Genomic DNA, 807,680 nt, shown 5'->3' on the forward strand with positions numbered 1-807,680 from the left:
CTCTTCACCGGCTGGGTCGACGTCGACCTGACCGCCAAGGGGGAGAGCGAGGCGCGGCGCGGCGGCGAGCTGCTGCGCGAGCACGACCTGCTGCCGGACGTGGTGCACACGAGCCTGATGCGCCGGGCCATCCGCACCGCCGAGCTGGCGCTGAACGCCGCCGACCGGCACTGGATCGCGGTACGCCGGTCGTGGCGGCTCAACGAGCGCCACTACGGCGCCCTGCAGGGCAAGGACAAGAAGCAGACCCTCGACGAGTACGGCGAGGAGCAGTTCATGCTCTGGCGCCGCTCGTACGACACGCCGCCGCCGCCGATCGATGACGCCGACGAGTGGTCGCAGGTCGGCGACCCCCGGTACGCGCTGCTGCCGACCGAGCTGATGCCGCGCACCGAGTGCCTGAAGGACGTCGTCGAACGGATGCTGCCCTACTGGTACGACTCGATCGTGCCGGACATCCTGGCCGGCCGGACGGTGCTGGTGGCCGCGCACGGCAACTCGCTGCGCGCCCTGGTCAAGCACCTCGACCAGATCTCCGACGAGGCGATCGCCAAGCTGAACATCCCCACCGGCATCCCGCTGCGCTACGACCTGGACGCCGACCTGCGGCCGCAGGTGCTCGGCGGCACGTACCTCGACCCGGACGCGGCGAAGGCCGCCGCCGCCGCGGTCGCCAACCAGGGCCGCTGACACGGCGCGGGCGGGGCCTCCCCCGAGGCGGCCCCGCCCGCGGTTCTCAGGCGGACGTCGAACCGGTGATCAGGTAGACCACGTGCTCGCCCGCGTTCACCGCGTGGTCGGCGAAGCGCTCGTAGAAGCGGCCCAGCAGCGTCGCGTCGATCGCCGTCTCCACCCCGTACGGCCAGTCGTCGCCGAGGAGCACGCCGAACAGGCTCTTGTGCAGGTCGTCCATCGCGTCGTCGTCGCCGTCCAGCTCGGCGGCCACGTCGGCGTCGGGCTTGGCCAGCACCGAGCCGATCTTCTCGGCCATCCGGTCGGCGATCCCGGCCATGTCGGTGAAGACCGGCCGCAGCTCCGCCGGCACCGCCGGGGACGGGTGCCGGCGCAGCGCCGTCTTCGCCACGTGGTCGGCCAGGTCGCCCATCCGCTCCAGATCGGCTGCGACGTGCAACGCGGTGATCATCGCTCGCAGGTCGGAGGCCACCGGCGCCTGGCGGGCCAGCAGGTCACAGACCCGCTCCTCCACGTGCCGGTAGAGGTCGTCGATCTCGGCGTCCCGCGCGATCACCTTCTCGGCGGCCGTCCGGTCGGCGGTGAGCAGCGCCTTGGTGGCCTGCCGCATGGCCGCGCGTACCGCCTCGGCCATGTCCACCAGCAGCTGGCTGACAATCTGCAGGTCGGCCCGGAACTCGTCGCGCATCGTCACTTCCTGGGGTCGATGGCCGTCACCCCGACGGGGTACGGCAGGAGCAGGTGCGCGCCCCACGCTAGGCCGAACGGTCGGCACCAGGGTGAACGCGGATGAACGACGCGGGGCCCGTAGGTGAACTTTGCCGAAAGCGAGAGTGGTTCGTCCCTTTGTGCCCGATCCCTGGGTTAACAATGACCCTACGATCGCCGGGTGGAATGGGCGGTGGCCATCGTGGTGGCCGGAGCGCTGGTGACCGGGCTGGTCGCCGGGGCGCTGCTGTCCGGACGCGTGGACGAATGGCGGCGCCGCCGGGCGTCGCGGGGCGGCGGGACACCCCGTCGTGACGCAGGGAGGCCGACGATTCCGGACGAAGCGCAGGGTGGCCTATCCGGGCTCGGCCGCAAGACGATCGACTCGCTGCGCGCCGGCGTGGTGGTGCTCGACCCGGACGACGTGCCGGTGCTGGTGAACCCGGCCGCCCGGGCGATGGGTCTGCTCCGTACCGGGGCGACGCCGGGGTCGATCGCGGCGCACCCGTTGATCCGTACCCTCGCCGGGCAGGTCCGCCGCACGGGCGTGCGGCGCGAGATCGAGCTGGACCTGCCCCGGGGCCGCGACGGCGGCGGTGACAACCCGCTCGGCGTGCACCTGCGGGCGATGGGGCTGGGCTCCGGCTACATCTCGATCGAAGCAGTAGACGTCACCGAGTCGCACCGTCTCGCGCGGGTACGCCGGGACTTCGTCGCGAACGTCAGCCACGAGCTGAAGACGCCGATCGGCGCGCTGCAACTGCTCGCCGAGGCGCTCGTCGACGCCACCGAACCGGCCGTCGGCGGCGCGCCCGACCTGTCCGAGGACCTGGTCGCCGCGCGGCGGTTCGCCGAGCGGATCCAGCACGAGTCGACCCGCCTCGGCCGCCTCGTGCAGGAGCTGCTGGAACTGACCCGCCTCCAGGGCGCCGAACCGCAGCCCGCCCCCGAGCCGGTCTCGGTGGACTGGGTGCTCGCCGAGGTCGTCGACCGCACCCGCACCGCGGCCACCGCGCGCCGGGTGGAGATCGCCGTCGGCGGGCAGCGGGGCCTGACCGTGTACGGCAGCGACAGCCAACTCGCCACCGCTGTGGCGAACCTGGTGGAGAACGCGATCACCTACTCCGGCGAGGACACCACGGTCCGGGTGACGGTCACCGGCACCGGGGAGCACGTCGAGATCGCCGTGGCCGACCAGGGCATCGGCATCGCCCCGAACGAGGTCGATCGGATCTTCGAACGCTTCTACCGCGCCGACCAGGCCCGCTCCCGGGCGACGGGCGGCACCGGCCTGGGCCTGGCCATCGTCAAGCACATCGCCAGCAACCATGGCGGCCGGGTGGAGGTGTCGAGCACCCTTGGTGGGGGGTCGACGTTCACCCTCCGGTTGCCCGCACGCCCCCCGGACGACCTGGAGACGACACTCGCCTCCGCTGGGATCGAGACCGGCCCGGCCGAGCTCCGGCAGGTCTGACCACAGGAAAGGAAACACCCGTTGAGCCGCGTACTGGTGGTCGAGGACGAGGAGTCGTTCTCCGACGCCCTGTCCTACATGCTCCGCAAGGAGGGGTTCGAGGTCTCCGTCGCAGCGACGGGCACCGCCGCCCTCACCGAGTTCGACCGGACCGGCGCCGACATCGTGCTGCTCGACCTGATGCTGCCGGAGATGTCCGGCACCGAGGTCTGCCGGCAGCTCCGGCAGCGCTCGCACGTGCCGATCATCATGGTCACCGCGCGGGACAGCGAGATCGACAAGGTGGTCGGCCTGGAGATCGGCGCCGACGACTACGTGACCAAGCCGTACTCGCCGCGTGAACTGGTCGCCCGCATCCGGGCGGTGCTGCGCCGGCAGAGCGCCGAGTCGAACGAGACGGGCGCGCCGACGCTCGCCGCCGGCCCGGTCCGGATGGACATCGAACGGCACGTGGTGACAGTCGGCGGTGCCGGGGTGCAGCTTCCGCTCAAGGAGTTCGAGCTGCTGGAGCTGCTGCTGCGCAACGCCGGGCGGGTGCTCACCCGGGGCCAGTTGATCGACCGGGTGTGGGGCGCCGACTACGTGGGCGACACCAAGACGCTGGACGTGCACGTGAAGCGGCTGCGCTCCAAGATCGAGCCGGAGCCGTCCGCGCCGCGCTACATCGTCACGGTCCGCGGCCTGGGCTACAAGTTCGAGCCCTGATCCGCCCGGGCTGCCCCGCGTTGAGCCCTTTGCGGCGATCTTGGAGTTGTGGCGCCCGGCATGCCCGCTTCGCATCATCCGCGAGGTGCCACAACTCCAAGATCCCCGACCCCGGGGTCTCTCGCGCGGGGAGTTCTCGGTCCTCGACCCGCCGAGACTCCTTCGCGCACGCGACGCTTCTATAGGTGGGCCGGTTCCGGGAGGGGTTGGTATCGGTAGGGTTCGACGTCGGTGATCGACGAGTGACTCATGCAAGATCTGGCCACCGCAGAAGGGTGTGCCGTGAAGCGCGACCTGTCCTCGTGGGTTGCCGGCGTCGGCCCGGCCCACCTTGCTGGCCTGATCAGAAGCCTGTCCGCGATTGGTGTCGCGTGACTCATCACAGATGTGCCGCCGGGTGATCGTCTCCCGGGCCGACGCCGTCCGAACGTCGTCCCGTGCAAGGGAGAACCGTCCGTGCCTTCCATCCTGGCAGATCGTCTGGCCGGCCGTGTTGACGCGGTCATCGGTGTGGATACCCATACCGATACGCACACCGCCGCGGTGACCACCCCGGTCGGGACAGTGCTGGCCGAGATCACCGTGCCGGCCACCGCCGACGGCGCCGCTGTTCTGCTGGCCTGGGCCGGGCGGCAGACGACCGGGCTGGGAACGGGCCGGCGGGCCTGGGCCCTGGACGGCGCCCGGTGTCACGGGGTCGGCCTGCTGCGTGTCCTGCGCGCCGCGGGTGAGGACGTCCTGGAAGCACCCAAACCCGCTGCCGGACGCCGTCGGCGAGGCGGCAAGTCCGACGCGTTGGACGCCGTGCACGCCGCTCGCGCGGTGCTGGCCGCCGACCACGTCGCCACGCCCCGCGCCGACGGCGACCGGGAAGCCCTGCGCCTGCTGCACGTCTGCCGCCGCCACTACAGCGACACCCGCACCGCCACCATCAACCTGTTCAAATCGCTGATCCTCACCGCCGACGACGATCTACGCACACAGATGCGCGGACTGAACACCCTGCGGCAGGTCCAACACGCCACCACCCTCACCACCGGCACCGGCAGCGGCAGCGGACTTGACCGACTGCGCCGCACTCAACTGGCAGCCCTGGCCGAGCAGATCCTGACCCTCGAGAAGCTCCTGAAAGCCAACCTCGCCGAGATCCGCACCCTGGTCGACAAGCTCTGCCCCACCCTGCTCGACCAACCCGGGATCGGCCCCGTCACCGCCGCGATCGCACTGACCGCCTGGTCACACCCCGGCCGGTTCCGCAACGAAGCCGCCTTCGCCTCACTCGCCGGCGCCAGCCCCGTCCCCGCCAACTCCGGACGCACCATCCGCCACCGCCTCAACCGAGGCGGCGACCGCACCCTCAACGCCGCCCTACACACCATCGCGAAAACCCGCCAACGATGCCACCAACCCACCAAGGACTACGTCGAACGCCGCACCACCGAAGGCCGCACCCCAGCCGAAATCACCCGCAGCCTCAAACGCTACATAGCCCGCCAAATCTGGCGCACCCTCGAAACCAACGCTTGACAAACACCTTCACAGATCTTGCACTTTGGTGCCCCGCAAACCGCGCTAATGGGACGCACCGAGGGCGCAAGCTGCAAGATCGCGTGGCCCGTCGACGGCCGCTGCGCTCCCCGTCCAGCTCGCGCCCGGCCCGGCCGCGTCGATCATGAACTTGGCGGTGCTTGGTGTCCGTTTTGTCGCCGCCAACCTCATGATCAACCCTGTGGAGGGCGCCCAGGGAGGGCTTCTCCGGGTGATCAAGGAGTTTGTGGGCTCAAGGGGGCCGGATGGTGACGCTAACTCCTTGATCACGGGGTGCAGGGCGAGGTGCTCGGCTGGGCTCGGTGGGGGTTGGCGGGTGTGGGGCGGGGTGTCCGGGTTGGGGGTGGTGGGCGGCACTGTGGTGGCGGAATCGTGGGCGGGTGCCGCGCCCAGTCGCGCATCGACCTGAACGACGAGCAGACCGCCAACGTCAAGGCGATCATCGCCGCGACGAAGAAGGCCGGCATGGACGAGCGTGCCGCGGTCGTGTCCATCGCCACCGCGTTGCAGGAGTCGAAGCTGGAGAACCTCGGCCACCTGGGTGACCGTAACGACCACGACTCGCAGGGCCTGTTCCAGCAGCGCCCCTCCTCCGGTTGGGGCACGGTGGAGCAGATCACCGACCCCGAGTACTCCACCACCGCGTTCCTCAAGGGCCTGAAGCAGGTCGACGGCTGGCAGGACATGCCGCTGACCAAGGCCGCCCAGACCGTGCAGGTGTCGGCCTACCCGGACCACTACGCCCAGTGGGAACAGCAGGCCGCCGACTTCGTCGCCGAGCACTGGAACAAGTAAGACACAGCGAAAGGCCGGCACCCCGAACCAACGGGGTGCCGGCCTTCACTCGCTTGCCGGGTGCGGGGCGACCTGACCCTGGCGTTGCCGGGCGGCGCACAGTTCGGCCAGCTTCGCGTACGCGGGCGCGCCGATCAGCGCGGTCAGCTCCGGGCCGTACGAGACGTACATCGGCTCGGCGCCGACGTGCGCGTCGGTGGAGGACGTGCACCACCAGTCGAGGTCGTGCCCGCCGGCGCCCCAGCCGCGCCTGTCGAACTCGGCCAGCGTGGAGATCAGCACCTTGGTGTTGTCGGGCCGTTTGTGCCATTCCTGGTCGCGACGTACCGGCAACTGCCAGCAGACGTCCGGCTTGTACTCCAGCGGGTGCACCCCGTCGCGCAGCGCCTGGGCGTGCAGCGCACAGCCGCCCCCACCGGCGAAGTCGGCGTCGTTGAGGAACACGCAGGGGGCGTCCACGTCGCGGGTGGCGGTACGCCGGGCCGGCGTCTTGCCGTCGACCGTGTCGTTCTCGGTCCAGTTCTTGAACCCGCGCCGGAAGTGCTGCCACGTCTCCGGCGTCAGCCGCTTCACCGCTGCGCGGACCCGCTTCTCGTCGTCGGAGTCGGTGAAGAACGCGCCGTGCGAGCAGCACCCGTCGCCGGCCCGCCCGGCGATGATGCCGTGGCAGCCCTGGCCGAAGATGCATGTCCAGCGGGACAGCAGCCAGGTCAGGTCGGCTCGGACGACGTGCTTCGGGTCGGCCGGGTCGGTGAACTCGATCCACTCCCGTGGGAAGTCCAGCCCGACCTCGCGGCTGCGCGGGTCCTCGGGGTCGTCCACCAGCACGTGAAGCTCGATCTGCCCTGTCACTCGGACCAGCGTACGCGCGGTGACCCCGCCCGGCCGTCGAGCCGACGAAACGTGTTGGCCCTAGTGTCTTTCCCATGCGACTGGGTGTCCTCGACGTCGGCTCCAACACGGTGCACCTGCTGGTGGTCGACGCCCACCACGGCGCGCATCCCTGGCCGGCGCACTCGGAGAAGGTGGTGCTGCGGCTGGCCGAGCAGATCGGCCCGGACGGCGCGCTCACCGTCGGCGGCGCGGACGGCCTGGTCAAGGCGGTCGGCATGGCCCGGGCGGCGGCGGACGGGCTGGGCGCCGAGGATCTGCTGGCGTTCGCCACGAGCGCGGTCCGCGACGCCACGAACGCCGCCGACGTGCTGGCCCGTGTCCGCGACGAGACGGGCGTACGCCTGGAGGTGCTCTCCGGCGCGGACGAGGCGCGGATGACGTTCCTGGCGGTGCGGCGGTGGTTCGGCTGGTCGGCGGGCCGGTTGCTCGCGATGGACATCGGCGGCGGCTCGCTGGAGCTGGCCGCCGGCATCGACGAGCACCCGGACGTGGCGATCTCGCTGCCGCTCGGGGCAGGACGGCTGAGCCGGGAGCGGCTCGCCGTCGACCCGGCCGGCGCGGCGCCGCCGTCGGCCGAGGCCGTGGAGGAACTGCGGGCGTACGTGGACGCGCAGCTCGACCCGGTGGTCGAGCAGCTGACAGCGGTGGGCTGGGAGCGTCCGGTCGCCACCTCGAAGACGTTCCGCACGCTGGCCCGGCTGGCGGGCGCCGCGCCCTCCGGTGCGGGCCTGTGGGCGCGGCGCAGCCTGACGCGTACCGGGCTGCGGCAGGTGCTCGGGTTCATCAGGCACATCCCGCCGGCTCAGCTGCCCGAGCTGGAGGGGGTCAGCGCGCAGCGGGCACACCAGCTCCTCGCCGGCGCGGTGGTGGCGGAGGCGGTGATGCGCCGTCTCGACGTCGACTGCGTGGACATCTGCCCGTGGGCGCTGCGGGAGGGCGTCATCCTGCGCCGGCTGGATCAGCTCGCGCCGATGTGACCGTACGAGCGCTCTGGGTTGCTTTGCGGTTGCTCGTCCCGATGCTCGCTGGCGCTTGGGGCTACCCTCGGAACTGTGACTTACCGCGTTCCGGTGCTCCTGTCCACGTCCTCGGTCTTTCCCGAACGGACCGCGGCGGCGTTCCAGCTCGCCGCCGAGCTGGGCTACGACGGCATCGAGGTGATGGTCTGGACCGACCCGGTCAGCCAGGACGCGGGCGCGCTGCGCGGCCTCGCCGAGCACTACGGCGTCCCGGTGCTGTCGGTGCACGCCCCCTGCCTGCTCGTCACCCAGCGGGTGTGGAGCCCCGACCCGTGGGAGCGGCTGCGCAAGGCCGCCGAGCTGGCCGAGACGCTGGAGGCGCCGACCGTCGTGGTGCACCCGCCGTTCACCTGGCAGCGTGACTACGCGCGCACCTTCGCCGACGGCCTCGACACCATCGCGGGCCAGTTCGGCGGCCTGCACTTCGGGGTGGAGAACATGTACCCGGTGCGGATGGCCGGGCGGCAGTTCGTCCCGTACGCGCCGGGCTGGGATCCGACCGAGATCGGGTACGCCTCGTACACGCTCGACCTGTCGCACTGCGCGGCGTCGCACACCGACGCGATGGCGATGGCCGACCGGATGGGTTCCGGGCTGGCGCACGTGCACCTGGGCGACGGCACCGGCGAGGGGCGCGACGAGCACCTGGTGCCGGGTCGCGGCGGGCAGCCCTGCGCGGAGATGCTCCGCTCGCTGGCCGGGCGGGGGTTCATCGGCTCGGTAGCGGTGGAGGTGACGACCCGGGGCGCGAAGAGTCGCGCGGTCCGCGAGGCGGACCTGCGGGAGTCGCTGGAGTTCGCCCGGGCGAACCTGACCGCGCCGTCCCCGGTCGACGTCTGACCGGCACGGGCCACCCCGGCTGCTCGCGCACGGATGCGGCGTCGCTTGCGGCGGCGCGGCGTCGGCCCGAGGGCCGGGGAGTGCGCCGGAGGTCAGCTCACCGGGGACAGCGGCTGCGCCGGGACGGCCTGCTCGCCGACCGCTGCCCGCTTGCGCGCCCGGTGCGCCGCCACGTGGGAGCGGGTGGCGCAGCGCTCGGAGCAGAACCGGCGGCAGCAGTTGGACGAGGTGTCCAGGTAGACGTTGCCGCAGCGGTCGTCGGCGCAGACCCCGAAGCGGGCGCTGCCGTACTCGCACAGCCACACCGACAGGCCCCAGACCGCGCCGGCCAGGTATTCCGACGAGACCGATGCGCCCCGGCTGGTCACGTGCATGTGCCAGTCCGAGGAGTCGTGCCCGGAGATGCGCGGCTGCACCGGGAACGCCTCCAGCAGCGCGTTCAACTCCGCCACCGCTTCGTTGTCCCGGCCCGAGGTGCCGTACTCGAAGACGTCCCGGAGGCGCTTCTGCGCCCGCCGGAAGATCGCCAGGTCCCGTTCCGCGACCTCGTCGCGCATCCAGCCCTGCTCGTCCGAGAAGACGGCCCGCAGGCCGTCCAGGTCGTCCAGCCGGGCGTTGACGAGCTCGACCCCGGTCCGGGCGTACGCGTCGAAGTTCACGACACCAACGGTAGACGACTCAGAGCGGACGCGGTGCGTCGATGTAGTGGGGCAGGAACCGCGCGTAACCGTCAGTGATGAGGCTCTCGCTCTCGCGCACGCCGGCGCCGGCCGACTCGCCGTCCACGATCCAGCTGCCGAGCACCGTCCGGTTGCCCTCGAACTCGGGCAACGCGCGGAACTCCTGGAAGCAGAAGCCCTCGTCGCCGTAGATCCCCGGGTTGGTGATCTCCGTGTCGCCGGTCACGATGCGTACCGAGCCGCCCTCCCGGCCAAGCAGCGGCTTGGCCACGTACTCGGTCATGCCGCGCGGCGAGTCCAGGTACGCGGGCAGCAGGTAGTCGTGCCCCGGGTACATCTCCCAGAGCACGGCCAGCAGCGCCTTGTTCGACAGCAGCAGCTTCCAGGCCGGCTCGATCCAGGTGGTGGGGGTGCCCGGGTCCAGCGCCGGGCGCCCGTACGGCTCGGCGAGCATCCACTCCCAGGGGTAGAGCTTGAAGCAGGTGGTGATCGGCCGGTCGTCGGCGTCGACGAAGCGCCGCCCGTCCCAGCCGACCCGCTGGATCGGCATGAGCGTCACGTCCAGCCCGGCCTGGCGGGCGGTCTCGGCGAGGTAGCCGGCGGTGATCTGGTCCTCGCCCGACTCCTCTTCGGAGGACCACAGCACGTGCGCCCGCGGCTCGTGCAGCCCGGCGCCGATCTTGGCCCAGGCGCCCACCAGGCGTTCGTGCAGGCTGTTCCACTGGTCCGCGTCCGGGCGGGTGTGCTCCAGCCAGTACCACTGCACGATGCTCGCCTCGACCAGCGCGGTCGGGGTGTCGGCGTTGTACTCCAGCATCTTCGGCGGCCCGCTGCCGTCGTACCAGAGGTCGAACCGGCCGTAGAGCGTCGGCGGGTTCTCCCGCAGCGAGCGGGCGACCGCCTCGGCGGCCCACTCGGGGATGCCGAACTCGGCGTACCGGCGGCGGGCCACCACGTGCTCGGCGGCGGCCACCGACATCCGGTGCAGCTCCTCCGTCGCCTCCTCCAGCCGGAGCACCTCGTCCAGCGTGAACGAGTACGCCGCGGTCTCGTCCCAGTACGACATGATCTCGCCGTCGGGCAGCTCGGTGTCGACGTACACCAGGCCCTGAGCCCGGATGATCTCGTCCCAGCCGGGGCGCGGCGTGCTCGCCTCGCGGCGCACGTCAGCCGCCGCAGGAGGCGAGGTGGGTGCCGAAGCCGCCGCGCTCGGGCAGCGCGGCGGCCGGGGCCGGCTCGCCGCGTGCGGCGGTGACCGGCGCGGGCACGTGCAGGGCCACGGCGACGACGTCGCCGCCCCCGCCGGCCGGGCCGAGCGCGCAGTCGTCATCGTCGTCGTCGTAACCGTTGTTGCAGCCGGAGAGCGCGAGGGCCAGCGCGGTCAGCGCGCCGAGCTGCACGGAGGCCGAGCGGAGCCGGCGCCGGGGGTGTCGTCGATCCACGTGAACGTTGTAGCTGATCCGCGCCAGCCGGGGGTGCCCGGCCCGGTGCCGTGGGACGGAACCGGGCGGGCCTCGGACGCACCCGGCGAGGGCCCGGTGGTGAGCGTTACGCTCGGCTCATGCTCCGTTCCGTCATCCTCGCCGCCTCCCGATCCACCCAGGTGGAGCGGCTCGTCGCGACGGCCCCGTTCACCCGGGACGTCGTCCGCCGGTTCGTCGCCGGCGCCGCCACCGACGACGCGCTGCGCGCCACCCGCGAGCTGGTCGCCGACGGCCAAGCGGTCACCCTCGACTACCTGGGCGAGGACACCACCACCCCGGAGCAGGCGAACGCCACCCGGGACGAGTACCTCAGGCTGCTGAGCCGCCTCGCCGCCGCCGGGCTCACCCCGGCCGCCGAGGTCAGCGTGAAGCTGTCCGCGCTGGGCCAGATGTTCGACGAGCAGCTCGCGTACGACAACGCGCGGGCGATCTGCGCGGCGGCCGACGCGGCGGGCACCACTGTCACGCTGGACATGGAGGACCACACCACCACCGACTCGACGCTGGACATCCTGGCGAAGCTCCGCAAGGACCACCCGTCGACCGGCGCGGTGCTCCAGGCGTACCTGCGGCGGACCGAGTCGGACTGCCGGGAGCTGGCCTCGGCCGGGTCGCGGGTGCGGCTGTGCAAGGGCGCGTACAAGGAGCCGGAGTCGGTGGCGTACCAGTCCGCCCGCGAGGTGGACAAGTCGTACGTGCGCTGCATGAACGTGCTGATGTCCGGTGACGGCTACCCGATGCTCGCCACGCACGACCCGCGGCTGATCGCGATCGGGGAGGACCGGGCGCGCTGGTTCGACCGCGACCCGGGCCGGTTCGAGTTCCAGATGCTCTACGGCATCCGCCCGGAGGAGCAGCAGCGCCTGGTCGGCGAGGGCTACACGGTGCGGACCTACGTCCCGTACGGCGACCAGTGGTACGGCTACCTGATGCGCCGGCTCGCGGAGCGCCCGGCCAACCTGGCGTTCTTCGGCCGCGCGGTGCTGTCGAAGAAGTGAGTCACTCGTTCGACCAGGCCCGGGTGCACAGCACGAGGCGGTAGCCGTCCGGGTCGGTGAACGTGACACCCCACCTGTCCCAGTACGGGCCGGCGGAGACCCTGGTCCCGCCGGCCCGTTCCAGTCTCCGGACCAGGTCGTCGTCGGGCGGGCCGTCGAGGTAGAGCACGAACAGGTCCTCCCCGGTGGGACGCGGCTCGACCGTGAGCGTCGAGCCGCCGACCAGTTCCAGGTGCCAGCCGGCCCCGGGCAGGCCGAGCATCACCAGGTCGTGCTCGTCCGGGTGGTCGCCCTCGCTCCGGTAGAGCACGTCCAGGCCCAGCCCCTGTGTCCAGAACCGTTCGGCGGCGGCGAGGTCGCGGCTCGGGCGGGCGAGACGTACGTGGGTGTCGGCGGTGATCGGCATGCCGGGATCGTGCGACCTCACCTCGGGTTGAGGTCAAGCTTGACCGACTTGGCTAATGACGTTAGCTTTAAGGCTATGACAGTTAGCCAGGTGTCGCGGGACGGCGGCACGATCGCGTACGAGGTGCACGGGTCGGGACCGCTCGTGGTCCTCGCGCACGGCATGGGGGAGAACCGGGCGGCCTTCCGGCACCTGACGCCCCGGCTGGTCGCGGCCGGCTACCGGGTCGCCTCGGTCGACGTCCGGGGGCACGGCGACTCCAGCCCGCACTGGCCCACGTACGCCCCGGAGCACGTCGGCGGCGACCTGCTCGCCGTGGTGCGGGCGCTCGGCGGTGAGCCGGCCACCCTGGTCGGCAGCTCGTCCAGCGCCGCCGCAATCGTCTTCGCCGCCGCCGAGGCGCCCGACCTGGTCAGCGGCATCGTGCAGGTCAGCCCGTTCGTCGGCACGCCCAAGCCGAACCCGCTGATGCGCGTCGCGCAGGCGGCAGTGCTGCGCAGCCCTCGGCTGTTCGGGCTGTTCCACCGCACGCTGTTCCCCTGCGGGCGCCCGGCGGACGACGCCGCGTACCGCAGGGAGATGGTCGCCAAGCTGCGCGGGCGGATGGCCGCCGTGCGCGGTGTCGTCGCACCGGCCGACCCGCACTGGACCGCGCGGGCGCCCGAGGTGCGCCGCCCGGTGCTGGTGCTGATGGGCACGAACGATCCGGACTTCCCCGAGCCGGGCGCCGAGGCGCGCGCCGCCCGCCGGCAGTTCGCCGTCGCCGAGGCGCGGATGGTCGCCGACTCCGGGCACTACCCGCACGCCGACCAGCCCGACGCCACCGCCGCCGACCTGGTCGAGTTCCTGGCGGTGACCGCGCGTGCCTAGGGCCGGCCTGACCCCGGCCACAGTCGTGCGGGAGGCCGCCACGCTCGCCGACGAGGTCGGCTACGAGAAGCTGACCCTGGCCGCGCTCGCCGCCCGCCTCGGCGTCGCGCTACCCAGCCTCTACAAGCACGTGCGGGGCGCGGACGCGCTGCACCAGAAGCTCGCCGTGCTCGCCACCGCCGAGATCGCCGACGTGCTCACGGCCGCCGCCGCGGGCCGGGCCGGTGGCGACGCGTTGCGCGCCGTCGCCGCCGCCTACCGGGCGTACGCGCGGCAGCACCCCGGCCGCTACCCGGCCGCCCAGCGGGCGCCCGACCCGGCCGACCCCGACCACCTGGCCGCCGGAGAGCGCGCGGTCGGCGCGGTCCGGGCCATCCTGCTCGGGTACGGCCTCGACGGCGACGCCGCGACCGACGCCATCCGGATGTTCCGGGCCGCCGTGCACGGCTTCGTCGCGCTGGAGGCGGCGGGCGGATTCGGGCTGCCCCGCGACACCGACCGTTCCTTCGACCAGATGATCGCGGGGCTGGACCGCGCCTACCTCTCCTGGGAGGACCGATGACCGCGCTGCTGCTGGGCGTGATCTTCCTGCTGGAGCTGGCCCTGCTGGGCTCGGCCGGGTACTGGGGCTTCACGCTCGACGCCGGCTGGCCGCTGCGCCTGCTCGCCGGGCTCGGTGCGCCGCTGGTGATCGCCGTGGTGTGGGGACTGTTCTGCTCACCGCGTGCCGCCGTGGCGCTGCCCGACCCGGCCAGGCTCGCCGTCCAGGCCGCCTGCTTCCTCACCGGCGGTGTGCTGCTCGCCCTGGCCGGCCATGCGGTACCCGGAGTGGCACTGGTGGCCCTCTGGGCAGTCGACAAGGCGGCGTTGACGCTGACCGGCACGCCGATCTGAGAGATCTTGGTACGAACCGGCCCCTTCGAGGGCGCTTTCGTACCAAGATCTCGGGGCACGGCGGAACACGGCGGGACTCTTTCCCGGAACGCCCGATTGGTCGTACCCTTCGCCGGTGACCGACGGCGACGAGCAGCCTCCCGGCCGGACGACGGACGGCGACGAGCCTCGTCCCACCGTCGATGCCGCCGACGTGAGCGCCGACAAGGCGAGCGCCGCCGACGTGAGCGCCGACAAGGCGAGCGCCGCCGACGTGAGCGCCGACAAGGCGAGCGCCGCCGACACGAGCACCGTCCACGTCAGCGCCGGCGCCGACCGCGCGGCCGACGCGAGCGCTGCCAACCTCAGCGCCGCCGCCGACGCCCGCGCTGACGACACTCACGCCGAAAGCGCCGCCATCTCCGCCGGCGTGGACGCCGCCGTCGACACCATCGCACCGGCACCGGACGCGGCGTTGCCGTACATCGCCGCTGGTCCGGCGCCGTACCCCGTACCCCTGGCGCAGCCGGACCCGGCGCGGGCGGTGCCGAAACGGCGGCGGTGGCCGCTCTGGACCGCGCTCGGACTCGCGCTCGGCCTGGTGGCGGGCGCCGTGCCCGGCGTACTCCTGCGGGAGTCGGCGCCGGACGCGGCCGGGCGGTCGGCCGCGAAGGACGACCCGGGCACGGCGGCGCAGCGGCGGCTCGGCGAGCGGATGCTCGCGCTGCTGGACCGGCAGGCCGCCGCGCTGGTCGGCGCGGACCGGGCGGGCTTCCTCGCGATCGCCGAGCCGGCGGCCCGGCCGGTGCTGAGCCGCCGGTACGCGTCGCTGCGGTCGCTGCGGGTCACGACCTGGCGCTCGACGGCCGACGGGGTGCCGGCGGCGGTCGACGGAAAGCCGGGGGAGTGGCGGCTGGCGGTGACCGTCGGCTACTGCTTCGTGGTGCGGGACTGCGCGCCGAGCACTGTGGAGCTGGGCACGCGCTGGCGGCTGGTGGGGGAGGAACCCCGGCTGACCGCCGTGGAGCCGTCCTCGACGGACCCGGCGGGCGTGCGCCCGTGGCAGGTGAACGACCTCGCCGTGGCGGTCGGCAAGCGGGTCGTGGTGGCCACCACGCCGGCCCAGCGGCGCAAGCTGCCCGGCCTGCTCGCCCAGGCCGAGACCGCCGCCCAGGCCGCGGACCGGTACGCGATCGGCGGCCGGCCGCCGGACCGGTATCTCGTCTACTACGCCGGGAAGGGCGAGTGGCAGCGCTGGTACGGCGGCGGGCGGCCGAAGTGGACCGCCGGGTACGCGGTGGGCGTCGGTGGTGGGCGCCACGACGTGGTGCTCAACGCGCAGATCCTCACCCCGACGGGCATCGACGACCTGCTCCGGCACGAGCTGACCCATGCCGCCTCGCTGCCCGACCGGGGTTACGCCGACCGCGCGGACTGGTGGCTGGTGGAAGGGCTGGCCGAGTACGCCGGTGCCGACGGGCAGCCCGTGCACCGCTACGACGGGCTGGCCGAGGTGCGGGATCTGCTGCGCGGCGGGTGGTCGGGGCGGCTGGACGCGGTGGCTCCCGCCGACGACGCGAGCGACGACCGGGTCGGCGGTGCCTATGGCGTCGGCTACCTGGCCGTACGCCATCTGGTCGACAGGTACGGCGAGCAGCGGATGCTGGACTTCTACCGGGCCGTGGTGCACCAGGGCCGGTCCCCGGAGCAGGCCGCCGACGAGGTGTTCGGCGACCCGTGGTCGATGCTGCACGACGACTGCGTCGCCTACGTCCGGGCCGTCGTCGGCTGAACGTCGACGCCTGTCGACGGGTCGTAGCATGGGCCGGGTGGCCCGCACTCCCTCGCCGCGGCTGCCCGCGGCCCGCCGCCCCCGTCTCGTCACCGCGGTGCTCGCGGTCGTCGCGCTGACCGGCACGACCGCCGCGTCCTGCGGCGACGACGCCCCGGCGGTCACCGTCGCCGAGGTGGGCCGCGCGCCGGTGAGCGAGGTGATCGACGCCCCGGCCACCGTGACCGCGCGCGCCGCGGCCACCCTCACCGCGCCCGCCGACGGCACGCTCACCCGCCTGCGGGTGCAGCCGGGCCAGCGGGTGACCCGGGGACAGGTGCTCGCGGTGATCGACTCGCCGTCGGCCCGGGACCGCCTGGAGAAGGCGCGGGACGCGTTGCGCGCGGCGAAGCGGGCCGGGCGGGGCGCCGGCACGGGCGACCTGGGCGGCAGCCGCCGCGGCACCGACCGGGCCGCCGACGAGGCGTTCGCCGCCGCCCGCGCCGCCGCGGGCAAGGTCGGCGATCCGCAGGTACGCGCCGCGCTGCTGCTCCAGGTCCAGTCGGCGCAGCGGCAGTACGAGTCCGCCGCCCGCGCCGCCGACCGGGCGGTCGCCCAGGTGCAGCGCGGGGTCGCCGGCCTGAACAGCGCCGTCGGCGCGCTGTCGTCCGCGCAACGACTCCAGGCCCAGCAGGCGTACGACCTGGCGAAGGCGACTGTGGACGCGCTGACGTTGCGCGCGCCGATCGCCGGTGTGGTGCAGCCGGGCGGCACCCGGTCGGCGGCGCCGGCCGACCTGGCCGGGCTGCTGGGTGCGGCGGGTGGCGGGGCGGTGCCCGGTCTCGACCCGTCCGCGCTGGGCGGTGGTGGGCAGGGCGGCCCGCCGCCGGGTGTCGACGACGCGATCCCGGCTGGTGGCCGGGTCACCGCCGGCACGCCGGTGCTCACAGTGGTGGATGTCGGCCGGCTCGGCCTGCTCGCCGAGGTGGACGAGACGGACGTGTTGCTGGTCCGGGCCGGGGTGCCCGCGTCGGTCGAGCTGGACGCGGTGACCGGCGCGACGTACGACGCCACGGTTCGCTCGGTCGACGTGTTGCCCACCAGCTCGGCGCGGGGCGGCGTCACCTACCGGGTCCGGCTCGACCTCGGTGCCGGACGCCTCGGTGAGGCCGAGCCGGCCCCGGCGCCGCGGCCGGGCATGAACGCGGTGGTACGGCTGCGGGTGCGGGAGGCCGCCGACGCGGTGGCGGTGCCGGCGTCGGCGGTGTTCTCCGCCGACGGGCGGGACGCCGTCTGGGTGCTGCGTGACGGCCGGGCCGACCGGGTTCCGGTGACTGTGGGCGTGCAGGGGCAGGACCTGGTGCAGATCGTCGACGGCGTACGAGCCGGTGACCGGGTCGTGGTGCGCGGGGCCGACCAGGTGCGCGACGGCCAGGAACTCCCGTGACCGTACCGGCGGTCGAGGCGGTCGACGTCTGGCGCACGTACGAGCTGGACGGGGTCTCGGTGTCCGCGCTGCGCGGGGTGTCGCTCACCATCGACCAGGGCGAGTACGTGGCGGTGATCGGCCCGTCCGGCTCCGGCAAGTCGACGCTGATGCACCTGCTCGGCGGGCTGGACCGGCCCAGCGGCGGCCGGCTGGTGATCGGTGGGCGGGACGTGACCACGATGACCGCGCCGGAGCTGGCGACGCTGCGCAACGAGACCATCGGCTTCGTGTTCCAGGCGTTCCACCTGCTGGCCCGTACGTCGGCTGTGGACAACGTGGCGTTGCCGCTCGTCTACCGGGGTGTCGGGGCGCGGCAGCGGCGGGAGCGGGCGGCGGCGATGCTGGGCCGGGTCGGGCTCGGCCACCGGCTGCACCACCGGCCCAACCAGCTCTCCGGCGGCGAGCAGCAGCGGGTGGCGATCGCGCGGGCGCTGGTGACCGAACCGGCGGTGCTGCTCGCCGACGAGCCGACCGGCAACCTGGACAGCGCCACCGGCAAGGCGGTGCTGGAACTGCTGGAACAGCTGAACGCCGAGTCGGGGGTGGCGCTGGTGATGGTGACCCACGACCAGGAGGTGGCCGCCCGGGCACACCGGCGCATCGCGGTACGGGACGGGCTGATCCGGTCCGACAGCCTTCATGATCGACCGCCGTCGGACGGTTCCGGCGTACCTGCGACACTGGACCCCGCTCCCAGCGCGGAGCCCCGGTCCGCGTCCGGAAGCGGCCCGGGGCACCCGCCCGGTGGCTCCGGTGGCGCCACCGGAGCCACCGGGCGCCTTCCGCGGGCCGAGGAGCGCCGACTGCCGCAGGACCTCGGGGACGCCGGATGAGGCTGGCCGAGGCGTGGCGGGTGGCGTCGGACGCGCTGCGGGCCAACCGGATGCGCAGCCTGCTGACCATGCTCGGGGTGATCATCGGGGTGGCCTCGGTGGTGATCCTGGTGGCCATCGGCACCGGCACGAAACAGCAGGTCGAGCAGCAGGTCGAAGGGCTCGGCTCGAACCTGCTGCTGGTGGTGCCGGGCCGGATCGAGGTGGGCAACGCCCCGGTGGTCTCGCCGCTGGACCTCAGCGACGCCGACGCCGTCTCCCGGGTGGTCGGCGACCCCGGCCGGGTCGCGGTGACCGTGGCCTCCGGCGCGACCGCGCGGGCCGGCAACCGGTCCGACTTCACCACCGTGCAGGGCGTCCTGGAGACCACCCCGTCGGTGTTCACCAGGTCGCTGTCGCGGGGCCGCTACCTGACCGGGGCGGACGTGGACACCAGCCGCCGGGTGGCGGTGCTCGGCGACTCGGTGGCCCGGGCGCTCTTTCCCGACCGTGACCCGCTCGGCCAGCAGGTCACGCTGGCCGGCGTCCGGTTCCGGGTGATCGGCGTCTTCGCCCCGCTCGGGCAGAGCCTCGGCGTGGACCGGGACGACGAGGTGCACGTACCGGTGACGGCGGCGCAACGGCTCTGGGGCACCCAGCGCATCGACGGCATCGCGGTCAAGGCGCCGGACCGGGAGCGGATCGACGAACTCGGCGACCGGATCGTCGCGGAGCTGTCCCGCCGGCATCCGGACACCGAGTTCAGCGCCGTCACCCAGCGCCAGATCCTCGGCGTGCTCGGCGACATCCTGGGCGTGCTCACCGGCGTACTGGCCGCCATCGCGGGCATCTCGCTGCTGGTCGGCGGCGTCGGCGTCTCCAACATCATGCTCGTCTCGGTACGCGAGCGGACCCGCGAGATCGGGCTGCGTAAGGCGGTCGGTGCCCGCCCCCGCGACATCGGCGTGCAGTTCCTGCTGGAGGCGGTGCTGCTCACCTCGGTCGGCGGCCTGGCCGGGATGGCGCTGGGCGTGGGCACCGCGCTGCTCGTGGACGCGTTCTCGCCGATCCCGGCGGCGATCACCTGGTGGTCGCTGGCGCTGGCGTTCGGCGTCTCCGCGGCGGTCGGCATCGTCTTCGGCGTGGTGCCGGCGCAGCGGGCCGGACGGCTCGACCCGGTGGTGGCGCTGCGCGCCGAGTAGGAGATGGTGCTGCGCGCGGAGCACCCGGTGGCGTCGTGCGCCCGGCAGCCGGATCGGACGAGACACCCGTCCGGGCGAAAAAGCCCTGGCAGACATCGGGTGAACGGCTGCCTCGCCATGATCAAAGGGTGGAAGGGATCGCGCAGGTCACAGCCGTCCCGCTACCGTACTGGTTACACGCGCGTCGCTCGTCGAGGCGGGAGCACCTGCCCGGTGACACGCGCCGGGCACGGGAATGGGTCGGTGAGCCATGGCCGGGTCGCAGTCCGACGCACGGCTGTCGGATGTCAGGTTCCTGACCGTCGCCGAGGTGGCGACGGTCATGCGGGTCTCCAAGATGACCGTCTACCGCCTCGTGCACAGCGGTGAGCTCACCGCGGTACGGGTCGGCCGGTCGTTCCGGGTGCCCGAGCACGCCGTGCACGAATACCTCCGGGGCGCCTTCCAGGAGTCCGCCTGAGCACTCGTCGGCCCGGTCCGCCGAGTACGACGAAAAGGGGCATCGACGGGGGCGCGTTGGTCCTGCTGACGCACTCCGGTTAGGCTGGACCACGACCGTGACCGCTCTCTGGTGTGCCCTGCCCACCACGCTGGTCCGGTCCGTTGTCCGCAAGCGGTCACGGCGCCACCCGTGGTGGTGCCGTCCGGTCCGCCCCGCACGTTGCATCGAAAGGCTGTCGTATGGGCTCGGTGGTCAAGAAGCGCCGCAAGCGCATGGCTAAGAAGAAGCACCGCAAGCTGCTGCGCAAGACCCGCGTCCAGCGTCGCCGTCTCGGCAAGTGACCGGGGCCGGGCACTGGCCCGGCACCCGGCACCACTTGCCAACTGTCGACCCTCGGAGGCTCAGGTGATCAGGCCGCGGACGTCCCGGCTCGATCTCGCCTGCCGCGCAAGGCGCACGACATGACCCCCGGTGACACCTCCGGTGCCCCGGGGGTTGTCGTCGTCACCGGGGTCGGCCGCTGGCTCGGCGCCCACGTGGCCGCCCGGCTCGCCGCCGACGAGCGGATCGAACGCGTCATCGGGGTCGATCCGGCACCGCCCAACCCCGAGCTGACCGACCTGCTCTCCGACGTCGAGCGCATCCGCCTGGACCTCGACTCGCTCGGCGGCCTCCTGCTCGACCTCGACGTCGACACGGTGGTGCACCTGGCGCTCGTCTCCGCCCCCGACCCGCAGCAGGGCGGCCGGGCGGGGATGAAGGAACAGAACGTCATCGGCACCATGCAGCTGCTCGCCGCCGCGCAGCGCGCGCCCCGGCTGCGCAAGCTCGTGGTCCGCTCGTCCACCGCCGCGTACGGGGTGTCGTTCCGCGATCCGGCCGTCTTCACCGAGGAGACCGAGCCGCGCGAGGTGCCGCGCGGTGGTTTCGGCCGCGACATCCTCGACATCGAGGGGTACGTCCGCGGGTTCCGTCGCCGCCGGCCCGACGTCACCGCGACGGTGCTGCGTTTCGCGCCGTTCATCGGGTACGCCGCCGACACCACGCTCACCCGCTACTTCTCCCAGCCGGTCGTGCCCACCGTCTTCGGTCGCGACCCGCGCCTGCAGTTCGTGCACTTCGACGACGCGCTGGAGGTGCTGCACCGGTCGGTCGCCGAGGACCACCCGGGCACGTACAACGTCGCCGGGCCCGGGGTGCTGTCGCTGTCGCAGGCGATCCGCCGGGCCGGCCGGGTGGCGGTGCCGGTGCTCGAACCGGGTTTGGCCGGGGTGGCGGCGGTCGCCCGCAGTCTGGGCTTCGGCCGGTACGGCTTGGACCAGGTGGACCTCTTCGTGCACGGTCGGGTGGTGGACACCAGCCGACTGGAGCGGGAGTACGGCTTCACGCCCCGCTCGACCGCCGCCGCGTTCGAGGACTTCATCCGCGCCCACCACGGCGGCGTCGTGGTCACCCGCGACCAGCTCGCCGCCGCCGAGCAGTTGGTGCTGGAGAGCATCCGGCAGGTCCGCTCGACCGTGCGGGAGCGCTCGTGAGCAGCTCGGAGGAGCGGCGCGACGCGCGCTTCGACGTACCGCTGGGTGTGCCGGATCCGGACGCGGAGCCGGCGCGGCGCAACGGGCACCGCCGGGTGACCGCGCCGTCCGCCCGCCCCGCGGCGGCAGCGGACCCGGTCGACGAGCCGGACACCTCCGCCGACGAGCCCGGCGCGGCGGCCGAGCCGGGCGTCCCGGGCCTGGCCACGCCCCACCAGCCGGCCAGGAAGACGGTCGCGAAGAAGGCCGTCGCAAAGAAGGCCGTCGCGAAGAAGACGGTGGCGAAGAAGACGGTCGCCAAGAAGGCGGTGGCTGAGCCGACGGCCGGGAGCACGCCGGCCGGCGAGACGCAGAACCCCGCCGGGCCCGCGGTGGCCGACCGGCCGGGGGACCACTGGGACCGCAAGGTGGCCCAGGGGCTGGCGTTCCTGCGGCGGCGGCTCGCCGGTGACTACGAGGTCGACGAGTTCGGTTTCGACCCCGACCTGACCGACGCCGTGGTCCACCCGCTGGTCCGGCTGCTCTACCGGGACTGGTTCCGCACCGAGGTCACCGGCATCGAGCACGTGCCCGACGTGGGGGCCGGTCTCGTCGTCGGCAACCACTCCGGCACCGTGGCGCTCGACGCGCTGATCCTCTCCACCGCGCTGCACGACCGGCACCCGGCGCGCCGCTACCTGCGGCTGCTCGGCGCCGACCTGGTCTTCCGGATGCCCGTCGTGTCCGAGATAGCCCGCAAGACCGGCGGCACCGTCGCGTGCAGCCCGGACGCGGAACGGCTGCTGGGCAACGGGGAACTGGTGGGCGTGTTCCCGGAGGGCTTCAAGGGGGTCGGCAAGCTCTACTCCGACCGGTACAAGCTCCAGCGCTTCGGCCGGGGCGGGTTCGTCTCCGCCGCGCTGCGCACCGGTACGCCGATCGTGCCGGTGGCCATCGTCGGCGGCGAGGAGATCTATCCGATGCTCGCCGACATCAAGCCGCTGGCCCGGCTGCTCAAACTGCCGTACTTCCCGGTCACGCCGACGTTCCCCTGGCTCGGGCCGCTGGGCATGGTGCCGCTGCCGAGCAAGTGGCTGATCGAGTTCTGCCCGCCGATCCCGACCGCGCACCTGCGTGACTCCGCGGACGACCCGCTGGTGGTGTTCAACCTCGCCGACCAGGTGCGCGAGACGATCCAGCAGACGCTGCACAAGCTGCTCGAACGCCGCCCCGACCCGTTCGGCCCCTGAGCCGGTTCAGGCGTCGCGGTGGCGGCGCCGGTGCAGCGCCAGGCCGGCGGTGACCGCGCCGGCGAGCAGCCCGGCGGCCGCGGTGGAGGGCACGGCGATGCGCGCGGCCCGGCGCCCGGTGCGGAAGTCGCGCACGTCCCAGCCCCGCTCGCGGGCCTGCCGCAGCAGCGCCGGATCGGGGTTCACGGCCACCGCGCGGCCGACCGCGCACAGCATCGGCAGGTCGTTCGCCGAGTCGCTGTAGGCCGCGCAGCGGGACAGGTCAAGCCCTTCCACGGCGGCGAGCTGGGTGACCGCCTCGGCCTTCGCCGGACCGTGCATCAGGTCGCCGACCAGCCGCCCGGTGTACGCGCCGTCGACCACCTCGGCCACAGTGCCGATCGCACCGGTCAGGCCGAGCCGGGCCGCGATCACCCGACCGATCTCCACCGGGGCGGCGCTGACCAGCCAGACCCGCTCGCCCGCGTCGAGGTGACGCTGCGCCAGGCGACGGGTGCCGGCCCAGATGCGCGGCGCCATCAGCTCGTCGAAGATCTCGTCGGCCAGGCGTTCCATGTCGTCGACGCGCCAGCCCTGGACGAAGGCGAGCGCGGCCTCCTTGGCCTGCGACATGTCGCCCGCGTGCTCGGTGGCGAGGAGCCGGAACCGCGCCTGCTGCCAGGCGAACCGGGCCAGGTCACCGGTGGTGAAGTACTTCCGGGCGGCCAGCCCGCGGGCGAACCAGTAGATCGAGGCGCCCTGCATCATCGTGTTGTCCACGTCGAAGAACGCAGCGGCGGTGGGATCGGGCGCGACTGTGGTCGCCGGTGCCGACGGGGTCTCCGACCAGCCCGCGGTGTGCCCGTGGGCGTCGGTGCTGACGGTCACCTTCCGGCTTCCGGCCACGGCGACCTCCCTGCCTCGACGACGGCCCACGCACTCCGCGTCGAGCGTATCCGGCACGGTGTGACGGCCGGGTGTCCGCCGGGAGAAGTGTGGTGCGGTACGCGTCCGCCGCTCAGCGGTCGGCCGGGCAGGTGGCCGGAGCCGGCCCGAGCATGTCGCTGGCCTGCGGCGCGGGCAGCCCGCAGGCGATCGCCTCGCGGAGCGCGTCGGCGCGCTTGCCGGCCGCGTCGAGCAGGGCCAGCGAGCGGCGGGTGCGGTCCCGGTCGGCGTGGTCGGGCCGGTCCAGCAGGCCGCTGACCACCCGGCGCTGGCCGGCCAGGAACGTGTCCACCGCGTCCAGCGCCGCCGGGTCGGAGCGCTGCGCGGCGACGGTGGTCAGCAGGCGTACGCCCTGGCGGGTGTCCGCGTCCATGTCGTCGAGGACGGCGCTGAAGCCGAGCCGGTCGTCGCGGACCGAGGCAGCCTCGTCGAGGCGGGTGCGGGCGAAGGCGAGGAAGAGCTGCCCACGGCTGATGTCCGAGCTGGTGAGCGCGAGCTGGGCGCGCTCGGTGGAGCGCTTCATGCCGTACAGGGCGTCACCGGGCAGCGCGTTCTCGCTGGCGGCGGAGATGCCGGAGAGGGCGACCGCACCGGCGGCCACGCCGACCAGGATCGCGCCCCGGGCCCGCGCCCGGCGGCCGGTGATGGCGGGCAGCAGCGCGCCGCGTACCCCGCTCGTCGTGGTGGCCTTGGCCGGCGTCCCGACGCCCTCGCGTTCGGCGGTGGCCACGAGCATCGCCCGCAGGCCGGTACGGAACTCGGCGTCCACCTCGACGTCGGGCCGCTCGGCGGTGAGCCGGCGGCTCACCTCGACGAGCGCGGTGAGTTCACCGTCCGCCTTGGACCGGACGTGGTGCCGGCGTCCGCCGTTGGCCTCGTCGAGGAGTTGCGCGAAGCGCTCGGCTCGCCGACGGGAGAAGAGGTCGCTGTCCACCGCGGGCACCCCCTCTCGCTGGTCACGGCCGGGCGGCCGTCGTCGTCACCAGCGACCGGTGGCAGCGTGTGGCCCAGGGCCGACCGGAGCGGCCGACCTGACCCGCCGGACCGGGTGGCCCGGGGGACGCCGGGACAACCACTGGTCGCACCCGGAGAAACGGACCGCGCCGGTCGCCGGTTACGGCTGGGGCGGCGGCGAAATCACCGGGAGTGAGGGGCGGGCGGGGGTACGTCGGGCATGCGACACCGTCCGGCGTGCGTGCGCCGGCCGGGTCGGGATCGGTCAGGAGTGGAAGCCGTCGGGCAGCAGCCGGGCCAGCGCCCGGACGGCGCGGTACTGCAGAGCCTTGATGGCGCCCTCGTTCTTGCCCATGGCGCGGGCCGTCTCGGCCACCGAGAAGCCCTGGAGGAACCGCAGCACGATGCACTCCTGCTGCTCCGGGTTGAGCTGCTTGACGGCGGTGAGCAGGGCGACGTTCGTGATGTGCTCCACCACCGCCGCCTCGGGGCTGCCCTCCGGCCCGCGGTCCTCCCGGTCGGCGTCCAGGACGTCACCGGTGGTGACCTCCAGCCGGTAGCGCCCGGACTTGAAGTGGTCGGCGACCAGGTTGCGGGCGATGGTGACCAGCCAGGCGCCGAGGTCGCGCCCCTGCCAGGTGAAGCTGCCGATCCGCTTGAGCGCCCGCAGGAACGTGTCGGAGGTGAGGTCCTCGGCGAGCTGGCGGTTGCCGACCCGGAAGTAGACGAACCGGAAGACGGTGTCCACGTACCGGTCGTAGATCAGCCCGAACGCCTCGGACTCGCCGGCCTGCGCGCGCTCGACCAGCGTCCACACCTCGGTGGCCGGGTCGGACGGGTCGGGGCGGCTGGGGAAGCCGGTGGCGGGCGCGGCGGCCGGTACGGCGGGCAGGACGGCGGTGTCGCCGGTGGTCACCGCCGGCAGGATCGCGGTCTCGGCGGCGGACGGCTCACCACCGGTCGCCGTGTCGCCGCGCCGCGCCTGGGCGGGCATGGTCGGGCGGGTCGGGCTGCCCAGTCGGCCGGTCGCGGGCTTCGCGTTGCCCCCGGGAGTCGCGGGGCGGGGCGGCGCCTCGTTCGTGTGGTGCGCGCGGCTGCGTACCCGTCGCCCGTCGCCGCGTACCGCGAGCTGGCCGTCGGTGCCCCGGGTGCCCGGGTCCGCGCGCTCGTTGAGCGGGTTGCGCTGGGTCGGGCCGGTGACGCCGGCCGGTCGTTCGGCGTAACCGAAGGTGGTCACCGCGCCTCCCCGGGCCGGACGGACAGTGACCGCGCCGCGCGCCGTAATGGCGCCGGTGGACCGGGTGGGACCCGGTCGGGCACGGCCGGGTCGGGACGTGCCGACGGGCGGCAGATCCCCTTGAGGTGCTGGTCCAATGCGCTCACGGGCACGGGGGCCTCCTCGGGCTGAGGGGTGTCGACTCACGGCAAATGGGGTGAGCCGACCCGAGTGATGATAGGGCCAACGTCACCCACGCGTGGCAAGTCCGTTACACAGAGCGGAAGTATTTCCCGCCAGGTCGCACACATGGCGGACCGGTTGTCCGTCGCGTGTGGTTGACTTTCGCGCCGGAACCTGTTCCGCAGTGGAAAGTCCTGGTCGGAGCCGATTTTCTTTTCGCTCGGCGTGTCGCGGAGACGGTGCGGCCGAGTCACTTCGGGCTGCCCGCGCGGACACCGGTGGAGATCCTCATCCCGTGGCTAGGAATCCCACCCTACGGCAATTGCAGTCCCGTGCGGCGGACCCGGCGCCGTGTCCGGGCATGGCCCGGCGGACGCCGCTGTGCCAGACTCAGCCACCGTGCAGGACGCCGCCGAAAGCTCCGCGCCGAACCTCGCCGACCGGCTCCGCCACGCCGCCGCGCAGCGGGGCGACCGGGCCGCGCTGCACTGGCGCGACCGGACGCTGACCTGGTCCGAGCTGGACGACGCGGCCACCGCCACCGCCCGCGCGCTGCTCGCCGACGCGCCACCTGCCGACGGCGGCCACCCGCCCCGGGTGGCGATCGCGTTCGGCAACACCCCGGACTTCGTGGTCACCTACCTCGCCGCGCTCCGGGCCGGCCTGGTGGCCGTACCGGTCAACCCGGCGCTGACCGCCCGTGAGCTGCGGCACGTGCTCACCGACTCCGGCGCGACGGTGCTGGTCGGCGCGCCCGAGGTGACCGCCCGGGTGGACCGCGCCGAGCTGCCCGCACTACGCGCCGTGCACACCGCGCCGCCGGTGACCGGCGCCGCCGGGCCGGACGGGTTCCCGGCCCGCGCCGGCGACGACCTCGCCGTCCTGCTCTACACCTCCGGCACCGAGGGGCGGCCCAAGGGCGCGATGCTGTCGCACCGGGCCCTCGCCGCCAACCACGACCAGGTCGACCGCATCGAACCACCCGTGGTCGGCGCCGACGACGTCGTGCTGCTCGCCCTACCGCTGTTCCACGCGTACGGGCTGAACTCCGTGCTCGGCGCCGTCGTGCGGCACGGCGCGACAGGTGTGCTCGTCGACGAGATCGGCCCGGCCGGAGCGCTGGACGAGATCGCCCGGCACCGGGTCACCGTGCTGGTCGGCGTACCGTCGATGTTCCTGACCTGGACCGAGGCGGACCGGGACCCGGCCGCGGCGCTGGCCTCGGTGCGCGTCGCGGTGTGCGGCGCGGCGCCGCTGCCCCTCGCGGCCGGCGCGCGCTTCACCGAGCTGACCGGGCACCCGGTGCACGTCGGCTACGGGCTCACCGAGACCGCGCCGGTGCTCACCTCGACGCTCGTCGGCGGCGAGCCGAAACCCGGGTCGATCGGCCGCCCGCTGCCCGGCGTCGGGCTGCGTCTGGTCGGCTCCGACGGCACCGAGCTGTGGCGCGACGGGGCACCCGCCGACGCCCCCGACGAGGACGAGATGGACCTCTCCGACGATCCGGCCGGCACCGACCCCGGACAGATCGTGGTACGCGGACCGAACCTGTTCGCCGGTTACTGGCCGGACGGGCGGGGCGGGCCGGACCCGGACGGCTGGTGGGGCACCGGCGACGTGGCGTACGCCGACGACGACGGCGACCTGTTCCTGGTCGACCGGCTCGGCGAGCTGATCCTCGTCAACGGCTTCAACGTCTACCCGCACGAGGTGGAGCTGGTGCTCCAGGCGCACCCCGGCGTGGCCGAGTCGGCGGTCCTCGGCGTGCCGCACCCGCGGACCGGCGAGACTGTGCGGGCGTACGTGGTCCGGGCCGCCGGCTCGTCGGTGACGGCGGAGGAGCTGCTCGCCCACTGCGCGCGTAACCTGGCCCGGTTCAAGTGCCCGACCGACGTCGAGTTCGTCGACAGCCTGCCGTACTCGGCGATCGGGAAGGTCCGCAAGACCGAGCTGCGCCCGGCACCCGTGGTGCCGTCGCCGGCGCCGCCGACCGAGATCCGCACGGAGGTACCCGATGTCCAGTGACCCGAGGCTCATCCTGATCACGCGGCCCGGCTGCCACCTGTGCGACGACGCGAAGGCCGCGCTCGACCGGGTGGTGGCGGTCACCGGCGACCGGTGGGTGGAGCGCGACGTCACCGGCGACGTGGAGATGGAGCGCGACTACGGCGACCGGCTGCCGGTCGTCCTGCTCGACGGCAAGGAGCACGGCTACTGGCGGGTCGAGGAGGACCGGCTGCTGCGCGATCTGACCACGCCGCAGCTCTAGCCTTAGAGTGCTCGGGTGACGGGTATGCGACGCCACCTCGTGTGGGACTGGAACGGAACGCTCCTCGACGACCTCGACCTGGTGGTCCAGGCCACGAACGTCGCCTTCGCCAGCGCCGGCGGGCCGGCGGTCACCGCCGCCGAGCACCGGGTCCGCTTCCGGCGGCCGATCGCCGACTACTACGCCGAGATGCTCGGCCGGGCCGTGGACGCCGAGGCGTTCGGGACACTGGACCGCGTGTTCCACGACGCGTACCGGGCCGGCCTGACCACCTGCGCCCTGGCCGCCGACGCCACCACCGCCATCGAGTCCTGGGAGGGCAGCCAGTCGCTGCTGTCCATGTGGTTCCACGACGAGCTGGTGCCGACCGTGCACACGTACGGGCTGACGCCGCACTTCCGCCGGGTGGACGGGCTGCGCGCCACCGTCGGCGGCGGGCACAAGGCCGAGTGGCTGGAGAAGCACCTGGCCGAGCTGGGGCTGGGCGGGCACGAGGTGGTGCTGATCGGTGACTCGCTCGACGACGCCGACGCGGCCGCCTCGGTCGGCGCCCGCTGCGTCCTCTACACCGGCGGCCTGTCCGACCCGGACCGGCTGCGCGGCAGCGGCCACCCGGCCGCCGACACGCTCACCGAGGCGGTGACGCTGGCCCGCACGCTGCCCTGACCGGCCCGGTCAGGCGCGTAGGTGGGCCAGGACGGCCAGGACGCGACGGTGGTGGGTGGTCGCATCAGGGGGCAGGTCCAGCTTGGTGAAGATGTTGCGGACGTGCTTCTCGACCGCGCCGTCACTGACGACGAGCGCCCGGGCGATGGCGATGTTCGAGCGGCCCTCGGCCATCAGCGCCAGCACCTCGCGCTCGCGCGGGGTCAGCGACGCCAGCGGGTCGTCGCGCCGCCGCCGGACCAGCAACTGGCTGATCACCTCCGGGTCGAGCACGGTGCCGCCGGCTGCCACCCGGGCCAGGCCGTCCAGGAACTCGTCGATCGCGGCGACCCGGTCCTTGAGCAGGTAGCCGATGCCGCCGCCGGCGCCGCCCGCGGTGTCCAGCAGGTCGTCGGCGTACGACACCTCGACGTACTGGGACAGCACCAGGACCGGCGTGCCGGGCACCCGGCGGCGGGCCTCGACCGCGGCGCGCAGTCCCTCGTCGGTGTGTGACGGCGGCATCCGCACGTCCACCACCGAGACGTCGGGCCGGTGCGCCACCACCGCCTCGACCAGCGCGTCACCGTCGCCGACGGCCGCCACCACCTCGTGCCCGTACTCGGTCAGCAGCCGGACCAGCCCCTCCCGGAGCAGTACGGCGTCGTCCGCGATCACCACCCGCATGGGTCCGGTGTCTATCACGTGCGGACCCGACGCCGGCCCGGCGGCCCGGATGCCGGGCACGCCACGCGCTCGCGCGGCGGCCCGGAGTCCGGGCGGGCCGGGTCACCTCGGCAGTTCGGCGTGGATCCGGGTCGGCCCGCCGGCCGGGCTGTCCACCTCCAGCGTGCCGCCGGCCGCCCGGACCCGGTCGGCGATACCGCTGAGCCCGTGGCCCTTGGCCAGGTGCGCGCCGCCGGCGCCGTCGTCGGTGACGGTGATCTCCAGCCGGCCCACCTTCCGGGTGACCTCGACCCGGCAGGTGTTCGCCCGGCTGTGCTTCGAGACGTTCGTCAGCGCCTCGGCCACCACGAAGTACGCGGTGCTCTCCACCCCCGGGTCGAGCCGCCCGGCGGCGGTGCCCAGGTCGTCGTCCACGGCCAGCTCGGTCGGCACCAGGGCACGGGCGGCGAGCGCGGCGAGCGCGCTGGGCAGGCCCCTGTCGACCAGGATCGGCGGCGCGATGCCCCGGGACAGGGCGCGCAGCTCGTCCAGCGTCTCCCGGGTCTGCGCGACCGCCTCGTCCAGCGTCTGCCGGGCCGCCTCCGGGTCGCCGGCGAGCTGGTGGCGGGCCCGGCTCAGGTCCATGGCGAGCCGGACCAGCCGCTGCTGCGGGCCGTCGTGGATGTCGCGCTCCAGCCGGCGCAGCGCTACCGCCTCGGCCGACGCGGCGGCCCGCTTCTGCTCCTCCAGCGTGATGATCCGCTGCCGCATCTCGGCCACGCCGTTGAGCAGCGAGTACGCGAGTCCGGCCTGGAGCCGGGCACAGCCGCGCGCCAGCAGCGGGAGGGTGAACAGGGCGAACAGCCCGATCGCGGTGTTCAGGACGATCCGCGCGCCCGCGCCGTCGCCCATTCCGAGGAGCTGGCTCAGGTCCTGGTCGTCGGCGCCGCGCGGGATGGCCCAGTCGTAGGTGATGTAGAGCGTGCCGCCCAGGGCCAGCACCCACCAGACCACGAGCAGCACGAACGCGGGCACCGCCACGAGCAGCCGGACGAACGCGTGCAGCAGGTCGAGCCACGACTGCGCGTCCCGGATCGGGGTGAACACCCGGCGCCAGAACCGGGCGCCCGGCTCCGGCGTGCGGTAGACCGGGCGTACCCGGGGCCGGTCCAGCACACCGGCGAGCCGGAGCCGCTCGATGTCGGCCAGTCCCCGCGCCGCGTAGAGGAAGCCGGCGAGGATCGGCAGGCCGAGCGTGGTCACCAGCAGCCCGGCGCTGAGTGCGATCCCCACCACCGCGAGCACGAAGCTGACGATCGCCAGCGGCAGGCCCACGAGCACGTAGGTGGTGTCGCGGGCGAGGCGGCGCAGGAGCCCGCGGACGGGGGACAGCGGAGTGGGCGCGGTGGCCAGTGGTGCTGCGGTCATGATTCGAGGCTATGGGCGCGTGCCCCGCCCACCCATCCCGCACGCAGGCCTCTTCGGGGTGGGGTTCTCCCTACTCGAAAACGTGAGACTCGCCTCGCCACGCCGGTCACGGAGCGCTACGGACCCCGCGCGATTGGTCAGGGAAGTCTGGATTGAGCAATAATCGCCACGCGCCGCCGATAGACGCGGTTGATCGATCTTGCGGGAATGGAGGGGCAGGTGAAGGCGCGTCGCGAGCTTTCAAGATCGCGATTTGTGCACCCCTTCACAAACACCTACTCTGTAGTTCCGACGCGCCCTGCTAGCACAGCCGGCAATCTCGGTCGCCAGCGGGAGTCCCGAAACGACCCGCCCTCGCCGCTGGTCGAGGATCGCACCGCACGGAGTCTCATGAGCCAGCACCGTCAACCAGGCGCGCCCGGTCGCACCGGTGCCGTACCGGCACTACCGGACCTGCCCGAGGCGACCGTGTCCCGGCTCCCGGAATACCTGCGTGCGCTGCACGCGCTCGTCGACGCCGGGCACGAGACGGTGTCCAGCGAGGGCCTGGCGAACGCCGCCGGCGTCAACTCCGCGAAGCTCCGCAAGGACCTCTCCCACCTCGGCTCGTACGGCACCCGGGGCGTCGGCTACGACGTCGCGCTGCTTGTCGACCAGATCTCCTCGGTGCTCGGGCTCACCCAGTGCCGGGCCGTCGCGCTCGTCGGCGTGGGTAATCTCGGTCACGCCCTGGCCGGCTACGACGGCTTCGCCAACCGCGGATTCCGCATCGCCGCGCTGCTCGACGCCGACCGGTCCCGCGTCGGCGAGGAGATCAACGGACTGGTCGTCCAGCACGTCGACGACCTGCCCCGGATCGTCGCCGAGGAGTCGATCTCAATCGGCGTCATCGCCACCCCCGCCCCGGCCGCCCAGGCGGTCGCCGACCAGTTGGTCGCCGTCGGCGTGACGAGCATCCTCAACTTCGCACCCTGCGTACTCTCGGTTCCGGACGGGGTCGACGTGCGCAAGGTCGACCTCGCCATCGAGCTGCAGATCCTGTCCTTCCACGAGCACCGCAAGGCATCGCTGACCGCGCTCCCCGCCACCGGCGGGTCCGCCCTCACCGCCCTGCCCGGCGGACTCGCGGCAACCGACACCCAGGAGGCGATCGGCACGTGAAACTGCTCGTCGTCGGCGCGTCCTACCGCACCGCCCCGGTCGCCACCCTGGAACAGCTGGCCGTCCCGCCCGCCGACCTCACCCGCACGCTCGACCGCCTGATCGCCCAGCCGTACGTCGCCGAGGCCGTCCTGGTCTCCACCTGCAACCGGGTGGAGGTCTACGCCGCCGTCTCCGGCTTCCACGGCGGACTCGGCGACATCTGCGCGATCCTGGCCGACCAGGCCGGCTGCCAGCCGGCTGCGCTCGCCCCGCACCTCTACGTGCACTACGACGCCGCCGCGGTGGACCACGTCTTCCGGGTCGCCGCCGGGCTCGACTCGATGGTGGTGGGCGAGGCGCAGATCCTCGGCCAGCTCCGCGACGCGTACCACTCCGCCGGTGGCGCCGACTCCGCCGGCCGGCTGCTGCACGAGCTGATGCAGCAGGCGCTGCGGGTCGGCAAGCGCGCGCACGCCGAGACCAACATCGACCGGGCCGGGCAGAGCGTCGTCACCGCCGCGCTCGACCTCGCCGCCGATCTGCTCGACGGCGACCTGGCCGGCCGGCCCGCCATGGTGGTCGGCGCGGGCGCGATGGGCTCGCTGGGCGTCGCCACGCTGTCCCGGCTGGGCGCCGGCCCGCTCACCGTGACCAACCGGGGCGCCGCCCGTGCCGTCCGGCTCGCCGAGTCGTACGGCGCGTCCGCCGTACCGATGGCCGAGCTGATCACCGCGCTCGCCGCCGTCGACGTCGTGGTCGCCGCCACCGCCGCCACCGAGCCGGTGCTCACCCGCGACGTGGTCACCCGGGCGCTGGCCCGCCGAGACGCCGACCGCGGCCCGCTGGTCCTGCTCGACCTGGCCGTCCCGCGTGACGTCGAGCCCGGCGTCGCCGAGCTGCCCGGCGTCGAGGTGATCGACATCGACCGGATGGCCGCCGTCCTCGCCGACGGACCGGCCGCGGCCGACGCCGCCGAGGTGGCCCGGATCGTGGCCGGCGAGGTCGAGGCGTTCCTGAGCTGGCTGCGCGGCGCCGACGTCGCGCCGACGGTGGCCGCCCTGCGCGGCCGGGCCGAGGACGTCGTCACCGCCGAGCTGCGGCGGCTCGGCCAGCGCCGCCCCGACCTCAGCGACGACCAGCGCGCCGAGGTCGCCCGCACGGTGCACCGGGTCGTGCAGCGGCTGCTGCACCAGCCGACCGTACGGGTCCGCCAGCTCGCCGCCGAGCCCGGCGGTGACCAGTACGCGGCGCTGCTGCGCGAACTGTTCGACCTGGACGTTCCGCAGACGTCCCCGGTCGACACCGTTCCCGACGTGGTCGCCACCGACCTCGACGGCCGGCCGTCGTTCGACGCCGCCGACGTCCCGCCCACCGGAGGTGCGCGATGACCGCCCCCCTTCGCCTCGGTACCCGGGGCAGCGCCCTGGCGATGGCCCAGTCCGGCCACGTCGCCGAGGCCCTCACCGCGGCCACCGGCCGCCCGGTCGAGCTGGTCGAGGTGGTGACCGCCGGCGACAAGTCCACCGCCCCGGTGCAGCGGCTCGGCGTCGGCGTGTTCGTGTCCGCGCTGCGCGACGCGCTGACCGCGGGCGAGATCGACTTCGCCGTCCACTCGTACAAGGACCTGCCCACCGCGGCGGCTCCCGGCCTGCACGTCGCGGCCGTGCCGCCCCGGCAGGACCCGCGCGACGCGCTGGTGGCCACGAACGGCCGTACGCTCGCCGAGCTGCCACCCGGCGCCCGCGTCGGCACCGGCGCGCTGCGCCGGATCGCCCAGCTGCACGCGCTGGGCATGCAGTTGGAGGTCGCCCCGATCCGGGGCAACATCGACACCCGGGTGGCCCGGGTGCTCGGCCCGGACGCCGACCTCGACGCCGTCGTGCTGGCTCGCGCCGGGCTCAACCGGATCGGCCGCGCCGACGTCATCACCGAGACGCTCGACCCGATGCTCATGCTGCCCGCGCCCGCTCAGGGTGCGCTGGCCGTCGAGTGCCGGGCCGACGACCAGGACGTGCTCGAGCTGCTCGCGCTGCTCGACCACGAACCGTCCCGTGCCGCGATCACCGCGGAGCGGGCGCTGCTGGCCACCCTGGAAGCAGGGTGCAGCGCACCCGTGGCCGCGTACGCCGTCCTCGCCGAAGGCGAGCCCACCGACGAGGGCGACGTCAATCAGGAGATCTACCTGCGCGGTGCGGTGATCAGCCCGGACGGTACCCGTGACCTCCGGCTGTCCCGCACCGGAACGCCCGCCGACGCGGCGGAGATCGGCAAGGCACTCGCCGCCGAACTCCTCGAACTCGGCGCCGACTCGATCCTCGGCCAGGACGCACAGGCCGGCCCGGGGACCCAGCAACTTGGGAGCACAGAATGACCCGCACCCGTAAGCCCGTAGGCCAGATCGCCTTCGTCGGGGCCGGACCCGGCGACCCGGGCCTGCTGACCCGCCGGGCGCTGGACGCCCTGGTCGACGCCGACCAGGTGGTCTACGACCGGGGCGTACCCGAGTCGCTCCTGGCGCACGTCCGCGCCCAGGCCCGGCCGGACGCCGAGTTCAGCCCCGCCGAGGGTGTACCGGGGGACGTGGCGAAGGTGCTGATCTCCGCGGCCCGGGCCGGGCAGAACGCCGTGCACCTCGTCTCCGGTGACCCGTTCGGCCACGACTCGGTGGTCAAGGAGGTGCAGGCGGTCGCGCGTACCGCCGCGCACTTCGAGGTGGTGCCGGGCGTCGGCCAGGCCGAGGGCGTGGCCACCTACGCGGGTGTCCCGCTGCCGGGCGTGCGGACCGCCGCCGACGTCGAGGACGTCACCGCGCTGGACTTCGAGGCGCTCGCCACCGCCGTCGGGCGGGGTTCGCTGGCGCTCGCCGTGGACGCCGGTGACCTGGCCGCCGTCCGGGACGGCCTGCTGGCCGCCGGGGTCGACGGCACCACCCCGGTCGGGGTGACCGGCGACGGCACCGGCGAGACGCAGTACACCACCACGTCGAGCGTGGACTCCTTCGTCGCGGCGGCGCTCGGCTTCACCGGCCGGGTGGTGCTCACCGTCGGCTCGGCCGTCACCGACCGCGACAAGCTGAGCTGGTGGGAGAACCGTCCGCTGTACGGCTGGAAGGTGCTGGTGCCCCGCACCAAGGAGCAGGCCGGCGTGATGAGTGCGCGGCTGCGCGCGTACGGGGCGATCCCGTGCGAGGTGCCGACCATCGCGGTCGAGCCACCGCGTACCCCGGCGCAGATGGAGCGGGCGGTGAAGGGCCTGGTCGACGGCCGGTACGCCTGGGTGATCTTCACCTCGGTGAACGCGGTCCGCGCGGTGTGGGAGAAGTTCGCCGAGCACGGTCTGGACGCCCGCCACTTCGGCGGCGTGAAGATCGCCTGCATCGGTGACGCCACCGCCGAGGCCGTCCGCGCCTTCGGCATCCAGCCCGAGCTGATCCCCTCCGGGGAGCAGTCCTCCGAGGGCCTGCTGGCCGAGTTCTCGCCGCACGACGAGATCCTCGACCCGGTCGGCCGGGTGCTGCTGCCGCGCGCCGACATCGCCACCGAGACGCTTGCCGCCGGGCTCACCGAGCGCGGCTGGGAGGTCGACGACGTGACCGCGTACCGGACCGTCCGGGCGGCGCCGCCGCCCGCCGAGATCCGCGACGCGATCAAGTCGGGCGGGTTCGACGCGGTGCTGTTCACCTCGTCGTCCACGGTGCGGAACCTCGTCGGTATCGCCGGGAAGCCGCACGCGCGCACAGTTGTTGCAGTGATCGGGCCCAAGACGGCGGAGACCGCCACCGAGTTCGGCCTGCGTGTCGACGTGCAGCCGCCGCACGCCTCGGTGCCCGACCTGGTGGAGGCGCTCGCCGCCTACGCCGTCGAGCTGCGGGAGAAGCTCGCCGCCATGCCGGCGAAGCAGCGCCGGGGCTCCAAGGTGCAGGGCCCGACCGCCCTGCGGTTCCGCTGACAGGAGGCCCGTCATGTCGTACCCCGAGGTCCGGCCCCGCCGGCTGCGCCGCAACGCGGCCGTGCGGCGGCTGGTCTCCGAGACCCGCGTCGACCCGGCCGAGCTGGTCGTGCCGATGTTCGTCAAGGAGGGGCTGACCGAGCCGCGGGCCATCGCGTCGCTCCCGGGGGTGCTACAGCACTCCCGGGACTCGCTGCGCAAGGCCGCCGCGGAGGCGGTGCAGGCCGGGGTCGGCGGGATCATGCTGTTCGGGGTGCCGGCGACGCGGGACGAAACCGGTTCCGGTGGCATCGACCCGGCCGGCGTGCTCAACACGGCGATCCGGGACGTGATCGCCGAGGTCGGCGACTCGACTGTGGTGATGAGCGACCTGTGCCTGGACGAGTTCACCTCGCACGGGCACTGCGGCCTGCTCACCCCGGACGGCGGGGTCGACAACGACGCAACGCTCGCCGCGTACGCCGAGATGGCAGTGGCCCAGGCCGCCGCCGGGGTCCATGTGGTCGGGCCGTCCGGGATGATGGACGGCCAGGTCGGCGTCGTCCGCAAGGCGCTGGACGCCGCCGGGCACCAGGACGTCTCGGTGCTCGCGTACGCGGTGAAGTACGCCTCCGCCTTCTTCGGCCCGTTCCGCGACGCCGTCGAGTCGGCGCTGGAGGGGGACCGGCGCGCCTACCAGCAGGACCCGGCGAACCTGCGCGAGTCACTGCGCGAGGTCGAGCTGGACGTGGCCGAGGGCGCCGACATGGTGATGGTCAAGCCGGCGCTGCCCTACCTCGACGTGGTGTCGGCGGTCCGGGCCGCGGTGAACGTCCCGGTCGCGGCCTACCAGGTCTCCGGCGAGTACGCGATGGTCGAGGCGGCCGCCGCGAACGGCTGGATCGACCGGGAACGGGTGATGCTGGAGACGCTCACCTCGATCCGCCGCGCCGGCGCCCAGATCATCCTCACCTACTGGGCCGTCGAGGCCGCCCGGTTGCTGCGCGAGCGCTACTGACCGGCGGTCGGCGCTCGGCGTCGCGTCGCTCCCTCGCGCCGTCGGCACGCTCACCGAGGATGCGCCCCTTGCGTGTGGTCGTCGTGCGTTGTCCACAGCCCAAGGCGGTCACTCAGCGTGTCTTCCTGGGCGGCAGGGCACCCCATCTCTCCCCGACTTTGCTCTGCAGCCACGGACGCACCTGTCACGAATCGTGAGCGCTGCCTCGGTGGCTGCAGAGCAAAGTCTGCCGAGGGCGTTCTCCTTGCGGCGACGATCTCGGGAGTTCTGGCCGGTTAAGTCCTGTTCGGGGTGGATGGGGATCGCGCGGTTTGATGCGCTGCTTGACGCTGAGTGACGATCACCCTCTGTGCCTGTGGTGCCGTGCCGGGTGGACGCCGTATCTCGGGGTTTCCACAAGGGCGGGGAGCGGGGTTGCCGGGCCGGTGCGGGCGGCGGGACCGTGGGCGGCGTGACAGACATCGCCGACACCGAGCCGAAGGCGGCCGCCGCCGCGAGCGCCGGCACCGCCGCGGCGGACGGCGGCCCGGTGGCGGACGGCGGCCCGGCGCTGCTCACCGAGCCGTTCGACGTCCCGTTCCCGGCGCCGGGGATCGTCCGGGCGGTGCGTCGCCGGGCCGACGCCAGCCAACGAGAGCTGGCCCGGTTCGCCCGGGTGCATCCGAGCACCGTCGGGCGGATCGAGGCGGGGACGCTGACGCCGAGCCTGGCCATGCTGTCGCGCATCGTGGGTACGGCCGGCTTCCGGCTCGTCGTCGTCGACGAGGCCGGGCGGGTGCTCAAGCCGATGCGTGACCGGGCCGACCTGCGGGACGGCGCGGAGCGGCGGTACCCGTCCCACCTCGACATCGTCACCGACCCGGAGCCGGGGGAGTGGTGGGCCGACCGGTACGGGCTGGCCCGCCCACCGGAGACCTTCTACCGCGATCGGGAGGTCCGGGACTGGCTGCGCCGCCGTAGCCAGTGGGAGGTGCGGGTGGCCAAGTACCGGGGCGTACCGCCTCCGCCCGACCCGCAGCGGTGCGGATACCGCGGCGGCCCGCCGATCCGCCCATGAGCGAATCGACGGGCCGCCGCGCGGAACGCCGCTCAGTCGTCGTTCAGAATCGTCCCGACGCCGGACGGGTCGGCAAGGCGCAGGCCCGGCACCCCTGCCACGTACAGCGTGAGCTTCTCGTCCGCCTCGCGCTTGCGGTCACCGCGCACGGTGACCGGGAACGTCAGCGAGGTCTGGCCCGCAGCGAGCACCCGGCAGCCCACGTACGGGTCATAGTCCGACCCGGCCTGGGCGGTCGTGCCGTAGGTGGTCGCGCAGATCAGGGCCGGCTCGGAGAGCGGGCGCGACACGGTGACGGTGAACGTCATCGCGCGGGTGCCCTTGTCGCCCTCGGCGACCGAGGTGTCCGCGACGCGCAGCGAGGCGCGCGACCGGAACCGGGCCACCTGCGGGTCGTGGTCGCTGGCACCCCGGTCACCCAGCTCCGGCGCGTCGGTGGGGTAGTCGGCGTTGATGTGCGCCGTCCGTACCTGCACCAGGTCGTCGTGCATCGGGGCGTTCACGAACAGGTTGTCCAGCGTCTGCGCCTGGCCGCTGAAGGTGTACGAGTACGCCGATGCCGGAGCGTCCTTCACCAGGTCGTCCCAGAGGTTGTGCAGCCCGGCCTCGTACAGCGGGGCGAGCTGGTCCGACGGGGTCGGGTTCTGGGCGGTGGCGATCGGGTCGTCCGGGCGGGGGAAGACGTTCAGGTCGCCGCCGTACACCACCCGGGCGTTCGGGTCGCTCGCCTCGATCGCCGCGACGATCGCCGCCCCGTACGCGGCCTGCTCCCGGCGCTGCCCGACCCGGCTGTCCGGGCCGGACGAGAAGTGGTTGGCGACCGCCCAGAGCGTGAAGCGCTCGTTCGATCCGGGCGCGGCCTTGACGGTGAACCGGGCCAGCTGCGCCGCACGGGTGTAGACGTTGCTGCCGTCCACCCCGGTCGACCGGTCCACGTCGTCCGGCAGCACCGCGTTGAACGCCTTGGGGTTCTGCACGTCGGCGTTGGCCGGCAGCGCCGCCGAGCGGTACCGGACCGTCGGCGCGGAGCCCAGCAGCGGGTCCGCGGCGGTCGCCTCGGCCAGCGTCAGCCGGTCGGTGCGGTAGAGGAACGCCGAGGCGATGCCCCGGGCGTCCGCGCCGGTCCGGTCGTACGCGGCGGCGTAAGCCGGACCGCCGTGCGCGGCGATGGTCAGCGCCAGCTCCTGCACGGTGTCCGGCGCGCCGTCGGCGTTGTTGGTGTCGCCGCAGGCCAGAGCGCCGTCGACCACCGAGCAGATGTCCTGGTCCTCGGCCTCCTGCACCAGGATCAGATCCGGGCTGTGCAGCGACTGGACGATCTGCCGGGCCTGCACGGCCAGCCTGGCGGCGTACGCCTCCGGGCTCGCCGGCACGTAGTCGAACGGCGGGCTGACCCCGGGGCACCCCGTGTTGCCGGCGAAGTCGCAGCCGTCGAACGGGTCGTCCCGGTAGTCGTACAGGTTCTCCACGTTGTAGGTGGCGATCGCGACCTCGCCGCCGCGGTCGGCCGGCTGCGGCGGGTGGTTCGCGGCCGGGTCGGCGCCACCGGTCAGCGTGAGCTGCTCCGGCTGCACGCTGTACTTGCTGAACGCGTACGAGACGGAGCCGTAGGCGTCCTCGGTGAGCGTGTCGAACGTGCGCGCCTCGGGCAGCAGCGCCCGGGAGTCACCGGCTGTCGCCTTCACACCGCCGGCGCCCAGCAGGACGCGCTGGTTGTTGCCGTTGTCGAACAGCGCGCCGGGGATGTCGTCGAGCGGGTGCGCGTCCCGGAACACCCGCCGGGCGTACGGGTCGGACCGCTTCATGATCGGGTCCTCGCGGTCCAGCACGTAGATCTCGGAGTCGGCGGTGGACGAGTAGATGTGCCGGGGCGCGGAAACGCCGCTGCCGGCGCGTACCCGCATCCGCTCGCCCTCGTGCCGCTCCCAGAACAGGTCGGCGGCGGCCGCCTCGGCCGGCGGGACCGCGTCGTCGACCCGGACCGCGGTGTCCACGTCGAGGCCGGAGTCCAGCTTGCGGACCAGCGAGGCGCCGGAGAGCTGGGTCTGGTTGAAGTACTCGGAGACCCGGCCGCGCAGCACGACCTCGTCGCCGACGGTCGGGGCGTACCCGCCGATCAGCGTGGTGAACGAGCCCATGAAGACGAACAGGCCGTCGGAGGTCAGCGGGTCGCCGTCCTCGGTGCCGAGCCGGCTCTGCAGGTAGAAGCCCCACTGGTCGGCCCCGGCCGAGCTGCGGGTCAGCGACATGCCGGTGATGACGCCGCGTACGTCGTACAGCGTGGAACTGGTGCCGTTGCCGCTGGCCGGCGCGAGCGGCGACCGGTCGGTGCGGCCGTCCTCGTCGTCGCCGGTGCGGCCCTGCACCTCGCCGATCGACAGCACGCTCGTGGCCTGCACGGTGAGCGTGCAGGTGGCGCTGTCGCCGTCGGCGTCGGTGGACGTCACGGTGACCGCGTAGCTGCCGGCCGGCAGGCCGGTGGCGGTCAGCGTCGCGGTGGCCGTACCGCCGTCCGCGGTCGCCGGGGTGAACGCGGTACGGCTGATCGAGCCGCTCGCCGGCACCGGCACGACCGAGGTGACCGCCAGGTCGGTGATCGTGTCGTCGGCGTCGGTCGCGGTCACCTCGCGGGTCGCGGTGGCGCCCGCCGACAGCGTCAGCGCGCCGCCGCAGGCCAGGGCGGGCGGCTGGTCGACCGGCCCGCCTCCGCCGACGGTGTGGCTGCCCAGCCCGTCGAACGTGTCGGTGGCGAAGCCGGCCCACTGTGCGGCCGGGTCGAACGGGTCCGCCGGGTCGGTGTCGCCGGCGGTCACCGAGGGCAGGCGGCGCAGCGTGTTGTCCGCCGTGCTGGTGAGCCCGCTGCCCCACTCGCTGCCCGGGTCGACACCGACCTGGCCGAGGGAGTCGACCACCGTGTCACCCTTGCGCAGCACGATCGCGTCGTCGCCGTTGAACAGCGAACCGGAGTACGTCTGGTCGGCCTGGGCGAGGATCGCGGGGGCGGCCGCCGCGGCGGCGAAGACGAACACGTCCCCGGCGGCGACGCTCCCGGTCAGAGCCACGTTCGTCGAGGTGGTGGCGCCGTTGAAGAAGAGCTGGAGCTGGTAGCCGCCGGCAGCCAGGTCGATCGGGGCGCCGGTGCCGTTGTACAGCTCGACGGCCTTGTTGTTGGACGACCCCTCGACGTACTCCGAGATGAAGAGGTCGGTGGGCGCGGCGCTGGCCGCGGTGGGTGCGACAGCGATCGCCGTGAGGGTGACGGCGGCGGTGGTCGCGAGCGCGGCGAGGGTGCGGCGCGGGCGCATGGGGCCTCCACGATGGGTGGACAGGAACTAACGAACGTTAAGGCTCTCGTGGGTCCACCGTCCAGCCCATCGATGGCCGGGCGGTGAACGGTCAGCGGTGACTGTCCAGCCGGTGCACCAGCTCGGCGACGTCCACACCGTATTCGCACCAGTCGCGGTCGGGGCGGTAGCCCAGCTCGGCGTTGACCTTCAGCATCGACTCGTTGTCCTGCGCGTTCCAGGTCTGCACCTCGGCCACCTCGGGCTCGGCCGAGCGCAGCTCCAGCAGCATCCGCGCCTTGATGGCCCGGTCGATGCCGTAGCCGCGGTGGTCGTGGACGACGATCGTGTCGTACTGGTCGGCCCGGGTCGGGTGCTGCGCCGGCACCACCACCTCGGTCAACCCGGCGACCTCGCCGGTCTGCTCGTGCAGCGCCAGCACGATGTACGGCTTCATGCCGCGCCGGTGCAGCGTCGCGAGGCTGTCGCGCAGGCGGTCCGGGTCGTAGGAGCTGGGCCGCAGCTCCACGTCGTCCACATCGCGCACCTCGGCCTTGGCCCGCGCGTACGCCTCGATCAGCTCGTCCGGCGGGCCGCCCGGCCAGAACTCCACGCGGTAGCCCGCACCGACCCCGGCGGCCATCTCGGAGAGCGCCGGCCAGTCCACCGAGCGCAGGTCGAGCACGCTGCGGGTCTCCACGTAGTCGCGGGTGAAGCCCAGCGACTCGTAGAACCCGACGGCCGGGGTGTCGCCGACCACCTCCACGCCGATCGACTGGAAGCCCTCGTCCCAGACCCGGCGGGCGGCCACCCGCACCAGCTCACGGCCGATCCCGCTGCGCCGGACCGCCGGGTGCACCAGCACCTCGAGCACGCCGATTCCCCCGAGCAGCAGCACGTGCACATGCCCGAGGATCGCTCCGGGCGTGCCGTCCGGGTCGGCGTCGTCCTGCGCTACCCACGAGATTCGCCGCTCGCCGGGCATCACCTCGGACAGATACTCCCGCATGGAGCTCTCCCGCCATGGCGGGTCCTGCGGCAGATCGGCCGCCAGGACCGCGTTCAGCGTGTCCAGCAGGGACGCGATCTCGGCGGACGACGCGGTCCTGGGATCCCACTCGCGCACCATCACCCGTCTAGCTTGCCGTCAACAGCAGCCGGGGGGAAGGGTTGAGTCCGCGAATGTACGCGAGCCGTCACCTCACGTTGCGGCTGATCCTGCCGTACTCGTCGGCCTTGTCGAAGACGGCCTGGGCGTACCGACGCACATCGTTGTAGGAGAGGATGGCCCCCCACCAGTCACCCGGGATGGTCATGTTCCGGCCGCCCTTGCACAGGTAGAGCCCGGCGGCCAGCGCCGCGTCGTCGATGTCGTGCGGGTTCTTCACGCCGTCGCCGTCGGCGTCCGCGCCGATCTCCTGCCAGGTGGTCGGGATGAACTGCATCGGGCCGAGCGCCCGGTCGTGGACGCGGTCGCCGTCGAGCGCGCCCTGGTCGGTGTCGAGGATCCGGGATCGGCCGCCCTGCCCGTCGAGCGGCTCCCCCTTGATCTCCGGCAGCGCCCGGCCGTCGGCTTGCAGCGTGGCGCCGTTCGCCGCGCCGTGGCGCGACTCGACGTAACCGATCGCGGCCAGCGTGGTCCAGCTCAACTGGCAGGCGCGGTTGGTCTGGGCGAGCACCAGTTCGGCGTACGCGTACGCCTGGAGCGCCACCGCGGGGATGCCGGTCACCGCGCCGACCCGCTGCGCCCAGCCGGCGAGCGCGTCCGCCGGTCGCCCGGTGGGCAGCACCGGGGCGGTGGTCGCACCGGGCAGCGGCGTGCCGGTTGGTGCGGCGGTGCCGGGCAACCCGGTCAGCTCCGGCAGCGGAGGCGTGGCGGGCGCCTCGGCGGTCTGCGGCACGGTCGCCGACGGCGTGGCCTCGGCGACCGGTTCCGGCCGGCCGATCGCCGCCGGCACGACCACCGCGCCGGCCGTGGTGGCGGCGGCGACCAGCGCGAGCAGGAACAGCGCGGGCAGCGCGGTGCGCCCGCCGGGCCGCCGGGACCAGGCGCGGGTGGCCCGGGCCGCGCCGACGGCGACCTGCCTGGGGCGCGTCCGGACGGCGTGCGCGAACGGCATCCGCCGACGCCGCCCGCCGCCCTCGGCCGCCGCCTCGACCTTCGTCTCCGGGCCGGAGTCCGTCTGCTCGCGCCCGCCGTCCGCCCCGGGCTCGGCGTCGGTCTTCGCGCCTGGCTCGGTGTCCGGGTCGGCGGGCGGCTTCGGGGGGAGGGAATCGCGCTCGCGGCGGGGCTGCGGGATGGACCGGGCGCCGTCGTCGGGTGGCGCGGCGGGTCGCAGGGGCCGGGCCGTCGCTCGCCGTTCGCCGTCCACCACCCGTCGAGTATCACCCATCCGTGTGACGACGTCAGGCCCGGCCGTACGCTTGGGACATGCCCCGGTACGAGTTCCGTTGCCGCGCCTGCGGTGACACCTTCGAGGTCAACCGCCCGATGGCCGAGGCCGCACAGCCGGCCACCTGCCCGCAGGGCCACGCCGACACGGTGAAGCTGCTGTCCACGGTGGCGGTCACCGGCCGGGGCGGCGCCGCTCCGAGCGGTGGGATTCCCAGCGGTGGTGGTTGCTGCGGCGGCTCCTGCGGCTGCTGACTTTCCGCCTTCCGTCCCGCGAGTCGATAGGGTCTTGCCGCCGGTGTGATCTTTTGGCACCTTGGGGCGGAATCTGCCCAGCCGTTCTCACGATGCGTGATGGCACGACCATAGGGCAGCATGAACCCGACGTCACCGGGCGGAGGTTCGACGTATGTCGCAAGGACACCACCTCCCCAGCGGGTGGGTGACCTTCGTGTTCACCGACATCGAGGGCTCGACGCGGCTGGCCCGGATGCTCGGCCCGGTCTACCGCCCGGTCCTGCACGAGCACCGGCGGCTGCTGCGCGACACCCTGGCCGGCACCGACGGAGCCGAGCTGCTGACCGAGGGCGACTCGTTCTTCCTCGCGTTCCCCGATGCCGCCGCCGCGGTCCGCGCCTGCCTGACCGCGCAGCGCGCGCTCGCCGGGCACGAGTGGCCCAACCCGGACGCCACCCCCCGGGTACGGATGGGGCTGCACACCGGCTACGCCGAGCCCCGCGACGGCGAGTACGCCAGCCCGGAGGTGCACCGGGCCGCCCGGGTGGCCGCCGCCGCGCACGGTGGGCAGGTGCTCTGCTCGGCCGCCACCGCCCGGCACGCCGACCCGCTGCCGGACGGGGTGTCCCTGCTGGACCTCGGGCTGCACCGGCTGCGCGGATTCGACGACCGGGAGCGGCTGTTCCAGCTCGTCGCGCCCGGGCTGGAGCGGCGGTTCCCGCGTCCGCGTACCGCCGACGCGACAGCGCACAACCTGCCGACCCAGGTCACCACGTTCGTCGGCCGGCAGGCCGAGCGCGCCGAGCTGGGGCGGCTGGTCGAGGCGTACCGCCTGGTGACGGTGCTCGGCGCGGGCGGCGCCGGCAAGACCCGGCTGGCGGTGGAGCTGGCGTCCGGAATCGTCGAGGACTACCCGGACGGCGTCTGGTTCGTCGACATCGCCGCGGTGACCGATCCGGGGCTGGTGGCGTTCGAGATCGCCGCCGTGCTCGGCCTCCGCCCGGAGCCCGGCCGGCCGATGGTCGACACCCTCGTCGAGTACGCGGCGCCGCGCCGGATGCTCGTGCTGCTCGACACCTGCGACGCCCAGACCGCGGCGTCGGCCGAGGTGATCAGCCGGCTGCTCGCGGGTGGCCGGGGAGTGCGGGTGCTGGCGACCAGCCGGGAGTCGTTCGGCGTACCCGGCGAGGTGGTGTGGCGGATACCGCCGCTCTCGGTGGACGAGGGACCCGACGGCGGGGGGAGCGACGCGGTGGCGCTGCTCCTGGACCGTACCGCCGTGGCCCGGGGCGGACGGGCGCCGGAACCGGCCGAGCAGGCCGACCTGCACCGGGTGGTACGCCGCCTGGACGGGCTGCCGCTGGCCATCGAACTGGCCGCCGCCCGGCTGCGGGTGCTCTCCGCCGGGCAACTGGCCGAACGGCTGGACGACATGCTGGGCACGCTCGACGCCGGGCGGGAGACGGCGGAGCCGCCGCCGGTGGAGGCGGGCTGGAGCGGCAACCAGCAGGACACGGTGGACCTGGTGGCCGCCGCGACCGGTGCTGCCCCGCCCACTCCGGCGAGCCGCGCGGTGCAGCGTTCGGCGAGCGAGCGGCACCTGACGATCCAGGCCACTGTGACCTGGTCGTACCGGACGCTCGGTGCGCGCTCGGCCCGGCTGCTGCGCTGGATGGCGGTGTTCGCCGGCCCGGTGGACCTGCCCACCGTGCAGTGGCTGCTCGACGAGGACCCGCTCGACCCGCTCTCGGTGCTGGTGGACAAGTCGATGGTGCTGGCCGAGCCGCACGCCTCCGGCAGCACCTACCGGATGCTCGACCCGATCCGGGCGTACGCGGCACGCCGGCTGGTCGAGGCGGGTGAGGAGCAGAGCGCCCGGGACCGGCACGTCGCCTGGTGCCGGCACGCGCTGGACCGGGCGCACCTGGGACCGGACGGCCGCCCGGTGACGCTCTCCCTGTACGCGCTCGACCCGCTGGCGAACGAGTTGCGGGCCGCGTTGCGCTGGTGCGCCACCGGTGGCAGCGCCCGGTCGGGCCTGTCGCTCGCGGGCGACCTGGACCAGTGGTGGCGGGAGCGCGGGCTGGCCCGGGAGGGGCGGCTCTGGCTGTTCCGGCTCTACGGCCGGCTCGCCGAGACCGGCGAGGTGATGCCGGACGCGGAACTCGCCGCCGCGTACCACATGCACTCGCTGCACGCGGGCGCGGACGGCGAGTTCGGCGAGGAGCTGCGGTACTCGCAGCGGGCCGAGGCGGCCGCCCGCCAGTCCGGTGACCGAGGGCTGCTGGCGCGGGTGCTGGCCGGGCGCGCGGCGCCGCTCGTCGACATGGGACAGTTCGCCGAGGCGGAGCGGGTCTGCCGCGAGGTGATCGACTGGGCGCTCGCCCAGGACGTGGTGGGGGACGCGCTGCTGGCCGTCTACAACCTCGCCGAGCTGCTCTGGCGCCGGGGCGCGCTGGACGAGGCGGCCGACCTGCTCGCCGCGGCCCGCCCGGTGGAGGCGTCCCGGCCGGCCGAGCGGGGCGGCCGGTCGGTGGACATGCTGCTCGGGATGGTGGCCCTGGCCCGGGGTGATCTGGTCGCCGCGCACGAGCACCTGCTGGTGGCGCTGCGGTCCCGGATGAGCCACGGCTATCTGGGCCGGGCCTGCGACACGATCAACGCGATAGCGGTGCGGTGCGCGCTGGCGGGGGACGCGCTCTCCGCGGCCCGGTTGTTCGGGGCGGCGCAGGCCACCCGGGCGAACCTGCGGGCCACGCCGGGGATATACGGCCCGTACTGGTCGGCCCGGCAGACGGAGCTGCGCCGGGTGCTCGGCGACGAGGCGTTCGACGCCGCCTACGGCGCCGGGGCGGGACTGCGGCTGGACGAGGTGGCGGCACTGGCGCTGCACGTCGAGCATCCGGACCTGGCTGCCGACTCGCCCCGGTTCGGCGCGCGGACGCCGGGTTCCTGGCCGGCGTTCGAGCCGCGCAGCACGGCGGGCTGAGCGGGCCGTCCGCGCGCCGACGTGCGGACGCGGCGGATCGACCGGCCGGGCACGGCGCATCGACCGGTCGGGCGCGGCGGGGAGCCCGCCGGGCGGCGGACTCCCCGGTGCGGTGCGTCAGGCGAGGGCGGCGCGGCGCTGCGCGTCGGCCTTCATCCGGGCGGCGCGGTCGAGGTCGGCCTGCGACACCGCGGCGACCGAGCCGAAGACGCTCACCGCCTGGTAGTACGTCCAGGCGAGGCTGTAGCAGGCGGGCCGGACAACCGCGTTGTACGTGGCGCAGACCCGCTTCAGGTCGGCGTAGAAGGCGTTGTCCAGGCGGGACTTGCTGGACGAGAAGACGCCCATCGCCTTGTGGTTGCGGTAGCCGAAGTCGTGCCGGTAGCAGGAGAGCTTGAAGTTGAACCCGATCGGGTTGTCCGGGCTGGACGAGCAGTAGTCGGTGGACCAGTCGAAGCCGTACTCGGCCCAGGGCGCCCGGTTCTGCCGGGCGCTGTTCCAGGCGTTGTAGCTGGACGCGCTGGTCTGCGTCCAACTGGTCAGGACGGACAGCTTCTGCTGGGTGCTCACCGCGGCGGCGGCCGGTGTGGCCAGGCCGAGCAGTGTGAGCAGGGCGAGTGTTCCGGCGGCGAGGGTGGTGGCGAGGCGACGGGACACGGGAACCTCCGCGGGGTGGTGGCCGGGATCTCCGGATGTCGACAAGTGTCGATCAAGCGGGTGAGCTGGGGCGATGCCCCGGGAGGCGGCTCGCTGACATCCGCCCAAACAGACGAATGCCCCCGGGCCGGCGAGGCGGCCCGGGGGCATCCGGCGGAATCAGATCAGCGGACGAAGCGCGGCGGGCTCGCCGGGCTCTCGTTCGCCAGCCGGTCCAGCGCTGTCACGTAGTACGTGTACCGGGCGCCGTCGGCCGCCGTCGTGTCCACCCAGGACTGGACGGCGCCGTCGGTGGCCCGCACGGTGCCGACCAGGTGGGAGGCGTCCGCGAAGTCGCAGCGCCCGGCCAGGCCGTGCCCGTCGAACCGGTAGATCGCGTACGACGCGGCGGTGCCGAGCGGGCCCTTGCCGTCGGCCGGCTGCCGCCAGCTGAGGCGTACGCCGTCCGCCTCCCGCTGGGCCTTGGTGACCACCGGGAACAGCAGCGGCTTGCGCGGCAGGTGCGTCATCGTGGGCACCAGCGCCGGGCGGGAGTAGTGCTCGGCCGCGTAGATGTCGGTGGCGCCGAGCCGGTTGGCCCGCACCTGCACCGCGGAGAAGTGCACGTTGCCGAGCACCTCCGGGTACGACCGGTTGAGCGTCAGGTGGTTCGACAGCTCCTGCGGGTTCATCCAGAACGACCCGTACGCCGGGTCACCGCTCTTGTAGTCGGCCTGGCCGATGTAGAGCTGCACCCGCGTACCGCGCACCTGCTCGGCCCACCACGGCACCAGCCGGGCGTAGTCGGCGGCCGGGTACTGGCCGATGTACCAGTAGAGCTGCGGCACGATGTAGTCGATCCACTCCTCCTTGACCCACTTGCGGGAGTCGGCGGAGATGATGTCGTACGACTGCGAGCCGGTGGTGTCCGAGCCGTTCGGGTCGGCCGACGCGTTGCGCCAGATGCCGAACGGGCTGACGCCGAACTTCACGTACGGCTTCACGGCCTTGATCTTGGCGTTCATCTCCTGGATCAGCAGGTTGATGTTGTCCCGCCGCCAGTCGGCCTTGTCGGTGAAGCCCCTGTTGTACGCCGCGAACGTGGCGTCGTCGGGCACCTGGTAGGTGCCGCTCGGGTACGGGTAGAAGTAGTCGTCGAAGTGCACGCCGTCGATGTCGTACCGCTTGACCGCGTCCATCATCGCGGTCTGGACGAACTCGCGGACCTCGGGGATGCCGGGGTTGTAGTAGAGCCGGCTGCCGGCGACGCCGGCGGGCGGGTAGGCGAAGACCCAGTCGGGGTGCTGGCGGGCCGGGCTGTCCGGGGCCAGTTGCGACAGGTCGGCGCCGGCGCCGCCGGGGGCGGGCATCGAGACGCGGTACGGGTTGAACCAGGCGTGGAACTCCAGGTTGCGCTTGTGCGACTCGTCGACCAGGAAGGCCAGCGGGTCCCAGCCCGGGTTCTTGCCGCGTACGCCGGTCAGGTACTCCGACCACGGCTCGTACGGCGAGGGCCAGAACGCGTCGGCGGTCGGGCGGACCTGGACCACGACGGCGTTGTGGTTGAGCTTCTGGGCCAGGTCGAGCCAGGCCAGGTATTCGGCCTTCTGCTTGGCCACCTGGTCCGGCGCGGTCCAGGAGTCCTTGCTGGGCCAGTCGATGTTCGTCACCGAGGCGATCCACATGGCCCGGAACTGGCGCTTGGGGGTGGCCGGGTCGGTGACGCAGTCGGTGGAGGGGGAAATGGTCGTGCCGGTGTCGCCGGGAGCGGCCTGCGCGGGCGTGCCGGCGACCAGCGTGCCGAGCAGCGCCGCGGCCAGCGCGGCGGCTCCGAGCCGAGTTGCCTTCATGCGGTGCGGTCCCTTCGTCGGGTCCGGGGGGACGGTCGGCGGCGAGGGCTCCACGGCAAGATTCGCCGCGCTGCCCAGACCTCCGGTAGAAAACTTTCATCAATCCGTGCCCGGCGCAAGACCCCGGCCGGTGATCGATGTCCCGCGCCGTCCGACTCGGCCGGATCGTGACGATTCCGAGACCTGCGGTGCGGGATTGGAGCGGAAAACGGCTGGGTAGCTAGCCCGGTCACAGACCGCCACCGTGGCGGCCACACGGCGGGGGAGGTGATCAGATGTCGGTCCTGCGTACCAAGCCGATCCAGGACGTGCTCGCCCAGGGCGACGCCGACGGCGAGGACGGCAAGCCGGGGCTGCGGCGCCGGCTCGGCGCGGTCGACCTGATGGGCTTCGGCATCGGCATCGTGATCGGCACCGGCATCTTCACGCTCACCGGTGTCGAGGCGCGCAACAGCGCCGGGCCGGGCGTGGTGATCTCGTTCGGCATCGCCGGCCTGGTCGCCCTGCTCGCCGCGCTCTGCTACGCCGAACTCGCCAGCAGCGTGCCGACCGCCGGCAGCGCCTACACCTACGCGTACGCGACGATGGGCGAGATCGTCGCCTGGATCATCGGCTGGGACCTGCTGCTGGAGTTCGCGCTCGGCGCGGCCGTGGTGGCCCGGGGCTGGTCCGGCTACCTCGCCGACCTGTTCGGCCTGCCCAGCGCGTGGTTCGCCGAGGAGGGCAGCGTCGTCAACCTCGGCGCCATCGGCATCGTGCTGGTGCTCGGCGTGGTCGCCATCGTCGGCATCCGCGAGTCGGCCCGGGTCACCAACCTGCTCGTACTGGTCAAGGTGGCGATCTGTGCCTTCGTCATCATCGCCGGGCTGTTCTTCGTCAAGGCGGCCAACCTCACCCCGTTCATCCCGGCCGCCGAGCCGGCCGGGGCCGGGGACGACGGCATCAAACAACCGGTCACCCAGGCCATCTTCGGGCTGGAACCCTCCGTCTTCGGCTTCGTCGGGGTGCTCACCGCCGCCGCCGTCGTGTTCTTCGCGTACACCGGGTTCGAGGCCGTGGCGAACCTGGGTGAGGAGACCCGCAAGCCCAAGCGGGACCTGCCGCTGGGTCTGCTCGGCACGCTGCTCATCTCCACTGTGCTCTACATCGGCGTCTCGCTCGTCGTGGTCGGCATGGTCAAGTACACCGAGATCGACGAGGGCGCGCCGATCGCGTCCGCGTTCCGGGCGGTCGGCGCGGGCTGGGCCGCGGTGCTCGTCTCCATCGCCGCCGTCGCCGGTCTCACCAGCGTGATCCTGGTGGACCTGGTGGCCATGGGCCGGATCGGCTTCGCCATCGCCCGCGACGGGCTCATTCCGCCCGCCATCGCGAAGGTGCATCCGCGCTGGGGCACGCCGTACCGGATCGCCGGGATCATGACGATCGCGGTGGCGCTGCTCGCCGGCTTCCTGCCGCTGTCGGCGCTGGCCGACCTGGTCAGCATCGGCGCGCTCTGCGCGTTCACGCTGGTCGCGATCGCGGTGCCGATCCTGCGTAAGCGCCGCCCCGACCTGGAACGGCCGTTCAAGGTGCCGTTCTCGCCCGTGCTGCCGATCCTCACCGCGCTGGCGTGCCTCTACCTGAGCCTGAACCTGTCGGTGGAGACGTGGCTGCGGTTCCTCGCCTGGATGCTGCTCGGCGCGGTCATCTACTTCGGGTACGGCCACCGCAAGAACCGGCTCGCCCGTCGCGAGCACTCGGACACCCCCGAGCCCGCCCCCACCCCCTGAGGCGGGCGCCCCGAAGGAAGGGCCCCTTCTCAACGCCTGGCGTCAAGAAGGGGCCCTTCTACTACCGGAGGCGTTAACAGGGGGCCCTTCCTTACGTCATCCCTTCAGGCCGCTGCGGGAGACGCCCTGGATGACGTGCCGCTGGGCGAGCACGAACAGGATCAGCACCGGTACGCTCGCCAGCACCGCGCCCGCCATGATGACCGGATAGTCGGTCACGTACGCGCCCTGGAGCAGGCCCAGGCCCGCCGGCAGGGTCAGCCGTTCCGGGCTGAACAGCACGTACACCGGCCAGAGGAAGTCGTTCCAGTTGGTCAGGAACGACAGCACCGCCAGCGTCGCCAGGGCCGGCTTCGACAGCGGCAGCAGCACCCGGCGGAAGATCTGCCAGTGGTTCGCGCCGTCCAGCACCGCCGCCTCCTCCAGCTCGGCCGGGATGGAGAGGAAGAACTGGCGCAGGAAGAACACCCCGAACGCACTGGCCGCACCGGGCACGATCACCACTGTCAGCGTGTCGATCCAGTTCAGCCGCTCGGCGATGATGAAGTTCGGGATGATCAGCGAGGTGGGCGGCAGGAACAGCGTGCCCACGATCAGCGCGAACAGCACCTTCCGGCCGCGGAACCGCATCCGGGCCAGCGCGTACGCGGCCATCGACGCGGTCACCAGCACCAGCAGCGTGTGCAGGGTGGCCGCGAGCATGCTGTTGACGAACCAGCGCAGCACCGGGTTCGCCGTGTTGTCGATGATCTGCTCGTAGCCGTAGGTGGAGAACGGGTTCGGCAGCCAGCCGGGCGGCACCTGCTGCGCGTCGTCGTACGTCTTCACCGACGTCAGCAGCATCCAGACCAGCGGGGTCACGAAGATCGCGGTGATCAGCAGCAGGACGCCGTACCGCGCCACCGCACGCATGTTCCTCATGTCGTACCCCTCAGTCTTCCCGGTAGCGGAACAGCCGGAAGTTGACGACGCTCACCACCGCGAGCATCAGCGCGAAGAACACGCTCATCGCGGCGGCCCGCCCGGCGTCGTAGTCCCGCAACCCCTCGTCGACGATCCGCCAGACCACGGTCCGGGTCTGCTCGCCCGGCGCGCCCTGGGTGATCAGGAACGCCTGCCCGAACACGTTCGCCGAGGCGAGGATCGTGGTGGTGAAGACGAACAGCATCACCGGGCGCAGGCCGGGGATCGTGACGTGGCGGAACCGGTCCCAGGCGCCCGCGCCGTCCACCTTGGCCGCCTCGTACAGCTCGGCCGGGATGTCCTGGAGACCGGCCAGGTAGATCACCGCGTTGAAACCGCAGGTCCACCACACGGTCACGCCGACCAGCGACACCCACGCCCACGGCACGTCGGTCACCCACGGCGTGTCCGAGGGGAGCCCGACCACGCCGAGCAGCCGGTTGACCAGGCCCAGATTGGCGTCCAGCAGGAACCGCCAGAGCAGGCCGATCACCGCCACGCCCAGCACGTACGGCGCGAAGAACGCGGCCCGGAAGAACGTCCGGCCGGGGAACGAGCGGTTGAGCAGCAGCGCCAGCCCGAGCGGGACGACCACGAGCAGCGGTACGGAGAACAGCGTGAAGATGCCGGTGGCCCGGACGCTCGACCACCAGTCCCCGTAGATCGCCGATTCGCTGGAGAACAGGTCCCGGTAGTTGCCGAGCCCGACGAACGGCCGGTTGGGCAGTTGCAGATCCCACTGGTGCAGGCTGATCCAGAGCCCGAACAGGATCGGCGCCAGGCCGAAGACGCCGAACAGGATCAGGTACGGCGCGAGGAAGAGGTACGGCGTCGTCCGGCTGCCGCGTTCCGTCACGCCCCGGCGGCGGGTGGGCGCCGCCGGGGGCGGCGCGCTGTCACGCGCCGCCCCGGCCTCGATCACGTCCGCCACGGCGGATCAGTTTCCGTACTTCTTGCGGTTGTCCTCGAGCTGCTTGTTCGCCTTGGCCACGCCGTCGTCGAGCGCCTGCTTCGGCGACTTCTTGCCCAGCGCCGCCTCGTTGAAGGCGCTGTAGAAGGTCAGCATGGCCTCGTTGAGGCCCGGCACGGACGGCGGGAACGCCGCGTACTCCAGCTCGGGGGCGAGCGCGTTGACCTCGGTGAGCGCGGTGAACTCGCTGCTCTCGCGGACCGCCTTGCGGGCCGGCACCTGGCCGCCCTTGGCCCAGTCCAGCGAGTGCTGGCTCAGCCAGTTGATGAAGACCTTCGCCCCGGCCGTCTTGTTCGCGTTCGCGGAGCGCTGCTTGACGATGGTGAAGTTGTGCGAGTTCGCCCAGGCGGCCTTCTGGCTGCCGATCTGCGGCAGCGGCGCGACGCCCCACTGCACGTTCGGGCTCTTCTTCAGGTCGTTGATCTGCCAGATGCCGTTCCAGGTGAACGCGTTCTTGCCGCTCTTGAACGCCAGGTAGTCGGCGTCCTGGCCGACGTTCGCCGGGGAGTGGCCCTGTTTGGTCATGTCCACCAGCCAGGTGCACGCCTCGACCGCCGGGTCGGAGTTGAACGTCGCCTTCGCCACCTCGGCGTCGAAGAGCGTCCCGCCCCACTGGTGCAGCAGGCTGTAGAACGTCATGCCGCCGGTGAACTGGAACGGGCTGACCCAGAAGCCCTGCACGCCGGACTTCTTCAGCTCGGTCAGCGCCGCGGTGTACTCGTCCCGGGTGGTCGGCGGCTTCTCCGGATCGAGGCCGGCCTTCTGCATGACCGCCTTGTTGTAGTAGAAGCCCAGCGGGTGCATGTCCAGCGGGATGCCGTACCGCTTGTCGTTGTAGAGGCCGCCCTTCCAGACCGTCGGGGCGAAGTCGCCCTCGCTCAGCTCCAGGGCCTTGGCCACGTCGTCCAGTTCGGTGATCGTGCCGCGGGCGGCGAACGTGGCGAGCTGGTCCATGTGCATGACCGCGATGTCCGGGCCGTTGCCGCTGGAGACCGCGCCCGGCAGCTTGCTGTAGTAGTCCTCCCACTGGTACGTGATCACGCTGACCGCGATGTTCTGGTGCTCGCCGTTGAACTGCTGGACGAGCGTCTTGAAGATGTCGCCGTCGCCGCCGGTGAAGCCGTTCCACAGCTTCAGGTCCACCTTCGGGCCGGTGTAGTCCTTGCCGCCGTTGCCGGACGCGCCGGAGCTGTCGGAGCTGCTGCCGCCGCCGCAGCCGCTCAGCGTCAGCGTGGCCGCCGCGCCGAGACCGAGGCCGAGCCCGAGCAGGTGCCGCCGGCTCATCTCGTTCTGGATCATGGGTACTCCTTGGGGGACGGGATGGAGTATTGCCTGGTCACAGCGCCGGCACGAAGCGCAGCAGGTTCCAGGAGGTGGCCGGCAGCAGCACGGAGACCCGGCCGCCGTCGACGGTGGGCGTGGTGAGGTCCCGGGGCATGACCCGCTCCGGGTCCGCTTCGGTGTTCGTGGCGTCCGGGTCGGTCCCGGCCGCCACCGTGGTGTGCGCCTCGGCCCGCAGGCCGGGCAGGCCGCGCAGGTCCAGGTCGAGCGGGAGGTCCTGCGAGCTGCGGTTCACCGCGAACACGGCCAGAGCGCCGGTCTCCTCGTCGTGCACGGCGACGGTGTCCAGCGCCGGCACGTCGCCGTACCGGCGGGTCTCGTAGGTCGGGCCGGTGGGCTCGGTCCGCAGCACGGTGCCGCGGGCGTACCGGGCGGTCAGGGCGAACGGGTGGAAGATGCTCTGCCGCCAGGCCGGGCCGCCGTTGCGGGTACGGATCGGGGCGATCACGTTGGCGAGCTGCGCCTGGCAGGCCACACCGATGCGGTCGGCGTGCCGGAGCAGGGTGATCAGCAGGTCGCCCACCACCACCGCGTCGACGGCCGTGTAGTCGTCCTCGATCAGCGCCGGCGCCTCGACCCAGCCGCGCCGGTCCAGGTCGGACTGGAGGCGGGACTGGTACCAGACGTTCCACTCGTCGAAGGAGATCTTCAGCTTGCGCTTCTGCCGCAGCTTGGCGCCCACGTAGTCGGCGGTGGCGACGACCTCGGTGATGAAGGCGTCCATGTCGACGGCGGAGGCGAGCAGGCTGGCCCGGTCGCCGTCGGTGGGGTCGTAGTAGGTGTGGGCGGAGATGTAGTCGACGTGTTCGTAGGTGTGCTCCAGCACCGTCGCCTCCCACGCGGCGAACGTGGGCATGCCCCGGCCGGAGCTGCCGCAGGCGACCAGGCTGATCGAGGGGTCGATCATCTTCATCGCGCGGGCGGTCTCGGCGGCGAGGCGGCCGTACTCGTCGGCGTTCTTGTGCCCGACCTGCCACGGCCCGTCCATCTCGTTGCCGAGGCACCACAGCCGCACCCCGTACGGCTGCTCGGCGCCGTGCTTGCGGCGCAGGTCGGACAGTTGGGTGCCGCCCGGGTGGTTGGTGTACTCCAACAGGTCGAGCGCCTCGGTCACGCCGCGGGTGCCCAGGTTGACCGCCATCATCGGCTCGACCCCGGCCTCGGCCGCCCAGGTCATGAACTCGTCGAGGCCGAACTCGTTGGTCTCGATGGTCTTCCAGGCCAGGTCGAGCCGGCGCGGGCGGTCGCCGGCCGGGCCGACGCCGTCCTCCCAGCGGTAGCTGGAGACGAAGTTGCCGCCCGGGTACCGGACCACCGACACGCCCAGCTCGCGGGTCAGGTCCAGCACGTCGCGTCGCAGACCCCGCCGGTCGGCGCTCGGATGCCCCGGTTCGTACACCCCGCCGTAGACGCAACGCCCCATGTGCTCGACGAAGGAACCGAAGATCCGGCGGTCCGCCGGCGCGACCCGGAACGCCGGATCGATCGTGAGCTGCGCGTTCGGCACGATGCCAACCTCTTTCTCGCTGCTGTTGCGGGTGACCGCGGTCACCCCGCTGTCACTGGTTTCTACAACGTTGTAAGCGCTCGTGTAAAGAGGTCGTTACGTCGTCGTGACGCGGTACAGTGCGGCCAGCGTTCACCGGAAGGAAGTGCAGTGCGGCACAGGCTCAAGGACGTCGCGGAGCGGGCCGGAGTGTCGGTGAAGACCGTCTCCAACGTCGTCAACGGCTACCAGCACGTGCGCGCCGACACGCGGGCCCGGGTCGAGGAGGCCATCGCCGCGCTGAACTACCGGCCCAACCTGTCGGCCCGCAACCTGCGCAAGGGGCGTACCGGGGTGATCGCCCTGGCCGTGCCCGAGCTGGACATCCCCTACTTCGCCGAACTGGCCCGGCACGTCGTCACCGCCGCCGCCGACCAGGGCTGGACCGTCCTCATCGACCAGACCGGCGGCGGCTCCGAGCAGGAACGCAAGGCCGCCAGCGGCATCGGCGACCACATGATCGACGGCCTGATCCTGAGCCCGCTCGCACTCACCGCCGACGACCTCGCCGCGCTGGCCGGCCTGCCCATGGTGCTGCTGGGCGAGCGGGTCGACCACGGCCCCGCCGACCACGTCATGATCGACAACGTGGCCGCCGCCCGGGAGATCACCGCCCACCTGATCGGGCTCGGCCGCCGCCGGATCGCCGCGATCGGCTCCCAGCGCACCCCCGAGGGCGCCAGCGCCCGGCTCCGCCTGGCCGGCTACACCGCCGCGCTGACCGAGGCCGGCATCGCCTACGACGACCGCCTGGTGGCGCCCGCGCCGGCCTGGCACCGCGCGGACGGCGCCGCCGCCATGCGGCACCTGCTCACCACGGGGGTACGCCCCGACGCCGTCTTCTGCTTCAACGACACGCTCGCGCTCGGCGCGTTGCGTGCCCTGCACGAGATGGGCCTGCGCGTGCCCGAGGACGTCGCGGTGGCCGGCTTCGACGACATCGAGGACGGTCGCTTCTCGATCCCGACGCTGACCACGGTCGCCCCGGACAAGGAACGCATCGCCCGTCTCGCGGTCGAGTTGCTGGCGGGCCGCCTGGGCCCCGACCGCGACGCCCCACCGCGCGAGCTGGTGGCCCCCCACCACCTGGCCCTCCGCGAATCCGCCTAGCTCTCCCTCTGGCCCTCCTTGGCCCCTCCTTAGCCGCGTCGATCATGAAGTTGACGGCGATGTCGATCTCCTGGAGTGCCGCCAACTTCATGATCGACGGGGTGGGTGCGGGGTGGGTCCGGGTGGGTTCGGCCCGGTCGGGGGTCAGTCGAAGAAGCGGGCCAGATGGGACGCGGGCGGGGCGGGCGCATCCGGGGGCAGGGGAGTGAGGTCGGCGAAGATTGACGCGCCGTCGCAGCCGACGTGCAGCGGATACCAGCGCGGCGTACCCGGTGGACGCTGACCGCAGATGCCCTTGAACGTCTGCACGTCCAGCAGGCGTACGTGGGTAGGGTCGGCCACCGCGTTCACGTGCCGCCACCAGGGGCTCATCACGTGCAGGGCGCCACCCGGACGCAGCACCCGGTGGCACTCGTCGAACAGCGGCAGGAAGTCGATCAGGTGCTCGACGATGTGCACCGCGAAGAAGACGTCCACCGAGTCGTCGCGCAGCGGCAGCGAGCCGGCCAGGTTGGCGACCGCGTTCACCCCCGGTGCCGGATAGATGTCCAGCCCCAGGTTGCCCGGCCACTGCTTGGTGGCACCGCAGCCCAGGTCGACCACCACCGGCGCCCGCCCGGCCACGGTGACCCGGCACCAGACCCCGAGTACGCCGGACAGCCGGCCGATCAGCTCCCGTACCAGCCGTAGCTGATCCGCATCTGCGACCTCACCGGTCAGGTGCGCCACCCCCCGGTCGAAGCGCACCTCGACCGCCGTTCCGCGCAGCCGCTCGTCGTGCCGGACCATGTCGGCCCACGCCTCGGCGAGAAAGCCGTCGGTCTGCCGGAGTCGCTCACCCGCAAGCGCGGTCTGCCCCATCGCCACCATGCGCCACCTCCGGCGGCCCGTTACCCCCATTTCGCCCCCATATGCCCCCGGCAGCACGCCCCCCTCCACCGCGCGGGCGCAGGCGCCGCCGACCCGGGGCCCGGCAGCCGCCCTCCCCGCCCAGCCGCCCTCGTCGCCCCCGCCGCCCCTGCCCTCGCTCCGCCCGGTCCGCGCTCCGCCCTCGCCCCGCCCGGCCCTCCCGGCCCGCCCTCGCTCCGCCCGGTCCGCGCCCCGCCCGACCCGCCCGCGCTCCGCCCGGTCCGCGCTCCGCCCGCCCCCGGCCCGCGCCCGCCCCCGGCCCGCGCCCGCCCCCGGCCCGCCCGCCCCACCGCACCCAGCCATCCGCCCCGCCTGTCGCCGGTGATCAAGGAGTTTCTGTCACCGGACGACCCCTCGATGACACAAACTCCTTGATCACCGGACTGCACCTGAGATCTTGGAAGATTTCGGCCCCTATGGGGGCACTTTCCTTCCAAGATCTCCCGCGGCTCGGGACGCGGCGCTGATCAAGGAGTTGGTGCTGGCACCAGCGGCGTGGATGGACCCAAACTCCTTGATCGGGCGAGGGGCCACCCGGACCCACCTCGTTGATCAAGGAGTTTGTGTCTTTGTGGGCCCCGGATCGGACACAAACTCCTTGATCACGGCCGGTCTCGGGTCGGGTTGTGCGCGGAGATGGCGGGGGCCTGGCTGCGCCCGTCGATCATGGAGTTGTGGCCGGGGCAAAGCTCCCGAAAGGGGCATGCTAGGGGCCGCAACTGCAAGATCAGCGGGGTGAGGGCGCGGGGTGAGGGCGCGGGGTGAAGAGAGAGGGTCAGGGGGAGAGGGTTCGGCGGACTGTGCGGGAGCTCCGCATGCGCTGGCGGGGCTGGGCGGCAGTCGTCTTCGGGCGCTTGAGGTGGTAGCGGTGCAACTCGTTGTTGCCCGGCAGCGACGGGTCCTCGCTCATCGCGACCAGTTCCCAGCCCTGGTCACCGGCCCGGTTCAGGTGGGCCAGCGCGGTGTCGCCGTACGGCGTCACGTCGATCATGGAGCCGTCCGGGCCGTACCAGATGAAAACGACCTCCCACCCGGTGTCGGTGGTGGCGGCCTGGCGGCGGCGGACCAGCAGCGCGTACTCCCACTTGAGCATGCGCTCATTGTGGACCCGCGCGGGCGACTCGGCACGGATCAGTGTTCGGCGATCCGTCCGTCCGCGACGCGCAGCCGCCGGTTCACGCTCACCGCGTCGAGCATCCGCCGGTCGTGGGTCACCAGCAGCAGCGTTCCCGGGTAGCTCGCCAGCGCCGACTCGAGCTGCTCGATCGCGGCCAGGTCGAGGTGGTTCGTCGGTTCGTCGAGCACGAGCAGGTTCACGCCGCGCCCCTGGAGCAGGGCCAGCGCGGCCCGGGTCCGCTCGCCGGGGGACAGCGTCGCCGCCGGGCGCAGCACGTGGTCGGCGCGCAGCCCGAACTTCGCCAGCAGCGTCCGCACGTCCGCCGGGGCGAGATCGGGTACGGCGGCGCCGAACGCGTCGAGCAGCGGCTGGTCGCCGAGGAACAGTCCCCGGGCCTGGTCGACCTCGCCGACCACCACACCCGGGCCGAGCGCGGCGTGCCCCTCGTCCAGTGGCAGCCGGCCCAGCAGCGCGGCGAGCAGGGTGCTCTTGCCGGAGCCGTTCGCCCCGGTGATCGCCACCCGGTCGGCCCAGTCGATCTGCAGGTCCACCGGGCCGAGCGTGAAGCCGCCACGGCGTACCACTGCTCCTCGGAGCGAGGCCACGACGGCGCCGGCGCGGGGCGCGGCGGCGATCTCCATCCGCAGCTCCCACTCCTTGCGCGGCTCCTCGACCACCTCCAGCCGCTCGATCAGCCGGGCGGTCTGCTTGGCCTTCGCGGCCTGCTTCTCGGTCGACTCGGCGCGGAACTTGCGCCCGACCTTGTCGTTGTCGGTGGCCTTGCGGCGGGCGTTCTTGACGCCCTTCTCCATCCACGCCCGCTGGGTGCGGGCGCGCGCCTCCAGGTCGGCCTTCGTGTCGGCGTACTCCTCGTACTCCTCGCGGGCGTGCCGGCGCGCCACCTCCCGCTCCTCCAGGTAGGCCGCGTAGCCACCGCCGTAGTGGTTGACCTGCCGCTGGTGCAGGTCCAGCTCCACGATCCGGGTGACGGTGCGGGTGAGGAACTCGCGGTCGTGGCTGACCACCACGGTGCCGGCGCGCAGGCCGGTGACGAAGCGTTCCAGCCGGTCCAGCCCGGCCAGGTCGAGGTCGTTGGTGGGCTCGTCCAGCAGGAAGACGTCGTACCGGCTGAGCAGCAGCGACGCCAGCCCGGCGCGGGCGGCCTGCCCGCCGGACAGGCCGGTCATCGGATGGTCCAGGCCGACGTCGAGACCCAGCTCCGCGGCCACCTGCGCGGCCCGCTCGTCCAGATCCGCGCCGCCGAGGTCGAGCCAACGTTCCAGAGCGTTCGCGTACGCGTCGTCGGCGCCCGCCGCCCCGGCGGTGAGCGCCTCGGTGGCGGCGTCCAGCGCGGCCTGCTCGGCGGTCACCCCGGTGCGCCGGGCCAGGAACTCCCGGACCGTCTCGCCGGGCCGGCGCTCCGGCTCCTGCGGCAGGTAGCCGACGGTCGCCGTGGGCGGGCTCAGCGAGACCGAGCCCTGCTCGCGGGGGACAAGACCGGCGAGGGTACGCAGCAGCGTGGACTTGCCCGCGCCGTTGACCCCGACCAGACCCACCACGTCGCCGGGCGCGACGACCAGGTCGAGGTCTTCGAAGAGGAGGCGGTCACCGTGGCCGGCGGTGAGGTCCTTGGCGATCAACGTGGCGCTCATCAGGTGATCGAGCCTACCGGCGGGCGCATCCGGATTACCGTGACCCGCGCTTGCGGCGGCACCGATCTGAGGGAGACTCACAGCCGTGGTGACCACACTGGCGATCGACTGCGGTGGCGGCGGGATCAAGGCCTCCGTACTGGATGCCGCCGGAACCATGCGCGCCCGGCCGCTGCGCGTGCCCACGCCGTACCCGTTGCCGCCCGGCCTGTTCGTCAAGACGCTGCTGGATCTCGGCGCCCGCCTGCCCACGGCGGACCGGCTCACCGTCGGCATGCCCGGCATGATCCGGCACGGCGTCGTGGTGGCGACGCCGCACTACGTGACCCGGTCCGGGCCGCGCAGCCGCGTCGACCCCGAGCTGCTGGCCGAGTGGTCCGGCTACGACGCGCGCACCGCGCTGGCCGAGGCGTTCGGCGTGCCGGCGCTGGTGCTCAACGACGCCGAGGTGCACGGCGCGGGCGTGGTCGCCGGGACCGGCTGCGAACTGGTGCTGACGCTCGGCACCGGGCTGGGCAGCGCGTTGTTCGACGGTGGGACGCTGGCGCCGCACCTGGAGCTGTCGCACGCGCCGGTGCGCTGGAACACCACCTACGACACGTACGTGGGGGAGCCGGAACGGCGGCGCCTCGGCGACGCGTTCTGGTCCCGGCGGATCCGGCAGGTGGTGGACGGCCTGCGGCCGGTGTTCCGCTGGGACCGGCTGTATCTCGGCGGCGGCAACTCCCGGCTGATCCGGCCCGAGCAGGTGGCCCGGATGGGCGACGACGTGGTGATCGTCCCCAACACTGCCGGAATCGTCGGTGGTGTCCGGGCCTGGGACCTGATCGGCGGCCGGTACGACCCGACCACCTGATCTTTCGCCCCGCAGGAACACTCGCGCTCGCGCCGGTGTTGTGCCAGCGTCGGACCAAGGGCCTGGCGCGACACGAGGAGGTGGGTCGAGTGGATCTTCTGGCGGAGTACCGGCGGGCGACCATGTTCTTCGAAGCGGGTGACCCGACCGGAGCGGCCCGGCTGCTCGAACCGATCATCGAGGCCGAGCCGGACAACTCCTCGGTCCGGCAGCTGCTGGCCCGCGCGTACTTCCAGTCGGCCCAGCTCAACCGGGCCGAGGAGCAGTTGCGCGAGCTGGTCGACCGCGACCCGAGCGACCACTACGCGCACCACGTGCTCGGCCGCACGCTGGAGCGGATGAACCGGCCGGTGGACGCGCTGCGGCACCTGCGCATCGCGGCCGCGATGTACTCGACGAACACCGACTACGCCACCGCGCTGCGCCGGGTGGAGGGCAAAGTCGGTCGTTGACCGATGACGCGGAAGGGCAGCCCGGGCGGGCTGCCCTTCCGCGTACCTAGGATGGGACCGTGAAGCTCAAGCTCGACCTCCACGACATCTACAACAAGGGCCACGACATCGATCGTGCGCTGCGCGGGATCATGGACGAGGCGGTGGCGAAGAAGGCCACGCTCGTGGAGATCATCCCGGGCAAGGGGTCGGGCGCGCTGAAGAAGAAGGTGCTGCGCTTCCTCGACCAGAAGGACGTGAAGCAGCTCTACCACCGGGTCGAGAAGGACTCGAAGAACTTCGGCCGGCTGTTCGTCCACTTCCGCTGGAAGTAGCCGGTCACGCTGGGCGTCCCCCGAACACCCAGTTGTGCACCTCGACCTCGGCGTACCGGTCGGCGGTCAGCACGGCGCGTGCCTCGTCCGGCCCGGCCGCCCGTACCAGCGCCGCCGTCCCCACCCACGTCCCGCCGTCGTCGGACAGCAGTGGCCCGTACGCGATCAGCTCGTCCTGCCACTGCGGCAGCACCGGACCGGCGCCCTGCTCCGGACCGAGCCCGAGCACCAGGTAGCGGTTGCCACCGGTCCGGCCCCCGGGGAACTCCCACATGGTGCGGCCCAGCATGTTCCGCCACCGCCGCAGCATCACGTCCCGGTACGCGCCGGCCTGGTAGTTGGGCTCGTCGAAGGCGAAAGCCCGGGCGGCCGCCGGGTCGGGCAGGCTCAGGATGTGCACGCTGCCGGTCGGTGAACCGTCGTCGGCGAGGGTCGGGCCGCGCGCGATCATCTGCTCCGCGTGCCGGTCCATGTAGGACCAGTGTTCCTCGATCAGCTCCTGGCGCAGAGGTGCCGAGCCGAGCCGATCGCGGTGGTAGCAGAAGAACTCCATGGCCCGAGTCTCGCCGTCGATCAACAGGCGTAGCCACTTTTTTGTGGGTACTTGTCGGCGTGCGCGACGGCGACGAACCTGGTTGTGGGTGGAGGCGAAAAGGGGCAGGTCAGGAGGCGGTGCGGGCTTCGGCGAGTTTGTCCAGGCGGCGGTGGCCCCAGTCGGAGAGGGGAGCCAGCGCCTCGGCCAGTTCGCGGCCGAAAGTGGTGAGCGAGTACTCGGTCTTCAACGGCAGCACCTCGTACGCCTCCCGGTGCACCAGGCCGTCGCCCTCCATCTCCCGTAACGCCTGAGTCAGCACCTTTTCGGTGAGGCCCGGAAGCTGCCGGCGCAGCTCTCCGGGGCGGCGCGGGCCGGATTCCAGCAGCCAGAGCAGGGCTGTCTTCCACTTGCCGTCGATCACGGCGATCGCGGCCGTCACTCCACAGACGTTCAGATCCTGGGCCCGGCTGCGCGTCATCTGCGTCCCGTTCGACAAGAGGAGTCTGCGTGAACACCAATCCCGACAAGTCTGTCACGGTGCTCGGTCTGGGACCGATGGGTCGTGCGCTGGCCGGCGCCTTCCTGAGCGCCGGAGTGCCCACGACGGTCTGGAACCGCACGCCGGGCAAGGACCCTGAGCTGGTCGAGCGGGGCGCGACAAGCGCACGGACCGCCGAAGAGGCGGTCGCCGCGAGCGAACTGACTGTGGTCTGCGTGGTGAACTACGACGCGTCGGACGCGATCCTGCGACGCGACGCCGTGACCGCCGCGCTCGAAGGGCGAACGGTCGTCAGCCTGACGGCCGACACCCCGGACCGGGTCCGCGACACCGCACGATGGGCGGCCGGACACGGCATCCGGTATCTGGACGGCGCGATCATGACGCCGACCACCACTATCGGCACCCCGGACGCGGTGCTCATCTACAGCGGTCCGGCCGGCCTTTACCAGGAGCACCAGCCGGTGCTCGACGCGCTGGGCGGTACCCACACCCACCTCGGCGAGGAGATCGGGCGCGCGGCGGCGTACGACATCGCGCTGCTCGACATCTTCTGGACCGCGATGGCGGGTTACGCGCACGCGCTGGCGGTGGCGAAGGCGGAAGGCGTGACGGCCCGGGAACTCGCGCCGTTCGCCACTGGCATCGCCGCGATCCTGCCGCCCATCTTCGAGGAGGGCGCGGCGGAGATGGACACGGGCAGCTTCCCCGGAGACGGCAACCCGATCACCTCCGCCGTGTCGTCCATGGCGCACATCGTCCACACGTCCGAGGCGCACGGCATCGACGCCGGAGTGATGCGTGCGGTCGAAGGCATGGCCCGCCGGGCCGTCGGGCTGGGCCACGGCGCGGACGGTTTCCTGCGGGTCGCCGAGGTGCTGGGGCGGCGCTGACCCACAGCCAGTACGCCGAAGTGGCGGCATCCCGGCGTGGGGATACCGCCACTTCGGCGAGGTGGTGTCGATCAAGCGGCTGTGTCGATCAAGCGGCGGTCAGAGCGGGTACGTGCGCGCCACCGCCAGCATCTCCGAACTGTGCGACCCGACCACGCCCACACCCTCCGGCCGGGGCCGGAACCCGGGCACGGAGGACAGCCCGTCACTGGCGTCCATCGCCCGCACCGAAACGGCACCGCCCCGGGGCACGAGCGTCAGCGTGACCTCGACACCCTCCGGCGGCGGGGCGTGGAACACGACCCCGAACCCCCACTTGCCGTCGGCCGGCTCGACCGGCACGTCCCGTCCGGCCACCGATGCGGACCGCACGGTGGCGGTGCTGGTGTCGACGTGCAGCGTGAGCAGGCGTACCTGCCGCTGCGGCACCACCCGTACCCGCAGCACGCGCTGGTCACCGGTGCGGGTGTCGGAGAGCAGCTCCACCTTCGGCGCGGGCAGGGGCGCGGCGGTGGCCGAGCCGCCGCGCAGCTCGGTGGGGCCGAGCCCGGGGAAGTCGTCGGCGATCGAGACCGTGCCGTCGACGTAGCCGTCGGTCCACGGCTGCGGCTTCTCCTCCCGGGTGAGCCAGGCCGCTTTCCCGGTGCCCGCGTCCAGCGCGTACATCAGGTGGGTCGGCACGGGATGTGCGGCGTCGAAGCGGTCCACGGCGAGGCCGACCCCGGCGAGCACCACCGCCGCCAGCGCGGCGGCCGCGGCGGGCAGCGCGCCGAGCCGGCGTGCGCGCAGCGCGAGCAGGCCGCGCTGGCCGCCGGCCCGGGGGTGCAGCAGGTCCACCACCGGGAGTACGGCGAGACCGAGCAGCACCGCGACGAGCGCGGCTACCGCGCCCATGCCCATGCCCAACGCGGGGAACAACAGCACCACCGGAGGCAGCAGGATCACCACCGCGACCGCGGCGGCGAGCGTCACCGCGACCACCGGCCACGGTCCGTCGCGCCGGGTGGCGAGCGCCACGAAACCGGCGAGCGCGCCGACCAGCGCCGGCAGTGTCGTCAGGTACGCCCCACCGGGCACCGCCACGGCGAGCAGCACACCGAACACGGCGAGCCAGGCCAGCCCGCCGAACGCCAGCGCGGCCGGGCCGACCCGGCGGCGCAGCAGCGCGTACCAGCAGAACAGCACGGCGGCGGAGAGTGCCACGACGGCGAGCCGGTACCAGCCCGGGCGGTACGGGTCGAGCAGTTCGGCGTACCCGGGTCGGATCGTGGTGATCGCGGCCCAGAGCAGCCACGCGCCCAGCGGGGCCACGACGACCGGCAGCAGGGTCAGGCCGAAGCCGGCGGCGAGCGTGCCGGCGGTGGCCCGCCCCCGGCGGCGCAGGAGCCAGCCGAGCGCGCCGACGGCGAGCAGCGCGACCACCGCGAGCGGCAGCGTCAGCCAGCCGGGGTAGCGCACCAGCCCGCCGAGCACCGGGAAGTAGGTGTCGTCGTGGCCGGCGCGCAGGTCGCCCAGGTCGGTACGGCCGAACTCACGGGCCAGGCCGAGCGCGTTGTCGCCGTGCATCTGGAGGCTGCCCCGGTCGACCCGGGCCGGCACGTCCAGCGGGGTGTGATAGATCGCGCCGCCGTCGATGTAGGCGGAGTTCAGCCCGACGAACTTCCGGTCCAGGAACGCGGTGAAGTCGGTGTCGTTCGGCAGCGCCCGGTAGATCTCCACCGCGAACGACGTGCCCACCGGGTGCGGCGCGGCCCTGCCGAAGATCTCCACCAGCTTCGCGTTGTTCCGGGACGTCTCGAACATGATCACCGGGCCGGTGGAGCCACGCGCCTCCAGGTTGAGCACGACGCCGCCGTCGCGGGCGAGCGGATGGTCGCCGGCGAACCCGGCGGCCCCGCACAGGCACGCCTCCTCCGCGTCGGTGAGCACGAAGACGATGTCGTTGCGGGGGCGCGGGCCGGTGGTGAGCGCCCGCGCGACCTCCAGGATCGTGGCGGTGCCGGCGGCGTCGTCGTTGCCACCCGGCCCGGTCTGCACCGAGTCGTAGTGCGAGACCAGGAACACCTTCCCGGTCGGGTCGGTGCCGGGCAGGCGGGCCACCACGTTGCGGACCCGGGCCAGCGTGGCCCCGCCCGCCGCGCCGGACAGCTGCCCGGCCTCGGGCGCCACCGCGTCCTGCACCTCGGTCTGCAGGCCCAGCCCGCGCAGCGTCGTCACCAGATGCTCGCGTACCCGGTCGTTGGCGGCGCTGCCCGCCACGTGCGGCTCGGCCGCGATCACCTCGACATTCCGGAAGGCCCGGGCGGCGCTGAACTCGCCCTCGGGCGCGTCCGCCGGGGCCGGCGCCGGGGTGGAGAGGCCGGCCAGGACGCCCGCCCCGACGGCGAGCAGCGCGACGAGCGCGGCGACGGCGGCGATCGGCCGCCGGCGGGGCCGGGTGAACGCGCGGTCGGCGGGGCGGGTGGGGGGTGCGCCCACGGGGACTCCTCGGGGTGGATCTACGGGGTGGGGATCATCCTGCACCCCCGAGGGCTGCGGCGGCAGTCCTCGGTCGGTGCGCTGCGGGCGTGACAGCGCTCCCGGCGTAACATCGTCTGTCGACCGCGCCGCTGTGGAAGTGGATCGGTCACACGCTCCGCCGCGCCGGTGTCGGTCGCGTTGTGTGCGACTGTTGTCTGAGTCAGGATCAGCAGGGCATTCGGAAGGAGCCCGACATCACCAGCGAACTCCCGCGTCTCGCGGCGGTTACCCGACCGCAGCGGGGTTCCGGCGCGTCGGGTGCCGTCCGCGTGCCGTCGGCCGGGGCGGGGCTGCACGGCGGCGTACCGCCGGGCGAGCGGCTGCGGGTGCTGCTGGTCGAGGACGACGAAGGCGACGCCTTCCTGGTCGGCGAGCTGCTCGCCGAGACCAACTCGATGATCGACCTGCTGGTGGCCACCAGCCTCAGCGAGGCCCGGCAGCGGGTGATGGGCGTCGACTGCGTCCTGCTCGACCTGGGCCTGCCCGACGCGCAGGGCCTGGACGGGCTGCGCCGGGTGCTGGAGATGGCCAGCGGTGCGGCGGTCTGCGTACTGACCGGCCGCTCGGACGAGCACCTGGGCATCGTCGCGGTCGCCGAGGGCGCGCAGGACTACCTGGTCAAGGGCCAGGTCGACGGCGTCCTGCTGACCCGGGCACTGCGGTACGCGGTGGAGCGCAAGCGGGCCGACGAGAACGCCCGCCGGCTGCGTGAGGTGGAGCTGCGCCAGGCCGAGTCCGCCCGCCTGGAACGCGGCCTGCTGCCGCAGCCGCTGATGACCACCGACGAGGTGTCGGTGCACACGTTCTACCGGCCCGGCCGGCACGCCGCGCTGATCGGCGGCGACTTCTACGACGTGGTGCAGACCCGGCCGGACCGGATCGATTTCATCGTCGGCGACGTCTGCGGGCACGGCGTGGACGAGGCGGCGCTCGGCGTCGAACTGCGCGTGGCCTGGCGGGCCCTGGTGCTGGCCGGGGTGCCGGACGACGAAGTGCTGCCCGCGCTGGAGCAGGTGCTGATGAGCGAGCGCCGCCTCCAGGAGATCTTCGCGACGGTGGCCACCACCCGGCTCGACCTGGCGTCGGCACGGGCCACCGTGCGGCTCGCCGGTCACCCGCCGCCGCTGCTGCTCAGCGGCGGGAAGGTCGCGCCGGTACCGGCCAAGGGCGGGTTGCTGCTGGGCGTACGGCCGCGCCGCCCGGTCGCCTTCGACCTGGAGTTCGACACCGACGACTGGTCCCTGCTGATGTACACCGACGGCCTGATCGAGGGCCGGGTGGACGGCGGTGACGAACGCCTCGACGTGCCGGGCCTGACGGGGCTGCTCGACGACCCGGCGAACCGGGCGGTGCCGCTGGCCGAGCTGCCCGCCTGGCTGGTCGGGCGGGCCGAGCAGATAAACGGCGGCCCGCTGGCCGACGACGTGGCGATGTTGCTGGTGACCCGCGGTAGCGGTCGGTGAGCGTGAGCGCGAAAGGCTACGGGGAGGAACCTGTGAAGGCGTACCAGCAGGGGTGGACCCTGCGGCGGCGGGTGGTCGCGCTCCTCGGCGTGGTGGTGGTGCTGCTGCTCGGGCTGGCCGCCGCTGAGGCGGCGGTCGCCGCGAAGAACCGCGAGAACATCGACGCGGTGCTGCTCAAGACCGGCCCGCTGCGCGTCCAGGCGCAGGAACTGATGAGCGTGCTGCTCGACCAGGAGACCTCGGTTCGCGGGTACGCGGTGAACGGTGACCGCCGTGACCTGGAGCCCTACCAGGAGGGCGTGAAGCGCGAGCAGACGCTGGCCGCCTCGATCCGGGACCTGTCGGCCGACTACCCGGACGTGCGCCGGTCGCTGGACGTGGTGGAGCAGCAGACCGCGCAGTGGCGGACCCAGGTGGCCGAGCCGGTGATCACCACTGTCGAGCGGGACGGCGCGGCGGCCGGCCAGGCGCTGATCACCGACGCGACCCGCCAGCAGTTCGACGGCATCCGGACGTCGGTGAACACCCTTCAGGACGAGATCCTCACCGTCCGGCAGGAGACCGCCGACCGGGTCAACTCGACCAGCAACGCGCTGGTCGTGCTGCTGGTCATCGCCGCGCTGGTGGTGACGACTGCCGGTGTGGTGATGCTGCTCTCGCTGGACCGGATCCTGATCCGCCCGCTGGCGGCCCTGGTCAGCCAGGTGCGCGAGGTGGCCGACGGCGACTACCGGCACCACATCGAGGGGTCCGGCCCGCCGGAGTTCCGCCGGCTCGCCGAGGACATCGACCAGATGCGGATGAAGATCGCCCGCGAGCTGGACGAGGTACGCGAGGCGCGCGAGCGCATCGAGTGGGTCAACAGCCAGCTCCAGAAGCAGGCCGAGGAGCTGACCCGCTCCAACCGTGACCTGGAGCAGTTCGCGTACGTCGCCTCGCACGACCTCCAGGAGCCGCTGCGCAAGGTGGCGAGCTTCTGCCAGCTCCTGCAGCGGCGCTACGCCGGGCAGCTCGACGAGCGGGCCGACCAGTACATCGCGTTCGCGGTGGACGGCGCGCAGCGCATGCAGCGGCTGATCAACGACCTGCTGGCGTTCTCCCGGATCGGCCGGTTGACCACCGGCTTCACCGAGGTCGACCTGAACAAGGTGATGGGCGACGTCGCGGGGCAGACCGAGGCGGCGTTGCAGTACGCCGACGCGGACCTGACCTGGGGCGAGATGCCGACCATCCGCGGCGAGGAGCCGCTGCTGACCAACCTGCTGGTCAACCTGGTCAGCAACTCGGTGAAGTTCCGCCGGGCGGACGTGCCGCCGAAGGTGCACGTGTCGGCGCGGCTGGTCGGCGACGAGTGGGAGATCAGCTGCCGGGACAACGGCATCGGGATCGAGCCGGAGTTCGCCGACAAGATCTTCGTGATCTTCCAGCGGCTGCACTCGAAGGACGCGTACCCGGGCACCGGCATCGGGCTGGCCATCGTCAAGAAGATCGTGGAGTATCACGGCGGCCGGGTCTGGGTGGACACGGACGCCGACGAGGGCACCACGATCCGGTTCACGCTCCCCGCGCTGGAGGCCGACATCGAGGCCGCCAAGGCGGCGGAGGCGGCGAAGGACGGGGACGCGGCGGACGACGCGGAGCCGGCCGAGGCGCCGGCCGCCGAGGCTGCCGAGGGCGACCCGGCGGGCGTCGGGCGGCAGCCGGACGGCGAGGCACGCGAAGAGCCGCCCGCGGAGGCGGACCGACACGGTACAAACGGTGGCATGAAGGAGACGGTGGGATGACCGCGCCCGCGGACGGCAAGAGCCCGATCGAGGTCCTGCTCGTCGAGGACGACCCCGGCGACGTGCTGATGACCCAGGAGGCGTTCGAGGAGCACAAGCTCCGCAACCGCCTCACCGTCGTCTCCGACGGCGCCGAGGCGCTCGCCTACCTGCGTCGCGAGGGCCAGTACGCGGACGCGGTGACGCCCGACCTGATCCTGCTCGACCTGAACCTGCCCCGGCGGGACGGCCGGGAGGTGCTGGAGGAGATCAAGAAGGACGAGGAACTGCGCCGCATCCCGGTCGTGGTGCTCACCACCTCGCAGGCCGACGAGGACATCCTGCGCAGCTACCAGCTGCACGCCAACGCCTACGTGACCAAGCCGGTGGACTTCGAGCGCTTCATCTCCGTGGTCCGCCAGATCGACGAGTTCTTCGTCAGCGTGGTCAAGCTGCCGCCGCGTGGCTGACCCGCTGCTGGACGACGTCGGCGCGCTGCTGAAGGAGGCAGCGGCCAAGGTCGTCGTGCCGTTGTTCCGCCGGCTCGACGCGTCCGACATCTCCGAGAAGGCTCCCGGCGAGGTGGTCACCGTCGCCGACCGCGAGGCCGAGGTGCTGATCTCCGAGGGCCTGCGGCAGTTGCGTCCCGGCTCGGTGGTGGTCGGCGAGGAGGCCGTCGCCGAGGACCCGGACCTGCTGCGGCACCTGCGCGGCAGCGGCGACGTCTGGCTCGTCGACCCGGTCGACGGCACCTCCAACTTCGCCGCCGGCCGCCGGCCGTTCGCGCTGATGGCGGCGCTGCTCACCGACGGCGTACCGGTGGCCTCCTGGGTGTACGACCCGCTCGACGGCACGATGGCGGCGGGCCGGCTCGGCGCGGGCGCCCGGCTGGACGGGGCGTCGCTGGGCGCGCCGCGGGCCGAGCCGCGGGTGGGCGCGCTGCGCGGCACCGCGGCGACGAAGTTCCTGCCCCCGGACTTCCGCCGCCGGGTCGAGGAGGGCGGCCGCCGCATCGGTGAGCTGCTGCCCGGCCAGCACTGCGCCGGCCGGGAGTACCTGGACATCCTCACCGGCGCGCAGCAGTTCGTGCTGTTCTGGCGCACCCTGCCGTGGGACCACACGCCCGGCACGCTGCTGGTGCGCGAGGCCGGTGGCGTGGCCCGCCGGTTCGACGGCGCCGACTACCACCCGGCCGACGACGGCAAGGGACTGCTCGTGGCCGCCAGCCCGGAGATCTGGGACGAGGTGAGCACCGCCCTGCTGGGCGGTTGAGCGGCGCTGCGCGACGAGCACGGCACGCTGCGTCGACGTCGGACGCCGTACGCCGTCGCCGGCCTGGCGTGTCGCGCGTGGTCCGGTATCGTGACCGGCGGTCTCCGCCAGCAGGCCGCCGTCCGGCGCCGGCGGAGACGCCGCTCGGTGTACGGGGGCCGGCGGTCGACGGAAGGACCAACACGTGCCCAGGACCAGCCCTACCGGCCGGCGCGTCCGGCGGTCGCTGCTCGCCGCGCTCGCCGCGGTGGCCGTGCTGCTCGGCTCCGGCGTGGCCGCCGGGCCGGCCGCCGCCGTACCCAGCCCGAACGCCCCGAACGAGGGCGGCAGCAAGCAGCTGCGGGCGGCGCTCGAGGCGGCGGCGAAGGGCCACATCGAGGCCCAGAACAAGCTGGAGAACTCCAAGCGCCGGCAGAAGGCGCTCGCCGCCCAGCTCACCGAGATCGAGGTACGCCTCGTCGGGCTCAGCGCGCAGGCCGGTGAGGTCGCCGCGCAGTCGTACCGGATGGGCCGGCTGACCGCGACGTCGATGCTGCTCGCGAGCGCCGACCCGAACGACTTCCTCAAGCGCGCCGCCGAGCTGGACGTGATGGCCCAGCGGGACAGCAAGCGGCTGCGGGAACTGGCCGACGCGAAGGCGCAGGCGGCCGAGGCGAAGCTCGCCATCGACGCCGAGGTGCGGGAGCAGGCCAAGCAGGTCGCGGTGCAGGCCCGCAAGAAGAAGGACGCCGAGGTGGCGCTGGCGAAGGTCAGCTCGGGCGCCGGGTCCGGCTTCAACGGCACCTCCTCGTCGGCGCGGCCCGCGCCGCGCAACTCGGACGGCTCGTGGCCGTCGGAGTCCTGCTCGGTGGACGACCCGACGCCCGCCTCCGGCTGCATCACGCCGCGCACGCTGCACATGCTCCAGCAGGCCAAGGCGGCCGGTTACAAGCGGTACGCCTCGTGCCACCGCAGCGGTGGCGGCGGCGAGCACCCCAAGGGTCGGGCCTGCGACTTCTCCGCCGCCAGCGGTGGGTTCGAGGACAAGACCGCCACCGGCGGCGACAAGGCGTACGGCGACAGCCTCGCCGCCTGGGCGAAGAACAACGCGAACCGGCTCGGCATCATGTACGTCATCTGGTATCGGCAGATCTGGATGCCGAACACCGGCTGGCGCGCGTACAGCGGTGGTGGCAGCCCGGCCGCGGACCACACAAACCATGTTCACATCTCGATGTATTGACGCGGCCCGCCGGTGGCGCTGCGTACCATCGCCACGGTGAGCAGCACATCGTCCGACGTCATGGCGGAACCGGCGGCCGACGCCCCGGTTCCGCCGCGGGCCCTCCCCAACGGGCTCGCCGCGTTCCTCGTCTTCTTCTCCAGCGGTGCGGTGCTGGTGCTGGAGACCGTCTCGTTGCGCCTGGTCGGCCCGTACGTCGGGGTGACGCTCCAGGTGACCAGCTCGGTCATCGGCATGGCGCTGGCCGCGATCGCCTACGGGGCGTGGTTCGGCGGGTGGCTCGCCGACCGGCGTGACCCGCGTACCCTTCTCGCCCCGGCGCTGGTGCTGGCCGGCATCGCCACCGCGGTTACGCTGCCGATCGTCAGGTACGCCGGTGAGGCGCTGCGCGGCGGCGCGGCGAGCGCGGTGCTCCTGCTGACCGCGCTGACCGTGGTGGTGCCGGCGGCGCTGCTGTCCGCCATCACCCCGCTCGTGGTGAAGCTCCAACTCGCCGACCTGCGCCGCACCGGCCAGGTGGTGGGCAAGCTGTCCAGCATCGGCACGCTCGGCGGCATCACCGCCACGCTCGGCACCGGCTTCATCCTGGTGGCAGCGCTGCGCAGCTCCGTCATCGTGCTGGGGCTGGCCGCCGCGCTGGGAGTGAGCGGGCTGGCGCTCGGCGTCTGGCTACGTCGGCAGGCGGGTGCCGGTGGGCCGTCCACGCCGGGCCGGGTCAAGGCCGCGCTGGCGTTGCTCGGTCTCGCCGCGGCCGGGCTCACCGCCGCCGCGCCGAACCCGTGCGACGTGGAGACCGCGTACCACTGCGCCCGGGTCGAGGTGGACCAGTCGTGGCCGCAGGGCCGCACGCTGTACCTCAACTCGGCCGAGCACTCGTACGTCGACCTGGACGAGCCCAACCACCTCAAGTACGCGTACACGCAGTGGATCGGCCTGGTCGCGGACGTGGCGCGGCCGCCGAAGCAGCCGATGGACGCGCTGCACCTGGGTGGCGGTGGCTTCACCGTGCCGAACTACCTGGCCGCGACCCGGCCCGGCACCGACAACCTGGTGTTCGAGCTGGACGGCGGGCTGGTCGAGCTGGACCGGCGGGAGCTGGGCCTGCGCACCGGCCCGAAGATGCGCGCCGAGGTGGGCGACGCGCGGGTGCTGCTGCGCGACGAGCCGACCGACAGCCGCGACTTCATCGTCGGCGACGCGTTCGGCCACCTGGTGGTGCCGTGGCACCTGGCCACCCGGGAGATGGCCGCCGACATCCGCCGGGTGCTGCGCCCGGACGGGATCTACGTGCAGAACGTCATCGACTACCCGCCGGGCCGGTTCATCCGGGCCGAGCTGGCCACCGTGAAGGCCGAGTTCGCGCACGTCGCGCTGATCGCCCCGCCCGGCGCGATCGACGGGGAGCAGGGCGCCAACTTCGTCATCGTCGCCTCGGACGCGCCGCTGCCGCTCGCCGCGATCCCGCCCGGGCTGAAGCTGCTGCCCGAGCGGGCCGAGCTGATGGACGAGGCGCGGGTGACCGAATGGGTCGGTGACGCGATGGTGCTCACCGACGACTACGCGCCGGTGGACCAACTGCTCGCGACCGCCTGAACGGGTGACTTTTCTGACCGATTCCGACAGCTGAGGTGTACCGGGGTCGACTTCGGGCAACAGGACCGACCATGGGTGGACCGGTCAGGAACGGCGTGCAACTGCTCGGCGAGCGATATCGGCTCGTCGAGCAGTTGGGTGCGGGCGGCATGTCGGTCGTCTGGCGCGGCTACGACGAGGTGCTGGGCCGCCAGGTCGCGGTCAAGGTGCTGGCCTCGCGGCTGGCCAGCGACAAGGCGTTCCGGCACCGGATCCGGGTGGAGGCGCAGGCCGCCGCGCGGCTGTGCCACCCCAACATCACCAACGTGTACGACTACGGCGAGTCCGTGCAGGTCGGCCTGACCGTCCCGTACGTGGTCATGGAACTCGTCGACGGCGGTCCGCTCAGCGGGCGGCTCGGCCGCGACGGGCAGCTTCCCTGGCGGGAGGCCATGACCATCGGCGCGGAGGTCGCCTCGGCGCTCGCCGCCGCGCACGCCCGGGGCGTGGTGCACCGGGACGTGACACCGGGCAACGTCATGCTGACCCCGACCGGGGTGAAGGTCGTCGACTTCGGCATCTCGGCGCTGGTGGGGGAGAGCGACAAGGGGCCGGACGGCGCGCTGCTCGGCACACCGGCCTACCTCGCGCCGGAGCGGCTGGACAACGGGCACGTCTCGCCCGCCACCGACGTGTACGCGGTCGGGCTGCTGCTCTACCGGATGCTCACCGGCCGCCTGCCGTGGCAGGCCAGCACCACCACCGAGATGCTGCGCGCGCACATGTACCGCGACCCGGACCCGATGCCCGCCGTACCGGGCCTGCCCGAGCCGGTCGCCGCGCTGGTGCAGCGGTGCATGTCCAAGCGGCCCGAGGACCGCCCGGCCACCGCCGAGGTGGCCCGTACGCTCGCCGAAGCGGCGGGTATCGCGGCGATCGTGCCGGTGTCACCGGCGTTCGGCCGGATGGACCCGGCGCTCGCCGAGAACGCGGGCACCACCATCCTGCCGTGGTCGGCGGAGACCGACGCGCTGCCGTTCTCGGCGGTGCGTACCCGCACGAGGCGGGCGGTGGCGCGGCGGCGCAAGGTCGAGGCCGGGGTGGCCGCCGTGGGCCTGGTCGCGGTCACCGCCACGCTCTGGGGGCTGACCTCGCGGAGCCCGGCCAGCGGCGGGGTGGAACCGACCGAGGCGCGGATGAGCCTGCCCGAGCCGATCCCCTGTGCCGTCGACTATTCGCTGCGCCGCGACACCGGCAAGGACTTCTCCGCCGAGCTGACGCTCACCAACACCAGCGACCGGGAACTGCGCGGCTGGACCATGAACTTCACGTTCCCCGGCAAGCAGACCGTGACCACGTCCCAGCCCACCGCGCGTCAGGCGGGGCGTACCGTCTCGATCGCCGCACCGGCGACGGACCCGGCGCTGGCGCCCGGCGCGTCGACGAAGCTGACACTGGCCGGCCGCTACACCGGGAGCAACACGCTGCCGGTGGAGTTCACCGTCGGCGGCAGCACCTGCGGCGTGCAGGTCTCCGGCATCGCCGGCTCGGCACCGACCACCGCGCCGCCGGTGAAGACGCCGGTCAAGCCGGCCACCAAGGCCACCGCCAAGAGCGGGCCGGCGAAGGCCAAGCCGGCCCCGGCGAAACCGAAGCCCAAGGCCGCGCCGAAGCCCAAGGGCAAGGAGGGCCCGAAGGGAAAAGCAAAGTAGACCGGCCGAAGGGGGGTGAGCACGGCAAGGGCAAGGGTCCTGGTCCCAAGAAGGGCTGACGGCCAGGTCAGCGGCCCCGGTCAGGTCACCGCGGAGAAGCGCTGCACCTGGGAGATGCCACCCTCCACGATCAGTACGCTGTCCGCCTTCAACACGGTGTCCGGCCCGACGTACCGGAACGGTTCCCCGGCCTGCTTCTCGCCGACCACCATCACGCCGTACCGGTCCTGCGGGGCGATGTCGCGCAGCGACCGCCCGACCAGCGGCGCGGGCACCTTGATCTTGGCGATGGCGAAGTCGTCGTCGAACTCGATGAAGTCGAGCATCCGGCTGACGATCAGGTGCGCCACCCGCTCGCCGGTCTCCTGCTCGGGGAAGACCACGTGGTGCGCGCCCACCGAGTGCAGGATCTTCGCGTGCTTCTCCGACGTGGCCCGCGCCCAGATCTGCTCGATTCCCAGCTCGGCCAGCGCCAGCACGGTGAGCACGCTCGCCTCCAGCGACGCGCCGATGGCCACCACGACCCGGCGGAAGTCCGCCAGCCCGAGCTGGCGCAGCACCGCCTCCTCGGTGGTGTCCGCCTGCACCACCCGGTCCAGGTCGGCCGACCAGTGCTGGACCCGCCCCGCGTCGCGGTCGATCGCCAGCACCTCGTAGCCGAGGCGGGACAGGGAGTCCGCCAGGCGCGAGCCGAACCGGCCCAGGCCGATCACCGCGATGCCGGTCTCCTCCGGATGTCTAGCCGACAATGGGTTGCTCCTCCGGGTAGCGGTACAGCCGTCGACGGGTGTTCAACGCGATGGCCGAGCCGAGGGTGAGCGGCCCGATCCGTCCGATGTACATGAGCGCGGTCAGCACGTACTGGCCCGGTGGCGAGAGCTGCCCGGACACGCCGACGGTCAGGCCGGTGGTGCTGAACGCGGAGGTGACCTCGAACAACGCGGCCGAGAACGATATGTGCGAGGTCAGCGCGATCAGGCCGACCGTCCCGCCGGCCACGAGCGCCACGCTCAGCAGCGCCACCGTCAGCGCCTGCCGCTGGCTCGCCGTCGCCACCCGGCGGTGCCCGACTGTGGTGTCCGGCTCGCCCCGCAGCTCGGCCCAGATGGCGAAGCCGAGCAGGAAGAACGTGGAGACCTTGATGCCGCCCGCGGTGCTGGCGCTGCCGCCGCCGATGAACATCAGGCCGATCAGCATGGGGTAGCTCTCGTCGGTGAGCCGCCCGACGTTGACGACGTCGAAGCCGCCGGTACGGCTCAACGCGATCTGGGTGAACGACGCCAGCAACTTGCCCGGCACGTCGAAGGTGCCGATCGTGAACGGGTTGCCCCACTCGGCCACCAGCAGGTACGCGACGCCGAAGACGGTCAGCACCACGCTGCCCCAGACGGTCAGCTTCGTGGCGACCGCCCAGCGCGCCGGCTGCCGCCACTCGCGTACCGCCTCGAACAGCGCCGGGAAACCCAGCCCGCCGATGATCGCGCCGACGCTGAGCGGCAGCGCCACCCAGCCGTCCCGGGAGAACGCGATCAGGCCGTCCGAGTAGAGCGCGAACCCGCCGTTGTTGAACGCCTGCACCGAGTGGAACACCGCCGACCAGAGCGCCCGGCCCGGCCGGTAGTCGTACGCCAGGAACAGGCGCGCGGCGATCACCGCCGTCATCAGCGCCTCGGTGACGAAGACCGTCGCCGCGATGCGCAGCAGCAGCCGGCGTACGTCGCCGAGACCGAACTCGGCGGTCTCCGCCTGCACGAGCAGCCGGTTACGCAGACCGAGCTGGCGGGACACCGCCAGGATCACCAGCGACGCCCCGGTCAGGATGCCCAGACCACCGAGCTGCGTCAGCACGGTGATCATCACGAGCCCGAAGCCGTTCCAGTAGTTCGGCGTGTCGGTCACCGCCATCCCGGTCACCGACACCGCCGAGGTGGAGGTGAACAGCGCGGTGACGAACGGGGTGTACCGCTGCTCGCTGGTGGCCCAGGGCAGCATGAGCAGGCCGGTGCCGACCAGGATCACCGCCAGGAACCCCAACGGCACCAGCCGTACGGGCTTCCGGAGCAGGCGGCGCACCCCGTCATCTTCCGTCCGGAGATTCACCGGCAGGTCAGGAACCGACCAACTGGCGGTCAACCACACCCGGTCTGCTGTGCGTACCCATCGACGACAGGAGACGGCGTTGCGACGTACCCTTTCCGCCCTCGGCGTGGCCGGCACGCTGCTCGCGGCGGCCGCAGTGGTGGTGCCGGCCGTGGCCGCCCAGGCCGGCCCGGACCACCGCGCCGCCGAGCAGGCTCGCCCGGCCCAGCGGCCGATCGTGATCGGCCACCGCGGCGCGAGCGGCTACCGCCCCGAGCACACCCTGGAGGCCTACCGGCTCGCCATCCGCCAGGGCGCCGACTTCATCGAACCGGACCTGGTCGCGACCAGGGACGGCGTCCTGGTCGCGCGGCACGAGAACGAGATCTCCGGTACGACGGACGTGGCCGCCCACCCCGAGTTCGCCGCCCGCAAGGCGACGAAGACCATCGACGGGGTGACAGTCACCGGCTGGTTCACCGAGGACTTCACGCTGGCCGAGCTGAAGACGCTGCGGGCCAAGGAGCGGCTGCCGCAGGTGCGGGTCGCCAACACCGCGTTCGACGGCAGGTTCGAGATCCCGACGTTCCAGGAGGTCATCGACCTGGCGCGGACCGAGTCGAAGGCCCGCGGCCGGACCATCGGCGTCTACCCGGAGACCAAGCACCCGACCTACTTCGCGTCGATCGGCCGTCCACTGGAGGAGCCGCTGGTGGCGGTGCTGCGCCGCAACCGGCTCACCCACCGCGCCGACCCGGTGTTCGTCCAGAGCTTCGAGACCGCCAACCTGCGCAAGCTCGACACGATGATCGACGTGCGGCTGGTGCAGCTCATGGACGCGTCCGGCGCGCCCTACGACTTCGTCGCGGGCGGCGACAAGCGGACCTACGCGGACCTGGCGACGCCCGCGGGACTGGCCTGGATCTCCCGGTACGCCGACGGCGTCGGCCTGAACAAGAACCTGATCGTGCCCCGGGACCCGGCCGGACGACTGCTCGCGCCGACAGCGGTGATCCGGGAAGCGCACCGGCGGAAGCTGGTGGTGCACGCGTGGACGTTCCGGGCCGAGAACCAGTTCCTGCCGGTGGACTTCCGGATCGGCACCGACCCGAACGCGCGTGGTGACATCACGTCCGAGTACGAGCTGTTCTTCGACCTGGGCCTGGACGGCGTGTTCAGCGACCACCCCGACACGGCGGTGGCCGCCCGAGCCGGCCGCTGACCCTGCTCCTTCTTCCGGGGTGCCCGCCGCAAGCGGCGGGCACCCCGTCCGCTTGCCCAGGTCCGTCACGGGCCCCCCGGCTCCCCAGCTCCGAGAGATCTTGGTATCAAACGGCCCTCATAGGGGCCCTTTCCTACCAAGATCTCCACCGATCCCACCTCGCGGAACGCCAGTCTCGCCCGATGGACGGCGCTCGACGCAGCAACAAGCCGAACGGGGAGCTCCCGCCCGCGCCGCCCCGAAACCTCTGCGATCTTGGAGTTGTGGCGCCTGATAAGTCGGGCTAACCGGGCATCCGAGGCGCCATAACTCCAAGATCGACGGTGGTGGGCGGTGGCGGGCGGGCTTGTCGCGCGGGGCGGGTACCACTTCGGGGAAGTGGCTGCTTCCGGGCGCGATGATGCCGCCACTTCGGCGTAGTGGAGTTGATCAGGCCGGAGGGTCGGCTACGTAGGTGCCTCGGCCGGGCTGGCCGGTGATCAACTCGCGATCGTGCAGTAGTGAGAGAGCGCGGGACGCCGTGTTCATGTGGACGCCATAGGCTTCGGCGAGTTCACGGGTCGAGGGCAACTTGTCGCCGGGCTTCAACTCGCCACTCTTGATCTTTGCGGCGAGTTCGTTGGCGATCTGACGATACGGCGCTTCGGCTGTAGGCATGGTGAGGACTCCGGTCGGTTCGGCACCTCCGATCATGCCGGGCCTACACCAGTAACTGCAACAAGCGGAAAGCCCGATGTGGACGCTCGACCTACACAGGTATTTTGGGTAGGCTGACCGCGTCCGGCTCCGGTTGGTTCGGCAAACCTCGGGAGCCGGACCCGGATTGGGCTCCGGGGTCGTACCGCCGAACGGGCTGCGGTCTCGGGGTCGGCGGCCCGCCCGCGTCCCCTGTCTGCAGGCGGGCCGCCTCCACGGCTCGGTGAGGAGGATCGGCGTGCGTAACGTGCTCAACCTGTTCCAGCCATCCCGGCGACGCGGCAAGGGCGGCTCGCCCAACCAGGGCTGGTACCGATCGGATTCGTGCCGGCCGCTGAGCGTCGGGCAGATCCGCGAGCGGAGGTTCCGCACCGTGCGGCACGGGCTCGACCCGGCGGAGGTGCACGCCTTCCTCTACCGGGTGGCGGGAGATCTGGCTCTGGCCCGGCGAGACGCGTCCCGGTACGCCGAGGAGAACACCCGCATCAAGGCGGCGCTCAGGAGCTGGCAGTCCCGGTTCACACCGGGCGCGCAGCGGTGAGCCGGGAGCGGTTCGTCGTACACCTGCCGGTTCTCGCGGCCGATCTCGACGGCGCGCGGGGGTTCGCGCGGGCCATCTGCCGGGCGCTCGGGTTCCTGGCCGACGTGGAGCGCGCCGGGACGACCGTGTCGCGGGAGGACGAGCAGTCCGTACGCCACTGGGTCTGGTGCGACCGCCCGCGCGACGGTGGCCGGCGATGTGCACGGGCGGCCGACCACGACGGGGACTGCGGCGGGCGGTGACCGACGCGCGATGGCGTGGGGCGACATTCCCGGCGAGGTGCGCGTGGTGGGTGTGGCCATCCCGGGTCGGTGCGGTTACGTGTCGATGTCCGCCGTTGTAACGTGCGGCCATCCCGTCACGGGTACTTGTGTGCGCCGACCACATAGCCCGTGGGTGACGTCACTTCTAGCGTGAGCCGACAACTGACATTCCCCCTGTCCTCACCTGGAGTCGCAATGACGATCCGGCACACGCGACGGGTGTTCCTTACCGCCGCCACCTCGGTGGCGGTCGCTCTGGCCGCCACGGCCTGTGGCAGCCCGCAGGACACCGCATCCGGCGGCGGCGACGCCGCCCCGGTCAAGGTCGGTCTGGTCTACTCCCAGTCCGGGCCGCTCGCCAGCTACGGCAAGCAGTACATCGAGGGTTTCAAGGCGGGCCTCGACTTCGCCACGAAGGGCACCGGCAAGGTCGGTGACCGCACGATCGAGGTGACCGAGGCCGACGACGCGGGCGACCCGGCCAAGGCCGTGTCCGCCGCGAAGGACCTGATCGGCAAGGGTACGAAGATCATCGCCGGGTCCACCTCCTCCGGGGTGGCGCTCCAGGTCGCGCCGATCGCCGCGCAGAACAAGGTGCTGTTCATCTCCGGCCCGGCCGCCACGGACGCGGTGACCGGTGCGAACAAGTACACGTTCCGTTCCGGCCGGCAGTCGTGGCAGGACGTGGTGACCGCCCGGTCGTTCATCGGCGACGCGGGCGGCAAGAAGGTCGTGGTGTTCGCGCAGGACGGCGCGTTCGGTGACGCGAACGAGGCCGCCGTCAAGGCCGTCATCGGCGGCGCCGGTGCGAACGTGAGCAGCGTACGGGCCCCGGCCAGTGCCACCGAGTTCACGCCGTTCGCCAGCCAGATCAAGGCCGCCAAGCCGGACCTGCTCTTCGTCGCCTGGGCCGGCACCACCGCCGGCGCGATGTGGCAGACGCTCGACCAGCAGGGCGTCCTCGCCTCCACCACCGTCGTCACCGGCCTCGACATCCGCGCCTCGTGGCCGACGTTCGGCGCGGCCGGCAGCAAGATCTCGTTCCTGTCGCACTACTTCGACGGCGCCAGCGACACCGAGGCCGCCAAGGCCGCGAAGGCGAAGGTGCCGGGCGGCACGCTCGACCTGTTCCACCCGGACGGGTTCGCCGCCGCGCAGATGGTCGTCCGTGCCGTGCAGGAGGGCGGCGACGACGTGGAGAAGATGGTCAAGGCGCTGGAGGGCTGGGAGTTCGAGGGCGTCAAGGGCACCATGAAGATCCGCGCCGAGGACCACGCCCTGCTCCAGCCGATGTACCAGGCGAAGCTCTCCGGCAGCGGAACCGCCTTCACGGCGACCGCGCAGAAGTCGCTCACCGGTGACGAGAGCGCGCCGCCGGTCGCGCAGATGAAGGGCTGACCGATGCTCGCCACCCGCGGTCTGACCTGGCGGATCGGTGAGGTCGCCATCGTCGACTCCGTCTACCTCGATCTGGCGCCGGGGGAGTTCCTCGGCGTGATCGGGCCCAACGGCGCCGGCAAGACCTCCCTGTTCAACCTGATCACCGGCCTGCGCCGGCCCACCGAGGGCACGGTCCTGCTGGACGGCGCGGACATCACCGCGCTTCCGCCGTACCGGCGTGCCCGGCTCGGCCTGGGGCGTACCTTCCAGGCGTCCTCGGTCTTCGGCTCGCTGAGCGTGCGGGAGAACGTCCGGCTCGCCGTACAGGCACACCGGGGTGGCTCGATGAAGCTGTGGCGGCGGGCGGCGGCCGACCGGGAGGTGGCCGCCGCCGCCGACGCGGCGCTCGACCGGGTCGGCCTGCACCACAGGGGTACGGCGCTCGCCGGCACCCTGGCCCACGGCGAGAAGCGCAAGCTGGAGATCGCGCTGCTGCTCGCCGGTGAACCCCGGGTGATGCTGCTGGACGAGCCGATGGCCGGGGTGAGCGCCGAGGACGTACCCGAGCTGGTCAGCGTGATCAAGTCGTTGACCGGGGACAGCGGCCGGGCGGTGCTCATGGTGGAACACCACATGGACGTGATCCTGGAGCTGGCCGACCGGATCGCCGTGATGCACCACGGCGCGCTGCTGGCCTGCGACACCCCGGACACGGTGATGGCGAACGCCACCGTGCAGGAGGCGTACCTGGGGGAGGCGCTCTAAATGACCGAACCTGTCCTGTCCGTGGCGGACCTGTCCGTGCGGATCGCCGGACTGCACATCCTCCAGGGGGTGTCGTTCGAGGTCGCGCCCACCGGCGTGACGGTGCTGCTCGGGCGCAACGGCGTCGGCAAGACCACCACGCTGCGCGCGATCGTCGGGCTGACGCCGCGCGGCGAGGTGCGCGGAAGCGTACGCATGGGTGCCCGCAGCCTGCTCGCCCGCCCCACCCACCGGCTGGTCCGCGACGGCCTCGGCTACGTGCCGGAGGACCGCTGCGTCTTCGCCGGGCTCACCGTCGCGGAGAACCTGCGGCTCGCGGAACGACGCGGCGTCACGCCCGCGTACGACAAGGTCTTCGCGCTTTTCCCGGAGCTGGAGCGGCGCGGACGGCAACGGGCCGGCTCGCTGTCCGGCGGGCAGCAGCAGATGCTCGCGATCGGCCGGGTGCTGCTGAACGACAACCGGCTGCTGCTGGTCGACGAGCCGACGAAAGGGCTGGCGCCGAAGGTGGTGACCGAGGTGGCCGAGGTGCTGGAACGGGTGGCGGAATCCGTGCCGGTGCTGCTGGTCGAGCAGAACCTGGCGGTGGTGCGGCGGCTGGCCACAGACGCGGTGGTGCTCTCCGCCGGGAAGGTCGCCTGGACCGGCGACGCTCGGGAGCTGCTGCTGGAGACGGCGCTGACGAAGTCGTTGCTCGGTGTGGGTTCTGGCTCCGGGGAGGTGCACGCGTGAACACCGTGGTCCTGCTGACGCTGACCGGGCTCGGCCTGGCGGCGCTGTACTTCCTCGTGGCCTCCGGCCTGTCCCTGGTGTTCGGTCTCGCCGACGTGCTCAACTTCGCGCACGGGCTGTTCCTCGGCGTCGGCGCGTACGCGACCTGGTGGGCCTCGGGCAACCTGCCCGGCGCCGGACCGGACGGGTTCGGCTTCGTGCTCGCTGTCGTCTTCGGTGTGCTGGCCGGTTCGCTCGTCGCGGTGCTGGTGGAGCTGGTGCTGATCCGGCCGCTCTACTCCCGCACCATCGAGCAGGTGCTCGTCACAGTCGGCCTGTCGCTCGCCGGGGTGGCGCTGCTCCAGGCCACCTGGGGTGCGGACCCGCGGCCGTTCCCGCGCCCGGACTGGAGCCGGGGCGTCACATCGGTGCTCGGCGCGCAGGTGCCGAACGCCGGGCTGCTGCTGATCGTCGCCGCCGCGGTGGTGCTCGGCGCGCTGCTGGCGTTCCTGCGTTGGACCCGCTACGGCCTGATCATCCGGGCCGGCGTGGAGAACCGGGAGATGGTGACGGCGCTCGGCATCGACGTGCGCAAGGCGTTCACGCTGGTCTTCGCGATCGGCGGGGCCGCCGCCGCGCTGGCCGGCGCGCTCGGCGGCGTCTACTTCGGCACCGTCTCGCCGGGACAGGGCGGCTCGCTGCTGATCTTCGCCTTCATCGTGGTGGTGATCGGCGGGATGGGCTCGGTGGTCGGGTCCGCGTACGCGGCGGTCGCGGTGGGGCTGCTGCAACAGTTCGTCAACTACTACGGCACGTCCGGGCTGGGCGACCTGTGCGTGGTCGGTCTGCTCGCCGTGGTGCTGCTGCTGCGTCCGCAGGGCCTGGCCGGAAAGGTGGCTCACGCATGACCAACTCGGTGGTCGACGCGCCTCCGGCGCAGGTGCCCGACGAACTGACTCCCGGGCGTTCCCGCTGGCACGGCCTGCGTCCGTACCTGCCGTTGGTGGCTCTGGTGGTGGCGGCTGTGCTGCCGTACTCGACGCTGAACCTGCCCGGCATCTTCGAGGGGCCGCTGAACTCGCCCGGCACGCTGCAACTGCTCGCCATCTGCCTGGTCTTCGGCGGGCTGGCGGCCGGATACGACCTGCTGTTCGGGCGTACCGGCATGCTCTCCTTCGGCCACGCCCTCTACTTCGCCGCCGGGGTGTACGGCACCGACATCCTGGTCACCAAGGCCGGGCTGCCGCTGTGGCAGGCGGCCGTGCTCACGGTGATCGGCGGAACCACGCTCGCCGCGCTGCTCGGCGCGGTGGCGCTGCGTACGGTGGGCATCGCGTTCGCCATGGTGACGCTGGCGTTCGCGCAGGTGGGGGCGATCCTGGTGGCCCGCGACTTCGGCGGCCTCACCGGCGGCGAGGAGGGCCTGCCGCTGGACGTGTCGGGGCTGCCGGCGGCGCTGGTGGGCGTCACCAACACGGTGAACCTGTACTGGCTGGCGCTGGCGTACCTGGCCATAGTGGTCCTGGTCGTGCACCGGGTCAGCGCCTCGCCGACCGGGCGGGTGCTCGCCGGGCTGCGCGACGACGAGCGGCGCATCGGCGTGCTCGGGCTCGACCCGTACCGGTTCAAGTTGGTCGCGTTCACGCTCGCCGGTGGCCTCGCGTCGGCCGGCGGGGTGGTCTACGTGCTGATCGTCGGCGGCGCCAGCCCGCACATCACCTCGTCGGAGCTGACGCTGTCGCTGCTGGTCATGGTGGTGCTCGGCGGCCCCGGTACGCGATGGGGGCCGGTGCTGGGCGGCGTCCTCTACATGTACCTGGACCACCGGCTCACCGCGTTCGGCAGCAGCGAGGCGGTGAACAGCCTGCCCGCGTTCCTCAGCCACCCGCTGAGCCAGCCCCTGTTCGTCCTGGGCACGGTGTTCATCCTGGCCGTCTACTTCTTCCCCGGCGGCCTGGCCAGCCTGCGAACCCGCCTGACCCCCGTCCTGACCGCCCTCCGCCGCCCCCGCTGACCCGCTCCCGCCCCGCCCACCTCTGCTCCGGCGATCATGAAGTTAACGCCGCGACACGCCGTCCGATGGCGCTAACTTCATGATCGCGCGGGACAGGGCCCGGGCGGGGATGCGGGAAGGGGAACGGACATGGGGGAGCGGGAGCAGCGGCTTGCTGTGGTCAGCGGGGGTGGGACCGGGATCGGGGCTGCGGTGACGCGTGGGCTCGTCGAGGACGGGTTCGACGTTCTCGTGGTCGGGCGGCGGGGGGACGTGCTCGACGCCGCCGCGCGGCGGATCTCTGACGAGAGCGGGCGGGACGGGGCGGTCACCGCCGTCGCCGCCGACCTGGCCGATCCGGGGCAGGTCGGCGCGGTGGTGGACGCGGTCGGGGACCGTGCCGTGGACGCCGTCGTCAACAACGCCGGGGGTTACCTCCACGGGGCGACAGACTCGCTCGGCGGGGTGGCGGACTGGTGGCGGGCCAACCTGGACGCCAACGTGCTCACCGCCGTCCTGCTCACCGAGGCGCTGCTGCCGGCCCTGCGCCGTCCCGGCGGCCGGGTGGTCCTGCTCGGCTCGATCGCCGCGCAGCGCGGCGGCGCCGGGCCGTACTCGGCCGCGAAGGCCGCGCTGCACGGCTGGGCGTACGACCTCGCCGCCCAGCTCGGACCCGACGGGATCACCGTCAACGTGGTCAGCCCCGGCTACGTGGCCGAGACCGAGTTCTTCGGCGACCGGATGACGCCCGAGGGCCACGCCAAGCGGGTCGCCGCCACGCTCGTCGGCCGGGCCGGAGTGCCGGACGACATCGCGGCGGCAGTGCGCTACCTGGTCGGACCGTCCGCCGGGTACGTCACCGGGCAGGTGCTCGGCGTCAACGGCGGTTCCGTGCTCGGCCGCTGACACGCGGAAGGGGCGGCGGCCCCCCGTGTGGCCACCGCCCCTTCGCGTACGTCGTGGTCAGCCGTTGAGCATCTCGTACGCCGACGCCGGCGCCTTCTGCACCTGCGAACCCGTCGGCGCGGTGAGCTTCGGCGCCTTGCCGAAGTCGTAGTACTTGGCGACCAGCTTCATCGCCTTCGTCTTGCCGGCGGCCGGCACGTCAAGGGTCAGCGACGTGAGGTTCCCGTCCGGCCCGACCACGGCCGTGAACGGCACCTTCTTCGCCGCCTCACCCAGCGCGGCCACGTCCACCGTGCTGAAGTTCTCGCGGATGTCGGCGTTGGCGGTCAGGTCGGCGAACCCGCCGTACGTGCCGTTGCCCCGATCCTCGACCGTCTCGGCGGTCCGGATGACAGCGGCCGTGTTGGCCGGGTCGGCGTTCTGGTAGACCGGCACCTCCGAGGCGTCGTCGAGCTTCGTGCGGTCCAGGAGCATCCAGCGCTTCGGCAGCTTCATCGCCTCCTGCAGGCCGGGCATGCCGGTGATCTTGACGCGCACCCAGATGTCGTCCTCGATCACGCGGAAGGTCATTCCCATGGTGAACTCGGGGTCCTTCTCCGACACGGTCAGCTCCACGCCGCGCGCCGCCGGGTCGACCAGCCCGTCGAACTTCTCGGTGCCCTCGATGGTGGAGAACCGGAAGGCCGGGTCCTTCTCGTCCGGCACGGCGGCCAGCAGCGCGGCCTTCGGGTCGGCCGACGGGCTCGGCGCCGGTCCGGCGCCCTCGGAGGCGTCCCCGGTCCCGCACCCCGCGGACAGGACGGTGGTGGCCAGCACGGCCGTCGCGAGAGCCGCGATCCGCCGGAGGTTGCCGGCGGAACCGAATCGCTGCGTCATGGTGTTCGACTCACTTTCCCAGGTGATTGTTGCCGGGTAAGTATCGTCAGACGTCACGGCGGCATCGCTGCCGATATGCTGCCGTCCGACTGCCGTCGGCCACAGTGGGTGCCGGCAGGCGACACGGGGGCGGAAACTCGCATGTCAGAGGCGCTGCGCTTCGAAGTGCTCGGCCCGCAGCGGGCCTGGTACGCCGACCGTCAGCTCGATCTGGGGCCGGCCAAGCAGCGGGCCGTACTGGCCGTGCTGCTGCTCGCCGCCGGCCGTCCCGTGCCGAGCGGGCAGATCGTCGAGGCGGTGTGGCCGGACGAGGCACCGGTGAACGGCCTCAACGTGGTGCAGAAGCACGTCGCCGGTCTGCGCCGGGTGCTGGAACCCGACCGGTCACCGCGTACGCCGGCCCGGGTGCTCACCCTCACCGACGCGGGATATCTGCTGCGGGTGCCGCCCGAGGCGGTGGACGTGGTGCGCTTCGAGCGCGGCGTACGGAGCGCGCGGTCGGCCCAGGCGGCCGGGCGTACGGAGGAGGCGCTCGCCGAGGTGAGCGCCGCCCTGGAGCTGTGGCAGGGGGAGCCGTTCACCGGGTTCGCCGGGCCGTACTTCGACGCGGCCCGGCACCGGCTGGTGGAGCTGCGCGCGGTCGCCCTGGAGACGCGTGTCGACCTGGAGCTGGCCGACGGCCGGCACGGCGAGCTGGTCGGCCGGCTGGTCGAGCTGGTCGCCGAGTTCCCCGTCCGGGAGCGGCTGCGCCACCAGCTCATGCTGGCGTTGCACCGCAGTGGACGGCAGGCCGAGGCGCTGGCCGCCTACCGCGACTACGCCGGGCTGCTCCGCGACGAGTACGGCATCGAGCCGGGCGGGGCGCTCCAGGATCTGCACCGGCGCATCCTGCGCGCCGACCCGGACCTCCTGGCACCGGCCCAGCCGCCGCCGGCGAACCCGGCCGAGAACCCGCCTCCGCCCACCGCTGCGCCCCGGTCCGCGGTCTCGGCGCAGCTCACCGTTCCGGTCCAGTTCACCGTCTCCGCACAGCCGGGCGGTCCGGTCCGGCCGCCACCGTCCGCCGAGTCGCCGACCGGCGTGCCGGCTTGGGTTCCGTCCCCTGTCGCGCCGCCTTTCGGTGCCGTGCCGCCGACCAGGCGTCCGGCCGGTGTGCCCGGATGGCTCAGCGTCGTCGCGACTGTGGGCGGCGCGCTCACCGCCCTGCTCTCGTTCGGCATGCTCACCTGGCTGGTGGTGCTGCTGTACGGAATCTGGCGACGCGGCCTGGGCAGCGTCGTCGCCGCGGTCTGCTACCTGACCGTGGCCGTGACGTTCGTGGCGGTCCTCGGCAGCAGCGAGTCGGAGGAACCCACCGCGTTCGAGATCGGCCTCCTGATGGTCTGGCTGACCGCCTGGCTGGGTGGCGTCCCGCACGTGGTGCTGCTCAACGGCCGGCTGCACGCCTGGCTGCGTGGCCTCTGGCGTGGGCGGCCGTACGCCAACCGCAACCGGCTGCGCCGGGAGTACGCCCGCTACCTGCTCTACCAGTACCCGTCGGCCCGCAACGACCTGCGCATCGGGCGCCCCGACCTGCCCCGCGCCTACGACGACGGCGGACTGGTGGACGTCAACTCGGTGCCGGACCAGGTGATCGCCGGGCTGCCGGGACTGACCCGGTCGCAGGCGCAGCACGTGGTGGTCGACAGGCGGCTGCGCGGTCCGTACACCTCGATGGAGGAGCTGGCCGCCCGGTGCCTGCTGCCGGCGGCGGCGACCGACTCGCTGCGCGAGCTGCTGGTCTTCCTGCCGCCCGTGGCGCCGCAGCAGCCGCCCGCGCCACCGTCCGGGCCGCCGGAGTCGTCCGCCCTCCCTGGTAGAAATGCCGGATGAGCCAGGATCGGATGGCCGTCCGGGAGCGCGCCGAGGCGGTACTGCGGCGGCTGGCGGGTGACCACGCCCGGCTGCGCGAGGACCAGTGGCGGGCCATCGAGGCGCTGGTGGTCGACCGCCGGCGGGTGCTGTGCGTGCAGCGCACCGGCTGGGGCAAGTCGGCCGTCTACTTCGTGGCCACCGCGCTGCTGCGCGAGGGGAACCGGCACGGGCCGACGGTGATCGTCTCGCCGCTGCTGGCGCTGATGCGCAACCAGGTCGAGGCCGCGGCCAGGGCCGGCATCCGGGCGCGCACCATCAACTCGGCGAATCTGGACGAGTGGGACGAGATCACCGCCGAGATCCACGCGGGCGCCGTCGACGTGCTGCTGATCAGCCCGGAGCGCTTGAACAACCCGGACTTCCGCGACGGCGTCCTGCCGAAGCTCGCCGCCACCACCGGGCTGCTCGTGGTGGACGAGGCGCACTGCGTCTCCGACTGGGGGCACGACTTCCGCCCCGACTACCGGCGGCTGCGCACGTTCCTGGCCAACCTGCCCGAGCGCACGCCGGTGCTCGCCACCACGGCCACCGCCAACGCCCGGGTCACCCAGGACGTGGCCGAGCAGCTCGGCGACGCGCTGGTGCTGCGCGGCACGCTGGACCGCGAGTCGCTGCGTCTCGGCGTCCTCGATCTGCCGAGCCCGGCACACCGCCTGGCCTGGCTGGCCGACCACCTGGACCGGCTCCCCGGCTCGGGCATCGTCTACACGCTCACCGTGGCGGCGGCGACCGAGACGGCCGAGTTCCTGCGCGGGCGGGGCTGGTCGGTCGCGTCGTACACCGGGCAGGCCGAGGACGCCGACCGGCGGGCCGCCGAGCAGGACCTGCTGGACAACAAGATCAAGGCGCTGGTCGCCACGAGCGCGCTCGGCATGGGCTTCGACAAGCCCGACCTCGGCTTCGTCGTGCACCTGGGCGCGCCGCCCTCGCCGATCGCCTACTACCAGCAGGTCGGCCGCGCGGGCCGGGCCGTCGAACACGCCGAGGTGCTGCTGCTGCCCGGCGCGGAGGACGCGGCCATCTGGCGGTACTTCGCCTCGCTCGCCTTCCCGCCCGAGGAACAGGTCCGGGCCGTGCTCGCCGCGCTGGACACCGAACGGCCGATCTCCACCCAGGCCCTCGAACCGGTGGTCGACCTGCGCCGGGCCCGGCTGGAGCTGATGCTCAAGGTGCTCGACGTGGACGGCGCGGTCCGCCGGGTGCGCGGCGGCTGGCTCGCCACCGGCGAGCCGTGGGTCTACGACGAGGCCCGGTTGCGGCGCGTCGCCGACGCGCGCTCCGCCGAGCAGCGGGCCATGCGGGAGTACGCCTCGACGTCCGGCTGCCGGATGCGCTACCTGCGGGAAGGGCTGGACGACACCGGGGCGGCCGACTGCGGGCGGTGCGACAACTGCGCCGGCCCGCTGTTCGACGCCGAGGTCTCCGAGGCGGCGCTGACCGCCGCGCAGACGTTCCTCGGGCGCCCCGGCGTGCCGATCCCGCCCAAGAAGCTCTGGCCGACCGGGCTGGAGTCTGTCGGCGTACCCCTGAAGGGCCGCATCCCCCCGGCGGAGCAGGCGCTGCCCGGCCGGGCCGTGGGGCGACTGTCCGACCTGGGGTGGGGCGGGCGGCTGCGTGGGCTGGCCGGGCCGGAGGCGCCGGACGGCCCGGTGCCCGACGACGTGGTGGCCGCCGTGGTCGAGGTGCTGAAGGCGTGGGCGCACGGCGACGACCCGTGGCCCCGGCGGCCGGCGGGTGTGGTCGCCGTCGGCTCCCGGGCGCGACCGGTGCTGGTCGGCTCGCTGGCCGAGCGGATCGCCGCCGTGGGCCGGCTGCCGCTGCTCGGCCAGGTCGTCCCGGCCGGTCCGTCCGGCGGTGGCGGGCCGCGCGGCAACAGCGCCCAGCGGGTACGCGCGCTGCACGACGCCTTCCACCTGCCCGACGAACTGGCCGACGCGCTGCCGGGGCTGAACGGGCCGGTGCTGCTGGTGGACGACCTGGTCGACTCGGGCTGGACGATGGCCATGGCGGCGCGGCTGCTGCGCCGGGCCGGTGCTCCGGACGTGCTGCCGCTGGCGCTCGCGGTGGCCGGCTGACGTTCCCGGCCGGCGCGGAAAGTTCCCGCGCCGGGCGGAATGCGAGCGTCGCCACCGTCGGCGGACCGTCGTCGGGCCGGCACCCGGGCGGCGGTACCGTGGGGTCATGACCGAGCAGCGACCCGTCGTCCAGACGTACACCGTGACCGGGATGACCTGCGAACACTGCGTCAAGGCGGTGACCGAGGAGCTGTCCGCGCTGCCCGGTGTCGACGAGGTCCGGATCGATCTGACCGGAGGCACCGCCACCGTCACCAGCGCGGCGCCGCTGTCCGTCGAGTCCGTGCGTGCCGCCGTGGACGAGGCGGGTTACGAGCTGGTCGGCGGCGGTGCCTGAGTCGTCGTCCGGCACGTCCGGCACCGGCGTCGTCCCCGACGATCCCGGGGCCGGCTCCGTCGCTCCTGCGGCACGGCCCGGGAACGCTGCGCGGTCCGGTGACGCTGCTCCCGCTGTGGTGGACCGGGAGACGCTGCGGCTGGCCCTGGTGGTGGGCGGCCTGGTGCTCGCCGTCCTGCTCGGCTTCGGCCTCGGGCGGATGAACGCGCCGGCTGGCCCGGCCCGGCCCGCGACGGCAGGCGGGGTCGCCACGGGCGGCGCCGACGGCGGCGCGCACGCCCACTCACCCGGAACCGGCGCGCACACGCACGACGGCGCCACCGTCACCCAGGGCGGCGGCGACGGCGCGACGGGGCTGTCGATCACCTCGGCCGGCTACACGCTGGTGCCGTCGACCGAACTGGTCGCGGACCGCGCCGGTGAGCTGCGCTTCCAGATCCGCGACGACCAGCGCCGGGCGGTCACCCGGTTCGCCGTCGTGCACGACAAGCCGATGCACGTGATCATGGTCCGTCGTGACCTCAGCGGTTACCGGCACCTCCACCCGACGATGGCCGCCGACGGGACCTGGTCGGTGCCGATCGCGTCACCGGAGGCGGGCCCCTGGCGGATGTACGCGGACTTCACCGCCGTCGCCGACGACGGCCGCCAGGTCGCCGTGGTGCTCGGCGCCGACCTGACCGCGTCCGGCGCGTACCGGCCACGGCCGCTGCCCGCCGCCGCCACGTCGGCGACAGTCGACGGATTCACCGTCGCGTACGCGGGCACGCCGGAGGTGGGGAAGTCGGTGCCGCTGCGGTTCCGGGTCACCGGCGCGGACGGAGCGGCGGCGTCGCTGGAGCCGTACCTCGGGGCGTACGGGCACCTGGTGGCGTTGCGCGAGGGCGACCTCGGCTACCTGCACGTGCACCCGGAGCCGGTGCGCGACGGCGACGACGTGACGTTCTGGCTGAGCGCGCCGGGGCCTGGTAGCTACCGGATGTTCCTGGACTTCCAGGTCGGCGGCGTGGTGCGGACCGCCGAGTTCACGCTGACGGTGGCCTGAGTCCCGCGCGGGCCGGGCGGTCAGCCGGCCCGGCGCACCGGGCGGCGGGCCAGGTAGCGGAGCAGATCGCGGATGTGGTGCTTCTCCTCCGCGGGCACGTTCGGGTCGGCGAGCCGGTCCAGGATGACCCGCACGTCGGCCTCGACCGGGCCGTCCTCGGCGCCCCGGCGGCGGGGCACCGGCCCGGCGTCGGGCAGGCCCAGCGCGCGGAACGCGGCCGCCACGGGCAGGTCGAGGGCGGCGCAGAAGCCGCGGACCTTCGCGAGTTCGGGGTAGTCCTGCCAGTCGCCGGCCAGCCAGCGGAACACCGTGGAACGGCCGACACCGGTGTGGGTGGCGAGGTCGGTCACCGTCCAGCCGCGCTCCTCGCGCGCGGCGTCGATGGCCCGTCGTACGAAGCGCGCGAAGGCCATCTGAGGCGAAACGTCTGCGGAACCCATCCCTGGTGGATCTGTCCCCTTCCTCCGGTGGCCCGGCTCGCGCATCGAGCCTAGTACGCCGAACCGGAGAAGTAACTGACTGATCGGTCCGGAGGTCTCGTCGGCGGGACTCAACTACGGAAGCCTGCTTCGGGTAATGCACTTCGGGTAATAGGCTGAGGAAACCCTGGGAGTCGATGGAGGAGAAGCATGGCCGAGCCGGACCGTCCCGTACCGCATCGCCCCGGCGCGGTGAGCGTCTTCTTCGTGGCCAAAGCCGCCGTGTTTGCGCTCGGCTTCTGGATCTGGCTGCTGGTGCTGGCGGTACGCGGCAGCGAGGCGACCGGCGTACACCTGATCGCCGCGACCGGTGCGATCTGCACGACGCTGGCCTCGGTGGTGCTCGGTGCGCGCCTGGCGTTGCAGCGCAACGCCGCCGACCGGCACGCGGAGCTGAAGCGGCTGCTCGTGGACATCTCGTGGAACGCCTTCGCCGCCGCCGGGAACGCCGAGCATGCCGGGAAGGTGGTGCCGTTCCCGAGCGCGTCGCACGACGGCGAGCGAGGGCCGAACCGTGGCGCCGGTGAGCGGGTGTCGGTGCTGGACCGGGGCGACCGCAACCGGGGCGACCGGGGGCGGTAGGGCCGCCCCGCTGCCACGGCTCAGCCGGCCTCGGCCAGCAGCGTCTCCAGCCGGGGCGTGACACCCCACTGGCCGACCAGCTCGCGGTACTCGGCCCGCTGCCCGTCGGTCGGCGCGCCCGCCGTGCGCCGCGCCCGGATGAGCAGGTTGCGCGGCGTGTGCTGGGAGTCGACGAACTCCACCACCTCGGCGCGGTAGCCGTGCAGGCGCAGCAACGCGGCCCGAAGCGAGTCGGTGAGCACGTCGGCGAACCGCTCCCGCAGGATGCCCTGCCGGGTCAGCAGCTCGTACGGCGCCGGCGCCTGACCGGCCCGGAGCTGGGCGGCCAGGTCGTGGTGGCAGCAGGGCGCGGCGAGGACCCAGCGGGCGTTCCACCGCACCGCCCGGGCCAGCGCCTCGTCGGTGGCGGTGTCGCAGGCGTGCAGCGCCAGCACCAGGTCGGGCGCCGGTTCGACGGACGCGTCGGCGATGGTGCCGGCCACGAAGCCGACCCGGTCGGCCCAGCCGAGCCGCTCGGCCAGTTCCGTGTTTCGGCGGCGCTGGTCCTCGCGGACGTCCACCCCGACGAGCGTCACGTCGAGGCCGCGCTGGACCAGGTAGCGGTAGGCGGCGAAGGTCAGGTACGCGTTGCCGCAGCCCAGGTCCACCACCCGCAACGGGCCGGTGAGGTCGTCGGGCAGCGTTGCCGCGAGCGCGCGCAGGAACGCGTCGACCTGGCGCCGCTTGGCCGCCGATCCGCCGATCTCCCGGAACAGGGGGTCGCCCGGGTCCAGCAGCCACTCCTTGGGCCGGTCGTGCCCGCCCGGCTCGGCAGCCGGACGGCTGGCCGCCGCGCGGTGCACCTGGGCCTCGCCGGACTTGGTCACCCGGAGCTGGAGCGTGGCGTCGGCGGTCTCCACGTGCCAGTTGCCGAACGGCTCGGCGAGCAGTTCGTCGACCGCCGCGCCGGCCTCCGTACCGGGTGCCACGTTGCGGGTGTGCGGCCGTGACCCGTCGGAGACGGCGATCTGCAGGCGAGGACCGGCCTTGAGCGTGACCGGGCGCAGTTCCGCGCGTACCACCGAGGGACGCTGCCCACGACGTCGCCCGGCGGCGACCGCGCGGGTCAGCCCGGGCGCGAGCAGCAACGCCCGCACCTCGGCCAGCGCCGAGTCCAGCGCTTCCGGCATCAGTTCCTACCTTTCCTGGCCGCCCCGCCGCCGCCGTCGACCGCCACCGACTGGTTGATCATGAAGTTGGCGGCCGTGAGCATGGCGTGTCGCGCCGTCAACTTCATGATCGTCGCAATGAGGGGGGCGGGGATGGGGACGGCCTCCGGGACCGGGGTCCGGGAGGCCGTATCCGTTTGGTGTTCGTCAGTCGGCGTTAGTGGCCTCGGCGGGCGCACCGGTGCTGCCGCTGCGGCGCCGGCGACGACGACGGGGCTTGGTGCTCGCGGCGTCGCCCTCCGTGGGCTGCGGTGCGGCGGCGGTCTCGGCCGCGCCCTCGCTGCCGATCACCGCGGTCGGCTCACCGGCCACCGTCTCGCCGGCCCGGCGGCGACGCCGACGACGCGGCGTACGCGAGGTCTCGTCGTCCGCGGCGTCGGCCTGCACGGAGGGCGAACCGGCGGACGAACCGCCCTCGCCGCCCCGGCCACGGCCGCGGTCGCCGCGCTCGCGGCCCCGGCTGTCGCCACGCCGCGCGCCCCGGCGCGACCGGCTGCCGCCGCCACCCAGGTCCTCCTCGACCTCGGCGGACAGGCCGGCGCGGGTGCGCTCGGCGGTCGGCAGCGTGCCGCTGACGTCCGTCGGGATGCCCAGGTCCGTGTAGAGGTGCGCGGAGGTGTGGTACGTCTCCGGCGGCTCGGGCATGTCCAGCCCGAGCGTCTTGTCGATGATCCGCCAGCGGGGCATGTCGTCCCAGTCGACGAACGTCACGGCGGAACCCGTGGCCCCGGCCCGGCCGGTACGGCCGATGCGGTGGGTGTAGGTGTCCTGGTCCTCGGGGCAGTCGTAGTTGATCACGTGCGTGACGCCCGTGACGTCGATGCCCCGCGCCGCCACGTCGGTGGCGACAAGCGTGTCGATCTTGCCGGCCCGGAACGCCCGCAGTGCCCGCTCGCGCGCGCCCTGCCCGAGGTCGCCGTGCACGGCGGCCACGGCGAAGCCGCGGAAGTCGAGATCCTCGGCGACCCGGTCGGCGGCCCGCTTGGTACGGGTGAAGATCATGGTCAGCCCGCGGCCCTCGGCCTGCAGGATGCGCGCCACGATCTCGACCTTGTTCAGCGAGTGCGTCCGGTACGCGAGCTGCTTGGTCTGCGGCGACGGACCGGTCTCGGCGGTGTGCCCGGCGTGGATGGTCACCGGCCGGCGCAGGAAGCGCCGGGACAGCGCGACGATCGGGTCCGGCATGGTGGCCGAGAACAGCATGGTCTGCCGGTCCTCCGGCAGCATCGCCAGGATCTTCTCGACGTCGTCCAGGAAGCCCAGGTCGAGCATGCGGTCGGCCTCGTCGAGGACGAGCGCGCGGACCCGGTCGAGCCGCAGGTGCTTCTGCTTCTGCAGGTCCAGCAGGCGGCCGGGGGTGCCGACCAGGATCTCGACGCCCTTGCGGAGCGCCTCGATCTGCGGCTCGTACGCCACGCCGCCGTAGATCGGCAGCACCCGGACGCCCCGGGTGCGGCCCGCGGCGTCGAGGTCCTTGGCTACCTGGATGCCCAGCTCACGGGTGGGTACGACGACGAGCGCCTGCGGGACGCCGTCGCTGCCCTCGGACGGGGCGAACACCCGCTCCAGCAGCGGGATGCCGAAGCCGAGGGTCTTGCCGGTGCCGGTCGGCGCCTGGCCGATCAGGTCGACGCCGCGCAGCGCGATCGGCAGCGCGTACTCCTGGATGGCGAAGGCGCGGGTGATGCCGGCGGCGGCCAGCGCCTCGACGGTTTCCTGCCGCGCGCCGAGCGCGGCGAACGTGGGTGCCTCCGGGGGGACCGGAGCGGTGGGGGCCAGTGGCTGGCCGGAAATCTGCTCGCTCATATGGATTTGGGGGTGCCCTCTCGTGGTGCGCCCCTCAGGTCCTCAGGGCGCGATCGGTGTGGCGCGGGCCACGCGGTCACTGGCGATTTCGCCGAGCCGGACCGGGCCGCACGCGCGTCGGGGACCGGTCTTGATCAGCAAGTGACCGAATCGGTGCCCACGGCAACTGTCTCATCCTACCTGAACGGCCCCTGAGTCGTCCCGATTCCCAGGTGGTGGCCGTGCGCGCGGGGCGGCTCGCTGTGACTTGAGTCACAGCGGGGCCGCCGGTAGCCTGCGCTGATGTCCGCCCCCGCCGCCTCCGGACCCACCGCCCCCGACCCCGCCGCGATCGACCTGTTCGGGCTCGTCGCCTACGGCGAACTGCTCGCGTTCGACCGCCTCGCCGCCGACGCGCGCCTCGCGCCCGACCTGCGCCGCCGCGCCGCGCTCAGCGAGATGGCCGCCGCCGAGATCGCGCACTACCGGTGGCTCACCGACCGGCTCGGCGCGTGGGGGGTCACGCCGGAGGAGGCGATGGCTCCCTACGTCGAGGCGCTGCGGGCGTACCACGACTCGACCGAGCCGCGGGACTGGGCCGAGGCGGTGACGAAGGCGTACGTGGGGGACGCGATCACCGACGACTTCCTGCGCGGAATCGCCGACGGCCTGACCGGGCCGGACCGGGCGCTGCTGCTCGACGTGCTGCACGACTCGCGGTACGCCGAGTTCGCCGGAGCCGAGATCCGGGCCGCGATCGAGGCCGATCCCCGGGCCGCCGGGCGGCTGTCGATGTGGGCGCGCCGGCTGCTCGGTGAGGCGCTGTCCCAGGCGGGCCGGGTGGCCGCCGCCGACCGGGGCGCGCTCGTCGCGTTGATCGGGCGGACCGGCGGGGACGTACCGGGGCTGCTGCGCCGGCTGACCGAGACGCACACCGCGCGGATGACTGCGGCCGGGTTGAACAACTGAGCCGCCGTGGCGGGGAGGCCCGCCACGGCGGCCGGTGCCGCGGGACTCAGCGGACGGTGAACCCGACCGCGCGAGGCGACGCCTCGGCGATCTCGACGTAGGCGACCTTGCCGACCGGCACGATCACACGCCGGCCCTTCTCGTCGGTCAGGGAGAGCGTGCCCTCGCTCTTGGCGAAGGCGTCGGTCACGATCTGCTCGATCTCGGCCGGCGACTGCGCGCTCTCCAGGACCAGCTCCCGCGGCGCGTACTGCACGCCGATCTTGACCTCCACTGTGCCTCCTCAACTGGGGCGAAAAAGCCACCGTGGGAAGGCTATCCGATCCGGCGGCCCGATGTTCAGGCTGACTCACCTTGCAGCGGGAAGCTGGCGATGCCGCGCCAGGACAGGGCCGCGACCAGCGCCTCGGCCTCCGCCTTGGGCACCTGGCGGCCACCGGCCAGCCAGAACTGGGCGGCCGTCTCGGCGGCGCCGACCAGGCCCGAGGCGAGCAGCTCGGCGTGCGACCGGCTGACCCCGGTGTCCGAGATGATCGTGTCGGTGATGGCGGCGATGCAGCCCTGCTCGACCCGCTCCACCCGCTGCCGCACCGCCGGGTCGTTGCGCAGGTCCGACTCGAAGACGAGCCGGAACGCCTCGCTCTCGTGGTCGACGAAGTCGAAGTACGCGCGCACCGCGGCCCCGACCCGCTCCTTGTTGTCGTTGGTGCCGCTCATCGCGTCCTGCACGTTGGCCACTATCGCGTCACAGTGCGTGTCCAACAGCGCCAGGTAGAGCTCCATCTTCCCGGGGAAGTGTTGGTAGAGCACCGGCTTGGAGACGCCGGCCCGCTCGGCGATGTCGTCCATCGCGGCGGCGTGGTAGCCCTGCGCGACGAACACCTCCTGAGCGGCGGCGAGCAGCTGCTTACGGCGCGCCGAGCGGGGCAGGCGGGTGGGCCGACCGGCGGTCTGTGCACCGTTCCCCACTGCGGTCATCGGATCCTCCGAGTATCTGCGTACGAGCCGGCACGTATCACCCGAACCGGTCCGGGTTCGTGAACCCGTCGCGGAATTGGCCCGCCGCTGTAACTTATCGCCACTGTCACCACACGGTAGCCTCAGCGGGGGCGACCAAGGAGCGCGCGGTGAGTGAAACAGGGCAACCCGGAGCCGCCACCCCGGGAGAGCACGGCGACGGGACGGGCCAGCAGGACGAACCAGCCCGTACCGGCGGCGGTTGGGCGCCCCCGGCGAACGGCTGGTCCCGCGGCGCTCCGGCGCCCGGCGGCTGGCCCTACGGCGACCTCGGCGGCTGGGCCGCCTCCTCGCCCCGGCACGGCGACCTGCCGGCCCCGCTGCCCGGCCACTCCGCGCCGGAACCGGGCCGCGTCAACGGCCGCCACGTCAACGGCGTGCACCACGCCGGGGAGGAGTCACCAGTGACCCGCCAGGCGCCGGTCAGTGCCCCGCCCGCGGACGAACCGCCCCGGTCCGCCGACGGCGAGCGGCTCGCCGTACCGGCCCCGCGCCCGGCGCCCACGATCGAGCAGCCGACCGACCCGGGGGACGCCCCCGGCTCCCGGCACGCCGCCGACGACCCGTCCGCCCGCGCGCCGCGCTGGGCCGAGAGCGGTCCGACCTCCGCGCCCCCGGCGCTCCAGGTCCCGCCGGTCGGCGCCGCCGCCTCCGGTTTCGAGGTGCCGCCGGGCTTCCACGCCCCGAACACCGAATCCACCCCCTCGCTGTCCCGGGGCTGGGCCGACCGCCCCGCCACCCCGCCACCGGCCACCAGCCGGCCGGAGCACGCGGCGGGCGAGGCGCACCCGCCCGAGGGCCGGGCGGCCACCGCCGAGCCGCGGGCCGCCGCCGAGTCCCGGGAGCCGGCCGGCGACGACCCGAGGGCCGCCGAGCCGGACTGGTCGGGGCCGTCCTGGAACCGCCCGAGCTGGGGTGACGGCTGGGCCCCGCCCTGGGCCCGCACCGACGAGCCGCCGGCCCGCCGGCCCGAGGAGCCCACGGCCCGGGGCCCGGAGGAGCCACACGCCCGCCGCGCCGAGGAGCCCGCCGCCGAGCGGCGGGAGTGGGAGGACGACAGCGCCGTCCACCGCACCGCCCGCGACGACCGCGCGGCCGAGTGGGCGCCCGAACCGGTGCGGCCGTACGAGCCGGCCCGCGTCGAGCCGCCCTCCGCCTACGAGCCGCCACGCGCCGAGCCGGTACGGCCGTACGAGCCGCTGCGCGCCGAGGCGGCACCGGGCCCCGAGGCGACGCGGTCGTACCCGCCGCCCGCCGAGTCCGACGCGCCCCGGCCGTACGAGCCGGGGGCCGGGCCCGAGCAGGCGCGCCGTTACGAGCCGCCGGCCGCGCCCGAGCCGACGCCCGAGGCGACCCGGCCGTTCCGGCTGCCCCGGGGCGACGCCGAGCCGCCGCACGGCTACGAGCGGCCCTCCTGGGCCGGGCCGCCGGTGCCGGTCGCCCCGCTGATCACGCCTCCGGGTCCGCCGCCGACGAGTGCCCCGCCCGCGCCCGGTGCGCCGCTGGTGTCCAGTGCCCCGCCCGCGCCGCCCGGCGGATTCCCCCCGGCGCCGCCCGTCGAAGCGGCCGCCCTCGCCCCGCCGACGTCAGGCGTGCCCGCCACGAGCGGCCCGCCGCGCCTCGATCGCCCACCCGCGCCCCACCCGACGAGCGCCCCTCCCTACGCGGCCCGCCGGTCCGCACCGGAACCGGTGCCGGCCGCCGACGCGGTCGCCGAGCCCCGACCGGAGGAACCGTCCCCCGTGCTGCCGCAGCGCGTCCCCTCGGAACCGGACGTGCCCGTCGTGCCGGAGCCACCGGCAGTGGAACCGTCCGCCGAGACCCCCGAACTCGCCCGCATCGCCACCCACCTGCGCCGCGACGACGAACCCGCGCCGTTGCGGGAACGGCCGGAGGGCTTCGACGTCAACGCGATCCTCGACGCGGTCCGCGAGGTGGCGGGCGTCCGCGACGCCGCGCTGCGCCGGACCCCGGCCGGCGCGCACAGCCTCCGGCTCGACCTGGCCGACGGGGCGGACCCGGCCGAGGTGAGCCGCGTGGTGGCCCGGCTGCTCCAGGAACGGATGGGCCTGGCCGCCGCTCCGCAGAACCTGCCCGGTGCGCCCGCCGTACCGCCACCGGCACCGCTGCGCCGCCGGTCGGCCCGGCTGGACCGCTCCGGCGAGACCCGGGCACCCCTGGCGCAGTCCGCGCCGGGCCTGTCCCGCACCGCACCGGGCGAGGCCCACGCCGCGCCGTCCGAGCCGGGCGACGCGCGTACCCAGGTGCCGGCGGCTCGCGGCGACGAACCCGGACCGGCCGGCGACGAGACGCCGGCGCGGACCGGTGTGGCGCGCCCGGCCGCGAACCGCTCCGGCGACGCGCGGTTCGGTGCGGACCGCGCCGCGCGCCCGGCCGAGGCGCCGGCCGACGGCGACGAGCCGCCGCGCCGCCGCCGGCAGGCCACCCACCGCGGCCGGGCCACCGTCGACGAGACGTCGCTGGCCGCCGCGCCGACCGGCATGTCCACCGGTAGCCCGGTCACGCTCGGTACGTCGTACTCCGGTGGCCAGATGACCACGACGGAGACCGCGCCGTCGCGACCGCTGGACACCGGCGGCGTGCCGGGGCCCCGGGTGGTGATCGAGCACGTCCTGGTCAGCACGTTCGGCCTGGACGCCACCACCGAGGTCCGCCTGGTCGCGGGCGACCGCACGGCCGAGGGACATGCGACCGGGCCGGCTGTCGACGGGTACGTGCTGCGGCTCTGCGCGGTGGCCGCCGCCGCCGCGGTGGACGAGTTGCTCGGCCGGGGCGTCCCGGCCGGCGAGCGGGGCCGGTGCTTCGTGGAGCACGCCGCCGTGGTGCCGTTCGGCAACTGCGAGGTCGCCACGGTCGTGGTGCTGCTGGTCTGCGACGGCTGGGTGGAGCAGCTGGCCGGCTCGGCCCTGGTGGCCGGGGATCCCCGGCAGGCGGTCGTGCGGGCCACGCTCGCGGCGGTGAACCGGCGGCTGGAGGCGCTGCTCTCCTGAGCGCCGGTGTGCGGTACGGCCCCCGCCCGGGGAAGACTGGAGACATGAAACGCGCCGCACTGTGGCCGGAGCACAGCCTTCCCGCACACCACGTCCCGCCGCCCTGGCCCGGCCGGCACGTACGCCTCGACGGCACGCTCGTGCACGTCCGCGACACCCCGGCCACCGGTCCCGGCGCAGAGCCCGCGCTGTACGTGCACGGCCTCGGCGGGTCCGCGCAGAACTGGACCGACCTGGCCGGGCTGCTCGCGGACCGGCTCGACGGCCAGGCGATCGACCTGCCCGGGTTCGGCCGCAGTGAGCCCGGGCCGCGCTACACGATCCCGGCTTTCGCCGAGCGGGTGATCCGCTGGATCGAGCACAGCGACAGGGGGCCGGTGCACCTGTTCGGCAACTCCCTCGGCGGCGCGATCTCGGTCCGGGTGGCGGCGCTGCGCCCGGACCTGGTCCGCACGCTCACCCTGGTCTCGCCCGCGCTGCCGTTCCTGGACTTCCGGCGCTCGTTGCAGGGGCGGATGCTCCCGCTGCTGGCGATCCCCCGGGGCGAACGGCTGGCCGCCTGGCGGCTGGCCCAGTTCAGCCCGGAGGTGACGGCGCAGCAGGTGATGGAGGCGTGCGTGGCGGACCTGACCCGGATCAGCGAGCAGCGACGGCAGGAGGCGATCGACGAGATCCGGGTCCGGTACGAGGCGGCCCACTACGCCGCCGCGTACGTGCGGACGTTCCGGGGTCTGGTCGGCACCTTCCTGCGGTCGTACCTGCCGGGGGAGGGCGCGCTGTGGCGGCAGGCGGCGGCGGTACGGGCGCCCACGCTCGTGGTGGGCGGGCGGCAGGACCGGCTGGTCGACGTGCGGGTGGCGCCGCAGGCGGCCCGGGTCATCCCGGACAGCCGGCTGCTGATGCTCGACGGTGTCGGGCACGTGGCCCAGCTGGAGGTGCCCCGGACCGTGGCGCGGGCGGTGCTCGGGCTGCTCGCCGAGGCGACACCGTCGTTCAGCACCGGCATGGGGGAGAGCGGAACGGGGCGTGACATGGCAGGCTGAGCCGGATGCCCAGCTCCCGCCGTCCTCGTGCCGCCCGTACCCGTTCCTCGTTTCGTCACTGGCGTACCGCGCTCGTGGTCTGCGCCTTCGTGGCCGCCGCCGCGGTCGGGGTCGGCGTGGCGGTGCAACTGCCGTCGGCGGGCGCGGGGACGCGGGTCACCGACGGGTTCGTCGCCCAGCCGCCGGCGCCCACGCGGGAGCCGTCCACCCCGAGCGTCCCGCCGTCGCCTCCGGTGGTGCCCAGTTCGCCGGCCGCGCCGGTGCTGACGCTGTCCGACCCCGGCCCGGCGAAGGGCCGGGGCAGCTTCGCGTACGACGACCGGACCAGCGGCGTGCTCGGCCGCTCGGGGACGCTGCGCCGCTACCGGGTGGCGGTGGAGAACGGTTCCGGCGAGGAGGTCCGCGCGTTCGGCGAGGCGGTGCAGCGCGCGCTGGCCGGCCCGGGCAGCTGGGTCGACGGCGGCACGCTGCGGTTGCAGCGGGTCGGTCCGGGCGACCGTTACGACTTCACGATCTACCTGGCCACCCGGGACACGGCCGGGCGGCTGTGCGGGGCGGGCGGGATCGACATCCGGGTGGGCGGGGTGCCGTACACGTCGTGCCGGGTGCCGGGCAAGGTGGTGATCAACCTGGCCCGGTGGCGGACCTCGGCGCCGCACCTGGTCGACGCCGGGATGCCGCTGGACGCGTACCGGCTCTACGTGGTCAACCACGAGGTGGGCCACCAGCTCGGGCACCGGCACGAGGGGTGTCCGGGTGCGGGCCGGGCGGCGCCGGTGATGCAGCAGCAGACGCTGTTCCTCAAGGGCTGCCGGCCGAATCCGTGGCCCTACGTGGGCGGGAAGCGGTACACGGGGCCGTCGCTCTGAGCGGAGAATGGTGAAGAAGATTCGCGGCATAGGCGGCAAAAGCAGCTAAATGCCCGAATTGCATGGGACGCTGGAGGCATGACCTCGTCGTCCCCCTACGACAGCCCTGCGGCGCCGCCACCCGAGCGTCCCACGCTGCGCCGGATGCGCCGTCGCCGCCGCCGCTCGGTGCTGCTGGCGATGCTGCTCGCGGCGAGCAGCGGCGCGTTCGGCATCACCCGGCTGAACGCGCCGCCGGCCGGACACACGGGGACGCCACTCGCCGCCGAACCGTCGCTGGCGCGCGGCGCCGAGGCCGACGTCCCGGCCGCGGCGCCGACCGGCTACCCCACCGCCGGCCCCGGCACGTTCGCGGTGGCGCAGGGCCGCTCCCCGGTACGCGGACAGGAGGGCCCGCTGCGCCGCTACCGGGTCGAGGTCGAGCACGGTACGGGGCAGGACGCCGACGGGTTCGCCGCCACCGTGGACGCGGTACTCGGCGACCCGCGCAGCTGGATCGCGTCGGGGGACCTGCGGGTGCAGCGGGTGCCCGAGGCCGCTGCCGCCGACTTCACCGTCTACCTCGCCACCCCCGTCACCTCCGAGCGGATGTGCGCCGAGGGCGGCCTGCGCACCGACCGGTACACGTCCTGCCGGCTGCCCGGCCGGGTCGTGCTCAACCTGGCCCGCTGGATGACGGCGGTACCCGACTACGGCGCCCCGCTGGACGTCTACCGGACCTACGTGATCAACCACGAGGTCGGGCACGAGTTCGGCGAACTGCACCAGGCGTGTCCCGAGCCCGGCGCGCCCGCCCCGGTGATGCAGCAGCAGACGTACGGGCTGGACGGCTGCCTGCCGAACGCCTGGCCGTACGTCGGCGGGATCCGGTACGAAGGCGAGCCCACGGACGGCGTCTGAGTTATTCCCGGTCCCGCAGTTCGGGCCGAGTGTCCCTCATCATGGCCGATCCCCCTCCCGGCGAGCGACAATGGCGCGGTCACACCGCCGATCCCGGGGAGTCCACCGTGTCGTTGCCCCCGCTCGTCGAACCCGCCGCCGAGCTGACCGTAGACGAGATCCGCCGCTACTCACGCCACCTGATCATCCCGGACGTCGGGGTCGAGGGGCAGAAGCGGCTGAAGAACGCCCGGGTGCTCTGTGTGGGCGCCGGTGGCCTCGGCTCGCCGGCGCTGCTCTACCTCGCCGCGGCCGGTGTCGGCACGCTCGGCATCATCGACTTCGACACCGTCGACGAGTCGAACCTGCAGCGCCAGGTCATCCACGGCGTCTCCGACGTGGGCCGGTCCAAGGCCGAGTCCGCCGCGGCGTCGATCCGCGAGATCAACCCGCTGGTCAACGTGGAGATCCACAACACCGCGCTGGACCGGGAGAACGTCCGGGACATCTTCTCCCGGTACGACCTGATCGTCGACGGCACCGACAACTTCGCCACCCGGTACATGGTCAACGACGCGGCGGTGCTGCTCGGCAAGCCGTACGTCTGGGGTTCGATCTACCGGTTCGACGGCCAGGCGTCGGTGTTCTGGGCCGAGCACGGCCCCTGCTACCGCTGCCTCTACCCGGAGCCCCCGCCGCCCGGCATGGTCCCCTCCTGCGCCGAGGGTGGCGTGCTCGGCGTGCTCTGCGCGTCCATCGGGTCGATCCAGGTCAACGAGGCGATCAAGCTGCTCGCCGGCATCGGTGAGCCGCTCGTCGGCCGCCTGATGGTGTACGACGCCCTGGAGATGAGCTACCGCAAGATCAAGGTCCGCAAGGACCCGAACTGCGTGCTCTGCGGTGAGAACCCGACCCTCACCGACCTGATGGAGGACTACGAGGACTTCTGCGGCGCCGTCTCCGACGAGGCGCAGGAGGCGGTGGTCGACTCGACCATCACCGCGCTGGAGCTGAAGGACTGGCAGGACTCCGGCAAGGACATCTTCCTGGTCGACGTGCGCGAGCCCGCCGAGTACGAGATCGTCCGGATCCCCGGCGCGACGCTCATCCCCAAGGGCGAGATCCTCTCCGGCGAGGCGCTGGCGAAGTTCCCGCAGGACCGGCAGATCGTGCTGCACTGCAAGTCCGGCGTCCGCTCCGCCGAGGCGCTGGCCGCGCTGAAGGCGGCCGGATTCTCCGACGCGGTGCACCTCCAGGGCGGTGTGCTCTCCTGGGTCAAGCAGGTCGACCCGTCGCTGCCCGCGTACTGAGTCGTGTCGATGGGCCCGCCGGCGCTCCGGGCGGGCCCGTCGTGCTCTCCGGGGGACCTGGCGTGGGCAAACGATCGATCGCGGCGACCGCTGGGCCGGGTGGTCCTGACCGAGCTACCGAGGCGTAACCGCGGCCGCGCCAGTACCGTCAGTGCCGTGGTGGACTTGGACGCGGCGATCGGATTCGTCGTCGCTCACGGTGACGCGGTGGACCGCGCCCGTCTCTCCCGGCTGCGCACCGGCGCTCCGGTGCCGCCCGACGTGCTCGACGCCGCCGAGTCCGGGCAGGCGCCGGGTGGCGGCTGGCCCGCCGTCCTCGACGGCGAGGTCGCCTCGATCGACGCGACCTGCTTCCGCCTGGCCGAGCTGGACGACCTCGGCGCGCTGGGCCGCCCGGCCGCCCGGCACGCGCTGGACTGGCTGGCCGCCCGGCAACTGCCCGACGGTGGCTGGGACGAGGATCCCTCGCTGGCCGGGCTCGCCCCCGAGTGGGCCACCCCCGGCGATCCCGAGGCACGGCTCTACCAGACCGCGAACGCCGGATTCTGGCTCACCGTGGCCGGGCTGGACGCGCGGGCCGCCGGTCCGCTCGACCACCGGGTCGGCGGCGCGTACGCCGGTGTGGTGCAGGCGGCGGCGCAGGCGCTCGCCGCCCAGCTCGCGCCGGACGGCAGCTGGCCGTCCTTCCTGCCCGCCGGTTGGCTCGCCGCCGCGGTGCTGCACCGCCAGCAGATGTACTACGAGTCGGCGCGCATCCAGGCGGTGCTGGCCGACCGGATCCCGCAGATGTCCCCGGCCGACGTGGCCTGGCTGGCCGCCACGCTGCGCCGGGTCGACGTGGGCGAGGAGCAGTGGCTGCTGGTCTCCGCGCGCAGGCGGCTCGCCGAGACCCAGCGCAGCGACGGCGGCTGGGACAGCGACGACGGCCACCAGTTCGACGTGCACACCACGCTGCGGGCGATCCGCGCGTGCCGCCCGAACGCGCCGGAGGCCCCGGTCTCCGGAGCGCCGTTCGTGGTGCCGCAGACCGCCGAGCTGCCCGCGCCGCCGGCCGTACCGATTCCGCGCCGGCCGGCCGCGGCCCCGCCGCCGCCGGCCGGTCCGGACGCCGGGCCCGCGCCGTGGTCGGCCTGGACGGTCCTGCCCGACCTGGGCGTGGACGACGGCTCGTCCGTGCCGGTGTCCCCGGGCCTGCCCCCGCTCGTCGTACCGCCCACGGCGCCGGGTGCCCCGTCCACCCCGGCGGACGGGGACCCACTCCAGCTCACGTAGCCGACCGGGCGGATCAGCGCAGGTGACCGTCTCCGGTGACCACGTACTTGGTGCTGGTCAGCTCCGGCAGACCCATCGGGCCGCGTGCGTGCAGCTTCTGCGTCGAGATGCCGATCTCCGCGCCGAAGCCGAACTCGCCACCGTCTGTGAAACGGGTGGACGCGTTGACCATGACCGCGGCCGAGTCCACCCGGGCCACGAACTCCCGGGCCGCCCGCTGCGAGTCGGTGACGATCGCCTCGGTGTGGCCGGTGCCGTACTGGCGGATGTGCGCGACCGCCGCGTCGAGCGAGTCGACCACGGCGACGGAGATGTCGGCGGAGAGGTACTCGGTGCCGAAGTCCTCCTCGGTGGCCGGCACCACGGCGTCGGAGTGGGCGGCGACCTCGGGCGTGCCGTGCACCGTCACCCCGGCCTCGGCGAACGCGGCCAGCACGGCCGGCAGGAACGCGTCCGCGATGTCACGGTGCACCAGCAGCGACTCGGCAGTGTTGCAGGTGGACAGGCGCTGGGTCTTGGCGTTCAGCGTGACCGCCAGGGCCTTGCCGAGGTCGGCGGCGGCGTCCACGTAGACGTGGCAGTTGCCCACGCCGGTCTCGATCACCGGCACCGTCGACTCCTCGACCACGGCGCGGATCAGCGACGCGCCGCCGCGCGGGATCAGCACGTCGACCAGGCCGCGGGCGCGCATCAGCTCCTTGACCGAGTCGCGCGTGCTGGAGTCGAGCAGCTGCACCGCGTCGGCCGGCAGCCCGGAGCCGGAGACCGCGTCGCGCAGCACCGCGACCAGTGCCGCGTTGGAGCTGGCGGCCGACGAGGAGCCGCGCAGCAGCGCCGCGTTGCCCGACTTCAGGCAGATCCCGGCGGCGTCGACTGTCACGTTGGGCCGGCCCTCGTAGACGATGCCGACCACACCGAACGGCACCCGGATCTGGCGCAGCTCCAGGCCGTTGGGCAGCGTCGAACCGCGTACCACCTCGCCGACCGGGTCGGGCAGCGCGGCCATCTGGCGCAGCGCGTCGGCGATGGCGGCCACCCGGCCCTCGTCGAGCGCGAGCCGGTCCAGCACGGCCGCCGACAGCCCGGCCTCGCGCCCGGCCGCCAGGTCCGCCGCGTTCGCCGTCAGGATCTCCGGGGTACGCGCCACGAGCGCGTCGGCCATCGCGTGCAGCGCGGCGTCCTTGACGGTACGGGTGGCCGTGGCCAGGGCTTCCGCCGCGTCCCGGGCTCGCCGGGCCTGCTCGACGACGCTCATCGTGCGTACTCCTTCGGAGGTGTTTTTTTAGAAGGGGCCCTTGCTTACAGCAGGACCAGGTCGTCGCGGTGGACGACCTCACGTTCGTACGCCGGGCCGAGCGCCGCGGCGAGTTCGGAGGTGGAGCGGCCGAGCAGGCCCGGCAGCTCCACCGCGTCGTAGTTGACCAGCCCTCGGGCCACCGGCGCGCCGGCGGTGTCGACCAGGTCCACCGGGTCCCCGGCGGTGAACGCGCCGTCGACGGCGGTGATGCCGGCGGGCAGCAGCGACTTGCGCCGGCCGACCACCGCCTGCACCGCACCGGGGTCGAGGTGCAGCCGGCCACGGGGGGCGGTGGCGTGCGCCAGCCAGAACAGCCGGGCCGCGGGGCGGCGGCTGCTCGGGTGGAAGTACGTGCCGACCGGCTCACCGGCCAGCGCCGGTGCGGCCAGCGGCGCGGCGGTCAGGACCACCGGAATGCCGAAGCCGGTGGCGATCCGGGCCGCCTCGACCTTCGTCACCATGCCGCCGGTGCCCACCCCGGCCCGACCGGCCCCGCCGACGTCCACGCCCGCGAGGTCGCCCTCGCCGTGCACCTCCGTGATCCGGGTGCTGCCCGTCCGGGCCGGGTCGCCGGTCCAGAGCGCGTCGACGTCGGAGAGCAGCACCAGCAGGTCGGCGTCGACGAGCGCGGCGACGAGCGCGGCCAGGCGGTCGTTGTCGCCGAACCGGATCTCCTCGGTGGCCACCGTGTCGTTCTCGTTGACGATCGGCACGGCGCGCAGGTCGAGCAGCTTGCGCAGCGTCCGGTACGCGTTGCGGTAGTGCGCCCGCCGGGTCACGTCGTCCACGGTGAGCAGCACCTGCCCGACGGTGCGGCCGTGCCGGGCGAACGCCGCGGCGTACCGGCCGATGAGCAGGCCCTGACCGACGCTGGCGGCGGCCTGCTGGGTGGCCAGGTCGCGCGGGCGCCGGGTCAGCCGCAGCGGGGCGAGCCCGGCGGCGATCGCGCCGGAGGAGACAAGCACCACCTCGCGTCCGTCGGCGGCGAGCCCGCCGAGCGTGTCGACGAGCGCGTCGACCCGGGCGTCGTCGAGGCCGCCCGTCGCGGTGGTCAGCGAGGACGAACCGATCTTGACCACGATCCGACGGGCCGAGGTGACTGCTTCGCGCACCCGACCATTCTGCGCGCTGCGGTCCGCGGTGCCGCGGCGCGTTCCCAAATCGTGGCAGCTCGCGGCCGGTGCCCGACGTAACCGATGCGAAAACGGTTGCTCGACGACCGACCAATTTTGATCACCCGGTTGGCGGCACACGCCTGCGGATTCCGCTGCATAACGTCTCGTTCATCACGAACGGGGGTTCACAGTGATAATTCCGAGGGCTCATCGTGCCTGGTGGCTGGCGCTGCTCGTCACCGTCGGCCTGGTCGCCGGGCTGACACCGGTGCTTGCCGGTCTCCGCGACGAGAAGGCGCCGGCCGTCCGGCGGGACGGCTACCGGCCGCACACGGTGCCGCTCGCGGCGATTCCGTCGCGCGAGGGAGTCGCGCCGCTGGTGGACGCCGGGCTGCACGATGCCGAGAACGTCCGGATGTTCCGGATGCACGATCAGACCTGGGACCATCCGGTGGCCCAGGCCCAGTGGGGTCTGCAGAATCTGGCCGGCTGGCGGGCCACCCACAAGCGGATCTACCTGGACCGGGCGATCGCGAACGCGCAGCGCAACGTCGACCGCCGGGTCGAGTCGCGCGGTGCCTGGTGGTATCCGTACGACTTCGAGCTCACCCGGTGCAAGAAGCGTCCACTGCTGAAGCCCAAGTGGTACAGCGGCATGTCGCAGGGGCAACTGCTGAGCCTCTTTGTCGGGCTGTACGAGGAGACGCGCGACGAGAGGTGGCGGACCGCCGCGGACCGGACGTTCCAGAGCCTTACCCTGCCCGTCCAGCCCGGCGAGCCGTGGGCCACCTGGACCGACCGCGGCGGCTACCTGTGGCTGGAGGAGTACCCGGAGAACGACGACCCGCGCGGCGAACAGGTGCTCAACGGGCACATCTTCTCCCTGTACGGCGTCTACGACTACTGGCGGCTGACCAGCGACGAGCGGGCGGCGGAGATCTTCGACGCCGCGGCCACCACCGTGCGCCGCTACCTGCCGACCAGGTTCCGGGTGGAGAACTGGGCCAGCCGGTACTCCATGAACTGCCGGCACTTCCACCCGAAGTACCACCAGGTCCACACCCGGCAGACCCTCAAGCTGTACGAGGTGACCCACGCGACGGTCTTCGCCGAGTACGCCGACACGCTGCGGGCGGACTACCCGGTGCCGGATCTGACGGGCACCGTGCAGTTCGAGCCCGGGACGCACGTGGGATACACGTACGACGCCAAGGGCACCGTCACCGCGCAGCGCGCCGTCACCCTGAACCGGACGAGCCGGTTCGCGGCCGACGAACGCATCCGGGTACGCGGTGGCGGCATCCACTACCGGATCACCAAGGGCCCGCTGGCCGGCTACCTGGTGCCCGAGGAACCCGGCCGGCGGGTCCTGCTCGGGGTGGCGGTCGAGCACCGCTACCACCCCGTACGCGTGCTGACCGCCCAGCCCGGCACCTACACCGGCTACACCTTCGACCGCAACGGCGCGGTGCTCGACTCCCGGAAGGTCACCTTCGCCGCCGTGACGGAGCTGACGCTGAGCGGCACCGCCTGGGTCAACGGTGAACTCAGCTACCACGTGAGCGGTGGTGAGCTGGACGGCTACTGGCTGGCGGCCCGGGGCGACCTCGCCATCGGCTCGCCCGCCCGCTGAGGTCCCTTATCGTGGCTTTCCGTGACACCTGACGAGTACGTCGAGGCGGTGCTGTCGCTGGTCGAGCGGATCCCGCCGGGGCGGGTGATGTCGTACGGGGCGGTGGCCGACGCGCTGGCCGAGCGTTCGGGGCGGGCGTCGCCGCGGCTGGTCGGTTCGATCATGGCGCGGCACGGTGGCGGGGTGCCGTGGCACCGGGTGGTGAACGCGGCCGGCCGGATGCCGCCGGGGCACGAGCGCAAGGCCCGGGAACGGCTGCTCGCCGAGGGGTGCCCGCTGCGCGGCGACCGGGTGGACCTGGCGGCGGCGTCCTGGTCGCCGGACGAGGTGTGACCCGGCCGCGTCGGAGGCAGCCAGGCGTTCAGTCGCGGCGGCGCTGGACCCGGCCCGTCATCGCGGCCAGTCCGAGAACGTCTGGCGGAGGTCGCGGATCTCGGCCGGGGTGAGGCGGTAGAGCGTGAAGACGGTGTCGGCCAGGCGGTCGAGGCGCTGTAGCGCGTCCTGGAACTCCTCGTCGGTGAGCGCCGGGTCGGCCCTCCGCGCGAGGCGGACCAGGTCGTCTCTGCTGTAGCGGCCGAGGGCGGCGGCAACGTCGATGTAGTCGCGGGGTTGGGCGCGAGTGACCATCGCCGCGACCTTGGTGCCGATCACGTCGTCGAGGTGCAGCACCGGACCGACGTCGAGCACGATCGGGCTGGTGTTGCGCGCGAAGCGTACGAGCTGCAGCCGCACGGTCCGGTCGTCGCGGCGAACCTCGAACTCGGTCATGTCGTGTTCGAAGCCGTAGAAGACGTCGTCCAGCTCGGTGGGCTCGGCGATGGTGTCGACCTGAAAACCGGCATCGAGCAGGGTGGCGTGTACCAGCTCGGCGGCGGCGGTGACCCCGCCGTCGACATCGGTGAACAGGTCGACGTCCTCGGTGGGACGGGCGCCGATGCCGTGGGCGATGAGGGCTTGGCCGCCGGCGAGGGCGAAGCCGTGCCGACCGGCCACGGCGAGCGCGATACGGGCGACCTCGTGCTGGAACGGGTCCGGCGCCGGTGGCATCAGGCGGCGACGTCCCGGGAGCGCAGCACCGGGTGGCTCTCTTCCCAGGCGCGGCGGACACCGCGGGGCACGTACAGCTCGGGCCACAGCCGGACCAGGGTCGGACCGTGCAGCCACGCGCGCAACTCGTCGGGATGAACGGCTTCGGTGAGCACCGTCTCGTACATCCAGGCGAGCAGACCCGGTACGTCGAGGTCGACGTGCCGGTCGGGTTGCCAGAACAGCCGATGGGGCAGCTCGACCACGCCGGAGACAGGGCCCTGCAACTCGTTCAGGTCGCGAACCACCACCGCACGACGGCCGGGGCGGGCCTCGTACGGTGCCCGCGAGCTGCGGACGGATCGGGCCGGGTCCATGCCCTCCAGGGTAACGGTGCCGGCCTGTGGCTTCCCGCGACTCGCGAGCGCCTGGCGGCATCGCACGAGCAGCGCCGGACGAGGGGATGTGACGCGGGCCATAACGTGAGTAGCATTCGGCTCCATGACAGCTTCGGGCCTGCCCCGCCGGGTGCACCTCGGATACGCGCTCGGTTCCTTGGTCACCGGCGCGTTCGGCACCGTACCCGGGCTGCTCCTGCTGCCGTACCTCACCGACACGCTCGGCGTCGCCGCCGGGCTGGCCGCGCTGCTGGTGCTGCTGCCGAAGGCGTGGGACGTGCTGGTCAACCCGGTCGCCGGGCGGATCTCCGACCGGACCCGCTCCCGCTGGGGCGCGCGCCGGCCGTACCTGCTCGGTGGCGGGCTGGCGCTCGCGGTGCTGTTCGCCTCGATCTTCGCCGCGCCGTTCGCGAACGGTTCGGCCGCCGCCGCGTACGTGGCACTGGCGTTCCTGGCCACCGCGACCGCGTTCGCGTTCTTCCAGGTGCCCTACGTCGCCATGCCGGCCGAGCTGACCGCCGACCCGGCGGAACGTACCCGGTTGATGACCTGGCGGATCGCGGTGCTGGCGCTGGCCATCCTGGTCTCCGGCGCGGTGGCCCCGGCGGTGGTGAGCGCGGGCGGCGACGGCGTGCCCGGCCACCGGTGGATGGGCCTGTTCGTCGCCGCGCTCATCGTCGCCGGCACTGTCGGCGTCTTCCTGGGCACCCGGTCGGCGCCGACCGGGACGGTGGGGGAGAGCGAGCCGAGCCTGCGGGCGCAGCTCGCCGTCGCCACCGGCAACCGGCCGTTCCGGGTGCTGCTGATCTGCTTCGTGATCCAGTCCGCCGGGGTGGCCACCGTGCTGGCCGGCGTGAAGTACTTCGCCGACCAGGTGCTGCGCGAGCCGGACAGCGGCCCGACGCTGCTGTTCGCCTGCTTCGTCGCGCCCGCGCTGCTGGTCATGCCGCTGTGGTCCCGGGCCGGCGCCCGGCTTGGCAAGCGGACGTCGCTGATCGCCGCGTCGGTGATCTTCGCGGTGGGCGCGCTGGCCCTGGTCGCCGCGCCCGCGCTGCCCGCCGCCGCGGCCTACGCCGTGGTCGCGGTGATCGGCGTCGGGTACGCGGGCCAGCAGGTGTTCGCGCTGGCCATGCTGCCGGACTGCATCGCGTACGACACCGCGCGCACCGGGCGGCGGCAGGCCGGGGTGTTCACCGGGCTGTGGACCGCGGGGGAGACGTTCGGGCTGGCGCTGGGGCCCGGCATCTACGGGCTGGTGCTGCAGCTCTCCGGTTACGTCTCGTCGTCCACCGGGACCGCCGCCGTCCAGTCCGACACGGCCCGCCTCGGCGTGCTGCTCGGGTTCACGGTGCTGCCCGCCCTGCTGGTGGCGATCCCGCTGGTGCTGCTGCGCGGCTACACACTGACCCCGGCCCAGCTGGCCACCGCCGCACCCGAGGCCGACGGCGCCGCCTCGGCCGTGCGGACGTGAGCACCGGCCCGTCCAGGAGAGGAACCACCCGATGACCGACACGGCAGGCGGAGGCGCGCTGCCCGCGCGGGGGATGCCCGCGGCGGACGTACTCGGCGAGATCCGCGCGCTGCGGGACGCCGACCGGCCGACGCACGGCGGGCGGCTGTTCGCGTACGTCTACGACCCCGGCGTGGCCGGGTTGGACGAGCTGGCGCAGGCCGCGTACGCGGAGAGCGCCCACGTCAACGGCCTCGACCCGACCGCGTTCCCGTCGTTGCTGGCGATGGAGAACGCGCTCGTCGGGGCCGCCGCCCGGCTGCTCGGCGGCGGGCCCGGCACCGGCGCGCCGGACGCGGTCGGCAGTGTCACCAGCGGCGGCACCGAGTCGCTGCTGCTCGCCGTCAAGGCGGCCCGGGACGCCCGCCCCGATCTGACCGAGCCGCGGATCGTGGTGCCGGCCACCGCGCACGCCGCGTTCGCGAAGGCGGCGCACTACCTGCGGGTCGCGCTGGACACTGTGCCCGTCGACCCGGTGACGCTGCGGCCGGACGTCGCGGCGGTGGCCGCCGCGATCCGCCCGGAGACCGTGCTGGTGGTGGCGTCCGCCCCGTCGTACGCGCACGGGGTCGTCGACCCGGTGACGGAGATCGCCGCCGTCGCGCGGGCCGCCGGGGTGCGCTGCCACGTGGACGCCTGCTTCGGCGGCTGGGCGCTGCCCTGGCTGCGCCGGCTCGGCGCGCCGGTGCCGCCGTTCGACTTCGCCGTGCCGGGGGTCACCTCGATCTCGGTCGACCTGCACAAGTACGCGTACGCGCCGAAGGGCGTCTCGGTGCTGCTGCACCGCGATCCGGCGCTGCGCGCCCCGCAGTTCTTCGCGTACGCGGACTGGCCCGGGTACACGATGGTCAACCCGGTGATCGCCTCCACCCGCTCCGGTGGGCCGATCGCCGCCGCGTACGCCACGCTTCGTCACCTGGGCGAGGACGGCTACCTGCGGCTGGCCGCGGCGACCCGGGACGCGGTCGCCGGGCTGGCCGACGCGGTACGGGCCACCGGCGGGCTGCGGCTGATGGCCGAACCGGAGACCACTGTGGTCTGCTTCACCGCCGACGACCCGGGGCTCGACCTGTTCGTGCTCGTCGACGAGCTGACCGCGCGTGGCTGGCACACCCAGCCCCAGCTCACGTACGCCGATCTGCCGGCCAGCGTGCACCTCACGGTGACCGCGGCGGTGGCGCCCCGGGTGGCCGAGTTCGGTCCGGCGCTGGCCGAGGCGGTCGCGGCGGCCCGCGCCGCCGGACCGGTCGTGCTGCCGCCGGAGCTGCTGGCGCTGGCCGGCAGCCTCACGCCGGAGGCACTCACCCCGGAGCTGGTGGCCGGGCTCGCGGGCGGGCTCGGCCTGGCCGGCGGCGCCGGTGTGCCGGACCGGATGGCGGTGGTCAACACGCTGCTCGACGCCGCACCGGCGCGGTTGCGGGAACGGCTGCTCGCCGAGTTCGTCGGGTTGCTCCAGCGCCCCGCCTGGTGACACCCGAGTTCGTCCGTTCGGCGGAGAAGTCGGGCGTTTCGGTGCCGGACCCGGTGCCCGTCCCTGCCTAGCATCAGGGCACATCGATGACACGGGGAGTGTTGCATGATCACCGCAAAGTCACCACCTGTCCGCCGGTTCGTGGCAGTGGTCGCGGCCGGCGCGATGGTCGGCCTGGCGCCGGCCGGTACCGCCCCCGCCGCGCCACCCGGCCCGGACCGCAGCGCCGACGTCTCCGTCGTGGACCCCGGGTGGGCGCCCGACCCGCTGACCGACGGGGTGCCGCAGCTGCCCTCGCGGGACGTGGCGAAGACCAAGGAACAGCAGCGGCGGGAGCGGGCGAGCGGGGCCACCGCCGCCGCCACGTACGCCCGCGACGGGCACCTGCCGAAGCCGCTGCCGCTGGCCGCCCAGCCCACGAACAGCAACCCGGCGCCGCTCGTCGACAAGGGACTGCACGACGCGCAGGGCGTCCGCATGTTCAGCTTCGCCGGGAAGACCTGGAACCACCCGGTCGGCCAGGCGCAGTGGGGCCTGAGCAACCTGGCCGCCTACCGGATCAGCGGCGACAAGCGGTTCCTCGACCGGGCCGTCGCCAACGCCCAGCGCAACATCGACCGCCGGGTCGAGTCGCGGGGCGCCTGGTGGTATCCGTACGACTTCGACCTGAGCCGCTGCACGGGCCGTCCGCTGCTGCGCGCGCCCTGGTACAGCGGGATGGCGCAGGGCGAGATGCTGAGCCTCTTCGTCGGCCTGGCCGAGATCACCGGCGAGGCCAAGTGGCGGACGGCGGCGGACAACACGTTCCTGAGCCTGACGCTGCCGGTCGTCGCCAACGCGCCCTGGGCGAGTTGGGTCGACCCCAACGGCTACCTGTGGCTGGAGGAGTACCCGGTGACCTTCGGCACCACCGGGGAACGGGTGCTCAACGGGCACACCTTCGCCCTCTACGGCGTGTACGACTACTGGCGGCTCACCGGTGACGAGCGGGCGGTCGCCGTCTTCGACGGCGCGGCGAGCACCGTCCGGCGGTACCTGCCGACCCACTTCCGGGTCACCCGGTGGGCCAGCAACTACTCGATGGGCTGCGCGCAACCGCACGTGAAGTACCACCAGGTCCACACCGCGCAGAACCTCAAGCTGTACGAGATGACCACGTCGGCCACCTTCGCCACGTACGCGTACCTGCTGCGCTCGGACTACCCGGTGCCCGCCGTCAACGGCGCCGTGTCGTTCGCCGCCGGCACCCACGTCGGCTACACCTTCTCCAGCACCGGGGCCGTCCGGAGCCAGAAGACGCTCAAGCTCGCCCGCGCCTCCGGGGCCCAGGCGAGCCAGCGGGTCCGCGTGTACGGGCGGGGCATCTACTACCTGATCGCCAACGGCGCGCTCGCCGGTTACCTCGTCCCCGAGGCGTACGGGCAGCGCGTCCTGCTCGGCAAGGCGGTCGAGCACCGCTACAGCCCGGCCCGGACGCTCTCCTTCCAGCCGGGCACCTACACCGGCTACGCCTACGACGCGGCGGGCAACGTGACCGGCTCCAAGCGGCTCACGTTCTCGGCCGCCTCGATCGCGCCGCTGGGCGCCACCGCCTGGGTCAACGGCCGGCTCAGCTACCAGGTCACCGCCGGGGCGTACGTCGGCTACTGGCTGCCCCACACCACCGGACTGGCCTTCACCTGAGCGACGAGCGGCCCGCCCGGACTCCGGGCGGGCCGCTCTGTCAGCTGTCTCAGCCGGTCGCGCTGATGTCGAACGACGTGGTGTTGTCCGCCGGGTCGACGTCCACGACCGGCTCGCTCTCGTAGACGGCCGCCACGGTGAACGAGCCGCTGCCCAGCGCGCCGGCCGGGGTTCCGGCCGGAGCCCGCAGGACGACGTCGAACGTGCGCTCTTCGCCCGGCATGAACCGGCCGCCGGGAACGTCGAACCAGTCCGGGAAGCTGGGCAGGTCCTGCGGGTCGGTGGCCCACACCTCGACCCCGGCGGGCAGGCTCGCCCGCACGTCGAGCCGGAACGACGGGGCGTCGTTGCCGTAGCGCACGGTGACCGGCATCCGGCCCAGCAGAGCCCCGTCGGCCTGGCGGGTGAGCGTCACGTCGCCACCGCTGATGGTCAGGTCCGTCTCGGTGGCCTGCCGGTAGACGCGGGGGTTGCGGACGCTGCCCGAGGTGGACCGGAACACGGTCCGGAAGGAGTCCCGGTCCGACACCCGGGTGCCATCGTCCGGCACCACCGCGACCGAGCCGCCCAGGGCGGTCATCGGGTAGGCGCGCGCAGTCGTCCACACCTGGAAGTCGAGGCGGACGGTCACGCTCGCGCCGGCCGCGACCCGGCCGCCGTAGCTCTCGACGACCCGGCGGTTCTGCTCCATCCCCATCGTGAACCAGGGCGAGCCGTTGTCGAGGCCGGTGAAGGAGCCACCGGCCGGCTCGGTGATGCGCAGGCCGGCGGTGGCGTCCGCCCGGCCCCGGTTGCTGATCGTCGTGGTCAGCGTCCCGACGTACCCCTTGTCGGTCGGCGTCAGCACCAGCGTCCCGGTGTCGACGGTCAGCCGCGCCGTGGTGCCGCCGGCCGCGGCGGCGGGCGCGGCCGGCGCGAACAGCGCCGCCGCCCCGGCGAGCAGCGCGGCGGCCACCCGAGTGGTCCGTGTGGTCATGACAGGCCCTCCGTGATCCCCGTGGTGGGCGGCGGTGGTTCCGTCCGCCCGACAGTGGTGACACACGCCGGCACCGCTGATCGTTGCGCGGGTGCCCTGTCGGGGGTACGACACCGGACCGCTGTGGTTGACTGGCACCTCGGGGAACTGCGAGGGAGGCCAGAGATGCAGGTGCCGGCCGTGCTCGGCGAGCCGATCCGGTTCGTGCTGAACTGGGGCCGCCGCTACTCGCTCTGGGTGTTCAACTTCGGCCTGGCCTGCTGCGCCATCGAGTTCATCGCGACCAGCATGGGCCGGCACGACTTCATGCGGCTCGGCGTGATCCCGTTCGCCCACGGGCCCCGGCAGGCCGACCTCATGGTGGTCAGCGGCACCGTCACCGACAAGATGGCCCCGGCGATCAAGCGGCTCTACGACCAGATGCCGGAGCCGAAGTACGTGATCTCGTTCGGGGCCTGCTCCAACTGCGGCGGCCCGTACTGGGACTCCTACTCGGTGACGAAGGGCGTCGACCAGCTGATCCCGGTCGACGTGTACGTGCCCGGCTGCCCGCCGCGCCCGGAGGCGCTGCTGCACGGCATCCTCCGCCTGCAGGAGAAGATCGCCGCCGAGCAGTCCGGCGTCGGCGGCGTACCCCGCCCGGACGCGCTCACCTCCCCGGCGGACGCGGTGGCACGGCCCGTCGAGGCGCTGACCGCACCCCCGGTACGTCCGCCGGTCGGCTGAACCGCCAGGTGGCGGCGCGGGGCTAGCCTGCGGGCCATGACCGACCTCGCGGAGAAGCGCTCCGCATTCATCATCGACGTGCTGACCGAGGAGTTCGGCGCGTCCATGGCGATCGACCCGGCGGCGTTCCGCCGCAAGTTCCGCAAGATGGCGGCGTCACCGTTCGCCTTCTACCGGGGCAGTGCCGCGTTGTTCTACGCCGACCAGCGCGGCGACTTCGGCAGCGACCGGTTCCTCGACGACCGGACGAGCCGGGTGTGGATCCACGGTGACCTGCACGCCGAGAACTTCGGCACCTACATGAACGCCTCCGGGCAGCTCGTGTTCAACGTCAACGACTTCGACGAGGCGTACGTCGGGCCGTTCACCTGGGACCTGAAACGCTTCGCCGCCAGCGTGGCGCTGCTCGGCTACGCCAAGGCGCTCTCCGACCGGGTGATCGGCGAGCTGGTGTCCGGCTTCGCCCGGTCGTACCTGGCCGAGCTGCGGGCCATCGCCGCGGGCGGGGACGACGCGATCGGCTCGATCACGCTCGACAACGCCGACGGCGTGCTGCGCCGGGTGCTCCAGCAGGCGCGGCTGAACACCCGGGTGGACCTGCTCGCCGCGCAGACCACCATCGACAACTACGAGCGCCGGTTCTCCCTCGGCGACGGCGTGCACGAGATCGACGACGCCACCCGGGAGAAGGTGTGCGCGGCGTTCGCCGACTACCTGCACACGCTGCCGGACTCGACCGCCCGGACGCGCCCGGTCGCCGCGGGCATCAAGGACGTGGTGCTGCGCAAGGGCGTCGGCATCGGCTCGGCCGGGCTGCCGTCGTACAACCTGCTGCTGGAGGGGCACACCCAGGCGCTGGAGAACGACGTCGTCATCTACATGAAGCAGGCGCAGGTGCCGGCCGTGGCGCGGTACGTCGACGACGAGCGGGTCCGGTCGTACTTCCGGCACCAGGGGCACCGCACCGCCGAGTCGCAGCGCGCGTTGCAGGCGCACGCCGACCCGTGGCTGGGCTTCACCGAGCTGGACGGCGTCGGGCAGCTCGTCGCCGAGGTGTCCCCGTACGCGGCGGACCTGGACTGGGCCGACGTGAACGAGCCGGAGGAACTCGCGGGCGTGCTCGCCGACCTGGGCCGGGCGGTGGCCCGGATGCACTCGGTCGCCGACGACGAGTCCAGCCACGACCTGGTCGACTACTCCACCGAGGAGGCGATCGTCGCCGTGGTCGACGCCGAACCGCAGGCGTTCGTCGACTACCTGGTCGACTTCGGGCACCGGTACGGGATCCGGGCGCGCGAGGACCACCAGCTCTTCGTGGACCTGTTCCGCAACGGCCGGCTGCCCGGCATCTGAGGGGCCGGGGCGCCGGATCCGGCGCCCCGCCTCACTGCGTGAAGTCCAGCACCGCCTTGATGTCCTCGCCGGCCGTGGCGTACGCCTCCCGGTAGTTCGACAGCGGCACCCGGCGGGTGATCAGCGACGTCAGCCACGACCGGTCGGCCTGGGCGAGCGCCTCGGCGGCCATCTCCCAGTGCCGCCGCCCGGCGTTCACCGAGCCGAACACCACGTTGTTCTCCAGCACCAGCTCCCGGTTGAGCGCACCGGCGTCGAAGTTGATGGTCCGGCCGCCGCTGGACACACCGGTGAGGCAGACGATGCCGGTGGGCGCGGCCTTGCACATCGCGTCCAGCACCACGGTGGGTGCGCCGGTGCACTCGATCACCACGTCCGGCTTCACGTCCAGCTCCGGCACGGTCGCCGTGTGGTACGTCGCCCCGAGCGCACGGACCAGGTCCGGCTTCGGCCCGGTGGTGTTGCGGTCCAGCACGTGCACCGACAATCCTCGCTGGCTGGCCAGCAACGCGGCCAGCAGCCCGATCGGCCCGGCGCCGGTGACCAGCACCGTCATCGGTTTCCACTCGGCCCGGCGGCCGATCCGCTCGATGTGGTCCCACGCCTTCGCCACCACGCTCGTCGGCTCCAGCAGCACCCCCACGGACTCGAGCGCCGGGTCCAGGCCGACGGCGAACTTGGGCTGCAACCGCCAACGTTCCCGGGCGAAGCCGGGCAGCGCCTTGATGCCGTGCTCGGTGTACCGCCCGTTGCGGCACATGTCCCACTCGTCCACCGCGCAGTTCGCGCACGGCACCGGGTCCGGGTGGCGGACCACGCCGGCGACCAGATCGCCGGTCTGCAACGTGCCGGTCGGGTCCTCCAGCACGCGGCCCAGCGACTCGTGCCCGAGCACCAGCCGCTCCTGGCCCGGCGGCGCCTCGCCGTACTCGCCCGCCACGATCTCGTGGTCGGTGCCGCAGACACCCACCGCCAGCGCCTCGACCAGGATCGCGCCCTCCTCGGGCGGCGGCTCGGGCCAGTCCTCGGCGAGCCGCAGCGAATCCGGGACACCGGGGGTCACAGTCACAGCGCGCACGGACCTCATCTTTCCGCGCGCTTGCGCCGCCCGTCCGGCAAAGCGGCGATCCCGGCACGGACGGCCCGACCCGGCCGGCAGCCGTCCGCCATAGGATCAGCGCATGACTCCGGAAGAGGTCGGCCGGCGAGTGGTCGCGCTGCTCGCGCCCGTCGAGGCCACCGCGTCGGTCTCCGGCGGTCAGGGGTACGCCCGCGCGACCGTCGACGTAACCCCGGCGAGCTGGGCGGACGCGGTGCGTGCGGCACGCGACGACGCCGAGCTGGATCTCGACTTCCTGGACTGGCTGTCGGCGGTGGACGAGCTGGCCGACGGCTTCGACGTGGTGCTGCACCTCTGGTCGGTCCGGCACCGGCACGGGTTGCTGCTGCGCACCCGGGTGCCCCGGGACGCGCCTGTCGTCGCGTCGGTGGTCGACCTGTTCCCCGGCGCCGCCTGGCACGAGCGCGAGACGCACGAGATGTTCGGCATCGACTTCGCCGGCCACGGCGAGCTGCGTCCGCTGCTGCTACCGCCGGAGTTCGAGGGGCACCCGCTGCGCAAGGAGTTCGTCCTCGCCTCCCGGGTCGCCAAGCCGTGGCCCGGCGCGAAGGAGCCGGGCGAGTCGGAGGCGGGCGGCGGCCGCCGGCCGGTCCGGCCGCCGGGCGTGCCCGCGCCGGGTGAGTGGGGCACGACGCCCACGCCGGCGGGTGCGGCCGGCGCGGGTGAGGGCCCCCGAGGGGGTACGCCGGCGCGCCCGGCCCGCGAACGCCCGGCGCGGCCCGCTCCGGGGGAGCGTCCAGCGCGGCCTGCTGCCGGAGAGGCCGGGTCGGGGGCTGGTGCTGCTCCGGCGGCCGACGAGGCGGGGCCGCTCGGGCGGCCGCTGCCAGGGGAACAGCCGACCGGCCCGCCCCGCCAGGAGCCGGAGCCCGACGCGGCGGAGGAGAGCTGATGCCGGACTGGTTGGAGCTGGTCCTGCGGGTGGCGGGGGTGCTCGTCGCGTTCCTCACGCTGCCGCTGATCGTGGGCCAGGCCGAGCACAAGGTGATGGCGCACATGCAGGGCCGGCTGGGCCCGATGTACGCGGGCGGCTTCCACGGCTGGGCGCAACTGGTGGCGGACGGCATCAAGTTCGTGCAGAAGGAGGACGTCACCCCGCGCGACGCGGACCGTCCGGTGTTCCGGCTGGCGCCCGCGGTGGCGCTGGTGCCGTACCTGCTGGTGCTGCTCGTCATCCCGCTCGGGCCGGGTGACCTGGTCGCCCAGCCGCTGGACATCGGCCTGTTCTTCGTGCTCGCCGTGGTGGGTGTCGGGGTGCTGGCGGTGCTGATGTCGGCGTGGGCGTCGGCGAACAAGTACAGCCTGCTCGGCGGGCTGCGCGGTGCGGCGCAGCTGCTCGGGTACGAGCTGCCGCTGGTGCTGGCCGCCGCCTCGGTGGCGATGGCGGCGGGCACGCTCAGCCTGCCGGGCATCGTGGAGGCGTGGCAGCCGTGGTGGCTGCTGTGGCAGGCGCCGGCCATGGTGATCTTCTTCGTGGCCGGGCTGGCGGAGATCCGCCGCCCGCCGTTCGACATGCCGGTGGCCGACTCCGAGCTGGTCTTCGGCTACATGACCGAGTACACCGGCCTGCGGTTCGCGTTCTTCCTGCTCGCCGAGTACGTGGGCATCGTGGTGATCGCGGCGCTGACCACTGTGCTGTTCCTCGGTGGCTGGCAGGGCCCGTTCGCGGACGCGCAGCTCGGCTGGCTGTGGACGCTGCTCAAGGTCTTCGCCGTCGCCTTCGTGATCATCTGGCTGAGGGTGAGCTACCCGAGGCTGCGCGAGGACCAGCTCCAGCGCCTCTGCTGGCTGGTCCTGGTCCCCCTGGCCCTGGCCCAGTTGGTCCTGACCGCCGCAGTCCGCCTGGCCCTGTAACCCGCCCGCACCCGCCCCACCCTTCTTCCCGGCGATCTTGCACTTTCTGCCTCGACAAAAGGGGCAAGGCGCCCAGGTTCGGGGCCCAAAGTGCAAGATCGCCGGGCCGGGCCGGGCCGGGGTGGGGTGGGGCGGGCGGGGGTCAGCGCAAGGGGGTGTGGGACGGGTCTACCCGCTCGGACTCGGGTGGGGGCGGGGGTGGGGTGCCGTCGCCGAAGGGGCGGCCGCCCAACTCCTCCCGGCCGTGCGGGGTGAGCCAGTTGCTCAGGTCGGGGCCGAGCGGCACGATCCCGGTCGGGTTGATGTCCCGGTGGACCTCGTAGTAGTGCCGCTTGATGTGGTCGAAGTCGATCGTGTCGCCGAACCCGGGCGTGGTGAACAGGTCCCGGGCGTACGCCCACAGCACCGGCATCTCGCTGAGCTTCTGCCTGTTGCACTTGAAGTGCCCGTGGTAGACCGGGTCGAAGCGGACGAGCGTGGTGAACAGCCGAACGTCCGCCTCGGTGATCGTGTCACCGACCAGGTACCGCTGACCGGCCAGCCGCTCGCTCAGCCAGTCCAGCCGGTCGAACAGCCTGTGGTACGCCTTGTCGTACGCCTCCTGGCTGCCGGCGAAGCCGCACCGGTAGACGCCGTTGTTGACGTTGGCGAAGACGACAGCGTTCACCTCGTCGATCTCGGCGCGCAGCGGTTCCGGGTAGAGGTCCGGCGCGCCCGGCCGGTGGTACGCCGTCCACTCGGTGGTCAGGTCGAGGCTCATCTGCGCGTAGTCGTTCGTCACGACCTGCCCGGTGGGCACGTCGACGAGCGCCGGGACGGTGATGCCGCGCTCGTAGCCGGGGAAGCGGGCGAAGTACGCGTCGGCCAGCCGCTCGATGCCGAGTACCGGGTCCTTGCCGTCCGGGTCGAGGTCGAACGTCCAGCTCCGCTTGTCGTGGGTGGGCCCGGCCACGGCCATCGAGATGGCGTCCTCCAGCCCGAGCAGGCGCCGGACGATGATCAGCCGGTTGGCCCACGGGCAGGCCCGGCTGACCGCCAGCCGGTAGCGGCCCGGCTCCACCGGCCAGCCGTCCCGCTCGTCCGCGGTGATCCGGGTGGCGATGTAGCGCTGGTCGCGGGTGAACTCGCCACCCGGTTCCACGTACTTGCCGCCGGTCCGGTCCAGGACTTCGTCGTCGCTGCCCACGCCCACCTCCGAGTTCGCCTTTCGCTCCCATCATGGTCGCTCCGGCCGCTCCCGGCAGGGCGAGTACCCCGGAGACCGGCAGGGCGAGTGCTCCGGAGAGGGGAATAGGCTGCCCGCCGTGACCGATGTGGAGGCGGCAGCCCGGCGTTTCGTCGCCGACGTGTGGAACGCGGGGCGCGAGGAGAGCGCGTACGAGCTGGTGGCGGCGGAGTGCCCGGGCCTCGGCGGCACCGGCCCGGCGGCGACGCTGGCGTGGCACCGGGACCGGCGGGCGTCGTTCCCCGACCTGCGTTACAAGATCGTCGACGTGGTGGCGACAGGTACGCGGGTGGCGGTGCGCTGGCGGGCCGCCGGCACCCAGGCCGGGCAGTTCGGGCCGGTGCCGCCGACCGGCCGCGTGGTCAGTTACTCCGGTGCCACGTTCCTGCGCTTCGACGACGACGGGCGGATCGTGGACGTGTGGAGCGTCAACGAGCTGTTCCAGCTGCTCCAGCAGCTCGGCGTGGAGATGCTGCCCCCGCTCACACCCGGCGAGGCGTGATCCGGCTGATCGGCAGGTTCACCGGGAACGGCTCTCCGGTGTCGACGAACTTCGTCCACCGGCCGGTCTCCGTGTAGACCTCGTTCACCGGATCGATCTTGTAGGTGTAGACGACGATGCCCTCGTCCTCGATCTCGATCCGCCAGTGGAACGGAATCCCGGCCTGCGCGTACAGCGCCGGCTTGAGCACGCGGTCGATGGACCGGGTGCTGGGCGAGACGATCTCCACGGCGAGCACCACCTCGTGCGGCTCGTATCGGGACGGCTCGCGTGCCGCGGCGGTAGCGGTGGTGACCAGGACGTCCGGGATGAAGGAGCGGGTGCGGTTGATGCGCACCTCCACCCCTTGGGTCACGTCGTACCCGTCGGGGCAGTCCTCGTCGAGAGCCACCATGAGCAGGGCGGCGATGCTCTGGTGGATCCGGCCGCGCAGCGACATGAGCAGCACTCCGTCGAGCAGTTCGCGGCGGTGCCCGTCCTCCGGCAGCAGGTCCAGATGATCGGTCGTCCACCCGCCCGGGAGCGGCCGGAAACTCTCCAGGTCGGTGGTCATCGACCAGCCCTTCCCGGTGCGTCGTTCTCCCCGCGCTCACGATACCGCCGCCAAGAGTCGGGGGGTGGTCGCGCGCGCCCGGGCCACAGGGCAGGATGGGCGGCATGAGCGAGCACGGTGGAGTGCCCGGTGCCGGGTTGGTGAAGGGCCTGGCGGTCACGTTGAAGACGATGACCCGCCGCTCGACCACCCAGCAGTACCCGGACGTGGCGCCCGAGCTGCCGCCCCGCTCCCGCGGCGTGATCGCGCTGCTGGAGGAGAACTGCACGGTCTGCATGCTCTGCGCCCGCGAGTGCCCGGACTGGTGCATCTACATCGACTCGCACAAGGAGGAGGTGGCGGTGCCCGGCGCCGCCCGCCCCCGCCAGCGCAACGTGCTCGACAAGTTCGACATCGACTTCTCGCTCTGCATGTACTGCGGCATCTGCGTAGAGGTCTGCCCGTTCGACGCGCTCTACTGGTCGCCGGAGTTCGAGTACGCCGAGTACGACATCAAGAACCTGCTGCACGACAAGGACCACCTGGGCGAGTGGATGGCCACCGTGCCGCCGCCGCCGGCTCACGACCCGCTCGGCGACCCCTCCAAGGAGGAGACCACCGCCGCCCGGAAGGCGGCGGGTCCGTCGGCCCGTCCGGCTCCTTCCCGGGTACGCCCCGACGCCGCCACCGATCCGGGCGGAGGCACTGCCTCATGACCGGTGCGGACGTCCTGCTGCTGGCGCTGGGCGCGGTGGCGGTGGGCGCGGGTGCGCTGGTGGTCGCCACCCGTCACCTGGTCCGGGCCGGGCTGTGGCTGGTGGTCTGCCTGGGCGCGCTCGCGGGTGACTACCTGGTGCTGACCGCCGAGCTGGTGGCCTGGGTGCAGGTGCTCATCTACGTGGGCGCGGTGGTGGTGCTGCTGTTGTTCGCGGTGATGCTGACCCGCGCGCCGATCGGCCCGTCGGACGACCTGGACCGGCCGGGCTGGGCCGCCGCGCTGGTCGGCGCCGGCAGCGGCCTCGGCTTGGCGGTGCTGCTGATCGACGCGTTCCGCTGGTCCCGGGTGGACCTGCCCGCCGCGGGCACCGCCGAGCGCCTCGGCGAGCAGATCTTCCGTTCCTGGGTGCTGCCGTTCGAGGTGCTGTCGGTGCTGCTGCTGGCCGCGCTGGTCGGCGCGATCGTGCTGTCCCGCCCCGACATCGGCCGCCCGAAGGCGCCCAGCCCGGCCGACGGCGACCGGCCCGGCGGGGACGCCCCGCTCGGCGCCGCGCGACCCGCCGACGAGGGCGGGCGCCCGTGAGGCCGGTCATCCCGTACGTCACCGCCGCGCTGCTGTTCGGCCTCGGCGTGTACGGCGTGCTGCGCCGCCGCAACGCCGTCCTGGTGCTGATGGCGGTGGAGCTGATGCTGAACGCGGTGAACCTGGTGCTGGTCACCGCCGACACCACAGTCAAGGCCGTGCTGCCGCACTCCGGTCAGGTGTTCGCGCTGTTCGTGATCGTGCTCGCCGCCGCCGAGATCGGTGTCGGGCTGGCGATCGTGCTCCAGCTCTACCGGCTGCGCGCCGGCGTCACAGTCGACGACGTCCCGCTGGCCGAGCCGGCTCCAGCGGTCGCGGCGGCCCCAGGCGGGCTGCCGACGCCGGGGGCACCGGGCACGGAAGGAGCGGTCCGGTGAGCACGCCGACGCTGTGGCTCGCGGCGGTGCTGCCGGCCGCCCCGCTCGTCGCCGGGCTGCTCGGCCTGCTGCTGCCGCCCGCCCCGCACCAGGACCGGGCGTCGGCACGGCGGTCGGCGGTCGCGCTGGGTGTGGCCGGGGCGGCGGTGTCGCTGCTGGCCGCGCTGGCGCTGCTGGTCCGCGTGGACGCCCCGGTCGAGGCGTCCACCACCTGGATCGACCTGGGTGGGCTGCGGGTCACGCTGGGCCTGCGCCTGGACGGCGTGGCGGTGCTCGTCGCCACCGCCGTCGCGGCTGTCGCGCTGGCCGTGCAGGTCTACTCGATCGGCTACCTGCGCCGGGGCCCGCACGACGACGTGGACGTCGACCACCGCTATCCGCCGTACGCGGCGCAGTTGAGCCTCTTCACCGCCGCCATGCTCACGGTGGTGGTGTCCGGTGACCTGATCATGCTGCTGGTCGGCTGGGAGGTGATGGGCATCTGCTCGTACCTGCTCATCGCCCACGACCGGCGGCTGCCCGAGGCGCCCGGCGCGGCGGTGAAGGCGTTCCTGGTCACCCGCGTGGGTGACGTCGGCTTCCTGCTCGGCATCGCGCTGCTCGGCGTGGGCGCGGGCAGCTTCCGGATCGCCGACGTGCTGGCGCACGACTACGGCACCGGCACGCTCACCGCCGCCTGCCTGCTGCTGCTCGCCGGGGTGGCGGGCAAGAGCGCCCAGTTCCCGCTGCACACCTGGTTGCCCGACGCGATGGCCGGCCCGACGCCGGTGTCCGCGCTGATCCACGCCGCCACCATGGTCGCCGCCGGGGTGTACGCGGTGGCCCGACTGTTCCCGCTGTTCGAGCGCGCCCCGGCCGCGCTCGCCGTGCTGGGCGTGATGGCCGCGATCACGATGCTGCTCGGCGCGTTCGCCGCCACCGCCCAGGACGACATCAAGCGGGTGCTCGCCTGGTCCACGGTCTCGCAGATCGGCTACATGACCGGCGCGCTGGCGGTCGGCGCACCCGCTGCCGCGCTGTTCCACCTGCTCACCCACGCCGCGTTCAAGGCGCTGCTGTTCCTCGCCGCCGGTGCGGTGATCCACGCCGTGGGCACCACGCTGATGTCCCGGATGGGCGGCCTGCGTACCGCCATGCCGGTGACGTTCTGGTGCATGGTGGTCGGCCTGGGCGCGCTCGCCGGCGTACCCCCGCTCTCGGGTTTCTGGAGCAAGGACGGCGTGCTCGCGGCCGCAGAGGCGGCCGCGCTCGACGGTGCCGGGCCGAGCGCGGCCTGGGTGGGCTGGCTGGTCTGGCTGGCCGGGCTGGTCGGCGTCGCGGTGACCGCCTGGTACGCGACCCGCCTGCTGCTGCGCACCTTCCTCGGCGCCACCCGCACGCCGCTGCTGCGCCCGCACGACCCGCCCGCGCTGCTGCGCTGGCCGGTGCTGCTGCTCACGGTCCCGGCCGCGCTGCTCGGCCTGGCCGCGTTCGCGCCGTGGTTCGCCGACCGGCTGCGCGTGCCGGGCGACGACACCGGCGAGGCGGTCGAGCTGGTCCATCTCGCGCCGAACCTGATCCTGCCGTTCCTGCTGCTGCTCGTCGGCGCGGGTGTCGCCTGGGCGGGCTGGCGCCGCGACCCGGCCGCCGACCCGGCCCGCTACCTGGGTCCGCTGCGGCCGGTGTTCGCCCGGGCGTTCCGGCTCGACGACGTCCAGCACGCCCTCGTCGTACGCCCGGCGGGCGCGCTCGCGCGGGTCGTGCGTACCGGCGACGAGCTGGGCGTGGACGGCCTGGTCGAGGGCAGCGGCCGGGCGGCGGTCGAGGTGGGCGGCGGCCTGGCCGCGCTGCACCGGGCGGCGCTGCCCCGCGCGGCGGCCGGGGTGCTGGCCGGCGCGTTGCTGATCGGCCTGGCGGTCGCCCTGATCGGAGTCACCTCATGACGTTCGGGCAGGTCCTGCTGGTCGCCGTGGTCGCGGTGCCGGCGCTCGGCGCGCTGGCCGCGGCGGTCGTGCCCGGTGACCGGGCCGGCCGGGTGGTCGGCACCGTCGCCGCCGCGCTGACGCTGCTGGCGACGCTGCCGCTGGTCGGCGGCGACCACGGCTGGTTCGGGTACGGGCCGCGCCCGGCGGTGCAGCCCTGGCACCAGCTCGACCTGCAGTGGGTGCCCGGGCTCGACCTGCGCTTCCACCTGGGCGTGGACGGTATCTCCTGGCCGCTGGTGGTGCTGACCGCGCTGCTCACGCTGCTGTGCTGCGCGTACACGCTGTGGCGGGTGCCGCCCGGCGGCGGCAGCGGGCGGGCGCTGGTGGCGCTGCTGCTGGTGGTCGAGGTGGGCATCCTCGGCACGTTCCTCGCGCTCGACCTGGTGTTGTTCTTCCTGTTCTTCGAGGTCGTCCTGCTGCCGATGTACGCGGTCATCGCCGGCTGGGGTGGTGCGGACCGTCGCCGGGCGGCCCGCAAGTTCGCGCTCTACACGCTGTTCGGCTCGGTGCTGCTGCTCGTCGGCGTCTACGTGGTGGTGGCCGCCGCGGGCACCGCCGACCTGGTCACGCTCACCGGCGGTGCCGGGTTGTCCCGGGGCACCCAGCTCGCCGCGTTCACGCTGCTGGCGCTCGCGTTCGCGGTGAAGAGCCCGCTCTGGCCGCTGCACTCGTGGCTGCCCGACGCGCACACCCAGGCGCCGACTGTCGGCAGCGTGATCCTCGCCGGCGTGCTGCTCAAGATGGGCACGTACGGGCTGATCCGGGTCGCGGTGGGGGTGGCCCCGGAAGGTGCCCGCTGGGCCGCGCCGGTGCTCGGCGTGCTCGCCGTCGCGGCCATCCTGATCGGTGGCCTGGTCTGCCTGGCGCAGGACGACCTGAAGCGGCTGATCGCGTACTCGAGCGTCGGGCACATGGGCTTCGTGCTGCTCGGGGTCGCCACGCTCACCGCCACCGGGATCCAGGCCGCGCTGATCGGCAACATCGCCCACGGTGTCATCACCGCCCTGCTGTTCTTCCTGGCCGGTGCGGTCAAGGACCGCGCCCACACCGGGTCGCTGGCCGAGCTGTCCGGGCTGCGGGAGACCGCGCCCCGGCTGGCCGGGCTGCTCGGCTTCGCGGCGGTGGCCTCGCTAGGGCTGCCCGGCCTGGCCGGGTTCTGGGGGGAGGCGTTCGCCGTGGTGGCCGCGGTGCAGCGGGGCGGGCCGCTCTGGCTGACGCTCGCCGTGCTCGCGGCGCTGGGCGGGGCGCTGACCGCCGCGTACTTCCTGCGGCTGCTGCGCCGGGTCACGCACGGGCGGCCCAGCCCGGCGGTGGCGGGGCTCGCACCCGGGCTGGCGGGGGCGGAACTGACCGCCTGGGCACCGCTGGTGCTGCTCGCGCTCGCGGTCGGCCTGGCTCCCGCGCTCGTGCTGTCGTACGCCTCCGGTCCGGTGGAGGCGCTGCTGGGGGTCGTCCCATGAGCCTGGTACAGAGCGTCGACAACGTGGCGATGCTGCCCGCGTACCTGGCCGCCGGCACGGCCGTGCTGGTGCTCCTGGTCGACCTGCTGGTGGCCCGGCCCGCCGTCACGGTGGCGGTGGCGGCGCTCGGCGCGGCCGGCACCGCGGCCGGCGCGGCACTGGTCGGGGCGGCCGGTGAGCGGCGCACGTTCTGCGTCGGCGACGACTGCTCCTGGGTGTGGGGTGGCCGGGCCGCCCTGGTCGGGGCCGTGATCGCCCTGCTCACGCTCGGCGTGCTGGCGCTGTCCGGTCCGCTGCTGCGCGCCGGGCGTACTCCGGTCGGCGAGTACTGCTTCCTGCTCGCCTGCGCGATGACAGGTGGCGTGGTGCTCGGCGCGGCGGGTGACCTGATCACGCTGATCGTGGCGCTGGAGACGCTGACGCTGCCGCTGTACGTGCTGGTCGGCCTGCGCCGGGGCAGCCTCGCCGGTGCCGAGGCGGCGGTGACGTTCTTCGTGGTGAGCGTGGTCGCGACCACTGTCACGCTGCTCGGCGCGGCGCTGCTCTACGCGGTCACCGGCACGCTGCACCTGGACCGGCTCGGCGCCACCCTGGCCGACCGCACCGACCTGACCGATCTGCCGCTGACCGGCGTCGCGGTGGCGCTCGTGGTGGCCGGGCTGGCGTTCAAGGTCGCCGCCGTGCCGTTCCACGCGTGGGCCCCCGTCACGTACGACGGCGCGCCGCTGCCGGTGGCCGCGTACCTGTCGACCGCCTCGAAGCTCGGTGGCGTGGTGGCGCTGCTGGCGGTGGTGCAGCGCGCGCTGCCCGGGGACATGACCGGCCCGGTGCTGGCGGCGCTGGCGGTGCTGACCATGACCGTCGGCAACCTGGTGGCGCTGCGTCAGCGGCGTACCGTGCGGTTGCTCGCCTGGTCGTCGGTGGCCCAGGCGGGGTACATCCTGGCCCCGCTGGGCGCGCTGGCGCTGACCGCTGGCCGCACCGGCGACGCGCGGACGGCCGCGTACGCGGCAGCCGTGGCGTACGCGATCTTCTTCGTGCTGCTGGAGCTCGCCGCGTTCGCCGCGGTGGTGGCGTTGCGCCCGGCGGACGGCGACGGCGGCACGCTGGCCGACCTGCGCGGCGCGGCGCGACGGCACCCGTGGGTGGGCGGCGCGTTCGCGCTGGCGCTGATCGGGCTGGCCGGGCTGCCGCCGGGTCTGGCCGGGCTGTTCGCCAAGGTGACAGTGGTACGCGCGCTGCTGGCCGGGCACGCGGGATGGCTGGCGCTGGTGGTGGCCTTGAACGCGGTGATCGGCCTGGCGTACTACCTGCGGGTCACCGCGTCGCTCTACGCGACGCCGACCGGCGCGGCGACGATCCGGCCCGCGCGGACCGTGGTGCTGGCGCTCGGCGTGGCCACCGCCGTGGCGGTGGTGATCGGTTTCGCACCGCAGCTCGTGCTGGACGTCGCGGCGCGCTGACCGGTTCGTGCCCGGATGGGCGACCGCTTCAGCCCGCGCACAGCAACATCCAGCCAACTTTCAGCCATGAGCCGGATGGTTGACGGGTACCGGTGTGTTGAACCGGTCAGCGGGCCTCCCGCAAGGGCCCGTGCACCGAAGGAGAGATCGTGCATCACAACCGTCTCAAGACCGCAGCGCTGCTCGGCCTGTTGACCTCGCTGATCCTCGCGATCGGCTACTGGTTCGGCGGTAGCAGCGGTCTCGTCATCGCCGTCGTCGTCTCGTTGCTGATGAACGGCGTCACCTACTTCTTCTCCGACAAGCTCGCCCTGCGCTCGATGAAGGCGCAACCGGTCAGCGAGGCACAGTTCCCCGAGCTCTACCAGATGGTGCGGGAGCTCTCCACGCTGGCCGGCAAGCCGATGCCCCGGCTCTACGTGAGCCCGACCTCGCAGCCCAACGCGTTCGCCACCGGTCGTAACCCGGAGAACGCGGCGGTCTGCGTCACCCAGGGCATCGTGGAGATCCTGGACTACCGGGAGCTGCGTGGCGTGATCGGCCACGAGCTGTCGCACGTCTACAACCGGGACATCCTGATCTCCAGCGTCGCGGCCGGCCTGGCCGGCATCATCACCATGCTGGCGAACCTCGCCTGGTTCATCCCGCTGGGCTCGTCCGACGACGAGGACGGCCCGAACCCGGCGGTGCTGCTGCTCACGCTGATCCTCGGCCCGATCGCCGCCACGGTGATCCAGCTCGCGATCAGCCGGAGCCGGGAGTACCAGGCCGACCAGTCCGGCGCCGAGCTGAGCCGGGACCCGCTGGCCCTGGCCAGCGCCCTCCGCAAGATCCACATGGGGACGCAGGCGCGCCCGCTGGCGCCGCAGGGCCAGCTCGCCAGCACCGCGCACCTGATGATCGACAACCCGTTCAAGCGGGGCGGCGGCATCGCCGCGATGTTCGCCACCCACCCGCCGATGGAGCAGCGGGTGGCCCGCCTGGAGCAGATGGCCCGCAACTCCGGGCCGGTGCAGTTCCAGCGCTGACCCGCGTGACCCGAACGCCGCCCGCGTCCACCCGGACGCGGGCGGCGTCGTGTCTGCGCCCTTCCGTCAGGCCCGGCCGGCCCCGGGGCAGCTCCGGCCGGGCTCAGGACGCGGCCGGCTCGGGCAGCCGGTCCGGCCGGGCGACCAGCACCACGGCGAGCAGCACCACCCCCGCCGCCAGATAGGCGGCGGCCGGGCCGAGCAGCACCGCCACGCCGCCGAGCAGGAAGATCCCGACGCCGGAGAGCATGATGTTGCCGGCCACGATCGTCGCCTCCACCTGCCCCATCCGCTCCCGCGGGGCCAGCCGCGCGAACGTGGCCTGGGCCCCGATCAGCCACCCGCCGCCCGCTCCGACGAGCGCGTTCGCCCCGGCGATCGCCCACGCCGGGGCGTCGAGCGCCACCAGCAGACCGGCCAGCAACAGCGCGGCGGCGAGCGCGCCCGCCGCCACCACCTGACCGGTCACGCGGGCCAGCCAGCCCCGCCGCCCCACGACGAGCACGAACACCGCCCCGCCGAACGACGACGCCGCCAGCACGACCGGCCGCCATCCGCCGGCAGCCAGATCCGGCGCGAGCGTCTCCGGCAGCCCGCCGGACAGGACGGTGGCGAGGGTCAGCAGCGCCACGCCCCGCAACACCGGATGAGCGGCGATGATCCGGATCCCCGCGGTGGCGGGCGGCCGTGGCCCCCGGTGCTCCTGCCGGCGCACCGGCAGGCCGGCGAGAACCACCGCCGCGAGCAGGAACGAGACCAGGTCGATCACGAGCGCCAACCGGGGGCCGAGCGCCACCGTCACGGCGGCCCCGGCGAGCAGACCGACGACCTGGCCGCTCTGGTTGGCGAAGGCGGAGAGCCCGAACAGCGGCAGCCGCAAGGACGGCTCCACCGCCTCGGCCGTGATCGCCACATGCACGCTCGCGTACGCGGCCCGGATCGCGCCGAGCAGCCCGGCCGCCACGATCGCCGGCACCGGCTCGGGCACCGCAGCCGGTACGGCGATGAGCGCCGCACCGGCCAGCGAGAGCCCGACCAGCATGGTGCGCCGGGCCGGTACGTCCAGCCAGCCGCTGAACACCGTCGCGACGAGCAGGGCGGGCACCGTGCGGGCGGCGTACACGGCCGCCGGACCGAGGACCGAGTCGGTCTGGTCGTACGCGAGCAGCAGCAGGGCCGCCAGCCCGACGAAGTCACCCAGCTCGGAGACGCCCCGGGCGACGAGCAGCCGGGCCGCGACCGGATGCCGGAACAGTGCCCGGTAGCCGGGGGCGGGCGTCGTGGTGTCGGTCATCGATCCGGCGGGTCCGTCTCCTCGACGCCGACCGGTTCGTAGTCGGCCCGCTCACGTCGCCGGCGGGCCTGCTCCCGCCGGTAGCTGCCGCGGATCTGCGGATCCTGCCGCCGGCGGCGCAGCGCCACGAGGTCCTCCCACAGGTCGTCCGGCCACTCCGCGATGCCCTGCCCGGTGACGAGTTCGGCCTGCCGCGCCGCCGCGAGCGTCGAACGGTGCACCGGCTGGACGCACATCAGGGGAATGTTCCGGTAGAGCCGGATCACATGGCCCGGCTCGGTCAGGCGCAGGATGGTCGGCAGGAACGACGTGTACCAGTCGGTCTCCACCACGCCCTCGTAGAGCTGGAGCCCGCGCTGCGCCGGCCAGTTCGGCACCCCGCGCGCCAGCAGGCACCAGCCGGGAGAGGTGCGGGCCACCACCCCGGTCACCATCTCGATCGTGTGCGGAGCGCGCGGGTCGGCGTCGATGAAGGGCATGGTGCCGCCGTAGCGGTCGAAGATGTCCAGGCCGTCCCGGAACCGCTCCGGCAGGTCCGCCAGCTGCGCCGGCGCCTGCGGCAACGTGCCGTCGTACCCGCCGGCCAGCGATCGCCAGCCGGCCGGCTCGTTCTCCTGGAGCAGACTCCACTCGGTGTCGTGGCCGTCCCAGCGCAGCGCCACGTCCGCGGGCGGATAGACGTACCACCCGAGACCGGAGCCGGCAGCCACCGGTGGGCACTGCTGGACCGCACGCACCGGCAGTGAACCCCGGAGGGTGGCGGACGCGGGCTCGGCGGGCCGGGCGTCGCCGTAGAGCGAGTAGATCTCGACCCGTAGCGGCGCGACAGCCATGCCGCTCATCCGACCTCCGATCATGGCGGCGGCCGACCCGCCGTAGGCATGGACTCCGTTCGATCACCGAACCTACTCGTTTCCGGCGGGTAAGGCAGCCCCGCACCGGCAGGTCGATGTGACCGACTCGACCACCGTCCCGCGCAGTAGGGGCGTTAGGGTCGAAGCCTGACTCACTCGTTACTTCCCGGAGGTGCACACAGTGGCCGCACTGCGCCAGTACCAGGGCGTCTGGCGGATCCCCGGCGCGCCGATGCTGCTGGTCCTCGGCATCATCGGGCGGCTCGGGATCGGCATGACCCCGCTGGCGCTGCTGCTCGTCGTCGAGCAGGTCACCGGCCGGTACTCCCTGGCCGCCGTCGCCGGCGGCATCTACGCGCTCTCCGGTGCCGCGCTCAGCCCCGTCGCCGGCCGGATCGCCGACCGGGTCGGACCCGCCCCCGTCCTGCTGGCCACCGCGCTCGCCCACCCGCTCGCCCTGATCGGGCTGCTCGTCGCCACCCGCTCCGACAGCGGCAACCTCGGGCTGATCTACCTGGGGGCGGGCCTGGCCGGCGCCACGTACCCGCCGCTCACCGCCGCGATCCGGGGCGCGTGGAACGACCTCACCGCTCCCGCCACCGGCCGGGCGCACCTGCGCAACACCGCGCTCGCCGCCGAGACCACCCTCTTCGAGGTCGTGTTCGTGATCGGCCCGCTGCTGGTGGCCGCCTTCGTGCTGTTCGCCGACGCATCCGCCGCGCTCGTCGGCGCCGCGGTGGTCACGCTGGTCGGCACCGGCACGGTCGCGCTCGGCCGGGTCATGCGCGGCTGGCGCCCGCACGCCCGCGAGCACCACGCCCGGGGCCTCGGCCCGCTGCGGCTCGGCGGCTTCCCCGCGCTGCTGCTCTGCGTGGCGAGCCTCGGCATCGCGTTCGGCGCCTCCGGCGTCATCGTCCCGGCCTTCGCCGGCAACTCCGGCGCCGCCGACCCGGAGAGCCTCGCCGGCGTGCTGCTCGCCGTCTGGGGCATCGGCAGCGCCATCGGTGGTTTCTGGTTCGGCGTACGCAAGCCCGCCGCCAACATGACCCGCCAGTTCGCCTGGCTGCTCGGCACCGTCGCGGCCAGCTTCGCCGTCTTCGCGGTGATGCCCGGCCCGGCCGCGCTCGGTGTCGCGCTGGTGCTCGGCGGCGCGGCCATCGCCCCCGCGCTCACCCTGGAGAACACGCTCGTCGGGCGGATCACCCCGGCGGGCATGCTGAACGAGGCGTACACCTGGGTGGTGACCATGTCGGTGGCGGCGAGCGCCGCCGGCGGGTCGATCGCCGGCCTGATCATCGACCACGCCGGCGGCGTCTCCTGGGCGTTCGTCTTCGCCGGGGTGGCGGTCGCCGTCGGGGCCGCGGTCGCCGCGCTGCCGGGCGGCCCGATCACCCGGGCCGAGGCCACAGCGGTACGCGCCGAGCAGTCGCTCGTCGCCTGACCGCTCACCCGCCGGCGGTCACCACCCGCTCCACCCCGGGCAGCTTCTCCACGGCGGCCCGGATCGGCGCCGGGTCCTCGCCGTCCGCCAGCAGCACCGACAGGACGACCCGTCCGTCGGCGTCCGGCCGGGTGGCGGCAGTGGTGCCGCGGCAGCGCAGCCCGATGTCCCCGCGCGCCTGCCCGATCCGGTAGTCGACCTCGCCGAGCTGCGGCGCGGCGGCCCCGGGCCGGAAGACGACGTCCAGCCGTACCGGAGGGTCGGCCCGGCACGCGGTCGACGCCGAGGCGGCCGGGGTGGCCGTGCCGCTCGCGGCCGGCATCGGCGCCGCCGGCCCGGACAGCGTCGCCATGGTCGCGGCGCCGCCGGTGACGGTCACCGCGGCCACCCCCGCCAGGACCGCGGACCGGCGCCGGCTCCGGGCGCGCCCTCGTGCGCGCACCTCGGCCGCCGAGCTGAGCCGCAGCCCGGTCATGTCCTGCTCCAACTCCCGCAGGGCCTCACCAATGCGTGCCGACATCGACTTCCTCCTTGTCGTCGGTCAGTAGGACGGCGAGCGCGGCACGGCCCCGCGACAGGTACGACTTGACCGTCCCCTCCGGCATCCCGGTGGTCCGGGCGATCTCCGCCACCGGCAGGTCGTGGAGGTGGTGCAGGACGACGACCAGCCGCTGTGCGTCGGGCAGCCGGCGTAACGCCGTCAGCAACGCGACCCGGTCCGGGTTGGGCCCGGGATCCGGCGCCTGCCGGCCCAGCCGGGCCCGCGCGGCGAACCAGCGCCGCAGGCCGCGCCACCGGTTCGCGGTCAGCCGCCAGGCCACCGTCCGGACCCAGCCCTCCGGATCGTCGTACGCCCCGACTGTCGACCACCGCTGCCAGGCCCGCGCGTACGCCTCCTGCGTCACGTCCTGGGCCTCGGCCAGGTCGCCGCAGAGGGCGTAGACGTGGTGCACGACCCGCCGCGCGGTCGCCGTGTAGAAGGCGTCGAAGTCCTCGGGGCCGTCCATGCCCACCTCCCGTGTCCGCTCACCACACGACACCCCGGTACGGGTCCGGCGGTTGCACGCGGATCAGGTCGCTCCGGGTCGTACCCGATCCGGCGCCCATCCGGGTGGGCGGGTCGTGCGGTCCGGGCTGGTCGTGCGGGCCGCTCTGTGTGCTGCGCTCCAGGGTCGGGGTGCGCGGCGGACAGCGCGGCGACCAGGCCCAGCGCGAGGATCGTCACCGCGCACGCCAGGAGCGTGGGACGTGCCCCGAGCAGCGCCGTCGCCGGACCGCCGAGCATCGTGCCCAGCGGCACCGCCAGCATCGTGACCGCCCCGTTCGCAGCCAGCACGCGGGGGAGGTCCACGGTGCCGGCGCGTCGCTGGAACAGCGCCGTCGCGGTCGGCTGGTAGGGCGCCCAGACCAGGCCGGCGAGCGCGAACGCGGGCAGTGACAGGACGACCGGCGCGCCCAGACCGAGCGGGAGCAGCGCGGCGCCGAACAGCGCGACGATGCCGGCGAGCGTGGTCCGCAGCGGCCATCCGCGCAGGTGGCCGGTGAGCAGCCCGCCGAGCAGCGAGCCGACGCCGAACGCGGTGTAGTAGGCCGCGAGCGTCCCGGCGGAGGCGCGCAGGTCGTCGGTGACGTGCACCGGCATGGCCACGTAGAACGGTCCGAAGAGGAAGAAGAACGCGAAGGTCAGCGACAGCAGGCCGAGCAGCGACCGGTCCCGCGCGATGATTCGGAATCCCGACGTACGCGACGGTCCGGCCGTCGCGTGCTCGCGGTGGTCTCCGCCCTCGCGTTCTCCGTCCTCGTGGTCGTCTCCGGCGCGGCGGTCTCCGGCGTGGTGGCGGACGGCGCCTTCACGGCGGACGGCGCCCTCATTGCGGACCGCCGGCGCGACGAGGCGGTAGCTTGCGGCCAGCACGGCGAAGCTGGCGGCGTCGACGGCGATCACCCACACCGCGCCCACCCAGGCGATGAGCAGGCCGGCCAGCGGCGGGCCGACGATCGTCGCGGCCTGGCCGAAGACCCCGAGCAGCGCGTTCGCGGCCAGGTGGTGCCGCTGCGGCAGCAGCTCGGCCACGAGCGTGAACCGGCCGGCCGACCCCCACGGGTGCAGCAGCGAGGACACCGCGAGCAGGGCGACGTAGAGACCGACGTCCAGCACCCCGGCGAGGTGGGCAACGGGGATCGCCCCCAACGCGGCGGCCCGCACTGTCGCGTCCCAGCCGGCGAGCTGCGCCCCGCTCCGCCCACCCAGCCACCGGCCGAGCAGCACCGTGCCGGCCGCACCCGGCAGGGTGTACGCGGCCACCGCGAACGCGGTCCAGGTGCCGCGCTGCCCGTCGGGTGCGAGTCGCAGGGCCAGCCAGGTCACCGCGACAAGGGCGAGCCCGTCACCGAGAGCGGAGGTCGCGAGCCCGGGCAGTAGCCGGCGCAGCACCGGTTGGCCGAACACCGGGCGATAGGGGCGGAGCATCGCGGGGGTCATGGCTCCCACCCGACCGCACGCCCGGCCCGTACCCCAAGGAAGTTGCCTGACGGCAGAAGGAGCCGGAAGTGACGGCGGGCCGCGCAACGGCATTCCGGCCCGCCGCGCGGCAGGCCCCTGCCAGACTGATCGCTACCCGCCGGTGTTCCACGCCCATCCACTCGACGTGAAAGGTGCAGGCCATGGCCACCGACGAACTCCGCCCCTTCCGGCTCGACACGCCGGACGACGCCATCGCCGACCTGCACCGCCGGGTCGCGGCCACCCGCTGGCCCAGCCGGGAACTGGTCGACGACCGCTCCCAGGGTGTGCAACTGGCGACCGTCCAGGCGCTGGCCGGTTACTGGACGGACGAGCACGACTGGCGCGCGTGCGAGGCGAGGCTGAACGCCCTGCCACAGTTCACCACCACCATCGACGGCGTGGAGATCCACTTCATCCACGTACGGTCGAAGCACGAGAACGCCCTGCCGCTGATCATGACGCACGGCTGGCCGGGCTCGGTGGTCGAACTGCTCGGGGTCGTCGGTCCGCTCACCGACCCCACCGCGTACGGCGGCACCGCCGAGGACGCCTTCCACCTGGTGCTGCCGTCCCTGCCCGGCTACGGCTTCTCCGGTACGCCCACCGAGCCCGGCTGGGAGAACGGCCGCATCGCCGGTGCCTGGGCCGAGCTGATGCGGCGCCTCGGCTACACCGGCTACGTCGCCCAGGGCGGCGACGTGGGCGCCGCCGTCACCGACGCGATGGCCCGCCAGGGGCCGGACGGGCTGCTCGGCGTCCACGTCAACCTGCTCGCCGGGGCGATCGGCCTCAAGGACACGCTGCCGGCGGAGACCGCGCAGGAGCGCGCGGCGCACGACGCGCTCCAGCTGTTCACCACGGACGGGTTCGGCTACTTCCTTGAGCAGACCACCCGGCCGCAGACCATCGGCTACTCGCTGCTGGACTCACCGGTCGGGCTGGCCGCCTGGATGCTCGACCACGACACCGACAGCTACTACAAGATCTCCCGCGCGTTCGTCGACGGCGCACCGGTGGGCGGTCTGACCCGCGAGAGCGTCGTCGACAACATCACGCTGTACTGGCTGACCGGCACCGGCGCCTCGTCCGCCCGGTGGTACTGGGAGTTCGGCCGATTCCTGGCCGCCGCCAGGGAGGCCGGCCAGGCCCCTCCGCCGGTCAAGGTGCCTGTCGCCTTCACCGTGTTCCCCGGTGAGATCTGGGCGGCGCCGCGCAGCTGGGTCGAGGCGGTCTACCCCGACCTCGCGTACTTCAACGAGGTCGACAAGGGCGGGCACTTCGCCGCGTGGGAGGAGCCGGAACTGTTCGCGACCGAGATGCGGGCCGCGTTCCGGCCGCTACGGGGCCGCTGACCCGCACCGTGGCAGGTGACCGGCTCGGTCACCTGCCACGGTGCGGTCGTCGTGTCTACCGGTAGTTGGTGAACTGGAGCGCCAGCCCGAAGTCCTCGCCCTTGAGCAGCGCAATGACGGCCTGGAGATCGTCCTTCTTCTTACCGGTGACGCGGAGCTGGTCGCCCTGGATCTGCGCCTGCACGCCCTTCGGGCCCTCGTCGCGGATCTTCTTGCTGATCGCCTTGGCCTTGTCCGAGTCGATGCCCTGCACCACCTTGGCGTCGATCTTGAAGATCTTGCCCGACTGCCGGGGCTCGCCGGCGTCCAGCGACTTCAGCGAGATGTTCCGCTTGACCAGCTTCTCCTTGAAGACGTCCAGGGCGGCCCGGACCCGCTCCTCGGTCTCCGCCTGGAGGCTGATCGCCTCCTCGCCCGACCAGGAGATCTCCGCGCCGGTGCCGCGGAAGTCGAACCGCGTCGAGAGCTCCTTCTCCGACTGGCGGACGGCGTTGTCGACCTCCTGCCGGTCGACCTTGCTCACGATGTCGAACGACGGGTTCGCTGCCATGCTCATGCTCCTGCTGTCCGGCGGTCTGTCCTGGTCCGTCCCGCGCTGACCAGCGTGGGACCTCCTGACGGTACCCGGTTGCGGCGGTGCCGGGGTCAACCGCTATCCTTGCTTCCGCTGCCGCGTTGCGACGCGGTGGGGTGCCCTGGCGGGTTGCCCGAGCGGCCAATGGGAGCGGACTGTAAATCCGTCGCGAAAGCTACAGAGGTTCGAATCCTCTACCCGCCACCAGGTGCAGATGCGGCCCTTGACCAGCAGTAATGCTGATCGAGGGCCGTTGTCGTTCGTCCGGCGCCGTCGTACGCCGTCGCCGTGCGCAGATCATCGACGTAAGGGTCGAGCGGTTGCTCGCGCGGAGGCGGGTTCGCCGGGGCACCGGGGATCCCCTGACTGATGATTGACTCGGTTCGCGCGACGTGAAACCTTGTCTCAGGCATCGATGATGGTAGAGGCTGTCCCGGGAGTGGGCGGCCGAGGTGGGCGAGTTCGTCCGTGACGGCCGCGAGAGAGCGGCGTCGAGTCCTGATGGGGGAATCAGGCGATACGTGAGGTATACGACTGAAGTCGCTGTGCGCGCCTTCCGTGGCGGCCTCAGGGCTGATCGTGACCTCGTACTGGGCCGGAGGGCCGGGGGCGGGATGACGAACGGATGATTCCTCTGTTCAGCGCCCCCGGGTGCCGCGCGCACGCCTTTTGTGCGTGCGCGCCGTGTGGCACGATCGTGGAACCTCCAGCATCTCTGAAATTCTCTCGACGGGAGCAATCATGTCTGGTCGAAGGTTGGGCCGGCTGCTTGGCTCGCTTCTCGTGCTCGCCGCGCTCGTGGGCGCCGCCGGCGGTGTCGACTTCGGTATCGATACAGGGGTGCGCACTGCGGACTTCGTGTGGCAGTGACGGGGTAACCGGGTTTCCCGGCCCGCACGCATTCGGCTCGGTCGGTCGGCGCGCCTCGTGCCGGCTGACCGAGAGGTCGCTTCGGTGACGAGGCGACGCGTCCAACCCGGAGGAGCGGGATGACCGGTCGCGACCCGTCCCGGCGGCGTTCGTCGGAGGACGCCTGGATCATCACGGCTCCGTTGGCGTTGATCGCGGTCGCCTGCACGGTGGTGACCGGTCTGGTCGCCGACGACCCGATCGGCAAGTGGCCGCAGGCGGCACTTCTGCTCGTCCTGATGATCCTGGCCGGCCTGCCGCTGCTGAGTCTGGTCGTCCGTCGGCAGTCCGTCGGCGTCACGCTCACCGAGCTGCCCCTCGTGCTGGCGCTGTTCTTCCTGCCCCCGCTGACCGTGGTGCTCATCTACACGCTCGCCACGCTCGTGACGCACATCCGGCACCGGTTCTCGGCGCCGAAGGTCTGGTTCAACGTCGCCCGGGCCGCAGCCGGCACCTCCCTCGCGGTGCTGCTCCTCCAGGCGATGCCGCCGATGACCACGGTGGGCCCGCGCACCTGGCTCAGCATCTTTGCGGCCGTCAGCGCGGTCATGCTGGTCAGCATCGCGAGCGTGATGGCGGTGCACGTCCTGCTGCACGGATGGCAGACCGGGCGGGGCGTGATCCGCAGCGCGGGGACCGCGTTGCTCACCGCGGCGATCAACGTGTCCGTCGGCCTCATCGTGCTGATCCTGGTCCGCAGCACCTGGTGGTCCCTGCTCCTGCTCGCCGTGCTCGGCACGGGGCTGGCGTTCGTCTACCGCTCGTACGCGCTGTTCTTCCGCCAGCACCGCACGCTCACCGACCTGTACGAGCTGACCCGCGCGGTGGTGGAGAGCGGCCAGAGCGGGACGCTCGCCGACGCCCTGCTGGGCCGGGCGCGAGCGTTGATGCAGGCCGAGTACGCCACGCTGTGGCTGCCGGCGCAGGGCCGGCACCCGGAGACGCTCCTCACCGCCCGGGTCGACGACTCCGGTCTGCTGGACGTGGCGCCGACGCCGAACCGGCTGCGGGAGAAGGTGCGGGACAGCCGGCGGACGGTGGCGGTCGGCCACGGCGTCACGACCGACGGCGAGTTCCGGGCCGAGCTGGCGGAGCGCCGGGTCAAGGACGCGGTGGTCGTGCCGCTGCGATCAGGTCCGGTGGTGATCGGCACCCTTGAGGTGGCGAACCGCCTGGGCGACGGCAACCACTTCACCTCCGCCGACATCGCGCTCCTGGAGACGGTGGCGGCGCACGCCGCGGTCGCTCTGGAGAACTCGCGCCTGGTGGACCGGCTGCGGCACGACGCCGACCACGACGCGCTGACGAAGCTGCCCAACCGGCGGCGGCTGACCGCCGCGGTGGCCGAGGCGGTGAAGATCGGCGCGCCGGGTGAGGTGGTCGCGTTGCTGCTCTTCGACGTCGACCGGCTCCGCCAGGTGAACGAGTCGCTGGGTCACGCCGCCGGGGACAAGGTGCTCGTCGAGGTGGCCGAGCGGCTGCGCGCCTGCGCGCCCTCCTCGGCGCTCGTCGGCCGGGCCGGTGGTGACGAGTTCCTGGTGACGCTCCGGTTGGAGAGCACCGAGGCGGCCCTGGAACTGGCGGCCCAGCTCCGGGAGCAGATCCGCGACGAGATGGTCTTCGACGCGCTCACCGTGGACGTGGACACGGTGGTCGGCGTGGCCGTCCACCCGGATCACGGCAGCGACGCGGTGGCGCTGCTGCAACGCGTCGACCTGGCCGCCACCGCGGCCAAGTCGGTGCCGGGCAGCGTGCAGCTCTACAGCCCCGCGCTGGAGTCGCGGTCGCTGCGCCGGCTCGGTCTCGCCGGCGACCTGCAACGGGCGCTGGACGACGGCGAGCTGGAGGTCTACTTCCAGCCCAAGGTGACGCTGCGGGACCGGCGCCTGGTGGGCGTGGAGGGCCTGGCCCGATGGGAGCACCCGGCGCACGGCACCGTCGCGCCGGACGACTTCGTCGCGGTGGCCGAGCACACCGGCCAGCTCGGCCGGCTCACCGAGTTCGTGCTCCGGGAGAGCCTGCGGCGCAGCCGCGACTGGAGCCACGGCGAACAGCCGCTGTCCGTCGCGGTCAACCTCGCCGCGCGTACGCTCACCGACCAGCACTTCCCGGCACTGGTACGCGATCTGCTGGCCGAGTACGGCGTACCGCCGCAGCGACTGACGCTGGAGGTCACCGAGGCGGGCGTCCTGGACGGCACCGAACGTCCCATCCCCACCCTGCGCAGCCTCCGTGACCTCGGTGTCCGCCTCTCGGTGGACGACTTCGGCACCGGCAACTCGTCCCTGGCGCAACTGCGCCGTCTGCCGGTGCACGAGGTGAAGGTGGACCGGTCGTTCGTGCAGGGCATGGCCACCGACCCGGGCGACCTGGCGATCGTCAACGCGGTGGTGACGCTCTCCCAGCAGTTCGGCCTGGCGGTGGTGGCCGAGGGTGTGGAGAGCGAGCTGACGCTGGAGCTGCTCCAGGACATCGGCTGTGAGATCGGCCAGGGCTTCCTGTTCAGCCGCCCTCTGCCGTACGAAAGGCTGGAGGCCTGGTTCGGTGCCCAGGTCGACCCGGAGACGGTCGTCGCGGGGGAGCTGCCGCGCCTGCGAGTGGTGCCCTGACCAGGGCGGACACGCACCTGGGGGATCCGATTTCACCTCCGCGACGCGGTCGTGTACTGTTTCCCCTGCGCGACACCCCCGGGGTGATCGGGCAGGCCCCCTTAGCTCAGTCGGCAGAGCGTCTCCATGGTAAGGAGAAGGTCTACGGTTCGATTCCGTAAGGGGGCTCAGAGGGTCCGGCTGGACCCGCCACGGCGGTGTAGCTCAGATGGCAGAGCAAGCGGCTCATAATCGCTGTGTCGCCGGTTCAAGTCCGGCCACCGCTACTCTCGTCCTCCGGGCCCAGCCCGGTGGCCGGTGGGATGGGCGCCACAGGCGCCCACTTTGCATGTCCGCGTCGTCAGCGCGTACGCTGACACGCCGTAGTTATCCGTGAGCGAGGAAGGCACTCCGCCGTGGCGAAGGCGACCGATGTCCGGCCGAAGATCACTTTGGCGTGTGTGGAGTGCAAGGAGCGCAACTACATCACGCGCAAGAACCGTCGTAACGACCCGGACCGCATCGAGCTGAAGAAGTTCTGCCCCCGGGACGGCAAGCACACCGTCCACCGCGAGACCCGCTGATCGCGGCCGGCGCAGCCGGCTCGCAGCAGCTTCTCGAACGCCGATCCAGCTGACGGGTGGCCTCCGGGCCGCTCGACCGGGCGGATCGGCGTTCGTGTTCTGCGTGTAGGTTCGGCGGCATGTCCCTGGACCCGTCCTTCGTCGGCCGGACGTACCCGCCGACCGCCCCCTACCAGGTGGGCCGAGAAAAGATCCGCGAGTTCGCCACCGCCGTCGGCGCGACCGACCCGGCCCACCACGACCCGGAGGCGGCCCGGGCGCTCGGCCACCCCGACGTGGTGGCGCCGCCGACGTTCCCGGTGGTCGTCACGATGGCGGCCAACCGCCAGATCGTCGAGGACCCGGCGCTCGGCGTCGACTACAGCCGCGTGGTGCACGGCGACCAGCGGTTCGCGTACACCCGGCCGGTGGTGGCCGGGGACGAGCTGGTGTGTGTGAACACCATCGAGGAGGTCACCACCCGGGGCGGGCACGGTTTCCTGACCACCCGCACGGATGTGAGCACCGTGGACGGTGAACCGGTGGTCGCCGTCTGGTCCAAGATCGTCGTACGCGGGGAGGCCTGAGGACATGGAGCTGCCCACCCAGACGTACCGGGTGACCCGCGCGGACCTGGTCCGCTACGCGGGCGCCTCGGGCGACTTCAACCGGATCCACTGGAACGACCGCACCGCCACCGCCGTCGGGCTGCCGGGCGTCATCGCCCACGGCATGTTCACCATGGCCCTGGTCGGCCGCGCGGTGGCCGGCTGGGCCGGCGCGCCGGACGCGGTGGTCGACTTCGGCGTCCGGTTCACCCGCCCGGTGGTCGTCCCGGACACCGACGAGGGCACCGAGATCGAGGTGTCGGCGGTGGTCAAGGAGGTCACCGATGCGGGCCTGACCAGGCTCGACATCACCGCCACCTGCCAGGGTGAGAAGGTGCTGTCGCAGGCTCGGGCACTGATCCGTACGACGCGCTGAGGGTCCGCCCGACGCGCGAGGGGCAGACCGGTTGGGAAAGTCGCACGACTACCCGTACACTGGTCCGCCGTGGGGCAAGTGACCCCCGCTCGGCACAGCGTGTCCGGGTGGAGGTGAGTTGCCGCACAGGGGTGTAGCTCAATTGGCAGAGCAGCGGTCTCCAAAACCGCAGGCTGCAGGTTCAAGTCCTGTCACCCCTGCGCCTCAGGCCTGACCGTTCCGTGGGTCGCGCCACCCTCACCGGTGGCGTCCGGCCCGTGGTGGTGGCACCGGTGGGGTGGTTCCGAGGCGTTCGGGCCCTCCCGGCCGGTCCGCCGGCCGCGGCCCGTCGCGGGACGGTTGGTCCGGCCGGCGTGACCAACACGCCGCGCACGCCGCCCGGCGTGCGACCCCATATCCCGCACGGAGGGCGAAGTGGCCAAGAGCAAGCGCCGCGGCGAGGACGACGGCGACGAGCGTCTGAACGACGACGCGACCGTCGACGGCGTGGCCGACGACGACGTGGCCGACGACGACGCCACCGACGCGGACGAGCCGGTCGCCCGGGGCGGCACCGCGACCCGTAAGCGGGCGCAGGCCGAGCCGGCCGAGGGCCGGAAGACCCGTAAGGACACCGAGCGGATCGGGCTGTTCGCCCGCATCGCGCGGTTCTTCCGCGAGGTCGTGGCAGAGCTGCGTAAGGTCATCTGGCCGACCCGCAAGGAGCTGCTGACCTACACGGCCGTGGTGGTCACCTTCGTCGCGGTGATGCTGGCGATCGTGGCCGGCCTGGACTACGGCTTCGCCAAGGCGGTGCTGTGGGTCTTCGGCGAGTCCAGCTGACCTGCGGACAGCGATACTGACGGAAGTGAGCGAGCGTGCCTGAGTACGACGAGACCGCCGGAACCCCGGACGATCAGTCCACGGTGGCGACGGCGGCCAACAACGAGTCGGTCGAGGCCGCCAGCGAGCCGGAGTTCCCGACCACCGAGCCGGCCCCGGACGAGGACTTCGACCCGGTCGCCGAGCTGCGCCAGAAGCTGCGCTACGCGCCCGGCGACTGGTACGTGGTGCACTCGTACGCCGGCTACGAGAACAAGGTCAAGACCAACCTCGAGACCCGGATCACCTCCCTCGACATGGAGGACTTCATCTACCAGGTCGAGGTGCCGACCCGGGAAGAGGTCGAGGTCAAGAACGGCAAGCGGTCGCAGATCCAGGCGAAAGTCTTCCCGGGCTACATCCTGGTCCGGATGGAGCTGACCGCCGAGTCCTACTCCTGCGTCCGGAACACCCCGGGTGTCACCGGCTTCGTGGGCGCGACCGACCGGGCCGACCGGCCGGCGCCGCTGAGCCTCGACGAGGTGCTCAAGTGGCTGGCCCCGGCGGTCGAGACCGAGCAGAAGAAGGCCAAGCCCGAGGTCAAGGTCCTCGACTTCGAGGTCGGCGACTCGGTCACCGTCACCGACGGCGCGTTCGCGTCGCTGCCGGCGACGATCAGCGAGATCAACGCCGACCAGCAGAAGCTCAAGGTGCTGGTGTCGATCTTCGGCCGGGAGACGCCGGTCGAGCTGAACTTCAACCAGGTCGCCAAGATCTGACGTACGTCGGCACCGGCGGTCACCCTGGAAAGGGTGGCCGCCGGTGCGGCGTCTCGACGACCGCCGACCTCTGCGAAAACTCGGTAGAGGTTTGCGCTACCCTAGAACGTCGGCTGTCCGCACCGTGCTGACCGTGCGCGCCCGCGGACCGGCGAGAATCCCAGTTCCAAGCCCCAGGAAGAGACATGCCTCCGAAGAAGAAGCTCGTCAAGACGTTCACGCTTCAGCTGCCGGCGGGCCAGGCCACCCCGGCGCCGCCGGTCGGCCCCGCGCTCGGCCAGCACGGCGTGAACATCATGGAGTTCTGCAAGTCCTACAACGCGCAGACCGAGTCCCAGCGGGGCGACATCGTCCCCGCCGAGATCAGCGTCTACGAGGACCGCACGTTCACCTTCGTGCTGAAGACCCCGCCCGCCGCCCGGCTGCTGATCAAGGCCGCCGGTGTGCAGAAGGGCTCGGGCGTCCCGCACAAGGAGAAGGTCGGCTCGGTCACCCGCGCCCAGCTGCGTGAGATCGCCGAGAAGAAGATGGCTGACCTCAACGCCAACGACATCGACCAGGCCGAGAAGATCATCGCCGGCACCGCCCGGTCGATGGGCCTGACCGTCGCCGACTGATCTCGGCACCCGCTCCACCCGATCTGTTCGTGGGAGGGCCGCGAGTGACGCGTGCCCGCCAGAGACCACAGGAGTCACCAGAAATGCAGCGCAGCAAGAGCTACCGCAAGGCCGCGGACGTCATCGACCGGTCGAAGCTCTACACCCCGGTCGAGGCCGTCAAGCTGGCCAAGGAGACCACCAACGTCAAGTTCGACGCCACGGTCGAGGTCGCCATGCGCCTCGGCGTCGACCCCCGCAAGGCGGACCAGATGGTCCGCGGCACGGTCAACCTGCCGCACGGCACCGGTAAGACCGCCCGCGTGATCGTCTTCGCCGCCGGCGCGAAGGCCGAGGAGGCCGTCGCCGCGGGTGCGGACGAGGTGGGCACCGACGAGCTCGTCGCCCGTATCCAGGGCGGTTGGCTGGACTTCGACGCGGCGATCGCCACGCCCGACCAGATGGCCAAGATCGGCCGGATCGCGCGGATCCTGGGCCCGCGCGGTCTGATGCCGAACCCGAAGACGGGCACCGTGACGATGGACGTCACCAAGGCCGTCGCGGACATCAAGGGCGGCAAGATCACCTTCCGGGTGGACAAGCACTCCAACCTGCACCTGATCATCGGCAAGGCCTCCTTCTCGGAGACCCAGCTGGTGGACAACTACGCCGCGGTGCTGGACGAGGTGCTGCGGGCCAAGCCGTCCGCGGCCAAGGGCACCTACCTCAAGAAGGTCACCCTCACCACCACCATGGGCCCGGGCGTCCCGGTCGACCCGAAGGTCGTGAAGAACTTCCAGGAGGCCTCGGCCGAGGGCTGAGCACGCGTACTCCCGAACGGGGCCCCGCCACCACGCTGTGGCGGGGCCCCGTTCGTGCGTCCGGTGTGGCACTCTCGGGCGCATGCGGCTCGACGGCGTCTGGCTCCGCTACCACAGGCACGGCCCGTGGGTGCTGCGGCAGGTCGACGTCGCGATCGGCCCGGGTGAGGCGGCTGTGGTGCTCGGCCGCAACGGCGCCGGCAAGTCCACGTTGCTCCAGCTCGCCGCCGGGGTGCTGCGCCCGAGCCGGGGCCGGGTCGCCGACCGCCCGCCGGTCGTCGGCTGGGTGCCGGAGCGCTTCCCCGCCGACCAGCCGTTCACCGTCGGGGCCTACCTGTCCGGGATGGGCCGCGTCGCCGGCCTTTCCGGCCCCGCCGCCGACCGGGCGGTGCGCCACTGGGTGGAGCGACTGGGCCTGACCCGCTTCCACGACGTGCGCCTGCCGCGGCTGTCGAAGGGCACCGCGCAGAAGGTCGGCCTGGCGCAGGCGCTGCTGCGCCCGCCCGGCCTGCTGGTGCTCGACGAGCCCTGGGAGGGCCTGGACGCCACCGCCCGCGAGTCGGTCCCCGAGATCATCGGCGAGGTGCTCGCCGACGGCGGCACCGTGCTGGTCAGCGACCACCGGGGTGAGACGGTCCGGCTCCCGGGCGCCCGGCACCTGTCGGTCACCGACGGCACGGTGACCGAGGAGGCGTCGTCGGGCGGCGCGGCCGTCGCCGTGGTCGAGCTGGCGGTGCCGGCCGCCGCGCTGGCCGCCACCGTCGCCCGCCTGCGCACCGACGGCCACCAGATCCTTCGGGTACGCGAACACGCCGTCCCGCCTCCGGCCACGCACCCGGTGCCGGCCTCCGCCGGCCCGTCGAGCACCGGCGGGCCGGGCGGCGCGTCCGCCGCTGGTTCCCCGGACCGGGCCGGGGAGTCCGGCCGACCCGGGCCGGCGCCGGAGGTGGCCCGGTGATCGCGTTGGTCCGGCTGCGGCTGACCGGCTTCGTGCGTACCGGCCGGGCGCTGGCACCGGTCCTGGCCGGCCTGCTCGTCCTCGGCGTGCTCTACGGCGGTGGCCGGGCCCGGCCGGCGGAGGCCTACGGCGTCTCCGCCGTGGTGCTGTTCCCGGTGCTGGCCTGGCAGACGAAGATCCTGCTGGACGTGGAACCCGACGTGCAGCGCCGGATGGCTTGGGTGGTGGTCGGGCCGGCCCGGGAACGGGCGGCCGGGCTGCTCGCGGCAATGGCGGCGGGGCTCGCCGTGGTGCTCGTCGCGCTGGTGCTGCCGTGGCCGCTCGGTGGGGTGAGCGCCGCCGTCGGGCCGGGGGAGCGCCCGGTCCTCGTCGGGGTGGCGCTCGGGCTCTGGGCCCACCTGCTCGCTCTGCCGGCGGCGGTGGCGCTCGGCGCGCTGGCGAGCCGGGCCGTGACCCGCAGCGCCGGCTACGGGGTGGCCGTGCTGGTCACCGGCGCGGTCGGGGTCGTGGTGCTCGGGCTCTCCGGCTCGATCGCGCCGTGGCTGGTCCCGCCGGTGATGGCGACCGCGCGGGCGGTCACCGAGCCTGTCGCGGCCGGCGCCGGTGTGCTCCTCACCGGCTGGGCGGTGGCCTGGACGGCGGTGGCGCTGAGCGGCTACGCCTGGGCGCGTCGCACCCGGGCCTGAGCCGGGGTGACCGGGAGCACGTCGGGCGATTTGGTGCTGCGGCGCGCGTCGCGTAACCTGGTGCGGTAGTTCCACCCAAAGACCGCTGGTCACCGTGCTCCGGCACGGTCGAAGGTCCCGCGACGACGGGCGACCCGCGCAGGGCGGTAAGCGAAACTCGGTGTCACGCACGGTCCGCCGACTGTGCTCGTGTCCCCGGCCCTCGCCCCGTGCGCCCTGCGCCGGGGCTTTTTCGTTGTCGTGACGCCTCCGCCGCCGTCGTCGAGCCCTGGCTCGCCGCCGGCGTACCAGCTCCGAGTAACGAGAGAGGAGGGACATGGCGGACAAGCCGATCCGGGCCGACAAGGCCACGGCCGTCGCCGAGCTGACCGAGAGCTTCCGCAACGCGGGAGCGACCGTGCTGACCGAGTACCGCGGGCTCACGGTTTCCCAGCTCACCCAGCTGCGGCGCTCGCTCGGCAAGGAGACCAGCTACACGGTCGCGAAGAACACGCTTGCCAAGCGTGCCGCGTCCGATGCGGGCATCTCCGGCCTCGACGAGCTGTTCTCCGGTCCTACCGCGCTGACTTTCGTTTCGGGCGACGTCGTCGAGGCGGCGAAGGGGCTTCGCGACTTCGCGAAGGCCAACCCGAAGCTCGTCATCAAGGGCGGTGTCTTCGAGGGCAAGGCCATTTCCGCGGCCGAGGTCACGAAGCTCGCCGACCTGGAGTCCCGTGAGGTGCTGCTGGCCAAGCTGGCCGGCGCCATGAAGGGCAACCTGAGCAAGGCCGCGGCCCTGTTCCAGGCTCCGCTCTCCAAGGCCGCCCGCGCGGCGGCCGCCCTGGCGGACAAGAAGCGCGAGCAGGAGGGCGCCGAGGCGGCCTGAGGCCCTCCCGGCGCACCACGTTCTTAGTTTTCATTGCGAGAAAGGACGCCAGACATGGCGAAGCTCAGCACCGACGAGCTGCTCGACGCGTTCAAGGAGATGACGCTGATCGAGCTCTCCGAGTTCGTGAAGCAGTTCGAGGAGACCTTCGAGGTCACCGCCGCCGCTCCGGTCGCCGTGGCCGCGGGTGCCCCGGCCGCCGGCGGTGCCGCCGCTCCGGCCGAGGAGGAGAAGGACGAGTTCGACGTCATCCTCGAGGCTGACGGTGGCAAGAAGATCCAGGTCATCAAGGTCGTGCGCGAGCTGACCGGCCTGGGCCTCAAGGAGGCCAAGGACCTGGTCGAGGCCGCGCCGAAGGCCGTCCTGGAGAAGGCCAACAAGGAGACCGCCGAGAAGGCCAAGGCCAAGCTCGAGGGTGAGGGCGCCAAGGTCACCATGAAGTGACCTTGCTCCACCTGACGCGCGTCCGGCTCACGTGAGCCGGGGCACACCGCGTCGCGGCGGGCGGTGATCCGGGAGACCGGGTCACCGCCCGCCGTGTTGGTGTCCCCGCCGGCGGGACGGCGTGAGCAGGGCGTACAGCGGCCTCTCATCGGCCGGTCAGCGACGTCTGTCGGTAGCCCGTCGGTGGGAAAGACACCCCGAGCGGTAACCGGGCCTTGACGCGGCACCGGCCTGCCAGGCACGCTGAACATCAGCAAGACCTTCCGCGCTTGCAACGGCCGCCTCTCGGGTAAGGGCAACGGCAGCACCACGCCGCGGCTCCCGAGCGGACCGGCAGGAGCGTCGCGTTCCGAGCGGCCCGGTCGACCCGGTTTCCGAGGTCCCAGGGCTTGTTCCGCGACGACCTGCGGGGTGGGCTGGACAGCGGTTAGCCTCTCGGCTACACTGCTAGTTTGCGCTGCCTTCCGACTTGACCCCTGCTCGGAAATGTCCGATTGTGGATATTTCTGGTGGGGTCATTGGAGTGCACGCGTACCAGCCGTTCTGCAGCACCGGTCCTCGGAAGGACGCATCTTGGCAGCTTCCCGCCCTGCGAAGACCAGTCGTACGTCGAGCGCATTCGCGCCCCGCCGAGTTTCTTTCGGTCGGATCACCGAACACCTCGAGGTCCCCAACCTCCTCGCCATCCAGAACGAGTCCTTCGACTGGCTCGTCGGCAACGAGGCTTGGCAGGGCCGGTCGGCGGACGACCCGCACGCACGCTCGGGTCTCGCGGAGATCCTCGACGAGATCAGTCCCATTGAGGACTTCTCCGGCACCATGTCGCTCTCCTTCTCGGCTCCGCGCTTCGACGAGGTCAAGGCCTCGATCGAGGAGTGCAAGGAGAAGGACCTGACCTACTGCGCGCCGCTGTTCGTGACCGCGGAGTTCACCAACAACACCACTGGCGAGATCAAGAGCCAGACGGTGTTCATGGGTGACTTCCCGATGATGACGCCGAAGGGCACCTTCATCATCAACGGCACCGAGCGCGTCGTGGTCAGCCAGCTCGTCCGCTCGCCGGGCGTGTACTTCGACAAGCAGCCGGACAAGACCTCCGACCGCGACCTCTCCAGCGTCAAGGTCATCCCGAGCCGGGGTGCCTGGCTGGAGTTCGACATCGACAAGCGCGACACGGTCGGCGTTCGCATCGACCGCAAGCGCCGCCAGGCCGTCACCGTCCTGCTCAAGGCCATCGGGTGGTCCGCCGAGCGCATCCGTGAGAAGTTCGGCTGGTCCGAGCTCATGATGACCACGCTCGAGAAGGACCACATCGCCGGCCAGGACGAGGCCCTGCTCGACATCTACCGGAAGCTCCGCCCTGGCGAGCCGCCGACCCGTGAGAACGCCCAGACCCTGCTCGACAACCTCTTCTTCAACCCGAAGCGGTACGACGTCGCCAAGGTCGGGCGCTACAAGTTCAACAAGAAGCTCGAGCTGGACGTGCCGATCACCACCGGCACGCTCACCGAGGACGACATCGTCGCCACCGTGGAGTACCTCTGCCGGCTGCACGCCGGTGAGGAGGGCTACGAGGCCGACGACATCGACCACTTCGGCAACCGTCGCCTGCGTACCGTGGGCGAGCTGATCCAGAACCAGGTCCGGGTGGGTCTCTCCCGGATGGAGCGGGTCGTCCGCGAGCGGATGACCACCCAGGACGTCGAGGCGATCACGCCGCAGACCCTGATCAACATCCGCCCGGTGGTGGCGGCGATCAAGGAGTTCTTCGGTACGTCGCAGCTGTCCCAGTTCATGGACCAGACCAACCCGCTGGCGGGTCTGACCCACCGGCGCCGGCTGAGCGCGCTCGGCCCGGGTGGTCTGTCCCGTGAGCGGGCCGGCTTCGAGGTCCGGGACGTGCACCCGTCCCACTACGGCCGGATGTGCCCGATCGAGACGCCGGAAGGCCCGAACATCGGCCTGATCGGCGCGCTGTCCACGTTCGCCCGGGTCAACCCGTTCGGCTTCATCGAGACGCCGTACCGGAAGGTCATCGACGGCCGGGTCACCGACCAGATCGACTACCTGACCGCGGACGAGGAGGACCGGTTCGTCAAGGCGCAGGCCAACGCCCCGCTGAAGTCGGACGGCACCTTCGCCGAGGACCGCGTCCTGGTCCGCCGTAAGGGCGGCGAGACCGAGGACGTCCCGCCGGGCGCCGTGGACTACATGGACGTGTCGCCGCGGCAGATGACCTCGGTCGCCACCGCGATGATCCCGTTCCTCGAGCACGACGACGCGAACCGCGCGCTCATGGGCGCGAACATGCAGCGTCAGGCGGTGCCGCTGGTCAAGGCCGAGGCCCCGCTGGTCGGTACGGGCATGGAGTACCGCGCCGCGGTGGACGCCGGTGACGTGGTCGTCGCCGAGGTCGGCGGTGTGGTCGAGGACCTGTGCGCGGACTACATCACCGTTCACCAGGACGACGGCCACCGCCGTACGTACCTGCTGCACAAGTTCCGCCGCTCCAACGCCGGCTCCTGCGTCAACCAGAAGCCGGTCGTCTTCGAGGGCGACCGTGTCGAGGCCGGCCAGGTCATCGCCGACGGTCCGTGCACCGACGAGGGCGAGATGGCGCTCGGGCGCAACCTGCTCGTGGCGTTCATGTGCTGGGAGGGCCACAACTACGAGGACGCGATCATCCTGTCGCAGCGCCTCGTGCAGCAGGACGTGCTCACCTCGATCCACATCGAGGAGCACGAGGTCGACGCCCGGGACACCAAGCTGGGCCCGGAGGAGATCACCCGCGACATCCCGAACGTCAGCGAGGAGATGCTCGCCGACCTCGACGAGCGCGGCATCATCCGGATCGGCGCCGAGGTCGTCCCCGGCGACATCCTGGTCGGCAAGGTCACGCCGAAGGGCGAGACCGAGCTGACCCCCGAGGAGCGGCTGCTCCGCGCGATCTTCGGTGAGAAGGCGCGCGAGGTTCGTGACACCTCGCTGAAGGTGCCGCACGGCGAGACCGGCACGGTCATCGGTGTGCGTACCTTCTCCCGCGAGGACGGCGACGAGCTGCCCCCGGGCGTCAACGAGCTGGTGCGGGTCTACGTGGCCCAGAAGCGCAAGATCCAGGACGGTGACAAGCTCGCGGGCCGCCACGGCAACAAGGGCGTCATCTCCAAGATCCTGCCGATCGAGGACATGCCGTTCCTGGAGGACGGCACCCCGGTCGACATCGTGCTGAACCCGCTCGGTGTGCCGTCCCGGATGAACATCGGCCAGGTCCTGGAGACCCACCTCGGGTGGGTGGCCAAGACCGGCTGGAGCGTGGACGGCGACGACGAGGAGTGGAAGCGTCAGCTCCGTTCGATCGAGGCGCACGAGTCCGAGCCGGACACCAACGTGGCCACTCCGGTCTTCGACGGTGCCCGCGAGGAGGAGATCTCCGGTCTGCTCGCGTCGACCCTGCCCAACCGGGACGGCAAGCAGCTGATCGGTCGCACGGGTAAGGCGCAGCTGTTCGACGGTCGCTCCGGCGAGCCGCTGCCGGACCCGATCGCGGTCGGCTACGTCTACATCCTGAAGCTCAACCACCTGGTCGACGACAAGATCCACGCCCGGTCGACCGGCCCGTACTCGATGATCACGCAGCAGCCGCTGGGTGGTAAGGCGCAGTTCGGTGGCCAGCGCTTCGGTGAGATGGAGTGCTGGGCCATGCAGGCGTACGGCGCCGCCTACGCCCTGCAGGAGCTGCTGACCATCAAGTCCGACGACGTCCTGGGCCGGGTCAAGGTCTACGAGGCGATCGTCAAGGGCGAGAACATCCCCGAGCCGGGCATCCCGGAGTCGTTCAAGGTGCTGCTCAAGGAGCTGCAGTCGCTGTGCCTCAACGTCGAGGTGCTCTCCAGCGACGGTGTGGCCCTGGAGATGCGCGAGACCGACGACGAGGTGTTCCGGGCGGCGGAGGAGCTGGGCATCGACCTGTCCCGGCGCGAGCCGAGCTCGGTCGAAGAGGTCTGAGGTGGTGATCCGGGGCAGGGTCACCCTGCCCCGGATCCCACTCGTTAGCTAGCAGTACAGACGACGACATAGGGGACATAGTGCTCGACGTCAACTTCTTCGACGAGCTGCGCATCGGCCTCGCCACCGCTGACGACATCCGTCAGTGGTCCCACGGCGAGGTCAAGAAGCCCGAGACCATCAACTACCGCACCCTCAAGCCGGAGAAGGACGGGCTCTTCTGCGAGAAGATCTTCGGTCCGCAGCGGGACTGGGAGTGCTACTGCGGTAAGTACAAGCGGGTCCGCTTCAAGGGCATCATCTGCGAGCGCTGCGGCGTCGAGGTGACCCGCTCCAAGGTTCGCCGGGAGCGGATGGGTCACATCGAGCTGGCCGCTCCGGTGACCCACATCTGGTACTTCAAGGGCGTGCCGAGCCGGCTGGGCTACCTGCTGGACCTCGCCCCGAAGGACCTCGAGAAGATCATCTACTTCGCCTCGTACGTCGTGACGAGCGTGGACGCCGAAGCGCGTCACCGCGACCTCTCGACCATCGAGAACGAGATCCTGGCCGAGAAGCGGCAGGCCGAGAACAGCCGCGACTCGGAGATCGAGAAGCGGGCCGCCAAGCTGGAGGCCGACCTGGCCGAGCTGGAGGCCGAGGGCGCGAAGGCGGACGTCCGGCGCAAGGTCAAGGAGGGCGGAGAGCGCGAGATGCGCCAGATCCGCGACCGGGCCCAGCGCGAGATCGACCGCCTCGACGAGGTCCTCGACACCTTCCGCAAGCTGGAGCCGAAGCAGCTGGTCACCGACGAGCTGCTCTACCGCGAGCTGCGCGACCGCTTCGGTGAGTACTTCACCGGCAGCATGGGCGCCGAGGCGATCAAGGCCCTGGTCCAGAACATGGACCTGGAGGCCGAGGCCGAGAACCTCCGCGAGACCATCCGCTCCGGCAAGGGCCAGCGGAAGATCCGGGCGCTCAAGCGGCTGAAGGTCGTCGCGGCGTTCCAGAACACCCGCAACTCGCCGCTCGGCATGGTGCTGGACTGCGTCCCGGTCATCCCGCCGGACCTGCGCCCGATGGTGCAGCTCGACGGTGGCCGCTTCGCGACCTCCGACCTGAACGACCTGTACCGGCGTGTGATCAACCGGAACAACCGCCTCAAGCGGCTGATCGACCTCGGCGCGCCCGAGATCATCGTCAACAACGAGAAGCGGATGCTCCAGGAGGCCGTCGACGCGCTGTTCGACAACGGCCGTCGCGGTCGTCCGGTCACCGGCCCGGGTAACCGGCCGCTGAAGTCGCTGTCCGACATGCTCAAGGGCAAGCAGGGCCGGTTCCGCCAGAACCTGCTGGGCAAGCGCGTCGACTACTCCGGCCGTTCGGTCATCGTGGTCGGCCCGAAGCTCAAGCTGCACCAGTGCGGCCTGCCCAAGCAGATGGCGCTGGAGCTGTTCAAGCCGTTCGTGATGAAGCGGCTGGTCGACCTCAACCACGCGCAGAACATCAAGTCCGCCAAGCGGATGGTCGAGCGGCAGCGGCCGGTCGTGTGGGACGTGCTGGAAGAGGTAATCGGCGAGCACCCGGTTCTGCTGAACCGCGCGCCGACCCTGCACCGTCTGGGCATCCAGGCCTTCGAGCCGCAGCTGGTCGAGGGCAAGGCCATCCAGATCCACCCGCTGGTCTGCACCGCGTTCAACGCCGACTTCGACGGTGACCAGATGGCGGTCCACGTGCCGCTGTCCGCCGAGGCCCAGGCCGAGGCGCGGATCCTGATGCTGTCGTCGAACAACATCCTCAAGCCGGCCGACGGCAAGCCGGTCACCATGCCCACCCAGGACATGGTCATCGGTCTCTACCACCTGACCCACCTCACTCCGGGCGGCAAGGGCGAGGGCCGGGTGTTCAGCTCGGACGCCGAGGCGCGGATGGCGTACGACAACGGCGAGCTGCACCTGCAGGCTCCGGTCCGGATCCGGCTGCGTGACGTGGTCGGTGTGGACAACGGCGCCGGCGCCGAGCCCTGGACCCCCGCCGAGGGCTGGACCGAGGGCGAGCCGGTGACGGTGGAGACCACGCTGGGCCGGGTCCTGTTCAACGAGACGCTGCCCCCGGGCTACCGCTTCGTGAACTACGAGATCCGCAAGGGCCAGCTCTCCGCGATCGTCAACGACCTCGCCGAGCGGTTCCCGAAGGTGGCCCTGGCGGCCACCCTGGACGGGCTCAAGGAGGCCGGCTTCCACTGGGCCACCTGGTCCGGCGTCACCATCGGCATGGAGGACGTCATCGCTCCGCCGCGCAAGCGGGAGATCCTGGAGCGGTACGAGAAGGAAGCCGACCGGATCGACAAGCAGTACCAGCGTGGTCTGATGACCGCCGAGGAGCGTCGCGGCGAGCTCATCGAGATCTGGACCAAGGCGACCAACGAGGTCGCCAAGGAGATGGACACCGCGCTGCCGCAGGAGAACCCGCTGTGGAAGATGATCAACTCGGGTGCCCGCGGTAACCTGCTCCAGCTCCGGCAGATCGCGGCGATCCGTGGTCTGGTGGCCAACCCGAAGGGCGAGATCATCCCGCGGCCGATCAAGGCCTCGTACCGGGAGGGTCTGTCCGTGCTGGAGTACTTCATCTCCACGCACGGTGCCCGCAAGGGTCTCGCGGACACCGCCCTGCGTACCGCCGACTCGGGTTACCTGACCCGGCGTCTGGTGGACGTCTCGCAGGACGTCATCATCCGCGAGGAGGACTGCGGCACCGACCGTGCCATCCCGATGCAGATCGGTGAGCGGATCGACGGCAAGCTGGTCGTGCACGAGCACGCCGAGACCAGCGTGCACGCCCGGACGCTCGCCGACGACATCAAGGGCCCGGACGGCACCGTGGTGGCCCACCGCGGCCAGGACGTCAACTCCATCCTGGTCGACGCGATCGTCGCCGCCGGGACCGAGACGGTGCGGGTGCGCAGCGTGCTCACCTGCGAGTCGAAGCTGGGCGTCTGCGGTGCGTGCTACGGCCGCTCGCTGCCGACCGGCAAGACCGTGGACGTCGGCGAGGCGGTCGGCATCATCGCCGCCCAGTCGATCGGTGAGCCGGGTACGCAGCTGACGATGCGTACCTTCCACACCGGTGGTGTCGCGGGTGAGGACATCACCCAGGGTCTGCCCCGTGTCCAGGAGATCTTCGAGGCCCGGGTGCCGAAGGGTAAGGCGCCCATCGCCGACACCCCGGGTCGCATCCGGATCGAGGACGGCGAGCGGTCCCGCAAGATCGTGGTCATCCCGGACGACGGCAGCGACGAGATCGTCTACGACAAGATCTCGAAGCGGGTCCGGCTCCGGGCGCACGACGGCGACCACGTCGAGGTCGGCGAGAAGCTCACCGAGGGCACCATCGACCCGCACGAGCTGCTGCGCATCCTCGGCCCGCGCGCGGTCCAGGTCCACCTGACCCAGGAGGTCCAGGAGGTCTACCGCTCGCAGGGTGTGCTCATCCACGACAAGCACATCGAGATCATCATCCGCCAGATGCTCAAGCGGGTGACGGTGATCGACTCCGGCTCGACCGAGTTCCTGCCGGGTGTGCTGGTCGACCGGGCGCTGTTCGAGTCGGAGAACCGCCGGCTCGTCGGCGAGGGTGGCGAGCCCGCCGCCGGTCGCCCGGTGCTGATGGGTATCACCAAGGCCTCGCTGGCCACTGACTCCTGGCTGTCGGCGGCCTCCTTCCAGGAGACCACCCGGGTGCTGACGGACGCGGCGATCCACGCCCGCAGCGACTCGCTGATCGGCCTCAAGGAGAACGTGATCATCGGTAAGCTCATCCCGGCCGGTACGGGCATCAGCAAGTACCGCAACGTCCGGGTCGAGCCGACCGAGGAGGCGAAGGCCAAGGTCTACTCGATGACCGGCTACCCGGAGACCGACTACGGCTTCGGGCCGGCCAGCGGCCAGGCGGTTCCGCTGGACGACTTCGACTTCGGGTCGTACCGCTAAGCAGTAGGGAACGACGAGGCCCCCGGCATCCGCCGGGGGCCTCGTCGCGTCCGGAGTGCCGGGACCGGGGGAGCGGATCCGGGGCATGATGGAGGCATGACGACCGTGCCCGGGCAGGCGCCCGTCGTGCCGCAGGCGTACCGCCATCCGCACGACCCGGAGCCGGTCCGCTCCACCAAGGCCCGTGCCGTCTTCGCGCTCGGCCTGATCGGCGCGCTCACCGGTCTGTTCCTCGGCGGGGCGGTGCCGGCCACGATCGCGCTCGTGCTGGCCCGGCAGGCCCGCCGCGAGGCGTACGCGTCGGGTGGATATCTCACCGGCGCGGACTGGCTGCGCCGCGGCGAGCAGCTGGCGCGGACCGGACTGGTGCTGACGGCGACCGCGCTGGTCGCGGCGGTGGTGATCGGCGTGGTACGGCACGCGGACGCCTCGTTCGGCCACGACTTCGCGCCGAACTTCGACTGACCCGGTGGGGGAGCGGGCCCGCGCCCGCACACCCCGGGGTGATCGGCGACGGTAGCCTGGCCGGTGTCCGCCACGCGGCGGGCGCGTGTGGACAGGAGGACCCCGTGACGGAACCGGCCGCGCCGGGAGGCGAACCGCCCCGCCCCGGGCCGTACCCGCCGGGTCCCGCGTCCGTGCCGGTGCATCACCCGGCGTACGGGGCGTACCCGGGGAATCCGCCCGCCCACGGCGGCGGATGGCCGGCACCGGGGAGCGCGCCCGGCCACGGCGGCTGGGGTCCGCACGGCGGGCCGGGGCTCCCGCCGCCGCCGGCCGAGGCGCCGCGGCCGCCGAGGCGGGTCGACGCGGTGCCGGGTACGCCGTTCGGCGTGGTCCACCTCGACGTGCCGCCGGTCACCTCGGGTCTGGCCATCGGGTCGCTCGTCGCCGGCATCGCCGCGATCGGGGTGTCGCTGCTGGTGGTGTGCGTCGGTCTGGCCGCCCGGAACTACGGCGGCGCCTGGGCGGCGGGCGCGTTCACGGTGCTCGGCGCGCTGATCGGCATCGGCGCGGTGGTGGCCGGGCTGCTGGCCCGGCGGCAGATCCGGCGGCAGGCGCCGCCACCGGCGGTCCGGTTCACCGGTGCCCGCCTGGCCGTGGCGGGCATCTCCTGCGGCGCGGCCGGCCTGCTGTTCGGCCTGATCGGGCTCGCCCTGGCCCTCGTGGTGCAGATCACGTGACGGCACCGCTGCGACGTCTGTGGCCGGTGACCTGGCTTGGGGTGTTTGTCCGGGTGCCCGAACGCCGGGCGGTCTCGGGGCCGCCGGGTCGCACGGCGGACGAGCCGGTACACTTGTCACTGTAGGTGCCCATCGTTGGCGCATCGGCGACCCGGAGACCGGGCGGCGGACCGCGGAGCGGTCCCTCCCCGACCCATCCGTTTTGACCGGCGCGGCTGTGGTAGGTACTCTTTCCCCTTGTGCCCGGGCCCGCCCGGGCAATGCGTGCGTGCGCTGGAACCGGTAAGCCGGTGATCGCGCGGTCGCACCACCAAGACCAGAACATCCGGTACGACGCGTCAGCGGCCGGCACCGGGACCGTGACTCGGGCGACACGCCCGACCGCGGGTGCTGGGGTGCCGTCAGGCGGCCCTGGTTGGAATGTAAGAGAGCCGCCCATCCGGGACGGCTGGAGCAGACGGCGCGGTCGCCTCGCAGCGGCCGAAGGGAGCGGAGAAACCCGGTGCCCACCATTCAGCAGTTGGTCCGAAAGGGCCGTCAGGCCAAGACGACCAAGACCAAGACCCCGGCGCTCAAGGGGTCTCCCCAGCGGCGCGGCGTGTGCACCCGCGTGTACACCACCACCCCGAAGAAGCCGAACTCGGCGCTGCGCAAGGTCGCTCGTGTCAAGCTCAGCAGCCAGATCGAGGTGACCGCCTACATCCCGGGCGTCGGCCACAACCTGCAGGAGCACTCGATCGTGCTCGTCCGCGGCGGTCGTGTGAAGGACCTGCCGGGCGTGCGGTACAAGATCGTGCGCGGCTCGCTGGACACCCAGGGTGTCCGCAACCGCAAGCAGGCTCGCAGCCGTTACGGCGCGAAGAAGGAGAAGAGCTGACATGCCGCGTAAGGGACCCGCTCCGCGGAAGCCGCTGGTCGCTGACCCGGTGTACAACTCGCCGCTGGTCACCCAGCTGGTGAACAAGATCCTGCTGCGCGGCAAGCGTCAGCTCGCCGAGCGCATCGTGTACGCCGCCCTGGAGGGCTGCCGCGAGAAGTCCGGCACCGACCCCGTCGTCACGCTCAAGCGCGCGATGGACAACGTCAAGCCGACCCTCGAGGTGCGCAGCCGCCGTGTCGGTGGCGCCACCTACCAGGTTCCGGTCGAGGTCCGGCCGTCCCGCGCGACCACCCTCGGTCTGCGCTGGCTGGTGACCTACTCCCGCGCCCGGCGCGAGAAGACCATGGTCGAGCGACTGATGAACGAGCTGCTGGACGCGAGCAACGGCCTCGGTGCCGCCGTCAAGCGGCGCGAGGACACGCACAAGATGGCCGAGTCGAACAAGGCCTTCGCGCACTACCGCTGGTAACACCTGAGGTTCCGGCGCCCGCCGGCGCCGGAACCGCCACCAGTTGTGTCGAGACGACGATAAGTAGGGATTGAAGTGGCCGCCGCAGACGCGCTCGCCAACGTACGCAACATCGGCATCATGGCCCACATCGATGCCGGTAAGACCACTACCACCGAGCGAATCCTGTTCTACACCGGCATCACGTACAAGATCGGTGAGGTCCACGAGGGCGCCGCCGTCATGGACTGGATGGAGCAGGAGCAGGAGCGCGGTATCACCATCACTTCCGCCGCCACCAAGTGCGAGTGGAAGGGCCACACGATCCAGATCATCGACACGCCCGGCCACGTCGACTTCACGGTCGAGGTGGAGCGGTCGCTGCGCGTGCTGGACGGTGCGGTCGCGGTCTACGACGGCGTGGCCGGCGTGGAGCCCCAGACGGAGAACGTCTGGCGGCAGGCGGACAAGTACAACGTCCCCCGGATGTGCTTCGTCAACAAGCTCGACCGGACCGGCGCCGACTTCTTCCGCTGCGTGCAGATGATGATCGACCGGCTCAACGCCACCCCGCTGGTCCTCCAGATCCCGATCGGCGCCGAGTCCGACTTCATCGGCGTGGTCGACCTGGTCGAGATGCGCGCGCTCACCTGGCGCGGCGAGACCCAGAAGGGTGAGGACTACGCGGTCGAGGAGATCCCGGCCGACCTCGCCGACTCCGCCGCGGAGTGGCGCGAGAAGCTGATGGAGACCCTCGCCGACGTCGACGACTCGGTGATGGAGAAGTACCTCGAGGGCGAGGAGATCTCGGCCGACGAGATCAAGGCCGCCATCCGCCGGGCCACCATCGCCGGCAAGGCCAACCCGGTCCTCACCGGTACCGCCTTCAAGAACAAGGGCATCCAGCCGATGCTGGACGCGGTCGTCGCGTACCTGCCCTCGCCGCTGGACATCCCGGCGATCGAGGGTACGGCCACCGACGGCGAGACCCCGCTGCAGCGGAAGCCCTCGGTCTCCGAGCCGTTCTCCGGCCTGGCCTTCAAGATCCAGACCGACAAGCACCTCGGCAAGCTGACGTACGTCCGGATCTACTCCGGCACGCTCGAGTCCGGTTCTCAGGTGATCAACTCCACCAAGGACCGCAAGGAGCGGATCGGCAAGATCTACCAGATGCACGCCAACAAGCGGGAGGAGCGCAGCTCCGCCCAGGCCGGCGACATCATCGCGGTGCAGGGTCTGAAGCAGACCACCACCGGTGACACCCTGTGCGACCCGGCGAACCCGGTCATCCTGGAGTCGATGACCTTCCCGGAGCCGGTCATCGAGGTGGCCATCGAGCCGAAGACCAAGGCCGACCAGGAGAAGCTCAGCACCGCCATCCAGCGGCTGGCCGAGGAGGACCCGACCTTCCGCGTCAAGCTGGACGACCAGACCGGTCAGACGGTCATCTCCGGCATGGGCGAGCTGCACCTGGACATCCTGGTCGACCGGATGCGCCGCGAGTTCAACGTCGAGGCGAACATCGGTAAGCCGCAGGTGGCGTACCGCGAGACCATCCGCCGCAAGGTGGAGAAGGTCGAGTACACCCACAAGAAGCAGACCGGTGGTTCCGGCCAGTACGCCCGCGTGATCATCAGCGTGGAGCCGCTGCCGCTCGGTAACGACGCACCGACCTACGAGTTCGCCAACGCCGTGACCGGTGGCCGCATCCCCCGGGAGTTCATCCCCTCGGTGGACGCGGGTGCGCAGGACGCCATGCAGTACGGCATCCTCGCCGGCTTCCCCCTGGTGGGCGTCAAGCTCACCCTGGTGGACGGCCAGTACCACGAGGTCGACTCGTCGGAAATGGCGTTCAAGATCGCCGGCTCGATGGCGATGAAGGAGGCGGCCCGCAAGGCCGACCCCGCTCTCCTCGAGCCGATGATGGCCGTTGAAGTCACCACTCCGGAGGAGAACATGGGTGACGTCATCGGCGACCTCAACTCCCGGCGTGGCATCATCCAGGCGATGGAGGAGCGCAGCGGCGCTCGCGTCGTCCGGGCCCTGGTGCCGCTGTCGGAGATGTTCGGCTACGTCGGCGACCTGCGGTCGAAGACCCAGGGCCGGGCTAGCTACAGCATGCAGTTCGACTCCTACGCCGAGGTTCCGGCCTCGGTGGCCAAGGAGATCATCGCCAAGTCGACGGGTGAGTGACACTCACCCTCGGCTGATCCGATGACGCGAGGGCGGTCGCGGGAGGGTTCTCCCGCCCGCGGCCACCTCGATCGGATTGCGTGAGACCGGGCCTGTAGGCTTCATCGCCGCAGAACCCACAAAAGCTCTCCGGCCTTCCGGCCGGAAAGGCTGTCGACAGAGTCCTAAGCGCCGCACGGCGCGCCGGGCGAACGAACCAAGAAAGTCCACAGGAGGACACCAGTGGCGAAGGCGAAGTTCGAGCGGACTAAGCCGCACGTCAACATCGGCACCATTGGTCACATCGACCACGGTAAGACGACGCTGACGGCGGCCATCACCAAGGTCCTGCACGACCAGTACCCGGACCTGAACCCGTACACGCCGTTCGACGAGATCGACAAGGCGCCGGAGGAGAAGGCCCGCGGCATCACGATCTCCATCGCGCACGTCGAGTACCAGACCGAGGCGCGTCACTACGCGCACGTCGACTGCCCCGGTCACGCCGACTACATCAAGAACATGATCACCGGTGCCGCGCAGATGGACGGCGCGATCCTGGTGGTGGCGGCGACCGACGGCCCGATGCCGCAGACCCGCGAGCACGTGCTGCTGGCCCGTCAGGTCGGTGTGCCGTACATCGTCGTGGCGCTCAACAAGAGCGACATGGTCGACGACGAGGAGCTCCTGGAGCTCGTCGAGCTCGAGGTCCGCGAGCTGCTCTCCTCGCAGGAGTACCCGGGTGACGACCTGCCGGTCGTCCGGGTCTCGGCGCTGAAGGCCCTCGAGGGCGACCCGGAGTGGACCGGGAAGCTCATGGACCTGATGAACGCCGTGGACACCGCGATCCCGCAGCCGGAGCGCGAGACCGAGAAGCCGTTCCTCATGCCCATCGAGGACGTCTTCACCATCACCGGTCGCGGCACCGTGGTCACCGGTCGCGCCGAGCGCGGCATCCTCAAGCCGAACGAGGAGGTGGAGATCGTCGGCATCCGCGAGAAGTCGATGAAGACCACCTGCACCGGCATCGAGATGTTCCGCAAGCTGCTCGACGAGGCCCGCGCGGGCGAGAACGTCGGTCTGCTGCTGCGCGGCATCAAGCGCGAGGACGTCGAGCGCGGCATGGTCGTCATCAAGCCGGGCACCACGACCCCGCACACGGAGTTCGAGGCGACGGTCTACATCCTCTCCAAGGAGGAGGGCGGCCGGCACACCCCGTTCTTCCAGAACTACCGCCCGCAGTTCTACTTCCGGACCACGGACGTCACCGGCGTCGTCACGCTGCCCGAGGGCACCGAGATGGTCATGCCGGGCGACAACACCTCGATGACGGTGAAGCTGATCCAGCCCATCGCCATGGAGGAGAACCTGAAGTTCGCGATCCGCGAGGGTGGTCGTACGGTCGGCGCGGGTCGCGTCACCAAGATCATCAAGTGAGCTGGGTAACCCCGATTAGCGTCGCCGCCGGTCGTGCGGCATACTAGTCAGGTTGCGTAACGACAGTCGGTCGCCTGCGTCCGGTTAACGCTGGACCTCCGGGAGTCAGACTGTCTCGCGTAGGGTGGTTGATCGCCATCGGCGGTCAACCACCCTCGCGCGGCGTCCAGGTCGCGGTTCCCCGCGATCGGCGCCATGACCCACCGCGTGGTCAGAGAATCGCTCCGGAGTCCCGGGGCGGAGCCTGGCCCACGGGCGCGACACGCCCGACCGCGGGGGTCGGCGGAAGTGGGCCTGTGCCAGCCGGCACAGGCGCCCGCAACACAGCGGCATCGAGAGAAGGAACAGAAGCCACCATGGCGGGACAGAAGATCCGCATCCGGCTCAAGGCCTATGACCACGAGGTCGTCGACTCCTCGGCTCGGAAGATCGTCGAGACGGTGACGCGTACCGGGGCGCAGGTCGCTGGCCCGGTGCCGCTGCCCACGGAGATCAACCGTTTCTGCGTCATCCGCTCGCCGCACAAGTACAAGGACTCGCGCGAGCACTTCGAGATGCGTACGCACAAGCGTCTGATCGACATCATCGACCCGACCCCGAAGACGGTCGACTCGCTCATGCGCCTCGACCTGCCGGCTGGCGTCGACATCGAGATCAAGCTGTAGGGACCGGACAAATGGACAGGCAAGTCAAGGGGATCCTGGGCGCCAAGCTCGGCATGACCCAGGTCTGGGACAACAACAAGGTTGTGCCCGTGACCGTGGTTCAGGCCGGCCCGTGCGTCGTGAGCCAGGTTCGTAGCGCCGACAAGGACGGCTACTCCGCGGTCCAGCTGGCGTACGGGGTCATCGACCCGCGCAAGGTCAAGAAGCCGGTCGCCGGGCACTACGCCAAGGCGGACGTCGCGCCGCGCCGGCACATCGTCGAGCTGCGCACCTCCGACGCCGCGGACTACGCGCCGGGCCAGGAGGTCACGGTCGAGGAGTTCCCGGCCGGCGCCGTGATCGACGTGACCGGCAAGACCAAGGGCAAGGGCTACGCCGGCCCGATGAAGCGGCACGGCTTCCACGGTCTGCGTGCCAGCCACGGTGTCGAGCGCAAGCACCGCTCGCCCGGCTCGATCGGCGCCTGCGCGACCCCGGGTCGCGTCTTCAAGGGCACCCGGATGGCGGGCCGGATGGGTGGCGTGCGCTACACCGTCCAGAACCTGACCGTCCAGGCGGTCGACACCGAGAACAACCTCCTGCTCGTCCGCGGCGCCATTCCCGGCCCGAAGGGCGCGCTGGTCCTGGTCCGTACCGCGGCCAAGGCGAAGGTGAAGAAGGGCGGTGCGGCCAAGTGACCACCGTTGACGTGATCAACGTCGAAGGCGCCAAGAGCGGCTCCGTGGAGCTGCCGGCCGACATCTTCGACGCGCAGGCCAACATCGCCCTGATGCACCAGGTCGTGGTGGCCCAGCTCGCGGCGGCCCGCCAGGGCACGCACAAGACGAAGACCCGCGGCGAGGTCTCCGGTGGAGGCAAGAAGCCGTACAAGCAGAAGGGCACCGGTCGTGCCCGCCAGGGCTCGACCCGCGCGCCGCAGTTCGCCGGCGGTGGCGTGGTCCACGGCCCGCAGCCGCGCGACTACAGCCAGCGCACCCCCAAGAAGATGAAGGCTGCCGCTCTGCGTGGCGCCCTCTCGGACCGGGCCCGCGCCGGCCAGGTGCACGTCGTCGAGGCGTTCGTCTCCGGCGAGAAGCCGTCCACCAAGGCGGCCCTCGCCACGCTGACCAAGCTGACCCAGGCCCGTCGGGTCCTGGTCGTGCTGAGCAGCACCGACGAGCTGAACTGGGTGTCGCTGCGGAACCTGCGCAACGCGCGGGACAGCCGGGTGCACCTGATCGAGGCCGGCCAGCTCAACACCTACGACGTGCTGGTGGCCGACGACGTGGTCTTCACCAAGGAGGCCCTGGACGAGTTCCTGGGCGTTCCCGCCGAGACCACCGAGGAGGATGGCAAGTGAGCACGATCGCCGATCCGCGTGACGTCATCGTCGCGCCGGTCGTCTCGGAGAAGAGCTACAGCGAGCTGAACCGTAACTGGTACACCTTCCTGGTGCACCCGGACGCCAACAAGACCGAGATCAAGATCGCTATCCAGCAGATCTTCAACGTCCGCGTCCTGACGGTCAACACGCTCAACCGCGAGGGCAAGCGCAAGCGGACCCGTACCGGGTTCGGCAAGCGCAAGGACACCAAGCGCGCGATGGTGAAGCTGGCTGACGGTGACCGTATCGAGGCCTTCGGCGGCCCGGTCAGCTGAGGGGTGTAGACAATGGCTATCCGTAAGTACAAGCCGACGACGCCGGGCCGGCGTGGCTCGAGCGTTGCCGACTTCGCCGAGATCACCCGGTCGACGCCGGAGAAGTCGCTGCTGGCTCCGCTGCCGAAGAAGGGCGGACGCAACGCCCACGGCCGGATCACCACGCGGCACCACGGTGGCGGTCACAAGCGCCAGTACCGTCTGATCGACTTCAAGCGGGTCGACAAGGACGGCGTGCCGGCAAAGGTCGCCCACATCGAGTACGACCCGAACCGCACCGCGCGCATCGCGCTGCTGCACTACGCCGACGGCGAGAAGCGCTACATCATCGCGCCGAAGGACCTGAAGCAGGGCGACCGCGTCGAGTCCGGTCCGGGCGCCGACATCAAGCCGGGCAACAACCTGCCGCTGCGCAACATCCCGGTCGGTACCACCATCCACAACGTGGAGCTGCGTCCGGGCGGCGGGGCCAAGCTGGCCCGCTCGGCCGGCGTCGGCATCCAGCTGCTCGGCCGTGAGGGCGCGTACGCGACCCTCCGCATGCCGTCCGGTGAGATCCGGCGCGTGGACGTGCGCTGCCGCGCCAGCATCGGCGAGATCGGCAACGCCGACCAGTCGAACATCAACTGGGGTAAGGCCGGCCGTATGCGGTGGAAGGGCAAGCGCCCGACCGTCCGTGGTGTCGCGATGAACCCGGTCGACCACCCGCACGGTGGTGGTGAGGGTAAGACCTCCGGTGGTCGCCACCCGGTCAACCCGCAGGGTAAGCCCGAGGGCCGCACCCGTCGTAAGGGCCAGCCGAGCGACCGGCTGATCGTCCGCCGCCGCTACGCCACGCGTAAGCGCGGCTGAGGGAGATAAGACATGCCTCGCAGCCTGAAGAAGGGCCCGTTCGTCGACGACCACCTGCTCAAGAAGGTGGAGACGCAGAACGACAAGGGCTCGAAGAACGTCATCAAGACCTGGTCGCGCCGCTCGACGATCATCCCGGAGATGCTGGGTCACACGATCGCCGTGCACGACGGACGTAAGCACGTCCCGGTCTTCGTGACCGAGGCCATGGTCGGGCACAAGCTCGGCGAGTTCGCGCTGACCCGCACGTTCAAGGGTCACGAGAAGGACGACCGGAAGAGCCGCCGGCGCTGACGCCGCGGGCATACGGATAGAGGAACAAGGGGTTACAGCGATGCCAGGAAAGGGCGACGCTCCGGTGCTTCCGGGCGCGCGGGCGGTTGCGCGGCACGTGCGCATCTCGCCGATGAAGGCGCGCCGGGTGGTCAACCTCGTCCGCGGCCTGCCCGCGAAGGAGGCGCTCACGGTGCTGCAGTTCGCGCCGCAGGCTGCGAGCGAGCAGGTGTACAAGGTGCTCGCGAGCGCGATCGCCAACGCGGAGAACAACGAGCGGCTGGACCCCGACGCGCTGCTCGTCAGCGAGGCGTTCGTCGACGAGGGCCCGACCATGAAGCGGTTCCGGCCGCGGGCGCAGGGCCGGGCGTACCGGATCCGCAAGCGCACGTGCCACATCACCGTGGCGGTCGAGGCGGTGGCGCCGGCCGCGCCGAAGAAGTCGGCGAAGAAGGCCGCTCCGGCCAAGCCGGCCGCTGAGGAGCAGAGCACGACGGAGGGTGCCGAGTAATGGGTCAGAAGGTTCACCCGACCGGGTTCCGGCTCGGCATCTCGACCGACTGGAAGTCCCGCTGGTTCGCGGACAAGCTCTACAAGGACTACATCGGCGAGGACGTCAAGATCCGCCGCATGATGTCCAAGGGCCTCGAGCGCGCCGGCATCTCCAAGGTCGACATCGAGCGCACCCGGGACCGGGTCCGCGTCGACATCCACACCGCCCGGCCGGGCATCGTCATCGGCCGTAAGGGTGCGGAGGCCGACCGGATCCGCGGCGAGCTGGAGAAGCTCACCGGCAAGCAGGTCCAGCTGAACATCATCGAGGTGAAGAACCCCGAGTCGGACGCGCAGCTGGTCGCCCAGGGCGTCGCCGAGCAGCTGTCCAGCCGGGTCAGCTTCCGTCGGGCCATGCGCAAGGCGATGCAGTCCGCCATGAAGAACCCCGCCTGCAAGGGCATCCGGGTTCAGGTCTCGGGCCGTCTGGGCGGCGCCGAGATGAGCCGGACCGAGTTCTACCGCGAGGGCCGGGTTCCGCTGCACACGCTGCGGGCCAACATCGAGTACGGCTTCTTCGAGGCCCGTACCACCTTCGGCCGGATCGGCGTGAAGGTCTGGATCTACAAGGGCGACGCCGTCCCGGGCCGCGAGGCCCCGGCCGAGGCCGCCCCGTCGCGCGGCCCGCGCCGTGACCGTGGCGACCGGCCGGACCGGCCGCGCCGTGGCCGCTCGGGCTCGTCCGGTACGACCGCCGGTGGCACCGAGGCCGGCCGCGCTGCCGCGACGACCATCGCGCAGCAGGCGGAGACGCCGGCCGGTGAGCCCGTCGACAGCAGCGCTGTCGCCGCAGCCGCGACCCAGCCGGCAGAACAGCAGCAGGAGGGCTGACAGATGCTGATGCCGCGCAAGCCCCCGAAGGGCTTCCGCAAGCCGCACCACCCGGACCGCAGTGGCGCGTCCAAGGGTGGTAACCGGGTGGTGTTCGGCGAGTTCGGGATCCAGGCTCTCGAGCCGGCGTACGTGACCAACCGCCAGATCGAGTCGGCGCGTATCGCGATGACCCGCCACATCAAGCGTGGCGGCAAGGTCTGGATCACGATCTTCCCGGACCAGGCCCTCACCAAGAAGCCGGCCGAAACCCGGATGGGTTCCGGTAAGGGTTCGCCCGAGTGGTGGGTCGCCAACGTGAAGCCGGGGCGGGTTCTCTTCGAGATGTCCTTCCCCAACGAGCAGATCGCGCGAGAGGCGATGCGTCGCGCGATCCACAAGCTCCCGATGAAGTGCCGCATTGTTACGCGCGAAGTGGGTGAATCCTGATGGCAGCGGGCGTCAAGCCCTCCGAGCTGCGTGAGCTCTCCGAGGAGGAGCTGGTCACGAAGTTGCGCGAGGCTAAGGCGGAGCTGTTCAACCTCCGCGTGCAGGCCGCAACCGGGCAGCTGGACAACAACCGGCGGCTGCAGGTCATCCGTCGGGAGATCGCCCGGATCTACACGATCATGCGTGAGCGTGAGCTGGGTCTCTCGGCCGCGCCGACTGAGGTGACTGCATCATGAGTGAGAACACCACCGCCCCCGCGCGGTCCCGCCGCAAGGTTCGCGAGGGCCTCGTGGTCAGCGACAAGATGGACAAGACCGTCGTGGTCGAGGTCGAGGACCGCGTCAAGCACGCGCTCTACGGCAAGATCATGCGCCGTACGAGCAAGCTGAAGGTGCACGACGAGCAGAACTCGGCCGGCATCGGCGACCGGGTCCTGATCATGGAGACCCGGCCGCTGTCCGCCACCAAGCGCTGGCGGCTCGTGGAGATCCTCGAGAAGGCCAAGTAGCGAAGGCTCGAGCTCGGCCGGGTCTCGGTCGGGCGCAGGTTCCGCCAGGCTCCGGCCGCCCCGAGCGGCCGGAGAACCGGCAGACATAGGAGATAGACGTGATTCAGCAGGAGTCGCGACTGCGCGTCGCCGACAACACGGGTGCCCGGGAGATCCTGTGCATCCGGGTGCTCGGCGGCTCCGGTCGGCGCTACGCGAGCATCGGCGACGTCATCGTGGCGACCGTCAAGGACGCGATCCCCGGTGCCGGTGTGAAGAAGGGCGACGTCGTCAAGGCCGTCGTCGTTCGGACCGCCAAGGAGAAGCGGCGGCCGGACGGGTCGTACATCCGCTTCGACGAGAACGCCGCCGTCATCATCAAGGACGGTGGGGACCCGCGCGGTACCCGCATCTTCGGCCCGGTGGGCCGGGAGCTGCGGGACAAGCGGTTCATGAAGATCATCTCTCTCGCGCCGGAGGTGTTGTGACCGTGAAGGTCAAGAAGGGCGACACGGTCGTCGTCATCGCCGGCAAGGACAAGGGTGCCAAGGGCAAGGTCATCGCGGCCTACCCGCGGCAGGACAAGGTCCTGGTCGAGGGCGTGAACCGGGTCAAGAAGCACACCCGTATCAGCACCACCCAGCGTGGCGCCAAGACCGGTGGCATCGTCACCCAGGAGGCCCCGATCCACGTCTCGAACGTGATGGTCCTGGACTCCGACGGCAAGCCGACCCGCGTCGGCTACCGGATCGACGACAACGGCCAGAAGGTCCGCATCGCGCGTAGCACCGGTAAGGACCTCTGATGACCACGGCTACCGAAACCAAGACCCTGCCGCGCCTCAAGGAGCGGTACCGCAACGAGGTGGTGGCCGAGCTGCAGAAGCAGTTCGAGTTCGCCAACCCGATGCAGGTGCCGCGGCTGGTCAAGATCGTCGTCAACATGGGTGTCGGCGAGGCCGCTCGCGACGCCAAGCTGATCGACGGGGCCGTTCGCGACCTGGCCACCATCACCGGCCAGAAGCCGCAGGTTCGGCGGGCCACCAAGTCCATCGCGCAGTTCAAGCTCCGCGAGGGCATGCCGATCGGCGCGAAGGTCACCCTCCGCGGCGACCGGATGTGGGAGTTCCTGGACCGGCTGCTCTCGATCGCGCTGCCGCGTATCCGTGACTTCCGCGGCCTGGACGGGCGCAAGCTCGACGGGCACGGCAACTACACGTTCGGTCTGACCGAGCAGTCGGTGTTCCACGAGATCGACCAGGACAAGATCGATCGCCAGCGGGGCATGGACATCACGGTGGTCACGACCGCCACGACCGACGACGAGGGCCGGGCGCTGCTCAAGCTCCTGGGCTTCCCGTTCAAGGAGAACTGAGATGGCCAAGAAGGCGCTGATCCTCAAGGCGGCCGCGAAGCCGAAGTTCTCGGTTCGCGCGTACACCCGCTGCCAGCGGTGCGGGCGTCCGAAGGCGGTCTACCGCAAGTTCGGTCTCTGCCGGGTGTGCATCCGGGAGATGGCCCACCGCGGTGAGCTGCCCGGCGTGTCCAAGGCTTCCTGGTAATAGCCCGGCGCGCTCCGGCGCGTCAGCTGAACTGTCTCTTCGCCGTAGGCCCCGGGCCTGGCCCGGGGAACCCCGGCGAGAAAGGTTGACGAGTTTTCATGACGATGACCGACCCGATCGCAGACATGCTCACGCGTCTGCGTAACGCCAACCAGGCGTACCACGACCGGGTGACGATGCCGTACTCGAAGATCAAGGCGAACATCGCCGAGGTCCTCAAGGCCGAGGGTTACATCGCCACCTGGTCGGTCGAGGAGCCCGAGGAGGGCGCCGTCGGCAAGCGACTGGTCGTCGAGCTGAAGTACGGCCAGAACCGCGAGCGGAGCCTGGCCGGCATCAAGCGCGTGTCCAAGCCCGGTCTCCGGGTGTACGCCAAGTCGGACGGGCTCCCGCGGGTGCTCGGCGGGCTGGGCGTGGCGATCATTTCGACGTCCCAGGGGCTGCTCACCGACCGGCAGGCCCGCAAGCGGAGCGTTGGCGGGGAAGTCCTCGCCTTCGTCTGGTAACGGGAGACAGGTAGAAATGTCGCGTATTGGACGTAAGTCGATCCCGGTGCCTGCCGGCGTCGACATCACGATCGACGGCCGGACCGTCAAGGTCAAGGGCCCCAAGGGCGAACTGAGCCACGTGCTGGCCGAGCCGATCACGGCGGAGCGGGGCGAGGACGGCGAGCTGCACGTCAACCGGCCCAACGACGAGCGCAAGGCCAAGGAGCTGCACGGCCTGAGCCGTACGCTGGTGGCCAACATGATCGTCGGTGTGACCGAGGGCTACCGCAAGAGCCTGGAGATCGCCGGTACCGGTTACCGCGTGACCGCCAAGGGCAAGGACCTGGAGTTCGCGCTCGGGTTCTCGCACCCGGTCCTCGTGCCGGCGCCGGACGGCATCACCTTCACGGTCGAGAAGCCGACGCTGTTCCACGTGGCCGGCATCGACAAGCAGCAGGTCGGTGAGGTCGCCGCCAACATCCGGAAGATCCGTCCGCCGGAGCCCTACAAGGGCAAGGGCGTGAAGTACCAGGGCGAGGTCATCCGCCGCAAGGCTGGAAAGGCAGGTAAGAAGTGAGCGCCACGCTGCTCAAGCGCCGCCGCGGCGTCGCCGCCAAGCGTGCCGTCGGGCGTGCGCGTCGGCACTTCCGGGTCCGCAAGAACGTCAGCGGAACCGCCGAGCGTCCCCGCCTCGTCGTCACCCGCTCCCTGCGGCACATGGTGGCCCAGGTCGTGGACGACACCAAGGGTCACACCCTGGCGTCGGCCTCGACCATGGACGCCTCGCTGCGCGGCGCCGAGGGCGACAAGAGCGCCCTGGCCGGCAAGGTCGGCGCCCTGCTCGCCGAGCGTGCCAAGGCCGCCGGCGTCTCGAAGGTCGTCTTCGACCGCGGTGGCAACCGGTACGCGGGGCGTGTCGCCGCGCTTGCCGACGCCGCCCGCGAAGCCGGGCTCGAGTTCTAGAAACCCCGTCACGAGAGAGAAGGAAGGCTGCTGATGCCAGGTCAACAGCGCCGTGGCGGCGGGTCCGGTGGCAACGAGGGTGGTCGCCGCGACAACCGCCGTGAGGGCGGCCGCGGAAACGCGCCCGTCGAGAAGACCCCGCACCTCGAGCGGGTCGTCGCGATCAACCGCGTCGCCAAGGTCGTGAAGGGTGGTCGTCGCTTCAGCTTCACCGCCCTCGTGATCGTGGGCGACGGCGACGGCACCGTCGGTGTGGGCTACGGAAAGGCCAAGGAGGTGCCCGCGGCGATCGCCAAGGGTGTCGAGGAGGCCAAGAAGCACTTCTTCAAGGTGCCGCGGATCGGTCAGTCGATCCCGCACCCGGTCACGGGCGAGGACGCCGCCGGTGTGGTGCTGCTCAAGCCGGCCTCCGCCGGTACGGGTGTCATCGCCGGTGGTCCGGTGCGTGCCGTGCTGGAGTGCGCGGGCATCCACGACGTGCTCTCCAAGAGCCTCGGCTCGTCCAACCCGATCAACATCGTGCATGCCACGGTGGCGGCCCTGAAGGGGCTCGAGTCCCCGGAGCAGGTCGCGGCCCGTCGTGGTCTGCCGGTCGAGGACGTCGCGCCGGCCGCCATGCTGGCGTCGCGGGCGGGGGTGGCGTCCTGATGGCACGCCTGAAGGTCACCCAGGTCCGGTCCGAGATCGGGACCAAGAAGAACCAGCGTGACTCGCTGCGTTCGCTCGGTCTCAAGCGGATCAACGACGTGGTGGTCAAGGAGGACCGGCCGGAGATCCGCGGCATGATCTTCACGGTCAACCACCTCGTGAAGGTCGAGGAGGTCGAGTAATGACGATCAAGGTGCACCACCTGCGTCCGGCTCCGGGTGCCAAGACCGACAAGACCCGCGTGGGTCGCGGTGAGGGCTCGAAGGGCAAGACCGCCGGTCGCGGTACCAAGGGTTCCAAGGCCCGCAAGAACATCTCGCCGGCGTTCGAGGGTGGGCAGATGCCCATCCACATGCGCCTGCCGAAGATGAAGGGCTTCAAGAACAAGTTCAAGGTCGTGTTCCAGGTGGTCAACCTGGACCGGCTGGCCGAGCTGTTCCCGAACGGTGGCCAGGTCGGCCCGGTCGAGCTGGTCGAGGCCGGCGCGGTCCGCAAGGGTCACCCGGTCAAGGTGCTCGGCACCGGCGACCTCGGCGGCGTGTCCCTCCAGGTTTCGGCGCACGCGTTCAGCGCGTCGGCCAAGGAGAAGATCACCGCTGCCGGTGGCTCGGTCACCGAGCTGTAAGACGATGTTCATGGCGCCCGCTCAGTTGTTCGCGACTGGGCGGGCGCCATGGTCTACCGGCGACGTGTGCGCCGGGTAACATCGGATTCGGTTTATGTAGCCGGGCACATCTGCCCGGACCGGGACCGGGCTGTTAGAGTCCGTTCCCAGCCATGGATTCCGGACACTCCGTCCGGCACCACACCCCGCCCCGCCAGGGACTCGTTCACCGGCGGCCCGCGTCGCGCAGGAGGAAGAAGTTGCTGTCCGCCTTTCTCAGTGCGTTCCGTACGCCTGACCTGCGCAAGAAGCTGCTGTTCACAGTAGGCATCATCGCGGTCTACCGGCTGGGCGCCACGCTGCCCAGCCCGGGCGTCTCGTACGGCAACGTGCAGAAGTGCCTCGACACGATCCAGGGTGGCAGCACCGGTGTGCTCAACCTGCTGGATCTCTTCTCCGGTGGCGCGCTGCTCCAGCTCTCGGTCTTCGCGCTGGGCATCATGCCCTACATCACCGCGTCGATCATCCTGCAGCTGCTGACGGTGGTGATCCCGCGCCTGGAGCAGCTCCGCAAGGAGGGCCAGGCCGGGCAGGCCAAGATCACGCAGTACACCCGCTACCTGACGCTGGGCCTGGGTGTCCTCCAGGCCTCGGCGTTCGTGGCGCTCGCCCGCTCCGGGCAGCTGTTCAACAACCAGTGCGACCAGTTCCCGATCGTGCCCCAGGGCACCGGCATCCCGGACTGGCTGACGCTGACCATCCTGGTCATGACCATGACCGCCGGCACCGGCGTCGTGATGTGGCTCGGCGAGCTGATCACCGACCGGGGCGTCGGCAACGGCATGTCCGTGCTGATCTTCACCTCGATCGCGGCCCGCCTCCCCAGCGAGGGCTGGAAGATCAAGACCACCAAGGGCTGGGGGATGTTCCTCCTCGTCATCGCCCTGGTGCTGGTGGTCATCACCGCTGTCACGTTCATCGAGCAGGCGCAGCGCCGCATCCCGGTGCAGTACGCCAAGCGCATGATCGGCCGGCGGATGTACGGCGGCACCTCGACCTACATCCCGCTGAAGGTGAACCAGGCCGGCGTCATCCCGGTCATCTTCGCCTCGTCGCTGCTCTACCTGCCGCAGCTCGCGCTCCAGTTCTTCGATCAGAACGACCCGGGCAAGGTCCAGGCGTGGATCCAGAACCACATCGTGAAGGCGAGCGCGCCGGAGCACATCGCGATCTACTTCCTGCTGATCATCTTCTTCACGTACTTCTACGTGTCGATCACGTTCAACCCGACCGAGGTCGCGGACAACATGAAGAAGTACGGCGGCTTCGTGCCGGGCATCCGCCCCGGCAAGCCGACCGCCGAGTACCTCGACTTCATCCTCAGCCGGATCACCCTGCCGGGCGCGCTCTACCTGGGCATCGTCGCGATCCTGCCGAACTTCTTCTTCATCTGGCTGGACAACCAGCAGTTCCAGAACTTCCCGTTCGGCGGCACCGCTGTGCTGATCATGGTCGGCGTCGGTCTGGAGACCGTGAAGCAGATCGAAAGCCAACTCATGCAGCGGAACTACGAAGGGTTCCTGCGGTAGATGCGACTCGTTCTGGTTGGCCCGCCGGGCGCGGGCAAGGGCACACAGGCGGAGTTCATCGCCGCGCACCTCTCGGTGCCGAAGATCTCGACCGGTGACATCTTCCGGGCGAACGTCTCCCAGGGCACGCCCCTGGGAGTCGAGGCCAAGCGGTACATGGACGCCGGCAAGCTGGTCCCGGACGAGGTCACCATCAACATGGTGCGCGACCGGCTCGCCGAGCCGGACGCGAGCGAGGGCTTCCTGCTCGACGGCTTCCCGCGGACCACTCCGCAGGCCGCCGCGCTGGACAAGCTCCTCGCCGACCTCGGCACCGCGCTGGACCTGGTCCTGGAGCTGGTCGTCGACGACGACGAGGTGATCCGGCGGCTGTCCGGCCGGCGCACCTGCCGGGGCTGCGGCAAGATCTGGCACGTCGAGTTCGACGCGACCAGCCGGGACGGCATCTGCGACCGCTGCGGCGCGGAGCTGTTCCAGCGGGACGACGACAAGCCGGAGACCATCGCCGCCCGGCTGCGGGAATACGCCGAGAAGACCGCGCCGCTGGTCGACTACTACGGCGCCCAGGGCAAGCTGGTGGGCATCGACGCGACCGGCCCGGTGGAGGACGTCACCGTCCGCGCCATCGACGCGCTGCGCTCGTACGGCGGCTGAGGTCCCACCGCCAACCGGCGGATAGAGTGCGAACAGCGGGGTACGTGCGACGTGCCCCGCTGCTCCGCGTACGCGCGACGAAAGGTAAACACCACCATGCGCCGTCCCCAGCTGGACATCCAGCTGAAGACCCCCGAGCAGATCGAGTTGATGCGGGCCGCCGGTCTGGTCGTCGCCCGTGCCCTGCGCCGGATGCGCGAGGCGGTGGCGCCCGGGGTGTCGACGGCCGACCTGGACGCGATCGCCGAGTCGACCATCCGCGAGGCCGGCGCCGTGCCGTCGTTCAAGGGCTACCACGGCTTCCCGGCGTCGATCTGCTCCTCGGTCAACCAGCAGGTGGTGCACGCCATCCCGTCGCCCGAGCAGGTGCTGCGCGAGGGCGACCTGATCTCGATCGACTGCGGCGCGGTGCTGGACGGCTGGCACGGCGACGCGGCGGTCACGGTGCCGGTCGGCGAGGTCGACCCGGCGCTGCTGAGGATGACAGCGGTGGCCGAGGACGCCATGTGGGCCGGGATCGCCGCCGCGGCGCGCGGGGCGGCCTCCGGCAGGGGCCGGCTGACCGACATCTCCCACGCGGTCGAGACCGCGGTCCGTAAGGGCGGCCGGTACGGCATCGTCGACGGCTACGGCGGCCACGGCATCGGCACCGAGATGCACCAGGACCCGCACGTGCTCAATCACGGGCGTCCCGGCAAGGGGCCGCGCCTGGTGCCGGGTCTGGCGCTCGCCATCGAGCCGATGATCACGATGGGCTCGCCGCGTACGGTCGAGCTGGCCGACGGCTGGACCGTGGTGACCCGGGACGGGTCGATGGCGGTGCACGTGGAGCACTCGATGGCGCTGCTCGAGGACGGCGTGTGGGTGCTGACCGCGGAGGACGGCGGACGGGCCCGCCTGGGCGATCTGGTGACCGCGCGGCAGACGCCGGTCGACTCCCCGGCCGCCTGATCGCCGGTCCCGGCCGCCGGATGAGCGCCGCACACCGTGCCGTCTTGGCGATCGGATGCCATGCTGGTTCCCATGGATGAGCGCAACCGGATGCGGGCGGCCGACGCGGACCGGGAGGCCACCGCGGAGCGACTTCGGACGGCGCTGGCCGAGGGACGGCTCGACCTGGGCGAGTACGACGATCGGCTCCGCCAGGCGTACGGGGCCAAGACCTACGGCGAGCTGGACGAGCTGCTGACCGATCTGCCCGGCACCGCGCCGGCCGAGCGTTCCCTGCCGGCTCCGCGCGCGACCGGGGAGAGCGGCGTGGCCGCCCGGGAGCGGTCGGGCTTGAGCGCGCGTAACGCCTGGCTGCTGGGGGTCTGGGGGCCCTGGCTGAAGGTGGCCCTGATCCTCACCGCCGTCTGGTTCGTCTCCCAGCTCGGTGAGGGCGAGTTCGAGCTCGACGACTACTGGCCGATCTGGGTGCTCGGGCCGTGGGGCGCCGTGGTGCTCTACCAGACCATGCAGGGGCTGGCCCACGGTGCGCCGGAGAAGGACGCCGAGCGGCGGCGGCGCAAGCAGGTCGAGCGGGAGACCCGCCGGCAGGCGAAGCGGGAGCTGCCGGAGACGTGATCTGCGTCATATCCGTGCCGTCCGGGTGACCGCCGGGCCGGTCGGTTTGGCGAGCGCGCGCGGGTCGGCGTACACTTTCAGATCGGCGCACAGCGTCCACTCCGCCATGCCCACCCAGCGCTTCGGTGGGAGTCGGAGCCGCGGCTGGCGCGGGTTTCCTGATCTTGGTCAGTTCTCCCGTGTAAGACGTTGTGGGCCGTCCGGAGCAACCGACGTCAGGACAGCGGAGTACATGCCGAAAAAAGACGGAGCAATCGAGATCGAGGGTCGGGTCATCGAGCCCCTGCCGAACGCCATGTTCCGGGTGGAGCTCGCGAACGGCCACAAGGTGCTCGCTCACATCAGCGGCAAGATGCGGCAGCACTACATCCGCATCCTGCCGGAGGACCGGGTCGTCGTCGAACTCTCGCCGTACGACCTGACCCGCGGGCGCATCGTCTACCGCTACAAGTAATCCTGACGGCGGCCGGGACGTTCCCGTGTCCGTCTTCGACGTCCGGATCGCGCACCGTCGCGGCTCCGGGCCAGATGGGAAGTAAGGCAACCGTGAAGGTCAAGCCGAGCGTCAAGAGGATCTGCAACAAGTGCCGGGTGATCCGCCGGCACGGCCGGGTCATGGTCATCTGCACCGACCCGCGCCACAAGCAGCGCCAGGGCTGACGCCCCACACATCACCAACTCGTCCCAGCCGCGGTCGGTGCGCCTCGCGTACCCCCTCGTGGTTGACCCCCGGTCGGAGGCCGGGGCCCGCTCGGGCAGCGACCCGTCCCGGTCGCCGGCGTTCGTCGCCGGAAGGACAGGGCCGGTCGCGTAGCGGGGTGGGACGGGTCCACACCTCCGCCACACATCACGAGGAGTACGCCCGCACATGGCACGTCTAGTCGGCGTGGATCTCCCCCGCGAGAAGCGGATGGAGATCGCGCTCACCTACATCTTCGGGGTCGGTCGCACCCGCGCCCTGGAGACGCTCGCCGCGACCGGCATCTCGCCGGACAAGCGCGTTCGGGACCTCACGGACGAGGAGCTCGTCGAGCTCCGGAACCACATCGAGGGCAACTACAAGGTTGAAGGCGACCTGCGCCGCGAGGTCGCCGCTGACATCCGCCGCAAGGTCGAGATCGGCTGCTACGCCGGTATCCGGCACCGTCGCGGTCTGCCCGTGCGTGGCCAGCGCACCAAGACCAACGCGCGGACCCGGAAGGGCCCGAAGCGGACCGTGGCCGGCAAGAAGAAGCCCGGCAAGAAGTAACTAGGAGCGCACAGACTTATGCCACCGAAGGCTCGTGCCGGAGCCGCCGTCAAGAAGGTCCGGCGCAAGGAACGCAAGAACGTCGCCCACGGGCAGGCGCACATCAAGAGCACCTTCAACAACACCATCGTGTCCATCACGGACCCGACCGGTGCGGTCATCTCCTGGGCCTCCTCCGGCCAGGTCGGCTTCAAGGGCTCCCGCAAGTCGACTCCGTTCGCCGCGCAGCTCGCCGCCGAGGCCGCCGCGCGCCGCGCGATGGAGCACGGCATGCGCAAGGTCGACGTGTTCGTCAAGGGCCCCGGCTCCGGCCGGGAGACCGCCATCCGTTCGCTGCAGGCCGTCGGCCTCGAGGTCGGGCAGATCTCCGACGTCACGCCGCAGCCGCACAACGGGTGCCGTCCGCCGAAGCGTCGCCGGGTCTGAGAGGTTAGAGAGAGATGGCTCGTTACACCGGTGCTGACTGCCGCCGTTGCCGGCGGGAGAAGATGAAGCTGTTCCTCAAGGGCAGCAAGTGCGATGGTCCGAAGTGCCCGTTCGAGTCCCGGCCGTTCCCGCCCGGGCAGCACGGCCGCGGCCGCACGAAGGAGACGGAGTACCTGCTCCAGCTCCGTGAGAAGCAGAAGGCCCGTCGTGTCTACGGCGTGCTGGAGAAGCAGTTCCGCGGCTACTACGAAGAGGCCGTGAGCAAGGAGGCCAAGACCGGCGAGGTCCTGCTGCAGATCCTCGAGTCGCGGCTGGACAACGTGGTCTACCGGGCCGGCTACGCCAAGTCCCGGGACATGGCCCGTCAGCTGGTCAAGCACGGCCACTTCACGGTGAACGGCAAGAAGGTCGACATCCCGTCGTACCGCGTCAAGGAGCACGACATCGTCGAGGTGCGTGCCAAGAGCAAGGAGCTCACCCCGTTCCTCGTGGCGCAGGGTGAGGCCGGCTCGCGGACCGTTCCGGCGTGGCTGGAGGCGATTCCGAGCCAGCTGAAGATCCTCGTGCACTCGCTCCCGGCCCGCCAGGTGATCGACACCCAGGTCCAGGAGCAGCTGATCGTCGAGCTCTACTCCAAGTAAGGGCTCATTGCGGTGGCCCGTCCTCCGGGGCGGGCCACCGGAACAGTTGTGTCGTGGGCGTCAAATAGCGGGCGCCCCGGAAGAGAAGAGAAAAGATGCTCATCAGCCAGCGACCGTCTCTCTCCGAAGAGTCGATCAACGAGACCCGCTCCCGGTTCACCATCGAGCCGCTGGAGCCCGGCTTCGGCTACACGCTGGGCAACTCCCTGCGGCGTACGCTGCTGTCCTCCATCCCCGGTGCGGCGGTCACCTCGATCAAGATCGACGGTGTCCTGCACGAGTTCACCACGATCCCCGGGGTCAAGGAGGACGTGGTCGAGCTCGTCATGAACATCAAGGAGCTGTGCGTCAGCTCCGAGCACGACGAGCCGGTCAGCATGTACCTGCGCAAGCAGGGCCCGGGCGACGTGACCGCCGGTGACATCCAGCCCCCGGCCGGTGTCTCGGTGCACAACCCGGACCTGAAGCTCGCCACCCTCAACGGCAAGGGCCGGCTCGACATGGAGCTGACCGTCGAGCGGGGTCGCGGCTACGTCACGGCGGCGCAGAACAAGCAGGCGGGCGCCGAGATCGGCCGGATCCCGGTCGACTCGATCTACTCGCCGGTGCTCAAGGTGACGTACCGGGTCGAGGCGACCCGTGTCGAGCAGCGGACCGACTTCGACCGGCTGATCATCGACGTCGAGACCAAGCCGTCGATGGGCCCGCGTACCGCGCTGGCCTCGGCCGGCTCGACGCTGGTGGAGCTGTTCGGGCTCGCCCGTGAGCTGGACGAGACCGCTGAGGGCATCGACATCGGCCCGTCGCCGCAGGACGCCCAGCTGGCGGCGGACCTGGCCCTGCCGATCGAGGAGCTGGACCTGACCGTCCGCTCCTACAACTGCCTCAAGCGCGAGGGCATCAACTCCGTTGGTGAGCTCATCGGGCGTACCGAGGCCGACCTTCTCGACATCCGCAACTTCGGCCAGAAGTCGATCGACGAGGTCAAGATGAAGCTCGCCGGGATGGGCCTGGGGCTGAAGGACTCGGCTCCGAACTTCGACCCGGCGCACGTCGTGGACGCCTTCGGTGAGGCGGACTACGACACCGATGACTACCGCGAGACCGAGCAGCTCTAGTCCGCGCTGCCGCCACACCTGAGGAGCACCAAGCATGCCCACGCCCACCAAGGGCCCCCGCCTCGGCGGCAGCCCCGCGCACGAGCGGCTGATGCTGGCCAACCTGGCCACCGCGCTGTTCCAGCACGGCAAGATCCAGACCACCGAGACGAAGGCCCGGCGGCTGCGTCCGCTGGCCGAGCAGCTCATCACCAAGGCCAAGCGCGGCGACCTCGCCGCGCGTCGCCGGGTGCTGGGCGTCGTCAAGGACAAGGACGTGGTCTACGCCCTGTTCGACCAGATCGCGCCCCGGTACGCCAACCGCAACGGTGGCTACACCCGGATCGTGAAGACCGGCCCGCGCAAGGGTGACGCCGCTCCGATGGCGATCATCGAGCTGGTGGAGGAGCTTCAGGTCGCCGAGCCGAAGGCGAACAAGAAGACCGCCGCCCGCAAGGCCGCGCAGCAGGACAAGGTCGAGGCCCTGGCCCCGGCCGAGGAGAAGCCGCGCTCCAGCGAGGGCGACCAGGACGCCGAGGCCCCGGTCTCCGCGTCGGGTGACACCGCCGCCGCCCGTGAGGACAGCGACGAGGCCACCGAGAACGACAAGGCCTGAGATCAGGCTCGACCGGGCCCGGCATCCCTTCGGGGGTGCCGGGCCCGTCGCCGTCGACAGGAGGTACGAGGTGGACGAGCGGACCCGGCTGCGGCTGGACGTCTCGTACGACGGCACCGACTTCTCCGGGTGGGCCCCCCAGCCGACCCGGCGCACCGTGGCGGGTGTGCTCATGCAGACGCTGGACCTGGTGCTCGGCGCGGGCACGGTGACCGGCCTGACAGTGGCCGGGCGTACCGACGCCGGTGTGCACGCCACCGGGCAGGTCTGCCACCTCGACCTCCCGGCTCCGGTGTGGCGGGAGCACGAGGGGCGGTTGCTGCGGCGGCTGGCCCGGCTGCTGCCGCCGGACGTGCGGGTACGCGCGATGACCGAGGTGCCGGCCGACTTCGACGCCCGGTTCTCGGCCACGTTCCGGCGCTACGAGTACCGGGTCACCGACGCACCGTGGGGCGCCGAGCCGCTGCGTCGCGGGGACACCCTGGCCTGGCCGAAGCCGCTGGACCTGGCGGCACTCAACGCCTCCGCCGCCGGGCTGGTGGGCGAGCACGACTTCGCCGCGTACTGCCGGCGCAAGGAGAACGCGACCACGCTGCGCGAGGTGACCCGGCTGGACTGGCGGCGCGACCCGGACGGAATCCTGGTCGCCACGGTGCAGGCCGACGCGTTCTGCCAGAACATGGTGCGCAGCCTGGTCGGGGCGATGCTGGTGGCGGGCGACGGGCGGCGGCCGGTCCAGTGGCCGGCCGGCCTGCTGACCCGGCGCGAGCGCTCGAGCGAGGTCACAGTGGCACCCGCGCACGGCCTGGCCCTGGTCGAGGTGGGCTACCCGGCCGATCCGGCCGAGTACGCCCGCCGCGCCGATCTGACCCGCCGGTTGCGGGTGCCGGTGGCCGAGGGCTGAGCCGGGCTCAGTCGGTGCCCCGCTGACCGGCGCTGTCCCCGGCCGAGTCCGCGTCGGGCTGACCGGCCGTTCCGGCGGCCGCGCGACGGTCCAGCACGCTCCGGTTGAGGTGCAGCTCGACCAGGTCGTACATGATCTCGCGGGCGGTCGCGTCGTCGCTCCCAATGCGTTCCCCGTCGGCGCGGGTGACCAGGCAGAAGGCGACGTAGTGTCCGCGTACCTGCCAGGCGACCCGGGCCGCGGCCCGCTCCACCGCCTCGGTGTCGTCGCCCGCCGCCATGCCGCGGAACCGTCCCTGGCGCTGGTCGAGCAGCGGCCGGATGCGGTCGCGTACCCGCTGGGCGGTGGCCACGTCGGTGAGGTTGAACAGACCGGCGGTGACCAGGTGGTCGCCGTCGGGGGAGCGCAGCGTGCCCCGCACGACCTGGTTGCAGCCGAGCCGGACCAGCAGGTCGGCGATCTCGCCGGTGGCCGCGACCTGGCACTTCGTGCTGGCCTGGGTCTTCAGCACCCGGTAGGCGGGCTTCCCGTCGGTGAGCACCAGGTCCTTGGTGGGGAAGACCTCCTTGGCGGTGAGCGCCGCCTGGTCGGTGTCCCGGGAGTCCAGGTCGGTGGCGCCGGACGGGGTGCTCGACTCGCTCGGCTGCGGGGTCGGCTGGCCGGCCGGCGGCGTGGCGGTGCGTTCGTCGAGCAGGGCCGCGACGGCGAGCCCGGTGAGCGAGAGCAGCAGAAGTACGGCGGCGCCGCCGACGAGCGTCTGCCAGAACCGGCCGCCGCCGCGGCGTTCGGCGCGCCGGGTCCGGGGCAGCTCGGAGACGTCGGCGGCGCGGGCCGTCGGGCTGGCCGGGATCGGGACCGTCGGCCGGTTCGTCGCCGCCGGTACCGGTGCCGGCATGGGCGGCGCGGGCTGCGGCACCGGTGAGGGCTCGCGTGGTGGCGCGGGCCGCCCGGGCGTCGGCGCCGGGGCAGGTGGTGCCGGAACGGGGGCGCGGGCGTCGTCCGCCGTGGCCTGCCCGTCGGGGTCGGCCTGCTCGGGTGCGCCGGCCGGGGGCAGCGCCGCTTGCGGGCGCGGCGGCGGGGGCAGCGACGGCGTGGGGAAGCGGGAGCGTGACGGGCCCGCGGGCGGGGGCGTCGTGGCTGCGGGCCCGTTCGGGGCCGACCCGGGCTTCGGGTACTCCAGGAAGGCGTCCTCATCGGACTCGTACCGGTACACCATGTGGCATAGAGTAGGACTGATTGTCCCTTTCAGGGGTAATATCGGGAAATTCTGGCGGAGTGGCGTCCGGCTCCGCCCGCGACACCGTCGCCGGAACCGCTCCGGCCCGGTGCGAGAATGCCTGCGTGACCGGCGACCACTACTTCACCGCTGAGCCCTCGACCCCGGCCCGCCCGCGCGAGGTCGAGTTCACAGTCGCCGGACGCGACTACACGCTCGCCTCGGCCGGCGGCGTCTTCTCCGCCGACCGGCTCGACCCGGGCACCGCCGTGCTGCTGCGCAAGGCCGACCTGCCGGCCGCCGACGTCACCGGCGCGCTGCTCGACATCGGCTGCGGCTTCGGCCCGATCACCTGCGTCCTGGCCACCGTCGCGCCGAAGGCCCGCGTCTGGGCCGTGGACGTCAACGAGCGCGCCCGCGCCCTCACCACCGCCAACGCGGCAAGGGTCGGCGCCGCCGACCGGGTCCGCGCCGTCGCGCCCGACGACCTGCCGGACGACGTCACCTTCACCCAGATCTGGTCCAACCCGCCGATCCACATCGGCAAGGCGGAACTGCACGGCCTGCTGCTGCGCTGGCTGCCCCGGCTCGCCCCGGACGGCGTGGCCTGGCTCGTCGTCGCCCGGCACCTCGGCGGCGACTCGCTGCACCGCTGGCTGGTCGAGCAGGGCTGGTCCGTCGAGCGGCACGCCAGCCAGAAGGGCTACCGGGTGCTGCGGGTCACCCGGTAATCCGGTGTCGTCCACCGACCCGGCTCGGGCAGGATGCCCGCGTGGGATACGTGGACGTGGCAGGAGTCGGGCACATCCTCCCGGACGGGCGTGAGCTGTTCAGCGACGTGTCGTTCCGGGTCGGCGAGGGTGCCAAGGTGGCGCTGGTCGGCCCGAACGGCGCCGGCAAGACCACGCTGCTGCGGATGGTCGCCGGTGACCTGCCGGTGAAGACCGGCGCGATCGCCCGCTCCGGTGGGCTGGGCGTGATGCGGCAGTTCATCGGCATGATCGGAGACGAGTCCACGCTCGCCGACCTCGCCCTGTCGCTGGCGCCGCCGGCGCTGCGCGACGCCGGGCGGCGGCTCGCCGAGACCGAGGCGGCCATGCGGGCGGCCGAGGTCCGCGGCAAGTACAGCTCCGCCGCCGCGAAGACCCAGCTCGCGTACGCCGAGGCGCTCGCCGCCTGGGGCGAGACCGGCGGGTACGACGCGGAGGTCCTCTTCGACACCGTCGCCACCATCGTGCTCGACCTGCCGTGGGACAGCGCCCGGGAACGGCCGGTGCGCACGCTGTCGGGCGGCCAGCAGAAGCGTTTCGCGCTGGAACTGCTGCTGCGCGGCCCGGACGAGGTGCTGCTGCTCGACGAGCCGGACAACTTCCTCGACGTACCGGGCAAGCGCTGGCTGGAGGCGCGGCTGCGCGAGTCGGGCAAGTCCGTGCTGTACGTATCGCACGACCGGGAACTGCTGGCGCAGACCGCCGACCGGGTCGTCGCGGTGGAGGGCGGCAGCGCCTGGGTGCACCCGGGCGGCTTCGCGAGCTGGCACGAAGCCCGGGTGGCCCGCCACGCCCGCCTCGACGAGCTGCGCAAACGCTGGGACGAGGAGCACCAGAAGCTGCGTGAGCTGATGCTGATGTACAAGCAGAAGGCCGCGTACAACGACGGGATGGCCTCCCGCTACCAGGCCGCGCAGACCCGGTTGCGCAAGTTCGAGGAGGCCGGGCCGCCGCCCGTACCCCCGAAGGACCAGGACATCCGGATGCGCCTCACCGGCGGGCGGACCGGCAAGCGCGCGGTCATCGCCGAGCAGCTGGAGCTCGACGGCCTGACGTATCCGTTCGACCTCGAACTCTGGTACGGCGACCGGGTCGCGGTGCTCGGCGCGAACGGCACCGGCAAGTCGCACTTCCTGCGCCTGCTGGCGCGGGGCGGCACCGACCCGGAGCCGGGCAACACCCCCGTCGACGGTGCCGGCGCGCTCGCACCGGTCGCCCACGGCGGCGTGGTCCGGCTCGGCGCGCGCGTGCGACCCGGGCACTTCTCGCAGACCCACGACCGGCCGGAACTGATGGCCAAGACACTCGTCGAGGTGCTGTGGCGCGGCGACGACCACCGCGCCGGCATGGACCGGCACGCGGCCATGGCGGCGCTGTCCCGGTACGAGCTGGCCGGTCAGGGCGACCAGCGGTTCGGCACGCTCTCCGGCGGGCAGCAGGCCCGGTTCCTGGTGCTGCTGCTGGAGCTGTCCGGGGCGACCCTGCTGCTGCTCGACGAGCCCACCGACAACCTCGACCTGGCCTCCGCCGAGGCGCTGGAAGCCGGGCTGACCGCGTTCGAGGGGACTGTGGTCGCGGTGACCCACGACAGGTGGTTCACCCGTACCTTCGACCGGTTCGTGCTGTTCCGCGGCGACGGCGACGTGGTGGAGACGCCGGAGCCGGTCTGGGACGTCGGGTGATCGACCGGGACCTGGCCGACCGGCTGTGTGCGGTGGACGGCGTGGTCGCGGTGGCGCTCGGCGGCAGCCGCGCCCGCGGCGACCACCGGCCCGACTCCGACTGGGACCTGGGCCTCTACTACCGGGGTACGCCGGACCTGGCCGGGCTGCGCGCGGTGGCCGCCTCGGTCGCCGACGGGCCGGTGGACCTCACCGCCCCGGGCGGCTGGGGACCGTGGGTCGACGGGGGCGGCTGGCTGCGCGTCGGCGGGGTCGCGGTGGACTGGATCTACCGCGACCTGGACCGCGTGCACCGGGTCTGGGCGGACTGCCGGGCCGGCCGCTACACGGTCGAGGTGCAGGCCGGGCACCCGCTCGGCTTCTACTCCCACGCGTACGCCGGGGAGGTGGCGCTCGGACGGGTGCTCGGCGACCCGACCGGCGAGCTGACCGCGCTGCGGGCCGAGGCCGTCGACTACCCGCCCGCGCTCGGCGCCGCGCTGGTCGCGGCCGGATGGGAGACCGGGCTGCTGCTCGACGGCGCCGCGAAGGGTGCGGCCGGGGGCGACGCCGGCTACGTGGCCGGCTGCCTGTTCCGGGTGGTCGGGGTGCTGGTCCACGCGCTGCACGGCCGCGCCGGACGGTGGCTTGTCAACGAGAAGGGCATGATCGCCTCCGCCGGGCGCCTGCCGGGTACGCCGCCGCACTTCGCCGAGCGGGCGCAGGCACTGCTGGGCGCGGTGGGGCGTACCCCGTCCGAGCTGGCGGCGACAATCGCCGCTGCCCGGACGCTGGCCGCCGAGGTGCTCCCGCTGCCCGGGTGACCCCCGGGCAGCGGGCATAGGGTGGATCTCGTGAGTGAGATGACCTATCGCCGGCTGGGCGACTCCGGGCTCGTGGTGTCCGTGGTCGGTATCGGCTGCAACAACTTCGGCCGCAAACTCGACCTCGACGGCACCCGCGCGGTGGTGGACGCCGCGCTCGACGCCGGGATCAACTTCTTCGACACCGCCGACATCTACGGCGAGCCGCAGGGCGCCTCCGAGGAACTGCTCGGCCAGGCGCTCAAGGGCCGCCGCGACGACGTGGTGGTGGCCACCAAGTTCGGCATGGACATGCACGGCGCGAACGGGCCCGACCACGGCGCCCGGGGCGCCCGCCGCTACATCGCCCGCGCCGTCGAGGCGTCGCTGCGCCGGCTCGGCACCGACCACATCGACCTGTACCAGATGCACGAGCCCGACCCGGGCACCCCGATCGACGAGACGCTCGCCGCGCTGGACGACCTGGTGACCGCCGGCAAGGTGCGCTACCTGGGCAACTCCAACTTCGCCGGGTGGCAGATCGCCGACGCCGACTGGACCGCGTCGTCGCAGGGCCGTACCCGGTTCATCTCCGCGCAGAACCACTACTCGCTGGTGGAGCGCGGGGTGGAGGACGAGGTGATCCCGGCCTGCGAGCGGTTCGGCCTCGGCATGCTGCCGTTCTTCCCGCTCGCCAACGGGCTGCTCACCGGCAAGTACAAGCGCGGCGAGGCACCCCCGGCCGGTAGCCGCCTGGCCGGTGGCGGCCGGTACGCCGAGCGGCTGGCCGCCGCGCGCTGGGACGTCATCGAGGCGATCGAGGCGTACGCGGCCGAGCGCGGGATCAGCATGCTCCAGGTGGCCATCGGCGGCCTGGCGGCCCGTCCCGCCGTGACGTCCGTGATCGCCGGCGCGACCACTGCCGAGCAGGTGAAGGCGAACGCCGAAGCGGGGACGTGGCAGCCCAGCGACGAGGACCTGGACGCCTTGGACGCCATCCTCTGACCGTCCCCGCCGGTGCCGACGCGCCCGCCCGCGCGTCGGGTCCGCCCGTGCGCCCGAGCGTTGGGTCCGCTCGCGCTCGGGTCCCGCCCGTGCGCCCCGCCCGTGCGTTGGGCCCGCCCGCGCTTGGGTCCGCCCGTGCGTCCGGTCCGCGCGTTGGGTCCGCTCGCGCTTAGGTCCGCCCGTGCGCCCGCGCGTTGGGTCCGCTCCCGCTTAGGTCCGCCCGTGCGCTCGCGTTCGGTCCGCCCGCGCGTCGGATCCCGCCCGTGCATCCGGTCCGCGCGTTGGGTCCGCTCGCGCTTGGGTCCCGCCCGTGCGTCCGGTCCGTGCGTTGGGCCCGCCCGCGAGTGGGGCCAGCTCGCTCGATCGGCCCGTCCGCGCGGTCCGTCCGCGCGTTGGGTCCGTCCGCGCGTTCGGTCCACCGGTGTTCGGTCCACCGGTGTTCGGTCCGCCCGCGCATCGCAGGTGCGCCCGCTCGTCGGCGTGCAACCGTCGGGGCTTGCCCCGCGCGGCGGGGTGCGCCCACCGGGCCCCGCCCGCGCGCGGAGGCACCCATGGCGTTCCACTCAGAGGCAGCGCCCACGATGGCTGGAACGGTATGGGTGTCAAGAGGGCCTTGAGACACCCATGGCGTTCCACTCGTCGCCAGATTCAGTCGCGAGTGGAACGCCATGGGTGTCTGCGGCGGCCTCCTGACGCCCGTGGTGTCTCGGGCGGCTCGGCCCGGCCCGGCCCAGCCCGGCTCGGCTCGGCTCGGCTCGGCTCGGCCCGGCCCGGCCCGGCCCGGCTCGGCCCGGCTCGGCTCGGTCGGCCCAGCCCAGCCCGGCCCGGCCCGGCTCGGCCCGGCCCTGCTTGGCCCGGCCCGGCCCGGTTCGGCTCGGCCAGGTCAGGCACCACGGGTCAGGCGCCGGGTGGCGGTGGCCGGGCCGGCGCGCGCCGGGGCGAGACTCGTAGCTGCGGGCTGCGGGCTGCGGGCTGCGGGCTGCGGGCTGCGGGCTGCGGGCTGCGGGCTGGAGGCGCGGCGGGGTGCGGCGGGCTGCGTGCCGGAGGCGTGGTGCGGCGGGGTGCGGACCAGAGGCGTGGCAGGGTGCCGCGGGTGCGGGTGCGGGTGCGGGTGCGGGTGCGGGTGCGGGTGCGGGTGCGGGTGCGGCGGGTGCGGGTCAGTGGTTTGCCGCGGTGGCGCGACGTTCGGCCAGGGCCTGGCGTACCAGGGCGACTGTGGCGTCGGGACGGCGCAGCACGTCGTCGGCGGTGAACCGGAGCACGACCCACCCGGCCGCGCGGAGCGCGTTCAGTCGCGCCACGTCCCGCCGGAAGTGAGCCCGTTCCCGGTGGTGGTCGCCGTCGTACTCGACCGCGAGGCGGAGAGCCGGCCAGGCCAGGTCCACCCGGGCCACGAAGCGTCCGCCGGCGCGCACCTCGTGCTGGGCGGTGAGCGGGCCGAGACCGGCGTCGAGGAGGAGCAGCCGCAGCCGCGTCTCCATCGGAGACTCGCTCAACGGCTCGGCCATCGCCAGCACCTCGCGCAGCAGCGGAGCGCCCGGCCAACCCGTCCGGTCGGCGGCGTAGGCCCGCAGTGCGGGCAGCTTCACGACCCGGCGACGCAGCAGCGCGTCGACGGCGACCAGCGCCTCGGCGAGTGAGCCCTGCCGGCCCAGGTCGAACGCGGTACGCAGCGAGGTGGTGACCGGCAGCCCGCCGAAGAAGGTGCGGTCCCGCTCCGGCAGGGGCGACCGGACCACCCGCAACCGTGGGTGCGGTCGCAGTCGAGCAGCGGTCGGCAGCAGCACGGTGACCGGCGCGTCGCGGGTGAGCACGTCCGCGCCGAACAACCAGGCGGCGCTGCGTCCCGCCAGCACGGCACCCGGCGGCAGGCGCAACGCCACCGCCTCGCACCACATCCGGTGGTCGTCGGCGCGGTGTCCGTCCCGATGCACGTACACGTCCGGGAGCAGGCGAATCCACGTCGGCCCGCGCAGCATCGTCCAGGTGAGCAGCCCTTCGGACACGGCGCGGCCGCCCCGGAACGGCAGGGTCGCCAGGCGGCGCGGGACACGGGCGGGAACGGACATCCCAGCAGCGTGTCGTGACGAGACGGTCACCCACTGCCCCGATCCGGCGGACGGCTGGTTCCTGGGAAAAACCTCACCCGGGCTTCCGTACGGGCAGGAGGCGTCGTACGGTAGGCCGCAAGTGACCCACGGGAGCCCGGTGCGGACCGGGCTGAGAGGGGGGCTGGGAGCCCCCGACCGTCGAACCTGATCCGGGTAATGCCGGCGCAGGGAGGAGCGTTGCCGTGCTGTCCCTGGGACGACTGCATCTCATCACCGACACCCGGCCGGGGCGTGACCCGCTCGCCGTGCTGCGTGCCGCCCTGCCGGTAGCCGGCGCCGACCTCGTCGTGCAGGTGCGCGTGGAGGACGACGCGACCGACCGGGAGGCGTACGAGCTGGCCCGGCTGGTGGTCGACGCCTGCCGGCCGTATGGGGCGCGGTGCCTGGTCAACGACCGGTTGCACGTGGCGCTCGCGGTGGGCGCGGCCGGGGGCCATGTCGGCGCGGACGACCTGCCGGTGCCCGCCGCGCGCCGGGTGCTCGGCCCGGACGCGGTGCTCGGCGCGACCGCCCGCGAGCCGGTGACCGCCCGTGCCGCGGTGGACGCCGGGGCCACCTACCTGGGCGTGGGCCCGTGTCACGTCACCACCACCAAGTCCGGCCTGCCGGAACCGATCGGCCCCGAGGGGATACGCGCGGTGGCGACGGCGGTGTCCGTGCCGGTGATCGCGATCGGCGGGGTGACCGCCGCGACCGTGCCGGCGTTGCGGGCGGCCGGTGCGTACGGGGTGGCGGTGGTCGGCGCGCTCAGCGCTGCTGCCGATCCGGCGTACGCCACCGCCGAGCTGATGCGGGCGCTGACGTGTTAACAAGGGACCCTTCCTCTACCGGAGGCGTTAACAGGGGGCCCTTCCTTACCGAGGTGGCGGTGGTGGGGGGCGGGCCGATCGGGTGGGCGATCGCGTGGCGGTGCGCGCAACGCGGACTGCGCGTGGTGGTGCACGACGACCGGCCCGGGTCGGGCGCCTCGTCGGTGGCCGCCGGGATGCTGTCGCCGGTCGCCGAGGCGTACTTCGGTGAGCACGAACTCACCGCGCTTCTCGTCGAGTCCGCCGCCCGCTGGCCCGGCTTCGCGGCTGAGCTGACCGAGGCGAGCGGCGTCGACATCGGCTACTCCACCGAGGGCACGCTCGTCGTCGGGCTCACCGCCGACGACCTGGCCGAGGCGAGGCGGCTGTGGTCGTACCAGCAGGGGTTGGGACTGCCGATCACGCCGTTGCGTCCCTCGGAGCTGCGCGGTCGCGAGCCGGCGCTGGCGCCGCGCGTGCGCGGCGGCGCTGTCGCGCCCGGTGACCACCAGGTCGATCCGCGGCGGCTGGTCGTCGCGTTGCGCACGGCCGCCGAACGCGCCGGTGTGGAGCTGCGTCCGGCCCGCGTCGGCGCGTTGTCCGAGGTGGACGCGCGGGTCACGGTGGTCGCGGCGGGCTGCGGCGCGGCGGCGCTGACCGGCCTGCCGGTCCGGCCGGTCAAGGGCCAGGTGCTGCGGCTGCGCGCGCCCGGTGACGGTCCGCCGGGCTTCCGGCACGTGATCCGGGGGTACGCGGACAGCGAGTCGGTCTACCTGGTGCCCCGGGACAGCGGTGAGGTCGTGGTCGGGGCGACGGTCGAGGAGCGCGCGGACACCGCTGTCACCGCCGGTGGCGTGCTGACGCTGCTGCGCGCCGCCGCGGAGCTGGTGCCGGAACTCGTCGAGTACGAGCTGGTGGAGGCCGTCGCGGGGCTGCGCCCCGGTACGCCGGACAACGCGCCGATCATCGGGCCGCTGCCGGGGCGGCCGGGCGTGGTCGCGGCGACCGGGCACCACCGGCACGGCATCGTGCTCACCCCGGCTACCGCCGACCTGGTCACCGAGCTGATCGTCACCGGCGAGCCGGATTCCGCGCTCGCCCCCTTCACCCCGGATCGCTTCGGGAAGGAGCGCACGTGAAACTGATCGTCAACGGCACGGGCCGGACGCTGCCCGACGGCGTCACCGTCGCCGAGGTGGTCCGCACCGTCACCGACCGGGAGCGCGGGCTCGCGGTGGCGGTGAACGGCGAGGTGGTGCCGCGCGGCGGCTGGCCGGAGAGCGTGCTGCGCGACGGCGACCGGGTCGAGGTCCTCAGCGCCACCCAGGGCGGGTGAGCGGATGTCCACGTTGGAAATCGGCGGGGTCACGTTCGGCTCCCGGCTCATTCTCGGCACCGGCGGCGCGGCCAACCTGCACGTGCTGGAGCAGGCGATCCGGGCGTCCGGCACCGAGCTGGTGACGCTGGCGCTGCGTCGGGTGGACACCACCCCCGGCGGGTCGGGTGGCCTGCTCGACCTGGTGGAGCGGTGCGGCGTACGGCTGCTGCCGAACACGGCCGGCTGCCGGACCGCTGTGGAGGCGGTGAAGACGGCGCACCTGGCGCGGGAGGCGTTCGACACCGACTGGGTGAAGCTGGAGGTGATCGGTGACGAGCGCACGCTCCTTCCCGACGGGGTGGAGCTGCTGCGCGCCGCCGAGGAGCTGGTGGCGGACGGGTTCACAGTGCTGCCGTACACGTCGGACGATCCGGTGCTGGCGCGGCGGCTGGCCGACGTGGGCTGCGCGGCGGTGATGCCGGCCGGGTCGCCGATCGGTTCCGGGCTGGGCATCGGCAACCCGCATCACATCCGGCTGATCCGGCAGGCCGTCGACGTGCCGGTGGTGCTCGACGCGGGCATCGGCACCGCCTCGGATGCGGCGCTCGCGATGGAGCTGGGCTGCGACGCGGTGCTGCTGGCGAGCGCCGTGACCCGGGCCGCCGACCCGGTGGCGATGGCCACGGCGATGCGCTACGCGGTCGAGGCCGGGCGTCTGGCGTACGGCGCGGGCCGCATCGCCCGCCGCTTCCACGCCCTCGCGTCCACCCCGGATGAGGGACGGCCCGACCTGTGACCGCCTCACGCCTAGCGGATCTTGGTACGGATGCGCCCTTCGAGGGGCGGCCGCGTACCAAGATCCAGGGCGGGCCGAGCGGCATCGTGCTGCTGACCGATCGGCGGGTCGCTCGACGGGCGCTCGTCGACGTGGTGGCGCGGGCCGTGGGTGGGGGAGTGCGGTGGGTGGTGCTGCGGGAGAAGGACCTACCGCGCGCCGAGCGCCTCGCGCTCGCCGCCGACCTGCGCGCGATCCTCGCCGACGCGGGCGGCACGCTGATCGTGGCCGGACCCGATCCGCTCGACGGGGACGCGGTGCACCTGCCCGCCGCCGGCCCGTACCCGCCGCCCGCCGTCGGACTCGTCGGCCGCTCCTGTCACGACACCGCCGAGCTGGCCCGCCTCACCACCGAGCACTACGCAACAGTGTCCCCGGTCTACGAGACAAAGACAAAGCCCGGCTACGGCCCGGCGTTGCGACCGGACGGATTGAGTGAGCTGGCGAAAGCCAGCCCGGTTCCGGTGCTCGCCCTGGGCGGCATCGAAACCCCGGCCCAGATCCACGCATGCATAGAGGCAGGCGCAACAGGAGTAGCGGTGCTGGGCGCCATCATGCGCGCGAAGGACCCGAGAGAAACCGCCACCACGCTGGGCAGCGCCTTCCAGGAGGCGGCCACCCGTGTGACGCGCACCCACCCCGCGCGACCCGACGAAGGCCCGCACGAGAAGGGCTGCGGCCGACCGTGACCACGCAGGGATCAAGCCTGACCGCCCGGAGTGGGCACGGTCGGCCGCAGCCCTCAACCGCAACAAACGGAGAAGACCAGTGACGCCGAAAACAGTTCTCACCGTCGCAGGATCCGACTCCGGAGCAGGAGCGGGCATCCAGGCCGACCTCAAGACGTTCGCCGCGCTCGGGGCGTACGGCACGACAGTCCTCACCGCCGTCACCGCGCAGAGCACCAGGGGCGTGGACGCCGTCCTGCCGCTGCCCCCACAGACGGTGCGCGACCAGATGGACAGCGTGCTCGGCGACTTCGACGTGCGCGCCGTGAAGAGCGGCATGCTCGGCACCCCCGCCGTCGCCGACGCGGTGGCCGACGCGGCCCGGGCCGGGAGGCTGCCGCACCTGGTCGTCGACCCGGTGCTGGTCGCCACGAGCGGGCACCGGCTCGGCGTGGTGGAGGCGGTCGAGCGGCTGCTGCCGTACGCGGAGGTGGCGACGCCGAACTGCGCGGAGGCCGCGGCCCTCACCGGAGGCCCGGTGGGCACGGTCGAGGAGATGGTCGCGGCTGCCGAGGCGCTCGCGGCGCGCGGACCGGCGTTCGTGGTGGTGACCGGCGGCGACGTGGACGCCGACGGCGAGTCGGTGGACGTGCTCGCGGGCGGCGGAACCACGCGGCTGCTGCGCGCGCCCCGGGTGGACACCCGGCACAACCACGGCACCGGCTGTTCGTTCTCGGCCGCCGTCGCGGTCCGGCTCGCCGCGGGCGACGCGGTGCCGGTCGCGGTGGCGGCCGCCAAGGAGTACGTCACCCGCGCGCTGACCGGCGCGCGGACCTGGGAGCTGGGCGCGGGACGCGGCCCGCTGGACCACTTCGGCTGGTCCGCATGAGCGACAGGGAGGCTGGCATGCAGGCACGTCGCAAGGTGTACGTGGAAGGCTCACGCCCGGACATCCGGGTGCCGTTCGCCGAGGTGACGCTGACCGGGGACAACCCACCGGTACGGCTCTACGACACCTCCGGTCCCGGCTCCGACCCGGAGGTGGGGCTGCCCGCACTGCGCGGGCCGTGGATCGCCGAGCGCGGCGACGTGGCCCCGGTGCGCGGTGCCGGCACGCCGCTGGCCGGAACCCGTCCGACCCAGCTCGCGTACGCCCGGGCCGGGATCGTCACGCCGGAGATGGAGTTCGTGGCGATCCGCGAGTCGGTGTCGCCGGAGTTCGTCCGGGACGAGATCGCGGCCGGGCGGGCCGTGCTGCCGCTGAACGTGAACCACCCGGAGTGCGAGCCGGCCATCATCGGCAAGGCGTTCCTGGTGAAGGTCAACGCCAACATCGGCACCTCGGCCGTCACCTCGTCGGTGGCCGAGGAGGTGGAGAAGCTGACCTGGGCGACTCGGTGGGGCGCGGACACCGTGATGGACCTGTCCACCGGCAAGCGCATCCATGAGACGCGCGAGGCGATCGTGCGGAACGCGCCGGTGCCGATCGGCACGGTGCCGATCTACCAGGCGCTGGAGAAGGTCGGCGGCGACCCGGTGAAGCTGAGCTGGGAGGTGTTCCGCGAGACCGTCATCGAGCAGGCGGAGCAGGGCGTCGACTACATGACCGTGCACGCCGGGGTGCTGCTGCCGTACGTGCCGCTGGCAGTGGACCGGGTGACGGGCATCGTGTCCCGGGGCGGCTCGATCATGGCGGCCTGGTGCCTGGCGCACCACGAGGAGAACTTCCTCTACACGAACTTTCGGGAGCTGTGTTCGCTGCTCGCGAAGTACGACGTCACGTTCTCCCTCGGCGACGGCCTGCGCCCCGGCTCCATCGCCGACGCCAACGACGAGGCGCAGTTCGCCGAGCTGCGCACGCTCGGCGAGCTGACGAAGGTCGCCTGGGAGTACGACGTCCAGGTGATGATCGAGGGCCCCGGGCACGTGCCGATGCACAAGATCAAGGAGAACGTGGACCTCCAGCAGGAGTGGTGCCACGAAGCGCCGTTCTACACGCTCGGGCCGCTGACCACCGACGTCGCGCCCGCGTACGACCACATCACCTCCGCGATCGGCGCGGCGATGATCGGCATGTTCGGCACCGCGATGCTCTGCTACGTCACCCCGAAGGAGCACCTCGGGCTGCCCGACCGCGACGACGTGAAGGCGGGCGTGATCGCGTACAAGATCGCGGCGCATGCGGCCGACCTGGCCAAGGGGCACCCGGGCGCGCAGGCGTGGGACGACGCGCTGTCGAAGGCCCGGTTCGAGTTCCGCTGGGAAGACCAGTTCAACCTGGCGCTCGACCCGGAGACCGCGCGGGCGTACCACGACGCGACACTGCCCGCCGAGCCCGCGAAGACCGCGCACTTCTGCTCGATGTGCGGGCCGAAGTTCTGCTCCATGAAGATCACGCAGGAGCTGAAGGACTACGCGGCGCGAGGCATGCGCGGCAAGTCGGAGGAGTTCGTCGCCTCCGGGTCGCGGGTCTACCTGCCGCTGGCGTGAGCTCGGTCGGGGCGGGCCGATCCGGTCCGCCCCGACCGTCCGTCAGTCCCGGTGGTGCCGCCCGGTACGCAGCGAGCGGGCGTCGTCGGCGTTGTCGTCCGAGGCGAGACCGGCGACCCAGTCCACGTACTCGTCGTCGGCAGCGGTGGTCGGCTCGGCCGTACGCTCGGCCGGCTCCGAGTCGCTCTTGGCCCCCCGGTTGCGGCGGAACAGACCGCGCAGAGGCTTCGACTTCCCGGCGGGCGCGTCGGCGTCGTCCGGCTCGGCGTGCCGGCCGCGCCGGGAGTCCGGCTCGCTCGTCGTCTCCGGCGCCGTGGCGTCCGGCAGCGCGGTGACGGCCTCGGCCGGTACGGCGGTCACCGCCTCGGGACGGGCGACCGGCCCTGCCTCCGGCCGGGCGACCGGTCCGGCGGGACGGGCGTTCGTGGCGAGCGCGTCCCAACCGGCGCTCGCGCCCGGCTCGGGGAGGCCCCGGTGGCGGGGACGCGGCGCCGGCTCGGCCGGGACACTCGTCTCCGCGCCGTCCCGGGCCGGTGCGTCCGGTCCGGCGGTGGCGCGGTGCGGGCGGCCCGCCGGGGTGATCGGCCAGGCCGGGCGTACCTCGCCGGGCGCCGCGTCCTCGAACATCGGGAACCGGGGCCGGGTCGACGGGGCCGGCGCCGGGTCGTCGAAGAAGAAATTGCGTCCGGTACGCGCAGCCGGGTCGACGTCCCCGGCCGGGGAGCCGGTGCGGGAAGCCGGGCTGCCGAGGGAACCGTCCGGCGTGCCGGGGTCCGTGCGGTCCGGTGCCGAGGCGGCGCTCGTGTCGTCCCGGGCCGGGCTGGCGGCCTGCGGTATCGGGGCGGTGTCCGTGGCCGGGCGGGCCCGACGGATGGCCGCCGTCGGCGTGGCGTCGGTTTCGCCGCTCGGTGTCGTGTCGGCCGGGCCCGCGGTGCGCGGGGCCTTCGGAGCGCGGGTACGCCGAGGGCGGGTGGCGCGGCCCGTCGCGCTGGTGTCCCCGGCGCCTTCGACCCGAGGCGTGGCGGGGGCGTCGCTGTCCGCGTCGGCCGTGAGCGGCCCGGCGAGGGTGCCGCTGTCCGTACGCGGGCCGGGAACGTGGCTGTCGGCGGTGCCGCCGGTGGCCGGTGAGGTGTCCGCGCCGGCGCTCGGGGAGGTGTCGTCCCCTGGGCGGGGTGTGGTGCCGTCGGCGGGTGGCGTCGATTCGTCGGCCGTCCCGCTGGACCGGCCGGCGCGGGTACGGCGCGGCCGGGTCACCCGGGGCGCAGTCGCCGTCGTTTCCGGTTCCGGGGTGGCGTCGTCCGTGCCGGCTGCCGAACCGGTGCCGGAGACGGCCGCGCTGTCCGCCGGGATGCCCGTCGCCTGCCCGGACGTTCCAGGGGCGGAACCGGCAACGGCCCGGTCGGAGATGCCTGCGCGGTCCGTGGTGACCGCCTCGCCGGTGCTGCCCGCGTGGGCCGTGCCGCTTTCCGGACCCGGGGCCGGGTCGGGGCGGCCCGCGGCGAGGACGTCGATGGCCGAGGTCCGGCGGCCCGGGGGCAGCAGACCCGGCATGGGCTGGCCGTGGCTCGTGTCGGCGACGGCCGGGCGGTCGTCCCCCGGCCGTTTCGCAACGGTCGGCTGATCGCCGGCGGGCAGATCCGCGAGGGCCGGCCGGGCGGCGGCGGGAAGGTCGGTACCGGCCGGAGCCGCCGCCGAACCGCCGGGCTCCGGCCAGTTCCAGTGCGCCGGTGCGGCGGCACCGCTCGTCACCGGAGGCTCGGGCGGGGCGGCCGGGACGCCCGGAGCGGACGAGTGCGGCAGCGGGGCGAGGATGTCGGTCGCCTCGACGGCGTCGGGGTCACCGGTTGCGGTGACCGGGCGGGGCAGCATCGTGGTGGCGGTCGAGCCGAGCGCACCGGCGATCACGGCGATCAGCGCGCCGTAGTAGGGCGCGACCTGGTAGCGGTCGGTCGCCGAGCCGGGACCGGCGGTCAGATAGGCGAACGCGACGAGCACCGGGCCGGCCGCCCCGGCCGCGCCGCCGACCAGAGGCGGCCACTCGGCCCGGCGGGCGAGCACCCCGACCGCGCCGCCGGCCAACAGGGCGAGGACCGGCAGCAGCAGCATGGACAGGCGCTGCGCCGCCTCCGGATCCAGCCAGGAGGGTTCGAGGACGCCGAGCCGCACCGTGGCCAGCGGGCGGCTGGAGACGATCGTGGGCGCGACGGAGAGCAGCGCCAGCAGCCAGACGATCCCGGCGGTGATCGCCACTCCCCAGCCGAACGGCGGCTTGAGCAGGACGGCGATCGCGGCGCCCGCGCCGACCACAGCGCCGAGGGCGGCGCAGATGCCGACGGCCCAGACCGGGTCGACGGACCCGCCCAGCTCGGCCGCGCGGGCCGGTTGCATGCACAGCGGGGCGACCACCATCGCGCCCAGCGCACTGACGCCGGCGATGGAGAGCAGTTCGGTGGTGCCGCCGGGACTGTCGTCGCGGCGGGCGAAGCGCTCGGTGAGGACGGCTCCGGCGACCGTGGCGACCGCGGCGAACCAGCCCACCCAGACGAGCTGGGCGGGCCACCGGTTGACCGAGACGTCCACGAACGCGCCGTCGAGGCGTACGACTCCGAAGCCGTACGCGATGCCCAACTGGCCGGCCCCGGCCAGCACGCTCACCCCGAGCGCCGTGAGCAGCAGCCTGCCCCACGTCCGAAAGGCCATGTCGGGCACGTTACGGCCCGGTGCCCCCGATCGCCACCTTGCCGCCGCGCGGCGCGGCGAACCTGCCGGTGTGGCTACTTCAGCTCGACCAGGCGAGCGAGGTAGGTGGTGTCGCCGACGTTCGTCAGCATGTGCACCGCGCCCGGGTCGCGGTAGACCACGCCGCCGGTCGGCTCGTCGGCGTCGATGGTGGTGCCGTCGATCGTCTGCACCACGTTCTTCGCGCCCTGGATCGCCACCACCAGGTACGGGTGGTCGTGGCGGTGCAGCGGCTGCCGCTCACCCGGCTCCAGCCGGATGTGCCAGACGCGTACCCGGTCGTTCTCGTACACGATCTCCTGGCCCACCGGGCCGAGTTCGAGGTCGGCGGAGATGTCGGTCATCGCGGTCCGTCCAGTCGGGGGAGCACCTCGGCGGCGATGAGCTCCACGTGGTCGAGGTCGTCGAAGTCGATCAGGCGCAGGTGGACCCGGGTGGCCCCGATCGCGGCGAACTCGCCGATCCGGTCGACCAGCTGGGCGGGGGAGCCGACCACCGGGTCCTCCGGCGGCAGGGCGCTCGTGACGTGCAGCGGCGCGGCCCGGCGCTGCGCCTCGGCGTCGGTGCGCCCGATCGCCACCACGATGCCGGCGGAGAGCGTCAGCGGGGCCCGGCCGGAGGCGTCCCGGCCGGTGCGGTCGCACGCCTCCCGGACCCGCTCGTACGCGGCGGCGGTCTCGGCCACGCTCTTGAACGGCATGTTGAACTCGTCGGCGTAGCGGGCGGCCAGCTCGGGGGTGCGCTTCGGTCCCCGGCCTCCGACGATCACCGGCGGGCCGGGCTGCTGCACCGGCTTGGGCAACGCGGGGGCGTCGACCAGCCGGTAGTGCTCACCGGTGAAGTTGTACGTCTCGTCCACCGGCGTGCGCCACAGCCCGGTGACGATCTCCAGCTGCTCGGCGAGCCGGTCGAAGCGCTCGGCGACCGGAGGGAACGGGATGCCGTACGCGGTGTGCTCGCGCTCGTACCAGCCGGCGCCGATGCCCAGCTCGACCCGCCCGCCGCTCATCCGGTCGACCTGGGCGACCATGACGGCGAGCGGCCCGGGGAGCCGGAACGTGGCGGACGTGACGAGCGTGCCCAGCCGGATCCGGGAGGTCTCCCGGGCCAGCGCGGCGAGCGTCAGCCAGGCGTCGGTGGGGCCGGGCAGCGCCGGCTCGTCCCCCATGGCCCGGTAGTGGTCGGCCCGGAGGAAGCCCTCGAAGCCGGTCTCCTCGACCAGCCGGGCGAACCGGAGCTGGTCGTCGTAGTCCGCGCCGCGGTGGGGTTCGGTGAACACCGAGACCCGCATGTCACCGTCCTCCCACGGGTACGCCCGGGGCGTCCCGCTCCATCAGCAGTTCGTGCAGCTCGGCGCTGATCCGCGCGACGTCTTCCAGGTGTTCGTGCCGGCCCAGCGTGCGGGGCCGGGGGACGTTCACCTCGACGATCTCGCGGATGCGCCCCGGGCGCGGGCTGAGCACGACGACCCGGTCGGCGAGCAGGACCGCCTCGTCGATCGAGTGGGTGACGAAGACGATCGTCGCCTTCGTCTCCATGTGCACACGCTGGAGTTCGCCGGAGAGTTCCTCGCGGGTGAGCGCGTCGAGCGCGGAGAACGGCTCGTCCATGAGCATCACCCGGGGCGAGCCGATCAGCGACCGGCACAGCGACACGCGTTGCTGCATGCCGCCGGAGAGTTCGTGCGGGAGGCGCTTCTCGAAGCCGCCCAGTCCGGCCATCTCCAGCAGCTGGCGGGCCCGGTCGCGGTGCTCGGCGCGGCGCCAGCCGAAGATCTCCACCGGCAGCAGCACGTTGTCCAGCACCGAGCGCCAGGGCAGCAGCGCCGGCCGCTGGAACAGCATCGCCACGTCGCGGCGGGGCTTGGTGATCGGCGTACCGTCCACGGTGATCTCACCGCCGGTGACCGGGAGCAGACCGGCGATCATGCGCAGCAGCGTCGACTTGCCGCAGCCGGAGCGGCCGAGAACGGCGACGAACTCGCCTTCGGCGACGTCGAGGTCGATGCCGCGCAGCGCCTCCACCCGCCCCGAGCGGCCGTCGAAGGTGCGGGACACCCCGGACAGTCGGATCATCTCCCGCCGCCTCCCTTCCACGTCGTCTCGAACGCGAGCCGGGCTAGCGTAGCCGGGGGGTGTGCTTATAGCACCGTCCGGGGTGGACGTCAGTCCGCTTTCCGTCACGCAACTTCGTTTCCGTTCCGCAACCGGGACGGCGGCGGCACGTCATCGGCCTTCTCGTACGCTGTTGCGCGCGAAGAGTCCCCTCACGACGGTCCAGTCGGCCGAACCCACCTGCCGACCCCGTCGGACCCACGACCCGACCGGCGAAGAAGTCCTGGTCGGAAAGGACATGGTGCACTGATGAGAAGGCTGACCCGTACGGTCGCCGCCGCGGCTATGGCCACCGCCCTCGCCCTGGTGGGCGGCTGCAGCAGCGACTCGGACAAGTCCGAGAGCGGCGGCGGCAACGGCGCGGCGCTGGAGAAGGTGACGTACCTCACTTCTTTCGCCAACTTCGGGCGTGACTCGTACGCCTGGGTGGCGAAGGACAAGGGCTTCTTCAAGGAGGCCGGTTTCGAGGTCGACATCAAGCCCGGTCAGGGCACCGGCTCCGTCATCCAGACCATCACCGGCGGCCAGGCCGACTTCGGCCCGATCGACCTGACCGGTGGCATCCTGCAGCTCGGCAACGGCCAGGCGAAGGACTTCGTGGCGGTGGCCGCGATCCAGCAGCGCACCATGGCCGCGATCGTCACGGTCGAGGGCAAGAACATCGCCACCCCGAAGGACCTCGAGGGCAAGAAGCTCGCCGACACCCCGACGTCCGTCGTGCGCAACCTCTTCCCGACGTACGCGCGACTCGCCGGCATCGACGGCAGCAAGGTCACCTGGGTCAACGGTGAGGCGCAGGGCCTGATCGGCATGCTCGGCTCGGGCACTGTGGACGGCATCGGCCAGTTCGTCGTCGGCCAGCCGACGGTGGAGACGGTGACCAAGAAGAAGCCGGTCGTCCTGCCGTACAGCAACGTGATGCAGGACCTCTACGGCAACGCGCTGATCACCTCCACCAAGATCGCCAAGGAGAAGCCGGAGATGGTGAAGAAGTTCACCGCCGCGCTGCTCAAGGGCCTGGAGTATTCCCTGGCGAACCCGGACGAGGCGGCGGAGATCCTGAAGAAGAACGTGCCGGCCACCGTCCCGGCCGCGGCCTCCGCCGAGCTGCAGCTGATGGCCGCGTACGTCCGGTCCAGCAACTCCGGCACCGCGATCGGCACGCTGGACAGTGGCCGGGTGGCCAAGAGCATCGCGCTGCTGCAGGGCGCCGGTGCGCTCAAGCAGAACCTCACCCCGGACCAGATCATCGACTTCAACCTCGCGCCGAAGGCCTGACCGGTCCGCTCGGGCCAACGGGGGTGCGACCCGCCGGACACCCCGGTGGGGCGCACCCCCTTCGCGTGCCGGTCGCCGCGACCGGCGCAGAGAGGAGGACACGTTGACACAGTCGACCGAGGCCCGGCCGGAGGCGCCGCCGCGTCCGGCGGTCCGGCGCGGGATCGCCGTACGCCCCGCGGCGGTCGGGCTGCCGGCGTTCGGCCTGGTGATCGCGGTGGCGGCCTGGTGGCTGGTCACCTCGGGCCTGAGCCTGGTGCACCCGGCCGCGCTGCCGCCGCCGCAGGCGGTGGGGAAGGCTCTCGCCGGCACCACCGAGGTGCTGCTGCCCGCGTTGGGCATCACCACCTGGATGACGGTGCTCGGCTTCCTGCTCTCGTCGGTCGCCGGGGTGCTGATCGGGATGGCACTGGCCGCCTCCCGCCGGGTCGAGCGGATGTTCGCGCCGCTGCTGGTGGCGGTGAACGCGGTCCCGAAGATCGCGTTCGGGCCGCTGCTGGTGGTAGCTGTGGGCTGGGGGCAGAAACCCATCCTGACCATGGTGTTCCTGCTCTGCTTCTTCCCGATCGTGCTCTCCACCGCGACGGGACTGACCACCACCCCGGCGGACCTGGCGGAGCTGGGCCGGTCGCTGAACGCCTCGTGGTGGCAGTCGTTCCGCAAGGTGCGCTTCCCGGCCGCGTTGCCGCAGATCTTCGTCGGGCTCAAGGTGGCCATGCCGCTCGCCGCGATCGGCGCGGTGATCGGGGAGTTCTACTCGGACCGGCCGGGCCTGGGTTACCAGATCCTGCAGTACAACGGCGTCGGCGACATCGCGACCGCCTGGGCGGCGATCGTGCTGGTGGCCCTGATGAGCATCCTGCTCTACGCCGCGCTGAGCCTGGTCGAGCGCCTGGCGCTGCCCTGGGTGAAGGCCACCACCTCAGCCCGCTGACACCCCGGGACGAAAGCCCCGACGTCGACCGAGAACCCAGAAGGACACCTCAACCCACTGATGGCGGCCGACCACGACAGTGTGGGCCCCGGCGCAACCGGCGGAGGGATCAAGCCTGACCGCCCGGAGCCGGTTGTGCCGGGGCCCACACCCCACGTTGACTAGCCGGCAAGCCGCCAACGACCACCACGAGCCACGAGCGTCGTCAACGCCTGCGGCATCAGCCCGGAGTGGTTGTCCGGCGTCATCCGGATCGGCCCGGACAGCCCGTCGAGCTGGGAGGTCTCCAGCACGTCGCGCAGCGCGTCCCGGTCGACCTTGCCGGGCTCGCCGCCGGCCCGTAGCTCGGCGTCGGCGATCAGCTGGACCGCGTCCGCGGCGAACGAGGAGAAGCCGTTGTAGCCGCCGAACCGGGCGGTGTAGTCCTGGAACCACTGCCGCCGCGCGGCCTTGGCCGGGGTGGTGGCGATCACGTCGTCGATCACCATGGTCTGGGTGAAGATCAGCGTGGCCTCGTCGGTGGAGCGGGCCGAGGGGCCCAGGAAGAGGTCGCCGGCGGCCGTGGCGTCGAAGAACAGCGACCCGCGGAACTTGCTCTGCCGGGCCGTGGTGGCGGCCAGCATCGCCTGCTCCGGCGTGGTCCACAGGACCAGTGCCTGCGGCTTGCGGGCGACCAGCTGGTTGATCTGCGTGCCGACCTCGGTGTCGGTGACCCGCACCGACTCGTTGGCGACCAGCTTCACGGAGGTCTTGCTCAGCTCGCGGCGCAGGGCGGCGAGCCCTTCCTGGCCGTAACCCTCGGCGCTGTGCAGCAGCGCCACCTTGCGGATCTCGCGCCGCTCCAGTTCCGCGGCGAGTGCGGCGGCGCTGTCGGTGGCGTTCGGGGCGAGCTTGAAGACATATCGGCGCTCGGCCACCGGCTCGGTGACGGCACTCGACGACGCCAGTGCGATCGTCGGAATGCGCTTCTCACCGATCGTGCGGGCCGCGCCGACGGCGCATTCGTTGCAGCCGCCCATGATGACGGCGCTCACCCGCGAGTCACCGCTGAAATCATTGATGTTCCGCAAGGATTCCGCAGCGTCCGAGCGGTTGTCCTTGACCCGCAGATCGATCTTCCGGCCGCCCAGTGCGCCGGACGCGTTCAACTGCTCGACCTTCAGTTGCAGAGCCCGTTGGTACACCTTGCCGACCGGCGCCGACGCGCCGGAGAGTTCCAGGTCGGCGGCGATCACGATGGGGCTTGTGTCCTGCGGGTCCCCGCCGATCCCGCAGCCGGTGAGCGTGGTGGCCAGCACGGCCGATGCGAGCGCCGCGATGCTCGCGGAGCGGATGGGGCTCAACTCAGTCCTCCAGGTGCGGCGCGGGCCGACGCCCGATCACCGCCGCTTGTCCGTCCTCAGTGGAGGAACGGGATTGGTGTGCCGTACGGTGTGCGCGAAGCCTGCAAAACCTTGCCAATGCCGGGGCCTGTGGTCAAGCGGGGATGTCGAGTGCTGTTTCGGGACAGCCATCCCACATGCTGGGGACACGGAACATTAACTGACAATTACTGCACAGAAGCGCGTGACCACTCTGGAGTGACATCCCCTGATCAGGGGGTTGGAGAAAAGAAGGTATTAGGTGATCGGATCACGGGTTGCGGTGACCACGACCGTTTCCTGCCTCACTGCGGCTTCCCAAACAGGATCTCGTCTGATGAAATCGCGGCCGTGCCGCGCGTGGCGCTGGCCGCTGCACCAGGCACGGGTCAGCGGGTCGCGCGTGGAAGAAACGACGGAGGCGATGTCGTGAGCACCGGACCTACGACCCTGCCCGGGAGCCCCAACGCCGAACAGCGGAACCGCCGCCGGCGCCTGCCCAGGCTGCGCGACGCGCGGATCCGCTCCAAGCTTGCCCTCATCCTGGTCGTTCCGGTGGCAGCTGTCATCGCGCTGGCAACTATCCGACTCATCTCGGTCGGTGAGGGCGCGTACGAGGCGGACCGGGTCCGGTCGCTGAGCGCGGTGTCCGTCGACATCTCGGCGCTCACCCAGGACCTGCACAAGGAGCGGATGGCGGCGGCGGTCTTCCTGGCCGACCCGAACCAGAAGCCGGACGCGTACAACCTGCGGGTGCGGCAGACCGACGAGCGCATCGCGGCGTACCAGGACGAGCGGGGCAAGCTCGGCGACCTGCCGGACGCGATCAACAACCAGCTCAAGGTGATCGACGCCCACCTGTCCACGCTGAACGGCACCCGCCAGGAGGTGCTGGACCGGTTGCAGATGCCGGTGGCCGAGGCGAGCCTGCGCTACGGCATCGTGCTGGACGACCTGGTCGCGTACAGCGACGCGCTGGCCCAGCAGCCGGGCGCGGAGAGCCTGGCCGACGCCCGTCGCGCGGTGGCCGCGTTCGCCCACGCCAAGGCCGAGGTGGCCGAGGAGCAGGCGGTGGCCTTCACCGCCCTCGACGGCAACCGGATCGACGAGGAACAGTTCTCGTCCTTCGTGGCCACGCTCACCGGCCAGCAGGAGGCGCTGCTGACCTTCTCCCGGACCGCGACGCCGAGCCAGCGCGCCCTGGTGGAGCGCACCGTCTCCGGCGACGCCGTGCAGCTAGCCGACCGGGTCGCCAACGACATCTCCCGGTCCGTCGGGCGTCCCGGGCCGGTCACCCGCGACGAGGCGTCCGCCGCCATCGGCGCGGTCGACGACCTGATGCGGTGGGCCGAGATCCAGCTCCTGGACGAGATGCTCGCGGACGCCGACGAGGCCCGCGCCGACGTGATCCGGCAGGCGATCGTGGAGAGCCTGCTCGTGCTGCTCACGCTCGCCGTCGCGGTGACGCTCGCGGTGGTGCTGGCCCGCTCGCTCAACGACTCGCTGCGCCGGCTGCGCGAGGGCGCGCTCGCGGTGGCCAACCACGACCTGCCGGACGCGGTGAGCCGGCTGCAGAACGTCAACGCCATCGGCGACGGCGGCGTGGACGAGATCGTCCAGCAGGTCCGGGACCCGATCAAGCTGAGCAACCGCGACGAGGTCGGTCAGGTCGCGGTGGCCTTCAACGTGGTCCACCGCGAGGCGGTCCGGGTCGCGGCCGAGCAGGCCGCGCTGCGGACGAGCGTCTCGGCGATGTTCCTCAACCTGGCGCGCCGTTCGCAGAGCCTGGTCGACCGGATGATCGGCGAGCTGGACGCGATCGAGCGCTCCGAGGAGGACCCGAAGCGGCTGGCGCAGCTGTTCGAGCTGGACCACCTGGCCACCCGGATGCGCCGCAACGACGAGAACCTGCTGGTGCTGGCCGGCGCCGACTCGGCCGTACCGCGTCGTGACGACGCGCTCCTGGTCGACGTGCTCCGCGCCGCGCAGTCCGAGGTCGAGCTCTACAACCGGATCGAGTTCGGCACCGTCGACACCGACATCTCGGTCGCCGCGCACGCCGTCAACGACGTCGTCCGGCTGGTCGCCGAGCTGCTCGACAACGCCACCCGGTTCTCGCCGCCGAACACCACTGTGGTGGCCGACGGCCGCCGGATCCGCGACTACGTGCTGATCCAGGTCGAGGACCGGGGCCTCGGCCTCACCGACGACCAGCTCGACTCGCTCAACCGGCGTCTGGCCGCCCCGCCGACCGTCGACGTGGCCGCGTTCCGGCTGATGGGTCTGGCCGTGGTGAGCCGGCTCGCCTCCCGCTACGGCATCCGCGTCGAGCTGCGCCGCAACGTCGAGGGTGGCACCGTCGCCCAGGTCACGCTGCCGAACTCGACTGTGGTGCTGCCGGCCAACCGGGGCCAGGCCCCGCTGACCCGGCCGCGTCAGCCGCTCGCCGTCGAGCAGTCGCCGCTCAGCCAGGTCGGCGCCGCCGACGCGCTGGCCGGAGCGGGCCGGGGCGCCGCCACCGCGACGCTCGCCGACGGGTGGCGGGGGGCGACCACCGCCCCGCCGTCGCGGTGGCAGACGCCCGCCGAGACGCGCGACACCACGCCCGCCGTACAACTGGGTGGGGCGACCGGCGCGCTGCCCACCGTGGCGGCGCCCGCCCCGGTGGCCGCGGCGCCCGCGACCGCGCCCGCGCCGGTCTCCGGAGCGGGCTGGTCCGCCGGGGGACCGACGGTGGCGTACCCCGCACTCGACCCCCTGCCCAAGCGGACGCCGGGCGTCGATGCCGCGCAACCCGCGACCCAGGCCGCACCTCCGGCCTACCAGCCGCTCGCCGCGGCGCCGGCGGTGGACAGCACCCCGGCGACGCCCGTGGTGGCCCGGCCCGAGCAGCGGGCCGAGGCGCCGATATTCCGGGAGATGGAGGCGGTCTGGTTCCGTTCGCACGGAGAGGACGAGACCACCATCTTCACCCGGCCCACGTTCGACGAGCCGCCCGCACCGGCCCAGCCCGCCGTGGCGCCCCCCGCGGCGTCGGCACGTCCGAAGCTGCCCACCCGTACCCCCGGCGCCCAGGCGTCGGGACTGACCACCACGCCGCCGGCGTACAGCCCGCCGGAGGTGCCGTCCACGCCGCCGGCGGCCGCGACGCCGCCCCCGGCGCCACCCGCCGCCGCGCCCGCGCCCGCTCCGTCGATCGACCCGGAGGCCTGGCGTACGGCGGCCGACGAGGGCTGGTCGCGGGCCAGCCGTGCCGCGGAGCCCACCACCGGCGGCACCACCCGCTCCGGCCTGCCCAAGCGGGTGCCGCAGGCCCAGCTCGTGCCCGGCGGGATAGAGCCGAAGAGCGGCCGGGACCGCAGCCGGCGCACGCCGGACGAGGTACGCGGCCTGCTCTCCGCCTACCACCGTGGCGTCCAGCGGGGCCGTACGGCCGGCGCCGACCTGAACAGCACCTCGACCAAGGAGACGAACCGATGAACAGGCCGGCGGCCATGCAGGACATGGGGTGGCTTCTCACCAACTTCGCCGACAGCGTTGCGGGTATCGCGCACGTGGTGGCGGTGTCCGCGGACGGACTGCTGCTCGCCTCCTCCCGGGACCTGCCCGGGGACCGGGCCGACCAGCTCGCCGCGATCACCTCGGGTGTGGTGAGCCTGACCGAGGGCGCGGCGCGGATGTTCAGCGCCGGCGGGGTGTTGCAGACCGTGATCGAGATGGACAGTGGCTACCTGTTCCTGATGTCCATCAGCGACGGCTCGTCGATGGCCGTGCTCGCGGCGCGCAGCTGCGACGTCGGCCAGGTGGGTTACGAGATGGCGCTGCTGGTGGAGCGGGTCGGCCAGGCGCTGGTCCCGCTGCCGAGAGACGCCGTCCGCTCCTGAACGGACCGGGGAGCTGAGGACCGGAGCCGGTGCGGCTCCGAACGAGGGGAGGTGATCGCGAATGGAACCGCGACGTGATCCACGTGGCGCGCTGGTACGGCCGTACGCGGTCACCCGGGGCCGCACCGAGCCGTTGCAGAACATCGCGCTCGAGGCGGTGCTGTCGAGCACGCCGACGCAGTCGGCCGAGGCGCGCTTCGCCGGGCACGACAAGTACCGCATCTCCTCGGTCTGTGAAGGCCGGGCGCAGTCGCTGGCGGAAATCGCCGCTTACACCCGGATGCCGCTGGGCGTCACCCGGGTGCTGGTCGCCGACATGGTGGCCGAGGGCCTGCTGACGCTACACACTGCCGCTCCCGCAACGGGTTTCGCGGCGCGAATGAACCTGCTTGGAAGGGTGCTAAGTGGACTTCGCGAACTATGACCCCGACGGGGTGAACCGCGGCCGGGAGATCATCTCCGCGAAGATCGTGATCGCGGGCGGCTTCGGCGTGGGCAAGACCACCCTGGTCGGGGCGATCTCCGAGATCCAGCCGCTGACCACCGAGGCGCTGATGACCGCGGCCGGCGTGGGCATCGACGACGCGTCGAAGGTACCGGGTAAGGAGACCACCACGGTCGCCATGGACTTCGGCCGTATCACCATGGCCGAGGACCTGATCCTCTATCTGTTCGGCACGCCCGGCCAGACCCGGTTCTGGTTCATGTGGGACGAGATCATCCGGGGTGCGGTGGGCGCGGCGGTGCTGGTGGACACCCGCCGGATCACCGACGCGTTCGCGCCGCTGGACTACTTCGAGAACCGCAAGCTGCCGTACGTCGTGGCGTTGAACCGCTTCGAAGACGCGCCGCACTACGAGCTGGAGGAGGTCCGGGAGGCGCTCGCCATCTCCCCGGACGTGCCGATGGTCCTGTGCGACGCCCGGCGGCGGGACTCGGTCAAGCAGGTGCTGGTCACGGTGGTCGAGCACGCGATGCTCCGCCTCCAGGCCGAGCACGGCTACGCGGCCTCGGTGGGCTGACCGCCTGCGGGTCAGTCGACCCGCAGGCGGTACCCCCGCTTGACCACCGTCTGCACCACGCGGGGTGCCTTCAGCCCGGCCCGCAGGCGGGCGACAGCCATCTCCACCGCGTGCTCGTCGGCGCCGCGCGGCAGCGTCCGCAGCAGCGCGGTGCGGGACAGCACCTTCCCCGGTGACGCCGCGAGCGCCCGCAGCACCGCCATCGGCGCCGGCGCCAGCTGGCGCAGTTCCCCGTCCACCACCGCGGCGTGCCCGCGCAGCGTCAGCACGTGCCCGGCCGCCTTCACCGAGATCGTGCGCCGGGGCAGTTCCTCGACGATGGTGCGCACCAGCGCGCCCAGGCGGGCCCGGCTCGGCGCGCTCACCGGCACCCCGCGCCGGACCAGCGGCTCGGCGGTGACGGTGCCGACGCACCCGGCCAGCACGTCGCCGCGCAGCGCCTCCAGCACCGTCTCGGTACGGTCCCCGGCCGCCCGCAGCAGCGCCTCGGCCGCCGGGGCCGACGTGAACGTGACCGCGTCGACGAGTCGCCCGGCCACTAGGTCGATGAGCCGGTGCAGCGGCGCCGGGTCGGCCGGCGGCGCCCACCGGTAGACCGGCACCTCGATCACCGTGGCGCCGGCGGCCACCAGCGCGTCGGCGCACTCGGGCTGCCGCTCGCCGTGCAGCTGCATCGCCACCACCTGGCCGGCCACCCCGCGCCGGACCAGGTGCTCGACCACCTCGTCGCAGCTCTCCGAATCCGGCGACCAGTGCTCGCGCAGCCCGGCGGCGCGGATCGCCCCGGTCGCCTTCGGGCCCCGGGACACCACGTACGCCCCGGCGAGCGTGGCGCGCAGCGGCTCGGCCAGCCCCCAGCCCTCGGCCGCCTCCAGCCAGCCCCGCATGCCGATGCCGGTGTTCGCCATCAGCACGTCCGGCGGGTGTTCCAGGCAGGCCCGGGTGGCCTCACGCAGGTCGGTGTCGTCGGCCAGCGGGACGATCCGCAGCGCCGGAGCGAGCACCACCCGCGCCCCACGCCGCTGGAGCAACGCGGCCAGTTCGTCGCGCCGCCGGTCGGCGGTGACCCCGATGGTGAAGCCGGCCAGCTCGTCCCGCATCATTCCTCCTGCCGTAACCGCACCTCGACCAGGCCGTCCCGGCAGCGCACCGGATGCCGGCGCAGCGTCACGCCGGGCAGGTCCAGGCACCGCCCGGTGGTGAGGTCGTAGACCTGCTTGTGCAGCGGTGAGGCGAGCGTGGGCACCCCGCCCCGGCTGCCCACCAGGCCGCGGGACATGACGTACGCGCCGCCGACCGGGTCGAGGTTGTCCACCGCGTACAGGCCGTTCGCGGTGCGGAAGACCGCTACCTGGACGCCGCCGACGAGCGCGGCCACGCCCCGGTCGGGGTCGAGCCGGTCCAGCGGGCAGACCGGTGTCCAGTCCAGCGTGACGACGGGGCTCATCGGCGCACCTCCGGCAGTCCCAGCACGACGGGCTGGCGGCGGTGTCCGCCGTCCGGGGGCGCGCCCCGGGCCGGCACCGGCTGGCCCCGCTCCTGGGTGAACGTGATGGACGGGTCGGGCACGTCGGGCGCGTTGACGAAGGAGGTGAAGCGGCGCAGTCGGTCCGGGTCCTCCAGCACGTCGCGCCACTCGTCGGAGTAGCTCGTGACGTGCCGGGCCATCGCCGCGTCGAGGTCGGCGCAGAGCCCGAGCGAGTCGTCCACGAGCACCGACCGGAGGTGGTCCAGGCCGCCGTCCATGGCCTCGATCCAGGCGGCGGTGCGCTGCAACCGGTCGGCGGTGCGGATGTAGTACATGAGGAACCTGTCGATCAGCGTGACCAGTTCCGCCGTGCTCAGGTCGGTGGCGAACAGGTCGGCGTGCCGGGGCCGGAAACCGCCGTTGCCGCCGACGTACAGGTTCCAGCCGCTCTCGGTGGCGATGATCCCGAAGTCCTTGCTCCGGGCCTCGGCGCACTCGCGGGCGCAGCCGGAGACCGCCGACTTGAGCTTGTGCGGCGCGCGCAGGCCCCGGTAGCGCAGCTCCAGCGCGACGGCGAGCCCGACCGAGTCCTGCACGCCGTAGCGGCACCAGGTGTCACCCACGCAGGACTTCACGGTGCGCAGCGCCTTGCCGTAGGCGTGACCCGACTCGAAGCCCGCGTCGACGAGCCGCCGCCAGATCTGCGGCAACTGGTCGACCCGCGCGCCGAACAGGTCGATCCGCTGCCCACCGGTGATCTTCGTGTAGAGCCGGAAGTCGCGTGCCACCTCGCCGATCGCGATCAGCTTCTCCGGGGTGATCTCGCCGCCGGGAATCCGGGGCACCACCGAGTAGCTGCCGTCGCGTTGCAGGTTGGCCAGGAAATGGTCGTTCGTGTCCTGGAGCGACGCCTGCTCGCCGTCGAGCACGTGCCCGGTGCCGAGCGAGGCCAGGATGGAGGCCACCACCGGCTTGCAGATGTCGCACCCGCCGCCGCGCCCGTGCTCGGCGACGAGCCGGGAGAACGTGCGGATGCCCCGCACCCGGATCAGGTCGAACAGCTCCTGCCGGCTGTGGTCGAAGTGCTCGCACAGCGCGGTGGACTGACGCACCCCGGCGGCGTCCAGCAACTGCTTCAGCATCGGCACGCACGAACCGCAGCTCGTACCGGCCCGGGTGCACGCCTTCAACGCCGGCACGTCGGTCGCCCCACCGGCGATCGCCGCGTCCAGGTCGGCCCGGGTCACCGCGTTGCACGAGCAGACCTGCGCGCCGGCGGGCAACGCGCCCGCACCGGCACCCGCGCCGCCGGCCGGCGCCAGCAACGCCAGCGGGGGACCGGGCAGCGGCCCGCCGACACTGGCCCGCAACGTCGGGTACGCGCTCGCGTCCCCGACCAGCACGCCACCGAGCAGCGTCCGCGCGTCGTCGGAGAGGACCAGCTTCGCGTACGAGCGGGTGGCCGGATCGGTGTACGTCACGTCGAGGCAGCCGGGGGTGACGCCGTGCGCGTCACCGAACGACGCCACGTCCACGCCGAGCAGCTTGAGTTTCGTGGCGGTGTCCGCGCCGGGGAACGTCGCAGCGCCGCCGAGCAGCCGGTCCGCCACCACCTCGGCGGTGGCGTACCCGGGCGCGACCAGACCGTGGCAGACCCCGTCCACCGCCGCGCACTCGCCGACCGCCCAGATCCGCTCGTCGGCCGTCCGGCAGGACGCGTCCACCAGCACGCCGCCGCGCGGGCCCAGCGGCAGCCCGGCCGCGCGGGCCAGCTTGTCACGCGGCCGGATCCCGGCCGCCACCACCACCAGCTCCGCGTCGAGGCTGCGTCCGTCGGCCAGGTCGAGCGCGGCCACCGAGCCGTCCGGCCCGGGACGCAGCGCCGCGGTGGCCACCCCGAGGTACGGCGTGACGCCCAGCTCCTCGACGTACCGCCGGAGCATCGCCCCGCCCGCCTCGTCCACCTGGACCGGCATCAGCCGGGGCGCGAACTCGACCACGCTCGTGGTGAGCCCGAGCAGCCGCAACGCGTTCGCCGCCTCCAGCCCGAGCAGCCCGCCGCCGATCACCGCGCCGCTGCGGCGGCCCCGGGCGTGCTCCCGGATCGCGGCCAGGTCGTCCAGCGTCCGGTAGACGAAGACGCCTGGTAGATCGGTGCCGTCGACCGGCGGCACGAACGCGTACGAGCCGGTGGCGAGCACCAGCGCGTCGTACGGGTACTCACCGGCCGCCGTGGTCACCACCCGCCGGGCCCGGTCGACGCCGGTGGCCGGCTCGCCCAGCCGCAGGGCCACCCCGGGGTCGGGGGTGTGCACGGTCAGCTCGTCGGCGTCCACCCCGTCGAAGACGGCCGAGAGGCGCACCCGGTCGTACGCCGGACGCCGCTCCTCGGCCAGCACCGTGACCCGCCACCGCCCGTCGGTGTCCCGGGCTCGCAGCGCCTCGACGAAGCGCTGCCCCACCATGCCGTTCCCGACGACGACAAGCCTGCTTCGCTCGCTCATGACGCCACTCCGCTTCGCTGCGTGGCGCCATGAGGCACCTTCGCGCTGAGCCTGCTGATTCGCTCGCTTCGCTCGCTCATGACGCCACCTCCACCGTCTCGCGTACCTCGTCGGTTGTGGACGGATCCGCCTCGGCGAGCCACCCGGCGATGCCGGCCACCGCGTCCCGGCAGCTGCCGCAGCCGGTGGCGGCCCGGGTCGCCGCGGACAGCGCCGCCGCCGACCGGGCGCCCGCCCGCCAGCACGCCACCAGCTCGCCCTTGCTCACGTCGTTGCACCGGCACACCGTCGCGGCGTCCGGCATCAGCGCCGGTGACGCGGCCGGTCCGGCCGGTGCCTCGCCGAACGCCCGGCCGAGCAGCAGCGAACGCCGGTCCGCCGGCACCGGCGCACCCCTGTCGAACAGCTGCACCACGGTGCCGACCGCCGGGTTGTCGCCCAGCAGGATCGCGCCGGTCAGCCGCTCGTCCCGGATGCGCAGCCGGGCGTAGGTGCCCCGGGCCGGATCGGCGAAGGTCAGCTCCTCGACCGGGCCGCCCGGGTCGCCGGTGCCGTCCACGTCGCCCATCGCGGCCAGGTCGATGCCGGCCGCCTTGAGCCGGGTCACCGCCGGGCGGGGCCGGTAGCGGGCCAGCGGATCCGCTCCGGTCAGCACGTCGGCCACCACCCGGGCCTGTGCCCAGGCTGGCGCGACGAGCCCGGTCAGCGTCCCGTCGTGCTGGGCGCAGTCGCCGATCGCCGAGATCCGCCTGTCGCTCGTCCGCATCCGGTCGTCCACCACCACGCCCCGCTCGACGGCGAGCCCGGCCGTTGCGGCGAGCGCGGTGTCGGGGCGTACCCCGCAGCAGAGCACCAGCAGGTCGGCGTCGAGCGGTTCGGCGTCGCCCAGGTGCAGGCGGACGCCGGTGGCGTCCGCGCTCACGGCGGTGGCCGCCACCCCGAGCCGGGACCGGACGCCCAGGCCGGCGAGCGTGCCCGCGAGGACCGCGCCAGCCGGCGGGTCGAGCTGGCGTTCCATCAGGTGCCCGACCGGGTGGACCACTGTCACGTCCAGGCCCCTGGTGGCCAGCCCGCGGGCGGCCTCCAGGCCCAGCAGCCCGCCGCCGAGCACGATCACGCGGCGCGCGCCCTCGGCGGCGGCGAGGATCCGCCGGCAGTCGCCGAGCGTGCGGAACGGGACGACCCGCTCGGGCAGCGACGCGAGGCCGGGCAGCGGCGGCACCACGGCCCGGCTGCCGGTGGCGAGCACCAGGTGGTCGTACCCGTGCCGGTCGCCGTCGGCGGTGACCACCTCCCGGGCGGCGCGGTCCACGGCGGTGACCGCCGCGGCGGTGCGGACCTGGACGCCCGGTCCGACGGTTTCGACAAGCTCCACGTCCGGCTCGCCGATGCGTCCGGCGAGCAGCGTGGAGAGCATGATCCGGTTGTACGCGCGGTGCGGTTCCGCCCCGAGCACGGTGATCCGCCGGTCCCCGCCGCGCGCGTGCAGCTCGGCGGCGAGCCGGGCGCCGGCCATCCCGTAGCCGACGACGACGATGCGGTCGTTCATGCCGGCTCCACCCGGACCGCGCAGATCTTGAACTCGGGCATCCCGGAGACCGGGTCGAGCGCGTCGTTGGTGACCGAGTTGGCGCGTTGCGCGCCGGGCCAGTGGAACGGCGCGAAGACGGTGTCCGGCCGGATCGCCGTACTGAGCCGGGCCGGCGCGCGCAGCTCACCCCGGCGGGAGACCACCCGTACCGGTGCCCCCTCGGCCACGCCGATCCGGCCCGCCAGGTCCGGGTGCAGCTCGACGAAGCCGCCCGGCGCGGCGCGGCGCAGCGCGGCCACCCGCCGGGTCTGCGCGCCGGACTGGTACTGGGCGAGCACCCGGCCGGTGGTGAAGTGCAGCGGGTAGTCGGCGCACACCGGCTCGGCGGCCGGGCGGTGGGTCACGGCGTGGAACCGGGCCCGGCCGTCCGGGGTGGGGAAGCGGTCGGCGAACAGCCGGGGCGTGTCCGGGCCGTCCCGGTCCGGGCAGGGCCAGAACACACCGGTGTCGGCGTCGATCCGGTCCCAGGTGATCCCGGCGTAGTCGGCCGGCCCGCCGGCCGAGGCCCGGCCCAGCTCCGCGAATACCTCGCGCGGGTCGGTCGGCAGCGGCGTCCCGCCCTCGGTCAGCCGTCCGGCGAGCGCGGCGAGGATCTCCAGTTCGGTACGGACGCCGGCGGGTGGCTCACGCAGCGCGCGACGGCGCAACACCCGGCCCTCCAGATTGGTCATCGTGCCGTCCTCCTCGGCCCACTGGGCGACGGGCAGTACCACGTCGGCCAGCTCGGCCGTCTCGGAGCGGACGAAGTCCGCCACCACGAGCAGGTCCAGGGCGCGCAGCCGGGACTCGACCCGGGCGGCGCGGGGTGCGGACACGACCGGGTTGGAGCCGAACACCAGCAGCGCCCGCGCGCCGGACGGCGTGCCGAGCGCGTCGAGGAGCTGGTACGCCGGCACCCCCGCCCCGGGCAGCGTGTCCGGGTCGACGCCCCACACCCCGGCGACGTGCGCGCGGGCCGCCGGGTCGTCGATGCGCCGGTAGCCGGGCAGCTGGTCGGCCTTCTGCCCGTGTTCCCGGCCGCCCTGCCCGTTGCCCTGCCCGGTCAGGCAGCCGTAGCCGGAGCCGGGTCGGCCGGGCAGGCCCAGGGCGAGCGCCAGGTTGATGAGGGCGGTGACCGTGTCGACGCCCTTGGCGTGCTGCTCGGCCCCCCGGGCGGTGAGGATGATCGCGCGGTCCACAGTGGCCAGGGCGCGGGCGGTCGCGTACAGGTCGGCCACCGGCACGCCGGAGAGCCGTTCCACCTCCGCCGGCCAGTAGCCGGCCACCGTCCGCCGGACCTCGTCGAAGCCGGTGGTCCGCTCCGCGACGTACGCCCGGTCCAGCCAGCCCTCGGTGAGCGCGATGTGCAGCAGCGCGTTCGCCACCGCGAGGTCGGTGCCGGGCAGCGGTTGCAGGTGCAGGTCCGCCTGGCGGGCGGTGGCGGTGGCGCGCGGGTCGACCACGATCAGCCGGCCGCCGCGTTCCCGCAGGTCGGTTACGTGCCGCATCAGCGGCGGCATGGTCTCGGCCGGGTTCGCGCCGACCAGCAGCAGCGTGTTCGCGCGGCCGAGGTCGGCGAGCGGGAACGGCAGCCCACGGTCGATGCCGAACGCCCGGTTTCCGGCCGCCGCCGCCGAGGACATGCACCAGCGCCCGTTGTAGTCGATGTGCCGGGTCCGCAGCGTCACCCGGGCGAAGCGGCCCAGCGCGTACGCCTTCTCGTTGGTGAGGCCGCCGCCGCCGAAGACCGCCACCGCGTCCGGGCCGTGCCGGTGCTGCACGTCCCGGACCCCGGCCGCGACCCGGTCGAGCGCCTCGTCCCAGGTGGCCGGGCGCAGGTCGGCACCGGGCCGGTCGCGCAGCAGCGGAGTGGTGAGCCGGTCCGGGTGGTCGAGCAGGTCGGCGGCGGTCCAGCCCTTCTGGCAGAGCCCGCCGCGGTTGGTGGGGAAGTCGCGCGCGCCGACCACGACACCGTCGCCGGTGGCGCGCAGCACCATCCCGCACTGCAAGGCGCAGTACGGGCAGTGCGTGGCGGCCTCGACGGAGCGTGGCTCCGTTCGCGTCGCCGTGCGTGCACCGTCTGTCATGTCGGAAAAGCGTGCCGTCGGGCGGTTTCCGGTCCGGGTCTGCTCTGTTTCGGTCCTGTCACGAGCGCTTCACACCGCACGCGCGTGACGAGACGTTCCGCAGGGCTTAGAATGTGGGACAGAAATCTCATATAACGGGAGGCAGAATGAGCGTGACGGACGCGTTCGACGCGGTGGCCGGCACCTACGACCAGGCCCGACGCCGCCTGGTGCCCTGCTTCGACGCCTTCTACGGCACCGCTGTCGAGGTGGCCGCACCGCCGCTGCGCGCCGCGCTCGCCGCCGGGCGTACCCCCGAGGTGCTGGATCTGGGCGCCGGCACCGGCCTGCTGTCGCTCCTGCTGACCGCGGCCGTCCCGGGCGTGCGCCTGACACTGGTGGACGGCGCCCCCGGCATGCTCGCGGTGGCCGCCGGACACCTGCGGGAGCGTGGCGTGCCGCACCGCACCGTCCACGCCGACCTCGCCGACCCGCTGCCGGCCGGCCGGTACGACGCGGTGGTGTCCGCGCTGGCCATCCACCACCTCGACGACGAGGGCAAACGGGCGCTGTACCGGCGGGCCGCCGACGCGCTGGCGCCCGGCGGGGTGTTCGTCAACGCCGAGCAGGTCGCCGGGCCGACCCCGGCGCTGGACCGCCGCTACGACGAGGTGTGGACCGCGCGGATCACCGAGCTGGGTTCCGGCGCCGAGGAGATCGCCGGCGCCCGGGAGCGGATGCGGCACGACCGGCCCGCCACGGTGGCCGACCAGTGCCGGTGGCTGACCGAGGCGGGCCTGGTGGACGTGGACTGCTTCTTCAAGGAATGGCGGTTCGCGGTCTTCGGCGGGCGGCGTCCCTGAGCCGCTGTCCGTTTCCCCGATCGGTGGCGACGAGGATGACTACCGGTCATACCGCTGGGTAGTCTTCCCGACATGACCGCCAAGGTGACGCTGTCGTTCTCCGACGAGACCATCGAGGAGGCGCGCCGGTTCGCCAAGCGGGAAGGGCTCTCCCTCTCCGCCTGGATGGACCAGGCCGCCCGGGAGAAGGCGCTGCGCGAGGTCTTCACCGCGCACGCCGACGCGGTCGGCCGGGCCGGCCTCGACCTGGAATCCGCCGCCCTGGCCGACGCCCAGGAGGCCGCGCTCGTCGACGACGCCCTGTTCGGCGGGCGTCCGCGTGCTGCGTAGGGGCGAGGTCTGGCGCATCTCCGGCGCCCGGGAACGGTTCGGCCTGGTGATCAGCTCCGACGTCTACAACGCCACCGCGGTACCCATCGTGATCGTGGCCGAGGTGGTCGAGGAGTCGCTGCTACGCGACTCGCCGCTCGCCGTGCCGATGGGCCCGTACGTGGTGATGCCCGACCGGATCTCCTCACCGATGAAGAAGTGGTTCGCCGAGTGCGTGGACGTGGCGGACACCGAGACCATGCAGCGGGTCGGCCGGGCACTGCGGATCCTCCAGGAGCTGTGACCGCCTCACCGACGCCGTCCGGCGGACGTGCGATCTCCGTTGCCGTGCCGACGCGTGCGGGGCACGCCCGGGAAACCACGGGCTGACAGCGTCGCCTCGTCATCGACGAGGAGGAGTGGCCCGTGAGCACGCTCGTTTCCGCACCCACGACGCCGCCTGCCGGCACGGCCGGACGGCTCACCGAATGGCGGCCGGAGGATCCGGCGTTCTGGGCCGCCGGCGGCGCCCGGATCGCCCGGCGCAACCTGTACGTCTCGATCTTCGCCGAGCACGTCGGCTTCTCCGTGTGGAGCCTCTGGTCGGTGACGGTGCTGTTCCTGGGCCCCGAGTACGGCATCGACCCGGCCGGGAAGTTCCTGCTCACCGCCGTGCCGGCGGCGCTGGGCGCGGTGCTGCGGCTGCCGTACACGCTGGCGGTGGCCCGGTTCGGCGGCCGGAACTGGACCATCGTGAGCGCGTTGCTGCTGCTGGTGCCGGCGGTGCCGATGGCGGTGCTGATCGAGCCCGGGGTGTCGTACGCCACGCTGATGGTGCTGGCCTGCCTGTCCGGCGTCGGCGGCGGCAACTTCGCCTCGTCGATGGCGAACATCAACCTGTTCTTCCCGGAGCGGCTCAAGGGCCGGGCGCTGGGGCTCAACGCCGGCGGCGGCAACCTGGGCGTACCGGCCGTGCAACTGGTGGGGCTGGCGGTGCTCGCGACCGCCGGTGCCGCGTACCCCCGGTTGGTGCCGGCGGTCTACCTGCCGCTGATCGTGCTGGCCGCGCTGGCCGCGGCGCGGTGGCTGGACAACGTGCCGGGGGCGCGCAACGAGCCCGGCGCGCTGCGCGCGGCGGCCCGCGACCCGCACACCTGGGTGATGTCGCTGCTCTACGTGGGCACGTTCGGCTCGTTCATCGGCTTCGGCTTCGCCTTCGGTCAGGTGCTCCAGCTCCAGTTCCACGACCGGTTCCCGACGCCCGTCGACGCGGCCTGGCTGACCTTTCTCGGCCCGCTGATCGGCTCGTTGATCCGGCCCGTCGGCGGTCAGCTCGCCGACCGGCTGGGCGGGGCCCGGGTGACGTTCTGGAACTTCGTGGCGATGGCCGCCGGGGCCGGGCTGGTGCTGTACGCGGCCCGGGAGCGGTCCTTCCCGCTCTACCTGGCCGGGTTCCTGGCGCTGTTCGTCTTCTCCGGGATCGGCAACGGCTCGACGTACAAGATGATCCCGGCGATCTTCCGGGCCCGGGCCGTCGCGGAGAGTGAGCTGACCGGCGACCCGGAGGCGGCGCAGCGGCGGGCCCGGCGCCTGTCCGGCGCGGTGATCGGCATCGCCGGGGCGGTCGGCGCCTCGGGCGGGGTGCTGGTGAACGTGGCGTTCCGGCAGTCGTTCCTGGCCTCTGGCACGGCCGACGCGGCCTACCTGGCCTTCATCGGCTGGTACGCGCTCTGTTTCCTGGTGACCTGGGTGGTCTACCTGCGTCCCGGGCCGCGTACGCTGGTCGGCGTGTGACCTGTGCCATGACGAACGCGCAGGCCACGCGCGGCGTGACCCCGTTTTGACCTGCCGCAGGGCGGCCGGGTATCGTTGCCTGCTGTTGTACGACATTCTTAGGCGTGCCGCATCAGGTACGCTTGGTCGTTCGTGCGCGCTGGTCCGGCTGGGAACTCCTGGTCACCTCGGCGCGCGACCCCAGACCGACGACGAGACAAGGTAGACCTGTGCGTACGTACAGCCCGAAGCCGGGTGAGATCGAGCGTCAGTGGCACGTCATCGACGCCTCTGATGTCGTGCTGGGCCGCCTGGCGACCCACGCCGCCACGCTCCTGCGTGGCAAGCACAAGCCGACTTTCGCGCCGCACGTCGACACGGGCGACTTCGTCGTCATCGTGAACGCGGGCAAGGTCGCGCTGACCGGCAACAAGCGCCAGACCAAGGTCGCTTACCGCCACTCCGGTTACCCGGGTGGTCTGAAGCGGGTCGGCTACGACGAGCTGCTGACCAAGCGGCCCGAGCGGGCCATCGAGCTGGCCGTGAAGGGCATGCTCCCGCACAACAAGCTGGGCCGTCAGCTTCTCAAGAAGCTGAAGGTCTACGCCGGTGCCGAGCACCCGCACACCGCGCAGCAGCCGGTGCCGTTCGAGATCAAGCAGATCGCGCAGTGAGCGCGGGCGAAGGAAGCAGCATGACCGACATCACCGCCACCGAGGTCGCCCCCGAGGCCACCGAGGCGCCGGCGCCCGTCGCGCGCGCGCCCCGTGGTGACCGCCCGATCCAGACCGTGGGTCGGCGCAAGGAAGCCATCGTCCGGGTTCGGATCGTTCCGGGCACCGGCAAGATCACCTGCAACGGCCGCGACCTCGAGGCCTACTTCCCGAGCAAGGTGCACCAGCAGCTCATCAAGGACCCGCTGGTCACCGCCGAGAAGCCCGAGGCGTTCGACGTGATCGCCAACCTGCGTGGCGGCGGCACCACCGGCCAGGCCGGCGCGCTGCGGCTCGCCATCGCCCGGGCGCTGATCGTCAGCGAGCCCGACGACCGCCCGGCCCTGAAGAAGGCCGGCTTCCTGACCCGTGACGCCCGGGTCAAGGAGAGCAAGAAGTACGGCCTCAAGAAGGCCCGCAAGGCTCCCCAGTACTCGAAGCGCTGATCACCACAAGCGTCTTGTACTTCTGACGGACGGCCGGTTCGCCTCCCCTTCCGGGAGGCGGACCGGCCGTTCCGCGTTTCTCTCCTCTCATCGGCAGTTCCACGGAGGTTGGCGGGTATGGGCCGGTTGTTCGGCACGGACGGCGTACGCGGGCGGGCGAACGCGGATCTCACCCCGGAGTTGGCGCTGGCGGTCGCGGTGGCCGCGGCCCACACGCTGGCCGAGACCGACAAGAGCCATCCGCCGCTCGCGGTGGTCGGCCGGGACACCCGGGCCAGCGGCGAGATGCTGGAGGCGGCGGTGGTCGCCGGGCTTACCAGCGCCGGCGCCAACGTGGTCCGGGTCGGCGTGCTGCCCACCCCGGCGGTGGCGTTCCTCACCGCCGAGATCAAGGCCGACCTGGGCGTGATGCTCTCCGCCTCGCACAACCCGATGCCGGACAACGGCATCAAGCTGTTCGCCGCCGGCGGGCACAAGCTGCCCGACGAGATCGAGATGCGGATCGAGGAGGCGGTGAAGGCGAACGCCACCACCGCCTGGAAGCGCCCGATCGGCGCCGGCGTGGGTCGGGTCAACGACCTGCTCGACGGCGCCGACCACTACGTGCAGCACCTGGTCGGCACCGTGCCGCACCGCCTCGACGGGATCAAGGTCGTGGTCGACTGCGCCAACGGCGCGGCGGCCGACGTCGCCCCGGTCGCCTACCGGGAGGCCGGCGCCGAGGTGATCGCCATCCACGCCGAGCCGGACGGGCTCAACATCAACGACGAGTGCGGGTCCAACCACATCGACGCGCTGCGCGCCGCCGTGGTCGAGCACGGCGCGCACCTCGGCATCGCCCACGACGGCGACGCCGACCGCTGCGTCGCGGTCACCGCCGACGGCGACGAGGTCGACGGCGACCAGGTCATGGCGATCCTCGCACTGGCCATGCGGGACGCCGGCGAGCTGACCCAGGACACCCTGGTCGCCACCGTGATGAGCAACCTCGGTCTCCGCCTGGCCATGTCCGAGCACGGCATCCGGCTGGTCGAGACCAAGGTCGGCGACCGGTACGTGCTGGAGGAGCTGCGCGCCTCCGGCCTGGCGCTCGGTGGCGAGCAGAGCGGGCACATCGTGCTGCCCGCGTACGCGACCACCGGCGACGGCGTGCTGACCGGCCTGCACCTGATGGCGCGGATGGCCGCGACCGGCACCTCGCTGGCCGAGCTGGCCGCCGTGGTCACCAAGCTGCCCCAGGTGTTGATCAACGTGCCGGTCGGCGACCGTACCGTCGGCGCCGCCGCACCCGCCGTCCGGGCCGAGGTCGAGCGCGCCGAGGCGGAGCTGGGCGAGACCGGCCGGGTGCTGCTGCGCCCCTCCGGCACCGAGCCGCTGGTGCGGGTCATGGTCGAGGCGGCCACCGAGGACACCGCGCGCGAGGTCGCCGAGCGCATCGCCGAGCAGGTCCGCACCGCCAGCCCGGTCGCCTGACCGACCCGGGGCCGCCTGCTCCCGCCACCCGCCGGTCAGTTCGCCCGGACCGGCGGGTCAGCTCGCGCGGACCGGCGGTCAGCCTGCCTGGACCCGGCGCAGGAAGCGGGCGGCCAGGTCGGCCACCGCGTCGTTGTCCAGCTCCTGGGCCGGCCCGGCCACCGTCACCTCGGCCAACGCCAGCCCGGGCACCTCGGTGTCCCGCCAGCCGCCGACGAACCACGCGCGTTCCTCCTCGGCCAGCGCCAGGTTCGCCGCGTCCAGCACCGCCGCCGGATACGGCAGCCAGAACCGGAACTGGTGGGTGTGCGGTGGCGCCGGGTGGACCCGGGCGCCGGGCAGGGCGGCCAGCGCCTCGGCGACCACCTTCGCGTGCGCCACGTACCCGGGGAGGAGGGGCAGCTCCCGGGTCAGCCCGGCGAGCGCGGCGAGCGCCGCCGGCCACTGCTGGAACAGCGTGCCGCCGTAGCGGTGCCGCCAGGCACGGGCGTACCGGATCAGCTCCGCGTCGCCGGCCAGCGCCGCCCCGGAGATGCCGCCCAGCGACTTGTAGAACGAGACGTACGTGCTGTCGGCCAGCGCCGCGATCTCGGCCGGCGAGTAGCCGAGGTGGACTGTGGACTCCCAGAGCCGGGCCCCGTCGAAGTGCACCCGGGCGCCGCGGGCCCGTGCCGCCGCGACGACGGCGACCAGCTCGTCCCAGGTCGGCAGCACGAACCCGGCGTCGCGCAGCGGCAACTCCAGGAACAGTGTGCCGATCGGCTCGTCGAGCGCCGCCACCTCGTCGGCCGTCGGGTTGCGCGGCGCGCTCGTGGTGCGCACCGCGCGTACGCCGGTGAGCAGCGCGTACGCGTCCCGCTCGTGGGTCAGCGGGTGGCTGAGCGGGTGCAGGCCGACGCCGGCCCGGCCGGTCAGCTCCGCCCCGTGCCGCATCGCCACCTGCTGCGCCATCGTGCCCGACGGGAAGAACGCGGCGGCCTCCGCGCCGAGCAGCTCGGCGACCCGCAGCTCCAGCTCCGCGACCGGTCCGCCCTCGCCGTACAGGTCGGGCAGGTCGTCCCCGGCCGCCGCGCCGAGCGCGGCGAGCTGCTCCGGCACGGAGGCCGGGCGTACGCCGGACAGCATCGTGTCGCAGCCGCGCTGGGCGGCGAACCGGCGCTGCCGCTCGGCTTGCCCGTCGCTCATGCGGTGCCGGCTGGGCATGCGCTCACGGCCCTCGCTGCGCTCGGTGCGTTCGCTCATGCGGTGCCGGCTGGGCATGCGCTCACGGCCCTCGCTGCGCTCGGTGCGTTCGCGCATGCGGTGCCGGCTGGGCATGCGCTCACGGCCCTCGCTGCGCTCGGTGCGTTCGCTCATCCGTCCTCCCGGAGCCGGCGCAGCCGGGTCACCGCCTCGGCCAGCACCTCGGGTCGCTTGCAGAACGCGAACCGGACCAGCCGGCGGCCGGCCTCCACGTCGTCGTAGAACACCTGCGTGGGCACCGCCACCACGCCGCATCGCTCCGGCAGCGCCCGGCAGAACTCCACCCCGTCCCGGCCGCCGAGCGGCGTGACGTCGGCGGTGACGAAGTAGGTGCCCTCCGGTGCGAGCACGCCGAACCCGGCGTCGGCGAGCCCGGCGGCGAGCTGGTCCCGCCGGCGCTGCATGTCGTCCCGGAAACCGGTGAAGTACGCGTCCGGCAGCCCGAGCGCCACCGCCACCGCCGGTTGCAGCGGCCCGGCGTTGACGAACGTCAGGAACTGCTTCACCCGCAGCACGGCGGCCACCAGCGGCGCGGGCCCGCTCGCCCAGCCGACCTTCCAGCCGGTGCAGGAGAACGTCTTCCCGGCCGACGAGATGCGCAGCGTCCGCTCCCGCATGCCCGGCAGCGTGGCCAGCGGTACGTGCGGCGCGGCGGCGTCGGTGAACACCAGGTGCTCGTAGACCTCGTCGGTGACCGCGTACACGTCGTGTTCCCGGCACAGCTCGGCGACCACTGTCAGCTCGCCGGCGGTGAAGACCTTGCCGGTCGGGTTGTGCGGCGAGTTCAGCAGCACCATCCGGGTACGCGGCCCGAACGCGGCACGCAGCTCGTCCGGGTCGAACGCGTACCGGCCGTCGGCGCCGGGCCGCAGCGTCACCGGGCGGCGGACCGCACCGGCGAGCGCGATCGAGGCGGCGTACGAGTCGTAGTACGGCTCGAAACAGATCACCTCGTCGCCCGGCTCGCAGAGCGCGAGGATGCTCGCCGCGACCGCCTCGGTGGCGCCGGCCGTCACGACGATCTCGCCGTCCGGGTCGTACTCCAGGCCCCAGAACCGGCGCTGGTGCTCGGCGACGGCGGCCCGCAGCGCGGGGATCCCCGGGCCGGGCGGGTACTGGTTGTGCCCGGTGCGCAGCGCCTCGGCCGCGGCGGCGAGCATCTCCGGCGGGCCGTCGGTGTCCGGGAAGCCCTGCCCGAGGTTGACCGCGCCGGTGCGCACTGCGAGCGCGGACATCTCGGCGAAGACGGTGGTGCCGAACGGCCGCATCCGGGCCACCAGGGGATCGGTCGTCGTCACGGCGGCCAGCCTACGGCCCACCGCCGACTGCTCACCAGCCGAAGCAGGTCGCGCCGTACTCGCCGGAGTCCGTGGAGACGACCTTGCCGTTGACGGTGATCCGGCAGGTCACGTCGCCGGACTCGACCGGGCTGGCGATGATCTGCACCCGCTCGCGGTCGTTCGCCGTGAAGCGCAGCCGCCAGGGGGTGTCCACGGCGCCGGGCTGGTGGAAGTTCGCGTCCGCGTCGTAGAACTGCACCTCCGCCTCACCGTTGGTGGCGGTCACCTCGTACAGCACGGTGAACCTGCCGGGCCCGCCGGACGGGGTGGTGACCGGCCTGGCCGGGGCACGGGTGGGCTCGTCGGCCCACCCGTCGGGCTCGCCGTACACCGGGCCGTCGTACCGCTCGCCGGAGGCCGTCCCCTCGCTTACGGCCCGGCCGAGGAAGGACAGCCCGACGCAGCCGCAGACGATGAGCGCGAGGACGGTGACGATGCCGATGACCAGGCCGGCCACCCAGCCGCCGCCGCTGCGGCGCGGCGGCATGCCCGGATACGCGTACGGCGGCGGGTAGGGCCCGGGCGGGTAGGGGCCGGTCTTGTAGGGCCCTGGTGGATAGGGGCCGGGCGGGTAGGCCGGCTGTGCCGCGACGTCCGGGACGCCGGACGGGGACGGCCACCCGGGCGTACCGGGGACGTACGGGGCGGCGGAGGCGGGTGGGACCGCCGGGCGTGGCGCGGCGGCCGGGTCGGCCGGAGCGGCCCAGCCAGGTTCGCCCACCGGCGGTTCCGCACCGCCCGGTGGCGTGGCCGGACCGGTCCCGGCGGACGCGCTCTCCGGGCCGGGGGCCGCCCACGGGCTCGGAGCCGGCGGCGGCGACCAGGGCTCGGGCGGTGTCCACGGCTGCGGGGCGGCCAGCGGGTCCGGCGGCGTCCAGGTGGAGGGCTGCGGCGTGGCCGGCGCGGCGGTCGGGTCGGCCGGTCCGGAGACCGGCTCGGGGGCGGGGGTCGTCTCGGACATGGGCTCAGCTCACAGGGGTACGGCGCGGACGACCGCGGAACGGTGGGCCCTGGGGACGGCGCCCGGCCTCAATGTAGGCGGTGACGGCCAGCCGTGCGGTACCGGCCGGTGCTCCGCGTCCCGCGTCCCGAACCGGTAGGGACGGGTGGAACGGCCTGGATGGTGCTATGTCCGGTAATGACATCCCCGACGCTCGGTTCGCTCAAATTCAGTGATCGTTAACCGGACTTCCGAGCACGCACGATGAGCGAAACTCGGTTAGGCTGCGGACCATGTGTGGAATCGTGGGTTACGCCGGTGCGCGCCCGGCGCTCGGCATCGTGCTTGACGGACTGCGGCGTCTCGAATACCGCGGCTACGACTCGGCCGGTGTCGCCGTTGTCTGCGAGGACGAGCTGCTGACCGAGAAGAAGGCCGGCAAGCTCGCGAACCTGGAGAAGGTTCTCTCCGAGCGCGCGGCGGACAACCCCGAGGACTGCGCGGCCAGCCCGATCGGCATCGGCGACGGCACCACCGGCATCGGCCACACCCGGTGGGCCACGCACGGCGGCCCGACGGACCGCAACGCCCACCCGCACCTCTCCCCGGACGGCCGTGTCGCGGTGATCCACAACGGCATCATCGAGAACTTCGCGAAGCTCCGCGCCGAGCTGGAGGACGAGGGTGTCGAGTTCGCCAGCGACACCGACACCGAGTGCGCCGCGCACCTGATCGCCCGCGCGCTGGCCGACCTGCGCTCGGCCGGTGAGACCGACAGCCCGGCGCTCCTCGCCGCCGCCATGCGCGTGGTCTGCGGGCGCCTGGAGGGCGCGTTCACACTGCTCGCCGTCGACGCCGGCATCCCCGGCGCGGTGGTCGGCGCCCGGCGCAACTCGCCGCTTGTGGTCGGCCGGGGCGACGGCGAGAACTACCTGGCCAGCGACGTCGCCGCGTTCATCGAGCACACCCGGGACGCGGTCGAGCTGGGCCAGGACCAGATCGTCCTGATCACCCCGGACAGCATCGACATCACCGACTTCCACGGTCAGCCGGCGAGCGGCACGGACTTCCACATCGACTGGGACTCGTCGGCCGCCGAGAAGGGCGGCTACGACTGGTTCATGCTCAAGGAGATCGAGGAGCAGCCGCAGGCCATCGCCGACACGCTGCTGGGCCGGCTCACCGAGACCGGCGAGATCGCCCTCGACGAGGTCCGCCTCAGCGAGCAGGACCTGCGCGACGTCGACAAGATCTTCATCGTCGCCTGCGGCACCTCCTACCACGCCGGCCTGGTCGCCAAGTACGCCATCGAGCACTGGACCCGCATCCCCTGCGAGGTGGAGCTGGCCAGCGAGTTCCGCTACCGCGACCCGGTGCTGGACCGCTCCACGCTGATCGTGGTGATCTCGCAGTCCGGCGAGACCATGGACACGCTGATGGCACTGCGCCACGCCAAGGAGCAGAAGGCCCGCGTGCTGGCCATCTGCAACACCAACGGCTCGACCATCCCGCGTGAGTCCGACGCCGTGCTCTACACCCACGGCGGCCCGGAGATCGCTGTCGCCTCCACCAAGGCGTTCCTCACCCAGGTCGTCGCGTGCTACCTGATCGGCCTGCACCTGGCCCAGGTGCGCGGCATCAAGTTCGCCGACGAGGTGGGCGCGGTGGTGGCCCAGCTCCAGGAGATGCCGGGCAAGCTGCGGGAGCTGCTGGACCGGATCGAGCCGGTGCGCGAGCTGGGGCGCGAGTTGAAGTCCGAGCCGACGGTGCTGTTCATCGGCCGGCACGTGGGCTACCCGGTGGCGCTGGAGGGCGCGCTGAAGCTCAAGGAACTGGCGTACATGCACGCCGAGGGCTTCGCCGCCGGCGAGCTGAAGCACGGCCCGATTTCGCTGATCGACCAGGGCACGCCGGTGATCTGCATCGTGCCGTCGCCGGTCGGCCGGGGCATGCTGCACGACAAGGTCGTCTCCAACATCCAGGAGGTACGCGCCCGCGGCGCCCGCACGATCGTGATCGCCGAGGAGGGCGACCAGGCAGTGGTCCGCTACGCCGACCACCTGATCTACGTGCCGCGTACGCCGACGCTGCTGGCGCCGCTGGTGACCACGGTGCCGTTGCAGGTGCTGGCCGCCGAGATCGCCGCCGCGCGTGGGCACGACGTCGACCAGCCCCGGAACCTGGCCAAGTCGGTCACCGTCGAGTAGCCGACCTCGTCCACGGTCCCTCCACCCGCACGACGGGTGGCGGGACCGTGCCGTCTCCGGCCTGCTCACCGGCCCAGCACGATCCGGGCCATGCCGTCCAGCGCCGGGTTGTCCGGATCCCAGTAGCCGGTGTGGCCGTGCGGAGCGCTCGGGAAGCGCCGCCCGCCGAAGCCCGGCGCGCTCGGGTCGGCGCCGAACCAGAGCCGCTCGCCGTGCGGGTCGAGCGCGGTGAGTGCCGGACCCAGCGGCGTACCCGCGAGCAGCGCACGGCGGGCCAGGTCGTCTGGTGGGCGGGCCAGCCGGATCACGTCGTCCGGCGCGGTCGACGACCAGACCTGGCCGGCCGGCATCCGCAGGTCGGCGGCGTGATCCACCCCGACTCCCGGTGAGCCGACGAAGACCAGCGCGTCCGCGCTCAATCCGTGGTCGCGGGCGGCGGCGCCGACCACGAGCGAGCCGTAGCTGTGCCCGAGCACCGTCTGCCGCGACGGTGGACCCTCGTGCGCGGCCCGCAGCCCGTCCTGGAACCGGTGCAGCGCCGGGCCGGCCTCCTCGGCCTGCCGGGTGCCGGCTGCCTCGGTGAGGAAGTCCGGCGCGTCGTAGTCCAGCCAGAGCACCGCCGCCGCCTCCTCGCCCGGCCCGAGCGCCGTGCACCGCTGCAACACCCGGGCCGCCCGGCCCAGCTCGGCCGGTGCGTCGGCGAGATCCGAGGTCATACCCGGGACGTAGGTGAGCACGGAGGCGGCGCGGTCCGGGTTGCCGAGCGCCACCACCGCCCGGCCGTCCCCGGCCGGATCGAGCCCCAGCAGGTACGCCCGGGGCGTCCCGCCCGCGGCCAGCCGCTCGGTGAGCCCGTCCAGCCCGCGCAGCGCCGCCTCGACAGCGGCGAGCCGGACCCGGCGGGACGCCTCCAACGGCCCGGCCGGAAGCGGGGGCAGCAGCGCGAGCCGCCGGACGAGCAACCGCTCCCGCCGATCACCGAGCAGCAGCCGGTTCGCCTGGTCCCGGGCGGCGGCCGGAAGCCCGTCGAGGCGACCGATCCGCTCCGGTTCCCGCCCCACCAGCCAGCGCCGCTCGGCCGCGCTCAGGCCGGCCCACCAGCGGCTCACCTCGGCCGGCCCGGCGCCGGGCCCGGGCCGGTACGCGGGCGGCACGCTCACCCAGCCGCGTACCGCAGCGGTGGCCAGTTCCGACAGCCGGCCCGCCGCCTCCCGGTCGGCGGCGCCGGCGAGCGTCAGCGCGCCCCGGATCCCGGCCCGCGCGTGCACGACCGCCGGTCCGGCCTGCGCGATCGGCCGTGCCGGGTCGGGCCGGACCGCTCCGGTGCGGCCGACGAGCAGGCCGCCGGACTCGGCGCGGGCCACCTCGGCGCCGAGCCGGGCCTTGGCCGCGCCCAGCCGGGTACCGAACTCGGCGAGCACCTGGTCGACCTCGAGCAGGGCGGGGAGCACGTCGGTGAGGTCGGTCCGCAGGTCCCCGATCCGCCGCTGCGCCGCCGCCGAGGCCGCGCCCGACCATCCGGGCCGCAACGCGCCGATCCGGGCGGTGAGCGCGTCGGCGCGCTGCCGTACCGGCCCGGCGAGGTCTCGCCACCCCGTTCCGGCGGCCGGCCAGGCACCCGGATCGGCCCGCCAGAGCTGCGCGTAGCCGACCGGCACGTCGGCGGAGCCGGCCGGACCGCTGCTCATCGCAGCACCCCGGTGAGGCGGCGCGCGACGCGTTCGTCGACCGCCTCGTAGCCGTCCGCGCCACGGCGCAACGCCTGAGCGGTGTCGGCCACCCGGGCGCCGAGCGCGCCGGACCAGCGCCGCACCGCCGCCTCCAGGTCGGCCAGCGCCGCACCGGATCGCCAGCCCTCCGGTGCCGCCACCAGCAACGACTCCGGCGCGGCGCCCGGCCCGCAAGCCAGCCGGTACGCGTCGTCGGCCAGCTCACGCGCCACCGTGCGCAGCAGCTCCGGGTCGACGTCGAACGGTCTCTCCACCACGTGACCTCCCTCGCCCGGCGCCACCGGCCGGCTCCGGACACCGGGACGCTAGGCGGCAGCCGACGGTGGCCGCCGACCCCTGTGGACAACGTGCCGGGTTGTCCACAGGGCTGGTTCGCCGGCCGGTCGGAGGCGCGTACCGCCGGTAGGGTGAGGCCGTGATCGGGGGAGCCGCGGGCGGAAGCTGAGCCGGGCGCGACGAACGGAGCGGGGTGGCATGAGAAAGGTGTGGCGGGTCGCCGACGTTCGCGCGGCGGAAGCGGGCCTGATGGCCACCCTGCCGCCCGGCACGCTGATGCAGCGGGCCGCGGCTGGGCTGGCCCGTCGCTGCGCGTTGCTGCTCGCCGACCGGGGCGGGGTCTACGGCGCGCGGGTGCTGGTGCTCGCCGGGTCCGGCGACAACGGCGGTGACGCCCTGTACGCGAGTGCGCACCTGGCCCGCCGGGGCGCGGCGGTGACCGCGCTGCTGCTCACGCCGGGCCGGGCGCACGCCGAAGGGCTGGCCGCCCTGCGCGCCGCCGGTGGGCGCGTGGCCGACCGGCCGCCCGCGACTGTCGACCTGGTGCTCGACGGCATCGTGGGCATCGGCGGCACCGGAGGGCTGCGCGAGACCGCCGAGCAGCTGGCCGCGAGCCTGACCGGGCAGCGCGGGCGCGACGGCACGCCCGCCACGGTGGTCGCTGTCGACGTGCCGAGCGGCGTCGCTGTCGACACCGGCCACGTCCCGCTCACCGACGCCGGGCGGCCCCGGGCGGTCCGCGCCGACGTGACCGTGGCGTTCGGCGCGCTCAAGCCCGCACTGGTCGTCGGTCCCGCCGCCGAGCTGGCCGGCGAGGTCGAGCTGGTCGACATCGGTCTGACGCCGTGGCTGCGCGGCACCCCGGCGCTCCAGGTGATCGAGCAGACGGACGTGGCCGACTGGTGGCCGGCCCTGGGCGCGTCGTCGGAGAAGTACACCCGGGGCGTAGTAGGCGTGGCCACCGGGTCGGCCACCTACCCCGGCGCCGCGGTCCTCTCCGTCGCCGGGGCGCTCGCCGGCCCCACCGGCCTGGTCCGGTACGCCGGGAGCGCCAAGGACGAGGTGCTGCACCAGCACCCGTCGGTGATCGCCACCGGCCGGGTCGCCGACGCGGGCCGGGTGCAGGCGTGGGTCTGCGGCTCCGGGCTCGGCACCGGCGAGGACTCCGCCGCCGAGCTGCGCGCGGTGCTGGCCGCGCCGGTGCCGGTGGTGCTCGACGCCGACGCGCTGACGCTGCTCGTCGACGGCAAGCTGGCCGACCGGCTGCGCGGCCGGGACGCGCCGATCGTGGTGACGCCGCACGACCGGGAGTACGCCCGGCTCTGCGGCGAGATGCCGGGGGAGGACCGGGTCGCCGCCGCTCTGCGGCTGGCCGCCTGGATGAACGCGGTGGTGCTGCTCAAGGGCGACCGCACGGTCATCGGCACGCCCGACGGCCGCGCGTACGTGAACCCGACCGGCACCCCGGTGCTCGCCACCGGTGGCACCGGCGACGTACTGGCCGGGCTGCTCGGTTCGCTGCTCGCCGCGGGGCTGGCCCCGGAGCGGGCGGCCGCCGCGGCGGCGTACCTGCACGGGCTGGCCGGCCGGGAGGCGGCGCGCGGCGGCCCGGTGACCGCGCCCGACGTGGCGGCGGCGTTGCGTCCGGTACTGGCCCGGCTGGGCTGATCCGGGCGGCGGCGCCCGGTGTCGGCGGGCACCGCCCGCACGGCTCACGGCGCTGATGATCACTGACGGAAGTAGGCTGAGGACATGTGGCAGTCGGAGGTGCGCGTCGACCTGGACGCGATCCGGGAGAACGTGACCCGGCTCAAGGCCGGCACCAGCGCCGAGCTGATGGCGGTGGTCAAGGGCGACGGCTACGGCCACGGCATGGTGCTCGCCGCCCGGGCGGCGCTCGACGCGGGGGCGGACCAGCTCGGCGTCTGCACGCTGGACGAGGCGCTGCGGCTGCGTGAGGCGGGCATCTCCGCGCCGGTGCTGGCCTGGCTGCTCGACCCCGGCCTGCCGCTGCACGACGGGATCACCGTCGGCGTCGACCTCGGCTGCGCCAGCCTCACCCAGCTCGACGAGATGATCGAGGCGAGCCGCCGGGCGGACCGCGCGGCCCGGCTGCACCTCAAGATCGACACGGGGCTGGCCCGGGGCGGCGCCACCGTCGCCGACTGGCCGGCGCTGCTGGAGGCCGCCGCGAAGGCCCAGGCGGACGGCCTGGTTGAGGTGGTCGGCGTGTGGAGCCACTTCGTGTACGCGGACTCGCCCGGCCACCCCACCACCGATCGCCAGCTCGCCGTGTTCCACGAAGGGCTGGAGATGGTGACGCGCGCCGGACTGCGTCCGCGCTACCGGCACCTGGCCAACTCGGCCGCCACGCTGACCCGGCCGGACACCCACTTCGACCTGGTCCGGCCCGGCATCGCCGTCTACGGCCTGTCGCCGGTCGCGGGCGAGCAGTTCGGTCTGCGTCCCGCCATGACCGCCCGCGCCCGGGTGATGCTCACCAAACGTGTCGCGGCCGGTACCGGCGTCTCCTACGGGCACACCTACCTGACCGAGCAGGAGGCGAACCTCGCCGTGGTGCCGCTCGGCTACGCCGACGGGGTGCCCCGGCACGCCTCCAACACCGGCCCGGTGCACCTCGCCGGCAAGCGCCGGACCATCTCCGGGCGCGTCTGCATGGACCAGTTCGTGGTCGACTGCGGCGACGACGAGGTGGCTGCCGGTGACGTGGTGACGCTGTTCGGCAGCGGCGCGGACGGCGAGCCCACCGCCGACGACTGGGCCGAGGCGGTCGGCACCATCAACTACGAGATCGTGACCCGCTTCGGCGGCGTGCGCGTGCCCCGCGTCTACGACGGCGAGCGCGCATGAGTGTCCGGTTGCCGCGACCGCGTACCGCCGCCGGCAAGGTCGCCGGGCTGGTCGGCGCCGCCGTCGGTGTGGCCGCCGCCGGGCTCGCGGCGGGCGTGGTCAGCGAGCGGGTGCTGGTCCGCCGGCTCAAGAACGACCCCACCGACAGGTACGCCGGCGAGGTCTTCGGCGAGCAGCGCTACGACGAGGCGTACCGGTTGGAGATGCCGGACGGCACCGACATCCACGTGGAGGTGGTCGAGCCGACCCGGCCGGTGGCCGGGCACCCGACGGTGGTGCTGGTGCACGGGTTCTGCCTGGACATGGGCACGTTCCACTTCCAGCGCAAGCGGCTCGCCGAGCGCGGCGACTACCGGGTGGTCGCGTACGATCAGCCGGGCCACGGCAGCTCCGGCCGGCTGGAGAGCGGCGAGTACGACCTGACCGCGCTGGGCCACACGCTGCGCCGGGTGCTCGACGAGGTGGCACCGGAGGGTCCGCTGGTGCTGGTCGGGCACTCCATGGGCGGCATGACGATCATGGCGCTGGCCGAGCTGTACCCGGAGATGTTCGGTGACCGCGTGGTCGGCACCGTGCTGATGGCGACCTCCGGCGGGCTGGCGGCGGAGACCAAGCTGGTGGCGCCCGCGCTGCTCGGTCGCGTCGGCTCGCCGGTGCTCTACATGATGAGCAACGCCACCCGGTACGGCGGCACCGTGATCGACAGGGCGCGCCGGTCGACCTCGAACGTGGCCTGGCTGCTGACCCGCAAGTACGGCTTCGGCACGTCGAAGCCGAGCCCGGCCCTGGTGTCGTACGTCGAGATGATGAACTCGCGTACCTCGGCCGACACGGTCACCCGCTACCTGCGGACGATTGCCACCCACTCCCGGTTCCCGGCGCTTGCGGCGCTGGCCGGCACGCCGGTGCTGGTGATCGTGGGGGACAAGGACATGATCACGCCGGTGACGCACTCCGAGGAGATCGTCCGGCGGCTGCCGCACGCCGAGTTCGTGAAGATCAACGACAGCGGGCACGTGGTGATGCTGGAGCACGCCGACGAGGTGAACGCGGCGCTGGAGAGGTTCCTGGATTCGCTATGACAGTGGTCGTGGAGCTGAAGACCGTCGACGACACCCACGAGTTCGGGCGGCGGCTGGCAGGTGTGCTGCGGGCCGGCGACCTGCTGCTGCTCAGCGGCCCGCTCGGCGCCGGCAAGACCGCGCTGACCCAGGGCATCGGCGCCGGCCTCGGCGTACGCGGGGACATCACGTCGCCCACCTTCGTCATCGCCCGGGTGCACCGGCCGGACCCGGCGCGGGGCGGCCGGGTGACGCTCGTGCACGCCGACGCGTACCGCCTGGGCGAGGCCGCCGACCCGCGCGCGGAGATCGACGACCTCGACCTGGACGCCTCGGTCGACGAGGCGGTCACTGTGGTGGAGTGGGGTGAGGGGATGGTCGAGCAGCTGGTCGACGCGCACCTGCGGGTACGCATCGACCGCCGCGACGACGACACCCGGGCGGTCACGCTGGAACCGGTCGGTGGCGACTGGGCCGCCCGGGTCGCCGGACTGTCCTGAGCTACGGCTGCAGAGGCATCGTCCAGCAGTTGGAGTAGGCGGTGCGCCCGGCGAGCCGGTCGGTCAGCCAGGCCACCGCGTCGCCCTGATCGGTGATGAGCGGCGCCAGGTGGTTGGTGAGGAGCTTGTCGCCGAGGTTGGGCAGGCTGACCGCCTGGTAGGTCACGTTGGCGCCCTTGCGGCACCAGTCGACCGCCAGTTGGCGGGCCTGCCGGTGGGGCACGATGTCGTCCTGGACGCCTGTCGCCACGCGGACCGGGCCGGCAGGCTTGAGCGTGCCGATGCGCTGCCGGTCGAGGACGGCCTGGGCCTCGGGCGAGGCGGCGATGACGGCGGTGAGGGACCGGCCGCCGGTGATCCACCTGCTGCTCTTGGTGAACGCGTACCGGAGGATCGCGTCACCGACGCACATGGTCGAGGTGTCGGCGAGCGCCGCCCGGCCGGCGTCGTTGATGTTCGCCTGGATGACGTCCCGCACCGCCGGGTCGGACTGGGCGAAGCCGTTGAGCGACCAGCCCAGCGCCCCGGCCAGCGCGCTGCCGTCGATGCCCGCGATGACGGCGGTCAGGTCGGCGGGCGGCGCGCCGACGTAGGTGCCTGCGAGCGGCACGTCCGGTGCGTACGTGGGCTGGAGTTCGGCCGCCGCGGCGCTGGCACCGCCGCCCTGGCTGTAGCCGTACAGGCCGACGCGGGACTGGGCGGTGACCGATGCTCCCGGCACCGCGCGGGCGGCGCGGGCGGCGTCGAGCAGGGCGCGGCCCTCGTCGAGGCGGTTGACGTACGTGTGCAGCCGGTCGGTCGCGCCCAGCCCGACGTAGTCGGTGACGACGACCGCGGCGCCGGTGGCGAGCAGGCGGTAGATGGCCAGGGCCTCGTAGCCGACGGACAGGGTGTCGCCGGTGAGGGTGAGCGGGTGTTGCAGGGCGTACGAGGGCGCGCACTGGTCGCCCTGCCCCATGGTGCCGGAGGCGACGGCGACCAGCGGGCGCGGTCCGGTGCCCCGCCACGCCGCCGACGGTTCGATGTAGGCGCCGGTCACGCCGACGGCCTGGCCGTTGGAGTCGGTGGACCGGTACATCAGGCGGGTGGCGGTGCCGGGCATCGGGCGGCCGTCGAGCCCGGGGATGCTCAGGCCGAGCGGCAACGGCTCGGTACGGATCAGCGTGCCGTTGGTGGCGGGCAGGTCGGCGGGCGGGTGGTAGAAGGCGGGGATCGTCACGCCGCGGGAGACCACGGGCGTGGTGCTGTCGGCGGCCGCGCCCGCGCCGGAGGCGGCCAGGTAGGTGGCTGCGGCCGCGGCGACGGCCAACATCCGGAGGCCGATCGTGCGGCGGGGGGAGAGGGCGGTGGAGGGCGTGCGGGGACGGGTGTTTCTCCTGCTCACGGGCACTCCTAGCGAGCATCGATGGTGGTGGATGCAAGCTAGCAGTGAGGGTGTGGCGTAAGTAACTTGCCAGTAGGTTACGTCCCGGTAACTTTTCCCGTCCAGTGCCCGGCCCTGCCACCGCCGGGGAGTGTCGGTTGCGGCTGGTATGAAGATGGCGACCCGACGAGGAGAGGTTGCCGATGCCCGACGCCCCCACCCTGGACCTGCCGGCGCTGCTGCCAGAGGCCTGGCGTGCCGTGCTCACCCCCCACCTCGACCCGGCCCGCACCGCCGCGCTGGCCGAGTTCGTCACCCGGGAGTACGCGACCGCCACGGTCTTCCCGCCGCTGGAGGACCTCTTCTCCGCCTACCGGCTGTGCGGGCCGGCCGACACCCGGGTGCTGATCCTCGGGCAGGACCCGTACCACAAGGCGGGCCAGGCGCACGGGCTGAGCTTCAGCGTGCGCGAGGGGGTGGCGGTGCCGCCGTCGCTGCGCAACGTCTTCAAGGAACTGGGCGAGGACCTGGGCGTGCCGAAGCCGCGCAGCGGCAACCTCGACGGCTGGGCCGCGCAGGGCGTCCTGCTGCTCAACTCGGTGCTGACGGTCCGGCAGACCACCCCCGGCTCGCACGCGAACAAGGGCTGGGAGGAGTTCACCGACGCCACGGTCCGGGCGCTCAACGCGCTCGACCAGCGCGTGGTCTTCCTGCTCTGGGGTGGCTACGCGCGCAAGAAGGCGGCGCTGGTGACCAACCCGCAGCACGTGGTGCTGGAGGCCGGGCATCCGAGCCCGATGAACCCGCGCGGCTTCCTCGGCAGCCGCCCGTTCAGCGCTGCGAACAAGGCGCTGGCCGACGCGGGGCTGCCCACCATCGACTGGGAGCGCTCAGCCGGCTGACCCGCCCGGCGCCTCGCCCGCCGCCTCGGCGAGGCGCCGACGATGGCGGCGCAGCAGTTCGGCCGTACGCCGGTCGGTCACCTCCACCTCGACCAGCGGCTCGACCGGGTACGTGCGGTCACCGAGGCGGACCTCGATGGGCTCGGGCAGTTCGTCGCACATCCGGGCCCGTAGTTCGCCGTAGCGGGTCCGCCAGCGGTGCTCGCCCGGCTCTTCGGGCTCCGTGTGGATGCCGCCCCACACCTGCCATCGGGCGTCCCAGCGCTGCGCGTGGATCCGCTCGAGGAGCGCGCTGAACTGCGGCGAGTCCCGCCAGCGCACCGCGATCTCGACCGCGTCCACCGGCAGCGGCGCGCCCTGCAGCAGTGCCGCCATGCCGCCCGACAGCACGTACGGCAGGTCGCCCAACGCGCCCATGAGCCGGTCCAGCCGGAGATCTTCGATCCGCTCGGCAAGCACCGTCCCGGCCATCTCGTCCAGCGCGGCGTCGAGGTGGCTGTCCAGCGGCTCGATCTCGATCCGCAGTTGCCGGCCGAGCGCGGCGAGCAGGCGTTCCGCGGTGGTCAGACTCGGCAGCCGGTCGCCGCGTTCGATCCGGGCGATGGCGGCCTGACTGAGCCCGGACCGGGCGGCCAGCGCCTGCTGCGTCAGCCCTGCTTGTTCGCGCTCCCGCCGCAGAGTGCGGGCGACCTCTCGAACGAGGCGACTCTCCGTCATCTCCGGAGGATGGCAGTCATCTTCCACGCCTTATGCCTCTGAGTCATAAATATGACCCAGAGGCATAAGGCGCTCCAGTCTTCTCCTCGGCTCGGACGCTACGCACCGTCACCGGGTCAGCAGCGAGGGCGTGCCGGAGGTGGGCGGGGCGGACGGCTAGGCTGGCTTACCGTGCTCGTACTCGTGGTGGACTCCTCGACGCCCGCGGTGACCGCGGCCCTGGCCGAGGTCTCGGCGGACGGCGTCGCGGTCCGCGCGTCCCGGTGCACAGTCGACGCCCGCGCCCACGGCGAGCTGCTGGCACCGCAGGTCGACGCCGTGCTGGCGGACGTCGGCGCGCGTCCCGCCGACCTGGCCGCGATCGTCGCCGGCCTCGGCCCGGGCCCGTTCACCGGGCTGCGGGTCGGGCTGGTCACCGCCGCCACCATGGGTCAGGTGCTCGGCGTGCCCACGTACGGTGTCTGTTCGCTGGACGGGCTCGGCCACCCGGCGGCCGCCGGCGAGCCGGTGCTGGCGGCGAGCGACGCGCGGCGCCGGGAGATCTACTGGGCCGTCTACGACGGCGCGGGCCAGCGCCTGGTCGGCCCGGAGGTGGCGGCCCCGGCGGTGGTCGCGGAGCGGGCGCGCGACCTGGCGGTCACCGTCGCGGTCGGCGACGGCGCGCACCGGTACGCGGACGTGCTGGGGCTGCCGGTACGCGACGAGCCGCGCTACCCGGACCCGCTGGCGCTGGCCCGTCTCGCCGCGCCACGGATCCGCGCGGGTGCGCCCGGCGAGACGCTCACCCCGCTCTACCTGCGCCGCCCGGACGCGGTCGCGGCCACCGGCCACAAGCCGGTCCTGCCATGAGGCTGGGCCGGTTCCGCTGGTGGCACATCGACGAGGTGCTGCCCATCGAGGCGGACCTGTTCGGCGCCGAGCAGTGGTCGGCGGCGATGTTCTGGAACGAACTCGCTAACGGGCACTTCTACCTGGTCGCCACCGACGACGACGGCGCTGTGCTCGGCTACGCCGGGCTGGCCGTGTCCCCGCCCGACGAGGCGTGGGTGCAGAACGTCGCGGTCCGCCGGGACGCCCAGCGCCGGGGCATCGGCCGGCTGCTGCTGGAGGCGCTGCTCGCCGAGGCGGCCCGGCGCGGCGCCCGCAGCACGCTGCTGGAGGTCGCCGCCGACAACGCGCCGGCGCAACGGCTCTACGCCGGCTACGGCTTCGAGCCGATCGGCGTACGGCGCGGCTACTACCAACCGAGCAACACCGACGCGCTGGTCATGCAGCGCAACGAGGACTGACGCGCATGGCTGACGAACCCCTGATCCTCGGCATCGAGACCTCCTGCGACGAGACCGGCGTGGGCATCGTGCGCGGGCACACGCTGCTCGCCGACGCGCTCGCCTCCAGCGTCGAGGAGCACGCCCGGTTCGGTGGCGTGGTGCCCGAGGTGGCCAGCCGCGCCCACCTGGAGGCCATCGTGCCGACCATGGACCGGGCGCTGCGCGAAGCAGGCGTCACCATCGCCGACATCGACGCCATCGCCGTGACCTCCGGGCCGGGCCTGGCCGGCGCGTTGCTCGTCGGGGTCGCCGCCGCCAAGGGGTACGCGGTGGCGGCGGAGAAGCCGGTGTACGGGGTGAACCACCTCGCCGCGCACGTCGCTGTGGACACGCTCGAACACGGTCCGCTGCCCGAGCCCGCGATCGCGCTGCTGGTCTCCGGCGGGCACTCCTCGCTGCTGCGCGTCGACGACCTGGCCCGTGACGTGGTCCCGCTCGGCGCCACCATCGACGACGCGGCCGGTGAGGCGTTCGACAAGGTGGCCCGGCTGCTCGGGCTGCCGTTCCCCGGCGGTCCGTACATCGACCGCGAGGCGCGGGCCGGTGACCCGGCGGCGATCGCCTTCCCGCGCGGGCTGACCGCCGCGAAGGACCTGGCCGGGCACCGGTACGACTTCTCCTTCTCCGGCCTGAAGACGGCGGTGGCCCGCTGGGTGGAGGCGCGGCAGCGGGCCGGTGAGCCGGTGCCGGTCGCCGACGTGGCCGCGTCCTTCCAGGAGGCCGTCTGCGACGTGCTGGTCGGCAAGGCGATCGACGCCTGCCGCACCAGCGGCATCGACACGCTGGTGATCGGCGGCGGGGTGGCCGCCAACTCCCGGCTGCGGGCGATGGCCGAGCAGCGGGCCGGCAAGCACGGCATCCGGGTGCGTACGCCCCGGCCGAAGCTCTGCACGGACAACGGCGCGATGGTGGCCGCGCTCGGCTCCCATCTGGTGGCCGCGGGCGTCGCGCCGAGCCGGCTGGACCTGCCGGCCGACTCGGCGATGCCGCTGACAGTGGTCAGTGTGTGAGCGGGGAGGGTACCGACATGATCGTCCGGATGTGGGAGGCCAAGGCCGAGCCGTACGGCTTCGCCGACCTGATCACCTGGGTCTGCGAGACCGCGCTGCCCGAGTTCGAGCACGACCCGATGCACGTCTCCAGCGAGGTGTTCTCCTCCACCGACCACCGGCTCGTGGTCATCTCCAAGTGGCGGAACAATCCCCGGGAACTGCCCGAGCCGCCCGCGCGCCTGATCGCCCGCCCGCCGCACAGCTGGGACTTCGCCCAGGTCGACCGCTGACGCGAGGGTCGTCACGACGGCCGGAAACTGGTTGGCGTCCGGGTCGCCCCGGCACCTAGCGTCAGTGGGTCATGCGCTTCTCACCGGCCGGCGACCCCGGTACCCCTGACGCGCGGTCGGCCACCCGGTACCTGGTGTGGCTCGCCGGGCGGCACCCCTTCATCTTCGGCGCCGGTCTTGCGCTCGGCGTGATCTGGATGCTGGCCCAGGCGCTGGTGCCGGCCGTGCTCGGCCGCGCCGTGGAAGCCGGCCTGGCGCAACGCGACCCGGACGCGCTCGTGCGCTGGAGTCTGGCCCTGCTCGGGCTGGGCCTGGTGCAGGCCGTCGCCGGGATCCTGCGTCACCGCTGCGCGGTGCACAACTGGCTCGGCGCCGCCTACCGCACCGTGCAGGTGACGGTGGACGCCACCAACCGGCTCGGCGCCGCGCTGCCCCGGCGCGTCGCGGCCGGCGAGGTGGTGAGCATCGGCACCGCCGACATCGAGCACATCGGCAGCTCCATCGACATCACCGCCCGGGGCGTCGGCTCGGTGGTCGGCATCGTCACCGTCGCGGTGATCCTGCTCAGCGCCTCCCAGCCGCTCGGCCTCGTGGTGGTGTTCGGGGTGCCGCTGCTGATGGCGCTCGTCGCGTTGCTGATCCGTCCGCTGCACCGGCAGCAGGCCGCGTACCGGGACTCGACCGGCCGGCTCACCGCCCGGGCCGCGGACATCGTTTCCGGCCTGCGCGTGCTGCGCGGAGTCGGCGGCGAGCCGGTGCTGTCCGAGCGCTACCGGCAACGGTCGCAGGCGCTACGCGCGGACGGGCTGCGGGTGGCCCGGGTCGAGTCGCTGTTGCAGGCCGCGCAGATCCTGCTGCCCGGCGTCTTCGTGGTGCTGGTGACCTGGCTCGGCGCCCGGTTCGCGCTGCGCGGCGAGATCAGCGCCGGCGAGCTGGTCTCGTTCTACGGCTACACCGCGTTCCTGGTCAGTCCGCTGCGCAACCTCACCGAGGCGGCCGACAAGCTGACCCGGGGACACGTCGCGGCCCGCCGGGTGGTCCGGCTGCTGCGACTCGCGCCGGAGTTCACCGACCCGGCCAGCCCGGTGCCGGTGCCGGCCAGCCCGGGCGAGCTGGCGGACGTGCGTTCCGGACTGGTGCTGCGACCGGGCCGGCTCACCGCGCTGGCCAGCGCCGCCCCGCAGGACGCCGTCGAGATCGCCGACCGGCTGGGCCGGTACGCCGACGGGGACGTCACGCTGCACGGCGTACCGCTGCGGGACCTGACGCTGGCGACGGTGCGGGAGCGGATCCTGGTGGCCGACAACGACGCGCAGCTGTTCAGCGGCGTGCTGCGCACGGAGCTCGACCCGCACGACCGGGCCGGGCCCGGCGCCGTGGAGGCGGCGCTGGCCGCGGCGAGCGCCACCGACATCGTCGAGGCGCTGCCCGGCGGCCTGGACGGCGAGGTCGCCGAACGCGGCCGGGAGTTCTCCGGCGGGCAGCGGCAGCGGCTGCGGCTGGCCCGCGCGCTCGTCGCCGACCCGGAGACGTTGATCCTGGTCGAGCCGACCAGCGCGGTGGACGCGCACACCGAGGCGCGCATCGCCGAACGGCTCGGCCCGGCCCGCCGGGGCCACACCACGCTGGTCTGCACCACGAGCCCGCTGGTGCTCGGCCACGCCGACCACGTGGTCTTCGTGGAGGACGGCAAGGTCGTCGCCGAGGGCCGGCACGAGGAACTGCTCGCCGCCGAGCCGCGCTACGCCGCCACGGTGAGCCGGGAGGAGGACCGATGAGCAACGCGCTGCCCGTCGCCGACGTCGCCCAGGTCCGCCGGTACGTGCGGGAGCTGATCCGCCGCCACCCGCGCGGCCTGGCCGTCGCGCTCGGCCTGCACGCGCTCGCCGCGGGTGCCGGGCTCGTCGCCCCGCGCCTGCTCGGTGACCTCGTGCAGGGGATCTCCCAGGGCATCGCCGCGACGACAGTGGACCGGGTCGTGGCAGCCATCGCCGCGTTCGTGGTGGTGCAGGCGGTGCTGGTCCGCTTCGCGCACCTGGCCTCGGCCCGGCTCGGTGAGCGGGTGCTCGCCGAGCTGAGGGAGGAGTTCGTCGACCGGGTGCTCGCGCTGCCGCTCGCCACTGTCGAGCGGGCCGGCACCGGAGACCTGCTCACGCGCACGTCGCGCGACGTCGCCGCGCTGTCCCGTACCGTCCGGTTCGCCGGACCGGAGACGCTGATCTCGGCGCTGACCGTGCTGCTGATCCTCGGCGCGCTGCTGCTGACCGGTCCGCTGCTGGCGCTGCCCAGCCTGCTGTCGGTGCCGGTGCTGTGGGCCGGCACGCGCTGGTACCTGCGCCGCGCGCCGCAGGGCTACCTGCGGGAGAACGCCGCCTACTCGGACATCACCGACGGGATCAGCGAGACCGTCGAAGGGGCGCGGACCACCGAGGCGCTGCGTCAGGCGGCCCGCCGCCGGGCTCGCGGCGACGCCGACATCCGCCGGTCGTACGCCGCCGAGCGCTACACGCTCCACCTGCGGACCGTGTTCTGGCCGGTGGCCGAGTTCGGCTATCTGGTGCCGATGGTGGCGACGCTGCTCATCGGCGGCTGGTTCCACCTGAAGGGCTGGGTCAGTCTCGGCCAGGTCACCGCCGCCACGCTCTACGCCCAGCAGCTCACCGACCCGATCGAGCGGCTGCTGGGCTGGCTCGACGAGTTCCAGGTCGGCGGCGCCTCGCTGGCCCGGCTGCTCGGGGTGGCCGCCGAGCCGGACGAGCGAGCCAGGGCATCCGCCACGCCGGACGAGCGCGCCGCCGCCCCGGGCGGTGCGGGCGGCGAGGGCCGGCTCGCCGCGCACGACGTGCGGTACGCGTACCGCCCGGGACACGACGTGCTGCACGGTGTGACGCTGGAACCCCGGCCGGGGGAGCGGCTCGCGATGGTCGGCCCGTCCGGGGCGGGGAAGTCGACGCTGGGCCGGCTGCTGGCCGGCGTGCACGCGCCGAGCGCCGGCACGGTGACGGTGGACGGGCGTCCACTCGCCGGAATGCCCCTGGCCGAGCTGCGTACCCATGTCGCGCTCGTCAGTCAGGAGCACCACGTGTTCATCGGCACGCTCGCCGACAACGTGGCGATGGTCCGGCCGGACGCCGGCCCGGAGCGGGTACGCGCCGCGCTGGCCGCCGTCGACGCGCTGGACTGGGCGCTGGCCCTGCCGGACGGGCTCGACACGCCGGTCGGCGCGGGCGGCCACCCGCTCACCCCGGCGCAGGCGCAGCAGCTCGCGCTGGCCCGGCTGGTGCTCGCCGATCCGCACACCCTGGTGCTGGACGAGGCCACCTCGCTGATCGACCCGCGGGCGGCCCGGGCCCTGGAACGGTCGCTGGCGGCGGTGCTTCAGGGCCGTACCGTCATCGCCATCGCGCACCGGCTCTTCTCCGCGCACGACGCGGACCGCGTGGCGGTGGTCGCCGACGGCCGCATCACCGAGCTGGGATCACACGACGAACTGGTAGCGGCCGGCGGCTCGTACGCCGCGCTGTGGCGGTCCTGGCACGGCTGACAAACGCGCGACGGGCCCCGGCGCACGTGCGCCGGGGCCCGCTGGGCGGCCGGGTCACGAGCGGCGGGTCAGCCGCCAGGTCGCGTACCCGCCGGTGCCCAGTGCGATCAGGAACACCGCCCACACCAGTCCGGTGCCGACCTGCAGCCCACCACCACTGCCCACGTTCGCCTGGGCGGCGGCGACGAGCGAGTCGCTCTGCGCGGGGGGCAGCGCGGCCGGCGGCAGCTGCTGCCAGCGCACCAGCCCGGTGCTCTCCAGCATGGTCATGTGGTCGTTGACGAACGTGTTCGCGTCCTCGGCCAGCTTGCGCACGATCGGATCGCGGGTGCTGGCGCGAACCGCGCCGATCACCGGGAAGATCTTGCCGTGGGCGACCCGCAGCCGGGTGACGAAGATCTGGTCGAACCGGGCGCCGGTGGCGTTGCGCATCTCGGTCAGCCAACCCTGCTGCTCGGCCGTCGGATCCGTCGGCAGGGTGGCGCCGAGCTTGTTGGCCGCCTCCACCACCAGCTGATCCAGCTCCGCGTGCTGCTTGGCGATCTCCGCGCCGACCTCGCGTACCCGGGCGGACTGGCCCTTCTCGGCCGCCATCTGCCCGGCCGGCATCTCCCACAGCCCGGCCAGCCGTACCCCGTTGAGCAGCGTCATGTCGGCGGCGTTCATCTGCACGCCGGGGTTGGGCGCGGCCTGCGCCGTCCCGGGAACGACGCCGATCCCCGCGCCCAGCGCGGCGAGCAGCAGTACCACCCGGTGCGCCAGCTTGCGGCGTGCGGATTTCAGCGATGCCATGGTTGCGGTGCCTCCTCGGTCCGGACCGGTACGCGGGGTGTCGTGGACGGCCGCGCAAGCCGGCCGCCCGTCCGCACACTGGTACGGATCGGCGGGCCGATCAGTTCAGCGGGTCGGCGAGGAGTCGTTCGAACGCCAGCTCGGCGGCGCCGATCAGCGCCGCGTCGTCACCGAGCTTCGGGGTACGCAGCCGCACGTGCTCCAGGCACGCGGGCAGCCCGTTGGAGTTGAGCCGGCTGCGTACCTGCGCGGCGGAGGCCAGGTAGAGGTCGCGCATGGTGCCGCCGAAGATGACCATCTCCGGGTTGAAGATGTTCACCAGGTTCGCGACGCCGAAGCCGAGCCAGTCGCCGGCCTGCCGTACCGCGGTCTGCGCGCGGGCGTCGCCTCGGTCGGCGGCGTCGAAGACGGCGAGCAGCGCGTCCCGGCCGCGCGCCTCGGACCGGCCGGCGGCGCGCAGCAGCCCGTGCTCGCCGATCTCGGTCTCCCAGCAGCCGCGCCGGCCGCAGTCGCAGCGCACGCCGTCGCGGACCACCACCATGTGGCCCACCTCGCCGCCGTAGCCGCCGTGGCCCCGCAGCCGGCGGCCCCCGGCGATGATGCCCGCGCCCACACCGACGTCGCCGTAGATGTAGATGACGTTGTCGCAGCCGACCGCCGCGCCCCGGGCGTGCTCGGCGTACGCGGCCACGTCGGCCACGTTGCCCACCGTGATCGGTACGTCTATTCCCAGCTCGACGGCGAGCGCCGCACCGATCGGCTCGTCCACCCAGCCGGTGGTCGGGCTGAGCCGCACCAGCCCGTCCTCGCGGCGGACCATGCCGCACACCGCCACCCCGGCGCCCACGCAGATCGCGTCCGGCGGGACCGACTGGTGCATCTCCTTGACCGCGCCGGCGAGCAGCGGGGCGGCCTCCCCGGCGACCAGGTTGCGCGGCCGGTCCATCTCCCGGCGGTCGAGCACCTCACCGCCGAGCCCGACCCGCGCGGCCCGCAGCCGGTCCACCTCGACGCTGTACGCGTACGCGTAGACCCGCTCCGACTCGGGCCGGACGACGAGTGACGGTCGTCCGGCCCGGCCGGTCTCCTTCGGCGTCCCCTCGCTGACCAGCCCGGCGCCGGCCAGGTCCGCGGTCAGCGCGCCGATGGTGCTGCGGTTGAGTCCGAGCGCGGTGGTCAGCTCGGCGCGGGTGGTGGCCCCGTGAACGTGTACGTAGCGGAGCAATGCGCCCAGGTTCTGCCGACGGATCTCGTCCTGACTGGGGCCCGCGCGCATTGCCACTGCCATGGTGTCGATAACCGGGATCAGCGGGTACCGGTTGCGGCCGAACGTCGCCGGGACAGCGCGTCTACGCCGGCGGCGAGGAGCAGCACCAGGCCGGTGAAGATGAACTTCAGCCCGGAGCTGAGGTCGAGCAGTCCCATACCGTTGATGATGACAGCCACCACCGCGCCGCCCAGCACCGCGTTGATCATGCGGCCTTTGCCCCCGAAGAGGCTGGTGCCGCCGATGACGGCCGCGCCGACCGCGTAGAGGAGCACGTTGCTGCCGCCGGTGTTGGGATCCACCGACCGATCCCGGCTGGCGGCGATGATGCCGCCGACCGCCGCCATGCCCGAGCAGATCACGAAGGCCGAGATCTTGAGCCGGTCCACGTTGATGCCGGCCCGTCGCGCCGCCTCGGCGTTGCCGCCGACCGCGTAGAGGTGACGGCCGTAGGCCGTGCGGTTGAGCACGAACGTCCAGAACACCAGTAGGAGCGCGACGATCGGCACGACCACCGGCATGCCCTTGTTCGAGGTGATCAGCGGGTTGATGCTGCGCTCCTGGTTGAGCACGTAGACCGCGAGCACGATCAGCAGCGCCAGCCCGCCGATCCGGGCGCCCATCACGGCTGCCGGTTCGGTCACCAGGCCCCGGGAGACGCGATTGCGGTGACGCAGCAGCTGGGCGACGGCGTAGCCGAGAATCGCGACGGCGGCGAGCAGCCAGCCGATGGCAGGCGCGATGCGGCCATTCTCGATGCCGACGATCACGTCGTCGCTGATCGAGATGTTGCTGCCCTCCTTCATGAGCAGCAGCACCACGCCCTGGAAGGCGAGGAAGCCGGCCAGGGTCACCACGAAGGACGGGATGCCCACCTTCGCGACCAGGAATCCGAGGATCAGGCCGATCAGCACACCGGTGATCAGGGCCGCGAGGACGGCGACGTACCACGGGTAGCCGAGCACGCTGACCACGTTCGCCAGGATTCCGGCGCAGACGCCGCTGGCGAAGCCGGCAGAGAGGTCGATCTCGCCGAGCAGGAGCACGAAGATCAGCCCCATGGCGATCACGGTGACCGCGGCGCCCTGGGTGAAGAGGTTGGCGAAGTTCCCCGCGGAGAAGAAGACCGGGCGCACGATGGTGAACACCACGCAGAGCACCACGAGGCCGATGACCGCGGGCAGGGCGCCCAGGTCACCGCCGCGTACCCGGGCGAGGTAGTTGCGGACGTGGTCGCCGACGGTGTGTGCGGGCGTGACGGCGGCCGGTCCTTCCTTCTTCACGGCGGTGGCGGTCATCGGAGCGCTCCCGAGGTTGCGTCGGCGGATTCGGTGCCGTTGCCGGGTTCGGTGGAGAGACCGAGGTTGCCGGAACGGCCCGCGGTGATCAGCTCGACCACCTGCGAGTGGGTGATGTCGCTGGTCTTGACCTGGGCGACCATCTGGCCGAGGTAGAGCGCGGCGATCCGGTCGGAGACGGCGAAGACGTCGTTCATGTTGTGCGAGATGAGCACCACGGCCAGGCCGTTGTCCGCCAGCCGGCGCACCAGCTCCAGCACCTGGGCGGTCTGCGCGACGCCGAGCGCGGCGGTCGGCTCGTCCAGGATGACCAGCTTGCTGTTCCAGAGCACGGCCTTGGCGATGGCGACGGTCTGCCGCTGGCCGCCGGAGAGGCTGGCCACGTGCTGGCGCAGCGACTTCACGGTGCGCACGCTCAGGCCGGCGAGCGTCTCGGCGGCCATCTGCTCCATGGTCGGCTCGTCGAGCACGATGCCGCTGCGCTTCTCCCGGCCGAGGAACATGTTCTGCACGATGTCGAGGTTGTCGCAGAGCGCGAGGTCCTGGTAGACGACCTCGATCCCGAGGTCGGCGGCGTCGCGGGGGCTGTTGATGCTGACCGGCTTGCCGTCGAAGAGGAACTCGCCGGCGTCGGTGGGATGGATGCCGCTGATGCACTTGACCAGGGTCGACTTGCCGGCGCCGTTGTCGCCGACGAGCGCGGTCACCTCGCCGGGGTGCGCGGCGAAGGCGACGTCGCGGAGCACCTGGACGGGACCGAAGCTCTTGTCGATCCCGCGTAGCTCCAGCAGGGGGGTTGCGGACACGGGTTCTCCTTTGGGCGGAGGGAGGTCTCGGATCCCGTCCGGCGCGGGCGCCGCCCGGCACGGGGTTCTCCCGTGCCGGGCGGCGCCGCGTGAGGCGGGTGGGTCAGCTCACGCCGGCGTCGGTGCAGAGCTTCGCGAAGGCACCGGTGCAGAGCTCTTCCTTGGTGACGTAGCCGTCGGCCACCACGTCCTTGACGTTGTCCTTGTAGATGGCCTTGGGCTCCAGCAGCACGGACGGCACGTCCCGGCCGCCCTCCGGGTCCTTGACCGTCTGGCCGGTGTCCTTCCGCTCACCCTTGGCGAGCGCGATGGCCAGCTCGGCGGCGGCGTCCGCCTCCTTCTTGACCGCCTTGTAGACGGTCATGCACTGGTCACCGGCGAGGATGTTCTGCAGACCCTGGACGGTGGCGTCCTGGCCCGTCACCGGCACCTTGCCGTTGAGCTGGTTCTTCTTCAGCACCGAGATGGCCGCGTTGCCCAGGCCGTCGTTGGCGGCGAGCACGCCGTCGATCTTGCCCTTCTGCTGGGTGAGCATCTGCTCGAAGATCACACCGGCCTGCGCGTTGTCCCAGTCCGGGACGTTCTGGTCCGGGCCCTTCGTGTAATCACCCGAGTCGAACTTCGGCTTGAGGATCGAGTCGTAGCCGTTCTTGAACAGGGTCGCGTTGTTGTCGGTCTGGGAGCCGTTCAAGTAGGCGACGACCGGCTTCTGCGCGCCCTTGTCGGTCAGGCACTTGCTCAGGCCCTCGCCCTGGAGCTTGCCGACCGCCTCGTTGTCGAAGCTGACGTAGTACTGGGCGGAGCCGCCCAGGGTCAGCCGGTCGTAGTCGATGGTTGCGACGCCCTGCGACTTGGCCTTCTCCAGCACGGCCTTGCCGGTGCCCGAGTCCAGGTTGACGATCATGAGGGCGGTGACGCCGCTGGTCAGCATGCCGTCAGCGATGGTGGAGAAGGCGGACTTGTCGCCCTGGGCGTTCTGGATCGTGTAGTCGACGCCGGCGGCCTTGAACGCCGCCTCCAGGTACTTGCGGTCCGCGCCCTCCCAGCGGGCGGAGGACTTGCTGTCCGGCAGGATCACGCCGATCTTCGGCTTCTTGGCGTTGGAGCCGCCGGCCTCGTCGGAAGAACCGCCGTTGTCACCACAGGCGGCCATGCTGCCGGTCGCGAGAAGACCGACGGCCGCGAAGGTGAGGAAGCCCTTGCGCATGTGCAGGGTCCTTTCGGAGGTGGGGGAGTGGTGCTGGTTTGTTGTGTCCGGCAACGTATCCCCCGCCTCCCATGTGCCGCAAGACTGCCGAGGTCAGAAGTTTGTTGGCGGCGGTAACAATTCAGCAACGTTCGCGTAACTGGACAAAGTGACAGAGGGTGGGCTGAGCGTCGGGTCGACTCTGCTGCAGCATGTTGCCCTGCGCCTGGGGTGGAGGGTGAGTGCGTGCGGAGAGTGAAGCCCTTGCGTCCGGATCGCCCGATTCGTAGGGAAAGGTTCCACAAATATTCCGCATCTCCTATGGGTTGAGGATGGTTTGAGCAGGTGAAATACAGGCTTGGCCTTTGATCTACCTAGCGTGATCGCCTTCAAAGTCTTGCAATGAAGGCTGTCGCTTTCTAAGCTGACTTTACTTTCTAGTAGCGGGGAGAATTCGTTGTCTATGAGAAAAACGGCCGCCAGGTTCGGTGCGGTGGCACTGCTCGCGTTGGGGGCGGGCGCCTTCGGTGCGCAGCCAGCGCAGGCGGCAGTGAGCAAGTGCACCTCTGGAGGAGGTTTCCAGCTCTGTATTGGCTATCTGGTCAATTCGTCCGGTACGCTGACCGCCTACACTTCCACGGGATGCAATCTCAACGAGGCGGGAACTTCGATTAGTGCCAGAGTGACCATCCGAAAGAATGGTACTGTGATCGGCACGAAAACTGAGAAGACTACCTCTGGCAGCAGTTCGGCGGATGCGTGCGTAACTGCCACGGGCACGTCCACTAGAAATAACTCTGTGGATAAGTGCGGCGCCCTGTATGTTCCGTCTGACTCAGGTTTTGCATTGCTTACTGTTTGCGACAAGCTGACGGGGTAATTCTGCAGTAGGGGGGGCGGTATGAGTCCGCTCCCCCTGCCTTATTGCGGGGCGGGCTTGCTCTTGTTGTGAGTTATTGAGATTGTGCGCGCTGCACAAAGCGCAATTAGATCAAGCGGGTCAATCGCCACCTGCAACCCCCGGCGGCCCGCCGAGACGTACACCGTCGAGTGCGCCAGCGCGGAGGCGTCGATGACAGTCGGTAGGCGCCTGCGCTGCCCGAGCGGGCTGATGCCGCCGCGGACGTATCCGGTCGCCCGCTCGGCGGTCGTCCGGTCCGCCATCGTGGCCCGCTTGCCGCCGGCTGCGGCGGCGAGCGCCTTCAGGTCCAGCTCGCCGGTCACCGGCACCACCGCCACCGTCAGCCCGCCGTCGACCTCGGTGACGAGCGACTTGAAGACGCGCTCCGGTGTCACCCCGAGCGCGGTCGCGACGAGCGCGCCGTAGTTCGGCGCGTCCGGCGACACGTCGTAGGTGTGGGTGCTGTGGGCGATCTTCCGCTTGCTCAGCAACGCGATCGCCGGAGTGCCAGGGCCCGCCATGGGCGTCAAGCTAGCCCGGCCGGCGGCAGGCCGCGAGCCGAAACCGCGCGCCGGGGTCAGCCGCCGGGCGGAACCGGCCGGCAGACGAGCACCGTCGGGTCGCCCGCGACCCGGGTCAGCGCCAGACTCGCCGCCTCGTCGCCGGACAGCCTCAGGTCGCGACGCAGCTTCTCCGGCTCCAGCGCCGACCCGCGCTTGCGGATCTCCACCCGGCCGACCCGCCGTTGCCGCAGCAGGGCGCGCAGCCGCTTCAGCGAGAACGGCAGCACGTCGGTGATCTCCAGGCAGCGGGCGAACGGGGTGGGCCGGGCCTGGTCGGCGTACAGGTAGGCGATCGACGGGTCGGCGAGCGTGGCGCCGAGGTCGGCGGCCAGCTCGGCGACCAGGTGGGCGCGTACCACCGCCGGGTCCGGGTCGTAGAGGAACCGCCGGACCGGTCCCACCGGCGCCTCGGCCGCGCCGGTGCCGGTGAGGTGATAGGAAGGGACCCTTTTACTACCGGAGGCGTTAAGAAGGGGCCCTTCCTTCTCGCGCAGCACTGTGGCGCGGCGGGGGACCTCGGCCAGCTCGCCGCACCAGAGCGCCGCCTCGACCAGGTCGCCGTCCACGCTCACCCACTCCGCCTCGGCGCCGGGCGGGATCAGCGCGTGGTCGAGCCCGGGCGCCACCTTCACCACCGTCCGCGGCACCCGCGCGGCCAGGCCGGTGACGAAGTCCCACGGCGGGGAGTAGGCGTTCGGGTCGAAGACGCGCCGCCCGGTGCCGGCCCGCCGCCGCGCCGGATCGCAGAACACCGCCTCGACAGGGCTCACGTCGAACTCCGTGGCGTCACCGCAGGAGACCGTCACCAGGTCGGCGAGCCCGGCCGCCTCGGCGTTCACGGCAGCCATCGCGGCGGTCAGCGGGTCGGCCTCCACCGCGTACACCCGGATGCCGGCGCGGGCCGCGGCGAGCGCGTCGGCCCCCAGGCCGCACCCCAGGTCGGCCAGCGTGGTCACGCCCGCGGCGCGCAGCCGTGCCGCGCGCCGGTCGGCGACCGCGCGGCGGGTGGCCTGCTCCAGCCCGGCCCGGGTGAGGAACATCCCGGCCGCCGCCGCGCCGAACTTGCCGGCCGCCCGGCGGCGCAGCTCCGCCTGGGTGAGTGCCGCCGCCGCGAGCCCGCCGGGGATGCCGGCCGAGCGCAGCGCGGCCGCCGCCGCCAGCGGGTCGCCGCCGGCCACCCGCTCGGCCGCGGCGAGCGCCGCCGACCCCTCGGGGGTACGCAGCACGGCGAGCTGGTCGAGATCCACGCGCTCATTCTCCCGGCCCGGTTCCGGCGCGACACGGAGGGCGACGCGTTGGCACTCTCCTTGACGGAGTGCTAGCCGAGGAATAACCTGCGATTAGCACTCTCACCCTGAGGGTGCCAACGCCCGAGCCTCGTGCCCGGGGGTTGAGCGCCAGGCGGACCGGCACCCGCGACGACGGCCCCGCCCGGTGGCATGTGGCAGATTGACGCTGGTCGGCGTGCCGGCCGGCAACGACACCAAGTACCCGGGAGGGTATGCCCGTGACTACCGCGACCAAGGTTGCGATCAAGCCGCTCGAGGACCGCATCGTGGTCCAGGCGAACGAGGCCGAGACCACCACCGCCTCGGGCATCGTGATCCCCGACACCGCCAAGGAGAAGCCGCAGGAGGGCACCGTCCTCGCTGTCGGCCCGGGCCGGATCGACGACAAGGGCAACCGCGTGCCGATCGACGTGAAGGTCGGCGACACCGTCCTCTACTCGAAGTACGGCGGCACCGAGGTCAAGTACGCCGGCGAGGAGTACCTGGTGCTCTCCGCCCGCGACGTCCTCGCGGTCATCGAGAAGTAAGCAACCGATCAGTGTCGTTGCCCCGGTCCGGCTCGCCGGGCCGGGGCAACGTCGCTTCGAAGGGATACTGATGGCGAAGATCCTCAGCTTCTCGGACGACGCCCGGCACCTGCTCGAGCACGGTGTCAACGCCCTCGCGGACGCGGTGAAGGTCACCCTCGGCCCGCGCGGGCGCAACGTCGTCCTGGACAAGAAGTTCGGTGCGCCCACGATCACCAACGACGGCGTGACCATCGCCAAGGAGATCGAGCTCACCAACCCGTACGAGAACCTCGGCGCGCAGCTGGTCAAGGAGGTGGCGACCAAGACCAACGACGTCGCCGGCGACGGGACCACCACCGCCACCGTGCTGGCCCAGGCGATGGTCCGCGAGGGCCTGCGCAACGTGGCCGCCGGCACCAACCCGACCGGCCTGAAGCGGGGCATCGACGCGGCGGCCGCCAAGGTCTCCGAGGCGCTGCTCGGCAAGGCCGTCGAGGTCGCCGGCAAGGAGTCGATCGCGCACGTCGCGACCGTCTCCGCGCAGGACGCCGCCATCGGCGAGCTGATCGCCGAGGCGATGGAGAAGGTCGGCCGCGACGGCGTCATCACCGTCGAGGAGGGCTCCGCGCTCGTCACCGAGCTGGAGGTGACCGAGGGTCTCCAGTTCGACAAGGGCTTCATCTCGCCGAACTTCGTCACCGACCTGGAGGCGCAGGAGGCGGTCCTGGAGGACCCGTACATCCTGATCACCACCCAGAAGATCTCGGCGATCGAGGAGCTGCTGCCGCTGCTGGAGAAGGTTCTCCAGAACAACAAGCCGCTGCTCATCGTCGCCGAGGACGTCGAGGGTCAGGCCCTGTCCACGCTCGTGGTCAACGCGCTGCGCAAGACCGTCAAGGTCTGCGCGGTCAAGGCCCCCGGCTTCGGCGACCGCCGCAAGGCGATGCTCCAGGACATGGCGATCCTGACCGGTGCCGAGCTGGTCGCCCCGGAGCTGGGCTACAAGCTCGACCAGGTCGGCCTGGAGGTGCTCGGCACCGCCCGCCGCGTCGTGGTCGACAAGGAGAACACCACCGTCGTCGACGGTGGCGGGCAGGCCGCCGAGGTCGCCGACCGGGTCGCGCAGATCCGCAAGGAGATCGAGGCCTCCGACTCCGACTGGGACCGGGAGAAGCTGGCCGAGCGGCTGGCGAAGCTTTCCGGCGGCATCGCCGTGATCAAGGTCGGCGCGGCCACCGAGGTCGAGATGAAGGAGCGCAAGCACCGCATCGAGGACGCCATCGCCGCGACCAAGGCCGCGGTCGAGGAGGGTACGGTCCCGGGCGGCGGCGCTGCCCTGGCCCAGATCCTGCCGGCGCTCGACGACGACCTGGGCTTCACCGGTGACGAGAAGGTCGGTGTCTCGATCGTGCGCAAGGCGCTCGTCGAGCCGCTGCGCTGGATCGCCCAGAACGCCGGCCACGACGGCTACGTGGTGGTGCAGAAGGTCGTCGGCCAGGACTGGGGCCACGGCCTCGACGCCGCCACCGGCGAGTACGTCGACCTGGCCAAGTCCGGCATCATCGACCCGGTGAAGGTGACCCGCAACGCGGTCAGCAACGCCGCGTCGATCGCCGGCCTGCTGCTCACCACCGAGAGCCTCGTGGTGGAGAAGCCGGCCGAGCCGGAGCCGGCCGCCGGTGGGCACGGCCACTCGCACGGCCACGGCCACCAGCACGGCCCGGGCTTCTGACCCGAGGAGTACGCCCGACGTCAGGGCACACCGCCGACCCGGTGGTGTGCCCTGACGCGTATGTCCTTACGGATCGCTGACGAGATTGGCAGCCGGCCCCGCGGGGCGACCAGACTGGATGCCGTGAGCACCCTTTCCCGCCGCCGCGCGGCGCCGGCCGGTGTCGTCGCCGCCGTGGTGGCACTCGGCACCGCCGAACCCGTGGCGGTCCTGACCGGTCCCCGGTCCGCTCCGCTCGTCGCCGTCGGTGGACTCGTCGTGGACCTGGTGCCCGAGCCGCTCAAGCAGTTCGCCATCGACGTCTTCGGCACGTACGACAAGATCGCCCTGCTGGTCGGTACGGCGCTGCTGCTGGTCGCCTTCGGGGCGCTGCTCGGCCTGGCGGCGGTCCGGCGCCTGGCGATCGGCCTGACCGGCGTCGCCGCGTTCACGGTGCTCGGCGTCGCCGCCGCGCTGACCCGGGCCGGCTCTGACGCGTTCGACGCGCTGCCCTCGCTGGTCGGGGGCGCACTGGGCGCGCTGACGCTGTGGGCGTTCGTGGCCGGTCCGCTGAGCGACGACCCGGCCCGGGGGCGGGCCGGGCGCGACCGGACCGACGCCGTGCGACGCGACCCGGCCGGGGCCGATCCGGCGAAGCACGCCGGGGCGGACCCGGCGGACGGCGAGCCGTCGTCCGCGCCGCCTCCGTCGTCCGCGCCGCCTCCGTCGTCCGCGCCGCCTCCGGCGGTTGCCGCGCTGGCCCGCGAAGGAGACGCGCCGGGCGGGTGGGAGCCGGTCCGGCACGACGACGACGCGGAGTCGCGTCGGCGGTTCCTGCGTGGCGCCGGGCTGCTGGCCGGAACGGCGGCGGTGGCCGGGCTGGGCGGGCACTGGCTGGCCGGAAGGCGTGGCGTGTCGGCGGCCCGGGAGGCGGTGACGCTGCCCGCCCCGGCCGCGCCCGCCCCGCAGGTGCCGGCCGGAGCGGACCTGTCGCTGCCCCGGCTCGCGCCGTACGTGACGCCGAACCGGGAGTTCTACCGGATCGACACGGCGCTTGTGGTGCCGCAGGTGGACCCGGTGACGTGGCGGCTGCGGATCCACGGGCGGGTGCGTAACCCGATCGAGCTGAGCTTCGACGACCTGCTGGCCCGCCCGATGGTCGAGCGGTACGTGACGCTCGCCTGCGTCTCCAACGAGGTGGGCGGCGACCTGATCGGCAACGCGCGCTGGCTCGGCGTACCGATCAAGGAACTGCTCGACGAGGCCGACCCGCTCGACGGCGCGGACCAGGTGGTCGGCCGCGCGGTCGACGGCTGGACCTGCGGCACGCCGACATCGGTGCTGCGCGACGGGCGGGACGCGCTGCTCGCGGTCGGCATGAACGGCGAGCCGCTGCCGATCCAGCACGGCTTCCCGGTGCGGATGGTGGTGCCCGGCCTCTACGGGTACGTGTCGGCCTGCAAGTGGCTCACCGAGTTGGAGCTGACCAGCTTCGCCGACTTCGACGCGTACTGGGTGCCGCGCGGCTGGTCCGCGCAGGGCCCGATCAAGACGCAGTCCCGGATCGACACGCCCCGGCCCCGCAGCCGCCCGTCGGCCGGGCCGGTGACGGTGGCCGGTGTGGCGTGGGCGCAGCATCGCGGCATCAGCCGTGTCGAGGTACGCGTCGACGGCGGCCCCTGGCAGGAGGCGACGCTCGCCCCGGCGGTGTCGGCGGACACCTGGGTGCAGTGGTCCTGGCGGTGGGACGCGACGCCGGGCGAGCACACGCTCCAGGTGCGGGCGACCGACACCACGGGCGAGACGCAGACGGAACAGCGCGCCCCGGTCGCCCCCGACGGCGCAACGGGATGGCACACGGTCAGGGTCACAGTCGCCTGACCCGCAGACCGCACCCTCCTGAGTCGGGCCGTGTCCCCGCTCCTCGGCGCCTCCGCAAGAGATCTTGGTAGGAAACGGCCCCTATAGGGGCGTAAAGCTTCCAAGATCTATGGGTGTCCTAGCGACTGGAACGCTGATCCTGGTATTCGAAACGGATGGCCGGCGGATGCCCCCGGGGCCACGACACGACGCCGCGCCCCGGGGTCCGGGGCGCGGCGTCGAGGATCGTGAACCGGGTCAGGCGACCTTGCGCTGGTCCGGCACGGCGGTGTTGTGCGGCCGGCCGAGGCGGGCCTCCAGCCGGGCAATGTCCACCCGGGTCTGCCGGCGGTCGGCCAGGTCCTCCCAGCCGAGTGCGAGCAGCCGCAGCCGCTCGGACTCGCTGAACCCGCCCCAGACGCCGTACGGCTCGCGCACGGAGAGCGCGTGGGCGGCGCACTCGGCGCGTACCGGGCAGGCGCGGCAGACCGACTTGGCGCTCGTCTCGCGGCGCATCCGGGAGGAGCCGCGCTCGCCGTCGGGGTGGAAGAACTGCGCGCTGTCGCGGCCACGGCAGGCTCCGAGCCGCTGCCAGTCCCAGAGCTCGTCGATCGGTCCAGGCAGCCTACGTACGTTCGACATCAGCACCCCTCCTCCCGCGCGGCACCGCGGAGAATGTTCGTTGCCAGCTACCGGGCGGCGGTCCGCGCGGGATGCCGGTTCCGGATGAACCCCTCGGTACCCGAGCGGTCCGCGCCTCACACATCTGTGATCGAAAACCTCGGACACTCGGCGGCATATGCCCCATCTGTCGGAAAAGTTCGGATGATTGCCCGGAACCCCCTCCCGACCCCACCTCCGCATGGTCTGCTCTGAGTCGGAGAGGAGACCACTGTGCGTAGTGTTCTTGTGTGCGTTCGGACACCATTGGCGGCCCAGCATCTGACCTCCGCGGCGGCGCGGCTCGGGCTGTCCGGCGTCGTCCGGACGGCCGTCTCCGACCCGGAGGTGATGTTGCGGCTCGCCGAGCGTCCGGTGGACGTGGTGCTCGCCGACACCGCGCTGACCCGCCCGGACAGCGCCGGCTTCGTCCGGCGGGTGCTGGCCCGCGCCCCGCAGGCCGCGGTGCTGCTGCTCGGCGCCGAGGAGTCGGAGTCGGCAGCGGCCACCATCAGCGCCGGTGCGCGCGGCCTGATCCAGAACGCCGACCACGACCTGACCAGCGCGGTGGCCAAGGCGCTGCTGCTGCTCTCCGCCCCCGGGCGGAGCAACAGGCACCGGGTGGCGGACACCGCCCGGGACGCGGCGGCGGTGGGCGGACCGACCCGGTCGGCGGGGCGTACCCAGGGTGGGCCCGGCTGGCCGGCGACGGCGCCGGTGGACGCGGCGGGCCTGCCCACAGTGGTGCCGGTGCAGCGGGGTGAGGACCCGGACGACCCGGCGGCGGCCGACGGCGCGGAGGCACCCCGGGCCGGTGCGGCCCAGCGGCCGGCGCGGGCGCCGCGCAGCGCGATCGGGCTGACCGAGCGGGAGCTTCAGGTGCTGCTCGGCATGGCCGAGGGCAAGAGCAACGCGGAGATCGGACGGGAGCTGTTCGTCTCCGAGGACACGGTCAAGACGCACGCCCGGCGGCTGTTCCGCAAGCTCGGCGCGCGCGACCGGGCGCACGCCGTGGCGGCCGGATTCCGGGCCGGCCTGGTGGCCTGACCCGCGCGGGGATCACTCCTGCGCGGTGTCGTCGGTGCCCTCGGTGAGCGTGTCGTGCACGCCGTCGGCGTAGCCGCGGGCGTAGTCCCAGCTCACGTAGTGGTCCGGGTCGGGGTCGTAGGCCGGTTCGTGCACCCGGGGGCGCCCCGAGTTGAGCAGGTGGCGCAGGTTGCCGCGCAGCAGGTCCCAGTCGAAGTAGTGCGGCTCGCGGCAGTCCTCGCACTCGATCACCAGGCCGCGCACGCCGATCGGCTGGAGCAACGCCTGGTAGATCTCCAGATCGGCGAGATCCTCCAGGACGTCCTGACGCTCGACCTCGGTCAGCGGGTCGAGCGCGTCGTCGTCGCCGGGATCGTGCAGGCCGGCAGCCGGATCGGCCGGGTCGCCGTTGAACGGGTCGATGGGCTCGTCGTGCACCCCCTCACCGTAGACCCCGAGCCGCCGGAAAGCCCGCCCCAGCCCGTGCTGTGGCCCGGCCTACCCTCGGGCCCGCCGCTGCCCGGGCGCGGACGGGTAGGTGGGTACGATGAGGCGACGCGCCGTCACCCGGCGCCTGCCGGTGCCCCCGCGCGCCGCCTCGCTGCAGCCCGTTCGACCAGCTCAGGGGAGCAATCGTGGAGAATTCGCCCAGCACCGAGATTCCGGCCGGCGCCGACGGCGGGGAGCTGGGTGGCCATCTGCCCGAGCTGCCGGCCGGTTCGGCCCGCGTGGTGCCGCTCGGGCTGACCTTCGACGACGTGCTGCTCCAGCCGGGCGAGTCGGACGTCGTGCCCAGCCGCGTCAACACCCGCACCCGCCTCACCCGCAACATCGAGCTGACCGTGCCGCTGCTGTCCAGCGCGATGGACACGGTCACCGAGGCGCGGATGGCGATCGCCATGGCCCGCCAGGGCGGCATCGGCGTGCTGCACCGCAACCTCTCCGTCGAGGACCAGGCGCTCCAGGTCGACCTGGTGAAGCGCTCCGAGTCCGGCATGATCACCAACCCGGTGACCGCCAGCCCGGAGGACACGCTGCGCGAGGTCGACGCGCTCTGCGGGCGCTACCGCATCTCCGGCGTCCCGGTCGTGGACGGCCAGGGCCAGCTGGTCGGCATCGTCACCAACCGCGACATGCGGTTCGTCTCCGACCCGGCCACGCCGGTGCGCGAGATCATGACCCGCACCCCGCTGATCACCGCGCCGGTCGGCGTGAGCAAGGACGACGCGCTCGGCCTGCTGCGCCAGCACAAGATCGAGAAGCTGCCGATCGTGGACGCGGGCGGCAAGCTGCGCGGCCTGATCACGGTCAAGGACTTCACCAAGAGCGAGCAGTACCCGAACGCCACCAAGGACGACGCGGGCCGGCTCCGGGTCGCCGCCGCCGTCGGCGTGGGCGAGGACGGCTACAAGCGGGCCCGTGCCCTCGTCGACGCGGGCGTGGACGTCGTCATCGTGGACACCGCGCACGGTCACCAGCGCGCCGTGCTGGAGATGGTCGCCCGGCTCAAGCGGGACGTCACCATCGACATCGTGGGCGGCAACATCGCCACGTACGCGGGCGCGAAGGCGCTCGTCGAGGCCGGCGCGGACGGCGTCAAGGTGGGCGTCGGCCCGGGCGCCATCTGCACCACCCGGATCGTCGCCGGGGTCGGCGTACCGCAGATCACCGCGATCATGGAGGCGACCCGCGCCGCCCGTCCGGCCGGCGTACCGGTGATCGGCGACGGCGGCATCCAATACTCGGGCGACATCGCCAAGGCGCTCGTCGCGGGCGCGGACACGGTGATGCTCGGCAGCCTGCTGGCCGGCTGCGAGGAGAGCCCCGGCGAGCTGATCTTCATCAACGGCAAGCAGTACAAGGCGTACCGGGGGATGGGCTCGCTCGGCGCGATGCAGTCGCGCGGCCAGGGCAAGTCCTACTCCAAGGACCGCTACTTCCAGCAGGACGTGCTCGCCGAGGACAAGCTGGTCCCGGAGGGCGTCGAGGGCCAGGTGCCCTACCGGGGGCCGCTGTCCGCCGTCGCCCACCAGCTCATCGGCGGGCTGCGCGCCGCCATGGGGTACGTGGGCGCGGAGAGCATCCCGGAGCTGCACCGGCGTGGCCAGCTCATCCGGATCACCGCGGCCGGGCTCAAGGAGAGCCACCCGCACGACATCCAGATGACCGTCGAGGCGCCCAACTACCACTCCCGCTGACCCACCACCCCCAACCACCTGGAGTCCCCCATGCGTGACGTGGTCGAGATCGGGCTGGGCAAGACCGCGCAGCGCGGCTACCACCTGGACGACATCGCCATCGTGCCGAGCCGCCGCACCCGGGACGTCGACGACGTCTCCACCGCGTGGCAGCTCGACGCGTACCAGTTCGGCATCCCGTGCGTCGCGCACCCCTCCGACGCGACCATGAGCCCGGCCTCGGCGGTCCGGCTCGGTCAGCTCGGCGGCCTCGGCGTACTCAACGTCGAGGGCCTCTGGACCCGGTACGAGAACCCGGCCAAGATCCTGGAGGAGCTGGCCGGGCTCGGCGAGGACGCGCGGGCGACCAAGCGCCTCCAGGAGGTCTACGCCGAGCCGATCCGGCCCGACCTGATCGCCGAGCGGGTGCGCGAGCTGCGCGAGGGCGGCGGGACGGTGGCGGTGCGGGTCTCCCCGCAGCACACCCTGGCGCTGGCCCCGGTGATCCTGGACGCCGGTGTGGACATCCTGGTCATCCAGGGCACGCTCGTCTCGGCCGAGCACGTCTCCACCACCGACGAGCCGCTGAACCTCAAGGAGTTCATCGCCGACCTGGACCTGCCTGTCGTCGTCGGCGGCTGCACCGACTACAAGACCGCGCTGCACCTGATGCGTACCGGCGCGGCCGGCGTGATCGTGGGCATCGGCGGCGACGACTGGTCGACCACGGAGTCGGTGCTCGGCATCCGGGTGCCGATGGCCACCGCCATCGCCGACGCCGCCGCGGCCCGCCGCGACTACCTCGACGAGACCGGCGGCCGGTACGTGCACCTCATCGCCGACGGCGACATGCAGACCTCCGGCGACATCGCCAAGGCGCTCGGCTGCGGCGCGGACGCGGTGATGCTCGGCGAGCCGCTGTCGCTGTGCGAGGAGGCTCCGGCCGGCGGTGCCTGGTGGCACTCCGCGGCCAGCCACCCGTCGCTGCCCCGTGGTGCGTTCGAGGTGGCCGGCGAGCCGCTCGGCTCGATGGAGAAGCTGCTGTTCGGCCCGGCCGACGAGCCGGACGGCCAGCTCAACCTCTTCGGCGGCCTGCGCCGCGCGATGGCCAAGTGCGGCTACCGCGACCTGAAGGAGTTTCAGAAGGTCGGGCTGGTCCTCGACCGCTGAGCACCGGCTGAGCACCGCATGACGGCGCGGGCGGCGGCGCGGACGTGTTCCGGCCCCGCCCGCGCCGTCGCGCGTCTAGGCTCGCCGGGTGAGACGGCGGCGGGTCTGGGCGGCAGGGCTGGTGGCGGCGGCGCTCGCGCTGGGCGGCTGCACCGGCGGTGACGACGACAACGGGTTCCGGCCGGGCGCGGCGGACGCCGGTGACCCGTACGTGCCGGGAGCCGGCAACGGCGGCTACGACGTGGGCCACTACGCGCTGGACGTGCGCTACGACCCGGCCGGCGACAAGCTCACCGGCACCGCGACGCTGACCGTCACCGCCACTCGGGCGCTGTCCCGGTTCCAGCTCGACCTGGCCGGGCTGGACGTCGAGCGGGTGCGGGTGGACGGGGAGGCGGCGAAGCACCGCCACGACGGTGCCGAGCTGATCGTCACCCCGCCGCGCGGGCTGCCGTCGGGGAAGCGGTTCACCGTCGAGGTGACGTACGGCGGGGTGCCGAAACCGCTGCCCAACGCCGAACTCGGCGACGGCGGATTCCACGCCACACCGGACGGTGCGATAGCGCTCGGCCAGCCCGAGTCGGCGAGCACGTGGTATCCGGTGAACGACCACCCGTCGGACAAGGCCACCTACAACCTCGCGGTCACCGTGCCGGACGGCCTCGCCGCGCTGTCCAACGGCGTGCCGCGGGGCAAGACGTCCAGCGGCGGCTGGACCACCTGGCGCTGGGCGGAACGCGCGCCGATGGCCAGCTACCTGAGCACGCTGGTGATCGGCGACTACCGGGTCAGCAGCGGCACCCACGCCGGGAAGCCGCTGGTCACCGCCGTCGCGGCGGCGCTGCCGCCGGACGGTCCGGCCGCCGCGTCGGTGGCCCGCACCGGCGAGATCGCCGACTTCCTGGCCGCGCGCTTCGGGCCGTATCCGTTCGAGGCGTACGGCGGTGTCGTGGTCGCCGACGAGCGGATCCGGTACGCGCTGGAGACGCAGAGCCGGCCGGTCTACGGGCCGGGCTTCTTCCGGGGCGACCGGCCGAACACCGAGGTGGTCGCGCACGAGCTGGCCCACCAGTGGTTCGGCGACAGCGTCTCGGTGGCCCGGTGGAGCGACATCTGGCTCAACGAGGGCTTCGCCACGTACGCCGAATGGCTCTGGGCCGAGCACGACGGCGGGCGGACGGTGGCGCAGACCTTCGCGGAGCGCTACGCGGCCACCGACTGGTCCAGGCCCACAGTCGACCCGGGCCGGGCCGGGATGTTCGGCGACGCGGTCTACCAGCGGGGTGCGCTCGCGGTGCACGCGCTGCGCCGCGCCGTGGGCGACGAGACGTTCTACCGCGTGCTGCGCGGCTGGCTGGCGCAGCACCGCGACGGCAACGTCACCACCGCCGACTTCGTCGGGTACGCCGAACGCACGTCGGGCCGCCCGCTGCGGGCGCTGCTGGACGCCTGGCTGGTCGGTGGTACGCCGCCGGGACTGCCGTGACGCACGCGTGACCGCCGCTGGGTAGGCTGCCGCGGTCGGGGCGGCCCATGGGCGGGGCCGCCGAACGGCGCGGGAGGGATCGAGGCGATGACGCGGCGCGGCGCACGACGACGGCTCGGGTTGCTGACCTGCGGCACGCTGCTGGTCGCAGGCTGCGGTTCGGGCGACCCGGACCCCGGCCCCGCGTCACCCACCACGCCCACGCCGGCCGCCTCGCGCACCTTCGCGCCGGGTGCCGCCGGGGCCGGGGATCCGTACTTCCCGAGCTACGGCAACGGCGGGTACGACGTCGCCCACTACACCGTGAAGGTGCGCTACGACCCGGAGACGGACAAGCTCAGCGGCACCACCACGCTGCGGGCCACCGCCACCGCCAACCTGTCCGCGTTCAACTTGGACCTGGCCGGGCTGACCGTCCGCTCGGTCACTGTGGACGGCACCGCCGCCCGGCACAGCCGCACCGAGGACGAGCTGGTGATCACCCCGGCGATCGGGCTGACCTCCGGCAACGGCTTCACCGCCGAGATCCGGTACGACGGCCGGCCGGAGCCGCTGCGTACCGAGTCGCTGGGCGAGGGCGGCTGGCTGCACACCACCGACGGGGCGATCGCGCTCGGTCAGCCGGAGTCGGCGAGCACCTGGTTCCCGGTCAACGACCACCCGTCGGACAAGGCCACCTACGACATGGAGATCACCGTCCCGAAGGGACTGACGGCGGTCTCCAACGGCGTGCCGAAGGGGAAGACGACAAGCGGCGCCTGGACCACCTGGAAGTGGTCGGAGACCGCCCCGACGGCCAGTTACCTGACCACCGTGGCGATCGGGAAGTTCCGGGTCACCACCGGGGAGCACAAGGGACGACCGGTCTACAACGCGGTCACCACCCAGGTGGCGGAGGGCGCGCCGGACCGGTCCATCGCGCGCACGATCGAGGTCGCCGACTACCTGGAGAGCGTCTTCGGGCCGTACCCGTTCGAGGCGTACGGCGGCGTGGTGATCGACGACGAGCGGATCCGGTACGCGTTGGAGACGCAGAGCCGGCCGGTCTACTCGGCGAGCTTCTTCCGGCAGGGCGACAACACCGGTGTGGTCGCGCACGAACTGGCCCACCAGTGGTACGGCAACAGCGTGTCGATCCAGCGCTGGCAGGACATCTGGCTCAACGAGGGGCTCGCCACGTACGCCGAGTGGCTGTGGGCCGAGCACAGCGGCTCCACCACGGTGCAGCGGACGTTCGAGCAGAAGTACGCCAACGCCGGCGGGCAGGTGTGGCGTACGCCCCCGGGCAAGCCGGGCGTGGCGAACCTGTTCAGCCGCTCGGTCTACGACCGGGGCGGGATGACTGTGCACGCGCTGCGGGTGGCGGTGGGCGACACCGCGTTCTTCACCGTCCTGCGCACCTGGGCGGCGGAGCGGAAGAACGGCAACGCCACCACCGCCGACTTCGTGGCGCTGGCCGAGCGGATCTCCGGCAAGAAGCTGGCGAAGGTCTTCGACCCGTGGCTGTACGGCACCGAGCGCCCGCCCGCCCCCAAGTCGCTGTAGTGGGTCAGTTCTTGACGCGCAGCGACGGGTGGGCGGCCAGGAACGCGTCGGCCCGCCCGCCGCGCAGCGCGGTGAGGAAGTCGCGGCCGAGCGGCTTGAGCTGCTCACCCCGGTAGGCGCCGCCGCTGCTCACCCCGGCGCCGGGCAGCACGACGAGGGTGAGCCGGTCGGCCGGGATACCACCCAGGGCGTACGCGAAGTCGATCAGCTTCCGGCCGCCCCCGGCGTACACCAGGGTCTTGCCCAGCGCGGCCACCACCTGCTCGACCCGCTGCGGGTCGCGGGCCGTGCCCTGGTCGAGGATCTTGCGGGCCAGTGCCCGGAGCAGTTGCTGCTGGTGCCGCTGCCGCGTGTAGTCGCCGCCGGCGGTGTAGCGCTGCCGCGCGTAGTCCAGCGCCTGCCAGCCGGTCAGGTGCCGGGTGCCCTTCCGGTAGACCATCTGCGGCCCGACGTACCCGCCGCCGGTCAGCGTCCGCATGGTGCCGTCCGGGCGGCGGTGCCGGGAGGCGACCTGCTGGTCGACGTAGAGGTCCACCCCGCCGAGCGTGTCCACCAGCTTGTCGAAACCGCCGAACGTGATCACCGCACCGGCGTCGATGCGCAGCCCGGTGTAGCGGGAGACGGTGGTGCGCAGCAGCTCGTACCCCTGGGCGGTGCTGGGGTTGGCCTTGTCTCCCGGCACCCGGCTGCCGTAGCTCATCGCGTGGGTGAGCTTGGTCCGGCCGCCCGGGTAGCGGGCCTTCGGGTAGGCGGGGATGTCGACCACCAGGTCGCGGGGGAGTGAGAACAGGTACGCCTTGTCCAGCCCGGCCGGTACGTGCAGCAGCAGCACCGCGTCGGCGTGCGGCTCCCAGCCGGGGATGCTGACCCGGGTGTCCACGCCGACGAGCAGCAGGTTGAGCGGGCCCTTCAGGTCGGCGCCGGGCGGCGGCGTCGGGCTGGCGGTGGTCGGGGCGGGTGTGGGGGAGGCCGGCGGCGCGGTGCTCGGTGCGGCGGCCGGGGCGGACGGGCGCCCGGACACCAGCCGGGTGGTCACCACCGCTCCGGTGGCCACCAGCAGCGCCGCCACCAGTGCGGCCAGGCCCAGCAGGCGTCGTCTCGTCACGTTCGTGCCTCCCCGTGGAATTCGACGCGCCAGGGGATGCCAAAGGTTGCAGCGGCGGGAATCCCGGCGAATCGAGCGCTCTGCATGATCTGCGAAAAACACTCGCTGGCGCCATAGCTACCGGTCGGTAATGATGCGTTCATGCGTTACGACGTGCTCGTCATCGGTTCCGGGTTCGGCGGCAGCGTCACCGCGCTCCGGCTGGCCGAGAAGGGCTACACGGTGGGCGTCCTGGAGGCGGGACGGCGCTTCGCCGACGACGAGTTCCCGCGTACGTCCTGGCGGGCGCGACGGTTCCTCTGGGCGCCCCGGCTCGGCTGCTTCGGGCTCCAGCGGATCACGCTGCTGCGCTCGGCCGACCGCAAGGCCGGCGGCGGCGTGCTGGTGCTCTCCGGCGCCGGGGTGGGCGGCGGGTCGCTCGTCTACGCGAACACGCTCTACGAGCCGCTGGACGCGTTCTACGCCGACCCGCAGTGGCGGGACATCACCGACTGGCGCGACGAGCTGGCCCGCCACTACGACCAGGCGAAGCGGATGCTCGGCGTCACCACGTACCCGATCGACACCCGGGCGGACCAGGCCGTCCGCGCGGTGGCCGAGCGGATGGGGGTCGCGCACACCTACCACCCGACCCCGGTCGGGGTGCACATCGGGCGCCCCGGCGAGCGGGTGGCCGACCCCTACTTCGGCGGGGCCGGGCCGGACCGCACCGGGTGCAGCCACTGCGGCTCGTGCATGACCGGCTGCCGGCACGGCGCCAAGAACACGCTGGTGAAGAACTACCTCTGGCTGGCCGAGCGGCTCGGCGTGCAGGTGCACCCGCTGACCACTGTCACAGCGGTCCGCCCCGACCCGGCCGGCGGGTACGCGGTGCACACCGAACGCACCGGCGCGTGGCTGCGCAAGCGGCGCGAGGTGATCCACGCCGACCAGGTGGTCTTCGCGGCCGGCGCGCTCGGCACCCAGCGGCTGCTGCACGGCATGAAGGCGGCCGGCGCGCTGCCGGCGCTCTCGCCCCGGCTGGGCGAGCTGACCCGGACCAACTCCGAGGCCATCCTCGGCGCCTCGGTGGCGCCCGGTGCGGCCCGGCGGCGCGGCCTCGACTTCACCGAGGGGGTGGCGATCACCAGCTCGTTCCACCCCGACCCGCAGACCCACATCGAGCCGGTCCGCTACGGCAAGGGCTCCAACGCGATGGGCCTGCTCCAGTCGCTGCTCGTCGACGGGGGTCCCCGCCGCGTCCGGCGCTGGCTGGGCAGCATCGTCCGGCAGCCCGTGCTGGCGGCGCGGATGCTGTCCGTGCGCCGGTGGTCCGAGCGCACCGTTATCGCGCTCGTCATGCAGTCGGTCGACAACTCGCTGACCACCCGCTACCGCCGGGGCCGGCTGGTCTCCGGCCCCGGCCACGGCGCGCCCAACCCGACCTGGATCCCGGCCGGCAACACGGCGGCCCGGCTGCTCGCCGAGGAGATCGGCGGCACCCCGGGCGGTGCGGTCACCGAGCCGTTCAACATTCCGGTGACCGCGCACATCCTCGGCGGCGCGGTCATCGGCGCCACCCCGGACGAGGGCGTGATCGACCCCTGGCACCGGGTGTACGGCCACCCGGGGCTGCACGTGGTGGACGGCGCGGCGGTCTCGGCGAACCTGGGCGTCAACCCGTCGCTGACGATCACCGCGCAGGCCGAGCGGGCCATGTCGTACTGGCCGAACAAGGGCGAGGCGGACCCACGTCCGGCGCTCGGGTCGGCGTACACCCGGGTGGCGCCGGTCCCGCCGCGGCGCCCGGCCGTCCCCCCGCACGCCCCCGCCGCCCTGCGGTGAAAGGAAGGGCCCCTTCTTAACGCCTCCGGTAGAGGAAGGGCCCCTTGTTAACACATTCACCCCGCCACACCGCCGGGGCGCGTCCGGCGGCCCGGTGACTGTCGGTAGGCTTTGCGCACATGAGCACGCCTCGCCCCGTCCTCGTGGTGGACTTCGGAGCCCAGTACGCCCAGCTCATCGCGCGCCGTGTCCGCGAGGCGAAGGTCTACTCGGAGATCGTCCCGCATTCCATGCCGGTGTCCGAGATGCTGGCGAAGAACCCGGCCGCGATCATCCTGTCCGGTGGCCCGTCGAGCGTCTACGCGCCGGGCGCCCCGCAGATCGACGCCGGGATGTTCGAGACCGGCGTACCGGTCTTCGGCATCTGCTACGGCTTCCAGGCCATGGCCCAGGTCCTCGGCGGCACCGTCTCGCGCACCGGCAACCGCGAGTACGGCGGCACCCCGCTGCGCCCGCGCCTGACCGAGCCCGGCGTGCTGCTGCGTGACCTCCCGGCCGACCTGCCGGTCTGGATGAGCCACGGCGACTGCGTCACCGAGGCGCCGGAGGGCTTCACCGTCACCGCCGAGTCGGCGGGCGCCCCGGTGGCCGCCTTCGAGGACCTGGCGGGCCGCCGCGCCGGTGTGCAGTTCCACCCCGAGGTCGGGCACACCGCGCACGGCCAGGAGATGCTCACCCGCTTCCTGTACGACATCGCCGGCATCGCACCGACCTGGACGCCGTCGAACATCATCGACGAGCAGGTCGCCCGGATCCGGGAGCAGGTGGGCGACAAGGAGGTCATCTGCGGCCTCTCCGGCGGCGTCGACTCGGCGGTCGCCGCGGCGCTCGTGCACCGCGCCGTCGGTGACCAGCTCACCTGCGTGTTCGTCGACCACGGCCTGCTGCGGGCCGGTGAGGCCGAGCAGGTCGAGAAGGACTACGTGGCGGCGACCGGCATCAAGCTCAAGGTGGTCGACGCCCGGGAGCGGTTCCTCGGCGCGCTCGCCGGGGTGACCGACCCGGAGCACAAGCGCAAGATTATCGGCCGGGAGTTCATCCGGGTCTTCGAGGCCGCCGCCCGGGAGATCGCCGCGCACGGCGACGTGGAATTCCTCGTGCAGGGCACGCTCTACCCGGACGTGGTGGAGTCCGGCGGCGGCACCGGCACCGCCAACATCAAGAGCCACCACAACGTCGGCGGCCTGCCCGAGGACCTCAAGTTCTCCCTGGTCGAGCCGCTGCGCACGCTGTTCAAGGACGAGGTCCGCACGATCGGCCTGGAGCTGGGACTGCCCGAGGCGATGGTCTGGCGGCACCCGTTCCCGGGTCCGGGCCTGGCCATCCGGATCATCGGCGCGGTCGACGAGGAGCGCCTCGCCGTGCTCCGCAAGGCCGACCTGATCGCCCGGCAGGAGCTGACCACGGCCGGCCTGGACCGGGGCGTCTGGCAGTTCCCGGTGGTGCTGCTGGCCGACGTCCGCAGCGTGGGGGTACAGGGCGACGGGCGCACCTACGGTCACCCGGTGGTGCTGCGCCCGGTCTCCAGCGAGGACGCGATGACCGCCGACTGGTCCCGGCTGCCCTACGACGTGGTGGCCCGGATCTCCACCCGGATCACCAACGAGGTCGCCGAGGTCAACCGCGTCGTCCTGGACGTCACGAGCAAGCCGCCGGGCACCATCGAGTGGGAGTGACGCCGCTCAGGCCGCGGGCGGCGTCTGCGGTCCGGCCCCGGGCTGCGGGGTAGCCGGCGGGACCGGTGCCGCCGGCGGGACCGGCGGCCACCCGGGCGCGGTGCCCGGCGGGTGCGGCCAGGCGGGCGCGCCGGCCGGCTCCTCGGGCATCAGGAACCACATGATCGGGTACGCGAGCGCGGCGAGCCCGCCGGTGAGCACCGTGGCGGTCGCGAAGATCACCCGGATCAGCGTGGGGTCGGCGGCGAAGTAGCGGCCGAGGCCGCTCGCCACACCGGCGATCATGCGGTCGCTGACAGGTCGGCGGAGCTGCTTGTACGGGGCCTGGGAGGGGTTCGGGAAGGTCATGTGTCAACGGTCCCGCGCGCTGCGGCGGTCGACCTCGGTGACCGCCCGGACGGTTACCCTGATCCGTCCCTGAGGCGCCAGCCAAGAGTCAGGAATCCGACTCTTTTCGATGTCGGTAACCCGCTCCGGGGAGAATTTGCTCCCGTGACCACCTCGCTGGAGCCGCTCCGCAGGATCGCGGCATACGCAGTTTGTGCTGATTCAAACGGCCGAGTGTTGCTGGTCCGCGCATCGGAGCGCTCCGGCACCCCCGGCACCTGGTCGCTCCCCGGAGGAGCGGTCGACCACGGTGAGGACCCCAAACACACAGTCGTCCGGGAGACCGCGGCCGAGACCGGGCTCTCGGTGGCGGTCGCCGGCCTCCAGGACGTGCTCGCCGACATGCGGGCGCTACCCGAGCGGCGCATCACGATCCACACCGACCGGCTCCTCTACACCGTGTCGGTCCGTGGCGGGACGCTCACCGATCGGGTCGACCGGCCGACCGACCTGGCCCGCTGGTTCACCCTTGACGAGGCCCGGGAGCTTCCGCTGCGGTCGTTCACCGCACGTGCCCTGGGCCTGCCCACCTCCACCGACGACATCGTGCCGGAGGAGGTGCCCGAGTTCCCCTCGTTCTACGCCGTCCCCGGCCCGGACGGGCTGCACCGGGCGCAGCGCTTCGCCGCGTACGCGGTGGTGACCGACCCGGACGAGCGCGTCCTGCTGACCCGGGTTTCCGACGGCTACCCGGGCGCCGGCTGCTGGCACCTGCCCGGCGGCGGCACCGACTACGGCGAGCAGCCGGGTGCGGCGCTGATCCGGGAACTGGTCGAGGAGACCGGCCAGACCGGCCGCCTGGTCGAACTGCTCGGGGTGGCCAGCCACCGGGACGCCGCCTCGCTCGGCCCGGAGGGCTACCCGATCGACTGGCACGGCGTACGCGCCTTCTATCGGGTGGTCGTCGACCAGCCCGCGCCACCCACCGTGGCCGACGTCGGCGGCTCCACCTGCGAGGCCCGCTGGTTCCGCCGCGACGAACTCGGCGCCCTTCCCACCGACCGCCTCACCGAGGTGACGGCCGAGGCAGTCCAGGCCGCCCACCTTCTCTGACCCGCACCCCCGAGCGCCCCACCCGGCGATCATGAGGTTGACGGCGGGAAATGCCCGCCTCGGTACCGCTAACCTCATGATCGACGGAGTGGGGCGCTCGGGTGCGGGGGAGTGGTGCGGGTGGAACAGCGGCGGCGGGTCGGGGCCTACGGGGTGCTGCGGGACTCCGACGGGCGGGTGCTGCTGGCGCGCGGCTCGGCGAAGTGCCCGTACCCGGGGGTGTGGCAGCTGCCCGGCGGCAGCGTCGAGCACGCGGAGCACCCGGCCGACGCGGTGGTCCGCGAGTTCGCCGAGGAGACCGGGCTGACCGTCGCGCCCGGCGCGATCCGGGCCGCGGTGGCCGACGTGGCCGCGTTCGCCGACCTGGGGATCGCGCTGCACACCGACCGGTTGATCTTCGAGGTCGAGGAGCGGGGCGGGCGGCTGCGACCCGAGCCGGCCGGCGGCACTGACGAGGTGGGCTGGTTCACCCCGCAGGAGGCCGCGAGCCTCCCGCTGATGGTGTTCACCGCCGAACTGCTCGGCCTGCCGGTGACGCCGCTGCCGGCCGGCCTGCCCCGAGGACTGCCCGTCGACCCGGCCGGGTGCTCCGCCGACCGGCGGCAGCGCTTCGCCGCGTACGGGCTGGTCACCGACCCCGTCGACCGGGTGCTGCTCACCATGATCGCCGACGGGTATCCGGGCGCGGGTCGCTGGCACCTGCCCGGCGGCGGCACCGACCACGGCGAGCAGCCGGCCGCCGGGCTGCTGCGCGAGCTGGTCGAGGAGGCCGGGCAGCTGGGCCGGGTGGTCGACCTGATCGCCGTGGACAACCTGCACAACCCGGCCGCGCTCGGCCCGGAGGGCCGCCCGCTGGACTGGCACGGCGTCCGGGTGATCTACCGGGTACGCGTGGACGCGCCGACCGACGCGGTGGTGACCGAGCTGGCCGGCGGCTCCACCGCGCGGGCCGCCTGGTTCGCGCCGGAGCAGGTCACGGGCCTGCCGATGACCGACGTCGCCGCCCGCGCCACCGGCCGGCGGGTGAGCTGAATCGCTCGCCGAGCCGCCCTGGTTGACCTCCGGTACAGTCAGGAGTAGGGCCGACCGACGAAAACGGGCGTTGAGCCCCGAGGTGGGAATGAATGGGCGGTTCGCGCGGTTAAGGGAGATATAAGTACCGCCGGCAGCTATCGCCAAGCCCTAGTCCCCTGTGCAATGGTGTACTCCGCAAAAGGGCTGCCGGACCCGAAAGGTCCGGCACGAGACAGCCGGACACCCGCCCCACCGTGGGCGGCAAGCCGATCCGGTGATGGAGGAAACGTGCCGAGAGCCCCATGGCGCCGGCGTCGTACGACTGACAGTCCGCGCCCCGCAGGGCGTCGCTGGGCGGGCAGGTTGCGCCGCAGCAGTACGTTCGCCCGCCAGGTGCTGCTGGTCCGAGTGGGCCGCCGGGACGGCGCGACCGTCTCGGGGACCGACCGGGTCACCCCCGACCACCGTTACGCCGACCGCCAGCGCCTGCGCTACGGCCGGCTCGACACCGACATCGAGACCGTGCGCCCGATCAGCCCGGCGCTCGCGCCGGCCGCCCCGGTCGACGACGAGTCTCCGGCGATGGCGATCCCGCTGCTGCCGGGTGAGCGCACCGCCGCCCGCCGGGCCAAGTTCGCGCTCGTCAACGCGTGCACGCTGAGCAGCCTCATGCTCGGCATGCTGGCCATCTTCCTGGCCATGCGCGGTGACGTGCAGATCGCCGCGATCTGCCTGATCGCGTGCGTCGCGTTCGACGGCCTCGACGGCGCGCTGGCCCGCAAGCTCGGTGTGGCCAGCCCGTTCGGCGCGCAGATGGACTCGCTCGCCGACATGTGCTCGTTCGGCCTCGCCGCGCCGGTCGTGGTCTACGCCTCGCTCGCCGGTTCGGTGCCCCCGGCCGCCGCCGCGGTCTCCTGCGCGCTCGTCGCCGCGTGCGCCGCGATCCGGCTCGCCCGGTTCAACGTCTCGCCGAAGGACGGCCGCTTCTTCTGCGGCGTGCCGACCACGATGGCGGCCGCCGTGCTGGCCCTGACCGTGGCCATCGGCGTACCGGTCTCCGGCCTGGTCATGGTGGCCGGCGTCGCGCTGCTCGCCTTCGCCATGGTGTCCAGCTTCCCGTACGCGAAGCTGGCCCGGCTGCTGAAGCTGCCGCCGTGGCTCTGGCTGGCCCCGGTGGTCGGCGCGCTCGTCGACATCCGGCTCACCTTCGCCCTCGTGGTGGTGGGCTACCTGGTCAGCGGGCCGCTGCTCTGGCTGCACCAGCGCCGTACCGCCTGACCCGACAACGACAGAAGGGGCGCCGCTGCAGCGGCGCCCCTTCTGTATGTCCGGCGGCTGTCAGCGCCAGCGGGCGATCACCGTCGCGCCGCCGACCACCTTGTCGCCCGGCCCGACGAGCGGGTCCGCGGCGTCGGCCGGCAGATAGACGTCGGTACGCGAGCCGAACCGGATCAGGCCGAATCGCTCGCCCCGGGCCAGCAGCGACCCGACGGGTGCCCGCTGCACGATCCGGCGGGCGATCAGCCCGGTGCGCTGCGCCACCACGACGGTGCCGTGGTCGGTGTCCAGCACCGTGTACGCCGCCACGTTGTGCTCGGCGTCCGGCTTCATGGCGTTGACGAACCCGCCGTCGGCGACGAAGTAGTCGACCACCTTGCCGGCCACCGGGGCGCGGTTGACGTGCACGTCCAGCACCGACAGGAAGACCGCGATCCGCAGCCACTCGCCGTCACCGAAGCGCTCGTCCTGGAGGCGCTGCACGGACAGCACCTGACCGTCCGCCGAGGCGACCACCGCCGACGGGTCCTCCGGCACGTCCCGCTCCGGGTCCCGGAAGAACGCGGCCACCGGCGCGGCGGCCAGCGCCGGCAGCAGCCAGAGCTTCGACTTCGGCCGGGCGGCCCGGGCCAGGGCGGCCAGGCCGAGCGTGATGCCGGCCGCGGCCACCCCGTTCGAGTCGATGTGCATGCCCCGGGTCAGCGGCACGCTCGACGGGCGGTACGCCGGGGACAGCGAGGCCGCGAGCGCGACCGGCGCCGGAGCGAACCGCAGGTGGTGCACGCGTACCGGCGGGGTGTTGCGCAGCACCAGATCGCTGCGGACGCCGTGCAGCACGCCCTGCCGGTCCAGCTCGCCGTCGGCGCCCTCGGTGCGGAACAGCGGCGCGGCGACGCTCAGCACCGCACCCTCGGCGAGGTACTTCGCCAGCCCGTCGATCGCGGTGCGCGCCTCGTCCGCGGTGCCGGTGAACGGCTCGGCGACGACCACCACCGCGGCGGCGTCGGCCTCGGCTAGGGTGTCGACCACGCGTACCCGGTCGGCGACCCAGCGGCCCTGTGCGGTCACGTGTTCGCGCAGCGCGGCCGCCGCGGCGCCCTCCGCGGGCACCACGGTGAGCCGGTCGCCGGGCAGCAGCGCCTCGATCGCGGCGGCCAGCACCGCGGACTCCGGGGTCGCGCCGACCAGCAGGCCGGCCTTCGGGTCGTTACGCCGGGCGAATTCGCTGACGAGCGTGCGGGCGGCGCGCTCGCCGATGCGGACCGCACCGGAGGGACCGGTGACGCGCACGGCGGGTGACTGGGTCATGTCGGACGGGCTCCTGACGAGATAGCGAACGGACGGGGCGGCTCCGGCGACCCGACCGGCGGCTCCGGCATGGTCGGGGTGCGCGGGCCGGCCGGCGGAGGCGAGATCTCCGCCGACCAGCATAGGCCGCGTCCGAAGGGCGCCGCAGTGGCGCGGTCAGGCCGGATCCCCCGGCGTACGGCGTTCCGGAGCCGCCTCGCCGGCCGGTGGATCGAGCGCCGGCAGTTCACGGGTGGCCGGCTCCGCGGAGTCGGTGGTGGCCCGGGTGGCCCACTCGTCGGCGCCGTCGGTCGTCTTCGTGTCGGTGACCGCCTCCGCGTCGGCGGGAGTCTCCGCGCCGGCGGCCGGGGAGCCGTACGGTGCCGCGACAGTGACGTCCGGGGCGGGTTGTTCCGGCGCGCGGCCGGAGCGCAGCGCGCCGATCAGTCCGAGCAGGCCGATCAGCACCAGCCCGCCGGCCAGGAACCAGCCGACCGGAGGTACGGAGAGACCCAGGATCCGGGCCAGCAGCCACCAGACGGAGAGGCCGAGGAAGACGAGTCCGAAAGCGAACGACACGATGTCGGTACGGTGTGCCTTCATCGGGTCACCTCCAGCTTGCCGGCGTTCACGTGGACGAAGAGGCGCAGCTTGCCCCCACCGGGACCGTCGGCACCGGCGTCGGTGGTTTCCCACTGGCGACCGCCGAGCCCGCCGCTGCGCCGGCCGAAGACCGTGGCGTCACCGGCGTTCACGTCGGCCACAGTGGTCACGTCGACATTCGGCGGTACGACCACGGTCGCGTTGCCGAGGTTCACGTCGACGGTCACCTGGACGTCCTGCTTGTCGAAGTCGATCCCGCGCAGGTCGAGCGTCGCGTCACCGAGGTTGTTCTCGTACCGGTTCGCCAGGTCGCGCAGGTCGGTCGGGGCCCAGGTGACGTTGCCGTCGATGCCGCGTACCCGGTCGTAGGACTCGGCGACGGTGGCGATGCCGAGCGCCGCGGCGGTCACCAGGCCCAGGGCGATCAGCCAGCGGGCCCGGCCGAACCAGGTGCCGACGAGCAGGCCGAGGCCGATGGTCGCGAGCACCGCGGCGAAGTAGCCGGCGGCACCGACCGGGAAGACGTCGAGCAGGTCGAGCATGGCCACCACGCCGAGCGCCAGGAAGATCAGCGAGAACGTGATCGCGCCGAGCGCCGAGCGCTCCTTGGGCCGCTTCGGTGGCCGGGGCGGCCGGACCGGTGGCGGGACGGGTGGCTTCGCCGCGTAGGGGCCGTGCGGGGCGAACGGCGGCCGGTAACCGCCGGGCGGCAGCGGTGCGCCCACCGGCGTGGGCGGCGGCACGGCGCCCGGCTCGCCCGGCCAGGCCGGGTTCCCGCCGTACGCGGGCCAGGCGGCGGTGTCGGCGGCCGACCCGGTCACGTGCGGCATCGCGACAGTCGTCGGCTCGGACGGGCCCGGCCGGGTGCCGGACGCGGCCGGCCAGCCCGGCGCCGGCAGCGTCGGGTAGCCGGTACCGGAGGGGCCCGGCTCGCGCTCCGCGTCGGACGTGGCCGGGTACCCCGGCTCGGACCCGGGCACCGGCGGGTAGCCCGGTTCGGCGGCGGACGCCGGGGACACGGACGCCGGGGGGTAGCCCGGCTCGGGGCGGCCGGCCGGCGGGTAGCCGGGCTCCGGGTGGGTGGCGGGCAGGCCGCTGGACGGTGCCGCTCCGGGGGGTACCGGCGTGGCCGGCCCGGCGGGCGTGCCGGTCCACGGCGCCGCGGGGGGAGCCGCGGTCCACGCGCCCGGTGCCGGGGCCTGCGGTGCGGGCCAGGCCACCGGTGGCACCGGACCCGGCGGGGGACCGTGCGGCGGCGCCTGCTGCGGCGGCCGCTGCCCCGGGCCGCGTTGCTCGCGGTTGAGCAGGAGCGCGCCGCCGATGAGGATCACCGCGCCCAGCAGGATCGCCCGGAACCCGTCGGTGACGACGTAGGCGAAGCCGAGCGCCACCACGATGCCGAGCACGATCACCGTGATCGGGGACATGCTGGACCGGCCCCGGCCGAGCATGGCCTCCACCGGCGAGGCGGTGTCGCCCTCGCCGGGGATGATCAGCCAGCCGGCGACGTACACGATGATGCCGATGCCGCCGAAGAAGCCGAGCACGGCCAGCAGCACGCGCCACAGCACCGGGTCGGTGTTCGTGGCCCGGCCGATGGCGGCGCACACCCCGGCCAGGTAGCGGCCCTCGCGGGGGCGTACCAGGCCGTACCGGGTGGTGAAGCCGGCGGCGCCGGGCGGTGGGGCGTACCCACCGGGTGGCGGACCGCCGAACGGCGTGCCGCCGCCGGGCGGCGGGGTCGCCTGGTCGGTGGTGGGCGCCGCTCCCGGCGGGGGCGGCGGCGGGGCGTCCTGTGCTGCCGCCCAGGGGCGGGGCGGACGGGCAGCGTCCTCGTTCATGCCTTCGATACTGCTGCCCCGGCCGCCCGAGCAGCCTCCGGACCCGACCCTGACCCCACCCTGAGATCCGCCGCCGGTGAAACTCCGGGGCGTCCCCGTGGTCCGGGGCCTCGCCGCCGTGTGACGATCTGAGCGTCGGTGCCGCCGGCACAACCGCCTCGACCTGGGAGCCTCCGATCAGCAGCACCCCCGCCCCGCACGCCCCGCGCCTCTACCGGGCCACCGACCACCGGCTGGCCGCCGGGGTGGCCGCGGGCATCGCCGAGCACCTGGGCATCCCGGTGCTGCGGGTACGCGTGGCGTTCATGGTGCTGCTCGGGCTGAGCGGGCTCGGGCTGCTGCTCTACGCCGCCTTCTGGGCGGTGGTTCCGCCCCGCCCCGGCGACACCGCCGTCCCGCCCCGTCGCGACCTCGCCCAGCTGCTGCCGTTCGTGGTGATCGGGCTCGGTGTGCTGCTGCTCCAGGTGGTCGCGTTCAACTCGGTGGGCGCGGCCGGCACCGCCGGCTGGCTGGTGGCGATCATCGCGGTCGGCGCCGGCGTCATCTGGCACCAGTCCGGCCCGGAACGCCGCCGGCAGTGGGGTGACTCGGCGGTGCCCTGGCTGGGCGCGGTGGTGGAGGAGAGCGACAGGCGCGCGTTTGTGCTGCGCTTCATCGGCGGCGGCGTACTCGTCGCGGTGGGCATCATCGGCGTGGCGGCCGTCTACTCGCCGGCGCAGAACTTCGACGCGGTGCTCAACGGCGTGATCTTCGCGCTGGTCGGGCTGGCCGGCGTGGGTGTGGTGACCGGTCCGGTGCTCTGGCGCACCTGGAACCAGCTCCGCTCGGAGCGGGAGGGCCGCATCCGTGAGCAGGAGCGCGCCGAACTGGCCGCGATGGTGCACGACCAGGTGCTGCACACGCTGGCCCTGATCCAGCGCAACGCCAGCGACGTCAAGACCGTCCAGCGGCTGGCCCGGGGTCAGGAGCGTTCGCTGCGCAACTGGCTCTACAAGCCGGCCGCGTCGCCCACGGAGCGCTTCGCCGCGGCCCTGGAGCAGGCCGCCGCCGAGGTCGAGGACACGTTCGCCATCACCGTCGAGGTGGTCGTGGTCGGCGATCGGGAGACCGACGAACGGGTGGGCGCGATCGTGGCCGCAGGCCGGGAGGCCCTGGTCAACGCGGCCCGGCACGCCGGCGTGCAGACCGTGTCGCTGTACGCCGAGGTGGAGCCGGAGCAGGTGAGCGTGTTCGTCCGGGACCGGGGCAAGGGCTTCGACCCGGATACGGTGGAGAATCACCGGCACGGCGTCCGGGGCTCGATCATCGGACGGATGAAACGGCACGGCGGCCGGGCGGAGATCCGGTCCGAGCCTGGGGAAGGGACCGAGGTCCGGCTGATCCTGCCGATCAGCGGCTCCGGATCCACGGCGGAAAGGGACAAGTGACATGTCCGAGCAGGAACCGGTCGAGGGTACGGCGCCGCGCGGGCCGCTGCGGGTGTTCCTCGTCGACGACCACGCGATGTTCCGGGCCGGCGTCCGCGCCGAGCTGGGGGCGCGCGTGGAGGTGGTCGGTGAGGCCAGCTCGGTGGCCGAGGCGGTGACCCGGATCGCCGCCACCGCGCCGGACGTGGTCCTGCTCGACGTGCACATGCCCGACGGCGGTGGCCGCGCGGTGCTGGAGGCGATGCGGCGTACCCACCCGCAGGTGCGGTTCCTGGCGCTGAGCGTCTCCGACGCCGCCGAGGACGTGATCGGCCTGATCCGCGCCGGCGCGCGGGGGTACGTCACGAAGACGATCTCGCCGGAGGAGCTGACCGACGCGATCCGGCGGGTGGCCGACGGCGACGCGGTGTTCAGCCCGCGGCTGGCCGGGTTCGTGCTCGACGCGTTCGCCTCCCGGCCGGACGCGCCGGTGGCCGACCCCGAGCTGGACCAGCTCACCAACCGCGAGCGCGAGGTGCTGCGGCTGCTCGCCCGGGGGTACGCGTACAAGGAGATCGCCAAGGAGCTCTACATCTCGATCAAGACGGTCGAGACGCACGTCTCCAACGTGTTGCGCAAGCTCCAGATGTCGAACCGGTACGAGCTCTCCCGCTGGGCCGCCGACCGCCGCCTGGTCTAGAAATCCCACGTCCGCCCGGGGGCGGGGCCTCGGCGGCCTCGTACCCCCGGGCGCCTCTGTCGCCCGCTCAGTCGGTGTGGCATCATCCGGACGGACAGAAAACGCGACAGTCGCGCGTCCGTGGGAGTCGCCCAGGCCGGCGCGGTGAACGTCACAACCCTCCCTGCCGCAGGGATGCTTGTCGACCTTTCTATGCCCGTCTTGCCTGTTCAGGGCCCTATCGTCCGTACGCTTTGTGATCTTTTCTCAAGTATCGGCAACGTGGCGAGCAACTAACGGCTTGATAACGGCACCTTCACGGAAAGGGCCGGTTGGTGTCACAGTGGCAGCACCTCACCCCCCGGTGTGAGGCATCTCGTCGGGCCTGCCGACCACGTGACGCCGCCATCAGCGCCGCCGCGTGGCCGACGGCCCTGCGCGATGTCTCGTCCAGGGTGTGGCGCCCGGCGGATCGGTACCCCTGGGGTGTCCCGAATTCCTCTGCGGTAAACCGGCGTCCTGCGGCTCGGGTCGCCGGTGGTGTCACCCCCAAAGACGTGCGTGAAACTCACGACGGAACCAGGTTAGAAAGAGGAGGCCCCTCGGAATGAGAGTCTCGAAGCGGGCGAGCGGCGCGCTCGCGGTGGGCGCGGCATTCGCGCTCGTCGCGTCCGGCTGCTCCAGCGGGAACAACGACGGTGGCGACGCCGGCGCCAGCTCGGACGGCGCCATCGTCATCGACGGCACCCAGCCGGAGAACCCCCTGGTTCCGGCGAACACCACCGAGACCGGTGGCGGCGCGATCATCGACTGGATGTGGAGCGGTCTGGTCGAGTACCCCAACAACGGTGGGGCGCCGCAGAACCTTCTCGCCGAGTCGATCGACACGAGCGACTCGAAGGTCTTCAAGATCAAGATCAAGCAGAACACCAAGTTCCACGACGGCACCACCGTCAAGGCCGAGAGCTTCGTCAAGGCCTGGAACTGGGCGGCGTACGGCCCGAACGGCGCGCAGAACGCCTCCTTCTTCTCCGACATCCAGGGCTTCGACGAGGTCTACACCGAGGACCCGGACGGCCCGGAGGGCCCGCAGAAGGCTCCGGAGCCGAAGGCCAAGGAGATGTCCGGCCTGAAGGTCGTCGACGAGTGGAACTTCGAGGTCACGCTCACCGCGCCGACCGCCGTGTTCCCGACCAAGCTCGGCTACAGCGCCTTCGTGCCGCTGCCGGACGCGTTCTTCTCGTCCGACCCGGCGACGTTCGGCAAGAAGCCGATCGGTAACGGCCCGGTCAAGCTCGTCTCCTGGCAGGACGACGTCGAGATCAAGCTGACCCGCTTCGACGACTACAGCCTGCGCGACAAGATGAAGATCAAGGACGTCACCGTCAAGATCTACCAGGACGACACGGCGGCGTACAACGACCTGCTCGCCGGCAACCTGGACTTCCAGCAGCAGGTTCCGGTCTCCGCGCTGGCCGGTGAGAAGTGGAAGACCGACCTGGGCGAGCGGGCCATGGCCTCGACCACCCCGTCGACCGGCATCATCGCCTTCCCGATCTACGACAAGCGCTTCCAGAACCCGAAGCTGCGCAAGGCGATCTCGCTGTCCATCGACCGGCAGTCGATCACCGACAAGATCTTCTTCGGTACCCGCAAGCCGGCCGACAGCTGGGCCAACCCGCTGACCCCGGGCGCCGAGCCGGGCAACTGCACCGCCTGCAAGTTCGACGTGGAAGAGGCCAAGAAGCTCCTCGCCGAGGCCGGTGGCTTCCAGGGCAAGCTGACCCTGTCGTACAACGCGGACGCCAGCCACAAGGAGTGGATGGAGGCCGTCGCCCAGCAGATCAAGACCAACCTGGGCATCGACGCGGTCGCCGTCGGCGTGCCGACCTTCGCGGTCTTCCGCGCCAACATCAACGCCTACAAGATGACCGGCGCGTACCGGGCCGGCTGGCAGCAGGACTACCCGGACGTGGAGAACTGGATCAACCCGCTCTACGTCACCGGTGGTTCCTCGAACGACGGCAAGTACAGCAACTCGCAGGTGGACGCCCTCGCCAAGGAGGCCACCGCGGCCCCCAGCATCGAGGAGGCCCACAAGAAGTTCGCTGAGGCCGTCAAGATCATCGACCAGGAAGTCCCGTCGATGCCGATCTACTTCGGTGGCCAGCAGTCCGGCCACTCGGAGAAGATCAAGAAGCTGGAGCTGACCAACGTCGGCGAGCTCGACATCACCTCGGTCGAGCTCTGATCCGAACGGTCTGACCCCGGGTCGGGCTCGCCTACCGGTGAGCCCGACCCGGGGCCGTTCCGCGAGGGGGTGTACAACGAACCCCTCGCACGTTGTCGCCGCCGCGCCGGCTCACCCGGCGCTCCCTGTCTGGAGGACCACCCCATGGGCCGTTATCTCTTGAGACGGCTGCTGCAACTCGTGCCGGTGTTCATCGGCACGACGTTCCTGATCTACTGGCTCGTCTGGTCCGTGCCCGGTGACCCCTTCGCCGGCAAGTGCGGCGACCGCGGTTGCCCCCCGAACTACCGGGCCATGATGACCGAGAAGTACAACCTCGACGAGTCGATCTGGGTGCAGTACGCCAGCTACATGAAGAACCTTCTGCAGGGTGACTTCGGTATCACGTTCGGCGGTCGCGAGATCAGCGACATCATCGCCACGTCGTACCCGAACACCCTGAAGCTGGCGGTGGTCGCCCTCGCCATCGAGGCCGTGATCGGTCTCGGCGCGGGCATCCTGACCGGTCTGCGGCGCAACGGCTTCCTGGACAACCTGGTCCTGGTCTCCACCCTCTTCCTGATCGCCCTGCCGGTCTTCGTCATCGGCTTCGTGCTGCAGTGGCTGCTGGGCGTCAAGTGGGGCATCATCAACCCGACCGTGTCCAACGAGATGCGGTTCAGTGAACTGATCGTGCCGGGCTTCGTGCTCGGAAGCGCATCGATGGCGTACATCGCCCGGGTGGCGCGTACGAGCATCGCCGAGAACCGGCGTGCCGACTACGTCCGTACCGCGATCGCCAAGGGCCTGCCCATGCGCCGCGTGGTCGGCGTGCACCTGCTGCGCAACTCGCTCATCCCGGTGGTCACGCTGCTCGGCACCGACCTCGGCGCCCTGATGGGTGGCGCGATCGTGACCGAGGGCATCTTCGGCATCAACGGCATCGGCCGGCAGGTGCTCCGCTCGATCGTCACGAAGGAGAGCGCTACCGTTGTCGGCATCGTGGTGGTGCTGGTGCTCGTCTATCTCGTGATGAACCTGGTGGTCGACCTGCTCTACGCCGCCCTCGACCCGAGGATCCGCTATGAGTGACCGCCGCAGCGAACGAATCGTCCCAGCAGTCTGCGCGGGCAACCACGCCCGCGCCGAGCGCAACGAGGTGCGGGCATGAGTGACCCGAATACCGCGTCGATCGTGACGACGCCGCCCGCGACCATGCCCACCCAGGCCGGTTCGGGCGCTCCCACCAACGCCGGCCTGCCGGAGAGCGCGAAGCAGCAGAAGCCGCGTGGTCTGCTCGGCGACGCCTGGATCGACCTGCGCCGCAAGCCCTTGTTCTGGATCTCGGCGACGATCATCGTGGTGTTCCTCGTGATGGCGGCCTTCCCCTGGCTGTTCACCTCCGGCGACGCGGTCAACGGCACGCTGGAGCGCAGCCGGGTCGAGCCGTCGTCGGCCGCGTGGTTCGGCTACGACGTGCAGGGCCGCGACGTCTACGCCCGGGTCATCTACGGCGCCCGCGCCTCGATCGTGGTCGCGGTGGTCTCCACCGCCCTGACGCTGCTGGTCGGCGGCACGATGGGCATCATCGCCGGCTACCGCGGCGGCTGGGTGGACGCGCTGCTGTCCCGCATCGCGGACATCTTCTTCGGCCTGCCGTTCGTGCTCGGCTCGATCGTCATCCTGACCACGTTCAACGGGTCCGGCACCGACAACGGCGAGTGGACGATCATGGGGCTGGTCATCCTGTCCCTGAGCGTGCTGAGCTGGCCGGTCGTGATGCGGCTGATGCGCTCCTCGGTGCTCGCCACCAAGGAGGCCGACTACATCGTGGCGGCCCGCGCGCTCGGCGCCGGCACCGGCCGGATCATCCTCAAGCACCTGCTGCCGAACTGCCTGGCCCCGCTGCTGGTCTACGGCACGATCATGGTCGGTTCGTTCATCGGCGCGGAGGCCACGCTCTCGTTCCTGGGCATCGGCCTGAAGAGCCCGGTCGTCTCCTGGGGCATCATGATCAGCGAGGCGCAGAACTACATCCGGGTCTCGCCGTTCCTGCTGTTCTTCCCCGCCGCGTTCCTCGTCGCCGCCGTGCTGAGCTTCGTCATGCTCGGTGAGGCGGTCCGCGAGGCCCTCGACCCGAAGCTCCGTTAGGGGAACTGAGTTGTCCGACATTCTCGTGTCCGAGCAGTCCGCCCCGGGCGCCGACGGATCCGGCCGCCCCTCGGGCCGCCTGCTCGAGGTCGACGACCTTCGGGTGGAGTTCCGCACCCGGGACGGCGTCGCCAAGGTCATCAACGGGGTCACGTACCACGTCGACGCGGGGGAGACCCTCGCCGTGCTCGGCGAGTCCGGCTCCGGCAAGAGCGTCACCGCGCAGACCATCATGGGCATCCTGGACACCCCGCCCGGGTTCGTCACCGGCGGGCAGGTCCGCTTCCACGGCAAGGACATGCTCACCATGTCCGCGGAGCAGCGGCGGCGGATCCGGGGCGAGGGCATCGCCATGATCTTCCAGGACTCGCTCTCCGCCCTCAACCCGGTTTTCACCGTCGGCTTCCAGATCGCCGAGCAGTTCCGCGTCCGGCGCGGCATGAGCCGCTCGGACGCCAAGAAGCGCGCGATCGAGATGCTCGACCAGGTGAAGATCCCCAACGCCAAGGGCCGGTTCAGCAACTACCCGCACCAGTTCTCCGGCGGTATGCGGCAGCGCGCCATGATCGCCATGTCGCTGGCGCTGGACCCCGAGGTGCTGATCGCCGACGAGCCGACCACCGCGCTGGACGTGACCGTGCAGGCCCAGATCATGGACCTGCTCGGCGAACTCCAGCGGGAGCGGCAGATGGGCATGATCCTGATCACCCACGACCTCGGCGTGGTCGCCGACGTCGCGGACCGGATCGCGGTCATGTACGCCGGCCGGATCGTCGAGGAAGCCGACGTCTACGACCTGTACCGCAAGCCGGGACACCCGTACACGCTCGGCCTGCTCAACTCGATCCCGCGGATGGACGAGAAGGGCCAGGAGCTCCGCACCATCAAGGGCCTCCCGCCGAACCTGATGAACATCCCGCCGGGCTGCGCGTTCAACCCGCGGTGCCCGATGGCGCAGCCGGTGTGCCGGGAGAAGGTCCCGCCGCTGCTGCAACTGGGCAACGGCCGGGCCAGCGCCTGCCACTTCGCCGAGGAACTGGTGAACCGTGACTGAGAACATCATCGAGGTCCGTGACCTGGTCAAGCACTACCCCGTGACCCGGGGTGTGGTGTTCAAGAAGACCATCGGTCAGGTCAAGGCGGTCGACGGCGTCTCCTTCGACCTCAAGGCCGGCGAGACGCTCGGCGTGGTCGGCGAGTCCGGCTGCGGCAAGTCGACGCTGGCCCGGGTGCTGATGAACCTGGAGAAGCCGACCGGCGGCCAGGTGCTCTACAAGGGCCAGGACATCTCCAAGCTCTCCGGTGGCGCGCTGCGGCGGCTGCGCCGGCAGATCCAGCTGGTGATGCAGGACCCGTACACCTCGCTGAACCCCCGGATGACGGTGGGTGACCTGATCGGCGAGCCGTTCGAGATCCACCCCGAGGTGGCCCCGCGCGGCAGCCGGCGCAGCAAGGTCAAGGAGCTGCTCGACCTGGTCGGTCTCAACCCGGAGCACATCAACCGGTACCCGCACCAGTTCTCCGGCGGTCAGCGGCAGCGCATCGGCATCGCCCGGGCGTTGGCGCTGCGGCCCGAGGTGATCGTCTGCGACGAGCCGGTGTCGGCCCTGGACGTCTCGATCCAGGCCCAGGTGATGAACCTGCTGGAGAAGCTCCAGGCCGAGTTCGGGCTGTCGTACGTCTTCATCGCCCACGACCTGTCCGTGGTGCGGCACCTCTCCGACCGGGTCGCGGTGATGTACCTGGGCAAGATGGTGGAGATCGGCACCGAGGACGAGATCTACGAGCGGCCGACCCACCCGTACACCCAGGCACTGCTGTCGGCGGTGCCGGTGCCGGACCCGACCGTGCGGGAGAGCAAGGCGATCATCCGGCTCCAGGGCGACGTGCCCTCGCCGGTCAGCCCGCCCTCGGGCTGCCGGTTCCGCACCCGGTGCTGGAAGGCGCAGGACGTCTGCGCCCAGGAGGTGCCGCTGCTCCAGATCCGGCCGGGCTCGGACCACCCGAGCGCCTGCCACTTCGCGGAGAAGCGGGAGATCGTCGTCACCCACGAGGTGGCCTGATCCGTTCCGGACCGCCTGCCGGTGTCAGCTCGACGCCGGCAGGCGGTTCGTCGTCTCCGGGGGCGTCACGGCGTCCGCCCGGACGTCACAGCGGGCCGCGACCGGCGCGCAGCAGCAGGAGCGCCAGCTGGGTGCCGTCGGCGCCGAGTTCGCCGCGGAACCGCTCCAGGATCTCCCGCTCGCGGGAGAGCACGAGCCGGGTCCCGCCGGAGGCCATCCGGGTCGCGCCGACCTCCTGGGAGAGCGCGGCCCGCTCCTGCCAGAGCGCGATGAGGGTGCTGTCGATCTCGTCGATCCGCCGCCGGATCTCCCCGATCCGCTCGGCGGCCGCCGCGTCGTCGGTGCCGGTCCGGGACGCCGCAGCGTCGGTCGGGTCGGCGCCGGCCGGCCGGCCGTTGCGCGCCGGGCTGCCGCTGGACTCCACCACGTCAGTCATCATCGTCGTCCCTCTCGGGGCTCGGGCCCGGTACCCGGATCCCGGGACGGAAACGCCCCGGGCTCGGGGAGCCCGGGGCGTTTCGTAGGTCTGTGATCAGGCGCGACCCACGGCTGCCGGACTCCCGGTGCCGTAGTAAAAGTAGAAGCGCTGATCGAACACGTCGTCGAGTATGCCGACCACCCGGGCGGGCGCGCAAGAAGACGCACCAACAGGTGAGACGTGCGGCGCGCGCCGAGCGGTGGCGCGGGCGGGGAAGTGTCCGCCCGGCGGCATAGACTCGGGCTGCGATGCATCCTCTCTTCGACATCCCCACATCCCCGTCCGCGCCGGAGTCCCCGCCCGCGCCGGAGTCCCGGCCGACCCCGCCGCGCCGCCCCGGGGCCGCCGGGTCGGACCCGCAGGCCCTCCTCGACGGCCTGAACGGCCCCCAGCGGGACGCGGTGACCCACGCCGGCTCCCCGCTGCTGATCGTGGCCGGTGCCGGGTCCGGCAAGACCCGGGTGCTGACCAACCGGATCGCCTACCTGCTCGCCGCCCGCGACGTGCACCCCGGCGAGATCATCGCGATCACGTTCACCAACAAGGCCGCCGGCGAGATGAAGGAGCGGGTGGCCGCGCTGGTCGGCCCGCGCGCCCGGCTCATGTGGGTCTCGACGTTCCACTCCGCCTGCGTACGCATCCTGCGCGCCGAGCACGAGCACGCCGGCCTGAAGTCGACGTTCTCGATCTACGACGCGGACGACTCGCGCCGGTTGATGCAGATGGTCGCCCGCGAGCTGGACCTGGACCCGAAGCGCTACCCGGCCCGGGGCCTGGCCGCCCAGGTGTCGAACCTGAAGAACGAGCTGGTCGACCCGGAGGAGTTCGCCGGCCGGGCCAAGGGGCCGAACGAGCGGGCGCTGGCCGAGGCGTACACGCTCTACCAGCGGCGGCTGCGCGAGGCGCACGCGCTGGACTTCGACGACCTGATCATGACGACCGTGCACCTGCTCCAGTCGCACCCGCACGTGGCGGAGAGCTACCGGCGGCGGTTCCGGCACGTGCTCGTCGACGAATACCAGGACACCAACCACGCCCAGTACGTGCTGATCAAGGAGCTGGTCTCCGGCACCGAGGGGATCCCGCCGGCCGAGCTGTGCGTGGTCGGTGACGCCGACCAGTCGATCTACGCGTTCCGCGGCGCCACCATCCGCAACATCCTGGAGTTCGAGCGGGACTTCACCGACGCCCGCACGATCCTGCTGGAGCAGAACTACCGCTCGACCCAGACCATCCTCAACGCGGCGAACGCGGTCATCGACCGCAACACCTCCCGCAAGCCGAAGCGGCTGTGGAGCGACGCCGGGTCCGGCGAGCAGATCGTCGGGTACGTCGCCGACACCGAGCACGCCGAGGCCGACTGGGTGGCCCGGGAGATCGACCGGCTGGTCGACGACGGCGACACCCGCCCGGGCGACGTCGCGGTGTTCTACCGCACCAACGCCATGTCCCGCGTGTTCGAGGAGGTGTTCATCCGGGTCGGCCTGCCCTACAAGGTGGTCGGCGGGGTGCGCTTCTACGAGCGCAAGGAGGTCCGCGACGCGCTCGCGTACCTGCGCGCGGTGGTGAACGACGACGACACGGTCAGCCTGCGCCGCATCCTCAACACCCCGCGCCGGGGCATCGGCGAGCGGGCCGAGGCGTGCGTGGAGGCGCTGGCCGCGCGGGACCGCATCTCCTTCGGGGCCGCGCTGCGCCGGGCCAAGGACGCACCGGGCATCTCGACCCGGGCGGCGAACGGCATCGCCGAGTTCGTCGCGCTGCTCGACGCGGCCCGGGAGCTGGCCGACACCGGCACGCCGGAGGAGGTGCTGGAGGCGGTGCTGACCCGCTCCGGCTACCTGGCCGAGCTGGAGGAGAGCCTCGACCCGCAGGACGCCGGCCGGGTGGACAACCTCCAGGAACTGGTGAGCGTCGCCCGGGAGTACACCGAGCGGATCGAGGCGCTCGGCGCCGACGACGAGCGGGCCACGCTCGCGGGGTTCCTGGAGCAGGTGGCGCTCGTCGCCGACGCCGACCAGATCCCTGCGTCACCGGGCTCGGCGCCTGACGGCGCCGAGGCAGACGACGCCACGCCTCATCAGGGCGTGGTCACCCTCATGACGCTGCACACGGCGAAGGGCCTGGAGTTCCCGGTGGTCTTCCTGACCGGCCTGGAGGACGGCGTCTTCCCGCACCTGCGCTCGCTCGGCGACACCCGCGAGCTGGAGGAGGAGCGGCGGCTGGCGTACGTGGGCATCACCCGGGCCCGCCAGCGCCTCTACCTGTCCCGCGCGGTGACCCGCTCGGCGTGGGGCGCGCCCGCCTACAACCCGCCGTCGCGGTTCCTGGAGGAGTTGCCGCCGGAGCTGGTCCGCTGGGAGCGCACCGAGGGGTCGTACACCTCGTGGGGTGGCGGGGGCGGCGGCGTCGGCGGCCGGGCGGACCGCGTGGGCCGCGGTGGCTTCGCCGGCGGCACGCCGAAGGCGACCGAGCTGGCGAAGCGGCTGGGCGTGGACGCCAGCCGGCTGTCCACCGCGAGCGAGCTGAAGCAGGCCCCGAAGGTCTCGGCCGGCGACCGGGTCAACCACCAGCGGTACGGCCTGGGCCGGGTGCTGGCGGTGGAGGGTGCCGGGCCGGGTGCCCGGGCGCAGATCGACTTCGGCGACCAGACCATGTGGCTGGTGCTGCGGCACGCCCCGATCGACAAGCTCTGAGCGCCGAGCGGGCCCGGTCCGGCTTGTGGCCGGGCCGGGCCCTCCTCGTTTCGTGGTGCTGTCAGCAGGCCACGTCGATGCCCCGGGCGCGCAGGAACGGCGCCGGGTCGATCTGGTTCCACATCGCGCCCTGGTGCACCTCGAAGTGCAGGTGCGGGCCGGTGGAGTCGCCGGTGGAGCCCTCGTAGCCGATGACCTGACCGGCCTTGACCGTGTCGCCCACGGCGACGGCGAGCCGGCTCTGGTGGGCGTAGTGGGTCAGGTAGCCGTTGTGGTGGTCGATGAAGACCGAGATGCCGTAGCCGTCGCCCACGTCACCGGCCTTGACCACGGTGCCCGCCGCGGCGGCGTGGATCGGTGTGCCGGCCGGCATGGCGAAGTCGATGCCGGCGTGCTGGGTGCCCCAGCGGGGCCCGTAGCAGGACGTGATGCCGGCGCCCTTCATCGGGATGACCCAGGTCGGCTTCTTCGCGACCGTCTTCTTCTTCGGCTTGGGCTTGGGCTTCGCGGTCGCCGTCTTCTTCGGTGCCGGGGTGGTCGTGGTCGCGCTCGGGCTCGGCGACGGGCTGGCCGGTACGGGCGACGGGGTGAGCGGCTCGCGGGCCGAGCGGTCGGCGCGGGCGGCGTCGTCGGCGCGGGCCGCGGCACCGAGGTCGACGGCGGCCGGTGTGGGGTCGGCCGGGGCGGTGGTGACGACGACGCCACCGATGCCGAGGCCGAGCAGGGCCACCGCGCCGGTGACCACGTAAACGGTGCGCCGGGCGCGGCGAGGACGCCGGTGCCGGGCGGGAGCGTTGTCCGGGGTGGGGCTGCTGTGCTGCACGGGATCCTTCATCGGTTCGAGGGGCACGTGACCTCGAAATACTGGTGTCGGTGCAGGTCGCAGCGGGTATCGGGGGTGCGGAGGCGGTGGCCTGCCCGGTCACCGCGCGTCCGGTTGTGGACCGGGCGTCCGGCTCGGTCGAAGAGACGATCATCGACTGGCGTGTTCCCGCTCACACTCGCCGGTGTGACGTGGCAGACATCGGCACAGAGGAAACCGCCCGGACCATACGATCCGGGCGGTGACGGGGCGGTACGGAGCGTCAGGACGCGGCTACGTCGCTGTAGAACTCCTCGAGCTCGAGCTGGATGTTCACGCCGCGGTCCTTCAGGAACGCCACCGGGTCCTGCGGCTGGCCCTTGACATGGATCTCCAGGTGCAGGTGGGAGCCGTAGGAGTGGCCGGTGTTGCCGACCAGGCCGAGCTGGTCACCGGCCTTCACCTCCTGGCCCTCCTTGACCGTCACCGCGGAGGAGTGGCCGTAGATGGCCTCGCTGCCGTCGGAGTGCTTGACGATGACGGCGTAGCCGTAGCCGCCGAACCAGCCGGCCTTGGTGACGGTGCCGGCGTGGACCGCCTTGTAGGGCGTGCCCTCCGGGGCGACCAGGTCGACGCCGGTGTGCAGCTTGCCCCAGCGCATGCCGTACGGGGACTTGAAGTCGTAGCCGTGCAGCGGCAGGAGCCATGGGTCCTGCTCGGTGGCCTTGCTGTCGGAGCGGTCGGAACGGGAGGCGGTGTCCGCGCTCTTGCCACGGTCGGCGGCGTCCTGGCTGGCGACCGAGGCCTGCCGGAGCTCGTCGAGGACCGACGGGTTGACGCTCTTGGCGTCGGGGAGGGCGTTCGCGCCGATGGCGACGATGCCGGCGCCGACGAACGCGGTGGTGACCACCGCGGCGTAGCGGCTCCGCGGGGGCGTGGGTACGCGGCGGCGGCCGCGATAGCGATCGGGCTCAGACGACAGGCGCTGGCGCACGCACACCCTCCGTTGTCGGGGATCCGATGCGACTCCGGACCGTTCGGTGAAGCTCTGTCGAACCTCCGGTGTCGCGTCGTCACCCGTCCGTGGACCTGATGACAACCGTGGACACGTTAGCCAACCGCCACTCCTGTCACAAGCCGAAGCGCCGAAATGCTGATTCGTTATGTCCAATTCCATCCGACCTTGTCATATCTCGTGCCGCCGGTCGGGTGGCTTGTCGACTGCCCATTCGTCGCGGACAGTGACCGAACGGCGGAGGTGTCCGGCTTTCCGCGTACCCGGGTGGGCGGTAGGGGCCTGGCTCGAATGTGGGAAGGTCCGGCCCGGCTTCCCGCCTCCCGTCCGGCCGGGTTACCGTTCGTTCAGGTCAGGAGTGCCGGTGAAAGGTGTGCGCAGATGAGCTCTCGTATCCGGGTCGTCGTCGCGAAGCCCGGCCTGGACGGCCACGACCGGGGGGCGAAGGTGGTCGCCCGCGCCCTGCGCGACGCGGGCATGGAGGTCATCTACACCGGCCTGCACCAGACGCCCGAGCAGATCGTCGAGACCGCCATCCAGGAGGACGCGGACGCGGTCGGCCTGTCGGTGCTCTCCGGCGCGCACATGACGTTGTTCAAGCGGGTCGTCGAACTGCTGACCGAGCGCGAGGCCACCGACATCGTGGTGTTCGGCGGCGGCATCATCCCCGAGGCCGACATCCCGGAGCTGGAGCGGCTCGGCGTCGCGAAGATCTTCACCCCGGGTGCCACCACCGGGTCGATCGTCGAGTGGGTACGGGAGAACGTGGCCCAGCCGGTCGGCTGACCGCCGCGTTTCCGGCCCCGGGCACGGGGGAGGGGCCGGACGCACCCCTCACACGTCCGGCCCCTCTATGCACGATGCCCCGCCGCCACCCCTCGACCGACAGGGCATCGGCCGCTCCCGTCGTCGCGCTTGACCAGCGCGCCGACATCACACTCAACGACGCCCCCGACGGGCGGTTACGCCCCGGCCCGGACATCCCCCGGACGGCTGACGCCCGCGCGTGCCGGCGCGGTCGCGACCGGCCCGGCCGGGTCCGGCCTGTGCATTACCGCACACACCGCACCCGCTCGGTTGCCGCCGGTTCCCATCTCGTTAGGCTGCGGCAAATGGCCTGTCTGTTCTGATGACAGGCGTCAAACTGATTTTCCGAAGCTGGTGGCGGCGCGACGGCGCGCCGCGGAGACGGGACGGGACGCGCAAACGTGGACCTGTACGAGTACCAGGGGCGGGACCTGTTCGAGCGGCACGGCTTGCCCGTGCTCGCCGGCGGCGTCGCCACGACCCCGGAGGAGGCCCGCGCGATCGCCGAACGCCTCGGCGGCCGGGTGGTCGTCAAGGCGCAGGTGAAGGTCGGTGGCCGCGGTAAGGCCGGCGGCGTGAAGCTGGCCGAGGGCGCGGAGGAGACGGTGGCCCGGGCCACCGACATCCTCGGCATGGACATCAAGGGTCACACCGTCCACAAGGTCATGATCACCGTGACCGCGGACGTGGCCGAGGAGTACTACTTCTCATACCTGCTCGACCGGGCGAACCGCACGTTCCTCTGCATCGCCAGCGTCGCCGGCGGCATGGACATCGAGCAGGTCGCGGCCGAGACGCCGGACCGGGTCGTGAAGGCGCCGATCGACGCCAACACCGGCGTGGACGAGGCGAAGGCGCGCGAGATCGTCAGCGCGGCCGGCTTCCCGGCCGAGATCGCCGACCAGGTGGTCGAGGTCGCGGTCAAGCTGTGGCAGGCGTTCATGGCCGAGGACGCCACGCTCGTCGAGGTGAACCCGCTGGCCACCACCAAGGACGGCAAGCTGCTGCTCCTGGACGCCAAGGTCACCCTGGACGAGAACGCCGGGTTCCGGCACCCGGACCACGAGGCCCTGGTCGACCAGGCGTCGGTGGACCCGCTGGAGCAGGCCGCGAAGGCCAAGGACCTCAACTACGTCAAGCTCGACGGCGAGGTCGGCATCATCGGCAACGGCGCGGGCCTGGTCATGTCCACGCTCGACGTGGTCGCGTACGCGGGCGAGCGGCACGGCGGCGTCAAGCCGGCCAACTTCCTCGACATCGGCGGCGGCGCGAGCGCCGAGGTGATGGCGAACGGCCTGGAGATCGTCCTGTCCGACCCGTCGGTCAAGAGCGTCTTCGTCAACGTCTTCGGCGGCATCACCGCCTGCGACGCGGTCGCCAACGGCATCGTGCAGGCGCTGGCGCTGCTGGAGCAGCGCGGCGAGAAGGCCACCAAGCCGCTCGTCGTGCGCCTCGACGGCAACAACGCCGAGGCCGGTCGGGCGATCCTCGACGACGCGGCCAACCCGCTGATCCAGCGGGTCGACACCATGGACGGCGCGGCCGAGCGGGCCGCCGAGCTGGCAGCTGCGGGGGTCTGACAATGGCTATCTGGCTGACCAAGGACTCCAAGGTCATCGTGCAGGGGATGACCGGTTCCGAGGGTTCCAAGCACACCCGGCGGATGCTCGCCGCCGGCACCAACGTGGTCGGCGGTGTCAACCCGCGCAAGGCCGGCACCACTGTCGACTTCGACGGCACCGAGCTGCCCGTCTTCGCCTCCGTCGCGGACGCGATGAAGGAGACCGGCGCGGACGTCACTGTCATCTTCGTACCGCCGCAGTTCACCAAGGCCGCGGTCGTCGAGGCGATCGACGCCGGCATCGACCTGGCCGTGGTGATCACCGAGGGCGTGCCGGTGCACGACACCGCCGCGTTCTGGGCGTACAACCAGTCCAAGGGCGAGCGCACCCGGATCATCGGCCCGAACTGCCCGGGCATCGCCTCGCCGGGCGCCTCGAACGCCGGCATCATCCCGGCCGACATCACCGGCTCCGGCCGCATCGGCCTGGTCAGCAAGAGCGGCACGCTGACCTACCAGATGATGTACGAGCTGCGCGACATCGGCTTCTCCACCTGCGTCGGCATCGGCGGTGACCCGATCATCGGCACCACCCACATCGACGCCCTGGCCGCCTTCGAGGCGGACCCGGAGACCGACGCGATCGTCATGATCGGTGAGATCGGCGGCGACGCCGAGGAGCGGGCGGCCGAGTTCATCAAGGCCAACGTCACCAAGCCGGTGGTCGGCTACATCGCCGGCTTCACCGCCCCGCCCGGCAAGACCATGGGTCACGCCGGCGCGATCATCTCGGGCTCGGCGGGCACCGCCGACGCCAAGAAGGCCGCGCTGGAGGCGGTGGGCGTCAAGGTCGGCAAGACCCCGACCGAGACCGCCAACCTGATGCGGGAGCTCATGTCCGGCCGCTGAGCGGTCGTGCGAGACGCCGAGAGGGCCGACCGGGGAACCGGTCGGCCCTCTCGCGTTCAGCGGTACCAGTACGGGTAGTACGAGTTGCCCCGGGCCCGCACGATGGCGCTGGCGACGATGTTGATCACACCGAACGCGATGCCCAGCCAGCCGAGCAGCTGCGACTTGCCGTTGCGCCGGGCGTCGCGGATCGACAGCGCGCCGAAGACGATGCCCAGGACGCCGCAGCAGAACAGGCCGAAGACGATGCCGAGGACGCCCCAGAGCGTGGTCCGGTCCCGGCCGACGGCCGGTGGCGGCGGGGGCGGCGGATACGGAGCGTGCACGGCTTCCTCCGAGCGGTCGGCGCCGCGACGGAAACGGACGCGTCTGAGGCCGAGGCTAGACCGGATCACCGCCGCGGGGCCGGGGTTCGCGCGAACTCGCCACGCTGCCGACCCGGTATCGGACTGCCGTCCTTCCCGCGGCGTGCCAGAGTAGACACGATGTCACGCGTCACCCCTGACCAGCCCCGCCGTCCGGCCACCGGTCCCCCCGCCGGCTCCCGGCCGCCCGGCCGTGCCCGCCCGGCCGCGCGGGTGCCCGCGCCCCGACCGGGTGAGGAGCCTCGCAGCCGGGCTCCCCTACCGGTCGCCGCCGGGGTGGCCGCGCTCTGGGCGGCGCTGACCTCCTGGCTGCCGGTCTCCGTCGTGCTGGGCCTCGCCCAGCTCAGCGAGGACGCCGGCTCGTTCGGCGGCGCGCTGCGCGCCGGCCTGGCCGGCTGGCTGCTCGGCCACGGGGTGCCGCTGGGCACCACCGCCGGGCCGCTCGGCCTGGCGCCGCTCGCACTCAGCGTGCTCGCCGTCTGGCGGCTCACCCGCGCCGGGGTGCACGTCAGCCGGGCCGTCGGGGCGCGCGGTGGGGGCTCGCCCCGCCAGGCGCTCACCGTCGCGGTCGCCGTCGGCATCGGGTACGCGCTGCTCGGCGCGCTCGCCGCGTTCGCCGTCGACGTGGGCGGCCTGCGGGTCTCCCCGGTGACCGCCGCGTTCACGTTCGCCGCGTTCGGCGTACCGGCCGCTCTGGTCGGCGCACTGCGTACCACCGGTGTGTGGGCGCTGCTGGCCGCGCGCTGCCCGCCGCCGGTGCGCGACGGCCTGCGTACCGGACTGGTCGCGGCGCTGCTGTTGTGCGGCGCGGGCGCCGGCGCGGCCGGGCTGGCCGTGGCCACCGGGGGCGGCGACGCGGCCGACATGATCGGGGCGTACCGGACCGGGGTGGCCGGCCAGGCGGGCATCACGCTTGTCAGCCTCGCCTACGCGCCGAACGCGACCGCCTGGTCGGCGAGCTACCTGCTCGGTCCCGGGTTCGCGGTCGGCACCGACACCGCCGTCCGGACGAGCGAGGTCTCCGTGGGCGCGCTGCCGGCCGTACCGCTGCTGGCCGGCCTGCCGCGTGGCCCGATGGACGGGCTGGGCGGCGCGCTGCTCGCAGTGCCGGTGCTGGCCGCGATGGCGGCCGGCTGGCTGCTGGCCCGGCGGCTGCTGCGCGCGGCCGCCGAGGAACGGGCCGAGGTCCGCTGGCCGGCGCTGCTGCTGCCGGCTGTGCTCGCCGGGCCGGTCGCCGGCGCGCTGCTGGGGCTGTTCGCGGCGGCCTCCGGGGGATCGCTCGGCGGTGGCCGGCTGGCGGAGGTCGGGCCCTCACCGTGGGCGGTGGCCGTGGTGGCCACGCTGGTGATCGGGGTGGGCGCGGTGCTCGGCGCCGCCGCCACCCGCACGCTGACCCGCACCCGCTGACGCGCCGCCTCCGGGGGCGGGATACGCGTCAGGGGCGCCCACCGGTCGGTGGACGCCCCTGGACGGCGGACGATCAGGGCTGGGCCGGCAGGCTGAGGTTGGCGAAGATGCCCAGGATGATCAGGACGATGCCCAGGCCGGCGCCGATCGCGCCGCAGATCAGACCGGTCTTGGCCTGACCGTCGTTGTTGGCGAGCCCCTGCGCGGCCTTCTGGCGGCCCAGGTAGCCGGTGACGGCCGCCGCGATACCGAGCGGGATGCCGAGGTAGAAGCAGCAGACCATCGGGATCGAGGCGATACCGAGGATCATGGACACGAGGCCCAGCGTGTTGTTCGGGGCCTGGCCCGGACCGGCCGGGTAGCCGGCGCCCGGATACTGCGGCGCGGCGCCGTACGGCTGCTGCTGCGCGTACGGGTCCTGGCCGTAGGCGGGCTGACCCGAGGTGGGCTGGCCGTACGGCTGGCCCGAGGTCGGCTGCTGGCCGTACTGCGGCTGCTGCCCGTACTGGGGCTGCTGGCCGTACTGGGGCTGCTGGCCGTACTGCGGGGCCTGCGGCGGCGGGGCGTACGGGTCGTGCGGCTGAGCGGTCGGGTCCTGGTTCGGCTGCTGGCCGTACGGGTCCTGTCCGGGGTAACCGGGCTGCATGTCTGGGTGCTCCTCAGATCGGTTCGGGTTGTCGGTCAGTTGCTGCCGCTGTTGCCGGCGAGACCAGCCAGGCCGCCGAGGAGGCAACATCCCACCACGATGACGCCGATCCAGATCAGACCGACGATGAGGGCCCACTTGGACCACTTCTTGGACTCGGCTGCGGCGGCCTGGGCGCCGGCGTAGTCACCCTGCTGGATCAGCGGGTTGACCTTCGACGCGTTGATGATGGCCGGGATCGCGAGTGGCCAGAACAGGAAGATCGCGACGATGGACATCGTCATGTTGTTGTCGATCTGCTGCGGCTGCTGCGGGGGGTATCCGGGCTGCATGGGACGTACTCCTCGGTCCGGCGGCACGCGGCGTGCCGGGTTCACTGGGGGTGCGGGCCGGGCACGGGGCCGGACACCGGGCGACCGGCAGCGTACCGCGACCACGCCATCCGAGAGGTCACCCGATGAGCCGCCGCCCCGCGGCCGAGCCGCCTGACCTGCCCGATAGGGTTGCCCGGTGACCGAGCCCGCGTCCGTCGCCCGCCTCGTCGTCCTCGTCTCCGGTTCCGGCAGCAACCTCCAGGCGCTGCTGGACGCCACCGCCGACCCCGCCTACGGCGCCCGGGTGGTCGCCGTCGGCGCCGACCGGGACGGGATCGCCGGCCTGGACCGGGCCGCCGCAGTTGGCGTGCCGTCCTTCGTCGAGCGCGTCAAGGACCACCCCACCCGCGACGACTGGGACAAGGCGCTCACCGCGCGGGTCGCCGAGCACCGGCCCGACCTGGTCATCAGCGCCGGCTTCCTCAAGCTCGTCGGCCCGGAGTTCCTGGCCGCGTTCGGCGACCGCTACCTCAACACGCACAACACGCTGCTGCCGGCGTTCCCCGGCATCCACGGCCCCCGCGACGCGCTGGCGTACGGCGTGAAGGTCACCGGGGCCACGCTGTTCTTCGTCGACGCCGGGATGGACACCGGGCCGATCGTGGCCCAGGTCGCCGTGCCGGTGCTCGACGACGACGACGAGGACACGCTCACCGAGCGCATCAAGTCCGCCGAGCGGCGCCAGCTCGTCGAGCAGGTCGGCCGCCTGGTCCGTGAAGGCTGGACGATCACCGGAAGAAAGGTCACCATCCCGTGAACGCCACTGAGGACGCCGGTCGCCGCCCGATCCGGCGCGCGCTGGTCAGCGTCTACGACAAGACCGGCCTGGTCGAGCTGGCCCGCGCCCTGCACGAGGCCGGAGTCGAGATCGTGTCGACCGGGAGCACCGCGTCGACGATCGCCGGCGCCGGGGTGCCGGTGACGCCGGTCGAGCAGGTCACCGGCTTCCCGGAGATCCTCGACGGGCGGGTCAAGACGCTGCACCCGAAGATCCACGGTGGCCTCCTGGCCGACCTCCGCAAGGACGCGCACGCCGCGCAGCTCGACGAGCACGGGATCGCCGGCATCGACCTGCTGGTCTCCAACCTCTACCCGTTCCAGGCCACCGTCGCTTCCGGCGCCGACACCGACGAGTGCGTCGAGCAGATCGACATCGGCGGTCCGGCGATGGTGCGGGCCGCGGCGAAGAACCATGCCTCGGTGGCGGTGGTGACCGACCCGGCCGCGTACCCGGCGGTGGTGGCCGCGCTCGCCGAGGGCGGCTTCACGCCGGCCCGGCGCCGGGCGCTGGCGGCCCGTGCGTTCGCCGACATCGCCGACTACGACGTGGCGGTGGCCGACTGGTTCGCCACCACCGTGGCGCCGGCCGAGGACGGCTGGCCGGAGTTCGCCGGGCTGGCGCTGCGTCGCCAGGCGGTGCTGCGGTACGGCGAGAACCCGCACCAGGCGGCGGCGCTCTACACCGACCCGGGCGCGCCGGCCGGGCTGGCCCAGGCCGAGCAGCTGCACGGCAAGGAGATGTCCTACAACAACTACGTCGACGCGGACGCCGCCTGGCGAGCCGCGAACGACTTCCCGGACCAGCCGGCGGTGGCGATCATCAAGCACGCCAACCCGTGCGGCATCGCTGTGGGCGCGGACGTGGCCGAGGCGCACCGCAAGGCGCACGCCTGCGACCCGGTCTCCGCGTTCGGCGGCGTGATCGCGGTGAACCGGCCGGTCGACGCGGCGCTGGCCGGCCAGGTCGCGGAGATCTTCACCGAGGTGCTGGTGGCGCCCGGCTTCGACGAGGACGCGCTGGATCTGCTGCGGGCCAAGAAGAACCTCCGCCTGCTGCGGGCGCCCGAGTTCGCGGTGCGGCCGGCGGAGTGGCGGCAGGTCAGCGGCGGCGTGCTGGTGCAGTCGCGGGACGCCGTCGACGCGCCGGGCGACGACCCGTCCGGCTGGGCGCTCGCGACCGGCGACCCGGCCGACGAGGCGACGCTGCGCGACCTGGCGTTCGCCTGGCGGGCGGTCCGCGCGGTCAAGAGCAACGCGATCCTGCTGGCCCGCGACGGCGCCACGGTCGGTGTCGGCATGGGACAGGTCAACCGGGTGGACTCGGCGCGGCTGGCGGTCAGCCGGGCCGGTGACGAGCGGGCCCGCGGCTCGGTCTGCGCCTCGGACGCGTTCTTCCCGTTCGCCGACGGCCCGCAGATCCTCATCGACGCCGGGGTGCGGGCGATCGTGCAGCCGGGCGGCTCGATCCGGGACGAGGAGACCATCGCGGCCTGCAAGGCGGCGGGCGTCACCATGTACCTGACCGGGACCCGGCACTTCTTCCACTGACCGGCCCCGCCGGGAAGCCTCGGCCCCGGGTGCGTCCGTCGTTCACGCGACAGGCGCACCCGGGGCCGTGCCGTTGCCCGGCGTCGGAGGCGGTTGCTAGCGTGTGCGCGGCGACGATCGAGCGTCTCCGCTGTCTGTGAGCCCGGCAGGTGTGCCATGCGTGTTCGCGACCGGTTGACCGCCGTCGTCGTCACGCTGGCGCTCGTCCTGGCCGGCCTGGGCGTGGCCGTCGCACCCGCCGCTCCGATCGTCGAAGGCGCTTTCCCCGTCGCGCCGTCCGCTTCCGCCGCTGCCTCGGCGAGCGGAACGAGCCCGGTCGCGCTGCGTGCCGCGTACCCCGAACGGTCCTGGCCGGAGCTCGCCGCCGGGCCGTGGCACGACCACGGCGGCGGCCTCGGCTACGCCGACGGACCGGACGACCTGGCCCCGGCCGCGCTTCCGCGCGCTGCCGGTCCGGTCGTGCCGGAGCCGGTCGTGCCCGCGCCCCGGCCGCCGGTCGTGCCGCTGCCGCCGCGCGGACCGCTCGCCGCGCGCGCCCCGCCGGCCGCCTGAGCCGCACCGAACCCGCAGCCCGCACCGGGACGCGCGCTCGCGCCGGCGGTTCCGCCGCGAGCTGCCGCCCACCGGTACGGCGGCGCGCCTCACGCCGCCGGTCCGGCTCGGGTTCGCCCCGGGTCCGCCGTCCGCACGCGTGCCCGCATCGAAGGCCTCGTCCCCACTTCCTCCGGGGGACGGGGCCTTCGTCGCGCTCACGTCTCGGTGCGGACCTCGGCGAAGTGGCAGGCGCTGGGGTGCGGGTCCGCCGCGCGGGGCACCGCCTGCGGGTCCTGCGTCGCGCAGACCTCCTCGGCCTTCCAGCAGCGGGTCCGGAAGTGGCAGCCGGACGGCGGCTCGGCCGGGCTGGGCACGTCGCCGGTGAGCCGGATGATGGTCCGCCGGTCGCGGGCCTCCGGGTCGGGCACCGGCACCGCGGACAGCAGCGCCTGGGTGTACGGGTGGGTCGCGCGCTGGTAGATCTGCTCCTCGGTGCCGATCTCCACGATCCGGCCCAGGTACATCACCGCGACCCGGTCGGAGATGTGCCGCACCACCGACAGGTCGTGGGCGATGAAGATGTACGACAGCCCCAGCTCGTCCTGGAGCTGTTCCAGCAGGTTGATCACCTGAGCCTGGATGGACACGTCCAGCGCCGACACCGGTTCGTCGCAGACGATGATCTCGGGCCGCAGCGCGAGCGCCCGGGCGATGCCGATGCGCTGGCGTTGGCCGCCGGAGAACTGGTGCGGGTAGCGGTTGACGTGTTCCGGGTTGAGCCCGACCACGTCCAGCAGCTCCTGCACCCGCTGCCGCCGGCTGCGCTTCGGCGCCGCCTCCGGGTGGATCTCGAACGGCTCGCCGATGATGTCGCCGACCGTCATGCGCGGGTTCAGCGAGGTGTACGGGTCCTGCATCACCATCTGCATGTTCCGCCGCAGCCGGCGCAGGTCGGCACCGCCGGCCCGGAGCAGGTCGCGTCCCTCCAGCGTGACCCGCCCGGCGGTGGGCGTCTCCAGGCGCATGAGCAGTCGCGCCAGCGTGGACTTGCCGCAGCCGGACTCGCCGACCACGCCGAGCGTCTCGCCGCGCCGCAGCTCGAACGAGACGCCGTCGACCGCCTTGACCTGGCCGATCGTCTTCTTGAACAGCACGCCCTGGCTGATCGGGAAGTGTTTGACCAGGTGGTCGACGGCGAGGATCGTCTCGCCGCGCACCTTGGCGGGCTCAGCCGTCGCGGTCATCGTGCACCTCCTGGGCGAAGTGACACGCGCTGGTCCGCCCGTCGCCGAGCACCAGGTCGTGCGGCACCTCGTCCACACAGACCGGCTGGACGTACGGGCACCGGGGGTGGAACGGGCAGCCGGACGGGATCGCCATCAGGTTCGGCGGCAGCCCGCGGATGCTGGACAACGCCTGGCCGCGCACGTCCAGGCGCGGGATCGACTCCAGCAACCCCTTGGTGTACGGGTGGGCCGGCGCCCGGTACAACGCGTGCACGTCGGCGTGCTCGACGATCCGGCCCGCGTACATGACCGCGATCCGGTCCGCGACACCGGCGACCACGCCCAGGTCGTGGGTGATGAGGACGAGCGCCATGCCGAGGTCCCGGCGCAGGTCGGCCAGGAGATCCATGATCTGCGCCTGCACGGTGACGTCCAGCGCCGTGGTCGGCTCGTCGGCGATCAGCACCTTCGGGTCGAGCGCCAGCGCCATGGCGATCATGACCCGCTGACGCATGCCGCCGGAGAACTGGTGCGGGTAGTCGCCGAGCCGCTTCGCCGCGGCCGGGATCCGGACCAGGTCCATCAGCTCGACGGTGCGCTTCCGGGCGTCGGCCCGGGACATCCCGGCCCGCTCGCGCAGCGACTCGCCGATCTGCCAGCCGACCGGGAAGACCGGGTTCAACGCCGACAGCGCGTCCTGGAAGATCATCGCGATCTCGGCGCCGCGGATCTGCCGGCGTTCCTCCTCCGGCCGGGTGAGCAGGTCCCGCCCCTGGTAGAGGATCTGCCCGGCGCGCACGTACGCGGGCGGGGTGTCCAGGATGCCCATGATCGCCTGGGCGGTGACGGACTTGCCGGAGCCGGACTCGCCCAGCACCGCGAGCGTCTCACCGGCGTCCAGGTGGTACGTCACCCCGTTGATCACGCGGGCCACGCCCTCGCGGGTGCGGAACTCGACGTGCAGGTCCCGTACCTCCAGCAGGTGCCCGCCGGGCGGGGTGGGTGAGGCCGGCGTGGGCCGGACCGCGTTCTGCGTCATGAGAAGTCACCGGAGCTTCGGGTCGAAGGCGTCGCGGATCGCGTCGCCGAGCATGATGAAGGCGAGCACGGTCAGGGCGAGGAACGTCGACGGCACGATCAGCGGCGTCGCCGACTCCCGCATGTGCACCCGGCCGGCGTCGATGTCGATGCCCCAGGAGATGGTCGGCGCCTTCAGCCCGATGCCGAGGAAGCTCAGCGTCGCCTCGGCCGCGATGAACGACCCGAGCGCGATGGTGAGCACCACGACGGCCGGGGCGAGCGCGTTCGGCAGGATGTGCCGCCACATGATCCGGCCGTTGCCGGCCCCGAGCATCCGGGCGGCGGCCACGTAGTCCTGCTCCCGGGCGGTGATCACCGAGGACCGGACCACCCGGGCCGCCGTGGTCCAGCCGAGCAGCGCCAGGACGAGGATCACCGCGAACAGCCGTACCGTGTCGCCGCTCGTGCTGACCCGCTTGAGCAGCACGATCGCGGCCAGCAGCAGCGGGATGCCGAGCACGATGTCGATCACCCGGGACAGCACCGCGTCGACCCATCCGCCGAAGTAGCCGGCGACCATGCCGACGACGAGCGCGATCACGCCGGTGATCAGCGCCGAGAACGCGCCCACGAGCAGTGAGGCGCGGGCGCCGTAGACCGCCCGGGCGAACGTGTCGCAGCCCTGGAAGTCGTACCCGAAGATCGCCCCGCCGGACGGCCCGGCGTGCTGCCGGGACAGCACGCAGTCGCGCGGGTCGTTCGCGGCGAACAGCCCTGGCGCCACGGCCATCGCGGCGACCAGCACCACCAGGAACAGGCTGATCCAGAAGACCGGGTTGCGGCGCAGGTCCCGCCAGGCGTCACCGGCCAGGCTGCGGGCCCGGTCCGGCCGCCCGGCCCGGCCGGGTGTGCCCGGTTCGCCGGACACGCCGCGCCGCGCGGCCTGGTTCTCCGTCGCCGCCACCGTCTCGAAGTCGCTCACTGCGGCACCTCGCTGCGCTCACTCATAGCGGATCCTCGGGTCGAGGACGGCGTAGAGCACGTCCACCACCAGGTTGGACAGCAGGTAGACCACGACGAGCACGCTGACGATGCCGACCACCAGGGGGCCGTCCTCGGTGCGGATGCCGCGGAACAGGTTGAAGCCGACGCCCGGGACGTTGAACACGCCCTCGGTGATGATCGCGCCGCCCATCAGGTTGCCCAGCTCGACGCCGAGGAAGGTGACCACCGGGATGAGCGAGTTGCGCAGCACGTGCACGCCGACGATCCGTCGCCGCGGCAGGCCCTTGGACCGGGCGGTCCGGACGTAGTCGGCGCGCAGGTTCTCGGTCACCGAGGTACGGGTCAGCCGCAGCGCGGTGGCCAGGGACAGCGAGCCGAGCACGATGCCGGGTAGCAGCAGCGCGTAGAAGGACGGCTGGGCGCCGGCGGTGGGCGGGAAGATCGGCCAGCGTACGCCGAGGAAGTACTGCGCCAGCGGGGCCAGCACGATGGTGGGGATGCCGAGCACCAGCAGTGTGAGTACGAGCGTGGCGTGGTCGAACACGCCGGAGCGCCGGATCGCGGCGATGACGCCCGCGGTGACCCCGAAGATCACGGTCACGGCCATCGCGATCACGGCGAGCTTCAGGGTGACCGGCCAGGCGGCGGCGAGGATGTCGCTGATCTGCCGCCCGGTCAGCGACTGCCCGAGGTCACCCCGGACCAGGCCGCCGAGGTAGTCGAAGTAGCGGTAGAAGAAGCCGCCGACACCTGTCGCGTCCAGGTGGTACTTCTCGGTCAGGTAGGCCCGCTGCGCGGCGGTCACCGGCCGCTCTCCGGCGAGGGCCTGGATCGGGTCTCCCTGCCCCGCGAACATCAGCGCGTACACGATCAGAGTGGTCCCGAAGAAGGCGAGGACCATCTGGAGCAGCCGCCGCAGGATGAACCGGAACATGCTGGCAAGTCTGCCGAAAGCGGCCGAAATGCGTGCCAATGCGAGGGCCGGGCCACCCGGTGGGGGTGGCCCGGCCCGTCAGCGGGGTGTCAGGCGCGTTCGATCTTCAGCAGGTCCACCCGGTCGAAGAGGTCCACGTGGACGTTCTTGACCTTGGTCGAGTGGCCGAAGTTGTTCTGCCCGTACCGGAGCGGGATCACCGGCATGTCCTGCGCGAGCAGGTCCTCCGCCGCCTGGTACTTCTTGATCGCCTCGTCCTCGGTCGCCGCGCGGGCGCCCTCGGCGAGCAGCTTGTCGAACTCCGGGTTGCTGTAGCCGTAGTAGTTCGACGAGCCGGTGCTGCTGTACAGCGGGCCGAGGTAGTTCTCCATGGACGGGTAGTCCATGACCCAGCCCATCCGGAACAGGCCGACCGGCTGCTTCTGCTTCAGCTTGGTCAGCAGGTCCGCGAACTTCGGCTCGGCGGTGCCGACGCACTCCACGTCCAGGTTGGCCTTGAGCTGGTTGCAGGTCGCGTCGATCCAGTCCTTGTGGCCGCCGTCGCCGTTGTAGGACAGCTCGATCTTCTTCGGGCCGCCCGCGGCCTCGTACGCGGCCTTGGCCTTGACCGGGTCGAACGCGCCCGCGGTGCCGATGGTGTTCTCCCGGTAACCGGCCACCACCGGCGAGACGAACGAGCGGGCCGGCTGCTGCGAGTCCTTGAAGATCGACTTGGTGATCTCGTCGCGGTCGATCGCCATCGAGATCGCCTTGCGCACCTCGGGCTTGCTGAACTCCTCCTGGAACGTCGGGAAGGCCAGCACCTGCAGCGACGAGGCGGGGCTCTGCTGGAAGCGGTCGCCCAGGTCGGTCGCGGCGGTGGACAGGTTCTCGGTCGGGATCGTCTTGATCACGTCGAGGTTGTCCGACAGCACGTCCGCGTACGCCGCGGTCGGCTGCTGGTAGATGCGGAACTCGACGCCGCCGACCTTGGGCTGCTGGCCCGGGAACGCGTCGTAGCGCTCCACCTCGACCTTGGCGTCGTGCTGCCAGCTGCCCTTCATCTTGAACGGGCCCTGGCCGATCGGCGCCTGCTCGTAGCCCTCGGCGAGCACGCCCGGCGCCGAGAAGGCCGCCTTGGGCAGCGGGTAGAAGGCGGTGTAGCCGAGCATGGACTTGAAGTCCACGTACGGCTGGCTGAGCGTCACGGTGAAGGTCAGGTCGTCGACCTTCTTCAGGCCGCTCATCGTCGTCGCCTTCGGGTTCTCGCCCTGCAGGTCGTCGTAGCCGGCCACCTTCTCGAAGAAGTAGCTGGAGTTCTGGCCGTTCGGCGCGTACGCGCCGTAGTTCCAGGCGTCGATGTAGTTGTCGGCGGTGACCTTCTCGCCGTTGTGGAAGGTGTAGCCGGGCTTCAGCTTGACCGTCCAGACCTTGTTGTCCGACGTCGTCACCGAGTCCGCCGCCACCTCGTGCGGCTTGTTCGCCTCGTCGTAGTCGACGAGCGGGCTGAACAGGGCCGACAGGACCTGGGAGCCGCTCGTCTCGTTGGTGTTTGTGGGCACCAGGTGCTGCGGCTCGGCGATCTCGATCCGCACGGCCGCGTCGGAGTCGCCGGCACCGCCGCCGCCACCGCCCGAGCCGCAGGCCGTCAGGCCCAGCGTCACCGCGAGCGGGAGCGCGGCCCAGGCCGCGAGCCTACGAACACGCATGGGGGTCTCCTCATCTCCTCACGCTGCGCGGTCGTCCCGACGCTGGGTGACTCTGCGCAACGAGCGGTAACGGTAGGTCGCGATCCGGCCGGTCGACAACATTCGCGTGGTCAATCGATGACGGATCGTGTTCGCCAGCCGTTGCCGCTGCCGGATCTGTCTGCTACGCGTGGACTTCACCAGGCCTTTTCTTCGCCGACGCTGAACCGATCAGAGCGCTACGGGTGGCCCTGGGGCGTCCGTCCCGATCGTCAGGTACCTGCCTCCAAGGGTGCTGACGGCCCGGCGCGTCACCGTGACTGGTCACTCTCGGTGATGTAACGCACGTTGCGCAGCGTGATCGTCAGCCGTCGTCGTCCGGGTCCGTCCGCGGCCGTGAGACGATCACGACGTGACGGCGACGATCCTGGACGGCAAGGCCACCGCGGCGGAGATCAAGGACGAGCTACGAGCCCGGGTCAAGGCGCTCGCGGAACGCGGCATCACCCCCGGCCTCGGCACGGTACTGGTCGGGGAGGATCCCGGCTCCCAGGCGTACGTCAACGGCAAGCACCGCGACTGCGCCGAGGTGGGCATCGCCTCGCTGCGGGTCGCGTTGCCGGCCGACGCCACCCAGGAGCAGCTCGACGCGGCGCTCGCCGAGCTGAACGCCGACCCGGCCTGCCACGGCTACATCGTCCAGCTCCCGCTCCCCGGCCACCTCGACACCCAGCGCGCGCTGGAGTCGATCGACCCGGACAAGGACGCCGACGGGCTGCACCCGGTCAACCTGGGCCGGCTCGTCCTCGGGTACGACGGGCCGCTGCCCTGCACCCCGCGCGGCATCGTGGAGCTGCTGCGCCGGCACGACGTGCCGCTGCGCGGCGCGAACGTGGCAGTCGTCGGCCGGGGCAACACGGTCGGCCGCCCGCTGGGCCTGCTGCTGACCCGGCGCAGCGAGAACGCCACCGTGACGCTCTGCCACACCGGCACGCTCGACCTGGCCGCGCACACCCGCGCCGCCGACGTCGTCATCGTCGCCGCCGGGGTGCCGGGCCTGCTCACCGCCGACATGATCAACCCGGGCGCGACGGTCGTGGACGTCGGCATCACGCGGGTCATCGGCGAGGACGGCAAGGGCCGCTACACCGGCGACGTGGACCCGGAGGTGGCCGAGGTCGTCGGCAAGCTGGTGCCGATGCCCGGCGGTGTCGGCCCGATGACCCGGGCGATGCTGCTGACGAACGTGGTCGAACGGGCCGAGCGGACCGCCTGACGCCCACGCAGGTCATAACCGTCCGCCCCTGGCCCGATCGGTGCCAGGATGGCTGATACGGTCCGGAAAACCGACTGGTATCAGGGAGTGGGACGACCATGGGTAAGAAGGTCACTGTCGTCGGCGCCGGCTTCTACGGCTCGACCACCGCACAGCGCCTGGCCGAGTACGACGTCTTCGACACCGTTGTGATCACCGACATCGTGGAGGGCAAGCCGGCGGGCCTCGCGCTCGACCTCAACCAGTCCCGCGCGGTCGAGGGCTTCGAGACCAAGGTCGTCGGCGTCACCACCGGCCCGAACGGCGAGGGCTACGACGCCATCGAGGGCTCGGACGTCGTCGTCATCACCGCCGGCCTGCCGCGCAAGCCGGGCATGAGCCGGATGGACCTGCTGGAGACCAACGCCAAGATCGTCCGGCAGGTCTCCGAGAACGTCGCCAAGTACGCCCCGAACGCCGTCGTCATCGTGGTGTCCAACCCGCTCGACGAGATGACCGCGCTGGCCCAGCTCGCCACCCAGTTCCCGAAGAACCGGGTGCTCGGCCAGGCCGGCATGCTCGACACCGCCCGCTTCACCAACTTCGTCGCCGAGGCGCTGAGCGTACCGGTGAAGTCGGTACGGACCCTGACGCTCGGCTCGCACGGCGACACCATGGTCCCGGTGCCGTCCAAGAGCACCGTGAACGGCAAGCCGCTGCGTGACGTCATGCCGGCCGAGCAGATCGAGGAGCTGGTCGTCAAGACCCGCAACGGTGGCGCCGAGGTCGTCGCGCTGCTCAAGACCGGTTCCGCGTACTACGCCCCGTCCGCCGCCGCGGCCCGGATGGCGAAGGCCGTGGCCGAGGACTCCGGCGCCGTCATGCCGGTCTGCGCCTGGGTAGACGGCGAGTACGGCATCTCCGGCGTCTACCTGGGCGTCGAGGCCGAGATCGGCGCCGAGGGCGTGAAGCGGGTCGTGGAGACCGACCTGGACGCCGACGAGCTGGCCGCGCTGAAGGAGGCCGCCGAGGCCGTCCGCGCCAAGCAGGGTGACGTCGCCAGCATGTGACGCCCGTCCCATCGCGTCGAAGGCCCGTCGGCTTCGCCGGCGGGCCTTCTGCCGTCCCGCCCGCGCCCGTCCCCCGTCCTCCCCGTCCTCCCCGTCGATCATGAAGTTGACGGCGGAAAAGGAGATCAACTCACCGGCCAACCTCATGATCGACGGCGTGAGGCGCGGGTGTGGGGCGCGGGGTGGGGTGGGGGTGGGGGGTGAAGGGGGCGGTCAGGTGGGGGGTGGCCAGGACGGCGGGGGAGAGGGTCGCCAGCAGGTGCTGCCGGGAGCGGCGGGCCGTGGCCGGGTCCTCCTCGTGGGCGTACGCCAGCGCCGGGTCGACCAACTGGATCGCGTGCACCAGCAGGTCGCCGGTGACCAGGAGGCGCTCGTCGTCCGCCTCGACCAGCACCGACTGGTGACCCGGCGTGTGCCCGGGGGTGTGCAGCAGTCGTACCCCCGGGGTGAGGGGCGTGTCGCCGTCGACCACCCGCAGCCGGCCGGCGGCGCGCAACGGCCCCAGCAGCCGGGCCGGCAGGTCCGGGTGGAACAGCTCCAGCGCGTCCAGCTCGGCGCGCTGGATCAGATGATCCGCGTTCGGGAACAGCGCGCCGGCCCAGCCCACGTGGTCGGTGTGCAGGTGGGTGAGGACCACGGTGCGGACGTCGGCCGGATCGATCCCGGCGGCGGCCAGCTCGGCCGGGAGCCGGCCCGGCACCGGCGCCCAGCTCGCGGCGAGCGAGCCGGCCGGGCCGATGCCGGCGTCGACAAGCGTGACCGGCCCGTCGCCGGCCCGCACCGCGAACGCGCGGAACCGCAGCCACCACCGGCCGTCGCCGGTGACGGCACCCGGGTCGAGCCGGTCGGCCGCCATCCAGTTCGCCGCCGTGGCGTCGGGAAACGCCTCGCCGCGGGGCTGGAAGAAGGGCCCCTCGCCGTCGGCCAGCGCGGTGACCGTGATAGACCCGAGGGTGCGGCTGTGCGGCATCGGACGATGATGCCAGCGGCCCGAGGCGCGGCGCAGCCCGCTTTTCCGGCGGCCCACCCGGGCCGCCTGGGGACTGCCGGCCAGTTTCCAGTACGCTCGTACTGCTTGAGCACGTGTCCCCCGAGAGGAGCGCCGGCCGATGGCGAAGATCAAGGTAAACAACCCGGTCGTGGAGATCGACGGCGACGAGATGACCCGGATCATCTGGAAGCAGATCCGGGAGCAGCTGATCCTGCCCTACCTCGACGTCGACCTGCACTACTACGACCTGTCGATCCAGCACCGTGACGCCACCGACGACCAGGTCACCGTCGACGCCGCCAACGCCATCAAGGAGCACGGCGTCGGCGTCAAGTGCGCCACCATCACCCCGGACGAGGCCCGGGTGGAGGAGTTCGGCCTGAAGAAGATGTGGCGGTCGCCCAACGGCACCATCCGCAACATCCTCGGCGGCGTGGTCTTCCGCGAGCCGATCATCATGTCGAACGTGCCGCGGCTCGTCCCGGGCTGGACCAAGCCGATCATCATCGGCCGGCACGCGCACGGCGACCAGTACAAGGCCACCGACTTCGTCGTTCCCGGCCCGGGCACGGTGACCATCACCTACACCCCGGCCGACGGCGGCACCCCGATGGAGATGGAGGTCGCCAACTTCCCCGGCGGCGGCATCGCCATGGGCATGTACAACTACGACGAGTCGATCCGGGACTTCGCCCGCGCCTCGTTCCGGTACGGCCTGGACCGCAACTACCCGGTCTACATGTCCACCAAGAACACCATCCTCAAGGCGTACGACGGCCGGTTCAAGGACATCTTCGCCGAGGTGTTCGAGAACGAGTTCAAGGCCGAGTTCGACGCCGCCGGCCTCACCTACGAGCACCGGCTGATCGACGACATGGTCGCCGCTGCGCTCAAGTGGGAGGGCGGGTACGTCTGGGCCTGCAAGAACTACGACGGTGACGTGCAGTCCGACACCGTCGCGCAGGGCTTCGGCTCGCTCGGCCTGATGACCTCCGTGCTGCTCTCCCCGGACGGCCGTACCGTCGAGGCGGAGGCCGCGCACGGCACCGTCACCCGGCACTACCGGCAGTACCAGAAGGGCGAGAAGACCTCGACCAACCCGATCGCCTCGATCTACGCCTGGACCCGGGGCCTGGCCCACCGGGGCAAGCTGGACGGCACCCCGGCGGTCACCGAGTTCGCGAACACGCTGGAGAAGGTCATCGTGGACACCGTCGAGGGCGGCCAGATGACCAAGGACCTCGCGCTGCTCATCTCGCGGGACGCCCCGTGGCTGACCACCGACGAGTTCATGAACGCGCTCGACGAGAACCTGGCGCGCAAGCTCGCCGCCTGAGTGTAAGGAAGGGCCCCTTCTTAACGCCTCGCGTTGTAGAAGGGGCCCTTTTTAACACCTCGGGCCGGTCGGGACGGCGTGACTTCGCCCGGTGCGCCCTCGTTGACAGAGTGGACGAGATGCCAGTCGCGTCCAGGAAGGTGGGCCGTGGCCGCGCGTCGGCCGGCCGATCTTCGTGGCTGCACAGCGCAGCCAGCCGTCCCTTCCCTGCGGGGGGTCCTGTCCCGGGCCCCCCGCGCCCCCATGCGCGCGCCGCGGTGGTTAAGAAGGGGCCCTTCCTCTACCGCAGGCGTTAATAAGGGGCCCTTCCTTTCACGAGGTGCGGAGCAGTTCGGCGGCGCGCTCGGGGGCGATGTCGTTGATGAACACGCCCATGCCGGACTCCGACCCGGCCAGGTACTTCAGCTTGTCCTTGGCCCGCCGGATGCTGAACAGCTGCAGGTGCAGGTGGCCCAGCTCCCTGTCGATCCGTACCGGCGCCTGGTGCCAGGCCGCGATGTACGGCATGGGCAGGTCGAACAGCCCGTCGAAGCGGCGCAGCAGGTCCAGGTAGAGCGGCCCGAACGCGTCCCGCTCGGCGTCGTCGAGCGCCGGGATGTCCGGCACCGGCCGGTGCGGCGCCACGTGCACCTCGAACGGCCAGCGGGCCGCCGCCGGTACGTACGCGGTCCAGTGCTCGTTGCTCGTCACCACCCGTTCCCCGGCGGCGCGCTCGGCGGCCAGCACGTCGGCGTAGAGGTTGCCCCCGGTGCGGTCGGCGTGCCGCCGGGCGGCGGCGAGCATGGTCCGGGTGCGCGGCGTGACGAAGGGGTACGCGTAGATCTGCCCGTGCGGGTGGTGCAGCGTCACTCCGATCTCCACGCCGCGGTTCTCGAACGGGAAGACCTGCTCCACGCCGGGCAGCGCGCTCAGCGCCGTGGTGCGGTCGGCGAGCGCGTCCAGCACCGTTCGCACCCGTCGCGGCGAGAGGCGGGCGAAGGAAGCGTTGTGGTCGTCGGTGAAGCAGACCACCTCGCACTTTCCGCGGCCGGGGCGTACCGGGGTGAACGGCGTGATCTCGGCCGGCTCGTCGGCCACCCGCTGGCTCAGCGAGGGGAACCGGTTCTCGAAGACCACCACGTCGTAGTCGGGCGCCGGGATCTCGCTGTGCCGGTCACCGCGGGACGGGCAGAGCGGGCACTGGTCGGCCGGGGGCAGGAACGTGCGGGTCTGGCGGTGCACCGCCACCGCCACCCACTCGTCGGTCAGTGGGTCGTACCGCAGCTGCGAGGCGGGCGGGGGAGGGGGCAGGTCCCGCCGGTCCGGCTGGTCGCGGACCGCGTCGTCCCGCTCGTCGAAGTAGATCAGCTCGCGGCCGTCGGCCAGTGCGATCTGCGTACGCTTCACTCCGCCCCCCTCGTCGTGGGCACCGTCACCAGCTCGCCCACCCTGTCCTCGAGTACCCGTCGGGCCTCGGGTGCCAACCGGTCGTCGGTGACCAGCACGTCCGCCGCGTCCAGCGGCACGATCGACGAGATGCCGACGGTGCCCCACTTGGTGTGGTCGGCGAGCACCACCAGGCGGTCCGCCGCGGCCACGAGCGCCCGGTTCGTGTCCGCCTCCATCAGGTTGGGCGTGGTGAAACCGGCCCGTTCGCTGATCCCGTGCACGCCGAGAAAGAGCAGGTCCAGGTGGAGCGCGGCGATCGCGGCCACGGCGAGCGGGCCGACGAGCGCGTCCGACGGGGTGCGGACGCCGCCGGTGAGCACCACCGTCTGGTCCGGCCGGCCACCGACGTGCAGGGCCTCCGCCACCGGAAGCGAGTTCGTGACCACCGTGAGGCCGGGCACGTCGACCAGCCGCCGGGCCAGTTCGGCGGTGGTGGTGCCGGCGGAGAGCGCGATGGCGGCGCCGGGCCGGACCAGTCCCGCGGCGTGCTCGGCGATGGCGGCCTTCTCGGCGGACTGGCGGACGGACTTGGCGTGGAAGCCGGGCTCGTCGGTGGAGCCGGGACCGGCCGGTGTCGCGCCGCCGTGCACCTTGGCGAGCAGGCCCGCCTCGTGCAGCGTGTCCAGGTCGCGCCGGATGGTCATGTCGGAGACGCCGAACTCGGCCGCGAGCTGGGTGACCCGGACGCCACCGGCGCGGCGCAGTCGTTCCAGGATGGCCGTCTGCCGCTGCCGCGCCAGCATCCCCGGCTCACCTCCGCGCCTCACCGACTCACGTGGGCACTCCACGCGGTCGAACGTGTTCCAACAAAGACGAACACTACCGCGCAACGAGGGGTGATGCGAGACCGCCGCCGTCCGGAAGCCGGACGACGGCGGTCGAGGTGCTCACAGGCCGGACGCGTCCGGCGTCAGGAGGTCAGGCGGGCTGGAGGCGGGGCTCCACCCAGCCGGTCTCGGTGAGGTGCTCCATCACCTTCCCGATGGCCTCCTCGACGCTCAGATCCGAGGTGTCGACCACCAGGTCGGCGTCGGTGGGCTCCTCGTACGGGTCGTCGATGCCGGTCATCCCGGTGATCAGACCGGCCCGGGCGCGGGCGTACAGGCCCTTGCGGTCGCGCTGCTCACAGACCGCCAGCGGCGTCGCCACGTGGACCAGCAGGAACCCCGCCCCGGCCGTCTCGGCCATCTCCCGGGCGGTTGCGCGGGCCGCCGCATACGGTGCGATCGGGCAGCAGATGCCGACGCCCCGGTGCCGGGCGATCTCCGCGGCCACCCAGCCGATCCGGCGGACGTTGAGGTCCCGGTCGGCCTTGCTGAATCCCAGCCCGGCGGAGAGTTCGCGCCGCACCACGTCGCCGTCGAGCAGCGTGATCGTGCGGTCGCCCTGCTCGCGGAGCACGTCGGCCAGCCCACGGGCGATCGTCGACTTGCCCGAGCCGGACAGCCCGGTCAGGAAGATCACCAGGCCCCGGTGCCGCCGCGGCGGGCGCGCCCGGGTCAGTTCCTTCGCCACCGCCGGCGGCGTGTGCCACTCGGGCAGCGGGAAACCCCGGTCCAGCAGGTCGTCGATCTCCTGCGTGCTCAGCGCCAGCCGCCGGTTGCGGGGCGGGATGTCCTCGCGCCAGCGCCACTGCCCGTCCCGGTTGTCGTAGGCCAGCTCGCGCGGCACCAGCACGCGCAGGCCGGCGCCGGAGAGCATGCCCTCGGTGGAGAGCAGGTGGGTCACCCCGTACGCGGCGGCGACCCGGGCCCGCAGCAACGCGTCGCTGATCTCGTCGCGTCGCCGGGCCAGCGGCACCGCCACGAGCGTGGCCGGGGGCATCCGGTCACGCGCGGCGAACACGCTGCGCACCAGCGCCTCGGCCGGCAGCCCGGCGATCGACTCCTCGCCGATCGGGATCATCACCAGCAGGTGCGCGCCGAGCGTCCGGGCCGCGTGCGCGATCTGCGCGAGCTGCGGCCGGTGCAGCGGGCGGTCGGCGAACACGCCGAGCACCCGGCCCGGCGGCAGCAGTCCGCGTACCTCGTCGGGGCCGCGCCGCAGCCGCTGGAACGGCCCGTGGCCGCCGTCGCCCAGGCGGCGTACCGCGCCGCCGACACCCACCATGCCCTCGCGGCCCGGCCAGACGTCGGTCACGTCCATCGCCGCCACGGGTGCGCCCTCACCGTCGGTGAGCACCACCGCACGGCGGGTCGGGTCGGCCGGGTCCAGCCCGTCGGCGAGCGCCGCCGGCACCTGGAGCGTCACCGGCACCGGCCACGGCTTGCCGTCGGCCAGCCGGCCGCGCCGGTTCAGCGAGGCCAGGTCGGCCCGGCTCATGAAACCGGTGAGCGGTGCGTACGCCCCACTCAGCAACAACTGGAGATCGGCCAGCTCAGCGGGCCTGGGCGCGTACGACGGCGCATCCCGCAGAACGTCCTCGGGCAGCAGCCACCCGTTGCTCATCGAACCCCCAACTCACCGGCCGGCACACAGTTTCGCAGCCCACCGGCGATCGGTCGAGAGCGCCACCCGGCCTCCCGGTGATCGCGTGTCCGGCGACGGTGCCGAGGGCGAACCGGGGTCATCGAATCCTAACGGCGAGCGGCGGCCGGCCGATCGTGCGAACGGCTGCCGGCGCGCGCCGACCGGCCGAGCGCGCGGTCCCGGATCCGCCGGACCGCGCGACGGAGCCGGGACCGGAGCCGGCGCGGGTCCTCCACCCGGGGCACGCCGCCGTCGGCCGGGCAGCGCACCACGATCGGCAGGCGGGCGTCCAGCGCCCAGCCGGCCTGGATGACCCGGGCCCGGACCTCCCAGGTGCCCCGGGTCCGGCCACCGTTCAGTGTCGCGAAGTCGACGGTGGCGGTGCTGCGGTGGCGTACCTCGCCGGCCTCGGCCCGCTCGGTGGTGGCGGCCACCGGCAGGAAGAACTCCTCCCGGGTCTCCCGCCGGCGGACGACGACATCGGTCCTCGCCCCGCCCGCCCGCATCACGACCCCGGCCGGTACCGCGTCGGCCACCGGGAGCACCGGCAGCCCCTGGTCGTCGAAGCGCAGCGGCTCGTCACCCGCCCGCAGGCCGGCGGAGACGGCGACCGTCAGCGTCCGCCCGTCGATCCGCCAGCTGTCGACGGCGGCGTGCGGCCGGACGCTCACCTCCCACTCCGCCAGCCGGCGCAGGTCCGCCACCCGGCCCTGCGCGGCGAGGTGCGCGATCACCTGGAACATCGGCGGGAGCCCGGCGACCGCCTCCGGCGGGAAGCGCTCCTCGACGAGCCGGCCCACCTCGCCGGCCACCTGGTCGGCCCACTGCTCCGGCGCGCTCAGCAGGGTCTGCCCGCGCAGCCGGCTCAGCATCTCCTTGCGCAGCCAGCGCCGCTGCAGGCGGAGGCGGGTCGCGGCGGGCGACCGGTTCGCGTCCACGATGTCCAGCGCCTCCCGCAGCGCCGCGTAGTACTCGGCCGGGTCCATCCGGGTGGCGGTGACGTTGCCCGCGTCCGCCCGGCGGACGTGGTGGTAGCAGGGGTGGTCGGCCAGCACGCAGACGCGCCCGGCCAGCAGGTAGGCCGCCGCCATCAGCCGGTGGTCCTCCAGGCGGCGCGGGTGGCCCTCCGGGAACCGCAGCCCGTGCCGGTCCAGGAAGGACCGCCGGAACAGCGCGTGGCAGGTCATGCTGTCGGCCAGTGGCGCGTCCGCCAGCGTGACGCCGAACCGGTTCTCCCGGAACAGCTCCCGCGGTACGCCCCGCCGGTGCCCGACCATCCGCCCGATGACGATGTCCGCGTCGTGATCGCGGGCGCAGGCGTGCAGGCGGGCCAGCGCGTCGTCGCCGAACCAGTCGTCGTCGTCGGCGAAGAAGATGTACTCGCCGCGCGCCTCCTCCAGCCCTCTGTTGCGCGGATGCGACGGCCAGCCCGAGTGCTCCAGGTGCAGCACCCGTACGTGCGGGTCGGCGGCGGCCAGCTCGTCCAGGCGCTGCGGGGTGCCGTCGGTCGATCCGTCGTCGGCGAAGATCACCTCGTACGAACCGGGCGGCAGCCCCTGCTTCGGCAGCGACGCGACGAGCGGATCGAGGTTCGCGCCGCAGTTGTACGCGGGCACCACTACGCTCACCATCGGCCGGTCCGTATCGTCGGTCATGCCGCCCCCCGTCGAGTCGCCTCACCCGGTGGCAGCATCCCGGAGCGGTCGCCGCCCCGCTACCCCGTCACGTCACCCAGGAGGCCCGGAGGCCCGGAGGCCCGGACGCCACCTAGGGGCCGCAACGGCCGAGGATCAGGGGATCGCAGGGGTCAGGACGGGCTCCGGCGAGGCGTCCGAGTTCTACGCTGAACGGCGTGACACTGCTCGCGACCGAGTCGCTGACCAAGACGTACGGAGGCCGGGTCACCGCGTTGGCCGACCTCACCGTGTCGGTCGAGCCGGGGATCATCGGGCTGGTGGGCGCGAACGGCGCCGGCAAGTCCACTCTGATCAAGATCCTGCTGGGTCTGCTCCCGCCGACCAGCGGCCGGGTACAGGTGCTCGGCCTCGACCCCACCACCGACCCGGCCGCGGTCCGCGCCCGGGTCGGCTACATGCCCGAGCACGACGCCCTCCCGCCCGACCTGTCCGCCGCCGAGCTGGTCACCCACCTGGGCCGGATCAGCGGGCTGCCGCGCACCGTCGCCCGGGAACGGGCCTCCGAGGCGTTGCGCCACGTCGGTCTGCACGAGGAGCGGCACCGGGCCGTCGGTGGCTACTCCACCGGCATGAAGCAGCGGGTCAAGCTCGCCCAGGCGCTCGTACACGATCCCGACCTGCTGTTGCTCGACGAGCCGACGAACGGCCTCGACCCGGCCGGCCGGGACGCCATGCTCGCGCTGATCCACCGGATCGGCACCGAGTTCGGCATCTCGGTGGTGGTCTGCTCGCACCTGCTCGGCGAGGTGGAGCGGATCTGCGACACGCTCGTCGCCATCGACGGCGGGCGGCTGCTGCGCGCCGACCGGGTGTCCGCCATGACCACGGCCACCGACGTGCTCGCCGTCGAGGTGAGCGAGGGCACGGAGGAACTGGCCGCCCGGCTCACCGCGCTCGACCTGCCGGTGACCCGCGACGGGCGGCTGTTGCTCGTCCCGCTCGCCGACGACGCCACCTACGACCAGATCCTCGGCGCGGTCGCCGAGCTGGACCTGCCGCTGCACCGGCTGGACCAGCGACGGCACCGGGTGGCCGAACTCTTCGCCGCGAGGGAGCCCAGCCATGTCTGACGCGACCGGGGTCATCCACGACATCGGCTACCAGCGCTACACCGGCCCGCGGCTCGGCCGCCGGCAGGTCTTCGGCGCGCTCTACCTGCACGGCGTGCGTACCGTCTTCGGGCTGGGCCGCAGCGCCAAGGCCAAGATCTTCCCGTGGCTGGTGGTTTCCGTGGTCACCGTGGTGGCCGCCGGTGTCACAGCGGTGCGCAGCCAGATCGGCGAGGTGGTGATGACGTACGCCCAGTTCGCGGACGCGATGAGCTGGCTGGTCATCTTCTTCGCCGCGGTGGCCGCGCCCGAGCTGGTCTCCCGCGACCTGCGCAGCGGCGTGCTGCCGCTGTACTTCTCCCGGCCGCTGCCGCGCGGCGACTACGCGCTGTCCAAGTTGCTGGCGCTCGTCACCGCGCTCTGGCTGCTGCTCGGCGGCCCGCAGCTGGTGATGTTCCTCGGTGCCGCGTTCACCACGAACCGGGGCGTACGCGGGGTGTGGGACGAACTGCTCGACCTGCTGCCCGGGCTGCTCTACGCCGGGCTCTGGGCGGTGGTGTTCGCCTCGATCGCCCTGCTGGTCGCCTCGCTCACCGGCAAGCGCGCGTTCGCGGCCGGCGGCATCGTGGCGGTCTTCCTGATGACCACGCCGGTGGTCGGCGTGCTGTCCATCCTGCCCTCGCAGACGATCAACGAGCTGGCCTTCGTGGCCTCCCCGCCGACGCTCGTCGGCGGCGTGGGCAACTGGGCGCTCGGCGACCGGCTGACCCAGGGACGCGGCGGCATGCCGATCGGCGACTTCGGACCGGTCTACGCCGTGGCCGCCGTGCTGCTGGTCGCCGCCTGCGTCAGCCTGCTGCTCCTGCGATACCGGAAGGTGGCCGCCCGATGACGGCGATCAGCACCCAGTCGACGGCCGGCGCGCCCGCCGCCGCGACGAGCACGCTCGACCTGGCGGGCGTCTCCCGCTGGTACGGCAACGTGGTGGCGGTGAACGACGTCACCATGCGGCTCGGTCCCGGCGTGACCGGCCTGCTCGGCCCCAACGGCGCCGGCAAGACCACGCTGCTGCACATGATGGCGGGCTTCCTGTCCCCGTCGCGCGGCACCGTGACGCTGGACGGCGAGCCGACCTGGCGCAACCCCGCCGTCTACCGGCGGCTCGGCCTGGTCAGCGAGCGCGAGGCGGTGCACACGTTCCTCAGCGCGTACGAGTTCGTGCTCGCCAGCGCGAAGCTGCACCGGCTGCCCGACCCGGAGGCCGCCACCCGGCGGGCGATCGAACTGGTCGAGATGGAAGACGCGCAGACCCGCCGGATCGGCACCTACTCCAAGGGCATGCGGCAGCGCACCCGGGTCGCCGCCGCGCTCGTGCACGATCCGCAGGTGCTTCTGCTCGACGAGCCGTTCAACGGGATGGACCCGCGCCAGCGGCTGCACATGATGGCGCTGCTGCACCGCCTCGGCGACGCGGGACGGACCATCCTGTTCAGCTCGCACATCCTGGAGGAGGTCGAGCAGGTCTCCGGCACGGTCCAGGTGATGGTGGCCGGCCGGCTCGCCGCTTCCGGCGACTACCGGACCATCCGCCGCCTGATGACCAACCGGCCGCACGTCTTCGCGGTCCGCTCCACCGACGACCGGGCGCTGGCGGTGGCGCTGATGGCCGAGGCGTCGGTCTCCGGCGTCGAGCTGGACCGTACCGGCCTGACGGTCAAGGCCGGCGACTACGGCGCGTTCACCCGGGCACTGCCCCGGATCGCGCTCCGGCACGGCATCCGGGTCCGGCAGCTCCTGCCGGAGGACGAGTCGCTGGAGAGCGTCTTCTCGTATCTGGTGGAGGCATGATGTCGACAGTCACCTGGATCACCGCGCGTGGCCTGTTCGGCCGGAGCCGGTTCCTCATGCTGCTGCCGTTGCCGCTGGTCCTGATCGGCCTGGCGGTGCTGTGCCGGTCGCTCGGCGTCGACCCCGGTGAGTGGGGCCCGCCGGTGCTCGTCGGCCTCGGGCTCGCGGTGGTGCTGCCGGTGGTGGCGCTGATCGTGGGCACCGGCGTGCTCGGCGCGGAGATCGACGACGGCACCGTCGTGCACATTCTCACCAAGCCGCTGCCGCGCTGGCAGATCGTGCTGCCGAAGCTGGCGGTCGCGGCCGGCGTCACAGCGGTCACCGTCGGCATCCCGATCTACGTCGCGGGCGTGCTCGCCGATTCGGTACGCCTCGGACTCGCTCTGGTCGCCGCCTCGGCGGCGGGCGCGCTGGCGTACTCGGCGCTGTTCCTGGCGCTGAGCCTGGTGACCCGGCGGCCGGTGCTGCTCGGCCTGGTCTACGTGCTGATCTGGGAAGGGCTGCTGGGCCGGTTCGTCGGCGGCACCCGGGTGCTGTCGATCCAGCAGTGGGTGATCGCCCTGGCCGACCGGATGGCGCCGACGCCGCTGCTCGGCACCACCGTCTCGGTGCCGGTGGCGGCGGTGCTCACCGCCCTGGTGGCGGTCGGGTTCACCGTGCTGGCGATCGACCGCCTGCGCTCGTTCAGCGTGGCCGGCGAGACGAGCTGAACTGCGGGGCGGAACCCGTTCTCCGGTACGAGCGCCGGAAAACGGGTTCTGCCCCGCCGTGTCCGGTCTGTTAGTTTGCGGCGGCTACGCACACCGACACGGGGAGAACACCTTGCGTTCAGCTCGCCTCGCCCTGCTGGCTCCGGCCGCGGTGGCGATGATCGTCATGTCCGGCTGCGGCGACGACGAGGAGACGCCCTCGGCCGGGTCGGCGGCGCCCTCCGCCCCGGCCGCCACGTCCGTGCCGCCGGTGACGCCGGCCCCGGTGGGCCTCGACGAGGCCACCCGGAAGACCTGCGCGACGGCGGAGAAGGACATCACGGCCGCCCTGAAGGAGGTGGCCGAGGCGGAGAAGATAGGCCCGCCGGCCGGCCACTCGGCGGTCAGCGCCCAGTACTCGGCGGGCGCGGCCACGCTCTACACGCACGCCTTCACCAGCAGTGACGAGGTGAACGCCGCGGTGAAGGGGGTCGCCACCGCCATGACCGACCTCGCGGACACCTGGGCCAAGGCGCCGGGCAAGGCGCCGAGCAAGGCGGATCTGACCACCGCCCGGGACAAGCTCAAGGCGGCCTGCGCGGCCGACTGAGGCACGCACCGCCGCCGGCCTTTCGGGGTGTTAAGAAGGGCCCCTTCTACAACGCGAGGCGTTAACAAGGGGCCCTTCCTTGCACGGGGTCAGAACGCGCAGGCGACGACCAGTTCGGTGGTGCGGTCGGGTAGCAGGTCCAGCTTCGCGATCCGGCCCGCCGCGCGCAGGTCGTCGGCGACCGTGCCGAGCTGCTCCAGCACGGCTGCCGGTCCGAGCGCCTCGGCCAGCGGCACCTCCGCCTTCATCGACAGCTTCCGTTCCGACTTGGCGCGGCGCACCTGACCCAGCGCGTCCGCGGCCAGCCGCAGCAGCTCCGGGTCACCCGGCGCCTCCATCGCGCGGCCCACCTCGTACGTGGTCGGCCACGGCGCGCGGTGCACCGACCCGTACCGCCACCACGACCAGACCTCCTCGGTGACGAACGGCAGCACCGGCGCGAACAGGCGCAACTGCACCGACAGCGCGGTCGCCAGCGCCGCCCGGGCCGAGTCGGCGGCCGGCCCGGTGCCGTAGGCGCGTTCCTTCACCAACTCGATGTAGTCGTCGCAGAACCGCCAGAAGAACGCCTCCGTGGCCATCAGGGCGGCCGTGTGGTCGTACCCGTCGAACGCGGTGGTCGCGGTCGCGACCACGCCGGACAGTTCGGCGAGCATCGCGGTGTCCAGCGGTTGGGTCGCCGCGGCCCGCAGCGCGTCGGCGGCGCCCAGCCCGAGCGCGAACCGCGACGCGTTGAGCAGCTTGGTGGCCAGCCGGCGGCCCACCTTGACCTGGGCCGGGTCGAAGGCGAGGTCCATGCCCGGCTTGCCGTTGGCGGCCCAGTAGCGGACCGCGTCGGACCCGCTGCGCTCCAGCAGCGCCATCGGGGTGACCACGTTGCCCTTGGACTTCGACATCTTCTTGCGATCCGGGTCGAGGATCCAGCCGGAGAGCACAGCGGTGTGCCACGGCAGTGCGCCGTGCTCCAGGTGGGACCGCGCCACGGTGGCGAACAGCCACGTCCGGATGATGTCGTGCCCCTGCGGGCGCAGGTCCATCGGGAAGACCCGGCCGAACAGGTCCGGGTCGGTCTCCCAGCCGCCGACGATCTGCGGGGTCAGCGACGAGGTGGCCCAGGTGTCCAGCACGTCCGGGTCGCCGGTGAAACCGCCCGGCACGCCGCGCTGCGACTCCTCGTATCCGGGTGGCGGTTCGCTCGTCGGGTCGATCGGGAGCGACGCCTCGTCCGGTGTGAGAGGGTGGGTCCAGTCCGGCTCGCCAGTGTCGTCGAGCCGGTACCACACCGGCACCGGCACGCCGAAGAACCGCTGCCGGCTGACCAGCCAGTCCCCGGTGAGGCCGCCCACCCAGTGCTCGTAGCGGTGCCGCATGTGCTCCGGCACCCAGCGCAGCTCCCGCCCCCGGGCCAGCAGCTCCTCACGCAGGCCGGCGTCCCGGCCGCCGTTGCGCAGGTACCACTGCCGGGTCGAGACGATCTCCAGCGGCCGGTCGCCGCGCTCGTAGAACTTCACCGGGTGGGTGATCGGGCGCGGCTCGCCGACGAGGTCACCCGCGTCGGCCAGCAGCTCCACCAGCGTCCGCCGGGCGCCGTTCACCGTCTGCCCGGCCAGCGCCGCGTAGGGCTCGGCCGGCACGCCGGCCGGCGGCTCCGGCAGCAGCCGCCCGTCCCGGCCGATCACCACGCGGGTGTCCAGCCGCAGCTCACGCCACCAGGTCACGTCGGTGAGGTCACCGAACGTGCAGACCATCGCGATGCCCGTGCCCTTGGCCGGGTCCGCCAGCGGGTGCGCGCGCACCGGCACCTCGACCCCGAACACCGGGGTACGCGCAGCGGCGCCGACCAGGTCCGCGTAGCGCTCGTCGTCGGGGTGGCAGACCAGCGCCACGCAGGCCGGCAGCAGCTCCGGCCGGGTGGTGTCGATCAGCACCTCGCGGCCGTCCGGCCCGGTGAACCGCAGCCGGTGGTACGCGCCCGGCCGCTCCCGGTCCTCCAGTTCCGCCTGCGCGACGGCGGTGCCGTACCCGACGTCCCACAGTGTCGGCGCCTCCGCCTGGTACGCCTCACCCCGGGCCAGGTTGCGCAGGAACGCGCGCTGGCTGGCCGCGCGGGCCGCCGACCCGATCGTGGTGTACGTCAGCGACCAGTCCACGGACAGTCCGAGCCGCCGCCACAGCGCCTCGAACGCCTTCTCGTCCTCCACCGTGAGCAGTTCGCACAGCTCGATGAAGTTGCGCCGGGAGATCGCCGTCGGGTTCTTCCGGGCCGCGTCGTCCACCGGCGCCGCCGGCGGGCGCCAGTCCTCGTCGTACGGCAGCGCCGGATCGGGACGCACGCCGTACACGTTCTGCACCCGGCGTTCGGTGGGCAGCCCGTTGTCGTCCCAGCCCATCGGGTAGAAGACCGTGCGTCCGCGCATCCGCTGGAACCGGGCCACCGTGTCCGTGTGCGTGTACGAGAAGACGTGCCCCATGTGCAGCTCGCCCGACACGGTCGGCGGGGGAGTGTCGATCGCGTATACGTCCGACCGCTCCTTCGTGCGGTCGAACGCGTACGTGCCGTTCTCCTGCCAGCGGCGGGCCCAGGTCTCCTCGAGGCCGTCCAGGCTCGGACGCTCGGGGACGCCGCCGCGGGCGCTCCTCGTCGTGTCGGTCATCAGCCGATGGTAGGCAGCCCGGCTGCGCCGCTCCACGACTTTCCCCACCCCGCGCGTCCTCGCGGGAGAGCTAGAGGAGGGAGTCGCGCCACTGCCGGTGCAGGGCGGCGTAGCGGCCGCCGGCGGCGATCAGCTCGGCCGGCGGGCCGTCCTCCACGATCCGTCCGTCGTCGAGCACCAGGACCCGGTCGGCCGTCTCGACTGTGGAGAGCCGGTGGGCGATGACGAGTGCGGTGCGGTCGCGCAGCACGCTGTTCAGGGCCCGCTGCACCAGGCGTTCGGTCGGCACGTCGAGCGCCGAGGTCGCCTCGTCCAGGATCAGCACCCGGGGGTCGGCGAGGAACGCCCGGGCGAACGCGACGAGCTGACGCTGCCCGGCGGAGAGCCGGCCGCCGCGACGGTGCACGTCGGTGGCGTACCCGTCGGGGAGCGCGGCGATGAAGTCGTGCGCGCCGATGGCCCGCGCGGCGGCGATCACCGCTTCGTCGTCGGCGTCCGGGCGGCCGAACCTGATGTTGTCGGCCACGGAACCGCTGAACAGGTGGGTCTCCTGGGTCACCAGCACCACCGCCCGGCGCAGCTCGGCATCGGCCAGGTCGCGCAGATCCACCCCGTCCAGCCGGACCGCACCCGCGTCCGGGTCGTGGAAGCGGGCGACGAGCTTCGCGACTGTGGACTTCCCGGCGCCGGTCGGACCGATCAGCGCCACTGTCTGCCCCGGCGGCACGGTCAGGTCGAGGCCGGACAGGATCGGCGTCCGGCGGCGGTAGCCGAAGTCGACGTCGCGGAAGACGATCGCACCGCGCGGTGGCCCGCCGGGCAGCGGCAGCGGCCGGGCCGGTTCGGGCACCGCCGGGTGCTCGTCCAGCACGCCGGCCAGTTTCTCCAGCGCGGCGGTCGCCGACTGCAGCGAGTTGTAGAACTGGCTCAGCTCCTCCATCGGCTCGAAGAACCGGCGCAGGTAGAGCAGGAACGCGGCGAGCACGCCCACCTCGACGCCGCCGCCCAGCACCCGCCAGCCGCCGTACCCGAGCACCACCGCCGCGGTCAGGTTGCCGATCAGCCGGATGCCCGGCGAGTAGATCGCGATCAGCCGGAACGCGCGCAGGCTGGAGCGCCGGTAGTCGTCGTTCACCGCGCCGAAGATGCGGTCGTTGCGGTCCTCCCGCCGGTACGCCTGCACGGCCCGGATCCCGCGCAGCGACTCGACGAAGTGCACGATGACCAGCGCCACCGCCTCCCGGGTGCGCCGGTACGCCCCGGCCGACGCGCGGGCGAACCAGCGGGACAGCACGAACAGGAACGGGAACGCGAGCAGTGTCACCGCCGCCAGCGGCAGGTCCAGCCAGAGCAGGATGCCCGCCACGGACAGCACCGACAGCCCGGCCATCACCAGCTTGTCGATGCCGCCGTCGACCAGCTCGCCGATCGACTCGAGGTCGCTGGTCAGCCGGGACACCATCCGCCCCGACGTGTAGCGCTCGTGGAACCCGACGTCGAGGCGCAGGAAGTGCCCGTACACCCGGCGGCGCAGGTCCAGCAGGACGGCCTGGCCGATCCGGGCGGCGAGGGTGAGGAACGCGCGCCGGGCCGCGTACTCGACAGCGGTGGCGACCACGAACGCGGCGGCGACGGCGATCAGCGGGCCGGGGTTGCCGGCCCGCAGCGGACCGATGCCCCTGTCGATGCCGAGCATGACCAGGTACGGCCCGGACATCGCGGCGGCGTTCTGCGCCAGCAGCAACACCACCGCCAGCCCCAGCGCACGCCGGTGCGGGCGGAGCAGCAGCCGCAGCAGCAGCCGGCTGCGGGCGCGCAGCCGGGCCACCGCCTCCGGGGACGAGTCCTCGGCCCGGCTGCGGTCCGCGTCCGGATCGGTGGCCCGCCCCCGCCACCGGGACAGGTCGTCACCGCTGCCACCGCGTGCGCCGGTCGTTCCGGAGCCGTTCGGCGCGTCGCGGGGCCGGGGCACTCGCGGCGCGCGGCCGGTCACGAGCGCACCAGGCCGACGCCGTCGCTCCGTCGCTCCGGCTCGGCGGACAGCACCGCCCGGTAGGCGGGTACCCGGGCCAGCAGCTCCGAGTGGGCGCCGACGGCGACGATCCGGCCGCCGTCGAGCAACGCCACCCGGTCCGCCAGCGCCACCGTCGAGGGTCGGTGCGCCACCAGCAGGGTCGTGGTGGCGGTCTCCCGCAGCACCCGGCGCAGGGCCGCCTCGACGAGCGCTTCGGTGTGCACGTCGAGCGCGGAGAGCGGGTCGTCGAGCACCAGGACCGCGGGCCGGCCGAGCACCGCACGCGCCAGCGCGAGGCGCTGCCGCTGCCCGCCGGACAGCGACAGCCCCTGCTCACCGACCCGGGTTGCCAGGCCCCACGGCAGCTCGTACGCGAATTCCGCCTGGGCCAGCGTCAGCGCGGCCCGGACCTCGTCCTCGCTGGCGTCCGGCCGGCCCAGGGTCAGGTTCTCCCAGACCGACATGGAGAACAGCGTCGGCTCCTCGAACGCGACGGCGACCAGCCGGCGCAACGAGTCCAGCCGCAGGTCACGTACGTCGTGCCCGTCGAGCATGATCCGGCCGCCGGTCACCTCGTGCAGCCGGGGGACCAGCGACAGCAGCGTGCTCTTGCCGCAGCCGGTGACGCCGACCAGCGCCATCGTCTCGCCCGGCTCGACGGTCAGGTCCAGGTCGCGCAGCACCGGGCCGGACGTGCCGGGGTAGCGGAAGCGGACCCCCTCGAAGCGGAGCCGGCCGCGTACTTCGCCCCGGTCGAGCGACAGGGCGTGCGGGGCGTCCACGATGGTCGGCGGGGTGTCCAGGACCTCCTGGATCCGGTCGGCGGCGGTCGCGGCCTCCTGGCCGTTGGCGATGATCCAGCCCAGCGACTGCACCGGCCAGATCAGCATGAGCTGAAGGCTGACGAACGCGACCAGCTCCCCGATGGACAGCACGCCGTCGGCGACCGCTGCGGCGCCGGCCACCAGGACCGCGCCGAGCGTCAGGTTCGGCACCAGGTCGAACAGCGCGGAGGTACGCGCCAGCAGCCGAGCCTTGCCGATCCCGGTGTCGTGCAGCCGGCGCGCACCGACGGCGAACCGGGCCGCCAGTTCCGGCCCGCGCCCGTACGCCCGCATGGTGCGCAATCCCAGCGCCGTCTCCTCGACCAGCGTGGCGACGTCGCCCTGCTGGTCCTGCATGCGGCGCGACGCCGCGTGGTAGTGCCGGGCGAAGCGGCGGCTGATCAGGAACAGCGGTACGGCGCTGGCCGCCACCAGCAGCCCCAGCCACTGGTGCAGCCGGATCAGCAGCGCCACCACCGCCGTGTAGGTGACCAGGTTGAGCACCAGGAACAGCAGCCCGAAGGAGAGGAACCGCCGGATCACCGAGAGGTCGCTGGTGATCCGGGACAGCAACTGGCCGGACTGCCAGCGGTCGTGGAAGCTGGCCGGAAGCCGTTGCAGGTGGGCGTAGATGTCGGCCCGGATGGCGGCCTCCATGCCCACCGAGGACGACGACTGCGTCCAGCGGCGGATGAAGATGAGGACCGCCTCGGCCAGGCCGAGCAGCAGCGCCAGCGTGCCGAGCCGCAGCAGCCCGGCCTCGTCGTGCCGGGCCACCGGCCCGTCGACGACCCGCTGCACCACGAGCGGAACGGCCAGGCTTGCCGCGGTGGCCGCGAGTGCCGCGACCAGCAGCCAGGCGAACTCGGTCGCGTACGGGCGCAGGTAGGGCCGCAGCCGCCAGAGGTTGCGCAGCGGCTGGGACCGGGCGTCGATATGCGCCGCGGGGTTGCCGTCGCTGGACGCGGGCACTACCCGACGGTAGCCGCCGGGGGTGACAGTCTCGCTGTCAGCTAGCCGTCACCCGTCCCTCATGCCCGAGAAGCCACTTCTTCACGTCAAGCCCCCAGCGGTAGCCGCCGAGTGAGCCGTCGGTACGCAGAACCCGGTGGCAGGGGACGAACAACGCGGCGGCGTTGCGCGCGCAGGCGGCCGCGGCGGCCCGGATCGCAGCCGGCCGCCCGGCCAGCGCGGCGAACGCGGTGTAGGTGACCGGGTCGCCGGGCTTGACGTCGCGCAGCACCTGCCAGGCGTGCGTCAGGAAGGGCCCGCCGGTGTGCTGCTCGACCGCGATCGCGTCGATGGCGGCCAGGTCACCGTCCAGGTAGGCCCGGACGGCGTCGGTCACCGGGCCGAGGTCGGCCCGTTCCCGCAGTTCGCCGCGCAGTCTCGGGTGGATCAGCGGCAGCAGGGCCGCCGGTTCGGCGGTGAAGCCCGCCGCGCGTACCGCGCCGGCCGGGCCGGCGAGCACGCTCAACGGGCCGGCGGGAGTGTCGATGACAGTGCTGTCCACAGTGTTCATGCTGCTCTCCAGAGTCGGATCGTCGCGTACGACCGCCAGGGACGCCAGCGGTCGGCGTACGCGGTCAGGGTCTTCGGGTCGTCGGACAGGCCGAGCGCGGCTGCGCCGCGGCGTACGCCCAGGTCGGTGGTGAGGGCGACATCGGGGTCGCCGAGTGCGCGCATGGCCAGGTAGCCGGTGGTCCACGGGCCGATGCCGGGCAGCGCGGCCAGTCGCCGGACCGCCTCCTCCCGGTCGCCCCCGGGTTCCAGGTCGAGTTCGCCGTCGGCGACGGCGCGGGCCAGCGCCCGGATCGTCTCCCGGCGTGCCGCCGGCATCCGGAACGCCGCGTCCGGCGCCGCGAGCACCTGCGCCGGGCCGGGGAACGCCACCAGGCCGTCCGCCGGATCGTCGGTGCCCGCACCCCCGGTGGATCGGGTGGCGGCCAGCAGGCGGGTGAGCGTGGTCCGTGCCGAGGTCAGCGAGACCTGCTGGGTGGCGACGGCACGGACGGCCAGCTCGAACCCGTCGACCGCGTGCGGGAGCCGGACGCCCGGCTCGGCCGCGACGGCCGGGGCCAGCGCGGGGTCGTCGGCCAGGGTGGCGTCCACCGCGACCGGGTCGGCGTCCAGGTCGAGCAGGCGGCGGCAGCGGGCCACCGCGGGGGCCAGGTCACGCATGTCGGCCAGCCGCAGCGTGGCGGCCACGTGGCCGTCGGCAGGGGTCAGCGCCACCGTGGCGGGACCGTGCGGCAGGCGCAGCCCGCGGTGGTAGGTGCCGTCGCGGACCACCTCGACGTCGGGCAGCGCGCGCAGCGCGAGGAAGTCCAGCAGCGCGCCCGCGTGCAGCGGGGGCCGGTATGCCAGCCGCAGCGAGAGCGTGCCCGCCCCGGTGGTCGCGGCCGGGCTGCGGCGCCCGACCCGCAGCTCGGACGGGGTGCCGCCGTAGACCTCGCGAACCGTGTCGTTGAACTGCCGGACGCTGCCGAACCCGGCGGCGAAGGCCACCTCGGCGAGGCCGAGACCGGTGGTCTCGATCAGGATCCGGGCGGTCTGCGCGCGCTGGGCGCGGGCCAGCGCCAGCGGGCCGGCGCCCAGCTCGGCCCGGAGCATCCGGTGCAGGTGCCGCTCGGTGTAGCCCAGCCGGGTGGCCAGCCCGGGCACCCCGTCGCGGTCGACCACGCCGTCGGCGATCAGCCGCATGGCGCGGCCGACCAGGTCGGCTCGGACGTCCCACTGGGGCGAGCCGGGCGCCGCGTCCGGCCGGCACCGGCGGCACGCCCGGAGCCCGGCCCCCTGCGCGGCGGCCGCGGACGGAAAGAACCGGACGTTGCGCCGTTTCGGGGTCATCGCCGGACAGGACGGCCGGCAGTAGATCCCGGTCGACGTCACGCCGGTGTAGAACCAGCCGTCGAACCGCGGGTCGCGGCTGTCGACGGCTCGGTAGCACCGCTCGAAGTCCAGTTCCATGCCACGATCCTGCCCTGCAGCTCCGACGCTCGGCTGGCGGGATTCGGACATGACGTGCGGCAGTCGCGCCAGCTCGGGGAAGTGGCGGTGTCAGCGGTCCCGGGATGCCGCCACCTCGCCGAGGTGGCGTGGATCATGGACGGCGGACCCGAGAAAGTGTCGTAAGTGGTCGGTACCGTCCCGCCACCAACTCAAGAAAAGGTGCGGGGCATGGCGAGCGTGGCCGGGCGGGGTGTCCGCTGATGCGATCGGGGCGAGCACCGCTTGACGCCGCGGTGGTGGAGGGCTTCTACGAGCGGATGCGGGTGGTGGCGCCGGCCGCCTACGGCGCGATCGAGCGTGACCGGGCCGGTGACCCCGGTCGCCCCTTCGCGGACACCGCTTGCGGCCGGCTGGCCGGCTCCCTCGACCCCGACGGGCTGCGCGCGCTCGGCATGTGGGCCCACCACTGGTGCATGCGCTTCTACGACGACGACACCCGGGTCGGCCTGCGACTGGTCCGCGAGATCGCCGCCCGGTCCGGCCTCGGCTGGACCGCCGACGAGGTGCGGTGGTTGCTCGACCGGTCGTACGCGGCCGGGCCCGCCGCCGCGCACCGGTTCACGCTTCCGCTCGCGGCAGCGGCGCAACTACCGGCCGGTGCGCTGCCCGAGGGCGTCGCCGCCGAGGCGTGGCCGGACGACTGGCGCCGGCTGCGGGCCGGCTGAGCGCCGGGTGGGATCGCTGTCCGGTCCGGCATCTGGGCCAGCACCATCGCCCCCACCGCCACCGCGAAACCGGTGAGCTGGACCGGGTCCAGCGCCTCACCGAGCATCACCCAGCCGAGCGCCGCGGCGGTGAGCGGGCTCAGCGCGCCGAGCACCGACACGCGGGAGACAGGCAGTCGTGCCGCGCCCCGGAACCACAGCACGTACGCCAGGGCGGTGCCGGCCAGCCCGAGCCACGCGTACCCGAGAAGGGCCGGCCCGTCGGGCACTGGTGGCGCGGCCTCGACGGCGGCGGCGACCGGCACGATCATCAGGCCCCCGGCGACGAGCTGCCAGCTCGTCGCGGCCAGGACGCCCACGCCGGGCGGCCGGCCCCAGCGGCGGGTGAGCACCAGCCCGGCGGCCATCGCCACGGCCCCGGCCAGTCCGGCGGCGACGCCGAGCGGGTCGAGGCCGGCGCCCGGGCGCAGCACCACGAGGGCGACGCCGAGCGGGGCGGCCACGGCGGCGGCCAGCGCCGGCCGGGTGGGGCGGTCGCGGAGCAGCGCGACGGTCAGCACCGCCACCAGCAGCGGCTGCGCGGCGCCGAGAACGGCGGCGGTGCCGCCGGGTAGGCGGTACGCGGCGAGGAACAGCAGCGGGAAGAACACCCCGATGTTGAGCGCGCCGAGCACGGCGGCGCGCCCCCACCAGAGGCCGTGTGGTCGCCTGCGGGTCAGGGCGAGCAGCAGCAGGCCGGCCGGCAGGGCGCGGATCGCCCCGGCCCAGAGCGGCCGGTCCGGGGGCAGGAGTTCGGCGGTGACCAGGTACGTGGTGCCCCAGGTGATCGGTGCGGCGGCGGTGAGCGCGACGTCGGTCCAGCGGGGGTTCATGTCGGCCTCTTTCTCAGCCCTAAGTATCTTAGCGCTAAGCTAATCAGGCCCGAGCCAAAAGGGGAAGTGGGACGTGCGGCACAATCGGCAGCCGTGACAGGCGACGAGGTGGACGCGATCGTCGAACAGTGGCGGCGGGAGCGGCCCGGCATGCGGCCCGAGCCGATGGCCGTGTTCGGCCGCATCTACCGGCTGGCCCGGCTGGTCGGCGACAGCCAGGAGAAGGTGTACGCGGGCTGGGGCATCGGCCGGGGCGAGTTCGACGTGCTCGCCGCGCTGCGGCGCTCCGGTTCGCCGTACACGCTGGCGCCGAAGGCGCTCGCCGCCTCCCTGATGCTCACCTCCGGCGGCATGACCGGGCGGCTCGACCGCCTCGAACGGGCGGGCCTGGTACGGCGCTCGCCGGACCCGGCCGACCGGCGGGCGCTGCGGGTCACCCTCACCGACACCGGCCGGCGGGTGGTCGAGGAGTCGGCCGAGGCCGGCCTCGCGGTGCAGCGGCGGATCCTCGACGCGCTGCCCCCAGCCGACCAGGACCGGCTGGCCGATCTGCTGCGCGCGTTGCTCGCGGCGGCCGAGGCCGGGCCCGCGGATCCGGCACAATGATCGGCACCGTCACCGCCCGGGAGGACAATCGTGCCCGCCACCGAACCGACGATCGTCGCCACCAGCATGGGTTTCGCCGGCCGTCGCCGCGGCCCGTGGGACGCCCGGCCCAGCGCCCTGTTCGACCTGATGGCCGACCTGGCCGGGGCCGGTGACGCGCCGCGCGTCTGCTACCTCGGCCAGGCCACCGGCGACCAGCCGACCGGCTTCACCGTCTTCTACGGCGCCTTCGCCGGCACCCGGTTCCGCGCCTCCCACCTGGCGCTCTACCCGATGCCCAACGTCGAGGACATCCGCGCCCACCTGCTCGCGCAGGACATCATCTGGGTCGGCGGCGGCAGCGTGGCGAACCTCTGCGCGGTCTGGCGGGTGCACGGCCTGCCGGAGATCCTGCACGAGTGCTGGCAGGCCGGCGTGGTGCTCGGCGGGGTCTCCGCCGGCTCGATCTGCTGGCACACCGGCGGCGCCACCGACAGCTACGGCCCGACGCTGCGGCCCTTCACCGAAGGGCTGGGCTGGCTCCCGTACGGCAACGGCGTGCACTACGACAGCGAGGAGCAGCGCCGCCCGCTGATGCACCGGCTGGTCGCCGACGGCACGCTGCCCGCGAGCCACTGCACCGACGACGGCGTGGGGCTGATCTACCGGGGCACCCGACTGGCCGAGGCGGTGGCCGACCGACCCGGCGTGGCCGCGTACGAGCTGGTCCGCGCCGAGGACGGCACCGCCCGGGAGACCCGGATCGAGCCGCGCCTGCTGTCCGCCGCGCCGCGGTGACCGGCTTCGCGTACCTGCCTGCCCGGCGGTGGCGGCGAGGCGCGTAAGCTGGTTCGTCGTGAGTCTCACCATCGGCATCGTCGGCCTGCCCAACGTGGGCAAGAGCACCCTGTTCAACGCGCTGACCAAGAACGACGTGCTCGCCGCGAACTACCCGTTCGCCACCATCGAGCCGAACGTCGGCGTGGTCGGGCTGCCCGACGAGCGGCTGGCCAAGCTGGCCGAGATCTTCTCCTCGCAGAAGGTGCTGCCGGCGCCGGTCTCGTTCGTCGACATCGCCGGCCTGGTCCGGGGCGCCTCCAAGGGGCAGGGGCGGGGCAACGCGTTCCTCGCCAACATCCGCGACGCCTCGGCGATCTGCCAGGTGGTGCGCGCCTTCTCCGACCCGAACGTGGTGCACGTCGACGGCAAGGTCTCCCCGGCCGACGACATCGAGACGATCAACACCGAGCTGATCCTGGCCGACATCCAGACGCTGGAGAAGGCGCTGCCCCGGCTGGAGAAGGAGGCCAAGCTCCGCAAGGACCGGGCCGCCGCCGTCGAGGCCGCCAAGAAGGCGGTCGAGGTCCTCGACAACGGCGTGACCCTGTACGCGGGCGCCGCCGCCGCGAAGGTCGAGCTGGAGCACCTGCGTGAGCTGCACCTGCTCACCACCAAGCCGTTCCTCTACGTCTTCAACGTCGACGAGGCCGAGCTGGGCAACGAGGAGTTCCTCGACGAGCTGCGCGGCCTGGTCGCCCCCGCCGAGGCGATCTTCATGGACGCCAAGATCGAGTCCGAGCTGGTCGACCTGCCCGAGGACGAGGCCCGCGAGCTGCTGGAGTCGATCGGGCAGTCCGAGCCCGGCCTGAACCAGCTCGTCCGGGTGGGCTTCCGGACGCTCGGGCTCCAGACGTACCTGACCGCCGGCCCCAAGGAGGCGCGGGCCTGGACCGTCCCGGTCGGCGCGACCGCGCCGGAGGCCGCCGGGGTGATCCACAGCGACTTCCAGCGCGGCTTCATCAAGGCCGAGGTGGTCTCCTACAACGACCTGGTCGAGGCCGGATCGATGGCGGCGGCGAAGGCCGCCGGCAAGGTCCGGATCGAGGGCAAGGAGTACGTCATGCAGGACGGCGACGTGGTGGAGTTCCGCTTCAACGTCTGATTTGATTCTGGACTGAGCGCTGCATCAGCAGGATCATCGAGCAGTTGGCTGCTCGTGCAAGGATGCTCCGATGGAACCGGCGACATCGGCGGACGACGTTTGGCGCGCGCTCATGGAGGACACGCAGGGCTGGTGGGTGGATGATCCGGTCTTCCGGGCAGCCTATGAGCACCCCACGTTGCGCGCCCTCTTCCCCATGGCAACGCACGGGACGATCAAGTTCTTCAGGACCGCTTGGAGCTGGCCCGATACCCCTGCCCACGATCTGCCCCTCATCGCCTGCGGCGGCCCTCCCTACCAGGTCATTTCCGCCGGTTATGAGCGGATCATCGGCTTGGCCGCAACGGCGGAAGAAGCCGCAGAGCTGGTAGTCGAGAACCTGCCGCCGGCCCCGGTGATTCCCGGCTCGACGTGTGCAATGCCGTCAGGCGGCGACCAGCGCTGACCGCCCGCAACGCCCTGCCAGCAGGCCGTGAGTCCTGTTCCCGCTGCTGGCGACCCGTGGCGTCCTTGGTTCCGCTTCGACGTCTGAATCCTGGCGGGTCGGCCCTCGGCGTGGCCTGACCGATGTCTTCCCGGCGCCGTGCTGGTCTGTACGACGAGTACCGACCCACGGAAGGCTGGCACGATGCGCAAACTGACCTTCGCCATGAACGTGAGCCTGGACGGCTACGTCGCCGCGCCCGGTGACGACCTCGGCTGGAGTACGCCGAGCGACGAGTGGTTCCAGTGGTGGTCCGACCGGGTGGCGGCGACCGGCACGGCGCTCTACGGGCGACGACTGTGGGAGGCGATGAGCTTTCACTGGCCGACCGCCGATCAACAGCCGGGCGTCACAGCGGCGCACGCCGAGTTCGCCCGTCGCTGGCGGGACATGCCGAAGGTGGTGTTCTCCTCGACGATTAGGCCGGTCGACTGGAACACCCGCCTGGTCACCGGCGACGCGGTCACCGAGATCAGCCGGCTCAAGGCCGAGGACGGTGGTCCGATGGACATCAGTGGCGCCACCATTGCCGCGGCGGCCATGCGGGCCGGGTTGATCGACGAGTACGTGCTCGTCACTCATCCGGTCTTGATCGGTCGCGGTATGCCGTTCTTCACGGCCCTGGACAACTGGGTGAACCTGGCCCTGCGGGAGACCCGGACGTTCCCGGGCGGCGTGCTCCTCACCAGGTACGAGGCCAGGCACTGACCGCCCCCTCCACATGGAGACGCGGCGTCACTCCTGCGCGTCGAGGTCGCGCAGTGCGAAGCGGAGGTGCTCCCACTCCTCGTCGAAGATGACGTGGAGGCAGTGCAGGACCGGTGCCTCGTGTTCGGGTGACCACGCTGACGGTCGAGGCTCGGCGAGCAGCGCCGGAGTGACGCCCGTGAGGAACTCCCGCACCATGGCCTGCCGCTCGGACCGCAGATCGAGCACCTGGGCGAGACTCGGCCGCGCCGCGGAGAAGATCGACATGTCGAGTCCGTCCGTCTCGTACTCGGCGTGTGGCTGCCCGAGCGGATGGAAGGGCTGCGGCAGGCGCAGGATCGCCTTGCCGAGCCAGGCGTCGGTGGCGAACGCGAGGTGGCGCAGGGTCTGCGCGAACGACCACTCACCGTCGATCGAGATGTCGGCGGCGCCGTCGGGCATGGACACGACCCGGTCGACCGCGGCCGCCCAGGCTCGTTCGAGCGCCGCCCAGGCCGCGCGCAGGCCATCGGGATCCTCGGCATGCCTCAGCTCGCGCCCGGGGAACCGCCGGTTGAGTTCGGCCTCGACGAGCGGCACGACGTCGACACCGTTGACCAGCAGCGCGCCGTCGGTGAGCCACGGCGCGTCGATGTCGAGCCCGCGCACGTCGACGCCGCGCATCACCGCGCCGGCCAGCGTCGACCTGGTGAAGCGCGCGCCTTGCAGGTCCCTGTCCACGAACGTCCTGAGGTCGCTCTGGTCCACGGCGCACCCCTCTCGTCGGCGATCGCGGCAATGCTAGCGAGCGGGTCCGACAACGACTGTCGATGCGACCGGACGAAGTTGTCGGCCGCCGGAACATGGCTGTGGCGGCCGTCGGCCCGCATCGCGGACCGGCGACCGCCACCCGTGCCTGTCGTCAGGCGTTCGCCCGGCGGATGGCCGCCATGCCTCCGAGCGCGGCGACCGCGGCGATCAGGGCGGGCCACCCCACCAGCAGGCTGACCTGGTGCTGGCTGCTCAGCCACTGCCAGATGTCACCGAACCAGCCCTGCCAGGTGATCAACGCGACGAGCAGGCCGGTCACCAGGATCAGGGCCGCGCCGGCCCCGAGCAGGCCGTTCATGCCGAACCGGACGTACCAGACGGCGACGAAGACGGCGAGGAAGTTCAGGAACAGGAACGGCACCGCGTAGACGGCGATCTGCAGCAGCCCGTTGTCGACGTCGATGTACGGGATCCGGAAGAACCGGAGCTGAATCCCGAAGCCGCCGGTGGCGCCCTCGATCAGGTTGAGCAGGTAGAGCAGGACGCCGTAGACGACCGACTGCACCACGTTGACGAGCACCGTGGCGAGGTAGAAGGTGCGCCGGGTGACGCCCATGCCGAGGGCGAACGGGAACACCTGGCTGATCGAGGCGGCGGCGACGATCGAGCAGACGATGTAGAGGCTGGCCAGACCGCCTGTGGTGTTCTTGCCCGGCGCCGCCTCGTCGATCGAGGCGAAGATCAGCAGGTTGACGCCGAGCGAGATGGCCATGATGCCCCACGGCCAGGCCAGCTGGCCGATCCAGGCGATGGTGTGCATCCGGGCGACGTCGAGGATGCGGGTCATCGGGTCTTCGTCCTTTCCGTCGTCAGGCGCACCACTGCCTGCTGGAGCGACACCGGCGCCAGGTCGATGCCGAGCTTCTTGGCGCGCATCCGTTCGGCGTTGTCGAACGACCCGCGCAGCGACGCGCGGACCGCGCCGCCGAGCTGCTCGCGGTGCAGCACCCGGTACGCGGCGGCGAACTCGTCCACCACCGCGGCCGGGCCGGACGCCTCCATCACCTCGCCGCGCAGCTCGTCGCTGGGCGCGTCGAGCAGCAGCTTGCCGCGGTCGAGCAGCAGCACGTGCTCGATCAGGTCGGCCACCTCGTCGATGAGGTGGGTGGAGAGCACGACAGTGCGTGGATTCTCGGCGTAGTCGGCGAGCAGCCGGTCGTAGAAGAGCTGCCGGGCGACCGCGTCGAGGCCGAGGTACGGCTCGTCGAAGAAGGTCAGCGGCGCGCGTGCGGCCAGGCCGATCGTCACGCCCAGCGCGGACAGCATGCCGCGGGACAGCTTGCGCACGTTGCGCTTGCGCGGCAGGTCGAAGTCGTCCACGAGGGACTGTGCGAAGTCCTCGTCCCAGTTGGGGAACAGCCGCTTGGCCAGGCTCAGGACGTGCCGGACCTGGTAGGCGGCCGGGTACGTCTGGCTCTCCTTGATGAAGGCCACCTGCGCCAGCGCCTGCTCGTTCTCGTACGGGCGCTCGCCGAAGAGTGTGAGGTCGCCGCTGGTGCTGCTGTTCTGGCCGGTGATCAGCTGCATCAGCGTCGTCTTGCCGGCGCCGTTGCGGCCGAGCAGGCCGTAGATCTTGTTTCCGGTCAGCGTGAAGGTGATGTCGTCGAGAGCGGTCACGTCGCCGAACCGCTTCGTGAGGCCGGCTGCCGCCACGACGCTCATCGCTGTTCCTCCCCTGTCTCGATGAGCTTCTTCAGCTCCTCGGTGCCGATGCCCAACTTGCGTGCCTCCTCGATGAGGGGCCGCACGTACTGGTCGGAGAACTCGCGCCGGCGGCGTTCCCGGAGTGTTTCGACGGCCCCCGTTGCCACGAACATTCCGATCCCCCTGCGCTTGTAGAGAAGCCCGTCATCGACCAGGCGGTTGATCCCCTTGGCGGCGGTCGCCGGGTTGATCCGGTGGAACGCCGCCAGTTCGTTGGTGGACGGCACCTGGGTCTCCTCCGCGTACGTCCCGTCGATGATCGAGTTTTCGATCAGCTCCGCGATCTGGACGAAGATCGGCCGGCCGTCATCCATCCCGGTTCTTTGGTTCATTACTCATGTAACTAACCATGGCACCCCGGAGGTTGGGCGTCAAGTGCCACAGGGGACCCCAACCGCCGGCGATCAAGGAGTTCGGGTCACGCCGACCGGCCCGACCGGACACCAACTCCTTGATCATCGGGCGCGGGCAGGGGCAGGGGCGGGGGCGGATCAGGTGACGGCGGGACTGCGGCGTTCGATCAAGGTCACGTCTCGCCAGGTGCCGTGGTGGCGGCCCACCCGCTCGCGGGTGCCGACGACGCGGAAGCCGCACGTCGCGTGCAGCGCGAGGCTGGCGGTGTTCTCCGGGAACACGCCGGACTGGATGGTCCAAATCCCGGCCGCCTCGGTGGAGGCGATCAGCGCGTCCAGCAGTGCCCGACCGACCCCGCGCCCGCGCCCCCGCGGGTGCACGTAGACGGAGTGCTCCACCACACCGGCGTAGACGCATCGGTCGGAGACCGCCGAGCAGGCCACCCAGCCGAGCACGTCGCCGGCCTCGTCGAGCGCCACCCAGCGGTGGCCGGGCAGGCGGGTGGCGGTGAAGCGCGCCCAGTCCGGCGGCGCGGTCTCGAACGTGGCGTTGCCCTCGTCGATGCCGAGGCGGTAGATCTCCAGCACGGCGTCGGCGTGCGAGTCGTCCATGGCGGCGACGGTGACTGTCATCGGTACCTCCCGGCCGGGACGGCGGACACCGGCGCCGTCAGCGTATCGGCGCAGGTCGAGGGCCGGGACGCGAGACCCCGGCCCTCGACGGAAGCGCTACCGCCGCCGGTAGACGGAGATGTGCGAGCGGCTGTCCGCGTCGAACGGCGACCGGTCCCAGTCGGCGTACCGCTCGGTGAGCCGCAACCCGGCCCGCTCCGCCAGTTCGTCGATCTGCTCGGGCCACGCGTACCGCATGGCGAACGGCTTGAGGTGCACGCCCGAGGCGTCGAACGTGACGGTCTGCCGCACGAACGTCTGCGCCGCCCGGTCGTACCGGTGCACGCGGATGGTGGCCGAGTCCTCGGTCACCTCCCGCACCTGAACCTGCTCGTCCCGGTCGAAGTCCGCCGGGTCGGGCACGAAGGTCTCGATGACGAACGCCCCGCCGGGCGCGAGCACCCGGGCGACGTTGCGGAAGCACGCCGCCTGGCGCTCCTCGGAGACCAGGTTGAACAGCGTGTTGAACACCAGGAAGACCAGACGGTACGGCCCGGCGACCGGGACGTCCGCCATGTCGCCGATGGTGACGGGCATGTCCGCGCCGCCCGGCTTGGCGCGCAGGTGCGCGACCATCTCCGGGGACGCCTCGACGCCCTCCACGGCGATGCCGCGGGCGGCCAGGGGCAGGGCCACCCGGCCGGTGCCGACAGCGAGTTCGAGCACCGGGCCGCCGTCGGCCAGCGGCGCGAGGAAGTCGACGGCCGGGGCCGGGTCGGGATTGCCGGGGCCGTCGTAGGTGGCGGCCCAGAGCCGGCCGAACAGGCCGGGATCGTCGAAGACGGACATCACACGCCCTCCCGCCGGGCGGAAGGGGCAGGACGCGGCACGAGGTCAGTGACCTGCGCCGGAATGGGGTACGACAACACGAAGCCTCGTTTCGGATGAGGTGACGACGGGTCGGCTGGGCTTCGCAGCGTGTGGCATGGCGGTGCTCCCTCCGGTCGGCTTCGAGGGGTCCAGCAGACCAGCGGCCGCCCGAGGGGACAACCGGATTACGCCCGCAGCGCGTCGTCCACAGCGGTCTCCCGGCGGCCGAGGTGCACCGGATCCCGCCCGGTCAGCACGTCCACGGCGGCCTTGACGCACGCCCCGTACTCCCGGGTGGAGCTGATCCGCCACTGGCCGGCGTACCGGCGGGCGGTGTCGTCGCCGACGCCGACGGTGTCGATGCCCGCGTCCCGGCAGAGTGCCACCGCGCGCGGCAGGTGGAACGACTGGGTGACCACAGTGGCCCGCCGGACCCCGAAGACGCGGTGCGCGCGGACGCACGAGTCGTACGTGTCGAACCCGGCGTGGTCGAGCACCGTCCTGTCCGCCGGGACGCCCCGGTCGACGAGCCAGCGCCGCATCGCGTCCGGCTCGTCGTAGTCCCAGTTCATGTGGTCACCGGAGAGCAGCAGCACCTTGACCTTGCCGGCGGCGTACAACTGGCGGGCGATCTCCAGCCGGGCGGCGAGGAACGGCGCCGGCGTGCCGTCCGGGTTCACCTTGGTGCCCAGCACGAGGGCCACCGGCGTCTCCGGCGCGTCCGCGGCGTCGAACAGGCGGCCCTCGGCGGCGTCGCGGACCCAGACCGCGCTGGCGGCCGTGGCGGCGCCCAGCAGCACCACGGCGGCGGTGGCGAGCACCAGGAGGCGGCGGACCAGGCGTACGGCGCGCGGACGGTCGCCCCGCCAGGCCCGCCATCGCGCCGTGAGCCGTCGCATGGCGGCGATTGTGCCAGGGCGGGTCAGGAGATGTGGTGCAGGATCACGTTGTGCACGTGGTGGCTCTTCTGTGCGCCCCGGAACTCGACCTCGTAGGTGTGCGTGCCGACGTGCACGGCGATCGAACCGGTGGAGAAGAACGAACCACCCCAGGACTTGTTGCTCACCACGCTCACGCTGGTGATCTTCGAGTAGGGGATGCTGGTGATCGCGTACCGCTTGCCGACGAAGGAGCGGTCCTGGATGATCACCCGCCGGTCGGTCAGGCCGATGAAGCCGGTGCCGGTGCCCACCGCGTCGTAGACGGCGATGATCTGCTCACCGGGCAGCAGCCCGCTCTGGATCTGCTGGAACTGTTCCTTGCGGTCGTACGTGGGGCCAGACATGCACCCGAGGGTAGGCGGGGCGTGCCAGTGGGTCAGGGTTCGGTGACCGCGCGGACCGCGTCCTCGATGCGCGCCGCGAGCAGCACCTCACCCTCGGTGAGTGGCTCGCCGTCGCCGTGGCCCAGCCGGATCTGGGTACGATCGGCCCGGCGGCTGATCTCCGGGCGCAGCCGCAGCGCGTCGGCCACGACCGCGACCCGCTCGGTGAGCGCGGCGTGCTGGGTGTCGTCGAGGACGATCGTGCGGCGGATCTGTTCGCCCTCGCGCGTCCATCCCGACAGCAGGGCCAGGGCGTCGCTGAGGTAGTCGTGCTTCGCACGGCCGCTGAACAGCACGCGCATCACCGCACCTCCCAGGCGTCGTTGCCGGCTTGTGGCCAAATCGTCGCCATCCCGTGTCCCAGTCGACGCCCTCTAGTCTCTCGCCACTCAGATGGTGTGTCCACGCCCACACTTCCGTGTTCTGTTGACCTGACGGACGACGCAGCTACCCAAACCGCCGATTGATCTGGCACGCTGGTGGCCCGTGCGGACCGAACGGGTTAGCGGAAGCGGGCAGACCGACCGGCGGGAGCCGAGGGTGGTCGTCGGGGCGGCGATCATCGAGGGCGGCCGGGTGCTGGCGTGCGAGCGCTCCGCGCCCCCCGAGGTGGCGGGGCGCTGGGAGTTCCCGGGCGGAAAGGTCGAGCCGGGCGAGGCCGAGACCGACGCGCTGGCCCGGGAGTGCGTCGAGGAACTCGGCGTACGGGTGGCGATCGGCGCGCGCGTCGGCCGGGACGTACGGATGGCGCACGGCCGATCCGTGCTGCGCGTCTACGCCGCCCGCCTGCTGCACGGCGACGAGCCGAAGGCCCTGGAGCACGCCGACCTGCGCTGGCTCTCCGCCGCCGACCTGGACAGCGTCGACTGGCTGCCGGCCGACGTGCCGATCGTGGCCGCGCTGCGCCCGCTGCTCGACACCCCCTGAGCGAACGCGGCGCGAGCCGGGCCGTCCGGTGAACCGGACAGCCGGGCAGAAACGGGACGAGGGCCCGCGGCGCGTGCCGCTGGCCCCCGTCGTCGTGCTGCTGTTCAGTGCTTCGGCTCGTCCTGCTGCGGGTGAGCGAAGTTGAGGTGCTCGGGCGGCAGCGGGAACGTCACGTCGTCGCCGAACGGCGACGGCGCGGCGGCCTTGTTGAACGTCAGTTCGGTCAGCGGCAGCTTGCCGTTGGCGTCCACCGCCGGGGCGGTCGGGTGCGGCACCTCGCGGTGCCAGTTGACGCCCTGCTGGGCCTGACGCTCCGCGGCGCTGTCGTGCGAGCCGCCCGCGTGCGAGTGCACCCCGCCGGCGTGCGAACCGCCGCCGTGCGCGTGCGCCCCGCTCTGCGCCCCTCCGGACGTGACGGCACCGCTCGAATGCCCGCTGGTCGCGCTGGTCTGAGGCACCTGACCCCTCCGGAAGATCTTGTTACCGAGCCACACAAGGGGATCGTACCTGCGGTCGACGACCCGTTCCTTCATGGGGATGATCCCGTTGTCGGTGATCTTGATGTGCTCGGGGCAGACCTCGGTGCAGCACTTGGTGATGTTGCAGAATCCGAGTCCCATGTCCGACTGCGCGTACTCCCGGCGGTCGGTGCGCGCGTCGAGCGGATGCATGTCCAGCTCGGCCGCCCGGATGAAGAACCGGGGACCGGAGAACGCCGGCTTGTTCTCGTCGTGGTCACGGATCACGTGGCAGACGTTCTGGCACAGGAAGCACTCGATGCACTTGCGGAACTCCTGCGAGCGCTCGACGTCGACCTGCTGCATCCGGTAGTCGCCGGGCGCCACGTCGGCCGGCGGCGCGAACGCCGGGGTCTCCCGGGCCTTCTCGTAGTTGAACGAGACGTCGGTGACCAGGTCCCGGATCACCGGGAACGTGCGCAGCGGGGTGACCGTGACGGTCTCCGACTCCTCGAACGTCGACATCCGGGTCATGCAGCCCAGCCGCGGCTTGCCGTTGATCTCCATCGAGCAGGAGCCGCACTTGCCGGCCTTGCAGTTCCACCGGCACGCGAGGTCCGGCGCCTCGGTGGCCTGGAGCCGGTGGATCACGTCGAGGACCACCTCGCCCTCGTTCACCTCGACCGTGTAGTCCTTCAGGTCGCCGCCGGTCTCGTCGCCCCGCCAGATGCGGAACTGGCGCTTACTTCCCATCAGTTGTTCGCCTCCTCGGTGAGGGCGTCGAACTCGGCGAGTTCCTCGTCGGTCAGGTACTTGGCCAGCTCGGCCCGGTCGAACAGCCCGATCAGCTCCGGCCGCATCTTCGGCAGCGGCTTGTGGGTCAGCCGCACCGCGTCCCCGTCCAGCGAGCAGACCAGGTTGACGCTGCGCCACTTCGGGTCCATCGCCGGGTAGTCCTCCCGGGTGTGCCCGCCGCGCGACTCCTGCCGCTCCAGCGCCGCCATCGCGGTGCACTCCGAGACCACGAGCATGTTGCGCAGGTCCAGCGCCAGGTGCCAGCCCGGGTTGTAGCGCCGGCCGCCGACCGCGCTGACCTTCGCCACCCGCTCCCGCAGCTCGGCCAGCCTGCGCATGGCGTCCGCGAGTTCACCCTCGCGCCGGATGATCCCGACCAGGTCGCCCATGACCGCCTGGAGGTCCTGCTGGAGCTGGTACGGGCTCTCACCGGTGTCGCGCTGCAGCGGCGCGAGCGCCGTCTCCACGGCGGCCTCGACCGCCGCCACCGACACCGCCGGGCGGGTGGTGAGCTGATCGGTGTACGTGGCCGCGTGCCCGCCCGCGCGCTTGCCGAACACCAGCAGGTCGGACAGGGAGTTGCCGCCGAGCCGGTTGGAGCCGTGCATGCCGCCGGACACCTCACCGGCGGCGTAGAGCCCGCGTACCGTGCCGTACGCCGCGCCGGAGTCCGGGTCCACCTCGACGCCGCCCATCACGTAGTGACAGGTCGGGCCGACCTCCATCGGCTCCTTGGTGATGTCGACGTCGGCCAGCTCCTTGAACTGGTGGTACATCGACGGGAGGCGGCGGCGGATCTCGTCGGCCGACTTACGGGAGGCGATGTCCAGGTAGACGCCGCCGGCAGGCGTACCCCGGCCTTCCTTGACCTCGCTGTTGATCGCGCGGGCGACCTCGTCGCGGGGCAGCAGCTCCGGCGGACGCCGGTTGTTGTCCGGGTCGGTGTACCAGCGGTCCGCCTCCTCCTCGGTCTCCGCGTACTGCTTGCGGAACACGTCGGGGACGTAGTCGAACATGAACCGCTTGCCCTCGGAGTTCTTCAGCACGCCGCCGTCGCCGCGTACCGACTCGGTGACCAGGATGCCCTTCACCGAGGGCGGCCAGACCATTCCGGTCGGGTGGAACTGGAGGAACTCCATGTTGATCAGCGTGGCCCCGGCGCGCAGCGCCAGCGCGTGGCCGTCGCCGGTGTACTCCCACGAGTTCGAGGTGACCTTGTAGGACCGTCCGACGCCGCCGGTGGCGAGCACCACCGCGGGCGCCTCGAACAGGACGAACTCGCCGGACTCGCGGTAGTAGCCGAACGCCCCGGCGACGCGGTCCCCGTCGAGCAGCAGCTCGGTGATCGTGGTCTCGGAGAAGACCCGGATCCGCGCGTCGTAGCTGCCGAACTCCTGCTTGTCCTCCTGCTGGAGCGAGACGATCTTCTGCTGGAGCGTACGGATCAGCTCCAGGCCGGTCCGGTCGCCGACGTGCGCCAGGCGCGGGTACTCGTGACCGCCGAAGTTGCGCTGCGAGATCTTCCCGTCCTTGGTGCGGTCGAACAGCGCGCCGTACGTCTCCAGCTCCCAGATCCGCTGCGGCGCCTCCTTGGCGTGCAGCTCGGCCATCCGGAAGTTGTTGAGGAACTTGCCGCCGCGCATGGTGTCCCGGAAGTGCACCTGCCAGTTGTCGCGCGAGTTCACGTTGCCCATCGCGGCCGCGGCGCCGCCCTCGGCCATCACCGTGTGCGCCTTGCCGAACAGCGACTTCGAGATGATCGCGGTCTTCTTGCCGGCCAGCCGGGCCTCGATCGCCGCGCGCAGGCCGGCGCCACCGGCCCCGATCACGACGACGTCGTAGTGGTGTCGTTCGATTCGCGTCTCAGTCATGTCCAGGCTCTCAGTTGATGAACCGCAGGTCGTTGATCCAGCCGGCGGCGACCGCCATCACGTAGAAGTCGGTGAGCGCCAGGGTGCCCAGGGTGATCCAGGCGAGCTGCATGTGCCGGACGTTCAACCAGGACACCCCGGTCCACGCCTTGTAGCGCATCGGGTGCTTGGAGAAGTGCTTGAGCCGCCCGCCGATGATGTGCCGGCAGGAGTGGCAGGAGATCGTGTACGCCCACAGCATCACCACGTTGCCGAGCAGGATGATGTTGCCCAGGCCGAAGCCGAAGCCCTCGGGGGAGTGGAAGGCCAGGATCGCGTCCCAGGTGTTGATCAGCGAGATGATCGCCGCGGCGTAGAAGAAGTAGCGGTGCAGGTTCTGCCCGAGCAGCGGGAACCGCGTCTCGCCGCTGTACGACTGGTGCCCGTCCGGCACCGCGCAGGCCGGCGGCGACAGCCAGAACGACCGGTAGTACGCCTTGCGGTAGTAGTAGCAGGTCAGGCGGAACAGCAGCAGGAACGGCAGGGTGAGCGCCGCGTCCGGGATGATCCACCAGCCGGGCAGGAACTGGCCGAAGTGCGAGGAGCCCTCGACACAACGGTCGGTGACGCAGGGGGAGTAGAACGGCGTCAGGTAGTGGTACTGCTCCACCCAGTACCACTTGTGCATGAAGACCCGGACCGTCGCGTAGATGACCCAGGCGCTGAGCCCCACCACGGTGATCAGCGGCGCGAGCCACCATCTGTCGGTCCGCAACGTCTTCGCCGCGATGGCGGCGCGTGCCCGCCCTCCCCGCGGCTGCGGTCTCGGCGTCCTGGCCGACGTAGTTGTCATTCGAGTCATCTCCCTGACGTCACTGTCACGTCCTGCGCACGCGCGAGGCCACACCGGCGAACCGGTGCGGCTAAGTGACACACGTTACGCCGATCTTCACGGCCCGGCCGCGCAACGCAGTGTCCCGTGTGTCCCGCAGCTTGGAAAGAGTCAGTTCATGATCAATGTGGCGGGTCGGTCGAACGGTGCGCCGACCGGTTGCCTGACGCGCCGGGCGGCGCGCCGGGTCACCCGGACGCGCCGCCGGTGAAGTGCCAGGAGGACAGACGCAGCGCGGGTGCCTCGTACCAGGAACCGTCGACCCGGCCCGGCTGACGCACCGCCGCCCGGCCCAGGCCGAGCACCCGGCCCGGGCCCAGCGCCCGGGGGTACGACTCGGTGAACCGGAAGTCGCGCACCGCCCGGGTCGGCACGCCGTCCTCGACCAGCCACACCCCGTTGCGGGTCAACCCGGTGACCACGAGTTGCTTCGGGTCCAGCACACGGGTGTACCAGAAGTCGCTCACCAGCAGCCCGCGCCGTATCCCGGCCACCAGCGCGGCGGTGTCCGGGTCGCCCACCGCTCCGGTGACGCCCGCGCTCACCGGCCCGGCGGCCGACTGCACACCGGCGTCGGCACCTGCCGCCAGCAGGCGGATGTTGTGCGGGATCGGGCCGAACGTCGCGCTGCCCGGCATGCCGTGCCCGGTCGACGGGGTGCCCGCCTCGGCGCCGCCGCGCCTGTCGTACGCCAACGACCCGGTGGTGCCGCCCTCCACCAGCGGCAACGCCCGCCGCGGCGTGCCCTCCAGATCGAACGGCAGCGTACTGGTGTGCAGCGGGTCGTCCACCAGCGTCACCGCCGGGTCGAACTGCGCCGTGCCGGGCTCGGCGAAGGACTGCCGCTCGGCGTACCGCTTGCCGTTGAAGCCGTACCAGGCCAGGTTCTGCAGCAGGTCGGCGACGGCCGCCGGTTCGAGCACCACCTCGTAGTGCCCGGGCGGCAGCTCGACCGGGTCGGCCGCGGCGCGCGCCTTCGCCGCCGCGCGGGCACCCAGCGCCGCGCCGTCGAGGTCGGCCAGCCGGTCGGCGCCGAGCCGCGCGACCCCGTCGGCGCCGCCGGCCCGGGCGATGCCGTCCATCGCCGCCTCGGCCGCCCGGCCCACGGCCGTGTGGCCGGCCGAGTTGGCGAACGCCCCCGACCGGTATCCGGTGCGGCAGTAGCCCGCCGCCTCCAGCCCGTCGACCGCGTCCACGAACGCGCGTACCCGCTCGGCCCGCTCGTCGGGCGAGGCGAAGGCGGTCGCCTCGTCGACGGCCGCGCCCGACGGCACGGGCACCGGTGCGGTGAGCCCCGGCCAGGCCGGGTCGGGCGGCGCGAGCCGGGCCGCCGCCCGGGTCCGCTCGACCAGGGCGGCCAGCCCGTCGGCCTCGACCCGGCTGCCGCTGCCGGTCGCGGTCCGCCCGTCCACGTGCAACCGCAGGTGTACGGAGACACCGGTCTCGGACACGTTCTGGTGGATGAACGAGTTGGCGAACCGGGTCAGCGCCAGGTCGGAGCGGGTCACCAGCACCTCGGCCTCGGCACCCGGACCGGCCGTACGCCGGACCAGGTCCACCACCCCGGCGGCGATCTCCAGCTCGGCGCTCACGCTGCGCTCGCTCATGCCCGCACCCCCACCCGGACGCCGCGGAACCGGGCCGGCGCGGCCGGGTGACCGGTGTGCCCGACCTGACCGGGCTGCCCCTTCCCGCAGTTGGGCGTGCCCCAGGCGACCGTCTCCGAGGAGAGCATGTCCATCGAGCGCCAGAAGACCGGCCCGATGCCGGTGTAGGTCGGGTTGCGCAGCATCCGCCCCCGGCGGCCCTTCTTCACCTCCCAGCCGACCTCGCAGCCGAACTGGAAGTTGAGCCGCTTGTCGTCGATCGACCAGGACCGGTTGATGTCCATCAGCACCCCGTCGTCGGTCGCCTCGATGATCTCGTCGAGCGTGTGCGGGCCGGGTTCCAGGCCCACGTTCGTCATCCGCACCATCGGCAGCCGGGCCCAGCCGTCGGCCCGTACGCTGCCGCCGTAGTCCAGGCCGGCGACGGCGGCCGAGTCACGGCCGGCGAGCACCCCGACCCACCGCCCCTCGCGGACCGCGTCCCGGGCGACCGCCGGCGAGCCCTCGTCGTCGTAGCCGAAGCTGCCCAGCGCGCCCGGGATGGTCGGGTCGATTGTGACGTTCATCAGCTCCGAGCCGTAACGCAGCGAGCCGAGGCGGGCCAGGTCGAGCCAGGACGTGCCGGCGAACGCCGCCTCCCAGCCGAGGATGCGGTCCAGCTCGATGGCGTGCCCGACCGACTCGTGGATCTGCAACGCGAGCTGCTCGCCGCCGAGGATCAGGTCGGTCTCGCCGGCCGGGCAGGGCGGCGCGGTGAGCAGTTCGCGGGACTCCTCGGCGATCCGCGCGGCGTGCGCGGCCAGGTCGAGCGAGGTGACCAGCTCCCAGCCGGTGGTGCCGTACTGCCCGCGGTAGCTCGGGTAGGACCGCCGCTGGGTCTCGCCGGCACCGATCGAGGTGGCCGAGATGCCGCCGCCGCACTCCCGGATGCGCTGGTCGATCCGGTGGCCCTCGCTGGAGACGAACCACTTCGAGGTGTCCCAGATCTGGTAGAGCCCCTCGGCGAGGTCGGCCCCGTGCTCGCGCATCGTCGCGGTGGCGCGGACCAGCAGGTCGCCCTTGTCCGACAGCGGCACCCCGAGCGGGTCGACGACGCAGTCCGAGGCCCAGCTCGCCACCGTCGCCTCGACCGGCACCAGGTCGATCGGCGGGCCGGGAACCCGCGCGCTCGCGGTGGCGATCGCCGCGGCGCGCCGGCCGGCGTCGCGGGCCGCCGCGTCGGACAGATCGGGTACGGCGTGGAAGCCCCACCCCGATCCGACGAGCGCGCGTACGCCCAGCCCGATGCTCTCGTCCTGGCTCAGCTCCTCGATGTCGCCGTTGCGTGCCGACATCGACTCGTAGCGGCGGTGCATGACGCGGGCGTCGGCGTAGCGGGCGCCCGCGTCCAGAGCGGCTTGGACGGCGGCGGTCGCCGCGTCGAACTCGCTCATGCCGGCACTCCGTTGCCCTGCTGACGCTCGCTCATGCGCCGACCCTAGGCCAGTGCACCGAAATCCGTCAGGCGAGCAGACCCTCAGGCCGGATCGTCGCGTGGACCGGATCCGTCAGCTCCAGCACCTCGCCGGCCTTCGTGACGGACCGCTCGACATAGTGCGCTCCTTGCCGCTGGTAAAGGTGCATCGTCAGGGTTTCCTGGTCGACAAGGAGATACCACTCGATGCCGGCGGCAGCGTAGTAGTGCATCTTGAGCACCTTGTCCGTGTCGGCGTTGCTCGGGCAGATGATCTCGCACACCAGCCGGACGCTGCTCGCCTCGATCACGGGAACCCGAAGATCAATGTCGTCGACAATGGCGAGGTCGGGGATCGGAGTGCGGCCCGCAGCTCACCGGAGATGTTCTGGTGCAGCGGGGTGGGACCTGGAGTCACGTGCAGGCTGCCGTCGAAGAATTCGAGGTGGCCGTGCGTCTCGCCGAGGGCGAGGTACTCCTCTTCGGTCCACGGGCCGTTGTGGCCGAACACCGCCGCGGTCATCGTCGCCTCCACCTCGTGCCCACGGGAATCCTGCCTTCGTCGCCGGGACCGTCGTCGCACCACAAGTGCGGCGACGAGGCGACGACGGCCAGTCGCGGATGTGGATGTCCCAGGTGACGGGCGTGCGAGACGGAAACCCAGTCGTTACGCTCAGGCCGCTGACAGGCCGCTCGATGTAGCTTATTTTCGCCTCTGGGGATTTCCTGTAGGTTCTCTTCATCACCGAAGGGGAGGCGGTCAATGGGCAGGTCGGAGGCGGTGCCGTCCGGGGAGCCGGACCGCCCGGAGGTGCCGGAGCAGCGCTCCGGCGACGGGCCCTATCTCCAGGTCAGGGACCTCCGGGTGCGGTTCGACACCGAGGACGGTGTGGTGCGGGCGGTGGACGGGGTGTCGTTCGCTGTCGAGCGGGGTCGCACGCTGGGGATCGTGGGGGAGTCCGGTTCCGGTAAGAGCGTCACGTCGCTGGCGATCCTGGGTTTGCACAACGCGAAGCGCACGGCCATCTCGGGGGAGATCTGGGTGGGTGGGCGTCAGCTGGTGGGGTTGGGTGAGGAGGAGGTGCGGCGGCTGCGGGGCCGGGACATGGCGATGATCTTTCAGGATCCGTTGTCGGCGTTGCATCCGTACTACTCGGTGGGTAGGCAGATCGCGGAGGCGTACCGGGTGCATCACCCGAGGGCCGGGAAGCGGGAGGCGCGCAGCCGGGCGGTGGACATGCTGGGCCGGGTGGGCATCCCGCAGCCGGCGAAGCGGTTCGAGCAGTATCCGCACGAGTTCTCGGGCGGGATGCGGCAGCGGGCGATGATCGCGATGGCGCTTGTGAACGACCCGGATCTGTTGATCGCCGACGAGCCGACGACGGCGTTGGATGTGACGGTGCAGGCGCAGATCCTGGATCTGCTGGCGGATCTGCAGGAGGAGTTCCGGTCGGCGATCGTGTTGATCACCCACGATCTGGGTGTGGTCAGTCAGGTGGCTGATGACGTGTTGGTCATGTACGCGGGCCGGGCGGTGGAGCACGGGAGTGTGCAGCGGGTGTTGCGGGCGCCGCAGCATCCGTACACGTGGGGGTTGTTGTCGAGTGTGCCGTCGTTGCACGGCGACGCCGACGCGGACCTGGTGCCCATTCCGGGCAACCCGCCGAGCCTGATCAACCTGCCGCCGGGGTGCGCGTTTCATCCGCGTTGCCGGTGGGCCGATGTCAACGGCGACCGGTCCCGCACCGAGGTTCCCGAGCTGGGCCCGGCGGGGGCGGCAGGGCACCTGGTGGCCTGCCATCTGTCGGCGGGGGATCGGGAGCGGATCTACCGCGACGAGGTCGCCCAGGTGGGGGTGGCCCGATGAGCACCGAGACCGAGCCGCTGCTGTCGGTGCGCGGTCTGACGAAGCACTTCCCCGTCCGGCAGGGCCTGCGTGCCACGGGTGCGGTGCGGGCGGTGGACGGATTGGACTTCGACGTGCGCCCCGGCGAGACCCTCGGCCTGGTCGGGGAGTCCGGATGCGGGAAGACCACGACCGGGCGGATGCTCGTGCGCCTGCTGGAACCGACCGCCGGGACGATCGCGTTCGCCGGACGGGACATCACGCACGCGAAACGTGGTGAGCTGCGCGGGCTGCGGCAGGACCTGCAGATCATCTTCCAGGACCCGTACGCCTCACTGAACCCCCGACACACCGTCGGGCGGATCGTGGCGATGCCGTTGCAGGTCAACCGGATCACCCCACCCGGCGGCGTCAAACACCGCGTCCAGGAACTCCTCGAACTCGTCGGGTTGAACCCGGAGCACTACAACCGGTACCCGCACGAGTTCTCCGGCGGGCAACGCCAACGCATCGGCATCGCCCGCGCCCTCGCCCTGAAACCGAAACTCATCGTCGCCGACGAACCCGTCTCCGCACTGGACGTATCCATCCAGGCGCAGGTCATCAACCTGCTACGCAGCCTGCAACGCGACCTGGACCTGGCGTTCGTGTTCATCGCCCACGACCTCGCCGTCATCCGCCACTTCTGCCACCGCGTCGCCGTCATGTACCTCGGCAAGATCGTCGAGATCGGCGACCGCGACACCATCTACACCCGGCCCCAGCACCCCTACACCAGGGCCCTGCTGTCCGCCATCCCCGACGTCACCACCCTCGGACCCGCCGGCCGCATCCGCCTCACCGGCGACGTCCCGACCCCGCTGAACCCGCCATCGGGCTGCCGCTTCCGCACCCGCTGCTGGAAAGCCACCGACCACTGCGCCACCGAAGAACCCGCGCTGACTACCCGCGACGGCAGCACACAACTCACCGCCTGCCACTACCCGGAGAGTGGACCGGTCGGCGTGCCGACCGGCGAACCCGTGGAGGTGTCGAAATGAGCCTGTCGCCGGTCGAGGGCGTCGCGCTCGCCGAGATCGAGTCCCCCGGTGAGGGCGACGAAAGCGGTAAGAAGGAGTTCGTCGGCCGGTCACCCGGCCAGCTCGCCCTCGCGCGGCTCAAGCGGGACCGCACCGCGCTGATCAGCGGCGGTCTGCTGGTGTTCTTCGTCCTCGTCGCGCTCGCGGTGCCGCTCATCGAGGCGCTGTACGGGGTGGGACCGAAGGAGCAGTTCCAGAACCGCCTCGACGGCTACGGCATGCCGCTGGGCTACGCCGGTGGGGTGACCGGGGAGCACTGGTTCGGGCTGGAGCCCGGCCTCGGCCGGGACATCTTCATCCGGATGGTGCACGGGCTGCGGACATCGCTGTTCATCGCGTTCGCCGCCGCCGTGCTGACCGCGGTGATCGGCGTGACGCTCGGAACGCTCGCCGGCTACCTGGGCGGCTGGCTGGACACCGTGATCAACTGGATCACCGACCTGACCCTGGCCATGCCGTTCCTGATCATCGCGCTGGCCCTGATGCCGACCGTCGCGCTGCGCTTCTACGGCCAGCGCGAGGCCGTGCCGGCGTACTTCCAGATCGGTGTGCTCATCGCGATCTTCGCCCTGTTCGGCTGGACCGGGACGGCCCGGCTGGTCCGGGGTCAGATCATCGCGCTGCGGGAGCGCGAGTTCGTGGAGGCGGCGCGGGCCAGCGGCGCCGGTCTCGGGCACATGCTGTTCCGCCAGTTGCTGCCGAACGCCTGGGCGCCGATCCTGGTCGCCTTCTCGCTGGCGGTGCCGCAGTACATCACCAGCGAGGCCGCGTTGTCGTTCATCGGCGTCGGCCTCACCGACGAGACGCCGAGCTTCGGCCGCATGATCTACCGCAGTCTCGACTACCTGCAGACCGACCCGGCGTACGTCTTCTTCCCGGGCATCACCATCTTCGCGCTCGTGTTCGCCTTCAACCTCTTCGGTGACGCGCTGCGCGACGCGCTCGACCCGAAGTCGTCCCGGTAGGAGGCCGGTCCATGACGCGATTCCTCATCCGCCGGCTGCTGTCCGCCGCGCTCACGCTGTTCGCGGTGAGCGTGCTCAGCTTCCTGATGTTCTTCGCGCTGCCGCGCGACCCGGTCACCGGCATGTGCCCGAAGAACTGCAACCCGGAGCGACTGGAGCGGGTCCGCCAGGAGCTGGGCCTGCGTGACCCGCTGATCAGCCAGTACGCCGGCTACATGAAGGGCATCTTCACCGGCCGGGACCTGGGCAGCGCCCAGGGCGGTCGGTGCGACGCCCCCTGCCTCGGCTGGTCGTACGTGTCGAACGAGGCGGTCTCGGACACCATCGCCCGGGTGCTGCCGGTGACGCTGAGCATCGTCATCCCGGCCGCCATCCTGTGGCTGCTGCTCGGCGTCGGACTGGGCATGCTCTCGGCGCTGCGCCGGGGCAGCTGGCTGGACCGGGCCGCGATCGGCTTCTCGCTGACCGGCGCCTCGTTGCAGCTCTACTTCGTCGGCGCGGTGCTGCTCATCGTCTTCGTCTACAACCTGCGCCTGCTGCCGGTGCCGAGCTACACCTCGCTGTTCGAGAACCCGCTGAAATGGACGAGCGGGCTGGTCCTGGCCTGGGTGGCGCTGGCGTTCCTCTTCTCCGCGATCTACGCGCGACTGTCCCGGGCGCAGATGCTGGAGACACTGTCGGAGGACTTCGTCCGGACCGCGCGGGCGAAGGGCCTGGCCAAACGCAAGGTGTACGGCCGGCACGCGCTGCGCGCCGCGATCACACCGGTGGTGACGATCGCCGGTCTGGACGTGGGCGGGGCGCTGGGCGGCACGGTGATCACCGAGACGACCTTCGGTCTGAACGGTATGGGGCGTACCGCTGTCGACGCGGTCCGCTCGGGGGACCTGCCGACGATCATGGCGACCGTGCTGATCGCGGCGGTCTTCGTGGTGCTGGCGAACGTGGTCGTGGACCTGCTCTACGCGGTGATCGACCCGCGGGTACGGCTCGGCTGAACCGCGACGAAATTTATCGACAACTGTTACCCAAGTTGTAGTTTTTCTTCTTTACGATCCTCGGGACGTCGGCGGATGCGCTCGGCGCACGGGTGGAGGAGGTAGGACATGCGACCACGCGCAGCGGCCGCCGCTGGCGGTGCCATCGCACTGGTTGTGGCACTCGGTGCCTGCTCGGAGAACACGGGCGAGGGCACCAAGGTGGACACCAACCGGCAGCAGACAGGGGTCATCGCGACCGACCCGAAGGACTCGCAGGGGCCGGCTGCCGAGATCGACGGCGCGGCCAAGGGCGGGACGTTCACCATCATCCGGGAGACCCCCATCTCCCACCTGGACCCGCAGCGGACGTACTCGTTCGCCGGCCTGATGGCCAACCCGCTCTTCGCCCGCTACCTGACCACCTGGAAGGACGATGGCAAGGGTGGCCTGGTCCTCGTGGGTGACCTGGCCGAGACCCCGGGCAAGAACGTCAACAACGACTGCAAGGTCTGGGAATTCACGATCAAGGACGGGGTGAAGTTCGAGGACGGGAGCCCGATCACCTCCAAGGAGATCGCGTACGGCATCGCCCGCTCCTTCGACCCGGACCTCACCGGCGGCCCCACCTACATCCAGGAGTGGCTGGCCGACACCGCGCAGTACGACACCAAGTGGGACTTCAAGAAGAACAAGACGTCGCTGCCGCCGGGCCTGACCACGCCGGACGACAAGACGCTGCGCTTCGAGTTCGCCAAGCCCCGCTGCGACCTGCCGTTCGCGGTCTCGCTGCCCACCACGGCGCCGCTCAAGCCGGAGAAGGACACCGGGGTCAACCTCGACCAGAAGCCCTTCTCGTCCGGCCCGTACAAGATCGCCAAGAACCAGGTCGGGGTCCAGCTCACGCTCGACCGCAACCCCAACTGGGACGCGAAGACCGACCCGGTGCGGCACCAGTACCCGGACCAGTTCGTGTGGAGCTTCGGGCCGACCGCCGACGCCGCGAACAACCGGGTGATCGCGGACAACGGCGCCGACCAGAGCGCGCTGGCGTTCAACTCGGTGCCCGCCTCGCTCGTGGCCAAGGTGGCCGGTGACCCGGCGCTGAAGTCCCGGACGCTGCTGTCCCCGACCCCGAGCGCCAACCAGCTCGTGATCAACACCCAGCGGGTCAAGGACCTGAAGATCCGCCAGGCGCTGAACTACGCGATCGACCGCGAGGGCCTGGTCAAGGCGCTCGGTGGCCAGACCGTCGCGCAGCCGATCACCACGCTGATGCCGCCGTCGACCATCGGCTACAAGGCGTACGACGCGTACCCGGCGGGCGCCAACGGCAACGTGGAGAAGGCCAAGGAGCTGCTCGGCGGCCAGACGCCGGAGCTGGTGCTCGGTGTCGCCGACAACACGACCGAGCAGGCGGAGGCGGTCCAGCTCAAGGGCAACCTGGAGCGCGCCGGCTTCAAGATCACCGTCCGGAACATCCCGGACGACGCGAAGCTGGACGAGGTCAAGAAGAAGAACAACCCCTGGGACCTGTACATCGGCAACTGGGCGGCGGACTGGCCCAGCGGCGCGTCGATCCTGCCGGTGCTCTACGACGGCCGGACCATCAAGGCCGAGGGCAACAGCAACCAGTCGTACTTCAACGACGACGCGATCAACGCCGAGATGGACCGGATCCTGGCGCTGCCGCCGTCCGAGCAGGGCCCGGAGTGGGGCAAGCTCGATGAGCGGATCATGAAGGAGCACGCGCCGGTGGTGCCGCTCTACGTGGACGTGGCGTACAACGTGCACGGGTCCAAGGCGGGCGGGGTGTTCATCTCCTCCGTGTTCGGCTACCCGAACTTCGTCAACGCGTACGTCAAGCAGTAGCCGTAGGCGAAGGAAGGGCCCCTTGTTAACGCGCGGCGTTAATAGGGGGCCCTTCCTCTACCGCAGGCGTTAATAAGGGGCCCTTCCTTACAAGTAGCGGCGGAGGAAGTCGAGCTCCAGCCGGAGCAGGCGCTCGGACACCCCGCCGGCGGCCAGGTGGCTCGCGCCGGTCAGCGGCAGCACCGCGTGCGGGCGGCCGGTGGACAGCAACGCCGCGGACAGCCGCAGCGTGTGCGCGGCCAGCACGTTGTCGTCGGCCAGGCCGTGCACCAGCAGCATCGGCCGGGCCTGCGCCGGGTCGCCGAGCGGCTCGGCGGCCAGCTCGATCAGCGAGTGGTGGGCGTAGATGTCCATCCCGTCATCGGGCATGCCGAGGTAGCGCTCGCTGTACGCGGTGTCGTACAGCGCCCAGTCGGTGACCGGCGCGCCCACGATCGCGCACTTGAACAGCTCCGGGTGACGCAGCACCGCGAGCCCGGCCAGCCAGCCGCCGAACGACCAGCCGCGTACCGCCACCCGTTCCAGGTCCAGATCCGGGTGCTTGTCGGCGAGCGCGGTGAGCGCGTCCACCTGGTCGGTGAGGATCACGTCGGCGACCCGGCGGTGGATCGCCTTCTCGAACGACGGCGCGATGCCCGGGGTGCCCCGGTTGTCGATGGTGACCACCGCGAAGCCCTGCTCGGCCCACCACTGCCGTTCCAGCCAGGCACCGCGGGCCGCCACCACCTCCTGATGGCCGGGCCCGCCGTAGACGTCCAGCAGCACCGGCAGCCGGGTGCCCTTGACGTGCTCGGCCGGGTAGAGCACCGCGCTGGGCAGTCGCCTGTCGGTCACCCGGACCATCGTCGGCCGCGGCGCGTACCAGCTGGTGGCGGCGAACGAGCGCAGCTCACCCGCCTCGCGGTCCCCGTGCCACACCCGCCAGCGGACCCCGGCGTGCTCCAGCGACGCGATGCCCACCGCCAGCGTGGATCCGCCGATCGAGGCGGTGTGCCAGCCGGGGTCGCTGCCCATCCGGCGGGCGTCCATGCCGCCGCCGATGGTGGTCCGCACCCGGTAGAGGTGGCGCTGGCTCGGCTCGCCCTCGCTCGCCTCCACCAGCAGGTCCGCCGCCGCGTTCGGGCCGTTCGGCAGCCGCCCGACGACCCGCCGCACGTACAGCGAGGGCGGGGTGAGCAGCGTGCCGTCGGCGAACAGGCAGCGGGCGTCGTACCCGTCGTGGGCCAGTTCGCCGCCGACCAGCACCCGCCCGTCGGGCAGGTGTGCCGGGGTGCCGGGGATGGGCTCCACCCAGCGCGGGTCGGCCAGCTCGGCGTGCACCTGCGTCTCCCCGGTGCGCGGGTCCACCGCGAGCACCAGGCCGTGCTGCTGCGAACGGCGCAGCACGGTGATCAGCGGCCCGCCCTCGGTCCAGTCGACGGAACTCAGGTACGGATAGGTCTCGCGGTCCCAGTGCACGTCGACCCAGCCGCCGTCGAGGTCGAGCAGGTGCAGGCTGACCTCCGCGTTCGACCCGCCCGCCACGGGGTACGCGAGCGACGTCGGCGGGCTCGCCGGGTCGGCCGGGTCGTGCAGGTACCAGCGTTCCAGGCGGGACTCGTCGACCCGGGCGGCCAGCACGCTGCGCCCGTCCGGCGCCCACCAGTAGCCCCGGTAGCGGTGGAACTCCTCGGCTGCGATGTGCTCGGCCAGCCCCCAGGTGACGCCGCTGTCCTCGCCGGCGAGCAGGTTGTCCGTGCCGTCCGGCTCGACCACCCGCAACTGGCCCCGGCGCACCCCTTCGGCGGCGTCGGTGACGTACGCGAGCCGTTCGCCGGCCGGGTCGGGGCGCGGGTCGATCACCGGCCCGACCGCTGTCACCTCGACCACGTCGCCGTGCACCAGGTCCGCCCGGAACAGCCGCCCGGCCAGCGCGAACGCGGCGACCCGGCCGGCCGAGTCCAGCGCGTACGAGCCGATGCCGCCGGAGCTGAGCCGCAACCGCTCGCGCAGCGCCCGCTCGCCGGGGGCGAGGCGGGCCGGCTCGGCGTCGGTGCCCAGCAGCACCGCCGGGTCCGCCACCAGTCGTTCCTCGCCGCTGTCGACGTCGAGCAGCCAGAGCGCGTCGGCCGGGTCCTCCGGTCCCGCGGAACGCAGGAAGATCACCCGGGCGCCGTCGCCCGCGACGGTGACGGCACGCGGCGCCCCGTGGCTGAACCGACGGGTACGGGCGGCCAGCTCGGGAAAGTCCACGCCTGCAGCGTAGGCGGGTGCCGGAGGTGATGTGGCCGACCTGGGCGGACGCATCACCGTCGAGCGGGCAGGACCGCCGGTTAGAGTGACGGGCGTGACGACGCTGCCCGACCGACGCCTCCTGCTGGTCCACGCGCACCCCGACGACGAGTCGATCGGCACCGGCGCGACGATGGCGCACTACGCCGCCACCGGCGCCCACGTCACGCTCGTGACCTGCACGCTCGGCGAGGAGGGCGAGATCCACGTCCCGGAGCTGGCCCAGCTCTGCGCGGCCGAGGCGGACCAGCTCGGCGGCTACCGGATCGGGGAGCTGGCGGCCGCCTGCGCCGCGCTCGGCGTGACCGACCACCGGTTCCTCGGCGGCGCGGGCCGCTACCGCGACTCCGGCATGATGGGCATGGCCACGAACGAGCACCCGCGCGCGTTCTGGCAGGCCGACCTGGACGTCGCCGCCGGATATCTGGTGGACGTCATCCGCGAGGTCCGCCCCCAGGTGCTCGTCACGTACGACCCGGACGGCTTCTACGGCCACCCCGACCACATCCAGGCGCACCGGGTGGCGATGCGGGCGGTCGAGCTGGCCGCCGCCGAGGGGATCGCCCCGGCGAAGGTCTACTGGACGGCCATGCCGCGCAGTGTGCTCGACGCCGGCCTGGAGACGTTCACCGAGTCGTCGGACAACCCGTTCGCCGGCATCGAGAGCGCCGACGAGCTGCCGTTCGGCACGCCGGACGCGGAGATCGCCGCCCGGATCGACGGCACCGACCAGCACGCCGCCAAGGAGGCGGCGATGCGCGCCCACGCCACCCAGATCCCGGCGAACTCCTGGCTCTACTCGATCGCCGGCAACTTCGGCGGCGAGTTCATGGGCGTCGAGTACTTCACGCTCGCGGTCGGCGAGAAGGGGCCGGGCCACGGCCCGTACGGCTGGGAGGACGACCTCTTCGCCGGGATCGCCCTGGACTCGCCGGAGCGCTCCCCGGTCGCGGCGGCCGGTCTCCGGTGACGCTTCCGGCCGTACCCGTGTCGACACTTGCCGAGCAGCCGCCCGAGGCCGCGCCGCCGAGCCGGGCGGAGCGGGCGCTGGATCGCGCGCTGCGGGTGACCGGCGGAGTGGTGACGGTCTGGGCCGGCGTCCTGCTCGCGCTGCTCGAACTGATCGTCGCGACCTGGGCCTGGAGTGTCGTGCAAGGGCTCTCCGGCGCGGCGCAGGCGCTGGTCGGGATCGGGGCGGCGGTCGTCGGGGTTCCCGCCGTGGTGGCGGCGACGGTGCTGCTGGGCTCGTACGCGCACCGGTCGACAGGAGGCCGGTGGGCGATCGTGCTGGCCGCGCTGCCGTGGTTCGTGGTGATCGTGGCGGGTGGTGTCCGTACCGTCGAGGGTGATCTCGGGCTGGTCGGCGACAATGTGCTCGGCCTCGCGCTGATCGTGACCGGGGCGGTCACGTTCGCGGTGGTGGGATTCCGGCACCTGGTGACGCCGCCGCCTGGCCGGTGAGGTGCTGACGCCGCACAGGCGGCGATGGTAGACATTCCTGCCAGAGGCCCGCCGAGGGAGCGGGCGGTACGGCGGGAGGCGTGCGATGGGTCAGCGGTGGCGTGCGGTAGCTGTGCTGGCGGCCGCGTTGTTCGGGGTGAACGTGGTGGCCCGGCTGGTCATCAGATTCGCGTTCCCGGACGACGACACCGCCTCGGGCCGCGTCTCGCTCGCCATGTTCCTGGTCATCGGGCTGATCCTGGCCGGCACCGCCTTCCGGTGGGGCGCCGACCGGCCGCTGGGCCGGTGGGCCGGTGACCTGGCCGCCGCGGTCGCGGTCGCGCTGGCGCTCACCGTGTTCGTCGGCCCGCTGCTGGTCGGGGAGAACCCGTTCGGCGGCGGCGCGGGCCTGTTCTTCGCCCAGATCTGGCTCTATCTCGCTGCGACCGCGGCGGGCGTGCTGGTCGGCTACCTGATCCTCACCGCGCTGGGGCGGGACTACCGGTCCCGCCAGCTCAAGCGGTACGCCGAGATGAAGCGCACCCGGCCCCGCCGGATCGTCCGGCGCTGACCGGAGCGCCGCTCAGGCCGCCGGGGCCACCCGGGTCAGGTAGGTGTGGTGGGTGGTGAAGCCGAGCCTGCGGTAGAGCGCGACGGCGGCGGTGTTGCTCTGCTCGACCTGGAGGAAGGCGTGGCCGGCGCCCTCGGCGGCACCCCAGCCGGCCAGCGCGCGTACGACAGCGGCGGCGAATCCGCGCCGACGCGCCTCGGGCAGCACTTCGAGCAGGCTGACGCCGAGCCAGCGGCCTTCGCCGGTCACCGTCCCCCGGCCGATGGCGAGCACCCGGCCGTCGACGCGCAGCTCGGCGAAGCGGACCCGCTCGACGGCGGTGAGGACGTGCCGCGCGGCGTCCGGCAGGCCGCCCTTGCGGCTGGCGGAGATGGCCAGCCAGTCGTCGGTGGGCGCGCCGCCCAGAGTCACCGGCGGCGTGCCGTCCGGGCCGGCGAGCGGCGGCGTGTCGGAGTCCGGCGGCGTGTCGGCGAGCCCGGCGTCCGGCGGCGCGGCCAGGGCGCGCAGCGGGACGGTCTGCACGAGCACCGGGGGCCGGGACGTCCAGCCGCGCGCGTCCAGCTCCGCGCCGACCGGGGCGGCCAGCGGCAGTGGGGTGTTCACCAGGGCGGGCCCGCCGCGCTCGGCGTACCAGCGCTGCACCGCGTCCAGCGCGGCGGGCAGCGGGCGGTCCGGGTCGCCGACCGGTAGCGCGCTGTTCGCCCGGCCGGTCCAGCCGTCGGCCCAGCGCAGCCGCCAGTCGCCGAGCCGTCCGCGTACCGGCGCGGGCCACGCCTCGTCGGCGGCCAGCTCCAGCGCGACCACGGCGGCGGCGGTGGGCCGCCGGGCCGGCGGCACCCGCTTGGCCCGGTGCACCTCGGCCACCGGTACGCGCAGCGGACCGGCGTCGGTGGAGAGGGTGATGTGGGTCTCGCTGAGCTCCACGAGCTCGCCGAGCGCGTCGGAGAACAGCGTGCGGCCCTCGCGAATCCCCACAATCCGGCGGACCACGATCCGGTGTCCCACGTCCTGCTGTCGGAGCACGATCGACCCCCTCCCCGGCGAGATACTAGGCTCTTACCGTTGCGGGTGATCGCGACGAGTCTGCGGAGGAGAAGACCGGTGACCTACATCATCGCCGAGCCGTGCGTGGATGTGCTCGACAAGGCATGCATCGAGGAGTGCCCGGTCGACTGCATCTACGAGGGCAATCGGATGCTCTACATCCACCCCGACGAGTGCGTCGACTGTGGTGCCTGCGAGCCGGTCTGCCCGGTCGAAGCGATCTTCTACGAGGACGACGTCCCGGAGCAGTGGAAGGACTACACCGGGGCCAACTACGAGTTCTTCGAGGACCTGGGCTCGCCCGGTGGCGCCTCGAAGATCGGCAAGGTGGAGAAGGACGCCACCTTCGTCGCCGCGCAGCCGCCGCGCGGCGAGGGCCACTGAACCGGCGCTCGCCGGTCTCGGCACGGCTGCCCGACTTCACCTGGGACACCCTGGACGCCGCGGCCACCACGGCTGCGGCGCATCCGGGCGGTCTCATCAACCTGTCGATGGGCACGCCGGTCGACCCGGTACCAGAGCTGATCCGCCAGGCCCTGGCCGACGCGTCGAACGCGCCGGGCTACCCGCTGACCGCCGGTACGCCCGCCCTGCGGGACGCGATCGCGGCGTGGGTCGCGCGGGCCTGCGGCGCGGGCGTGGACGGCCTGGGCGTGCTGCCGACGATCGGCTCCAAGGAGCTGGTGGCCTGGCTGCCCACGCTGCTCGGGCTCGGCCCCGGTGACGTGGTGGTGGTGCCGTCGGTCGCCTACCCGACCTACGAGGACGGGGCCCGGATCGTCGGCGCGACCACGGTACGCACCGACTCACTGACCGCGCTGGGCCCGGATCCCCGGGTCCGCCTGGTCTGGGTCAACTCGCCGGGCAACCCGACCGGCCGGGTGCTGCCCGCCGCCCACCTGCGCAAGGTGGTCGAGTGGGCGCGCGAGCGCGGTGCGGTGGTCGCCAGCGACGAGTGCTACCTGCCGCTGGGCTGGGACGCCGAGCCCGTCTCGGTGCTGTCGCCCGAGGTGTGTGGCGGCTCGTACGACGGTGTGCTGGCGGTCCACTCGCTGTCCAAGCGTTCCAACCTGGCCGGATACCGGGCCGGGTTCGTCGCCGGCGACCCGGCGCTGGTGGCCGAGCTGCTCAAGATCCGCAAGCACGCGGGGCTGATCGTGCCGGCCCCGGTGCAGGCCGCCATGGTGGCCGCGCTCGGCGACCAGGAGCACGCCGACGCCCAGCGGGAGCGCTACCGCGTCCGCCGGGAAAAGCTGCGCGCGGCGTTCACCGGCGCGGGCTTCACCGTCGAGCACTCGGAGGCCGGGCTCTACCTGTGGCTCACCCGGGACGAGGACTGCTGGGAGACCGTCGAGTGGCTGGCCCGCCGGGGCATCCTGGTGGCCGCCGGTGTCTTCTACGGCCCGGCCGGCGCCCGGCACGTCCGGGTGGCGCTCACCGAGTCCGACGAGCGCGTCGACGCGGTGGCCGGGCGGCTCGCCGAGGCCTGACATGGCGGGCGAGCTGGCGCGGGCGGCGGTGGTCGGCACCGGGCTGATCGGCGGCTCGGTGCTGCTGCGGCTGCACGAGGCGGGGGTCGACGTGGCCGGCTGGGATCCCGATCCGGCGGCCCGCCAGCAGGTCCGCGACCGGGGCGTCGAGGCGCCCGGCACGGTCGAGGAGGCGGTCACCGGGCGGGACGTGGTGTTCCTCTGCGGCCCGCTGCCCACGCTGCCGGCGACGCTGGCCCAGGTCGCCGCCGTCACCGACGACGGGTGCGTGCTCACCGACGTGGGCAGCGTCAAGGCCGAGGTGAGCACCGCCGCCACCGTGCTGGGGCTCGGGCACCGGTTCGTGCCAGGCCACCCGATGGCCGGCGCGGACCGCGCCGGAGCGGGCGCCGCCGACCCGGACCTGCTCGACGGCGCCGCCTGGGTGCTCTGCCCGGGGCCGACCGGCCTGGACGCGTTCCGACGGCTGGCGGTGCTGCTGGTGGACGTCTTCCACGCCCGGGTGGTGCCGATGTCCGCCCCGGAGCACGACGGCGCCGCCGCGCTCGCCTCGCACGTACCGCACGTGCTGGCCGGCGCGCTGGCCGGCACCGTGCACCGGTCGGCGTTGCGGGACGCGGTGTTGACGCTCGCCGCCGGCAGCTTCTCCGACGGCACCCGGGTCGCCGGCGGGCCACCCGAGCGGACCGCGAACATGCTGCTCGGCAACCGGGACCGCGTCCTCGCCGAACTGGACGCGCTCGGCGCGTTCCTGAACGACCTGACCGAGGCGCTGCGCGGCGGCGACGCGGGTGCGCTGGCCGACCGGTTCGCCGAGGGGCGGGACGTCCGCGCGACGCTGCGGGCCCGGACGTTCACCACGCACCGGCGGGAGTTCCCGGCCGACGACGACCACGCGGGCGAGCTGGCGTACCTGCGGGAGCTGGGCGCGGCGGGCGGCCACCTGAGCGAGGTGCGGGAGGCGGCGGGCGCGGTCACCTACATGGGGCACCTGCCGGCCACCCCGCCGTTAGGCTGAGCGGCATGGCTGACGCACCGGTCGTGGCGGTACGCGGTGAGGCGTACCGGGAGGTGGCTCCCGAGCTGGCCCGGTTCACCGTGACGGCGACGGCGCGGGACCGGGACCGGGAGACCACGTTGACCCGGCTGGCCGAACGGGCCGCCGCGGTGCGCGCGCTGCTCGACGCGGCCGGGCCCGTGGTGGAGCGCCGGGAGACCGGCCAGGTCCACGTCTGGCCGGTGACGAAGCGCTCCGGCGAGCGGGTGGTGGCCTATCAGGGCAGCGTCAGCACCACAGTGACGACCACCGACTTCACCGCGCTCGGCGAGCTGATGCTCCGCCTGGCCGACCAGGAGCAGGTCGAGGTGGCCGGGCCGGTGTGGTCGCTGCGTCCGGACAGCCCGGCCTACCGGGAGGCGCGGCAGGCCGCGATCGCCGACGCGCTGGTCCGGGCCCGGGAGTACGCCGATGCCCTCGGCGCCCGGGTGATCGCGTTGCGGGAGCTGTCCGACACCGGGATGAGCGCCGGGCCGCCGATGATGATGGTCGGGGCGGCGTACTCGCGTTCCGCCGAGCCGGAGCGCGAACTGGAGATGGATCCGGCGCCGCAGCCGGTGCAGGCGGCGGTCGAGGCGCGGTTCACCATCAGCGAGCCGGTGCTGGGCTGATGCCACCGGCGGAGGTGCTGCCGCTCGACGAGCTGGTCGCCCGAGCGCGGGCGCTGGCCGAGGCCGGTCCGCGTCAGCTGCTCGGCATCGCCGGCGCGCCCGGCGCGGGCAAGTCCACCCTGGCCGAACGGATCGTGGCCGCGCTCGGCCCGGTCGCCCGGCTGGTCCCGATGGACGGCTTCCACCTGGCCGGGTCGGAGCTGGAACGGCTCGGCCGGGCCGACCGCAAGGGCGCGCCGGACACGTTCGACGTCAACGGCTTCGTCTCCGTGCTGCGCCGGTTGCGCCGGCTGGAACCGACGTCGGTGTGGGCGCCGGAGTTCCGCCGCGACCTGGAGGAGCCGGTCGCCGGGGCGATCGAGGTGCCGCCCGAGGTGCGCCTGGTGGTCACCGAGGGCAACTACCTGCTGCTGCGGGACGACCCGTGGGAGGAGGTGCGCACCCTCGTACACCAGATCTGGTTCCTGGACCTGGACGCGGAGCTGCGGCTGCGCCGGCTCACCGCCCGCCACGAGGCGTACGGGAAGTCGCCGGAGCAGGCCCGCGCCTGGGCGCTGGGCAGCGACGAGGAGAACGCCCGGCGAGTGGCCGGCACGGCCGGGCACGCCGATCTGGTGGTACGCCTGGCCGACCCACCGCAGGCGTGACGCCGGGTCAGCCGGTCCGCTGCCGGGGTGAGGGCACGGTGCGGCGCAGCAGCCGCGCCACCACCGCGCGCTCGCGGGTGAACTCCACCGCCTCCGGGTAGCCGCTGTGGCTGCGGATGGGCGGGTCGGCCACCTCGCCCCCGGACGGGTGCAGCGCCTCCGGGTCGGCCACCGGCACGTCCCGCTGACCGGCGCTGACCTGCCAGCCCAGCGGGTCGGTGTCCCGCCAGAAGTTCGTCCAGGCCACGTGCCCGCCGGGCCAGGTGAGCGCACCGGCCAGCGCCCGCAGTCGTTCCGGCCCGAAGTAGGACGGGAAGACCCGGCCGTAGAGCCGGGTGAGCTGACAGCCGTACGAAAAGAACCAGGTCCGCAGCCGCCACCGGCGGGGCAGTTGCAGCAGCACCGCGGCGCAGATGACGGTGCCCTGGCTGTGCCCGGAGAGGATGATGCCGTCCATCCGGTCGCCGTGGTGCGGCGGCAGCGCCAGCAGGCCCGCCACCCGGGTCTGGAGTTCCGGTACGGCGCGTTCGGCGTAGCTGGGCGGCGCGAGCGGATGGGCGGCCCGGGGCCAGAACGTGCACACGTCCCAGATCACGCCGACCGAGCGGCGTACCGAGTCGGTGCGGTAGACGAGCAGCCCGAGCGCCGCCATCACCACCGGCAGCCAGCCGAGGACGGCGTCGCCGCGTTCGGCGGTCCAGTGGATGGCGGTCTGCCAGCCGGACGGGGACAGCGGGCTGGGCCGTTCGCCGGACAGGGCGGCGGCGCAGCAGAGGGTGACAAGGATCGCGCAGAACGCGGCGTAGCAGCCCACCAGCCGTACCGCCTGCTCGCCGACCAGCCGGTGCAGCGCCCGGTACGTGCTGACGTCGCGGCAGCGCCGCAGGTCGTGCGCGGACAGCCCGGGTGTGTCGGCCAGCCGGGCGTACTCGACCCGGCGCAGGCGGTGCAGCAGGACGACGGCCCGGACCAGCAGCGCGATCAGCGCGGCCAGGCCGACCGCGCAGGCCAGCCCGGCCCAGAAGACGGCGAGCGGCGGCACGACCCGGCTCGGGCCGCTCGGCTCGGCCGACGCGTCGAGCCGGTCGCTGACCCAGTAGAGCAGCCCGGCGCAGTAGGCGACCGCCATCATCCAGCCGAACCCGGCGATGACCGCCGGGGCGCAGCCGCGCCAGGCGAGATCGGTGTACGCGCCGAGCGGCTGGGTCGGCACCGCCGGCCGCAGGCGGGGCAGGAACAGCCCGGCGGTGGCCAGCGCGACGGCCGGACCGACCAGCATCCAGGTGTGCAGCTCGTCCGGCGCGGCGGGCAGCGCGGGCAGGCCGCGTTCGATCCAGGTCGCGCCGAGCGGCAGCAGCACCATCCCGGCGGCGGGCCCGGCCAGCGCCCGGCGGCCGGAGCGGTTCGCCGCGGCGATGGCGAGCAGCAACAGCACCTGGTACGCGACGAGCCAGGCGACAGCGGTGTCGTACCCGGGCAGGGACCGGTCGGCGTGGCAACCGGGGGTGTCCGGCTGCGCCGCGCATCCGTCCGGCGGGCGGTACGTCGACAGCGGCTGCCCGGCTGCGCCCTCGGGGAGCAGCAGGGCGAACGTCCCGATCAGGCCGAGTGCGGTGAGCGCCGCGACCGCCGCGCTCCACCGGCCGAGCGGGGTGGCGCCCTGACGCCGGCTCAGCCAGGGCCGGGCGACCGCGACCACGGCGATCACCACCACGGCGGCGAGCAGCGTCACTGTGGGCCAGGCGACGGCGGCCCGCACACCGCGCGGTGGGTCCATGATCAGCACCGCGACGACCGGTACGGCGGCGGCGCTGACCGCACCGGTGCACAGGTGCAGCACGGCGGCTCGGCGCAGTTGACCCTCCCCGTTCCAGAACGTCGGGTCCTGGAGCGGGTTCCGTGAGGGCTCACGCGGCGGTTCGACCGGTTCCCCGTCCGCCCGGGCCGGCGCGTGGTGGTGCGGATCGGCGGGCATCTGGGCCTCGTACTGGTAGGTGCGGAAGGCGACGAGCCCGATCGCGGCCAGCACGAGCAGTGGCAGCAGCAGCCCGATCGCGAGAGCGCGGGTGCCCTCGCGCCACCAGGAGCCGCCGAGGAACTCCCACGGGCCGGGGATCTTGCGGAGGCAGTCCGTCTCGACGCACTGCCAGCCGACGAGGTCCACGCCGACGCCGGTCACGGTGAGGACGAGCGTGCAGGTCAGGCTCAGGCAGAACAGGCGGATCAGCCAGGCGGTGATGCCGGACCGGCTGGCCCAGCGTTCCTGGTCCGGGTCCGGCGGGATGCCGTCGCGGGCGTGCAGCGCGACGTTCGCCAGGGCGAAAGGGAGCATCAGCGTCCACAGCGCCCGTTCCACGTCCCGCCGGGTCCGCGCGCCGGAGGTCAACTGCCCCCAGCTGTACGCCTCGACGGTGATCGGGTCGTCCCGGCCCGCCGCGCTGGACCGGTAGAAGCCGGTGGTCTGACCGCCGGCGACCAGTGTTGGTTGCGCACCGTCACCGTTGATGCCGGCGTTCAGACCGAGCAGCTGGTCCGGCGGGGTGTTGGAAACCCCGTGCACCCGCAGTTCGAGGACCCGTTCCATCGTGCCTCCCGGTAAACGTGCTACTACCCAGAGTGCGCGACGGGCCGGGAATCCGCATCCGCTGGAACGGTTGTTCCCGCAGCTCAGGACGGTTGAGCCAGGCTCCTGATCGGACGAGCGGGGTTACCTACCGCGACCACGTTCGCCGGCAGGTCGCGGGTGACCACCGCGCCCGCGCCGATCACCGTGTTCTCGCCGATGGCCACGCCGGCCAGGACGATCACGCCCCCGCCGAGCCAGACGTTGTCACCGATGGTGATGGGTAGGGCCGATTCCCATTTGGCCCGGCGTGCCTCCGGCTCCACCGGGTGCGTGGCGGTGAGCAGCTGCACGTTCGGTCCGATCTGGACGTCGGCGCCGATGGTGATGCGGGCGACGTCGAGGAAGACCGCGTTGAAGTTGACGAACGTCCGCGGGCCGATGTGCGTCTGGTACCCGTAGTCGCAGTACAGCGGTGGCCGGACCCAGGCGTCCTCGCCGAGTGAGCCGAGCAGTTCCCGCAGCGCGGCGAGGCGGCCGGGCGGGTCGTCGGCGGAACTGCGGTTGAACCGCTCGCTGAGCCGGGCCGCGCGCTCCAGGTCGGCGATGATCGCCGGATCGTCGGCGATGTACGGCTCGCCGGCCAGCATCCGGTCCTTCATGGAGGTCATCGTTCGATCGTCCCGGCCGGGCCGGGGACGCGGTGCCGGTTCCGTCGGATCGGCGACTTCCCGTTGCATACGCGGTATGCAATTCTGATACCCGCGTCGATGTGTCCCTCATCGATGAAACGCCCGACGAAGGAGGAAGGTTGCTCCGGAACCGCAGAAAGCTGACGGCGCTCGGCCTCGGCCTGGCGCTGGCGCTCGGCCTGCCGGTGCCCGCGCTGGCCGCCGCACCGACCGGCCCGTCCGCACCGACCGTCCCGTCCGCCCAGGCCGGCGCCCGCCCGGTCACCGTCACCCTGATCACCGGCGACCGGGTCACCGTCGCCCCCGGCGGCCGTGCCGCGGTACGCCCCGGTGCCGGTCGCGCCGGCATCCAGTTCCTGGTCGGCCGGGAGCGCGACCGGCTCACCGTGCTGCCGCAGGACGCGCTCCCGCTGGTCCGCGCGGGCAAGCTCGACCGGCGGCTGTTCGACGTGAGCGGGCTGATCGAGGCCGGCTACGACGACGCGCGGCGCGACAGCGTACCGCTGCTCGTGACGTACCGGCCGGGGGTGGCCCGGCGGACGGCGGCCCCGCTCGCCGGCGCGCGGGTGACCCGCGACCTGCCGGCGATCGCCGGCGCGGCGGTCGTCGCCGACAAGGGTGACACCGGCGCGCTCTGGAAGGCGGTGAGCGCCGACCGCTCCGGCGCCCGGCTCGACGCGGCGGGGGGTGTCGACCGGATCTGGCTGGACGGCCGGCGGCGGCTGACACTCGACCACAGCGTGCCGCAGATCGGCGCGCCGACCGCGTGGGCCGCCGGATACACGGGTAAGGGCGTGCGGGTAGCGGTGCTCGACACCGGCGTCGACCTCACCCACCCGGACCTGGCCGGCAAGGTCGCCGAGTCGCGCAACTTCACCGAGGAGGCGGACCCGGACGACATCGTCGGGCACGGCACGCACGTGGCCTCCACGATCGCCGGCAGCGGCGCCGCCTCGGGCGGGAAGTACCGGGGCGTGGCGCCCGACGCCACGCTGCTGTCCGCAAAGGTCTGCGAGGTCTACGGCTGCACCGAGTCGGCCATCCTGGCCGGCATGCAGTGGGCCGCGGCCGAGCAGGACGCCACTGTCGTGAACATGAGCCTCAGCGGCGGCGACACCCCGGAGGTGGACCCGCTGGAGGAGGCGGTCGGGACGCTCACCGAGCAGCACGGGACGCTGTTCGTGATCTCGGCCGGCAACGACGGTGTCGACGGCTCGGTCGGCTCGCCGGCCAGCGCCGACGCCGCGCTCGCGGTCGGCGCCGTGGACCGGGACGACGCGCTTGCCGACTTCTCCAGCCGCGGTCCCCGCGTCGGCGACGGGGCGATCAAGCCGGACATCACCGCGCCGGGTGTGGAGATCGTGGCCGCGCGGGCCGCGAACGGCCAGATCGGCGACCCGGTGGGGGACCGGTACGCCTCGCTGTCCGGCACGTCGATGGCCGCCCCGCACGTGGCCGGCGCGGTCGCGCTGCTCGCCCAGCAGCACCCCGGCTGGACGCCCGAGCGCTACAAGGCGACGCTCATGGCCTCGGCGAAGCCGCACCCCGAGCAGACCGCGTTCCAGCAGGGCGCGGGCCGGGTCGACCTCGCCCGCGCGATCACCCAGCAGGTGACGAGCGAACCGGCGTCCGTCTCGTTCGGCGTGGCGACCTGGCCGCACACCGACGACCAGCCGATCAGCCGGACGGTCACCTACCGCAACGGCGGGACCGCCCCGCTCACGCTGGACCTGAGCACCGCGTTCACCGGGCCGGGCGGGCGGGCCGCACCGGCCGGCATGCTCACCCTCAGCGCCTCCCGGCTCACCGTCCCGGCGGGCGGCAGCGCCCAGGTGACGGTCGTGGTGGACACCCGGCTCGGCGGCGCCGACGGCTACTGGACCGGCCGCCTGCTCGCCCGCGCCGGTGACGCGGTGGCGGTGACCCCGCTCGCTGTCGACCGCGAGGTGGAGAGCTACGACCTGACCGTGACGCACCGCAACCGCTCGGGTGCCCTGACCGACGGCTACTACACCGTTCTGCTCGGGCTCGACGACGGCAGCTACCGGGACGTCTACGGCGCCGGCGGCGAGACCCGGATCCGGGTGCCGAAGGGCCGGTACGGCGCGCACAGCCTGATCTTCGTCGACGGTGACGAGGGCTGGTCGGAGGTCTCCTTCCTCGCCCAGCCGGAACTGGTGGTGGCCGGGAACCAGCGGCTCACGCTGGACGCCCGGCGGGCGAAGCCGGTCCGCACCACGGTGCCGCAGCGCGGCGCGGCACCACTGCTGATCGACGTCACAGCGGCCTGGGGATTCGGCGACTACTACAACAGCTTCGGGCTGTGGACCGACCGGTTCGAGGGCCTCTACTCGGCCCAGATCGGCCGCACCGTCTCCGACAAGGTGTTCGTCGGATCGCTCGCCAGCCAGTGGGTCGAGCCGACAGCGCCCGAGCGCAGCCCGTACTTCTACGGACTGAACGAGCTGTTCCCGGGCCGGTTCCCGACCGGCTTCGTCCGGAACTACCGGCCCGCCGACCTGGCCACCGTCGTCAACCGGTTCGCCGCCGGCTACACGGGGATGGACAACGAACTGGTCGTGTACCCGGAGCCCGACTACAACATGGGCGGCTCGGCGATCGTCCTGCCCGTGCAGGTGCCGGGCAAGCGGATCGACCACCTCAGCGTCACCCGCACCCGCTGGAGCGCCGAACTGGCCTTCGGTGAGCGGGACGAGGAGGGCTGGCTCCAGCCGCAGGCGGTGCTGGAGGCCGTGCCCACCCGCTACCGGGCCGGGCACACCTACCGCGACGAGTGGAACAAGGCCCCGTTCGGCCCGTCGTTCCCGCAGCCGCAGTGGCCGGAGCAGGGCATCACCCGTACCGGTGACACCATCGTGGTCTCGCTGCCGGTGCACAGCGACGCGGCCGGGCACCCCGGCGGTTCGTTCAACGACGTCGAGCAGACCCGGCTCCACCGCAACGGCAAGCTGGTCGGCGAATCGCCCTACCCGGGGTACGGCGAGTTCACAGTGCCGCCGGGAGCGGCGAACTACCGGCTGGAGACCGTGGCGAAGCGCGACTTCACCGACCTGAGCACCGAGGTGTCGGCGAGCTGGACGTTCCGCTCCAAGCGAGTTCCGGGTGACGTGCCGACCCGGCTGCCGGCCATGGCGGTCCGGTTCACCCCGCCGCTGGCGGTGGACAGTTCCGCCCCGGCGGGCCGGACGTTCACCGTGCCGGTGGCGGTGCAGCGACAGCCCGGCGCGCCGTCCGGCCGGGTCGTCGCGCTCACCGTCGACGTCTCCTACGACGGCGGGAAGACCTGGCGCAAGGCGACAGTGAAGAAGCAGGGCGGGGCGTGGACGGCCACCGTCCGGCACCCGGCCGGCCCGGGGTACGCGTCGTTGCGGGCCACCGCCCGGGACGACGCCGGCAACACCGTGACCCAGCGGATCATCCAGGCGTACCGCCTGCGGTGAGCCGTCCGTCCGGGTCCGCGCGGTGAGCGCGGACCCGGACGGGGGTACGGCTCAGTCGTTGGCGTGCAGCGCGGCGTTGAGCGTGATGCCCTGGCCGGTACGCGGCTTCGCCTCCAGCGCGCCGGTCACCGAGTTGCGCCAGAACAGCAGCCCGTCGACGCCGGACAGCTCGCGGGCCTTGACCGTCCGGCCGTCCGGCAGGGTGATCTTCGAGGCGGCAGTGATGTAGCAGCCGGCCTCCACCACGCAGTCGTCGCCCAGCGTGATGCCGACACCGGCGTTCGCGCCGACCAGGCTCCGCTCACCGATGCGCACCTTCTCCGTGCCGCCGCCGGAGAGCGTGCCCATGATCGAGGCGCCACCGCCGATGTCGGAGCCGTCGCCGACCACCACGCCCTGCACGATGCGGCCCTCGACCATCGAGGTGCCCAGCGTGCCGGCGTTGAAGTTGACGAAGCCCTCGTGCATGACGGTGGTGCCGGAGGACAGGTACGCGCCGAGCCGGACGCGGTCCGCGTCGGCGATCCGCACCCCGGACGGCACCACGTAGTCGGTCATCCGGGGGAACTTGTCCACCCCGTACACGGACAGGTGACGGCCGGCGGCCCGCTCGATGACGCGCAGTTCGTCCACCCGCTCCGGCGGGCACGGCCCGGCCGACGTCCAGGCCACGTTCGCCAGCTTGCCGAAGATGCCGTCGAGGTTCAGCTCATTGGGCCGCACCAGGCGGTGGGAGAGCAGGTGCAACCGCAGGTACGCGTCGGCGGCGTCCTTGATCGGGTCGTCCAGCGAGCCGATCAGCGTGGTCACCTCGACCGTGCGCAACCCGGGCAGCGCCCGCTCGCCGATCGCACCCGGCGGCAGGTCGAGCACGTCGGCCCGGTCCTCGCCGGGCACCAGCGGCAGCTCGCCCAGGCCCAGCTTGCCGGTCGGGTACCAGGTGTCGAGCACCTGGTCCTGCGCGGTGACGGTGGCCAGGCCGATACCCCAGGCGGATGGTGCGGACGTCACGGTGACACCTCTCTGCTCCGGCGGCGGCGTCCGCCGCTGCTCGCGGCCGGGGCGCGGCACGTGTTCCTCGCGCCCACCGAGGATGACGGTACCGTGCGAGACATGCAGAACCCGTTGACCCCCGAGGTCCTGGCCGATCCGGTGGCGCTGACCCGCGCCCTGGTCGACATCGAGTCGGTGTCCCTCAACGAGAAGGCCATCGCCGACTGCGTCGAGGAGGTGCTGCGCGGTGTGCCGCACCTGACCACCTACCGGCACTCGAACACCGTCATGGCCCGTACCGACCTGGGCCGGGCGCAGCGCGTGGTGCTCGCCGGTCACCTGGACACCGTTCCGCTCAACGGCAACTTTCCCTCGACCATGCGCGGCGACCTCATGTACGGCTGCGGCACCTCCGACATGAAGTCCGGCGTGGCGTTCGCGCTGCACCTGGCGGTGACGCTGCCCGACCCGCGCTACGACGTCACGTACTTCTTCTACGAGGCCGAGGAGATCGAGTCGAGGTACAACGGCCTCACCCTGGTCGCGCAGAGCCACCCCGAGTGGCTGGACGCCGACTTCGCGGTGCTGCTGGAGCCGACGTACGGGATCGTGGAGGCGGGCTGCCAGGGCACCATGCGGGCGGTGGTCACCACGCACGGCGAGCGGGCCCACGCGGCGCGCTCCTGGCACGGCGTGAACGCCATCCACGGCGCGAGCGAGGTGCTGCGGCGGCTGACCACGTACGAGGCGCGCCGGGTGACGATCGAGGGCTGCGACTACCGCGAGGGCCTCAACGCGGTGCGGATCACCGGCGGGGTGGCCGGCAACGTCATCCCCGACCGGTGCGAAATCGAGATCAACTACCGGTACGCCCCGGACCGCGACCCGGCGGGCGCCGAGGCGCACCTGCGCGAGGTCTTCGCCGGCTTCGACCTGGAGGTCACCGACGCGGCCGCCGGTGCTCCGCCCGGGCTGGAGAGCCCGGCGGCGCAGGAGTTCCTGGCGGCGGTCGGTGCCGCGCCGATCGGCAAGCTGGGCTGGACGGACGTGGCGCGGTTCGCGGCGATGGGCATTCCGGCGCTGAACTTCGGCCCCGGGGACCCGAACCTGGCGCACCACAAGGACGAGCACGTCGAACTGACCAAGATCCGGGACGGCGCGGCGACGCTGCACCGCTGGCTGGCCCCCGCCTGACGCGCTGCGATCCCGGGGCCCGCGCCCGCCCCGCGGGCCCCGGGACCGTCAGACGGTCGTCGTCAGGGGTGCGTCCGCCTCGCCGGTCTCGCCGGTCAGGTCGGACCGGTGGGTCTCCATCATCCGGGCGCGGCGGCGCTCGGCCACCACGTCGCGGATCCGTCGCTGCATCTGACGGCGGATCCGGATCATCTCGCTGTTACTGATCAACGCTGGCTCCTCCCCCGAAGGCGCGTCGCCCGGGGTATACCGGGTATGTGAATAGTAAGACGTCCGTGCGACCGAATTAGTTGCCCGGATCCCAAAGATTTCTCCGGCTCCCGGGCCTGCGCGCCGCGTGAGAGCCGCTCCACTACGGTGGCCCCATGGGCGAGAGCAGGGAAATGTCGGCCGAGGGCGGCCGGCGGGGGGAGCGGCACCGGGGAGAACGGCACCGCGGGGCGGTGACGCTGCGCAATCGGGCGATTCCGACGAGTACAGCTGATCAGCGGCTGCTCGACTCCCGGGGCCGCAGCGATTGGAAGACCAAGGACGCCTGGCGCGCGCTGCGGATCCTCTCCGAGTTCGTCGAGGGCTTCGACACCCTCGCGGACCTGCCCCCGGCGGTGAGCGTCTTCGGCTCCGCCCGCAGCAAGCCGGACAGCCCCGAGTGCCGGATGGCCGAGGAACTGGGCGGCGCCCTGGCCCGGGCCGGCTACGCGGTGATCACCGGTGGCGGCCCCGGCGTGATGGAGGCCGCCAACCGGGGCGCCGGTGAGGCCGGCGGCCTCTCCGTCGGGCTCGGCATCGAGCTGCCGTTCGAACAGGGCCTCAACGACTGGGTCGACCTGGCCATCGACTTCCGCTACTTCTTCGCCCGCAAGACCATGTTCGTCAAGTACGCCCAGGCGTTCGTGGTGCTGCCCGGCGGCTTCGGCACCCTGGACGAGCTGTTCGAGGCGCTCACCCTGGTGCAGACCGGCAAGGTGACCCGCTTCCCGGTCGTGCTGATGGGCACCGACTACTGGCGGGGCCTGCTCGACTGGCTGCGCGGCACCATGGCCGCCGAGGGCAAGATCGGCCAGGCCGACCTCGACCTGATCCGTCTCACCGACGACGTCAACGAGGCCGTCCGGCACATCGTGGAGGCCGAGGCGGTGCTCTCCGCCGAGCAGGAGGCGGTCCGCGAGGAGGCGGTCGCCCGGCTGGCCGCCGACCAGCGCGCCGCCGCCGAGGCCGCCCCCGAGGGCCCGGCGGGACGGAGCTGACCCGTGGCCAACGTCTGTGTCTTCTGCGCGTCCTCCCGAACCCTCGACGCCCGCTGGCTCGCGCTCGCCACCGAGACCGGTGCGGAACTGGCCCGGCGCGGGCACACGCTGGTCAGCGGCGGCGGCTGCGTCGGGATGATGGGCGCCGTGGTGCAGGGCGCGCGGGCGGCCGGGGGCCGCACCGTCGGTGTCATCCCGCAGTCCCTGGTCGACCTGGAGGTCGCCGACCTGGACTCCGACGAGCTGCTGGTGACCGACAGTCTGGCCAGCCGCAAGACGCTGATGGACGAGAAGTCCGACGCGTTCGTGGCGCTGCCCGGCGGCCTCGGCACGCTCGACGAGCTGTTCGAGGTGTGGACCACCGCCACCCTGGCCCTGCACGCCAAGCCGATGGTGATCGTCGACGTGGACGGCTTCTACCGGCCGTTGCTCGACTGGATCCGCGGGCTCGGCGAACAGCAGTTCCTCAAGCCGGCCGCGCTGGACCTGCTGATGGTCGCCGACAGTGTCACCGCCGCCCTGGACCTGGTGGACGCCCGCCTGACCTGACCCCCCGCCCCGCCGCGCCGCGTTGCCCCGCGGGGAGATCTTGGTAGGAAATGGCCCCTGTGGGGGCACTTTCGTACCAAGATCTGTCCGGATCTCGGGAGGCGGGAAGCGGTTCTCGAATGGTGGATGGGAGCCCCGTCTCAGGGGACGCAGTCGGGGTCGGTAGGCGTCATCGCTGCGCCGGACTTGTGGTCGCCTCCGCGTCCGCCGACCGGGACAGCGGATGCGGTTGTCGCGTCACCCGGATGAGCTGCGGCGCGCGGGGTGGACGTCGGTTTCCGGGTGTCGTACCGGCGTGGTGGGATGTCGGTGATGCAGGCGTACCGGTTGGTGCGCCGGCCCGGCGGCGCGGAGGCGGGGGTCCCCCACGACGCCGGGGCGGGGCAGGGGGTGGGTCGGCCCGGCGGGCCGGCCGATGCGGAGCCGCGATCCGGGGGGTCGGCGGGCGATGCCGCGCGCCCGCAGACCGCCACGCCACCCGGCAACGCCCTGTCGCAGACGGCGACCGGCGTGCCTTCACCCGGGAGCCCTTCGCCGCAGGGCGTGGCCGAGCAGGGCACGAACACCGGGCGCTGGGCCGATCCGGTGCAGGCCGAAGTGGTCGCGCACACCGACGGGCCGATGCTCGTCGTGGGCGGTCCCGGCACCGGCAAGACGACGACGCTCGTCGAGGCGGTGGCCGCCCGGGTGGCCGAGGGCGTCGACCCGGAGCGGATCCTGGTGCTCACCTTCGGCCGGCGCGGTGCCACCGAGCTGCGCCACCGGATCGAGGCGCGGATCGCCGAGGGCGGGCACCGGGTGGTCCGGGAGCCGCTGGTGCGCACGTTCCCGGCGTACGCCTTCGGGTTGCTGCGCCGCGCGGCGGCCGAACGCGGCGAGCCCTCACCCCGGCTGCTCACCGGACCCGAGCAGGATCTGATCATCCGTGAGCTGCTCGACGTGGTGGGTGAGGAGCCCGGCGACGACCCGGTCGGCTGGCCGGAGGATCTGCGCCCCGCGCTGCGTACCCGGGCGTTCGCCCAGCAGCTCCGCGACCTGCTGATGCGTGCCGCGGAGCGCGGCGTCGGCCCGGTCGAGCTGGCGCGGCTGGGCGAGAAGCTGGGCCGCGCCGACTGGCCGGCCGCCGCGCGCTTCCTGCGGGAGTACGTCGCCGTGCTCGCCCTGCGCGACGTGAGCAATCGGGGCTCGGTCGCGTACGACCCGGCGGAACTGGTGCGTGCCGCCACCGGCATGCTGCTCGACGACCCCGAGCTGCTCGCCGCCGAGCGCCGCCGCCTGGCCCACGTGTACGTCGACGAGCTGGCCGACACCGACCCGGCCCAGCTCGACCTGCTCGCCGTGGTGGCCGGAGGCGGCCGGTCCCTCGTCGCGTTCGCCGACCCGGACTCGTCCACGTACGCGTTCCGCGGCGCCGACCCCGCGGGCGTCACCACGTTCCCGCACCGCTTCCGGACCGCCTCCGGTGCGCCGGCGGCGCAGGTCACGCTGACCACCTCCTACCGGGCCGGGCCGGAACTGCTGGCGGCCACCGCCCGGCTGGCCCGGCGGCTGCGCGGCCCGGCGGCGCACCGGCGGCTGCGCCCGCTTCCCGGGGCGCCGGCCGGGACGGTGGAGGTACGCACGTTCCGTTCCGCCACCAGCGAGTCGGCGTGGCTGGCGCACGCGTTGCGCGAAGCGCACCTGCTCGACGGCGTGCCGTGGTCCCGGATGGCGGTGCTGGTCCGGTCCACCGGCCGGCAACTGCCGTCGCTGCGGCGCGCCCTGCACACCGCCGGCGTGCCGACCGTCGTGCACGGCGAGGACCTGCCGCTGCACCTCCAGCCGGCGGTCGCCCCGCTGCTGCTCCTGCTGCGCTGTGCGCTCGAACCCGACCGGCTGGACGAGGAAGCGGCGGTCGCGTTGCTGCACTCGCCGCTGGGCGGCGCCGACCCGCTGGCCGAACGGCGGCTGCGCCAGGGGTTGCGGGCGCTGGCGCTGGCCGGTGGTGACCGCCGCCCGTCCGGCGAGCTGCTGGTGGAGGCGTTGCGCGAACCGGCCGATCTGGCCACCATCGAGCGTCGGTGGGCGGCGCCCGCGCAGGCCGTGGCGCACCTGCTCGCGACCGCCCGGGAGACGGCCGCCCGGCCCGGTGCCACGGTCGAGGACGTGCTCTGGGCGGTGTGGCGGGAGAGCGGGCTGGCCGAACGCTGGGCCGGGGCGATCACCAGAGGGCGGGCGGCAACCGGCGAGCACGAGACCGCCCAGCGCTGGCGGGCCGAGGCGGCCGACCGCGACCTGGACGCCGTACTCGTCCTCTTCGACGCGGCGGCCCGGTTCACCGACCGGTTGCCCGGCGCACGTACCGAGGTGTTCCTCGACCACGTCCTCGGGCAGGAGCTGCCCGCCGACACGCTCGCCGCCGCCGCCGACCGCGGCGACGCGGTACGCCTGCTCACCGCGCACGCCGCCAAGGGCCTGGAGTGGGATCTGGTCGCCGTGGCCGGGGTGCAGGAGGGCGTCTGGCCGGACCTGCGCCTGCGCGGCAGCCTGCTCGGCTCGGAGCGGCTCGTCGACGTGCTCGCCGGTCGCGCCGACGGCGCCGGGCTGCGGGCCAGCCTGGTCGGGCAGACGTCGGCGCTGCTGGACGAGGAGCGGCGGCTGTTCCACGTGGCGATCAGCCGGGCGCGGCGGCGGCTGCTCGTGACCGCTGTCGCGTCCGCCGCTGTCGGCGGGGACGACCACGAGGAACAGCCGAGCCGCTTCCTGCACGAACTCGCCGCCGCCGACCCACCCGCCACCGGCGGAGGCGGCACCGCCCCGACCAGCCCGAACCCGAGCGGGAACGGACCGAGCGGGAACGGACCGAGCGGGAACGGACCGAGCGGGAACGGACCGAGCGGGAACGGACCGAGCGGGAACGGACCGAGCGGGAACGGCGCGAACGGCCCGGCCAACCGAGGGCAAGCCGCGGACGGGCCGGTGCCGCACGGGGACGAGCATCCGCAGGACGGGCCGCCCGCCGCGCTCCCGGTCACCCTGCCGCCGCGTGGGCTCACGCTGTCCGCGCTGGTGGCGGAGCTGCGTACCGCTGTCACCGACCCGGCGACGCCGATCACCCGGCGGCACGCGGCGGCGGGTGAGCTGGCGCGGCTGGCCGCCGCCGGGGTGCCCGGCGCGCACCCGGACGACTGGTGGGGGTTGCGCGGCCTGTCCGACGACCGGCCGCTGGTCGACGAGGGCGAGCCGGTGCGGGTCACCCCGTCGGCCATGGAGAGCGCGCTGCGGTGCAGCCTGCGCTGGCTGCTGGAACGGCACGGCGGCAGCGCGCCGGCGAGCGCCGCGCAGGGTGTCGGCAACCTGGTGCACGCGGCGGCGATGCTCGCCGAGGACGCCAGCGTCGACCGGGAGGCGTTGCTGGAGTACGTGGCCGCCCGGTTCGACGCGATCGAACTGGCCGCCCGGTGGATGGCCGGTCCGGAGCGGCAGCGCGCCGAGGCGATGGTGGACAAGCTGCTGCGCTGGCTGGCCGGCAACCCGCGCCGGCTGCTCGCGATCGAGCACGAGTTCGCGGTCCGCCTCGACGACCCGTCCCGCCCGATCCAGCTGACCGGCCGGGTCGACCGGCTGGAGGTCGACGCCGAGGGGCGGCTCGTGGTGATCGACCTGAAGACCGGCAAGTCGACGGCGGTCACCGAGCGGGAGGTGGCCGAGCATCCGCAGCTCGGTGCGTACCAGGCGGCGGTCGAGGCGGGCGGGTTCGCCGAGTTCGGCGAGGAACCGGGCGGGGCCGCGCTGGTGCAACTCGGCACCGGCGCGCGGGACGCCAAGGAACAGACGCAGGCCGCGGCCGGGGAGGGGCCGGAGGCTGGGTGGGCCACCGCGCTGGTGCGCCGGACCGCCGACACGATGGCCGCCTCGACGTTCGCCGCCGTGGCCAACTCCAAGTGCCGGGTCTGCCCGGTCCGCACCAGCTGCCCGGTCTCCGGCCAGGGCCGCCAGGTGGTCGAACCGCCCCCGGAGACCTCGTGAGCGCGAGGAGTGAGCCGGTGTTGCGAGCCCCGCAGTCGCGAACAAGGACGGCACCGTGACCGTTCAGCCGGCGCTGTTCGGCGCCTCCGCCACGCCCGCGCCGCGCACCGCCGACGCCGGGCCCCGCTACACGCCCGTCGAGCTGGCCCGGTTGCTGCGGCTGCCCGCGCCCACCCGGGAGCAGGCCGCGATCATCGCCGCGCCGGTGGAACCGCTGCTGGTGGTCGCGGGCGCCGGCTCGGGCAAGACCGAGACGATGGCCGCGCGGGTGGTCTGGCTGGTCGCCAACTCCTACGTACGCCCCGAGCACATCCTCGGCCTCACCTTCACCCGCAAGGCGGCAGGGGAGCTGGCGCACCGGGTCCGCACGCGGCTCGACCAGCTCATCCGGCGGCTCGGCCGACAGGGGCGGGATCCGCACGACGATCCGCTGGCGGGCGAGCCGACCGTGTCGACGTACCACTCGTACGCCGGGCGGATCGTCACCGAGCACGGGCTGCGCGCCGGGTACGAGCCGACCACCCGGCTGCTCACCGAGGCGTCCCGCTGGCAGCTCGTCGACCTGCTGGTGCGCAACTACGACGGCGACATGTCCGAGGTGGACCGGATGCCGTCGACCATCACCGACGCCGTGCTGGCCCTCGCCGGTGAGCTGGACGAACACCTGGTCGACCCGGACGAGCTGGCCGCCTGGACCGGCCGGTTCTTCGCCGACGTGCAGTCCCGGCCCGGCCGCGTCTACGCCGACGTGCGCAAGGCGCTCCAGCTCCAGCGGACCCGGCTGAAGCTGCTGCCGCTGGTCCGCGCGTACGCCCGGCGCAAGGACGACTTCGAGGCGATGGACTTCGCCGACCAGCTCGCCCGCGCGGCCCGGGTGGCCCGCGACCATCCCGGCGTCGGCGTGATCGAGCGGGACCGGTTCCGGGTGGTGCTGCTCGACGAGTACCAGGACACCAGCCACGCCCAGGTGGTGCTGCTCAACGCGCTGTTCGGCGGCGGCCACCCGGTCACCGCCGTCGGCGACCCGTGCCAGTCCATCTACGGCTGGCGCGGGGCCAGCGCCGGCACGCTCGACCGGTTCCCGGCCGAGTTCGCCCGTACCGACGGCAGCCCCGCCGACGTGCTCAGCCTGACGACGAGCTGGCGCAACCGGCCGGAGATCCTCGGCGTCGCCAACACGCTGTCGGTGCCGCTGCGGGCGGCCGGCGCACGGGTGCCGGAACTGCACGCCGCGCTCAGCGTCCGCGACCCGATCCCGCACCGCACGCCCAGCGGGCAGAGCGGCGGCACCGTGCACTGCGCGCTGCTTGAGACGTACGCCGACGAGGCCGACTGGATCGCGGACAGCGTGCTGGCGGCCTGGCGGGGCGCGGCCGGGATGCCCGGCGCGCTGCCCGAGCACATCCCCGCCGACCGCCGCCCGACCACCGCGGTGCTGGTGCGGTTGCGCAGCCAGATCCCGGCGATCGAGGCGGCGTTGCGCGCCCGCGGGCTACCGGTCGACGTGGTCGGCCTGGGTGGGCTGCTGGACACCCCGGAGGTACGGGACGTGGTGTGCACGCTGCGTGTGCTCGCCGACCCGACCGACGGGGCGGCGCTGCTGCGGCTGCTGACCGGCGCGCGCTGGCGGATCGGCCCGCGTGACCTGGTCGCCCTGCACCGCCGCGCCCGCGCCATCGCCCGCAGCCGCCGGGAACTGACCGGCGACGAGGGCCCGGAGATCACCGTGGACGCGCTGGACGAGGCGACGCTCGTGGAGGCGCTGGCGGATCTGGGGCCGGCGCAGGCGTACTCGGCCGAGGGCTACGCGCGGCTGCGCTCGTACGGGATGGAGCTGGCGCTGCTGCGCTACCGGCTGGACCAGTCGCTGCCGGAGCTGATCGCGGACATCGAGCGGACCATCGGCCTCGACGTCGAGGTGGCGGTCCGGGCCGGCCGGGACGGCGCGGGCGACGCCGGGCTGGCCCGCGCCCACCTGGACGCGCTCGGCGACGTGGCGGCCCGGTTCAGCGGCGAGACGCCCGGCGCGACGCTCGCCGGTTTCCTCGCCTACCTGGCCGCGGCCGAGGACGAGGAGCGCGGGCTGGCGCCGGGTGAGGTCGAGGTGGTGGCCGGTGCGGTGCAGGTGCTCACCGCCCACGCCGCGAAGGGCCTGGAGTGGGACGTGGTGGCGGTCGCCGGGATGACCCGGGGCGTCTGGCCGGGGCCGGTCCGCAACTCCGACCACTGGCTGGGCGGGCTGGGCGTGCTGCCGTTCCCGTTGCGCGGCGACGCGGACGGGCTGCCCGAGCTGGCCCTGCCGGAGGCGGAGGACCAGCGCGGCGTGGCCCGGGCGCTCACCGACTTCACCGACGCCTGGCGGGCGCACGACGAGCGGGAGGAGCGCCGGCTGGCGTACGTGGCGGTGACCCGTCCCCGCCGGCTGCTGCTCTGCTCCGGCTACTGGTGGGGGGAGGGGACCAAGCGGTTCCGGGGCCCGTCGGTGTTCCTGCGCGAGGTGCACGACGCCTGCCTGGCCGGTGCGGACGGGCACGTGGTGGACGCGTGGACGCCCGAGCCGGCCGGGGACGCGGTGAACCCGACCACCGAGACGGTGCTGCGGGCCGAGTGGCCGGCCGACCCGCTGGGGGCCCGCCGGCCGGCGCTGACCGAGGCGGCGGCGCTGGTCCGCCGTCACCTGGCCGACCCGGAGGCGGCCCGGCGCGAGGCGGCACTGCTCGCCACGACGGCGGACGACGCCGAGGTGGCCCGCTGGCGGCGCGAGGCCGATCTGCTGCTCGCCGAGCGGGCGGAGCTGGCCCGGCAGGCCGAGGCGGTCGAGGTCGAACTGCCCGGCCACCTCTCGGTGACTCAGCTGGTGGCGTTGCGCCGCGACCCGGAGGCACTGGCCCGGACGCTGCGCCGCCCGATGCCGACGGAGCCGAACCCGTACGCCCGGCGCGGCACCGCGTTCCACGCCTGGCTGGAGCAGCGTTTCGGCGCGGACCGGCTGCTCGACGTGGACGAGTTGCCCGGCGCGGCGGACGAGGGCGCGGCCCCGGACGAGGCGCTGGTCGAGTTGCAGGAGCGCTTCCTGGCCGGCGAGTGGGCCGACCGGGTGCCGGTGGAGGTGGAGGTGCCGTTCGCCACCGTCATCGCCGGTGTGGTGGTCAGGGGGCGGATGGACGCCGTGTTCGCCCGCCCGGGCGGGCGCTACGACGTGGTCGACTGGAAGACCGGGCGGCAGCCCACCGGCCGGGAGGTCGACGCGGCGGCGGTGCAGCTGGCGGTCTACCGGCTGGCCTGGGCGGAACTGGCCGGGGTGCCGGTGGAGCGGGTCGGCGCCGCGTTCCACTACGTGCGGGACTCGGCGACCGTCCGCCCGGCCGACCTGCTCGACGCGGACGGGCTGGCCGATCTGGTGGCCGCCGTGCCGGAAATCCCGGGGGATCTCCCGCGGCGCACGAATCCGTGATACGTTGTCCGGGTTGCAGTTTTGGTTTCCAGAGACTCTGTGTGCGCCTGGCGGATTGTGGCCCCAGGCGCTCTTTGTTGTGTCCGGAGTTCTCCGGGCGGGGCGACCAGCAGCGACAGGCACGCCGCGTATTCCACGCGCGGGGTGCTCCTCTCCGGCCCGCAACACGTGCGGGCCGACCGTTCCGTCAAGGAGACGAAACACATGGCAATTGGCACCGTCAAGTGGTTCAACGCTGACAAGGGCTTCGGCTTCATCACCCCGGACGACGGCGGCGCCGACGTCTTCGCCCACTTCTCGGCGATCCAGACCTCCGGCTACCGGAGCCTGGACGAGAACCAGCGGGTCGAGTTCGAGGTGACCCAGGGCCAGAAGGGCCCGCAGGCGGAGAACATCCGCCCGCTCTGATCTTCAGATCAACCGGCACCACCACTGCGCCCTCTCGGGCGCGGTGCACGGGCCGGCCCGCCTCTGCCGGGCCGGCCCGTCCCTTTCGGTTCGTGCTTGTGACCACCGGTGACGCCGGTGACGCGCCGCAGCCCGGCGCCCTTCCTCGACACGTGCCGCCTCGAGGAAGGCTGTCCGCATGACCACGACCCTGCCCACGTTCGCCGCCACCGGCCTGGCTCCGGCGCTCGTCTCCGAGCTGGCCGCCCAGGGCATCTCCGCGCCGTTCCCGATCCAGGCGGCCACGCTGCCGGACTCCCTGGCCGGCCGGGACGTGCTCGGCCGGGGCCGTACCGGCTCCGGCAAGACGCTCGCGTTCGGGCTGCCGCTGCTGCACCGTACGGCCGGTCGCCGGGCCCGCCCGGGCCGCCCGCTCGCGCTGGTGCTCGTACCCACCCGGGAACTCGCAGCGCAGGTCACCGCCGCACTCACCCCGTACGCGGCCACGCTCGGCCTGCGCTGCGCGACTGTGGTCGGCGGGCTCTCGCTGGGCCGCCAGGCGGCCGCGCTGCGGGCCGGCGCCGAGGTGCTGGTGGCCACGCCGGGCCGGCTGCACGACCTGATCGACCGCGGGGACGCCCGGTTGGACCAGGTGACCATCACCGTGCTGGACGAGGCCGACCAGATGGCCGACATGGGCTTCCTGCCGCAGGTGACGAAGCTGCTGGAGCAGGTCGCGCCGGGTGGGCAGCGGATGCTCTTCTCGGCCACCCTGGACCGGGGCGTGGACCGGCTGGTCCGCCGCTTCCTGACCGACCCGGTGACGCACTCCGTCGACCCGGGCACCGCCACCGTCACCGCGATGACCCACCACGTGCTGCACCTGGAGGCGGACGACAAGCAGGCCGCGCTGGCGCACATCGCCGCCCGCGAGGGCCGCACGATCGTGTTCATCGCCACCAAGCACCGCGCCGACCGGGTGGCCCGGCAGTTGCTCGCCAAGGGCGTACGCGCGGCGGCGCTGCACGGCGGCAAGTCGCAGCCGCAGCGCACCCGCATCCTGGAGCAGTTCCGCACCGGCCAGGTCACCGCGCTGGTGGCCACCGACGTGGCGGCCCGGGGCATCCACGTCGACGGGCTGGACCTGGTGGTCAACGCCGACCCGCCCGCCGAGGCCAAGGACTACCTGCACCGGGGCGGCCGGACCGCGCGGGCCGGCGAGTCGGGCACCGTGGTCACGCTGGTCCTGCCGGACCAGCGCCGCGACGTCGCCCGGCTGATGAGCACCGCGGGCATCAACCCCAAGACCACGCGGGTACGCCCCGGCGACAGCGAGCTGAGCCGGCTCACCGGCGCCCGGGAGCCGTCCGGCGTGCCGGTGACCATCGCCGCGCCCGCCGCCGCGCACCCCGCCCCGGCGACCCGGCCCCGTCGGCGCCCGCGTCGCCGCTGACCGCGGCCCGTCGTCCGACCGGCCGCCCGTCCGGTCGGACTTGTGTTTGTCCGGGCCGGGCCCGGGCGGCCCGCGCCTGACCGGCCTCGCCTCCGACCGGCCGGGCGTTCGCTCCTGAGTCGGGAATCAGTCTCTGTTCGGTCGGCTGCCCGACTGCCCGACCGGAATCCGGCGGCGATGCTGTCGCCCGGGGGACCGGTCGGGGGGTCGACCGGACGCGGAGGGAGCGGTTCATGGCGGGGGAGACCGGATCGGGCGGAGCACGGGAAGTGCTGCTGGTTCTCGCGGTGGCGGGGGCCGGCCTGGCGCTCGCCGCGGTGGCCGCGTTCGGGCCCTGGCAGCCGTCCGACGACAGCCCGCGGGACCGGGGCGCGGCCCGCAGCTTCACGCCTGGGATGAGCGCTCCGCACACTCAGTAGCCGCACCGAAGAGGGGCGGTGTCGGACCCGGACGGCCGCCTACGATGCGACGGTGCACCCGCCGCTCACCGTTCGCCCGGCCCGGGCCGAGGACGCCGCCGGTATGGCGCGCGTCCATGTGCGGTGCTGGCAGGAGACGTATCGCGGGCTCATGCCGGACGCGGTGCTCGACGATCCGGGCCTCCCGGCCTTCCGGGAGCGGTTCTGGACCGCCGCGTTGACCGACGAGCGCTACCGCGAGAACCGGGCGGCGGTGGCCGAGCGGGGTGGCGAGCTGGTCGGGATCGCGATGTCGGGCCCGCCGCTCGATGCCGAGGCGGCGTGGGCGCGGCAGTTGTACGTCCTCTACGTGCACGCGGCCGACCACGGCACCGGCGCCGGTCCGGCGTTGTTGCGGGCCGTCCTCGACCCGGCGGAGCCGGCGGCGCTGTGGGTCGCCGACCCCAACCCCCGTGCCCAGGCGTTCTACCGCCGGCACGGCTTCGTCGCCGACGGGACCACGCAGGTCCAGGACGGCGTACGCGAGATCCGCATGGTCCGCGAGGCGCAGCCGCCGGCCCGGTGACGGACGCGCGTCAGGGCGCCGTGGCCCGGTCGCTGAGCAGGTCGGCGAGCGTGGTCCGGTCCACGACCAGGGCGATCGCGCCGTCCACAGCCAGCCACACGTCCCGCAGGCCGGTGGCCACGCCGTGGTAGCCGGCCCGGTCCGCGGGAATGCCCCGGACGCTCGTGATCGCGCCACCGACCGCGCGTAGCACGTCGCCGACGCTGATCTCGTCCGGCGGGCGGGTCAGCGCGTACCCGCCCTCGGTGCCGCGGTGGCTGTGCAGGAGTCCGGCCCGCCGCAGGTCGAGCAGGATGCCCTGGAGGAAGCTGAGCGGGATGTCCTGGCTCTCGGCCAGGCTCGCCGCCTTGACCAGCTCGCCGCCGCCGGAGGCCGGGTCGCCGGTGGTGGTGGCGGCGTCGGCGACGGCGAGCATGGCCCGGAGCGCGTAGTCGGCGCGCGCGGAGATGTACACGACGTCAGTTGCCGGCCTGGTCCAGCACGCCCCAGCGGCGACGGATCGCCTTGTCGGCGGCCCCGAACGCGGTGTCCACGAGCAGGCCCACCACCAGGATGACGATCATGATGGCCATCAGGCGGGGCGCCTCGCTCAGCTCGCGTGCGTACGTGAGTTGAGCGCCGATCGAGGTGCGGGTGGCGATGACCACCAGCAGCTCACCGGCCATCAGGCTGCGCCAGGCGAACGCCCAGCCCTGCTTGAGTCCGGCCACGATGGCGGGTAGCGCGGCCGGCGCGATCACGTACCGGTAGAGGTTGAGCCCGCGCGCGCCGAGGTTGCGGCCGGCGCGGACCAGCAGCGGCGGCACGTAGTCCACGCCGTGGATGACACCGTTGGCGACCGACGGCGCGGCGCCGAGCACCACCACGAAGAAGATCGCCTGCTCGCTGAGCTGGAACAGCAGGATGGCCAGCGGGAACCAGGCGATCGACGGCATGGTCTGCAACGCGGTGATCATCGAGCCGAGCGCGGCCCGGAGCACCTTGACCCGGGCCACCGCCAGGCCGAGCAGCAGGCCGACCGCGACCGCGGCGGCGAAGCCGACGGCCGCCCGCCGGGCGGTGGTGGCCAGGCCCTCCCAGAGCGCCGAGCTGAGCGCGTACTCCCCGAGGTCGCCGAAGACCACTGCCGGGCCGGGCAGCGCCCACGGCTCCTTCCACCCGGACCAGACCACCGCCTGCCAGATCGCGACGGCGAGCGCGAGCGCGGCGAACTTGGGCCAGGTGGCCGACCACAGGCGACGGACCCGGGACGGGCCCTTCTCCCGGCCGGCGATCTCCAGCGCGTCGAGTCCGGAGATCTCCGCGTCGGTACGCGCCGACCCGGACAGGGTGTCACTGGCCATGCCGGCCCACCTCCTTGCGCAGCCGGTCGGTGACCTCGGCGGCGATGGCCGAGACCTCCGGCGAGTCGATCCGCCGGGGGCGCGGCACGGCGACCTCGGTGGAGTAGATGATCCGGCCGGGCCGGCTGGAGAGCAGCACGATGCGGTCGGCGAGCCGGGCCGCCTCCCGCACGTTGTGCGTGACGAACAGGACGGTGAGCTTGCGCTCGGTCCAGATCCGCTCCAGCTCGTCGTGCAGGATGTCGCGGGTCATCGCGTCCAGCGCGCCGAACGGCTCGTCCATCAGCAGCACCGGCGTCTCCAGCGCGAGCGTGCGGGCCAGCGCGACCCGCTGCCGCATGCCGCCGGAGAGCTGGTGCGGCCGCTTGCGGCCGAACTCGGACAGGTGGACAGTGCGCAGCAGCTCGGCCACCCGCTCCTTGCGCTGGTCGCGGGGGAGTCCGCGCAGCTTCAGCGGCACCTCGACGTTGCCCTCGACGGTGAGCCACGGGAACAGCGCAGGCTCCTGGAACATGAGTCCCGGGTTGACGCCCTCGCCCAGCTCGATCGTGCCGCCGCTGGCCCGGTCCAGCCCGGCGACCAGGTTGAGCAGCGTGCTCTTGCCGCAGCCGGACGCGCCGACCATGCAGACGAACTCGCCCGGCGCGACGTCCAGCGACAGCCCGTCCAGGGCCAGGACCGCCTGCTCGCCCTGGCCGTACACCTTCGTCACGCCGCGCAGCGCGACCGAGCCGGTCGCGCTGCGCGGGGTCGTGGTCGTCGACGTCACGGCTGGCTGACCTCGGCCTTGCCCTGCGCCTTGAGCACCTCGTTCAGGTACTTGAGGTCGTAGAGGCCGTTCAGGTCGACCGGCTGGGTCAGCCCGACCGCGACGGCGTGGTCCAGGCCGGTCTTCAGCGAGGCCGGGATCGGGTCGTTGGTGAACTCCAGCGTCGGCCAGGCCTGCTTGATCAGCTTGAGGTCCAGCGGCTTGCCGGTGATCTTGCCGATGTGGTCGGAGATGGCCTGCTGCGCCTCGTCCGGCTTGGTGTTGACGAACTCGTTCGCCGCGACCTGGCCCTCGACCAGCTTCTTCACCACGTCCGGGTGCGCCTTGAGGAACTTGGTGCTGACCAGCAGGTTGGTGATGACGAACTTCTTGTCCGGCCACAGGTCACGCTCGTCGACGAGCACCTTGCCACCGGCGTTGACCAGCCGGGAGACGAACGGCTCGGGCACCCACGCGCCGTCGATGGCGCCGCTGCCGAACGTCTCGATCGTCTGCGCGTTCTCCTGCGGCACGATCTTGACGTCGCCGCCGCCCTCCTTGGTGGTCTCCAGGCCCTTCTCCTTGAGCCAGAAGCGCAGCGCCACGTCCTGGGTGTTGCCGAGCTGCGGGGTGGCGATCTTCTTGCCGCGCAGCTGCTCCACCGAGGTGATGCCGGGCTTGACCACGAGCGCGACGCCGCCGGACGCGGCGCCGGAGATGACCCGGACCGCCTCGCCCTTGGACTTCGAGAAGGCGTTCACCGTCGGGTTCGGGCCGATGTACGTGGCGTCGAGCGCGCCGGAGAAGACGGCCTCGATGGCGGCCGGGCCGGCGTTGAACGTCTTGGTGTCCAGCTCGACGTGGCTGCCGAGCTTCTCCTTGAAGATCCCCTTCTCCACGCCGACCACGGCCGGGGCGTGCGTGATGTTGGGGAAGTAGCCCAGGCGCAGCGTGACCGGGCCGGACGCGGCGCCGGCGTCGCTGTCCTCGCCGCAGGCGGCGGTGGTGCCGAGCGTGGCCGCGCCGACCGCGGCCAGGGTCGCCAGGGTGACCAGGCGGCGCAGGGGAAGCCCTCTCATCGAATGTCCAATCCGCAGTATTCCTATTTAGTTGGTAGGAAGACTGGGGCAAGCGGCCCTCGGCGTCAAGACCCGTCCCGCAACGTCCACCGTTCGGCCAGGGCACACCGGCGGTAGAGCGGGTACCGAGGCGCTAGTGTCGATCTCGTGCCGACGCGGAGAGCGAAGATCCCAGCGACGAAGTACCCGGTCGAACGGTTCACCCTCGACAACGGCCTGCGTGTGGTGCTCACGCCGGACCGCAGCGCCCCGGTCATCGGGGTCGCGGTGGTCTACGACGTCGGCATCCGCTCCGAGCCGGAAGGGCGTACCGGGTTCGCCCACCTCTTCGAGCACCTGATGTTCCAGGGCTCGGAGAACCTCGAGAAGCTGGCCCACTTCCGACACGTCCAGGGCGCCGGCGGGACGTTCAACGGCTCCACCCACCTGGACTACACCGACTACTTCGAGACGCTGCCCGCGAACGCGCTGGAACGGGCGCTGTTCCTCGAGGCCGACCGGATGCGCGGCCCGCGGCTGACCGAGGAGAACCTGCGCAACCAGGTCGACGTGGTCAAGGAGGAGATCCGGGTCAACGTGCTGAACCGGCCGTACGGCGGGTTCCCCTGGCTGACGCTGCCCCCGGTGATGTTCGACACCTTCCCCAACGCGCACGACGGCTACGGCTCCTTCGTCGACCTGGAGTCGGCCACCGTGGCAGACGCCGCCGACTTCTTCCGCCGCTACTACGCCAGCGGCAACGCCGTGCTCGCGGTCAGCGGCGACATCGACGTGGCCGAGGCGACCACGCTCATCGAGCGGCACTTCGGGGACGTGCCGGCCCGGCCCGCGCCGCAGCGGCCCGACTTCGCCGAGCCCGACCTGACCGCCGAGCGGCGCAGCACGTACACCGACGCGCTGGCCCCGCTCCCGGCGGTGGCCGGCGCGTGGCGGGTGCCCGACCCGGTCAGCGACTTCGCCGGCTACCTGCCGTACGTGGTGCTGGCCGAGGTGCTCACCGACGGCGACGCCTCCCGGCTGGTCGAGCGGCTGGTGCAACGCGACCGGTCGGTCACCAGCCTCGGCGGGTACCTCGGTTTCATGGGCGACCCGTTCGACGTCCGCGACCCCACCGCGCTGCTGCTCCAGGCGCACCTGCCGCCCGGCGGCGACGTGGACAAGGTGCTGCGCACGATCGACGAGGAACTGGACCGGCTGGCGACCGACGGGCTGACCGAGGGGGAGCTGGCGCGTACCCAGGCCCGGATGGCCACCCACCTGCTGCGCGACACGGACGCGGTGCTCGGCCGCGCGTTGCGGATGGCGGTGCTGGAACAGCAACGCGGCGAGCCCGGCCTGCTCAACGACCTGCCCCGGCTGGTCGGCGAGGTGACCGAGGAGCAGGTCCGCGCGGCCGCCGCCACCCTGCGGCCCGAGCGCCGCGCATCCGTCGAGGTCGTCGCCGGAGGAGCCCGATGAGCACGAGTACGACCGCCGCCGCCACCGTCCGGCCGCTGCCGGCACTCGGCCCCAACCGCCGCCTCAAGGTGCCCAAGCAGGCCGAGCGCACGCTCGCCAACGGACTCACCGTGATCGCGGTACGCCGTTCCTCCGTGCCGCTCGTCGAGCTGCGACTGTGGATGCCGTTCGGGCGTACCCACCTGGCCCGCGGCGCGATGCTGGCGCAGACCATGCTCTCCGGCACCGAGGCGCACAGCGCCACCGAGCTGGCGGCCGAGCTGCAGAAGGTCGGCGGCGGGCTGACCGCCGGCCTCGACCCGGATCGGCTGATGCTCTCCGGCGCGGGCCTGGTCACCGGGCTGGACCGGATGCTGGAGCTGCTCGCCGAGGTGCTCACCGGCGCCACCTACCCCGCCGACTGGGTGGAGACCGAACGGGACCGGCTGGTCGACCGCATCCAGGTCGCGCAGAGCCAGCCGTCGCACCTGGCCCGCACCGCGCTGCTCAAGCGGGTGTACGGCCGGCACCCGTACGCGGTGCAGACGCCCGACCCGGACCAGGTCCGGGCGGTCCGCCCGGCCGCGTTGCGCCGGCTGCACGCCGAGCGGGTACACCCGGCCGGCGCGGTGCTGGTGCTCGTCGGTGACGTGGCGCCGGAGCGGGCGCTGGACGCGGCCGAGAAGGCACTCGCCGGGTGGCGCGGTGACGGCCACGTCGCCGAGCTGCCGCCCGCGCCGCCGCTGGAGCCCGGGCCGCTGCTGCTCGTCGACCGGCCGGGCTCGGTGCAGTCGTCGCTGCGTCTCGCGCTGCCGGCGGTGCCGCGTACGCACCCGGACCACGCCGCGTTGCAGCTCGCCAACCTGATCTTCGGCGGCTACTTCTCGTCCCGCTGGGTGGAGAACATCCGCGAGGACAAGGGCTACACGTACGGGCCGCACTCGCTCGTGGAGCACTCGGTGGCCGGTTCGCTGCTCGTCGCCGGCGCCGAGGTGGCCACCGAGGTGACAGCGGCGGCGCTGGTGGAGACGACCTACGAGCTGGGCCGCCTGGCGACGGTGCCGCCGAAGGCCGACGAGCTGGAGCAGGCCCGCCAGTACGCGCTCGGCACGCTCCAGCTCGGCATGTCCACCCAGGCCGGTCTCGCGTCGCTGACCAGCGCGTACGCCGGCAACGGGCTGCGGCTTGACTTCCTCGCCGAGCACGCCGCCCGGCTGGCCGCCGCGACCGTGGACGACGTGACCGAGGTGGCCGCCCGCTACCTGGCCCCGGCCCGCGCGGTCACCGTCGTGCTCGGCGACGCCGAGCGGGTGGCCGACTCGCTGGCCACGCTGACACCGGTGCGTACGGAATCGGCATGAGCGGCGAGTCCGCCCCGCCGCTGGCCCGCTCGACGCTCGACCGGGCCGCGCACCGGCGTACCGATCCGGGCTGGCTGACCGAGGCGTGGGAGCGGGCGCGGGTGCTGGTGCTCGACTCCGCGGCCGAGGGGCGGGCGCTGGTCCGCGGCTCGGCGACCCCGCCGGAGCTGGTCCTGGTCGGCCCCGGTGAGCTGGCCGAGGTGCCCCGGTCGGTGCCGATGTTCCTCGGCGTCGAGCCGGACGGCGTACCCGTCTTCGCGGTGGACGGGCCGCTGCCGGCGCTGCCGGACACCCGCCCGGCCCACCTGCGCGAGGTCGGCCACCTGATGACCGACCGGGACGCGGGCCTGTTCACCACCGCGCTGGCGCTGCTCAACTGGCACCTGCGGCACGGCTACTCGTCGACGACGGGCAAGCCGACGAGCGCCGACGAGGCCGGCTGGTCGCGGATCGACCCGGACGGCGGCCGGGTCTGGCCGCGTACCGATCCGGCCATGATCGTGCTGGTGCACGACGGGGTGGACGGGCCGGACGGCCGCTGCCTGCTCGGTAACAACGCGGCCTGGCCGCGCACGCCGGGCCTGCGCCGCTACTCCTGCCTGGCCGGATACGTCGAGCCCGGCGAGTCGGCCGAGGCCGCCGTGCTGCGCGAGGTCCGCGAGGAGGTCGGCGTCCCGGTCGAGGAGATCGCGTACGTGGGCAGCCAGTCCTGGCCGTTCCCCGGCTCGCTGATGCTCGGCTTCCTGGCCCGCGCCGACGCGGACGCGCCGATCCGGGTCGACCTGGCCGAGATCGCGCACGCGCGCTGGTTCACCCGCCGGGAGATCGGGGCGGCGCTCGCGGACGAGCCGGTGCCGGTGGGCGGGGGAGACCGGCTGATCCTGCCGCCGCCGTCGTCGATCGCGTTGTTCCTGGTGCACCGCTGGCTCGACGGTCACTGCTGACCAGCTGACCGGCCGCCGCCCACGGGTGGACGCGGCCCCGACCCGGACCGTCGTTGCCGCGACGATCGCGGGCCGGGAACACGTGCCGTCACGGCCGGGTGAGGCGGGAAAGCGGCGGGGGAGGCCGGTCCGGCCACGACGGACGTCAGCGTCCGGTCATCCACCGTCCCAGCGGTACGGGTGCCCGGGGGCGGCTTCCTCGATCGGCAGCACCTTGACCCGGTGCCGGCCCGCGCGTACCGCACCGACGGCGGACAGTGCGCGGGCGAGAAGGAGTGCGGCGTCCCGGTCCTCGGCGTGGACGACCTGGCGGCGGGGCTCCGGCGTGCTCGTCTCGTCACGCAGCCGGCCCCCGCCCGCCCAGGCGGCGGCGATGTCGGCGTCGGCGACGGAACGGATCTCGGTGCGGACGATCAGGAACCGCATGGTGTCCCCCGGACAATCGGCGGTTACACGCTGGAACTTCCACGTCACTCCCGCGTCATGTTACGCCGATGTTTACGCCCGGCAAGGGGAACGCGCCAGCTCGACCGATCGGGGGATCCCAGGTCAGCACCGTTGTCGGGGATGGACATGCGCGAGGGGCCGCCGGCTCGCGCCGACGGCCCCCGTGATTCGCCGGATCAGTCCAGATCGAACTGGCCGCTCTTCGTGCCGGCGAGGAAGCCGAGCCAGCCGGCCCGGTCGAACAGCAGGACCGGGCCGCTCGGGTCCTTGCTGTCCCGCAGCGCCACGGTGGCCGGCCCGGAGCCGAGCGGCGCGACCTCCACGCAGTTGGAGGTCTGGCTGCGGGTGCTCTTGCGCCAGGCGGCGCCGGCGAGCCGTCCCGAGAGTGTGGTCGTGCTGGTGCGGATCTCGTTCATGGTGCTTGCTCCTGGTGAGGTGCTCCGATGGGACCGAGCGACGCCGGAGCGCGGGCGGTGTCCGTGCCGGATCACCGTTCCGTGGTGAGGCGCCCCGAGTCCCGGCGACGCTGGGCCGGCGCCGTTGCCGGCCCGTACGCCACCGTGGACTCGACTGCCGTGCCGGTCAGCCGTCCCGTCGCCTCGATCAACCAGGAGAGGGTGTCCGATGCGGAGAGTGCCGACGAGCATAGCCACTCGAACACCACTTTATAGCGATTTAGGGTGTTTGCCTCGGTCGACATGACGTCGGTGAACCCACCTTCGATGGCGAGTGTCTCCGGATCGAGGGGATCGGCGAACCGATAGACCGAGAACGCGGTCGGCGGAAGGTACCAGTCACCGACCCGGGTGTCCCGCAGCAGCAGACGCAGCGTCACGTTCGGCAGCAGCGCCATCTCGCACAGGTGGACGAGCTGCTCGTGCAACACCTCCGGCGGCCCGGCCCGGCGGCCGAGCGCCGCCTCCTCCAGCACCGCCGTGTAGCGGGGCACGTCCGGGGAGCGGGTCAGCAGGGACTGCCGGGCCTGCCGCGCGCGTACCTCGGTCTCCGGATCCTCGCCGTCCGGGTCGCCGGCCTCGGCCGCGACCTGCGCGGCGGACATGATCCGGTGCCGCGCGTACCCCGGCGTCTGCAACAGCCCCGGCACCAGCACCGGGTTGTACTCGGAGATCTCCGCGCAGCCCGCCTCCAGCTCGGCGAAGGCGCGCTGCTGCTGGGTCATCACGGGGAAGTTGCGCAGCCAGCCGCGCATGTCGCCGGCCTCGTGGGTGATCCCGGTCAGCTCCGCGCGCTGCTCCTCGTCGGCGCCGTAGAGCGTCAGCAACACGTCCACGTCGTCCGGGTCGGGACGGCTGCGGCCGTTCTCCAGGCGGGACAACTTGGATGCGGAGGCCCAGCCGATCCGCTCGATGACCTGGTCACCGGTCAGACCGGCCTGTTCGCGGAGCCGACGCAGCTCGGTGCCGAGTCGACGACGGCGCAGAATCGGGCCTGGTACGGCAGGAGGCACGGCGTCCTCTTTCCCGTCGACCGCCGCTTGACGCGACGGTAACTGTATGAAATTCGCCCCCCACGGTCAGTATGGACGGCGCGACCGGCGTCGGAGGTTCCGGTACGGGCGTGTCACGAGACAAAAAGAGGACCGTGGAGGGTGACTTTCGCCAGCGCCCGCCCCCGACGCGCCCTGGTGGCGCACCCCCGCCGGAGGGAACCGATGCGCACCGTCCTGCGCCGCCCCGACTTCCGTCTCCTGTTCGCCGCGCTCGTCGCGAGCATGGCGGCGGAGTCGGTCCTGCTGCTCGCCCTGGCCGTCTGGGTCAAGGATCTGACCGGTTCGGACAGCATGGCCGGGGCGACGATCTTCGCGGTCATCGCGCCGATGGTGCTCGCCCCACTCGTCGGCTGGGTGGTCGACCGCTACCGCAGGCGACCCTTCTTCATCGCCGCCAACCTGGTCGCGGCGGTGCTGCTCGGCCCGCTGCTCACCGTCCGGGACCGGTCCGACGTCTGGGTGATCTACGTGGTCGCCGCGTTCTATGGGCTGTCGTACATCACCCTCACCGCCGTACTCAACGGACTGATCCGGCATCTGGTTCCGGCCGAGCTGCTGGCCGACGCGAACGGGCTGCTCCAGACCGTCCGGCAGGGCCTGCGGCTGATCGGGCCGCTGGCCGGGGCGGGCGTCTACGCCGCCGTGGGCGGCTGGCTGCTGGTGCTGCTGGCCATGACCGGTTTCCTGACCGCGGCGGCGGTGGTCGTGCGACTGCGCGTGGAGGAGCGCACACCGTCGCGCCCGGGTCGTCGCGGGCCGTCCGAACTGGGCGCGGGGCTGCGCCACCTGACCAGGGAGCCGGCGCTGCGCCGGGCGCTGCTCGGGTACGGACTCGGTTCGCTGGTGATGGGCTTCACCGAATCGCTGATCTTCGCGTACGTCGATCTGGGCCTGCACCGCGACGCCGCGTTCGTCGGCGTGCTGGTCATGGTGCAGGGCGTCGGCGGGCTGGTCGGCGGCCTGTTGTCGGCCGCCGTGGTCCGCCGGTTCGGCGAGGTCGGCGCGCTCGCCGCGGGCGTGACGTTCTTCGGACCGGCCGCGCTGGCGCTGGCGTACCCCCGGTTGTGGCTCGGGGTGGTGGCGCTGCTGCTGGCCGGCCTGTCGCTGCCGCTGACCATGGTGGGGTTGAACACGCTGATCCAGCGGCGGACGCCGCCGCGGCTGCTGGGCCGGGTCACCGCCGCGTCCGAGGCGCTGGTCAGCGGGCCGCAGGCGCTCTCCATCGGCACCGGCGCGCTGCTCGTCGGCGTGTTCGACTACCGGCTGCTGTTCGCCCTGGTGGGGGCCGTCACCACGGCGGCCGGCCTCTACCTGTGGCGGGGCCGCGGGCTGACCACGCCGGTCGCGGCGACGGTCCGGATCCCGGCGCCCCGGAAACCGGCCGACGACGGGGTGTTCAGCCGCGGCGGGTCCTGAACGACGACGAGCGGCCGTACCCGGATCGGGGACGGCCGCTCGTGGCGTCGCGGGAGATCAGCCGGGCAGCGCCGCGAGGTGCTGCTTGACCTGGGTGATCGAGGGGTTGGTCAGGGCGCTGCCGTCGGCGAAGCGCAGCGTCGGGACGGTCTGGTTGCCGCCGTTGACGCTCATCACGAAGTCCGCGGCCGTCGGGTCCTGCTCGATGTCGACCACCTCGTACGCGATGCCTTCCCGGTCGAGCTGCGACTTCAGCCGGTGGCAGTAGCCGCACCACGGGGTGGAATACATCGTCAGCATGGTCCGATCCTCCAAGGGGTGACTCGCGCCCGGTCCGATCAGGCCAGGCTAACCGCTGCAACGTCACACGATGCTGGGATGATTCCCTGCTGTGGGCGTTCACTCAGCGGCGGAACGGGTGCTGGCCGGGCTGGATCCGGAGCAGCGGTCCGCGGTGACCGCCCCGGCCGGCCCGGTCTGCATCCTGGCCGGCGCCGGCACCGGCAAGACCCGGGCGGTGACCTCGCGGATCGCGTACCGGGCGTTGACCGGCGACATCGCCGGCCGGCATGTGCTGGCGGTCACGTTCACCGCCCGCGCCGCCGCCGAGATGCGCAGCCGGCTCGGCACGCTGGGGGTGCAGGGTGTGCAGGCGCGTACGTTCCACGCCGCGGCGCTGCGCCAGGTCCGCTACTTCGCGCCCCGGCTGCTGGCCGGGCGGGCCATGCCGGAGCTGCTGGACAGCAAGGTGCGGGTGGTCACGCTGGCCGCCGCCAAGGTCGGCCTGCGCGCCGACCGGGCCGCCGCGCGGGACCTGTCCGCCGAGATCGAGTGGGCCAAGTCGTCGCTGGTCGAGCCCGGGGAGTACGTGGTCGCCGCGGCCAAGGCGCTGCGCGAGACGCCGTACGAGCCGGCCCGGGTGGCGGACGTGTTCGACGCGTACGAGCGGCTCAAGCGCGGCAACGGGGTGATCGACTTCGAGGACATGCTGCGCGCCGCCGTCTGGGGCATCGAGGAGCACCCGGACGTCGCCGAGCAGGTGCGCAACCAGTACCGGCACTTCGTGGTCGACGAGTACCAGGACGTCAACCCGCTCCAGCAGCGGCTGCTGGAGGCGTGGCTGGGCGGCCGTGACGACCTCACAGTGGTCGGCGACGCCAGCCAGACGATCTACTCGTTCACCGGTGCCACCTCGTCGTACCTGGTCGACTTCCCCCGGCTGCACCGCGGCGCGACAGTGGTCCGGCTGGTCCGCGACTACCGCTCCACCCCGCAGGTCGTCGGCCTGGCAAACGCGGTGATCTCGCAGGCGCGGGGCACCGAGGCGCGGCTGCGGCTGGAGTTGCACGGCCAGCGCCGGCCCGGCCCGGAGCCGGACCTGCGGATCTTCACCGACGAGCCGGCCGAGGCGAACGCGGTCGCGGCGCGCTGCCGGGCACTCGTGGCGGGCGGCACGCCGGCGCGGGAGATCGCGGTGCTGTTCCGCACCAACGCGCAGTCCGAGGCGTACGAGAAGGCGCTCTCCGAGGCCGGGGTGCCGTACGTGCTCCAGGGCGCGGAGCGGTTCTTCGAACGGCCCGAGGTGCGCCAGGCGATGATCGCGCTGCGCGCCGCCACCCGGTCGGCCGACGCCGGGACCCCGCTGCAGGCCGCCGTGGTCGAGGCGCTCACCGCCGTCGGCTGGGCGCCCGACGCGCCCCCGCCCGGCGGCGCCGCGCGCGAGCGGTGGGAAGCGCTCGCCGCGCTGGTCCAGCTCGCCGAGGAGTACGCGGCGCAGGCCGAGGAGGAGCCCGGCCTGACCGGGTTCACCGAGGAACTCGCCCGGCGGGCCGCCCAGCAGCACGTGCCCACGGTCGAGGGCGTCACGCTCGCGTCGCTGCACTCGGCGAAAGGGCTGGAGTGGGACGCCGTGTTCCTGGTCGGGCTGGCCGAGGGCACGCTGCCGACCACGTACGCGAAGACCATGGAGCAGGTCGAGGAGGAACGGCGACTGCTCTACGTCGGGATCACCCGGGCCCGGGAGTGGCTCTGGCTGTCGTACGCCACGGCACGCTCGCCGGGTGGCCGGGCCCGGCGGCCGTCGCGGTTCCTGCCGCAGCTCGACCGGTCCGGCGGTGGTGAGCGGGCCGGCGGCACCGGCCCGGCGCGGCGGGCCGAGCGGCGGCGGCCGCAGGTGGTCTCCTGCCGGATCTGCGGCGCCACGCTGCTCGCCGGCGCGGACCGCAAACTGGGCCGCTGCCCGACCTGCCCGTCGGACATCGACGAGGAGCTGTACGAGCGGCTGCGCGAGTGGCGGCAGCGGGTCGCGGGCGCGCAGAAGGTACCGGCGTACGTGGTCTTCACCGACGCCACGCTCACCGCGCTGGCCGAACGGAAGCCCGGCCGCACCGAGGAACTGGTGGCGATCGCCGGGATCGGGCCCCGAAAAGTCGGTCTTTACGGGGATACGGTGCTCGCCCTGGTGGCCGGTGCCACCGTGGACGACGTCTGCCCACAGAAAACTTCTGAAAACTAGCCGTAAATCGTTTGCCCTCGCCCGAGGGCGAGGAATAGCCTCATGACACACCTCGCGAGCGGCGCCGTTCTGGCTGCTCAAGAGGGATGAGTCCACGGTCGGCACGAGGAGAGTAGGGAGGTGGCACCAGTGAAGATCTTCAACTACGAGCGTCTCGCGGCGATGCCGTCTGCCGTCGCTCCGCTGTCGGCCGTCCGGGTGGCCCTCGCTGCTCGACCGTCGGCTCCGCAGGTGCACCAGGTCCAGGTTCAGGCCGAGCTGAACCTGACCGTTGCGCCGATCGCCGGAGTCGAGGGGACCAGTGGCTTCGCGGGCAAGGGCATCGATGGCGCCAAGAAGCGCACGGATGTCCGCGGCGTTCCACCTCGAGGTAGACCGGTCTGATCCATCAGACACCGGCTCACCTCGAGGCCGCGGAACCCGCTACCGGGATCCGCGGCCTCAGTTTTTGCCCCGCCGAAGTACGTCGGAATGCGATCCACGAGATCGAAGTGAGAGAGAGGTGACCGGAGGATGAGTCTGGCGTTGGCCCCACTCGACGTGAGCGTCGAGGTGGAGGCGAACCTGCCCTGCCGGAAGTTCGACCCCGACCTGTGGTTCTCCGACTCGCCCGCCGAGCTGGAGCTGGCCAAGTCGCTCTGCGGGGACTGCCCGCTGCGCGTCGAGTGCCTCGCCGGTGCGGTCGAGCGAGCCGAGCCCTGGGGCGTCTGGGGCGGCGAGATCTTCGAGCGTGGCGCGGTCGTCCCGCGCAAGCGGCCCCGTGGCCGTCCGCGCAAGGAGGACCTCGCCCGTGACGCGCAGCTCCGGGTCGAGGCGGAGGCGCGACTGGCGGCCAGCGGGCTGTCCGAGTCGCGGAACTCCGTCCGGCTGGCAGCCTGACACACCTACGTTCCGAGCCCGAACCGATGCCGGTGTCCCTCCACCGGCCGACCTGAGAGAGAAATTCTGATGCTGAACCTGCCGAACGGATTCGAGATGCAACTACTCCACGAAGCGTTGTCCAGGGCCCGAATGCGCCGGCCTCAGGCCGGTCGCACCACCACGAGCACTGAGGCAACCCGTTCCGCCCGTACCGTCGCCATGCGGAGTCGCAGCCAGTCGGCTCGCGACCTGGGCGTCCTGTAGAACGATCGAGCAAGAGAGGGGCGGTGACCTGTCGGTCACCGCCCCTCTCGCTGTGCTCACTCGCTCGCCGGGCCGCTCGTGGCCGGCTTGCGCTCAGGCCACCGGCGCGAAGCCGGGCAGCCAGCGTTCCAGGATCGACCGGTAGGACGCCTTCGCCTCCAACTGGCAGAGCACCCCGATCGACCCCAGCGTCACCCGGTGGATCATCAGGTACGACGGGGGCAGGTTGAGCTGCCGGCTGAGCTGGTAGGCGGGGGAGCGAGGGCTGGCCAGCCGGGTCGCCTCGCCGCGCAGCCAGGCCCGGGTGAAGCGGAACTCGTCCGCCGCGATCGGTTCCAGCATCGGCCGGAGGAAGTCGAGCACCGCCGGGGCGTCGATCGACTCCGTGCGGCTGACGAAGCCCTCGGCGCGCAGCCCCTCCACCACCGCGTCGGCGTCCCCGCGCAGCGCCAGCGCCGCGATCCGGCCGATCGGCTCGGGCGTGCCCTGTGGCATCCGGGCCACCGCCCCGAAGTCGATCACGCCGAGCCGGCCGTCCGGGAGCAGCCGGAAGTTGCCCGGGTGCGGGTCGGCGTGCAGCAGCCCGGCCCGCTCCGGCGCGGACAGGTGCAGCTCGGCCATCAGCCGGCCGGCCTCGTCGCGCTGCTCCTCGGTGCCCTCCCGGATGATCTGGGACAGCGGGATGCCCTCCACCCACTCGGTGATCAGCACCCGCGGCGCGGCGTCGAGCACCTCCGGGATGAAGATGTCCGGGTCGTCGGCGTACGCGGCGGCGAACGCCCGCTGCGACTCCGCCTCCAGTTCGTAGTCCAGCTCCTCGGTGATGCGCTCACGCAGCTCGGCCAGGAGCGGCTTCACGTCCAGCCCCGGCTGGATGGCCCGGAACATGCCACCGAGCCGGGAGAGCTGCTTGAGGTCGGCGAGCAGCGCGTCACCGGCACCCGGGTACTGGATCTTCACGGCCACGTCCCGGTGCCGGGGGCCGCCCGCCGCTTCGTACCCCGGATCGCGCCAGACCGCCCGGTGCACCTGGCCGATGCTTGCCGCGGCGGCCGGGGTGTCGTCGAATTCGACGAACCGGTCGCGCCAGTCCGGGCCGAGCTGCTCGGCGAGCACCTTGTGCACCGTCGCCGCCGGCAGCGGCGGCGCGGCCTCCTGGAGCTTCGTGAGCGCCTGCCGGTAGGGCGCGGCCACCTCCTCGGGCAACGCCGCCTCGAACACCGACAGGGCCTGGCCGAACTTCATCGCCCCGCCCTTGAGCTGCCCGAGCACGCTGAACAGCTGCTCGGCGGTGCGCTGCTGGATCTCGGCGGAGATGACGTCGGACGCGAGGCCGGTCACCCTCTTGCCCATGCCGAGAACGGTTCGACCGGCGAACCCGAGCGGCAGAGCGGCGAGTTTGGCGGTGCGGGACACGGCCCGGCGCGGGATGTCGGTCACCCGGCCATTGTTACCGACGCGGGGCCTCCGCTGCTGCCGTGCGGCGGGTAGCGGCCGGGGCCGACCGGATCGGGCGACGCCCGCAGCAACCGCAGGAGGGGTGCGGCGGCCACCGTCGGTGACGGATACGGCCCGGCCCGCGGATCTCCACCGCGCCGCCGAGCGTCTCCGGCTGGGCGCCGTCGAGGTGGGCCAGCACCTCGGCCGTCGCGAAGGCCGTCGCGGCGAGCCGGGTGGCGGCGGCGCAGGCCCGCTCGTCCCGGTCGGCGGCGAGCTGGGCGGCGAGCGCGGGCCAGTCCGGATCCCGGTCGCCGCGGTGCAGGTCGAGGCAGCGCAGGCAGGGGCCGACGGGCGGGCGGACCAGCGGACCGACCACCGGTACGCCGCCCCGCAGGTCGAGCAGCAGGTGGGGCCGGCGTCGGCGGGCGTACCCGGTGGCGAGCAGTTCGGCCGGACGGTCGACGCCGAGCTGCACCACCAGATCCGGCCGGGCCGCCCGCAACGGGACGGTGACCGTGCCGGGTGCACACCGCGCCAGCACCGCGCGTACCGCCGGGGCCAGGGGCCGGCCCAGCTCCGCGGCGGTCAGGCCGGTCCCGACCAGGTCACCGGCACCGACCGGGCCGGCCAGATCGGGTACGACGTGCCCGACGCCCGCCTGGGCCAGCGCGACGGCGACCGCCGCGCCGAGTCGTCCGGTGCCGGTGACCAGCACCCGGGCGTCACGGCGGCGGCGCAGCAGCCGGGCGGGTGTGCCGGGCAGGTCGGGTGAGGCGAGCGCCAGCGCGGCGGCCTCGGCGGCCAGCCGGGCCCGGGTCGCACCGGCGAGGTCGCGGGGGAGCAGTGCCTGCGCCGGCACCACCAGCCCGGCGTTCCGGAGCGTGTCGTAGAGGGCGCGTGCCTCGTCGGGCGGGACCCGGGCGGCACGCGCCTCGGCCAGCACGGCGCGCTCGCTGCGGGTGCCGTCGAGCAGGTCGAGCAGGCGGGCCGTCCCCGGCGAGGACATCTCCAGCAGCACCGCGCGGCCGGGTGCCTCGCCGAGCTGGAGCGTGTGCCGGTCGCGCCAGAGACGGGTCAGGCCGGGCAGGAGCACGGGACGGACGAGCGGTGTCGGGTCGGTCACGCCACTGATCGTGACCGTATCCGCGCGCTCCGTCGCTCGTTGTCCACAGGTGCGGCGCGCCGTGGCCAGCGTTGTCCACAGGTTCTCGCCGGTTTTCCACAACCGACGGGTAACTCTGTCGGCTATACGACGGGGGAGGGCGGCCGACGGCCGCCCTCCCCCGTGTCTGTCGTACGGGTCAGACCTTGGCCTTGCCCAGGATGCGGTTCACTGTTGTGCCGCACACCGGGCACTTGCCCTTTGCCATGTTCATGCCGGTCTTCGAGACCTCCACGTGCCCCTCGAAGTCCCGCTTCTCCTTGCACTTCACGCAGTAACCGTTGTAGGTCTGGGCCTGGTCGGCCACGGTAGCCTCCTCGTCTCGTCCGCCGGAGGTGTCCCGGCGGGTATCCCTGCGGCGGCCCACGCGTGGCACCGGCGCCGGGGGGTTCTCCGCGGTCAGTCACCTGACCGTGGTTGGCGGACCCTACCCAGGTACGGGCGGTTCCATGTCAGCTGTGCGCCGACTCTGTGAGCAAGTCGACGTCGAGAGTGTGCCTGCCGAGTAACGTCGTATAAGTCAGTTTCGCGCGGACACGCCGGATGAATGCACCCAGATCCGCTTCGCGCCGCCCCGCCGACTGTTGCTCGTCGTAGATCACTTAACGTGAACAGGGCCGGTCAGGTGATGGTCAGCTACCGTCGCAAAGAATTTTTTCCGGACTCCTGACAATCAACCGCCACTTTCCGGGCGCGTGTCGTCGTGTTGACTCTTGCGGAGTCCTGGTCAGTACGCATTAGCTTTCCATCGTGACAGTCAACCGAGGCTGCGCGGACCGGTAATGGCCGTGACGCGGAAGCCCGTCGTCGAGGTGCGGCGCAGCCAGCGTCGGCGGCGCACGGTGTCCGCGTACCGGGACGGTGAGCGCGTCGTCGTGCTGATCCCCGACCAGTTCTCCCGGGCCGAGGAGAGCGAGTGGGTCGACCGGATGCTCGCCCGGCTCGCCGCCCGCGAGGGGCGGCTGGCCCGCTCGGACGCCGAACTGCTCGCGCGCGCCACCCGCCTGATCGACCTCTACCTGACCGAGCACGGGTCGGCCGCCGCGCCGGCGAGCGTCCGCTGGGTGACCAACCAGAACGGCCGCTGGGGCTCCTGCACGCCCGCCGACCGCACCATCCGGATCTCACACCGGGTCCAGGACATGCCCGACTGGGTGATCGACTACGTGCTGCTGCACGAGCTGGCGCATCTCATCGTGCCCAGCCACAACGCCGAGTTCTGGGCGCTGGTCGCCCGCTACCCGAGGTCGGAACGTGCCCGCGGCTATCTGGAGGGCGTCGCCGCCACCGCCGCGATCCCCTGACCACCGCCCGCCCGTCGGCCCGCCCGTCGCGGTCGATCATGAAGTTGACCCGGCGTTCCGTCCGCTTCGTCACCGCCAACCTCATGATCGTGCGCGGACCCGGGGCGGGGTGGGGGTTAAGGTCGGCGAATGTCGCGACGTGTGGTGGTGGCGCTGCTCGGCCCGGTGACCTGGTCGCCGCCCGGTATCGATTCGGCGCGCTGGCGGACCGCGCTCGCCGAGGACGTGGTCGACCTGCTCGCCACGCTGAACGAGGTGGAGACCGCCGTCGCGGTCACCGCCCGGGACCGATGGCTGGCCGACGCGGTGGTCTGGCCCGGCACCCAGGTGTACGAGGTGCCCGAGCCGACGCCGAACGCGGTGTTCGCGGCGCTGGCCGGGGAGTCGTCCGGACAGGAGCCCGCGGCCACTCCGGGCGCGGCGGCGGTCACCGGTGACCGGGCGGCCCGCTACGACCAGGTGGCGGTGGTGGTGGCCGACGCGCCGGACGTGCCCGGGCTGACGCTCGGCAAGCTGCTGCGCCCGCTCACCACCCGGCCGGTGGCGGTGGCCCCGGTCGAGGGGAGCGGCACCGGGCTGCTGGGGGTGGCGGCGCGGCTGCCCGTACCGGCGTGGCTGCCGGCGCTGGACCTGAACACGACAGCGCCGGCCGAGGTGCGGCGGGCGGCACCGAGCCCCGGGGACGTGGCGGTCACCGCCGGCTGGCACCGCATGCGCGGCCCGGCCGACCTGGCCTCGCTCGATCCCGCCGTCGAGGGCTGGGAGGCCACCCGAGCCCTGTTGTCCGGCCGCCCCGTCTGACCCGCCGCCGCCCCGCCCGCGCCCACACCGCTCCACCCCGCCGATTTCGTCGATCTGTGAGTGAGGCTCCCGGCTCCCGGCTCCGAGAGATCTTGGTACCAAACGGCCCCCATTGGGGCCCTTCCCTACCAAGATCTCCACCGATCCCACCTCGCGGAACGCTAAATCTCGCCCGATGGGCGGCGGTCGACGCAGCAACAAACCGAACGAGGAACTCCCGCCCGCGCCGCCCCGAAACCTCTGCGATCTTGGAGTTGTGGCGCCTGACAGACGCCGCATTCAGGGCATCCTGGGCGCCGCAACTCCAAGATCGACGGGGCGGGACGGGGCGGGGCGGGACGTGGACGGGGCCCGCACGGTGAACCGTGCGGGCCCCGTCGCGTACGCGTCAGTGCTTGTCGTCGTCCTCGCCGGGGGACTTCTCCTCGGGGGCGCCGGGGGCGGAGAAGTCGAAGTTCGCCAGCTCGTCGTCGAGATCGGTGCTCGTCGCGGCGAACGCCTCCGGCGCGGCGAAGTCGTCGTCGGAGGGCAGCAGGTCGGGGTGGCCCCAGACCGCGTCCCGGCCGGCGATGCCGCGGTGCTCGGTCAGCGCCTCCCACAGCACCGTCGCCTCGCGCAGCCGGCGGGGCCGCAGCTCGAGGCCGACCAGCGCGGCGAACGTCTGCTCGGCCGGGCCACCCGCGGCGCGGCGGCGGCGGAACGCCTCGCCGAGGCGTACCACGTTGGGGAGGCGGTCACCGGCGGCGCTGTCGACGACGTGGCAGACCCAGCCCTCGACCAGGGCGAGGACGGTCTCCAGCCGGGCCAGCGACGCCTTCTGCGCGGGCGTGTCCTCGGGCGTGAAGATGCCCTCCAGCGCGATCGCCTGCATCGACTCCGGGTCGGTCGGGTCGACCCGGCCCATCGCCTCCTCGATCGCCTCCCGGTTGACCCGGATGCCCGCGGCGTAGTTCTCCACCGCCGTCAGCACGTGCCCGCGCAGCCACGGCACGTGCTGGAACAACCGCTGATGGGCGGCCTCGCGCAGGGCCACGTAGAGGCGTACCTCGTCCTCGGGCAGCTCCAGGCCCTCGCCGTACGCCTTGATGTTGGCGGGGACGAGCGCGGCGGTGCCGGCGGGGCCGAGCGGCAGGCCGATGTCACCGGCGGAGAGCACCTCGGCGGCGAGCGAGCCGAGCGCCTGGCCGAGCTGGCCGCCGAAGAGGGCGCCGCCCAGCGTGGCGACCATCGACTGCATCGGGCCGAGCTGGGCGCGCGCCTCCGGCGGCACCAGGTCGCCCATCGCGCCGACCATCCGGCTGGCCACCGGGTCGCAGAGCTTGCGCCACACGTCGAGCGTCTTGAAGATCCACTCGTTGCGGTTCCAGGCGACCGAGGTGCGGATGCCGGAGGGCCACGAGGTCGCCGGCTCCAGCCAGAGGTCGGCGATGCGCAGCGCCTCCTCGACCGCGTTGCGTTCGAACGGCGACACCGCCGGGTCGCCGGCGGCGGCGAGCTGGCTGGCGGCTACCTGCCGGGCCAGGTCCCAGTTGACCGGCCCGCTGCCCGGCGCCGAGAGCAGGTGCTGCAACTGCGACATGAACTGCTGCATCGCCGCGGGATCGTTGGGGTCCGGTGGTTGACCACCCGGGAGCGCGAAACCGAACGGAATATCAGGCACGACCTCTACGGTACGCGCGCGCCGCCGCAGGTCGTGCCACTCGGCGTTGCGCTGAGGGCGAAGTCCTCGGGTCACCGCGCCGGGCGGCCGGGTACGGATCGGTACGCTCTGGCCCATGAGACGTCGCGGCGTGACCGTCCTTCTCGGTGCCCTGCTCACCGCCCTGCTCAGCGTCGGCGTGCTGAGCGTGCCGCTGCCGTACGTGGTGCTCGGCCCCGGTCCGACGGTGAACACGCTGGGCAGTGAGGACGGCAAGGAGGTCATCCAGGTGACCGGCCGCGCGACGTCCACCTCCGCCGGTCAGCTCCGTCTCACCACAGTCGGTGTGCAGCCGACAGTGCGGCTGCGTTCGGCGCTGGCCGGGTGGTTCTCCTCGGACGAGGCGGTGGTGCCGCGGGAGCTGGTCTACCCGCCGGGGGAGTCGCAGGAGGAGGTCGAGAAGCGCAACGCGGAGGACTTCCAGAACTCGCAGACCAGCGCCGAGACGGCGGCGCTGCGTGAGCTGGGCTACCCGATCAAGGTCCTGGTCAAGGCGGTCACGGCGGGTGGCCCGTCGGCTGGCGTGCTACGGCCCGACGACGTGCTCACCTCGGTGGACGGGGTCCAGGTGACGAGCGCCGCCAAGCTCACCGAGCTGATCCGCGCGAAGCCGGCGGGCACCGCGCTGACGATCGGCTACACCCGTGGTGAGACCCCTGGTACGGCCACGGTGACCAGCCGCGAGCAGGACGGCCGGCCGCGCATCGGGGTGGAGATCGACCAGCAGCAGCCGCACCCGTTCACCCTGAAGATCGACCTGGGTGACATCGGCGGGCCGAGCGCCGGGCTGATGTTCTCGCTCGGCATCATCGACAAGCTGGAGCCGGCCGACCTGACCGGCGGCAAGATCATCGCCGGTACCGGCACCATCGACGACGAGGGTCGCGTCGGCCCGATCGGCGGCATCGCGCAGAAGCTGGTCGGCGCCAAGGACGCGGGCGCGAAGGCGTTCCTGGTGCCGGCCGACAACTGCGCCGAGGCGGTCCGCAACCCGCAGCCGGGCCTGCCGCTGCTGAAGGTCGCCACGCTGGGTGAGGCATTGAAGGCACTCGAGACGCTGCGCGCCGGGGGACAGCCGACGCGCTGCTGAGGCGGGCCGGGCGCCGACCGGCTGGCGGATCGTGACGTGACCTTGACCCGACGTGCTCAGGAACACCCCGTACTCTTGGTGCCTGGTCGGAGCCGATCACATCGAGCGTGCGGAGCCAACAGTGGTCATGCGTAGCAGTCCCTTACCGAGGATGAGCCGGCGCGGACGCGTCACCATCGGTGTCCTGATCGGGGTGTTCATCTTGTTCACCCTCCTCGGGTGGGGCGTGAACGCGTGGACCGACTGGCTCTGGTTCGACGAGGTCCGCTACACCCAGGTCTTCACCGGCGTGCTCGCCACCCGCCTGCTGTTGTTCCTGGTGATCGGCGCCGGCATGGCGCTGCTCGTCGGCGGCAACCTCTGGCTGGCCTACCGGCTGCGGCCCAAGATGCGCCCGCACTCGGCCGAGCAGGCCACGCTCGAGCGCTACCGGATGCTGCTGAGCCCGCGGCTCGGCACCTGGATCGCGCTCGCCGCCGCCGTCGTCGGCCTGTTCGCCGGCCTCTCCGCGCAGAGCCGCTGGGGTCAGTGGCTGCTGTTCCGCAACGGCGGCGACTTCGGGGTGAAGGACCCGGAGTTCGGCATCGACGTCGGCTTCTACGTCTTCCAGCTGCCGTTCTGGCGCTACCTGCTCGGCGTCGGTTTCACCGCCGTGGTGCTGTCGCTGCTCGGCGCGCTCGCCGTGCACTACATCTTCGGCGGCGTGCGCCTGCAGGGCATCGGCGACCGGATGACGAACGCCGCCCGCGCCCACCTCAGCTCGCTGGTCGCCGTGTTCGTGCTGCTCAAGGCCGTCGCCTACGTGCTGGACCGGCGGGCCATGCTGCTGGAGTACAACGAGGGCGCCAAGCTCTACGGCGCCGGCTACGCGGACGTGAACGCGCTGCTCCCGGCGAAGGAGATCCTCGCCTGGATCTCCGTCCTGGTGGCGCTGGCGATCATCGTGTTCTCCAACGCGGTGATGCGGAACCTGGTCTGGCCGGGCATCTCGCTCGCCCTGCTGGGCGTCTCCGCGGTGGCGATCGGCGGCATCTACCCGTGGGCCGTGCAGACCTTCGAGGTCAAGCCGAGCGCCCGGGACAAGGAGGCGCCGTACATCGAACGCAGCATCAAGGCCACCAGGTCCGCGTTCGGCCTGGAAGGCGCGAAGACCACACCGTACGCGGCCAGCAACCTTGTTCCACCCGCCAGCCTGGCCACCGACACCTCGGTGGTGCAGAACATCCGGCTGCTCGACCCGCAGTTGGTCTCCGAGACGTACACGCAGCTCCAGCAGGTCCGGGGCTTCTACGACTTCGGTTCGAAGCTGGACATCGACAGGTACTCGGTCAACGACAAGACCTCCGACTACGTGGTCGGCGTCCGTGAGATCAACTACGGCGAGCTGACCGACCAGCAGAGCAACTGGATCAACCGCCACACCGTCTACACCCACGGGTACGGCCTGGTGGCCGCCCCGGCGAACCAGGTGGTCTGCGGCGGCCAGCCGTACTTCGTCTCCGGCTACCTCGGCGAGAAGGCGCAGGAGGCGTGCTCCGCGCCGACCGAGGAGATCCCGGCCCAGCAGCCGCGGATCTACTACGGCGAGCGGATGGAGGCGAACGACTACGCGATCGTCGGGCAGACCGGTGACCGCAACGTCGAGTTCGACCGGCCCACCTCCACCGGCGGTGAGCAGTACTACACCTACACCGGCGAAGGCGGCGTCAAGATCGGCTCGTTCCCGCGCCGGCTGCTCTACGCGATCAAGGAGCAGGAGTCGAACTTCCTGCTCTCCGAGGCGGTCAACGAGAACTCGAAGCTGCTGTACGTGCGTAACCCGCGCGACCGGGTGGAGAAGGTCGCGCCGTTCCTCACGCTCGACGGCGACCCGTACCCGGCCGTGGTCAACGGGCGCGTCCTGTGGATCATCGACGGCTACACCACGGCGGCGACCTACCCGTACGCCGAGCGGGTCAACCTCCAGGCCGAGACGACCGACGAGCTGACCGGCCGGGGCACGTTCCAGCTCGCCCGGGAGAACGTCAACTACATCCGCAACTCGGTGAAGGCGACAGTCGACGCGTACGACGGCACGGTCAAGCTCTACTCGTACGACGACACCGACCCGGTGCTCAAGGCGTGGAACAAGGCGTTCGGCGGTGACCTGGTGCTGCCCAAGGGCGACATCCCGCCGGAGCTGGCCGAGCACTTCCGCTACCCGGCCGACCTGTTCAAGGTGCAGCGCAACCTGCTGACCAAGTTCCACGTCACCGACCCCGGCGACTTCTACTCCGGCCAGGACTTCTGGCAGGTGCCGAACGTGCCGGACGCGCCGGACAGCGGGCAGAAGCAGCCGCCGTACTACCTGTTCACGCAGTTCCCCGGGCAGGAGGGACCACGCTTCCAGCTGACCTCGGCGGTCACCCCCAACGGGCGGCAGAACCTCGCCGCGCTGGTCTCCGGGTCGTACGTCGACGGCCAGCCGAGACTGGAGGTGCTGGAGCTGCCCGACCAGACCCGCATCTCCGGGCCGACGCAGGTGCACCAGCAGATGACCAACAACGGTGACATCCGGCAGCAGCTCAACCTGCTCTCCTCCAACCAGGCGCAGGTGCAGTACGGCAACCTGCTCTCCCTGCCGTTCGCCGACGGCATGCTCTACGTCGAGCCGGTGTACGTGAAGAGCAGCAGCACCGACGCGTACCCGCTGTTGCAGAAGGTGCTGCTCTCCTACGGTGACGGCGGCTCGTACGTGGTGCTCGCCAACAACCTCAACGACGGCATCAAGCAACTCGTCGAGCAGGGCAAGCGGGCACCGAACAACAACCCGCCGCCGAGCACCGACGACAACCCGACGCCCGACAATCCCACGCCGTCGCCGACCGCGGGCGACAACAACACGCCGCCGGTGAGCGGGGAACTGGCCCAGGCCGCCGCCCGGGTGCAGACCGCGATCGCCGAGGTCAAGGCCGCGCAGGCGTCCGGCGACTTCGAGCGGTACGGGCGTGCGCTGAAGGCGCTGGACGAGGCGATGAGCGCGTTCCAGCAGGCCCAGGCCGCGGCGAACGGCTCAGGTAACCCCGCGCCGTCGGGCAGCGCCTCGCCACCGGCACCGACGTCACCCGCGCCGACACCGAGCGGCTGACGCCGAGCTGACACCACGAGCCCGTGGTCCGGGACCGCAACGGTCACCCGGACCACGGGCTCTGTCGTGAAGCGGACTCCCCGGCCGCAACCCCCGCAGCACGTCGGGCCGGGCCGTCCGGTACGGCTACGCGGTGGCCGGTCGCTGCCGTACCGCCGGGCCGGTGCGCCCGCGGACGAGGTGCCGTCCGGCAACTACCGGCACAGCATCACGATCTACCGGGCCGGTGCGGCGGCCCCGGCGCTGGCCGAGGTGCGCGTGGCGGTCCGGGCCTGCCCCGAGCAGCCCGCCCGGGGCGGCCGTCGGTGACGGTGCTGTGGGAGCAGGGGCGATCCGGCGGTGGTGGGACTGAGTACCCGTTTTGCGCCTCCCCCGGTCGGTGCGCTACGGTTGTCGAGCCGACGCGGGGTGGAGCAGCTCGGTAGCTCGCTGGGCTCATAACCCAGAGGTCGCAGGTTCAAATCCTGTCCCCGCTACTCGTGGCGAAGGCCCCGGAGTTCTCTCCGGGGCCTTCGCCGTTTCCGCCGGTGTCCCACGCGCATCTGCGGATCGCGCGCCGTGGTCACGGTCCGCGACCGGCTCGGCAGAAGAGAAGTCCCGAGACGCATATGACTGAGAGTCATGATTATGACTCTCAGTCATATCGCCAGAGAGTCTCGTGCTCGACCTCGCCCGGCGGGACTTCGGATCGTCGTGCGGTGCCCGAGGGGGATTCCGGGGGACCCGGCTGATCTCCAGGATCGGAGTGCGATAAGCTGTACGAGCCGACGCGGGGTGGAGCAGCTCGGTAGCTCGCTGGGCTCATAACCCAGAGGTCGCAGGTTCAAATCCTGTCCCCGCTACTCGTGACGAAGGGCCCGGAGTTCGCTCCGGGCCCTTCGCCGTGTCCGGCGACATCCTTTCCGTCCGCCGTGCCCCGGTTGCGGGTCTCGGCGAGGATGGGGGCATGTCTGGATGGAACAAGTGGTGGGGCCGCCTGGGCGCGGTCCTCGGTACGGTCGTGCTCTCGGTCTTCGTGCCGGTCGCGGCCTGGGCGTCGTCGGGCACCGGCGAGATCGTGGTGGAGGCCGCCCGCCGTCGTTCCCGCGGCGGGTTCGGCTTCCTCGGCCTGCTCTGCTGCCTTGTGGTGGTCGGCGGCATCGTGCTGCTGGTGGTGCTGCTCACCCGTAACCGCCGCAACCGCCCCCCGCGCTGAGCCCTCGCCCGCCCTGTCCGCCTCGGGCGGGGCGGGTCACTCGGCCAGGGCGGTGTTCGCCTGAGCCATGAAGCGGGAGGTCGCGGTGCGGGCGCCGGCCTGCTTGCCGCGGATGCTCTCGGCCGCGTCGATCAGCAGCTCGCGCACCTTGGCGTGCCCCTTGGGCGGCGGCGCGGGGGACGGACCGGCCAGATCGTCCAGCTCGGCGCCGAGCGCCGTCATGCGCTTCTCGGCCCGGCCGGTCACCTCCGCGGCGACGAACGAACGCACCTGCTTGCTCGCGTTCAAGCCGCGTTCGACGCCGAGGAGCCGACCGGCCGCCACGTTCGTGGTCAGGAAGTCGAGCACGTTCACCACCGCCTCCGGGTGGCGGGTGCCCCGGAAACCGGCCCAGTACATCGACGCCCGGGGCCACTGGGCGGCGGGCGTACCGGGGAAGGCGACGGCGCCCAGTTCGTCGTCGGCCAGGCGCTGCAACTCGGGCAGCTGGTGCGACCAGGCGAACGAGGCTGCGGTGTGCCCGGTGACCACGAGCTGGCGGGCCAGCTCGCCGCTGTCGGCCTGCTCGACCAGGGCGGCGCTCGGCGTGGCCCGGTCGAAGCGCGCCACCTCCCAGAACTCGAACCAGGCGAGCAGTTCGGCGGAGCTGAAGCCGAGCTGCCGGCCCTGGTACAGCTCGCTGCCCTGGCCGCGCAGCCAGAGCCAGAACGCCCGGTAGTCGCCGGAGGCGTCCATGGTGCCCGCCACCCGGTTGCCGGAGGCGCGGGTGACGCGGGCGGCCCAGCTCACGTACTCCTTCCAGGACATCCCGGTGCGCGGCTCGGGCTGGTCCAGCCGGCGCAGCAGACCGCGGTTGAACACCAGCGCCGCGCTCGTCTGCGCGGCGGGCACGCCGACGGTCCGCTCGTCCACCCGCCCGTAGCGGGCCAGCTGCTCCGGCACCTCACGCAGGTCGAGCCGCTCGTCCGCGGCGTACGGGGTGAGGTCCAGCAGGATGTCCCGGCCGGCGTACTCGGTGAGCAGGGTGTCGTCGATCTGGAACAGGTCCGGCGCGTTGCCGCCGGTGGCCTGGGTGGCGAGGCGGTCGTAGTAGCCGCTCAGCCCCTGCCAGGTGACCCGGAAGCTGACCCGCGGGTTCTGCTGCGAGTACAGCCGCAGCGCCTGTTCGGTGGCCTGGGCGCGGCGGGCGTCGCCCCACCAGAACACGGACAGCTCGACCGGGCCCTCGTCGGCGGCCACCTCCTCCGGGCTGCATCCGGTGAGCAGCGGCAGCGTTCCGGCGGCGAGCGGCAGACCGGCGAGCGCGCCGAGGAACCGTCGCCGGTCGAGCCCGGGACGGGGTACGGACTGCGGAGCGCGCACAGGTCTCTCTCCGAAGGTGGGGTGGACGGATCATTTCACCGGCCCCCGGCCGGGTGTCAACGCCGGACGGGACGCCGGTGGGCGCGCCCGGCGGCCCGCGCTGCTCATGGTGTACTAGCGCCGTGGAACTTCTGCACTCGGGCAAGGTCCGGGACGTCTACGCCGACGGCGAGGACCTGATCCTGGTCGCCACCGACCGCGTCTCCATCTACGACGTGGTGCTGCCGACCCCGATCCCGGACAAGGGCCGCCTGCTCACCGCGCTGTCGCTGTGGTGGTTCGAGCAGCTGTCCGACCTGGTGCCGAACCACGTGATCTCCGCGACGGACGTACCGGAGGAGTTCGCCGGCCGGGCGATCCGCTGCCGGCGGCTGGAGATGGTGCCGGTCGAGTGCGTGGCCCGGGGCTACCTGACCGGCGGCGGCTTCGCCGAGTACCAGCGCACCGGCTCGGTCTCCGGGGTGCCGCTGCCCCGCGGCCTGGTGGAGGCGTCGATCCTGCCCGAGCCGATCTTCACGCCGTCGACCAAGGCGCCGAAGGGCGAGCACGACGAGCCGATCACGTACGAGCAGGTGGTGGACAAGGTCGGGCCGGAGGTCGCCGAGCGGCTGCGGCAGATCACCGTCGACGTCTACCGGCGCGGTGCGGAGATCGCCGCCGAGCGGGGCATCCTGATCGCCGACACGAAGCTGGAGCTGGGCTGGGCGGCGGACGGCACGCTGGTCCTCGGCGACGAGGTGCTCACGTCCGACTCGTCCCGGTTCTGGCCGGCCGAGTCGTACCAGCCGGGCCGCGCGCAGTTCTCCTACGACAAGCAGTACGTGCGGGACTGGGCCACGGCGAGCGGCTGGGACAAGCAGCCGCCCGCGCCGGAGGTGCCGGCCGAGGTGATCGAGGCGACCCGGGCCCGCTACGTCGAGGTGTACGAGAAGCTCACCGGCAACCGCTGGGACTGACGCTCAGTCGACCCAGTCGAGCGTGCGCCGCACCGCCTTGTGCCACTGGCGCAGCTCACGCTCCCGGTGCGCCGGGTCCATCGTCGACTCCCACTGCGCGTCCGAGCGCCACTTCTCGCGCAGCGTGGCCAGGTCGGGCCAGAACCCGACGGCCAGGCCGGCGGCGTAAGCGGCGCCGAGGCACGTCGTCTCGGTGATCCGGGACCGCACGACCGGCACGTCCAGCACGTCCGCGAGGAACTGCATCAGCAGTTCGTTGCCGGTCATCCCGCCGTCGACCCGCAGCCGGCGCAGCGCCACGTCGGAGTCGGCGTTCATCGCGTCCACCACCTCCCGGGTCTGGAAGGCCGACGCCTCCAGCACCGCGCGGGCCAGGTGCCCCTTGGTGATGTAGCCGGTCAGCCCGGCGATCACGCCCCGGGCGTCGCTGCGCCAGTGCGGGGCGAACAGGCCGGAGAAGGCCGGCACCACGTAGCAGCCGCCGTTGTCGTCGACAGTACGGGCCAGCTCCTCGACCTGCGGGGCGGTGGAGATCAGGCCGAGGTTGTCGCGCAGCCACTGCACCAGCGAGCCGGTGACCGCGATGGCGCCCTCCAGCGCGTACACGGCGGGCTGGCCCTCGATCCGGTACGCCACCGTGGTGAGCAGGCCGTGCCGCGACGGCACCGGGCTGGCACCGGTGTTGAGCAGCAGGAAGCTGCCGGTGCCGTAGGTGCACTTGGCCTCGCCGGGCTGGAAGCAGGTCTGCCCGAACAGCGCCGCCTGCTGGTCGCCGAGCGCGCTCGCCACCGGCACCCCGGCCAGCACCCCCCGGGCGGTGCCGTACACCTCGGCCGAGCTGCGGATCTCCGGCAGCACGGCGGCCGGGATCCGCAGCGCGTCGAGCAGCTCCGGGGCCCAGTCGAGCGTCTCCAGGTCCATCAGCATGGTGCGGCTGGCGTTCGTCACGTCGGTGACGTGCCGGCCGGTCAGCTTCCAGATCAGCCAGCTGTCCATGGTGCCGAACAGCACCTCGCCGCGTTCGGCCCGCTCGCGCAGCCCGTCGACGTGGTCGAGCAGCCAGCGCAGCTTCGGGCCGGCGAAGTAGGTGGCCGGGGTCAGGCCGGTGCGGGCCCGCAGCCGCTCCTCGTCGTACGTCCCGGTCAGCTCGCGCAGCAGCGGGCCGGTGCGGGTGTCCTGCCAGACGATCGCGTTCGCCACCGGGCGGCCGGTCTCCCGGTCCCACACCACTGTGGTCTCGCGCTGATTGGTGATGCCCACCCCGGCGAGCATCTCGGTGCCGATGTCCGCGCTCGCCAGCGCCTCGCGCACCACGTGCTCGACGTTCGTCCAGATCTCCTCGGCGTCGTGCTCGACCCAGCCGGGCCGGGGGAAGATCTGCCGGTGCTCGCGCTGGGCCACTGTGACGATCTCACCGGCCCGGTCGAAGACGATGCAGCGCGAGGACGTGGTGCCCTGGTCGATGGCGGCGACGAACTCTGCGGTCACGGCAGCACCGTACCCGCCGCGAGCGTCCACCGTCTCCTCCCCGCGGCCCGTACGATCATCAGACGTGCGTGACATTGCCGTGTTCAGCGGGTCGGCCCATCCCGACCTCGCCGCCGAGATCTGCGCCCACCTCCACGTCCCGTTGCACCCGGTGCGGGTGTCCCGGTTCGCCAACGACTGCCTCGAGGTGCAGTTGCAGGCGAACTGCCGGGAGCGCGACGTCTTCCTCATCCAGCCGCTGGTGCCGCCGGTGCAGGAGCACCTGGTCGAGCTGCTGCTCATGATCGACGCGGCCCGGGGCGCGTCGGCCGCGCGGATCACCGTGGTGCTGCCGCACTACGCGTACGCGCGGTCGGACAAGAAGGACGCGCCGCGCATCTCCATCGGTGGCCGGCTCGTCGCCGACCTGCTGACCTCCGCGGGCGCGCACCGGGTGCTGGCCATGACGCTGCACTCGCCACAGGTGCACGGCTTCTTCAGCGTCCCGGTGGACCACCTGCACGCGCTGCGCGAGCTGGCCACCCACTTCAAGGGGTACGACCTGAGCAACGCGGTGGTGGTCTCGCCGGACCTGGGCAACGCCAAGGAGGCCGCCGCGTTCGCCCGGATGCTGGGCACGCCGGTGGCGGCGGGCGCGAAGCAGCGCTACAGCGACGACCGGGTGCAGATCAGCACGATCATCGGCGACGTGGCGGACCGGGACGTGATCGTGCTGGACGACGAGATCGCCAAGGGCAGCACGGTGATCGAGCTGATCTCGCACCTGCGCGAGCGGCGGGTCCGCTCGATCCGGCTGGCCTGTACGCACGGCCTGTTCTCCAGCGGCGCGCTGGAGCGGCTGAGCGCGCAGGAGGGCGTCCTGGAGATCGTCTGCACCAACACGGTGCCGATCCCGGCGGACAAGCGGGTGCCGAAGCTGGAGGTGCTGTCGGTGGCGCCGGCGCTGGCCGAGGCGATGCGGCGGATCCACAACGGGGAGTCGGTGAGCGCCCTGTTCGCCTGACGGTGGCGGGTCAGCCGTCCAGCGGACCGGTGGCGGGCTGGCGGGTGGCGAGCGCGGCGGTGATCCGGACGACGGTGCCGGCGGCGCCGGTCTCCACCTCCATCGCGTCGCTCAACTCGCGGGCCAGCCAGAGACCCCAGCCGCCGGCGGTGTCCGGCGCGGGCCGTTCGCGGTCGCGCAGCCGCCGTTCGCTGATCCCGGGCCCGTGGTCGGCGACCTCGCAGACCAGTTCGCCGTTCCGCTCCCAGAGCCGCAGCCAGCCCTGCCCGCCGCCGTGGCGGACCGCGTTGGTGATCAGCTCGTTGACCGCCAGCACGAAGTCGTCCAGCCGTTGGCCGGACAGGCCGGAGCCGTGCGCGCAGGAGGTGACCGAGTGCCGCAGCCCGGTCACCTGCGCCTGGTCGAAGGCGGTGGCGAGAAGCAGGGAAGGTTCGATGGGCACAACCGTACGCGGTGCGGGGAGTTCTGCGTCTGTCATGACCCCGTCCCGACGATGGCTCTCGACGACTTTCGCGGCATTTCCACCGTACGTCAGGGTTTCTCGGGCCGCACCGGGCGGGGTGCCCTGGACCGGCTGTGACAGGGTGTCGCACATGCCGTCGTCCTCCGGCCTCGAGGGCCCGTTCTGGCGATCGATAGCGGTGTTCCGCTTCGCCGCGCTCGCGTACGTCGGACTGGTCGTGCTGCGCGACGCGGGCAGCTACGCGCACCCGGTCGCCGCGGGCGGTGTCCTGCTGGCGATGCTGGCGTGGAGCGGCGTGACGGCGGCCGCCTACGGCCGTCCGGCCGGGCGGCGCTGGCCGCTGCTGCTGGCCGACCTCGGTGTGGTGCTGGCGATCATCCTGGTCACGCCGTGGGTGGTCGGCCAGGCGGCGCTCGCCGCCGGAGTGCCGATGCTGACCGCCGCCTGGCTGGCCGGGCCGGTGCTGGCCTGGGCGGTCGCCGGCGGACGCCGCCGTGGCGCGGTGGCGGCGATCGTGCTCGGCGGCGCCGACCTCGCCACCCGCGACCGGATCAGCCCGTCCGCGCTGACCGGGGCGATCCTGATGCTGCTCGCCGGCGTGGTGGTCGGGCACGTGGCGCGGCTGGCGGTGCAGGCGGAGGAGCGGTTGCAGCGGGCGGTGGAGCTGGAGGCGGCCACCCGGGAGCGGGAACGGCTGGCCCGCGACATCCACGACTCGGTGCTCCAGGTGCTCGCGCTGGTCCGGCGGCGCGGCGCGGACCTGGACGGCGAGGCGGCCGAGCTGGCCCGGCTGGCTGGCGAGCAGGAGGAGGCGCTGCGGGCGCTGATCGGCCGGACGGGCGCGCCGCCGGATCGGGCCGGGGACGAGCAGGACCTGCGCGACCTGATCGACAGGTACGCCTCGGCCACCGTCGTGGTGTCCGCGCCCGCCACACCGGTGCCGTTGCCGGCGCGGGCCGCTGGTGAGCTGGGTGCCGCGGTCGGCGCGGCGCTGGACAACGTGGCCCGGCACGCCGGCGGGCGGGCCTGGGTGCTGATCGAGGACGAGGAGGAGACGGTGACCGTCTCGGTACGCGACGAGGGACCGGGGATCCCGGAGGGCCGGCTCGCGGAGGCCGCCGCGCAGGGCCGGCTCGGGGTGGCGCAGTCCATCCGTGGCCGGGTGGCCGACCTGGGCGGCGAGGTGCGGATCGTGTCCGCGCCCGGCGCCGGCACCGAGATCGAGCTGGTCGTGCCGAGGAGCCGCGGATGAGCATCCGGGTGATGGTGGTCGACGACCACCCGATGTGGCGCGAGGGCGTGGCCCGTGACCTCACCGAGGCGGGCCACCAGGTGGTGGCGACGAGCGGTGAGGGGCGGCAGGCGGTACGGGTGGCCGCGGCGGCCCGCCCCGACCTGGTCGTGCTCGACCTTCAGCTGCCGGACATCTCCGGCGTCGAGGTGATCCGGGGTCTCCGCGCCGCACTGCCGGACGTGCGGGTACTCATGCTCTCGGCCAGCGGCGAGGCGCAGGGCGTGCTGGACGCGGTCAAGGCCGGCGCCACCGGCTACCTGATCAAGTCGGCCGCACCGGCGGAATTCCTGGACGCGGTGCGGCGCACGGCGGCCGGCGAGCCGGTGTTCACACCCGGCCTGGCCGGGCTGGTGCTGGGGGAGTACCGGCGGCTGGCCGCGGCGCCGCCCGCCCCGCACGACGACGCACCCCGGCTCACCGAACGGGAGACCGAGGTGCTGCGTCTGGTCGCCAAGGGGTTGTCCTACAAGCAGATCGCCGACCGGTTGAGCCTGTCCCACCGGACGGTGCAGAACCACGTGCAGAACACCCTGGGCAAGCTCCAGTTGCACAACCGGGTCGAACTGACCCGGTACGCCATCGAGCGGGGCCTGGACGAGTGAGCGGTCAGCGCGCGTCCGGCGGCCGCGTCTCGTGGATCGCCAGCTCCTCCGCGCTGGCCCCGCCGCCGGCCGCGCCCGCGTCGTAGGCCACGTTGTCGGTCTCCTGGTCGGTGTGCGCGCCCTCGTCCGGCTCGACCAGCCGGCCCACCTGGTGGTCGGCGACGGTGCCGAGCTGGCCGTGGTCGTACACCGACACCGGGGAGTTCGGGTCCGACACCGGGCCCAGGTCGATCACGTCGGCGTCGAGCTGGGCCTGCGCGGCGGCCTCCTCGCTGTCCGCCTCGGCCGCGATGTCCGGATCGACCGGGCCGGCGAGCGGGTCGTCGGCGGGGCGCTCGTACCGCTCGCGCTGGAGCTTGTAGTCCAGCGACTCGCCGTCGAGCTGCTCCTCCGCCGTGGTGCCGAACTGGTCCACGGCGACCGGCGTACGGTCACCGGGGAGCTGGGCCGGCTCGGGGCCGTCCGCCTCGCGCCCGGTCAGCACGTCGTCGTTGGCGGTGGAGTCGTCGTCGGCGGTGTCGGGCAGGCCCTCCGCCTCGGGATCGGACACGGGGGTGGGGTACTCGTCGTCGCGCATGCCCGGGAACTACCCACTGCGCTCCCCGCCCTAACCGCGACCGGCCGGGTGGATCGGGAGCAACGGTGCGAAAAGGCACCTCAGTTGCGGTACGCCGCTTCGTCCTCGGGGTACAGCACGCACCACACCACCTTGCCGTCCGGCAGTGCCGTGCTGCCCCAGCGCCGGGCCACCGTGTCGATCAGCAGCAGCCCTCGCCCGCCCACCGAGTCCACCGGTGCGGGCCCGCCGTACGCGGGCCGCCCGGTCGAGTGGTCCCGGACCGCCAGGTGCAGCGCGCCGCCGCGCGGGGCCAGCCGGAGCGTCATCGGCGTGACGGCGTGCGCCACCACGTTGTTGACCATCTCGGTGACCGCGATGCAGGCCGGCTCGACCAGCTCCGGCAGACCCCACCTGACGCACCCGCCGGTGACCAGGACCCGCGCCTCACGGGCGGCCTCGACCACCGGGGGTAGTTCGACCTCGATCGGCTCGGGCGGCGCCTCCCGCGGCGGCCCGTCCGGGTCGAGCAGCAGCTCGGCGGCGGGCCAGTCGGCGACCGCCCGGCAGACCTCGTCCAGCGCGTCGCGGGCCAGCGGGTCGGGGATCCGTACCCCGGACAGGTCCACCAGCAGCGCCCCGGGGCGCCGCCACAGCCGGGCGAGCAGCGCGTCCCGTACGGCCTGCACCTCGGACCGGTCGAGCACCCCGGTCAGCCGGACCGTCGGGGACGAATCGTCGGTCTCCACCAGGCAACGCGCATCCGTCGGCATGATCGCCCCATTGTGCACGTCCGCCCGCGTCCGCGCACCGGTCCGGTCGACGGGACTCACGGACGGCCGGCCCGGGACCGGCGGCTGATCGCCTTCACCGTACCGACAGCGGTGCCGGCGGCCAGCCCGACCGCTGCGGTCAGCCGCAGCACCTGACCACGCCGGCCGGACCACCCGTCGGTCCGCTCCGCCGCCGAGCCCGGCGTGAACACGGTCCCGGTGGAGTCGTCGCGTACGCCGGGCCCGAACTGGGTGCGCGCGGTGTACCAGCCCATCACCCGCTCGGCCAGCGCCGGGGCGAGCCGCCACTGCAGCCCGATCAGCCGGGCCGCGCCGCCCGCGTACGCCTCGCGCCGGGGCCGGCGCAGCAGCTTGACGATCGTCTCGGCGACCATCTCCGGCGGGTACACCGGCGGCGGTGGGGTCAGCTCCCGGCCGGAGTGGTTGGCGGCGTGCCGGAAGAACGGCGTGTCGATGGTGGCGGGCAGCACGGTGCAGATCGAGATGTTCCCCCGGCCGGTCACCCGCAGCTCCTGCCGGACCGTGTCGGCCAGCCCGCGGATCGCGTGCTTGGTCGCGTTGTACGCCGACTGGTACGGCATCGCCACCTCGGCCAGCACCGAGGCGTTGTTGACGAGCACCCCGCCGCCGGCCGCGCCCAGCCAGGGCAGCGCGGCCCGCGTCCCGTACACGGCGCCGAGCAGGTTCACGTCCACCACCCGGCGGAACTCGGCCACCGGGATCTCGTCGAACAGCCCCACGGTGCCGACCGCCGCGTTGTTGATCCAGGCGTCGATCCGGCCGAACTCGGCCACCGCCCGCTCCGCCAGCCGACCGACGGCCTCCGGGTCGGTCACGTCGGTGGGTACCACCAGCGCCTGCCCGCCGAGTTCCCGGCAGTACGCCGCGACCCGGCGCAGCGCGGACTCGGTCCGGGCGGCCAGCACCACGTCGCCGCCCCGGCGGGCCAGCGCGTACGCGGTGGCAGCGCCGATCCCGCTGGAGGCACCGGTGATGACGACAGTGGCGTCGGAGAGGCTGCGGGTCAGCGGCATTCTCCGTCGGTACCCCCGGCCCGGGCGGACATGCCGACCGTTTTCGACGGTGATCGGCATCGGTCGGCTGTCCCGTCCGCGGGACGCGGTGGCCGGGTGACCCTGATCTGTCAGGTTTGGGCGCACCGGACCTGGGTTAATGGGACGCTCTGACCGGAGACCCCGCTTGCAGAGAACGCATGGAGGTGCACCATGCGCGTCGGCCTTGTATGCGCGCACGCCGGCTCGTCCACCGACGGTCCCACCGTCGGGACGCAGGAGCACATTGCGCGCGTGGCGGCGGAACTCGCCGCCCGGGGCCATGAGGTCCGCGTCTACGAGCGCCGTGCCGCGTCCGCCCAGCCCGCCCTGACCGAACTCGACGGCTACCGGGTGGAACGTGTCCCGGTCGGCCCGCCCGACGTGCTCTCCACCGCCGAGCTGGTTCCCTTCGTCGCCGAGTACGGCCGCTGGCTGGCCGGGCAGTGGGCCGGGGACTGGACCCCCGACGTGGTGCACGGGCACTACTGGGTCGGCGGGCTCGCCGCCGCCCACGCGGTACGCGCCACCGACATCCCCGTGGTGCAGACGTTCCACTCGCTCGGCGTGGAGCAGTTGCGCCACCTCGGCCGGCAGTACACCGGGCCGGGGGAGCGCATCCCGCTGGAACGGGCCCTGACCCGGGCCGTGGACGTGGCGGTGGCCCAGTGCAACGACGAGGTCGACGAGCTGACCCGGATGGGCCTGCAACGCACGTCGGTGGCGATGGTGCCGACCGGGGTGGACATCGGTCAGTTCCACCCGGACGGCGAGGCGGCGCCCCGCGACCAGCGGTCCCGGATCCTGTCCGTCGGCGGGCTCGCGCCCGGGCACGGCCAGGACGACCTGATCCGGGCGATGCGGCTGGTGGGTGACGCGGAGCTGGTGATCGCCGGTGGTCCGCCGGCCGAGCGGCTGGCCGGGCACGCCGAGGCGCGCCGGCTGCGCGAGCTGGCCGAGCGGGCGGGCGTGGCGGAGCAGGTGAAGCTGGTCGGCGCGGTGCCGCACGACCAGATGGCCACCTGGTACCGCTCCGCCGACGTGGTGGCCTGCACCCCGCACTACGCCTCAGCCGGGCGGGTGTCGCTGGAGGCGATGGCCTGCGGCGTGCCGGTGGTCGGCTACGCCATGGGCGGCATCGCCGACGCGGTGGTGGACGAGGTGACCGGCAAGCTGGTGCCGCCGGGCGACGTGCGCACGCTCGGCGTCACGCTGCGCCGGCTGCTGTCGGACAACGCCGGACGGTTCGCGTACGGGCACGCCGCGGTGGACCGGGTCCGGTGCAGCTACACCTGGGAACGGACCGCCGCCGCGCTGGAGCGCCTCTACGAGCGGGTGATCGGGCGGCGCCGCCCGGCCACGCCGATCGAGCCGACGCCGGTCGAGGCGACGCCAGAGGTCGAGGTGGTCGTCTCCGAACGCGGGCCGGTCGAGGCGGCCTGAACCGGCACCATCCCGGCGCCCACCACCGCCTTCTGGCGGTCGCGGGCGCCGGCGTGGTGGTGCTGCGGTTCGGCGTACCGGGTCAGGCCGACCACCGCCGCGAGCGTCACCAGGAAGCCGAGCCCGGCCAGCCACTCCCGGCCCGGCCAGATCTTGTCGTTGAGCAGCAGCAGGCCGACGATCGCCGCGGGCACCGCCCCGGCGGCGTCCATCGCCGCCACCGCCGCCGTGGTCGACCCGCGCTGCATGGCCAGGCCGAGCAGCAGCTGACCGATCACCGAGTGGACGATCAGCAGGTAGAGCAGCGGGTCGCGGACGAACGCCTCCGCCGAGCCGGCCGAGGCGAGCGGGCGGGCCGCCACCGCCGCGGCGGAGAACGCCATCCCGGCCAGCGAGCCGAGCACCACCGATCCGAGCGCGCCGTGCAGCCGGGCGGCGAAGAATCCGGACCCGGCGATCGCGGCCACCGCCACCGCCAGGCCGACCAGCCCTGCGGTGCCGAGCTGCCGCGACGGCGCGGGCTGGGCCGAGAGCACGAGCGCGGTGATGCCGGCGAACAGCAGCACCAGCAGGACCACCTCGGCGGCGGGCAGCCGCCACTTGAGCACCAGCACGCCCAGGACGGCGGTCACCCCGAGCCCGGCCGCCACGCTGGCCTGGACCAGGAACAACGGCAGGTCACGGCGGGCCAGGAAGGCCAGCACGAAGCCGACCACCTGGCAGGCCAGGCCGATCAGGTACGTCCGGTGCCCGGCCAGGCGCAGCAGCAGCCCGGGATCGAACGTGTGGTGCACAGTGGTCCGCGCGGCCGCGACCGACTGGAGAAGGTTGGCGAAGCCGTACGCGATGATCATCGCCGCCAGGAAGCACCAACCGGAGGAAACCACCTGGCGAGGATAGAGGCTCTGCCCGGGTCAGCGCTCGGCTGGACGGCCGAGCCGGGCCAGGATGTCGTCGTGGAGCGCTCCGTTGCTGGCCACGGCGCTGATGTCGGCGGAGTCGGTACCGGCCGGCGCGGGCCGCCCGGCCAGATCCGTGATCGTTCCGCCCGCCTCGGTGACGATCGGGACCAGCGCGGCGATGTCCCACAGGGACAACTCCGGCTCCACCATCACGTCCAGTGCCCCCTCGGCCAGCAGCATGTAGCCGTAGAAGTCGCCGTACGCGCGGCTGCGCCAGGTGTCCCGCATGAGCTGGAGCACCGCGTCCAGCCGGCCGGCCTGCTCCCACCCGGTCAGCGACGAGTAGCAGAAGCTCGCGTCGCCCAGCGCGGTGACGCCGGAGACCCGGATCGGCGTGCCGTCCGCCGCGCCGGTGCCGGCGAACGCGCCCGCGCCGAGCGCACCCCACCAGCGGCGGCCCAGCGCCGGGGCGGAGACCAGGCCGAGCACCGGCCGGTCGTGCTCCAGCAGCGCGATCAGCGTGGCCCAGACGGGTACGCCCCGGACGAAGTTCTTCGTGCCGTCGATCGGGTCGATCACCCAGCGCCGGCCGTCCGGGCCGGCGGGCGGCTGCGCGCCGTACTCCTCGCCGAGCAGGCCGTCGCCGGGACGGTGGGCGGCCAGCAGCGCGCGGATCTCCCGCTCCACGGCGGTGTCCGCGTCGGAGACCGGGGTCAGGTCCGGCTTGGACTCGACGCGCAGGTCGAGCGCGCGGAACCGGGCCGAGGAGACGGCGTCCGCGGCGTCGGCGAGCTGGTGGGCGAGGGCGAGGTCGTCGGCGTACCCGGTCATGACCGACACGCTAGCGGCGGCGGCCGGGCCGGCGACGGCGGGTCGCCGCCGGTCCGCCGGTCAGGACCCGGCGAGCGGGTCGCCGGGGTTGCGCTCCGGCTCGCGCGGGTCACCCTCGCCGCTGCGCGAGGCCAGCAACCGGCGGTACGAGGCGAGCCGGCGCGCGTCCGCCTTCCCGGCGGCCACCCAGGCGTCGAGCGCGCAGTCCGCCTCGTCGGCCGTGTGCGGGCAGTTGGCCGGGCAGTCCACCGTCGCCTCGACCAGGTCGGGGAAGCCGTGCAGCAGGCTCTCGGCGGACACGTGGGCCAGCCCGAAGCTGCGTACCCCCGGGGTGTCGACGATCCAGCCGGTGTCGCCGTCGGCGCCGGGCTCGGCGGGCAGGCGCAGCGCCACCGCGCTGGTCGAGGTGTGCCGGCCCCGGCCGATCGCGCTGACCGTGCCGACGGCCCGTTCGGCGTCCGGGACGAGGCGGTTGACCAGCGTCGACTTGCCCACCCCGGAGTGGCCCACCATCACCGAGACCCGGCCGGCGAGCAGCGCCCGCAGCGCGGCCAGGTCGGAGTCCGGCCGGATCAGCACGTACGGCAGCTCCAGCTCGGTGTAGTAGCCGAGCACCGCCTCCGGGCCGTCCAGGTCGGCCTTGGTGAGGCAGAGCAGCGGCTCGATGTCGGCGTCGTACGCGGCCACCAGGCAGCGATCGATGAACCCGGTGCGCGGCGGCGGGTCGGCCAGCGCGCTGACGATCACCAGCTGGTCGGCGTTGGCGACCACGACCCGTTCCAGCCGCCCCTCGGCGGTGGTCTCGTCGTCGTCGGCGGTACGCCGCAGCACCGAGGTCCGCTCGGCGATGCGCACGATGCGGGCCAGCGCGCCCGCCGCCCCGGAGGTGTCCCCGACCAGCCCCACCCGGTCACCCACCACCACCGACTTGCGCCCCAGCTCGCGGGCGCGCATGGCGGTCACGAGCGGCGCGTCCGGCCCGGCACCGGGGATCACACAGGTGTAGCGGCCCCGGTCGACGGCGATGACGAAGCCGTCGACGGCGTCGTCGTGCCGGGGCCGGGTGCGCGTACGCGGGCGCGACGACCGGCCCGGTCGTACCCGGACGTCGTCCTCGTCGTACTCGCGCCGCTTCGTCGCCAGGACGTCCCCCCGCTGTCAGTTCTTGCCGGTCACCATCCCCGACCATAGTGCCGGGAACTCCGGCATGGTCTTGGAGGTGCACGCCACGTCGTCGACCTCGATGCCGGGGACGGCCAGCCCGGCCACCGCGGCGGCGTGCGCCATCCGGTGGTCGGCGTACGTGCAGAACGTCCCGCCCCGCAGCGGGCGGGGCCGGATGTCCAGCCCGTCACGGGTCTCGGTGATGTCCGCGCCGAGCGCGGTGAACTCCTTGGCGAGCGCGGTGACCCGGTCGGTCTCGTGGCCGCGGATGTGGCCGATGCCGGTGAGCCGGGACGGACCGTCGGCGAGCAGCGTGAGCGCGGTCAGCACCGGGGTCAGCTCGCCGACGTCGGAGAGGTCGGCGTCGATCCCGCGCACCGTGCCGGTGCCCCGCACGGTCAGGCCGTCGGTGCCGAGGCTCACCTCGCCGCCCATCCGGTGCAGCAGGTCCCGGAGCTGCTCGACCGGCTGGAGGCTGCTGCGCGGCCAGCCCTGCAGCGTCACCTCGCCGCCGGTGACCAGCGCGGCGGCGAAGAACGGCGCGGCGCCGGACAGGTCCGGCTCGATCTCCCAGCCGCGCCCGGACAGCGGGCCCGGCTCGACCGTCCAGACGTCGGGCGTGGTGTCGTCGACGGCGGCGCCGGCCGCGCGCAGCATCTGCACCGTCATCCGCACGTGCGGCGCGGACGGCACCGGCGGCCCCTCGTGCCGGACCACGACGCCCCGGTCGAAGCGGGGTGCGGCGAGCAGCAGCCCGGAGACGAGCTGGCTGGACGCGGAGGCGTCGATCACCACGTCGCCGCCGGTCACCCGGCCCGCGCCGAGGACGACGAGCGGCAGGCTGCCGACCGCCGGCGCGTCGATGCGGACGCCGAGCGTGCGCAGCGCGCCGATCAGCGGCCCGAGCGGCCGGGTCCGGGCGTGCGGGTCGCCGTCGAAGGTGACCCGCCCGGCGGCCAGTCCGGCCACCGGGGGCAGGAAGCGCATCACGGTGCCGGCCAGGCCGACGTCGACGTGCGCCGGGCCGGCCAGCGGGTGGGGGCGGACCAGCCAGCGGTCGTCGTCCGAGATCGACATGTGGGCGCCGAGTGCGCGCAGGCCACCGGCCATCAGTTCGGTGTCCCGGGCGCGCAGCGGCCGGGCGAGTGTCGACGGCCCGCCGGCGAGCGCGGCGAGCACCAGGGCCCGGGCGGTCATCGACTTGGAGCCGGGCAGGCGCAGCGTCGCGGCGACCGGGTCGCTCGCGGTCGGCGCGGCCCACTGCTGCTGCGGACGCGTCGCGGTCGGATTGCTCACCGTTACATTCTGCCAAGCTCACGGCCGGGTGGAACCGTCCGGTGCCGCTGCTCCCGTTGGGCGGGACAGCCGGAACGTCCGGATGCGGCTAGCGTGTGCGCCATGTGCGGGAGGTACGCCACGACCCGGAGCGCCGCGGACCTGAGCGCGCTGTTCGAGTCGGCCGACGAGACCGGCGGGGTGACGCCGGACTACAACGTCGCGCCGACCGATCCGGTGCCGCTGGTCCGGCTCGCCCCGGAGGGGCACCGGCTGCTCTCCCTCGGCCGCTGGGGCCTGCTCCCGCAGTGGTCGCGCAGCGCCGCCGGAGCCGCCCGCATGATCAACGCGCGGGCCGAGACGGTCGCCACCAGCCGGGCGTACGCGCCGTCCTTCGCCCGCCGTCGCTGCCTGGTTCCGGCCGACGGGTGGTACGAGTGGGTCCGCCTCGCCGACGGCGGGCGCCAGCCCTACTTCATGACCCCGCGGGACGGTTCGGTGCTGGCCTTCGCCGGCATCTGGTCGGTCTGGGAGTCGGCGGGTACGGCCCGGCTCACGTTCAGCGTGCTCACCACCGCGGCGGTCGGCGAGCTGGCCGAGGTGCACGACCGGATGCCGCTGCTGCTGTCGCCGGAGCGCTGGCCGGGATGGCTGGGCCCGGCCGAGGAGCCGGCGGAGCTGCTCGCGCCACCGGAGCCCGGGCTGCTCGCCGGGCTGGAGATCCGGCCCGTCTCCCGGGCGGTCGGCGACGTCCGCAACGACGGCCCGGAGCTGGTCGCCCCGGTGGTTCCGGCGGGTGTCGAGACGGCCGTCGAGCCGACTCTCTTCTGATCACGCTCTGCCACATTCGCGTGACCTTTTTGTCGGGGTTGCGCCGGAAAAGTCGCCCGGACGTTCAGTCAGTTTCATTGAAGACTCTTGTCCTGACGTATGCGAATGCGATAGAACACAGCGCCGGTGATGGGCGTCTGTTCGCACGGGGCGGATGACACCCATCGATCTTGCGAGAGATCAATGCCGGTTCCCACGGGGGAGGTGGGTGTATTGACACGGGCACGCATGCCCCGCCCGCACGAGGTGGCCGCCGCGCGGCGCGATCCGCGACTGCTGCGGGCGCTGAGCGAACGACGCCAGGACGACGCGTGGCGCACCAGGGGCACCTGTCAGAACGTCGATCCGGAGACGTTCTTTCCGGCACCGAACGAACCGGCCGACGCGGCGGTGGCGCTCTGCCGCACCTGCGACGTCCAGGGCTCCTGTCTGGCCTGGGCGCTGGAGGTGGGCGACTGCCACGGCGTCTGGGGCGGCACCACGCCGCGTGAGCGGCGCGCCATGCTGGTGGCCTGGCGCAGCGAGGTGCAGCCGGACCCGGACGCGCTCGACGACGCCGGTCCGCCGGTGCGCGACCGCCTACTCACGCTGGTTCCGCTGAGCTGATCCCGACATCGTCCGTGGCCCGCTCCGGCAGGCCGCGGGCGACGTCGGCGTTTCCCGCCCGGCCGCCGGCGGGCCGCCCGGTCCGCGCAGAATGAGCCGGTGCGGCACGACGACGAGATCGACACACCACGCGGGCCCGCCCGGCTCCGCTTCGACATGCCCGCCGACGGCGCGGCGGTGCTCGTGCTCGGTCACGGCGCCGGCGGCGACGTGGACGCGCCGGACCTCACCGCGGTACGGGAGGCGGTGCTCGCCGCCGGAGCCGGGGTGGCCCTGGTTACCCAGCCGTACCGGGTCGCCGGCCGACGCGCGCCCGCTCCGGCCGGACACCTCGACGAGGCGTGGACGGCGGTGCTGGCCGAACTGTGCCGGCGTGCCCCACGGGTGCGCCACTGGGTGGTCGGGGGCCGGTCCAGTGGCGCCCGGGTGGCCTGCCGTACCGCAGCCGCCGTCGGGGCGGTCGGCGTGGTGGCGCTGGCGTTCCCGCTGCACCCGCCGGGCCGGCCGGAGCGCTCCCGGGCCGGGGAACTGCTCACCGGGCTGCCCACGCTCGTCGTCAACGGCGACCGGGACCCGTTCGGCGTGCCCGAGCCCGGCCCCGGGATCGAGGTGGTGGTCCGGCCGGGGGAGCGCCACGACCTGCGCCGCGATCCGGCCGGCACGGCCGTCGTGGTGCGGGACTGGCTGCGCGTACACGGGTGGTCGTCCTGACCGGGCGGCGCGCGCCGTGACCGTCCGCCGCGGCGGGTCGTTGCACCGGTTGGTGCCGGCCGCCCGGTTCGGGCGCGCCGGGGCCACCCTCCCAGGCCCTTCCTGGTCCCAGCGTCGGTCGCGGCCGAGGCCGGGACCAGGATCGGGTGGGGCCGGAGGAATGCCACGCCCCGCAACTCGCGTTACCTCCCTTGGACGACGACATTGCCAGCGCGAGGGGGGTGACCGGTGCCGATCGAGACACGGAGCCGGGAACGGGACGAACGGGACGAGCGCCAGCTCCGGCGGCTGCTCGACGCGCCGGAGTGGCCCGCGGCGGCGTCGGTCGTGAGCACCGGCACACACTCCGGAAGTGAATCTGCCGGCAAGTGGGTACGCGTATCCTCGGCGGGAAAGCATCCGACGCGAGGGGATGTGCGGTTGACCACCGAGAAGACGGACGAGCGCAGGGCCCGCTTCGAGCGGGACGCGATGCCCTTCGTCGATCAGCTCTACGCTGCCGGACTGCGGATGACCCGCAACCCGGCGGACGCGGAGGACCTGGTTCAGGAGACGTACCTGAAGGCGTACGCCGCCTTCCACCAGTTCGAGCAGGGCACGAACCTGAAGGCCTGGCTCTACCGGATCCTGACCAACACCTACATCAACACCTACCGCAAGCGGCAGCGCCAGCCCATTCAGGCGCCGACCGAGGAGATCACCGACTGGCAGCTCGCCGAGGCCGAGTCGCACACGTCCAGCGGCCTGCGCTCGGCCGAGACGGAGGCGCTCGACCGGCTGCCGGACAGCGACGTCAAGGAGGCCCTCCAGCAGTTGCCGGAGGAGTTCCGCCTGGCCGTCTACCTGACCGACGTCGAGGGCTTCTCCTACAAGGAGGTCGCCGACATCATGGGCACGCCGATCGGCACCGTGATGTCCCGTCTGCACCGTGGCCGACGTAATCTGCGGAAGCTGCTGGAGCAGTACGCGGCGGAGCGGGGTTTCAGCGCCGCCTCGTCGAAGAAGGGTTCGACCGCCGCCGCCGGCCGGGAGGTGTGACCGTGAGCTGTGGACAACCGCACGAGACGGACTGCCACGAGGTCCTCGCCGAGGTCTACCTCTACCTCGACCTGGAGTGCGCCGAGGAGCGCCGGGTGCTGATCCGGCACCACCTGGACGAGTGCGGGCCGTGCCTGCGCGAGTACGGCATCGAGCAGGAGGTCAAGGCGCTGGTGGCGCGGTGCTGCGGCAACGAGGCGGCGCCGGAGAAGCTGCGTGAACGGCTGCGCCTTCGGCTGACCGAGCTGGTCGTCTTCGAGACCACCGAGTCCCGCGAACTGGCCGACTGAACAAGCGACGGAACGGCCCGGGTCCGAATGATCGGACCCGGGCCGTTCCGCGTGTCAGGCGCAGTGCGCCGCGCTGATCCCGATGATCAGGAGTTGGGGCGCTTGCCGTGGTTGGCGCTGCTCTTCTTCCGGGCCTTCTTCTTCCGGGCCTTCTTCGCCATGCTCTGCCTCCTTGTGCTGGTCACGGTTCCGTCCGCGGCTGGGCGCGGCGGAGGTCGCGGTGCGGCCCTCCGGGCTCGCCGGTGGCCGACCCGCACGATGCTAGTGCCGTCGCCGCCCGCCCGGGCGCGGCGGGGCGCATCGGGCGCCCGGTGGTGCGCGGCCCGGCGTGACCGGCGTCATGATTGGATACCGTTCGCAGGATTGTCGGGGAGCTGTCGGACAGAGGGAGGGCCGGAACATGGCCGAGGAGATCCGTGCCGAGATGGTGGCGAACGTGTGGAAGGTCGTCGTGTCGGCCGGCGACACGGTGTCCGAGGGCGACACCCTGGTGATCCTGGAGTCGATGAAGATGGAGATCCCGGTGGTCGCCGAGTCCGACGGCGTGGTGCGGACGCTCGCCGTCAACGAGGGCGACGTGGTGCAGGACGGCGACCTGATCGCGGAGATCGGTTGACCGGCCCGCGGGTACGCCGCGCCGAGCCGGCGGACTTCCCCGCCGTGGCCCGGCTGACCGTCGCCGCGTACGAGGCGGACGGCCAGCTCAAGGACGAGGCCGGGTACGCGCCGGTGCTCGCCGACGTGGCCGGCCGCGCCGAGACCGGCGAGGTGCTGGTGGCCGTCGACGACGCCACCGGTCAGGTGCTCGGGGCGGTGACGTTCGTGCTGGCCGGCACCCCGTACGCCGAACTCGCCGGCCCGGGTGAGGCCGAGTTCCGGATGCTCGCGGTGGATCCGGCCGCCCAGGGCCGGGGCGCGGGGGCGGCGCTCGCCGTCGCGTGCGTGGCGCGCGCGGCCGAGCTGGGCTGTACGGCGGTGGTGATCTGCGTACGCGCCGGGATGGCGGTGAGCGCGCACCACATCTACGAGCGGCTCGGTTTCGTCAGGTACCCGGAGAAGGACTGGAGCCCGGCGCCCGGGATCGACCTGCGCGGCCTGCGGCTGGACCTGAGCGCGGCGGGCTGAACCGGCTCAGCCCTGGCCGGCCTCGCCGATCTTGGCGAGCAGTTCGTCCGCCACCTGGAGCGCGATCCGCTTGCGCTCGTCGTCGGTGATGCCCGGCGCGCGTACCGCGAACCAGCTGCTGTGCACGGCGAACAGCGTGAGCGCGGCGCGGAGCTGGGCGGCGGGTGAGTCGTCGCCCCGGCACAGCTCGTGGGCCAGCCGCATCATCCGCTCCCGCATCTGCTGGCCGGCGACCAGGCTCTTGAGCACCGTCTGGTTCTGCTCGAAGAAGCGCATCACCTGGGGCAGGTCCCCGGCGAACATGCTGTCGGCGTACCGGCCGACGAGGGCGCGGCGGGTCGCCAGCGTGGGGGGCTGGTCGGCGGCCCAGGCGATCAGCTCGTCCATCCGGCGCAGCCGGTCGTCGACCAGGCTGGTGACGATCTCGTCCTTGCTCTTGAAGTGGTAGTAGAGCGCCGCCTTGGTCACGCCCAGCCGCTCGGCGATCTCCCGCAGTGACGTCTTCTCGTAGCCCTGCTCGGTGAAGAGTTCCAAGGCCACGGCCTGAATGCGCTGCCGCGTGCCACCTGTGGTCTCCCTCACCGGCCGACATCCTTTCAATCCGCTTGACGTGCGCCCGCCACCAGCTTACCGTCCGGCTAGTAAGTTAACTAGCCGGGCGGCAAGTAAGTCGATCATCCGATCTGCGGGGGAGCCTACCGATGAGTCAACCAGCCCAGCTGACCACGAAACCAAACGTCCGGGTCGTCCTGTTCGGGCTCATGATCGCGATGATGCTCGCGATGCTCGACAACATGATCGTCAGCACCGCGCTGCCGCGTATCGTCTTCGAGTTCGGCGGCGCCGATCACTTCACCTGGGTGGTCACCGCGTACGTGCTGGGCACCACCGTCTCCACGCCGATCTGGGGGAAGCTCGGCGATCTCTACGGCCGCAAGACGGTCTTCCTCACCGCTGTCGTGGTGTTCCTGGCCGGCTCCGCGCTCTGCGGCATGTCCGGCTCCGGCGTCTTCGGCGGCGCCGACACCGGCATGACCGAGCTGATCGCGTTCCGTGCCGTCCAGGGCCTCGGCGCCGGTGGCCTGATGGTCGGCGTCATGGCAATCATCGGTGACCTGGTCCCGCCGCGCGAGCGGGGCCGCTACCAGGGCATGATCGCCGGCATCATGGCCATCGCCATGGTGGCCGGCCCGCTCGTCGGCGGCTTCATCACCGACAACCTCTCCTGGCGCTGGGCGTTCTACGTCAACCTGCCGCTGGGCGGACTGGCGCTGCTGGTCCTCGCCACCACCATGCACCTGCCGAAGTACCGCACCGAGCACAAGATCGACTGGCTCGGCGCGGCGCTGCTGTCCGTCGGCATCACCGCGATCGTGCTGGTGACCACGTGGGGCGGCAACGAGTACGACTGGGTCTCGCCGCAGATCCTCGGCCTCGCCGTGCTGGCAGTGCTCGCGCTCGGCGCGTTCGCGCTGGTCGAGCGGCGCGCGCCGGAGCCGATCCTGCCGCTGAGCCTGTTCGCCAACCGCAACTTCGCCCTGATCTCGGTGATCGGGTTCCTGCTCGGCTTCGCCATGTTCGGCGCGATGAACTTCCTGCCGCTCTACCAGCAGACCGTGCAGGGAGCGTCGGCCACGAACAGCGGCCTGCTGCTGCTCCCGCTGATGTTCGGCATGCTCGTGGTGTCGCTCGTGGTGGGCCGGACCATCACCAAGACCGGCCGCTACCGGGCCTTCCCGATCGTCGGCGGCGTGGTGATGGCCGCCGGGATGGGCCTGCTCAGCCTGCTGGACGTCGACACCAGCAAGACGCAGTCCTCGCTCTACATGATCGTGCTCGGCGTCGGCATGGGCTTCCTCATGCAGACCTCGATGCTCATCGCGCAGAACAGCGTGGAACAGAAGGACCTCGGCGCGGCCAGCGGCGCGGCCACCTTCTTCCGGTCCATCGGCGGTTCGTTCGGCGTCTCCCTCTTCGGCGCGATCTTCGCCAACCGCCTGGCCGACTCGGCCGCCGGTTCCGCGTTCGCGGGCTCGGGCGGCGAAGGCGGCGCGATGGACCTGGAGGCCCTCAAGAAGCTCACCGGCCCGATGCGCGAGGCGGTGCTCGGCGGCCTCTCCGACGCCATCTCGCACGTCTTCTTCTGGGCCGTCGTCTTCACCGTGGCCGTACCGGTGCTCGCCTGGTTCATCAAGGAGGTGCCGCTGCGCGCGACGAACGACGTACCGCCGGCCGGCACCACGCCGGAGGACCAGGCCGAGGCCGCGCTCGGCAAGGCCCCCGTCGCCTGACGCACCGTCGCGGCCCCGCCGCCCCCGTCCCGGGGGTACGCGGGGCCGCGTCGCGTCCGCGGTCAGCCCCGGTGGAACAGGGCGGCGAGGCGTCGCCAGAGACGCCGCAGCGGACCGCCCTCGGCGTCGGCGATCAGCCGGTCGGCGGTGGCGCGTGCCGCCGGGTCGAGGGCCGGCGTGGCCCGCGCCAGGTACGCCAGCGACACCGCCACCGGCGTACGCCGGCCGGGTCCGGTCGCCACCTCGGTGACCCGGCCGGCCACCAGCGCGGCCACGTCGGTGCGCGTGTCCGGATCCACCCAGGCAGCGGTGACCAGGGCGAACAGTGCCGCCTCGGCGGCCGGGCCGAGATCACCGGTGGCCAGTTCCCGCAGCACCCGCCGCCGCGCCGACCCGGCCCACGGCTCGTCGGTGCGATGGTGCAGCAGGCCGAGGCAGGCCCAGACCTGCGCGCAGCGCGTCCACAGTGCCGGATCCTGCCCGCCGAGCACCCGGCCCAGCGCGGTCTCCGGCGCCTCCGGCGGGTGTGCCAGCAGGGCCAGCAGGTCGGCGAGGTCCAGTGTGGCCAGCCCGACGGCGGCGTCGTACGCGGCCGGAGGGTGCGCCCAGGCCGGGTGCGCGAGCTGCTGGAGCCGTCGTACCGCTGCCGCCGAGGGGACGGGACCGTCGAGGGCCGGGGCGTCGTCGCCGGCCGGGGTCACCTGCCCGAGCCAGGGGCGGCCCCGGCAGCACTCGGCGAGGTCACCGTGCTCGTGCGTGTCGTCCGGGTGGTCACGGACGAAGTCGGCGAGGGCCACCAGGTGGTCCACGTTCCCGTCGCGCAGGTAGCGCAGCCGGTGCGCGGTGTGCACCGCGCAGTCGAAGGTGGGGTCCTTCGCCAGCGCCCGGTCGATCCAGCCCAGCGCCGCGTCGAGCCGGCCGTTGTCGGCCAGCGTGCCGGCGATGTCCGCGTAGACAGCGAGGTCGTCGGGATCGAGCGCGACAGCGCGTTCTAGTGCGGCGAGCGCCTCGGCGGTCCGGCCGGCGCTGCGGTACGCGTACCCGAGCCACACCTCGCCGAGTTTGGTGGGCTGTGCGCGTACCCCCCGGGTGGCCCAGGTGACGGCGAGGGTGACCTCGCCGAGGCGCCGGGCCAGCGCGGACGCCGCGCCCAGCAGCAGCGGATGGGCCGGGTGGACGGTGATCGCGTTGCGGGCCAGCGTGAGGTACGGCGCGAGCGGCTCGCGCAGCCGGCGCGGCGCGGGGTCCGGCGCCGCCGCGCAGACCTGCATGAGGATCCGGGCGGTGCGCTCCGGGTCGAGGCGTTCCGGCAGCTCGGCGGCGGTCACCCAGGGCACCGCGGCCCAGGGTGCGGCCGGCGCGTAGCCGGTGGCGGCGGCGAGCAGGTCGAGTCCCTCGGCGGGGCGCCCGGCGGCGGCGAGCAGGTGCGCGCGGGCCACCACGGCGCCGACGAACGCCTGCTGGCCGAGCGGGAAGAGGTCCAGGTCGCCGCCGCTGGCCGCGTTCAGCCGGGCGAGCGTCTCGTGCGCCTCGGGCAGCGTGGGGGAGCGGACCAGGGCGGCGGCCACGTGGTCGGCGGCGTGCCGCAGGTCGCCCTCGCCCAGTGCCAGCCGGGCCAGCGCGAGTTCCTCCTCCGCGGAGAGCGCGGCGTCGTCGTCGGGCACGTCGTCCTCTCGCCGGATCGGGTCGGTCGGTCAGCCGGGCAAGCCTAGGGGATCTTCCGTCAATTAGTGATCCACTGCGCACTCCTGCTCGTTGCGTTGATCGGTCCTGCTGAAACGTGCAAGACTGAGCACCGAACGCGCGGGAAACGCGCAGAAGGAGGTCTGGAGTGACGCGTCCAGGGGCCGGAATGGCCGCCGACATCGACGAGCAGCCGGCCGGTTACGAGCGTCTGCTCTCCACCGAGCACGCGGCGGCCATCGCCGAGGTGGCGGCCGTCGTCGCGCAACGCCGCCCCCGGCACGTGGTCTTCACCGCCCGGGGCACCTCCGACCACGCCGCGCTCTACGCGGCCTACCTGACCGAGATCCGCCTCGGCCTGCCCGCCGGGCTGGCCTCACCGAGCGCGATCACCGTCTTCGGCGCCCGGCCCGACCTCTCCGACGCGCTCGTCGTCGGCGTCAGCCAGAGCGGCGGCTCGCCCGACCTGGCCGAGGTGCTGCGGGTCGCCCGCGCCTCCGGGGCGCTCACCCTCGCCGTCACCAACAACCCCGGTTCGCCGCTGGTGGAGACCGCCGAGCTGAGCGTCGACATCGCCGCCGGCCACGAACGCGCGGTCGCCGCCACCAAGACCTACACCGCCGAGCTGCTCGCGCTGCTCATGCTCATCGAGGGGGTACGCGCCGGTGACGGCGTGCTGCCCGCCGACGAGCGCGCCGCCCTGAGCCGCCTGCCCGAGCTGGCCGCGCGGACGCTCGCCGACGACACCCCGGCCCGGCTCGCCCCGCGCTACCGGTTCGCCGCCCAGCTCGTCACCACCGGCCGGGGCTACGCGTACCCGACCGCCCGGGAGGCGGCGCTGAAGCTGATGGAGACCTCGTACCTCCCGGCGCTCGCCTTCTCCGGCGCCGACCTGCTGCACGGCCCGCTCGCCATGACCGACCCGGACGTCCCGGTGCTCGCCGTGGTCGGCTCCGGCCCCGGCGGTACGTCCATGCGCGAGGTGCTGCCCCGGCTCGGCGAGCGCCGCGCCGACGTGGTGGTGGTCGGCTCCGCCGAGGTCGGCGAGACCCGGATGGCGGTGCCCGAGGTCGACGAGCGGTACGCGCCGCTGCTCGACATCCTGCCGCTGCAGCGGCTCGCGCTGTCCCTGGCGCTCGCACGCGGCGAGGACCCGGACGCGCCGCGCGGCTTGAAGAAGGTCACGGCGACGATGTGAGGCCCGGCGTGGCACGCTGTGGGGCGTGTCCACCCTCCGTGACCTCGCCGAGGAGCACACCGCGCTCCGCCCGGCCGACATCGACCACCTGCACCGGATCGCCGGCGACTGGCAGCTGCTGTCCGACCTGTCCTTCGCCGACCTGCTGCTCTGGGTGCCGGTGGACGGCGACGGCACGTACCTCTGCGTGGCCCAGGTCCGTCCCACCACCGCGCCGACCGCCTACCTGGACGACCAGGTCGGGCGCATCGTCGGCGGGGCCGAGGTGGCCCACCTGGAGGTGGCCCACCGGCAGGGGCGAATCTGGCGCGAGGGCGACCCGGTCTGGTACGGCGACGTCCCGGCCCGCCACGAGGCGATCCCGGTCCGGCTGCGCACCGGCGACGGTGAAGCCGGCGAGGTGATCGCCGTGGTGGGCCGGGACACCAACCTGTCCACCGCGCGCACCCCGAGCCAGCTCGAACTGAACTACCTGACCACCGCCGACGACCTCGCCCAGATGATCGCCGACGGCACGTTCCCGCCGCCCCGGCACCCCGGCGAGACCACCTCGGCGCCCCGGGTCGGCGACGGTCTGGTGCGGCTCGACGCCAACGGCAAGGTCACCTACGCCAGCCCGAACGCGCAGTCCGCGTACCGCCGCCTCGGCTACGCCTCCCACCTGGTCGGCGAGGACCTGGCCAAGCTGCACCGCCGGCTCGCCGGCGACCCCCTTGAAGGCACCGACGCGGGCAACGCCGTGCTCGCCGCGCTGCGCGGCGAGGCGCCACCCCGCCGGGAGATCGACGCGCGCGGTGCCACCATGCTCACCCGGGCGCTGCCGCTGATGCCCGCCGGAGTGCCGATCGGCGCGCTGGTGCTGGTCCGCGACATCACCGAGGTACGCCGCCGCGACCGCGCCCTGATCACCAAGGACGCCACCATCCGGGAGATCCACCACCGGGTGAAGAACAACCTCCAGACCGTCGCCGCGCTGCTGCGCCTCCAGGCCCGGCGGGTCGCCATGCCCGAGGCACGGGTGGCGCTCGAGGAATCGGTACGCCGGGTCGCCTCGATCGCGCTCGTCCACGAGACGCTCTCCATGTCCAGTGACGAGGTGGTCGAGTTCGACGGCATCGTGGACCGGGTCGCCAGCGCCGCCACCGAGGTCGCCGTCACCGAGGTGAGCGTGGGCATGCGCCGCCGTGGCACCTTCGGCGTCCTGCCCGCCGAGATCGCCACCTCGCTGGTGATGGTGCTCAACGAGCTGCTGCTCAACGCCGTGGAACACGGCTTCCCGCCGGCCGACGAGGAGACCGCCGCGCCTCCTGCTGTGGAGGCGGCGGTCACCGCGGCCCGGCTCGAGGCGGTGGTCGACGCGGCCCGGCCCGAGGTGGTGGTCACCGCGCACCGGGCCCGCAAGCAACTGCACGTCACAGTGACCGACAACGGCCGGGGACTGCCCGAGCAGTTCGACGCCGAACGCGGCGGCAACCTGGGCCTGCAGATCGTCCGGGCGCTGGTCACCGGCGAGCTGCGCGGCACCATCGACCTGCGCAACGGCGCCGACGGCGGCACCGAGGCGACCATCGTCGTACCGCTGGCCCGCGGCACCACCGACCGCCTCACCGGACGAGCAGGGCCACCGTGATCCCCGGCCGGGGCCAGACCTGCCGCACCGTGTAGCCCGCGCGCAGCGCGTCGCCCTTCGCGCCCGGCACCGCCGCCGTCGGGTTCGCGCGACGGCCGGTGACCACCAGCCAGACCCGGTCCACCCCGGCCAGGCACCGCGCCGGATCGTCGCACTCGACGGCCCAGAGGCTCGCGTCCTGACGCTGGTCGCGGACCACGAGCACGTCGCGCGGCAGCCTCGGCCCCAGGTGGTACGCCATGCCGAGATCCGGGAACAGCCACCCGTCCCGGGGTGAGTAGACGATCGCGTCGCCCGGCCGCTGCTCGGCGCGGATGATCCGGGCGGCGCCCGCGTAGTCGACGGGTGCGCTGCGCGGCCACTCGTGGGTACGGCGCAGGGCCGCCTGATCGGGCAGCCCGAGCAGCCCGGCCAGGACCACCACCGCGAGTCCGGCCGCGAGCGGTTGCCCTGTCTTCTGTGGTGCCGGACCGGTCCGCGTTGTCCCCGCCGGCGCGGCGCCGGCCAGTACGCAGGCGAACGGCACCGTGAAGACCAGGTAGCGGGTCACCCAGAGCGGCACCACGGCTCCGGCGGCGAAGACCAGCAGCACCGGCAGCAGCACGGCGGCGGCGGGCAGCAGCGCCCGTCTGCCCAGCCGGGCGGTGCCGAGCGCCGCGAGCGCGAGCACGAACCCGCCGACGACGCCGCTCTGCGCCAGCGCACCCGGTAGCGCCGCCAGGTCCGGCAGGCGCGCCGGGTCCACCCAGTCGAGCTGCCGTCCGCGCTGCCCCCGGGCGACGAGCGCCAGCGGGGTGACGAGCACGACGACCGGCACCAGTGCCAGCAGCCACCCGGCCAGCACCCGTCGGCCGGGTGCTGACGCCTCCCGAGCCTCGCCGGTCACGTCCTGCGGTTCCGCTTCCGGCGCGTCCGTGCCGTGCTCCCTGCTCCCCCCGGGATGCGGTGATACCGGTGACGTCCCACCGGCGCTCGATCTGGTGGCCGGGTGGAACGCCGTGGGTGTCTGCGGGGCGCCGTGACACCCGTGGCGTTCCACCGGCGCTCGATCTCGTGGCTGGGTGGAACGTCGTGGGTGTCTGCGACGTGGCCGGCTCGCGTCGGGCATCTCGGCTCGGAACTGGCCGGGCGCATCTACGACCGCCGCGGGCCCACGTGCGGCGGCCAGCAGCACCACCACGGCGTGCGCGGCGAGCAGCGTGAGCGCGAGCAGGTGGAGCAGGCCGAGCGCGGCGACCGCTGCGGCGTACCCCGCCCAGCGCCACCGCCCCGGCCGGCGCAGCGCCTCGACCAGCAGCAGCGTGGCCAGCACGGCGAGCAGCGTCGCGAGGGCGTACGGGCGGGCCTCCTGGCCGTACCGCGAGGTGACCGGCAGGACCGCGAACAGCACTCCGGCCAGCAGCCCGGCGCGACGGCCGACGAGCACCGCGCCGAGGCGGGCGGTGAGCGCGGCGGCCACCGCCATGGCCAGCGCCGACGGCAGCCGCAACGCCGTCGGCGACGTACCGGCCAGCGCCGTCCAGCCGTGCGCGAGCAGGTAGTACGGCCCGGTGGCGGCGTCGATCGTGCGGGTCATCCGGATCAGGTCCGGTACCGGCCGGGTGGCCGCGCTCCAGGTGGCCAGCTCGTCCCGCCACGGCTGGGCGTGCCCGATGCCCGCCAGCGTCACCACGAGCGTGAGCAGTCCGGGAACCACCCACACCACCGGACCCGACCGGCCGCGGGCAGACGCGGGCGCGAACCTCCTCACCCCCGCAGCGTCACACGCCCGCTCCCCTCCACCCGCCCGCTCCACCGAAACCCACCCGCCCGGCCCCGTCGATCATGAGGTTGACGGCATCCACCGTCCCCTTTGTCCCCGCCAACTTCATGATCAGCGGGGTGGGTGCGGGCGGGGTGGGCCCGTGATGTGGGATCACAGTGCGGAGCTGTGGTCGGGCAGGGCGTGATGTGGCAGCATGAGGCACATGACCGCCGCTGTCGTCCGCCGCTTCGTGGCTCGCCGCCACGTCGATTACGGCCGCGTGCGCAGCGCGATCTGTCCGGCCCACTGACGACGCCCGACCTTTCCGTCTCGGGCGCGTACTCGCGCCGGCCGTCATCGACATCGCCGTCCACGGCCCTCTCCAGGGTCGGCCGCCGCGCCCGCGCTCCCAGGCACCGCAGCAGACCATGGAGGACGCCGCGATGGCGGTCAGCAGCACCCCGACCCGTCCCGACACCCCGGCGCCTGCCGCCCGTGCGCCCCGCCGGCCACGCGGCGAGGGGCAGTGGGCGCTCGGACACCGTGAGCCGCTCAACCCCAACGAGCGGATCAAGAAGGACGACGACCCGCTGAACGTGCGGGACCGGATCGAGAACATCTACGCCCACCGCGGTTTCGCCTCGATCGACCCGCAGGACCTGCGCGGCCGGTTCCGCTGGTGGGGCCTCTACACCCAGCGCAAGGCCGGCATCGACGGCGGGCGCACCGCCGTGCTGGAGCCGCACGAGCTGGAGGACGAGTTCTTCATGCTCCGCGTCCGGGTGGACGGCGGCCAGCTCAACCTGGCCCAGCTCCGCGTGATCGCGGACATCTCCCGCGAGTTCGCCCGGGACACCGCCGACATCACCGACCGGCAGAACATCCAGTACCACTGGATCCGGGTCGAGGACATGCCGGAGATCTGGCGCCGGCTGGAGGCGGTCGGCCTGCAGACCACCGAGGCGTGCGGCGACTGCCCCCGGATCGTGCTCGGCAGCCCGGTCGCCGGAGTGGCCCGCGACGAGGTGCTCGACCCGACTCCGGCGATCGACGAGATCGTCCGCCGGTACGTCGGCGACAAGGCGTTCTCCAACCTGCCCCGCAAGTTCAAGACCTCGATCTCCTGGCTGGTCGACACCCCGTACGAGGCGAACGACATCTCGTTCCTCGGCGTGGAGCACCCGGAGCACGGTCCCGGCTTCGACGTCTGGGTGGGTGGCGGGCTGTCCACCAACCCGATGCTGGCCAAGCGGCTCGGCGTCTGGGTGCCGCTCAACGAGGTGCCGGACGTCTGGGCCGGTGTGGTCGGCATCTTCCGCGACTACGGCTACCGCCGGCTGCGTAACCGGGCCCGGCTGAAGTTCCTGGTCGCCGACTGGGGCGTGGAGCGGTTCCGCGAGGTGCTGGAGAAGGAGTACCTGGGCCGCACGCTGCTGGACGGTCCGGCCGCGGAGCTGCCGGCGAAGCCGGTCGACCACATCGGTGTGCACGCCCAGCGTGACGGCGCGAACTACGTCGGCGCGGCCCCGGTGGTGGGCCGCGTCTCCGGCACCCAGCTGGCGCAGCTCGCCGACTTGGTCGAGGCGCACGGCAGCGGCCGGGTGCGGCTCACCCCGTACCAGAAGCTGCTCGTGCTGGACGTGCCGCCGCAGCGGACCGAGGAGCTGGTCGCGGCGCTGCGCGGGATCGGCCTGGAGGCCCGGCCGTCGGCCTGGCGGCGCGGCACGATGGCCTGCACCGGTATCGAGTTCTGCAAGCTGGCGATCGTCGAGACCAAGCGGCGCGGCGAGGAACTGGTCGCGCGCCTGGAGGAGCAGCTGCGCGACTTCGACGCGGACATCTCCATCCACCTCAATGGCTGCCCGAACGCCTGCGCCCGCACCCAGGTCGCCGACATCGGGCTCAAGGGCCAGCTCGTGGTCGGCCCGGACGGCCGGCAGGTCGAGGGCTTCCAGGTGCACCTCGGCGGCGGCCTCGGCATGGCGCAGGGGCAGACCGCCGGTTTCGGCCGCAAGCTGCGCGGTCTGAAGACCACCGCGGAGGAGCTTCCGGCGTACGTGGAACGACTGGCCCGCCGCTACCTGGCCGGCCGGACCGAGGGCGAGACGTTCGCCAACTGGGTGATCAGAGTCGACGAGGAGGAGCTCCGATGAGCGATGCCCGATCCGCGCCTCTCTACTGCCCGTACTGCGGTGAGGAGGACCTGCGGCCGCACGAGGCCGGGCACGGCGCCTGGGAGTGCCACGCCTGCGCGCGGGTCTTCGCGGTGAAGTTCACCGGCCTGCTGAGCCGGGCGGTGACCCGGTGACCGGCCTCGTCTCGGCCGCCGGCCTCGGGCTGATCGGTCCGGCCGCGCCGGCCCGCCGCGACCCGGACGAGCTGCGCGCGCTGGCCGAGGAGGCCGGCCGGGAGTTGGCGGACGCGCCCGCGCTGGAGATCGCGCGGTGGGCGGTGGAGACGTTCGGCGAGCGGTTCTGCGTGACCAGCTCGATGGCCGACGGCGTGCTGGCGCACCTGGTCTCCCGGGTCGCGCCCGGCGTCGACGTGGTGTTCCTGGACACCGGGCTGCACTTCCCGGAGACGTTGAAGGTCCGCGACGAGGTGGCCCGCCGGATGCCGGTGCGGGTGCGCTCGATCCGGCCCCGGATGACCGTGGGGCAGCAGGACGGCCAGTACGGTCCGCGTCTGTTCAACAGGTCCCCGGACGACTGCTGCCAGCTGCGCAAGGTGGAGCCGCTGGAGCGGGCGCTGTCCGGGTACGACGCCTGGGCCGCCGGGCTGCGCCGGGACGAGTCGCCGACCCGGGCGAACACGCCGGTGGTGGGCTTCGACGCGCGGCGCGGCAAGGTCAAGGTGAACCCGATAGCGGCGTGGACGCAGCGGGAGGTGGACGCCTACGTGGCCCGGTACGACATCCCGGTCAACGAGCTGTTCGCCCGCGGCTACGGCTCGATCGGCTGCTGGCCGTGCACCCGGCGGACCCGGGCGGGGGAGGACCCGCGTTCCGGGCGCTGGGCGATGTTCGAGAAGACCGAGTGCGGCCTGCACACCTGAGCGCCGGGCCACCGGTGGTGCTGGTGGCCCACGGCAGCCGTGATCCGCGCGCGGCCGAGGCGACGCGGGCGCTGGCCCGCGCCGTGGCGGACACCTGCCCCGGCCGTCCGGTGCTGCCGAGCTGGCTCGACCACACCGATCCCGGGCCGGCCGAGGTGCTGCGCGGGCTGGCCGCCGACGGCCACTCCCGGGCGGTCCTGGTGCCGCTGCTGCTGACCGCCGCGTACCACCGGAAGGTGGACATCCCGGCGGCGGTCGCGGCGGCCGGCGCGGACATCGAGGTACGGGTGACCGACGTGCTGGGGCCGACCGGCGACGGGGTGGACGGCGGGCTGCTGGGCGGGCTGCGCCGACGCCTGGCGGAGGCGACCGGCGACGGGCCGGGCGGGCTGGACGCGGTGGTGCTGGCGGCGGCGGGCACCCGGGATCCGGCGGCGCGGGCCTCGGTGGGCCGGGTCGCGGCGGCGTTCGGTGCCGGGCTGGGCCTGCCCTGCCGCGTCTCGTACGCCTCGGCGGCGCCTCCGGAGGTCGGCGACGCGGTGGCGCGACTGCGCGCGGCGGGCGCCCGCCGGGTGGCGGTGGCGGCCTACTTCCTGGCCCCGGGCCGGTTCCACGACGGGGTACGCGCGTCGGCCCGGTCGGCCGGCGCGGTGGCGGTGGCCGATCCGCTGACCGACCTGCCGGAGCTGGCGGACCTGGTCCGGCGGCGGGTGGAGGCGGTGGCAGGCTGACCCGGTCCGGGACAGCAGAACGCCCCGGCCGGAATCCCGGCCGGGGCGGTCAGCGTGTACGGGTCAGGCGGAGTGAGCGCGCAGCACCCGGAGACCGCCGCGGCGCTTCACCGCGCGGCGCTCCTCTTCGCTCATCCCACCCCAGACGCCGGCGTCCTGACCGGACTCCAGCGCCCACTGCAGGCACTGGTCGGTCACGGGGCAGCGCCGGCAGACGGCCTTCGCCTGCTCCACCTGCAGGAGGGCCGGACCGGACGTCCCGATCGGGAAGAACAGCTCCGGGTCCTCGTCGCGGCAGACCGAATCGTGGCGCCAGTCCATGGCGGCAACACTCCTCATTCTTAGTGGGTGGCCAGATAACGCTTCGTTGCTTTTTCTATTTGCGTCCGCATTGCCGAATGGTGACGGTCAGCATCCATCAATTCGGCGCTGCGTGAGCAGGCTGCGGGGCCGGGGACCTGCTGGAACAGCTCAACCGAACGAGCATATCCAGGCAATGTCCCGGCAACACGAGTTCGCTTGTGAATACTTTCACGAACTACAGCGATGTCAAGGGTGACGCTCGGAAAAACTCCGAACAGTGAGCGGGCTCACCACCCATTTGTCCGGGTTTGCCAGAGCCCTGGTTACCCGGCGTGCCACAGTCGTTAATCAATGTAGTACGGTCTGCGTGAGGTTGCTGACATTTCCGGCACCCTTCCTCGGCGTGGCGGCCACCGCGCCCGCGCGGCGGGGGGTCCGCGTCAACCGACTGGGATACCCGAGACCTAGCAGATTACTCTCAGTGCGGCCGGTACGGATGTGAATCGGACTTTCTCCCGCTCGCCGAGGTAGTCCCCGTCCAGTTGGAACGGCAACGGACGCTCCGAGACCAGCGTGAACTCGGCCACGTCGTGCAGCCGCAGCACCTGCTTGCCGTGCGGATCCGGTCGTTTCGAGAAGAACTGCGCCGCCGTGCGGGCCGTGCTGGCCACCCGCAACCGCCGCAGCGCGAGCACGTCGAGCCCCAGGTCGAACGACGCCTCCGGGTTCGGGTTGATCTCCCGGTCGCCCAGGTACGTCCACGGCGCGGTGTTCTGGATGATCGCGGTGGCCAGATCCGTGTCGGGCGCCTCACCCGGGCGCTCCAGCGTGATCGACGGGTGGCGGCGGTCCGAGCCGACGAAGTACTGACTCGCGGTGGAGCGGAAGTAGAGCGCCGGAGTGGAGACGCGCCCCTTCTTGCGGGCCTGTTCCACCCGGCGGATGACAGCCGCGTCCAGCCCGAAGCCGGCGCAGAACGTGAAGTAGCGGTCGTCGGCCCGGCCCAGCCCGATCGTGCGGGACCGGCCCAGCCGCAGCCCCTCCAGGATCATGCTGGTGCCGTCCGGCCACTCCCGGGGCAGCCCGAGCGCGCGGGCGAAGACGTTCGTCGAACCGCCCGGCACGGTGGCCAGCGCGGGCAGCCGCTCGGCCGAGGTCTGTCCGGTGCGGAACGTCGGCGGCTCCGCCGCCATCAGGCCGTTCACCACCTCGTTGACGGTGCCGTCGCCGCCGAGCGTGACGACCAGGTCGACGCCCTCCTGGGCGGCCTCCCGGGCCAGATCCATGGCGTGGCCCCGTCGGCGGGTGTACCGCACCGACAGGTCGACTTCACTGCGCAACGCCCGGACCAGCACGTCCCGGCTGCGCTCGCTGGTGGTGGTGGCCTTCGGATTGACCACCAGGACGGCCCGCATGGGCGGCACTGTACCGCGACTACCCACCGGTATCGTGGCGCCCGTGACGATCGACTCCGACCCGCTCCCCGGCACGCTGCGCGCGGCGGTGCTCCTGCTACGTGTCCAGGCGGTGGCGCTGGGGCTGATCGCGGTGTGGCTCATCTGGTCCGACCTCACCGCCGACACGACGGACCTGACCTCGGCGCTGCTGGTGACCGTCTTCGCGGTCGGCGGCGCGGTGGCGCTCTGGGCGCTCGGCGGCGCGCTGTCCCGCCGCCGCGCCGGGGCCCGCGCGCCGGCCATCGTGCTGCAGCTCATGCTGCTGCCGGTCGGCTGGTTCATGATCGAGGGCGGCATGGGCTGGCTCGGCGTACCGCTGATCGCGCTCGGGATCGGCATGGTCGGGCTGCTGGTGAGCGGTCCGACGAACCGCGCGCTGGGCTTCGGTGAGCCGGCCGGCTGAGAGCCCGCGGGGCCTGGACGACGCCGGCCGCTTGTTGGTCAGAAGCCGCCGGCGCGGCGGGTGAGAAGCGAGATGGTGGCCCGGCCGCCGGCCGCCTGGGCGTTCGCCCCGCTGGTCAGCGCGGTCAGCACCTTCCAGGCGAACGACGACTCGGACGGCAGCGTGGCGCCCCGGACCGTCGGCACCGTCACCTCGACGGTGAGCGCGTCTTCGGTGACCGCGAACCGGCACTCCAGCTCGGCGTCGCGGGTGGCGATGGCGAGCAGCATGGCGCACGCCTCGTCGACGGCGATACGCAGATCCTCGATCTCGTCGAGGGCGAACTGGAGCCGGGCCGCGAGCCCGGCCGTGGCGGTGCGGAGCACGCCGAGGTAGCCACCGTCGGCGGGCACGGTGAGATGGACGACGTCGTCGTCGGTCGCCGGGTGCCCGGTCAGTTGAGTCACGGCTCCTCCCCCCGGTGCGGGACTCTACCCGGTCAGGGGGCCGACCGCGTGGGCGCGGCCGTCGCGTGCGTGGCGAGCTCGCGCAACGCCGGCCCGGCCAGCCGGTACGGGGTCCACTCGTCCATCGGCGTGGCGCCGATCGCGGCGTAGAAGCGGGCCGCCGGGTTCCAGTTGATCATCCACCACTCCAGCCGCTGGTAGCCCCGCTCGACGCAGATCGCGGCGAGGGTGGCCAGCAGCATCCGGCCCGCGCCGGTGCCCCGGGCGTCCGGGCGGACGTAGAGGTCCTCCAGGTAGATGCCGTGCACACCGGCCCAGGTGGAGAAGTTGAGGAACCAGAGCGCGAAGCCGACCGGCTGGTCCGACGCGTCGACGGCGACGTGGCCGAACAGCGCCGGGGACGGGCCGAACAGGGCCGCCTCGAGCTGTGCCGCGGTGAGATGGCACTGCTCGGGCGCGCGCTCGTACTCGGCGAGTTCGTGCACCATGGCGACGACGGCCGGTACGTCCTCGGGACGTACCGGCCGGATCGTCGGAGTGCCGTCGGGCGACGTCACGCCTGCTTGGTCTCCCAGAAGATCTTCGAGATCTCGTCGATCTTCGCCAGCAGCTCGTCGGCCTTGGCCGGGTCGGTGCCACCCTTGGCGCCGGCTGCGCCGGCCAGCTTGGTGGCCTCGTTGAACAGCTGGTGCAGGTGCGGGTACTTCTCGAAGTGCGGCGCCTTGAAGTAGTCGGTCCAGAGCACCCACAGGTGGTGCTTGACCAGCTCGGCCCGCTGCTCCTTGATCAGGATGGCGCGGGTGCGGAACTCCGGGTCGGTGTTGGCCTGGTACTTCTCGCAGATCATTTTGACCGACTCGGCCTCGATCCGGGCCTGGGCCGGGTCGTAGACGCCGCAGGGCAGGTCGCAGTGAGCGCTGGCCGTCACCCGGGGCGTGAGGATGCGGGGAAGGCGCATCAGGGTCCTCCATGGGTTGTTTGCGATGATCCAAGACGACATTACTCCTGGAGACGCCCTCGGGGGCTGGGAGGTGACATGGCGCCCACCGGTGGACTACCGGCCCTGCGCGGCCCGCTGGTGCCGGTGCTGGTGACCGGCCCCTCCATGGCCCCGGCGCTGCGTCACGGCGACGCGGTCCTGGTGCGCACCGGAGGCCGGCCGGTACGCCCCGGTGACGTGGTCGTCGCGGTGTTCCGCAGCCGTCCCGACCTGCTCGTCGTCAAGCGGGCGGTGGAACCGCGCGACGGCGGATGGTGGTTGCGCGGCGACAACGAGTTCGTCACCGACGACTCCCGGGCGTACGGGGTGGCCGACGTCCGCGGCCGGGTGGTGGCCCGCTGGTGGCCGCGCCCGGGACGGGTCAGGAGCAGGTAACGACCGGAGCGGATATGACCCCGCTCACATACTGGGCGCCGGTGCGTGACTATGCTCGAAAAGTGCCCGGGTGACCCCCGCACCGCCGCGCCGCCGGTCGCTGACCACCGCTGACCACGCCGGCCGGTCCGTCTGCTCGACAGATCCTGGAGTCACCATGTCTTCGTCCACCCCGGACCCCGCCGATCCCGTCTTCCGCCTGCACGTCGGCGGCAAGATGGCAGTCGCCTCCACCGTGCCGCTGACCAGCCGTGAGGACCTCTCCCTCGCGTACACCCCGGGGGTCGCCCGGGTGTGTGAGGCGATCGCCGCCGACCCCGCGCTCGCCGACACCTACACCTGGGTGTCGCACACCGTCGCCGTGGTCACCGACGGTTCCGCCGTACTCGGCCTGGGCAACATCGGCCCGCGCGCCGCGCTGCCCGTGATGGAGGGCAAGGCGGTGCTGTTCAAGCAGTTCGCCGGCGTGGACGCGGTACCGGTCTGCCTGGACACGCAGGACGTGGACGAGATCGTCGCGACGGTCAAGGCGCTCGCGCCCTCGTTCGGCGGGATCAACCTGGAGGACATCAGCGCCCCGCGCTGCTTCGAGGTGGAGCGCCGGCTCGACGAGGCGCTGGACATCCCGGTCTTCCACGACGACCAGCACGGCACCGCGATCGTGGTGCTCGCCGCGCTGCGCAACGCCGCGACGCTGCTCAACCGCAAGCTCGGCGACCTGCGGGTGGCGGTCAGCGGCGCGGGCGCGGCCGGGGTGGCGGTCACCAAGATGCTGATCGCCGGCGGCGTCGACCCGGACCGGGTGGTGGTGTGCGACTCGCGCGGCATCATCGGCCGGCACCGCGAGCTGACCGGCACCAAGGCCGAACTGGCCGAGATGACGAATGCCGAGGGCAGGCAGGGCGACATCACCGAGGCGCTGCGCGACGCGGACGTGCTCGTGGGCGTCTCCGGCGGCCAGATCCCGGAGGCGGCGGTGGCCGGCATGGCCCCCGGCGGCATCGTGTTCGCGCTCGCCAACCCCACCCCGGAGGTGCACCCCGAGGTGGCCGCCCGGCACGTGGCGGTGGTCGCCACCGGGCGCAGCGACTACCCGAACCAGATCAACAACGTGCTCGCGTTCCCCGGTGTGTTCCGGGGCGCGCTGGACGCCGGGGCCACCCGGATCACCGACTCGATGAAGGTGGCCGCCGCCGACGCCATCGCCGGGGTGGTGGCCGAGTCGCTGACGGCCGACGCCATCGTGCCGTCGCCGCTGGACCCGCGCGTCGCGCCGGCGGTGGCCGAGGCGGTCGCGGAGGCCGCCCGCCGCGACGGTGTCGCCCGCCGCTGAGATGCAAGGAAGGGGCCCTTCCTAACGCCTCCGGTAGAGGAAGGGCCCCTTCTTAACTGCTGCTCAGCTTGTTACCGTGCCGATCATGCGTGCTGCCTATGCCTCGGCCTTCGACGCCGACAACCCGCTCGCCGCGCTCGCCGTCGGCGACCGTCCCGAGCCGACCCACCCGCAGGACGACTGGGTCACCGTGCAGGTACGGGCCAGCTCGCTCAACCACCACGACCTCTGGTCGCTGCGCGGCGTGGGCCTGACCGCCGGCCAGCTCCCGATGATCCTCGGCTGTGACGCGGTCGGCACCGACCCGGACGGCAACGAGGTGGTCATCTACCCGGTCGTGCCCACCCCCGGTGACCCGCGCGGGGTCTCCATCCTCTCCGAGCACTACCAGGGCACGTTCGCCGAGCTTGTCGCCGTACCCCGGATGAATTTGCTGCCGCTGCCCGACGGCCTGTCGGCGACCGACGCGGCGTGCCTGCCCACGGCCTGGCTCACCGCCTGGCGGATGCTGACCACCAAGGGCCGGGTCGCCGACGGCGAGTCGGTGCTGGTCCAGGGCGCCGGCGGTGGCGTGGCCACCGCGGCTGTCGCACTCGGCGTCGCGCTCGGCAAGCGGGTGTACGCGACCAGCCGCGACGCCGCCAAGCGGGAGCGGATCACCGAACTGGGCGCGACCGCGCTCGAACCGGGCGCGCGGCTGCCGGAGCGGGTCGACGTGGTGATCGAGACGGTCGGCGCGGCCACGTTCGACCACTCGCTGAAGTCGGCCGCCCCGATGGCCCGGATCGTGGTCTCCGGCGCCACCGCCGGGCACGAGCCGAAGATCAACCTGCGCCGGGTCTTCGCCATGCAGCTGGAGATCCTCGGCACCTCGATGGGTACGCCGGACGAGCTGACCGAGCTGCTCGCGTTCTGCGCCGAGCACGAGGTGCGCCCGGTGGTCGACCGGGTGGTGCCGTTCAGCGAGATCTCCGAGGCGTTCGCCCGGCTGCACTCCGGTGAGGTCTTCGGCAAGGTGGTCGTCGACCACACCGCCTGACGCGCACGGCGCGCGCCGGCCGCGCGGTCGGCTTGTTAAGAAGGGGCCCCTTCTCTACCGGAGACGTTAAGAAGGGGCCCTTCCTTACAGGCGGTCGTCGAGGGTGGCCAGGTTGCCCCGGGCGGCGTCGGCCGGGAGGCGCTTCTTCGCCGCCGGGTCGCCGTAGAGCGTCCAGCGGAGGAACTCGACTGTGGTGTCGGCGACCACGCCCAGCGCCTTGCCGTCGCCCAGCAGCGCCCGGCCGTGGTCGCCCTTGGGCAGGCTGAGCATCGCCTTCGGCCACGGCACCGCGTCGAAGACGGCCTTGCCCGCCGCGTACGCCACCACCTCGTCGGCCTCGCCGTGCACGAACAGCTGCGGCGCGGCGGCGCCGGCGAACGCGGTACCCACACCGAGCGCGGTGCCGGCGAAGACGATGCCCGCGTCCAGCCGCTCGTCCCGGCCCGCGGTGAACAGCCCGATCGTGGTCACGCCGCCGGCGCTGTGGCCGGTCGCGGCCACCCGCTCCGGGTCCAGCCGGCCGCGCAGCGGATCGCCCGCCTTCTCGCCGAGGGCGAGCACCTGCGTCAGCACGTACGACACGTCGGCCGGCTGGTTGAGCACGTCCAGCGGGTTGCCGTCGGTGCCCCGGGAGGTGTGCGGGAACCGCGGCGCGGCGACCACGAACCCGGCCGCCACCCAGCGGGTCAGCAGCGCCTGGTAGTCCTCCGGCCGGGCACTGAGCCCGTGGCTGAACAACACCACCGGGAACCGCCCGTCCGCCGCCGGGGCGGAGCGCTCGACCGCGCCACCGGCCGCGCCCGCCGCCGGGTACCAGAGGGTCACCGGCAACGGCCGGTCGCCGTCGCGGTTCAGCTTCACCTGGCGTACGCCGACCGCGAAGCTCTCCGTGGGGGCCTTGCCGGCGGGTACGCGCGGAGCGGGTGTGGTGGTCGTCGGTGGGGCGTCGGGGGCGGGCCGCTCGGCGGGGGCACTGGGCTGCTCCGAGCAGCCGGCGAGGGCGGCGCCGAGCACGGCGGCGGTGAGCAGGGCGACGGGACGACGGCGCATGAACTCGATTGTGCCTCGCGATTCCTGCCATCAGGTGCGGTCAGCGCGCCGGGTGACCACCCGCTGACGCCCGGAGGCGAGCCAGGTCGGCCGCGTCCTTGGCCCGGCGGGGGCGCTCCGGCATCCAGACCGGGAACATCTCCTTGAACTCGATCTGCGCCGCGACGCTGATCACCGGCGCCGCGAGCGTGCCGATCCGGCCGGGCGGCCCGGCCAGCATGCCGTCCGGCAGGGGCGTGCCCGCCCACGGTCCGGCGCCGACGACTTCCCGGATCGCCCCCAGCTGCCGCCCCTCTGTCCCGTCCACCCCGGCACCGTACCCACCCGCCCCGGGGGGCCGCGTCGATCATGAAGTTGACGGCATCGGCTGCCCGGTTTGTCGCCGCCAACCTCATGATCGTCGGCGACGGAGAGGGCGGGTGGTGGTCAGGTGGGCAGGGAGCGGGTGGTGAAGGTCGTCTGGTCGGGGGCGGTGGCGTCGGCGGGGAGGCGGCGCAGGGCGGCGCGGTCGGCGTAGAGCGTCCAGCGCAGGAAGTCGGTGGTGGTGGCGAGCACCTGGGGGAAACCGGGCCGCCCCGGCGTCAGGTACTCGCCGTGGCCCTGACCGGTGAGGCTCAGGAAGGCGGCCGGGCCGAGACAGCGGGCGTACGCGGCCCGGCCGATCGACTCCGGCACGATCCGGTCGGCGCTCCCGTGCACGAACAGCATCGGCGCGAGCGGCCGGGACAGCCCGGCGACCATCCGGCCACCGGCGATCACGAGTCCGGCGCGCAGCGGGTACGGCTGCCCGGAGGCGAACATGCCGAGCGTGGTGTGACCGCCGGCCGAGTGCCCGGCGGCGGCGAACCGGTCCACCGCCAGGTGCGCGCCGAGCGGATCCCCGGGGCGGGCGCCGAGGCGGACCAGGTGGCGGATCAGTCGCCAGGCGTCGGCGGGCTGGTTGCGGACGTCCTCGCGGGTGAACGGGCGGGCGCGCTGGTTCGTCCGCGGGTAGGTGGGCGCGACCACCACGAAACCGGCGGCGGCCCAGCGGCTGGTCAGCGCCGCGTGCAGGGCGGGCAGGCTGCGCAGCCCGTGGCTGTAGAGCACCACCGGGAACCGTCCGGCGGCGAACGGGGCTCCCGGCCGGACGCGTGGTCCACGCTCCGGGCCGGGGCTCGCCGGTGTGGCGCGTCCGGACCGGGAGGGAGTCGCGACGACGGACGGCCGGGACGGCAGGGCCGAGACGCGCGGCCCGCGCGGGCCCGGCAGGACCGGCACGTGATCGGCGCCTGTCGAGCCGGTGCCGGCCGAAAGAGGCCCGGCTGTGTGCGACGGTGGGGGAGACGGTTGCGCCGGGTACCAGACGGTGACCGGCAGCGGGCGCCTGCCGTCCGGGTCGAGCGTGAACTGCCGCATCCCGACCGCGTACGGGCGCTCCGGCGCGGGTCCGACGCTCCCCGGGACCGGGTCGGAGGTGGCCACGGCCGTGCCGCAACCGGCCAGCAGCGCCGTCATCAGCGCGGCGACCAGCCGCTGCCCCCTCACACCTGCACGGTAGGCAGCCGAGCGGGCAGCCCGCGCCCGCCGTCCGGGCCGGTCGGCACCGCCACCCGGTCGGCTCCCGCCTCCACCGGGTGGCCGGGTTTGCCCGATCCCGCCGACCGGATCCGCAGGTGGCGGCCCGGCGGGGCGGACCGGTCCGGTGGGCTTCGCTAGGGTCAGCCGCATGGCTGAGAACTACACCGACCCGAGTGGCAACACCGCGCAGTTCCGCGCATTCGTCGATTCTCCCGAGCCGGCCGCGTCGGCGGCGGCGCCGTCGCGCCTGCCGCTGATCGCCGGTGTGGCCGTCGCCGCCGTCGTGGTGATCGCCCTGGTCGCCTGGATCGCCCTGGGCTGACCGGGCCGACCGCCGTCGATCCCGGCCCGTCCGGCCCGAAAGGCCCGTTCGGTTCGCGCCCAAAGGGCCGGGGCGCACGCGATCAGACGTCTAGCACCTCGCGGGTCTCGCGGGCGATCTCCCGCTCCTCGTCGGTGCCGACCACGAGCACCGCGACCTCCGCGCCGTCCGGGGAGACGACCCGGTCGCCGTGGCCGTCGTTGCGCGCCGGGTCGACGGCGACGCCCAGCCGCTCCAGCCCGGCCAGCGAGGCAGCCCGGACCGGTGCGGCGTGCTCGCCGACCCCGGCGGTGAACGCGATCGCGTCCACCCGGCCCAGCAGTGCGTAGTACGCGCCCACGTAGCCGGTGATCCGCCGGCAGTAGACGTCGAACGCTAGCGTCGCGTCCGGGTCACCGGCGGCACGCCGGGCCAGCACCTCGCGCATGTCGTTGGCACCGGTCAGCCCGAGCAGGCCGCTGCGGTGGTTGAGCAGGTCGTCGATGTCGTCCACGACCATGCCGCCCTCGCGCCGCAGGTGGAAGATGACTGTCGGGTCGAGGTCGCCGCTGCGGGTGCCCATCACCAGGCCCTCCAGCGGGGACATGCCCATCGAGGTGGCGACACTGCGCCCACCCTGGACGGCACACGCGCTCGCCCCGTTGCCCAGGTGCAGCGTGATCGTGTTGATCTGGTCGTACGGGCGGTCGAGCAGGTCGGCGACGCGACGCGAGACGTACGCGTGCGAGGTGCCGTGGAAGCCGTACCGGCGGACGCCGTAGCGCTCGGCGGTGGCCTTGTCGATCGCGTACGTGGCGGCGGCCTCGGGCAGCGTGTGGTGGAACGCGGTGTCGAAGACCGCCACCTGTGGGGTGTCCGGCAGCGCCTCCAGCGCGACCCGGATGCCGGCGAGGTTGGCCGGGTTGTGCAGCGGGGCCAGCGGCACCAGGTCCTCGATCGCGGTGACGACCGCGTCGTCGATGCGTACCGGCTCGCTGAACTTCCGCCCGCCGTGCACCACCCGGTGGCCGACTCCGGCCAGGCCGGTCAGGTCGAGCCGGCCGATGATCTCCCGGACGGCGCTCTCGTGGTCGGCCGGCCCGCCGCCGGGTTCGCCGATCCGCTCGACGGTGCCCTTGTCCAGGACGTCGTCGCCGTCGTACAGCCGGTACTTGACCGACGAGGATCCGCTGTTGAGGACCAGGATGCGGCTCATTCCGGCGCCTCCGCGGCGGCCTGGATGGCGGTGATCGCCACCGTGTTGACGATGTCCGGCACGGTGGCGCCCCGGGACAGGTCGTTCACCGGCCGCCGCAGGCCCTGCATGACCGGCCCGACCGCCACCGCGCCGGCCGAGCGCTGCACCGCCTTGTACGTGTTGTTGCCGGTGTTGAGGTCCGGGAAGATGAACACCGTGGCCCGCCCGGCGACCGGGCTGTCCGGCAGCTTGGTAGCCGCCACCTGTGGGTCGATCGCCGCGTCGTACTGGATCGGGCCCTCGACGAGCAGGTCGGGCCGGCGTTCCCGGACCAGCTTGGTGGCCGCCGCGACCTTCTCCACGTCGGCGCCCGCGCCGGAGCTGCCGGTGGAGTACGACAGCATCGCCACCCGCGGTTCGATGCCGAACCGGGCCGCCGTGTCGGCCGACGAGATGGCGATGTCGGCGAGCTGGTCGGCGTCCGGGTCGGGGTTGACGGCGCAGTCGCCGTACACCAGCACCCGGTCGGCGAGCAGCATGAAGAAGACGCTGGAGGCGACGGAGACGCCGGGCACGGTCCGGATGATTTCGAAGGCCGGGCGGATGGTGGCGGCCGTGGTGTGGGTGGCGCCGGAGACCATGCCGTCGGCGTGGCCGGTCTGCACCATCATCGTGCCGAAGTAGTTGGGCTGCGCCACGATGTCGTGCGCCAGCTCGACGGTGACGCCGCGGTGGGCGCGCAACCGCGCGTACGCCTGCGCGAACTCGTCCCGCCACGGGCTGGTCGCCGGGTCGACCACCTGGGCGTCACCGACGTCCACGCCCAGCTCCCGGGTGCGGCGGGCGATCTCGTCCGGGCGGCCGAGCAGGGTGATCTCGGCGACGCCCCGGCGCAGCAGCACCTCGGTCGCGCGCAGGATCCGCTCGTCGGCGCCCTCGGGCAGCACGAGCCGGCGGCGCCGGGCGCGGGCCTTGTCGATCAGGTCGTTCTCGAACATCAGCGGGGTGACCCGCGCGGACCGGCTGACCCGCAGCCGGCGGGCCAGGTCGTCGGTGTCCACGCAGCGCTCGAACGCGCCGAGCGCGGCCTCGACCTTGCGCGGGTTGGCGGTGCTGGGGCGGCCCTCGATCCGGCTGGACGCGGAGACCGTGTCGTAGCTGTCGCTCGGCACCGACAGCACGGGCAGCCCGGTGTTCATCCGCTCGACCAGGCGCATGGCGCGCGGGTCGGGCTGCTCGCCGAGCGTGAGCACCAGCCCGGCCAGCGACACCTGCCCGGCCACGTGCGCGGCGCCGGCGGCCACCAGCAGGTCCGCGCGGTCGCCCGGGGTGATCACCAGAGCGCCGTCGGTGAGGTGGTCCAGCAGCGTCGGCACGTGCGCCGCGCCCACCACGTAGTCGAGCACGTCGCGGTCGAGCGCGGTCTCGTCGCCGGTGAGCACGGTGCCGCGCAGCGCCGCGGCCACCTCGGCCACCGTCGGCGCCGACACGGTCGGCACCTCCGGGATCGCGTACGCGGGCACCGGCAGCTCGGGCAGCGTCATGGGCTCCGGCACGCGGTTGGCCAGCGCCGCGATCACCGTCGCGCCGAGGTCCACCAGATCGTGGTACGCGCCACGCAGCGCGGCCGCGATCGCGTCGGGCGTCTGCCCGAACCCGTCCACCACGGGCACCACGACGCTGCCGAACTCGGTCGCGAGCCGGGCGTTGAAGGCCAGCTCGCGCGGGCCGGTGCCGTCGCCGTAGGCGAAGTCGCTGCCCACCACGACTATCGCCGGGCAGCGCCGTTCGACCTCGCGGTAGCGGGTGACGATCCGGGAGATCAGCTCCTCCCGGCGGCCGTCCGCGACGAGCGCGCTCGCCTCGGCGTACGTGGCGCCGTGCAGCTCGTCGACCGGCAGGTCCATCCGGTAGCGCTCGGTGAGCAGAGCGAGGATCGGGTCGGTGCCGTCACCCGACACGAGCGGCCGGAACGCGCCGATCCGTTCCACCTGCCGGGACAACAACTCGGCCAGCCCGAGGGCCACCGTCGATTTTCCCCCGCCCGAGCCAACGCCGGTCAGGTACACGCTGCGCGCCACGGCAACCAACCTACAAGATCGAGGTCGGTGCTGTCCGTTCTGCCTGGTCAGCGCGGCTAGCCGGGGGAGAAGGTGGGAATTTTTCGCATCTACACTTGGCCTTGTGGAAGGCCCGACAGCACTGATTCCCGTCGTACCGGAATCGCCCCCCGTCTTCGTAGACCCGAGCGGGCGGCGACGCCGGCGGCTGCGCCGTCTTGCCTACTGCGCGGGTGCGGCAGGTGTGATCTACACGGTCATGGTGGGAGCCAGCTTCGCCGGCGGTCCGATCACCCCGGACAGCGTCATCCCGTTCGTCGAGCCGACCAGCGAGCAGCGGCTGCCGTCGCCGAACCCGCCGGCGTCGCCCGCGCCCGCGCCGACCCGTCCCACGCCGGACACGCCCACCGACATCCGTACCGCTCCGGTGCGGGTGCCGGCCACCTCCGTCGCCCCCGCCACCACGGTCCCGCCGAGCCCTCGGTATCCCCGGCCGACCCGGACCGCCCCGACCGAGCCCCGGCCCGTCCGGACGCCGGCCACCACCGCGCCGCCCACCGCCCCCACCGCCGAGGTGCCGCCGCCCGTTGTCGACCCGCCGTCCGTCGTCGACCCGCCCGCCGCGCCGGTCGCGCCCGCCGATGAGTGACCAGGCGCCCGCGCGTCCGAACCCGCCGACTAGCGAGCAGCCGACAGTCACGCTGGACCCCCGCCGTGTGCACGCCGCCCGTCGGCACCGGGCCGGGCGGCACCCGGACGGCGCGCCCACGGTCGTGCCGGCCGTCCGGCAGATCCCCGGGGCGCCGCAGATCCCCGGCCCGCGCCGGTCCCGCGGCCGGCTTCTGCTGCCCCGGCCGAGCTGGGCCCTGGTCGCCATGGTCGTGGTCGTCCTGGGCGGTCTGCTGGTCGTCGAGGCGTACACGAACGCCGCGTTCGTACCGGACAACCGGGTGACGCCCGGCAGTCAGCGGGAGGTTCCCAGCTCGGTGATCGGGGGCGGCCCGATCGTCAACGTCGGCGCGGAGGGCCGCACCCAGTCGCACCGCCTGCCGGAGGGCACCGTCGCGCTCACATTCGACGACGGACCCGACCCCCGGTGGACGCCGGAGGTGCTACGCGTCCTGGACAAGTACCAGGTCAAGGGCACCTTCTTCGTCATCGGCTCGCAGGTGGTCAGCAACCCGGAGGTGACCCGCCGGCTGGTGGCCGAGGGACACGAGCTGGGCGTGCACACGTTCACCCACCCCGACCTCGCCGCGCTGCCGGAGTGGCGGCGGGAGCTGGAGTACGCGCAGACGCAGCTCGCCATCGCCAGCACCACAGGCGTCCGGCCGTCGCTGCTGCGCTTCCCGTACTCGTCCCGCGCGGACGCCTACACCGACCGGGACTGGCCGATGCTGCGGCACGCGGGCGAGCTGGGCTACCTCACCGTCGTCAACGACGTCGACAGCCGGGACTGGGAGCTGCCCCCGGTCGAGGAGATGGTCGCGAACGCCACGCCGGACGGGACGGCCGGCACGATCGCGCTGTGGCACGACGCGGGCGGCGACCGGTCCGGCACCGTGGCCGCGCTGGACCGGTACATCCCGGCGATGCTGGAGCGCGGGTACCGCTTCACCACCGTGAACGAGGGACTCAACCAGACGTTCGCGGCCGCGGGTGTGTCCGGCCCGGTGGGCGGGCACACGGCGGCCACGCTCGACGAGCGGTTGCGGGGCCACGTCCTGGTCGGCGCGGTACGCGTGGCCGACGGCATGTTCGGGATGCTCGGCGTCTTCTTCGTGCTCGTCGGGGTGCTCACCGTCGGCCGTACCCTGCTGCTGTTCGTCCTGGCCACCCGGCACGCGCGCCGTCGCCGTCGCCGCGACTGGTCCTGGGGCCCGCCGGTCACCGAACCGGTCTCGGTGATCGTGCCCGCCTACAACGAGCGGGAGGGCATCGCCGCGGCGGTGCGCTCGCTGGCCCTGGGCGACCATCCCGGCGGCATCGAGGTGGTGGTGGTCGACGACGGCTCCACCGACGGCACCGCCGACATCGTCGCGGCGCTGGGGCTGCCGAACGTCCGGGTCGTGCGCAAGCCCAACGGCGGCAAGCCGAGCGCGCTCAACACCGGCGTCGCGCTGGCCCGGCACGACCTGATCGTCATGGTCGACGGCGACACGATCTTCGAGCCGGACTCGGTCCGCCGGCTGGTCCAGCCGTTCGCCGACCCCCGGGTCGGCGTGGTCGCCGGCAACGTCAAGGTCGGCAACCGCCGCGGCCTGATCGCCAAGTGGCAGCACATCGAGTACGTCATCGGCTTCAACCTCGACCGCCGCCTCTACGAGACGCTGCGCTGCATGCCCACCGTCCCCGGCGCGATCGGGGCGTTCCGGCGCCAGGCGCTGGAGCAGGTGGGCGGCCTGACCGACGACACGCTGGCTGAGGACACCGACGTCACCATCGCCATCGGCCGCGCCGGCTGGCACATCGTGTACGAGGAGAGCGCCCGCGCCTGGACCGAGGCGCCGACCACCATCGGCCAGTTGTGGAAGCAGCGGTACCGGTGGAGCTACGGCACCATGCAGGCGATGTGGAAGCACCGGCGCTCGGTGATCGACAGCGGTCCGTCGGGCCGGTTCGGCCGGCGGTGCCTGTCGTTCCTGACGCTGTTCGGGGTGCTGCTGCCGCTGGCCGCACCGGTGATCGACCTGCTCGCGATCTACGGGCTTATCTTCCTGGACCGCAGCGACACGGGGGTGGCCTGGCTGGCGATGCTCGCGCTCCAGTTCCTCACCGCGGTGCTGGCCTTCCGGCTGGACCGGGAGAAGCTCGGCGTGCTCTGGGTGCTGCCGTTGCAGCAGTTCGTCTACCGGCAGGTGATGTACCTGGTGCTGCTCCAGGCGGTCGGCACCGCGCTGACCGGCGGCCGGCTGGGCTGGCAGAAGCTGCGGCGTACCGGAGACCTCCGGGTCGCCGGGCGGGGCGCGACCGGCTGACCCGTCAGTCGTCGTCCGGGTCGTCGAGGCGGGCCAGCCAGGTGGCGAACCGCTCGATCGGGGTCTCGAACTCCGGGTTCAGGTCGACGAAGTCACGCAGCCGCTCGCCCAGCCACTCCAGGCTGACCTGCTCGTCGCCCCGGCGCTCGACCAGCTCCTCGATGCCACGGTCGGTGAAGTACACGGTGTTCCTCTCGTCGTCGTACGGCAGCGGCCCGCCCCGGAGTCGGGACGGGCCGCTGCCGGTGGTGTCACGGGCGGGGGAGAGCCGCCTCGATCAGCGCGTTCTGCTCGACCTCGTGCATCTTCGCCGAACCCACCGCCGGCGCGGCGGCGGCCGGCCGGGAGATGCGGCGCAGCCGGACCTCGGGCAGGTGCTCCAGCAGGTTCAGCGCGACGAACGACCAGGCGCCCTGGTTGGCCGGCTCCTCCTGGACCCAGGCGAAGTCCTCGGCGTTCGGGTACTGCGCGAGCGCGGCCCGGACCTCCTCGACGGGCAGCGGGTAGAGCTGCTCCATCCGGATGATCGCGGTGTCCGTGACGCCCCGCTCCTGCCGGGCCTGGAACAGGTCGTAGTAGACCTTGCCCGAGCAGAGCAGCACGCGCTTGACCTGCTCCGGCGCCGGAGCCGCGGTGTCGGCCAGCACCGGCTGGAACGTGCCGGTGGTGAAGTCCTCCACCGGCGACACGCAGAGCTTGTGCCGCAGCAGCGACTTCGGCGTGAACACCACCAGCGGCTTGCGCTTGGGCGACAGGGCCTGGCGGCGCAGCAGGTGGAAGTAGTTCGCCGGGGTGGTCGGGATGGCCACCCGCATGTTGTCCTCGGCGCAGAGCTGCAGGAACCGCTCCGGGCGGCCGGAGGTGTGGTCCGGGCCCTGGCCCTCGTGGCCGTGCGGCAGCAGCAGGGTCACCGCGGAGCGCTGGCCCCACTTCACCTCGCCGGAGGAGATGAACTCGTCGATCACCGACTGGGCGCCGTTGACGAAGTCACCGAACTGGGCCTCCCAGGCGACCAGCGCGTTGATGTTCTCCACCGAGTAGCCGTACTCGAAGCCCATGGCCGCGTACTCGGAGAGCAGCGAGTCGTGGACGAAGAAGCGCGACCGCTCGCCGTCGGCGGTGAGCGACATCAGCGGCAGGTAGTCCTCGCCGGTCTTGGCGTCGACCACCGAGGCGTGCCGCTGGACGAACGTGCCGCGGCGCGAGTCCTGCCCGGCGAGCCGGACGGTGACGCCGTCGTGCAGCAGCGTGCCGAACGCGATGATCTCGGCGAAGCCCCAGTCGATGGCCCCCTCGACGGACATCTTGCGGCGCCGCTCCAGCAGCTGCTGGATCCGCTTGTGCGGGGTGAAGCCCTCGGGCAGGTTGACGTGCGCCTCGCCGATCGCCTTGACCACTGCGGCGTCGGTGGCGGTGTCGACCTGCGGCTCCGGCTCGTCCTCGCGCGCCGGGCGGCTGAGCTGACGCGGCGTGGTGGCGGCGTCCCGGGTGGCCTTGAAGACCCGCTCCAGCTGCCCCTGGTAGTCGCGCAGCAGCTCCTCCGCGTCCTCCACGGTGATGTCGCCGCGCCCGATCAGCTCCTCGGTGTAGAGCTTCCGGACCGACCGCTTCGAGTCGATGATCTTGTACATCTCCGGGTTGGACATCGACGGGTCGTCACCCTCGTTGTGCCCGCGCCGGCGGTAGCAGACCATGTCGATCACGACGTCCTTGTTGAACGCCTGCCGGTACTCGAACGCGAGCCGGGCCACCCGGACCACTGCCTCCGGGTCGTCGCCGTTCACGTGAAAGATCGGCGCCTGGATCATCCGGGCCACGTCGGTGCTGTAGAGGCTGGACCGGCTGTACTCCGGGGCGGTGGTGAAGCCGACCTGGTTGTTGACGACCACGTGCACGGTGCCGCCGGTGCGGTAGCCGCGCAGCTGGGAGAGGTTGAGCGTCTCGGCGACCACGCCCTGGCCGGCGAAGGCAGCGTCACCGTGCACGGCCAGCGGCAGCACGGTGTAGCCCTCCAGCTTGAGGTCGATCCGGTCCTGCTTGGCCCGGACTATGCCCTCCAGCACCGGGTCGACGGCCTCCAGGTGCGACGGGTTCGCCACCACCGACACCTTGACCGCGTGCTCGCCGTCCGGGGTGGTGAACTTGCCGTTCTGGCCGAGGTGGTACTTCACGTCGCCCGAGCCCTGCGTGGACCGCGGGTCGAGGTGTCCCTCGAACTCGGAGAAGATCTTCTCGTACGGCTTGCCGACGATGTTCGCCAGCACGTTGAGCCGGCCGCGGTGCGCCATGCCGATGACGACCTCGTCCAGACCGGCCTCGGCGGAGCACTCCAGCACCTCGCCGAGCAGCGGGATCAGCGACTCGCCGCCCTCCAGCGAGAAGCGCTTCTGGCCGACGTACTTGGTCTGCAGGAACGTCTCGAACGCCTCGGCGGCGTTGAGCCGGTTCAGCACGTGCTTCTGCTCGTCGGAGCTGGGCTTCTCGTACTTGCGCTCGACCCGCTCCTGGATCCAGCGGCGCTCCTCCGGGTCCTGGATGTGCATGTACTCGATGCCGACCCGGCGGCAGTACGAGTCGCGCAGCACGCCGAGGATCGAGCGCAGCTTCATCCGCTGCTGGCCGGCGAAGCCGTTGACCGGGAAGACGCGGTCGAGGTCCCAGAGCGTGAGCCCGTGCTGGAGGACGTCCAGGTCCGGGTGCTTGCGGATCTTGAACTCCAGCGGGTCGGTGTCGGCCATCAGGTGGCCGCGCACCCGGTACGCGTGGATCAGCTCGTGCACCCGAGCGGTCTTGTTGATCTGGCCTTCGCTGTCGACGGCCACGTCGCGCATCCAGCGCACCGGCTCGTACGGGATCCGCAGCGAGGTGAAGATGTCGTCGTAGAAGCCACGCTCGCCGAGCAGCAGCTCGTGCATCACCTTCAGGAACTCGCCGGACTGCGCGCCCTGGATGATCCGGTGGTCGTACGTGCTGGTCAGCGTGATGACCTTGCTGACCGCGTTCTCGGCCAGGGTGGCCTCGCTCATGCCCTGGTAGGGGGCCGGGTATTCCATCGCACCGACGCCGATGATGGCGCTCTGCCCCTGCATCAGACGCGGGATCGAGTGCACCGTGCCGATGCCGCCCGGGTTGGTCAGCGAGATCGTGGTGCCGGAGTAGTCGTCCATGGTCAGCTCGTTGCGGCGGGCGCGCCGGACCACGTCCTCGTACGCCTGCCAGAACTGCCGGAAGTCCATCTGCTCGCAGCCCTTGATGGACGGCACCACCAGGTTGCGCGAGCCGTCCGGCTTGACCAGGTCGATCGCGATGCCCAGGTTGACGTGCTCCGGGCGGACCATCGCCGGCTTGCCGTCGACCTCGGCGAAGGAGTTGTTCATCTCCGGGTGCTCGACGACCGCGCGGACCAGCGCGTACCCGATCAGGTGGGTGAAGCTGACCTTGCCACCGCGACCACGGGTCAGGTGGTTGTTGATCACGATGCGGTTGTCGACGAGCAGCTTGGCCGGGACGGCGCGCACGCTGGTGGCGGTCGGGACCGACAGCGACGCGTCCATGTTCTGCACGATCTTGGCGGCGACGCCGCGAAGCGGCGTGGTGCCCGCGGCGCTCGCGGTCGGCGCCTTGGCGGCCGGCTTGGCCGGGGCGGACTTCTTCGCCGGCTCAGGCGCCTTCGCCGCCGGCTTCGCTGCGGGCTTGGCCGGGGCGGACGCCTTCGGCTCGGCCTTGGGGGCGGCCTTCGGCTCCGCCTTGGCGGGCTGCTCCTTGACGGTGGCCACTGCTTCCTGCTGCTCGGCCGGCTCCGGCTTCGCGGCCGGCTTGGCCTGCCCGTCCGGGCGCGGCGTGGCGGCGCCCGGGGCCGGCCGGTAGTCGGCGAAGAAGTCGTGCCAGGCCGAATCGACGCTCGAGGGGTCGGCGAGGTAACGCTGGTACATCTCCTCGACGATCCACTCGTTCGGGCCGAAACCCGCCAGTGGGTTCTCCTGCGAAGTCTGCTGGGTCGACACGGCCGCTAATCGCCTCTTTCACGCGGTTGTGAATGTCACGGTGGCCCCCGGTGACCCCCGGTTGCCGACGCTGGGTAAACCGATGCCAAGGCTACGCCGTGCGCTGCGCGCAGGCATTCTCGCCTCCGGCTGGTGGTCCGTTTCACAGAAGATGCCAGAAGTTCGGCAAACGCTGCGTGATCCGCCGACTCCTGCTAGACGGCGAAGGCCCCGGCCGGTGACGGGTGTCACCGGCCGGGGCCCGGCCTGACCGCGAGGTCAGGAGATGTCGCGCTTGCGGATCGTGGCCACGCCGATCGCGCCGGCCACCACCGCGTACCCGATCAGCACCAGCGCGCCCGCCCACTGCGGCGGGTTGCCCGGGATGTCGGTGTCGCCGCCCACCATGAGCCCGGAGGCCAGGGACGGGACCAGCAGCTGGAGCTTGTTGATCCAGTCGCCGTACCGCGAGGCGAGCAGGCTCAGCACGATCGCCGCACCGATCGCGCCACCCAGGTAGAACAGGATGCCGGTCACGGTGGCGCCGATCTGGCTGCGGATCAGCACGCCGAGCCCGACGCCGAGCACCGACCAGAGCAGGTAGGCCAGGCCGTTGAGCGCGATCGCCCGCCAGATCGCCCCGCTGCCGAGCTGCGAGCCGACGTCCACCGAGTTGAGGATCAGCGGCGAGATGATCAGGTTCAGCACAGTGGTGACGAGCCAGAACAGCAGCGCCAGCACGCCGGCCGCGGCCAGCTTGGCCAGCATCACCGCGGTGCGGTGCGGTGCGGTGAGGAACGTGGTGGTCACCGTCTGGTGGAAGAACTCGCTGGTCACCACCACGATGCCGAGCAGCAGCACGATGAGCAGGCCGAAGAACTGGCCGTTGGTGTAGAGGTTGGCCGCCAGGTTGTCGGCGGCCGAGATGGCCTGCAACTGGTCGGACTGCTCGGCCGGTACCTCGCCGAAGTCCCCGCCGGCCAGCGCCTCGGTCTGCAACCAGTTGAAGAACAGCGTGAGCGCCCACAGCGCCAGGCTGATCAGCCCGAAGATCCACCAGGTGCTGGTGGTACGGATCTTGAGCAGTTCGGATCGGACCAGCGTCATCGGATCTCCGCCTTTCCGGCCGTCAGCTCCAGGAAGACCCCTTCGAGGTCGGGGCGCTCGGTGGTCAGCTCGTGCAGCTCCACCTTGGCGGCCAGCGCGACCCGGCCCACGGTCGGCGCGTCCACGCCGGTCACCAGCAGCGCGCCGTGCGGGTCGGTGTCGACGGTTGCCGACTGCTCGCGCAGCGCCGCGACCAGCTCGTCGGCCTGCGGGGTGCGCACCCGCACCCGCACGTCGTGCGTCATCGACGCCATCACCTGGTCGACCGGGCCCTGCCGGACCAGCTTGCCGGCCGCGATGATCACCACGTCGTCGGCGAGCAGCTGCATCTCGGAGAGCAGGTGGCTGGAGACCAGCACCGTCCGTCCCTCGGCGGCGAGCCCCTTGAGGAAGCCGCGCATCCAGCGGATGCCCTCCGGGTCCAGGCCGTTCGCCGGCTCGTCCAGGATCAGCACCTGCGGGTTGCCGAGCATCGCTGCGGCGATGCCGAGCCGCTGCTTCATGCCGAGCGAGTAGCCCTTGAACTTGCGCTTGGCGGCGGGCGTGAGCCCGACCAGCGCCAGCGCCTCGTCGGCGCGCTCCTTCGGCAGGCCCGCCGCAGCGCAGATCACCCGCAGGTGGTTGATGCCGGTGCGGCCCTTGTGCGCGCTGGACGCCTCCAGCACCGCGCCGACCGTACGCAGCGGGTCGGGCAGGTCGGCGTACCGGCTGCCACCGATGGTGGCCGTGCCGGCGCTCGGCGTCACCAGGTTGAGCAGCATGCGCAGCGTGGTCGTCTTACCGGCGCCGTTCGGGCCGAGGAAGCCGGTGACCCGGCCCGGCTCGACGGTGAACGACAGGTTGTCCACCGCGCGGACGTTCTTGTATTGCTTGGTCAGGCCGGACACGATGATCTGGCCGGTCCCGGCACTGGGGCGTGGCTGCCCGTCGGACATCATTCTCCTCTCCTGCCCCGGCGGGCTCGTCGCGCGCCGGTGGGGCGCCGTTGCGGGGGCACCCGGCAACAGCCTTCCAACCCGGCGCAAGGGGGTCAATCAGGCGGGACGCGTACGCGCCGTCCTCCTCAGGGAGGAGATCACCGGGCCGGCAGCGCCACCCAGGTCGCCCGGGCACGGCCGAGGAGCGCGCCGTCCGCACCGTACAGGCTGGTGTGCACCTCGGCCCGGCGTCCCTCGGAACCGACCGCGACGCCGGTCACCACGCACTCGTCGCCGGGCCGTGGCAGCGCCGTGACCTGCGCGGCGATCCGCCCCAGCACGTACGGCCGGCCGGGCGCGAGCACCGCCCAGCCGCCCGGGCAGTCCAGCGCCGCCCACACCGTCGCGGGCACCACCTCGGCCGGCGCGCGGAACGGCGCGGCGGTCCGCCCGTCCGGCAGCCGGCCGGGGAAGATCCGCAGCCCGTCCGGGTTCGCCGGGCCGCAGACGTAGCAGCGGGGGAACGGGTGGTCGACCAGACCGGGGTACGCCCGCGCGGCCTGCTCCGCCGTCGCCGGGTCCACCGGCGGCACCACCGCGTCGACCGGCTCGATCCGGCGCACCTGGGCGATCAGGTGACCGTCCGGGTCGCGTACCTCGCCGTCGGCGGCGGTCAGCGGCGTGTCCAGCGGCGGCGGCCGGCGCAGGGTGACCTCCACCGGCCCCCGGTCGTCGATCAGCGCGGCGAAGATGCCGGCGCTCCAGCCGCCGTTGCCGGAGCCGTCCGGCCCCTGGAAGCGGGCCTCGACCAGCATGTGCACCTCCGGGTTCCCTCCGCCGGCGCCGTCGCGGCGGTCCGCCCGGCAGCCTCGCACACGCCGGTCCCGTCCCGGCCGTCCCGGTTCGCACGCCGCCGCCGACCGGCGTTCACCGGATCGACACCCCTCATCCCGTCCGGCGGCAACCCGGGGCACCTACACAGGAGTCATGGCCGTTCTGCACGCCGCTGGCGCACCGCTCACGACCAGCGGTTACACCCTGCTGATCGCCGACGACCCGACACTGGTCGCGGCCGCGCAACGCCTGCGCCACGAGGTGTTCGCCGGCGAACTCGGCGCCACCCTGCCGACCGCCGCCACCGGGCTCGACACCGACGGGTTCGACGCGTACTGCGACCACTTGGTGGTGCTGCGCGAGGGCACCGGCGAGGTCGTCGGCACGTACCGGCTGCTGCCGCCCGGCCGCACCGACCGCCGGTACGCCGACGCCGAGTTCGACCTGAGCCCGCTGGCCCCGCTCCGCGACCACCTGGTCGAGGCGGGCCGCTCCTGCGTCCACCCCGATCACCGCACCGGCGCGGTGATCAACCTGATGTGGGCCGGGATCTGCCGCTACCTGCACCTGCGCGGCGCCCGCTGGCTCGGCGGCTGCGCCTCGGTGCCGGTCGCCGACGGCGGGACCGCCGCCGCGCAGGTGTGGGCCGAGGTCACCGCCCGGCACCTCGCCCCGCCGCTGCTGCGGGTCACCCCGCGCCGGCCCTGGTTCGCCGAGGCGCCGGCCGCCGACCTCGCCGCGCTCAAGCCGGCGCAACGGCGGGCGCTCGTGCCGCCGCTGCTGCGCGGCTACCTGCGGCTGGGCGCCTGGGTGGCCGGCGAGCCCGGGTACGACGCGGACTTCGGCTGCGCCGACTTCTACGTGTTGTTCTCGCTGGACCGGATGAACCCGCGCTACCTGCGGCACTTCCTCGGCGAGGCCGGGTCGTGACCGCCGCCGCCGAGCCGTGGGTGGCCGGTCCGGGTGCCGGGGAGGGCCTGTGGCGGCCCACCTCCGGCTGCGGGCCGGACTGCCTTCCGCCGCTCGCCGCCCCGGACGTGTCGCGGCTGCGCCGGGCGGGACGGCTGCTCGGCGTACTCGGCATGCTGCTGGCCGGGGCGGGCCTGACCGTGCTGCTGCCGCTGCTGTCCGCCGCCCGGGGCCGGGCCGCGTTGCGGGGCTGGGCGCGGTGGACGCTGCGTACCCTCGGGGTCCGGCTGCTGGTCCGCGGCCGGGTGCCGCGCGGGCGTGCGCTGCTGGTCGCCAACCACGTCTCCTGGCTGGACGTCCTGGCGGTGCTCGCCGTGTCGCCGGTCCGGATGGTGGCGAAGCGCGAGGTCCGGAGCTGGCCGCTGGTCGGCGCGCTGGCCGCCGCGGCGGGCACCGTCTTCGTGGACCGGTCCCGGCCGCGTGACCTGCCGGCCACCGTCGCGCGGGTGGCCGGCGCGCTGCGGTCCGGGCGGTCGGTGGCGGTGTTCCCGGAGGGTACGACCTGGTGCGGCGCCGCTTCGGACTGCCGCCCGAGCCGCGGCTTCCGCCCGGCGATGTTCGAGGCCGCCTTGGCGGCGGGCGCTCCGGTGGTGCCGTTGCGCATCGGCTACCGGTACGCGGGTGATCCGAGCACCCTGCCCGCCTTCCTCGGTGCGGAGACGCTCGTGGCGTCGGTACGCCGGGTGCTCGCCGCCCGGGGCCTGACCGTGTCGGTGACGTTGGGGGCGGCGCTGCACCCGGCCGAGGGCGCTGATCGCCGCGCGCTGGCCCGGATCGCCGAGGCCGCCGTCCACCCGGTCGCGCGGCTCGTCGGGGACGCGACATAGTCGCGATAGTGTCTTGTTCAGTCGCGATGTATCGCGTTATGCTCCTCGCAACACCGGGTGTGCCGTGGGTCGGCACGCCGACGAGGGGAGCGTGTCATGGCCAACTGGACGGTCGAGAGCCCGCAGCGGATCACCGTGGACGAGCCGATCACCCGGCTCGACGCCGAGCTGATCAGCGGCCGGCTGAACGTGGTCGGCGCCGACGGACCGGCCCGGGTCGACGTGACCCGGATCAGCAGCCGGCCGCTCCTCGTCGAGGTGCGCGACGGGCGGCTGACGATCCGACACAAGCGCAAGCCCGGCCTGCTCGGCATCTTCTCCTGGTTCGGCAACCGGATCCGGGCCGAGGTGTCCGTCGCCGTTCCGCCGGACGTGCTGGCCACCCTGTCGGTGGTCAGCGGCGCGCTCGTCGCGTCCGGGCTGCGCCGGGAGACCCGGGTCGACGTCACCTCCGGCCAGGTGACGTTGCGCGGGCTGCGGGGGCGTACGAGCGCGAAGGTCATCTCCGGGCCGGTCGAGGCGCTCGGCATCGGCGGCGACCTGGACCTGGAGACGGTCTCCGGTGAGCTGATCCTGGCCGACAGCGCGCCCGAGCGGGTCCGCGCCCACGCCGTCTCCGGCTCGATCACCTGCGACCTGGACAACCCGCGCGGCAGCGAGATCCGGCTCAGCGCCATCTCCGGCAGCATCACCGTGCGGGTCCGTGAGGACAGCGACCTCACCGTGCACCTGCACACCACCTCCGGCAAGATCACCAGCGGCTTCCCGCAGGTGGACAGCGGTGGACGCGGGATCGGCTCGATCAAGGACAGCCACGGTGTGCTCGGCGGGGGTGCGGGTAGGCTCTGGGCCTCCGCGACCTCCGGCAGCATCGCGCTGCTCGCCCGCCCGGTCGCGCCCGTCGACCATGTGGAGGACGTGCCGTGACCGCGGTGTTCAGCCACGGCCGGCTCCGGCTCTACCTGCTGAAGCTGCTCGACGACGGTCCGAAGCACGGCTACGAGCTGATCCGTCTGCTGGAGGAGCGCTTCCTCGGCCTGTACGCACCAAGCGCCGGCACCATCTACCCGCGCCTGCAACGGCTGGAGGCGGAAGGGCTGGTCACGCACACCGCAGCGGGCGGACGCAAGGTCTACGAGATCACCGAGGCGGGCCGCGCCGAACTGCGGCAGCGCGCCGACGAGCTGTCGACGCTGGAGAGCGACATCGGCGCCGCCGTCGAGGACCTCTCCGCGCTGGCCGGGGAGATCCGCACCGAGGTACGCGGATCGGTGCGCGACCTGAAGCGGGAGCTGCGCGAGGTGGCCCGCCAGACCCGGCAGGGCGGCTGGACGGCGTCCACCGCCCGCCCGGCGAGCGGCGAGGGCCCGGCCCGCCCGGACGACTCGCCGCTGCTCGCCGACTTCGACAAGCGGCTGGCCGCGTTCACGGTCGAGGTCGGGGCGCTGGTCCGGGCCCGGCGGCTGAGCGACAACCAGCTCCGTACCGCGATCCGGCTGCTCGACGGCGCGCTGGAGGGCCTGCGGCGACTGCTCCGCTGATCTCACAGGTTGTTTCCAGGGAGCACCCAGCGCGGCCGCAGCCGGAGCGCGGATGATGGGTGACATGGCGGCTACCCAGACCGAGGCTCGGCTTCTCGTCGTCGAGGACGACCCCAACATCCTCGAACTGCTCTCCGCGAGCCTGCGCTTCGCGGGCTTCGACGTGGCCACCGCGACCAGCGGCAGTGCCGCGCTGAACGCCGCCAAGGACCACCGGCCCGACCTGGTGGTGCTCGACGTGATGCTGCCCGACCTGGACGGCTTCGAGGTCATCCGGATGCTGCGCGAGGGCGGTACGCGTACCCCGGTGGTCTTCCTGACCGCGCGGGACGCCACCGACGACAAGATCCGTGGGCTCACCCTGGGCGGCGACGACTACGTCACCAAGCCGTTCAGCCTGGAGGAGCTGACCGCCCGGATCCGGGCCGTGCTGCGGCGTACCGCGACCGGCGACCAGACTCCCTCCCGGCTCACCTTCGCCGACCTGGAACTGGACGAGGAGACCCACGAGGTGCACCGGGCCGGCCAGCGCGTACAGCTGTCGCCGACCGAGTTCAAGCTGCTGCGCTACCTGATGCTCAACGCCAACCGGGTGCTCAGCAAGGCGCAGATCCTCGACCACGTCTGGAACTACGACTTCCGGGGTGACGACAACATCGTCGAGTCCTACATCTCGTACCTGCGGCGCAAGGTCGACAACACCCAGCCCCGGCTGATCCACACGCTCCGGGGAGTGGGATACGTGCTCCGCAAGCCGGCGGCGTGAACGTCGTCCACGACGCGAAGGGCAGGCTGCGTAGCGTCCCGCTCCGGCTGAAGCTCGTCGCCGCGGTCCTCGCGCTCGTGGCTGTGGCGCTGGTGGTGATCAGCGGTCTGACGGCGTTCCTGCTGCGGAACTACCTGATCGGGCAGGCGGACGACCAGCTCCGCGGCGGCGCGTACACGGTGGCCAACACGCTCGACAGGGCCGGCGGCGGCCCGATCAAGATCACCATTCCGTCGGACTACGTGGCGTCCACCGTGGCGCCCGGCGAGTTGCCCGATGAGCCGAGGCGCTACGAGGGCCTGCGCGACGAGGAACTGCCCCGGTTCCCCGCCGACTACGCGGGCTACCAGGAGCGGGTGGGCGACCCGTTCACCGTGCGCTCCGAGGACGGCCGCAGCCGGTGGCGGATGCTCTACACCGCCCTGCCCGACGGGCGGATCATCGCGTTCGGGCAGCACCTCACCGGCATCGACTCCGCGGTCGGCCGGCTGGTGTGGATAGACCTCCTGGTCGGTGGCGCGGTGCTGATCTCGCTGGCGTCCGTCGGCGCCGGGATCGTGCGTACCAGCCTGAAGCCGCTGGTGGAGATAGAGCGTACGGCGGCCGCCATCGCCGGCGGCGACCTGACCCGGCGGGTGCCCGACCCGGAGGAGGGGCGGTCGTGCCCGACCTCCGAGCTGGGCCGCCTGTCCCGGGCGCTCAACGCGATGCTGGCCCAGATCGAGGCCGCGTTCACCGCGCGGGCCGCCTCCGAGGCGGCGGCGCGCAGCGCCGAGATGGGCGCGCGGGACGCCGCCGCGTACGCGCAGGCGTCGGAGGCGCGGGCCCGCCGGTCCGAGGAGCGGATGCGGCAGTTCATCGCCGACGCCTCGCACGAGCTGCGCACGCCGCTGACCACCATCCGGGGCTTCGCCGAGCTGTACCGGCAGGGCGCGGCGCGGGCGCCGGAGCAGACCGCCGACCTGCTGCGCCGCATCGAGGACGAGGCGTCCCGGATGGGTCTGCTGGTGGAGGACCTGCTGCTGCTGGCGCGGATGGACCGGGAGCGGCCGATCGCGCTGGCCCCGGTCGAGCTGCCGGTGCTGGCCTCGGACGCGGTGGAGGCGGCCCGGGTGGTCGCCCCGGACCGGCGGATCGAGCTGGAGCGGGACCCGGGCGCCGGCCCGCTGGTGGTGCTCGGCGACGACGCGCGCCTGCGCCAGGTGATCGGCAACCTGATGACGAACGCGCTCACCCACACCCCGCCGGACGCGTCGGTGACGCTGCGGCTGCGGGCGGAGGCGGGCAACCTCGCCGTGGTGGAGGTGGCGGACACCGGTCCCGGCCTCACCCCGGAGCAGGCCGAGCGGGTCTTCGAGCGGTTCTACCGGGTGGACGCCGCGCGTACCCGCCGGGCCGGCGGACCGATCAGCACCGGCCTCGGCCTGGCCATCGTGGCGGCGCTCGTCGCCGCGCACCACGGCACCGTCGAGGTGGCGGAGACGCCGGGCGGCGGGGCGACGTTCCGGGTGAAGCTGCCGCTGCTGCCGGAGGCGCCCGAGCCGGGCGAGTGACATTCAGAAAACTTCCAGGCGGATTCCAGGCTGGTGACAGTGCTACGGGGAAAGCTGGTGACATGACCGACCACGAGACCGATCCGCAGCGGTCGCCGGCCCCCGCCGACGCCGAGCCGTCGCACCACACCGCCGAGCTGCCCCGCGTCGAGAGCGGGACGTCGGACTCCTCCAGCAACCCGGCCGCGGCGTCGGTTCCGGCCGACTCCCCGGCCGCCGGAACCAGCACGCCCGCCGGGCCGTACCCGCCGCAGCCGGCGACGCCGTCCGCGCCGCCGTATCCGGCCTCGGGGCAGCCCCACCCCTGGTACGGGCAGCAGCACCAGCAGGGCGGCTGGAACCAGCAGCCCACCTCGGGCTACCCGTCCACCCAGCACGGCGGGCCGGTCCCGTCGTACCAGGCGCAGCCGTACCAGACGCAGCAGGGCTACCAGTCGTACCAGCCCGGGCAGCCGATGCCGCAGTGGGGCCAGCAGCAGCCGCCGCGGCCCAGCCGGGCCGGGAAGATCGTCGGCGCGGGCGCGCTGGCACTGGCGCTGATGTTCGGCTCCGGCGTGGCGGGTGGCGCCCTCGCTCTCGGGCTCAACGGGGACGGGCCCACCCGCACCTACTCGGCCGCTCCGGTGATCAACAGCGCCGACCTGCCCAAGATCGCGGCCTCCGTCCAGGACAGCATCGTCACGATCATGACGGGCAGCGGTGAGGGCTCCGGGGTGATCCTCAGCGCCGACGGGTTCGTGCTCACCAACAACCACGTGGTCGCCGGCGGCGGCGACACCGTCCGCGTGGTCTTCGCCAACGGCAAGAGCGCCTCCGCGAAGGTCGTCGGCACCGACCCGAAGACCGACCTGGCGGTGGTCCAGGCCAGCGGCGTCAGCGACCTGAAGGCGGCCAAGTTCGGCGACAGCGACGCCATGCAGGTCGGTGACCAGGTGCTCGCCCTGGGCAGCCCGCTCGGCCTCCAGGGCTCGGTCACCGCCGGCATCCTCAGCGCCCGCGACCGCACCATCCAGGCGGGCGGCGGCCAGCAGCAGAACCCGCAGCAGGGCGCGAGCTCGATCTCCGGCCTGCTGCAGACCGACGCCCCGATCAACCCGGGCAACTCCGGCGGCGCGCTGGTGAACACCCGGGGTGAGGTCATCGGCATCAACACCGCCATCGCCACCGCCGGACAGGGCAGCACCGGGAACATCGGCGTGGGCTTCGCCATCCCGAGCAACAAGGCCAAGGACGTGGCCGAGAAGCTCCAGCGCGGCGAGAAGATCAGCCACCCCTCGCTCGGGGTGAGCGTGAACGGCGCCGAGGACGGCGGAGCGCTCGTCGCCGCCGTCACGCCCGGCAGCCCCGCCGAGAAGGCCGGGCTGCAGCGCGGCGACGTGATCACCAAGTTCGGCGACAAGGTGATCAACGATTCGAACGACCTGGTCGGCGCCGTGCAGGCCGGCAAGGTCGGTGACCGGGTCGAGGTGCAGTACAAGCGAAACGGATCCAGCGAGAGCGCAACCGTGACGCTCGCCGAGACGTCGTAGTCCCGAGGACCTGCCTCCCTCCTGGGCGGCGGGTGACGGAGCCAAGGGGGTTGGCTCCGTCACCCGCCGCCCCTCCTCGTTTCTCACCCGGTGCGGGTGAGCGCGCCTCACCCGCACGGTGGGCAGGCTCGGGGCATGACGACCACGTCCGCCGTGCGTACCGACCAGGAGATCCAGCGCGACGTCCTCGCCGAACTGGACTGGGACGCGCAGACCCGCGCCACCGAGGTCGGCGTGACGGTCTCGCGGGGCGTCGTCACGCTCACCGGCCAGGTGGACAGCTACGCCCGGCGCTGGGCCGTCGAGCGCTGCGCCTACCGGGTACGCGGCGTCCGAGCGGTCGCCAGTGACCTGGCCGTCGACCTGCCCGCCACGGACCTGCGTACCGACGCGGACATCGCGATCGCGGCCGGCCGGGCGCTGGAGTGGGACAGCTTCGTGCCCGCCGAGCGGCTGGACGTGACGGTGGCAGACGGCTGGGTGATGCTCCGGGGCGAGGTCGAGTTCGGCTTCCAGCGCCGTACCGCCGAGCGGGAACTGCGCCGGCTGCGGGGCGTACGCGGGGTGACGAACCTGGTCGAGGTGCGGCCCCCGGCTCCGCCGAGCGACGAGCAGAGGCGGCTCGACCTGCGCGCCCTGCTGCTGCGGCGCACCGGGACCGATCGGATCGACGCCCGGGTCGACGGGGACACGGTGGTGCTCGACGGCGCGGTGAGCGCCTGGTGGCAGCGGGAGGACGCGGAACGGGCCGCCTGGGCGCTGCCCGGCGTACGGGAGGTGCACGTCGGGATCGTGGTGTCCGGCTGACCGGTGTCGTTTACCGCGGGCCGGGCCGGGAACCCGCGCGCAGCGGGGTACGCCGGGGACCGACGGGGAGGACTCGTGGCCGTGAACCAGCAGTCCCCGGAGCGCGCCCGGGCCGGGCCGCTGCGGATCGCCATGGTGGTGCCGCCGTGGCTGTCGGTGCCGCCGCCCGGCTACGGCGGTCTGGAGACAGTGGTGGCGGGCCTCGTCGACGCGCTCGTCGACAGGGGACACCGCGTCACGCTGTTCGGCGCCGGGACCGAGCACGGCACCGCCGCCGACTTCGTCTCCACCTGCGACGACCTCCAGTACGAGCGGATGGGCGAGTCGCTGCCCGAACTGGCGCATCTCGCTCACGTGGACCGCCTGGTCGACCCGGCCGCCTTCGACCTGATCCACGACCACACCACGATCGGCCCGCTGGTGGCCGGCCGCCGCCGGGTGCCCACCGTGGCCACCGTGCACGGCAACCCGGTCGGGGAGTACGGCACGGTGCTCGGCAACACCGACCGGGGGGTGGGGCTGGTCGCGATCTCGCACACCCAGCGCCGGGCCAACCCGGGTCTGCCCTGGGCCGGCACGGTTCACAACGCGATGCCGCTGCGGGACATCCCCCGCAAGCGCAGCCCCGGCGCGGGCCCGGTGCTCTGGCTGGCCCGGTTCAGCCCGGACAAGGGCCCGGACGTGGCGATCGCGGCCTGCCGCGCGGCCGGGTTGCCGCTCACGCTCGCGGGCAAGAGCAACGAACCTGCCGAGCGCCGCTACCTGGAACAGGTGGTCCGGCCGCTGCTCGGCGACGACGTGACACTCGTGGTGAACGCGGACCGGGCGACGGCGTTGCGGCTGCTGCTGGACGCGCGTTGCCTGATCATGCCGATCCAGTGGGCGGAGCCGTTCGGCATGGTGATGGTGGAGGCGATGGCGACCGGCACCCCGGTGGTGGCGCTGGGCCGGGGCGCGGTGCCGGAACTGGTCCGCAACGGGATCACCGGTTTCGTCTGCGAGCACCCCGGCGAGCTGCCGGCGGCGTTGCGGGCGGCGGCGGACCTGGACCCGGCGGACTGCGTGGCGCACGTGGCGGAGAACTTCTCGGTGGAGCGGATGGCCGCCGACTACGAGGCGGTCTACCGGGGCTTCCTCGCCGCGCGGGCGCCCGCACGGGCACCCCTGGCGGTGGCGCCGGCCGTCGCCGGGTGAGCCGTCAGGTCTGCCCGGCCACGAGTTCCGCCGCGGCGGCGTCGAGTCGCCGCGCGTACCCGGGGCTGATGCTGCCCTCGCGGCGACGCTCGTCGATCTTGCCGCGGAGCCGGTCCACGGCGGCGGTCACCTCGCCCTCACCGCTCGCGGCGACCGCGTTGCGCAGCAGGTTGCGCAGGTCCACCCCGACGTCCTCGCGGATCTGGCCCTCCGTCAGCCCGTCCTCGATCAGCCCGTCCACCCGTTCGGCGGCGTCGGCCTGACCGGCGCCCGGCGGCCGGGCACCGCCGGTCGGCGGCACCGACGTCGGCGCGGCCGGCGACGTGGTGGCCGGCGCCTCGGTCACCGGCGGCTCGGCGGGCGTCGGCTGCACCGGCCCGGCGGTCGGCAGGACCCGGGGGTCGGCGGGCCGGTCCGGCGTCAGCGCGGGCGCCAGCAGCGCCGCGGCGGCGACCACTGCCACACCGACGGCCGCCACCGTGAGGGTGCGGCGCCGGCCCGGCCCGGCTGCCGGAACCGGCTGCGCGGCGGGGACGGGCTCCGGGGACGGGACCGGCCCCGGCGGCGCGGCTGCGGCGGCCGGTTCCGGGCCGGCCGGCGGCGAGGTCAGAGCGGGCAGCGTCATGGTCGGCGCCAGCATGGTGGCGGCCTGCGGGTCCGCCGGCAGCATCTGGTCGCGCAGCACGGCAGCCACCCGGTGCGCGGTGGGCCGGCGACGCGGGTCGCGGGCCAGGCAGCGCAGGCAGATCTCCGCGACCGGCCGGGGCAGCCCCGGTACGTCGTCCAGCGTGGGCTCCGGACTGTCCGCGAGCGCCGCGCTCAGTTGCTCCCAGGTCTCCGCCGGGTACGGCGGCTGCCCGGTCAGCGTCTCGAACAGCAGCACGCCGAGCGAGTACACGTCGGTGGCCGGCTGGGCGGGCGCCCCGTCGAGCCGTTCCGGGGCCACGTACGCCGGGGTGCCGAACGTGCCGCCGTCCTCGTCGTCGTCCGGCGTGCCGATCCGGGTGGCGATGCCGAAGTCGAGCACCTTCGCGCCGGTGCCGGTCATCATGACGTTCGCCGGTGTGACGTCGCGGTGCACGATGCCGAGCCGGTGCGCCGCGGCCAGCGCCTCGGCCACCTGCGCGCCCGTCTCCACCGCCACCGGCCAGGGCAGCGGCCCCTGGGTGAGCCGGTGCTCCAGCTCCTCGCCGCTGAGCAGTTCCATCACCACGAACGAGGTGATCGAGCCGTCCGGGGCCACCGTCTCGCCGTAGTCGTGCACGGCGGTGACGTGCGGATGGTCGAGCTGGGCGGCCGAGCGGGCCTCCTCGCGCACCATGTCGCGGAACCGCGCGTCGGCGGCGAGCGAGGGGGCGAGCACCTTCACCGCCACCACCCGGTCGAGCACCTCGTCGCGGGCACGCCAGATCACCGACATGCCACCGGCACCGATCCGGTCGATGAGCCGGTACCGCCGGGCCAGCAGACGGCCGGCCTGGAGTGTCGCCATCAGCTCGCACCTGCCTGCGCTCGGGAGCGCTATCAGGTTCCGTGAATGTGTCTTACGTGTCAACAGTCCGCGCGGCGCCAATCGCGCGGCGCACATCCGCGATGGCTCCCCGTCACCGCCGGGAGCGGCGGGGACGTCCGCCCGGCCGGTTGTGCGCCGCGTGCCAGGATGAACGCATGGCAGCAGGTCCGGTGGCGTTCGTGCTCGGCGGCGGGGGAGTGCTCGGCGCGGTCGAGGTGGGCATGCTGCGTGCGCTGTTCCGCGCCCGGATCACACCCGATCTGGTGCTCGGTACGTCGATCGGCGCGGTCAACGGCGCCCTGGTCGCCGCCGACCCGACCGAGGCGGTCACCGACCGGCTGGTCCGGCTCTGGGCCTCGCCCGAGGCCAGCGAGGTGTACGGCGACTCGGTCGCCCGGCAGTTGCGCCGATTCGCCGCCCGCACCCACCTGCACTCGCCCCGCCCGCTGTACCGCCTGCTGGAGAGCACGCTGGGCGAGGAGACCACCTTCGCCGACCTGGCGGTGCCGTTCCGCTGCTGCGCCGCGAACATCGAGCGTGCCGCCGAGCACTGGTTCCACAGCGGACCACTGGTGCCGGCGGTGCTCGCCTCCGCCTCGGTACCCGGGCTGCTGCCCCCGACCCAGATCGACGGCCAGCACTACATCGACGGCGGGGTGGTCAACTCGATCCCGGTCGGCGAGGCGGTGGCGCTCGGCGCGAAGCAGATCTTCGTGCTCCAGGTGGGCCGGATAGAACGCGAGCTGAGCCCGCCGCGCCGCCCCTGGGAGATCGCCCAGGTGGCGTTCGAGATCGCCCGCCGGCACCGGTTCGCGCGGGAGATGGCGGCGCTGCCCGAGGACGTGGAGGTGCACGTGCTGCCCACCGGCGGGCTGGAGCCGCGCGACGACAGCCCGTGGGCGTACCGGGACACGGCGGCGGTGGGCCGGCGGATCAGTCGCGCGTACACTGCGTCGCGCCGATACCTGGACACCGCGCTGGAGCGCTGAATGCCGCTGCCACCCCGCTGGCTCCGCCGGCTGGTGCTCGCCCCTGGCGTGGTGCTGCTCGCCTTCTTCGTGGTGACCACGCTGCCGGCCTGGGCACTGCTGGCGCTCGCCGCGTCTCCGCTGGTGCCGGGGCGGCTGCGCCCGCTGCGACTGCTCTGGATCGGCACCGTCTACCTGGTCTGGGACGCCGCCGCGCTGCTCGCGCTGTTCCTGCTGTGGCTGGCCTCGGGCTTCGGCGCGTACAAGCGCGCGCCGGCGTTCCAGCGGGCCCACTACGTGCTGGCCGGCTGGTTCCTGCGGATCATGTTCTGGCAGGCCCGGTGGACGCTGCGGCTGAGCATCGACGTGGTCGGCGCCGACCCGGACACCGCCCTGCCGGGCCGCCCCGAGCTGGTGGTCTGCCGGCACGCCGGGCCCGGTGACTCGTTCATCCTGATCCACGCGCTGGTGAACTGGTTCAACCGGGAACCCCGGATCGTGCTCAAGGAGACCCTCCAGTGGGATCCGGCGATCGACGTGCTGCTCAACCGGCTGCCCAACCGGTTCATCGCGGCCGGGCCGGACGGGCGGGAGTCGGTGGTGCGGCAGATCGGCCACCTGGCCACCGGCCTGGACGACGACGACGCCTTCGTGATCTTCCCGGAGGGGGGAAACTTCACCCCGTCCCGGCGGCTGCGCGCGATCGACCGGCTCCGCGGGCTCGGGCTGGAGCGGATGGCGCGGCGGGCCGAGCGGATGCGGCACGTGCTCGCCCCGCAGCCCGGCGGGCTGCTCGCCGCGCTGGACGCCGCGCCGGACGCCGGAGTGATCTTCGTGGCGCACACCGGTCTGGACCAGATGCTCACCGTCGCCGACGTGTGGCGCGAACTGCCGATGGACAAGCGGATCGTGATGCGGTTCTGGTCGGTGCCGCCGGAGGAGATCCCGGCCGGCAAGCAGGAACGCGTCGACTGGCTGTTCGACTGGTGGGCCCGCATCGACACGTGGATCGCCGCCAACCGCAACGGCGCGGCCGACGACGCCTGAGCGGAATCGCCGCGCGTGTTCAGCGCGGTGCCAGGTCCGCCGCGTAGGGTGCGCTGGTGGAGCAGATCTGCGTGGTGACGACGGTGGTGGACGCCCGCGGGGTCGCGGACGTGCTGGCAGCCGCGGCAGTCGCCGGTCGGCTGGCGGCCTGCGCCCAGGTCGGCGGCCCGGTGGACAGCACCTACTGGTGGCAGTCGGCGATCCAGACCACCGTCGAGTGGCAGGTGCGGTTCAAGACCGCGCCGGACCGCGTGGACGCCCTGGTCGACCAGCTCCGGGCCAACCACCCGTACGAGGTGCCGGAGATCCTGGTCAGCCGGGAGGACAGCGGCAACCCCGGCTACACCGCCTGGGTACACGAGCAGACCCGGCCCTAGGTATTCCTACTCTGTCCGTCCGCTCCGTCGCTGACGAAGCTGGTCGGGTGGAGAACACCGGCTACCCCTGCCCCGGATGCGGCGCCCCGGCCGACCTCGTCGCCGGATGTCGCGGCTGCGGCCGTCCGCCCTATCCGCCCGCCGCCGAGGTGGTCCGGCTGGACCGGGAGATCACCGAGCTGGTGCCGCGCGTCGAGGCGGCCCGGCTCGCGTACCAGGACCTGTCCGGCCGGCTGGGCACGGCCCGGCAGCGGCGGGCGGCGCTCGCCGCCCGGATCCGCCAGGAGATCCCCGCGCCGCTCCCGGTGGCCGCGCCGCCGCCGCGCGCGGTCGCGCCCGCCGCCCCGGTACGCCCCGGCGGCGCGGAAACCTCCACCCGGGCGGTGCAGGGCCTGCTGTTCGTCCTCGGTGGACTGCTGCTCGGCACCGCCGCCGTGGTGTTCACCACTGTCGCCTGGGCCACGTTCGGAGTGACTGGCCGGGCGCTGATCCTGCTGGCGGTCACCGCGCTGGCCCTGGCCGCGCCGCTCGTCGCCCGGGCGCGCGGGCTGCGCGGCACCGCCGAGACACTCGCCTCGGTGGCGTTGCTGCTGGTGGTCCTGGACGGGTACGCCGCCTGGTCGGTGGACCTGTTCGGGGTGACCGGCCTGCCCGGCAGCCGGTACGCGGCGCTCGTCGCGGCCGTCAGTGCTGTGGTGGCGGCCGGATACGCGCTGGTCAGCCGGCTCACCGCACCCTGGTTCGCGGCGTGGCTGCTGGCGCAGCCGGTGCTGCCGCTGGCCGCTGCGGCGTTCCGGCCCACCGCCGCCGGCTGGGCGCTGGTGCTGACCGCCGTGGCGCTCGGTGATCTCGCCGTGGTGGTCGTGCTGCGCCGTCGTACCTCCGGCAACCCCACCGCCTCGGCCGCCGGGCGGGTGCTGGGCTGGACCGGGCACGGCGTGGCGCTGGTCGTGGCGGCCGGCTGCGCCCTGGTGCCGCTGGCGGTCGGCCACGCGGCGGGCGTGCCGCTGCTGGCCGGTGGCCCGCTGCTGGTGGTGGCGCTGGCAGTGGTCGCCGGCGCGCTCGCGGCCGGCAGCCGGATCTGGCGTGCGACGACCACCGGGCTGCTGGTGCCGGTGCTCGCCCTCGCACTGATCCGGCCGGTCGGTGAACTGCGCCCGGGGCTGCTGCTGCTCGCCGCCGGTCTCGTGGTGGCGGCGCTCGCCGGTGCGGTCCGGGCGCTGCCCGTGCCGGTCCGGACCGGTCCCCGGGTGGGCGCGCTCGCGGTGGCCGCCGCGCTGGGCCAGGTCGGTGTCGTGCTCACCGGCCTGGTCGGCGCGGCCACCGCGATCGACTCGTTCCCGGCCTGGCAGGGCGGACAGGACGTACCGGCCCCGTCCTGGGGCTGGCAGCTCCCGGTCGCTCTGCTGCTGACCGCCGGCGCTGTCGCGCTGCTGACGCCCCGGACCGGTCGGCCGCTGGTCGGCGCGATCACCGCCGGGCTGGTCGCGCTCGCCGCGCCGGCCGTGACGGCGACGCCGTGGCCGCTGGTGCTCGTCGTGGACCTCGCGACGGCCGCCGCGCTGCTGCTGGGGGCGGTGGCCCGGCCGCGTGGGGGACGGGTCGTCGTCCCGGTCACCGCGTCGGCCGGTGCGGTCCTGCTCGGGCACGCGCTGCTGGTCGGCGCCGCCGCGCCCGTCGGGGCGGTGGTGGTGCTCGCCGTGACGGCGCTGCTCGGCGTGGCGCTGGCGGCGCTGGGCCGGCGCGGGCTGGGCGCGCAGCCGGTGGTGGGCGGCGTCGCGCTCGCGGTGGCGCTGGTCGCCCTACCGGCGGCGGTGGCCGTCGCGCTGCTCGGACTCGGCGCGCCGCTGTGGTGGCAACTGCGAGGCGCTCTCGCCGCCGTCGTGGTGCCGGTCGTCGTCCACCTCGCCGTCCGTCGCCTGTGGCCCGACCTGAGCGGGTACGCCTCGACGGGGCTCGCCGTGGCGCTCGCCGGGACCGGCCTCGTGCCGCTCGTCGCGCCGGGCGGGGAGCCGGTGGCGGTCTACGCGGCGGCGGGAGTCCTGCTGGCGCTCGCCGCCGGGGGCGGCTCCCGGCCGGCGGCCGCCCCGCGCGCGGTGGGCGCCGCGCTGGCCGTGGTGGCGTTGCTGGCCACGGCGCGGACCGTGCTGCTGCTGCTCGCGGACCTGCCGGTGCGCCCCGGGTCCGGAGTGCCCGCCGTCGCGGCGGCGTCCGCCTCGACCGCCCGTGCCGGGCTGGTGCTGCTGATCCTGGGTGCCGCCGCCGGGGCGTACGCCGCGACGGGTCGCCGCGTCGCGTGGTGGGTCGCCGCGTCGCCGTTCGGCGCGGTGGCGCTGCCGGTGCTGGCGGCGGCGGCCGGTGCGCCCTGGCCGGTGGTGCCGGCGACGGCGTTCGGGATCGGGCTGGCCGCGCTGCTAGCCACCGCGCTCACCGGCGCGTACCGGGCGGTGCTCGTGCCGCTGGCAGTGGTGCTCGCCGTTCCCGGGTTCGGCGGCCTGCTCGCCACCCGGGCCGGGACGCTCACCGCGCTCGGCGTGCTGGTGCTGGCCGGGGCCGTGACCGGGGTGGCCGGGCGGCCGGTGGTGGTCCGGATCGTGGGGTGGCTGGGCGCCGTCGCGGCGGCCACCGGGTTCGCCGTCGTCGCGTCGCTCACGGCCGGGCAGCCGTTGCGTACCGGGGCGTTCGCGGCCCTGGCCGTCGCGGCGGTGACGCTGCACGCGGTGCCGCTGCTGCGCGTGGTCCGAGGGCCGGGAGGCGTCGGCGCGGGGCAGGCCGTCGCGTGGGCGATGGAGGCGGCGGCACAGGCCGTGGCGCTGCTCGCGCTGCTGCTCGCCGGCGGCTCGTTGCGGCACGCGGCGGCGGTCTGCGTGCTCTGGGGCGCGGCCGTCGCGCTCAGGGTGCCGCGCCGGGGCGAGTCGCCGGGCGGGCGTCGCGTGCTGGCCGTGGTGGCCGCCGGCAGCGAGCTGGTCGGCGGGTGGCTGCTGCTGGCAGCGGGCGGTGTGGTCGTGCTGGAGGCGTACACGCTGCCGGCGGCGGCGCTCGCCCTGGGCGCCGGGCTGCTGGCGCTGCGGCGCCGGCCCGGGCTGACCAGCTGGCTGACGCTCGGCCCAGGACTCGGTGCGGCGTTTCTGCCCAGCCTCGTGTCGGTGCTGGCCCTCGGTGAGCCGCAGCCGTGGCGGCGGCTCGCGCTCGGCGCGGCGGCGGTGGCGGTGGTGCTGGGCGGGGCTGCCCGGCGCTGGCAGGCACCGGTGGTGCTGGGCGCGGCCACGCTGGTGCCGCTGGCGCTGCACGAGCTGGCCCGGGGCTGGGAGCTGCTGCCCCGCTGGCCCTTCCTGGGCGTGGGCGGGCTGCTGCTGATCGGGCTGGCCGCCACCTACGAGCGGCGCCGGCGCGACCTGGTCCGCCTGCGCGACGCGGTCGCCCGGCTCGGCTGACCCGCGCGACGAAGCCCTCTCACAGAAAGTGGTGAGAGGGCTTCGTCGCGTCAAAATTGATCGACGACAATTATTGCTCCGCGACATCGAAGGTTGTTAGATTCCTTCCGGCACCCACGGGGGGCGCTGAACCGACTCGCTCACAGAGCTTGGTCGCGGTGTCGGCACACGCATGCGCGTGCGCGGATTCTCCTTCGCGGCAGTACGAACGGCACGTCACGTGCCGGGACTCGTCACGCCCTTTTCGCGCGCTCCGCATGGAGGACACGCATGCGTCAACGTCATGCCCGCCGTCTGCTCGCGGCGGTGATCGGTGCCGTCCTGGTCGTCTCCGGCGCCCCGGCACAGGCCCGGCCACCGGGCCAGGAGAAACCGGAACCGCGCCCCGGCACGGTGCTCCGCCCGCCCGCGGTGAAGGGCCGGGACCTGCCGGCGACCCCGCCCGGGCCGGGCAAGGTGCTTCCGTCGGTGGCCCGGCCGGTACCCGCCGCCCCGATACCCGCGCCCCGGCGGGTCCGCGAACTCACGGACCGCCGTACCGCCACCGGCAAGGTCTTCCAGCTCGCCGACGGCCGGACGCAGGCGGAGGTCAGCCGCGAACCGGTGCACTACCGGGACGGGAACGGCCGCTGGCAGGACATCCGGCCTGCGATCGCGGCCGGCACCACTGCCGGATATCCGTACGCCGCCACCCGCAACGCGTTCGTCTCCCGGTTCGGTGACCGCAGCGACCGGGTGCTGTCCTACTCGACCGGCGCGTACGGGCTGACGCTCGGACTCGCCGGGGACCGGCGTGAGCTGCGGCCCACCGCGAGCGGTACGCGGGTCAGCTACCGGGGTGCGGTCGGCGGAGCGGACCTGGTCTACGAGGTGACCCGCTCGGCGGTCAAGGAACAGATCGTGCTGGCGGCTCCGCCGAGCGGACCGGCGACGTACTCGTTCACGCTGGACACGCGGAAGGTGCGGCCGGTCGCGCACGCCGACGGTTCGGTGTCGTTCTACGCGACCGACCGCGAGGGCCCGCCGCTGTTCACGATGCCGCGGCCGTACATGTACGACAGTGCCGACGACCCGGGCTCGGTGGTCGGCAAGCGGGTCAGCTACCAGGTCACCCAGCGCATCGAGCAGCAGGGCGGCCGCACCGTGGTGACGGTGAGCGCCGACGGTGCCTGGCTGCGCAGCCCGGACCGGAAGTACCCGGTGGTCATCGACCCCACCATCAAGATCCAGCCGACGCTCGGCCAGGCGCAGGACGTCATGCTCGCCTCCGGCGGCCCGACGGAGAACTTCGACAGCACCTGGCGGCTGTCCGCCGGTGCTTCCAGCGGCGGCACCTTCCGGTCGTTGACGAAGTTCGACCTGTCGAAGGTCCCGGCGAACACGGTGCTGGACTCGGCGCAACTCGAGATGTACTTCGACCAGACCCACGGCGGCGCGGACGACTACTCGATGGCGTTCGAGGCGCGCCGGGTGACAGCGGCGTGGAACGAGAGCACCGCGACGTGGGACAGCATGGGCGGCAAGTTCGCCGAGGTCGGCGAGAACCGCGAGCAGGTCGACGAGGCGGACGCCACCAAGGTCACCGCGAGCGGGGAGTGGCCCGGTGCCACCGGCACCGACCGCAGCCAGGCGCTCAACGGCGCCTACCGCTACAACTCCGACTCCACCACGGGGCAGACGTTCACCTGGGTGCCCCGGCTCACCGAGACCGGCCAGTACGAGGTGTTCGTGCACTACGTGCCGGGCAGTAACCGGGCGACGAACGCGCCGTACACCGTCCACTACGACGGCGGCTCGGTGGTGAAGACGGTCAACCAGACCACCGGCTCCGGCAACGGCACGTGGGTGTCGATCGGCTCGTACGCGTTCAAGGCCGGCACCACCCACAAGGTGGTCCTCGGCGATGTGGCCGGCAAGACGGTGGTGGCCGACGGGGTGCGCTTCGTCAAGCGCGCCGAGGTGACCAAGCCGGCGCACCAGACGAACGCCTGGCACAGCTACAGCGTCCGCTCGATCGTGCAGGGCTGGCTGGGGGACCCCGCGACCAACCACGGCTTCATGGTCAAGGGCAAGGACGAGTCGAACAAGAACGGCGGCCCGCGCTACGAGTCCGGCGACTTCTCCTACGGTGGTGAGGACGACCACGGCCCGAAGCTGGTGCTCACCTGGGGACGCCCCGGGGTCGCGTTGAACCCGGTGAACACCGTCCGCGCGACCGGCGCCGATCTGTCCTGGTCGACCTACGCCGACCCGTCCTCGTCGCCGGACGACGACCTGCTCGAATACCAGGTGCACGCCAGCCGGACGCAGAACTTCATGCCGAGCGCGGCCACGCTCGTCGCGCCGGTACGGCCGGGTCGCACCAGCTACGCCGACACGCACGCGACGCCGACCCCGGCGAACTCGTCCGGCCAGTTCGGTGACGCCTACTTCTACATGGTCGCGGCCCGGCTGCGCGACGGCACGGTCCTCCCGGCGCAGACGCAGATGGTGCGGCTGCCAAAGGCCGGCCAGGTGATCAAGTTCTTCACCGGCGCCGACGACAACACGCTGACCAGCGCCAAGCCCAACAACAACTGGGACACGCTGGACGCCGGCGGCGAACTCCAGGTCGGCAACAAGGGCTCGATCTACGGCACCAGCCGCGTCGTGCTGAAGTTCCCCAACGTCACGGGCCTGCCCGCCAAGACCAAGGTGATCAACGCCCAGGTCGGGCTCTGGGGCTGGTACAGCGAGGGGACGGGCGTCGGCCAGCAGCAGTTCCAGCTACGCGGTCTGACCCGCGGCTTCAGCGAGACCACCTCGACGTGGAACAGCGCCCAGACCGGCACCGCCTGGACCACGCCGGGCGGTGACGCCGAGTCGACGGTCCAGTCCACGGTGGGCTCCCTGAACGGGGATCCGGGGTGGACGAACTGGGAGGCCGGACCGCTGGTGCAACGCTGGATCGACGACGCCGCCACCAACAAGGGCGTCCTGATCCGGCAGGCCGACGAGGCCGGCGCGGAGCAGCGGGTGCTGTTCCTCTCCGCCGAGGCGGCCGAGCCGTCGCTGCGCCCCCGGCTCCGGGTCATCTTCACCGCGCCGACCAGCGACCGGACCTACTACGCGCCGACCACCCCGGGCCGGATGGTCCCGGGTGACCAGTACCTGGTGCCGGTCACCGTCACGAACACCACGTCGTCGGTGTGGTCGCCGTCGGACTGGGTGCTGTCGTACCGGTGGACCCGGCAGGACGGCACCGCGGTGAGCGCGGACCCGATCGAGACGCCGCTGCCGTCCGCGCAGGCGCCCGGTGGCGTGGTCACCGTCAACGGCACGGTGAAGGCACCGACGTCCGGCAGCGACGGTGACCGCCGGGAGCCGTACGTGCTGAAGTGGGAGCTGCGGAACAAGACCACGAACCAGTGGCTGTCGCAGACCGCCCAGATCGACCCGCTGGACCAGTCGGTCGCCGTGGAGGACCCGACCTCCGACCAGCTCGGGCTGGAGAAGTTCTACCAGTACGCGGGCGGTGGCACGGGGGCCGGCTCGACGCTGCTGGTCAACCAGTTCTCCGGAAACGCGCTGGTCGGCTACAACCCGATCAACAACCCGAGCCGGGGCGTCACCACGTTCGTCCGGATGACGTACAACAGCCAGGACACCTCCACCTCGTCGGCCGGCCTCGGCTGGTCGTTGTCCACCTCCAGCGCGGTCCGGCTCGGTTCGCCACTGGAGTTCCGGGGCGGGGACGCCACCTGGCCGCAACAGGTCGCGATGACCGACGGCGACGGCACCACCCACCTGTTCGAGCTGAACAAGAACGGCAGCGGCAACCCGGCCGACTGGCGGTACGTCAAGCCGTCCGGTGTGCACCTGTACCTGCAACGCACCGGCAGCGGCGACCCCGCCGAGGCGTGGACGATGACGCGGCCGGACCGCAGCCAGTTCGTCTTCGACGAGCAGGGCTACCAGATGGCCGTGCGGGATCGCAACGGCAACCAGTTGCGCTTCGCGTACGAGCGCAAGCAGGTCGGCAACCGCAACGCGGCGGTGCTGCGTCACCTCACCGATCCGGACAACCGGCAGACGCTGACGCTCGACTACTACGAGCCGGGCGACGCGTACACGGCCTTCGTCGCCGGCACCCGGCAGTCGCTGACCAACCTCCAGAACCTCCGGATCATCGGTCAGCTCAAGTCGGTCACCGACGTGAGCGGCCGGACGCTCTCCTTCGTCTACAGCGACACCGGCCTGCTCCGGGAGGTCACCGACGGCGCCGGCACGGCCGAGGCCAAGACCTTCGGGTACGCCTACGACGAGTCGCAGGGGGCGCAGAACGCGCGGCTGATCAAGGTCACCGACCCGCGGAACTCGAACACGAAGATCGCCTACAACGATCCCGGGGACGCGTTCCAGCAGGGCAAGGTCAACACGATGACGGACCGGCTCAACCGGTCGACCCTGTTCGAGTACCAGGACCCGGACGGCGGCGCGAGCACGGGCGTGGTCACCACGGTGACCGACCCGAAGGGCCGGGCGACCGAGACGACGATCGACGGCTACGGCCGCAGCACCCGGATCTCGAACGCCAAGGCCGAGGTCACGCTGCTCGGCTGGGACGCGGACAACAACGTGGTCCGCCTCGAGGACGCCAAGAACGCGGTTTCCACCTGGCGTTACGACCAGGCGACCGGCCTGCCGCTGGAGGTCCGGGACGCGGAGGCGGTCAAGAACAACACCCCCGGCATCCGGATGGACTACCGGTTCGGGCTCGGCGGTCACACCGCCGAACTCACCGACAAGTACTCGGCCGAGGGCCGGCACTGGAAGTTCGGCTACGACGCGGTCGGCAACGTCACCTCGGTGACCGACCCGAAGGGCACGGCGACCAGCACCGAGGGTGACTTCACCACCTCGTACACGTACGACGCGGCCGGGCGGATGCTCACCGCCACCGACGCGAACGACGGTGTCACCAAGTACGCGAGCTTCGACGCCAACGGTTTCCCCAGGACGATCACCGACGCGTTGCTCAACGACACCACCTACACCTATTCGGCGATCGGCTCCGTCACCACCATGACGGACGCGAAGCAGCACACGTCGACGTACGGCTACGACATCCTCGGCCGGCCCACCACCAGGAAGATCCCGGTGGACAGCGCGGCGGGTGTCTACGCCACCACCCCGGCACCGGTCTACGACAAGAACGACAACGTCACCCAGCAGACCTCCGCCACCGGTGCGGTGACCACCGCCACCTACGACCTGCTCGACCGGACGAGCACCGTCACCACCGCCAAGGACACCAGCACGTCCGACGCGCCGACGACCAAGTACGACTACGACCCCGTCGGCAACGTCACGAAGATCACCGAGCCACGCGGCATGCTCACTCCGACGGACCCGAACGACTTCGCGACCGTCTACGTCTACGACGAGCTGAACCAGCTGACCGACGTCACCGACGCCGCCAACGGCCGGGTGCACATCGACTACGACCGGGTCGGCAACATGATCAACGTGGCCGACCAGCGGAAGATGGCGACGGCCGACTCCACCGACTACACCGCCAAGTACAACTACGACGCGAACCACCGGGTCATCGAGACCGTGGACGCGAAGGGCAACACCACTGCCGTCTCGTACGACAGGGACGGCAACACGAAGTCCTCGACCGACCAGGACGGCAACAAGACGCTCCTCAGCTACGACGAGCGGTCCGCGCTGATCGAGCAGAAGGTGCCCTACTCCTCGGCCAACGGCACGATCACCTACCGCACCACCCGCTACGGCTACGACGAAGTGGGCAACCGGACCACCCAGGTCAGCCCGCGCGGCGTGGACACCGCCGAGGCCGACGACCCGGACGACTTCACCACAGTCACCCTGTACGACAAGCTCAACCGGGTCCGTGAGGTCCAGCAGCCGTACGACCGCGACGACGAGCGGTTCACCACCCCGGCCACCACGATCTACACCTACGACAAGGTGGGCAACCCGGAGCGGATCTCGGCCCCGCCGTCGCAGGGGGAGAGCACCCGCAACGACACCGTCCAGACGTTCTACGACACCGGCTGGGTGCGGACCTCCGAGGACGTCGGCTGGAACATCAAGACCGCCTACAAGTACGACCTCAACGGCGCGCAGACCTCCCGTACGGTCACCGGCGCCAGCGGCAACCCGCGCGAGATGCTGTGGACGTACCACCCGGACGGCAAGAAGAAGACCCAGGCCGACAACGGTGCCGGCTCCGGCACGGCGCGCAAGGACTTCAGCTACGAGTACGACGTCAACGCCAACCTGACGAAGATGTCGGACGCCAGCACCGGCGCCACGGTCGACACATACGTCATCTCCTACGACCCGCGTAACCAGGTTGCCAGCGTCGAGGAGAAGAAATCCGGCACGGTCAAGAACACGACCACGTTCAGCTACGAGCCCAACGGGCTGCTCAAGCGCCGGACGCACGACACGCAGATCTCCGAGTACACCTACGAGCCGCAGCGGGACCTGGCGACCGAGATCAAGAACATGACCTCGCCGACCGACCCGAAGCCCAAGTACACCCGGTACACCTACACCAAGCGGGGGCAGACCGACACCGAGACCAAGGGCAACGGCAACGTCGTCACCTACGCCTACTTCCTCAACGGCGCGGTCCAGAGCCAGGCCGAGAAGAAGTCCGCCGGGACGCTGGTCAACCAGCACACCTACGAGTACGCGGCGAACGGGCAGAAGTCCAAGGACGTCTCGCGCAAGCAGAACGCGGACAACCGCACGGCCTACCTGGACACGACGACCACCTGGACGTACGACCCGCAGGACCGGGTCCGCTCGGTCACCAAGACGGGCGCGGGTGCGACGACCGAGAGCTACGTGCACGACGCCAACAGCAACGTCGTGTCGCAGACCGTCGGCGAGGTCCCCACCTCGTACAACTACACGAAGAACCGGCTGCAGTACGCGACCACGAACGGCGTGCGCGCGACCTACGCCTACGACCCGTACGGCCGGCTCAAGACGGTGACCGCCGCCGGCACCGCGCTGGAGAGCTACACCTACGACGGTTTCGACCACGTGGTCACCAACGTCAAGAACCCGGGCAACAAGACGACCACGTACAAGTACGACCCGCTGGACCGGCAGGTCGAGCGGACGTACGGCGGCAAGACCACCACGTACGCCTACCTGGGCCTCAGCTCGGACATCTCCGCCGAGTTGGAGGGCACGAAGGTCGTCAAGTCCTACCAGCGCGGCCCCGGCGGCAGCCTGTTGTCGCAGGTCAAGACCAACACCGACAACAGCCAGGAGGACTCGTACGTCGGCTACGACGGCGGCTCGGACGTCGAGCAGATCACCGACGACAAGGGCGACGGCCGGGCGACGTACGGCTACACCGCCTACGGCAAGAACGACTCCGGTCAGTTCACCGGCGTGGACAAGCCGGACGCCGACAACCCCGACAACCCGGATCGGGTGCCCTACAACTCGTACCGTTTCCAGGCCAAGCGGTTCGACCAGTCCACCGGCAAGTACGACATGGGCTTCCGCGACTACGACCCGGGTATCAACCAGTTCCTGTCCCGCGACTCCTACAACGGGGCGCTGAACGACCTGGCGTTGGCGGTCGACCCGTACACCGGCAACCGGTACGCCTTCGCCGGCGGCAACCCGATCTCGAACGTGGAGCTGGACGGCCACAGCTGGATCGACAAGACGCTGGACGCCGCCAAGGAGTACGTCGGGACCGTCGCCAGCGGCATCAAGGACACGGTCAAGGGAACGCTGGACACCTACGCCGAGGTGGACGACTGCGCCTCCGGTGACAGCGACGCCGCCTGCGACAGCGTTCGTGGCAAGGCGAAGGCCGCGGCGGACCAGTTCGACAAGGCCGGCGACTGCGGTTACAACAACGACAAGGCCGCCTGCGACTCGGTCAAGCAGTCGGTCGGCTGTGGTGAGGACAAGTCGGGCCCGGAGTGCGCCGGCAACCTCACGGTGGCCGCGTTGGACATGTTCGCCGGCAAGGGTGCCGGCCGGGGTGCCGGCGCGGCACGCGCCGGCAAGGCCAGCGGGGCCTCGCCGGGCAGCCGGGCCTCACAGGGTGGTGGGGCGTCCACCGCCGCGCGGGACTGTTTCTCCAACAGCTTCGTGGCCGGCACGCTGGTGCTGCTCGCGGACGGCACCACGAAGGCGATCGAGGACGTCGACCTCGACGACGAGGTGCTGGCGACCGACCCGGAGACCGGTGAGACCGAGGCCAAGCCGGTGAGTCGCCTGATCCAGGGGCAGGGCCACCGCGACCTGGTCGACGTCACCGTCGACACCGACGGCGACGCCGGGGACGCGACGGCCGACATCGTGGCCACCGACGGCCACCCGTTCTGGGTGGAGGACGAGGGCCGGTGGATCGACGCCGGGCAACTCGTGGCCGGTGACCAGGTGGCGACGCCCGACGGCGACACCCTGACTGTGGTGCGGACACGGCACTGGACGCAGGTGACCGCCGTCTACAACCTCACCGTCGAGGACATCCACACGTACTATGTGCTGGCCGGCAGCGCTCCCGTCCTCGTCCACAACTGCAGAGACGCAGCGGTTGCTGCCCGCCACGGCGGTGCCGTGGTGGAAGGCGGATACAAATTCCCTAGTCACCGCTCAGCGCGACAAGCGGCTTCGGAAATGGTTGGAGATATGGGTTCGAATTCGGTTGCGATTCGGGCTAGAGATTTTCGTGGCGGCCCGTACTGGATGAGAGACTCCGATAAGGTCATTGGTCGTAAGAGCGCCGATGGGACGCGCCTCTGGCGGGACGACTTCACCGGACATGTTTTCAAGGACGGTCGGGGGAATGTCGAAAAAATTATCGGCCCGCATCTCAACGTGGAAGCGCCGCATCTTCCGAACGGCGGAAAAGGCCTGCATCTGTTCTATTAGAGGAACGCATGAATATATGGTGGAGACTTCAATGCGATTTGAACCACGAGTGGACGCTCGACCTTCCGGAAGGAGAGGAGATCTCCGGCGACGCGGATCGGTGTCCGGTCGATGGTCTTCCAGCGGTGACGGCTGTGCCGGAGCGCCCGGCTGACCGTGTTTCGGTAACCCTGAGGCCTGCCGCGCGAGTGGTCGACAGGGTAACCGGTCAGGTCGGAAGAGATTCGGAATACTACTTGAGAATCTCGTCGCAAGACGGTCTGGAAAGCAGGCAGAGCGTCAAGATCTTCAGTTGGGACGAGGCTATTCGGAAAGCTGCCATGTTCCAGAAGGTGACATGGGAGCAGGCAGCTCGACGTTGGATCAGAATGGGTCTGGACAAGGTCTGAATGACTGATGAGGGGCGCACCAGGCATGGCTGCGCCCCTCATCATGTCCACATATGCCACCCTGCTTCGGTGACCGCGGCTCGTGCCTCACCTGATCGGCGAACCACCGTCGACCGGGATGGTGTGGCCGTGGATGAAGGACGCGTCGTCGCTGGCGAGGAAGCAGACCGCGCGGGCGATCTCGTGCGGCTCGCCGTACCGGCCGGCGGGCGCCTGCATGGTCAGGTCGTAGAACGGGAAGTCGCTGGTGATCTCCGCGCCCTCGAAGGCGGCGGTCTTGATCACGCCGGGGCCGATGCCGACCGCGCGGATGCCCTGGTGGCCATAGTCGTAGGCGATCTGCTTGGTGAGCCCGATGACGCCGTGCTTGGCGGTGGTGTACTCCGCGCCGACCTCGCTGGCGACCACGCCGGACGCCGACGACACGTTGATCACGACACCCTTGCCGCGCTCCAGCATGTGCGGCAGCGTCGCCTTCGTCACCAGGAAGACGCCCTTCAGGTCGACCTCCATGACCAGGTCCCACTGCTTGTTCTCGATCTCCAGCAACGGCACGTACGCGCCGAACACCCCGGCGTTGTTCACCAGCACGTCGATGCGCCCGTACGCGTCGAGGGCGGCGCTCACCATGGCGCGCACCGAGTCCTCGTCGGTGACGTCGGCCGCCACCGCCACCGCGTCGCCGCCGGCTTCCTTGACGCGCGTGACCGTCGCCTCGGCGCGCTCCATGGAGAGGTCGGAGACGACGACCTTCGCGCCCTCGGCGGCCAGCTCGACGCACATCGACATGCCGAGTCCGGAGCCCACCTGGTCGGGGCTGAAGCCGCCGCCCGTCACCAGCACCACCTTGTCCGTCAATCCACGCACCGCGCTGTCTCCCGTCTGTCGATGACCGTGCGGCCTGCACCCTGGCCGTTCGGATGAGAATCCCTCGTATTTACGTACAGATTAGCTGGTCAGAGGGGGTGCGCCCACCGGCGAGAGGGGCCGCCGCGGTGTGATGAAGATCGTTTGCGTCGCGCCGGCCCGGAGGGGTAGGGACAGCACCACCCCTGAGCCGGGGGTCTGCGGGATTACCCACGGCGACGATCATCGCCAGAATCGGTGACGGAGAGTCGCGTACGGAGCGTGGCTCGCGGCATCGGGGGCGACATGACTTCTTCCACGGCGACGGAACCCGCGGCACGGCGGGGCAGCGACTACGCGCGGTTGTCCCGCCGGATCGCCGAGGCGGGGCTGTTCGAGCGGCGGCCCGGCCGGTACGCGCTGCGGATCGCGCTCACGCTCGGCGCGTTCGCGGCCGGCTGGGTCGTGGTGGCACTCGTCGGTGACTCGTGGTGGCAGGTGCCGCTGGCGGTGGTGATGGCGGTGGCGACCACACAGGTGGCGTTCCTCGGCCACGACGCCGGGCACCGGCAGATGTTCCGCCGGCGTGGCCCGAGCGAGGCGGCCGGGCTGGTCGCCGGCAACCTGGCGGTCGGGCTCAGCTACGGCTGGTGGGTCGACAAGCACAACCGGCACCACGCCAACCCGAACCACACCGACGAGGACCCGGACGTCGGGGCGGGCGCGCTGGTCTGGACGTACGAGCAGGCGATGGCCACGCGCGGCCTGAGCCGGTGGATGGCCCGCCGTCAGGCCTGGCTGTTCTTCCCGCTGCTCCTGCTGGAAGGGCTGGCGCTGCACGTGGCGAGCGTGCAGGCGCTCGTCGGTCGGGAGCCGGACGGGCGGTGGCGGGTGCCGATGCGGCACCGGGCGGTGGAGGCGCTCCTGCTCGCCGCGCACGCCGCCGGCTACCTCGGTCTGCTGTTCGCGGTCATGTCCCCGGCCAAGGCGCTGCTGTTCGTCGCCGTGCACCAGGGGCTGTGGGGGCTCTACATGGGCTGCTCGTTCGCCCCGAACCACAAGGGCATGCCGATGCCCACCGCCGACGACGAGCTGGACTACCTGCGCAAGCAGGTGCTGACCTCGCGCAACGTCCGCGGCGGCCGGTTCGTCGACCTGGCGCTGGGCGGGCTCAACTACCAGATCGAGCACCACTTGTTCCCGAACATGCCGCGCGCCAACCTGCGCCGGGCCCGGCCGCTGGTCATGGCGTACTGCGCCGAGCAGGGCGTCCCGTACGCGGAGACCGGGCTGGTCGAGTCGTACCGGCAGGCCCTGGCGCACCTGCACGACGTGGGCCGGCCGCTGCGCGCGGCCTGAGCGCGGCGGGCCCGGGCGGGGGCGAGTGGGGCGCCCCCGCCCGGCGCCGGGTCAGATCCGGGTGCCGGAGAAGGCCGCGGCGATCGCCGCCGGTGCCTCCTCCACCGCACCTGGTGCGGGCGGGCTCAGCCGCACCGGCGTGCCGTACTCGGAGTAGGTGACAGACATCTGCTCGAGCGACGCGTCGATGGGCGTCATGTCCAGCTTGAAGGTGCTCAGGCGCCCCTGCTCGTCGACGGTCGCGGTGAACGGCAGCGCCTTCGCCTTGTCGCCCGCCGCCGTGAGCGCCTTCGCGTTGGCGCCGCTGCGCGTGTAGTCGAGTGTCCCGGCGTACGCGCGGTCACCCGAGCTGCGGACGTCGACCACTGCCGCGAGCAGCTTCTTCACCCCGCCCGGGTCGTCCACCGGCATCACGCCGTCGCCGGTGTCCATGCGCAGCCACTTCCGGGAACCGCCGAGCTGCTCGCCCAGCGTGCCGTCGAACTTGACCCAGGTGTCGGTGCCGATGACCAGCATGCGCACCTCACCGAAGGCGGCCATCGTCAGGGTGGTCTGCATGGTGCGAGCCCGCGGGTCGGTCACGCCGTGCGCGGTGAGCATGGCCGAGTCCAGCTCGACCCGCAGCGTCTGCTCGTTGAGCTTCCCGATGGCGGCGGTCAGTTCGTCACGCGGCGTCGTCGCCGGGCTCGCGGAGCCCGCAGCGGCGGCCCGTTCGGCTGGCGCGCCCGTTCCGGTCCGGTCGCCGCATCCGGTCAGACCGAGGCCGAGCACCGCGACGAGCGCGACCCCCGTGGTCGCCAGCCGTCGTTTCGTCATCAGTGATGTTCCTCCGTGAAAGGGCCCCCACCGGGGCCGGACGATCAATGTATCGGCACCCGCCCGACGCCGTGCTCCCGTTTCCGCAGTGCGCGGCGAGGCCGCCGACGGAGGTGGCCGGTAGGGTCGTCGCATGGTGGAGGGCGCGCCGCGGTGGTGGCGCGCGGCGCGGCGGGCCGGACGGCCCCGGCCGCGTCACGGGACGACATCGTGCGGAGCTGCGGCATGAGATTCGAGATCAGCAAGGTGCTCGACGCCATCGAGGGTCGGGTCTGCACCGATCCGTCGCTGGCCCGGGCCGTGGTCGACCTGGCCGAGGTGATCCGCTGGCAGAACCTGGACGGCGGACGCCCGGCCAGCCTGCTGCGGCTCGGCATGGTGATCGACGCGCTGTCCCGGCAGATCGGCGAGGACAGCGTCCCGGTCTACGCGATCGTGCACCGGGCACTGCTGTCCGACGCCGACCTGACCTCCAACGAGCGGATGGTGGTGCGCCGGTGGGCCGATGACGGCCTGGTGGAGGTGCTCGACCAGCCCGGTGACCGGATGCTGGAGGTGGCCGACCTGCTCGGCCTGCCGGTGCTCACCCGGGCGCGGCTCGACGGGGTCGTCGGGCGGTACCCGTGGATCGGGCAGGCGGGCCGCGTGCTCGCCCCGGTGCCCGGCGCCGGCGGGCCGGTCTTCATCGCGCACGTCGGTGGCGGCCAGGACCCGGCCACCGGCAGCCGTTCCCCGGCCGGGGTCAAGCTGCTCACCCGGAAGTGGCGGTGCCCGGAGCCGGGCTGCGCGCTGTTCGGCGGGGGCGGCGGCGCCTTCGCCGACCTGGCCGCGGTGGACCGGGTGCCGGCCGAGCAGCCGCCGCCCACGCTGCGTACCGGTGCGCCCACCTGCCCCCGGCACGGTACGCGGCTCTCCGACGCCGGCCCGCGCCCGCGTACCGAGGTGCTCGCGGTGCGCATCGGCGGGCTGGTCCGCAAGCGGTTCGTGCTCACCGAGACCGAGCCCGTCGCGGTCGGCCGGGCGCCGGACGGGCCGGGCGGGGTGACGCTCGGCCAGTGGCTCAACGACGAGGCCCGGCGCTGGATCAGCCGCAGCCACATCCGCCTGGAGCTGCGGGTGGGCGAGGTGGTGGTCACCGACACCAGCACCAACGGCTCCGGCGTACGCCCCGGTGGCTCGATGGCGGAGCACGAGCGGATCGCGCTGGCGCCGCAGCAGTCCCGGGTGCTCGCCGAGGGCGACCTGATCGAGCTGTACCCGGGCGTGCAGGTGGGTCGCGCCGGTGCCATGAGCAGCGACGCCAAGTACACCCCGAACTCGGTGATGGCCGAGGCGCCGACCATGGCGATGCGGCTGCCGCGTCAGTAACGGCCACATGCGAAGGCGCCGGGACCGTCGTGGTCCCGGCGCCTTCTCGCGTACGGCCTCAGCCGCGTCGCGTACGGCCTCAGCCGGCCAGGACGGCGGCGAGCTGCGCCACCGCGTGGTCGATCTCGTCGGCGGTGATCACCAGCGGCGGGGCGAGCCGGATGGTCGAGCCGTGGGTGTCCTTGGCGAGGACGCCCCGCTCCATCAGTCGCTCGCACGCCTGCCGGCCGGTCATCAACGCGGGGTCGATGTCAAGCCCGGCCCACAGCCCGCGACCGCGTACCGCCACCAGGCCCTTGCCGATCAGGCCCCGCAGCCCGGCGTGCAGCCGCTCGCCCAGCTCGGCCGAGCGGCGCTGGAACTCGCCGGTCGCCAGCAGCCGGACCACCTCGGTCGCGACCGCGCAGGCCAGCGGGTTGCCGCCGAACGTCGAGCCGTGCTGGCCCGGCTGGAGCACGCCCAGCACGTCGCGGTTCGCGGCGACCGCCGACACCGGCACGATGCCGCCGCCGAGCGCCTTGCCCAGCAGGTACATGTCGGGCTCGACGCCCTCGTGCTCGCAGGCGAACGTCGCGCCGGTGCGGCCCAGCCCCGACTGGATCTCGTCGGCGACGAAAAGCACGTTGCGCTCGGTGCAGACCCGGCGGACACCCGGCAGGTAGCCCTCCGGCGGCACCACGACGCCCTGCTCACCCTGGATCGGCTCCAGCAGCACGGCCACCGTGTTCTCGTCGATCGCCGCGGTCAGCGCGTCCAGGTCGCCGTAGGGGACCACAGTGAAACCCGGGGTGTACGGCCCGAAGTCGGCGCGCGCGTCCTCGTCGGTGGAGAAGCTGACGATAGTGGTCGTACGGCCGTGGAAGTTGCCCTCCGCCACCACGATGTTGGCCTGGCCCGGCGTGACGCCCTTGACCTGGTAGCCCCACTTGCGGGCCACCTTGATGCCGGTCTCCACCGCCTCGGCGCCGGTGTTCATCGGCAGCACCAGGTCCTTGCCGCAGAGCGCGGCCAGTTCGCGGCAGAAGACGGCGAACTGGTCGTGGATGAACGCGCGGCTGGTCAGCGTGAGCCGGTCGAGCTGCGCGTGGGCGGCCTCGATCAGCTTCGGGTGCCGGTGGCCGAAGTTCAGCGCCGAGTATCCCGCCAGGCAGTCGAGGTAGCGGCGGCCGTCCACGTCGGTCAGCCAGGCGCCCTCGGCCGACGAGATCACCACGGGCAGCGGGTGGTAGTTGTGCGCCGTGTGACGCTCCGCGTCCCGGACGGCGGACGGAGTCCGCAGCATGTCGTCGATGATCACTTGCTCGCCTTTCCCTGACGGAGTCGCAACGTGCAGCACTTCGGTCCGCCGCCGGCCTTGCGCAGCTCGGACAGGTCGATGCCGATGGTCTCGTAGCCCCGGTCGCGCAGCTTCGCGGCCAGGTCGGTGGCCTGCGCCGGCAGCACCACGTGCCGGCCGTCGCTCACCGCGTTCAGGCCCAGCACCTCGGCGTCGGCCATGGTGGCGTGGATCGCGTCCGGGAACAGCCGGCGCAGCACCGCCCGGCTGCCGGGGGAGAACGCCTCCGGCAGGTACGCCACGGTGCGCTCGTCGAGCACCGTCAGCGCGGTGTCCAGGTGGTAGAAGCGAGGGTCCACCAGCTGCATGGTGATCACCGGGTAGCCGAAGGTCTCCTGGAGCTGGGCGTGCGACGCGTGCGCGGTGCGGAACCCGGTGCCGGCGAGCAGGTGGTCACCGGCCAGCAGGACGTCGCCCTCGCCCTCGTTGACGTGCTTCGGGTCGTAGATCTCGAAGCCGGCGCTCTCGAACCAGGCCCGGTACGCGGGCGCCTCGTCGGCGCGCTGCGGGTCGCGGAACTGCACCGCCATGGCCTTGCCGTCGATCACGGTGCCGCCGTTCGCGGCGAAGACCATGTCCGGCAGGCCGGCGACCGGCTCGATCAGGTCGACCTCGTGGCCCAGGTCGAGGTACGTCCGGCGAAGCTGCTCCCACTGCCGGATCGCCAGGTCGGCGTCGACCGGGGCGGTGGGGTCCATCCACGGGTTGATCGCGTAGTCGACGGCGAAGTACGTCGGCCGGCACATCAGAAAGCGCTGGCGGATGGCGTCCATCGTCATGTCGTGCTCCCAGGGTCGGGCGCGCCCGGCCACGGTCGGCCCACGGGCTGGCGCCGTGGTCCAACGTTATGCGGCCCGGGTAGACGATATCCACCGCGAGAAGTTGCGTCCGGCAGCGAATCGTTGCGTTGAATCGGTCAGCGGCGGATGATCCTTGCGCCGACGCCGGACACACTTCGGGGGCGGCGAACCGCCGCCCCCGAAAGAGGTGTTGCCCGGCCGGTGAACCACCAGAACTGATCGGGCTGACCGGCCCTGCCGGCGATCGGGACAGTGCCCGTCAGAACCAGGCGCCAAACTGTGAGTCAAGCCACTCGCGGAAGCGGCCCACCCACTCGCCGTCGGTGGTCGGCCAGTCGAACTGGCCGGTCATCGCAACGATGCCGAGCACCACGGCGGCCAGGCCGACAGCGATGCCGATGAGCGCGTCGGTCTTGCCCGCGACGTGCCGGCGACGGGTGGCGATCAGGCCCAGCACGGCCAGCACCGCGCCGGCCGCGCCGACGCCGATGCCGTACCCGGCGAGCGTGCCGGAGAGCACGAACAGGGCACCGACCACCGAGACGATCAGGCCGAGCGTGGCGAGCAGGCTGGCCCGGGGACGCTTCGTGGTGTACGGCTCGGGCCGGTCCACCCGGCCGTCGCGGTCGGTGTCCGTACCGTCGGGGCGGCCGTCCCGGTCGAGGTCGGCGCGGCCGTCGTGGTCCAGGTCGGTGCGGTCCGGGCGGCCGTCGCGGTCCAGGTCGGCGGTGCGCTCGGCGACGGGCGCCGCGCCGGCGGTCCGCGCGTCGGTCACCGGAACGGTGTCGGCGTCGGTCCGGCGGCCGGTGACCGCACGCGCCGCCGCACCCCGGTCCGCGGCCCGCCGCCGCGCCTCCGCGTCCCGCTCGTCGTCGGCCGTCGCGATCCGGCCGTCGGTCGTCGTGGCCGCCGTCCGGCCGTCGGTGGCCGCCGTCGTGTCGCGGTCGCGGGCGGCCCGGTCGGTCGCCGCGTCCCGGGCGCGCTCGTCGTCGGTCGCGGTGGCGGCGCTGCGGTACGTGGTCCGCTCCTCGTCGCGGTCGGTGACCACGGGCCGGTCGGCCGGCTGCTCGGCGGTCCGGTCGCGTTCGTCGACCACGCCGTCGCCGTTGGTATCGGTACTGGTCGCCGGAGAGTTCCGGCGGGACAGGATCTTCACGATGACACCTCCTGATCCAGGCGCGGAGGCCGCGCATGACATGCAGGAAGTACCCAGGTGTGCCGAAATCGACACCCCTGGGTCGCTCCGCACGCTCAGGCGTGCCGTCCGGTCACGACACGGTGCGTGACCACTGCTGGTTGGTGCCCGCGCCGCAGGTGTACTGCTGGACGTCCGCTCCGTCGCCGGTGCCGGCGTTCACCACGTCCAGGCACTTGCCGCTGTGCCGGGCCCGCAGTTGGAACCAGCCGTCGCGCGCGGCCCACTGCCACTGCTGGTTGGCGCCGCCGCCGCAGGTGTACTGGATGATGTTGGCGCCGTCGGCGGTGGACGCGTTCGCGACGTCGAGACACTTGCCGCTCGCCGCGTTGACGAGGCGGAACCAGCCGCCGCCGGCGTCCTGGAACTCCCACCTCTGGTTGCCGCCGCCGTTCCAGCCCCACTGCTTGACCTCGGCGTTGTTCGCAGTGGAGCCGTTGATCACGTCGAGCACCCGGCCGCTGTGCCGGGCGGTCACCCGGTGGTACGTGGGCGAGTTCCCGGTGACGGTGCCCGCCGCGGTGTCGACGGTGACGGACGGATACCAGGTCAGGCTCATGCTGGTGGCGGTCGGGAAGGCGATCGGCAGCCACACGTACTGGGAGTCGTTGGCCGGGCCGCCCCAGGCGCCCGCCCACCTGTCACCCAGATAGAGGTAGCTGGTGCCGGAGGTGCCCTGGATCGGCAGCACGAACGCCGGCTGAGAGTTGAACGTGGTGCCGTTGCCCACGTCGGTCCAGCCGCTCCACGGTCCCGAGATGCTCGGCGCGGTGGCGTACCGGGCCTGGTTCGGGCTCCAGCCCGTCGCCCCCGAGGTCAGCAGGAAGTACGTGGAGCCCCGCTTGAACATCGCCGGCGCCTCCCGGTGCGCGCCGTCCCAGAAGTTGCCCACCAGCGTGGCGACGTTGAGGTAGTCCGAGGTGAGCCGGTAGATGTGCAGGTCGTAGTTGTCGTCGGCGGCCGAGATCATGTACGCGGTGCCGTTGTCGTTGTAGAGCGTGATGTCGCGGGACATGTGCTGCCCGAGCGGCCGGAAGCTGCCGTGGTACGTGTAGTTCCCGTCCACCGTGGCCGACGAGGCGACGGCGGCCCGCGCCTCGTTGTAGTCGGACCCGTTCTCCTTGTGCATCCACATCACGAACCGGCCGGTGGAGGCGTTGTAGACGACCTTCGGCCGCTCGATGTTGGCGACACGCAGTTCGGCCGCCGACGACTGGGTGAGCACGTTGTTGCGGAACTCCCAGGTGCGCAGGTCCGTGGAGCGGTAGACGGAGACCGCCCGGAACGTGTTGTCCGGGTTGCGGTTCTCGCCGAACCAGTAGTAGTAGTCGCCGACCTTGAGCACGCCGCCGCCGTGGGCGTGCACCACGGCGCCGCTGGTGTCGGTGAACTGGGTGCCGTTGGTGACCGTCACCGGCGCCGCCAGCGCGGCCGCCGGTCCCATCACCGTCACCGCGACGGCCACCGCGAGCGCCAGCCCGGCCGCCAGGAGGCGGCCGGTGGCGCCGTGCCGTGCCGCCCGTCGCACGCCGGTCACCGTCCGCAGACCGGCGTGATCGTGGCGGGCGTCGCGCTGCTCGCCACGAGCATGCCGAACGTGGTCAACGCGCCGGGCGCCAGCGTCCCGTTCCAGGAGGCGTTACGGACCGTGGCGTCCTGGCCGGTGCCCTCGGCCACCCCGCCCCAGACCGACTGGATGCGCTCGTCACCGGACCACCGCCACGAGACGAGCCAGCCCGGGACCGGCTCGGTGCCGCCGTTGCGCACCGTCACCGTGGCGACGAAGCCGCCGCCCCACCTGCTGTCGATAGTGGCCGTCGCGGAGCAGAGCGACAGCGTGCGCGCCGGTCCGCCGATCACGTACGGATCCCGCGTGCCCTTGGTGTCGCCGAACCGGAACCAGTACTCGGTGCCCGGGGTCAGGCCGCCGATGGTCACCGTGCCCGACCGTTCCGGCCCGGTGACGGCCTCGGCCACCGGATCGCGCCACCCGGTGGCATCCTCGCGGCTGGTGAAGAGGCTGATGAGGAGCGGCGGGTCGTAGCCGCAGGGCGGGCTGAGCACCATCCAGTAGGTGATGGTGACGCTGGTGGTGGTGGCGCCCGTCACCTGGCCGGTGACCGGCAGCGCCGGCGGGCAGGCGTACGTGGGCGTCGGGGTGGGCGTCGCCGCGGTGGCGGGCGTGATCGTCGTGGCGGCGGGTGATCGGTCGGCACCGGCCGAGGCGGCCAGGCCGGTCAGGGCGAGGGTGGCGGCCAGCGCCGCGCCGAGGGTACGGAGCATCTGTCTCTCCCGAGCTGGGGGCGCCGGGGGCGGTCGGCGCCGGAGGTGGTGGACCGCGATGTCGCCGCCGCGGCGGCACGGCGGACTTGCCGGAGACGACTGCCCGGCACCGGGGTGGCGCATCACCCCGCGCTTGTCCCTCCGGCGAGATCGAGCTGCTCGCACTGGCTCCCGAGCGCTACCGCCGCCAGTCTTTCAGTCGACGATCGTCGATTCAATGCCGTCCCGGCACCCGACGTCGCCGACGGCGCGGTCTGCTGGCTACGCTTGGCCGTTGTGCCAGAGGGACACAGCATCCACCGCCTCGCCGCCCGGCACGCCGAGCTGTTCGCGGGCGACAAGGTGCACGCCGACAGCCCGCAGGGGCGCTTCGCCGAGGGCGCGGCCCGCCTGAGCGGCACCGTCCTGGACGGCACCGAGGCGTACGGCAAGCACCTGCTGCACCACTACGCGGGCGAGCTGACGCTGCACGTACACCTGGGTCTGTACGGGAAGTTCGCCGACGGGCCGGGGGAGCCGCCGGCCCCGGTCGGGCAGCTGCGGCTGCGTCTGCACAGCGACCGGCACTGGCTGGAGCTGCGCGGCCCGACCGCCTGCGAGCTGCTGACCCCGCCCGAGGTGGCGGCGCTGCGCGACCGGCTCGGGCCGGACCCGCTGCGCGCCGACGCCGACCCGGACCGGGCGTACGCGCGGATCCGCCGCAGCCCCACCCCGCTGGCCGCGCTGCTGCTCGACCAGTCGGTCGTGGCCGGCACCGGCCTGATCTTCGTGACCGAGGCGCTGTTCCGGGCCGGTCTGCCGCCGCTGCTGCCCGGGCGGGAGCTGACGCCGGCCGGCTGGGCTGACCTCTGGGCGGACCTGGTGACGCTGATGACCCTCGCGGTCGAGCGGGGCCGGATCGACACGGTGCGCGACGCGCACCTGCCGGAGGCGACCGGCCGCGCGCCGCGCGTCGACAGGCACGGCGGTGAGGTGTACGTCTACCGCCGCCCCGGCGCGCCCTGCCACGTCTGCGGCACCCCGGTCAGCCGGGGCGCGCTGGCCGGACGCAACCTCTACTGGTGCCCCACCTGCCAGGCGGGCTGACCTCTCGGCGTACCTGCCGCTGCGCCCGCTCCGGGCGCGGCGGCGCTGTCACATCTCGTCGAGCAGCCAGCGGGCCGCCTCGACGTTGCCGGGGAAGACCTGGTCGCCGCCGATGCTCCAGGCCACCGTCTGGCCGATGGCCCAGCCGCGTACCCGCTCCCGGTCCAGACCCAGCTCGGCGCTGAGCCGGTCGAGCCGGTGCCGGACCGCCGCGGGGGAGTGGCCCAGCTCCGCGCCGCGCACCAGCGGCACCACGGCGAACTCCCGCTCGCCGACGAGCGGCTTCGGGTCGATCACCAGCCACGGCTCGCGCCCGGCCGCCAGGATGTTGCCGGCGTGCAGATCCTGGTTGACCAGCACCTGCTCGCCCTGGCTCGGTGTCAGCTCGGCGAGCAGCCCGAGCGCGGCGTCGAGCAGGCGCCGCTCGTACGGGCGGCCGGCCCGCCGCCAGTTGCCAGGCATCCGCTCCGCCCAGCCGGCCGCCTCCTCGGCCAGCGGCGTGAACGGCGCACCGGCCGGCACCGCGAGCCCTGGCAGCAGCCCGACCGCGACGTCCAGCGCCGCGTCGGCCGCCAGCGAGTGCAGCGGCGTGCCGGGGTCGCACCGCTCGACGAGCAGCGCGCGCCGGCCGGGGTCGTGCCCGAGCAGCCGGATCGCGCCGCGCCCGTCCCAGTGCGCCAGCGCGGTGGCCTCGTGCACGCTGTCGTCGTCCGGGTACTGGAGCTTCAACACGGCCCGGGTGCCGTCGGGCAGCGTCGCGGGCAGCGCCAGCGACGCGAACGCGTACGCGAACGGCGGACTGACCGTCAGCTCCCACCGCGCGACGCAGTCGGCCAGCCGGCCGGGCAGCTCCGCGAGCCATGCCCGGCCGGTCTCGGTCCGCTCGACCCAGCGCAGCCCTTCGGGAATGTCGCACCGCATCGGCACATCCTGACCGGTGCGGCGAGTCTCCGCTGTCCCCGACGCGGCCCTCCGGCCTCGCCGGGCCGCCCTCGTCCCTGCCGGGCCGGCGCCGCCTCGCCGCGTGCGGCGGGCCCGCCGAGGACCTGTCACCGCAGCCTGCGGATGTCCCCGTACGCCCGGTAGAAGCCGCCCCGGCCGGACTCGCGGACCTCGGTGACCAGGTAGCGCGCGCCCGGCTCCCGGATGCCCTTGGGGAACTGCACCGACCAGTCCCGCCGGTAGCCGTCGGCGAGCACGTGCACCCGCAGTCGGCCGCCCTGCTCGACGCACTGCACCAGCACGCCGTCGCGGTCGTCGGTGGTCACCTCGACCGACGTCCAGGCGGCAGTCTCGGGCATCCGGGCCGGCGCCTTGACGTCGACCACGTCGGGCACGCTGCCCGCCTCGGCCGCCCGGATCGCCGCCTCGCTCGCGTCGATGCAGGCCAGGTGGCCGCTCGTGGTGACCACGTAGAGCCGGTTGTCGTGGTACTGCATCGAGTACGCCGAGCCGCAGCCGGTGCCGAGCTTCCACAGCCGGTTGCCGGACTGGTCGAAGCAGTAGATCGAGGACGCGCTGTCGCCCGCGAACACGTACCGGCCGCACTCGGCGGTGGCGCAGGAGAAGACCGCGGAGTCGCAGCGGTAGACCTGCTCGGCCCGGCCGTCCTTGCGCAGGCGCACCACCTCGCGGGTGCCCGTACCGGCGAACACGGCGTCCCGCTCCTGCCAGCCGAACAGCACCGCCCCGGTGCCGGTGTGCCACAGCTCGCGCCCGGTGCGCCAGTCGTAGCCGGTGACCCCCTGCGAGTGGCCGTGGTAGAGCGCGTCGGCGTCGCAGCGCACCATCCACGCCGACCGGCCGCGCCCCGGCCGGCGCCAGAGGAACTCGTCCTCGTGGTCGATCGCCGAGATGCCACCGTCGCGGTCGGACACGCCCAGCACGCCGTCGTGGATGTCCAGCCAGTAGATGTCGATCTCGGGCGCGATCGCGTACGCCGCGCGGGGCACCTTGCCGGACAGGTCGTAGACGTTTCCGTCGTCGCAGCCCGCGTAGACCCAGGCGTCGTCGGCGACGATGCACTTCACCCCGTCGGGCAGCCGGACCTGGTTGACCAGCCGGGCGTCGTGGTCGAGCGTGGTGATCACGCCGTGTTCGTTGCCGACCATGCAGTGCCGGTCGTCGACGAAGATGCCGAAGGCGGGCGCGCCCGAGGCGTAGCGCCAGAGGACCGGGGCGGTGCGGGCGGTCGAACGGGTGCTGACGATCTGCCGGCGCGACACGGTGCGCTTCTGGCGTACGCCGCGCACCGCCGGGGCGTACCCCTTGCGGATCTTCTCGCCGATCTTCTTCGCGGCGGCGGCGCGGGCTCGGGCGTTGTCCGGGTAGGTGCTCGTCTTCACCTGGCCCTGGTCGCCGATCCGGCCGTAGCGCACTGTCATCGCGGTGTCGTCGACCACCACCTCGTAGAACTTGTGCGCTCCACCGTCCACCTCGGACAGTTCGAGGTAGGTCGTCTCCTGGGACATGGGGGTTTACCTCCGAGGGGAAGTGCCGGACCGGCAACGCGCACACGCTAACGCCGGGCACCGACAAACCCGGGTGTCGGTGTTAAGAAGGGGCCCTTCCTCTACCGGAGGCGTTAACAGGGGGCCCTTCCTTACGCGGCGGCGAGGGCGTCGACGGCCTTTCGGGCCGCGATCAGCACCGGGTCCCACACCGGGGCGTACGGCGGCGCGTACCCAAGGTCGAGCGCGGTCATCTCGTCCACCGTCATGCCGTTCCAGAGCGCCACCGCGAGCGCGTCGATCCGCTTGGCCGCCTCGGACCACCCGACGATCTGCGCCCCGAGCAACCGTCCGCTGGGCCGCTCGGCGAGCAGCTTTACGGTCATCGGCCGCGAGCCCGGGTAGTAGCCGGCCCGGTTCGTCGACTGGGCCAGCACGGTGACGAACTCGAAGCCCGCCTCCCGCGCGTCCCGCTCGCGCAGCCCGGTGCGGCCCACCTCCAGCTCGCAGACCTTGGTGACGGCGGTGCCGATGACGCCGGGGAAGGTGGCGTACCCGCCGCCGATGTTGATGCCCGCTACCCGGCCCTGCTTGTTGGCGTGCGTGCCGAGCGGGATGTGCACGGGCATGCCGCTGACCCGGTGCAGGGACTCCACGCAGTCGCCCGCCGCCCAGACGCCCGGTACGCCCGGCACCCGCATCCGGCGGTCGGTCCGGACCGCGCCGGACGGACCGATCGGCAGGCCGGCGGCCTCGGCGAGCCCGATGTTGGGGCGTACCCCGAGGCCCAGCACCACGACGTCGGCCGGCATCGGCCCCTCGTCGGTGACCACCGCGGAGATCCGGCCGTCCCGCTCGTCGAGGCCGGTGACGGTGAGGCCGGTGCGGACGCCGATGCCGGTGCCGCGCATCGCCTCGGCCACCAGCTCGCCCATGTCGGGGTCGACTGTGGACATCGGCTGGTCGGCCTGCTCCACCAGCTGCACCGAGAGCCCGCGTTGCACGAGCGCCTCGGCCATCTCGACGCCGACGTAGCCGCCGCCGACCACCACCGCGTGCCGGGGCCGGGGCTCGCGTTCGAGCCAGTCGATCAGCGCCGCCCCGTCGTCCAGCGTCTGCACGCCGAACACCCCGGCCACGTCGTCGCGTGCCCAGTCCGGCTGCACCGGGGACGCGCCGGTGGCGTACACCAGGGTGTCGAAACCGGCGCGGACCTCGCCGCCGCCGTCCAGGTCGCGTGCGATCACCTCGCGGCGGTCCAGGTCGATGGCAGTGACCTCGTGCCGGGTACGGACCTCGATGCCGAACTCGTCGCGGAAGGTCGCCGGGTCGCGCGCGACCAACTCGTCCCGATCCTCCACCAGGCCGCTCACCCAGTAGGGGATGCCGCAGGCCGAGTAGGAGGTGAAGTGCCCTCGTTCGAATGCGACGATCTCCAGGTCGGACCGGTCGCGGCGGCGCCGCGCCTGCGACGCCGCCGACATGCCGGCGGCGTCGCCGCCGATGACGATCATGCGCTCGGCCACGTCGCCCATCCTGTCACGCCGGGCCACGGCCGCGTGGCCGCTCAGCCACGGGTCTGCCGCGCCACGTCCGCGACCACGTCGACGAGGTTGCCGGTACGTTCGAACACCGCCCGCTGCCGCGCCGCGCCGCTGCCGTGCCGGCGCAGCCCGCCCAGCAGATCGGTCACCCGGTCCAGGTCGCCGTGCCGTTCCAGTTCCGGGCGCAGCCGGTCGACCAGCCGGTCCAGCAGCTCCCACGCCGGGCGCAGCTCACCGTCGGTGAGGTCGACGCCCTCGCCCTCCAGCCCGTCGTGGGCGGCCCGCCAGTGCGCCGCCACGAGCAGGTGGTGGTCGGTGTTGACGGCCGGACGGCCGGCGTCGATGTCGGTGAGCGCTGTCGCGACGAGCGCGCGGACCAGCGCCGCCACCAGCACCGCGTCGTCCACGGAGGGGCAGACGTCGCCGATGCGGATCTCCACCGTGGGGTACTTCGCGGAGAGCCGGGCGTACCAGTAGAGCATCCCCTCGTCCAGCATCACGCCGCTGGCGATGAGCTGCCGGATCAGCCGCTCGTAGTGCTCGTGCGACTCCAGGTACGGGGTGGGCGCGACGGACGGCCAGCGCTCCCACTCCACCGAGCGCCAGCTCGCGTACCCGGTGTCCTCCCCCCGGGAGAACGGGGAGTTGGCGGTGGCCGCGTGCAGGATCGGCAGCCAGGGCCGGACGTGGTTGAGCACCTGCACGCCGGTGTCCGGGTCGGGAATGCCGACGTGCACGTGCATGCCGTTGTTCCCGGGGCCGGGCACCAGCAGCCGGAACCGCTCGATCATCCGGTCGAAGCGCGGCTTGTCCACCACCGGCGGCACCGGCCCGTCGACCGGCCCGGTGCCGATCGCGAGCAGCCGTACGCCGGCCCGCTCGGCCGCGTCGGCCAGCTCGGCGCGCAGCATCGACAGCGAGTGCCGGATCGAGGACAGGTCCAGTCCGGGCGGGCTGCCGATCTCGATCTGGCTGGTCTGGAACTCGCGTTCCACCTGACCGCGCAGCTCGGCCGGCACCTGCTCCATCACCAGGTCGACGGCGGGTACGGCGGTCCCGGTGTGCGGGTCGGCGAGCAGGAACTCCTCCTCGACGCCGACCGTCAGCAGGTCGGTTCCGCCCGGTGCGGCGCTCCGCTCCCGCTCCGCCACTGAGCCACTCATCGTCACCACCGTCTCCTCCGGACCGCTCACGGCACCGTGCCGCGGGGTCGAGAGCCTGTTACCCACCGTGTCCGTTTCGGGAAACGTGCCGGTGGGCGTGTCGGTGCCGGTTCGCCCGTTCGGGGTCGCGTGCGGGGCCGGCCGAGCGTCGGATCGGCGTGCGCGCAGGGGCCCCGGTGCGTGACACGGCGGGCTAGGGTGGGCTCGTGACAGGGATGCTGGCGGTGCTGACGGGGGCGTGGGCCTACGCCCTCACCCTGTTCGCCGACCGGCCGGCCGGGCTGCTCGCCGGTGCGGCGGTCGTCGCCGCGCTGCTGCTCGCGACCCTGCTCGCGCTGCGCGTCCGCGCGCTGCCCACGCCGCCCGGCACCCGGTTCGCCGCCGCACTACGGGCCCGCGCCCGCCGTCGTGGGGTGCCCCGGCAGGTCGACCCGGACGCGCCGGGGCGTCCGCGCCCCCGCGCACCCGGCCTGCGCCCCTCGGCCGCGTAGCCACCTCCTTCCGGCCCGCGCCGGCGGGCCGCCGCTCTCTCCCCGGCTTCGCGGCCGATTCCGTCGTCATCCGTCCCGCCGCGCGCACGTCGCCGCCCGGGACACCCGGAATCGCCATCGAGGGGTCCACCCATGCTCGCCTTCGCACCGTTGCACTCGGCGGCCTCGGCCGCCGCCACCGTCGTCACCTGGCTCGCCGACGTGCTCGCCCCGCTCACCGGCGGCGCCGCCACGGCGGCCGCCATCGTCCTGTTCACCGTCGCCGTCCGGCTGCTGATCTCGCCGCTGACGGTGGCACAGGTCCGCGGGGAGCGGCGTCGCACCGCGCTCGCCCCCGAGGTACGGGAACTCCAGCGCCGGTACGCCGACGACCCGTCCCGCCTGCAGAGCGAGGTGTTCGCGCTCTACCGCAACGCCGGGGCCAGCCCGGTCGCGGGCTGCCTGCCGGCGCTGTTGCAGGCGCCGTTCTTCCTTGTCATGTACCGCCTGTTCGCCACCGGTGACGGCGCGCCGCAGCTGCTGGGGGAGCGGCTGGCCGGCGTACCGCTGGGGTGGCACCTCGGCGACGGGCTGTCCGGTCCGGTGCTGCTCGTGTTCGGGGTGCTGCTGGCCGCGCTGCTCGCGCTGGCCTGGTGGTCGTCGCGGCGGATGCGCCGGGCGGCGGCCGCCACCGGCACGGTGGCCGGGACGCCCACCGAGGGCCCGGGCGCGGCGGTGCTCGGGCGGCTGTTGCCGCTGCTGCCGTACGGCACGGTGCTGGTGGCGCTCGTGGTGCCGCTGGCGGCGGTGCTCTATCTGGTCACCACCACGGCGTGGACCGCGCTGGAGCAGGTGGTGCTGCGCCGGCCGCAGCCGGCGGCGGCCATCGACAAGCGTTGACAAATGCGGGGGCGGGCGCGTAGAAATCGCTCTCAGAGAGCGCTCTCCCGGACCCGTCCCCGCAGAGAGGCACCCCGATGAACCCGATCCCGGCGGCTGCGGCCGCCCCCGCCACCGTGCCCCGACCACGCCGCCGGCTCGCCCTGGCCGCCGGCGTCCTCGCGCTCACCACCGCGCTCGCGGGCGTCTCGATGACCGCCCAGGCCGCGGTGCCCCCGACGCCGTCCGGGTGGAACCTGGTGTGGAGCGACGACTTCACCGGCTCCGCCGGCACGCTGCCCTCGTCCGCCAACTGGATCATCGACACCGGCACCAGCTACCCGGGCGGCCCGGCCAACTGGGGCACCGGCGAGATCCAGACCTACACCTCCAGCACCGCCAACCTGGCCCACGACGGCTCGGGCAACCTGCGCATCACGCCGCTGCGGGACTCCGCCGGCCGCTGGACCTCGGCCCGGATCGAGACGGTGCGTTCGAACTTCAAGCCGCCGACCGGCGGCGTGCTGGCCTTGGAGGGCCGGATCCAGATGCCGAACGTGACGGGGGCGGCGGCGTCCGGGTACTGGCCGGCGTTCTGGGCGCTCGGCTCGCCGTACCGGGGCAACTACCAGAACTGGCCGGGCATCGGCGAGTTCGACGTGATGGAGAACGTCAACGGGATCAACTCGGTCTGGGGCGTGCTGCACTGCGGCGTCGCGCCGGGCGGCCCGTGTGGGGAGTTCAACGGCATCGGCGCGTCCCGGGCCTGTCCGGGCAGCACCTGCCAGTCGGCGTTCCACACCTACCGGTTCGAGTGGGACGCCTCGATCAGCCCGCAGCAACTGCGCTGGTACGTCGACGGTCAGCTCTTCCACACCGTCGGGCAGAACCAGATCGGTGAGCCGTACTGGAGTCAGATGACCAACCACGCCGGCTACTTCCTGCTGCTCAACGTGGCGATGGGCGGCGGCTTCCCGGACGGCGTGGCCGGCTCGGCGACGCCGACCGCGTCGACCGTGCCCGGCCGGTCGATGCTCGTCGACTACGTGGCCGTCTACACCCGCGGTGGCGGGAGCAACCCGTCGCCGACGCCGACCACGCCGCCACCGGGCGGAGTGCGTGACGCCTACTCGACGATCCAGGCCGAGTCGTTCAACGCGCAGAACGGCGTGCAGGTGGAGACGTGCGCCGAGGGTGGCCAGGACATCGGCTGGCTCGCCAACGGCGACTGGGCCCGCTACGACAACGTCGACTTCGGCTCCACGCCGCCGCGCGACTTCGTGGCCCGGGTCGCCTCCGGCGCGGCGTCCGGGGTGAGCGGGCTGGTGGAGGTCCGGGTGGACAGCCCGACCGCGCCGCCGATCGGCAGTTTCGCGGTCGGCAACACCGGCGGCTGGCAGACCTGGCGCTCGGTGCCCGGCAACGTCAGCGCGGTGACCGGGCGGCGCACCGTCTACCTGACGTTCAGCAGCGGTCAGCCGTCCGACTTCGTCAACGTCAACTGGTTCACCTTCCGCCGCTGAGGCCGGTCGGGACGCGGCCCGGGCCTCGGTCCGGGTCGCGTCGAACCGGTGCTGGACAGAAACAGTTAACACTCTTAATAATAGGCGCACGTCGACGGTTGTGAATCCCTCTCCACCCCCGCCCGTCCCCTGGAGGACGCCGTGAGACTCCGCCCCCGCCTGGCGACGCTCGCCGCCGCGCTGACCACCGCCGTGGTCGCCGGTGCCCTGCTCGCCGCCCCGCACGCCTCGGCCGCCACCGCGGCCTTCGTCCGCACCTCCAGCTGGAGCAGCGGGTACGAGGCCCGGTTCACCGTCACCAACGACAGCTCCGCCGCCATCTCCTCGTGGAACGTCCAGTTCGACCTGCCCGCCGGCAGCGCGCTCGGCTCGTTCTGGGACGCCCGCCTCACCACCTCCGGCCAGCACGTCACCGCCGTCAACCAGTCCTGGAACGGCGCGCTCGCCCCCGGTGCCAGCACCAGCTTCGGCTTCGTCGTCAGCGGCACCGGCGACCCGGTGAACTGCACCGTCAACGGCGCCTCCTGCACCGGCGGCGGCAACCCCGGCAACCCGGGCGCGCCCGCCACCCCCGGTGGACTGCGGGTCACCGGCACCACCGCGTCCTCGGTGTCGCTCGCCTGGAACGCGGTCTCCGGCACCGTCACCGGCTACCGGGTGTACGAGGGCAGCACCGTCAAGGCCACCGTCACCGGCACCTCGGCCACCGTCTCCGGGCTGGCCGCGTGCAGCGGGCACAGCTACACGGTGACCGCGTACAACGGCAGCGGCGAGTCGGCGAAGTCGGCGGCGGTAGCGGCCACCACCAGCGGCTGCACCGGTGGCGGCGGCGGTGCCATGGCCGCCGCGCCGTACCTCTACCCGGGCTGGGGCGACCCGCCCGCGCCCGCCACGGTGATGGGCGCGACCGGGATCAAGTGGTTCACCATCGCGTTCGTGCTCTCCGGCGGCGGCTGCACCCCGGCCTGGGACGGCACCGGCCCGCTGACCGGCGGCACGCACGCGGCCACCATCGCGGCGATCAAGGCGGCCGGCGGCGACGTCATCCCGTCCTTCGGCGGGTGGAGCGGCAACAAGCTCGGCCCGAACTGCTCGACCGCCGCCGCCCTGGCCGGCGCGTACCAGCAGGTCATCAACGCGTACGGGCTGAAGGCGATCGACATCGACATCGAGAACAGCGACGAGTTCGAGAACGAGGTGGTGCAGGACCGCATCCTGGACGCCCTGAAGATCGTCAAGCAGAACAATCCGGGGATCAAGACCATCATCACGTTCGGCACGTCGACCACCGGGCCGTCGTACTACGGCACCCGGCTGATCAACCAGGCCGCGGCCAAGGGCACCGGGATCGACGTGTTCACCATCATGCCGTTCGACTTCGGCGGCGGCGCGAACATGTACCAGAACACGGTGAACGCGGCCGAGGGCCTGAAGACCGCGCTGCGCAACGCGTTCGGCTGGTCCGACGCCACCGCGTACGCGCACATGGGCCTGTCCGGCATGAACGGCCTCTCCGACCAGCAGGAGCTGACCTCGCCGGCCACCTGGACGCAGATCCGCGACTGGGCCAAGGCGCGCGGCCTGGCCCGGTTCACGTTCTGGTCGGTCAACCGGGACCGGCCCTGCCCGGGCGGGGGCGTGGTCGCCAACTGCTCCGGCATCGCGCAGAACACCTGGGAGTTCACCGGCATCACCGCCGGATTCTGAGCCCGCGCGGCGGTCAGCGCCCGGTGGTCACCGACTGCCGGGCGCGCCGCCGGCGCACCTTCTTCACCGCCCAGCTGACGATCATGAAACCGAAGACGGCGAAGATCGCGTAGTTGAACCACGAGCTGTACCTGTCGACGTCCTCCCACCGCGACCCGAGAGCGAACCCGGCGCCGACGATCAGGGCGTTCCACACGCCGCTGCCGAGCGTGGTGAGCAGGATGAACTCGCCCAGCGGCATCCGGTTGGCGCCGGCCGGGATCGAGACCAGGCTGCGCACCACAGGCACCACCCGGCCGATCAGCACCGCCCACCGGCCGTGCCGCTCGAACCAGCGGTCGGCCTTCTCCAGATCCTCCAGGTCGACCAGCGGAATGTGGTCCAGCCAGCGCTTGAGCCGGTCCTCGCCGAGCGCCGCGCCGAGCCAGTAGAGCACCAGCGCGCCGAGCAGCGAGCCGACTGTCGCGGCGACCACGATCAGCACCACGTTGAACCGGCCCTCGGCGGACAGGTAGCCGGCCATCGCCAGCACGATCTCGCTCGGGATCGGCGGGATGATGCTCTCCAGCGCCACCAGCAGCGCCACACCGACCGCGCCGAACGAGTCGATCACGCTCGCCACCCACCCGGTCAGCCCGGTGAACTGGTTCGGGTCGACGTCCTGGGCCAGGGCCATGGCGGTCCTTCCACGCGAGAGCCGGAGATCCGGAAGTGTTACCCGGACCGGCTGCCGCCACACCTGTGACTCAGCCCTCCGGGTGCAGCGCCGCGTCCGCCGGACCCCGCCGCCAGCCGGTGAAGCGGACCACCAGGCCGCCCCGGCTGGGCGAACAGCAGTACGGCCCGGCCGACGCCTGCGCCGCCGGATCGAGCGGGGCGACGCGGACCAGCCGCCACGGCTCGTCGTCACACCGGGCCCGTACCGTCAGCGCGTCGCCGGCCCGGCTCACCCGGACCGTGACCTCACGGCCCGACCACTGCGGCACCGGCGCGACCGACCAGTCGGAGAACTCGTCGGTGACCACTGCTCCGACCTGCGGGACGCCGTCGCTCACCTCGACCCCGGCCTTGGTCCACCGCCGCTCGTCCACCCGGACCAGCACGCCGGCCTGGTCGAACTGGGCCGCGTAGTCGAGCAGGAACGACACCTCCACGGCGCTGTCCACGCCGAACGGCGCGAGCAGCGCCGAGCCGTCGTCGTGCACGAAGCCGTAGCTGGTGCGCCGCCAGAAGTCGCTGCCGCCGCGCGGCTCGACCAGCAGGCCGCGACCGTCCGGCTCGGCCCGCTCCGGCGGGTTCAGCCAGGTGCCGGCGGACCAGTCGTACGCCTCCTCGCTCATCGGAGCACCGTACCGGGTTTGCCGCCGCGCGCGTTCGGAGAAGTAGTCCTCGCATGGGTGACAGGTGGTATCAGGAGGCGGTCGTCTACTGCCTCGACGTGGACACTTTCGCGGACTCCGACGGCGACGGGGTGGGTGACTTCCAGGGCGTGATCGGGCGCCTGGACTACCTGGCCCGGCTCGGGGTGACGTGCCTCTGGCTGAACCCCATCCATCCCTCGCCGAACGAGGACGACGGGTACGACGCGACCGACTTCTACAACGTCGACCCGCGACTGGGCACCCTCGGCGACTTCGCCGAACTGCTGCACCAGGCGAGCAACAGGGGCATCCGGGTGATCATCGACCTGGTGGTCAACCACACCTCCGACCAGCACCCGTGGTTCCAGTCCGCCCGCTCCTCGCCGGATTCGCCGTACCGGGACTGGTACGTCTGGGCCGACCACGAGCCGGCCGACCGCCACCAGGGCATGGTGTTCCCGGGCGAGCAGCACGAGACGTGGACGTACGACCGGACCGCCAAGGCGTGGTACTACCACCGCTTCTACAAGTTCCAGCCGGACCTGAACATCGAGAACCCCAAGGTCCGCGCGGAGATCAAGAAGATCACCTCGTTCTGGCTCCAGCTCGGCGTCTCCGGCTTCCGGATGGACGCCGTGCCGTTCATCATCGAGCGCACCGAGCCGGGCAACCCGAACTCACCCAAGGACTTCGACTTCCTCACCGACCTGCGCCAGCACGTGCAGTGGCGGCGCGGCGACGCGGTCCTGCTCGCCGAGGCGAACGTCGAGCCGGACGAGCTGCCCGTCTACTTCGGTGACGGCAGCGGCTCGGGCAACCGGATCCACATGCTGTTCGACTTCATGCTCAACGGCCGGCTGATGCTCGCCCTGGCCCGGGAGGACCCGGAGGTGATCATCGAGGCGTTGCGCGACACCCCGAAGCTGCCCACCGGCGGCCAGTGGGCCACGTTCCTGCGCAACCACGACGAGATCGACCTGTCACGGCTCACCGCCGACCAGCGCAACGACGTGCTGGCGAAGTTCGGCCCGGACGAGAACATGCAGCTCTACGGCCGGGGCATCCGCCGCCGGCTGGCGCCCATGCTCGGCAACGACCGCCGGCACATCGAGCTGGCGTACTCGCTGCAGTTCTCGCTGCGTGGCACCCCCGTGCTGCGCTACGGCGAGGAGATCGGCATGGGGGAGGACCTGTCGCTGGACGGGCGCGACGCGATCCGTACCCCGATGCAGTGGTCGTACGCCGACAACGCCGGCTTCTCCACCGCGGAGCCGGAGAAGCTGGTCCGCCCGGTGATCGACAAGGGCGAGTACGGCTACCAGAAGGTCAACGTCACCGCCCAGCGCAAGGACCCGCGCTCGCTGCTCGGCTGGTTCGAGCGGATGATCCGGACGCTGCGGGAGGCACCGGAGACCGGCTCGGGCAGCACCACGTACATCGATGTGCCGATGCCGTCGGGCGTGCTCGCGCACCGGGCCGACGGGCGTACCGGGACCATGGTCTTCCTGCACAATCTCGGCACCGAGGACGTGGAGGTGGACCTGAGCACGCTGGCGCCGGAGGCGGACCTGCCGATCGACGTGCTCAGCGACCGCAACTACGAGGACGTGGGCAAGCTCGACCGGCTCAAGCTCGGCGGGTACGGCTACCGGTGGATCCGGCTCTGCCGGGGACACGAGCGGTAGGGGGCGGCGTACCGGCGGGTTAAGCTCCTTCGATCGAGCCACAAGTTACCGGGAGGTAAGCATGTCGGAGGAGCCCCGCGTCGCCATCGTCACCGGAGCCGCACGCGGCATCGGCGCCGCGACCGCCCGCCGGCTGGCGGCCGACGGCATGGCCGTAGCCGTGGTCGACATCGACGAGTCCGCCACCAAGGAGACGGTGGACGCCATCGGCTCGGCCGGCGGCCGGGCGCTGGGTGTCGGCGCCGACGTGTCCGACCGGGCCCAGGTCGAGGCCGCAGTGGAACGGATCGCCGCCGAACTGGGCGCACCGACAGTGCTCGTCAACAACGCGGGCGTGCTGCGCGACAACCTGCTGTTCAAGATGACCGAGGGCGACTGGGACACGGTCATGGGCGTGCACCTGCGCGGGGCGTTCCTGTTCAGCCAGGCCGCGCAGAAGCACATGGTCGAGGCGAAGTGGGGCCGGATCGTCAACCTGTCCAGCACGTCCGCGCTCGGCAACCGGGGCCAGGCCAACTACTCGGCCGCCAAGGCCGGCCTCCAGGGCTTCACCAAGACGCTGGCGATCGAGCTGGGCCCGTTCGGGGTGACAGTCAACGCGGTCGCGCCGGGCTTCATCGTCACCGACATGACCGCTGCCACCGCGGCCCGGATGAAGGTCGACTTCGACGACCTGCAGAAGCACGCCGCCGCCGAGATCCCGGTCCGCCGTCCCGGCCGCCCGGAGGACGTGGCGCACACCATCTCGTTCCTGGCCAGCGAGGGCGCGTCCTTCGTCTCCGGCCAGGTCATCTACGTCGCCGGCGGTCCGAAGGACTGATCGGCCCGACCCGGCGCGGGCCCGCTCAGGCGGGGTCGCGCCGGGTGCGCCACAGCCAGAACAGGCCGAGTACCGGCAGCACCAGCGGCACGTAGCCGTAGCCGCTGCCGAAGTCGGACCAGACCGTCTCGTCCGGGAACAGCTCCTTGTCGGCGATGCTCAGCACACCCACCCCGAGCACCCCGACCAGTTCGACTGTGCAGCAGGCCAGCGCGACCCGGCGGCCGGCGTGCCCGGCCCGGGCCAGCCCGACCGCCGCCACGATGTAGATCAGTGCCGCCACCGCGGAGAGCAGGTACGCCACCGGCGCCTCGTCGAACTTCGTGGCGATCTGCAAGCTCGCCCGCGAGGTCGCGGCGATGGCGAAGACGATGTAGACCGCGATCAGCAGCCGGCCCGGTCCGCGGTTGGTGGCGCGCTGCTCGGTCGTGGACTCAGCCACCGAGGACCTCCCAGGTCTGCTGCAGCCGTACCGCCACGACCGGCGTGACCAGGCAGATCGCGCAGACGATGCCCGAGCCCCAGCGGGTCGGCTCCATCCGGGCCAGCACCCAGGCCAGCGGCGGCAGGCAGACGAGCGTCGCCAGGTAACCGAAGAAAGCACCCGGCTCGCCCGGCCGCTCCCCGCCGCCGAGCGCGACGAGGGCCGTCACGGTGAGCGCGAGCAGCGCCACCTCCAGCACGGCCAGGCCGACGAACTGGATCCGGTCCGGCGGCCGGTGGCGTACCGCCGCCACCAGGGCCCAGACGGCGACCGCCAGCGAGATCACGATCGCGACCGTGGCGAGCGGCCCGTCCACCGGAGAGGCGGCTGCCGCACTGGTCGTCGACACGGTGTCGTTCACCGGCACAGCCTACTAATCCGTGTAGTAGCGGCTCGCCCGCCGGGTCGGGGCGCGCCGGACGGGTCCGGCGACTAGCGTGGATCACGGTCCCGGCGTACGCCGGTGGCGGACGTGGACGGCAGGGGGTCGGGGTGCGGTTCGGGTTGTTCGGCACTGGTTACTGGGCGGCGGAGACGCACGCCGCGGCCATCGAGGCACACCCGCGGGCCCGGCTCGCCGGTGTCTGGGGGCGGAACCCGGCGAAGGCGGAGGAACTGGCCACCCGGTACGGCGTACCGGCCTTCACCGACGTGGACGCGCTGATCGACGCCGCCGACGCGGTCGCGGTGGCGCTCCCGCCGGACGTGCAGGCCGACATTGCCGTCCGGGCCGCCACCGCCGGGCGGCACCTGCTGCTGGACAAGCCGCTGGCGCTCGACCTCGCCGACGCCGACCGGGTGGTCGACGCGGCGCAGGCGTCCGGGGTGGCCTCGGTGGTCTTCTTCACCCAGCGTTTCCACCCGAACGTGACCGGCTTCCTCGCCTCGACCGCGGCGGCCGGCGGCTGGCAGCACGCCCGCGCCACCATGTTCGCGTCGATCTTCCAGCCGGGTAACCCGTACGGCGACTCGACCTGGCGGCGGGAGCGCGGTGCGCTCTGGGACATCGGCCCGCACGCGTTGTCGCTGATCCTGCCGGTGCTCGGCCGGGTCACCCGGGTCGCCGCGATGGACGGCCCGAGCGGCCTGGTGCACCTGCTGCTCACCCACGACGGCGGCGCGACCAGTTCGCTGTCGCTGACCCTGGACGCGCCGTCCGAGGCGGTCACCCGGGACTTCGTCTTCTTCGGCGAGAACGGCACCGAGACCGTCCCGCCCGGCGGCGGCAGCGCGCTCCAGGCGTTCGGCGCCGCGCTCGACCAGTTGCTGGAGGAGGTCGACGCCGGCACCCGCGACCACCGCTGCGACGTGCGGTTCGGGCGCGAGGTGGTGGCCGTGCTGGACGCCGCGCAGACCGCCCGCGCCCAGGCCCGCACCGTCGAGCTGTAAGGAAGGGCACCTTATCAACGCCTCCGGTAGAGGAAGGGGCCCTTCTTGACACCCGTCGGTCAGGCGCCGGCCAGGGTGACGATCGCCTCGCCCAGTTCGGTGGGGGACTGGAACTCCTCGGCCGGCAGGGATCGCAACGCCTGGAGCGCCTCGGTGCTCGCGCCGTTCTCCTGGCCCCAGCGGACCAGGTCCTCCCGGGAGACCGGGTAGTCCAGCCCGGCCAGGAACTCCTGCAACTGCGCGCCGGTGACGGTCATGCCGCCCGGCTACCCGCTGAGCCCGGCGGCATTCCCGCCGCCGGCCCGGAGCCGGCGGCGGGAATGCCGCTCCCGGCCCCGGCGGTTTGCCCCGGCGGGCCCCGGGTAGCCGCGGACATGCTGGTACAGCGGCTCGGCGCGCCGAGCGACTTCGACCCCTTGCTGGACCGCGTACGGGACGCCCGGGTGGTGATGATCGGCGAGGCGACGCACGGCAGCTACGACTACTACCGGCTGCGGGAACAGCTGACCCGGCGGCTCATCGCCGAGCAGGGCTTCGACTTCGTGGCGGTGGAGGGGGACTGGCCGGACTGCGACCGGGTGCACCGATCGGTGGTGGGAGCGCCCGGCGGTCTGGCCGATCCGCTCGTCGCGCTGGAACGGTTCGAACGCTGGCCGACCTGGATGTGGGCGAACGCCGAGGTGGCCCGCTTCTGCCGCTGGCTGCGGGCGTGGAACCTGGAATGCCCCGAGGGGGAGCGGGCCGGTTTCCACGGCCTGGACGTGTATTCCCTCTGGGAGTCGATGCAGGCCATCTTCGACTACCTCGGTGAGGAGGACCCGGCCTCGCTGGAGGCGGCCCAGGAGGCGTACCGCTGCTTCGAGCCGTACGGCAAACGGGTCGAGGAGTACGGGATGGCCAGCCGGTTCGTCTCCGCGCGGTGCGAGGAGGAGGTGGTACGGCTGCTGGCGCGTACCCGGGAACAGGCCGCCGCGGACGGCCCGGACCGCTTCTCGGCCTGGCAGAACGCGGAGGTGGTGGCCGGCGCGGAACGGTACTACCGGTCCATGGTCGGCGGCGGCCCCGAGTCGTGGAACGTCCGCGACGTCCACATGGCCGACACGCTCGACCGGCTGCTGGACCGGTACGGGCCGGGCTCGCGGGGGATCGTGTGGGCGCACAACACGCACGTCGGCGACGCCCGGGCCACCGACATGGCGGCGGACGGCATGGTCAACATTGGGCAGCTCGGCCGGGAACGGCACGGCCGGGACGCGGTGGCACTGATCGGCTTCGGCAGCTGGCACGGCAGCGTGGTCGCCGCGCCGCGCTGGGGCTCACCGGCCGAGACGATGGTGGTGCCGCCGGCCCGGGAGGGTTCGGTGGAGCATCGGCTGCACGAGCTGATGCCGGACCGGGCGGTGCTCGTGTTCGGCGGCGACGACCAGCCGGAATGGGTGACCGGCGAGGCGGACCACCGGGCGATCGGGGTGGTGTACGACCCGAGCTTCGAGTCCTGGGGCAACTACGTGCCGACCCGGCTGGGTGAGCGCTACGACGCGTTCATCTGGTGCGACGAGACGACGGCGTTGCACCCGCTGCCGGCGCGCGTGACGCCGGGCGAGATGGAGACGTACCCGGCGGGGGTGTGACCGGGTGGGGCCCCGCGGGGCCCCACCCGTGCGGCTCACACGTTCGCGTGCTGCTTCTCGGCGAGGTGGGCCCGCAGGCCCTCGCCCTCGACGTCCACGTTGGGCAGGATCTTGTTCAGCCAGCGCGGCAGCCACCAGGCGGCGTTGTTCAGCAACGACATCACCGCCGGCACGATCGTCATCCGGACCACGAACGCGTCGATGGCGACACCGATCGCGAGCGCGAAGCCCATCGACTTGATGATCGGGTCCTCCAGGAAGACGAAGCCGCCGAACACCGAGATCATGATGAGCGCGGCGGCGGTGACCACCCGGGCGCCGTGCCCCATGCCGTTGATGGTGGCCTGCTGAGCCGTGTCGCCGTGCACGAAGTCCTCGCGCATCCGGGAGACCAGGAAGACCTCGTAGTCCATGGCCAGGCCGAACAGGATGCCGATGAGCAGGATAGGCAGGAAGCTGACCAGCGGGGCCGGGGTGTCCAGGCCGACCAGGTCGGCCAGGTGGCCCTGCTGGAACACCGCCACGGTGATGCCGAATGTGGCCGCCACGGTGAGCAGGAAGCCCAGCGCCGCCTTGACCGGCACCAGGATCGACCGGAACACCAGCATCAGCAGCAGGATCGACAGGCCCACCACCAGCAGCAGGTAGACCGGCAGCGCGTCGGAGAGCTTCTCCGACACGTCGATGCCGACCGCGGTGACGCCGGTGAGCAGCACGTCGGCGTTCTGGATGCCGGAGACCTGCTTACGGATGTCGTGCACCACCGTCTCGGTGGCCTCGTCGGTCGGGCCGGACTTCGGGATCACCCCGATCAGCGCGGTACGCCCCGACGGGTCGACCTGCGGCGGGGCCACCGCCAGCACCCCGTCGGTCTTCTGGACCAGAGCGGTCACCTGCGGGATGGCGGCCTGGGTGTCCTGCGGCGAGTCGGCGGTCACCACGACCGCGAGCCGGCCGGTGAAGCCGGGGCCGAAGCCCTCGCGGATCAGGTCGCTGCTGACCCGGGCCGGGGTGCCCTCGGCGGCGGCGGACGCGTCCGGCAGCGCCAGGCGCATGTCCTGCGCCGGGATCGCGAGCAGGCCGAGGCCGAGCAGGCCGACCAGGATCACCGGGATACGGAACCGGGTCACCCACCGCGCCCAGCGGAAGCCGAAGCCGGAGCGGTCCTCCGAGCCGGTGGCCGGGTCCTCGACCGCCTTGCGGTCACGCAGCTTGCGCGGCAGCACCTTGTGGCCGGCGAAGCCGAGCAGCGCCGGGGCCAGCGTGATCGCCACCAGCACGGCCACGGTGACGGTGCCGGCGGCGGCCAGGCCCATCACGGTGAGGAACGGGATGCCCACCACGGCCAGGCCGGCGAGCGCCACCACGACGGTCGCGCCGGCGAAGACCACAGCCGAACCGGCGGTGCCGACCGCGCGGCCGACCGCCTCCTCCGGGGAGAGTCCGTCGAGGAGGTTCTGCCGGTGCCGGGAGGTGATGAACAGCGAGTAGTCGATGCCGACCGCGAGGCCGAGCATCAGCGCCAGGATCGGCGCGGTGCTGGTCAGTTCGACCGCGCCGCTGAGCGCGAACAGACCGGCCATGCCGACGCCGACACCGATCAGCGCGTTCAGCATGGTCATCCCGGCCGCCACGAGCGAGCCGAACGTGATCACCAGGACGATCGCCGCGACCAGCACGCCGATCGCCTCGGTCGAGCCGACCTCCGGCTCACCGTTGAGCACCTCGCCGCCGGGCGCGATCTGCCAGCCCTGCGTCTCGGCCTGGGCGCCGACCTTCTCGTACGCCTCGCGCTGCTCGTCGGTGACCTCGTCCGCGCCGCCGGCGAACTGCACCTGGATCAGCGCGTACCGGCCGTCCGGGGTGAGGGCCTGGGCCTGGTACGGGTCGACCGCGCCGACCACGCCCGGGAGCGTGGCCGCCTCCTCCGTGACCTGCTTGACCACGGCCTGTCCGGCGGGCGTGGTCAGCGCGCCGTCCTGTGGCGCCTTGATCGCGATGGTGCCGGTGGCGCCGCTGGCCGCCGGGAAGCGGTCGGCGAGCAGGTCGATCGCCTTCTGCGACTCGGTGCCCGGCATGGTGAAGTTGCTCGCCGTCGGGCCTCGCAGCGTGGCCGCGGCCAGGCCGAGGCCGACGAGTACGACGAGCCAGACGACGGCGACGAGTCGCCGCCGGCGCAGGGATGCCCGGCCGAGCCGGTACAGCAGGGTCGCCATGGACCTTCCTTGTCCTCGCAGAAACGGATCAGGTGGTGACTTCGAGCGCGCGGTACGCCACGGCGAGCAGCGCGGGTCGCAGCTGGTCGCCGGGGATGTCCAGGAACTCGCCGCAGGTCTCGGCGATCCCGGCGAGCACGACGAGCGCCGCGACGCGTGCCTCCGGGCGATCGGAGAAGCCGGCGAACGCGGCGACCAGTTGTTCGGAGATCTGCTGGATGTGGGCGAACGCGGGCTGCTGGAGCAGGTCGGGGAACTCTCCCCGCAGCAGCGCGATCTCCCGGCGGAAGCGGACCGCCAGGTCGACGAAGCCGTCCGCGGCGACGCGCTGGGCCTCGGCGCCGGTGTGTGCGGCGATCCGGACGTCCAGTTCCTCCAGCATGGTGATGGCCGGTGCCATCAGCTCGCAGAGCAGGGCTTCCTTGCTGGCGAAGTGGTAGAGCACCGTCGCCTTGGAGCAGCCGACGTCGCGGGCGATGTCCTGCAGTGAGGTGCCCTTGTATCCGGTGACGGCGAACCGGCGAGCGGCAGCGGCCAGCAGCTCGTCGTGGGTGGCGGGGGTGGGTCGCGCCATGTCATCCAGCATGCCTGACCGATCGGTCAGGTGCTGACCGATCGGTCAGATCCGCCGCGTGGCGTTCGCCACAACGGCACGTTCCCGCAGGTCAGGCCGGTGTCCCGGTCCAGTCGGCGAGCCATTCACCGGACCAGGTGAGCGCGCCGGAGCGCAGGTCGGCGACGAGCGCGCGTACCCAGTCCAGTTCGGCGCGGAGCAGCGTCAGTTGGTATTCGTCCTCGACCAGGAAGAGCCGGGGGAGTTGTACCCCGGCCAGCGCCGCCTCACGCTCACGCAACCGTGCCTCGATGGCGCCGGCCCGCTGGTCGAGCCGCCGGGCCGCCTCCTCGGGCGGCAGGATCGGCAGGAACGACAGCGCGGCGGGGAACTCCGGGAACTCCCGGGCGGGGGTGGCGAGCGCGTCGGCGAGCCACCCGTCGAGCGTGCTCCGGCCGGCCGGTGTGAGCGCGTACACGATGCGCTCCGGCCGCCCCTCCTCGCGCCTGGTCTCGGCCACCCGGATCAGCTCGTCGCGGCGCAGCCGCTCGATGGTCTGGTAGATGCTGTTGCGCTGCGCGACGTTCACCACGTCGTGCTTCTCCCGCTCCCGGATGAGCTGCTGCATCCGGTACGCGTGCATCGGCTCCTCGACCAGGAGGGCCAGCACCATCATCGCCAGCGGCGAGCGACGAACCGTCATGGCCCCACCCTAGGTGCCCTCTGCCGCGCCATAGTCATTTTATGTATAGTCATGGCATGACTAAAGCTGTCGTCGTCGGTGCCGGACTGGCCGGCCCGGTCGCCGCCATGGCGCTGCGGCGCGCCGGCATCGACGCTGCGGTGTACGAGGCGTACCCGCGGGACGCGGTCGGAGTGGGCGCCTTCCTCACGCTCTCGGCAAACGGGCTCGACGCGCTGCGCGCGATCGACCTCGACGACCTGGTGGCCGGGCTCGGACACCCGACACCCCGGATGCTCATGCACAACCACAGGGGACGCCGGCTCGCCGAGTTCGGCGCCCCCGGCAGCCGTACCGTCGGGCGTTCCGACCTCTACCGCGCGCTGCGCGACGAGGCGCTGCGCCGGGGCGTCGAGTTCGTCCACGGCGCGCGCCTGACCGGCGCCGACCCGACCGACGGCGGTGTGGCCGCCCGGTTCGCCGACGGCCGCACCGCCCACGGTGACCTGCTGGTCGGCGCCGACGGGCTGCGCTCCCGGGTCCGCGCGCTGATCGACCCGGCCGCCCCCGCGCCCCGCTACGTGCCGCTGCTGAACGCCGGCGGCTTCGCCCGCGGGCTGCGCCTGCCCGACGAGCGCGGCGTGATGCAGATGATGTTCGGCCGGCGCTGCTTCTTCTGCTGGATCGTGGTGGGGGAGGACGAGGTCTGGTGGTTCGCCAACCCGCCGCAGCCGGACGAGCCGAGCCGGGAACACCTCGCCGCGATCGGCCCGGACGAGGCCCGGTCCCGGCTGCGCGCGCTGCTCGCCGGCGATCCGGGACCGGCGACGACGATCCTCGACCACACCGCGCGGATCGAGTACGGCTGGCCCACGTACGACCTGCCCTCGGTGCCGGTCTGGCACCGCGACCGCATGATCGTGATCGGCGACGCGGCGCACACCGCCGCCCCCTCCTCCGGGCAGGGCGCGGCGATGGCCTTCGAGGACGCCGTCCAGCTCGCCCGCTGCCTGCGCGACCTGCCGGACGTGCCGGCCGCGTTCCGGGCCTACGAGCGGCTGCGCCGCGACCGGGTGGAGCGGGTGGTCGCGCAGGGACGGCGGACCAGCACCACGAAGGTCGCCGGACCGGTCGGGCGGCTCGTCCGGGACCTCGGCATGCCGCTCGCCGCCCGATACCTGGCGCGTAACGGCGGCGCCGCCCAGGCCTGGCTGTTCGGCCACCACATCGACTGGGCGCAGCGGGTGGAGGGCTGAGTCAGGCCGGCGGGTGGCCGTGCCTGCGGTCGTACGCGGCCCGGGCCGCGCTGATCGCCTCCCGGTGCCGCTCGGCCCAGCTGGTCAGCGCCACCAGCGAGTCGTGCAGCTCCCGGGCCATCGGGGTGGCCGTGTACTCGACCTTCGGCGGCACGCAGGGGTGGACGTGCCGGTTCAGCAGCCCGTCCCGCTCCAGGTTGCGCAGCGTCAGTGTGAGCATCCGGCGGCTGATCCCCTCCACCCGGCGCTCCAGCTCGGTGAAGCGGACCGGGCCGGCCGAGGCGGCGATCAGGATGCCGATGGCCCACTTACCGCCCACCCGGTCCAGCGCCTCCCGCACGGTGCAGGCGTTCGCCTGCTCCGCCGGGCCGGACCCGCACCGGTTCGCCTCCTGCTCGCCCACGCCTCGATCGTCGCAGGTGCCGGCCACCGGAGCGCGCCGGGCACCGTGTCGGGGTTGCCGAGCCGGGCCCGGCCCGGGAAGGTGGTCCGATGGGTGCCGCCGACGAGACCCGGGCCGGAGTGTCGCTGACCAACCTCGACCAGTCGCTGTTCGACGGCGCCGGGGCGACGAAACGCGACCTGGTCGACTACCTCGACGCGATGGCTGACCGGATCCTGCCGGAACTGCGGGACCGGCCGCTGTCGGTGCTGCGGGTGCGGCCCGGCCAGGAACCGTTCATGCAGAAGAACCTGCCGAAGTACACGCCCGACTGGGTACGCCGCACCGAGGTGTGGGCGGAGGCGTCGCACCGGCGGATCTCGTACGCGCTCTGCGACGACCGCCGGACGCTGCTCTGGTTCGCCAACCAGCGTGCCGTGGAGTACCACCCGACGCTCGCCCCCGCCGGGCAGTCCGAGCACCCGACCCACCTGGTGCTCGACCTCGATCCCCCGGAGGGGGACGCGTTCGGTGCCGTGGTGCGGGTCGCGCTGCTGGTGCGGCAGGCGCTCGCCGACGCCGGGCTGGCCGGCGCGGTGAAGACGAGCGGCGCCAAGGGGCTGCACGTGATCGTGCCCGTGGACCCGGCCACCACGGCGGAGGAGGCCGCCGCCGCGACCCGGGCGCTCGCCGCCCGTACCGAACGGCTCGATCCGGCGGCCGCGACCACCGCGTTCATCGTCGCCGACCGCGGCGGCCGCGTCTTCGTCGACTCCACCCGGGCGTACGGGGCGACTGTGGTGGCCGCCTACAGCCCTCGGATCCGGCCCGGCGCCCCGGTGTCGTACCCGGTGGGCTGGACCGACCTGGAGTCGGCGAGCCCGGCCGACTTCACCGTGCGGACCGTGCCCGCTCTGCTGGGCGACCGGGATCCCTGGGCGGAGGCGCTGCCCGCGCCGCAGCGCCTGCCGGCGGACCTGGTCGAGCAGGGACGGACCATCCCGGTGGCCCGGGTGCAGGCGATGCACGAGGGCAAGCGCCGCGCCAAGGCCCGCCGCGAAGCCGGCTGAGGCCGGTCCCCGTCAGCGCCGCCGGGTCACCGCCGCCGGCGGGTGCTTGCCCCAGGTGGACGCGACGAGCACCACGGCCAGGCCCCAGGTGACGATCATCGTCCAGATCGGGCGGGCCTCGGTGGCCGCGCCCACGAACCCACCGATCGCGTAGCTGACCAGGCAGAGCAGGCCGGTCGCGGCGAGCCGCCCGGCCGCGGCCCGGCCCTCCGGCTCGAACACCCAGTCCGCGATGCCCTTCGTCGTCCGCAGCACGGTTCCGGTCTGGTACGACGTGGCGGTCTGCACGCCGAACGTGCGGACGATCAACCCGCCGAGGATGCCGACCGGGAACGCCAGCAGCGCGGTCAGGACCGTGCGCTCGGTCATCGAGTCGCGCCCCGAGTCGAGCGACCGGTCCACCAGCCCCCAGAGCACGAGCAGCGCCAGCATGGCGAGCAGTTCCATGCCCGGCGGGGTGAGCGGACCGGCCGGACGGAGGCGGCGGATACCGGCGCCGAGCAGACCGCCGAGGCCGAACGCGCCAAGCGACGCCACCGCGGCCGGCCAGGGCGGAAAGTGATCGGCGGCCCCCATTCCGACGAACGCCACGTTGCCGGTCTGAATACCCACGAACACCTTGTACCTGAGGAACGAGAAAGCGTCGACAACGCCGGCGAGGCCGGTGGCGAGCGCAAGTGCCAGAAGCGGTACGTGGAAGTCGTATTCCCCTACCCGCCAGCGATCCTCAGCGTCGTTGGGCATCGCCCTCCCTACCCCCGGCTGCGCCCGTGAAACCGTGGGGGCACGCGATGCGGGAAAGTGCCGGGAAAAGTGTTTCCTGTCGTTTCCGGTGAATGGCGCGATCGCGTTATTCACCATCGGCATCCGGTTCGGCAGCATCGCAATTGCGTCTCGACGGCGAGACTCGAAGCCGAAGGAGGCCGAGCGCATGTTCGTGCTCCCCGTCGCCAGAATCCGCGTCACGTTCTATTCGATCGCGGCCCTGGCCGTCGCCGGAGTCGCCACTGATGCTCCGTTCTGGAGCATCGCGGCGTCGCTGTTCCTCTGTGTCGCGATTCCGCTCGCGGTGGCCGTTCAGAGCCCGGAGCACCTGCGGGCGTTGTTCGTCCCGTCCCGGGCCACCGAGCCGGCGGCCCTCACCCGGAAGGACATCCGTCATGCCCAGATCCACTGACTCCGTCGGCAAGGGATCGGCGAAGGACCACTCGATGGTCGGCACCGTTCCGCGCAACCCGGCGATCGACGACACCCACCCGGACCTGGTGAACCCGCCGTCGACCGACCACGGCCTCATGCCGAACCTGGTGTTCCCGTTCTCGCTGGCCCACACCCGCCGGGAGAGCGGCGGCTGGACCCGGGAGGTCACGAACCGCCTGCTGCCGATCGCCCACGACCTGGCGATCGTGAACATGAAGCTCGACCCCGGCGCCTACCGGGAACTGCACTGGCACATCCAGTCCGAATGGGCCTTCATCCTGTCCGGCAGTTGCCGGATCGCCGCTGTGGACCAGGAGGGGCGCAACTTCCTGGAGGACGTCAAGGCCGGGGACCTCTGGTATTTTCCGGCCGGCATCCCGCACCACATCCAGGCCCACGACGAGGGCGTGGAGTTCCTGCTCGTCTTCGACGACGGCTGCTACTCCGAGGACGGAACGTTCCAGGTCACGGACTTCTTCGCGCATGTGCCGAGGGAGGTCATCGCCAAGAACTTCGGCTGGACGATGCAGCAGATGGCCAACTTCCCGCCCGAGTCGGAACGCTACATCTTCCCGGGTCAGAGCCCGCCACCGCTGGCCGAGGACCGGGTGTTCAGCCCCACCGGCGACGTGCCCCGGACGTTCAAGCACAGCCTCCTCGCGCAGACGCCGGAGAAGTTCGAGGGCGGCAGCGTACGAATCGCCGACTCGAGCAACTTCGCCGCGGCGATCACCACCACCGCCGCGCTGGTGGAGATCGAGCCCGGCGCGATGCGGGAGCTGCACTGGCACCCGAACGGCGCGGAGATGCAGTACGTGATCTCGGGCAAGGGACGCATGGGCGTCTTCGCCAACCACGCCACCGCGCGCACCTTCAACATGGAGACCGGCGACGTCGGCTACGTACCGATCTCGATGGGCCACTACATCGAGAACATCGGCGACAAGCCCTTCGTCTACCTGGAGCTGTTCCGGACCGCGAAGTTCGAGGACGTGTCGCTCGCGCAGTGGCTGGCGAACATCCCGCCGGAGGTGGTCGCCGACACGATCAACGTGCCACGCGAGCTGGTCGAGGCGCTTCCGAAGACGAAGAGCCCGCTGCAACGGCACTGAGAACGACGGCTGAGCGCGGACGCCACAGGGTCGTCCGCGCTCAGCCGTCCTCCCGGGACTCCCATACCAGCGCCAGCTCCACCCGGTTGCGGACACCGAGCTTCGCGTAGATCGAGCGCAGGTGGGTGTCGACGGTGTGGAACGAGACGAACAGGTCCCGGGCCGCCTCCTGCTTCGTCATGCCGACCGCGAGCAGTTCGGCCACCCGTACCTCGGCGGGCGTCAGCGCGGCCACGGCCGGACGGCGGGCCTCGTCGCCCGCCGGGCCGTCGTGCTCCCGTGTCCCGCCGGCACCCATCCGGGTGTACATCGCGTCGGCCTCGGCCAGCAGGTCGAACGTCTCGGCCGGCGGCAGCCCGGGCGAGCGCGCCAGGTCGTACAGCGCGTCGGCCAGGGCCGGCCGGGCGGAGGTGGTGCGCAGCAGCCGTACCGCCGCGCGCAGCGCCGCCGGATCGCCGGTCAGCAGCCCGTCGACCTGGTGCGCCACCCCGCGCCAGAGCGCGTTGTTCGTCGTCCCGGCGGCCCGCTTCAGGTGGTCGGCGAGGGTCTCGGCCCGCTGCCGGTCACCGAGCGCCAGGGCCGCGCGCACCAGTCGCGGGCCGTGGTGCGGCACCAGCAGCAGGGGAGCCACCGAGCGGTCCGGCACGGCGAAGGCGGCGCCCAGCAGCGCGGCGTGCCGGCCCGGTTCCGGGTCGCTGGCGGCGGCGCAGCCGAGCCGAAACCACTGCATCTCGTCCGGCCAGCCCACGGCGGGGCGTTCCCCGGCGAGCAGCTCCCGGGCCGCGGCCACCTCACCCCGGCGCAGCAGCACCTCCACGACCGTGGCGAGCAGGTCCACCCGGGCCTGCGCCGGCAGGGCGCCACCGCGTTCGGTAAGCGCGAGACGGGCCCGGACCTCGGCCTCGGCCAGCTCACCTGTGGTCAGCCGCAGGACGCAGTCCAGCGCGGTCACCAGCGGCTGCGCCACCGCACCGAGCGTGTCGATCTCCGTGGCCACGCTGTCGAGCGCGGTCGCCGCGTCGACGTACCGGCCGAGCGCGATCTGGTTCACCACCCGGTCGACGCGCAGGAAGATCGCCTGGGCGCGGGCGACGGGCTCGCCCGCGTCCACCTCCCGCAGGATCCGCGCGGCGCGGGGCAGGTCGCCGGCGGCGGTGGCCCGGGACGCATGCGCCAGGGCCAGCCGGATACCGCCGCCGGGGGAGGGGCTGCGCTCGTGGGCCCGCTCCGCCGCCGCCACCAGCTCGGCGGCGTCGGGGTGCCCGAACCGGGTCGCCTGCGACGCCAGCATGGTGAGCGTCCAGCTCCGCCCGGCGGCGTCCAGCTCCTGGTTGAGCGCCTGCCCGAGGTACGTCAGGGACAGCGAGGGACGCTGCGTCGCGTAGTAGGCGCCGAGCCGCCCGAGCAGCATCGCCCGCTGGCGTGGCCCGTACCTGTCGACCGCGACCTCCCGGTGCAGCATGCGCAGCGTCTCGTCCACCCGGCCGGCCAGGTAGAGGTTGTCGGCGACGTCGACCAGCCAGGCCAGGCGCTCGTCGGCCGGGCCGGGCGGGGGTGTGGCGAGCAGCAGATCCGCGGCGAGGCTCGGACCGACCGCCGCGTCGGCCGCCAGCCGGGCGGCCAGCGCCCGGGCGGACCGGCTCACCGCCGGGAGCACCAGGAGGAGCTGCCGGGCGGCCTGGGCGGGACGCCCGGCGTCGGCGAGCACCTCGGCTGCCGCTTCGCGCAGGCCCTGGCGCACCGAGGGCGGCGTGTCCCGCAGGACCTCGTCGCGCAGCGCGATCGAGGCCAGCCGCAGGCCGGCGGCGGTGTCGACGAGGAACCCGCGGGAGATCAGCTCCTCCACCGTCGCGCCGGCCGGCTCGTCCGGCGTGGTGCCGGTGCGGGTGGCCACCGCTTCGAGGAACCACAGACCGCAGGGGGCGTCCGCGACGGCGACGCCGCGCAGGACCCACCGCTGCGCGGTGGTCAGCGAGGAGGGTACGCCCGTGTGCATCTTGGGGCGGTTGGTCAACGGCGTCTCGGGCAACTGGCTCACCTTCGCAGGTGCTGAGGTTCGACCCGTTCACCGCGAGGTTAGCCAGGTCACGACCTGCCCATCCCCGAATCGGGGGACAAAGGTGAAAGCCGCCCGGTACCTAGATCATCCGGCGTCGGACCCGCCACACCACCACACCGATCAGGATCGCCGCGACGGCGAGGAACAGGGCCGCCTCGACGATCTGGAACGTCCAGAACCGGTCGGCCGGGTGGTAGACGCCGAACTGCTGGATGCCCCGTGCGTGCAGGAACTGGTTGAGGTTGGTGCCGGCCCGGTCGGCGGCGATCTCCAGCTCGGAGAACTCGGTGCCGCTCAGCCTGCGGCCGGCGGCGTCGGCGTAGCCGCGTTCGATGACCCAGTCGGCGACGCCGGGCGCGGGCCCGTGCCCCGCCCGGTCCGTCGAGCCGCCGACGGGCACCGGCCCCATGGTGGTGAGCGGCGTGGCGTACGCGGGCCGGGCCAGCAGCGCCACAGTCATCCGGGCGGCGAGGAACGCCCCGAACGCGACGCCGAACGCGGGCAGGCTGCGCCGCAGGATCGCCCCCGCGGCGGTGGCGACGCCGAACGCGAACAACGCGTACGCCACCGGAACGAGCCCTTCCAGGTCGAAGGCGTCGTACTGGAACCGCCCTTCCCACGCGTCGAACGGCTGACGGAACCAGGTGAGCACCGCGGTGAACATCCCGGTGAGCGCGACGGTGACGCCGGCCAGTGCCGCGAGCTTGGCCGCCAGCCAGCGCATCCGCGGTACGGCCTGCGTCCACGCGAGCTGCCAGGTGCCGTCCTCCAGTTCGCGCGCCAGCAGCGGCGCGCCGAGGAACGCGCCGATGACGACGGGAACCAGGTAGAAGGCCGCCAGGAGGTTCTCGACGTACCCGTACTCCTCGTCGAGCCGGCGGAAGGAGGCGGCGCAGGCCTCGTCGACACCGGCTCCTCCGGCACACCGGGCGGGACCGCCGGGGAACAGGTCGTGGGCCTGCGTCCCGAGTACGAGCAGGGCGGCGCCGAACAGTCCGACGAGCAGAGCCAGGACGCAGACCTCGGCCCGGTGCTGGCGCCAGATCACCCACGTCATGCCGCCACCTCCGACGTGACCGCGGCGCCGGGTTCGGACGGCCGCCGCAGGTACGCCAGCACCAGGTCCTCCAGCGCCACCGGCTGGGCCTGCCACCCGGGCGCGGCCGGGAGCCCGCCGTCGCGTACCAGCAGGGTCGTGTGCCGGTCGCTGTGGACGGCCTCCACGACCGCGCCGGCCCGGTCGAGGTCGTTCGTCGTTCGCGGGCCAACGAGCAGCCGGTGCTCGGCGAGGAGGGTGTCGATGTCACCGGTGAGCGTGACCCGGCCCTGGTTGAGCACGACGAGGTGGTCGCAGACGCGCTCCAGCTCGTGCACGACGTGGGAGGAGAACAGGACTGTCACCCCGCCCTCGGCCACCGCCCCCATGAGGACCTGCAGGAACTCGTGCCGGGCCAACGGGTCGAGGCTGGCCACCGGCTCGTCGAGGACGAGCAGGTCCGGCCGCTTCGCCAGGGCCAGGGCCAACGCGACCTGGGCCTGCTGGCCGCCGGAGAGCGTGCCGGCCCTGCGGTCGAGCGGGATGCCCAGCTTGGCCAACCGGCGTTCGGCCAGCCGCTGGTCGAACCGCCTGTTGCAGGCCCGGCCGAAGCGGAGCATCTCGGCGACGGTGAAGCGCTTGTACAGCGGGTGGTCCTGGGCCAGGAACCCGACCCGGGACAGCGTCTGCGGGGTGCTCGCGGTGACGTCCTGGCCGAGGACCTCCACCGTGCCGGTGCTGGGTGCCAGCAACCCGACGGCCAGGCGCAGCAGCGTGGTCTTGCCCGCGCCGTTCGGTCCGACCAGGGCGATCACCCCGCCCGTCGGCAGGGCCAGGGTGCAGTCGCGCAGCGCCCAGCCCTTCCGGTACCGCTTGCCCACACCGTCGGTGCGCAGCGCGAACCCGGTAGCTGTCACGCCACGTCCTCGTTTCTCGTCTGCCGGCGGACGGAGGTGAAGAGCGCGTCGACCGCCTGCTCGTCGAGGCCGGCCGCGTAGGCGCGGCGCAACCAGCTCTCCAGGCCGCGGCGCAGCGACGTGTACGTCGACGCCGACATCACGGCCGACTGCTGCGCGGTGACGAACGTGCCCTGGCCGGGCCGGCCGGTGACCAGGTTCTCCTGCTCCATCTGCCGGTACGCCTTGGCGACGGTGTTCGGGTTGATCGCCAGGTCCTCGACCACCTCGCGGATGAGCGGGAGGCGGTCACCGGGCTGGAGGAAGCCCAGCAGCACCGCTTGGCGGACCTGCTGGACGAGCTGCAGGTACGGCGGCACGCCGGAGTGGGTGTCGAGCCGGAAGACGAACACGGTGCTCCTCACTGCTTTACTAGTAACGTAGTAAAGCAGTGGGTCGGTGGTCAAGGACGCCGGCTCGCCCGGAAACGGAACGAGCCCGGCAGCCAAGGCGGCTGTCGGGCTCGTGAAGGTCTTCTGTGAGGTGCCCCCGGCAGGATTCGAACCTGCGCTCCCGCCTCCGGAGGGCGGTGCTCTATCCCCTGAGCTACGGGGGCTCAGCGACCCGAGAAGAGTAGCAAACCCCCTCCCGGATCACCGAATCGGTACCCCCGCGAGTCGATCTTCGTCGGATCAGGCCGCGACGACGGCGCGACCGCAGCTCGGCAGCGGGTGCAGCACGACCCGGCGGGGCAGCCGGCGGGGCCATTCGTTGCGCGGCCACGAGCCGTCCACGATCAGGTGCACGGTGCGTTCCTCGGCGCCGCTGAGCCGCAACACGAAGTCCCGGGGCAGCGGCGGGTCCACCGACGGCGTGGTCACCATGAACCGCACCCGTCCCCGGGAGGAGACCGCCGAGACCACGTCCGCGGCGGGCATCGTGCCGCGCAGGCGTACCCGGCCGATCCAGTAGACCTCCGCGGCGTGCTCCTGGGCCGCCCGCGTGATCGCCGGATACTCGCTGCGTACCCAGCGCTCGACCGCGCCGACGCACAGGCCGCAGGCCCGCTCGCGCGGCTCGCGCGGCCCCAGACCCCAGGCCCGGAGGTACGCCCCGACGGTGCCGGCCTCCATCGCCAGGCCGAACCGGCGCTCGATGAGGGCGGTCAGGCTCTGCCGTGTCCAGAGCTCCTCGTCGAGGCCGAACTCGTCGGGGTGGACCCCGCGGAGCACGTCGATGAGTTCGAGTTCCTGTTCGCGGCTGAGCGTTCCCGGCTCGCCCTGCCGCAGTCCGCGACGGACGGCTGCCACCGCTCCGTCACCGCCGATGGTGTGGCGTCGGCACCAGCTGGTCACCGACCGCCCTGCGTCTCTGAGTGCAACCCCCACGTCTTGGGCAACGAGCCCGAATCGCAACTGGTCACGATATGTGGGTAGAAAACTCTCCAACCCCCACAATGACCCGTTAACCCCAAACCGTTACAAACGCCCATACCGAACATTACGGACAACCCGAAGCTTCCCCGCCCGAGATCTTGGTACGAAACCGCCCTCCCGAGGGCCCTTCCGTACCAAGATCCCCGATCGGGCGATCTCGCACCCGCGACGCTTCTATAGGTGGGCCGGTTCCGGGAGGGGTTGGTATCGGTAGGGTTCGACGTCGGTGATCGACGAGTGACTCATGCAAGATCTGGCCACCGCAGAAGGGTGTGCCGTGAAGCGCGACCTGTCCTCGTGGGTTGCCGGCGTCGGCCCGGCCCACCTTGCTGGCCTGATCAGAAGCCTGTCCGCGATTGGTGTCGCGTGACTCATCACAGATGTGCCGCCGGGTGATCGTCTCCCGGGCCGACGCCGTCCGAACGTCGTCCCGTGCAAGGGAGAACCGTCCGTGCCTTCCATCCTGGCAGATCGTCTGGCCGGCCGTGTTGACGCGGTCATCGGTGTGGATACCCATACCGATACGCACACCGCCGCGGTGACCACCCCGGTCGGGACAGTGCTGGCCGAGATCACCGTGCCGGCCACCGCCGACGGCGCCGCTGTTCTGCTGGCCTGGGCCGGGCGGCAGACGACCGGGCTGGGAACGGGCCGGCGGGCCTGGGCCCTGGACGGCGCCCGGTGTCACGGGGTCGGCCTGCTGCGTGTCCTGCGCGCCGCGGGTGAGGACGTCCTGGAAGCACCCAAACCCGCTGCCGGACGCCGTCGGCGAGGCGGCAAGTCCGACGCGTTGGACGCCGTGCACGCCGCTCGCGCGGTGCTGGCCGCCGACCACGTCGCCACGCCCCGCGCCGACGGCGACCGGGAAGCCCTGCGCCTGCTGCACGTCTGCCGCCGCCACTACAGCGACACCCGCACCGCCACCATCAACCTGTTCAAATCGCTGATCCTCACCGCCGACGACGATCTACGCACACAGATGCGCGGACTGAACACCCTGCGGCAGGTCCAACACGCCACCACCCTCACCACCGGCACCGGCAGCGGCAGCGGACTTGACCGACTGCGCCGCACTCAACTGGCAGCCCTGGCCGAGCAGATCCTGACCCTCGAGAAGCTCCTGAAAGCCAACCTCGCCGAGATCCGCACCCTGGTCGACAAGCTCTGCCCCACCCTGCTCGACCAACCCGGGATCGGCCCCGTCACCGCCGCGATCGCACTGACCGCCTGGTCACACCCCGGCCGGTTCCGCAACGAAGCCGCCTTCGCCTCACTCGCCGGCGCCAGCCCCGTCCCCGCCAACTCCGGACGCACCATCCGCCACCGCCTCAACCGAGGCGGCGACCGCACCCTCAACGCCGCCCTACACACCATCGCGAAAACCCGCCAACGATGCCACCAACCCACCAAGGACTACGTCGAACGCCGCACCACCGAAGGCCGCACCCCAGCCGAAATCACCCGCAGCCTCAAACGCTACATAGCCCGCCAAATCTGGCGCACCCTCGAAACCAACGCTTGACAAACACCTTCACAGATCTTGCACTTTCAGCCCTTGCGTAACGGGGTGAATCCGGCATCCGGGGGGCCGCAAGTGCAAGATCGCCGGGCCGGGCCGGGCCGGGCCGGGGCGGGCCGGGCCGGGGCCGCGCCGGGGGGAGAGACGGTGAGGCCCGGTGCCCCTGGGGAGGGGACCGGGCCTCGGGGGTGGGCGGGGGCGGGGGTGTTACGGGGTGCCGCCCAGGCGCTTCAGCGCCGCGCTCAGGTTGGTCAGGTCGTTCTGCTGGGTGTTCTTCATGATCTGTGCGACCGCCAGCACGTCGTCGTCGCGCCCCTCGTCGAGGATGCCGTCGATCATGTGCACCCCGCCGATGTGGTGGCGGATCATCATCTGAAGGAACAGCACGTCGAACTCGCGACCGCTCGCCGCGCGCAGCTTCGCCATCTCCTCCGGCGTCGCCATGCCCGGCATCAGGCCGTCCTTGATCAGCCCGCCGCCGTCCTTCATCCACGCCATCGGCGCCTGCTCGCCGGTCGGGTCCAGCTTCCAGGACCGCAGCCAGGTCTGCATGGTGCCGATCTCGCCCTGCTGGCCGGTGGCGATGTCCACGCCGACCTGGCGTACCTCGGGGTCCTGCCCCTGGTTGAACGCCAGCAGGCCCATCGCCACGGCCTGGTTGTGGTGGGCGGTCATGTCCCGGGCGAACCCGGCCTCCGCCGAGTTCTCACCCGGACGGGTGAGCGTCGGGGTGAGCAGGCCGCCCGCGTACCCGAGGACCAGCCCGACCACGAGCGCGGCGGCCACCGCCAGCAGGCCGTAGCGGCGCACCGCGCCCCGGCCGCCCTGGTCGGCGGCCGGAGCCTCGTCCAGTTCGCTGTCGGTGGTCACCGGAGCGGTCATCGCGGCGTCCTCACTGAGTGGGCTGCTGGGGCATGTTGTTCTGCAGGTTGTCGCGCGGGGCGGTGCCGGTGGCGGTGACGCCCTGGTCGCAGAGCGCGTTCGGGCCCTCGATCGAGGCGTTCACCCGCAGGGTCTTGATGAAGTCGTCGATCCGGCCGTCGTCGGCGTTGTCGACCTTGAGCTGGTAGCCCCAGGCCTGGAGCGAGATCGGCTTGTCCAGCCCCTCGAACGGGCTGAGCATGAGCTTCTCCTTGCCCTGCACCTTGCTCTTGAGCTTCTCCACCTGGTCGGCGGGCAGGTCCGGGCGGTAGGTGATCCACACCGTGCCGTGCTCCAGGCTGTGCACCGCGTGCTCGTTGGCGATCGGGGCGTCGTAGACGTCACCCATGCAGTTCTGCCAGGCCTGGTTGTGCGGGCCACCGACCGGCGGGAGGACGTCGTACTTGATCGCGCCGGGCTGGTGGTTGCCGCCCTTGACCAGGTCCTTGTCCTTCGCACGGTAGTCGACGATGCCGTCGATCGCCTCGGCCCGCTTCTGCCACGGCTGGCCGCCCTGGTAGACCGCCCAGGCGCCGACGCCGATGATGCCCACGGCCAGGACGCCGACGGCGACGAAGAGGGCGATCGGGCCCCACGAACGGCCCTGGCTCACCTTCACCGGGGCGACCGGCTTGCGGCCCTTGCCCCCGGCGCCCTGCCGTGGCGTGCCCTTGCCGCCCCCGGCCTTGCCGGAGCCGGCCTTCGCGGCGGGCTTGTCGGCAGCCGCGGGCCGGCCGGCGGCCGGCTTCTTGCCGGTGCTGACCACGGTGGGACGGCGTTCCGGGCCGCCCGGGGTGCTGATGCTCATCGTGCCTCGTCAGGTCGGTCGGTCAGGGGGAGTGCGGGGCCGGTTCACATGCTGGGTCGCCTCCGCGGTGCCCGAGTCTACCCCCGATAACATGGATCAGTGACTCCCGCAGAACTCGCCGAGGTCGTCCTCGCCGCAGCCCACGCCGTCTTCGACGAGCGGGGACTGGACCGCGCCGCGCTGCCCGCGCAGACCACCGTCGAGCGACCCCGTAATCCCGATCACGGTGACTACGCCTCGACGCTGGCGCTCCAGCTCAGCAAGAAGGTTGGCGTACCCCCTCGGGAGCTCGCGACAGCTCTGGCCGACGAACTGGCCAAGGCACCGGGGATCAAGTCGGTGGAGATCGCCGGTCCCGGCTTCCTGAACGTCCGCCTGGACGCGGCCGCCGCCGGTCAGCTCGCCAAGGTCATCGTCGAGGCCGGTCCGGCGTACGGGCGCAGCGACACCCTCGCCGGCCAGCGGATCAACCTGGAGTTCGTCTCGGCGAACCCGACCGGCCCGGTGCACATCGGCGGGGTCCGCTGGGCGGCCGTCGGCGACGCGCTGAGCCGTCTGCTCCGCGCCACCGGCGCCGAGGTGGGCACGGAGTACTACTTCAACGACGCCGGCTCCCAGATCGACCGGTTCGCCCGCTCGCTGCTGGCCGCCGCGAAGGGCGAGCCCGCGCCGGAGGACGGCTACGGCGGCGCGTACATCGCGGAGATCGCCGCCGAGGTGGTCCGCCTGCGGCCGGATGTGCTGGACCTCACCGAGGACGCCGCCGAGGAGGTGTTCCGGACCGAGGGCGTCCAGCTGATGTTCGCCGAGATCAAGTCATCGCTGCGCGACTTCGGTGTGGAGTTCGACACCTACTTCAACGAGAAGGACCTGCACGACCAGGGCGCGCTGGAGGCGGCGCTGGACCGGCTGCGGGAGCAGGGTCACGTCTTCGAGTCCGAGGGCGCGACCTGGCTGCGCACCACCGAGTTCGGCGACGACAAGGACCGGGTGCTGCGCAAGTCCAACGGCGAGTGGACGTACTTCGCCGCCGACTGCGCCTACTACCTGAACAAGCGGGAACGCGGCTTCGACCGGGTCGTGATCATGCTCGGCGCGGACCACCACGGCTACATCGGCCGGATGAAGGCGATGTCCGCGTGCTTCGGCGACGACCCGGCGCGCAACCTGGAGATCCTCATCGGCCAGCTGGTCAACCTGGTCCGCGACGGCGCCCCGGTGCGGATGAGCAAGCGGGCCGGCACCGTGGTCACGCTGGAGGACCTGGTCGACGCGATCGGCGTCGACGCCGCCCGGTACGCGCTGGCCCGCTACTCGGCCGACTCGCCCATCGACATCGACGTGGAGCTGTGGACCCGGGCCAAGAACGACAACCCGGTCTACTACGTGCAGTACGTCGCGGCCCGTACCGCCGGGGTGGCCCGCAACGCGGCCGAGATCGGGCTGACCCGTGGCGACGCCGCCGCGTTCCAGCCGGAACTGCTCGGCCACGAAAAGGAGAACGAGCTGCTCAAGGCGCTCGCGGAGTTCCCCGCGGTGGTGGCCACGGCCGCCGAGCTGCGCGAGCCGCACCGGGTGGCGCGCTACCTGGAGGAGAGCGTCGCGCAGGCGTACCACCGGTTCTACGACAACTGCCGGATCGCCCCGCAGGGCGACGAGAAGATCACCGACACCCACCGGGCCCGGCTCTGGCTCAACGACGCCACCCGGGTGGTCATCGCCAACGGCCTGCACCTGCTCGGGGTGTCCGCGCCGGAGCGGATGTAGCGTGCGAGCGCGAGGAGTGAGCTTGCGAGCCCCGCAGTCGCGAAGCGGAGACGAGTAGAGATGCGCGCTCACGAGGCAGGCGCACTGCACGGCGAGATCGGCACCCGGGGGCCCGCGTGGCTCCGTACCCCGGTCGACGTCAACGCCCTGGTGCCGCAACTGTGGCCGCGCAACGTGGCGCGCGGCCCCGGCGGCGCGCTCACCGTCGCGGGCCTGGACGTCCGCGACCTGGCCGCCGAGTACGGCACCCCGGCGTACGTGCTGGACGAGGACGACCTGCGCGAGCGCTGCCGGGAGTTCCGGGCGGCCTTCCCGGACGCGGACGTCTACTACGCCGGCAAGGCGTTCCTGTGCCGCGCCGTGGTCCGGATGATCGCCGAGGAGGGCATGTTCCTCGACGTCTGCACCGGCGGTGAGCTGGCCACCGCGCTGTCGGCGGGGATGCCGCCGGAGCGGATCGGCTTCCACGGCAACAACAAGTCGGTGGCGGAGCTGACCCGGGCGGTCGACGCCGGCGTGGGCCGGATCATCGTCGACTCGTTCACCGAGATCGACCGGCTCTCGGAGCTGGCCCGCGAGCGCGGGGTACGCCCGAAGGTGCTGGTTCGGGTCACCGTCGGCGTGGAGGCGCACACCCACGAGTTCATCGCCACCGCGCACGAGGACCAGAAGTTCGGCTTCTCGCTCGCGGGCGGTGCCGCCGCGGCGGCCGCGTTCAAGATCCTCGACGAGGATGTGCTGGAGCTGCGCGGCCTGCACTCGCACATCGGCTCGCAGATCTTCGACGCCAGCGGCTTCGAGGTGTCCGCCCGCCGGGTGCTCGCCCTCCAGTCGCAGATCCGCGACGCGCGGGGCGTGGAGCTGCCCGAGCTGGACCTGGGCGGCGGTTTCGGCATCGCGTACACGACGCAGGACGACCCGGCGTCACCGCACGATCTGGCGAAGCGCCTGCGCAAGATCGTCGACGGGGAGTGCGCGGCGGAGAACCTCGCCGTGCCGCACCTGTCGGTCGAGCCGGGTCGCGCGATCGTCGGCCCGGCAGTGTTCACGCTCTACGCGGTCGGGACCGTCAAAGACGTGGATGGCCTGCGGACGTACGTGAGCGTGGACGGGGGGATGAGCGACAACATCCGTACCGCTCTCTACGACGCCTCGTACTCGGCCACGCTGGCGAACCGCACGTCAGCCGCACAGCCGATGCTCGCCCGCGTGGTGGGAAAGCATTGTGAGTCGGGGGACATCGTGGTGAAGGATGAATTCCTGCCCGCTGACGTGCAGCCCGGAGATCTTGTCGCGGTGCCCGGCACCGGGGCCTACTGCCGGAGCATGGCGAGCAACTACAACCATGTCCCGCGGCCGCCGGTCGTCGCCGTCCGCGAAGGTCGGGCGCGGCTGATCGTCCGCCGGGAGACCGAAGACGACCTGCTGGCATTGGATGTGGGATGACCTCACCGGTTCGCTTGGCGCTGCTCGGCTGCGGCACTGTCGGCAGCGACGTGGTCCGGCTGCTGCACGAGCAGTCGGAAGACCTCGCCGCCCGGATCGGCGCCCCGCTGGAGATCGCCGGGATCGCCGTACGCCGGATCGGCCGTGACCGCGGCGACCTGCCGGTCGACCCGGCGCTGTTCACCACCGACGCGCTCGGGCTGATCAAGCGCGACGACGTGGACGTGGTGGTCGAGGTGGTCGGCGGCATCGAGCCGGCCCGGGGCTGGCTGGTCGAGGCGCTGCGCGCGGGCAAGAGCGTGGTCACCGCCAACAAGGCGCTGCTCGCCGAGGACGGCGCCGCGCTGCACGACGCCGCCGCCGAGGGTGGCGCCGACCTCTACTACGAGGCCAGCGTCGCCGGGGCCATCCCGCTGCTGCGCCCGCTGCGCGAGTCGCTGCACGGCGACCGGATCACCCGGGTCACCGGCATCGTGAACGGCACCACGAACTTCATCCTCTCCGCGATGGACGCCACCGGCGCCGGGTTCGCCGAGGCGCTGGAGGAGGCCACCGAGCTGGGGTACGCCGAGGCCGACCCGACGGCCGACGTGGAGGGCTTCGACGCCGCCGCGAAGGCCGCCATCCTCGCCTCGCTGGCGTTCCACACCCGGGTGACCGCCGCCGACGTGCACCGCGAGGGCATCACCGAGGTGACCGCCGCCGACGTGGCCAGCGCCAAGGCCATGGGCTGCACGATCAAGCTGCTCTGCATCGCGGCCCGGGGCGTCGACGCGGAGGGCCGGGAGACCGTCAACGTGCGGGTGCACCCGGCGATGATCCCGCTGACGCATCCGCTCGCGAGCGTGGGGGACGCGTTCAACGCGGTCTTCGTCGAGGCCGACGCCGCCGGGCAGCTCATGTTCTACGGCCGGGGCGCCGGTGGCGCGCCCACCGCCAGCGCGGTGCTCGGCGACGTGGTGGCGGTGGCCCGCAACCGCCTCGCCGGGGTGCACGCGGCGAGCGAGTCGGCGTACGCGGACCTGCCGGTGCGGCCGATGGGCGAGGCGCTCACCCGCTACCACATCAGCCTCGACGTGGCCGACCGGCCGGGTGTGCTGGCCGGGGTGGCGGGCGTCTTCGCCCGGCACGAGGTGTCCATCGCCACCGTCCGTCAGGGCCCGGCCGGCGGTGACGCGGAACTCGTTATCGTCACCCACGTCGCGCCCGACGCCGCGCTCGCGGCCACCGTGCGTGAGCTGCGCGGACTCGACATCGTCAGGTCGGTGACGAGTGTGCTGCGGGTGGAGGGCGGCGCGTAACCCACGCGTCCCGCCTGATGGTTAGGACAGGGTGTGCCGGTGGCCGGCCGGGCAGGCTGGTCCACGCTGTTGGCAGGCCCCGGAGCGGGGCGACAGAGGCGAGGAGCACGACATGTGGCGGGGACTGATCGAGGCGTACCGGGATCGGCTGCCGGTCACCGAGGCGACTCCCGTCGTCACCCTGCACGAGGGCAACACGCCGCTGCTGCCGGCGCCGGTGCTCTCCGCCCGGGTCGGCGCGGACGTGTGGCTCAAGGTCGAGGGCGCCAACCCGACCGGCTCGTTCAAGGACCGGGGCATGACGGTCGCCGTCTCCAAGGCCGTCGAGGCCGGCGACAAGGCGATCATCTGCGCCTCCACGGGCAACACCAGCGCCTCCGCCGCCGCGTACGCGGCCCGCGCCGGGATCACCTGCGCGGTGCTGGTGCCGCAGGGCAAGATCGCGCTGGGCAAGCTGGCCCAGGCGCTCGTGCACGGCGCGAAGCTGCTCCAGGTGCAGGGCAACTTCGACGACTGCCTCGGGCTCGCCGGCAAGCTCGCCCAGGACTACCCGGTCGCGCTGGTCAACTCCGTCAACATCGACCGGCTGCACGGCCAGAAGACCGCCGCCTTCGAGATCGTCGAGGCGCTCGGCGACGCGCCCGACATCCACTGCCTGCCGGTCGGCAACGCCGGCAACATCACCGCGTACTGGATGGGCTACTCCGAGGACCTGCGCGACGGCAACGCCACGAAGGCCCCCCGGATGTACGGCTTCCAGGCGGCCGGCGCGGCCCCGATCGTCACCGGTCAGGTGGTGCCGGAGCCGTCGACGATCGCCACCGCCATCCGGATCGGCAACCCGGCGAGCTGGACGAAGGCCCTTGACGCGCGGGACGCCTCCGGCGGCCTGATCTCGGCGGTCACCGACCGGGAGATCCTGTCGGCGTACCGGCTGCTGGCCCGCGAGGTGGGCGTCTTCGTCGAGCTGGGCAGCGCGGCGAGCGTCGCCGGTCTGCTCCAGCAGGCCGCCGCCGGCAAGGTGCCGGCCGGGTCGCGGGTGGTGTGCACGGTCACGGGGCACGGCCTGAAGGACCCGGAGTGGGCCATCTCGACCGCGCCGGCGCCGGTGACCATCGCCAACGACGCGCTGGCCGCCGCCCGCTCCCTCGACCTCGTCTGAGGGTTCCCGCTTCGTCGGCAGTGTCATCGGCTGGGGCGGATGCCGGGAGTGTCGGGGCGTGGGGCAGACTCAGACACCCCCCGCCGGACACCTCTCCCAGGAGTGAGTAACGCCGATGTCGCTGCTCGCCAGATTCAGCCTCGCCAACCGTGGGCTGATCGCCCTCGTCGCGTTGGTGACGACGGCCTTCGGCCTGTTCGCCGTGCCGTCGCTGAAGCAGCAGCTCCTGCCGTCGCTGGAGTTCCCCGCCGCGTTCATCGTGGCGACGTACCCGGGCGCCGCGCCGGAGATCGTGGAATCCCAGGTCACCGAACCGATCGAGAACAGCCTCAAGGGCATCCCGGGCCTCGACGAGGTCACCTCGACCTCGCGCGAGGGCGCCGCCACGATCCAGGTGCAGTACGAGTTCGGTACCGACCTGGACGACGTCGTCAACGAGATGGAGACCGCGCTCAACCGGATCGACTCCCAGCTCCCCGAGGGCGTCGACCCGCAGGTGATCGCCGGTAGCACCGACGACCTGCCCGCCGTGGTGGTCGCCGCGACCGGTGACGGCGACGAGCGGGCGCTGGCGGAGAAGCTGCGCAGCGCCGTCGTACCGGAGCTGGAGGCGCTGGACGGCGTCCGCTCGGTGGACGTCACCGGCGCCCGGAACCAGATCGTGACCATTACGCCGGACCCGGTGAAGCTGGCCGCCGCCAAGGTGGCGCCCACCGCCATCGCGTCGGCGCTCAAGAGCAACGGCGTGGCGGTGCCGGCCGGTGCGCTCGCCGAGGGCGACCGGTCGCTGCCGGTGCAGGTGGGCACGCCGATCCGGACGCTCGACGACCTGCGCGGCATCGTGCTCACCACGGCTCCCGCCGCCCCGGTACGCCTGGGCGACGTGGCAGCGGTGGAGCAGCAGCTCGCCCCGGCGACCTCGCTGACCCGTACCAACGGCAAGCCCAGCCTGGGCATCGCGGTGACGGCCGCCCCGGACGGCAACGCGGTGGAGATCTCGCACGAGATCCGGGACCGGCTGGACGAGCTGGGCGACGCCGCGGGCGCCGAGCTGACCGTGGTGTTCGACCAGGCCCCGTTCGTCGAGAAGTCCATCGAGAGCCTGACCACCGAGGGCCTGCTGGGCCTGGTCATGGCGGTCGTGGTGATCCTGGTGTTCCTGCTGTCGGTGCGCTCCACGGTGGTCACCGCGGTGTCCATCCCGCTGTCCGTGCTGGTTGCGCTGATCGTGCTCTGGTCCGGCGACTACTCGCTGAACCTGCTCACCCTCGGCGCGCTGACCATCGCGGTCGGGCGGGTGGTGGACGACTCCATCGTGGTGCTGGAGAACATCAAACGCCATCTGGAGTACGGCGAACCGAAGCGCGACGCGATCCTCACCGCGGTCCGCGAGGTGGCCGGCGCGGTGACCGCGTCCACGCTCACCACAGTCGCCGTGTTCGCCCCGATCGCCCTGGTGGGCGGCTTCGTCGGGCAGCTGTTCGCCCCGTTCGCGATCACCGTGACGGTGGCGCTGCTCGCCTCGCTGCTGGTGTCGCTCACAGTCATCCCGGTGCTGGCGTACTGGTTCCTGCGGCCGCGCGGCGCCGCCGGCGACGCCGCCGCCCGGCGTGCCGCCGAGGAGAAGGAACTGCGCAACCCGCTGCAGCGGGCGTACCTGCCGGTGATCGACTTCGCCACCCGCTCGCGGAAGACCCGCTGGGCCACCGTGGGTCTCGGCCTGCTCGTGCTGCTCGGCACGTTCGGCCTGGCGCAGAAGCTGGAGACGAACTTCCTGGACGACTCCGGCCAGGACACGCTCGCCATCCGGCAGGAGATGCCGGCCGGCACCTCGCTCGCCGGCACCGACCGGGCCGCCGCCCGGGTCGAGGAGGTGCTGCGGCGTACCCCGGGGGTGGAGACCTACCAGGTCAGCGCCGGTGGCGGGGACAACCCGTTCGCCGGCGGCGGAAGCGACCGGGCCACCTGGTCGCTGTCGCTCTCCGACGACACCGACGCCGCGACGGTACGGCAGGGCCTGCGCAAGGAGTTCGACGCGCTCGGCCCGGAGGTGGGCGAGCTGACGTTCGGCGGCGGGCAGAACACCTCGGCCAACGAGGTCGAGGTGGTCGTGCAGGCCACCGACCAGGAGACGCTGGTCCGGGCGGCCGAGGCGGTACGCGGCGCGATGGCGGGCACGCCGGGCGTGGAGGACGTCACCAGCAGCCTGGCCACGCAGGTGCCGCGCGTCGAGGTGACTGTGGACCGGCTGGCCGCGGCCCGTGCGGGCCTCACCGAGGCGGCCGTCGGGCAGCTCGTCGCGCAGACGTACCGGGGAGCGCCGCTCGGGCAGGTGACGCTCGACGGCACGGCGCAGAACGTGGTGCTGAGCAGCGGCGCCCAGCCGCCGCTGACCGTGGCGGAGCTGCGGGCGCTGCGCGTGGGCGCGGTGCCGCTGGACGCGATCGCCGACGTCGAGCAGGTGGACGGCCCGCAGCAGGTGACCCGGATCGACGGGGAGCGCAGCGTCTCGGTGACCGGCACGGCGACCGGCTCGAACCTCGGCGCCACCACGCAGGAGCTGCAGAAGCGGCTGGACGCGCTGGACGTGCCGGGTGCCACGTACGTGATCGGCGGCGTGAGCGCCGACCAGGCGGACGCGTTCGCGGACCTCGGTCTCGCGGTGCTGGCCGCCATCGCGATCGTCTTCCTGATCATGGTGGCCACGTTCCGCAGCCTGACCCAGGCGCTGATCCTGCTGATCTCGGTGCCGTTCGCCGCGACCGGCGCGATCGGGCTGCTGCTGGTCACCGGCACGCCGCTGGGCGTGCCGGCGCTGATCGGCGTGCTCATGCTCGTCGGCATCGTGGTGACGAACGCGATCGTGCTGATGGACCTGATCAACCAGTACCGGGCCCAGGGCATGGACGTGACCGAGGCGGTGGTCGAGGGCGGCCGGCGCCGGCTGCGGCCGATCCTGATGACCGCCGTGGCGACCATCTTCGCGTTGCTGCCGATGGCGCTCGGCCTGACCGGCGAGGGCGGCTTCATCTCCAAGCCGCTGGCGATCGTGGTGATCGGCGGCCTGCTCAGCTCGACGCTGCTGACGCTGGTGCTGGTGCCGACGCTCTACACCATGGTCGAGCACACCAAGGGCTCGTTCCGGAACCGGCGCCGGGGCGCTGCGGAGCCGGTCGAGCCGCAGCCGGAGCCGGATCCGGTGCCGGTGCCGGTCGGCGGCGGGGACCGCGCCGAGGAGCGGGCCGAGGTCGCGCCGCCGCCGGCCCGCCCGTCGGGCGCGCTCGTCGACGGCACCGACCAGTTCGAGGTGCTGCGCCTGCCCAAGAGCCGCCAGTCGCCGATTCCGCCCGCCGAGTGACGGAGCCGGGAGGGGCCCGCCCGGGCCCCTCCCGGCACCTCGGCACGCGGGACACACCAGAACCGCACCGAACGGTACGCTCGGTGAGCTGCTGCCTACTTTCGGTTCGGAGGCGTGATGGCGGGGGGTGCGGGCCGGTGGGATCGGCGTACCGTGCTGCGCCGCTCCGCGCTGCTGCTCGGCGGGGCCGTGGCGGGCTCCGTCGCGACAGTCGAGAGCACCTGGGTGGCCGACCGCAGACTCCCCATCTCCGGCGGGCCGGCCAGCGCGACGCTCGGCAGCCGCCACCAGGACGTCGGCACCGGCGGGGTGCAGGTCGTCTGGGGCGTACGCACCGAGGAACCCCTGGTGGCGCTCACCTTCGACGACGGCCCCCGCCCACAGTGGACCCCGATGGTGCTCGACACGCTCGCCGAGCACCGGGTGCCGGCCACCTTCTTCCTGGTCGGTGAGCGGGCCCGCGAACACGCCGCGCTGGTCCGGGGCCGGATGGCCGCCCACGAGGTCGGCAACCACAGCTGGGCGCACCGCGACCTGGCCCGGATGGACGCCGCGACGGTCTACGACGACCTGCGCCGCAGCCACGACGCGATCACCGCGGCCACCGGTTCGGCGCCCCGGCTGCTCCGCCCGCCCTGGGGGCACCTCGGCGGCTCGGTGCTGTACGCGTCGGCCCGGCTCGGCTACCGCCTGGTGCTCTGGACGCTCCAGATGGTCGAGGGCGAGTTCCCGCACGACCCGGCCGGGCACGCCCGGCGGATCGTCGCCGACGTGCGCCCCGGAACGATAGTGCTCGGCCACGACGTCGGCACCGGCCGCCGGCTCGTCGCGCTCCGCGGCCTGCCCGACATGATCAATGGGCTGCGGGCCCGGGGCTACACCTTCGTGACGGTCTCCGACCTGCTGCGCCGCGCTGCCGCCACCGGAGCGGCCGGATAAGGTGCCCGCGTGTCACCCACCCTCTCGGTCCTGGTCCGCAACCGCGACTTCCGTCATCTGTTCCTCGCCGAGCTGGTGGTCTTCGGCGCGGACTGGTTCGTCATGGTGCCGCTGCTGGTGCTGCTGCCCGACCTGACCGGCAGCGGCGTGTGGGGCGCGCTGGTGCTGGCGGTGGACACCGGGACGACCGCGTTGCTGCTGCCGTACGCCGGAACGATCGCCGACCGGTTCGACCGCCGCACGGTGATGATGGTGGCCAACGTGGGCGCGCTCGCGGGGGTACTGCTGCTGCTCGGCGTGCGCAGCGCCGGTACGGCATGGCTGGCGCTGGCGGCGATCGCGGTGGTGGCGGTGGCGAAGGCGTTCTACTCGCCGGCCGCCCAGGCCGCGCTGCCCAACGTGGTGGACCCGGGGGACCTGGCCGCCGGCAACGCGGTCGCCGGCTCGGCCTGGGGCACGATGACTGTGGTCGGCGCCTCGCTCGGCGGCATCCTGAGCGCCGTCGCCGGCCCGTACGCCAGCTTCTGGGTGGCCGCCGTCGGCCTGGTCGCCGCCGCGGGCCTGGCCGCGCTGATCCGCCGCCCGTTGCAGGCGCCGCGCGACCCGGCGGCGCCGGTGCCCCGCACCTGGGCGGCGATCCGGGAGGCGTTGCGCTACATCGCCCACCGCCCGCGCGTGCTGGCGCTGGTGACGGTCAAGTCGGCGGTCGGCCTGGGCAACGGTGTGCTGACCGTCTTCCCGCTCCTGGCCGGCGTGTACGGGGTCGGCGCGGTCGGCGCCGGACTGCTCTTCGCCGCCCGCGGCGCCGGGGCCCTGGTCGGCCCGATCATGATGCGCCGGGTGCTCAGCAACCGGGCCTGGCTGCTCACCGGCCTGGCGCTGTCCATGTCGACGTACGGCCTGGCCTACCTGGGCGCCTCGATGGTGACCTGGTTCCCGCTGGTGCTGGTCCTGGTGTTCCTGGCCCACCTGGGCGGCGGCAGCAACTGGGTGCTGTCCAACTACGCCCTGCAGGGCGAGGTGCCGGACCGCCTCCGCGGCCGGGTCTTCGCCACCGACATGATGCTGGCGACGCTCGCCATCGCGGTGAGCCAGCTGGTGGTGGCGCTCGTGGTGGACCGGGTGGACGAGCGCACCGTGCTGGCCGGCTGCGGCCTGGTCACCGTCGTGTACGCGATCGGCTGGCGGTTCGCCACCCGCCGGCTCTCGCTCACCGACCCGGTCGACACGCCGACCCCGGAGCGCACCGGCTGACACGCCGGTCCCACGCACCGGGCGGTCCGGCCGGGCTGTCGGTGCAACGTCCTAGCATGAGCCGGTGCCGACCACTTTCACCCCCGGCCCGGTGCGGGTCCGGGTGCCCGCGACCAGCGCCAACCTGGGTCCCGGCTTCGACGCGCTCGGGCTGGCCCTGGGCCGCCACGACGACGTCACGGCCGAGGTGACGGACGGCGGCGTACGGGTGTCGGTCACCGGCGAGGGCGCCGGGGAGCTGCCGTCGGACGAGCGGCACCTGATCGTCACCGCCATGCGGGCCACCTTCGACGCGCTCGGCGCGCAGCCGGCCGGCCTGGCGCTGGAGTGCGTCAACCGCATCCCGCAGGCCCGCGGGCTCGGCTCGTCGTCGGCGGCGATCGTGGCCGGGGTGCTGGCGGCCCGCGCGCTGGTTGCAGGCGGCGACCGGCGGATGGACGACGACGCCGCGCTGCGCCTGGCAGCCGAGCTGGAGGGGCATCCGGACAACGTCGCGCCCTGTCTGCTCGGCGGCTTCACCATCGCCTGGACGGAGCCGGGCGGCGCGCGGGCGGTCTCGCTGCCGGTGGCGCCGGCCGTGCGCCCGACCGTCTTCGTGCCCGCCGAGCGGGGCCTGACCTCGGTGGCCCGGGCGGCGCTGCCGGCCACCGTGCCGCATGCCGACGCGGCGCTCAACGCGGGCCGGGCGGCCCTGCTGGTGCACGCGCTGACCGCCGATCCCGCGCTGCTGCTGCCCGCCACCGTCGACCGGCTGCACCAGGACCAGCGGGCCCCGGGGATGCCGGCCACGGCGGGGCTGGTCGGTGCGCTGCGCGAGGTGGGTGTGGCGGCTGTGGTCAGTGGGGCGGGTCCGACGGTGCTGGCGCTCTCCGAGGTCCCGACGGAATTCGAGGTGGGAACAGATTGGCGCCGGTGGGAGTTGCCGATAGATGTCAGCGGTGCCCGGGTCATCCGGGGTAGACTTTGACACGCCGAGCGGGGCCCTGTTGCCGCAGGTCGGACGAGGCGATTACGCTCTAGACCTAGCACAGCCGCGAAGCATGCGATCTTCCTGCGGTTCGGCGCACCCCCGAAGCTCTCGGCGGTAGCCCGTCACCCCTGCTCAAGGCCCACGCCGCACCGCAGTTTCCACAGGTCGCCGCAGACGGCGAGACCTGCTCACCGATGGTGGTGAGTCGGGAAACCACCGGCTGCTGTGTCACAGACTCCCGCGACGCGTCCATGCGAGGCGGGTGCACCGAGGCCGCCCGGCCACCTGGTTCCACGACTCCGGGCAGTCCCGGCCTATCGAGGGAAGGAATCCATTGAGCGACACCACCGACGTGACGTCGGATGTTTCCAACGTCGCTGGCGATGCCACCACCGCCGCCCCCACGCGCCGCCGGCGGAGCGGCACCGGTCTGTCGGCGATGCTGCTGCCGGAGCTCCAGAGCCTGGCCGCGTCGCTCGGCATCTCTGGTACCGCTCGCATGCGCAAGGGCGAGCTGATCAGTGCCATCACCGAGCGGCAGCAGGGCGGCGCCGCGGCCGGAACCCCTCGACCGCGAGCCGAGGTAGCGGCCGCTGCTGCTCCCGCCCGTGAGGAGGTGCACGCGGAGGTCCGTGAGGAGCGGGCCGAGGCGCGCCCCGCCGAGCAGGCGCCGGCCGCGGAGGCGACCGAGGGCCGTACCCGTGGTCGCCGCACCCGGGCCGCCGCCGCGACCACCGAGGCGCGACCGGCCGAGGCGCCGGCGACCGAGGCGCGGCCGGCCGAGTCGGCGCGCGTCGAGGCGGCGCCCGCCGAGACCGGCGAGCGGGCCGAGCGTGGCGGTGACCGGGCCGAGCGCGGCGAGCGCACCGAGGGCCGGGGCCGTGAGCGGGCCGACCGTGGCGACCGTGGCGGCGAGCGGGCCGACCGTGGCGGCGAGCGGGCCGAGCGCGGTGAGCGCAACGACCGTGGTGACCGTGCCGAACGTGGCGAGCGGGCCGAGCGTGGCGACCGCAACGAGCGGGGCGAGCGCGCCGAGCGCAACGACCGCAACGAGCGCGGTGACCGGAGCGGCGACCGCAACGAGCGCGGTGACCGGAACGGCGACCGCAACGACCGGGGTGACCGCAACGACCGTGGTCAGCGCGCCGAGCGGGACAACGACGGCGACGACGACGGCGAGGGCGGCGGCCGGCGGGGCCGGCGCAGCCGGTTCCGGGACCGCCGTCGCGGCCGTGGCGAGCGGGGCGAGGGCGACAGCGGTGGCGGCCGCGAGCCGCAGGTCGGCGAGGACGACGTGCTCGTCCCGGTCGCCGGCATCATCGACGTGCTCGACAACTACGCCTTCGTCCGGACCACCGGCTACCTGGCCGGTCCGAACGACGTGTACGTCTCGATGTCCCAGATCAAGAAGTACGGCCTGCGCCGCGGTGACGCGATCACCGGCGCCGTGCGGGCCGCGCGGGACGGCGAGCAGCGGCGCGACAAGTACAACCCGCTGGTCCGGCTGGACACCATCAACGGGATGGAGCCGGACGAGGCGAAGCGCCGGCCGGAGTTCTACAAGCTCACGCCGCTCTACCCGCAGGAGCGCCTGCGGCTGGAGACCGAGCCGCACATCCTCACCACCCGGGTGATCGACCTGGTCATGCCGATCGGCAAGGGCCAGCGGGCGCTCATCGTGTCGCCGCCGAAGGCCGGCAAGACGATGGTGCTGCAGGCGATCGCGAACGCGATCACCCGCAACAACCCGGAGTGCCACCTGATGGTGGTGCTGGTCGACGAGCGGCCCGAAGAGGTCACCGACATGCAGCGATCGGTGAAGGGCGAGGTCATCGCGGCCACGTTCGACCGTCCGCCGCAGGACCACACCACTGTCGCGGAGCTGGCGATCGAGCGGGCGAAGCGCCTGGTCGAGCTGGGCCACGACGTGGTCGTGCTGCTCGACTCGGTGACCCGGCTCGGGCGGTCGTACAACCTGGCGGCGCCGGCCAGCGGCCGGATCATGTCGGGTGGTATCGACTCCACCGCGCTCTACCCGCCCAAGCGCTTCCTCGGCGCGGCGCGCAACATCGAGAACGGCGGCTCGCTGACCATTCTCGCCACCGCGCTGGTGGAGACCGGTTCCATGGCGGACACGGTCATCTTCGAGGAGTTCAAGGGCACGGGTAACGCCGAGCTGAAGCTGGACCGGAAGATCGCCGACAAGCGGGTCTTCCCGGCGATCGACATCAACCCCTCCGGCACCCGCAAGGAGGAGGTCCTGCTCGCGCCGGAGGAGCTGGCGATCATCCACAAGCTCCGCAAGGTGCTGCATTCGCTGGACTCGCAGGCGGCGCTCGACCTCCTGCTGGACCGGCTCAAGCAGTCCCGCACCAACATCGAGTTCCTGATGCAGATCGCGAAGTCCACGCCGGGCGAGTGACCTGACGGATCCGACGAGCGAGGGGCACGGCCGAACGCGGCCGTGCCCCTCGTCGCCTCCGTGGCACCGTCCATCGTGAAGTTTTTCTACGGTTCAGCCGCTAGGTATTGAAACTTCTGTTCATCGTCGGGTTGACTGTCGTCCATGCGAACCCGCAGTCGACCCGCCCGCCTCGCCGGCGTCCTGCTGCTGACGCCGTTGCTGACACTCACCGCGCCGGCGCCGTCCGTCGCCACTGCCGCGCCACCGGCCGTCGCGCCGCCGGGCGCCACCGCCGCCGAGGACGCGCCACGCGCCTCGTCCCGTCCCGACTCGGCCGTCGCGCTGGCCGGTGTGGAACCGGCCGGCGGCCTGGAGACCGCCAAGACCACCCGGCCGGTCGCGCCCGGCCTCAACCTGACCTCCTTCGACAGGTACGACGCGGCCGGCTGGCTGCGCGCCGACGCCCTCACCGCCGACCTGGCCGGCGGGCTCACTGTCGACTACGTGAACTCCGGTGAGGTCACCAAGGACGAGCCGCTGCGCACCGCGGTGGACCGCTCCCGTGCCGTCGCGGCGGTGAACGGCGACTTCTTCGACATCAACAACTCCGGTGCCGCCCAGGGCGTCGGCATCCGCTCCGGCGAACTGGTGCAGTCGCCCGTCGCCGGGCACCCCAACGCGGTCGGCATCAGCGCCCAGGGCATCGGCCGGGTCGTCGAGGTCGGCTTCGAGGGCACCGCGACGCTGCCTGCCGGGCCGGTGCCGCTCACCCAGTTCAACAACCTGGTGCAGCGCGACGGCGTGGGCGTGTTCACGCCGCTCTGGGGGTCGTACACCCGCACGCGGGCGGTGGAGGGCGCGGCCCGGACGGTCGAGGTGACGGTGACCGGCGGCCGGGTGGCGAGCGTCGCCACCACGGCGGGCGAGGGGCCGATCCCGGCCGGCAGCACCGTGCTGCTCGGTCGCGAGACCGGTGCCGACGCGCTCGCCGCGCTGCGTCCCGGCGACGCGGTGGACCTGACCTGGCGGCCGCGGGCCTCCGACGGCGGTGACTTGCGCGCCGCCGTGGGTGGCGGCAACGTGCTGGTCCGCGACGGCGTGGTGCAGAGCATCGCCGACGCGTCGCTGGCCCCGCGCACCGCCGTCGGCTTCTCCGCCGACGGCCGCAAGATGATCATGCTGACGGTGGACGGGCGGCAGGTGGACAGCCGGGGCGTCACCCAGACCGAGATGGGCCGCATGATGGCCGAGCTGGGCGCCGCGAACGCGCTCAACCTCGACGGCGGCGGCTCCTCCACGCTGCTCGCCCGGGAGCCGGGCGCGGCCACGGTCCAGGTGGAGAACAGCCCGTCCGACGGCAGCGAGCGGCCGGTGCCGAACGGGCTGGCCGTCTACGCCCCGAAGGGCAGCGGCCGGCTCACCGGCTACTGGCTCGAGACCGCCAGCGATCCGACCGCCGCACCCGGTGTCGCGCCGGTACGCGGCGGCCGGCCGGACCGGGTCTTCCCGGGCCTCACCCGCCGGCTCACCGCCGCCGGATACGACGAGACGTACGGCCCGGCCGCGGGCGATCCGCGCTGGCACGCCACCCACGGCCGGGTCGACGGCGACGGCGTGTTCCGGGCCGCCGTCCCCGGCCGCAGCACCGTCACCGCGGCGCGCGGCCGGGCCCGGGGCACCATCGAGCTGACAGTGCTCGGCCCGCTGCAGCGCATCGACGGCACCGTCGACCGGGTCGGCCTGGACCGGGCCGGTGACAGCGGCCTGTTCGGCGTAGTCGGCTACGACGCCGAGGGCAACACCGCGCCGATCGAGCCGACCGACCTGACGCTGGAGTACGACAGCGACCTGCTCTCGGTCACCCCCACCGCCGACGGCAACCTGGCCGTCACGGCGCTCGCCGCGACCGGCTCGGCGCTGATCACCGCGCGGGTCGGCAACCGGAGCACGGTCCTGCCGGTGACCGTCGGGCTCACCGACGTGCCGGTGGCCGGGTTCGACGACGCCGCGTCCTGGAAGTTCAGCCAGGCCCGCGCCGCCGGGGCGGTCGCACCGGCCGAGGGGCACACCGGCGGCGGGCTGCGGATGTCGTACGACTTCAGCCAGTCCACCGGCACCCGGGCCGCGTACGCCGACCCGCCCGCCTGGATCGACGTACCGGGCCAGCCGCAGGCGTTCGGCATGTGGATCAAGGCGAACGGCACCGGCGAGTGGCCCAGCCTGCACCTGCACGACGCGCAGGACACCCAGTTCGTGCTGCGCGGCCCGTACCTGGACTGGACCGGCTGGAAGTACGTCGAGTTCGCCGTACCGCCGGGGGTGCAGTACCCGGTGCGGGTGCGCCGGTTCTACGTGGCCGAGACCGACCCGGCGAAGCAGTACCGCAGCGAGGTGGTGATCGACGACCTGGTGGCCCGGGTACCGCCGGACGTGCAGGCGCCGCCGGAGCCGAACCGCACCGACCGGGTGGTGCTGCGCGACGGCACTGTGGACGGCGCGCCGTGGCGCTTCGCGGTGCTCTCCGACGCCCAGTTCGTCGCCGCCGACCCGGACAGCGACCTGGTCGCCCAGGCCCGCCGTACGCTGCGCGAGGTCCGCGCCGCCCGACCGGACTTCCTGATCATCAACGGGGACTTCGTGGACACCGCCTACCCGGCGGACTTCGCGCTGGCCAAGCGCCTCCTGGACGAGGAACTGGGCGGCGAGGTGCCGTACCACTACGTGCCGGGTAACCACGAGATCATGGGCGCCCCGATCGACAACTTCCGGAGCGTCTTCGGGGACACCTCGCGCGTCTTCGACCACCGGGGCACCCGGTTCCTCACGCTCAGCACCGCCACCGGGTCGTTGCGCGGCGGCGGGTTCGACCAGGTGGAGCTGCTGCGCCGGACGCTCGACCAGGCGGCCGCCGACCGCTCGGTCGGCTCGGTGGCGGTGTTCTTCCACCACCCGCCGCGCGACCCGAGCCCGGCCAAGGCCAGCCAGCTCGGCGACCGCAAGGAGGCGGCACTGGTCGAGCAGTGGCTGGCCGACTTCCAGCACCGCACCGGCAAGGGCGCCCTGATGGTGAACGGCCACGTCGGCACGTTCCACGCCGACCGGGTGGACGGCGTGCCGTACGTGATCAACGGCAACTCGGGCAAGGGCCCGTCCACCCCGGCGGCGCTCGGCGGTTTCACCGGTTGGACCGAGTTCGGGGTGGACCCGGTGACGCCGGGGGAGGCCGAGCGGGCCCGCCGCGACCCGCTGGCCGAAGGGCCGACGTGGGTGAGCGCGGAGATGCACGCGCACACCGACCGGCTCGCGCTGGCCGCGCCCGCACAGGTGCGGCGGGGAGCGCCGGTGGACGTCACGGCCACGCTCACGCAGCCCGGCGGCCGGCAGGTGCCGGTGGCCGCGCCGGTCAGCGCCGACTGGGCCGGTTCGCCGAACCTGCACGTCGGGGGCGCCACGGGGGTACGTCCGTGGCACGCCGCCTGGTTCGACCCGGCCACGGGCAAGCTCACCGCGTTGCGCCCCGGCGCGCAGATCCTGCTCACGGTGACCGTGAACGGCGTCAAGGCCGAGGCGACGGTGACCACGGCCGCGGCGGTCCTCGCTCCGGCGGCCTGATCCGGGGCCGGGGCTCCTCATCCTGGGGGAGGAGCCCCGGCCCACCTCAGCTGGCTCGTTCGCGTCAGCAGGCCCGTCCGCCTCAGCCCGGCTCCCCGCCCGAGTGGAGCGCCATGGGTGTCAAAACGGCCCGATGGCACCCACTGCGTTCCACTCGCCCACGAATCTGGGCGCGCCCTACGCCCAGTCCTATTGACCATGAAGTTAGCCCGGGACAAAGCGGGCAGAAAGTGCCGCCAACCTCATGATCGCCGGAGCCGGAGCCGGAGCCGGAGCCGGAGCCGGAGCCGCGGCCAGGGCCCGGGCCGGAGGCCGGCCGAGCCGAGCCAGCTCTAGCCCCAACGCCAGGGCCAGCCCAGCGCCAGGGCCAGCCCAGCGCCAGGGCCAGCCCAGCGCCAGGGCCAGGGCAGCGCCAGGGCCAGGGCCCGGGTGGGGGCTGGGGCCGGGAGCGACGGCCGAAGGCGGGGGTGGGCGGGGGGAGTGGGTGGGGTGGCTGTGGGAATGCGGAGGGGTGGGCCGGCGTTGGGGGTGGCGGACCTCCTGTGCCGGGTGGAAGACGCCCGTGGCAGACTGGTCAATCGGCCACCGGTTCCGGTTCACGCCCGAGCCCGTCGTGACGACGGGGCGCACCGACGGCGACCCGGCGACCACCGACGAAAGGACCGAGGCGACATGAAGCCCAACATCCACCCGGAGTACGTGACCACCGAGGTCCGCTGCTCCTGCGGCAACACCTTCACGACCCGCAGCACCGCCAAGGGCGGCGCCATCAGCGTCGAGACCTGCAGCGCCTGCCACCCGTTCTACACCGGTAAGCAGCGCGTGCTGGACACCGCCGGCCGGGTCGCGAAGTTCCAGCAGAAGTACGCCAAGGTTCAGGCCAAGAAGGCCAAGTAGCTCCGTCGACGACGCCCGTGTCCGGCTCCTGCCGGGCACGGGCGTTCGTCCGTTTGTGCCGGTTCCATCCCCAAGGAGCATCCGCAGCATGAGCAGTGAGCGCCTGGCCGCCCTCCTCGACGAGTACGCCGAGCTGGAGCGGCGGCTGGCCGACCCGGCCATCCACGGCGACCAGGGCACCGCCCGGCGGGTCGGCCGTCGGTACGCCGAGCTGGTCCCGCTGCACAAGGCCGCCGGTGAGCTGGAGCAGGCCCGCGCCGACCTGGCAGCGGCCCGTGAGCTGGCTGCCGAGGACCCGACGTTCGGCGCCGAGGCGGACGCCATCGCGGCCTCGCTGCCGGCGCTGGAGGAGCGGCTCGCGGAACTGCTCATCCCGCGCGATCCGCACGACGCCAAGGACGTGATCGTCGAGATCAAGGCCGGCGAGGGCGGCGAGGAGTCCGCACTGTTCGCCGGTGACCTGCTGCGGATGTACACCAGGTACGCCGAGCGGCACGGCTGGGCCACCGAGGTGATCGACGCGCAGGACTCCGACCTGGGCGGCGTCAAGGACGTCTCGCTGGCGATCAAGAGCAAGGGCGTACCGGAGGGCGGCAACGGCGTCTGGTCCCGGCTCAAGTGGGAGGGCGGCGTGCACCGGGTGCAGCGCGTCCCGGTCACCGAGTCGCAGGGCCGCATCCACACCAGCGCCGCCGGTGTGCTGGTGCTGCCCGAGGCGGAGGACGTCGACGTCACCATCGACCCGAACGAGCTGCGTATCGACGTGTTCCGCTCGTCCGGCCCCGGTGGGCAGTCGGTGAACACCACCGACTCGGCGGTCCGGATCACCCACGTACCGACCGGCATCGTGGTCTCCTGCCAGAACGAGAAGTCGCAGCTGCAGAACCGGGAGCAGGCCATGCGCATCCTGCGCGCCCGGCTGCTCGCCGCCGCCCAGGAGCAGGCGGACGCGGCGGCCTCGGACGCCCGCAAGGCGCAGGTCCGCACCGTGGACCGGTCCGAGCGGATCCGCACCTACAACTTCCCGCAGAACCGGATCACCGACCACCGCATCGGCTACACGGCGTACAACCTGGACCTGGCGCTGGCCGGCGAGCTGGACGGGGTGCTCGACGCGCTGACCGAGGCGGACCGTGCGGCCCGGCTGGCCGGCGAGACGGAGCTGTCCCGCCGCTGACCGCTGGGGTGTTAACAGGGGGCCCTTCCTCTACCGGAGGCGTTAACAGGGGGCCCTTCCTTACCGCTCAGCTCGCCCGCAACCGCGCCTTGGCCCGCAGCATCTCCCGGTCGGCCAGCTCGAACGCGGTGCCGAGCGCCTCCCGGACGCTCACCGTGGTGCTGCCGTCGACCTCGGCGAAGCCGATCGTCACCCCGACCGGCGTGCCGGGGACCAGGGACTCCCAGTCCTCGGTGCGGACGGCCGCCTCGATCCGGCGGGCCACCTCGACCGCCTCCGGCATGCCGGTGTCGGGTAGCACCACGACGAACTCGTCGCCGCCGTAGCGGGCCACGAAGTCACCTCGTCGCATCACCCGGTTGATCACGCCGGCCACCCGTTGCAGCACCAGGTCGCCGGAGTGGTGGCCGTGGCGGGTGTTCACCGCCTTGAACCCGTCGAGGTCGCAGACGCCGATCACGACCCGTTCGCCCCGGGACACCACTGCGCCCAGGTAGCGCTCCAGCCGGCGCCGGTTCGGCAGGCCGGTGAGCGGGTCGGTGAGTGCCTCGCCCTCGTACCGGGCGGCCTCGCGGCGCATCTCCTCGTGGTCGATCCGGGCGGCGATGCCGTCGATGTAGACGTCCCGCAGCCGGTCGCTGCGCCGTGCCGCCAGCCGGAACGCGTGCCGGTCGGCCCGGTGCGCGCCCGCGTGGTCACCGGCCCGGGCCAGCGCGACGCTGCGCAGCCGGGGCGGCTCGGCGGCGCCGAGCGTCTCGTCGGAGACGCGCAGCGAGTCCAGCCGGGTGACCGCCTCGATCGGGCGCCCGGCGGCCACCGCCAGGCAGACCTGGCCGAGCTGGCGCAGGTCGCGGGCACGGGCGCTGTCACCGCCGTGGCCGAGCAGCCGGTTCGGGTCGGCGTCTCCGGCGGACTCCACCCGGTCGCCGAGCGCGGCCCGGCGGGCGGCGGCGTAGCCGTACGCGGCCAGGCTGCTCGGGCGCAGGTTGCCGGCGCGCCCGCCGCGCAGGAACCGGGCCAGGTCACCGGCGACGTCGCGCAGCACCCGCAGGCAGCCGTCGCTGTCGCCGTTGTGGTCGAGCGCCACCGCGTTGCGCAGCCGGATGCCGGGCGCGGCGAACGTCTCCTCGGGGATGCCGACGCTGAGCCCGACCTCGCGGGCGCGCTCGATCGCGCCCAGCGCGTGACCGTGGAAGCTCAGGTACGAGTACGCCATCGCCAGGTCGTGCCAGCCCCAGGCGGTGTCCCGGTCGGGGTCGTCGTCGGCGCCGAGCGCGCGGGCGGCCCGGACCAGGTGCATCACGCAGCGGTCCAGCGCGCCCTGGTGGTGGGCGGCGAGCGCGGCCAGCGCGTTGAGGTGCCCGTGCAGGTAGGGCTCGGCCAGGTCGCGGACGGCGGCGGAGGCGTCCTCGACGGCCCTGGTGAACTCGGCGGTCCGGCCGAGGTTGATCAGCGCGGACAGGCGTTGCACGAGCGCGTCGGCGCGGGCGTACGGGTCGTCGGTGGTGCGGATGACGCGGTCGAGCAGGGCGCACGCCTCCGCGGACCGGCTGGCCTCCTGGAGGGACCGAGCGCGGCGGAGAGCGTCAACCTGGTCCTCGACCTGGTCGAGCCAGCCCACTCGCGACCTCCCTGCGGTGTGCGCCCGGACGCACCCGCTCGTGAGGTGAGCCGCGACGCCTCATGATTATTGCGTGACCGCACTCCCGCAACACCCGTCCGAAGGGACAGAACGCGAACGCCCCTCGCTGGTGATCAACCGGGTGGCGCGCGCGCTCGCGGCGGCGGGCGTCGAGGCGCCCCGCGCCGAGGCCGAGCAGCTCGCCGCGTACGTCCTCCAGGTGCCGCGGGGCCGGCTGGCGATCGCCGACGGCTTCACCCCGGCGCAACGTGACCGCCTGGACGCGCTCGTCGGCCGGCGGGTGACCCGGGAGCCGTTGCAGCACCTGATCGGGTCGGCCGGATTCCGGCACCTGGAGCTGGCCGTCGGGCCGGGCGTGTTCGTGCCCCGGCCGGAGACGGAACTGCTGGCCGGCTGGGGGATCGAGCGGGCCCGGGAGCACGACGCGCCGCTCGTGGTCGACCTGTGCAGCGGGTCGGGCGCGATCGCCCTGGCGGTGGCGCAGGAGGTGCCCGCGGCCCGGGTGGTGGCGGTGGAGCGGTTCCCGGCCGCGCTGTCGTGGCTGCGGCGCAACGCGGCGGACCGGGCCGCCGCCGGGGACCGGCCGGTCGAGGTGGTGGCCGCCGACGTGACCGATCCGGACCTGCTGGCCGGCCTGGCCGGGCGGGTCGACGTGCTGCTGTGCAACCCGCCGTACGTGCCGAGGTCGGTGACGGTGCCGCCGGAGGTGGCCGGGCACGACCCGGACGAGGCGGTGTTCGGCGGCGCGGACGGACTCGACGTGATCCGGCCGGTGATCGGCCGGGCCGCCGTGCTGCTGCGCCCGGGCGGTGCGATCGGCATCGAGCACGACGACACCCATGCGGCGGCGGTGCCCGGGCTGCTGCGCGGCGACGGCCGCTACGACCGGGTCGAGGAGCACCGGGACCTCGCCGGGCGGCCCCGCTGGGCGAGCGCGTCCCGGCGGGCGGACGGCACCCACGCCGACCCGGCCCCGGCGTGGCAGACTGACTCCTCGTGATGCTCTACGACTGTCGGTCGCCCGCCGACCGGGACCGCGGCATCGCCGCTGCCATCGAGGCGGTCAAGAACGGGGAACTCGTCGTCCTGCCGACCGACACGGTCTACGGCATCGGGGCGGACGCCTTCACCCCGTACGCGGTGAAGGCCCTGGCGGACACCAAGGGTGGCGCCCGGCAGGCGCCGCCGGTGCTCATCGGTTCCCGGCACACGCTCGACGGCCTGGTCTTCTCGCTGCCCGGCGCGGCTCGCGACCTGGTCGAGGCGTTCTGGCCCGGTGCGCTGACCATCGTGGTGGAGCACTCGCCGAGCCTGGCGTGGGACCTGGGCGACAGCAGCGGCACGGTGGCGGTGCGGATGCCGCTGCACCCGGTCGCGCTGGAGGTGCTGCGGGAGACCGGCCCGATGGCCGTCGCCTCGGCCAACAAGGTCGGTCAGCCCGCCGCGCTCACCGCCGAGGAGGCGCGCGACCAGCTCGGCTACGGCGTCCGGGCCTACCTGGAGGCCGGGCCGGCGGTGGACCCGGTGCCGAGCACCATCGTCGACCTGACCGGCGAGGTGCCGCGGGTGCTGCGCGAGGGCGCGGTGACGCTGGCGAAGCTGCGCGAGGTCGTGCCGGACATCCTCGACGAGCGGGGGGTCTGAGTGCCGCCCTTCACCGTTCTGCACGTCTGCATGGGCAACATCTGCCGGTCGCCGATGGCCGAGCGGCTGCTGCTGCTCGCGGTCCGGGAGCGGCTGGCCCGCCTCGACGTCGACCCGGCCGGGTCGGACGCGCTCGTGCACAGCCACAGCGCCGGCACCGGCGGCTGGCACGCGGGGGAGGAGATGAACCCGCCCGCCGCCCGGCAGGTGATCTCGCGCGGCGGTGACACCGAGGGGTTCGCCGCCCGCCGGCTGCGCTCCGACCTGATCGACGCCGCCGACCTGGTGCTCACCGCGACCGCCGACCAGCAGGAGTACGTGGTGGCGCTGCGGCCGGACGCCGCCGCGCGCACGTTCGTGCTGGGTGAGTTCGGCCGCCTGCTCGGCGGGCTGGACCGGTCCGCCCTGCCGCCGGCGGAGCCGACGCCGGACGCCGTGTACGCGCGCGGCGTCGCCCTGGTGGCGGCCGCCGACGCGGCCCGGCAGAACGCCTCCGCGCTGCCCACGGACGATCTGGACGACCCGTGGGGGCGGGGCGACCAGTGCTTCAGCCGGGTCGCCGACGAGATCGAGGAGACGGTGCAGCCGCTGGCTGCCGTCCTGCTCCCCTGATCGCGGTTCATCCTTCCTCGCGAACTTCCTGCGCATTTCGCGGAAGATGGCGGCGAAAGCGGCCAATCCGGTCATTCTGAACGGGTCCGTACGGCCGGCTCCTGCGGGGAGAGCTGATGAACCGGGCCTATCTCGACAAGCTGTTCACCGTTGTGCTCGCCGGCGTGCTCGCCGGACTGGCCCTGGCCGCCGCCGCGCTGCCGGCCGCGCTGGTCTTCGGGCTGGGCGTGAAGAACCTGATGCCGTACACCGCGCTGCCGGAGGCGCTCAAGACGCCGCAGCCGGCGCAGCGCTCCAACCTGTACGCCAACGACGGGCGGACGCTGATCACCTCGTTCTACGTCGAGGACCGGGTGGACGTGCCGGTCGCCGAGGTGGCGCCGGTGATGCGCGACGCCATCGTGGCCGCCGAGGACGTGCGCTTCTACGAGCACCACGGCGTCGACGTGCGCGGCGTGGCGCGGGCGTTCACCGCCAACCGCCGTGAGGGCACCCGCCAGGGTGCCTCCACGCTGACCATGCAGTACGTGCGCAACGCGCTGGCCGGTGACCCCCGGCTGACCGAGGAGCAGCGCGCCGCCGCCACCGAGATCACCGTCGGGCGCAAGATCCGCGAGATGCGGTACGCGCTGACGCTGGAACGGCAGGTCGGCAAGGACGAGATCCTCGGGCGCTACCTGAACATCGCGTACTTCGGCGCCGGGGCGTACGGCATTGCCGCCGCCAGCAAGCGCTACTTCTCCACCACCCCGGAGCGGCTCACGCTGGCCCAGGCCGCGCTGCTCGCCGGGCTGGTCCGGTCCCCGGCCGACGACCCGATCAACGGCGACGCCGACGCGGCGGTGCAACGCCGGGCGTACGTGCTGGACCGGATGGTGGAGACCGGCCGGGTGAACGTGGCCGATGCCGAGGCGGCGAAGGCGACGGAGTTGGTCCTCAAGCCCAACACCACGCCGAACGACTGCGCGGCGGTGCCTGCCGACCACAACGACTGGGGCTTCTTCTGCGACTGGTTCACCCAGTGGTGGAACGCCCAGCCGGCGTTCGGCGAGAACGTGGACGAGCGGCAGCGGACGCTGCGCCGGGGCGGCTGGAAGATCGTGTCCTCGCTCGACCCGGACGTGCAGGCCAAGGCGAGCGAGCAGGTGCGGGAGATCTACCCGGAGACGATCGCGCGGGCCGCGCCGACGGCGGTGGTGCAGCCGGGCACCGGCCGGGTGCTGGCGATGGCGGTGAACCGCACCTACGGCACGGCCGCCAACCCGGCCGGGCAGCAGAACTTCCCGAACACCGTCAACCAGCTGGTGGCCGGCGGTGGCGGCATCACCGGCTACCAGGCGGGCTCGACGTTCAAGCTGTTCGCGCTGCTGGCCGCGCTGGAGTCCGGGCTGCCACTGGACACCGAGTTCGACGCGCCGCGCGTCTACGTGACGCAGTACCCGGTCGGCGCCGGTCCGGCGAGCTGCGGCGGCCGGTGGTGCCCGGAGAACGCCAACACCTACTGGATGGACGGCGACCGGGACATGTGGGACGCGTTCGGCCGGTCGGTGAACACGTACTTCGCGTGGCTGACCGAGCGCGTCGGCGCGGACCGGGTGGTCGAGATGGCGCAGCGGCTGGGCATCGTGTTCCGTGCCCCGGCGGACGCCCGGATGGCGCGCGAGGGCGCCAAGAGCTGGGGACCGTTCACGCTCGGGGTCTCCGCCACCACGCCGCTGGACCTGGCCGGCGCGTACGCCGCGGTGGCCGCCGAGGGCACCTGGTGCCGGCCCACGCCGGTCACCTCGATCACCGACCCGGCCGGCCGGACGGTGGCCGCCGGCAACACCGACTGCCGACAGGTGCTCGACACCGAGGTCGCCCGCGCGGCGGCGGACGCCAGCCGCTGCCCGGTCGGCGACCAGTCGATGTACCGGCGCTGCGACGGCGGCACCGCCGAGGAGCTGGCCCCGGGTCTGCGCCGGCCGGTGGCGGGCAAGACCGGCAGCTCGGAGCGGAACGCCACCGAGACGGTCGTCGCGTTCACCCCGCAGCTGTCGGTGGCGACGATCGCGGCGAACCCGGACGACCCCCGGGACGCGGTCGGCGGCGGGGTGCAGAAACGGCAGATCGCCGCCGTGGGCCGCATCCTGGCGTGGTCGCTGCGCGACGAGCCGGTACGCGACTTCGTGCCCCCGGGCCAGGCGGTGGCCTTCCAGCACACCAGCCCGCGCACCGGCAACTGAGCGTCAGCTCGTCGACCTGCCGTACCGCGCGACCATGGTTCGGACGGCTTCGTCGACGACCGCTGTCGTGCGGTCCGGGGTGACCGTCCAGTCCGGAAGGACCAGGCGCGGCCAGAGCAGGTAGTTGGAGATCATCCCGAGGAAATGCGTGGCGGCCAGCTCCGGGTCGGCGATGTCCGCGCCTCCCGCCTCGTGCTCGGCCACGAGGTAGGTCCGGACGGACTCGAAGTACGGCAGTTTGCCCTGCGCGAAATGCGCTCTGGCCAGTTCGGGAAAGCGGGGCAGTTCGGCGATCACGATGCGGAACAGGTCGGTCATCTCCGGCCGGCTCAACAGCGTCGCGTAGTGCCGCCCGAGAACCGTCAAGCCGGCCGTCAGGTCACCGGCGGGCGGCACGTCGGCGACGTCGTGGCGGGCCCACGAGTTGATGACGATGGCGTCGAACAGTGCCGCCTTCGTCGGGAACTGCTTGAACAGCGTCGCCTTCGACACGCCGGCGTCGGCGGCGACACGCGCCAGTGACGCCCGGTCGTAGCCCAACTCCAGGAAGAGCTCGGTGGCGGCCTGCACGATCAGCGCGCGCTTCTCCTCCGCCACGCGCTGGTGATAGGCCGACGGCGCTGGGGTCATGCGGCAATCATAGCGAGGTGAGTGGGTTGACTCACCACTCGCGGCGGCGTAACTTCGGAATGGTGAGTCAATCGACTCACCACCCGTCCCACCCTTCCGGAGGATCCGATGTCCCGCTTCGCCCAGCAGACCGTTCTCGTCACCGGCGGCACCGGTGGGCAGGGGGCCAGCCACGTCCGCGCCCTGCACGCCGAAGGCGCCAACGTCGTCATCGGTGCCATCGACGCCGAACGTGGCGCCGACCTCGCCGCCGAACTGGGACCCCGGGCACGATTCGTCCGCCTGGACGTCTCCCGGGAGGAGTCGTGGGCCGCCGCCGTCGCGGAGACCGAGACGGCATTCGGTGCGCTCACGACCCTGGTCAACAACGCCGGGGTGCAGAACCCGCCGGCCCTGATCGAGTCCACCGACCGGGCCACGTGGGCTCGCATCCTCGACGTCAACCTCACCGGCACGTTCCTCGGCATCAAGGCGGCCGCCCCGGCGCTGCGGCGCGCGGGGGGAGGAACGATCGTCAACATCGGCTCCACCATGGGCTTGGGTGGTACCGCCTTCTACGCGCCCTACGTCGCCGGCAAGTGGGCCGTTCGAGGGCTCACCCGGACCGCCGCCCTCGAACTGGGCCGCGACAACATCCGCGTCAACGCGATCCACCCCGGCGTGGTCGAGACTCCGTTCATCACCGAGCCGGCGGCCGGCAGCGACGCCCCGATCGCCGACTTCTACTCGCCCGAGCCGTTCGCCGTCCCGCGACTCGGGCAGCCCGCCGACATCACCGCGCTGCTGATGTTCCTCGTGTCGCCGGAGGCGGCCTTCATCACCGGCGCCGAGTACGTCATCGACGGCGGGCTGCTCCTCGGCCCCGCACTGCCCAGCGGCTCTCCGGCCTAACCGGCCGGGTGTTCGGCGCCCCGGGCGATGTTGCGGGCCATGCCGCCGAAGACGACAGCGTGGAACGGGGCCACCGAGGCCCAGTAGAGGTGGCCGGGCAGGCCGCGCGGGAGGAACACGGCACGCTGGACGTATCTGCTGCGCCCGTCGCCGTCCGGCTCGGCGCGCATCTCCAGCCAGGCCCGCCCGGGCAGCCGCATCTCGGCGCGCAGCCGCAGCAGCTCACCCGGGATGATCTCCTCGACCCGCCAGAAGTCCAGCGCCTCACCGACCTGCAGCCGGTGCGGGTCGCGCCGGCCCCGCCGTAGCCCGACGCCGCCGATCAGGCGATCCATCCAGCCGCGCACCGACCAGGCGAGCGGGAACGAGTACCAGCCGTTCTCGCCGCCGACGCCCTCGATGACCCGCCACAGCGCCGCCGGTGGCGCGTCCACCGCCCGCTCCCGCAGATCCGTGTACGCGGTGCCGCCGGACCAGCGCGGGTCCGACGGCAGCGGCTCGGCGGGCGCGTCCGGCCCGCTCGCGTTCGACCAGCGCGTCTCCACCTGCGCGTCGCGCACCTTCGACAGCGCCAGCGCGACCGCCTGGTCGAAGCCGGTCAGCCCGTCCGGCGGGTCCGGCACGTACGCGGCGATGTCGTGCTCGTGCGCCACCGCCTCGTGCACCAGGCTCTCCACCAGCGGCCGGGCGATCGCGTTCGGCACCGGCGTGATCAGGCCGACCCAGTGCGAGGAGAGCGACGGGGTGAGCGGGCGGACCGGCAGGATGACCCGGGGCCGCAGCCCGGCCACCCGGGCGTAGCGCTGCATCATCTCGGTGAAGGTCAGCACGTCCGGGCCGCCGATGTCGAAGGCCCGGTTGACGTCGGCCGGGAGGTGCGCGCAGCCGACCAGGTAGCGCAGCACGTCCCGGACCGCGATCGGCTGGATCCGGTTGCGTACCCAGCGCGGGGTGACCATCGCCGGGAGCCGCTCGGTCAGGTAGCGCAGCATCTCGAACGAGGCCGAGCCGGACCCGATGATCACGGCGGCGCGCAGCACCGCTGTGGGCACGCCGCTGTCCAGCAGGATCCGCGCGACCTCCGCCCGGGAGCGCAGGTGCGCCGAGGGCAGGCCGTCGCGCTCCGCCGGCTCCGGCCCGCCGAGATACACGATCCGGCGTACGCCCGCGGCGCGCGCCGCCTCGGCGAAGTTCGTCGCCGCCTCCCGGTCGGCCGCCTCGAACCCGCGCTGGCCGAGCGAGTGGACCAGGTAGTACGCCACCTCGATGCCCTCGAACACGGCCGGCAGCGTCTCCGGCCGGCGCAGGTCGCCCTCGACGACCTCCGCCTCGGCCGCCCACGGCACGTCCCGCAGCCGTCCGGCGGTACGGGCCAGGCAGCGTACGGTGTGCCCCTCGGCCAGCAGCCGGGGCGCGAGGCGTCCGCCGATGTAGCCGGTCGCACCGGTGACGAGGCATCTCACGGCCTCCAGTGTGCGGCTCCGTAGACTCCTTCGCTGTGGAGAACGCGAGGGATACCTTCTGGGGGCCGGACTTCCAGCAGCTCAGTGCCGTCGACCCGGAGATCGCCGAGGTGGTGCTGGGTGAGCTGGACCGGCTGCGCGGCGGCCTGCAGTTGATCGCCAGCGAGAACCTGACCTCGCCCGCGGTGCTGGCCGCGCTGGGTTCCACGCTCACCAACAAGTACGCCGAGGGCTACCCGGGCCGGCGCTACTACGGCGGCTGCGCCGAGGTGGACCGGGCCGAGGAGCTGGCCGTCTCCCGGGCGAAGGACCTGTTCGGCGCCGAGCACGCGAACGTCCAGCCGCACTCCGGGGCGAGCGCCAACCTGGCCGCGTACGCCGCCCTGGTGCAGCCGGGTGACACGGTGCTGGCCATGGACCTGCCGCACGGCGGGCACCTGACCCACGGCAGCCGGGTGAACTTCTCCGGCAAGTGGTTCCACCCGGTCGGCTACACCGTCCGGCGGGACACCGGGACGATCGACTACGACGAGGTACGCGACCTGGCCCGCGCGCACCGGCCGAAGATGATCATCTGCGGCGCGACCGCGTACCCGCGCCTGATCGACTTCGCCCGCTTCCGGGAGATCGCCGACGAGGTCGACGCGTACCTGATGGTGGACGCCGCCCACTTCATCGGCCTGGTGGCCGGCGGCGCGATCCCGTCCCCGGTGCCGTACGCCGACGTGGTCACCGCGACCACCCACAAGGTGCTGCGCGGCCCGCGCGGCGGCATGATCCTCTGCCGGGAGCCGCTGGCGGCCCGGATCGACAAGGCGGTCTTCCCGTTCACCCAGGGTGGCCCGCTGATGCACGCCGTCGCGGCCAAGGCGGTCGCGCTGCGCGAGGCCGCGCAGCCGGAGTTCCGCACGTACGCCGCCCAGGTGGTCGCCAACGCCCGCGCGCTCGCCGACGGGCTGGCCGCGGAGGGGCTGCCGCCGGTCTCCGGCGGCACCGACACCCACCTGGCCCTGCTCGACCTGCGGGAGACCGGCGTGACCGGCGCCGAGGCCGAGGCCCGCTGCGACGCCGCCGGCATCACGCTGAACAAGAACGCGATCCCGTACGACCCGCAGCCGCCGATGGTGGCCTCCGGCATCCGCGTGGGTACGCCGAGCGTGACCACCCAGGGCATGCGCGAGGGGGAGATGCGCCGGATCGCGGGGCTGATCGGGCGCGCGGTCCGCACCGATCCGGCCGCTCCCGGTGGCGCCGACGCGCTGGCCGAGGTGGCCCGCGAGGTCACCGAGCTGGTCGCCGCCTTCCCGGCGTACCCCCGATGACGGCGCCACGGGCGGGTGAGCCCGGCGCGATCCGGTCCCGGCTGAACCACCTGCGCCTACCGTTGCTGGCGTGCGCGGCCCTCGCGGTGGTGGGGGTGCCGGCGGCGGCGCTGCTGCGCGGCCCGACCGGGGCGGCCGGCTTCGCGGCCGGGGTGGCGCTGGTGATCGTCAGCTACCTGATCTCCAGCCTCTCGGTGGCCTGGGCGGACGCCATCCACCCACGGATGATCATGTCGGTCGGGTTGGTCACCTACGCCACCAAGATCGTGATCCTGGGCGTGGTGATGGCCGCCGTGGCGGCCACCGGCTGGCCCGGTCTGCCGGACATGGGCGTGGCGATCATCGCGGCCGTGGTGGCGTGGACCGGCGCCCACCTGACCTGGGCGATGAGATCACCGCTGCCCACATTCGAGCGTCGCGACGACATCGAGTGACTTTGCGGAATCGTGTCCGGTACGGCGGGTGCCCTGACGGGCGCGACAGGAGTAACGTGGCGCCAGGTTGACGCGCCCGCAGTACGGCCCGCACGCTGCCCGCAGTGTGGGGGGTGCCGCACATCCCCGCGCGCCCCTGCTGATATTGTTCGCCACGTCATGGCCGATGACCCCCACTCCCACAAGTCCGACGAGCACTCGTCGGAGGGTGTGGCAGGCGCCGTCGTGGGTTACCTGCTCGCCGGCATTCTGGTGTGGGGTGGCCTCGGCTGGTTGGCGGAACGCTTCTTCGGTCTGCCAGCCGGCATCGGGGTCGCCGTCGGCATGATGCTCGGCGCGGCCGGGGCGATCTACCTGATCATGAAGAGGCTCAGTGCCTGAGTTCCGGCACACGCGGGTCTGTTGAGTGCGGAGGATGACACGGTGAGCGGACAGCTGGTCGTCGCCCAGGACCTTCCCTGGCCCCCCAGCGTCGGGGATTTCTACCCGCCGAACGTGGCCGGCCCCTGGGTCACCAAGTTCAGCATCATGATCTGGATCGCCGTCGCGCTGCTGATCATCTTCTTCGTGGCCGCGTACCGGAAGCCGAAGCTGGTGCCGGGCAAGGGCCAGTGGGCCGCCGAGGCGGTCTACGGGCTGGTCCGGGACAACATCGCCCGTGAGCAGATGGGCAACGCGGGCATCCGCTTCGCGCCCTACCTCACCGTGCTGTTCAGCTTCATCCTGCTGACCAACATCTTCAGCATCGTGCCCGGCCTGCAGATCTCGCCGAACTCGCACATCGCGTTCCCGATCGTGCTCGCCGCCATCTCGTACGTCATGTACAACTACGTCGGCGTCCGCAAGCACGGCCTCGGCAAGTACCTCAAGCAGAGCCTCATCCTGCCCGGCGTGCCGTGGCCGATGCACTTCCTGCTGATTCCGATCGAGTTCCTGCAGAACTTCGTCGTCCGGCCGGTCACCCTGGCACTGCGGCTCTTCGCCAACATGTTCGCCGGCCACCTGCTCCTGCTGGTCTTCACCGTCGGCGGCTTCGTGATGCTCGGGTCGAGCAGCGTCTTCGTCCAGGCGACCTCGGTCTTCTCCTTCGCGATGGCGATCGTGATGGCCTTCTTCGAGGCGCTGGTTGCGGTGCTGCAGGCATACGTCTTCGTCACGCTGAGCGCCAACTACATCGGCACGTCGCTGGCCGACGAGCACTGAGATCCGGCTCGGCGGGCACCCGGCCCGGCCAAGCATCTGGTACCGACCGCGTACACGTGAGCCCTCACGTGTGAACTAGGAGGAATACCCGCAATGAACGTTCTTGCCGAGATCGGTGGCAACGTCAACACCATCGGCTACGGCCTCGCCGCCATCGGCCCCGGTATCGGTGTGGCTCTGGTCTTCGCGGCCTACATCCAGTCGAGCGCTCGCCAGCCCGAGTCGGCCGGCTACAACCGCACCTGGCTGGTGCTGGGCTTCGCCCTGGTCGAGGCGCTGGCGCTGTTCGGCCTGGTGCTCGCCTTCGCCGTTAGCTGACGCGAGCTCTCCCGATCCGGAGGTCTGACATGTATCTCGCCGCCGAAGGCGCGCACAATCCGATCTTGCCGATCTGGCAGGAGATGGTCGTCGGAACGATCTCCTTCGCCCTGCTCGTCTTCGTCCTGCTGAAGTTCGTCATGCCCCGCATGGAGGCGATGTACCAGGCGCGGGTCGACGCGATCGAGGGTGGCATCAAGCGCGCCGAGGCGGCCCAGGCCGAGGCGAACAAGCTGCTCGAGCAGTACCGGGCCCAGCTCGCGGAGGCGCGTACCGACGCCGCCAAGATCCGCGACGACGCGCGGGCCGACGCCGACGGCATCCGCCAGGACATCCTCGCCAAGGCGCGTGAGGAGTCCGACCGGATCATCGCCGCCGGCAAGGAGCAGCTCGCCGCCGAGCGGGCCACCATCGTGCGCGAGCTGCGTACCGAGGTGGGCACCATCGCGGTGGACCTGGCCAGCAAGATCGTCGGTGAGTCGCTCGCCGACGAGGCGCGTCGCAAGGGCACCGTCGACCGGTTCCTGAGCGGTCTCGAGAGCACGGGGGCCCGCTGATGCAGGCCGCCAGCCGGGAGTCGTACCGGGCCGGGGCCGAGCGCCTCGACGCGTACGTCCGCGGCGCGGAGCCGTCGGCGGTGGCCTCCACCGCCGACGACATCCTCTCCGTCGCCGACCTGCTGCGGCGCGAGCCGCGGCTGCGCCGGGCGCTCTCCGACCCGGCCCGGGCCGGGTCGGACCGCTCCGGTCTGCTCGGTGACATGCTGCGCGGCCGGATCGGCGCGGAAGCGCTCGACCTGCTCGCGTCGCTGGTGTCCGGCCGCTGGTCGAACTCGTCCGAGCTGCTCGACGGCGTCGAGCGCCTCGGCGTGGAAGCGCTGCTCGCCAGCGCGGACCTGTCCGGAGACCTGGGCGAGGTGGAGGACGAGCTGTTCCGCTTCGGGCAGGTCGTCGGTGGTTCCGCCGAGCTGTCGAACGCGCTCTCCGACCCGATGGCCTCGGTCGAGCGGCGGGCCGAACTGGCCCGGCAGTTGCTCGCCGGCAAGGCCCAGCCGGTCACCGTCAGCCTCGTCGAGGCCGCGCTCGCCGGCTTCGGGGGACGCTCCTTCACCGGTGCGCTCACCCGGCTGGTCGAGCTGGCCGCCGACCGGCGGGACCGTCAGGTCGCGTACGTGACCGTGGCGTCCCCGCTGACCGAGGAGGAGGAACGACGCCTCGGTGCCCGCCTCTCGGAGATGTACGGTCGGGAGGTCTCCGTCAAGCAGACGGTCGACTCCGACGTGCTCGGGGGGGCACGCGTACGGGTCGGCTCCGACCTGTACGACGGCACCGTCCTGCGCCGCCTCAACGAGACCCGCAACGCGCTCGCGAAGCGCTGACCAGCGTCTTAGCAGCCCTGATTCGACGCCATCGGACCGGCCGGTACTAGGTATCCCGGGCCCTGAGATACTTAAGGAAGCAGAGGATGGCCGAGCTGACCATCTCGACGGAGGAGATCCGCGGCGCCCTGGAGCGCTACGTCTCCTCCTACACGGCCGACGTCTCCCGCGAGGAGGTCGGCACCGTCGCCGACGCCGGTGACGGCATCGCCCACGTCGAGGGCCTTCCCTCGACCATGACCAACGAGCTCCTGGAGTTCGAGGACGGCACGCTCGGTGTGGCGCTGAACCTCGACGTCCGGGAGATCGGTGTCGTCGTCCTCGGTGACTTCGGCGGGATCGAAGAGGGTCAGCGCGTCAAGCGCACCGGCCGGGTGCTCTCGGTGCCGATCGGTGACGCGTTCCTCGGTCGCGTGGTCAACGCGCTCGGCGAGCCGATCGACGGCCTCGGTGACATCGCCAACGAGGGCTACCGCGAGCTGGAGCTCCAAGCCCCGAACGTGATGTCCCGCAAGTCGGTCGACGAGCCGCTGCAGACGGGCATCAAGGCCGTCGACGCGATGACCCCGATCGGCCGCGGCCAGCGCCAGCTGATCATCGGTGACCGGAAGACGGGCAAGACCACCGTCGCCCTGGACACCATCCTCAACCAGCGCGAGAACTGGCGCTCCGGCGACCCGAAGAAGCAGGTCCGCTGCATCTACGTCGCGATCGGCCAGAAGGCCTCCACCATCGCCTCCATCAAGGGGACGCTGGAGGAGGCGGGCGCGATGGAGTACACCACCATCGTCGCCTCCCCGGCCTCCGACCCGGCCGGCTTCAAGTACCTCGCCCCCTACACCGGCTCGTCCATCGGGCAGCACTGGATGTACGGCGGCAAGCACGTCCTGATCGTCTTCGACGACCTGAGCAAGCAGGCCGAGGCGTACCGCGCCGTGTCGCTGCTGCTGCGCCGCCCGCCGGGCCGCGAGGCCTACCCGGGTGACGTCTTCTACCTGCACTCGCGTCTGCTGGAGCGCTGCGCCAAGCTCTCCGACGAGCTGGGCGGCGGCTCGATGACCGGTCTGCCGATCATCGAGACCAAGGCGAACGACATCTCGGCGTTCATCCCGACCAACGTCATCTCCATCACCGACGGCCAGATCTTCCTGGAGACCGACCTGTTCAACCAGGGCGTCCGGCCGGCTATCAACGTCGGCACCTCGGTCTCCCGGGTCGGTGGCGCCGCGCAGGTGAAGCCGATGAAGAAGGTCGCCGGCTCGCTGCGGCTGAACTTGGCCCAGTTCCGCGAGCTGGAGGCGTTCGCCGCCTTCGCCTCCGACCTGGACCGGGCCTCCCGGGCCCAGCTGGACCGCGGTTCCCGCCTGGTCGAGCTGCTCAAGCAGCCGAACTACTCGCCGTACCCGGTGCAGGAGCAGGTCGTCTCCGTCTGGGCCGGCACCGAGGGCAAGCTGGACGACGTCCCGGTCGGCGAGGTCCGCCGCTTCGAGTCGGAGTTCCTGCAGTACCTGCGGCACAAGCACGAGGGCATCCTGGCCTCGATCGCGGACAACAAGTGGGGCGACGACATCATCGCCTCGCTCGACTCCGCGATCACCGAGTTCAAGCAGCTCTTCCTGGGCAAGGAGGACGAGGTCCGGGTCAACGACGCGCCGGCCAAGCCGCTGGAGGGCGAGCCGTCCCGCGAGACGGTGACCCGCTTCCGCGACGGCGCCACCGACCGCCCGGCCGAGAGCTGATCCGATGGCCGCCCAGGTACGCGTTCTCCGGCAGCGGATCCGTTCCGCCAAGGGGATGAAGAAGATCACCAAGGCGATGGAGCTCGTCGCGACGAGCCGCATCGCCAAGGCCCAGGCCAAGGTGGCGGCCTCGCTGCCGTACGCCGAGGCGATCACCGGCGTGCTGACGGCGCTGGCCTCGAACGCGCGGATCGACCACCCGCTGCTCACCCCGCGCGAGCGGGTGCGGCGGGCGGGCGTCCTGCTGGTGACGGCCGACCGGGGTCTGGCCGGTGGCTACAGCTCGAACGCGATCCGGACCGCCGAGTCGCTGAGCGCCCGGCTGCGCGCCGACGGCAAGGAGCCGGTGCTCTACGTCATCGGCCGCAAGGGCGTGGCGTACTACCGGTTCCGCAGCCGGCAGATCGCCGGAAGCTGGACCGGCTTCTCCGAGCAGCCGACGTTCGCCGACGCCCGCGAGGTCGGTGACACGCTGATCAAGGCGTTCACCGCCGGCGCGGACGACGTGGACGGGGATGCCGGCGCCGACGGGATCCTCGGCGTGGACGAGCTGCACATCGTCTACACCGAGTTCAAGTCCCTGATGACGCAGAACCCGGTGACCCGGATCATCGGCCCGATGCAGGTCGAGGACCGGCCGCGGACCGAGGGCGCGCTGCCGGCGTACGAGTTCGAGCCGGAGCCGGAGTCGCTGCTCGACGCCCTGCTGCCGAAGTACATCAACACGCGGATCTTCGCGGCGTTGCTGGAGTCGGCGGCCAGCGAGTCGGCTGCCCGCCGGCGGGCGATGAAGAGCGCCACCGACAACGCCGAAGAGATGATCGAGAAGTACACGCGCGAGATGAACTCGGCCCGTCAGGCCGGGATCACCCAGGAGATCAGTGAGATCGTCGGCGGCGCGAACGCGCTGGCCGCGTCGGGAAGTGAAGTGTGATGACTGTATCCGCAGTTGAGACCAAGACGGCCACGGGTCGCGTGGTCCGGGTCATCGGCCCGGTCGTCGACGCCGAGTTCCCGCGCGACGCCATGCCGGAGCTGTTCAACGCTCTGCAGGTCGACGTGACCCTCTCCGGTGGTGAGAAGACGCTGACCCTGGAGGTCGCCCAGCACCTGGGCGACAACCTGGTCCGCGCCATCTCGATGCAGCCGACCGACGGTCTGGTTCGCGGTGCCGACGTGCGTGACACCGGGGCGCCGATCAGCGTGCCGGTGGGCGACGCGGTCAAGGGCCACGTGTTCAACGCGATCGGCGAGTGCCTCAACCTCACCGAGGGCGAGACGATCGAGGCCGACGACCGGTGGGGCATCCACCGCAAGGCCCCGGCCTTCGCGGACCTGGAGCCGAAGACCGAGATGCTGGAGACCGGCATCAAGGTCATCGACCTGCTCGCCCCGTACGTCAAGGGCGGCAAGATCGGCCTGTTCGGCGGCGCGGGCGTGGGCAAGACGGTGCTCATCCAGGAGATGATCACCCGGGTGGCCCGGAACTTCGGTGGTACCTCGGTCTTCGCCGGCGTGGGTGAGCGCACCCGCGAGGGCAACGACCTCATCGCCGAGATGACCGAGTCGGGCGTCATCGACAAGACCGCGCTGGTCTACGGCCAGATGGACGAGCCGCCGGGCACCCGCCTGCGGGTCGCGCTGTCCGCCCTGACCATGGCGGAGTACTTCCGTGACGTGAAGAAGCAGGAGGTGCTGCTCTTCATCGACAACATCTTCCGCTTCACCCAGGCCGGTTCCGAAGTGTCCACGCTGCTCGGCCGTATGCCGAGCGCCGTGGGTTACCAGCCGACCCTGGCCGACGAGATGGGCGAGCTCCAGGAGCGGATCACCTCCGTCCGGGGCCAGGCCATCACCTCGATGCAGGCGATCTACGTGCCCGCCGACGACTACACCGACCCGGCGCCGGCCACCACGTTCGCCCACCTCGACGCGACCACCAACCTGGAGCGGTCGATCTCCGACAAGGGCATCTACCCGGCCGTGGACCCGCTGGCGTCCTCGTCCCGGATCCTCGCCCCGGAGTTCGTCGGCGAGGAGCACTTCGCCGTCGCCACCGAGGTGAAGCGGATCCTGCAGCGCTACAAGGACCTGCAGGACATCATCGCCATCCTCGGTATCGAGGAGCTCTCCGAGGAGGACAAGCTCACCGTCGGCCGCGCCCGCCGGATCGAGCGGTTCCTCTCGCAGAACACGTACGCGGCGGAGCAGTTCACCGGCGTTCCCGGCTCGACGGTCCCGATCGCCGAGACCATCGACGCCTTCCGCCGAATCAGCGAGGGGGAGTTCGACCACTTCCCGGAGCAGGCGTTCTTCATGTGCGGCGGCCTGGAGGACCTCAAGGCCAAGGCCAAGGAACTGATGGACGAGGAGGGCTGAGAGCCCGCTCACACCCACGGAGGCCGTCCCGGCGAAAGCCGGGGCGGCCTCCGCCTTTTCGGGCCGGTGCACTACCAGATGCCCGGTTGTCCAGCAAGCAGTTCGCCGAATCGCGCGGTACCGTTCCTGACACGACTTCACATCCCGGCCGTTGATCTCTGCAACCAAACGGACCCCCGCGCCCGTCTTCCTACCCGTGGGCGCGACGATTGGAGATGCTCGTGGGTGGTAAGGGCGGCGCGGATCGCGGGAAGCGGTCCATGTGGCGCGGCGTGCCTCGGTGGGCCCGCGTCTGCACGATCCTGGGCATCGTCATGGTGGTGCTCAGCGGCTCCGTGCTGATCGGCTCCCGCGCCCTGGTCGCCCGCTACGAGGGATCGGTGGGCAAGGCCGACCTCTTCGGTGACCAGGCCGCCGGCGCCAACGAGAAGAAGAGCGACATCAAGGGCCCGCTCAACATCCTGCTCGTCGGTGTGGACCCCCGGACGTCGACCGCCCGCCCGCTGGCCGACTCGATCATGGTCCTGCACGTGCCCGCCACCATGGACCGCGGCTATCTCTTCTCGCTCCCGCGCGACCTGCGGGTCGATATCCCGGCCTTCCCCAAGGCCGACTACGCGGGCGCCAACGACCGGCTCAACGCGGCCATGTCGCACGGCAGCAACGTGCCGGGGCAGAACCCCAGCACCGCACAGGGCTTCGAGCTGCTCGCCCTGACCGTGCAGAAGGTCACCGGTATCAAGCGCTTCGACGCCGGGGCGATTATTAACTTCAGCGGGTTCAAGAAGATCGTCGACGCCATGGGCGGTGTCGACATGTACATCGAGCGGGAGGTGCGCTCCGAGCACCTCCAGCCGGACGGCACCCCGCGCCAGCTCCGGCCCGGCGGCGGGGGCTACCTCGGCCCGCAGGCGGTGTACAAGAAGGGCAACGCCCACCTCAAGGGCTGGCAGGCGCTGGACTACGTCCGGCAGCGCTACCCGAAGAACGGCGTACCGGACGGCGACTACGGCCGGCAGCGGCACCAGCAGCAGTTCGTCAAGGCGATGGCGAGCCAGGCGTTCAGCGCCGACGTGGTGACCAACCCCGTCAAGCTGGACCGGGTGCTGCGCGCGGCCGGCAAGTCGCTGGTCTTCAACGGGCGCGGCAACAGCGTGGTGGACTTCGGGCTGGCCCTCAAGGACATCCGTCCCGACGCGATCGAGACGATCAAGCTGCCGGGTGGGGGGATCGGCACCGGCAGCAACTACCGGGGTGAGCAACTGCTCGAACCGGCGGAGGACTTCTTCACCGCCCTGCGTACCGAACAGCTCGACGCTTTCCTGTTGGAGCACCCCGACTTCGTGCAGAAGACCAAGTAGCCTGAGCGGGTGCGGGGCCGTGGTGGTCCGGCTCTCACCACCCGCGTTGGGTGGGCTGCGGGGGCGCGACTAGACTTTCGGCAATCCGCCGCCGCAGCAAGGAGACAGCGTGGCACAGCAGCTTCACGTCGAGCTCGTAGCCGTCGAGGAGAAGGTCTGGACCGGCGAGGCCGAGATGGTCGTCGCCCGGACGACCGAGGGTGAGCTCGGTGTGCTGCCGGGGCACGCGCCTCTGCTCGGCCAGCTCGCCGAACCCAGCCAGGTACGCATCAAGCAGGCCGGCGGCCAGCAGATCGCGTACGACGTGGCCGGCGGCTTCCTGTCGGTGACCGGTGAGGGCGTCACGGTCCTCGCCGAGAGCGCAACCCCCGCCACCCCGGCCCGCTGAGCCGACCCGCCGATGGAGATCGTCGAAGGGATCGGAATCGGCGTCGCGATCGTCGTCGTCGCGCTTCTGATCCTCTTCATCCGGCGGGCCCTGTTCATGCGTAGCGGTGGCATCATCCGGCTGAGCGTCCGGGTCAACACGATCCTCGACGGTCGTGGCTGGTCACCCGGGTTCGGTCGCTTCGTGGGCGACGAACTCCGCTGGTACCGCATGTTCAGCTTCGCGCTGCGCCCCAAGCGGGTGCTCTCCCGCAAGGGGCTGGCGGTCGAGCGCCGCCGCCTGCCCGAGGGGCAGGAGCGCATGTCCATGCCGGCCGAGTGGGTGATCCTGCGCTGTACCAGCCACCACGCGCCGATCGAGATCGCGATGGCGCGATCCACGGTCACCGGATTCCTGTCCTGGCTCGAGGCCGCCCCACCCGGGGCGGTCTCGCCGCGTCTGGCCTCCCAGGACTGGCCCGCCGCCTGACCCCCACCCTCCTCGCCGCCCCTCCCCGGTTCACGGGGGCCGTGCCGGGGCACCTCCGCTGACGCCGCACCCCTCCCCGGCGTCGCCCGCGATCTTGCACTTGGAGCCCCGGCAAACCTCGTAAACGGGACGCCCGGAGGGCTCGAACTGCAAGATCGCGCGGCCAGTCGTGCGAGCGTCCGGCGGCGGCGCGCTCCTCGCACCGAGCCGGCCTCGCTCGGGCCGACCTCGCTCGGGTCGGCCCCCTCTCGGGCCAGCCCCGCCCTGCGTCAGTCCCGCCCAGGCCAGCTCTGACCGGCCGGCCCCGCCTGGGTCGGGTCGATCATGAACTTGGCGGCATGTGGTGTCCGATTTGTCGCCGCTAACCTCATGATCGACGGCCCGGGGGCGGGTGGTGGTGCCATCCGTGCACGCGAGCCCGCCCATGCGCCCTCCGCCGCCTCGGCGACCGAGCCAGCCGTAGATCTTGGTACGAAACGGCCCCCATGAGGGCACTTTCGTACCAAGATCTACGGCTGTTCCTGGAATGCGGACATGTGTCTCAATTGATGGGAGACGCGCTGGCGGAGGGCTCCGAGGTGCTCTGAGGTGCGGGAGGTCGGGGGCGGGAGGTCGGGAGTGCCGGGCAGCATTGCCGGTTCGGCGTGTGGGTGGTGCCGGGTCCGGGCGTGTGGGCGTGCGTGTCCGGTTCGGGGTGGTGGGCGGCACTCTGACGGCGGAATCGTCGGGGGGTGGGTGGCGTTGTAACCGGGTGAACGACGGAGCACCGGACCCGCCCCTGATGGGCCGCACGGTCTGCGGGAACAGACGTGGCCGGCTGGTCGTTGAGTACGGTTCCGGTGACGTGAGCCGGCCCGGGAATGATGCCGGGTGGCCGGTCGTTGGACATGCTTCCGGCGCCGCGTAGAGGCCCCCGCCCCGCGAGCAGCCGAGAACCCCCTTGAAGACTTTGAGCGCCTGACGGTGCCCACGCATCCCCCCGGGTGCGTTGACCCCCGAATGGAGCACATGTGATGAACACGATTCTGCGTAAGAGCGTTCTGGGTATTGCTGGTCTGGCTTTCACCGGTGGCGTGTTCGCCGGTCCGGTCGCCGCCCACGCGGCGGACACCACCGCGCACGCGAAGCCGGTCACGGCGACGGTGCAGGGTGACAAGCTGATCCCGCACGGTGTGCAGGGCGCCCAGTCGCGCATCGAGCTGAACGACGAGCAGACCGCGAACGTGAAGGCGATCATCGCGGCGACGAAGAAGGCCGGCATGGACGAGCGTGCCGCGGTGGTGTCGATCGCGACGGCGTTGCAGGAGTCGAAGCTGGAGAACCTGGGTCACCTGGGTGACCGTAACGACCACGACTCGCAGGGCCTGTTCCAGCAGCGCCCCTCGAGCGGCTGGGGCACGGTGGAGCAGATCACCGACCCCGAGTACTCCACCACGGCGTTCCTGAAGGGTCTGAAGCAGGTTGACGGCTGGCAGGACATGCCGCTGACCAAGGCCGCCCAGACGGTCCAGGTCTCGGCCTACCCGGACCACTACGCCCAGTGGGAGCAGCAGGCCGCTGACCTGGTCGCCGAGCACTGGAACAAGTAAGACACAGCGAAAGGCCGGCACCCCGAACAACGGGGTGCCGGCCTTTTCACGTCTGCGCGACCAGCTCGACCTCGTACCCCTGCCCGTCGGTCAGGTAGGCGGCGTAGCTGTCCGGGCCGCCCGCGTGCGGGTGCCGGTCCGGGAACAGCAGCGTCCAGCCGTACCCCGGGGCGGTGGCGACCAGGCGCTCGACGGCGGGCGGCGGGCCGGCGTGGAAGGCCAGGTGGTTCAGGCCGGGCGCACACCTGTCGTGGGTGCGGCCGGTGAGCGCCGGTGACTGCTCCAGCACGAGGTAGGTCGCGCCGAGGCGCCAGGAGCGGCCGGCGGGCCAGTCCTGGTACGGCGTCCAGCCCAGCTCGCCGAGAAGCCAGCCCCAGGAACGACTGGCGGCCGCCAGGTCGGGTACCCACACCTCCACGTGATGGAGGCCGCCGATGGTCAGCGCTTCCCGCCCGGAACCCATAGCACGTCGCCGTCCGGATTTGCCGTTCTTGACAGGATAAAGAGCAAATCGGAGAGCCGGTTGAGATACTTGGCCGGGAGGGGACTGGTCCGATCGGGGTCGTGTGCGACCAGCGCCCATGCCGCACGCTCTGCGCGCCGGGCGGTCGTCCGTGCCACGTGCAGCAGTGCCGCACCAGCGGTGCCGCCGGGGAGGATGAAGGAGTCGAGCTTGCTCAGGCGCGCGTTGTACTCGTCGCACCAGCCCTCGAGGCGCTCGACGTACTCCTCGGTCACCCGCAGCGGCGGGTACTTCGGGTCCGGCTCCACCGGCGTCGCCAGGTCCGCGCCGACGTCGAACATGTCGTTCTGTACGGACTCCAGCACCGCTCGCAGCTCGTCGGAGAGCTGCCCCAGGGCGAGCGCCACGCCGATGGAGGCGTTGCACTCGTCCACGTCCGCGTACGCGGCGATACGCGGATCGGTCTTCGGCACCTGCTCGTTGTTGCTCAGCCTGGTCATGCCGGCGTCGCCGGCCTTGGTGTAGATGCGCGTGAGGTGGACGGCCATGACGCACAGCCTACGGATACCGGACCTGACCATCCCGGCCCGGCCGAGTCCGGTGGGGCCGGGGGACGCGAGCGATCCGGCGCTCAGCGACGTCGACGTCATCCGGGTACGCGGTGACGCCCGGCTCGACGGCACCGTGCACGTGGTGGGTGCGAAGAACTCCGCGCTGAAACTGATGGCCGCCGCGCTGCTCGCGCCCGGCCGCAGCCTGATCACCAACGTGCCCCGGATCACCGACATCGCGATCATGGGCGAGGTGCTGCGGCGGCTCGGTTGCGGCGTACGCTTCGGCCCGGACGACCCGGTCGACCCGATGGTGGCCCACGGCGGTGTGGAGCGGTCCCGTTCGGTGCTCATCGACGTGCCGGAGCGGCCGGGCGCGGAGGCCGACTACGACCTGGTCCGCCGGCTGCGCGCGTCGATCTGCGTGCTCGGCCCCCTGCTGGCCCGGCGGGGGTACGTGCGGGTGGCGCACCCGGGCGGCGACGCCATCGGCTCGCGCGGCCTGGACATGCACATCGCCGGGCTGGCCCGGATGGGCGCGGAGATCTCCGGTGAGCACGGCTTCGTCATCGCCGAGGCCCCGGGCGGGCTGCACGGCGCGGACATCGTGCTGGACTTCCCGAGCGTGGGCGCGACCGAGAACCTGGTCATGGCGGCGGTGCTGGCCCGGGGCGCCACGACGATCGACAACGCGGCCCGGGAGCCGGAGATCGTCGACATCTGCACCATGCTGAACACCATGGGCGCGCGGATCGAGGGGGCCGGCACCTCGACGCTGCACATCGTCGGCGTACCCGACCTGCGGCCGGTCCGCCATGCCACGGTGGGGGACCGGATCGTGGCCGGCACCTGGGCGTTCGCCGCCGCGATGACCCGCGGCGACGTGACGGTGACCGGCCTGGACCCGGCGTACCTGGCGGTCGCGCTGGACAAGCTGGTCGCGGCCGGCGGCCTGGTCGAGACGCGGGGCGACGCCTTCCGGGTACGGATGGACGACCGCCCCCGGGCGGTCGACGTGGTGACGCTGCCGTACCCGGGCTTCGCCACCGACCTGCTGCCGATGGCGATCGGGCTGGCGGCCGTCAGCGAGGGCGGCTCGCTGATCACCGAGAACATCTTCGACGGCCGGTTCATGTTCGCCAACGAGATGATGCGGCTGGGCGCGGAGATCCGTACCGACGGCCACCACGCGCTGGTGTGCGGCCGGGAGCGGCTGTCCGGCGCCCCGGTACGCGCCACCGACATCCGGGCCGGTGCCGGCCTGATCATCGCCGGGCTCTGCGCCGACGGGCTGACCGAGGTCTCGCACGTGCACCACGTCGACAGGGGCTACCCGGACTTCGTGGCCGACCTGCGGGCGCTCGGCGTCGAGGTGGAACGCGGCACCGCGCCGGAGGAGCCGGACCTGGCCATCTGACGGCCGACGCTTATCCCTCGTTAAGTAGGGTTCTGGCAGACGTTGCAGAACACGGCGAGGGAGAAGCAGATGGCGGGTCGACTCGCGGTCGTCGGTGCCGGGCTGATGGGCTCGGGCATCGCCCAGGTGGCGGCGCAGGCGGGCTGGCAGGTGACGCTGCGCGACATCGACGACGCGGCCACGAAGCGCGGTGTGGACGGCATCCGGAAGTCGCTGACGAAGTTCGCCGAGAAGGGCAAGATCGAGGCGTCCGACGTCGAGGCGACGCTGGGCCGGATCACGCCGACCACCGACCTGGAGGCCGCCGCCGACGCGGACATCGTGGTCGAGGCGGTCTTCGAGAAGATCGAGATCAAGCACGAGGTGTTCCGCGCGCTCGACAAGATCTGCAAGGCGGACGCGGTGCTCGCCACCAACACGTCGGCCATCCCGGTGACCCAGATCGCCACCGCCACCGAGCGCCCGGAGTCGGTCGTCGGCACGCACTTCTTCTCGCCGGTGCCGATGATGAAGCTCTGCGAGCTGGTACGCGGTTACAAGACCAGCGACGCGACCATGGACACGGTGAAGTCGTTCGCCGAGGGGATCGGCAAGACCGTGGTGGTCGTCAACCGGGACATCGCCGGTTTCGTCACCACCCGGCTGATCTGCGCGCTGGCGATGGAGGCGGTCAAGCTCGTCGAGTCCGGCGTGATCTCCGCCGAGGACCTGGACACCGCCTGCAAGCTGGGCTTCGGCCACGCCATGGGCCCGCTCGCCACCGTCGACCTGACCGGCGTGGACGTGCTCCTGAACGCCACCCGCAACATCTACACGGACACCGCGGACGAGAAGTTCTTCCCGCCGGAGCTGCTCCAGCGCATGGCCACCGCCGGCGACCTGGGCCGCAAGACCGGCCAGGGCTTCTACTCGTACTGACCGGCCCGTCCCGCCCCCGGCCCGCGCGGCCGGGGGCGGTTCACGTCCGGGGCAGGCTGAGCGCGGTGCCGATCAGCGCGAACGCGTCCGGGATGACAGTGCCCCAGTAGCCGAAGTTGTGCCGCCCGTCGGCCCAGGCGGCGCGTACCGGCTCCTCGGGCAGCACCCGGGCCAGCGCCCGGACATCCTTGAGGAAGTTGTCCTGCCGCCCGCACCACAGCCCCACCGGGGTGCCGCGCAGCTTCTCCACGCCGGTGAAGACCGCGTCGCCGGGGCTCACCGCGGGGGAGAAGGCCGCCGCCATCCGCAGCCACTTCGGGTACGTCTCGGCCAGCAGCAACGCGCCGAAACCGCCCATCGACCAGCCCCACACGGCCAGCCGGCTGCTGTCGAAACCGCGCCGGGCGCACCAGGTGGGCACCTCCTCGCGCACCATCCGCTGCGGATCGTCGTCACCGGCGGCGCGCCAGGACAGCCGCCCACCGGTGGCGCCCGCGAGCGCGAACGGCGGGGCGCCCCGGCGTACCGCGTCGGTGAGGAAGCGGGCCAGCCCGAACCGGCCGTAGTCGCGCGGGGTGGCCGACGCGCCGTGCAGCACCAGGCAGACGGGCAGGCCGCGGCCGTCGCCGTACCCCTCGGGCACCGCCGTCCAGAAGTCCACCTCGCGGCCCCGCGCGCCGGACGCGATGCGGATCAGCCGTTCGTCGCCGGCCGGGGCGTCCGGCAGGGCCGGTGCCGGCCCTGGGCGGGGGCCGGTCAGTTGCCGGGCGGCCAGGCCGCCGACCACCGCGGCGCCGGCCACGCCGGCGGCGGCGCCGAGCAGGGTACGCCGGGTCAGCGTCGATGCCATGCGGGCGAGTGTGCCACCGCCGGGCGCGCGTTAAGAAGGGGCCCTTCCTCTACCGCAGGCGTTAAGAGGGGGCCCTTCCTTACACCTCAGCCGTCGCGCTTGGTGGTCCAGCGGAACGTGGTCAGGCACAGCACCAGGCCGATGACGCACCAGGCGCCCAGGACCAGCGCGACGGTGCCCAGCTCGAACGAGCCGCCCGGCTCCCGGGTGCCGAAGCTGTCCGGCAGGAAGACCGAGCGCAGCCCCTGGCACATCCACTTGAGCGGGAAGATCGCCGCGACCTGCTGCATCCAGGTGGGCAGGCTGGTGAAGACGAAGAACACGCCGGAGATGAACTGGAGGACCAGCGCGACCGGGGTGACCACCGCCGAGCCGCTGCGCGCGGTACGGGCCAGCGACGAGATGGCGATGCCGCAGAGCGTGCAGGCGGTGACGCCGAGGACGGAGACCCAGGCGAACGTCAGCCACTTGGCGGTGGTCTGCGGCAGGTCCAGGTCGAACATCGCCACCGAGACGGCGAGCAGCAGCACGGTCTCGGCGATGCCGATGACCACCACCATGATCACCTTGCCGGCGAACCAGACCCACTTCGGCATCGGCGTACCGCGGTAGCGCTTGAGTACGCCCCGGTCCCGTTCGATCGGGATCCAGATGCCGAGGTTCTGGAAGCTGACGGTCATCAGGCCGGTCGCGATCATGCCGGTGATGAAGTACTGCGTGTAGCTGACCCCGGGCGCGATCTCGTCGCTGAAGATCGCCGCGAAGATCAGGATCATGATGATCGGGAAGCCCATCGTGAACACGACGGACTCCCGGCTGCGCAGGAACTGGGTGATCTCCAGCCGCCCCTGACGCAGCGCCAGCGCGCCCGCGCCGGGCCGCCGGGCCGCGGCGGCGGTGACCGGGGCCGCGGGGTTCGTCGTGGTGGTCATGAGTGTCCGATCATCCGCAGGTAGACGTCTTCCAGGGTCGGCCGGGTCACGGTGAGGCCGGGCACCTCGCCGCCGAAGCGCGCGGCCAGGTCGTACACCAGCGCCGTCGGCGTCGCGGTCTCCGCCGAGGCCGGTGTCCCGTCCGGGGTACGCCAGGAGACGGTCGCCAGCGACTCCTGCCGGTTGCCCAGCGCGTTCGGCGGTGCGACCTCGATCACCCGCCCGGCGGCGATCACGCCGACCCGGTCGGCGAGCGCCTCGGCCTCGTCCAGGTAGTGGGTGGTGAGCACGATCGTGGTGCCGGCGGCGGACAGGTCCCGGATCAGCTCCCAGAACTCGCGCCGGGCCTCCGGGTCGAAGCCGGTGGTCGGCTCGTCGAGGAAGAGCAGTTCGGGGCGGCCGATGATGCCCAGCGCCACGTCCAGGCGGCGCTTCTGCCCGCCGGAGAGCGTGTGCGTACGCGCCTTGGCCTTGGCGCCCAGCCCGACCCGCTCGACCACCTTGTCGGGGTCGTCGGCGCCCGGGTAGAAGCCGGAGAAGTGGCGGACCACCTCGATGACGCTGAGCTCGTCGAACTCGCCGGTGCCCTGGAGCACGATGCCGACCCGGGAGCGCCAGTCGGCGTCGGGGTGGGCGGGGTCGGCGCCGAGGACGCGCACCTCGCCGGCGTCGCGCTGCCGGTAGCCCTCCAGGATCTCGACAGTGGTGGTCTTGCCGGCGCCGTTGGGGCCGAGCAGGGCGAACACCTCGCCCCGCCGGACGTCCAGGTCCACCCCGGCCACGGCGACGTTGTCGCCGTACGCCTTGCGCAGCCCTCGCACGGAAATCGCGAGCTCGTTCTCCATGACGTCAAGTGTGCGTCGTGCAGCCGCCCGCTCCGCTGCCGGGTCAGCTATATACGCGAGGTATACACTCGGTGTATTCTCTGCTCATGACGGTTCCCCTGACCCTGCTCGGCCTGCTCGAACGCGAGCCGAGCCACGGCTACGACCTCAAGCGCGACTACGACACCTTCTTCGGGCGCGGCAAGCCCCTGCCGTACGGGCAGGTCTACTCGACGCTCAGCCGGCTGGCCCGCGACGGCAAGGTGGTGGTCGGCGACGTCGCTCCCGGTGCCGGGCCGGACCGCAAGCGCTACGTCATCACCGACCTGGGCGCCACCGAGGTGGAGCACTGGCTGACCGAGCCGGTCGAACCGGAACCGCACCTGCAGACCCTCCTGTTCACCAAGGTCGTGCTCGCGCTGATGCTCGACCGCCCGGCCGAGGAGTACCTGGACACCCAGCGCGCCGCGCACCTGCGCCGGATGCGCGAACTCACCGAGATCAAGCGCAGTGGCGAACTCGTCGACGTGATGCTGGCCGACCACGGCCTCTACCACCTCGAGGCGGACCTGCGGTGGATCGAGACGACGGGCGCCCGGCTGGAGGCCCTGAGAAAGGCGGTACGGCCATGAGCCCGATGATCGAGGCACGCGACGTCACGTACGCGTTCGGCGAGACACCCGCCCTGCGCGGCGCGAGCCTCGCCGTGGCGGCCGGCGAGGTCGTCGCCGTGATGGGACCGAGCGGGTCCGGCAAGTCGACGCTGCTGCACTGCCTGGCCGGCATCCTGCGTCCCGACTCCGGCGAGGTCCGGTTCGACGGCACCCGGATCGACACGCTCGGCGAGGCCGACCGCAGCGCCCTGCGCCGCGACAGCTTCGGCTTCGTCTTCCAGTTCGGCCAGCTCGTGCCGGAACTCACCGCGGCGGAGAACGTGGCGTTGCCGCTGCTGCTGCGCGGTGTCCGCCGCACTCCGGCGCTGCGCGCCGCGCAGGGCTGGTTCGAGCGGCTCGGCCTGGCCGGCATGGAGCACCGCCGCTCCGGGGAGCTGTCCGGTGGGCAGGCCCAGCGGGTCGCGCTGGCGCGCGGCCTGGTCGCCGAGCCGCGGGTGCTGTTCGCCGACGAGCCCACCGGCGCGCTCGACTCGCTCACCGGCGAGGAGGTGATGACGCTGCTGGTGGACGCCGCCCGCGAGAAGGGCACCACAGTCGTCCTGGTGACGCACGAGGCGCGCATCGCGGCGTACGCCGACCGGGAGGTCATGGTGCGCGACGGCCGGGTCAACGCCCCCGCCGGGGTCGCCTCGTGATCGGGCTGGCGCTCCGGCTCGCCGTCGCCGGTGGCCGGGAGGCGCTGCTCCGGCTGGTCGCCATCGCCGCCGCCGTCGCGGTGGGGACCGGGCTGCTGCTCACCACGCTCGCCGGTGTGCACGCCACCGACGCCCAGCTCACCCGCTACGCGTCGATGTACCCGCAGGAGACGGCGGGCGGGTCCGCCGACCCGCTGCTGTGGTCGACCCGGTTTGACTACTTCCAGGGCGATCAGATCGTTCGCATCGACGTCGCCGCGACCGGTCCGGACGCGCCCACGCCGGTCGGCGTTCCCCGCGTACCGGGGCCCGGCGAGTTCTACGCCTCCCCGGCGCTGCGGAAGCTGCTGGCGACCGCCCCCGCCGACCAGCTCGCCGACCGCTACCCGGGCCGGGACCTCGGCGAGGTCGGGCCGGTGGCGCTCACCTCGCCGGACACCCTGCTCGTCCTGGTCGGCGGCACACCCGAGCAGGTGGGCGGGCTGGACCAGGTCCGGAAGGTCACCCGGCTCGACGGCAACACCGCTCCGCTGCCGGGGGCGGCGGTGGACCTCATCCTCGGCGTGGTCGCGGGCGGCCTGCTGTTTCCCGTCCTCGTCTTCATCGGTACGGCGACCCGGCTCGGCGCCGCCCGCCGGGAGCAGCGGTTCGCGGCCATGCGGCTGGTCGGGGCCACGCCCCGGCAGATCTCGGCGGTCGCTGCCGTCGAGGCGGCGCTCGCGGCGGCGGCCGGCGCGGCGGCGGGCTTCGCGGTGTTCTTCGCGTTCCGCGGGCAGCTCGCCGGCATCCCGTTCACCGGCATGCCGTTCTTCCCGGACGACATGGCCCTCGGTGTACCCGAGGCCCTCGTGGTGGCGCTCGGCGTGCCGGCGGGCGCGGCGGCCGCGGCCTGGATCGCGCTGCGCCGGGTCCGGATCTCCCCGCTCGGCGTCACCCGCCGGGTCACGCCCCGGCCGCCCCGGGCGTACCGGCTGATCCCGCTCGCGCTCGGCCTGGCCGGGCTGGGCTTCGCCCTGGTGTACCGGCCCCCCACCTCGGACGGTCAGACCGCGTTGTTCCTGCCCGCGCTGTTGCTGGTCATGGTCGGGCTGATCGCGGGCGGGCCGTGGCTCACCATGGTCGGCGCCCGGGCGATGGCCGCTCGCGCCACCCGGCCCGCCGCGCTCATCGCCGCGCGCCGGCTCGCCGACAACCCGGCCGCCGGCTTCCGCGCGGTGGGCGGGGTGATGCTCGCGCTGTTCGTCACGACGGTGGCCGTGGGCGTGATGGGGACGATCGCGTACGAGCGCGGTCCCGCGCCCCAGGGCTCCCTGGAGGCCGGTCCGGTGTCGATGGTGCTGACGGACGACCCGCCGGTGCCCGGAACGCTGGTGGCCGACCTGGCCGCGATTCCCGGGGTCCGCAACCCGGTGCTCGTCCGGGAGAACCCGGTACGCGGTGACGGCCGCGACTCCGGCGTGATCGCCTGCGCGGACATCCCACCCGCGTACGGGCGGTGTGCCGCCGGGGCGAGCGTCGCCGAGGTGCCGCCGGACCTGATCCCCTGGCGGGAGTCCGCCTCGGCCGACCGGGTCTGGCCGTCGTCCCCGGTGGACCCGGCCGCGCTTCCCGGGCTGCCCGCCGGTTCGGTGGCGGTCGAGGCGGCGGACCCGGCCGCTGTCGAGCGGGTCCGGACGGTCCTCGAAGCCGCCTTCCCCACCTTCTTCGTGGCCCCGAACGTGCCGGGCGACTTCGAGGCCGACTTCGCCGACACCATGCGGGGCTGGCAGCGGCTGGCCGACCTCGTCGTGGTGACCGGTCTCGTGCTCGCCGGATGCAGCCTGGCGGTCGCGGTGGCGGCCGGCCTCAGTGAACGGAAGCGGCCGTTCAGCCTGCTGCGGCTCAGTGGCGCCCCGGTGCGGCTGCTGCGCCGGGTGGTAGCAGTGGAGAGCGTGGTGCCGCTGCTGACCGTCGCCGTGGTGGCGGTCGGGATGGGACTGGTCGCCGCGCAGCTGTTCCTGCGCGCGCAGATGGACTACGACCTGCGCCTACCGGGGATCGGGTTCGCCGCCGTGGTGGTCCTCGGCGTGCTGGGCTGCCTCGCGGTCGTCGCCGCCACCCTGCCGCTGCTGGAACGGATCACCGGTCCGGAGACCGCCCGCAGCGAGTGACCCGTACGGTGGGCCGGCCGCGCGCCGGCCCACCGACGCGGGCAGCGGGTTGTGTGGTTTTCCACACTCTCTTTTACTGAACGGTAACTTAAACTCCGGCCATGGACGACGCGATGCCGGGACGGCTGCCCGAGCGGGACCGCCCGTGGGTGATGCGCACGTACGCCGGGCACTCCTCCGCCGCGGCCACCAACGCGCTCTTCCGCCGCAACCTGGCGAAGGGGCAGACCGGCCTGTCGGTCGCCTTCGACCTGCCCACCCAGACCGGGTACGACCCGGACCACGAGCTGGCCTCCGGTGAGGTGGGCCGGGTGGGCGTGCCGGTGGCGCACCTGGGCGACATGCGGGCGCTGTTCGAGGGCATCCCGCTGGCCGAGATGAACACCTCGATGACCATCAACGCCCCGGCGATGTGGCTGCTCGGCCTCTACGGCACCGTCGCCGCCGAGCAGGGCGCGGAGCTGAGCCGCTGCGCCGGCACCACCCAGAACGACATCATCAAGGAGTACCTGTCCCGGGGGACGTACATCTTCCCGCCGGCGGCGTCGCTGCGGCTGACCGCCGACGTGATCGCGTACACGCTGCGCGAGATGCCCCGGTGGAACCCGGTCAACATCTGCTCGTACCACCTCCAGGAGGCGGGCGCCACGCCGGTGCAGGAGGTCGGCTTCGCACTGGCCACCGCCGTCGCCGTGCTGGACACCGTGCGCGACTCCGGTCAGGTGCCGCCCGAGCGGATGGGCGACGTGGTCCAGCGGATCTCGTTCTTCGTCAACGCCGGGGTGCGCTTCGTCGAGGAGATCGCCAAGATGCGCGCGTTCGGCGCGCTCTGGGACGAGATCACCCGCGACCGCTACGGCGTGGAGAACCCGAAGCAGCGCCGGTTCCGCTACGGCGTACAGGTCAACTCGCTGGGCCTGACCGAGGCGCAGCCGGAGAACAACATCCAGCGCATCGTGCTGGAGATGCTCGGCGTCACGCTGTCCCGCGACGCCCGCGCCCGCGCCGTGCAGCTGCCCGCCTGGAACGAGGCGCTGGGCCTGCCCCGCCCGTGGGACCAGCAGTGGTCGCTGCGCATGCAGCAGGTGCTGGCGTACGAGTCGGACCTGCTGGAGTACCCGGACCTGTTTGCCGGCTCGCACGTGATGACCGCGCTGGTCGACGACATCGTCTCCGGCGCCCGCGTCGAGCTGGAGAAGGTGCTGGAGATGGGCGGCGTGGTCACCGCCGTCGAGTCCGGCTACCTCAAGAGCGCGCTGGTGGCCTCGCTCGCCGACCGGCGCCGCCGGATGGAGTCCGGCTCGGACGTGGTGGTCGGCGTCAACCGGTTCACCGAGACCGAGCCGTCCCCGCTGACCGCGGCGGGCGCCGAGGCGATCGAGCAGGTGGACCCGGCCGTCGAGGAGGCGGCCACCGACGGCGTCCGCCGGTGGCGGGCCGACCGGGACGCGGCGGCGGTGGAGGCGGCGCTGGCGAAGCTGCGCGCGGACGCGGCCACCACGGCGAACCTGATGCCCGCGACGCTGGACTGCGTGCGGGCCGGGGTCACCACCGGCGAGTGGGCGGGCGCGCTGCGCCAGGTCTACGGCGAGTACCGCGCGCCGACCGGCCTGGCCGGGGCGGTCGGGACAGCCGGTGACGCGACCCTCGCCGGAGTTCGGGAGCGGGTCGTCGCGACCGCCCGGGAGCTGGGCAGCGGGCGGCTGCGGCTGCTGGTCGGCAAGCCGGGGCTGGACGGGCACTCCAACGGCGCCGAGCAGATCGCGGTACGCGCCCGCGACGCCGGCTTCGAGGTGGTCTACCAGGGCATCCGGCTGACCGCCGGGCAGATCGTGGCGGCCGCCGTGGAGGAGGACGTCGACCTGGTCGGCCTCTCCGTGCTGTCCGGTTCGCACCTGGCCGCCGTGCCGGCGGTGCTGGACGGGCTGCGCGCCGCCGGACGGGGTGACCTGCCGGTGGTGGTGGGCGGGATCATCCCGGCCGCCGACGCCGAGGCGCTGCGCGCCGCAGGAGTGGCCCGGGTGTTCACGCCGAAGGACTTCGCGCTCACCGGCATCATCGACGAGCTGGTCACAGTGATCCGCGAGGCCAGCGCGCTGGCGTGAAAGGAAGGGCCCCTTGTTAACGCCTCCGGTAGAGAAGGGGCCCCTTCTCAACACCCGTCCGCGTGGGGGTCAGCGGCTCTCGTAGGTCATGCAGTCGGCCATGTCCATGTCGGGGCCGACGGTGATGGCCGGGGCGTGACACTCCAGGTCGGCGTTGTGCCGGCAGTCGGCGCGTGAGCACGCCCCGACCTGGGCGACCAACTGGTCGAGACCACCGCGCACCGGCATCTCCACGAACGTGTGGCAGTGGGCGTGGTCGCTGCTGCCGATCGTGATGGCGAAGGCGTGGCAGTCGTTCGTGTGGTTGTAGGCGCAGGACCGGACGGCGCACTCCTGGACCCGGGGCATCTCCAACGACGCGGTCATCTCCCGTACCTCCTTGGGTGTCTTGCCCCGATTTTAGAGGTTTCGGGCGTCGGTGCGGGTCAGACGCGGAAGCCCGCCGCCCGGGCGGCGGCGCGTTCCCGCCGCCGCTCCCGGCGGCGGCGGAACAGCCACGGTACGAAGAACACCAGGGCGACCAGGAACACCAGGACCAGCACCGGCAGCAGCAGCGCCACCACCGACATGACCACGCTCGTCGCGTCCTCGGCGGTGCTGGCCACCGGCGCGCCCACCCCGGCGGTGGTCGCGTTGATGACCGGCCGGGCGACGGCCTTGAGCAGGTGTACGCCGAGCGCGATGAGCACGCCGACCACCACCGGCACCCACTGGTGCGTGGAGAAGAACGTGTCCGGGTCGCTCACCGTGACGGTCTCCGAGCCGGCGCCCGCGCCGAACGCGAGCCCGCCGGCGGTCGGCCGGACCACCGTCTGCACCACGTCGTTGACGTGGTCGACCACCGGCACCTTGTCGGCCACCACCTCGACCGCGAGCAGGACGGCGAGGATGAGCACCACCCAGCCGTTGCCGAGCCACTGCCAGCCGCTCGGCAGCTCGACCAGATCGGTGTAGCGGGACAGCAGCCCCATCAGCAGCAGCGGGATGTAGGCGTTCAGGCCCGCCGAGGCGGCCAGACCGGAACCGGTGAGGACTTCGAGCACGATCTCAATATGGCACCGGTGCGCCAGTGGCGCTCGTCGGCGTCCGCCGGGGCCTCGGCTACCCTCGGCGGGTGCGGTTGGTGATTGCGAAGTGCTCAGTGGACTACGTCGGACGGCTCTCGGCCCATCTGCCCCCGGCGACCCGGTTGCTGATGGTGAAGGCGGACGGGTCGGTGTCGATCCACGCCGACGACCGGGCCTACAAGCCGTTGAACTGGATGAGCCCGCCGTGCCGGCTGGAGGAGGCCCCCGGCGTCTGGCGGGTGGTGAACAAAGCCGGCGAGGAGCTGCGCATCACCCTGGAGGAGATCTTCCAGGACACCTCGTACGAGCTGGGTGTGGACCCGGGCCTGCGCAAGGACGGCGTCGAGGCCCACCTGCAGGAACTGCTCGCCGCGAACCCGGAGACGCTGGGGGAGGGCTTCACGCTGGTCCGGCGGGAGTACATGACCGCGATCGGGCCGGTCGACCTGCTCTGCCGGGACGCGGTCGGCGGTGCGGTGGCGGTCGAGGTGAAGCGGCGCGGCGAGATCGACGGCGTGGAGCAGCTCACCCGCTACCTGGAGCTGATGAACCGCGATCCGCTGCTCGCGCCGGTGGCCGGGGTGTTCGCCGCGCAGGAGATCAAGCCGCAGGCGCGGGTGCTCGCCACCGACCGGGGGATCCGGTGCGTGGTGGTCGACTACGACAAGCTGCGCGGCATCGAGCGCGACGAGCTGACGCTGTTCTGAGGCGCTGCCTCAGCGGCCCCGGCCGTACATCAGCTTGGCGATCTTGATGATCCGGGCGACGTCGGCCGGGGTGCGCTCGAACGTCATGGCCGGCAGCAGCGACCGGGCCCGGCGGCGGGTGACCGACTTGGGCCGGCCGAACTCCCGCAGCCCCTCCTCGCCGTGGATGCGGCCGATGCCGGACTCGCCGGTGCCGCCGAACGGCAGCGTGGACATGCCGGCGAAGGTCAGCGCCGAGTTGACCGAGGCCATCCCGGAACGCAGCCGCCGCGCCACCGCCACCGCCCGCGCCCGGCCGAAAACCGAACCCCCGAGACCGTACGGCAGCGCGTTGGCCCGCTCGACCGCCTCGTCCATGTCGCGGACCCGGTTGACCACGAGGGTCGGGCCGAACGTCTCCTCCCGCACGGCGGCCGAGTCCTCCGGGACGTCGACGAGCACCGTCGGATGCACGTACGGCGGCTGGACCGCCTCCGGGCCGCCCAGCACCGCCCGGCCGCCGCGGCTGACCGCGTCGTCGATGTGCCGCCGAATGATCTCGATCTGCGACGGCATGGTGATCGGGCCGAGGTCGGACCCGTCGGCGCCCACTGTGAGCCGCCCGGCCTTCGCCACCACCTTCTCCACGAACGCGTCGAAGACCTGGTCGACCGCGTAGACCCGTTCGATGCCGATGCACGTCTGGCCGGCGTTCGTCATCCCGCCCCACACGCACGCCTCCGCCGCGGCGTCCAGGTCGGCATCGCTGTCCACGATCATCGCGTCCTTGCCGCCGGCCTCCAGCAGCACCGGGGTGAGCGTCTCGGCGCAGGCGGCCATCACCCGCTTCGCGGTGGCGGTCGAGCCGGTGAAGGCGACCTTGCCGACCCCGGAGCGGCACAGCGCCGCGCCGACCGCGCCGAACCCGTGCACCACCTGGAACACCGGCTGCTCCGGCACCACCTCGGCGAACCTGTCGACCAGCCACTGGCCGACCGCCGGGGTGTACTCGCTCGGCTTGAACACCACGGCGTTGCCGGCCGCGAGCGCGTACGCGGCGGAGCCGATCGGCGTGAAGACCGGGTAGTTCCACGGGCCGATCACGCCGATCACGCCGTACGGCTGGTATTCCAGGTGGCCGCTGAACTCGGCGAGGACCAGCCGGGAACGGACCCGGCGCGGCCCGAGCACCCGCTGCGCGTTGCGGGCCGCCCAGTCGATGTGCTCCAGCGCGGTGAGGATCTCCACCACGGCGTCGCCGACCGGCTTGCCGCCCTCGGTGTGCATCAGGTCGGCCAGTTCCTCGATCCGCCGCGCGAGCACGCCGCGCCAGCGCTGCAGGCGGGCCCTCCGGCCGGCGAAGCCGAGCCCGGCCCACCAGTCGCCGGCCTCCCGGGCGCGGTCGACGGCGGCACGCACGTCCGCCTCGGCGGCCAGCGGGAATCGGCCCGCCTCGGCGCCGGTGGCCGGGCTGGTCGACACCAGTAGACCCTCGGAGATGAGCGGGGCGCCCGGCACATGTACAGCGGTCATGGCCGAAGTCTAGACCCGAGGATTACTCGCCGGTAGGTGTCGAATGCGCCGTACGCTGCGCGGACGATCAGCCCGTCGCATCGACGGAGATGCCGTCCGAAACGGCGAACGGGAGATGGCCGGCCGGGGTCACGGGGGTGACCGCGCGGTGGTGCAAGCCACTACGGTGAGGTGGCAGGCTGACGCCGCGGGGCGATGTGGGGTGGAGGTCGACTGTCCATGGAGGAGCATCCTGAGCTGATGCCGTTGCTGACGGTGTCCGGCGGGGCGATGCGAGGGCTCACGTTCCGGGTCGGCCAGGACGCGCAGGTGATCGGCCGGGCGCCGACCGCCGACATCGTGCTCGCCGACCCGCACCTGAGCCGGCGGCACGCCACCGTCCGGGCCACCCCGGAAGGGGTGCTGCTCACTGACCTCGGCTCGACCAACGGCACCTGGCTCAACGACACCCGGGTCACCGGCAGCGTGGCGATCGCCGACGGCGACGTGGTCCGGCTGGGCCGCACCGACCTGCGCCTCTACGACCCGGGCGTGGCCCGGACCGACCCGGTCGGGATGAGCTTCGGCGCGCTGCGCCGCGACCAGCGCCCCACCCTGCCGCTGCCCGTCCCCGGGCCGCGCCAGCCGATCGAGGCGCGCGAGGCGCAGCCGGCCGACGTCAGCTAGCGGCCCCGGCCCTCGCTGATTCCCGGCATCCGCCCGATGGGGCGTCGAGGCCAGGTGGATTCCTCCACGGCTGCTGCGTGCCGGCACCCGCTGGGCCGTCGAGGCACCCTGAGCCCTCGACGGGCGCTGATTCCCGTTGCTCGCTGAGCCCTCGCGTCCGCGCTGACCCCGCCCGCGCGCCGCTCGCGCGCGCAGCCCGGCGGCGCAGGAGCGCGCGCCCCGCCACCCGCCGGCCTCCCCAGCGCCCCTCCCTGGCCCGCCCACTCCGCGGGTGATCAAGGAGTTTGGGTACGGAAACAGCTCCCGCGGTGACCCAAACTCCTTGATCACCGCCGTGACGCGAGCGGCGACCGGAATCGCCGACGAGCCCTCCGACGGGCCGGTGATCAAGGAGTTTGGGTACGGGAAGGCCTGGTGCGGCGACACAAACTCCTTGATCACCGCGGGTGATGGGCCGCCGGCCGACCAGCGATGGGGCCGGCGGACGGGCGGGCCGGGCGGGCTGGCGCTCCCAGGTCCCGTCGATCATGAAGTTGGCGGCGACAAATCGGACGCAGAACGCCGCCAACTTCATGATCGACGCGGTTGGCGCGGGCGCGGGCGCGGCGGGGGTGGGGCGCGGCGGGGGCGGGGGCGAGGGCCGGCGGGGGCGTGCGCCATCTTCGGGGGGCCTGCTGTGTCTGTGGGGCACATGGACCGGGGGCGGGCGTGCGTGTCAGCATGCGCGGATGCGCAGCGCACGGCACATGGTCCAGGCCAACGGCATCACCCAGGCGGTCCGCGTGGCCGGTCCACCGGACGGCGTGCCGGTGCTGCTGGTGCACGGCAACGTCTCCTCCTCCGCGTTCTGGGAACCGCTGCTGGCCCGGCTGCCGGAGACGCTGCGGGTGGTCGCCCCCGACCTGCGCGGCTACGGCGAGACCGACACCGCGCCGGTCGACGCGACCCGAGGGCTGGACGACTTCGCCGACGACGTGGCCGCGCTGCTGGCCGTCCCGGGGCTGTTCGCGCCCGGCGCCCGGCCGGTGGTGGCGGGGCACTCGCTGGGCGGCGGCGTGGCGATGCGGCTGCTCGTCGGCCACCCGGAGCGGGTCGCAGGGCTGCTGCTGGAGGCGCCGGTGTCCCCGTACGGCTTCGGCGGCACCCGGGACCTCGACGGCACTCCGACCACGCCCGACTTCGCCGGCACCGGCGCCGGTGGCGCGAACCAGGACTTCGTAGTCCGGCTCGCCGCCGGTGACCGGAGCGCGGACGGCCCGACCAGCCCGCGCGCGGTGCTGCGTGCCGCGTACGTGGCCGACCCGGCGTCCCTGGGCGACGACGAGGACCTGCTGCTGGAGAGCATGCTGACCACCGCCACCGGGGACGACAACTACCCGGGCACCGCTGTGGCCTCGCCGCACTGGCCGGGGACCGCCGCCGGGCCGCGCGGCGTGCTCAACGCGCTGGCCCCGGCCCACTTCCGGCTCGCCGACGAGCTGGTCGCCGTGCTGGTCAAGCCGCCGGTGACCTGGGTACGCGGCGACGCCGACGTGATCGTCTCGGACACCTCGCTGTTCGACCTGGCGTACCTCGGTCAGCTCGGTGTGGTGCCCGGCTGGCCGGGCGAGGCCCAGTGCCCGCCGCAGCCGATGGTGGGGCAGACCCGCGCGGTGCTGGACCGGTACGCGGCGGCCGGCGGGACGTACCGCGAGGTGGTGCTGCCGGGCTGCGGGCACAGCCCGCACCTGGAACGGCCGACCGAGTTCGTCGCCGAGCTGCTGGCGCTGGTGGGGGAGAACGCCACCGGGTGAGGCGCGGTGCGTGAAATATCCCACGGCGTCTCGACAACACAGCGTCACGTGGCAGACTCCGGCGCATAACCTTAGCGGCCGTTCATGTCGCGGACGGCGGAGTCGAGCCAGGGGAGGCCGGTCGTGGCGCGGGAGTTCACCAGGGTGGGCGTGGTGGGTCTGGGCACCATGGGTGCCGGCATCGTGGAGGTGTTCGCCCGCAACGGCCTCGACGTCACAGCCGTGGAGATCTCCGACGCGGCGCTGGAGCGCGGCCGGGTCACGCTCACCGGCTCCACCGACCGGGCCGTCGCCAAGGGCAAGCTCGCCGAGGCCGAGCGGGACGCCCTGCTGGCGCGGGTCGACTTCCGGGTCGGGCTGGACGCGCTGCACGACGTGGACCTGGTGATCGAGGCGGTGCCCGAGCACCTGGACCTCAAGCAGCGGATCTTCGCCGAGCTGGACCGGGTCTGCAAGCCCGAGGCGATTCTGGCCACCAACACGTCCTCGCTGAGCGTCACCGAGATCTCCGTCGCCACCACGCGGCCCAACCAGGTCATCGGCATCCACTTCTTCAACCCGGCCCCGGTGATGAAGCTGGTCGAGGTGGTCCGCACGGTCGTCACCTCCGCCGACGTGGTCGCCGACGTGGAGGCGCTCTGCGAGCGGCTCGGCAAGGTCGACGTGACGATCAGCGACCGGGCCGGCTTCATCGCCAACGCGCTGCTGTTCGGCTACCTGAACCACGCGGTCGGCATGTTCGAGGCCCGCTACGCCACCCGCGAGGACATCGACGCCGCCATGAAGCTCGGCTGCGGCCTGCCGATGGGCCCGCTGGCGCTGATGGACCTGATCGGCCTGGACACCGCGTACGAGATCCTCGACACGATGTACCGGCGCGGTGGCCGGGACCGCCGGCACGCCCCGGCCCCGCTGCTCAAGCAGATGGTCACCGCCGGTCTGCTGGGCCGGAAGTCGGGTCGCGGCTTCTACACCTACGAGCGGCCGGGTTCGCCGAAGGTCGTACCCGACGAGTACACGCCGCTCGCCGCGGACGCCGCGCTCGCCGACGGCGCCCGCGCCATCGCGAAGGTCGGCGTGGTCGGCTCCGGCACCATGGCCACCGGCATCATCGAGGTGTTCGCCAAGGCCGGGTACGAGGTCATCTCGGTGACCCGGGGCGCGGAGAAGTCCGCGAAGGTCTGCGAGGCGGTCAAGACCTCGCTGAACAAGGGCGTGGTGCGGGGCAAGCTCAGCGAGACCGACCGGGACGACGCGCTCGGCCGGATCACCTGGTCCGCGACGCTGGAGCACCTGGCCGACGTCGACCTGGTGGTCGAGGCCGTGATCGAGGAGCTGAGCGTCAAGAAGGCGCTGTTCGCCAGCCTCGACGAGATCTGCAAGCCGGGCGTCGTGCTCGCCACCACCACCTCGTCGCTGCCGGTGATCGACGTGGCGATGGCGACCCAGCGTCCCGCCGACGTGGTCGGCCTGCACTTCTTCAACCCGGCGCCGATCATGCCGCTGGTGGAGATCGTGCAGACCATCCGCACCTCCGGCGAGACGTCGGCCACGGCCCGCGCGGTCTGCGCGAAGCTCGGCAAGACCGGCGTGGTCTGCGGCGACCGGTCCGGCTTCATCGTCAACGCGCTGCTGTTCCCGTACCTGAACGACGCGGTGAAGATGCTGGAGGCCAGCTACTCGACCGCCGACGACATCGACTACGCGATGAAGCTCGGCTGCGGCTACCCGATGGGCCCGTTCGAGCTGCTCGACGTGGTCGGCCTGGACGTCTCGCTGGCCATCCAGCGGGAGCTGTACCTGGAGCTGCGCGAGCCCGGCTTCGCCCCGGCGCCGCTGCTGGAGCACCTGGTCACGGCCGGCTACCTGGGCCGCAAGTCCGGCCGCGGGTTCCGCGACCACACCCGGCGCTGACCGCTGTCAACAGCCGGGCCCGGTGACGGCGTCTTCGGGGTGTGACCTTCGAGGAGTACGTCGGCAGCCGCGGCCCGGCGCTGTTGCGCCTGGCCCGGCTGCTCACCGGTGACGCGCACCGCGCCGAGGACCTGACCCAGGACGTGCTGGCGCGCGCGTACGTGCACTGGCGGAAGATCGCCCGGGCCGACCGGCCCGACGTGTACGTGCGCCGGATGCTCGTCAACGCGAACACGTCCTGGTGGCGGCGGCGATCCAGCCGTGAGCTGGCGGTCGACACGTTCGCCGACCGGCCCGAACGCGGCGACCTGAGCGGCGAGGCCGGCCGATCGGGACGAGATGTGGCGGCTGATCCGCGCCCTCCCGGACCGCCAGCGCACCGTGCTGGTGCTGCGCTACTACGAGGATCTGGACGACGCCACGATCGCCCAGATCCTCGACTGCTCCCCGGTCACCGTCCGCACCCACGCGATGCGGGCGCTCACCCACCTCCGGGAGCGCTGCGGCGTCCCGATGACCAAGGGGAGCCGGCCGTGACCGACCTCGACCAGCGGATCACCTCGGTGCTGCGGGAGCACGCCGAGGGTGCCGTGGACATCGACCGGCTGACCGCCCGGGCGGTGACGGGTGGCCGCCGTCGACTGCGCCGTCGTCGGTCGGTGCTCGGTGGAGGGCTCGCCCTGGTCGCGCTCCTCGGCGGCTTGGCCGTCGTCCCGGGCCTCCCGGGCGTGGACCGGCCGTTCACTGGTCCGGCCGTCGGATCCGGGCCGGTGCCACCGGTGATGCGGGCCGAGCCGGGAGCGGCGGCCGCGCCGGAGGTCGTCGGCACCGACACCGGGGTGCTGCACTTCGGCGTCGACACCAGCCGGGCCCGCTACCTGCGCTGGGAGACGTGGCGGGACGTGGAGAGCATCCGGCTGGACGTCGGCGGCGGGCGGATCGTCACGGTAGAGCTGGCGCGCTCGGCCGAATCGCTACGGCAGTACACCGCCGAGGGGGTGCCCTTCGACGTCAGCGTGTTCGCCGAGGAGGCGGCGTTCGACGGCAGCACCAGCGGCCTGACCGTTGACGGGCTGACGATCCGGGTGCGGCAGTGGAAGCCGGTGCCCGGCCTGTACGCGCGGGCAAGTACGTCGGGCCAGCCGGACACGGCGCTGACCACCGCGGTGGAGGCGCTGCGGCTGAACGAGGCCCGCCGGTGTGGCGCCCCCGTCCGCCCCACGAGCCTGCCGGACGGGGCCCGCGTCGTGGGCTGCCGGGTCGACGTGAGCGGTTTCCCGCGGCTGGTGACCGCTCGGTTCGTCATCACCGGCCCCGTCACCCAGGAGATGGCCGTCTCCTACCGGTACGCGGCCGAGGCGTCGACCTCGACTGCGGGCGCCAACATGGAGATCAACGGGCGGCCCGCGCGCCTCTACGCCGCATACGGCCGGATCGAGCTGCTCGGTCTACCGAAGGCGCACCTGCTCGCCGAGTACGGCTGGCCGCACAACGGGTTCGACGAACGCGACGCGGCGCTCGTGCTGGGTGGCGTACAGGTGGCGCCGGACCCGACCCGTCCGGAGACCTGGGACTGAGCGGTCGTCCGCCGACCGGCCGCCCGACCCGGGCCGGTCCGGCCGGCGGACCGTACGCTTGGTGACCGTGAGCCCCCGTCGCAACCGCCCTCGCCGGGACGACATCGCCGCCGTGGACGCCGAGCGTGCCCGCCACGGCGTGCCGACCGTGCAGCAGTGGCGCGACGGCGAGTGGCAGATACGCGCGATCAGCGGCGGCGCGTCGGTCAAGACGTACCGCTGTCCCGGCTGTGACCAGGAGATCCGCCCCGGCGTGGCGCACCTGGTGGCCTGGCCGGCCGACGACCGGGGTGACCTGACGGATCGCCGCCACTGGCACTCCGGCTGCTGGCGGGCCCGGGACCGGCGCGGGCCGAACCTCCAGCGCGGCCGGGGCGCCCCGCGCTACGGCTGAGCGATCTGGATCACCAGGTTCCCGTCCCACTGGGCGGCGGGGCCGCCGACACGGGAGACTGGAAGACGTGAGCACTCCGATTCGCGCGTCGTCGATCCTGCCCGGCCGCCGGGAGGACATCGAGCTGCACACCGCCGACGGGCTGACGCTCGTCGGCGAGTTGGCCCGGCCGCTGGACCGCGAACCGGCCGCCACACTGGTCTGCCTGCACCCGCTGCCCACGCACGGCGGGATGATGGACAGCCACGTGTTCCGCAAGGCGGCGTGGCGGCTGCCCGCGATGGCCGGCCTGGCCGTGCTCCGGTTCAACACCCGAGGCACCAGCAGCGTCCGCGGCACCAGCGAGGGCGCGTTCGACGGCGCGGTCGGCGAGAAGTTCGACGTGGCCGCCGCGATCGAGTACGCCGAGTTCCACGAGCTGCCGAACATCTGGCTGGTCGGGTGGTCGTTCGGCACCGACCTGGCGCTGAAGTACGGCTGCGACCCGGCGGTGGCCGGCGCGATCCTGCTCTCCCCGCCGCTGCGCTACTCCGCTCCGGAGGACCTGGCGGTCTGGGCCGAGACGGGCAAGCCGCTCACCGCGCTGGTCCCCGAGTTCGACGACTACCTGCGCCCGGAGGAGGCCCGGGAGCGCTTCGCCGCCGTGCCGCAGGCCGAGGTGGTGGGCGTGGACGGCGCCAAGCACCTCTGGGTCGGCGACGCGGAGAAGGTACTGGACGAGATCGTCCGGCGGGTCGCCCCCGGCGTACCGCTGCCGCTGCCGACCACCTGGGACGGCCCGATGGAGACCGGCGACGTCAGCGCGTACGCCGACCGCACCGTCGCCGCGTTCGCGGACACCCCGGTGCCCGGCCCGGCCCAGCGACGCGCCGAGTAACGGCTCAGCGGGCGTCCTGGCGCGGTAGCACCACCTCGCGCAGGATCAGCTGCAACGCGGCCACCGTGGGGATCGCGATGAGCGCGCCGACGACGCCCAGCAGCGCCACCCCGAGCAGCGCGGCGAGCAACGCCGCCACCTCGTTGACCGCGACCGCCCGGCGCATGATCTTCGGATAGATCAGGTAGTTCTCCACCTGCTGGTAGAGCACGAAGAACACCAGGCAGGCGATGCCCACGGGCAGGTCGGTGGCGAGCCCGACGAGCGTGACCACCACCGCGCCGAGCGTCGCGCCGATCTGCGGGATCAGGTCGGTCACCGCGACCACCACGGCCAGGGCGAACGGGTACGGCAGGCCGACCGCCAGCGCGAACACGAACGTGCTCACCCCGGCCAGCACCGCGATGGCCAGTGCCCCGACCATGTAGGCGCCGACCCGGGTCAGGATCTCGTCGCCGATCAGCCGGACCCGCTCCCGGCGCGAGCGCGGCGCCATCGCGTACCCGAGTTCGCGCATCTTGTCGAAGTACGCCAGGAAGTAGATCGTCAGCACCAGCACGGTGAGCAGGCGGAAGATCGTCCCGAAGATCAGCTGCGCGCCGCCGAGCACACCGCCGAGCGCCCGCCCGATCGTGTCCGCGTTCGCCGCCGCCTGGACCCGTTCCATCACGTCGTACCGGATCACCAGGTCGTTGACGGTGGGGTTGCGGCGCAGCTCCTCGACGTACCCGGGCAACTGCTGGACGAACTGGCCGGACTGGGTCACCACCGGCGGTACCAGCGCCAGCAGCCCGGCGACGATCAGCAGCAGCAGGGTCAGCGTCACCACCGCCACCGCCAGCCCGCGCGGCAGGCCCCACTTGCGCAGCCGGACCACCGCCGGGTGCAGGCCGACCGCGAGGAACAGCGCGATCACCACGAGCACCAGGATGCCGGCGGCGTTGCGGATGCCCAGGAACAACGCGTACGCGAGCAGCACGCCGAGCGCGCCGGTGAACCCGACCAGGAAGGCGCTGCGCCGCAGCGGGCGTCCCGGTACGCCGAAGCGCCCGCTCGGCTCGAACTCGCCCGGCTCGACCTCGGTCGGCCGCTCGCTGCTCGTGTCCGTGCCGGTCCGCGGGTGCCCCGCGGTGCGCGTGGTGTCGCTGGCGGTGCTCGTGGTCTCGTTCGCGGTGCGCGTGGTGTCGTTCGCGGGCTTCGCCGCGCCGGTGGAGGAGCCGGAGGTGTTTCCGTCCGCGGCCTCGTCGTCCCGGGCGGCGGATCCCTCCTGCGACACCGTGCCTCCCCGCTGCCCGGCTCGCCCGCCGGTGACGTCCACGGCCGCCGCGCGGCCCTCTGCCCGGAGGGTAGTCGCCACCGCCCGCCCCGGGCCATCCCATCACCGCTACCCGCCGCCTCAGCCGTCCGGCGGGTCGGGGAGTGGCGTGGTCCGGGCGGGCCGGATGCCGCCACTTCGGCGAAGTGGCGGCATCCGGAGGCGGTGGATCAGTCCTTGTCGACGGTCACCGTGCTGGGCTTGGCGCTGCGCTCGTCGGTGGTCGGCTTGGTCGGGCGCTTGCCGTTCTCGCCGGTGCTGGTGATCTTCGTCGGGGTGGCGCCCCGGCCGCCCTCGCCCGGCACGGCGGCCACCGTGGGCTCACCGTCCACGCCCGCGCCGGCGGGGGAGTCCATGGTGGTGACCGGTTCGCCGACCGGCTTCGCCTTGCCCGCCTCCGCCGGCGCGGCGTCGCCCTTCGCCGCTGCGGCGCCATCGGGGACGGGAGCGGCGGCACCCTTCGCTGCCACCGGCGCACCGCTGCCGACCGGGGCGTCTGCGGGCTCGTCGCCGTCGTCGGTGCCCCGGCCGGAGGCGGCGGTGGCGAGCTCGTCCGGGTCGACAGGGGTGGCCGCGATTCCGGCCGAGTCGGCGTCGCGCCGCAGGTCGGTGAGCCGGCGCTGCAGGTCGTCGGACTCCTGCCGCGACTTCCACGTCTCGGTACGCAGGTCGGCCAGCTCCTGCTGGGCCTTGGCGATCTCCAGCATCACGCCGGCGAGCTGCTGCCGGCCGGCGGCCACCTCCTGCTGGGTCGAGGCCAGGTGCTGCTGGGTGGTGGCGAGGTGCTGCTGGGTCGTGGCCGCGTACTCCTCGAACTGGCGGCGCGAGGCCGCGACGTGCTCGTCGGCCTTGCGGCGCTGCGCGGTGGCGTCCGCCTCGGCGCGGCGCAGCAGCTCGGCGGCCTCCAGCTCGGCCTGCTGCCGCATGCTCAGCGCGTCGGCCTCGGCGGCCTCCCGGACGCCGGCGGCGGTGCGCTCGATCTCGTCGCGCCGCGTGGTGTACGCCTGCTCCAGTTCCTCCTGCCGCTTGGCGTGCTGCTTGTCCAGCTCGTCGCGGCGCTTGGCGAACTCCTGCTCGGCGGCGGCCCGGCGCTGGGCCAGCTCCTTCTCCGCGCTGTCCCGCCGCTCGGTGACCTCCTTCTCCACCCCGGCCCGCCACGCGCCCAGCTCCTGCTGGGTCTGGGCGCGGGCCTGCTGCACGTACGCCTCGGTCTCGGTGCGCATGCGCTGCACGTACGCCTCGACCTCGGCGCGGTTGCGCTTGCCGGCCTCGGCGGCCTCGGTGGTGAGCCGGTTGGCTTCGGTGCGGGCCCGGCCGCGGGTGGCCTTGGCGGCCTCCTCCGCGTCGTCCACGATCTTCTTGGCCTCGGCCAGCGCCTTGGCGTGCGTGGCCCGGCCGGCCTCGGCGGCGGCGTCGGTGAGCCGCTTGGCCTCCTGCTGGCCCTTGGCGTGCACCTCCTTGGCGGCCTCGCGGAGCTGGTTCGCCTCCTGCTGGGCCTTCGCCAGCGCCTCCTTGGCCGCCTCGCGCAGCCGGGCGGCCTCCTGCTGGGCCCGGGCGTGGATCTCCTTGGCGGTGTCGCGGAGCTGGGTGGCCTCCTGCTGGGCCTTCGCCAGCGCGTCCTGGGCGGTCCGGCGCAGCTTCTCGGCCTCGTCCTGGGCGGCCGTCCGCAGCTTCGTCGACTCGTCCTGCGCGGCCTTGCGCAGGTTCGCGGACTCGTCCTTGGCGGCCTTGAGGGTGGCCTCGGCCTCGGCCTTGCGGGCGGCGGTGTGCCGCTCCTCCTCGGCCCGGCGGGCGGCCAGCGCGATCTCGAAGTCCTTCAGCGCCTGGGCGGCCTGCTCCCGGGCCTCCTCGACGATGTGCTCGGCGGCGGCGCGGCGGGCCTCGATCTCCTCGTTGGCGGCGGCCAGGATGTCGTCGGCCTGCTCCTCGGCCATGGTGAGGATCTGCTCGACGCGCGGACCCAGGTGGCGGAACGACGCCCGGTCCACCACCGCCGCCTGCTTGCGCACCTGGGCCAGGTCGCGCTGGAGCACCTCGACCTGACCGGCCAGCTTGTGGATCTGGGTGTACGCCTGTTCGCGCTCGGTGGTCAACGCCGCGATCTCGTGCTCCGCGCGAGCGACGTAGCGGTCGACCTGTCGTTTCTCGTACCCCCGCAGGGCGGACTCGAAGCTGGGCTCCGTCGTCACGTCCCCGCCGAGCGCGAACAGTTCCTCGCCGTGCGACATGACCCCATCCTCACACGCATCCGGGTCTGCGGGGGCGATACGGACGCCCCTTCTGGGAGCTACTTCACCCTCCTGGCGAAACGGGCCGCACAAGCATGACGGCGCGGGGCGACACCGGTCACCCGGCGTCACCCCGCGCCGTGGCTCATGCCCCCGACAGCGGGTGTAACGGTCAGCCGGCCGACTCGGCCGTCACCTTCTGCCCGGAGGCGTCGGCCTTCGGCGCCTCGGCCTTGCCGCCGGCCGGCACGCCCGGCACGATGCCGGCCAGGCCGGACAGCATCTGCCCGAGCTGCGAGGTGACCGCGTCCTTCTGGCGGGTCAGGTCCTCGACCTCGCGGCGGGCCGCCTGGGTGGTCAGCTCGGCCTCGGTGCGGGCCTCGTTGAGCACCCGCTGCGCCTCGGCGCGCGCCTCGTTGAGGGTCTTGTCGGCCAGGGCCTTGGCCTTGTCGACGGTCTCGTTCGCGGTGCGCTCGGACTCGACCCGGCGGGCCTCGGCCCGCTGCTCGATCTCCTTGGCGCGCTCCTGCGCCGCGCGGGCCCGCTGCTCGGCCTCGTTGACCAGCTTCTGGGTCTGCGAGACCTGGGCGGCGTGCCGCTCCGACTCCTCGCGCTCGGCCTTCTCCCGCCGCTCGGCGAGCTGGAGCTCCAGGGCCTGGAGATCCTTGTCGCGCTTGTCGCGCGCGTCGGTGAGCAGCTTGGTCGCCTCGGCCCGCTTCTCCTCGGCCTCCCGGGCGGCCTTGGCCCGCTGCTGGGTGATCTCCCGCTCGGCGGTGGCGCGCAGCGTGGCGACCTCCCGCTCGACCGTCGACTTCAGCTCGGCCACCTCGTGCGCGGTGACCGTACGCAGCTGCTTGGTCTCCCGGTCGGCGTCGGCGCGCAGCGTGTCGGCCTCGCGGCGGGCCTGCACCCGGACCTCGGCGGCCTCCCGCTCGGCGGCGGTACGGACGCTGCCGGCCTCGCGCTCGGCGGTGGCCTTCATGGCGGCGGCCTCGGCGCGGGCCTTGTCGGTGATCTCGCGCGCCTCGAGGCGGGCGGCGGAGAGGATGCCCTCCGACTCGCGCTTGGCCTCGTTGCGGTGGTCGTTCGCCTGCTCCTCGGCCAGCCGCAGGATCTGCTCGACGCGAGTGCCCAGGCCGGACAGGGTCGGCCGGCTGTTCTCCTCGAGCTGCTTGTTGGTCTCGGTGAGCTTCTGCTCGAGCGCGCTCTGGCGCTGCTCGGCCTGCCGCAGGCGGCGCTGCGCGTCGTTCATCCGCTGCTCGGCCTCGGCGCGGGCCTGCTCGGACTGGCTCAGGGCGGCGCTGAGGCGGCCGATGAAGTCGTCGACCTGGTTGGTGTTGTAACCACGCAGGCCAACGGTGAAATCGGGCTGTGAGTTCGCGTTATCGAAGAACGCAAGAGGGGAGGACTGCTGCTGGGGCATTGGGACATACTGGCAGACGCCCCAGGGTGGTTCGCAAGAGCGGTCGGCACCTTTCGCGTCCTGTTTACATGGTCAACTCGGTCGGCCGGCGAGACCGGACCAATAGGCGATCTTGGCAGCTCCCGGGCGGGTCGGGCGGGTCGGGCTTCTGCGGGGAAGGCGGCGCACAAAGGGCCGCGGGTCGGTACCCGCGGCCCTTTGTGCGTACGTCGATCGAATGGTGCCCCGCTCGGCCGGAAAGGCAATCCGGGACGACCGTACGGTCAGTGACCGCGGAACCGGTTGATGGCGCTTTCGTGGCGCGAACGCATCTCGGTGTCGCGGACGCCGAGCCCGTCGGCGGGGGCGAGGCACCGCACGCCCACCTTGCCCTGGTGCGCGTTGCGGTGCACCTCGTACGCGGCCTGGCCGGTCTGCTCCAGCGCGTAGGTCTTCGACACGGTCGGGTGCACCTTGCCGAGCGCGACCAGCCGGTTGGCCTGCCACGCCTCGTGGTAGTTGGCGAAGTGGCTGCCGACGATGCGCTTGAGGTGCATCCACAGGTAGCGGTTGTCGTACTGGTGCATGTAGCCGCTGGTGGAGGCGCAGGTGACGATCGTGCCGCCCTTCTTGGCGACGTAGACGCTGGCGCCGAACGTCTCCCGGCCCGGGTGCTCGAAGACGATGTCCGGGTCCTCGCCGCCGGTCAGCTCGCGGATGCGCTCACCGAAGCGGCGCCACTCGTCCTGGTCCTGGGTCTGCTCGTCCTTCCAGAACGTGAACCCCTCAGCGGTGCGGTCGATGACCAGCTCGGCGCCCATCTTGCGGCACAGCTCGGCCTTCTCCGGCGAGGAGACCACGCAGACCGGGATCGCGCCGCCGTTGAGGGCCATCTGGGTGGCGTACCCGCCGAGGCCGCCGGACGCGCCCCAGATCAGCACCACGTCGCCCTGCTTCATGTTCGCGCCGTGGTGCGAGACGAGCTGCCGGTACGCGGTGGAGTTGACCAGCCCCGGGCTGGCCGCCTCCTCCCAGCTGAGGTGGCGCGGCTTCGGCATCAGCTGGTTGGCCTTGACGATCGCCAGCTCGGCCAGGCCGCCGAAGTTGGTCTCGAAGCCCCAGATCCGCTGCTGCGGGTCCAGCATCGTGTCGTCGTGGCCGGCGGAGTCCTCCAGCTCGACCGAGAGGCAGTGCGCGACCACCTCGTCGCCGGCCTTCCACTTGGTCACGCCGGGCCCGGTGCGCAGCACCACGCCCGCGGCGTCCGAGCCGACCACGTGATACGGCAGGTCGTGGCGGCGGGTCAGCTCGGAGAGCCGGCCGTAGCGCTGGAGGAACTTGAACGTGGGCAGCGGCTCGAAGATGCTGGTCCACACCGTGTTGTAGTTGATCGCGCTGGCCATCACCGCGACGAGCGCCTCACCCGGGCCCAGCTCGGGGGTGGGCACCTCCTGCACGTGCAGCGCCTTGCGCGGGTCCTTGTCGCGGGTGGCCATGCCCTCGAACATGCGGGTGTCCTCGGCGCGCACCACCACGCCCCGGTAGCTCTCCGGCACGGGCAGGCCGGCGAGGCCGGCGAGCTCCCGCTCCGGCTGCGACGAACCCTCCGCCGCCATGATCGCTTCGAGGATGTCCTGCACGGTGACCTCCCGTTTGTCCACACCCGCACGACGCGGGCAGGGGTGCTGCCATCGTCGGCGCCGGTGCGGCGGGACCGCCATGTCGGCAATCGACACATTCCGGCACCGGTCGCCGCTGCTGTTCGGGCGGACGTTACTGAACGGTAGCTAAAGCGGGAACCCCTCTGTGAAAAACTGCATCCACCAATGCGTGGAGGTGTCCGTGGGAACGTGCAAGTGCGCACTGCCGCGCGTGTTCCCACGTGTTAGGAAGGGCCCCTTCTTAACAGACGTCTGTTAAGAAGGGGCCCTTCCTTGCGCCTCAGGCGGGCTGGACCAGCTCGATCAGCACGCCGCCGGCGTCCTTGGGGTGCACGAAGTTGACCCGGGAGTCCGACGTCCCGCGCCGGGGTGCGTCGTAGAGCAGCCGGACGCCGCGCTCACGCAGCGCCGCGCAGGCCACGTCGATGTCCGCCACCGTGTACGCCACCTGCTGGATGCCGGGACCGCGCTTGTCCAGGAACTTGCCGATCGTGGTGTCCGGGGACAGCGGCGCGAGCAGCTGCACCATGCCGCCGGACGCGTCCGGCCCGACCGCGAGCATCGCCTCGCGTACGCCCTGCTCGTCGTTGGTCTCGGTGTGCACGCAGCGCATCCCGAACGTGCGCTGGTAGAAGTCGATCGCGGCGTCCAGGTCGGCCACGGCGATCCCGACGTGGTCGATGCGGCGCAGGCCGATGTCTGTGACAAACTCGGCAGCGGGCTCGACGGGGGAGTTCTCAGCCATGACGCTAGTCTGACCGAACAATCGTTAAGGCGTACAGGTCGGCACCCCCCTCGGAGGCAGGCAATGGCTTCGGTGATCGTCAGCGGCGCGCGGACCCCCATGGGGCGCCTGCTGGGCAACCTCAAGGACCTCCCCGCGACCAAGCTCGGTGGCATCGCGATCAAGGCGGCCCTGGAGCGCGCCGGCGTCGCGCCCGAGCAGGTCCAGTACGTGATCATGGGCCAGGTGCTCCAGGCCGGCGCCGGGCAGATCCCGGCCCGGCAGGCGGCCGTCGAGGCCGGCATCCCGATGTCCACCCCGGCGCTGACCATCAACAAGGTCTGCCTCTCCGGGCTGGACGCGATCGCGCTCGCCGACCAGCTCATCCGGGCCGGTGAGTTCGACGTCGTGGTGGCCGGCGGCATGGAGTCGATGACGAACGCCCCGCACCTGCTGCTCGGTCAGCGCTCCGGCTACAAGTACGGCGACGTGACGGTCAAGGACCACATGGCCCTCGACGGCCTCACCGACGCCTGGGACTGCTGCTCGATGGGCGAGTCGACCGAGCGGCACGGCGCGAAGCACGGCATCACCCGCGAGGAGCAGGACGCGTTCTCCGCGGCCAGCCACCAGCGCGCCGCCGCCGCGCAGAAGAACGGCCACTTCGGCGACGAGATCACCCCGGTGGTCATCCCGCAGCGCAAGGGCGACCCGCTGGTTATCAGCGAGGACGAGGGCATCCGCCCCGACACCACCGCCGAGTCGCTCGGGAAGCTGCGCCCCGCCTTCACCAAGGACGGCACCATCACCGCCGGCAGCTCCTCGCCGATCTCCGACGGCGCCGCCGCCGTGGTCGTGATGAGCAAGGCCAAGGCCAAGGAGCTGGGCCTGACCTGGCTGGCCGAGATCGGCGCGCACGGCAACGTGGCCGGTCCGGACAACTCCCTGCACTCGCAGCCGTCGAACGCGATCAACCACGCCCTGAAGAAGGGCGGCCTGAGCATCGAGGACCTCGACCTCATCGAGATCAACGAGGCGTTCGCGGCGGTGGGCATCCAGTCCACCCGTGACCTCGGGATCAGCCCCGACAAGGTCAACGTCAACGGTGGCGCGATCGCGCTCGGCCACCCGATCGGCATGTCCGGCGCCCGCCTCGTCCTCACGCTCGCGATGGAGCTGAAGCGGCGCGGTGGCGGCACCGGCGCGGCGGCGCTCTGCGGCGGTGGCGGGCAGGGCGACGCGCTGATCATCCACGTCCCGAACGGCGCCGAGAGCTGATTGCTGATACCTGTGAACGATGCACAGAACGCCCCGGCGGCGGCCTCCGGCCCGGTGCGCCGCAGCCGGGACGTACCCATGCTGGTGGAACGGGCCCGCGCGGGTGACCCCCGCGCGGTGGCCCGCCTGATCACCCTGGTCGAGTCCGGCGACGAGGTGTTGCCGCAGGTTGCGGCGGCGCTCGCGCCGTACGCCGGGCACGCCCAGGTGGTCGGCCTGACCGGCTCGCCCGGCGTGGGCAAGTCGACCACCACGAACGAGCTGGTCCGGGCGCTGCGGGCGCGCGGGCACCGGGTCGGCGTGCTCGCGATCGACCCGTCCAGCCCGTTCACCGGCGGGGCGATCCTCGGCGACCGGGTCCGGATGCAGGACCACGCGACCGACCCGGGCGTCTACATCCGCTCGATGTCCAGCCGGGGCCACCTGGGCGGGCTCTCCGCCGCCACGCCGCAGGCGGTGCGCGTGCTGGAGGGCGCCGGCTGCGACGTGGTGCTCGTCGAGACCGTCGGTGTCGGGCAGGCCGAGGTGGAGGTGGCGTCGCTGGCCGACACCACGCTCGTGCTGCTCGCGCCGGGCATGGGCGACGCGATCCAGGCGGTCAAGGCCGGCATCCTGGAGATCGCCGACGTCTTCGTGGTCAACAAGGCCGACCGGGACGGTGCCGACGCGACGGTCCGCGACATCCAGGGCATGATCGCGCTGGGCGAGCGTGGGCCGGGGGAGTGGCGTCCGCAGGTGGTGCGCTCGATCGCCTCCCGTGCCGAGGGCATCGACGACATCGCCGCCGCGATCGACAAGCACCGCGACTGGCTGGAGCGCCACGGCGAGCTGCGCCGCCGCCGGGAGGCGCGGGCCGCCGCCGAGATCGAGGCCATCGCGCTGGGCGTCCTGCGCGCCCGGATCGGCTCACTGCGCGACGGTACGCAGCTCCCGACGCTCGCGGCCAAGGTGGCCGAGGGCGCCGTCGACCCGTACGCCGCGGCGGACGAGCTGCTCTCCCAGCTGGGCTCCTGACCCGCCCCCGCCCCGTCCACCGCTCCCACCTGGCGGAACGCCAATCTCGCGTGACGGGGCTTCTGCCGGGGCCGTAACTCCATGATCGACGGTCGATGTACGCTCCCCCGGACGAGGGAGGGCGGGCGCGTGGAGCACGACGCTACTCAGGAGCTGCCGGCGATGCACGAGACCGTGGCGGGCGGGAGTACTTCGGTCTCGGACGAGGTGGTCGAGAAGATCGCGGTGGCCGCCGCGAAGTCGGTGCCCGGGGTGGCCGAGCTGGGCGGCGACATCGCCCGCTTCTTCAACGCCGTGCTGGACCGGGTCGGGCTGGACCAGGTCGGGGACGCGCGGCGCGGCTGCTCGGCGCACGTCACCGACGGCTCGGCAGTGGTCAACCTCGTCCTCGTGATCGACGCCGGGTACCCGGTGCCGCAGGTGACGGGTGAGGTCCGGGCCGCGGTGGCGTCCGCGATCGAGGCGTACGGACTGCGCGCCGCCGAGATCAACATTCGTGTCGACGACGTGGCCATCGGCGCGAGCTGACGCGCTCGGCCGCCCGGCCTGCGCACTCGTCGTCGCGGACGGGGGCTGACCACCGCACGGGTCGATGCACCGTACCGTTGTTCACAGCGGCGCGAGGCCGCGGTGCGTCGGGAGGTTCGCCATGCCCAAGGGTGTCTCGTTCGCTCCAGTGCGCACCGTGAGGGCGTACGAGGGGATCGTCCGGCAGGTCGAGGAGCGGATCGCCGCCGGCGACCTGCGGCCGGGGGACCGGCTGCCCAGCGAGCGCGAGCTGACGACCCAGTTCGACGTGAGCAGGTCCACCGTGCGCGAGGCGCTGCGCGTGCTGGAGAGCAGCGGCCTGGTCCGCTCGCGCCCCGGTGACCCGCTCGGGCCGCAGGTGATCGCCTCGACCGCCTCGGCGATGCGCAAGCTGTTCGCCCGGGTCGTGGACAGCCGGCGGCTCGGCGTGGCGGAGCTGCTCCAGTTCCGCATGATCATCGAATCGGCCGCCGGGTCGGTCGCCGCCCGGCTGGCGTCACCGTCCGAGTTGGACGAGTTGGAGCAGGCGCTGGCGGGCATGCGGGACGCGGTCGCCGACGGCTACGAAGCCTTCAGCGCGGCGGACGTCCGCTTCCACGAGCACGTCGCCCGGCTGTCCGGGAACGAACTGCTCGTGCTCTGCCTCGACGCGGTCCGGAGCATGGTGCTGGACCTCATCTCCACCAAGCTCGCGCAGGCCCCGGATCCGGAGGCCCTGATGGAGCGCACCTTGGCACATCACCGGCGCGTCATCGACGCGATGCGGGCGGGCGAGGCCGACGAGGTGGCCCGGCTGACCCGGCAGGAGTTGCACCACTACTACGCCGAGTACGTGCCGGAGGCGCGGCGCTCGATGGTGGACGTATTGCTCTGAATCCGCCTGATGTGGCCTGACCTCGGCTTATCCGAGTCGGCCATCAGCTGAGCAGGCTCTTCCCTTCAACTGGTCTGACCAGTAGCCTCCCCCACATCTCGTCGTGTACCACGGGGGACCACCAGTTGCCCAATGCATCGACCGCCCCGGATCGGGGCGGAGGTCGCACCGCTTCACATGGGAGAAGCTGCATGAAGTCGTCCAGATTCGCCGCGTTCGCCGCGGCAGCCCTGGTCTGTCCGGGACTCGTGCTCGTCGGGTCGCCCGCGTCGGCCAACCCCGCCGCCGGTGCCCCGGGCGCCCACAACGCCATCACCGACGTCCCCGGCATCCAGGTCGGCCAGGTCCAGTCCGACACCGCTCCGTACCTGACCGGCACCTCGGTCGTCTACATGCCGCAGATGTCCGTGGCGAGTGTGGACCAGCGTGGTGGCGCCCCCGCCACCAAGGAGACCGACCTGCTCAGCCCGCTCAACTCGAACCCGGGCGTCAACGCGATCCAGCTCGGCGGCAGCAGCATGTACGGGCTGTCGGCCACCAACGGCATCATCCGCTGGCTCGAGGACCGCGGCGAGGGCGTACGCGTCGGCGCCGGCGGCGTGGCCCCGATCGTGCCGGCTGCGGACATCTTCGACCTCGGCCGCGGCGGTGACCCGAAGGCGCGTACCTCCGCCGAGTGGGGTTACCTCGCGGCGCAGGCCACCTCGGACGGCCCGGTCCGCCAGGGTGGCGTCGGCGGCGGCACCGGTGCCCGCGGCGGCGGCATGCGCGGCGGCGTCGGCACCGCGAGCGTCCACCTCGGCGACGGCATCTACGTCGGCGCGATGGTGATCGTGAACCCGGCCGGTTCCCCGGTCGACCCGGCCGACTGCACCCTGTACGGCGTCAAGTACGGCATCGGCGACGAGTTCGCCGGGTACAAGGCTCCCAAGAAGAAGGAGTGCAACCCGCCGACCCCGCCGGCCGCCGCCGCCGAGCAGCCGGCCAACACCACGATCGCCGTGGTGGCCACCAACGCCCCGCTGGAGAAGGCCGCCGCGCAGCGTATGTCCGGCAACGCGCACGACGGCATGGCCCGCGCGATCAGCCCGATCCACACCCTCGGCGACGGTGACACCGTGTTCGCGGTGTCCACCGGCAAGGGTGAGGCGCTCCAGATCAACGACCCGGCCGACACCCGCCAGCTGAACGCCATCTTCAACGCCGGCGCCAGCACGCTCGCCCGTGCCATCGCCAAGGCGGTCCTCTCGTCCGAGAGCATCGGCAGCACCACCAGCTACTGTGACCGCTACCCCTCGGCCTGCAAGGGCATGAAGCAGCTCAAGCAGTGGCGTACCCAGGGCAACGCGCCGGACGTGACGCCGGAGACCTTCGCCCAGGCGACCCAGGCGCTGGCCCAGACCCCGGTCCCCGCGCCGGCCGGTGCCGACAACGGCAAGGACAAGCCCAAGCCCAAGGCCGCTCCGGCGGGCAACACCACCCAGCAGGAGTCGCAGAACGGCATGGTTCTCGCCTCCGGTAGCACCGGTGGCCCCAGCGTCCCGACCGGCGTCACCACGGGCCTGCTGGCCGCCGCCATCCTCGGTGTCGGCCTGCTGGGGATGCACCTGCGGGGACGCCGCCGGGCACCCTCCGCCGGGCTCAGCTGACGCACACGCTGTCCCACCTCGCGCCGCAACAGTAGGCGCCTGACGAACGAGGCGGGTTCCGTCCACCAGGACGGGACCCGCCCCGCGTCGTTCCCAGCCCGCCGGTCCGCGCTTGATGTGACCGCCGATCTTGGAGTTGCGGCACCTCGCACAGCTCGCATACGGGGCATCCCAGGCGCCACAACTCCAAGATCGACGGAGCGTGGCGTTCTACACCGACTCACTCCGCAGCACGTCAGCTCCTGGCGTGTGGAGCGCGAGCGGGATTGCGCCGTCCCTCGGCAGCCCCTGTGCATCGCGCTGGCGCCGAGCGCAGGGGCCGCACCGCAGGGCTGGACGTGGTCGTCGGCCCGGGCGGAACACGTCCACCGCGGCTTAGCCCTCGCTCGGCAGTGCGTTGTGTCGACGCCCTGCGGTCCCGGACGCGCAGGGCTACACGCGGGCAGCACCTCGACTGCGTCAGTCCACTGCGCACCGATCACGGCTCCTCGGGCGTCCCCGGCCCTCCTAGCGCGTCGATCTTGCACCTGGTGCCCCGGCGAACGGGGTCGAATCCCCCGCGCCAGGGGCCGCAAGTGCAAGATCGCGGGGAGCGGGGAGCGGGGAGCGGGCGGAAAGACGGAAGGACCTGGTGGGCGGGAGCCCACCAGGTCCTTCCGTGTGCGTGGAACTGATTACTTCTTGGACACCTTGGTGACGTCGAAGGACTGGGTCACCGCGTCCTTCGGGTAGCCCTCGACGCCGTCGCGGATCACGGCCAGGTTCGGCAGCAGGAAGAGCCAGTCGCTGGCCGCCTCCTGCGAGATGACCTTCGCGGCCTCGGCGAACTTCTTGTCCCGGGTCGCCGCGTCCAGGGCCGTGTCGGCCTCGTTCATGAGCTGCGTGACGGCCGGGTTCTTGTAGCGGTAGTAGTAGTCCGGCTGGCCGTAGCGGACCAGGTCACGCGGCTCCACGTGGGCGATGATCGACAGGTCGTAGTTGGCCTTGCCGAGCACCTTGTCGAGCCACTGCGGCATCTCGACGTTGTTCTGGGTCACCTTGATGCCGACCTCGGCGAGCTGCGAGGCGACGAACTGCGCGGAGGCGCGGGCGTAGCCGGGCGGCGGGACGTCCATGGTCAGGGTGAGCCCGTTGGCGTGACCGGCGTCGGCGAGCAGCTGCTTGGCCTTGGCGGGGTCGTGCGGGAAGTCGCCGGTGCGGTCCTCGTACCACGGGTCGCTCGGCGGCACCATGCTGCCGATCTTCGTGCCGTAGCCGGACCAGACGGTCTTGATGAGGGCGTCGTGGTCGATCGCGTGGCGGATGGCCTGGCGCACCCGGACGTCGGCCAGCGGGCCCTTGCTGTTGTTCATCGCCATGACGACCTCACCGGTCGTCTTGCCCTCGACCACCTCGAACTGCTTGTTGCCCTTGAAGACCTCGAGCAGCTGCGGCGCCTGGATGTTCGCCACGATGTCGAGCTGACCGGAGAGCATCGCGTTGTTCAGGGCGTTGGCGTCGGTGATGTAGCGGAAGACGGCGGTGGCTACCTTGGCCTTCTCGCCCCAGTAGCCGTCGTTGCGCACCAGCGTGATGCTGTCGCCGCGGTTCCACTTGTCGAACTTGAAGGGGCCGGTGCCGTTCGGCTTCGTGCCCAGGTCGGTGGCGTTCTCCTTGAGGACCACGCCGACGCGGCCGGCGACGTCGAACAGCCAGCTCTGGCTGGGCCGCGACAGCGTCACCTCCACGGTGGACGCGTCCGGCGACTCGACGGTCTTCACGACTGTCATCTGGGACTTGAACGGGTTCGTCGAGCCCTCCGCGGTCACCCGCTTGAAGCTCCACACCACGTCCTGCGCGGTGAGCTTCTGGCCGTCGTGGAAGGTCACGTTTTCGCGGAGCTTGAACGTGTACTTGGTGCCGTCGTCGGACATCTTCCACTCGGTGGCCAGCAGCGGCTCCACCTCGCCGGTGTCCGCGTTCTGGCGCACCAGGCCCTCGTACACGTTGTAGAGCAGGACCTGCGGGATCGCGGCGCCGGCCTCGGCGGTCAGGTCGAGGCTCACCGGCTCGAGGTAGGCACCGAGGGTGACCGTACCGTTGCCGGAACCACCACCGCCGGTGGTGGTCTCCGAGTCACCATCGCTACTGCACGCGGTCAGAGCCAGCGCCGTGGCGAGCAGCACGGCGGGCAGCGTTATCTTCAGCCGATTCATTCGTGTGTCCCATCGCGAAGAACGCCAAGGGCGCTCGTAGCCTGTGAGGCGGGACACTATGAGCGTGGTACCCGATGCAAAAGGGCCAGTTCAGCGGGGTCGGCAGGTACCAATCAGCATCCGGCTACCGGGCCACGCGGAACCCGGTGTTGCCACTCGAGGAGTCAACGGTGGTCCGACTCCGTGCTGCCACGCGGTATCTGTTGCAGTAGGAGTCGTGGCAGAGATACGAACCACCCCTGATGACGCTCTCACCTGGTGAGATGCGGCCTCGATGGTCGCGCCAGGGTTCGGCCGTGAGTTCCCAAACGTTGCCCGCGACGTCGTACAGGCCGTAGCCGTTCGGCGGAAACGCGGTCACCGGAGAGGTGCCCACGAACCCGTCGTCCGCGGCGTTGACAGCGGGGAAGGTGCCCTGCCAGATGTTGCACAGGTGCCGCCCGCCCGGGGTCAGCTCGTCGCCCCAGGCGTAGCGGGCCTGGGACAGGCCGCCGCGCGCCGCGTACTCCCACTCCGCCTCGGCGGCCAGCCGGGTGCCGGACCACAGGCAGTACGCCTCGGCGTCCCGCTGGGAGACGTGCACGACCGGATGCTGCTCGCGTCCGCGTACGTCCGAACCGGGCCCGTCCGGGGCGGCCCAGTGCGCCCCCTCGACCGCCAGCCACCAGGGTGCGCCCGGCACCGTGGCGTCGAGTACCCACGAGCGTGCGGACGGCGCCAGCAGCAGGTGGAAGACGAACGACCAGCCGTACCGTTCCGCGTCCGTGCGGTAGCCGGTGGCGTCGACGAAGCGGGCGAACTGCCGGTTCGTCACCGGTGTCGCGGCGATCTCGAACGGCGCCACGGTCACCGGGCGGACCGGCCCCTCCAGATCCTCCGGGAAGCCCTCCGGATCGTCGGTGCCCATGAGGAAGGTGCCGCCGGGCAGCGCGATCAGGCCGTCCGTACCGGCGGGGCCGGCGCGGACGGCGCTCGGGCCGGACGTCGATCCGGCGGCGGCGGGCAGGCGTTTCGGCGCGCAACACGGCGACGGCGGAGGGCTTCCTCCGCCGTCGCCGTGTTCAGCCGATTCGGTGCTCACATCCGCGCTACGCCGGCAGGGCGTCCGCCTGGTACGCGCCCTCGCCGATGACGGCGGCGACCGCGTCGCCGAAGTCCTCGGTCGACATGCCCATCTCCGGCCCGCGCATGGCGCCCAGGCGCGGCAGCACCGCCTTCACGCCGTCCTCCAGGCTGCGGGCCGCCTCGGCGTGGCCCAGGTGCTCCAGCATCAGCGCGGCGCTGAGGATCGAGCCGGCGGGGTTGGCCCAGCCACGGCCGGCGATGTCCGGCGCGGAGCCGTGCACCGGCTCGAACATGCTCGGCGCCGACCCGGTCGGGTTGAGGTTGCCGCTGGCGGCCAGACCGAGACCGCCCTGCACGGCGGCGCCGAGGTCGGTGATGATGTCGCCGAACAGGTTGTCGGTGACCACCACGTCGAACCGCTCCGGCTGCGTCACCAGGTAGAGGCACATCGCGTCGACGTGGACGTAGTCCACAGCGATGTCCGGGTACTCCGCCGCGACCTCCTCGAAGGTCCGCTGCCACAGGTCGCCGGCGTACGTGAGGATGTTCGCCTTGTGCACCAGGGTCACGTGCTTGCGGCGGGTCAGGGCCAGCCGGAAACCGTGCCGGATGAGGCGTTCGACCCCCTTGCGCGTGTTGACCGACTCCTGGGTGGCGATCTCGTCCGGCCCGCCCCGGTGGATGAAGCCGCCGGCGCCGACGTACGCGCCCTCGGTGTTCTCCCGCAGGATCACCAGGTCGCACTGCTCGGGGCGCAGGCCGCCGATGGGCGTGGGCACGCCGGGCAGCAGCTTGACCGGCCGCAGGTTCACGTACTGGTCGAACGCGGTCCGCAGGTGGATCACCAGGCCGCGTTCGAGCACGCCGGGCGGCACCGACGGGTCGCCGACGGCGCCGAAGAGAATGGCGTCCGCCTTGGCCAGTTCCTGCTCCACGTCCGGCGGTACGACCTGGCCGGTTATCCGCCAGTAGTCCGCGCCGAGTTCGTAGTCCTCCCAGACCAGGTCGATCCCGAACCGTCGGGCGGCGGCGTCGCACGCCTTGACCGCCTGCGCGGTGACCTCCGGTCCGATGCCGTCGCCGGGCACCAGCGCGATTCGCTGGGCGCTCATGAGTCCACCCCTGTCCGCGTGCAGGAGACCGTCACCTGCCATCGCCCGGCCAAGCGTGGCGGGAACGGGCCCTCCGCAACAGGTCCAGGTCTCCGGCTAGGCTGGTACCAGCGGGACGCACAGGGCGTGTGCAGGGCGTACGACGACGGGACGAGGCGAGACCCCCGCGGAGGTGGGAGGTCGAGGTGGCGGATTTCCTGCTGCCGGTCAACCCGCAGAGCACGGTTCCGCTCTACGAACAGATCATCACCGGGCTAGAGGACGCCATCCTCGCCGGGCAGTACGACGACGGCCCGCTGCCGAGCACGCGCCGCCTGGCCGAGGCGCTCGGCGTCTCCCGGAACACGGTGCTGACCGCGTACGACCGGCTCATGGAGCAGGGTCTGATCGTGACCGTTCCGCGGCGCGGTCTCTACGTCTCCTCCGACGCGGTGGTGCGGATGCGGGCCGCGCGGCGGACCGCCCGCTCGCCGATGCAGCCGATCGACTGGGAGGCGCGGCTGCCGGAACCGCCGCCCACGCCGGTACACCGGGATCCGGCCTGGTCGCGGGCGCCGTTCCCGTTCGTGGTCGGCCAGCCCGACCCGTCCATGTTCCCGATCGGCGCGTGGGAGCGGGCGCAGCGTGAGGCGCTGCGGCAGGACGGGCTGTCCCGGGTCATCGGGGACGCCGGCCAGGCCGACGACCCGGAGCTGGTGCGTCAGCTCTGCGAGCACGTGCTGCCCGCGCGCGGCATCTCCGCCCACCCGGACCAGGTGATGATCACGCTGGGTTCGACGCACGCGCTGCACCTGCTGGCGAGCGTCCTCGTCCGGCCGGGCAGCGTGGTGCTCGTCGAGGACCCCGGCTACCCGGACGCCCGGACGATCATGCAGATGGCCGGCGCCGACGTGGTGCCCGGCCGGGTCGACGAGGACGGCCTGGTCGTCGAGGACCTGCCGGCCGACCTGCACGGCGCCCAGCTCGTCTACGTCACGCCGAGCCACCAGTACCCGACCGGCGCGACCATGTCGGCGTCCCGGCGGGAGGAGCTGCTGCGCCGGGCCGGGGCGGCGGACACGGTCGTGATCGAGGACGACTACGACCCGGAGATGACGTTCCGGGGGATGCCCGCGGTGGCGGTGCGGGCGCTCGACGACGAGGACCGCGTGGTCTACCTCGGCAGCTTCAGCAAGCTGCTGGCGCCGGGCCTGCGGCTCGGTTACGTGGTGGCGTCCCCGGCGCTCGTGGACGCCATGCGGGCCCGTTCCCGCTACGTGCTGCGTCACCCGCCCGGCCCGATGCAACGCGCCCTCGCGCAGATGATCGCCAGCCGCGACCTGGCCCGCCACGTGCGCCGCGTCCGCGCCCACTACCTGGGGCTGTACGAGGAGATGGTGCGGGCGGTCGAGCGGCATGTGCGCTGGGGACCGCAGCCGGTGCCGCGCGGTGGACTGGCCCGGTGGATCACCGGCCCGCCGGGGCTGGACGCCGGTGAACTGGCCCGCGAACTGCGCCGGCAGGGCGTGCTGCTGGACCCGGGCGCGCCGTACTGGGCTGCCCGGCCGGCACCGCGTCACCACCTGCGCCTGGGGTACCAGGTGATGCCGCTGGACCGGATCGACGAGGGGGTGCGACGGGTCGTCGAGGCGGTAGAAGACCAGGTCCGGCCAGGGCTGGTACCCCCACCGACCCGGAAACTGGACGTTCCCCTCCGGGGTCGGAGTTCGTAACCTCCGACGCCATGACGTCGGACACCCACGCCTCCCTCCGCGCCGGCCATCTCGTGGACGAGCAAGCCGTCGTGACGCTGACCCAGGACCTGGTCCGCATCCCCTCGACCTGGGACGCGGGGCGCGGGCGCAGCGAGCAGCCCGCGGCGGAACTCGTCGCGGAGGTCATGCGAGGTTTCGGGTGGCGACCGGAGGTCACCGAGGTCGTCCCCGGGCGTCCCAACGTCGTCGCGGTGGTCGACGGTGGCCTGCCCGGCCCGACGCTGATGTTCGAGGGGCACACCGACGTCGTCACCGAGGGCGCTCCCGAGGAGTGGACCGTCGACCCGTTCGGCGGCGACATCGTCGACGGGCGGCTGTACGGTCGCGGCTCCGCCGACATGAAGGCCGGTGTCGCCGCGATGATCCACGCGACCCGGGCCGTCGAGCTGGCCGGGCCGTTCCCGGGCCGGATCGTGGTGGCGGCCCTGGTGGACGAGGAGGGCCAGATGCTCGGGGCGAAGCACTTCACCACGACGCCGCTGGCCGGTGAGGTGGACGCCGCGATCATCTGCGAGCCGGAGGCGGAGGAGATCTGCGCGGTCGCCAAGGGCGCCGTCCGGCTGCTGGTCACGTGCACCGGCAAGATGGCGCACGGCGCGATGCCGCAGCACGGCCGCAACCCCGTACCGGCGGTGGCCGAGCTGGTCGCCGCGCTCGGCCGGTACCAGAAGGAGTTGCAGGCCGACCCGGGTGAGCACGTGCACCTCGGCCCGACGTACCTGACGCCCACGGTCCTGGACGCCGGCTCCGCCGACCAGCTCAACGTCATCCCCGGCCGCGCCGTGCTCGGCGTGGACTGCCGGACCGTACCCGGTGTCGACCACGCCGCCCTCGCCGCGCGCGTCCGCGCCGACGCCGACGCCATCGGCGCCCGGCACGGCGTCACCTTCGCCGTCGAGGTCGTCGACGACCGGCCGTGCGCGGTCACCCCGGAGGACCACCCGATCTCGCTCGCCGTGGCCGACGCGCACCGCGCCGTCACCGGCGCCGAGCCGGTCTTCGGCGGCGTGCCCGGCGCGACCGACGGCACGATCCTGTGGCGCGACAGCGGCATCCCGAACGTCGTGTACGGCCCGGGCCCGAAGTGGATCGCCCACCAGCCCGACGAGTACGTCGAGGTCGACGACATCGTCCGCAAGACGAAGGTCTACGCCGAGGCGGCGCTGGCCTTCCTCAACGGGGCCACCGGCGCCCGGTCGGGTGCGGCGTCGTGACCGCGCAGGAGCTGCTGAACGCGCTGCCCGCCGGCCTGCCGATCGGCGCGGGCTGGACCACCACCGCGCAGACCGCGCCGGTCCGGTTCCCGTACGACGGCAGCATCGTGACCCAGGCGCCGTGGGGCGACATCGCCGACGGGGAGGCGGCTGTCGAAGCCGCGCGGGAGGTCGCCGCGGAGATGGCCGGCCTGCCCGGTCACCGGCGGCGCGCGATCCTGACGACAGTCGCCGCCGAGGTGCGCGCCCGCGCCGACGACCTCGCCGAGCTGCTGGTCCTGGAGACCGGCAAGCCGCTCGTCGACTGCCGGGTCGAGGTCGCCCGCACGCTGGTCACGCTGGAGACCGCCGCCGAGGAGGTCGGGCACCTGACCGGCGAGACGGTGGCACTGGACATGCAGCCGGCCGGCGAGGGCATGCTCGGCTTCTGGGTGCGCCGCCCGGTCGGTGTCGTCGTCGGCATCACCGGATTCAACTACCCCCTGCTCCTGGCCGCCCACAAGGTCGCGCCGTCGGTCGCGGCGGGCTGCCCGGTGATCGTCAAGCCGGCGCCGAACACGCCGCTGGCCACGCTGGTGCTGGTCGACCTGTTCCGCCGGGCGGGCTGCCCGGCCGCCGGGGTCCAGCTCGTCACCGGTGGCGTCGAGGTCGGCAAGCTCCTGACCACGCATCCCGGCGTCGCCGCCGTGTCGTTCACCGGGTCGGCGCAGGTCGGCCACCAGATCGCCCGCGCCGCGGCCCCGCGCAAGGTGCTGCTCGAACTCGGGTCCAACGCGGCGCTCGTCGTCGGCCGCGACGCCGACCTGGACCGGGCCGCGGAAGCGGTCGTACGCGGGGGGTTCTACGCCTCCGGTCAGGCGTGCATCAGCGTGCAGCGGGTGATCGTCGAGGAGCCGGTCCGCGAGGCGCTGCTGGAACGCCTCCAGCCGCTGCTGGCGACGGTCACCACCGGTGACCCCCGGTCCGCCGACACCCGGGTGTCCGCCCTGGTGGACGAGGCGTCCACCGAGCGGGTCCACTCCTGGGTGGATCGCGCGGTCGCCGCCGGTGCGCGCTGCCTGGCCGGCGGTACGGCGCAGGGCCGGGTGCTGCAACCGACGGTGCTCGTCGACGTCCCCGAGGACGCCGAGTGCTGGGCGGAGGAGATCTTCGGGCCGGTGGTCTGCGTCCGGTCGGTGCCGGACATGGACGCCGCGGTCGAGCTGGTCAACAGGTCGCGCTACGGGCTCCAGGCCGCCGTCTTCACCCGTGATCTGGCGGTGGCCCTGGACGTCGTGCGCCGTCTCGACGTCGGCGGGGTGCTCGTCAACGAGGTGCCCGGCTTCCGCGCCGACAACATGCCGTACGGCGGCGTCAAGGACTCCGGCATCGGCCGGGAGGGACCGCGCTTCGCCATGGAGGAGCTGACCGTGACCAAGATGGTGATGATCAGGCCATGATTCGGAGTGGGAGCACACACGCATGGTGATCTACTTCGTCCGGCGGCTGGCCATCCTCGCGGTATCCCTGTTCGCCGCGTCGATCCTCGTCTTCACGATGCTGTCGCTGCTGCCGGGCGACCAGGCGCAGGCGATGCTGGGTGTGAACGCCACCCCCGAGGCGCTGGAGGCGCTGCGGGAACAGTTCGGGACGAACCGCCCGTTCACCGAGCGGTACCTCGACTGGGCCGGCGGCCTGATCCGCGGTGACTTCGGCATCTCGCCGCTCAGCGGGGTGTCGGTCGGCTCGGAGATCGCCGACAAGCTCGGCGTGACGGTGCCGCTGATCCTGGCCGGGATGACGCTCGCGCTGCTCATCGCCGTGCCGCTGGGCATCCTCGCCGCCGTGAAGAGCCGGACCGCGATCGGGACGGCGCTGTCGGCGCTGAGCCAGGTCGGCATCGCCGTGCCGTCGTTCTGGCTCGGCATCCTGCTCATCACCGTGTTCGCGGTGAAGCTGCAGTGGCTGCCCGCCGGCGGGTTCACCGGATGGGACGACGTCGGCGGCGCCGTGCAGGCCCTGCTGATGCCGGCGCTGGTCCTCGGCGTGGCCCAGGGCGCGATCCTGATGCGCTACGTCCGGTCCGCGGTGGTCGAGGTCATGCAGGAGGACTTCATCCAGACCGCGCGGGCCAAGGGGCTCAGCCGCTCGCAGGCGCTGACCCGGCACGCGCTGCGCAACGCGGCCATCCCGGTCATCACCGTCCTCGGTCTGCAACTCGCGACGCTGCTCATCGGCACCGTCGTGATCGAGAACGTCTTCGGCCTGCCCGGTCTCGGCCGGATGCTGCTGCAGGACGTCGGCAACCGCGACCTGCTGAAGGTGCAGGGCACCGTGATGGTGCTGACCGCCGCGGTGCTTCTGATCAACTTCGTCGTCGACGTGGTGTACCACGCGGTCGACCCCAGGCTGAGGAGCAAGGCATGACATCAGTCGCCGACGCCCCACCGGACGCCACCGCCGACGTCGTCGCGGCCGGCCCGGTCAAGCCGCGCCGCCGCTGGAACCTCACGCTGGTGATCGGCGCCGGCCTGGTGGGCCTGGTCGTCCTCACCGCGCTGGTGTCGTTCCTCTGGACGCCGTACGACCCCACCCGGGTCGACCCGTCGCAGACGCTGCTCTCCCCGGGCGGGGACCACTGGCTCGGCACCGACCACTTCGGCCGGGACATCGTCAGCCAGCTCCTCGTCGGCGCGCGGACAACACTGTTCGTCGGTGTCGTCGCCGTCGCGATCGCCGCCGCTGTGGGCGTACCCCTGGGTCTGCTCGCCGCCACCGGGCACCGCTGGCTCAGCGAGCCGGTGATGCGGGCGCTGGACATCGTGTTCGCCTTCCCGGCCATCCTGCTGGCGATCATCCTGGCGGCCGGCTTCGGCGCCTCCACCCTCACCGGCATGATCGCCATCGGCGTCGCCAACGTGCCGGTGTTCGGCCGCCTCACCCGGGCCGGCGCGATGCAGGTGCTGCAGAGCGACTTCGTGCTGGCCGCGCGCAGCTACGGCCGCCGGGGGGTGGTGCTCATGGTCCGGTACGTGCTGCCCAACATCGCCGCCCTGCTCATCGTGCAGGCGTCGGTGTCGTTCGCGCACGCGGTGCTCGCCGAGGCGGCGCTGTCCTACCTCGGGTACGGCACCCCGCCACCGACCCCCACCTGGGGCCGGATGCTCCAGGAGGCCCAGAACTACTTCGTCGTGCAGCCGATGCTCGCCGTCTGGCCCGGTCTGGCCATCGCCCTGTCGGTGCTCGGCTTCAACCTCATGGGCGACGGGCTGCGCGACGCCCTCGACCCGCGGCTGAGAGGACGGTGAGCGGCGTGAGCGGGCTCGTGGTGGAGGACCTCGTCGTCAAGGTCCACGACATCCAGGCCGTCAAGGGCGTCTCGTTCGAGATCGGGCGGGGCCGGCGGATGGGGCTGATCGGCGAGTCCGGTTGCGGCAAGTCCCTGACCGCGCTCGCGCTGATGGGCCTGCTGCCCCACGGTGTGACGGCGTCGGGCCGGGTGCTGCTGAACGGCCGGAACCTGCTCGACCTCTCCGACAAGGAGATGTGCGCGGTCCGCGGCAACGACATCGCCATGGTGTTCCAGGAGCCGATGACGGCGCTCAACCCGCTGATGCGGGTCGGCAACCAGGTCGCCGAGTCACTGCGGCTGCACAAGGGGATGAGCCGCGCGGCGGCCTCGGCCCGGGCCACCGAACTGCTCGAACGGGTCCAGCTGCCCGAGCCCGACCGGACCGCGCGCAAGTACCCGCACCAGCTCTCCGGCGGTCAGCGGCAGCGCGTCGTACTGGCCATCGCGCTGGCGTGCGACCCGGCCGTGCTCGTCGCGGACGAGCCCACCACGGCGCTGGACGTCACGGTGCAGGCGGAGATGCTGCGGCTGATGGACACGCTGGTGCGCGAGGAGGGCGCGTCGCTGCTGCTCATCACGCACGACCTGCCGGTGGTCGCCAGCATCTGCGAGGAACTGCTCGTCATGTACGGCGGCTCGATCGTCGAGCACGGCGACGTGGCGACGGTGTTCGACTCGCCCCGGCACCCGTACACGGCGGGCCTGCGGGCGTCCACGGTGCTGGAGAGCACCGACGGAAGCGGCCGGCTGTCGACGATCCCGGGCCGCGTCCCGTCGCTCGGGTCGTTCCCCACCGGCTGCGTGTACCGCAACCGCTGCCCGCGCGCCGACGACGTCTGCGGCACGGTGCCGCTGCTGACGGCGCCGCCCGGCAGCACCCAGCGGGCGGCCTGCCACCACCCGATCGAGAGCGACCAGCCCCTAGGAAGCGGGAAGGCCAGCGCATGACCACCACCCCGTTGCTGGAAGCCGTCGACGTGGTGCGCGAGTATCGCGCCCCGCGGCGGTCGCTGCGTACGCCGGGCCAGCCGATCCGCGCGCTCGACGGCGTGAGCGTGCAGGTCCACGAGGGCGAGGCGTTCGGGATCGTGGGGGAGAGCGGCTCCGGCAAGTCCACACTGTCGCGCATCCTCATGGCCCTCGACCGGCCGACGTCCGGCACCGCGTTCTACAACGGGCAGCGGATCAGCGGCGTACCGGAGCGGAAGCTCGCGTTCCTGCGCCGCGACGTGCAGATGGTGCTCCAGGACCCGATGTCGTCGCTGAACCCGCGGATGCGCGTCGCGGACATCATCGCGGAGCCGATGCGCGCGCTGCGCCTGCCCGGCGACCACCGGGCCCGCGTGGCCGAGCTGATGCACTCGGTGGGCCTGCCCGAGGAGGCGGTGACCCGCTACCCGCACCAGTTCTCCGGCGGTCAGCGGCAGCGCATCGCGATCGCCCGGGCCCTCGCGGCCGGGCCGAAGGTCATCGTCGGGGACGAGCCGGTCAGCGCGCTCGACGTGTCGGTGCGCGCGCAGATCCTCAACCTGCTCACCGACCTGGCCGAGCAGTTCAAGCTGACCCTGATCCTGGTCTCCCACGACCTGTCCGTGGTCCGGTACCTCTGCGACCGGATCGCGGTGATGAACCAGGGCCGGATCGTCGAGACGGGTGACACCGAATCGATCTACTCCGACCCTCAGCACCCCTACACCCAGAGGCTGCTGTCCGCGGTGCCCACCCTGAGCGGCGACCTCCTGGACCGATTCAACAGGAGCAGCACATGAGGTTGGTTGACCGCGTCGCCGTCGTCACCGGAGGCGCCAGCGGCATCGGACTGGCCACCGTCGGCCGGCTCGTCGAGGAGGGTGCGCGCGTGGTCATCGCCGACCTCGACGGCGACCGCGCCGCCAAGGCGGCCGCCGACTTCGGGTCCGCCGTCGTCGGCGTGGCCTGCGACGTCACCCGGGCCGCCGACTGCCGCGCCGCCGTCGAGACCGCCGTCGAGCGGTTCGGCCGGCTCGACCTCATGCACGCCAACGCCGGTACGCCGTTCACCGGCCCGCTGGACGAGGTGGACCAGGCGACGCTGGACCGCGTGGTCGACGTCAACCTCAAGGGCGCGTTCTGGACCGCGCAGGCCGCCGCGCCCGCGCTGATCGAGGCCGGTGGCGGCGCGATCGTGTTCACCGCGTCGCTGCAGGCGGTCATCGCCCGCCCCCGGTACGCGCCCTACACCGCCGCCAAGCACGGCGTCATCGGTCTGATGAAGGCGCTGGCGCTGGAACTCGCGCCGCACGGCATCCGGGTCAACGCGATCGCCCCGGCGGCGACCGAGACGCCGATGCTCTCGGCGTTCCTCGGCGGCATGGGTGACGTGCCGGACAGCGCCCGGGAGAACTTCCGGGCGTCGATCCCGCTGGGCCGCATGGCGACGCCGCGCGACTCCGCCGACGCGGTGGTGTTCCTCGCCAGCGACGAGGCGCGGATGGTGACGGGCCACACGCTCGTCCTCGACGGCGGCACGACGGCCGGCTGAGGCGCCAGGTGACCAGTTCGCTGGCGGACCCTCCGTACGAGGGCACGATCGGGCGCACCTACCACGAGTCGACGGAGCACTGGAGCGCGCCGCAGTCGGCCGCGCCGGGCACCCCGAACGTGGTGTACGTCCTGCTGGACGACGTCGGGTTCGCCGACTTCGGCTGCTTCGGCGCCGAGATCGACACCCCGACGATCGACCGGCTGGCCGCGTCCGGGCTGCGGTACACCAACTTCCACACCTCGCCGCTGTGCTCGCCGACCCGGGCCAGCGTGCTCACCGGCCGCAACCACCACAGCGTCGGCATGCGCATGCTGTCCAACTTCGACAGCGGCTTCCCGAGCGGGCGGGGGCGGATCACCCACGCCGCTGCCACCGTCGCGGAGATGCTCGGCGACGCCGGGTTCAACACCATGGCGGTCGGCAAGTGGCACGTCGCGCCGCTGGAGCACACCACGCCGTCCGGCCCGTACGACCAGTGGCCGCTGGGCCGTGGCTTCGAGCGGTACTACGGCTTCCTGGAGGCCGAGACCGACAACTTCTATCCGGAACTGGTGTACGACAACCACCAGGTGGACCCGCCGGCCACCCCGGAGGAGGGCTACCACCTGACCGAGGACCTGACCGACCGGGCCATCGGGTTCGTCCGGGACCAGACCTCGTTCACCCCGGAGAAGCCGTTCTTCCTGTACCTGGCGTACGCCGCCGCGCACGCGCCGCACCAGGCCCCGCCGGAGTACCTGGCGAAGTACCGGGGCCGCTACGACGCCGGCTGGGACGTCATCCGCGCGGACCGGCACCGGCGGCAGATCGGGCTCGGCATCGTCCCGCCGGACGCGCCGCTGCCACCGCACAACCCCGGCGTCGTCCCGTGGGACGACGTGCCGCCGGAGCAGCGGCGCCTGTTCGCCCGCATGCAGGAGGCGTACGCGGCGATGGTCGACCACACCGACGCCCAGCTCGGGCGCCTGGTCGACTTCCTGGATCGGATCGGCCGGCTCGACAACACGATCTTCGTGGTCATGTCGGACAACGGGGCGAGCCCCGAGGGCACGCCGCTGGGCACGCTCAACCCGACCGCGTTCCAGAACCGGGTGCCGGAGAACCTCCAGGACAGCCTGGCCCGGATCGACGAGATCGGCGGCCCGCGCGCGCAGAGCAACTATCCGCTGGGCTGGGCCCAGGTCAGCAACACCCCGTTCCGCCGCTACAAGCAGCACACCCACGAGGGCGGGGTCCGGGTGCCGTTCGTGCTGAGCTGGCCGGCCGGTGACGTACCCGGCGGGGGAGTGCGGACGCAGTTCCAGCACAGCATCGACGTCACCGCGACGGTGCTGGACCTCGTCGGGGTGCAGCCGCCCGCGGTGCGCCGGGGCGTCCCGCAGATGCCGCTGCACGGCCGTAGCTTCCGCGACGGGCTGCGCGACCCGGCGGCGCCACCGTCGCGGGACCGCCAGTACTTCGAGATGTTCGGCCATCGCGGCATCTACCACCAGGGCTGGAAGGCCGTCGCGTTCCACGAGCGGGGCACCTCGTGGGACGAGGACCGCTGGGAGCTGTACCGGATCGACGAGGACCCGACCGAGAGCCGCGACCTGGCCGCCGAGCATCCGGAGGTGCTGCGGCGCCTCATCGAGGAGTTCTGGATCGAGGCGGCCCGCTACGACGTGCTGCCGCTGGACGACAGGGGATTCGCGGTCCGGGCCCGGGTGCCGCGACCCGGATCGGTACGGGACCGGCTGGACTTCACCTACCTGGCGGGCGTACCGACGATCTCCGGCGCGGCGGTGCCGCCGACGATGAACCGCTCGCACGCCGTCACCGCCCGGGTGCACCGCACCGACGCCACCCAGGGCGGCGTGATCGTGGTGCTCGGCAACGTCAGCGGCGGCTACGTGCTGCACATCCAGGACAACCACCTGGTGTACGAGTACAACCACCTCGGCACCCACTACGTGCTGCGGTCCGAGGGCGAGTTGCCGCTGGGCCCGGTGGAGCTGACCTTCGAGCTGACCAAGACCGCCGACTGCCAGGGCACCGGCCGGCTGTTCGTGGACGGCGAGGCGGCGGGCGAGGCGCTGTTCCCGCGGTTGCTGCCGTTCTTCCACGGGTTCGCCGGCATGGACGTCGGCCGCAGCATCCACTCGCCGGTGTCGCCGAGCTACCCGGCCCGGCACGAGTTCTCCGGCGAGCTGGAGTACGTGCGGTTCCGGCTCGCCGCGTCCGAGGAGGTGGGTGAGCCCATCGCCCCGGCGGGCGACGTCGCGCCGCGTCCGTCGGCCGGCGTCGGGTTCGAGGTCGTGGACTGACGCGGGCCCCGCGTACGGCGACGGCGCGTGGACGGACCTCGTTGTCCGTCCACGCGCCGTCCGTCCACCGGGGCCTCAGCGCAGGGCCAGACCCCACAGCGGGTCCTCCAGGAACCGGCCGACGTGGGCGAGCACCCGGCTGCCCAGTTCCCCGTCCACCAGCCGGTGGTCGAACGACAGCGACAACTGCACCGTCCACCGGGGAACGACCTGCTCGTCGACCACCCACGGCATCCGGCGCAGCGCGCCGAGGCAGAGGATCGCCGCCTCGCCGGGGTTGAGGATCGGAGTGCCGGCGTCCACGCCGAACACGCCGATGTTGGTGATGGTGATCGTCCCGCCGGCCAGGTCGGCGGGACGGGTGCGGCCCTCCCGCGCGGTGCTCGCCAGCTCGTTGAGGGCGACCGCGAGGTCCCGTACCGGAAGGGTCTGCGCGGCCTTGATGTTCGGCACGAGCAGGCCGCGCGGCGTCGCGGCGGCGATGCCCAGGTTGACGTCGGCGAACCGGACGATCTCCTGGTTCTCCTCGTCCCAGCTGGCGTTCACGTCCGGATGCCGGCGGACGGCGTCCAGCACCGCCAGCGACGCCACCAGCAATGGGCTGACCTTCACCCCCTGGAAGGCCGGGTCCTGCTTCAGCCGGTCCACGAACTCGACGGTGCCGGTCATGTCGACGGTGAGGAACTCGGTGACGTGCGGCGCGGTGAACGCGCTGGCGACCATGGCGGCGGCGGTCGCCTTGCGAACCCCGCGCACGGGCAGGCGCTCGTCCCGCCGGGCGTCGGTCGCCGGCGCCGGGCCGGTGGTGTGGTCGAGCAGGTCCTGGCGCGTGATCCGGCCGCCGGGGCCGCTGCCGCGCACCTCGGTCAGCTCCACACCGAGGTCCTTGGCGAGCTTGCGCAGCGGCGGCTTGGTGAGCACCGGCGGCCGGGACGTGTGCGCCGGGCGGGCCGGCTCGGCCGGGCGTACCGACGGCGTGGCGCGGCGTGGCCGCCGCGTCCGCGCCTGGGCGGAGACCCCGTAGCCGACGAGCACCGCGGTGCGTTCCTCGGCGGGCTCCTCGGTGGCCGGCGATGCGGCGGCCGGCGCGGCGTCCGGGTCGTCCCCGGTCCGGATCGCGATGATCGGCGAGCCGACCTCGACGGTCTGCCCCGCCTCGGCCAGGAGGCGGTCCACCACCCCGGCGTACGGGCTGGGCAGCTCGACCACGGCCTTGGCGGTCTCGATGTCTACGATGACGTCGTTGAGGCCGACCGGATCGCCCGGTGCGACCCGCCAGGTGACGATCTCGGCCTCGGTGAGGCCCTCGCCGACGTCGGGCAGACGGAACTGCTGAACGGTCACGTGTACCTCTCCCTTCAGGCGGCCAGGACGCGGTCGACGGCGTCGAGGATCCGGTCCAGGTCGGGCAGGTACTCCTCCTCGACCTTCGCCGGCGGGTACGGCAGGTTGAACCCGCCGACCCGCTCGACCGGCGCCTCCAGCGAGTAGAAGCACCGGCTCGTCACCTGCGCGACGACCTCGGCACCGAACCCGGCGAACGTGGGGGCCTCGTGGACCACCACCGCCCGGCCGGTGCGGCGCACCGACTCCTCGATGGTCGCCACGTCCAGCGGGGAGATGGACCGCAGGTCGATCACCTCGATGTCGCGGCCCTCCTGCGCCGCGGCCTCGGCGGCGGCCACGCAGGTGGCGACAGTGCCGCCGTACGTCAGCAGCGTCACGTCGCTGCCCGGCCGTACGGTCCGGGCGCGGTCCAGTGGCAGCGGCGGCCCCGAGTCCTCCGGTGTCACCTCGCCCTTGACCCAGTAGCGGCGCTTCGGCTCGTAGAAGATGACCGGGTCGTCACCGGCGACGGCCTGCCGGATCATCCAGTGCGCGTCGTCCGGGCTGGCGCAGTAGACGACCCGCAGCCCGGCGGTGTGCGCGAAGTACGCCTCGTTCGACTCGCTGTGGTGCTCCACCGCGCCGATGCCGCCACCGACCGGGATCCGGATCACCACCGGCAGGGCGGTGCGGCCGCCGGTGCGGGCCCGCATCTTGGCGAGCTGGGAGACGATCTGGTTGAACGCGGGGTACACGAAGCCGTCGAACTGGATCTCGCAGACCGGGCGGTACCCGCGCAGCGCCAGCCCGATGGCGGTGCCGACGATCCCGGACTCGGCGAGGGTGGTGTCCACCACCCGGGCCTCACCGAAGTCCTTCTGGAGACCGTCGGTGACCCGGAAGACGCCGCCGAGCCGGCCGACGTCCTCGCCCATCAGGAGGACCTTGTCGTCGTCCTCCATGGCGCGGCGCAGGCCGGAGTTCAGTGCCTGACAGAGGGTGAGCATGAAACGAGTTCTCCGATCGCGGGCGGGCGTCAGTCGAGGAAGGAGGCGCGGTAGGCGACGAACGCGTCGCGCTCCTCCCGCAGGAGCGGGGGCACGTCGGCCAGCACCGTGGCGAAGGCGTCGGCGAGGTCCGGCGCCGTCAGGGCCAGGCACTCCCGGCGGGTCCGGTCGGCCAGTTCGTCCGCCTCGGCCTGGATCTCGCCGAGGAACGCCTCGTCGCTCCAGCCCTCGGCGCGCATGAGCGCCTCGACCCGGGCCAGCGGGTCCCGCGCCCGCCACGCCTCCAGCTCGTCGTCCGTGCGGTACCGGGTCGGGTCGTCGGACGTGCTGTGCCCGCCCATCCGGTACGTGGTGGCCTCGACGATCGCGGGGCCGGCGCCGGACCGGGCGTGCTCGGTCACCGCCGACGTCACCGCGTACACCGCCAGCACGTCGTTGCCGTCGACCCACTCGCTGCGCAGGCCGAATCCGGCGCCGCGCCGGTGGATCGGGGTACGCGTCTGCGACGCCGTCGGCGTCGAGATGGCCCACTGGTTGTTCTGGCAGAAGAACACCATCGGGGCGGCGTTCACGGCGGCGATGTTCATCGCCTCGCTCGCGTCGCCCTCGCTGGCGGCGCCGTCACCGAAGTACGTGACGACGACCGTGTCGCTGCCGTCGCGCTGCACCCCGAGGGCGTACCCGGTGGCGTGCAGCAGCTGGGCGGCCAGCACCAGCGTGTAGATGTGGAACGCGTACGGCTCCGGGTCCCAGCCGCTGTGCGCGACGCCGCGCCACTGACGCAGCAGGTCGGCCGGGCCGATGCCGCGCCACAGGGCCGCGGCGTGCTCCCGGTAGCTCGGGAAGACGTAGTCGTCGGCGCGTACCGCCGCTACCGAACCGATCTGGGCGGCCTCCTGGCCGCGGCACTGCAGCCACAGGCCCAGCTCACCCTGTCGCTGCAACGCGAACGCCTCGTCGTCGAGGCGGCGGGCGAGCCGCATCCCCCGGTACAGGTCGCGGGTGAGGCGGCCGAGGGCGTCACGGTCGGCGTCGACGTCCGGGTGCAGGCGCCCGTCCGGGGCGACGAGCTGGGTCCAGCCCTCGGACGTACGCGGAAGGCCGGTGGTGCCGGCGAAGGGGTTGGTGACCGGTGGGTCGGCGAGATCTACGGTAGTCATTCGTCACCTTCTGGGTGCGTCGGTCTCCGCGTCACCGGGGTCACCGGCCGTCTCGCGGATCTCGGATACGGGACCGCCCGCCGGGGTGGACCCGGCGGGCGGTGATGGGCATTGCCTCAGACCGTGTGGCGGTCGGCGAGTGTCAGCGCCTCGTCGAGGATCGCCAGGCCCGCCTTGGCCTCCGTCTCCGACACGGTGCACGGCGGCACCACGTGGATCCGGTTGAAGTTCGCGAACGCGACCAGGCCGCCCCGCTTGCATGCGGCCAGCACCTCGTTCATCTCCGGCGACGACGACCCGTACGGCGCCAGCGGCTCCTTCGACTCGCGGTCGCGTACCAGTTCCAGCGCCCAGAACACGCCGAGCCCGCGTACGTCACCGACGCTCGGGTGCCGTTCGGCCAGCTCGCGCAGTCCCGGGCCCAGCACGTCGGCACCGATCGTGGCGGCGTTCTCGACGATCCGCTCGTCCCGCATCAGGTTGATGGTGGCGACGGCGGCGGCGGTGGCCAGCGGGTGACCGGAGTAGGTCAGGCCGCCGGGGTAGGCGCGGGTGGCGAACGTCTCGGCCACGTGGTCGGCGATCACCACACCGCCGAGCGGGACGTAACCGGAGTTCACGCCCTTCGCGAAGGTGATCAGGTCGGGCACCACGCCGTAGTGGTCCAGCGCGAACCAGGCGCCGGTACGCCCGAAGCCCGCCATCACCTCGTCGGCGATGTAGAGGATGCCGTGCCTGTCGCACAGCTCCCGTACGCCCGCGAGGAAGCCCGGCGGCGGCGGCATGATGCCGGCGGTGCCCGGCACCGTCTCCAGCACGATCGCGGCGATGGTGGACGGGCCCTCCATCTCCACCACGCGTTCGAGGTGGCGCAGCGCGAGCGTGCACTCCTCCTCCTCGGTCGTGGCGCCGAACTCCGACCGGTACAGGAACGGGCCGAAGAAGTGCACGACCCCGGCGGTGCCGTTGTCGCTGGGCCAGCGGCGCGGGTCGCCGGTGAGGTTCACCGCGGTCTGGGTGCCGCCGTGGTAGCTGCGGTACTGCGACAGCACCTTCGGCCGGCCGGTGTGCAGCCGGGCCATCCGCACGGCGTGCTCGATCGCGTCCGCGCCGCCGTTGGTGAAGAACACCTTCTCCAGGCCCGCCGGGGTCAGCTCGGCGATCAGCCGGGCCGCCTCGCCGCGGGCGTCGTTGGCGTACGACGGCGCGATGGTGCACAGCTTGGCGGCCTGCTCCTGGATCGCCGCGACCACCACCGGGTGCTGGTGGCCGATGTTGGTGTTGACGAGCTGCGACGAGAAGTCCAGGTAGCGGTTCCCGTCGCCGTCCCAGAAGTACGAGCCCTCGGCCCGCTCGACCACCATCGGGTCGAGCAGCGACTGGGCGGACCAGGAGTGGAAGACGTGGGCCCGGTCGAGTTCGTAGGTGCGGCGTGCGCTGCTGCTCATCGGCGTTCTCTCTCCGCTGCTCAGACGTTCTCGGGGAAGCCGAGGTTGATGCCGCCGTGGCTGGGGTCGAGCCACCGGGAGGTGACGACCTTGCCACGGGTGAAGAAGTGCACGCCCTCGGCGCCGTGGGCGTGCGAGTCGCCGAAGAGGCTGTCCTTCCAGCCACCGAAGGAGTAGTAGGCCATCGGCACCGGGATCGGCACGTTGACGCCGACCATGCCGACCTCGACCTCGTTCTGGTAGCGGCGGGCCGCACCGCCGTCGTTTGTGAAGATGGCCGTGCCGTTGCCGTACCGGTTGGCGTTCACCAGCGCGAGCGCCTCGTCGTAGCTGCCGACGCGCACCACGGAGAGCACCGGCCCGAAGATCTCGTCGGTGTAGACGCTCATCTCCGGCGACACCCGGTCCAGCAGGCTCGGGCCGAGCCAGAACCCGGACTCGTCGCCGTCGACCCGCACCTCGCGGCCGTCCACCACCAGCTCCGCGCCGGCCTCGACACCCGCGTCGAGGTACGACGCGACGCGGTCGCGGTGCTCCCGGGTGACCAGCGGGCCCATGTCGCAGGAGCGCCGGCCGTCACCGACCTTCAGCGTGGCGATCCGCTCCCGGATCCGGGCCACCAGGTCGTCGGCGACGGGCTCGACGACCACCAGGGCCGAGATCGCCATGCACCGCTCGCCGGCCGAGCCGAACCCGGCGTTCACCGCCGCGTCGGCCGCCAGGTCGAGGTCGGCGTCCGGCAGCACCACCATGTGGTTCTTCGCGCCGCCGAGGGCCTGGACGCGCTTGCCGTTGCGGGTGCCGGTCTCGTACACGTACCGGGCGATCGGCGTGGAACCGACGAACGACACCGCCTTGACCTCGGGGTGCTCCAGCAGCCGGTCCACGGCGACCTTGTCGCCGTGCACGACGTTGAACACGCCGGCGGGCAGGCCGGCCTGCTCCCACAGCCGGGCCACGAGCAGCGACGCGGACGGGTCCTTCTCGCTGGGCTTGAGCACGACGGCGTTGCCCGCCGCGATGGCGATGGGCACGAACCACATCGGGACCATCACCGGGAAGTTGAAGGGGGAGATCACGGCGCAGACGCCGACCGGCTGCCGGATGGAGTAGACGTCCACGTTCGTGGAGACGCCCTCCGAGTAGCCGCCCTTGAGCAGGTGCGGGATGCCGCACGCGAACTCGACGACCTCCAGGCCCCGGGTGACCTCGCCGAGGGCGTCGGAGACGACCTTGCCGTGCTCGGCCGTGATCAGCTCGGCCAGCTCCTGCTTGTGCTGGTTGACCAGCTCCCGGAACGCGAACAGCACCTGCGTGCGCTTGGTCAGCGACGAGTTCCGCCAGGAGGCGAACGCGGCGGCGGCGGAGGCGACGGCCTGGTCCACCTCGTCGACCGAGGCCAGCGGCACCTCGGTCCGGACCGCGCCCAGCGCCGGATCGTAGACTGGGGCCGTACGCTCGGTGACGCCGGCGAACGGCTTGCCGTCGATCCAGTGGGTCACCCGCTCCAGCGGGACGGGAGCGGGCACGGTGCCGGGTGCTGTCTGGGTCATGCCCGGGATCATCTGCGCTTCCCCAGGTCGGGGCAATGGGCACTGTGTCGTTCCCGTCCGCGGGAAGCGCACATACTGTGCGCCAGAGGGGGGAGACGCTCCGATGCCCATGACGGTCCGCGACGTGCTCGAACTGCCGGCGTTGCAGCAGGCCGGGCCGCGCGTCCTGGCGGGCCGGGACCGGCTGGACGCGCCGGTGCGCTGGGTGCACGTCGCCGAGATCCCCGAGATCGCCGACCTGCTCCGGGGCGGCGAGCTGGTGCTGACCACCGGTATCGGCCTGCCGCCTGACGACGACGGGCTGCGCCGGTGGATCGACGGCCTGGCGGCGGTCGGGGTGGCGGGTGTGGTGGTCGAGTTGGGCCGCCGGTTCGGCGGCACGCTGCCGGCCGGGCTGGTCGAGCACGCCCGCAGCCGGAACCTGCCCCTCATCGCGCTGCGGCGCGAGATGCGTTTCGTCGCCGTCACCGAGGTCGTCCACTCCGTGATCGTCGAGGAGCAGACGGCCGACCTGCTCGCGAAGGACGAGATCCACCGCATCTTCACCGAGCTGTCGGTGGAGGGCGCCGAGCCCCGGCAGGTGCTCCGCGAGGTCACCCGCCTGTCCCGGCGTCCCGCCGTACTGGAGAACCTCGCCCATCACGTGCTGGCGTACGAGACCGGCCCGCTCACCGCCGAGGAACTGCTCGACCGCTGGGAGACCCGCTCCCGCGCGGTCGAGGTCCCGTCCGGCACCGGCTACGAGCCGCGCTCGGGCTGGCTGGTGACGAGCGTCGAGGCGCGCGGCAACCGGTGGGGGCGGCTCGTGCTGCTGTGCGAGCAGGAGCCGCCGGCCCGGACCCGGGTGCTGCTGGAGCGCGCCGCGTCCACCATCGCGCTCAACCAGCTCGTGGCCCGGGACTCGTCGTCTGTCGAACGGCAGGCGCGCAGCAGCCTGCTGCTGAGCATCTTCAACCACTCGGCGCCCACCCGGGACGTGGCGCTGCGGGCGCGCGGGCTCGGTGTCGTCCTGGAGCAGCGACCGCTGCTCGGCGTCGTGGTCCGGCGGCGCCGTCCGGCCCCGGCCGGCGGCGCCGGCCCGAACGCGCCCCGGCGGGAGCTGCTGGACGCGGTGGAGACGGCGGTACGCGAGTGCGGGCTAGCCGCGCTGGTCGGTGACGTGGACGAGGCGGCCGGTGGCACCGGCGTCACGCTCCTCGTCGCGCTCGACGAGACCGGCTCCGACGAAGCGGCGCTGCACGGCCTGTCCACCGCGCTCACCCGGGCGGGGTGCCGAGCCGGCTCGGACGTCGTCGTCGCCGCCGGATCGGTGGTCCGGACGCTCGACCTGGCCCGGCGTTCGCTTGTCGAAGCGGCGCAGGTGGCCGACGCCACGGTGCACACCGCCGAGCCCCGCCCGTTCTACCGGCTCGGCGACGTCCGCCTGCGGGGCCTGCTGTACCTGCTCCGCGACGACGTGCGCCTGCAGACGTTCGTCGAGCGCGAGCTGGGCCCGCTGCTCTCCTACGACCAGCGGCACGGCACGAACCACGTCGCGCTGCTGGAGACGTACCTCGTGGAGGGCCGCAACAAGCGGCGCGCGGCGGACGCGATGTCGCTGTCGCGATCCGCGCTCTACCAGCGGCTGGAGTTGATCGAGCGGGTGCTCGGCGTCGACCTGGACTCGAGCGAGCGGCGCCTGTCGCTGCACGTGGCGCTCACCGCCCGGGACGTCATGCGCGCCGGCGGCCCGGAGCCCACCGGCTGATCGTCACCTGTGGGTGCCGCGGCCCGACCGGAGGCGCCGCGCGCCGTCGCGGGTCGGCGCGCTGTGCACGCTGACGCTGACCACCGGTACGGCGTTCGCGACGCTCTTGCGGACCGTCTCCATCGGCGCCGTGCCGGGGGTGCACTCGACGATCATCACCGCGGACCGGTCGGGGCACTGCACGTACTGGACGTGTGAGACGGCGACCCGGCGGGAGTGCAGCACGGAGAGCACCTTGAGCAGGCCGGTCGTGGAGTGGCCCACGCCGAGGTGGATCACCATCGTGGTCGGCGTGCCGTGGTCGGCGGCGGGCTCGGCGTGCGGGCGGCCGGGGGCGGGCCGGGGATGGTCGACGGTGGCGGGGGTGGATGCGGACACGCTCACGGGGGCCTCTCAAGGACGAGCCGACAGGATCTCGTGGCCGGCGACGCACGCGGAGGCGTACGCCGCCTAGGTAATCAGCCGGGTCGCGATTCGATTGCCCACGGCCGGAGTCTGGCACGGGAACCGGGCCTCCGGGAGGTCGCGCCGGGCAGTCGTCCGCCACGTGAGACAGGGCCCTGACCTGCGGATCGACAGCGATGGGTCGTCCCGGTGGGACCGGCCGCCGGTTACCGGCCGGTACGCGAGCCCTTAAGGATCGTTCAGGCTCCCGCTCTACACTCGGACTCGGGACGACGACTTGAGAAGGAGCTCCGCGCATGGACGCTGACGAGATCGCCGCCGGTCGGGCCCGCTGGCAGGCCCGCTACGACGCCGCCCGCAAGCGCGACGCGGACTTCACCACGCTGTCCGGAATGCCGGTCGAGCCGGTGTACGGCCCGCCGGAGGACACCGCGTACCCCGGGTTCGAGCGGATCGGCTGGCCGGGCGAGTTCCCGTACACCAGGGGTCTGTATCCGACCGGCTACCGCGGACGGACCTGGACCATCAGGCAGTTCGCCGGTTTCGGCAACGCCCGGCAGACCAACGAGCGCTACAAGATGATCCTCGGCGCGGGCGGCGGCGGTCTCTCCGTCGCCTTCGACATGCCGACGCTGATGGGCCGCGACTCGGACGACCCGCAGTCCCTCGGCGAGGTCGGCCACTGTGGTGTCGCCGTGGACTCGGCCGCCGACATGGAGGTGCTGTTCGACGGCATCGACCTGGCCGGCGTGACCACCTCGATGACCATCTCCGGCCCGGCCGTGCCGGTCTTCTGCATGTACCTGGTCGCCGCCGAGCGGCAGGGCGCCGACCTGTCCACGCTGGACGGCACGCTCCAGACGGACATCTTCAAGGAGTACATCGCGCAGAAGGAGTGGCTGTTCGACCCCGAGCCGCACCTGCGCCTCATCGGCGACCTGATGGAGTACTGCGCCCGGGAGATCCCCCGGTACAAGCCGCTGTCCGTCTCCGGCTACCACATCCGTGAGGCCGGCTCGACCGCCGCGCAGGAGCTGGCGTACACGCTGGCCGACGGGTTCGGGTACGTCGAGCTGGGCCTGTCGCGCGGGCTGGACGTGAACACGTTCGCCCCCGGCCTGAGCTTCTTCTTCGACTCGCATGTGGACTTCTTCGAGGAGATCGCCAAGTTCCGCGCCGCCCGCCGGATCTGGGCCCGCTGGCTGCGCGACGTGTACGGCGCGACCAGCGAGAAGGCGCAGTGGCTGCGGTTCCACACGCAGACCGCCGGTGTGTCGCTGACCGCGCAGCAGCCGGTGAACAACGTGGTCCGTACCGCCGTGGAGGCCCTGGCGGCGGTGCTCGGCGGCACCAACTCGCTGCACACAAACGCCCTCGACGAGACGCTCGCCCTGCCCACCGACGAGTCGGCCGAGATCGCCCTGCGGACCCAGCAGGTGCTGATGGAGGAGACCGGGGTGACGAACGTGGCCGACCCGCTCGGCGGGTCCTGGTACGTCGAGGCGCTCACCGACCGGATCGAGGCCGAGGCGGAGGAGATCTTCGCCCGGATCAAGCAGCTCGGCGGGGAGGGCCCGCACACCATCGGCCCGATGACCTCCGGCATCCTGCGCGGCATCGAGGACGGCTGGTTCACCGGGCACATCGCCGAGTCGGCGTTCGTCTACCAGCAGGCGCTGGAGAAGGGCGACAAGAAGATCGTCGGCGTCAACTGCCACACCGGCACCGTCGCCAAGGACCTGGAGATCCTGCGCATCTCGCACGAGGTGGAGCTGGAGCAGCGCCGGGTGCTGACCGAGCGCAAGTCGGCCCGCGACGACGCCGCCGTCACCGCCGCCGTGGCGCGGATGGTCGAGGTGGCGCGGACCGGCGAGAACATGATCCCCGCCATGCTCGACGCGGTCCGCGCCGAGGCCACCCTCGGCGAGATCTGCGACGCGCTCCGCGCCGAGTGGGGCGTCTACCGCGAGCCCGCCCGCTTCTGACCCCCGCTCTGCAAGGAAGGGCCTCTTGTCAACAGCAGCTGTTGACAAGAGGCCCTTCCTTGCGGGCGGGCTGAGCTGGGGGAGAGTGGTGACTGTCGCCGTCGCGGCTGGTCGGAGATCCGTCGCGTACGTGCGAGACTAGACAACCATGAGCGACCCACGGATCACCTCGTCGATCTTCACCCGCGGCGCGGTCGACCTCAGCGCGCTGCGCACCCCCGCACCGGCCGACACCTCCACCGCCACACCGTCTCCGGGCGGCACACCCGCCGGGCTGCCGGGCAGCCCCGCCGGGTCCGCCGCCGTGATCGACGTGACCGAGGCGAACATCCAGTCCGAGGTGCTCGAACGCTCGCTCACCACACCGGTCGTGGTCTTCTTCGGCGCCGCCGGCTACCCGGAGAGCGACCAGTTCGCCCCGGTGCTGGAGAAGCTGGCCGCCGAGGGCGGCGGAGCGTGGCTGCTGGCCCGGGTCGACGTGCAGCAGCAGCCGCGGCTCGCGCAGATGTTCCAGCTGCAGGCGCTGCCCACCACGTACGCCATCGTCGGCGGACGCCCGATCGACGCCTTCCCCGGCCCGGTGCCGGAGTCGCAGTTGCGACAGTGGCTCCAGGCGGTGCTCAAGGCCGGCGGCGTCACAGTCGCCGAGCCGGAGGACCCGCGCCTCGACGCCGCCGACGACGCGCTGATGAGCGGCGACCTCGACGCGGCCGAGGCGGCGTACCGGAAGATCCTCGCCGAGTCGCCCGGGGACGCGGCGGCGGAGGCGGGCCTGGCGCAGGTCGGGCTGGCCCGCCGGGTCGCCGGCGCGGACCCGCAGGGCGCGCTCGACGCCGCGGCCGCCGCCCCCGACGACGTCGACGCCCAGCTGCTGGCCGCCGACATCGAGGTGCTCAGCGGCCTCGCCGACCAGGCGTACAAGCGGCTCGTCGGCCTGGTCCGGCGCACCGCCGGAGACGACCGGGACCGGGTACGCCAGCACCTGCTCGGCCTGTTCACCATCGCCGGCCCGGACGACCCGGCCGTGGCCTCCGCCCGACGCGCCCTGGCCAGCGCACTGTTCTGAGTCAACCCGCGCGGGCCGGCGCACCGCCGGCCCGCCCGACCGCCGAGGACGGGAGCCCATGATGCGCCGGATCGCCGTCCTCGACGCGCCGACGAACCTCGGACTGCGCCCGCCGACCGCCAGCTCCGTCCCCGGCTGCGCCAAGGCGCCTGGTGCGCTGCGCGACCACGGCCTGCTCGCCCGGCTGCGGGCACGCGACGCCGGCTGCCTCACCCCGCCCCGGTACGACCCGGGGGACTGGCGACCCGGCGACGGCGTCTGCCACGCGCCGGAGATCTCCGCGTACTCGCTGGCGCTCGCCGACCGGATCGGCGCGATCATCGACCGGGGCGAGTTCCCGCTGGTGCTCGGCGGGGACTGCTCGGTGCTGCTCGGCTCGGCGCTGGCCATGCACCGCCTCGGCGAGGCGGTCGGCGGGCGGATCGGGCTGGTCTTCGTCGACGGCCACTCCGACTTCCGGCACCCGGGCAACGCCTCCTACGTCGGTGCGGCGGCCGGGGAGGACCTGGCCCTGGTCACCGGCCGGGGCCAGCCCGACCTGGCCGCTATCGAAGGGCGACGGCCCTACTTCCGGGACATCGACGTGGTGGTGCTCGGCATCCGCGCGCAGGACGAGTACCGCCTCGACCTCCAGGCCGCCGGCATCACCACCCGGCCGGTGCCGGCGCTGCGCGCCGAGGGCGCGGCCCGGACCGCCCAGTGGGCGCACGAGCAGCTCGTCGACTGCGCCGGCTACTGGGTGCACATCGACGTGGACGTGCTCGACCCGGCGGTCATGCCCGCCGTGGACGCGCCCGACCCGGGCGGCATCGCCTTCGCCGAGCTGGAGATCCTGCTCGCCGGGCTGGTCGACACCCCGCACTGCCTCGGCGTCGAGCTGACCGTCTTCGACCCCGACTACGACCCGGACGGGGCGTACGCGGCGGAGATCGTGAACACGGTGGTGGCCGGGCTCGCCCCGGTCGTCGCGCCCGGTGCCGTGCCGCCCCGGCTGCTGCCGGCCGGGCCGGTCGCACCGGCCCCCCGCACCGACAGCCGCCGGGCCGAGCCGGTGGCGGTGACCGTGCCGGTGCCCGCCGTCGCGACGGACCCGATCGGCCCACCCGCCGCCGTCGACGGGCTCGACGAACGCGCGTCGGCGGATGCCGAGGAGCCACCGCCGTGGCCCGGCCCGGAGGATCGGCTACCGCCCGTCGGTCCCGGTCTGCTCCGCCGCGTGGCGGTGCCCGACGCGGACGTGCCGCCGGTCGAGGAGGCGCCGTCGGTCGCCGACGGCACCCCCTGAGCAGCCGGTCACGTCATGGCCGGGTCGTCGCGGTCCGCCGACGGGCCGGGCTCCGGCGGGGTGGGCGACCGAGGCAGGTCCACGGGAGGCGTGCCCCCGGAGCCCGGCTCGGCGCCGGTCGCGGCCAGCACGTCCAGCACGACCCGGGTGAGCAGCGTGGCCAGCGCCAGCAGCACGCAGATCGTCACGCCGGCACGCAGCACCCGACCGTGCGGCAGCACCTCGGCCAGCACCAGCACGGCCAGTGCCGTCCCGGTCACGATGACGCTCACGATGAACAGGGAGTACGCGCGCACCCGGGGCCGGGTCCAGAACAGGACACCGCCCGGATCGTCGCGCCGGAGCCGGCGGTTCTGCGCCCGCAGGCGATCCAGGAACCGGGACTCCCAGATCAGCGCGAGCAACACCACCGGGAGTACCTGGGCGGCGGTCGCATAGAGGTCGGGGAACACCGAGGCCCCCTCCACTGTGGTCGGAGCCGTTGTGGTCAGAGCCGTATCATCCAGCACTCCGGCATCGACGCGGATCGCACGAATGGTCGAACCACGTCGATGTGAGCGCGGTCAGCCGGCCAGCCCGCGCAGGAACCGCTCGGCGATCGGCGCCGCGACCTTCGAGCCCGCCCCGCCCTGTTCCACGAAGACGGCGAAGGCCACGTCGCCCTGCCAGCCGACGAACCAGGCGTGCGTGTGCGCCGGGTTGTTGTCGTACTCCGCGGTGCCGGTCTTGCCGTGCACCGGCTCGCCCGGGACGTCCGCGAGCACGCTGCCGCTGCCCGATGTGACCACCCCGCGCATCATCGTCTTCAGCGCCGCCACCGACTCCGGCTTGAGCGCCTCGCCGGCCGGCGCGGGCTTGGCCGGCGCCGGGTCGAGCAGCAGCTTGGGCTGCTCGAACTTGCCCCGGGCCACCGCCGCGGTGGCGCTCGCCATCGTCAGCGGGCTGACCAGCGTGGTGCCCTGCCCGATCGCGGCGGCGGCCTGCTCGGTGGCCGGGCCGTTGGCGGAGATCTTGCCGGTGAACGCGTCGGTGCCCAGATCCCACTCGGCCTCCAGGCCGAGCGACCGGCCCGCCTGCGCGAGCCCGTCCGGGCCGAGCTTCGGCGCCAGCGCCACGAACGCGGTGTTGCAGGACTTGGCGAAGTCGGTGGCGAACGGCACCGCGCCCAGCTCGAAGTTGTCCGAGTTCTTGAAGACCCGGCCCTCGACGGTCGCCGTCTTCGGGCAGTTCACAGTCGTCTGCGGGGTCACCGCACCGCGGTCGAGCAGGCCGAGCGCGCTGACCATCTTGAACGTCGAACCCGGCGGAACCTGGGCGGTGAAGGCGAGGTTCTCGCCCGCCGCGCCCGGACCGTTCGCGGCGGCCAGCACCGCGCCGTCGCTGATCCGCACGGCGACCAGGGCGGAGCGGCGGGTCTGCCCGCGCAACGCGGCGTCGGCGGCGTTCTGGGTGGCCGCGTCGATCGTCGTCTTCACCGGCTGACCGGGCTTCGGGTCGCTGCGGAACAGCTCCGTGCCGGTCGGCTCCACCTTGCCGTCCGGGGTGGTCCGTTCGGTGATCACGGTGACGCCGGGGGTGCCGCGCAGCCGTTCGTCGTACCGGCCCTGGAGGCCGCCGTGGCCGACCAGGTCGCCGCGCGCGTACCGGTCGGGGTGGGCCTGGAGGTCGTCGGCGGTGGCCTGGTCGACCGAGCCGAGCAGCGCCCGGGCGAACTCGCGGGTCGGCGCCAGCATGAGCTGCTCGGAGACGAACCGGGTGCCGGCCAGGTCGTAGATGCGCGGCTTGATCTGCCGGTACGCCTCGTCGCGCAGCGTCACCACCTCGACGAGCCCGTCCGCCTTCGCCTCCTTGAGCCGCTTGGGCAGGTCGCCGAGGTCGACCGGCGGGGTGAGCGCGGGCCGGATCGCCTTGAACGCGGTGTCCAGCTTCCGGACCATGCCCGGTACGTCGTCGATCTCGCCGGGGACGAGCTGCACCCGGACCACCGGGCGGGGCGCGACGATCGGCTGACCGGCGGCGTCCAGCACACCGGCGCGCTGCGCCGGCTCCCGCCGCAGCGCGATCCGGTCCCCGCTCTCCAGCTTCTCGTGCACCACCGACGGCTCCCAGACCACCTGCCACTGGTCGTCGCCGCCGCGCTTGAGGCGTACCGGATTCTCGTAGGCCCAGGTGCCGCCGCCGGGCAGCGCCCAGCTCACCTTGACGCGCGCGGTGGCGACGTCGCCCTTGGTGGTGATCTCCCCGGTGCGGGCCAGCTCCGGCGGGTTGGCCGCGAGCGCGCCGGCGAGCGCCTGGATCTGCTTGGTCACCTCACCGGCGGGCACCCGCCCGCCGGCCGGCTCGACGAAGCCGACCGCCTGCAGGTCGCCGGAGCGCCAGCCGCCGAGGAACGCCTCCACGGCCGTCTCCGGGCCGTCGTCTCCGGAGCATCCGGTCAGCGCACCGGCTGTGACCAGGACTGCGGCCAGCGCGGCGAGGGCACGGTGACGGGTGTGGCGGCGGGGGCGGACGGGGTACGACACGGGCATGAAGCGGTCCCTCCGGTGCTCAACTGCCCTGCACGCTAGTACGACGCGGCGCTCGCCACCGCCCCGCCACGGCCTCCGGGAGCGCGAGAAGCAGCGTGTGGCAGTGTGATGAACATCGCCAGTCGGGGTACTCCGCGATCGGCCGACCACGAACCCGCAACGGGTGAAAGGACAGAGTCCCGATCCGGACGTCCGGCCGGTGGTCCGCCGCGGGAGGTACCGCGCGGTAGGGCCTAGGCTGGGCGGCAGAGTGACCCACAACGCGGTGGGTCGAGGGGAGTGGCACCGATGGACCGGCGTCCGGCGATCAAACCGGGACCCGACCTCCGGCAGGCTGACACCGGCCGGGACGACGACAGCTTCGATTCGGCGACCGACGGGGACGGTTTCAGCCGTCTCGACACAGGAGTGACCGGGATGACCGGTTCCAGCATCGACACCCTCTACGACCTGGGCCTGCCTGCGCAGGCACTGGCCGACGAGTCGGAGGACGCCGAGCTGGACGAGCCCGTTCCCAACGCGGAGCGGCTGGTCGCCCAGGCGGTCGCACTCGCCGGCGACGACCACGACGCGGCCACGCTGGTGGACCGCTTCTGGCGGTTCGCGCCGGACGAGGAGCTGATCGGCTTCACCGCCGAGGAGATGCTGGAGGCGGCCCGGGCCCACCGGGACCTGGCCCAGCAGCGGGTGCCGGGCGAGCTGAAGCTCCGCATCCACGAGCCGGACGCCGAACAGCACCACACGGTCGTCGAGATCGTCACCGACGACATGCCGTTCCTCGTCGACTCGGTGACCGCCCTGCTGAACTCCCGCCACCTCGACGTGCACCTGCTGGTGCACCCGCTGGTCGTGGTGCGGCGCGAGCCGCTCGGCCGGCTCACCGAGGTCTCCGCCGACGTGGAACCGGACGACGCCATCGCCGGTGACCTGGTCGAGAGCTGGATGCGGATCGAGATCGACCCGGTCCGTGACCCGGCCGAGCGGGAGGCGCTGCGCCGCGAGTTGCAGCGGGTGCTCACCGACGTGCGCGAGGCGGTCGAGGACTGGCCGAAGATGCGGCAGCGAGCCCTCGCGCTCGCCGACGAACTGGCCGCCGCCCGCACGTCGGACAATCGCCCGCCGGTGCCGGAGAAGGACATCACCGACTCGGTGGAGCTGCTGCGCTGGCTGGCGCACGACCACTTCACGTTCCTCGGCTACCGCGAGTACCGCCTGGTGCACACCGACGGGGCGCGCGGCGGGCAGGCCCTGGAGGCGGTGCTCGGCACCGGGCTGGGCATCCTGCGCTCCGACTCGCCGGAGGCCCGGTCGCTGAACTCGATGACGCCCGAGGCGCACGAGAAGGTGTTGGAGAAGCGCCTGCTCATCATCACCAAGGCCAACTCGCGGGCCACCGTGCACCGCTCGGCGTACCTCGACTACATCGGCTTCAAGATCTTCAACGAGGCCGGCGAGGTGGTCGGGGAACGGCGCTTCCTCGGCCTGTTCTCCACCGCGGCGTACCGGACCAGCGTGCAGGAGCTGCCGGTGGTCCGGCGCAAGGTCGCCGAGGTGCTGGACCGCTCGGGCCTGAGCCTGCGCAGCCACTCCGGCAAGGACCTGTTGCAGATCCTGGAGACCTACCCGCGCGACGAGCTGTTCCAGATCAAGACCGACGACCTCTACCACGCGGTGATCGGCGTGCTGCGGATGGCGGGCCGCCGGCAGCTGCGGGTGTTCCTGCGCCGCGACGCGTACGGGCGGTTCATCTCCTGCCTGATCTACCTGCCGCGGGACCGGTTCACCACGCAGAACCGGCTCCGCATGCAGGACATCCTGCTGCGCGAGCTGAACGGCGTCGGCGTCGACTACACCACCCGGGTGACCGAGTCGATGCTCGCGCGGGTGCACTTCATCGTGCGTACCGACCCGAACAACCCGCCCGGTGACATCGACGCCGACCTGCTCGCCGAGGAGCTGGCCGACGCGACCCGGCTCTGGGACGACGACTACCGGCTGGTGCTGGAGCGCAAGCTCGGCGACGAGCAGGCCAAGCACCTGTTCGCCAGGTACGCCGACGCCTTCCCGGAGGGCTACAAGGACGGGCACACGCCGTACGAGGCGATGAAGGACCTGGCGAAGCTGGAGCTGCTGGAGGAGCCCGGCCAGCTGGAGATGCACCTGTTCCGCAAGCAGGCGCCGCCGCGTCCGTACGCCGGGCGCGCCGCCGACGCCGACGAGGCGATGGACGTGCGGTTCAAGGTCTACCGGTACGGCGAGCCGATGATGCTCTCCGCCGTGCTGCCGGTGCTGCACTCGCTCGGCGTGAAGGTGGTCGACGAGCACCCGTACGAGGTGGAGCGCGTCGACGGCCGGATCTGGCTCTACGACTTCGGTCTGGAGCTGCCCGAGCGGCACCAGGACCTGGCCGAGGTGCGTCCGCACGTGGAGAACGCCTTCGCCGCCGCCTGGCGGGGCGAGGCCGAGGTGGACGGCTTCAACGAGCTGGTGCTGCGCGCCGGGCTCACCTGGCGGCAGGTCGTCGTGCTGCGCGCGTACGCGAAGTACCTGAGGCAGGCCGGCACCGTGTTCTCCCAGGAGTACATGGAGCAGACGTTCATCGCGTACCCGCAGATCGCCGAACTGCTGGTGAAGCTGTTCGAGACCCGGTTCGCCCCGGGCGCGACCACGCTCGACGAGCGCCGGCAGCGCAGCGGTGAGCTGGTCGACGCGATCGGCGAGGCGCTGGACGAGGTGGCCAGCCTCGACCAGGACCGCATCCTGCGGGCCTACCTGACGCTGATCCAGGCCACGCTGCGCACCAGCTTCTACCAGAAGCCGGTGGGCGGGCGACCCAAGGCGTACGTGGCGTTCAAGCTGGACCCGCAGGCCATCCCGGACCTGCCGGCGCCGCGACCCAAGTTCGAGATCTTCGTCTACTCGCCTCGGTTCGAGGGCGTGCACCTGCGCTACGGGCCGGTGGCCCGCGGCGGCCTGCGCTGGTCCGACCGGCGCGAGGACTTCCGGACCGAGGTGCTCGGCCTGGTCAAGGCGCAGATGGTGAAGAACGCGGTGATCGTGCCGGTCGGCGCCAAGGGCGGCTTCGTGCTCAAGCAGAAGCCGGGCGACCGGGACGAGGCGGTGATCTGCTACAAGGAGTTCATCTCCGCCCTGCTGGACGTCACCGACAACATCGTCAGCGGCGAGATCGTGCCGCCCGACGACGTGGTCCGGCACGACGGCGACGACCCGTACATGGTGGTGGCCGCCGACAAGGGCACGGCGACGTTCTCCGACATCGCCAACGAGATCTCCGAGGCGCACAGCTTCTGGCTCGGCGACGCGTTCGCCTCCGGCGGCTCGGCCGGCTACGACCACAAGAAGATGGGCATCACCGCCCGGGGCGCCTGGGAGTCGGTCAAGCGGCACTTCCGGGAGCTGGGCCACGACACCCAGACGCAGGACTTCACAGTGGTCGGCGTCGGCGACATGTCCGGCGACGTGTTCGGCAACGGGATGCTGCTGTCGAAGCACATCCGGCTGGTGGCCGCGTTCGACCACAGGCACATCTTCCTGGACCCGGATCCGGACTCGGCCCGGTCCTGGGAGGAACGCAAGCGGCTGTTCGACATGCCGCGCTCGTCGTGGGAGGACTACGACCGCGAGCTGATCTCCGCCGGCGGCGGCGTCTATTCGCGTACGGCGAAGTCGGTGCCGATCTCGCCGCAGGTCCGCGCGGTGCTCGGCCTCGACGACGACGTCACCCAGATCAGCCCGCAGGAGCTGATGAAGGCGATCCTCACCGCGCCGGTCGACCTGTTCTGGAACGGCGGCATCGGCACCTACGTCAAGGCGTCCAGCCAGACCAGCGCCGAGGTGGGGGACAAGTCCAACGACGCCATCCGGGTGGACGGCAAGAGCCTGCGCTGCCGGGTGGTCGGCGAGGGCGGCAACCTGGGCTTCACCCAGCAGGGCCGGATCGAGTACGCCTCGACCGGCGGCCGCATCTACACCGACTTCATCGACAACGCGGCCGGTGTGGACTGCTCCGACCACGAGGTCAACATCAAGATCCTGCTCAACACGGCGGTGGCCGACGGCGAGCTGGACCGGCCGGAGCGCGACGAGCTGCTGGCCCAGATGACCGACGAGGTCGCCGAGCTGGTGCTGCGGGACAACTACGACCAGGCGCGGGCACTGAACAACGCCCAGGCCCAGGCCGCCTCGCTGCTCCCGGTGCACCGGCGGATGATCAACGAGCTGGAGCGGTCCGGCGCGCTGAACCGGTCGCTGGAGGCGTTGCCGTCGGACGAGGAACTGGCGGTCCGCACCGAGAGCGGCCTGACCGCGCCGGAGTTCGCGGTGCTGCTCGCGTACGTCAAGATCGTGTTGGAGCGCGAGATCGTCGGCGAGGGCCTGGCGGACGAGGAGTGGACGACCGAGGTTCTGGTCAACTACTTCCCGACCCCGCTGCGGAAGCGCTTCGCCGACCGGATGGGCCGGCACCGGCTGCGCCGGGACATCGTCACCACGGTCCTGGTCAACGAGGCGATCAACCGGGGCGGCATCTCGTTCGTCTTCCGGGTGGTCGAGGAGACGGCCGCGTCCGCGGCGGACGTGCTCCGCGCGTACGTGGTGGTCCGCGAGGTGTTCGGCCTGCGCGACCTCTGGGACGCGGTCGAGGCGCTGGACAACAAGGTCTCGCCCGAGTTGCAGACGGCCGTCTACCTGGACACCCGGCGGCTCCTCGACCGCGCGGTGCGCTGGCTGGTCACCAACCGGCGCTCGCCGATCGACGTGCCGGCGGAGATCGCCCGGCTGCGTGACGGTGTGGCCCGGCTCCTGCCGGACCTGGAGCACCGGTTCTGGGGCACCGAGCGGGAGGCCATCGCGGCGCACATCGAGTCGCTGGTCGGCCGCGGGCTGCCGCGTGACCTGGCCGAGCAGGCGACCCGCCTGATGTACAGCTTCGGCCTGCTGGACATCGTCGAGACGGCGCAGGGCACCGGGCGGGACGTGAGCGAGGTGGCCTCGGTCTACTTCGTCCTCTCCGACCGGTTCCGGGTGGACGCGCTGCTGTCGAAGATCTCCCTGCTGCCCCGCGAGGACAGGTGGCAGACCCTGGCCCGGATGGCGCTGCGCTACGACCTGTACGCCGCGCTGGCCGCGCTCACCGCGGAGGTGCTCGGGTCGACGCCGGAGGACGTACCGCCGGTCGAGCGGGTGCAGGCGTGGGAGCAGGCGAACGCCACCTCGATCCACCGGGCGCACCGGGCGATGGGGGAGTTCGACGAGTCCCGCGCCGACCTGTCCGCGCTGTCGGTGCTGCTGCGCCAGATCCGTACCCTGGTCCGGACGTCGGCGGCGGCCTGACGCCGCACGCACGAGTGGCCCGGCGGTCGGTTCCCCGACCGCCGGGCCACCGCCGTTCCCGACCTCAGCCGGTCATCTCGGCGTAGACGACGATGTTGTTCAGGTAGCTGCCGGCCGTCTTGTCGAACACCCCGCCGCAGGTCACCACGCGCAGGGCGGGCGTGGTCGACGGCCCGTAGACCTGCGCGGCGGGAAAGGCGGTCTTCGGGTACGACCCCACCTCCCGCACCGCGAACGTGGCGGGCCTGCCGTCCTGCCGGGCGACCACGATCGTGTCGCCGGGCACCAGCGCGCCGAGGTTGAAGAACACCGCCGGGCCGAGCTGGGCGGAGTCGACGTGACCCACGATCACCGCGTTGCCGGCCTCGCCCGGGCTGGCGCCGGGGGAGTACCAGCCGGCCTTCATGGCCTGGTCCAGCGGGGGCACCTGGACCGTGCCGTCCGGATTCGTGCCGAGCGACATGATCGGGGCCTGCACCCCGATGCGGGGGATCGAGATGGTGACCGGCGCGGACCGGGGCAGCGGGGCCGCTCCGGTGGCACCCGTCGCGGCCGGGGCGCCCGGGGTGGCGGGCCCGGCCGGCAGGCCCGGCGTCGCCTGGCCGGTGGCGCCCGCCGTCGGTTGCCCGTCGCCGCCGGGTACGGGCTGGGCGGAGGCGTCCGGTGTCACCCGCCCTCCGGCGTCCGGGTCGGTGTAGACGGTGCCCGGATCGATCTGTGGCTCCGTGGTGACCGGGCCCGCCTGCGAGATCGGCTGCGGCGGGGCGGGTGGCGGTACGGTGCGGACCGACGCGCCGACCAGGCCGGCCCCGGCCATGGCGAGCAGGACGACGACGGCCGTGCCGACGGCACGCCACGGACTTCCGTGACGGCCGCCGGCCCGGGTCGTCGTCCGGTCAGACCAGGCCACCGGCCCGCCGCCGGCGCAGCAGCACCAGGCCGCCCAGCGCCGCGGCACCGATCATGCCGGCGCCACCGGTGGCGAGGTTGCGGTCCACGCCGGTGGTCGTCATGCCGCCGTCGCCACCGTCGACCCCGCCGCGCGGCAGGACGACCAGCTCGCCCTCACCGCAGGAGCCCCGCAGCTCGTAGCGGCCCGGCCGGGCGTCGTGCGAGACGGTGGCCTCGCCGTAGTAGACGAAGTCCTTCCCGTGCTCCCAGCCGTCCTTGTCGTAGTCGCGCTCGGCGTCCTTGCCGTAGTCGCCCTTCTCGTCCTGCCAGGCGCCTCCGCTCGCCTGCCAGTCGTCCTTGCCGCCCTGCCACGAGCCGTGCTCGTCCTTGCCGTAGTCGCGCTCGGCGTCCTTGCCGTACTCGCCCTTGGCGTCCTTGCCGTGCTCGTCCTTGCCGTGCCGCTCCTTGCCGTCGGGGCCGTGCGCGTCCTTGGTCCAGTCGGGCTCGCCCCGCTTCTCCTTCTCCCAGCCCGGCTCGGCGTCCTGGCCGTACTCGTCGTGCCCCTGCCAGTCCCCGGGCTCGACGGCCGCGCCGGCACCCGCACCGCCCGGCTGCGGCTGTCCTTCCGGCTGGCCGCCCGGCTGGGGCTGGTTCGCCGGAGGCTGCGGCATCCCGTCGCCGCCCGGACCGTTCCCGCCCGGACCGTTCCCGCCCGGACCGTTGCCGCCCGGACCGTTGCCGCCGGGGCCCTTGTCGTCCCAGCCCGGCTCGCCGCGGCCGTCCGGACCCTTGCCGTGCTCGTCCTTGCCGTCCGGGCCCTTGCCGTGCTCGTCCTTGCCGTCCGGGCCCTTGCCGTGCTCGTCCTTGCCGTCCGGGCCCTTGCCGTGCTCGTCCTTGCCCTCCGGGCCCTTGTCGTCCCAGCCCCAGTCCTTGTCACCGCCCCAGTCGCCGCCGCGGTCGGTCCGGTCGCCGTGCTCGCCGTCCCGGGCCGGGTGCAGGTCGACCTTGCCGGTCACCTTCGACCAGACGGTGGCGTGCTTCTGCGGCTCGGAGCAGATCGCGAGCAGTTCGACGGTGTCCCCCGCCTTCACCACGTGCGGCTTGGCGATGACCTTGCCGTCGTCGTGCCCGCCCGCGTAGGCCATCCCCGGGGTGAACGCGAGAAGGCCCGCCCCGCCGAGAGCGGCGCCCGCGACCACCTTCCCGAGCATCTTCTTAGCCATGACCAGCGTCTCCATCCCTGTTCGTCCTGAGCCCGACGTCAGTCGCGCTAAGGCCGACGTTAGACCTTTTCGCGAGTTATTCGGGGAAAGATTCGCTTTTAGGAGTTTGTCGAGATCAGGCGTGTCCGCGCTGTCCCCGACCCGGCGCGCCGATCGGCCCCACTTCGGTCGCCGTCGTCGCCGCTTCGCCCGTCGTGCCCCGGCGTCGCGGAGCTGCGCGCCGTGGGTGGAACGTCACGGGTGTCATCGGGCCGTTTTGACACCCATGGCGTTCCACCGAGCCGGGCGGGTCGTAGCGGACGGGGTTGGTGGGACGGGCGGGGCGGGTGCGGGCCGGCGGTAGGGTGGGCGGCGAGCGCATCGAACCATTGCCATGGAAGCGCTCCCATGCAAGAATCGCTGCACGCGGTTCGGGGAGCCACACCGCGAGCTCAGACGTCGAGGGCAACCGGCACCACCGGACGACGTCCGGCTCCATCGGCCGGTCCTGCGGACCGGTCGGCACCACCACCCCCCACAACGCCCGTCCGGGTCGGGCGTCCCCCGAAGAAACCCGTGGCGCGCACGGTCGTTCCCACGACCGCCGCCGCCATTTGCGCCGGGCCGTACGCGGATCCGGTCTCGCCCAAGGAGATCAGTGGCATGAATCTGTGGAGAAGGCTGTCCGGCCGGAGCCGGACGCTCGCGCTCACCAGCGCCGGCGTCCTGGTAGCCGGTGGACTGGTGACCCTCCCGGTCACCGCGGCGCAGGCCGCCACCCAGTGCAGCGTGACCTACACGACCAGCGACTGGCCCGGTGGTTTCACCGGCAACGTGACCATCAGGAACATCGGTGACGCGCTCAGCTCGTGGAACCTCGGCTTCACCTTCCCGAACAGCTCGCAGCGCGTGGTGAACGGCTGGTCCGCGAGGTGGTCCCAGAGCGGGCAGAACGTCACCGCGCAGAACGAGTCGTACAACGGGTCGCTCGCCAGCGGCGCCAGCACCACCATCGGCTTCAACGGCTCCTGGAGCGGCAGCAACCCCAAGCCGACCCAGTTCACGCTCAACGGCACTGTGTGCAACGGCGGCACGCCGACCACCAGCACCCCGCCGACGAGCACGCCGCCGACCAGCACGCCGCCCACGAGCACGCCGCCGACGTCGACCCCGCCGACCTCGACGCCGCCGACCAGCCCGCCGCCGCCCGGGCAGCGGGTCGACAACCCGTACGCCGGTGTGAAGGGGTACGTGAACCCCGAGTGGAAGGCCAAGGCCGAGTCGGTGTCCGGCGGCAACCGGGTGTCGAACAACCCGACCGCCGTCTGGATCGACCGGATCGCCGCCATCAACGGCACGCCGGACAGCAGCTCCAACGGCGCGATGGGCGTCCGTGACCACCTGGACGCCGCGGTCGCCCAGGGTGCCGGCTACATCCAGTTCGTCATCTACAACCTGCCCGGCCGGGACTGCTCCGCGCTCGCCTCGAACGGTGAGCTGGGCCCGGACGAGCTGCCCCGCTACAAGGCCGAGTACATCGACCCGATCGCCGCGATCCAGGGCGACTCGAAGTACCGGAACCTGCGCATCGTCAACATCATCGAGATCGACTCGCTGCCCAACCTGGTGACCAACACCTCGGGCAACGCGGGCGGCACGGTCATGTGTGACACGGTGAAGGCCAACGGCGCGTACGTGAACGGTGTCGGCTACGCCCTGGCGAAGCTGGGCGCGATCGGCAACGTCTACAACTACATCGACGCCGCCCACCACGGCTGGATCGGCTGGGACAGCAACTTCGGCCCGGTCGCCGACCAGCTCAAGGCCGCCGCTGTGGCCTCCGGCAGCACCGTCGCCAACGTGCAGGGCTTCATCGTCAACACGGCGAACTACTCCGCGCTGAGGGAGCCGTACGTCAAGATCACCGACACGGTGAACGGCCAGACCGTCCGGCAGTCCAAGTGGGCCGACTGGAACCAGTACCTCGACGAGCTGTCGTTCGCCCAGGCGTTCCGGCAGAAGCTGGTCTCGATCGGCTTCGACAGCAACATCGGCATGCTGATCGACACCTCCCGCAACGGTTGGGGCGGCGCCGCCCGGCCGACCGGCCCCGGCCCGTCGACCAGCGTGGACGCGTACGTCGACGGCGGCCGGGTCGACCGCCGCTTCCACACCGGCAACTGGTGCAACCAGGCCGGCGCGGGTCTCGGCGAGCGGCCGCAGGCCAACCCGGAGCCCGGGATCGACGCCTACGTCTGGGTGAAGCCCCCGGGTGAGTCGGACGGCTCCAGCAAGGAGATCCCGAACAACGAGGGCAAGGGCTTCGACCGGATGTGCGACCCGACCTACACCGGCAACGCCCGCAACGGCAACAACATGTCCGGTGCCCTGCCGGACGCGCCGATCTCCGGCGCCTGGTTCGCGGCCCAGTTCCAGCAGCTCATGCAGAACGCGTACCCGCCGCTCTCCTGAGCCGCGGTGAGGGCCACCCGCCGCGGCGGGAGTGAGGCACCGCCGCGCGGGTTCCCCGGGCCCCTGGTCGACGCCCACGTCGACCAGGGGCCCTCGGCCGTCCCGGTGTCAGGGCACGGTGCGCTCGATCGCCGCCCGGCCCAGCTCGGCCAGGTCGCGGCGGGCCCGTTCCAGGTTCTCCGGCGTCACGTCCTGACCCCGGGCCTGCACCAGGTCCTCCGGATCCCAGGGCTGCTCGGCGCCGGTACGGATGTCGTCCGGGGCGGCACCGGTGCCGGTGCCGGTCGCGCCGGTCCCGGCCGCGTACGGGTCACCGATCAGGTTCGGTGAACCGGTGTCCGGCACCGCGCCGTCCGGCTCGGTGAAGACGGGGTTGTCCGGGTCGGTGCCGCCGCTGCGCAACTGGGGCACCGTGCTGTCGTCGTCCACCGCCGCGGCCACCTCGGGGGTCTCCTCCAGCGGCCGCTCGCCACCGCGGTCACGATCGGTCATGCTGCTGCCCTCCTGTCCCTTCGCGTGATCCCCGTGGCCTACCCGGTGCGGACCGCGCCATGCGGGCGGAGGGGTCAGGACTCGTCGCGCTGCGGCTCCGGCGGCTCGGTCGGGCGCAGCCGCTGCCACAGCAGCATCAGCAGCCCGAACACCAGCATCGCCGCGCCGGCCCACAGGTTGATCCGCAGGCCCTGCGCCTTCTCGATCTCGGCGGAGGTGTCGAACAGTCCCAGCAACCCGACGATCAGGCCGTACGCCACGAACAGGCCGCCGATGACCCGGCGGATGTCGAACAGCCGGGCCGCGGCGGAGCGCTCCTCCCGGGCGTCCTCGGTCTCGTCGACCAGCGGGTCGTGCGCCTCGCCGCCCTGGTAGTGGCGGTCCGCGTCGTCTGCCATGGCGTGCGTCCCCTCCTTCAGAAGACCGGGATGTAGAACAGGGCGGCGAGGACCACGGCGACGACGCCGAGCAGCACCGGGGAGCGGTACCAGGCGGTGTCGCCGGCCAGCGAGTCGTCGGCGAGCGTGGTGTCGCTGAGGCCGTACACCAGCCCGGTCAGCTCCCGGTCGGTCTTCGGCCGGGTCAGCGGCGTGACGACCGCGGCTACCACCGCGACGGTGGCGAAGGCCAGGCCGGCGCCCCAGAAGCTCTCCTCCAGGTCCGAGTTGAAACTGATCACGCCGCCCTTGTAGAGCAGGTAGGTGGCGGTCGCGACGACGGTGCCGGACAGCAGCGACCAGAACCCGGCCAGCGGCGTCATCCGCCGCCAGAACATGCCGATGATGAAGGTGCCGAACAGCGGGGCGTTGAAGACCGAGAACAGCGCCTGGATGTAGTTCATGATGTTGCTGAACCCGGCCGCGATGAACGCCGTGCCGATGCCGATCACGACCGCGCCGACGGTGGCGATCCGGCCCACCTTCACGTAGTGCTCGTCCGGCATGTCCCGCCGGAAGTACGCCTGCCAGATGTCGTACGTGAACACGGTGTTGAACCCGCTGACGTTCGCCGCCATGCCGGCCATGAACGAGGCCACCAGGCCGGTCACCGCGATACCCAGCACCCCGTTGGGCAGCAGGTCGCGCATGAGCAGCGGGATCGCGTTGTTGTAGACCAGGTCGCCCTCGTCGGCGCCCAGCCCTTTCACGGTGACCAGGGCGATCAGGCCGGGGATCACGGTGACCGCCGGAATGAGCAGCTTCGGGTACGCGGCGATGATCGGCGTACGCCGCGCGGCACTCATGTTCCGTGCGGACAGGGCGCGCTGCACCTCGGCGAAGTTGGTGGTCCAGTAGCCGAAGGAGAGCACGAAGCCGAGGCCGAACACGATGCCCAGCCAGTGCGCGCCGAGTGGGTTGTCGGTGCTGCCGGTGCCCTCCCAGGCGTGCAGTCCGGCCTCGCCGAGCTTGGAGTCGCGGACCGCGTCCATCAGTCCGCTCACGCCGCCGACCTTGACCAGCCCGATCACCGTGATCGGCACCAGACCGGCGATGATCACGAAGAACTGGAGCACCTCGTTGTAGATCGCGCCGGAGAGCCCGCCGACGGTGATGTACGCCAGCACGATCACCGCGCCGACGATGATCGCGAACCAGAGCGGCCAGCCGAGCAGCGCCTGCATGATCAGGGCCAGCGCGTAGAGGTTCACGCCCGCGATGAGCACCTGCGCGACCGCGAAGCTGATCGCGTTGAGCAGGTGGGTGGGGCGGTTGAAGCGCAGCCGCAGGTACTCGGGGACGCTACGGACCTTGGAGCCGTAGTAGAACGGCATCATCACGATGCCGAGGAAGACCATCGCCGGTACGGCGCCGATCCAGTAGTAGTGCACGGTCATGATGCCGTACTGGGCGCCGTTGGCGGCCATGCCGATGATCTCCAGCGCGCCCAGGTTCGCCGAGACGAACGCCAGGCCGGTGACCCAGGCGGGCAGCGAGCGGCCGGAGAGGAAGAAGTCCACGCTGGTACGGATCGCGCGCCGGGCGGCGAAACCGACGCCGAGCACCGTGACGAAGTAGAGCGCGAGGATCAGGTAGTCCACCGCGTTCATGTCCAGACGCAGGCCGCCGCCACCCATGCCCGTGCTCCCCTCGTGTGCACCGCTGCCCGCACGTACCCCGATTGCGAAGTTTCATGCCTGCTGGCCGGTCTGGGTACGGCGGAGCCCCGGCCGGGTCGCCGGCCGGGGCTCCGTGGGGTTCTGCGGGGAGCCTCAGCGCCCCAGGACGCGGTCCAGGAAGTCGCGGTAGCCGCGCACGGCGACCCGGAGCTGTTCGGTGTCGGTGGAGCCGGACTCCTGCCAGGCGCCGAGCCGGGTGCGCTGCTCGCGCAGGGCGGTGGAGAGCGCCTCGATGGCCTCCTCGACGAGCGACTCCGCCTCGCCGACCGCGGCGCGCGGGTCGTCCACGAAGCGCAGCTGCACGTCGCGCCAGCGGTCCCGGAAGCCCTGCGCGGCCTCGGGTGCGAACAGCGTCGCCGCGTCGGCGGGCACCGCGCCGGCCGTGGGCCGCTCGGCGCCGGCCAGCGTCGTGCCGGCCGCCCCGGCGGCTGCCGCGCCCGCCGCCGCTGCGGCGGTGTCGGCGTCCACCCGGTCGTGCCGCCGGTCGGCGTCGTCGCTGGCGGGGACGGGCTCGGCGTCCGGGTCGACCAGGCCGGGCTCGGCGCTGCCGTACCCGACCGCGCCGTCGGCGGCCGCGCCGTCCCGGACGACGCCGTCGATGCGGTCGTCGGTGTCCACCGGGCGGTCGCCCCGGGCCACGTCGTCGCCGGTGCGGTCGTCCCGGCCGTCGCCGTCCACGTCATCGGCGGCGCCGGAGTGCTCGGCGTCCCAGCGGTCCCGGTCGTGCAGGCGGTCCCCGGCGGTCGGGTCGGCCCGCTCGTCGTCCAGCGGGTCGGTGCGTCCCGGCGCGCCGTCGCCCGGCGCGGCCGTGTCCTCGTCGCGCGCGTCGCGCTCGTCCTGCGGACGGCCGCCGGCCAGCGCCGAGGCGGCTACCGCGTCGCCCACCGTGGCCGCGCCGAACGCCGTCGGCAGCGGCGCCGGCTCGGCGTACGGGGGTCGTCCGTCCTCGTCGCGCCCGTCCTCGTCGGTCCGGTCGGCCGCGTCGCGCAGGTCCCCGGCGTCGTAGGCGCGGGTCTCGTCGACCTCGGCGTCGCGCCGCTCGTCGGCGACCGCCGGGTCGTCGAAGGTGCCGCGGTCGTCCAGCGCGTCCTCGGGCACGTCGGCCCGGTCGGCGTCGCGTCGGTCGGCGTGCTCGCCCGGCTGCGGCACCGGCACCGGTGCGGACCGGACGGCCTCGGGGTGGTCCTGCGTGACCTGCTGTTCATCCTGGCGCATGGCGGCGGCCTCCTCAGCGGCTCGGGACGTCGTGGTCGTGGTCGTGATCGGGGTGGCGCTGCTCCGGCTGCTGCGTCGACGTGGGCACCGGGTCCTCGCCGAGCAGGTCGGCGAAGAGGGCTCGGTAGTGCACGAGCGCCTGCCGGAGGTCCTCGGTGCCGGCCTCACCGCGCTCGTTGCGCTGCCGGATCTCGTGGGCGTCGCGGTAGTGGGTGAGCGTGCGGGCGTGCTCGACGGAGAGGTGGGCGATCTGGTCCGAGAAGTCCCCGGTGGGGTACCCGCGCTCGGCGATCAGACGGCTGACCAGCTCGTCGGCCTCGCCGACGGTCTCGGCGGGGGAGTCGACGAAGCGCACCTGGAGTTCTTCCCAGGCGGCGGCGTAGTGGGCCCGCGACTCCGGGCTCAGCGGGGTCAGCTCCAGCTCGGCGTGCCGGCGCTCCCGCTCCCGCAGCTCGCGCTCGGCGGCGCTGCGGCTGTCCTGTTCGGCGACGACCCGGTCGTACTCGGGGCCGAAGCGTTCGCGCAGCGCCCGGCGGCGGCTGGCGACCACGGCGACCGCGACGAGCGCGGCGATGACGGCGACGACGATGACTATGACGACTACCTGGGTGGACGACATGGCTCCTCCTTCGCACGCTGGTATTCCCTCGTGCGGGTGATCGCCAATCCCGTTCTGCGGCACTTTCCGCCCCGGCCGGGAAAAAGGCGCGCTGCCGCGACCGCCGTCCGGTGCCGCAGCGGTGTCCGACTGCGCCCGTCGTGCCCGTCTCGGACCGTAGTGAGAGCCGAGACGGCCGGTAGTGCATCCGCCCCGGATTACGTATCCTGCCCAAGGCGTCCGGGCCGGGGCCCGGCGTCGTGGCCGGCGAAACGGCGGCCGCTGCCGGCGCCACCGAGCGACACCTTCCCGGGCGAGGTCTGATTGAACACCCGTGACTGGCCGATCCGCGCCAAGCTGACCGCGCTGGTCATCGGCCCGGTGACCGGGCTGCTGGCGTTGTGGATCTTCGCCACCACGCTCACCTTCGGGCCCGCGCTCGACCTGCTCTCCGCGCGTACCCTCCTCTACGACCTGGGCCGCCCGGGCGAGGCCGTGGTGGCGGAGCTGCAACGTGAACGGCGGCTGTCGGTGGTCCAGCTCGCCGGCGACCGCGCCCTCCCGGAGCTGACCGAGCAGCGGGTACGCACCGACGACGCGATCGTCGAGCTGCGCCGCAAGGTCGACGGCGGTGACCTGCGCGACGTCGCCGACGCCCAGCTCGACAACCGGCTCGACCAGTTGGTCTCGGCGCTCGACGCGCTGCCCGCCGGGCGCGCGTTCATCGACGACCGGAAGGTCGACCGGGCCGGCGCCGTCGGCCTCTACAGCGGGATGATCGGCTCGGCGTTCCAGGCGTTCGGCGCCATGGCCGCGTTGCCCGACGCGCAGCTCAACCGGGAGGCGACGGCGCTCACCGCGCTGGGGCGCTCCCGGGAGCTGCTCGGGCAGGCCGACGCGCTGCTGGCCGGCGCCGTCACCGCCGGCCGGTACGCCGACGGCGAGCACGAGCAACTGGTACGCACCGTCGAGAACCAGCGCTTCCTGGCCGAGATCGCGGTGGCCGACCTGCCGCCCGCGGAGCGGGCCGCGTACCAGCGGATGACCGAGGGCGCCGGGTTCGGCAAGCTGCGCGCGCTGCAGGACAGCCTGGTCCGCTCGTCCGCGCTGCCCGCCCGGTTCGACATGCGGGCGTGGGACACCAGTCACGCCGAGGTGTGGAAGAGCCTGCGCGACTTCGAGCTGCGCGGCGCCGACGCCCTCGCCGAGCGGTCGGTGCCGATGGCCACCCGGATCCTCGTCCAGCTCGCCGCCGCCGGGGTGCTGGGCCTGGTCGCGATCGTGGTGTGCGTGCTGGTGGCGCTGCGGGTCGGCCGGTCGCTGGCGCAGCGGCTGACCGGCGTACGGGCGGCCGCGACCGAGGTGGCCGAACGCCGGCTGCCCGACGTGGTCGCGCGGCTGCGCCGGGGCGAGGAGGTCGACGTGGCCCGGGAGGCGCCCGAACTCGACCACGGCGGCGACGAGATCGGTCAGGTGGCGCGCGCCTTCAACGAGGTGCGCCGGACCGCGGTCCGCGCCGCCGTCGACGAGGTGACGCTGCGCCGCGGCTTCAACGAGGTGATCCTCAACCTGGCCCGGCGCAGCCAGGGGCTGGTGCACCGGCAGCTGGCGCTGCTGGACCGGCTGGAACGGCGTACCGAGGACCCGGACGAGCTGGCCGGGTTGTTCCAGGTCGACCACCTGGCGACGCGGCTGCGGCGGCACGCCGAGGACCTGGTGATTCTCGCCGGGGCCGCGCCCGGACGCGGCTGGCGCCGGCCGGTCGCCGCCGTCGACGTGATGCGCGGCGCGATCTCCGAGGTCGAGGCGTACGACCGGGTCGACGTGGGCGAGGTGGCCCCGGCCGGGGTGCTGGGCCGGGCCGTCGGCGACGTGATCCACCTGCTCGCCGAACTGATCGAGAACGCCACCACGTTCTCCCCGCCCGGCACCCGGGTGGACGTCACCGGCCGGACCGTCCCGGACGGCTACACCATCGAGATCACCGACCGGGGACTGGGCATGTCCGCGCCGGCCCTGGCCGACGCCAACCGCAAGCTGGCCGAGCCGCCGGAGTTCGACCCGGCCGGCAGCGCCCGGCTGGGGCTGTTCGTGGTGGCGCGCCTGGCCGCCCGGCACGGCGTACGGGTGGAGCTGCGGCCGTCCCGCCCGGCCGGGATCGTCGCCGCGGTGTTCGTACCGTCGGAACTGATCACCGACGAGCCGCCGGTGGGCGCGGACACCTCCGCCGGGCCGGAACGGCGGCGCCTGGCCAAGGTGACGCGGCTGGCCACGGTGCCCCGGCCGGGGCGGCCGGTCCGGCCGGGCCGGGACCGGTCGGAGAGCACAGTGGTCCCGTTGCAGTCGGCGCGCGCCTCGACTGTGGAGCCACCTGCCGACGACGACGGCCTGCCCCGCCGGATCCGGCGCCGCGGCGCGACGGCGCGTCCCCGCGCGGTTGTCACCGACACTCCGGCCCACCGCACCCCGGAGGAGGCCCGCCGGGCCATGTCGGCGTTGCAGGCCGGCACCGCCCGCGGACGCCGGGACGGCGCCCGCACCGCCGGGACCGACCCGGCCACCCCCACGACCGAAACGCGCGACACCGGTACGCCGTCCACGACCGCGGGGCCGGGCGTTCAGCCCGCCCCGCCGGCGCCGGACCCACGAACCGCGACTGAGAGGGACGCCTAGTGGTGCACACGACGCGGCAGAACGCCGATCTCGACTGGCTGCTCGACGACCTGGTGGAGCGCGTTCCCGCCGCCCGCCAGGCGGTGGTGCTCTCGGCGGACGGGCTCCTGCTCGGGGCCTCCACCGACCAGGACCGCACCGACGCGGAACACCTGTGCGCGCTGGCCTCCGGCTTCTCCGGCCTGGCCAAGGGCGCCACCCGGCACCTGGGCGGCGGCGCGGTCCGTCAGACCGTGGTGGAGATGGAGTCGGCCTACCTGTTCGTGACCGCCGCCGGGCAGGGCGCCTGCCTGGCGGTGGCGAGCGACGCCGACGCCGACATCGGCCTGGTCGCGTACGAGATGGCGATGCTCGTCATCCGGGTCGGGGAGAACCTGGCCGCGCCGAGCCGGGTGGCGAGGGAGCGGACCGATGCGCGCTGAGTCGCCGGGGCCGCAGCACGAGTGGCTGGACGCCGACGCCGGACCGGTGGTGCGCCCCTACACGCTCACCGGCGGCCGGGTGCGCCCACCCGTCGACGGCTTCGACCTGCTGGCGTTCGTGCTGGCCACCAGTGGCGCGGACCCGGCCGGTACGCCCGGCCTCCAGCCGGAGCACCGCCGCCTGATCGAGCTGGCCCGGCGGCCGAAGGCCGTGGCCGACCTCGCCGCCGACCTGGACCTGGCCGTGGGCGTGGTCCGGGTGCTGCTCGGCGACCTTCTCGCCCATGGACTCGTCGCGGTGCACCGCCCACCGGCCACCGCGTACCTGCCCGACGACAACATCCTCAAGGCGGTGGTCAGTGGACTCCGTGCGCTATGACCGGGAGCCGGAGGCGGCACGAGTGCCGCTGGCGCTGAAGATCCTCATCGCCGGTGGCTTCGGCGCCGGAAAGACGACGCTGGTCAGCGCGTTGAGTGAGGTTCGGCCGTTGCAGACCGAGGAGGTCCTCACCGGGGCCGGGCTCGGTACCGACGACGTCTCCGGGGTCGAGCAGAAGTCGACCACGACCGTGGCGATGGACTTCGGCCGGATCACCATCAACGACGACCTCCAGGTCTATCTGTTCGGCACCCCGGGCCAGGACCGGTTCTGGTTCCTCTGGGACGAGCTGGCGTTCGGCGCGCTCGGCGCGGTGGTGCTCGCCGACACCCGGCGGCTCGCCGACTGCTTCCCCTCGATCGACTACTTCGAGCAGCGGGGCATTCCGTTCGTGGTGGGCGTCAACTGCTTCGAGGGTTCCCGCCGGTTCGGCCTGGAGGCGGTCCGCGACGCCCTCGACCTGGACCCGGACGTGCCGCTGGTGCTCTGCGACGCCCGGGACCGGCAGTCCGGCAAGCTGGTGCTGATCTCGCTCGTCGAGCACGTGGCGCGGCAGCGCGGCGAGCCGGTGCCGGTGGGCTGAGCACCCGCACCCGATCCGTCGGGCGCGGTGGGACTGACCGGGCGCGCCACCGGGAAGCCTCTGGTTGGATCGCAGGCAGGACCGACGAGAGGTGGGAGCGGTGACCGGGCAGGACGAGATCGTCCACATCGGTGGCTACACGGCGGAGACGGGCGGGCGGGCCGAGGGCGTCGTGGCGGCCCGGCGGGACCGGGCGACCGGGGAACTGACCCCGCTGGGCGTCGTGGCGGTCACCCCGTCGCCGTCGTTCCTGGTGCGGCATCCGGCGCTGCCGGTGCTGTACGGGTGCAACGAGTTGCCCGACGGGCAGGTGAGCGCGTTCCGGGTGGCACCGGACGGCGACCTCACGCCGCTGGGCGTCCGCGAGACCGGCGGCGCGGAGCCGTGCCACCTGGCGGTCGCACCGGACGGGCGGCACCTGTTCGTGGCGAACTACGGCGGCGGCAGCGTGGCGGTGTTCGGCCTGGACGCCGACGGCGTGCCGGGGGAGCGCACCGACCTGGTGCGGCACACCGGCCACGGCGCCGACCCGCAGCGGCAGGAGCACGCGCACTGCCACATGGTCTCGCCCGACCCGGCCGGCGGCGGGCTGCTCGCTGTCGACCTGGGCACCGACTCCGTCTACCGGTACGCGGTCGACGCCGGCCGGTTGACCGAGCGGGAGCCCCGGGTACGGACGGCGCCCGGGACCGGGCCCCGGCACCTGGCCCGGCACCCGGACGGGCGGCGCTGCTGGCTCGTCGGCGAGCTGGACGCCACGGTCACCGCGTACGAGCTGACGCCGGACGGGCCGCGGCAGCGGACGCGTGTCGACGCCAGCGGCCGGACCGGGCACGTCCAGCCCTCCGAGGTGGCGGTCGGGCCCGGGGGACGTTTCCTCTACGTGGGCAACCGCGGTGTGGGCACGGTCGCGGTCTTCGCGCTCGACGGTCCCGCGCCGGAGCTGGTGGCCGAGGTCGACACCGGCGGCGAGTGGCCCCGGCACTTCGCCTTCGCCGGTGCGCACCTGTACGTGGCGGACGAGCGGGCCGACATGATCAGGATCTTCCGGGTGGATCCGGACGGCGGGGTGCCCGAGCCGGTGGGGGAGCCGGTGCCGGTGGCCAGTCCGACGTGCGTCCTACCGTGACGGAACGGTCACCAATTGCCAGTCCGAAGTGGACTGAAGTCACCTTAAATGACTGACCAGTAACTTAACGTATGGGTTAGGTGATCAACTGTTTCTGCTGCGTAACTTTCGTCCGAACGGTTGTGGTGGTAACCCCACGAGGTACGCAAGATGGTCACCGTGTCTGGCCGCCATCGCATGCGTTCTCACCTCCGCGGAGCAGGTGCCGCCGCCGTGGCGGCCGCCCTGGTCGCCGTCGTAGCCGGCTCCTGGTTCGGCTACCAGCAGCTGGCCGGCCCGAACTGTTCGGGCCGCATCGAGCTGTCGGTGGCGACCGCCCCGGAGATCGCCCCCGCGGTGCGCGCCGCCGCCGACCAGTGGGTCTCCGACGGCGCGGCGGTGGGCGGAACGTGCATCGCGGTGAACGTCTCCTCGTCCGAGTCGGTCGAGGTGGCTGCCGCGGTGGCGAGCAAGCACGGTGCCACGCTCGCCGGCGTCGGGCAGGCCAGCGGCACCGCCGTCACCCCCGACGTCTGGGTGCCGGACTCCTCGACCTGGCTGGTCCGGCTCAAGAGCGGCGGGGCCAGCGCGTTCGCGCCGACGAACGGTGCCTCGATCGCGCGCAGCCCGGTCGTGGTGGCGCTGCCCGAGCCGGTGGCCTCGCGCATCGGGTGGCCGGACAAGAAGCTGCGCTGGTCCGACCTGCTGACCCAGGTCACCGCCAGCAAGCCGCTGCGGGCCGGGATCGTCGAGCCGACCCAGGACGCGGCCGGCCTGTCCGGCCTGCTGTCGCTGACCGCCGCGGCCAGTTCCACCGGCGAGTCCGGCTCGCCGAAGGCGCAGGAGGCGATGGTCGGTGCGCTGCGTGCGCTGGCGACCAACCGTTCCTCGCTGCGGCAGGACCTCCTCGCGCGGTTCCCGCGCTCGTCGGACCCGACGGCGATCGCCAACGGGCTGGGGGCGGCGGCGCTGTCCGAGGAGGACGTGATCGCCTACAACAGCACCAAGCCGCCGATCCGGCTCGCCGCGCTCTACCTCGAGCCGGCGCCGATCCCGCTGGACTACCCGTTCGCGGTGCTGCCCGGCATCGAGCCGTCCAAGGCGTCCGCCGCCCGGGTGCTCTTCGAGGTGCTGCGTACGCCGGCCTTCAAGGACCGGCTCGCCTCGCAGGCGCTGCGCGCGCCGGACGGCAACTGGGGGCAGGGCTTCCAGGCCCCGACCGGCGCGCCGAGCCCGGCCAACGGCGGCGCGAGCCAGGTGCCGCCGTCGGGTCAGGGCGGCGCGGCCGACCTCGACCCGGGTGCCATCTCGACCGCGACCACCACCTGGTCGGTGGCCACGCAGTCGGGCCGGATGCTCTGCGTCATCGACGTCTCCGGCTCGATGAAGAAGCCGGTCGCGACCGCCAACGGCGCCAGCCGGGAGCAGGTCACCGTCGCCGCCGCGAGCCAGGGCCTCGGGCTGTTCGACGACTCCTGGTCGATCGGCCTCTGGACCTTCTCCACCAACCTCCAGGGCTCGCAGGACTGGAGCGAGTTGGTCGGAATAAAGCCTCTGTCCAGCAACCGGGGCGCGCTCCAGCGCGGCCTGGCCTCGATCAAGCCCTCCAGCGGCGACACCGGCCTGTACGACACCATGCTCGCGGCGTACAAGAAGGTGCAGCAGGACTGGGAGCCGGGCAAGGTCAACTCGATCGTGCTGTTCACCGACGGCAAGAACGAGGACGCCAACGGCATCTCGCAGAAGGAACTGCTGGACCAGCTGAAGAAGCTGAAGGACGACGAGCAGCCGGTCCAGGTCGTCATCATCGGCATCGGCACCGAGGTGAACCGGGCCGAGCTGGAGTCGATCACCAAGGTCACCGGCGGCGGCGCGTTCGTCACCACCGACCCCAGCAAGATCGGCGAAATCTTCCTCCGGGCGATCGCGCTCCGGCCGCCCGCCCCCCGCTGATCTGAAGCTCAGCGCTAGTCTTCCGCCGTACCGGAAATCCGGTACGGCGGAAGGCTTCCCGGGTCAAGACGCGGGATGAGAACTGACGGTAATGCGTCCGAATCAATCGGTAACCATAATTGTCCAGGCATGATGACCGGGTGCCTCGACCGCGGGCTCCACACCGGAGCCGGGCGGGGACGAGGCGGTCCTGAGCGAAGTGGGGAGGGCCGGTGACCTCGGCGACGCTGTTGACTCCTGCCACGTCGTCGCGACCCGGTGGTGAACGCCCGGGCAAGACGACGCGAGCCGCGGAGCGGGCCTACATCCGGGTCCTGGTGGTGCTGGACACCGCCGTGCTCGCGGTGGCCATCCTGGTCGGTTACCTGGCCCGGTTCGGAGACGAGGAGCCGACCGGTTCCGAGATCCCGTACGTGGTGGTCGCCCCGGCGCTGCTGCTGGTCTGGCTCGTCTCGCTCAAGGCGATGCGGTGCTACGACGACCAGGTGCTCGGCTACGGCGCCGACGAGTACCGGCGGGTCAGCGCGGCGAGCATGCGACTCGCCGGCGGCATCGCCATCGCCGGGTACATCGCCGACGTCGGCGTCTCCCGGGGCTTCCTGGCGATCTCCTTCGCCGTCGGCACGATCGGGCTGGAGGTGGCGCGGTTCGCGGCCCGCAAGCGGCTGCACCGGGCCCGCGACCGGGGCGCCGGCTGGTCCCGCAAGGTGCTCGTGGTGGGTGACACCGCGCACGTGCTGGAGCTGGTGCACACGCTGCGCCGGGAGCCGTACGCCGGCTACCAGGTGGTCGGCGCGTGCATCCCGGACGCGCTGCTCGCCCCGGTGCCGCAGCGGCTGGGCGACGTGCCGGTGGTGGGCAGCTTCCGGGGCATCCCGGAGGCCGCCACCGCGATCGGCGCCGACACGGTGGCGGTCACCGCCTCGGGCGAGCTGACCGCGACCCGGCTGCGCCGCCTCGGCTGGCAGCTGGAGGGCACCGGCGTCGACCTGGTGGTGGCACCGGCGCTCACCGACGTGGCCGGTCCGCGCATCCACACCCGTCCGGTCGCCGGCCTGCCGTTGATCCACGTCGAGGCGCCCGAGTTCCGCGGTGCCCGCAAGCTGGTGAAGGGCTTCGTCGACCGGTCGATCTCGTCGATCGCCCTGCTCGTGCTGGCGCCGCTGCTGATCGTGATCGCGCTCGCCATCAAGATCGACAGCCGTGGCCCGGTGCTGTTCCGGCAGACCCGGGTCGGTCAGGGCGGCGAGGAGTTCGGCGTCTTCAAGTTCCGCACCATGGTCGTCAACGCCGACGCCCTGCTCGCCGAGCTGGCCGCGCGCAACGAGACCGACGGCCTGATGTTCAAGATGCGCGACGACCCGCGCGTCACCCGGGTCGGCCGGCTGCTGCGCAAGTGGTCGCTGGACGAGCTGCCCCAGCTCGTCAACGTGCTGCTCGGCCAGATGAGCCTGGTCGGCCCGCGCCCGCCGCTGCCGTCCGAGGTGGCCCGCTACGACGGCGACGTGGCCCGCCGCCTGCTGGTCAAGCCCGGCATGACCGGCCTCTGGCAGGTCAGCGGCCGGTCCGACCTCAGCTGGGAGGACGGCATCCGGCTCGACCTGTACTACGTGGAGAACTGGTCGCTGGCCGCCGACCTGACCATCCTCTGGAAGACGTTCGGCGCGGTGATCAACAGCCGCGGCGCGTACTGAGGGGCCGGGTCAGGGCTGCGGCCCCAGCCAGTCCAGGCACACCACCACCGCGTCGTCCACCAGGTCACCGGCGACGAACGCCCGCAGGTCGCCGATCAGCGACCGGACCGCGTCCAGCGGTTCCATCGGTCCGGTCCGGCGCAGGAACCGGTCCAGCGCCACCTCGCCGTACCGCACCTGCTCGGTGGTGGCCTCGATCACGCCGTCGCTGACCACGAACAGGCGGTCCTCGCGTTCCAGCCGGAACCGCTGCGGGCGGTAGTCGCTGCTCTCGAACATGCCGAGCGGGAACTGCTTGTCCAGCTCCTGCTCGGTCACCTGACCGGCCCGCAGCCGCAGCAGCCGTGGCGAACCGGCGTCCACCACCGTCATCTCGCCGGAGGCCAGGTCCAGTTCGATCAGGAGCACGGAGACGTGCTGCTCGCCCCGGTACTGGGCGTAGATCGCCTGGTCGGCCAGGGCGGCCTGGTCGGCCAGGTCGAGCCCGGCCCGGCGCGCGTTGCGCAGCGCGTGCGTGGCCAGCGAGGCGAGCAGCGCCGCGGCCACCCCCTCGCCGTAGCCGTTCAGCACCGCCAGCCAGAGCCGGTGACCGTCGTCGGACCAGTCGAAGCTGTCCCCGCGCACCGCGTACGCCGGTTCCAGCTGCCCGGCCAGGCTGAACGACGGCCGGATCCGGCTGCGCCCCGGCAGCAGCTCCCACTGCATCTCGGCGGCCAGCGTGAGACGCCGGCTGCGCCGGGCGGTCCGGTAGATGTCGGTGGTCGCCATGACCGCGCTCAGCTCGTGCCCGAGCACCGTGGCGATGGTGGCCAGCTCCCGGCAGGCGTTCGGGTCGGCGGGGACCGGGGCGACCTGGAGCACGCCCCGGCGTTCGCCGCGCATGCCCACCGGGAACCAGCCGACGCCGTCGGCGATCACCGGCTCCTGGTGGTCGAAGGCGCGCCAGGCCGGGTGGCCGGGGCCGGTGACCGACGGGCCGTCACCCAGCGGCAGCAGCTCGGCGAGCCGGTAGTCGACCTGGTAGAGCTCGGTGCGGGTGACGCCGTACGTGCGTGCCAGCTCGGCGGCGAGCCGGTCCACGATGAGATCCGTCGGCGCCTCGGTCAGGACGCGGCGAGCGCGTCCCTCCGCTCCGCTCATCTTTGCTCCTTTGCACAGGTCGCCGGGCAGATCCGGGGAGTAGTCTCGGGCCCACCATGACCGAAGAGCGCGGTCCCCGGGGACCTGAAACGAGTACGTCCGCCGCCCTGGACGAGGCGGCAGGCACCTTGCTCGCCGTCTGGGAGGCGGCCCGGGAACGCACCACCAGCCGGCTGTCGAGTGCCCAACTACGCGCGATCATGGTCGTCGAGCAGTATGACGGCATCAACCTCCGCCGGCTCGCCACGCTCACCGACATGTTGCTCTCCTCCGCCAGCCGGCTGTGCGACCGGCTGGTCGCGGCCGGGATGCTGGAACGCGAGCCGGGCCGCTACGACCGGCGGGAGATCTCCCTGCACCTCACGCCCGCCGCCATCCGGCTGCTCGCCGAGCTGCGCGAGGACCGGCGGCACCGGCTGGAGCGGATCCTGGCCGGGATGAGCCCGGAGGGCCGGGCCGCGCTGGTACGCGGCATGCGCGAGTTCGACGAGGTGGGCCGGCGCGGCGAGGCCACGGTGGCGGACGGATGGCCGATGCTGCAACCCTCCGGGGAACGGATCGGCGACCCCGCCCGGCCGTCCGACGAGCCTCCGGTGGCCCGTACCGCCTGACTCAGCCCTCACGGGCGGCCCGCAACCGGGCCACCACCCGGGGATGTTCGGTGAGTGCCCGTTCCAGCGTGCCGAGCACCTCGTCCAGCAGCGCCCGGCCGCCCCGGGAGGTCAGCGCCTCCTCCTGCCACCCGACGAAGTCGCGCAGCAGCCGGTCGTCGTCCACGCGCACGGCCGCGATCAGCGCGTCCACCAGGTGCGCGATGCCGGCGGCGACATCCTCGGCGCTTTCGGGCGGCGGGTCCACCGCGGCCAGCGCCAGCCGGATCAGCTCACGCCGCCGGTGCAGCACCGCCACGTACGCGTCGTCCGGCGGGGGCGGCGGCGCGCCGGTGTGTGCGGCCGACAACGGCTGCTCCAGCAGCGCCACCGCGTCCCGGGCACTGGCGCCCCAGCCCGCCGCGCCGATCACGGTGGCCCACCGGCCGTCCGGGCCGAAACCGGGACCACCGGCGAGCACCGGCACCCCGGCCGCGCGGCTGGCCTCCACCATCCGCGCCGCCCGGACCAGCCGGTTCGGCTGCACACAGCTCAGCAGCACCGCGTCCGGGCCGGTCTGGTGCAGATAGGAGACCAGATGCCGGGCCGGCACGCTGGCGCCGAGGAACGTCACCCGCCAGCCCGCCGCCCGGACCACCTCGGTGACGATGCGGGCGGCCAGCGCGTGCCACTCGCCCTCGACGCACGCCATCACCACGTGCCCGCGCCGCGGCGGACCGGTCGTCGCACCCAGCGCGTCCACCACCTGCTCGCTGACGTGGGTGGCGGCGTGCTCCTGGGCGATGCTCCAGGAGCCGGTGAGCCAGCGCAGGCCGACCTCCCGCTGCGCCACCGCGACCAGGTCGACCAGGACGTCCGCGACCGAGAAACCGTCGGCGAGCAGGTCGCGTGCGAGCGCGATCGCGCCGGCCCGGTCGGCGGCGTCCAGGCGGTCGAGGTACGCGGCGAGCGTGTCCGGCCCGATCCGGCGCCCGGCCCCGGGGCGGTCCGGCGGCGGTGTCATCCGGCTGCCACGGCGAGCATGGCGATGTCGTCGTGGGGTTGCCCGTCCAGCCACTCGTCGACGAGCTGGAGCACCCGGTCGACGAGCGCGGCGGGTGGGAGCCCGGCGCCGGTGGCGAGCGCCTGACGCAACCGGGCGTCGCCGAACATGGCCGGCTCCGTCGGGCCGCCGCGAGCCTCGGTCACCCCGTCGGTGTACGCCAGCATCAGGTCACCCGGCGCCAGCCGTACCTCGGTGTCGGCGAACCGGGCGTCGGTGAGCGCGCCCACCGGCATGCCGCCCACCCGGACCGTCTCCACCCCGCCGCCGGCGCGGACGACGAGCGGGGACGGGTGCCCGCCACCGGCGAGCCGCACCAGCAGCGCGCCGTCCGGCTCGCGGCGCAGCGCGCCCAGCAGGAGCGTGGTGAACTGGGCCCGGCGGGCCGCGTCGGGGGCGTCCAGCAGCGCCCGGTTGAGCAGCTCCAGCAGCTGCCGGGGGCGCTGCTCGACCAGGCGCAGGGTCTGCAGCGACTGGCGGACCCGACCGGTCAGCACTGCCGCGCCGACACCCTTGCCGCAGACGTCACCGAGTGCGAACAGGCCGCCGTCGCCGGTGGGGAACAGGTCGTAGAAGTCGCCGCCGATGCGCAGGCTGTCCCCGGCGGCGCGATAACCGCCGGCGAGCGTCATCCCGGGCAGGCGGGGCAGTTCCGGCGGCAGCAGGCTGTTCTGGAGCACCCGGGCCAGGTGGGCCTGCTCGCCGTACAGGTCCGCGGCGGCCAGCGCGGCGCCGGCCCGGCCCGCGAACTCCCGGGCCAGGCCGATCTCCCGCTTGTCGAAGCCGGGCCGCTCCGGGCGGCGGGCCAGCACCAGCGCGCCGGCCGGACCACCGGCGCTGGGCATCGGGCTGATCAGCACGGTGCCCGGGCGGCCGAACCCGGCGGGCAGCACCTCGGCCAGGTCGGCCAGCTCGGCGTCCAGCCACGGGCTCGGTTCGGTGAGGTCGCCGTCGAGCGCCTCCACCAGCCCGGGGACGGACTCCACGGTCGTCCAGGCGGCCAGGCCGGTCACCGGGCCGGGATCGCCGGTGGCGTACCGGATCCAGTGCGGCTCGTCCTCGGCGGGCGGGGGCGGGCGGTGCACCACGACGGCGGCGTCGGCCAGGTAGGGCACCGGCAGCGTCACCGCGGTACGCAGCGTCTGCTCGCGGTGCAGGGACAGTCCGAGCCGACTGCCCGCCTCGGCGAGGAACGCGGTGCGCGACCGTTCGGCGAGCAGCGCGTCGGTGCGCGCGTGCTCCTCGGTGACGTCCCGGACGTACCAGGCGTGGCGGTCGTCGGCCAGGGGCCGCCGCAGGCCGTTCAGCCGCCGGCCGCGGTGCTCGGTCTCGAACGTGTCCGAACCGGCGGCCGCCGCGCCGGCCAGGGCGGGCACCGGGCACGCGGCCAGGTCGACGCCGGGCGACACCTCGGGGAGCAGGTCGGCGGCCATCGCGTTGACGAGTGTCACCACCCCGGAGCGGTCGACTGTCACGACCGCCTCGGCGAGCCCGTCCAGCAGCTCGCGGGCCAGGTGGTCGTCAGCCGGTAGCGCGACCCCGGCAACCCGCCGGGGTCGTCTCCGCGAGGCGTGTCCACCGCCGCTGACCGGCCCCGCGACACCGCCCCGGCGCGCGGCGGTCACCTCCGGTGGCCGGGCGCTTCGGTCGGTCGACCCCTGCGCATGCTGTCGGTGCACTCCTCGCTCGGCGGACACGTTGCCTGGCGGCAAGCGTACCGAGCGCAGGCACGGAATGCCCGTCGAGGATCATCCGGGTCAGCCGGCCCGGGCCAGCCACCCCACCGGCCGGTCGACGATCCGGCGGACCACCGAGCCGGCTCCGCCGACCGCGGCGGACTGCGCCCCGAGCACTGCCGGGCGCACCGTCACCGGTGCCCAGGCGGCGGTGAGTACCCGCCGGGAGACCTCCGCCTCCACCGTCGGCCGCAGCCAGGGCGCCAGCCGGGCGTATCCGCCCCCGAGCACCACGGTGTCCAGATCCAGCAGGTTCACCACGCCCGCCACCGCGACGCCGAGAGCGGTGCCGGCGTCGGTCAGGGCGGTCACCGTGGCCGGGTCGCCGGCCTCGGCCAGGTCGGCGAGCCGGGTGGCGGCGGTGTCGGCCGGCAGTTCCGCGCCGGGCAGCCCGGCGGCGGCCAGGATGGCCTCCTGACCCGCGTACCGCTCCAGGCAGCCCTGGCCGCCGCAGCGGCACGGCCGCCCCTGCGGCTGCACCGGGAAGTGACCGATCTCTCCGCTCCACCCGCGCGCGCCCCGGTACAGCGCGCCGTCGAGCACGATCCCGGCGCCGATGCCGATCTCGCCGGTGACGTGCAGGAAGCTGCGCGGGCCGGCCGGGCCCGCGTACAGCTCGCCGAGCGCGGCCAGGTTGGCCTCGTTGTCGACCACCAGCGGCGGCACCCCGTCGACCGGCTCGGCCAGCGGGTGCCCGGCGAGCAGGGCCGGCACGTCCACGTCCCGCCAGCCGAGGTTCGGCGCGAGCCGGACCAGGCCGCCGTCGCCCACCAGACCCGGCACGGCGAGCGCCGCGCCGGCCAGTGTCAGCCCGTCGCGTACGGCGGCGGCGCGCGCCTCGGCGGCCAGCGCGGCGAGCCGGGCGAGCGCGTCGGCGGGGGAGACCGGGCGCAGGTCGGCACGGCGGACCAGGTGGTGCCGGACCGCGCCGGTCAGGTCGACCACGCAGGCCGCCAGGTAGTCGACGTTCACCTCGAGGCCGAGCCCGGCCGGGCCGTCGGAGGCGAGCACCAGGCCGCGGGCGGGCCGGCCCGCCCCGGTACGCGGCTCCGGCTCGGCCTCGGCGACCAGCCGCCCGGCGATCAGGTCGTCCACCACGGCGGAGACGGTGGCCCGGGTGAGGCCGGTGTCGGCGGCGATCCCGGCGCGCGAGGGCGGTCGATCGGCGGCGGCGATCCGCCGGAGCACCACCGCGAGGTTCAACTCGCGCAGGCTGCCCTGCCGGACCGCCCCGGCGGTGCTGGTGCTTGTCACCTCTTGACACTGCCACATCGCCGCCATTTAATTCAACCGCTGAACAAATCGCGGACGACACCACCACCTGGAGGTCTGCCATGGCTCCCCGCCCCACCCCCGCGGACAAGTTCTCCTTCGGCCTCTGGACGGTGGGCTGGCCGGCCCGTGACCCGTTCGGTGACGCCACCCGCCCCGAGCTGGACGCCGTCGAGGCGGTGCACCGGCTCGCCGAGCTGGGCGCGTACGGCATCACCTTCCACGACGACGACCTGATCCCGTTCGGCGCGGACGCGGCCACCCGCGACGCCCGGCTCAGCCGGTTCCGCAAGGCACTCGACGAGACCGGCCTGGTCGTGCCGATGGTCACCACCAACCTGTTCAACCACCCGGTGTTCAAGGACGGCGGCTTCACCAGCAACGACCGCGAGGTGCGCCGCTACGCGCTGCGCAAGGTGCTGCGCAACATCGACCTGGCCGCCGAGATGGGCGCGAAGACGTTCGTGATGTGGGGCGGCCGGGAGGGCGCCGAGTACGACGTCGCGAAGGACGTCCAGGCCGCGCTCGACCGCTACCGCGAAGCAGTCGACCTGCTCTGCGAGTACGTCGTCGACAACGGCTACGACCTGCGCTTCGCCCTGGAACCCAAGCCGAACGAGCCGCGCGGCGACATCCTGCTGCCCACCGTCGGCCACGCGCTGGGCTTCATCTCCACCCTGGCCCGCCCGGAGATGGTCGGGCTCAACCCGGAGGTCGGGCACGAGCAGATGGCCGGGCTGAACTTCGCCCACGGCATCGCCCAGGCGCTCTGGCAGGGCAAGCTGTTCCACATCGACCTCAACGGCCAGCGGGGCATCAAGTACGACCAGGACCTGGTCTTCGGCCACGGCGACCTGCTCAACGCGTTCGCCCTGGTCGACCTGCTCGAGCACGGCGGCCCGAACGGCGGCCCGGCCTACGACGGCCCGCGCCACTTCGACTACAAGCCGTCCCGTACGGAGGACATGACCGGCGTGTGGGCCTCCGCCGAGGCGAACATGCGGACGTACCTGCTGCTCAAGGAGCGGGCCGCGGCGTTCCGCGCCGACCCGGAGGTGGCCGAGGCGCTCGCCGCCGCCCGGGTGGCCGAGCTGGCAAAGCCGACGCTGAACCCCGGCGAGGGCTACCGCGAGCTGCTGGCCGACCGGACCGCGTTCGAGGAGTTCGACCCGGACTCGGCCGGGGCGAAGGGCTTCGGCTTCGTCCGGCTCAACCAGCTCGCCGTCGAGCACGTGCTCGGCGCGCGCTGAGGCGGGCCGCCATGCCGCTCGTCGCGGGGGTCGACTCGTCGACCCAGTCCTGCAAGGTGGTCGTCCGGGACGCGGAGACCGGCGCACTGGTCCGGCAGGGCCGCGCGCCGCACCCGCCCGGCACCGAGGTCGACCCGTACGCCTGGTGGGAGGCCCTGCGGGCGGCGGTCGCCGAGGCCGGCGGCCTGGCCGACGTGGCCGCCGTCTCGGTCGGCGGCCAGCAGCACGGCATGGTCTGCCTGGACGCCTCCGGCGAGGTGGTCCGCCCGGCGCTGCTGTGGAACGACACCCGTTCCGCCGACGCGGCCCGGGACCTGGTCGAGGAAGCCGGCGGCGGGGAAACCGGCCGCCGGTTCTGGGCCGAGGCGACCGGCGCGGTGCCGGTGGCCAGCTTCACCGCGACGAAGCTGCGCTGGCTGGCCCGGCACGAGCCGGACAACGCCGACCGGGTGGCAGCCGTCTGCCTGCCGCACGACTGGCTGACCTGGCGGCTCGCCGGCGCTCCCGGGCTGGACGCGCTGCGCACCGACCGGGGCGACGCCAGCGGCACCGGCTACTGGTCGCCGCGCACCGGCGAGTACCGGCTGGACCTGCTGGAGCGGGCCTTCGGCCGGCGCCCCGAGGTGCCTGTCGTGCTCGGCCCTGCCGAGGTGGCCGGGCACCTCGACCCGGCCGTGTTCGGCGACGGCGCGGCGGCTGGCCCGGTGCTCCTCGGGCCGGGCACCGGGGACAACGCCGCCGCGGCGCTCGGCGCCGGAGCCGGTCCGGGCGACGTGGTCGTCTCGATCGGCACCTCCGGCACCGTGTTCGCGGTGGCGGACACCCCGGCCGCCGACTCCAGCGGCGCGGTGGCCGGGTTCGCCGACGCCACCGGCCGGTTCCTGCCACTCGTGTGCACGCTCAACGCGGCCCGGGTGCTCGACGCCGCCGCGACCCTGCTCGGCGTCGACCTCGACACGCTCGGCGAGCTGGCCCTGTCCGCCCCGCCCGGCGCGGACGGGCTGGTGCTGGTGCCGTACCTGGAGGGGGAGCGGACGCCGGACCGGCCGCACGCCACCGGCGAGCTCAAGGGCTTGACGCTGCGGACGTCCACCCCGGCGCACCTGGCCCGGGCCGCCGTCGAGGGCATGCTCTGCGGGCTGGCCGACGGCCTGGACGCGCTGATCGCGCAGGGCGCCCGCGCCGACCGGATCATCCTGGTCGGCGGCGGCGCCCGGTCCGCCGCGGTACGCCGGATCGCGCCGCAGGTCTTCGGCCGTCCGGTGGTGGTGCCGCCGCCCGGCGAGTACGTGGCCGACGGCGCGGCCCGGCAGGCCGCCTGGGTGGCGCTCGGCGGCGACACGCCGCCCGCCTGGTCGATCGGCGACACCGAGGAGTACACGGGCGAGGCGGTCCCCGCCATCCGCGAGCGCTACGCCCACGCCCGGGGGTAAGGAAGGGCCCCTTCTTAACGCCTCCGGTAGAGAAGGGGCCCCTTCTTAACACGCCCGCCGGTCGGGGGCGGTGTCCCGGATCGGGCCCGCACCTGATTGGCTGCCCTGCATGACGGGCACCAGGATCTCCCGGCGCGGGAACGCGGCACACCGGATCTACAGCGTCGTGGTCTTCGTGGTGCTCGCCTCGCTGGACAACGTGGCGATCGGCCTGGTGCCCCCGCTGTACGGGCCGATCTCCACCGCCCTCGACGTACCCCAGCGGATGCTCGGCCTGGTCACCGCCGTCAGCTTCCTGGTCAGCGCGGTGGCGGCGGTGGGCTGGGCGTACGTGGGGGACCGCACCAACCGCAAGCCGCTGCTCATGGTCGGCACGCTGCTCTGGGCCGCGGGCACCGGGGGCAGCGCGCTCGCCGGGGGGTACGCGACGTTCCTGATCGCGCAGTTCGTCGGCGCGGTCGGGCTCGGCGCGGTGGGTTCGGTCGGTTTCTCCGTGGTCACCGACCTGATCTCACCGCGCCGCCGGGGCCTGGTGATGAGCTTCTGGGGGCTGTCGCAGGGCGTCGGGACGCTGGCCGGGACGCTGCTCGGCGGCGTACTCGGGTCGACCGACTGGCGGCGGCCGTTCCTGCTGCTGACCGGCGTGGGCCTGGCCGCCACGGTGGCGTACCTGTTCACCTACGACATCCGGCGCGGGCAGAGCGAACCGGAGCTGGCCGGGGCGATCGACGCCGGGAACGAGTACGACTACCGGATCAGCCGCGCCGACCTGCCCCGGATCCTGGCCCGCCGGACCAACCGCTGGCTGATCCTGCAAGGGCTCACCGCCCAGGCCGCGTTCGGCTCGCTGGTCTGGTTGCCGGTGCTGTTCAGCCAGCGGGCCGAGGCGCAGGGCTACTCACCTGCGACGGCCGTGGTCGTGGGCAGCGTCTTCGCCACCCTGTTCCAGCTCGGTGGCGTCCTGTCCATCGTGGGCGGACTCGTGGGCGACGCGCTGCAACGGCGTACGCCGAGTGGCCGGGCCATGGTCGCGGCCGTCGGCATCCTCGCGGCGCTCCCGTTCTACCTGGTTCTGTTCTTCGTGCCGATCCGCATCGACGTGCCCGACGGCGCCGGCTCCGGCGCGGTGGTCACGGCCGTGCTGTCCAGCGTGCTGACCGAACCGTCGGTGGGGCTGAGCCTGCTCACCGCCGTGGTGGCGCTGGCGCTGACCTCGGCGAACTCGCCGAACTGGTTCGCCCTGATCGCCGACGTCAACCCGCCCGAGCACCGCGGCACCGTCTACAGCCTGGGCAACCTCGTGAACGGCGTCGGCCGGGCAGCGGGCAACGGGCTGGTGGGGGTGGCGTTCGCCGGGCTGCGAGCGGCCTTCCCGCCGCCGCTGAACTACGCGGTCGGGCTGGCCGCGTTCCAGCTCTTCTTCATCCCGACCGGGATCATGTACTGGCTGGCCGCGCATACGTCGCCGCGGGACATCGCGCAGGTGCACGACCTGCTGCACGCTCGCGCCGACCGCTTGGAGGAAGGAAGGGCCCCTTCTTGACGGTGCGTGTCAAGAAGGGGCCCTTCCTCTACCTGAGGCGTTAATAGGGGGCCCTTCCTTACACCCGGAACCAGACGGTGACATCCGTCGGGACCGCGGCACCGTCCAGCGGCGCGCTCGACACCAGCACCTCGGCTCCGGCCGGCAACGGCGCCGGGTCGGTGCCGAAGTTGGTCAGCACGGTGAGGTCGCCGTTGGTGAACGTGAGCACCTCGTCGCCGGAGGACAGGAACCGCAGCGGGCCTCGGGCCAGCGCGTGCTCCCGGCGCAGCCGCAGCGCGGTCCGGTACAGCTCGTACGTCGAGCCGGGCACGCCGCGCTGCCGGTCCAGTGCGTACTCGGCCCACACCGGCGGCTGGGGCAGCCAGCTCGCGTCGGTCGGCCCGAAGCCGTACGACGGGGCGTCGGCCTCCCACGGGATCGGCACCCGGCAGCCGTCCCGGCCGCGCTCGGTGTGCCCGCTGCGCGCCCAGGTCGGGTCCTGCCGGGCCTCGTCGGGCAGCGTGGTGTGCTCCGGCAGCCCCAGTTCCTCGCCCTGGTAGAGGTAGGCGGAGCCGGGCAGCGCGAGCATCAGCAGGCTGGCCGCCCGGGCCCGGCGCAGGCCCAGCGCGGCGTCCGGCTGCGGGTCGTCCACGCCGACGCCGTTGGCCCGGCCACCGCCGGTGCCCAGTCCGAGCCGGGAGGCGTGCCGGACCACGTCGTGGTTGGACAGCACCCAGGTGGTGGGCGCGCCGACGGAGTCGGTGGCCTCCAGCGAGCGGGTGATCACCGCGTACTGGGCCGGCGCGGTCCAGGCGGCCAGCAGGTACTCGAAGTTGAACGCCTGGTGCATCTCGTCGGGGCGCACGTACCGGGCCAGCCGCTCGGCCGGCTCCACCCACGCCTCGGCGACGAGAATCCGCTCCCCGGGGTACGAGTCGAGCACCCGCCGCCACTCCCGGTAGATCTCGTGCACGCCGTCCTGGTCCCACATCGGCGGGCGCGGCTTGTCCACCTCGCTGCCGGAGAGGATCTCCTGCGGCTCCTGCCAGTCGGCGAGGTCGGCCTGCTTAATCAGGCCGTGCGCCACGTCCACCCGGAAGCCGTCGACGCCGCGGTCCAGCCAGAAGCGCAGCACGTCGAGGAACTCCGCGCGCACCTCCGGGTTGTCCCAGTTGAGGTCGGGCTGGCCGGAGTCGAACAGGTGCAGGTACCACTGCCCGTCGGGCAGCCGGGTCCAGGCGGGGCCGCCGAACACGCTCACCCAGTCGTTCGGCGGCTCGGTGCCGTCCGGGCCCTTGCCGTCGCGGATGACGTAGCGCTGCCGCTCCGGGCTGCCCGGCGCGGCGGCGACGGCCGCGGTGAACCAGCGGTGCGCGGACGAGGTGTGGTTGGGCACCAGGTCGACGATCACTCGCAGCCCGCGGGCCTTCGCCTCGGCGATCAGCTTGTCGGCGTCGGCGAGCGTGCCGAACAGCGGGTCGACGTCGCGGTAGTCGGACACGTCGTACCCGGCGTCGGCCTGCGGGGACGGGTAGAACGGGGACAGCCAGAGCGCGTCGACTCCCAGCTCGGCGAGGTGGTCGAGCCGGGCCGTGATGCCCGGCAGGTCACCGATGCCGTCGCCGTCGGAGTCGGCGAACGAGCGCGGGTAGACCTGGTAGATCACCGCCTCGGTCCACCAGCCGGTGCCGGGGGTCTGCTGCGTCGCGTCGGTGTTCAGCGCCTTACTCCTGTCTGGGTGGTGCGGGACCAGCGAGTTCTTTAGTGTGCCCGGGGTGGCGCGGTCGATTCGCGCACCACCAGGCGAGTGGGCAGGATCACCGGGGGCGGCGTCGGATCGTCGGTGTCGGCGCCGCGCGGGGCGGGCACCGGGCCGGGGTACGGCGCGGCGGCCCGTACGCCCAGCGGGTCGAGCAGGATGCGGGCGGCGAGCAGCCCCTGCTCGGCGGCCGGCTGGGCGATCGTCGAGAGCCCGAGCACGCCGGCCAGGTCGTGGTCGTCGATGCCCATCACGCTCACGTCCTGCGGTACCCGCAGCCCGGCGTCGCGCAGCGCGGTGACCGCGCCCATCGCCATCTCGTCGCAGGCGGCGAAGATGGCGGTCGGCGGCTCGCCCCGGGCCAGCAGTTCGGCGGTGGCCCGGGTGCCTCCGTCGATGGTGAACCGCGACTCGACGTCGAGGCTCGGGTCGGGCCGCAGCCCGGCGGCCCGCAACTCCTCCTGGTAGCCGCGCCGCCGGTCCAGGTGGGTGGTGAAGGCCAGTTCGTCGTCCGGGTCGCCGGAGATGTGCGCGATCCGGGTGTGGCCGAGGTCGAGCAGGTGGCGGGTGGCGGTCCGGGCGGCGGCCACGTCGTCGATCCGGACGCAGGGCCACCCGGGCACCTTCGTGCCGGAGCTGATCGTCACGCCGGGCAGGTCGAGCTTGGTCAGCGCGTGCACGTCGGCCGCGCGCAGCGGCGTCGCGACCAGGATGATCGCGTCGACCCGCTTGTGCAGGCTCGCCGGGCGCAGGACCCGCCGGCGGGTCTGCTCGCGGCCGCCGAGGTTGTAGAGCAGCAGGTCGTAGCCGCTGTCCTGGAGGAACTCCTCGACCGCCTCGACCACGGTGCCGAAGAACCATCTGGTGATGCGGGGCACCACCACCGCCACCGTGCCGGTCCGGCCGCCGGCCAGCCGGCTGGCGCTGGGCGACACCGCGTACTGGAGTTGTTCGGCGGCGGCGAGCACCCGGCGGCGGGTCGCGGCCGAGACCGTCGGCAGGCCCCGCAGCGCCCGGGAGACGGTGGCCGTGGAGACTCCGGCCAGCCGGGCGACGTCGTCAATTCTGGTCATCGTGGGCTCCCCGCTGTGACCCGGGCCCGCCGCCGGCCGTGCCGGCGGCGGGACGCCGGGTCAACCCTTGACGCTGCCGGCGAGCAGACCTCGCACGAAGAAGCGCTGGAGGGACAGGAACACGATCAGCGGTACGACGATCGACACGAACGCGCCGGCCGTCAGCCGCTGCCACTCGTTGCCCCGGGTACCGGCCAGTTCCGCGAGCCGGACGGTCATCGGGGCGGTCTCGTCGCCGCCACCGGCGAAGATCAGCGCGACCAGCAGGTCGTTCCAGACCCAGAGGAACTGGAAGATGCCGAACGCGGCCAGCGCGGGCATGATCAGCGGCAGCACGATGGTGCGGAAGATCTTCGGGTGGGTGGCGCCGTCGACCCGGGCCGCCTCCATCAGGTCGCCGGGGAGCTGCGAGATGAAGTTGTGCAGCAGGAACACGGCGAACGGAAGCGCGAAGCAGGTGTGCGCGAACCACACCTGGGCGAACTTCTGCTCGTCCACCAGGTCCCATGCGGGCATGATCTGCACGCCGGCGACTGTGACACCGGTGGAGAAGAACCGCAGCAGCGGCACCAGGGCCATCTGCAGCGGCACGATCTGCAGCGCGAAGATGCCGATGTAGACCCAGTCCCGCCCCTTGAAGTTCATCCACGCCAGCGCGTACGCGGCGAGCGACGCGAACGCGAGCGGGAAGAGCACCGAGGGGATGGTGATCGCCAGCGAGTTGATGAAGTAGCTGGCCAGCTGCCCGGACGAGCCGCGGCTGAACAGCACCTCCTGGTAGTTCTCCAGCGTGATCTGCGGGTTGGTGAAGAACGTCCACCACCCGGTGGTCTTGATCTCGTTCTCCGGCCGGAGCGAGGAGATGAACAGGCCGAAGGTCGGGATCGTCCAGAGCATCGCGATGACGATCGACACGAGCGTGGCGGTACGGCTGTTCAGGCGCTTGCGCACCCGGGCGCCCCGGGTGGTCGGCTCGGTGGCCTGGGCGCCGACTCCGACGGTGGGCGTGGCGGTGGTCATCTCAGCCCTCCCGCTGCTTGCGCAGGTTGCGGATCTGGTAGATCACGATCGGGATCACCAGGACGAACAGGAACACCGCCAGCGCCGAACCCTGACCGTTCTCCTGGTAGCGGAACGCCTGGTTGTACATCTCGGTCGCGATCACGTTCGTGTCGTAGTTGCCGTTCGTGGCGGTCCGGACGATGTCGAAGACCTTGAGCGTGGCGATCGAGATCGTGACGACCACGACGATCAGCGCCGGCCGGATGCTCGGAATGGTGATCCGCCAGAACATCTGCCACGCGGTGGTGCCGTCGAGCCGGGCCGCCTCGACGATGTCGGCCGGGATGGCCTTGATCGCGGCGGAGAGCACCACCATCGCGAAACCGGCCTGGATCCACACCATGATCGCGATGAGCAGGAACGTGTTCAGCGGCGAGTCCAGCAGCCACTGCTTCGGCTCGCCGCCGAGGCTCACCACGATCTGGTTGAGCAGGCCGATCTGGTCGCCCTCGCCCCGGTAGGCGTAGACGAACTTCCAGATGATGGAGGCGCCGACGAACGAGATCGCCATCGGCAGGAAGATCAGGGACTTGGCCACCGCCTCGAACCGGGCCTTGTCCACGAGGACGGCGTAGATCAGGCCGAACGCGGTGGCCACCAGCGGCACCAGCAGCACCCAGATCAGCGTGTTGATCAGGACCCGGACGATCGAGTCCTCGGCGAACATCCAGCGGTAGTTGTCCAGGCCCACCCAGTTGTTGCTGCCGGAGTCCATGAAGGAGAGCAGCGTGGTGCGGACGGCGGGGACCACCAGCCCGACGGCGAGCAGCAGCAGCGTCGGCAGCAGGAAGAAGAACGCGAACGCGCCCTCGCGCTGCTTGGGCCGGCGGGGCAGCGGCGCGCCGCTGGCCGAGGCCGCGACCAGCTGTGCCTCCCGGCGCCGGGCGAAGTACGACGGCACCACGTCGAGGAGCAGGAGCAGCCCGCCCACCACCGCGACGAAAGCGATCAGCCCGTACATCAGCATGAGGAACTTCGGCTGTTCCGCCGCGAAGTCGAACTCCATCGACCCTCCTTCAAGGGTTCGGCTAGCAGAGGTGGCCCGGTCCGGGGGAACCGGACCGGGCCACCTGCTAGATCACTTCCAGCTGCCCTCGATGTCGTTCAGGACGGCGGTGGTGTCCTTGCCGTTGATCCAGGCCACCATGCCCTTCCAGAAGGTGCCGGCGCCGACCGCGGCCGGCATCAGGTCCGAGCCGTCGAAACGGAAGACCGTCTTCTCGTCCTGGAGGATGCCCACGGAGAGCTTGTCCACCGGGTTCGGGACGTTGTTGATGTCCAGCTTCTTGTTGGCCGACACCCAGTCGCCGATCTTGGCGCGGCTGTTGGCGTACTCCCCGGAGGCCAGGTAGGTCTGCACCGCCTGGACCTCGGGACGGTCGGCGAACGCGCCGACGAACTCGCCGCCGCCCAGCACCGGCTTGCCCTTGGCCGGGTCGATGGCCGGGAAGTAGAACGCGAAGACGTCGCCGTCCTCGGCCACCTTGGTGCCCTCAGGCCACTGGTTGGCGTAGAAGGACGCCTGGCGGTGCAGCGCGCACTTGCCGGCGGTGATCGGCGTGCCGCCCTCCTGGAACGAGGTGGTGGCGATGCTCTTCACGCCGCCGAAGCCGCCGTTGACGTACTTCTCGTTCTTCAGGATGGTGCCGGCCCGGTTGAGCGCGTCGGCCACCTGCGGGTCGTTGAACGGGATCTCGTGGGTGGTCCACTTGTCGTAGACGTCCGGGCCGCCGGTACGCAGCAGCACGTCCTCGATCCAGTCGGTGGCCGGCCAGCCGGTGGCGTCACCGGACTCGATGCCCGCGCACCACGGCTTGGTGCCGCTGGCCGCGATCTGGTCGGAGAGCTTGATCATGTCATCCCACGTGGTGGGGACGGTCCAGCCCTTCTCCTTGAAGGTCTTCGGCGAGTACCACACGAAGGACTTCACGTTCGAGCCGAGCGGGGCGCCGTAGAGCTGGCCGTTGACGGTGCTGTACTTCAGCCAGTCGGCGGAGTAGTTCTGCTCGGCCATCGCCTTGGTGTCGGCGCCGACCGGCTTGAGCTTGCCGGAGTCGACGAACCGCTTCAGCAGACCCGGCTGCGGGATGAAGGCGAGGTCGGGGGCGTTGCCGCCGTCCACCCGCACGGGCAGCTGGGCCTCGAACTCGCCGGAGCCCTCGTGGTCGATCTCGATGCCGGTGCAGTCCTCGAACTCCTTCCAGGACTGCTGGAGGCGCTCGTCCTCGATGTCACGGATCGAGGAGTAGATGGTCACCTTCTTGCCGTCGTGACCTTCGTACTTCTCGTATGCGTCGCACTCGGCCGAGCCCGCGTTGCTGCTCTTCTTGTCGTTGCCGGTGCCGCAGGCGGCGACGCCGAGCGCCAGCCCCAGGACGCCGGCGACCGCGAGCGCCTGGCGCGATCTGGCAAACGCCATGCCGATCTCCTTCCTTGCCGGCGCGTGGGGGGATCGAACCCGCGCCGGTCCGATGGTCGTGCACCCATGTAAGCGCTTGCATCGCGTCGGGTCCACCCCTGGCCGGACACGGCCCGGTAACAATCCCGAAACCCTGGCCAGCGGGGTTGGGTGCGCTCCCACGAATCTTCCCCGGAACGGAACTTTCTGTCACGATGTCCCCATCGTATTGAAGACTTTCAACATTGGAGGCAGTGGATGCGTAAGCGATGGCTCGCCCTCGGGGCGACCGCGGCTGTCCTGGCGGCGACCCTCGTCCCGGCCGCGCCGGCGATGGCCGCGCCGACGTTCAAGGTCCCGTTCCCCTGCAACCAGTCCTGGTCCGGCCAGACCCGGACCAACCACAGCCCGGCCAACGCGATCGACTTCAACCGGACCGACGACGCCGGTGACCCGGTCGTCGCCAGCGCACCCGGCACCGTCGACGTGGTCACCAACCTCGGCGACACCAGCTACGGCAAGTACGTCCGGATCAACCACGGTGGCGGCCACACCACCTACTACGCGCACCTGAGCGCCTTCAACGTCTCGGTCGGGCAGACCGTCGGCTACGGCCGGGTGATCGGGTACGTCGGCACGACCGGCGGCTCCACCGGCCCGCACCTGCACTACGAGCAGCGCATCGACGGCAGCTCCGTGAAGATCAAGTTCAACGGTGTCCAGGCGCTCTACTGGGGCACGAAGACCTACACCAGCGACAACGGCTGCGGCGGGACGAACACCGGCGAGGGCACCGTCAACACGGCCGGCTCCCCCCTGACGGTCCGCTCCGGCCCCGGCACCGGCTACAGCTCGGTCGGCACGGTTGCCGACGGGGCGAAGGTGACCATCCAGTGCCAGACCAGCGGCACCAGCGTCAGCGGCACGTACGGCACCAGCTCGATCTGGGACCGGATCGGCTCCGGCCGGTTCATCTCCGACGCCTACGTCTACACCGGCTACGACGGCTACATCCCCGGCGTACCCCGCTGCTGAACCCGGCGGCCCGCGGCTGAACGAGGCGGGCGTGGGGGCGAGCGGCCCCCGCGCCCGTACCGGTCAGGAGTTCAGCCGCCACACCGCGAAGTTCAGCGCGGACGCGAACGTCACCCAGGCCCAGTACGGCAGCATCAGCAGCGTGGCCGGCCGGGAGATCCGCCGGAACAGGGCCACCGTCACCCCGATCGCCAGCCACATCAGCACGATCTCGGCGAACGCCAGCCCGTACGCCCCGGCGCCGAAGAACAGCGGGGTCCAGATCGCGTTCAGCACGAGCTGCACCACCCAGGCCCAGAGCGCGGGGCCGAACCCGGCCCGGCGCCAGACCAGCCAGCCGGCGATCGCGATGAGCGCGTAGAGCACGGTCCAGACCGGGCCGAACAGCCACGAGGGCGGCGCCCAGGCGGGCTGCTCCAGGCTCTGGTACTCGGCGGAGGTGCCCTGCACACCCAGCCCGCCGATCGCGGCGGCGACGAAGGTGGCGGCGCCGAAGCCGAGCAGCGCCCACCACTGGCGGGCTCCGGTGGTGCGCCGGGCGACACTCTGCGACATCTCCATGGTCGAGATGTTTCCGCTCCACCGCTGCGGCAAACGCCCCGCCGGACCCGGGCGCGAGAAAAGCCGGGGTCACCCGGCCCGGACGTTCCGGTCCGGCAGGACGGAACGCCCGGGCCCGGCGACCCCGGCGGGTACGAGAACCGCTGTTACGTGTTGAAGATGCTGACGCCGCCCGGGCCGACCAGCAGGCCGACGACGATGAGGACGATGCCCCAGAGGATCTGCCGGCGGAACAGGGCGAGAATTCCGGCGACCACCAGTACGACTGCGAGAATCCAGAGAATCAGCTCCATGTCGGCTGAATACCCGGCCGCCCGATACGGGAAACCTCCCGGTCAGTCGAGCTGATCACCGCCGAGGTGGAAGACGCTGTACGCCTGCTTGATCACCGGGTGGGCCACGTTGCGGACCCGTACGCCGCCCGGCGTGGTGCCGCGCTCGGTGCCGTGGTGGGCGTGCCCGTGCAGCGCCAGCGCGGTGGGTGCGGAGTCGATCGCCTGGCCGAGCTGGTAGCTGCCGAGGAACGGGTAGATCTCCAGCGGCTCGCCGGCGAGCGTGTCGGGCACGGGGGAGTAGTGTGTGAGCGCGACGAGGGCATCGCACTCCAGCGAGAGCAGCGCGTCGGCGAGCGCGTCGGCGCTCTCCCGGGTGGTCCGCACGAACGCCTTCATCTCCGGCTCGCCGAAGTCGCTGGCGCACCGCCCGGCGAACCCGCCGCCGAACCCCTTCACGCCTGCCACCCCGAGCCGCCCACCGGGGGTGTCCAGCACGGTGCCGGTGCCCTCCAGCACCGTGATCCCGGCGTCCTGGAGCACCTTCACCACCTGCGGCACCTCGTCGCACTGGTGGTCGTGGTTGCCGAGCACGGTGATCACCGGTACGCCGAGGCCGCCGAACTCCTGGGCCACGCACCGCGCCTCGGCCTCGGTGCCGTGCCGGGTCAGGTCACCGGCGAGCAGCAGCACGTCGGCGCAGCCGGGCAACTCCTCCAGCGCCGGGCGGAACCGGCCCACCACGTCCTGGTCCAGATGCACGTCACCCACGGCGGCGATCCGGATCACCATCGAACCTCCCTCACGGCAACTCCTCGACCTGGGTGGGCGCCTGCGTGCGGATCACCCCGATGTCGCTGGTCACGGGCGTGTCCGGGAAGCGCTCGGCCACCCGGCGCAGGATCTCCTCCCGCCGGTGCGGGCTCTCCACCTCGCCGTAGAGCACCAGCCCGTTCTCCCGCCGCACCACCGTGATGCCCTGCTCGGCCACCGTCGGATCCTCGGTCAGCATGCTCTGGATCTCCGCCTCGACGTACTCGTCGGGGGGAACGTCGCCGGACAGTCCGGTCACAGGGTCTCCCTTCCGCCGGGCGCACCGCCGGGCAGCACGTCCAGCCGGTCGAGCAGCACCAGGAACGCCTCCGCGTACGGCGAGTGCTGCGTCTCCTTCCGTACCCGTTCCCAGTCGATCTGTTCCCGCAGCGATCGGGCCAGCGGCAGGGCCCGGGCGAAGTCGCAGTAGTGCTGCGAGAAGCTGAGCAGCTTGTGCACCATGAGCTGGCTGGCCGAGAGCACCGGCATCTGGATCGCGTCGACCGGGCGCACGATCGTGTCGGCGAACGTCTCCTCGGTCACCGGCGTCTCCACCGGCCGGTGGATCAGGTCCACCATCCGGTCCTCGTCGTAGACCTTCACCAGCCAGTCCTCCGGCGGGCGCTCGGCGGTGAAGCCGGCCTCGACCAGCGCCTCCAGCGCCCTGTCGACGTCCGCCTCGCGGAGCAGGAAGTCCACGTCGTGGTCGCTGGAGTGGCCGCCGTGGGCGTACACCGCGAAGCTGCCACCGAGCGCGAACGGGATCTCGGACTGTTTGAGCACGGCGGCGACCTTCTTCAGCGTGTGCACCAGGGTCTCGTCCCCGCGCTCGGCCATCTGCGGCTCCCTCGTCGTCATGTGGGGGGTGGGACCACGATGCGTACCCGGCGGACGCTCCGGTCACACCTGTTGCGGCGCGATCGGCCCGTCAGGGCAGGAAAGCGACACCGGGGCCGGGTGAGCGTCGGTCGGATAACCTCGGGAGGGTGGCCAGCTCACTGCGGACGCGGCGGGGCAGGGCCCGACTGCGTGCCGTCGCCCTGATCGGCATCGACGGCTCAGGTAAGACCACCCAGGCACACCGGCTCGCCCAGGCGCTCACCGCCGCCGGCCTTCCCGCCACCTACCACCGCAACGCCGGTGGCCGCCGCTGGCTCGGCCGCGTCGCGCAGCGGGTCGGCCGTCCGGACGCGCAGCGGCTCGTCGGGCGCGGCGGCCTGCTCGTCGTCGAGTCGGTGCTGCGGTGGCTGGCCATCGCGCTCGCGCTGCTCAGCTGCCTGGTGACCGGCCGGACCGCGGTGATGGACAGGTGGTCCGCCTGTCAGTACGCCAGCATCCGGGCGCACGGCGGGCAGCGGTGGGAGCGGCTGGCCCGGGCCGGGTACCGGATTTTCCCGGCGCCCCGGGTGACGTTCCTGCTCACCGTCGACCCCGCCGAGGCGTACCGCCGGATCGAACGGCGCGGCACCGACCACGAGAGCATGGCGTGGCTGACCGCCGCGGCCGACGCCTACCGGGCGCTGCCGGAGTACGCCGGCTTCGTGGTGGTGGACGGCAACGGCCCGCCGGAGGAGGTGGCCCGCCGGATCCGGGCGCACCTGAGCGAGTGGCTGCCCGACGACCCGTCCGCCGGTCCCGGCCCGGCGCCGGCCGGCCCGCCGCGCCCGGTCGGCGGGCGGGACGGGCCGGTGCCGGTTCAGGCCCGTCCGTAGACCGGGATGCTCGCGCCGCTCGTGGGCGCGGACTCGGGGGAGGCCAGGAAGCGGATGACCGCGGCGATCTCGGCCGGCGGCACCCAGCGTCCGTGGTCCGCGTCGGGCTGGGCGGCACGGTTGGCCGGGGTGTCGATGACGCTCGGCAGCACCGTGTTGCACCGCACGCCGCGCTGCCGGTACTCGACCGCCACCGTCTCGGCGAACGCCCGTACCGCGGCCTTGGCGGTGACGTAGCCGGAGGCGCCCGGAAACGGCGAGACCGCCGCCCGGGCGGAGACGCAGACCACCGCGCCGTCGCCGGACGCCACGAGGTGCGGCAGCGCCGCCCGGGTGACCAGGTACGTCGGGCGCAGGTTGAGCCGCAGCATCCGCTCGAAGTCCTCGACCGGTGTCTCGTGCACCAGGCCGCCGGCGGCGTACCCGCCGACGAGGTTGACCACCGCGCGCAGCGGCGCGGCCGGCTCGGCGGTCGCCGCCTCGACCGCCCGCGCGGCCCCGTCGGGGGTCAGCAGGTCGGCCACGACCCGGACCGGGCCGTCGTCCGTCCCGGGCTCCCGCTGGGGTACGACCACCCGCCAGCCGGCGTCGAGGAAGGCGGCGGTGACCGCGCCGCCGAGCCCACCTGTGCCTCCGGTCACCAGCACCGTGCGTTCCGTCATGGACACACGCTAGCCAACCGCCCCGCCGACGGGCCGGTGGGCCGTCCGGCCCGCCCGGTCGAGGCCGACCAGGCAGGCCCGGCCGCGCGACGGCGGACCGGTACGTCGGGCGGCAGGAGTGACTCGACCGGAGCGGATGAGGCGGGCGGGCTGCGACAATGGGATCCTTGGTCCGGGGCAGGCACGGAAGACGGTAAATTTCCCGATACGCGGTGTCATGGTTGACGCTCGGGCCTGCTGAAAGTAAGTTTCATCCGTGGCGAAGAGTTCGAAGATTTCTGCGAGTCACGAGCCCGGTGGACTGATCGTCCACATCAGCGGCCTGCTGCCCTCGCTGTCCCCGGCCGAACAGCGGGTGGCCCGGCTGGTCGTCTCCGATCCGGCGGATGCGGCCCGGCGCACGATCACCGACCTCGCCACCGCCGCCGAGACGTCCGAGGCGACAGTCATCCGCTTCTGCCGCTCGGTCGGCATGGACGGCTACCCGCAGTTGCGGATCCGGCTCGCCGCCGAGGCCGCCCGCCGGATCGAGCCGCCGGACGCGCGAGTGGTCGGTGGCGACATCCCGCCGGGTGCTGATCTCGCCCAGATCATCGCCACGATCGCGTTCAACGACGCCCGCGCCGTCGAGGAGACCGCCGAGCAGCTCGACCCGGCGGTCTGCGAGCAGGTGGTCGAGGCGATCGGCGCGGCCGGCCGGATCGACGTCTACGGCGCGGGCGCCAGCGGCTTCGTCGCCTCCGACTTCCAGCAGAAGCTGCACCGCATCGGCCGCATCGCGTTCTACTTCCCGGACGTGCACACCGCGCTCACCTCCGCCGCCCTGCTCGGGCGCGGCGACGTCGCGGTCGGCATCTCGCACACCGGCACCACCTCCGACGTCATCGAGGTGCTGGAGCAGGCGCGGGCGCGCGGCGCCACCACTGTGGCGCTGACCAACTTCCCGCGCTCGCCGATCACCGAGGTCGCCGACCACGTGCTCACCACCGCGGCCCGGGAGACGACGTACCGCTCCGGCGCGACGGCCAGCCGGCTGGCCCAGCTCACCGTCGTCGACTGCCTCTTCGTCGGGGTGGCCGCCCGCAGCCGGGCCCGGACCAAGAAGGCGCTTGAAGCCACCGCCGAGGCGGTCAAGTCGCGCCGGGTCGGTCCCGGTCGGAGGCGGGGATGACGGCGGGCCGGGTGGAACGCGACGGCGTGGCGGCGATCCGGCCGGTGGTGCGCGTCGGCGCGCCGACCGAACGGCGCAACCCGCACAGCGTCGACCTCGACCTGATGTCCACCCGGGACGTGCTCACCGTGATCAACGAGGCGGACCGGCGGGTGCCGGCCGCGGTCGCCGCGGTGCTGGACGAGATCGCCGAGACGGTCGACCTGGCCGTGGCCGCGCTGCGCGACGGGCACCGCGTGCACTACTTCGGGGCCGGCACCTCCGGTCGCCTCGGTGTGCTTGACGCGGCCGAGCTGGCGCCCACGTTCAACTCGCCGCGGCACTGGTTCTGCTCGCACCTGGCCGGTGGCCCGGACGCGATGTGGCGGGCCGTCGAGGACGCCGAGGACGACGAGCGCGGCGGCGCCGCCGAGGCCGGCGAGTGCGTACGCCCCGGCGACCTGGTGGTGGGCTTGGCGGCCAGCGGGCGCACCCCGTACGTCCTCGGGGCGCTCGCCGCGTCCCGGGCGCAGGGGGCCGGTACGGTGCTGCTCTGCGCGAATCCGGAGGCCGAGGCCGCCGCGTCGGTGGACGTCTTCATCGGGGTGGACACCGGGCCGGAGGTGGTCACCGGGTCGACCCGGATGAAGGCCGGCACCGCGCAGAAGCTGGTGCTCAACACGTTCTCCACGGCCGTGATGGTGCGTCTGGGCCGGGTCTACTCGAACCTGATGATCGACATGGTGGCCACCAACGCCAAACTCCGCGGCCGCATGATCTCGATTCTCGTGGAGGCCACCGGCTGCGCCGAGGAGGTGTGCCGGGTCGCCCTGCGGGAGGCCGACGGCGACCTCAAGACCGCGCTCGTCGCGCTGGTGTCCGGCGCCGAGGTGCCCGCCGCCCGGGCCGCGCTGGCCCGCTCCGCCCACCAGGTACGCGGCGCGCTCGCCCTGCTCGCCTCCTGACCGTTCCGGCCCCGCCCGTCCCGCCTCGATCCACCCGCCCGGCGCATCCGTCAGGCGGGTGCGACGCGTATCACGTGCGGGAGGGGGACGACTCCTCCCGCCCGGATTGTTCAACGAGGCGGAGGGTAATCCTTGAGCATGGCTGAACCGACCGGTCCGCAGGCGCGTATCTCGCAGTGACCAGGATCGCAACGACTCGGTGACGCGGCTCGCTGTGTTCATGGATCAGGCAATGGTGCCATTCCATGGGCGAACGGCGATTTCGCAGCTCCGGCGCGTGCCGAGAACGGCGCCCGCGAGCCGCCCGAACCGGGCCGGTAACAGGAAACATGGACCGGGCTCTCAGCTACTACTCAGGCATTCGTGACAGTTTCGACTCACGACATGGAATCCCCGACGCGTCACATCTGTTGTGTAGGTGTCAGCACCTACGGGCACAGCGGAGGTTACGGGGAGGGCTGATGAACGTGGGGATGGCAAGGAACCGGGCAACCGGCGCGAGCGAGGGGACCGTGGCAATCGTGGACAAGAACATCGGCATGCGTACCGACGAGGTCGCCGAGGAGCGGGACCTGGTCGGCGTCTACCTGCACGAGATCTCCCGGACGCCGCTGCTCGACGCCGCCCGGGAGGTCGACCTCTCCAAGGCGATCGAGGCGGGCCTCTACGCCGAGCACCTGCTCGACGAAGAGCGCATCCCCGACGGCGTCGACCGGGAGGACCTGGAGCGGCTGGTCGTCGAGGGTGAGCGCGCGAAGGACCTCTTCATTCGCGCCAACCTGCGGCTGGTCGTGTCGATCGCCCGGCGCTACGTGCGCTCCGGGATGCCCATGCTGGACCTGATCCAGGAGGGCAACACCGGCCTGGTCCGGGCGGTCGAGAAGTTCGACTACGAGCGTGGCTTCAAGTTCTCCACCTACGCGACCTGGTGGATCCGCCAGGCCATCAGCCGGGCGATCGCCCAGCAGGAGCGGACCGTACGGCTGCCCGTGCACCTGGTCGAGGACGTCAACCGGATGCGCAACGTGGCCCGGCAGCTCACCCGTGAGCTGGGCAGCGACCCGGAGCCGGAGCAGATCGCGACCGCGCTCGGCGTGACCGTCGAGCGGGTGAACGAGCTGGTCCGCTGGTCGCAGGACACCGTCTCGCTGGACACCCCGGTGGGTGACGACGGCGACACCAACCTCGGTGACCTGGTCGCCGACAGCGACGCGCCGTCGCCGGAGGAGATCGTCCTCACCGGCCTGGAGCGGCAGCGCATCGAGGGTCTGCTCAACCACCTCGACGACCGTTCCGCGGGCATCATGCGGGCCCGGTACGGCCTGGAGGACGGCCGCGAGCACTCGCTGACCGAGGTCGCGTCGCGGTTCTCGCTCTCCCGGGAGCGGATCCGCCAGCTGGAGATCCAGGCCCTCGGCCGGCTGCGTGAGCTGGCTCGCGCGGAAGGGCTCCAGGCGGCCTGACCTGGTAACAATTGACGGCGAACGGCCGGCGTCCGACAGGGGGACGCCGGCCGTTCGCCGTTCTCGTGGTGCTCAGACCCGGCCGTAGCCGGCGATCGTCATGATGTTCATGCCGCGCTTGCTGACGTTGCGCCCGGCGCTGGGCGCGTCGATGATCTGGCCGTTGCCGACGTAGAGCGCCACGTGCCCGAGCCCGGAGTAGAAGACCAGGTCACCCGGCTGCAGCTGGCTGCGGCTGATCCGCGTGGTGGCGTCCCACTGCCGTGCCGCGCTGTGCGGCAGCGACTTCCCGGCGGCCCGCCACGCGGCGAGCGTCAGACCGGAACAGTCGTAGCTGCCGGGGCCGTCCTGGCCGTAGCCGTAGGGCTTGCCGACGGCGCCGTAGGCGAACCGCACCGCCACGCCGGCGTCGCCGGAGACGGCCGGGGGCTTACCCGCCGACCTGGGGTTGCCGGGCGCCTCGTTGGCCCGCCCGTACGCCTTGCGCCGCATCTCGTAGAGGTCGGACAGGTCCGCCTCGATCCGCGTCTTCGCGGACTTGAGCTGCTTGGCCTGCGCCGCCTCCCGGGCGAGCGTGGCGTCCAGGCGGGTCTTCTGGTCGATCAGCCGCTGCTGGTCTTCGGTGAAGCTGTTGATGGTGCGCTGACGCTGGCGGGTGAGCTGGTCGAGCGTGCCCAGCCGCTCCGGCAGCGTGGCCTGGCCGCCCGGGTCCAGCAGGGCCGCCGCGGTGCGCATGCCACCGGTCTTGTACGCCGTCGCGGCCAGCACGCCCACATCGGCGCGGCTGCGTTCGGCCTGCTCCTGCAACGGCCCGATCCGGGCCTCCAACGTGGCCGCAGTGGCCTTGTTGGCCTTGATGTCCTCGTTGAGCTTGTTGTAGGACTCGACGATTCGCTCCAGCTCAGTCGAGGACTTCTCGATCTGCTTCGTCAGCTCGGCGGGTGTGGGCTCGGCCCGGGCCACCTGCGCCGGGGCGAGCAGCGCGGCCGAGAGGCCGGCCACCGCCAGCGAGCGGAGCAGCATCCGTAAGGACGACAAGAGCGGAAAGCTCCTCTCCCACCGGTCGCCGGGCGCATCGGCGACCCGGCGACACCGGCCCGGGGCCGTCCGGGTGGACGGCTGTCGACCGGGCCGACCTGGACAACCTAACCCGTGATCGCTGTAGCCGGGAGTTCAAGCAGGGGCGAAAGTTGGCAAAGTGGCGGAAAGTAATGAGGGGGAGCCGGTGGGTGGATGAGGCGACTCGCCCGATTCGTCGTTCTGGGCGGATGTCGCCAGGCGGCGCCGGGCAAAGTCACGACAAAGACGGAAATCGTTTTCTGTTTCCGGCGGGCAGGGCCGGGCCGGTCAACCCTGCGACAGCCGAAACCCCGAGGTCAGGTGGCGCGACGCCAACACAATGAAGCCCGGACGGGAAATCCCACCACGGGATCCCTGGTCCCGGGAGGCCGCCGTGCAGACCGACCGCTCCGCCGCCCAGCCGCCCCGCTCGCCGCGACCGGCCGCACCCAGGCTGCTCTACGCCCGGCCCGGGATTGTCGTCACCGCCGAGCGCTTCACCGTCGGCCGCAACACCTGGCCGGTGGCCGAGATCACCCAGCTCCGGACCGACCGCGGGCCGCACGACCGGCTCGCGATCCGGGCGGTCGCCGTGTCCGCCGCGATGATCGCCGCCGTCGGCCTGCTGCTCGGATTCACCGGCGGCCTGCACCGGCTCACCGCCGGGGCGTACCTCCTGCTCGGCGCGGTCGGGCTGGTGCCGATGCTGCTCGTGCTGGTCGGCGACCGCGTGCGGCCCCCGATGTACGAGCTGTGGGGCCGGGTGCGGGGCACCGAGGTGCTGCTGTTCAGCAGCGACGACGAGCGGCAGTTCGGTCAGGTCGCCCGCGCGCTGGGCCGGGCCCGGGAGGCGGCGCGGCTGGGCGGCTGGGCCGACCCGCCGGCGGCCGAGCCGTGGCGGCCGGCCCGGTGAACGGCGGTCAGCCCGCGACCGGCTCCGGGGTACGCGGCCGCTGCTCGGCGGCCACCCACCGGCTCACCCGCCGCTCGGCGTAGAACGAGACGAACGGCACGGTGCCGGCGAGCATCACCAGCAGCATCCGCTTCAGCGGCCAGTTCGCCCGGCGGGACAGGTCGAACGTGAGCGCCAGATAGACCATGTACAGCCAGCCGTGCGCCACGCCGACCACGCCGACCACGCTCGGGTTGTCGAAGCCGTACTTCAGCGGCATGCCGATCAGGACCAGCACCACGAGCGCCACGCCCACGATCCAGGCGATCACGCGGTACCGGGTTAGGGCTCCGCCCACCGTCGTCCGTCCTTCCGCACCGGCCTCAGCCGGGATAGTCGCCGGGCCGGGCGCCCGGATTGGCGTTCAACCAGGATAGGTAGCGGTTGTAGGCGGCCAGCTCGGCGTCGTCCGCCCCGTCGGCCGGGGCGGCCGGCACCCGCACGACGCGCACCGGCCGGCGTACCGCCGGGGTGGTGGCGACCGGCTCGTCGTCGGCAGCCGCCGACGGCGCCGGATCGGCCGCCGGCTGCGCGTCGCCCGGCGGTGTCGCGCGCAGCGTCTGGCGGACCTCACGCCACCAGACGAAGATCACGAAACCGGCGAACACCGGCCACTCGATCGCGTAACCGAAGCTGATCGCGTTTCCCCCGGCGGCGCGGGTGACCTGCCACCAGCCCATCCCGAGGCAACCCGCCACCAGCACGACCATGGCCACGTGGCGGACGATCCACGCCGGTGTCCAGAGCCGTTCCATGCCCACGAGAGTACCGGGACTCCCGGGCGTCTCCGACACGGCGTCGTAGTCCGGGCGGTGGTTTGGTGACACGCCCGGTGGGCATCCGAACAGGTGCCAACCCGAACGAGACGAGGGGGCGACGATGACCGAATCGGTACGCCGGGACGCGAGCCCGGAACAGCGGGTCGCGGAGTGGGACGGCGATCACGCCCGCACCGTCGACAGCGAGCAGCTCGGGGTGGACCCGGTGGAGCTGGGCGACGAGGACCTGGTCCGGGAGATGCAGAGCCTGCACCGCACCCGGCTGGACACGCTGCGCCACGCCACCGACTCGGCGCTCGCCAACCACCTGCGGCGCACCGCCGAACTGGAGACGGAGTACCTGGCCCGGCACCCCGGCCGGGAGGTCGACCCGAGCCGGCTGCGGGACGCCTGATGGCCAGCCACGCCGAGCGCGGCATGTCCGCGCCGCCGGAGGTGGTGTTCAACACCGCCACTGATCCGGACCGCTCCTCGGCCTGGCTGCCCGAGCGGCTGCGCAACTCCGGCACCTGCCGGGTCGCGGTCGTCGACGCCGACGACATGCGGGCCCGATGGAGCGCCGCGGACTGGTCCGCCGAGATCGACGTGGAACCGGCCGACGCGGGCGGCGCCCGGGTGCGGCTGGACCTGGCCGGGCCGGACCACGACCTGGCCGACGAGATCCTGGCCAATCTCGACCGCGAGGTGGCCGACAACCTGACCGCCGGATGAGCCCGGCCCGCACGACGAGCACGAGGAGGCCGGGTTGACCGGGAGTGGCCTGAAGCAGAAGGTGGCGCGCCTGCGCCAGGCGTACGCGCCGCACGAGCACCGGCCGCTGGAGGGCTACCTGAAGGCGATGGGCACGTACGCCGGTGTGACCGCCGGGCTCGTCGGCCTGGTCCGGGCGACCGGGCGGCCGGTGCCCGAGCGGCCCACGCCGGCGGACGTGGTGCTGCTCTCGATCGCCACGCACAAGCTCAGCCGGCTGCTGTCCAAGGACGCGATCACCAGCCCGCTGCGGGCGCCGTTCACCCGCTACGACCACCCGATCGGCAGCGGCGAGGTGATGGAACAGGTCCGCGACGAGGGCAGCCCGACCCGGCACGCGCTCGGCGAACTGGTCAGCTGCCCCTTCTGCCTGGCGGTCTGGGTGGCCACCGGGCTCACCGGCGGCCTGGTGCTGGCGCCCCGGCTGACCCGCCTGGTCGCCACCGCGCTGACCGCGGTGGCCGCCTCCGACTTCCTCCAGATGGGGTACGCGGTCGCCCAGCAGGCGGCCGAGGGTGGTCGCCACGAGGCGTGAGACGCGGACACGAAGGGGGCCGGCGCGCGGGCGCCGGCCCCCTTTCGCGTGTCTCCCACCGTCAGGTGGGGGTGGTGCCGTGGTCCTCGCCGGCCCAGCCGCGCGACGCCTCCGGCTCCCGCTCGTCCTCGTCCTCCCCGGTGATGACCTCCCGGTCCACGGCGGTCCGGTCGTGCTCGTTGGCGAAGTCCGGCTCCGGCAGCGTGTCGACGCCCTCCGGTGGCTGGCCGAGCGCCTCCAGGTGCTCGTGCTCGCGGTCGTGGTGGGTCATCTCGCGTCCTCTCGGTTCCGGGGGCTCAGGCGACCGTGCCGCCCAGCAGATCGGCCGCCTCGTCCGCCGCGTACTCGCCCTCAGGGAGCGCGGCGATCCGGGTGAGCAGCTCCGCGGGGAGTTCGGCGGCCACCGCCCGGCGGTAGATGTCCGCCTGGGTGATCCGCTCCTGGCCGTGGTAGATGTCGTCGAGCAGGTCGTCGAGCGGCCTGGTGTCGGGCTGCTCGGTCACGGGCGCGTCATCGGTCACGCCGACCACCTACCCGGCACCGAACCGGTCAAACTCGCCGCAACCCCGCTCAGGCCGGTGCCGGGAGCGTGGCCCGGCGGGCCCGGACAGCCTGGGCCAGGTGCTCCAGGACCTCGGCGGTGGAGTCCCAGCCGATGCAGGCGTCGGTGACCGACTGGCCGTACGTCAGCTCCCGGGTCGGGTCCAGGTCCTGCCGGCCGGGCACCAGGAAGCTCTCCAGCATGATGCCGACGATCCCGCGCTGCCCGGCGGCGAGCTGGGCGGCCACGTCGGCGGCGACGAGCGGCTGGTTGCGGTGGTCCTTGCCGCTGTTGGCGTGGCTGGCGTCGACCACCACCCGCTCCGGCAGGCCCGCAGCGCGCAGCAGTTCCAGCGCCCCGGCCACCGACTCCGCGTCGTAGTTCGGCCGGCCGCCACCGCCGCGCAGCACCAGGTGCCCGTCCGCGTTGCCCCGGGTGTGCATGATCGCCGGCGTGCCGGAGACGTCGATGCCCGGGAAGACGTGCGGCACCCCGGCCGCCCGGATCGCGTCCACCGCGGTGGCGATGCTGCCGTCGGGGCGGTTCTTCATGCCGATCGGCATGGACAGCCCGGAGGCGAGCTGCCGGTGCACCTGGCTCTCCACCGTCCGCGCGCCGATCGCACCCCAGGCCACCGTGTCCGCGATGTACTGCGGGGTGATCGGGTCGAGGAACTCGCAGCCCACCGGCAGACCCAGCCGCAGCACGTCGAGCAGGAGCGCCCGCGCGGTACGCAGGCCCGTGTTCACGTCGCCGGAGCCGTCCAGCGCCGGGTCGTTGATCAGGCCCTTCCAGCCCACCGTCGAGCGCGGCTTCTCGAAGTAGACACGCATCACCACGAGCAGGTCGTCGGCGACCCGCGCGGCGGCCTCGCGCAGCCGTCCCGCGTACTCCAGGGCGGCGGCCGGGTCGTGCACGGAGCAGGGGCCGACGACGACGAGCAACCGGTCGTCGGCGCGGTCCAGCACCCGGCCGACGGCACGCCGGCCCGCCACGACGGCCTCGGCCAGCGGGGTGTCGAGGGGCAGGTGGTGGTGCAGCAGGGCGGGGGTGGTCAGCGGCACCACACGGTCGATGCGCTGGTCGATGACGCGATGGGCGTCCGGGGAGGTGGTCACGGTGGGGATTCCTTCCGCCGACCGTGCCCCCGTGCCGGGTCCGGGGGATCGAGCCGGCTGCTCGCATACGAAAGGGCAGGGAAACAATCCCTGCCCGGCCGGCTCGAAGAGGTGGTGACGTCAGCTCATGGTCGAGTCACCGGCTCCTCCAGCCGGCTGCCTAAACCATCGATACGACCGCGTCACGTCGGCCAGCGTACCCGACGCGCGCCGGAAAACCCGCTGTCGTTCCGAAGTGCGGAACACGGGGTATGAGATCGCCATGACCACGAGCCACGACCCCACTGACCAGGAACGGATCGAGTCCCGAGCGCATCTGCTGCCGGAGGAGGCGGCGGCGGGCAGCGACGACGCCCAGGCGCAGGCCGACGCGATCCTCGCCGAGTCCGACATCCGCGAGGCGGACCAGAACGCCGCCCCCGACACGGTGCTGGAGCACCGCACCTCCGAGCAGACCGTCACCCCCGTCGAGCCTCCCGACTGAGCCCGGCGCCCCGGGCCCGGCGGGAACCCCGGTAACTGTCGTCCCGCAGCCGGGCCAGCGGGCCGGCCAGACGTAACCCCGGCGGCACGTTGCCGATCGGGTCGAACGTGAGCGCGGCGTCCTCGGCGGCGCCGCGCTCGTCGTCGAGGCGTACCTCGCCGAACGGCCGCCACCGGCCCACCGGCGAGGCCACCGCCAGCACCAGCCGGGGCTCGGCACCGGCCACCGCCGCGCCCGCCTCGGCCAGGCCGCGGCCCAGGTCGGGTGACTCCGGGTCGGCCAGCGCGGCCAGGAGCAGCCGCCGCGCGCCGGCCCGGAACGGCATGATCGACGTGTACGTCCCGGTGAAGCGCCGCCGAGGCAGCGGCAGGTTCCGCAGCACCGGCGCGGCGCCGCTGGAACTCCACAGCAGGTCCACCGGCGGCTCCGGGTCACGGTGCAGCCGCACCGCCACGCCCAGCACGTCCGGCCAGGCACCCGGCGTCGGCACGCCCTTGGAGAGGCGGATCGTGGCCGGCCACCGGCCGGGGGAGTCCAGCAGCGGCACCCCGGTCGGCGGTCCCGGCGTACCCCAGATCCGGGTCTCGCCGGCGAACGTGCGCCCGGCCGGGTGCAGCAGCCGGGCGTGCCGGAGCCGGGCCAGCGCGGCGGCGGCGCGCTCGACGGCGGAGGATGTGGTGGCGGCCATGCCCGCTGGGGTACCCCGGCGCGCACCGACGATGCTCCGGCGCGCGCGTCACGTCTGCGCCTCCGAGATCGGATAGCGTCGTCTCATGCCCGACAGCGGTTTCCCCTGGCCGATCGAGACGACCCGACTGGACAACGGCCTGCGCGTGGTGGTGAGCGAGGACCGTTCCGCCCCGGCCGTGGCGGTCAACCTCTGGTACGACGTGGGCTCACGTCACGAGCCGGCCGGACAGACCGGCTTCGCCCACCTGTTCGAGCACCTCATGTTCGAGGGCTCGGTGAACGTGGCGAAGACCGAGCACATGAAGCTGATCCAGGGCGCCGGCGGCTCGCTCAACGCGACCACCAACCCGGACCGGACCAACTACTTCGAGACGGTCCCCGCCGAGCACCTGGAACTGGCGCTCTGGCTGGAGGCCGACCGGATGGGCGGGCTGGTGCCGGCGCTGACCCAGGAGACGCTGGACAACCAGCGCGACGTGGTGAAGAACGAGCGCCGGCAGCGCTACGAGAACGTGCCGTACGGTGACGCCTGGCTGCGCCTGCTGCCGCTGCTCTACCCGCCCGGGCACCCGTACCACCACGCGACGATCGGGTCGATGGCCGACCTGAACGCCGCCGACCTGGCCACCTTCCAGGAGTTCCACAGCACGTACTACGCGCCGAACAACGCGGTCCTCACGGTGGTCGGCGACACCACCGCCGCGGAGGTGTTCGCGCTCGCCGACAAGTACTTCGGCGGCCTCGCCGCGCGGGCCGACATCCCGGCTGCGCCGGACGGCCGCACCGTGCCGGCCACCGGCCGCCCGGCGGTGGAGACGGTCACCGCCGACGTGCCCGCCCCCCGCGTCTACGTCGCGCACCGCACCCACCCGTTCGGCACCCCGGGGTACGACGTGACCACGGTGCTGGCCACAGTGCTCGGCAGCGGCCGGGGCAGCCGCCTCTACCAGCGGCTCGCCGACGGGGAACGGATCGCCCAGCCGGACCTGGTCGGCGCGGACGGGGTGGACCTGGCGCACGCACCCGCGCCGCTGATCGCCACCGCCACGGCCCGCCCCGGGGTGAGCGCCGAGCGGCTGCGCGACGGGCTGGCCGACGTGGTCGACGAGCTGGCGACCGTGCCGGTGACCGCCGCCGAGCTGGACCGGGCCAAGGCCCTGCTGACCACCATGTGGTGGCGGCAGATGTCCACTGTCGACGGGCGGGCGGACACGCTCGGCCGGTACGCCACCCAGCTCGGCGACCCGGCCCGCGCGGCCGACCGGCTGCCGGCCTGGCTCGCGGTGACCGCGGAGCAGATCGCCGAGCAGGCCGCCGAGCTGCTCGGCGCCGCCGACCGGGTGATCCTGACCTACGTGCCCGAGGAGAACTGATGTCGCTGATCGCCACCCGTCCCGGCCCCGGCGCCGCCCGCGCCTACCGGTTCCCGCAGGTGGTCCGGCGGACGGCGGCCGGTGGCCAGGTGGTCGCCGCGCACCTGCCCGGGCAGAACCTCGCCGTCGCGTTGCTGCTGCTCGACGGTGGCGCGGGCCGGGAGCCGGTCGGCAAGGAGGGACTCGGCGCGGTGCTGGCCAAGGCGCTGGAGGAGGGCACCGCGCAGCGGGACGCCACCGCGTACGCGCTGGCCATCGAGGCGCTCGGCACCGAGCTGTCGACCGGGCTGGACTGGGACTCGTTCCAGGTGAGCGTGCAGGTGCCGGTGGACCGGCTGACCGCCGCCGTGGAGCTGCTGGCCGAGGCGGTCCGTACGCCGCGGCTCGACCCGGCCGACGTGCGGCGGGTCCGCGACGACGAGGCGACAGCGCTGCGGATGGACTGGGCCAACCCCGGTCCGCGTGCCGACGCGGTGCTGCGGGCCGAGCTGTTCGGCGCACAGCACCGGTGGGGCCGGCCGCTCTACGGCGACCCGGACAGCGTGGCCGCGCTGGAGGTGGACGACGTCACCGTCTTCCACTCGGAGTGGTTCATCCGTCCCGGCACGCTCGTCGTCGCCGGTGACCTGGAGCGGATCGACCTGGACGCGCTCGCCGCGACGGCGTTCGCCGGTGCCGGCGGTGGCCCCGTGGAACGCGGCGGCCCGATCGACGTGCCGCTGGCCGGGCAACGGCGGATCGTCCTGGTGGACCGGCCCGGCTCGGTGCAGTCCACGCTGCGGCTCGGTCATCCGGCCCCGCACCGGTCGCACCCCGACCACGTGCCGATGACGCTCGCCGGCACCGTGCTCGGCGGCGCGTTCACGTCCCGGCTCAACCACCTGATCCGCGAGGTGCGCGGCTACACGTACGGGATCCGGGGCGACTTCGCCTCGTCCCGGCGGTTCGGCCGCTTCGCGGTCAACTCCGGCGTGCAGACCGCGGTGACCGCCCCGGCGCTCGTCGAGGCGGTGGGCGAGATCTCGCGTACCCAGCTGACCGGCGTCACCGAGGACGAGCTCGAGGTGGCGCGTTCCTGGCGGGCCGGGCAGCTCTCGGTCGAGTTGCAGAGTCCGCGATCGATCGCCGCGGCCCTGAGCACGCTCGTCGTGCACGACCTGCCGGACGACTACCACGCGCGGCTGCGGGAGCGACTGCTCGCCGCGACCGTCGAGGAGGTCTCCGCCGCCGCCGCGACCTACCTGCACCCGGAGTCGCTGACGATGGTGATCGAGGGGGACGCGGCGGTCATCCGGGACGAGTTGGTCGCCAGCGGTCTCGGTGAGGTGCTCGACCACACGTGACGGGGCGGGGCGGCGGGCCTGTGATTCCCGTCGCCCCGCATCCGCGCGGTGGGAAACGTTTCCCACCCGTGCCGCCCGGCTGGGTAGCCTCGCGGGCATGAGGATCGGCATTGTGGGAGCCACCGGTCAGGTCGGTGGCGTCATGCGGCAGGTGCTGGCGGAGCGCGAGTTCCCGGCGGAGCAGGTGCGCCTGTTCGCCTCGGCCCGGTCGGCCGGGCGCACGCTGCCCTGGCGCGACGGCGAGGTCACCGTCGAGGACGCGGCCACCGCGGACTACCGCGGCCTGGACATCGTGCTCTTCTCGGCGGGCAAGGGCACCGCGAAGGAGCTGGCTCCCCGGGTCGCCGAGGCCGGCGCGGTGGTGATCGACAACTCCTCGGCCTTCCGGATGGACCCGCAGGTGCCGCTGGTGGTGGCCGAGGTCAACCCGCACGCGATCGCGGACCGCCCGAAGGGCATCGTGGCCAACCCGAACTGCACCACGATGGCCGCGATGCCGGTGCTGCGCCCGCTGCACGCCGAGGCCGGGCTGGTCAGCCTGGTCGTCTCCACCTACCAGGCGGTCTCCGGCGCCGGCCTGGCCGGTGTCGCGGAGCTGGACGAGCAGGTCCGCAAGGTGGCCGAGGACGCCACCGGGCTCGCGTTCGACGGCGGGGCGGTCCAGTTCCCGGCGCCGCGCTCGTTCGCCCGCCCGATCGCCTTCAACGTGCTCCCGCTCGCCGGTTCGATCGTCGACGACGGCTCCTTCGAGACCGACGAGGAGCAGAAGCTGCGCAACGAGAGCCGCAAGATCCTGGAGATCCCCGGGCTGAAGGTCTCCGGCACGTGCGTGCGGGTCCCGGTCTTCACCGGCCACTCGCTGCAGATCAACGCCCGGTTCGCCCGGCCGATCGACCCGGCCCGCGCCCGTGAGCTGCTCGACGGCGCGCCCGGCGTGGCGCTGCGCGACGTTCCGACTCCGCTGGAGGCGGCCGGCCAGGACCCGACGTACGTCGGGCGGATCCGGGCCGACGAGACCGTCGAGCACGGGCTCGCGCTGTTCTGCGCCAACGACAACCTCCGCAAGGGCGCGGCGCTCAACGCCGTGCAGCTCGCCGAGCTGGTCGCCGCCGAGCGCTGACCCCGTGGGCGTCCGTGCCGGGCCACCCGGCACGGACGCTCCCGCAGCGGGTATGCCCCCGCGTCGCCGGCCGCCCCGCGCCGGCAGGGCGGGGGTGCCGATGACGGCCGAAGGGGACACCGGGGACGCCGGGACGCGCTCGGACACGGTCCGGGCGATCGGGTTCAGCGACGCGGTCTTCGCCATCGTCATCACGCTGCTGGTGCTCGACCTGCGGGTGCCCGAGACGGCGCCGGGCGGAATGCTGCGCGCCCTGCTCGACCAGTGGCCGGTCTACCTCGCCTACGTCACGTCGTACCTGTACGTGGCGGTCAACTGGCTGAACCACAAGGGGACGTTCCACCGGGTCCGCTGCGCCGACCGGGGACTGCACTGGGCGAACCTCGGCGTGCTGTTCAGCGTGGCGCTGCTGCCGTTCGTCACCGGGCTCGTCTCCCGCGCCGTGGAGGAGGGCGACGTCGTCGACGAACGGGTCGCGGTGTCCGCGTACGCGCTCGTCGGCGTGATCCTGTCGATGACCTGGCTCTGGCTCTACCACTACCTGAGCCGGCACCGGGAACTGCTGGAGCCGCACGTCACCGCGCGGTTCTTCGAGGCCGAACGCGTCCGGGCCCTGCTCGGCGTGCTCGCGTACGCGATCGCCGGTCTGGTGGGCGTGCTGCTGAGCGTGCCGGCGGCGCTCGCGGTGCTCCTGCTGTTGCCGATCTTCTACGGGCTGTCCAGCAACGGCTCCTACGACCTGCGCCGACGCCTGTACCCCCGGCGGTGATGCGTGCGTTACCCCGCCTGCGGCGGCGGGTAGACGGCCGTGCCGACACCGAGAGGGGAGCACCATGACAACGGTCGGAGAGTTCATGACGACCCGGTTGGTGACGATGGACGGCAACGACACGCTCATCGCCGCGGCGCAGGAGATGCGCGACAGCGCCATCGGCGACGTGGTGGTGACCGACGGCGACGACGTGGTCGGCATTGTGACGGACCGGGACATCGCGGTACGCGGCGTGGCCGAGAACATGGACCCCACCGCCACCCGCCTCAACCAGATCACCAGCAAGGACGTGGTGACGGTGAGCCAGAACGACGACGCGGTGGCCGCCGCCGACCTGATGCGCACGTACGCGGTCCGCCGCCTCCCGGTGGTCGACGACGGCCGCCTGGTCGGCCTGATCTCCATGGGTGATCTGGCGGTGGAGCGGGAACCCCAGTCGGTGCTCGCGGACATCAGCGCCGACGACCCCAACAACTGACCTGACCGACGCGGTGACGCCGGCTCCCGGTTCGGGGGCCGGCGTCGCGCGTGTGTGCGGTGGCGCCGCGCTCACCCGGTTCGGGCGAGGTTGGCCCCGGAACGGGTGGGGACACGGGCCTCGGACAGGAGACCGCGGATCGCGGGAGGAGTCGCCCGGATGGTGGACATGACCACGAGATTCTTCGAGGACCTGGATCGGCGGGGGTTCGAGCCCCTGCTGGTCAAGACATCCGGAACGCTTCGCTTCGACCTACACGAGGGCCCGCACACCACGCACTGGCTGCTGGAGATCGATCACGGCAACCTGCGGGTCCGCCAGGAGGACGGCGAGGCGGACACGGTGGTGGGCACCGAGCCGCGTCTGTTCGCCGAGCTGGTCGGCGGTGAGGAGAACGCGATCGCGGCGCTGCTGCGCGGTGACATGACCGTCGTCGGCGACCTGCGGCTCGTGTTGCAGGTCGAGCGGGTCTTCCCCGGCCCGCCGGACTCCCGGGGACCGCACCACACGTTCAGCGGGAGGGGTGCCTGATGCCCGGCAGCAACACCGTCCGGATCCTGGACGGCAACACGTTCGTGGTCAGCGAGGACACCGGCGACATCGAGGCCACACCGAGCGAGCCGACCGGCCTCTTCTCGCTCGACACCCGGTACCTGTCGAAGTGGGTGCTCACCGTCAACGGCGAGCGGCTCAACGCGCTCTCCTACGACGACCTGCAGTACTACGAGGCCCGGTTCTTCCTGGTGCCCGGTGTGGCCACGCACTACATCGACGCGAAGCTGTCGGTCATCCGGGAGCGGGCGGTGGGCGGCAGCTTCCGCGAGACGCTGACCATCCTCAACCACGACGAGAAGGCGGTCGATCTGGAGGTCCGGATGGACGCCGGGTCCGACTTCGCCGACCTGTTCCAGGTCAAGGACGAGATCCTGAACAAGAAGGGCGAACACTACGCCGAGGCCGAGTCCGACCGGCTGCGCCTGGGCTACCGGCGCGGCAACTTCCGGCGCGAGACGCTCCTCTCCGCCAACCGGCCGGCCCGCTACGACCAGCGCGGCTTCGCCTGGAGCATCCGGCTGGAACCCAACGAGCAGTGGGACGCCGTCATCGACGTGCAGACGTTCGCGATCGGCCCCGGCGGCCGGGACCTGCGGATGGGACTGCGCGCGCACGGCACCGAGCGGCTCGCGCTCCAGCACGACCTGGAGGAGTGGATCAGCCGGGCCCCGAAGCTGAACAGCGAGCACGAGGAACTCGCGGCGACGTACCGGCGGAGCCTGGTCGACCTCGCGGCGCTGCGCTTCTCGCCGCTGTCGCTCGGCGGGCAGACGCTGCCCGCGGCCGGCCTGCCCTGGTTCATGACCATGTTCGGCCGGGACAGCATCCTCACCTGCCTCCAGGTGCTGCCGTTCGCGCCGGACATGTCGAAGACCACGCTGCGCATCCTCGGCGCGCTGCAGGGGACCCGGTTCGACGACTTCCGGGACGAGGACCCGGGCCGGATCCTGCACGAGATGCGGTACGGCGAGACGGCCGCGTTCGAGGAACAACCGCACTCGCCGTACTACGGCTCGGTGGACGCGACCCCGCTGTTCGTGGTGCTGCTCGACGAGTACGAGCGGTGGAGCGGCGACGGCGCGCTGGTCAAGGAACTGGAACGGGAGTGCCGGGCGGCGCTGAAGTGGATCGACGACTACGCCGACCTGCTCGGCAACGGCTACATCTGGTACGAGCGGCGCAACACCGACACCGGCCTGGAGAACCAGTGCTGGAAGGACTCGTGGGACTCCATCTCGTACGCCGACGGCACACTGCCGCCGTTCCCGCGGGCCACCTGCGAGGTGCAGGGGTACGCGTACGACGCGAAGGTGCGGGCCGCCCGGATGGCCCGGGAGTTCTGGGACGACCCCACGTACGCCGATCAGCTGGAACGCGAGGCGGCGGAGCTGAAGCGGCGCTTCAACAACGACTGGTGGGTCGCCGACCGCGGCTTCTACGCGCTCGCGCTGGACCCGGACGGGCGCCAGTGCGACGTGCTCAGCTCCAACATGGGCCACCTGCTGTGGAGCGGGATCGTGGACGACGAGCGGGCGTCGAAGGTCGCCGAACACCTGGTCGGTCCCCGGCTCTGGTCCGGCTGGGGGGTGCGGACGCTGGCCGAGGGTGAGGTCCGCTACAACCCGATCGGCTACCACAACGGCACGATCTGGCCGTTCGACAACTCGTTCGTCGCCTGGGGCCTGCGCCGGTACGGCTTCGCCGAGGAGGCCGCCACCGTCGCCAACGGCATCCTCGAGGCGGCCACCTACTTCGACGGGCGGCTGCCGGAGGCGTTCGGCGGCTACCAGCGCGAGCTGACCAAGTTCCCGGTGGAGTACCCGACCGCGTGCAGCCCGCAGGCCTGGTCGACCGGCGCGCCGCTGCTGCTGCTGCGCACCATCCTCGGGCTGGAGCCGCACGACCAGCACCTGGCTGTCGACCCGCGGCTGCCGGTGGGCATGGGACGGATCGAGGTGCTGGACATCCCGGGCCGCTGGGGCCGGGTGGACGCGTTCGCCCGGGGGCGGCTCAACCTCGAGGAACTGGCCGACTGAGCCCGGTCAGTGCCCGGGCGGCGACGCGGTGTGCGCCTCGTTCGGCGGGAGCAGGCAGAACTCGTTGCCCTCCGGATCGGCCAGCACGGTCCAGCGCGGCAGCTCCCGCACGACAGTGGCGCCCGCCTCCAGCACCGCGGCCCGTTCCTCGGCGTCGCCGACCAGGTCCAGGTGGATCCGGCCGGGCTCCGGCAGCATCTCGGCGGGGCTGATCCACAGGTCGGGGCGCCGCCCGTGCGGATCGCGCAGCAGCACCGCCTCGGTCGGTGCGAGCGTGCCCTCGGCGAGCTTCACGCGGTCCTCCTCGACCACCGGCAGCCCGGTGACCGCGCTCCAGAACGGGGCGAGCACGTAGGGGTCGCGGCAGTGGATGACGATCGCGGCGAGGTCAGGCATGCCTCGAACCTAGTCGTCAGCGGCGGCGGTCAGGACGCTGTCCAGGAACGCGGCGGCAGCCGCGCGCAGGTCGGGCCGGGCCAGGTCGAGCGAGTGACCGCCGTGGGTGAGCCACAGATGCGCCGGGTGCCCGGCGGCGAGCAGCCGGCCGGTCAGCTCGACCGCTTGGGCGGCCGGCACCGCTTCGTCGTCGCGCCCCTGCACCAGCAGCACCGGTACGCCGGAGCCGAGGTGGGTGGCGATCGTCGCGTCGACGGTGGCCGGATCGCCCGGGGCCGGCGGATGACCCAGCAGGTCGGTCCACGGGTCGTCGCCGGGCGCGCGCCGGCGCCGCTGCTCCGGGTCGAGCGGGTCGACGGGTGCCCAGTACGCGAGCACCCCCGCCACGTCGCCGGGCCGGTCCACCCCGCGCAGGCCGAGCTGAAGGGCCAGCATCCCACCGGCCGAGTCACCGCCCACCAGCAGCGGCAGCCCGCCCGCCGCCGCCCGGGCGGCCCGGGAGGCGGCACGGACGTCGTCGAGCTGGGCCGGCCAGCGCGCCTGGTGCGAGAACCGGTACGAGGCCGGGACCACGCGCAGTCCGAGGGACGCGAGCGCCGTCCCGTCCTCCTCGGCGCGGGCCCGCCAGCCTCCGCCGTGGATCCAGAGCAGCACCGCGCGTTCGGTCATGAGGCCATCGTCGCCGCGCCCGGGCGGGTGCGCGACCCGGGTCTGCCGAGGGCAGATCGGCCCTACGGTCGCGTAACCTACTCGGGGTAAAGTTTCGACATGTCGGAACTCGTGTACCCACCTGTGATCACCGCCGCGAAGACGATGTTCCGGCTCCTCGACCTGCGCCTGGACGTGTCCGGCAGCGAGCACGTGCCGCCCACCGGCGGGGCCGTGATCGCCTCCAACCACGTGAGCTACCTCGACTTCATCTTCTCCGGCTACGGCGCGCACCCGGCGAAGCGGCTGGTCCGGTTCATGGCCAAGGACAGCGTCTTCCGGCACCGCGTCTCCGGCCCGCTGATGCGCGGCATGAAGCACATCCCGGTCAACCGGGCCGCCGGTGCCGGCTCGTACGCCGCCGCGGTGAGCGCGCTGCGCCGGGGCGAGGTGGTCGGCGTCTTCCCGGAGGCCACGATCAGCCGCTCCTTCACGGTGAAGGACCTGAAGAACGGCGCGGCCCGGATGTCGCAGGAGGCGAACGTGCCGCTGCTGCCGGTCGCGCTCTGGGGCACCCAGCGGCTGTGGACCAAGGGCCGCCCGCGCACGCTGACCCGCCGGCACACGCCGATCACGATCATCGTCGGCGAGCCGATGGACCCGTCCGCCTACCCGGACGCCACGGCCATGACCGCCGAGCTGCGGACCCGCCTGTCGGCGCTGGTCGACCGGGCCCAGCGGGAGTACCCGGACAAGCCGTCCGGCCCGGACGACACCTGGTGGCAGCCGGCCCACCTGGGCGGCAGCGCGCCGACCCCGGAGGAGGCCGTCGAGCTGGACCGGTCCGAGCGCCGCACCCGCAGCGCCTCCTGACCGCGCCCGCCCTCTGCGCGCTCGCGCTCGGGTTCCGGACGGGAGCGTCAGCAGGCGGAGCCGGGCTGGTCGTGGGCGGGGAAGCCGGACCACGACCAGGGCGTCGCCTCGGCCTCGGCCGGGCGGTAGTAGTCGTCGCGGGACAGGAACTCCACCGGCAGCGAGCCCGGCAGCATGACGGTGCCGAGCGTCGGGCCGGGGGAGGCGGCCACCCGGACGGCGAGGACGTCCCGCTCCGGCGGGGACAGGTCCACCAGCTCGGCGTGCGCCAGCCGGAATCCGGCCACCGCTCGGCGTACCTGCCGGGCCAGCGCGGCGACCGGACCGACCGGCCCGGTCAGCGCCAGCGCCGGCTGCCGGATGGTACGCAGTGCGTCGCAGACGACGCGCAGCTCGGCGGTGCCGTCGCCGACCTCGGCCAGCTCCAGCCGGGACGGCCACTGCCAGCGGATCTGACCGCTGACCAGGCGGGACAGCCGGACCGGTCGCCGGTGCCGGGCACCCGCCCGGCTGTCCCGCCCGGAGACCACCGACAGGTCGGAGCCGGTGCAGACGTACGCCAGCCGGCGGTCGGTCACGGTGATCGTCGCCGGGCCGGGCAGCGACCAGCAGCGGACGTCCTCACTCGGGCCGAGCAGGTGACCGGCGACGCGCAGGCAGTGCTGACCGAGCAGGCGTTCGCCCGGCTCCGGCACCAGCTCGTAGCGCCGGTCGAGCACCGGACGGGTGGGGTCGTCGTCGGCGTCGAACCGGTGCGGTCCGACGAAGAAGGGTGTGGCGTCCTCCGGCACGGTACGACCTCCCCGGTGACGGTTGGCGGTACGGACGAGCCTTCCGGATTCCTGGGGTGACTGTCATGACGCCTGTTAGGGGGTCGGCCGGTCGGCCGACGCCTGCGACCGGTAGATGCCGATATCTTCCGGTCGGACGAGTCCGTCCTCGATCGCCCGGGCGAGCAACGCCGCCTTCGTGGCGGCCGGACGCCCCGCTCGGGTGTACTTGATCCGCGCACGGTCGACGTACTGCTTCACCGTGTGCTCACTGATCTGCATCCGGCGGGCCACCGACGCCTTCGACATCGACTGGAACCACAGCAGCAGCGCCTCGCGCTCCTTGTCCGACAGGGACGGACGATCCGGGCGGGCGTCACCGACCATCGCACCGGCCAGCGCCGGCGGCACGTACGGCCTGTCGCTCGCCGCCGCCAGCACCGTGGCCACGCAGTGCTCGCGGCCCTCGTGCTTGGCCAGGAACGCGACCGCTCCCGCGTCCAGCGCGGCGAGCATGGTCTGCGGGTCGCTGTGCTCGGAGTACACAACCACCCGGCGCCCGGCCGTGCTCAGCTCGGCCAGCTTGTCCAGCACCATCCGGCCGTGCAGGCGCAGGTCGAGCAGCACCACCTCGGCGTCCGGCGCGGCCCGCAGCACCTCGTCCGGGTCGTCCCCGGTGGCCAGCACCCGCAACCGGGGTTCACCGGCCAGCCAGGCGCGCACCCCGTCGATCACCACCGGGTGGTCGTCCACGATCGCCACCCCGATCGGGGTCCCGGCGTTCACGTCCGCCGCCAGCGGGTCTGCGTCCATCTGATCTCCCCGTCCCGCTCGTGCAGGTGTTCCACCGGCCCGTCCCCGCCGGTCGGCGGCTCGTCCGGGCCGTCGTGATCCGGTGTCACCAGGCTGACCACCACCTCGTCCGGGTTCGCCACCACTGTCATCCGGGCCCAGCCCTCGGCGGCGGCGAGCGCCGCCGTCAGCGGGTCGGCCAGCCCGCGCCGGATCTCCACCGGCAGTTCCGGGGGCGTGCCGACCGACACCAGGTCGATCGGCAGGCCGTTGCGCTCGGCCAGGTCGGCGGCCGCGCGCAGTTCGTGCAGCAACGCGTCCGGCACGTCGTCCGACTCGGCGATCAACCGGCGCAGCCGGGCCGCGGCCAGCACCGCCCGCCGCCGTACCGCCGGGTCGGCCGGGTCGGCGTCGCCCGCCGCCAGCTCGGCCAGCACCTCCTCGGCGGTGCCGCTGACCAGGGCCAGCCGCGCCTGCCGTTCGGTGCGTGCCCGCTCGGCCGCCTCCTGCTCCGCCGCCACGGCAAGCACCGCCGCCGCGGTGGCCGCGCGGTCCCGGGCCTGCGCGGTGATCGCCGCCGCGCCGACGAAGACCGCCACCGGCAGGGTCGAGGTGCCGTAGACGTACATCGCCGTCCGGCTCAGATCGGCCGGGGCGGTCGCGCCGTACAGCACCACCGCGGCCAGCGCGACGGCGCCGTGCGCGGCGAGCATCAGCAGCAGCCAGGGCACCGGCCGCCGCCAGATCACCAGCAGGAAGAACCAGGCCAGCCCGCCCCACACCCAGTTGGCGGTGCTGAACAGGAACCGCTCGCCGGCCCCCGCGACCACCGCCGCGTCCACCACCAGCAGCGCCACGGCCAGCGGCCCGGCCGGCGGCAGGCCGCCGCGCAGCAGCCGCACCCCGGTCCCGACCCCGACCAGCGCGGTCACCAGCCAGCCGGCCGCCACCACCGCGGGCGCCGCCATCCCCTGCCCGGCCCGCAACACGGCCGGCAACGCGACCCCCAGGTGCCAGGCGGCAGCGATGACGATCACGGCGATCCGCGCGCCCTGGTCCGAGGCGTCGGCCACCGCGTGCGCCTCCGGCGGAGCGGCGTCGGCTCCGGAGCGCGTCGCCACCCGCGGCCGGGGCAGCGGGCGCAGCGCGTGGCCGGCCGCCGCCGTACCCGACTCAGTCGCCATCGGACCACTCCAGCCGAACCCGGGTACCGGCGCCAGGGGCGGAAGTCACCAGGGCCCGACCACCCACAGTGTCCATCCGTCCGTGGATCGACTCGCGCAGCCCGTACCGGTGCGCCGGGACCGTGGCCGGGTCGAAACCGGGACCGTCGTCGGCCACCTCGACCACGACGGTGCCACCCTCGCGCGCCAGGCGCAGCGACGTGGCCGCGCCCGGCGCGTGCCGTGCCACGTTCGCCAGCGCGGCGGCGGTGCTGTCGGCGAGCGCCGTGGCGACCTCCGCCGGCAGCCGGCACGGCGCGAGCGTCGCGGTCACCGCGAGCCCGGGCGTCGCGGCGAGCACCTCGCGTAACCGTTCGTCCAGGTCGGCCTCGCCCGTCGCGGTCGCGGTCCGCGCGCCCGCCAGCGCGGTGAGGGTACGCAGATCGTCCGCGCACCGCTCGCGCAACGTCGCCGAGTCCGGCACCGCGCCGAGACCGACCATGGTGAGCGTGCCCAGGACGGTGTCGTGCAGGTCGCGGTTGTGCCGCCGTTCGGCCTCGCGGGCGGCGCGCGCCACCACCGCCTCGTGGGACAACCGCTGGTAGTCGGCGAACGCGGCGTCGGCGCGGGCGATCCGCCGGCGCATCACCGCCGTCATCACCGCCGTGCTGCCGGTCTGCACCAGCAGCGTCCCGGCGTGCGCCCGCGCCTCGGCCGGGTCGCCGGCCAGCGTGGCGCCCGTGACGTACGCGGCGGTGACCAGCAGGCCGGCCGGCACGGACCAGCGGGCCGGGGCGGTGGCCTGCGTGTTGATGACTGTCGAGCTGGCCAGCACCGCGATCCAGCTCGCCTCGCCGGGCAGCACCTCCGGCGCGACGAGCCACGGTACGGCGATCGCGGCGGCGGTGGTCAGCGCCACGTCACCGGCGACCAGCGCGCCGCCGATGCCGTGCCGGAACGCGCGGAACGCGTACCAGACCGACCAGGCGGTGAGCACGACGACCGCGGGGATCAACAGCGCCACCCGCACCGGCGGCGTACGCACCGACAGGGCGACGACCGCGCCGACCACGCCGCAGGTGAGCCGCAGCAGCGCCGGCAGGGTGGTGAAGATCAGGCTGAACGCGTCACCCGCCGGGCGGGCCAGCGGGGGCCGTGGCATGGGCACGGCGGCAGCGACCGGCATCGGGGAGATGTCCTTCCGGTAGCGACCCGGCCGGGTCCGCGCGGCAGAGATTGACGCTGGAGAATAACACGGTTTGTCGGAACTGGTCACCCTTGGTGCTTGACGAGTTTCGCTCCGGCGTAAAGCAGCCGGCCGTCCGGCCCGGCGATCAGCGGCGCGCGGCGGCGAGCAGGTGGGCGCTGGCGCCGAGGATCGCCGCGTCCCGCTCGAACGTCTCGGCGCAGGCCAGCGCGTCGGTGAACAACCGCTCGTGCGACCCGGTGCCGAGGGCGTTCAGCAGCGGCCACAGCGGACCCTCCACCCCGTACACCTGCGGGGTGGGCAGACCCGCGGCGACGAACTCGGCGGCCAACTCCTCCGGCCGGTGGAAGAAGGCGGTGGTGAAGCCGGTACGCGGATCGTTCACCCCGGTCTCGTACTCGGCGCGCAGCAACTGCCGGTTGTCGTCGTCCAGGCGGCCCTGCGCGGTCAGGTCGATCAGGGCGGCGTGGCGGCTGATCGCCGCCGCCACGATCGTCCCGCCCGGCCGGGTCACCCGCGCCGCCTCGCGCAGCGCCGCCACCCGGTCGGCCTGCCGGGGCAGGTGGTAGAGCGGCCCGAGCAGCAGCGTCGCGTCCGCCGCCGCGTCGGGCGCCGGCAACGCGCGGGCGTCACCCACCGAGGCGCCGACAAGGGGGTACGCCGACCGCGCCGCCGCCACGTGTGCGGGCACCAGGTCGACCAGGTGCACCCGGTAACCGGCCGCGGCGAGCGGACCCGCGTACGCCCCGGGACCACCGCCGACGTCCAGCACGTCGGCCGGTGCGGCGGGCAGCAGGCGGGCGAGCAGGTCTCGGGTACGCCGTGCCTCCAGCCGGCCCTGCGGTGACCCCTCCAGCCGGTCCGCCTCGACGTAGACATCGGTGTAGTAGCGGCGGACGTCCGGCTCGGGTGGACGGTGTGCGGGCATCCCCTGATCGTCGACGAGAAGCGGAGCTGCGGCATCCGGTTTACGGTTGCCGAGGTTTCCTACCCTGCGGGGTATGGCATACCAGCCGGCCATGGTGCCGCCGAAGAAGTCCAAGCGAACCCTGTTCATCGTGCTCGGCGTCGTGCTGGCGATCTGTTGTTCCGGCGGTGTGCTCGCCGGATTCTTCCTCTTCCGTGCCGTGCAGGAAGCGACCGGCCCGGCCCGGTCCACAGCGCAGACCTATGCCGAGGCGATCGTCGACCGCGACTATCCCGCCGCGTACCGGCAGCTCTGCTCCCGCGTACGCGACCGGGTCAGCGAGGAGGACTTCACCCGGCAGCAGTCCTCCCAGCCGGAGTTCACCGACTACCAGATCACCGGGCTCAACGTGTCGAACAACAACGGGCGGGTGAGCGGGTCGACGACCATCCGCTTCACCCCGGCCACCGGCACCAACGTGACCCAGTCGTTCCCGATGGTCAAGGAGGACGGGGAGTGGCGGATCTGCGAGTGAGCCGGTCGCGGGGCGGTGGGGCGGGCGCCGGGCAGGCATACTCCGCGGGATGACTGCGGAGTCCCCGCCGGTCCTGCGGCCCGGCCCCTTCCTCGTGGTGCTGCTCGGCGCGGTCGTGATCGCGTTGCTGCTGTTCATGCCGATCCGGATCGGCTTCGGTGACCACACGGTGGGCACCAGCTGCGGCAACGCGGTCGCCATGGATCTCGGGCACTGGCGCAACCAGCCCTACTCGGAGGAGAGGGACACCTACCTGGATCTGGCATTCCGCAGGTGCATCAGCGAGCGCGTCGACCGGACCGCGCAGTCAGTCGGCGTGCTCACGTTGACGCTGCTCACCGTCATGGGGATGCGGGTGTGGCACGCGGCTCGCCGGGAGCGGGCCGGCCCGTCCGGAGGCGAACCTCTTCAGTCGCCGCGTGACACCTGATCCACTTGTCGCATGGCCTCATCTCCCGCCACCCCGCTCCCGCCGGCCGTCGCGGACCGGCTCGCCCGCGAGCGCAACGTCTGGCTCTGCACGCTGCGCCGGGACGGCTCCCCGCACGTCACGCCGGTGTGGTTCGTCTACGCCGACGACGTCTGGTGGATCGGCTGCGAGGGCCGCAGCGTCAAGGCCCGAAACGTGGCGGCCGACCCCCGCGTCTCGCTCGCCCTGGAGGACGGCGTCCACCCGGTCGTCGCGGAGGGCGAGGCTCGCGTGCACCGCAGCGGCTTCCCGCCCGCGATCGTCACGGCGTTCGCGGAGAAGTACGGGGGATGGGACATCCGGCAGCCGGTCACACCGGACGGGGAACGGGTGCTGCTGGAGGTGCCCGTCCGGCGGTGGCTGCTCGCCGGCGCGGCACGCTAGTCCCCGGAGAACCCCCAGAAGTAGAGCTCGTTCGGGGCACCCGCGTCGTCGTGCAGGACGGCGTACCGGCCGAACCAGCGCTGCTCGGCCAGCGGCTCGAGCGCCTCGACGTGAGCGCGGGTCGGCCGGGCGACGCCCGCTCGGGCGAGCGCCTCGGCCTCCGTCACCCGCTGGAACGCCCCGAAGCCGGGTTCCTCGCCGTCGGCCAGCACCCGCGTCATGTCGAGGATGGAGTGTGTGCCGGACTCCTGCACCCGCTCGTCCGCCCACAGCTCCTCCTCGCTGCGGGGACGGTCCGGGAAGTCGGCGGCGGAAGCGCCGAACCCGCCCGGCACCGCCCACCAGTAGTCGCCGGCCTCGAAGACCTGTCGGCGCAGTTCGTCCAACGCGGCCTGGGCGTCCGGCTGGTACGCCACGAAGTAGGTCCATCCCGATGCGCCCACGCTGCCTCCCGGTGATCCCGCTCGTCGCCGCCACGTCCGGCGGCGCACGCGATCATGCCCGAGACCACCGACGAAACCGGCGGGTCAACGCGACCAGGATTCCTGTGCCACTGTCTCCGCCATGCGTCTGTCGTCGGGCCTTCGAGTCGCCGCGGTCGTGGCCGGTCTGCTGTCGGTCGGAGCGGCACTGCTCGCCATGCGGGAAGCGTCGCTCCTGTGGGCGGTGGTCACGCTGGCGGCGTTGTGCGGCCACGCGCTCACCGCTTCCGATGCGCCCCGGGTGAGGTGGAGCGTCGCCGCCGGCGCCGGGCTGTTCGCACTGGTGGCAGCCGCGAACCTGCACTGGCACCGGGAACAGGCGGCGGACGCGGGCGAGTCGGCGGGGAGTCGGGCGGCGACGCTGGCGCACCTGCTGGAGAGCTTGCGGGAGGGCCTGGACCGGCAGCGGCTGACCGCCTGGGGCCTGGCTCTCGGCGTACTCCTGCTTGCCCTTGCCGTGCCGGCGCTGCCGGCACGCGGCGGACGGCGGGGGGTGGTGACGGCGGTCCTGGCGGTGGCAGTGCTCGTCTGGTGCGGGCTGAGCGTGGCGGCGACGCCCGGCGACCCGCCGCTGCTCGACCTGCTCCTGGCGCTGCAGCCGACGCTGCTCGCCGTTCTCGTGACCGCCGCGGTGCTGGCGTCGTCCGGATGGCGGGGAGACCGGCGCGGGCTTCTCACGGCGGGCATGGTCCTGCTGGCGCTGGTCGCCGTGCGGGCCTGCGCGGATCTCGCCCCCATGTGGGTGAGCTGGTGGACGCTTGTCGAGCCCGCCGAGGACGCCTTCCTGCAACCGGGAGTCATGGTGAGCGTGGGTGCTCCGGCGGGAAGCGCCCTTGAGGTGTCCTCGGCGGTGGAAACGGCTGTCGCGCTCGGCGGCGCGGGGTTGGCGGTCGTCGGCGCGTTGCGTGCTTCCCGCGAGAACGCCCGTCCGTAGTCTTCCCCCTTGCGCGGGCGGTCGCGCCTACGGGTGCGAATCGGTGATCGCGATGACCTCGTCGAGGCGGTCCAGTGCGGCCCGCAGGTCGTCGACCTTGGCCTGGATGCGCTCGCGCTCGGCGCGCAGCATCGCCCGCTGCGCGGGGTCGGTGTGCCCGGAGTCCCAGCACGGCAGGAGCTCCGCGATCCGGCTGCTGGTCAGGCCGGCGGCGTACATCTGCTGGATGAAGCGCACCAGCGTGACCGTGTCCGGCCGGTAGAGGCGCTGGCCGGACGCACTGCGCCTGGGGACGAGGAGACCCTGTTCCTCGTAGTAGCGCACGGCGCGCACCGAGACACCGGCGCCGCGCGCCACCTCGCCGATACGGATCAGGGTCTCGGGCATGTGGCTCCTCTCACTCCGATCCGGGCGGTCCGCACTTGCCTCTGACGTCAACGTCAGGTTTTAGCGTACCGGGCATGGACATCACCAACTCGGTAGCCCTCGTCACCGGAGCCAACCGCGGCCTGGGCCGCGCCTTCGCCCAGCGCCTGCTCGAACGCGGCGCCCGCAAGGTCTACGCGACCGCCCGCCGCCCCGAAACCGTCGACCTACCAGGCGTCGAAGTGCTGCCGCTGGACATCACCAGTCCCGCATCCGTACGGGCCGTCGCCGCTGCCGCCCCGGACGTCACGCTGCTCGTCAACAACGCCGGAATCCAGACCGGAACCGACCTGGTGACCGGTTCGCTGGACGCGGTGCGGCACGAGGTGGAGACGAACGTGCTCGGCCACCTGGAGATGATCCGGGCCTTCGCCCCGGCGCTGGCCCGCAACGGCGGAGGCGGAATCGTGAACGTGCTCTCCGCCATGTCGTGGTTCGGGACCAGGGGTGCCGGCGCCTACCACCTGACCAAGGCCGCCGCGTGGGCGATGACGAACGGCGTACGCCTGGAACTCGCCGACCAGGGCACGCTCGTGACGGCGGTACACCTCGGCCTGGCCGACACCGACATGTCAGCCGGCTGGCCCGTCGACAAGATCGCGCCGTCGGATCTGGCCGACGCGGTGCTCGACGGCGTCGAGGCGGGCGCCGCCGAGGTGCTCGCCGACCAGTGGAGCCGCGACGTCAAGTCCCGGCTGACGCTGACCCCGGAGGAGTTCAACGCCGCGATGGACCGGGCCTTGGCGGCGCTGACGACGGCCTGATCGTCATCCACGCCATGATCGCGACGAGCACCACGGACACGACAGCCGAACCGGCTACCAACGGGTTGACGAACCCCGGCACCAACTCCGGCCCGCAGGTGGTGTCATGCAGCGGCCACATGGACGACGACCCGCCGGCTCGCTCCGGGTCGTACGGCATGTCACCACCCATCGCGATCCGACACCTGTCGTCGGGATCGGTCGGCAATCCGGACGGCATTCGGCTCAGTCCGTAACCGTACGAGGCGAGTCCCGTCAGCACCGGCCCGGCGATCAGCAACCATCCGGCACGTCTCTGCCGTCTGGCCGGGGCGGGAGTGCTCCTTCGCCTTCGCGCGTTCACCAGGACGAGCAGACCCCACAGGGGCAGCGCGACGGCGCCAACCACGAGCAACGGCCACGCCAGCGCGAGCAGCACCAGGAAGACGTAGGCCACCATCAACGCGAACTCGGGGAACTCCATGGCGTCCACAACCTACAGGCACAGGAGTGGCTCAACCGGCGGTGATGGCCCGAACGCCCGGAACCTACGGCCTGCCGATGCACCAGGGCGACGACTACGTCGTCAGCTTCAACACGCCGGCCGAAGTTCGTGACGTCGCCGCCGCCCTCACCGACCTCGACCTGGAGCCGTTCATCGCGCGGTACCGGACGCTCGACCCGCACGAGTTCGACGCCGCTCTCTGTGGTCCCGAATGACGACCGTGCCGGACCCGGTGGTGTCGGTGCAGTCCGGGCCGTGCACGTCGAGGCCGGCGATATCGGTGGTGATCGCGGCCGAGCCGAAGTAGGCGGGATCGAGGACGAAGGCCACACGGGTGCCGGCTCCGACGGGAGCGGAGAACTCCGCAGGTGGCTCGACCGGCCGCAAGCCGACGAGGCGCTGCCGATAGCCGTGGCCGTGTCGCCAGACCTCGACAGTGGTCTGCGAACTCACCGCCGCCGCGGCGGCGCTCGACCAGCGCTCGCTGGTGAGCAGCGAGTCGTAGTAGCCGAGCCTCGGCATGCCCGGGCCGGTGAGGACGTCCGCCTGATCGTCGGTCACCGAGAAGACGAGATCAGCGGTGATCTCCGCTACGACGTCGGGTGAGTGGCTCGCGGCGACCCGGGTGGCCGGATGAAACGCGTGCCCCACGACCGTGCACAGCACCCGAGTCGCCAGACGCGGATCGTCCCTGCCCACCCCGAAATACATACCGGGCCGCTTGCGTACGGAGTCGTCGAACTCCAGGACCCTGATCTTCGCGAGGCTGTAGTCAGGCTCCGTCACGCCGACCACGCTATTGCGGCAAGGCACGCGCGGCTATCGGCATGACAGCGTGTTTCGTCGTCCGCCGACTTGGCTGTACAGCCGCGAGCGTGCCGTTTCTGCTGAGCGCCCGCCGCTCTAGTCGAACCACACGACCAGGCGCACGCCGTCATCGCCGAAGCGCTGCGCCAGTGCGCGCATCACGGCGAAGACGTGCTCCCACCCGGTTCCCGGACCGACGACGTCCTGCCGGGTCATCGGCCCGTACTCGAACGCGACCCCGGCTTCTTCCCAGCGGCCCGGTGACCTCGGCAGGCGATGTGCCGACCGGAGGAACGCCATACTTCCCAACGACCTCGGCGGGCCACTCGTCAACCACCCGGAACTGACGAATCAGCCCCGGCGCCTCGTGCACGCGCAGCACCCCGCAGGCCGCAGGAGGCACCGACATGTCAAGGTCACGCAACTCGGCCCAGGAAACCCAGGTAGCGCCATGGATGGCAGCATCCATCCGCACGGCCTCGTCGTAGTCGGCTCGTACCGGGCTTGATACCTCCGCCGGCAGGCCGCGGCCAGCCGCAACCGGCTCCCAGCCGAGCCAGTTCCGCACACCGAACAGGCAACCGAACGCCGTGTAGTCGCCATCGTCGTAGAGCGGGGACAGCGGCATCATGCACAACCACGACTCCCGCCCGTGCCAGTCCGCGTCGGCATGGGGATGCCGGACCTCGAAAAAGCCGTAGATATCGGTTGGCACGCGCGACAGGGTAAGCGTTCGAGGCGATTTATTGATGGGTTTCTGTGCCAGCCGTACGGCCCGTCCGCGGCGCCCGGAGAGACTCGCACCTGCGGCGTTGGGACTTGAAGAAGATCGCGGATGGCTGGTCAGGCGATCACGCGCCTGGTCAGCCGGTCCGTCGTTGACGATCCTTTCCGGCCGAGGGCAACCTCCTCGGCCAGCCGTACCGTTCCCCACATATGAGACCGACAAGAGACGTGGCGCGATGAATCGCGCCGACGAGGACGAGTACCGGCAGTTCGTGACGGCCCGCCTGGAAACGCTGCGAGTGACGGCGTACCTGCTATGCCGTAACTGGCACACCGCCGACGACCTCGTGTCCATCACGATCGGGAAGCTGTACCGCCACTGGCACCGGGTCCGCGCGATGGAGAACGTCGACGCGTATGTCCGGGCAATGCTCACCAACGCCTGGCTGGACGAACGGCGCCGGCCGTGGCGGCGCGAACGGAGCACCGACAACCCGCCCGAGCGGGCGGACGCGGAGTTCTCCGAGGCTGCGCTGGCCGACCGGGAACACCTCCTCGACCTGCTGTCCCAGCTGCCGCCGCGCCGACGGGCAGTGATCGTCCTGCGGTTCTGGTGCGACCTGTCGGTCGAGGAGACGGCGCGGGTCCTGGGCATCAGCACCGGCACGGTGAAGAGCCAGGCCGCACGGGGGTTGGAGAGCCTACGCCTGCTGGCGACGTGGGACGGGACGCGGATTCGGGCGAGGAACGGAGGGGAAGCATGAGCTATCAGACGGTTTTCCGGGAGGCGGTCGGCGAGATCCCACCCACCTCTATCGATGTAGAGCAGGTCATCCGCCAGCAGCGCCAGCAGCGTCGGCGGCACCGGCTGGCGACCTTGGTGGCCGCTGCGGTACTCGGGGTCGCCGTCCCGCTCGCCATCGTTGGCGGGTCCGGGCCGGACCTACCGACATCGTCGTCCTCCCCGAGCCCGACTGCACAGCCGGCGCGGACCCCACGCCCGGAACCGGGGAAGACCTTCAGCACGAATGACCTTGCCGTCTTCGCGGCGCTGGAGCGCGAGGCGCCCGACGTCGAATGGATCACCAAAGATTGGCCGTCGGACGGCGACGTGGTGACGTGGAACCCTGTCAACTCGACGAAACTCTACTTCGGGCAGGGTCCGATCCGTGCCGGCGATCGGACCGGATACTTCTCGCTGCAGGTGGAGCAGGACTGGGACCGTCGGGTCGTTCCCTGCATTCCGGAGAAGACCCAGGGCAAGAGCTGCGTCGACAGCACGGGACCGGCCGGCGAGAAAATCCGGACAGCATCGAGCCAGGTCCCGATCACGTCGTCGCCCAAGAACCGGAGTCTGACACTCCGCGGAATGCCCACTGCACCGACCAGCGACAGGTTCTCGACTCATTACGGCATCGCGGTCGAGCGGTCGGACGGGACGCGCCTGATAGCGACCATGGCTGCCGATGGGGAGAACCCACCCCTCACCCTCGCGCAGCTAACCGCGGTGGCCCTGGATCCCGCGCTCACGCTGGACTGAACGGCGGCCGGCCGGCGACGCGTGCATCGCTGTCCATCGACAACGTCAAGAGCGAAGGATCTGATCTCTGAGGAGGCCCGGGGCTCGGGGCAGAGCCCCGGGGTCTTCAGGTGCTGGTCGTCCCCAGCGTCACAGGCCGGCGCGGCCCGCTTCGCGGGCCGTCTTGACGTGCGGCGGGGGAGCGGTAGCAGGATCACGGTCTGGTCTTCCCGCCCAGGTCGGTACGCCGATGGATCCGGACCACATCGACCGGACGTGGCAGAAGGTCCGGCGGCGGCCTCGACTGTGGCTGCGGCTGCACGACCTGCACCACGCCTGCGCGACGTTCCTGCTCGTCTCCGGTGCCTCGCCCCGGACGGTGACGAAGGTGCTCGGTCACAGCCAGATCCGCCTGACGACGAATACCTACGCCCACGTCCTGTGGGAGATCGAGCGGGCCGCCGTGGACGAGGCCGCGCAGCACTTCGTCGGCTGACTTGGCCGTACGTGGGTCGTGGTGATCGATTCGACCGAGCGCCAAGCCGCCGACCTGCGATAACGGTGGTGCGCCCGGCAGGATTCGAACCTGCGGCCTTGGGATTAGAAGTCCCCTGCTCTATCCGCTGAGCTACGGGCGCGCGCCGACGGTCGTCGCGCCAAGAGGGTACCGCCGGTCCGCACGTGGCCGGGGGCACGGGTCGGCGCGTCCGTTCCGCCCCTCAGCGTCCCACGCCGGGGTCCGGGCCGGCACCACAGTTCCGGCGGGTCCCGCGCGGGCCAGGCGGGACGCGATCCGTACCCTCGTCGGATGCTGCTCGACCAGGAAACCGAGAACGAGATCGTCTTCGAGCTGTGTCAGCTCCTCGGGCGGGCGATCCTGCCCCTCACCGGCTCGGATGCGCCGGGCGCGCCGGCCGGCGTTCTCGGCACGGCCTTCTTCTACAGCGAGATGGTCGGCGCGACCGACGACGGCGAGGTCGCGCACGAGTGGCTGCTCACCGCCGACGCGCTCACCGACCGGGCGTACGGCGAGATCGGCTTGCGGCCGAGCGTCACCGACCCGGCCGAGGGGGCGGACGAGCCGATCGACCTGCCCGGTTTCGCCGACCACTGGCTGCACCTGCCGGAACTGGGGCTCGCCGCGATGCCGACCGGCGGCCTGCACGGCTGGGCCGACGATCGGGGCTGGCGCTGGCGTACCCAGCAGGTCACCGAGGCGGTGGCCGCGCCGGCCGACGCGGTCGCGCGGATCGGCGCGGCGCCCGCCTCGGCGTTCGTGCTGGCGCTCGGTGTCGGCGACGGCGGGTCGCGGCCGCTGGAAGCGGTGGTCGAGCGGGTCGCCCGGGACGGCGGCGAGGTGCGGGTCACGACGGAACTACCAGCGGGCTACGTGGGCGCGCCGGTGTTCGCGGTCGAGGCCGGGCCGGACGGCGGGCCGGCACTGCGGTGCCTGGGCGTGGTGCTGCCGCCGCGGGCGGGCGGTCACCCGGTCGCCACGTTCGACCGGATCCGCGCCGCGCTCGCGGCGGTCGTCAACGACTGAGCCGACCCCCGGCCCAGCCGACCGACCCTGCCGATCCCTGGGTGGCCGGGCCCGCCGAGCAAGAGGCGGCCGGGTAGCGCGATCGAATCAGCCCTCGGTGGTCGCGTCGGCCGGCCGGCGCGGTGACGGCGGCGTTGTCGGCTCCGGTTCGGTCGGTCCGGCGCGCAGGAATCCCTCCGCCCACCGTCCGACCTCCGCGAAGACCTTCTCGCGTACGCCGGGACTGGACAGCGTGAGGTCGTGCAGCCCGCCGTCGAAGCGGGCCAGCGTGATGTGCCGGCCGAGGCGCGGCGCCCAGCGCACCATGTGCTCGACGTCGAGCACCGCGTCGGCGCCGGTGGCGCTGTCGTGCCACTTGGTGCCCCGGAAGCTACGCGTGGAACAGGCGAGCAGCACCGGCACCGGGATGTCCAGCCCGGCCCGCAGGCGGCGCTGACCGGCGCGAATCGCGTTGATCCAGCCGGCCCGGACCGGGAACCCGGCGAGCGGCTTCCAGGCCAGGTCGTACCGCCACTCGCCCCGGTGGTCGGCGTGCAGGCTCTCGCCGTACACCGTGCCCAGGCCGAACGGCAGGACACGCTGCGGCGCCCTGCGGCCCAGGCGGGAGACGGCGGCCGCGAGGGGCCGGCGGACCATCCAGGGCGCGTTGATGTCGAAGAAGGGGCTGTTGAGCACGATGCCGTCGACCAGGCCGGCGTCGCGGCGGTCGTGCGACCAGAGCGAGATGATCAGGCCGCCGGTCGAGTGCCCCATGGCGAGGAGGGTGTCGTGGCCCTCCTCGGCGCGGATGATCTCGGCGGCGGCGTCCAGCTCGGGGAAGTAGTCGCTCAGGTCGCGGCAGAAGTTCGGGGTCTGGTGCGGGAGCAGGCTGCGGCCGTACTTGCGCAGGTCGAGCGCGTAGAAGTCCCAGCCGCGCTCGGCGAAGAAGTCGGCGACGTGGGTCTGGAAGAAGTAGTCGACGAAGCCGTGCACGTAGAGCACGGCGCGGCCGGTCGGACGGTCGGCGCGCCGCCGCACGAGGGTCGCGACCACCGGCCCCTCGTCGTCGGTGCCCAGCTCGATCGTCCGCCGCTCGTAGGGGGCGCCCAGCACGTCCGGTTCCACGACCGCGACGGTACGCCGCCTCGCTACCCGGCGGTAGGGGTGGTGAAAGGAGGGGGCCCTTGTTAACGCCTCCGGTAGAGGAAGGGCCCCTTGTTAACAACGCCTCGGCGCAGGGCGGCCCGCCCGCCGGCACCGGGCGGGCGGGCCGTGCCGGACGTCAGACGGTTTCGGCGTCCTCGCGCTCGGCGTCCTGCAACGGGGTGCCCTCGGGTTGGTCGACGGCGCGCAGGTGCTTGTTGTGGCGCGGCTCCTGCCGGGTCTTCGCGTCGTTGAGCTTGCGGCGCAGGTCGTCCCGGACGTCGTTGAGCGCGGCGTGCAGATCCTCCTCGGACGAGGTGGTGACGATCTTCTGCCGCCCGGCGATCCAGCACTCCAGGGTCACCTTCTGGCCCCGGGCCTCGCGATCCTTGACGGACACCTCCAGCTCGGTGGCGTCGGCGTGGAAGCCGGCGAGCCGGGCGTCCAGGGTCGCGAACTGTTCGGCGATCCAGTTGCGGTCGCCCTGGGAGAACCCGGCGCCGACCCGCAGGCACTCGGCCACGGTCGCGGGGTTCGCCACGGCGCTCATCGCGCTGCCTCGCGGACGTCTCGGAGAAGCATGGGAGCTCCCTTTCTCTCGGTTGATCAAGTACTTACCCAACCGGCGCGATTCCGGAACGCCTGCTTGCCGGCTCCACTCGATCGTGCGTCTTTGCAGCTCAGGCACGTAGGGCCGGTCGGCCTAGCAGATCGGGACCTTGATCAGGTGGTTGTCCACAGGGCGGCTCGTCATCCACAGGCCCGGGCCGGCGGGTGGCCCCGGGCCGGGCGTCCGGCCGACGCTCACCGGGACAAGTCGATCCCTGGGAGGGGCGATGTTCGATACGTACGTGACGATCGTCGGCAACGTGCTGACCGCGCCGGAGTGGCGCCGGACCACGCAGAGCGGGACGTTGGTGGCCAACTTCAAGGTCGCCTCGACCGCGCGCCGTCTCGACCGCGACAGCGGCCGCTGGGTGGACGGCAACAGCCTTCGGGTACGCGTCAACTGCTGGCGCCGCCTCGCCGAGGGGGTGGCCGCCTCGGTGGCGGTGGGTGATCCGGTGATCGTGGCCGGGCGCCTCTACACGCGGGACTGGACCGACGAGGCGGGCACCCACCGCACGCTCTACGAGCTGGAGGCGGTCGCCGTCGGGCACGACCTGTCCCGGGGCCGCGCCCGCTTCCTGCGTAACCAGCCGCGCGCGGCCACCAGCACGGTCGAGGACGCGGCGGCCGAGCAGCGGGTGCACGGCGAGGCGACCGAGCCGGTGCCGGACGCGCAGGCCCCGGCGACGTTCGACGACCGGCCCTTCGACGACGACTTCCCGCCGCCGGAGTACGGGGGCCGGGTCGGACTGGTCGGCACCGTCGAGCGGGTGGGCGAGCCCGACCCGTTCGACGACCGGCCCGGTGTGCGGCAGGCCGCCGGCTTCGACCCCGGGCCGGGCGGCCCGGAGGGGGACGAGCTGGGCGGCGTGGAGGAGGACGGGCCGGTGACGGCCGAGGACGACGAACTGGGCGAGGTCACGCCGCCGGAGGCCGACGGGCCGGGTGGTGCCGGACCGGGCGAGGGCGAGCCGGGCGGCGCGGGCCCGGGCGGTGCGGGCGGGACCGCGTCGGGGCGCCGGAGCAGGCGGCGTACCCCGGTGCCCGCCTGACTCTTCGTCCGACGGGGGCGCGGGGTGGTGACATCGGCGTCACCACCCCGCGGTACGACTAGGCTGGCCGGCCGGAGGTGGTGACGGGTGCGGCAGGCGACCGCCATGGCGAACGCGACCGGGTTGGTGGCGGGCTACGCGTTCGACGCGCTGCTCGGCGACCCCCGCCGGTGGCATCCGGTGGCCGGCTTCGGCCGGGCGGCCGGTGCGCTGGAACGGCGGGTCTACCGCCCCGACCGCGCGGCCGGCGCCGCGTTCACCGCGCTCGCCGTCGGCGCGCCGGTTCTGCTCGGTGCCGCCGCCACGCTGGCGACCCGACGCCACCCGATGGCCCGGGCCGCGCTGGTGGCCGCCGGCACCTGGACGGTGCTCGGTGGGCGCACGCTGCGGCACGAGTCCCGGGTGATGGCACGGTCGCTGGGCCGCGCCGACCTGCCCGCCGCCCGGGCCCGCCTGGGCAACCTCTGCGGGCGCGACCCGTCCGCCCTCGACGAGCCCGAACTCGCCCGCGCCACAGTCGAGTCGGTCGCCGAGAACACCTCCGACGCCGTGGTCGCCCCGCTGGTCTGGGGCGCGGTCGCGGGCCTGCCCGGCCTGCTCGGCTACCGGGCGGCCAACACGCTCGACGCGATGGTCGGTCACCGCTCTCCCCGGTACGCCCGCTTCGGCACCCCGGCGGCCCGGCTGGACGACGCGCTGAACCTGGTGCCGTCCCGGCTCACCGGGCTGCTCACGGTGGCCGTCGCGCCGGTGGCGCACGGGGACCGGGCCGCCGCGTGGCACGTGTGGCGACGGGACCGGGCGGACCACCCGAGCCCGAACGCCGGCCAGTGCGAGGCGGCCATGGCGGGCGCGCTCGGCGTCCGGCTCGGTGGGCGCAACGTCTACTTCGGCCGCGCCGAGACCCGGCCGTTCCTCGGTGACGGGCCCCGCCCCGAGGCACGGCACCTGAAGCGTGCCGCCCGGATCTCCGGCGCGGTGGGTGTGGCGGCGCTCGGCCTGGCCGCGCTCTACCCGGTGACGGTCGGCCGCCTGGCCGGGGCCGCCGGCCGGGCCGCGCTGGGCGCGTTCACCCGGGCGGCCCGTGGCCCGGGCCGGGCGGCTCGCGCTTCGAGCAGCGCGGCCGAGGCGGGGAGCGGACACCGGGGGAGCGGGCGGTGAGCGGCGGGCTGCTGGTCGCCGGCACCACCTCCGACGCCGGCAAGAGCGTACTCACCGCCGGCATCTGCCGCTGGCTGCGCCGCCGGGGCGTCCGGGTCGCCCCGTTCAAGGCACAGAACATGTCGAACAACTCCGCCGTGGTGGTCGGTCCGGACGGTCGCGGCGGCGAACTGGGCCGCGCCCAGGCGATGCAGGCCGCCGCCTGCGGGCTCGACGCCGACCTGCGGTTCAACCCGGTTCTGCTCAAGCCGGGCAGCGACCACGCCAGCCAGGTGGTGCTGCTCGGCGAGGCGGTGGACACGGTCACCGCCGGCAACTACCACGAGGTACGGGCCCGGCTCGCCACCACGGCGTACGCGGCGCTGGCCGAGTTGCGGGCCGAGTACGACGTGGTGATCTGCGAGGGCGCGGGCAGCCCCGCCGAGATCAACCTGCGTGACGGCGACTACGTCAACATGGGGCTGGCGCGGCAGGCCGGGCTGCCCACGATCGTGGTCGGCGACATCGACCGGGGCGGCGTGTTCGCGTCGATGTTCGGCACCGTGGCCCTGCTCGACGCGGCCGACCAGGCGCTGCTGGCCGGGTTCGTGGTGAACAAGTTCCGGGGCGACCGCGGGCTGCTCCAGCCGGGGCTGGACATGCTGCACCGGGTCACCGGCCGCCCGACGTACGGGGTGGTGCCCTGGGCACTGGACCTGTGGCTGGACGCGGAGGACTCGCTCGCGTACGGGCGGGTGCTCGGCCGGCCGGCCGCGCCCCGGGGCACCGACTGGCTCGACGTCGCCGTGGTGCGGCTACCGCGGATCAGCAACGCCACCGACGTCGAGGCCCTCGCCACCGAGCCGGGTGTGCGGGTACGCCTCACCGTCGAGCCGGCCGAACTGGCCGCCGCCGATCTGGTGGTGCTCCCCGGCACCAAGTCGACTGTCGCCGACCTGGCCTGGCTGCGGGAGACCGGCCTGGCCGACGCGGTCCTGGCGCACGCCGCCGCCGGACGGCCGCTGCTCGGCATCTGCGGTGGCTTCCAGATGCTGGGCCGGGCGATCCACGACCCGGTGGAGAGCCGCCGCGGCACCGTACCGGGCCTCGGGCTGCTGCCCCTCGAGATCACCTTCGAGCCCCGCAAGACGGTCCGCCGGGCCGAGGGCACCGCCGCCGGTGACGTCCCGGTGCACGGCTACGAGATCCACCACGGCCGGGTCACGGCCGCCGACCCGGGACTCACTCCGCTGCTGCGCTACGCCGACGGCACCGGTGAGGGCGCCCGCCTCGGCGCCGTGCACGGCACGCACTGGCACGGCGCCTTCTCCTCGGACGCGTTCCGCCGCCGGTTCCTGACCGAGGTCGCGGAGGCGGCCGGACGCACCGGCTTCAAGGTCGCGCCGGACACGTCCTTCGCGGCGGCCCGGGAGCGGACGCTCGACCTGCTCGGCGACCTGGTGGAGGAGCACCTCGACACGGAGGCGCTGTGGCGGCTGATCGAGTCCGGCCCGCCGCCGGGACTGCCGTTCGTGCCACCCGGCGCGCCACCGGCACCGGGCGTCGTCCGCCCGGCGGCTGTGGGCCCGGCGGCTGTGGGCCCGGCCGCCGTGGAGCGCGCGGCTCAGTAGCGCACGTCGGCCGGGCGGTCGGACATCGGCAGCCCGGCCTCCCGCCAGCCCTGCACCCCGCCGATCATGTCGGTGGCCTGCCGCAGCCCCAGCGTCTGGAGGCTGGCGGCGGCCAGGCTGGAGCTGTATCCCTCCCGGCACACCACGACGATCTCGCGGTCGTACCCGGTGGCCTCCGGGATGCGCCACGCGCTCGCCGGGTCGAGCCGCCACTCCAGCACCGTGCGGTCGATGACGATCGCGCCGGGCAGCTCACCCTCCTCGCGGCGCTGCGCCTCGGTACGCGTGTCGATAAGCAGCGCACCGCCACGGACCGCCTCGACGGTCTCGTGCGGGGTGAGCCGGCGGAGACCGGCGCGGGCCTGTTCCAGGAGGGCGTCGACGCCCGGACACATCACGTCATGGAGCACCCCCCGATGATGCCCAGCGCACCGCGCCGCCGCTCGGCGAAACGGTCCGCCCGGGTCGCAGTTTCCAGCGGACGGGGGAACGTTAGCGTCGGTCGGGTGAACGTGGCCGTGATCGAGGCGTACGCCGGGTTGGCCCGCCGCGTGCTGGCCGGTCCGGCGCGGTTGGGGCGTACCCGGCTGGTCGCCGTCGACGGGCCCAGCGGCGCGGGCAAGAGCCGGTTCGCGACGCGCCTCGCGGACGCCCTCGCGGCGCGGGCGGGCGGCGTGCGTCCGCCGCTGGTGCACACCGACGACCTGCTCGACGGCTGGGACGACCAGCTCACGTTCTGGGCCCGGCTGGAGGAGCAGGTGCTCGGCCCGGTGCGGGCCGGCCGGGCGGGCGGCTACCGCCGCTACAGCTGGGTGCGGCGCCGCTTCCTGGACCGGGTGGTGCCGGTGCCGGCCGGTCCGGTGCTGATCGTCGAAGGGGTGAGCGCCGCCCGCGCCGCGGTACGCCCCGAGCTGACGCTGTCGGTCCTGGTCACCGCACCGGCCGAGCTGCGGCTGCGCCGGGCGCTGGCCCGCGACGGCGAGCAGGTCCTGCCGGAGCTGCGCCGCTGGCACGCGGGGGAGCGGGCGCACTTCGCCGCCGACGGTACGGCGACGGCGGTGGACCTGGTCGTCGACGGCGCCCCGGACCTGCCGCACGACGCGGACCGCTACTACACACGCGTGGGGCGGCGATCGGGCTCGGCCGACGTGGCCGGGTAAGGCCAGCATACGATTCCGGTCATGACCACTCCGATCCTCTCCGAGTCCGAGGTGCGGGCCGCCGTCGAGCGGGAACTCCCCGGCGTCCGGGCCGACCTCGAGCGACTCGTCCGTATCCCGGGCATCGCCTTCGAGGGCTTCGACCACTCGCACGTGGAGCGCTCCGCCGAGGCGGTGGCGGAACTGCTGCGCGGGTGCGGCCTCGACACGCGGATCGTCCGGTCCGGCGGCCAGCCCGCGGTGATCGGCACGAAGGCGGCCCCGCCCGGCGCGCCCACGGTGCTGATGTACGCGCACCACGACGTGCAGCCGGTCGGCGACCTGTCGCTGTGGGAGTCGGACCCGTTCGAGCCGGTGGAGCGCGACGGCCGCCTCTACGGGCGCGGCGCCGCCGACGACAAGGCCGGCATCATGGCGCACGTCGCGGCGCTGCGCGCGTACGGCGACCGCCTCCCGGTCGGCGTGGTGCTGTTCATCGAGGGCGAGGAGGAGTACGGCTCGGACTCGCTGGAGCGGCTGCTCGCCGAGCACCGCGACGACCTGGCCTCGGACGTCATCGTGATCGCCGACTCCACGAACTGGGACGTCGGCGTACCGGCTCTGACCACCTCGCTGCGCGGCATCGTCAACTGCTTCGTGGAGGTGCGCACGCTCGACCACGCGGTGCACAGCGGCATGTTCGGCGGCGCCGTGCCGGACGCGCTCACCGCGCTGGTGAAGCTGCTCGGCACGCTGCACGACGAGGCCGGTGACGTCGCGGTGGACGGGCTGGTCGGCCACGAGGGCGCCAGCGTCGACTACCCGGAGGACCGGTTCCGCGCCGAGGCCGGGCTGGTCGACGGCGCGACCCTGTTCGGCACCGGGCGGATCACCGACCGGCTCTGGACCAAGCCGGCGCTGGCGATCCTCGGCGTGGACGCGCCGTCCACCGGCGAGGCGCCGAACGCGCTGGTGCCGTCCGCGAAGGCGAAGCTGAGCGTACGGCTGGCGCCGGGCGACGACCCGAAGAAGGCGTACGCGGCGCTGACCGCGCACCTGGAACGGCACGCGCCGTGGGGTGCGCAGGTGTCGGTGACGTTCGAGCACGACGGTGCGCCCTGCGTGATCGACGCCTCCGGGCCCATGTTCGACGCGGCCCGGTCGGCGTTCCGGACGGCCTGGGACGGCACCGACCCGGTCGACATCGGGGTGGGCGGGTCGATCCCGTTCATCGCCACGTTCCAGGAGATGTTCCCGCGGGCCGCGATCCTGGTGACCGGTGTGGAGGATCCGCACGCGCGGGCGCACGGCCCGAACGAGAGCCTGCACCTGGGCGAGTTCGCCCGGGTCTGCCTGGCCGAGGCGCTGCTGCTGGCCCGGGTGGCGGAGGCCGGAAACCGCGCCTGAGGTGTCGAAACCGTAACTTCGGGGCCGATGTCGGAGTTTGTGGTGTGTCGGCGGGCGGGGTGTTATAGCCTTTCGAACATGCGTACGAACGACGAGATGGAGCGGCTCCAGGCCGCCGTCCGTGCTCTGGGGGACGTCGACGTCTCCGCGTGGTCCGAGGACACGCTCAACGAACAGATCGGCGAGCTCTCCGCCGCCCTGGTCACGCTCGACGCGCTGCTCACCCGGGTCGCCGAGGGCGTGCGCGGGCGCGGCCTGCGCATCGAGGAACCGGTCTCGGCCTGACGTCGGCCCGGCGGCCCGGCGCACCCGTGTGGTGTGCCGGGTCGCCGGATCCGCCCCGATGTCACAGCCGGCTGGCAGGATGTGGACGTGCGTTTCGCGGAGCTGGCGGCCACCTCGGCCGCGGTCGGCGCCACCAGCGGCCGTCGGGCCAAGGTGGAGCTGCTGGCCGCCGCGCTGCGCGGGCTGGAGCCGGGCGAGATCCCGGCCGGCGCCGGCTATCTCGCCGGTGAGCTGCGTCAGCGCCAGACCGGCGTCGGCTGGGCGGGCCTGCGTGACCTACCGCCGCCGGCCGCCGAGCCGACGCTCACCGTCGCCGCCGTCGACGCGGCGATCGAGGAGATCTCCCGCGTCGCCGGGACGGGCTCCCAGGCCCGGCGGCGGGAGCTGGTCGGCCGCCTCTTCGCCACCGCGACCGCCGACGAGCAGCGCCTGCTGACCGGCCTGTTCCGGGGCGAGCTGCGCCAGGGCGCACAGGCCGGGCTGCTGGCCGACGCGGTCGCGCGCGCCGCCGACGTACCGGTCAGCGCCGTCCGGCGGGCCCTGCTGCTCGCCGGTGACCTGCGGGCGGTGGCGGTCGCGGCGCTCACCGGCGGCGCCGCCGCGCTGGCCGGTTTCGGGCTCCAGGTGGGCCGGCCGCTCGCGCCAATGCTGGCGCAGAGCGCGCCCTCGGTCGACGAGGCGCTGACCGCCACCGGCGTGCCGGCGGTGGTCGACGTCAAGCTCGACGGCATCCGCATCCAGGTGCACCGTTCCGGGTCGGACATCGCGGTCTTCACCCGCAGCCTGGACGACATCACCGGCCGACTGCCCCAGGTGGTGGCCGCCGTGCGCGCACTGCCCGCCCGTGAGCTGGTGCTCGACGGCGAGGCGATCGGGCTGGACGCCGCCGGGCGGCCGCTGCCGTTCCAGGAGACGTCCAGCCGGGCCGCCCGCCGCACCACGCCCAGCACCACCGGCCAGGTGCCGGTCGCGCCCGCCGTGCTGGCCGCCGCCGAGCGCACCGGCGAACCGGTGCTCACGCCGTACTTCTTCGACCTGCTGCACCTCGACGGCGCCGACCTGATCGACGCCCCCGGCCGGGAGCGGTGGGCGGCCCTGGCCCGTGCGGTCGACGGTTCGCTGCTCGTCGACCGGGTCGAGGTGGACGACGCGGAGCAGGCCGCCACGGCGTTCGCCGCGGCTGTCGACGCCGGCCAGGAAGGGGTGGTGGTCAAGGATCCGGCCGCGCCCTACGACGCCGGCCGGCGCGGCTCGGCCTGGGTGAAGGTCAAGCCACGGCACACGCTCGACCTGGTGGTCCTCGCGGTCGAGTGGGGCAGCGGCCGGCGGGAGGGCTGGCTGTCCAACCTGCACCTCGGCGCCCGCGACCCGCGTACCGGCGAGTTCGTCATGCTCGGCAAGACGTTCAAGGGGCTCACCGACGAGCTGCTGCGCTGGCAGACCGAACGATTCCTGTCGCTCGCCGTGGAGAAGGGCGACTGGGTGGTGCGGGTCCGGCCGGAGCAGGTGGTCGAGATCGCGTTCGACGGGGTGCAGACGAGCAGCCGGTACCCGGGCGGCATGGCGTTGCGCTTCGCGCGCGTGCTGCGCTACCGCGACGACAAGACCGCCGCCGAGGCGGACACCATCGACGCGGTCCGCGCCATCCACGCCGGCCGGGTCACCGGCTGACGGCTCAGCCCGCCGACAGCGACCGGGCGTAGTTGACCTGGTTGTTGAGCTGCTGCACCTGGAACTGGTCGGTGACCGGGATCCGCGCGACGTACTGGTGCCCGCCGCTGCTCACCGTCACCTGCACGGTGCCGTAGTGCCGCGTCTCCTTGATCAGCAGGAACAGGAGGCTGAACACGGTCAGGCAGAAGAAACCGAGGATCGCGGCGACGACGGCCCACGGCGCGATCTTCTCCTCCTTCTGCCAGAAGTCGGTCACGTACCAGGAGGCGCCGGCGAGCGGCAGGACACCGGCCGGGGTACGGATGACCGGCGGCGTCACCATGATCTCGGCGATCTGCACCGCCACCGCCGACTGCGCGGGCGGCACCGGCCCGGCCGGCGGGTACGGCCCGGGCGCGCCCGCCGACCCGTGGAACGGCGCGACCGCCCCGGCCGGCGGCGCAGGCGGCGCCGAGAACTGGGCGGGCGGCGCGGAGAACTGCGGCGCGGCCGGGAAGTGCGCGGTGGACGGCGGGGCGGGGAACGGCGCGGTGGGCCCCGGGGTGACGGGTGCCTCCGGCGCGGCGATCACCGGGAACTGCTCGGTGGGCGGCGCGACGGCCGGCGGCATGGCCGACCAGGGGTCGTACGCGGGCGGCTCGGCGGCCGGGGGCGTCGTGGCGTCAGAGGTCACCGCGACCCCCACGATTGACGATCATCCGCGGACCCTACCAACGTCCCCGCCGCCCGGTGTGCCGCCGGGATCCACGGCCCGCCCCTGCGCGGAAACCTCATCGCTCGGAACGATATGCCTGAGAGGCATATTTATGCCTCTCAGGCATATCCGTCATGAGGAGTCCTTCGTCGACGGCGGCTACGGCGAGTAACGGGCCCTGTGCCGAGGATCGACGAGGCGGGCCGTGCCCGGTGAGGCTCAGGCGGAGGTCGGGGCGGCCGGTTCGGCGGCGCGGTCCACCGGCTCACCCGGGGTGTCCAGCCCGGCCCGGCGGCGGGCCTCCCGGCGCGCCACCCAGCCGTAGCCGAACAGGCTCATCACCGCGAAGATCCACCACTGCCACACGTAGCCGAAGTTCTGCCAGTTGTTCGTGTGCCCGATCTGAACCGCCTGGAAGGCCGGGTCGGCCGGCGGCGTCTGGCCGTCGAGCAGCACGTAGCCGCCGGTCACCGGGTAGGGGAGCTGCTCGGCCAGGCGCGGGATGTCGATGCGCCGGGACTCCAGCTTGCCGTCGCGCCGGCTGACCGCGCCGCCGCCGCTCTCGCCGGCGACCACCCGGCCGGTCACCGTCACCTCGCCGGCCGGCGCCGCCGGCACCTGCGGCTGGACCGTCGCGCCGGCGCCCGGCACGGGCGGGATCCAGCCCCGGTCGACGAGTACCGCGCTGCCGTCGGCCAGCACCAGCGGGGTGAGCACCTCGAAGCCGACCGTCCGGTCGAGGGTCCGGCCGCGGATCAGGATCGTGTTCGTGCTGTCGTACCGGCCGGTGGCGGTGACCCGGCTCCAGGTGAGCTCCTCCGACGGCGCGGGGCCGACGTCGCCGCCGCTGGGCGCGGGCAGCGCGTCGCGCAGCGGCGCGGGGGTCATGGTGGCCCCGGCGTCGATCCGCTCGTTCACCGCCGTGCGGCCCCGGTAGCGGTCCAGCTGCCAGTTGCCCAGGAACACCATCACCGTGGCGGCGACGAGCGTGAGCGCGAGGTAGCCGAGCCAGCGCGGGGTCAGCAGGAACCGGTACACGTTGGCCAAGGCTACCCGTATGAGCGATGCCACTCGCCGCTGCCAGGCAGAAACGGCGGGGTGCGCGGCCCTCGGACGCCGGGCCGGACGGGTATGGTCACGCGGGCGGAAACCACCCACATCAGGAGTCGATGATGACCGACGTGCCGCGCGTCGTGCTGAGTGCGCCCTCCTCGGGGCACGGCACCGGCGCCGTCTCCCTCGGCCTGCTCGCGGCGCTCACCGACCGGGGGATCCCGGTGGCCGGTTTCAAGGTCGGGCCGGATCAGGTGGACGCGGCGTATCTGGGGCTCGCCGCCGGGCGCGCCGGGCGCACGCTGGACCCGAGACTGGTCGGCCCGGAGCGGATCGCACCCCTCTTCGCGTACGGCGCGAACGGCGCCGGGTTCGCGTTGGTGCAAGGCACGATGGGCCTCTACGACTCGGTCGCCGGGCGACCGGAGAGCGAGTCCACCGCCGCCGTCGCCACCGCGCTGCGCAGCCCGGTGGTGCTCGTGGTGGACGTGGCCGCGATGGGTCAGTCGGTGGCCGCGCTGGTGCACGGCTTCCGGGCGTACGACGACGAGCTGTGGCTGGGCGGCGTGATCCTCAACCGGGTGGCCTCGCCCCGGCACGAGGCGCTGCTGCGCGAGGCGCTCGACGACGTGGGCGTGCCGGTCTACGGGGCGTTGCGCCGGCACGAGCTGCCCCCGGTGCTGCCCGCCCGCCGCTACGGCACCGGGCCCGTGGTGCGCGCCGACGCGGACGCCGAACGCGGCGTCCGCCGGCTCGGTGAGGCGGTCGCCGCGACCGTCGACCTCGACCGGCTGCTGGCCCTGGCCCGCTCCGCGCCCGCGCTCACCGTCGAGCCGTGGTCGCCGGAGCCGGCCGACGGCCCGTCCGAGCCGGGGGAGCGGCCGGTGGTGGCGCTCGCCGGCGGGCCGGCCGGCACCTACAGCCACCCGGAGGTCGCCGAGCTGCTGCGAGCCGCCGGCGCCGAGGTGGTCACGCTCGACCCGCTGCGCGACGAGGCGCTGCCCGCCGGGGCCCGCGCGCTCGTCGTCGGTGGCGGGCTGCCCGAGACGTACGCGGAACAGCTCTCCGCCAACCGCCGCCTCTGCATCGCGGTGGCCGAACTGGCCCGCTCCGGCCGTCCGGTGATCGCCGAGGGGGCGGGCCTGCTCTGGCTGGCCCGCGAGCTGGACGGCCTGCCCATGTGCGGGGTGCTCGACGCGGTCGGCACGGTCCGCGACGGCCTGGTGGTCGGCTACCGGACGGCCACCGCGGTCACCGACAGCGTGGTGGCGACGGCCGGCACCACGGTGACCGGGCACAAGCAGCACGCCGCCGTGCTGACGCCGCGCGCCGGTGACCGTCCCGCGTGGCGCTGGGAGGGTGGCAACCCGGAGGGCTTCGTCCGGCAGGCGGTGCACGCCTCGCAGCTCGTGCCGCACTGGGCCGCCCACCCCGGCATCGCGGCCCGGCTGGTGGCCGCCGCGCTGGCACCGGTGGGGGCGTCGGCGTGATCGGTCAGGTGGCGGTACGCCGCTTCCCGGCGCTGACCGTCTCCACCCCGCGCATCGAGGTCCGGCACCTCGTCGCCGCCGACGCGGAGGCGATGGACGAGGTGTTCGCCGACCGGCAGACGCAGCGCTGGTTGCCGCTGGCCGACGCGTCCGGGCAGATCGACGGGCGGGCGTGGTGCACCGAGCTGGCCCGGCAGCGGCGGGACAGCGGCGACGGCGACCACTGGGCGGTGGTCCGCCGGGAGGACCAGCGGGTGGTCGGCTCGCTCTGGGCGCGCCGTACCGACTGGGGTGCCCGGCTCACCGAGCTGTCGTACGCGATCGCGCCGCACGCCCGGGGTTACGGCCTGGCGGTCGAGGCGGTGGACGCGGTGGCCATCGCGCTGATCCTGGAGCACGGGTTCCAGCGGGTGGAGCTGCGGGTGGCGGCCGGCAACGTGGCGTCGCGGCGGGTCGCCGAGAAGGCCGGCTTCAGCTACGAGGGCCTGCTGCGCAACGCCGGGTTCGTCCGCGGCGCCCGGGTCGACCTGGAGCTGTGGTCCTTCGTGGCCGCCGACCTCCGCTGAGCTCAGCCTTTCGCAACGTCGATCAAGGAGTTCGCGTCTGCGGATCGGGCGATCCGTGACGCAAACTCCTTGATCAACTACCCGGGCGCACCCCCGGGCGGAACTGGGTGGTGGGTGGGGCGGGTCAGCCGACTATCTGGTCCGACGGTGGGGTGAACTGGCGGGTGGGCTGGCCCTTCAGGGAGTCCCGCAGGGTCTGCGCTACCGCGTTCACCGGGATCTGCGACTGCCCGTCACCCACGGCGTTGAACGGGTTGTCCGGGTCGGCGATGAAGCTCGCCGCCGCCAGCTCCGGCGTGTAGCCGACGAACCACGCCGACCGGGTGCTGTCCGTCGTACCCGTCTTGCCGGCGACCGGGCGGCCGACCGTACCGCGGACGCTGTCGGCCGTCGACCAGCCGCCGCAGCTTCCCTTGGCCGGGGTGTCGCCGGTCGGGCAGCGCGCCGCGTCGGTGGCGGCCCGGGCCGCGTCGGCGTTCACCACCTGCCGGCACCGGGGCTTCGCCACCTCCCGCTGCACCCCGCCGGGCGTGGTGTACGTGGCGGGCGTGCCGTCCCGGTTCATGATCGCGTTGACCGGGATGGCCTCGCAGTAGCGCCCGTCGGCGGCGATCGCGGCGTACGCGTTCGCCATCTCCAGCGGGGTGGCGTCGGAGACGCCGAGCGTGAACGCGCCCCACTTCTTCGCCTTCCCCGGCGACGCCTGTTCCTTGTCCACGTCGGTACGCCAGCGCAGCCCCAGTTGCTCGGCCAGGCGCACCCCGGCGTCCGCGCCGATCTTCTCCTCCAGTTGGACGAAGTACGTGTTCACCGACTTGCCGAAGCCGGACCACATGGTCTGCCGCCCGGTCATCGCGCCGCTGGCGTTCGACGGCGCCCATCCGTCGTAGACGGCCGACTTGTACGTGTGTGGCGAGTCGTACGCGGTGTTCAGCGGCATGCCGGCGTTGAGCGCGGCGAGCATCGGGAACATCTTGAACGTCGAACCGGCCTGGTAGCCCGGGAGCGTTCCGCCGCCGAGCAGCGGCGCCACCGTGTTCGGGTAGTTCGCCTTGACCTTCGGCCCGGCCTCCGGGTTCGAGCTGTTCGGGTTCTCGGCCAGGTCGAGCGAGTAGTTCCGGTTCACCGCCATCGCCTTGATCCGCCCGGTGCCGGGCTCGGCGACCACGATGCCGTTGGCGAACGGGCTGCCCGTGTTGTCCTTGGCACCGACGTTCTTCTCCGCCGCCGCCTGGGTCTTCGGGTCGAGCGCGAGCACGATCCGGTAGCCGCCGCGGCGCAGCTTGTCCATCCGTTCCAGCCGGTTCTCGCCGAACGCGGGCTGGGAACTCCACCAGTTCTTCAGGTAGTCGCAGTAGAAGCCCCAGCTGCGGTGCCCGCCGTCGATCGCGGCGCAGTCGTTCGGCGGGTCGGTCAGCTTCAGCTTGATCGGCTGGCCCTTGGCCGCGGCGGCGGCGTCCGGCGACAGGTAACCGAGGCGGGCCATGTTGTCCAGCACGTAGTTGCGCCGGCCGGTGGCCTCCTTCTGGTCGGAGGTGATCGGGTCGTACTCCGACGGCGACTTCACCAGCCCGGCGAGCGTGGCCGCCTCGACCGGGGTGAGCGTGGCCGGGGTCTTGGAGAAGAAGATCTGCGAGGCGGCGTAGATCCCGTACGCGCGGTGACCGAAGTAGGCCGAGTTGAGGTAGCGCTCCATGATCTGCTCTTTGCTCAGGTGCTTCTCGATGTCCAGCGCCATGCGCATCTCCTTGACCTTGCGCAGGCTGGTCTGCTGGGTCGCCTCCTGGACCTCCCTGGGCGTGGTCGCGCTGTCGCGCAGTGCCATCCGCACGTACTGCATGGTGATCGTCGAGGCGCCCTGGGAGACGCCGCCGGATCGGGCGTTGGAGACGAAGGCACGCGCCACGCCCTTCGGGTCGACGCCGTGGTGCTGGTAGAAGCGGTTGTCCTCGGCGGCGACGATCGCCTGCTGGATGTTCGGCGACATGTTCTCGATCTTGGTGTACTGCCGGTACTCCTCGTAGAACATCGTCAGCACGGTCTTGCCGTCCGGCGCGTAGACGTACGAGGTCTCGGCCGGCAACGCGGTCTTGAGGATGTTCGTCTTCTGTTCGATCGCGTGCGCGGTGGCCTTGGCCCCGATGCCGGTGACGGCGACCAGCGGGTACAGGGCGGCGGCGACCACGATGCCGGCGATCAGCCCGGCACGGAGGAGAGGAACGAGACGGCCAGCGGAAGCAAGGGGACGACTGCTCACGGGGTCAAGCTATGACATTTCCGATTCGGAAATGAGAAGAACTCATAAACCGGCGGACCGTGACGCGACCCACGCCGGGATGCGCTGTCCCGGGCGGCGGCTACCCGGCAGGATCGCGGACATGCCCGCACCATCGACCGGGAGCGCCGCCGCGCTCGACGAGCCGGACCTGGGCCACCACGGGGACGCCGAGGTCACCCCCGGCCTGGTGGACCTGGCGGTCAACGTGCGCCGCGCCCCGATGCCGGACTGGCTGGCCGACCCGGTCACCGCCGCGCTGGGCGACCTGGCCGCGTACCCGGACCCGGCACCGGCCCGCGCCGCCGTCGCTCACCGGCACGGGCGACCCCCGGAGGAGGTACTCCTCACCGCCGGCGCCGCCGAGGGTTTCGTCCTGATCGCCCGCGCGTTGTCCGGTGTCCGCCACCCCGTGGTGGTGCACCCGCAGTTCACCGAGCCGGAGGCCGCGCTCCGGGCCGCCGGGCACCGGGTGGACCGGGTGCTGCTCGACCCCGCCGACGGCTTCCGCCTCGACCCGGCCCGCGTCCCCGACGACGCCGACCTCGTCATGATCGGCAATCCGACGAACCCGACCTCGGTCCTGCACCCGGCGGACACGATCGCCGCGCTGGCCCGTCCCGGCCGGGTGCTCGTGGTCGACGAGGCGTTCGCCGACACCACCGCCGCACCCGGCGTCGACGGCGAGCCCGAGTCCCTCACCGGGCGCCGCGACCTCCCCGGGCTGGTGGTGGTGCGCAGCCTCACCAAGACCTGGGGCCTCGCCGGGCTGCGGATCGGCTACCTGCTCGGCGACGCCGCGCTGCTGGCCCGGTTCGCCGCCGCGCAGCCGCTCTGGGCGGTCTCCACCCCGGCGCTCGCCGCCGCCACCGCCTGCGCCACGCCGGCCGCCGTCACCGCCGAACGCGCCATCGCCGCCGAACTCGCCGCCGACCGCGACCACCTGGTGACCCGCCTGTCCGGCCTGCCCGGGGTACGCGTGGCGGGCCGCCCGGCCGCCGCCTTCGTCCTGATCCACGTGGCCGGCGCCGCCGACGTACGCGAGCGGCTGCGCGCGCACGGCTGGGCGGTACGCCGGGGCGACACCTTCCCCGGGCTCGGCCCGGACTGGCTCCGGATCGCCGTACGCGACCGAAGCACCACAGACGCGTTCATCGAGACGCTGGCACGGATCCTGGAGGCATGATGCTGGAGCCCACCGTCGCGGCCGTCCGGCCGCTGGACGAGGCCGCCATGGCGGCGGCCCGCGAGTTGCAGGGGCGGCTGACCAAACCCGCCGGCTCGCTCGGCGCCCTGGAGCCGCTCTCGGTACGCCTCGCCGGGCTGGCCGGCGCCTGCCCGCCGCCGCTGCCCGAGCCGGCCGCGGTGGCGATCTTCGCCGGTGACCACGGCGTGCACGCCCAGGGCGTGACCCCGTGGCCGCAGGAGGTCACCGCGCAGATGATCGCCAACTTCCTGGCCGGCGGCGCGGTCGTCAACGCGTTCGCGCGGCAGGCCGGCGCCTCGGTCACTGTGGTGGACGTCGGCGTGGCAACCCCGATCCCCGGCGCCGAATCCGCCGACCCGGCCGGGCCGCGCCTGGTGTCCGCGAACGTCCGCGCCGGCACCCGCGACATGACTGTCACCGCCGCCCTCACCCGGGACGAGGCCCGTACGGCCGTCGAGACCGGCATCCGGGTCGCCGGCGAGCTGATCGACACCGGGGCGGGCATCCTGCTCACCGGCGACATGGGCATCGGCAACACCACCCCGTCGGCCACGCTCATCGCCGCGTTCTCCGGCGCGGACGCCGAGGCGGCCACCGGTCGGGGCACCGGGGTCGACGACGAGACGTACGCCCGCAAGTTGGCTGTGGTGCGGGCCGCGCTGGCCCGGCACGAGCCCGACCCGGCCGACCCGCTGGGCGTGCTGGCGAGCGTCGGTGGCCTGGAGCACGCCGCGCTGGCCGGCCTGATCCTCGGCGCCGCCGCCCGCCGGGTGCCGGTGCTGCTCGACGGCGTGATCGCGGTGAGCGCCGCGCTCGCCGCCGCCGCGTTCGCGCCGGACGCCGTGGGCGCCATGGTCGCCGGGCACCGCAGCGCCGAACCCGGCGCCACGGCGGCGCTGCGGCACCTCGGCCTGGAACCGCTGATCGACCTGGGCCTGCGGCTCGGCGAGGGCACCGGGGCGCTGCTCGCCCTGCCGGTGGTCACCGGCGCGGTCCGGGTACTGCACGAGGTCGCCACGTTCGACTCCGCCGGGGTGGCGGAGAAGTGACCGAGCCGGCCGGGCCGACGCCGCCCAGCCCGTACCCCCTGGGGTTGCGGCTGGGCGGACGGCGCGTGGTGGTCGTGGGCGGGGGAGCGGTCGCCACCCGGCGGGTCCCCGCGCTGCTCGACGCCGGCGCGGACGTGCTGCTGGTGTCGCCCGAACTGACCCCGGCGCTGCGCGCGCACGTCGACGCCGGACGGCTGCACTGGGAGCCGCGCCGGTTCGTCCCCGGCGACCTGGACGGCGCGTGGCTGGTCCAGGTGGCGGTGGACGACCGGGCCGCCGCCGCTGCCGTCAGCGCGGCAGCGGCCGAGCGGCGCATCTTCTGCGTACGCGCCGACGACCGGACGGCGGCGAGCGCGTGGACCCCGGCGGTGACCCGGCACGGCCCGGTCACCGTGGCGGTCCTCGGCGGCGGCGACCCCCGCCGAGCGATGGCGACCCGAGACGCCATCCGCGCCCTGCTCGGAAGGAAGGGCCCCCTGTTAACGCCTGCGGTAGAGGAAGGGGCCCCTCTTAACACCGGCGGGCGGGTCGCGCTCGTCGGCGCCGGGCCGGGCGACCCGGAGCTGATCACCGTGAAGGGGTGGCGACTGCTCACCGAGGCCGAGGTGGTCGTCGCCGACCGGCTCGTGCCCGGCCTGCTCCTGGACGAACTGCGCCCGGACGTCGAGCTGGTCGACGCCTCCAAGATCCCGTACGGCCCGTCGCGTGCCCAGGAGGAGATCAACCGGATCCTGGTGGACCGGGCCCGGGCCGGCAGGACGGTGGTCCGGCTCAAGGGCGGTGACCCGTACGTCTTCGGCCGCGGCGGCGAGGAGCTGCTGGCCTGTGCCGAGGCGGGCGTGCCGGTAACAGTGGTGCCGGGCGTGAGCAGCGCGATCGCGGTGCCCGAGGTGGCCGGGGTGCCGGTGACACACAGGGGCGTGGCGCACGAGTTCACAGTGGTCTCCGGGCACCTCGCGCCCGACGCGCCCGCGTCGCTGGTGCGCTGGGACGCCCTGGCCGGGCTGCGGGGCACGCTCGTGATCCTGATGGGCCTGAAGAACCTCGCCGCGATCGCCGCGACCCTGATCGCGCACGGCAAGCCGGCGGACACCCCGGCCGCGGTGATCCAGGAGGGCACCACCGCCGCCCAGCGGACGCTGCGCTCCACGCTGGGCACGGTCGCCGCCGACGTCGAGGCCGCCGCGCTCCGCCCGCCCGCGATCGTGGTGGTCGGCGACGTCGTCAACGCCCTGACCCCCACGCCCTGATCCCCGGCGCCCTCGCCCGCCGCCGCCCGCCTGATCGCGTCGATCTTGCACTTGGTGCCCACCGCGTGCCCGTTAAAGCCCAATTGCCGGGGCAGCAAGTGCAAGATCGCCGGGCCGGGCCGGGGCGGGGCGGGCCGGGCCGGGGCGGGGCGGGACGAGGGCGGGGCGGGGCGGGACGAGGGCGACGGCGGGGACCGGAAAGTCCCCGCCGCCGCCCTCGTACGGGCTCTACTGCTTGAGCATGTTGTCCAGCAGCAGGGCGCAGCGGATCAGGCCGAGGTGGCTGTACGCCTGCGGGTGGTTGCCCAGCCCGCGCTCGGCCAGCGGGTCGTACTGCTCCGGCAGCAGTCCGGTCGGCCCGGCCGTGTCGACCATCTGGGTGAACAGCTCCTCGGCGTCGGTCCGGCGACCGGTGCGCAGGTACGCCTCGATCAGCCACGACGTGCAGATGTGGAAGCCGCCCTCCCGGCCGGGCAGGCCGTCGTCCCAGTGGTACCGGTAGACGACCGGACCGCTGCGCAGCTCCGCCTCGATCTTGAGCACGGTGGAGAGGAAGCGCGGGTCGTCGCCGGCGAGCAGCCCGGAGATGCCGATCCACAGCGACGAGGCGTCCATCTCCTCGTACCCGTAGGCGACGCTGTACGCCTCGGCCTCCGGGTGCCAGCCGTGCTCCAGCACGTTCGAGGCGATCCGGTCGCGCAGCTCGACCCACTCGGGCCGGTCCTCGCCACCGTGGCGCCGTACGACGTGCAGCGCCCGGTCCACCGTCATCCAGAGCATGACCTTGGAGAAGACGTGGTGCCGCGGGGGGAGGCGGGCCTCCCAGATGCCGTGGTCGGGCTCGTGCCAGCGGCGGCGTACCGCCTCGACCATGTTCTCCAGCACCCGCCACTCGTCGTCGCGGATCGAGCCACGGGCGTCGGCAACCGCCGCGATCAGGTCCGCGACCGGGCCGAAGACGTCGAGCTGGAGCTGGTGGTTGGCGAGGTTGCCGACGCGTACCGGCCGGGAGCCGGCGTAGCCGGGCAGCGTGTCGATGACCGCCTCGGCACCCAGCTCGAAACCGTCCACGGTGTAGAGCGGGTGCAGCCGCTCCGGGTGCCCGCCGGTGCGCTCGACCACGCCGTCGATCCAGCGCAGCAGCCCTTCGGCCTCCTCGGTGGAGCCGAGGTCGACCAGCGCGCGGGCGGTCATCGCGGCGTCCCGCAGCCAGCAGTAGCGGTAGTCCCAGTTGCGGACACCGCCCAGTTCCTCCGGCAGCGACGTGGTGGCCGCGGCGAGGATCGAGCCGGTCGGCTCGTGGCAGAGCCCGCGCAGCGTCAGCGCGCTGCGGGCGACCAGGTCCCGGGCGGTGGCGGGCAGCCGCAGCGAGGCCACCCAGTCCTTCCAGGGCTGCTCGGCGGCGGCCTGCCGCTCGTGCACCGGCAACCGGTGCGGCTCCAGGCTCTGCGTGCCGAAGCGCAGCTCCAGCACCACCTGGCCGCCGGCCGCCGACAGGTCGACGACCGCCTTCGCGGTCTCGTACCCGGCGTCGTTCGTGACCTCCCACTCGACGCCGGGGGAGTGCAGCGCGACCGGCTCGTTGGAGCCGAGCACCAGCAGCCCGTCGTCGAGCGGCTGGAGCTGCACCGCCACCTGGCCGAACTCGGGGCGCGGTGCGAACTCGACGCGGGCCCGCCCGGTGCCGCTGAGCACCCGGACCAGTGTCGAGTCGCCGCTGACCACGACTGGGTCGTCCGGCGTGGTCTCCCGTACCGGCAGGTCGAGCCAGTCGGTCACGGTCAGGCCGGACCAGCGGGTCTCGACGGTCATCGTGTTGCTGCGGTAGCGCTGGCCCAGCGGGATGCCGCCGCGCTCCGGCCCGACCGTGAAGTGCCCGGCCGGGCTGCCGCCGACCAGGTCGGCGAAGATCGCCGCCGAGTCCGGCTTCGGGTGGCACAACCAGGTGATCTTGGCTTCCGGCGTGACGAGCGCGACGGTACGGCCGTTGGCGAGCATCGAGTGGCGCTCGATCGGCACCGCCCGCTCGCCGAACAGCCAGTGCCGCCGCGTCTCCAGCAGCAGCCCGAGCGCGCGGGCCGCCTCGATCGGTTCGGACACCCGGTAGTCGGCGCGAGTCTCCCCGGGGCCGATCTTGATGCCGACGTCCGGCCCGGTCAGGTTGCCGAAGGCGTTCTCGTCGGTGACGTCGTCGCCGATGAACAGCACCGCGCTCGCGGCGAGCTGGGTCCGGAGCTGGTCGACGGCGGTGCCCTTGTTCGTCACCACCACCGACAGCTCGATGACCTCCTTGCCCTGGGTGACTGTCACGCCCTCCCAGGTCGCGGGGCCGCTGCGGACCGCCTCGACGGCCCGGGCGGCGACGTGCGGGTCGACACCGCGGGTGTGTACGGCGACGCTGGCCGGCTTGCGTTCCAGGCGGATGCCCGGGTGTTCGGCGGCGATCTCGCGCAGTGCCTCGCGGAGCCGGTGCCGGACCGCGATCAGCTCGGGGGTGAGCCGCTCGACGAAGCCGATGTCGAACTCCGAACCGTGGCTGCCGACCAGGTGCACCTCGCTCGGCAGCCGGGACAGTGTGGCCAGGTCGCGCAGGGCGCGGCCGGAGACGACAGCGACGCTCGTCTGCGGCAGGGCGGCGAGCGCGCGGACGGCAGCCACCGACTCGGGCAGCGGCACCGCCTTGCTCGGGTCCTCGACGATCGGCGCCAGCGTGCCGTCGTAGTCGCAGGCGACCAGGAGTTGCGGAACCCGGGCGATACGGCCGATGGCGGCACGCAGTTCGGGATCCAGCACGCCGCCGTGGGCGGCGGCGGGGGCGGGCGAGGTCACGCAGCCTCCGAATCGGGGACGCCGAGCTCGCTGAGGAACGACTTGGCCCATTGGCCCACGTCGTGGCTGCGCAGATGGCGCTGCATGACGCGCATCCGGCGGCGGGCTTCGGGCTTTTCGACATGCACGGCCCGCAGCAACGCGTCCTTCACCGCGTCCGGGTCGTGCGGATTACACAGGAACGCCTGGCGCAGCTCTGTCGCGGCGCCGGCGAACTCACTGAGCACGAGCGCGCCGCCCTGGTCGGCGCGCGATGCGACGTACTCCTTGGCCACCAGATTCATTCCGTCTCGCAGCGGGGTCACCATCATCACGTCGGCCGCGACGTACATCGCGGCCAGTTCGGAGCGACTGTACGACTGATGCAGATAATGCACTGCAGGCACGCCGACCCGGCCGAATTCACCATTGATCCGGCCAACCTCGCGTTCCACCTTCACCCGAAGTGCCTGGTAGTGCTCCACACGCTCGCGGCTGGGCGTGGCGACCTGCACCATAACCGCGTCCGGAACTGTCAACTTTCCGTCAGCGAGGAGTTCTCGGAAGGCCTTCAGCCGGAGTTCGATGCCCTTGGTGTAGTCGAGCCGGTCGACGCCCAGGATGATCGTCTTCGGGTTGCCCAGCTCCTCGCGGATCTGCTTGGCCCGGGCCTGGATCGCCGGGTCCTCGGCCAGCCGTTCCATCTCCTTGGTGTCGATCGAGATGGGGAACGCGCCCGCCTTCACCTGCCGGCCGTCGACCTGGATCATCTGGCCCTCGTAGCGCAGGCCGAGCAGGTGCCGGGCCAGCCGGACGAAGTTCTGCGCCGCGAGCCGCTGCTGGAAGCCGACCAGGTCCGCGCCGAGCAGTCCACGCAGGATCTCGGTGCGGAACGGCATCTGCATGAACAGCTCGATCGGCGGGAACGGGATGTGCAGGAAGAAGCCGATCCGCAGGTCCGGCCGCAGCTCGCGGAGCATCGCCGGCACGAGCTGGAGCTGGTAGTCCTGGACCCAGACCGTCGCGCCCTCGGCGGCGACGTCGGCTGCGGCCTCCGCGAACCGGGCGTTGACCAATCGGTACGCCTCGCGCCAGCGCCGCTTGTAGGCGGGCGTCTCGACGGCGTCGTGGTAGAGCGGCCAGATGGTCGCGTTCGACTGGCCCTCGTAGTAGCGCTCCAGTTCCTCGGCGCTCAGCGGCACCGGGTGCAGCCGGATGCCCTCCAGGTCGAACGGCTCGGGCGCGGCGCCGGTGCCACCGGCCCACCCCACCCAGGTGCCCTGGTGCTCGGCCAGCACCGGGTGCAGCGCGGTCACCAGCCCGCCGGGGCTGCGCCGCCACTGGCGTCCCTCGGGTGTGCTCACCTCGTCGACCGGCAGACGGTTGGCCACTACGACAAAGGAGCTACGGACGGTCACGATCGGCCACCTCCGGGTACTGACGGGTCCACCGCGATGAGCGTACTGAGCGTAGCTGCGGCGTCTGATCCCCCGTGCCGGAGTTACCTACCCGTCCCAGAACCGCCGAACCCACCGCGTGATCTTGTCGACACCTAAGGCTCAGAGGTCGATGATCGGCCACTCCTTCGGCAGCACCTCACCGAGCAGTTCCCGCCGGTCGCTCATGATCGGTGTGGTGGCCCGCGCGGCCTCCAGCGCCACCTGGGCGAGGTCCGTGCTCAGGAGCGTGCGCGACCAGCCGCCGAGGAACATGCACATGTCGTGCGCCACCGGCGTGACGACCACGTGGTCGAGTTCGCCGAGGATGTCCAGCAGGCGCCAGCCGTCGACGGCCACCTGCTGGTACGCCTGGGCGAGACACAGCGCCGGCACGATCACCGTCTGCCCCCGATCCGCGACCGACGCGATCTGCTCCCCGATCGCCTCGGTGCCTTCCGAGTAGGCCAGCAGGCAGGCGGTGTCGAGCACCAGCCCGGGGTCAGTCACGGGTCAGCCGTCCACGTGACGGCTCGCTCAGCAGTGCGGCGGCCCGGGCGCGCAGCTCCGGGGTGATCTTCGCCTGGGCCTCGTCGAGCGCGTGGCCCGCGTCGGCGAGCCCGCCGTCGGACAGCCGGAAGCCGACCTGCCGGAGCGTGTGCCGGGTGCGCTCGCCCGCCATCCGCCGCCGCACGCTCTCGGTGACGAACGCGGAGACGTTCGGCTCCTGGGCCAGTCGTTCGGCCACGTCGTCGGGGACGCTGATGGCGATCTTCTTGGTCATACTGAAGACGTTAGCGAGTAGTACCGTGGTCGGCAACGCGGCTCGCCGCCGTACCCCTGGGGTGGGGTGATGTGGGCGTGGCGGTCCGTACCTGTCAGGATTGACGGCGGCGTGCGCGCGGCCGGCTCCCGGCCGGCGGTGGCAGGCGGAGATCGACGCCCGCGCCCCGCACCCGACAAGCCCGCGATCGCAACCGACGGAGGTAGCCCGCACCGTGGCCCAGTTCATCTACGTCCTGGACAAGGCGCGCAAGGCGCACGGCGACAAGGTCGTGCTCGACAACGTGACGCTGAACTTCCTGCCGGGTGTCAAGATCGGGGTGGTCGGTCCGAACGGCGCCGGTAAGTCCAGCCTCCTCAAGATCATGGCAGGGCTGGACCGGCCCAGCAACGGCGAGGCCCGGCTGATGCCCGGCTACTCCGTCGGCATGCTCGCGCAGGAGCCGCCGCTCAACGACGCCAAGACGGTCCTCGGCAACGTCGAGGAGGCGGTCGCCGAGACCAAAGCCAAGCTGGAGCGGTTCAACAAGATCGCCGAGCAGATGGCCACCGACTACTCCGACGAGCTGATGGAGGAGATGGGCAAGCTCCAGGAGGAGCTGGACGCGGCCGACGCGTGGGACATCGACTCCAAGCTCGAACTCGCCATGGACGCGCTGCGCTGCCCGCCGCCGGACGCCGACGTCACCACGCTCTCCGGTGGTGAGCGCCGCCGGGTGGCGCTGTGCAAGCTGCTGCTGGAGGCGCCGGACCTGCTGCTGCTCGACGAGCCCACCAACCACCTGGACGCGGAGAGCGTGCAGTGGCTGGAGCAGCACCTGGCCAAGTACGCCGGCACCGTCCTGGCGATCACCCACGACCGGTACTTCCTGGACAACGTGGCCAACTGGATCCTGGAGCTGGACCGCGGGCGGGCGTACCCGTACGAGGGCAACTACTCCACCTACCTGGAGAAGAAGGCCGCCCGGCTCTCCGTCGAGGGTCGCCGCGACGCCAAGATGAAGAAGCGCCTGTCCGAGGAACTGGAGTGGGTCCGCTCGAACGCCAAGGCGCGGCAGACCAAGTCCAAGGCCCGTCTGGACCGCTACGACGAGATGGCCGCCGAGGCGGAGAAGACCCGGAAGCTGGACTTCGAGGAGATCCAGATCCCGCCGGGCCCGCGCCTGGGCAACACCGTGATCGAGGCGCAGAACCTCACCAAGGCGTTCGGCGACCGGGTGCTGATCGACAACCTGTCGTTCTCGCTGCCCCGCAACGGCATCGTCGGCATCATCGGCCCGAACGGCGTCGGCAAGACCACGCTGTTCAAGACCATCGTCGGGCTGGAGCAGCCGACCAGCGGCTCGGTGCGCGTCGGCGAGACCGTCTCGCTGTCGTACGTCGACCAGAACCGGCAGGGCCTGGACGGCGACAAGACGGTCTGGGAGGTCGTCTCCGACGGGCTGGACCACCTCATGGTGGGCAAGGTCGAGATGCCGTCCCGGGCGTACATCGCCGCGTTCGGCTTCAAGGGGCCGGACCAGCAGAAGCCGACGAAGGTGCTCTCCGGCGGCGAGCGCAACCGGCTCAACCTGGCGCTGACGCTGAAGATCGGCGGCAACGTCATCCTGCTCGACGAGCCGACGAACGACCTGGACGTGGAGACGCTGTCCAGCCTGGAGAACGCGCTGCTGGAGTTCCCCGGCTGCGCCGTGGTGATCTCCCACGACCGGATGTTCCTGGACCGGGTCGCCACGCACATCCTGGCCTGGGAGGGCGACGACCAGAACCCGGCGAAGTGGTTCTGGTTCGAGGGCAACTTCGAGGCGTACGAGAAGAACAAGGTCGACCGTCTCGGCGCCGAGGCGGCCCGGCCGCACCGGGTGACCTACCGCAAGCTCACCCGCGACTGACCGGTGCTGACCCTTGTCTGACCGGTTCGTCTACCACTGCGCGCTGCGCTGGTCCGACCTGGACGCGTACGGGCACGTCAACAACGCCCGCTTCCTCACGCTCTACGAGGAGGCCCGGGTGGCGATGATGTTCGCCGGCGGCCGGGCGTGGGGAGTGGGCTCGTTCGCCGACGGGGTGGTCATCCGCCGGCACGAGGTCGACTACCTGCGCCCGGTCGACTACGCGCTCGGCCGGGCCAGCGCGGAGGCCGCCCCGACCGTCCGGATCGAGCTGTGGGTCGACCAGATCCGGGCCGCGTCCTTCTCGGTCGCGTACGAGCTGTACGACGGCGACACGCTGGCCGGCACCGCCCGCTCGCTGCTGGTGCCGTTCGACCTGTCGGCGCAGCGCCCGCGCCGGATCTCGCCGGAGGAGCGGGCGTTCCTGCTCCGCTACGCGCCGGGGCTGAGCGGATGACCGGGCACGGGTTGACCGGAACGGCTGACGCCGGGGCCTTCCTGGCCCGGCTGGTCCGGTTCGACCCGGCCACGGTGGTCCGGCTGCGGCCGGTGCCGGGCGCGGGCCGTACCGCCCTCTGGGCGCGGCTGCCGTGGGGTGTGCTCGTGGTCCGTACCGTGCCCGGCACCGCCCCCGGTGACGTCACGGTGGCCGCGGGGGAGCTGCTGGCCGAACTCTCCGCCGGGGGTGCGGCGCTTCCGGTACGCCGGGACGACGGCTGGCGGTGGCAGCTGCCACCGGCGGCGAGCCGGGCGGTGGAGGCGCTGCCCGGCGCCGAGCTGCTCCGGATCGCGGACGCGGCGGCCCTGACGCTGCGCGAGGCGGCGACGCACGGCGTGGGCGGCCGTGCGGTCGGGCAGCGGGTGCTGCGGGACGCGCTGCTGGACCACGTCGCCGTGGTGGTGACCCCGGACGAGGCGCCGGGCAATCCGGTGGAGGTGTCGCAGCGACTGGTCCAGGCGCTGGTCCGGATGGGTTTCCTCGGCACCGGCGAGGACGACGTTCAGGTGCGGGCGGCTGGTCGATGGGTCGGGCTCGTCGGACCGTTCGGGTCGGCCTGGTCGCGGTCCGTCGCCGATCTTGCACTCAGGCCGACAGGTGGTCATCCGAAAGGATGACCCCGGTTCGTCCTTCCGGTTTGGGGCGGTCGTTGGGGGGATGCCTCAAGCCGTCTGTCCGGGTACCGTCCATCCTCGGATCCAACGCACCGTAGGCGTCCGGATCCGCTGGGGAGTGAGGTGCGCGAGCGATGCCGTGGTGGTCATGGCGCCCTGGTCCCGCCGCTGGCGGGGAGCCGGAGACTCGAAGCGGGACCACAGTGGATGACACCATCCGGGTCGGACCACCGACCCCTCGGCAGCCGGGGGACGACGTGGCGCCACCCGAGCGTCCGGTCCTCACGGACATGCCGGCCACCGTCGCTCCGGTCACCCTGAGCCGGGTCTGCGACGCGCTCGACCTGCTGGACGTGCGCTATCTGGCCGACGGCGACGGCAACCTGCTGGCCATGTGGGAGCGGCATGCGGTGCTCGTCGCGCTGGAGGGCCCGGAGGACGAGATCCTGGTGATGCGGGCCCGCCCGCACGCGACCGTCCCGCCGGACTGGGCCGACCGGGCCTACCGCGTGGTGAACGAGTGGAACCACACCCGGCGCTTCTGCAAGGCGTACATCGGCGACCCGACCGAGCGCGGTCAGCTCCCGATCTACGCCGAGTTGCAGGTCCCGCTCGGCGCCGGCGCCCACGACGCGCTGCTGGTCGAGATGCTCGACTGCGGCGCCGCTGTCGCTGTCACGTTCGTCGACTGGCTGCACGACGAGGGCGCCCTGCTCTGAGCCGGGCTCAGCCCGCGGCCGGGTCCTCCATCGCGTTCACCATGAAGTAGGCGGCCCGCTCCAGGTAGTCCCACAGCGCGGCGGCGATCTGCGGCGGCAGGTCGAGCGTGTCCACCGCCCGGCGCATGTGGCGCAGCCAGGCGTCCCGCTCGGCCGCGCCGATCCGGAACGGGGCGTGCCGCATCCGCAGCCGCGGGTGGCCGCGCTGCTCCGAGTAGGTGTGCGGGCCACCCCAGTACTGCATGAGGAACAGGGTCAGCCGGTCCGCCGCCGGGCCGAGGTCCTCCTCCGGGTACATCGGCCGCAGCAGCGGGTCGTCGGCGACGCCGGCGTAGAACTCGTCCACCAGCTTGCGGAAGGCCGGTTCGCCGCCGATCGCCTCGAAGAGGGGCATCGACTCGCCTGGGGAAGTCACCCTTCCATCCTGCCAGGTGCGGCCCGGCACCCGCGCCCGCCCGCCGGGCGGCGCGGATCACGTCACCGCGTGCCGGCGCCGGCCGTGCTCGCGGTTCCGGTCGCCCGACGCCGGGCCGTGCGCGTGCGCGGGCGGCGCTCCGGCGCCGCCCGGCGACTCGGCGCGGGCGGCCGCGATGGCCTCGTTGATCACCTGCGGCCGGGGCCAGGCGAGCGCCGCGACGATCATGATCAGAACCCCGGCGGCGCTCCAGACGCCGACCACGGACGGGACCGAGAACCGCTCCGCGAGCGCGCCCGTGGCCAGCACCGCGGCGCCCTGGATGACCTGCGTGCCGCTGGCCATGACGCCGAACGCCCGGGCCCGGAATCCGTCCGGCAGCGCCTGCACGAACAGGCCGTTGGCGACCGGGACGAGCCCGGCGACGGCGAAACCGCACCCGGCGGCCAGCAGCGCCACCACCGTCGGCGGCGGGTTGAACAGCGCGGGTACGAGTGTCGCCGGCGCGATGATCATCAACGGTCGCATCAGCGTCAGTCGCCGCTCCGGGCCGACGAGCCGGCTGATGGTCAGCCCGCCGAGGATGTATCCGACCGGGACGGCGGCCATGATCAGCCCCTGGGCGGTGCCCGCGTCCATCCGGCCCCCGGCCCGGTCGGCGGCCCAGCCCGCGGCCAGCCCTTCGGGGACGATGGAGAAGAGCATCGCGCTGAACACCAGCACCGCGATGGCGCGCAGCACCGGCCGCTCGAAGACGATCTGGAAGCCCTGGACGGTCTCCCGCAGCAGGTGGCTGCGGTGCACGTCGGCCATCGCCGGTGGTCGCTCGCGTACGCCGAAGCGGACCAGCGCGGCCGACAGGGCGAAGGTGCCGGCGTTGATGAGCAGCGCGGTGTTCGGGTTGAGCGCCGCCACCGTGGCGCCGATCAGGTAACCGACGACCTGGGCGGCCTGACCGGCGCTGGCGAAGGCGGACAGGCCCACGACCAGCCGGTCCCCGGTCAGGATGTGCGGCAGCAGCGCCGACCGAGCCGCCTGGCTGGGCGGGTTCGCGAGCGTGGCCAGGAAGATCAGCGCGAAGATCGACCAGGTCGGCACCCAGGGCATCGCGACCAGCGCCATCAGCGCCATCCGGAGGAGGTCGCAGATGACCATGACCCGCCGGTAGTGGTGCCGTTCGGCGAGCGCGGAGAGCAGGGGGCCGCCGACCAGCCAGGGAAGGTAGCTGGCGGCGAACGCGGCGGCGGAGAGCGCGACCGAGTCGGTCTCGCGCAGCACGAGCACGGTGACCGCGGCGCGGGCCAGGTAGTCGCCTACCCAGGAGAGGGTGTTGGCGGCGAAGATGGCGCGGAACTCCGACTGACCGAAGACGTCCCGGAAGGTGGCCGGGCCCTCCTGGGCGGGTCGCGCATCGGACACCGTCGCCTCCATCGTTCCTGGTCGACCACTTGTGATGGCCCGACCGGGAACCGTCGTCAGATCAACCGATCAGCGAGGACACGAGCACGCCCCCCGGTGGAGCGTGTGCACCGGATTCTGCCCGATCGTCTGACAACTGGCTAGGGCGAACGGATTGATCGTCGCATCTCCGACTGAACGAACGGACGATACCCGAGGGGCCGCGCGGTGCGCGACCCCCGGAAATAGTCCGGCTCGTGCGGCGACTCAGGTGGGTCCGGCGGTGCCCGTCCCCTCGGCGGCGGGCGGCGCCGGCGGCTGGACCGGCAGGCCCGGGAACAGCCGGGCGGCCGCGATCTGCGCGACGATCCCCGAGTTCTCCAGCGCCTCCGCGAGGCGGCGGCGCAGTTCGCGGCCGACCGCGAACTGCCCGTCCGCGGTGGTCTTGACGACGGTACGGATCACCGCGCCGTCGACTGTCATCTGCTCGACGCCGAGGACCTCCGGCTCCTCCACGATGCTCGGCGCCAGCTCCGGGTCCAGCGCCACCGACGCCGCCGCGGTACGCAGCACGGCGGTGGCCTCCTCGGTGCCGGCGAACCCGATCGGCAGGTCGACCACGACCAGCGCCCAGCCCTGGCTCTTGTTCCCGACCCGGACGATCTCGCCGTTGCGGATGTACCAGAGCACGCCCCGGCCGTCCCGGACCGTGGTGACCCGCAGCCCGACCGCCTCGACCACGCCCGTGGCCTCGCCCAGGTCGACCGTGTCGCCGACGCCGTACTGGTCCTCGATCAGCATGAACAGGCCGGCGATCAGGTCCTTGACCAGGCTCTGCGCGCCGAAGCCGAGCGCCACGCCGGCGATGCCCGCGCTGGCCAGCAGCGGAGCCAGATCGAAGCTGAACTCCTTGAGCACCATCAGCAGCGCGATGCCGAAGACGAACGCGGTGACCATGCTGCGCAGCACCGACCCGATCGCCTCGGCCCGCTGCCGCCGCCGCTCCGGCACGAACTGGTCCGGGTCGAGCGAGGCGCTGGGGATCCGCTCGCGCAGCGGGCGCAGCATGGTCGGCACCGCGCCCTCGGTGGTGGTGCGCACCAGCCGGTTGATGGTCCGGTGCAGCGCCCACCGGGCGGCCACCGCGAGCAGCAGGATCAGCGCCACCCGCAGCGGCTTGAACAGGATCCAGTAGCTGCTCTCGGCGAACCAGGCGGAGTTGGTCACCCGGTACACCCATTCGCAGGAGCTGCTGCCCTGGCAGTCCGGCTTCCGGTCGGAGACGGCGGCCAGCACGGCGGAGATCAGGTCGGAGACGTTCACTGTGCTTTCGTACCGCACGCCTGGCGGACGACGGACACCGCCACCTCGGCGAAGTGTCGCTACCGGCGGGGGTAGCCCGGGATTAGTACGTGCAATCCGGGGCGCGATCAGGGACTATTGGCGCAACGGACGTCGGGTGATCCGGCCGGCGTCGGAACCGTTCCGCGCTGTCCGCGGGGCGGTTCCGACGCAGACGGGGCGGAGCGACTGGACCGGGAGGGTGAGCGCGATGCCTGACATACGACCCACGGCGGGCTCCGGTGCACTCGTTCTCAACGCCACCTACGAGCCCCTGTGCGTCGTGTCGGTGCGTCGTGCCGCGATCCTCGTCCTCTCCGCCAAGGCGGTCTGCGTCGCCGACGGCGAGGGCATCCTGCACAGCGCGCGGAACGCGTTACCGGTGCCCTCCGTGGTACGCCTGACCCGCTACGTCCGGGTGCCCTACCGCACCCACGTCGGGCTGTCCCGGCGGGCCGTGTTCGCCCGCGACGGGTGGCGGTGCGCGTACTGCCGGGGGCCGGCCGAGACCATCGACCACGTCTTCCCGCGCAGCCGGGGCGGCCGGCACGCCTGGGAGAACGTGGTCGCCGCCTGCGCGCGGTGCAACCACACCAAAGGCGACAAGACCCCGGCCGAGCTGGGCTGGCGGCTGCACCACCTGCCGGCCGCGCCCAAAGGAGCCGCCTGGCGGGTGCTCGGCCACCGCGCCCCCGACCCGCGCTGGGCGGACTGGCTCGACCTGCGTGAGCCGGAGCCCGAGGCGGCCTGACCGGCGCCCTCAGCGCGCCTTGACCAGCGACGCGTAGACGACCAGGTTGTCCGCGTACCCGGTCTCGCCGCCCACCCAGCGCCCGCCGCAGGTGATCAGCCGCAGGTTGGGCCGGCTGAAGTCGCCGTAGACGTCCTCCACCGGCAGCTTCTCCTTGCCGTACCGCTCGATCGAGGTCACCTCGAACACCGCCACCGAGCGGTCCTCGCGGGACACCTCGATCCGGTCGCCGTCCTCGAGGTCCTTCAGGCCGTGGAAGACCGCCGGCCCGGTGGTGGTGTCGACGTGCCCGACGAGCACAGCCGGGCCGTACTGGCCGGGCGTGGGGCCCTGGTCGTACCAGCCGACCTCGCCGGCCCGCTCCACGTCCGGCACGTCGATGCTGCCGTCCGGCGCGATGCCGACCCGGTGCACCGGCGCGCGCAGGTCGAGCTTGCCGATGCTCAGGTTGGTCGGTGGGCTGGCCGGCAGCACCGGGAACTTCTTCGGCGGCGGGCGCAGGCCGGCGACGATCCGGTCCGGCAGCACGCTGACCCCGGTCACCCGTTCCAGCCCGAGCATGGCCACGATCAGCGCCATCACGCTCGCCACCACGAGCACCGGGACCCCGGGGCTGCGGCTCGGGGCGTACCGGCGGGTGGTGGTCCTGGTGGCGCGGGCCGGGACCGGGCCGGACCGGGGGTCCGCGGTGGCGACGCTGGCCGTGAACGCGTGCCCGGCGACGTGGGCGAACCGGCGCGCGGCCCGGCCGGTCAGCCGCAGCGCGGCCCGGAGCCGTCCGGTGCGCTCCGCCGACCGGCGCGCGGCGGCGCGGCGGCGGGTGCGGTCCGCCGCCGGTCCGGTACGGCCCCGGCGGCGCGATGAGCGGGCCATGGTGGCACCTCTCGTCAGGCACGGCCGCCGGTCTTGCGGCGGGCGCTCACACCGGCCACCACTGCTACCGCGACCAGACCGCCGACCAGCAGCAGCGAGCCCGTGCCCCGGCTACCCGCGGTGCCACCGCCGCCGGTCGCCGGCCCCTTGCTCGGCTGCGCCATGTTGAGCACGGTGAGCATGGTCGAGGCGGTGTTGCCGTTGGAGCAGTCCAGGTTCACCGGGTAGTCGCCCGGCGCCTTGTTGCCGGGCACGGTGACCGAGCCGGTGAGGAAGCCGTTGTCCGGCCGCAGCGTCACCCGCCCGAAGGCGTCCGAGGTGACCTGCGCCTGGCGGTTGTTGCTGTTGTCGCAGCCGGCTCGCAGGTTCACCCGGGATCCGGCCTGGACGCTGTTCGGCGTCACCTCGATGAACACGCTCTCCCCGGCCCGGGCCGGTGGCGCGGTGGTCAGGACGAACGCCGCCACCAGGCCGAACAGGCCCAGCAGGGACGACAACGCACGATGTGACAGGAGCCCTCGCATGGTTCCCCCCTCCCGGCGCGACGGTGCGCCGGACCACTGACGGGCAGCGGCGCCTGCTTTCCCGGAGGGCAGGGGAAGCTAACGAGGCGCCTTGACCACCGGATGCCAGGCCAGCGGGGTGGAGAGCACCATGGTGCTGGACGGCTGCCCGTACGGCGCGAGGCGGTCGATGACCTCCTCGAACTCGCCCATGTTGGTGGCGGCGACCTTGAGCATGCTGCAGGCGTCCCCGGTGATCCGGTGGATCTCCATGATCTCCGGCCAGCCGGTGACCTCGGGGTCGTTGAGGATGCAGCGCGCGCCGTAGCAGGACATCCGGATCAGCGCGAGCACGGTGCGCCCGGCCCGGGTCAGGTCGACGTGGGCGTGGTAGCCGGTGATCACTCCGGCTTCCTCCAGCCGCCGTACCCGCTCGGCCACAGCGGGCGGCGACAGGTGGACCCGGCGGGACAACTCGCTGTACGACAGCCGGGCGTCGGCCTGGAGTTCGCGCAGCAGGGCCCAGTCCATGTCGTCCACGCGCGGACCTTCCTTCCGTAAAGACGGCGACGCGAGATGGTTTCAGTTCGCGAAGTGAGACCACCATACCGCCGTTGATCAGGCATTCCATTCGCGCGCCCACCAGCGGGATCATGATTTCTACCCCGCGCACGGACGGAGAATGACTGTGGAACAGACGACGGCGGTGCGCCCGGTAACCCCCCAGGAACGGGCGGCTCGGGCGGCGCGCAACGGCGGCGAGCCGACGCTGGAGTTCGCCGACCGCGTGCCGTACGACGCGTACGTACGGGCCAGCACGCTGCACCGGCTCCAGGAGCCGCTCAGCGACGACCCGGGCGAGATGTCCTTCCTGATGGTCAGCCAGATCATGGAGCTGTACTTCGGCCTGACCTGCCACGAACTTCGGCACGCCAAGCGCGAGCTGCGCGAGGACCGGATCTGGGAGGCGCTGCCCCCGCTGCGCCGCGCCGCGCTGCACCTGGAGGGCCTCAACGCCGCGTGGCACGGCCTGCGCTGGATGAGCCCGGCCGACTTCAACCGCTTCCGCGACCGGCTCGGCGAGGGCTCCGGCTTCCAGTCCGCCATGTACCGGCAGCTGGAGTTCCTGCTCGGCCTGCGCGACCGGGCGCTGATCCGCCCGTTCCGCCGGCAGACCGAGGTGTACGACGAGCTGACCGCCGCGCTCGCCGTCCCGAGCCTCTGGGACGAGGTGGTGGCGCTGCTGGCCCGCAAGGGCTTCGACGTGCCCGCCGAGCTGCTGGCCCGCGACGTGAACGCCGAGCACGAGGCGCACCCCGCGATCGAGGCGGCCTGGGTGCGGATCTACGGGGACAACGGCCCGGACAACCACCTGCGCCTGCTCGGTGACGCGCTCACCGACGTCGCCGAGGAGTTCGGCGACTGGCGCTGGAACCACGTCAAGGCCGTCCAGCGCACGATGGGCGCCAAGGTCGGCAGCGGCGGCTCCGCCGGACTGGCATGGTTGCAGCGCAGCATGGCCCGGGTGGTCTTCCCGGAGCTGTGGTCGGCCCGCACCGCGATGTGACGAGAGAGAACAGCATGCACACCCCCGAGAACGAAGCCCTCCGCCGCGACGCCGCCGACCCCGGCCACCGGCACCTGTTCCACATCCCACCCGCCGACGGCGGGCGCTACCCCGACACGGCGTACCTCGCCGGCAACTCGCTCGGCCTGCAGCCCCGGGCCACCCGGGACGAACTCCTCGCCGATCTGGACGCCTGGCAGCGCCTGGGCGTCGAGGGGCACCTGGAGTCGGAGCGGCCGTGGCTGCCGTACCACGAGCTGCTGACCGCACCGGCCGCCCGCCTGGTCGGCGCGCTGCCCGCGGAGACCGTGGTGATGAACTCCCTGACCGTCAACCTGCACCTGCTGATGGTCAGCTTCTACCGCCCGGCCGGCGAGCGCACCCGGATCGTGATCGAGGACAGCGCGTTCCCCTCGGACAGCTACGCGGTGCGCAGCCAGGCCCGCTTCCACGGCCTGGACCCGGACACCACAGTCGTACGCCTCAAGCCGCGCCCCGGCTCCGACACGCTCGGCACCGAGGACGTGCTGGACTTCCTGGCCCGCGAGGGTCACACGGTGGCGCTGCTGATGCTCGGCGGCGTGAACTACCTGACCGGCGAGCTGATGGACATCCCCGCCATCACCGCCGCCGGCCGGGCCGCGGGCGCGGTGGTCGGCTGGGACCTGGCGCACGCCGTCGGCAACGTGCCACTGGCGCTGCACGACTGGGACGTCGACTTCGCCGCCTGGTGCTCGTACAAGTACCTCAACTCCGGCCCGGGTGCGCTGGGCGGCGTCTTCGTCCACGAGCGGCACCTCGGCGACCCGTCGATCCCGCGGTTCGAGGGCTGGTGGAGCACCGAGGCGGCCACCCGGTTCGAGATGACCCCGGTGTCCCGGCCGCCGGCCACCGTGGAGGCGTGGCAGATCTCCAACCCGCCGATCTTCGCGATGGGCCCGGTGCGGACGTCGCTGGAGCTGTTCGACTCCGTCGGCATGCCGGCGCTGCGCGAGCGCAGCCTGCGGCTCACCGCCTGGCTGGAGCAGCTGCTCGACGAGGTGACGCCGGGCCGTCCGCTCACCGTGGTCACCCCGCGCGACCCGGCTCGCCGCGGTTGCCAGCTCTCCGTGCGTATCGGGGTGGGCAGCGCGAACGAGCTGACCAAGCGCCTGCGGCACGAGCACGGCGTGGTCGCCGACGCCCGGGAGCCGGACATCGTCCGGTTCGCGCCGGTGCCGCTGTATTCCACGTACCACGACTGCTGGCGGGTCGCCGAGGCGCTGGCGGCGACGTTTGAGAAGGAGGGCTCGTGAGCGCGAGGAGTGAGCGCGACGAGATCGCGGTGGTGGGCGCCGGGCTGGCCGGCTGCCTGCTGGCCTGTTACCTGGCCCGCCGTGGCTACCCGGTGGCCCTCTACGAGCGGCGGCCCGACCCGCGTACCGGCACCGTCGAGCGAGGCCGGTCGATCAACCTGGCGCTGTCCGAGCGCGGCCTGGACGCGCTGCGCCGCATCGGCCTGGAGGACGAGGTGATGGCGGACGCGCTGCCGATGCGCGGCCGCATGATCCACCCGGTCGAGGGCGAGCCGGAGTTCCAGTCCTACAGCGGCTCCGGGGACCGGGCGATCAACTCGATCAGCCGGGGCGCGCTGAACAACGCGCTGCTCGACGCCGCCGCCGCGCTGCCGAACGTGCGCGTCGCGTTCGACCACCGGCTGGTCGGGCTCGACCCTCTCGGCGGCGAGATGACGTTCGAGACGCCGCAGGGCAAGGTCACCGCCACCGCCTCGGTCGTCCTCGGCGCCGACGGCGCCGGCTCCGCGGTGCGCGGGCAACTGCTCGCGTACGGCGGCGTGACGGAGAGCCTGGACTTCCTCGACTACGGCTACAAGGAGCTGACCATCCCGCCGCTGGGCGGGGAGTTCGCGCTCGACCCGGGCGCGCTGCACATCTGGCCGCGCGGCACCTCGATGATGATCGCGCTGCCGAACCCGGACCGCTCCTTCACCTGCACGCTGTTCTGGCCCACCCACGGCACCCGCAGCTTCGCCTCGCTCAGCAGCCCGGCGGCGATCGAGCAGTTCTTCGCCACCCACTACCCGGACCTGGTCCCGCTCGCACCGAACCTGGTCGACGACTACCAGCACAACCCGGTCGGTGTGCTCGGCACGGTGCGCTGCACGCCGTGGCAGGTAGCAGGCAAGGTCGGCCTGATCGGCGACGCCGCGCACGCCATCGTGCCGTTCTACGGCCAGGGCGCGAACTGCGCGTTCGAGGACGTGGTCGAGCTGGACCGCTGCCTCGACGAGTGCGACGACGAGTGGGCCGCCGCGCTGCCGCTGTTCCAGCACCGCCGCCAGGACAACGCCGAGGCGATCGCCCGGATGGCGCTCGCGAACTTCGTGGAGATGCGGGACAAGGTCGCCTCGCCGGTGTTCCGCACCCGCAAGCAGGTCGAGCACGCGCTGGAGCGCGCGCTGCCCGGCCGCTACGTCTCCCAGTACGAGCTGGTCTCCTTCTCCACCACCCCGTACGCGCAGGTGCGCCGCCGGGTGCGCGCGCAGTACGCGGTGGTCGGCGCGGTCGCGGCCGGCGCGGTCGCGCTGCTGGCCGGTGGGGTCCGCGCGGCGCTGGGGCGGCGGCGATGACGCTCTGGGATCCCCGGCTGATGACCGGGCACGCACCGGACGGCCCCGGCCTGCTGCGCAACTTCGTCGGCGGCGAGTTCGTCGACGCCGGTTCCCGGTTCACCAAGCGCAGCCCGGTCACCGGCGAGCCGGTGTTCGAGGTGGCCGAGGCATCGCAGTCGACAGTGGACGACGCGGTCGCGGCGGCCCGTGCGGCGCTGCGCGGCCCGTGGGGCCGGATGGGGGAGCGGGAACGCGCCGAGGTGCTGCGCCGGGTCGCCGACGAGCTGGAACGGCGCTTCGACGACCTGGTGGCCGCCGAGGTCGCGGACACCGGCAAGGCCATCTCGCAGGCCCGGACGCTCGACATCCCGCGCGGCGCGGCCAACTTCCGGGCGTTCGCCGAGATCGTGGCCACCGCGCCCACCGAGTCGTTCACCACAGTCACCCCGGCCGGGGGCCGGGCGCTGAACTACGCGGTCCGCAAGCCGGTCGGCGTGGTCGCGGTGATCGTGCCGTGGAACCTGCCGCTGCTGCTGCTCACCTGGAAGGTCGCCCCGGCCCTGGCCTGCGGCAACGCCGTGGTGGTCAAGCCCAGCGAGGAGACCCCCGCCTCGGCCACGCTGCTGGCCGAGGTGATGGCCGCCGCGGGCGTGCCGGACGGCGTGTTCAACCTGGTGCACGGCTTCGGCCCCGGCTCGGCCGGCGAGCACCTGACCCGGCACCCCGGGGTGGACGCGATCACGTTCACCGGCGAGTCGGCGACCGGCAGCGCGATCATGCGCGCCGCCGCCGACGGCGTGAAGGCGGTCAGCTTCGAGCTGGGCGGCAAGAACGCCGGCCTGGTGTTCGCCGACGCCGACCTGGACGCGGCGGTCGCCGGTTCGGTGCGGTCCAGCTTCACCAACGGCGGCCAGGTGTGCCTGTGCACCGAGCGCATCTACGTGCAGCGGCCGGTGTTCGAGGAGTTCACCGCGCGCCTGGCCAAGCGCGCCGGCGAGCTGGCGTACGGCTGGCCGGACGACGAGGCGACGGCGAACATGCCGCTGATCTCGCACGGGCACCGGGACAAGGTGCTCGGCCACTACGCGCTGGCCCGCACCGAGGGCGCCGAGGTGCGCGCCGGTGGCGGCACGCCGCGCTTCGGCGACGCCCGCGACGGCGGGGCGTACGTGCAGCCGACGGTGCTCACCGGACTCGGCCCGGACGCCCGCACCAACCAGGAGGAGATCTTCGGCCCGGTGGTGCACGTCGCGCCGTTCGACGACGAGGACGAGGCGTTCGCGCTGGCCAACGGCACCGCCTACGGCCTGGCGGCGACGGTGTGGACGCGGGACGTGGGCCGGGCGCACCGGGCCGGCGCCCGGCTCGACGCCGGCATCGTCTGGGTCAACACCTGGTTCCTGCGCGACCTGCGCACCCCGTTCGGCGGGGTGAAGGCGTCGGGTGTGGGCCGCGAGGGCGGCGTGCACTCGCTCGACTTCTACTCCGAGCTCACCAACGTCTGCGTGGATCTCACATGAGCGCGCGTGGTGGGCAGAATGGCCGGAATCCCCAGCGACGTAAGCGAGGAGCCGCCATGACCGTGGACATCGAGGCCGCCAACCGGGAACTGGCAGTGGCCCGGCAGGACGGGAAGCCCTGCCCGCCGCTGCGCGGCCGGCTGCTGCCCGAGGGCGACATCGAGGCCGCGTACCAGGTGCAGCAGGTCTACACCCGGCAGCGGCTGGGCAAGGGACACCGCCGCGTCGGCGCGAAGATCGGCCTGACGTCGCGGACCGTCCAGGAGAGCTTTGGCGTCTTCCAGCCCGACTTCGGGGTGCTCTTCGACGACATGGCCGTCGGCGACGGCGTCGAGGTGCCGATCGACCGGCTGCTCCAGCCGCGGGTGGAGGCGGAGATCGCCTTCGTGCTCGGCGCGGACCTGCCGGACGAGCGGGTCACCACTGTCGACCTGATCCGGGCGGTGGACCACGTGCTGCCGGCCATCGAGATCGTCGACTCGCGGATCGCCGACTGGGACATCTCCATCGTGGACACGGTGGCGGACAACGCGTCCAGCGGGCTGTTCGTGCTCGGCACCGCGCCCCGGCGGCTCGCCGACGTCGACCTGCGGCTGTGCGGCATGGTGCTGGAGCACGCCGGTGAGCCCGTCTCGGTCGGCGCGGGCGCGGCCTGCCTCGGCAATCCGCTGCACGCGCTGCAGTGGCTGGCCGCGACCATGGCCCGGGCGGGCGACCCGCTCAAGGCCGGCGACGTGGTGCTCTCCGGCGCGCTCGGGCCGATGGTGCCGGTCACGCCCGGCGCCGCGTACGAGGCGCGCATCTCCGGGCTCGGCTCGGTGCGTACCTGTTTCTCGAAGGAGGCCACCTCATGACTGTCGGAGTGGCGGTGCTCGGGTCGGGCAACATCGGCACCGACCTGATGATCAAGGTGCTGCGGCTCAGTGAGAGCCTGCGCATGGTGGCGATGGCCGGCATCGACCCGGCCTCGGACGGTCTGGCCCGGGCCCGCCGGCTCGGCGTGACCACCACGGCCGAGGGCGTCGACGGCCTCGTCGCGCTGCCCGAGTTCGCCGACGTCCAGCTCGTCTTCGACGCCACCTCGGCCGGCGCGCACAAGCGGCACGACGAGGTGCTGCGGGCGCACGGCCGCACCGTCGTCGACCTGACGCCCGCCGCGATCGGCCCGTACGTGGTGCCGCCGGTGAACCTCGACGAGCACCTGGGCGAGCCGAACGTCAACATGGTGACCTGCGGCGGGCAGGCGACGGTGCCGATCGTGCACGCGGTCGGCCGGGTCACCCCCGTCGCGTACGGGGAGATCGTCGCCTCGATCGCCTCGAAGTCGGCCGGTCCGGGCACCCGGGCCAACATCGACGAGTTCACCGAGACGACCGCCCGCGCCATCGAGGTGGTCGGCGGCGCCGAGCGCGGCAAGGCCATCATCGTGCTGAACCCGGCCGACCCGCCGCTGCTGATGCGGGACACGGTCTACTGCCTGTGCCCGGACGCCGACGCCGACCGGGTGAAGATCGCCGCCTCGGTGGCCGACATGGTGGCCGCCGTGCAGGAGTACGTGCCCGGCTACCGGCTCAAGCAGGACGTGCAGTTCGACGCCGTGGACACGTACGCGCCGGTGCTGGGCCGGCATTTCACCGGCCTGCAGGTGTCGGTGTTCCTGGAGGTCTCCGGCGCCGGGCACTACCTGCCCGCGTACGCCGGGAACCTGGACATCATGACGTCGGCCGCGCTGCGTACCGCCGAGCGGCTGGTGGCGCTGCGTTCCCCGGAGGGGGCACCCCGATGACCGATCTGTACATCCAGGACGTGACGCTGCGCGACGGCATGCACGCCATCGCCCACCGCTACACGGTCGACCAGGTGCGTACCATCGCCGCCGCGCTCGACGCCGCAGGTGTGGCGGCGGTCGAGGTGGCGCACGGCGACGGCCTGGCCGGTTCCAGCGTCAACTACGGGCACGGCGCCGCCGCCGACGCGGACTGGATCGCCGCCGCCGCCGAGGTGCTGACCACCGCGCGGCTCACCACGCTGCTGCTGCCGGGCATCGGCACCATCGCCGACCTGAAGGCGGCCAAGGCGCTCGGCGTGACGAGCGTCCGGATCGCCACGCACTGCACCGAGGCGGACATCTCCGCCCAGCACATCGCGTGGGCCCGGGAGAACGACATGGACGTCTCCGGGTTCCTGATGATGTCGCACCTCAACGACCCGGCCGGGCTGGCCGCGCAGGCCAAGCTCATGGAGTCGTACGGCGCGCACTGCGTCTACGTCACCGACTCGGGCGGGCGGCTGCTGATGTCGGACGTGGCGCAGCGCGTCGACGCGTACCGGCAGGTGCTGGAACCCGAGACGCAGATCGGCATCCACGCGCACCACAACCTGTCGCTGGGTGTGGCGAACAGCGTGCTGGCGGTCGAGCACGGCCGGATCCTCGGCGACGGCCCGCTGGGTTCGCCGTCCGGGCGGACCGTCCGGGTGGACGCGTCGCTCGCCGGCATGGGCGCGGGCGCGGGCAACGCGCCGCTGGAGGTCTTCGTCGCGGTCGCCGAGCTGCACGGCTGGAAGCACGGCTGCGACGTGTTCGCGCTGATGGACGCCGCCGACGACCTGGTCCGCCCGTTGCAGGACCGGCCGGTCCAGGTCGACCGGGAGACGCTCTCCCTGGGGTACGCGGGCGTCTACTCCAGCTTCCTGCGGCACGCCGAGCGGGCCTCGGCCAAGTACGGCGTGGACGTCCGCTCGATCCTGGTCGAGCTGGGCCGTCGCCGGATGGTCGGCGGCCAGGAGGACATGATCGTGGACGTGGCACTGGACCTGGCGAGCAAGGAGAGCAACTCATGATCGGGCCGGACATCGCCGGCATCGCGGAGAAGCTGGGCGCGGCGGCCGACGACGCCACCGCGATCCCGCAGCTGGCCGCCGAGACCGGCCTCGACGTCGACGCCGCGTACGCGGTGCAGACCGCGCTGGTGCAGCGCCGCCTCGACCGGGGTGAGCGGCTGGTCGGCCTCAAGATGGGGCTGACCAGCAAGGCCAAGATGGCGCAGGTCGGCGTGGACGAGGTGATCTGGGGCCGGCTGACCGACGTGATGCGGGTACCGGACGGCGGCGGCGTCGACGTGGTCGACTTCATCCACCCGCGCGTCGAGCCGGAGGTGGCGTTCCTGCTGGACCGGCTGCCCGACCCGGGCGAACCGGTCGGCTCGTTCACCCGTGCCGTACGGGCGGTCGCCCCGGCGATCGAGCTGATCGACTCCCGGTACGCGAACTTCACCTTCTCGCTGCCGGACGTGATCGCCGACAACACCTCGGCCGCCGCGTTCGTGGTCGGGCCGTGGTCGCCGGTGCCGGACGGGCTGGACAACCTCGGCGTGGTCCTGGAGATCGACGGGCGGGTGGCACAGGTCGGCTCGACCGCAGCCATCCTCGGCGACCCGTGCCGCGCGCTGGACGAGGGCCTGCGGCTGGCCGGCCGGCACGGCGTCCGGCTGCGCAAGGGCTGGGTGTTCCTGGCCGGCGCGGCCACCGCCGCGGTGCCGCTGCGCCCCGGGGCGCACGTCCGCGCCACAGTGGAGAAGCTGGGTTCCGCCTCCCTGAAGGCCATCCCATGACGGCCCGCGTGGTGGCCGGGAAGGCCGTGCCGCGCGGCGCGTTCCCGCACGTCAAGGTGGCCGGCGGGTTCGTCTACGTCTCCGGCACGTCGTCGCGCCGGCCGGACAACACGTTCGCCGGGGTGTCGGTGGACGAGTTCGGCACCACCGACCTGGACATCCGCGAGCAGACCCGGGCCGTGGTGGAGAACATCCGCGACCTGCTCCGCTCGGTCGGCGCCGACCTGAGCGACCTGGTGCAGGTCACCACCTACCTGGTCAACATGAACGACTTCGGCGGCTACAACGAGGTGTGGGCGGAGTTCTTCGACGCCACCGGGCCGACCCGGACCACAGTCGCCGTGCACCAGCTTCCGCACCCGCATCTGCTGATCGAGATGCAGGCTGTCGCCCTACTTCCGTCGGGAGGTTCCCATGAGTGAGATCGCCGAGCCGTTCAGCTTCTCCGGCTGGATCGGCGAGAACCAGCACCTGCTCAAGCCCCCGGTGGGCAACAAGGAGATGCTGCCCGGCAGCGACGACTTCATCGTCATGGTGGTGGGCGGCCCGAACCAGCGCACGGACTTCCACGTCGACCCGTACGAGGAGTTCTTCTACCAGGTCAAGGGCAACATGCACATCAACCTGATGCTCCCCGAGGGGCCGCGTACGGTGCACGTGCGCGAGGGTCAGATGTGGATGCTGCCGCGCAACACCCCGCACTCGCCGCAGCGTCCCGAGGCCGGCTCGATCGGCATGGTGATCGAGCGGGTCCGCGAGGAGGGCACGCTGGAGAAGTTCCAGTGGTACTGCGCCGAGTGCGACCACAAGGTGCACGAGGTGGAGTTGCAGGTCCGCGACATCGCCGCCGACCTGCCCCCGGTCTTCGCCGCGTTCTACGCCGACGAGAAGGCCCGCACCTGCGACAACTGCGGCGCGCTGCACCCGGGCAAGGGCTGACGCGTGCCGGTCGTGGACGTGCACACGCACGTCGTACCGAAGGGGTGGCCGGACCTCGCCGCGGCGTGCGGCGGGTCCGGCTGGCCCTGGCTGCGGGTGGACTCCGAGCGCGCCGCCATGATCATGGTGGGGGAGACGGAGTTCCGCCCGATCGGCGCGCAGTGCTGGGACGCGCCGACCCGGCTCGCCGACATGGACGCCGACGGCGTGGACGTGCAGGTCGTCTCGCCCACTCCGGTGTTTTTCAGCTACGACCGCCCGGCCGACCAGGCGGTCAAGGTGGCCCGGATCTTCAACGACCTCACGCTCGAGGTCACCGCGGCCGGCAACGGGCGGCTGGTGCCGTTCTGCCAGGTGCCGTTGCAGGACCCGGACGCGGCCTGCGCCGAGCTGGACCGCTGCCTGTCGGCCGGGCACGCCGGGGTGGAGATCGGCAACCACGTCGGCGACCGGGATCTGGACGACGAGGGCATCGTGCAGTTCCTGACCCACTGCGCCGAGGTCGGCGCGCCGGTGTTCGTGCACCCGTGGGACATGCCGGGCGGCCCTCGGCTGGACCGGTGGATGGCCCGCTGGCTGACCGGGATGCCGGCCGAGACGCATCTGTCGGTGCTGGCGCTGATCCTCGGCGGCGTGTTCGACCGGGTGCCGGAGTCGCTGCGGATCTGCTTCGCCCACGGCGGCGGCAGCTTCCCGTTCTGGCTGGGCCGCGCCGACAACGCCTGGCACCGCCGCGGCGACCTGGTACGAGGCGCGTCCAGCGCGCCGCCCAGCTCCTACGTCGACCGGTTCCACGTCGACTCGGTGGTCTTCGAACCGGCCGCGCTGCGGCTGCTGGTGGACACCATGGGCGCCGAGCGGGTGCTGCTCGGCAGCGACTACCCGTACCCGCTGGGGGAGCGGCCGGTCGGTGACGTGGTGCACCGGGCGGACTTCCTCACCGACGCGCAGCGGGACGCGCTGCTCGGGGGCAACGCGCTGCGGTTCCTCGGCCGCTGAAGCCGGCGCGGGTGCGTCCGTCGTCTCCCTAGTGCCGACGGACGCACCCGGCGCTGTTCCCGGGTACGGACCCGCCGGCCGGACGTGTCGCCCGGCCTCCCGGCCGCCGGACCGGCAGGATGGACGGCATGGCCGAGCCGCACGACCTGACCGCGCTGGAACAGGCCGCCGCGATCCGCCGCGGCGAGCTGTCCAGCCTGGAACTGGTCGAGCACCACCTGCGCCGGGTCGAGGCGCTCGGCGACACCGTCGGCGCGTTCGTCACCGTCACCGCCGAACGGGCCCGGACCGCCGCCCGCGCCGCCGACGCGGTCGCGGCGGACGAACGCGGCCCGCTGCACGGGGTGCCGACCGCGGTCAAGGACCTCACGCTCACCGCCGGTGTGCGCACCACCTTCGGCTCGGCCGCCTTCGCCGACTTCGTCCCGCCCGTCGACGCCGACGTGGTCCGCCTCATGTCCGACGCCGGCCTGGTCAGCCTCGGCAAGACCACCACCTCCGAACTCGGCTGCTCGCTCTACTCCGAAGGACTGGTCGCCCCGCCGGCCCGCAACCCGTGGGACCTCGCGTACACCGCGGGCGGATCCAGCGGCGGAGCGGCCGCTGCCGTCGCGGCCGGGCTGGTCCCGGTCGCGCAGGGCTCCGACGGCGGCGGCTCGCTGCGTATCCCGGCCGCGCTGTGCGGCCTGGTCGGCTACAAGCCGAGCCGGGGCATGGTCTCCGGCGGGCCGCTCGGCTTCGGCGGCTTCGGGCTGCCGGTGAACGGGCCGATCGGCCGTACCGTCGCCGACGTGGCCGCGCTGCTCGACGTGCTGGCGCGGCCGGTGCCCGGCGAGCCGTACCTGCCGCCGGCCGGGCCAGCCGGCGGCTACCTCGGCGTCACCCGCGCCGCCCGCTTCGCCGGCCCCGGCCGGCTGCGCGTCGGCCGGTTCACCACGCCGATGCTCGCCGACGAACCGGTCCACCCCGACTGCGTGGCCGCCGTCGACCGGGCCGCCGCGCTGCTCACCGACGCCGGCCACGAGGTGGTCGACGTCCCCGCGCCGCTCGGCCCCGAGGCGTGGCCGCTGTTCGAGACCGTCTGGTACGCCCTGGCGGTCACCCCCGTACCGGCCGGGCGGGAGAGCGACCTGCTGCCGCTGACCCGGTACCTGCGCGAGCGCGGAGAGGCGCTCGGCGCGGCCCGGCTGATCGCCGCGCTCGGCGAACTCCAGGCGCAGGTACGCCGTGGGATACGCCGTACCGCCGGGTGTGACCTGCTGCTCTGCCCGACGCTCGCGAGCCCGCAGGCGCCGGTCGGCGCGTTCGCCGCCCTCGAACCGGCGGAGGACTTCGACGGGCAGCGGCGCTTCTCGCCGTACTGTGCGGTCTTCAACGTCACGGGCGATCCGTCCGTTTCGCTGCCGGTCGGACGGACCGCCGGCGGGCTTCCGGTGGGGGTGCTCCTCACCGGCCGGTACGGCGACGACGCGACACTGCTCGCCACTGCCGCGCAACTGGAGCACCGGAGTGACGGATGGGATCAGCACCCCGCAATCTGGCGGGCCGCCGACTCCGCTAACGTGAACATCACAAGTGACGTGGGGCGCGACCGGTCCTGACCGGCCGTTCCGCACCATTCCTGGTCTCTCTTTCCGCCTGGGGGCGTTGGGATTGTCTGTTACCGAGACGTTGGTGGTCTTCGTCGGCATCCCGGTCGCCGCGGTGCTGCTGATCGCCGCCCTGGCGGCAGCCGGCAGCCGCGGCAGCGGTGGCGGTGCCAAGCGCTACCGGCCGGGTCGGCCCTTCGACTTCACTCCGGTCTGGTTCCTGGGCCGTCCGGAGCAGCTGGCCGACTCGGCCGGCACGGCGCTGGCCGCCGGGGCGCAGGCGCCGGCGTTGACCAGCCGCAAGCAGGAGCAGGCCGGCCGGGAGGCACCGGCCGGTGGAACCGGAGGCGCAAGTGACCGTTGGTGAAGCGCGGCCCACGACAGGGACGGGCACCCCGCCCGAGGTGCTGGACGGACCGTTCTCGACCCGTCAGCTGCTCCGCATCGACGAGGCGCTGCGCCTCGCCGACCAGGGCACCGGCCTGGTCTTCTCGGTCTACGTCGGCGGCCTCGACGAGCCGATCCGGGAACACGCCGAGCGGCTGCACCGGCAGCTCGCCGAGCCGGACCGCTCGGTGCTGATCGCGGTGTCGCCCAACCAGCGGCAGCTCGAGATCGTCACCGGCAAGTACGCGCGCAAGCGCATCCCGGACACGTACGCCAAGCTGGCCGCGCTCTCCATGGTGGCCGCCTTCGGTGGCGGCGACCTGGCCGGCGGCATCATCCAGGGCCTCGACCAGCTCGCCAGCCACGCCGGCAAGGGCTGACCCGCCCGCACGCACGACGAAGCCCGGCCCGCGCACACGCGGGCCGGGCTTTCTCGTGCGCCGGCGGTGCGGGCCTCACGACAGCGGCCGGGGCCGGCGCGGGCTGCCACCCGCGCCGGCCCCGGCCGACGTGCCTCACTCAGGCGCTGCGCGCGTCCCGCTCCCGGGCCTTCAACGCGCGGACCACGCCGTCACGGCCCTCGGCCACCAGCCGCCGCAGCGACGCCGGCCGGCCGTCCTGGGCCAGCCACGCGTCGGTGGCCGCGACGGTGTCCTCCTCGACCAGGTACGCCGGGTAGGCGAGCTGGACGAACTCCTGCGCCGGCTCGCTGTCGCGCTGCGCCCACACCTGGTCCACCGTGGCGAAGTAGCGCTCCCGGTAGGGCGCGGTCAGCTCGACCTGCGCCGGGTGGGTGAAGCCCTGCAGCAGCGCCCGGTTACGCCAGTTCGGCAGCGCGTCCGGGCCGGTGAGCAGCGCCCACACCGCGGCCTTGTTCTCGGCGGTCGGCACCAGCGCGTGCGCGTACGCGGCCTCCCGCTCGCCGCTCGCGGTACGGTCGGCGGCCAGCTCGGCGTCCACGTCGGCCGCGCCCGCGGCGCCGTTGGCGACGAGCGACTGGAGCACCGTCCACCGCAGCTCGGTGTCGACGGTCAGACCCTCCGGCACCCCGTTGCCGTCGAGCCAGCCGCGCAGCGTGGCCAGATCCTCGCCGGAGCGGGCCGACGAGGCGTACGCCCGGGCCCAGGCGAGCTGGAAGCCGCTGCCCGGCTCGGCCGCCGCGAGCGCGGTCCGCGCGGTACGCGCCAGGTCGGCCCAGCCCGTCGGCGCCCACTCCGGGTCGGCGTAGAAGGTGAGCGCGGTGGTCGCCTGCCGCAGTGTGGCGGTGATCAGGTTGATGTCGGTCTCGGCGGTCAGCCCGGCCAGCACCAGCGCCACGTAGTCGCGCGCCGACAGCTCCGCGTCGCGGGTCATGTCCCAGGCGGCCGTCCAGCACAGTGCCCGGGCCAGCGACGAGTCGAAGCCGGCGATGTGCTGCACCACTGTCGCCATCGACCGCTCGTCCAGCCGCAGCTTGGCGTACGTGAGGTCCTCGTCGTTGAGCAGCAGCACGTCGGCGGCCGGCTTGCCGTACAGCTCGGACAGCTCGGTCAGCTCGCCGGTCACGTCCGTCTCGACCAGCTCGCGGCGCACCAGCCGGCCGCCGGTCAGGTCGTACAGGCCGACGCCGATGCGGTGGGTACGCAGCGTCGGGTAGCCGGACGGCGCCTCCTGCCGGACCACCACCCGCTCGTACGTGCCGTCGGCGCCGATCGTCACCTCCGGGCGCAGCGTGTTGACCTGCGCGGTCTCCAGCCACTGGGCGGCGAACTTGCGCAGCTCCCGGCCCGAGGCCGCCTCCAGCTCGGAGAGCAGGTCGTCGAAGGTGGCGTTGCCCCAGGCGTACTTGCCGAAGTAGGCGCGCAGGCCGGCCAGGAACGGCTCCTCACCCACGTACGCGACGAGCTGCTTGAGCACGCTCGCGCCCTTGGCGTACGTGATGCCGTCGAAGTTGACCTCGACGGCCTCCAGGTCCGGCATCTCGCAGTAGACCGGGTGGGTGGAGGAGAGCTGGTCCTGCCGGTAACCCCAGTTCTTGCGGATCGACAGGAACGTTGTCCAGGCGTCGGTGAAGCGGGTGGCGTGCGTGTTGCACCAGTGGCTGGCCCACTCGGCGAACGACTCGTTCAGCCACAGGTCGTTCCACCAGCGCATGGTGACCAGGTCACCGAACCACATGTGCGCCAGCTCGTGCAGGATCGTGTTGGCGCGCTGCTCGTACTCGAAGTCGGTGACCTGCGAGCGGAAGATGTAGTGCGACTCGGCGTGGGTGACGCAGCCGAAGTTCTCCATCGCGCCGGCGTTGAAGTCCGGCACCCACAGCTGGTCGTACTTGGGCAGCGGGTAACGCACGCCGAACTTCTCGTGGAAGAAGTCGAAGCCCTGCGTGGTGATCAGGTGCAGGTCGTCGGCGTCCATGTGCGGCGCCATGCTGGCCCGGCAGAAGTAGCCCATGTCGATGCCGTCGTGGCTGCGGCGCACCTCGTGGTACGGCCCGGCGCAGAGCGCGGTGATGTAGGTGCTCATCCGCTCCGAGACGGTGAAGTGCACGGTCTTCAGGCCCTCACCGGCGGCCTCCTCGCGGGCCACCGGCATGTTCGACACGACGCGCCAGTGGTCCGGGACCGTGGCGTGCCAGGTGTAGACGCTCTTCAGATCGGGCTGGTCGAAGCAGGCGTAGACCTTCTGCGCGTCAGCGGTCTCGAACTGGCTGTAGAGGTAGGTCTCGCCGTCCACCGGGTCGACGGTGCGGTGCAGGCCCTGCCCGCTGTTGGAGTAGCCGAAGTCGGCGTCGACCACCAGCACGTTCTCGGCGGCCAGGCCGCTGAGCGTGAGGCCCTTCTCCGCCGACCAGCCGGACAGGTCCACCGGCTCCCCGTTGAGCGTGGCCGACCGCACCGATTCGGCGGCTGTCTCGATGAATGTGGTCGCCCCCGGCTCGGTACAGCGGAACCGGACCTCGGTCACCGAGCGGAACGTACGACCGGTGGGCTGCACCGCGGTCGACAGGTCAAGGCTGATGTCGTACCCGGTCACCTCGAGCAGGCGGGCCCGCTCGGTCGCCTCGACCTGGGTCAGGTTGCGCACTCCCGGCACTGTTCGTCTCCATCCCACTCGTCTCGCCGCGCCCCGCGGCGCCGGTTCTGCCCGGCCGCTCGTGACGGCCCGTCGAGAACCGAGTCTTCCATGCACGGACCCCTCTCGGTGGTCGAGGTCACGCTCTCATTCCGGTACCGGTCGATGCGGTACGGGGTGAGGATCGGAGGTGACCGCGCCGGGTCCCCGGCGCGACGATGTCGTGAAGGGAAGACACAGTGACCGAACGTGTCACCGCGGACATGTGGTTCGACCCGCTGTGCCCGTGGGCGTGGATCACCTCCCGTTGGCTGCTGGAGGTCGAGCAGGTCCGGGACGTGGACATCCGGTTCCACGTGATGAGCCTGTCCGTGCTCAACGACGGCCGTGAACTGCCGGAGGAGTACCAGGACCTGATGCGCAAGGGCTGGGGCCCGGTGCGGGTGTGCATCGCCGTCGAGCAGGCGCACGGCGCCGAGACGCTGGCGAAGCTCTACACCGCGATGGGCACCCGGATCCACCTCCGCAAGGAGGAGCTGGGCCGGGACATGCTCGCCGGCGCGCTCATCGACGTCGGCCTGGACCCGGCGCTCGCCGACGCGGCCGAGTCCACCCAGTACGACGACGCGCTGCGGGCCAGCCACGAAGCCGGTATGCGGCCGGTCGGCACCGACGTGGGCACCCCGGTGATCCACGCGCCCGGCCCGGACGGCAAGCAGGTCGCGTTCTTCGGCCCGGTGATCACGCCGGCGCCGAAGGGCGAGGCGGCCGGCCGGCTCTGGGACGGCGTCCTGCTGGTCGCCGCCACCCCCGGCTTCTACGAGCTGAAGCGCACCCGGGAGCAGGGCCCCATCTTCGACTGAGGGGTAAGGAAGGGCCCCTTCTTAACGCCTCCGGTAGAGGAAGGGCCCCTTCTTGACACCGGCACCGCACCCCGAGCCCCGCACCGCCCGTCACCGGGCCGGTGCGGGGCTCGTTTCACCGGGTGTCCCAGCCGACGGCCCGCGGGGCCGCAGCACGGCAGCTCCTGGAGGCGTTCCCATGGCCAAGCACCGCCGCATGTCCGACGACGCGCCGCAGCAGGCGACCGAGGACTCCGGCGCGACGTACTGGTCGGTGACCGAGAGCGACTGGCCGGCCGGCCCGGCCGACGTGGCCGACCTGCTGGCCCCGCCGATCGTGGTCGGCGTGGCCCGGGTGGTGGCCACGTCGCGGATGACACCGCCGGGCGAGACCGTCCGGCCCGGCCGCGCGCCGTCGCGGCCCGGCGCCGCCGCCCACCCGGCCGCCGCCGGTGCGACGACGGTACGCCTCAACGCCGGCTCCCGCCCCGGCCCGCCGGTGCGCCGCCCGGCCCCGGGCCGGCACCGCAACCCCACCGCCTGAGCTGCCCTCCCCGGCGTTAAGAAGGGGCCCTTCCTCTACCGGAGGCGTTAACAAGGGGCCCTTCCTTTCACCTGGTGGTAAGCGGGTGAGTCCGGCGGCGGCGGCGATCGGGGCCCGGGTAGCGTCAGCGGACATGACGGTCGTGCATCCGATCGCCCGGGCCTGGATCACCACTGGCGGCACCGGCGCGCAGAACTACGACGAGTTCGCCGACGACGCGGAGATCACCGCCATCGTCGAGGCGAATCCGCACAGCGCCCTGGGCATCGAGATGCCCCACCGGGCGCCCGGCAGCCTCGGGAAGTCCTTCCTCGACGCGCTGCCGGACGCGGTGGCGCGCCTGGGCGAGGCGAAGGCGGACGGCAGCTACACGCCGGCCGAGCAGGTGGTGGTGCTCTACCGGATCAGCGCGCCGGGTGAGGAGAGCGCGTACGGGCTGTGGGCGATGGTCGACACCGACCAGATCTCCACCCGCGCCGACGAGCCGGGTCTGGTGATCCGCAACGAGGACGTGTTCATCGCCAAGGTGCGTGAGCGCGTCGCGCTGGCCGAGGCGCTCGGTCACCTGCTCTCGCCCGTACTCCTGCTCCAGACCGGCAAGGGCGACGAGCTGCACGCCGCGCTCGCGGCGGCGACCGAAGCGGCCGGCGCTCCCGCCGCGACCGACGTCGACCAGTCCGGTCGCACGCACGCGATCTGGCTGCTCGGCCCGGGCCCGGCGCAGGACGAGCTGACCGCGCTCGCCGGCGGCGGGGAGCTGGTGGTCGCGGACGGCAACCACCGCAGCCTGGCCGCGCAGACCGGCGGTTTCCCGCGCTTCCTGGCGGTGGTCACCACGCCCGCGTCGGTCGCCATCCAGCCCTACAACCGGCTGGTCAGCGAGCTGACCACCACGCCGGACGAGCTGCTCGACCGGCTGCACGCCGCGGGCGCGGAGGTCACCCCGGTGGACGGCCCGGTGGACGTGCCGGCCACCGGCGGCGTGGTGCACCTCTACCTCGGCGGCCGGGGGTACGCGGTGACGCTGCCGCACGTCGGCGCCGGCCGGCTGGAGAACCTCGACCACGCGCTCGTCGAGCGCCTGCTGCTGCGCGACGCGCTGGGCCTCGACCCGGGCGACAAGCGGATCACGTACGTGGGCGGCGACTACCCGGCGAGCTGGCTCGTCGGTGAGGTCGACGCCGGCCGGGCCGAGCTGGCGGTGCTCGTCGCGCCGGTGACCGTGGACGACTTCGTCGCGGTGAACCTGGCCCGGGAGAAGATGCCGCGCAAGAGCACCTGGTTCACCCCGAAGGCGCGGGCCGGCCTGGTGGTGGCCGAGCTGCCGCACTGACCGTGTGACGAATCCGCCTCCGGGTCGCCGCCCGCGCGCCGGCCCGGAGGCGGGCCTGTCAGACTGCGCGGTATGCGCGTCTACCTGGGATCCGACCACGCCGGTTTCGAGTTGAAGGTGCACCTCGCCAACCACCTGGCCAAGCAGGGCTACGAGGTGGTGGACGTGGGACCGCACGTCTTCGACCCGGACGACGACTACCCGGCGTTCTGCCTGCACACCGGCGACCGGGTGGTCGGTGACCCGGGCAGTCTCGGCGTGGTGATCGGCGGCTCCGGCAACGGCGAGCAGATCGCCTCGAACAAGGTCGCGGGCGTCCGGGCGGCGCTCGCCTGGAACGTCGACACCGCGCAGCTCGCCCGCGAGCACAACGACGCCAACATCGTCGCGATCGGTGCCCGGCAGCACACGCTGGACGAGGCGACTGCGCTCGTCGAGGCGTTCCTCACCACGCCGTTCTCCGGCAACCCCCGGCACAGCCGGCGCATCGATCAGGTGGCCGCCTACGAGCAGAGCCGCCGCCTGCCCGAGCTGCCCGCCTGAGCCTGAATCCACCGGGGTGTGGTCGGGGTAGGGCGTGTTGAACGAGTGAGGGTGCTTCCTGAGCAGGGAAAATCGTGGTTACCACACCAATGATTCACCTACGCAAGGAGCACCCTCGTGGTGTCAGCATCGCACAGCTTGGATCGGCTCGTTGTCAGCGCGGATGACGGTAATGCCGTGTCGGATGCGGGTCTGCTGGTGGCGGCGTCGTTGGGGCAGCGGCTGGGTCTGCCGGGGCTGTTGCGGGAGCATGTGACGGTGCCGGGCAGTCTGGGCGCACATCCGGACGACAAGTGCCTGACGGTGATCCACTCGCTGCTGGCCGGTGGGGACTGCATCGATGATGTGGCCGCGTTGCGGGCGGGGTCGACCCAGGCGGTTCTAGGTCACCGGGTGGCGGCGCCCTCGACGGTCGGGTCGTTTCTGCGGGCGTTCGGGTTCAATCACGCCCGGCAACTCGATGTGGTCGCCCGTCGGTTGCTGGCCCGGGCGGTGACCGTGGGGGCGTCACCTGGCCTGACCGAGTCGGTGACGGTGGACATCGACTCCACGCTGTGTGAGACGTTCGGGTTGGGCAAGGCCGGCGCGCGGGAGGTGATGCGCACTGGCCGGCGGGGCTATCACCCTCTGCTCGCGGTGATCGCCGGCACCGGCGACGTCGCGCACGCCCGGCTGCGAAGGGGCCGGTCCAACGACGCCACCGCCGCGCCGGTGTTCATCAAGGAGACCATCGGCCGTATGCGGGCCGCCGGCGCAGCCGGGGAACTGGTTCTGCGGATGGACTCCGGGTTCTACCTGCACGACGTGGTCGCCGCCTGCCGGGCCGCCGGGGTGCGGTTCTCCATCGGCGCCCGCATGATCGGCAACCTGAAGCACGTCATCCCCGCCATCGACGAGGACGCGTGGACCCCGATCGACTACTTCCTACCCGGCGCCGCCGTCACCGAGATCGCCTGGACCCCGTTCACCCAGGACACCCGCGGCCACGACCGACCCGACCCGGCCCCGGTCCGGCTGATCGTGCGCCGCACCCCCTGCACCGACGCGTTGGCCCGCAACACCGGCCGCGCCACCCAGCAGGCACTGTTCCCCGTCTACGACTACCACCCGTTCATCACCGACCGCGACGGACCGATGCTCGACCTGGAAGCCGACCACCGCCGCCACGCCGAAGTCGAACTGGCCATCCGCGACCTCAAACACGGCATGGGCCTGGCCCACCTGCCCACCAAAAGCTTCGGCGGCAACGCCGCCTGGCTGGTCCTGAACACCATCGCCCACAACCTGACCCGCTGGACCGCCCGCCTCGGCCTCGGCCTGCCCCGCGTCACGGCGAAGACCATCCGCCGCAAGATCTACACCGTCGGCGCACGCCTCACCCGCACCGCCCGCCGCCTCCACCTGCACCTACCCCGCGCCTGGCCCTGGGCCGACACGCTCCTCAACGCCCTGCACCGCATCCGCAGCCTGCCCCCACCCGCCGGCTGACCACACCAACACCGACCACCACGACCAGGACCACGGAGCAAGCCGGGCAGACCGGCAGACCTACCCTGCCCAGCACTCCCACCCATCAGCAACAGTCAATCCCACGCACCGACACGCCCATCTCACCAACCACCGGTGGATTCAGGCTGAGCGGACCTCCGCGGGCTCACCGCCCGTTGCGGGGCAGTTCCTCGCGCGGCACCCAGTTGCGGCGGATGAGCACCACCCGCTGTTCGGCCTCGGCGAGGTCGTCCTCGGTGGGACGGGCCGCGTCCCGTGCCCGCAGCGCGGCCGTGACGCTCACCTGCGACGAGCCGGAGCCGACCAGCCCGCGCAGCCCGCGCTCGCCCTCCTCGGCGGGCGCGGAGCCGCGCCGCCCACGGGGCTCCGGCTCGCCCGGCCGGCCGCCGCGCGCGGATCGGGGCGCCACGTCGTCGTGTACGGGCGTGGTGCTCGCGGTGCTCCCGTCGGCGCCGGCACTCTCGGCGTCGGCCGGGGTGCCGGTGTCGCCGTGATGCCGCAGCCGCCGTCGCCGTCGCTCCGCCTCACCCATCCCCCGACCGTACCGTCCCCGAGCCCACCCGCGCGCCGCTAGCACCCCGCGCGGCCCGCTGACCCAGCCGTCTCATACCCGCTCCCGGCACACCCGATCCCGCCGGCCTCCGTCGATCTTGGAGTTGTGGCGCCCGGAGTGCCCGGTCAGCGAGGTATGTGAGGTGCCACAACTCCAAGGTCGACGAGGCGCGCGCCGACGAGTCCCCCGACGGGCGTGCGCGCCCCATGTCCCCGGCCCCCGCCCCCGCGCGATCATGAAGTTAGCCGGAATAAATCGGACGATCCGCGCCGCTAACTTCATGATCGCGCGGGCCAGCCGGGCCAGCCGGGCCAGCCGGGCTGGGGTGGGCTGGGGTGGGCGGGGAGGGGTGCGGGGCGGGCGGTCAGAAGACCTCCATGGGGGAGGGGGCGCGGTGCCAGGTGAAGGCCGGGGTGACGGTGGCCAGGGTGTGCGGGATCAGCTCCCGGACGCGGCCGGCGGCGGCCAGCGCCGACAGGTTCACGCCGCCGAGGTACAGCTCACCGAGGGCGCGTACGTCACACGCCAGCCCGGCCGGGGCCGTGGTGGGCGTGTACTGGGCGCCGTCGAGTCCGCCGACCAGCCGCCAGCGGCCGGCGTTCTCCTTCAGCAGGTCGTCGGTGACCTCGATCACCACGTCGACGTCGGTGGCGTAGCGGCGGGCGGCGAGCGCGGCCGGCACGTCCACCACCCGTACCCAGAGCGCGTCGGAGAGCTGCGGGGAGAGCTGTCGGGGCTCGTCCACCAGCCGCAGCAGCGGCTCGTCCAGGGCCGCGATCGGGAACGACAGCCGCCGGGTCAGGTCGACCGAGAGCAGCAACCGCCACAGCGCCGTGTACGCCTCCGGCGTCGCCGCCACCACCTCGCCGACGTGCACCTCGGCCTGCGGCCCGACGGCCGTCGAGCCGTCCTTGGTCCGGTAGAGGGCGTACCCGTCGAGGCCGTCGGCGCCCTCGTGCAGCAGCACCCGGCGTTCGGTGGCCCCGCCCCGGTGCGCCTTGAGGTCCGCCAGCACGTACGACCACCAGCGCTCGTCGCGCCGGGACCAGCCGGGACGCCCGGCGCGGACCCGCTCGTACAACCGGGCCAGCTCGTCCCGGTGCGCGTCCGGACGGTCCAGGCGCAGCCTGCCCTCGGTGGGTGCCGGGTCGGGCAGGCGCAGCCCGGTGGTGTCCACGGACAGCACGTAGCGCGGGGCCGCCGACCCGTACCCGAACCGGGGGTAGATGCGCCCCTCGCTGGCCCAGAGCACCGCGACCGGTTCCCGGCCGGCGTCGCGGACGTCGCGCAGCTGGCGGTGCATCAGCGTGGTGAGCAGGCCGCGCCGCCGGTGCGTCGGCGCGACCGCGACCATCGTCACGTGCGCGGCCGGCACGTTCGCGCCGGGTACCGCGAGCTCGCGGCTGAACGCGGCGGCGTTCGCCACGATCGTGCCGCCGTCGCGGACGAGCAACGACCGGTCCGGCTCGAAGATCGGGCGTTCGAGCGCCTGCACGTCGGGGTCGAGATCGCCGTGGAAGGCCAGCGCCAGCAGCGCCGCGATGTCGTCGAAGTCCTCAGCTCGGGATACCAGCACGTCAGTCACGGCACGTGTGTATCGCACCGCGATGGGGGTCGGCACCCTATTTGCGGGCTGGCTACCCTCGGAAGCGAGGCCGGGATCGGCCGAGGGGGAGGACGAGGATGGCGGACCAGACACAGCCGTGGGCCGAGCGCACCGTGGAGGTGCCCCCGCAGCCGGGGGTGGTGCCCCCGCAGCGGGACGCGTTCCAGCGCGGGGTGGCGGCGGTCGGTCAGCCGCGCGCGTCGCGTACGCCCCGCACCGAGCAGTTCCCGACCGTCGAGCAGCACGGCGAGTGGGCCGCCGAGCCGGCGCCGCGCCGGCCGATGAGCTGGCACCTGGCCCAGGCGCGCAAGGGCGGGGAGTTGAGCGCGGCCGGCGCCCTGTTCGCGTTCGTGTGCTGGGGCATCTGGGCGATCTCCGGCCGGGGCAACCTGGTCGCCCCGCTGCTCACGTTCGTGCTCAGCCTGCTCACCGCAGTCGGCCTGTTCGCGCTGGCCCGGCTGCTCGGCCGGTTGATCCTGGAGCGGCAGCTCGGCCGGGTGCGCCGCAGCGCCAAGGGCGCCCACCTGGTGACCGCGTTGTTCCTGGTCGGCGTGGGTGTGGCATACCTCCAGCAGACCGAGTGGGTGGTCTCCGCCTGGAACTGGGTGACCGGCAACTGAGCCGACCGGTCGTCCGTCCGGTAGGCGCCGGACGGACGACCCGGGGCGTCGGCGTCAGAAGGTGGTCGGCGCGCCGGCCGCCTTGCAGGCGGCGTTGATGTCCTTGCTGGCCTTCTCCATGGCGGGGTTGTCGGCGGCGGTGCCCGGGTCGGCGGCCGAGCCGGCCTTGCCGGCCTCCGCGCCGAACTCCTTCAGCGCGGTGGCCGCCTTGCCGTCACCGGCGGTCCCGGCCAGCGTGGTGACCCGGTCGCCGAGTTCGGTCAGGATCGCGCCGGTCTGCTTCGTCAGGTCGCCGCCCCCCTGCACGACGGCCATGAGCTTCGTCCGCATGTCCTTGTTGATCTTCTCCGCGGCGGTGCAGAGGTCCTTGTCGCTCATGGCGGCCGCCGACGGCGAGGGCGCCGCCGTGGAGGGGGCCGCGGAGGCCGACGTGGTCGCCGGCCCGGCCGTGGTCGAGGGCTTCTCGTCGGCGCACGCGGCGAGGCCCAGCACGGCGCAGGTCAGAAGGATCGGGATGATCCGGTTGGTTTTCACGTCTGGGCACGCTAGTCGATGCCCGTCATTGATCAAACTCGGTTTGCCGGGGTGGTTCGCGGGACGCGCGGGCGGGCGGCATCCGTGCCGCCCGCCCGCGCCCGGCCGCGGTACGCCGCGACGCCGGTCGTCGCTCCACCAGGACCGTGCTGCCTTACCCCGCCCGGCGGGCTTCATCCGTCGCCCGTTGGGCTGAGCGGTCACCGTTGCTCGTCGGCCTTCGGCGACGCGACCCGGGCCGCCGGGTCCTCGACGCCGGGCTCACCGCCGCCCGGGGCCACCATGCCGTCGTAGTTGTAGACCACGCCGTCGTCGCCGTGCTGCTTCGTGGTCCGGATGTAGCGGTGGATCATGCCGTCGATCTCGATCTCCACCAGGGCCTTGCCGTCCGCGTCCTGGCTGCTGCCGTCGCGGGGACCGCCCACCAGGTACGCCTTCGTGTTCGTCTCCATGTGCCCGCCCTACCCCGGCCGGGGCCGACAAAAACAGCCGAGGGCGGTACCACCCACCGCCGTGAGTGGCCGTTCAGCGAGCCGGGGCGTGCTTCCGGCGCACCGACCCCGCCCGGCCGTCGTGCCGGTCCGGCGCCGCGGAGCAGCATGGCGGCATGGGCGCGTATCGATCAGCGTACGAGCGGAGCATCGCCGACCCGGCCGGCTTCTGGCGGGACGCGGCGGCCGACATCGACTGGGTCATCCCGCCGGAGCGCATCCTCGACGAGACGGCGGCGCCGCTGTACCGCTGGTTCCCCGACGGGGTGCTGAACACCTGCCACAACGCGCTCGACCGGCACGTCGCCGCAGGCCGTGGTGACCAGCCCGCGCTGATCCACGACAGCCCGGTGACCGGCACGGTCCGGACGCTCACCTACGCCGAGCTGCTCGACGAGACCGCCCGGTTCGCCGGTGCGCTGCGCCGGCTCGGCGTCGGCCGGGGCGACCGGGTGCTGCTCTACCTGGCGATGGTCCCGGAGGCGGTGGTCGCCATGCTGGCCTGCGCCCGGATCGGCGCGGTGCACTCGGTGGTCTTCGGCGGGTTCGCCGCGCACGAACTGGCCGTCCGGATCGACGACGCGCGGCCGAAGGTGGTGGTGGCGACCTCCTGCGGTATCGAGGCCGACCGGGTGGTGCCGTACCACCCGATCCTGGCCGCCGCGCTGGACGAGGCCGCGCACGCGCCGGAGCGCTGCGTCGTGGTGCAGCGCCCGCAGGAACCGGCCCCGCTGGTGCCCGGCCGCGACCTGACCTGGGCCGAGGTGATGGCGGACGCGGAACCGGCGCCGTGCGAGCCGGTGGCCGCCACCGACCCGCTCTACGTCCTCTACACCTCCGGCACCACCGGCCGGCCCAAGGGCGTGGTGCGGGACAACGGCGGGCACGCGGTGGCGTTGCGCTGGTCGATGCGCAACGTCTACGGCATCGAGCCGGGCGACGTCTTCTGGGCCGCGTCCGACGTGGGCTGGGTGGTCGGCCACTCCTACATCGTGTACGCGCCGCTGCTCACCGGCGCGACCACCGTGCTCTACGAGGGCAAGCCGGTCGGCACCCCCGACGCCGGGGCGTTCTGGCGGGTCGCCGCCGAGCACCGGGTGACCGCGTTGTTCACCGCGCCCACCGCGATCCGGGCGATCCGCCGCCAGGACCCGGACGGCGAGCACATCGGGCGGTACGACCTGAGCGCGCTGCGTACCCTCTTCCTCGCCGGTGAGCGGCTGGACCCGGACACCTGGGCCTGGGCGGGACAGCGGCTCGGCGTACCCGTGGTCGACAACTGGTGGCAGACGGAGACCGGCTGGCCGGTGGCGGCCAACCCGCGCGGCCTGGAGCCGCTGCCGATCAAGCCGGGCTCGCCGTCGGTGCCGGTGCCCGGCTACGACGTGCGCGTGGTCGACGGCGCGGGCCGGGACGTGCCGCCCGGCACGGACGGTTCGATCGTGATCCGGCTGCCGCTGCCGCCCGGTTGCCTGCCGACGCTCTGGGGCGACGACGAGCGGTTCGTCCGTTCCTACCTGTCCACGTTCCCCGGTCACTACCTGACCGGCGACGGCGGCCGGTTCGACGAGGACGGCTACCTCTACGTGATGGGCCGCACCGACGACGTCATCAACGTGGCCGGGCACCGCCTGTCCACCGGCGCGATGGAGGAGGTCCTGGCGACGCACCCGGCGGTGGCCGAGTGCGCGGTGATCGGCGTGGCGGACGCGCTCAAGGGGCAGGTGCCCAGCGGGTACGTGGTGCTCAAGGCGGGTGCCGACGTGGACCCGGACGCGCTCGCCGCCGAGCTGGTCGCGCTGGTGCGGCAGCGGATCGGCCCGGTGGCGGCGTTCCGCCGGGTGACTGTGGTGCCGGCGCTGCCGAAGACCCGCTCCGGGAAGATCCTGCGGCGCACCATGCGGGGCCTGGTCGAGGGGCGCGACGAGCCGGTCCCGGCGACCATCGACGACCCGGGCGCGCTCACCGTCTTCCGCGATCTCGGCACCCCGAAGTGACGCGGCCGGGCCGACACGACGCCGGACGGTCCCCGGCCGGACTCCACCGGCCGGGGACCGCTTGCGGTCAGCGCCGGTTGGCGGCGGCGTAGTCGCGGGCGACCCGGACCAGTTCCACCAGGCCGCCGGCGTACTCCTGCGCCTCGGCGTGCGCCTCGTCGAACGGCGGCTGGAAACCGACGCCCTCCCACTGGCCGGTGGCCTCGTTCCACCTGTCGTTTCCGACCTCGAAGTCCCAGGCGAAGATGCCCAGCTCGTAGTAGAGCTGGTCGGCCGAGTTGCCGGCCGCCGAGTAGAGCACGTCGGCGACCGGGCCGGTCTGCGACGGCCAGGTGACGGTGCCGCGCTCGGTCGCGATCGCGCCGACGATGCGCCGGGCGCTGGCCAGGAACAGCGTCGACTCGTCGATCGACGGGCGAGGCAGCGTCACTCGCCCGTCGGCCTTGTACGCCCCCGGCGGCCACATGAAGTAGCCGCCGTACGAGTGCACGTTCATCGCGAACCTGATGTTCGGGTGGGCCTTGGCCAGGTCGATCACGTTGCGGCTCTCCGGCTCGGACAGCTCCGCCGTGCCCGCGTAGTTGCCGGACAGGCAGTTCGTGCTGGCGCCCACGTACCCGTCGAACAGGGATCCGACCGTGTAGTTGCGGTTGACGTCGACGCCCCACATGGTGCGGTACTTCGGGTCGCGGGCTGCGCCGGTGCAGTGGTTGACCAGGTTCTTGCGCTGGAAGTTGTAGTCGTGGAACGAGTAGTTCGCGCCGTCCGGGTTCACCGTCGGGATGACGAACACGTCCACCTGCTCCAGCAGCTTGCGAGTCGCCGCGTCGGTACGGGCGTTCGCCAGCAGCCGCTCGGCGAACTCCAGCGTGACGAGCGGGGTGGCCCACTCGCGGGCGTGCTCCTGCGAGTACGCCAGCACGCCGATTCGGGAGCCGTCGCGGTGCTTGCCGATGCGCAGCGCCTGCACCGTCCACGGCCCGGCCGGCACCTCGGTGCCCTGCAGCCCGTCGTCGAGGCGTACCGGCCCGGTGACCGGCATCGGCAGCCCGGCCGAGCCGTCCTCCACGGTGGCCCGGAAGCGGGCGCCGCGTGGCGCGTTGATCAGGGCGGCGACGTCGTCGGTGGTGCTGGTCACCTTGCCCGCGCGGTCGGTGGCCAGCGAGATGGTGAGCACCCGGTCCCGGTAGCGCATGCTCAGCGGCCGGTTCGGCCGGCCCGGGTCGACGGTGCGTACCTGCACGCCGTTGAAGCCCTGGTCGCCGAAGCGGACCGACTCCACCACGACGGCGGCGGCCGCCGGGTCGCCCAGGTAGGCGGCGGCGGTCCGGCGGTAGCCCTGGGTCTTGTTCGGCAGGTCGATAACGTCGACCAGGTCGCGGTACTGGCGGCCGAGCCGGGCAATGCGCGCCTTGATGTCGACCGGCGTCAGGTACGCGTCGATGAAGTCCTTCTGGTAGCCGGCGGGCTGCGGCGGCGGGGTCGCGTTCGGCCACAGCGACGGGGTCACCGGCCGGCTCGTGCCGCCCAGCGTGGAGGTGGCGGTGAGCTGCACCGGCCGGCTCGGCACCGGCTGCGGCAGCGCGTAGTGGTACTGGTACTCGCCCGAGTCCTCGAAGCGGTACAGCGGGAACGAACCGCTGGCGCCGTCGGCGGCCCGCCAGTTCACCGTGATCTCCACGTCCGGGTCGTCGGTGGCAGTGGTGGCGACCTGGGCCTGGAGGAACGTCCGGCCGCCGGTGGTCCACCAGTACGCCTGGAGGAACTGGAGCGTGTCGACAGCGGTGGCGCCGCTCGTCCGCAGTCCGGCGCGGGTGCGGTCCTGCGCGGCGCGGCGGCTCTCGGCGATCCGCCGGGTGCCGTCGTCGGCGCGCTGCACCACCTGCACGGCGGTGGCCCCCTGCCGGGTGAGGTCGGCGAGCTGCCGGCCGGTGAGGACCAGGTCGGTGATCAACACGCCGTCGCGGGAACGGGGGCGGTTGGCCAGGTCGGCGCCGCCGGCCACCAGGCGGTCGAGTTGGGCCCGGTCGGCGAGCTGCACGCGGACCAGCGCGGTCTCGGTGGGGGCGAGGGTGATCGCGGGGGAGGGCGGTGCGGCGGCGCCCGGCCCGGGATGGGCCAGTGCCGCGGCGATCAGGATGCTGGTGGTGGCGAGTGCGGTCCACCGTCGTCGGACGAACACGGGGCCTCCTGACGAACGTCGATCTCTCTGCCGTTCACACCAGCCGAGGCATCGATCGCTGTCAAGCTCACTTCCGGTCAGCCGGCGAACCGGTACAACCGGAACTCCTTGTCCGCGCCGCACACCAGCATCTCGGTGTTCCAGGAGCAGGACTCGCTGCGGATCTGCTTGAGCTGCCCCATCTCGACCGGCTTTCCGTCCACCGCCGTGCCGGCGAGGACCCGGTCGTCCTCGTACGCGCTGGGTGCCTCGGAGAAGATCAGCAGGTTGCCGGCGTCCAGCCGGACCGCGACGCCGTCCCGGTCGCGCAGCACCGCGGTGCCGTCCGGCGCGAACAGCGTCACCGCGTCCGCTGAGCCCTGCCCGGCCAGCACGTGCTCACCGACCGGCACCAGCGACTCGGCGCGCGGCGCCGGCCACTGCCGGGTGCCCTCGCCCTCGGTCGCCGCCACCACCCGGGTGCCGTCGGCGCCGCTGCTGGGCGTCTCCAGCAGGCACACGCGACGTTCCCCGCAGGTGACCAGGTCCTTCACCCGGCCGCCCTGTTCCGGCGCCTCGTACAGCACGCCGGGCGTGCCGAGGCTGCCCAGGTCGTAGGCGAGCAGCCGCAGGCCGCGCTCGTTCTCCGCCACGTACAGCCGGTCGTCGCGGGCGGCCATCGGATCGTCGAGAGCGGCCACGTTGCCCCGCTCCTTGAGGATCTTCCCGCTGCGCAGGTCCAGGATCCGGACCGAGCGGTCCGCGCCGACCTGTACCAGCCGGTCCGCCTTCCCCGCCCACGGGGCGAGCGGCGAGCCCTCGGCGTCCCCGGGCCCGTCCAGTGCCGCTCCGGTGCCGACCGGCAGCACCTTCGTGCGCGCGTCGCCGTACTCGGTGCGCGGGTTGCGCCGCTCCCACCGCTGCCTGCCGTCGTCCAGCCGCAGCCCGACGAGGCGCTCGCCGTCGCGGTCCACCCGGACCACCGTGTCGGGCCCGAAGAACAGCGCGTCGTCGCGGCCCACGTCGGTCCGCCAGCGCTGCTTGCCGGAATCGCCGTCGAGCACCGCGAGCACGCGCGGGGTGCCGCTGCCGGTGGCGTCGCCGAGGACGAGCAGCCCGTCGGGCAGCGCCCGGATCGCCGCCCACCGCTGCGTGGCCGCGTCGGTCCGCTTCTCCCAGACCGTCTTGCCGGTGCCCGCCTCGACGGCTGTCACCTGGAGGTGGCCGTCGGGCAGCGACCGGGCCAGGTAGGCGCGGTCACCGAGCGTCGCGGTGAACATCTGGTCCGGCCGGTTGTCACCGGCGGCCACCGTCTTCACCAGCTCCGCGGTGTGGAAGTCGAGCGCCGGGTGCCGGTCCCGGAACACCCAGAGCAGCACCGCCGCCGACACGGCGACGACCACGAGACCCGCGCCGAGCGCGATCCACCGGCCGCGCCGGGGCCGGCCGCCGCCGGTCCGGACGCCGTTCGGCGCGGGGGAGAAAGGCGCCCCGGGTACGCCGGGCTGCCAGCCGCCGGGCGGGGGAGCGGACGGTCCGGGTACGCCGTAGCCGGCGGGGTGGGGCGGAACCGGCCCGTGGGCGGCCGGCATGTGGTCGTACCTCGTGGGCTGGGGCGGAACCGGGCCCGGCGTGCCGTCGTACCTCGTGGCGGCGGTCTGCGGGACGGGGCCGTCGGCGACCAGCGTGCCGTGCGGTCCGGCGGACGCCGCGTCCGGACCGCCGAGCGGCGCGGTCGGGTTCGTCCTCGTCGCACCGGCGGGGGCCGTGGCGGCGGTCTCGCCCGCGGCCGGCGCGGGCCGTGTCGATTCGGGTTGCGTCGGCGCGGGTGGTGCCGGCGCGGCCTGGACCGGCACGGCGGGACGGCCGGGCCGCCGGGGCAGCGGCAGGTCGGTGAGCGCGCCCTCCGCGACGGGCATCTCCGGCTGTTCCAGCACCGTCGGCGCGATGCCCAACTCGGCGTGCAGCAGCCGGGCCACCAGCGGCACCCGGGTCGACCCGCCGACCAGGAACAGGCCGGAGAGCTGCTCCGGGCGCAGCCCGGCGGCGGCGGTCACCTCCCGGGTCTCCGTCACCGCCCGGGCCAGCAGCGGCGCGGCCAGGCGTTCGAAGTCCTCGCGGGTCAGCGGCACCGCCGCCTCCACCCCCGGTACGGCGACCGGCGCCACCATGGCCCGGGACAGCATCTCCTTGGCGCCGCGCACGTTGTCCCACAACTGCTGGCGGTCCCGCCGCTCGGCGGTGGTCGTCGGGTCGGTCAGCCGGGCCCACTCGCGGGGGTGGGCCGGGCCGACCAGCTCGCCGAGCCGTCCGAGCAGGGCCGCGTCCAGGTCGAGGCCGCCGAGGTCGGGGATCCCGCCGGTGGCGACCAGTTGGAAACCGGAGTCGCCCCACGGGTCGGCGCCCTCGTTGCGCAGCACCGCCACGTCGAGCGTGCCGCCGCCGAAGTCGAACACCGCCACCGCACCGCCCACCGGCACCGGCCGGCGCAGCACCTGCGTGAAGTAGCGCGCGGCGGCGACCGGCTCGCGCAGCAGGCGGGTGCCGGGCGCGATCGGCCCGGCCAGCGTGTGCTCGGCCGCGGCCGGCCAGCCGGCGAGTTCCAGCGCGTCGTGCAGCACCTGACGGCGGGCCGGCGTCCAGGCCGCCGGATGGGTGACCACCGCCGGGGGCAGCATCCCGACCGCCGCCACCGCCGCGTCAGCGACCGCGCGCAGCGTCGCGGCCAGCAGCTCCGCCGGCCGGTACGCCCGCCCGCCCAGCTCCACCGTCTCGTCGTCGACCCGGCGCTTCGGGTTCGGCTCGTAGGCGGCCGGGTCGGCCTGGGCCAGGCGCTGCGCGTCCCGCCCGACGTGCAGATGACCGTCCGCGTCGGCGTACACGCCGGACGGCAGGATCGGGTGGCCGTCGACGAGCACCGGCCGGGTCCGCCCGTCCGGCCAGCGCAGCACCGCCACCGTGTTCGACGTGCCGAGGTCCACGCCGAGGGCGAAACCGTCCTGCTGGCCTGCCATCCGCGGCTACCTCCACCACCCGACGAGGATGTCCGGCCCGCATCGTACGCAGCCCACGCTGCCCCGCTTCCCACCCGGCCCGGCGGAATGGGGTGGCCGGTGGGACCGTGGCCGAATACCGTCGCGGTCATGAAGGTGATCTCCGTCAACGTGGGCCGACCGCAACCGAACCCGTGGAAGGGGATCGGCGCCACCGGCATCGACAAGCGCCCAGTCGACGGCCGGGTCGCCGTCACCGCGCCCGGCCCCAAGGGCACCGGCGCGGTCGGGCTCGCCGGCGACCGGGTCTACGACGTGGCCCACCACGGCGGCACCGACCAGGCGGTCTACGCGTACGCCCGGGAGGATCTGGACCACTGGGAGGCCGAGCTGGGCCGCCCGCTCGCCGACGGCAGCTTCGGCGAGAACCTGACCACCAGCGGGCTGGACGTCAACGGCGCGCTGATCGGCGAGCGGTGGCGGATCGGTCCGGACCTGGTGCTGGAGGTCTCCTGCCCGCGCATCCCCTGCGGCACGTTCCAGGGGTGGCTGGGCGAACAGGGCTGGATCAAGCGGTTCACCGAGCAGGTACGGCCCGGGGCGTACCTGCGGGTGGTCACGCCGGGCAGCGTCGGGGCCGGAGACCCGGTCGAGGTGGTGCACCGGCCCGGCCACGACGTGACGGTGGCGCTGGTGTTCCGGGCCGTCACGCTGGAGACGGAACTGCTGCCCCGCCTGCTGGTCGCCGACGCGCTGCCCGAGGAGGACATGGCGCGGATCCGCCGCCGCTTGACCTGAACCGGCCTTCAGGTCGGACGCTTGCCGGCGTGCTGAACTCCGTACTCGACGAGGCGTACGAGCGCGTACGCCACACCGGTCCCGAGCGCGACGGGTGGCTGTCCAACCACGTGCCGATGGCGGCGGAGGCCCTGGTGCGCCACGGCCACGGGCAGGCGGTGCACCGCTGGATCGACGCGTACGCCGACCGGCTGGAGGAACGCCCGCGTGGCATCCGGCGCATCGCCGCCGAGGAGTGGCGCGACCCGCTGGGCGACCCGGTGCGCACCGGCGACTGGCTCGACCTCTTCGACCGCGAGCTGGCCGGCGAGCCGTGGCGCGACGTGCTGACCCGCTGGTGGCCGCGCCTGCTGCCGGGCATCGCCGCCGGCGCCACGCACGGTGTCATCCGGGTCGGCCACGCCGTCCGCGCGCTGCTCGACGCCGAGACCGGACCACGGGTGACCGAACTCGGCCAGGGGCTCGCCTACTGGGCCGCCCGCTGGCAGCCGCTCGCCCCGCCCGGCACCGGGGCGTACCCAGCAACCGACGCCCGATCCGCGCTCGACGCCGTGCCCCGCGTACCCGATCAGCGGTTCGGCATCCGGTCCCGCCTGGCGCAGCTCGCCGACCTGGACCGGTGGCCGGCCGTCGCGGCCGCCGTACCAGGCGACGCCGCCGCCGACGTGCCCGCCCGGCTCGCCGCCGTCGTCGACGCCGCGGTGCTCCGGCACGGCACGCACGGGTACGCCGCCCCGGTCATGCTCGTGCACGCCGCCACCGCGCCGAACGCCGTCCTGCGTACCCTGCGCGCGCTGCCGCCGGCGCTGTGGCAGCCGAGCCTGGCCGCCGCCTGGGCGGCGACCGCCGCCGTCACCGCCGCCTACGCCCCGGCCGAGGCCCGGTCCCTCCCGCCGGCCGCCGGGCCGGAACTCGACGAGGCCATGGCGCGGGCGCTGGACACCGGGGACGCGCACGCGATCAAATTCATCGACACCCTGAGCGATGCGTACGCCCGCAGCGGTGACCCGGCCCTGCTTGCCGTGGCCGCCCGATCCGTCGAGCAGATCGCCGCCGACTGACGGCCTCGGCTCGGTACCACCGACACCTGGAGGGTCGATGACACCCGACGACGAAGCGTTCCTGCGCCGCGCCGTGGAACTCGCCGACCGGGCGGGCGCGTCCGGCGAGCGGCCGTTCGCGTCGCTGCTCGTCGGCGCGGACGGCACCGTCCTGATCGAGGACCACAACACGGTGGTCTCCGACCGGGACGTCACCGCGCACCCGGAGCTGAAACTGGCCCGCTGGGCCGCCCGGCAGCTCGCCCCCGAGGCGGCGGTCGCCACCACCATGTACACCAGCTGCCAGCCCTGCCCGATGTGCACCGTCGCGATCAACGCATCTGGCCTCGGCCGGGTCGTGTACGCGTTGTCCACCGAGCAGTTCGAGCAGGTCAAGCCCGCGACGCCCGCGCCGCGTCCGGTGCGGTACGACGGGCCGGCGCTGTTCGACGAGGCGCGGCGGCCGATCGAGGACCACTACTAGGCCATCGGCCCGCTTCTCCGACTGAGCGCCGAGATCGCCTCCGCTGCGGGGCGCCGCGTGTGGCGTGCGACGCCTACGCTGTGCCGCACGGCGACAGGGGGTGGGCCGGTGGGGCGTCGGCTGGGGTACGTCGCGATGGCGCTGCTCGGCGCGCTGCTGTTCGGCACGGCCGGCCTGGCCGTCGGGTCCTGGTACGGCGGCCGGGGCGCCCTATCGCTGAGCCCTGAGGCAGCTCGGAGCGCGGCCGGCGAACTGCTCCCCGGTGTCGAGCCGAGCGGCTCGACGACCGTGCGCGGCTACCGGTACGGCGTCTTCCTGGCCGCCGACGACCTCGGCGGTAACCGGGCCGAGTTCCAGTACGGCGACGGCCCCGACTGCACGTTGTCGGAGCGGATGCGGGGTGCCGCCGAGACGGGCGGGTGGCGGGAACTCCGTCGGGTGCCGGGAGCATCGTGCGACGGCTGGCGGGCCGAGCGAGACGGTATGACGGTCACCCTCACGCATCCGGCATACGGGTCGAGGCTGAGCATCACGCAGAGCGCTCCCGGAGGGTTCCGCATCGCCACCATCACCGGCACCCTGCTCGGCGTCGCCGCCGGTGCGGCGCTGTTCTGGGCGGCGGCGCGGAGTCGCCGGCCGGTACCCCTGGTGGTCGGCACGCTGGTGACCGTCGGCCTGTTCCCGGCAGCCGTCGTCACCTGGGCGGACCTGGCCGTGCACCGGCTCGCCGAGCCGGTGTGGCCCGTCTGGCGCGGGCTCGCTCCGGTGCTGGTGCCGTTCTGGCTGGTGCTCCTTCTGATCGGCGTGATCGTCCTCGCGAGGCGACCGGATCCGGCAGTGCCCGCCACCGACGCGGTCGCGGCTGGCCGTGCCGGCTGATCAGTGGACGCACAACTCGTCGTACGGCACGCAGTCCCACAGGGTGTTCGCACGCTCGCGGACGACCGCGAACACCGGCCGGGACAGCACGACGTCGCCCGTCCGCTGGACGCGCATGACGATCCCCAGGTCGTCGGAGGCCGGATCGCCTTCCGGGGCGTACTGCGGCGCGATGCCGCGCGCCAGCACGTAGCTCAGGAACTGCTCCTCCAGCCGGGACGGCACGCGTCCGACCAGGCTGATCCCGTCCAGCGTCACCTGTGGGCCGTACCGCGCATCGACGACTACGCAGAACAGGCCCTCTGACCTGCCGAAATAAGCCGTGACCGCCGTGGCGTGGGCAGCGACGCCCGCGTTGCGGAACTCCGCCTTCGTCGGCCGGTCGAAGTCGCGGTGTGCGACGGAAACCGATGCGGCGAACCCGGGCAGCGCCTCGGCGGCCTCGTCGTGGCTCATTCCGAACCGCAGAGGTCCCACGCCGGCTCCCGGCGTGTACGTCCACTGCTCCCGCTCGGCCTCGGTCAGGACATGCCAGGGGTTCGTCATGAGGCAGGCGCTTCCATCTCGTTCGTGGCCGCGGGGTTCGTGCTCGGCCCGGCTCGCCACCAGCGGGTGCCGATGGGTCTTCGGTTGTTCGTCCATTCTCCGGACGCGTTGCGCCGAAGCCCGGAAGCGGTCCGGGAAGTGGAGGACAGCCGCGGGACGCGGGCTAGCCTGACCGCCGTGACAACGATCGAGCAGTTGGAACGGGACGTCTGGCCGGACCCCGGCCGGGAGGCCACGTCTCTCGTGAGGCGCTGCTCGGAGCTACGACGCAAGCCGCTGGCCGAGTTCACCGTGGAAGACCTGCGCATCATGCTCGGGCAGGGGAGCGGCGTGTCGGCGCTGCTGCCTCTCGCGGTACAGGTCCTGCTCCGCGATCCGTTGGCCGAGGGCGACTACTACCCGGGTGACCTGCTCGCCAACGTGCTGCGGCTACCCGACTCGGCGTGGTCGGGCCTGCGAACGGAACGGGAGCGGCTGCGGTCGGTTCTGGCGGAGCTCGTCGCCGGTCGCCCGTCCTCCGACGCCGGTCCGGACCCTCGTGACCCGGACCAGCGTCTTCGCGGCGCCATCAGGCAGTTTCTCGGCGATGAGAGCGGAGTTCCAGCTAGTGGGTACGCCAGTCCATGGCGTCGAGCAGGACCTCTACCAGGGCCGACCGATTCGCCGCGCCGATCTCGTCCAGCGCCCGGTGCATGACGTTCCCGGCGTCCTCGGGCAGTTCCTGCGGACCGAGCATCGGCAGCATCAGGATGAGCCGCTGCGCCCAGGTCAGCCGCTCGTCCGGCAGTGCCGCCGCGGCGAGCAGTTCCGCCCAGGTCATCGCGGACGTGAACCCGTGGCCCTCGACCGAGGCGACAACCTTCGCCGGCCGCCCCGGCCGATCCTCCACGAAGTCGAGTCCCGCCTCGTCCTCCAGGTTGCGGTAGACGATCCGAAGCCACACCTCTCCGTCGAGCCGCACCGAGACCGCCGGCCAGCGCTCCGGGTCGTTGAGGACGTCACACATCGCGTCGTAGTCGGCGGCCTGCACTCCGAAGGCGGCCTCCGACTCCCGGTGGGCGCCGAGCGGTCCGGACAGGAAGTGCAACCAGAAGGCGGGGTATCCGACCACGCCGTCTGCCGCATGGACGGTCGCGTCGCACTCGACGTCGTAGCCGGGCGGGGACATGGTGGTATAGCCGGGGATCGTGAAGGCGGGTCCGAGGGCCGGCGACATGGCCCGGATTCAACACGACACCGGACCGAGACCGTACGCCCAGCAGAGGACAGACATTGCAGCCGATGACCTTCAGCCACACGATCTCCGCACCGCCGGAGAAGGTGTGGCGGTGCCTCGCCGACGTCGCGCGGTATCCGGCGCTGCTGACCAAGGTCGACGCGACTGAGCTGCTCCACAGCCAGGCGTTCGGAACGGGCACGAGGTGGCGGGAGACCCGCAGGCCGTACGGCTGGCCCGTCACCGTGGAACTCCGCGTGACCGACTGCCGGCCCCCGTTCCGCTACGTCGTCGAGTGCTTCGCGGGCGGGCACAGTGTGACCGAGTACCGGCTGGTTCCCGGTGCCGCGGCTGGCACCACCGACCTCCAGCTCACCTACACCTTGACCGGTGGCTCACCGATCCATCGGATCAGCCGGGTCATCGCCCGTCGACGGTTCCTCACCTGCATCAGGGAGAACAACGTCCAGGACCTGCTCGACATCGAGCGAGCATGCGGGGCCAATGCGTGAGGACGCAGGCAGGTGGCAGGAGCCTCGTACGGTCGACGGGGTGTTGTTCGAACCGGTGACCGCGGAGTTCTCGTTCCTCGACGACGGGAACGAGCTGGTCGGCGACGTCGTCCGGCCGCCCTGGCCGGGGCCGTACCCGGCGGTGGTCTTCGTCGAGGGTTCCGGGCCGGGCGGTCGCGACCAGGGGGCGTGGCAGACGAGGCTGGCCGCAGCCGGCTTCGCGAGTCTCGCCTACGACAAGCCCGGTTCCGGTGCGTCGACGGGTGACTGGACCCGTCAGACCATGGCCGACCGCGCCGCCGAGACCGTGGCCGCGGTCCGGGCCGTGCGGAGCCGCGAGGACGTGCTGTCCGGCGCGGTCGCGCTGATCGGCGGTAGCCAGGGCGGCTGGGTGGCTCACCTCGCTGCGGCAGCGGACCACCGGATCGCGGCGGTGGTGACGGTGTCGGGGCCGGGCGTGAGCGTACGGGACCAGGAGGAGTACCGGCTCCGCCACCAACTCGCTGCGGAGGGCTTCGGCGGCGCCGACATCCAGCAAGCGCTTCTCCTGCTACGCGACCAGATCCGGCGGGTCCGGTCGGGCGACGACCCGGCGCGCGTGCACGCCGCGCAGGCGCACTGGCACGGCGCTCCCTGGTATCCGATGCTCGCCGGGACGACACCCGAGTCCATCGCGTTCATCGCGGGCATCGCGGACTACGACCCCGCCCCGGCACTGGCGGCTCTGCGCTGCCCGCTGCTGGCGATCTTCGGCGCGGACGACCTGCTCGTGCCGGTGGAGGCGAGCGTGCGCGCCATCAGCGGCACCCTCGACGGCGCACGCCACGCCGATCACACGACTGTGGTCTTCCCCGGTGCCGACCACAGCATCCGCGTCTACACGGGGGAAGGGCCCGCGCAGGTCAGGGAGGGGCGCTACACCCCTGCCGAGCGAGCGCCGGGCTTCGACGAACTCGTCGTCACCTGGCTGCAGCGCCGCCTGCAGGCGACCGACCTGGGGTACGCGGCGCGCTGATCGCGGCATGGGCGGGTGCTCACGCGGGGAACCACCTCCACTGCCCCTCGGAGACGACCTCGACGGCGCCGTCGGTCACCTTGATGGCCGTCTGGTCGTCGATCGCGTACGCCGGACCGGCGATCTCGGCCGCCCACTTCTCGGCAGACGCCATGGTGTTGTCCGGTTCGAGGCCCAGGTGCGGGAAGATCGAGAAGTCGACGAGCCCGAGCGTGCGGTCGTCGGGTGCGGACTGCCACTCGACGAATTCCGTACCGATCCGGGGGGTGAGCACCATGCTGCCGGCGCTCAGCCCGACCCAGACGGTGTCCCGCAGCGACGGCAGGAGGTCCGCCAGCCCGGACTGCCGCATCCAGTGGCACAGGTACGTCGCGTCGCCACCGTGCACGAGCAGGACGTCGGCCTCCCGGACCCAGGGGACCCAGTGCTCCTGGCCGATGCTGGGTAGCGCTGACAGTTCGAGTACGCCCAGCGACTTCCAGCCGAGACCGCTCATGGGCAGCGGCGTCTGACCGGTGATGAAGCGCCAGGCCGAGGCCGGTCCGCCCATCGGGTACGCCGCAGTGGGGATGCAGAGGGCGCTGGATTCAGCGATCGGCTTGCCCAGCAGGTCGACCAGCGCATCGTTGATGCTCGGGTTCTGGACGCCTGCGGATGTGAGGAGAAGTTTCACGCTTGCCTCCTGCGCGTAGCGGTCATGATGCTCTGCCCGGTGTCCGGAGATCGGTGCACAGGAATGCTGACCGGACGCGGTAACGAAACTCATCGCGATCCCGGCTGTACGGCCGGTCGATGCTGGCCGGGGAGAGCCCTAGGCTGACGCCATGCCGGCGGAGCACGAAGTGATCGACCTGGACGAACGCGATCACCGGCCGGCGGATTCGGACGGCGCTGTTCCTGGTCGCCGCGTGTCCGGACGAACGATGAACGTACGGCTCGTTGCTGCCTTCGTGATCGGCGCTGTGCTCGGCGGTGTCGGTGTGAGCGAGCTGCGAGTCTCGCGGGACGAGCGGGAGCGGAATGCCTCGGTCGCGCTCGTGGCCCTACCTCAAGACAGAGTCAGCGGGGGTTCGGGTACGGAAGCCCTGGGCGTCGTCCAGCTGAACGGACAGCTCGCGGTGATCAACACGGGACCCGCGCCGATCACTGTCGGTGCGGCTGTCGGTCAACGACCGGGCATCCAGGTCCGTGACACCGGCCAGTCGAGGCTGCTACGACCTGGCGGTACCGGCTGGATCGATGTCGAGGTGCGCGTCGAGTGCGCTAGTTCCACCGCGTTCGAGAGCGAGCCGTTGTCGATACGGTTCTCGGTCGAGACCGCCGACCGGCAGGCCAGAGAGGTCAGCTACCCCGTCGCCGTGAAAGGAAGCGCCTGGGAGCGGGAGGCGGAGATGCCGTGCGCGTACCTCAGTCACTCGGGGAGACGCGGCGGCTAGCGCAGGGGTCACAGCACCATGCGGGCGGCCCTGCTCCATCAGCACACCATCGGCGAGCGCGACCATGAGATCGCCTCGGCGCTGCATCACCGGATCGCCGGGGCGGGCTGACATCGCCGGTGAACGGCGCAAGATCGAAAATGGGGGAGGAATGCGATGGCCCAGGTGCCGCGATCATGCGGTCTGCCTGGGCCTTCGTTGGTGGAGCGGGCGACGGGAATCGAACCCGCACCGTCAGTTTGGAAGATCGTGCTCAGCCGGTCGTGATGCCCGAAACGCCTGGTCCCAACGGTCGAGCCAGTTGCCCCTCGTGCCCGCTCATGACCGCTGCGCGCCCCGGCTACTGGCCCATGGATGGCCCATGATGGCCTTGGGAGACACCATCATGTAACGCCCCCCGATATAGCTTCGCGTCCGATATATTGCGGGCATGGACACACCGCTACGTGAGCCGACCTTCTTGATCCTGACCGCGCTGGCGAAGGAGCCGATGCACGGCTACGGGTTGATCGGCGAGGTTGCCGTTCTTTCCGATGGCAGAGTTTCACTGCGTCCAGGCACCCTCTACGGGGCGCTTGACCGGCTGGTCGACGCCGGCCTGGTGGAGGTCGACCGGGAGGAGGTCGTGAACGGTCGAGCGCGTCGCTACTACCGCCTCTCGCCAGCCGGCGACGCCACTTTGGCGGAGGAGACGGACCGGCTGCGGCGCAACGTCGAGGCGGCCACGACGCGGCTTCGCGCGCGAGCCCGCACCGGCCGGTCGCTCACTGCGCGTACCGCCGGAGGCTTGGCGTGACCAACTTGGAACGCAGGTACCTGCGCCTGCTGAATGTGTACCCCTCGGACTATCGCCGGGCGCGTGGGGCCGAGATCGTGGGAACGTGCCTTGACCTGGCCAAGCCTGGCCAACGCTGGCCCTCACCTGGCGACATCACGGATCTCGTGCGCGGCGGCGTCCGTCAGCGGCTGCGCGCCGCCGGCCTCATTGATCTCGTTCCCGGGGTGCATCTCGCCTCGGTCGTGGCATTGCTCGCTGCTACCGCCTTTGCGGCCATCTGGTGGGTGGCGGAACTGCGTCCCGTGGCGCCCGTTGGGGACCACCCGCACATGAGTCCCTTCGCCTCACTCGGGTTCATTGCGTGGACCGCCTGGCTGGTCGCCGCGATCGCCGCAACCGTCTCCCCGGGCCGGACGACGCGAGTCGCGGTAGCCGTAGCTCTTGCGCTCACGATCGCGGCAGTGCCACTGAGCGCGTTGACCGGCCTGTCCAGGCCACCGCTGTTCATCCTGCTGCCGCAAGTCACTCTTGGCGCGCTAGCGCTCCTCCTGCCGGAGGGGTCTTTGACCCTCATTCGGGTTGGAGTACCACTCGCGGCGGTAGGCGCAGGTGGGACAGCGGCTTACCTGATCCTGCATGACGCGTTCGATGGGTACTACGCCGCCAGTACCGCCCGGTTTCTACCGGCCGCCGGTGGGCTTCTGCTGGCTGTCGCTCTGCTACTGGCTCTCGGCCCGGCCCTCCATCGTGACAACCGCGGCGTCTGGGCCTCGCTGGTGTTACTTACTCCGGTCGCTCAGCTCTCGCTGCACAAACTGGCTGGAAGTGTGAGCCCGTGGCGGGGCTCCCCAAGTGTGGAGTTCAGCGCCCTCGCCACGTACGCAGTCCTCGTGAGCCTGCTCGGCCCGGTCCTTCTCACGCTGGTGGTCGTCGCTCGCCAACGGCCGGGTGGTAACGGCGAAAGAGGCGGGCATCGCGGCAATCGCGGAAGCATTCGCCGACACATGTTTCGGATCTAGCCCCAAGCCAAGGTCAGCCAGGCTGGCACCAGTCGGTCGCTTCGTTCGTCAACGGGGGTGGGCGAAGCAATCCGGCGGGCTGGCAGTCGGAAACTGATCAGGCGCCGCACAAGCGTCTAGGCGGGGCCAGAAGGCGGGTCTCCTCGTCGGGCAGTCGTCAGACCGTCCAGCCTCCCCAGGCCGGGACAAGGTGGAGCGCCCTACTGGACGTACGACCTTGGCCCGGCCTGGGGAGGCTGGTAGCCCTTGTGGTGCCCGGCGAGGTGATCCGCTCCCGGCCGATCTCTGAGGAGGGTCGGGGTTCGGGGCGGAGCCCCGAGGTCTTCAAGCTCTTGCATCTCGTAAGCGTGGCCGGCCGGCCCGGCCGATGCCGGCCGGAGGTCGCCAGCAGGCCGGGGCCGGGCCGGCGCGGCCCGCTTGCGGGCCGCCTTGACCGCCGTCGACGCTGACGCCCTGGTCTTCACCGGCGACAAGGGCGCGCTGCTGCGATCCGGCAACTTCGGCCGTGCGGCCAAGTGGACGCGGACGGTCGAAGCGCTCGGGCTGCCCGGCTTCCACTTCCATGACCTCCGCCATACCGGCAACACCCTCGCCGCAGCCTCTGGCGCGAGCACTCGCGAGCTAATGCAGCGAATGGGACACGCCAGCATGCGGGCGGCGTTGATCTACCAGCACGCAACCAGCGAGCGGGACCGCGAGATCGCCTCGGCCATGGACCAGCGGATCGCCCGGCAGACCCGGCGCAAGGGCGGCCAGAGCAGCTAATGGCCCACGGATGGCCCGCAAGATCGGAGCGGGGGAGTGGCCGACCGGCCCAGGATCGGGGGACGCAGCCTCTGACCTGGGCCGGAGGCTGTTGGAGCGGGCGACGGGAATCGAACCCGCACCGTCAGTTTGGAAGACTGAAGCTCTGCCATTGAGCTACGCCCGCGAGCGCCCCACCACAGCAGGGCGCGCCGACAGCGTACCCAATGAACCACGGCCACCGCGCAGCGCGTACCCGGAGGTTCCCGCCGACCTTCAAGATCCATGCCACTTCGGCGAGGTGGCGCCATCCCGGGCCCTCGGACCCAGCCACTTCCCCGAACTGGCGCCTGGCGCCGCCCAGCCGCCCGCCCGGCGCCGCCCAGCCGCCCGCCCGGCGGCGCCCGGCCGCGCCCGGCGGCCGCCGCGCCGTGCCCCGTCACCCGCGCGGGTGGCCGGACGGCATACACTCTTCGTCGCCACCGGGGTGTGGCGCAGCTTGGTAGCGCACTCGCTTTGGGAGCGAGGGGCCGTGGGTTCAAATCCCGCCACCCCGACTGTCGTTCGCGACCGGATCGTCCCGGGAACCGCCGGTTTTTTCCGCGCGGTGCCCGGGCCCTGCCGATGCCGTCGGCCGGCTCGCCTACACTCGATGCGCGCAATCACGCCCCAGAACCAACACCCAGATCCGTCAAGGAGTACGCCTGTGAAGAGCACCGTCGAGACTCTGAGCCCGACGCGCGTGCGGCTCGCCATCGAGGTGCCGTTCGTCGAGCTCGAGCCGAGCCTCAAGAAGGCGTACCGGGAGATCGGCCAGCAGGTCCAGGTTCCCGGCTTCCGCCGGGGCAAGGTCCCCAGCGCGGTGATCGACCAGCGCGTGGGCCGGGGGACCGTCCTCAACGAGGCGATCCAGGAGGCCATCCCGCAGAACATCCTCGCCGCGGTCCGGGAGCACGACCTGAAGACGCTCGGCCGTCCCGAGGTCGACATCACGGAGTTCAACGACGGCGACTCGCTCAACTTCACCGCCGAGGTGGACGTCCGGCCGGAGATCACCCTGCCGGACCCGGCCACCATCGAGGTGACCGTCGACGAGATCCAGATCGCCGACAGCGAGATCGACGAGCAGATCAACAGCCTGCGCGAGCGGTTCGCCACGCTGAAGACCGTCGAGCGGGCCGCCCAGGAGGGCGACTTCGTGCAGATCGACCTGAACGCCACTGTCGACGGCGAGGAGGTCCCGGGCGGTTCGGCGAGCAACATCTCGCACGAGGTGGGCAGCAAGCAGCTCCTGCCGGGTCTGGACGAGGCGCTGGTCGGCCTGGCCGCCGGCGACAGCACCACCTTCACCACGCAGCTCGTCGGCGGCGACTACGCCGGCCGCGACGCCGACGTGGCGGTGACCGTCCGTACGGTCAAGGAGAAGGAGCTCCCCGAGCTCAACGACGACTTCGCGCAGATGGCCAGCGAGTTCGACACGATCGACGAGCTGCGCGGCGACCTGCGGGAGCGGGTGACCCGCAACAAGCAGGTCGAGCAGATCTACGCCGCCCGTGACAAGGCCCTGGAGCAGATGGTGGCCGCCGCCGAGGTGCCGGCGCCCGAGGGTGTCGTCAAGGAGGAGGTCGAGAGCCGCAAGGCCGCGATGATCGACCAGCTCGAGCGCATCGGCGCCTCCCTCGAGGAATACCTCGCGGCGGAGGAGAAGACCGAGGAGCAGATCGACACCGAGCTGACCGAGGCGGCCACCGACGGCGTCAAGATCCAGCTCCTGCTGGACACCCTGGCCGACTCCGAGGACGTGCAGGTCTCCGACGACGAGTTCGGTCACGAGATCGTGCACCGCGCGCAGCGCGCCGGCATGGCCCCGCAGCAGTACTACGACCAGCTGGTCCGCTCCGGTGCCGCCGCGGCCGTCTTCGGCGACGTCCGCCGGGGCAAGGCGCTCGCCGCGGTGATGGAGAAGATCAAGATCAAGGACTCGGCGGGCAACGAGGTCTCCCTCGACGCGCTGCGGGCCCAGAACGAGGCCGAGCACGACCACCAGCACTGATCATCGGGGATGTCGGCCGCCGTCCCGCGCTGCGCGCCGGGAGGCGGCCGAAACCCTTTCCGGGGTACGCCGTGCGGGTGACTGCGCTGAGAGCGAACAGTGCCCCGACCGGGAGTACGCCTCCCGGCTGAGCGGTTAGTGTCGGGTAGGACGGTACGGAGAGCGAAGGGCTGCCATGACCGACATGCACATCCCCAAGAAGTCGCTCCGGGTGAACGAGGCCCGCGGTGGCGACTCCATTGGCAACCTCGACGACTCGGTCTACAACCGGTTGCTCAAGGAACGGATCATCTTCCTCGGCAGCGAGGTGAACGACCAGGTGGCCAACCGCATCTGCGCGCAGCTCCTGCTGCTCGCCGCGGAGGACCCGGACCGCGACATCTTCCTCTGGATCAACTCGCCGGGTGGCTCGGTCTACTCCGGCATGGCGATCTACGACACCATGCAGTACATCGACAACGACGTCTCGACCGTGGCGATGGGCATGGCCGCCTCCATGGGCCAGCTGCTGCTCTGCGCGGGCACCAAGGGCAAGCGGTACGCCCTCCCGCACGCGCGGATCATGATGCACCAGCCCTCGGGCGGTCTCGGCGGCACCGCGTCGGACATCGCGATCCAGGCCGAGCAGATGCTCTACACCAAGCGGATGTTCCAGGAGCGGGTCGCGTTCCACACCGGCCAGTCCCAGGAGCAGATCGAGGCGGACTCGGACCGCGACCGTTGGTTCACCGCCCAGGAGGCCATGGACTACGGCTTCATCGACAAGGTGATCATCGGAGCCGCCCAGGTTCCGGATGGCGCCGGGACCCTGAGCTGAGCGAGGAGCTGACGATGACCGACCTGAGCCTGCCGCCCCAGTTCGCGGCCGTGCACAACCGCTACGTCCTGCCGTCGTTCGTCGAGCGCACGTCGTACGGGATGAAGGAGTCCAACCCGTACAACAAGCTCTTCGAGGACCGGATCATCTTCCTCGGGGTCCAGGTGGACGACGCGTCGGCGAACGACGTGATGGCCCAGCTGCTGACGCTGGAGGGCACCGACCCGGACCGCGACATCATCATGTACATCAACTCGCCCGGTGGTTCGTTCACCGCCATGACGGCGATCTACGACACCATGCAGTACGTCCGCCCGGACATCCAGACCGTCTGCCTCGGGCAGGCGGCGAGCGCGGCGGCGGTGCTGCTCTCCGCGGGCACCCCGGGTAAGCGGATGGCGCTGCCCAACTCCCGGATCATCATCCACCAGCCGGCCACCGAGGGCGGCTACGGCCAGGGCTCGGACATCGAGATCCAGGCGCGGGAGATCCTGCGGATGCGGACGCAGCTGGAGGACATGCTGTCCCGGCACTGCAACCGCCCGATCGAGCAGGTCCGCAAGGACATCGACCGTGACAAGATCATGACGGCCGAGGAGTCCAAGGAGTACGGGCTGGTCGACACGATCCTGACCAGCCGCAAGAAGGGTCTGCTGGCGTCGCACGCCGCGGGCTGAGCAACGTGTGGTCGGAGGTCGGTCGGGGTATCGTTCCCGGTCGACCTCTGACACACCCGTTTTGGGGGTCGGAGAAAACCCGGCCACCGGGTAACGTCGGGTCTGTACCGCTCCGCCGGTCGGATCGGGTGGAGCCGACAGCATGGTGGGACGACAGGACGGACGGGCGCTCCGGCGCTCGCAGGTCAGGGCCGGCGTTCCGGCCGACGAGTGCAGGGAGAACGTAGGTGGCACGGATCGGTGACGGCGGCGACCTACTGAAATGCTCGTTCTGCGGCAAGTCGCAGAAGCAGGTCAAGAAGCTCATCGCGGGCCCTGGTGTCTACATCTGTGACGAGTGCATCGACCTCTGCAACGAGATCATCGAAGAGGAGCTGGCCGAGTCCGGCGAGGTGAAGTGGGAAGAGCTTCCCAAGCCGATGGAGATCTGCCAGTTCCTCGACAACTACGTCGTCGGTCAGGAGCAGGCCAAGAAGGCGCTCGCCGTCGCGGTCTACAACCACTACAAGCGGATCCAGGCCGAGGCCGCGGGTGCGCCGGGTTCCGGCACCGACGGCGTGGAGCTGGCCAAGTCCAACATCCTGCTGCTCGGCCCGACCGGCTGTGGCAAGACCCACCTGGCGCAGACGCTCGCCCGGATGCTCAACGTCCCGTTCGCGATCGCGGACGCCACCGCGCTCACCGAGGCGGGCTACGTCGGCGAGGACGTCGAGAACATCCTGCTGAAGCTGATCCAGGCCGCCGACTACGACATCAAGCGCGCCGAGACGGGCATCATCTACATCGACGAGGTCGACAAGATCGCCCGCAAGTCGGAGAACCCCTCGATCACCCGTGACGTCTCCGGGGAGGGCGTGCAGCAGGCGCTGCTGAAGATGCTCGAGGGCACTGTCGCCAACGTGCCGCCGCAGGGCGGGCGCAAGCACCCGCACCAGGAGTTCATCCAGATCGACACCACGAACGTGCTGTTCATCTGCGGTGGCGCGTTCGCCGGGCTCGACCAGATCATCGAGGCCCGCACCGGCTCCGGCGGCACCGGCTTCGGCGCCCGGCTCCGGTCGGTCTCCGAGCGGTCGACCGACGACATCTTCAGCCAGGTCATGCCGGAGGACATGCTGAAGTTCGGGCTGATCCCCGAGTTCATCGGCCGGCTTCCGGTGATCACCAACGTGCGCAGCCTCGACCGCAGCGCCCTGGTTCGGATCCTGACCGAGCCGCGCAACGCGCTGGTCCGGCAGTACCAGCGCCTGTTCGAGCTGGACGGCGTCGAGCTGGAGTTCGAGCAGCCCGCGCTGGAGGCCATCGCCGACCAGGCCATGCTCCGCGGCACCGGCGCCCGCGGCCTGCGGGCGATCATGGAAGAGGTGCTCCTCTCCGTGATGTACGAGGTGCCGAGCAACCCCGACGCCGCCCGGGTGCTGATCACCCGCGAGGTCGTCCTGGAGAACGTCAACCCGACGATCGTGCCCCGCGAGTTCACCGGCCGGCGCCGCCGGGACCGCGAGGAGAAGTCGGCCTGACCGCTGTTCGCGACCGCGCCCGGGTCAGCTCGGGCGCGGTTCGCGTGAACGGGTCCGCCGGTCCCACTCGCCCGACGGGGTGACCACCACCATCATCAGGCGCACCGGCCCGTCACCGGCCGTGCGGTAGCCGTGCTCCCGGTCGGCGTGGAACTCGACCGTCTCGCCGGCGCGTACCTCGTGGTCGACGCCGTCGACTGTCACCGTGGCGGCGCCGTCGAGTACGTGCAGGATCTCCCGGGTGCCGTGGGCGTGGTCGGAGGAGCGCAACGCCTCGCCGGGTTCCATCCGCCAGTCCCACAGCTCGACCAGGTCGGGTTCGCCGAGGCCGCTGAGCAGGCGCGCCAGGCCGCCGTGCGGGCCGCGCCACAGCACCGGCGCCTCGTCGGCCGCGCTGACCCGTACCGTGCTCTGTTCGGCCGGCTCCAGCAGCCGGGCGATGCTGACGCCGAACGCGTCGGCGACCCGGCAGAGCGTGCCGATACTTGGGTTGGTCCGGGCCCCCTCGATCTGCACCAGCATGCCCTTGCTGACCCCGGACCGGCCTGCCAGTTCCTCGAACGACCAGCCGCGCGCCGCGCGCAGCTCACGTACCTGGCGGGCGACGGCGGAGGTCACCGCGCCGACCCGTCCACCGGTATCGGTCATCACACTGTCCTTCACGGTCACTATTATGGTACGACTGCCTGGTGCTCCCCATTGTCCTCGCCGCGGTCTCCGCGCTCGCCTTCGGCACCGCCGACTTCGCGGGCGGCAAGGCGTCCCGGCGCGCCGACCCGATCGCCGTGACCGTGGTGTCGCAGATCCTCAGCGTCCCGCTGCTGCTCGTCCTTGTCCTCGTCGTGCCCGGCACGCCGAGCCCGCTCGACCTGGGGTGGGGACTGCTCGCCGGAGTGGCCGGCGCGGGCGGCGTCATGCTGCTCTACCGCGCGCTCGCCACCGGCGTGATGGCCGTCGTCGCGCCGGTCACCGCGATCACCGCGGCGATCGTGCCGATCATCGCCGGCCTCGTCCTCGCGCACTCGCCGGGTGCGGTGGCGCTCGGCGGCGCCGGGCTCGCCGTGGTCGCCATCGGGCTGGTCAGCCTGGGGGAGCGAGGCACGGCCCGCCGCGTCTCCGGCCGCGTGCTCGGCACGGCACTGGCCGCCGGGCTGCTTTTCGGCGTCTTCTTCGCCCTGCTCGGGCAGGCCGACGAGAGCGCCGGCATGTGGCCGGTGCTGGCGGTACGCGTCAGCTCGATCGCGTTCGGACTCGCGCTCGCCCTCCGCACCGGCAAACGCTTGCGGCTGGGGCGGCGCGTGCTCGGCTGGGCCGCGACCGCCGGTCTGCTCGACTCCGCCGCGAACGCGCTCTTCCTCGCCGCGGCGGGGCGAGGGCACCTGAGCGTGGTTGCCGCCATCGCCTCGCTCTACCCGGCGAGCACCGTCCTGCTCGCGCTCGCCGTCGACCGGGAACGGCTCCGGCCGGCACAGGTCGCGGGGCTCGGCCTCGCCGCGGCAGCGCTCGTGCTGTCCAGCGTCTGAGCCTGTCGCGCGCCCGCCTCCGGCCGTACCCTCGGGTCATGCGCGTCGCCGTCTGCCAGCTCAACGCCCGCGACGACCGGGCGGCGAACCTCGCCGCCGCCGAGGCCCTGCTGGTCAGGGCCGCGGCGGCCGGCGCGGATCTCGCCCTCCTTCCGGAGTACGTCGACTACCTCGGTCACGCCGACCGGATGCCGCCGGCCGAGCCGGTCGACGGCACGGTGGGGCGGTTCTTCGCGGAGACCGCCCGCCGGCTGGGCATGTGGGTGATCGCCGGCTCGTTCCACGAGGCCGGTCCGGACCCGGCGCACACCTGGAACACCTCGCTGGTCTTCGACCGCGAGGGCGCGCTCGCCGCCACCTACCGCAAGATTCACCTGTACGACGTGGAGATCCCCGGCCGCGTCTCCTACCTCGAGTCGGCAACAGTCGCGCCGGGGGAGAAGCCCGTGGTGGTCGACGTCGAGGGCCTGCGGGTCGGCCTGTCCATCTGCTACGACCTGCGGTTCCCGGAGTTGTACCGGCAGCTCGCGACCGACGGCGGCGCCGAACTGCTCGTGGTGCCGGCGGCGTTCATGATGCACACCGGCCGGGACCACTGGGAGGTGCTGCTGCGGGCCCGGGCGATCGAGAACCAGTGCTTCGTGGCCGCGGCCGGACAGACAGGGGATCACGACCCGGGCCGGACCTGCTTCGGGCGCAGCATGGTGGTCGACCCGTGGGGGACCGTGTTGAGCCAGGTCGCCGACGGCCCGGGGCTGGCGGTCACCGAGATCGACTTGGAGCGGCTGCGGACGATCCGCGCCGAGCTGCCCAGCCTGGCCAACCGCCGGCTCTGACGGTTGTCAGCCGCCCAGGAGCAGACCCAGAGCGGCGATCCCGGCGATCGCCGCCGCAGTGACCAGCAGGGCGGTGGTCATCCGGGAGGGTCCGCGCCGGGCCAGGCGTCTGATCGACAGCACCAGTACGGCGAGCACGACGGCCCCGATCACCAGCTGCCAGAACGGCAGCAGGAGGCCGAGCAGAGCGTCCTCGGCGACGGCCGGGACCGGGGACGGATCATCCATGCCGACCACTCTGGCACGGCACCGCTCCTGACGTCTCCATTCGACGGCGCCCTTCCCGGGGGAGCGGTCGCGCCCGCCCAATGACGATCATTGATTTGCCTTCCGAGGCGGGTCCGCGTAACTTTCTCTCTGCACGCGGGAGGCCGGGCAAACCGGCCGAGAACGGGCGCCAGGCTGGTGGCGGTGACGCCGAGCCAGACTGAGATTCGGGCGGTGCTCGGCACTCCGGGACACGGAGTTGCAAACGCGAAGCCGACCGGGTAGAGTTCGAAAGCCGGCAGGGAGCCGGGCGGGTGATTGCGAGAGCGACGCCGGCCGGTCCGCCGAAACCCACGAGAGCAACGACCACCGGAAACGGTGAGCGTCAGCGTGGGTCTGGTCGAACCAAGTTGATCACCTCGAACACGAGGTTGACGACGGAAGTAAGACCGAGTAGGTTGGAGAGGTTGCCCCAAACGGGGGTTCCGCTGGTGCGGTGCTTCTGGTTGGTGTGTGGTTGTTCTTTGAGAACTCAACAGGGTGCTTGTAAAGCCAGTGCCAATTGTTTTATACCCCGGACTGGTCAGGCTGTTGTCTGATTCGGTTGGGATTCCTTTGGCAACACTTTTGTTGTCAGGATGCTGTTCGACAAGTTTTTGTTGGAGAGTTTGATCCTGGCTCAGGACGAACGCTGGCGGCGTGCTTA

750 protein-coding genes, 10 tRNA genes, 1 rRNA gene, 6 pseudogenes and 1 riboswitch (2 of these 768 only partly in view) are annotated in these 807,680 nt (G+C 72.7%); of the genes and pseudogenes, 473 read left to right on the forward strand and 294 right to left on the reverse strand.

All coding sequences use genetic code 11. The annotated features are described in order from the left end of the window. Positions 1–690, forward strand: partial view of a phosphoglyceromutase gene (locus tag O7607_RS15100; protein ID WP_269703867.1) — the 3' portion only. The gene continues 78 nt to the left of window position 1, outside the view; 690 of the gene's 768 nt are visible here — the last part of the coding sequence; the start codon falls outside the window, past its left edge; it ends in the stop codon at positions 688–690. 46 nt (positions 691–736) lie between these two features. On the opposite strand, the gene phoU is transcribed toward O7607_RS15100, so the two are convergent. Continuing rightward, the gene (gene phoU, locus O7607_RS15105; protein ID WP_269703868.1) at positions 737–1,381 is read right to left on the reverse strand and encodes a phosphate signaling complex protein PhoU; all 645 of its coding nucleotides are present in this window, start codon (positions 1,379–1,381) and stop codon (positions 737–739) included. A gap of 201 nt (positions 1,382–1,582) precedes the next feature. On the opposite strand from phoU, the gene O7607_RS15110 reads away from it, so the two are divergent. The 4 genes from O7607_RS15110 (at position 1,583) to O7607_RS15125 (ending at position 5,923) form a co-directional block, all read left to right on the forward strand. After that, positions 1,583–2,875, forward strand: a complete 1,293-nt coding sequence (locus O7607_RS15110; protein WP_269703869.1) for a sensor histidine kinase — start codon at positions 1,583–1,585, stop codon at positions 2,873–2,875. A 21-nt stretch (positions 2,876–2,896) separates the two neighbouring features. Then, positions 2,897–3,580 (forward strand): response regulator transcription factor, encoded by a 684-nt coding sequence (locus O7607_RS15115; protein ID WP_269703870.1) that lies wholly within the window; start codon positions 2,897–2,899, stop codon positions 3,578–3,580. Positions 3,581–4,123: 543 nt separating this feature from the next. Beyond that, the gene (locus O7607_RS15120) at positions 4,124–5,107 is read left to right on the forward strand and encodes a transposase (protein WP_269701746.1); all 984 of its coding nucleotides are present in this window, start codon (positions 4,124–4,126) and stop codon (positions 5,105–5,107) included. A 294-nt stretch (positions 5,108–5,401) separates the two neighbouring features. Further along, positions 5,402–5,923, forward strand: coding sequence for a hypothetical protein (locus tag O7607_RS15125; RefSeq protein ID WP_269703871.1), 522 nt, complete (start codon positions 5,402–5,404; stop codon positions 5,921–5,923). Between the two features lie 45 nt (positions 5,924–5,968). Here O7607_RS15125 and O7607_RS15130 read toward each other — a convergent pair whose 3' ends face one another. Continuing rightward, positions 5,969–6,775: a hypothetical protein gene (locus tag O7607_RS15130; RefSeq protein WP_269703872.1), complete on the reverse strand. Its 807-nt coding sequence runs from the start codon at positions 6,773–6,775 to the stop codon at positions 5,969–5,971. 74 nt (positions 6,776–6,849) lie between these two features. Between O7607_RS15130 and O7607_RS15135 the strand changes: the two genes are divergently transcribed. Further along, positions 6,850–7,794 (forward strand): Ppx/GppA phosphatase family protein, encoded by a 945-nt coding sequence (locus tag O7607_RS15135; protein ID WP_269703873.1) that lies wholly within the window; start codon positions 6,850–6,852, stop codon positions 7,792–7,794. Positions 7,795–7,869: 75 nt separating this feature from the next. Beyond that, on the forward strand, positions 7,870–8,676 hold the full coding sequence (locus O7607_RS15140) for a sugar phosphate isomerase/epimerase family protein (RefSeq protein WP_269703874.1): 807 nt from the start codon (positions 7,870–7,872) through the stop codon (positions 8,674–8,676). A gap of 92 nt (positions 8,677–8,768) precedes the next feature. Here the strand turns inward: O7607_RS15140 and O7607_RS15145 are convergent, their stop codons facing one another. From O7607_RS15145 to O7607_RS15155, 3 genes are read right to left on the reverse strand one after another with little or no spacing between them, the layout of a single operon-like run. Beyond that, a complete protein-coding gene (locus tag O7607_RS15145; protein ID WP_018787720.1) occupies positions 8,769–9,335 on the reverse strand; it encodes a CGNR zinc finger domain-containing protein in 567 nt (188 codons plus the stop codon). A 19-nt stretch (positions 9,336–9,354) separates the two neighbouring features. Further along, the gene (locus tag O7607_RS15150; RefSeq protein WP_269703875.1) at positions 9,355–10,521 is read right to left on the reverse strand and encodes a glutathionylspermidine synthase family protein; all 1,167 of its coding nucleotides are present in this window, start codon (positions 10,519–10,521) and stop codon (positions 9,355–9,357) included. Position 10,522: 1 nt separating this feature from the next. Then, positions 10,523–10,798 (reverse strand): hypothetical protein, encoded by a 276-nt coding sequence (locus O7607_RS15155; RefSeq protein WP_269703876.1) that lies wholly within the window; start codon positions 10,796–10,798, stop codon positions 10,523–10,525. Positions 10,799–10,917: 119 nt separating this feature from the next. Here O7607_RS15155 and O7607_RS15160 point away from each other — a divergent pair, with 119 nt between their 5' ends. Then, positions 10,918–11,838, forward strand: a complete 921-nt coding sequence (locus O7607_RS15160; protein WP_269703877.1) for a proline dehydrogenase family protein — start codon at positions 10,918–10,920, stop codon at positions 11,836–11,838. A gap of 1 nt (position 11,839) precedes the next feature. Here the strand turns inward: O7607_RS15160 and O7607_RS15165 are convergent, their stop codons facing one another. Beyond that, positions 11,840–12,244 (reverse strand): VOC family protein, encoded by a 405-nt coding sequence (locus O7607_RS15165; protein WP_269703878.1) that lies wholly within the window; start codon positions 12,242–12,244, stop codon positions 11,840–11,842. A 75-nt stretch (positions 12,245–12,319) separates the two neighbouring features. On the opposite strand from O7607_RS15165, the gene O7607_RS15170 reads away from it, so the two are divergent. The 11 genes from O7607_RS15170 (at position 12,320) to O7607_RS15220 (ending at position 22,467) form a co-directional block, all read left to right on the forward strand. Then, positions 12,320–13,114, forward strand: a complete 795-nt coding sequence (locus O7607_RS15170; RefSeq protein WP_269703879.1) for an alpha/beta fold hydrolase — start codon at positions 12,320–12,322, stop codon at positions 13,112–13,114. Further along, positions 13,107–13,676 carry a TetR-like C-terminal domain-containing protein gene (locus O7607_RS15175; protein WP_269703880.1) on the forward strand — a complete coding sequence of 190 codons (570 nt, stop codon included), beginning with the start codon at positions 13,107–13,109 and terminating at the stop codon, positions 13,674–13,676. The genes O7607_RS15170 and O7607_RS15175 overlap by 8 nt, the downstream gene beginning before the upstream one ends. Beyond that, the gene (locus tag O7607_RS15180) at positions 13,673–14,008 is read left to right on the forward strand and encodes a YrdB family protein (protein ID WP_269703881.1); all 336 of its coding nucleotides are present in this window, start codon (positions 13,673–13,675) and stop codon (positions 14,006–14,008) included. Before O7607_RS15175 ends, O7607_RS15180 begins: the two co-directional genes overlap by 4 nt. A gap of 115 nt (positions 14,009–14,123) precedes the next feature. Next, complete coding sequence (locus O7607_RS15185) at positions 14,124–15,779, forward strand: hypothetical protein (protein WP_269703882.1); 1,656 nt, start codon at positions 14,124–14,126, stop codon at positions 15,777–15,779. Positions 15,780–15,807: 28 nt separating this feature from the next. Then, positions 15,808–17,205, forward strand: coding sequence for an efflux RND transporter periplasmic adaptor subunit (locus O7607_RS15190; RefSeq protein ID WP_269703883.1), 1,398 nt, complete (start codon positions 15,808–15,810; stop codon positions 17,203–17,205). Beyond that, positions 17,202–18,080, forward strand: a complete 879-nt coding sequence (locus O7607_RS15195; protein WP_269703884.1) for an ABC transporter ATP-binding protein — start codon at positions 17,202–17,204, stop codon at positions 18,078–18,080. The genes O7607_RS15190 and O7607_RS15195 overlap by 4 nt, the downstream gene beginning before the upstream one ends. Next, positions 18,077–19,261: an ABC transporter permease gene (locus O7607_RS15200; protein WP_269703885.1), complete on the forward strand. Its 1,185-nt coding sequence runs from the start codon at positions 18,077–18,079 to the stop codon at positions 19,259–19,261. The genes O7607_RS15195 and O7607_RS15200 overlap by 4 nt, the downstream gene beginning before the upstream one ends. A 250-nt stretch (positions 19,262–19,511) precedes the next feature. Then, the gene (locus tag O7607_RS15205; RefSeq protein ID WP_013288759.1) at positions 19,512–19,721 is read left to right on the forward strand and encodes a helix-turn-helix domain-containing protein; all 210 of its coding nucleotides are present in this window, start codon (positions 19,512–19,514) and stop codon (positions 19,719–19,721) included. A gap of 221 nt (positions 19,722–19,942) precedes the next feature. Continuing rightward, the gene (locus O7607_RS15210) at positions 19,943–20,044 is read left to right on the forward strand and encodes a 30S ribosomal protein bS22 (RefSeq protein WP_007465623.1); all 102 of its coding nucleotides are present in this window, start codon (positions 19,943–19,945) and stop codon (positions 20,042–20,044) included. A gap of 120 nt (positions 20,045–20,164) precedes the next feature. Next, positions 20,165–21,238 (forward strand): NAD-dependent epimerase/dehydratase family protein, encoded by a 1,074-nt coding sequence (locus O7607_RS15215; RefSeq protein WP_269703886.1) that lies wholly within the window; start codon positions 20,165–20,167, stop codon positions 21,236–21,238. 371 nt (positions 21,239–21,609) lie between these two features. After that, on the forward strand, positions 21,610–22,467 hold the full coding sequence (locus tag O7607_RS15220) for a lysophospholipid acyltransferase family protein (protein ID WP_269706988.1): 858 nt from the start codon (positions 21,610–21,612) through the stop codon (positions 22,465–22,467). 6 nt (positions 22,468–22,473) lie between these two features. Here O7607_RS15220 and O7607_RS15225 read toward each other — a convergent pair whose 3' ends face one another. The 3 genes from O7607_RS15225 to O7607_RS15235 form a co-directional block, all read right to left on the reverse strand. After that, positions 22,474–23,352, reverse strand: a complete 879-nt coding sequence (locus O7607_RS15225) for an HAD family hydrolase (protein ID WP_269703887.1) — start codon at positions 23,350–23,352, stop codon at positions 22,474–22,476. A gap of 112 nt (positions 23,353–23,464) precedes the next feature. Continuing rightward, positions 23,465–24,325, reverse strand: coding sequence for a DUF5667 domain-containing protein (locus tag O7607_RS15230; RefSeq protein WP_269703888.1), 861 nt, complete (start codon positions 24,323–24,325; stop codon positions 23,465–23,467). A 285-nt stretch (positions 24,326–24,610) separates the two neighbouring features. Beyond that, complete coding sequence (locus O7607_RS15235; protein ID WP_269703889.1) at positions 24,611–25,582, reverse strand: ECF subfamily RNA polymerase sigma factor, BldN family; 972 nt, start codon at positions 25,580–25,582, stop codon at positions 24,611–24,613. A 513-nt stretch (positions 25,583–26,095) separates the two neighbouring features. Between O7607_RS15235 and O7607_RS15240 the strand changes: the two genes are divergently transcribed. The 3 genes from O7607_RS15240 to O7607_RS15250 are packed head-to-tail and all read left to right on the forward strand — an operon-like array spanning position 26,096 to position 28,679. Further along, positions 26,096–27,769, forward strand: a complete 1,674-nt coding sequence (locus tag O7607_RS15240; protein ID WP_269703890.1) for an AMP-binding protein — start codon at positions 26,096–26,098, stop codon at positions 27,767–27,769. After that, positions 27,759–28,013 (forward strand): glutaredoxin family protein, encoded by a 255-nt coding sequence (locus tag O7607_RS15245; protein ID WP_269703891.1) that lies wholly within the window; start codon positions 27,759–27,761, stop codon positions 28,011–28,013. The genes O7607_RS15240 and O7607_RS15245 overlap by 11 nt, the downstream gene beginning before the upstream one ends. A 24-nt stretch (positions 28,014–28,037) precedes the next feature. Further along, positions 28,038–28,679 (forward strand): HAD family hydrolase, encoded by a 642-nt coding sequence (locus O7607_RS15250; protein ID WP_174536489.1) that lies wholly within the window; start codon positions 28,038–28,040, stop codon positions 28,677–28,679. A 9-nt stretch (positions 28,680–28,688) separates the two neighbouring features. Here the strand turns inward: O7607_RS15250 and O7607_RS15255 are convergent, their stop codons facing one another. Together O7607_RS15255 and O7607_RS15260 are read right to left on the reverse strand one after the other, a co-directional pair. After that, the gene (locus O7607_RS15255; protein WP_269703892.1) at positions 28,689–29,345 is read right to left on the reverse strand and encodes a LuxR C-terminal-related transcriptional regulator; all 657 of its coding nucleotides are present in this window, start codon (positions 29,343–29,345) and stop codon (positions 28,689–28,691) included. A 102-nt stretch (positions 29,346–29,447) separates the two neighbouring features. After that, positions 29,448–30,752 (reverse strand): sensor histidine kinase, encoded by a 1,305-nt coding sequence (locus O7607_RS15260; protein ID WP_269703893.1) that lies wholly within the window; start codon positions 30,750–30,752, stop codon positions 29,448–29,450. Positions 30,753–31,142: 390 nt separating this feature from the next. On the opposite strand from O7607_RS15260, the gene O7607_RS15265 reads away from it, so the two are divergent. The 6 genes from O7607_RS15265 to O7607_RS15290 all read left to right on the forward strand — a co-directional run bounded on the left by O7607_RS15265 (position 31,143) and on the right by O7607_RS15290 (position 37,897). Next, positions 31,143–31,913 (forward strand): redox-sensing transcriptional repressor Rex, encoded by a 771-nt coding sequence (locus O7607_RS15265; RefSeq protein ID WP_269703894.1) that lies wholly within the window; start codon positions 31,143–31,145, stop codon positions 31,911–31,913. Further along, positions 31,910–33,283, forward strand: coding sequence for a glutamyl-tRNA reductase (locus tag O7607_RS15270; protein ID WP_269703895.1), 1,374 nt, complete (start codon positions 31,910–31,912; stop codon positions 33,281–33,283). The genes O7607_RS15265 and O7607_RS15270 overlap by 4 nt, the downstream gene beginning before the upstream one ends. Next, positions 33,280–34,266 carry a hydroxymethylbilane synthase gene (gene hemC / locus O7607_RS15275; RefSeq protein ID WP_269703896.1) on the forward strand — a complete coding sequence of 329 codons (987 nt, stop codon included), beginning with the start codon at positions 33,280–33,282 and terminating at the stop codon, positions 34,264–34,266. Before O7607_RS15270 ends, hemC begins: the two co-directional genes overlap by 4 nt. Then, on the forward strand, positions 34,263–35,843 hold the full coding sequence (locus tag O7607_RS15280; RefSeq protein WP_269703897.1) for a uroporphyrinogen-III synthase: 1,581 nt from the start codon (positions 34,263–34,265) through the stop codon (positions 35,841–35,843). The genes hemC and O7607_RS15280 overlap by 4 nt, the downstream gene beginning before the upstream one ends. Before the next feature lie 13 nt (positions 35,844–35,856). Further along, complete coding sequence (gene hemB, locus O7607_RS15285; RefSeq protein WP_269703898.1) at positions 35,857–36,840, forward strand: porphobilinogen synthase; 984 nt, start codon at positions 35,857–35,859, stop codon at positions 36,838–36,840. A gap of 451 nt (positions 36,841–37,291) precedes the next feature. Next, positions 37,292–37,897 (forward strand): helix-turn-helix domain-containing protein, encoded by a 606-nt coding sequence (locus O7607_RS15290; protein WP_269703899.1) that lies wholly within the window; start codon positions 37,292–37,294, stop codon positions 37,895–37,897. A gap of 32 nt (positions 37,898–37,929) precedes the next feature. On the opposite strand, the gene O7607_RS15295 is transcribed toward O7607_RS15290, so the two are convergent. The 3 genes from O7607_RS15295 to O7607_RS15305 all read right to left on the reverse strand — a co-directional run bounded on the left by O7607_RS15295 (position 37,930) and on the right by O7607_RS15305 (position 43,574). Next, positions 37,930–41,202 carry a lamin tail domain-containing protein gene (locus O7607_RS15295; RefSeq protein WP_269703900.1) on the reverse strand — a complete coding sequence of 1,091 codons (3,273 nt, stop codon included), beginning with the start codon at positions 41,200–41,202 and terminating at the stop codon, positions 37,930–37,932. Between the two features lie 91 nt (positions 41,203–41,293). After that, positions 41,294–42,310: a GNAT family N-acetyltransferase gene (locus O7607_RS15300; protein ID WP_269706989.1), complete on the reverse strand. Its 1,017-nt coding sequence runs from the start codon at positions 42,308–42,310 to the stop codon at positions 41,294–41,296. A 67-nt stretch (positions 42,311–42,377) separates the two neighbouring features. Further along, positions 42,378–43,574 (reverse strand): lytic transglycosylase domain-containing protein, encoded by a 1,197-nt coding sequence (locus O7607_RS15305; RefSeq protein ID WP_269703901.1) that lies wholly within the window; start codon positions 43,572–43,574, stop codon positions 42,378–42,380. 38 nt (positions 43,575–43,612) lie between these two features. On the opposite strand from O7607_RS15305, the gene O7607_RS15310 reads away from it, so the two are divergent. Beyond that, positions 43,613–43,828 carry an FmdB family zinc ribbon protein gene (locus O7607_RS15310; RefSeq protein WP_269703902.1) on the forward strand — a complete coding sequence of 72 codons (216 nt, stop codon included), beginning with the start codon at positions 43,613–43,615 and terminating at the stop codon, positions 43,826–43,828. A 154-nt stretch (positions 43,829–43,982) separates the two neighbouring features. After that, entirely contained in the window at positions 43,983–46,799 is a 2,817-nt protein-coding gene (locus O7607_RS15315; RefSeq protein WP_269703903.1) for an ATP-binding protein, read from the forward strand. 117 nt (positions 46,800–46,916) lie between these two features. On the opposite strand, the gene O7607_RS15320 is transcribed toward O7607_RS15315, so the two are convergent. Next, complete coding sequence (locus O7607_RS15320) at positions 46,917–47,456, reverse strand: phospholipase (protein ID WP_269703904.1); 540 nt, start codon at positions 47,454–47,456, stop codon at positions 46,917–46,919. Positions 47,457–47,620: 164 nt separating this feature from the next. Beyond that, positions 47,621–49,285 carry a glycoside hydrolase family 10 protein gene (locus O7607_RS15325; RefSeq protein WP_269703905.1) on the reverse strand — a complete coding sequence of 555 codons (1,665 nt, stop codon included), beginning with the start codon at positions 49,283–49,285 and terminating at the stop codon, positions 47,621–47,623. 275 nt (positions 49,286–49,560) lie between these two features. Here O7607_RS15325 and O7607_RS15330 point away from each other — a divergent pair, with 275 nt between their 5' ends. Then, a complete protein-coding gene (locus O7607_RS15330; protein ID WP_269703906.1) occupies positions 49,561–51,054 on the forward strand; it encodes an amino acid permease in 1,494 nt (497 codons plus the stop codon). A 96-nt stretch (positions 51,055–51,150) separates the two neighbouring features. Here the strand turns inward: O7607_RS15330 and O7607_RS15335 are convergent, their stop codons facing one another. Genes O7607_RS15335 through arfA form a run of 4 tightly spaced genes read right to left on the reverse strand, consistent with a single transcriptional unit; the run spans position 51,151 to position 55,835 of the window. Next, positions 51,151–51,975: a carbohydrate ABC transporter permease gene (locus O7607_RS15335; RefSeq protein ID WP_269703907.1), complete on the reverse strand. Its 825-nt coding sequence runs from the start codon at positions 51,973–51,975 to the stop codon at positions 51,151–51,153. Between the two features lie 10 nt (positions 51,976–51,985). Further along, positions 51,986–52,948: a carbohydrate ABC transporter permease gene (locus tag O7607_RS15340; RefSeq protein WP_269703908.1), complete on the reverse strand. Its 963-nt coding sequence runs from the start codon at positions 52,946–52,948 to the stop codon at positions 51,986–51,988. 6 nt (positions 52,949–52,954) lie between these two features. Beyond that, positions 52,955–54,286 (reverse strand): ABC transporter substrate-binding protein, encoded by a 1,332-nt coding sequence (locus tag O7607_RS15345; protein ID WP_269703909.1) that lies wholly within the window; start codon positions 54,284–54,286, stop codon positions 52,955–52,957. A 37-nt stretch (positions 54,287–54,323) separates the two neighbouring features. Further along, positions 54,324–55,835 carry an arabinosylfuranosidase ArfA gene (arfA, locus tag O7607_RS15350; protein ID WP_269703910.1) on the reverse strand — a complete coding sequence of 504 codons (1,512 nt, stop codon included), beginning with the start codon at positions 55,833–55,835 and terminating at the stop codon, positions 54,324–54,326. Positions 55,836–55,985: 150 nt separating this feature from the next. On the opposite strand from arfA, the gene O7607_RS15355 reads away from it, so the two are divergent. Next, positions 55,986–56,984: a LacI family DNA-binding transcriptional regulator gene (locus O7607_RS15355; RefSeq protein ID WP_269703911.1), complete on the forward strand. Its 999-nt coding sequence runs from the start codon at positions 55,986–55,988 to the stop codon at positions 56,982–56,984. A 144-nt stretch (positions 56,985–57,128) separates the two neighbouring features. Here O7607_RS15355 and O7607_RS15360 read toward each other — a convergent pair whose 3' ends face one another. The 3 genes from O7607_RS15360 to O7607_RS15370 form a co-directional block, all read right to left on the reverse strand. Further along, on the reverse strand, positions 57,129–57,854 hold the full coding sequence (locus O7607_RS15360) for a BON domain-containing class I SAM-dependent methyltransferase (RefSeq protein ID WP_269703912.1): 726 nt from the start codon (positions 57,852–57,854) through the stop codon (positions 57,129–57,131). A gap of 814 nt (positions 57,855–58,668) precedes the next feature. Next, complete coding sequence (locus tag O7607_RS15365; RefSeq protein ID WP_269703913.1) at positions 58,669–58,986, reverse strand: hypothetical protein; 318 nt, start codon at positions 58,984–58,986, stop codon at positions 58,669–58,671. Between the two features lie 38 nt (positions 58,987–59,024). Further along, positions 59,025–60,662 carry an ABC-F family ATP-binding cassette domain-containing protein gene (locus tag O7607_RS15370; protein WP_269703914.1) on the reverse strand — a complete coding sequence of 546 codons (1,638 nt, stop codon included), beginning with the start codon at positions 60,660–60,662 and terminating at the stop codon, positions 59,025–59,027. Positions 60,663–60,747: 85 nt separating this feature from the next. On the opposite strand from O7607_RS15370, the gene O7607_RS15375 reads away from it, so the two are divergent. The 3 genes from O7607_RS15375 to O7607_RS15385 all read left to right on the forward strand — a co-directional run bounded on the left by O7607_RS15375 (position 60,748) and on the right by O7607_RS15385 (position 62,284). Further along, positions 60,748–61,518, forward strand: coding sequence for an ROK family protein (locus O7607_RS15375; protein WP_269703915.1), 771 nt, complete (start codon positions 60,748–60,750; stop codon positions 61,516–61,518). A gap of 89 nt (positions 61,519–61,607) precedes the next feature. After that, positions 61,608–61,970 carry a tetratricopeptide repeat protein gene (locus O7607_RS15380; protein ID WP_018787684.1) on the forward strand — a complete coding sequence of 121 codons (363 nt, stop codon included), beginning with the start codon at positions 61,608–61,610 and terminating at the stop codon, positions 61,968–61,970. 59 nt (positions 61,971–62,029) lie between these two features. Next, a complete protein-coding gene (locus tag O7607_RS15385) occupies positions 62,030–62,284 on the forward strand; it encodes a Smr/MutS family protein (RefSeq protein ID WP_013288724.1) in 255 nt (84 codons plus the stop codon). A gap of 4 nt (positions 62,285–62,288) precedes the next feature. On the opposite strand, the gene O7607_RS15390 is transcribed toward O7607_RS15385, so the two are convergent. Together O7607_RS15390 and O7607_RS15395 are read right to left on the reverse strand one after the other, a co-directional pair. Next, entirely contained in the window at positions 62,289–62,837 is a 549-nt protein-coding gene (locus tag O7607_RS15390; RefSeq protein WP_269703916.1) for a YciI family protein, read from the reverse strand. A gap of 109 nt (positions 62,838–62,946) precedes the next feature. Then, a complete protein-coding gene (locus O7607_RS15395) occupies positions 62,947–63,297 on the reverse strand; it encodes a winged helix-turn-helix transcriptional regulator (protein ID WP_013475175.1) in 351 nt (116 codons plus the stop codon). A 29-nt stretch (positions 63,298–63,326) separates the two neighbouring features. On the opposite strand from O7607_RS15395, the gene O7607_RS15400 reads away from it, so the two are divergent. Then, entirely contained in the window at positions 63,327–64,211 is an 885-nt protein-coding gene (locus O7607_RS15400) for an NAD(P)-dependent oxidoreductase (RefSeq protein WP_269703917.1), read from the forward strand. A gap of 99 nt (positions 64,212–64,310) precedes the next feature. Here the strand turns inward: O7607_RS15400 and O7607_RS15405 are convergent, their stop codons facing one another. Continuing rightward, positions 64,311–66,689 (reverse strand): M28 family peptidase, encoded by a 2,379-nt coding sequence (locus O7607_RS15405; protein ID WP_269703918.1) that lies wholly within the window; start codon positions 66,687–66,689, stop codon positions 64,311–64,313. A 311-nt stretch (positions 66,690–67,000) separates the two neighbouring features. On the opposite strand from O7607_RS15405, the gene O7607_RS15410 reads away from it, so the two are divergent. The 7 genes from O7607_RS15410 to O7607_RS15440 all read left to right on the forward strand — a co-directional run bounded on the left by O7607_RS15410 (position 67,001) and on the right by O7607_RS15440 (position 75,735). Continuing rightward, complete coding sequence (locus O7607_RS15410; RefSeq protein WP_269703919.1) at positions 67,001–68,194, forward strand: PP2C family protein-serine/threonine phosphatase; 1,194 nt, start codon at positions 67,001–67,003, stop codon at positions 68,192–68,194. Between the two features lie 32 nt (positions 68,195–68,226). Next, on the forward strand, positions 68,227–69,978 hold the full coding sequence (locus O7607_RS15415; RefSeq protein WP_269703920.1) for a sensor histidine kinase: 1,752 nt from the start codon (positions 68,227–68,229) through the stop codon (positions 69,976–69,978). Next, positions 69,975–70,427, forward strand: a complete 453-nt coding sequence (locus tag O7607_RS15420) for a response regulator (protein ID WP_091569521.1) — start codon at positions 69,975–69,977, stop codon at positions 70,425–70,427. The genes O7607_RS15415 and O7607_RS15420 overlap by 4 nt, the downstream gene beginning before the upstream one ends. Then, on the forward strand, positions 70,420–71,229 hold the full coding sequence (locus tag O7607_RS15425; protein WP_269703922.1) for an inositol monophosphatase family protein: 810 nt from the start codon (positions 70,420–70,422) through the stop codon (positions 71,227–71,229). The genes O7607_RS15420 and O7607_RS15425 overlap by 8 nt, the downstream gene beginning before the upstream one ends. 184 nt (positions 71,230–71,413) lie before the next feature. Continuing rightward, positions 71,414–72,451: a coiled-coil domain-containing protein gene (locus O7607_RS15430; RefSeq protein WP_269703924.1), complete on the forward strand. Its 1,038-nt coding sequence runs from the start codon at positions 71,414–71,416 to the stop codon at positions 72,449–72,451. A 60-nt stretch (positions 72,452–72,511) separates the two neighbouring features. Then, positions 72,512–74,044, forward strand: coding sequence for a fused MFS/spermidine synthase (locus tag O7607_RS15435; protein ID WP_269706990.1), 1,533 nt, complete (start codon positions 72,512–72,514; stop codon positions 74,042–74,044). A 71-nt stretch (positions 74,045–74,115) separates the two neighbouring features. After that, on the forward strand, positions 74,116–75,735 hold the full coding sequence (locus O7607_RS15440) for a serine/threonine-protein kinase (RefSeq protein WP_269703926.1): 1,620 nt from the start codon (positions 74,116–74,118) through the stop codon (positions 75,733–75,735). Between the two features lie 80 nt (positions 75,736–75,815). On the opposite strand, the gene O7607_RS15445 is transcribed toward O7607_RS15440, so the two are convergent. Beyond that, positions 75,816–76,484 (reverse strand): potassium channel family protein, encoded by a 669-nt coding sequence (locus tag O7607_RS15445; protein ID WP_269703928.1) that lies wholly within the window; start codon positions 76,482–76,484, stop codon positions 75,816–75,818. Next, positions 76,474–77,808: a TrkH family potassium uptake protein gene (locus O7607_RS15450; RefSeq protein WP_269703929.1), complete on the reverse strand. Its 1,335-nt coding sequence runs from the start codon at positions 77,806–77,808 to the stop codon at positions 76,474–76,476. The genes O7607_RS15445 and O7607_RS15450 overlap by 11 nt, the downstream gene beginning before the upstream one ends. 106 nt (positions 77,809–77,914) lie before the next feature. Here O7607_RS15450 and O7607_RS15455 point away from each other — a divergent pair, with 106 nt between their 5' ends. Beyond that, on the forward strand, positions 77,915–79,036 hold the full coding sequence (locus tag O7607_RS15455) for a glycerophosphodiester phosphodiesterase (protein ID WP_269703931.1): 1,122 nt from the start codon (positions 77,915–77,917) through the stop codon (positions 79,034–79,036). 429 nt (positions 79,037–79,465) lie between these two features. Here O7607_RS15455 and O7607_RS15460 read toward each other — a convergent pair whose 3' ends face one another. After that, on the reverse strand, positions 79,466–79,693 hold the full coding sequence (locus O7607_RS15460) for a GntR family transcriptional regulator (RefSeq protein WP_269703933.1): 228 nt from the start codon (positions 79,691–79,693) through the stop codon (positions 79,466–79,468). A 277-nt stretch (positions 79,694–79,970) separates the two neighbouring features. On the opposite strand from O7607_RS15460, the gene O7607_RS15465 reads away from it, so the two are divergent. The 8 genes from O7607_RS15465 (at position 79,971) to O7607_RS15500 (ending at position 86,291) form a co-directional block, all read left to right on the forward strand. Further along, on the forward strand, positions 79,971–80,273 hold the full coding sequence (locus O7607_RS15465) for a DivIVA domain-containing protein (protein ID WP_269703934.1): 303 nt from the start codon (positions 79,971–79,973) through the stop codon (positions 80,271–80,273). Beyond that, positions 80,270–80,515, forward strand: a complete 246-nt coding sequence (locus O7607_RS15470) for a hypothetical protein (RefSeq protein ID WP_047894639.1) — start codon at positions 80,270–80,272, stop codon at positions 80,513–80,515. Before O7607_RS15465 ends, O7607_RS15470 begins: the two co-directional genes overlap by 4 nt. 216 nt (positions 80,516–80,731) lie before the next feature. After that, positions 80,732–81,934, forward strand: coding sequence for a substrate-binding domain-containing protein (locus tag O7607_RS15475; RefSeq protein ID WP_128136766.1), 1,203 nt, complete (start codon positions 80,732–80,734; stop codon positions 81,932–81,934). A 3-nt stretch (positions 81,935–81,937) separates the two neighbouring features. Then, the gene (locus O7607_RS15480; protein WP_269703935.1) at positions 81,938–82,681 is read left to right on the forward strand and encodes an ABC transporter ATP-binding protein; all 744 of its coding nucleotides are present in this window, start codon (positions 81,938–81,940) and stop codon (positions 82,679–82,681) included. Beyond that, entirely contained in the window at positions 82,682–83,413 is a 732-nt protein-coding gene (locus O7607_RS15485; RefSeq protein ID WP_269703937.1) for an ABC transporter ATP-binding protein, read from the forward strand. Continuing rightward, on the forward strand, positions 83,410–84,300 hold the full coding sequence (locus O7607_RS15490; protein ID WP_091426567.1) for a branched-chain amino acid ABC transporter permease: 891 nt from the start codon (positions 83,410–83,412) through the stop codon (positions 84,298–84,300). Before O7607_RS15485 ends, O7607_RS15490 begins: the two co-directional genes overlap by 4 nt. Beyond that, a complete protein-coding gene (locus O7607_RS15495) occupies positions 84,297–85,406 on the forward strand; it encodes a branched-chain amino acid ABC transporter permease (protein WP_269703938.1) in 1,110 nt (369 codons plus the stop codon). The genes O7607_RS15490 and O7607_RS15495 overlap by 4 nt, the downstream gene beginning before the upstream one ends. Positions 85,407–85,535: 129 nt before the next feature. Further along, a complete protein-coding gene (locus tag O7607_RS15500) occupies positions 85,536–86,291 on the forward strand; it encodes an SDR family NAD(P)-dependent oxidoreductase (protein WP_269703940.1) in 756 nt (251 codons plus the stop codon). Positions 86,292–86,348: 57 nt separating this feature from the next. Here the strand turns inward: O7607_RS15500 and O7607_RS15505 are convergent, their stop codons facing one another. Continuing rightward, a complete protein-coding gene (locus tag O7607_RS15505) occupies positions 86,349–87,167 on the reverse strand; it encodes a hypothetical protein (protein WP_269703941.1) in 819 nt (272 codons plus the stop codon). Between the two features lie 141 nt (positions 87,168–87,308). Here O7607_RS15505 and O7607_RS15510 point away from each other — a divergent pair, with 141 nt between their 5' ends. The 4 genes from O7607_RS15510 (at position 87,309) to O7607_RS15525 (ending at position 92,538) form a co-directional block, all read left to right on the forward strand. Continuing rightward, entirely contained in the window at positions 87,309–89,039 is a 1,731-nt protein-coding gene (locus O7607_RS15510; protein ID WP_269703942.1) for a BTAD domain-containing putative transcriptional regulator, read from the forward strand. Next, the gene (locus O7607_RS15515; protein WP_269703943.1) at positions 89,036–91,156 is read left to right on the forward strand and encodes a RecQ family ATP-dependent DNA helicase; all 2,121 of its coding nucleotides are present in this window, start codon (positions 89,036–89,038) and stop codon (positions 91,154–91,156) included. The genes O7607_RS15510 and O7607_RS15515 overlap by 4 nt, the downstream gene beginning before the upstream one ends. A 106-nt stretch (positions 91,157–91,262) precedes the next feature. Further along, the gene (locus O7607_RS15520) at positions 91,263–91,493 is read left to right on the forward strand and encodes a heavy-metal-associated domain-containing protein (protein ID WP_269703944.1); all 231 of its coding nucleotides are present in this window, start codon (positions 91,263–91,265) and stop codon (positions 91,491–91,493) included. Next, positions 91,486–92,538 carry a hypothetical protein gene (locus O7607_RS15525; protein ID WP_269703945.1) on the forward strand — a complete coding sequence of 351 codons (1,053 nt, stop codon included), beginning with the start codon at positions 91,486–91,488 and terminating at the stop codon, positions 92,536–92,538. The genes O7607_RS15520 and O7607_RS15525 overlap by 8 nt, the downstream gene beginning before the upstream one ends. 20 nt (positions 92,539–92,558) lie before the next feature. Here O7607_RS15525 and O7607_RS15530 read toward each other — a convergent pair whose 3' ends face one another. Continuing rightward, a complete protein-coding gene (locus O7607_RS15530) occupies positions 92,559–92,978 on the reverse strand; it encodes a helix-turn-helix domain-containing protein (RefSeq protein WP_026268433.1) in 420 nt (139 codons plus the stop codon). A 189-nt stretch (positions 92,979–93,167) separates the two neighbouring features. Here O7607_RS15530 and O7607_RS15535 point away from each other — a divergent pair, with 189 nt between their 5' ends. Further along, positions 93,168–93,599 (forward strand): hypothetical protein, encoded by a 432-nt coding sequence (locus O7607_RS15535; protein WP_269703946.1) that lies wholly within the window; start codon positions 93,168–93,170, stop codon positions 93,597–93,599. 20 nt (positions 93,600–93,619) lie between these two features. On the opposite strand, the gene O7607_RS15540 is transcribed toward O7607_RS15535, so the two are convergent. Both O7607_RS15540 and O7607_RS15545 read right to left on the reverse strand, forming a co-directional pair. Beyond that, positions 93,620–94,768, reverse strand: coding sequence for a class I SAM-dependent methyltransferase (locus O7607_RS15540; RefSeq protein ID WP_269703947.1), 1,149 nt, complete (start codon positions 94,766–94,768; stop codon positions 93,620–93,622). Positions 94,769–94,954: 186 nt separating this feature from the next. After that, complete coding sequence (locus O7607_RS15545; RefSeq protein ID WP_269703948.1) at positions 94,955–96,613, reverse strand: DEAD/DEAH box helicase; 1,659 nt, start codon at positions 96,611–96,613, stop codon at positions 94,955–94,957. 282 nt (positions 96,614–96,895) lie between these two features. Here O7607_RS15545 and O7607_RS15550 point away from each other — a divergent pair, with 282 nt between their 5' ends. Continuing rightward, positions 96,896–97,561, forward strand: a complete 666-nt coding sequence (locus O7607_RS15550) for a ferritin-like fold-containing protein (protein WP_269703949.1) — start codon at positions 96,896–96,898, stop codon at positions 97,559–97,561. Between the two features lie 46 nt (positions 97,562–97,607). Here the strand turns inward: O7607_RS15550 and O7607_RS15555 are convergent, their stop codons facing one another. Next, on the reverse strand, positions 97,608–97,835 hold the full coding sequence (locus O7607_RS15555) for a DUF3107 domain-containing protein (RefSeq protein WP_013288692.1): 228 nt from the start codon (positions 97,833–97,835) through the stop codon (positions 97,608–97,610). 65 nt (positions 97,836–97,900) lie between these two features. Then, complete coding sequence (locus tag O7607_RS15560) at positions 97,901–98,539, reverse strand: TetR/AcrR family transcriptional regulator (RefSeq protein ID WP_013288691.1); 639 nt, start codon at positions 98,537–98,539, stop codon at positions 97,901–97,903. Positions 98,540–98,688: 149 nt separating this feature from the next. Between O7607_RS15560 and O7607_RS15565 the strand changes: the two genes are divergently transcribed. From O7607_RS15565 to O7607_RS15590, 6 genes and pseudogenes are all read left to right on the forward strand, one after another. After that, positions 98,689–101,589, forward strand: coding sequence for a hypothetical protein (locus tag O7607_RS15565; RefSeq protein WP_269703950.1), 2,901 nt, complete (start codon positions 98,689–98,691; stop codon positions 101,587–101,589). Positions 101,590–101,633: 44 nt separating this feature from the next. Continuing rightward, complete coding sequence (locus O7607_RS15570) at positions 101,634–102,632, forward strand: alpha/beta fold hydrolase (protein WP_269703951.1); 999 nt, start codon at positions 101,634–101,636, stop codon at positions 102,630–102,632. Between the two features lie 5 nt (positions 102,633–102,637). Next, positions 102,638–103,501: a DUF3152 domain-containing protein gene (locus O7607_RS15575; RefSeq protein WP_269703952.1), complete on the forward strand. Its 864-nt coding sequence runs from the start codon at positions 102,638–102,640 to the stop codon at positions 103,499–103,501. Positions 103,502–103,579: 78 nt separating this feature from the next. Beyond that, positions 103,580–104,401 carry a DUF3152 domain-containing protein gene (locus tag O7607_RS15580; protein WP_269703953.1) on the forward strand — a complete coding sequence of 274 codons (822 nt, stop codon included), beginning with the start codon at positions 103,580–103,582 and terminating at the stop codon, positions 104,399–104,401. A 41-nt stretch (positions 104,402–104,442) separates the two neighbouring features. Further along, entirely contained in the window at positions 104,443–105,690 is a 1,248-nt protein-coding gene (gene moeZ, locus O7607_RS15585; RefSeq protein ID WP_269703954.1) for an adenylyltransferase/sulfurtransferase MoeZ, read from the forward strand. Positions 105,691–105,699: 9 nt separating this feature from the next. Next, positions 105,700–106,665: pseudogene (locus O7607_RS15590) on the forward strand (hypothetical protein); the annotation flags it as partial. A gap of 310 nt (positions 106,666–106,975) precedes the next feature. Here the strand turns inward: O7607_RS15590 and O7607_RS15595 are convergent. Both O7607_RS15595 and proB read right to left on the reverse strand, forming a co-directional pair. Further along, positions 106,976–108,217, reverse strand: coding sequence for a glutamate-5-semialdehyde dehydrogenase (locus O7607_RS15595; protein ID WP_269703956.1), 1,242 nt, complete (start codon positions 108,215–108,217; stop codon positions 106,976–106,978). A 44-nt stretch (positions 108,218–108,261) separates the two neighbouring features. Further along, complete coding sequence (gene proB, locus O7607_RS15600; protein WP_269703957.1) at positions 108,262–109,371, reverse strand: glutamate 5-kinase; 1,110 nt, start codon at positions 109,369–109,371, stop codon at positions 108,262–108,264. Between the two features lie 193 nt (positions 109,372–109,564). On the opposite strand from proB, the gene O7607_RS15605 reads away from it, so the two are divergent. Next, positions 109,565–111,007 (forward strand): D-glucuronyl C5-epimerase family protein, encoded by a 1,443-nt coding sequence (locus O7607_RS15605; RefSeq protein ID WP_269703958.1) that lies wholly within the window; start codon positions 109,565–109,567, stop codon positions 111,005–111,007. Positions 111,008–111,028: 21 nt separating this feature from the next. Next, positions 111,029–111,340: an MGMT family protein gene (locus O7607_RS15610; RefSeq protein ID WP_269703959.1), complete on the forward strand. Its 312-nt coding sequence runs from the start codon at positions 111,029–111,031 to the stop codon at positions 111,338–111,340. A 57-nt stretch (positions 111,341–111,397) separates the two neighbouring features. On the opposite strand, the gene O7607_RS15615 is transcribed toward O7607_RS15610, so the two are convergent. Both O7607_RS15615 and O7607_RS15620 read right to left on the reverse strand, forming a co-directional pair. Continuing rightward, positions 111,398–112,054, reverse strand: coding sequence for a nucleotidyl transferase AbiEii/AbiGii toxin family protein (locus O7607_RS15615; protein ID WP_269703960.1), 657 nt, complete (start codon positions 112,052–112,054; stop codon positions 111,398–111,400). Further along, positions 112,054–112,410: a hypothetical protein gene (locus O7607_RS15620; protein ID WP_269703961.1), complete on the reverse strand. Its 357-nt coding sequence runs from the start codon at positions 112,408–112,410 to the stop codon at positions 112,054–112,056. The genes O7607_RS15615 and O7607_RS15620 overlap by 1 nt, the downstream gene beginning before the upstream one ends. A gap of 124 nt (positions 112,411–112,534) precedes the next feature. On the opposite strand from O7607_RS15620, the gene O7607_RS15625 reads away from it, so the two are divergent. The 3 genes from O7607_RS15625 (at position 112,535) to O7607_RS15635 (ending at position 117,095) form a co-directional block, all read left to right on the forward strand. After that, positions 112,535–113,902 carry an MFS transporter gene (locus O7607_RS15625; protein ID WP_269703962.1) on the forward strand — a complete coding sequence of 456 codons (1,368 nt, stop codon included), beginning with the start codon at positions 112,535–112,537 and terminating at the stop codon, positions 113,900–113,902. Between the two features lie 31 nt (positions 113,903–113,933). Next, positions 113,934–115,412: a pyridoxal phosphate-dependent decarboxylase family protein gene (locus O7607_RS15630; protein ID WP_269703963.1), complete on the forward strand. Its 1,479-nt coding sequence runs from the start codon at positions 113,934–113,936 to the stop codon at positions 115,410–115,412. Positions 115,413–115,517: 105 nt separating this feature from the next. Next, positions 115,518–117,095 (forward strand): D-glucuronyl C5-epimerase family protein, encoded by a 1,578-nt coding sequence (locus tag O7607_RS15635; protein ID WP_269703964.1) that lies wholly within the window; start codon positions 115,518–115,520, stop codon positions 117,093–117,095. A gap of 49 nt (positions 117,096–117,144) precedes the next feature. On the opposite strand, the gene O7607_RS15640 is transcribed toward O7607_RS15635, so the two are convergent. Further along, positions 117,145–118,071 carry a hypothetical protein gene (locus tag O7607_RS15640; RefSeq protein ID WP_269703965.1) on the reverse strand — a complete coding sequence of 309 codons (927 nt, stop codon included), beginning with the start codon at positions 118,069–118,071 and terminating at the stop codon, positions 117,145–117,147. 165 nt (positions 118,072–118,236) lie between these two features. Between O7607_RS15640 and O7607_RS15645 the strand changes: the two genes are divergently transcribed. Both O7607_RS15645 and O7607_RS15650 read left to right on the forward strand, forming a co-directional pair. Then, a complete protein-coding gene (locus O7607_RS15645; RefSeq protein ID WP_269703966.1) occupies positions 118,237–118,797 on the forward strand; it encodes an NADH-quinone oxidoreductase subunit B in 561 nt (186 codons plus the stop codon). 36 nt (positions 118,798–118,833) lie between these two features. Continuing rightward, positions 118,834–120,150 (forward strand): DUF2252 domain-containing protein, encoded by a 1,317-nt coding sequence (locus O7607_RS15650; protein WP_269703967.1) that lies wholly within the window; start codon positions 118,834–118,836, stop codon positions 120,148–120,150. A 31-nt stretch (positions 120,151–120,181) separates the two neighbouring features. Here the strand turns inward: O7607_RS15650 and O7607_RS15655 are convergent, their stop codons facing one another. After that, positions 120,182–121,228, reverse strand: a complete 1,047-nt coding sequence (locus O7607_RS15655; protein WP_269703968.1) for a glucose 1-dehydrogenase — start codon at positions 121,226–121,228, stop codon at positions 120,182–120,184. Between the two features lie 103 nt (positions 121,229–121,331). Here O7607_RS15655 and O7607_RS15660 point away from each other — a divergent pair, with 103 nt between their 5' ends. Then, positions 121,332–122,159 carry an NADH-quinone oxidoreductase subunit C gene (locus tag O7607_RS15660; protein WP_269703969.1) on the forward strand — a complete coding sequence of 276 codons (828 nt, stop codon included), beginning with the start codon at positions 121,332–121,334 and terminating at the stop codon, positions 122,157–122,159. Beyond that, on the forward strand, positions 122,159–123,121 hold the full coding sequence (gene nuoH, locus O7607_RS15665; protein ID WP_013288672.1) for an NADH-quinone oxidoreductase subunit NuoH: 963 nt from the start codon (positions 122,159–122,161) through the stop codon (positions 123,119–123,121). The genes O7607_RS15660 and nuoH overlap by 1 nt, the downstream gene beginning before the upstream one ends. Before the next feature lie 142 nt (positions 123,122–123,263). On the opposite strand, the gene O7607_RS15670 is transcribed toward nuoH, so the two are convergent. After that, complete coding sequence (locus O7607_RS15670) at positions 123,264–124,307, reverse strand: glutathione S-transferase family protein (RefSeq protein ID WP_269703970.1); 1,044 nt, start codon at positions 124,305–124,307, stop codon at positions 123,264–123,266. A 118-nt stretch (positions 124,308–124,425) separates the two neighbouring features. Here O7607_RS15670 and O7607_RS15675 point away from each other — a divergent pair, with 118 nt between their 5' ends. Further along, on the forward strand, positions 124,426–124,848 hold the full coding sequence (locus tag O7607_RS15675) for an ester cyclase (RefSeq protein WP_269703971.1): 423 nt from the start codon (positions 124,426–124,428) through the stop codon (positions 124,846–124,848). Here O7607_RS15675 and O7607_RS15680 read toward each other — a convergent pair. Then, positions 124,829–125,401 (reverse strand): Uma2 family endonuclease, encoded by a 573-nt coding sequence (locus O7607_RS15680; RefSeq protein ID WP_269703972.1) that lies wholly within the window; start codon positions 125,399–125,401, stop codon positions 124,829–124,831. The genes O7607_RS15675 and O7607_RS15680 overlap by 20 nt on opposite strands. 104 nt (positions 125,402–125,505) lie before the next feature. Between O7607_RS15680 and O7607_RS15685 the strand changes: the two genes are divergently transcribed. From O7607_RS15685 to htpX, 7 genes are all read left to right on the forward strand, one after another. Beyond that, complete coding sequence (locus O7607_RS15685) at positions 125,506–126,096, forward strand: NuoI/complex I 23 kDa subunit family protein (RefSeq protein ID WP_269703973.1); 591 nt, start codon at positions 125,506–125,508, stop codon at positions 126,094–126,096. Further along, complete coding sequence (locus O7607_RS15690) at positions 126,093–126,680, forward strand: NADH-quinone oxidoreductase subunit J family protein (RefSeq protein ID WP_269703974.1); 588 nt, start codon at positions 126,093–126,095, stop codon at positions 126,678–126,680. Before O7607_RS15685 ends, O7607_RS15690 begins: the two co-directional genes overlap by 4 nt. After that, on the forward strand, positions 126,677–127,057 hold the full coding sequence (gene nuoK / locus O7607_RS15695; protein WP_269703975.1) for an NADH-quinone oxidoreductase subunit NuoK: 381 nt from the start codon (positions 126,677–126,679) through the stop codon (positions 127,055–127,057). Before O7607_RS15690 ends, nuoK begins: the two co-directional genes overlap by 4 nt. Then, positions 127,054–128,979, forward strand: coding sequence for an NADH-quinone oxidoreductase subunit 5 family protein (locus O7607_RS15700; protein ID WP_269703976.1), 1,926 nt, complete (start codon positions 127,054–127,056; stop codon positions 128,977–128,979). Before nuoK ends, O7607_RS15700 begins: the two co-directional genes overlap by 4 nt. Continuing rightward, positions 128,976–130,481, forward strand: a complete 1,506-nt coding sequence (locus O7607_RS15705) for a complex I subunit 4 family protein (RefSeq protein WP_269703977.1) — start codon at positions 128,976–128,978, stop codon at positions 130,479–130,481. Before O7607_RS15700 ends, O7607_RS15705 begins: the two co-directional genes overlap by 4 nt. Next, on the forward strand, positions 130,478–131,944 hold the full coding sequence (locus O7607_RS15710) for an NADH-quinone oxidoreductase subunit N (protein WP_269703978.1): 1,467 nt from the start codon (positions 130,478–130,480) through the stop codon (positions 131,942–131,944). The genes O7607_RS15705 and O7607_RS15710 overlap by 4 nt, the downstream gene beginning before the upstream one ends. 149 nt (positions 131,945–132,093) lie before the next feature. Continuing rightward, positions 132,094–132,972 (forward strand): zinc metalloprotease HtpX, encoded by an 879-nt coding sequence (htpX, locus tag O7607_RS15715; protein WP_269703979.1) that lies wholly within the window; start codon positions 132,094–132,096, stop codon positions 132,970–132,972. Positions 132,973–133,075: 103 nt separating this feature from the next. Here htpX and O7607_RS15720 read toward each other — a convergent pair whose 3' ends face one another. Then, the gene (locus O7607_RS15720; protein ID WP_269703980.1) at positions 133,076–134,266 is read right to left on the reverse strand and encodes an MFS transporter; all 1,191 of its coding nucleotides are present in this window, start codon (positions 134,264–134,266) and stop codon (positions 133,076–133,078) included. Then, a complete protein-coding gene (locus O7607_RS15725; RefSeq protein WP_269703981.1) occupies positions 134,263–135,108 on the reverse strand; it encodes a DUF6065 family protein in 846 nt (281 codons plus the stop codon). The genes O7607_RS15720 and O7607_RS15725 overlap by 4 nt, the downstream gene beginning before the upstream one ends. Before the next feature lie 193 nt (positions 135,109–135,301). Here O7607_RS15725 and O7607_RS15730 point away from each other — a divergent pair, with 193 nt between their 5' ends. Further along, a complete protein-coding gene (locus tag O7607_RS15730; RefSeq protein ID WP_269703982.1) occupies positions 135,302–136,561 on the forward strand; it encodes an MFS transporter in 1,260 nt (419 codons plus the stop codon). Between the two features lie 4 nt (positions 136,562–136,565). On the opposite strand, the gene O7607_RS15735 is transcribed toward O7607_RS15730, so the two are convergent. From O7607_RS15735 to O7607_RS15745, 3 genes and pseudogenes are all read right to left on the reverse strand, one after another. Then, entirely contained in the window at positions 136,566–137,081 is a 516-nt protein-coding gene (locus O7607_RS15735; RefSeq protein ID WP_269703983.1) for a hypothetical protein, read from the reverse strand. Beyond that, complete coding sequence (locus O7607_RS15740; protein ID WP_269703984.1) at positions 137,062–137,568, reverse strand: SigE family RNA polymerase sigma factor; 507 nt, start codon at positions 137,566–137,568, stop codon at positions 137,062–137,064. Before O7607_RS15740 ends, O7607_RS15735 begins: the two co-directional genes overlap by 20 nt. Positions 137,569–137,756: 188 nt before the next feature. After that, positions 137,757–139,043: pseudogene (locus O7607_RS15745) on the reverse strand (MFS transporter); the annotation flags it as partial. Positions 139,044–139,225: 182 nt separating this feature from the next. Here O7607_RS15745 and O7607_RS15750 point away from each other — a divergent pair. Beyond that, positions 139,226–140,419: an epoxide hydrolase family protein gene (locus tag O7607_RS15750; RefSeq protein WP_269703986.1), complete on the forward strand. Its 1,194-nt coding sequence runs from the start codon at positions 139,226–139,228 to the stop codon at positions 140,417–140,419. Between the two features lie 55 nt (positions 140,420–140,474). Here the strand turns inward: O7607_RS15750 and O7607_RS15755 are convergent, their stop codons facing one another. Beyond that, entirely contained in the window at positions 140,475–140,969 is a 495-nt protein-coding gene (locus O7607_RS15755) for a YajQ family cyclic di-GMP-binding protein (RefSeq protein WP_013473720.1), read from the reverse strand. Between the two features lie 147 nt (positions 140,970–141,116). Between O7607_RS15755 and O7607_RS15760 the strand changes: the two genes are divergently transcribed. The 57 genes from O7607_RS15760 to truA all read left to right on the forward strand — a co-directional run bounded on the left by O7607_RS15760 (position 141,117) and on the right by truA (position 184,814). After that, positions 141,117–141,200, forward strand: a tRNA-Tyr gene (locus tag O7607_RS15760). Positions 141,201–141,982: 782 nt separating this feature from the next. Beyond that, on the forward strand, positions 141,983–144,511 hold the full coding sequence (locus O7607_RS15765) for a putative bifunctional diguanylate cyclase/phosphodiesterase (RefSeq protein ID WP_269703989.1): 2,529 nt from the start codon (positions 141,983–141,985) through the stop codon (positions 144,509–144,511). A gap of 95 nt (positions 144,512–144,606) precedes the next feature. Next, positions 144,607–144,679 (forward strand) — tRNA-Thr (locus O7607_RS15770). A gap of 25 nt (positions 144,680–144,704) precedes the next feature. Then, positions 144,705–144,777, forward strand: a tRNA-Met gene (locus tag O7607_RS15775). Positions 144,778–144,906: 129 nt separating this feature from the next. Then, positions 144,907–145,074 carry a 50S ribosomal protein L33 gene (gene rpmG, locus O7607_RS15780; RefSeq protein ID WP_013288652.1) on the forward strand — a complete coding sequence of 56 codons (168 nt, stop codon included), beginning with the start codon at positions 144,907–144,909 and terminating at the stop codon, positions 145,072–145,074. A gap of 119 nt (positions 145,075–145,193) precedes the next feature. Then, on the forward strand, positions 145,194–145,640 hold the full coding sequence (locus tag O7607_RS15785) for a MaoC family dehydratase N-terminal domain-containing protein (protein WP_269703990.1): 447 nt from the start codon (positions 145,194–145,196) through the stop codon (positions 145,638–145,640). A gap of 4 nt (positions 145,641–145,644) precedes the next feature. Next, a complete protein-coding gene (locus tag O7607_RS15790) occupies positions 145,645–146,037 on the forward strand; it encodes a MaoC family dehydratase (protein ID WP_269703991.1) in 393 nt (130 codons plus the stop codon). A 127-nt stretch (positions 146,038–146,164) separates the two neighbouring features. Continuing rightward, positions 146,165–146,237 (forward strand) — tRNA-Trp (locus O7607_RS15795). A gap of 214 nt (positions 146,238–146,451) precedes the next feature. Further along, positions 146,452–146,859: a preprotein translocase subunit SecE gene (secE, locus tag O7607_RS15800; protein ID WP_269703992.1), complete on the forward strand. Its 408-nt coding sequence runs from the start codon at positions 146,452–146,454 to the stop codon at positions 146,857–146,859. 35 nt (positions 146,860–146,894) lie between these two features. Beyond that, positions 146,895–147,617: a transcription termination/antitermination protein NusG gene (gene nusG / locus O7607_RS15805; RefSeq protein ID WP_194801430.1), complete on the forward strand. Its 723-nt coding sequence runs from the start codon at positions 146,895–146,897 to the stop codon at positions 147,615–147,617. A 185-nt stretch (positions 147,618–147,802) separates the two neighbouring features. Further along, positions 147,803–148,234 (forward strand): 50S ribosomal protein L11, encoded by a 432-nt coding sequence (gene rplK, locus O7607_RS15810; RefSeq protein WP_013288647.1) that lies wholly within the window; start codon positions 147,803–147,805, stop codon positions 148,232–148,234. Between the two features lie 83 nt (positions 148,235–148,317). Next, a complete protein-coding gene (gene rplA, locus O7607_RS15815; protein ID WP_269703993.1) occupies positions 148,318–149,034 on the forward strand; it encodes a 50S ribosomal protein L1 in 717 nt (238 codons plus the stop codon). A gap of 82 nt (positions 149,035–149,116) precedes the next feature. Continuing rightward, the gene (locus tag O7607_RS15820; protein WP_269703994.1) at positions 149,117–149,992 is read left to right on the forward strand and encodes an ATP-binding cassette domain-containing protein; all 876 of its coding nucleotides are present in this window, start codon (positions 149,117–149,119) and stop codon (positions 149,990–149,992) included. Beyond that, positions 149,989–150,678, forward strand: coding sequence for a hypothetical protein (locus O7607_RS15825; protein WP_269703995.1), 690 nt, complete (start codon positions 149,989–149,991; stop codon positions 150,676–150,678). The genes O7607_RS15820 and O7607_RS15825 overlap by 4 nt, the downstream gene beginning before the upstream one ends. Before the next feature lie 316 nt (positions 150,679–150,994). Continuing rightward, complete coding sequence (rplJ, locus tag O7607_RS15830; RefSeq protein ID WP_269703996.1) at positions 150,995–151,543, forward strand: 50S ribosomal protein L10; 549 nt, start codon at positions 150,995–150,997, stop codon at positions 151,541–151,543. Between the two features lie 54 nt (positions 151,544–151,597). Beyond that, positions 151,598–151,987 (forward strand): 50S ribosomal protein L7/L12, encoded by a 390-nt coding sequence (gene rplL / locus O7607_RS15835; protein WP_269703998.1) that lies wholly within the window; start codon positions 151,598–151,600, stop codon positions 151,985–151,987. A gap of 573 nt (positions 151,988–152,560) precedes the next feature. Beyond that, positions 152,561–155,992: a DNA-directed RNA polymerase subunit beta gene (gene rpoB, locus O7607_RS15840; RefSeq protein ID WP_073828954.1), complete on the forward strand. Its 3,432-nt coding sequence runs from the start codon at positions 152,561–152,563 to the stop codon at positions 155,990–155,992. Between the two features lie 80 nt (positions 155,993–156,072). Beyond that, positions 156,073–159,960: a DNA-directed RNA polymerase subunit beta' gene (locus tag O7607_RS15845; protein ID WP_269704000.1), complete on the forward strand. Its 3,888-nt coding sequence runs from the start codon at positions 156,073–156,075 to the stop codon at positions 159,958–159,960. Between the two features lie 96 nt (positions 159,961–160,056). Beyond that, positions 160,057–160,425 carry a hypothetical protein gene (locus O7607_RS15850; RefSeq protein WP_269704001.1) on the forward strand — a complete coding sequence of 123 codons (369 nt, stop codon included), beginning with the start codon at positions 160,057–160,059 and terminating at the stop codon, positions 160,423–160,425. Positions 160,426–160,772: 347 nt separating this feature from the next. Beyond that, positions 160,773–161,144, forward strand: coding sequence for a hypothetical protein (locus O7607_RS15855; protein WP_269706991.1), 372 nt, complete (start codon positions 160,773–160,775; stop codon positions 161,142–161,144). Positions 161,145–161,646: 502 nt separating this feature from the next. Then, positions 161,647–162,021: a 30S ribosomal protein S12 gene (gene rpsL, locus O7607_RS15860; RefSeq protein WP_007465318.1), complete on the forward strand. Its 375-nt coding sequence runs from the start codon at positions 161,647–161,649 to the stop codon at positions 162,019–162,021. A 1-nt stretch (position 162,022) separates the two neighbouring features. Then, positions 162,023–162,493: a 30S ribosomal protein S7 gene (gene rpsG / locus O7607_RS15865; RefSeq protein WP_013288637.1), complete on the forward strand. Its 471-nt coding sequence runs from the start codon at positions 162,023–162,025 to the stop codon at positions 162,491–162,493. A gap of 75 nt (positions 162,494–162,568) precedes the next feature. Then, positions 162,569–164,665, forward strand: coding sequence for an elongation factor G (gene fusA, locus O7607_RS15870; RefSeq protein WP_269704002.1), 2,097 nt, complete (start codon positions 162,569–162,571; stop codon positions 164,663–164,665). 222 nt (positions 164,666–164,887) lie between these two features. Next, positions 164,888–166,081, forward strand: coding sequence for an elongation factor Tu (tuf, locus tag O7607_RS15875; protein WP_269704003.1), 1,194 nt, complete (start codon positions 164,888–164,890; stop codon positions 166,079–166,081). A 356-nt stretch (positions 166,082–166,437) separates the two neighbouring features. After that, positions 166,438–166,746: a 30S ribosomal protein S10 gene (gene rpsJ / locus O7607_RS15880; RefSeq protein ID WP_007073037.1), complete on the forward strand. Its 309-nt coding sequence runs from the start codon at positions 166,438–166,440 to the stop codon at positions 166,744–166,746. Between the two features lie 11 nt (positions 166,747–166,757). After that, a complete protein-coding gene (gene rplC, locus O7607_RS15885) occupies positions 166,758–167,423 on the forward strand; it encodes a 50S ribosomal protein L3 (RefSeq protein ID WP_073828947.1) in 666 nt (221 codons plus the stop codon). Next, complete coding sequence (gene rplD, locus O7607_RS15890; RefSeq protein ID WP_174536579.1) at positions 167,420–168,085, forward strand: 50S ribosomal protein L4; 666 nt, start codon at positions 167,420–167,422, stop codon at positions 168,083–168,085. Before rplC ends, rplD begins: the two co-directional genes overlap by 4 nt. Beyond that, a complete protein-coding gene (rplW, locus tag O7607_RS15895) occupies positions 168,082–168,384 on the forward strand; it encodes a 50S ribosomal protein L23 (protein ID WP_013288632.1) in 303 nt (100 codons plus the stop codon). The genes rplD and rplW overlap by 4 nt, the downstream gene beginning before the upstream one ends. 12 nt (positions 168,385–168,396) lie before the next feature. Then, on the forward strand, positions 168,397–169,236 hold the full coding sequence (rplB, locus tag O7607_RS15900; RefSeq protein ID WP_013288631.1) for a 50S ribosomal protein L2: 840 nt from the start codon (positions 168,397–168,399) through the stop codon (positions 169,234–169,236). Between the two features lie 12 nt (positions 169,237–169,248). Beyond that, positions 169,249–169,530, forward strand: coding sequence for a 30S ribosomal protein S19 (rpsS, locus tag O7607_RS15905; RefSeq protein WP_007073032.1), 282 nt, complete (start codon positions 169,249–169,251; stop codon positions 169,528–169,530). A 40-nt stretch (positions 169,531–169,570) separates the two neighbouring features. Beyond that, entirely contained in the window at positions 169,571–170,020 is a 450-nt protein-coding gene (gene rplV, locus O7607_RS15910; protein WP_018784552.1) for a 50S ribosomal protein L22, read from the forward strand. After that, positions 170,020–170,892: a 30S ribosomal protein S3 gene (gene rpsC, locus O7607_RS15915; protein WP_194801424.1), complete on the forward strand. Its 873-nt coding sequence runs from the start codon at positions 170,020–170,022 to the stop codon at positions 170,890–170,892. The genes rplV and rpsC overlap by 1 nt, the downstream gene beginning before the upstream one ends. A 3-nt stretch (positions 170,893–170,895) precedes the next feature. Continuing rightward, on the forward strand, positions 170,896–171,321 hold the full coding sequence (gene rplP / locus O7607_RS15920) for a 50S ribosomal protein L16 (RefSeq protein WP_007465292.1): 426 nt from the start codon (positions 170,896–170,898) through the stop codon (positions 171,319–171,321). Further along, positions 171,321–171,557 (forward strand): 50S ribosomal protein L29, encoded by a 237-nt coding sequence (gene rpmC / locus O7607_RS15925; RefSeq protein WP_013288628.1) that lies wholly within the window; start codon positions 171,321–171,323, stop codon positions 171,555–171,557. The genes rplP and rpmC overlap by 1 nt, the downstream gene beginning before the upstream one ends. Continuing rightward, the gene (gene rpsQ, locus O7607_RS15930; RefSeq protein ID WP_013288627.1) at positions 171,554–171,829 is read left to right on the forward strand and encodes a 30S ribosomal protein S17; all 276 of its coding nucleotides are present in this window, start codon (positions 171,554–171,556) and stop codon (positions 171,827–171,829) included. Before rpmC ends, rpsQ begins: the two co-directional genes overlap by 4 nt. A 98-nt stretch (positions 171,830–171,927) precedes the next feature. Then, on the forward strand, positions 171,928–172,296 hold the full coding sequence (gene rplN, locus O7607_RS15935; RefSeq protein ID WP_007073026.1) for a 50S ribosomal protein L14: 369 nt from the start codon (positions 171,928–171,930) through the stop codon (positions 172,294–172,296). Beyond that, the gene (rplX, locus tag O7607_RS15940; RefSeq protein WP_013288626.1) at positions 172,293–172,613 is read left to right on the forward strand and encodes a 50S ribosomal protein L24; all 321 of its coding nucleotides are present in this window, start codon (positions 172,293–172,295) and stop codon (positions 172,611–172,613) included. Before rplN ends, rplX begins: the two co-directional genes overlap by 4 nt. Then, complete coding sequence (rplE, locus tag O7607_RS15945) at positions 172,613–173,182, forward strand: 50S ribosomal protein L5 (protein ID WP_018784556.1); 570 nt, start codon at positions 172,613–172,615, stop codon at positions 173,180–173,182. The genes rplX and rplE overlap by 1 nt, the downstream gene beginning before the upstream one ends. A 1-nt stretch (position 173,183) precedes the next feature. Then, a complete protein-coding gene (locus O7607_RS15950; protein WP_007073023.1) occupies positions 173,184–173,369 on the forward strand; it encodes a type Z 30S ribosomal protein S14 in 186 nt (61 codons plus the stop codon). Between the two features lie 98 nt (positions 173,370–173,467). Further along, a complete protein-coding gene (rpsH, locus tag O7607_RS15955; RefSeq protein ID WP_013288624.1) occupies positions 173,468–173,875 on the forward strand; it encodes a 30S ribosomal protein S8 in 408 nt (135 codons plus the stop codon). A gap of 16 nt (positions 173,876–173,891) precedes the next feature. Further along, the gene (rplF, locus tag O7607_RS15960) at positions 173,892–174,434 is read left to right on the forward strand and encodes a 50S ribosomal protein L6 (RefSeq protein ID WP_018784558.1); all 543 of its coding nucleotides are present in this window, start codon (positions 173,892–173,894) and stop codon (positions 174,432–174,434) included. After that, positions 174,431–174,820: a 50S ribosomal protein L18 gene (rplR, locus tag O7607_RS15965; RefSeq protein WP_030501605.1), complete on the forward strand. Its 390-nt coding sequence runs from the start codon at positions 174,431–174,433 to the stop codon at positions 174,818–174,820. The genes rplF and rplR overlap by 4 nt, the downstream gene beginning before the upstream one ends. Before the next feature lie 33 nt (positions 174,821–174,853). Then, positions 174,854–175,468 (forward strand): 30S ribosomal protein S5, encoded by a 615-nt coding sequence (rpsE, locus tag O7607_RS15970; protein WP_013288621.1) that lies wholly within the window; start codon positions 174,854–174,856, stop codon positions 175,466–175,468. Beyond that, entirely contained in the window at positions 175,468–175,650 is a 183-nt protein-coding gene (gene rpmD / locus O7607_RS15975; RefSeq protein WP_013473693.1) for a 50S ribosomal protein L30, read from the forward strand. Before rpsE ends, rpmD begins: the two co-directional genes overlap by 1 nt. Next, positions 175,650–176,093: a 50S ribosomal protein L15 gene (gene rplO, locus O7607_RS15980; protein ID WP_018784561.1), complete on the forward strand. Its 444-nt coding sequence runs from the start codon at positions 175,650–175,652 to the stop codon at positions 176,091–176,093. Before rpmD ends, rplO begins: the two co-directional genes overlap by 1 nt. A 239-nt stretch (positions 176,094–176,332) precedes the next feature. Next, positions 176,333–177,661, forward strand: coding sequence for a preprotein translocase subunit SecY (secY, locus tag O7607_RS15985; protein ID WP_073828939.1), 1,329 nt, complete (start codon positions 176,333–176,335; stop codon positions 177,659–177,661). Continuing rightward, positions 177,662–178,315 carry an adenylate kinase gene (locus O7607_RS15990; protein WP_269704004.1) on the forward strand — a complete coding sequence of 218 codons (654 nt, stop codon included), beginning with the start codon at positions 177,662–177,664 and terminating at the stop codon, positions 178,313–178,315. It begins immediately after the preceding gene. Positions 178,316–178,411: 96 nt separating this feature from the next. Beyond that, positions 178,412–179,266: a type I methionyl aminopeptidase gene (map, locus tag O7607_RS15995; RefSeq protein WP_269704005.1), complete on the forward strand. Its 855-nt coding sequence runs from the start codon at positions 178,412–178,414 to the stop codon at positions 179,264–179,266. A 90-nt stretch (positions 179,267–179,356) separates the two neighbouring features. After that, positions 179,357–179,881: a DUF1707 SHOCT-like domain-containing protein gene (locus O7607_RS16000; protein WP_269706992.1), complete on the forward strand. Its 525-nt coding sequence runs from the start codon at positions 179,357–179,359 to the stop codon at positions 179,879–179,881. A gap of 232 nt (positions 179,882–180,113) precedes the next feature. Continuing rightward, positions 180,114–180,335, forward strand: a complete 222-nt coding sequence (infA, locus tag O7607_RS16005; protein WP_007073013.1) for a translation initiation factor IF-1 — start codon at positions 180,114–180,116, stop codon at positions 180,333–180,335. Between the two features lie 92 nt (positions 180,336–180,427). Continuing rightward, the gene (gene rpmJ / locus O7607_RS16010; protein WP_012184307.1) at positions 180,428–180,541 is read left to right on the forward strand and encodes a 50S ribosomal protein L36; all 114 of its coding nucleotides are present in this window, start codon (positions 180,428–180,430) and stop codon (positions 180,539–180,541) included. Between the two features lie 208 nt (positions 180,542–180,749). Continuing rightward, positions 180,750–181,130, forward strand: a complete 381-nt coding sequence (rpsM, locus tag O7607_RS16015) for a 30S ribosomal protein S13 (protein WP_013288614.1) — start codon at positions 180,750–180,752, stop codon at positions 181,128–181,130. Positions 181,131–181,148: 18 nt separating this feature from the next. Next, a complete protein-coding gene (gene rpsK, locus O7607_RS16020; protein ID WP_013288613.1) occupies positions 181,149–181,556 on the forward strand; it encodes a 30S ribosomal protein S11 in 408 nt (135 codons plus the stop codon). 14 nt (positions 181,557–181,570) lie between these two features. After that, positions 181,571–182,197: a 30S ribosomal protein S4 gene (gene rpsD, locus O7607_RS16025; RefSeq protein ID WP_018784565.1), complete on the forward strand. Its 627-nt coding sequence runs from the start codon at positions 181,571–181,573 to the stop codon at positions 182,195–182,197. A 95-nt stretch (positions 182,198–182,292) separates the two neighbouring features. Continuing rightward, the gene (locus O7607_RS16030) at positions 182,293–183,315 is read left to right on the forward strand and encodes a DNA-directed RNA polymerase subunit alpha (RefSeq protein WP_007073009.1); all 1,023 of its coding nucleotides are present in this window, start codon (positions 182,293–182,295) and stop codon (positions 183,313–183,315) included. 34 nt (positions 183,316–183,349) lie between these two features. Further along, a complete protein-coding gene (rplQ, locus tag O7607_RS16035) occupies positions 183,350–183,910 on the forward strand; it encodes a 50S ribosomal protein L17 (protein WP_269704006.1) in 561 nt (186 codons plus the stop codon). A 70-nt stretch (positions 183,911–183,980) separates the two neighbouring features. Continuing rightward, on the forward strand, positions 183,981–184,814 hold the full coding sequence (gene truA / locus O7607_RS16040) for a tRNA pseudouridine(38-40) synthase TruA (protein WP_269704008.1): 834 nt from the start codon (positions 183,981–183,983) through the stop codon (positions 184,812–184,814). Between the two features lie 7 nt (positions 184,815–184,821). On the opposite strand, the gene O7607_RS16045 is transcribed toward truA, so the two are convergent. Beyond that, positions 184,822–186,030 (reverse strand): hypothetical protein, encoded by a 1,209-nt coding sequence (locus tag O7607_RS16045; RefSeq protein ID WP_269704010.1) that lies wholly within the window; start codon positions 186,028–186,030, stop codon positions 184,822–184,824. A 125-nt stretch (positions 186,031–186,155) separates the two neighbouring features. Between O7607_RS16045 and O7607_RS16050 the strand changes: the two genes are divergently transcribed. From O7607_RS16050 to O7607_RS16065, 4 genes are read left to right on the forward strand one after another with little or no spacing between them, the layout of a single operon-like run. Further along, on the forward strand, positions 186,156–186,761 hold the full coding sequence (locus O7607_RS16050) for a class I SAM-dependent methyltransferase (protein WP_269704012.1): 606 nt from the start codon (positions 186,156–186,158) through the stop codon (positions 186,759–186,761). Between the two features lie 41 nt (positions 186,762–186,802). Next, positions 186,803–188,482, forward strand: coding sequence for an ABC-F family ATP-binding cassette domain-containing protein (locus O7607_RS16055; RefSeq protein ID WP_269704013.1), 1,680 nt, complete (start codon positions 186,803–186,805; stop codon positions 188,480–188,482). Beyond that, on the forward strand, positions 188,479–189,285 hold the full coding sequence (locus O7607_RS16060) for a nucleotidyltransferase family protein (protein WP_269704014.1): 807 nt from the start codon (positions 188,479–188,481) through the stop codon (positions 189,283–189,285). Before O7607_RS16055 ends, O7607_RS16060 begins: the two co-directional genes overlap by 4 nt. 21 nt (positions 189,286–189,306) lie before the next feature. Then, on the forward strand, positions 189,307–190,269 hold the full coding sequence (locus tag O7607_RS16065; RefSeq protein WP_269704015.1) for an aldo/keto reductase: 963 nt from the start codon (positions 189,307–189,309) through the stop codon (positions 190,267–190,269). Positions 190,270–191,426: 1,157 nt separating this feature from the next. Here O7607_RS16065 and O7607_RS16070 read toward each other — a convergent pair. Then, on the reverse strand, positions 191,427–192,338 hold the full coding sequence (locus O7607_RS16070; protein ID WP_269704016.1) for an endonuclease domain-containing protein: 912 nt from the start codon (positions 192,336–192,338) through the stop codon (positions 191,427–191,429). A 118-nt stretch (positions 192,339–192,456) separates the two neighbouring features. Then, positions 192,457–192,568, forward strand: a riboswitch (TPP riboswitch). On the opposite strand from O7607_RS16070, the gene thiE reads away from it, so the two are divergent. The 7 genes from thiE to thiC all read left to right on the forward strand — a co-directional run bounded on the left by thiE (position 192,563) and on the right by thiC (position 198,479). Then, the gene (gene thiE / locus O7607_RS16075; protein ID WP_269704017.1) at positions 192,563–193,189 is read left to right on the forward strand and encodes a thiamine phosphate synthase; all 627 of its coding nucleotides are present in this window, start codon (positions 192,563–192,565) and stop codon (positions 193,187–193,189) included. It overlaps the preceding riboswitch by 6 nt. Further along, positions 193,183–194,307 carry a glycine oxidase ThiO gene (gene thiO / locus O7607_RS16080; protein WP_269704018.1) on the forward strand — a complete coding sequence of 375 codons (1,125 nt, stop codon included), beginning with the start codon at positions 193,183–193,185 and terminating at the stop codon, positions 194,305–194,307. Before thiE ends, thiO begins: the two co-directional genes overlap by 7 nt. After that, positions 194,304–194,504: a sulfur carrier protein ThiS gene (thiS, locus tag O7607_RS16085; RefSeq protein ID WP_269704019.1), complete on the forward strand. Its 201-nt coding sequence runs from the start codon at positions 194,304–194,306 to the stop codon at positions 194,502–194,504. The genes thiO and thiS overlap by 4 nt, the downstream gene beginning before the upstream one ends. Positions 194,505–194,508: 4 nt before the next feature. After that, positions 194,509–195,282 (forward strand): thiazole synthase, encoded by a 774-nt coding sequence (locus O7607_RS16090; protein WP_269704020.1) that lies wholly within the window; start codon positions 194,509–194,511, stop codon positions 195,280–195,282. Between the two features lie 62 nt (positions 195,283–195,344). Further along, positions 195,345–196,010 (forward strand): thiamine phosphate synthase, encoded by a 666-nt coding sequence (locus O7607_RS16095; RefSeq protein ID WP_269706993.1) that lies wholly within the window; start codon positions 195,345–195,347, stop codon positions 196,008–196,010. 79 nt (positions 196,011–196,089) lie between these two features. Beyond that, positions 196,090–196,878 (forward strand): bifunctional hydroxymethylpyrimidine kinase/phosphomethylpyrimidine kinase, encoded by a 789-nt coding sequence (thiD, locus tag O7607_RS16100; RefSeq protein ID WP_269704021.1) that lies wholly within the window; start codon positions 196,090–196,092, stop codon positions 196,876–196,878. A gap of 17 nt (positions 196,879–196,895) precedes the next feature. After that, positions 196,896–198,479 carry a phosphomethylpyrimidine synthase ThiC gene (thiC, locus tag O7607_RS16105; RefSeq protein ID WP_269704022.1) on the forward strand — a complete coding sequence of 528 codons (1,584 nt, stop codon included), beginning with the start codon at positions 196,896–196,898 and terminating at the stop codon, positions 198,477–198,479. A 42-nt stretch (positions 198,480–198,521) separates the two neighbouring features. Here the strand turns inward: thiC and O7607_RS16110 are convergent, their stop codons facing one another. The 4 genes from O7607_RS16110 to O7607_RS16125 all read right to left on the reverse strand — a co-directional run bounded on the left by O7607_RS16110 (position 198,522) and on the right by O7607_RS16125 (position 203,293). Continuing rightward, positions 198,522–201,179, reverse strand: coding sequence for a hypothetical protein (locus O7607_RS16110; RefSeq protein ID WP_269704023.1), 2,658 nt, complete (start codon positions 201,177–201,179; stop codon positions 198,522–198,524). A gap of 74 nt (positions 201,180–201,253) precedes the next feature. Then, on the reverse strand, positions 201,254–201,562 hold the full coding sequence (locus tag O7607_RS16115; protein ID WP_269704024.1) for a cupin: 309 nt from the start codon (positions 201,560–201,562) through the stop codon (positions 201,254–201,256). Beyond that, positions 201,559–202,509, reverse strand: coding sequence for an LLM class F420-dependent oxidoreductase (locus O7607_RS16120; protein ID WP_269704025.1), 951 nt, complete (start codon positions 202,507–202,509; stop codon positions 201,559–201,561). The genes O7607_RS16115 and O7607_RS16120 overlap by 4 nt, the downstream gene beginning before the upstream one ends. Position 202,510: 1 nt before the next feature. Beyond that, entirely contained in the window at positions 202,511–203,293 is a 783-nt protein-coding gene (locus O7607_RS16125) for an ABC transporter ATP-binding protein (RefSeq protein ID WP_269704026.1), read from the reverse strand. Between the two features lie 288 nt (positions 203,294–203,581). Here O7607_RS16125 and O7607_RS16130 point away from each other — a divergent pair, with 288 nt between their 5' ends. Together O7607_RS16130 and O7607_RS16135 are read left to right on the forward strand one after the other, a co-directional pair. Beyond that, entirely contained in the window at positions 203,582–204,610 is a 1,029-nt protein-coding gene (locus tag O7607_RS16130) for an ABC transporter substrate-binding protein (protein ID WP_269704027.1), read from the forward strand. 103 nt (positions 204,611–204,713) lie between these two features. Further along, the gene (locus O7607_RS16135) at positions 204,714–205,544 is read left to right on the forward strand and encodes an ABC transporter permease (protein WP_433494294.1); all 831 of its coding nucleotides are present in this window, start codon (positions 204,714–204,716) and stop codon (positions 205,542–205,544) included. Positions 205,545–205,705: 161 nt separating this feature from the next. Here the strand turns inward: O7607_RS16135 and O7607_RS16140 are convergent, their stop codons facing one another. Further along, positions 205,706–206,887 carry an ABC transporter substrate-binding protein gene (locus O7607_RS16140; RefSeq protein ID WP_269704028.1) on the reverse strand — a complete coding sequence of 394 codons (1,182 nt, stop codon included), beginning with the start codon at positions 206,885–206,887 and terminating at the stop codon, positions 205,706–205,708. Positions 206,888–207,334: 447 nt separating this feature from the next. On the opposite strand from O7607_RS16140, the gene O7607_RS16145 reads away from it, so the two are divergent. The 4 genes from O7607_RS16145 to O7607_RS16160 all read left to right on the forward strand — a co-directional run bounded on the left by O7607_RS16145 (position 207,335) and on the right by O7607_RS16160 (position 211,811). Further along, on the forward strand, positions 207,335–210,385 hold the full coding sequence (locus O7607_RS16145) for a sensor histidine kinase (RefSeq protein ID WP_269704029.1): 3,051 nt from the start codon (positions 207,335–207,337) through the stop codon (positions 210,383–210,385). Further along, positions 210,382–210,789: a roadblock/LC7 domain-containing protein gene (locus tag O7607_RS16150; RefSeq protein ID WP_013288588.1), complete on the forward strand. Its 408-nt coding sequence runs from the start codon at positions 210,382–210,384 to the stop codon at positions 210,787–210,789. Before O7607_RS16145 ends, O7607_RS16150 begins: the two co-directional genes overlap by 4 nt. A 61-nt stretch (positions 210,790–210,850) precedes the next feature. Continuing rightward, positions 210,851–211,213: a DUF742 domain-containing protein gene (locus tag O7607_RS16155; protein ID WP_030501578.1), complete on the forward strand. Its 363-nt coding sequence runs from the start codon at positions 210,851–210,853 to the stop codon at positions 211,211–211,213. Then, positions 211,194–211,811, forward strand: a complete 618-nt coding sequence (locus O7607_RS16160; protein WP_269704030.1) for a GTP-binding protein — start codon at positions 211,194–211,196, stop codon at positions 211,809–211,811. Before O7607_RS16155 ends, O7607_RS16160 begins: the two co-directional genes overlap by 20 nt. An 11-nt stretch (positions 211,812–211,822) precedes the next feature. Here the strand turns inward: O7607_RS16160 and O7607_RS16165 are convergent, their stop codons facing one another. The 5 genes from O7607_RS16165 to O7607_RS16185 all read right to left on the reverse strand — a co-directional run bounded on the left by O7607_RS16165 (position 211,823) and on the right by O7607_RS16185 (position 219,440). Then, positions 211,823–212,911: a uroporphyrinogen-III synthase gene (locus O7607_RS16165; RefSeq protein WP_269704031.1), complete on the reverse strand. Its 1,089-nt coding sequence runs from the start codon at positions 212,909–212,911 to the stop codon at positions 211,823–211,825. Further along, a complete protein-coding gene (gene nirD, locus O7607_RS16170; protein ID WP_269704032.1) occupies positions 212,911–213,258 on the reverse strand; it encodes a nitrite reductase small subunit NirD in 348 nt (115 codons plus the stop codon). The genes O7607_RS16165 and nirD overlap by 1 nt, the downstream gene beginning before the upstream one ends. Beyond that, a complete protein-coding gene (gene nirB / locus O7607_RS16175; protein ID WP_269704033.1) occupies positions 213,255–215,783 on the reverse strand; it encodes a nitrite reductase large subunit NirB in 2,529 nt (842 codons plus the stop codon). The genes nirD and nirB overlap by 4 nt, the downstream gene beginning before the upstream one ends. A gap of 76 nt (positions 215,784–215,859) precedes the next feature. Beyond that, positions 215,860–217,332, reverse strand: a complete 1,473-nt coding sequence (locus O7607_RS16180; protein WP_269704034.1) for an FAD-dependent oxidoreductase — start codon at positions 217,330–217,332, stop codon at positions 215,860–215,862. After that, positions 217,329–219,440, reverse strand: a complete 2,112-nt coding sequence (locus tag O7607_RS16185; protein ID WP_269704035.1) for a molybdopterin oxidoreductase family protein — start codon at positions 219,438–219,440, stop codon at positions 217,329–217,331. The genes O7607_RS16180 and O7607_RS16185 overlap by 4 nt, the downstream gene beginning before the upstream one ends. A gap of 146 nt (positions 219,441–219,586) precedes the next feature. On the opposite strand from O7607_RS16185, the gene O7607_RS16190 reads away from it, so the two are divergent. The 7 genes from O7607_RS16190 to glmM all read left to right on the forward strand — a co-directional run bounded on the left by O7607_RS16190 (position 219,587) and on the right by glmM (position 224,996). Continuing rightward, positions 219,587–220,282, forward strand: coding sequence for a class I SAM-dependent methyltransferase (locus O7607_RS16190; protein WP_269704036.1), 696 nt, complete (start codon positions 219,587–219,589; stop codon positions 220,280–220,282). 72 nt (positions 220,283–220,354) lie between these two features. Beyond that, positions 220,355–220,612 carry a DUF6364 family protein gene (locus tag O7607_RS16195; protein ID WP_181726592.1) on the forward strand — a complete coding sequence of 86 codons (258 nt, stop codon included), beginning with the start codon at positions 220,355–220,357 and terminating at the stop codon, positions 220,610–220,612. Next, positions 220,602–220,895, forward strand: a complete 294-nt coding sequence (locus O7607_RS16200; RefSeq protein WP_187693959.1) for a type II toxin-antitoxin system PemK/MazF family toxin — start codon at positions 220,602–220,604, stop codon at positions 220,893–220,895. Before O7607_RS16195 ends, O7607_RS16200 begins: the two co-directional genes overlap by 11 nt. A 122-nt stretch (positions 220,896–221,017) precedes the next feature. After that, entirely contained in the window at positions 221,018–222,385 is a 1,368-nt protein-coding gene (locus O7607_RS16205; RefSeq protein ID WP_269704037.1) for an MFS transporter, read from the forward strand. 209 nt (positions 222,386–222,594) lie between these two features. Continuing rightward, positions 222,595–223,038: a 50S ribosomal protein L13 gene (gene rplM, locus O7607_RS16210; RefSeq protein ID WP_013288574.1), complete on the forward strand. Its 444-nt coding sequence runs from the start codon at positions 222,595–222,597 to the stop codon at positions 223,036–223,038. Between the two features lie 20 nt (positions 223,039–223,058). Next, the gene (gene rpsI / locus O7607_RS16215) at positions 223,059–223,523 is read left to right on the forward strand and encodes a 30S ribosomal protein S9 (protein ID WP_018784602.1); all 465 of its coding nucleotides are present in this window, start codon (positions 223,059–223,061) and stop codon (positions 223,521–223,523) included. Between the two features lie 117 nt (positions 223,524–223,640). Further along, positions 223,641–224,996: a phosphoglucosamine mutase gene (gene glmM / locus O7607_RS16220; RefSeq protein WP_073828911.1), complete on the forward strand. Its 1,356-nt coding sequence runs from the start codon at positions 223,641–223,643 to the stop codon at positions 224,994–224,996. Positions 224,997–225,074: 78 nt separating this feature from the next. Here the strand turns inward: glmM and O7607_RS16225 are convergent, their stop codons facing one another. From O7607_RS16225 to O7607_RS16235, 3 genes are read right to left on the reverse strand one after another with little or no spacing between them, the layout of a single operon-like run. After that, the gene (locus tag O7607_RS16225; protein ID WP_269704038.1) at positions 225,075–226,352 is read right to left on the reverse strand and encodes a threonine aldolase family protein; all 1,278 of its coding nucleotides are present in this window, start codon (positions 226,350–226,352) and stop codon (positions 225,075–225,077) included. Continuing rightward, complete coding sequence (locus O7607_RS16230) at positions 226,349–227,536, reverse strand: pyridoxal phosphate-dependent aminotransferase (protein ID WP_269704039.1); 1,188 nt, start codon at positions 227,534–227,536, stop codon at positions 226,349–226,351. The genes O7607_RS16225 and O7607_RS16230 overlap by 4 nt, the downstream gene beginning before the upstream one ends. Positions 227,537–227,567: 31 nt before the next feature. Next, complete coding sequence (locus O7607_RS16235) at positions 227,568–228,539, reverse strand: MmpS family transport accessory protein (protein ID WP_269704040.1); 972 nt, start codon at positions 228,537–228,539, stop codon at positions 227,568–227,570. A gap of 272 nt (positions 228,540–228,811) precedes the next feature. Here O7607_RS16235 and glmS point away from each other — a divergent pair, with 272 nt between their 5' ends. Further along, positions 228,812–230,725, forward strand: a complete 1,914-nt coding sequence (gene glmS / locus O7607_RS16240; RefSeq protein ID WP_269704041.1) for a glutamine--fructose-6-phosphate transaminase (isomerizing) — start codon at positions 228,812–228,814, stop codon at positions 230,723–230,725. Between the two features lie 65 nt (positions 230,726–230,790). Here glmS and O7607_RS16245 read toward each other — a convergent pair whose 3' ends face one another. Then, on the reverse strand, positions 230,791–232,413 hold the full coding sequence (locus O7607_RS16245; RefSeq protein WP_269704042.1) for an alpha/beta hydrolase: 1,623 nt from the start codon (positions 232,411–232,413) through the stop codon (positions 230,791–230,793). Further along, on the reverse strand, positions 232,410–232,712 hold the full coding sequence (locus O7607_RS16250) for a type VII secretion target (RefSeq protein ID WP_269704043.1): 303 nt from the start codon (positions 232,710–232,712) through the stop codon (positions 232,410–232,412). Before O7607_RS16250 ends, O7607_RS16245 begins: the two co-directional genes overlap by 4 nt. 217 nt (positions 232,713–232,929) lie before the next feature. Here O7607_RS16250 and O7607_RS16255 point away from each other — a divergent pair, with 217 nt between their 5' ends. The 4 genes from O7607_RS16255 to tsaE all read left to right on the forward strand — a co-directional run bounded on the left by O7607_RS16255 (position 232,930) and on the right by tsaE (position 237,163). Further along, on the forward strand, positions 232,930–234,399 hold the full coding sequence (locus O7607_RS16255) for an NAD(P)H-hydrate dehydratase (protein WP_269704044.1): 1,470 nt from the start codon (positions 232,930–232,932) through the stop codon (positions 234,397–234,399). A gap of 84 nt (positions 234,400–234,483) precedes the next feature. Next, positions 234,484–235,602 carry an alanine racemase gene (gene alr / locus O7607_RS16260; RefSeq protein WP_269704045.1) on the forward strand — a complete coding sequence of 373 codons (1,119 nt, stop codon included), beginning with the start codon at positions 234,484–234,486 and terminating at the stop codon, positions 235,600–235,602. After that, positions 235,599–236,684 carry an alpha/beta fold hydrolase gene (locus tag O7607_RS16265; RefSeq protein WP_269704046.1) on the forward strand — a complete coding sequence of 362 codons (1,086 nt, stop codon included), beginning with the start codon at positions 235,599–235,601 and terminating at the stop codon, positions 236,682–236,684. Before alr ends, O7607_RS16265 begins: the two co-directional genes overlap by 4 nt. Continuing rightward, complete coding sequence (gene tsaE, locus O7607_RS16270) at positions 236,681–237,163, forward strand: tRNA (adenosine(37)-N6)-threonylcarbamoyltransferase complex ATPase subunit type 1 TsaE (RefSeq protein WP_269704047.1); 483 nt, start codon at positions 236,681–236,683, stop codon at positions 237,161–237,163. Before O7607_RS16265 ends, tsaE begins: the two co-directional genes overlap by 4 nt. A 1-nt stretch (position 237,164) precedes the next feature. On the opposite strand, the gene O7607_RS16275 is transcribed toward tsaE, so the two are convergent. Next, entirely contained in the window at positions 237,165–238,547 is a 1,383-nt protein-coding gene (locus O7607_RS16275; protein ID WP_269704048.1) for a lipase family protein, read from the reverse strand. Between the two features lie 182 nt (positions 238,548–238,729). On the opposite strand from O7607_RS16275, the gene ung reads away from it, so the two are divergent. Then, positions 238,730–239,428 (forward strand): uracil-DNA glycosylase, encoded by a 699-nt coding sequence (ung, locus tag O7607_RS16280; protein ID WP_269704049.1) that lies wholly within the window; start codon positions 238,730–238,732, stop codon positions 239,426–239,428. Here the strand turns inward: ung and O7607_RS16285 are convergent. Further along, entirely contained in the window at positions 239,417–240,145 is a 729-nt protein-coding gene (locus O7607_RS16285) for a helix-turn-helix domain-containing protein (RefSeq protein ID WP_269704050.1), read from the reverse strand. The two genes, ung and O7607_RS16285, sit on opposite strands and share 12 nt — an antisense overlap. 171 nt (positions 240,146–240,316) lie before the next feature. Between O7607_RS16285 and tsaB the strand changes: the two genes are divergently transcribed. The 6 genes from tsaB (at position 240,317) to O7607_RS16315 (ending at position 246,302) form a co-directional block, all read left to right on the forward strand. Then, complete coding sequence (gene tsaB, locus O7607_RS16290; protein ID WP_269704051.1) at positions 240,317–240,994, forward strand: tRNA (adenosine(37)-N6)-threonylcarbamoyltransferase complex dimerization subunit type 1 TsaB; 678 nt, start codon at positions 240,317–240,319, stop codon at positions 240,992–240,994. Beyond that, on the forward strand, positions 240,991–241,434 hold the full coding sequence (gene rimI / locus O7607_RS16295; protein WP_269704052.1) for a ribosomal protein S18-alanine N-acetyltransferase: 444 nt from the start codon (positions 240,991–240,993) through the stop codon (positions 241,432–241,434). The genes tsaB and rimI overlap by 4 nt, the downstream gene beginning before the upstream one ends. 5 nt (positions 241,435–241,439) lie before the next feature. Beyond that, positions 241,440–242,486, forward strand: a complete 1,047-nt coding sequence (tsaD, locus tag O7607_RS16300; RefSeq protein WP_269704053.1) for a tRNA (adenosine(37)-N6)-threonylcarbamoyltransferase complex transferase subunit TsaD — start codon at positions 241,440–241,442, stop codon at positions 242,484–242,486. A 17-nt stretch (positions 242,487–242,503) separates the two neighbouring features. Next, entirely contained in the window at positions 242,504–242,758 is a 255-nt protein-coding gene (locus O7607_RS16305; protein ID WP_269704054.1) for a hypothetical protein, read from the forward strand. A gap of 71 nt (positions 242,759–242,829) precedes the next feature. After that, on the forward strand, positions 242,830–244,536 hold the full coding sequence (locus O7607_RS16310) for an ABC transporter ATP-binding protein (protein ID WP_269704055.1): 1,707 nt from the start codon (positions 242,830–242,832) through the stop codon (positions 244,534–244,536). Continuing rightward, the gene (locus O7607_RS16315) at positions 244,533–246,302 is read left to right on the forward strand and encodes an ABC transporter ATP-binding protein (RefSeq protein ID WP_269704056.1); all 1,770 of its coding nucleotides are present in this window, start codon (positions 244,533–244,535) and stop codon (positions 246,300–246,302) included. Before O7607_RS16310 ends, O7607_RS16315 begins: the two co-directional genes overlap by 4 nt. Before the next feature lie 54 nt (positions 246,303–246,356). Here O7607_RS16315 and O7607_RS16320 read toward each other — a convergent pair whose 3' ends face one another. The 7 genes from O7607_RS16320 to O7607_RS16350 all read right to left on the reverse strand — a co-directional run bounded on the left by O7607_RS16320 (position 246,357) and on the right by O7607_RS16350 (position 254,362). Continuing rightward, a complete protein-coding gene (locus tag O7607_RS16320; protein ID WP_269704057.1) occupies positions 246,357–247,094 on the reverse strand; it encodes a DUF4142 domain-containing protein in 738 nt (245 codons plus the stop codon). Between the two features lie 100 nt (positions 247,095–247,194). Continuing rightward, positions 247,195–248,370, reverse strand: a complete 1,176-nt coding sequence (locus O7607_RS16325) for an ROK family protein (RefSeq protein ID WP_262013264.1) — start codon at positions 248,368–248,370, stop codon at positions 247,195–247,197. Between the two features lie 29 nt (positions 248,371–248,399). Beyond that, complete coding sequence (locus O7607_RS16330; protein ID WP_269704058.1) at positions 248,400–249,659, reverse strand: sugar ABC transporter permease; 1,260 nt, start codon at positions 249,657–249,659, stop codon at positions 248,400–248,402. Then, the gene (locus O7607_RS16335) at positions 249,656–250,465 is read right to left on the reverse strand and encodes an ATP-binding cassette domain-containing protein (RefSeq protein WP_269704059.1); all 810 of its coding nucleotides are present in this window, start codon (positions 250,463–250,465) and stop codon (positions 249,656–249,658) included. Before O7607_RS16335 ends, O7607_RS16330 begins: the two co-directional genes overlap by 4 nt. A gap of 103 nt (positions 250,466–250,568) precedes the next feature. After that, the gene (locus tag O7607_RS16340; RefSeq protein WP_269704060.1) at positions 250,569–251,672 is read right to left on the reverse strand and encodes a sugar ABC transporter substrate-binding protein; all 1,104 of its coding nucleotides are present in this window, start codon (positions 251,670–251,672) and stop codon (positions 250,569–250,571) included. A 900-nt stretch (positions 251,673–252,572) separates the two neighbouring features. Next, positions 252,573–253,073, reverse strand: a complete 501-nt coding sequence (ybaK, locus tag O7607_RS16345; RefSeq protein WP_269704061.1) for a Cys-tRNA(Pro) deacylase — start codon at positions 253,071–253,073, stop codon at positions 252,573–252,575. A gap of 56 nt (positions 253,074–253,129) precedes the next feature. After that, on the reverse strand, positions 253,130–254,362 hold the full coding sequence (locus O7607_RS16350) for a THUMP-like domain-containing protein (RefSeq protein ID WP_269704062.1): 1,233 nt from the start codon (positions 254,360–254,362) through the stop codon (positions 253,130–253,132). Between the two features lie 254 nt (positions 254,363–254,616). Between O7607_RS16350 and groES the strand changes: the two genes are divergently transcribed. The 3 genes from groES (at position 254,617) to O7607_RS16365 (ending at position 258,505) form a co-directional block, all read left to right on the forward strand. Further along, the gene (gene groES, locus O7607_RS16355) at positions 254,617–254,931 is read left to right on the forward strand and encodes a co-chaperone GroES (protein WP_018222648.1); all 315 of its coding nucleotides are present in this window, start codon (positions 254,617–254,619) and stop codon (positions 254,929–254,931) included. Between the two features lie 70 nt (positions 254,932–255,001). Beyond that, positions 255,002–256,645: a chaperonin GroEL gene (gene groL, locus O7607_RS16360; RefSeq protein ID WP_269704063.1), complete on the forward strand. Its 1,644-nt coding sequence runs from the start codon at positions 255,002–255,004 to the stop codon at positions 256,643–256,645. Between the two features lie 123 nt (positions 256,646–256,768). Then, positions 256,769–258,505, forward strand: coding sequence for a sulfite oxidase (locus O7607_RS16365; protein WP_269704064.1), 1,737 nt, complete (start codon positions 256,769–256,771; stop codon positions 258,503–258,505). A gap of 237 nt (positions 258,506–258,742) precedes the next feature. Here the strand turns inward: O7607_RS16365 and O7607_RS16370 are convergent, their stop codons facing one another. Next, positions 258,743–259,126: a WhiB family transcriptional regulator gene (locus O7607_RS16370; RefSeq protein ID WP_269704065.1), complete on the reverse strand. Its 384-nt coding sequence runs from the start codon at positions 259,124–259,126 to the stop codon at positions 258,743–258,745. Positions 259,127–259,378: 252 nt separating this feature from the next. Here O7607_RS16370 and O7607_RS16375 point away from each other — a divergent pair, with 252 nt between their 5' ends. Continuing rightward, a complete protein-coding gene (locus tag O7607_RS16375; RefSeq protein WP_269704066.1) occupies positions 259,379–260,191 on the forward strand; it encodes a response regulator transcription factor in 813 nt (270 codons plus the stop codon). A gap of 12 nt (positions 260,192–260,203) precedes the next feature. Here O7607_RS16375 and O7607_RS16380 read toward each other — a convergent pair whose 3' ends face one another. Then, on the reverse strand, positions 260,204–260,608 hold the full coding sequence (locus tag O7607_RS16380) for a DUF5319 domain-containing protein (protein WP_269704067.1): 405 nt from the start codon (positions 260,606–260,608) through the stop codon (positions 260,204–260,206). A 197-nt stretch (positions 260,609–260,805) separates the two neighbouring features. Between O7607_RS16380 and guaB the strand changes: the two genes are divergently transcribed. From guaB to O7607_RS16400, 4 genes are all read left to right on the forward strand, one after another. Further along, positions 260,806–262,368 (forward strand): IMP dehydrogenase, encoded by a 1,563-nt coding sequence (gene guaB / locus O7607_RS16385; protein ID WP_269704068.1) that lies wholly within the window; start codon positions 260,806–260,808, stop codon positions 262,366–262,368. A gap of 30 nt (positions 262,369–262,398) precedes the next feature. Then, complete coding sequence (locus tag O7607_RS16390; protein ID WP_013288539.1) at positions 262,399–263,517, forward strand: GuaB3 family IMP dehydrogenase-related protein; 1,119 nt, start codon at positions 262,399–262,401, stop codon at positions 263,515–263,517. 88 nt (positions 263,518–263,605) lie between these two features. Then, on the forward strand, positions 263,606–265,003 hold the full coding sequence (locus O7607_RS16395; RefSeq protein ID WP_269704069.1) for a M1 family metallopeptidase: 1,398 nt from the start codon (positions 263,606–263,608) through the stop codon (positions 265,001–265,003). An 87-nt stretch (positions 265,004–265,090) separates the two neighbouring features. After that, positions 265,091–266,548 carry a M1 family metallopeptidase gene (locus O7607_RS16400; RefSeq protein WP_269704070.1) on the forward strand — a complete coding sequence of 486 codons (1,458 nt, stop codon included), beginning with the start codon at positions 265,091–265,093 and terminating at the stop codon, positions 266,546–266,548. 4 nt (positions 266,549–266,552) lie between these two features. On the opposite strand, the gene O7607_RS16405 is transcribed toward O7607_RS16400, so the two are convergent. Then, complete coding sequence (locus O7607_RS16405) at positions 266,553–267,653, reverse strand: LCP family protein (RefSeq protein WP_269704071.1); 1,101 nt, start codon at positions 267,651–267,653, stop codon at positions 266,553–266,555. 141 nt (positions 267,654–267,794) lie between these two features. Between O7607_RS16405 and O7607_RS16410 the strand changes: the two genes are divergently transcribed. Both O7607_RS16410 and guaA read left to right on the forward strand, forming a co-directional pair. Then, on the forward strand, positions 267,795–269,477 hold the full coding sequence (locus tag O7607_RS16410) for an FAD-dependent oxidoreductase (RefSeq protein ID WP_269704072.1): 1,683 nt from the start codon (positions 267,795–267,797) through the stop codon (positions 269,475–269,477). A gap of 119 nt (positions 269,478–269,596) precedes the next feature. Then, positions 269,597–271,153: a glutamine-hydrolyzing GMP synthase gene (gene guaA / locus O7607_RS16415; protein ID WP_269704073.1), complete on the forward strand. Its 1,557-nt coding sequence runs from the start codon at positions 269,597–269,599 to the stop codon at positions 271,151–271,153. A 6-nt stretch (positions 271,154–271,159) separates the two neighbouring features. Here guaA and O7607_RS16420 read toward each other — a convergent pair whose 3' ends face one another. Next, positions 271,160–271,501: a PspC domain-containing protein gene (locus O7607_RS16420; protein WP_269704074.1), complete on the reverse strand. Its 342-nt coding sequence runs from the start codon at positions 271,499–271,501 to the stop codon at positions 271,160–271,162. Positions 271,502–271,645: 144 nt separating this feature from the next. Here O7607_RS16420 and O7607_RS16425 point away from each other — a divergent pair, with 144 nt between their 5' ends. The 3 genes from O7607_RS16425 to O7607_RS16435 all read left to right on the forward strand — a co-directional run bounded on the left by O7607_RS16425 (position 271,646) and on the right by O7607_RS16435 (position 274,885). Then, positions 271,646–272,593: an NUDIX hydrolase gene (locus O7607_RS16425; RefSeq protein WP_269704075.1), complete on the forward strand. Its 948-nt coding sequence runs from the start codon at positions 271,646–271,648 to the stop codon at positions 272,591–272,593. A gap of 120 nt (positions 272,594–272,713) precedes the next feature. Beyond that, entirely contained in the window at positions 272,714–273,625 is a 912-nt protein-coding gene (locus tag O7607_RS16430; RefSeq protein WP_269704076.1) for an NUDIX hydrolase, read from the forward strand. A 345-nt stretch (positions 273,626–273,970) separates the two neighbouring features. Then, entirely contained in the window at positions 273,971–274,885 is a 915-nt protein-coding gene (locus O7607_RS16435) for a CDP-alcohol phosphatidyltransferase family protein (protein WP_269704077.1), read from the forward strand. A gap of 60 nt (positions 274,886–274,945) precedes the next feature. On the opposite strand, the gene O7607_RS16440 is transcribed toward O7607_RS16435, so the two are convergent. From O7607_RS16440 to O7607_RS16450, 3 genes are all read right to left on the reverse strand, one after another. Continuing rightward, entirely contained in the window at positions 274,946–276,193 is a 1,248-nt protein-coding gene (locus tag O7607_RS16440; RefSeq protein WP_269704078.1) for a phosphatidylserine decarboxylase, read from the reverse strand. A 156-nt stretch (positions 276,194–276,349) separates the two neighbouring features. Further along, positions 276,350–276,775, reverse strand: coding sequence for a hypothetical protein (locus tag O7607_RS16445; RefSeq protein WP_269704079.1), 426 nt, complete (start codon positions 276,773–276,775; stop codon positions 276,350–276,352). Continuing rightward, entirely contained in the window at positions 276,772–278,616 is a 1,845-nt protein-coding gene (locus O7607_RS16450) for a PspC domain-containing protein (protein WP_269704080.1), read from the reverse strand. The genes O7607_RS16445 and O7607_RS16450 overlap by 4 nt, the downstream gene beginning before the upstream one ends. 176 nt (positions 278,617–278,792) lie before the next feature. Here O7607_RS16450 and O7607_RS16455 point away from each other — a divergent pair, with 176 nt between their 5' ends. The 7 genes from O7607_RS16455 (at position 278,793) to O7607_RS16485 (ending at position 287,145) form a co-directional block, all read left to right on the forward strand. Next, positions 278,793–280,043 carry an ATP-binding protein gene (locus O7607_RS16455; protein ID WP_269706995.1) on the forward strand — a complete coding sequence of 417 codons (1,251 nt, stop codon included), beginning with the start codon at positions 278,793–278,795 and terminating at the stop codon, positions 280,041–280,043. Position 280,044: 1 nt separating this feature from the next. Beyond that, entirely contained in the window at positions 280,045–280,722 is a 678-nt protein-coding gene (locus tag O7607_RS16460; RefSeq protein WP_030501521.1) for a response regulator, read from the forward strand. A gap of 586 nt (positions 280,723–281,308) precedes the next feature. After that, entirely contained in the window at positions 281,309–282,952 is a 1,644-nt protein-coding gene (locus O7607_RS16465; RefSeq protein ID WP_269704081.1) for a peptide ABC transporter substrate-binding protein, read from the forward strand. Positions 282,953–283,096: 144 nt separating this feature from the next. Continuing rightward, complete coding sequence (locus O7607_RS16470; protein WP_121685977.1) at positions 283,097–284,023, forward strand: ABC transporter permease; 927 nt, start codon at positions 283,097–283,099, stop codon at positions 284,021–284,023. Positions 284,024–284,098: 75 nt separating this feature from the next. Continuing rightward, positions 284,099–285,082, forward strand: coding sequence for an ABC transporter permease (locus O7607_RS16475; protein WP_269704082.1), 984 nt, complete (start codon positions 284,099–284,101; stop codon positions 285,080–285,082). 25 nt (positions 285,083–285,107) lie between these two features. Next, positions 285,108–286,136, forward strand: a complete 1,029-nt coding sequence (locus O7607_RS16480) for an ABC transporter ATP-binding protein (protein WP_269706996.1) — start codon at positions 285,108–285,110, stop codon at positions 286,134–286,136. Next, positions 286,129–287,145: an ABC transporter ATP-binding protein gene (locus tag O7607_RS16485; protein WP_145754060.1), complete on the forward strand. Its 1,017-nt coding sequence runs from the start codon at positions 286,129–286,131 to the stop codon at positions 287,143–287,145. Before O7607_RS16480 ends, O7607_RS16485 begins: the two co-directional genes overlap by 8 nt. A gap of 85 nt (positions 287,146–287,230) precedes the next feature. Here O7607_RS16485 and O7607_RS16490 read toward each other — a convergent pair whose 3' ends face one another. Beyond that, positions 287,231–287,584: a chorismate mutase gene (locus O7607_RS16490; RefSeq protein ID WP_269704083.1), complete on the reverse strand. Its 354-nt coding sequence runs from the start codon at positions 287,582–287,584 to the stop codon at positions 287,231–287,233. A gap of 287 nt (positions 287,585–287,871) precedes the next feature. Here O7607_RS16490 and pcrA point away from each other — a divergent pair, with 287 nt between their 5' ends. After that, on the forward strand, positions 287,872–290,319 hold the full coding sequence (gene pcrA / locus O7607_RS16495; protein ID WP_269704084.1) for a DNA helicase PcrA: 2,448 nt from the start codon (positions 287,872–287,874) through the stop codon (positions 290,317–290,319). A 61-nt stretch (positions 290,320–290,380) separates the two neighbouring features. On the opposite strand, the gene O7607_RS16500 is transcribed toward pcrA, so the two are convergent. Next, a complete protein-coding gene (locus tag O7607_RS16500) occupies positions 290,381–291,154 on the reverse strand; it encodes a M23 family metallopeptidase (RefSeq protein WP_269704085.1) in 774 nt (257 codons plus the stop codon). 250 nt (positions 291,155–291,404) lie between these two features. Beyond that, positions 291,405–292,115: a M23 family metallopeptidase gene (locus tag O7607_RS16505; RefSeq protein WP_269704086.1), complete on the reverse strand. Its 711-nt coding sequence runs from the start codon at positions 292,113–292,115 to the stop codon at positions 291,405–291,407. 402 nt (positions 292,116–292,517) lie between these two features. Here O7607_RS16505 and O7607_RS16510 point away from each other — a divergent pair, with 402 nt between their 5' ends. From O7607_RS16510 to sucD, 3 genes are all read left to right on the forward strand, one after another. Further along, positions 292,518–292,922 (forward strand): cobalamin B12-binding domain-containing protein, encoded by a 405-nt coding sequence (locus O7607_RS16510; RefSeq protein ID WP_269704087.1) that lies wholly within the window; start codon positions 292,518–292,520, stop codon positions 292,920–292,922. Positions 292,923–293,344: 422 nt separating this feature from the next. After that, positions 293,345–294,523, forward strand: a complete 1,179-nt coding sequence (sucC, locus tag O7607_RS16515) for an ADP-forming succinate--CoA ligase subunit beta (RefSeq protein ID WP_269704088.1) — start codon at positions 293,345–293,347, stop codon at positions 294,521–294,523. Between the two features lie 2 nt (positions 294,524–294,525). Then, positions 294,526–295,413, forward strand: coding sequence for a succinate--CoA ligase subunit alpha (sucD, locus tag O7607_RS16520; protein ID WP_269704089.1), 888 nt, complete (start codon positions 294,526–294,528; stop codon positions 295,411–295,413). 56 nt (positions 295,414–295,469) lie between these two features. Here sucD and O7607_RS16525 read toward each other — a convergent pair whose 3' ends face one another. After that, positions 295,470–295,739, reverse strand: a complete 270-nt coding sequence (locus tag O7607_RS16525; RefSeq protein ID WP_269704090.1) for a DUF4190 domain-containing protein — start codon at positions 295,737–295,739, stop codon at positions 295,470–295,472. Between the two features lie 159 nt (positions 295,740–295,898). Between O7607_RS16525 and O7607_RS16530 the strand changes: the two genes are divergently transcribed. Further along, entirely contained in the window at positions 295,899–297,185 is a 1,287-nt protein-coding gene (locus O7607_RS16530; RefSeq protein WP_269704091.1) for a cell division protein PerM, read from the forward strand. Positions 297,186–297,258: 73 nt separating this feature from the next. Here O7607_RS16530 and O7607_RS16535 read toward each other — a convergent pair whose 3' ends face one another. Both O7607_RS16535 and O7607_RS16540 read right to left on the reverse strand, forming a co-directional pair. Next, positions 297,259–297,831 carry a DUF4190 domain-containing protein gene (locus O7607_RS16535; protein ID WP_269704092.1) on the reverse strand — a complete coding sequence of 191 codons (573 nt, stop codon included), beginning with the start codon at positions 297,829–297,831 and terminating at the stop codon, positions 297,259–297,261. A 35-nt stretch (positions 297,832–297,866) separates the two neighbouring features. Continuing rightward, positions 297,867–298,163 carry a CD225/dispanin family protein gene (locus O7607_RS16540; protein WP_269704093.1) on the reverse strand — a complete coding sequence of 99 codons (297 nt, stop codon included), beginning with the start codon at positions 298,161–298,163 and terminating at the stop codon, positions 297,867–297,869. Between the two features lie 178 nt (positions 298,164–298,341). Between O7607_RS16540 and purN the strand changes: the two genes are divergently transcribed. The 3 genes from purN to O7607_RS16555 all read left to right on the forward strand — a co-directional run bounded on the left by purN (position 298,342) and on the right by O7607_RS16555 (position 301,085). Further along, positions 298,342–298,962, forward strand: coding sequence for a phosphoribosylglycinamide formyltransferase (gene purN / locus O7607_RS16545; RefSeq protein WP_269704094.1), 621 nt, complete (start codon positions 298,342–298,344; stop codon positions 298,960–298,962). Further along, positions 298,959–300,533, forward strand: a complete 1,575-nt coding sequence (gene purH / locus O7607_RS16550) for a bifunctional phosphoribosylaminoimidazolecarboxamide formyltransferase/IMP cyclohydrolase (protein ID WP_269704095.1) — start codon at positions 298,959–298,961, stop codon at positions 300,531–300,533. Before purN ends, purH begins: the two co-directional genes overlap by 4 nt. Positions 300,534–300,689: 156 nt before the next feature. Next, positions 300,690–301,085: a hypothetical protein gene (locus tag O7607_RS16555; RefSeq protein WP_269704096.1), complete on the forward strand. Its 396-nt coding sequence runs from the start codon at positions 300,690–300,692 to the stop codon at positions 301,083–301,085. 197 nt (positions 301,086–301,282) lie between these two features. On the opposite strand, the gene O7607_RS16560 is transcribed toward O7607_RS16555, so the two are convergent. The 5 genes from O7607_RS16560 to O7607_RS16580 all read right to left on the reverse strand — a co-directional run bounded on the left by O7607_RS16560 (position 301,283) and on the right by O7607_RS16580 (position 306,940). Further along, positions 301,283–302,311, reverse strand: a complete 1,029-nt coding sequence (locus tag O7607_RS16560; RefSeq protein WP_269704097.1) for an ABC transporter ATP-binding protein — start codon at positions 302,309–302,311, stop codon at positions 301,283–301,285. Continuing rightward, positions 302,295–303,332 (reverse strand): ABC transporter ATP-binding protein, encoded by a 1,038-nt coding sequence (locus O7607_RS16565; RefSeq protein WP_269704098.1) that lies wholly within the window; start codon positions 303,330–303,332, stop codon positions 302,295–302,297. Before O7607_RS16565 ends, O7607_RS16560 begins: the two co-directional genes overlap by 17 nt. Positions 303,333–303,338: 6 nt before the next feature. Beyond that, the gene (locus tag O7607_RS16570) at positions 303,339–304,295 is read right to left on the reverse strand and encodes an ABC transporter permease (protein WP_269704099.1); all 957 of its coding nucleotides are present in this window, start codon (positions 304,293–304,295) and stop codon (positions 303,339–303,341) included. Between the two features lie 18 nt (positions 304,296–304,313). After that, the gene (locus O7607_RS16575) at positions 304,314–305,252 is read right to left on the reverse strand and encodes an ABC transporter permease (protein WP_269704100.1); all 939 of its coding nucleotides are present in this window, start codon (positions 305,250–305,252) and stop codon (positions 304,314–304,316) included. Positions 305,253–305,341: 89 nt separating this feature from the next. Then, on the reverse strand, positions 305,342–306,940 hold the full coding sequence (locus O7607_RS16580) for a peptide ABC transporter substrate-binding protein (protein ID WP_269704101.1): 1,599 nt from the start codon (positions 306,938–306,940) through the stop codon (positions 305,342–305,344). Between the two features lie 391 nt (positions 306,941–307,331). Here O7607_RS16580 and O7607_RS16585 point away from each other — a divergent pair, with 391 nt between their 5' ends. Next, positions 307,332–308,195 carry a bifunctional methylenetetrahydrofolate dehydrogenase/methenyltetrahydrofolate cyclohydrolase gene (locus tag O7607_RS16585; protein ID WP_269704102.1) on the forward strand — a complete coding sequence of 288 codons (864 nt, stop codon included), beginning with the start codon at positions 307,332–307,334 and terminating at the stop codon, positions 308,193–308,195. Between the two features lie 98 nt (positions 308,196–308,293). Beyond that, positions 308,294–309,244: a malate dehydrogenase gene (gene mdh, locus O7607_RS16590; protein WP_120573187.1), complete on the forward strand. Its 951-nt coding sequence runs from the start codon at positions 308,294–308,296 to the stop codon at positions 309,242–309,244. A gap of 130 nt (positions 309,245–309,374) precedes the next feature. Here the strand turns inward: mdh and O7607_RS16595 are convergent, their stop codons facing one another. Continuing rightward, the gene (locus O7607_RS16595) at positions 309,375–310,214 is read right to left on the reverse strand and encodes an MBL fold metallo-hydrolase (RefSeq protein ID WP_269704103.1); all 840 of its coding nucleotides are present in this window, start codon (positions 310,212–310,214) and stop codon (positions 309,375–309,377) included. 139 nt (positions 310,215–310,353) lie between these two features. Between O7607_RS16595 and O7607_RS16600 the strand changes: the two genes are divergently transcribed. Then, positions 310,354–311,571, forward strand: coding sequence for an NADP-dependent isocitrate dehydrogenase (locus O7607_RS16600; protein WP_120573189.1), 1,218 nt, complete (start codon positions 310,354–310,356; stop codon positions 311,569–311,571). 312 nt (positions 311,572–311,883) lie between these two features. Here the strand turns inward: O7607_RS16600 and galT are convergent, their stop codons facing one another. From galT to O7607_RS16620, 4 genes are all read right to left on the reverse strand, one after another. Then, positions 311,884–312,957: a galactose-1-phosphate uridylyltransferase gene (gene galT, locus O7607_RS16605; RefSeq protein ID WP_269704104.1), complete on the reverse strand. Its 1,074-nt coding sequence runs from the start codon at positions 312,955–312,957 to the stop codon at positions 311,884–311,886. Then, complete coding sequence (locus O7607_RS16610) at positions 312,954–313,742, reverse strand: DeoR/GlpR family DNA-binding transcription regulator (protein WP_269704105.1); 789 nt, start codon at positions 313,740–313,742, stop codon at positions 312,954–312,956. Before O7607_RS16610 ends, galT begins: the two co-directional genes overlap by 4 nt. A gap of 175 nt (positions 313,743–313,917) precedes the next feature. Continuing rightward, a complete protein-coding gene (gene cysC / locus O7607_RS16615; RefSeq protein ID WP_269704106.1) occupies positions 313,918–315,447 on the reverse strand; it encodes an adenylyl-sulfate kinase in 1,530 nt (509 codons plus the stop codon). 128 nt (positions 315,448–315,575) lie between these two features. Next, a complete protein-coding gene (locus O7607_RS16620) occupies positions 315,576–317,123 on the reverse strand; it encodes a glycosyltransferase family 2 protein (RefSeq protein ID WP_269704107.1) in 1,548 nt (515 codons plus the stop codon). A gap of 197 nt (positions 317,124–317,320) precedes the next feature. Between O7607_RS16620 and O7607_RS16625 the strand changes: the two genes are divergently transcribed. The 5 genes from O7607_RS16625 to O7607_RS16645 all read left to right on the forward strand — a co-directional run bounded on the left by O7607_RS16625 (position 317,321) and on the right by O7607_RS16645 (position 321,361). Continuing rightward, entirely contained in the window at positions 317,321–318,235 is a 915-nt protein-coding gene (locus O7607_RS16625; RefSeq protein ID WP_013288493.1) for an ABC transporter ATP-binding protein, read from the forward strand. Then, complete coding sequence (locus O7607_RS16630) at positions 318,228–319,106, forward strand: ABC transporter permease (RefSeq protein ID WP_269704108.1); 879 nt, start codon at positions 318,228–318,230, stop codon at positions 319,104–319,106. Before O7607_RS16625 ends, O7607_RS16630 begins: the two co-directional genes overlap by 8 nt. Next, positions 319,103–320,062, forward strand: a complete 960-nt coding sequence (locus tag O7607_RS16635) for an ABC transporter ATP-binding protein (RefSeq protein WP_269704109.1) — start codon at positions 319,103–319,105, stop codon at positions 320,060–320,062. Before O7607_RS16630 ends, O7607_RS16635 begins: the two co-directional genes overlap by 4 nt. Beyond that, entirely contained in the window at positions 320,062–320,772 is a 711-nt protein-coding gene (locus O7607_RS16640; protein WP_269704110.1) for an ABC transporter permease subunit, read from the forward strand. The genes O7607_RS16635 and O7607_RS16640 overlap by 1 nt, the downstream gene beginning before the upstream one ends. A gap of 151 nt (positions 320,773–320,923) precedes the next feature. Continuing rightward, the gene (locus O7607_RS16645; RefSeq protein ID WP_332367330.1) at positions 320,924–321,361 is read left to right on the forward strand and encodes a hypothetical protein; all 438 of its coding nucleotides are present in this window, start codon (positions 320,924–320,926) and stop codon (positions 321,359–321,361) included. A gap of 89 nt (positions 321,362–321,450) precedes the next feature. On the opposite strand, the gene valS is transcribed toward O7607_RS16645, so the two are convergent. From valS to O7607_RS16670, 5 genes are all read right to left on the reverse strand, one after another. Continuing rightward, positions 321,451–324,015: a valine--tRNA ligase gene (gene valS, locus O7607_RS16650; protein ID WP_269704112.1), complete on the reverse strand. Its 2,565-nt coding sequence runs from the start codon at positions 324,013–324,015 to the stop codon at positions 321,451–321,453. 70 nt (positions 324,016–324,085) lie between these two features. Next, complete coding sequence (locus tag O7607_RS16655) at positions 324,086–326,008, reverse strand: ABC transporter ATP-binding protein (protein ID WP_442929487.1); 1,923 nt, start codon at positions 326,006–326,008, stop codon at positions 324,086–324,088. Further along, positions 326,005–327,825, reverse strand: coding sequence for an ABC transporter ATP-binding protein (locus tag O7607_RS16660; protein WP_269704113.1), 1,821 nt, complete (start codon positions 327,823–327,825; stop codon positions 326,005–326,007). Before O7607_RS16660 ends, O7607_RS16655 begins: the two co-directional genes overlap by 4 nt. A 37-nt stretch (positions 327,826–327,862) precedes the next feature. Then, on the reverse strand, positions 327,863–328,375 hold the full coding sequence (locus O7607_RS16665) for a methylated-DNA--[protein]-cysteine S-methyltransferase (protein ID WP_269704114.1): 513 nt from the start codon (positions 328,373–328,375) through the stop codon (positions 327,863–327,865). Then, a complete protein-coding gene (locus O7607_RS16670; RefSeq protein ID WP_269704115.1) occupies positions 328,372–329,823 on the reverse strand; it encodes an AlkA N-terminal domain-containing protein in 1,452 nt (483 codons plus the stop codon). Before O7607_RS16670 ends, O7607_RS16665 begins: the two co-directional genes overlap by 4 nt. 242 nt (positions 329,824–330,065) lie before the next feature. Between O7607_RS16670 and O7607_RS16675 the strand changes: the two genes are divergently transcribed. Further along, positions 330,066–330,530 carry a hypothetical protein gene (locus O7607_RS16675; RefSeq protein ID WP_269704116.1) on the forward strand — a complete coding sequence of 155 codons (465 nt, stop codon included), beginning with the start codon at positions 330,066–330,068 and terminating at the stop codon, positions 330,528–330,530. Positions 330,531–330,580: 50 nt separating this feature from the next. On the opposite strand, the pseudogene O7607_RS16680 reads toward O7607_RS16675, so the two are convergent. Beyond that, a pseudogene (locus tag O7607_RS16680) lies at positions 330,581–331,402 on the reverse strand (EamA family transporter); the annotation flags it as partial. Positions 331,403–331,495: 93 nt separating this feature from the next. Here O7607_RS16680 and O7607_RS16685 point away from each other — a divergent pair. The 5 genes from O7607_RS16685 (at position 331,496) to O7607_RS16705 (ending at position 335,121) form a co-directional block, all read left to right on the forward strand. Further along, the gene (locus tag O7607_RS16685) at positions 331,496–332,008 is read left to right on the forward strand and encodes a MarR family winged helix-turn-helix transcriptional regulator (protein WP_269704117.1); all 513 of its coding nucleotides are present in this window, start codon (positions 331,496–331,498) and stop codon (positions 332,006–332,008) included. Between the two features lie 30 nt (positions 332,009–332,038). Then, positions 332,039–332,785, forward strand: coding sequence for a peptidase E (locus O7607_RS16690; RefSeq protein ID WP_269704118.1), 747 nt, complete (start codon positions 332,039–332,041; stop codon positions 332,783–332,785). A 58-nt stretch (positions 332,786–332,843) separates the two neighbouring features. Continuing rightward, on the forward strand, positions 332,844–333,929 hold the full coding sequence (gene ychF, locus O7607_RS16695) for a redox-regulated ATPase YchF (RefSeq protein ID WP_269704119.1): 1,086 nt from the start codon (positions 332,844–332,846) through the stop codon (positions 333,927–333,929). Between the two features lie 70 nt (positions 333,930–333,999). Next, a complete protein-coding gene (locus O7607_RS16700; protein WP_269704120.1) occupies positions 334,000–334,374 on the forward strand; it encodes a DUF6193 family natural product biosynthesis protein in 375 nt (124 codons plus the stop codon). Between the two features lie 183 nt (positions 334,375–334,557). Continuing rightward, on the forward strand, positions 334,558–335,121 hold the full coding sequence (locus tag O7607_RS16705) for a dihydrofolate reductase family protein (protein ID WP_269704121.1): 564 nt from the start codon (positions 334,558–334,560) through the stop codon (positions 335,119–335,121). A gap of 27 nt (positions 335,122–335,148) precedes the next feature. On the opposite strand, the gene O7607_RS16710 is transcribed toward O7607_RS16705, so the two are convergent. The 9 genes from O7607_RS16710 to O7607_RS16750 all read right to left on the reverse strand — a co-directional run bounded on the left by O7607_RS16710 (position 335,149) and on the right by O7607_RS16750 (position 341,096). Then, positions 335,149–335,868, reverse strand: coding sequence for a DinB family protein (locus O7607_RS16710; protein ID WP_269704122.1), 720 nt, complete (start codon positions 335,866–335,868; stop codon positions 335,149–335,151). Between the two features lie 154 nt (positions 335,869–336,022). After that, on the reverse strand, positions 336,023–336,718 hold the full coding sequence (locus tag O7607_RS16715) for an ABC transporter permease (RefSeq protein ID WP_269704123.1): 696 nt from the start codon (positions 336,716–336,718) through the stop codon (positions 336,023–336,025). Then, positions 336,715–337,593, reverse strand: a complete 879-nt coding sequence (locus tag O7607_RS16720) for an ATP-binding cassette domain-containing protein (protein WP_269704125.1) — start codon at positions 337,591–337,593, stop codon at positions 336,715–336,717. Before O7607_RS16720 ends, O7607_RS16715 begins: the two co-directional genes overlap by 4 nt. Next, positions 337,590–337,949 (reverse strand): GntR family transcriptional regulator, encoded by a 360-nt coding sequence (locus O7607_RS16725; RefSeq protein WP_128137275.1) that lies wholly within the window; start codon positions 337,947–337,949, stop codon positions 337,590–337,592. Before O7607_RS16725 ends, O7607_RS16720 begins: the two co-directional genes overlap by 4 nt. Before the next feature lie 177 nt (positions 337,950–338,126). After that, a complete protein-coding gene (locus tag O7607_RS16730; protein WP_269704126.1) occupies positions 338,127–338,621 on the reverse strand; it encodes a GNAT family N-acetyltransferase in 495 nt (164 codons plus the stop codon). Between the two features lie 96 nt (positions 338,622–338,717). Continuing rightward, positions 338,718–339,449, reverse strand: coding sequence for a class I SAM-dependent methyltransferase (locus tag O7607_RS16735; RefSeq protein WP_269704127.1), 732 nt, complete (start codon positions 339,447–339,449; stop codon positions 338,718–338,720). A gap of 206 nt (positions 339,450–339,655) precedes the next feature. Next, positions 339,656–340,369 (reverse strand): SanA/YdcF family protein, encoded by a 714-nt coding sequence (locus O7607_RS16740; RefSeq protein WP_269704128.1) that lies wholly within the window; start codon positions 340,367–340,369, stop codon positions 339,656–339,658. Between the two features lie 23 nt (positions 340,370–340,392). Continuing rightward, positions 340,393–340,755 carry a PH domain-containing protein gene (locus O7607_RS16745; RefSeq protein ID WP_013288454.1) on the reverse strand — a complete coding sequence of 121 codons (363 nt, stop codon included), beginning with the start codon at positions 340,753–340,755 and terminating at the stop codon, positions 340,393–340,395. A gap of 32 nt (positions 340,756–340,787) precedes the next feature. Continuing rightward, on the reverse strand, positions 340,788–341,096 hold the full coding sequence (locus O7607_RS16750) for a 4a-hydroxytetrahydrobiopterin dehydratase (protein WP_018784696.1): 309 nt from the start codon (positions 341,094–341,096) through the stop codon (positions 340,788–340,790). Positions 341,097–341,280: 184 nt separating this feature from the next. Between O7607_RS16750 and O7607_RS16755 the strand changes: the two genes are divergently transcribed. After that, positions 341,281–341,721: a (deoxy)nucleoside triphosphate pyrophosphohydrolase gene (locus O7607_RS16755; protein WP_269704130.1), complete on the forward strand. Its 441-nt coding sequence runs from the start codon at positions 341,281–341,283 to the stop codon at positions 341,719–341,721. A gap of 104 nt (positions 341,722–341,825) precedes the next feature. Here O7607_RS16755 and O7607_RS16760 read toward each other — a convergent pair whose 3' ends face one another. The 6 genes and pseudogenes from O7607_RS16760 to O7607_RS30575 all read right to left on the reverse strand — a co-directional run bounded on the left by O7607_RS16760 (position 341,826) and on the right by O7607_RS30575 (position 349,299). Next, complete coding sequence (locus O7607_RS16760) at positions 341,826–342,932, reverse strand: succinate dehydrogenase/fumarate reductase iron-sulfur subunit (protein ID WP_269704131.1); 1,107 nt, start codon at positions 342,930–342,932, stop codon at positions 341,826–341,828. Then, positions 342,932–344,845, reverse strand: coding sequence for a fumarate reductase/succinate dehydrogenase flavoprotein subunit (locus O7607_RS16765; RefSeq protein ID WP_269704133.1), 1,914 nt, complete (start codon positions 344,843–344,845; stop codon positions 342,932–342,934). The genes O7607_RS16760 and O7607_RS16765 overlap by 1 nt, the downstream gene beginning before the upstream one ends. 10 nt (positions 344,846–344,855) lie before the next feature. Continuing rightward, on the reverse strand, positions 344,856–345,677 hold the full coding sequence (locus O7607_RS16770) for a hypothetical protein (RefSeq protein ID WP_269704134.1): 822 nt from the start codon (positions 345,675–345,677) through the stop codon (positions 344,856–344,858). A 227-nt stretch (positions 345,678–345,904) separates the two neighbouring features. Continuing rightward, positions 345,905–347,323, reverse strand: coding sequence for a TldD/PmbA family protein (locus tag O7607_RS16775; RefSeq protein ID WP_269704135.1), 1,419 nt, complete (start codon positions 347,321–347,323; stop codon positions 345,905–345,907). Further along, entirely contained in the window at positions 347,320–348,756 is a 1,437-nt protein-coding gene (locus tag O7607_RS16780) for a TldD/PmbA family protein (RefSeq protein ID WP_269704136.1), read from the reverse strand. Before O7607_RS16780 ends, O7607_RS16775 begins: the two co-directional genes overlap by 4 nt. Positions 348,757–348,823: 67 nt before the next feature. Next, positions 348,824–349,299 (reverse strand): annotated as a pseudogene (locus O7607_RS30575) (Uma2 family endonuclease). A 240-nt stretch (positions 349,300–349,539) separates the two neighbouring features. Between O7607_RS30575 and O7607_RS16795 the strand changes: the two are divergent. The 5 genes from O7607_RS16795 to O7607_RS16815 all read left to right on the forward strand — a co-directional run bounded on the left by O7607_RS16795 (position 349,540) and on the right by O7607_RS16815 (position 355,515). Beyond that, entirely contained in the window at positions 349,540–350,643 is a 1,104-nt protein-coding gene (locus tag O7607_RS16795) for an ABC transporter ATP-binding protein (RefSeq protein WP_269704139.1), read from the forward strand. Next, positions 350,640–351,662 carry an ABC transporter ATP-binding protein gene (locus O7607_RS16800; protein WP_269704140.1) on the forward strand — a complete coding sequence of 341 codons (1,023 nt, stop codon included), beginning with the start codon at positions 350,640–350,642 and terminating at the stop codon, positions 351,660–351,662. The genes O7607_RS16795 and O7607_RS16800 overlap by 4 nt, the downstream gene beginning before the upstream one ends. Beyond that, complete coding sequence (locus O7607_RS16805; protein ID WP_269704141.1) at positions 351,659–352,666, forward strand: ABC transporter permease; 1,008 nt, start codon at positions 351,659–351,661, stop codon at positions 352,664–352,666. Before O7607_RS16800 ends, O7607_RS16805 begins: the two co-directional genes overlap by 4 nt. A gap of 11 nt (positions 352,667–352,677) precedes the next feature. Beyond that, on the forward strand, positions 352,678–353,664 hold the full coding sequence (locus tag O7607_RS16810) for an ABC transporter permease (protein ID WP_269704143.1): 987 nt from the start codon (positions 352,678–352,680) through the stop codon (positions 353,662–353,664). A gap of 108 nt (positions 353,665–353,772) precedes the next feature. Next, positions 353,773–355,515 carry an ABC transporter substrate-binding protein gene (locus O7607_RS16815; protein WP_269704144.1) on the forward strand — a complete coding sequence of 581 codons (1,743 nt, stop codon included), beginning with the start codon at positions 353,773–353,775 and terminating at the stop codon, positions 355,513–355,515. A gap of 87 nt (positions 355,516–355,602) precedes the next feature. Here O7607_RS16815 and O7607_RS16820 read toward each other — a convergent pair whose 3' ends face one another. Beyond that, on the reverse strand, positions 355,603–357,747 hold the full coding sequence (locus O7607_RS16820) for a S9 family peptidase (protein ID WP_269704145.1): 2,145 nt from the start codon (positions 357,745–357,747) through the stop codon (positions 355,603–355,605). A gap of 85 nt (positions 357,748–357,832) precedes the next feature. Between O7607_RS16820 and mshB the strand changes: the two genes are divergently transcribed. The 3 genes from mshB (at position 357,833) to O7607_RS16835 (ending at position 359,797) form a co-directional block, all read left to right on the forward strand. Continuing rightward, complete coding sequence (gene mshB, locus O7607_RS16825) at positions 357,833–358,756, forward strand: N-acetyl-1-D-myo-inositol-2-amino-2-deoxy-alpha-D-glucopyranoside deacetylase (protein WP_269704146.1); 924 nt, start codon at positions 357,833–357,835, stop codon at positions 358,754–358,756. Positions 358,757–358,773: 17 nt separating this feature from the next. Continuing rightward, positions 358,774–359,247: a hypothetical protein gene (locus O7607_RS16830; protein ID WP_269704147.1), complete on the forward strand. Its 474-nt coding sequence runs from the start codon at positions 358,774–358,776 to the stop codon at positions 359,245–359,247. A gap of 85 nt (positions 359,248–359,332) precedes the next feature. Continuing rightward, positions 359,333–359,797, forward strand: a complete 465-nt coding sequence (locus tag O7607_RS16835) for a hypothetical protein (RefSeq protein WP_269704148.1) — start codon at positions 359,333–359,335, stop codon at positions 359,795–359,797. A gap of 12 nt (positions 359,798–359,809) precedes the next feature. Here the strand turns inward: O7607_RS16835 and O7607_RS16840 are convergent, their stop codons facing one another. Beyond that, positions 359,810–360,820, reverse strand: a complete 1,011-nt coding sequence (locus O7607_RS16840; RefSeq protein ID WP_269704149.1) for a GNAT family N-acetyltransferase — start codon at positions 360,818–360,820, stop codon at positions 359,810–359,812. A gap of 78 nt (positions 360,821–360,898) precedes the next feature. Between O7607_RS16840 and fdxA the strand changes: the two genes are divergently transcribed. Genes fdxA through O7607_RS16865 form a run of 5 tightly spaced genes read left to right on the forward strand, consistent with a single transcriptional unit; the run spans position 360,899 to position 364,646 of the window. Beyond that, positions 360,899–361,225 (forward strand): ferredoxin, encoded by a 327-nt coding sequence (fdxA, locus tag O7607_RS16845; RefSeq protein ID WP_007464872.1) that lies wholly within the window; start codon positions 360,899–360,901, stop codon positions 361,223–361,225. Continuing rightward, positions 361,222–362,331 carry a succinyldiaminopimelate transaminase gene (gene dapC / locus O7607_RS16850; RefSeq protein WP_269706998.1) on the forward strand — a complete coding sequence of 370 codons (1,110 nt, stop codon included), beginning with the start codon at positions 361,222–361,224 and terminating at the stop codon, positions 362,329–362,331. Before fdxA ends, dapC begins: the two co-directional genes overlap by 4 nt. A gap of 1 nt (position 362,332) precedes the next feature. Further along, positions 362,333–363,349 carry a prephenate dehydrogenase gene (locus O7607_RS16855; RefSeq protein WP_269704151.1) on the forward strand — a complete coding sequence of 339 codons (1,017 nt, stop codon included), beginning with the start codon at positions 362,333–362,335 and terminating at the stop codon, positions 363,347–363,349. Positions 363,350–363,354: 5 nt separating this feature from the next. After that, positions 363,355–363,999, forward strand: a complete 645-nt coding sequence (locus O7607_RS16860) for an SIMPL domain-containing protein (RefSeq protein ID WP_269704152.1) — start codon at positions 363,355–363,357, stop codon at positions 363,997–363,999. Continuing rightward, positions 363,999–364,646, forward strand: coding sequence for a nucleoside/nucleotide kinase family protein (locus O7607_RS16865; RefSeq protein WP_269704153.1), 648 nt, complete (start codon positions 363,999–364,001; stop codon positions 364,644–364,646). Before O7607_RS16860 ends, O7607_RS16865 begins: the two co-directional genes overlap by 1 nt. Before the next feature lie 7 nt (positions 364,647–364,653). Here O7607_RS16865 and O7607_RS16870 read toward each other — a convergent pair whose 3' ends face one another. Continuing rightward, a complete protein-coding gene (locus tag O7607_RS16870; RefSeq protein WP_269704154.1) occupies positions 364,654–367,230 on the reverse strand; it encodes a hypothetical protein in 2,577 nt (858 codons plus the stop codon). Positions 367,231–367,313: 83 nt separating this feature from the next. Next, the gene (locus tag O7607_RS16875; protein ID WP_269704155.1) at positions 367,314–367,880 is read right to left on the reverse strand and encodes a sugar O-acetyltransferase; all 567 of its coding nucleotides are present in this window, start codon (positions 367,878–367,880) and stop codon (positions 367,314–367,316) included. Positions 367,881–368,020: 140 nt separating this feature from the next. Between O7607_RS16875 and O7607_RS16880 the strand changes: the two genes are divergently transcribed. Beyond that, positions 368,021–371,362, forward strand: a complete 3,342-nt coding sequence (locus O7607_RS16880; RefSeq protein WP_269704156.1) for a S8 family serine peptidase — start codon at positions 368,021–368,023, stop codon at positions 371,360–371,362. A gap of 51 nt (positions 371,363–371,413) precedes the next feature. On the opposite strand, the gene dapD is transcribed toward O7607_RS16880, so the two are convergent. Then, complete coding sequence (gene dapD, locus O7607_RS16885; RefSeq protein WP_194800455.1) at positions 371,414–372,373, reverse strand: 2,3,4,5-tetrahydropyridine-2,6-dicarboxylate N-succinyltransferase; 960 nt, start codon at positions 372,371–372,373, stop codon at positions 371,414–371,416. Between the two features lie 102 nt (positions 372,374–372,475). Here dapD and dapE point away from each other — a divergent pair, with 102 nt between their 5' ends. Further along, on the forward strand, positions 372,476–373,549 hold the full coding sequence (gene dapE, locus O7607_RS16890; RefSeq protein WP_269704157.1) for a succinyl-diaminopimelate desuccinylase: 1,074 nt from the start codon (positions 372,476–372,478) through the stop codon (positions 373,547–373,549). 48 nt (positions 373,550–373,597) lie between these two features. On the opposite strand, the gene O7607_RS16895 is transcribed toward dapE, so the two are convergent. Next, positions 373,598–373,759 (reverse strand): hypothetical protein, encoded by a 162-nt coding sequence (locus O7607_RS16895; protein ID WP_181726661.1) that lies wholly within the window; start codon positions 373,757–373,759, stop codon positions 373,598–373,600. A 173-nt stretch (positions 373,760–373,932) separates the two neighbouring features. On the opposite strand from O7607_RS16895, the gene O7607_RS16900 reads away from it, so the two are divergent. The 8 genes from O7607_RS16900 (at position 373,933) to O7607_RS16935 (ending at position 385,631) form a co-directional block, all read left to right on the forward strand. Continuing rightward, positions 373,933–374,796: a TIGR00730 family Rossman fold protein gene (locus tag O7607_RS16900; protein ID WP_269706999.1), complete on the forward strand. Its 864-nt coding sequence runs from the start codon at positions 373,933–373,935 to the stop codon at positions 374,794–374,796. 3 nt (positions 374,797–374,799) lie between these two features. Next, positions 374,800–375,345 carry a TIGR00730 family Rossman fold protein gene (locus O7607_RS16905; RefSeq protein ID WP_269704158.1) on the forward strand — a complete coding sequence of 182 codons (546 nt, stop codon included), beginning with the start codon at positions 374,800–374,802 and terminating at the stop codon, positions 375,343–375,345. Between the two features lie 312 nt (positions 375,346–375,657). Then, a complete protein-coding gene (locus O7607_RS16910; protein ID WP_442929527.1) occupies positions 375,658–379,353 on the forward strand; it encodes an ATP-dependent helicase in 3,696 nt (1,231 codons plus the stop codon). A 55-nt stretch (positions 379,354–379,408) separates the two neighbouring features. Further along, the gene (locus tag O7607_RS16915; RefSeq protein WP_269704159.1) at positions 379,409–382,807 is read left to right on the forward strand and encodes an ATP-dependent helicase; all 3,399 of its coding nucleotides are present in this window, start codon (positions 379,409–379,411) and stop codon (positions 382,805–382,807) included. Positions 382,808–383,011: 204 nt separating this feature from the next. Beyond that, a complete protein-coding gene (gene cspE, locus O7607_RS16920) occupies positions 383,012–383,215 on the forward strand; it encodes a transcription antiterminator/RNA stability regulator CspE (protein ID WP_013288421.1) in 204 nt (67 codons plus the stop codon). A 178-nt stretch (positions 383,216–383,393) separates the two neighbouring features. Beyond that, positions 383,394–384,647 (forward strand): DEAD/DEAH box helicase, encoded by a 1,254-nt coding sequence (locus O7607_RS16925; RefSeq protein WP_269704160.1) that lies wholly within the window; start codon positions 383,394–383,396, stop codon positions 384,645–384,647. A gap of 269 nt (positions 384,648–384,916) precedes the next feature. After that, positions 384,917–385,066, forward strand: coding sequence for a hypothetical protein (locus O7607_RS16930; RefSeq protein WP_269704161.1), 150 nt, complete (start codon positions 384,917–384,919; stop codon positions 385,064–385,066). Between the two features lie 52 nt (positions 385,067–385,118). After that, positions 385,119–385,631, forward strand: coding sequence for a GNAT family N-acetyltransferase (locus O7607_RS16935; RefSeq protein ID WP_269704162.1), 513 nt, complete (start codon positions 385,119–385,121; stop codon positions 385,629–385,631). Between the two features lie 10 nt (positions 385,632–385,641). On the opposite strand, the gene O7607_RS16940 is transcribed toward O7607_RS16935, so the two are convergent. The 4 genes from O7607_RS16940 to O7607_RS16955 are packed head-to-tail and all read right to left on the reverse strand — an operon-like array spanning position 385,642 to position 388,801. Next, a complete protein-coding gene (locus tag O7607_RS16940; RefSeq protein ID WP_269704163.1) occupies positions 385,642–386,085 on the reverse strand; it encodes an RrF2 family transcriptional regulator in 444 nt (147 codons plus the stop codon). Between the two features lie 4 nt (positions 386,086–386,089). Beyond that, on the reverse strand, positions 386,090–386,974 hold the full coding sequence (locus O7607_RS16945; RefSeq protein ID WP_269704164.1) for an ABC transporter permease: 885 nt from the start codon (positions 386,972–386,974) through the stop codon (positions 386,090–386,092). Beyond that, on the reverse strand, positions 386,964–387,743 hold the full coding sequence (locus O7607_RS16950) for an ABC transporter ATP-binding protein (RefSeq protein ID WP_174533937.1): 780 nt from the start codon (positions 387,741–387,743) through the stop codon (positions 386,964–386,966). The genes O7607_RS16945 and O7607_RS16950 overlap by 11 nt, the downstream gene beginning before the upstream one ends. Next, positions 387,740–388,801: an ABC transporter substrate-binding protein gene (locus O7607_RS16955; RefSeq protein WP_269704165.1), complete on the reverse strand. Its 1,062-nt coding sequence runs from the start codon at positions 388,799–388,801 to the stop codon at positions 387,740–387,742. The genes O7607_RS16950 and O7607_RS16955 overlap by 4 nt, the downstream gene beginning before the upstream one ends. 147 nt (positions 388,802–388,948) lie before the next feature. On the opposite strand from O7607_RS16955, the gene O7607_RS16960 reads away from it, so the two are divergent. Genes O7607_RS16960 through nudC form a run of 3 tightly spaced genes read left to right on the forward strand, consistent with a single transcriptional unit; the run spans position 388,949 to position 392,543 of the window. Then, positions 388,949–390,259, forward strand: coding sequence for a M16 family metallopeptidase (locus O7607_RS16960; protein ID WP_269704166.1), 1,311 nt, complete (start codon positions 388,949–388,951; stop codon positions 390,257–390,259). Continuing rightward, a complete protein-coding gene (locus O7607_RS16965) occupies positions 390,256–391,599 on the forward strand; it encodes a M16 family metallopeptidase (RefSeq protein ID WP_269704167.1) in 1,344 nt (447 codons plus the stop codon). Before O7607_RS16960 ends, O7607_RS16965 begins: the two co-directional genes overlap by 4 nt. Next, positions 391,596–392,543 carry an NAD(+) diphosphatase gene (nudC, locus tag O7607_RS16970; protein WP_269704168.1) on the forward strand — a complete coding sequence of 316 codons (948 nt, stop codon included), beginning with the start codon at positions 391,596–391,598 and terminating at the stop codon, positions 392,541–392,543. The genes O7607_RS16965 and nudC overlap by 4 nt, the downstream gene beginning before the upstream one ends. A 156-nt stretch (positions 392,544–392,699) precedes the next feature. Here the strand turns inward: nudC and O7607_RS16975 are convergent, their stop codons facing one another. The 3 genes from O7607_RS16975 to O7607_RS16985 form a co-directional block, all read right to left on the reverse strand. Continuing rightward, the gene (locus O7607_RS16975; protein ID WP_269704169.1) at positions 392,700–392,969 is read right to left on the reverse strand and encodes a hypothetical protein; all 270 of its coding nucleotides are present in this window, start codon (positions 392,967–392,969) and stop codon (positions 392,700–392,702) included. A gap of 197 nt (positions 392,970–393,166) precedes the next feature. Beyond that, positions 393,167–393,406 (reverse strand): DUF397 domain-containing protein, encoded by a 240-nt coding sequence (locus tag O7607_RS16980; protein ID WP_269704170.1) that lies wholly within the window; start codon positions 393,404–393,406, stop codon positions 393,167–393,169. Between the two features lie 71 nt (positions 393,407–393,477). Continuing rightward, the gene (locus O7607_RS16985) at positions 393,478–394,458 is read right to left on the reverse strand and encodes a helix-turn-helix domain-containing protein (protein WP_269704171.1); all 981 of its coding nucleotides are present in this window, start codon (positions 394,456–394,458) and stop codon (positions 393,478–393,480) included. 204 nt (positions 394,459–394,662) lie between these two features. Here O7607_RS16985 and O7607_RS16990 point away from each other — a divergent pair, with 204 nt between their 5' ends. Next, positions 394,663–395,916 carry an MFS transporter gene (locus O7607_RS16990; RefSeq protein WP_269704172.1) on the forward strand — a complete coding sequence of 418 codons (1,254 nt, stop codon included), beginning with the start codon at positions 394,663–394,665 and terminating at the stop codon, positions 395,914–395,916. A gap of 57 nt (positions 395,917–395,973) precedes the next feature. On the opposite strand, the gene O7607_RS16995 is transcribed toward O7607_RS16990, so the two are convergent. Continuing rightward, positions 395,974–396,216: a mycoredoxin gene (locus O7607_RS16995; protein ID WP_018784736.1), complete on the reverse strand. Its 243-nt coding sequence runs from the start codon at positions 396,214–396,216 to the stop codon at positions 395,974–395,976. 91 nt (positions 396,217–396,307) lie between these two features. On the opposite strand from O7607_RS16995, the gene O7607_RS17000 reads away from it, so the two are divergent. From O7607_RS17000 to O7607_RS17010, 3 genes are all read left to right on the forward strand, one after another. After that, the gene (locus O7607_RS17000) at positions 396,308–398,431 is read left to right on the forward strand and encodes an ATP-dependent DNA helicase UvrD2 (RefSeq protein WP_269704173.1); all 2,124 of its coding nucleotides are present in this window, start codon (positions 396,308–396,310) and stop codon (positions 398,429–398,431) included. Positions 398,432–398,560: 129 nt separating this feature from the next. Beyond that, positions 398,561–398,815 (forward strand): hypothetical protein, encoded by a 255-nt coding sequence (locus O7607_RS17005; RefSeq protein ID WP_082931090.1) that lies wholly within the window; start codon positions 398,561–398,563, stop codon positions 398,813–398,815. Positions 398,816–398,944: 129 nt separating this feature from the next. Then, positions 398,945–399,310: a WhiB family transcriptional regulator gene (locus O7607_RS17010; protein ID WP_091422217.1), complete on the forward strand. Its 366-nt coding sequence runs from the start codon at positions 398,945–398,947 to the stop codon at positions 399,308–399,310. A 339-nt stretch (positions 399,311–399,649) separates the two neighbouring features. Here O7607_RS17010 and O7607_RS17015 read toward each other — a convergent pair whose 3' ends face one another. The 3 genes from O7607_RS17015 to O7607_RS17025 form a co-directional block, all read right to left on the reverse strand. After that, a complete protein-coding gene (locus O7607_RS17015; protein WP_120573255.1) occupies positions 399,650–400,996 on the reverse strand; it encodes an ABC1 kinase family protein in 1,347 nt (448 codons plus the stop codon). A gap of 10 nt (positions 400,997–401,006) precedes the next feature. Beyond that, the gene (locus tag O7607_RS17020; RefSeq protein WP_269704174.1) at positions 401,007–402,119 is read right to left on the reverse strand and encodes a TOMM precursor leader peptide-binding protein; all 1,113 of its coding nucleotides are present in this window, start codon (positions 402,117–402,119) and stop codon (positions 401,007–401,009) included. Between the two features lie 178 nt (positions 402,120–402,297). Beyond that, a complete protein-coding gene (locus tag O7607_RS17025) occupies positions 402,298–402,465 on the reverse strand; it encodes a DUF5679 domain-containing protein (protein ID WP_007464795.1) in 168 nt (55 codons plus the stop codon). A 475-nt stretch (positions 402,466–402,940) separates the two neighbouring features. Between O7607_RS17025 and O7607_RS17030 the strand changes: the two genes are divergently transcribed. Both O7607_RS17030 and O7607_RS17035 read left to right on the forward strand, forming a co-directional pair. Continuing rightward, the gene (locus O7607_RS17030) at positions 402,941–403,462 is read left to right on the forward strand and encodes a M48 metallopeptidase family protein (RefSeq protein ID WP_269704175.1); all 522 of its coding nucleotides are present in this window, start codon (positions 402,941–402,943) and stop codon (positions 403,460–403,462) included. Between the two features lie 129 nt (positions 403,463–403,591). Beyond that, entirely contained in the window at positions 403,592–404,263 is a 672-nt protein-coding gene (locus O7607_RS17035) for a hypothetical protein (protein WP_269704176.1), read from the forward strand. Positions 404,264–404,651: 388 nt separating this feature from the next. Here the strand turns inward: O7607_RS17035 and O7607_RS17040 are convergent, their stop codons facing one another. Then, a complete protein-coding gene (locus O7607_RS17040) occupies positions 404,652–405,923 on the reverse strand; it encodes a zinc-dependent metalloprotease (protein WP_269704177.1) in 1,272 nt (423 codons plus the stop codon). Between the two features lie 115 nt (positions 405,924–406,038). Here O7607_RS17040 and O7607_RS17045 point away from each other — a divergent pair, with 115 nt between their 5' ends. From O7607_RS17045 to O7607_RS17070, 6 genes are all read left to right on the forward strand, one after another. Continuing rightward, entirely contained in the window at positions 406,039–407,052 is a 1,014-nt protein-coding gene (locus tag O7607_RS17045; protein ID WP_269704178.1) for a YlbL family protein, read from the forward strand. A gap of 127 nt (positions 407,053–407,179) precedes the next feature. Further along, positions 407,180–410,179, forward strand: coding sequence for a UPF0182 family membrane protein (locus O7607_RS17050; protein WP_269704179.1), 3,000 nt, complete (start codon positions 407,180–407,182; stop codon positions 410,177–410,179). A 66-nt stretch (positions 410,180–410,245) separates the two neighbouring features. Beyond that, positions 410,246–410,488, forward strand: coding sequence for a hypothetical protein (locus tag O7607_RS17055; protein ID WP_269704180.1), 243 nt, complete (start codon positions 410,246–410,248; stop codon positions 410,486–410,488). A 93-nt stretch (positions 410,489–410,581) separates the two neighbouring features. Further along, positions 410,582–410,655, forward strand: a tRNA-Met gene (locus O7607_RS17060). A gap of 292 nt (positions 410,656–410,947) precedes the next feature. After that, positions 410,948–411,021 (forward strand) — tRNA-Met (locus O7607_RS17065). A 104-nt stretch (positions 411,022–411,125) separates the two neighbouring features. After that, positions 411,126–411,374, forward strand: a complete 249-nt coding sequence (locus tag O7607_RS17070; protein ID WP_269704182.1) for a hypothetical protein — start codon at positions 411,126–411,128, stop codon at positions 411,372–411,374. A 36-nt stretch (positions 411,375–411,410) separates the two neighbouring features. Here O7607_RS17070 and O7607_RS17075 read toward each other — a convergent pair whose 3' ends face one another. Continuing rightward, positions 411,411–412,736 carry an ABC transporter substrate-binding protein gene (locus O7607_RS17075; RefSeq protein WP_269704183.1) on the reverse strand — a complete coding sequence of 442 codons (1,326 nt, stop codon included), beginning with the start codon at positions 412,734–412,736 and terminating at the stop codon, positions 411,411–411,413. A gap of 122 nt (positions 412,737–412,858) precedes the next feature. Here O7607_RS17075 and O7607_RS17080 point away from each other — a divergent pair, with 122 nt between their 5' ends. Continuing rightward, positions 412,859–413,692: a phosphoribosylaminoimidazolesuccinocarboxamide synthase gene (locus tag O7607_RS17080; RefSeq protein ID WP_269704184.1), complete on the forward strand. Its 834-nt coding sequence runs from the start codon at positions 412,859–412,861 to the stop codon at positions 413,690–413,692. 3 nt (positions 413,693–413,695) lie between these two features. Here O7607_RS17080 and glpK read toward each other — a convergent pair whose 3' ends face one another. Beyond that, positions 413,696–415,180 (reverse strand): glycerol kinase GlpK, encoded by a 1,485-nt coding sequence (gene glpK / locus O7607_RS17085; RefSeq protein ID WP_269704185.1) that lies wholly within the window; start codon positions 415,178–415,180, stop codon positions 413,696–413,698. Between the two features lie 64 nt (positions 415,181–415,244). Here glpK and O7607_RS17090 point away from each other — a divergent pair, with 64 nt between their 5' ends. After that, positions 415,245–416,183 carry a ribose-phosphate diphosphokinase gene (locus tag O7607_RS17090; protein WP_269704186.1) on the forward strand — a complete coding sequence of 313 codons (939 nt, stop codon included), beginning with the start codon at positions 415,245–415,247 and terminating at the stop codon, positions 416,181–416,183. Between the two features lie 10 nt (positions 416,184–416,193). Here the strand turns inward: O7607_RS17090 and O7607_RS17095 are convergent, their stop codons facing one another. Beyond that, complete coding sequence (locus O7607_RS17095; protein WP_269704187.1) at positions 416,194–416,661, reverse strand: ATP-binding protein; 468 nt, start codon at positions 416,659–416,661, stop codon at positions 416,194–416,196. A gap of 115 nt (positions 416,662–416,776) precedes the next feature. Between O7607_RS17095 and macS the strand changes: the two genes are divergently transcribed. Together macS and O7607_RS17105 are read left to right on the forward strand one after the other, a co-directional pair. After that, entirely contained in the window at positions 416,777–417,898 is a 1,122-nt protein-coding gene (macS, locus tag O7607_RS17100; protein ID WP_269704188.1) for a MacS family sensor histidine kinase, read from the forward strand. Then, on the forward strand, positions 417,895–418,542 hold the full coding sequence (locus O7607_RS17105) for a response regulator (RefSeq protein ID WP_269704189.1): 648 nt from the start codon (positions 417,895–417,897) through the stop codon (positions 418,540–418,542). Before macS ends, O7607_RS17105 begins: the two co-directional genes overlap by 4 nt. Before the next feature lie 4 nt (positions 418,543–418,546). Here the strand turns inward: O7607_RS17105 and O7607_RS17110 are convergent, their stop codons facing one another. The 3 genes from O7607_RS17110 to O7607_RS17120 form a co-directional block, all read right to left on the reverse strand. Next, positions 418,547–419,119, reverse strand: a complete 573-nt coding sequence (locus tag O7607_RS17110) for a DUF5709 domain-containing protein (RefSeq protein WP_269704190.1) — start codon at positions 419,117–419,119, stop codon at positions 418,547–418,549. An 80-nt stretch (positions 419,120–419,199) separates the two neighbouring features. After that, entirely contained in the window at positions 419,200–419,871 is a 672-nt protein-coding gene (locus tag O7607_RS17115) for an ATP-binding protein (protein ID WP_269704191.1), read from the reverse strand. Between the two features lie 56 nt (positions 419,872–419,927). Beyond that, on the reverse strand, positions 419,928–420,926 hold the full coding sequence (locus O7607_RS17120) for an SDR family oxidoreductase (RefSeq protein ID WP_269704193.1): 999 nt from the start codon (positions 420,924–420,926) through the stop codon (positions 419,928–419,930). Positions 420,927–421,118: 192 nt separating this feature from the next. Here O7607_RS17120 and O7607_RS17125 point away from each other — a divergent pair, with 192 nt between their 5' ends. Further along, a complete protein-coding gene (locus O7607_RS17125; RefSeq protein WP_269704194.1) occupies positions 421,119–422,387 on the forward strand; it encodes a glycosyltransferase in 1,269 nt (422 codons plus the stop codon). Here O7607_RS17125 and O7607_RS17130 read toward each other — a convergent pair. The 4 genes from O7607_RS17130 to aroA all read right to left on the reverse strand — a co-directional run bounded on the left by O7607_RS17130 (position 422,270) and on the right by aroA (position 426,580). Continuing rightward, the gene (locus O7607_RS17130; protein WP_269707001.1) at positions 422,270–423,241 is read right to left on the reverse strand and encodes a hypothetical protein; all 972 of its coding nucleotides are present in this window, start codon (positions 423,239–423,241) and stop codon (positions 422,270–422,272) included. The genes O7607_RS17125 and O7607_RS17130 overlap by 118 nt on opposite strands. Before the next feature lie 60 nt (positions 423,242–423,301). Then, positions 423,302–424,120: a histidinol-phosphatase gene (gene hisN / locus O7607_RS17135; RefSeq protein WP_269704195.1), complete on the reverse strand. Its 819-nt coding sequence runs from the start codon at positions 424,118–424,120 to the stop codon at positions 423,302–423,304. Between the two features lie 60 nt (positions 424,121–424,180). Next, on the reverse strand, positions 424,181–425,116 hold the full coding sequence (rsgA, locus tag O7607_RS17140) for a ribosome small subunit-dependent GTPase A (protein ID WP_269704196.1): 936 nt from the start codon (positions 425,114–425,116) through the stop codon (positions 424,181–424,183). A 162-nt stretch (positions 425,117–425,278) separates the two neighbouring features. Next, entirely contained in the window at positions 425,279–426,580 is a 1,302-nt protein-coding gene (aroA, locus tag O7607_RS17145; RefSeq protein WP_269704197.1) for a 3-phosphoshikimate 1-carboxyvinyltransferase, read from the reverse strand. A gap of 102 nt (positions 426,581–426,682) precedes the next feature. On the opposite strand from aroA, the gene O7607_RS17150 reads away from it, so the two are divergent. From O7607_RS17150 to rsrA, 5 genes are all read left to right on the forward strand, one after another. Next, positions 426,683–427,390, forward strand: coding sequence for an SOS response-associated peptidase (locus O7607_RS17150; RefSeq protein ID WP_269704198.1), 708 nt, complete (start codon positions 426,683–426,685; stop codon positions 427,388–427,390). 213 nt (positions 427,391–427,603) lie between these two features. Then, entirely contained in the window at positions 427,604–427,996 is a 393-nt protein-coding gene (locus O7607_RS17155; RefSeq protein ID WP_013288375.1) for a WhiB family transcriptional regulator, read from the forward strand. 156 nt (positions 427,997–428,152) lie between these two features. Next, the gene (locus O7607_RS17160) at positions 428,153–428,707 is read left to right on the forward strand and encodes an alpha/beta hydrolase family protein (protein ID WP_442929528.1); all 555 of its coding nucleotides are present in this window, start codon (positions 428,153–428,155) and stop codon (positions 428,705–428,707) included. A gap of 228 nt (positions 428,708–428,935) precedes the next feature. Further along, positions 428,936–429,745, forward strand: a complete 810-nt coding sequence (locus O7607_RS17165) for a sigma-70 family RNA polymerase sigma factor (RefSeq protein WP_120573278.1) — start codon at positions 428,936–428,938, stop codon at positions 429,743–429,745. A 2-nt stretch (positions 429,746–429,747) separates the two neighbouring features. After that, positions 429,748–430,035: a mycothiol system anti-sigma-R factor gene (rsrA, locus tag O7607_RS17170; RefSeq protein ID WP_135241896.1), complete on the forward strand. Its 288-nt coding sequence runs from the start codon at positions 429,748–429,750 to the stop codon at positions 430,033–430,035. Positions 430,036–430,121: 86 nt separating this feature from the next. Here rsrA and O7607_RS30580 read toward each other — a convergent pair whose 3' ends face one another. Continuing rightward, a complete protein-coding gene (locus O7607_RS30580) occupies positions 430,122–430,196 on the reverse strand; it encodes a 50S ribosomal protein bL37 (RefSeq protein WP_369752275.1) in 75 nt (24 codons plus the stop codon). 239 nt (positions 430,197–430,435) lie between these two features. Here O7607_RS30580 and O7607_RS17175 point away from each other — a divergent pair, with 239 nt between their 5' ends. Together O7607_RS17175 and O7607_RS17180 are read left to right on the forward strand one after the other, a co-directional pair. Continuing rightward, a complete protein-coding gene (locus tag O7607_RS17175) occupies positions 430,436–430,651 on the forward strand; it encodes a biotin/lipoyl-binding carrier protein (RefSeq protein WP_269704202.1) in 216 nt (71 codons plus the stop codon). Continuing rightward, the gene (locus O7607_RS17180; RefSeq protein WP_269704203.1) at positions 430,648–431,160 is read left to right on the forward strand and encodes a GNAT family N-acetyltransferase; all 513 of its coding nucleotides are present in this window, start codon (positions 430,648–430,650) and stop codon (positions 431,158–431,160) included. Before O7607_RS17175 ends, O7607_RS17180 begins: the two co-directional genes overlap by 4 nt. Before the next feature lie 6 nt (positions 431,161–431,166). Here the strand turns inward: O7607_RS17180 and O7607_RS17185 are convergent, their stop codons facing one another. Then, a complete protein-coding gene (locus O7607_RS17185; RefSeq protein ID WP_269704204.1) occupies positions 431,167–431,742 on the reverse strand; it encodes a TetR/AcrR family transcriptional regulator in 576 nt (191 codons plus the stop codon). A 119-nt stretch (positions 431,743–431,861) separates the two neighbouring features. Here O7607_RS17185 and O7607_RS17190 point away from each other — a divergent pair, with 119 nt between their 5' ends. Continuing rightward, positions 431,862–433,451, forward strand: coding sequence for an MDR family MFS transporter (locus tag O7607_RS17190; RefSeq protein WP_269704205.1), 1,590 nt, complete (start codon positions 431,862–431,864; stop codon positions 433,449–433,451). A gap of 62 nt (positions 433,452–433,513) precedes the next feature. On the opposite strand, the gene O7607_RS17195 is transcribed toward O7607_RS17190, so the two are convergent. Next, complete coding sequence (locus O7607_RS17195; protein WP_269704206.1) at positions 433,514–435,115, reverse strand: tetratricopeptide repeat protein; 1,602 nt, start codon at positions 435,113–435,115, stop codon at positions 433,514–433,516. A 188-nt stretch (positions 435,116–435,303) separates the two neighbouring features. Here O7607_RS17195 and O7607_RS17200 point away from each other — a divergent pair, with 188 nt between their 5' ends. Both O7607_RS17200 and O7607_RS17205 read left to right on the forward strand, forming a co-directional pair. Then, the gene (locus O7607_RS17200; RefSeq protein ID WP_269707002.1) at positions 435,304–436,332 is read left to right on the forward strand and encodes an SIS domain-containing protein; all 1,029 of its coding nucleotides are present in this window, start codon (positions 435,304–435,306) and stop codon (positions 436,330–436,332) included. A 25-nt stretch (positions 436,333–436,357) separates the two neighbouring features. Continuing rightward, a complete protein-coding gene (locus O7607_RS17205) occupies positions 436,358–437,962 on the forward strand; it encodes a PAS domain-containing sensor histidine kinase (RefSeq protein ID WP_269704208.1) in 1,605 nt (534 codons plus the stop codon). Here O7607_RS17205 and O7607_RS17210 read toward each other — a convergent pair. Beyond that, complete coding sequence (locus tag O7607_RS17210; RefSeq protein ID WP_332367312.1) at positions 437,937–439,667, reverse strand: glycosyltransferase family 39 protein; 1,731 nt, start codon at positions 439,665–439,667, stop codon at positions 437,937–437,939. The genes O7607_RS17205 and O7607_RS17210 overlap by 26 nt on opposite strands. 482 nt (positions 439,668–440,149) lie before the next feature. On the opposite strand from O7607_RS17210, the gene O7607_RS17215 reads away from it, so the two are divergent. From O7607_RS17215 to O7607_RS17230, 4 genes are read left to right on the forward strand one after another with little or no spacing between them, the layout of a single operon-like run. Beyond that, positions 440,150–441,859: a nitrite/sulfite reductase gene (locus tag O7607_RS17215; protein ID WP_269704210.1), complete on the forward strand. Its 1,710-nt coding sequence runs from the start codon at positions 440,150–440,152 to the stop codon at positions 441,857–441,859. Then, the gene (locus tag O7607_RS17220) at positions 441,856–442,014 is read left to right on the forward strand and encodes a hypothetical protein (protein ID WP_013288361.1); all 159 of its coding nucleotides are present in this window, start codon (positions 441,856–441,858) and stop codon (positions 442,012–442,014) included. The genes O7607_RS17215 and O7607_RS17220 overlap by 4 nt, the downstream gene beginning before the upstream one ends. Next, positions 442,011–442,760 (forward strand): phosphoadenylyl-sulfate reductase, encoded by a 750-nt coding sequence (locus tag O7607_RS17225; protein ID WP_269704211.1) that lies wholly within the window; start codon positions 442,011–442,013, stop codon positions 442,758–442,760. The genes O7607_RS17220 and O7607_RS17225 overlap by 4 nt, the downstream gene beginning before the upstream one ends. Continuing rightward, positions 442,742–443,491 (forward strand): sirohydrochlorin chelatase, encoded by a 750-nt coding sequence (locus tag O7607_RS17230; RefSeq protein ID WP_269704212.1) that lies wholly within the window; start codon positions 442,742–442,744, stop codon positions 443,489–443,491. The genes O7607_RS17225 and O7607_RS17230 overlap by 19 nt, the downstream gene beginning before the upstream one ends. A 63-nt stretch (positions 443,492–443,554) precedes the next feature. Here O7607_RS17230 and O7607_RS17235 read toward each other — a convergent pair whose 3' ends face one another. Both O7607_RS17235 and O7607_RS17240 read right to left on the reverse strand, forming a co-directional pair. Further along, entirely contained in the window at positions 443,555–443,812 is a 258-nt protein-coding gene (locus O7607_RS17235; RefSeq protein ID WP_013288358.1) for a WhiB family transcriptional regulator, read from the reverse strand. 446 nt (positions 443,813–444,258) lie between these two features. Next, the gene (locus O7607_RS17240) at positions 444,259–445,209 is read right to left on the reverse strand and encodes a diacylglycerol/lipid kinase family protein (RefSeq protein WP_269704213.1); all 951 of its coding nucleotides are present in this window, start codon (positions 445,207–445,209) and stop codon (positions 444,259–444,261) included. A 43-nt stretch (positions 445,210–445,252) separates the two neighbouring features. On the opposite strand from O7607_RS17240, the gene O7607_RS17245 reads away from it, so the two are divergent. Then, positions 445,253–445,654 (forward strand): hypothetical protein, encoded by a 402-nt coding sequence (locus O7607_RS17245; RefSeq protein ID WP_269704214.1) that lies wholly within the window; start codon positions 445,253–445,255, stop codon positions 445,652–445,654. A gap of 38 nt (positions 445,655–445,692) precedes the next feature. Here O7607_RS17245 and O7607_RS17250 read toward each other — a convergent pair whose 3' ends face one another. Genes O7607_RS17250 through sodN form a run of 3 tightly spaced genes read right to left on the reverse strand, consistent with a single transcriptional unit; the run spans position 445,693 to position 447,058 of the window. Continuing rightward, a complete protein-coding gene (locus O7607_RS17250) occupies positions 445,693–446,100 on the reverse strand; it encodes an ATP-binding protein (RefSeq protein WP_269704215.1) in 408 nt (135 codons plus the stop codon). Between the two features lie 32 nt (positions 446,101–446,132). Then, entirely contained in the window at positions 446,133–446,657 is a 525-nt protein-coding gene (locus O7607_RS17255; RefSeq protein WP_269704216.1) for a GNAT family N-acetyltransferase, read from the reverse strand. Beyond that, the gene (gene sodN, locus O7607_RS17260; RefSeq protein ID WP_013288353.1) at positions 446,654–447,058 is read right to left on the reverse strand and encodes a superoxide dismutase, Ni; all 405 of its coding nucleotides are present in this window, start codon (positions 447,056–447,058) and stop codon (positions 446,654–446,656) included. Before sodN ends, O7607_RS17255 begins: the two co-directional genes overlap by 4 nt. A 78-nt stretch (positions 447,059–447,136) precedes the next feature. On the opposite strand from sodN, the gene O7607_RS17265 reads away from it, so the two are divergent. The 3 genes from O7607_RS17265 (at position 447,137) to O7607_RS17275 (ending at position 449,847) form a co-directional block, all read left to right on the forward strand. Next, positions 447,137–447,475 (forward strand): S24/S26 family peptidase, encoded by a 339-nt coding sequence (locus tag O7607_RS17265; RefSeq protein ID WP_269704217.1) that lies wholly within the window; start codon positions 447,137–447,139, stop codon positions 447,473–447,475. A gap of 157 nt (positions 447,476–447,632) precedes the next feature. Next, entirely contained in the window at positions 447,633–448,808 is a 1,176-nt protein-coding gene (locus O7607_RS17270) for an NAD(P)-dependent malic enzyme (protein WP_269704219.1), read from the forward strand. Positions 448,809–448,884: 76 nt separating this feature from the next. Beyond that, positions 448,885–449,847, forward strand: a complete 963-nt coding sequence (locus O7607_RS17275; protein WP_269704220.1) for a zinc-binding dehydrogenase — start codon at positions 448,885–448,887, stop codon at positions 449,845–449,847. An 84-nt stretch (positions 449,848–449,931) separates the two neighbouring features. Here O7607_RS17275 and O7607_RS17280 read toward each other — a convergent pair whose 3' ends face one another. From O7607_RS17280 to O7607_RS17290, 3 genes are all read right to left on the reverse strand, one after another. Beyond that, on the reverse strand, positions 449,932–450,897 hold the full coding sequence (locus O7607_RS17280) for an alpha/beta hydrolase family protein (RefSeq protein ID WP_269704221.1): 966 nt from the start codon (positions 450,895–450,897) through the stop codon (positions 449,932–449,934). A gap of 40 nt (positions 450,898–450,937) precedes the next feature. Continuing rightward, complete coding sequence (locus tag O7607_RS17285) at positions 450,938–451,204, reverse strand: hypothetical protein (RefSeq protein WP_269704222.1); 267 nt, start codon at positions 451,202–451,204, stop codon at positions 450,938–450,940. A gap of 119 nt (positions 451,205–451,323) precedes the next feature. After that, complete coding sequence (locus O7607_RS17290; RefSeq protein WP_269704223.1) at positions 451,324–452,424, reverse strand: alpha/beta hydrolase family protein; 1,101 nt, start codon at positions 452,422–452,424, stop codon at positions 451,324–451,326. Positions 452,425–452,605: 181 nt separating this feature from the next. On the opposite strand from O7607_RS17290, the gene O7607_RS17295 reads away from it, so the two are divergent. Then, entirely contained in the window at positions 452,606–452,779 is a 174-nt protein-coding gene (locus O7607_RS17295; RefSeq protein ID WP_269704224.1) for a hypothetical protein, read from the forward strand. A gap of 82 nt (positions 452,780–452,861) precedes the next feature. Here O7607_RS17295 and O7607_RS17300 read toward each other — a convergent pair whose 3' ends face one another. Both O7607_RS17300 and pta read right to left on the reverse strand, forming a co-directional pair. Next, complete coding sequence (locus O7607_RS17300) at positions 452,862–453,974, reverse strand: acetate/propionate family kinase (protein WP_269704226.1); 1,113 nt, start codon at positions 453,972–453,974, stop codon at positions 452,862–452,864. Then, complete coding sequence (gene pta, locus O7607_RS17305) at positions 453,971–456,037, reverse strand: phosphate acetyltransferase (RefSeq protein WP_442929488.1); 2,067 nt, start codon at positions 456,035–456,037, stop codon at positions 453,971–453,973. The genes O7607_RS17300 and pta overlap by 4 nt, the downstream gene beginning before the upstream one ends. A gap of 223 nt (positions 456,038–456,260) precedes the next feature. Here pta and O7607_RS17310 point away from each other — a divergent pair, with 223 nt between their 5' ends. Together O7607_RS17310 and O7607_RS17315 are read left to right on the forward strand one after the other, a co-directional pair. Continuing rightward, positions 456,261–456,665, forward strand: coding sequence for a hypothetical protein (locus tag O7607_RS17310; protein WP_269704230.1), 405 nt, complete (start codon positions 456,261–456,263; stop codon positions 456,663–456,665). After that, positions 456,658–458,994: a bifunctional polysaccharide deacetylase/glycosyltransferase family 2 protein gene (locus tag O7607_RS17315; protein WP_269704232.1), complete on the forward strand. Its 2,337-nt coding sequence runs from the start codon at positions 456,658–456,660 to the stop codon at positions 458,992–458,994. Before O7607_RS17310 ends, O7607_RS17315 begins: the two co-directional genes overlap by 8 nt. Before the next feature lie 4 nt (positions 458,995–458,998). Here O7607_RS17315 and O7607_RS17320 read toward each other — a convergent pair whose 3' ends face one another. The 5 genes from O7607_RS17320 to O7607_RS17340 form a co-directional block, all read right to left on the reverse strand. Further along, a complete protein-coding gene (locus tag O7607_RS17320) occupies positions 458,999–459,178 on the reverse strand; it encodes a DUF6104 family protein (protein WP_030503218.1) in 180 nt (59 codons plus the stop codon). Positions 459,179–459,245: 67 nt separating this feature from the next. Continuing rightward, positions 459,246–462,998, reverse strand: a complete 3,753-nt coding sequence (locus O7607_RS17325) for a multifunctional oxoglutarate decarboxylase/oxoglutarate dehydrogenase thiamine pyrophosphate-binding subunit/dihydrolipoyllysine-residue succinyltransferase subunit (protein WP_269704235.1) — start codon at positions 462,996–462,998, stop codon at positions 459,246–459,248. Between the two features lie 258 nt (positions 462,999–463,256). Beyond that, positions 463,257–464,084 (reverse strand): ABC transporter permease, encoded by an 828-nt coding sequence (locus O7607_RS17330; protein WP_194800520.1) that lies wholly within the window; start codon positions 464,082–464,084, stop codon positions 463,257–463,259. Beyond that, positions 464,081–465,022 (reverse strand): ABC transporter ATP-binding protein, encoded by a 942-nt coding sequence (locus O7607_RS17335; RefSeq protein ID WP_370584921.1) that lies wholly within the window; start codon positions 465,020–465,022, stop codon positions 464,081–464,083. Before O7607_RS17335 ends, O7607_RS17330 begins: the two co-directional genes overlap by 4 nt. A gap of 137 nt (positions 465,023–465,159) precedes the next feature. Then, complete coding sequence (locus O7607_RS17340; protein ID WP_269698157.1) at positions 465,160–465,816, reverse strand: hypothetical protein; 657 nt, start codon at positions 465,814–465,816, stop codon at positions 465,160–465,162. Between the two features lie 172 nt (positions 465,817–465,988). On the opposite strand from O7607_RS17340, the gene O7607_RS17345 reads away from it, so the two are divergent. From O7607_RS17345 to O7607_RS17385, 9 genes are all read left to right on the forward strand, one after another. Then, positions 465,989–466,765 carry a GNAT family N-acetyltransferase gene (locus O7607_RS17345; protein WP_269697601.1) on the forward strand — a complete coding sequence of 259 codons (777 nt, stop codon included), beginning with the start codon at positions 465,989–465,991 and terminating at the stop codon, positions 466,763–466,765. Further along, entirely contained in the window at positions 466,762–467,631 is an 870-nt protein-coding gene (locus tag O7607_RS17350) for a lysophospholipid acyltransferase family protein (protein ID WP_269704237.1), read from the forward strand. The genes O7607_RS17345 and O7607_RS17350 overlap by 4 nt, the downstream gene beginning before the upstream one ends. Positions 467,632–467,727: 96 nt before the next feature. Then, entirely contained in the window at positions 467,728–468,558 is an 831-nt protein-coding gene (locus O7607_RS17355; RefSeq protein ID WP_269704239.1) for a DUF4097 family beta strand repeat-containing protein, read from the forward strand. Further along, on the forward strand, positions 468,555–469,172 hold the full coding sequence (locus O7607_RS17360; protein WP_269704241.1) for a PadR family transcriptional regulator: 618 nt from the start codon (positions 468,555–468,557) through the stop codon (positions 469,170–469,172). Before O7607_RS17355 ends, O7607_RS17360 begins: the two co-directional genes overlap by 4 nt. A gap of 64 nt (positions 469,173–469,236) precedes the next feature. Continuing rightward, positions 469,237–469,938, forward strand: coding sequence for a response regulator transcription factor (locus O7607_RS17365; protein WP_043328553.1), 702 nt, complete (start codon positions 469,237–469,239; stop codon positions 469,936–469,938). Next, complete coding sequence (locus tag O7607_RS17370; protein ID WP_269704244.1) at positions 469,935–471,491, forward strand: sensor histidine kinase; 1,557 nt, start codon at positions 469,935–469,937, stop codon at positions 471,489–471,491. The genes O7607_RS17365 and O7607_RS17370 overlap by 4 nt, the downstream gene beginning before the upstream one ends. A 62-nt stretch (positions 471,492–471,553) precedes the next feature. Further along, a complete protein-coding gene (locus O7607_RS17375; RefSeq protein WP_269704247.1) occupies positions 471,554–473,020 on the forward strand; it encodes a trypsin-like peptidase domain-containing protein in 1,467 nt (488 codons plus the stop codon). A gap of 135 nt (positions 473,021–473,155) precedes the next feature. Further along, a complete protein-coding gene (locus tag O7607_RS17380; protein WP_269704248.1) occupies positions 473,156–473,827 on the forward strand; it encodes a BON domain-containing protein in 672 nt (223 codons plus the stop codon). A gap of 81 nt (positions 473,828–473,908) precedes the next feature. Beyond that, positions 473,909–475,021 carry a glycosyltransferase family 4 protein gene (locus tag O7607_RS17385; RefSeq protein WP_442929529.1) on the forward strand — a complete coding sequence of 371 codons (1,113 nt, stop codon included), beginning with the start codon at positions 473,909–473,911 and terminating at the stop codon, positions 475,019–475,021. 4 nt (positions 475,022–475,025) lie between these two features. On the opposite strand, the gene O7607_RS17390 is transcribed toward O7607_RS17385, so the two are convergent. Beyond that, on the reverse strand, positions 475,026–476,513 hold the full coding sequence (locus tag O7607_RS17390) for a serine/threonine-protein kinase (protein WP_269704250.1): 1,488 nt from the start codon (positions 476,511–476,513) through the stop codon (positions 475,026–475,028). Between the two features lie 176 nt (positions 476,514–476,689). On the opposite strand from O7607_RS17390, the gene O7607_RS17395 reads away from it, so the two are divergent. The 5 genes from O7607_RS17395 to O7607_RS17415 all read left to right on the forward strand — a co-directional run bounded on the left by O7607_RS17395 (position 476,690) and on the right by O7607_RS17415 (position 491,285). Beyond that, positions 476,690–477,523, forward strand: coding sequence for a patatin-like phospholipase family protein (locus O7607_RS17395; protein ID WP_269704252.1), 834 nt, complete (start codon positions 476,690–476,692; stop codon positions 477,521–477,523). Further along, on the forward strand, positions 477,524–478,549 hold the full coding sequence (locus O7607_RS17400) for a 1-acyl-sn-glycerol-3-phosphate acyltransferase (RefSeq protein ID WP_269704254.1): 1,026 nt from the start codon (positions 477,524–477,526) through the stop codon (positions 478,547–478,549). It begins immediately after the preceding gene. A 56-nt stretch (positions 478,550–478,605) separates the two neighbouring features. Continuing rightward, complete coding sequence (gene cutA, locus O7607_RS17405) at positions 478,606–478,926, forward strand: divalent-cation tolerance protein CutA (RefSeq protein WP_269704256.1); 321 nt, start codon at positions 478,606–478,608, stop codon at positions 478,924–478,926. Between the two features lie 47 nt (positions 478,927–478,973). Next, positions 478,974–482,360: an SCO7613 C-terminal domain-containing membrane protein gene (locus O7607_RS17410; protein WP_269704258.1), complete on the forward strand. Its 3,387-nt coding sequence runs from the start codon at positions 478,974–478,976 to the stop codon at positions 482,358–482,360. Positions 482,361–482,630: 270 nt separating this feature from the next. Then, positions 482,631–491,285: a DNRLRE domain-containing protein gene (locus O7607_RS17415; RefSeq protein WP_269704260.1), complete on the forward strand. Its 8,655-nt coding sequence runs from the start codon at positions 482,631–482,633 to the stop codon at positions 491,283–491,285. Positions 491,286–491,761: 476 nt separating this feature from the next. Here the strand turns inward: O7607_RS17415 and O7607_RS17420 are convergent, their stop codons facing one another. Continuing rightward, positions 491,762–492,541 (reverse strand): SDR family NAD(P)-dependent oxidoreductase, encoded by a 780-nt coding sequence (locus O7607_RS17420; RefSeq protein ID WP_269704262.1) that lies wholly within the window; start codon positions 492,539–492,541, stop codon positions 491,762–491,764. Positions 492,542–492,826: 285 nt separating this feature from the next. On the opposite strand from O7607_RS17420, the gene O7607_RS17425 reads away from it, so the two are divergent. Then, positions 492,827–493,879: a fatty acid desaturase family protein gene (locus O7607_RS17425; RefSeq protein WP_269704264.1), complete on the forward strand. Its 1,053-nt coding sequence runs from the start codon at positions 492,827–492,829 to the stop codon at positions 493,877–493,879. Positions 493,880–493,930: 51 nt separating this feature from the next. Here O7607_RS17425 and O7607_RS17430 read toward each other — a convergent pair whose 3' ends face one another. Continuing rightward, the gene (locus tag O7607_RS17430) at positions 493,931–494,695 is read right to left on the reverse strand and encodes an LppX_LprAFG lipoprotein (RefSeq protein WP_269704266.1); all 765 of its coding nucleotides are present in this window, start codon (positions 494,693–494,695) and stop codon (positions 493,931–493,933) included. Positions 494,696–494,920: 225 nt separating this feature from the next. Here O7607_RS17430 and O7607_RS17435 point away from each other — a divergent pair, with 225 nt between their 5' ends. Beyond that, entirely contained in the window at positions 494,921–496,063 is a 1,143-nt protein-coding gene (locus tag O7607_RS17435) for an FHA domain-containing protein (RefSeq protein ID WP_269704268.1), read from the forward strand. Between the two features lie 79 nt (positions 496,064–496,142). On the opposite strand, the gene rocD is transcribed toward O7607_RS17435, so the two are convergent. The 5 genes from rocD to O7607_RS17460 form a co-directional block, all read right to left on the reverse strand. Further along, positions 496,143–497,357 (reverse strand): ornithine--oxo-acid transaminase, encoded by a 1,215-nt coding sequence (gene rocD / locus O7607_RS17440; protein WP_269707005.1) that lies wholly within the window; start codon positions 497,355–497,357, stop codon positions 496,143–496,145. Next, the gene (ddaH, locus tag O7607_RS17445; protein WP_269707006.1) at positions 497,357–498,172 is read right to left on the reverse strand and encodes a dimethylargininase; all 816 of its coding nucleotides are present in this window, start codon (positions 498,170–498,172) and stop codon (positions 497,357–497,359) included. Before ddaH ends, rocD begins: the two co-directional genes overlap by 1 nt. 286 nt (positions 498,173–498,458) lie before the next feature. Then, positions 498,459–499,355, reverse strand: a complete 897-nt coding sequence (locus O7607_RS17450; RefSeq protein ID WP_269704270.1) for a DUF4190 domain-containing protein — start codon at positions 499,353–499,355, stop codon at positions 498,459–498,461. Between the two features lie 112 nt (positions 499,356–499,467). Next, positions 499,468–500,922, reverse strand: a complete 1,455-nt coding sequence (locus O7607_RS17455) for an RICIN domain-containing protein (protein ID WP_269704273.1) — start codon at positions 500,920–500,922, stop codon at positions 499,468–499,470. Positions 500,923–500,927: 5 nt separating this feature from the next. Continuing rightward, positions 500,928–501,677 (reverse strand): cellulose binding domain-containing protein, encoded by a 750-nt coding sequence (locus O7607_RS17460; protein ID WP_269704276.1) that lies wholly within the window; start codon positions 501,675–501,677, stop codon positions 500,928–500,930. A 276-nt stretch (positions 501,678–501,953) separates the two neighbouring features. Between O7607_RS17460 and O7607_RS17465 the strand changes: the two genes are divergently transcribed. Further along, positions 501,954–502,763, forward strand: a complete 810-nt coding sequence (locus O7607_RS17465; RefSeq protein ID WP_269704279.1) for an Fpg/Nei family DNA glycosylase — start codon at positions 501,954–501,956, stop codon at positions 502,761–502,763. Positions 502,764–502,811: 48 nt separating this feature from the next. On the opposite strand, the gene O7607_RS17470 is transcribed toward O7607_RS17465, so the two are convergent. The 4 genes from O7607_RS17470 to O7607_RS17485 all read right to left on the reverse strand — a co-directional run bounded on the left by O7607_RS17470 (position 502,812) and on the right by O7607_RS17485 (position 507,929). Then, a complete protein-coding gene (locus O7607_RS17470) occupies positions 502,812–503,684 on the reverse strand; it encodes an aminoglycoside phosphotransferase family protein (RefSeq protein WP_269704281.1) in 873 nt (290 codons plus the stop codon). A gap of 128 nt (positions 503,685–503,812) precedes the next feature. After that, the gene (locus O7607_RS17475) at positions 503,813–505,234 is read right to left on the reverse strand and encodes a WGR domain-containing protein (RefSeq protein ID WP_269704283.1); all 1,422 of its coding nucleotides are present in this window, start codon (positions 505,232–505,234) and stop codon (positions 503,813–503,815) included. Positions 505,235–505,365: 131 nt separating this feature from the next. Next, positions 505,366–506,739, reverse strand: coding sequence for an FAD-dependent oxidoreductase (locus O7607_RS17480; RefSeq protein WP_269704285.1), 1,374 nt, complete (start codon positions 506,737–506,739; stop codon positions 505,366–505,368). A gap of 41 nt (positions 506,740–506,780) precedes the next feature. Beyond that, positions 506,781–507,929: a carboxylate-amine ligase gene (locus tag O7607_RS17485; RefSeq protein ID WP_269707007.1), complete on the reverse strand. Its 1,149-nt coding sequence runs from the start codon at positions 507,927–507,929 to the stop codon at positions 506,781–506,783. Positions 507,930–508,135: 206 nt separating this feature from the next. Here O7607_RS17485 and O7607_RS17490 point away from each other — a divergent pair, with 206 nt between their 5' ends. From O7607_RS17490 to O7607_RS17505, 4 genes are all read left to right on the forward strand, one after another. Then, the gene (locus tag O7607_RS17490; RefSeq protein WP_269707008.1) at positions 508,136–508,411 is read left to right on the forward strand and encodes a DUF6412 domain-containing protein; all 276 of its coding nucleotides are present in this window, start codon (positions 508,136–508,138) and stop codon (positions 508,409–508,411) included. A gap of 132 nt (positions 508,412–508,543) precedes the next feature. Further along, positions 508,544–509,290: a YidC/Oxa1 family membrane protein insertase gene (locus tag O7607_RS17495; RefSeq protein ID WP_269704288.1), complete on the forward strand. Its 747-nt coding sequence runs from the start codon at positions 508,544–508,546 to the stop codon at positions 509,288–509,290. Positions 509,291–509,367: 77 nt separating this feature from the next. Continuing rightward, positions 509,368–510,792: a carbohydrate-binding protein gene (locus O7607_RS17500; RefSeq protein ID WP_269704290.1), complete on the forward strand. Its 1,425-nt coding sequence runs from the start codon at positions 509,368–509,370 to the stop codon at positions 510,790–510,792. Between the two features lie 141 nt (positions 510,793–510,933). Next, entirely contained in the window at positions 510,934–512,499 is a 1,566-nt protein-coding gene (locus O7607_RS17505; protein WP_269704292.1) for a cellulose binding domain-containing protein, read from the forward strand. 13 nt (positions 512,500–512,512) lie between these two features. Here the strand turns inward: O7607_RS17505 and O7607_RS17510 are convergent, their stop codons facing one another. After that, positions 512,513–513,175 carry a DedA family protein gene (locus tag O7607_RS17510; protein ID WP_269704294.1) on the reverse strand — a complete coding sequence of 221 codons (663 nt, stop codon included), beginning with the start codon at positions 513,173–513,175 and terminating at the stop codon, positions 512,513–512,515. Between the two features lie 70 nt (positions 513,176–513,245). Further along, a complete protein-coding gene (locus O7607_RS17515) occupies positions 513,246–513,839 on the reverse strand; it encodes a DUF1349 domain-containing protein (RefSeq protein WP_269704296.1) in 594 nt (197 codons plus the stop codon). A 53-nt stretch (positions 513,840–513,892) separates the two neighbouring features. On the opposite strand from O7607_RS17515, the gene O7607_RS17520 reads away from it, so the two are divergent. Continuing rightward, positions 513,893–515,545, forward strand: coding sequence for an alpha-amylase family protein (locus tag O7607_RS17520; protein ID WP_269704298.1), 1,653 nt, complete (start codon positions 513,893–513,895; stop codon positions 515,543–515,545). Positions 515,546–515,606: 61 nt separating this feature from the next. Then, positions 515,607–516,365: a 3-oxoacyl-ACP reductase FabG gene (gene fabG, locus O7607_RS17525; protein WP_013288301.1), complete on the forward strand. Its 759-nt coding sequence runs from the start codon at positions 515,607–515,609 to the stop codon at positions 516,363–516,365. A gap of 25 nt (positions 516,366–516,390) precedes the next feature. Here fabG and O7607_RS17530 read toward each other — a convergent pair whose 3' ends face one another. Together O7607_RS17530 and O7607_RS17535 are read right to left on the reverse strand one after the other, a co-directional pair. Further along, positions 516,391–516,807 (reverse strand): hypothetical protein, encoded by a 417-nt coding sequence (locus O7607_RS17530; RefSeq protein ID WP_269704300.1) that lies wholly within the window; start codon positions 516,805–516,807, stop codon positions 516,391–516,393. Beyond that, positions 516,800–517,210, reverse strand: coding sequence for a hypothetical protein (locus tag O7607_RS17535; RefSeq protein ID WP_442929489.1), 411 nt, complete (start codon positions 517,208–517,210; stop codon positions 516,800–516,802). Before O7607_RS17535 ends, O7607_RS17530 begins: the two co-directional genes overlap by 8 nt. 131 nt (positions 517,211–517,341) lie before the next feature. On the opposite strand from O7607_RS17535, the gene O7607_RS17540 reads away from it, so the two are divergent. Beyond that, complete coding sequence (locus O7607_RS17540) at positions 517,342–518,238, forward strand: Gfo/Idh/MocA family protein (RefSeq protein WP_269704302.1); 897 nt, start codon at positions 517,342–517,344, stop codon at positions 518,236–518,238. A gap of 59 nt (positions 518,239–518,297) precedes the next feature. On the opposite strand, the gene O7607_RS17545 is transcribed toward O7607_RS17540, so the two are convergent. Next, positions 518,298–518,495 carry a DUF2795 domain-containing protein gene (locus O7607_RS17545; RefSeq protein WP_043328589.1) on the reverse strand — a complete coding sequence of 66 codons (198 nt, stop codon included), beginning with the start codon at positions 518,493–518,495 and terminating at the stop codon, positions 518,298–518,300. A gap of 117 nt (positions 518,496–518,612) precedes the next feature. On the opposite strand from O7607_RS17545, the gene O7607_RS17550 reads away from it, so the two are divergent. Then, complete coding sequence (locus O7607_RS17550) at positions 518,613–519,869, forward strand: erythromycin esterase family protein (RefSeq protein ID WP_269704304.1); 1,257 nt, start codon at positions 518,613–518,615, stop codon at positions 519,867–519,869. 35 nt (positions 519,870–519,904) lie between these two features. On the opposite strand, the gene O7607_RS17555 is transcribed toward O7607_RS17550, so the two are convergent. The 3 genes from O7607_RS17555 to O7607_RS17565 all read right to left on the reverse strand — a co-directional run bounded on the left by O7607_RS17555 (position 519,905) and on the right by O7607_RS17565 (position 523,341). Next, positions 519,905–522,085 (reverse strand): MMPL family transporter, encoded by a 2,181-nt coding sequence (locus O7607_RS17555; protein WP_269704306.1) that lies wholly within the window; start codon positions 522,083–522,085, stop codon positions 519,905–519,907. A 28-nt stretch (positions 522,086–522,113) separates the two neighbouring features. Further along, positions 522,114–522,659, reverse strand: coding sequence for a TetR/AcrR family transcriptional regulator (locus tag O7607_RS17560; protein WP_269704308.1), 546 nt, complete (start codon positions 522,657–522,659; stop codon positions 522,114–522,116). Between the two features lie 91 nt (positions 522,660–522,750). Then, complete coding sequence (locus O7607_RS17565) at positions 522,751–523,341, reverse strand: PadR family transcriptional regulator (protein ID WP_269704310.1); 591 nt, start codon at positions 523,339–523,341, stop codon at positions 522,751–522,753. Between the two features lie 56 nt (positions 523,342–523,397). On the opposite strand from O7607_RS17565, the gene O7607_RS17570 reads away from it, so the two are divergent. Beyond that, positions 523,398–524,576 carry an FAD-dependent oxidoreductase gene (locus O7607_RS17570; RefSeq protein ID WP_269704311.1) on the forward strand — a complete coding sequence of 393 codons (1,179 nt, stop codon included), beginning with the start codon at positions 523,398–523,400 and terminating at the stop codon, positions 524,574–524,576. 1 nt (position 524,577) lies between these two features. Here O7607_RS17570 and O7607_RS17575 read toward each other — a convergent pair whose 3' ends face one another. After that, positions 524,578–524,979: a winged helix-turn-helix transcriptional regulator gene (locus tag O7607_RS17575; protein ID WP_269704313.1), complete on the reverse strand. Its 402-nt coding sequence runs from the start codon at positions 524,977–524,979 to the stop codon at positions 524,578–524,580. A gap of 89 nt (positions 524,980–525,068) precedes the next feature. On the opposite strand from O7607_RS17575, the gene ligD reads away from it, so the two are divergent. After that, positions 525,069–526,028 carry a non-homologous end-joining DNA ligase gene (gene ligD, locus O7607_RS17580; RefSeq protein WP_269704315.1) on the forward strand — a complete coding sequence of 320 codons (960 nt, stop codon included), beginning with the start codon at positions 525,069–525,071 and terminating at the stop codon, positions 526,026–526,028. Between the two features lie 12 nt (positions 526,029–526,040). Here the strand turns inward: ligD and O7607_RS17585 are convergent, their stop codons facing one another. Further along, entirely contained in the window at positions 526,041–526,772 is a 732-nt protein-coding gene (locus O7607_RS17585) for a DUF1275 family protein (RefSeq protein WP_269704316.1), read from the reverse strand. On the opposite strand from O7607_RS17585, the gene O7607_RS17590 reads away from it, so the two are divergent. Then, positions 526,765–527,205 carry a hypothetical protein gene (locus O7607_RS17590; RefSeq protein WP_269704318.1) on the forward strand — a complete coding sequence of 147 codons (441 nt, stop codon included), beginning with the start codon at positions 526,765–526,767 and terminating at the stop codon, positions 527,203–527,205. The two genes, O7607_RS17585 and O7607_RS17590, sit on opposite strands and share 8 nt — an antisense overlap. Further along, the gene (locus O7607_RS17595) at positions 527,189–528,340 is read left to right on the forward strand and encodes a cupin domain-containing protein (protein WP_269704320.1); all 1,152 of its coding nucleotides are present in this window, start codon (positions 527,189–527,191) and stop codon (positions 528,338–528,340) included. Before O7607_RS17590 ends, O7607_RS17595 begins: the two co-directional genes overlap by 17 nt. 40 nt (positions 528,341–528,380) lie before the next feature. On the opposite strand, the gene O7607_RS17600 is transcribed toward O7607_RS17595, so the two are convergent. The 6 genes from O7607_RS17600 to O7607_RS17625 all read right to left on the reverse strand — a co-directional run bounded on the left by O7607_RS17600 (position 528,381) and on the right by O7607_RS17625 (position 533,719). Next, positions 528,381–530,378 carry a helix-turn-helix domain-containing protein gene (locus O7607_RS17600; RefSeq protein WP_269704322.1) on the reverse strand — a complete coding sequence of 666 codons (1,998 nt, stop codon included), beginning with the start codon at positions 530,376–530,378 and terminating at the stop codon, positions 528,381–528,383. Between the two features lie 100 nt (positions 530,379–530,478). Then, positions 530,479–531,456: an ABC transporter permease subunit gene (locus tag O7607_RS17605; protein ID WP_269704324.1), complete on the reverse strand. Its 978-nt coding sequence runs from the start codon at positions 531,454–531,456 to the stop codon at positions 530,479–530,481. Further along, on the reverse strand, positions 531,453–532,352 hold the full coding sequence (locus O7607_RS17610) for an ABC transporter ATP-binding protein (protein WP_269704326.1): 900 nt from the start codon (positions 532,350–532,352) through the stop codon (positions 531,453–531,455). Before O7607_RS17610 ends, O7607_RS17605 begins: the two co-directional genes overlap by 4 nt. Further along, a complete protein-coding gene (locus O7607_RS17615; protein ID WP_269707009.1) occupies positions 532,349–532,744 on the reverse strand; it encodes a GntR family transcriptional regulator in 396 nt (131 codons plus the stop codon). Before O7607_RS17615 ends, O7607_RS17610 begins: the two co-directional genes overlap by 4 nt. Positions 532,745–532,875: 131 nt before the next feature. Then, positions 532,876–532,947: transfer RNA gene (locus O7607_RS17620), tRNA-Arg, on the reverse strand. A gap of 76 nt (positions 532,948–533,023) precedes the next feature. Next, positions 533,024–533,719, reverse strand: coding sequence for a winged helix-turn-helix domain-containing protein (locus O7607_RS17625; protein WP_269704328.1), 696 nt, complete (start codon positions 533,717–533,719; stop codon positions 533,024–533,026). A gap of 586 nt (positions 533,720–534,305) precedes the next feature. Here O7607_RS17625 and O7607_RS17630 point away from each other — a divergent pair. Further along, a complete protein-coding gene (locus O7607_RS17630; RefSeq protein WP_269701746.1) occupies positions 534,306–535,289 on the forward strand; it encodes a transposase in 984 nt (327 codons plus the stop codon). 204 nt (positions 535,290–535,493) lie between these two features. Here O7607_RS17630 and O7607_RS17635 read toward each other — a convergent pair whose 3' ends face one another. Then, the gene (locus O7607_RS17635) at positions 535,494–536,168 is read right to left on the reverse strand and encodes a DUF305 domain-containing protein (protein WP_269704330.1); all 675 of its coding nucleotides are present in this window, start codon (positions 536,166–536,168) and stop codon (positions 535,494–535,496) included. 10 nt (positions 536,169–536,178) lie between these two features. Next, positions 536,179–537,015 carry a DUF3105 domain-containing protein gene (locus tag O7607_RS17640; protein WP_269704332.1) on the reverse strand — a complete coding sequence of 279 codons (837 nt, stop codon included), beginning with the start codon at positions 537,013–537,015 and terminating at the stop codon, positions 536,179–536,181. Positions 537,016–537,114: 99 nt separating this feature from the next. On the opposite strand from O7607_RS17640, the gene argS reads away from it, so the two are divergent. From argS to prfA, 12 genes are all read left to right on the forward strand, one after another. Next, positions 537,115–538,782, forward strand: coding sequence for an arginine--tRNA ligase (gene argS / locus O7607_RS17645; protein WP_269704334.1), 1,668 nt, complete (start codon positions 537,115–537,117; stop codon positions 538,780–538,782). Between the two features lie 60 nt (positions 538,783–538,842). After that, a complete protein-coding gene (gene lysA / locus O7607_RS17650; RefSeq protein ID WP_269704336.1) occupies positions 538,843–540,228 on the forward strand; it encodes a diaminopimelate decarboxylase in 1,386 nt (461 codons plus the stop codon). Next, positions 540,225–541,529, forward strand: coding sequence for a homoserine dehydrogenase (locus O7607_RS17655; RefSeq protein WP_194800568.1), 1,305 nt, complete (start codon positions 540,225–540,227; stop codon positions 541,527–541,529). Before lysA ends, O7607_RS17655 begins: the two co-directional genes overlap by 4 nt. 112 nt (positions 541,530–541,641) lie before the next feature. After that, positions 541,642–542,691: a threonine synthase gene (thrC, locus tag O7607_RS17660; RefSeq protein ID WP_269704338.1), complete on the forward strand. Its 1,050-nt coding sequence runs from the start codon at positions 541,642–541,644 to the stop codon at positions 542,689–542,691. A gap of 115 nt (positions 542,692–542,806) precedes the next feature. Continuing rightward, complete coding sequence (locus O7607_RS17665; protein WP_269704340.1) at positions 542,807–546,049, forward strand: efflux RND transporter permease subunit; 3,243 nt, start codon at positions 542,807–542,809, stop codon at positions 546,047–546,049. A gap of 117 nt (positions 546,050–546,166) precedes the next feature. Further along, entirely contained in the window at positions 546,167–546,988 is an 822-nt protein-coding gene (locus tag O7607_RS17670) for a polysaccharide deacetylase family protein (RefSeq protein WP_269704341.1), read from the forward strand. A gap of 9 nt (positions 546,989–546,997) precedes the next feature. Then, complete coding sequence (locus O7607_RS17675) at positions 546,998–548,242, forward strand: MFS transporter (protein WP_269704343.1); 1,245 nt, start codon at positions 546,998–547,000, stop codon at positions 548,240–548,242. Between the two features lie 64 nt (positions 548,243–548,306). Further along, positions 548,307–549,209 carry a homoserine kinase gene (thrB, locus tag O7607_RS17680; protein ID WP_269704345.1) on the forward strand — a complete coding sequence of 301 codons (903 nt, stop codon included), beginning with the start codon at positions 548,307–548,309 and terminating at the stop codon, positions 549,207–549,209. A gap of 337 nt (positions 549,210–549,546) precedes the next feature. Next, positions 549,547–551,634, forward strand: coding sequence for a transcription termination factor Rho (gene rho, locus O7607_RS17685; RefSeq protein WP_269704346.1), 2,088 nt, complete (start codon positions 549,547–549,549; stop codon positions 551,632–551,634). A gap of 144 nt (positions 551,635–551,778) precedes the next feature. After that, positions 551,779–555,228, forward strand: a complete 3,450-nt coding sequence (locus tag O7607_RS17690; RefSeq protein ID WP_269704347.1) for a phosphodiester glycosidase family protein — start codon at positions 551,779–551,781, stop codon at positions 555,226–555,228. A gap of 672 nt (positions 555,229–555,900) precedes the next feature. Continuing rightward, complete coding sequence (rpmE, locus tag O7607_RS17695; RefSeq protein ID WP_013288272.1) at positions 555,901–556,125, forward strand: 50S ribosomal protein L31; 225 nt, start codon at positions 555,901–555,903, stop codon at positions 556,123–556,125. A gap of 88 nt (positions 556,126–556,213) precedes the next feature. Further along, the gene (gene prfA, locus O7607_RS17700; protein WP_269704348.1) at positions 556,214–557,302 is read left to right on the forward strand and encodes a peptide chain release factor 1; all 1,089 of its coding nucleotides are present in this window, start codon (positions 556,214–556,216) and stop codon (positions 557,300–557,302) included. 67 nt (positions 557,303–557,369) lie between these two features. Here prfA and O7607_RS17705 read toward each other — a convergent pair whose 3' ends face one another. Next, on the reverse strand, positions 557,370–558,923 hold the full coding sequence (locus tag O7607_RS17705; RefSeq protein WP_269704349.1) for a GGDEF domain-containing protein: 1,554 nt from the start codon (positions 558,921–558,923) through the stop codon (positions 557,370–557,372). A gap of 130 nt (positions 558,924–559,053) precedes the next feature. Between O7607_RS17705 and prmC the strand changes: the two genes are divergently transcribed. The 4 genes from prmC to O7607_RS17725 all read left to right on the forward strand — a co-directional run bounded on the left by prmC (position 559,054) and on the right by O7607_RS17725 (position 563,425). After that, positions 559,054–559,944 (forward strand): peptide chain release factor N(5)-glutamine methyltransferase, encoded by an 891-nt coding sequence (prmC, locus tag O7607_RS17710; RefSeq protein WP_442929530.1) that lies wholly within the window; start codon positions 559,054–559,056, stop codon positions 559,942–559,944. Further along, positions 559,944–560,588, forward strand: coding sequence for an L-threonylcarbamoyladenylate synthase (locus O7607_RS17715; protein ID WP_116511660.1), 645 nt, complete (start codon positions 559,944–559,946; stop codon positions 560,586–560,588). Before prmC ends, O7607_RS17715 begins: the two co-directional genes overlap by 1 nt. Continuing rightward, positions 560,589–561,200: an arsenate reductase/protein-tyrosine-phosphatase family protein gene (locus O7607_RS17720; protein WP_269704351.1), complete on the forward strand. Its 612-nt coding sequence runs from the start codon at positions 560,589–560,591 to the stop codon at positions 561,198–561,200. Between the two features lie 116 nt (positions 561,201–561,316). Further along, positions 561,317–563,425 (forward strand): transglycosylase domain-containing protein, encoded by a 2,109-nt coding sequence (locus O7607_RS17725; protein WP_269704352.1) that lies wholly within the window; start codon positions 561,317–561,319, stop codon positions 563,423–563,425. 3 nt (positions 563,426–563,428) lie between these two features. Here the strand turns inward: O7607_RS17725 and O7607_RS17730 are convergent, their stop codons facing one another. After that, positions 563,429–564,055, reverse strand: coding sequence for a TetR/AcrR family transcriptional regulator (locus O7607_RS17730; protein ID WP_269704353.1), 627 nt, complete (start codon positions 564,053–564,055; stop codon positions 563,429–563,431). 108 nt (positions 564,056–564,163) lie between these two features. Here O7607_RS17730 and O7607_RS17735 point away from each other — a divergent pair, with 108 nt between their 5' ends. Continuing rightward, on the forward strand, positions 564,164–564,946 hold the full coding sequence (locus O7607_RS17735; protein ID WP_269704355.1) for an SDR family NAD(P)-dependent oxidoreductase: 783 nt from the start codon (positions 564,164–564,166) through the stop codon (positions 564,944–564,946). Here O7607_RS17735 and O7607_RS17740 read toward each other — a convergent pair. Next, positions 564,943–566,409: an SDR family oxidoreductase gene (locus tag O7607_RS17740; RefSeq protein ID WP_269704356.1), complete on the reverse strand. Its 1,467-nt coding sequence runs from the start codon at positions 566,407–566,409 to the stop codon at positions 564,943–564,945. The two genes, O7607_RS17735 and O7607_RS17740, sit on opposite strands and share 4 nt — an antisense overlap. A 35-nt stretch (positions 566,410–566,444) precedes the next feature. Between O7607_RS17740 and glyA the strand changes: the two genes are divergently transcribed. The 14 genes from glyA to O7607_RS17810 all read left to right on the forward strand — a co-directional run bounded on the left by glyA (position 566,445) and on the right by O7607_RS17810 (position 578,988). Then, entirely contained in the window at positions 566,445–567,731 is a 1,287-nt protein-coding gene (gene glyA, locus O7607_RS17745) for a serine hydroxymethyltransferase (protein ID WP_269704357.1), read from the forward strand. Next, the gene (locus tag O7607_RS17750) at positions 567,728–568,165 is read left to right on the forward strand and encodes a hypothetical protein (RefSeq protein ID WP_269704358.1); all 438 of its coding nucleotides are present in this window, start codon (positions 567,728–567,730) and stop codon (positions 568,163–568,165) included. The genes glyA and O7607_RS17750 overlap by 4 nt, the downstream gene beginning before the upstream one ends. Before the next feature lie 159 nt (positions 568,166–568,324). Continuing rightward, positions 568,325–568,546: a hypothetical protein gene (locus O7607_RS17755; RefSeq protein ID WP_269704359.1), complete on the forward strand. Its 222-nt coding sequence runs from the start codon at positions 568,325–568,327 to the stop codon at positions 568,544–568,546. A 42-nt stretch (positions 568,547–568,588) separates the two neighbouring features. Continuing rightward, the gene (gene atpB, locus O7607_RS17760) at positions 568,589–569,368 is read left to right on the forward strand and encodes a F0F1 ATP synthase subunit A (protein WP_030504732.1); all 780 of its coding nucleotides are present in this window, start codon (positions 568,589–568,591) and stop codon (positions 569,366–569,368) included. A gap of 93 nt (positions 569,369–569,461) precedes the next feature. Further along, positions 569,462–569,686 (forward strand): ATP synthase F0 subunit C, encoded by a 225-nt coding sequence (gene atpE / locus O7607_RS17765; protein ID WP_018789141.1) that lies wholly within the window; start codon positions 569,462–569,464, stop codon positions 569,684–569,686. 29 nt (positions 569,687–569,715) lie between these two features. Then, entirely contained in the window at positions 569,716–570,243 is a 528-nt protein-coding gene (locus O7607_RS17770) for a F0F1 ATP synthase subunit B (protein ID WP_030504731.1), read from the forward strand. Continuing rightward, positions 570,243–571,064 (forward strand): F0F1 ATP synthase subunit delta, encoded by an 822-nt coding sequence (locus tag O7607_RS17775; protein ID WP_269704360.1) that lies wholly within the window; start codon positions 570,243–570,245, stop codon positions 571,062–571,064. The genes O7607_RS17770 and O7607_RS17775 overlap by 1 nt, the downstream gene beginning before the upstream one ends. Positions 571,065–571,150: 86 nt before the next feature. Then, complete coding sequence (gene atpA, locus O7607_RS17780; protein WP_269704361.1) at positions 571,151–572,803, forward strand: F0F1 ATP synthase subunit alpha; 1,653 nt, start codon at positions 571,151–571,153, stop codon at positions 572,801–572,803. A 4-nt stretch (positions 572,804–572,807) separates the two neighbouring features. Beyond that, positions 572,808–573,737, forward strand: a complete 930-nt coding sequence (locus O7607_RS17785) for a F0F1 ATP synthase subunit gamma (protein WP_269704362.1) — start codon at positions 572,808–572,810, stop codon at positions 573,735–573,737. Further along, complete coding sequence (gene atpD / locus O7607_RS17790) at positions 573,737–575,182, forward strand: F0F1 ATP synthase subunit beta (RefSeq protein ID WP_269704363.1); 1,446 nt, start codon at positions 573,737–573,739, stop codon at positions 575,180–575,182. Before O7607_RS17785 ends, atpD begins: the two co-directional genes overlap by 1 nt. A gap of 215 nt (positions 575,183–575,397) precedes the next feature. Then, entirely contained in the window at positions 575,398–576,543 is a 1,146-nt protein-coding gene (locus O7607_RS17795; protein WP_269704364.1) for an LCP family protein, read from the forward strand. Between the two features lie 109 nt (positions 576,544–576,652). Next, positions 576,653–576,931, forward strand: a complete 279-nt coding sequence (locus O7607_RS17800; RefSeq protein WP_013288251.1) for a F0F1 ATP synthase subunit epsilon — start codon at positions 576,653–576,655, stop codon at positions 576,929–576,931. A gap of 12 nt (positions 576,932–576,943) precedes the next feature. Next, a complete protein-coding gene (locus O7607_RS17805) occupies positions 576,944–577,399 on the forward strand; it encodes a DUF2550 domain-containing protein (RefSeq protein WP_269704365.1) in 456 nt (151 codons plus the stop codon). A 1,013-nt stretch (positions 577,400–578,412) separates the two neighbouring features. Continuing rightward, positions 578,413–578,988 (forward strand): hypothetical protein, encoded by a 576-nt coding sequence (locus O7607_RS17810; RefSeq protein ID WP_269704366.1) that lies wholly within the window; start codon positions 578,413–578,415, stop codon positions 578,986–578,988. 46 nt (positions 578,989–579,034) lie between these two features. Here O7607_RS17810 and O7607_RS17815 read toward each other — a convergent pair whose 3' ends face one another. Further along, positions 579,035–579,451, reverse strand: coding sequence for a VOC family protein (locus O7607_RS17815; protein WP_269704367.1), 417 nt, complete (start codon positions 579,449–579,451; stop codon positions 579,035–579,037). Then, a complete protein-coding gene (locus O7607_RS17820) occupies positions 579,427–579,999 on the reverse strand; it encodes a cob(I)yrinic acid a,c-diamide adenosyltransferase (RefSeq protein WP_013475364.1) in 573 nt (190 codons plus the stop codon). Before O7607_RS17820 ends, O7607_RS17815 begins: the two co-directional genes overlap by 25 nt. On the opposite strand from O7607_RS17820, the gene murA reads away from it, so the two are divergent. Both murA and O7607_RS17830 read left to right on the forward strand, forming a co-directional pair. Beyond that, positions 579,998–581,419, forward strand: a complete 1,422-nt coding sequence (murA, locus tag O7607_RS17825; protein ID WP_269704368.1) for a UDP-N-acetylglucosamine 1-carboxyvinyltransferase — start codon at positions 579,998–580,000, stop codon at positions 581,417–581,419. The two genes, O7607_RS17820 and murA, sit on opposite strands and share 2 nt — an antisense overlap. 69 nt (positions 581,420–581,488) lie before the next feature. Then, the gene (locus O7607_RS17830; protein WP_135241796.1) at positions 581,489–582,337 is read left to right on the forward strand and encodes a 3-hydroxyacyl-CoA dehydrogenase family protein; all 849 of its coding nucleotides are present in this window, start codon (positions 581,489–581,491) and stop codon (positions 582,335–582,337) included. Positions 582,338–582,377: 40 nt separating this feature from the next. Here the strand turns inward: O7607_RS17830 and O7607_RS17835 are convergent, their stop codons facing one another. The 3 genes from O7607_RS17835 to O7607_RS17845 all read right to left on the reverse strand — a co-directional run bounded on the left by O7607_RS17835 (position 582,378) and on the right by O7607_RS17845 (position 584,964). Further along, positions 582,378–583,187, reverse strand: a complete 810-nt coding sequence (locus tag O7607_RS17835) for an alpha/beta hydrolase (protein WP_269704369.1) — start codon at positions 583,185–583,187, stop codon at positions 582,378–582,380. 86 nt (positions 583,188–583,273) lie between these two features. After that, positions 583,274–584,119, reverse strand: a complete 846-nt coding sequence (locus O7607_RS17840) for an ABC transporter permease (RefSeq protein WP_269704370.1) — start codon at positions 584,117–584,119, stop codon at positions 583,274–583,276. Next, on the reverse strand, positions 584,116–584,964 hold the full coding sequence (locus O7607_RS17845; protein ID WP_269704371.1) for an ABC transporter ATP-binding protein: 849 nt from the start codon (positions 584,962–584,964) through the stop codon (positions 584,116–584,118). The genes O7607_RS17840 and O7607_RS17845 overlap by 4 nt, the downstream gene beginning before the upstream one ends. Positions 584,965–585,050: 86 nt before the next feature. Between O7607_RS17845 and O7607_RS17850 the strand changes: the two genes are divergently transcribed. From O7607_RS17850 to O7607_RS17865, 4 genes are all read left to right on the forward strand, one after another. After that, positions 585,051–585,575 carry a PadR family transcriptional regulator gene (locus O7607_RS17850; protein WP_269704372.1) on the forward strand — a complete coding sequence of 175 codons (525 nt, stop codon included), beginning with the start codon at positions 585,051–585,053 and terminating at the stop codon, positions 585,573–585,575. After that, entirely contained in the window at positions 585,572–586,252 is a 681-nt protein-coding gene (locus O7607_RS17855) for an ABC transporter ATP-binding protein (protein WP_269704373.1), read from the forward strand. The genes O7607_RS17850 and O7607_RS17855 overlap by 4 nt, the downstream gene beginning before the upstream one ends. After that, positions 586,249–588,402, forward strand: coding sequence for an FtsX-like permease family protein (locus tag O7607_RS17860; protein WP_269704374.1), 2,154 nt, complete (start codon positions 586,249–586,251; stop codon positions 588,400–588,402). Before O7607_RS17855 ends, O7607_RS17860 begins: the two co-directional genes overlap by 4 nt. A gap of 101 nt (positions 588,403–588,503) precedes the next feature. Then, on the forward strand, positions 588,504–590,507 hold the full coding sequence (locus O7607_RS17865) for a protein meaA (RefSeq protein WP_269704375.1): 2,004 nt from the start codon (positions 588,504–588,506) through the stop codon (positions 590,505–590,507). 69 nt (positions 590,508–590,576) lie between these two features. On the opposite strand, the gene O7607_RS17870 is transcribed toward O7607_RS17865, so the two are convergent. Together O7607_RS17870 and O7607_RS17875 are read right to left on the reverse strand one after the other, a co-directional pair. After that, on the reverse strand, positions 590,577–590,873 hold the full coding sequence (locus O7607_RS17870) for a DUF1540 domain-containing protein (protein ID WP_013288237.1): 297 nt from the start codon (positions 590,871–590,873) through the stop codon (positions 590,577–590,579). A gap of 59 nt (positions 590,874–590,932) precedes the next feature. Further along, a complete protein-coding gene (locus tag O7607_RS17875) occupies positions 590,933–591,550 on the reverse strand; it encodes a DUF4126 domain-containing protein (RefSeq protein WP_262014017.1) in 618 nt (205 codons plus the stop codon). 71 nt (positions 591,551–591,621) lie between these two features. Between O7607_RS17875 and nucS the strand changes: the two genes are divergently transcribed. Further along, the gene (gene nucS, locus O7607_RS17880; protein WP_030503891.1) at positions 591,622–592,281 is read left to right on the forward strand and encodes an endonuclease NucS; all 660 of its coding nucleotides are present in this window, start codon (positions 591,622–591,624) and stop codon (positions 592,279–592,281) included. Positions 592,282–592,290: 9 nt separating this feature from the next. Here the strand turns inward: nucS and O7607_RS17885 are convergent, their stop codons facing one another. Continuing rightward, complete coding sequence (locus tag O7607_RS17885; RefSeq protein WP_269704377.1) at positions 592,291–593,793, reverse strand: aldehyde dehydrogenase family protein; 1,503 nt, start codon at positions 593,791–593,793, stop codon at positions 592,291–592,293. Positions 593,794–594,012: 219 nt separating this feature from the next. Between O7607_RS17885 and O7607_RS17890 the strand changes: the two genes are divergently transcribed. From O7607_RS17890 to O7607_RS17920, 7 genes and pseudogenes are all read left to right on the forward strand, one after another. After that, a complete protein-coding gene (locus tag O7607_RS17890; protein ID WP_269704378.1) occupies positions 594,013–594,459 on the forward strand; it encodes an FHA domain-containing protein in 447 nt (148 codons plus the stop codon). A 728-nt stretch (positions 594,460–595,187) separates the two neighbouring features. Continuing rightward, positions 595,188–596,252, forward strand: coding sequence for an alpha/beta fold hydrolase (locus O7607_RS17895; protein WP_269704379.1), 1,065 nt, complete (start codon positions 595,188–595,190; stop codon positions 596,250–596,252). A gap of 123 nt (positions 596,253–596,375) precedes the next feature. Beyond that, the gene (locus tag O7607_RS17900) at positions 596,376–598,166 is read left to right on the forward strand and encodes a 3-hydroxyacyl-CoA dehydrogenase family protein (protein ID WP_269704380.1); all 1,791 of its coding nucleotides are present in this window, start codon (positions 596,376–596,378) and stop codon (positions 598,164–598,166) included. Positions 598,167–598,207: 41 nt separating this feature from the next. After that, positions 598,208–598,703, forward strand: a pseudogene (locus O7607_RS30585) (SigE family RNA polymerase sigma factor). After that, positions 598,700–599,743 carry a hypothetical protein gene (locus O7607_RS17910; protein ID WP_269704381.1) on the forward strand — a complete coding sequence of 348 codons (1,044 nt, stop codon included), beginning with the start codon at positions 598,700–598,702 and terminating at the stop codon, positions 599,741–599,743. Before O7607_RS30585 ends, O7607_RS17910 begins: the two are co-directional and overlap by 4 nt. Before the next feature lie 61 nt (positions 599,744–599,804). Next, complete coding sequence (locus O7607_RS17915) at positions 599,805–600,137, forward strand: hypothetical protein (protein WP_269704382.1); 333 nt, start codon at positions 599,805–599,807, stop codon at positions 600,135–600,137. Positions 600,138–600,204: 67 nt separating this feature from the next. Next, entirely contained in the window at positions 600,205–601,014 is an 810-nt protein-coding gene (locus O7607_RS17920; RefSeq protein WP_269704383.1) for an alpha/beta hydrolase, read from the forward strand. Positions 601,015–601,018: 4 nt separating this feature from the next. Here O7607_RS17920 and O7607_RS17925 read toward each other — a convergent pair whose 3' ends face one another. The 5 genes from O7607_RS17925 to mce all read right to left on the reverse strand — a co-directional run bounded on the left by O7607_RS17925 (position 601,019) and on the right by mce (position 608,365). Next, a complete protein-coding gene (locus tag O7607_RS17925) occupies positions 601,019–602,290 on the reverse strand; it encodes an AI-2E family transporter (protein ID WP_269704384.1) in 1,272 nt (423 codons plus the stop codon). Positions 602,291–602,499: 209 nt separating this feature from the next. Then, positions 602,500–604,557 (reverse strand): hypothetical protein, encoded by a 2,058-nt coding sequence (locus O7607_RS17930; RefSeq protein ID WP_269704385.1) that lies wholly within the window; start codon positions 604,555–604,557, stop codon positions 602,500–602,502. A 172-nt stretch (positions 604,558–604,729) separates the two neighbouring features. Continuing rightward, complete coding sequence (locus tag O7607_RS17935) at positions 604,730–605,980, reverse strand: DivIVA domain-containing protein (RefSeq protein ID WP_269704386.1); 1,251 nt, start codon at positions 605,978–605,980, stop codon at positions 604,730–604,732. Between the two features lie 263 nt (positions 605,981–606,243). After that, positions 606,244–607,599 carry a crotonyl-CoA carboxylase/reductase gene (gene ccrA / locus O7607_RS17940; protein ID WP_269707010.1) on the reverse strand — a complete coding sequence of 452 codons (1,356 nt, stop codon included), beginning with the start codon at positions 607,597–607,599 and terminating at the stop codon, positions 606,244–606,246. Between the two features lie 301 nt (positions 607,600–607,900). Next, positions 607,901–608,365, reverse strand: coding sequence for a methylmalonyl-CoA epimerase (mce, locus tag O7607_RS17945; RefSeq protein ID WP_194800614.1), 465 nt, complete (start codon positions 608,363–608,365; stop codon positions 607,901–607,903). A 63-nt stretch (positions 608,366–608,428) separates the two neighbouring features. Here mce and O7607_RS17950 point away from each other — a divergent pair, with 63 nt between their 5' ends. From O7607_RS17950 to O7607_RS17970, 5 genes are all read left to right on the forward strand, one after another. Next, positions 608,429–609,622, forward strand: coding sequence for an acetyl-CoA C-acetyltransferase (locus O7607_RS17950; protein WP_194800615.1), 1,194 nt, complete (start codon positions 608,429–608,431; stop codon positions 609,620–609,622). A gap of 12 nt (positions 609,623–609,634) precedes the next feature. Beyond that, a complete protein-coding gene (gene meaB / locus O7607_RS17955; RefSeq protein ID WP_442929490.1) occupies positions 609,635–610,636 on the forward strand; it encodes a methylmalonyl Co-A mutase-associated GTPase MeaB in 1,002 nt (333 codons plus the stop codon). A gap of 129 nt (positions 610,637–610,765) precedes the next feature. Next, positions 610,766–611,164 carry an Asp23/Gls24 family envelope stress response protein gene (locus O7607_RS17960; protein WP_269704387.1) on the forward strand — a complete coding sequence of 133 codons (399 nt, stop codon included), beginning with the start codon at positions 610,766–610,768 and terminating at the stop codon, positions 611,162–611,164. A 157-nt stretch (positions 611,165–611,321) separates the two neighbouring features. Beyond that, positions 611,322–612,038 (forward strand): FadR/GntR family transcriptional regulator, encoded by a 717-nt coding sequence (locus tag O7607_RS17965; RefSeq protein WP_269704388.1) that lies wholly within the window; start codon positions 611,322–611,324, stop codon positions 612,036–612,038. A 191-nt stretch (positions 612,039–612,229) separates the two neighbouring features. Continuing rightward, positions 612,230–613,687, forward strand: coding sequence for a P1 family peptidase (locus O7607_RS17970; RefSeq protein WP_269704389.1), 1,458 nt, complete (start codon positions 612,230–612,232; stop codon positions 613,685–613,687). Between the two features lie 674 nt (positions 613,688–614,361). On the opposite strand, the gene O7607_RS17975 is transcribed toward O7607_RS17970, so the two are convergent. The 3 genes from O7607_RS17975 to O7607_RS17985 form a co-directional block, all read right to left on the reverse strand. Beyond that, complete coding sequence (locus tag O7607_RS17975) at positions 614,362–615,882, reverse strand: ABC transporter substrate-binding protein (protein ID WP_269704390.1); 1,521 nt, start codon at positions 615,880–615,882, stop codon at positions 614,362–614,364. Between the two features lie 124 nt (positions 615,883–616,006). After that, entirely contained in the window at positions 616,007–616,963 is a 957-nt protein-coding gene (locus tag O7607_RS17980; protein WP_269704391.1) for a formylglycine-generating enzyme family protein, read from the reverse strand. Between the two features lie 7 nt (positions 616,964–616,970). Then, complete coding sequence (locus O7607_RS17985) at positions 616,971–618,059, reverse strand: 3-isopropylmalate dehydrogenase (protein ID WP_269704392.1); 1,089 nt, start codon at positions 618,057–618,059, stop codon at positions 616,971–616,973. A gap of 185 nt (positions 618,060–618,244) precedes the next feature. Here O7607_RS17985 and pdxR point away from each other — a divergent pair, with 185 nt between their 5' ends. Genes pdxR through O7607_RS18030 form a run of 9 tightly spaced genes read left to right on the forward strand, consistent with a single transcriptional unit; the run spans position 618,245 to position 629,188 of the window. Further along, positions 618,245–619,771, forward strand: coding sequence for a MocR-like pyridoxine biosynthesis transcription factor PdxR (pdxR, locus tag O7607_RS17990; protein ID WP_269704393.1), 1,527 nt, complete (start codon positions 618,245–618,247; stop codon positions 619,769–619,771). An 11-nt stretch (positions 619,772–619,782) separates the two neighbouring features. Continuing rightward, complete coding sequence (locus O7607_RS17995) at positions 619,783–621,027, forward strand: M20 family metallopeptidase (RefSeq protein ID WP_269704394.1); 1,245 nt, start codon at positions 619,783–619,785, stop codon at positions 621,025–621,027. Next, a complete protein-coding gene (locus O7607_RS18000; RefSeq protein ID WP_269704395.1) occupies positions 621,024–622,466 on the forward strand; it encodes an aldehyde dehydrogenase family protein in 1,443 nt (480 codons plus the stop codon). The genes O7607_RS17995 and O7607_RS18000 overlap by 4 nt, the downstream gene beginning before the upstream one ends. Positions 622,467–622,488: 22 nt before the next feature. Then, positions 622,489–623,433 (forward strand): ABC transporter permease, encoded by a 945-nt coding sequence (locus tag O7607_RS18005; protein ID WP_194800627.1) that lies wholly within the window; start codon positions 622,489–622,491, stop codon positions 623,431–623,433. Continuing rightward, positions 623,430–624,314, forward strand: a complete 885-nt coding sequence (locus tag O7607_RS18010; protein ID WP_013288207.1) for an ABC transporter permease — start codon at positions 623,430–623,432, stop codon at positions 624,312–624,314. Before O7607_RS18005 ends, O7607_RS18010 begins: the two co-directional genes overlap by 4 nt. Positions 624,315–624,319: 5 nt before the next feature. After that, positions 624,320–625,306, forward strand: coding sequence for an ABC transporter ATP-binding protein (locus O7607_RS18015; RefSeq protein ID WP_269704397.1), 987 nt, complete (start codon positions 624,320–624,322; stop codon positions 625,304–625,306). Beyond that, a complete protein-coding gene (locus O7607_RS18020; RefSeq protein ID WP_187693387.1) occupies positions 625,303–626,127 on the forward strand; it encodes an ATP-binding cassette domain-containing protein in 825 nt (274 codons plus the stop codon). The genes O7607_RS18015 and O7607_RS18020 overlap by 4 nt, the downstream gene beginning before the upstream one ends. Next, the gene (locus tag O7607_RS18025; RefSeq protein ID WP_269704398.1) at positions 626,124–626,879 is read left to right on the forward strand and encodes an SDR family NAD(P)-dependent oxidoreductase; all 756 of its coding nucleotides are present in this window, start codon (positions 626,124–626,126) and stop codon (positions 626,877–626,879) included. Before O7607_RS18020 ends, O7607_RS18025 begins: the two co-directional genes overlap by 4 nt. Positions 626,880–626,887: 8 nt before the next feature. Beyond that, positions 626,888–629,188 (forward strand): arylsulfatase, encoded by a 2,301-nt coding sequence (locus O7607_RS18030; protein ID WP_269704400.1) that lies wholly within the window; start codon positions 626,888–626,890, stop codon positions 629,186–629,188. A 75-nt stretch (positions 629,189–629,263) separates the two neighbouring features. Here O7607_RS18030 and O7607_RS18035 read toward each other — a convergent pair whose 3' ends face one another. The 5 genes from O7607_RS18035 to O7607_RS18055 all read right to left on the reverse strand — a co-directional run bounded on the left by O7607_RS18035 (position 629,264) and on the right by O7607_RS18055 (position 635,682). Continuing rightward, positions 629,264–630,532 (reverse strand): dihydrolipoamide acetyltransferase family protein, encoded by a 1,269-nt coding sequence (locus O7607_RS18035; RefSeq protein WP_269704401.1) that lies wholly within the window; start codon positions 630,530–630,532, stop codon positions 629,264–629,266. 14 nt (positions 630,533–630,546) lie between these two features. Continuing rightward, entirely contained in the window at positions 630,547–631,521 is a 975-nt protein-coding gene (locus tag O7607_RS18040) for an alpha-ketoacid dehydrogenase subunit beta (protein WP_269704402.1), read from the reverse strand. Between the two features lie 29 nt (positions 631,522–631,550). Continuing rightward, positions 631,551–632,681, reverse strand: coding sequence for a thiamine pyrophosphate-dependent dehydrogenase E1 component subunit alpha (locus O7607_RS18045; RefSeq protein WP_269704403.1), 1,131 nt, complete (start codon positions 632,679–632,681; stop codon positions 631,551–631,553). 116 nt (positions 632,682–632,797) lie between these two features. Continuing rightward, on the reverse strand, positions 632,798–634,129 hold the full coding sequence (locus O7607_RS18050) for an aspartate aminotransferase family protein (protein ID WP_269704404.1): 1,332 nt from the start codon (positions 634,127–634,129) through the stop codon (positions 632,798–632,800). 20 nt (positions 634,130–634,149) lie between these two features. After that, positions 634,150–635,682: a CoA-acylating methylmalonate-semialdehyde dehydrogenase gene (locus tag O7607_RS18055; protein ID WP_442929491.1), complete on the reverse strand. Its 1,533-nt coding sequence runs from the start codon at positions 635,680–635,682 to the stop codon at positions 634,150–634,152. 103 nt (positions 635,683–635,785) lie between these two features. Here O7607_RS18055 and O7607_RS18060 point away from each other — a divergent pair, with 103 nt between their 5' ends. Beyond that, positions 635,786–637,429 carry a PucR family transcriptional regulator gene (locus tag O7607_RS18060; RefSeq protein ID WP_269704405.1) on the forward strand — a complete coding sequence of 548 codons (1,644 nt, stop codon included), beginning with the start codon at positions 635,786–635,788 and terminating at the stop codon, positions 637,427–637,429. Between the two features lie 3 nt (positions 637,430–637,432). On the opposite strand, the gene O7607_RS18065 is transcribed toward O7607_RS18060, so the two are convergent. After that, the gene (locus O7607_RS18065; protein WP_269704406.1) at positions 637,433–637,813 is read right to left on the reverse strand and encodes a hypothetical protein; all 381 of its coding nucleotides are present in this window, start codon (positions 637,811–637,813) and stop codon (positions 637,433–637,435) included. A gap of 317 nt (positions 637,814–638,130) precedes the next feature. Between O7607_RS18065 and O7607_RS18070 the strand changes: the two genes are divergently transcribed. The 3 genes from O7607_RS18070 (at position 638,131) to O7607_RS18080 (ending at position 642,170) form a co-directional block, all read left to right on the forward strand. Beyond that, positions 638,131–639,819, forward strand: a complete 1,689-nt coding sequence (locus tag O7607_RS18070) for an acyl-CoA mutase large subunit family protein (protein ID WP_269704407.1) — start codon at positions 638,131–638,133, stop codon at positions 639,817–639,819. 148 nt (positions 639,820–639,967) lie between these two features. Beyond that, on the forward strand, positions 639,968–640,885 hold the full coding sequence (locus tag O7607_RS18075) for a tetratricopeptide repeat protein (RefSeq protein ID WP_269704408.1): 918 nt from the start codon (positions 639,968–639,970) through the stop codon (positions 640,883–640,885). Between the two features lie 58 nt (positions 640,886–640,943). After that, positions 640,944–642,170: an arginase family protein gene (locus O7607_RS18080; protein ID WP_269704409.1), complete on the forward strand. Its 1,227-nt coding sequence runs from the start codon at positions 640,944–640,946 to the stop codon at positions 642,168–642,170. 8 nt (positions 642,171–642,178) lie between these two features. Here O7607_RS18080 and O7607_RS18085 read toward each other — a convergent pair whose 3' ends face one another. Continuing rightward, positions 642,179–642,622 (reverse strand): hypothetical protein, encoded by a 444-nt coding sequence (locus O7607_RS18085; RefSeq protein ID WP_269704410.1) that lies wholly within the window; start codon positions 642,620–642,622, stop codon positions 642,179–642,181. 111 nt (positions 642,623–642,733) lie between these two features. Further along, positions 642,734–644,698 carry a penicillin-binding transpeptidase domain-containing protein gene (locus O7607_RS18090; protein ID WP_269704411.1) on the reverse strand — a complete coding sequence of 655 codons (1,965 nt, stop codon included), beginning with the start codon at positions 644,696–644,698 and terminating at the stop codon, positions 642,734–642,736. 288 nt (positions 644,699–644,986) lie between these two features. Here O7607_RS18090 and O7607_RS18095 point away from each other — a divergent pair, with 288 nt between their 5' ends. Continuing rightward, complete coding sequence (locus O7607_RS18095) at positions 644,987–650,050, forward strand: NAD-glutamate dehydrogenase (protein WP_269704412.1); 5,064 nt, start codon at positions 644,987–644,989, stop codon at positions 650,048–650,050. Positions 650,051–650,114: 64 nt separating this feature from the next. On the opposite strand, the gene O7607_RS18100 is transcribed toward O7607_RS18095, so the two are convergent. Both O7607_RS18100 and O7607_RS18105 read right to left on the reverse strand, forming a co-directional pair. After that, a complete protein-coding gene (locus O7607_RS18100; RefSeq protein ID WP_442929531.1) occupies positions 650,115–650,867 on the reverse strand; it encodes a class F sortase in 753 nt (250 codons plus the stop codon). Positions 650,868–650,946: 79 nt separating this feature from the next. Then, on the reverse strand, positions 650,947–652,164 hold the full coding sequence (locus O7607_RS18105; RefSeq protein ID WP_269704414.1) for a hypothetical protein: 1,218 nt from the start codon (positions 652,162–652,164) through the stop codon (positions 650,947–650,949). A gap of 642 nt (positions 652,165–652,806) precedes the next feature. On the opposite strand from O7607_RS18105, the gene O7607_RS18110 reads away from it, so the two are divergent. Continuing rightward, on the forward strand, positions 652,807–654,615 hold the full coding sequence (locus tag O7607_RS18110; RefSeq protein WP_269704415.1) for a glycoside hydrolase family 6 protein: 1,809 nt from the start codon (positions 652,807–652,809) through the stop codon (positions 654,613–654,615). Positions 654,616–654,723: 108 nt separating this feature from the next. Here the strand turns inward: O7607_RS18110 and O7607_RS18115 are convergent, their stop codons facing one another. From O7607_RS18115 to O7607_RS18135, 5 genes are all read right to left on the reverse strand, one after another. Then, entirely contained in the window at positions 654,724–655,107 is a 384-nt protein-coding gene (locus O7607_RS18115) for a hypothetical protein (RefSeq protein ID WP_135241748.1), read from the reverse strand. 74 nt (positions 655,108–655,181) lie between these two features. Beyond that, positions 655,182–655,505 (reverse strand): hypothetical protein, encoded by a 324-nt coding sequence (locus tag O7607_RS18120; protein ID WP_269704416.1) that lies wholly within the window; start codon positions 655,503–655,505, stop codon positions 655,182–655,184. Positions 655,506–655,522: 17 nt separating this feature from the next. Continuing rightward, positions 655,523–657,181 (reverse strand): sodium:solute symporter family protein, encoded by a 1,659-nt coding sequence (locus O7607_RS18125; RefSeq protein WP_269704417.1) that lies wholly within the window; start codon positions 657,179–657,181, stop codon positions 655,523–655,525. Positions 657,182–657,316: 135 nt separating this feature from the next. Next, positions 657,317–658,438: a hypothetical protein gene (locus O7607_RS18130; RefSeq protein WP_269704418.1), complete on the reverse strand. Its 1,122-nt coding sequence runs from the start codon at positions 658,436–658,438 to the stop codon at positions 657,317–657,319. Between the two features lie 13 nt (positions 658,439–658,451). Next, positions 658,452–659,057 carry a hypothetical protein gene (locus O7607_RS18135; RefSeq protein ID WP_269704419.1) on the reverse strand — a complete coding sequence of 202 codons (606 nt, stop codon included), beginning with the start codon at positions 659,055–659,057 and terminating at the stop codon, positions 658,452–658,454. A gap of 303 nt (positions 659,058–659,360) precedes the next feature. Here O7607_RS18135 and O7607_RS18140 point away from each other — a divergent pair, with 303 nt between their 5' ends. The 7 genes from O7607_RS18140 (at position 659,361) to O7607_RS18170 (ending at position 667,848) form a co-directional block, all read left to right on the forward strand. Further along, the gene (locus tag O7607_RS18140; protein WP_269704420.1) at positions 659,361–661,709 is read left to right on the forward strand and encodes a sensor histidine kinase; all 2,349 of its coding nucleotides are present in this window, start codon (positions 659,361–659,363) and stop codon (positions 661,707–661,709) included. Continuing rightward, the gene (locus O7607_RS18145; RefSeq protein WP_269704421.1) at positions 661,709–662,131 is read left to right on the forward strand and encodes a roadblock/LC7 domain-containing protein; all 423 of its coding nucleotides are present in this window, start codon (positions 661,709–661,711) and stop codon (positions 662,129–662,131) included. The genes O7607_RS18140 and O7607_RS18145 overlap by 1 nt, the downstream gene beginning before the upstream one ends. Beyond that, positions 662,121–662,510: a DUF742 domain-containing protein gene (locus O7607_RS18150; RefSeq protein ID WP_269704422.1), complete on the forward strand. Its 390-nt coding sequence runs from the start codon at positions 662,121–662,123 to the stop codon at positions 662,508–662,510. Before O7607_RS18145 ends, O7607_RS18150 begins: the two co-directional genes overlap by 11 nt. Next, complete coding sequence (locus O7607_RS18155; protein ID WP_269704423.1) at positions 662,491–663,093, forward strand: GTP-binding protein; 603 nt, start codon at positions 662,491–662,493, stop codon at positions 663,091–663,093. The genes O7607_RS18150 and O7607_RS18155 overlap by 20 nt, the downstream gene beginning before the upstream one ends. Before the next feature lie 100 nt (positions 663,094–663,193). Continuing rightward, a complete protein-coding gene (locus O7607_RS18160; protein WP_269704424.1) occupies positions 663,194–664,222 on the forward strand; it encodes a lactonase family protein in 1,029 nt (342 codons plus the stop codon). Positions 664,223–664,399: 177 nt separating this feature from the next. Then, positions 664,400–666,154: a substrate-binding domain-containing protein gene (locus tag O7607_RS18165; protein WP_269704425.1), complete on the forward strand. Its 1,755-nt coding sequence runs from the start codon at positions 664,400–664,402 to the stop codon at positions 666,152–666,154. Positions 666,155–666,366: 212 nt separating this feature from the next. Next, the gene (locus tag O7607_RS18170) at positions 666,367–667,848 is read left to right on the forward strand and encodes a sugar transferase (protein ID WP_269704426.1); all 1,482 of its coding nucleotides are present in this window, start codon (positions 666,367–666,369) and stop codon (positions 667,846–667,848) included. Positions 667,849–667,857: 9 nt separating this feature from the next. Here O7607_RS18170 and O7607_RS18175 read toward each other — a convergent pair whose 3' ends face one another. After that, positions 667,858–668,988 (reverse strand): PP2C family protein-serine/threonine phosphatase, encoded by a 1,131-nt coding sequence (locus O7607_RS18175; RefSeq protein WP_269704427.1) that lies wholly within the window; start codon positions 668,986–668,988, stop codon positions 667,858–667,860. Positions 668,989–669,044: 56 nt separating this feature from the next. On the opposite strand from O7607_RS18175, the gene O7607_RS18180 reads away from it, so the two are divergent. Beyond that, positions 669,045–669,599 (forward strand): MarR family winged helix-turn-helix transcriptional regulator, encoded by a 555-nt coding sequence (locus tag O7607_RS18180; RefSeq protein ID WP_269704428.1) that lies wholly within the window; start codon positions 669,045–669,047, stop codon positions 669,597–669,599. Between the two features lies 1 nt (position 669,600). On the opposite strand, the gene O7607_RS18185 is transcribed toward O7607_RS18180, so the two are convergent. From O7607_RS18185 to O7607_RS18195, 3 genes are all read right to left on the reverse strand, one after another. Next, on the reverse strand, positions 669,601–670,602 hold the full coding sequence (locus O7607_RS18185) for a cobalamin B12-binding domain-containing protein (protein WP_269704429.1): 1,002 nt from the start codon (positions 670,600–670,602) through the stop codon (positions 669,601–669,603). Then, on the reverse strand, positions 670,599–672,266 hold the full coding sequence (locus O7607_RS18190; protein ID WP_269704430.1) for a PP2C family protein-serine/threonine phosphatase: 1,668 nt from the start codon (positions 672,264–672,266) through the stop codon (positions 670,599–670,601). The genes O7607_RS18185 and O7607_RS18190 overlap by 4 nt, the downstream gene beginning before the upstream one ends. Before the next feature lie 132 nt (positions 672,267–672,398). Further along, on the reverse strand, positions 672,399–673,658 hold the full coding sequence (locus O7607_RS18195) for an ROK family protein (RefSeq protein ID WP_269704431.1): 1,260 nt from the start codon (positions 673,656–673,658) through the stop codon (positions 672,399–672,401). 53 nt (positions 673,659–673,711) lie between these two features. On the opposite strand from O7607_RS18195, the gene xylA reads away from it, so the two are divergent. The 3 genes from xylA (at position 673,712) to O7607_RS18210 (ending at position 677,875) form a co-directional block, all read left to right on the forward strand. Next, complete coding sequence (gene xylA, locus O7607_RS18200) at positions 673,712–674,899, forward strand: xylose isomerase (RefSeq protein ID WP_269704432.1); 1,188 nt, start codon at positions 673,712–673,714, stop codon at positions 674,897–674,899. An 11-nt stretch (positions 674,900–674,910) separates the two neighbouring features. Then, on the forward strand, positions 674,911–676,332 hold the full coding sequence (gene xylB / locus O7607_RS18205) for a xylulokinase (RefSeq protein WP_269704433.1): 1,422 nt from the start codon (positions 674,911–674,913) through the stop codon (positions 676,330–676,332). A 109-nt stretch (positions 676,333–676,441) separates the two neighbouring features. Beyond that, positions 676,442–677,875: an MFS transporter gene (locus tag O7607_RS18210; RefSeq protein ID WP_269704434.1), complete on the forward strand. Its 1,434-nt coding sequence runs from the start codon at positions 676,442–676,444 to the stop codon at positions 677,873–677,875. A gap of 58 nt (positions 677,876–677,933) precedes the next feature. Here the strand turns inward: O7607_RS18210 and O7607_RS18215 are convergent, their stop codons facing one another. The 5 genes from O7607_RS18215 to O7607_RS18235 form a co-directional block, all read right to left on the reverse strand. Continuing rightward, positions 677,934–679,577, reverse strand: coding sequence for a glycoside hydrolase family 13 protein (locus O7607_RS18215; protein ID WP_269707013.1), 1,644 nt, complete (start codon positions 679,575–679,577; stop codon positions 677,934–677,936). Positions 679,578–679,618: 41 nt separating this feature from the next. Then, positions 679,619–680,689 (reverse strand): LacI family DNA-binding transcriptional regulator, encoded by a 1,071-nt coding sequence (locus tag O7607_RS18220; protein ID WP_269704435.1) that lies wholly within the window; start codon positions 680,687–680,689, stop codon positions 679,619–679,621. A gap of 60 nt (positions 680,690–680,749) precedes the next feature. Further along, the gene (locus O7607_RS18225; protein WP_269704436.1) at positions 680,750–681,709 is read right to left on the reverse strand and encodes a carbohydrate ABC transporter permease; all 960 of its coding nucleotides are present in this window, start codon (positions 681,707–681,709) and stop codon (positions 680,750–680,752) included. Between the two features lies 1 nt (position 681,710). After that, complete coding sequence (locus O7607_RS18230) at positions 681,711–682,757, reverse strand: carbohydrate ABC transporter permease (protein WP_269704437.1); 1,047 nt, start codon at positions 682,755–682,757, stop codon at positions 681,711–681,713. Positions 682,758–682,829: 72 nt separating this feature from the next. After that, complete coding sequence (locus O7607_RS18235) at positions 682,830–684,170, reverse strand: ABC transporter substrate-binding protein (RefSeq protein WP_269704438.1); 1,341 nt, start codon at positions 684,168–684,170, stop codon at positions 682,830–682,832. A gap of 237 nt (positions 684,171–684,407) precedes the next feature. On the opposite strand from O7607_RS18235, the gene O7607_RS18240 reads away from it, so the two are divergent. Continuing rightward, positions 684,408–685,184 (forward strand): M23 family metallopeptidase, encoded by a 777-nt coding sequence (locus O7607_RS18240; protein ID WP_174533812.1) that lies wholly within the window; start codon positions 684,408–684,410, stop codon positions 685,182–685,184. 63 nt (positions 685,185–685,247) lie between these two features. Here O7607_RS18240 and O7607_RS18245 read toward each other — a convergent pair whose 3' ends face one another. The 5 genes and pseudogenes from O7607_RS18245 to O7607_RS18265 all read right to left on the reverse strand — a co-directional run bounded on the left by O7607_RS18245 (position 685,248) and on the right by O7607_RS18265 (position 687,667). Further along, complete coding sequence (locus O7607_RS18245; protein ID WP_269704439.1) at positions 685,248–685,745, reverse strand: TspO/MBR family protein; 498 nt, start codon at positions 685,743–685,745, stop codon at positions 685,248–685,250. A gap of 146 nt (positions 685,746–685,891) precedes the next feature. Next, positions 685,892–686,038, reverse strand: a complete 147-nt coding sequence (locus tag O7607_RS18250; RefSeq protein ID WP_013288160.1) for a GPGG-motif small membrane protein — start codon at positions 686,036–686,038, stop codon at positions 685,892–685,894. Continuing rightward, positions 686,029–686,809 (reverse strand): annotated as a pseudogene (locus O7607_RS18255) (metallophosphoesterase family protein). The gene O7607_RS18250 and the pseudogene O7607_RS18255 overlap by 10 nt, the downstream one beginning before the upstream one ends. A gap of 10 nt (positions 686,810–686,819) precedes the next feature. Then, positions 686,820–687,029 carry a hypothetical protein gene (locus O7607_RS18260; protein ID WP_269707014.1) on the reverse strand — a complete coding sequence of 70 codons (210 nt, stop codon included), beginning with the start codon at positions 687,027–687,029 and terminating at the stop codon, positions 686,820–686,822. Positions 687,030–687,085: 56 nt separating this feature from the next. After that, complete coding sequence (locus O7607_RS18265) at positions 687,086–687,667, reverse strand: nucleotidyltransferase (protein ID WP_269704440.1); 582 nt, start codon at positions 687,665–687,667, stop codon at positions 687,086–687,088. Between the two features lie 149 nt (positions 687,668–687,816). On the opposite strand from O7607_RS18265, the gene O7607_RS18270 reads away from it, so the two are divergent. Further along, positions 687,817–688,542: a dTMP kinase gene (locus tag O7607_RS18270; RefSeq protein ID WP_269704441.1), complete on the forward strand. Its 726-nt coding sequence runs from the start codon at positions 687,817–687,819 to the stop codon at positions 688,540–688,542. On the opposite strand, the gene O7607_RS18275 is transcribed toward O7607_RS18270, so the two are convergent. Beyond that, a complete protein-coding gene (locus tag O7607_RS18275) occupies positions 688,527–689,204 on the reverse strand; it encodes an SDR family NAD(P)-dependent oxidoreductase (protein ID WP_269704442.1) in 678 nt (225 codons plus the stop codon). The two genes, O7607_RS18270 and O7607_RS18275, sit on opposite strands and share 16 nt — an antisense overlap. Positions 689,205–689,460: 256 nt before the next feature. Between O7607_RS18275 and O7607_RS18280 the strand changes: the two genes are divergently transcribed. The 3 genes from O7607_RS18280 (at position 689,461) to O7607_RS18290 (ending at position 692,782) form a co-directional block, all read left to right on the forward strand. After that, the gene (locus O7607_RS18280) at positions 689,461–690,375 is read left to right on the forward strand and encodes a MurR/RpiR family transcriptional regulator (protein ID WP_269704443.1); all 915 of its coding nucleotides are present in this window, start codon (positions 689,461–689,463) and stop codon (positions 690,373–690,375) included. Further along, positions 690,372–691,319 (forward strand): N-acetylmuramic acid 6-phosphate etherase, encoded by a 948-nt coding sequence (locus O7607_RS18285; RefSeq protein ID WP_269704444.1) that lies wholly within the window; start codon positions 690,372–690,374, stop codon positions 691,317–691,319. The genes O7607_RS18280 and O7607_RS18285 overlap by 4 nt, the downstream gene beginning before the upstream one ends. Positions 691,320–691,792: 473 nt before the next feature. Continuing rightward, positions 691,793–692,782: a sigma-70 family RNA polymerase sigma factor gene (locus O7607_RS18290; RefSeq protein ID WP_030502256.1), complete on the forward strand. Its 990-nt coding sequence runs from the start codon at positions 691,793–691,795 to the stop codon at positions 692,780–692,782. A gap of 72 nt (positions 692,783–692,854) precedes the next feature. On the opposite strand, the gene O7607_RS18295 is transcribed toward O7607_RS18290, so the two are convergent. Further along, entirely contained in the window at positions 692,855–693,820 is a 966-nt protein-coding gene (locus O7607_RS18295; RefSeq protein ID WP_269704445.1) for a C40 family peptidase, read from the reverse strand. Positions 693,821–694,235: 415 nt separating this feature from the next. Here O7607_RS18295 and O7607_RS18300 point away from each other — a divergent pair, with 415 nt between their 5' ends. After that, positions 694,236–694,754, forward strand: coding sequence for a DUF6232 family protein (locus O7607_RS18300; protein WP_269704446.1), 519 nt, complete (start codon positions 694,236–694,238; stop codon positions 694,752–694,754). Positions 694,755–694,761: 7 nt separating this feature from the next. Here O7607_RS18300 and O7607_RS18305 read toward each other — a convergent pair whose 3' ends face one another. After that, entirely contained in the window at positions 694,762–695,091 is a 330-nt protein-coding gene (locus tag O7607_RS18305; RefSeq protein WP_269704447.1) for a DUF3817 domain-containing protein, read from the reverse strand. Positions 695,092–695,116: 25 nt separating this feature from the next. After that, on the reverse strand, positions 695,117–695,548 hold the full coding sequence (locus O7607_RS18310) for a hypothetical protein (protein ID WP_269704448.1): 432 nt from the start codon (positions 695,546–695,548) through the stop codon (positions 695,117–695,119). Between the two features lie 124 nt (positions 695,549–695,672). Between O7607_RS18310 and O7607_RS18315 the strand changes: the two genes are divergently transcribed. Genes O7607_RS18315 through O7607_RS18325 form a run of 3 tightly spaced genes read left to right on the forward strand, consistent with a single transcriptional unit; the run spans position 695,673 to position 696,857 of the window. Continuing rightward, complete coding sequence (locus O7607_RS18315; protein ID WP_269704449.1) at positions 695,673–695,966, forward strand: DUF6158 family protein; 294 nt, start codon at positions 695,673–695,675, stop codon at positions 695,964–695,966. Further along, the gene (locus O7607_RS18320; protein WP_269704450.1) at positions 695,966–696,283 is read left to right on the forward strand and encodes a hypothetical protein; all 318 of its coding nucleotides are present in this window, start codon (positions 695,966–695,968) and stop codon (positions 696,281–696,283) included. The genes O7607_RS18315 and O7607_RS18320 overlap by 1 nt, the downstream gene beginning before the upstream one ends. A 34-nt stretch (positions 696,284–696,317) precedes the next feature. Continuing rightward, complete coding sequence (locus O7607_RS18325; RefSeq protein WP_269704451.1) at positions 696,318–696,857, forward strand: DUF1360 domain-containing protein; 540 nt, start codon at positions 696,318–696,320, stop codon at positions 696,855–696,857. 61 nt (positions 696,858–696,918) lie between these two features. Here the strand turns inward: O7607_RS18325 and O7607_RS18330 are convergent, their stop codons facing one another. Genes O7607_RS18330 through O7607_RS18340 form a run of 3 tightly spaced genes read right to left on the reverse strand, consistent with a single transcriptional unit; the run spans position 696,919 to position 698,525 of the window. Beyond that, entirely contained in the window at positions 696,919–697,128 is a 210-nt protein-coding gene (locus O7607_RS18330; RefSeq protein ID WP_269704452.1) for a hypothetical protein, read from the reverse strand. 25 nt (positions 697,129–697,153) lie between these two features. After that, the gene (locus O7607_RS18335) at positions 697,154–697,387 is read right to left on the reverse strand and encodes a hypothetical protein (protein WP_393262684.1); all 234 of its coding nucleotides are present in this window, start codon (positions 697,385–697,387) and stop codon (positions 697,154–697,156) included. A gap of 40 nt (positions 697,388–697,427) precedes the next feature. Then, complete coding sequence (locus O7607_RS18340) at positions 697,428–698,525, reverse strand: 3-deoxy-7-phosphoheptulonate synthase (protein ID WP_269707015.1); 1,098 nt, start codon at positions 698,523–698,525, stop codon at positions 697,428–697,430. A gap of 253 nt (positions 698,526–698,778) precedes the next feature. Here O7607_RS18340 and O7607_RS18345 point away from each other — a divergent pair, with 253 nt between their 5' ends. After that, positions 698,779–699,000, forward strand: coding sequence for a hypothetical protein (locus tag O7607_RS18345; protein ID WP_269704454.1), 222 nt, complete (start codon positions 698,779–698,781; stop codon positions 698,998–699,000). Here O7607_RS18345 and O7607_RS18350 read toward each other — a convergent pair. Continuing rightward, a complete protein-coding gene (locus tag O7607_RS18350; protein WP_269704455.1) occupies positions 698,975–699,688 on the reverse strand; it encodes a phosphodiesterase in 714 nt (237 codons plus the stop codon). The genes O7607_RS18345 and O7607_RS18350 overlap by 26 nt on opposite strands. 85 nt (positions 699,689–699,773) lie before the next feature. Here O7607_RS18350 and O7607_RS18355 point away from each other — a divergent pair, with 85 nt between their 5' ends. From O7607_RS18355 to O7607_RS18385, 7 genes are all read left to right on the forward strand, one after another. Then, positions 699,774–701,063 carry a M16 family metallopeptidase gene (locus tag O7607_RS18355; RefSeq protein WP_269704456.1) on the forward strand — a complete coding sequence of 430 codons (1,290 nt, stop codon included), beginning with the start codon at positions 699,774–699,776 and terminating at the stop codon, positions 701,061–701,063. Next, positions 701,063–702,406 carry a M16 family metallopeptidase gene (locus tag O7607_RS18360; RefSeq protein ID WP_269704457.1) on the forward strand — a complete coding sequence of 448 codons (1,344 nt, stop codon included), beginning with the start codon at positions 701,063–701,065 and terminating at the stop codon, positions 702,404–702,406. Before O7607_RS18355 ends, O7607_RS18360 begins: the two co-directional genes overlap by 1 nt. A 97-nt stretch (positions 702,407–702,503) precedes the next feature. Next, positions 702,504–703,526 carry an aspartate-semialdehyde dehydrogenase gene (locus O7607_RS18365; protein WP_269704458.1) on the forward strand — a complete coding sequence of 341 codons (1,023 nt, stop codon included), beginning with the start codon at positions 702,504–702,506 and terminating at the stop codon, positions 703,524–703,526. Positions 703,527–703,626: 100 nt separating this feature from the next. Next, positions 703,627–704,295, forward strand: a complete 669-nt coding sequence (locus O7607_RS18370) for a TMEM175 family protein (protein ID WP_269704459.1) — start codon at positions 703,627–703,629, stop codon at positions 704,293–704,295. A gap of 64 nt (positions 704,296–704,359) precedes the next feature. Then, a complete protein-coding gene (locus O7607_RS18375; RefSeq protein WP_269704460.1) occupies positions 704,360–704,776 on the forward strand; it encodes a CBS domain-containing protein in 417 nt (138 codons plus the stop codon). Positions 704,777–704,935: 159 nt separating this feature from the next. After that, positions 704,936–705,307: an SCP2 sterol-binding domain-containing protein gene (locus O7607_RS18380; RefSeq protein ID WP_269704461.1), complete on the forward strand. Its 372-nt coding sequence runs from the start codon at positions 704,936–704,938 to the stop codon at positions 705,305–705,307. Next, the gene (locus O7607_RS18385; RefSeq protein ID WP_269704462.1) at positions 705,307–707,367 is read left to right on the forward strand and encodes an amylo-alpha-1,6-glucosidase; all 2,061 of its coding nucleotides are present in this window, start codon (positions 705,307–705,309) and stop codon (positions 707,365–707,367) included. The genes O7607_RS18380 and O7607_RS18385 overlap by 1 nt, the downstream gene beginning before the upstream one ends. Before the next feature lie 6 nt (positions 707,368–707,373). On the opposite strand, the gene O7607_RS18390 is transcribed toward O7607_RS18385, so the two are convergent. Together O7607_RS18390 and O7607_RS18395 are read right to left on the reverse strand one after the other, a co-directional pair. Next, the gene (locus O7607_RS18390) at positions 707,374–707,763 is read right to left on the reverse strand and encodes a VOC family protein (RefSeq protein WP_269704463.1); all 390 of its coding nucleotides are present in this window, start codon (positions 707,761–707,763) and stop codon (positions 707,374–707,376) included. Positions 707,764–707,772: 9 nt separating this feature from the next. Continuing rightward, positions 707,773–708,432, reverse strand: coding sequence for an alpha/beta hydrolase (locus tag O7607_RS18395; RefSeq protein WP_269704464.1), 660 nt, complete (start codon positions 708,430–708,432; stop codon positions 707,773–707,775). Between the two features lie 99 nt (positions 708,433–708,531). Between O7607_RS18395 and O7607_RS18400 the strand changes: the two genes are divergently transcribed. Further along, on the forward strand, positions 708,532–709,284 hold the full coding sequence (locus O7607_RS18400; protein ID WP_269704465.1) for a lysophospholipid acyltransferase family protein: 753 nt from the start codon (positions 708,532–708,534) through the stop codon (positions 709,282–709,284). A gap of 47 nt (positions 709,285–709,331) precedes the next feature. Here O7607_RS18400 and O7607_RS18405 read toward each other — a convergent pair whose 3' ends face one another. From O7607_RS18405 to O7607_RS18425, 5 genes are all read right to left on the reverse strand, one after another. Next, positions 709,332–710,075 (reverse strand): hypothetical protein, encoded by a 744-nt coding sequence (locus O7607_RS18405; RefSeq protein WP_269704466.1) that lies wholly within the window; start codon positions 710,073–710,075, stop codon positions 709,332–709,334. Positions 710,076–710,150: 75 nt separating this feature from the next. Further along, on the reverse strand, positions 710,151–710,867 hold the full coding sequence (locus O7607_RS18410; RefSeq protein ID WP_269704467.1) for a response regulator transcription factor: 717 nt from the start codon (positions 710,865–710,867) through the stop codon (positions 710,151–710,153). Continuing rightward, complete coding sequence (locus tag O7607_RS18415; protein WP_269704468.1) at positions 710,837–712,030, reverse strand: hypothetical protein; 1,194 nt, start codon at positions 712,028–712,030, stop codon at positions 710,837–710,839. The genes O7607_RS18410 and O7607_RS18415 overlap by 31 nt, the downstream gene beginning before the upstream one ends. Further along, positions 712,020–713,195 carry a sensor histidine kinase gene (locus tag O7607_RS18420; RefSeq protein WP_269704469.1) on the reverse strand — a complete coding sequence of 392 codons (1,176 nt, stop codon included), beginning with the start codon at positions 713,193–713,195 and terminating at the stop codon, positions 712,020–712,022. The genes O7607_RS18415 and O7607_RS18420 overlap by 11 nt, the downstream gene beginning before the upstream one ends. Before the next feature lie 148 nt (positions 713,196–713,343). Then, on the reverse strand, positions 713,344–714,144 hold the full coding sequence (locus O7607_RS18425; protein WP_269704470.1) for a class I SAM-dependent methyltransferase: 801 nt from the start codon (positions 714,142–714,144) through the stop codon (positions 713,344–713,346). A gap of 73 nt (positions 714,145–714,217) precedes the next feature. On the opposite strand from O7607_RS18425, the gene O7607_RS18430 reads away from it, so the two are divergent. Genes O7607_RS18430 through O7607_RS18440 form a run of 3 tightly spaced genes read left to right on the forward strand, consistent with a single transcriptional unit; the run spans position 714,218 to position 715,511 of the window. Beyond that, complete coding sequence (locus O7607_RS18430) at positions 714,218–714,658, forward strand: Rv0361 family membrane protein (protein WP_269704471.1); 441 nt, start codon at positions 714,218–714,220, stop codon at positions 714,656–714,658. Positions 714,659–714,707: 49 nt separating this feature from the next. Further along, positions 714,708–715,088, forward strand: a complete 381-nt coding sequence (locus O7607_RS18435) for a hypothetical protein (protein ID WP_269704472.1) — start codon at positions 714,708–714,710, stop codon at positions 715,086–715,088. A 12-nt stretch (positions 715,089–715,100) separates the two neighbouring features. Beyond that, the gene (locus O7607_RS18440) at positions 715,101–715,511 is read left to right on the forward strand and encodes a TIGR03618 family F420-dependent PPOX class oxidoreductase (RefSeq protein WP_269704473.1); all 411 of its coding nucleotides are present in this window, start codon (positions 715,101–715,103) and stop codon (positions 715,509–715,511) included. Here the strand turns inward: O7607_RS18440 and O7607_RS18445 are convergent. Beyond that, positions 715,508–715,954 (reverse strand): hypothetical protein, encoded by a 447-nt coding sequence (locus O7607_RS18445; protein ID WP_269704474.1) that lies wholly within the window; start codon positions 715,952–715,954, stop codon positions 715,508–715,510. The two genes, O7607_RS18440 and O7607_RS18445, sit on opposite strands and share 4 nt — an antisense overlap. Before the next feature lie 121 nt (positions 715,955–716,075). Between O7607_RS18445 and O7607_RS18450 the strand changes: the two genes are divergently transcribed. Then, entirely contained in the window at positions 716,076–716,927 is an 852-nt protein-coding gene (locus O7607_RS18450) for an aminopeptidase (protein ID WP_269704475.1), read from the forward strand. A gap of 27 nt (positions 716,928–716,954) precedes the next feature. Here O7607_RS18450 and O7607_RS18455 read toward each other — a convergent pair whose 3' ends face one another. Then, entirely contained in the window at positions 716,955–717,314 is a 360-nt protein-coding gene (locus O7607_RS18455) for a MerR family transcriptional regulator (RefSeq protein ID WP_269704476.1), read from the reverse strand. A 74-nt stretch (positions 717,315–717,388) separates the two neighbouring features. Here O7607_RS18455 and O7607_RS18460 point away from each other — a divergent pair, with 74 nt between their 5' ends. Then, entirely contained in the window at positions 717,389–718,117 is a 729-nt protein-coding gene (locus tag O7607_RS18460; RefSeq protein WP_269704477.1) for an SDR family oxidoreductase, read from the forward strand. Here the strand turns inward: O7607_RS18460 and O7607_RS18465 are convergent. The 3 genes from O7607_RS18465 to O7607_RS18475 all read right to left on the reverse strand — a co-directional run bounded on the left by O7607_RS18465 (position 718,071) and on the right by O7607_RS18475 (position 720,123). After that, on the reverse strand, positions 718,071–718,580 hold the full coding sequence (locus O7607_RS18465; protein ID WP_269704478.1) for a hypothetical protein: 510 nt from the start codon (positions 718,578–718,580) through the stop codon (positions 718,071–718,073). The genes O7607_RS18460 and O7607_RS18465 overlap by 47 nt on opposite strands. A gap of 171 nt (positions 718,581–718,751) precedes the next feature. Further along, complete coding sequence (locus tag O7607_RS18470; RefSeq protein ID WP_269704479.1) at positions 718,752–719,387, reverse strand: hypothetical protein; 636 nt, start codon at positions 719,385–719,387, stop codon at positions 718,752–718,754. Positions 719,388–719,535: 148 nt separating this feature from the next. Continuing rightward, positions 719,536–720,123 (reverse strand): hypothetical protein, encoded by a 588-nt coding sequence (locus O7607_RS18475; RefSeq protein WP_269704480.1) that lies wholly within the window; start codon positions 720,121–720,123, stop codon positions 719,536–719,538. A 247-nt stretch (positions 720,124–720,370) separates the two neighbouring features. On the opposite strand from O7607_RS18475, the gene O7607_RS18480 reads away from it, so the two are divergent. The 3 genes from O7607_RS18480 (at position 720,371) to O7607_RS18490 (ending at position 722,149) form a co-directional block, all read left to right on the forward strand. Then, a complete protein-coding gene (locus O7607_RS18480; RefSeq protein WP_269704481.1) occupies positions 720,371–720,898 on the forward strand; it encodes a SigE family RNA polymerase sigma factor in 528 nt (175 codons plus the stop codon). Further along, a complete protein-coding gene (locus tag O7607_RS18485; protein ID WP_269704482.1) occupies positions 720,895–721,674 on the forward strand; it encodes a hypothetical protein in 780 nt (259 codons plus the stop codon). The genes O7607_RS18480 and O7607_RS18485 overlap by 4 nt, the downstream gene beginning before the upstream one ends. A gap of 229 nt (positions 721,675–721,903) precedes the next feature. Beyond that, positions 721,904–722,149, forward strand: coding sequence for a tyrosine-type recombinase/integrase (locus O7607_RS18490; protein WP_269704483.1), 246 nt, complete (start codon positions 721,904–721,906; stop codon positions 722,147–722,149). Positions 722,150–722,215: 66 nt separating this feature from the next. Here O7607_RS18490 and O7607_RS18495 read toward each other — a convergent pair. Further along, positions 722,216–722,291: transfer RNA gene (locus O7607_RS18495), tRNA-Arg, on the reverse strand. A 170-nt stretch (positions 722,292–722,461) separates the two neighbouring features. On the opposite strand from O7607_RS18495, the gene O7607_RS18500 reads away from it, so the two are divergent. Beyond that, positions 722,462–723,196, forward strand: coding sequence for a hypothetical protein (locus O7607_RS18500; RefSeq protein WP_269704484.1), 735 nt, complete (start codon positions 722,462–722,464; stop codon positions 723,194–723,196). Positions 723,197–723,283: 87 nt separating this feature from the next. On the opposite strand, the gene O7607_RS18505 is transcribed toward O7607_RS18500, so the two are convergent. After that, positions 723,284–724,300: an alpha/beta hydrolase gene (locus tag O7607_RS18505; RefSeq protein ID WP_269704485.1), complete on the reverse strand. Its 1,017-nt coding sequence runs from the start codon at positions 724,298–724,300 to the stop codon at positions 723,284–723,286. A 157-nt stretch (positions 724,301–724,457) separates the two neighbouring features. Next, entirely contained in the window at positions 724,458–724,868 is a 411-nt protein-coding gene (locus O7607_RS18510) for an HPF/RaiA family ribosome-associated protein (protein ID WP_269704486.1), read from the reverse strand. Between the two features lie 286 nt (positions 724,869–725,154). Here O7607_RS18510 and ssb point away from each other — a divergent pair, with 286 nt between their 5' ends. The 3 genes from ssb to O7607_RS18525 all read left to right on the forward strand — a co-directional run bounded on the left by ssb (position 725,155) and on the right by O7607_RS18525 (position 728,750). Further along, positions 725,155–725,979, forward strand: a complete 825-nt coding sequence (ssb, locus tag O7607_RS18515; RefSeq protein ID WP_269704487.1) for a single-stranded DNA-binding protein — start codon at positions 725,155–725,157, stop codon at positions 725,977–725,979. Between the two features lie 87 nt (positions 725,980–726,066). Beyond that, complete coding sequence (locus O7607_RS18520) at positions 726,067–727,140, forward strand: cobalamin biosynthesis protein (protein WP_442929492.1); 1,074 nt, start codon at positions 726,067–726,069, stop codon at positions 727,138–727,140. Beyond that, positions 727,137–728,750, forward strand: coding sequence for a cobyric acid synthase (locus O7607_RS18525; RefSeq protein WP_269704488.1), 1,614 nt, complete (start codon positions 727,137–727,139; stop codon positions 728,748–728,750). Before O7607_RS18520 ends, O7607_RS18525 begins: the two co-directional genes overlap by 4 nt. On the opposite strand, the gene O7607_RS18530 is transcribed toward O7607_RS18525, so the two are convergent. Further along, positions 728,744–729,145, reverse strand: a complete 402-nt coding sequence (locus O7607_RS18530; protein ID WP_013288093.1) for a rhodanese-like domain-containing protein — start codon at positions 729,143–729,145, stop codon at positions 728,744–728,746. The genes O7607_RS18525 and O7607_RS18530 overlap by 7 nt on opposite strands. Positions 729,146–729,256: 111 nt before the next feature. On the opposite strand from O7607_RS18530, the gene O7607_RS18535 reads away from it, so the two are divergent. The 4 genes from O7607_RS18535 (at position 729,257) to O7607_RS18550 (ending at position 733,252) form a co-directional block, all read left to right on the forward strand. Then, positions 729,257–729,910, forward strand: coding sequence for a hypothetical protein (locus O7607_RS18535; protein ID WP_269704489.1), 654 nt, complete (start codon positions 729,257–729,259; stop codon positions 729,908–729,910). A 21-nt stretch (positions 729,911–729,931) separates the two neighbouring features. Then, positions 729,932–731,296 carry a dipeptidase gene (locus O7607_RS18540; RefSeq protein ID WP_269704490.1) on the forward strand — a complete coding sequence of 455 codons (1,365 nt, stop codon included), beginning with the start codon at positions 729,932–729,934 and terminating at the stop codon, positions 731,294–731,296. Between the two features lie 78 nt (positions 731,297–731,374). After that, on the forward strand, positions 731,375–731,581 hold the full coding sequence (locus O7607_RS18545) for a hypothetical protein (RefSeq protein ID WP_030273275.1): 207 nt from the start codon (positions 731,375–731,377) through the stop codon (positions 731,579–731,581). Between the two features lie 87 nt (positions 731,582–731,668). Then, positions 731,669–733,252, forward strand: a complete 1,584-nt coding sequence (locus O7607_RS18550; RefSeq protein ID WP_269704491.1) for an ATP-dependent DNA ligase — start codon at positions 731,669–731,671, stop codon at positions 733,250–733,252. 4 nt (positions 733,253–733,256) lie between these two features. On the opposite strand, the gene O7607_RS18555 is transcribed toward O7607_RS18550, so the two are convergent. Together O7607_RS18555 and O7607_RS18560 are read right to left on the reverse strand one after the other, a co-directional pair. Then, positions 733,257–733,928 (reverse strand): hypothetical protein, encoded by a 672-nt coding sequence (locus tag O7607_RS18555; RefSeq protein WP_269704492.1) that lies wholly within the window; start codon positions 733,926–733,928, stop codon positions 733,257–733,259. Between the two features lie 240 nt (positions 733,929–734,168). Next, positions 734,169–734,987 (reverse strand): SURF1 family cytochrome oxidase biogenesis protein, encoded by an 819-nt coding sequence (locus tag O7607_RS18560; RefSeq protein WP_269704493.1) that lies wholly within the window; start codon positions 734,985–734,987, stop codon positions 734,169–734,171. Positions 734,988–735,121: 134 nt separating this feature from the next. Between O7607_RS18560 and O7607_RS18565 the strand changes: the two genes are divergently transcribed. Next, entirely contained in the window at positions 735,122–736,492 is a 1,371-nt protein-coding gene (locus O7607_RS18565) for a cobyrinate a,c-diamide synthase (RefSeq protein ID WP_269704494.1), read from the forward strand. Then, positions 736,489–737,058, forward strand: coding sequence for a GNAT family N-acetyltransferase (locus tag O7607_RS18570; protein WP_135241673.1), 570 nt, complete (start codon positions 736,489–736,491; stop codon positions 737,056–737,058). The genes O7607_RS18565 and O7607_RS18570 overlap by 4 nt, the downstream gene beginning before the upstream one ends. A gap of 124 nt (positions 737,059–737,182) precedes the next feature. Here O7607_RS18570 and O7607_RS18575 read toward each other — a convergent pair whose 3' ends face one another. Beyond that, a complete protein-coding gene (locus O7607_RS18575; protein ID WP_269704495.1) occupies positions 737,183–739,315 on the reverse strand; it encodes a transglycosylase domain-containing protein in 2,133 nt (710 codons plus the stop codon). Positions 739,316–739,436: 121 nt separating this feature from the next. Here O7607_RS18575 and cobC point away from each other — a divergent pair, with 121 nt between their 5' ends. From cobC to cobA, 3 genes are read left to right on the forward strand one after another with little or no spacing between them, the layout of a single operon-like run. Continuing rightward, on the forward strand, positions 739,437–740,519 hold the full coding sequence (gene cobC, locus O7607_RS18580; RefSeq protein WP_269704496.1) for an Rv2231c family pyridoxal phosphate-dependent protein CobC: 1,083 nt from the start codon (positions 739,437–739,439) through the stop codon (positions 740,517–740,519). Beyond that, positions 740,519–741,589 carry a nicotinate-nucleotide--dimethylbenzimidazole phosphoribosyltransferase gene (cobT, locus tag O7607_RS18585; protein WP_269707018.1) on the forward strand — a complete coding sequence of 357 codons (1,071 nt, stop codon included), beginning with the start codon at positions 740,519–740,521 and terminating at the stop codon, positions 741,587–741,589. The genes cobC and cobT overlap by 1 nt, the downstream gene beginning before the upstream one ends. Then, positions 741,586–742,839: a uroporphyrinogen-III C-methyltransferase gene (gene cobA / locus O7607_RS18590; RefSeq protein WP_269704497.1), complete on the forward strand. Its 1,254-nt coding sequence runs from the start codon at positions 741,586–741,588 to the stop codon at positions 742,837–742,839. Before cobT ends, cobA begins: the two co-directional genes overlap by 4 nt. A gap of 228 nt (positions 742,840–743,067) precedes the next feature. Here the strand turns inward: cobA and otsB are convergent, their stop codons facing one another. The 4 genes from otsB to O7607_RS18610 form a co-directional block, all read right to left on the reverse strand. Beyond that, positions 743,068–745,668 carry a trehalose-phosphatase gene (otsB, locus tag O7607_RS18595; RefSeq protein WP_269704498.1) on the reverse strand — a complete coding sequence of 867 codons (2,601 nt, stop codon included), beginning with the start codon at positions 745,666–745,668 and terminating at the stop codon, positions 743,068–743,070. Further along, positions 745,665–747,065, reverse strand: coding sequence for an alpha,alpha-trehalose-phosphate synthase (UDP-forming) (locus O7607_RS18600; RefSeq protein ID WP_269704499.1), 1,401 nt, complete (start codon positions 747,063–747,065; stop codon positions 745,665–745,667). The genes otsB and O7607_RS18600 overlap by 4 nt, the downstream gene beginning before the upstream one ends. Positions 747,066–747,206: 141 nt before the next feature. Next, a complete protein-coding gene (locus O7607_RS18605) occupies positions 747,207–747,593 on the reverse strand; it encodes a hypothetical protein (protein ID WP_269704500.1) in 387 nt (128 codons plus the stop codon). Beyond that, positions 747,586–747,867, reverse strand: a complete 282-nt coding sequence (locus O7607_RS18610; RefSeq protein WP_269704501.1) for a hypothetical protein — start codon at positions 747,865–747,867, stop codon at positions 747,586–747,588. The genes O7607_RS18605 and O7607_RS18610 overlap by 8 nt, the downstream gene beginning before the upstream one ends. A gap of 214 nt (positions 747,868–748,081) precedes the next feature. Between O7607_RS18610 and ettA the strand changes: the two genes are divergently transcribed. The 4 genes from ettA (at position 748,082) to O7607_RS18630 (ending at position 751,590) form a co-directional block, all read left to right on the forward strand. Next, complete coding sequence (gene ettA, locus O7607_RS18615) at positions 748,082–749,758, forward strand: energy-dependent translational throttle protein EttA (protein WP_269704502.1); 1,677 nt, start codon at positions 748,082–748,084, stop codon at positions 749,756–749,758. 13 nt (positions 749,759–749,771) lie between these two features. Then, on the forward strand, positions 749,772–750,215 hold the full coding sequence (locus O7607_RS18620; protein ID WP_269704503.1) for an acyl-CoA thioesterase: 444 nt from the start codon (positions 749,772–749,774) through the stop codon (positions 750,213–750,215). Continuing rightward, positions 750,212–750,874: a hypothetical protein gene (locus O7607_RS18625; RefSeq protein ID WP_269704504.1), complete on the forward strand. Its 663-nt coding sequence runs from the start codon at positions 750,212–750,214 to the stop codon at positions 750,872–750,874. Before O7607_RS18620 ends, O7607_RS18625 begins: the two co-directional genes overlap by 4 nt. Before the next feature lie 131 nt (positions 750,875–751,005). Beyond that, positions 751,006–751,590 carry a YbjN domain-containing protein gene (locus O7607_RS18630; RefSeq protein WP_269704505.1) on the forward strand — a complete coding sequence of 195 codons (585 nt, stop codon included), beginning with the start codon at positions 751,006–751,008 and terminating at the stop codon, positions 751,588–751,590. A gap of 7 nt (positions 751,591–751,597) precedes the next feature. Here the strand turns inward: O7607_RS18630 and O7607_RS18635 are convergent, their stop codons facing one another. The 3 genes from O7607_RS18635 to O7607_RS18645 all read right to left on the reverse strand — a co-directional run bounded on the left by O7607_RS18635 (position 751,598) and on the right by O7607_RS18645 (position 754,726). Beyond that, positions 751,598–751,984 carry a globin gene (locus tag O7607_RS18635; RefSeq protein ID WP_269707019.1) on the reverse strand — a complete coding sequence of 129 codons (387 nt, stop codon included), beginning with the start codon at positions 751,982–751,984 and terminating at the stop codon, positions 751,598–751,600. Between the two features lie 78 nt (positions 751,985–752,062). After that, positions 752,063–753,436 (reverse strand): MFS transporter, encoded by a 1,374-nt coding sequence (locus tag O7607_RS18640; RefSeq protein ID WP_269704506.1) that lies wholly within the window; start codon positions 753,434–753,436, stop codon positions 752,063–752,065. A 234-nt stretch (positions 753,437–753,670) separates the two neighbouring features. After that, positions 753,671–754,726 carry a mechanosensitive ion channel family protein gene (locus O7607_RS18645; RefSeq protein WP_433494073.1) on the reverse strand — a complete coding sequence of 352 codons (1,056 nt, stop codon included), beginning with the start codon at positions 754,724–754,726 and terminating at the stop codon, positions 753,671–753,673. A 229-nt stretch (positions 754,727–754,955) separates the two neighbouring features. Here O7607_RS18645 and O7607_RS18650 point away from each other — a divergent pair, with 229 nt between their 5' ends. Beyond that, positions 754,956–755,495, forward strand: a complete 540-nt coding sequence (locus O7607_RS18650) for an HNH endonuclease (protein ID WP_013288071.1) — start codon at positions 754,956–754,958, stop codon at positions 755,493–755,495. Between the two features lie 9 nt (positions 755,496–755,504). On the opposite strand, the gene O7607_RS18655 is transcribed toward O7607_RS18650, so the two are convergent. The 3 genes from O7607_RS18655 to O7607_RS18665 all read right to left on the reverse strand — a co-directional run bounded on the left by O7607_RS18655 (position 755,505) and on the right by O7607_RS18665 (position 757,411). Continuing rightward, positions 755,505–756,368, reverse strand: a complete 864-nt coding sequence (locus tag O7607_RS18655) for a class F sortase (RefSeq protein ID WP_269704508.1) — start codon at positions 756,366–756,368, stop codon at positions 755,505–755,507. A gap of 14 nt (positions 756,369–756,382) precedes the next feature. Continuing rightward, positions 756,383–756,892: a hypothetical protein gene (locus O7607_RS18660; RefSeq protein ID WP_135241659.1), complete on the reverse strand. Its 510-nt coding sequence runs from the start codon at positions 756,890–756,892 to the stop codon at positions 756,383–756,385. Between the two features lie 78 nt (positions 756,893–756,970). After that, positions 756,971–757,411: an Lrp/AsnC family transcriptional regulator gene (locus O7607_RS18665; RefSeq protein ID WP_269704509.1), complete on the reverse strand. Its 441-nt coding sequence runs from the start codon at positions 757,409–757,411 to the stop codon at positions 756,971–756,973. Positions 757,412–757,553: 142 nt separating this feature from the next. On the opposite strand from O7607_RS18665, the gene O7607_RS18670 reads away from it, so the two are divergent. The 14 genes from O7607_RS18670 (at position 757,554) to O7607_RS18735 (ending at position 770,474) form a co-directional block, all read left to right on the forward strand. Next, positions 757,554–758,438, forward strand: a complete 885-nt coding sequence (locus O7607_RS18670; RefSeq protein ID WP_269704510.1) for a tryptophan 2,3-dioxygenase — start codon at positions 757,554–757,556, stop codon at positions 758,436–758,438. Between the two features lie 14 nt (positions 758,439–758,452). Further along, positions 758,453–759,733 (forward strand): kynureninase, encoded by a 1,281-nt coding sequence (kynU, locus tag O7607_RS18675; protein WP_269704511.1) that lies wholly within the window; start codon positions 758,453–758,455, stop codon positions 759,731–759,733. Further along, positions 759,730–761,067, forward strand: a complete 1,338-nt coding sequence (locus O7607_RS18680; RefSeq protein ID WP_269704512.1) for an FAD-dependent oxidoreductase — start codon at positions 759,730–759,732, stop codon at positions 761,065–761,067. Before kynU ends, O7607_RS18680 begins: the two co-directional genes overlap by 4 nt. A gap of 20 nt (positions 761,068–761,087) precedes the next feature. Continuing rightward, positions 761,088–762,569: a 2-hydroxymuconic semialdehyde dehydrogenase gene (locus O7607_RS18685; RefSeq protein ID WP_269707020.1), complete on the forward strand. Its 1,482-nt coding sequence runs from the start codon at positions 761,088–761,090 to the stop codon at positions 762,567–762,569. Between the two features lie 56 nt (positions 762,570–762,625). Beyond that, positions 762,626–763,423 carry a 2-keto-4-pentenoate hydratase gene (locus tag O7607_RS18690; RefSeq protein ID WP_128138063.1) on the forward strand — a complete coding sequence of 266 codons (798 nt, stop codon included), beginning with the start codon at positions 762,626–762,628 and terminating at the stop codon, positions 763,421–763,423. Beyond that, the gene (locus tag O7607_RS18695; protein WP_269704513.1) at positions 763,420–764,355 is read left to right on the forward strand and encodes an acetaldehyde dehydrogenase (acetylating); all 936 of its coding nucleotides are present in this window, start codon (positions 763,420–763,422) and stop codon (positions 764,353–764,355) included. The genes O7607_RS18690 and O7607_RS18695 overlap by 4 nt, the downstream gene beginning before the upstream one ends. Continuing rightward, positions 764,352–765,410: a 4-hydroxy-2-oxovalerate aldolase gene (gene dmpG, locus O7607_RS18700; RefSeq protein ID WP_262014138.1), complete on the forward strand. Its 1,059-nt coding sequence runs from the start codon at positions 764,352–764,354 to the stop codon at positions 765,408–765,410. The genes O7607_RS18695 and dmpG overlap by 4 nt, the downstream gene beginning before the upstream one ends. Then, positions 765,407–766,180: a 2-keto-4-pentenoate hydratase gene (locus O7607_RS18705; protein ID WP_269704514.1), complete on the forward strand. Its 774-nt coding sequence runs from the start codon at positions 765,407–765,409 to the stop codon at positions 766,178–766,180. The genes dmpG and O7607_RS18705 overlap by 4 nt, the downstream gene beginning before the upstream one ends. Then, entirely contained in the window at positions 766,177–766,602 is a 426-nt protein-coding gene (locus O7607_RS18710; protein WP_269704515.1) for a RidA family protein, read from the forward strand. Before O7607_RS18705 ends, O7607_RS18710 begins: the two co-directional genes overlap by 4 nt. Next, positions 766,595–767,119: a 3-hydroxyanthranilate 3,4-dioxygenase gene (locus O7607_RS18715; protein ID WP_269704516.1), complete on the forward strand. Its 525-nt coding sequence runs from the start codon at positions 766,595–766,597 to the stop codon at positions 767,117–767,119. The genes O7607_RS18710 and O7607_RS18715 overlap by 8 nt, the downstream gene beginning before the upstream one ends. Positions 767,120–767,122: 3 nt before the next feature. After that, on the forward strand, positions 767,123–768,118 hold the full coding sequence (locus O7607_RS18720; RefSeq protein WP_269704517.1) for an amidohydrolase family protein: 996 nt from the start codon (positions 767,123–767,125) through the stop codon (positions 768,116–768,118). Positions 768,119–768,246: 128 nt separating this feature from the next. Further along, entirely contained in the window at positions 768,247–769,719 is a 1,473-nt protein-coding gene (locus O7607_RS18725; RefSeq protein WP_269704518.1) for an amidase, read from the forward strand. Between the two features lie 73 nt (positions 769,720–769,792). Continuing rightward, on the forward strand, positions 769,793–770,074 hold the full coding sequence (gene ctaJ / locus O7607_RS18730) for an aa3-type cytochrome oxidase subunit CtaJ (RefSeq protein WP_442929493.1): 282 nt from the start codon (positions 769,793–769,795) through the stop codon (positions 770,072–770,074). Further along, positions 770,061–770,474, forward strand: coding sequence for a DUF5130 family protein (locus O7607_RS18735; protein WP_269704519.1), 414 nt, complete (start codon positions 770,061–770,063; stop codon positions 770,472–770,474). Before ctaJ ends, O7607_RS18735 begins: the two co-directional genes overlap by 14 nt. Positions 770,475–770,613: 139 nt before the next feature. Here the strand turns inward: O7607_RS18735 and pepN are convergent, their stop codons facing one another. After that, positions 770,614–773,160 (reverse strand): aminopeptidase N, encoded by a 2,547-nt coding sequence (gene pepN, locus O7607_RS18740; protein ID WP_269707022.1) that lies wholly within the window; start codon positions 773,158–773,160, stop codon positions 770,614–770,616. A 227-nt stretch (positions 773,161–773,387) separates the two neighbouring features. Between pepN and O7607_RS18745 the strand changes: the two genes are divergently transcribed. The 5 genes from O7607_RS18745 (at position 773,388) to O7607_RS18765 (ending at position 777,898) form a co-directional block, all read left to right on the forward strand. Further along, a complete protein-coding gene (locus tag O7607_RS18745; protein WP_269704520.1) occupies positions 773,388–774,011 on the forward strand; it encodes a mycothiol-dependent nitroreductase Rv2466c family protein in 624 nt (207 codons plus the stop codon). A 196-nt stretch (positions 774,012–774,207) separates the two neighbouring features. Next, a complete protein-coding gene (locus O7607_RS18750) occupies positions 774,208–774,534 on the forward strand; it encodes a hypothetical protein (protein ID WP_269704521.1) in 327 nt (108 codons plus the stop codon). Positions 774,535–774,667: 133 nt separating this feature from the next. Next, positions 774,668–775,867, forward strand: a complete 1,200-nt coding sequence (locus O7607_RS18755; protein ID WP_269704522.1) for a DUF1015 family protein — start codon at positions 774,668–774,670, stop codon at positions 775,865–775,867. 72 nt (positions 775,868–775,939) lie between these two features. Then, complete coding sequence (locus O7607_RS18760) at positions 775,940–776,410, forward strand: ribose-5-phosphate isomerase (RefSeq protein ID WP_269704523.1); 471 nt, start codon at positions 775,940–775,942, stop codon at positions 776,408–776,410. 120 nt (positions 776,411–776,530) lie between these two features. Continuing rightward, complete coding sequence (locus O7607_RS18765) at positions 776,531–777,898, forward strand: IS1380 family transposase (RefSeq protein ID WP_269706888.1); 1,368 nt, start codon at positions 776,531–776,533, stop codon at positions 777,896–777,898. A gap of 166 nt (positions 777,899–778,064) precedes the next feature. Here the strand turns inward: O7607_RS18765 and O7607_RS18770 are convergent, their stop codons facing one another. Together O7607_RS18770 and O7607_RS18775 are read right to left on the reverse strand one after the other, a co-directional pair. After that, entirely contained in the window at positions 778,065–778,451 is a 387-nt protein-coding gene (locus tag O7607_RS18770; RefSeq protein WP_269704524.1) for a hypothetical protein, read from the reverse strand. A gap of 385 nt (positions 778,452–778,836) precedes the next feature. Beyond that, positions 778,837–780,057, reverse strand: a complete 1,221-nt coding sequence (locus O7607_RS18775) for a GNAT family N-acetyltransferase (protein ID WP_269704525.1) — start codon at positions 780,055–780,057, stop codon at positions 778,837–778,839. Positions 780,058–780,155: 98 nt separating this feature from the next. Between O7607_RS18775 and O7607_RS18780 the strand changes: the two genes are divergently transcribed. Further along, positions 780,156–780,698 carry a hypothetical protein gene (locus tag O7607_RS18780; RefSeq protein WP_269704526.1) on the forward strand — a complete coding sequence of 181 codons (543 nt, stop codon included), beginning with the start codon at positions 780,156–780,158 and terminating at the stop codon, positions 780,696–780,698. A gap of 54 nt (positions 780,699–780,752) precedes the next feature. Here O7607_RS18780 and O7607_RS18785 read toward each other — a convergent pair whose 3' ends face one another. Next, on the reverse strand, positions 780,753–781,232 hold the full coding sequence (locus tag O7607_RS18785) for a hypothetical protein (RefSeq protein ID WP_269704527.1): 480 nt from the start codon (positions 781,230–781,232) through the stop codon (positions 780,753–780,755). Positions 781,233–781,432: 200 nt separating this feature from the next. Further along, a complete protein-coding gene (locus tag O7607_RS18790; RefSeq protein ID WP_269704528.1) occupies positions 781,433–781,684 on the reverse strand; it encodes a hypothetical protein in 252 nt (83 codons plus the stop codon). A 65-nt stretch (positions 781,685–781,749) separates the two neighbouring features. Between O7607_RS18790 and O7607_RS18795 the strand changes: the two genes are divergently transcribed. Further along, positions 781,750–783,720 carry a propionyl-CoA synthetase gene (locus O7607_RS18795; protein ID WP_269704529.1) on the forward strand — a complete coding sequence of 657 codons (1,971 nt, stop codon included), beginning with the start codon at positions 781,750–781,752 and terminating at the stop codon, positions 783,718–783,720. Positions 783,721–783,787: 67 nt separating this feature from the next. On the opposite strand, the gene O7607_RS18800 is transcribed toward O7607_RS18795, so the two are convergent. Both O7607_RS18800 and O7607_RS18805 read right to left on the reverse strand, forming a co-directional pair. Then, positions 783,788–785,902 (reverse strand): M14 family zinc carboxypeptidase, encoded by a 2,115-nt coding sequence (locus O7607_RS18800; protein WP_269704530.1) that lies wholly within the window; start codon positions 785,900–785,902, stop codon positions 783,788–783,790. Between the two features lie 77 nt (positions 785,903–785,979). After that, the gene (locus O7607_RS18805) at positions 785,980–788,895 is read right to left on the reverse strand and encodes an Hsp70 family protein (protein ID WP_269704531.1); all 2,916 of its coding nucleotides are present in this window, start codon (positions 788,893–788,895) and stop codon (positions 785,980–785,982) included. 129 nt (positions 788,896–789,024) lie between these two features. On the opposite strand from O7607_RS18805, the gene O7607_RS18810 reads away from it, so the two are divergent. The 4 genes from O7607_RS18810 to O7607_RS18825 all read left to right on the forward strand — a co-directional run bounded on the left by O7607_RS18810 (position 789,025) and on the right by O7607_RS18825 (position 792,075). Continuing rightward, positions 789,025–789,672, forward strand: a complete 648-nt coding sequence (locus tag O7607_RS18810; RefSeq protein WP_269704532.1) for an MOSC domain-containing protein — start codon at positions 789,025–789,027, stop codon at positions 789,670–789,672. A gap of 29 nt (positions 789,673–789,701) precedes the next feature. After that, a complete protein-coding gene (locus O7607_RS18815; protein WP_269704533.1) occupies positions 789,702–790,733 on the forward strand; it encodes a questin oxidase family protein in 1,032 nt (343 codons plus the stop codon). Between the two features lie 37 nt (positions 790,734–790,770). Continuing rightward, positions 790,771–791,196: a nucleoside deaminase gene (locus tag O7607_RS18820; protein ID WP_194803417.1), complete on the forward strand. Its 426-nt coding sequence runs from the start codon at positions 790,771–790,773 to the stop codon at positions 791,194–791,196. A gap of 108 nt (positions 791,197–791,304) precedes the next feature. Continuing rightward, entirely contained in the window at positions 791,305–792,075 is a 771-nt protein-coding gene (locus O7607_RS18825; protein WP_269704534.1) for a hypothetical protein, read from the forward strand. Here the strand turns inward: O7607_RS18825 and O7607_RS18830 are convergent, their stop codons facing one another. After that, positions 792,076–792,531, reverse strand: coding sequence for a hypothetical protein (locus tag O7607_RS18830; protein ID WP_269704535.1), 456 nt, complete (start codon positions 792,529–792,531; stop codon positions 792,076–792,078). 162 nt (positions 792,532–792,693) lie between these two features. On the opposite strand from O7607_RS18830, the gene O7607_RS18835 reads away from it, so the two are divergent. Next, complete coding sequence (locus O7607_RS18835) at positions 792,694–793,317, forward strand: contact-dependent growth inhibition system immunity protein (protein ID WP_269707023.1); 624 nt, start codon at positions 792,694–792,696, stop codon at positions 793,315–793,317. Here O7607_RS18835 and O7607_RS18840 read toward each other — a convergent pair. Next, a complete protein-coding gene (locus tag O7607_RS18840) occupies positions 793,226–793,837 on the reverse strand; it encodes a hypothetical protein (RefSeq protein ID WP_262016289.1) in 612 nt (203 codons plus the stop codon). The genes O7607_RS18835 and O7607_RS18840 overlap by 92 nt on opposite strands. A 65-nt stretch (positions 793,838–793,902) precedes the next feature. On the opposite strand from O7607_RS18840, the gene O7607_RS18845 reads away from it, so the two are divergent. Continuing rightward, positions 793,903–794,349 (forward strand): SRPBCC family protein, encoded by a 447-nt coding sequence (locus O7607_RS18845; RefSeq protein ID WP_269704536.1) that lies wholly within the window; start codon positions 793,903–793,905, stop codon positions 794,347–794,349. 40 nt (positions 794,350–794,389) lie between these two features. Then, a complete protein-coding gene (locus O7607_RS18850) occupies positions 794,390–795,364 on the forward strand; it encodes an alpha/beta hydrolase family protein (protein ID WP_269704537.1) in 975 nt (324 codons plus the stop codon). 19 nt (positions 795,365–795,383) lie between these two features. Here O7607_RS18850 and O7607_RS18855 read toward each other — a convergent pair whose 3' ends face one another. After that, complete coding sequence (locus O7607_RS18855) at positions 795,384–796,037, reverse strand: Type 1 glutamine amidotransferase-like domain-containing protein (RefSeq protein WP_269704538.1); 654 nt, start codon at positions 796,035–796,037, stop codon at positions 795,384–795,386. A 151-nt stretch (positions 796,038–796,188) separates the two neighbouring features. Between O7607_RS18855 and O7607_RS18860 the strand changes: the two genes are divergently transcribed. The 4 genes from O7607_RS18860 (at position 796,189) to O7607_RS18875 (ending at position 799,362) form a co-directional block, all read left to right on the forward strand. Next, entirely contained in the window at positions 796,189–796,800 is a 612-nt protein-coding gene (locus O7607_RS18860) for a hypothetical protein (RefSeq protein WP_269704539.1), read from the forward strand. Positions 796,801–797,230: 430 nt separating this feature from the next. Continuing rightward, positions 797,231–797,596: a PadR family transcriptional regulator gene (locus O7607_RS18865; RefSeq protein WP_269704540.1), complete on the forward strand. Its 366-nt coding sequence runs from the start codon at positions 797,231–797,233 to the stop codon at positions 797,594–797,596. Beyond that, positions 797,593–798,597 (forward strand): hypothetical protein, encoded by a 1,005-nt coding sequence (locus O7607_RS18870; protein ID WP_269704541.1) that lies wholly within the window; start codon positions 797,593–797,595, stop codon positions 798,595–798,597. Before O7607_RS18865 ends, O7607_RS18870 begins: the two co-directional genes overlap by 4 nt. A 429-nt stretch (positions 798,598–799,026) precedes the next feature. Beyond that, positions 799,027–799,362 carry a tyrosine-type recombinase/integrase gene (locus O7607_RS18875; protein WP_269704542.1) on the forward strand — a complete coding sequence of 112 codons (336 nt, stop codon included), beginning with the start codon at positions 799,027–799,029 and terminating at the stop codon, positions 799,360–799,362. Positions 799,363–799,454: 92 nt separating this feature from the next. Here the strand turns inward: O7607_RS18875 and O7607_RS18880 are convergent. After that, positions 799,455–799,528 (reverse strand) — tRNA-Gly (locus O7607_RS18880). Between the two features lie 296 nt (positions 799,529–799,824). Between O7607_RS18880 and O7607_RS18885 the strand changes: the two genes are divergently transcribed. The 5 genes from O7607_RS18885 (at position 799,825) to clpX (ending at position 804,408) form a co-directional block, all read left to right on the forward strand. Further along, positions 799,825–799,898: transfer RNA gene (locus O7607_RS18885), tRNA-Pro, on the forward strand. 149 nt (positions 799,899–800,047) lie between these two features. Next, entirely contained in the window at positions 800,048–801,394 is a 1,347-nt protein-coding gene (tig, locus tag O7607_RS18890; RefSeq protein ID WP_269704543.1) for a trigger factor, read from the forward strand. A gap of 175 nt (positions 801,395–801,569) precedes the next feature. Next, positions 801,570–802,211 (forward strand): ATP-dependent Clp protease proteolytic subunit, encoded by a 642-nt coding sequence (locus O7607_RS18895; RefSeq protein WP_018786886.1) that lies wholly within the window; start codon positions 801,570–801,572, stop codon positions 802,209–802,211. Positions 802,212–802,225: 14 nt separating this feature from the next. Beyond that, a complete protein-coding gene (locus O7607_RS18900) occupies positions 802,226–802,888 on the forward strand; it encodes an ATP-dependent Clp protease proteolytic subunit (protein WP_013288034.1) in 663 nt (220 codons plus the stop codon). 227 nt (positions 802,889–803,115) lie between these two features. Further along, positions 803,116–804,408 carry an ATP-dependent Clp protease ATP-binding subunit ClpX gene (gene clpX / locus O7607_RS18905; protein ID WP_013288033.1) on the forward strand — a complete coding sequence of 431 codons (1,293 nt, stop codon included), beginning with the start codon at positions 803,116–803,118 and terminating at the stop codon, positions 804,406–804,408. Positions 804,409–804,432: 24 nt separating this feature from the next. On the opposite strand, the gene O7607_RS18910 is transcribed toward clpX, so the two are convergent. Beyond that, the gene (locus O7607_RS18910; RefSeq protein WP_269704544.1) at positions 804,433–805,056 is read right to left on the reverse strand and encodes a helix-turn-helix domain-containing protein; all 624 of its coding nucleotides are present in this window, start codon (positions 805,054–805,056) and stop codon (positions 804,433–804,435) included. 41 nt (positions 805,057–805,097) lie between these two features. Between O7607_RS18910 and O7607_RS18915 the strand changes: the two genes are divergently transcribed. Then, entirely contained in the window at positions 805,098–805,931 is an 834-nt protein-coding gene (locus O7607_RS18915; protein WP_269704545.1) for an EamA family transporter, read from the forward strand. 38 nt (positions 805,932–805,969) lie between these two features. Then, complete coding sequence (locus O7607_RS18920) at positions 805,970–806,767, forward strand: carbon-nitrogen hydrolase family protein (protein ID WP_194803424.1); 798 nt, start codon at positions 805,970–805,972, stop codon at positions 806,765–806,767. A gap of 6 nt (positions 806,768–806,773) precedes the next feature. On the opposite strand, the gene O7607_RS18925 is transcribed toward O7607_RS18920, so the two are convergent. Next, complete coding sequence (locus O7607_RS18925) at positions 806,774–806,995, reverse strand: hypothetical protein (RefSeq protein WP_269704546.1); 222 nt, start codon at positions 806,993–806,995, stop codon at positions 806,774–806,776. 635 nt (positions 806,996–807,630) lie between these two features. Here O7607_RS18925 and O7607_RS18930 point away from each other — a divergent pair. Continuing rightward, positions 807,631–807,680: ribosomal RNA gene (locus O7607_RS18930) — 16S ribosomal RNA — on the forward strand; it runs 1,465 nt beyond the window's last position.

Origin of the sequence: Micromonospora sp. WMMA1949 (assembly GCF_027460145.1) — a bacterium.
Classification (GTDB): Bacteria; Actinomycetota; Actinomycetes; order Mycobacteriales; family Micromonosporaceae; genus Micromonospora.

Bases quoted from the DNA above. Each gene is read 5' to 3' on its own strand.
- phoU (WP_269703868.1), bottom strand. From the start codon at position 1,381: ATGCGCGACGAGTTCCGGGCCGACCTGCAGATTGTCAGCCAGCTGCTG.
- O7607_RS15135 (WP_269703873.1), top strand. From the start codon at position 6,850: ATGCGACTGGGTGTCCTCGACGTCGGCTCCAACACGGTGCACCTGCTG.
- O7607_RS15160 (WP_269703877.1), top strand. From the start codon at position 10,918: ATGCTCCGTTCCGTCATCCTCGCCGCCTCCCGATCCACCCAGGTGGAG.
- O7607_RS15165 (WP_269703878.1), bottom strand. From the start codon at position 12,244: ATGCCGATCACCGCCGACACCCACGTACGTCTCGCCCGCCCGAGCCGC.
- O7607_RS15170 (WP_269703879.1), top strand. From the start codon at position 12,320: ATGACAGTTAGCCAGGTGTCGCGGGACGGCGGCACGATCGCGTACGAG.
- O7607_RS15180 (WP_269703881.1), top strand. From the start codon at position 13,673: ATGACCGCGCTGCTGCTGGGCGTGATCTTCCTGCTGGAGCTGGCCCTG.
- O7607_RS15190 (WP_269703883.1), top strand. From the start codon at position 15,808: ATGGGCCGGGTGGCCCGCACTCCCTCGCCGCGGCTGCCCGCGGCCCGC.
- O7607_RS15200 (WP_269703885.1), top strand. From the start codon at position 18,077: ATGAGGCTGGCCGAGGCGTGGCGGGTGGCGTCGGACGCGCTGCGGGCC.
- O7607_RS15205 (WP_013288759.1), top strand. From the start codon at position 19,512: ATGGCCGGGTCGCAGTCCGACGCACGGCTGTCGGATGTCAGGTTCCTG.
- O7607_RS15210 (WP_007465623.1), top strand. From the start codon at position 19,943: ATGGGCTCGGTGGTCAAGAAGCGCCGCAAGCGCATGGCTAAGAAGAAG.
- O7607_RS15215 (WP_269703886.1), top strand. From the start codon at position 20,165: ATGACCCCCGGTGACACCTCCGGTGCCCCGGGGGTTGTCGTCGTCACC.
- O7607_RS15245 (WP_269703891.1), top strand. From the start codon at position 27,759: ATGTCCAGTGACCCGAGGCTCATCCTGATCACGCGGCCCGGCTGCCAC.
- O7607_RS15250 (WP_174536489.1), top strand. From the start codon at position 28,038: ATGCGACGCCACCTCGTGTGGGACTGGAACGGAACGCTCCTCGACGAC.
- O7607_RS15255 (WP_269703892.1), bottom strand. From the start codon at position 29,345: ATGCGGGTGGTGATCGCGGACGACGCCGTACTGCTCCGGGAGGGGCTG.
- O7607_RS15260 (WP_269703893.1), bottom strand. From the start codon at position 30,752: ATGACCGCAGCACCACTGGCCACCGCGCCCACTCCGCTGTCCCCCGTC.
- O7607_RS15265 (WP_269703894.1), top strand. From the start codon at position 31,143: ATGAGCCAGCACCGTCAACCAGGCGCGCCCGGTCGCACCGGTGCCGTA.
- hemC (WP_269703896.1), top strand. From the start codon at position 33,280: ATGACCGCCCCCCTTCGCCTCGGTACCCGGGGCAGCGCCCTGGCGATG.
- O7607_RS15280 (WP_269703897.1), top strand. From the start codon at position 34,263: ATGACCCGCACCCGTAAGCCCGTAGGCCAGATCGCCTTCGTCGGGGCC.
- hemB (WP_269703898.1), top strand. From the start codon at position 35,857: ATGTCGTACCCCGAGGTCCGGCCCCGCCGGCTGCGCCGCAACGCGGCC.
- O7607_RS15295 (WP_269703900.1), bottom strand. From the start codon at position 41,202: ATGCGCCCGCGCCGCACCCTCGCCGCGCTCGCGACCACCGCCGCCGTC.
- O7607_RS15300 (WP_269706989.1), bottom strand. From the start codon at position 42,310: ATGGTGCGCGAGTGGGATCCCAGGACCGCGTCGTCCGCCGAGATCGCG.
- O7607_RS15305 (WP_269703901.1), bottom strand. From the start codon at position 43,574: ATGGGTGATACTCGACGGGTGGTGGACGGCGAACGGCGAGCGACGGCC.
- O7607_RS15310 (WP_269703902.1), top strand. From the start codon at position 43,613: ATGCCCCGGTACGAGTTCCGTTGCCGCGCCTGCGGTGACACCTTCGAG.
- O7607_RS15315 (WP_269703903.1), top strand. From the start codon at position 43,983: ATGTCGCAAGGACACCACCTCCCCAGCGGGTGGGTGACCTTCGTGTTC.
- O7607_RS15325 (WP_269703905.1), bottom strand. From the start codon at position 49,285: ATGAAGGCAACTCGGCTCGGAGCCGCCGCGCTGGCCGCGGCGCTGCTC.
- O7607_RS15330 (WP_269703906.1), top strand. From the start codon at position 49,561: ATGTCGGTCCTGCGTACCAAGCCGATCCAGGACGTGCTCGCCCAGGGC.
- O7607_RS15335 (WP_269703907.1), bottom strand. From the start codon at position 51,975: ATGAGGAACATGCGTGCGGTGGCGCGGTACGGCGTCCTGCTGCTGATC.
- O7607_RS15345 (WP_269703909.1), bottom strand. From the start codon at position 54,286: ATGATCCAGAACGAGATGAGCCGGCGGCACCTGCTCGGGCTCGGCCTC.
- O7607_RS15360 (WP_269703912.1), bottom strand. From the start codon at position 57,854: ATGGTGGCGATGGGGCAGACCGCGCTTGCGGGTGAGCGACTCCGGCAG.
- O7607_RS15365 (WP_269703913.1), bottom strand. From the start codon at position 58,986: ATGCTCAAGTGGGAGTACGCGCTGCTGGTCCGCCGCCGCCAGGCCGCC.
- O7607_RS15370 (WP_269703914.1), bottom strand. From the start codon at position 60,662: ATGAGCGCCACGTTGATCGCCAAGGACCTCACCGCCGGCCACGGTGAC.
- O7607_RS15390 (WP_269703916.1), bottom strand. From the start codon at position 62,837: ATGGAGTTCTTCTGCTACCACCGCGATCGGCTCGGCTCGGCACCTCTG.
- O7607_RS15395 (WP_013475175.1), bottom strand. From the start codon at position 63,297: ATGACGCGCAGCCGGGCCCAGGATCTGAACGTCTGTGGAGTGACGGCC.
- O7607_RS15420 (WP_091569521.1), top strand. From the start codon at position 69,975: ATGACCGCGCCCGCGGACGGCAAGAGCCCGATCGAGGTCCTGCTCGTC.
- O7607_RS15435 (WP_269706990.1), top strand. From the start codon at position 72,512: ATGGCGGAACCGGCGGCCGACGCCCCGGTTCCGCCGCGGGCCCTCCCC.
- O7607_RS15440 (WP_269703926.1), top strand. From the start codon at position 74,116: ATGGGTGGACCGGTCAGGAACGGCGTGCAACTGCTCGGCGAGCGATAT.
- O7607_RS15460 (WP_269703933.1), bottom strand. From the start codon at position 79,693: ATGCCTACAGCCGAAGCGCCGTATCGTCAGATCGCCAACGAACTCGCC.
- O7607_RS15475 (WP_128136766.1), top strand. From the start codon at position 80,732: ATGACGATCCGGCACACGCGACGGGTGTTCCTTACCGCCGCCACCTCG.
- O7607_RS15480 (WP_269703935.1), top strand. From the start codon at position 81,938: ATGCTCGCCACCCGCGGTCTGACCTGGCGGATCGGTGAGGTCGCCATC.
- O7607_RS15485 (WP_269703937.1), top strand. From the start codon at position 82,682: ATGACCGAACCTGTCCTGTCCGTGGCGGACCTGTCCGTGCGGATCGCC.
- O7607_RS15495 (WP_269703938.1), top strand. From the start codon at position 84,297: ATGACCAACTCGGTGGTCGACGCGCCTCCGGCGCAGGTGCCCGACGAA.
- O7607_RS15500 (WP_269703940.1), top strand. From the start codon at position 85,536: ATGGGGGAGCGGGAGCAGCGGCTTGCTGTGGTCAGCGGGGGTGGGACC.
- O7607_RS15505 (WP_269703941.1), bottom strand. From the start codon at position 87,167: ATGACGCAGCGATTCGGTTCCGCCGGCAACCTCCGGCGGATCGCGGCT.
- O7607_RS15510 (WP_269703942.1), top strand. From the start codon at position 87,309: ATGTCAGAGGCGCTGCGCTTCGAAGTGCTCGGCCCGCAGCGGGCCTGG.
- O7607_RS15515 (WP_269703943.1), top strand. From the start codon at position 89,036: ATGAGCCAGGATCGGATGGCCGTCCGGGAGCGCGCCGAGGCGGTACTG.
- O7607_RS15520 (WP_269703944.1), top strand. From the start codon at position 91,263: ATGACCGAGCAGCGACCCGTCGTCCAGACGTACACCGTGACCGGGATG.
- O7607_RS15530 (WP_026268433.1), bottom strand. From the start codon at position 92,978: ATGGGTTCCGCAGACGTTTCGCCTCAGATGGCCTTCGCGCGCTTCGTA.
- O7607_RS15535 (WP_269703946.1), top strand. From the start codon at position 93,168: ATGGCCGAGCCGGACCGTCCCGTACCGCATCGCCCCGGCGCGGTGAGC.
- O7607_RS15540 (WP_269703947.1), bottom strand. From the start codon at position 94,768: ATGCCGGAAGCGCTGGACTCGGCGCTGGCCGAGGTGCGGGCGTTGCTG.
- O7607_RS15545 (WP_269703948.1), bottom strand. From the start codon at position 96,613: ATGAGCGAGCAGATTTCCGGCCAGCCACTGGCCCCCACCGCTCCGGTC.
- O7607_RS15550 (WP_269703949.1), top strand. From the start codon at position 96,896: ATGTCCGCCCCCGCCGCCTCCGGACCCACCGCCCCCGACCCCGCCGCG.
- O7607_RS15560 (WP_013288691.1), bottom strand. From the start codon at position 98,539: ATGACCGCAGTGGGGAACGGTGCACAGACCGCCGGTCGGCCCACCCGC.
- O7607_RS15570 (WP_269703951.1), top strand. From the start codon at position 101,634: ATGAAACGCGCCGCACTGTGGCCGGAGCACAGCCTTCCCGCACACCAC.
- O7607_RS15575 (WP_269703952.1), top strand. From the start codon at position 102,638: ATGCCCAGCTCCCGCCGTCCTCGTGCCGCCCGTACCCGTTCCTCGTTT.
- O7607_RS15580 (WP_269703953.1), top strand. From the start codon at position 103,580: ATGACCTCGTCGTCCCCCTACGACAGCCCTGCGGCGCCGCCACCCGAG.
- moeZ (WP_269703954.1), top strand. From the start codon at position 104,443: ATGGCCGATCCCCCTCCCGGCGAGCGACAATGGCGCGGTCACACCGCC.
- O7607_RS15595 (WP_269703956.1), bottom strand. From the start codon at position 108,217: ATGAGCGTCGTCGAGCAGGCCCGGCGAGCCCGGGACGCGGCGGAAGCC.
- O7607_RS15615 (WP_269703960.1), bottom strand. From the start codon at position 112,054: ATGCCACCGGCGCCGGACCCGTTCCAGCACGAGGTCGCCCGTATCGCG.
- O7607_RS15620 (WP_269703961.1), bottom strand. From the start codon at position 112,410: ATGGACCCGGCCCGATCCGTCCGCAGCTCGCGGGCACCGTACGAGGCC.
- O7607_RS15625 (WP_269703962.1), top strand. From the start codon at position 112,535: ATGACAGCTTCGGGCCTGCCCCGCCGGGTGCACCTCGGATACGCGCTC.
- O7607_RS15630 (WP_269703963.1), top strand. From the start codon at position 113,934: ATGACCGACACGGCAGGCGGAGGCGCGCTGCCCGCGCGGGGGATGCCC.
- O7607_RS15635 (WP_269703964.1), top strand. From the start codon at position 115,518: ATGATCACCGCAAAGTCACCACCTGTCCGCCGGTTCGTGGCAGTGGTC.
- O7607_RS15640 (WP_269703965.1), bottom strand. From the start codon at position 118,071: ATGACCACACGGACCACTCGGGTGGCCGCCGCGCTGCTCGCCGGGGCG.
- O7607_RS15645 (WP_269703966.1), top strand. From the start codon at position 118,237: ATGCAGGTGCCGGCCGTGCTCGGCGAGCCGATCCGGTTCGTGCTGAAC.
- O7607_RS15650 (WP_269703967.1), top strand. From the start codon at position 118,834: ATGACCGACCTCGCGGAGAAGCGCTCCGCATTCATCATCGACGTGCTG.
- O7607_RS15660 (WP_269703969.1), top strand. From the start codon at position 121,332: ATGACTCCGGAAGAGGTCGGCCGGCGAGTGGTCGCGCTGCTCGCGCCC.
- nuoH (WP_013288672.1), top strand. From the start codon at position 122,159: ATGCCGGACTGGTTGGAGCTGGTCCTGCGGGTGGCGGGGGTGCTCGTC.
- O7607_RS15680 (WP_269703972.1), bottom strand. From the start codon at position 125,401: ATGACCACCGACCTGGAGAGTTTCCGGCCGCTCCCGGGCGGGTGGACG.
- O7607_RS15685 (WP_269703973.1), top strand. From the start codon at position 125,506: ATGAGCGAGCACGGTGGAGTGCCCGGTGCCGGGTTGGTGAAGGGCCTG.
- O7607_RS15690 (WP_269703974.1), top strand. From the start codon at position 126,093: ATGACCGGTGCGGACGTCCTGCTGCTGGCGCTGGGCGCGGTGGCGGTG.
- O7607_RS15705 (WP_269703977.1), top strand. From the start codon at position 128,976: ATGACGTTCGGGCAGGTCCTGCTGGTCGCCGTGGTCGCGGTGCCGGCG.
- O7607_RS15710 (WP_269703978.1), top strand. From the start codon at position 130,478: ATGAGCCTGGTACAGAGCGTCGACAACGTGGCGATGCTGCCCGCGTAC.
- O7607_RS15720 (WP_269703980.1), bottom strand. From the start codon at position 134,266: ATGACCGACACCACGACGCCCGCCCCCGGCTACCGGGCACTGTTCCGG.
- O7607_RS15725 (WP_269703981.1), bottom strand. From the start codon at position 135,108: ATGAGCGGCATGGCTGTCGCGCCGCTACGGGTCGAGATCTACTCGCTC.
- O7607_RS15735 (WP_269703983.1), bottom strand. From the start codon at position 137,081: ATGTCGGCACGCATTGGTGAGGCCCTGCGGGAGTTGGAGCAGGACATG.
- O7607_RS15740 (WP_269703984.1), bottom strand. From the start codon at position 137,568: ATGGACGGCCCCGAGGACTTCGACGCCTTCTACACGGCGACCGCGCGG.
- O7607_RS15750 (WP_269703986.1), top strand. From the start codon at position 139,226: ATGGCCACCGACGAACTCCGCCCCTTCCGGCTCGACACGCCGGACGAC.
- O7607_RS15755 (WP_013473720.1), bottom strand. From the start codon at position 140,969: ATGGCAGCGAACCCGTCGTTCGACATCGTGAGCAAGGTCGACCGGCAG.
- O7607_RS15765 (WP_269703989.1), top strand. From the start codon at position 141,983: ATGACCGGTCGCGACCCGTCCCGGCGGCGTTCGTCGGAGGACGCCTGG.
- O7607_RS15785 (WP_269703990.1), top strand. From the start codon at position 145,194: ATGTCCCTGGACCCGTCCTTCGTCGGCCGGACGTACCCGCCGACCGCC.
- O7607_RS15790 (WP_269703991.1), top strand. From the start codon at position 145,645: ATGGAGCTGCCCACCCAGACGTACCGGGTGACCCGCGCGGACCTGGTC.
- rplK (WP_013288647.1), top strand. From the start codon at position 147,803: ATGCCTCCGAAGAAGAAGCTCGTCAAGACGTTCACGCTTCAGCTGCCG.
- rplA (WP_269703993.1), top strand. From the start codon at position 148,318: ATGCAGCGCAGCAAGAGCTACCGCAAGGCCGCGGACGTCATCGACCGG.
- O7607_RS15820 (WP_269703994.1), top strand. From the start codon at position 149,117: ATGCGGCTCGACGGCGTCTGGCTCCGCTACCACAGGCACGGCCCGTGG.
- rplJ (WP_269703996.1), top strand. From the start codon at position 150,995: ATGGCGGACAAGCCGATCCGGGCCGACAAGGCCACGGCCGTCGCCGAG.
- rplL (WP_269703998.1), top strand. From the start codon at position 151,598: ATGGCGAAGCTCAGCACCGACGAGCTGCTCGACGCGTTCAAGGAGATG.
- O7607_RS15850 (WP_269704001.1), top strand. From the start codon at position 160,057: ATGACGACCGTGCCCGGGCAGGCGCCCGTCGTGCCGCAGGCGTACCGC.
- rpsG (WP_013288637.1), top strand. From the start codon at position 162,023: ATGCCGCGTAAGGGACCCGCTCCGCGGAAGCCGCTGGTCGCTGACCCG.
- rpsJ (WP_007073037.1), top strand. From the start codon at position 166,438: ATGGCGGGACAGAAGATCCGCATCCGGCTCAAGGCCTATGACCACGAG.
- rplC (WP_073828947.1), top strand. From the start codon at position 166,758: ATGGACAGGCAAGTCAAGGGGATCCTGGGCGCCAAGCTCGGCATGACC.
- rplB (WP_013288631.1), top strand. From the start codon at position 168,397: ATGGCTATCCGTAAGTACAAGCCGACGACGCCGGGCCGGCGTGGCTCG.
- rpsS (WP_007073032.1), top strand. From the start codon at position 169,249: ATGCCTCGCAGCCTGAAGAAGGGCCCGTTCGTCGACGACCACCTGCTC.
- rplV (WP_018784552.1), top strand. From the start codon at position 169,571: ATGCCAGGAAAGGGCGACGCTCCGGTGCTTCCGGGCGCGCGGGCGGTT.
- rpsC (WP_194801424.1), top strand. From the start codon at position 170,020: ATGGGTCAGAAGGTTCACCCGACCGGGTTCCGGCTCGGCATCTCGACC.
- rplP (WP_007465292.1), top strand. From the start codon at position 170,896: ATGCTGATGCCGCGCAAGCCCCCGAAGGGCTTCCGCAAGCCGCACCAC.
- rpmC (WP_013288628.1), top strand. From the start codon at position 171,321: ATGGCAGCGGGCGTCAAGCCCTCCGAGCTGCGTGAGCTCTCCGAGGAG.
- rpsQ (WP_013288627.1), top strand. From the start codon at position 171,554: ATGAGTGAGAACACCACCGCCCCCGCGCGGTCCCGCCGCAAGGTTCGC.
- rplE (WP_018784556.1), top strand. From the start codon at position 172,613: ATGACCACGGCTACCGAAACCAAGACCCTGCCGCGCCTCAAGGAGCGG.
- O7607_RS15950 (WP_007073023.1), top strand. From the start codon at position 173,184: ATGGCCAAGAAGGCGCTGATCCTCAAGGCGGCCGCGAAGCCGAAGTTC.
- rpsH (WP_013288624.1), top strand. From the start codon at position 173,468: ATGACGATGACCGACCCGATCGCAGACATGCTCACGCGTCTGCGTAAC.
- rplF (WP_018784558.1), top strand. From the start codon at position 173,892: ATGTCGCGTATTGGACGTAAGTCGATCCCGGTGCCTGCCGGCGTCGAC.
- rpsE (WP_013288621.1), top strand. From the start codon at position 174,854: ATGCCAGGTCAACAGCGCCGTGGCGGCGGGTCCGGTGGCAACGAGGGT.
- rpmD (WP_013473693.1), top strand. From the start codon at position 175,468: ATGGCACGCCTGAAGGTCACCCAGGTCCGGTCCGAGATCGGGACCAAG.
- rplO (WP_018784561.1), top strand. From the start codon at position 175,650: ATGACGATCAAGGTGCACCACCTGCGTCCGGCTCCGGGTGCCAAGACC.
- O7607_RS15990 (WP_269704004.1), top strand. From the start codon at position 177,662: ATGCGACTCGTTCTGGTTGGCCCGCCGGGCGCGGGCAAGGGCACACAG.
- map (WP_269704005.1), top strand. From the start codon at position 178,412: ATGCGCCGTCCCCAGCTGGACATCCAGCTGAAGACCCCCGAGCAGATC.
- O7607_RS16000 (WP_269706992.1), top strand. From the start codon at position 179,357: ATGCGGGCGGCCGACGCGGACCGGGAGGCCACCGCGGAGCGACTTCGG.
- infA (WP_007073013.1), top strand. From the start codon at position 180,114: ATGCCGAAAAAAGACGGAGCAATCGAGATCGAGGGTCGGGTCATCGAG.
- rpsM (WP_013288614.1), top strand. From the start codon at position 180,750: ATGGCACGTCTAGTCGGCGTGGATCTCCCCCGCGAGAAGCGGATGGAG.
- rpsK (WP_013288613.1), top strand. From the start codon at position 181,149: ATGCCACCGAAGGCTCGTGCCGGAGCCGCCGTCAAGAAGGTCCGGCGC.
- rpsD (WP_018784565.1), top strand. From the start codon at position 181,571: ATGGCTCGTTACACCGGTGCTGACTGCCGCCGTTGCCGGCGGGAGAAG.
- O7607_RS16030 (WP_007073009.1), top strand. From the start codon at position 182,293: ATGCTCATCAGCCAGCGACCGTCTCTCTCCGAAGAGTCGATCAACGAG.
- rplQ (WP_269704006.1), top strand. From the start codon at position 183,350: ATGCCCACGCCCACCAAGGGCCCCCGCCTCGGCGGCAGCCCCGCGCAC.
- O7607_RS16045 (WP_269704010.1), bottom strand. From the start codon at position 186,030: ATGGTGTACCGGTACGAGTCCGATGAGGACGCCTTCCTGGAGTACCCG.
- O7607_RS16070 (WP_269704016.1), bottom strand. From the start codon at position 192,338: ATGTCCGTTCCCGCCCGTGTCCCGCGCCGCCTGGCGACCCTGCCGTTC.
- O7607_RS16090 (WP_269704020.1), top strand. From the start codon at position 194,509: ATGTCCACGTTGGAAATCGGCGGGGTCACGTTCGGCTCCCGGCTCATT.
- thiC (WP_269704022.1), top strand. From the start codon at position 196,896: ATGCAGGCACGTCGCAAGGTGTACGTGGAAGGCTCACGCCCGGACATC.
- O7607_RS16110 (WP_269704023.1), bottom strand. From the start codon at position 201,179: ATGGCCTTTCGGACGTGGGGCAGGCTGCTGCTCACGGCGCTCGGGGTG.
- O7607_RS16115 (WP_269704024.1), bottom strand. From the start codon at position 201,562: ATGACCGACATCTCCGCCGACCTCGAACTCGGCCCGGTGGGCCAGGAG.
- O7607_RS16120 (WP_269704025.1), bottom strand. From the start codon at position 202,509: ATGCGGGTCTCGGTGTTCACCGAACCCCACCGCGGCGCGGACTACGAC.
- O7607_RS16125 (WP_269704026.1), bottom strand. From the start codon at position 203,293: ATGATCCGACTGTCCGGGGTGTCCCGCACCTTCGACGGCCGCTCGGGG.
- O7607_RS16130 (WP_269704027.1), top strand. From the start codon at position 203,582: ATGAGAAGGCTGACCCGTACGGTCGCCGCCGCGGCTATGGCCACCGCC.
- O7607_RS16150 (WP_013288588.1), top strand. From the start codon at position 210,382: ATGAACAGGCCGGCGGCCATGCAGGACATGGGGTGGCTTCTCACCAAC.
- O7607_RS16155 (WP_030501578.1), top strand. From the start codon at position 210,851: ATGGAACCGCGACGTGATCCACGTGGCGCGCTGGTACGGCCGTACGCG.
- O7607_RS16165 (WP_269704031.1), bottom strand. From the start codon at position 212,911: ATGCGGGACGAGCTGGCCGGCTTCACCATCGGGGTCACCGCCGACCGG.
- nirD (WP_269704032.1), bottom strand. From the start codon at position 213,258: ATGAGCCCCGTCGTCACGCTGGACTGGACACCGGTCTGCCCGCTGGAC.
- nirB (WP_269704033.1), bottom strand. From the start codon at position 215,783: ATGAGCGAGCGAAGCAGGCTTGTCGTCGTCGGGAACGGCATGGTGGGG.
- O7607_RS16180 (WP_269704034.1), bottom strand. From the start codon at position 217,332: ATGAACGACCGCATCGTCGTCGTCGGCTACGGGATGGCCGGCGCCCGG.
- O7607_RS16185 (WP_269704035.1), bottom strand. From the start codon at position 219,440: ATGACAGACGGTGCACGCACGGCGACGCGAACGGAGCCACGCTCCGTC.
- O7607_RS16190 (WP_269704036.1), top strand. From the start codon at position 219,587: ATGAGCGTGACGGACGCGTTCGACGCGGTGGCCGGCACCTACGACCAG.
- O7607_RS16195 (WP_181726592.1), top strand. From the start codon at position 220,355: ATGACCGCCAAGGTGACGCTGTCGTTCTCCGACGAGACCATCGAGGAG.
- rpsI (WP_018784602.1), top strand. From the start codon at position 223,059: ATGACCGACATCACCGCCACCGAGGTCGCCCCCGAGGCCACCGAGGCG.
- glmM (WP_073828911.1), top strand. From the start codon at position 223,641: ATGGGCCGGTTGTTCGGCACGGACGGCGTACGCGGGCGGGCGAACGCG.
- O7607_RS16225 (WP_269704038.1), bottom strand. From the start codon at position 226,352: ATGAGCGAACGCACCGAGCGCAGCGAGGGCCGTGAGCGCATGCCCAGC.
- O7607_RS16235 (WP_269704040.1), bottom strand. From the start codon at position 228,539: ATGTCCGAGACGACCCCCGCCCCCGAGCCGGTCTCCGGACCGGCCGAC.
- glmS (WP_269704041.1), top strand. From the start codon at position 228,812: ATGTGTGGAATCGTGGGTTACGCCGGTGCGCGCCCGGCGCTCGGCATC.
- O7607_RS16245 (WP_269704042.1), bottom strand. From the start codon at position 232,413: ATGAGCAGCGGTCCGGCCGGCTCCGCCGACGTGCCGGTCGGCTACGCG.
- O7607_RS16255 (WP_269704044.1), top strand. From the start codon at position 232,930: ATGAGAAAGGTGTGGCGGGTCGCCGACGTTCGCGCGGCGGAAGCGGGC.
- alr (WP_269704045.1), top strand. From the start codon at position 234,484: ATGTGGCAGTCGGAGGTGCGCGTCGACCTGGACGCGATCCGGGAGAAC.
- O7607_RS16265 (WP_269704046.1), top strand. From the start codon at position 235,599: ATGAGTGTCCGGTTGCCGCGACCGCGTACCGCCGCCGGCAAGGTCGCC.
- tsaE (WP_269704047.1), top strand. From the start codon at position 236,681: ATGACAGTGGTCGTGGAGCTGAAGACCGTCGACGACACCCACGAGTTC.
- ung (WP_269704049.1), top strand. From the start codon at position 238,730: ATGCCCGACGCCCCCACCCTGGACCTGCCGGCGCTGCTGCCAGAGGCC.
- O7607_RS16285 (WP_269704050.1), bottom strand. From the start codon at position 240,145: ATGACGGAGAGTCGCCTCGTTCGAGAGGTCGCCCGCACTCTGCGGCGG.
- rimI (WP_269704052.1), top strand. From the start codon at position 240,991: ATGAGGCTGGGCCGGTTCCGCTGGTGGCACATCGACGAGGTGCTGCCC.
- tsaD (WP_269704053.1), top strand. From the start codon at position 241,440: ATGGCTGACGAACCCCTGATCCTCGGCATCGAGACCTCCTGCGACGAG.
- O7607_RS16305 (WP_269704054.1), top strand. From the start codon at position 242,504: ATGATCGTCCGGATGTGGGAGGCCAAGGCCGAGCCGTACGGCTTCGCC.
- O7607_RS16310 (WP_269704055.1), top strand. From the start codon at position 242,830: ATGCGCTTCTCACCGGCCGGCGACCCCGGTACCCCTGACGCGCGGTCG.
- O7607_RS16315 (WP_269704056.1), top strand. From the start codon at position 244,533: ATGAGCAACGCGCTGCCCGTCGCCGACGTCGCCCAGGTCCGCCGGTAC.
- O7607_RS16320 (WP_269704057.1), bottom strand. From the start codon at position 247,094: ATGGCATCGCTGAAATCCGCACGCCGCAAGCTGGCGCACCGGGTGGTA.
- O7607_RS16325 (WP_262013264.1), bottom strand. From the start codon at position 248,370: ATGCGCGCGGGCCCCAGTCAGGACGAGATCCGTCGGCAGAACCTGGGC.
- O7607_RS16330 (WP_269704058.1), bottom strand. From the start codon at position 249,659: ATGACCGCCACCGCCGTGAAGAAGGAAGGACCGGCCGCCGTCACGCCC.
- O7607_RS16340 (WP_269704060.1), bottom strand. From the start codon at position 251,672: ATGCGCAAGGGCTTCCTCACCTTCGCGGCCGTCGGTCTTCTCGCGACC.
- ybaK (WP_269704061.1), bottom strand. From the start codon at position 253,073: ATGGCGGGCCCTGGCACTCCGGCGATCGCGTTGCTGAGCAAGCGGAAG.
- groES (WP_018222648.1), top strand. From the start codon at position 254,617: ATGCCCGTGACTACCGCGACCAAGGTTGCGATCAAGCCGCTCGAGGAC.
- groL (WP_269704063.1), top strand. From the start codon at position 255,002: ATGGCGAAGATCCTCAGCTTCTCGGACGACGCCCGGCACCTGCTCGAG.
- O7607_RS16370 (WP_269704065.1), bottom strand. From the start codon at position 259,126: ATGTCGAACGTACGTAGGCTGCCTGGACCGATCGACGAGCTCTGGGAC.
- O7607_RS16390 (WP_013288539.1), top strand. From the start codon at position 262,399: ATGCGTGACGTGGTCGAGATCGGGCTGGGCAAGACCGCGCAGCGCGGC.
- O7607_RS16400 (WP_269704070.1), top strand. From the start codon at position 265,091: ATGACGCGGCGCGGCGCACGACGACGGCTCGGGTTGCTGACCTGCGGC.
- O7607_RS16410 (WP_269704072.1), top strand. From the start codon at position 267,795: ATGCGTTACGACGTGCTCGTCATCGGTTCCGGGTTCGGCGGCAGCGTC.
- guaA (WP_269704073.1), top strand. From the start codon at position 269,597: ATGAGCACGCCTCGCCCCGTCCTCGTGGTGGACTTCGGAGCCCAGTAC.
- O7607_RS16420 (WP_269704074.1), bottom strand. From the start codon at position 271,501: ATGACCTTCCCGAACCCCTCCCAGGCCCCGTACAAGCAGCTCCGCCGA.
- O7607_RS16440 (WP_269704078.1), bottom strand. From the start codon at position 276,193: ATGACCCAGTCACCCGCCGTGCGCGTCACCGGTCCCTCCGGTGCGGTC.
- O7607_RS16445 (WP_269704079.1), bottom strand. From the start codon at position 276,775: ATGAAGGCACACCGTACCGACATCGTGTCGTTCGCTTTCGGACTCGTC.
- O7607_RS16450 (WP_269704080.1), bottom strand. From the start codon at position 278,616: ATGAACGAGGACGCTGCCCGTCCGCCCCGCCCCTGGGCGGCAGCACAG.
- O7607_RS16460 (WP_030501521.1), top strand. From the start codon at position 280,045: ATGTCCGAGCAGGAACCGGTCGAGGGTACGGCGCCGCGCGGGCCGCTG.
- O7607_RS16465 (WP_269704081.1), top strand. From the start codon at position 281,309: ATGAGAGTCTCGAAGCGGGCGAGCGGCGCGCTCGCGGTGGGCGCGGCA.
- O7607_RS16470 (WP_121685977.1), top strand. From the start codon at position 283,097: ATGGGCCGTTATCTCTTGAGACGGCTGCTGCAACTCGTGCCGGTGTTC.
- O7607_RS16475 (WP_269704082.1), top strand. From the start codon at position 284,099: ATGAGTGACCCGAATACCGCGTCGATCGTGACGACGCCGCCCGCGACC.
- O7607_RS16490 (WP_269704083.1), bottom strand. From the start codon at position 287,584: ATGATGACTGACGTGGTGGAGTCCAGCGGCAGCCCGGCGCGCAACGGC.
- pcrA (WP_269704084.1), top strand. From the start codon at position 287,872: ATGCATCCTCTCTTCGACATCCCCACATCCCCGTCCGCGCCGGAGTCC.
- O7607_RS16500 (WP_269704085.1), bottom strand. From the start codon at position 291,154: ATGAAGGATCCCGTGCAGCACAGCAGCCCCACCCCGGACAACGCTCCC.
- O7607_RS16510 (WP_269704087.1), top strand. From the start codon at position 292,518: ATGAGCTCTCGTATCCGGGTCGTCGTCGCGAAGCCCGGCCTGGACGGC.
- sucD (WP_269704089.1), top strand. From the start codon at position 294,526: ATGGCTATCTGGCTGACCAAGGACTCCAAGGTCATCGTGCAGGGGATG.
- O7607_RS16530 (WP_269704091.1), top strand. From the start codon at position 295,899: ATGTCACGCGTCACCCCTGACCAGCCCCGCCGTCCGGCCACCGGTCCC.
- O7607_RS16535 (WP_269704092.1), bottom strand. From the start codon at position 297,831: ATGCAGCCCGGTTACCCCGGACAGGACCCGTACGGCCAGCAGCCGAAC.
- O7607_RS16540 (WP_269704093.1), bottom strand. From the start codon at position 298,163: ATGCAGCCCGGATACCCCCCGCAGCAGCCGCAGCAGATCGACAACAAC.
- O7607_RS16555 (WP_269704096.1), top strand. From the start codon at position 300,690: ATGCGTGTTCGCGACCGGTTGACCGCCGTCGTCGTCACGCTGGCGCTC.
- O7607_RS16560 (WP_269704097.1), bottom strand. From the start codon at position 302,311: ATGACCGCGACGGCTGAGCCCGCCAAGGTGCGCGGCGAGACGATCCTC.
- O7607_RS16565 (WP_269704098.1), bottom strand. From the start codon at position 303,332: ATGACGCAGAACGCGGTCCGGCCCACGCCGGCCTCACCCACCCCGCCC.
- O7607_RS16575 (WP_269704100.1), bottom strand. From the start codon at position 305,252: ATGTTCCGGTTCATCCTGCGGCGGCTGCTCCAGATGGTCCTCGCCTTC.
- O7607_RS16580 (WP_269704101.1), bottom strand. From the start codon at position 306,940: ATGCGTGTTCGTAGGCTCGCGGCCTGGGCCGCGCTCCCGCTCGCGGTG.
- mdh (WP_120573187.1), top strand. From the start codon at position 308,294: ATGGGTAAGAAGGTCACTGTCGTCGGCGCCGGCTTCTACGGCTCGACC.
- O7607_RS16595 (WP_269704103.1), bottom strand. From the start codon at position 310,214: ATGCCGCACAGCCGCACCCTCGGGTCTATCACGGTCACCGCGCTGGCC.
- O7607_RS16600 (WP_120573189.1), top strand. From the start codon at position 310,354: ATGGCGAAGATCAAGGTAAACAACCCGGTCGTGGAGATCGACGGCGAC.
- O7607_RS16610 (WP_269704105.1), bottom strand. From the start codon at position 313,742: ATGCTGGCGCGGCAGCGGCAGACGGCCATCCTGGAACGACTGCGCCGC.
- cysC (WP_269704106.1), bottom strand. From the start codon at position 315,447: ATGAGCAACGGGTGGCTGCTGCCCGAGGACGTTCTGCGGGATGCGCCG.
- O7607_RS16620 (WP_269704107.1), bottom strand. From the start codon at position 317,123: ATGACCGACGATACGGACCGGCCGATGGTGAGCGTAGTGGTGCCCGCG.
- O7607_RS16630 (WP_269704108.1), top strand. From the start codon at position 318,228: ATGTCTGACGCGACCGGGGTCATCCACGACATCGGCTACCAGCGCTAC.
- O7607_RS16635 (WP_269704109.1), top strand. From the start codon at position 319,103: ATGACGGCGATCAGCACCCAGTCGACGGCCGGCGCGCCCGCCGCCGCG.
- O7607_RS16640 (WP_269704110.1), top strand. From the start codon at position 320,062: ATGTCGACAGTCACCTGGATCACCGCGCGTGGCCTGTTCGGCCGGAGC.
- valS (WP_269704112.1), bottom strand. From the start codon at position 324,015: ATGACCGACACGACGAGGAGCGCCCGCGGCGGCGTCCCCGAGCGTCCG.
- O7607_RS16665 (WP_269704114.1), bottom strand. From the start codon at position 328,375: ATGAACACTGTGGACAGCACTGTCATCGACACTCCCGCCGGCCCGTTG.
- O7607_RS16670 (WP_269704115.1), bottom strand. From the start codon at position 329,823: ATGGAACTGGACTTCGAGCGGTGCTACCGAGCCGTCGACAGCCGCGAC.
- O7607_RS16675 (WP_269704116.1), top strand. From the start codon at position 330,066: ATGCGATCGGGGCGAGCACCGCTTGACGCCGCGGTGGTGGAGGGCTTC.
- O7607_RS16700 (WP_269704120.1), top strand. From the start codon at position 334,000: ATGGAACCGGCGACATCGGCGGACGACGTTTGGCGCGCGCTCATGGAG.
- O7607_RS16705 (WP_269704121.1), top strand. From the start codon at position 334,558: ATGCGCAAACTGACCTTCGCCATGAACGTGAGCCTGGACGGCTACGTC.
- O7607_RS16715 (WP_269704123.1), bottom strand. From the start codon at position 336,718: ATGACCCGCATCCTCGACGTCGCCCGGATGCACACCATCGCCTGGATC.
- O7607_RS16720 (WP_269704125.1), bottom strand. From the start codon at position 337,593: ATGAGCGTCGTGGCGGCAGCCGGCCTCACGAAGCGGTTCGGCGACGTG.
- O7607_RS16725 (WP_128137275.1), bottom strand. From the start codon at position 337,949: ATGGATGACGGCCGGCCGATCTTCGTCCAGATCGCGGAGCTGATCGAA.
- O7607_RS16730 (WP_269704126.1), bottom strand. From the start codon at position 338,621: ATGACAGTCACCGTCGCCGCCATGGACGACTCGCACGCCGACGCCGTG.
- O7607_RS16735 (WP_269704127.1), bottom strand. From the start codon at position 339,449: ATGTCCGTCTTCGACGATCCCGGCCTGTTCGGCCGGCTCTGGGCCGCC.
- O7607_RS16740 (WP_269704128.1), bottom strand. From the start codon at position 340,369: ATGCGACGGCTCACGGCGCGATGGCGGGCCTGGCGGGGCGACCGTCCG.
- O7607_RS16745 (WP_013288454.1), bottom strand. From the start codon at position 340,755: ATGTCTGGCCCCACGTACGACCGCAAGGAACAGTTCCAGCAGATCCAG.
- O7607_RS16750 (WP_018784696.1), bottom strand. From the start codon at position 341,096: ATGCGCGTGCTGTTCAGCGGCCGTGCGAAGCACGACTACCTCAGCGAC.
- O7607_RS16760 (WP_269704131.1), bottom strand. From the start codon at position 342,932: ATGGGAAGTAAGCGCCAGTTCCGCATCTGGCGGGGCGACGAGACCGGC.
- O7607_RS16765 (WP_269704133.1), bottom strand. From the start codon at position 344,845: ATGACTGAGACGCGAATCGAACGACACCACTACGACGTCGTCGTGATC.
- O7607_RS16770 (WP_269704134.1), bottom strand. From the start codon at position 345,677: ATGACAACTACGTCGGCCAGGACGCCGAGACCGCAGCCGCGGGGAGGG.
- O7607_RS16775 (WP_269704135.1), bottom strand. From the start codon at position 347,323: ATGAGCGAGCGCAGCGTGAGCGCCGAGCTGGAGATCGCCGCCGGGGTG.
- O7607_RS16780 (WP_269704136.1), bottom strand. From the start codon at position 348,756: ATGAGCGAGTTCGACGCGGCGACCGCCGCCGTCCAAGCCGCTCTGGAC.
- O7607_RS16795 (WP_269704139.1), top strand. From the start codon at position 349,540: ATGGGCAGGTCGGAGGCGGTGCCGTCCGGGGAGCCGGACCGCCCGGAG.
- O7607_RS16800 (WP_269704140.1), top strand. From the start codon at position 350,640: ATGAGCACCGAGACCGAGCCGCTGCTGTCGGTGCGCGGTCTGACGAAG.
- O7607_RS16805 (WP_269704141.1), top strand. From the start codon at position 351,659: ATGAGCCTGTCGCCGGTCGAGGGCGTCGCGCTCGCCGAGATCGAGTCC.
- O7607_RS16810 (WP_269704143.1), top strand. From the start codon at position 352,678: ATGACGCGATTCCTCATCCGCCGGCTGCTGTCCGCCGCGCTCACGCTG.
- O7607_RS16815 (WP_269704144.1), top strand. From the start codon at position 353,773: ATGCGACCACGCGCAGCGGCCGCCGCTGGCGGTGCCATCGCACTGGTT.
- O7607_RS16835 (WP_269704148.1), top strand. From the start codon at position 359,333: ATGGGTCAGCGGTGGCGTGCGGTAGCTGTGCTGGCGGCCGCGTTGTTC.
- O7607_RS16855 (WP_269704151.1), top strand. From the start codon at position 362,333: ATGGCGGGCGAGCTGGCGCGGGCGGCGGTGGTCGGCACCGGGCTGATC.
- O7607_RS16860 (WP_269704152.1), top strand. From the start codon at position 363,355: ATGGCTGACGCACCGGTCGTGGCGGTACGCGGTGAGGCGTACCGGGAG.
- O7607_RS16865 (WP_269704153.1), top strand. From the start codon at position 363,999: ATGCCACCGGCGGAGGTGCTGCCGCTCGACGAGCTGGTCGCCCGAGCG.
- O7607_RS16870 (WP_269704154.1), bottom strand. From the start codon at position 367,230: ATGGAACGGGTCCTCGAACTGCGGGTGCACGGGGTTTCCAACACCCCG.
- O7607_RS16875 (WP_269704155.1), bottom strand. From the start codon at position 367,880: ATGACCTCCATGAAGGACCGGATGCTGGCCGGCGAGCCGTACATCGCC.
- dapE (WP_269704157.1), top strand. From the start codon at position 372,476: ATGCAGAACCCGTTGACCCCCGAGGTCCTGGCCGATCCGGTGGCGCTG.
- O7607_RS16900 (WP_269706999.1), top strand. From the start codon at position 373,933: ATGTCGGCCGAGGGCGGCCGGCGGGGGGAGCGGCACCGGGGAGAACGG.
- O7607_RS16910 (WP_442929527.1), top strand. From the start codon at position 375,658: ATGCAGGCGTACCGGTTGGTGCGCCGGCCCGGCGGCGCGGAGGCGGGG.
- cspE (WP_013288421.1), top strand. From the start codon at position 383,012: ATGGCAATTGGCACCGTCAAGTGGTTCAACGCTGACAAGGGCTTCGGC.
- O7607_RS16925 (WP_269704160.1), top strand. From the start codon at position 383,394: ATGACCACGACCCTGCCCACGTTCGCCGCCACCGGCCTGGCTCCGGCG.
- O7607_RS16945 (WP_269704164.1), bottom strand. From the start codon at position 386,974: ATGGCCAGTGACACCCTGTCCGGGTCGGCGCGTACCGACGCGGAGATC.
- O7607_RS16955 (WP_269704165.1), bottom strand. From the start codon at position 388,801: ATGAGAGGGCTTCCCCTGCGCCGCCTGGTCACCCTGGCGACCCTGGCC.
- O7607_RS16965 (WP_269704167.1), top strand. From the start codon at position 390,256: ATGAGCACGAGTACGACCGCCGCCGCCACCGTCCGGCCGCTGCCGGCA.
- nudC (WP_269704168.1), top strand. From the start codon at position 391,596: ATGAGCGGCGAGTCCGCCCCGCCGCTGGCCCGCTCGACGCTCGACCGG.
- O7607_RS16975 (WP_269704169.1), bottom strand. From the start codon at position 392,969: ATGCGGTTCCTGATCGTCCGCACCGAGATCCGTTCCGTCGCCGACGCC.
- O7607_RS16980 (WP_269704170.1), bottom strand. From the start codon at position 393,406: ATGAACGAGATCCGCACCAGCACGACCACACTCTCGGGACGGCTCGCC.
- O7607_RS16990 (WP_269704172.1), top strand. From the start codon at position 394,663: ATGCGCACCGTCCTGCGCCGCCCCGACTTCCGTCTCCTGTTCGCCGCG.
- O7607_RS16995 (WP_018784736.1), bottom strand. From the start codon at position 396,216: ATGCTGACGATGTATTCCACCCCGTGGTGCGGCTACTGCCACCGGCTG.
- O7607_RS17010 (WP_091422217.1), top strand. From the start codon at position 398,945: ATGAGTCTGGCGTTGGCCCCACTCGACGTGAGCGTCGAGGTGGAGGCG.
- O7607_RS17030 (WP_269704175.1), top strand. From the start codon at position 402,941: ATGGCCGTGACGCGGAAGCCCGTCGTCGAGGTGCGGCGCAGCCAGCGT.
- O7607_RS17035 (WP_269704176.1), top strand. From the start codon at position 403,592: ATGTCGCGACGTGTGGTGGTGGCGCTGCTCGGCCCGGTGACCTGGTCG.
- O7607_RS17045 (WP_269704178.1), top strand. From the start codon at position 406,039: ATGAGACGTCGCGGCGTGACCGTCCTTCTCGGTGCCCTGCTCACCGCC.
- O7607_RS17050 (WP_269704179.1), top strand. From the start codon at position 407,180: ATGCGTAGCAGTCCCTTACCGAGGATGAGCCGGCGCGGACGCGTCACC.
- O7607_RS17070 (WP_269704182.1), top strand. From the start codon at position 411,126: ATGTCTGGATGGAACAAGTGGTGGGGCCGCCTGGGCGCGGTCCTCGGT.
- O7607_RS17095 (WP_269704187.1), bottom strand. From the start codon at position 416,661: ATGACAGACGCAGAACTCCCCGCACCGCGTACGGTTGTGCCCATCGAA.
- macS (WP_269704188.1), top strand. From the start codon at position 416,777: ATGCCGTCGTCCTCCGGCCTCGAGGGCCCGTTCTGGCGATCGATAGCG.
- O7607_RS17105 (WP_269704189.1), top strand. From the start codon at position 417,895: ATGAGCATCCGGGTGATGGTGGTCGACGACCACCCGATGTGGCGCGAG.
- O7607_RS17110 (WP_269704190.1), bottom strand. From the start codon at position 419,119: ATGCGCGACGACGAGTACCCCACCCCCGTGTCCGATCCCGAGGCGGAG.
- O7607_RS17115 (WP_269704191.1), bottom strand. From the start codon at position 419,871: ATGCCGACGGATGCGCGTTGCCTGGTGGAGACCGACGATTCGTCCCCG.
- O7607_RS17120 (WP_269704193.1), bottom strand. From the start codon at position 420,926: ATGCCGCTGACCCGCAGCCTCTCCGACGCCACTGTCGTCATCACCGGT.
- O7607_RS17125 (WP_269704194.1), top strand. From the start codon at position 421,119: ATGCGCGTCGGCCTTGTATGCGCGCACGCCGGCTCGTCCACCGACGGT.
- O7607_RS17130 (WP_269707001.1), bottom strand. From the start codon at position 423,241: ATGATCATCGCGTACGGCTTCGCCAACCTTCTCCAGTCGGTCGCGGCC.
- hisN (WP_269704195.1), bottom strand. From the start codon at position 424,120: ATGACCGGGTACGCCGACGACCTCGCCCTCGCCCACCAGCTCGCCGAC.
- O7607_RS17150 (WP_269704198.1), top strand. From the start codon at position 426,683: ATGTGCGGGAGGTACGCCACGACCCGGAGCGCCGCGGACCTGAGCGCG.
- O7607_RS17160 (WP_442929528.1), top strand. From the start codon at position 428,153: ATGCCCGCCGACGGCGCGGCGGTGCTCGTGCTCGGTCACGGCGCCGGC.
- O7607_RS17175 (WP_269704202.1), top strand. From the start codon at position 430,436: ATGGCCGAGGAGATCCGTGCCGAGATGGTGGCGAACGTGTGGAAGGTC.
- O7607_RS17190 (WP_269704205.1), top strand. From the start codon at position 431,862: ATGAGTCAACCAGCCCAGCTGACCACGAAACCAAACGTCCGGGTCGTC.
- O7607_RS17200 (WP_269707002.1), top strand. From the start codon at position 435,304: ATGGCCGCCGACATCGACGAGCAGCCGGCCGGTTACGAGCGTCTGCTC.
- O7607_RS17215 (WP_269704210.1), top strand. From the start codon at position 440,150: ATGGCGGTCAGCAGCACCCCGACCCGTCCCGACACCCCGGCGCCTGCC.
- O7607_RS17220 (WP_013288361.1), top strand. From the start codon at position 441,856: ATGAGCGATGCCCGATCCGCGCCTCTCTACTGCCCGTACTGCGGTGAG.
- O7607_RS17235 (WP_013288358.1), bottom strand. From the start codon at position 443,812: ATGGACTGGCGCCACGATTCGGTCTGCCGCGACGAGGACCCGGAGCTG.
- O7607_RS17240 (WP_269704213.1), bottom strand. From the start codon at position 445,209: ATGCGGGCCGTCCTGGTGGTCAATCCGAAGGCCACCACCACCAGCGAG.
- sodN (WP_013288353.1), bottom strand. From the start codon at position 447,058: ATGCGCCTTCCCCGCATCCTCACGCCCCGGGTGACGGCCAGCGCTCAC.
- O7607_RS17265 (WP_269704217.1), top strand. From the start codon at position 447,137: ATGGCGCCCACCGGTGGACTACCGGCCCTGCGCGGCCCGCTGGTGCCG.
- O7607_RS17270 (WP_269704219.1), top strand. From the start codon at position 447,633: ATGTCTTCGTCCACCCCGGACCCCGCCGATCCCGTCTTCCGCCTGCAC.
- O7607_RS17280 (WP_269704221.1), bottom strand. From the start codon at position 450,897: ATGCGCCGTCGTCCCGTCGCCCTGCTCACCGCCGCCGTGCTCGGCGCC.
- O7607_RS17295 (WP_269704224.1), top strand. From the start codon at position 452,606: ATGGCTGAGAACTACACCGACCCGAGTGGCAACACCGCGCAGTTCCGC.
- O7607_RS17300 (WP_269704226.1), bottom strand. From the start codon at position 453,974: ATGAGCCGCATCCTGGTCCTCAACAGCGGATCCTCGTCGGTCAAGTAC.
- O7607_RS17315 (WP_269704232.1), top strand. From the start codon at position 456,658: ATGAGTGACCAGGCGCCCGCGCGTCCGAACCCGCCGACTAGCGAGCAG.
- O7607_RS17330 (WP_194800520.1), bottom strand. From the start codon at position 464,084: ATGACGCTGGTCCGATCCGAACTGCTCAAGATCCGTACCACCAGCACC.
- O7607_RS17335 (WP_370584921.1), bottom strand. From the start codon at position 465,022: ATGATGTCCGACGGGCAGCCACGCCCCAGTGCCGGGACCGGCCAGATC.
- O7607_RS17340 (WP_269698157.1), bottom strand. From the start codon at position 465,816: ATGCTGGTCGAGGCCCGCTTCCAGGGGCCGGACGGCTCCGGCAACGGC.
- O7607_RS17345 (WP_269697601.1), top strand. From the start codon at position 465,989: ATGGCCGTTCTGCACGCCGCTGGCGCACCGCTCACGACCAGCGGTTAC.
- O7607_RS17355 (WP_269704239.1), top strand. From the start codon at position 467,728: ATGGCCAACTGGACGGTCGAGAGCCCGCAGCGGATCACCGTGGACGAG.
- O7607_RS17365 (WP_043328553.1), top strand. From the start codon at position 469,237: ATGGCGGCTACCCAGACCGAGGCTCGGCTTCTCGTCGTCGAGGACGAC.
- O7607_RS17375 (WP_269704247.1), top strand. From the start codon at position 471,554: ATGACCGACCACGAGACCGATCCGCAGCGGTCGCCGGCCCCCGCCGAC.
- O7607_RS17380 (WP_269704248.1), top strand. From the start codon at position 473,156: ATGACGACCACGTCCGCCGTGCGTACCGACCAGGAGATCCAGCGCGAC.
- O7607_RS17390 (WP_269704250.1), bottom strand. From the start codon at position 476,513: ATGGCGACACTCCAGGCCGGCCGTCTGCTGGCCCGGCGGTACCGGCTC.
- O7607_RS17395 (WP_269704252.1), top strand. From the start codon at position 476,690: ATGGCAGCAGGTCCGGTGGCGTTCGTGCTCGGCGGCGGGGGAGTGCTC.
- O7607_RS17400 (WP_269704254.1), top strand. From the start codon at position 477,524: ATGCCGCTGCCACCCCGCTGGCTCCGCCGGCTGGTGCTCGCCCCTGGC.
- O7607_RS17415 (WP_269704260.1), top strand. From the start codon at position 482,631: ATGCGTCAACGTCATGCCCGCCGTCTGCTCGCGGCGGTGATCGGTGCC.
- O7607_RS17425 (WP_269704264.1), top strand. From the start codon at position 492,827: ATGACTTCTTCCACGGCGACGGAACCCGCGGCACGGCGGGGCAGCGAC.
- O7607_RS17430 (WP_269704266.1), bottom strand. From the start codon at position 494,695: ATGACGAAACGACGGCTGGCGACCACGGGGGTCGCGCTCGTCGCGGTG.
- O7607_RS17435 (WP_269704268.1), top strand. From the start codon at position 494,921: ATGAGATTCGAGATCAGCAAGGTGCTCGACGCCATCGAGGGTCGGGTC.
- ddaH (WP_269707006.1), bottom strand. From the start codon at position 498,172: ATGGACGCCATCCGCCAGCGCTTTCTGATGTGCCGGCCGACGTACTTC.
- O7607_RS17460 (WP_269704276.1), bottom strand. From the start codon at position 501,677: ATGCTCCGTACCCTCGGCGCGGCGCTGGCCGCCACCCTCGCCCTGACC.
- O7607_RS17470 (WP_269704281.1), bottom strand. From the start codon at position 503,684: ATGCGGTGCGACATTCCCGAAGGGCTGCGCTGGGTCGAGCGGACCGAG.
- O7607_RS17475 (WP_269704283.1), bottom strand. From the start codon at position 505,234: ATGTCCCAGGAGACGACCTACCTCGAACTGTCCGAGGTGGACGGTGGA.
- O7607_RS17490 (WP_269707008.1), top strand. From the start codon at position 508,136: ATGCTGGCGGTGCTGACGGGGGCGTGGGCCTACGCCCTCACCCTGTTC.
- O7607_RS17495 (WP_269704288.1), top strand. From the start codon at position 508,544: ATGCTCGCCTTCGCACCGTTGCACTCGGCGGCCTCGGCCGCCGCCACC.
- O7607_RS17500 (WP_269704290.1), top strand. From the start codon at position 509,368: ATGAACCCGATCCCGGCGGCTGCGGCCGCCCCCGCCACCGTGCCCCGA.
- O7607_RS17510 (WP_269704294.1), bottom strand. From the start codon at position 513,175: ATGGCCCTGGCCCAGGACGTCGACCCGAACCAGTTCACCGGGCTGACC.
- O7607_RS17515 (WP_269704296.1), bottom strand. From the start codon at position 513,839: ATGAGCGAGGAGGCGTACGACTGGTCCGCCGGCACCTGGCTGAACCCG.
- O7607_RS17520 (WP_269704298.1), top strand. From the start codon at position 513,893: ATGGGTGACAGGTGGTATCAGGAGGCGGTCGTCTACTGCCTCGACGTG.
- fabG (WP_013288301.1), top strand. From the start codon at position 515,607: ATGTCGGAGGAGCCCCGCGTCGCCATCGTCACCGGAGCCGCACGCGGC.
- O7607_RS17545 (WP_043328589.1), bottom strand. From the start codon at position 518,495: ATGACCGTCACCGGCGCGCAGTTGCAGGAGTTCCTGGCCGGGCTGGAC.
- O7607_RS17550 (WP_269704304.1), top strand. From the start codon at position 518,613: ATGCTGGTACAGCGGCTCGGCGCGCCGAGCGACTTCGACCCCTTGCTG.
- O7607_RS17555 (WP_269704306.1), bottom strand. From the start codon at position 522,085: ATGGCGACCCTGCTGTACCGGCTCGGCCGGGCATCCCTGCGCCGGCGG.
- O7607_RS17560 (WP_269704308.1), bottom strand. From the start codon at position 522,659: ATGGCGCGACCCACCCCCGCCACCCACGACGAGCTGCTGGCCGCTGCC.
- O7607_RS17565 (WP_269704310.1), bottom strand. From the start codon at position 523,341: ATGACGGTTCGTCGCTCGCCGCTGGCGATGATGGTGCTGGCCCTCCTG.
- O7607_RS17570 (WP_269704311.1), top strand. From the start codon at position 523,398: ATGACTAAAGCTGTCGTCGTCGGTGCCGGACTGGCCGGCCCGGTCGCC.
- ligD (WP_269704315.1), top strand. From the start codon at position 525,069: ATGGGTGCCGCCGACGAGACCCGGGCCGGAGTGTCGCTGACCAACCTC.
- O7607_RS17585 (WP_269704316.1), bottom strand. From the start codon at position 526,772: ATGCCCAACGACGCTGAGGATCGCTGGCGGGTAGGGGAATACGACTTC.
- O7607_RS17595 (WP_269704320.1), top strand. From the start codon at position 527,189: ATGCCCAGATCCACTGACTCCGTCGGCAAGGGATCGGCGAAGGACCAC.
- O7607_RS17605 (WP_269704324.1), bottom strand. From the start codon at position 531,456: ATGACGTGGGTGATCTGGCGCCAGCACCGGGCCGAGGTCTGCGTCCTG.
- O7607_RS17635 (WP_269704330.1), bottom strand. From the start codon at position 536,168: ATGACCGCTCCGGTGACCACCGACAGCGAACTGGACGAGGCTCCGGCC.
- O7607_RS17640 (WP_269704332.1), bottom strand. From the start codon at position 537,015: ATGAGCATCAGCACCCCGGGCGGCCCGGAACGCCGTCCCACCGTGGTC.
- lysA (WP_269704336.1), top strand. From the start codon at position 538,843: ATGCGCGCTCACGAGGCAGGCGCACTGCACGGCGAGATCGGCACCCGG.
- O7607_RS17655 (WP_194800568.1), top strand. From the start codon at position 540,225: ATGACCTCACCGGTTCGCTTGGCGCTGCTCGGCTGCGGCACTGTCGGC.
- thrC (WP_269704338.1), top strand. From the start codon at position 541,642: ATGTGGCGGGGACTGATCGAGGCGTACCGGGATCGGCTGCCGGTCACC.
- O7607_RS17665 (WP_269704340.1), top strand. From the start codon at position 542,807: ATGTCGCTGCTCGCCAGATTCAGCCTCGCCAACCGTGGGCTGATCGCC.
- O7607_RS17670 (WP_269704341.1), top strand. From the start codon at position 546,167: ATGGCGGGGGGTGCGGGCCGGTGGGATCGGCGTACCGTGCTGCGCCGC.
- O7607_RS17690 (WP_269704347.1), top strand. From the start codon at position 551,779: ATGCGAACCCGCAGTCGACCCGCCCGCCTCGCCGGCGTCCTGCTGCTG.
- rpmE (WP_013288272.1), top strand. From the start codon at position 555,901: ATGAAGCCCAACATCCACCCGGAGTACGTGACCACCGAGGTCCGCTGC.
- prfA (WP_269704348.1), top strand. From the start codon at position 556,214: ATGAGCAGTGAGCGCCTGGCCGCCCTCCTCGACGAGTACGCCGAGCTG.
- O7607_RS17715 (WP_116511660.1), top strand. From the start codon at position 559,944: ATGCTCTACGACTGTCGGTCGCCCGCCGACCGGGACCGCGGCATCGCC.
- O7607_RS17725 (WP_269704352.1), top strand. From the start codon at position 561,317: ATGAACCGGGCCTATCTCGACAAGCTGTTCACCGTTGTGCTCGCCGGC.
- O7607_RS17730 (WP_269704353.1), bottom strand. From the start codon at position 564,055: ATGACCCCAGCGCCGTCGGCCTATCACCAGCGCGTGGCGGAGGAGAAG.
- O7607_RS17735 (WP_269704355.1), top strand. From the start codon at position 564,164: ATGTCCCGCTTCGCCCAGCAGACCGTTCTCGTCACCGGCGGCACCGGT.
- O7607_RS17750 (WP_269704358.1), top strand. From the start codon at position 567,728: ATGACGGCGCCACGGGCGGGTGAGCCCGGCGCGATCCGGTCCCGGCTG.
- O7607_RS17755 (WP_269704359.1), top strand. From the start codon at position 568,325: ATGGCCGATGACCCCCACTCCCACAAGTCCGACGAGCACTCGTCGGAG.
- atpE (WP_018789141.1), top strand. From the start codon at position 569,462: ATGAACGTTCTTGCCGAGATCGGTGGCAACGTCAACACCATCGGCTAC.
- O7607_RS17770 (WP_030504731.1), top strand. From the start codon at position 569,716: ATGTATCTCGCCGCCGAAGGCGCGCACAATCCGATCTTGCCGATCTGG.
- O7607_RS17775 (WP_269704360.1), top strand. From the start codon at position 570,243: ATGCAGGCCGCCAGCCGGGAGTCGTACCGGGCCGGGGCCGAGCGCCTC.
- atpA (WP_269704361.1), top strand. From the start codon at position 571,151: ATGGCCGAGCTGACCATCTCGACGGAGGAGATCCGCGGCGCCCTGGAG.
- O7607_RS17785 (WP_269704362.1), top strand. From the start codon at position 572,808: ATGGCCGCCCAGGTACGCGTTCTCCGGCAGCGGATCCGTTCCGCCAAG.
- atpD (WP_269704363.1), top strand. From the start codon at position 573,737: ATGACTGTATCCGCAGTTGAGACCAAGACGGCCACGGGTCGCGTGGTC.
- O7607_RS17795 (WP_269704364.1), top strand. From the start codon at position 575,398: ATGCTCGTGGGTGGTAAGGGCGGCGCGGATCGCGGGAAGCGGTCCATG.
- O7607_RS17805 (WP_269704365.1), top strand. From the start codon at position 576,944: ATGGAGATCGTCGAAGGGATCGGAATCGGCGTCGCGATCGTCGTCGTC.
- O7607_RS17810 (WP_269704366.1), top strand. From the start codon at position 578,413: ATGAACACGATTCTGCGTAAGAGCGTTCTGGGTATTGCTGGTCTGGCT.
- O7607_RS17815 (WP_269704367.1), bottom strand. From the start codon at position 579,451: ATGGGTTCCGGGCGGGAAGCGCTGACCATCGGCGGCCTCCATCACGTG.
- murA (WP_269704368.1), top strand. From the start codon at position 579,998: ATGACGCACAGCCTACGGATACCGGACCTGACCATCCCGGCCCGGCCG.
- O7607_RS17820 (WP_013475364.1), bottom strand. From the start codon at position 579,999: ATGGCCGTCCACCTCACGCGCATCTACACCAAGGCCGGCGACGCCGGC.
- O7607_RS17830 (WP_135241796.1), top strand. From the start codon at position 581,489: ATGGCGGGTCGACTCGCGGTCGTCGGTGCCGGGCTGATGGGCTCGGGC.
- O7607_RS17835 (WP_269704369.1), bottom strand. From the start codon at position 583,187: ATGGCATCGACGCTGACCCGGCGTACCCTGCTCGGCGCCGCCGCCGGC.
- O7607_RS17840 (WP_269704370.1), bottom strand. From the start codon at position 584,119: ATGACCACCACGACGAACCCCGCGGCCCCGGTCACCGCCGCCGCGGCC.
- O7607_RS17845 (WP_269704371.1), bottom strand. From the start codon at position 584,964: ATGGAGAACGAGCTCGCGATTTCCGTGCGAGGGCTGCGCAAGGCGTAC.
- O7607_RS17850 (WP_269704372.1), top strand. From the start codon at position 585,051: ATGACGGTTCCCCTGACCCTGCTCGGCCTGCTCGAACGCGAGCCGAGC.
- O7607_RS17855 (WP_269704373.1), top strand. From the start codon at position 585,572: ATGAGCCCGATGATCGAGGCACGCGACGTCACGTACGCGTTCGGCGAG.
- O7607_RS17865 (WP_269704375.1), top strand. From the start codon at position 588,504: ATGGACGACGCGATGCCGGGACGGCTGCCCGAGCGGGACCGCCCGTGG.
- O7607_RS17870 (WP_013288237.1), bottom strand. From the start codon at position 590,873: ATGACCGCGTCGTTGGAGATGCCCCGGGTCCAGGAGTGCGCCGTCCGG.
- O7607_RS17885 (WP_269704377.1), bottom strand. From the start codon at position 593,793: ATGACCGCTGTACATGTGCCGGGCGCCCCGCTCATCTCCGAGGGTCTA.
- O7607_RS17890 (WP_269704378.1), top strand. From the start codon at position 594,013: ATGGAGGAGCATCCTGAGCTGATGCCGTTGCTGACGGTGTCCGGCGGG.
- O7607_RS17895 (WP_269704379.1), top strand. From the start codon at position 595,188: ATGCGCAGCGCACGGCACATGGTCCAGGCCAACGGCATCACCCAGGCG.
- O7607_RS17930 (WP_269704385.1), bottom strand. From the start codon at position 604,557: ATGTCGCACGGCGAGGAACTGTTCGCGCTCGGCGGGGACGTGACGACG.
- O7607_RS17935 (WP_269704386.1), bottom strand. From the start codon at position 605,980: ATGCCCCAGCAGCAGTCCTCCCCTCTTGCGTTCTTCGATAACGCGAAC.
- mce (WP_194800614.1), bottom strand. From the start codon at position 608,365: ATGGCTGAGAACTCCCCCGTCGAGCCCGCTGCCGAGTTTGTCACAGAC.
- O7607_RS17950 (WP_194800615.1), top strand. From the start codon at position 608,429: ATGGCTTCGGTGATCGTCAGCGGCGCGCGGACCCCCATGGGGCGCCTG.
- O7607_RS17970 (WP_269704389.1), top strand. From the start codon at position 612,230: ATGAAGTCGTCCAGATTCGCCGCGTTCGCCGCGGCAGCCCTGGTCTGT.
- O7607_RS17975 (WP_269704390.1), bottom strand. From the start codon at position 615,882: ATGAATCGGCTGAAGATAACGCTGCCCGCCGTGCTGCTCGCCACGGCG.
- O7607_RS17985 (WP_269704392.1), bottom strand. From the start codon at position 618,059: ATGAGCGCCCAGCGAATCGCGCTGGTGCCCGGCGACGGCATCGGACCG.
- O7607_RS17995 (WP_269704394.1), top strand. From the start codon at position 619,783: ATGACGTCGGACACCCACGCCTCCCTCCGCGCCGGCCATCTCGTGGAC.
- O7607_RS18005 (WP_194800627.1), top strand. From the start codon at position 622,489: ATGGTGATCTACTTCGTCCGGCGGCTGGCCATCCTCGCGGTATCCCTG.
- O7607_RS18010 (WP_013288207.1), top strand. From the start codon at position 623,430: ATGACATCAGTCGCCGACGCCCCACCGGACGCCACCGCCGACGTCGTC.
- O7607_RS18020 (WP_187693387.1), top strand. From the start codon at position 625,303: ATGACCACCACCCCGTTGCTGGAAGCCGTCGACGTGGTGCGCGAGTAT.
- O7607_RS18025 (WP_269704398.1), top strand. From the start codon at position 626,124: ATGAGGTTGGTTGACCGCGTCGCCGTCGTCACCGGAGGCGCCAGCGGC.
- O7607_RS18040 (WP_269704402.1), bottom strand. From the start codon at position 631,521: ATGCTCACCCTCTGTCAGGCACTGAACTCCGGCCTGCGCCGCGCCATG.
- O7607_RS18045 (WP_269704403.1), bottom strand. From the start codon at position 632,681: ATGACTACCGTAGATCTCGCCGACCCACCGGTCACCAACCCCTTCGCC.
- O7607_RS18050 (WP_269704404.1), bottom strand. From the start codon at position 634,129: ATGAGCAGCAGCGCACGCCGCACCTACGAACTCGACCGGGCCCACGTC.
- O7607_RS18055 (WP_442929491.1), bottom strand. From the start codon at position 635,682: ATGACCCAGACAGCACCCGGCACCGTGCCCGCTCCCGTCCCGCTGGAG.
- O7607_RS18060 (WP_269704405.1), top strand. From the start codon at position 635,786: ATGCCCATGACGGTCCGCGACGTGCTCGAACTGCCGGCGTTGCAGCAG.
- O7607_RS18070 (WP_269704407.1), top strand. From the start codon at position 638,131: ATGGACGCTGACGAGATCGCCGCCGGTCGGGCCCGCTGGCAGGCCCGC.
- O7607_RS18075 (WP_269704408.1), top strand. From the start codon at position 639,968: ATGAGCGACCCACGGATCACCTCGTCGATCTTCACCCGCGGCGCGGTC.
- O7607_RS18080 (WP_269704409.1), top strand. From the start codon at position 640,944: ATGATGCGCCGGATCGCCGTCCTCGACGCGCCGACGAACCTCGGACTG.
- O7607_RS18090 (WP_269704411.1), bottom strand. From the start codon at position 644,698: ATGCCCGTGTCGTACCCCGTCCGCCCCCGCCGCCACACCCGTCACCGT.
- O7607_RS18095 (WP_269704412.1), top strand. From the start codon at position 644,987: ATGGACCGGCGTCCGGCGATCAAACCGGGACCCGACCTCCGGCAGGCT.
- O7607_RS18100 (WP_442929531.1), bottom strand. From the start codon at position 650,867: ATGGCCGGGGCCGGCCTGGTCGGCGCGTCGGTCCGCACCGTACCGCCA.
- O7607_RS18105 (WP_269704414.1), bottom strand. From the start codon at position 652,164: ATGGCTAAGAAGATGCTCGGGAAGGTGGTCGCGGGCGCCGCTCTCGGC.
- O7607_RS18110 (WP_269704415.1), top strand. From the start codon at position 652,807: ATGAATCTGTGGAGAAGGCTGTCCGGCCGGAGCCGGACGCTCGCGCTC.
- O7607_RS18115 (WP_135241748.1), bottom strand. From the start codon at position 655,107: ATGACCGATCGTGACCGCGGTGGCGAGCGGCCGCTGGAGGAGACCCCC.
- O7607_RS18120 (WP_269704416.1), bottom strand. From the start codon at position 655,505: ATGGCAGACGACGCGGACCGCCACTACCAGGGCGGCGAGGCGCACGAC.
- O7607_RS18125 (WP_269704417.1), bottom strand. From the start codon at position 657,181: ATGGGTGGCGGCGGCCTGCGTCTGGACATGAACGCGGTGGACTACCTG.
- O7607_RS18130 (WP_269704418.1), bottom strand. From the start codon at position 658,438: ATGCGCCAGGATGAACAGCAGGTCACGCAGGACCACCCCGAGGCCGTC.
- O7607_RS18135 (WP_269704419.1), bottom strand. From the start codon at position 659,057: ATGTCGTCCACCCAGGTAGTCGTCATAGTCATCGTCGTCGCCGTCATC.
- O7607_RS18150 (WP_269704422.1), top strand. From the start codon at position 662,121: ATGCGCGCTGAGTCGCCGGGGCCGCAGCACGAGTGGCTGGACGCCGAC.
- O7607_RS18165 (WP_269704425.1), top strand. From the start codon at position 664,400: ATGCGTTCTCACCTCCGCGGAGCAGGTGCCGCCGCCGTGGCGGCCGCC.
- O7607_RS18175 (WP_269704427.1), bottom strand. From the start codon at position 668,988: ATGAGCGGAGCGGAGGGACGCGCTCGCCGCGTCCTGACCGAGGCGCCG.
- O7607_RS18180 (WP_269704428.1), top strand. From the start codon at position 669,045: ATGACCGAAGAGCGCGGTCCCCGGGGACCTGAAACGAGTACGTCCGCC.
- O7607_RS18185 (WP_269704429.1), bottom strand. From the start codon at position 670,602: ATGACACCGCCGCCGGACCGCCCCGGGGCCGGGCGCCGGATCGGGCCG.
- O7607_RS18195 (WP_269704431.1), bottom strand. From the start codon at position 673,658: ATGGCGGCGATGTGGCAGTGTCAAGAGGTGACAAGCACCAGCACCGCC.
- xylA (WP_269704432.1), top strand. From the start codon at position 673,712: ATGGCTCCCCGCCCCACCCCCGCGGACAAGTTCTCCTTCGGCCTCTGG.
- xylB (WP_269704433.1), top strand. From the start codon at position 674,911: ATGCCGCTCGTCGCGGGGGTCGACTCGTCGACCCAGTCCTGCAAGGTG.
- O7607_RS18210 (WP_269704434.1), top strand. From the start codon at position 676,442: ATGACGGGCACCAGGATCTCCCGGCGCGGGAACGCGGCACACCGGATC.
- O7607_RS18220 (WP_269704435.1), bottom strand. From the start codon at position 680,689: ATGACCAGAATTGACGACGTCGCCCGGCTGGCCGGAGTCTCCACGGCC.
- O7607_RS18225 (WP_269704436.1), bottom strand. From the start codon at position 681,709: ATGACCACCGCCACGCCCACCGTCGGAGTCGGCGCCCAGGCCACCGAG.
- O7607_RS18230 (WP_269704437.1), bottom strand. From the start codon at position 682,757: ATGGAGTTCGACTTCGCGGCGGAACAGCCGAAGTTCCTCATGCTGATG.
- O7607_RS18235 (WP_269704438.1), bottom strand. From the start codon at position 684,170: ATGGCGTTTGCCAGATCGCGCCAGGCGCTCGCGGTCGCCGGCGTCCTG.
- O7607_RS18240 (WP_174533812.1), top strand. From the start codon at position 684,408: ATGCGTAAGCGATGGCTCGCCCTCGGGGCGACCGCGGCTGTCCTGGCG.
- O7607_RS18245 (WP_269704439.1), bottom strand. From the start codon at position 685,745: ATGGAGATGTCGCAGAGTGTCGCCCGGCGCACCACCGGAGCCCGCCAG.
- O7607_RS18250 (WP_013288160.1), bottom strand. From the start codon at position 686,038: ATGGAGCTGATTCTCTGGATTCTCGCAGTCGTACTGGTGGTCGCCGGA.
- O7607_RS18260 (WP_269707014.1), bottom strand. From the start codon at position 687,029: ATGCTGACCGAGGATCCGACGGTGGCCGAGCAGGGCATCACGGTGGTG.
- O7607_RS18265 (WP_269704440.1), bottom strand. From the start codon at position 687,667: ATGGCCGAGCGCGGGGACGAGACCCTGGTGCACACGCTGAAGAAGGTC.
- O7607_RS18275 (WP_269704442.1), bottom strand. From the start codon at position 689,204: ATGACGGAACGCACGGTGCTGGTGACCGGAGGCACAGGTGGGCTCGGC.
- O7607_RS18285 (WP_269704444.1), top strand. From the start codon at position 690,372: ATGACGGCGGGCCGGGTGGAACGCGACGGCGTGGCGGCGATCCGGCCG.
- O7607_RS18290 (WP_030502256.1), top strand. From the start codon at position 691,793: ATGGCAAGGAACCGGGCAACCGGCGCGAGCGAGGGGACCGTGGCAATC.
- O7607_RS18310 (WP_269704448.1), bottom strand. From the start codon at position 695,548: ATGGAACGGCTCTGGACACCGGCGTGGATCGTCCGCCACGTGGCCATG.
- O7607_RS18315 (WP_269704449.1), top strand. From the start codon at position 695,673: ATGACCGAATCGGTACGCCGGGACGCGAGCCCGGAACAGCGGGTCGCG.
- O7607_RS18320 (WP_269704450.1), top strand. From the start codon at position 695,966: ATGGCCAGCCACGCCGAGCGCGGCATGTCCGCGCCGCCGGAGGTGGTG.
- O7607_RS18330 (WP_269704452.1), bottom strand. From the start codon at position 697,128: ATGACCCACCACGACCGCGAGCACGAGCACCTGGAGGCGCTCGGCCAG.
- O7607_RS18345 (WP_269704454.1), top strand. From the start codon at position 698,779: ATGACCACGAGCCACGACCCCACTGACCAGGAACGGATCGAGTCCCGA.
- O7607_RS18350 (WP_269704455.1), bottom strand. From the start codon at position 699,688: ATGGCCGCCACCACATCCTCCGCCGTCGAGCGCGCCGCCGCCGCGCTG.
- O7607_RS18355 (WP_269704456.1), top strand. From the start codon at position 699,774: ATGCCCGACAGCGGTTTCCCCTGGCCGATCGAGACGACCCGACTGGAC.
- O7607_RS18360 (WP_269704457.1), top strand. From the start codon at position 701,063: ATGTCGCTGATCGCCACCCGTCCCGGCCCCGGCGCCGCCCGCGCCTAC.
- O7607_RS18365 (WP_269704458.1), top strand. From the start codon at position 702,504: ATGAGGATCGGCATTGTGGGAGCCACCGGTCAGGTCGGTGGCGTCATG.
- O7607_RS18370 (WP_269704459.1), top strand. From the start codon at position 703,627: ATGACGGCCGAAGGGGACACCGGGGACGCCGGGACGCGCTCGGACACG.
- O7607_RS18375 (WP_269704460.1), top strand. From the start codon at position 704,360: ATGACAACGGTCGGAGAGTTCATGACGACCCGGTTGGTGACGATGGAC.
- O7607_RS18380 (WP_269704461.1), top strand. From the start codon at position 704,936: ATGGTGGACATGACCACGAGATTCTTCGAGGACCTGGATCGGCGGGGG.
- O7607_RS18385 (WP_269704462.1), top strand. From the start codon at position 705,307: ATGCCCGGCAGCAACACCGTCCGGATCCTGGACGGCAACACGTTCGTG.
- O7607_RS18390 (WP_269704463.1), bottom strand. From the start codon at position 707,763: ATGCCTGACCTCGCCGCGATCGTCATCCACTGCCGCGACCCCTACGTG.
- O7607_RS18395 (WP_269704464.1), bottom strand. From the start codon at position 708,432: ATGACCGAACGCGCGGTGCTGCTCTGGATCCACGGCGGAGGCTGGCGG.
- O7607_RS18400 (WP_269704465.1), top strand. From the start codon at position 708,532: ATGTCGGAACTCGTGTACCCACCTGTGATCACCGCCGCGAAGACGATG.
- O7607_RS18410 (WP_269704467.1), bottom strand. From the start codon at position 710,867: ATGGACGCAGACCCGCTGGCGGCGGACGTGAACGCCGGGACCCCGATC.
- O7607_RS18415 (WP_269704468.1), bottom strand. From the start codon at position 712,030: ATGGCGACTGAGTCGGGTACGGCGGCGGCCGGCCACGCGCTGCGCCCG.
- O7607_RS18420 (WP_269704469.1), bottom strand. From the start codon at position 713,195: ATGCCGGTCGCTGCCGCCGTGCCCATGCCACGGCCCCCGCTGGCCCGC.
- O7607_RS18425 (WP_269704470.1), bottom strand. From the start codon at position 714,144: ATGCCCGCACACCGTCCACCCGAGCCGGACGTCCGCCGCTACTACACC.
- O7607_RS18430 (WP_269704471.1), top strand. From the start codon at position 714,218: ATGGCATACCAGCCGGCCATGGTGCCGCCGAAGAAGTCCAAGCGAACC.
- O7607_RS18435 (WP_269704472.1), top strand. From the start codon at position 714,708: ATGACTGCGGAGTCCCCGCCGGTCCTGCGGCCCGGCCCCTTCCTCGTG.
- O7607_RS18440 (WP_269704473.1), top strand. From the start codon at position 715,101: ATGGCCTCATCTCCCGCCACCCCGCTCCCGCCGGCCGTCGCGGACCGG.
- O7607_RS18450 (WP_269704475.1), top strand. From the start codon at position 716,076: ATGCGTCTGTCGTCGGGCCTTCGAGTCGCCGCGGTCGTGGCCGGTCTG.
- O7607_RS18455 (WP_269704476.1), bottom strand. From the start codon at position 717,314: ATGCCCGAGACCCTGATCCGTATCGGCGAGGTGGCGCGCGGCGCCGGT.
- O7607_RS18460 (WP_269704477.1), top strand. From the start codon at position 717,389: ATGGACATCACCAACTCGGTAGCCCTCGTCACCGGAGCCAACCGCGGC.
- O7607_RS18465 (WP_269704478.1), bottom strand. From the start codon at position 718,580: ATGGAGTTCCCCGAGTTCGCGTTGATGGTGGCCTACGTCTTCCTGGTG.
- O7607_RS18480 (WP_269704481.1), top strand. From the start codon at position 720,371: ATGAATCGCGCCGACGAGGACGAGTACCGGCAGTTCGTGACGGCCCGC.
- O7607_RS18485 (WP_269704482.1), top strand. From the start codon at position 720,895: ATGAGCTATCAGACGGTTTTCCGGGAGGCGGTCGGCGAGATCCCACCC.
- O7607_RS18490 (WP_269704483.1), top strand. From the start codon at position 721,904: ATGGATCCGGACCACATCGACCGGACGTGGCAGAAGGTCCGGCGGCGG.
- O7607_RS18500 (WP_269704484.1), top strand. From the start codon at position 722,462: ATGCTGCTCGACCAGGAAACCGAGAACGAGATCGTCTTCGAGCTGTGT.
- O7607_RS18510 (WP_269704486.1), bottom strand. From the start codon at position 724,868: ATGAGCGCCGTGGCGAACCCCGCGACCGTGGCCGAGTGCCTGCGGGTC.
- ssb (WP_269704487.1), top strand. From the start codon at position 725,155: ATGTTCGATACGTACGTGACGATCGTCGGCAACGTGCTGACCGCGCCG.
- O7607_RS18530 (WP_013288093.1), bottom strand. From the start codon at position 729,145: ATGTGTCCGGGCGTCGACGCCCTCCTGGAACAGGCCCGCGCCGGTCTC.
- O7607_RS18540 (WP_269704490.1), top strand. From the start codon at position 729,932: ATGACCACTCCGATCCTCTCCGAGTCCGAGGTGCGGGCCGCCGTCGAG.
- O7607_RS18545 (WP_030273275.1), top strand. From the start codon at position 731,375: ATGCGTACGAACGACGAGATGGAGCGGCTCCAGGCCGCCGTCCGTGCT.
- O7607_RS18565 (WP_269704494.1), top strand. From the start codon at position 735,122: ATGACCGACGTGCCGCGCGTCGTGCTGAGTGCGCCCTCCTCGGGGCAC.
- cobC (WP_269704496.1), top strand. From the start codon at position 739,437: ATGCCCGCACCATCGACCGGGAGCGCCGCCGCGCTCGACGAGCCGGAC.
- cobT (WP_269707018.1), top strand. From the start codon at position 740,519: ATGCTGGAGCCCACCGTCGCGGCCGTCCGGCCGCTGGACGAGGCCGCC.
- O7607_RS18610 (WP_269704501.1), bottom strand. From the start codon at position 747,867: ATGACCAAGAAGATCGCCATCAGCGTCCCCGACGACGTGGCCGAACGA.
- O7607_RS18625 (WP_269704504.1), top strand. From the start codon at position 750,212: ATGACCGGGCACGGGTTGACCGGAACGGCTGACGCCGGGGCCTTCCTG.
- O7607_RS18630 (WP_269704505.1), top strand. From the start codon at position 751,006: ATGCCGTGGTGGTCATGGCGCCCTGGTCCCGCCGCTGGCGGGGAGCCG.
- O7607_RS18635 (WP_269707019.1), bottom strand. From the start codon at position 751,984: ATGCCCCTCTTCGAGGCGATCGGCGGCGAACCGGCCTTCCGCAAGCTG.
- O7607_RS18640 (WP_269704506.1), bottom strand. From the start codon at position 753,436: ATGGAGGCGACGGTGTCCGATGCGCGACCCGCCCAGGAGGGCCCGGCC.
- O7607_RS18650 (WP_013288071.1), top strand. From the start codon at position 754,956: ATGCCTGACATACGACCCACGGCGGGCTCCGGTGCACTCGTTCTCAAC.
- O7607_RS18655 (WP_269704508.1), bottom strand. From the start codon at position 756,368: ATGGCCCGCTCATCGCGCCGCCGGGGCCGTACCGGACCGGCGGCGGAC.
- O7607_RS18660 (WP_135241659.1), bottom strand. From the start codon at position 756,892: ATGCGAGGGCTCCTGTCACATCGTGCGTTGTCGTCCCTGCTGGGCCTG.
- O7607_RS18670 (WP_269704510.1), top strand. From the start codon at position 757,554: ATGACTGTGGAACAGACGACGGCGGTGCGCCCGGTAACCCCCCAGGAA.
- kynU (WP_269704511.1), top strand. From the start codon at position 758,453: ATGCACACCCCCGAGAACGAAGCCCTCCGCCGCGACGCCGCCGACCCC.
- O7607_RS18685 (WP_269707020.1), top strand. From the start codon at position 761,088: ATGACCGGGCACGCACCGGACGGCCCCGGCCTGCTGCGCAACTTCGTC.
- O7607_RS18690 (WP_128138063.1), top strand. From the start codon at position 762,626: ATGACCGTGGACATCGAGGCCGCCAACCGGGAACTGGCAGTGGCCCGG.
- O7607_RS18695 (WP_269704513.1), top strand. From the start codon at position 763,420: ATGACTGTCGGAGTGGCGGTGCTCGGGTCGGGCAACATCGGCACCGAC.
- dmpG (WP_262014138.1), top strand. From the start codon at position 764,352: ATGACCGATCTGTACATCCAGGACGTGACGCTGCGCGACGGCATGCAC.
- O7607_RS18705 (WP_269704514.1), top strand. From the start codon at position 765,407: ATGATCGGGCCGGACATCGCCGGCATCGCGGAGAAGCTGGGCGCGGCG.
- O7607_RS18710 (WP_269704515.1), top strand. From the start codon at position 766,177: ATGACGGCCCGCGTGGTGGCCGGGAAGGCCGTGCCGCGCGGCGCGTTC.
- O7607_RS18715 (WP_269704516.1), top strand. From the start codon at position 766,595: ATGAGTGAGATCGCCGAGCCGTTCAGCTTCTCCGGCTGGATCGGCGAG.
- O7607_RS18725 (WP_269704518.1), top strand. From the start codon at position 768,247: ATGGCCGAGCCGCACGACCTGACCGCGCTGGAACAGGCCGCCGCGATC.
- O7607_RS18750 (WP_269704521.1), top strand. From the start codon at position 774,208: ATGTCCGACGACGCGCCGCAGCAGGCGACCGAGGACTCCGGCGCGACG.
- O7607_RS18755 (WP_269704522.1), top strand. From the start codon at position 774,668: ATGACGGTCGTGCATCCGATCGCCCGGGCCTGGATCACCACTGGCGGC.
- O7607_RS18760 (WP_269704523.1), top strand. From the start codon at position 775,940: ATGCGCGTCTACCTGGGATCCGACCACGCCGGTTTCGAGTTGAAGGTG.
- O7607_RS18770 (WP_269704524.1), bottom strand. From the start codon at position 778,451: ATGGGTGAGGCGGAGCGACGGCGACGGCGGCTGCGGCATCACGGCGAC.
- O7607_RS18780 (WP_269704526.1), top strand. From the start codon at position 780,156: ATGGCGGACCAGACACAGCCGTGGGCCGAGCGCACCGTGGAGGTGCCC.
- O7607_RS18790 (WP_269704528.1), bottom strand. From the start codon at position 781,684: ATGGAGACGAACACGAAGGCGTACCTGGTGGGCGGTCCCCGCGACGGC.
- O7607_RS18805 (WP_269704531.1), bottom strand. From the start codon at position 788,895: ATGGCAGGCCAGCAGGACGGTTTCGCCCTCGGCGTGGACCTCGGCACG.
- O7607_RS18810 (WP_269704532.1), top strand. From the start codon at position 789,025: ATGAAGGTGATCTCCGTCAACGTGGGCCGACCGCAACCGAACCCGTGG.
- O7607_RS18820 (WP_194803417.1), top strand. From the start codon at position 790,771: ATGACACCCGACGACGAAGCGTTCCTGCGCCGCGCCGTGGAACTCGCC.
- O7607_RS18830 (WP_269704535.1), bottom strand. From the start codon at position 792,531: ATGAGCCACGACGAGGCCGCCGAGGCGCTGCCCGGGTTCGCCGCATCG.
- O7607_RS18835 (WP_269707023.1), top strand. From the start codon at position 792,694: ATGGGTCTTCGGTTGTTCGTCCATTCTCCGGACGCGTTGCGCCGAAGC.
- O7607_RS18840 (WP_262016289.1), bottom strand. From the start codon at position 793,837: ATGTCGCCGGCCCTCGGACCCGCCTTCACGATCCCCGGCTATACCACC.
- O7607_RS18845 (WP_269704536.1), top strand. From the start codon at position 793,903: ATGACCTTCAGCCACACGATCTCCGCACCGCCGGAGAAGGTGTGGCGG.
- O7607_RS18860 (WP_269704539.1), top strand. From the start codon at position 796,189: ATGCCGGCGGAGCACGAAGTGATCGACCTGGACGAACGCGATCACCGG.
- O7607_RS18865 (WP_269704540.1), top strand. From the start codon at position 797,231: ATGGACACACCGCTACGTGAGCCGACCTTCTTGATCCTGACCGCGCTG.
- O7607_RS18895 (WP_018786886.1), top strand. From the start codon at position 801,570: ATGACCGACATGCACATCCCCAAGAAGTCGCTCCGGGTGAACGAGGCC.
- O7607_RS18900 (WP_013288034.1), top strand. From the start codon at position 802,226: ATGACCGACCTGAGCCTGCCGCCCCAGTTCGCGGCCGTGCACAACCGC.
- O7607_RS18910 (WP_269704544.1), bottom strand. From the start codon at position 805,056: ATGACCGATACCGGTGGACGGGTCGGCGCGGTGACCTCCGCCGTCGCC.
- O7607_RS18920 (WP_194803424.1), top strand. From the start codon at position 805,970: ATGCGCGTCGCCGTCTGCCAGCTCAACGCCCGCGACGACCGGGCGGCG.
- O7607_RS18925 (WP_269704546.1), bottom strand. From the start codon at position 806,995: ATGGATGATCCGTCCCCGGTCCCGGCCGTCGCCGAGGACGCTCTGCTC.